Origin of the sequence: Pseudomonas mendocina, assembly GCF_900636545.1 — a bacterium.
In the GTDB taxonomy this organism is placed as follows: domain Bacteria; phylum Pseudomonadota; class Gammaproteobacteria; order Pseudomonadales; family Pseudomonadaceae; genus Aquipseudomonas; species Aquipseudomonas mendocina.
The window spans coordinates 3,195,894-4,102,473 of sequence record NZ_LR134290.1 but is presented as its reverse complement, the minus strand read 5'-3'; the positions used below and the strand labels follow the sequence as shown (position 1 = coordinate 4,102,473).

Here is a 906,580-nt window from a genome sequence, read left to right as displayed (position 1 = left end):
GGCCGTGTGTTCGGAGGAGTCGCTGACCTGCTGCACTGAGGTCACCACGGAAGCAATCATGGTTTGCAGTTTGGTTAGGAAGGCATTGAAACCCGCTGCGATCTGACCCAGTTCGTCCTTGCGATCGACCTGCAGGCGTACGGTGAGATCACCGTCGCCCTTGGCGATATCGTCGAGCATGCCGACCATCTGCCGCAGCGGGCGGGCGATGCCGTAACCGACGAACCAGATCACCAGCAGGCCCAGGCCGGCGATCAGCAGGCCCACCAGGGTCATGCCCAGGGTGTCTCCATCGCGTTGCGCGGCCATGTCGTTCTGCAACTGGTATAGGTCGGCCAGCACTGCCTTCTGCGGCAGTACCAGCATCAATACCCAGCGTGTATCGCTCTGGCCGATATTGAAACTGAGGTACAGCTCGATATGGCTGTGCTCCGGGTCGTCCTGGGCATCGATGGAGTAAAGAGGTTGGCCCGGCTGCAACTTGCCGAGATTGCTCACCTCGTTGGCGTCGAGCAGCACCGTGGCCGGCTCACCGAGCTTGTCCGGAGCCTTGGTCGCAGCGACCAGGCGACCATTGCTGGCAATCAGTGCCATCTCTCCGGCACCGTCGTAGAGCTGAGCATCGGCCTTGACCAGCAGGTCCTGGATGAAATTGACCGCCAGGTCTGCGCCAGCAATGCCACGGAATTCGCCATTGACCAGAATCGGCGAGGTAAAGGAAGCGAGCATGGTCATCTTGCCGCCGACATCGTAGGGCGCTGGATCGATCACACAGGGGCGCTTGCGCTCTTTGGCGCATAGGTAGTATTCGCCCTCACGCACGCCTGTGGGCAGCAGTTTCTCGCTTTCCATCGAGCCGATGGAGTCGACACCGAGGCTGCCATCGGCATTGCGATACCACCAGGGTAGGAAGCGGCCGGTGCCGTCGTAGCCGTTTTCCTTGCTGCCGGCATAGATGTCGTCGCTGGCGTCGAAGACGTTCGGTTCCCAACCCAAGTAGCTGCCAAGCAGCTTCGGATTCTGCGCCGTGGTTTCACGCACCAGGTTGGCCAGCTCCTCGCGGCTGATGCTGAGCAGCGGGCTACCGTTATCGTCGGTCATGCCAAGCATGGCGTTGGCGCGTGCCAGATCGGCGGTTATCTGCAAGGGAGCTTCCAGTTCGCGTTGAATCTGGCTGACCTGCGCTTGCGCCATCGCATACAGGCGCTGTTCGATGACTTGTTCCAGTAACGCTTGGGTTCGTTCTTGCACCAGGCTTTGGGTTCGTCCGCTGGCGAACAGCGCGTAAAGCACCAACGCCACCACCACCGCGAGCACACTGGTGCCGGCGAGGAGAGCGACTGAAAACTGGATCGACTTGAACTTCATGGGGGCTCCCGGGCGCAAAATGCGCCTGCCACGGGCTATCGGCGGTGGCAGGTCAAACCTTAATGGGCTGGTGCTAACAAACAGGCGGGTGTCGTATTCAGCAAAGATGGCGCACGGCTATTGCGCAAGTGGCGCTGTTGCCCGCGCTGCGGGGGCGGCCTAGCATAGTGCGTCCGATTCAAGGAGATGGCTCGATGAGCAAGGTTCTTTATCTGGGTGGTCTGACGGCCGCGCTGCTGTTGGCCGGTTGTCAGGCAGTCAATACAACCAGCGGCGGAGCGGTTGGCGTAGAGCGCAAGCAGTACATGTTCAGCATGCTGTCAGCCGAAGAAGTCAATCAGATGTATGCGCAGTCCTATCAGCAGACGCTGAGCGAAGCATCAAGCAAGGGCGCTCTGGACAAGACCAGTGCCAATGCCAAGCGACTGCAGACTGTCGCTGGTCGCCTGATTCCGCAGGCGCCGCGTTTTCGCCCGGATGCTGCCAACTGGCAATGGGAGGTCAACCTGATCAAGAGTCCTGAGCTCAATGCCAACTGTGGCCCGGGCGGAAAGATCATTTTCTACAGCGGCATCATCGAGCAACTGAAACTCACTGATGACGAAATCGCCGCGATCATGGGCCATGAGATGGCGCACGCCCTACGCGAACACAGCCGTGAGGCGATGTCCAAGGCCTATGGCATCCAGGTCGCCAAGCAGGGCGCTGGCGCGCTGCTTGGTCTCGGCGAGAGCGGCATGGCGCTGGCCGATACCGTGGTGCAGTACAGCCTGACTTTGCCCAATAGCCGCAGTAACGAGAATGAGGCCGACCTGATCGGCCTGGAGCTGGCGGCTCGTGCGGGGTACAACCCGAATGCAGCCATCAGTTTGTGGCAGAAGATGGAAGCTGCTGGCGGCAATGCGCCGCCCGAGTTCATGAGTACCCACCCGGCCTCCAGCAGTCGAATCGCCTCATTGCAGGCGGCAATCCCCAAGGTGATGCCGCTTTACGAGCAGGCCAAGGCTGGGCGTTGAATCGCAAGGTCGAAGAAAACGGCGTGTCGTGAGGTCCACGACACGCCGTTTTCGTTTCAGAGCTGAGCTGTTTCGGCGAGTGGGCGGTTTTGCATGCCCAGTTGAGCACGGAAGCTTTCCATGTCGAACAGGGTGCAGATTTCCTGGATTTCGTTGCCGGGCGTGAGTTTCCAGTAGGCCATGGCGGAAATGCTCAGCACTCTGTCGCTGGGCGGGTAGCCCAGTGCAGGTTTCTGAATGGTGCCGATCAGGGTGCTCCAGGTCATCACCTTGTAGCCTTCGGCGATGCACTCCTCGACCACCACCTGCAGATCCGGCATGGCGTGGCGAATGTCCTGCACCATGCGGGAAAACGCGGCGCTGTCGAGAGGGTGGCCAACGAACGAGCTCTTGTAGAGAAAATCACTACTGTGCAGTTGCTCGCCCAGTGCCAGACGGCCCTTGTTCCAGACAAGGTCGATATGCTGGCACACCACCCTCTTGCGATCATCCAATGACATGTCGCTCTCCTGACTCTGCTGCGAACCATGTGACTGGCGCGAACTGTAGCAGCAGGCAGGAGGGGGCTGGAATTGGCTGAAATGCCAGTTTGCTGGCGTCATGGATGTGTCAGGTCAGGCCGCTCAACTTCATCGCCTGGTAGCCCGCATAGACTGCCAAGGCCGCGAAGGCGCAGGCTGCCAGCCGACGAATCAGTGTCAGTGGCAGGCGCTCGGCAGCGAAGTTCCCCGCCAGTACCACGGGCACGTTGGCCAGCAGCATGCCTAGCGTGGTGCCGATCACCACCAGGATGAAGTGCGGATACTGCGCTGCCAGCATCACGGTCGCGACCTGAGTCTTGTCGCCCATTTCGGCAAGGAAGAAAGCGATCAGCGTGGTAAGGAAGGGACCGTATTTCTTCAGACTCGATTCTTCGTCCTCATCCAGCTTGTCCGGCACCAGCGTCCAGGCCGCCACGGCGACGAAGCTCGCAGCGAGAATCCAGCTGAGTGTCGCAGGAGAGAAAAAACCAGCGACCCAGTTGCCGATGGCGCCTGCTGCGAAGTGGTTGGCCATCGTGGCGACGACGATGCCCCAGATGATTGGCCAGGGGCGGCGAAAGCGTGCGGCCAGGAGCAGGGCGAGCAGCTGCGTCTTGTCGCCGATTTCAGCGAGCGCAACGATGAGGGTGGGGACGAACAGGGATTCCAGCATCAGGTTTCCTAAAGGGGGCGGGTCGACACGGCTTATGACACGAACGACCTTCCCGCCCCGGGTGAGGTTGTGCGTGTCATAGGTCTTGTCAAACCTCAGGCCTCTCTATGAAGGCCTTGGGTCGCATGCGCCATGCTCTGCGGAGCAAGTGTGTTGACGCATGCCGGGCGAGCAGGGCGCTCGCGGGAGACTACTCCCCTAGGACGGGCGCAATTGTGCCCAAGCGTTGTGTTGTGGGCAAGCCCAATTCAGCGGCGTGCACTGTAGATGCGAAAACCCTCTGCCTCGGCCAGGGTGCGGCAGGGGCCGAGATGACGCTCGATCAATGGCGGGTATTTGAGGAAGCTGTTGGCCACCAGGCGCAGTTCGCCACCTTTTATCAAGTGTTGGGCTGCCTGGCTCAGCAGGTTCTCACTGGCTTGGTAGTCGGTGTGCACGCCTTGATGAAACGGCGGGTTGCTGACGATGGCGCTCAATCCTTCTGGTGCCGACTCGATTCCGATACCGGCGATCAGGTTGGCTGAAAGGCCGTTGCGTGCGAGGGTCAGGCGGCTGCTCTCCAGTGCGAAGGCGTCGACATCCAGCAGGCTCAGCTCGCTGTCTGGATAGCGTCGTTTGAGTGCGGCGCCGAGCACGCCAGCACCGCAGCCGAAGTCCAGTATGTGGCCGTTAGGCAGTTCATCCAGATGTTCGAGCAGCAGCGCGCTACCGCGGTCGAGTCGGCCGTGGGCGAAAACGCCGGGCAGAGTAACGATCTCCAGTGCATCGTCGGCCAACTGCAGTGAATAACTTTGTGCCAAGGCATGCAGGTCGGGGGCGGGCGGCGCCTGCTCTACCTCGACGCACCAGAGCTGGCAATGCCGCGCGCTGTCGATCTTGCGTGGCTTGCCATAGGCGGCCAATTGTTTCGATGCGCGTTCGATACCGCCACGCTTTTCTCCGACCAGGTACAGCGGTTTGCCGGCCAGGCGCGATGCCAGGGCTTGCAGAAGGTAATCGGTCAGTTCACGCGACTTGGGCAGGAACAGCACGGCGGCGCGGTAGTCACCTTCTGCCATCTGCGTGCCGAAGTGGCTGCGGTCGGCAAAGCGCGTCGAGAGCAGCGCCTGATCACCGGCATGCCAGTTCCAGCCTCTCGCCTGTGGCAACGCACCGAGCAGATCGTCGGCTGGCAGGCCAGCCAACAGCAACTCGCCTTCGAATAGCTCGGCCTGGCGCAGGAGTACTTCGCTTCGTGCATCCATGGTGGTACCTGCCTGAAAAAGCTGCGCAGCTTACCCGACGACTCGCAGCGGCGCACCGGCGAAGAAGCCGGCTGCGTTCTCGACCATCTGCCCGACGATGCGCTGGCGGGCTTCCTGGCTGCCCCAGGCGCTGTGCGGGGTGATGATCAGGCGCGGAATGTCTGTGGCCAGCAGCGGATTGCCGTCCTTCGGAGGCTCTTGCAGCAGTACGTCAGTGGCTGCTCCGCCGAGATGGCCGCGGCGCAGCGTATCGGCCAGTGCCTGTTCGTCGATCAGGCCGCCACGAGCGGTGTTGATCAGGAACGCGCGGGGTTTCATCAGCGCCAACTCCTGCGCACCAATCATGTTGCGCGTCTGCTCGTTGAGCGGGCAGTGCAGGGTCAGTGCATCGACCTGTGGCAACAGTTCGTGCAGTGGCAGGCGATCGGCGCGCGCCGGGCGGCCAGGCAACTGGCCGAGCAGCACGCGCATGCCGAAGGCTTCTGCCAGGCGGGCAACGGCGCCGCCCAGTTCGCCATGGCCGAGCATGCCCAGGGTCTTGCCTTCGAGCTCGACGATGGGGTGATCGAGCAGGCAGAACTGGCTGGCTTGCTGCCAGCGGCCCGCGGCGATATCGCGCTGGTAGTCGGGCAGGCGTGTGGCCAGCGCCAGCAACAGCATCAGGGTGTGCTGCGCAACCGATGGTGTGCCGTAGCCCTGACAGTTGCAGACGGTTACGCCATGAGCGCTGGCTGCCTTCAGATCAATATTATTGGTGCCCGTGGCAGCCACCAGCACCAGCTTCAGCTCGGGGCAGGCCGCGAAGGTGGCAGCGTCCAGCGGCACCTTGTTGCTGATGGCGACCTGAGCGCCTTGCAGGCGTTCGGCGACCTGATCCGGACGCGTGTGCGCGTGCAGGGTCAGCTCGGCGAACGCCTGATGCAGCGGTTGCATATCGAGGTCGCCAAGGTCGAGGGAGGCGTGGTCGAGGAAGACGGCGCGGAGGCTGTTGCTCATCAGCTGTACCTTTTCGCAGGTGGGTCGCAAGAGTAGATTGGCGAGCCTACCAGACCTTCACCGTTGATGCGGAGCCGCCATGTACTGGAGTGAATTTCTCACTGTTGCCCTGATTCACCTGCTGGCAGTGGCCAGTCCTGGGCCGGATTTCGCCATCGTCGTGCGCGAGAGCGTCGGCTACGGTCGGCGCGCCGGGTTGTTCACCGCTTTTGGTGTAGGCACCGGGATTCTGGTCCACGTTACTTATTCGTTGCTCGGTATCGGCCTGATCGTGTCGCAGTCCATTGTCCTGTTCAACGCGCTGAAATGGCTGGCGGCGGCTTATCTGTTGTATATCGGCATCAAGGCGCTGCGCGCGCGACCGGCCGATCCGGCCAGTGCCGAGCTGAACCTGGCAGCAGGCGAGCGCAGCGGTCGTGGTGCCTTCGTCACCGGGTTCATCACCAACGGGCTCAACCCCAAGGCAACGCTGTTCTTCCTGTCGCTGTTCACCGTAGTGATCAATCCGCATACGCCAGTGGCGGTGCAGGCCGGTTACGGCCTTTATCTGGCGCTGGCGACGGCGTTCTGGTTCTGCCTGGTGGCCTGGCTGTTCAGCCAGCAGCGCGTGCGCGCCGGCTTTGCCCGCATGGGGCACTGGTTCGACCGACTGATGGGCGCGGTGCTGGTGGGAATCGGTGTGAAGCTGGCGATGAGCGAGATGCGCTAAACGAAAGAGCCCCGCAGTTGCGGGGCTCTTTCATGAAGGACAGTGTTACAACAGTTCTATGGCTATCGCTGTCGCTTCGCCTCCACCGATGCACAGTGATGCGATGCCGCGCTTGCCGCCCCTCTTCTGCAGGGCGTTGATCAGGGTGAGGATGATCCGCGAGCCGGTTGAGCCGACTGGATGCCCCTGAGCGCAGGCGCCGCCGAACACGTTGACCTTGGCATGGTCCAGGCCGTGCTCGCGCATGGCCAGCATGGTCACCATGGCGAAAGCTTCATTGATCTCGAACAGGTCGATCTCGTCCTTGCTCCAGCCGGTCTTTTTCAACAGGTTGCTCATGGCTCCGATGGGGGCCAGGGTGAACTCGCTCGGGTCCTGGCTTTGAGTCGCGTGGGCAACGACCTTGGCGACTGGTTTGAGAGCGCGCCTGGCCGCTTCATCTGCGGTCATCAGCAGCAGGGCGCTGGCACCGTCGGAGATCGAGCTGGCGTTGGCCGCGGTGATGGTGCCGTCCTTCTTGAAGGCCGGCTTTAGCGTGGGAATCTTGCCCAGATTGGCAGTCAGCGGCTGCTCGTCATCCTTGACCACCACCTCGCCCTTGCGCGACGTGACGGTGATCGGGACGATCTCCGCGTCCAGCGAGCCGTCCTTGATCGCGGTTTGGGCGCGCTTGAGCGACTCGATGGCATAGGCATCCATCTCTTCGCGAGTGATGCCGTAGGTGTCGGCCGTCTCCTGGGCGAAGGAGCCCATAAGGCGTCCGGTGCGAGCATCTTCCAGCCCGTCGAGGAACATATGATCCTTGATCTCGGCATGTCCCATGCGTAGACCGGTGCGGGCCTTTTCCAGCACATAGGGCGCGTTGGACATGCTTTCCATGCCGCCGGCGATCATGACCTGGTTGCTACCGGCCTTCAGCGAGTCGAAGGCCATCATCACCGCCTTCATGCCCGAACCGCACAGCTTGTTGATGGTGGTGCAGCCCGTGGCGGCTGGCAGGCCGGCATTGAGCGACGCCTGGCGCGCCGGGCCTTGCTTGAGGCCGGCGGGCAGCACGCAGCCCATGATTACTTCCTGTACGTCGGCCGGCTCGATACCGGCGCGCTTGATCGCTTCGCGAATGGCGGCAGCGCCCAGCTCGACGGCAGGCACGCTGGCCAGACTGCCTTGAAAGCCGCCCATCGGCGTACGGGCGCCGCTGACGATGACGATATCGGACATGTGTTACCTCGAACGAGAGAGTGGTTCGGTTCAGCCTGCTTCAGAACTGGCCGGTTGGATCGATTCTAACCTGTGACCAAAAGTGGCCATAGAGTCACGTGGCAAATCATTCTTTGGGCTGATTGAGCGCTGCGCGAGCCGCTCTAGAGTCGCTGCATACCAATTTCTAGCGTGCCTCAAGGTGATTTCATGCTGCAGACCCGACTGATCCCCTCCGCCGAAAACGCTCACGCCTATCCGCTGCTCATCAAGCGCCTACTGCTCTCCGGTAGTCGCTACGAGAAGACCCGTGAAATCGTCTATCGCGACAAGCTGCGCTACAGCTATGCGACTTTCAACGAGCGGGTCGCGCGTCTGGCCAACGTGCTCAGTGAGGCCGGGGTCAAGGCTGGTGATACCGTGGCAGTGATGGATTGGGACAGCCACCGCTATCTCGAGTGCATGTTCGCCATTCCCATGCTCGGCGCGGTGCTGCACACCATCAACATTCGCCTGTCACCGGATCAGATCCTCTACACCATGAATCACGCCGAAGACCGCTTCGTACTGGTCAACAGCGAGTTCGTGCCGCTGTACAACGGTATTGCCGGTCAACTGACCACGGTGGAGAAAACCCTGCTGCTGAGCGATGGTGAGGACAAGAGTGCCGAGTTGCCGAGCCTGGTCGGCGAGTACGAGAGCCTGCTGGCGGCGGCGAGCCCACACTACGACTTCGCCGATTTCGACGAGAACTCGGTCGCTACCACCTTCTATACCACCGGCACCACCGGCAACCCCAAGGGGGTTTACTTCACCCATCGGCAACTGGTGCTGCACACCATGTCCATGGCCACCACCATGGGAGGACTGGACAGCATTCGCCTGTTGGGCAATGACGATGTCTACATGCCGATCACGCCTATGTTCCATGTGCATGCCTGGGGCGTGCCGTACGTGGCCACCATGCTCGGGGTCAAGCAGGTGTACCCCGGTCGCTACGAACCGGACATGCTTTGCCGGCTGATCAAGGAGGAGAAGGTCAACTTCTCCCACTGCGTCCCGACCATTTTGCAGATGGTGCTGGGAGCACCCGGTGCGCAGGGCCATGATTTTGGCGGCATGAAGATGATCATCGGCGGCAGCGCACTGAATCGCGCCCTCTACGAGGCGGCCAAGGCTCGTGGTATCCAGCTGACTGCGGCCTACGGGATGTCCGAAACCTGCCCGCTGATTTCCTGTGCCTACCTCAATGAAGAGTTACGTGCCGGCAGCGAGGACGAGCGCACCACTTACCGAATCAAAGCCGGCATTCCGGTACCGCTGGTGGAGGCCGCGATCATGGATGCCGATGGCAAGCTGCTGCCGAGCGACGGTGAATCGCAAGGCGAGCTGGTGCTGCGTGCGCCCTGGCTGACCCAAGGCTATTTCCGTGAGCCGGAAAAGGGCGAGGAGCTCTGGGCCCATGGCTGGCTGCATACCGGCGACGTGGCGACCATCGACGGCATGGGCTTCATCGAAATTCGTGACCGCATCAAGGATGTGATCAAGACCGGTGGCGAGTGGATTTCCTCTCTGGAGCTGGAGGACCTGATCAGTCGACATCCGACGGTGCGTGAGGTCGCGGTGGTGGGTGTGCCGGACCCGCAGTGGGGCGAACGTCCTTTCGCATTGCTGGTGCTGCGTGAAGAGCAGGGATTGGACGCCAAGGGGCTCAAGGACCACCTCAAGCCTTTCGTCGAGCAGGGTCACATCAACAAGTGGGCGATTCCCACGCAGATCGCGCTTGTTACTGAAATTCCCAAGACCAGTGTCGGCAAACTGGACAAGAAGCGCATCCGCGTCGAAATCGCCCAGTGGCAGGAGGCTGGCAGCGCGTTCCTGTCTACGCTGTGAGGTGCGAACTGACTGGCTGGTTGGTGTGACTGGTCAGTCAAACAAGCGTTTGGCTTGCTAATTGCTGTTTCACGTCCATGCTTGGCTAGGGGCAGGGCCTGAAACCTGCGAGCCAGAGTGCCTGGGGGCTGCAAATCACACTTTCGAGGGATCAAGCAGTACCACCCGCTGGCTATAGTCCAAGCATCCATAACAAAAAACACATGGAGTAGCGTCGATGACAAAAACAACACCCTACTGGCGCCTGGCGAAACTGCCGCTTGCCGTCAGCCTCGCCTCTACCCTTGCCGCACCGGCATTCGGCGTGACCTTCAATATCGGTGAGATCGAAGGGCAGTTCGACTCGCAGCTCTCCGTTGGTGCTAGCTGGTCGACCGAAAAAGCCGACAAGGATCTCATCGGCGTGAACAATGGTGGTCGTGGTCTATCCCAAACTTCGGATGATGGTCACCTGAACTTCAAACGCGGTGAGACTTTCTCCAAAATCTTCAAGGGTATCCATGACCTCGAATTGAAATATGGCGATACCGGTGTATTCGTTCGTGGGAAGTACTGGTATGACTTCGAGCTGAAAGATGAAAGTCGCCCGTTCAAGGACATCAGCGACAGCAATCGTAAAGAAGGCGCGCAGTCTTCCGGTGCCGAAATTCTCGATGCCTTCATCTATCACAACTATGCCATTGGCAATCAACCCGGCTCTGTACGCTTGGGTAAGCAGGTTGTGAGCTGGGGCGAGAGTACTTTCATCCAGAATGGCATCAACGCCATCAACCCTGTTGATGTGGCTGCTTTCCGACGCCCAGGTGCCGAGATCAAGGAGGGTTTGATCCCGGTCAACATGTTCTATGTGGCGCAAAGCCTTACCGACAATCTGTCGATGGAGGCTTTCTATCAGTTGGAGTGGGATCAAACCGTTGTTGATAACTGCGGAACATTCTTCTCCCAAGCCGACGTAGTCGCAGATGGCTGCGATCAGAACTTGGCGGTATTGACCAATGATCCTGCGTCCATTGCGTTGATCAACAGTCTTCTGGGAAGTGCGGGGGTAACGCCTTCTCCGTGGGATGAGGGGCTGCTGGTTGAGCGCGGACCTGACCGCGATGCGCGTGATAGTGGGCAGTTCGGTGTTGCATTCCGCTATCTCTTCGAGCCGCTTGATACCGAATTCGGCGCTTACTTCATGAATTACCATAGTCGAGCCCCGATCTTTAGTGGTCGTGGTGCCGATCAAGCGGTCGTCGATCAAATCAATGCAATCGCCACGGGGGCTGCTGGTATTGTCGGTGCTGCTACTGCAGCCCGGCTGGCTGCTGCAGCGATGGCAGGTAACTCCAGCTACTTTATCGAGTATCCCGAGGACATTCGTCTTTATGGCCTCAGCTTCTCCACCACGTTGCCTACCGGTACCGCTTGGAGTGGTGAGCTAAGTTATCGCCCGAATGCCCCTGTCCAGCTCAATACAACCGATATTCTTTACGCTGGTCTTGATCCGATCAGCATCGGCGGCGTTCCAGTGTATGGGAATGGTTCAGTCCTGGATGGACAGCCAGGTACTGATCTGCATGGCTATCGTCGTAAAGAGATCACTCAACTGCAAACGACCTTCACCCACTTCTTCGATCAAGTCATGGGCGCTAGCCGTCTGACCTTGGTAGGTGAGATCGGCTGGACTCATGTTGGCGGTCTGGAAAGCAACAGCGAAGCTCGCTACGGGCGTGACCCGGTGTTCGGGCCTGGACCACTGGATGGCGATCTCAGCGGCCTGCCTACTTGCCAAGCGCTTAACGCAGGCACCCTTGGCAACGCCGCTGATCGTAACGTTGGTCGTTATTGTGAAAATGATGGCTTCACAACCGCAGATTCGTGGGGCTATCGCGCTCGCGCGATCTGGGACTACCCGAACGCAGTCGCCGGTGTGAACCTGCGCCCGAGTGTGGCCTGGTCGCATGACGTGAAGGGCTACTCTCCAGGCCCAGGCGCCAACTTTGAGGAGGGTCGCAAGGCTGTGAGTCTTGGTCTGAACGCCGAGTACCAGAACACCTATACCGCCGACCTGTCTTACACCAGTTTCTTCGGTGGCGGAAAGTACAACACCCAGCGTGACCGCGATTTCGTCGCGCTCAGCTTCGGTATGAACTTCTAAGCGGTCAGGAATTTCGAGGAATCATGATGCAAATGAAAACAACAAAAAAACTGTGGCAAAGCGGTGTCCTGACCCTGTCTCTGCTGGCGACCAGCGTGATGGCGGCAGTGTCGCCCGATGAAGCTGCGAAGCTGGGTAACACCCTGACTCCGGTCGGTGCCGAGATGGCTGGCAATGCCGATGGCTCGATTCCGGCCTGGACTGGCGGTCTGCCGGCTAACGCAGGCGCGGTCGACCCGCGGGGCTTCCTGGCTGACCCGTTCGCCAACGAGCAGCCGCTGTTCACCATCACCGCGCAGAACGCCGACCAGTACAAGGACAAGCTGACCCCTGGCCAACTGGCGATGTTCAAGCGTTACCCGGACAGCTACAAGATGCCGGTTTACCCGACGCATCGTTCGGCCAACCTGCCGGCCGAGGTGATCGCTGCGACCAAGCAGAATGCGGTTAACACCAAGATGGTGGAGGGTGGTAACGGCCTGGAGAACTTCCAGACCGCCAACCCCTTCCCGATTCCGCAGAACGGTCTGGAAGCGATCTGGAACCACATCACCCGCTACCGGGGGGGCAGCGTGCGTCGTCTGGTAACTCAGGCGACCCCGCAGCCGAACGGTTCCTACTCCCTGGTCTACTTCCAGGACGAGTTCACCTTCCGTGATGCGCTGACCGACTTCGACCCGAGCAAGGAAAGCAACGTACTGTTCTACTTCAAACAGCGCGTAACGGCGCCGTCTCGTCTGGCAGGTAACGTGCTGCTGGTACACGAAACCCTCAACCAGGTGAAGGAGCCGCGTCTGGCTTGGCTGTACAACGCCGGTCAACGTCGCGTGCGTCGTGCTCCGCAGGTTTCCTACGACGGTCCGGGTACCGCCGCTGACGGTCTGCGTACCTCCGACAACTTCGACATGTACAACGGTGCGCCGGACCGTTACGACTGGAAGCTCGAGGGCAAGAAGGAAATCTACATTCCTTACAACGCCTACAAGCTGGATTCGCCGAACCTGAAGTACTCCGACATCATCAAGGCCGGCCACATCAACCAGGACCTGACTCGCTACGAGCTGCACCGCGTATGGCACGTGACCGCGACCCTGAAGTCGGGTGAGCGCCACATCTACGCCAAGCGTGACTTCTACATCGACGAGGACACCTGGCAAGCCGCTCTGATCGACCACTACGACGGCCGTGGCACCCTGTGGCGTGTAGCTGAGGCACACGCCCAGTACTACTACGACAAGCAAGTGCCGTGGTACACCGTGGAGACCCTGTACGACCTGCTGTCGGGCCGCTACCTGGCTCTGGGTATGAAGAACGAGGAGAAACAAGCCTACGACTTCAACTACAAGGCCGCTGGCAGCGATTACACCCCGGCCGCTCTGCGTCAGGCAGGCGTTCGCTAAAACCTGACTCCAGCAATACGACAAAGCCGGCCTTGTGCCGGCTTTTTCGTTACGGACTGTAGCGGACGCTTCAAATGGCCATTGCAAGTCGCTAGGCTGGGGCCAGATCGAGCCCGCTGACGTAGAAGACTTCCAAGAATAGGCCGATGACAGACCTTTCCCGCTCGCCAGGTTTTCCTTACACGCCGGCCACACCGGTGGAGGCGCGTTTCTATCGTCCGCCACTGCCCGCAGGGCATATGCCGCGTCCCAGGTTATGCGATCGCCTCGAAGAGGGCCTGCAGGGGCGCCTGCTGCTGGTCAGTGCGCCCGCCGGCTTTGGTAAGAGCTCACTGGCCATCGAGTTCTGTGAGCGACTGCCCGATCACTGGCATAGCCTTTGGCTGGGGCTGAGCGAGCGCGACCGTGACCCCGGGCGTTTTCTCGAGCGCCTGCTGCAAGGGCTGCAACAGTTCTATCCCGGCCTAGGCGAGGAAGCGCTCGGCCTATTGAAGATGCGCCAGCGCCATCAACCGTTCGCGTTCGAGCAATGGCTCGATGGTCTGCTCGATGAGCTGACGCAGCAACTCGACGACGGCCAGCCGCTGTTGCTGGTACTGGATGACTATCATCTGGCGCAAGGACCGGTACTTGACCGCTGCCTGCAATTCTTTCTCAACCATCTGCCACCCGGTGTGTTGTTGCTGGTTACCAGTCGCCAGCGGCCGGACTGGCATCTGGCGCGCCTGCGGCTGTCGCGTCAGTTGCTCGAACTCAGCGAACAGGATCTGCGCCTGACCGCTGCCGAGCTGGATGCATTGCTGGTGAGCCAGGGCGCACGCCTCGAACGGCAGCAGGTGACCGGGATTCTGCAGCGCAGCGAAGGTTGGATCGCCGGCTTGCGCCTGTGGCTGTTGGCCGCCGAAGAACTGGCGGAGACGGGCGAGGCGCTGCAGCTACACGGTGGTGAAGGGCTGATTCGGGAGTACCTGCTTGAAGAGGTCATCGACCGGCAGCCTGCCGAAGTGCAGCAGTTTCTCTATGACACTGCCTGCATGGAGCGCTTCTGCGCTGAGCTGTGCGACGCGGTTCGTGACAGTCATGACAGTGCTGCGATCATCCGCCAGTTGCAGGCCAATCAGGTATTTCTGGTGCCGCTGGATGAGCAGGGGCGCTGGTTTCGTTACCACCATCTGTTTTCCGATCTGCTCAATGCGCGGCCAGCCGAGGGTTTGAGCCACTCGCGCAGCGGCGCTCATCTGCGCGCGTGTCGCTGGTTCGCTGCGCAGGGCATGTTGGATGCAGCCATCGAGCAGGCGTTGCTGGCCGGGCAGTCCGACGTCGCTGCGAGCCTGGTGCAGAACCTTTCCGAAGAACAGATGTTGGCGGAGCAGAACATCGCCATGCTGCTGCGCTGGAAGGCCAACCTGCCTGATGACCTGCTGGCCAGCACACCGCGACTGATCATGCTCTATGGCTGGGCGCTGGCGCTCGCCTGTCAGCTTGACGCCGCTCAGGAGCTGCTCGAACAGCTCGGGCGATTCCTGCCTGCTGCAGGCCCGGTCAACCAGCGCAGCCTGCTGGCGCAGTGGCAGGCTCTCGATGGGGTCATCGCGCGGGGGCGTGGTGATGGGGTGCGTGCCGAGCAGCAGTGCAGCGAAGCGCTGGCCGGCTTGCCGGCGGAGCGTTACGGCCCGCACTTCATGTGCCTGTCGGCTCTTTCCAATCTGGCCATGGTACGTGGTGATTTGTGGCGCGCGCGCGGGCTGAATCGCGACGCGCTGGAGTTGGCGCAGCGTATCGACAATCCACTGTTGGAGGCGCTGGCTCATTATGAGCGCGCGCGTGTCCTGCAGGGGCGTGGTGAGGTGCTGCGCGCGCAGGATGAGGTGCAGCAGGGCATGGCGCTGGTGCAGCGCCTGCCTGCGCAGCGCAGCTACTCGGTACGGGCGCGCTTGACCATCTATGAGGGTTATCTGCTCAGCCTGCGTCTGCAGCCTCGGGCCGTCGAGCGTTTGCGTGCCGGGGTCGCCGAGGCCAGGGCCTGTCGCGATGTCGGTGCGCTGGTCGGTTACTGCGTGCTGGCCAGTCTCGAAGGCCGTGAAGGCCGCTCCGCCGAGGCGTTTGCCCTGCTCGGTGAGGCCGAGCGGCTGATGCATGTCTGGGACGTGCCGGCGATTTATTACCTGGCGATGATCACACTGATGAAGTGCGAGCTGTGGCTGCGCCAGGGCCAGGTCGAGCTGGCCGCAGCCTGGCTGCCACAGTTGGCGGAAACCTACGGCGAAGGGCGTGCGCTGGCGCCGGAGTTCCACCCGCAGCTGGCGCTGCACATCGATCTACAGCAGGCCGCCTTGGAGCGCCTGCAGGGAGATCTGGAGAGTGCCGAACGACGTCTGCGAGCCCTGCAACCGCGAGCACAGGGCTTGGGCTGCCAACTGGTCGGGTTGGCGGCGCAAGCGCAGCTCGCTCAGTTGTTGCGGCAGACCGGGCGCGGGCGCGAGGCGCAGCAGCAGCTCGACAGCTGTGTGGAGCTCGCGCAGGGCGGTGCGCTGCTGCCATTCATCGAGTTGGTGCAACATCAGCCACAGTGGCTGCGTGAGTGCCTACAAGAGCGCAGGTCGTCCTGTCTGATTCGTGAAGCCCTGCTCGCGCAGTTGCCGGCTCAGCAGCATGTCGATGAGTCGTCTGAGATCGAGCATGAGCCGCTCACCGAAAAACTCAGTGGCCGCGAGTTGGCAGTACTGCAGCTGATCGCCCGTGGCTGTTCGAATCAGGAAATCAGCGAGCGCCTGTTCATCTCCCTGCACACGGTGAAGACTCACGCCCGGCACATCAACAGCAAGCTCGGCGTCGAACGGCGTACCCAGGCCGTTGCCCGTGCCAAGGGCCTGGGACTATTGCACTGAGGTCGGTGCCGACAGGTCCAGGGGCGGCGTCTTGACCAGCGGCTTCATGGGTTGCGCCAACTTGGCCTGCACATCGGCATGAATCATCTGCAGCACGGGTAGCAGTGCGGCCATATCCTGGCCTACCTGTGGGTAACGATGCCCGGTGCTAAGCCCCTCGATGCGTATCAGCAGCTTTGCCTGTACGTCGGCGGGCAGGTGGACGAACAACTCCGGCAACTGCTGGCTCAGTTCGGCGCTGTAGAGCAGCAGTTCATCGCGGCCAAAGGCTTGGGTCAGCTCCAGATAGTCGAGGGCGCTGCCACTGAGCATGGCAGCCGCCGCCTTGGTTTCCTGCAGCCCTTGCAGGCGAACCGGGTTGCTCTGCTCACTTTGCGACAGGGTCATCCAGAACTCGGTGGTGAGGGTGAACAGAATGGCCTGCTGGCGTAGCGAGTAGCTCATCAATCCGAGCGCCTCGGCAGCATAGGGCTGCTGTTTGGCGCGGAAGTCGAAGTACAGACGCATCAGTTCCTTGAGTTCGAACAGTACCTCGCGTGCCTCATTCTGGCGCAGCTCCAACGGTGCATAGATGTTCAACTGCGGGCGGAAGTTTTCCGGCGAAACCATGCGTTGGTAGATCGGCCCGGTGAACTCGCCGCTACGCCGCGGTAGTGCGTTGGCCTGGCTGCTGTCGACCTTCTCGAGCGCTTCGCGCAGTTGTCGGTAGTCGCCACTGCGCCAGGGGTTGTGAATATCCGGAATGCGCTGTCCGAGGTAGAACAGCTCGGCCGCTTCTAGCGGCGGCAGCCAAACCAGCAAAAGGATGGCCAGCGGCCAGAACAGGCGACGTGCTAGGGTGGGCGACACGATGAATATCCGCGGCAAGAGGCGCCTTCAGAGTACTCAGCTCGGGGCGTCACGTCACCCGCGCCTTGGTTGGGTATGCAGCATGGACGAGTTGGCCGGACACGGTGCGATACGGGCGGTCTTCGAGGATCTGGGCGGGTATGGCGCGGTTGCCTCGCAACAGGGACGAGCCGGCGAAGGGCCTCTGGTTGGTCACCTGCAGCGCACCAACATCCAACTGGCGGCCATCGGTGTGTTTGCCCGCAAGGGGCTGGAGCAGGCGACGGTGAATGATCTGCTCGATGCTGCTCAGGTGTCTCGGCGTACCTTCTACAAGTACTTCGCCAACAAGATGGAGGTGCTCGAAGGCATCTACCAGACTTCGGTTGTGTTACTGCTTGCGCGCTTTCGCGAGATGCAACAGGTCGCTGGGAGTCCGCAGGAGTGGTTAAGGGCGATGGTTGGACGCTTTTTCGACTACCACCTTGCAGTTGGGCCGATCATCCGGCTGATGCAGGAAGAGGCACTACGTGCGCAGTCGCCGCTGGCCGCCCATCGTCAGCGCGCGCATCAGGAGATGCTGCGCCTGCTGGTAGAACGACTCGAGCCGGAGCTGACACCGCGTGATCCACTGGTTTACCAGGCGTTGATCTGGGCGCTGGAGGCCGCCTCTCTGGATCTGCTCGGGCGTAGCGCCAGCCGGCAGGAAATCGAGCAGGCCAAGGCGGTATTGGGGGACTTGCTGATCGCCTCTCTATGCCCGGTTTCATAGGTAGTCCGCTCGGGTGGCGAGTGAACAGACCCAAGGTTGGGCGCCAATGGCGGCGCTGCATGCTCTGATGCGTGATACCTACAACAAGATCCGAGGTATACCGCATGAGCGCCAACAGCCTGTCACTGCAACCGCCGCTGGCTGCCGGTTTCGCCCGCCTGGGCTTCGGTGCGCTGCCGCTGGAGCGCCTTAAGGCGCGTTACGGCAGCGCTGCCGAGGGCTCCCGCTATGTCGAACTCGACGGTTTCAATATTCACTATCGGGATGAGGGCAGCCGCGACAAGCCGGCACTGGTGATGATTCACGGTGTGGTAGCCTCGCTGCACACCTGGGATGGCTGGGTACAGGCATTCGCCTCCGATTACCGCATCATCCGCTTCGACGTCCCAGGCTTCGGCCTGACCGGTCCTGCGCGCGACGGTGAGTACTCGGCAGAACGCATGACTCGCGTACTCGGCCTGCTGCTCGATTATCTGCAGGTGGACAAGGCCGATATTGCCGGCAATTCGCTCGGCGGCTACATCGCCTGGAACTTCGCCCTGGCGCAGCCACAACGCGTCGGCAAACTGGTGCTGATCGATCCGGCCGGTTATCACATGCACAAGGTGCCGTGGATGATTGCTGCCGCTGCGTTGCCAGGCGCGACCATCGCCATGCCGATGTGGATGCCGCGCGCACTGATCGCCCAAGGCATCAAGGAGGTCTACGGTGAGCCGGGGCGGATCAAGCCGGGCGTGGTCGATCGCTACTACGACCTGTCGCGGCGTCCGGGTAACCGCCGCGGCATGATGGACATCTTCCGGGTGCTGCTGCAGGTCAACAAGGAGGAGCTGCATGCAACGCCCGAGCGAGTCGCACGGATTCAAGCGCCGACCCTGCTGATGTGGGGCGAGCGTGATCGCTGGATCTCACCGAAGCATGTGCCACTGTGGCAACGTGATCTGCCGGGGATTCAGGTCAAGGTCTATCCAGGCGTCGGGCATATACCGATGGAAGAGATTCCCGAGCAGAGCGCAGCCGACGCGATGAAATTCCTGCGTGGCTGAGAGCAGCACAGGCATCTGAAAAAATAGGCATGAAAAAAGCCCGGACAGGTTCCGGGCTTTTTCCTGTGCGTCTTGCCAGGGCGCAGGTCAGGCGGCACTGGCTTGCACGTGTTGGACGCCATCGAACTCCACGCGGGTGGCGTGCAACAGGTCCAGGTTGTTGTGCTCCCAGGGGTGGAAACCGTCCTTGAAAAAGTCCAGATAGGTGCGGATCAGCGGGCGGAACACACCTCCCTTGCCCCACATCCAGCGGATGCCGTCGCGCCAGACGCGCCAGTTCCATAGCAGACCGTCGACCTTGAGCATGTGCATCAGGCCGCGCGTGGTGTCGAAGACGAAGAAGAAAGTGCCCATGATCATCGCCCGGCGCAGCAGCTTTCGGCTGCCGCACACCTGGTTGTAGACGTCGAAGGCTACCGCCTTGTGCTCGGTTTCCTCCAGTGCATGCCAGCGCCAAAGGCGGGCGAGGGTCGGATGGGCGTCGGCCATATAGGCATCACTTCTCAGCAGGCCATCGGCCATGATCGCGGTGATGTGCTCCAGCGCCGCGGTCGCGGCCAGTTGGCGTTGGGGCGAGAACTTCTTCTGGGTGTAGCGGATGCGCGCGCGGGCACGCTTCTCGATGCGCTCGACGTCGTAGCCCAGGTCGCGCAGGCGCTGGCTGTATTCCAGATGTTCACGGCTGTGGTGGCCTTCCTGGCCGATGAAGCCGCGAATCTGCTCCTTCAGTACCGGGTCCTCGATGCGGTCGCGGAACTGACGTACCGAGTCGATGAAGAAACGCTCGCCATCGGGAAACAACACCGACATGGCGTCGAACAGATGGGTCTTGAAGGCGTCGCCGCCGTTCCAGTGGCGCGGCAGCGGGTTGGGCAGATCGAAATCCATATGCCTGGGGCGGATCTGCAAACCTTCTGGTGTAGTGCTGGCCATGAGGATTTCCTTGCGCTGTTTGACTGGCTCCTACTATGGATGCGCTCTACACCGAGGCACAGGTTCGTAACAGCCAAGGTAATGGTCATATCTGGCCAATGCGGGTTTCCAATAGAAAGTTGGGGCCGATCGAGCCGAACAAGTTGGCGGCGAGGAGGGGCTTTAACGCTTGCAGGCGCTGACATCAACGACGCGGTATAGAGCGCTCTGGCACTGTAAATTCGATCGCTGTCCGCTGCGGGCCGCACGAAAGTGGCGGGCTTTAGCGCTAGAAATAGAAGTATTCGCTAGGGTTGCTGGGGGATGATGGGCAAGGTTAAGGTCTGTGCATCAATGGGTCATTTGCGGCCAGCCGGCAGAACAACAAGACCATGAAGCGAACCCAGAACTTTAACGCTGAGCTGGCGCCGGTCGCCTATGCCGAAGCCTTGCTGGGGCTGGCGGAGGAGCTTGGCCTGCTGCGTGCCGAGGTGTTCGCCGCAGCGCGGGTGCGCCCCGAAGTGCTCGAGAGTCCCAATGGTCGGGTGTCCTTTCTTGATTTTCATCTGCTCGCGCAGGCTGTGCTGGAGCGCTGTGGCGAACCTGCACTGGGACTGCTGCTAGGCCAGCGACTCAACGTATCGACCCACGGCATTCTCGGCTACGCAGTACTGTCCAGCGCCAACCTGGGCAAGGCGCTGCAGTTCGCCTTGAAGTACTACCGCGTGCTTGGTCTGGCCTTCGATCTGGAACTGGTGGAGCTGGGCGAGGACATGGAATTGCGCGCGGTCGAGTCCTTGCCACTGGGCCCGCAATCGCGTTTCGCCGCCGAGGGCCTGCTCACCAGTATCCATACCATTGCCCGCTTCCTGCTCGGCGAGGAGTTGCGAGGGCTAGCGGTTGGCTTCGCGCACCCGGAGCCAGATTATGCCGGGCGTTACGTTGAAATTTTTGGTGTGAAGGCCAGGTTCGAGCAGCCCTATAACTGGTTGCGTTTGCCTCGACACTACCTGGAGCGCCCCATGGCCCTGGCCAACCCGGCCACGGTGCAGATGTGCGAGCAGCAGTGCGAGGCGCTGCTGGCCAGCCTCGATGTGCAGGACGGCCTGCTTACTCGGGTGCGCCGATTGTTGCTGGCGCGCCCGGGTGACTTTCCTGATCTCGAAAGCGCCGCGAGCGCCTTGCATACCAGCGGCCGAAGCCTGCGTCGGCATCTGGCACAGATGGGCACCAGCTACCAGCAGGTGCTCGACGATGTGCGCAAGCGCCTGGCCCTGCAGTATCTGACCACCACGCACTTGCCCTTGTATGAAATCTCACACTTGCTGGGTTTCAGCGACCCGTCCAATTTCCGCCGTGCATTCCGTAAATGGACCGGTAAACTGCCCGGCGATTACCGCAACGAGGCCTCCTGATGAGTACTGCCGAACGTCCCGCACTGATCCGTGAAACCTTCCCTGTCGGGCCCTTGCAGTGCAACTGCACCATCATCGGCGACCCGGTTACGAAGAAGGCCGTCGTGGTCGATCCGGGCGGTAATCCCGATCTGATCATGGCGCGTCTGGACGCCCATGGACTCAAGGTGGTCAGCATCATTCACACGCATGCCCATCTCGATCACTTCCTTGCCTCGGGGCAGATGAAGGAGAAGACCGGTGCCACCTTGCATCTGCACAAGGAGGATCAGTTCCTCTGGGATAACCTGGAGATGCAATGCAACATGTTCGGTGTGCCCTATACGCCGGTGCCGGCGCCGGATCGCTGGCTGGCCGATGACGAGGAGCTGGCTTGCGGCTGCGGTGTCGCCCTGCACACACCTGGCCATACGCCGGGGTCCATGAGTTTCTGGTTCGAAGACGCCAAGCTGCTGATCGCTGGTGACACGCTGTTCCGTCGTGGTATTGGCCGTACCGATCTGTGGGGCGGTGACTACGCCACGATCGAACGATCGATCAGGCAGCGTCTGTACAGCCTCGATGAGGATGCCACTGTGGTTACCGGTCATGGCCCGGATACGCGTTTGGGCGACGAGATGCGCGAGAACCCTTTTATTCGCGCGTGACAGGGCACTAATGGCTGGGTGGTGACTCAAATGGCCATCACCCACCGTTCATGGAGATTCCTTCATGTTCCGCCTTTCCCTGATTGCCCTTTGCTCGTCTGCGCTGCTGTTTAGTGGCTGCGCTTCGCAGAATCCTTATGACCAGAGCGCGCCAAGCTCCAACCGTACAGCCACCTACGGTGGATTGGGCGCGTTGGCCGGTGCGGCGGCTGGTGCCCTGATCAACCATGACAACCGCGGCAAGGGCGCACTCATCGGCGCGGCGGTCGCGGGTGCCGCGGCGGCAGGTTACGGTTACTACGCCGACAAGCAGGAAGAAGAGCTGCGGCGCAGCATGCAGGGTACGGGCGTGGAGGTGCAGCGCCAAGGCGATGTGATCCAGCTGATCATGCCCGGCAACATCACCTTCGCCACCGACTCGGCGCAGATCGCCAGTAGCTTCTATCAGCCGCTGAACAACCTCGCCAACTCCTTCCGCCAGTACAACCAGAACAGTATCGAGGTGGTCGGTCATACAGATAGCACCGGCTCGCATAGCCACAATATGGCGCTGTCGCAGCGCCGCGCGCAGAGCGTGGCCGACTACCTGCTGGCGCAGGGGGTCGCCCCTAGCCGCGTGAGCACCCGCGGCATGGGGCCGGATCAACCGGTGGCGAGCAACGCCACGGCTGATGGCCGCGCGCAGAACCGTCGTGTTGAGGTCACGCTGCGGCCGTTGCCTGGCGTGCAGTGACCCGCGCGTACCGGGCTGACTGCTCTAGATCGCCGTCCTCACTCGCCCAGGCTGATAAGCTTGGGCGGAACTTCGCCGCGCCCTGGCGGCTCGAAGGCTGTGGCATGTCTGCCCGATACCAGAAGAAATCCTAAGGAAACGTTATGAAGACCAGACGTAATCTGATCGCAGCAACTGCGCTCATGGCCATGCTGGCTGGCTGTACCACCAATCCCTATACCGGTGAAAGCCAGGCTGGCAAGGCCGGCATCTATGGCGGTATCGGTGCTGCGACCGGAGCCGTGATCGGGGCTGCCACGTCGAGCAAGAAGGATCGCACCAAGGGCGCACTGATCGGTGCCGCCGTAGGTGGCGCTGCCGGCGGTGGTTATGGCTATTACGTCGATACCCAGGAAGCCAAGCTGCGTCAGACCCTGCAGGGCACAGGCGTGCAGGTGCAACGCAATGGCGATGATCTCAAGCTGATCATGCCGGGCAACATCACCTTCGCCAGCAACTCGGCAGATATCTCCAGCAGCTTCTATCCGACTCTCAATTCGCTGGTGCTGGTGTTCAAGGAGTTCAACAAGAACGGCGTGAACATCGTTGGTCACACCGACAGCACCGGTTCGCAGGAACTGAACCAGAGTCTGTCGCAGCGTCGCGCGCAGAGCGTGGCCAACTACCTGACCGCCAATGGTGTGCCCGGCCAGCGTATTTCGGCCTATGGAGCCGGCCCGAGCCAGCCGATCGCCAGCAATGCCACCGATGCCGGCCGTGCGCAGAACCGTCGTGTCGAGATCAATCTGCGCCAGCTGTAAGGTCATGTGGCGCTGAACGAAAAGCCTCCCCATGGGAGGCTTTTTCTTTTCCGGCATTAGCCACTGGTTGCTCCGCAGCTCTGCATGGAAGGAGCGTTTACGCCAATCCTCCTGACCGCCTGTCGTGTCTCTTCTGGCAAAAGGCCATCCATTAAAAACCTGACTAGACTGCTTGCTGTGGTTCTGTGAAGTCCGCGCACGGATGACCTGTGCGCGTTGGTTCTGGATGACCGAAGGAGAGCGAATGGACGACAGAGCTGTCGAGCGGCCGCCAAGGCCCTGGATACCGCTACTGGTTGCCTTGAGTCTGCTGTTCGGGCTGGGAGGCCTGATCTTCTGGCAATGGAGCGTCTTGCAGGAGCGAGAGCGCGAAGAGAGTCAGCACCGTTTTGAGCTCGAGGCGCAGGATATCGGCCAGCGGGTCATGGCGCGCATGCAGGCTTATGAGATGGCGTTGCGCGGCGTTTCCGGGCTGATGACCGGCAGCGACCGCGTGTCCCCAGTGGAATGGCAGCGTGCGCTGGACCAGTTGCAACTGCAGGATCGCTACCCCGGTATCCAGGCGGTGGCCTGGTCGCGTTACCTGACGGCTGAACAATTACCGGATTTTCTCGCCGAGTTGCAGGCCGAAGGACGGCTCGATTATCAGATGTTCCCGCCACAAGAGCGCGAGCACTACCTGCCGATCGATTACGTCAGCCCTCTGGACTGGCGTAACCGGCGTGTACTGGGATTCGACATGCTCACCGAGCCGACTCGTCTGGATGCCATCGAGCGCAGTATCGAGAGTGGCGAGGCGAGCCTGAGCGGGCCGGTAGTGCTACGCCAGGAAATCGATATCAACGTGCAGCAGGGCGTGCTCCTGTTCCTCCCGGTCTTCCGTCCGGGTGTGCCGCTCAATACGACGGAGCAGCGTCGTGAGGCCTTGCTGGGAATGGTGCACGGCGCCTTTCGCAGCCACGACCTGATGGAGGGGATTCTCGGCTCCCAGACGCGCCGTTTCGATATCGTTCTAACGGATCTGCAGGTCCCGGATACCTATCTGCTCACTGGCGAAAGCCAGCCCGAAGACTGGCGACCGAAGTTTCGCAGTCATTTGGAACTGCCGCTATATGGCCGTGTCTGGGGCCTGGATGTGATCGGCACGATCGAGTACGAGCGCAGCCTGATCGATCGTACGGGTACCTTGGGTCTATGGGCTGGCTTGGCTGCGACCCTGTTGTTGGCGCTTCTAGTCGGTGGTTATCTCTATCAGCGCGAGCGCAAGCTGCACCTCAGCGAGAAGATCGCGAGCGAACTGCAGGAGCGAGAGGAGCGCTTTCGTCTACTGGTCGAACGCCTCCCGGTGGCGACGCTGCTGTGTGACGACAAGGGCCGCATCGAAATGGCCAACCGCAGCGCCGCCGAGCTGTTCGATTGTCCGATCAATGCCCTGCCTGGTGAAACGGTGTTGCGGGTGCTGCCCAATATCGAATCACCGAAAGATCTGCATGAGCAGTTGGCCGAGAGCGACGAGCGCATGGTGCGCACGTTACGGGGTGAGTCGATTCCGGTCAGCATCAGCCTCAACCCGTTGCATGAAGGCAGCAGCTACTTGATCAACCTGGTGGACCTGCGGGCCCGCAAGGTCGCCGAAGAGCGATTCCGCCTGGTGGTCGAGGCCTCGCCCAATGCCATCTTGCTGGTCGATGGCCTGGGGCGTATCGCTATGGTCAATCGACAGACCGAGGTGCTGTTCGGTTACGAGCGCCAGATGCTGTTGGGCGAACCTGTGGAAATGCTCCTGCCGGCTGCGCAGCGGGGCAGCCATGTGGCGTTGCGCCGCGGTTACCAGGCCATGCCGGAGCAGCGCCGCATGGGCGGCAATCGCGAGTTGTTCGGGTTGCATCGTGAAGGCCGCATGATCCCGCTGGAGGTTGGCCTGTCGCCGATTCGCAGCGGCGATGAAAACCTGGTGCAGGCGGTGATCATCGACATCAGCGAGCGTAAGGCGGCCGAGCAGAAACTGCGAGAGCAGGCCGAGCAACTGCTGTTGGCCAACCGTTACAAGTCAGAATTCCTCGCCAACATGTCCCATGAGCTGCGCACGCCGCTCAACAGCATCCTGATTCTCAGCGACCAGTTGCGTCAGAACCTGGCTGGCAATCTCACCGAGAAGCAGACCAAGCACGCGGATATCGTGCACCGCGCCGGCAGTGATCTACTGCAACTGATCAACGATGTGCTCGATCTGGCCAAGGTCGAGTCGGGGCGGATGCAGCTCAAGCTCGAGCCGATCAATATGCAGGACGTGCTGGTCGAGCTGGATGCCAGCCTGCGTCCGATGGCCGAGCTCAAGGGGTTGCGCCTGCACACCCAGCTGGAGGCAGGCGTGCCGCGGATCATCCACACCGACCGTGTGCGCCTGCACCAGATTTTGCGCAACCTGCTGTCTAATGCCTTGAAATTCACCGATCACGGTGACGTCACGCTGAGCGTCAGCAGTCAGGGTCGTCAGGAGGATGAACGCGAGCTGCTGTGTTTCAGTGTGCGAGATTCCGGTATTGGCATCGACCCGGCGCAGCACGAGCAGATATTCCAGGCCTTCCAGCAACTCGACGGCTCCACCAGCCGGCGTTTCGGCGGTACCGGCCTGGGGTTGGCCATCACTCGCCAACTGGTGCTGGCGCTGGACGGCGACGTCAGCCTGCAGAGTGCGCCCGGCCTAGGCTCGACCTTTACCGTCAGGTTGCCAGTGAAGGTTGGTTCGCTCAGCGTCGAAGCGCCGGTGGAGGAGCCGAAGCGGACAGGCGACGGGCCGCCGCTGCTGATCATCGAGGACGATGTCAATTTCGCGTCGGTAATCGCCGAGGAGGCCCATGCCCACGGTTTTTCCAGCGTGCATTGCCGTACCGGCCTGCAGGCGCTGGGGCTGCTGCAGCAGGAGTCGTTCAATGCGGTGATCCTCGACATCCTGCTGCCTGACCTCAGCGGCTGGCAGCTATTCCGCCGCCTGCGCGCGCAGCCGACCCACCGCCATACGCCGGTGCACATCATTTCCTGTGTCCCGCAGCCGGTGGGGTGGAACGACGACGGCACGCGTTATCTGGTCAAGCCCATCGGCCGCGATGACCTGGAACAGGTGTTCTTGGAACTGCAGCACGGCATGCAGCAGGAACAGGCCGTGCTGCTGGTGGAGGATGTCGAGGTTGAGCGCGAGCACTATCGCAAGCAGCTTACGGAGCTGGGCTTTCAGGTGGTCGCCTGCGCCGATGGCGAGCAGGCACGTGCGGCCTACGCGCAAGGACAGTTCTGTGCGCTGGTGATCGACCTCGACCTGCCGGATCAGGACGGTTTTGCCCTGCTCGACAGCCTCAACCAGCTGCGCCCACTGCAGGGCACGCGTGTGGTGATCAACACCGGTGTGGATGTCACCCAGCAGACACTGCAACGCCTGCGTCGCTACAGCGCAGTGGTGGTGCGCAAGCAGGGCGACGATACCGAGGCGTTGTGTCAGGCGATGCAGGGCTTTCTTGGTGACGTTCAGGCGCCCCAGCCGGGGCATGCGGACCTCAATCCGATGCAGGGCAAACGCATCCTGCTGGTCGACGATGATGTACGTAATGTCTATGCGTTGACGGCGTTGTTGGATGAAGTCGGGCTGTGCGTCAGTTCCGCCAAGGATGGTCTCGAGGCCATCGCCAGCTATCAGCGTGACCCCTTCGACCTGATCCTGATGGACATGGCCATGCCGAACATGGACGGCTATACCGCCACGCGTCTGCTCAAGCAGGAGCATGGCTGCGTGATTCCGATCATCGCGCTCACGGCCCATGCCATGAAGGGGGACCGGGAAAAATGCATCACCGCCGGTGCCGACGACTACATGGCCAAGCCGATCAAGCGTGATGAGCTGCTGGCACTGCTGGAACGCTGGCTGGGCATGCCGCCCGTGCCTTCGTCTGGTAATGGACTAATCTGAAGGCAGGAGTAACTGGTGCAAGGGCATATGGATAGGGGAGTGACGATGGCCCCGGCGCAGAGCAAGATCGCCGCTGTACCCGCCAAGCAGGTTCTGCTGGTGGTGGACGACCGTATGGAAAACCTCGAGGCCATGCAGGCGCTGCTCGAGGATGGGGAGTGGCAGCTGCGTTGTGCCAGTTCCGGCGAGGAGGCGCTGCGCTGCCTGCTCGAAGAGGATGTCGGGCTGGTGCTGCTCGACGTGCAGATGCCGGGTATGGATGGCTTCGAAGTCGCCCGGTTGATGCGTGGCAATCCCCGGACTCGGCTGACACCGATCATCTTCGTGTCGGCGATCGCCCAGACTCATGATGCAGTACTGCGTGGCTACAGCTCCGGCGCCGTGGATTTCGTCCTCAAGCCCTTCGATCCCAGTGTGCTGCGGCACAAGATCCACAGCCTGCTGGAGCATGAGCACAATCGCTGTGAGTTGCAGGCGCTGTCGCAGCAGCTGGAACGAGCGCGAGCCTTCAACGCTTCGGTACTGGCCAATGCTGCCGAGGGCATTCTGGTGGTGGGGGAGGACGGACGCATCCAGTTCGCCAATCCTGCCATGGCGCAGATGCTCGATGGCGAGGTGGGCGATCTGGAGGGCGTCGAACTTCTGTCGTTTCTGAAGAATCCCGCCAGTGAGCGTGGTTGGCTGGAGTCCGAGTTCTACCTGCACTTCAAACGGGAGGCCACCTACCGGGTGCACGAAGCGATGATGCGAACGTTCAAGGGCGGTTGCCTGCCGGTGGCGCTATCCTGTTCACCGCTCCCACAGCAGCAACGGGCGATGGTCGTGATCGCCCTGGACATGTCGGTGGTGCGCAACCTGCACGCGCAGTTGGAGTCGCAAGCGGTTACCGACTCACTGACTGGCCTGCTCAACCGTCGTGGCTTTCATCAGGCGCTGGAGTCTGCATTGGCGCGTATCGAGCGCAGTGGCCAGCGGGTCGCGGTGCTGTACCTCGACCTGGACGGATTCAAGCGCATCAACGACTCGCTGGGCCACGATGTTGGCGACCAGTTGCTGCGTCGTGTCGGGGAGCAGCTCAAGGCCTGTTTGCGGCCATACGACAGCCTGGCCCGCATCGGCGGAGACGAATTCACCGCGCTGCTGGACAACCTCGGCCACCCCGAGGACGCCGCCAAGGTCGCGGAGAAGCTGATCGAACTGGTCTCGGTGCGCCACACGCTCGATGGCGTGGACTTCACTCTGGGTGCCAGCGTTGGCATCGCCTGTTTCCCCGAATGTGGGCAGAGTGTCGAGGGCTTGCTGCGTTCTGCCGACATGGCGATGTATGAGGCCAAGCGCGCTGGTCGTCAGCAGTACCGCTTCTTTTCCCCGGAAATGAACGGTCGCGCACGGTCGCGGCTGATGCTCGAGGAGAGCCTGCGTCACGCCATCGAGAACGATGATTTCGTACTGGTCTACCAACCGCAGTTCCAGTTGGAGAGCGGTCGCCTGCGGGGTTTCGAGGCTTTGTTGCGTTGGCAGCACCGCGTCGCCGGCACCGTTGCGCCGAACGTATTCATACCGCTGCTCGAGGAAACCCGCCTGATCAACCGGCTCGGCGAATGGATATTTCGCGAGGGCGCCAGGCAACTGGCGGACTTCAAGCAGCAGTTCGGCGAGGACATGGTGCTCAGCCTCAACGTCAGCCCGGTGCAGTTCGGCATGCCGCAACTGGTCACCGACCTGCAGCGTGTGCTCGATGCCCATGGCCTCAAGCCCAGCCAACTGGAGGTGGAGGTCACCGAGAGCGCATTGATGCAGGACCTGGAGCTGACCCAGGCGCAACTGCGTCATCTGCGCGAGCTGGGCGTGAAGATCGCCATCGACGACTTCGGCACCGGCTACTCGTCACTGGCGTATCTGCGTCATTTCGAGCTGGATACGCTGAAGATCGACCGCCTGTTCATCTCCAACATGCTCGACTCCCCGCGTGATGCTGCGGTGGTCAGCACCATCATCGATCTGGGGCGCCACCTGGGGCTGGAAGTCATCGCCGAAGGGGTCGAAACCCAGGAGCAGCGCGAATGGCTGACGCGGCATAACTGCAACATCATGCAGGGCTTCCTGGTGGCCCCGGGCATACCGGCCGGCAGCGCCATGCAGGTGCCGGCCCTGCTGGACTGGAACAGGCTGCCTCTGCCGCGCGACGAATGAAGCGCCGCTGGCGCTTCAGGCCTGCTGGTGCAGGCTGGCCAGTTCCGCGTCCTTCTCTTCCCACAAGCGGTTGACCCACTGCTGGAATGCCAGGCGGTAGTCGTCGTCCTGATCGTAGTTGCGGCCGATGAATTCGCGTGGAATGTCGACCTGCTTGAAGTTCACCTGCACGGCATCCAGTCGACCGCAGAGCAGGTCCCAGAAGCCCGGAACGCCATGTGGGTAGTGGATGGTGACGTTGACGATGGCGTGCAACTGCTCACCCATCGCATCGAGCACGAAGGCGATGCCGCCAGCCTTGGGTCTCAACAGGTACTGGAACGGAGACTGCTGCTGCGCATGCTTGCCCGGGGTCAGGCGCGTGCCCTCGAGGAAATTGAACACCGCCACCGGGTTGCTCTTGTAGCGTGCGCAGGCGCGGCGGGTGGTGGCCAGGTCCTGACCGCGCTTCTCCGGGTACTTGGCCAGGTACTCCTTGCTGAAGCGCTTCATGAAGGGAAACTCCAGAGCCCACCAGCACAGGCCGATTACCGGTACCCAGATCAGCTCCTGCTTGAGGAAGAACTTCAGCAGCGGCATGCGCCGGTTGAGCAGGTACTGCAGCACCAGGATATCCACCCAGCTCTGATGATTGCTGGTGACCAGGTAGGAATGGCGCGTATCGAAGCGTTCCAGGCCCTGCACCTTCCAGTCGATATGGCCGACCAGGCGCATCCAGAACTTGTTCACGCCGATCCAGCTTTCAGCGATGCCATGCATGACGAAGCGCAGCGCGCGCTGGATGGGCGCGAAGGGCAGCAGCAACTTGAGCAGAGCAACGAAGAACAGCGGCCAGCACCAGAACAGGGTGTTCAGAGCCAGCAGCAGGCTCGCGATCAGGCCGCGCAGCGGCGCGGGAAGAAAGTGCAGCATCGGGCGAACGCCTCCGTAGGCAGGCTGCACGTCCGGCGGGCAGCCTGAGAATGGGGCTTTCTCTGTGCCCCGTATCAGTCGAAAGAGCTGCGGCGTTCCGTGCAGCGAGCTGGTTCGGCGCCAAGGTTAACGCTTGTGCACTGACCTGCAAGTGCCAGCATTGACCATCGGGTTTCGCTCATTAGCGGGCTCTGCCGTGCGCACCGGCCATCACGGCCGGCGCTTGCCCATCCAGGGTGGCTACGGCGCCTTACCGCTCGCTTCAGTTGGCAGATTGGCTGCCTGAATCGCGGTAAGGGCGATGGTGTAGACGATATCGTCGACCAAGGCGCCGCGCGACAGATCGTTCACCGGTTTACGCAGGCCCTGCAGCATCGGGCCGACGCTGATGCAGTCGGCGCTACGCTGCACTGCCTTGTAGGTGGTGTTACCGGTGTTCAGGTCAGGGAATACGAATACCGTGGCGCGGCCGGCCACCGGGCTGTTGGGGGCCTTTTGCCGCCCCACGCTCTCGATGGCGGCGGCGTCGTATTGCAGCGGGCCGTCGAGCAATAGATCGGGGCGCTTCTCGCGGGCCAGGCGGGTGGCGGCGCGCACCTTTTCCACTTCCTCGCCACTGCCGGAGTCACCGGTGGAATAGCTGAGCATGGCAACGCGCGGCGGGATGCCGAAGGCCAGTGCCGAGTTGGCACTCTGCAGGGCGATCTCGGCGAGCTGTTCGGCATTCGGGTCCGGGTTCACTGCGCAGTCGCCATAGACCAGCACCTGATCCGGCAGCAGCATGAAGAACACCGAGGACACCAGGTTGTAGCCGGGGGCGGTCTTGATCAGTTGCAGCGCCGGGCGAATGGTATTGGCGGTGGTGTGGATGGCACCGGAAACCAGGCCGTCCACTTCATCCAGCGCCAGCATCATGGTGCCGAGTACCACGGTGTCTTCCAGCTGCGCCTCGGCCATCGGGGCGTTGAGGCCCTTGCCCTTGCGCAACTCGACCATCGGCTCGACGTAGCGGCCGCGAATCAGGTCCGGGTCGAGAATTTCCAGGCCTTCCGGCAGCTCGATACCTTGGGCTCGGGCGACTGCATGAACGTCTTCCGGCTTGGCCAGCAGTACGCAGCGGGCGATGCCTCGGGCCTGGCAGATGGCGGCAGCCTGTACGGTACGCGGTTCGCTGCCTTCGGGGAGAACGATGCGCTTGGCTGCGGCCTTGGCTCGTTGCACCAGTTGATAACGGAAGGCCGGTGGCGACAGGCGCAGCTCACGCGGCGTGCCGCAGCGATTGGCCAGCCAGTCGTGGTCGATATGGCTGGCGACGAAGTCGGAGACCTTGCCCGCGCGCTCGCGGTCATCCAGCGGGATTTCCTTGTTCAGGCGATTGAGGTTGGTGGCCGTATCGTAAGAGCCGGTGCTCACCGTCATCACCGGCAGGCCGCTGGCCAGGGCGCCCTGGCACAATTCCATGATGCGTGGATCTGGGGCGAAATCGCTGCACAGCAGCAGGCCGGCCAGGGGAACGCCATTCATCGCCGCCAGGCAGGCGGAGAGGATGATGTCGTCGCGATCACCCGGCGTCACCACCAGGGTGCCCGGTTTGAGCAGTTGTACGCTGTTGGCCACGGCGCGGGCACAGAGCACGATCTTGAGCATGCGCCGTTGCTCGTAGTCGCCAGCGTTGAGGATGCGTGCGCCGAGCAGCTCGGCGATGTCCTTGGTGCGTGGCGCATTCAGTTCGTCCTGCCAGGGAATGCAGCCCAGGAGGCGGAAGCTCTCGGTCTTGAGCAGTGGCGAAAACTCTTCCAGACGTTCGGCGAAGGCCTCGATGCCGTCCTCGCTGCGCACCTTGTTGAGAATCACCCCGAGCACTTTCGGGTCCTTCGGGCCGCCAAACAGTTGCGCCTGGATTTCGATGCGGTCGGACAGTTCCGTGAGGCTTTCGTCTTCCGGCGCGCTGACCAGTATCACGTCGGCGTCCAGGCTCTTGGCCAGGTGAAAGTTGACTCGTGCGGCGTAGCTGGCGTGGCGCGTCGGCACCATGCCTTCGACGATGACCACGTCCTTGTCGACGGCAGCCTGCTGATAGAGGCTGATGATTTCTTCCAGCAACTCATCCAGCTGGCCATCGCCGAGCATGCGCTCGACATGGCTCAGTGGCAGCGGTTTGGGCGAGTTCAAGCCATGGGTGCGCGCGACCAGCTCGCTGGAACGCTCCGGACCGAGGTCGCCGGCATGCGGCTGGGCGATGGGCTTGAAGAATCCGACCTTGAGGCCGCTGCGCTCCAGTGCGCCGACCAGCCCCAGACTGATGGAGGTAAGACCGACACCGAAACCGGTGGGGGCGATGAAGAAGGTATGCATGAATAGACCTCAGTCGAGCAGGGCAAGGGTATCGAGGGCGATCTGCCGCTCTTCGTTGGTTGGCACCACCAGTACGCGCACGTGGCCATCGGCGTGAATGGCGCCGGCTATGCCGCGCACGCAGCGGGCGTTGGCCTCGGCATCGAGCTTGAGTCCGAGCAGCGTGAGGTGGTCGAGCGTCTTGCTGCGAATCAGCGCCGAGTTCTCGCCGATGCCGCCGGTGAAGATCAGTCCATCGAGACGACGCAGTGCGCAGCTCATCGAGGCCAGCGACTTGGCCAGGCGGTAGCAGAACACTTCGATGGCCAGGCTCGCGCCGACGTGGCCCTGTTCGCGCGCCTGCTCCAGCGTGCGCATGTCGTTGGACAGGCCGGACAGGCCGAGCAGGCCGCTGTCCTTGTTGAGCATGCTGTCGATCTGTTCCAGGCTCCAGCCCAGGGTGCGTGACAGGTGGCTGTGCAGGTTGGGGTCGACATCGCCACTGCGCGTGCCCATCACCAGGCCCTCCAGTGGCGTCAGCCCCATGCTGGTGTCGCGGCTGTGCCCATTCTCCACGGCGCAGGTGGAGCTGCCATTACCCAGATGGGCCACCAGCCAACTGCTGGCGTCGAATGCCAGGCCGCTCATTTGCGCCGCCTTGCGGCTGACGTAACGGTGGCTGGTGCCGTGGAAACCGTAGCGGCGTACGCCGTGCTCAGCGTAGAGCGCGTGCGGTACGGCGTAGCGATAGGCGTGCTCGGGCAGGCTCTGGTGGAAGGCGGTGTCGAACACCGCCACCTGCACCAGGTTGGGGAACAGCTTCATCGCCGCTTCGATGCCTTGCAGGTTGGCAGGGTTGTGCAGCGGAGCCAGTGGCGCGATATGACGGATCGCCTGCAGGCTGACGGCATCCAGACGCGTGGCGCCGGAGAAATGTTCGCCGCCATGCACCACGCGGTGGCCGATGCCGTGCAGCTCGCCGGCGGCGGCCTGCTGCACGATGGGCAGCAGGTGGGAGAGGGCCAGGCGATGGTCGGCTCCCGACAGCACCAGGCTGTCCTTGTGTTCGCCCTGCTGCCAGTGCAGTACCGCTTCGGGGCTGCCCAGGCGTTCGGCCAGACCGCTGAGAATGAAGGTTTCCTGCGCTTCGTTGACCAAGGCGAACTTGATCGACGAACTGCCGCAGTTGATCACCAGAATGTTGCGTGCAGACATTTAAGCTTCCTTGAAGTCATCGTGCGACCGATCCATGGCACACCAGCCGCAGGGGAAGACACTACCCTGTCTGACCTGGCGTTGCTGGGGATCGAGTACCCAGGGCCGATTCTGCCAGGGCGGTCGGTGGCGCACATGCTGAGTATGGCCACAAGATAAGACTGCCACCCAGTCGCCATGCTCGTCCTGACGAAAATCAAGGATACGCACAGCCCGTTTGTCCGGGCTCGGGTCGCAATCCAGGCCGGCCTTGGTTAGACTTGCCCGTTCATTTCTCTTTCGCAAAAGGTCTCCCCATGCTGATCGCCGCCAACAAGGCTGTCTCCATCGACTATACCCTGACCAACGATGCCGGTGAGGTGATCGACAGCTCCGCTGGCGGCGCGCCACTGGTTTATCTGCATGGTGCCGGCAACATCATCGCCGGTCTGGAAAAGGCTCTGGTCGGCAAGAAAGCCGGTGACGACGTCGAAGTCTCCGTCGAGCCGGAAGAAGCCTACGGCGAATACAGCGCCGAGCTGGTTGCCACTCTGAGCCGCGCCATGTTCGAAGGCGTCGACACCCTGGAAGTGGGCATGCAGTTCCATGCCTCCGGCCCGGACGGCAGCATGCAGATCGTCACCATCCGTGACATCGATGGCGACGACGTGACCGTCGACGGCAACCACCCGCTGGCTGGCCAGCGCCTGAACTTCAAGGTCAAGGTGGTGAGCGTGCGTGACGCCAGCGAAGAGGAAGTGGCTCACGGTCACATCCACGGCGAAGGTGGTCACCACCACTAACAGGCTGAGTTGCCGATCAGGCGACTTGCGGTCGTACCCACCGGTTCAACCGCTGCTAAGCTCAAGCTTGCGATGAAGGCGCCTCAGGGCGCCTTTTTCATGCATGGTGGCTTGCCCAATCGCAGCTGCCTTGAGGATTACCGGGCATTGCGCCCGTTGCACTGAATTCGCTGAGGAAGTTCGTCATGAGTGCCTTTCACGATCTCAATCTACGTGCGCTGGATGGCCAGGAACTGCCGCTGGCGCCTTACAAGGGCCAAGTGGTGCTGGTGGTCAATGTCGCCTCCAAGTGCGGTTTGACGCCTCAGTACGCGGGGCTGGAAAAGCTCTACCAGCAATACAAGGGCAACGGCTTCACGGTATTGGGAGTGCCATGCAACCAGTTCGCCGGTCAGGAGCCGGGCAGCGAGGACGAGATCCGTTCGTTCTGTAGCCTCAACTATGGCGTGACCTTCCCGCTGGGTAGCAAGCTGGAGGTCAACGGCCCCGGTCGGCACCCGCTGTATCGCCTGCTGGCGGGCGAGGGCGCGGAGTTTCCTGGGGACATCACCTGGAACTTCGAGAAGTTTCTGGTCGGCCAGGACGGCCGCGTGCTGGCGCGCTTCTCACCGCGCACCGCGCCGGATGACCCTGCACTGATCCAGGCCATCGAAAAGGCGCTCGGCCTCTAGCCGTGGCACCTGCGCGCTCGATCTGAGGCGCAGGTGAGGCTAATCGGCCAAATCCACGGTCATTTCCTCCCGTACCCTTGTTCGCAGAGCCGCCCGGTTGCTTAATCGGGCGACTGCCGAGGAGTGCCCCTATGACCAGCTTTCCCCACGAGCAAGCGCCCGCCAAGGCTTCACCGGCCGAACTTCGTGCGCTTATCGAAAGCCGCCGCGCGGTGCGCCGCTTCACCCCAGAAGCGGTGCCGGATGCGGTGATTCGCGACTGCCTGGAGCTGGCCATGCTGGCGCCGAGTTCCTGCAACCTGCAGCCCTGGAGCTTTCAGGTGATTCGCGATGCGGCGCTGCTGGCGCAGTTGCAGCCGGTGTGCATGAGCCAGAACGGCGCCCGTGCGCCTCTGATCATCGCCGTGCTGGCGCGTCCTGACACCTGGCGCCAGGCCTGTCGAAACATCATCGACTACTGGCCGGAGGCCCAAGTGCCGGTGCGCATCCGCAGCTTCTACAGCAAGACCGCGCCGTTCCAGTACAACCAGGGGCCGTTGGGGCTGCTGGGCCTGTTCAAGCGGCAACTGGTGCGTCTGGTGGGACTGCGCAAGCCGCTGATGCGCAAGCCCAATAGCAAGGCCGACATGCGCCTGTGGGCGGTGAAGTCCACTGCGCTGGCGGCGGAGAACCTGATGCTCGCCTTCCAGAGCCACGGCTATGCAACCTGTCCGATGGAAGGATTCGATGAAGTGCGCCTGCGTCGCGTGCTGGATATTCCGCGTCAGGCCATTCCGATCATGCTCCTGGCCGTCGGGCGCGAGGGCGAGAAGGGTGTGTATAACCCGCGCCTGCGCTTTCCGCTGGAGCAGCAGGTGATCTGGCGCTGATCTGGGTCAAGTCGTCGTCTCTTGAATACGGCGTAATCGTCCTTATCTAGTCTGCATCTCGGCAGGTTTCGTTTTTCGGGGATGTTGTCCCGGCCTGCCACTATGGAGGAAGGACATATGCGTATCGATCGTTTGACCAGCAAGTTGCAACTTGCACTTTCCGACGCCCAATCCCTGGCCGTGGGCATGGACCACGCCGCCATCGAACCGCTGCACCTTATGCAAGCCTTGCTGGAGCAGCAGGGCGGCTCGATCAAGCCGCTGCTGATGCAGGTCGGCTTCGACATCAATAGCCTGAGGCAGGGCCTGACCCGCGAGCTGGACCAGCTCGGCAAGCTGCAGAACCCCACCGGTGACATCAACCTGTCGCAAGATCTGGCGCGCCTGCTCAACCAGGCCGACCGTCTGGCACAGCAGAAGGGTGATCAGTTCATTTCCAGTGAGCTGGTGCTGCTTGCCGCAATGGACGAGAACACCAAGCTGGGCAAGCTGCTGCTCGGCCAGGGCGTGTCGAAGAAAGCGCTGGAAAACGCCATCGCCAACCTGCGCGGCGGCCAGGCAGTGAATGATCCCAACGTCGAGGAGTCGCGCCAGGCGCTGGACAAGTACACCGTCGACCTGACCAAGCGTGCCGAGGATGGCAAGCTCGATCCGGTGATCGGCCGTGACGACGAGATTCGCCGCACCATCCAGGTGCTGCAGCGCCGCACCAAGAACAACCCGGTACTGATCGGTGAGCCCGGCGTCGGTAAGACCGCCATCGCCGAAGGCCTGGCCCAGCGCATCGTCAACGGTGAGGTGCCCGATGGCCTCAAGGACAAGCGTCTGTTGTCGCTGGATATGGGCTCGCTGATCGCCGGTGCCAAGTTCCGCGGTGAGTTCGAGGAGCGCCTGAAGGCGGTGCTCAACGAACTGGGCAAGCAGGAAGGGCGCATCATCCTGTTCATCGACGAGCTTCACACCATGGTCGGGGCCGGCAAGGCCGAGGGTGCCATGGACGCTGGCAACATGCTCAAGCCGGCCCTGGCTCGTGGTGAACTGCACTGCGTCGGCGCGACCACACTGGATGAGTACCGCCAGTTCATCGAGAAGGATGCCGCGCTGGAGCGTCGCTTCCAGAAGGTGCTGGTCGACGAACCGAGCGAAGAGGACACCATCGCCATCCTGCGTGGCCTCAAAGAGCGCTACGAGGTGCACCACGGCGTGACCATCACCGATGGCGCGATCATCGCTGCGGCCAAGCTCAGCCATCGCTACATCACCGACCGCCAGTTGCCTGACAAGGCCATCGACCTGATCGACGAGGCGGCCAGCCGCATTCGTATGGAGATCGACTCCAAGCCGGAGGAACTCGATCGTCTGGATCGTCGCCTGATCCAGCTGAAAATCGAGCGTGAGGCACTGAAGAAGGAAGACGACGAGGCGACCAAGAAGCGCCTGGTCAAGCTGGAAGAAGACATCGCCAAGCTGGAGAAGGAATACGCCGACCTGGAAGAAATCTGGAAGTCGGAAAAGGCCGAGGTGCAGGGTTCGGCGCAGATCCAGCAGAAGATCGAGCAGGCCAAGACCGAGCTTGAGGCTGCGCGGCGCAAGGGCGACCTCAATCGCATGGCCGAGCTGCAGTACGGTGTGATTCCGGATCTGGAGCGCAGCCTGCAGATGGTCGACCAGCACGGCAAGAGCGAGAACCAGCTGCTGCGCAACAAGGTCACCGACGAGGAGATCGCCGAAGTCGTATCCAAGTGGACCGGCATCCCAGTGAGCAAGATGCTCGAAGGCGAACGCGAGAAGCTGTTGAAGATGGAAGGCCTGTTGCACCAGCGGGTGATCGGTCAGGACGAAGCGGTGGTGGCCGTGGCCAACGCCGTGCGCCGTTCCCGTGCAGGATTGGCCGATCCGAACCGGCCGAGCGGCTCGTTCCTGTTCCTCGGCCCGACCGGGGTGGGCAAGACCGAGCTGTGCAAGGCGCTGGCCGAGTTCCTCTTCGACACCGAGGAAGCGCTGGTGCGCATCGACATGTCCGAGTTCATGGAGAAGCACAGCGTCGCCCGTCTGATCGGGGCACCGCCCGGCTACGTGGGTTACGAGGAGGGTGGGTACCTGACCGAGGCGGTGCGTCGCAAACCCTACTCGGTCGTGCTGATGGACGAGGTGGAAAAGGCTCACCCCGACGTGTTCAACGTGCTGTTGCAGGTGCTGGAAGATGGCCGTCTGACTGACAGCCACGGCCGCACCGTCGACTTCAAGAACACCGTGATCGTGATGACCTCCAACCTCGGCTCTGCGCAGATCCAGGAACTGGTCGGCGACAAGGAAGCACAGCGCGCCGCGGTGATGGATGCGGTGGGCAGCCACTTCCGCCCCGAGTTCATCAACCGTATCGACGAGGTGGTGGTGTTCGAGCCGCTGGGCCGCGAGCAGATCGCCGGTATTGCCGAGATTCAGCTGCAGCGTCTGCGTGGCCGCCTGGCCGAGCGCGATCTGAGTCTGGAGCTGACCCCGGAGGCGCTCGACAAGCTGATCGCCGTCGGTTACGACCCGGTGTATGGCGCACGTCCGCTCAAGCGTGCGATCCAGCGCTGGATCGAGAATCCGCTGGCACAGCGCATCCTGGCTGGCGACTTCGCGCCTGGTGCGAAGGTCAAGGCCAAGGTCGAGGGCGAGGAGATCGTCTTCGCCTGATCGGCTGCTGCGTAAACACCAAGGCCCGCTAAATTGGCGGGCCTTTGCTTTTGTAGCCCGGATGAAATCCGGGGAGTCGTGTCAGATCTTCCCGGATTGCATCCGGGCTATACGGTGCAGCGTAGCTATTGTGGGAGGGGCTTCAGCCGCGAACGTCGCCGCTGAAGCGCCTCCCACATCCGTAATAGCGGCTTCAGCGTCTTAGCAACAACCACCCCAATGCTTCTTCTTCGAGGTATGGCCGATGCCGGGGTTGAAGGTGTTGGTCGGGTCCAGTTCGCGGTAGAAGCCGGCCAGCGCCGGCTTGGCTACGTACAGGTGGCCGACGTTGTGCTCGGCCGGGTACTCGGCGCGGCGCGCGTCCAGCAGCTTCCACATGCGGTGCTCCATCTCGATCGGGTCGATGCCCTTCCTGACGATGTAGTCCTGATGGAACACATGGCAGAAAAAATGCCCGTAGTAGAGCTTGTGGATAATCTGCTCTTCCATCTCCTGCGGTAGTGTCTCGACCCAGTCGCGGTCGTTGCGGCGCAGGGCGATGTCCAGGGCGAGGATATCCTCGACGCTGCTGCGGTGCGCCTCGCGGTAGCGAATCGCGGCGCCAGCGATGGCGAAGCGATGCAGGAAGGCCTTGCGCCCCTCCTCGGCGTCGCACTCGAAGAAGGCGCCACTGGTACTGCCGCTGAAGTACTCGCTCAGGAAGGCACGGGTCTGCTCCAGGGTGTCGTTCGATACCCGCACCAGCAGATGGTGCTCGAAGCGGTCGCGGTACTCACGCATGCGCGCGGGCAGGTGGCTGGGCAGCAGGTTCATCAGCGTCTGGATTACCTTGTCGGTCACCCCGCGCAGCCCGAAGCGCTCGAAGAAACCGTCGACCCGGCTCTTCATGGCGAAGGCGGCCGGCACTTTGGCGGTGCCGAATTTGTCGATCACCAGGAAAGTGTCCTTGCCATATTTTTCGCCGATGTCGAAGGCGGTGCGGTGGATGTATTCCCCGGCAATCGGTAGACGCGGTAGCTTGGCCAGCAGGTGACGGCGCACTTCGGTGAGGTCGTGCGGGTCGTTGCTGCCGATGTAGAACACCGTGCTCGGCTCCTTCGGGAAGGTATCCAGGCGCACGGCGAACAGGCACAGCTTGCCGGCCGAGCCGGAGGCTTCGAACAGACGCGACGGGTCGGCGTTGAAGCGCGCCGGGGTGTCGGCATCGACATCGCGCACGTGCTCGCCGTAGCGCGCGTCGGAAGCCTTGGCATGCTCCTCGTTGCGCACCTGCTGCGGCGTGTAGTCGCCGTTCTGCAAGCGGGTGAGGATTTCCTCGGGGCTGTCGCCCAGCTCGATCCCCAGGTGATTGACCAGCACCAGCGAGCCGTCATCCTTCACCTGCGCGTAGAGCGCCAGCTCGGTGTAGGCCGGGCCGCGGCGCACCAGGGCACCGCCGGAGTTGTTGCAGATGCCGCCGAGCACCGAGGCGCCGATGCAGGACGAGCCGATCACCGAATGCGGTTCGCGGTTCAGTGGCGCCAAGGCCTGCTCGAGGCGGTCCAGAGTCGCGCCGGGCAGGCACACCACTTGCTGGCCATCGTTGATCAGCTGTACGCCAGTGATGCGCAGGGTACTGATCAGTACGATCTCGCGGTCGTAATCGGCCCCGTCCGGGGTGGAACCGCCGGTCAGACCAGTATTGGCCGCCTGCATGATGACGATGCGATCAGCCGCCACCGCCGCTTGCAGGATGCGCCACTGCTCCAGCAGCGAGCCTGGGCGTACCACCGCCAGCACATTGCCCTCACCCGTACGGTGGCCCTTGCGAAAGCGCCGTGTCGATTGCTCATCGGTCAGCACGTGGCTGGCTCCGACGATCTGGCGCATCTGGCCCAGCAGGGCATCACCAGTGACAGCTGTGGGGACGGCGGCAGTCATTGGATCAGCGCTCCTTTACCAGCAGGTCCGAGGTGACCTCGGCGATGGACTTGGCACCGGTCAGCACCATGGCCACACGCATTTCCTTCTCGATGAGGTCGAGCAGGTTGCTCACGCCGGCACCACCGGCAGCGGCCAGTGCGTAGAGGAAGGCGCGGCCAAGCAGCACGGTGTCGGCGCCGAGAGCAATCATGCGCACCACATCCAGGCCGGTGCGGATCCCGGAGTCGGCGAGAATCTTCAGGTCGCCCTTGACCGCGTCGGCGATGGCCGGCAGCGCGCGGGCGCTGGACAGTACGCCGTCGAGCTGACGACCACCATGGTTGGAAACGATGATGCCGTCGGCGCCGAAGGTCACGGCATCGCGGGCGTCTTCGGGGTCGAGGATGCCCTTGATCACCATCGGACCATCCCAGAAGTCACGAATCCATTCCAGGTCCTTCCAGGAAATCGACGGATCGAAGTTGGCGCCCAGCCAGCCGATGTAGTCGGCCAGGCCGGTTGGGTTACCGCGGTAGGCAGAGATGTTGCCGAGGTCGTGCGGCTTGCCCAGCAGGCCGACATCCCAAGCCCACTGTGGATGAGTCATCGCCTGCAGCATGCGGCGCAGCGCCGCGTTCGGGCCGCTCATGCCGGAATGGGCATCGCGGTAGCGAGCGCCGGGCACGGGCATGTCGACGGTGAATACCAGGGTCGAGCAGCCGGCGGCCTTGGCGCGCTCCAGGGCGTTCTTCATGAAGCCGCGATCCTTCAGCACATAGAGCTGGAACCACATCGGCCGATCGATGGCCGGCGCCACTTCCTCGATTGGACACACCGACACGGTGGACAAGGTAAAGGGAATACCCTTGGCCGCCGCCGCCTTGGCTGCCTGCACTTCGCCGCGACGGGCGAACATGCCGGTCAGGCCGACCGGCGCCAGGCCTACCGGCATCGACATCTTCTCGCCGAACAGCTCGGTGGAGAGGTCCAGCTCGGACATGTTCTTCAGCACGCGCTGGCGCAGTTCGATGTCCGACAGGTCGGCGACGTTGCGGCGCAGGGTGTGCTCGGCATAGGCGCCGCCATCGGCATAGTGGAACAGGAAGGGCGGCAGCTTGCGTTGAGCGGCGGCGCGATAGTCGGTGGAGGCAGAAATGATCATGGGCTCATCCTGTTGCTAAAAAGGGGAAGCGTAGCCTGACGGCAAGAGCCCCAGCGTGGCCGGGGCGCTTTCGGGTGACGAGAGTCAGTGCACCAGCGGATCACTGACACCCAGCACGTAGATCGCGACCATCGCGATGATGCCGGTGAACAGCACGTAGTACAGCGTCGGCCAGATGGTCTTGCGCAGGGTACTGCCTTCGCGGCCGAGCAGGCCAACGGTGGCCGAAGCCGCAACCACGTTGTGGATCGCCACCATGTTGCCGGCTGCAGCGCCCACGGCCTGGACCGCGACGATCAGCGCGCTGGAGATACCCAGGCTGCTGGCGACGCCGAACTGGAACTGGCTGAACATCATGTTGCTGACGGTGTTGGAGCCGGCGATGAAGGCGCCCAGGGCGCCGATGCTCGGCGCCAGCAGCGGGTAGATGCCACCCACGCTGTCGGCTACCCAGCGGGCCATGAGGATCGGCATGCTGGCCAGCTCGGCACCGTTGACGCCGGAGTTGATCAGGATACGCACCATCGGCACGGTGAACAGCAACACGAAACCGGCGCTGAGCAGCACGCTGGAGGATTCCTTCACCGCCTTGCCCAGGTCGCGTGCCTTCATGCCATGCAGGAAGAACGTGGCCAGAACCACGGCGACCAGAATGCCGCCGGGCAGATAGAGCGGCTGGAAGTTGGCACTGACGCCGGCCTCGCCGAGCAGGTCGGGGAAGTTAACCACCACAGCCTTCAATGCGTTACCCACTTCCGGGAACACGCGGCTGACCACCAGCAGGGCGCCGACCAGTACGTAGGGCAGCCAGGCGCGCAGTGCGCTCATCGGTTTGGCGGTCAGCTCGTCCAGTTTCATCTCGACGGTGCCCAGCCACTCGCTCGGCCACTTGTCGGCCGGGGCGAAGTCCCAGGTGTTCTTCGGTACCAGGAAGCCAAAGCGTGCGGCACTGGTGACGATCGCCAGGCCAATCAGGCCGCCTAGCAGCGAGGGGAATTCCGGGCCGAGGAATACGCCGGTGAAGACGTATGGCACGACGAAGGCCAGGCCGGCGAAGATGGCGAACGGCAGCACTTCCAGACCGGCTTTCCAGCTTTTCTCCTGGCCGAAGAAACGGGTCAGCATCATCGCCATGATGACCGGCATGACCACGCCCACGGTGGCGTGAATGATCGCCACTTCGCTGGTGATCAACTGCAGGAACTGCGCCCAGGACGAGCCCTGCTCGACCAGCTGTGCACCGATGGTGGCAGTGTCCAGGCCGGTATTGAGACCGACGATGATCGGCGTACCGACGGCACCGAAGGATACCGGCGTGCTCTGAACCAGCATGCCCATCAGCACGGCGGCCATGGCCGGGAAACCGATGGCGACCAGCAGCGGGGCAGCGATGGCGGCCGGTGTGCCGAAGCCCGAGGCGCCTTCGATGAAGCAGCCGAACAGCCAGGCAATGATGATTGCCTGGATGCGGCGGTCAGGGCTGATGGTGGTGAACCCTGCGCGAATCGCGGTAATGCCGCCGGAGTGCTTGAGGGTGTTCAGCAACAGGATCGCGCCGAAGATGATCCACAGCAGCCCAAGGGTGATCAGCAGGCCTTGCAGCGTGGAGGCGAGAACGCGGTTGAGGGTCATGTCCCAGGCGAACAGGCCGACCGCGGCAGTGAGTAGGTAGACCAGCGGCATGGCGTGTTTGGCCGGCCAGCGCAGGCCGATCAGCAGGATGGCAGCCAGCAGGATCGGCGAGAACGCCAGCAGGGCGAGAATTCCGTTGGACATTGGGGCTTACTCCACACGAGCGCGCGTCTGGCGCGGCAGGGATGAGGCGTTATCGAACAGGCGTGCAGCGCGTAGGGCTGTCATGGCGAGACCTCGATGGTTTGTTGTTCTTGTTGGTTAAATTGGTAAGACCAATTTACAAAGTAGCGGGCTCAGGTTAAAAGTTGCTCAATAGGCTGTCAAATCGAGATGCTAAGACTTTGGTCGTATAGTGCTGGCTTGTTCAGTCAGGATGGGCGCTATAGGCTTGCGCCATGAGGCTTGAGGGCTGGTCAAACCAATGGAGATGCGGGTGATGGAAGTAGGTTTGGTGCGGCAGCGACGTCTCTCCGATGACATCGTTGCGCAACTGGAGACGATGATTCTCGAAGGCACCTTGCGTGCCGGCGAGAGGCTGCCCGCCGAGCGAGCGCTGGCAGAGCAGTTCGGCGTTTCCCGCCCGTCCCTGCGTGAAGCGATCCAGAAGCTGGTGGCCAAGGGGCTACTGGTCAGCCGCCAGGGTGGCGGCAACTACGTGGCCGAAACACTTGGCTCGACCTTCAGCGATCCGCTGCTGCAGTTGCTGGAGAACAAGGAGGATGCGCAGCGCGATCTGCTGGAGTTTCGCCATACGCTGGAAGGCTCTTGCGCCTACTATGCGGCCCGGCGAGCGACCGAGATCGACCGGCAGCGCCTGACCGAGGCGTTCGAGGCGTTGCAGGATTGCTATACGCGGGCCGGCAAGGTTACGCGTGCAGAGGAGGGCGCTGCCGATGCGCGTTTCCACCTAGCGATTGCAGAGGCCAGTCATAATGCCGTTCTGCTGCACACGATTCGCGGGCTGTTCGATCTGCTCAAGCGCAACGTGGTGACCAACATCGGCGGCATGTATGCCCAGCGCGAAGAGACGCGCGACATGCTGATCGGTCAGCACCGCGCGTTGTACGAGGCCATCATCGAAGGGCGTGCGGAAGACGCGCGCGATCTGTCCAACCAGCACATCGATTATGTGCAGGAAGTGCTTTCGGAAGTTCAGCTGGAAGCCCAGCGCGTGGCGCGCGCGCAACGACGGCAAGGGCTGTAGAACCCTGTGCAGCGGCGATGATGCCAGGCATCATCGCGGTCGCTGGAGTGCCTGCTTACTCGTCCTTGCCCTTGCTGCGCATGGCGCGCTGGACTTCGCGATTGGCGTCGCGCTCTTTCTCGACGTGACGCTTGTCGAAGTCCTTCTTGCCCTTGGCCAGGGCGATCTCGCACTTGACCAGGTGCTGCTTCCAGTACAGCGACAAAGCGACGCAGGTGTAGCCTTTTTGCTGCACGGCGCCGAACAGCTTGTCCAGTTCGCGCTTGTTCAGCAGCAGCTTGCGCGTGCGAATCGGATCGGCGATGACGTGAGTACTGGCGGTTTTCAGCGGGGTGATATGTGCACCCATCAGCCAGGCCTCGTCGTCCTTGAGCAGCACATAGCTGTCGACCAGTTGAGCCTTGCCGGCGCGCAGGCTTTTCACTTCCCAGCCGGCCAGGGCGACGCCCGCCTCGAACTTCTGTTCGACGAAGTAATCGTGCAGCGCTTTTTTATTCAGCGCGATGGTGCCTTGAGGATGTTTCTTTTGCTTAGCCATAGGGCGCGCATTATAGGGAGTCGCCCGCGCCTGCGCCATGGGGCTTTACCGAGCCAAACTTGAGCCCATGTCGCTAATCTCCGACAATGCGCGATCTTTTTTCCCGCAGTCTGGGGTCTTGGCGACAATGGCGAGCGACAAAGTTTCAATTCATGGTGCGTGGGCCAGTCGTTGGGTGTTCATTCTGGCAGCCACCGGTTCGGCCGTAGGCCTCGGCAATATCTGGAAGTTTCCCTACATGACGGGCGTCTACGGCGGCGGTGCGTTCGTCGTGATGTACCTGTTCTGCATCGCCCTGGTGGGCGTGCCGATCATGCTGGCGGAGACCCTGATCGGTCGCCGCGGTCGGCAGAGCCCGGTCAACGCGATGAAGAGCCTGGCGATCGAGGCCGGGGCATCGAAGCGCTGGTCGCTGGCGGCATTGATGGGGATGGTCGCCGCACTGCTGATCCTGTCCTTCTACAGCGTAGTGGCGGGCTGGTCGCTGGATTACATCCTTGGCATGGGCCGCGGCGACTTTACCGGTATCAGCGCCGATGGTGCCGGTGCGGCGTTTGGTGGCCTGACCTCCGACCCGTGGCGGCTGACCCTGTGGCACAGCCTGTTCATGCTGGGGACCGCATTCGTCATCGCTAAAGGTGTGGTGGCCGGACTGGAGCGCAGCCTGCGCATCATGATGCCGCTGCTGTTCGTGCTGCTGCTGGTACTGCTGGGGTACAGCTTCACCACCGGGCATTTCCGCGAAGGCTTCGACTTTCTCTTCCATTTCGATCCGAGCAAGGTGCAGGACGGCATTCTCGCTGCCATGGGCCATGCGTTCTTTACTTTGAGTGTCGGCGTCGGCTCGATCATGGTCTACGGCGCCTATATGCCGAAGAAGGCGTCGATTGGCGCCACGGTACTGACCGTTGGCCTGCTCGATACGCTGGTGGCGCTGACCGCCGGTATGGCGCTGTTCCCCATCGTGTTTGCTGCAGGCCTGGAACCGGGCGGTGGGCCGGGGCTCATGTTCGTCACGCTGCCGATCGCCTTCGGCAATATCGCTTTCGGCCAGGTGATGGGGCTGATCTTCTTCGTGCTGGTAGCCGTCGCTGCCTGGAGTTCGTCGATCTCCATGCTGGAGCCGGCCGTGGCCTACTTCGTCGAAAAAACCGGGCGCAGCCGTACCCAGGTAACCGCTGTACTGGCTCTGTTCTGCTGGGTTTTCGGCATGGGCACGGTGCTCTCGTTCAACCTCTGGGCTGATGCCAAGTTCTTCGTCTTCGCCGAGGATGGCTTCCATCTGCTGCAGTGGGGCGCCGAGGGCGGCAAGACCTTCTTCGACAGCATCGATTACCTCACCAGCCGTATTCTGTTACCACTGGGCGGGTTGTCCTTCGCCCTGTTCGCCGGCTGGGTACTGCATCGCGACGCCGTGCGCGAAGAGTTGGCCATCAGAAGCCCGCTGCTGTTCAATCTGTGTCTCTGGCTGATTCGCGTCGTGGCGCCAATCGGCGTGCTGATCGTATTCATCGCGGAGCTGAGCAAGTAAATGACTACTCGAATCCAGCGCTCGGCGTTGCTGCCTTATCCGGCGCAGGCGCTGTATGACCTCGTTAACGATGTGGCCAGCTACCCGCAGTTTCTGCCCTGGTGTAGCGCCAGTGAAATATTGGAAGCCAGCGAGACGCACATGCTGGCTAGCCTCGAAGTGGCCAAGGGCGGTATCGGCCAGCGCTTCGTCACGCGTAATGTGCTGCTGCCCGGGCAGCGCATCGAGATGAATCTTCAGGAGGGGCCGTTCACCAGCCTCAATGGCATCTGGGAGTTCAAGGCGCTGGGCGACAAGGCCTGCAAGATCAGCCTGGACCTGACCTTCGACTACGCCGGGCCTCTGGTGCGCGCCACGCTGGGCCCGTTGTTCAACCAGGCGGCCAACACCATGGTCGACGCCTTCTGCCAGCGAGCCAAGCAGTTGTATGGATAAGCCCAGTATCGCTATCGAGGTGGTCTATGCCCTCGCTGAGCGGCAGAAGCTCCTGCGCCTGTCGGTGCCGGTTGGCACGACGGTGCGGGAAGCGGCATTGCGCTCAGGCATGCAGCAGTTCTTCCCTGAACTGGACCTCGGCCAGGCGCCGTTGGGTATTTTCGGCAAGGCGGTAAGCAAGCCGGAAGATCGAGTGCTGGAGGAAGGGGAGCGAGTCGAGATCTATCGGCCGCTGATTGCCGATCCGAAAGAAGTGCGCAAGCAGCGTGCAGCCAAAGCCAAGGCGCGGGAAGACGGCGGGGAGCCAGCCTGATTACTGCAAGACCGTTCGGCAGAGGGTAGATATGAAAAAAGCCCGGACTCGTCCGGGCTTTTTCGTGTCCGCTTGTTACTGCGGATCGGTATCCAGCGGCTCGGGGGTCGGAACCGGGACGGTCTCGACCTGATCCACTTCGCGCTGGATCTGTTCCAGCAGGGAACCGGGCGCTGGCGGGGTGTCTTCCTGCGGTTTGGCTTGCGGCTGGGCACTGCTGGTGTCGCTGCCTTCACCCATGATCGCCTGATCACGGCTGACGCCAGGCATGAAATCGCCGGCCAGGCCGACCAGTTGGTCGCTGCCGTCGAACACCAGGCTGACGCGCTCCTGCAGGCGTTGACCGCCGCCTGGCTGGATGCTGTACAGGTAATCCCAGCGATCGGCATGGAAGGTGTCGGTGATCAGCGGGTTGCCCATGATAAACCGCACTTGGCGCCGGGTCATTCCAGGGCGCAGCTGGTCTATCATGTCCTGTGTCACGACATTGCCCTGTTGAATGTCGATCTTGTAAACCCCGGGGAATGAACAACCGGCGAGTGCGAAGAGCCCGGTCAGCGACAGGCTGGTCAGCAAGAGCTTGGTTTTTTGCATCGGAGGGTGACTTCCACTATCTTGGGCAACTTGAACCCCGGATCATACCCGTATTGAAGGGTGCTGCGAAGCAGCATCCATGAGAAAGCAGACCATGGTTGAAAATAACGAACTGCGCAAAGCTGGACTGAAGGTGACTCTGCCACGGGTCAAAATCCTGCAGATGCTCGATAACGCCGAGCACCGCCACATGAGTGCGGAGGATGTTTACAAGGCGCTGATGGAAGCGGGCGAAGACGTTGGCCTAGCCACCGTATACCGCGTGCTGACTCAGTTCGAGGCCGCTGGCCTGGTGGTGCGTCACAACTTCGATGGCGGCCATGCCGTGTTCGAGCTTGCTGACAGCGGTCACCACGACCATATGGTCTGTGTCGATTCCGGTGAGGTGATCGAGTTCTTCGATTCCGAGATCGAGAAGCGCCAGAAGGAAATCGTCAAGGAGCACGGCTTCGAGCTCGTCGATCACAATCTGGTGCTGTACGTACGCAAGAAGAGCTGATGCTTCTGCGGTAATGAAAAAGGCGACCTTCGGGCCGCCTTTTTGTTTTGTCCTGGCTGGATGTAATGCCGCAGGCTCGCTGTCCCGGGGCGTGAGGGGGGAAGGCGTTTCAGGCGGCCTGCGCGCTGGTGACCATCTTGCGGGCATGGGCCAGGGACTCTGCGGTCAGGTCGACGCCGCCGAGCATGCGCGCGATCTCCTCGACACGGCCGCTTTCGTCCAGCTTGCTCACAGCAGTGGACGTGGCATCCTCGCCGCGCCGCTTGTGTACGAACAGGTGCTGGTGGCCCTGTGCAGCCACCTGCGGCAGGTGGGTCACGCACAGCACCTGGCCGCGCTCGCCGAGGCGGCGCAGAAGCTGGCCGACCACTTCGGCAGTGGGGCCGCCGATGCCCACATCCACTTCATCGAATACCAAGGTCGGAACCCGTGAGGTTTGTGCGGTGATCACCTGGATGGCCAGGCTGATGCGCGACAGCTCGCCGCCCGAGGCGACCTTGGCCAGGCCGCGCAGCGGCTGACCAGGGTTGGCACTGACCAGGAACTCCACGGTTTCCAGGCCATTGGCATGTGGCTCTTCGTTATTCATGGCCTGCAGCTGGATGTTGAAACGCCCTCCAGGCATGCCCAGCGCCTGCATCTCCTGTTCTACAGCCGCTGACAGGCGCTCGGCGGCGTTGCTGCGCAGCGTGCTGAGTTCGGCTGCCTTTTCCTGATAATGACGCTCGTAGGCGGCCAGTTCCTCGGCCAGGCGTTCACTGGCCTGGTCGTCGGCATTCAGGCCTTCGAGTTCTTCGAACAGTTGTTGTTGCAGGGCGGTCAGCTCGGTGGGCTGGATGCGGTGCTTGCGCGCCAGGGTATAGATGGTGTCCAGGCGTTCTTCGAGAAACTGCTGGCGCTCGGGATCGGCGTCGAAGTGATCGACGAAGCGGTTGAGTTCACCGATGGCTTCCTCCACCTGAATTTGCGCACTGGCCAGCAGATTGCTGGCTTCGCCGATGGCGCCGCTCTGGCCGCCGAACGCACCCAGGCGGTTGAGGCTGGCGGTGAGTGCCGACAGCACATTGCCTGCGTCGCTTTCGCTGCACAGGTCGAGCACCTGGCGACAGGCGCCGAGCAGTGCGTCGGCATTGCTCAGGGCCTTGTGCTCCTGCTCCAGTTGTTCCAGTTCGTTGTCGCCTAGGGCGAGATTCTCCAGCTCTTCGAGTTGATAGCTGAGCAACTGGTGGCGGGCGCGCTGTTCGTCACCTTGGCTGGAAATTCGCTCCAGCTCGTTACGCGTCTGCTTCCAGCGTTGCGCGGCGAGTTGCACCTGGCGCGCCAGTTCCTGGCTGCCGGCGTATTCGTCGAGCAGGCGGCGATGGGTGTCGGTCTTGAGCAGTGATTGATGTTCGTGCTGGCTGTGGATGTCGATGATCAGCTCGCCAATGGCCTTGAGGTCCGCCTGTGGGCAGGGGCTGCCATTGATGTAGCCGCGCGAACGACCTTCGGCGGTGATCACCCGGCGCAGGATGCACGGCCCATCGTTGTCCAGATCACGTTCGGCGAGCCAGGAGCGGGCCTCGGGGATGTCAGCAAGGTCGAAGCTGGCGAGGATGTCCGCCTTGTCCGCGCCAGGGCGCACCACCCCGCTGTCGGCGCGATCACCCAGGCACAGGCCGAGGGCGTCGAGCATGATCGACTTACCGGCACCGGTCTCGCCGCTGATGGCGCTCATGCCGGCATCCAGTTCGAGATCCAGGTGGTCGACGATGGCGTAATTGTGAATGGACAGGTGCACCAGCATGGCGAACGCTCCCGAGTTGATGTCTGGTTATTTATACAGTGTTTTTTCTTTTCCTGGCAATCCTCGTCTATCGCCCCTTGAAAGCTGTGGAATTGGCTCCATATAGGCGGCAGGAGCGCGAGCCGGACTCGCGCCGATTCATTCGAGAGGAGATAGGCATGGCTGACGAACAGAACCTGGATACGCAGAACCCCGAGACTCAGGCGGCCGAGAACGCCGCGTCGAGCGACGACCTGGCGGCTCGCGTACAGGCCCTGGAAGAGCAGCTGGCTGCGGCGCAGGATCAGTCTTTGCGCGTAGCGGCCGAGCTGCAGAATGTGCGCCGTCGCGCCGAGCAGGATGTGGAGAAGGCGCACAAGTTTGCGCTGGAGAAGTTCGCCAACGACCTGCTGCCGGTGGTCGACAGCCTGGAGCGTGGTCTGGAGCTGTCCAGCCCGGACGACGAAGCCATCAAGGCTGTGCGTGAGGGTATGCAACTGACCCTCAAGCTGTTCCTCGACACTCTGGCGCGTCATCAGCTCGAAGCGATCGACCCGCATGGCGCTCCGTTCAATCCTGAGCATCATCAGGCGATGGCGATGGAGGAGAGCATCAAGGTCGAGCCGAACTCGGTGCTCAAGGTGTTCCAGAAGGGTTATCTGCTCAACGGTCGTCTGCTGCGCCCGGCCATGGTCGTGGTCAGCAAGGCGCCGACCACGCCGCCGCCGTCCATCGACGAGCAGGCTTGAAATTTCCGGGGGCGACCCCATTTTTGAATCAAGCGTTTTAGTGCTGCCGGCGCCTGTGAAACGAGGCGACGGAAAAATCAAAGTTTCGGGAGAATTGTCATGGGCAAAATCATCGGTATCGACCTGGGGACCACCAACTCCTGCGTCTCCATTCTGGAAAACGGCAACGTCAAAGTGCTGGAGAACGCCGAAGGCGCTCGCACTACGCCGTCCATCATCGCGTACGCCAACGACGGCGAAATTCTGGTTGGCCAGTCGGCCAAGCGTCAGGCTGTGACCAACCCGCACAACACCCTGTATGCGGTGAAGCGTCTGATCGGTCGTCGTTTCGACGAGGATGTCGTGCAGAAAGACATCCAGATGGTTCCGTACAAGATCGTCAAGGCTGACAACAACGACGCCTGGGTCGAAGTGAACGGCCAGAAAATGGCGCCGCCGCAGATCAGCGCCGAAGTGCTGAAGAAAATGAAGAAGACCGCCGAGGACTACCTGGGCGAGCCGGTGACCGAAGCGGTGATCACCGTTCCGGCCTACTTCAACGACAGCCAGCGTCAGGCCACCAAGGACGCCGGTCGCATCGCCGGTCTGGACGTCAAGCGCATCATCAACGAGCCGACCGCGGCTGCACTGGCCTACGGCATGGACAAGGCCAAGGGCGACCACACCGTGATCGTCTATGACCTGGGTGGTGGTACCTTCGACGTGTCGGTGATCGAGATCGCCGAAGTCGACGGCGAGCACCAGTTCGAAGTACTGGCCACCAACGGTGACACCTTCCTCGGTGGTGAGGACTTCGATATTCGCCTGATCGATTACCTCGTCGACGAATTCAAGAAAGAAACCGGCATGAACCTCAAGGGCGACCCGCTGGCTATGCAGCGCCTGAAGGAAGCTGCCGAGAAGGCCAAGATCGAGCTGTCCTCGAGCCAGCAGACCGACGTCAACCTGCCGTACATCACTGCAGACGCGACCGGTCCTAAGCACCTGAACGTGAAGATCTCCCGTTCCAAGCTGGAGTCGCTGGTCGAAGATCTGGTGCAGCGCACCATCGAGCCGTGCCGCACTGCACTGAAAGACGCCGGTATCGACGTCAGCAAGATCGACGACGTGATCCTGGTCGGCGGTCAGACCCGTATGCCGCTGGTACAGAAGACCGTTGCCGAGTTCTTCGGCAAGGAGCCGCGCAAGGACGTCAACCCGGACGAAGCCGTGGCCATGGGCGCTGCCATTCAGGGCGCGGTTCTGGCTGGCGACGTCAAGGACGTGCTGCTGCTGGACGTTTCCCCGCTGACCCTGGGTATCGAAACCATGGGCGGCGTGATGACCGCGCTGATCGAGAAGAACACCACCATCCCGACCAAGAAGTCGCAGGTGTTCTCCACTGCCGATGACAACCAGAGCGCCGTGACCATTCACGTGCTGCAGGGTGAGCGTAAGCAGGCTGCGCAGAACAAGTCGCTGGGCAAGTTCGACCTGGCCGAGATTCCGCCGGCTCCGCGTGGCGTGCCGCAGATCGAAGTGACCTTCGATATCGATGCCAACGGTATCCTGCACGTGTCCGCCAAGGACAAGGCTACTGGCAAGCAGCAGTCCATCGTGATCAAGGCCAACTCTGGTCTGTCCGAGGAAGAGATCGAGCAAATGGTGCGTGACGCCGAGGCCAACGCCGAGGAAGACCGCAAGTTCGAAGAGCTGGCCACTGCTCGTAACCAGGGTGATCAGCTGGTGCACGCGACCCGTAAGATGCTCACCGAGGCGGGCGACAAGGCCACTGCCGACGAGAAGGCAGCGATCGAGAAGGCCATTGGCGAGCTGGAAGTTGCCGTGAAGGGCGACGACAAGGCGGCCATCGAAGCCAAGATGAACGCACTGTCCGAAGCTACCACGCCGCTGGCGCAGAAGATGTACGCCGAACAGCCGCAAGGTGGTGCCGCGCAGGCCGATGCCGGCGATGCCAAGGATGCTGGTGACGACGTGGTCGACGCTGAGTTCGAAGAGGTCAAGGAGAACAAGTAAGGGACGCGGCCTGCTCAGCGGGCCGCCTCTTCTTTACGCTCCACCGTCGCTCGCGACGGGCAGGATTCGCCGCGCGGGAGCCTTCTCCCGCGTCGGCGTATCTGGAGCTCACGAATCTGAGAGTGCAGCACAACTATGGCAAAACGTGATTATTACGAGATCCTGGGGGTCGAGCGCGGCGCCAGCGAGGCCGAGCTGAAGAAGGCTTATCGACGCCTGGCGATGAAATATCACCCGGACCGCAACCCGGACGACAAAGACGCCGAAGAGAAATTCAAGGAGGCCAACGAGGCCTACGAAGTGCTCTCCGACGCCAGCAAGCGTTCAGCCTACGATCAGTACGGCCACGCCGGGGTCGACCCGCAGATGGGCGGTGGCGGCGGTGCCGGTTTCGGTGGCGCCAACTTCTCCGACATCTTCGGCGACGTCTTCAGCGACTTCTTCGGCGGTGGTCGCGGCGGCGGCTCTCGTGGCGGTGCCCAGCGCGGCAGCGACCTGCGCTACACCCTTGAGCTGGACCTGGAAGAAGCGGTGCGTGGCACCACCGTGACCATTCGCGTGCCGACCCTGGTCGGTTGCAAGACTTGTGATGGCAGCGGTGCCAAGAAGGGCACCAGCCCGGTCACTTGCACAACTTGCGGTGGTATCGGCCAGGTGCGCATGCAGCAGGGCTTCTTCTCGGTACAGCAGACCTGCCCGCGCTGCCATGGCAGCGGCAAGATGATCACCGATCCCTGTGGCAGCTGTCATGGTCAGGGGCGTGTGGAAGAGAGCAAGACGCTGTCGGTCAAGGTGCCGCCAGGTGTCGATACCGGTGATCGCATTCGCCTGTCCGGCGAAGGTGAGGCGGGCGCGCATGGCGGCCCGGCCGGTGACCTTTACGTGGTGGTCAACGTCCGTGAGCATGCGATCTTCCAGCGCGATGGCAAGCACCTGTACTGCGAAGTGCCGATCAGCTTCGCCGATGCGGCGCTGGGTGGCGAACTGGAAGTGCCGACCCTCGATGGTCGGGTCAAGCTGAAGATTCCGGAAGGCACCCAGACCGGCAAGCTGTTCCGCCTGCGTGGCAAGGGCGTCGCCCCTGTGCGTGGTGGCGCGGCCGGCGATCTGATGTGCCGGGTGGCGGTGGAGACGCCGGTCAACCTGAACAAGCGTCAGCGTGAGCTGCTCGAGGAGTTCCGCAAGTCGCTGCAGGGCGACGACTCCCACTCGCCCAAGGCCAGTGGCTGGTTCGAAGGCGTGAAGCGCTTCTTTGGTGACGTATAACCACGACTGCAGGCTGGCGGCAGGCTTCAAGCCTTCGTCTGTGGCCTGTGGCTTGCAGCCTGGAGCTGATTGTATGCAACGTATCGCAGTAATGGGCGCCGCCGGGCGCATGGGCAAGACCCTGATCGAGGCCGTCAGTCAGGCCGAGGGCGCGAAGCTCAGCGCCGCCATCGATCGTGCCGACAGCAGCCTGATCGGTGCCGATGCCGGTGAGCTGGTCGGTCTGGGCAAGATTGGCGTGACGCTGGTGGGTGACCTGGCCGCGGTGCTTGATGATTTCGACGTACTGATCGACTTCACTCATCCGTCGGTGACGCTGAAGAATCTGGAAGTCTGCCGTCAGGCGGGCAAGGCCATGGTTATCGGCACTACCGGCTTCACTGTCGAGGAAAAGCAGCTGCTCAGCGAAGCGGCCAAGCAGATCCCCATCGTCTTCGCCGCCAACTTCAGCGTCGGCGTCAACCTCTGCCTGAAGCTGCTGGATACCGCCGCTCGCGTACTGGGCGACGACGTGGATATCGAGATCATCGAGGCTCATCATCGGCATAAGGTCGATGCACCGTCCGGCACTGCGCTGCGCATGGGTGAAGTGGTCGCGGACGCGCTGGGACGTGATCTGCGGAAGGTTGCTGTCTATGGGCGTGAAGGTCAGACCGGTGCTCGTGAGCGCGAGACCATCGGTTTCGCCACTGTGCGCGCCGGTGATGTAGTGGGTGACCACACCGTGCTGTTCGCCGCTGACGGTGAGCGCGTGGAAATCACTCACAAAGCCTCCAGTCGCATGACCTTCGCCAAGGGGGCGGTGCGTTCCGCGCTGTGGCTGCAGCAGCGTTCGCCTGCCCTGTACGACATGCAGGACGTGTTGGGCCTGCGTTGACGCGAATGTGTGACTGAGGCGTCTTATCGGGTGGACCGAAAAAGGGTTTTCCTGTAAGCTTCCTGTTTTAGTGTGTCCACTAAAAGTTACGCAGAATGGCTCAAATAAAAAAGCGGGATGACCTTCACACGTCATCCCGCTTTTTTACAACCTGCGTTTGCTTCAAGCCTTGATCGAGACGGAGGTCTTCTTGACTAAGCCAGCCCCCAAACCTGCCATTTTGGCCCTTGCTGACGGCAGCATTTTTCGCGGCGATTCCATCGGGGCCGATGGCCAGACGATCGGAGAGGTGGTGTTCAACACCGCCATGACCGGCTATCAGGAAATCCTTACCGATCCATCCTATGCCCAGCAGATCGTTACCCTGACTTACCCGCACATCGGCAATACCGGCACCACGCCGGAAGATGCCGAGTCCAACCGCGTCTGGGCCGCTGGCCTGATCATTCGCGATCTGCCGCTGATTTCCAGCAACTGGCGTGACAAGCAACCGCTGGACGAGTACCTGAAAGAGAACGGTACCGTCGCCATCGCCGGCATCGATACCCGTCGCCTGACCCGCATCCTGCGTGAGAAGGGCTCGCAGAACGGCTGCATCCTGGTCGGTGACGACGCTACCGAAGAGAAAGCTTTGGAGCTGGCGCGCAGCTTCCCGGGCCTCAAGGGCATGGACCTGGCCAAGGAAGTCACCTGCGACAAGCCTTACGAATGGCGCTCCAGCGTGTGGAGTCTGGAAAACGACAGTCATCCGGAAATCGCCGCTGCCGATCTGCCGTACCACGTCGTTGCCTACGACTACGGCGTGAAGCTGAACATCCTGCGCATGCTGGTCGCTCGCAGCTGCCGTCTGACCGTGGTGCCGGCGCAAACTCCGGCCAGTGAAGTGCTGGCCCTGAATCCTGATGGTGTGTTCCTCTCCAATGGCCCTGGCGATCCCGAGCCCTGCGACTACGCGATCAAGGCGATCAAGGAAATCCTGGAAACCGATATCCCGGTATTCGGTATCTGCCTCGGTCACCAACTGCTGGCGCTGGCCTCCGGCGCCAAGACCCTGAAAATGGGTCACGGCCACCACGGTGCCAACCACCCGGTACAGGATCTCGACACGGGCGTGGTGATGATCACCAGCCAGAACCACGGTTTCGCCGTGGACGAGAACAGCCTGCCGAGCAATCTGCGCCCGATCCACAAGTCGCTGTTCGATGGCACCCTGCAGGGCATCGAGCGTACCGACAAGGACGCCTTCAGCTTCCAGGGGCACCCTGAGGCGAGCCCCGGCCCGCACGATGTGGCTCCGCTGTTCGACCGCTTCATCGAAGCCATGGCCAAGCGCCGCTAAGCCCGCCGACTGACCCAAGGATTCGAGAGAGATAAAATGCCAAAACGTACAGATATCAAAAGCATCCTGATCCTCGGTGCCGGCCCCATCGTCATTGGCCAGGCCTGTGAGTTCGACTACTCCGGCGCTCAGGCCTGCAAGGCGCTGAAGGAAGAAGGGTTCCGCGTCATCCTGGTGAACTCCAACCCGGCCACCATCATGACCGACCCGGCCATGGCCGACGCCACCTACATCGAGCCGATCAAGTGGGCTACCGTGGCCAAGATCATCGAGAAGGAGCGCCCGGACGCGCTGCTGCCGACCATGGGCGGCCAGACCGCGCTGAACTGCGCCCTGGATCTGGAGCGCCATGGCGTGCTGGAGAAGTTCGGTGTCGAGATGATCGGTGCCAACGCCGACACCATCGACAAGGCCGAAGATCGCTCGCGCTTCGACAAGGCGATGAAGGACATCGGCCTGGCCTGCCCGCGTTCGGGCATCGCCCACAGCATGGAAGAAGCCTACGGCGTGCTGGAGATGGTGGGTTTCCCCTGCATCATCCGCCCCAGCTTCACCATGGGCGGCACCGGCGGCGGCATCGCCTACAACCGTGAAGAGTTCGAAGAAATCTGCGCCCGTGGGCTGGATCTGTCGCCGACCAACGAGCTGCTGATCGACGAATCGCTGATCGGCTGGAAGGAATACGAGATGGAGGTGGTCCGCGACAAGAAGGACAACTGCATCATCGTCTGCTCCATCGAGAACTTCGATCCGATGGGCGTGCACACCGGTGACTCGATTACCGTTGCTCCAGCGCAGACTCTGACCGACAAGGAATACCAGATCCTGCGCAACGCCTCGCTGGCGGTGCTGCGTGAGATCGGCGTGGAAACCGGTGGCTCCAACGTGCAGTTCGGCATCTGCCCGAACACCGGGCGCATGGTGGTGATCGAGATGAACCCGCGCGTGTCGCGTTCCTCGGCGCTGGCCTCCAAGGCCACCGGCTTCCCGATCGCCAAGATCGCCGCCAAGCTGGCCGTCGGTTACACCCTCGACGAGCTGTCCAATGACATCACCGGCGGTCGTACCCCGGCGTCGTTCGAGCCGGCTATCGACTACGTGGTGACCAAGGTTCCGCGCTTCGCCTTCGAGAAATTCCCCAAGGCCGACGCCCGTCTGACCACCCAGATGAAATCCGTGGGTGAAGTCATGGCCATCGGTCGTACCTTCCAGGAGTCGGTGCAGAAAGCCCTGCGCGGCCTGGAAGTCGGCGTTGCCGGCTTCGATCCGAAGCTCGACCTGAACGACCCGGAAGCTGAAAGCACCCTGCGTCGCGAGCTGACCGTGCCCAGCGCTGACCGTATCTGGTACGTGGCCGATGCTTTCCGCGCCGGCAAGACCGTGGCCGAAGTGTTCGAACTGACCCGTATCGACGAGTGGTTCCTGGTGCAGATCGAGGATCTGATCAAGGACGAAGCCACCGTGCAGACCCTGGGTCTGTCCGCCATCGACTACGACCTGATGTTCAAGCTCAAGCGCAAGGGCTTCTCCGATGCGCGTCTGGCCAAGCTGCTGGGCGTTTCCGAGAAGAGTTTGCGCGCGCACCGCCACAAGCTGAAAGTGCTGCCGGTGTACAAGCGCGTCGACACCTGCGCTGCCGAATTCGCCACCGACACCGCCTATATGTACTCGACCTACGAGGAGGAGTGCGAGGCCAACCCGAGCGGTCGCGACAAGATCATGATCCTCGGTGGCGGCCCGAACCGTATCGGTCAGGGCATCGAGTTCGACTACTGCTGCGTACACGCCGCGCTGGCCATGCGTGAAGACGGTTTCGAGACCATCATGGTCAACTGCAATCCGGAAACCGTCTCCACCGACTACGACACCTCCGATCGCCTGTACTTCGAGCCGGTGACCCTGGAAGACGTGCTGGAAATCGTCCGCGTCGAGCAGCCCAAAGGCGTGATCGTGCAGTACGGCGGCCAGACCCCGCTGAAGATCTGCCGTGCCCTGGAAGAAGCCGGCGTGCCGATCATCGGCACCAGTCCCGAGGCCATCGACCGCGCCGAAGACCGCGAGCGCTTCCAGCAGATGGTGCAGCGCCTGAACCTGCGTCAGCCGGCCAACGCCACTGCGCGCAGCGAGGATGAAGCCCTGGCTCTGTCGAAGAACATCGGTTACCCGATGGTGGTGCGTCCGTCCTACGTGCTGGGTGGCCGGGCGATGGAAATCGTCTACCAGGAAGAAGAGCTCAAGCGCTACATGCGTGAAGCGGTGAAGGTCTCCAACGACAGCCCGGTGCTGCTCGATCGCTTCCTCAACTGCGCCATCGAGGTGGACGTGGATGCAGTGTGCGACGGCGAGACCGTGGTGATCGGTGCGATCATGCAGCACATCGAGCAGGCTGGCGTGCACTCCGGTGACTCCGCTTGCTCGTTGCCGCCGTACTCGCTGCCGATGCACATCCAGGACGAGATCCGCGAGCAGGTCAAGAAAATGGCCCTGGAGCTCGGCGTGGTCGGCCTGATGAACGTGCAGATGGCGGTGCAGGGCGAGGACATCTATGTCATCGAAGTGAACCCGCGCGCCTCGCGTACCGTGCCGTTCGTCTCCAAGTGCGTTGGCGAATCGCTGGCCAAGGTGGCTGCTCGCGTCATGGCCGGCAAGAGCCTGGCCGAAGCCGGTTACAGCGAGGAAATCATCCCGCCGTTCTTCAGCGTCAAGGAGGCGGTGTTCCCCTTCGCCAAGTTCCCGGGTGTCGACCCGATCCTCGGCCCGGAGATGAAATCCACCGGTGAAGTCATGGGTGTCGGTGACACCTTCGGTGAAGCCTTCGCCAAGGCCCAGCTGGGTGCCAGCGAGATCCTGCCGAACTCCGGTTGTGCGTTCATCAGCGTGCGTGAAGACGACAAGCCGGAAGCCGTTCAGGTCGCGCGCGATCTGGTCAGCCTGGGCTTCGAGGTCGTCGCCACTGCCGGTACCGCCAAGGTGATCGAGGCTGCCGGTCTGCCGGTACGCCGCGTGAACAAGGTGACCGAAGGTCGTCCGCACGTGGTCGATATGATCAAGAACGACGAAGTCACCCTGATCATCAACACCACCGAGGGGCGTCAATCCATCGCTGACTCCTACTCCATTCGTCGTAACGCCCTGCAGCACAAGATCTACTGCACCACCACCATCGCGGCTGGTCAGGCGGTCTGTGAGGCGCTCAAGTTTGGTCCCGAGAAGACCGTGCGCCGGCTGCAGGATCTGCATGCAGGAATCAAGGCATGAACAAGTACCCCATGACCGTCCAGGGCGCTCGCGCCCTGGAAGAAGAGCTGGCGCACCTGACCAAGGTGCGTCGTCCCGCACTGAGCCAGGCGATTGCCGAGGCTCGTGAACTGGGCGACCTCAAGGAGAACGCCGAATACCATGCCGCCCGCGAAGAGCAGGGCATGGTCGAGGCGCGTGTGCGTGATATCGAAGGCCGCCTGCAGAATGCGGTGATCATCGATGTCACCAGCATCGAGCACACCGGCAAGGTGATCTTCGGCACCACGGTGGAAATCGCCAACGTCGAGACTGACGAAAGCGTGACCTACCAGATCGTTGGCGAAGATGAAGCCGACATCAAGCAGGGCAAGATTTCCGTCGGTTCGCCCATCGCTCGCGCCCTGGTGGGCAAGAGCGAGGGTGACGTGGTCGGCGTGCAGACTCCCAGTGGCCTGGTCGAGTACGAGATTGTCGAAGTCCGCCACATCTAAGCCGCACCAGCCGTCGCGGGCCGCTGCCGTCAGTTGGCAGCTGGCCCAGACCCTCTGGGTCGGCGGCTTGTGGTTGTTGCAGTTCGTCATTTTGCCGGCCATCGGTCAGATTGGCCTGGCACCTCTGTTGGTGCAGGAAATAGCTGCGCGGCTGGCACCCTTGCTGGTTGGTCTGGCGGCCGTGTGCGTGGCGCTGCAGGCTTTTGCCCTGCTGCGCAGTGAGGGGCTTGCGAGTCTGTTGCGGGATATGCGCGGGCAGCTCTTGTTGAGCGTTGCGGTCATGGCCCTGAGCTATTTCGTCGCGTTGCACCAGTGGCCCGAGGCAGAGTACTGGCTACGCTTCAGCTATCTGGTGATGGCGTTCTGTGGACTGTTGCTGGTGCTGCAGCCCGTGCCGGGCGCGGCAGCGAGGCGCTAGCGGCTGTTCTGTAGGGGCGAATTCATTCGCGATCAACGCGTGGCGCTGGCCAGCTGTGACACGAACAAATCCGCTCCCGCGCCTGCTCAGCCCTGGTAGCGAATCACGTTGGACAGGTTGCGATTCGGCTTGGGGTTCTTGCGATAGAGTAGGGCAACCTTGCCGATCGACTGCACCAGCTCGGCACGACCGGCTTCGCACAGGGCGGTGATGGCAGTCTGGCGATCTTCGCGTTCGGCCAGGCGCAGTTGTACCTTGATCAGTTCGTGATCGTTCAGAGCGCGGTCCAGTTCGGCCAGCACGCCCTCGGTCAAACCATTGTCAGCCACGATCAATACGGGTTTCAGGTGGTGGCCGATAGATTTGAATTGTTTCTTCTGCTCTTGAGTGAGCGGCATAATCGTTAGTACCTAATTCGGTCTGGAAAACGGCGCCTATCTTACCCGAGCCCGCGCAGTTATTCATGGCCCGTTGAATTCGAGGTTTCAGTGGCACGTTCCAAGACCAGCCAGCGTTGGCTGAAAGAACATTTCGACGACCCCTACGTGAAGATGGCGCAGAAGGACGGCTACCGTTCGCGCGCCAGCTACAAGTTGCTGGAAATCCAGGAGAAGGATCGCATCCTGCGCCCTGGCATGACCGTGGTCGACCTTGGTGCAGCACCGGGCGGCTGGTCGCAGGTGACCAGTCGAGTGATTGGGGATAAGGGCCGTTTGATCGCGTCCGATATCCTGGAAATGGACGCAATCCCCGATGTTACCTTCATTCAGGGCGATTTTACCGACGATGCGGTATTTGCCCGACTTCTCGAGGCCATCGGAGAAAATCCGGTCGACCTTGTTATTTCCGACATGGCCCCCAATATGAGTGGGGTGAGGACCGCCGATCAGGCGCGTGCTATGTACTTGTGCGAACTCGCGCTGGATCTGGCAGGCCGGGTTTTGCGGCCTGGCGGTGATTTTCTGATCAAGATTTTCCAGGGCGAGGGCTTCGATGCGTACCACAAGCAGGTGCGTGAGACCTTCGACAAGGTGCAGATGCGCAAGCCGCTGTCATCACGAGATCGTTCTCGTGAGCAATATCTCTTGGCGCGCGGCTTTCGTGGGTTATGAGTTGAAACTGGTGTCCGCTCCGTCGGTCTCAGTGGCAGAAACCTCATAAAGGGTTACAGACGGTGCCTGCGGGACGCGGGCGTTTGGTGTAAGTTAGGTCGGTATATCATTGGTCGTCATGGGAAGCCTGCTTCGCCACGAGGCCTGCTTCAGAGGGTAGCTAATTGAACGACATGGCAAAGAATCTGATCCTGTGGCTGATCATCGCGGCGGTGCTGGTTACCGTGATGAACAACTTCTCCAGCCCGAGCGAGCCGCAGACCCTGAGCTACTCGCAGTTCATCGAACAGGTCAAGGAAGGGCGCGTCGAGCGCGTCACCGTCGATGGTTACGTGATCACCGGCAAGCGCACTGATGGTGAAGGCTTCAAGACCATTCGCCCTGCTATCCAGGACGGCGGTCTGATCGGCGACCTGATCGACAACAATGTAGTCATCGAAGGCAAGCAGCCCGAACAGCAGAGCATCTGGACTCAGTTGCTGGTCGCCAGCTTCCCGATTCTGGTGATCATCGCCGTTTTCATGTTCTTCATGCGCCAGATGCAGGGCGGTGCTGGCGGCAAGGGCGGGCCGATGAGCTTCGGCAAGTCCAAGGCGCGCCTGCTCTCCGAAGATCAGGTCAAGACCACTTTCGCCGACGTCGCCGGTTGCGACGAGGCCAAGGAAGAAGTCAGCGAGCTGGTGGAATTCCTCCGCGACCCGGGCAAGTTCCAGCGTTTGGGCGGTCGTATTCCGCGCGGTGTGCTGATGGTGGGTTCGCCGGGTACAGGTAAGACGCTGCTGGCCAAGGCCGTGGCCGGTGAGGCGAAAGTGCCGTTCTTCACCATTTCCGGTTCCGACTTCGTCGAGATGTTCGTGGGTGTGGGTGCTTCCCGCGTGCGTGACATGTTCGACCAGGCGAAGAAACACGCGCCCTGCATCATCTTTATCGACGAAATCGACGCCGTTGGTCGCCATCGTGGCGCCGGCATGGGCGGCGGTCATGACGAGCGCGAGCAGACGCTCAACCAGTTGCTGGTGGAGATGGATGGCTTCGAGATGAATGACGGCATCATCGTCATTGCCGCTACCAACCGTCCGGACGTACTCGACCCGGCGCTGCTGCGTCCCGGTCGTTTCGATCGCCAGGTGGTGGTTGGCCTGCCGGATATCCGTGGTCGCGAGCAGATTCTGAAAGTACACATGCGCAAGGTGCCGATGGGCGATGACGTCAATCCGGCGGTCATCGCGCGCGGCACGCCGGGGTTCTCCGGTGCTGACCTGGCCAACCTTGTCAACGAAGCCTCGCTGTTCGCCGCTCGTGCGGGCAAGCGCCTGGTCGAAATGAAGGAGTTCGAGCTGGCCAAGGACAAGATCATGATGGGCGCCGAGCGCAAGACCATGGTCATGTCCGACAAGGAAAAGCTCAACACTGCCTACCACGAGGCTGGTCACGCCATTGTCGGTCGTCTGGTGCCCGAGCATGATCCGGTCTACAAGGTTTCCATCATTCCGCGCGGTCGTGCCCTGGGTGTGACCATGTTCCTGCCGGAAGAAGATCGTTACAGCCTCAGCAAGCGCGCGTTGATCAGCCAGATCTGCTCGCTGTTCGGTGGCCGCATCGCCGAGGAAATGACCCTGGGCTTCGATGGTGTCACCACCGGTGCTTCCAACGACATCATGCGTGCTACACAGCTGGCCAAGAACATGGTCACCAAGTGGGGCTTGTCCGAGAAGTTGGGCCCGCTGATGTATGCCGAAGAGGAAGGCGAAGTGTTCCTCGGTCGCAGCATGGGTAGCCAGAACAGCAATGTTTCCGGCGAAACCGCCAAGCAGATCGATGAGGAGGTGCGCCGCATCATCGATGAGTGCTACGCCACAGCGAAGAAGCTGCTGGTGGAAAACCGCGACAAGCTCGATGCCATGGCCGAAGCGCTGATGAAGTACGAAACCATCGACTCCGAGCAGATCGACGACATCATGGGTGGTCGTGAGCCTCGCGAGCCGCGTGGTTGGGATGGCGGTGGCGACTCCGGTACCCCGCAGGCCAAGGTCGACGAACCTAGTCGTCCCGAGAAGCCCATCGGTGGGCCAGCGGCCGAACACTAAGGTTCCATATGTCTCGACAGAAACACCTGAGCCGGCTGCCCTGTGGCAGCCGGTTTCTTGATTTGTCCCGTCCGCAAGTGATGGGCATCCTCAATGTCACCCCTGATTCCTTTTCCGACGGTGGGCGTTTTACTGCACGCGACGCCGCCTTGCGTCATGCGCAGCAGATGGTCGCCGCTGGCGCGACGCTCATCGATATTGGCGGTGAGTCCACGCGACCGGGGGCGCGGCTCGTTTCTCCGACCGAGGAGCTGGAGCGCGTTGCGCCAATGGTCGAGGCCATCGCTCGTGAGTTGGACGTCATCATCTCCGTAGATACCTCGACGCCAGCTGTCATGCGCGAAAGCGCAAGGCTTGGGGCGGGGTTGATCAACGACGTGCGCTCCTTGCAACGCGATGGCGCTCTCGATGCTGCAGCTGACAGTGGCTTGCCGGTGTGCCTGATGCACATGCGCGGTGAGCCGGGCAACATGCAGGACGATCCGCAATATCCGGATATCGTCAGCGAAGTGCGGGATTTTCTCGTAGAGCGCATGGACGCATGTGCGACGGTCGGCATTCCCGCTGAGCGGATCGTGCTCGATCCAGGCTTTGGCTTTGCCAAGACGCTGGAGCACAATCTGCTCCTGTTCAAGCGCATGAGCGAGCTGTCTGACTTGGGGTGCCCCTTGTTGGTCGGCGTGTCGCGCAAGAGCATGATTGGCAAGGTGCTGGGGCATGAGGTCGGCGGGCGTCTGTATGGCAGCCTGGCATTGGCCGCCCTGGCATTGACCAAGGGCGCACATATTCTGCGTGTGCACGATGTCGCCGAAACGGTGGACGTGGTGCGCATGATCGCTGCGGTTGAAGCGGCGCAATAACAAGGAAAGCGTTATGGCTAGAAAGTACTTCGGCACCGACGGCATTCGGGGGCGCGTCGGTCAGTTCCCCATTACCCCCGATTTCATGCTCAAGCTCGGTTGGGCGGCAGGCATGGCATTTCGTAAGCAGGGCAAGTGCCGCATTCTCATCGGCAAGGACACGCGTATCTCGGGCTACATGTTCGAGTCCGCCCTGGAGGCGGGGCTGGCTGCGGCCGGTGCCGACGTGCAGCTGCTCGGGCCAATGCCGACACCGGCTATCGCCTATCTGACGCGCACATTCCAGGCGGATGCCGGCATTGTCATCAGTGCCTCGCACAATCCGCACGATGACAATGGCATCAAGTTCTTCTCCAGTGAGGGCACCAAGCTGCCGGATGACGTGGAGTTGATGATCGAGGAGCTCCTCGATCAGCCTATGACGGTGGTCGAGTCCGCCGGAATTGGCAAGGCGTCGCGGATCAATGACGCTTCTGGTCGCTACATCGAGTTCTGCAAGGGCAGTGTGCCCAGCGGTACCAGCTTCAAGGGGCTGAAGCTCGTCATCGACTGCGCCCATGGCGCTGCCTACAAGGTGGCGCCGAGCGTTTTTCGCGAATTGGGTGCGGAGGTCCGGGTCATTTCCGCTCAGCCTGATGGCCTCAATATCAACGATGGCTGTGGTTCCACGCATATCGCTGCGCTGCAGGCCGAAGTGGTCGCGCAGCAGGCCGATTTGGGCATCGCCTTCGACGGTGATGCGGATCGCGTGCTGATGGTCGATCAGTACGGTGCGGTGGTTGATGGCGACGAGTTGTTGTTCATCATCGCCCGCGATCTGCAGGAGCGCGGGCGACTGCGCGGTGGTGTGGTCGGCACGTTGATGAGCAACCTGGGTCTAGAGCTGGCGCTGGCGGACCTCAACATCCCGTTCATTCGTGCCAATGTTGGTGATCGTTACGTGATCGCCGAATTGCTGGCGCGCAACTGGCAACTGGGTGGCGAAAATTCGGGGCACCTGGTCTGCTTCCAGCACACCACCACCGGCGATGCGATCATTGCGGCGCTACAGGTGCTGATGGCGCTCAAACGTCGTGGTCAGAGCCTGGTCGAGGCGCGTGGCGATCTGAAGAAGTGCCCGCAGGTGCTGGTCAATGTGCGTTTTGCCGGCGCGGTCGATCCGCTCGAGCACCCTTCCGTGAAGGAGGCTTGTGCGCGGGTGACCGAGAGCATGGCGGGTCGCGGTCGCGTATTGCTGCGCAAGTCCGGTACCGAGCCGCTCGTTCGAGTGATGGTCGAAGGTGACGAAGAGGCTACGGTTCGCAGCTATGCCGATGAATTGGCTAAGATTGTTGCCGAAGTCTGTGCTTGATTGCGCTTGCTACCGCGATTGCTCTTGGGTAACATCTGCGCCCTCTTTGATCGACGAGGTAAAACATGCGTCGCCCCTTGGTCGCCGGTAACTGGAAAATGCACGGTACCCGCGCCAGCGTCGCAGAGCTGATCGAAGGGTTGCGTCAGCAGGACTTGCCTGCCGATGTCGAGGTCGCGGTGTTTCCCTCCAGTCTGCATATCGCTCAGGTCGTCGAAGGCCTGGATGGCAAGGCTGTGAAGGTTGGAGCGCAGGATTGCGCGGCGCAAGTCGAGCAGGGCGCCTTGACCGGTGAGCTTGCAGTCAGTCAGTTGGTCGATGGCGGCTGTGGGTTGGTGCTGGTTGGTCATTCCGAGCGTCGCCTGATTCTGGGTGAGAGTGACGAAGTGATCGTGCGCAAGTTTGCTGCAATTCAGGTTGCCGGCCTGGTGCCGGTGCTCTGTGTCGGTGAGACGCGTGAGCAGCGCGAAGCGAGTGAAACGCTGGGTGTGGTGGGCGGCCAATTGGCTGCAGTGGTCGATGCCCTGGGTGTCGAAGCGCTAAAGAATGCCGTAGTTGCCTATGAGCCTGTCTGGGCCATTGGTACAGGGTTGACCGCTACGCCTGAGCAGGCTCAGGAGGTGCATGCAGCGATTCGCGCGCAGGTTGCGCAGTTGAATGCTGAAGTTGCCAGTGAGCTGAGAATTCTTTATGGCGGCAGTGTGAAGGCCGCCAGTGCAGTCGAGTTATTCGGCATGCAGGATATCGATGGGGGGCTCGTGGGTGGAGCTTCTCTGAATGCGGATGAATTCGGTGCGATTTGTCGCGCTGCAGGAAACTGAAGAATGCTGGAAACAGTCATTGTTGTTCTGCACCTGCTGGGTGCGATCGGGATTGTAGTGCTGGTTTTGCTGCAGCAGGGCAAGGGTGCTGACGCGGGTGCGTCGTTCGGTTCGGGTGCTTCGGCAACTGTATTCGGAAGCCAAGGTTCCTCTACCTTTCTGAGTAAGTTTACTGGTATACTCGCCGCAGGTTTTTTCATTACCAGCTTGGGCTTAGCGTATTTTGCTAAAGAAAAAGCTGATGCGCTGACTCAGGTTGGTCTGCCGGATCCAGCGGTTCTGGAAGTTCAACAAAAACCGGCCGTCGAAGACGTTCCGGTGCTCGAAGAGCAAGCTCCAGCATCCGGTGCTTCGGATGTGCCGGAGGCTCCAGAGCAGTAACAGTTTTGCCGAGGTGGTGGAATTGGTAGACACGCTACCTTGAGGTGGTAGTGGCCATAGGCTGTAGGGGTTCGAGTCCCCTCCTCGGTACCATACTCAAGAAAGCCCGCAGTTCGCGGGCTTTCTTGTTGCTGGAGTGTTTGGTTGACCCTCGCCAGGGGGTGGCCGTATAATTCCGGCCCAGCTTTGACGCGGGGTGGAGCAGTCTGGTAGCTCGTCGGGCTCATAACCCGAAGGTCGTAGGTTCAAATCCTGCCCCCGCAACCAGTTTCAGAAGCCCCTTTTAAGGGGCTTTTTGTTAGCTGAAACACAGTGTCCGCAGCTTTACCGCGGACAGACGGGATGGGCGTTTCGCCCATTTTTTATTTGCACAGCATGCACGAGGGCCGTTAAGTGTCGAGCAAGCTAGAACAGTTGCAGGCCTTGTTGGCCCCGGTAATCGAGGCACTCGGTTATCAGTGTTGGGGCATCGAGTTCCTGTCGCAGGGGCGTCACTCGCTACTGCGTGTCTATATCGATAAGGCCGACGGTATCCTGATCGACGATTGCGAGATCGTCAGCCGTCAGCTCAGTGGTGTACTCGATGTCGAGGACCCGATTTCCTCCGAGTACACGCTGGAAGTTTCTTCTCCTGGCATGGATCGCCCGTTGTTCACTCTCGAACAGTTTGCGGCGCATGTCGGTGAGCAGGTGAAGATCAAGCTGCGTTCGCCTTTCGATGGGCGTCGTAACTTCCAGGGCCTCCTTCGCGGTGTGGAGGAGCAGGACGTGGTAGTGCAGGTGGATGACCACGAGTATCTGTTGCCGATCGACCTGATCGACAAGGCCAATATCATCCCCCGATTTGATTGAAATGCGGATCTGCGTCGCTGCCGGGCTGCCGACTTTCGGTGCGGAACGAGCGACACAGATGGCGCGAAGGTAGCGCGGTAGCACACGTATTTTGGCGCCGATGGCGCAAGCGTGATGCGAATTGCGCATAACCAATGGATTGCGAAAGGCGAGGCGTACGATGAGCAAAGAAGTACTGCTGGTTGTTGAGTCGGTATCCAACGAGAAGGGTGTACCGGCCGGCGTGATTTTCGAGGCGTTGGAGCTGGCTCTGGCGACCGCGACCAAGAAACGTTTCGAGGACGAGGTCGATCTACGTGTGTCGATCAATCGTCAGAACGGTAGCTACGAAACTTTCCGTCGCTGGACCGTGGTCGACGAGTCCGAGTTCGAAGATCCTGCCTATCAGCTGACCGAAGACATGCCGCAGGCCGTCGAAGCAAAGGCCAAGATCGGGGACGTGCTCGAAGAAAAGGTCGAATCCATCGAATTCGGCCGTATCGCCGCGCAAACCGCCAAGCAGGTCATCGTGCAGAAAGTGCGCGAGGCTGAACGCGCTCAGGTTGTCGATGCCTACCGCGAGCGCCTGGGTGAGATCATCTCCGGCACCGTGAAGAAGGTAACCCGCGACAACGTCATCGTGGACCTGGGCAACAACGCCGAGGCGCTGCTGGCCCGCGAAGACATCATTCCGCGCGAGACTTTCCGTGTTGGCGTGCGTCTGCGTGCCCTGCTCAAGGAAATTCGTACCGAGAACCGCGGCCCGCAGTTGATCCTGTCGCGTACCGCTCCGGAAATGCTGATCGAGCTGTTCCGCATCGAAGTACCGGAAATCGCCGAAGGGCTGATCGACGTCAAGGCCGCCTCCCGTGATCCGGGTTCGCGCGCCAAGATCGCCGTGCGCTCCAAGGACAAACGCATCGACCCGCAGGGCGCCTGCATCGGCATGCGCGGTTCTCGCGTCCAGGCCGTTTCCGGCGAACTGGGTGGCGAGCGTGTCGATATCGTGCTGTGGGACGACAACCCCGCGCAGTTCGTGATCAATGCCATGTCGCCGGCTGAAGTGGCTGCGATCATCGTCGACGAAGATGCCCATGCCATGGACATCGCCGTTGGCGAAGACAACCTGGCGCAAGCCATCGGCCGTGGCGGCCAGAACGTTCGTCTGGCCAGTCAGTTGACCGGCTGGACGCTGAACGTGATGACCGAAGCGGACATCCAGGCCAAGCAGCAGGCAGAAACCGGCGACATCATGCAGTCCTTCATCGACGAGCTGGAAGTCGACGAAGAACTGGCTCAAGTCCTGGTCGAAGAGGGTTTCACCAGTCTCGAAGAGATTGCCTACGTACCCATGGAAGAAATGCTCAGCATCGATGGCTTTGACGAGGACATCGTCAATGAGCTTCGTGCACGGGCCAAGGATCGTCTGCTGACCAAGGCGATCGCCAACGAGGAGAAGTTGGCAGATGCCCATCCGGCGGATGATTTGCTGGAACTGGAAGGCATGGACAAGGCGCTGGCTCTTGAGCTCGCGCTGCGCGGCGTGATTACCCGTGAAGACCTGGCCGAGCAGTCGATCGACGACCTGCTCGACATCGACGGCATCGACGAAGAGCGTGCCGGCAAGCTGATCATGGCCGCTCGAGCCCACTGGTTCGAATAAGCGGTTGCGGCCTGAGGAGAAAGATGCATGACGCAAGTCACGGTTAAAGAACTGGCCAAAGTGGTCGACACTCCGGTTGAGCGCCTGCTGCAGCAGATGCGTGAGGCCGGCCTGTCCCACAGCAGTGCCGAACAGGTAGTGACCGATAGCGAGAAGCAGGCGCTGTTGGCCCATCTCAAGAGCAGTCACGGCGACAAGGTCGAAGAGCCGCGCAAGATCACCTTGCAGCGCAAGACCACCAGCACCCTCAAGGTTGCTGGCAGCAAAACCATCAGCGTTGAAGTGCGCAAGAAGAAGACCTTCGTCAAGCGCAGCCCGGAAGAGCTCGAGGCTGAGAAACAGCGTGAGCTGGAAGCTCAACAGGCAGCTGCCGAGGCCGAGCGTCTGAAAGCCGAGGAAGAAGCCAAGCGCAAGGCCGAAGAAGAGGCCAAGCGTCAGGCTGCCGCCGCCGCTACCGAAGCTCCCGCTGCTGCTCCGGCCCCGGCCAGCGAGCCTGTGGTCGCTGCTGCTCCGGTTGTCGACGCCGAGCGCAAGAAAGAAGAAGTGCGCCGTCCCGAGAAGGCGCGTAGCGACGAAGACGAGCGTCGTGATCGCAAGCACGCGCAGCACCGTCCGACCCTCAAGGAAAAGGCACCGGCTCCGCGTGTCGCGCCGCGCAGTGTCGACGAAGAGAGCGATGGCTTCCGTCGTGGTGGTCGCGGCAAGGCCAAGATGAAGAAGCGCAACCAGCACGGCTTCCAGGCTCCGGCCGGTCCGGTGGTGCGTGAAGTGTCGATTGGCGAGACCATCACCGTGGGCGAACTGGCCCAGCAGATGTCGGTGAAGGCCGCTGAAGTCATCAAGTTCATGTTCAAGATGGGCTCGCCTGCCACCATCAACCAGGTACTGGATCAGGAAACTGCACAGCTGGTCGCCGAAGAGCTGGGCCACAAGGTCAAGCTGGTCAGCGACAACGCGCTGGAAGATTCCCTGGCCGAGTCGCTGAAGTTCGAAGGTGAGGCGATGTCTCGTGCGCCGGTAGTGACCGTAATGGGTCACGTCGACCATGGTAAGACTTCGCTGCTCGACTACATCCGTCGTGCCAAGGTGGCTTCCGGTGAAGCGGGTGGTATCACCCAGCACATCGGTGCCTACCACGTGGAAACCGATCGCGGCATGGTCACCTTCCTCGATACGCCCGGTCACGCCGCGTTCACCCAGATGCGTGCCCGTGGTGCCAAGGCCACCGACATCGTCATCCTCGTCGTCGCCGCTGACGATGGCGTGATGCCGCAGACCCAGGAAGCCGTGCAGCACGCGAAAGCAGCTGGCGTGCCGATCGTGGTTGCGGTGAACAAGATGGACAAGCCGGAAGCCAATCCGGACAACATCAAGAACGGCCTGGCTGCGCTGGACGTGATCCCGGAAGAGTGGGGCGGCGACGCTCCCTTCGTCCCGGTTTCCGCCAAGGCCGGTACCGGTATCGACGAACTGCTCGAAGCCGTGCTGCTGCAGGCCGAGGTTCTCGAGCTGAAAGCCACTCCGACCGCTCCCGGTCGTGGTGTCGTGGTCGAGTCGCGCCTGGACAAGGGCCGTGGCCCGGTCGCTACCGTATTGGTTCAGGACGGTACCCTGCGTCAGGGCGACATGGTGCTGGTTGGCGTCAACTATGGTCGTGTGCGTGCCATGCTCGACGAGAACGGCAAACCGATCAAGGAAGCCGGTCCGTCGATCCCGGTCGAGATCCTCGGCCTGGACGGCACCCCGGATGCCGGCGACGAGATGATGGTCGTGGCCGACGAGAAGAAGGCCCGCGAAGTTGCGCTGTTCCGTCAGGGCAAGTTCCGCGAGGTCAAACTGGCTCGCGCCCACGCCGGCAAGCTGGAAAACATCTTCGAGAACATGGGCCAGGAAGAGAAGAAAACCCTCAACATCGTGCTCAAGGCCGACGTTCGCGGTTCTCTGGAAGCTCTGCAAGGCTCGCTCAGCACCCTGGGCAACGACGAAGTGCAAGTGCGTGTGGTCGGTGGCGGCGTCGGTGGTATCACCGAATCCGATGCCAACCTGGCGCTGGCTTCGAATGCCGTACTGTTCGGCTTCAACGTCCGTGCTGACGCTGGTGCACGCAAGATCGTCGAGTCCGAAGGCCTCGACATGCGCTACTACAACGTCATCTACGACATCATCGAAGACGTCAAGAAAGCGCTCACCGGTATGCTCGGCAGCGATGTTCGCGAGAACATCCTGGGCACCGCCGAAGTGCGTGACGTGTTCCGTTCGCCGAAGTTCGGCGCTGTCGCTGGCTGCATGGTCATCGAGGGCACCGTCTACCGCAACCGTCCGATCCGCGTACTGCGCGAGGACGTGGTGATCTTCGAAGGCGAGCTGGAATCGCTGCGTCGCTTCAAGGACGACGTCGCTGAAGTGCGTAACGGCATGGAGTGCGGTATCGGCGTGAAGAGCTACAACGACGTCAAGGTCGGCGACAAGATCGAAGTGTTCGAGAAGGTCCAGGTGGCGCGCAGCCTGTAAGCGCGACATCCCGATCATGCAACGCCCGGCCCCGCTCAAGCGCGGCCGGGCGTTTGCCGCTTTTACGTCCGCTGCCGGCTAGGCTGCAGACGAAGGAAAGGTAAGTAAGAAATGGCCAAAGATTACAGCCGTACCCAGCGTATCGGTGATCAGATGCAGCGTGAGCTGGCGGTACTGATCCAGCGCGAGATCAAGGACCCACGCCTGGGTCTGGTAACCATCACTGCGGTCGACGTGAGTCGCGACCTTTCCCATGCCAAGGTGTTCATCACCGTGATGGGCAAGGACGACGATGCCGAGCAGATCAAGCTCAACCTGGAGATCCTCGGCGAGGCAGCGGGTTACTTGCGCATGCTGCTGGGCAAGTCGATGAAAGTGCGCACCATCCCGCAATTGCACTTCCAGTACGACGCCAGCATTCGTCGCGGCGCCGAGCTGTCGGCGCTGATCGAGCGCGCGGTGGCGGAAGACCGCAAGCATCAGGACGGCAGCGAGGGTTAAGCGTGGCGCAGGTCAAACGTATTCGCCGCAAGGTCGATGGCATCATCCTGCTCGACAAGCCGCGCGGCTTCACTTCCAACGCAGCCCTGCAAAAGGTGCGCTGGTTGCTCAATGCCGAGAAGGCCGGGCATACGGGTAGCCTCGATCCGCTGGCGACCGGTGTGTTGCCGCTGTGTTTCGGCGAGGCGACCAAGTTTTCCCAGTACCTGCTCGATGCCGACAAGGCGTACGAGACCGTGGCGCAACTGGGCGTGACCACCACCACCGGCGATGCCGAGGGTGATGTGCTCGAGCGCCGCCCGGTGACCGTTGGTCGCAGCGAAATCGAGGCTCTGCTGCCGCGTTTTCGTGGAGAAATCAAACAGATACCTCCAATGTACTCGGCCCTGAAGAAGGATGGTCAGCCTTTGTACAAGCTGGCTCGTGCAGGTGAAGTAGTGGAGCGCGAGGCGCGTTCTGTTACTATTGCGCGCCTGGAATTGCTCGCCCTCGAGGCCGAGCAGGCCCGCTTGTCGGTGGATTGCAGCAAAGGGACCTACATTCGGACCCTGGTCGAAGACCTTGGCCAATTGCTCGGATGCGGCGCGCACGTCGCTGAACTGCGCCGTACCAAGGCCGGCCCGTTCGATCTGGCGCGTACCGTGACGCTCGAAGAGCTGGAAGCGGTGCATGCTGAAGGTGGCAGCGAAGCGCTCGATCGCTTTCTGCAGCCGGTCGACAGTGGCCTGCTGGATTGGCCGCTGCTGCAGTTTTCCGAGCACAGTGCGTTCTACTGGCTGCAAGGTCAGCCGGTGCGGGCACCTGAAGCGCCGAAGTTCGGTATGGTGCGGGTGCAGGATCACAATGGTCGCTTCATCGGGATCGGTGAAGTGAGTGACGATGGGCGTGTTGCCCCGCGTCGATTGATTTATACCGGTGCGTAGCACCGACAGATTCGGCCGTAACGGCTGAAAGCCTGGCGCCGATGTTGTCGGCATCAGGTGCTGCGAGGGTGGCTGTTAGTAGGCACGGTCATTCCTCTTTTTAAAACACGGGAAGCGATTCCCGGCCTATTGAGACTGCTTCGGCAGTTTCCAGATGAGAGGAAGCCAACATGGCACTCAGCGTTGAAGAAAAAGCCCAGATCGTTAACGACTACAAGCAAGCTGAAGGCGATACCGGTAGCCCGGAAGTGCAGGTAGCCCTGCTGACCGCCAACATCAACAAGCTGCAAGGTCACTTCAAGGCCAACGGTAAGGATCACCACAGCCGTCGTGGTCTGATCCGTATGGTTAACCAGCGCCGCAAGCTGCTGGACTACCTGAAGGGTAAAGACACCAGTCGTTACAGCGCCCTGATCGGTCGCCTGGGCCTGCGTCGTTAATAGACGCGAGCTGCACAAGTTGGAAGCTGGGAGTTCGGCGTCGCGAGTGAGGAGTGATCCTCACCTCGTGGCGCTGGGCTTCCAGCTTTTGGCTTTTCGAGGGATGCACCGGGTCCGACTCCCGCGCCTCTTTCCAATTTCCCCCAAGGCAACAAAGAGAAGGAAAACACCGTGAACCCGGTAATCAAGAAATTCCAGTTCGGTCAGTCGACCGTTACCCTCGAGACTGGCCGTATCGCCCGTCAGGCCTCCGGCGCCGTGCTGGTCACCGTCGATGACGACGTCAGCGTGCTGGTCACCGTGGTCGGCGCCAAGAGCGCCGACCCGAGCAAGGGCTTCTTCCCGCTCTCCGTGCACTATCAGGAAAAGACCTACGCAGCCGGCAAGATCCCTGGCGGTTTCTTCAAGCGTGAAGCGCGTCCTTCCGAGAAAGAAACCCTGACCTCGCGCCTGATCGACCGTCCGATCCGTCCGCTGTTCCCGGAAGGCTTCCAGAACGAAGTGCAGGTCATCTGCACCGTGGTTTCCACCAGCAAGAAGACCGATCCGGACATCGCTGCGATGATCGGCACCTCGGCTGCCCTGGCCATCTCCGGTATCCCATTCAACGGTCCGATCGGCGCCGCGCGCGTCGCCTTCCATCCGGAAACCGGCTACCTGCTGAACCCGAACTACGAGCAGCTCAAGGCCTCGAGCCTGGACATGGTCGTCGCCGGTACCAAGGACGCCGTGCTGATGGTCGAATCGGAAGCCAAAGAGCTGACCGAAGACCAGATGCTGGGCGCCGTGCTGTTTGCCCATGAAGAATTCCAGGTTGTCATCCAGGCTGTCGCCGAACTGGCTGCCGAAGCTGGCAAGCCGACCTGGGACTGGCAGCCGAAGCCGGAAAATACTGCTCTGCTGAACGCCATCCGTGGCGAATTCGGCGAGGCGATTTCCCAGGCCTACACCATCACCGTCAAGCAGGACCGTTATGCGCGTCTGGGCGAACTGCGTGATCAAGTCGTGGCCAAGCTTGCCAACGACGAAGGCGCACCGTCCGCTGCCGAAGTCAAGGAAGCCTTTGGCGAAATCGAATACCGCACCGTGCGCGAGAACATCGTCAACGGCAAGCCGCGTATCGATGGTCGTGACACCCGTACCGTGCGTGGCCTGAACATCGAAGTCGGTGTACTGGACAAGACTCACGGCTCGGCGCTGTTCACCCGTGGCGAAACTCAGGCGCTGGTCGTTGCCACCCTCGGTACCGCTCGCGACGCGCAACTGCTGGACACCCTCGAAGGCGAGAAGAAAGACCCCTTCATGCTGCACTACAACTTCCCGCCGTACTCGGTCGGTGAGTGTGGTCGCATGGGCGCTACCGGTCGCCGCGAAATCGGCCACGGCCGTCTGGCCCGTCGTGGCGTTGCCGCCATGCTGCCGAGCGCCGACGAATTCCCGTACACCATCCGCGTGGTTTCGGAAATCACCGAGTCCAACGGTTCTTCCTCCATGGCTTCGGTCTGCGGCGCTTCGCTGGCCCTGATGGACGCCGGTGTACCGATGAAGGCGCCGGTTGCTGGTATCGCCATGGGTCTGGTACTGGAAGGTGAGAAGTTCGCCGTTCTGACCGACATCCTCGGTGACGAAGATCACCTGGGCGACATGGACTTCAAAGTAGCCGGTACCGCCAAGGGTGTTACCGCGCTGCAGATGGACATCAAGATCCAGGGCATCACCGAAGAAATCATGGAGCAGGCGCTGGAGCAGGCGCTGGAAGCCCGTCTGAACATCCTCGGCCAGATGAACCAGGTCATCGCCCAGTCGCGCAGCGAGCTGTCGGCCAACGCTCCGACCATGCTGGCGATGAAGATCGACCAGGACAAGATCCGCGACGTCATCGGCAAGGGCGGCGCCACCATTCGCGCCATCTGCGAAGAGACCAAGGCGTCGATCGATATCGAGGACGACGGTTCGATCAAGATCTTCGGCGAAACCAAGGAAGCCGCTGAGGCTGCCAAGCAGCGCGTTCTGGCCATCACCGCCGAAGCCGAGATCGGCAAGATCTACGTCGGCAAGGTCGAGCGCATCGTCGACTTCGGCGCCTTCGTCAACATCCTGCCAGGCAAGGACGGTCTGGTGCACATCTCCATGCTGAGCGATCAGCGCGTGGAGAAGGTCACCGACGTACTGAAAGAAGGTCAGGAAGTGAAGGTACTGGTACTGGACGTGGACAACCGCGGCCGTATCAAGCTGTCGATCAAGGACGTAGCCGCTGCCGAGGCCTCCGGGGTCTAAGCACGGTTAGCCTATTCGAACCAGAAGGGCTCCCGCGGGAGCCCTTTTTTGTGCCCGTCCGCCAGGTTTTAGGGGGATTCTCTCGCTGCGCCCGCGGGCGCGGGGTGTAGCGTCAGCGGGGACGTTCTCGCCTCGTCTTGCGTAGCTGCCAGGCACTTTGCTTGTTCCTTTCACGGATGACCTTCGCTCGACCTCTTTTCGTCTTGGGACATGTCCTGTACGGCAGTACCTAAAGATCATGCAAATTGCCCGAGAGATTTTTTCAGACTCGGCGAAATGCAATTAAAAGCCTTCTTTGATTAATTTCTAAGTTATTGTTTTTAAAGGATTTATAAGTTTTTTAAAAACTGGCACAGCGCTTGCGATAGTACTGGTGAACCTGCAGCCAGGAGTTGGTTTGCAGATTGTCTGGAATGTACAGGAGTCGAATCATGAAACAGCCAATCAACCGTTTTGCCGCTACCACCCTGACCGCTGCCGTGCTGAGCATGTCTCTGGCCTCGACCGCTTTCGCCGCAGAGCCGACCATGCTGGCGGCCAATGACACCGTGGATAAAGCCGAGCAGGCGGTATCCGACACCTGGATCACCAGCAAAGTGAAGTCCACTTTCGTTGCTGACTCGGACCTCAGTGCGCTGGACATCAAGGTCGAGACCAACCAGGGCGTGGTTTCCCTGTCCGGTGTAGTGGCGACCGATGCCGAGCGTGAGCTTGCCATCGCCAAGACCAAGGAAATCGAGGGTGTGCGTGACGTTTCCGCCGATGCCCTGAAAACCGCTGACTGATAGCCGAGCCGGCCGGGTTAGCGCCCGGCCTCACCTTCTGTCACTGGGAGAATGACCATGAATAGCGACATCATCAAAGGCAAATGGAAGCAGCTCAACGGTCGCATCAAGGAGCGTTGGGGCAACCTGACCGATGACGACCTGGACGTCGCCGAGGGCCACAGCGAATACCTGGCTGGCAAGCTGCAAGAACGTTACGGCTGGACCAAGGAAAAGGCCCAGCAAGAGCTGCGCGACTTCAGCGACAAGCTCTAAGCACGGATTGCCTGGTACGGACGCCGAACGAGTACGGATCGCTTCAGATACGGATGTCATATCAGCACGGATGCTGCAGACATGGACGCCTGAGCACGGATAGCGACAGGCACGGATGCTAGAAGGCCCCGCCGGTGTGACCGGCGGGGCCTTGATTTTTATGCGGGGTTAACTGGAGCCGCAACTGCGGCGATGCATCAACTGCCGCGTTTGCTGCGTATCTCGGTTAGGCGGCCACCCTCGAAACGCAGGAAGTGGTACATGCCGCTTCGAGGGCCGTAGATCCACTCCTCGACACTCACTTCGTTACGAAAGCCATAACTGTCGACCACTTCCTTGTAGCCGAGAAAATCGCGACTGGCGGGCTCGCCACATTTGCTAAGCACCTCTGCGCTAGGCGCCGAGGTGCTGACCAGTGAGCTGCCGCAGCGGTAGGTCGAGGACGCCTCGGCCATCAGCGGTAGGCAAAGCAGCATCAACAGATAGCCAGGTTTGCGCATGACAGTCTCCGGTTCAGCGTTCGCGACGACGTTCGATGGCAACCAGACGATTGCCTTCGAAGCGCAGGATGCTGAGCATGCCGTTGCTCGGACCGTAGACCCATTCCTCGATCATGTATTCGCGGCGGTCGTAGGAGCCCAGGGTGTAACCGACCGGATCGCGATGCACCGGTGCGCCACATTTGCGTTCGACCTCGAACGGGCGGTCACCCAGGCTGACCAGGGCACTGCCGCAGCGCAACGTGTCGGCTTGCGCGGTCGTGCTGAGCAGGCCGGCAGCCAGGGAGGCAAGCATGATGAGGGAGAAGCGGCGGATGATCATTGGCTGTCCAGGTGCAGGGTGGTGAGCACGCGGCCATCGGCTTCGGGCTCGCCCAGGTTGGCATCGATCAGGTAGACGCGCTCATCGTACAGCCCGCCCTGTTCCACCAGATAATCCTTGATCGTTGCAGCGCGTTGCTGAGCCAGTTGCCGCAACAGCAGCTTGCTCTGAGCCCAGGAGTCCAGCACCGCCTTGCGCATGTTCTGCTGGCGCTGTTCGCTGTTCAGTTCGGCCCACTCAGCAGGCGGCTGCTGCTTGAGGCGGGTGCGATAGATGCCTTCGAGCAACGCGGCCTGCTCATCTTCGTCGACCGTCAGCTCATCGGGGCTGGCGGGCACCTTGTCTCCGCGGCGTTGCAGCACCTTGTACCAGCCCTCGCGGAATTCGCGCTGCAGGCGCTGTTCGGCCAGCAGCGGGCCATCGGTGCTCTGCGCGGCCTGGCCCTCTACCTCAAGGCGCAGATTGGGGCGTTCCTCGAGGGCCTTGGCCAGGGTGTCCAGTGCCTGGCGTGCGTCGCCTTCCAGTTCAGCCGACCCGGCGTTGAATGGTACGGTGCTGAGATCGACATTGCTGCCGCCAACCAGCCCGGCGATGAACTTGAATGGCGCCTGGGCTGTGCGCAACACCAGATTGCGCAGCGTTTGCCAGACGATGGGCATGACGCTGAATTCGGGGTTGTTCAGGTCGCCCTGCACCGGCAGCTCGATGGCGATACGGCCCTGGGTGTCCTTGAGTAGCGCCACCGCCAGGCGAATCGGCAGATCGACGGCATCCGGGCTGTCGACCCGTTCGCCTAGTTGCAGGTTTTCCACCAGCACCTTGTTCTCGGCATTGAGCTGGCCTTTCTCGATGCGGTAGTGCAGGTCGAGGTTGAGGCGACCCTTGCGGATGCGATAACCGGCGAATTTGCCGGAATAGGGGGTGATGGTGGTCAGTTCGACGTTCTTGAAGCTGGTGGCGATATCCAGGCTGTTGAGGGGATCGAACGGCGTCAGCTTGCCCTTGATGCTCATCGGCGCATAACGGTCGACCTTGCCCTGAATGTCGACGCTGGCGGCTTGCGGCTTCTGGTTGTCGAGCACGCCGATGCGCCCGTTCATTTGCTGGATGGCAGTGGCGAAGCTGGGCGTCAGGCTGAAGTCGGCGAAGTTGGCCGAGCCGTCATTGATGGCGACGCCGCCAATACGAATCGCCAGCGGCTTGCCGGCATCAGCCTTGGTCTCGCTCGGGGTCGCCGGCTGCGGTACGACCAGTTCGCTGACGTTGGTGGTCAGGTTCTCGTTGATCACGAAGCGCGCGTAAGGCTGATCCAGCTCGATGCGTTCGATGGCGAGGCTTTCGCCGTGGCGGTAGTCGAGGTCATTGACCCGTACCTGCTTCCAACGCACGAAATCGCGCTCACGCAGGGTATCCAGGGTGTGCAACTGGTCGACCCTGGCGTTACCGGAGACGCTGAGCGCCAGCGGCTCGGTGCTCTTGAGCTGCACCTCGAGGTCACTGCCGAGCAGGCCACTGCGCAGTTCCAGGCGAATGAAGGGGCTCAGGTAGGCTTGCGCCAGGCGCAGGTCGATGTCCTGGGTGGCGACCTTGAGCCGAGCAGAGGTCGGGCTCAACTGCACCTGGCCGGCTGCCTGCAGCTTGCCCTGGCTGCCCAGGCCACTGTCGAGCCTGAGGTCGAAAGGCTTGTCGCCGAGACTGTCGAAATTCGTCAGGTCGAGGTTCAGTGGCCCGACATCCACGGCCACTTCCTGCTGCGGTACACGATCGGCCAGGTGGGCCTTGTAGTCACGCAGTTGCACATCCTGTAGCAGCACCTGCCAGGGCTTGCTCTCGTCGGGCTGCTCCGCGGCTTCGGCAGTTTCGCTCTTGGCGCTTTCTGGTTTGGCGAACAGCTTCTGCCAGTCCAGCTGGCCGTCGGCTTCGCGCGCAGCCCAGGCCTCCAGACCCTGGCTGCGCACCTGGCCGACCACCACCTGCTGCTTGGCCAGGTCGAGGCTGGTGTTGTCGATATCCAGGCGTTGCAGGCGTACCAGCGGTTTGCCTTGCGGGTCGTCGATGGCGAAGGGGGCCAACTGCACCTTGACCTTGCTCAGTTGCAGCTCGGTACCGCTGGACAGGTCGAGTTGGTAGTCGCTGCTGAGATCGACCTGGCCTTCCTTGAGCACCAGTGGCAGTGCGTCGCGTACGTAAGGCCAGAAGGTGCTCAGGCGGCCGTCGCTGACGTTCAAGCTGCCACTGGAGGTGATGGGCGTCAGGCTGACCTGACCGCGCCAGTCGATCCGTGCCCCGTGAGGGCCACTGGCGGTCATGGTCATCCGCGCGTTGTCGCCGGCCAGGGTGCTGAGGTTGTGCAGCTCCAGGTCGAGTGAGTCGTAGGCGAACTCCACTGGCTCGCTGGGGCGTAGATCCTGGAAGCGCAGGGCTTTCTCCCGCAGGCGAATGCTGTCGATGCGTAGAGGGAAGGGCCCGCTGCTTTCGGCCTTGGGTTCGGCCTGAGTCTGCGGTAGGCGGAACAGCTGGGTAAGGTTGAGCGTACCGTCCTTGGCGAAGAGGATTTCGCTACGTGCGCCATCCAGTTCGATATCGCTCAGGTGCAGGGCTCCGCTCCACAGGCTGTCGCTTTGCAGGTTGGCGTACAGACGCTGGAAGCTTAACTGCTCCTGGCCGCTCTCGCCGATACGTAGCCCCCAGAGGCTGAGTTCGAGGGTGAAAGGGTTGAGCTGCACGCGTTGCAGCGACGCAGGCACCGCGGCGTATTGCGCCAACTGCTGGTTGGCGATGCGCAGGGCGATGCCCGGCAAAATCAGAAAACCGATCAGGCTATAGAGAAAAACTGCGATCAACAGTGCGCTCAGCGCGCGCTTCAGTCCTTTGGGCATGGCTTGGCGTCATCTATCCAGACGAGGAGACGACTTGGAGTATGGCACGACGGTTCGGTTCCGGTCGTTATCGCCGCATCCAGATTGCGCGTAAGTCCCGGTTCAGAGGTGCAGAACCAGCGTTTTCAGCGGCGGGTTGCCGTCCGTGGAAGGGAAATCCGAGGCTGGGGCGATGACCTGGCAATCCTGCACCGGGCGGCCGAGCTTCTCGGCACAGCGCAGCACCTGCGTGCGCCAGTCGCTCATCTCCACCTTTGCCAGATTGTTGCAGCACACCAGCGTGCCGCCTTCGGCAGTGGCCAGCAGCGCCGGTTTGAGCAGGCTTTGATAATCGCGCAGCAGATCGACCGTACCGAAGGCGCTCTTGGCCCAAGCCGGCGGATCGAGGAAGACCAGGTCGAACTGGCGCGGTTGCAGGCGCGGATAGCTCGGCAGTTTCTGTCCGCGGCGGCTGGTGATCGGCAGGTCGGCCAGTTGGCGAATGGCCGGGAAATAGTCGGACTGAATGAACTGCATGGCTGGTAGCTCTGGATTCAGCGCACCATTCTCACGGCCTACGGCCAGGTTGCCCTGAGCGAAGTCCAGATTGACCACCTCGCGCGCGCCACCTGCTGCGGCGCATAGGCCGACGCCGCAGGTGTAGGCGAACAGATTGAGCACGGATTTGCCGGCACTGTTGGCCTTGATCCAGCCGCGGGTGTTACGCAGGTCGAGAAACAGCAGTGGATCCTGCCCGGCATGGCGGCCGCGAACTCGGTAGTTCAGGCCCCATTCGTGCCCGACCATGTCCTCCAGGGCCGCATCGCTGGCCTGGAATAGAGTCGGGTCGCGGTCGATGCGCGAGTTACCCCTGGAGCGGTCGTTGTAGATCAACAGCAAGGCTTGGCCAAGATGGGCTTCGATGCGGCTGGCGATGGTCTGCAGGTCGTCAGGTTGCAGCGGCTGATGAAAGCTTTGCACCAGCAACTGCGGACCATAGCGGTCGACGGTCAGGCCTGGCGCACCTTCCTGGCTACCGTGGAACAATCGGTAGCAGTCGGTGCCTTGTGCGTGCAGTTCGGCCAGCAGGTTCTGGCGAGCGTCGAGGGCGGCGCGCAGCGCCTGGTCAAGAGAGGGCATGCGCGGCGTCTCGGAGAAAGGAGGTGCAAGTTTATCAAGAAAAGCCGCGGGCGATGGACGTGGGACGGTGGCCTACGGGCGCGGCGCTAAACGACGGTGGGCGCGCTGTGCTGCGCTATTACGAATCGCCCAGCGCAGCAGATTGGCGGTGCGCTGCACGCTGGCGCGGATCAGTGGGCGGCGCCAGGCGGCCTGGTGTTCGCCGAGCAGGTCGCTGGCCCAGTCCGGCAGCAGGTCGACGCCTGCCTGCATCATCAGGCCACCGAAGGGCTTGGCGAGGATGCTGGGCATCGGTGCGCTATGTAGCAGCCGCACCACTTCGCAGGTGCGTTCATCGCACAGCAGCTGCGGGCGCATGCGCTGCAGATAGCCGTCGACGGCCTGAGCCGATTTGGGGACGTCCTGCGCGCCCAGTAGTTCGGCGATCAACGCGACTTCGCGGTAGTAGCGATCCTGCTCGGCCATGGGTAGTTGCGGGTCGACGTAGCGCAGGTAGCCGGCGAGAAACTGGCTGACCTCGGAAACGTGCACCCAGGTCAACAGCTCGGGATCGCTGGCGCTATAAGGTCGGCCGTCCGGTGCGTGGCCGACCACCTGCAGGTGGATGCGGCGCACCTTGTCGATCAGTTGTCCGGCATCATGCAGGCCGCCATAGGTGGTGCCGGCGATGAACAGGCTGGTGCGGCGCAGGCGGCCGAGCATGTCCTGGCGAAAGGTGGAGTGATCCCAAACGCCGGCCAGTGCCAGTGGGTGAAGCATCTGCAGGAGCAGGGCGGAGATGCCCCCGACCATCATCGCGGTGAAGTCGGCGTGTACTTCCCAGACCATCGACTCGGGGCCGAACAGGCCGGCATCTCCTCGTGGCTGGTCGAGGTCGAGTACGCCCAGCGAGGCGCCGGTGAGGCTGTGCACCTGTTTTTCGATCTGACGACGTAGGCTTTCCATGGCGCGCAGTTTCGGCGCTTGGCCGGCGCAAGACAAGATGCGCCCGGCCCTTTCGGGCCGGGCGCGAAGCTCAGCGGTTGAGGCGCTGCTCGGTCAGGCTGTCGACCACGCTCGGGTCGGCCAGGGTCGAGGTGTCGCCCATGTTTTCCAGCTCGTTGCAGGCGATCTTGCGCAGGATGCGGCGCATGATCTTGCCCGAGCGGGTCTTGGGCAGACCTGGCGCCCACTGGATCAGCTCCGGCTTGGCGAAACTGCCGATCTCCTTGCCGACCAGGGTCAGCAGGTCCTTCTTCAGCTCGTCGGAGGGTTCCTGGCCGTTCATCAGGGTGACGTAGGCGTAGATGCCCTGGCCTTTCACGTCATGCGGGTAGCCGACCACGGCGGCTTCGGCCACGGCATCGTGCAGCACCAGGGCGCTTTCCACCTCGGCGGTGCCGATGCGGTGTCCGGAAACGTTGATCACATCGTCGACACGGCCGGTGATCCAGTAGTAGCCGTCCTCGTCGCGGCGTGCACCGTCGCCGGTGAAGTAGTAGCCGGGGTAGGGTTTGAAGTAGGTGTCGACCATGCGCTGATGGTCGCCGTAGACGCTGCGGATCTGGCTCGGCCAACTCGCCTTGATCGCCAGCACGCCGCTGCCGGGGCCATCGATTTCCTTGCCCTGTTCATCCAGCAGCACCGGCTGCACGCCGAAGAAGGGGCGGGTGGCCGAGCCGGGCTTGAGGTCAGTGGCTCCGGGCAGTGGGGTGATCAGGATGGAGCCGGTTTCGGTCTGCCACCAGGTGTCGACGATGGGGCAGCGCGTGTCGCCGACTACGTGGAAATACCATTCCCAGGCTTCCGGGTTGATCGGCTCACCCACGGTGCCGAGCAGGCGCAGGCTCGAGCGCGAGGTGGCCTTGACCGGGCCTTCGCCCTCGCGCATCAGCGCGCGCAGAGCGGTTGGTGCGGTGTAGAAGGTGTTGACCTGGTGCTTGTCGATCACCTGCCAGAAGCGCGAGGCGTCCGGGTAGTTCGGTACGCCCTCGAACATCAGGGTGGTGGCGGCATTGGCCAGCGGGCCGTAGACGATGTAGCTGTGTCCGGTGACCCAGCCGACATCGGCGGTGCACCAGTAGATGTCGCCCTCGTGGTAGTCGAACACGTACTTGTGGGTCATCGCCGCGCCGAGCAGGTAGCCACCGGTGGTGTGCAGCACGCCCTTGGGTTTGCCGGTGCTGCCGGAGGTATAGAGGATGAACAGCGGGTCTTCGGCGTCCATCGGCTCGGCCGGGCAATCGGCGTCGACTTCCTTGAGCGCCTGGTGATACCAGAGATCACGGCCTTCGACCCAAGCGACGTCGCCCTGGGTGCGCTCGACCACCACCACGGTGGATACGTCCGGGCAGCTCTGCAGGGCCTTGTCGACGTTCGCCTTCAGCGGGATGTACTTGCCGCCGCGCACGCCTTCATCGGCGGTGATCACGGTGCGGCAGTCGGCGTCGAGGATGCGGTCACGCAGGGCGTCCGGGGAGAAGCCGCCGAATACCACCGAATGCACGGCGCCGATGCGCGCGCAGGCGAGCATGGCGTAGGCCGCCTCGGGAATCATCGGCATGTAGATGCATACCCGGTCTCCTTTCTTCACCCCGCGGCGCTTGAGCACGTTGGCCAGGCGGCTGACGTTGTGGTGCAGCTTGTTGTAGGTGATGTGCGCGGATTCGGCGGGATTGTCGCCTTCCCAGATGATGGCGATCTGTTCGCCGCGTTTTTCCAGGTGACGATCGATGCAGTTGTAGGCGACGTTGAGTTTGCCGCCCCTGAACCACTCGGCGCGGCCCTGCTTGAGGTCGCTGGCGTGCACCTGATCCCAGGGTTTGAACCAGTCGAGGAAGGCCTTGGCCTGCTCGGCCCAGAAAGTATCGGGCTGCTCGACGGACTGCTGGTACAGACGCAGGTAGGCGTCGTTATCAAGATGCGCGCGCTGACGCACGGCATCTTGCACGGGATGGCGGGTGATCTCGAACATGGCGGGGTCCTTGTAATTGTTTGTCCGCAACGCTCACAAGGGTGCACCCAAGCAGGCGCTTGGTTCAAGGCTTAAGCATTTCCATATGCTGCCGAGCTTGCTCCTGAGGCCGGTATTCGAGCTGTGCGGCGACCAGACTGCGGGTCGACGCACCGTAGCGACCGGCAATGGCTGTGAGCGCTTCATCGAGTGCCTGCATGGCCGTCGTGGCGCCTCCCGGCAGCTCCGGCAACTTCTTGGCCTCGGTGCGTTGCGGTATGAACTCCAGCCCGCTGGCACTGAGTACTGGCTCACGGGCCATGCCCTGCACCTCGGTGCGAAAGGTGCGTGCCCAGGAGTCCACGCGCAACGCCAGGCTGATTTCGTCCATGCCGGGGTGCAAGGCGACGGCAAAGGTTTCGTGCTTCCAGCGCGCCAGGTAGTTACCTGCTGCAGTCAGGTAGCCTTGGCTGCCAAGGGTGAACACCTCGCTGTCATGTTGCGGGGACCAGTCGCGGACACCGAGTTCCTGTGCCAGTGCGCTCGCCTTGGGCGTGCCGGCAATGGCTTCGAGCAGCGCGAGTGAGGCTGGCAGGGCTGTGCTGACACCTGCGGTGGTCATCAGTCGGCCGTCTACCACGTAGCGCCGATTTTCCTGCCACAGGGTGGTGGGAAAATCGCTCAGGCGCTGCTCACGCGAGTACCAGTGACCGGTGGCGCGACGTCCGTCCAGCAGGCCTGCATAAGCCAGTGGCAGCACGCCGTCGCAGATGCCGATGACGTTGGCGCCTAGCGCCGCCTGCTGCCTGATGAAGTCCAGCAATCGGGGCTCCTGGCTGTCATGTACGGCGGGCACGATCAGGTAATCGGCGCCTTGCGGAAACTGGCGCTGAAACTCGTCAATGCTGGCTTCTGCTCGCAAGCTGAGCGCCGGCATCAACTGCACTGTGCCCGGATCGGTCGCCACCGCCAGTACCTTGGTCACGCCCGCGCGCCGCAGGACGCCGAGTGGCACGACGAAGTCCGTCAGTTCCGTCATCTGGTTCTGTGCGAGCACCACCACCACAGGCTGTTCACGCTCGAAGCGTGGCTGGTAGGCGGGCAGTCGCTCATCAGTGGCGTGTGCATAACCGGCGAAGCACAGCAGGCCCTGCAAGCCAGCGATTGGCCATTTTCTGTACATGAGGTCGCTCCTTTGGCTGCAAGAGGCGGGCAGTTTGTCGTGTGTGTGGTTGGCGCATATGTCATAAATGAGTGAAAACCTGCCATTGGTGACGGAAAAACGATGACTCACAGGGTCCTGTTATTGGTGTTTCCCGAGTTCCAGTTGCTCGATGCCACCGGGCCTGCGGACGTGTTCGCTGCAGTGGACGAGCATCTACCGGCGGTGGCGCGGCCCGCCTATCAGTTGCAGGCAGTCTCGTGGGATGGCGGCATGGTTGCCTCCAGTAGCGGGCTGTCGATAGACACTCGACCGGTGCCCGAGCCGCACGATCTGGCCGGTTGTACATTGCTGGTAGCCGGCGGATACGGCGTTCAGCGTGCCTTGCAGCAAGGGCAGATCGCCCGCTGGTTGGAAGAGGCCGGCTCGTTGGCAGCGCGCTGCGCCTCTGTGTGTACAGGCGCATTCTTGCTGGCGCAGAGCGGTTTGATGACGGGGCGCAAGATGGTCACCCACTGGCGCTATGCCGAGCTGTTGCAGCGGCTGTATCCAGCGGTGGAGGTCTTGCATGACAGCCTGTTCATCCGTGATGACACCTTCTACAGCTCGGCTGGGGTGACTGCAGGGATGGATCTATGTCTGAGCCTGGTGGAAGAGGACCATGGGCGTGACGTCTCGCTGCAGGTGGCCAGGGGCCTAGTTATGTACCTGAGACGGCCAGGCGGGCAGCGGCAGTTCAGCGCCGAGCTGCTGGCGCAGCAGGCTCCTGCCGGGGGCGTGATGCAAGGCTTGCTGAGTGAACTGCGAAGGTCTCTGGTGACCCCTTGGGACGTCGAGAGCATGGCGACCTACATGAACATGTCGCCGCGTACGCTGCATCGTCATTGCCAAGCTGAACTCGGGGTGACGCCCGCTAGGCTGCTGCTGCACCTGCGTCTGGAGCATGCATGCCAGTTGCTGGAGGCAGGCCAGGCGTCGCTCAAGCGCGTGGCGCAGAGCAGCGGCTTCGGCAACGCGTACAACCTTAGGCAGGCATTCTCCCGGGCGCTGGGGGTGACGCCCGGGGAGTATCGTCAGCGCTTCTGCCGTTGAGTTGTGCCGGTCGGCACTCCCCTCAGGTGATCAGCCGCGATGCTGGGAGCGGAAATGCTCGATCAGTCCCTGGGTGGAAGCATCGCTGGCCGGTTCGTCGCTGGCGCCGGTCAGGCGCTGGTAGACTTCCTTGCCCATCTCCTTGCCCAGTTCCACGCCCCACTGGTCGAAGGCGTTGATGCCCCAGATAGCGCTCTGCACGAACACCTTGTGCTCGTACAGCGCTACCAGTGCGCCCAGGTTGAATGGCGCGATGCGGTTCATCACCAGGATATTGCTCGGCCGGTTGCCGGGGATCACCTTGTGCGGTGCCAGGCGCTGCACCTCGTCTTCGCTCAGGCCCTTGGCACGCAGTTCGGCTTCGGCTTCTTCGCGGGTCTTGCCCTGCATCAGCGCCTGGGCCTGCGACAGGCAGTTGGCGAACAGCCACTGGTGGTGATCGGATAGCGGGTTGTAGCTGTTGACCGGGACGATGAAGTCCGCCGGTACCAGCAAGCGGCCCTGGTGCAGCAACTGGTGGTAGGCATGCTGCCCGTTGCAGCCGACGCCGCCCCAGATGACCGGGCCGGTGGCGATGTCCAGCGGCGCGCCGTCCTGCCGCACGCTCTTGCCGTTGGACTCCATGTCGAGCTGCTGCAGGTGCTTGGTGAAGTTACGCAGGTAGTGATCGTAGGGCAGGATCGCGTGGCTCTGCGCACCCCAGAAATTGGTGTACCAGATGCCCAGCAGGGCCATCAGCACCGGCATGTTCTCGGCCAGCGGTGCCTGGGTGAAATGCTGGTCCATGGCATAGGCGCCGGCCAGCAGCTCCTTGAAGTTGGACACGCCGATGGCCAGGGCGATGGGCAAACCAATGGCCGACCACAACGAATAACGCCCGCCGACCCAGTCCCACATGGGGAAAATATTCTCTTCGCCGATACCGAACTCGATGGCGGCCTTGCGGTTGCTGGTCACGGCGATGAAATGGCGGTGCAACTGCTCCTCCGGGCCGCCCATGGCCAGGTACCAGTCACGCGCGGCCAGGGTGTTCTTCAGGGTTTCCAGGGTGCCGAAAGACTTGCTGGAGACGATGAACAGCGTGGTTTCCGGATTCAGTCGGGCGGTGAGTTCGCGGAATTCGCTGCCGTCGATATTGGCCAGGTAGTGGCAGCGTACTCCGCGCTGGGTGAACGGACGCAGTGCCTCGGAAACCAGCTGCGGGCCGAGGAAGGAGCCGCCGATACCGATGTTCACCACTTCCTTGATCGGCTTCTCGCTGTAGCCGCGCCACAGGCCGCTGTGAATGCGACTGACCAGCTCGGTGACCTGGTTCAGGACGCGATGGACCTCGGGGATGATGTCGTTGCCATCGAGCAGCAGGCGGCGGCCGATCGGGCTGCGCAAGGCGGTATGCAACGCGGCGCGGCCTTCCGAGGCATTGACCCGCTCGCCGTTGTACAGGGCGGCGATGGACTGGTGCAGGCCGGCCTGATCAGCCAGCTGGATCAGCAGCTCCAGGCCGCGTTCATCGATCAGGTTCTTCGAGTAATCCAGCAGCAGCCCGCAGCTATCGAGGGAAAAGCGCTGGAAGCGCCGGGAGTCCGCAGCAAAGGCTTCGCGCATGCTGAATCCGGCCATTTCGGCGCGGTGTTGCTGCAGGGCCTGCCAGGCGGGCAGGGTGGTAACGTCTTGAGGCTGCTGGTAGTAGGCCATCGGAGCTCCTGATCCGCAAAAGCAAAGGCCCGGATCGATCCGGGCCTCTAAGAGTGTAACCGTCTGCCTTTGGAGGCAGCTACTGACTCGGCAGTTCAACCACAAGATTGTCGATCAGGCGGGTGCCGCCCAGCTGTGCCGCGGTGAGTATCACCAGATGGCGATCATCTACCTGTGCCGGACGCAGGGTCACTGCGTTGCGAATTTCCAGGTAATCGGGGACGAACCCCGCTGCGCGTTGTTGCTCCTGAGCGCCGTCGATCAGCCGTGCATAGTCACGGGCTCCACGCAGCAGTTCTTCGGCGATCGCTTGCAGGCCTCGATACAGCGCCGGCGCTGCGTTGCGCTGCTCTGCGCTGAGGTAGCCGTTACGCGAGGACAGGGCAAGGCCATCTTCGGCGCGTTGAGTCGGTGCGCCGATGATCTGGATCGGCATGTTCAGGTCCTGCACCAGCGCGCGGATTACCGCCAGTTGCTGGTAGTCCTTCTCGCCGAATACGGCCAGATCGGGCTGGACCATGTTGAACAGCTTGGTCACCACGGTCGCCACGCCTTCGAAATGCCCCGGACGGCTGGCGCCACACAGCCCCTCGGAGACACCTGGAACGCTGACGCGAGCCTGGTCGCCCATGCCGTGCGGATAGATTTCCGCGATATCCGGGTGAAACAGCAGGTGGCAGCCGGCCGCCAGCAGTTTTTCCTGATCGGCGGCAAGTGTGCGCGGGTACTTGTCCAGATCCTCGCCCGCGCCGAACTGCAGCGGGTTGACGAAGATGCTGGCGACCACGAAGTCGGCGCGCTGGGCGGCAATTTGCACCAGCGAAACGTGGCCAGCGTGCAGATTGCCCATGGTCGGCACGAAGCCAATCTGCTTGCCCTCGGCTCGAGCCTGGGCCACGGCGGCGCGTAGCTCGCGCAGGGTCTTGACAGTGTTCATGCGGAGAAACCGTGTTCGGCTGCGGGGAAGCTGCCGTCTTTCACGGCTTTGACGTAGGCGTTCAGGGCACCCTGGATGCTGCTCTGACCTTCCATGAAGTTACGCACGAACTTGGCGACGCGGCCCGAGAGCGACAGGCCGAGCATGTCGTGCAGGACCAGTACCTGGCCGTCGGTGCCAGGGCCGGCGCCGATGCCGATGACCGGAATCTTCACGGCTTGAGCGATCTCGCTAGCCAGCTCGCTGGGGACGCACTCGAGCAGCAGCATGGCGGCCCCGGCCTGTTCCAGGGCCATGGCATCGGCGCGCATCTGCCGTGCCTGGGCCTCCTGGCGGCCCTGGACCTTGTAGCCACCGAGGATGTTCACTGCCTGCGGGGTGAGCCCGAGGTGGGCGCATACCGGAACGCCGCGCTCGGCCAGCAGGCGGATTGGCTCGGCCAGCCAGCCAGCACCTTCGAGCTTGACCATGTGGGCGCCAGCCTGCATCAGCCTGGCGCTGTTGAGCAGGGTCTGTTCGCTGGTGGAATAGGCCATGAACGGCAGGTCGGAGATGATCAGTGCGCCGTTGTTACCGCGTTTGACGCTGGCGGTGTGATACGCCATCTCGTCGATGGTGACCGGCAGGGTGCTGTCGTGCCCCTGCAAGACCATGCCCAGGGAGTCGCCGACCAGCAGCACTTCAGCGCCGGCCTGGCTGCAGGCCTGGGCGAAAGTGGCGTCATAAGCGGTCAGCATGGCGATCTTTTCGCCGTTCTGCTTCAGGCTTTGCAGGGTGGTCAGGGTAACGTCAGGCATTTCAAAGGTCCTCGCTCAGGCTCGGTATACCGCTTCTATCTGGCTGCAATCCGGCCTGGATTGGCATCAAAGGTGCGCCCGTCGCTGGGCAACGGGACGCCTATAGTCCTGATGGGTGGGCATGAAGTCAATTGCGGGTGTTACCGCTCTGTTACTGGCGTTACCGCCAATGTCGATAGCAGAAGGCCGCGCTAGAGCTGGCGAGGCCTTACGGCGGGTAGCAGGCGAGGGTAACCGAAGGCTGGCGCTAAGGCTGCCACAGCAACAGCAGTTACTGCGGCAGGCGTTCCAGCCCGCTGAAGGGGCAGGCGTCCAGCAGGGCGCTCAGGCTGCGACCGTCCGGCAATTGCAGCTCTGTGACCAGCTCGGCCAGCGGGTAGAGCACGAAGGGGCGAGCATGCATGTGGTAGTGCGGTACCGTCAGGCGCTCGTCGTCGAGCAGGCGGTCACCGAACAGCAGGATATCCAGATCCAGGGTGCGCGGGCCCCAACGCTCGGCCTTGCGCACGCGGCCCTGCTCCTGCTCGATGCGTTGCAGTGCGTCCAGCAGCTGCCAGGGCTCCAGCTCGGTATCCAGCGCCGCCACTGCGTTAACGTAGCGTGGCTGGTCCGCCGGGCCGAGCGGGTCGCTGATGTAGAACGACGACTGCGCCTGCAAGCGGCTGTGCGGTAACTGGGCGATGGCGTTCAAGGCTGCGCGCAACTGCTGCAGGGGCTCGGCAAGATTGCTGCCGAGACCGATGTAGACCCGCTCCATCATTCGCCGCCGCTTTCGCTGCGTTTGCGACGATTGTTGTTGCGGCGCCGTTTGCGCGGCGCGTTGCCGGTGCTTTCGCCCTTGCCGGCGAGGTCGCGAATCATCTGCCGGCGCTCGCTGTCGTTGGCATCTTGGTAATCCGTCCACCATTCGCCCAGGCCTCCGGTGTCCTCGCCGGCCAGTTCGCGCAGCAGGAGGAAGTCATAGCCAGCGCGGAAACGCGGGTTCTCCAGCAGCAAATCGGCGCGTTTGCCACTGCGTCGCGGCAGGCGCTCCTGCATGTCCCAGATCTCGCGAATCGGGATGGTGAATCGCTTGGGCACGGCGATGCGCTGGCACTGCTCGGCGATCAGCTCGTAGGCGGCTTCCTGCATCGCCGGGATTGGCGGCATGCCCTTGCTCTGCAATTGCAGCACGCGCGCTGGCAGTGCAGGCCAGAGCAGGGCTGCGAAGAGGAACGCCGGTGTGACCGACTTGCCGTCGTGGATGCGGTCGTCGGTGTTGATCAGAGCCTGACGGATCAGCTTCTCGGTGTACTCGGGGTTGCGCTTGAGCGCCTCGCCGCTGGCCGGGAATAGCTGGGCGAACAGGTCATGTTCGATCAGCAGGTCGAAGGTGTACTCGGCGTAACCGGCGAGGAATAGCTTGAGCACCTCATCGAACAGGCGCGCCGAGGGAATGTCGCGCAGCATGGGGGCCAGGCGGCGAATCGGTGCGGCGCTGTGTTTCTCGATCTCGAAGTCCAGCTTGGCGGCGAAGCGCACCGCACGCAGCATGCGTACCGGATCTTCCAGGTAACGCTGCTCCGGGTCGCCGATCAGGCGTACCAGGTGGTTGCGCACGTCGTGCATGCCGCGGGCGTAGTCGAGAATGTGTTCCTGGGTCGGGTCGTAGTACAGCGCGTTGATGGTGAAGTCGCGGCGCTGAGCGTCGTCTTCCAGGGTGCCGTAGACGTTGTCGCGCAGGATACGGCCGCTTTCGTGGCGGGCTGCCTGGTTGCTGTTTTCCTCTTCCTCGCCTTGCGGGTGGTTGGCGCGGAAGGTCGCCACTTCGATGATTTCTCGACCGAAGTGAACGTGGACCAGCTTGAAACGGCGACCGATCACCCGTGCGTTACGGAACTCGGCACGTACCTGCTCGGGCGTGGCACTGGTAGCCACGTCGAAATCCTTGGGGTCGATATCCAGCAGCAGGTCGCGTACGCAGCCACCGACCAGATAGGCCTGGTAGCCCGCCTTCTGCAGGCGCTCGACCACGCTGATGGCGTGACGGCTGATCTCGTTGCGCTTGAGAGGATGTTGGCTGCTGCTCAGCACTTCGGGAGTGCTGCGTGGGCGTGGGGCACGGCGCAGAGGTGAACGGAAAGACTTGAACAGCTTTTTCAGCATGGGATGCACTGTTTGGTGTAGTGGCCGGCCTGCTCCATATGCTGTCGAGGTGCTGCCTGGAGGGCATCGCGGCGTTGAGGGCAGCAGTCCTTGATTCGCACTCGAACCGTGAACGCTACGCTGGCGCCTGCTTCGGCAACCTGTTTCGACGGCATACGGAATGATGACCGCATGATTGCTGCGGATTCTAGCATCGTGTCGGGAGAAGGTGTGTAGAAGGGCGGCAGGCGGGGATTCTGGGACCAGAAGCTACTGGGGGAGCCGAAGCTCCCCCCCAAGTTGGTGCGTGCTCTATTTTTTATTGTTATTGAGGGCCTGTTGTTTTTGTTGTTCGGCCCTTCCCGGCTTGCCGTGGCTTACCGGGTGCTCCCTAGAATGGGGAGCCAATAGCAAACGGATTTCTTTGGACGCTGATGCTGCCTTAATCAACCAGTTCCGGCGCTGCCTCAGGGCAGTTTTATTGTTCTCAGCCTGGTCGCTGGGGCGAACCCCTTGCGGCAACTCCTCTCCAAAAGAATCAGTTAGCTGCGCCTCCGTACCTTGTTGTTCTTGTTGTTCTGGAGTCGTTACGTCTTGTTCTTATTGTGTAGGGCATTGCTTGTTATTGTTGTTGTGCCAGAGATAAAGCAGATGCCGTGCCAGTTTTTGCGATTCCTTGTAAATCAAGGGCTTGAGGCGGTTATGGGTATTCGGATGGGTAGAAAAAAGCCGGGTTTTCGTTACCGTTAGACCCGGCCTTTGTTACGAGATATTGAAACGGTAACAACCTGTGGAACCCATGTGCGGGCAGGTTTTCACCGCAGCCGTGACGTCAAGGGCCGCTGGTCACACCGGATTTGCGTCGCGGTATGCCCAGGCGCTGACGGCGTTCCCACAGGCATTTGCGACTGATACCCAGTTTGCGGGCCAGCTCGGTTTCGGTCATGTGGTCCTGGTGTTCGAGGACGAAGTGCTGGAAGTAGTCCTCAAGAGACAGGTCTTCGGTAGGCTCATGGCTGTTGCCTGCGCCTTGCCCGGCAACCGCCGGCAAGCCGAAATCCTCGTCATCCAGGTCGTCCAGCTCGATGTCGATGCCCAGCAGGTCGGCGGAAATTTCCGCGCCCTCGCAGAGAATCACCGCTCGCTCGATGGCGTTTTCCAGTTCGCGTACGTTGCCCGGCCAGGAGTAATGGCGGATCGCCTGCTCGGCATCATGGGCGAAGCGCAGTGGCTCACGGCCCATGCGCGTGTACTGGCGGACCAGGAAGGCCTGGGCGATCTCGCTGACGTCGCTGCCGCGTTCACGCAAGGCTGGCAGTTTCAGGGCGATGACGTGCAGGCGGTAATAGAGGTCTTCGCGAAACTGGCCGGTCTTGGCCAGGGTCTTCAGGTCGCGGTGGGTCGCGGCGATCAGGCGTACATCCACCTTTTGCGACTGCACCGAGCCGACCCGGCGAATTTCGCCTTCCTGCAGCACGCGCAGCAGTCGCGCCTGGGCTTCCAGCGGCAGCTCGCCGATTTCGTCGAGGAACAGCGTGCCGCCGTCAGCCGCTTCCACCAGCCCCGCGCGTCCGGCACTTGCGCCGGTGAAGGCGCCTTTCTCGTGGCCGAACAGCTCGGACTCGATCAGGGTTTCCGGAATGGCGGCACAGTTCACCGAGATCAGCGGCGCCTTGGCGCGCCTGGAGAGGTTGTGCAGGGCGCGCGCGACCAGCTCCTTGCCGGTACCGGACTCCCCCTGCACCAGTACATTGGAGTCAGTGGGCGCGACCTTGCGAATCTTGCTGTAGAGCTCCTGCATGGCAGCGCAGGAGCCGATGATGCCGATCTCGCCGTTGGCGTTGTCCGCGGCCTTCTCGGCAGTGTTACCGCGAGTGCCGCTGGTAGTGGTTGGCGCTGGTGCGCTCTTGGCTTCCTGGCGATCACGCAGAATACGGGCCACGGCCTGCAGCATCTCGTCGTGGTCGAAGGGCTTGGCGATGTAATCGACCGCGCCCATCTTCATCGAGTCCACCGCCGAACGCAGGCTGGCGTAGCTGGTCATGATCAGCACCGGGGTGCCTTCGGCCAGCTTGATCAGTTCGGTACCCGGCGCGCCAGGCAGGCGCAGGTCGCTGACGATCAGGTCGAAGGTGGGAATGCTGTAGCGCTCCTGGGCTTCCTGTACCGAGCCAGCTTCACTGACTTGGTATTGGTTGCGTTCGAGCAGGCGGCGCAAGGCAGAGCGGATAATGGTTTCGTCTTCGACGATAAGAATATGTGGCATCAATTCGGTCTCTCGACGGTCACGGTGGTGCCATTGGCACCTCTGTCGCTGTTTACATCGCTACGGACGTCGCCTCGACATGTCTCGGCAGGGTGACCCGAATTCGAGTGCCCAGTTGGCGCTCGGGGTCGGCCGGGCTGTCGATTGTTATCTGTCCATAATGCTCTTCCACGATCGAATAGACCAGCGCAAGGCCCAGGCCGGTCCCCTCGCCGGGGTCCTTGGTGGTGAAGAAAGGCTCGAACAGGCGGTCGATGATCGCCTTGGGAATGCCGCTGCCTTCGTCCTCGACGATCAGGTCGACGGTATGTTCGCTGGCCTCGCTGCGTACGCGGATGGCGCCGCCGGGGGGCGAGGCATCACGCGCGTTTGACAGCAGGTTGATCAGGACTTGGGCCAGACGCTGTGGGTCGCCACAAGCCCAGTGCTGCGGATCGCAGAGGTTGTAGAACTGGATATCGAAGTTGCGCTTGTTCAGCGACAGCAGGCCGATGGCATCCTGCGCCACGTCGGCCAGGCACACAGGCTCGTCGCTGCGCTGGTGGCTGCCGGAGTGGGCGAAGCTCATCAGCGACTGGACGATGCGCGACACTCGCTTGGTCTGCTCGAGGATCTGCCCGCTGATTTCGGTCAGTTCGCCATCGTTCTCACGTTCTTCGCGCAGGTTCTGCGCCAGGCAGGCGATACCGGTGATCGGGTTGCCGATCTCGTGGGCGACCCCCGCAGCAAGACGGCCGATGCTGGCCAGGCGTTCGGAATGCACCAGCTTGTCTTCGAGCACCTGAGTTTCGGTCTGGTCTTCGACCAGCAGCACCAGGCCACTGTTACCGGGCGCCAGCGGTTCATTGATGGCCGCCTTGTGCAGGTTCAGCCAGCGAATCTGGCCATCGAGCGCCAGGTGCTGTTTATGCAGGTGCTGGTCGGGACATTCGATGAAGTCTTGCAGCAGGCTTTGCCAGGGCTCGGCCAGGGTGCTCAGGCGCGAGCCGACGATGCGCTGTGCGGGGATGTCGGTGAGCTCTTCCATGGCTCGGTTCCACATCAGGATTTCCTGGTCCTTGGCCAGCGAGCAGACGCCCATCGGTAATTCCTGCAAGGTCTGGCGGTGGTAGCGGCGCAGCGCATCGAGCTCGGCGGCCAGGCCGGTAAGGCGCGACTGGTAGTCCTCCAGGCGGCTCTCGATGAAGTGAATGTCTTCGGTGACGTAACCTTCGCTGCCGGACTTGTAGGGCAGGAAGGTCTCGACGATATCCTGCGCCACGCTCGGCCCCATCAGGCCGGACAGGTTGGCCTCGATGCGATCGCGCAGCCGGCGCAGGGCGTAGGGGCGGCTTTCGTCGAACGGCAGATGCAGATCGCGCAGGGCTTGCTCCACCTCGCGCTGGGCGGTCTTGGCGCCGAGCGGCTTGGCCAGTTGTGCGGCAAAGTCCTGTGGCGACACGGCGACCAGCTCGCGTCGTTGGGGACGGCGCACGTTATCCACCGCGCAGGCTTCGGCGGCGCTTTTTTCCTCGGGGCTGGCCTCGGTGAACAGCGAGACCAGGGTGAACACCAGTACGTTGGCGGCCAGCGAGGCGATGGCTGCGAGGTGCCAGCTGGCATCGTCGAGCACATAGATGACGTTGAACAGCGGCAGGTAGAAGCCTTCCAGATTGCCCAGCAGCGGCAGCAGCATGGTCATGGCCCATACGCTGATGCCAGCCAGCAAACCGGCGAGGAAGCCGCGGCGATTGGCGGTTTGCCAATACAGCACCGACAGCACGCCGGGCAGGAACTGCAAGGTGGCGACGAAGGCGACGATGCCCAGGTTGGCCAGGTCCTGTTGGGCGCCGAGCAGCAGGTAGAAGCCGTAGCCGGCCATGATGATGGCCACGATCAGCGCGCGGCGTGTCCACTTCAGCCAGCGGTAGATGTTGCCTTCGGCGGGCGGCTGGTACAGGGGGAGTACCAAGTGGTTCAGTGCCATGCCTGACAAGGCCAGGGTGGATACGATGATCAGGCCGCTGGAGGCCGACAGCCCGCCGACATAGGCAAGCAGCGCCAGGGTTTCGCTGTTGACCGCGATACCCAGGCCGAGGGTGAAATACTCGGGGTTGGTGGTCGCCCCGAGCTTGAGGCCGGCCCAGAGGATCAGCGGCACGGCCAGGCTCATCAGCAGCAGGAACAGCGGCAGGCCCCAACTGGCGCTGACCATGGCGCGTGGGTTGAGGTTCTCGGTGAAGGTCATGTGATACATGTGCGGCATGACGATGGCCGAGGCGAAGAACACCAGCAGCAGGGTGCGCCACGGGCCTTCCTGCAGCGGCGTATGCAGCGTGGCCAGTGCCGCCTGGTTCTGCACCAGCCATAGCTCCAGCTCACGCGGGCCGCCGAATACCTGATACAGCGCGTACCAGCCGATCACGCCGAGGGCGATCAGCTTGACCAGCGACTCGAAGGCGATGGCGAACACCAGGCCCTCGTGCTTCTCGCGGGTGGCGATATGGCGCGCGCCGAACAGGATGGTGAAGAGGATGATCAGCCCGCAGTAACTCAGCGCGACCTTTTCCTGCAGCGGCTCGCGGCTGAGGATGCCGATGGAGTCGGCCACCGCCTGGATCTGCAGGGCCAGTAGCGGCAGTACGCCGATCAGCATGAACAGGGTAGTCAGTGCGCCGGCCCAAGTGCTGCGAAAGCGGAAGGCGAACAGGTCTGCCAACGATGAAAGCTGGTAGGTGCGAGTGATGCGCAGGATCGGGTAAAGCAGCACGGGGGCCAGCAGAAAGGCCCCGGAAACCCCGAGGTAGCTGGCGAGAAAGCCGTAACCGTACTGGTAGGCCAGGCCGACCGTGCCGTAGAAGGCCCAGGCGCTGGCGTATACGCCCAGCGACAGGGTGTAGGTCAGCGGGTGGCGGATGATCCAGCGCGGAATCAGCCCTTTTTCACTGACCCAGGCGACACCGAACAGCATCAGCAGATAGCCGGCGCTGATCAGGATCAGTTCGCTCAGGCTAAAGCTCGTCAGCATCGCGTTGGCTCTGAAGAATGAAGGTGACGACGATCAGGATCAGCCACAGCAGATAAGGCCGGTACCAGGCGCCATTGGGGTCGATCCACCAGTCCATGATGGCCGGTGAGAACAGGTAGATTCCCACTACCAGGATCAGAACCAGTCGGTAGATATACATGTGACATCTCGTCGAAAGATGCCGCGATGGTAAAGGATGCCGCGCGCTTCAAGCCACAAACTTGAGGCTTGCCGTAGGAGTCGCTGTGCGCACCCTACCTCAGTTGCGCTTCTGCCAGGGTACGGCTTCGTGGAATGCGCGTGGCGTCCCAGTTGGCGACGCCCCAGGCCAGTAGCTCGCCCGGCGTGGCGCCCTGCAGGTCGGCCGGCGGCTGTTGCCCCAGCGCGCGCAGTGCGCGCAGCAGCAGCGGCCCGGCCTGGTCAGCGGGCAGGGGTGGCGAGCGGTAGCTCTTGCCCAGCTTGTGCCCGTCCGGCTGGATGATCAGCGGCACGTGCAGGTAACGTGGTTGTGACAGCCCCAGCAGTTCCTGCAGATACAGCTGGCGCGGGGTGGAGTCGAGCAGGTCGGCGCCGCGTACCACGTCGGTTACGCCCTGCCAGGCATCGTCCAGCACCACGGCGAGCTGATAGGCGAACAGGCCGTCGCGACGACGAATCACGAAGTCGCCCACTTCACGGCCCAAGTGCTGGCGAAACTCCCCCTGCACCCGGTCGACGAAGTGATAGTCCAGCTCCGGCACGCGCAGGCGGATGGCCGCGTCGTGATCAGGGTGGCAGGCGTTGCGGCAGAATCCGGGGTAGATCCCGGCGTAACCTTCGAGCTGCTTGCGTGAGCAGATGCAGGCGTAGGCCAGGCCCTGGCTGAACAGGCGGGCGATGACCGCGGCGTATTCGGCGTGGCGCTCACTTTGGCGTACCAGTTCGCCGTCCCACTCGAAACCGTAGCACTCCAGGGTACGCAGAATCGCATCCTGTGCGCCGGGTACTTCCCGGGGCGGATCGAGATCTTCCATGCGCAGCAGCCAACGGCCGCCGACGGCGCGGGCATCGAGATAGGAGGCGAGGGCGGCGACCAGCGAGCCAAAGTGCAGGTAACCGCTGGGCGTAGGGGCGAAACGCCCGATATAGGCTGTGTTCATGAAGCGAAGGCCAGAAACAGAGCGGGGCGCCTAAGCGCCCCGTCGTCAGATCAGGAACCGATCTGCTTTTCCTTGATTTCCGCCAGCGTCTTGCAATCGATGCAAAGGGTCGCGGTCGGGCGGGCTTCGAGGCGGCGGATGCCGATCTCGACACCGCAGGAATCGCACCAGCCGTAATCGTTGTCTTCGATCAGCTGCAGGGTTTCGTCGATCTTCTTGATCAGTTTGCGCTCGCGATCACGGGCACGCAGTTCCAGGCTGAATTCTTCTTCCTGGCTGGCGCGGTCGGCCGGGTCGGGGAAGTTGGCCGCTTCGTCCTGCATGTGGTGCACGGTACGGTCGACTTCCTGCATCAGCTCCAGCTTCCACTTATTGAGGATGCTGGTGAAGTGAGCGCGCATCGGCTCGCTCATGTATTCCTCGCCTTTCTTTTCCGGATAAGGCTCGAAACCACGAATCAGCTGGCTGGTGCTTTTGGCTTTTTCTTTTGTGGGCATGGATGACGCCTCTCACTCTTTCTAATCCATCGCGCAGGTTATTCCATTGCCAGGCGTTTGTCCGGCCCTGCGACTGCAAGCCGGCGAACTTACCAGATCGAATCGGGGCGCGCTACTCCCGGTTGTCTCCGCCCTGTCCGGGCTGTGAACGAAATCTGAATGCCATCGACTAGCAAGCGTAGCGGCGCTTTCGCGTCCTTGCCGCGGCCTCAAGCAGCCCTGCTAGAATCCGCGCCTCGCAACCCTGAAGACGGACCCATGGCTCAGCTCTACAGCGCGCGCAGTCGCGCCATCGAACCCTTCCATGTGATGGCCTTGCTGGCACGTGCCAACGAGCTGCAGGCGGCCGGTCACGATGTCATTCACCTGGAGATCGGCGAGCCGGACTTCACCACTGCCGAGCCGATCATCCGTGCCGGTCAGGCCGCGCTGGCCGCCGGACACACGCGCTACACCGCAGCGCGCGGCCTGCCGCAGCTGCGCGAAGCCATCGCCGGCTTCTATGCCGAGCGTTACCGACTGAGCATCGACCCGCAGCGCATTCTGGTTACACCGGGCGGCTCCGGTGCGCTGCTGCTCGCCGCCAGCCTGTTGGTCGACCCGGGCAAGCACTGGTTGCTGGCCGACCCGGGCTATCCGTGCAACCGTCATTTCCTGCGCCTGGTCGAAGGCGCTGCGCAGCTGGTGCCGGTCGGCCCGGACGTGCGATACCAACTGACCCCGCAACTGGTGGAGCGGCACTGGGATACCGACAGCGTCGGCGCCCTGGTCGCCTCGCCGGCCAACCCCACCGGTACCTTGCTGCACAAGGATGAGTTGGCGGCGCTTTCGACCTGCCTCAAGCAGCGTGGCGGTCATCTGGTGGTGGACGAGATCTACCATGGCCTGACCTATGGCTGCGATGCGCCCAGCGTGCTGGAAGTGGATGACGATGCCTTCGTCCTCAATAGTTTCTCCAAATATTTCGGCATGACCGGCTGGCGTCTGGGGTGGCTGGTAGCGCCCGATGCCGCCGTGCCGGAGCTGGAGAAGCTGGCGCAGAACCTCTACATCAGTGCACCGAGCATGGCTCAGCATGCCGCGCTGGCTTGCTTCGAGCCCGCCACCCTGGCGATCCTCGAAGAGCGCCGCCACGAGTTTCAACGCCGCCGCGACTATCTGCTGCCGGCACTGCGCGAGCTGGGCTTCGGTATCGCCGCTACGCCTGAAGGTGCCTTCTATCTATATGCAGACATCAGCGCCTTTGGCGGTGACGCCTTTGCCTTCTGCCGCCACTTCATCGAAACCGAGCACGTGGCTTTCACCCCGGGTCTGGATTTCGGTCGTCACCAGGCCGGGCACCATGTGCGCTTCGCCTACACGCAGAATGTCGAGCGCCTGCAGCAGGCGGTCGAACGCATTGCCCGCGGCCTGAAGAGCTGGAAGCCCGATGCGCTTTGATCCGCCGCTGGAGGAAGGGCGGCTGTTGCGCCGCTACAAGCGCTTTCTCGCCGATATCGAGACGGCCAGCGGCGAGCAGATGACCATCCACTGCGCCAACACCGGCTCGATGCTCAACTGCATGAGTGAAGGCTGTCGGGTGTGGTTCAGCCGCAGCAACGATCCCAAGCGCAAGTTGCCGGGCAGTTGGGAAATCAGCGAAACGCCGCAGGGGCGCCTGGCCTGCATCAACACCGCGCGGGCCAACGCGCTGGTGGAAGAAGCGCTGCGTGCCGGCGTGATCAGCGAACTGGCTGGCTTTACCGCGCTCAATCGCGAGGTGGCTTACGGTGTGGAGAACAGCCGCGCCGATTTTCGCCTGGATTACCCGAGCGGGTCGGCCTTTGTCGAGGTCAAGAGCGTGACGCTGGGCTTCGATGGCAGCGATGTGGCGGCCTTTCCTGATGCAGTGACGCAGCGCGGTGCCAAGCACCTACGCGAGCTGGCCGCGCTGGCGCGTGCCGGTGTGCGCACGGTGCAGCTGTATTGCGTGAACCTCTCCGACATTCGCGCCGTAAGGGCGGCGGAGGAGATCGATCCTGCCTACGCGGCGGGATTGCGTGATGCCAAGGCTGCGGGGGTGGAGGTGCTGGCCTACGGCGCCGAGCTCAGCCCTGAAGGGATCACCCTGGTCCGCCGGCTGGATGTCCTTGCGTAGGGTGCGCCGTGCGCACCGGCTACTGCTTTGGGAACGCCGTGCGCACAGCGTATCCTACGGCGCAATCCAGATTCCGTTCGCGTCTTCCTTGCACGCCAGCCTCTGCAGCGCCTGGCCCTCGCACGGGCCGGCCACGCATTCACCGCTCTCGATCAGAAACAGCGCGCCGTGAGTCGCGCAGCGGATCAGGCTGCCGCTGTCATCGAGAAAGTCGTCTGGCCGCCACTCCAGGGCGATGCCGCGATGTGGGCAGCGGTTGATATAGGCGTGCACCTGACCGTCCCTGCGTACTGCAAGCAGGTTCAACTGGTCGAGCACGAAGCCCCGGCTCTGACCCTCGGCCAGTTCCTGTGGGGCGCACAAGCGAATCATCGCGGTTTCCCGTTAGCGTGAAGGTCGACGACCTCGGATGACCTTCCTCCGGCAGGAAGAAGGTGGCGCATAGCGCCGCAAGACGGGCGGATTATCCCGCAAGAAGGAGGAGGGCGCATCCTTGCGCCAAGTGGAACTCAGAACTGCCAGGAGGCCGATACGCGGAGGCTGCGCCCGGGCTCGCTGTAGTAGTCGATTGGTTGCGGGCTGGTGCGGCCGCCAATGCTGGGCACGTTGAGGGCGTTCCAGTACTTCTTGTCGAACAGGTTGAACAGACCGGCCTGCAGTCGGACGCCATCCAGCGCTGCCGGTTGCCAGTAACCGGTGAGGTCGACCACGCCATAGCCGGGGGCCTTGAAGTCGCTGTCGTTCTCGACCTTGTCGCGACGGCGGGCGGCGGTCAGCATCAGGTCCGCGCCGTAGTGCTGCTGGGTGTAGCTGAGGCCGAGGGTGCCGGTCAGGGGGGCGACCGAGTTTAGGTGCTGCTTGGTTTCGCGGTCCTTGCCTACGGCCCAGGCGACCGAGGTCCAGGCCTGCCAGGAGGGTGCGAACTGCCAGTGCGCGGTGCCTTCGGCGCCGTAGATGCGCACCTTGTCGCGGTTCTCCATCACCTCGAAGAAAGTCGGGAACTCACCAGCCTGGAAGCCGTAGTCCTCTTCGTTGGCGGTGATGCTGTCGATGAAGTTTTTGTAGCGGTTGTCGAACAGGCTGACGGAGCCGCCCAGATGCTTGTCGCCCAGGCGCGCGCCAACTTCGTAGCCGGTGCTTTCCTCGGGCTTGAGGTTGGGGTTGCCGACGCGTGCGTAGCCCATGCCGGAGTTGGTGAAGGTGCTGTACAGCTCGTTTACGTCCGGTGCCTTGAAGCCCTGCGCCCACTGCGCGTAGAGGGTCGCCAGCTCGTGCGCCTGCCAGGTCAGCAGCAGGCTGCCGGCCCAGTTAGAGTCCTTGTTCTCGGTGAGCATCACGCTGTCGCCGGCCAGCACGTAACCACTGGTGCCGCTCCTGGGTTTGTACTCGTAGCGGTCATAGCGCACGCCTGGCGTCAGGATCAGGGTGTCGCTGAGGGCGATGTCGTCTTTCAGATAGAGACCGTACAGGTTGCCCGGCGTTTTCGGCATTTCGGCCTGGTTGGTGTGCAGGTTGATGCAGGAAAAGTAGATGCCGGCGGGTGTGCTGTCCGGGCGCGGCGGGAAGGGCGGTACCAGCACGCTGGGGCAGGCATCGTAGCCGCTGCTGTACTGCTCGGCCTCGATGCGGCTCCACTCCGCGCCAAGGGTTAGATTGTGCTGGCCCAGCTGCTTGCCCAGGGTGCTGGTGATGCCGTACTGGGTCTTCTCGATCTCGTTGCTGCGGCCGAAGGGGCCGGCCAGCGTCCCGGCGCGAGTCGCCTCCACCTCATCCTCACGCTGCAGCTTCTGCCAGTAAACGATGGTGTCGGCCCAGTCGAGCAGGCTGTCAGCGTTATCGGCGCGGTACTGGTGGTCAAAGGACAGGCGCTTGCGCTCGTTGTTCTCGCGTGTGTCGTAGTGCCGAGGGTAGTTGGCGGTGCCCTGGTTGATGCGGCTGTCCATGTCTTCTGTGCGCTCGAACAGTTCGGCGGTCACACCGACGCGGTGCCCGCCGCCGAGCTTCTGCTGAACCTTGAGCAGCAGGCTGTGCTGATCGGTATCGCTGGGGTTGGCCTCGGTACGCAGCGTGCCGAGCACATTCTGGTTGCCCTGGTTTTCGAGTTGGTGGCCTTTGCGTCCGCCGGCCTGGAGTAACCAGGAGGTGTCGTTGAAACGGCCGGCCAGAGCGGCGTTGAGCCCCCAGCTGCGGTCGGTGCTGTCGTAGTCGTTCTTGACCATGCCGGCGAACTCGTCCCTGTCGCCCAGCAGGTCATCCGGGTTCAGCGTGCGCAGTTGCAGCGCTCCGCCCAGGGCGCCGGAGCCAACCTGGCTGGAGTTGGCGCCGCGCACCACGTCGATTGCGGACAGGCTCTGGAAGTCGATGCTGTCCAGGCCGCCGTTCACCTCGCGCACGGCGTCATTCAGCCAGGGCATGCGGATACCGTCGATGGTGGTAAGCACTCGGTCGCGATCCAGGCCGCGAATATTGATGCTGTTGTTGCTGCGGTTGTAGTTCAGTCCAGGCTCGGCACGGCGCGACAGGTCATCGAAACTGCGAATCTGTCGGCGTTCCAGCGTCTGTGCATCGGTCTGGGTGGTGGTCGGCAGCGTTTGCCTGGCTGCGGCAGCAGTGACTTCGACGTCGGGTAGTTCGGCCGGGGTATCGGCCAGGGCCAGGGAAGGGCACAGCAATAGCAACGCAAGCCAGGGGCGGCGAGCGTACGGCGGGCGAACGAGCATGGTGATACTCCAATGCATGCTTGGCAGTTCTGCGACTGCCTGGTTGGCGACGGCGCAAGACGTTAACCAGATTATTTATCTGATGCAAATAATTCTCAGGTAGATTATCGTTCTCTTAAATTGCACTGCTGTGTCGGTACAGACTCGTGTCGACGACGGTGCTGCCAACTGTCCGTGAGAGAGGAGATCCCGATGAGTACCGCAAACAACTTGGCTGCGCCGGCCGCCGATCTTTACCAGGCCTGGCAAGTGCTGCGCGGTGAGCAACCCCGCCTGCGCGCCCGCGAAGCGGCGGCTCAGCTAGGTGTCAGCGAGGCCGAGTTGACCGCGAGCCGTCTGGGCATCGATGCGCAGCGCTTGCGCCCGGACTGGGCCGCGCTGCTGCCGGCGCTCGGTGAGCTCGGTCGGGTCATGGTGCTGACGCGTAACGAGCACTGCGTCCATGAGCGCAAGGGGCTCTACCGCGAGGTGAGTGTTGCCGCATCCGGGCAGATGGGCCTGGTGGTGTCGGCCGACATCGACCTGCGCCTGTTTCTCGGTGGTTGGGCCAGCGTGTTTGCCGTGGCCGAGGAAACCGCCAAGGGTATCCAGCGCAGCATCCAGGTGTTCGACCAGCAGGGTGTTGCCGTGCATAAGGTCTACCTGACCGAGCACAGCGAACTGGGGGCCTGGCAGCCGTTGGTCGAGCGCTTCGCTGGTGAGCAGAGTGCCGAGCTGCAACTGTTGCCGCTGCCCGTGGCTCCCGCGCACAAGGCCGACGCCGAGATCGACAGCCAGGCGCTGCGTGATGGGTGGGCGAAGTTGCAGGACACCCATCACTTTTTTGCCTTGCTGAAGAAGCATGAGGTTGCCCGCACCCAGGCGCTACGAATGGCAGGCGAGCAATGGGCGCAGCCGTTGGCGACTTCCGAACTGACGGTACTGATGGAGCAGGCGGCTGCTCGTGAAGTGCCGATCATGGTGTTCGTCGGCAATCGCCACTGCATCCAGATTCACACCGGCCCGGTGAACAACCTGCGCTGGATGGACAGCTGGTTCAACGTGCTCGACCCCGATTTCAACCTGCACCTGCAGACCCGCGGCGTGGTCGAGCTGTGGCGTGTGCGCAAGCCCAGTGTCGACGGCGTGATCACCAGCCTGGAGGCCTTCGATGCCGATGGCGAGCTGGTGATCCAGTTGTTCGGTGCGCGCAAGCCCGGCATGGCCGAGCGCGATGACTGGCGCGAGCTGGCCGAGTCGCTGCCAGTGCTGGCCTGATCCGTACCGGCTCCTGCAGGGGCCGGTCGATGTCACGTTTGAGGAGTCGAGACCATGCGTCTTGCCAATATCCTGGGCGGCCTCGCGGCCGTCCTGTTGTTTCCCAATATGGTCCTGGCTGCCGAGCCGTTGCCGCAGCGCTGGGTGAGTTCAGGCGGTGCCCTGAGTGAGTGGGTGGTGTTGCTGGGCGGCGAGAGCAAGCTGGTGGGTGTCGATACCACCAGTCGTTATCCGGCGTCGCTGACCAAGCTGCCCAGCGTCGGTTATCAACGCCAGTTGGCGGCCGAGGGTGTTCTTGCCCTGCGCCCGGACCTTCTTCTAGGCAGCGAGGAGATGGGCCCGCCGCCGGTGCTCGAGCAACTGGCGGCGGCTGGCGTGCGCATCGAGCGCCTTAGCGCGCGGGCCGAGCTGGACAGCCTGCAGGCCAACCTGCAGCGCCTGGGCCGGCTGCTCGGTGATGAGGCAGCGGGGCAACGCGCCTTTGCCGATTACCAGGCGCGCCTGCAGACCCAGCAGCAGTGGGTCGAGCAGGCGCAGCGCAGTCAGGAGGCACCTGGTGTTTTGCTGGTGCTTGGGCATGCCGGCGGTAGCCCGCTGGTTGGCGGTGTCGATACGGCGGCGGACTGGCTGATCAGCCGTGCCGGTGGGCGAAATCTGGCCAGTCACAACGGCTACAAGGCGCTTTCCAGCGAGGCGCTGCTGGCGCTCGATCCGCAAGTGGTGGTCGTCGCTGATCGCGCCCTGGAAGGCGATGCCGCGAGGCAGGCCCTGCTGCAGCAGAACCCGGCCCTGGCCGGCACCCGTGCTGCCCGCGAGGGGCGTTTGCTGGCGCTGGACCCGACCCTGCTGGTCGGCGGCCTTGGGCCGCGCGTGCCGGATGGGCTGGCGATGCTCGGCGCAGGCTTTTATCCTGCCAGCCAAACCCTGACTGCTGAAGCCAAGCGCGAGCCATGACCTCACCTTTTTCGACGCGCCCATTGTTCATTGCACTGGGCCTGCTGCTCGTGCTCGCGTTGTGGCTCTCGCTGGCGCTCGGGCCGGTCAGTCTGCCGCTGGGTGATACCTTGCGTGCGGCTCTGCGCCTGCTGGGTCTGCCCTTCGCGGCGGATGCGTCGGTTCAGCAGGCCGAACTGATCCTGTCGCAGATACGCATGCCGCGTACCCTGCTCGGGCTAGCTGTGGGTATGGTGCTGGCCCTGTGTGGTGTGGCGATGCAGGGGCTGTTTCGCAACCCGTTGGCCGACCCCGGCCTGGTCGGGGTGTCCAGCGGCGCCGCGCTGGGCGCTGCGGTGGCCATCGTCGGTGGCGCCGCCTTCGGCGGTTTGCCGGAAGCCTTTGCGCCTTATCTGCTGTCGGCCTGCGCCTTCGTTGGCGGCCTGCTGGTCACGGCGCTGGTCTACCGTCTGGGCCGGCGTGACGGGCAGACCAATGTGGCGACCATGCTGCTGGCCGGCATTGCGCTGACCGCACTGGCCGGTGCGTCCATTGGCCTGTTCACCTACCTGGCGGACGACGCGACGTTGCGCACCCTGACGTTCTGGAACCTGGGCAGTCTCAACGGGGCCAGCTATGCGCGGCTCTGGCCATTGTTGCTGGCCACGCTGGCTGTGGCACTGTGGTTGCCGCGGCGGGCACGGGCGTTGAATGCCCTGCTGCTCGGCGAGTCGGAGGCCCGCCACCTCGGTTTCGATGTCGAGCGCCTCAAGCGTGAGCTGGTATTCTGCACCGCGCTGGGTGTGGGGGCTGCGGTGGCTGCTGCCGGCCTGATCGGCTTTATCGGCCTGGTGGTTCCGCACCTGATGCGTTTGCTGGTCGGCCCCGATCATCGCTTGCTGTTACCGGCCTCCGCACTGGCTGGTGCAAGCCTGTTGCTGCTGGCCGATCTGGTTGCGCGTCTGGCGCTGGCACCTGCCGAGTTGCCGATCGGCATCGTCACGGCGTTGATCGGCGCGCCGTTCTTTCTCTATCTGCTGGTGCGGGGGCGAAGCTGATGCTGCGGGTCGAACAGCTGGAAATTCGCCGCGGGCAACAGGTGGTGCTCAGTGGCATCGACCTGCAACTGCGCCCCGGTGAGGTGCTCGGTGTATTGGGGCCGAACGGTGCGGGCAAGAGTACCTTGCTGGCGGCGATGACCGGCGAGCTGCCGGCCAGTGCCGGGCAGGTGACGCTGGATCAGCGCGCGCTCGATGACTGGTCCGGGCCGGAGCGGGCCAGGCGCCTGGCCGTACTGCCACAGAGTTCGAGTCTGAACTTCGCCTTTCGTGTTGAGGAAGTGGTTGCCATGGGGCGGCTGCCGCACGACAGCGGGCGCATGCGCGACGCGCAGATCATCAAGGAGGCGCTACATGCGGCCGACGCCACTCACCTGACGGGGCGCAGCTACCTGGCGCTGTCTGGTGGTGAGCGTCAACGTGTGCACCTGGCGCGGGTGCTGGCGCAGCTGTGGCCGGGTGGTGACGGGCGAATTCTGCTGCTCGATGAGCCGACCTCGATGCTCGACCCCTTGCATCAGCACACCTGCTTGCAGGCGGTCCGTCGTCTGGCCGAATCCTGTGCGGCCGTGCTGGTGATCCTCCATGACCTCAACCTGGCTGCACGCTACTGTGATCGCCTGCTGTTGCTGGATCAGGGCAGAGCACATGCGTTGGGTACGCCTGCCGACGTATTGCGCGCCGAGCCGCTGCAGGCCGTGTTCGGTCTGGAGGTGCTGGTGCAGACTCATCCCGAACGCGGCCACCCACTGATCGTCGCACGCTGAATGCTGGAGCCCTCGATGCGAGTCCTACTGCTGAGTTGTCTGATGCTGCTGGCCGCCTGTCACAGCCGAGAAGTCTTGCCGCTGCCGGCACCGCTCGCCCCACTTGGGCATGAGCATGCCGATCTGGGTCGTATCGTCGATTTGGCAAGTGGGCAGTCGATCAGCCCTGAGCAACTGCTGGAACGCCTGGTGCGAGCCGAGCGGGTCCTGGTCGGCGAACAGCACGACAACCCCGATCATCATGCCCTGCAGCTCTGGCTGTTGCGCGAGCTGGCCAGGCAGCGGCCGCAGGGTAGTGTATTGATGGAAATGCTCAATCCGGATCAGCAGCCCAAGGTCGATCAGGCTCAGCGCGTTGCACGTGAGGGGCAATCACCCAGCGACCCGTTCGTTGCCTTGTCCTGGCAGCCCGGTTGGGACTGGTCGCTTTATGGGCCGCTGGTTCTGCATCAGTTGCGGCAGCCTTATCCCTTGCTCGCGGCCAATCTGGATCGCGCCGAGATCATGCAGATCTATCGCCAGCGCCCAGTTCTGGAAGGCGAGCGCTCCAGTGCGGGCGACGTGCAGGCGCGTCTGCTGGACGATATCCGCGAGTCGCATTGCGGCCTGTTACCGGACAGCCAGTTACCAGCCATGCTCGCCGTACAACAGCAGCGTGACCGACGCATGGCCGAGGTTCTTCTGGCAGCGCCACAACCAAGCCTGTTGCTGGCCGGCGCCTTTCACGTGCGCAAGGATCTTGGCGTGCCGCTGCACCTTGCTGATCTGAGCGCGCCGACGGGTAACGCGATACTGATATTGGCCGAGGTCGGCCGTTCGGTAGATACGTCCATGGCTGACTACGTCTGGTTCACCGCTGCGCAACCGGCGCAGGATCACTGCGCCAAACTGCGACCCTAGCCGCCTTTCGCCTGCGGGCAGCAGGGTATTCTCGGCGTTTTGCCGATGCGGAGCCTGCGCCATGACCGTCGACGTTCGCGACTTGCTGCAACGTTATTTCAACGCCCTCAATGATCGCGACATTCGTGCCTGCATGGCTCTGGTCAGCGACGAGTTGATTCTGGAGCCCAACCAGGGGTTCGCTGAACAGGGCCGCGACGCCTTCGCCGGCTTTCTCGAGCGGCAACTGCAGTGTTATCGCGAGACGATTGAGTCGCTGGTGATCCTGGCTGAATCAGAAGGACGACATGCTGCCTGCGAGTACCGCGTCGCTGGCGAGTACCTGGCTACCGACGATGGTCTACCGGAGGCCTGTGGGCAGCGTTACCAGATGCGCGTAGGCGCCTTCTTCGAGATCCGCGATGCTCTGATCACCCGTATCAGTCTGCACTTCAACCTGCCGGATTGGCTGGCTCAGGTCGACGACTGATAGTTGTCGAACGTTGGTGTCGCTGCGCCAACGTAAAACTGCGGGCAAAAAAAGACCCGGCAAGAGCCGGGTCAATAACCGTGATTAGCCTGATGAGGAGATAATCTGAAGAGTCCGACTGAAATGGTCTCTTTAGCTTATCGGCCGATCTCGCGATCAGTTGATGTAATAATAACAATTCTCATTTCGTGGTCAACATCTTTTTGAGAATTTTTCTCATGGATTCTCCAGGCGTTGGACAGGCAAAAAAAGACCCGGCAAGAGCCGGGTCAATAACCGTGATTAGCCTGATGAGGAGATAATCTGAAGAGTCCGACTGAAATGGTCTCTTTAGCTTATCGACTGATCTCGCGACCAGTTGCGTCAATAATAACAATTCTCATTTTCATGTCAATAAGCGTTGAGAGCTTTTCTCAGAAATATTTAGCTGTGTTCAAAAAACGAAACCCCGGGCATCTGTCCGGGGTTTCGTGAATGCAGGCCAGCTAATTGCTCAGGCTTCGCCAGGCAGGCGCAACTGAGTGACTTCCTTGTTGAGCAGGTCGATGCGTCGAGCCATGCTCTCGATCAGGCTGTGTGCGATACGCGGGTTGCTTTGCATCAGGCTGAGAAACTGCTCCTTGGGAATCACCATGACCGTGCAGGGTTCGCTGGCGACCACCGTGGCGCTGCGTTTTTCGCGAGTGAAAACGGCCATGGCTCCGAAGATCTCGTCCTTCTGCACGTCACCGACTTTCTGCCCGTCGACGTAAGCTTCGGCGTGGCCTTCGATGATGATGAAAACATGGTCGGCTTCGTCACCCTGATGAATCAGCTCCTCACCGGCAGCGAAATGCTGGAAGCCGGTCGCTGGGCGAATTTCAGGCTGCTTCAGGCGTGCCAGTGCATCGGAAAGCAGGGCGGTATGACCGATCAGGTATTGAATGAACTGTTCCTGGCGTTGCTCGCTGGCATAGATGTGCTGGAACACTTCACTGCGCGAGTAGGGAACCAGGCTGATGGGCTCTTCGCTGCTGTAACGGCAGGAGGGCAGGTCGATGCCCTGACGCAGGCCGACCAGGTCGCCTTCCTGCAGATAGAAAAGCGGACGCTCGTCGACCAGCGCATGCAGCAGTCCGTTCTCGATGACGAACAGTTGATTGCCCGGCAGAACCTGGGCCAGGTCATCGACGCGCTCCAGGCGTAACGGCTCTCCTGCGGGTTGCAGCCCTTCCAGCAGTTGAGTGGGGATGCTCTGCAGGCGGTTGATCAGCTGATCGGCGTAGGCCGGTTGCTCCCCGAGTAAATACATAACCGTAATTCCTTGAACTGGCTGGGCTGGCTGACCGCACGAAGGTCCCTGAAACAATAGGCTTCGCGGCCCTCCGAGTAAATCACCTTGCGTTGGTCTTGTGAGCTAGCTCTTGTTGTTGCCTTGGGTTTCGTCCAGCTGGCCGTTCAATTCTGCCTTGTGGGCGGGCGGCAACTCACTCCAGTGCACATTGAGCAGAGCCCCTTCGATGGCATACAGCAGCACCTTGGATGCGCGAAAACCGCGTGCTCTGACCGCCCGGTAGGCACCAACGGCACCGTAGCGACGAAGGTCGTTGGCGCTGTGTATGCCGACCGCATGCAGCCATTGCGCTGAGGTCTTGCCAAGGTTCTTGAGGTGTTGCAGTTCGTCGTTCATCGGGCCTCCATGCGTGTGGGGGAAAGATTCACGTTGGCGTGCCTGCCAAAAAAGTGTAGCGGCCAACTGCCTGAGTGCTTCGTGCCTTGGTTCGTACTGCGTTACTTGGTGCGATAACGCAGCCGGGTGCCGAAATTCACCGACATGAGAATCTCGTCCGCGGTCAGCTCGACAGGGAAATAGGCGCCGGAGATCTGTGCATGGGCCAGGCTGGCGCCTTCGATCTTGGCATTGCGGAAGTCCAGGCCGCGCAGGTCGGCTCCGCGAAAATAGGCGTTGGTGAAATTGACGGCGTCGGTATCCATGTTGCGCAGGTCGAGTCCGCGGAAGTCACCGCCGGAAAGGTCGACCTCGACACCCTTGGGCTTCTGCGCGTTGAAGCCTTTCACATCGTCGTTATGCAGGAGGTGGTAGAGCGGATGATCAAGCTGACGTGGCTGGCTCATGGCAGATACCGGTGATGGCTTCACCGGCAGTATAGAACCCCTGCCGGGGTTTGCCCGGCAGGGGAGAGCAGCCGTGTGGGATGCGGCTCAGATCCCGGGTAAGCGCTGACGAATGCGCTCTACCAGGCTGTCCAGGCTGGCGCTGTCATGCGTGTCGACGCGCTTGCTATGGATCTGCTCCTCTGCGTCGAGTGGTTCGCGGTTGGCTTGCTGGCTCTGAATCACTTCCAGCGTCGCATCCGAAGGATCAGTGCCTTCGCCCTGACGTTGCTCCAGCCAACTGGCGATCACGGCTTCCGGAGCATGGCAGTCGAGGATCAGGAGCGGAGCGCCGGTCTCTTCGGCGACCTCGCTGGCAGCCTGACGCTGCGAAGCCTTGAGGTAAGTCGCATCGATCACTACCGGGAAGCCGGCCTGCAGAACCTGTTGCGCCAGTTGATGCAGGCGCTGATAGGTCGCCTGGCTGGCATCAGCGCTGTAGATACCGGCGGCCAGCTGATCCTTGGCTGCGGTGCTCTGTTCGCCGAACAGGCGCTTGCGTTCGATGTCGGAACGCAAGCGAATGGTGCCCAGTGCTTCCACCAGACGCATGGCAACGTGGCTCTTGCCGACTGCCGAGACGCCATGGGTGATGGCCAGGAAAGGCGTCGGGATGGCGCTGTAGCTTTCTGCCAGTGCAGCGTAGCCTCGGTATTGGCGCAGAATCACCGCGCGTTGCACCGGGTTCTGCTCCTGGCCCAGGCGGAACAGTGCGACCTTGCCGCGGACCATGGCGCGGTAGGCCTTGTAGAAATTCAGCAACTGCAGGGCCGCGTAATCGCCGGTGCGTTCCAGCCAGCCGCTGATGAACCGGCGTGCCAGGCACTTGAGACCACGGTCTTCGAGGTCCATGGCCAGGAAGGCGATGTCCGCGGTGACGTCGGTCAGACGGAAGGGTTCGTTGAATTCGATGCAGTCGAACAACACCACCTTGCCATCGATCTGTGCAGCGTTACCCAGATGGATATCGCCGTGGCACTCGCGTATGAACCCGTGCGCCTTGCGCTCGCTCAGCAGTGGCTGTAGGCGCTCGTAGCTGGACTGAGCCCAGGCCTCCAGGGCGTCGAGTTGTTGCAAGTCGCCCTGCTCGCTGAGCATGGGACGAATCTGCTCGAAGTTCTGCTGCACCGGAGCCATCACCGCTTCTGCGCTACCCAGGGGATGCTCCTGCGGCACCTTCGGCGCATTCAGGTGGAACGTGGCGATTTGCTCGGCCAGTGCGTCGATGTGAGCGTCGTTCAGCTCGCCGCGTGTCTGAATGGCGCTGAGCAGTTGCTCCTGCGGGAACTGGCGCATTTTCAGTGCGTATTCGATGGCCGGTGTGCTGCCATCGAGGCTTGGCGCGTCTTCACTGCCACCGATCGGCAACACGTCCAGGTAAAGATCCTGGGTGAGACGCTGGTTGAGGCGCAGCTCTTCTTCGCAGAAGTGACGGCGTGCGTCGAGCTCGGTGAAGTCGAGAAAGCCAAAATTCACCGGTTTTTTGATCTTGTAGGCATAGGGGCCAGTGAGCAAAACCCAGGAAATGTGGGTCTCAATCACCTGAAACCCTTCCACAGGATGCGGATACAGGGCCGGGTTCTGCAATGCGGCAATCAGGGCTTGGCTCACGTTCGATCCTTGTTCTAGACGCTGTTCGAGCTGGGCATTATGGCCGCTGTGAGCTGCTCTGCAAACCATCCGGGCGGCGCTGCTGGCCCCTATGTAAAGTGCGTATAATCCCGCCATGACACGAAAACGCTCTCCCCGCTCAAACAAGAAATCCCGCTCGTCCGGCATGCGTCCCTGGCTCGCCTGGGGGCTCAAGCTCGGCCTTGTTGGCCTGGTGATCCTTGCTGGATTCGCCGTTTACCTCGATGCCGTGGTGCAGGAGAAATTCTCCGGCAAGCGCTGGACGGTACCCGCCAAGGTCTATGCCAGGCCGCTGGAACTCTTCGTTGGCCAGAAGTTGGCCAAGGACGACTTCCTGCGTGAGCTGGACGCGCTGGGTTACCGCCGTGAAAGCGTCGCCAATGGCCCTGGCGCGGTATCGGTGGCTGGTAACAACATTGAGTTACACAGTCGTGGTTTTCAGTTCTACGAAGGCGCCGAGCCGTCGCAGAAAGTGCGCGTGCGCTTCTCTGGCGATTATGTCGCCGGGCTGAATCAGGCCGACGGCAGCAACCTGGCGGTGGCGCGGCTCGAGCCGTTGCTGATCGGTGGGCTTTACCCGGCGCACCAGGAAGATCGCATCCTGATCAAGCTGGATCAGGTTCCGGCTTACCTGATCGACGCCTTGGTGGCGGTCGAGGACCGCGATTATTTCGACCATTTCGGCGTATCGCCCAAGGGTATCGCCCGCGCCCTGTGGATCAACGCCACCTCGGGGCGCTTGGTGCAGGGCGGCAGTACCCTGACCCAGCAGCTGGTGAAGAACTTTTACCTGACCAACGAGCGCACCCTGCTGCGTAAAGCTACCGAAGCGATGATGGCGGTCCTGCTGGAGCTGCATTACGACAAGCGCGAGATTCTCGAGGCCTATATGAACGAGGTCTTCCTCGGTCAGGATGGTCAGCGTGCGGTGCATGGCTTCGGTCTGGCCAGCCAGTATTTCTTCAGCCAGCCGGTATCCGAGCTTAAGCTGGAGCAGGTCGCGTTGCTGGTGGGCATGGTCAAGGGGCCAACCTATTTCAATCCACGACGTAATCCCGAGCGCGCTCTGGCGCGACGTAACCTTGTGATCGATCTACTCGCCGAACAAGGTTCCATCACCCCGGAAGAGGCTGCCGCTGCCAAGCAGAAGCCGCTGGGCGTTACCACGCGCGGCAGCATGGCAGACAGCTCGTTCCCAGCGTTCCTCGATCTGGTCAAGCGTCAGCTGCGCGAAGACTATCGCGAGCAGGACCTGACCGAGGAGGGTCTGCGCATCTTCACCAGCTTCGACCCCATCCTTCAGCTCAAGGCCGAAGAGGCGCTGGCCGAGACGCTCAAGCGCCTGGCCGGGCGCAAGGGCGTGGACGAGGTGCAGGCCGGCATGGTGGTGACCAACCCCGAGACTGGCGAAATTCAGGCGTTGATCGGCAGCCGTCAGCCGCGTTTCGCCGGCTTCAACCGAGCGCTTGACGCCGTGCGGCCGATAGGCTCGCTGATCAAGCCGGCGATCTACCTGTCGGCGCTGGAGCGTCCCAGCCAGTACACCCTGACCAGTTGGCTGGAGGATGAGCCCTTCTCCATCAAGGGGCAGGACGGCCAGGTCTGGACGCCACAGAACTATGACCGCAAGGCGCACGGCACCATCTACCTGTATCAGGGGTTGGCGCAGTCCTACAACCTGTCCACGGCCAAGCTCGGCCTGGAAATTGGCGTGCCCAACGTGCTCAAGACCCTTGAGCGATTGGGTGTGGAGCGCAAGTGGCCAGCCTATCCGTCGATGCTGCTCGGCGCTGGCGCCATGACGCCGATGGAAGTGGCGGGCATGTACCAGACCCTTGCCAATGGTGGCTTCAATACACCATTGCGCGGTATCCGCAGCGTGCTCACGGCCGATGGCGAACCGCTCGGGCGCTATCCATTCAAGATTCAGCAGCGTTTCGATCCGGGTGCCATCTACCTGGTGCAGAACGCCATGCAGCGCACGATGCGCGAAGGCACGGGGCGTTCGGTGTACAGCCAACTGCCCAGCTCGCTGAATCTGGCGGGCAAAACCGGCACCAGTAACGATTCGCGCGATAGCTGGTTCGCCGGTTTCAGTCAGGATCTGCTGTCGGTGGTATGGCTGGGGCGCGACGACAATGGCCCGACCCCGCTGACTGGGGCAACCGGCGCCCTGCAGGTCTGGACCGGTTTCATGCGCAAGGCCGATCCGCTGCCGCTGGACATGCCGATGCCGGACAACGTTACCCAGGCCTGGGTCGATCGTCAGACCGGTCTGGGCTCGGCGTCGGGCTGCCCGAATGCGGTACAGATGCCTTATATTCGCGGTAGCGAACCTGCCCCAGGCTCCGCTTGCGGTATCCAGGCTCCGGTCGAGTCAGTCATGGATTGGGTCAAGGGTTGGTTGGAATGACGGCCGAGTCGAGTGGCTCGGTGTTACCTGAAGAGGATTGGATGTGAACAAGAAGTGGCTTGCCACGATGCTGGCAACGGCGGTTCTGAGTGGTTGCAGTACAGTGCCGCAGGGTTCGATTCCGGTGATCGATGCCGGGGCTCCGTTGTCGTCGGGCGGCTCTGGTCCTTCGACCAGCCCGAGTCCTGCAGCTACGCCGCAGCGTATCGAAGAGGATTCCGGAGTGGTGGTCATGGTGCCGCAGGGGGCAGTCTCGACGCCGTTGCAGACCGACTCGCAGCCGATCACCTCCAGTGGCGGTCTGACCTTCGATCCGCCCGTGAGCAGCCAGCCGTCGGTGCCCAGCCAAGGCAGTTACGGCTCTTCGGTGCCGAGCCAGCCTAGCGGTATTCCCAGTGGCGGTGGTGGCCTTGCCGCCGACGAGCAACTGGATGGTCCGGTTCTCGCGCTGCTGACCACCGCTCAGCAGCAGCAGGGCGGTGGTGATCTCAATGGCGCCGCGTCCAGCCTGGAGCGTGCCCAGCGCATCGCACCGCGTGAACCGCAGGTGCTTTACCGTCTTGCCGAGGTGCGTCTGGCCCAGGGCGATGCCGCTCAGGCCGAGCAGTTCGCCCGGCGTGGCCTGACCTACGCCAATGGTCGTCCGGCGTTGCAGGCCAGCCTGTGGGATTTGATCGCCCAGGCGCGTGAGCGTCAGGGTGACCCGGCTGGCGCAGCTCAGGCCCGCGAGCGCGCCCGAGTCAATCTCTGATGAATGTGCGCGTCAATGCGTTGGCCGAGCACCTGCTGCTGATCGAGCGCGAACTGCGCGTGCAGGGTTGGTGGCAGGAGGAGGCACCGAGCGCCGAGGCCTTGGCCAGCGTGGAACCGTTTTGCGTCGATACGCTGACGTTCGAGCAATGGCTGCAATGGATCTTCTTGCCGCGCATGAAGGCGTTGCTGGAAAGCGGGGCCACTTTACCCTCGGTATCGGGCATTCAGGCGATGGCGGAAATGGTCTACCAGCAGCAGCCGAGCGTTGCGCGTCGGCTGCTCGAACTGCTTGGCGAGTTCGACCGCCTGCTCACGCGCACGCCATGAAAGCGTGCGCGTAACGCATCACTTGCAGTTTTCCGCGATGGATTTCTTCAGTTCGGTGATGCGTTCCTGCCGCTCGTTCTCGTCAATGCGACGAACTTCACCGCCATCCTCGATGCGAAGGCGAGGGTTGTTCTCCAGTTGAGCCAGGTTGGTGCGAGCGTTCTCGCAGTACTGCTTGCGCTCGGCTTCCTGCTTGGCCACATCTTCCTTGACCTTCTTGTCGATAGCCGCCTGTTCGGGGTCGAGTTGTTCTTCGATGCTGGGCGCCTGCTCACTCGGCGCTGGGCGGGGAGGTGGGGCTGCAGTATTGATGGTCGTGGCCTGTTGGCCCTGCGGAGGTTGCGCGCCAAAGTGGGTCACGCCTTTGTCATCTACCCACTTGTAAACCTGGCTGGCCATGGCGGCCGTACTCAGCGCGAGCATCAAGGTGCCAGTAAGAATCATGTGGCGCATGCTGTTTCCTTTGTCGAGAGCTGCGGTGCTGTTGGTTACTATAACCAAAAGCCGGCAATGTTCATCCTGCGCTGCGTCACAGCAGCAGGTTGAATAATAGGTTACACATCTCTTGACTTGCCCTCGCCGAACCCGAACAATCCAGCCTTCCCCCGTAGTGGAGTCCGCCGCAAGCGTCCTTCAGCTCGGGGAAAAGAGGCGCTACCCGCGCCGAACCGTGACACCCGCTACGCGTTACCTCGCGCTGGGAGGGCCAGCCCCGCAAGACCATGGGCTGCTCCGTTACTCGTCAAGCTGATGTTCCGAATCCACGATCACCGTCGTGCGTGTCCGCTGACAGTAAGAACCTACTTAGGGCTACCCGTTGCGGGTGGCATTCTGGCGTTCAAGAGGTGAACAACGTGGAGCTTTTATCCGGCGCTGAAATGGTCGTCCGCTTCCTGCGTGACGAAGGCGTTAAGCACATCTACGGGTACCCTGGTGGTGCTCTCCTGCATATTTACGATGCCCTGTTCAAAGAACCGGAAGTGACCCACATTCTGGTGCGTCATGAACAGGCAGCGACCCATATGGCTGACGGTTATGCCCGTGCCACCGGCAAGGCCGGTGTGGTGCTGGTGACCTCCGGCCCAGGCGCGACCAATGCCATCACCGGTATTGCAACTGCCTATATGGATTCCATTCCGATGGTGGTGATCTCCGGCCAGGTGCCGAGCGCCATGGTCGGTACCGATGCCTTCCAGGAAACCGACATGGTCGGTATTTCCCGCCCGATCGTGAAGCACAGCTTCATCATCAAGCACCCGTCGGAAATCCCCGAAGTGCTGAAGAAGGCCTTCTATCTCGCCGAGTCCGGCCGTCCGGGCCCTGTCGTGGTCGACATTCCGAAGGATATGGGCGACCCGACCCAGAAGTTCGAATACGTCTATCCGAAGAAGGTCAAGCTGCGCTCCTACAGTCCGGCGGTACGTGGCCACTCCGGCCAGATCCGCAAGGCTGCCGAGATGCTGCTGGCTGCCAAGCGTCCGGTCATGTACTCCGGCGGTGGCGTGATCATGGGCGGCGCTTCCGCGCCGCTGACCGAGCTGGCGCAGATGCTCAATCTGCCGGTGACCAATACCCTGATGGGCCTCGGCGGCTACCCGGGTACCGACCGCCAGTTCATCGGCATGCTCGGTATGCACGGTAGCTACACCGCCAACCTGGCCATGCACCATGCCGACGTTATCCTGGCTGTCGGTGCACGCTTCGATGACCGTGTGATCAACGGCGCGGCCAAGTTCTGCCCGAACGCCAAGATCATTCATATCGACATCGACCCGGCCTCGATCTCCAAGACCATCAAGGCTGATATCCCGATCGTTGGCCCGGTGGACAGCGTGTTGACCGAGATGGTCGCCATCCTCAAGGAAATCGGTGAAACCCCGAACAAGGACACCGTCGCCAGCTGGTGGAAACAGATCGACGAGTGGCGTGGCAATGGTCGTCTGTTCCCATACAACGAGGGCGACGGTTCGATCATCAAGCCGCAGACCGTGATCGAAACCCTGTGCGAAGTAACCAAGGGCGACGCCTACATCACCTCCGATGTGGGTCAGCACCAGATGTTCGCCGCGCAGTATTACCGCTTCAACAAGCCCAACCGCTGGATCAACTCCGGTGGCCTAGGCACCATGGGCTTTGGTTTCCCGGCTGCGATGGGCATCAAGCTGAACTTCCCGGATGCTGATGTGGCGTGCGTCACTGGCGAGGGCAGCATCCAGATGAACATCCAGGAGCTGTCGACCTGCCTGCAGTACGACCTGCCGGTTAAGATCGTTAACCTGAACAACGGTGCTCTCGGCATGGTCCGCCAGTGGCAGGACATGCAGTACAACAGCCGTTATTCGCACTCCTACATGGAGTCGCTACCGGACTTCGTCAAATTGGCCGAGGCCTATGGTCATGTCGGCATGCGTATCACGTCGCTGAAGGACCTCAAGCCCAAGCTGGAGGAAGCCTTCGCCCTGAAGAATCGCCTGGTGTTCCTCGACATTGCGGTGGATTCCAGCGAGCACGTCTACCCGATGCAGATCAGAGACGGTGCGATGCGTGACATGTGGCTGAGCAAGACGGAGCGGACCTAAGATGCGACACATCATTTCCCTGCTGCTGGAAAACGAGCCGGGCGCACTGTCCCGCGTGGTCGGTCTGTTCTCCCAGCGTAACTACAACATTGAAAGCCTCACCGTTGCGCCAACCGAGGATCCGACGCTGTCGCGCCTGACCCTCACTACCGTTGGTCATGACGAGGTGATCGAGCAGATCACCAAGAACCTCAACAAGCTGGTCGAGGTGGTCAAGCTGGTCAATCTGTCGGAAAGCGCCCACATCGAGCGCGAACTGATGCTCGTTAAGATCAAGGCCACCGGCGCCCAGCGTGCCGAGGTCAAGCGTACGACCGACATCTTCCGTGGTCAGATCGTGGATGTGACCAGCAGTGTCTACACCGTGCAGTTGACCGGTACCAGCGACAAGCTCGACAGCTTTATCCAGGCCATCGGCACTGCGTCGATCCTGGAGACCGTGCGTAGCGGTGTCACCGGCATCGCCCGTGGCGACAAGGTACTGAGTATCTGATTGCTGCGGTTACAGAGAGCCCCGCCTGGTGCGGGGCTTTTTTATTGCCTGAAAGTCAGCGCTGGCGATTCCAGAAAGCCGCGATCAGTGGGTCCTTGAGACGCTTCTCCAGTGCGAATAGGCCAATGTCGTAAGCGGTGAGCGGTGGCTGTATGTCGTAGATGCGGATGCGTGCGGTCAACGGGCTGTTGTCCAGCACGATCTGTGGCACCACGCCAATACCGAAACCCAGGCTCACCATACTGACGATCGCTTCGTTGCCGCTGACCTGGGCATAGATGCGCGGTTTGATGTTGTGGCTTTTCAGCCAGCGATCAGTACGCGTCCGTGCCAGGCCTTCTTCCGACAGGATCATCGGTACGTCTTTCCAGCTCTCGGCAGTCGGATGCTTCAGTTGTTCCTCATTCAATAGGTGCGGCGCTTGCGGGCCGATAAAGCGCAATTCCGAACGAGTGATGGACTGAAATTCCACGCCGGCTGGCAGGCTTTCGGGGAGGGCGCCAATGGCCAGGTCCTCGAGCCCTTGCTGCACGCGCTCGACGGCTTTCGCTGGATCGCCGGTGTGCAGTTTCATTTCGATGCGCGGGTAGTCCTGGCGGAAGCTGCTGAGGATGTCGTAGAGAAAGCTGTAACTCGCGGTGACCGAGCAATACAGCGACAGCTCGCCATGCAGGTTCAGCTGGTCCTGCATGAAGGTCTGGCGAATAGCCTGCCAGCCATTGATGACCTCGCTCGCGTACTCGCGAAACTGCTGGCCCTCCCGGGTCAGGCGGACTGAACGGTTGTCACGAACGAACAGCGCAGCGCCGACTTCGTCCTCTAGCTGCTTGATACTGCGGCTGAGCGCAGACGGGCTGACATGCTGCTCGCGGCTGGTTCGGCCGAAGTGCAGGTTATCAGCCAGGGAGAGAAAAAGCCTGAGGGAGTGACTGTCCATTCTTGTTTCATATATCGGCATGTTGTATTGCAAATATATCATTTTACGCAATGGTGCGAATCACTTAAGGTCTCTCTGTCGCGGTGCTCCGCACCCCATCCCTTTCGATTCAAAAGAGCCAAGAACATGAAAGTTTATTACGACAAAGATTGCGACCTCTCCATCATCCAGGGCAAGAAAGTCGCCATCATCGGTTATGGCTCCCAAGGCCATGCCCAAGCCTGCAACCTGAAGGATTCCGGCGTCGATGTCACCATCGGTCTGCGTAAAGGCTCCGCGACCGTTGCCAAGGCAGAAGCTCATGGCCTGAAAGTGACCGACGTTGCCAGCGCCGTTGCCGCTGCCGATCTGGTCATGATCCTGACCCCGGACGAGTTCCAGGGCCAGCTGTACAAGAACGAGATCGAGCCGAACATCAAGAAGGGCGCCACCCTGGCCTTCTCCCACGGCTTCGCCATCCACTACAACCAGGTCGTACCGCGTGCCGACCTCGACGTGATCATGATCGCGCCGAAGGCTCCGGGCCACACCGTTCGCACCGAGTTCGTCAAAGGCGGCGGCATCCCTGACCTTATCGCCGTTTATCAGGACGCTTCCGGTAATGCCAAGAACGTCGCCCTGTCCTACGCTTCGGGCGTCGGCGGCGGCCGCACCGGCATCATCGAAACCACCTTCAAGGACGAGACCGAAACCGACCTGTTTGGTGAGCAGGCCGTTCTCTGCGGCGGTACCGTCGAGTTGGTCAAGGCCGGTTTCGAAACTCTGGTCGAAGCTGGCTACGCCCCGGAAATGGCTTACTTCGAGTGCCTGCACGAACTGAAGCTGATCGTCGACCTCATGTACGAAGGCGGCATCGCCAACATGAACTACTCGATCTCCAACAACGCCGAGTACGGCGAGTACGTGACCGGCCCGGAAGTGATCAACGCCGAATCCCGTCAAGCCATGCGCAACGCGCTGAAGCGTATCCAGGACGGCGAGTACGCCAAGATGTTCATCAGCGAAGGTGCTACTGGCTACCCGTCGATGACCGCCAAGCGCCGCAACAACGCCGCTCACGGTATCGAAGTCATTGGTGAGCAGCTGCGTGCGATGATGCCGTGGATCGCTGCCAACAAGATCGTCGACAAGACCAAGAACTAAGGTCCTCGATGTGCGAAAGAACGCGGCTTTATGCCGCGTTTTTTCATTCTGGGGCGAGGCTTCTGGTATAAAGCCAGCTCACCGGGAGGCGAACTGGGTTCAGTCGTCCCGGTCGAAATTCGTCAAACCCGTTGCAAGGTGCTGTTAATGAGTGAAGGTCCCGAGGATCAAAAGCCGGCTGGCGACAACCTGGAAAGCCTGCTGCCGATCGACGAGCACATAGAGGAAGGGCAGGACGCGGAAGGACGCAAGGTGCGACACCGTGGGATCTACCTGCTGCCCAATCTGTTCACCACGGCCAACCTGTTCGCCGGTTTCTATTCCATCATCAATGCGATGAACGGCAACTTCTATGTGGCTGCTGCCGCTGTGTTCGTGGCCATGGTGCTCGACGGTCTGGACGGCCGCGTGGCGCGTCTGACCAATACGCAAAGCGCGTTCGGCGCGGAGTACGACTCGCTTTCCGATATGGTCGCCTTCGGTGTGGCGCCGGCTCTGCTCGCGTTCGAGTGGGCGCTGGGTAGCATGGGCAAGGTAGGCTGGATGGTTGCCTTCATCTACGTTGCTGGCGCGGCGTTGCGTCTGGCCCGGTTCAATACGCAGATTGGTAGTGTCGACAAACGCTATTTCATCGGTCTGGCCAGTCCGGCTGCGGCTGGCGTGGTTGCAGGCACGGTCTGGGCATTCAGCGATTTTGGCATCAAGGGCTCGAACATGTCCTTTGCCGTGGCTCTGTTGGTGGCTGCTGCGGGTTGCCTGATGGTCAGCAACATCAAGTACTACAGCTTCAAGGATCTGGACCTGAAGGGGCGCGTACCTTTCGTGGCCATTCTGGCCGTGGTGCTGGTCTTCGCGGTGGTGTTCAGTGATCCACCCCGTATCCTCCTGCTGATTTTCCTGGCTTATGCCGCCTCTGGCCCGATTCAGTACCTGCTGCAATTACGCCGTCGTAAATCTGTCTGACGTTGTAATTTCTCCCGCACTCCGTGGTCTACAGTTCGTTTCTCGAACTGTAGTCGCGGAGTCGCCATGCTCATCCGAGTTCCTCCCTCTTCTCGGGCTCTTGAGTCCGAAGTCACCCCAGAGTCGGTTTATCTCTCTCGTCGCAAGCTGATGCAGGGCTCGCTGGCGCTGGCTGCGATGGCGGCTATGCCAGGTTGGGCCAGTGCCGAAACTCAAGGGCGCTACAGCGATGTTGAGCCCGCCAAGGCGCCTGGCTGGTTCGAAGAGAAACTGACGGCCACGCGCTGGCAAGCGATTAAGGCTGAAGGTGAAAGCATCACGCCGTTCAAGGACGCAACGCACTACAACAACTTCTATGAGTTCGGCACAGGCAAGGGCGATCCGGCGGCCAATGCCGGTAAGCTACAGGTCGAGCCCTGGACGGTGATGATCGATGGCGAAGTGGGCAAGCCTGGGCGCTATGCCATCGAGGATCTGGTCAAACCGCATGCATTCGAAGAGCGCATCTACCGGTTGCGCTGTGTCGAAGCTTGGTCCATGGTCATTCCCTGGCTGGGTTTTCCTTTGGCCGAACTGCTCAAGCAGGTCGAGCCTACTTCGTCGGCTCGCTACGTGCGCTTCGAAACGCTGGTCGATCGTGATCACATGCCGGGACAGCGCTCGGGCTTTTCTCTGATCGATTGGCCTTATGTTGAAGGTTTGCGTCTGGACGAGGCCATGCATCCGCTGGCCTTCATGGCAGTCGGCATGTACGGGCGCGTTCTGCCGAATCAGAATGGGGCGCCGTTGCGTCTGGTAGTGCCATGGAAGTACGGCTTCAAGAGCATCAAGTCCATCGTCCGGATCAGTCTGGTAGATGAGGCGCCCAAGACGACCTGGGAGCGCATTGCACCGAATGAGTACGGCTTCTATGCCAACGTCAATCCGCAGGTCGACCATCCGCGCTGGTCGCAGGCGACCGAGCGGCGTTTGCCCAGCGGGTTGTTCAGTCCCAATGTGATCGATACGCGGATGTTCAATGGCTACGAGGAGGTCGCTGACCTCTACGCGGGCATGGATCTGGCGAGGTATTACTGATGCGCTACAGGCTCTGGCGCGTCGGCGTATTCCTGGCTGCATTGGTACCGCCGCTGTATTGGCTGTATTGCGCCGTCTCCAATTTGCTGGGGCCTGACCCCGGCAAGGTGCTGGTGGATAACCTGGGACTCGGAGCCCTGATCCTTTTGTTGATCACCTTGGCAATGACGCCGCTGCAGCAGTTGACCCGCTGGAGCGGTTGGATCGCCGTACGTCGGCAGTTAGGTCTATGGTGCTTTGCCTACGTAACGCTGCACCTGTCCGGCTATGTGTTGTTTATCGCTGGGGTGCGCCTGGACCTGGTGCTCCGCGATCTTACCGAGCGCCCCTACATCATCGTGGGGGCACTGGCCTATATAGGCTTGCTTGCCTTGGCCGTTACTTCCAACCGCTTCAGTATCAGAAAGCTGGGCCGTAAGTGGAAGGCGCTGCATCGCCTGGTTTACGCGATCCTGCTGCTGGCTTTATTGCATATGCTCTGGGTGGTGCGGGCTGATCTGGGGGAGTGGCTCGCTTATGCGTTGATCGGTGGCGCGCTGCTGCTGATGCGCCTCTCCGCTGTAGCGGGCGCATTACAGAGAGCAGGCGTCCTTTTTCGAGAGAATCCAAAGAAAATTGAAATATAAGCTTGACGCACGTTCTGCTGGCGGTAGAATGCGCGCCACTTCAGCGATGAAGCGCTTCAAAAACTTCTTGTTAATCAATAAGTTAAGTTGAATGAAGGGCTTGCAAAGCTGGATCTGGCGTGTAGAATGCGCGCCGGTCGGCAGGGTGTTGGTTTAATCCTGTTGGTGGTTCGGTCGAGTGGATCGAAAGCGGTAGAAAAGAGGTGTTGACAGCGGTTTTGAACGCTGTAGAATGCGCCTCCCGCTGGAGAGAAGAAGCTCTGATCGAAAGTGCAAGTGGTTGAGTAGAAAGAAGTTTCTCCGGAAACAAAATCGAAAAACAGCTTGACAGATAGAAAGGCTGCTGTAGAATGCGCGGCCTAGGTTGAGACGAAAAGCTTAGCCAACTGTTCTTTAACAACTGAATCAAGCAATTCGTGTGGGTGCTTGTGAGGTAAGACTGATAGTCAACTGATTATCAGCATCACAAGTAACACTCGTGAATTCGAGAGTTTATTTGCGATTGCTGAGCCAAGTTTAGGGTTTTCTCAAAACCCAAGCAGTATTGAACTGAAGAGTTTGATCATGGCTCAGATTGAACGCTGGCGGCAGGCCTAACACATGCAAGTCGAGCGGATGAAGAGAGCTTGCTCTCTGATTTAGCGGCGGACGGGTGAGTAATGCCTAGGAATCTGCCTGGTAGTGGGGGATAACGTTCCGAAAGGAACGCTAATACCGCGTACGTCCTACGGGAGAAAGCAGGGGACCTTCGGGCCTTGCGCTATCAGATGAGCCTAGGTCGGATTAGCTAGTTGGTGAGGTAATGGCTCACCAAGGCGACGATCCGTAACTGGTCTGAGAGGATGATCAGTCACACTGGAACTGAGACACGGTCCAGACTCCTACGGGAGGCAGCAGTGGGGAATATTGGACAATGGGCGAAAGCCTGATCCAGCCATGCCGCGTGTGTGAAGAAGGTCTTCGGATTGTAAAGCACTTTAAGTTGGGAGGAAGAGCAGTAAGTTAATACCTTGCTGTTTTGACGTTACCGACAGAATAAGCACCGGCTAACTTCGTGCCAGCAGCCGCGGTAATACGAAGGGTGCAAGCGTTAATCGGAATTACTGGGCGTAAAGCGCGCGTAGGTGGTTCGTTAAGTTGGATGTGAAAGCCCCGGGCTCAACCTGGGAACTGCATCCAAAACTGGCGAGCTAGAGTACGGTAGAGGGTGGTGGAATTTCCTGTGTAGCGGTGAAATGCGTAGATATAGGAAGGAACACCAGTGGCGAAGGCGACCACCTGGACTGATACTGACACTGAGGTGCGAAAGCGTGGGGAGCAAACAGGATTAGATACCCTGGTAGTCCACGCCGTAAACGATGTCAACTAGCCGTTGGGTTCCTTGAGAACTTAGTGGCGCAGCTAACGCATTAAGTTGACCGCCTGGGGAGTACGGCCGCAAGGTTAAAACTCAAATGAATTGACGGGGGCCCGCACAAGCGGTGGAGCATGTGGTTTAATTCGAAGCAACGCGAAGAACCTTACCTGGCCTTGACATGCTGAGAACTTTCCAGAGATGGATTGGTGCCTTCGGGAACTCAGACACAGGTGCTGCATGGCTGTCGTCAGCTCGTGTCGTGAGATGTTGGGTTAAGTCCCGTAACGAGCGCAACCCTTGTCCTTAGTTACCAGCACGTTATGGTGGGCACTCTAAGGAGACTGCCGGTGACAAACCGGAGGAAGGTGGGGATGACGTCAAGTCATCATGGCCCTTACGGCCAGGGCTACACACGTGCTACAATGGTCGGTACAAAGGGTTGCCAAGCCGCGAGGTGGAGCTAATCCCATAAAACCGATCGTAGTCCGGATCGCAGTCTGCAACTCGACTGCGTGAAGTCGGAATCGCTAGTAATCGTGAATCAGAATGTCACGGTGAATACGTTCCCGGGCCTTGTACACACCGCCCGTCACACCATGGGAGTGGGTTGCTCCAGAAGTAGCTAGTCTAACCTTCGGGGGGACGGTTACCACGGAGTGATTCATGACTGGGGTGAAGTCGTAACAAGGTAGCCGTAGGGGAACCTGCGGCTGGATCACCTCCTTAATCGAAGACATCAGCTTCTTCATAAGTATCCACACGAATTGCTTGATTCATAGTCGAAGACGATGCTGTAACGCGACCCTGTTATAGGTCTGTAGCTCAGTTGGTTAGAGCGCACCCCTGATAAGGGTGAGGTCGGCAGTTCAAATCTGCCCAGACCTACCAATTGCTTGGTGCAGAAGAATACGGGGCCATAGCTCAGCTGGGAGAGCGCCTGCCTTGCACGCAGGAGGTCAGCGGTTCGATCCCGCTTGGCTCCACCACTCTCTCGTGTTGCGGTGAGTGTAAAAGAGTTCAGAAATGAGCGCTTCAGGGTAAGCCTGTTGAGTGCTGATTTCTGGTCTTTTGACCGGTACGAATATCGTTCTTTAAAAATTTGGATATGTGATAGAAGTGACTGATTAATTGCTTTCACTGGCAATTGATCTGGTCAAGGTAAAATTTGTAGTTCTCAAGACGCAAATTTTCGGCGAATGTCGTCTTCACGATTGAGGCAGTAACCAGATTGCTTGGGGTTATATGGTCAAGTGAAGAAGCGCATACGGTGGATGCCTTGGCAGTCAGAGGCGATGAAAGACGTGGTAGCCTGCGAAAAGCTTTGGGGAGTCGGCAAACAGACTGTGATCCAGAGATCTCTGAATGGGGGAACCCACCCGGCACAAGCCGGGTATCTTGTACTGAATCCATAGGTGCAAGAAGCGAACCAGGGGAACTGAAACATCTAAGTACCCTGAGGAAAAGAAATCAACCGAGATTCCCTAAGTAGTGGCGAGCGAACGGGGACTAGCCCTTAAGTTGATTTGAGTGTAGTGGAAGGCTCTGGAAAGTGCCGCCGTAGTGGGTGATAGCCCCGTACACGAAACGCTCTTATCAATGAAATCGAGTAGGACGGGGCACGAGAAACCTTGTCTGAACATGGGGGGACCATCCTCCAAGGCTAAATACTACTGACTGACCGATAGTGAACCAGTACCGTGAGGGAAAGGCGAAAAGAACCCCGGAGAGGGGAGTGAAATAGAACCTGAAACCGTATGCGTACAAGCAGTGGGAGCCTACTTTGTTGGGTGACTGCGTACCTTTTGTATAATGGGTCAGCGACTTATATTCAGTGGCGAGCTTAACCGAATAGGGGAGGCGTAGCGAAAGCGAGTCTTAATAGGGCGCTTTAGTCGCTGGGTATAGACCCGAAACCGGGCGATCTATCCATGGGCAGGTTGAAGGTTAGGTAACACTGACTGGAGGACCGAACCGACTACCGTTGAAAAGTTAGCGGATGACCTGTGGATCGGAGTGAAAGGCTAATCAAGCTCGGAGATAGCTGGTTCTCCTCGAAAGCTATTTAGGTAGCGCCTCGTGTATCACTGCTGGGGGTAGAGCACTGTTTCGGCTAGGGGGTCATCCCGACTTACCAAACCGATGCAAACTCCGAATACCAGCAAGTGTCAGCACGGGAGACACACGGCGGGTGCTAACGTCCGTCGTGAAAAGGGAAACAACCCAGACCGTCAGCTAAGGTCCCAAAGTTATGGTTAAGTGGGAAACGATGTGGGAAGGCTTAGACAGCTAGGAGGTTGGCTTAGAAGCAGCCATCCTTTAAAGAAAGCGTAATAGCTCACTAGTCGAGTCGGCCTGCGCGGAAGATGTAACGGGGCTCAAACCATACACCGAAGCTACGGGTTCATCCTTTGGATGAGCGGTAGAGGAGCGTTCTGTAAGCCTGTGAAGGTGAGTTGAGAAGCTTGCTGGAGGTATCAGAAGTGCGAATGCTGACATGAGTAACGACAATGCGAGTGAAAAACTCGCACGCCGAAAGACCAAGGTTTCCTGCGCAACGTTAATCGACGCAGGGTTAGTCGGCCCCTAAGGCGAGGCAGAAATGCGTAGTCGATGGGAAACGGGTTAATATTCCCGTACTTCTAGTTACTGCGATGGAGGGACGGAGAAGGCTAGGCCAGCACGGCGTTGGTTGTCCGTGTTTAAGGTGGTAGGCTGATTTCTTAGGTAAATCCGGGAGATCAAGGCCGAGAGCTGATGACGAGCGTTCTTTTAGAATGCGAAGTGGTTGATGCCATGCTTCCAGGAAAAGCTTCTAAGCTTCAGGTAACTAGGAACCGTACCCCAAACCGACACAGGTGGTTAGGTAGAGAATACCAAGGCGCTTGAGAGAACTCGGGTGAAGGAACTAGGCAAAATGGCACCGTAACTTCGGGAGAAGGTGCGCCGGTGAGGGTGAAGTATTTACTACGTAAGCCCATGCCGGTCGAAGATACCAGGCCGCTGCGACTGTTTATTAAAAACACAGCACTCTGCAAACACGAAAGTGGACGTATAGGGTGTGACGCCTGCCCGGTGCCGGAAGGTTAATTGATGGGGTTAGCGCAAGCGAAGCTCTTGATCGAAGCCCCGGTAAACGGCGGCCGTAACTATAACGGTCCTAAGGTAGCGAAATTCCTTGTCGGGTAAGTTCCGACCTGCACGAATGGCGTAACGATGGCGGCGCTGTCTCCACCCGAGACTCAGTGAAATTGAAATCGCTGTGAAGATGCAGTGTATCCGCGGCTAGACGGAAAGACCCCGTGAACCTTTACTATAGCTTTGCACTGGACTTTGAGCTTGCTTGTGTAGGATAGGTGGGAGGCTTTGAAGTGGGGACGCCAGTTCTCATGGAGCCATCCTTGAAATACCACCCTGGCAACCTTGAGGTTCTAACTCTGGTCCGTTATCCGGATCGAGGACAGTGTATGGTGGGTAGTTTGACTGGGGCGGTCTCCTCCCAAAGAGTAACGGAGGAGTACGAAGGTGCGCTCAGACCGGTCGGAAATCGGTCGTAGAGTATAAAGGCAAAAGCGCGCTTGACTGCGAGACAGACACGTCGAGCAGGTACGAAAGTAGGTCTTAGTGATCCGGTGGTTCTGTATGGAAGGGCCATCGCTCAACGGATAAAAGGTACTCCGGGGATAACAGGCTGATACCGCCCAAGAGTTCATATCGACGGCGGTGTTTGGCACCTCGATGTCGGCTCATCACATCCTGGGGCTGAAGCCGGTCCCAAGGGTATGGCTGTTCGCCATTTAAAGTGGTACGCGAGCTGGGTTTAGAACGTCGTGAGACAGTTCGGTCCCTATCTGCCGTGGACGTTTGAGATTTGAGAGGGGCTGACCTTAGTACGAGAGGACCGGGTTGGACGAACCTCTGGTGTTCCGGTTGTCACGCCAGTGGCATTGCCGGGTAGCTATGTTCGGAAAAGATAACCGCTGAAAGCATCTAAGCGGGAAACTTGCCTCAAGATGAGATCTCACTGGAGCCTTGAGCTCCCTGAAGGGCCGTCGAAGACTACGACGTTGATAGGTGGGGTGTGTAAGCGCTGTGAGGCGTTGAGCTAACCCATACTAATTGCCCGTGAGGCTTGACCATATAACACCCAAACAATCTGCGAAGGCATAGGCCGGAGACAGAGGGTGTCGATGGTGAAGTCGACAGAAAGCCGAAAATTTGCAAGAACTACAAATCATCTATCACGTATCCAAGGGATAGCGCCTAACCGCGAGATCCCAACCGAATTGCTTGACGACCATAGAGCGTTGGAACCACCTGATCCCATCCCGAACTCAGTAGTGAAACGACGCATCGCCGATGGTAGTGTGGTGCTTCACCATGTGAGAGTAGGTCATCGTCAAGCTCCTATACGAAACCCCAGATCGCCTAGCGGTCTGGGGTTTCTTCTTTAGCGCGCGGAAAATTAGCCAGAGGTCGTTCCTGCAGGCGCGTAGGGTGCGCTGTGCGCACCGACCAACACGGGGGTTATCGTGGTGCGCACGGTATGTCGGTGTCAGGTGGCGCTCGGGTAGAATGCGGCGAATTCCGCTGGGGACTTTCATGTCTGGCTCGCCCTCCGAATCTTCCTTATCTTCCTTGCCGATTGAGCAGTTAGTCGCCTGTCATGAGTGCGATCTATTGATGCGCAAGCCGATGCTGCAGGATGGTGAAAGTGCCGAGTGCCCTCGTTGTGGTTATGAGTTGTTCAGCCACCGTCATCATGTAGTACGGCGTAGCCTGGCTCTGGTATTAACGGCTCTACTGCTCTATATCCCGGCAAACTTCCTGCCGATCATGCAGCTCAATCTGTTGGGCCAAACCTCGCAGGACACTGTCTGGAGTGGTGTGCTAGGTCTGTATGAGAGCGGCATGCAAGGCATTGCAGTGGTGGTGTTCCTTTGCAGCATGGCCGTGCCGCTGCTCAAGCTGCTGTGTCAGTTGCTGGTTCTGTTGAGCATCCGCCTCGACTTCGGGCGTAGCTACGGTCTGTTGCTTTACCGGATCTATCACCACATGCGCGAGTGGGGGATGCTCGAGGTCTATCTGATGGGCATTCTGGTTGCCATGGTGAAGTTGATGGACCTAGCTGACCTGAGCCTGGGCTTGGGGTTGTTCTGCTTCATCGCATTGCTTCTGGTGCAGGTGTGGCTTGAAGTGACCATGTCTCCGCATCAGATTTGGGAAGCGCTGTCCGGGGAGGATATCCATGCGGGCGATTGATGCCGGACTACTGGTCTGCCATGAGTGCCACCAGATCAATCCGCTCGAGGAGGGTGCCAGGCACCAGTACTGCTGCCGCTGTGGTGGTCAGGTGCATGCACGTCGCCCCAACAGCCTGGTACGCACCTGGGCCTTGCTGCTGACGTCGGCGATTCTCTATATCCCGGCCAACCTGCTGCCGATCATGACCGTCAACAGTTTGGGCAAAGGCGCGCCGGCGACCATCATGGGCGGTGTGGTGGAGCTCGTTCATCTGGGGATGCTGCCGATTGCGGCGGTGGTGTTTATCGCCAGTATCCTGGTGCCCACGTTCAAGCTGGTTGGCATCGCTCTATTGCTCTATTCGGTGCAGCGGCATCAGCCAATGTCCGCTCGCCAGCGTATTCTCATGTATCGCTTCATCGAGTGGATCGGCCGCTGGTCGATGCTCGACATCTTCGTCATCGCAATTTTGGTGGCGCTGGTGAATTTTGGCAGCCTGGCCAGTATCGAAGCTGGCGTCGGCGCCGCGGCCTTTGCCAGTGTGGTAATCCTAACCATGCTGGCAGCCCTGACTTTCGACCCTCGCCTTATTTGGGACAACACGGAAACCGACCATGACTGACCTGCCTCTGGCCAAGACGCGCCCTGCTTCGAACTGGTCAGCTATCTGGGTGTTGCCTCTGATCGCCTTGATGATCGGTGGCTGGCTGGCCTGGCGTGCCTATAGCGACGCAGGTATCCAAGTCGAACTGATCTTCGCCAGCGGTGAGGGTATCCAGGCCGGCAAGACCGAGCTGATGTACAAGGGCATGGCGGTGGGCAAGGTCACGGCCATCAGCCTCGATGATAGCGAGAAGAACCGCGGCGTCGTGGCGAAGCTGGAAGTGAACCAGGAGCTCGAGCAGTACCTGCGCAGCGGCACACGTTTCTGGCTGGTCAAACCGAATGTCAGCCTGGCGGGGATCAGTGGTCTGGAGACGCTGGTCTCAGGCAACTACATCACCTTCAGCCCGGGCGACGGCGAGCCGAGCAAGAGCTTTACCGCATTGGCTCATGAGCCACCGATGGGCGATGACGTACCCGGATTGCACCTGACGCTGAAGGCAGAGCGGCTTGGCTCGCTCAACCGTGATAGCCCGGTATTCTATCGGCAGATTCAGGTTGGCCGGGTGAAGAGCTACACCTTGGGAGAGGACCAGAGCACGGTCGAAGTGAAGGTGTTCATCGAGCCGGCCTATGCCAACCTGGTGCGCAAACATACGCGTTTCTGGAATGCCAGTGGCATCAGTGTCGATGCTGACCTGTCGGGGTTCAAGCTACGCAGCGAGTCGCTAGCCAGTATCGTCGCCGGCGGCATTGCCTTCGCAACGCCCGAGCACCGCAAGGACAGCCCGCCCACCGACCCGTCGCTGCCGTTCCGCCTTTACGAGGATTACGACGAAGCCCAGGCCGGGATCAAGGTCGTGGTAACGCTGACCGATTTCGAGGGGCTGCAGGAAGGCCGTACGCCCGTGATGTACAAGGGTATCCAGGTCGGCTCGCTGAAAACCATGAAGGTCGATCGTGACCTCAACAGCGCTACTGCCGAGCTAACCATCAACCCCTTGGCCGAGGAGTATCTGGTCGAAGGATCGGAGTTCTGGGTGGTCAAGCCGTCCATTTCCCTGGCCGGCATCACCGGCCTAGAAGCCTTGGTCAAGGGTAACTACATCGCTGTGCGGCCGGGTGAGAAGGGCAAGCCGCCAGCGCGCAACTTCGTCGCACGCAGCAAGGCCCCGCCTTTGGACCTGGGCGCGCCGGGCTTGCATCTGGTGCTGTTTACCGATCAGTTAGGCTCTATCGAGGTTGGCAGCCCGGTGCTCTATCGCCAGATCAAGGTGGGCTCGGTGCAGAGTTACCAGCTGGGCCGCGACAACAGCCAGGTCGTACTAGGGGTGCATATCGAGCCGGACTACGTGCACCTGGTGAATACCTCTACACGGTTCTGGAATGCCAGCGGCATCACCCTCAAGGGCGGGTTATCGGGTGTCGAGGTCAAGAGCGAGTCGCTGCAGACCTTACTGGCCGGTGGTATCGCTTTCGAGACACCGGATCTACAGGCCACCAGATCGAACCGCCAGGTGCAGCGCTTTGCGCTGCACGCGGATCGTGAAAGCGCCTTGCAACTGGGGCAGCAGATCAGTATTCGCGTCAGTGACGGCGACGGTCTGCAACCAGGTACGCTCGTGCGCTACAAGGGCCTGGAGGTCGGCAAGGTGGAGAACCTGAGCCTGACCGATGACCTGCAGGCGGTGATCCTGAATGTGCGCATTACTCAGGCCACCGAGCAGATTGCCCGCGAGGGTACGCAATTCTGGGTGGTGAAGCCGGAGTTGAGTCTGACCCGTGCAGCGAATCTCGGCACGCTAGTCAGCGGCCAATATCTGGAGGTGCAGCCTGCTGGCCTGAAGGGGCCACGCCGTAGCGAGTTCACCGCGCTGGCCAGCGCCCCGAATCAGGCTGTGCGCGAAGAAGGTTTACGACTGGTGCTGAGCGCCCCGCGGCGTGGTTCGATCAAGCCGGGGGTGATCGTCAGCTACCGTGAGGTGCCGGTGGGCAAAGTGGTGGATTTCGGGCTGGGGCCGACCTCGGATCGTGTGCTGATCCATGTGCTGATCGAGCCACGCTATGCGCCGTTGGTGCGCTCGGGCAGCCGCTTCTGGAATGCCAGTGGCATCGGCGTGGATGCCGGGCTGTTCAAGGGCGTCAAGGTTCGTACCGAATCGCTGGAGGCGTTGCTCGAAGGCGGTATTGCTTTTGCCACGCCGAACAATCCGGAAATGGGCGGGCCGGCTCAGCCGGGGCAGACGTTTGCCTTGTTCGACGAGCCGCAGGAAGCCTGGATGCAATGGGCGCCGAAGATCGTGCTGGAGCAGTGAGACAATCATAGAAATGAAAGGGGCCGCAGTGAGCGGCCCCTTTCATTTTTGCGGCTATAAAGGCTCGCGGCTAAAGCCCCTCCTACAGTTGCATCCGGTACCGTGGGAGGGGCTTTAGCCGCGACGAGTCAGGCGGGCTCGGTGGCTTCTTCCTGCTGAGCCGCCTGCGCCTTGGCACTTTCGCGCGGCTTGATGAATTTCCAGTCCGCCTCGTCGATATAGATGCCGTTGGGGCCGCTGCCACCCTCCAGATCGATGGCCACGTGAGCCGAGACCTGTGGCTTGACCGAGGCCAGGATCGGCACGAAGCCAAGCTGCAGGCTGGTCTCGATCAGGGCCTGCTGGTTGCGTTCGTCGATGTCCGCCGCCTCGTCGAGGTAGTAAGGCAGACGCACGCGCCCGGCCTGCTCGCGATCCATCAGATGCAGCAGCAGGTACATGTTGGTCAGCGCCTTGATGGTCATGGTGGTGCCGTTGGAGGCCGCGCCATCGATATCGGTGTGAATCACCGGCTGGCCATGTACCTTGGTGATCTCGAAGGCCAGTTCGAACAGATCCTTCAGGCCCAGCTGGTTGCCGTTGGCGGCGACCAGGCGCGACAGGTAGTCCTTGGCTTCCTCGTTCTTGGCGTCCTGCTCAGCCGATTGCGACAGGTCGAACACCGACAGGGTTTCGCCTTCCTCGTACTGGCCGGCGCTGTGGATGATCTGGTCGATATGCCGCAGGGCTTCCTTGTTCGGTGCCAGGACGATGCGGAAGCTCTGCAGGTTGGACACCTGGCGCTTGTTGATCTCGCGGTTGAACAGCGCCAACTGGTGTTCCAGGTTGTCGTAGTCGCTGCGGATATTGCGCAGGGTACGGGCGATATCGGTGACCGCCGCGCGGCGCGCTTTGGCTAGGGTAAGCGCCTCATCCTGGCGATGGGCGTAGGCGTTGACCAAGAGTTGCAGGCGGCGCTCGACATCGTCTTCGCTGTCGAACTTGGCCACCCCTTTCAGGCGTACCTGGGCGTAGAGCGCTTCGATCTGGTTGTCGATGCGCTGCAGCGCCTGCCAGGTGTCCTGATAGTCGTTCAGTAGCGGCAGCAGATTGTCCAGCGAGTCATCCACCGGCTCCATGAACGGTGTGCCGAAAGGCAGGTCGGCAGGCAGCAATTGGCGACGACGCAGGGCATCTTCCAGGGTGCGTTCCTTGGCTTCCAGATCGGCCAGTTGACGGCCGACCAGTTGCAGCTTGGCGGACAGTTGCTGCACACGCTCGGCGAAGGCATCGCTGGCACGCTTGAGTTCGTCCTGGGCGCCTTCCAGTTCGGCCAGACGCTCCAGTTTCTGCGGTTCCTCGGCGGCCAGGGTCTGGCTCTTGCGGAAGTCTTCCAGCGCTTTCTGCGCGTCCAGCACGGCCTGGTACAGCGTTTCGGCCTGGGCCTTGCTGGCGGCGCGGTCGGCGGCCACCGACTGCTGGGTCTTGAGCTGCTTGAGCTCGCGCTCCAGGCGATCCTTCTGGTCACGCAGGGCGGCGCGGTCGGCTAGTGCCTGAAGCGCCGGAGGTTCGATATGGCTGAGGTCGATGGACAGGCCCGGTACGGCGAAGGTATCGCCCTTGAAGCGATCCAGCACCGCTTCGACCGCCTTGACCCAGTCGTCGCCCTCGGCCTGGATACCTTTCTCGCCCAGCGGCAGGCTGAACAGCTGGCCGTTGAACAGGCGCATCAGGCGGTCGACGTCCTGTTGGCTGAACTCCTCGCGCAGGCGCGAGTAGCTGTTGTTGTCGGCGTGATCGAGCTGCTGCTTGACCGACTTGAGGCGTTTTTCCAGATCACGCAGGCGCTCGTCCAGGTCTTCGCTGGAGAACTGCCGCGACTGCGCCAGGGCGCCGGCCAGTTCGTCGTGGGCATCCTTGGCGGCGAGCAGTTGCTCCTCCAGCACCTTGGCGTTTTCCACCAGGGCGAAGCGGTTCTTCAGCACCGATAGTTCGCCCAGCCAGCGCTGAATCTCGCTGATCTCGCGCTCCAGGCGCATCAGCTCGGCGGTGCCGCCGCGTTGCTCGTTCTGCAAGCCGTCCTGCTCGTTCTTGTAGTGCTCGGCCTGGATCACCAGCTCTTCCTTGCGTGCATCGGCGTAGTCGTGCCAGGTGCCGAGCAGGTTGTCGAGCAGCGGCGACAGGCGATGCAGCTTGCCGCGCAGCACTTCGCGCTGGGCTACGCCCGAAGCCAGTGCCTCGATCAGCGGGCCGGCAGTGACCAGGGCCTGGTAGTCCTGCTCCATGCGGCGCACGTCGCGGAAGGCTTCCTCGGTGGCGGCGATGTAGTCGACGCTGCCCGAGCGCAGGCTGTGCTCGAAGGCATCAAGGAACAGCTGCTTGAGCTTGGCCGCAGTGATTTCACGCATGTGCAGCAGATTGATGAACAGCGCGCGGAAGGTCTTCAGGCTCTGCTCGCTGGTCGAGCGCAGCGGGATCAGGGTCAGATCCAGCGGGATACTGGTGTGGCCGCCGACCAGCAGGCGACGCAGTTCGTCGGGCTTCAGTTCGTAGGCAGTGATGCCGGCCTGGCCGAGGTTCTTGAACAGTTCGCGCTGACGCAGGCAGGTGCCGTTTTGCTGATAGTGCTCCAGATCCAGCTCGCCGGCGTAGGCGAAGAACTGGTGGCCGAAACCGCCACCTGGGCCGCGACCAGCCACGCCGATCACGTGTGGGCCGTGGGGCAGGGCGACTTCGACGAGGATGTAGCTGGTGTCGCTGGCGAAGTAGAACTTGCGCGAGGCTTCCAGGCTGTACTTGCCGAAGCTCATGTCCGACATGCGCGCCAGGATGGGGAACTGCAGGGCGTTGATCGAGGCGGATTTGCCCAGGTTGTTGGCGCCGTAGACCGACAGCGGGTTTTCCAGTGGGAACAGGCCGAGGCTGTAGCCGGCAGTGTTCAGCAGGGCGAAGCGGCGGATGCCGTAGCGTTCCTGGCTCATGCGTCCATCTCCTGTGCGGCGCGTTCTTCGGCCATGGCGCGGGCCAGGGCATCTTCCTCGGATTCTTCGATGTCCACGGCTTCGAGCGGATCGGCGTCGCCGTCATCGTCCAGCAGCACCGGCGCCGGCAACGGCAGGTCGCTGCTGTGCAGGCTAGCAGCCAGGTCGCGGTCGTGTTGCACCGACAGGCAGACGTCGAGGAAACGGTGCATCGGCGGCAGGAAGCGGTACACGCCGTTGCTGTCCTCGGCGAAACCAAGCTGCACGAGACGGCGGATGATCTTGTCTTCCAGCTCCTCGAAGGTGGTCACTTCGGCCTGCAGGAACAGGTCGCGGTACTTCTCCAGCAGCGCCGGCAGCTCGTCACGGCCGATGCTGCCACCGTCGAGCACGGAGAGCGGGTCGCGGCCCTGGTCGGCCAGGTGCTCGACGAGGATGAAGGTGAACAGCGCTAGGCGTTGGGCGGTCTTGTTTACCTGCGGCGCGACCTGCTCGGGCACGAAGTAGTAGAAGCCGCGCGGGTCGCACACCAGCTCGAAGCCTAAAGCGCGGAACAGCGCGCGATACTGATCCTGCATGCTGGATAGCTGGGCGTAGCATTCCGGCTCGCTGCGCGAGATGTGGTAGCCCTTGAACAGGTCGCGGAAAGCGGCCGCGAGCTGGGTCATTTCTTTTAGATCGATGTTCATACGCAATGCTCACGGGCAGTCGTAGGGTGCGCTGTGCGCACCCTGTCGTCGGTTGCGGTGCGCACAGCGCACCCTACGGGCAGCTCAGCCATTGGGCTGGCCTACCAGGGCAAAGGAGGCAAGGCTGACCTCATGGTCGCGGGTCAGGTATTGGCGGCGCTCCAGGCGTTCACGCTGGAAGCGCGATTCGCGCGACAGGCGTGAGAACCAGTAGAGCAGCTCGTCGGTGGCGCCTTCCGGCTCCTGCTCCAGCAGCCAGGTCATCAGATCCGGCAGTGGCAGGGCCTGTTCGCAGCGCTCGATCATTTCCCGCGCGGTCTTCGGTGCCTTGGGCGCGCCGCCCTTGCGGCTGTTGCTGGCCTTGGGGAAGTGCGCCGGCTTGGCTTCGAACCGGGCCAGTGCATAAACGTAGGCCTCGACCTGGCTGGCGCTGCCGAGGAAGTTGCTCTGCGGCCGGGTGAACAGTGGCATGGCCGCCTGCGGTACGGCGTCGATGCCCTTCTTGCGGATCACCGACAGCGCCAGTGCGGCGCCACGGGTCACGGCGTTATGCCGACGGGCTTCCTCGCGCAGCGGCAGCAGCAGCTCGCGCGCCTTGCGCAGGGTCAACTGGGCGGTGGTCTGCATTTCCAGGATGCGCGCGTGGGTACGCAGCAGCAGGTCGTCGTCGACCAGTTGGCCGAGGCGCTGTTGATCACCGAGCAGGCGCAGCAGCACCTGTTCGACGCGGCGCACGCCCTGCTCGAAGGCGCCGTCAGCGGCGACCAGTTGGATCATCGGCTCGACGTATTCGTCCCAGGTAGCGAGCACCTCGGCGTAGCGTTGGCGCAGGGGAATCTGCCGATCCGAGGTCTTGGCGCGGTCGGCCACGCCAACCAGTGCCTGTTCGTCGTTGGCCAGTTTCTTCAGCACGTCGCGTACGCGCATATCGAGCAGGCGTAGCTGGCGCGCCAGGTCGTTGGCGTCGCGCACTTCGAAGGCATCCTGGATGTAGCCGGCCAGGCGCTCCAAGTGGCGCAGGTAGGCTTCGATCTCTAGGCAAAGGCCGAGGCGGTGTTCGCGGCGCAGGTAGGCGAGAAAATCGTGGATCTGCGCGTTGAGCTCGAAACGGTTGGGGCTCTTGGCCACTGGTACCAGGATGTCCAGGCGAATCCAGGTGTCGAGCAGGGCGGTGGTGTCGCTGGGCGTGGCGTCGGGCAACTGCGTGGCGAGCTGGCTGCGCAGCTCGACCAGGCTCAGGGTGCCAGCGTCGAAACGCTCGCAAAGCGGTTCGAGCAACGTCCAGTGTTCGGCGAGGGCGCGCAACACGCGCTTGGGATCGATCATCGAGGCGCCGGGTTCCAGGCAAGTGAAAAGGAGTGATTGTACTGCAAGGAGGGGGCCTGTTTTGAGTTCCAGTCGATCAGAGGCAGGCAAGTCGATATACGAGGCTGCGAGGCCTTTTCAGATATGGACGAAACGGTGTTACGTCATTGTGGCGGCCGGTAACACCGGGCTCGCCTCCGTGAGCAGGATGGCGGTGTTGCAGTGGCTCTTTCTCGACTATGGGTCGGGCCGTTCTGGGTGCTGATCTCCCTATAGTGGCCATAAGGAATCGAGTCGGAGTGCTCGACACCACTATAAGAACAGGGGTTTCGCCATGCGCCAGTCCTTTCGCTTCGCCAAACATGCTCTGGCATTGGTATGCGCCGTGGCCTTGGGCGGCCCGGTCCAGGCCAGGATGGTCGAACTGGAGGACGGCGAACTGTCGGATATCACCGGGCAGGCCTTTATCAACCTGACCACCGACAATAACGCCGGCATCAACTACACCCGGGTCAACTTCGGGGTGAATGTCGATACACAGCTGAATATCAAGAAGCTGCAGCTTGGTCAGTACAACCGGGCCGGCGAGGCGGCGGGCTCCTCCGACATCCTGATCAACAATTTCGCGCTGGGGACGGTGGGTCCTAACGACACCATCAACCCCTTCAAGATCACCAATCCCTTCCTGGAGCTGGCCTATGACGGCAATCGTGTGGTTGGTGTGCGTATCGGCTTCGGTGAGGCGAAAGGCGTGCTGTCTGGTGATATCCAAAGCCTGACCGGCAACATCCCCGTGCATATCAAGGGCACCGGCGACGCCATCTACAACAAGTCGAACTTCCTGCAGCAGAGTGCGTTGTTCTTGGCTGGCGTGTACCGCAGCAGCATCGTTGAGGCCGATGCGACGCTGGTCAACTCCGGGGGCGTGAGTGACCCGGTCAGGGGCACCATGTCCGGTATCAAGAACGGTGACGGACTGAACTGCACATCTGGATGCGCGGGAGGCTGGACTGATGCGCTGCTTGGCGCGTTCGCCTCGAGCAACTGCAGCATTCTGGGTATCCAGACCTGCTTCAATCTGTCCCAGTTCCAGTCGCTACCGGTGGGCAATACCAGCGATATGTCGAACATGCAGAACGCGGCCAAGGGGTTCTTCATCTCCCTGCAGACCCAGGACGTGGCCTGGCGCGACATGGACAGCAACGCCTTCATCACGGCGCTGCAGGGGGCGTTCCTGAACCTGCCCAAATACCGTGACGCCAATGGCAACCTGGTGTCGCCGATCAACATCGACTTCAACCAGGCGTTCAACGGTATCCCCCGGCAGGACACCTGCCTCGGCACGGCTACCGCGGGGTGCTGAGCATGAACCGCTACCTGCTGCTGGCGGCCGTACTGCCGGCCACCATGGCCGGGGCCATGGAGCCTCTGAGCGATGCCGAGTTGTCCGACGTGCAGGGCGCAGGCCTGGGCTTCGTGCTCGACCAGGTGCTGCTCGACGGTTCCGGCGCGCAGATCGTGATCAACGACATCACCGACGGCCAGGGGCGCAACGTGCCCATCTCGGTGAAGAACCTCTACCTGGGTGCAGCCGGCAGCAACAAGGGCACCAACCTCAACCCGGTAACCATCGGCAGTCTCGACCATCCGTTCGAACTGGAACTGGCCAAGGGCGAGGAGCTGCGCACTCTGCGCGACGATGGGCAATGGGTACAGACCACCCCGAACAACATCACCGTGCTGTCGTTCAAGTTTCCCGAGCGCCTGGTCGCTGGTGGCAATCCCTGTATCGATGGCTATGCGACGGCCGGTTCGAACTGTTCTACCGGCGCCAGTGGTCGCGCCGATCTCGGCGTGCGTTTCGACTTCCAGGTGGCGGCCGGGCGTACCGAGATGCTCGCGCTGGACTTCCACCAACTGGTGATGGACGGCTCCTACCTGCGCCTGTGGGGCGACCCTGGGCAGAATGGCAACGGTGAGCTGGTGGGAGAGGCACGGATCAACCTCTTCGCCAAGACGCTGGAAGTGATGTCCTGCGCCCAGGCTAACTGCAATACGGCTGGTGAAACGGCTGCGCAGCGTGGGGCGCGCACGCTCTACATCACCAATGGCTACGCCAATATTGCCCTGGGTTACGGCAAGTCGCAGCCGCTGCGTTTGCGCTCCAGCGCCGACGGCCAGTTCGTCCTGGAGCTGCAGAATCCCACTGCGAGCGGTACCACGGCGGCGCAACGCCAGGCCCTGGCCAGTGACTTCTACGCCAACGCGCCGCGCACCAATCTGGTGTTCGAGAACCTGACCGTTGGCGGTGCGCGCAGTAGCCCAACCGCCATTCCCACTGGTGGCTACAACTTCGGCCGCAACGAGATTTCCGGGCTTAGCTTCAACTACCTGAAGGTGACCAGCTATGACCTGCGCTAAAGCAGTAGTCGTTCTGTTGTCGCTGCTGCCGGCGCTGACGCTGGCGGAGATGCAGGCGCTGGACGACAGCACCCTCAGCGAGATGAGCGGGCAGGGCGGGGTTTATCTCTCCGGTGAATTCAGCATCAACAAGAACGGTGGCGTGCTCTGGGAGACGCCGACGACCAACAATCCGGCGCAGTGGACGGCCAACCAGCGCAGCTGCGCCCTGGCCGGTGCGGCCAGTCCGGAAAGCTGCGGCATGCGTGTGGCCGTGCGCTCCGGCGCCAACTCAGGCTGGTACGTGCTGGACAACCTCAAAGGCATCTTCAGTTTCGAAGGCCTGACCCTGGATACCCGCACGCTTACCAGCGCCAGTGGCGAGCGCGAGGTGCTGGCGCTGGGATTGCCCAACGAGATCCGCTTCAAGGACGGCAACTTCTCCTTCGGCGTGGCCAGTCAGGGTGGCTGGAAGAACAAGGCGCTGAGCGCAGCCAATGGCGGCGCCCCGAGCTATCAGCAGACCAACATCTTCTCGGCCAAGATCGACGGCAGCATCCGCATGCAAGGCAGCGTGCTGGTGTTTCCCACGAACTGAGGAAGCGAATCATGCAGCGTTACGGATGGCTTGCGGCGCTCGTTCTCGGCAGCTCACCGGTCTGGGCCATGCAGGCGCTGGATGACGACGGCCTAGCCAATGTCACTGGCCGTGGCGGTATCAGCATCGAAACCGCCGGTGGTGGCTGGTCGGCAGAGAGCCTCGAATACCGTGAGGACGGCCAGAGCCTGCGCCTCGAGGGTGTGTCCAGTCGGCCGCAGCAGGCCGGCAGCGTTTCCACCACGAAGATCGACGTGATCGATGATCGCCTGCATGTCGAGCATCAGGGGCGTCCGACCGAGCTGGTGGTGAACAACATCGGTTTTGCCGGCAGCGACAAGAGTTTTGGGGCCTTTCGCGCGTTCTACACCCTCGGCGCCAGCCTCAAGCTCAGCGGTGGTGGCGCCAGTGGCGTGGCCGGCTTCAGCGTCGATGGCAGCCGGCTGAGCCTGGATGCAGTGACCTTCTATTACCGTGACAACGGTTTCGATCTGATCGTGCGCAATGCCTCGTTCGATGCCTATCTGAACAACGCCTACCTGGATATCGTCAGCGGCGGCAATGGCTCGGCGGTGCGTCTCGACCTGGGCGATACGCGCTTCGTCGCGCATATCGGCGGTATCGGGCTGGATCTGGCGCACGGTGATCCCGTGGCCGGCGTCGCCGTAACGCCCGGTGCGCCGGATACACGGCACCCCGACCATGCGCGCAGTTTCGGTCAGCTGGACATGGATCTGCGCCTTGGCGGCAGCATTCGTATCGCCGGCGGGGGCGCCAGCGGTCAGGGGTTGCGTCTGATTCCGCAGATCACCTTCGCCAACAGCCTGTTCCAGTACAAGGACGACGGCGTGCTGCGCGCCGAGAACTTCGCCGGCGTGCTCAGCAGCCAGAATGGCATCACGCTCGACCTCGACGAGGACGGCAGTGGGCGTTACGCCCAGTTGGCTTTTCAGGATCTCAAACTCAACGCCAGCCTCGGCGGCCTGATCATCGGCGATCCCAACAATCAGAAGATCGGCAGTCTGGCGCTGGATCTCAATTTCCAGGATCAGGGCGCACGGCAGAACTGGTTCAAGCTGCGCCCTGGCGGCGATCCCAATTCCGGGCTCAAGGGCATCACTGCAGATGTGTCATGGAACATGGTCAGCAGTTCGGTCTCGCTCACCGATAATGGCAACAGTATGTGGTTCAGTGGCCTGCGTACTCATGGCAGCGGCCAACTGACAGTCGATCTGACCAAGAGCTGCGTGGGCGGTAGCAGTGCTGGTTGCTACGCCGGTAGTGCCAATACCCAGCCCGGCAGCAGCGGTTATGACGGCCATTTCGATGGCCTGCGCCTGGGCCTGAACAACGTCAAGGGTAGTTACAGCTTCGATGGCTTGCGCGTCGGTCGCGCCGATGCGCCGCTGCAGGGTGGTACCGAGTTGCTGGTGCTGCTGGAAATCTTCCCGGCCTACGATTTCACCCTCAACGGCCAACTGACCCTGCGTCCCGGTGGGGCGAGCGGCGATGGCGTGCGCTACAACGCCGACTTCGTCGTCACCGATGCCAATGCCGCGATCACCGTCGACGAGGCCGGCAAGGGCCTGTGGCTGGCCGGCACCCGCTACGACATGCACTTTCGTGATGGTTCGCTGGACGTGACCCAGAATGGCGTGCAGTTGAGCAAGGGCACCTACTGGTCGACCCTGGATGTGCACGATGTACGTTGGGGTGATCGCAGCACGGGGCAGAGCCTGGGCCGTGTCGTGCTGCGTCGTTACGAGCAGGGTTCCACGCTCAGTCTCAGCTCCGGCGGTGCGGGCGCGTTGTGCGTCGGTGGCAGTGGCGCCAGCGTATCGGCCTGTACCGCCAGCGGTGGGCGCTGGGAGGACCGTGGCAACGAAGGGCTGACCGCAGGGCTGAAGAATGTTTTCGTGCGCGATACCTCGGGCAACCCAGCGAGCAGCGTGTCGACCAGCGAGAAGCGTAACCAGCTGATCATCGAGACGGATCGGGTGGGTGGCGTCAACGGCACCGGGGCGCAACTGGTGGTGGATAACTTTTACACGTCCGATGGCAATCCGAGCGATGCCAATGCCAACACCTATGGCGTGCGCGTCGATCTCAACCTGGATGTGGCGCCGACCAAGGTCTGCAACAAGGGCGCCAGCGGTTGTCCGCCAGTGTCGCCCGACCCGCTGGGGTTCGCCGTCAATGGCCGGGTGCACTTCAAGGAAATCAACATTGACCGCATCCAGAACGTGCATCCCACGGGCGGGGCGGTTACCTCCATGTATGGCATGAAACTGCAGAATGCCGATATTCGCGCCAACCTGACCGCCACGCCGATCAACTGACTGACCAGAGGGCTGCGAGCGTCGCGGCTAAAGCCCCTCCCACAGGTGTTCTCGCATCCAACCGTCATGCTCCGTCATACCGCTGTAACCGCCCTGTCTTAAGGTCTGCGTGCTGGCGGGGCCAGTCTCCGGTCATCACCGGTTGTACAAAAAATCTCCAATGCCCTTTCGATATGCGCCGGTTATCGGCACAATTCGCGTCCACTTTTTTCTGGGGGGGGCTGAAAGCCCTCCATTGGCCGACCTTGCTGGGGCGACGAGATGATCCAGACGCCGTACTACCTCATCGACAAACAGAAGCTTCTGGTCAACCTGGAGAAGATCGCCTACGTGCGCGAGAACTCCGGTGCCAAAGCGCTGCTGGCGCTGAAATGCTTCGCCACCTGGTCGGTGTTCGACCTGATGCAGCAGTACATGGACGGCACCACGTCGTCTTCGCTGTATGAGCTGAAACTGGGGCGACAGAAGTTCGAGGGTGAAACCCACGCTTACAGCGTGGCCTGGGCCGACGACGAGATCGAAGAGATGGTCGCCAACTGCGACAAGATCATCTTCAACTCCATCGGCCAGCTCGAGCGTTTCGCCGCGCGTACCGAGGGCACCATCCGCGGCCTGCGCGTCAACCCGCAGGTGAGCAGCTCCGATTACCTGCTGGCCGACCCTGCGCGCCCGTTCAGCCGCCTCGGCGAATGGGACCCGGCGAAGGTCGAGCAGGTCATGGGGCAGATTTCCGGCTTCATGTTTCACAACAACTGCGAGAACGGCAGCTTCGAGCTGTTCGACAAGATGCTCACCACCATCGAGGAGCGCTTCGGCCACCTGATTGCTCAGGTGGAGTGGGTCAGCCTCGGTGGCGGCATCCACTTCACCGGCGAGGGCTACCCGATCGATGCCTTCTGTGCGCGTCTGAAGGCTTTCTCCGAGAAGTACGGCGTGCAGGTGTACCTGGAGCCGGGCGAAGCGGCGATCACCCTCAGTGCCTCGCTGGAAGTCACCGTGCTCGACACCCTGTACAACGGCAAGCACCTGGCGGTGGTCGACAGCTCCATCGAAGCGCACATGCTCGACCTGCTGATCTACCGCCTCAACGCCAAGATGGCGCCGAATGACGGCGAACACACCTACATGGTCTGCGGCAAATCCTGCCTGGCCGGCGATATCTTCGGTGAGTACCAGTTCGACAAGCCGCTGCAGATCGGCGATCGCCTGTCGTTCGTCGATGCGGCCGGCTACACCATGGTCAAGAAGAACTGGTTCAATGGCCTGAAGATGCCATCCATCGTGGTGAAACAACTCGACGGTAGTGTCGAGGTGGTGCGCCAGTTCGAGTTCGACGATTACCTGTCCAGTCTGTCGTAACTTCGTGGTGGTGGGCTAAAGCCCACCCTACGGGGCTGAAGCGGAACGCCGCCCGGCCCACCCTACGGGTCATGTAGGGTGGGTTTCAGCCCACCACCCAAAATACGTATCAAAACGCTTTCAACAACGCAGTTCCCTGGAGGTGAAACAATTGAAGAAGAATGTTCTGATCATTGGAGCAGGAGGTGTTGCCAAGGTGGTGGCCCATAAGTGCGCGCAACACAATGACGAGTTAGGTCGCATTGCAATTGCGTCGCGCAACATCTCCAAATGCCAGGCCATCATCGACAGCGTGCAGGCAAAGGGCGGCCTCAAGCAGCCCGGCGAGATCAAGGCCTATGCGCTGAACGCCCTGGACGTGGAAGCGACCAAGGCATTGATCCGCGAAACCGAGTCGCAGATCGTCATCAACGTGGGCTCTGCCTTCCTCAACATGTCCGTGCTGCGTGCCTGCATCGACACCGGCGTGGCCTATCTGGACACCGCCATCCACGAAGACCCGAGCAAGATCTGTGAAACCCCGCCGTGGTACGGCAACTACGAATGGAAGCACCTGGCCGAATGCCAGGAAAAAGGCGTGACCGCCATCCTCGGCGTCGGCTTCGATCCGGGTGTGGTCAACTCCTACGCCGCTCTGGCGCAACAACAGTACTTCGACAAGATCGAGTCGATCGACATCCTCGACGTCAACGCCGGTTCGCACGGCAAGTACTTCGCCACCAATTTCGACCCGGAAATCAATTTCCGCGAATTCACCGGCACGGTCTACAGCTGGCAGAACAGCCAGTGGGTGAGCAACCGCATGTTCGAAGTCAAACGCACCGACGATCTGCCGGTGGTGGGCGAACAGAACCTGTACCTGACCGGCCATGACGAGGTGCACTCGCTGTCCAAGCACCTCGATGTACCGAACGTCCGCTTCTGGATGAGCTTCGGCGATCACTACATCAACGTCTTCACCGTGCTGAAGAACCTCGGCCTGCTCTCCGAGCAACCGGTCAAGACCGCTGAAGGCCTTGAAGTTGTGCCACTGAAAGTGGTCAAGGCCGTGCTGCCCGACCCCGCCTCGCTGGCGCCGGGCTACACCGGCAAGACCTGCATCGGCGACCTGGTCAAGGGCACCAAGGATGGCCAGCCGCGCGAGCTGTTCATCTACAACGTGGCCGACCACGAAGACGCCTTCGCCGAGACCGATAGCCAGGGCATCTCCTACACCGCCGGCGTGCCGCCGGTCGCCGCTGCGCTGCTGGTGGCGCGTGGCGAGTGGGATGCCAAACGCATGGTCAACGTCGAAGAGTTGCCGGCCGAGCCGTTCCTCAAGCTGCTGGACGTGATGGGCCTACCGACCCGCATCAAGGATGAGCACGGCGACCGTCCGTGGGATCAGGCACTCTGATCCCGAACGAGGCCCGCCAATCGGCGGGCCTTGTCTTTTCTGTTAGGCGCCGTTCACGAGCTTCTGTCTGAAGAAGGCGAGAATCTCGTCGCGTGCGGCGCGGGTCGGCTGCCCAGCCTCATCGATCAGGTGCACGGTCACCACGCTGTGCGGCGTCTGCACCACCTTCTCGAAGAACTCGGGTACTTCCTGATTGGCCGCGTTGTCGGGCAACTCGCGGGCGATGAAGCGCTCGCCCAGCGCACGTTGATAAGCGGCGAAGCGCTGTGCCTGGCAGATGCGGTCGCCCGCGAAACGATAGGCCAACACATCCAGTCCGTCGCGGTCGAGGCGTGCCTTGATCCTGGCGAGCTCCTCGTCGCTACTCTCCAGCCTGGCCGGGTCGTCGATCGGCAGCGACGGCTGGGTCAGAACCGGAGCCAGCATGACCGGTTCGAGCATCATGCTCAGGGCGAAGTTGCCGGAGAAGCACATGCCGATCGCGCCCACGCCCGGGCCGCCGCATTCGGCGTGGGCCTGCCGTGCCAGGGCGCGCAGCCATTGCGTCACGGGGCTTGAGCCATTGCCGGCGAAGGCGTGGAACTCGGCGCTGACGCAGATCTTGCGGAAGACTTCCTGGGTGGCCTCCAGGCTGGAGGGATCGCCGTCGCGGCCATACAGCGAAGGCATGTAGACGGTGAAGCCGGCCTCGCGCACCCAGCGGGCAAAACGCGCCATGTACGGACTGATGCCTGGCAGCTCTGGCATCACGATCACCGCCGGGCCGATGCCGCTGACTTGCACCACCTTGGTGATGCCGCCAAGGGTGATGGTGCGCGGAGTGAAATCATCGAGCGGATCGAATTCGTCGAGCTTTCTGGATGTCATGGTCGGGCTTCCTGTGATGGGCGGCTGGCTTGCATTTGGCGCGGAAATGTCGCTTGCTTGAAGTGTCCTGAACGACATCTTTCGAGCGTTATCGGTCAATGTACGATTTCACCCTCATCGTCCTGCCGGGGGCTTTTGCCACGTCGGTCAGTGGCACCCTGGACATCCTTGCGTGCGCGGCGCGCCTGTCGCGCCAGGTTGGCTGCGCCGTTCCGCGCTGGCGGGTTTGTTCGACGGTCGCCAGCGTGCCCTTGAGCAGCGGCTTGCGTATCGAGGCGCAGCCGCTGCCCGAGGCGGGCCAGGCTGACGCCTCGGTCTGGCTGCTGCCGGGGCTTGGTGTCACCGATGCGCAAAGCATAGCCACGCGTTTGGCACAGGAAGACGCCCGCAGGGTCGCTGCAGGCCTGCGTGCCCATGCGGCCAACGGCGGCACCCTGGCCGCAGCCTGCACGTCGGTGTTCCTGCTACAGGAGGCGGGGTTGCTGACGCGGCGGCGGGTGACTACCACCTGGTGGCTGGGTGGCCTGTTGCAAAAACGCGCGCCCGATTGCCAGGTCGACGTTGCCCAGGTGCTGGTGGCCGATGGCGAGTTGCTGACAGCAGGCGCGGCCTTCGCCCATATCGATCTGATCATGCACCTGCTGCGTTGCCGCTTCAGCCCGGCGCTGGCGGAGGCCGTTTCGCGGGTACTGTTGATCGATGGTCGGCAGTCGCAGGCACGCTACATCGATCCGGTATTGCTGGCCGGTGGCAACGAACTGGTCGCGGAGCTGGTCGCGCGTTTCGCGGCGGCGCTGCCAAACCCGCCCAGTGTTGCTGAACTGGCAGCGGAGCGGGCGATGTCCAGTCGTACGCTGGCGCGGCATGTGCGCAAGGCCACCGGTAGTAGTGTTTCCGCTCTGTTGCAGGGGGTGCGCATCAACCGTGCGCGCATGTTGCTGGAGAGCTCCCGCCTATCGGTCGAGCAGGTCGCGGAGCAGGTCGGCTATGCCGACACCTCGGCGTTGCGCCGGCTGATGCGCAAGTGGGCGCGTGGCACGCCGAGCCAGTTTCGTCAGGTCGTTGGCCAGGTACAGAGGCGTGAGGGTGACTAGAGGCCGTTCGTGCTTCCCGCGCGGGGTATTTCACGCGACAATTGCCGCCATCTTGCGACGTTGCTGTGTAGACGTCGCGATCCCCAATCCTGTTGCCGTGCCCGACGCCCGTTGGAGCGGCGCATCTTTGCCAGTGGAGGCCGTGTGATCCCCGAGCAGCGCCGACGTGCCTACCTCGACGCCATGCAGGTTGCCAGCTGGCTACCGCGCACTGTATTGCCTTTCGCTGCCCCGTCACGCCCCGAGTTGCTTGAGCCGCCGCAGGCTGAGGTCGAGGTGGACGCGGTCGAAATGCCGGCCGAGCCGAGCGCTCCGGCTGTAGCCGCTGTGCGCGAAGCCTCGGTGGCAGCGGTTGTCGAGCGGCCGAAGATCGAAATTCCGCGCCCGGGCGCCCAGCCGCGCCAGGCGGCTGTCGAACCGGTTGCAGAGCCGGAGCAGGTCGAGGAAAAAACGGCCCGGGTCAGCGCACCACCGCCACGTTTCGCTCTGCAGTTGCTGCGTGCCGGTGACTGCGCCCTGCTGGTGGAGCTGCCTACCGGTCAGCCGTTCCAGAGCCGCGATCCGGCCTACATCCTGCTCAAGGATCTGCTGCGCGCCGCCGGCCTGCCAGACAGCCCGCAACTGCTCGGCGAGCCGGTGCGCTGGCCGCTGCTGGTGCGCGGCAACATGGATCAGGGCCCGGAAGCGGCGCTGGAGTTCGTGCAGAGCTTCGTTGCTGCACGTCTGGAGGAGCAGCCCAGTGCCTGCCTGTGGCTGGTCGGCTTGCCGGCCATTCGCTTTGCCGGCGAAGGTGACGAGCATAGCTACAACCGCGAGCTGCAGATCGAAGGCCTTGGCGCCTGCTGGGCTTTGCCGGGTCTGGAGCTGCTGATGGAAGAGCCGACGCGCAAGCGCGAGCTGTGGCAGGCCATGCGGCGCGTGCGCCAGCGCTGGTCAGCCCCCGCTCATTCCTGAGAACCACCGTCTTTGTGCCCGAGTTACGCCCAATGAGCGATGCAATTTCCTTCCGCCCCATGACCGAGGCGGATCTCGATGCCGTGCTGAAGATCGAATACGCTGCCTTCAGTCATCCGTGGACGCGCGGCATCTTCACCGACAGCCTCAAGTCCTATAACTGCTGGCTGATGTTCGAGGGCAACCAGCAGGTCGGTCATGGCGTGATCAACCTGATCCTCGACGAAGCGCATCTGCTCAATATCACCATCAAGCCGGAAAGCCAGGGCCGTGGCCTTGGCTTGCGCTTGCTCGAACACCTAATGAAAGAGGCCTTCGAGCTGGGTGGGCGCGAGTGTTTTCTCGAAGTGCGCGCCAGCAACCAGAGTGCCTATCGCCTGTACGAGCGCTTTGGCTTCAATGAAGTCGGTCGGCGTCGCGATTACTACCCGGCAGTGGGGGGGCGAGAGGATGCGCTGGTGATGGCCTGTACGCTGGTCGATTGAGGTTGGGGTTTACCGGGCGGCAATCCGCTTGCGAAGGGATGGTCGGCGATAGCGAAGGTAATCGGCGGACTGTTCGCTTGCGCTCTTGAGTCCGCCCTACGGTGCTGATCGATTGGGATGAAGCCCAGATGCTGCGTCCTGGGCAGTGCACCTTCCCCGTAGGGTGCGCCGTACGCACCGAAATTTCCGCCACTCACCCCGTATGTCCGTCGACCCGCGCCTGGCACAGCATCGGCGCGTAATACCAGGCGAACAGGACGAAGGCCACGCCCCAGCATACTGCTGCCAGCCATAGCCAGCCGCTGCCGGCGGCGACCCGAATCAGTGCGCCCAGATTGAGCAGGCCGAAGGCCCAGGCCATCGCCTTGGGCGGTTGCAGGGCGCGGCCGGTATGACCGAGGCTGACCCGCGCCATCATCGCCAGGATCAGCCCGCCCATCGCACCCACCGCCAGGGCGTGGTTGGCCAGGCTGGGTTGCGCCAACCAGCCCAGGTGCCACGCAGCCATGCCGAGCGTAGCGAGTAAAAGCCAGGCGTAGGCCAGGTGTAGCGACCACAGCAGCGGTACGTGCCAGACGCCGCGCAGGTGCCAGCGCCACAGGCGCAGGCCGTGCAGTACGCTCAGCACGATGAACGGTACGGCCAGCCAGGAGCGGGCCTGCAAGTTATGCCCGCTGGCGAACAGCGCGGCGACCAGCACGCCGCAGACCAGCAGCAAGCGATCCAGCCAGGGATGGGCAGCGAAGGCCTCGACCCGACCCAGGCCGCGCTGGGTGAAGAAGGGAATCACCCGACCGCCGATCAGGCTCAGCATCACGGCGATCAGCCACAGTGCGGCCAGTGCGCCTCGGCGTTGCAGGCCATCATCGCCAAGCATCAGGCCGGCGAGCGTGAGGGACTGGCACAGCGCGAGCAGGCTCAGCACCAGCAGGATCGGGTAGTTGTTGCGTTGCCGAGCGGTGATCAGCTGGCGCGCCATCTGCGCAATGAACAGGCCGATAAACACCAGTTGTAGCGCGATCAGCAGTGCCAGTGGCACGGGGAAGAACCACACCAGGCGCGCGGCCAACCATAGCCCGAACAGTGCGACCAGCGGGCGGCCGCTGAGGCCCGGACTCCCGGTCCAGGTCTGCACGGCAGTCAGCAGGAAGCCAGCGATGATCGCCAGGCCGAAACCAAAGGGCATTTCGTGGCGATGCCAGGCCAGCATGCCACCCGGCACCGCCGGGTTGGTCAGCCCGTGCAGCGCCGCCGCCCAGAGGGCGATGGCGAGCACAGCGAACATGGCTCCGGCGACAAAGAACGGGCGAAAGCCCAGGCGCCAGAAGGGCGCGATGGCCAGTGCCCGCTTGCGATCAAGCAATTGCATGTGCGCATGCCTCGTCTTTCAGGCGTTGCTGCGCGACCAGGCGCAGCACATAACCGATCTTCAAGATGCTGGGACCGAGTAGCGTCAGGCTGTGCGCCAGCACCAGCGTCGGCACATTCAGGTGCTTCTCCAGGCCATAGGCTGCCACCAGCCCCACCAATAGCAGGATCAGGCCGGCCCAGAGCAACTGGCTGGACAAGTGCAGAATCTGCAGCGGTGGAAGATTCAGTGGGTACATGGTTCACCTCCTCATCGTTCAGCTATCCAAAGCCGAGGCCGGGCCGAAGAACTCATAGCGGCTCTGCTCGGCCGGTACGCCCAGTGCCTGCAGGTGGCGCTTGACCTGCGCCATGAAGGGTTTCGGACCGAGGAAGTAGGCGTCCAGATCGCGCTCGGCCGGCAGCCACTGCTCCAGCAATTCGCGACTGAGAAACCCCTCGGCGTCGGCCGCATCCCCCGCGCGCGGCTCGCTGTAGCACACGTAATGGCGAATCTGCGGATGCTCGGCGGCATGGGCGTCGACCCAGTCGCGGAAGGCATGCACTTCGGCATTGCGCGCGCAGTGGATGAAATGGATCGGCCGGCCGCTGTGTCGCGCGGCGTCGAGCATGGCCAGGGCCGGGGTGATGCCAACACCGGCGCTGATCAGTGCCAGCGGCTTGTCCGACTCGCTCAGGGTGAACTCGCCAGCGGGCGGGAACAGGTCCAGCACATCGCCAACCTGAACCTCGTCATGCAGATGGTTGGACACACGGCCGCCAGGCTCGCGCTTGACGCTGATGCGGTACTCACGGCCGTTGGCCAGGGCCGACAGCGAGTAGTTGCGGCGTACCTCTTCGCCGTCCAGCAGCAGGCGCATGCCAATGTACTGGCCGGGCTGGTAATCGAGCAGCGCGCCGCCATCGACCGGTGCCAGGTGGAAGGAGGTGATCTCGGCGCTCTCGACGACCTTGCGCACCACGCGGAAGGCCCGCGCGCCACGCCATCCGCCAGGCGCGCTGGCGTTGTCCTGATAGAGCTGTTCCTCGGCGCCGATGAAAATGTCGGCCAGTTGCTGGTAGGCCACGGCCCAGGCATCGATCACCGCATCGGTGGCGATCTCGGTGCCCAGCACCTCGCGAATCGCGCGTAGCAGGCAACTGCCGACAATGGGGTAGTGCTCGGGGAGGATCTGCAGAGCGACGTGTTTGTTCACCACCTGGCGCACCAGCGGGCCGAGAGCTTCGAGTCGGTCGATATGGCGCGCGTACATCAATACGCCGTTAGCCAGGGCGCGCGGTTGATCGCCGCTGGCCTGATGGGCCTGGTTGAACAGCGGACGTACTTCGGGATACTCGCTGAGCATCATCCGGTAGAAATGGGTGGTGAGCGCTTCGCCGCCGCTTTCCAGCAGCGGCACGGTGGCTTTGATCAGGTCACGTTGAGCATTGGTCAGCATAAGGGTATCTCCGCAAGGCAAATAAAGACGCCGGTGTGGCTCGTCTGGCCAGTTGTGGCGTGCTAGCGTTAGCGATGGATACCTATCAGAAAGCGTGCCAGATAAATAATCATTAAATATCAATGGCTTGCTTGTTTTGCAGTATTAATGACTCGCTTTGCGTGTGGGTCATAAGGACAATGAGTAGTCTTAATGACCGCTAATCCTCTGTTGGAAACCCTGATTCCGCTGGTCGCCGATCTGTCACGCGAGCTGGATGACGGTGAACGCTACCGCCGCCTGCTTGCCGCCTTGCGCCAGCTCTTTCCTTGCGATGCCGTGGCGCTGCTGCGGCTCGACGGTGAAATTCTGGTGCCCCTGGCGGTGGAAGGCCTGAGCCCCGACACCCTGGGGCGGCGCTTCCGGGTCAGCGAGCATCCTCGCCTGGCTGCGTTGCTGGAGCACGCCGGGCCAACCCGTTTCGCCGCCGACTGCGGCCTGCCTGATCCTTATGACGGGCTGGTAGACGGCCTGCATGGGCATCTGGAAGTGCACGATTGCCTGGGTTGCCCGCTCTATCTGGACGAGCAGCTCTGGGGCCTGTTGACCCTGGATTCGCTCGATCCGGCCAGTTTCGGCCGGCTCGACCTGGACAGTCTCGATGCGTTCGCCAGCCTGGCGGCGGCCACGGTCAAGGTCAGCGAGCGCATCAGCGGCCTGGCGCAGCGGGTCGAGGCCGAGCGCCAGCTCACCGAGCTGTACAAACAGGCCCGCCAGCAACCGCGCGAGCTGGTGGGGCAGAGCGCGGCGCTGCGCAAGTTGCAGGACGAGATTCGCCTGGTCGGCGACAGCCCGCTGACCGTGCTGATCACGGGGGAAACCGGTGTCGGCAAGGAACTGGTTGCCGAAGCGATCCACGCCGCCTCGCCGCGTGCGCAGCGGCCGCTGGTGAGCATCAACTGCGCTGCATTGCCCGATGCGTTGGTGGAGAGCGAGCTGTTCGGCCATGTGCGTGGCGCTTTCTCCGGGGCGATGAGCGAGCGCAGCGGCAAGTTCGAACTGGCCGACGGCGGCAGCCTGTTCCTCGATGAAGTGGGCGAGCTGCCGGTGGCGATCCAGGCCAAACTGTTGCGCGTACTGCAGAGCGGCCAGTTGCAACGGGTTGGCTCGGATCGCGAGCACCGCGTCGATGTGCGGGTGATCGCCGCCACCAACCGCGACCTTGCGGCGGAGGTGCGCGCCGGACGCTTTCGCGCCGACCTGTATCACCGCCTGAGCGTCTATCCGTTGCCGGTGCCGCCGCTGCGCGAGCGTGGTCGCGATGTGCTGTTGCTGGCTGGTTACTTCCTCGAAGAGAACCGCGCCCGGTTGGGGCTGCGCAGCCTGCGCCTGAGTGCGGAGGCGCAGAAGGCGCTGCTGGGCCACGACTGGCCGGGCAACGTGCGCGAGCTGGAACACCTGATCGGCCGCGCGGCGATCAAGGCGCTGGCGCGCCATGGCGAGCGACCGCGCATTCTCAGCCTCGACGTGCAGGACCTGGATCTGCCGATGGCCGAGACGCCGCCCTTGGTCGACGAAGTGCTGACCCCTGGTGAGCCGATGCCGACAGGTGTGGAGCTGCGGACGGCGGTGGACGGCTTCCAGCGCAGGTTGATTGAACAGTGCCTGGTGCGGCATCAGGGCAAATGGGCCGACGCGGCGCGCGAACTGGGCGTGGATCGCGCCAACCTCAGCCGCCTGGCCAGGCGCCTAGGCATTCGCTAGCGGATTGTAGGAGGGGCTTTAGCCGCGATCTGTTCATGTCGCGGCTAAAGCCCTTCCCATGGGTTTATCCCTGTTGGAACACCAGCGCCTTCAGGCCGCTCTCGGGGGATATATCGGGAAACTCCGGCGGATTATCTAGGCGCTCGACGAAGCGCAGTTGTGGCGCTTCGGCGGCCATGCCGTCGATGAGGAAATCCGGGCCGATATCCGGGTCATTTATGCAGGCCAGCACCGTACCGTGCTCGGTCAGCAGCTCAGGCAGGCGCCGGAGAATCTTGGCGTAGTCCTGGGTGAGGGCGAAGCTGCCTTTCTGGAAGCTCGGCGGGTCGATGATTACCAGATCGTACGGCCCACTCTTGCGCACTTTGCCCCAGGACTTGAACAGCTCGTGGCCGAGAAATTCCACTCGGGAGAGGTCGTGCTCATTCAGGCGATGGTTGTCACGCCCGCGCGACAGCGCCGCACGGGCCATATCCAGATTGACCACATGCGCGGCACCACCGGCGATGGCCGCGATGGAGAAGCCGCAGGTGTAGGCGAACAGGTTGAGCACACGCTTGCCGGCGGCCTGCTCGCGCACCCACTGGCGGCCCAGGCGCATATCGAGGAACAGCCCGCTGTTCTGCTTGCTGCCCAGGTCGAGCAGGTAGTGCAGGCCGTCCTCGATGATCGCCCATTGCGCTTGCGGCTCCCCGGCGAGCCATTCGCTCTCGCTGCCCTGCACGTAGCGGTGCTGCAGCAGCAGGCCGCGTGCACCGCTGGTCTGCCATTGCGGGGTTGCCAGCAACTCCAGCAGCAGCGGTCGCAGCGCTGGTGATGGCTCGCGGAAGAGCATCACCAGGACGATGCCGGACAGCCAGTCGACGGTGATCTGTTCCAGCCCCGGCCAGCAGCGGCCACGGCCATGGAACAGGCGACGGGTCTCGCTGCCGGGGTGGATATCCAGCGCCTGCAGCAGGTGCTCGCGCAGGGTGGCGAGGGCGGCGTCAGTCATCGCGGGTCAGCACTTCCAGCAGCTCGATCTCGAAGGTCAGGTCGGAGTTGGGCGGAATCGAGCCGACGCTGCGCTCGCCATAACCCAGGTGCGCCGGCACCTGCAGCTTGCGTTTGCCGCCGACCTGCATGCCCATCAAGCCCTGATCCCAGCCCTTGATTACCCGGCCGGTGCCGATCACGCACTGGAAGGGTTTGCCGCGCGAGTAGGACGAGTCGAACTCGCTGCCATCGGCCAGCCAGCCGCGATATTGGGTGGTGATCAGGGCGCCCTTGACCACGGCCTTGCCGTCGCCCAATTGCAGGTCTTCGATGATCAGTTGGTCAGTCATGTCAGGTTTCCTTGCGGTGACGGTTTTGGCTGGCCTGCACCGAGCGTTCGGCGGGTACGCGCAGTTGAACCAGCAGATAGTCGGCGAACGCCGGGTCATAGTTCTGCAGGGCGATGGCGCCGGCCATGCAGCTCAGCCAGCTTTCCGCCAGCGCCTGGTCGATTGGCCACTGGGCATGGAAGGCTGGAATACTGATGCTGCCGTATTTTTCGGCGAACAGGCGTGGGCCGCCCAGCCAGCCACTGAGAAAGCACGCCAGCTTGTCGCGTGAGGCGCTCAGGTCGGCTGGGTGCAGGGCACGCAGTGCGGCGGCTTCGGGGCGTTCGTCCATCAGTCGGTAGAAGTCGTCGACCAGATGGCGCAGGCCGTCGACACCGCCAGCGGCCTGGTAGGAGGCATCGCCGGTGCCGTAGGGAGGTGTGTCGCTCATCGCGTTGTTCCGCGGAAAAGGCGCCATTGTAACCGCTGGCGTAGAATGGCCGGCCAGTTTGGTTCGAGGTAATGGGCAACAGCAGAGGCTGTTTTCTCCCCTCTCCCATTCATGGGAGAGGGGCCGGGGGAGAGGGGAAAAGCTCACACCCTCTCCCCAGCCCTCTCCCGCAAGCGGGAGAGGGGGCAGATCGTGCTTGCCTGAAAAGATGATGACGCAACCCCAGCAAGGCTTCGTGCTCAGCCGCCATTGGCGCGATACGCCGGAAGGCACCGAGGTGGCCTTCTGGCTGGCGACCGATGCCGGCCCGCGTCAGATACGCCTGCCGTGCCAGGAGACGGTGGCTTTTATCCCCGCCGAGCAGCGCGCCTGGGCCGAGCCATTGTTGCGTAATGAGAAGGGCGTCGAGCTGCGCGAACTGACCTTGCGCGACTTCAAACACCGCCCGGTGCTGGGCCTGTATTGCCGCCAGTACCGCCAGTTGCTGCAACTGGAGAAGAAGCTGCGCCAGGTCGGCGTCGACGTCTACGAGGCCGATATCCGCCCGCCGGATCGCTACCTGATGGAGCGCTTTATCACCGCCAGCGTGCTGTTCGACGGTATCGAGCAGGAAGACGGCAGCCTGCTGTGCAAGTCGCTCAAACCCGCCACCGATTACCGCCCGGCGCTGCGCCTGGTGTCGCTGGATATCGAGACCAGCGCCCGCGGCGAGCTGTATTCCATCGCCCTGGAAGGCTGTGGTCAGCGCCAGGTGTATATGCTCGGCCCGGCCAATGGCGACGCGAGTATCGTCGACTTCGAACTGGAGTACTGCGACAGCCGCAAGGTGCTGCTCGAACGCCTGAACGACTGGCTGCAGCGGCATGATCCGGATGCCATCATCGGCTGGAACCTGGTGCAGTTCGACCTGCGCGTGCTGCGCGATCACGCCGAGCAACTCAAGGTCCCGCTGCTGCTGGGGCGTGGCGGCGACGTGATGGGCTGGCGCCAGCACAACAGCAGCCAGCACTACTTCGCCGAGGCGGCCGGGCGTTTGATCATCGACGGTATCGAGGCGCTGCGTTCGGCAACCTGGAGCTTTCCCTCGTTCAGCCTGGAATCGGTGGCGCAGACCCTGCTCGGCGAGGGCAAGGCCATCGACACGCCCTATGCACGGATGGACGAGATCCAGCGCATGTTCGACGAGGACAAGCCGGCGCTGGCCCTCTACAACCTCAAGGACTGCGAGTTGGTCACGCGCATCTTCGCCCACACCGATCTGCTCGCCTTCCTGCTGGAGCGCTCCAGCGTCACTGGTTTGGCCGCCGACCGCAGCGGCGGCTCGGTGGCGGCCTTCACCCACCTGTACCTGCCGCCCATGCACCGTCTGGGTTTCGTCGCGCCCAATCTCGGTGACATTCGTGGCGAGAACAGCCCTGGCGGTTTCGTCATGGACTCGCGCCCCGGTCTGTACGATTCGGTGCTGGTGCTGGACTACAAGAGCCTGTACCCGTCGATCATCCGCAGCTTTCTGATCGATCCGCTGGGGCTGGTCGAAGGGTTGCACCAGCCGGATAACGAACATTCGGTGGAGGGTTTTCGCGGCGCCCGTTTCTCGCGTACCCGGCATTGCCTGCCGGCCATCGTCGAGCGCGTCTGGCAGGGCCGTGAGGCGGCCAAGCGCGAGGGCAACGCGGCCTTGTCACAGGCGCTGAAGATCATCATGAACGCCTTCTACGGTGTGCTTGGCTCCAGCGGCTGCCGCTTCTTCGACCCACGCCTGGCATCGTCCATCACCCTGCGCGGGCACCAGATCATGAAGCGCACCCGCGAGCTCATCGAAGCTGAGGGGCATGCGGTGATCTACGGCGACACCGACTCCACCTTCGTCTGGCTCGGCCGCGCCCACGACGAGGACGAGGCGACACACATCGGTCGCGCGCTGGTGGCTCGCGTCAACGCCTGGTGGCGCGAGCATCTGCAGCAGGAATACGGCCTGACCAGCGCCCTGGAGCTGCAGTTCGAGACCCATTACCGGCGCTTTCTCATGCCCACCATTCGCGGCACCGAGGAGGGCAGCAAGAAGCGTTATGCCGGCCTGGTTCACGACGTAGACGGCAGCGAACGCATGGTGTTCAAGGGGCTGGAGACGGTGCGCACCGACTGGTCGCCGCTGGCCCAGCGCTTCCAGCAGGAGCTGTATCGCCTGGTGTTCGCCGGCCAGCCCTACGAGGACTACGTGCGCGACTACGTGAATCGTACGCTGGCCGGCGAGCTGGACGAGTTGCTGGTGTATCGCAAGCGCTTGCGCCGGCGCCTCGATGACTACCAGCGCAACGTGCCGCCGCACGTACGCGCCGCACGTCTGGCCGACGAGCACAACCAGCGTCTGGATCGACCGTTGCAGTACCAGCGCGGCGGCTGGATCAGCTACCTGATCACCACTAGCGGGCCGCAACCACTGGAGCGCCTGCTGTCACCGGTGGACTACGAGCACTACATCAGCCGTCAGTTGAAACCTGTGGCCGATGCCATCCTGCCGTTCGTCGGCGGTGAGTTCGAGCGGCTGGTAGATGGGCAGCTCGGGCTGTTCTGAAATGCGCCGGCCGCCGCTCTGGGTAGAACCTCCGCGCGAGAAATGGGCTAATTGCCTTGAAATACTTTGCAAAATTCGCCCCGTTGAGCGGAGTTCGCGGCCTGAATATATTTGCGCCCGTGATGCCGGGCCCCTCTGGCGGTTAACACCGCGATGTCGGAATCACAGTCTGTTCAATCTGACTGTAGGAGGGGCTCATGACTGCCCTCGAACCGTTTCTCTTCGCCGACTTCCTCGGCACAGCCACCTGGTTGTGGCTGGTCTTCATCGCTGTCGTCATCTCCCTGCTGGCCTTCGACCTTGGCGTGCTGCATCGCGACAACCGCGAGATCGGCGTGCGCGAGAGCCTGTTGCTCTCGGGTGGCTACATCAGTGCGGGTCTGTTGTTCGGTGTCTGGGTGTTCTTCCAGAAGGGCGGCGACGCCAGCATGGATTACCTCACCGGCTTTCTGATCGAGAAATCGCTGTCGATGGACAACGTGTTTCTCATGGCCATGATCTTCAGCTTCCTCGCCATCCCGCGGCAGTACCAGCACAAGGTGCTGTTCTGGGGAATCATGGGCGTGCTGGTGCTGCGGGCGATCATGATCGGCCTGGGTGCAGCGCTGATTCACGAGTTCAGCTGGATTCTCTATGTGTTCGGCGCCTTCCTGTTCTTCACCGGCGTGAAGATGCTGTTCTCCAAGCTCGACGATGCGCCGGACCTGCAGAACAACGTGCTGGTCAAGTTTCTGCGCAAGCACCTGCGCGTGACTGATGAGCTGCACGGCCAACGCTTCTTCGTGCGCCAGGACGATGGCAAGGGGCGCAGCGTGCTGTGGGTGACGCCGCTGTTCCTGGCGCTGATCCTGATCGAGTGCGCCGACCTGGTGTTCGCCATCGACAGCGTGCCGGCGATCTTCGCCATCACCCAGGATCCGTTCATCGTCTACACCTCGAACATCTTCGCCATCCTCGGCTTGCGCGCCCTGTACTTCGCCCTGGCGGCGCTGATCCACCGCTTCGCCTACCTCAAGTACGCGCTGGCCCTGGTGCTGGTGTTCATCGGCGCGAAAATCTTCCTGGTCGGCATCATCGGCAAGATCCCGGCTGCGGTGTCGCTGAGCGTGACCCTGGGCCTGCTGATCGGTGGCGTACTGCTGTCGCTGTACAAGACTCGCGGCCAGCCGCCCGCCAACATCTGACATATGAACCGAGCCTCGTCACACTGGCGAGGTCCGGTTTCGCAAGTGGAGAAATCGAGATGTATCAAACCTGGAAAAAACGCCTGACGCCTGTCGTCCTGGGCGTAGCGCTGATCACCCTGGCGGGCTGCGATGCTGCCGAGCAGTCCGCGCAGAAGCTCGCCGAAGAGGCGAAAAAGGAAGCACAGGCGCTGATCAGTGATTCAGTTGGCGAGGTGGTGGATGAGGTCAACCGCCAGGTGGACTCCCTGCAAGAGTCCACCAACCGAGCACTTGGCGAGGACGACAAGGAGAACGAGCAGGACGCCGAGACACCGCAGGCGAAGCCCGAGAAACCGCTCGAGCAGGGCGTCGAGACCTGATGCAAGGTCGGCGGTGCAGGCACCGCTGAGCGGTTGCTGGGCGCCGCCACTTCCGCCCCGGCGCGCTTGGGTTTATCCTGCGCACCTCTTTGGGGAGTAGCCTGCCGTCGCGCTAGCGTCGGCGCGTTGGTCAACATTCTCGGCAACCTGCCGTGGCCAACGCATCCGCTGGGATTGGTGAGACCAACGACAGTCCTGTGCCAGGTCGGGCGCGCAGTGGCTTGTCGTTGACTCAGGCCCGGCTGGAGTTTCCCTTGAATCCTCTCTCGCTGCTTCTTCTGTCCTTCGCCATGTCGACGGATGCCTTCGCTGCTGCCATCGGCAAGGGCTCGGGCCTGCACAAGCCGCGCTTCGCCGAAGCCCTGCGTGCCGGCTTGATCTTCGGCACCATCGAGGCCATCACGCCGATCATCGGCTGGCTGATCGGCCAGGCGGCCAGCCGCTTCGTCCTCGAGTGGGATCACTGGATCGCCTTCGTGCTGCTGGTCGGGCTCGGCCTGCACATGATTCATGCGGGCCTCAGTGCCGATGACGATGCGTCTGAAGACAAACCCTCGCGCCATTCCTTCTGGGTGCTGGCCGTCACCGCGGTGGCCACCAGCATCGACGCACTGGCCGTTGGCGTGAGCCTCGCCTTCATCGAGGTGAACATACTGGTCGCAGCACTTTGTATCGGTTTGGCCACCACCCTGATGGTGACATTTGGCATGTTGCTCGGTCGTATGCTCGGTCAACTGGTTGGCAAGCGTGCCGAGATCGTCGGTGGTGTGGTGCTGATGCTGGTTGGCGCGACGATTCTCTACGAACACTTTGCGAGTCTGTGAACATGAACATGTCCCTGCGTTTGCTGAAAAACGCACTGCTGGCGGCTGCCGCGCTGGTTGCCGCCGCCCTGGCATTTTTCGCCTGGCAGTACTTCTTTCCGGTGCAGGCCGCCAGCGGCTGGTCGTACCGCGTTGCCTACGATGACGTGCAGAAGGCGGCAGGGCTGGCGCGAGCAGCGGACGGCGGGATTTTGGTCAGCCAGGAACTGCAGGATGGCCGCGGCAGTATTCTGCTGATGCAACCTGATGGTGACCGTGACGTGGTGGTCGAGGGGCTGTCCAAGCCCGATGGTTTGCTCGCCACGCGCGGCGGTCTGGTGTTCAGCCAGGAGTCGGGCGGCAAGCCAGTCAGCTTCCTGCAGGGCAAGCGTGTTTCCGAGCTGTTCGAGGGCGATCAGGTGCAGGGGCTGTGGGACGATGGCCGCTACCTCTATGCCATCGAGGATCGCAAGGGAAATGGCCGGCTATGGCGCTACCGCTGGGATGATCGGCAACTGAGCGTGGTGCGTGACAACCTCTCGGAGACCGAGTCGATCACCCGCTGCACCGACGGCCGCATGCTCTATAGCGAAAAGGAAAGCGGTGTGATTCGCGAGCTGCGCGAGGACGGCCGCGACCCGGTAGTGATCGATGGCCTGCGTAACCCGACCTTCCTGCTGTGCGACGAGCAGGGCCTGTGGATCAGCGAGGACTCGACCCATCGCGCCCGCCTGCTGCTGGTCGACGCCCAGGGCGAGCAGACCACCGTGTTGTCGTTCCTCAAGGCGCCGCAAGCCATTCTGCCGCTGGAAAACGGCCGATACCTGGTTGCCGAAGGCGGACGAGACCGTGTACTGGAGCTGACGCTGGCCGGGGAGGATCGGCGCACGTTCGTTCCGCATCTCGACGACGCCGGCAAACCTGGGCAGGGTTCCGTCAGTGGCGCAGGTGGTTGAGGCGTTCCAGCAACGCCGTCAGCGCCAGGCCTGGCAAGGACGCCAGGCCCAGCAGCGCCAATTGTGCGAGAAACAGTCCGCGAAGGATCTCGCCGGCTGTCCAAGTGTTACCGTAGGCGCTGGCCAGCAGATTGACTGAGCAGTAAGCAGCGATAGCAGTGCACAGGCCGAACACTGCCAGGACGACGAGGCGACGCTTCAGCATGCCGCAGGCAGCGGCCAGCAGAAACAGCGCGAATGCCGGCGCGCAGGCCAGCGCCAACTCGATGGCGATATGACCGTCAGGCTCCGGCGGTAGCGGCCAGGCCAGCCCAAGACCTCCTTGCTGCAGGTGATAGGTCAGCAGGCCGATGAACAGGGCTGTGGTGGGCAGCAGGAGCGAGCCCTGCATCAGCCTAATCAACGCGCCTGGCATGTCGACAGCCGTGCCGGGCTGAGCATCGCTTCACTCAGGCCCGCCTCGAGCAAAGGTTGTGGCAATGGCTGCCTGCGGATCAGCGCCGCGCAGGCCTGACCCATCGCGGCGCTGGTCTGGATGCCGTAGCCGCCCTGCGCTGCGATCCAGAAGAAGTTCTCAGTCTGGGTGTCGAAACCGCCTACCAGATCGCCATCGGCGACGAAGCTGCGCAGGCCGGCCCAGGTGTGCGCCGGACGGCGAATCTGCAAGCTGGTGTGTTCCTCTATCTGATGGATACCCAGGGCGATATCCAGCTCTTCCGGCTGCACGTCATGTGGCGCCACCGGATCGGCATTGGCCGGCGAACCGAGCAGCAGGCCGGCGTCGGGTTTGAAATAGAAGGATTCGTCCAGGCTCACCAGCGCCGGCCAGTGTTGGCAGTCGATGCCCGACGGGCCGTTGAAGGTGAAGGCGGCGCGCCGCTTGGGCTGTAAACCGATGCCGGGTAGGCCGGCCAGACGCGCGAGCTCGTCGCACCAGGCGCCGGCGGCATTGATCAGCACGCGCGTGCGGTAGCGTTGCCCGGCACATTCCACCTGCCAGCCCTCCCCGTCGCGGTCGATGCTGAGCACTTCGCGGTTGCAGTGAATCTCCCCGCCCTGTTGACGGATACCACGCAGGTAACCCTGGTGCAGCGCGGCGGTATCGATGTCAGCGGCGCTGGGGTCGAACAGCGCACCGTGCACGAGCTCGCGGCGCAACACCGGAACCATAGCGCAGGTATCGTCGGCGCTGATCAGACGAGCCTCTGCAACATGCTCACGGGCCTGCTCGTACTGGCGCTGCAGCTCCGCGGCGTCACCACTGAAATCCACCACCAGTTCGCCGCGCGGGGTGAGCAGCGGGTGCTCGGCGAAACCGGCTGGCGGGGCATCGTAAAAGGCTCGGCTGGCGGCCGTCAGCGCGCGGACCTGTGGCGTGCCGTAGGCCACGGTATACAGCGCTGCCGAGCGGCCGGTGGCGTGATAGCCGGGCTGCGCCTCGCGTTCGAGCAGCAGCGTCTTGCCGTGGCTGGCGAGGAAGTAACCGGTGGAAGCCCCGGCAATGCCGGCGCCGATGATGAGGTAATCGCACTGTTGCATGACGTATCAAACCAACTGGATAAATGAAAAAGGCGAAGCTGGATGGCTTCGCCTTTTTTGTCTGCCAAACCGATCAGTGCCTACGCGGCACCGGCTTGAGCAGTTCGTCCGGCGGCATCTCGCACTGGATCTTGCGACCGATCAGCGCTTCGATCGGCGGCAGGGCGAAGGCGTCGTCCTCGCCGGCGAAGCTGATCGAGGTACCGCTGGTGCCGGCGCGGCCGGTACGGCCGATGCGGTGCACGTAGTCGTCCGGATCTTCCGGCAGGGTGAAGTTGATCACGTGGCTGATGCCGTCGACATGGATGCCACGGCCGGCCACATCGGTGGCCACCAGCACGCGGATATGGCCGGCGCGGAAGCCTTCGAGCACCTTGATACGCTTGTGCTGCGGTACGTCACCTGACATCTGCGCGGCGCTGACGCCGTCGCGGGTCAGGCGTTCCTCGATGCGGCGTACTTCGTCCTTGCGGTTGGCGAAGACCATCACCCGGTCCCAGGCATTCTGCGTCACCAGGTTATAGAGCAGCTTGTACTTGTCCGCGGAGGCGACGGCGTAGACGTGCTGTTCGACGGTATCGCTGGCGACGTTCTCCGGCTCGATCTCGACGATGGCCGGGTTGACCGTCCACTGCTTGGCCAGGTTCATCACGTCGTCGGTGAAGGTGGCGGAGAACAGCAGGGTCTGGCGGTCGCCCTTCATCGGGGTCTGGCGGATGATCTGGCGCACCTGCGGGATGAAACCCATGTCGAGCATGCGGTCGGCTTCGTCCAGGACCATCACCTCGACCATGTCCAGGTGCACCTCGCCGCGCTGGTTGAAGTCCAGCAGACGGCCCGGGGTGGCCACGAGGATGTCGCAGAAACGCGATTCCAGCTGCTTGAGCTGCTTGTCGAAGTCCATGCCGCCGACGAAGCTCATGACGTTGAGCTTGGTGTACTTGGTCAGCTCGGCGGCGTCCTTGGCGATCTGCACGACCAGCTCGCGGGTCGGCGCGATGATCAGTGCGCGTGGCTCGCCCATGTAGCGCTCTTTCGGCGCCGGGGTCTGCAGCAACTGGGTGATGATCGAGATGAGGAACGCGGCGGTCTTGCCGGTGCCAGTCTGGGCGCGGCCGATGGCGTCCTGGCCCTTGAGGGTGTAGCCCAGTACGCCAGCCTGGATCGGCGTGCAGTAGGGGAAGCCGAGGTCGTGGATGGCGTGCATCAGCTCGGGGGCGAGCTTGAAGTCATGGAAGCGCGTCTTGCCTTCGGCTGGCTCGACCACGAAATCTTCCAGCTTCCAGGTATCGACCGGTTTGGCTGGGCGTTCGCGGCGCGGTTTCTCGGCTTTCGGCGGGCGCGGCTGTTGTGCAGCGGGGCTCTCGCCAGTGGTCTCGCCAGCGTTGCGGGCGGGCTTGTTCTTGCGGGGACGCTTGTCGTCGGCGCCACTGTTCCGGGCGGGCGCTGTTGCGGGTGACGGCGCTGGTTGCGGCTGCTCGTCTTCGGCTTTGCCGAACATTTTCTTGAGTGCTTTGAGCACGGGCTTCTCATCGACTGGTTAAGGAGTGAACGCCCGCCAGTGTAATGCAAGACGCGGGCGTGGCGAAGTGCTTCGCTCGCGTCTGTCAAGAGTACCGTGCGGTCAGTGCCTCATTTCTCCGGCAGACTGGCCAGCAGCAGACGCTGGACGTTGCCACCCATGATGGCGGCGATGGCCGTGTCGTCGAAGCCGGCGCCTTGCAGGCCTTCGGTGATCTGCGCCAAGCCGGTGACATCGAATGGCGTGTGCACGGTGCCGTTGAAGTCCGAGCCCAGGGCGACATACTCGACGCCGACCTTGTCTGCAGCGTAGCGGATGGCTTTGACGATGGCGGCGACCGAGGTGTCGCACACCGCGGTGCTCCAGTAGCCGATACCGATCACCCCGCCCGTGGCGGCAATGGCCTGCAGGTGCTTGTCGCTGAGGTTGCGTGTGCCGGCACAGGTGCCTTCGACGCCGGTGTGCGAGACCAGCACCGGGCGTTTGGCCATGGCCAGTACATCATCGATCAATGGGCGCGAGGCGTGGGCCAGATCCACCAGCATGGATTTTTCTTCCAGCCGGGTAACCACTTGCCTGCCCAGCGGGGTCAGCCCGCCTTTCTCCAGCCCGTGGGCCGAGCCGCCGACCTCGTTGTCGAAGAAGTGGGTCAGGCCGGCGACGCGAAAGCCTGCGTCATACAGCACATCGATGTTTTCCAGCTTGCCCTCGATGGGTTGCAGGCCCTCGGTGGCGAGCAGGCCGGCGACGCGGCGCGGGTCTTTTGCCCAGGCTTCGATGAAGTTCGCCAGGTCGGCGTGGGTGCGGATCAGCACCAGGCGGCCGTCGCTGCCGGCGGCGGCGTCCTGGAGTTTCTGTGCCTGGTACAGCGCGCGCTGCAGCAGGCTGTTCCAGGTTTCCCGCGGCCAGCGCTGGGCCATGGCGAGCAGTGTGATGTTGTCGCTGTCGGCGCCGTTGCTCTCCATGTTCAGGCCGCGTGGGGTCTTGGTCACGGTGGAGAACACCTGCAGGCCGAGGCGGCCTTCGAGCATGCGCGGCAGGTCGGAATGGCCGTAATCGTAGCGTTTGAGCAGGTCGCGCTCCCAGAGCAGGGCGTCGTCATGCAGATCGGCGACGAACAGGCCCTGGTGCAGCTTCTGCGCGCTGGCGCTGGCCGTATAGGGGGGCGGGTTGGCGACGCTGTTCATCTGCGCGTCGATCACTTGCGGCAGGCTGAGCACGGCGAGGGCGGAGAGGGGAACCAGCAGAAGCAGGGCGATCAGCAGTTTGCGCATGGGTAGCCATCCGGGCATGTTGTTATGCCGGGCACTCTAGCAGGGAAGCGTAGCGTCCGGCGCAATGTCGGAGTATGTGTGCAACGCTCAGCCGCAGAGGCAGTTGCGGCCTTGTTGCTTGGCTTGGTACAGCGCCGCATCGGCCCGCGCGATCAGGCCCTGCAAGCTGTCCTGCGGCTGCATCTGCGCCAGGCCGATGGAGATGGTCACGCCGGGCAGAACCCCAACCGGCGAGTAGAAGGACGCGATCTGTTCCAGGCTGGCACGCAGGCGTTCGCCGATGCCGCGTGCAGCCTCGGCGGCGATCTCCGGCAGGAGAATGACGAACTCCTCGCCACCGAAGCGTATCAGGCTGTCCTTGGGCCGGAGCTGGCTGCTCAGGGTGTGTGCCACCAGGCACAGGGCGTAATCGCCGGCCAGATGGCCGTGCTGGTCGTTGTAGGTCTTGAAGTGGTCGACGTCGAGCATCAGCAGCGACATGGGCTCATCATTGAACGCACAGCGGGTGCTCTCGCGCTCGAACACATGCTCAAGCCAGCGCCGGTTGAAACAGCCGGTGAGGGTGTCGACATTGGCGTTCTGCTCGCTGTCGAGAATCTGCCGGTTGCCCTTGCGCACACGGTCGCAGAGCAGCTCCAGCAGGTTCTGCATCATCTGTGGGGATTGTTGAAACAGCGCCACCAGGGATTCGCGATGCAGGCGCAAGACGATCGATGGGCGTTCGGCTACCACGTAGGCGGAGGGATGCTCGTTGTCGATGAAGCTGATTTCACCGGCGCAGTCGCCCACTTCGAGGGTGCTGACGGCCTGGTTGTCCAGCGAGCCGAGATAGACGCGCAATTGGCCCTCGATCAGCAGATAGAGGTGCTGGTTGCGGTTGAAAGGGGAGAGCAATACCTCGCCTGCATCCAGCTCGCAGGCACGAAATTCCCGCAGCAACTGGTCGAGGCTGCTGGTGGCGACATTCTGAAAGAGTCGCAACTGTTGAATTTGCTGCAGGTCTGCCTGCCAGTGCGCCGGTTTCATCGCAATCTCGTCGGGCCTGGCCGGGCGAATAGGCCGGAGGACACCATCAACGCTCCCTGTCGTGTCTACGGATGGCCCCGACATTATTCCGCCGCTGGAGGCCTGGCAATGCTTGTCCCAAGCCAGACCGACCAGTGGGCGAACGAAAGTGCAAAGTTGTTAACTGGCGCGCGTCCTTGCGCGCTCTGGATCACGCTGCGAAGTGGATGCGATGGCCTACCGCGTAGCCGGCCAGGCGCTCGCCGATGGCCTCAGCCAGTGCCTGATCCTGATTCGGCAGGTGGATGTGGGCCAGTTGACCTGCCTTGTCATCGCTCAGGACTTCGACCCGTGCAGCAGGATGCAGCTCGCCGACGGCGGCCTGGTAGACGCGGGTGATCGCGTCGAAGCGCAGCGCCGGTTTGAAGGTCTTGCCCACTGCCGTGAGCGGAATGGCGTCGATGATCCAGGCATCCTTGGGGATCGCAGCGCGCTCGGGAATATGGGCGGCAGCATGCTCCAGCAGTTCCGCCTCGTTGGCCTGGCTGCCGGGCTTGAGCTGCACGTAAACCACTGGCAATTCGCCGGCCTTTGCGTCCGGTTTGCCCACTGCGGCTGCCATGGCCACGGCCGGGTGTTTGTGCAGGGCTTCCTCGATCATCTGCGGGTCGATGTTATGGCCGCCGCGGATGATCAGATCCTTGCTGCGTCCGGTCAGCCAGATATAACCATCAGCGTCGACGCGGCCGAGGTCGCCGGTGTTGAACCAGTCGCCATCGACCCAGATTCCGGCATTCTTGCTGGCCTGCAGATAACCCTTGAACACCGTGGCGCCACGGATGCACAGGTTGCCGATCTCATTTTGCTCGGCATCGCGAACATAGCCTCCCTGCTCATCGAGGACCTTGATGCTCACTTCGCAATAGGGCATCGGCAGACCGATGGAGCCTGGGCGGCGTTCGCCGGCGGGCGGGTTGGCGCAGCTGCCGCAGGTGCCTTCGGTCAGGCCGTAGCCTTCGATCAGGGTCAGACCGGTCTTGGCCTCGAACTGACGGATCAGCTCCACGGGCATCGGTGCCGCGCCGCACAGCGCGTACTTCAGCGAGGACAGGTCATGTCCTTCGCTCGGCACCTGCAGCAAGCCGGCATAGATGGTCGGCACACCGCTGAAGAAGCTGACCTTGTGGCGTTCGATGACCTTCCAGAAATTGCTGATCAGCGTGCCGTTGCGATAGCCCTGCGGCGTGGCTAGCAGGACCTCGGCGCCGCCGATGAACGCCGCCAGACCGGTGACGATCACACCGTTGACGTGGAACAGCGGCAGTCCGCAGAGCGTCACGTCGCCGACGCCAAAGCGGGTCACCAGGTTCATGCTGTAGGCCATGGCCACTTCGTTGCCGTGGCTGTGCGGCGCCAGTTTCGGCGTGCCGGTGGTGCCGCCGGTATGGAAGTAGCTGGCGATGTCGTCGGCCGCGATCACGCGTCCGCTTTCCAGATGGTCGGCGGGGCAGGCCGCAATGGCTTCGTCGAAGTCCAGTACACCGTCCGGCAACGGGCCGCGCTGGGCCTTGAGCGCGCTGCGTTGTGGCTCCGGCAGTAGGTTGGCCATGTCTACGCAGAGAATCGCCTTGAGCTCCGGCAGTTGATCACGCAGGGCATGCACCTTGTCCCACAGGTCGGTGCCGGGGAAGGTGGCCAGGGTGACCAGCAACTCGGAATCAGAGGCATGGATCAGCTCGGCGATGTGCTCGGGATCGAGCAGCGGGTTGATCGCGTTGACGATCCCCGCCGCCTCGCCGCCCCAGATGGTGTAGTGGGTCTGCGGCAGGTTGGGCAGCAGGAAGGAGACTGCCTTGCCCGGGCGCAAACCCAGGCGATGAAAGGCGTTGGCGGTCTGGGTGACCTTGCCGAGCAGTTCTGCATAGCTCAGGCGCAGCGCGGTTTCTTCTGCCGTACCCTGGAGGATGAACGACAGCGCTGGTGCATTCGGACTGGCCTGTGCCGTGCGGCGGATCAGTTCGAAGGTGCTGCAGGGTAGATCGCGCTCGCTCAACGGCGTGCTCTCGATCAGCTCGATATCGTGCAGGGTGCGAATCAGGGGCGCTGTGCTCATTTATCGTGCATCTCTTCGGTTCGGTCAGTCGGCCAGCAGTTGGCCCAACCATTCGGCGATATCGCGAATCTCTTCCGGCAGGACCTCGTGGGTCATCGGATAGTCGCGCCATTGCACCTGCACTCCACTGGCGTGCAGGCGGTCGTACGCGGCACGTCCCATGTCGGGTGTCACCACGTCGTCGAATCTGCCATGCAAACAAAGCACCGGCAGTTGTCTTTTTGTATCCGCCAGCTGCATGTCGTCACTGAAGGTCGGCGCGTAGGTCGACAGCGCCAATACCCCGCCGAGGGTCTCCGGATAACGCAGGAAGGCGGTGTGCAGTACCACCGCGCCGCCCTGGGAAAAACCCGCCAGGACGATGCGTTCAGCGGCGATGGCGCTTTCACGCTCGGCTTCGATCAGGGCGATCACCTGGTCGGCGGACTCATCCAGCTGGGCCTGGTCGATGGCGCGCGCTGGGCTCATGGCAAGGATGTCGTACCAGCTCGGCATGCTCCAGCCACCATTGATGGTGACTGGGCGGGTAGGGGCCTGCGGCAGGATGAAACGCGTGGTGGGCAGGCGTTCCTGCAGCATCTCGGCGACCGGCAGAAAGTCGTAGCGGTCAGCTCCCAGTCCGTGCAGCCAGATCACGCTGGCATCGGCGGTTTGTGGTGGCTGCAGGATCATGGGTGCGGTCATTGGTAGCTCCAGTGTGGTGCGGGCGCATCGAATTGGGGCGTGCCCCTGCTCAAGGCTTGGCTAATCTGTGAATAAGTTGTCGCACGGGTGAATCTTTTGCTCTTGACCCCTGCACATACGGCAATTCGCCATGTGCTGGTACGGGGCTTGCTATGGCTCATCCGGACTGACGACGCGGTGCGCTAACGGTAACACTGTGCCATTGCGCACTGCTCAACAGGCAGGAATCTGCTGTGTGGGGTTCCTAACTAGACCGTCGGGGTGATGAAACGCCCAGGCGGATGACGATCCGTCTCAGGCCCGTTCAACCAATGGGCTGGGCAGGAGCAGTTGGCCAGCAGAGGGAAATGCCGACTAGACTCCTGCCTGACGTTCGAACTTCTCGTCGATACCGTTGCTGCCAGCGGGTCGCGTGCCTCAAAAGGGTGGGGAAGGCGGACGGAGACTCCAACACAACAAGAGCAACTGGAGGTTTTTGATGAAGATGGTGAAATCCACCCTGGCTGTGCTGACCACCGCAGCTGTGCTCGGTGTCAGTGGCTTTGCTCAGGCAGGCGCCACCCTGGATGCAGTGCAGAAGAAAGGCTTCGTGCAGTGCGGCATCAGCGACGGTCTTCCTGGCTTCTCCTACGCCGATGAAAAAGGTAACTACCTGGGTCTGGACGTTGACGTCTGCCGCGCTGTCGCCGCCGCGGTCTTCGGTGACGCGACCAAGGTCAAGTACAGTCCGCTGACCGCCAAGGAGCGCTTCACCGCGCTGCAGTCCGGCGAAGTCGACATCCTCTCGCGCAACACCACCTGGACCAGCTCGCGCGACGCGGCACTGGGCCTGAACTTCACCGGCGTGACCTACTATGACGGTCAGGGCTTTCTGGTGAACAAGAAGCTGGGGGTTTCCAGCGCCAAGGAACTGGACGGCGCTACCGTCTGCATCCAGGCCGGTACCACCACCGAACTGAACCTCTCCGACTACTTCCGTGCCAACGGCATGAAGTACACCCCTATCACCTACGATACCTCCGACGAGAGCGCCAAGTCGGTCGAAGCCGGTCGTTGCGACGTGCTGACCTCCGACCAGTCGCAGCTGTACGCACAGCGCATCAAGCTGGCCAACCCGGACGACTACGTGGTGCTGCCGGAAGTCATCTCCAAGGAGCCGCTCGGCCCGTCCGTTCGCCAGGGTGACGAGGAGTGGTTCGATATCGTGCGCTGGACACTGTTCGCCATGCTTAACGCCGAAGAGCTGGGCGTGACCTCGGCCAACGTCGAAGAAACCGCCAAAACCACCAAGAACCCGGACGTAGCCCGTCTGCTGGGTGCTGAAGGTGAGTTCGGCAAAGACCTCAAGCTGCCGAAAGACTGGGCAGTGCAGATCGTCAAGCAGGTTGGTAACTACGGCGAGTCCTTCGACCGTAACGTCGGTGCCGGCAGCGAGCTGAAGATCGAGCGTGGTCTCAACGCCCTTTGGAACAAGGGTGGTCTGCAGTACGCACCGCCGGTGCGTTGACCGTCCACAGCGGCAGGCCTAGCGCCTGCCGCTGTCGTTTCCGATTAGTGAAACCCGGCCGGCTTGCGTGCGGCCGGGGTTTCCGTGAGGGTTGTCATGCATACGACTGCTAATGCCCCGCGCCCGCGAGGATCGCTTCTGAACGATCCGCAGGTGCGCGCCTGGGCTTTCCAGATCATCGCCGTTGTCGCTGTCGTGGCGCTCGGCTGGTTTCTCTTCCAGAACACCCAGGCCAACCTGGAGAAGCGCGGGATCATTTCCGGCTTCGCTTTCCTCAACAACAGCGCCGGCTTCGGTATTGCCCAGCACCTGATCGACTACACCGAAAGCAACAGCTACGGTCGCGTGTTCGTGGTCGGTCTGCTCAATACACTGCTGGTGTCCTTCATCGGTATCGTGCTGGCCTCGATTCTCGGCTTCGTGCTGGGCGTGGCGCGGCTGTCGCCGAACTGGCTGATCAGCAAGCTGGCGACCGTCTATATCGAGATATTCCGCAACATTCCGCCGTTGCTGCAGATCCTCTTCTGGTACTTCGCGGTCTTCCTCGCCCTGCCTGGACCTCGGCAGAGCCTGGATGTTGGCGAAACGTTCTTTCTCAACAGTCGCGGTCTGTACATGCCAGCGCCGAGTCCGTCGGAGAGCTTCGGTCTGTTCGCTGTGGTCCTGCTGGCTACCATCGTCGGCATCGTCGCCCTGGGGCGCTGGGCCAAGAAGCGCCGCGAAGCTACCGGCAAGATCTTCCCGCTGCTGTGGACATCGCTGGCGCTGATCGTCGTTATCCCCGGTCTGACAGCTCTCGTCGCCGGAAACCCGTTGCACTGGAGCGTGCCGGAACTGACCGGTTTCAACTTCTGCGGCGGCTGGGTGATGATCCCCGAGCTGATGGCGCTGACCCTGGCGCTGACCATCTACACCGCGGCCTTCATCGCCGAGAACGTGCGCTCCGGGATCATGGCCGTCAGCCACGGCCAGACCGAAGCCGCCCGCTCGCTGGGCCTGCGCCCTGGCATCACCCTGCGTCTGGTGATCATCCCGCAGGCGTTGCGCGTGATCATTCCGCCGTTGACCAGTCAGTACCTCAACCTGGCGAAGAACTCCTCGCTGGCTGCCGGTATCGGCTACCCGGACATGGTCTCGCTGTTCGCCGGCACGGTGCTCAACCAGACCGGCCAGGCCATCGAGGTCATGGCGATCACCATGAGCGTGTACCTAGCTATCAGCATCAGCATTTCCCTGCTGATGAACTGGTACAACAAGCGCATCGCGCTGACTGAGCGGTAAGGAGCAGCCATGCAGACTCATATCTTCAAGCCTGACCTGCCGCCGCCGACCATGAGTGTCGGCGCACTGGGCTGGCTCAAGGCCAACCTGTTCTCCAACTGGTTCAACACCCTGCTGACCCTGTTGGCGCTCTATCTGATCTGGCTCATGGTCCCGCCGCTGTTGCAGTGGGCGATCTTCGATGCCAACTGGGTGGGTAGTACCCGTGCGGACTGCACGAAGGAGGGGGCGTGCTGGGTGTTCATTCAGCAACGCTTCGCCCAGTTCATGTATGGCTTCTACCCCGGCGAACTGCGTTGGCGGGTAGATGCCACCATCTGGCTGGCCATCGTCGGTGCAGCACCGCTATTCGTCCCGCAGATGCCGCGCAAGGCGGTTTATGGGGTGGCGTTCCTGGTGATTTACCCGATCATCGCCTGGTGCCTGCTGCACGGCGGCGTATTCGGCCTGAGTGTGGTGCCCACCAGCCGCTGGGGCGGCCTGATGCTGACGCTGGTGATCGCCTACGTCGGCATTACCGGTGCTTTGCCGCTGGGCATCCTGCTGGCGCTGGGGCGACGTTCGAACCTGCCGGCGATCAAGGTCATCTGCGTCACCTTCATCGAGTTCTGGCGCGGGGTACCGCTGATCATCGTGCTGTTCATGTCCTCGGTGATGCTGCCGCTGTTCCTGCCTGAAGGCATGAGCCTCGACAAGCTGCTGCGGGCCCTGGTGATGGTGATCTTCTTCGAAGCTGCCTATATCGCCGAAGTCGTGCGCGGCGGCATGCAGGCCATCCCCAAGGGACAGTACGAGGCGGCTGCGGCCATGGGCCTGGGGTACTGGCGGACGATGGGCCTGGTGATCCTGCCGCAGGCGCTCAAGCTGGTGATCCCGGGCATCGTCAACACCTTCATCGCCCTGTTCAAGGACACCAGCCTGGTGATCATCATCGGACTGTTCGATCTGCTCAACAGCATCAAGCAGGCGACCACGGACCCGTCCTGGCTGGGCATGGCCACCGAGGGCTACGTGTTCGCTGCGCTGATCTTCTGGATTTTCTGTTTTGGTATGTCCGTTACTCCATGCATCTGGAGAGAAAGCTGGACACCGGCCACAAGCGTTAGGAGCTGTTCAGTATTTGCTGCGCGTCGGCCGGGCAACGATGAACGTGCCCGGCCCTGCTCGAAATCCTGAATCAGCCCCTCGAGAGGAGTGAGTTATGAGTGAAGCAATCAAGCAATCCAGCGCCGAGCCGATGATCCTGCTGCAGGGTGTGAACAAGTGGTACGGCCAGTTCCACGTGCTCAAGGACATCAACCTCAGCGTGCAACCGGGCGAGCGAATCGTCTTGTGTGGGCCGTCCGGTTCGGGCAAGTCCACCACCATTCGCTGCATCAACCGTCTGGAAGAGCATCAGCAGGGGCGCATCGTGGTCGATGGCACCGAGCTGACCAGTGACCTCAAGCACATCGAGGCGATTCGTCGTGAAGTGGGCATGGTGTTCCAGCACTTCAACCTGTTCCCACACCTGACCGTGCTGCAGAACTGTACGCTGGCGCCGATGTGGGTACGCAAGATGCCCAAGCGTCAGGCCGAGGAAATCGCCATGCACTTTCTCGAGCGTGTGCGCATTCCCGAGCAGGCCCACAAGTTTCCGGGGCAGCTCTCCGGTGGCCAGCAGCAGCGTGTGGCGATTGCCCGTGCGCTGTGCATGAAACCGAAGATCATGCTGTTCGACGAGCCGACGTCGGCCCTCGACCCGGAGATGGTGAAAGAGGTGCTGGACACCATGATCGGCTTGGCCGAAGACGGCATGACCATGCTCTGCGTGACCCACGAGATGGGCTTTGCCCGTACCGTGGCGAACCGGGTGATCTTCATGGACAAGGGCGAGATCGTCGAGCAGGCCGAGCCCAACACCTTTTTCACCAACCCGCAGAACGAGCGCACCAAGCTGTTCCTCAGCCAGATCCTGCACTGAGTCGGCGTCGCGTTGTGGATCAGGGAGCCTTCGGGCTCCCTTTTTCTTTGCCAGGTGCTAACTGCACCGCATGCGTTTGCGAAAGGCGCCGGGCGTTTCGCCGCATAGCTGCTTGAAGCGCTTGGCGAAGGTGGCGCGGTCGGCGAACCCGACCTGGCTGGCGATCTGCTCCAGCGACTGTGTCGAGTCGGCCAGCGTCTGTTGCGCCACGCTGATGCGCAGGCGCTGCAGGTAGTCGCCTGGAGTCAGCCCGGTGGCCTGCTTGAAGCGGCGCAGCAGGGTGCGCGCCGAACAATGGGCCTGCTGCGCCAGGCGGTTGAGGTCGATGGCCTCGGCATGGTGCTCGCGCAGCCAGGCCAATAGCGGGGCCAAGGTTTTGTCTTCGGTGTTGGGTAGCAGTGGGGCGAAGCGCGTCTGCGTGCCGCGCTGGCGCTCGATCACCATGGTACTGGCTACCTGTTGTGCCAGCCATTCGCCGGCATGTTGGGCGATCAGATGCAGGCACAGGTCGAGCCCGGCCTGGGCGCCTCCGGAGCAGAACAGCGGACCATCTTCGGTCAGCAGCAGGTCGCTGCGCAGTTTAACCTGGGGAAAATGACGGGAGAAGGCCTCGGCCAATGCCCAGTGGGTGGTAGCCTGGCGACCATCGAGCAGACCGGCGGCTGCCAGCAGGAAGGCGCTGCTACACAGGCTCGCTACCTGCTGCCGGTCGCGTCTAGCCAGCCAGGGCAGGAGTCTGGCGTTGCTCTCAAGGGTTTTGCTGATGGCGCTACCGGTGGCCGGCACGATCAGCAGGTCGGCCTGTTCGGCCAACTGCAGGCCGCCATCGACCTGGATCTGGGCAAACTCCAACTGCACCGGCTGACCATCGAGACTAAAGCGCTGCAGCTCGAAGCAGGGTGTGCTGGCCAGACGATTGGCCAGGCTGAAGGCGTCCTGCGCCATGCTCAGGCTGGAGCAGATGGTTTGCGGGCAGACGTACAGGGCGATGCGCAGCATGAAAACGGCTCTTGCATGGGGTTGGCGATTATTGACACAAAGTTGTCTTTATAGCCAGTCGCCATATTGTCTTCCGGCGCACAGACTAGGCTGCATTCATCAGCGAGTCGCAGTGTGCGTTTACGCACTGCCATCATCGACATGCGCGCAGGAGCGAGTCATGAGTCACCCTAACGCCGATATACTCCAGCGCTTCTACAGCGCCTTCCAGAAGCTCGACGCTGAGACCATGGCGGCCTGTTACGCCGAGGATGTGCGTTTCTCCGATCCGGTCTTCATCGGCCTGCGTGGCGACGAGGCAGGGGACATGTGGCGCATGCTCTGCAGCCGTGCCGAAGACTTTTCACTGACATTCGACTCGGTGCACGCCGATGACCATGCCGGTAGCGCGCGCTGGGTCGCTACCTACCGTTTCAGCGCCACCGGTCGTCAGGTGGTCAATCATATTCACGCACGCTTCGTGTTTCGCGACGGGCTTATCGTCGAGCACCGCGACCACTTCGATCTTTGGCGCTGGACGCGTCAGGCGCTGGGTGGCAAAGGGCTGCTACTGGGCTGGGCGCCACCGGTTCAGGCTGCCATTCGTCGACAGGCGGCACGTGGTCTCGCCCAATTCCGCGCTTCGCGCTGAGGCGGGCGAAGGAACGCAGTGGTAGGCTATTCGGTCTTAGCCTTCAATAATGAGAGTGCGCACATGGGGTGCCGCACCTCCACTGCCAATCGAGACCTGCCGTGACCGAACTGATCGTTGCCGTAAAACAGGCCAAGGCCTGGGGGGTCCATGCCGTCACAGCCAGCGGCGTGATCCTTGCGCTACTGGCGTTGCTGGCTGTACTCGACGGCCAACCCAAACAGTGCCTGCTGTGGCTCGGCCTGGCGCTGCTGGTGGACGGCCTGGATGGATCGCTGGCGCGACGTTACGACGTCAAGGGCGTGCTGCCGCATTTCGACGGCTCCACACTCGATCTGGTGATCGACTACCTCACCTATGTGTTCATCCCCGCCATCTTCCTCTATCGCTTCATTCCCCTGCCGGATTACACACCGCTGTTCGCCGTGGGCCTGATCCTGGTGTCCTCGTTGTTCTGCTTCTGCAACCTGAACATGAAGAGCAAGGACAACTACTTCGTCGGCTTCCCGGCGGCCTGGAATGTGGTGGTGCTGTATTTCTACATCCTCGATGTCCATCCCTGGGTCACCCTGGGCGTGATAGTCCTGCTGGCCGGCCTGACCCTGACCAAGATGAAGTTCCTGCATCCGTTCCGCGTACGCCAGTTCATGCCGCTGAACATCCTGGTGACCTTCGTCTGGATGCTCTCCAGCGCGTTGCTGATCCTGCAGTACCCGGCCAACCAGTTCTGGCTGCTGGGGCTGTGGTGGCTGGCCTCGGCCTACTTCGTCGGCATGTGCCTGTGGCGCTCGGCGCGTGAGTGGTTCCCTGCACGCGGATGAATGCGGCGGTTGAAAAGGCCTGGTTCGTCTATCTGGTGCGTGCGGCCAATGGCGCGCTGTATTGCGGCATCAGCGATGACCCGCAGCGGCGTTTCGCCCAGCATCAGAGCGGCAAGGGTGCGCGTTTTTTCCATACCAGCCCTGCACTGGCATTGGCCTATGTCGAAGCCTGCGCCGGCAAGGGCGATGCGCTGCGCCGTGAGCGTGCGATCAAGCGCCTGAGCAAAAGCGCCAAAGAGGCGCTCATTCTGGCCGTTGATGGGGCTGCATCACCCTGAAGCGGTGGGCGTAGCCAGGCGCTGCGGTTAAGCTGAGGTCTTTCGATCCTGCCGCGGAGCGCACCATGCACGAGCTGATCCTGCACCATTATCCGACCTCGCCGTTCGCCGAGAAGGCCCGCCTGATGCTGGGCTTCAAGCAACTGTACTGGCGTTCGGTGATGATCCCTCCCCTGATGCCCAAGCCCGACCTCACCGCGTTGACCGGCGGCTACCGCAAGACGCCGGTGCTGCAGGTCGGTGCTGACATCTATTGCGATACGGCGCTGATCGCTCGCCGCCTGGAGGCCGAAAAGGCCACACCGGCGTTGTTCCCTGAAGGCCAGGAGTTCAATGTCAGCCTCCTCTCGCAATGGGCTGACTCGGTACTGTTCCAGCATGTCGTGGCGCTGGTTTTCCAGCCTGAGTCGATGGCGCTGCGCTTCGCCAAGGTGCCGCCCGAGTTCGCCAAGGCTTTTGCCGCCGACCGCAGTGCGCTGTTTTCCGGTGGCAGCGCCAGCCGCTTGCCGCTGGAACAGGCCAAGCACCAGTGGCCGGCGCTGATGGGCGCATTGCAGCGCCAGTTGCAGCGCGAGCAGGGTGACTTCCTTTTTGGTGAGCCATCGCACGCCGACTTCTCCGTAGCCCATTGCCTGTGGTTCCTGCGCGGTACGCCAGTCACCTCGCCACTGGTCGACGATTATCCCGAGGTCGCTGCCTGGCTCGCCCGCGTGCTGGGCTTCGGCCATGGCTCGTTGAGCGAGATGAGCAGTGAGCAGGCGATTGCCGTGGCGCGTGAGGCAACGCCGGCAGCGCTCCCGGACGAAACTTTTGTCGACCCCAACGGTTTCGAGCCCGGCCAGGTCGTGAGCATTGCGGCGGTGGACTATGGCGTCGACCCGGTGCAGGGCGAATTGCTGCATGCCGGGCGTGACGAACTGATTCTACGTCGCGAGGACGAGCGCGCCGGCATCGTGCATGTGCACTTCCCGCGGCTGGGCTTTCGTATCGAGGCGCGCTGAAACCACCTTTCAGTAGGCGGCGCGGATGGCGCGCACGTCGTAGCCGTGGATGACCTGCCCGCGCAGGTCGATCACCGGCACTCCGCGGCCGCCGAGCGCCTGGTATTGGGCGCGGCCGGCGGCATCGGTCTCGATATTCACTTCGCGATAGGCGATGCCGTCTTCGGCGAACAGCTCGCGCGTCTTGGCGCAATAGCCACACCACTGCGTGGCGTAGAGCACCACTTCGCCACTGGCGTTGCCGGCCTGGGGCGGGTCGATCCAGCGTTCGACCTTGTCCCAGTGTTGCCACAGGGCCAGGGCGGCGAGCAGCAGCACAATCGTCTTCATCGTGCCGCGTCCTTGTGTGTTGGCACGGTCATGTCAGGGTAAACCGCGCCGGGCCATCCAGCCACTCGTTAAATCTCAGTCCTGACGGCGCTTGAGCTGGTCCTTGAGCTGAGTCGGAAGCTGGCGAATGATCAGCATGTCACGGCCCTCGTCGTACTCGACCTTCGAGCCCAGCAGGTGCGCCTCGAAGCTGATCGAAAGGCCCTCGGCGCGGCCGGTGAAACGCTGGAACTGGTTGATGGTGCGCTTGTCCGCCGGAAATTCCGGCGCCATGCCGTAGTCCTTGTTGCGGATATGCTCGTAGAAGGCCCGCGGACGGTCCTCGTCGATCAGCCCCGAGAGTTCGTCGAGGGTGATCGGCTCGCCCAGCTTGGCCTGGCTGGTGGCGTAGCCGACCAGGGTCTTGGTTTTCTCGCGGGCCTGTTCTTCGGGCAGATCCTCGCTTTCGACGAAATCGCTGAAGGCCTTGAGCAGGGTGCGCGTCTCGCCCGGGCCGTCGACGCCTTCCTGGCAGCCGATGAAGTCGCGGAAGTAGTCGGAGACCTTCTTGCCGTTCTTGCCCTTGATGAACGAGATGTACTGCTTGGACTGCTTGTTGTTCTGCCACTCGCTGATGTTGATACGCGCAGCCAGGTGCAGTTGGCCGAGGTCGAGGTGCTTGGCCGGGGTCACGTCCAGCGCGTCGGTCACCGCCACGCCTTCGCTGTGGTGCAGCAGGGCGATGGCTAGGTAGTCGGTCATGCCCTGCTGGTAGTGGGCGAACAGGACGTGACCGCCGGTGGACAGGTTGGATTCTTCCATCAGCTTCTGCAGCTGCTCCACGGCCTGGCGGCTGAAGGCGGTGAAATCCTGCTCGCCATCGAGATAGGCCTTGAGCCAGCCGCTGAACGGGTAGGCACCGGACTCCTCGTGGAACAGGCCCCAGGCCTTGCCCTGCTTGGCGTTGTAGCTCTCGTTGAGGTCGGCCAGCAGGTTCTCCATGGCTTGCGACGTGGCCAGCTCGCTGTCGCGGGCATGCAGCACGGCAGGGCTGCCGTCGGGCTTCTTGTCGATCAGGTGGACGATGCAGTGACGGATCGGCATGGCGGTCTCGTGGGCAAATGAAACAAGAGGCGAAGTTTACCCGAAGCGGCCGTCGGATTCCGGTCTGGATCGATCCATGACGCGTCTTGTAGCCATGCAGCAAACCGTGGCTAAAGCCCCTCGCACGTAGGGCCTTAGCTGCGGCGTTCTGGTGGGGCCGCGCTACTGTCGTCGCTGCTGCAACACGCGCAACCGCTCGATTACGTAGCGCACGTGCAGGTGCAGCTCATACAGCTGGTTGGAATAGGACAGCGGTACGTCCACGGATGCCAGCTCATCCTCCAGGTGCTCCAGCCGGGCGATCTCGTTATCGAGTTCGTCGGGCAGCGAGCCGGCATGCAGCTTGCGGTCGATCTCGCGCAGGTACTTGTACCAGCGATAGATGCGCGCGCGGATGCGCCACTGGTAGATCGGCCCAACGGCCTTGAGCAACGGGATCATCACCACGATCAGTGGGATCAGCAGGATGATGTAGCGGTCGGCCAGCGAGGCGATGCGAAACGGCAGGTAGCGCTGCAGGATCGGCAGGCCCTTGTCGTAGTAGTGCACCGCGTCCTTGTGCAGGTCGAAGGTGCGCGGCTCGGCGCTGGGGAATGTGCCGGCGGCGTCGAGCAGTGTGCCGTCTCGCATCACTTCGCGGCTGGCTTCGAGAAACAGCGGTACCAGGCCGGGGTTGAAGTCGTCGTTGACCACCAGTGTAGCGACCGGGGCCAGGGTGATGATGTCGCGATCCGGCGCGTTGCTGGCCAGGTCGAGCAGACCTTCGCCGACCTTCACCTGGTTGAAGAACGGTAGGCGTGCCTCGTAGGCGGCGGCGCGTCGAAAATGCGCCAGGGCGATATCCGGGCTGGCTGCCAGTTGCTGCACCAGCGTGTTCTCCGCCGGGCCTACGAAGAACGCAGCGTCCAGCTCACCGGCTATCAGCGCACGGGCAGCCTTGCCACCGCCGATGCTCTGCCAGGTCTCGGGATACTGCTCGGGTGCTATGGCATTGGCGCCGAGGATGGCATCGCTGGCAGCGCGAGTGCCGCTGCCGTCGCCACCCAGGCCGAGGCGCAGCGGCAACAGGTCGGCAATGCGGTCCAGCTCCACATCACGTCGGTAGAACAGCCACAGCGGTTCCTGATAGATCGCGCCCAGGCTTTTCAGCTCGTGTTGCTGATCAGTCGTCAGCTGGCGCTCCAGGCCGCTCTGCACCAGGGCGATCTCCACTTGCGGGTCATCGGCGAGCAGGCGCTGGAGGTTGTCGCGTGAGCCGGAGGTCGGCACCAGATTCAGTTCGAAGCCTTCCTTGGCCAGCTCTTGCTTCAAACGCTCGGCGAATTGCTGGTAGGCGCCACCCTGGGTGCCGGTGGCCATGCTGGCGCTCATTGGCGGAGGTGGGGCGACGAACTGGAACAGGGCCCAGATCAGGCCGGCCACCACCGGAACTATCCACAGATTGGCCAGGATCATGATTTTCAGGTCGTTCAGTACGCGGTGCATTGGGCATCCTTGGCGAGGTCTCTACCCAAGGGTAGAACCTCATGCTCGCTTCGGTCACGCCAGGGCACGTATCCGTTACGACAAGGCCTTGTGCCGCACGCGCAGACTGTCGAGCAACAGAACCGCACCGAGTAGCGCCAAGGCATATAGCGCATCGCCGCCAAGCATCAGCAGCACGCCGGTGCAGAGCACTGCGCTGAGGCCGGCGAGCAGGCGCCAGATACCTCGCAGCAGCACCCAGCCGGCAGCCATGCTTAGCAGATAGATCAGCACGAAGTTGCCGTTGGCGTAGCGAATCAGATCGTCCACCGACAGGTTCAACGCGGCTGAAAGCATCGTGCACAGTGCACAGCTGATCACCACCAGCAGCAACGCTCTGCCGGGAACGCCATGGCGATTTCGCACTGCCATTCTGGCCGGCAGGCGACCCTCATCGGCCAGGCTCCAGATCAGTCGGGCAAAACCCTGGATATACACGTTCATCGAGGCGAAGCAGGCCAGATAGCCGAGCACCGCCACCAACACGCGTGCCTGCTCGCCGAGCAACAGGGAGAACAGGCGGGGCAGGGCGGTGGTGTCGCTGTGCACGTCGCCATAGGTGGCGAAGCTCAGTACCGCCACCGAACAGGCCCAGTACACCAGGCCGGCCAGCAGCACGCCGAGCAGCAGCGCCAGGGGAAGTCGCGCTCGGGGCGTTTGAACTCTTCGCCCAGATGAGTGAATGCCTCGATCCCGACGAAGCACCAGAACATCACTGCCAGCGCCGTTGGCAGCAGGTGCCACTGCCCGTCCATTGGTGGCAGCAGCGGTTGGCTGGCGCGTGGCAGGTCGCCGACCCACCAGATCAGCACCACGCTGGCGACGATGGCTATGGCGATCAGCCCCTGAAGCATGCCCGATGCTTTCGGCGGGCGCTGGCCAAGTAGGAGAATGGCGCCCAGCGTTGCCAGTTCGATGAGCAGCAGGCCGCTGCGATCAAGGTCGAACAGGGCCAACCAGAAACCACTGGCGATGTGCAGGGCAGCCGGCAGACCGACCGGCAGCACGGCGAGAAACAGCAGGGCGCTGACGCCCTCCATGCGCAGGCCAAAGGCGCGGCCGATCAGATGCGGCGCGCCGCCGGCATGGGGGAAGCGCTTGCCCAACTGGGCGAAGGTGAAGGCCACCGGCAGGACCAGGGCGATGAGGATCATCCATGCCCACAGCGATGCTGCGCCAGCTGCGGTGGCCGCCAGTGCCGGCACGACGAAGATGCCGGTGCCGAGCAGCGAGGTGCTGAGCAGGGCGATGCCCTGCAGCAGGCCCAATTCCTTGTTCAAGCGACTCATGAGGTATGCTCATCATCTTTCCGATACCGCCATGGTAGAGCGCCGGCCGCTTGCAGGCTGTCGCCTTTTGCCGACGAAATGGCGGTTCTCCCCGTCAAACTGATTGCCGCCCGAGAAGCCCCGTGGACAAGTTCGATCGCCAGATCCTCGCACTGCTGCGCAGCGATGCGCGCACTTCCATCAGCCACATCGCTCGTGAGGTCAACCTGTCACGTTCGGCGGTCAGCGAGCGGATTCGCTATCTGGAGAGCAGCGGGGTGATTCGTGGCTATCATGCGCAAGTCGCAGTACCCGGCGAAGGTGGGGTCAGGGCTTACCTGGAGCTTTTCTACCAGAACGCTCGTTGCCAGGATTACGTCGAGCGTATGCGCGAATATCCGGAAATCCGCCATTGCAGCGGCATCAGTGGCGAGACCGACATGCTGGTGCTGGTCGAGGCACCGAGCATGGCGCGCCTGAGCGAAGTGCGTGCGGCCATCGAAGCCTTCCCGCAGATGCAGCGGGTCAAGACCCATATCGTCGTGCAGGACTGGCCGCTATGAGCCTGCGCATCCTGCACACCTCCGACTGGCACCTGGGCCAGCATTTCATGGGCAAGACCCGTCAGGCCGAGCACCAGGCCTTCTGCGCCTGGTTGCTGGAGCAGGTGCGCACGCATGAAGTGGACGTGCTGCTGATCGCCGGCGACGTGTTCGATACCGGGTCACCGCCCAGCTATGCCCGTGAACAGTACTACCGCCTGGTCGTCGACCTGCGCGATGCCGGCTGCGCCCTGGTGGTACTCGGTGGCAACCACGACTCACCCGCCATGCTCGGCGAAAGCCGCAGCCTGCTGGCACAACTGGGGACCCAGGTGGTGCCGGGTGTGGGGCTCGATCCGGCCGAACAGGTGCTGGTGCTGCGTGATCGCACTGGTCAGCCGGGTGCAATTCTTTGCGCCATTCCCTTTGTTCGCCCGCGCGAGGTCATGGCCAGCCAGGCCGGTCAGAGTGCGCAGGACAAGCAGCTCTCGCTGCAGCAGGCCATCGCCGAGCATTACCGGACGCTCTATGAGCTGGCGCTGGGCCGGCGCGAGGCACTGGGTTCGGCGCTGCCGATCATCGCCACTGGCCACCTCACCACCGTGGGGGCCAGCGCCAGCGAATCGGTGCGCGAAATATACGTCGGCAGCCTGGAGGCCTTTCCCACCAGCGCTTTCCCTCCGGCCGACTACATCGCCCTTGGCCATATTCACCGCCCGCAGAAGGTCGGTGGCCTGGAGCACATCCGCTATAGCGGTTCACCGATTGCCCTGTCCTTCGACGAGGCGCGCCAGCAGAAGGAAGTCCTGCTGCTGGACTTCGGTGCTGCCGCGCTGCAATCGATCACGCCATTGCCGGTACCGGTGTTCCAGCCCATGGCCAGCCTGCGCGGTTCACTCAAGGAGCTCGCCGATGCCATCGCCGATGTGGCCAAGCAGGGTACGCCCGAACGGCCCGTCTGGCTGGAGGTGCAAGTCAGCACCGACGACTACCTGAGCGATCTGCAAAGTCGCATCAACGCCCTCTGTGAGGGGCTGCCAGTGGAGGTGCTGCGCATCCGCCGTGAGCGTGGCAATGCGGCAGCCAGCCTGGCCAGTGAAGCGCGGGAGACGCTGGACGAACTGTCGGTCGAGGACGTCTTTGCTCGCCGCCTGCAGCAGGAAACGCTGGATCAAGGCGATACCCAGCGCTTGCAGGCGCTTTATCGCCAGGTGCTGGAAGCCTTGCCGCAGGGCTAGCTGCTCTTACGAATCGCCGTGGTCAGGTTTCACGTTATCTGGCCATGCGCGGAACAGGTGTCCGCGATGCTAGCGGATCGGCAACCCGCTCAATCACTGTCCAGGGAGACCAATGAACATCGTTCGCGCCACGCTTGCCGACGTGCGTGCAATAGCCGAGATACAGGTCGATGCTTGGCGCGCGGCCTACGCGCGAATTCTTCCAGCGGGTTATCTGTCGTCTCTGTCTGTCGAGCAACGAGAGGCCATGTGGCGGGCTGCTGTCGAGTCCGGTCAGCCGGAGTTGCTTGTCGGCAAGGATGGTTGCGATGTTCTCGGCTGGGTGGCCTTCGGCGCTTGCAGAGACCAGGATGCAAGGCCCTTCCAGGCAGAGATCTGGGCTATATACATCGCCCCGACCGACTGGTTTTCAGGGATTGGCCGCCAACTCTGGCAGCAGGCTCGAGACATGCTCTCTCAGCAGGGCTACAGCACCTGCAGCCTGTGGGTACTGGCAGAGAACGAGCGGGCCATTCGCTTCTACCGCTCGATCGGTTTTGTCGCCGATGACATAGCTGCGCGCCAGATCGAGCTGGGCGGGCGGCTGCTTCAGCAAGGTCGCTATGTTTGCCGCATCGATGTATAGCGCTTTTGCTGGAGGCGCTGCATCGCCAAGACACAAGCATGAGGCCTTCACCTATCCGGTCAGTGCTGTTGCTTGAAGATCTGGCGCTCATTGAGCGCAGGCCTTCTATGCTTTACGGGGTGGCCATTTGGCAGAGGTGCGGAAGTGCTGTTGTTCAACTCGCTGGTACGAGCGCTGAACCCGCTGCATGGCATGCCGGAGACAACGCGGCAGGCGTTTGTTTGCTGGTATTTGCAGGCCAAGATTCCGCAGATTCGCTACGTCGCTTTCCTGACCATGGCGCTGTACCTGATCTACGCCGCCATCGAGCAGAACGTCGAGAGCGATCAGCCGGTGGTGCGGCTGATCATCCATGCACTGCTGGTGCCTGGGATTCTGCTGGCCATCGCAGTGCTGAGCTTTCAGCCGAGCAGGCAGCCGCTGATGCTGGGCCTGCTGTCACTCGCGCCGATCCTTTCGGTGCTGTCCAATCTCTACTTCAATTTCGGTTCGCCGCGTTTTGTCCTCTACGCGCCGGAAATCTATCTGAACCTGATGTGGACGTTCGCCATCTCGGGCCTGACATTGAAGCGCGCCATGGCCACGGCGCTGGTGTCGCTTCTGGCGATTCTGTTCGTCACCCTCGAACATTCGCTCACGCCCGGGCCGCAGCGCCTGCACCTGATCTGGATTCTCGCCTCGTTCTCCTTCGGACTACTCAGTGCCTTTTTGCTTGAGAAGGCACACAAGCGCATGTTCCTGCACCAGGACAGCCTGGCTCTGAGCGCGAGCATCGACAGCCTGACCGGCTTGTGGAACCGTGCGCGTACTTTGCACTTTCTCGTCGAAGAAGCCGCACGGGCCAACCGCTATGGCACGCCGTTCTCGGTGGTGCTGATCGATATCGATCACTTCAAGAGCGTCAACGACACACACGGCCATGCGATTGGGGATAGTGTCTTGCGTCAGTTCGCCGGGTTGCTGCGTGACGGTGTGCGGGTTGTGGACAAGGTCGGCCGACTCGGTGGTGAGGAGTTTCTCATCGTCCTTCCAGAGACCGATGTGGAGCACGCGGAGCGGGCCGTGCAGGCGTTACAGAAGCGTATAAACGGCTTTTCGTTCGACCGCGTGGAGCGCAAGAGCGCTAGTTTCGGTATCGCCGAGTACCGTCCCGGTGAAAGCCTCGACAGCCTGATGGAACGTGCGGATCAGGCCATGTACCAGGCCAAGGCCAATGGCCGCGACCGCATCGAGATACTTTAAAAACAGGCCTGAACCGGCCATGAGCCGCGCGGGTCGAAATCGCTGCCCCCAATGTCGTGGAGATTCTCATGCAACGAACTGCACATTTTCTGCTCGCGGCTGCGGCCATTTCCCTGCTGTTCACTGGCTGCGCCAGAACCTCCAGCGAGCAGGACGCCAAGCTGACCGAGCAATGGCTGGGCCGCTGGAACGGGCCAGAGGGGACTTATCTGGATATCAGCGGCACGCCTGCCGATTACCGTCTGACCATCGCCAACCTCGATGGCCCGCGGCGCTTTGTCGGACGCGCGCAGGGGGCGAAGATCGTCTTCGTTCGCGATGGTGTAGTTGAAACCATCACTGCCACCGACGGTGAGGCCACCGGTATGAAGTGGCTGCTGGATAAACAGAACTGCCTGACCGTGCGCAGCGGTGAGGGCTACTGCCGCGATTGAGCCGTTACCTGGTGTGGTTATGCCAAAATGAAGGCCTTCAACGGCTTACGACCTGTGCATGAAAATCCTCAGCCTGCGCCTCAAGAACCTCAATTCGCTCAAGGGCGAATGGAAGATCGACTTCGCTACCGAACCCTTCGCCGGCAGTGGCCTGTTCGCTATCACCGGGCCCACGGGCGCGGGCAAGACCACGCTGCTCGATGCCATCTGCCTGGCCCTGTACCACCGCACGCCGCGCATGAGCACGCTGTCGGCCAGTGGCAACGAGCTGATGACCCGGCACACGGCGGACTGCCTGGCCGAGGTCGAGTTCGAGGTGAAGGGGCAGGGCTACCGCGCCTTCTGGAGTCAGCGCCGCGCGCGGGACAAGGTCGAGGGTGCGCTGCAGGCGCCCAAGGTCGAACTGGCGCGCATCGCCGATGGCGAGATACTCACCGACAAGATTCGTGAAAAGGAACAGCTCACCGCCGAGCTGACCGGCCTGGACTTCGAGCGTTTCACCAAATCCATGCTGCTGGCTCAGGGCGGCTTTGCGGCATTTCTTGAAGCCAACGCCAACCAGCGCGCCGAACTGCTGGAGGAGCTCACCGGCACCGAGGTGTACGGGCAGATTTCTCAGCAGGTCTATGAGCGCACTAAGACGGCCGAGCAGGCGTTGGGTCTGCTGAAAAGCCGCGCCCAGGGCATGGAGTTGCTGGACGAGACGCAGCGCGCCGAACTGCAAGCCGAGCATCAGCGCCTGAGCCAGGAAGAGACGCCGTTGCTGACACGGCAGCAGGCTCTGCAAGGCCAGCGCCGCTGGCGTGAAGCGTTGCAACAGGCCGAACAGCAACGCGAGCAGGCACAGCAGGCGCTGGGGCAGGCACAGCAGGCGCGGAACCAAGCAGCCGATGATTTGCAACGCCTGGCCGCCAGTGAGCCGGCCGCCCGCTTGCAGCCGCTGTACCAGAGCTGGCAGCAGCTGCGGGAGGATCGGCAACAGGCGCAGCAGGCGCTGGACGACCTGCAGGCGCAGCAAGGCCAAAGCGGTGAGCGCGAACGCCTGCAACTCTGGCTGGCCAGCCGCTATGCCTATCAATGCCTCAGTCAGCGACAACGTGAACAGCAGCAGTTGGCCGAGCAGCGTGAAGCGTTGCAAGCGCTCCTGAGCGCTGCTCCGCAACGCGCTCGACTGGGCGAGCTGCTGGGTGGCTGGCGCGTGCAGTTCGAGCAGCGTGGGCAACTACGCGACGAACAGCAGGCGCTCCAGGCGCGCATGGCACAGGAGTGTGGGCAGCTCGCTGCTCTGCGACATGAGCGAGATCAGCTCGGTGCACAACTGACTGACGCCACGGAGCGTTTGCAGCAGGCACAAGCCGTTGAAGCCAGGCAGCAGAGCGAGCTGCAGGCTTTGCTCGGAGAGGGCGATGAGGCCGGGCTGCGTCAACGCTGGCAGCAGCTGCAAATGCAGGGAAGGGCGCTGGACCGTCTGGAACAGCTAGCCCAGAGTCGTGAGCAGACGGCCGAACAGATCGCCGAGCTAACCCCGCACCTGGCGCAGCTGCAAACGCAGCACGCCGCCAAGAACGATGAAATCACCGGCCTGCGCGAGCGTTACAAGGTGCTCAAGCAGCAGGTTGCCGACAAGCAAAAGCTGCTGGAGCAGGAGCAGCGTATCCAGGACCTGGAGGCCTACCGCGCCCAGCTGCAGCCGGGGGAAGCCTGCCCGCTGTGCGGCTCGCACGAGCATCCGGCGGTCAGCCAGTACCAGGCCCTCAACGTCTCCGCCACGCGCCAGGCGCTGGAGGAGTGTCGCGGCGAGCTGGCGCAGCTGGAAAGCCAGGGCGCCGCCCTGCGCGACGAACTGACCCGCCTGGCCACGCAGATTGTCCAGCTGCAGCAGCAATTGGAACAGGCGCAGTTGCAGTCTACCCAGCAGAGCGCACAGTGGCAGCAGCACCTGGCCGAGCAGGCCTTGCAGATCGCCGATGGCAACGCGTTGCGTCAGCTGCAGCGGGAACACGAACAGAGCCTGGCGCAGTTGCAGGATCGGCTCGCGGCTGTCGAGACCCGGCAGACGCAGCTGGCGCAGGCGCGCAACGTGCGTGAAGTAGCCGAGCGAGCCCAGGCCGATATGCAGCAGCGCCAGGCGCTGCTGGCACGCGATGAGGACAATTTGCTGGCGCGCCAGCGCGAACAGCGCGAGCACCTGCAGCGCCTGGAGCACGAGCTGCAGCGCCACGAGCAGGCCTTGCTGGCCAGCCTCGATGGCTTCGCTGCAGAGTTGCCGCAGGACGCCGGCACTTGGCTGGCCGAGCAGGAAGACGCCTGGCATGCCTGGCAGCAGGCTCAGACACGGGATCAGCAGCTGCAGGAGCAGCAGCGCGAGGTGCGGCGGCTACTTGCACAAGCCGAAGCACAGGCCGAACACTGGCAGCAGCGCTGGCAAGGCGAACAGGCGCAGGCTCTGATCGAGCCCGAGCCAGTGGCGCAACCCGAGCAGGCCCTGCAAGGTGCCATCGACAGCCTGGCCAGCGCGCAGCGTGAAAGCGATGCCTTGCGTGGTCGGCAGCACAGCCAGCAGAGCCTGCTCCAGCAGCTGCAACAGCGCCTGAGCGAAACCGAACAGCGCTGGCAGCAGGCGCTGGCGTCCAGCCCCTTCAGCGATCAGCCGGCGTTTCTAGCCGCGCTACTGGATGAGGATGAGCGCGAGCGTTTGACGAATATGCAGGCCCGTCTGCAGCAGGCTCTCACCGAGGCCACGACGCTGCTGGCCGCCGCCGACGCGCAACTGCAGCGATTGAATACGGCTGTGCAGACCGAGCTGACCCTGGCTCAGTTGGACGAGCAGCTGCAGGCGCTGCAACTGGAACTGCGCGAGCTGAGTCAGCGTCAGGGCGAGCTGCGCGCGCAATTGCAGGCCGACGAGGCGCGGCGCAGCAGCCAGCAGGCGCTGTTCGCCGAGATCGCCGCGCAAGAGGGTGAGCATCGTCTGTGGCAGCAACTCAATGGCCTGATCGGTTCGGCCGATGGCGCCAAGTTCCGCAAGTTCGCCCAGGGCCTGACCCTCGATCACCTGATTCACCTGGCTAATCGTCAACTGACGCGCCTGCACGGGCGCTATCAGTTGGCGCGCAAGAGCAGCGGCGAGCTGGAGCTGGAGGTTTGTGATACCTGGCAGGCCGACGTGGCGCGCGACTGCCGCACGCTGTCTGGGGGCGAGAGCTTCCTGGTTAGCCTGGCACTGGCCCTGGCGCTGTCCGACCTGGTCAGCCACAAGACCAGCATCGACTCGCTGTTTCTCGACGAAGGTTTCGGCACGCTCGATGGCGAAACCCTGGAAGTGGCGCTCGATGCCCTCGACAACCTCAACGCCAGCGGCAAGACCATTGGTGTGATCAGCCACGTCGAGGCGATGAAGGAGCGCATTCCCGTGCAGTTGCGGGTACACAAGGGCGTCGGCCTCGGCTACAGCCGTCTCGACGCGCGTTTTGCAGTGAAGGAAGGAGCGTAGCGATGCTGATGCGAGCGAAGGATTCCACCCTGCTGGTGATCGACCTGCAGGAGCGGTTGCTGCCGGCCATTGACGGCGGTGCGGCGGTGGTCGAGCAGGCCGCCTGGCTGGTACAGGTGGCGCAGAGCCTGCAGGTGCCGGTGATCACCACCGAGCAGTATCCCAAGGGGCTGGGGATGACCGAGGCGGGCCTGCGTGCGTTGCTACCGAGCGAAGGTCTGCGCGAGAAGATTCATTTCTCGGCCACCGCTGGCGCGGGTCTGTTCGATCTGCCGGGTGGCGAGCGCCAGCAGTTCATCGTGTGCGGTACGGAAACTCACGTCTGCGTGCTGCAGACGGTACTCGGCCTGCTGGCGGCCGGACGTGAGGTGTTCGTGGTGGATGAGGCGGTGGGGTCGCGCCGGCCACGCGACAAGGCCCTGGGCCTGACGCGGATGGAACGTGCGGGCGCGGTGATCGTCTCGCGCGAGATGGTCGCGTTCGAATGGCTGGAGCAGGCGGGGACGGAGGTGTTTCGCGAGGTCAGCAAAGGCTTTATTCGCTGAGCCCAATTGACGCTCGTCATGGCGCTGGCGGCCCACGACTGCAATGATTCGAGCCCTGAATCTGGCGCCGCGGCGCACCGAGGTCGGCGTACACGTCGAGTCTGCAGCCAATTGCAGCAGACGGCTGTGGACGAATGTGCCTATGCTTGAAACAGGACAAGAAGTCGGTGGCAAGCCGCGAATCGAATGCTGCTAGTCGGGCATTCCGGTGATGGAGTCTCGTTTTGCACAAAGCGCTGCATTACTGCCTGCTCTGGCTATTGGCCGGCGCCTGTTACGGCGCTCAGCCGACGCTGACCCTCTGCCACGAAGACCAGAACTCCTTCCCCTGGGTGATGACGGATGGCACGGGCTTGAACCTGGAGCTGCTCGGCCTGGTTCAGCAGGCCCTTGAACTGCAGGTGAGCTACGTTGCAGTGCCCTGGAAGCGCTGCCTGTCAGGGCTAGAACAGGGGCTCTACGACGGGGCCTTCGCTGCCAGCTTCAAGCCCGAACGGCTGCAGATGGGCCATTACCCCATCGATGCCGAGGGCCGCCCGGATGCGCTCAGACGTTTGCACACCTCGCGTTACACCCTGTACCGCCGCGCCGGCAGCATGGTGTCCTGGGATGGCCAGCGCTTCAGCCAACTGAGTGGTCGGGTCGGCTCGCTCAGTGGCTTTTCCATCCGTGATCTGTTGCTGGCTCACGGGCTGGAAGTGGACGAGTCCAGCCGCGATCCGCTGGCGCTGTTGCAGATGCTGGTGCACGGCCGAGTCGAGGCGATCGCCTTGCAGACCATGCGTGGTGATTTTCTCCTGCAGGCCAACCCGAAGCTGGCGGCGCAGGTTGAGAAACTGCCGCAGTTGCTCGAAGAAAAACCTTACTACCTGATGCTGTCCAAGGCGTTGCTGGTGCGCGACCCCGAGTTGGCCGAGCGGATCTGGAGCGAGGTACAGCGTCAGCGCGAGTCAGCGACCTATCAGGCTCGCGTAAAGGCCTACCTGACACAGCCCGGCCTTTGAGGAAAATTTGCCCAGGCTATTCCCGCGCCGCTTCGGCATCGCTAGAGTCCGCTCCTTCTCACATGCTTCCGCTTGGGTGAATCGCGCATGACCTTCGCTGCCTGGCTGACCATTGGCCTGTTCGTTCTTACTTACCTGGGCATGGCTGCCGGCGGAATTCGCGGTTTGCGCATCGACCGTAGCTGGATCGCCTGTTGCGCTGCCGTGTTGCTGCTGGTCAGCGGTGCGCTGAGCATGGCCGATGCGGCGCATCATCTCGACCCCGGAGCGCTGTTGCTGCTGCTGGCACTGATGCTGATCTCCGCGCAATTCGATTTTTCCGGGGTATACGCCTGGCTCAACCGTTACCTGACAGAACATGCCGAGCGTCCGGCGGTGCTGCTGTTGGGTGTGGTAATGCTCGGCGGTTTGCTCTCGGCAGTGCTGGTCAACGATATCGTCGCCTTCGCCCTGACCCCGCTGCTGTGTCGCAGCCTGCACCTGCGTGGGCTGGAGCCACGGCCATTTCTCCTGGCGCTGGCGTTGTCGTGCAATGCCGGCTCGGCAGCAAGCCTGATCGGCAATCCGCAGAACATCCTCATCGGCCAGGCCGGCGGTCTGGATTTCTGGGGTTATGTCGCCGTGGCCGGGCCGCCCGCACTGGCGGCGATGGGCATCGTCTATGCGGTGATCTGGCTGCAGTGGCGACATCGCTGGGGCGAGGCCAGGCCCTTGGTTGCCGACGAGACGGCGGTGGAGCTTATTCATGGTGCGCGCAGCTACATCAAACCGCTGCTGGCCAGCCTGGCATTGCTGGCCTTGTTCGCCACGGCGTTGCCGCGTGAACTGTCGGCGTTATTGGTGGCGGTGCTGGTGATGGTGTCGCGACGGGTGGACAGCCGCGACTACGTGAGCAAGGTGGACTGGAACCTGTTGTTGCTCTTCGTCGGCCTGTTCCTGGTCAGTGGTGCCGCGTTGCAGTTGCCGCAACTGGCGCAGGGCGCTGCCTGGCTGGCCGAGCACGGCTTGTTGCCGCAGGGCGTGATATCGCTTGCGACCGCTTCGCTGGTGGCGGGCAACCTGATCGGCAATGTGCCGTTCGTGGTGTTGCTGCTGGGGTTGATGCCGGAACTGTCGCACTCGGTGCTGATCGGCCTGGCGGTAATGTCGACTCTGGCCGGCAACCTGCTGCTGATTGGCAGCGTGGTCAATCTGATCGTCGCCGAAGGGGCGAAACGCCAGGGCGTGCGCATTGGTTTCGTCGACTACGCGCGCAGCGGCGTACCGGTGACGTTACTGAGCATGACCGTGGCCGGGCTCTGGCTGGCGTTGGGCGGCTGGTTGCCCTGGTAAGGCGGGCGCGCTGGCGTAGGGCAGACTCAGGAGCCTAAGCGAACAGCCCGCCATCGGTGGTGGTTAGCGAATTGTGATGGCGTACTGTTGCGCGAGTACGCCCTACCGGGCGCGTGTATTGGCTCAGCGCCAGCGGCTCTGGCGCCAGGTGACGCGCGCCTGCGCGTCCTTGAAGGTCCAGGCCACCAGGCGACTCTGCTTTTGCCCCTGGGACATGCCAAGAATGCGCACCTCCGCCGCGCCAGCCCTGGCCAGCCAGTCTTGCAGCAGCTCGACGTTACTGCCCTTGGACACCAGGCTGCTGAACCACAGCACCTGCCCGGCGACTTGTGCGCTTTCGCTGGCCATGCGCTTGAGAAACGCTGCCTCGCCACCTGGGCACCAAAGTTCGGCCGCCTGCCCACCGAAGTTGAGCACCGGCAGCTTGCGCTTCGGGTCGAGCTTGCCAAGGTTGCGCCACTTGCGCGTACTGCCGCGAGTGGCCTCGTCGGCACTGGCATGGAAGGGCGGGTTGCACAGGGTCAGGTCGATGCAGTCATCCGGCTGTAGCAGGCCGAGGAAGATATGCTCGGCATTGGCCTGCTGGCGCAGTTCGATGCCGCCGGCCAGCTGCGCATTGGCCGTGATGATGACGCGCGCCGAGGCCAGCGCCGCCGCAGCGATATCGGCGCCGATGAAGCGCCAGCCATATTCGCAATGACCGATCAGCGGGTAGATACAGTTGGCGCCAACGCCGATATCCAGCGCACGGATGCCGGCGTCACGGGGTATCTGCCCGTCGTTGTCGGTCGCCAGCAGATCGGCGAGGTTGTGCAGGTAGTCGGCGCGGCCGGGAATCGGTGGGCACAGGTAGCCATCGGGGATATCCCAGTGGCGGATACCGTAGTACTGCGCCAGCAACGCGCGATTGAACACCTTGACCGCTGAAGGATTGGCGAAATCGATGCTTGGCTTGCCATATGGGTTGGTGATGACGAATTGGCCCAGCTCGGGGCTTGCCTTGATCAACGCGGGAAAATCGTAGCGCCCCTGATGACGATTGCGCGGATGCAGCTCGCCCTTGCTCGGTGCGGTCTTCATGGCTGCGGGAGCGGGCTTGCGCGGGCGTTTCGGCGGCTGGGGCATGGTGGTCATCTGGTCGGGTGAGTATGAGATTTTCCCATGCTTTGTTCGCTGACCGTAACCCGGCCTTGAAGCGTTTGATCCGTGCTCTGGTTAACGGAATTCGGAAAGTGGCCATAAAGCAGCGGGGCATGTGTTGACTCAGATCAATTGGGTGCTCGCCAGCAGTCTTAGACTGCGGCCCCTTCGATCAGCAGCAAGGAGGCACCATGGCATACCTGGAATGGAGCGACGACCTCGACACAGGCATCAGGGTGATTGACGACCAGCACAGGCGCATCGTCGCGATGATCAATCAACTGGATGATGCTCAACGAACCGGCAGCAAGGCGAAGGTCGCTACGGTCATCGACGAGCTGATCGACTACACCGTCTCGCACTTCGCCTTCGAGGAGGCGATGCTCGAGGAGGCCGGCTATGTGTTCACCAAGGCGCACAAGCGCGTGCACGCACTCTTCATCAAGCGCGTGGAGGACTACCGCCAGCGCTTCACCAGCGGTGAGGATATCGCTGACGAGCTCAAGGGCCTGCTGGGACGCTGGCTGTTCAGCCATATTCGCAGTGACGACCGTAACTACGTTGAGGCCGTCAACGATAATCTGCGTCGGTTGAGTGCAGATGCCTCCGAAGGTGGATGGCTGCGCCGCGCCGGGCGGCGCTTCTTCCGTGGGGCGGCGTGAGCACTCTCACAGCGGGAAGATCAGCGGCACCAGCAGTACGCTGACGATCATCACCAGCAGGGTGAAGGGGACGCCGATACGCACGAAGTCGCCGAAGCGGTACTGGCCAGGGCCGAGCACCAGGGTATTGACCGGCGAGGAGATCGGCGTCATGAACGCCGCCGAGGCCGCCAGTGCGACGGTCATGGCGAAAGGCAGCGGCGAGGCGCCCAGTGCCTGCGCGGTGGCGATGGCCACCGGCGCCATCAGCACCGCCGTGGCGGTGTTGGAGATGAACAGGCCAATCACTGCGGTCAGGACGAACAGGCTGGCCAGGATCAGATGTGGCCCCGCATCACCCAGGCCGCCCACCAAACCCTGTACCGCCAGTTCGACGCCACCGGTCTGCTGCAGCGCCTGGGCGAAAGGCAGCATGCCGACGATGAGGATCAGCGTCGGCCAGTGAATGGCGCGGTAGGCGCTGTCCAGATCGATGCAGCGGAATGCCCCCATCAGCAGGCAGGCGATCAGTGCGGCCTGCACATTGGGCACCAGACCGCTGACCATCAAACCCACCATCACTGCCAGGCTCAGCAGCGCATAGGGCGCCTTGCGCGCGGCAGGTGCCACCTCGGCCACTTCCGCTGGCAGGCTGAGCACCAGAAAGTCGCGGCTCAGCCCCTGCAGGCGGTGTATATCGCGCCAGGCGCCGGCTACCAGCAGGGTGTCTGAGGCCTTGAGTTTCTCGTCCACCAGCACGCCTTCCAGCGCTTGTCCCTGACGACGCAGGCCAACCACGTTGAGCTTGTGCCGCGAACGAAAGCCCAGTTCCTGAATGTTCTTGCCCGGCAGTTGCGACTCCGGCGGCAGCGCCACTTCGGCCAAGCCCAGTTCATGGGCGTGCAGGCTGAAATACGAATGCGGCAGTGGCATGGGCTCCAGGCCCAGCGCCTGGTAGCTGCCGAGCAGGCCGATGGTGGGGCTGGCGATATCCACCAGCAGCACGTCGCCCGGCTCCAGCAGGGTATTGCCGCTGGCCATCAGCAGCAGGGTGCGCAGGCGTTGGCGGCGTTCGATGGCGATGACATTGATGCCGTGATCACGGCGCAACTGCAGTTCATTGAGCACCTGGTTGGCCAGGGGCGAGTCGGCGCGCACCTGCAGGCGCCGCTCGCGCTCGCTGAGGCGATAGCGCTCGGCCAGGTCGGCCAGGGTCAGGCGTGGTGGCTCGGCATTGCCGTCGGCGTCATTGCGCACCAGCCAGCGGCGGGCGACCAGCATGTAGCCAACGCCGAGCACCAGCACGGCCAGGCCGATGGGGGTGAAGGCGAAGAAGTCGAAGCCTTCCAGGCCGGCGCGGCGCAGTTCCGCGTGCACCACCAGGTTCGGCGGCGTGGCGACCAGGGTGAGCATGCCACTGATAAGCCCGGCGAAGGCCAGCGGCATCATCAGGCGGCCCGGGGCGATGCGCAGGCGTGCGGCGACACCGAGCACCACTGGAATGAAGATCGCTACCACGCCGGTGGAACTCATCACCGAGCCCAGCCCGGCCACCGCCAGCATCAACAGAACCAGCAAGCGCGTCTCGCTGCTGCCCGCTTTGGCCACCAGCCAGTCACCTAGTCGGTAGGCGATGCCCGTGCGCACCAGGCCATCGCCGATGATGAACAGCGCGGCAATGAGGATGACGTTGGCATCGCTGAAACCGGCGAGTGTCTGCTGCAGGTCGAGCACACCGGTCAGCGGCAGTGCGACCAGCACCAGCAAGGCGACCACGTCCATGCGTGGCTTGCCAATGACGAAGAGGGTGATGGCGCCGGCCAGCAAGCCAAGCACCCAGAGCAGATCCGGATTCATCGCAGTTCCCATGAAGTACGGGAGCGATTATCTCAGGGATAACCCAGCGTCGCCTTGATCTGTTGCAGGTTGGCTTCGATCCATTGCCGGTCGATTGGCCCCCAGTCGTGAATTCGGTAGTGGCCGGCGTTGTTGCGCTCGCCCGGGTTCTGCTCGAACTGGCAGTCGATATCCAGTTCGGACAGGGCGGCTAGGGTGTCTTGTGCGGTGCGCCGCGGCATTCCGGTGGCCTCCATCAGCGCGGGGACGCTGACAGCCTGGCCACTGTCGATCAGCCAGGCCACGTAGAGGCGACGGTAGAAGCTGGTGCGGGTCTTGCTCGTCTGCATGGCGACTTCCTGTTCGGGGCTGAGGGCCGCTGCGGGTCAGGCGGCGAACAGCAGCATATAGGTGCCGGCACCGGCCAGGTAGCCGATAAAGGCCAGGCCGGTGATCTTCTTCAGATACCAGATGAAGTTGATCTTCTCCATGCCCATGGCCGCCACGCCGGCGGCCGAGCCGATGATCAGGCAGCTGCCGCCGGTGCCGGCGCAGTAGGCGAGCATCTCCCAGAAATTGCCGTCGACCACGAAGTTGCGCAGCCAGGGCAGCTCCTCCGTTGCCGCCGTGGCCAGGGCTTCGGGGCTGATCAGTGGGTACATTTTCATGGCGCCGGCGACCATCGGCACGTTGTCCACCACGGCCGAGAGCATGCCGATGGAAATGGCGATGCTGTAGATGTTGCCCAGGCTGTCCTTGAGCAGCGTTGCCACCTGGAGCAGGTGGCCGGCGCTGGACAGTGCAGAGACTGCGAGCAGAATGCCGAGGAAGAACAGCACGCTGGTGATGTCGATGCGGCGCAGTACGCCGACTACCGACAGCGGGTCCTTCTCTTCGCTGTTCTTGCTGCGGTGGATGATCTCAGTGGTGATCCACAGCAGGCTGAGACCGAAGAGGATGCCCATGTATGGTGGTAGATGGGTGATGGTCTTGAACACCGGCACGAAGATCAGCGCACCCAGGCCGAGGCTGAACACCAGGTTGCGTTCGAAGGGAGTCGTCGGGTCACGGCGGCTTTCGACGCTTTCCTTGATGCGCGGTTCGGCCACCTCACCCTTGAGGCGGAAGCTCATGATCAGCAGCGGTACCAGCAGGCAGACCAGGCTGGGCAGGAACAGCTTGGAGATGATGCCGGTGGCCGTGACCTGGTTACCGATCCACAGCATGGTGGTGGTGACGTCGCCAATCGGCGACCAGGCACCGCCAGCGTTGGCCGCGATGACCACGATGCCGGCATAGAACCAGCGCTCGTGGCGGTCGGCGATCAGCTTGCGCAGCAGCGAGATCATCACGATGGTGGTGGCCAGGTTGTCCAGCGCAGAGGACAGGAAGAAGGTGATCAACCCTACCAGCCACAGCAGGTGCACACGCTTGTGGGTGCGGATGCGGTCGGTGATGACCTTGAAGCCTTCATGGGCGTCGATCAGCTCGACGATGGTCATGGCGCCCATGAGGAAGAACAGGATCTCGGAAATCTCGCCGAGATGATGGCGCAGTTCCTCGACCACATGATGGGTGTTGGTGCTGGAGCCGGCGGTGCCGGTACCGAGCAGCGGCAGGATGCTGTCGGCGCCGAGCACCAGCAGGGTCCAGGCAATCACGGCGGTGAGCAGGGCGGAGGCCGCCTTGTCGATCTTTAACGGGTGTTCGAGGGCGATGCAGAGGTAACCGAGAACGAATACGAGGGCCATCAACGCATACATGAAGGGGTCCGCCTGTTTTCTTTTGGAGGTATTGGAGGTCGGTTGGCGGGGGGAAGATGCCTGAAATACCTTGTAAAAGGAAACGTCTTAATGCCGCAGCTGCGCAACTGGAGCAATCCATGCCGCTCGCGCGCAGCGACACGGCTACTCTGTGGCGGTGCTGCTGCGTGGCGGCAGCAGGTAGGCAAGAGCGATGGCCAGCACCGGCATGATCAGGTTGAAGAAGCAGTAGGGCAGGTAACTCAGGGTGGCCACGCCCAGGGTAGCGGCCATGTACGCGCCGCAGGTATTCCAGGGCACCAGTACCGAGGTCAGGGTGCCGCCATCTTCCAGTGCGCGAGACAGACTGGTCGGCGCCAGGCCGCGCTTCTCGTACTCGGCGCGGTACATGCGTCCTGGCAGCACCAGAGCGATGTACTGATCGGCCGTGATGATGTTGGTGCCAATGGTGGTGGTGATGGTGCTGGCGACCAGGCCGCTGTTGCTGCGTACCAGACGCAGTGCGCTCTGCAGCAAGCGCTGCAGCAGACCAAGGCGCTCCAGCACGCCACCAAAGCACATGGCGCAGATGATCAGCCAGACGGTGGTGAGCATGCTGGCCATGCCGCCCTTGGACAGCAGACCATCGAGTTCGGCGTTGCCGCTGGCCGACTCGTAGCCGGCGAACAGCGCGCTCCATACGGTTTTCAGCGGGGCCAACGCACCGGCGGCAGGGTCGCTCAGGCGCGTCATCACCTCGGGCTGGAACACCACGGCGAATATTGCCCCGAGCAGGGCGGCGAGAAACACCGCCGGGAAGGCGGCCCATTGGCGCACCGCGAGCAGCAGCAGGAAGGCCACCGGCAGCAGCAGGTGCCAGCCGAGATTGAACTGTGCCTCCAGCGCGCTCAGCACCTCGGCGATACGGCTGGTGTCATGTTCGGCGCTGGCCTGCTGGCCGAGGGTGAAGAAGATCGCCAGGGCGATCAGCAGCGCCGGCACCGTGGTGCGCAACATGTTGCGGATATGCGCGAACAGGTCGGCACCGGCAGCGGCTGGCGCCAGGTTGGTGGTGTCCGACAGCGGCGACAGCTTGTCGCCGAAGTAGGCGCCGGAGATGATCGCGCCGGCGGTGATCGCCGGGTCCAGGCCGAGGCCGGCGGCAACGCCCATCAGGCCGATGCCGAGAGTCCCGGCCACTGTCCACGAGCTGCCGATCGACAGCGCCGTCAGTGCGCAGATCAGGCAACTGGTTAGGTAGAAGTACTCGGCGCTGATCAGCTTCAGGCCCAGCCAGATCATGGTCGGCACCGTGCCGGCGAGAATCCAGGTACCGATCAGTGCGCCGACCGCCAGCAGGATCAGGTTGGCCTTCATCGCCATATGAATGCCAGCGAGTATGCCTTCTTCGATCTCGGCCCAGCGCAGGCCGTTCTTCAGTCCGACCAGGCCTGCGACGAAGGCCGCGCTCATCAGGGCGATCTGGTTTGGGCCGCTGGAGGAGGAATCACCGAACATGTAGACGGACAGGCTGAGGAGTACGACGAGCACGCCAATCGGCAGCAGCGCATCGAGCAGGGAAGGGGAGCGGGCAGTCATGGGGATACCGGAAAATCAGATGAACCGTGGGAGGGGCTTCAGCCTCGACTTTGCGGTTGAAGCTCGCGGCTGAGCCCTCCCACAAAAAACAAAACCCGCGCCGGTTAGGGCGCGGGCCTGTGGATGTTGCTGTGCGATCAGAGTGCAGCGATCTTGCCGCGCTGCTCGACCATCTTGCTCAGGGCTTGCTCGGCCTCGGCCAGTTTGGCGCGTTCCTTCTCCAGCACTTCGGTGGGCGCCTTGGCGACGAAGCCTTCGTTGGCCAGCTTGCCACCGACGCGCTTGACCTCACCATCGAGGCGGGCGATTTCCTTGTCCAGGCGCGCCAGCTCGGCGTCCTTGTCGATCAGCCCGGCCATCGGCACCAGCACTTCCATCTCGCCGACCAGGGTGGTGGCGGACATCGGCGCTTCTTCACCGGCAGCCAGCACACGTACCGATTCGAGCTTGGCCAGCTTGTTCAGCAGCGGCTCGAAGTCGGCCAGGCGGCGTTGATCCTCGGCCGAAGCGTTGGCAACGATGATGTCGATGCGCTTGGCCATGGAGATCTTCATCTCGCCACGGATCTGGCGTACGCCGAGCATCAGCTGCTTGACCCACTCGATATCGCCTTCGGCGGCAGCGTCGATGCGGCTTTCATTGGCCACCGGCCAGGGTTGCAGCATCAGGGTTTCACCCTGCACGCCAGCCTGGCCCTTGATGCGCTGCCAGATTTCTTCGGTGATGAACGGCATGAACGGGTGAGCCAGGCGCAAGATCACTTCCAGCACGCGTACCAGGGTGCGGCGGGTGCCACGCTGGCGCTCGATGGGCGCGTTCTCGTCCCACAGCACCGGCTTGACCAGCTCCAGGTACCAGGCGCAGTACTGATCCCAGACGAACTCGTAGAGCGCCTGGGTGGCCAGGTCGAAGCGGAAGGCATCGAGCTGGCGGGTGACTTCGGCTTCGGTGCGCTGCAGCTGGCTGATGATCCAGCGATCCACCGAGGACAGCTCGACCTCTTCGCCATTCACGCCAGTGTCCTGGCCATCGGTGTTCTCGATGACGAAGTTGGCGGCGTTCCACAGCTTGTTGCAGAAGTTGCGGTAACCCTCGACGCGGCCCATGTCGAACTTCACGTCGCGGCCGGTGGTGGCCAGCGAGCAGAAGGTGAAGCGCAGGGCGTCGGTGCCGTAGCTGGCGATGCCTTCGGGGAACTCGGCCTTGGTCTGCTTGGCGATCTTCTCGGCCAGCTTGGGCTGCATCATGCCGCTGGTGCGTTTTTCCAGCAGCTCGTCGAGGGTGATGCCGTCGACGATATCCAGCGGGTCGAGCACGTTGCCCTTGGACTTGGACATCTTCTGTCCCTGGCCGTCGCGTACCAGGCCGTGCACGTAGACGGTCTTGAATGGAATCTGCCCGGTCAGGTGGGTCGACAGCATGATCATCCGGGCGACCCAGAAGAAGATGATGTCGAAACCGGTGACCAGCACGTCGGTGGGGTGGAAGGTCTTGAGGAAGTCGGTCTGCTGCGGCCAGCCGAGGGTGGAGAAAGTCCACAGGCCGGAGCTGAACCAGGTATCCAGCACGTCTTCGTCCTGGCGCAGGGCGACACCTTCGAGGTTGTGCTTGGCGCGTACTTCCGCTTCATCACGGCCAACGTAGACGTTGCCGGCCTCGTCGTACCAGGCCGGAATGCGGTGGCCCCACCACAGCTGACGGCTGATGCACCAGTCCTGAATGTCGCGCATCCAGCTGAAGTACATGTTCTCGTACTGCTTGGGCACGAACTGGATCTCGCCGCTCTCGACCACGGCGATGGCCTTTTCGGCCAGCGGCTTTGTGGAGACGTACCACTGGTCGGTCAGCCACGGTTCGATGACGGTGCCGGAGCGGTCGCCCTTCGGTACTTTCAGCGCGTGGTCTTCGATCTTCTCCAGCAGACCGGCGGCCTCGAAGGCGGCGACGATCTGCTTGCGCGCTTCGAAGCGATCCATCCCGGCGAACTGCGCTGGAATGTTGGCTTCGATCTGCTCGTTGACGCTGCCGTCGAGGTTGAACACCTGGGCAGTGGCCAGCACGGCGGCGTTCTTGTCGAAGATGTTGATCAGCGGCAGGTTGTGGCGCTTGCCCACTTCGTAGTCGTTGAAGTCGTGCGCCGGGGTGATCTTCACGCAGCCGGTGCCGAACTCGGGGTCGCAGTAGTCGTCGGCGATGATGGGGATGCGACGGCCCACTAGCGGCAGTTCGACGTAGCTGCCGATCAGCGCCTTGTAGCGCTCGTCGTCAGGGTGAACGGCCACGGCGCTGTCGCCGAGCATGGTTTCCGGACGGGTGGTGGCGACGATCAGGTAGTCCTTGCCTTCGGCGGTCTTCTTGCCGTCGGCCAGCGGGTAGCGCAGGTTCCACAGCGAGCCTTTCTCGTCGTGGTTTTCCACTTCCAGGTCGGAAATCGCGGTGTGGAACTTGGTGTCCCAGTTGACCAGGCGCTTGCCGCGGTAGATCAGGCCGTCTTCGTGCAGGCGGACGAAGGCTTCCTTGACCGCTTCGGACAAGCCGTCGTCCATGGTGAAGCGCTCGCGCGACCAGTCCACCGAACTGCCCAAGCGGCGGATCTGCCGGGTGATGGTGCCGCCGGACTGGTTCTTCCATTCCCAGACTTTCTCCAGGAATTTCTCGCGGCCCAGGTCGTGACGACCGATGCCCTGCGCGGCGAGCTGGCGCTCCACCACCATCTGGGTGGCGATACCGGCGTGGTCGGTGCCCGGTTGCCACAGGGTGTTGCGGCCTTGCATGCGGCGGAAGCGGATCAGCGCATCCATGATCGCGTTGTTGAAGCCGTGCCCCATGTGCAGGCTGCCGGTGACGTTCGGCGGCGGGATCATGATGGTGTACGGCTCACCGCTACCTTGCGGGGCGAAGTAGTTGTTCTTCTCCCAGGTCTGGTACCAGTTGGATTCGATGGCGTGCGGCTGGTAGGTCTTGTCCATGCGCGGCGGGACCCTTGTGACGGCTGATCGGAAAAGCCGGCAAGTATAACGGGGATGGGCCTTATGGCGTAAGGGCAGCGCGTCAGAGGGGCGATGGCGCGGCGCTGGAACAGGGGGCGCCGCGTGCGTACAGGCGCGTCAGGGTTTACGCGGCGGCAGCAGGCGCGGCAGGCGGGCTTCCAGGCGACGTTTGAGTTCGGCTTCGATCTGCGGCACGAAGTCGTCGATCACGTCCTGCAGGATCAGTTGCGCGGCTGCGCGCAGCTCGCCGTTGAGGTGCTGCAGGTCGCGGGCGCTGTCGTGCAGGCGCGGCTCTATGCGCTCGCGCAGCGGGCTTGCGGATGGCGCTGCGGCGGTGGCAGGTGCTGTCCGCTTGGGCGCCGGTGTGGCGTGGAAGGGCGGCGGTGGACTGGGCGGCGCGCTGACGATATCGGACAGCACCGGAATGCTGTCCGGGTCGAGCGAGTCGATCAGCAGCGGCGGTTCGCTGCCGTTATCGCCCAGCAGCTCGCGAATCGACTCCAGGTCGTGCAGCAGCTGAGCAGGTTTTTGCGGAGGCTTGGGAGTGTCCATGGCGGTCGGTGCGGCGGGCAAAAGGGCAAAGGTAGCCTGAATTGGGAGCGCCGGTGGCCACTAAAGTTCGACGCGCTGCGGATCATACCCGCGCTGGCGGTAGGTGCGGAAATTCTCGCGACAGGCGCTCAGCAACTCGGGTTGCTGGTTGACAATCTCGATGATGCGGGAGAAGCGCTCGACGTGCGGCGACAGGCTGCTGCCGAGGTTGATCAATACGCCCTGATCGGCACTCGGGGCCTCGTCGATGCCCAGCACCACGGGTGATAGCGGGGCGTCCTGATGCAGGTCGTGGGGCACGAAGCGTTCGGCCTTGAAGGTCCATAGCAGCTCGTTGAGCTCAGCACATTGCGCCTCATCGCTACCCCGGACGAATACCGGCAGGCCGGCGCTCCAGGCCTTGAGCGCCAATTGGCAGGCGGCACGCAGCCGACCAATGGCGTCGCTGGAGGAGAGAACGTAGAACTCGATTCTGGGCATTCGGGGTTTCAATAGGTCAGGGAGTGGTGGCTGGATGCTGTAGGAGCGGATTCATCCGCGATAACTCGCCAATTATCGCGGCTGGAGCCGCTCCTACACAGGCATGGCCCGGCTGCGGCGTCAGGCCTTGGCACGGTCCAGCAGGTACTGGGTCAGCATCGGTACCGGACGACCGGTGCCGCCCTTGTCCTTGCCGCCGCTAATCCAGGCGGTGCCGGCGATGTCCAGGTGTGCCCAGTGGAAGTTCTTGGCGAAGCGCGACAGGAAGCAACCCGCGGTGATGGTGCCGGCCTTCGGTCCGCCGATGTTGGCGATGTCGGCGAAGGGGCTGTCCAGCTGCTCCTGGTATTCGTCATGCAGCGGCAACTGCCAGGCGCGGTCGTCGGCGGTCTCGCCAGCATTGAGGATCTGCTTGATCAGCGTGTCGTTGTTGCCCATCAGGCCGGAGACGTTGCTGCCCAGGGCGACGATGCACGCACCGGTCAGCGTGGCGATGTCGATCACTGCCTGCGGCTTGAAACGCTCGGCGTAGGTCAGGGTATCGCACAGCACCAGACGGCCTTCGGCGTCGGTGTTGAGAATCTCCACGGTCTGCCCGCTCATGGTGGTGACGATGTCGCCAGGGCGTGTCGCACGGCCGCTTGGCATGTTCTCGGCGCAGGCCAGCAGGCACACCAGGTTGATCGGCAGTTGCAGCTCGAGCACGGCCTTGAGGGTGCCGAACACGCTGGCGGCGCCGCACATGTCGTACTTCATCTCGTCCATGCCTGCGGCGGGCTTGATGCTGATACCGCCGGTGTCGAAGGTGATGCCCTTGCCGACCAGGGCGAAGGGTTTGTCGTCCTTCTTGCCGCCCTGGTAGTGCATGACGATCATCCGTGGCGGCTGCTCGCTGCCCTGGGCTACAGCGAGGAAGGCACCTGCACCGAGTTCCTTGAGCTTCTTCTCGTCGAGGATTTCGACCTTGAGGTTCTTGTGCGCCTTGCCCAGAGCCTTGGCCTCTTCGGCCAGGTAGCTGGGGTGGCAGAGGTTCGGCGGCAGGTTGCCCAGGTCCTTGGTGAAGGCGACGCCCGTGGCGATGGCGCGGGCATGCTGCAGCGCTCGCTCGGCATCAGCCAGTTCAGCCTTGTCGACGACCAGGGTGATTTTCTTCAGTGCGCGCGGGTCGGCCTTCTGGCTCTTGAACTGCTCGAACAGGTAGGTGCCGTCGGCCAGGGTTTCGACGATCAGGCGAGTCTTGCCGTAGGTATCGCGGCTCTTGACCTTGAGTTCACCCAGGGCGAGCAGGGCGTCGCTGCCGCCCAGCCCCTTGAGTACGCCGTGCACGCTTGCAACCAACTTGCGCAGTTGGCGGTCGGATAGATCGCCCTTGCCACAGCCTACCAGCAGCACGCGCTCGGCCTTGAGCCCTGGCAGGCTGTGCAGCAGCAGGGTCTGGCCCGGCTTGCCGGCGATGTCGCCGCGCTTGAGTACCGCACTCAATGCGCCATTGCTGGCCTGGTCCACGGCCTTGGCAGCGTCGCCGAGCTTGCGGCCTTCGCCGATGGCGACCACCAGGGTGGCGGTTTTCAGGGTTTCCGGACGGGTGCTTTTGACGAGGAATTCCATAGTGAGCTGTCCCCAAGACAAAGAGTCGGGTTTGACGGATAATGGCCGCCATTTTTCGAGGGTCCACTTTGCGGTGGGCCGGCAAGTAGGTGCGGCTAGTTTGAGCGCTCGCGCCTGAGCCTGACAACCCTGGAGCGTCCGGTTTGATCGTCTTCCGTTATCTGTCCCGCGAAGTGCTGGTGACCCTCAGTGCGGTGAGTGCCGTACTGCTGGTGATCATCATGAGTGGTCGTTTCATCAAGTATCTGGCTCAGGCGGCGCAGGGCGTACTCGATCCGGGCGTGCTGTTCCTGATCATGGGCTACCGGATTCCCGGCTTCCTGCAGCTGATCCTGCCGCTGGGCCTGTTCCTCGGTTTCCTGCTGGCCTACGGGCGCCTGTACCTGGACAGCGAGATGACCGTGTTGTCCGCCACCGGCGTCAGTCAGCAGCGCCTGACCGCCTACAGCATGGCGCCGGCGCTGATCGTCGCGCTGCTGGTTGGTTGGCTCAGCCTTGGCCTGGCCCCGCAAGGTGTGGCCAGCGTGGCGCGCATCCTCAACGAGCAGGACGCCCTGACCGAACTCGATACGCTGGTGCCGGGGCGCTTCCAATCGCTACGCGATGGCTCGCGGGTGACCTATTCCCAGGAGCTGTCGCCTGATCGCAGCGAATTGCGTGGCGTGTTCATGTCGGAGAAGCGCTTCTCCACCGATGGCCGTTCCGAGCGTGGCATTACGGTGCTGGTGGCCGAGAGCGGTCGCCAGGAAATTCAGGACGATGGCAGTCGCTATCTGATCCTGGAAAATGGCTACCGCTATGACGGCGAGCCGGGCGAGGCGGATTACCGCGCCATCCAGTACGACACCTACGGCGTGCTGCTACCCAAGCCTGAGGTCGCCATCGAAGCCAGCGAACGTGAGGCGACGCCGACCCGCGAACTGCTCGGCAGTAGCGACCCACGCATGCAGGCCGAGCTGCAATGGCGCCTGTCACTGCCCCTGCTGGTATTCATCGTCACCTTGCTGGCCGTACCGCTGTCGAAGGTCAACCCGCGTCAAGGGCGCTTCCTCAAGTTGTTGCCGGCGATCTTCCTCTATATGGCCTACCTGGGTCTGCTGATCGCCGCCCGTGGCGCGCTGGACAAGGGGCGACTGCCCGCTGCGCTGGGGTTGTGGTGGGTACATGCCATCTTCCTCGCCATCGGCTTGTTGTTGCTGTACTGGGAACGTCTGAGTCTGTGGTGGGCCAGCCGTCGTGCGCCGGTGTCGGAGGTGGCTCATGGCTAAGTTGGATCGCTACATCGGTACCCAGGTGTTCTTCGCCATTCTGGCTGTGCTGGGCATCATCCTCGGCCTGGCGCTGCTGTTCGCCTTCATCGACGAGCTGGGCGACCTGAACAAGGGCGACTACGGCCTCGGCCAGGCGCTCTGGTATGTACTGCTGACGGCGCCGCGCCGTGCCTACGAGATGTTGCCGATGGCCGCGCTGATCGGCTGCCTGATCGGCCTCGGCACCCTGGCCAGCAACAGCGAGCTGACCATCATGCGTGCCGCCGGCGTGTCCATCGGGCGTATCGTCTGGGCGGTGATGAAACCCATGCTGGTGCTGATGCTGGCGGGCATTCTGATCGGCGAGTACGTCGCACCGCTGACCGAGAATCAGGCCCAGGCAGATCGCGCGCTGGCACAAGGTGGCGGTGCGGCGCAGAGCTCCAAGCGCGGTATGTGGCATCGCCAGGGGCAGGAGTACGTGCACATCAACGCGGTGCAACCGGGCGGTGTCCTGCTGGGCGTCACGCGCTATCGTTTCGACGATGAGCGTCGTCTGCTCTCGGCCAGTTTCGCCCGCCGAGCCGAGTACCGTGACAACCACTGGATGCTGAGCAACGTTAAGACCACGCTGCTGCATGAAGACCACTCCGAAGTAGTCAACCAGCGCGAAGAGCGCTGGGATATCGAACTCAACCCGGAACTGCTTGGCACCGTGGTAATGGAGCCCGAGGCGCTGTCGGTGACCGGGTTGTGGCAGTACATCCACTACCTGAGCGAGCAGGGGCTGAATAACGCCCGCTATTGGCTGGCGTTCTGGACCAAGGTGTTGCAGCCGCTGGTGACTGGTGCCCTGGTGCTCATGGCGATTTCCTTCATCTTTGGCCCGCTGCGCTCGGTAACCTTGGGGCAGCGCGTCTTCACCGGTGTGCTGGTCGGTTTCATCTTCCGTATTGCCCAGGACCTGCTGGGCCCGTCCAGCCTGGTGTTCGGCTTCTCGCCGCTGCTGGCGGTACTGGTACCGGCTGGTATCTGCGCGCTGGCCGGTGTCTGGCTGCTGCGCCGGGCTGGCTGAGTCGATCGCGGGCATGAAAAAAGCCGGTTCAGTGAACCGGCTTTTTTTGCATCTGCTCAGGCTACTTCTTGTGAATGTTCTTCGGCAGCTGAACCACGCGGCTGTCCGAGTAGATGTCGTGCCAGGTGCGGCCCTGCTTGTCCCATAACAGCCAGAGAAAACCCAGGCCTGCAAACAGCCAGGAGCCGATGGCGACCACGAAGCGTAGCAGTGCCTGCCACAGATCGATGGCGCTGCCGTCGGCGTTCTGAATGCGCAATCCCCAGGCCTGCATGCCCAGCGTCTGGCCGTTATGCGTCCAGAACTTGGCGAAGAAGGCGAACAGCGACAGCAGCACCAGGCTGGCGAGGATCGGGTCATGATCCAGTGCGCCGGCTTCGGCCATTACCAGCAGCGCATCGCCGCCGTGAATCAGGCGCAGGATGCCCTGCTGATAGATCAGGGTGACGACCATGATCAGTGCCACGCAGAGCAGGAAATCATAGAAAAGGGCGGCCAGGCGACGAATCAGCCCGGCAGTGGGGAAGTCTCCCTGCGGGCGTAGCTGGTGTTTCGGCATGATGGGCTCGCTGTGACGAAAGTGCGCGTCATTCTAACCGCGACTTTTCCCTAGGCATAAAAAAACCCCTGATCGAGATCAGGGGTTCTTCAAAGCAGCGGCAATCAGCCCAGGATTTGAACCTGGTCGGCCTGCATGCCTTTTTGACCTTGCACAGCTACGAAGCTGACTTTCTGGCCTTCTTTCAGGCTCTTGAAGCCGTTACCTTCGATCGCGCGGAAGTGCACGAACAGATCCGGACCGCTTTCGGGAGTGATAAAACCAAAACCTTTCTCGTCGTTAAACCACTTGACGGTACCGTTCTGACGATTCGACATGTCTTTTTCCTTGAAACTAGAGTTGATGACAGCCTCCAAATATAGAGGGCTGAGACTGGTTGCAAGGAGTAATAGAAGTCGAGCGGGATGTAGCGGATCTAGATGATCTGCTGCACCAGAGTCACGATTCACAGCGACCCATGCAAACAGTTCGATCACTCTACGCTAACTTTTGCGCAATTGCCAACCCCTGCCAGTAAGGTCGCCAGCCAGGTTTTACGGGGCTTAAAGAGGTGCCGGAAAAGTTTCTCGGCAACCTGCCTGCAACAATTGCCCGGGTTGTTCCCGCAGATACGAAAAAGCCCGCAAGACCAATGTCTTGCGGGCTTCGAATCGTGGTGCCCCGGGGGAGACTCGAACTCCCACTCCTTTCGAAAACGGATTTTGAATCCGCCGCGTCTACCGATTCCGCCACCGGGGCACGATGGCGGCGCAGTATAGGGATGCGCCTTGCGCCGGTCAATCGGCGGTAATGCGGTAATTGGCTATCGATGCGTTCCGGTACTAACGGCCAATGGCAGTGATGAGGGCGTCCGGCTTTTATATTGCGGTTGCGGCTAGAATCGCGCTGTCATCAGAATTGCCGAGTATGGCGCTTATATGAATGACCTCGAGGTGAGGTGGTCGTGGGAGGCGGTGTGATCAAAGGATGGTGCCGGGCGCTCGCTGCCGGCCTGCTGCTCATGCCTGTCGCTCGGGCCGATACCCTGACCTATGCCGTTACCGACGAAAGCTGGGTGCCCTACTGGATAGTCGAGGAGCCCCAGGTCAGCGGCATCCTCCATGAGTTCATGCTCGCGCTGGACGAACGCCTGCCGGAACAACTGCTGGCCAGCCATCCACTGCCGCCGCTGCGGACGCAGAAACTCTTTCGCGAGGGACAGCTGCAGATCGAATGTTGCGTCAGCAAGAGTTGGCGCAGCGACGCCGAACAATTCGAGGTCTCGTTGTGGACGGTGCCAGTACTGGAAACCGAGGAGGTGCTGATTTTCCCTCCCGGCAAGAGTTTTCCCTACAGTCGCCTTCAGGACCTGCGCGGTCGCTCCATCGCCACCGTGCGCGGCTATGGCTATGCCGGCAGCGATCACTTTCAGCGTAACGATGGTGCCGATGTTCGCGCGCTCATCTATCGCGTCGCTCAAGGGCGCAGCGAGGCAGGCATCCTCGACCGCCTGGAGTGGCGCTATCTGCAGCACGAAGAGGCGCAGTTGCGGTCACCGCGCTGGCAGGTGGAGGAAGGGCCGACGATCCATCGTTCTCAATTGCGTTTGCGGCTGCATCGAAACCTGCGGGGAAGGCTAGAGGCGTTCAATGCCGCCATCCGCTCGCTGCAAAAAGATGGCACGCTGGCGCGGATCGTCGCCAAATATGCGCCTCAGGCTCACGTGGTCGGACAGGGTGAAATCCGGTAAGCTTTGCCGCCCTGCAGAAATACCCCTCCGAATCGAATCATGCGTGTTGCCGATTTCCACTTCGATCTTCCCGAGTCGCTGATCGCCCGCCACCCCCTGGCCGAACGCCGCGCCAGTCGCCTGTTGCAGCTGGACGGTCCGAGCGGGGCGCTGCGTCACGGCCAGTTCACCGACGTACTGGAGCAGCTACGCCCCGGTGATCTGATGGTGTTCAACAACACCCGGGTGATCCCGGCGCGCCTGTTCGGCCAGAAAGCGTCTGGCGGCAAGCTGGAAATACTGGTGGAGCGCGTGCTCGATCAGCACCGCGTGCTGGCTCATGTGCGCTCGAGCAAATCGCCCAAGCCCGGCTCGCAGATTCTCATCGAGGGCGGTGGCGAAGCCGAAATGGTCGCGCGCCACAATGCCCTGTTCGAGCTACGGTTCGCCGAGCCGGTGCTAGCGCTGCTGGAACGTGTCGGTCATATGCCCTTGCCGCCTTATATAGACAGGCCGGACGAAGAGGCGGATCGAGAACGTTATCAGACCGTCTATGCCGAGAAGGCAGGCGCAGTGGCGGCTCCGACCGCGGGTCTGCACTTCGATGACGAGCTGCTGGCGGCGATTCGCGCCAAGGGCGTGGAAACCGCATTTGTCACCCTGCATGTCGGCGCCGGTACCTTCCAGCCGGTCCGTGTGGAGCGGATTGAAGATCACCACATGCACAGTGAGTGGCTGGAGGTCAGCCAGGATGTGGTCGATGCCGTGGCGGCCTGTCGCGCCCGTGGCGGTCGCGTGGTCGCGGTTGGCACCACCAGCGTGCGCTCGCTGGAAACTGCCGCGCGAGACGGTGAGTTGAAGCCATTCAGTGGCGATACCGACATCTTTATCTATCCAGGCCGCCCATTCCATGTAGTTGATGCCCTGGTGACCAATTTCCACCTGCCCGAGTCGACCTTGCTCATGCTGGTGTCGGCCTTTGCCGGTTACTCCGAGACCATGGCCGCCTACCGCGAGGCCGTGGCGCAGGGCTATCGCTTCTTCAGTTACGGTGATGCCATGTTCATCACCCGCAATCCCGCCGCGCGCGGGCCCGAGGTTTGAGTATGTCGCGCACCTGTCGCATGTCCTTCGAATTGCTGGCTACCGACGGTAAGGCCCGTCGTGGTCGCCTGACCTTCCCGCGTGGCGTGGTCGAGACCCCGGCCTTCATGCCGGTGGGTACCTATGGCACGGTCAAGGGCATGCTGCCGCGTGACGTCGAAGGCATCGGCGCGCAGATCATTCTCGGTAACACCTTCCACCTGTGGCTGCGCCCAGGCATGGAGGTGATCAGGAAACATGGCGACCTGCACGATTTCATGCAGTGGCAAGGACCGATCCTCACCGACTCCGGTGGTTTCCAGGTGTTCAGCCTGGGGGCGATGCGCAAGATCAAGGAAGAGGGCGTGTACTTCGCCTCGCCGGTCGATGGCGCCAAGGTCTTCATGGGGCCGGAAGAGTCGATGCAGGTGCAGCGCGACCTGGGTTCGGACATCGTGATGATCTTCGATGAGTGCACGCCATACCCGGCCGAGTTCGACGTGGCCAAGCGCTCCATGGAGCTGTCGCTGCGCTGGGCCAAGCGCTCCAAGACGGCTCATGGGGAAAGCACGGCGGCGCTGTTCGGCATCGTCCAGGGCGGCATGCACGAAGAGCTGCGCATGCGCTCGCTGGAGGGCTTGTGCGAGATCGGCTTCGACGGCCTGGCCATCGGCGGCCTGTCGGTCGGTGAGCCGAAGGAAGAGATGATCCGCGTGCTGGATTTCCTGCCGCCGCATATGCCGGCCGACAAGCCGCGCTACCTGATGGGCGTCGGCAAGCCGGAAGACCTGGTCGAGGGCGTACGCCGCGGCGTGGACATGTTCGACTGCGTGATGCCGACCCGCAATGCGCGTAATGGACACCTGTTCGTCGATACCGGCGTGGTGAAGATCCGCAACGCCGTGCACAAACTCGATGATTCGCCGCTGGACCCGACCTGCGACTGTTACACCTGCAAACACTTCTCGCGCGCTTATCTGCATCATCTGGACAAGTGCGGCGAAATGCTCGGTAGCATACTCAATACCATCCATAACTTGCGGCATTATCAGCGGGTTATGGCTGGTTTGCGCGAGGCTATCGGACAGGGTACATTGGCCGCCTTTGTCGAAGCCTTCTATGCCAAGCGCGGCCTGCCTGTGCCGCCTCTGGACTGATTTCCCGAACGTTTGAAGATACTTTCCATTAGGAGTGTTACATGAGCTTTTTCATCCCCGCCGCCTACGCTGACACCGCGGCTGCCGGCCCTGCCGGCAGCGGTTTCGAGTGGGTTTTCCTGATCGGCTTCCTGGTCATCTTCTATTTGATGATCTGGCGTCCGCAGGCCAAGCGTGCCAAAGAGCACAAGAACCTGCTCGGCGGCCTGCAGAAGGGCGACGAAGTGGTCACCAGCGGTGGTATCGCTGGCAAGGTGTCCAAGGTTACCGACGATTTCGTGGTAATCGAGGTGTCTGACACCGTCGAGCTGAAATTCCAGAAACAGGCCATCGCCGCCACCCTGCCCAAGGGCACGCTGAAAGCCATCTGATTCGGTTCTCGGTTTTTCCATTCCACGGGGCGCTTTCAGCGCCCCGCGTCTTAAGCGGGCGGCCCGTTCATGCTCAATAAATACCCTCTGTGGAAGTACCTGCTGATTCTGTCCGTACTGGCGATCGGCCTGGTCTACTCCATTCCCAACCTCTATCCAGATGATCCAGCCGTGCAGATCAGTGGCGCCAGCTCGGCGCTGAGCATCCAGCAGGCGGATGTCGACCGTGCCAGCAAGGCGTTGACCGATGCCGGCATTGCCGTCAAGGCTGCCAGCATCGACGAGCGTGGCCGTGGCGGCCTGATTCGTCTGATCAAGCAGGATGACCAGTTGCCGGCCAAGGACATCGTCCGTCGGGCGCTGGGCGATGACTACGTCGTAGCGCTGAACCTGGCGCAGACCACGCCCGATTGGCTGCGTAGCCTGGGGGCGAGCCCGATGAAGCTCGGTCTGGACCTGTCCGGTGGCGTGCACTTCCTACTGGAAGTTGACATGGACAAGGCGCTGGATGTGCGCCGCAAGGTCTATGAAGGTGAAATCAAGAGCCTGCTGCGCAAGGAGCGCGTGCGCTACCGCAGCATGCCGGAAAGCAATGGCCGCATTCAGCTCGGCTTTGCCGACAGTGATTCGCTGGACAAGGCGCAGCGCCTGATTCGTAAGGATTACAGCGATTTCGAACTGACCACTGTCGAGCGCAATGGTCAGCAGATTCTGCAGCTGGGTCTGACCCAGGCGAAGATCGCCGAGATTCGCGAATATTCCATTCGCCAGAACCTCACCACCGTGCGTAACCGCGTCAACGAACTCGGCGTGGCCGAGCCGCTGGTTCAGCGCCAGGGTGCCAACCGCATCGTCGTCGAGCTGCCTGGTGTCCAGGACACCGCCGAAGCCAAGCGTATTCTCGGCAAGACCGCGAACCTGGAGTTTCGTCTGCAGGCCGACTTCGACGCGCCGCGCGGTGCGACCGAGGCTTTCGGCTTCCGCGAGGAAGGCCGTCCGCCGGTACAGCTCGAGCGTGAGCTGATCATCACCGGTGACCAGGTCACCGACGCTCAGGCGAGCTTCGACGAGAATGGTCGTCCGCAGGTGAACATTCGCCTCGACGGTCATGGCGGCGACTTGATGAATCGCGCCACGCGCAACAATGTCGGCCGCAGCATGGCGGTGATCTTCATCGAACAGAAGCCGGTCACCCGCTACGTGCGTCAGAACGTCGACGGCGTCGAGCAGGAAGTCGCCGTCTCTTCGTTCGTCGAAGAGAAGAAGATCATCAGTCTGGCGACCATCCAGTCCGCGCTGGGCAGCCAGTTCCGTATCACCGGCCTGAACGGCCAGGGCGAGTCTTCGGAACTGGCGCTGCTGCTGCGTGCAGGTGGTCTGGCCGCGCCGATGTACTTCGCCGAAGAACGCACCATCGGCCCGAGTCTGGGGGCCGAGAACATCGCCAAGGGTATCGCCTCTACCGAGTGGGCAATGGTCTTCGTGGCCATCTTCATCATCGCCATCTACCGCTTCTTCGGTGTGCTGGCGACCGTAGCTCTGGCGTTCAACCTGGTGCTGCTGGTGGGCTTGATGTCGGCCATCGGTGCCACCCTGACCTTGCCGGGTATCGCCGGTATCGTGCTGACGCTGGGTATGGCGGTGGATGCCAACGTGCTGATCTTCTCGCGGATACGCGAGGAGCTGGCCAACGGGCTACCGGTGCAGCGCGCGATTCATGAAGGCTTCGATCGTGCCTACTCGGCGATTCTCGACAGTAACCTGACCACCTTGCTGGTCGGCGGCATCCTGTTTGCCATGGGTACCGGGCCGGTCAAGGGCTTCGCCGTGACCATGTCGCTGGGGATCGTGACTTCGATGTTCACAGCCATCATGTTCACCCGAGGTCTGGTCAACCTGATCTTCGGTGGCCGCAACGTCAAGAAGCTGTGGATCTGAGGTGCAGCCATGATCAAATCAACCATTCGTTTCATGGCGATCCGCAATATCGCCTTCTCCATTACGGTCGTACTGACGCTGATCGGCCTGGGCGCACTGTTCGCCAAGGGACTGAACTTCGGTCTGGACTTCACGGGCGGCACTCTGATCGAGCTGCAGTACGAGCAGCCGGCCAATCTCGATCTGATCAAGACCGAGCTGGGTCAGGCAGGCTATGCCGATGCCGTGGTGCAAAGCTTCGGTGCCAGTACCGACGTGCTGGTGCGCCTGGCTGGCGATGATCCGGACTTGGGCAAGCAGGTCGCGGCTGCGCTGCGCAAGGTCGATGAAGCGACGCGCTTTGAGGTCAAGCGCGTCGAGTTCGTCGGGCCGCAAGTGGGTGAGGAGCTGCGTGACCAGGGCGGTATTGCCATGCTCCTGGCGCTCGGCGGCATCCTGTTGTACCTGGCGTTCCGCTTCCAATGGAAGTTCGGTGTCGGTGCCATCGCGTCGCTGGTGCACGACGTGGTGATCACGCTGGGCGTGCTGGCGTTCTTCCAGGTTCCGTTCGACCTGACGGTGCTGGCAGCCGTGTTGGCGATGATCGGTTACTCGCTCAACGACACCATCATCATCTACGACCGTATCCGTGAGAACTTCCGCGTGCTGCGCAAGACCTCGCTGATCGAGAACGTCGACATTTCGATCACCCAGACCTTGCTGCGTACCATCGCGACATCGCTGTCCACCGCATTGGCGCTGCTGGCGCTGCTGTTCTTCGGTGGCGACGTGCTGGCCGCCTTCGCCCTGACCCTGCTGGTGGGTGTGGTGGTGGGTACCTACTCGTCGGTCTACATCGGTGCCACGGTATTGGTATGGCTGAAACTCAGCGTGGAGGATCTGATTCCTCCGGTGGCTGAAGCCGAGGCAGACGACGGTCGTCCCTGATGGTGTGATCGACTTCATGAAAGTCAGCGAAAGCCGCGGCAGGTCGAACTTGTCGCGGCTTTTTGCTGTCCTAGGCAGGGAGAAGGGCGCGAGTCGCCGAGCCTAGGAGACACATAAAATGAACAAGTCAATGTTGGTAGGTGCCGTACTGGGTGCTGTGGGTGTGACCGCTGGTGGTGCCGTGGCTACTTACAGCCTGGTTGATCGCGGCCCGGACTATGCCGAGGTGCTGGCGGTTACGCCGATCAACGAAACCGTGAAAACGCCGCGGGAGGTATGCAAGGACGTGACCGTCACCCGTCAACGTCCGGTACAGGATCAGCACCAGATCGCCGGTACGGCTATTGGCGCCATCGCCGGTGGTCTGCTGGGTAATCAGGTAGGTGGCGGCACTGGCAAGAAGATCGCTACCGTCGCCGGCGCAGTTGGCGGCGGTTATGCCGGTAACAAGATTCAGGAAGGCATGCAGCAGCGTGACACCTACACCACAACCGAAACCCGCTGCAACACCGTGACCGATACCAGCGAAAAACTGGTGGGCTATGACGTGAAGTACCAGCTGGGCGAGAAGGTTGGTACCGTACGCATGGATCGTGATCCGGGCAGCCGTATTCCGGTCAACAAGCAGGGCGAGTTGGTGTTGGTGCAGCAGACCCAGTAAGAAATTCGAGCAATAAAAAACGCCCCTCGGGGCGTTTTTTGTGGCCTGCCATCCTTGGCCGCCACCCTTCGGGCCGTCGCTACGCGACGTCAAAAATCTCTCCAGGCGTTTTTTTATTGCTCGATGGACGCTTAGCGTTTCATCGATGGCGCCAGGTGCGGCTGGATTGCGGTCAGTACGGCCTTGAAACACTTGGTGTTACCGGCAACGATCTGGCCCTTCTCGAGGAATTCATGGCCGCCGCTGAAGTCGCTGACCAGGCCGCCTGCTTCCTGAATCAACAGGGCGCCGGCTGCCATGTCCCACTCGGACAGGCCGAATTCCCAGAAGGCGTCGAAGCGGCCGGCGGCAACGTATGCCAGGTCCAGGCTCGCGGCGCCTGCGCGGCGAATGCCGGCGGTCTGGCCGGTCAGGCTGCGGAACATGTTCAGGTAGTTGTCCAGGTGGTCGAGCTGGCCATCGCGGAACGGGAAGCCGGTGCCGAGCAGGGCGCCCTCGAGGCTCTTGCGATTGCTGACGCGCAGGCGGCGGCCATTGAGCGCGGCGCCACGGCCGCGACTGGCGGTGAATTCTTCCTGGCGCACCGGGTCGAGGACGATGGCGTGCTCCAGGCGGCCGCGGTATTTGCAGGCGATGCTGATGGCGAAGTGCGGTACGCCGCGAACGAAGTTGGTGGTGCCGTCCAGCGGGTCGATGATCCACTGGTAGTCGGCGCCTTCGCCGCTGCCTTCCAGTACGCCGCCTTCTTCACCCAGGAAGCTGTGGGTCGGGTAGGCCTTGCGGATGGCCTGGACGATCATCAGTTCTGCGGCCTTGTCGACCTCGGTGACGTAATCCTTGGCATCCTTCTCGTCGACCGAGATGACATCCAGGCGCTCGATGGAGCGAAAGATCATTTCACCGGCGCTGCGAGCGGCGCGCAGGGCGATATTCAGCATGGGCTGCATGGGAGGTTCACCTGGGGCGTTAAAGAAAGCCGGCCATGTTAGCAGAAAACCGTTGTTGATGAAGCGCCGTCTGTACCTCGCATGGCAATCACGCCAGGGCTTGGGTAAGATCGTTGCCCCCTAATCGTTTCTGAGAGTGTCGGCGTTGCTGGACAATATTCGCGTCGTTCTGGTGGGTACCAGTCATCCGGGCAATATCGGCGGTGCCGCGCGGGCAATGAAAAACATGGGGCTGTCGCGTCTGGTGCTGGTGGCGCCCGAGGATTTCCCCAGTGGCGAGGCCGTCGCGCGTGCCTCTGGCGCCACCGATGTGCTGGATGCCGCGCAGGTGGTCGACACGCTGGAAGAAGCGTTGGTCGGCTGCATCCTGGTGGTTGGCACCAGTGCGCGCGATCGGCGCATTCCCTGGCCCCTGCTCGACCCTCGCGAGTGCGGTGTGGCCAGTTGCGAGCAGGCTGCTGCGGGCGGCGAAGTGGCGTTGGTCTTCGGTCGTGAATACGCCGGCCTGACCAACGAGGAACTGCAGCGATGTCAATACCACGTGCATATCCCGTCCAACCCTGAGTTCAGCTCGCTGAATCTGGCGGCGGCGGTGCAGGTGCTGGCCTATGAAGTGCGCATGGCCTGGCTGACAGCGCAAAATCTGCCGAGCAAGGTGGAGAAGCTGGAAACCACGGCGATGCTCAACTCCCAGGCGGCGACGGCGGATGAGCTTGAGTCTTTCTACGGCCATTTGCGTCGCGTGCTGGTGATGATCGGTTTTCTCGATCCGCAGAAGCCGCGGCACCTGATGACTCGCCTGCGCCGTCTTTATGGGCGCAGTGCGGTGAGCAAGCTGGAAATGAATATCCTGCGCGGCATCCTTACAGAGACAGAGAAGGCCGTGCGCGGAGAGCCTCACAAGCAGGGGAAGTCTGATGTTTGAACGCATGCGAGAAGATATCCAGAGCGTTTTTCACCGTGATCCGGCGGCGCGTAATGCCTTCGAGGTGGTGACCTGCTACCCGGGGCTGCATGCCACCTGGCTGCATCGTGTGGCCCATGCGCTGTGGCGTTCGGGCTGGAAGTGGCCGGCGCGAGTGGTGTCCAATTTCGGGCGCTGGATGACGGGTATCGAGATTCATCCGGGGGCGAAGATCGGGCGGCGTTTCTTCATTGATCACGGCATGGGTATCGTCATTGGTGAGACTGCCGAGATCGGTAACGACGTGACGCTCTATCAGGGTGTGACCCTTGGTGGCACTAGCTGGAACAAGGGCAAGCGACATCCGACGCTTGAGGATGGGGTCGTGGTCGGTGCCGGGGCCAAGGTGCTGGGACCGTTCACTGTTGGTGCCGGCGCCAAGATTGGCTCCAATGCCGTGGTGACCAAGGCGGTGCCGGCGGGCGCGACCGCGGTCGGTATTCCCGGCAAGATCATCGTCAAGTCCGATGACGAGCAGGAAGCCAAACGCCAGGCCATGGCCGAGAAGATTGGCTTCGATGCCTATGGCGTGGGCCAGGACATGCCGGACCCGGTCGCACGGGCCATCGGCCAGCTGCTCGATCACCTGCATGCGGTCGATGGGCGCCTGGAGGGCATGTGCAAGGCGCTGACGGCGTTGGGCAGCGACTATTGCGCGAAGGATCTGCCGACCCTGCGCGATGAGGACTTCGCTGACGTGTGCAAGGATCAGCAGCAGGGCGACAAGCCCGCGGCCTGATGCATGCAGAGGCGGTGTTTGCTATCATGCCGCCTCTTTTTGCGGTCAATCCCGAGTAAATCAATAGGTCTTATAGTTGACTTAAATACTCGGGAATCGCATACTTCGCCGCAATTCAGTGATTCGTGGTAGAGCCATGCGACTGACCACCAAAGGCCGTTACGCCGTTACCGCCATGCTCGATCTGGCGCTGCATGCGCAGCATGGCCCCGTTTCCCTGGCCGATATTTCCGAGCGGCAGGGCATTTCCCTGTCCTATCTCGAGCAACTGTTCGCCAAGCTGCGTCGTGGAAACCTGGTTTCCAGTGTGCGTGGGCCGGGCGGCGGCTACCAGCTGTCGCGGGACATGCGCGGCATTCAGGTGGCTCAGGTGATCGACGCGGTCAATGAGTCCGTTGATGCCACGCGCTGCCAGGGGCAGGGTGACTGCCACTCTGGCGATACCTGCCTGACCCATCACCTGTGGTGCGATCTCAGTCAGCAAATTCATGAGTTCCTCAGTGGCATCAGTCTGGCTGATCTGGTCGTGCGCCGCGAGGTTCAAGAGGTCGCGTTGCGCCAGGATCAGCGTCGCTGCTCCGGCAGAAGCACTACGCCGCATTTGGATAAGATTGAAGCGTCTGCCATCGAGTGAGCAGGGCGTTTGCCTGATAGGAGAAACCCAATGAGATTGCCCATTTACCTCGATTACTCCGCCACTACGCCGGTCGATCCGCGTGTCGCGCAGAAGATGAGCGAATGCCTGCTGGTCGACGGTAACTTCGGCAACCCGGCGTCGCGCTCCCACGTGTTCGGCTGGAAAGCCGAAGAGGCCGTGGAGAATGCTCGCCGCCAGGTCGCCGAGCTGGTCAATGCCGATCCGCGCGAGATTGTCTGGACCAGTGGTGCCACCGAGTCCGACAACCTGGCGATCAAGGGCGTGGCGCACTTCTATGCCAGCAAGGGCAAGCACATCATCACCTCCAAGATCGAGCACAAGGCGGTGCTGGACACCACTCGTCAGCTCGAGCGTGAAGGTTTCGAAGTGACCTATCTGGAGCCGGGCGAAGATGGCCTGATCACACCGGCCATGGTCGAAGCGGCGCTGCGTGACGACACCACCCTGGTTTCGGTCATGCACGTCAACAACGAAATCGGCACCATCAACGACATCGCTGCCATCGGCGAGCTGACCCGCTCTCGCGGTGTGCTGCTGCATGTCGATGCGGCGCAGTCCACCGGCAAGGTGGAGATTGATCTGGAGAAGATGAAGGTCGATCTGATGTCCTTCTCCGCGCACAAGACTTATGGCCCCAAGGGTGTTGGCGCTCTTTACGTGCGTCGCAAACCGCGTGTGCGCCTGGAAGCGCAGACCCACGGCGGTGGCCACGAGCGCGGCATGCGTTCGGGCACCCTGGCCACTCACCAGTGCGTCGGCATGGGCGAGGCCTTCCGTATCGCCAAGGAAGAAATGGCAGCAGAGAACCAGCGTATTACCGCCCTGCGTGATCGTTTCTATCGTCAGTTGGAGAACATGGAAGAGCTGTACGTCAACGGCAGTCTGTCTGCTCGTGTACCGCACAACCTCAACCTGAGTTTCAACTACGTCGAGGGTGAGTCGCTGATCATGGCGCTCAAGGACCTTGCCGTATCGTCCGGTTCGGCTTGCACCTCGGCTTCGCTGGAGCCGTCCTACGTGCTGCGCGCCCTTGGCCGCAACGATGAACTGGCGCACAGCTCGATTCGTTTCACCTTCGGCCGCTTCACCACCGAAGAAGAGGTCGACTACGCCGCTGCCAAGGTCCGCGAAGCCGTGGACAAGCTGCGCGAGTTGTCGCCCCTGTGGGATATGTTCAAAGAAGGTGTCGACCTTTCCTCCGTGGAATGGGCAGCACACTGATAGCTGCCTGAAGAGCGGCACCTGATGAGAGAGGAAGTACAGCATGGCTTACAGTGACAAGGTCATCGACCACTACGAAAACCCGCGTAACGTCGGCAAGCTGAACGCCGAAGATCCCGATGTCGGTACCGGCATGGTCGGTGCGCCGGCCTGCGGCGACGTGATGCGTTTGCAGATCAAGGTCAGCGAAAGCGGCGTGATCGAAGACGCCAAGTTCAAGACCTACGGCTGCGGTTCGGCCATCGCCTCCAGCTCCCTCGCTACCGAGTGGATGAAGGGCAAGACCCTCGATGAGGCCGAAAGCATCAAGAACACCCAGCTCGCCGAAGAACTGGCACTGCCGCCAGTGAAAATTCACTGCTCCGTACTTGCCGAGGACGCCATCAAGGCGGCTGTGCGCGATTACAAGCAGAAGAAAGGCTTGCTCTGATACGAGGTTTGCAATGGCCATCACCATGTCTGAAGCAGCTGCCCGCCACGTGCAGCGCTCTCTCGAGGGGCGCGGCAAGGGCGAGGGCATTCGCCTCGGTGTGCGTACTACCGGTTGTTCCGGCCTGGCCTACGTGCTCGAGTTCGTCGATGAACTGGCGGCGGAGGATCAGGTGTTCGAGAGTCATGGCGTCAAGGTGATCATCGATCCCAAGAGCCTGGTCTATCTCGATGGCACTGAGCTGGACTTCGTCAAGGAAGGCCTCAACGAGGGCTTCAAGTTCAACAACCCTAACGTGCGCGGCGAATGCGGTTGCGGCGAAAGCTTCAATGTTTGAGGCCCTGAATGGGTAATCCCTGCCATTTTGCCCTGTTCGACCTGCAGCCGAGCTTCCGCCTGGATCTGGATCAACTGGCTGCGCGTTATCGCGAGCTGGCGCGCCAGGTTCATCCTGATCGCTTCGCCGACGCCGGCGAGCGTGAGCAGCGCCTGGCGCTGGAGCGCTCGGCTTGCCTCAACGAGGCTTATCAGGTCCTGAAAACCCCGTCGCAGCGTGCGCGCTATCTGTTGGCCATGCGTGGACCTGAGCTGCCGTTGGAAGTGACGGTGCAGGATCCGGATTTTCTCCTGCAGCAGATGCAGTTGCGCGAGGAGCTGGAAGAGCTGCAGGACGATGCGGATCTGGCTGGCGTCGCCGCCTTCAAGCGTCGCTTGAAAGCAGCGCAGGAGCAGCTCAATGAGGGTTTTGCCGGGTGCTGGGATGACGAGGCGCGCCGTGAAGAGGCTGAGCGCCTGATGCGCCGTATGCAGTTCCTCGACAAGCTCTCTCATGAAGTGCGCCAGCTAGAAGAGCGCCTCGACGATTAACCTGTGGGTTGCTTCGGCAGCCTGCCTGATGATTTCAAGAAGACCATGGCCTTATTGCAGATCGCCGAGCCAGGACAGAGTCCGCAACCTCACCAGCGTCGGCTGGCAGTGGGTATCGACCTGGGCACCACCAATTCGCTGGTTGCTGCTGTGCGCAGTGGCCTGGCCGAGCCGCTGACTGATGCTGGTGGCCAGGTTATCCTGCCTTCCGCCGTGCGCTACCATGCAGGAAGCATTGAGGTCGGCGAGTCGGCCAAGCGAGCCGCTGCCAGTGATCCGCTCAATACCGTATTGTCGGTCAAGCGTCTGATGGGGCGCGGCATCGCCGATGTCCATCAGCTCGGCGAGCAGCTGCCTTATCGCTTCGCCGCGGGCGAATCGCATATGCCCTTCATCGAGACCGTGCAGGGGGCAAAGAGCCCGGTCGAGGTCTCGGCAGAAATTCTCAAGTCGCTGCGTTTGCGTGCAGAGCAGGCTCTGGGTGGCGAGCTGGTAGGCGCGGTGATTACCGTGCCTGCCTACTTCGATGACGCTCAGCGTCAGGCCACCAAGGATGCCGCGCGTCTTGCCGGCCTTACCGTTCTGCGTCTGCTCAACGAACCCACTGCTGCGGCTGTCGCCTATGGTCTGGATCAGAAGGCCGAAGGCGTGGTTGCGATCTATGACCTGGGTGGCGGCACCTTCGATATTTCCATCCTGCGCCTGACTGGCGGTGTGTTCGAGGTGTTGGCTACTGGTGGCGATAGCGCGCTGGGTGGTGATGACTTCGATCATGTCGTGGCCGACTGGATCATCCAGCAGGCCGGTATTTCCAGCGATCTCGACCCGGCTGCGCAGCGCAGCCTGTTGCAGGCAGCCTGCGCAGCGAAGGAGGGCCTGACGAATGCCGATAGCGTCGAGCTGAGTCATGGTGACTGGCAGGGTGTGTTGTCGCGTGAGCAGTTCGAAGCGCTGATCGAGCCGATGGTTGCGCGCAGTCTCAAGGCTTGCCGTCGCGCCGTACGCGATTCGGGTGTCGAGCTGGAAGAGGTCAGTGCGGTCGTCATGGTGGGCGGTTCGACCCGCGTACCGCGAGTGCGTGAGGCAGTAGGCGAGCTGTTCGGCCGCGCGCCGCTGACCAATATCGATCCTGATCAGGTTGTGGCCATTGGTGCAGCGATCCAGGCCGATGCGCTGGCCGGCAACCAGCGCGCCGATGGCGAAGAGCTGTTGCTGCTGGATGTGATTCCGCTATCGCTCGGCCTGGAAACCATGGGCGGGCTGATGGAGAAGGTGATCCCGCGCAATACCACCATTCCGGTGGCGCGCGCACAGGAGTTCACCACCTACAAGGATGGCCAGACGGCCATGATGATTCACGTGCTGCAGGGCGAGCGCGAGCTGATTGCCGATTGCCGTTCCCTGGCACGTTTCGAGCTGCGCGGCATTCCGCCGATGGTGGCTGGGGCGGCGAAGATTCGTGTGACCTTCCAGGTCGATGCCGATGGTCTGCTCAGTGTCGCGGCGCGCGAGCTGAGTTCCGGCATCGAGGCGAGCATTCAGGTCAAGCCGTCCTACGGGCTCACCGATGGTGAGATCGCACGCATGCTGCAGGACTCCTTCCAGAACGCCGGAGACGATAAGGCGGCGCGCGTGTTGCGTGAGCAGCAGGTCGATGCGCAGCGTCTGATCGAGGCTGTCGAGGGGGCGCTGGAGGCCGATGGTGATCGCCTGCTGGACGCCGAGGAGCGTGAAGTCATTGAATTGCAAGTGCAGGAGCTTCGCGATCTGCTTGCGGCTAACGATGGGGTTGCCATCGAGCGACAGACCAAGCGCCTTTCGCAGGTCACTGATGCCTTCGCTGCCAGGCGCCTGGATTCGACGGTTAAAGCCGCGCTGGCGGGGCGCAATCTGAACGAGATCGAGGAATAATTGATGCCGCAGGTAATTTTTTTGCCTCACGAGCGATTCTGCCCGGATGGTCTGGTGGTCGAGGCTGAGCCCGGCATTTCCATCCTCGAATTGGCGCACGAGCATCACATCGAGATGGAAAGCGCCTGCGGTGGCGTATGCGCATGCACCACCTGTCACTGTATCGTGCGCGAGGGCTTCGATTCGCTGAACGAGGCGGACGAGCTGGAAGAGGACTATCTGGACAAGGCCTGGGGGCTCGAGGCTCAGTCGCGCCTGGCCTGTCAGGCCATCGTCGGTGAAGAAGACCTCACCATCGAGATTCCCAAGTATTCGCTTAATCACGCGGCTGAAGCGCCGCACTGATCCAGGAAGCATGATCATGAGTCTGAAGTGGGCCGATGTACTGGACATCGCCATCGAGTTGAGCGAGCAGAAGCCGGATGTCGATCCGCGCTACGTGAATTTCGTCGATCTCCATCGCTGGGTCGTGGCTCTGCCGCAGTTTTCCGATGACCCGCAGCGCGGGGGTGAGAAGGTGCTGGAGGCGATACAGGCCGCCTGGATCGAAGAGCTCGACTGAAACAGGCGCTTACGGCCCCTGGCCTACGCTTTTAACTGGAACCCGCGTATAATTCGCGGGTTTAATTTTTCGCTTTAACCCTAAAGTTTCTGGAGCTTCACATGGCTGTTCAACGTACTTTCTCCATCATCAAGCCTGACGCCGTTGCCAAGAACGTCATCGGTGAGATCACCACCCGTTTCGAAAAGGCCGGCCTGCGCGTTGTCGCTTCGAAGATGGTGCAACTGTCCGAGCGCGAAGCTGCCGGTTTCTACGCCGAGCACAGCGAGCGCGGCTTCTTCAAGGATCTGGTCGCCTTCATGACCTCCGGCCCGGTCATCGTTCAGGTTCTGGAAGGCGAGAACGCCGTTGCCAAGAATCGTGAGCTGATGGGCGCTACCAACCCGAAAGAAGCTGCTCCGGGTACCATTCGTGCCGATTTCGCCGTTTCCATCGACGAAAACGCCGTTCACGGTTCGGATTCCGAAGCTTCTGCCGCTCGCGAGATCGCTTACTTCTTCTCCGCTACCGAGCAGTGCGCGCGCATTCGCTGATTGGCGAATGATGCGAGGGTGAAGCCATGACCAATACCACCGGCAAGATCAACCTGCTGGGCCTGACCCAGCCGGAAATGGAACAGTTCTTCGAGTCCATCGGCGAGAAGCGCTTCCGTGCCGGTCAGGTGATGAAGTGGATTCACCATTTTGGCGTCGATGATTTCGCCGCCATGACCAATGTCGGCAAGGCCTTGCGCGAGAAGCTCGAGGCCTCTGCCGAGATTCGCGGCCCGGAAGTGGTCAGCGAAAATATTTCCGCCGATGGTACGCGCAAGTGGGTGGTGCGTGTGGCGTCGGGTAGCTGCGTGGAAACCGTGTACATCCCGCAGAACGGCCGCGGCACCCTCTGCGTATCGTCGCAGGCCGGTTGCGCTCTGGATTGCAGTTTCTGTTCCACCGGCAAGCAAGGCTTCAACAGCGACCTGACCAGCGCCGAGATCATCGGCCAGGTGTGGATCGCCAACAAGTCCTTCGGCAGCGTACCGGCGAAGGTCGATCGTGCCATCACCAACGTGGTGATGATGGGCATGGGCGAGCCGCTACTGAACTTCGACAACGTCGTCTCTGCCATGCAAATCATGATGGATGACCTCGGCTATGGCATCTCCAAGCGCAAGGTGACGCTGTCCACCTCCGGCGTGGTGCCGATGATCGACAGGCTGGCCGAAGTGATCGACGTGTCCCTGGCCCTGTCGCTGCATGCGCCCAACGACGAGCTGCGCAACCAGTTGGTGCCGATCAACAAGAAGTATCCGCTGGATATGTTGCTGGCTGCTTGCAAGCGTTACATCTCCAAGCTCGGTGAGAAGCGCGTGCTGACCATCGAGTACACCCTGCTCAAGGGCGTGAACGATCAGCTCGAGCACGCTGAGCAGATGATCGCACTTCTGGCCGATGTGCCTTGCAAGATCAACCTGATTCCGTTTAATCCCTTCCCCTTCTCGGGGTACGAGCGGCCGAGCAATAACGCCATTCGCCGCTTCCAGGACCTGCTGCACAAGGCCGGGCACAACGTCACGGTGCGCACCACCCGTGGTGACGATATCGACGCGGCCTGCGGCCAACTGGTTGGCCAGGTCATGGACCGTACTCGGCGTAGCGAGCGTTATATCGCCGTGCGCCAGTTAGGCAACGAGGCTCAAGAGCCTCGCGCCGCCGCTGATCGAAATTGAAGAGAGGATGCCTATGACCTTGCGCCCTGCGCTGTTATTGCTCGCTGTCAGTCTGCTCGGTGGGTGTGTGACCACCGGCGATGTCGACCCCATGAGTACGGCGAAAGGACGTGAGCAGGCACGTGATGCCTATGTGCAACTGGGCATTGCCTATATCCAGCAGGGCGATACCCAGCTCGCCAAGGTACCGCTGAAGAACGCCCTCGAGCTGGACTCTTCCAATGCCGACGCGCACGCCGCGCTGGCCATGGCTTTCCAGCTGGAAATGGAACCGAAACTTGCGGACGAACATTTTCGCAAGGCACTGTCCCAGCGCCCGAAGGACGCCCGTCTGCTGAATAACTATGGCGGTTTCCTGTTCGAACAGAAACGCTATCAGGACGCAATGGATACCTACCTGAAGGCCGCCGAGGACAATCTCTACCCCGAGCGTTCCCGGGTCTTTGAAAACCTCGGCATGACGGCCTTGCAACTCGGTCAGCGCGAGCAGGCCAAAGAGTACTTCCAGCGCGCCTTGCGCCTGAGTAGCCGCCAGCCTCGCGCATTGTTGGAAATGGCCATGTTGTCCTACGAGGACAAAGAGTACGTACCAGCGCGTCGTTACTACGACAGCTACAGCGAAATGGCGCCACAGAGTGCCCGTAGCCTGTTGCTCGGGGCGCGTCTGGCTGAGGTGTTCGAGGATCGTGACCGGGCCGCCAGCCTGGGATTGCAATTGCGACGCCTGTATCCGGCTTCTCAGGAATATCAGCAATATGTTTCGGGGCAACAATGAACGCTGCACATACCGAAGTCACTCAGCCGACGCCGAACAACCCAGGTGAAAGCCTGCGTCAGGCTCGTGAACTCAAAGGCTGGAGCGTCGCCGAGGTTGCGGCCCAGCTCAATCTGACTCAACAGCGTCTCGCCCAGCTTGAGGCCGGTGCTTTCGACAAGCTGCCGGGTACCACCTTTGCCCGTGGCTACATCCGAGCCTACGCCAAGCTGCTCGAAATGGACCAGAATCGTCTGGTAATGGAGTTCGATCAGTTCACCGGTACCGATGCCACCGGCAGCAGCGTGCATGCGCTGGGCCGTATCGAGGAGCCCGTTCGTTACTCGCAGAGTATCCTGCGTCTGGTCAGTTTCCTGTTGTTGCTGGCGTTGATCGGCGGTGGTTTTGTCTGGTGGCAGGATCAGGGGCGACCGGTGGCCAGCCTGGCGGATTTGGGGCTCGAGCATGTGGAAGTCGAAGGCGCCGATGGCACCACTCAGGTGCACTCGCTCGCCGAGCCGGAAGACCAGGCGGTGGTAGCGGCCCAGGGTAGTGAGCAGAGCAGCCCGTTGCTGCTGCCGGTCGAACCAGGCGAAACCCCGGAAGAAACGGCTGCCGCCGAACAATCAGCTACCGAGCCCGATGCCTCCACAGGTGCTGTTGTTGACTCTGCTCCAGAGGTTCCGGCTTCCCCAACTCCAAGCCAGCCGGCGGTAACGGCTACTGCGCCAGCACCTGCTGCCGAGCCTGCGGCCCCTGTAGCGGTTCCAGCAGGGCAGGGTGCACTCAACCTGCAGTTCACTGCCGATTGCTGGACGCAGGTGACCGATGCCGATGGCAAGGTCCTGCTCAGCGCGCTAAAGCGCAGCGGTGAGCGTATCGAACTGACCGGCAAGGCGCCGATAAAGCTACATCTGGGCTTCGCCCGCGGCGCACAGGTGACTTACAACGGCGAAAACGTTGACGTCACACCGCATATCTCTGGCGAAACCGCGCGCCTGACACTGGGGTTGTAAAGCATGCATTGCGAATCGCCGATCAAGCGCCGACAGTCGCGCAAGATCTGGGTTGGCTCGGTACCGGTGGGCGGCGATGCGCCGATTGCCGTACAGAGCATGACCAACACCGACACCAACGATGTGGCCGCCACTGTGGCGCAGATTCGTCGCCTGGAGGATGCCGGCGCCGATATCGTGCGCGTTTCCGTGCCGGACATGGAGGCTGCCGAGGCTTTTGGCCTGATCAAGCAGCAGGTACGTGTACCGCTGGTAGCCGACATTCACTTCGACTACCAGATCGCCCTGCGCGTGGCCGAGCTGGGCGTCGATTGCCTGCGGATCAACCCGGGCAACATTGGCCGCGAAGATCGCGTCAAGGCTGTGGTCGAGGCAGCGCGCGACAAGGGCATCCCGATCCGCATCGGCGTCAATGCCGGTTCGCTGGAGAAGGATCTGCAGAAGAAATATGGCGAGCCGACCCCCGAAGCGCTGGTCGAGTCCGCGCTGCGCCATGTCGAGCATCTCGATCGCCTGAACTTCCCCGACTTCAAGGTCAGTGTGAAGGCCTCGGACGTGTTCATGGCGGTCGAGGCGTACCGTTTGTTGGCCAAGCAGATCGAGCAGCCGTTGCACCTGGGTATCACCGAGGCTGGCGGTCTGCGTTCCGGTACGGTGAAATCCGCTGTCGGCCTGGGCATGCTGCTGGCCGAGGGCATTGGCGATACCATCCGCATCTCGCTGGCCGCCGATCCGGTGGAGGAGATCAAGGTAGGTTTCGATATCCTCAAGTCCCTGCGCCTGCGTTCGCGTGGTATCAACTTCATCGCCTGTCCGAGCTGCTCGCGGCAGAATTTCGATGTGGTCAAGACCATGAACGAGCTGGAAACGCGTGTCGAGGACCTGTTGGTGCCGCTGGACGTGGCCGTGATCGGCTGCGTGGTCAACGGCCCCGGCGAAGCCAAGGAGGCGCATATCGGCCTTACCGGTGGTAGCCCGAACAACCTGGTCTATATCGATGGCAAGCCGGCCTCGAAGCTGACCAATGAAAATCTGGTGGACGAGCTGGAAAAGCTCATCCGCGACAAGGCTGCCGAAAAGGTCGCCGCCGATGCCGCCGTGATCGTGCGCGGCTGATCCGTGCGTAAGGAATACAATTGAGCAAGTCCCTGCAAGCCATTCGTGGCATGAACGATATCCTGCCGGAGCAGACGCCTGCCTGGCGCTACCTGGAAAGTACCCTGGTCAGCCTGCTCGATGGCTACGGCTACAAGGAAATCCGCTTGCCCATCGTCGAGTACACCGAGCTGTTCGCTCGCGGTATCGGCGAAGGTACAGATGTGGTCGACAAGGAGATGTACACCTTCCTCGACCGCAACGAAGAATCCCTGACCCTGCGCCCCGAGGGCACCGCCGGCTGCGTTCGCGCTGTGCTCGAACATGGTCTGGCTGGCGGCGGCCAGGTGCAGAAACTGTGGTACGCCGGCCCCATGTTCCGCTACGAGAAACCGCAGAAGGGGCGCTATCGCCAGTTCCATCAGGTTGGCGTGGAAGCCTTCAACCTGCCGGGTCCGGACGTCGATGCCGAGCTGATCGTGCTCACCTGGCGGCTGTGGAAACAGCTCGGTCTGTCTGATGCCGTGACCCTGCAGCTCAACAGCCTGGGTTCCAGCGAGGCGCGTGCCGCTTATCGCGATGCCCTGGTGGCCTACCTGCAGGAGCGTTTCGATCAGCTCGACGAAGACAGCCAGCGTCGCCTGACCACCAACCCGCTGCGCATCCTCGACAGCAAGAACGAGGCGACGCAAGCCGTGCTGGTCGGTGCGCCGACTCTGGGCGACTACCTCGACGAGGAATCGCGTCTGCACTTCGAGGGCGTCAAGGCGCGCCTGGATGCTGCTGGTATCCGCTACCAGATCAACCACAAGCTGGTGCGTGGTCTGGATTACTACAACCGCACCGTATTCGAGTGGGTCACCGACAAGCTCGGTGCCCAGGGTACGGTGTGTGCCGGTGGTCGTTACGACGGCCTGGTTTCCATGCTGGGTGGCAAGGCCACACCGGGTGTCGGTTTCGCAATGGGCGTCGAGCGCCTGGTGCTGCTGCTGGAGACTCTGGAGCTGTTGCCGGCCGATCTCAACCGCGCTGCCGATGTGTACATCTGCGCCTTTGGCGAGGCTGCCGAGCTGGCTGCGCTGACACTGGCCGAGCGTCTGCGTGATGAAGTGCCGGGGCTGCGTCTGTTGCTCAACACCGGTGGCGGCAGTTTCAAGAGCCAGTTCAAGAAGGCCGACAAGAGCGGTGCACGCTATGCGCTGATTCTGGGGGACGACGAATTGGCCGCACGCGTGGTAGGTTGCAAGCCGCTGCGCGACGACAGTGAACAACAAAGCGTTGCCTGGGATGCTCTGGCTGAGCATCTGGCTGCCTGCCAGCAGGCCTGAGCAGGCTCTCGATTAGGAGTACGGGGTTACACATGCAGACCGAAGACGAACAGATCGCGCAACTGAAGGACTGGTGGGATCGCAACGGCAAGCCTTTGCTCGCCGGTGGCGTGCTGGCGCTGGTAGCTGTATTCGGCTGGCAGGGCTGGCAGAAGTACCAGGACAACCAGGCGCAAGGCGCCTCGGTGCTTTATCAGCAGTTGCTGGAAACGGCGCTGGACCCAGCCGGTAAGCCCGACGCCGCTAAAGTCGCCGAACTGGCCGGCAAGCTCGACAGTGAGTTTGGTGGTAGCCACTATGCCCAATACGGCAGCCTGTTCGTCGCCAAGGTCGCTGTCGAGGCAAATCGTCTCGACGATGCCGCTGCAGCCTTGCAGCGCGTACTCGACAAGCCGGCCGACGCCACGCTCGGCGAACTGGCACGCCAGCGTCTGGCGCGCGTCCTGGCAGCCCAGGACAAGGCTGATGATGCGCTGAAGCTGCTCGACACCAAGGTCGAGGATGCCTACCTTGCCAGCCGTGAAGAACTCAAGGGCGACCTGTTGGTACAGCTGGGTCGCGGCGATGACGCGCACGCCGCCTATCAGAAGGCCAAGGATGCGCTGGCCGAAGATGCCGCCGTTGGCGGTCTGCAGATGAAGCTGGACGACCTGGCAAAAGGGGATGCGTGACGTGATGCGTTGGAAGAATGCCGCACTGCTGGCTCTGGCCGTTCTGGCCGTGGGTTGCAGCAGCAATAGCAAGAAGGAACTGCCGCCCGCCGAGCTCGTCAAGTTCGACGAAGAAGTCGAGCTGCGCACCGAGTGGAGCCGCTCTGTCGGTGATGGTCAGGGTGAGACCTTCAACATGCTGGTACCGGCCATCGACGGTGATGTGATCTACGCCGCTGATGTCGAAGGTCTGGTGATGGCCATGGACCGCACCAGCGGCAAGGTCATCTGGCGCAAGAAGCTTGAAATTCCGGTATCCGGCGCCATCGGTGTCGGCTACGGCCAGGTACTGTTGGGTACCCTCAAGGGTGAAGTGATCGCCCTGGACTCCAGTGACGGTGAAGAGCAGTGGCGCTCGCGCGTGACCAGCGAAGTACTGGCTGCCCCGGCCACCAATGGCGATATCGTCGTGGTGCAAACTCAGGACGACCGTCTGATTGCCTTCGATGCCAGCACCGGTAGCCAGCGCTGGATCGTCGAGAACACCCCGGCCGTACTGACCCTGCGTGGCACAGGTGCACCGCTGGTGACCAACCGCCTGGTCGTCGCCGGCCTGTCCAGCGGTAAAGTGATCGCGGTTGACGCCCAGCGTGGCCTGCCAGTCTGGGAGCAGCGCGTTGCCATTCCGCAAGGCCGCTCCGAGCTGGAGCGTGTGGTGGATATCGACGGCGGCCTGCTGCTGTCCGGCGGTACCGTCTACGCGGTGAGCTACCAGGGCCGAGTCGCGGCCATGGATCTGGAGTCCGGTCGAGTGCTGTGGCAGCGCGAGGCTTCCAGTTCTGTTGGCGTCGCTCAGGGCTTTGGCAACGTTTATGTCAGTCTTGCCAGCGGTACCGTCGAAGGTATCGACGAGCGCAGCGCTTCGGCCCTGTGGACCAATGATTCGATGGCGCGTCGCCAGCTCTCTGGTCCGGCAGTGTTCTCCAGCTATGTCGCCGTGGGTGACTTCGAGGGCTATCTGCACTTGCTGAGTCAGGTCGATGGTCGCTTTGTCGGCCGTACCCGTATCGACAGCGACGGCCTGCGCGCCCAGCCGCTGGTGGTGGGTGACTGGCTGTATGTCTATGGCAACAGCGGTAAGTTGGTGGCACTGACCATCAAGTAACACCCTATGCTGCCGGTATGCCCGACAGCATGAAACATCTTGGCCGCTGCCCATGCAGCGGCCTTTGCATTTTCTGAATTAACCGAGTGGAGAGCCTGATGGTTCCCGTAATAGCCCTGGTGGGCCGGCCGAACGTCGGCAAATCCACACTCTTCAACCGCCTGACCCGCAGTCGCGACGCCATCGTCGGCGACCTGTCCGGTCTGACCCGCGACCGCCAGTATGGCGAGGCGAAGTGGCAGGGGCGCACCTATATCGTGATCGATACCGGCGGTATTTCCGGTGACGAGGAAGGCATCGACGCGAAGATGGCCGAGCAGTCGCTGCAGGCCATCGAAGAGGCGGACGCCGTGTTGTTCCTGGTCGACGCGCGCGCCGGCATGACCGCCTCCGACCAGATGATCGGCGAGCACCTGCGTCGCCGTAACAAGCAGAGTTTCCTGGTGGTGAACAAGGTCGACAATCTCGATGTCGACCTGGCTCGTGCCGAATTCAGCCCCATGGGCCTGGGCGAGCCGCTGGCGATTGCCGGCGCCCACGGCCGCGGCATCACCCAGATGCTGGAAGTGGTGCTCGGCGCCTTCCCCAAGGACGCCGGCGAACCGGAAGAGGGCGCTGAAGAAGAGGAAGAAGTGCTGGAAGGCCAGGAGGCCAAGCGCATTCCCGGCCCGAGCGAGAAGGACGGCATCAAGCTGGCCATCATCGGTCGTCCGAACGTGGGCAAGTCGACCCTGGTCAACCGCATGCTTGGTGAAGAGCGAGTCATCGTCTATGACCAGGCAGGAACCACGCGTGACAGCATCTACATCCCGTTCGAGCGTGACGACGAGAAGTACACGCTGATCGATACAGCCGGTGTGCGCCGTCGCGGCAAGATCTTCGAAGCGGTTGAGAAGTTCTCCGTGGTCAAGACGCTGCAGGCCATTCAGGACTCCAACGTCGTGGTGTTCGTCATGGATGCCCGCGAAGGCGTGGTCGACCACGACCTCAACCTGCTCGGCTTCGTGCTGGAAAGCGGCCGCGCGCTGGTCATCGCCCTGAACAAGTGGGATGGCATGGATCAGGGGCAGAAAGACTACGTGAAGACCGAGCTGGAGCGCCGGCTGTTCTTCGTCGACTTCGCCGATATTCACTTCATCTCCGCCTTGCACGGTACTGGCGTCGGCCACCTGTACAAGTCGGTGCAAGCCTCGTTCAAGTCGGCCATCACCCGTTGGCCGACCAGCCGTCTGACGCAGATTCTCGAAGACGCCGTCAGCGACCACGCGCCGCCCCTGGTCAACGGTCGCCGCATCAAGCTGCGCTACGCTCACCTGGGGGGGGCCAACCCGCCGCTGATCGTGATCCACGGTAACCAGGTCGACGCCGTGCCGCGCGCCTACACCCGTTACCTGGAGAACACCTTCCGCCGCGTACTGAAGCTGGTGGGGACGCCGATCCGCATCGAGTACAAGGGCGGCGAAAACCCCTACGAGGGCAACAAGAACAAGCTCACCGATCGCCAGGTGAACAAGAAGCGCCGCCTGATGAGCCACCACAAGAAGGCTGAGAAGAAGCGCAAGGATAAGCGCAAGTAAGCCTGGCCGCGCCACGCATGTCGGACTCCACTCGACATGCATGGCATAAGCTTCCAACTTTTTTTCATAAGTGCTGTGGGTGCCGTCAATGGCACCCTTCGGCTATCCTCGCCGCTTGCCTTGTTCTATCAGGAAGTCGCGATGCTCGTCAGCAAACTGCCCAACGTCGGCACCACCATCTTCACGCGGATGTCGCAGCTCGCTGCCGATGTAGGCGCGCTGAACCTCTCTCAGGGCTTTCCCGATTTCGACGGACCGCAGGCGTTGCGCGAGGCAGTCGCGCGCCACGTAATGGGTGGGCACAACCAATATTCGCCAATGACCGGGCTGCCGAGTCTGCGCCAGCAGGTGGCCGCGAAGATCGCCCGCAGCTACGGTGTACAGTGTGATGCCGACAGCGAGATCACCATCACCCCAGGCGCTACCGAGGCGATCTTCTGCGCTGTGCAGGCGCTGATCCGTCCGGGAGATGAGGCCATCGTTCTCGATCCCTGTTACGACAGCTACGAGCCCTCCGTGGAGCTGGCCGGCGGCCGCTGCGTGCACGTACCGCTGGCATTGCCGGACTTCGCTGTGGACTGGCAGCGCCTCGCCGATTCGATCACGCCACGTACCCGATTGATCTTCCTCAACTCGCCGCACAATCCCAGCGGTGCGCTGCTCACTCGCGCCGACCTGGACAAGCTGGCCGAGCTGATTCGTGGGCGCGATATCCATGTGATCAGCGATGAGGTCTACGAGCACCTGATCTACGACGGCCAGCGCCATGCCAGTGTCCTGGCGCACGAGGAACTGTATCAGCGCGCCTTCGTGGTCAGCTCCTTCGGCAAGACCTATCACGTCACCGGCTGGAAGACCGGCTACGTGGTGGCGCCGCCGGCACTGACCGCCGAGCTGCGCAAGATCCATCAGTACGTCAATTTTTGCGGGGTGACGCCGCTGCAGTTCGGCTTGGCCGAGTTCATGGCTGCGCACCCCGAGCACGTCGAAGAATTGCCGGCTTTCTACCAGGCCAAGCGCGATCTGTTCTGCGACTTGCTGGCTGACTCGCGCTTCACCTTCACCCGTGCGCCGGGTACCTATTTCCAGTTGGCCGACTACTCGGCGATTCGTCCCGATCTGGATGACGTGGCCATGGCCGAGTGGCTGACGCGCGAGCACGGCGTGGCAGCGATTCCGGTGTCGGTGTTCTACCAGTCGGCGCCCGAGGATATGCGTCTGGTGCGCTTCTGCTTCGCCAAGCGTGAGGAAACCCTGCGCGAGGCTGCGGAGAAACTTTGCGCGGTGTGACAGACAGGGCGGGTGCAACCCGCCTCTGAGGTGTTGGCGGGTTTGACCCGCCCTACGGTGAGCGAGGCCTTTATGAGCAACAAACCTGATCTGGAACTGGCGCTGATTCAGACCACCTTGGCCTGGCATGCCCCGGCCGCCAATCGCGAGCATTTCCAGAAATTGCTGGAGCAGGCACGTGGCGCCGATCTGGTGATCCTGCCGGAGATGTTCAGCACCGGTTTTTCCATGGACTCGGCCGACCTGGCCGAACCCGAGGACGGCCCGAGCAGTATCTGGTTACGCGAGCAGGCGCAGGCCATAGGCGCGGTGGTCTGCGGCAGTCTGATCATCCGGGCAGCAGACGGCAGCTATCGCAATCGCCTGCTGTGGGCGCGCCCGGACGGTTCATGGGCGCATTACGACAAGCGTCATCTGTTTCGCATGGCCGGCGAGCACAAGCACTACAGCGCCGGCGACCAGCAGGTCGTGCTGCAACTCAAGGGCTGGCGTGTGCGTCCGCTGATCTGCTACGACCTGCGCTTCCCGGTATGGAGCCGCGATCCGCAGGGTACCGATTTGCTGCTGTATACCGCCAATTGGCCGGGCGCTCGTCGACAACACTGGAACCGCCTGCTGCCGGCGCGAGCCATCGAGAACCTATGCTATGTCGCGGCTGTGAACCGTGTCGGCGAGGACGGCAAGGGCCATGGTTATACTGGCGATTCCCAGGTGCTGGATTTTCAGGGGGAGACGCTGCTGGCGGCAGGCGACGGCGATGGTGTTTTTCGCACCACCCTGTCGAGTGAGGCCCTGGCTGCCTACCGTGAGCGTTTTCCGGCACACCTGGATGCCGATGCCTTCACCATGAACTGATCAGGAGCAACACGACATGGACGTACAACAGAGCAACCCCTTCCAGACGCCGCAGGCCGACCTTCAGCAAACCACTGCTCAGCATCCGCCCCTCTATAGCGTAGCCGGCGTTGGCCTGGCGACTTTCATCGGCACCCCGCTGGCCGGTGCCTGGCTGCTGGCGCATAACCTGCAGCTGCTCGGGCAGGCGCATCGCGTGGCGATGGTCTGGGGCATTTCCGTCGTGCTTCTGCTGGTCACGCTGGTGCTGGCCTTCGTGCTGCCGGAGGAAGTACCCGCGCTACCGTTCGCCGTCGCGCAACTGATGGTGATGATCATGCTGGCGAAGAACCTGATGGAGGCCGATCTCAAGCAGCATGTCGAGGCTGGCGGCGCGTTCCTGTCCAACTGGCGGGCAGCGGGTATCGGCCTGTTGTTCACCATCGGCCTCGCCGCGCTGATGTTCGCGGTGCTGATGATTTTCGATATCTGAGTTTCCCGGATTTAATACGGGCTACTTCATGCACAGAAAAACGCCGGGCATTGCCCGGCGTTTTGCATTCAGCGCTGTCGGTTCAGGCTGCTTGCGATTCGGTCTGGCTCAGGGCGCGGTTCAGTGCACTGAACAGGGCACGGAAGCTGGCAGTGGTCAGATTCTCGTCGATGCCGATGCCGTGCAGGGCGCGGCCGCCGTTGACGCGCAGCTCGATGTACGCCGCAGCCTTGGCGTTGGCACCGGCGCCGATGGCGTGTTCGCTGTAGTCCATGACCTCGATGGCAACCGGCAGCGCTGCGGCCAGCGCTTCCAGCGGGCCCTTGCCGATGCCACGCCAGTGATGGTTCTCACCACCTTCGACAACTTCTACGTCTACTGCGCTGGTGCCGTTCTCTTCCTGCAGGCGATGGCCTTTCAGCGCATAGGGGCTGCGCGCCTGCAGATACTCGGTTTCGAGCAGTTGGTAGATCTGCGCGGCAGTCATCTCCAGGCCGAGGCGGTCGGTTTCACGCTGCACCACCTGGCTGAACTCGATCTGCATGCGGCGTGGCAGGCTGATGCCGTATTCCTGCTCAAGCAGGAAGGTGATGCCGCCCTTGCCCGACTGGCTGTTCACACGGATCACCGCCTCGTAATCGCGGCCAATGTCGGCCGGGTCGATCGGCAGGTACGGCACTTCCCACAGCGCATCGTCCTTCTGCTGGGCGAAGCCCTTGCGGATGGCATCCTGGTGGGAGCCGGAGAATGCGGTGTGTACCAGGTCACCGACGTACGGGTGGCGCGGGTGTACCGGAATCTGGTTGCAGTCCTCGACCACCTTGCGTACGGCATCGATGTCGGAGAAGTCCAGCTCCGGATCGACGCCTTGGGTGTAGAGGTTCAGCGCCAAGGTCACCAGGCAGACGTTGCCGGTGCGCTCGCCGTTGCCGAACAGGCAACCTTCGACGCGATCGGCACCGGCCATGACGGCCAGCTCGGAAGCGGCGACACCGGTGCCACGGTCGTTATGGGTGTGCACGCTGATCAGCACGCTGTCGCGCTTGTTCACATTGCGGCCGAACCACTCGATCTGGTCGGCGTAGTTGTTCGGCGTGGCGCACTCGATGGTGGCCGGCAGGTTGAGGATCAGCGGGTTGGCCGGGGTCGGCTGGAACACGTCGATCACCGCGTTGCACACCTCGACGGCGAAGTCGATTTCGGTGCTGCTGAACACTTCCGGCGAATATTCGAAGCCCCACTGGGTTTCCGGCGCGGCAGCGGCCAGGCGCTTGATGGTAGTGCCCGCGGCCACGGCGATGGCTTTCACACCGGCCTTGTCCTGGTTGAAGACGATCTTGCGGAAGCTCGGTGCGCAAGCGTTGTAATAGTGGACGATGGCCTTCTTGGCACCTTTCAGCGACTCGAAGGTGCGCTCGATGAGGTCGTCACGGGCCTGGGTCAGCACCTGGATGGTCACGTCGTCCGGGATATGGCCGCCTTCGATCAGCTCACGCACGAAGTCGAAGTCGGTCTGCGAGGCGGACGGAAAGCCTACTTCGATTTCCTTCAGGCCCACGGCCACCAGGCACTTGAAGAAGCGCATCTTCTTGTCGGCATCCATCGGCTCGATCAGCGACTGGTTGCCGTCACGCAGGTCAGTGGACAGCCAGATCGGCGCCTTGTCGATGATATTGTCCGGCCAGGTGCGATCCGGGATCTGGATCTGAGTGAAGGGGCGGTACTTCTTGGATGGGTCTTTGAGCATGGTCATGGTGAAAATCCTTGGGTCCAGACGCCTTGTCTGGGAAACGAAATCGGGCAGTCGACAGTGACCGGATGGCCACAAAGATTCAGCCCCGCAGTCGCGGGCTGACCAGGCGGAGGCAGCGATGTTGCCTTAGCAAAATGAGGGTATGTGCGATGTTCATGAGGCCAACCCTAGTGTTCTTGATGAAGGCTGGCAAGCATTGCGTGAAAATTGGTAGGAACAATCTCTGGACGCTTCTGAGCGATGTTTAATAGCGCTTTTTGTTTTCTCTTTGAAGGAATATTGCGCGGAGGGTTTGAAGGTTCGAAGGCCGGTATGTCCGGCCTTCGCCTTATGCGTCACGCGGGATCGTGAGCAACCAGGTTGGGACGCAGCTCGCGCATGTCCGCACCGCTCGGGTGCTGGAATACGCGCAGGCCGAACTCGGGGAGGATGGCCAGCAGGTGATCGAAGATGTCGGATTGGATCCCTTCGTAAGCATTCCACGCCACTGTATTGGTGAAACAGTAGATTTCCAGCGGCAGGCCGTCGGCGGTCGGGCTGAGCTGGCGTACCAGCAGCGTCATGTTCTGGTGGATGTTGGGGTTGTGACGCAGGTAGTGCTCGACGTAGGCGCGGAAGCTGCCGATGTTGGTGATACGGCGCGTGTTGACCGGGTCCTTGCCGTACTCGGCCAGCTTGGTGTTCCAGTCCTGCAGCTCCTGATCCTTACGGTCCAGGTATTCGTCGAGCAGCATGAAACGGCGCAGGCGAGCGATCTCCTCATCGCTGAGAAAGTGCACGCTGGTCTGATCCAGATACAGCGCTCGCTTGATCCGACGGCCACCGGATTCCTGCATGCCACGCCAGTTCTTGAATGGGTCAGTGATGAAGCGCTTGGTTGGGATGGTGGTGATGGTCTTGTCCCAGTTCTGCACCTTGACCGTATGCAGGGCGATGTCGATCACATCGCCATCGGCATTGAGCTGGGGCATTTCCACCCAGTCACCGACGCGGATGATGTCGCTGGAGGAAATCTGCACGCTGGCCACCAGCGAGAGCAGGGTGTCCTGGAAGATCAGCATCAGCACTGCAGCCATGGCACCGAGGCCGGACAGCAGGATCAGCGGCGAGCGGTCGATCAGCGCGGCCACCATGAGGATCGTGGCGATGGCGAAAATGGCGATCTTGATCACCTGCAGATAGCCCTTGATCGGCTTCAGGTGAGCATTGGGGCGACGTTGGTAGAGCGTGTTGAGGATATCCAGCAAGGCGCCGATGGCCAGGGCGATGGTCAGCACCACGAAGGCGCCGCAAACGTTGCGCGTTACTTCCACCACGGCAGCGGGCAGGCCGGGTACCAGGACTACGCCGCTGGACAGCACCAATGCCGGCACGATGTTGGACAGGCGCTTGATGATGCCACTTTCCTTGATCTGACCGTGGCGACCAAGCGCGGTCGCACCCACCACGCGATAGATGGCGCGTACCAGAATGCGCTTGACGATCCAGTTCGACAGCCAGGCGGCGATTATCAGGCCCAGGGTGGCAGTGAAGGTGAGCAGTTGGGGCTGGTGTTCCAGCCACTCCATCCAGGTGTTGAGCTCATTCGGCATATCCGGCTCCGAGTCGGCTGTGGCAAAAGTAGCGAGAAAATTGTGCTTTCCGGCCGTTTGGGCGGCCGTACCTTAGCAAAGTTGCATGACGTGGCCAAAGCGGTGGGGCGGGACTTGCCGCTATCTATGCTGCCGGTTCTATCGCTGAGTGCTGCGCGTTGGTCGGGGCTGTGATCGTTCGCGGGCAAGTTCGCTCCACAGATTCAGCCTTGCAGGTAGCACCTGCACTCGTTGGAGCGGAGTTGTCCGCGACCTGCTTTTTGCCCTTGTATCGGGGATTAACGGCCGCGCGCAGCGGGGTGATGCGTTCAGGGCTTGAACGCACCGATGAAGATCGCTGGATCAACCCGCGCATCGTTAAGGCTGACGTTCCAATGAAGGTGCGGGCCGGTGGCGCGTCCGGTGGCGCCGACCTTGCCGACATGGCCACCGCGCTTGATCTCGTCGCCTAGCTTCACGTCGATCTCGGACAGGTGGCAGAACATGCTGATCAGCCCCTGGCCATGGTCGAGAAACACCGTCTTGCCGTTGAAGAAATAGTCGCCGATCAGGATCACCTTGCCGGCCGCGGGGGCCTTGATCGGCGTGCCGCGGTTGGCGGCGAAGTCCAGGCCCGAATGTGGGTTGCGCTCCTCGCCGTTGAAGAAACGGCGCAGGCCGAACGGGCTGGACAGCGGGCCGTTGACCGGTTTGTCGAACAACAGGTTGCTCGGCTGGCGCGCGCTGAACTGCTGGTAGGCACGGGTCTGCTCGGCCAGCTCGCGCTCGATGCGTTTCAGGTTGGCAGCGTTGGGGTTGACCTGCTGCTGGTTCTTGATGGTGATGCGCTGCTCGGCGTAGTGCTTGGCGCCGACCTGGAAGGTCAGGCGGCCACCGTCCTCGACCTCGACCTGTTGAGTACCTGGCTTGATGCTGAGTGGGATGCCGACTATGGCGATCCAGCGTTGGCCGTCTTCGTGCACGGTCAGTACCGGCTTACCCTGATAGCGCACTTTGGGCGCCTGCGCCGGGTTGCCCAGATCGACCACCGCCACGCCGCCCGGCACCGGCTTGTTCAGCAGGCGGGTGATGAAACCTTCGGCATGGGCGGGCAGGGCAAGACAGAAGGCAAGCAGAAAGATCAGTGGGCGCATAAAAGTCCTATAGGAAAAGAACGCTGAAGGCCGGACGCTGAACGTAAAAGCGGATCGGCGTCGGTCTCTCGTCCAGCCTTCCAGAGCTGTTCTCGTTTTGTTGAACGGTAGGGGGGCTGAAACGGAGCGCTGCCCGACCGCCCACCCTACCAACTGTTAGTCCAACAGCGACAGGGTCGCCGGTTGTATATGGTTGTCTTCGACGCGCACGTCCAGCTCGCCCTCGCTCAGGCGCGCCTTGAGGCGCTGGCCCGGCTGGGTTTGCGCGGCGCTGCGCACGGCCTGGCCGCGTTCGTCGAGGAGGATGCTGTAGCCGCGGCCCAAGGTGGCCAGCGGACTGACGATCTGCAGTTGTGCGGCGACTGCGCCCAGTTGTTGGCGCTGGCTGCGCAGTTGTGCCTGCATGGCCCGCGGCAAGCGTGCGGCCAGGCCATCCAGGCGTTGCCGCAGCAGGGCCAGACCCCGGCCCGGATGCTGCGCGGCAAGACGCGCATCGAGGCGGGCCAGGCGCTCGCGCTGATTGGCCAACTGCTGGTTGAAGGCGCGGCGCAGGCGCATGTCCAGATCGTCCAGACGTTGGGCCTGCTGGCGCAGGCGTTCGCCAGGGTGGCGCAGGCGTTTGCTCGTTCCTTCCAGGCGCAGGCGTTCGCGGGCCAGGCGACCTTGCATGTGCAGGACCAGGCGACGCTGCAGGTTGTGCAGGCGCTGTACCAGTTCGCTGCTGTCCGGAGCCAGCAGTTCGGCGGCCGCCGATGGCGTCGGTGCCCGTACGTCGGCGACGAAGTCGGCGATGGACACATCCGTCTCGTGACCCACGGCGCTGACGATGGGGGTGATGCAGCCAGCTACGGCACGGGCCACGGCTTCCTCGTTGAAACACCAGAGGTCTTCCAGCGAGCCACCGCCGCGGGCCAGGATCAGCGCATCGAAGCCCAGCGCGTCAGCGCGTTGCAGGGCGCGGACGATCTGCGCGGTGGCATCACGGCCCTGTACTGCGGTGGGGATCAGGTTCAGCACCACCTGCGGCGCGCGGCGGCGGAACACGCTGATGATGTCGCGGATCACCGCGCCGGTGGGCGAGGTGACGATGCCGATGCGCTTGGGATGGGCGGGCAGGGCGATCTTGCGCTCGGTTGCGAACAAGCCTTCGGCGCCGAGTTTCTCCTTCAGCGCTTCGAAGGCCAGGCGCAGGGCGCCGTCGCCGGCCGGCTCGACAGCATCGAGAATCAACTGGTAGTCGCCACGGCCCTCGAATAACGAGACCTTGCCGCGTACCTTCACCGCCAGGCCATCGCGCAACGCCTGGCGTACCCGTGCCGCGTTCTGCCGGAACAGTGCGCAACGCACCTGAGCCTGGCTGTCTTTCAGGGTGAAGTAGATGTGGCCGGAGGCCGGACGGGCGAGGTTGGATATTTCGCCCTCGACCCAGATACCGGTGAATACGTCCTCCAGCAGCAGGCGTGCGCGGTTGTTGAGTTGGCTGACGCTCAGCACCTCACGGTCGAGGTTCAGGCGTGCGAAGGGATCCTTGATCATGGGGCGGCATGATAAGCGGACTCGTCGGCAGGCGCGACCGCATCATCGAGCAGGCGCTCCAGCAGCCAGGCGGCTACCGGGCGCAGTTCGCGCTGACGCGACCACACCACATCGACCCGAGCGTGTCTTGGCCAGCCGGGCATTGGCAGTTCGTGCAGCAGCCCGTTGCCATGGTTGGTAACCAGCTCTCGCGGCAGTTCCGCCCAGCCGAAGCCGAGTGCTGCCATCTCCAGCAGCAGGATGAAGTCCGGTGCTGACCAGCAGCGGCCGCCGCTGCTAGGTAGATCGTCGGACGGCATTTCACTGGTGGCCACGCTGGTCAGGCGCAGAACGCGCCAGTTGGCCAGATCCTCCGTGGTGACCGATTGCAGCTTTGCCAGCGGATGTTCCCGCGCCACGAACAGGCCGAACTCGGCGTTGCCGGGGACACTGGCATGGGCGATGTCGGGCGGGTAGGACGGCTGTGCGGCCAGCAGGCCCAGGTGTGCACGGCCCTGGTTGACCAGATCCAGCACGTCGGCGTGCTCGGCGATCAGGCACTCGAATTCCAGGTCGGGAAAGCGCTGATCCAGTTCCACCAGGCGAGCCTGATACTGCTTGGGTTGGTAGGCGTCCGAGAGGGCCAGGGTCAATTTCGCTTCCTGGCCGTTTGCCAGGCGTGCTGCATGCCTTGCCAGGCGGTCGCTGGCGCTGAGCACCTCTTCGGCATGGGCCAGCAGGTTGCTGCCCGCCTCGGTCAGTTGCAGCGTGCGCGGGCCGCGCTCGAACAGGGTCACGCCCAGATCGATTTCCAGGCGCGCCACCGCTTCGCTGATGGTCGACTGGCTCTTGCCCAGACGCCGTGCGGCGGCGCTCAGCGAACCGCAATTGGCGGCTTGAGCGAAGGCCTGGAGTGCTTCGAGTGAAGTATTCATATCGGTTAAGCCGATGGCTGCTGCCTTTTAGTTGCCTGATATGCCGATGATCATAGCGCTCATCGTCACTCATCACGAGGTTCGTCTCATGACTCAGCCGTTGTCGCGCTCCCTGCGCGAGCGCATCGGTCACGCCCTGGCTTTCGAGATCATCGCCATGCTCATCTGTGCGCCTGCTTTGGCCTGGCTCATGGATAAACCCCTGATGCATCTGGGGCTTTTAACCTTGATGTTCTCCATCGTCGCCATGTTGTGGAACATGCTGTTCAACTATCTGTTCGACCGCGCACAGGCGCGGCTGGGCTTCGAGCGTGGCCTGTGGGTGCGGGTTTGCCACGCGTTGCTGTTCGAGGGCGGCCTGGTGGTCATGCTGGTGCCGCTGGCAGCCTGGTGGCTGTCGATTGGTCTGCTCGAGGCACTGCTGATGGATATAGGATTGATTCTGTTCTTTCTGCTCTACGCCCTCGTATTCAACTGGATCTACGATGTGCTGCGTGCTCGCTGGGTCGCCCGCCGTGAGGTGCAAGCGGCTGCTGCGGTTTGTCGTGGGGCTTGATTTGCTGGCAGCAGCGCCTAAGCTGCCGCTCTTTATTTGCCAGCCCCCGCAGACCATGACCGCGCAACTGATCCTCGTCCCGCAGATATCCACGCTTCTCGCTCACGAGCAAAAGGCCCAGGCCATGCTGCGCTGGCTGGCGAAACGGGAAATCGTCGAGGCACTGCCGACTACCTGTGGTCAGGGTGGCAACGGTATGGCCTATGCCATCGGCTCAGGCGCTCGGCGTGTCGCCCAGCGTCCCGAGTTGTTGCCCTATGGCCAGCCGCACAACGGTCTGGAGATCATCACCAATCGCTGTATCTATGTGCCGACGCGCGGCTTTCTCGAAGAAGCGGGTTGCGCTGAATGCCGGCGTGAGGTGGGCGTGCCGCTGTTCGACAGCCTGGAAGTGTGGTGGCCGGGGGAAACCGACAACTTCACCTGCCCGGAATGCGGGCATGAGGACGACATTAACGGTTTCCTGTTCCTGCAGCCCTGTGGGTTTTCCAACCTGGGCTTCATCTTCAACGGCTGGGCAGAAGCTGGCCTGCGCCCGGCGTTCGTCGAGGAATTCGGTGAACGCCTGGGCTTTGCCGTGCGGCAGGTGCGAGTAGACGATCCGGCTTGAGCAGTTCTCAGCCGATTGTGGGAGGGGCTTTAGCCGCGACTTGTGCTGTTTTCAGTCGCTGCTGAAGGGCTTCCCACAGGCGCTCAGCAGTTGCCATCGGGATAAGTTCAGAACTCGACGCTGGCCGACAGACGCACTTCGCGTGGTTCGCCCACGGCAACGCGCAGGTTGCCACCGCTGGACGGGTAGTAGCGCTCGTCGAACAGGTTGCGCACGTTCAGTTGTAGGCGCGTTTTCTCGCCCACCAACTGGCTGTCCCAACTGATAAAGGCATCGGCTACGGTGTAGCTGTCCAGCCAGAAACTGTTGGCATTGTCGCCGGCACGCTCGCCCACGTACCGTGCGCCACCACCCAGCCGCCACTGACCGAAGTCCTCGGGCAGGCTCAGGTGATGAACGATATAGAAGCTGGCGATGTTACGCGCGGCGTTGACCAGTTCGTTGCCTTTGTTGGCGGGGTCGTTGAGGATTTCCGTATCGGTGTAGGCGTAGCTGCCGAGCAGCTCCCAGCGTTCGCTCAGGCGCCCGGTTATATCCAGTTCTACACCGCGGGAACCGACCTTTCCGGCTGCCTCGGAGACGTTGATGTTGCTGACGACCACGTTTTCCTTCTCGATATCGAATAGCGCCAGGCTGGCACCGATGCCTTGAGGCAGATCGAGTTTCACGCCCAGCTCGTAGCTGCGCCCTTCTTCGGGATCGAATGCCTGGCCAGTATCGGCGTCCGAGGCATTGGGCACGAAGGAGCGGCTGTAGTTGCCATAGAAGGCCACTTGATCGTTGAGCTGGAACACCAGACCACCAAATGGCAGGAAGGTGGTATCGGTTCGGTCGGTGGGGCGGGTATAGGTCGTGTCGCGACCTTGTTCCACGAGTTGCTCGAAACGCTGGTAGCGACCACCGAACACCGCGATCCACTGATCGTTCAGATGCCAGTTGTCCTTTGCGTAGATCGATCGCGAGTGCAGCTCGTCGCTGCGGTCGCTCTGCGCTGGATTGAGCGTCGATGGTGGTGCGAGGTTGCCGTACGCCGGGTTGTAGATATTGAAGCCGCCCACTGCTGCTCCGCGCCAGGTATCGCCGCGGAAATTGTCGACTCGCTCGGTGTCGGCGCCGATCAGCAGGTCGTGGCGCTGACCGAACAGGCTGGCGTTACTGATCCAGTCCCAGGCCAGGTACTGGGTTTGGTTGTCGTGCTCGCTGCCATCGGAGCGACGGCTCATGTCGCCGGTATTGGCGTTCAGTGCGTTAGGTCGTGCCTCGGCATAGTCGTATCGCTCGTTGTTCCAGCCGTAGGTGAGGCGAGTGGACCATTGATCGGTGAGCTGGTATTCGGCGGTGGCAGTGAGCAGTTCGTCGATACCTTTGGCCCTCGACCAGCTTTCGCCGAAACGGTCGTTATAGGAAACCTTGGCCGGCTTGCCATTGATGATCACTGTGCCGCGATCCACCGGGGTGCTGTATTCCTTGTATTCATAGGCGAGATTGAGGCGCAGGCGCTCGCCTTCCCAGCTCAGCGAAGGCGCGATCAAACTGTGTTCTTCTTCGCCGAAGTTACGCCAGTAATCTTCGTGCTGGCGCTCGGCGATCAGGCGAAACGCCAGACCGCTGTCGGCAATCGGACCAGTGACGTCGACTGCCAGACTGCCACCGCCAAAGCTTGAACTGTCTGCATCTAAGCGTGTACCCCATTGGTACTGAGGTTTCTTGCTGATGACGTTGATCAGTCCGCCCGGCTCCAGTGCGCCGTACAGTAGTGAGGCCGGGCCCTTGAGCACTTCCACGCGCTCGGTGGTGGCGCTGAAGTTGCGCGAGAGGCTGGAGCGAATGCCATCGCGCAGGATCGAACCATCGGCATTGGCACCAAAACCGCGTTTGACGAAGCCGTCCTGCGTGCCGCCCAGTGTATTGCTCTGGCTGACACCGCTGACGAACTTCATCGCCTCATCCAGCGACCTGACCTGAAAATCCTCGATGGTCTTGGGTGTCACCACTTGGACCGACTGTGCTTCATCCCTGAGCGCCACGGAAGATTTGCTGGCCGTACTGGCACGTTTGGCCTGGTAGCCGTCGTCTTCGATGGTGGGCTTGGCGAGCACCTCCTGGCTGGGTAGTTCCAGTTCCTGGGCAAGCAACGTGCTGGCTGGCAGCAGGCAAAGGGTAAGCAGAGCGGCGCGCCGACTGCTCAGAGAAGAACGGTTGGATTTCATTTGGCACTCAAGTGCAAGTGTTTTTGAGAATCATTATTTTATGTGTTTCGCAGCATGCCTGCCTAGAGACACACTTTGCATTGAGTGCGGTGAGGACGCTGGGTATAATGCCGCGCTTCTTATTTTCCCGCTCGGGAGCCCGCCATGCTGCGCATCAGCCAAGAAGCACTCACTTTCGACGACGTCCTGCTCATTCCCGGTTATTCCGAGGTTCTGCCCAAGGATGTCAGCCTCAAGACCCGCCTGACGCGCGGTATCGAACTGAATATCCCGCTGCTGTCCGCTGCAATGGACACGGTTACCGAGGCTCGTCTGGCCATCGCCATGGCGCAGGAAGGCGGCATCGGCATCATCCACAAGAACATGACCATCGAGCAGCAGGCTGCCGAAGTGCGCAAGGTCAAGAAGTTCGAGGCTGGCGTAGTCAAGGACCCGATCACCATCGAGGCCGACGCCACCGTGCGTGACCTGTTCGAGCTGACTCGTCAGAACAACATCTCTGGCGTACCGGTGCTGTCCAACGGTGACCTGGTGGGCATCGTCACCTCCCGCGACGTGCGCTTCGAGAACCGTCTGGACGCCCTGGTGCGTGATGTGATGACGCCGAAAGAGCGCCTGGTCACCGTCAAGGAAGGCGCCACCAAGGAAACCGTGCGCGAGTTGCTGCACAAGCACCGCATCGAGAAAGTACTGATCGTCGACGACGCCTTCACCCTCAAGGGCATGATGACCGTCAAGGACATCGAGAAGGCCAAGGCCTACCCGCTGGCCAGCAAGGACGACCAAGGCCGCCTGCGTGTTGGTGCTGCCGTCGGCACTGGTGCCGACACGGGTGACCGCGTTGCTGCTCTGGTCAACGCTGGTGTCGACGTGATCATCGTCGACACCGCCCACGGCCACTCTAAGGGCGTGATCGACCGCGTACGCTGGGTCAAGGAGAACTTCCCGGAAGTCCAGGTGATCGGCGGCAACATCGCCACCGGCGCCGCTGCCAAGGCGCTGGTCGAGGCGGGTGCCGACGGCGTCAAAGTCGGCATCGGCCCAGGTTCGATCTGCACCACCCGTATCGTCGCCGGTGTCGGCGTTCCGCAGATCAGCGCCGTGGCCAATGTTGCTGCCGCGCTGGCTGGCACCGGTGTGCCGCTGATCGCTGACGGTGGTATCCGTTTCTCCGGTGACCTGTCCAAGGCCATCGTCGCTGGCGCTTCCGCCGTAATGATCGGCTCCATGCTGGCCGGCACCGAAGAGGCACCGGGCGAAGTGGAATTGTTCCAGGGCCGTTCCTACAAGGCCTACCGCGGCATGGGCTCGCTGGGCGCCATGGCGCAGGCGCAAGGTTCGAGCGACCGTTACTTCCAGGATTCCTCGGCTGGTGCCGAGAAGCTGGTGCCGGAAGGCATCGAAGGTCGTGTGCCTTACAAGGGCGCGATGGCGGCCATCGTTCACCAGTTGATGGGCGGCTTGCGTGCCTCCATGGGCTACACCGGCTGCGCCACCATCGAAGAGATGCGCACCAAGCCCGAGTTCGTGCGCATCACCGGTGCCGGCATGGCTGAGTCGCATGTCCATGACGTGCAGATCACCAAAGAGGCTCCCAACTACAGAGTTGGTTGATTCGCCGCACTTTATATGAATAACGGGGCTGTTCGATCAGCCCCGTGTCATTTGTGAATACCTACGAGAGACGGCCATGGCCCACGACATTCACGCCCACCGCATCCTCATTCTGGACTTCGGTTCCCAGTACACCCAACTGATCGCCCGCCGCGTTCGCGAGATCGGCGTCTATTGCGAGCTGCACCCCTGGGACATGAGCGACGAGGACATCCGTGCCTTCGCTCCGCGCGGCATCATCCTCGCCGGCGGTCCGGAGTCGGTGCACGAAGCCAATAGCCCGCGCGCCCCGCAGGCCGTGTTCGACCTGAATGTGCCGGTGCTGGGCATCTGCTACGGCATGCAGACCATGGCCGAGCAGCTCGGCGGCAAGGTGGAAGGCTCCGACCTGCGTGAGTTCGGCTACGCCCGTGTCGACGTGGTTGGCAAGAGCGAGCTGCTGGCAGGTATCGAAGATCATGTCGACGCCGACGGCGTGCTGGGCCTCGACGTGTGGATGAGCCACGGCGACAAGGTCACCCGCCTGCCGGAAGGCTTCCACATTCTCGCCAGCACCCCGAGCTGCCCGATCGCCGCGATGTGCGACGACGCCCGCCACTACTACGGCGTGCAATTCCACCCGGAAGTGACCCACACCAAGCAGGGCGGTCGCATTCTGTCGCGCTTCGTGCTGGAAATCGCTGGCTGCGAAGCCCTGTGGACTCCGGCCAACATCGTCGAAGACGCCATCGCTGCCGTGCGTGCTCAGGTCGGCGACGCCAATGTGCTGCTCGGCCTGTCCGGCGGTGTGGACTCCTCGGTGGTCGCGGCGCTGCTGCACAAGGCCATCGGCGATCAACTGACCTGCGTGTTCGTCGACAACGGTCTTCTGCGCCTGCACGAAGGTGATCAGGTGATGGCCATGTTCGCCGAGAACATGGGCGTCAAGGTGATCCGCGCCAACGCCGAAGAGCAGTTCCTCAGTAACCTGGCCGGCGAAGCCGACCCGGAGAAGAAGCGCAAGATCATCGGCCGCACCTTCATCGACGTGTTCGATGCCGAGGCCAGCAAGCTGCCGAACATCAAGTTCCTCGCCCAAGGCACCATCTATCCGGACGTGATCGAGTCGGCTGGCGCCAAGAGCGGCAAGGCTCACGTGATCAAGAGCCACCACAACGTCGGTGGCCTGCCGGAGGAAATGAACCTCAAGCTGGTCGAGCCGCTGCGTGAACTGTTCAAGGACGAAGTGCGCAAGATCGGCCTGGAGCTGGGCCTGCCCTACGACATGGTCTACCGCCACCCGTTCCCGGGCCCGGGTCTGGGCGTGCGCATCCTTGGCGAAGTGAAGAAGGAATACGCCGACATCCTGCGTCGCGCCGACCACATCTTCATCGAAGAACTGCGCAAGGCTGACTGGTACCACAAGACCAGCCAGGCGTTCGTGGTGTTCCAGCCGGTGAAATCGGTCGGCGTCGTCGGTGACGGCCGCCGCTACGCCTGGGTCGTCGCGCTGCGCGCCGTGGAAACCGTGGACTTCATGACCGCTCGCTGGGCGCACCTGCCCTACGAGCTGCTGGAAACCATCAGCGGCCGCATCATCAACGAAATCGACGGCATCTCCCGCGTCACGTACGACGTGTCGAGCAAGCCGCCAGCGACCATTGAGTGGGAGTGATCCCGCAGTGCTACATGAAAAACCGGCTTAGGCCGGTTTTTTCTTGGATGTTTGAAAACATCATCCTAGATGATGTTGATGTTGCCACTGGGCATCAATTGATATTCTTGCTCGCTGCGATCATAAGGCTTGGTGCGCCTGCTTACAGTTCTTCTGCCGGGGCATGAATGATGTCAGTGAGTTATGCTTTTCGAGCCGCAGAGCCTCGTGTTGGAGTAGCATCAGCATAGTTGTTTGGTTTTCACATGCTTGGGCTTCGGACTCAAAAGGAAATGCAATGATTCTCGAACCTCTCGATCAGCGAACAATAAATTGGGATTTTTCTCGTTTTGAGAGTAGAGACTGCCCTTTCTGTGGCGCGATCGGGGCTGAGCCATCTTACATTCGTCCTGATAAGTGTTCTGTATTAAGTTGTTCGACGTGTGGTTGTTATTATGTCTCTCCGGCGCCCTCCGAAGGTTTGCTCAACGATTTTTATAGTTCTTACCATATTGCGCATTTTGCCGGGCGTATAGGTGGTGGTGTTGAGAATATAAAGTCCGAGTTGGATGTTTTGGATCCGCTATCCGATCCAAGGTTGAGTTTTCTTGTAAAGGATATGCCCTCCAAGTCAGGTGCAGAATATAGGGTGCTTGATTTCGGCTGTGGTCTAGGAGAGTTCCTGTATCAAGCAAAACGACTGGGTGCTTCTGTTGCAGGTGTTGAGTTTGATCATGCTGCGGTTTCGATCTGCCACCAACTCGGCCTTGAATCTGTTTCCTTGGGTGGCATCGATGTGTTGAAAACCATCGATGAAAAATTCGATCTCATTGTTTTGAATGATGTGATTGAGCACCTGCTGGACCCTAATCAGCTCATCTCTGCTTTGTGCGAGTTGCTTGATAACGGCGGCAAGATCTTAATATGGACTCCGAACGGGGACGCTATCGCGAATGATGATCGCAAGATTGCTCTGCGTGTCGACTTGGAACATATGCAGTATCTGACGAGTGGTGCTGTGTCGGAGTTGTGTCGTAAAAGTGGTCTTTCGGTTTACCATTACCAGCAACTCGGTTTTCCATCGGATAGCAATTTTATTGTTGATCTTAGTGAGCGGTCTTGGAAGGCGCAGATCAAGAGCAGACTGCTTACCTGTCTTGTCGACTTAGGTTTGATGGCGTTTGTAAGGCGCTCATTGTTGCGTTTTGGTTATAAGCGCGATATTTACTTGTCAGGTGGTAATTATAATTTGTTTTGCGTGTTAGTTAAGGGTGGTCTGAAGTAACTCTATCTTTCTGAGTGATTTCGATCTCTGCCGATTTTGAAAGTGGCACCCAATGTAAATCGGTCGGGCTGTACCTTATTTCTGAGTTTTAGCCGCCGCGAGCATTGCGTGGCAGCGATCCTCTGTATTACAGGCGTACCTCTCCTGCGGTAGTCAGCAAATTTCGGTGCGCCATCCATTGGGTCGCCAGGGCAAGCAAGGTCATCAGCTGAGTCGTGTTCTTCGCCAAGCCTCGGAAGCGTGTTTTTACATGACCAAACGGCTGCTTGATCACCCATAACGGGTGTTCTACCTTGGCGCGCACTTGGGGCTTGGCTTTCTCAATCTTGCGTCTGTCTTTGTAGAGCGGATTGTTTCGCAGCCACCACTGCTGCTGAGAAACCGAAGAGATATGGTTGAACGAGCTGGCACTGAACGGCTCGATATCTAGGTCTCCTTGCTCTACGGTTGGCAAAGGAACAGTGAGCGAACCGACCTAGGCCCCAACTGTAAAAAAGCGCATTCGTCGTTATGGGCGCAGCCAGCGACCATGGCGAGGGAATGATCTCGTCGCGCTCAATGAAAAAATAGGCTTAGGCCGGCTTTTCATGTCCGCATGCTTTAGCGTTGCAGCAGAGACAGAATGGCGGTGAGTGCGAATAGGCTAACGCTCAGAAAGCTGATCAGCAGGATGCGCCTGTCCTGACGAATCTGGCTGGTGAGTATCGCTTTGCGCTGCTGCCAGTCGCAGGCGATGGTGATCCAGCGATCTTCCAGCAACTGGCGCCAGTCCTCATCGCTCAGCCAGCAGGCGACATGATGCGCGGGTAGGTCCAGAGCGGGGAACAGCTCCTCGCAGGTCAATGGGCCGAGGGATATCTGAAAGTGCTGTCCACGGCGCTCACAGTCCAACTCGAGGCGGATATGCGGGCGGGTGTCCTGGACGTGAATATCCTCGGGGTCTGGAGCGAAGACTTCGTAAGAGGTGATTTGCGCCGTACCTGGGCGCAGTAAGGCCCGGCGGATTTTTTTCCACAGCAGTTGCGCCAGCTTGTACAAGCCCCAGGCGGAAAAGGCGGAAAGCAGCAGGCTGATCAGCCACAGAAGGCCACCGAGTAGGATGAATACCACGATCATGCTCAGAGTCCTGTCAGCAGCGTTGGCGCGGCTTCCCAGATCATGTAGCCCATGATCATCAGCATGATCGCCGCAAAGGGCGATGCAGCACTAGGAGCTTCGGGAGTGGCATCGGCCGGGTTCGCTTTGGGAACGTAGAGCAGAAAGGTACCGGCCTGCCGATCGAGCTCGACATGCTCCTGATTGAGCACAAGATGCTCCACTTCGTAGGCGCGCTGTTCGTACTCGTAACGCAGGCGATAGACCGGTTTGAGACTGACCATTGTGGTTTTGCCAACGCTGATGCGCGCGTTGACGAGCTTCTGATCGATGATCGCCGCTTTTACGATGTCGTGTGGGCGGCTCAACCGGTAGCAGTCAGTCCAGATCATTTCCCCAAACGCTGCCATGAGCCCGATCCACATGAGCAAAAGCATGGGGGTTATCGCGACCGTCATGATGGCCAAGGGGGTGTCGAAAAAGAAACTGTCCATGTTCAGGTAAACGTTCCTGTGAAGTGCCCGGCGATTCTATACCGGTCGGCGGCTTCCCATCTGGGCGACAATCTCGCATTGGGTGCCGCGGCAATTTGTCTTGCCAAGGTGCTCGTCGGGCTGTTCGTGAAAATGAGAAGATAGTGCAGTTGAGTCTGCTCACGGATTGCCGAGGATGAAGATGTCGTTTACCCGCAGACAGGTGCTGGCCGGTTTGGTTGGGCTGGGTGTGGCCGGGCTGGGTGCTGGTGGCGTGCGCTATTGGCTGGGGCGCCCGGAGAATGTTGCCACGCACGATTACGAGCTGATCGCCGCGCCGCTTGATCTGGAACTGGTACCGGGGCATGTGACGCAGGCCTGGGGCTATGGTGGCCAGGCGCCTGGGGTGGAGCTGCGTTGCCGCCAAGGCGAGCGCCTGCGAGTGCGCTTCATCAATAAGCTGGACGTGCAAAGCACCATTCACTGGCATGGCATCCGCCTGCCGCTGGAGATGGACGGCGTGCCCTATGTCTCCCAGGCTCCGGTGCTGCCAGGCGAGTATTTCGACTACGACTTCATCTGCCATGACGCCGGCAGCTTCTGGTACCACCCGCATACCGCCAGCGCCGAGCAACTGGGGCGTGGTCTGGTCGGGCCGCTGATCGTCGAGGAGCGCGAGCCGACCGGCTTCCGCCATGAGCGCACGCTGAGCCTGAAGACCTGGCACATCGACGAGCAGGGCGCCTTCACCGAATTTCTGGTGCCGCGCCAGGCGGCGCGCGAAGGTACGCGCGGACGACTGACCACCATCAACGGCGAGCCCAATCCGACCTTGGAGCTGCCGGAAGGGCAGGTGGTGCGGCTGCGCCTGATCAATGTCGACAACACCATCACCTACCGCCTCAACCTGCCTGGCGGTGAGGCGCGCATCTATGCGCTGGATGGCAATCCAGTGCAGCCGCGGCCATTGGGCAAGGAGTACTGGCTGGGGCCGGGCATGCGCATCGACCTGGCGCTGAAGGTGCCATCTGCCGGCGAGGCGTTGTCGCTACGCAATGGTCCGCTGCGCCTGGCCACCTTGAAAGGTGTCGCCAGTAGCGAAGCCGCCGGTGACTGGCCGCCGCCACTGCCGGCCAACCCGATTGCCGAGCCGGACCTGGCGCGCGCCGAGACGCTGCGTTTCAACTTCGAGTGGGCGGCGATGCTGTCCGGCGATGTCGAGCGTGGCGGCAGCTACAAGTACTGGCAGATCAACGGCCAGGCCTGGGACATCAACGATAAGACCTGCGCTGATCGCCCGATCGCCACGCTGAAGAAGGATGGCCACTACGTTTTCGTGCTGCGCAACATGGCGCAGTATCAGCACCCCATCCATCTGCACGGCATGACCTTCAAGGTGCTGGGGTCGGATCGACGCAAGATCATTCCGTATTTCACCGATACCTATCTGTTGGGCAAGAACGAGACGGCACGCATTGCCTTCGTTGCTGATAATCCCGGGGTGTGGATGTTCCATTGTCACGTGATCGACCATATGGAAACGGGGCTGATGGCGGCCATCGAAGTGGTGTAGGTTAGGCGCCCTTTTTCGCCGGCGTCCTACGGATTGTTGCAATGAAAAGACCGCAGATCATCGACCGCTCGCGTGACGAGCACTTCATGCGCCTGGCGCTGGCGCAGGCGCGTCTGGGCGCTGGGCAGGGTGAAGTGCCGGTCGGTGCCGTGCTGGTGCAGGACGGTGAGGTGGTGGGCCAGGGCTTCAACTGTCCGATCCTGCGTCATGACCCCAGCGCCCATGCCGAGATGGTGGCGATTCGCGCTGCGGCGCAAAGTGTGCAGAACTATCGACTGCCCGGTAGCACGCTATACGTCACCCTGGAACCCTGCAGCATGTGCGCTGGCTTGATCGTGCATGCGCGCATCGCTCGTGTGGTGTTCGCTGCCAGCGAGCCGCGTGCGGGCGTGGCGATCAGTCAGGGGCAGTTCTTCGATCAAGCCTTTCTCAACCATCGCGTACTGGTGGAAGGTGGCTTGCTGGCAGAGGAGAGCGGGGCACTGCTGAAAGACTTTTTCAAGGCCCGGCGCGGCTGAGCCTCTTTACCGGGAGCGATTATGAACAAAGGGATGTTGAGCGTGCTGGCACTGCTGGCTGCGCCGGTTGTGGCTGCGCAGCCTGAGGTGTATCTGGTGGCCAGTGTGCAGTTAGGCGGCTCGAACCTGGCGCAGAGTATTTTCCTGCACGAGCCACAGATCACCACGCTGGAGGCTTGCCAGGAGGCGGTGCGCGTCGGCCAGCGTGACCGCGACTGGCAGCGTTACCACCATATCTTCATGCGTGATCGCTTACAGGGCTTTACCGGTCATCTGGATTACCGCTGCGTACTCGCCACCCAACGGTTCAGCGACTGGAACGATCGAGCGCGCTACAACCATGCGTATCTGATCAGTATCGATGCGCATGCCAACCTGCAGGTCGAGCGGGTCCCGAGTCAGGCGCAGTGCGCCACGCGTTTGAAAGGGCTGCCGGCGGAGCGCCAGGCCATCAGCCGCTGCGCGGCAGGTAATCAGAGCTTGCTGTAGGCATTTACAGCGGCGGGGTTTCTTCTTCGGGTTTGCGCTTGTCGATGCCGGGCAGGTGGATACCGCTCTCGGCCACTTGCGTGCCTTCCAGCTGCGGCTGGGTCACCCAGGTGAGAATGTCGTAGTAGCGACGAATGTTGCGCACGAAATGCACCGGCTCGCCACCGCGGGCATAGCCGTAGCGGGTCTTGCTGTACCACTGCTTCTGCGCCAGGCGCGGCAGGATCTTTTGCACGTCGGCCCATTTGTTCGGGTCCAAGCCCTCGGCTTCGGTCAGCTTGCGTGCATCTTCCAGGTGACCGCCGCCAACATTGTAGGCGGCCAGAGCGAACCAGGTGCGGTCCGGCTCGGCGATGCTGTCCGGCAATTGCTGGTGCACCTGGATGAAGTAGCGGGCGCCGCCGTCGATGCTTTGCTTGGGGTCCAGGCGGTTGGACACGCCGACCGACTGGGCGGTGCGCTGGGTCAGCATCATCAGGCCGCGTACGCCGGTCTTGGACGTGGCGTTGGGTTGCCACAGCGATTCCTGATAGCCCATGGCTGCGAGCAGGCGCCAGTCGACCTGATTGGCCTGGCCGGCCTTGCGGAACATCTTCTCGTAGCGCGGCAGGCGTTGCTGCAGGTGCTGGGCGAAGGTGTAGGCGCCGACGTAGCCGAGCACGTCGACATGGCCATAGTAGCGCTCCTTCAGGCGCTGCAGGGTACCGTTGGCCTCGGAGCGCTCAAGGAAGGCGTCGATCTCCACCAGCAGGCTGTCATCTTCACCGGCAGCTACTGCCCAGCGCATGGTATTGGTGTCGCCCAGGTCGAAGGCGACTCGCACGTTGGGGAAGTACACCTGGTTCATCGCCAGTTCGTTGGAGTCCACCAGGGTCAGGTCGATCTGCCCTTCGTCGACCATGCGCAGCAGGTCGACCACCTCTACGGCGTCGGATACCTCGAACTCCAGTTCCGGCTGTTCCAGCTTGAGGGCGGCCAGTTGTTCGGCATGGCTGCTGCCGGCCAGAACGAGAATGCGTTTGCCGACGAGGTCTTCAGGCTTGGTTGGGCGGGTTTCGCCCTGGCGATAGATGACCTGAGGCGTGACTTCCAGATAAGGAATCGAGAAACGTGCCTGACGCTGTCGCTGTGGCGTATCCACCAGGCCGGCGGCCGCCATGACCGGACCATTGGCGCGGCCCAGGCTGGCAAACAGGCTGTCGAGGTTGTCCGCGGTTTCGATCTTCAGCTCCAAGCCGAGATCGGCGGCGAAGCGCTTGGCCAGCTCGTATTCGAAACCGGTGGCGCCGTTGCGGTCCTGGAAATAGGTGGCGGGGCTGTTTCGAGTGACCACGCGCAGCTCACCCTCCGCCTTTGCCTGCTCAAGTACGCTGGGCTTGGGTTCTTCGCCGCAGCCAGCAAGCATCAGGAGGGTTCCAATCGCCAACAGCCCTTTGGCGCAACGCATGCGTATCGCAGGTCGTGCAAACATCGGCGCAGTATACGCAAAGCGCAGGCGGCGCCATATCTCGACAGCGCTTCGCTTCTCTGCTAGCGCGTTCGTCCTTTAAGCACCCGGCTACAGGTGCCGCAGACCGCCACTTTAGGATAGAATGCCCGGCCTCCAGCACACCCCTTCCCAGAGGCTGTTCCGACGATGTTGATCCTGCGCGGCGCTCCCGCCCTTTCCGCTTTCCGCCATGGCAAATTGCTTGAGCAACTGACCAGCAAGGTGCCGGCCGTGACCGGGCTGTACGCCGAGTTCGCGCATTTCGCCGACGTGACGGGCGTGCTCAACGCCGATGAAGAACAAGTGCTGGCGCGGCTGCTCAAGTACGGCCCGAGCGTGCCGGTGCAGGAGCCCAGCGGCAAGCTGTTCCTGACCATCCCGCGTTTCGGCACCATTTCGCCCTGGTCGAGCAAGGCCAGCGACATTGCTCGCAACTGCGGCCTGGCCAAGGTCCAGCGCCTGGAGCGCGGCATTGCCTATTACATCAGCGGCGAGTTGAACGAGGCCGACAGCGCCGCCGTCGCCGCCCTGCTGCATGACCGCATGACTCAGCTTGTTCTGAATGCGCTGGAGGACGCCGCCGCGCTGTTCAGCCACGCCGAGCCCAAGCCGCTGACCGCCGTGGACGTGCTCGGTGGCGGTCGCGCTGCGCTGGAGCAGGCCAACCAGGATCTGGGCCTAGCCCTGGCCGAGGACGAAATAGACTACCTGGTGAAGAGCTTCAATGACCTGGGGCGCAATCCGCACGACATCGAACTGATGATGTTCGCCCAGGCCAACTCCGAGCACTGCCGCCACAAGATCTTCAATGCCAGTTGGGACATCGATGGCGAGAGCCAGGACAAGTCGCTGTTCGGCATGATCAAGAACACCTACCAGATGCACAGCGAAGGCGTGTTGTCCGCCTACAAGGACAACGCCTCGGTCATCGTTGGGCACACCGCCGGGCGTTTCTTCCCCAATCCCGAAACCCGCCAGTACGGCGCGGTACAGGAGCCGGTGCACATCCTGATGAAGGTGGAAACGCACAACCACCCGACCGCCATCGCCCCGTTCCCTGGTGCCTCCACCGGCTCCGGCGGCGAGATTCGTGACGAAGGCGCCACCGGTCGTGGTGCCAAGCCCAAGGCCGGTCTGACCGGCTTCTCGGTTTCCAACCTGAACATCCCCGATTTCCTCCAGCCTTGGGAAAAGCCCTACGGCAAGCCTGAGCGCATCGTCAGCGCGCTGGACATCATGATCGAAGGCCCGCTGGGCGGCGCCGCGTTCAACAACGAGTTCGGTCGCCCGGCGCTCAATGGTTACTTCCGTACCTTCGAACAGGCTGTCAGCAGCCCGCGCGGTGAAGAAGTGCGCGGCTACCACAAGCCGATCATGCTCGCCGGTGGCCTCGGCAACATCCGCGAAAACCACGTACAGAAGGGCGAGATCTCGGTCGGCGCCAAGCTGATCGTGCTCGGCGGCCCGGCCATGCTCATCGGTCTGGGTGGCGGCGCCGCTTCCTCGATGGCCACCGGTGCCAGCTCGGCCGACCTGGACTTCGCCTCGGTGCAGCGCGAGAACCCGGAAATGGAGCGCCGCTGCCAGGAGGTCATCGACCGCTGCTGGCAGTTGGGCGAAGCCAACCCGATCAAATTCATCCACGACGTCGGCGCTGGCGGTATCTCCAACGCCCTGCCGGAGTTGATCAATGATGGTGGTCGCGGTGGCCGTTTCGAACTGCGTAACGTGCCCAACGACGAGCCGGGCATGGCCCCGCACGAAATCTGGTGCAACGAGTCGCAGGAACGCTACGTGCTGAGCGTTGATGCGGCAGACTTCGAGCGCTTCCAGGCCATCTGCGAACGCGAGCGTTGCCCCTTCGCCGTGGTTGGCGAGGCCACCGCCGAGCCGCACCTGACGGTCACCGACAGTCACTTCAGCAATACCCCGGTGGACATGCCGCTGGAAGTGCTGCTGGGCAAGCCGCCGCGCATGCACCGCAGCGTCAGCCGCGAAGCGGAACAGGGCGATGACTTCAATGCCGCCAGCGTCGATATCGAAGAAGCGCTGGGCCGTGTGCTGCGTCATCCGGCCGTGGCCAGCAAGAGCTTCCTGATCACCATCGGCGATCGCACCATCACCGGCCTGGTGGCTCGCGACCAGATGGTCGGCCCCTGGCAGGTACCGGTGGCCGATTGCGCCGTCACCGCCACCAGCTTCGACGTCTATACCGGCGAAGCCATGGCCATGGGTGAGCGTACGCCGCTGGCGCTGCTCGACGCGCCGGCATCCGGTCGTATGGCCGTGGGTGAAACCATTACCAACCTGGCCGCGGCGCGCATCGGCAAGCTGTCCGACATCAAGCTGTCGGCCAACTGGATGGCTGCCGCCGGTCACCCGGGCGAAGATGCCCGCCTGTACGACACCGTCAAGGCCGTGGGCATGGAGCTGTGCCCGCAGCTCGGCATCACCATTCCGGTGGGCAAGGACTCCATGTCCATGAAGACCCGCTGGCAGGACGAGGGCGTCGACAAGAGCGTGACTGCGCCGCTGTCGTTGGTGATCTCCGGCTTCGCTCCGGTGCAGGACATCCGCCAGACCCTGACTCCGCAGCTGCGGATGGACAAGGGCGAGACCGACCTGATCCTGATCGACCTTGGTCGCGGTCAGAACCGCATGGGCGCCTCTATCCTGGCGCAGGTTTACGCGCAGATCGGCCAGCAGGTGCCGGACCTCGACGACCCCGAAGACCTCAAGGCCTTCTTCGCCGTGATTCAGGGCCTCAACGCCGATGGCCACCTGCTGGCTTACCACGACCGTTCCGACGGCGGCCTGCTGACCACCGTGCTGGAAATGGCCTTCGCCGGTCACTGCGGCCTGTCACTGAACCTCGATGCGCTGGCTGATGACAGCTCCGAGCTGCCGGCCGTGCTGTTCAACGAAGAGTTGGGCGCGGTGATCCAGGTTCGCCAGGACGCCACGCCGGAAGTGCTGGCGCAGTTCAGCGCCGCCGGTCTGGACGACTGCGTTGCGGTGATCGGTCAGGCCGTTAACAACGGCGAGGTCAGCATCAGCTTCAACGGTGAGCCGGTATTCGCTGGTGAGCGTCGCCTGCTGCAGCGTCAGTGGGCCGAAACCAGCTACCGCATCCAGCGCCTGCGCGACAACGCCCAGGGGGCCGACCAGGAATTCGACCTGCTGCTGGAAGAAGACAACCCTGGTCTGTCGGTCAAGCTGGGTTTCGACGTCAACCACGACATCGCTGCGCCCTACATCAAGAAGGGCGTGCGTCCGCAAGTGGCGATCCTGCGCGAGCAGGGCGTCAACGGCCAGGTGGAAATGGCGGCGGCATTCGATCGCGCCGGTTTCTCGGCGATCGACGTGCATATGAGCGATATTCTCGCCGGCCGCGTCAGCCTGGAAGAATTCAAGGGCCTGGTGGCCTGCGGCGGCTTCTCCTACGGTGACGTACTCGGCGCCGGTGAAGGTTGGGCCAAATCGGTGCTGTTCAACGCCCGCGCTCGCGATTCCTTCCAGGGGTTCTTCGAGCGCAAGGACAGCTTCGCCCTCGGCGTGTGCAACGGCTGCCAGATGATGAGCAACCTGCACGAGCTGATTCCGGGGACCGAGTTCTGGCCGCACTTCGTGCGCAACCGCTCCGAGCAGTTCGAGGCGCGCGTGGCCATGGTGCAGATCCAGGAGTCGGCGTCGATCTTCCTGCAGGGGATGGCCGGTTCGCGTATGCCGATCGCCATCGCCCACGGTGAGGGCCATGCCGAGTTCGAAAGCGAGGAGGCGCTGCTGGAGGCCGATCTGTCCGGCACCGTGGCCCTGCGCTTCGTCGACAACCATGGCAAGGTCACCGAAGCCTACCCGGCCAACCCCAACGGTTCGCCGCGCGGGATTACCGGTCTAACCAGCCGCGACGGCCGCGTCACCATCATGATGCCGCACCCGGAGCGTGTGTTCCGCGCGGTGCAGAACTCCTGGCGTCCGGATGAGTGGCAGGAAGACGGTGGCTGGATGCGCATGTTCCGCAACGCCCGCGTCTGGGTGGACTAAAAGCGGTCGCGTAGCGGCCTTCTGATGACCCTCTCCCGCTCGCGGGAGAGGGTGCCCGAAGGGCGGGAGAGGGCAAGCGGCCGCGCTCCGATCCAGCTTGAGCTTGTAGGTATTAGCGTCGGGGCGGGAGATGGTGTTCTAGCCAACACCAAACCCTCTCCCCAGCCCTCTCCCATAAATGGGAGAGGGAGCCGTCCGTAGCCCGGATGCAATCCGGGAATAATCCCTGGCAAACTCCCCGGATTCCATCCGGGCTACGCTGCCATGGCCGATAACTCTCAGCAGCTCCTCCCCGAAGTCCGCCTGGTCAGCCCCGGTGAGACACATCGGCTGTGCCGCTGCGGGCATTCGTCCGAGATGCCTAACTGCCCACCCGGCTGCGCCCAATCCCTGATCCTGCACCCCGAGCGCGAGCAGCGTCTGCTGTTGTGCCGTTGCGCACGTTCGGCGAGCCTGCCTTACTGCGATGGCAGCCACAGCCCTTTGGCACCCAGCCTGGCCGACAAATGGCGGCGCTTTTTCGGCGGCCGGTGAGAACGTCAGGCTGCTGGCCTGAGTCGAAAGCAACGGATGATTCTGAATGTCACGTATGGATTTGTGCGGGCGATCTCAAGACAAATACATGGCGAAGTGACATCATATTGGCGTCATGGATTGTCTGTTGTTCGGTTGCCCCATTTGCGGAGAACTTGATGTACAAACTGTGTTTCTACGTGCCGGAAGCCCATCTGGAACCGGTTAAAAAGGCTGTGTTTGCGGCCGGCGGCGGGCGCATCGGTCTTTACGACAGTTGTTGCTGGCAGGTGCTGGGCCAAGGTCAGTTCCGCGCCTTGGACGGTAGCCAGCCGTTCATCGGGCAGGTTGGCAGCGTCGAGCAGGTTGCCGAGTGGAAAGTGGAAATGGTCGTGGCTGACGAGATGATCCACGATGCCGTCAAGGCACTGAAGAAGAGCCATCCATACGAAACGCCCGCCTTCGATGTCTGGCGGCTGTCCGATCTGCAATTCTGAGTGGTATGAAAAAGGCGCCGATGGCGCCTTTTTTGATGTCTTCGCTCAGGGCCTGATTTCGATCAGCGTGCCATCATTGACCAGGCTCCACACCTCGCGCATGTCGTCGTTCTTCATGGCGATGCAGCCCTCCGTCCAGTCGAGGGTGTGGAAGAACCACTCCGGGTACTCCTCGTCCAGCGGTGTGCCGTGGATCATGATCATGCTGCCTGGCGGTACGCCGGCTTCCTTGGCCTTGGCCAGATCACGGGCGTTGGGGTAGGAAATGTGCAGCGACAGCTGGTACTTGTCGCTCGGCTTGCGCCAGTCGATCCAGTAGAAACCTTCAGGTGTGCGCAAGTCGCCTTCGCGCTGCTTGGCGCCGTCAGGCTGCTTGCCCAGAGAAATGCGATAGGACTTGATGGTCTCGCCACGCTGCTGCAGGTGCAGTTTACGTTCGGACTTGAGCACCAGTACCTTGTCAACGGTGCGGATGCTGGGCGCTGGCGTGGTGCTGGCCAGGGTGTTGAAGCTTAGGGTCAGGCAGAGCAGGGGCAGCAACCAGCGCATCGGGAATCGTCCGCAAGGGTCAACGAGGTGTGTAATGGGTACGCAGGGCTTCGAGTGGCTCATTGCGTACCGGGAAGGAGTTCTGCCGACGGTCGGCGAAGAAGCATTCTAAGGTACGGCCTATGGTCGGGAAAGCCAGCTCTGACCAGGGGATCTGCGATTCCTCGAACAGGCGTACCTCCAGGCTTTCCTCGCCGACGGCAAAGTCCAGATCGACCAGCTCGGCGCGAAACATCATGTACACCTGGCTGATGTGCGGCAGGTCGAAAAGGGTATAGAGGCTGAGGTCGCGCACTCGGGCGCAGGCTTCTTCGAGGGTTTCACGGGCGGCAGCCTGCTCGATGGTTTCGCCGTTCTCCATGAAGCCGGCAGGCAATGTCCAATAGCCGCGGCGTGGCTCTATCGCGCGGCGGCATAGCAGCACCTGGTCGCGCCATACGGGCAGGCAGCCGGCAACGATACGCGGGTTTTCATAATGCACGGTGTCGCAGTGACTGCAGACATGGCGCATGCGGTTGTCGCCGGCCGGGATCATGCGGGTGACGGGATTGCCGCACTGGTTGCAGAATTTCATACCCGTTCCTCTTGGTTCTGGCGCTATCTTGGCGACAGGATCGAGGCTCGGCAAGTCCGCTTTCGGGCTCCTGTCAGGCGCTCAAGAGCCGTCATCGGGGTTGGGCGGTCGGCTGCTTTCGTGCCATGATGCCTGGCAAAACAAGACTCCGAGTATGCCCATGCTGGACGAGTTGCTCCATCGCGTGCGTGGTTACAGCCCGCGCCCTCTGGAGACCGAGCGCAGCTTCCCCGAGGCGGCGGTGCTGGTCCCGATTACCCGCAGTGATGAACCTGAGCTGGTGCTGACCCTGCGCGCCAGTGGTTTGTCGACTCACGGTGGCGAGGTCGCCTTCCCCGGTGGCCGGCGCGATCCTGAAGACCGTGATCTGGTGGATACCGCGCTGCGTGAGGCCGAGGAAGAGATCGGCCTGCCGCCGGGGCTCGTGGAAGTGGTCGGTCCGCTCAGCAGTCTGGTGTCGCGCCATGGCATTCAGGTCACGCCTTACGTCGGGGTAGTGCCGGATTACGTCGAATACAAGGCCAACGATGCCGAGATCGCCTCGGTGTTCTCGGTGCCACTGGAGTTCTTCCGCGGCGATCCACGCGAGATGACCCACCGCATCGATTACCTCGGGCGCAGCTGGTACGTGCCGTCCTATACCTACGGCGAGTACCGCATCTGGGGGCTCACGGCGATCATGGTGGTGGAACTGGTCAATCTGGTCTTCGACGATGCTCAGATCGCCCTGCATCAGCCGCCCGAACATTTCATACACCTGCGCTGATAGCGCCGAGGACAGACGAGCATGAAATACCGCCTGGGAAGCTCCCGTGTCGATGCCCACCCTGATAGCTGGGTCGCGCCAAGCGCCGATCTGATCGGCAAGGTCCGCCTGGACGCGGGGGCCAGCGTCTGGTTCGGTGCGGTGTTGCGCGGCGACAACGAGCTGATCCATATCGGTGAGAACAGCAACGTGCAGGACGGCAGCGTCATGCACACCGACATGGGCTTTCCGTTGACCCTGGGCAAAGGCGTCACAGTCGGCCACAACGTGATGATGCACGGCTGCAGCGTCGACGATTACAGCCTGATCGGCATCAATGCGGTGATCCTCAACGGCGCCAAGATCGGCAAGTACTGCATCATCGGTGCCAATAGCCTGATTCCCGAAGGCAAGGTGATTCCCGATGGCAGCCTGGTCATGGGTAGCCCGGGCAAGGTGGTGCGCGAGCTGACCGATCAGCAGAAGAAGATGCTCGAAGCCAGTGCCGCCCACTACGTTCATAATGCGCAACGCTATGCCCGAGAGCTGGTTGTTGACGATGAATGACGAGAAACCCGTGCGCTCGCCCTGCGTACATGTCTGTGCGCTGGACGAGCAGGACATCTGCATCGGGTGTCAGCGCACGGCTGACGAAATCACCCGCTGGGGCCGCATGGACAATGCCGAGCGTCGCGCGGTGCTGCAGCTTTGCCTGGAGCGTGCCCGCGCCGGCGGCCTGCTACTGACGCCTTCCTGATTCACTGTTCGAGGAAACCCTCATGCCCCGTATTGGAACCCCTCTGTCGCCTTCCGCGACCCGCGTACTGCTGTGTGGCTGCGGCGAGCTCGGCAAGGAAGTGGTGATCGAGCTGCAGCGCCTGGGCTGCGAAGTCATTGGCGTGGATCGCTATGCCAATGCGCCCGCCATGCAGGTGGCCCACCGCAGTCACGTGATCGACATGCTCGACGGCGCGGCCCTGCGTGCGGTGATCGAGAAGGAGCGGCCGCACTACATCGTCCCTGAGATCGAGGCGATCGCCACTGCCACGCTGGTCGAGCTGGAGGCCGAGGGCTTCAATGTGGTGCCGACCGCGCGTGCCGCACAGCTGACCATGAACCGCGAAGGCATTCGTCGTCTGGCGGCCGAGGAGCTGGGCTTGCCGACCTCGCCGTATCATTTCTCCGACACCTTCGAGGACTACGTCGCCGCGGTGAAGTCCGTCGGTTACCCCTGCGTGGTCAAGCCGATCATGAGTTCTTCCGGCAAGGGCCAGAGCGTGCTCAAGAGCGACGCCGACCTTCAGCGTGCCTGGGATTACGCCCAGGAAGGCGGTCGTGCCGGCAAGGGCCGAGTGATCGTCGAGGGATTCATCGACTTCGACTACGAAATCACCCTGCTCACCGTGCGCCATGCCGCGGGTACCAGTTTCTGTGCACCCATAGGCCACCGCCAGGAGAACGGCGACTACCAGGAGTCCTGGCAGCCGCAGCCGATGAGCCCGAAAGCACTGGCCGAGTCAGAGCGAGTCGCCCTGGCCGTGACCGAAGCGCTGGGCGGGCGTGGTCTGTTCGGTGTCGAACTGTTCGTCAAAGGCGATCAGGTGTGGTTCAGCGAGGTCTCGCCGCGCCCGCATGACACCGGTTTGGTGACGTTGATCTCTCAGGAGCTTTCCGAATTCGCCCTGCATGCCCGCGCCATTCTCGGTCTGCCGATTCCTGTTATCCGGCAGATGGGGCCGTCGGCGTCGGCGGTGATTCTGGTGGAAGGCGATTCGCAGCAGGCCAGTTTCGCCAATCTCGGCGAGGCGCTGCGTGAACCGGATACCGCCCTGCGTCTGTTCGGCAAGCCGGAAGTCAAAGGCCTGCGGCGCATGGGCGTGGCGCTGGCACGTGACGAGTCCATCGACGCGGCTCGCGCCAAGGCGCTGCGCAGCGCGCAAGCGGTTCGCGTCCAGCTGTGAGTCGGCACGCGCTGTGGTGGCTGGCGACCTTGCCGCTGCTGCCATTGGCGCTGCCTCTCGCCTTGCGCGCCCGGCGCACCGCGTTGCGTCTGCCGATTGCGCAGGGTGAGCCGAGTGGCATTGCCGCTGCGCATTTGCCGGGTGCGCCGTTGCGCCTACTGCTGATCGGTGAATCGACCGTGGCCGGCGTCGGTGTCAGCCGTTTCGACCAGTCTCTGGCGAGTTGTCTGGCCGCTGCCCTGGCCGAGCGTCTGGGGCGGCCGGTGCGCTGGCGCGCCTGTGGCGAGAACGGCATCACCGCGTCTCAGGCCCATGAGCGCCTGCTGCCGTTGGCGTTGGCAGAGCCGGCCGACCTGGCGCTGCTGGTATTCGGTGTCAATGACACGACGCACCTCACGGCGAGCAAGCGCTGGCAGCAGGCACTTGCTGCAATGGCCGATGCGCTGGCAGCTCGAGGTTGTCGCGTAGCGTTCAGCGCCGTACCGCCGCTACAGCATTTCAGTGCCTTGCCCTGGCTGTTGCGGCAGTTGATGGGCTGGCGCGCTGGTTTGCTCGATGCTGAATTGCGGGGGTTATCGCAACGCCTAGGGGCGATGCATTGTGCGCTGGATCTGCCGTTCGAGGCGTACTACCTGGCCGAGGATGGCTATCATCCGTCGGCGCTGGGCTATAGGCAGTGGGCAGCGGGTCTTGCCGAGCGCCTCACTCCGTCTCTGCAGCGCTCGGCTTGACCTTTTCCACCTGCCAGACGCGCACGCTCTTCACCCGGTTTTCCGCGGCCTGGAGGATCTCCAGCCGATAAGGGCCGATCTTCAGGCAGACACTGCTGTCGGGGATGGTTTCCAGCGCTTCGGTGATCAGGCCATTGAGGGTCTTGGGGCCATCGCTGGGCAGGTGCCAGCCGAGGGTCTTGTTCACTTCGCGAATATAGGCCGCACCATCGATCACCAGCGTGCCGTCTTCCTGTGGGTGGATATCGGGGCTGCGCAGGCTGTCCTGGTTGCTGAAGTCGCCGACGATCTCTTCGAGGATGTCTTCCAGGGTGACGATCCCGATCACGTCGCCGTACTCGTCGACGACGATGCCGATGCGCCGCTTCTGCTTCTGGAAGTTGATCAGCTGGGTCGCCAGTGGCGTGTTTTCCGGAATGAAATACGGCTCGTTGCAGGCTGCCAGCAACGTGTCCTTGGTCAGTTGGTTATGTGTCAGCAGGCGGGCGATCTGGCGCATATGCACCACACCTTCGATCTGGTTGATGTCGCCACGGAACACCGGCAGGCGCGTATGCGGCGTGCTGCGCAACTGGCCGACGATGACCTCGAGATCGTCCTCAAGGTCGATGCCGGCCACTTCGTTGCGCGGGATCATGATGTCATCGACCGTGACCCGCTCCAGATCGAGGATGCCCAGCAGCATGTTCTGGCGATTCAGCGGCAGCTCCGAGCCGGACTCGCGTACCACGCTGCGTAGCTCCTCAGTGGACAGGCTGTCGCTGGCGCGCTGAGCGGGATCGATACCGACCAGACGCAGCAGGCCGTTACTGATCACGCTGGTCAGCCATACCACCGGGTAGAGCAGGAGCAGCAACAGGTTCAGCACACGACTGGCGGGGAAGGCCACCAGCTCCGGGCGCAGGGCCGCCAGGGTCTTGGGTGTGATTTCGCCGAAGATCAGGACGATGATAGTCAGGCCAGCGGTGGCGATGGCAATACCGGCTTCGCCCCATAGATCCACCGCCAGCACGGTGGCGATGGAGGCGGCGAGAATGTTGACCACGTTGTTGCCGACCAGAATAGTGCCGAGCAGGCGGTCGGGGCGGTCGAGCAGTCGGGTCACGCGTTTGGCGCCGCTGTGTCCTTCCTTAGCCAGGTGCTTGAGCCTGTAGCGGTTGAGGCTGAGCATGCCAGTCTCGGAGCTGGAGAAGAACGCCGAGCAGAGAATGAGAAAAACCAGCAGGCCGAGCAGGTAGCTCGAATGAATGTCGTCCACGACGTCTGCCTCAGATGTGCAGGATGAATTCGCGCACCAGCTTGCTGCCGAAGTAGGCCAGCATCAGCAGGCAGAACCCGGCGAGGGTCCAGCGAATGGCCTTGTGACCGCGCCAGCCGAGCTGGTGGCGACCCCACAGCAGAACCGCGAACACCACCCAGGCGAAGCAGGACAGGATGGTCTTGTGCACCAGGTGCTGGGCGAACAGGTCATCGATGTACAGCGCGCCGGACAGCAGCGACAGCGACAGCAGTAGCCAGCCAGCGAAAAGGAAGCCGAACAGCAGGCTTTCCATGGTCTGCAGCGGCGGGAAGTTGCGGATCAGCCCGGATGGATGTTTGTGCTTGAGCTGATAGTCCTGCAGCAGCAGCAGAACTGACTGGAACACGGCAATGGTGAGCATGCCGTAGGCAAGCACCGACAGCAGGATATGGGCGAGGATTCCGGGGTGTTCGTCGATCGGGTTGATTGTGCCGCTGGGCATGAACTCGGCGGCCAGGACCGTCAGCGTGCCGAGCGGGAACAGCAATAGCAGCAGGTTTTCCACCGGAATGCGCATGCAGGCCAGAAGAATCAGGCCGATGACCGCGCAGGCGATCAGGCTGGCAGCATTGAAGAAGTCCAGATTCAGGCCATGCGCGTCGTACAGCTGGAAAAACAGGCTGACGACATGCAGGCACAAGGCGAGCACACCAAGCGACACCAGCAGGCGTTTGTCGGGGATGCTGCGCTGCGTCAGGCGCAGACCTTGGTAAGCGGCGGCGCCGGCATAAAGGAGGGCGGCGGCGAGGCTGGGCAACAGAGGGTGCATAAATCCGTGTAAGGCGAGCCCGAAAGGCGCTGAGTGTGGCACAGATGGACGTCAGCACGAAAGACTGCCGGCGGTGTCGGCAGCTCGGCGACTCCGCTATAATCCGCCGCCTGTCGTACACCCGGCGCGCCGGGTCGCACCTATCGAAGGAACGCGCATGTTCGAAAATCTTACCGATCGCCTGTCCCAGACGCTGCGTAACGTCACGGGCAAGGCCAAGCTGACCGAAGACAACATCAAGGATACGCTGCGCGAAGTGCGCATGGCCCTGCTCGAGGCCGACGTGGCTCTGCCGGTGGTCAAGGACTTCGTCGGCAAGGTCAAGGAGCGTGCCGTCGGCACCGAGGTGTCCAAGAGCCTGACTCCTGGCCAGGCGTTCGTGAAGATCGTCCGCGCCGAGCTGGAAGAACTGATGGGCGCGGCCAACGAAGACCTGGCGCTCAACGCCGCGCCGCCTGCCGTCGTGCTGATGGCGGGTTTGCAGGGCGCGGGCAAGACCACCACCGCCGGCAAGCTGGCCAAGTTCCTCAAGGAGCGTAAGAAGAAATCGGTGCTGCTGGTGTCCGCCGACGTCTATCGTCCGGCGGCGATCAAGCAGCTGGAAACCCTGGCGGGCGATCTGGGCGTCACCTTCTTCCCTTCCGATGTCAGTCAGAAGCCGGTGGACATCGCCAATGCGGCGATCCGCGAAGCCAAGCTGAAGTTCATCGACGTGGTCGTCCTCGATACCGCCGGCCGTCTGGCCGTGGATGCCGAGATGATGGCCGAGATCCAGGCGCTGCACGCGGCCGTCAAGCCGGTCGAAACCCTGTTCGTGGTCGATGCCATGACCGGTCAGGACGCTGCCAACACCGCCAAGGCGTTCAGCGATGCGCTGCCGCTGACCGGTGTGGTGCTGACCAAGGTCGACGGTGACGCTCGCGGTGGTGCCGCGCTGTCGGTGCGCCACATCACCGGCAAGCCGATCAAGTTCATCGGTATGGGTGAGAAGAGCGACGCGCTCGAGCCTTTCCACCCGGATCGTATCGCTTCGCGCATCCTCGGCATGGGCGACGTGCTCAGCCTGATCGAGCAGGCCGAGCAGACCCTCGATCGCGAAAAGGCCGAGAAGCTCACCAAGAAGCTGAAGAAGGGCAAGGGCTTCGACCTCGAAGACTTCCGTGACCAGCTGCAGCAAATGAAGAACATGGGCGGTCTCGGTGGCCTGATGGACAAACTACCATCCATTGGTGGCGTCAACCTGTCCCAGATGGGCAACGCCCAGGGCGCGGCCGAGAAGCAGTTCAAGCAGATGGAGGCGATCATCAACTCGATGACGCCGGCCGAGCGCCGCGACCCGGACATCATCAGTGGCTCGCGCAAGCGCCGCATCGCGCTTGGCTCCGGCACCCAGGTGCAGGACATCGGCCGTCTGATCAAGCAGCACAAGCAGATGCAGAAGATGATGAAGAAATTCACCGCCAAGGGCGGCATGGCCAAGATGATGCGCGGCATGGGGGGCATGCTCCCCGGCGGCGGAATGCCGAAATTCTGAGGCCTGCGCCCCGGTCGATGGCCGGGCGGAAAAAGAGATTTGCAAACCGCCGCATAATCCTTAAAATATGCGGCCTTTCGGGCCTAGGCCCATTTTTAATGTGTGCCTCAAGTTAGCACCGACTATAGGAACGATGTTCACATGGTAACCATCCGTCTTGCTCGTGGCGGCTCCAAAAAGCGCCCCTTCTACCACCTGACCGTGACCAACAGCCGCAACGCGCGCGATGGTCGTTTCGTTGAGCGTATCGGTTTCTTCAACCCGATCGCTGCTGGTGGCGAAGTTCGTCTGTCCGTCGACCAAGAGCGTGCGACCTACTGGCTGGGCCAGGGCGCTCAGCCGTCTGAGCGTGTTGCTCAGCTGCTCAAGGAAGCTGCCAAGGCTGCTGCCTAAGCATCTTCTATGAGTACGACGCCGGCCGTCGCCGAGGATTTGATCGTTCTCGGCAAGATTGTTTCGGTGCACGGCGTCAGGGGTGAAGTGAAGGTGTATTCCTTTACCGATCCCATCGATAACGTGCTCGATTACCAAAACTGGACGCTCAGGCGTGACGGTGAGGTAAAGAAAGTGGAACTGGCCAGCGGCCGCCTGCAAGGCAAGGTGCTGGTAGCCAAACTGAAAGGTCTGGATGATCGCGAAATTGCGCGTACCTACGCCGGTTTCGAGATCTGCGTACCGCGCAGCGAGCTGCCGGACCTGGAAGAGGGCGAGTTCTACTGGTACCAGTTGCAGGGCTTGAAGGTCATCGATCAGGCGGGGCAGTTGCTTGGCATGGTCGACCATCTGTTCGAGACCGGTGCCAACGATGTGATGGTGGTCAAGGCTTGTGCAGGCAGCCTGGATGATCGCGAGCGTTTGCTGCCCTACACGGATCAGTGTGTGCTTTCGATCGATCTGGCCGCTGGCGAGATGCGGGTCGACTGGGATGCGGATTTCTAAGGCTCATGCGCGTAGAAGTCATCACCCTGTTCCCGGAAATGTTCGCCGCCATCGGCGAGTACGGTATCACCAGTCGTGCGGTCAGGCAGGAACTGCTCAAGCTCACCTGCTGGAATCCGCGGGACTATACGACGGATCGCCACCATACGGTGGATGACCGCCCCTTCGGCGGTGGTCCGGGGATGGTGATGAAGATCAAGCCTCTCGAGGATGCCTTGGCCAGCGCCAGGCAGGCCGCGGGGGAGACGGCGAAGGTGATCTACCTGTCGCCGCAGGGGCGTAGTCTGAATCAGGCTGCGGTCCGCGAGCTGGCGCAGGAGGATGCACTGATCCTGATCGCCGGACGTTATGAAGGCATCGACGAGCGTTTCATCGAGGCGCATGTCGATGAGGAATGGTCGATTGGCGACTACGTCCTGTCCGGCGGTGAGCTGCCGGCCATGGTGCTGATCGATGCGGTGACGCGCCTTTTGCCTGGTGCATTGGGTCATGCCGATTCGGCCGAGGAGGACTCCTTTACGGATGGCCTGCTCGACTGCCCGCATTACACCCGCCCGGAGGTGTATGCGGATAAACGTGTTCCCGAAGTGTTGCTTAGTGGCAACCACGAACACATCCGGCGCTGGCGTTTGCAGCAGTCCCTTGGTCGGACCTGGGAACGCCGCGCTGATCTTCTGGATAGCCGCTCGCTTTCTGGAGAAGAGAAGAAGCTGCTGGAGGAATACATCCGCCAGCGGGACGATAGTTAACGTATCGATGGCAGGCCGGGAGGCTTGTCTTAGGAGCGCAGCATGACCAACAAGATTATCCAGATGCTCGAAGCCGAGCAGATGAACAAAGAAATCCCGACTTTCGCACCGGGCGACACCGTTGTCGTGCAAGTGAAAGTGAAGGAAGGTGACCGTCAGCGTCTGCAGGCTTTCGAAGGCGTTGTGATCGCCAAGCGTAACCGCGGCCTGAACAGCGCCTTCACCGTCCGCAAGATCTCCAGCGGTGTTGGCGTCGAGCGTACCTTTCAGACCTACTCGCCGCTGGTCGACAGCCTGAGCGTCAAGCGTCGCGGTGACGTACGCAAAGCCAAGCTGTACTACCTGCGCGACCTGTCCGGCAAAGCCGCGCGCATCAAGGAAAAGCTGTCCTAAGTTCGGACGCTTCTCTGAAAAAAGCAGCCTACGGGCTGCTTTTTTCGTTTCTGGCGTCCAGTAATCATGAGTAGCAACGGCATGACTCCAAGAGAGCAAGAAATTCAGCGGCGCATCGCGCTATCGGAAACCTGCGTGACCAAGGCGGTTTTTCCGCCGACGACCAATCACCACAACACTCTGTTCGGCGGCACGGCGTTGGCCTGGATGGACGAGGTGTCGTTCATTGCTGCCACGCGCTTCTGTCGCCTGCCGCTGGTGACGGTCTCCAGCGACCGCATCGACTTCAAGCATGCGATACCGGCCGGCTCGATCGTCGAGCTGATCGGACGGGTAATCAAGGTCGGCAATACCAGCCTCAAGGTGGAGGTCGAGGTGTTTGTCGAGGGGCTTTATCAGGAGGGGCGTGAGCGGGCGATCAGCGGTAGTTTCAGTTTCGTCGCCGTCGATGATCAGCAAAAGCCCGTGCCGGTGCTGCCGGGCTTCGCTCAGTGAGGCGTCTCAGGGGCGCAGGCTGATTTTCAGGCTGGCCTGTGACAGGTCGATATTGTGCAGGCTCAGGTTGCCGAAGCTCTGGCCTGCCGGCGCATCCTTGACGCGGATGTTGTCGAAGCTCAGCTCGCCGATGGAGCTGGGCAGGTTGACGTTGAACGAGTCGTCATTGTTCAGCGTCGAGCGCAGCTTGCCGGTGTCATAGCGCACGTCGCGCAGGCTGGTTTCGGCGTCCAGATTGTCGAGTACCGGCATCACCAGCTTGGCCAGTTGCTTGACCGTACCCAGGCCATCACCACTTTCGGCGCGCAGTAGCAAGCCTTGCAGTGCATCGTCCAGGCCTTGAGCGCTGACCGAGCTCATTTCGCTGTCGCTGAGCGACTGCATGCCGCGCGGTGTTTCGTCCTGGCTGATGGTACTTGGCGGCTGTAGTCGCTGGATGTCGGCGCTGGCCATCTGGAATGGAGTCATCAGGGCAGCCACCAAAGTGGCAGCCAGGCGCAGGTTGCTCTGTTTCTTCAGTGCCTTGCTCAGTTGCTTCTGGGTGAGCAGGCCTTGCTCTACGAGGACCTCGCCGAGGCGTTTATGGTTGGTCAGCTGTGCCTTGATCGCCGCATCCAGTTGCGTGCTGGTAATCAGTCCCTTGTTGATCAGAATCTGGCCGAGTCGCGAGTTTACGTGTTGGGACATGAAGGTCTACCGGAAGGTGATGGCATGGTGAAATCATCTGCTCGTGATCGTTGGCTGTCACCCAACCAAAGGCAGGGTTTCCTGTCGCGCCGGGTTGTGAGTCGAGGCGTTTCTGCACAGCCATTAGGGGCGATGTTTCTTCCATTCACACCGAGAGTGGGCGGTGCGGTGCACTGGTACGTCAATGGCGGGCTGTGGAACACTTGCTGCTCCTACTGTCGAAGGTCAATCGATGTCTTCCACCCTGGCTCACCCTCTTATCGAGCGCTTTCTTGAGGCGCTATGGTTGGAAAAGGGGCTCTCCGCCCACACTCAGGCTGCCTACCGCAGTGATCTGGAGCACTTCAATGCCTGGCTCGATTCGCGTGGCTTGGCGCTGCAGCACATTGGTCGCGATGCCATTCTCGATCACCTGGCCTGGCGTCTGGAGCAGGGCTATCAGGCGCGTTCCACTGCGCGTTTTCTCTCCGGAGTGCGTGGTTTCTACCGTTTCCTGCTGCGTGAAACGCTGATCAGCGAAGATCCAACCTTGCAGGTCGAATTGCCGCAGATCGGCCGGCCGCTGCCCAAGTCACTGTCCGAAGCGGATGTCGAGGCTCTGCTGCAGGCGCCGGATCTGGATGACCCCATTGGTCTGCGTGACCGCGCCATGCTCGAAGTGCTGTATGCCTGCGGCTTGCGCGTCAGTGAGTTGGTCGGTCTGACGCTGGAGCAGGTCAATCTGCGTCAGGGTGTGCTGCGGGTGTTCGGCAAGGGCAGCAAGGAGCGTCTGGTGCCACTGGGCGAAGAGGCCATTGCCTGGATCGAGCGCTACATGCGCGAGGCGCGCCCGTTGTTGTTGGGCGGTAAACCCAGCGATGTGTTGTTTCCCAGCCTGCGCGGCGAGCAGATGACTCGGCAGACTTTCTGGCATCGCATCAAGCACCAGGCGCAGGTCGCCGGTATCAGCAAGGCGCTGTCGCCGCATACGTTGCGCCATGCCTTCGCCACGCACCTGCTCAATCATGGCGCCGACCTGCGTGTGGTGCAGATGCTGCTGGGGCACAGCGACCTGTCTACCACCCAGATCTATACCCACATCGCGCGCGCTCGCCTGCAGGAGTTGCATGCGCAGCACCACCCGCGTGGCTGACTGCTTATAAGCGAAGCCCCGTGACCGTTGCCGGTGGCGGGGCTCGCTCTTGCCGGTCGCCTTTTACCCTCGCAGGTGAGTCGGGGCATCAGCTCTGGCTGGTGCAGGCATCGGACAGTTGTTCGTAGTCGAGAACCTTCACGTCACCTGCGCTGTTGCGGTAGGTCATCTGCGCTGTCACCACTTCGCACTGCGGGCTATTGGGCACGTCGATGGAAATCACTTTGGTAATATCCAGGTTCTGGCCGTAGCGGTAGGGCGTGGCCTCGGCGCTGTGGGCGGGGGTGGTGAGCGACGCGCTGAGTGCGATGGCGGTCAGTGCGGTGGCGAACAGGGTGCGGGTTTTCATGGTGGTTCTCCTCTTGAGGCCGCGCTCGGGCTCTGGCCGCGAGCGCTGGCTGCTATCTGTCAGACGATGGTCAGGGTGACGTCGATGTTGCCGCGGGTGGCGTTGGAGTACGGGCAAACGATGTGCGCGCGATCCACCAGGGTTTGTGCGGCTTCCGGGGCCAGGCCGGGCAGGCTGATGCGCAGTTCCACTTCGATGCCGAAGCCGGTGGGGATGGCGCCGATGCCGACGGTGCCCTCGATGAAGGTGTCAGCCGGGATGCTCAGCTTGTCGCGGGCGGCGACGAATTTCAGGGCGCCGAGGAAGCAGGCGGAATAACCGGCCGCGAACAGCTGCTCCGGGTTGGTGCCGTTACCGCCGGCGCCGCCGAGTTCTTTCGGGGTAGTCAGGGCGATATCGAGGATGCCGTCGGAGGAAACGGCGCGGCCTTCGCGGCCACCAAAGGCTTCAGCGGTTGCACGGTAGAGAACGTTTTCGATAGTCATGGCGGTGAGCCTTGTCGGTGAGTTGGGATGGATTGGTTCGCTAATCATTTGTTCGCTAACCGTTTCCATGGGTCGAACTGTATTGCGATAAATATTAGTGCGCAAGATAAATATATGGATCGTTTCGCTATATGTCTTGATGCTCTTGGAATAAGGCTTTGAAGGGCGCTGTTCTGGTGGGTGTCCGGCCTTTGCTCGTGGCGAGGCTTATGCGCCGTTTGCTACCTGATCGGCTGTCTAGCGCACCATCTGTGGTAGGCTGTAGCGATTTTCACCGGTCCGTCGTTCGACAGGAGTGTTCATGTCCTTGACCCGTATTTCCATTGCTCTGGCGCTTGCGCTGGGCAGTAGCGTCACGCTGGCTGCCGACCCTGATCAGGTCATCCGTCAGTCGCTGAAGTCGCTCGATGCCAGCCTGCCCATCGAGGCCATTGCCGAGAGCCCGATGACCGGTATCTATCAGGTTCAACTGGAAGGAGGGCGTCAGCTCTACACCAGTGCCGATGGTCAGTTCCTGATTCAGGGCTACCTGTTCCAGGTCAAGGATGGCAAGGCTGTCAACCTGACCGAGATCGAAGAAAGTCGCGCGGTGGCCAAGCAGATCAACGCCATTCCTGCCAACGAAATGGTGGTGTTCGCGCCCAAGGCGCCGAAGACCCACATCACCGTCTTCACCGATACCGACTGTGGTTATTGCCAGAAGCTGCACAGCGAAGTGCCCGAGCTCAACCGTCTGGGCGTCGAAGTGCGTTATGTTGCGTTCCCGCGCCAGGGGTTGAACAGCCCAGCGGCCAAGGAGCTGGTCAGCGTCTGGTGCGCCAAGGACCAGCAGGAAGCGATGAATCGCGCCAAGACTCGCCAGAGCGTCGCCGACGCTACCTGTGACAATCCTGTAGCCAAGCAGTATCAGCTTGGCCAGATGATCGGCGTCAACGGCACGCCGGCCATCGTGCTGGCCAACGGCAAGATGATTCCGGGCTACCAGCCGGCGCCGCAGCTCGCCAAGATTGCGCTGGAGTCCAACGACTGACGCGCCGATTGACTAACAAACAGCCGCTTCGTAAGGTGCGGCTCTTTATCTGCGGCCGGGGCATGCTCCGGCCGTTTCGTGCAGTGCTGATGGGGAATTGAGTGTGAAGCCGGTCAAAGTGGGCATCTGTGGGTTGGGCACCGTCGGTGGCGGTACTTTGAATGTACTCAAGCGCAATGCCGAGGAGATTACTCGGCGCGCCGGTCGCGGCATCGAGATTGCCCAGATCGCCATTCGCTCGCCCAAGCCGCAGTACGACACCACCGGCATTGCCATGACCAGCGATGTCTTCGAGTTGGTCAACAACCCCGAGATCGACATCGTCATCGAGCTGATCGGCGGCTACACCCTGGCCAAAGAGCTGGTGCTCAAGGCCATCGAGAATGGCAAGCATGTGGTCACCGCCAACAAGGCGCTGATTGCCGTGCACGGTAACGAGATCTTCGCCAAGGCACGTGAGAAGGGCGTTATCGTCGCCTTCGAAGCCGCCGTGGCTGGTGGCATTCCGGTGATCAAGGCGATCCGTGAAGGCCTGTCGGCCAACCGTATCAACTGGCTGGCCGGCATCATCAACGGCACCGGCAACTTCATTCTCACCGAAATGCGCGAGAAGGGTCGTGCCTTCGAAGACGTACTCAAGGAAGCGCAGGCGCTGGGTTATGCCGAAGCCGATCCGACCTTCGACGTCGAAGGCATCGATGCCGCACACAAGCTGACCATTCTGGCGTCTATCGCCTTCGGTATTCCGCTGCAGTTCGACAAGGCCTATACCGAAGGCATCACCAAGCTGACCACGGCTGACGTGAACTATGCCGAGGCCCTGGGCTATCGCATCAAGCACCTGGGTGTGGCTCGTCGTACCGAGGCAGGCATCGAGCTGCGCGTGCACCCGACGCTGATTCCGGCCGATCGTCTGATCGCCAACGTCAATGGCGTGATGAACGCGGTGATGGTCAATGGCGATGCGGTTGGTAGCACGCTGTATTACGGCGCTGGTGCAGGCATGGAGCCGACTGCGTCGGCAGTGGTGGCCGACCTGGTGGACGTGGTGCGAGCACTGACCACCGATCCGACCAATCGCGTACCGCACCTGGCCTTCCAGCCGGACTCGCTGTCCGACCACCCGATCCTGCCCATCGAAGAGTGCGAGAGCGCCTACTACCTGCGCATCCAGGCCAAGGATCACCCGGGTGTGCTGGCCCAGGTGGCGAGCATCCTTTCCGAGCGCGGTATCAATATCGAGTCGATCATGCAGAAGGAAGCCGAGGAGCAGGACGGCCTGGTGCCGATGATCCTCGTAACCCACCGCGTGGTCGAGGCGCGTATCATCGAGGCCATCGCCGCCATGGAAGCGCTGGATGGCGTGACCTCGCCGGTCATGCGTCTGCGCGTCGAACAGCTCAATTAACTCGGGCTGCAGGCTTCAGGCTACAGGCCGCAGGCGAGTTTGCCTGAAGCTTGAAGCCTGAGGCCTGAGGCCAAAACCGAAGGTTTTGAACAATGCGCTATATCAGTACCCGCGGCCAGGCGCCGGCCCTGAACTTCGAAGATGTGCTGCTGGCTGGCCTGGCCAGCGATGGCGGCCTCTACGTGCCGGAAAATCTGCCGCGTTTCACCGTCGAGGAAATCGCTTCCTGGGCGGGTCTGCCGTATCACGAGTTGGCCTTCCGGGTGATGCGCCCGTTCGTCGCCGGCTCCATCGCCGATGCCGACTTCAAGAAGATCCTCGAAGAGACATATGGTGTGTTCGCTCACAATGCGGTCGCTCCGCTGCGTCAGCTGAACGGCAACGAGTGGGTGCTCGAGCTGTTCCACGGCCCGACCCTGGCGTTCAAGGATTTCGCCCTGCAGCTGCTCGGTCGCCTGCTCGATCATGTGCTGGCCAAGCGCGGCGAGCGTGTGGTGATCATGGGCGCCACCAGTGGCGACACCGGCTCGGCGGCAATCGAAGGCTGCAAGGCCTGCGATAACGTCGATATCTTCATCATGCACCCGCACAACCGTGTGTCCGAAGTGCAGCGCCGGCAGATGACCACCATCCTCGGCGAGAACATCCACAACATCGCCATCGAAGGTAACTTCGATGACTGTCAGGAGATGGTCAAGGCCAGCTTTGCCGATCAGGGCTTCCTCAAGGGCACCCGTCTGGTGGCGGTCAACTCGATCAACTGGGCGCGGATCATGGCCCAGATCGTCTACTACTTCCACGCGGCTCTGCAGCTCGGCGGCCCGGCGCGTTCCATCGCGTTCTCGGTGCCGACCGGCAACTTCGGCGACATCTTCGCCGGCTACCTGGCGCGCAACATGGGCCTGCCGGTCAGTCAACTGATCGTCGCCACCAACCGCAACGATATCCTGCATCGCTTTATGAGCGGCAATCAGTACGTCAAGGAAACCCTGCACCCGACCCTGTCGCCGTCGATGGACATCATGGTCTCGTCCAACTTCGAGCGCCTGCTGTTCGATCTGCATGGCCGCAATGGTGCTGCCATCGCCAGTCTGATGGACAGCTTCAAACAGGGTGGCGGTTTCAGTGTCGAGGAAGATCGCTGGACCGAGGCGCGCAAGCTGTTCGATTCGCTGGCAGTGAATGACGAGCAGACCTGCGAGACCATCACCGAGGTGTATCAGGAGTGCGGCGAGCTGCTCGATCCGCACACTGCCATCGGCGTGCGTGCTGCGCGCGAATGCCGCCGCAGCCTGGCGACGCCCATGGTGGTGCTGGGCACCGCCCATCCGGTCAAGTTCCCCGAGGCAGTGGAGAAGGCTGGTATCGACGCGGCTCCCGCCTTGCCGGCGCACCTGGCTGACCTGTTCCAGCGTGAGGAGCGCTGCACGGTGCTGGCCAATGACCTGAAGGCTGTACAGCAATTCGTTGCGGCCCATGGCAATCGCGGCAAGCCGCTCTGAGGTTTCCGCTTCGATGAAGCCGGCGCCCTTGTGGCGCCGGTTTCGTTTGTGGCTGGTTCAGAGGGCGAAGATCAATGCCAGTAGCGCCATCAGAATGATCAGGATCAGCCAGATCACCGCGTTCAGGCGGCTGGCGCGGACTACGCCTGCACCGCGCAGATGCACGGGTGGGTCGCTTTCCAGATACTGGTCGATACGGCGTTCGGCCTCCTGTTGGTCCGCTGCCAGGTACTCGCTCAGTAGGTCGATGGCTGCCTGTCGTTGGCCGGCGTGTACGAGTTGGCGGACTGCGGGTGGAAGTTCGTTCATGGCGCTGCCTGTCTCTCGGGGTGCGGGTTCGGGGTCATAACTGCGACCCGGTTAGCGCTTTTTTCCGTGCGCAACGGAAGCGTCTGCGGTTTAATTCGACACTTCGCGAATGGAAGCGTTTTGCTCGAATCATGGATGAGCCTGGGTGTCTGCCTCTCTTCTTTCCCATTCCCGTGAATTCTTCGGCGTTTTCTGCCGAGGATGACTCCTGCGCGCTGGTCTGACGAACGGCATCACATTTATTACATGTAATTGCTTTACTGCTTACATGTGAGAGGCTAGTCTTCAATTCATGGATAGCAAATCATCAGCCCATTACCAGCGTCTTTATCGTCAGCGCCTGCGCGAGCAGGGATTGGTGAAGAAGGAGGTCTGGATCTTGCCCGAGCATGCGCCGCTGTTGGTCGCGTTCGAGCGCAAACTGCGCCAGCCACAGTCAATGCTGGCTTCGATGGAGAAGGAGGAGGGTATGAATATGCCTCAAGTTTGGACCGCTCAGGCGCTGCACGAAGCGCTGGCGGCAACGGAACTGTTCCAAAACGGCCAGGCCGGCATCGAGCTGATTCAGGGCGCCGACGCCAGCCTGCACATCACCATGCGCGAATACGGCGACCTGCCGCTGTTCATCGCCGTATTCGGCGAGCAGATCATCGTCGAAGCACTGCTCTGGCCCGCGACGGACGTGAAAGATGCCGCTGCCTTCAACGAAGAAGTGTTGCGTACCCACAAGCTGTTCCCACTGTCGTCCATCGGCCTGGAGAAGATGGTCGACGGCCGTGGCTGCTACACCATGTTCGGTGCGCTGAGTTCCTACTCGAGCCTGTCCGACGTGGTGTTCGAGATCGAGCTGTTGGCGGACAACGTGATCAAAGCCACCGAAGCCTACGAAGGCTTCCTCAAGTCTGGCGCCTGAGAGGAGATAGGACGATGAATGTCTGGAGCAAATTGCTGACGGCGCTGCGTGGCGGTGCCAATGAAATGGGTGAGGCGGTGGTCGACAGTCAGGCGCTGCGTATCCTCGATCAGGAAATCCGCGACGCCGATCTCGAGTTGCGCAAGTCCAAGGAAGCGCTGGCCGAGATCATGGCCAAGCACAAACTGGCCAGCGACAAGGCGAACAAGAGCGCGGCGAGTATCGCCGAGTACGAGCAGTACGCACTCAAGGCGCTCGAAGCCGGCAACGAAACCCTGGCCAAGGAAGTGGCCGAAAAGATCGCCAATCTGGAAATCGAGCAGGCCAGCGAGCGCGAGCAGGCCGAAGGCTTCGCCGCCAGCGTAGCCCAGTTGCGCAAGGCCGTGACCCAGGCCGAGGGCAATATCAAGCGCCTCAAGCAGCAGGTGGATACGGTCAAGGCCACCGAGAGCGTGCAGAAGGCGCAGATGGCCGTGGCCCAGCGCTACGGCGGCTCGCAAGCCAAGCTGCAGACGGCGGTCGAGTCGCTCGAACGCATCAAGCAGAAGCAGGCCGAGCGCGCGGCGAAGATGGAGGCCTCGGCCGAGCTGGCCGCCACCAGTGCGCCTGACGACTCGCTGGAAGCCAAGCTGCGTGCGGCCGGTATCAAGGCCGACAACGCCAGTGCCGACAGTGTGCTGGCCCGGCTGAAGGATAAGTCCAAGGCCTGATCAGGGGCGCATGAATCGGCCGGTGCAAGCGATTGCTCCGGCCGTATGGATTCGGGAAAAGGAAAGCCATGGAACTCTTCCTGCAGACAGCTCTGTCATTCCCCACCGCCATCTACAGCTTCCTGCTGTGCGTGGCGGTCATCTATTGGTTGGTGGTCGCCGCCGGCCTGCTCGAGGTCGACCTGCTTGATGTCGAGGCCGACTCGATGATGGAAGGCGGCCAGACCGAAGGCCTCGCTGGCCTGCTCTACAAGCTCAAGCTCGACGGCGTGCCAGTTACCCTGGTGCTGACGCTGCTGTTCTTCTTCGGCTGGTTCATCTGCTACTTCGTCGAACTGTGGCTGCTGCGCCACCTGCCGCTGGGCATTCTGCGCTACCCGCTGGGGCTGGTGGTCATCGCTGGCGCCTTCGTGGTGGCAGCGCCTCTGTGCGCAGCGATCTGCCGGCCGCTACGCCCGCTGTTTCACAAGGTCGAGGCGATCAGCAGCAAATCGGTGCTGGGCCAGGTGGCGGTGGTGCGCAGCGGCCGCGTCACCGCCAGCCATGGCGAGGCGGTGTTGGAGGACGGCGGCGCCGGGTTGATTCTGCGCGTGCGCGCCGACGAGGCACTGGGCTTCAAGCGCGGCGACCGTGTGGTGCTGTTGGAATACCTGGCGGCCGAGCACGCCTATCGCATCATTACCGAAGAAGAGTTTCGTGGCGTCTAGCCGACCATCCGTACGTAACAGAGGGCAGGCAGGATATGCCGAACCTGCCTGCACAATTAGCAAAGGAGTGAAGCTGTAATGGAAAACCTCATCCCCTTCATCGTCGGGGCAGGGCTGGTCGTCCTTTTCGTGATCGCCCTGATCGCCCTGTTCAAGGCCTTCTACATCAAGGTTCCACAAGGCACCGCGCTGATTGTCAACGACATGAGCTCGACGCCCAAGGTGCACTTCACCGGCTCCCTGGTGTACCCGGTGATCCACCTCAAGGAGTTCATGAAGATCTCCCTGATCACCCTGGAAGTCGACCGTCGCGGCAAGGACGGCCTGATCTGCCGCGACAACATGCGTGCCGACATCACTGTGGCGTTCTACCTGCGCGTCAACGAGACTCAGGAAGACGTGCTCAAGGTGGCCAAGGCCATTGGCGTGGATCGTGCCTCCGATCGTGCGGCGGTCAACGAACTGTTCAACGCCAAGTTCTCCGAAGCGCTGAAGACCGTCGGCAAGCAGTTCGATTTCGTCGAGCTGTTCGAGAATCGCCAGGACTTCCGTGATCGCATCGTCGAAGTGATCGGCAACGACCTGAACGGTTACGTGCTGGAAGACGTGGCCATCGACTATCTGGAGCAGACCTCCAAAGCGTCGCTGGACCCGAGCAACATTCTCGACGCCGAAGGTATCCGCAAGATCACCGAGCTGACTGCCGCGCAGAACGTCATCACCAACGAGTTGGAGCGCAACGAAGAGCTGGCGATCAAGAAGAAGAACGTCGAAACCCGCGAGGCGACCCTGTCGCTGGAGCGCCAGCAGGCTGATGCCGAAGCGCGCCAGAAGCGTGAGATCGAGACCATCCGTGCCCGCGAGGAAGCGGAAACCCTCAAGGTACGCGAGGAAGAGCGCCTGAAGGCCGAGCAGGCCCGAATCCAGACCCAGCAGGAGCTGGACATCCGCGCCGAGAACCACCAGCGCGAAGTGGAGGTGGCCCAGCAGAATCGCCAGCGTGCCGTGGTCATCGAGGTGGAGAAGGTCACCCGCGCCAAGGATCTGGAAGTGGTCTCCCGCGAGCGCGAGGTCGAGCTGCAGCGCATCGAGAAGGAAAAGGCGCTGGAAGAAGAGCGCAAGAATATCGCCGCCGTGGTGCGCGAGCGCGTGGCGGTGGAGAAGACCGTGGCCCAGGAAGAAGAACGCATCAAGGAAGTGCGTGAAGTGTCCGAGGCAGAGCGCCTCAAGCAGGTCACCGTGCTCAATGCCCAGGCCGAAGCCGAGCAGGAGCTGGTGCGCCAGGTCAAGCAGGCAGAAGCCGACGAGACTCGTTCCAAGCACAAGGCAGTGGAAATCAACACCCTGGCCCAGGCCGAGCTGGAAGCGGCGGCCAAGAGCGCCGAAGCGAAGAAGAAACTGGCCGAAGGTATCGAAGCCGAGCGCGCTGCACCTGGCTTGGCCGATGCACGCGTGCGTGAAGTCACCGCCGCGGCGAAAGAGAAGGAAGGTCTGGCCGAGGCTCGCGTACAGGCCGAGCGCCTGATCGCCGAAGCCAAGGGCGAGCAGGAAAAAGGTCTGGCGCAGGCGCGTGTCATCGAAGCACAAGCGGCTGCCAAGGAAAAAGACGGCCTGGCCGACGCCAAGGTGCTGGAAGAGAAACTCGGCGCCCAGGCGCGCGGCGAAGAGCAACTCGGCAGCGCCAAGGCCAAGGCCACCCAGGACCTGGGTATGGCCGAGGCGCAGGTGCTGCTGGAGCGTCTGAACGCCGAAGCCGAAGGTCTGGGCAAGAAGTTCGGCGCGCTGGATTCGCTCAGCGACAACGCCCGTGCCCACGAAGAGTTCCGCATGCAGCTGGAGAAGAGCTTCGAGGAGGCCATGGCCGCTATCGCTGCGAACAAGGACATCGCCAAGGATCAGGCCGAAGTGCTGGCCACCGCGCTGGCCAAGGCGAAGATCGAGATCGTCGGCGGCGAAGGCGACTTCTTCAACTCGTTCGCCAAGTCGTTGTCGGTTGGCAAGGCCATCGAAGGCGTGGTCGGCAAGAGCCCGGTGGTGCAGGACGTGCTGTCGCGCCTGTTGGCCGGTAAGGCGGCTGCAGCTCAGCCGGTCGCACCGAGCGCAGGCCCGGAGCAGGCCTGAGCACCTTGCCTGTAGGGTGGGCTTCAGCCCACCACTACTCATTGTGGGTGGGGCTTCAGTCGCGACAACCGTTGCCCGAGCCCCGGTACATGGCCACCTAATTTCGATCAATCAGGGAATACGTGATGTCAGAGCCACGAGACTATCTGGAGATGACCTTCCGCTCGATCCAGTGCTTCAGCAACGATGGTCGTCTGGATGCGCAGGAGCTCAAGAGTCTGCTGGAGATCGCCGAGCGTGACGGCGTGATCGACGACAACGAAGTACGGGTGCTGCGCAAGATCATTGCCCAGGTTCGACCCGAAGAGATCGACGCAGCACTGCGCGACAAGATCGCCATCGTCGAGAAGAAGATCGGCGCCTGACTTGCCGGATGGGTTCGCCCATCCGCTGCACGCCAGATTGCTGCGGCCCGAGCTTCGCCGCGCAAGCGCCACCCGCATTCCCAGTTCCCTTGCCAGGCTGAACAGGCGAGGGTGCTCGATGCCGAATATCCAGGAAGAACACGATGTCGGACGCACAAACACAGGACGTATTGGACAAGGCCGTCGCCGAAGGCGGCGCCTACGAGGTGCTGCACAAGCGCCTGCAGGAGCAGGGCCAGCGCCTGCGCGCACTGACCGAAACGCTCAACGGCCAGCGCCTGGCCGAGTTCGGCAGCAGCGCCATGGAAGCCATTGGTCGGGTGCGCATCCGCACCGAGAACAACTGCATCGCCCGCGATATCGTCCAGGTCGGTGACTGCCTGCTGTTCGGCTACAACGTGTTCATGGGCCTGAAGAAGGAAACCTCGGTCGCCGATGTGTTCTCCCTCTATCGCCTGGTCGAGGGTGCCGAAGGCTACGACGCCGAGCCGGTGCCGCTGGAGGGTAGCTTCCTCGCTCAGGCCAGTTTCGTCGCCGATTTCAACGAGCTGTACACCTACTACAAGAACACCCGCCTGCTGCAACTGGCCATCCGCGACGGCAAGTTGCTGGCGAGCTTCCAGATCGGCGAGCGGGTCAGCGATATCCGCGTGTTCCGCTGGTCGATCTCCGTCGATGGGCGCGAAGTGCGTTATATCGATAATCGTGGCGAGCGCGATATCGCGCTGCCAGCGCCATTCGATTTCGAATGGCAGAAGACGTCCCGCGAGATGGTGGTCACCGGCCGCCATCCGCACATGAACATTCTCGACACCGTATTCGTCGAGACCATCGGCGGCGACCTCACCATCAAGGTCGAGAACAACACCCAGGATGGCCTGGGTATCTACCGCGAGCCGGTGGTGGACAAGACCCAGTCGCTGGACGATGCGCAGATCGAATACGCCCGCCTGGGCAGCCTGATCCTGCTGAAGATCCTGCCGTACCGCGAAGAGCAGTGGCGCTACCTGGTGTTCAACAGCCTGACCAGCAAGGTCGAGCGCATCGACGCCATCGGCCTGGCCTGTGTACAGCTACCGGAAGACCACGGCATCATCTTCCCCGGCGGCTACTACCTGCAGAGCGGCGAGTACAAGACCTTCGAACAGCCTATGGGCGGCATGCGCTTCAAGCGCTCGGTGCGCTCACCCAACGGCGAGGACGTGCAGTACATCTTCTACCACCCGGAAGAAGGCCGCTCGGCGCTGTTCACCTACAACATGATCAACCGCCAGTTGCACAACCCGATCTTCGGCCACGGCTACGCGCGCCTGGAAGACGGGCGCATGGTGATTTTCTCCGCCGAGGGCAGCGAGCCGACTCGCATCCACCCAATGCAGATCTGGCAGACGCCGTTCGAGAGCGACGATTACGCCGCCCGCCAGCCGGCGCGCAGCGGCTTCTTCGGGCGCATCGGCAACGCCGAGCTGGTACGCGGCGTGTCCGACCTGCTGGGCCTCAGTCGCGAGATCGACAACCGCGAAGTGTCGGTGGCGCGCTACACCCAGCTGTGCCAGAACACCCGTCGCCTGTTCGATGTCTACCACTGGCTGGGTGACGCCCAGTGCGCCGAGCTGGCGCCTCTGCTGCGTGAGATTGCCGCCACTGGCGAGCTGGTGCTCGATGAATTCGAGAAGGTCGAGAGCATCCGCCAGCAGTCCGCCCGGGCCATGGCCGAGGCCGAGACGCGACAGAAGAGCCTGCTCTCCGGCCTGCTGGTGGATAGCTGGGACGAGGTGCAGCACTTCGTCGAAGCGCTCAATGGCATCAATGCCCAACGCGGCCAGTTGCTGACCATCCGCGACTACCGCTACATCGACGTGGCGCGTATCGATGCCATGGAGGCCGAACTGCTGGAAGCGCAGGAGCGCGTGGCCACTGCCACTTCCGCCTTCCTCGCCAGCGACGCCGCGCTGCAGCCCTACGTACAGCGTCTGAGCGAACTGGATGGCCTGGCGCAGAAGGCCGAAAGCGTCACCCAACTTAACGAGCCGCTGGCCGAGATGCAGGCCATGGCCGGCAACCTGGACATGCTCTCCAGCCTGATGGCCTCGCTGAAGATCGACGACGCCACCCAGCGCACCGCCATCGTCGAGTCGATTTCCGAGGTCTACGCCCACCTCAACCAGGCCAAGGCGCGTGCCGAGCAGCGGCGCAAGGGCCTGGGCTCGGCCGAGACGGTGGCGCAGTTCGGCGCCCAGTTCAAACTGTTCAGCCAGGGCATCACGAACGCCCTGGCGCTGGCGCAGGACCCGGAGAAGTGCGACGAACAGTTGTCGCGCCTGCTGGTGCAGCTCGAAGAGCTGGAAAGCCAGTTCGGTGATCACGAGGAGTTCCTCAGCGACATCCTCGGCAAGCGCGAAGAGCTGCTGGAGACCTTCGAGTCGCACAAGCAGAGCCTGCTCGACGACCGCCAGCGCCGTGCCCAGGGCGTGCTCGATGCCGCCCGGCGCATCCTCGACAGCCTGGGCCGGCGCACTGCGCGCCTGACTCAGATGGAAGAGCTCAATGCCTTCTTCGCCGCCGATCCGCTGATCCTCAAGTTGCGCGAGATGGCCGAGCGCCTGCGCGAGCTCAAGGACAGCGTCAAGGCCGATGATGTCGAGGCGCGCCTGAAGGCCGCCCGCGACCAGGCGGTGCGCGCCCTGCGCGACAAGAGCGAGCTGTTCGAGGAGGGCGGCAACGTCATCAAGCTCGGCCCGCGCCATCGCTTCAGCGTCAATACCCAGGAACTCGACCTGACCCTGATGCCACGTGGTGATCAGCTCTATCTGCACCTGACCGGCACCGATTTCCTCGAACCGCTGCATGACGAGACGCTGGACGGCCTGCGCGATTACTGGCAGGTGTCGCTGGAATCCGAGTCGCCCTCGCTGTACCGCGCCGAATACCTCGCCGGCCTGGTGCTCGACGCCGCCGTGGCCGGCCGTGAAGGCCTGAGCCTGGATCTGCTCAAGACCCACCTGGCGCAGCCGGAAACCCTGACTCGCCTGATCCGCGACTTCGCCGTGCCGCGCTACAAGGATGCCTACGAGAAGGGCATCCATGACCACGACGCCGCGCTGATCCTCGCCCAATTGCTGCCGCTTCGCGAAAGCGCCGGGCTGCTGCGTTACGCGCCGGCGGCGCGGGGCTTTGCCGCGCTGTTCTGGAACCGCTGGGGGCAGGACATCGAGGCCGAGCTGTGGCCGGAGCGGGCGCGCAGCAGCCTGCACCTGCGCCAATTGTTCGGCAGCGAGGATGGCGTGCAGCGCCTGCGCGAAGAGATCGACGCGGCCATGCAGCGCTTCCTCGCTCAGCACCCGTTGCCAGTGGACGCGGCGCAGCGCCAGGCGGCAGCGGCCTATCTGGTCGAGGAACTGGCGGCCAAGCCCATCGAGTTCAGCTTCAGCAAGTATGCCCGGCAACTGCTCGACACCCTGCAGCAGCGCATGCAGGCCAGCCATGTCTGGGACGACTACCGCGCCGCGCTGGACAACCTGCGTGGCCGCCCGGTGCAGCGCTGGTTGCTGGCGCAGACCTGGTTCGACGGCCTGTGCGCGCAGGACGCCAGCATGGCCGAGCTGGCCGACTACGTGCCCGAAGCGATCGCCGTCAGCCTGCTGGATGACGAATTCCCGCGGCGTTTCACCGAGGTCGATCTGCGTTTCACCGTCAGCGGCCTGCTCGGCGATCATCCGCGTGTGCAGGACGGCACGCTGCTGCTGGCCATAGACGACTACTTCGCGCGCCTGCAGCAGCACCTGGATCACTTCGTGCCGCAACTGCAGCGCTACCAGGCGCTACGCCAGGAAGTCATCAACCGCGAGCGCGATGCACTGCGTCTGAGCGAATTCAAGCCACGGCCGTTGTCGTCGTTCGTGCGCAACAAGCTGATCAACGATGTGTACCTGGGTTTTATCGGCGACAACCTGGCCAAGCAGATGGGCACCGCTGGCGAGAACAAGCGCACCGACCTGATGGGCCTGCTGATGCTCATCTCGCCGCCCGGCTACGGCAAGACCACGCTGATGGAATACGTGGCGCACCGCCTCGGCCTGATCTTCATGAAGGTCAACGGCCCGGCGTTGGGCCACGAGGTACGTTCCATCGACCCGGCGCAGGCGCCGGACGCCACCTCGCGCCAGGAACTGGAAAAGCTCAACCTGGCGCTGGAAATGGGCAACAACGTGATGCTCTATGTCGATGACATCCAGCACACCCACCCCGAATTCCTGCAGAAATTCATCTCGCTGTGCGACGGCACGCGGCGTATCGAAGGTGTGTGGAAGGGCAAGACCAAGACCTACGACATGCGCGGCAAGAAGTTCTGCGTGGTGATGAGCGGCAACCCGTACACCGAGTCTGGCGATGTGTTCAAGATCCCCGACATGCTCGCCAACCGTGCCGACATCTACAACCTCGGCGACACCCTGGGCGGCATGCAGGAAGCCTTCGCGCTGAGCTATATCGAGAACAGCCTGACCTCCAACCCGGTGCTGGCGCCGCTGGCCACCCGCGACATGGCCGATGTGTATCGCTTCGTCGCCAAGGCCGAGGGCAAGCCGTTCTCGGCCAACGAGCTGAGCCACACTTACAGCGCCGCCGAGATCAACGAGATCACCTCGACCCTGCAGCGTCTGATGCAGGTGCGCGATGTGGTCGGTCGGGTCAACCAGCAGTACATCGTCAGCGCTGCGCAGGCCGACAGCTACCGCACCGAGCCGCCGTTCAAGCTGCAGGGCAGCTATCGCAACATGAACAAGATGGCGGAGAAGATCAGCGCGGTGATGAACGATGCCGAGCTACTGCAACTGATTGCCGACCACTATCAGGGCGAGTCGCAGCTGCTCACCACCGGCGCCGAGGAGAACCTGCTCAAGCTCGCCGAACTGCGCGGCAACCAGACGCCCGAGCAGGCCGAGCGCTGGGCGCAGATCAAGCGCGACTTCATGCGCAACAAGGCCATGGGTGGCAGCGACAGCGATGTCGGTGGGCGTGTGGTGGCGCAGCTCAACGACCTGGTGGAAAGCGTGCGCGGTCTGGGCGCTACCGCTAAACCGGCCGGCGAGACGCCGAGCATTCCCTGGCAGCAGTTGCTGGCCGGACTGGAAAATCTGGGCAAGCTGCGCCCGCAGGTGGAGGTGGTTGCGCCGCCTCAGCCGGGCACGCAAAAATTGCTCGAAAGCCTGGCCGATAGTCTGGAAAACAGCTTCCTGCCGCTGATCAAGGCGATGGACAAGAAGATCGACATCGATTTGCGCACCCACAACCGCATGCTGGAAATCTCCACCCAACTGCGCGACCTCGGCACGTTGCTCGGCCATCAGCAGCGTAGCGATGCCGCGGACGACGAGGCGCCGTGAGGCGAGGCTGGCTGGTTGAGCTGCGCCCACTGCTGGTGATCAGCGGCGCGATGCTGCTGATACAACTGGCCAATGGCGCCCTGGGTGGCGCCCTGAATCTCTGGGGCCTGGTGCCCCGGCATATCGAGGCACTGCCGGGCATCTTGCTCGCGCCCTGGCTGCATGGCAGCTGGGCGCATCTGCTCAGCAACCTCAGCGGCCTGCTGGTGCTCGGCAGCCTGGTTCTGCTGCGCTCGCGCCGCGATTTCTTCGTCGCCAGCGCCTTCATCATCATCGGCAGCGGGGTGCTGGTCTGGCTGTTCGGCCGCACCGGCCTGCACGTCGGCGCCAGTGGCTGGCTGTTCGGCTTCTGGGGCCTTTTGCTGGCGCGGGCCTGGTTCGAACGCAGCCTGCTCGACCTGTTACTGGCGGTGCTGGTGTTCTTCCTCTACGGCGGCTGGTTCTTCGGCCTGCTGCCGCGTGCCGGTGTTTCCTTCGAATACCACCTGGCGGGGGCTTTTTGCGGCGTTCTCTATGCCGCCTTGTCTCGCCCTCGCCGCAACCATCGATAAAAGGGATTTTTCATGGACTTCAATCGCCTCGACCAGCAACTGCGTGACAGCCTGGCCGATCTGCGTCTGAGCAACGAGGAGCGCGACGAGCTGCGCCAACTGGGCAGCGAATTGAGTACTGACCAGGTGCGCTTCATGCGCAACCGCGCCTTCGCCCTGGCGCGTGAGCTGATGCGCGAGCCGGAGAACGTCGAGCCGGTACTGAAGTGGCTGGAGCAGGTGGTCAAGACCCTCGACAGCGTTGGCAGCGCGCCGCGTGTGGAACACGCCACGGCGCACTTCAGCCCCGGCGAGAGCTGCCGGCGCAAGATTCGCGAGCTGTGCCGCCAGGCACGCAGCAGCGTGGATATCTGCGTCTACACCATCTCCGATGATCAGCTCAGCGAGGAAATCCTCGCCTGCCACCAGCGTGGTATCGCCGTGCGAGTGATCAGCGATAACGAAAAACAGTTCGATGAGGGCAGCGATATCCAGTGGCTGCGCGACAAGGGCGTGCCGCTGCGTATCGACGCCGGGCCCTTCCATATGCACCACAAGTTCGCCCTGTTCGACGGTCGCCTGCTGCTCAACGGCAGCTTCAACTGGACGCGCAGCGCCACCACCAGCAACGAGGAAAACCTGCTGGTGATCGACCATCCACAACTGGTCGCTGCCTACAGTCGTGAATTCGACGCGCTCTGGGCGCGTTACGCAGGTAACTGATGGCTCACCACCCTCATGCCCGCCAGTTGCTCGGCTTCTATCGCAGCTGCTACCTGGCCGACAGCCGCGACCTGGATCTGGACAACCTGAGCAAGCTGCCCGCCAGCCGCTGGGCCTGGCTCGATGGGCGCGAGGAGCTGGCCAGCGGCGGTATACCGCTGCTGCCATTGTCCGCCGAGCTGGGCCGCAGCCTGGCCGAGGCGCAGGCGCTGTATCAACGCGAACTGCAACTGGTCTACGGCGTGCTGCCGATCTGTGGCCGGCTGCAGCTGGAAAGCGGCGCCTCGCAGGCGATCTGTGGCCCGCTGTTCTATTACGAGGCTAACCTGCAGGCAACGGCCGACGGGCAGAGCCAGATGCTCGCCATCGACGTGCAGCGCGCCCATGGCAACTGGCGTTTGCTGCGCCGTCTGTTCGATGAGAGCGGCAGCGATAGCCTCGATGGATTACCGCTGCCGACAGGCAGGCTGGACGTCGCCACCCTTGGGCAGTTGCTGGCCTGGGTAGAGCGCAATACGCAGGTGGGCGAAGTCAGTGAGGCGGCGGGGTTCCCGCAGCTGGCAGATGTCGAGACCTTGGCCAAGGCTCAGCGTCGCCGCAGCCTGTCGCTGCAGGCCGGTGCCTTCGTCGCCCTGGTGCCGCGCGGCAGCGGCAGTCGCGGCATTGCCCATGAGCTGCAACTGCTGCAGGAGGCCGAGCAGCTTTCGCCGGCCTTGTTGCAGTTGCTCGGTGAAGCGTCTGCCGTGCAGGCCACTGGCTCGATCAGCACGCCGCAGCGCCTGCCTGCGCAGCTCAGCGCCGCTCAATGCCGAGCGCTGGAAAATGCCGCGCGTTATCCACTGAGCCAGATTTCCGGCCCACCCGGTACCGGCAAGAGCTACAGCCTGGCGGCCCTGGCGCTGGATCGCTACCTGCAGGGCGAGAACGTGCTGCTGGTCAGCCGCAGCGCGCAGGCGGTGCGGGTCATCGCGCACAAGCTGCGCGAGGATTTCGGCCTGCGTGACGGTGTGCTCGAAGGCGACGGCCAGAGCCTGCGCCAGGCCCTGCGCGAGCGACTGCAGCGCATGCTGCAGGGCGAGATTTCCGAGGTTTCCGAGCAATTGGAGGCGCGTCAACGCAGCGAGCTGGAGGTGCTGACCCAGGCCGAGGTGCGCCTGTCGGCTGATTTTCGCAAGCGCTGCGAGCAGGCTGTGCGCTGGAGTCGCCTGCTGCTGCGTGCCGAACGCGGCAGTCTGGCGTTCTGGCAACGCTGGCTGCAGGTGCCCTGGGTACGCAAGCGCATCGGTAACAGCGTCTGGCCCTGGGTGTTGCTGGACGAGTTGCGCGATTGTCAGCGGCGCCGTCAGTCGCTCAGTCGCGAGCACCTCAACAGCCACCGCAGCCTGGCGCTCAAGCGCCTGTTGATGACCGACCGTGGGCTGTTCGTGCGCTACAACCAGGCCATCCGCGCGCGCAATTCGCAGCGCCAACTAGCCCTGTTCGAGGATATCGACCCGGCGCGCCTGCTCGCGGCCTTCCCGATCTGGGTGGTGACGCTTGACGAGCTGCATCGGCTGCTGCCGCTGCGCCCGGAACTGTTTGACGTGATGGTGATGGACGAGGCGACCCAGTGCGATATCGCTTCGGCGCTGCCGGCCTTCCAGCGCTGCAAACGCGCGGTGGTGACCGGCGATGCACGTCAGCTGCGGCACATCTCCTTTCTCTCCCGTGTGCGCGAGGCCCAGCTGTTGCAGCGCGCCGGCCTGCAGCCCGAGGCGCGCGAGGCCTGGAGCTACCGTGACAACAGCGTGCTGGATCTGGTCGGCCTGCAACTGGCCAGCCAGGACGCCGTGGTGTTTCTCGACGAACACTTTCGCAGCCGCCCGGCGCTGATTCGCTTCAGCAACGAGCTGTTCTACGACCAGCGTCTGCGGGTGATGAAGGAGCGCCCAGGCTTCGATGCCTGCGACAGCCTGCAACTGCTGCGCATCGAAGGCCAGCGCGGGCGCAATGGGGTCAACGAGGCGGAGGTCGAGCGCGTGCTGGCGCTGATCACGGCGCATCTGGCCGAGTACCAGGGCAGCCCGCTCAAGCCCAGCATCGGTGTGCTGTCGCCGTTTCGTGATCAGGTCGAGCGCATCCGTCTGCGCATCGGCGAAACCCTGCCGCTGGAACGATTGCGCGAGTTCCGCCTGCTGGTGGATACGCCCTACGGTTTCCAGGGTGAGGAGCGCGACCTGATGATCCTCAGCTTCGCCGTCGATAGAGAGTCGAGCCAGGCTGCGGCGTACCTGAACCGCGCCGACCTGTTCAACGTCGCCATCACCCGCGCCCGCGAGCGCCAGGTGCTGCTGTTCAGCGGCGACGAGCGCCAGTTGCCGGCTACGCACCTGCTGCGCCGTTATCTGGAGTACCTCGAAAAGCCCGGCGCGCTCTGGCAACCCGGCGCCACCGATGCGGCGCGACAGACCCTGTGCGAAGCACTGCAGGCCCAGGGCGTCAGCGTCTGGAACCATTATCCGCTGGCTGGCCAGGTGCTGGATCTGTTCTGCCGCCGTGGCGAAAAGTGCCTGGCCATCGACCTGATCGGTTTTCCGGGGGAGGGCGAGGGCTTCCTCGAACTGGAGCGCTATCTGGTACTGACACGCGCTGGCCTGGAAACCCTGCCACTGAGCTACGGCCTCTGGCACGAGGCGCCGCAGCAGGTGTTGGAGGCGATACTGGCGAGGCTTTGACCGTGTTCTCGGAGCGGCTTTCAGCTATCGTACAGGCCATGTCTGGTAGGTCAGGAAGGCTTACTGAAAAGCCTTGGAAGCTCTTCGATGTTGATGTTGCAGTTGCACCTGCCCACCCTGTTAGTTGCCAGCACGGCGGTGATCAGCTTGTGTGGGGTGTTGTTGATCTTCAGCTGGTCGCAGGGGCGCCAGCAGCGGGCCCTGTTATGGACGGGCGCGATGATGCTGTTGGCCGCCCTGGGGCTGGTGCTCAATGCCCTGCGCGGTGGCAGCTTCGATTGGGTGCCCATCGTGCTGGGCAATATCGTGCTGCTGCTGTGCATTGCCATGAATTGGTCGGTGATGCGCGTGTTCTGCGGTCGCGCGCCATCCTATCCCTGGGTCTGCGCGGGTGCCGCATGTTGGGCGCTGCTGTGTCTGTGGCCGACCTTCTACAACAGCCTGGCGGCGCGGGTCGCCGTGCATACTCTGATCGCCAGTCTGTATCTGCTGGCCGCGCTGGTCGAGCTTTGGCGGGCTCGGCTCAGGCTCGAGGTATCGGTGGTGCCCATGGCAGTGCTTGTCAGCCTGCACCTGATGTTTCTGCTGGCGCGCATGTTCCTTGGCCCCGGCATGACCGGCTACGGCGATATTCAGTCGAACCCGCTGTTCACCCTCGTGCTGATCGAAAGCATGCTGTACGCCGTCGGCATCGCCTTCATGCTGCTGTCGATGGTCAAGGAGCGTGCTGAAAAGCAATTCCGTCAGGCTGCGTATTCCGACGAGTTGACCGGCGTCGGCAACCGGCGCGCCTTCTTCGAGGCGGGCGAGCGCCTGCTCAGCCTGTGTCAGCGTCAGCGCCGCCCCGTGGCGCTGCTGTCCTTCGACCTGGACCATTTCAAGGCGATCAACGATGAGCTCGGCCATCAGGAGGGCGACCGTGTGCTCAAGGCCTTTGCCTCCGGTGTTGCCCAGAGCCTGCGCCGTAGCGACGTGTTCGGGCGTATCGGTGGCGAAGAGTTCGCCTGCCTGATCGACGGCAACGCTACCGATGCGCTGGCGCTGGCCGAGCGTATCCGTGTCGGTTTCTCCGCGTTGGCGCCCAAGGGCCGTGAACAGAGTGTGAGTATTGGCTTGGTGGCGGTGGAGTGGGGCACCTATGACCTGCAGTACCTGCTGAACCTGGCTGACAAGGCGTTGTACCAGGCCAAACGTGACGGGCGTAATAGGGTCGAGATCTACCAGGGGGACGCCGACGGTTCAGTGGGCGGGGCAGAGGTGGGCTAATCGCGGTAGACTTGCCGCCTTCCCGATCAGCCAAGAAGCCCGCCATGGCCCTGCCATCGACCACCTACAAAATCGACCTGAACCTCACCGACATGGATCGCAGCGTCTACGAGAACTTGCGTTTCACCGTCGCCCGCCACCCTTCTGAAACCGAAGAGCGCCTGGCCGCGCGATTGATCGCCTATGCGCTGTTCTATCACGAGCAACTGGCGTTCGGTCGTGGTCTGTCGGATGTCGACGAGCCGGCGCTGTGGGAAAAGAGCCTGGACGATCGCGTGCTGCACTGGATCGAGGTCGGCCAGCCGGACAGCGAGCGCATCACCTGGTGCTCGCGGCGTACCGAGAAATTCAGCCTGGTGGCCTACGGCAACCTGCGCGTGTGGCAGGCCAAGTGTCTCGATCCGGTGCGCAGCCTGAAGAACATCAACGTGGTTGGCCTGGGCCAGGAGGCGCTGGCCGACCTGGCGCTGGACATGCCGCGTTCGCTGTCCTGGAGCGTGATGATTAGCGATGGCGAGCTGTTCGTGACCGACGAGCGTGGTCAGCATGAAATCCTGCTGGAGTGGTTGGCTGGCCAGCGTTGAAGCCGTAACACCATTCGCCCCCTCTCCCATTTATGGGAGAGGGCTGGGGAGAGGGCAGATCAGGTTTGCATCATATCCCCGGGCAGCCCTCTCCCCCGGCCCCTCTCCCGCAAGCGGGAGAGGGGAGAAAACCATCCCATCTTGAAAAAACGACACCTCGCCCATGCGTATCGAAGCCCGTCCCTTACCCGCACAGCTGCCCGATCTGGGCAACCTGCCGCCGCTGCTCACCCGCCTTTACGCCGCCCGTGGCGTGCAATCCGCCGAGGAACTGGACAAGGGCCTGGCACGGCTGATCCCGTACCAGCAGCTCAAGGGCATCGACGCGGCGGTCGAGCTATTGGTCGAGGCGCTTACGCAGCGCCAGCGCATCCTCATCGTCGGTGACTTCGATGCCGACGGCGCCACTGCCAGCTCGGTCGGCGTGCTCGGTCTGCGCCTGCTCGGCGCGGCGCATGTGGACTACCTGGTGCCGAACCGATTCGAGTACGGCTACGGCCTGACCCCGGAAATCGTCGCCGTGGCGCTAGAACGTAAACCCGACCTGCTGCTGACCGTAGACAACGGCATCTCCAGCGTCGATGGCGTTGCGGCGGCCAAGGCGGCGGGGCTCAAGGTGCTGGTCACCGACCACCACCTGCCTGGACCGGAATTGCCGGCTGCCGATGCCATCGTCAATCCCAATCAGCCGGGCTGTACCTTCCCCAGCAAAGCCATGGCTGGCGTCGGGGTGATGTTCTACGTGCTGCTGGCACTGCGCGCTCGCCTGCGTGAGAGCGGCTGGTTCGCCAGCCGTGCGGAGCCGAACCTGGGCGAGCTGCTCGATCTGGTCGCGCTGGGCAGCGTCGCCGACGTGGTGCCACTGGATGCCAACAACCGCATCTTGGTGCACCAGGGCCTGGCGCGTATCCGTGCCGGTCGCGCGCGGCCAGGGCTGCGCGCGATTCTGGAGGTGGCTGGGCGCGATCATCGGCGTATCACCTCCACCGACCTGGGCTTCATCCTCGGCCCGCGGCTGAATGCGGCCGGTCGTCTGGACGACATGAGCCTGGGTATCGAATGCCTGCTCTGCGATGACGAGGCGCTGGCCCGCGACATGGCGGTGCAGCTCGATCAGCTCAACCAGGATCGCAAGGCCATCGAGCAGGGCATGCAGCGCGAGGCGCTGGCTCAGCTCAAGGATCTGTCCGTGGAGGACATGCCGTTCGGCCTGTGCCTGTTCGAGCCGGACTGGCACCAGGGGGTGATCGGCATTCTCGCCTCGCGTCTGAAGGAGCGTTACCACCGCCCGGCCATTGCCTTTGCCGATGCCGGCGAGGGCATGCTCAAGGGCTCGGCTCGTTCGGTGCCGGGGCTGCATATTCGCGATGCGCTGGACGCTGTGGCCGCAAGGCATCCGGGGCTGATCAGCAAGTTCGGCGGGCATGCCATGGCCGCAGGTTTGTCGTTGCCGCAGGCAAACTTCGGCGCCTTCGCCGCCGCCTTCGATGCCGAGGTGCGTCGTCAGCTCAGCAAGGACGACCTGACCGGGCGCCTGCTGTCCGATGGCCAGCTCGATGCCACCGAATTCCACTTGGAACTGGCCCGTGCCCTGCGCAACGCCGGCCCCTGGGGCCAGCATTTCCCTGAGCCGCTGTTTCATGGCGTGTTCCAGATCGTCAATCAGCGCATCGTTGGCGAGCGCCATCTGAAACTGGTGCTCAAGACCGAATGCGGCAGCGTGCAGCTCGACGGCATTGCCTTCAACATCGACCGCGACGTCTGGCCCAACCCGACCCTGCGCTGGGCCGAGCTGGCCTACAAGCTCGACCTCAACGAGTTCCGTGGCAACGAGACGGTGCAACTGATGGTGGCGCATATCGCCCCGCGCTAAGGCGCAAGGCGCGCCAGCACTTCCTGCAGGCGTTCATGTGTCGCGGTCGTGCACGGCATCAGCGGCGCCCTCAGTTCCTCACCGATCAACCCCTGCAGCGCCAGCGCGGCCTTGATCGCTGCCGGATTGACCTCGCTGAACGCCGCCTGCATCCAGGGCAATAGGCGATAGTGCAACTGCCGAGCGCCTTGTAGATCGCCTTGCGCCACGCGCTGCTGCATCGCCACGTAGAGGTCGGCGCGAATATGCGCCGACGCCGAAATGGCGCCCGCGCCGCCCAGGCACAGGGTATTGAAGATCTGCGTGTCCTCGCCGGCCAGTACCTGCACCTGGCCATCGGCGATCAACGCCATGGTGGTTTCGGCATCGCCAGCGCAGTCCTTGATGGCCTGGATATTGGGATGGCGGACGATGCGTCGCAACGTCTCGCGCTCGATACGCACGCCGGTACGGTAGGGAATGTCATAGAGCACCAGCGGCACCTCGGCGGCGTCGGCCAGTGTGGTGAAGAAGTGCTCCAGTCCCGCCTGCGATGGGCGGATGTAGTAAGGCGCCGGTACCAGCAGGCCGGCCAGCGGGCGGCGCTGGATTTCCCGTTGCATGTCGAGCAGCGCACTCAACTGGTTACCGGCCAGACCCATGATCACGCGCACTGCCGGGACGCGCTGGAGCACGGCATCCAGTACCGCCAGTTGCTCGTTTTGGCTCAGTGCGGCAGCTTCGCCGGTGGTGCCACAGACCACGAAACCCGCGACACCGTCCTCCAGCAGCTTGGCCGTCAGCCGATCGAGGCTGGCGAAATCGATCTCGCCGTTATAAAAGGGGGTGACCAGCGCCACCCAGATACCTTGAAAAGCGGACATGCGAAAACTCCTTGCGACTGACCGTCTGGTCGCCGTCAGGGAGGGGGGCGGGAATCGAGCGGGAGGGGAGATACAACCTGGCGCTTGTCCTGTCAGCCCATCTGACGGGACAGCGCCCCGGTCAAATGAGCGACTGTTTCTTGGATTTCTTGGCAACGACGACGCACGCGCACTGGCAGGCAATGGAACCTGGGAGCAGTGCTTGGTGGTCGAAGGTGGCGTACATGAAGAACAGCCCGTTGCGTGAATCGTCGGCTGATGGTGCTTGGCCACGCAGGCGGCTGTCAAGCGGCCCTGACGGTAATATCTGGAAGCATTCAGCTAGCTGCCGGGCCAGCGGCCGAGGCCTACACTCGGCGAGATTTCCTCAGGAGAATGCGCGATGAACACCCGTGGCTTGCTCGATCAACTGCTTAAATCCGGCCAGGAAATGCTGCAGCAGAAGGGTGGCGGCGCCTCTTCCGGGCTTGGTGGCGCGCTGGGCGGTCTGCTCGGCGGCGGTTCAGGCAAGAGCGGTGGCAGCGATCTCGGCTCGATGCTCAAAGGCGCCGGTGGTGGCGCAGCGCTGGCCATGCTGCTGGGCAACAAACGGGTGCGCAAGGTCGGCGGCAAGGTGGCGGTCTATGGTGGCCTGGCCGCGTTGGGCGTGTTGGCCTACAAGGCCTATGGCAACTGGCAGGCGCAGCAGGCCCAGCAGGGCGGGGCGCAGCCGGTCGAGCCGCAGACACTCGATCGCCTGCCGGCACCGCAGGCCGAGCAGCACAGCCGGGCCATTCTCAAGGCGCTGGTGGCCGCGGCGAAGGCCGATGGCCACGTCGATGATCGTGAGCGCCAACTGATCGAGGAAGAACTCGGCAAGCTGGCGCAAGACGCGGAGTTGCAAGCCTGGCTGCACACCGAGCTGAACAAGCCGCTCGATCCGGCCGATGTCGCGCGCGCCGCCAGCACACCGGAAATGGCGGCGGAAATGTACCTGGCTAGCGTGCTGATGGTGGACGAGGAGCACTTCATGGAGCGCGCCTACCTCGAAGAGCTGGCACGCCAGCTGCAGTTGCCGCCGGCACTCAAGGGGGAGCTGGAGACACAGGTGCGGGTGGAGTTGCAGCGCGTCTGATCAGACCAAAAGATCATTCATCCTCGCGCCCGGCTTGTTTTAGGCTGAAGGCCAAAGACAAGAACGACACGCGAGGATGCCCATGTCGCAAGCGCCACTGGATGCCTATGACTACCTGATCGTCGGTGCCGGCCCGGCCGGCTGCCTGCTGGCCAACCGGCTGTCTGCCGACCCTGGGGTCAGCGTGTTGCTGATCGAGGCTGGCGGGCGCGACAACTACCCCTGGATCCACATCCCGGTCGGCTACCTTTACTGCATCGGTAACCCGCGTACCGACTGGTGCTACAGCACCGAGGCCGATCCCGGCCTGCACGGTCGCAGCCTCAAGTACCCGCGTGGCCGAGTGTTGGGCGGCAGTTCCTCGATCAACGGCATGATCTACATGCGTGGCCAGGCCGCCGACTACGATGCCTGGGCTGCGGCAGGTAATCCGGGGTGGGCTTGGGACGATGTGCTGCCGCTGTTCAAACGTACCGAGGATCATTTTGCCGGCAACAGCGTGCTGCACGGCGGCGATGGCGAGTGGCGGGTCGAGCGCCAGCGCCTGTCCTGGGAGATCCTCGAGGCCTTTCGTGCGGCGGCGGCGCAGAGCGGTATCGCCAGTGTCGATGACTTCAATGGCGGCGACAACGAAGGTTGCAGCTACTTTCAGGTCAACCAGAGGCGTGGGGTGCGCTGGAATGCGTCCAAGGCGTTTCTCCGTGACATACGCCAGCGCCCCAACCTGCACGTGTTGACCGGTGCCGAAGCCGAGCGCCTGGAGCTGGAAGGCGGCCGCGCCAGCACCCTGCATCTGCGTTGGCAGGGGCAGGTCGTGCGGGTCAGGGCACGCCGCGAGATCGCGCTATGTGCAGGCGCCATCGGCTCGCCGGCCTTGCTGCAGCGTTCCGGCATCGGCCCGCGGTCACTGCTCGAACGCCTCGGTATCGGGGTGAAGCATGAGCTGGCGGGCGTTGGCGAGAACCTGCAGGATCACCTGCAACTGCGCCTGATCTACCGCGTCGAGGGCGTAAAGACGCTCAATCGTATCGCTGCCACGCCTTGGGGCAAGTTGAGTATGGGCCTGGAATACCTGCTCAAGCGCAGTGGGCCGCTGTCCATGGCCCCCAGCCAGCTGGGCGCGTTCGCCAAATCCGACCCCGGCCAGGCGCGCGCCAATCTGCAATACCACGTGCAGCCTCTGTCGCTGGAACGCTTCGGTGAGCCGCTGCACGAGTTCCCGGCGTTTACGGCCTCGGTGTGCAACCTGCGCCCGCATAGTCGTGGCCGCGTCGATATCACCTCGGTGGATGCCGCCGTCGCCCCCATGATCCAGCCGAACTACCTGAGTGACGAGCGCGATCTGCAGGTGGCGGCCGATGCCATTCGCCTGACCCGGCGCATCGTCGCCGCGCCTGCGCTGGCCGGCTACCGGCCCGAGGAGTACAAACCCGGGCCGCAGTATCAGAGTCAGGCAGACCTGCAGCGCGCGGCTGGCGAGATCGGCACCACGATCTTCCATCCGGTGGGCACCTGCGCAATGGGGCAGGGCAAGGGCGCGGTGGTCGATGCTCGCTTGCGCGTGCATGGTATCGCCGGCTTGCGAGTGGTCGATGCGTCGATCATGCCGACCATCGTCTCTGGCAATACCTGCTCGCCGGTGTTGATGATTGCGGAAAAGGCCGCGCAGATGATCAAGGAGGACGCCCAGTCTCGGGTGGTGCCTGCCTCGCAGCGCGAACTCGAACCCGTTTGAGCCCGCATGCTGGCGAACCTCTCGGCGCCGTTGATCCAGAGATCGCTGATTGATCAGCCCGAACGGGCTGCCAGGCTTTAGCAGCTCGGGTATAATCGCCGGCTTTTCCGTCCGATTTGCCGCGAGCGCCGACTACCATGGAAATCAATCCGATCCTCAACGCCATCAAGGACCTGTCCGAACGTACTCAGTCAATTCGGGGGTATCTTTGACTACGATCACAAGCATGATCGTCTGGTCGAAGTAAACCGCGAGCTGGAGGACGCCAGCGTCTGGAACAAGCCCGAGTACGCCCAGGCCCTGGGCCGTGAGCGCGCCATGCTGGCGCAGATCGTCGAAACCATCGATGACCTCACCGGTAGCCTGGCCGATTCCAGGGATCTGCTGGAAATGGCTGCCGAAGAGAATGACGAAGGTGCGGTGAACGATATCGTCGCCGAAGTCGAGCGCCTGCGCGAAATCCTCGAGAAGCTGGAGTTCCGCCGCATGTTCAGCGGCGAGATGGATCCGAACAACTGCTACCTGGACATCCAGGCCGGCTCCGGCGGTACCGAAGCGCAGGACTGGGCCAACATCCTGCTGCGCATGTACCTGCGCTGGGCCGACAAGCGCGGCTTCGACGCCACCATCATCGAGCTGTCCGAAGGTGAAGTCGCCGGTATCAAGGGCGCCACCGTGCACATCAAGGGCGAGTACGCCTTCGGCTGGCTGCGTACCGAGATCGGCGTGCACCGCCTGGTGCGCAAGAGCCCGTTCGACTCCGGCGCGCGTCGCCACACCTCGTTCTCGGCGGTGTTCGTGTCTCCCGAGATCGACGACAAGGTGGAGATCGAGATCAACCCGGCCGACCTGCGCATCGACACCTATCGCTCCTCCGGCGCCGGTGGTCAGCACGTCAACACCACCGATTCGGCGGTGCGTATCACCCACGTGCCGACCAACACCGTGGTCGCCTGTCAGAACGAACGCTCCCAGCACGCCAACAAGGACACCGCGATGAAGATGCTGCGGGCCAAGTTGTACGAGCTGGAAATGCAGAAGCGCAACGCCGCCTCGCAGGCGCTGGAAGACTCCAAGTCGGATATCGGCTGGGGCCATCAGATCCGCTCCTACGTGCTCGATGACTCGCGCATCAAGGACCTGCGTACCGGCGTCGAGCGCAGCGACTGCCAGAAGGTGCTCGATGGCGACCTCGACGGCTATCTCGAGGCCAGCCTCAAGCAGGGCCTGTAAGCCCAGTAACCCATCCGTGGGCGCCGATCAGCCGGCGCCTGCTCAAATTTTGTACGACACGCCAGGCAGATAAAGCGACCATGAGCGACCAACAACTCGACCACAACGAACTGCAACAGGAAGAAAACAAGCTGATTGCCCAGCGCAAGGAAAAGCTTGCTGCCGTCCGTGAGCAGGGCATTGCCTTCCCCAACGATTTCCGCCGTGACAGCCTGTGCGCCGACCTGCAGAAACAGTACGAGGGCAAGAGCAAGGAAGAGCTGGAGGCCGCTGCCATCCCGGTCAAGGTGGCCGGTCGTATCATGCTCAACCGTGGCGCCTTCATGGTGCTGCAGGACACCTCCGGGCGTCTGCAGGTCTATGTCAACCGCAAGACCCTGCCGGCCGAGCAACTGGAAGCGGTCAAGCACTTCGACCTGGGCGACATCATCGCTGCCGAGGGCACCCTGGCGCGTTCGGGCAAGGGCGACCTGTACGTCGATATGCAGAACGTGCGTCTGCTGACCAAGTCGCTGCGCCCGCTGCCGGACAAGCACCACGGTCTGACCGACACCGAGCAGCGCTACCGCCAGCGTTACGTCGACCTGATCGTCAATGAGGAAGTACGCCACACCTTCCGCGTGCGCTCGCAGGTGATCGCCCACATCCGTCGTTTCCTCAACGAGCGCGGTTTCCTCGAAGTGGAAACCCCGATGCTGCAGACCATCCCCGGCGGTGCGGCGGCCAAGCCGTTCGAGACGCACCACAATGCGCTGGACATGGCCATGTTCCTGCGTATCGCCCCGGAGCTGTACCTGAAGCGGCTGGTGGTCGGTGGCTTCGAGAAAGTCTTCGAGATCAACCGCAACTTCCGTAACGAAGGCGTTTCGACCCGGCACAACCCCGAGTTCACCATGCTCGAGTTCTACCAGGCCTATGCCGACTACCGTGACAACATGGACCTCACCGAGGAGCTGTTCCGCGAGCTGGCCCTGGCCGTGCTGGGCAGCACCGACGTGCCCTATGGCGACAAGGTGTTCCACTTCGGCGAGCCGTTCGTGCGCCTGTCGGTGTACGACTCGATCCTCAAGTACAACCCGGACATCACCGAGGCTGACCTGAACGACGTCGACAAGGCCCGCGCCATCGCCAAGAAGGCCGGCGCCAAGGTGCTCGGCCACGAAGGCCTGGGCAAACTGCAGGTGATGATTTTCGAGGAACTGGTGGAGAGCAAGCTGGAGCAGCCGCACTTCATCACCGAGTATCCGTTCGAGGTGTCGCCGCTGGCCCGTCGCAACGACCAGAACCCCAACGTCACCGACCGCTTCGAGCTGTTCATCGGTGGCCGCGAGATCGCCAACGCCTACTCCGAGCTCAACGACGCCGAGGATCAGGCCGAGCGCTTCCTCGCCCAGGTGGCCGAGAAGGACGCCGGTGACGACGAAGCCATGCACTACGACGCCGACTTCGTCCGCGCCCTGGAGTACGGCATGCCGCCCACCGCCGGTGAAGGCATCGGCATCGACCGTCTGGTGATGCTGCTGACCAACTCGCCGTCGATCCGCGACGTCATCCTGTTCCCGCATATGCGCCCGCAGGCCTGACGGCAATACGGAAAGCCGCCCTCGGGCGGCTTTTTGCTGTCTGTGACTCCCGCATTCGGGGGGGATTTCTCCGGGTGGCGGGCTGGCAAGCGAAACGGAGCCTTTTGGTTGCCTGTCCAACCCATTACTCTCCTTGCCACAACCAGAGCGTAGAGGAACGATCCACCGTGAGCTCCGTACCTGCGTCCCCGAAAGCCTCCCATGCTGCCAATGCCGTTGCCGAAAGCGTTCAGTACCAGGGCCGCAAGGCCAGTCGTCAGGGCAGCGAGCAGCGCCGCCAGGCGATTCTCGATGCCGCCATGCGCATCGTCGTGCGTGAGGGCGTGCGCGCCGTGCGCCATCGCGCCGTGGCAGCCGAGGCGCAGGTGCCGCTGTCGGCCACCACCTACTACTTCAAGGATATCGATGACCTGATCACCGATACCTTCGCCCAGTTCGTCGAGCGCAGCGCCGCGCACATGGGGGCGTTCTGGGCCAGTACCCAGGGTACGCTGGAGGAGATGGTCGGGCGCCTGGATGGCAGCGAGCAGGCACGCCGGCAACTGGCCGAGGAGATCGCCGAGCTGGCGGTGCAGTATGTGCAGCGCCAGTTGCGCGAGCGCCGCGATCATCTGATCGCCGAACAGGCGTTCCAGCAGGAGGCGCTGCTCAATCCGCGTCTGCGTGAGCTGGTGCGGGCCCATAGGCAGATTCTCCAGCAGGGTGTGACCCACTTCTTCGAAGTGCTCGGCTCGCGCCAGCCCGAGCAGGATGCCGTGCTGTTGACGGCCACCATCGTGCGGATGGAGTATCAGGGCCTGCTGGACGGCGTGGATCATCTGGACAGCCAGGGAATGCTGGCCATCCTTAAGCGTTACATGAATCTGGTTCTGGGGCTGTAAGCGTCGATCATCGGGTCGAACGGCCTGCACAAGGAGAGCGTAATGAAAGCCTGGCGCGTAATGGTCGCCCTGTCCTTCCTGCTATTGAGTGGTTGCCTGGTCACCTTCAAGGACCCGATCCCGGCCAACGAGGCCGCGCCCATTCCACTGCTGGGCGAGTGGACCCGGCAGGACGAGTGGGGTGATCAGTTGTATCTGGAGATCACCCGAGCCGGCTCCAACCTCTATGAAGCGCGTATCTACGAAGGCAGCCCGGATAACGTCAGCAGCCTCGAAGAGTTCGGCTTTACCGTTGCCCACCATGGCCGCCGCTGGTATCTCTCGGCCGGCCTGCCGAAAAGCCTGGGCGCCAACTTCGCCATCGCCGGTTTCGAATTGACCCGTGACAACGAACTGGTGGTGTACAACCTCGATACCGAGCGCATCCTGCAGGACATGGACAAGGGCCTGCTGGAGGGGCAGACCGTCGCCATGCCCGAAGCTGACGGTGCACTGATCACCAGTCCGCTGGACAAGGTGTTCGCCTACCTCGACGACCCGGCCAATGCCGATCTGTTCGTCGAAGTCGCGCGTTACCAGCGAGTGGCCGAATAGGAATCGCAATGAACAGCCAGCAAAAACTGGACGACTATCAACTCTGCATTCGCGCCCTCAGCGACCGTATCGTCGAGGCGCAGACCCCCATCCGCGTGCTCGATGCGGTGAAGTGGGACGACGGCATCCGCGATGGCTTTCTCAAGGCCAAGGGCAAGCAGCCGCCGGCGGTGGACCGCGACTATTACCTGAGCCGGCCGCTGGCCTTCGATGCCGCGGCGAAGAAGCTGGAATTCCAGAACATCGAGCGCGACATCACCCGCCAGCTCGGCCAGTTCAACCCGGTCGGGCAGATCATGCGGCGCATGTGCAAGGAATACCGCATGGTCATCCGCATGCTCGAGGCACGCGGCACCGAGGATTTCGGCCTGATCAGTCAGGAGCTCTATGGCGCGGCGTCCGATGCCTTCCACGCCGGTGACCCGACCCTGGCCGATCTCGGCCTGATGCTTTCGGACTACCTCAACAACATCGCTGCGCGTGGCGATCTGGAAGACGAGGCCAAGACCCTCGGTGCCAGTGACGCGGTGAACATCCTGCAGCAACGTCTGGCCGGGGTGTTCGGCGACGACACCATTCGCGTATTCGAGTCCGACGGCATCCTTGCCGACGCGGCCGCTGGTGCCGATTACATCAAGATCCGCAGCGATGCGCGTTTCAACGAGCGCGACGTCAAGGCGCTGGAAGTGCATGAAGGCCTGGTGCATGTCGGCACCACGCTCAATGGTCTGAACCAGCCGATCTGCACCTTCCTGGCCAAGGGCCCGCCCTCGTCGACCGTGACCCAGGAAGGGCTGGCGATCCTCATGGAGGTGATTGCCTTCGCCTCCTACCCGACGCGCCTGCGCAAGCTGACCAACCGCACCCGTGCCATCCACATGGCCGAGGAGGGCGCGGATTTTCTCGAGGTATTCGAGTTCTTCCGCGAGCAGGGCTATGGCCTGGAAGGCGGCTACAGCAACGCCAGTCGGGTGTTCCGCGGTTCCTTGCCGAACGGCCTGCCGTTCACCAAGGACCTGTCGTACCTGAAGGGTTTCATCCTGATCTACAACTACATCCAGCTGGCGGTGCGCAAGGGCAAGCTGGAGCAGATTCCACTGCTGTTCTGCGGCAAGACCACCCTGGAAGACATGCGCACTCTGCGCAAGCTGGTGGACGAGGGCCTGGTGCTTCCGCCCAAATACCTGCCGCCGCAGTTCCAGGACATGAACGCGCTGTCGGCCTGGATGTGCTTCTCCAACTTCCTCAATCACCTGAGTCTGGATCGCATCGAGGCCGACTACGCCAATATTCTCTAGCGGCAGCAGGCGGCAAGGTGTAGCCCGGATGAAATCCGGGAATTGCGGAGAGCAGAACGTGGCAAGCCATCAACTCGAATACGAAATCCTCGGTGCTTCGGCGCAGTCGGTGGAAATCATCCTCGACCCCGACGAGACGGTGATCGCCGAAGCCGGGGCGATGAACTACATGACCGACGGCGTGCGCTTCGAGACGCGCATGGGCGACGGCTCGTCCAGTGGGCTGTTGGGCAAACTGTGGAGCGTCGGCAAGCGCATGCTCACCGGCGAGTCGCTGTTCATGACCCACTTCAGCAACGCCGGCAAGCGCCAGGCGCGGGTCGCCTTCGCCGCGCCTTATCCGGGTACGGTTGTGCCCATCGATCTGGCGAAAATCGGCGGCCGGTTGATCTGTCAGAAGGACGCCTTTCTCTGTGCCGCTCATGGCACCAGCATCGGCATCAGTTTCGCCAAGCGCCTGGGGGCCGGCTTTTTCGGCGGCGAGGGCTTCATCCTGCAGAAGCTCGAAGGCGATGGCCTGGCCTTCGTGCATGCCGGCGGCACGGTAATCCGCAAGGAGCTGAACAACGAAACCCTGCGCCTGGACACCGGCTGCCTGGTGGCTTTCAGCAGCGGCATCGATTACGACATCGCCCTGGCCGGCGGGCTGAAAAGCATGCTGTTCGGCGGCGAAGGGCTCCTGCTGACGACGCTAAAGGGCACCGGTACGGTATGGATCCAGAGCCTGCCGTTCTCGCGTCTGGCAGAGCGCGTCTATGCAGCGACCGTACAGGCTCGTGAAGAAGTACGCGCCGGTGGCAAGTAGCCTGAGGGCGCTGGTGCTGATGCTGGCCAGCCTGTGGCTGGTCGGTTGCAGCGGCCTGCTGTTCTATCCCGAGCCGGGGCTGCCGATCACCCCCGAGCGTGCCGGCCTGGAGTACCGCGACATTGAACTGCGCGCCGCCGATGGCACCCGCCTGCACGCCTGGTGGTTGCCAGCCAAGGCTGGCGTCGCGGTCAAGGGCACGGTGCTGCACCTGCATGGCAATGGTGGCAACCTGGCCTGGCACCTGGGTGGGGTGCATTGGCTGCCGGAGCAGGGCTACCAGGTGCTGATGCTGGATTACCGCGGCTACGGTCTGTCCGAAGGCAAGCCACGTTTGCCCGAGGTCTATCAGGATATCGACGCGGCCTTCACCTGGCTCGATCAGGCGCCGCAGGTCAAGGGCAAACCGCTGTTCCTGCTCGGGCAGAGTCTTGGCGGTGCCCTCGGCGTGCATTACCTGGCGCAGCATGCAGAGCGCCAGTCGACCTTGCAGGCCATCGCGCTCGATGGTGTGCCGGCAAGCTACCGCGATGTCGGCCGCTATGCCCTGAGCAAAAGCTGGCTGACCTGGCCGTTGCAGGTGCCGCTGTCCTGGCTGGTGCCGGACGGCGACAGCGCGATTCACAGCATCGATCGAATCCAGGGCACGCCCTTGCTGATCTATCACAGTGTTGACGATACGATCGTGCCGCTTTCCAATGGCCAGCGTTTGTATCAAGCTGCGCACCCGCCACGCGCCTTTCAGGCGACCCGTGGCCCGCACGTGCAAACCTTCGCCGAGCCCGCCTGGCGTCAATCGCTGCTGGCATTCCTCGCCGCGCCGCAGGCATACGTCGAACGGTCGGGGCCGGCTACCGAATCCGCAACAGAGAGTCCGCAATGACCGAACGCAATCCCATCCCTCTGATCCTCACGGGTGTCGCCAGCATCGTCGGCACCATCGGCGTGCTCTGGTACTACGGCTACCTGCATTTCGCCAAACCGGAAGATGCCCTGCTGCTGTCCGATTTCACCATGCTCAAGACCATCCCTGGCGAGGACTACAAGATTTCGCTGAAGCCGGCCAATCAGGTGGCGCAGTGCATCGACGGCGTGCTGGTGCTGTTCGACCTGCAGCAGAAAGGTCTGACCGGCGTGCTGGTGGATAACAGGAAGCAGGCCGTGCGCTGCATGGGGCAAGAGACTCCGGCGCTGGAGCAGTAAGCTCAGGCGTCCAAAATGAAAGGTTCTTCGCGTTCTCGCGGGGAAGATGCGCTTGACACCGGACTGGCAATTACGTGTGAGCTGTCGATGACCTAGCACTATCCATTAGTGCGCCGCCTGGTCTGCTGGGTTTCGCCCCTTACGGGCGACTCACTTTCTTTGCTTGTGCAAAGAAAGTAAGCAAAGAAACACACCCCTGCATACGGCCCCGGCTGCACCGGGGTTCCCTCGCTCCATCACCGTTCCAGGGGCATGCCGAGAAGGGCCATCCCTGGCCCATCACGGCTCTCGCGACATCCATGTCGCTCAACCCCTTCCACGGCGATTCCACTCGGCCTCCTGAAGGGGACTTGGGCGTTGTCTGTACCGCCGCAGTTGAAGAGCAAAGGCAAAGTCAGACGCCGCCAATTTCAATTGCGCAAAGATTACACAAGCTCGCGCCCCGGTCCCCTTCAGGAGGCCGAGTGGAGGTGTTGCGTAGGGGACGAGCCGCATGGATGCGGCGAGAGGCTTAATGGGCCAAGGATGGCCCATGTAAGCCGGCCCCCGGAGCAGCGCCGGAGCGAGGGAAGTTTCGCGTAGCGAAACCCGGATGTCGGGGTGCCCTTCTTTGGCGCACCTTTCTTGGGCAAGCAAGAAAGGTGTGGCGCCCGTAAGGGGCGCAACCCAAACGCTCAGCGCACTCGGTAATGGATAGTGCCAAGTCAGCAAGCGATGCGCACACAAACTTGCCAGTCCGGTGTCAACCCGCACTTTCCCCAAAATATGCGAAGAATCAAAAGAAACCCGCCACCAGGCGGGTTTCTTCATTACAGCGCTGTGATCAGGCGCCGGTAGCGGAGCGCGGAGCCACAGGCTGGTTGTCGTTGGAGATGGTCACCTCCACGCGACGGTTCTGCGCGCGACCGGAGTCGGTGGAGTTATCCGCAACCGGATACTCCTTGCCGTAGCCCTGGGCGACGATACGAGTCGGCTCCACGCCGGCGCGAATCAACGCACGACGCACGGACTCGGCGCGGCGCTCGGACAGGCCCTGGTTGTAGCTGGCCGAGCCGACGCTGTCGGTATAGCCCTCGACGATCACCTGGCGCTCAGGGTTCTCCTGGAGGAAACGCGCCAGCTGCGTGACATTGGGCAGTGCGCTGCTCTTGAGGTCGGCCTTGTTGAAGTCGAACAGTACGTCGCCGAAGGTCACCAGGGTGCCGCGTTCGGTCTGCTTGGCGTTGAGGCTTTCCTGCAGTTTGCGGATCTGCGCATCACGCGCATCGAGCAGGGCCTGGGCGCGTTGCGCCGAAGTGTTCTTCAGCTCGGCTTCGGCAGTACGCAGGGCGATGGTCTGCTTGGCTACCTCGACACGTTTGTTGGTCAGGTAAGCCAGTTGGTCGACCTTCTTCTCGTCTTCCTTGTCCAGATAGGCCTTGTCGGCCTTGTCCAGCCACTCCTTGGCTTCCTTGGTTTCAAGGGCGGCGACCTTGCTCGCCTGCGGATCGCTCTGCAGCGAGGAATAGTTGCTACGCGCCGATTCCAGGTTGGCGTTGGGTTGGTGCGAGCAGGCGGCAAGGCCGACGCTCAGGGCCAGAAGGGCGGGGATCATGACGTGGTTACGCATGGCGTTCATCCTTTGATCTGTCAGCAAATGGGTGGGTGGCTTGCCGCTCACTGAGCGTTACGCATGCCTTCCTCACGCAGTTCCTGAACACCCTGACGGGCGTCCTGCAGCGCTTGTTCGGCCTTGGCTGCCTGGGCCTTGCGCTCGGCGACTCGAGCATCCCATTCGGCCTGTTCAGCCAGGCGGCGGGCTTTCTCATAGTCTTCATCGTGCATGGCCAGCTCGGCTTCCTTGAGCTTGTCCTGCGCCGCTTTCATTTCCACGGCGGCGAACTCGGTGCCGCCGGCGCTGATCGCCGCGTTCACGGCTGACTGCGTCACGGCGTATTGCTCGGTAGGCGGGTTACCTGCGCAGCCAGCGAGTACCAGGCTGCTACCCAATACCAGGGCAGCCAGTTTGATGCCTTGCAGGCGGCTGCGCGGGGCTTTCTCGATACGGCTCTTCATGGCGGCTAACTCCATTTGAAACACTCCTATGAATGACGATATCCGTGACTACTGGCCCGCCATATCGCCCGTCTACCGAGGGCGTTGGCGATCGGTGTCGCCTCGGGGGCCTGAAGTTGGGACCTGAATATTTCTGGAATGGTTCAGAAAAAAAGACAGCCTGCTCACGGTTTTTTGAGTGACCGGTCGGTCAGGTAAGGGCGTGGTGAAAATCGCTGACTATTGTTGGCGACGGCGGGTGCCAGCAGGAATTTTCACTGATTTACGCGGTTTCCATTGGGCGCGCGTTAGCGCCCGATAGGATCAGGTCAAGCGCATGCGTTTCGTTCGTTCAGGCGGAGCGAGGGCTGCCATTAGCGCCCTCATTGAGTGGATCTGAACGATATATCGAACGGTTTACGACTCTGCTGGTCTTAGTGGCTCTTGCCTTTGGCCGTATCGCTGAGTTCGCGCAGGTACTTGCGCGACAGGGCCAGAAAGCGCGGCGTCGGCCCGATGTCCTCGTACAGTGGATCTCCCTGTTCATCCAGTGCCACCACCTTGTTGCCCTTTACATAGGGCAGGCTGGCCTCCAGCTCTTCCAGTGCCGCGCCGATCAGTTCGCCGAGCAGCTCCTCGCTGTGATGCTTGGGATACATTTCGGTGAGTGCCGCCAGGCGAGCGGCCGACTCGACATCCAGATGAATGTGATAGCGGGTTGGAGTCAGGTGACCCTTGGCATTCTGTTCCCAGTGTTTTGCCAGTTCGCGAATTCTCATGTCGTCGCTCCTTACGGGGGCGCAGGCGATGCCGGTCGGGCCATCCACTGCGCCTATCAACAAGCCTAAACCCAACACGCACCGCAGCCTGGGTACGCCTCGCACCCTTGTAAGAAGTTGGCGCGCTGGGCACTCTGTTGACCATGCTCAGGAGAAGGAGTGCGACATGGCGGAAATAGATGCGCGTCTGCGTGAAGAGGTGCACCTGCTGGGTGAACTGCTAGGGCACACCATCAGCACCCAGTTGGGCGATGAGTTTCTCGACAAGATCGAGCGCATACGCAAGGCGGCCAAGGCCGGCCGCAGCGGTTCTGATGCCGGTGCCGAGCAGTTGACCAGCACCCTGGGTGACCTCGGCGACGACGAGCTGTTACCCGTGGCCCGTGCGTTCAACCAGTTTCTCAATTTGGCCAATATCGCCGAGCAGCAACATCGCGTGCGTCGCCGCCGTGCGGGCGAGCCCGAACCGTTCGAGCTGCGCGTGCTGGACGAGTTGCTCGAACGCCTGCTCGCCGAGGGACAAGGTGGCGATGAACTGGCGCGTCAGCTGGGGCGCCTGGACATCGAACTGGTGCTGACTGCGCACCCCACCGAAGTAGCGCGGCGTACCCTGATCCAGAAATACGATGCCATCGCCGCGCAACTGACGGCGCTTGATCACAGCGACCTGTCACGGGGTGAACGTGAGCGCATCGTCGAACGCTTGCAACGGTTGATCGCCGAAGCCTGGCACACGGAGGAAATCCGCCGCAGCCGACCCAGTCCGGTGGATGAGGCCAAGTGGGGCTTTGCCGTCATCGAACATTCGCTGTGGCAGGCCGTGCCGCAGTTCCTACGTCGTGCCGATCAGAGTCTGCAGGCCGCCACCGGCTTGCGCTTGCCGCTGGAGGCCGCGCCGATTCGTTTCGCCTCGTGGATGGGCGGCGACCGTGATGGCAACCCCAATGTCACCGCTCGGGTGACGCGCGAGGTGCTGCTGCTGGCGCGCTGGATGGCTGCCGATCTGTACTTGCGCGATGTCGATCACCTGGCCGCCGAGTTGTCCATGCAGCAGGCCAGCGATGAGCTGCGCGCGCAGGTGGGCGACAGCGCCGAGCCCTACCGCGCGCTGCTCAAGCAACTGCGCGAGCGTTTGCGAGAGACACGCAGCTGGGCGCAGCAGGCGCTAACGGCCGATATCGCAGCGGGGCCTTCGGTGTTGCAGGACAACCGCGATCTGCTGGCGCCGCTGCAACTGTGCTATCAGTCGCTGCACCAATGCGGCATGGGTGTCATTGCCGACGGTCCGCTGCTCGATTGCCTGCGCCGTGCCGCGACCTTCGGTCTGTTCCTGGTGCGCCTCGACGTGCGGCAGGACTCTGCCCGGCACGCTGCGGCGCTGTCTGAAATCACCGATTACCTCGGTCTTGGTCGCTACGGCGAATGGGATGAGGAGGCGCGCCTGAGCTTCCTTCAGCGTGAACTGGATAGCCGCCGGCCGTTGCTACCGAGCGACTATCGTCCCTCGGCCGATACGGCCGAAGTGCTCGCCACCTGCCGTGAGGTGGCCGCTGCTCCTGCTGCCTCGCTGGGCTCTTACGTGATCTCCATGGCCGGTGCCGCTTCCGACGTGCTGGCGGTGCAACTGCTGCTGAAGGAGGCTGGGTTGCGGCGGCCGATGCGTGTGGTGCCACTGTTCGAAACCCTGGCCGACCTCGATCACGCCGGGCCGGTTATGGATCGTCTATTGGGGTTGCCCGGCTATCGTGCACGCCTGCATGGCCCGCAGGAAGTGATGATCGGCTATTCCGACTCAGCCAAGGACGCCGGTACCACCGCCGCTGCCTGGGCGCAGTACCGCGCCCAGGAGGAACTGGTGCGCCTGTGTCGCGAGCATCAGGTCGAGTTGCTCCTGTTCCACGGTCGTGGTGGCACCGTGGGGCGTGGTGGTGGCCCGGCTCACGCTGCCATCCTGTCGCAACCGCCTGGCTCGGTCGCGGGACGTTTCCGTACCACCGAACAGGGCGAGATGATCCGTTTCAAGTTCGGCCTGCCGGATATCGCCGAGCAGAACCTCAATCTCTATCTCGCAGCCGTGCTGGAAGCCACGCTGTTGCCGCCGCCGGCCCCGGAGCCTAGCTGGCGAGCGATGATGGATCGCCTCGCTGATGTGGGCGTCAAGGCCTATCGCGGCGTGGTGCGCGAGCATCCGCAGTTCGTCGAGTACTTCCGCCAGGCTACGCCGGAGCAGGAGTTGGGCCGTCTGCCACTGGGCAGTCGTCCGGCCAAGCGGCGTGAAGGGGGTGTGGAAAGCCTGCGCGCGATCCCCTGGATCTTCGCCTGGACCCAGACCCGACTGATGCTGCCGGCCTGGCTCGGCTGGGAGCAGGCGTTGGGGCAAGCGTTGGCGGGGGGCGACGCCGAGTTGCTGAAGGATATGCGTGAGCGCTGGCCTTTCTTCCGTACGCGCATCGATATGCTGGAGATGGTGCTGACCAAGGCCGACGCCAGTATTGCGGCTCTGTATGACGAGCGTCTGGTCGAATCGACGCTGCAGCCGCTGGGTGCGCAGTTACGCGACCTATTGTCGCAGGCCTGTGCTGCGGTACTGGAACTGACCGGCCAGTCGTGCCTGCTTGCGCACAATCCGGAAACCCTGGAATCGATCAGCGTACGCAACACCTATCTCGACCCGCTGCACCTGCTGCAGGCCGAGCTGCTGGCGCGCTGCCGGCAACGTGAACAGGCGCCGGAGAGCCCTCTGGAGCAGGCGCTGCTGGTCAGCGTGGCGGGTATCGCCGCGGGTTTGCGCAACACCGGTTGAGGGGCAAATGGTGCTGGCCAACGCATGCCTGGCCAGCGCCTCATGCCGGGTCCAGGGCGTCAGGAGGAGGGTTTTTATCCGACTTTTGGCGGCTTGTGCGCCTGGGGTGCGCTGTGTATCTTGAGCAGCCTTTTGGCCGCTACGGCTGCCGCACTACATTCAAGAGATTGGCCCCACGAGGCGAGTCCGACCGATTACTACATAACTCTTGAGGAGCACATCGATGCGCGTGATTCTGCTAGGGGCGCCCGGTGCCGGCAAAGGTACCCAGGCTCGCTACATCACCGAGAAGTTCGGCATTCCGCAAATCTCCACCGGCGACATGCTGCGCGCAGCGGTCAAGGCTGGCACCGAGCTCGGCCTGAAGGCCAAGAGCGTGATGGACGCCGGCGGTCTGGTCTCCGACGACCTGATCATCAACCTGGTCAAGGAGCGCATCGCTCAAGACGATTGCGCCAACGGCTTTTTGTTCGATGGTTTCCCGCGCACCATCCCGCAAGCCGAAGCGCTGCGTGATGCTGGCGTAGCCCTGGACCACGTGGTGGAAATCGCCGTCGACGACGAAGAAATCGTCAAGCGTCTGTCCGGTCGCCGTGTACACCCGGCTTCCGGCCGCGTTTACCACACCGAGTACAACCCGCCGAAGGTTGCCGGCAAGGACGATCTGACCGGTGAGGAGCTGGTTCAGCGCGAAGACGACAAGGAAGAGACCGTGCGTCATCGTCTGTCCGTCTACCACTCGCAGACCAAGCCGTTGGTGGATTTCTACCAGAAGCTTTCCGCCGCAACCGGTACGCCGAAGTGCAGCCATATTCCGGGCGTCGGCAGCGTCGAAGAAATCACCGCGAAGACCCTGGCCGCTCTGGACTGAGTCCACGCCGCCAGCCGTCATCGCACCAAGGCCCCGAAAGGGGCCTTGGTCGTTTATGGAACACGGATAGGTTTTGGTCGCTCTCAAGCATGTCCCTGACCACGGGGTAGCTAGTATCGTGGTGCAAGCTTCCGGCCTGTGTCGGGGCCGCCGATAACCTATAAGGAAGAGGGCATAAAATGACCGAGAAACGCATCTGGCTGGGCCTTGCGGTATCGCTATTGAGCACTCCGCTGGTATTTGCCGAGACCGCCGCACAGAGCAAGACTGATTGTTCGGTCGCGCAATTCACCATGGGTTTGCGCTTTCAGCAACAGTCCGCGGAGGTCCAGGCGCTCCAGTTGCAGGCCTACAACATCGCCACGGAGAAGCTCGACAAGGCCGTAGCGGCGGCGAAGGATCCTTCCAAGCTGGCCATCGTCACCGACCTCGATGAGACCGTGATCGACAACAGCGCCCTGTTGGCACGCGACCTGGCCAACTGTCACCAATACGATGCCTGGGATACCTGGCTGCCGTGGGAGCGTGACGGCACGCCCGAGCTGATCCCCGGTGCGAAGAAATTCCTCGAACATGCCGACAAGCTCGGCGTGACCATCCGCTACATCTCCGACCGTGCCGACGAGCAGAAGAAATACACCCTGGCTACCCTCACAAAGCTGGGGCTGCCCCAGGTATCGGAGGAGAGTGTGTTGCTGCTCGGCCCGCCCAAGGTCGAGCGTCGCGCCATCGTCAGCGCGGATCACCAGATCATCATGCTGCTGGGCGATACCCTGCATGACTTCGACACACGTTTTCGCAAGACGCCGCTCGACGCGCAGCGCAAGACTGTCGCCGACGAGGCCGATAAATGGGGCGTCGAGTGGATCGTGTTCCCCAACGCCGGTTACGGCACTTGGTCCAAGGCGCCGCTCAAAGGCTGGGAGGCCAAGCCGGTAGTCGAGCCCTGGTAAGGCTGCGCTGACCCCTTCGGTCGCTCGGTGCAAGCCGGGCGCCGTCATGGCGCTGGAAAAAAATGTGTCGAGCCGGTCTAATGCCGGCTCTTTTTCTTCAGCCGTCCGAATGCAATGACCACTCTCCTGGCCCTGGATACCGCCACCGAAGCCTGCTCCGTCGCGCTGCTGCATGACGGTCGCGTGCTCAGCCACTATGAAGTTGCCCCGCGTCTGCATGCGCAGCGCCTGTTGCCGATGATCCAGCAACTGCTGGGCGACGCCGGCATCGCGGCTTCGGCGCTGGACGCCATCGCCTTTGGCCGTGGCCCCGGTGCCTTCACCGGTGTACGCATCGCCATTGGCGTGGTGCAGGGCCTGGCTTTCGCGCTGGATCGGCCGGTGCTGCCGGTCTCAAACCTGGCTGTGTTGGCCCAGCGTGCGCTGCGTGAGCAAGGCGCCACCCAGGTTGCGGCAGCGATCGATGCGCGCATGGATGAAGTCTACTGGGGCTGCTATCACGCCGAGGCGGGAGAAATGCGTCTGCTCGGGCAGGAAGCGGTGTTGCCACCCGAGCAGGCCGAAGCACCGCGTGGTAGCGGTGGCGAATGGTTCGGTGCAGGTACGGGCTGGGGCACCTTTGCCACGCGTATCGCCCTCCAGCCCACGAGCGTGGATGGCAGCATGTTGCCGCATGCCGAAGACCTGCTGAGTCTGGCTCGTTTCGCCTGGGCGCGCGGTGAGGCCTTGCCTGCCGATCAGGCGCAGCCGGTCTACCTGCGTGACCAGGTCGCCACGCCGAAGGCTCCGCCGGCATGACTACTGGTCGGATGCTTGGCGTCAATAACGCCGTGGCATTTGCCAAGTTCGATGCCCGCCGCTACATTGCCAGCACTGTTCATCGTTCAGCCGAGCCCACCGAGCAATCCTAGATGCGGATCGACGGTTACCTACCTTCCTACTCGCCAGATCGCGGCCCTCGTTCGGGGACTGCGGTCACGCCCTATCGTGAGGCGCAGCGGGAAGTCGAGGCTCAGCGTGAGCAGCCGGCTGCTCCGGCGAGCAGTCAGGGGCTTGAGCAGACCCCGCAGATTCGTCGTGTGCAGGCCAGCAGCAGTAACACCGACAGCCTGCCGAGCCGGTCGCAGGACCTTGGTTATCAACAGCCCTCGCTGAGTAATCGTGCCGCTCAGGCGTTGGCCAGCTACAGCACCACCGCCGCTTACGCCAACGACTACGACGCGCAGGAAGTGCTCGGCCTCGATCTTTACGCGTAACCCCGTTCCATGGCGTGTCTCACGCCCCTCAGCCAGGTCCGCTACATAGATCGATGAGTGCTGCGCTTCCCTATTTTCTTGGTTGTCCATCCTGGAGCGAAGCGGCCTGGCGCGCCACGCTCTACCCGCGGGACACGCGCCCCACGGATTTTCTCGGTCGCTATACCGAGGTATTCAATGCGGTAGAGGGCAACACCACGTTCTACGCCAGGCCCAACGAGCAAACGGCTGCTCGCTGGGCGCTGGCGATGCCGGCGCACTTTCGTTTCTGTGCCAAGTTGCCTCGCGATATCAGCCATAGCGAGGATCTGTGCCGGCAGCTCGACGAGGTCGCGCAGTTCCGCCAGCTGCTGGCGCCGCTTGGCGCTCGGGTTGCGCCATACTGGCTGCAATTGCCGGCTGCCTTCGGCCCTTCGCGCTTGGCCGAGCTGGCTGCGTTTATCGAGCAGTGGGGCGACTGGCCGCTGGCCGTCGAGGTGCGCCACCCGGAATTCTTCGCCAAGGGCGATGCCGAACGCGTGCTCAATCGCCTGTTGCATGAGCGCGGTATCGAGCGCATCTGCCTAGACTCGCGTGCGCTGTTCAGCTGCGATTCGCAGGAGCCTGCCGTGCTGCATGCGCAGGCCAAGAAACCGCGCCTGCCGACTCGGCCCACCGCGTTCAGCCAGCATCCACAGCTGCGTTTCATCGGCCATCCCGAACTGCTGGCCAACGACCCCTTCATGCAGCCCTGGCTGGACAAGGTCGCCGGCTGGATCGAACAGGGGCTCGCTCCCTACGTCTTCGCGCACACCTCTGACAATCGCCTGGCGCCCGAGCTGGCACGGCGTTTTCACCAGCAACTGATGCAGCGCCTGCCGGGCTTGCCCGAGTTGCCGGTGCTGCAGACGGAACCTGAACTGGAGCAGCTCGGCCTGCTCTGATAGAGGATGGATATGCTGATACGGATAATCGGCCGTTTGCTGTTTCTCGCCCTGCTGCTGTGTGCGGCGCTGCTGGTAGCGCTGTGGCGTGGCTGGGTTGAGGTGGCGCCACGGCTCAACCCCTGGGCGCCACTGGACGTGCGCGAAGCGCCGAACCTGCTGACTCCGTTCAAACTCTGGCGCCTGAGTGAGGATCGTGAGCTGTGTGACTTGGCTCTGGCGACTTCCGAGCTGCGTTTCACACGCCTTGAAGACAGCACACCGCATCCTGGCTGCCCGATTGAAAATGCCGTGCGTATCCAGGGGGCCAGCGTTGGCCTGAGCAGCAGTTTCATGGCTACCTGCCCGCTGGCGGTGAGCTTCGCCCTGTTCGAGCGACATGGCTTGCAGCCGGCTGCGCAGGCGGTGTTCGGCCAGCCGGTGACCCGTATCGAACACGTCGGCAGTTTCGCCTGTCGCAGCATCGCCGGCAGTCAGCGGCCCAGCCAGCATTCCTATGCCAATGCGCTGGACATGGTCGGCTTTCGCCTGCGCGACGGCCGGCGCATCAGCGTGCTTCACGACTGGCCAGGGGAGGGCGACAAGACGCGCTTTCTACGTCTGGTACAGGAGGCGGCGTGCGAAAGCTTCAACGTCACCCTGGGGCCGGAATACAACGCCGCCCATCGTGATCATTTTCACGTGGACATGGGCATGTGGCGGATGTGCCGCTAGCGCCGTTAGCGCTTGGCCAGCAACAGATCGGCGGCCTGTCCGCTACGCCCATCGGTGAGTTCGAAGCGGCCCAATTGTGCAACCTGATCGTAAGCGCCCAGTGCGATGCTGACATCGCGGGCGCGCAGATCGATGGCGCTGACGCCTGCTTCGCCAAGCGTTTGCAACTGCTGGCGACCCTGGGCATCGAAACGTAGCAGGCGTAGTTTGTCGAACACGGCATCGGCGGCATCGATACGGCCGTCGCCGTTATCGTCGAAGCGTGCCAGTTCGGCGAAGCCATTGGCAGCCCCATGCTGATCGCCAAACAGCTCGCGGCCATCGTCGATCCGTCCGTTGCCGTTGCGATCCAGTGCCAGAAGGGCGTCGTCACCAGTGGGGGCGCTGATCGAATCGATGCGCCCATCGGCATCCAGATCGAAACGTACCGGCCGGCTCAGGCCGCTGGTGGAAAAACCGTTGCCAGCCAAGTCCAGCACCAGTGGATCGACCTGTTGCGGCGACTGCCCAGTGCTGACATTCAGCTCCAGACCGCGCTGCTCGATCACCGCCTGGCTGACGGTCGCTGCGCTGTCGGAGATGGGCAGTGGTTCTGCTGTTTGCCTTAGCTCGCGGACAATCTCGCCAGGCTTTTGCTCGTTTTCGATACCCAGAGTACGGCGCAGAATCTGATAGTTGATCGATTCATTCGCTGCATTATCGAGCTGCTCGTTCAGTGAGCGAGGGCTGGCAGGGCTGCTGCTGGGGCGCGGAGCGGATAGAGCGTCGAACATGTTCACACTCGATGCGGCTGTCGGCGGCCGGGTCTGGCAGAATGCCGCTTCTTCGATATCGGCCGGACGGTCGATGCTTTGAGTGATTTTTGAGCAGAACGAGCCAATGACCGACGAGCGGCACAACGCCAGCATCCGCATCCAAGCCCTGCATCCTCAGTACGCCGAAGCGGCCGCCCAATGGGCGTCACGCCTGGGCCTGGCGCTCGAGGGGGAAACCGAGTTCGCCCTGCAGTTGGGGGATGACGGGCTGCAGCTGGTCGAGTTGGGCGACAAGGCACCCGGCCCGGTGCGGGTGGACTTCGTCGAGGGGGCGGCGGCGCATCGACGTCAGTTCGGTGGTGGCAGCGGACAGATGATCGCCAAGGCGGTGGGGGTGCAGTCGGGGATTCGCCCGCGCATCCTCGATGCGACGGCAGGACTGGGGCGCGATGCCTTCGTGCTGGCCAGCCTGGGTTGCGACATGACCTTGATCGAGCGCCAACCGCTGGTCGCCGCGCTGCTGGAGGATGGTTTGCAACGTGCGGCGCTCGATCTTGAAGTGGCGCCCATCATCGCCCGCATGTGCCTGCTCACCGGCAATGCCATCGAGCTGATGCGCGCCTGGCAGGGTGAGGCGCCACAGGTGATTTACCTCGACCCGATGTTTCCGCATCGCGACAAGAGTGCGTTGGTAAAGAAGGAGATGCGTCTGTTCCGTCCCTTCGTCGGTGACGATATGGACGCGCCGGTATTGCTCGAGGCTGCGCTCGCGCTGGCCACCCATCGTGTGGTGGTCAAGCGCCCGCGCAAGGCCCCGGCTATCGAAGGTAGTAAGCCGAGTTATGTGCTGGAGGGCAAATCCAGCCGCTACGACATCTATCCGAAGAAGAAGCTGGAAGCCGGCGCTTAGGTTGCGCGATCTGTGATCAGGGCCGATAAGCGCGCAGAAACAGTTGCACCGCGTCCTGCACATGATGTTCCGCGGCTTCACCCTCAAGCGGCTCGCCACAGCCGATCAGCAGGCGGAAATGCGCGCCGCCCTTGAGCAGGCTGAAGAAGTGGTCGGCGGCCAGGTGCGGATCGTCCAGGCTCAGCAGTCCGCGCTGGGCCGCTTTGTGCAGCAGCACTTCCATCTCATCCTGCACCCGTTTCGGGCCGGCTTCGTAGAACATCTGCGACAGCTTGGAGCCCTGGCTGGCCAGGCTCACCATCATCCGGTGCATTTCCACTGATTCGCGGCTATTGACCAGCGCCAGGAAGCCGCGCGCGATGCCCAGTAGCTGGCTTTCCAATGGCACGTTGTCCGGTAGTTCGAACAACAGTTCCGGCAGCTGTTCCTCGCATTTGGCCTTGATCGCCGCGGAGAAGAGGGTCTCCTTGTCGGTGAAGTGGCTGTACACGGTGAGCTTGGAAACCCCGGCCTCTGCGGCGATCGCGTCCATGCTGCTGCCGTCGTAACCATTACGCAGGAACAGGCTCTTGGCCGCCTCGAGAATGGCCAGGCGTTTGGCGGGATCCTTCGGGCGGCCGGGACCGGTAGGCTGTAACAATTTCTTGGGCATTGGCGAATTTTAATACTGGACTGGCGAGTTTGCTATTTTTACTATACCCGCCAGTACAAATATTCCAAAGGGCAATTCTGGAAGCGTCGACGACTGTTGAGCCGCCTGCTGCCAGGGCCAGCCCCAAACCTTCTCCGAAAGGTCTTACACATGTCTCGCCACGCTCTTCCCCTGGTCGCTTCTCTGGGTCTGGTCTTCGTGTTGTCTGCCTGTGGCAATGGAGAGCAGGCCGAACAGCCGGTTCGCCCGGCCATGGTGGTGCAGCCGCAGCCGGCCACCGCTCTGGTCGACAGCTATCCGGGTGAGGTGCGCGCGCGCTATGAGCCGGAGCTGGCCTTCCGCATCGGTGGCAAGGTGAGCAAGCGCATGGTGGACGTCGGTGACCGGGTGAAGAAGGACCAGGCACTGGCCGAGCTGGACCCGCAGGACGTGCGGCTGCAACTGGAAGCCACCCGTGCGCAGATGGCGGCGGCAGAGGCCAACCTGCAGACCGTGCGCGCCGAGCGTGAACGCTACAAGGCGCTGCTCGGGCGCAACCTGGTCAGTCGCTCGCAGTTCGACAACGTCGAGAATCAGTACCGTGCTGGTGAGGCCCGGCTGAAACAGGTCAAGGCCGAGTACGACGTGGCGCGCAACCAGACCGACTACGCCGTGCTGCGCGCTTCGCAGGATGGCGTGATCGCTCGCCGTGCGGTCGAGGTCGGGCAGGTGGTGGCAGCCGGGCAAACCGTGTTCACCCTGGCCGCCGATGGCGAGCGTGAGGTATCCATCAGCCTGCCGGAGCAGATCTTCGGCCGTTTCGAGATCGGTCAGGCGGTCGAGGTGGAGCTGTGGTCGCAGCCCGACCAGCGTTTCCCCGGGCGCATTCGCGAAATGGCGCCGGCGGCCGATCCGCAATCGCGTACCTTCGCCGCTCGTGTCGCTTTCAGTGAAGGCAAGGTGCCGGCCGAGCTGGGGCAGAGCGCGCGCGTCTTCATTGCCAGCAACGGCGAAGTGCCGCTTGCTGTGCCGCTGTCGGCACTCAGTTCCGAGCAGGGCAAGGCTTTCGTCTGGGTCATCGACCCCAGGGAGCACACCGTGCAACGCCGGCCGGTCCGTGTGGGCGCCTATGGTGACGACCGCGTGCCGGTGCTGGAGGGGCTTTCCGCCTCCGACTGGGTGGTGGCCGCTGGCGTCCAGTTGCTACGTGAGGGCCAGAAGGTGCGCCCCGTGGATCGCGACAATCGCAACGTCGAACTGGCAGCCAAGGAGTAAGCCTGCATGAGCTTCAACCTGTCTGCCTGGGCGCTGCGCCATCGCCAGATCGTCCTCTACATCATGCTGTTGTTCGCCGTTGTTGGTGCGCTGTCCTACACCAAGCTGGGACAGAGCGAAGACCCGCCCTTCACCTTCAAGGCCATGGTGATTCGCACCAACTGGCCGGGTGCGAGCGCCGAAGAGGTGTCTCGCCAGGTCACCGAGCGCATCGAGAGGAAGCTGATGGAGACCGGCGAGTACGACCGCATCACCAGCTTCTCCCGTCCGGGCGAGTCGCAGGTCACCTTCATGGCACGTGATTCCATGCGCAGCTCGCAGATTCCCGAGCTGTGGTATCAGGTGCGCAAGAAAATCAGCGACATCCGCCACACCTTGCCGAGCGGTATTCAGGGGCCGTTCTTCAACGACGAATTCGGCACCACCTTTGGCAACATCTACGCGCTGACCGGCAGCGGTTTCGACTACGCGGTGCTCAAGGACTACGCCGATCGCCTGCAACTGCAACTGCAGCGGGTCAAGGACGTCGGCAAGGTCGAGTTGGTGGGGCTGCAGGACGAGAAGATCTGGATCGAACTGTCCAATACCAAGCTGGCGACCCTGGGTCTGCCACTGTCTGCCGTGCAGCAGGCGCTGGAGGCGCAGAATGCGGTGGCGGCTGCCGGTTTCTTCGAGACGTCCAGCGAGCGTATCCAGTTGCGCGTAACCGGGCGCTTCGAATCGGTGGAGGAAATTCGCGATTTTCCCATTCGCGTCGCTGATCGTACCTTCCGCATAGCCGACGTGGCCGAGGTCAAGCGGGGGTTCAACGATCCACCCGCACCGCGCATGCGCTTCATGGGTGAGGACGCCATCGGCATTGCGGTGTCGATGAAGGACGGCGGCGACATCCTGGTTCTTGGCAAGGCGCTGGAGGGCGAGTTCGCTCGCTTGCAGCAAACGCTGCCGCTGGGTATGGAGCTGCGCAAGGTGTCGGATCAGCCGGCGGCGGTGAAGACCGGCGTGGGCGAGTTCGTCAAGGTGCTGGTGGAGGCGTTGGTGATCGTGCTCGCGGTCAGCTTCTTCTCCCTCGGTCTGCGCACTGGCCTGGTGGTTGCGCTGGTGATTCCGCTGGTGCTGGCGATGACTTTCGCCGCCATGTACTACCTCGGCATTGGCCTGCACAAGATTTCTCTCGGCGCGCTGGTGCTCGGCCTCGGTCTACTGGTGGACGACGCGATCATCGCGGTGGAAATGATGGCAATCAAGATGGAGCAGGGTTTTGATCGCTTTAAGGCGGCCAGTTTCGCCTGGACCAGCACCGCCTTCCCCATGCTCACCGGGACGCTGATCACCGCTGCCGGCTTTCTGCCCATCGCCACGGCGCAGTCCGGCACCGGCGAATACACCCGGTCGATCTTTCAGGTCGTGGCGATCTCACTGATCGCATCGTGGATCGCCGCGGTGATGTTCGTGCCGTATCTGGGCGACAAGCTGCTGCCGGACCTGGCCAAGCTGCATGCTGCAAAACACGGTGGCAGCGATGCGGGCCATGACCCCTATTCGACGCCCTTCTACCGCCGCGTACGCGCTACGGTGGAGTGGTGCGTGCGCCGCCGCGGCATCGTCATCCTGCTGACCATCGGCTTGTTCATCGGCTCGGTATTGCTGTTCCGCTTCGTGCCACAACAGTTCTTCCCGGCTTCCGGTCGTCTGGAGTTGATGGTCGACATCAAGCTGGAGGAGGGCGCCTCACTGAGTGCTACGGAGGCCGAGGTGCGTCGCCTGGAACAACTGCTCAAGGAGCAGCCTGGCATCGATAACTACGTCGCTTATGTCGGCACCGGTTCGCCGCGTTTCTACCTACCCCTGGATCAGCAGTTGCCGGCGGCGAGCTTCGCCCAGTTCGTCGTGCTGGCGTCGAGCATCGAGGAGCGTGAGCGCCTGCGCACCTGGCTGATCCAGACCATGAACGACGAGTTTCCTGCACTGCGCAGCCGCGTCAGCCGCCTGGAGAACGGCCCACCCGTAGGCTATCCCATCCAGTTCCGCGTCAGCGGCGAGCATATCGACGAGGTGCGTGCCCTGGCTCGACAGGTAGCGGACAAGGTGCGCGAGAATCCGCATGTGGTGAACGTGCATCTGGACTGGGAGGAGCCGAGCAAGGTGGTGATCCTCAATATCGATCAGGATCGTGCGCGCGCGCTGGGGGTCAACACCGCCGAATTGTCGCGCTTCTTGCAGGGCTCGCTATCGGGCACCAGCGTCAGCCAGTACCGCGAAGGCAATGAGCTGATCGAGATTCTTCAGCGTGGCACGCCGCAGGAACGCAAGGCGCTAAGCCTGCTGCCCAGCCTGGCGGTGCCGACCGACAGCGGTCGCAGCGTGGCGCTGTCGCAGGTGGCAACACTGGAGTACGGCTTCGAGGAAGGCATCATCTGGCACCGCAACCGCCTGCCCAACGTCACCGTGCGGGCCGATGTCTATGGCAAGGAGCAGCCAGCCAGCCTGACCCAACAGATCCTGCCGACGCTGGAGCCGATCCGCGCCGAGTTGCCGGATGGCTACCTGCTGGAGGTGGGCGGTACGGTCGAGGACTCGCAGCGCGGGCAAAAATCGGTCAACGCCGGTATCCCGCTATTCATCGTGGTGGTGCTGACGCTGCTGATGCTGCAGCTCAAGAGCTTCTCGCGTTCGGCCATGGTATTTCTCACCGCACCGCTGGGGTTGATCGGCGTGACGCTGTTCCTGCTGATCTTCCGTCAGCCGTTCGGTTTTGTCGCCATGCTCGGCACCATCGCCCTGGCCGGGATGATCATGCGTAACTCGGTGATTCTGGTTGACCAGATCGAGCAGGACATCAGCCACGGCCTCGATCGCTGGCATGCCATCATCGAGGCCACCGTGCGCCGCTTCCGCCCCATCGTGCTGACCGCGCTGGCGGCCGTGCTGGCGATGATTCCGCTGTCGCGCAGCGTATTCTTCGGGCCAATGGCGGTCGCCATCATGGGTGGCCTGGTGGTCGCCACGGCACTGACCCTGTTGTTCCTGCCGGCGCTTTACGCGGCCTGGTTTCGGGTCAAGGAAAGCGAGGCTCGCTAACGAGCGAGTGACGCTGGCGGCTTGCTCCTGAAAAGCCCGGTAGACGTGGCGGGACAAGCGGCGGCCATGGATAATGCGCGGTTTTCGTCGGCCCCGCCCGGGGCCGGCGGGACGCCATCGTCCCGTGTTCGTCGGACGGCGCTGCCACCGTCCTGCCTGGAGTCCTCATGTTCAGCCCGCTCGTCACCTTCCCGGCCCTGTATAGCGCCACATTACTCATGCTGGCCGGTTCGGGGCTTTTCAGCACCTACATGGGCCTGCGCCTGACGGAGGAGGGCGCGGGCGACGCCTGGGTCGGCGGTCTGATGGCGGCCTACTATTTCGGTCTGGTATGCGGTGGCAAGTTCGGCCACAAGCTGATCGCCAGCGTTGGCCATATCCGCTCCTACGTCGCCTGCGCCGGCATCGCCACGGTGATCGTGCTGCTGCATGTGCTGGTCGAGCGCCTGGAAGTCTGGCTGTTGCTGCGCTTCGTGATGGGCGCGGTGATGATGAATCAGTACATGGTGATCGAAAGCTGGCTCAACGAGCAGTCGGAGAACCATATGCGCGGCAAGGTGTTCGCCGGCTACATGGTGGCCGTGGATCTGGGCCTGGTGGTCGGCCAGGGCCTGCTGGCGATGAGCCCGACCCTGGATTACAAGCCGCTGGTGCTGGTGGCGATCTGTTTCGCCTCCTGCCTGATCCCGCTGGCCGTGACCCGTCGCGTGCACCCGGCCAAGCTGGTGGCTGCACCGCTGGAAATCGGGTTTTTCTGCAAGCGCGTGCCGCAGGCGCTGGGCAGTATTTTCGTGGCGGGGCTGATGGTCGGCGCCTTCTACGGCCTGGCGCCGGTTTATGCCAGCCGCAGCGGGCTGGATACTGCGCAGGCGAGCCTGTTCGTGGCCATCTGCATCATCGCCGGCTTCTGTGCGCAGTGGCCGTTGGGCTGGTTGTCCGATCGCCTGGACCGTAGCTGGTTGATTCGCGGCAACGCCATTCTGCTGTGCCTGGTCGCCATTCCCATGTGGGGGCTGTTCGACCTGCCGTACTGGCTGTTGTTGGCCAACGGCTTCGTCACCGGGATGTTGCTGTTCACCCTCTATCCGCTGGCCGTGGCGCTGGGCAACGACCATGTCGAGCAAGCGCGCCGGGTGGCATTGTCGGCCATGCTGCTGACCACCTATGGTGTTGGCGCCTGCATCGGACCGTTGTTGGCCGGTTTCATGATGCAGCGTTTCGGGCCGGGCATGTTCTACATGCTGGTATCGCTCTATGCGGTGGTGCTGATCTTCTGGGTGCAGCCCAAGCGCGTCACCGGCCGGCACCGGGTTGACGAGGCGCCGCTAAGCCATGTGCCGATGCCTGATACGGTCAGCCCCATGGCCGCGGCGCTCGACCCGCGTGTAGACGAAGTGCCGGAAGACTTGCTGGTGGATGCGCCCGTCAGTATCGGTCGCTCCGACGGCGAGCCGGACCCGCAGAAATAGGCAACAAAAAACGGGAGCCATTGGCTCCCGTTTCTTATCGAGCGGTTTGGACTCATTCGTCCATTTGCGATTGCAGGTAGTTCTGCAGACCGACGGCTTCGATCAGGCTCAGCTGGGTTTCCAGCCAGTCGATGTGATCTTCCTCGGAGCAGAGGATTTCTTCCAGCAGTTCGCGGCTGGCGTAGTCACCAATGCTCTCGCAATAGGCGATGGCAGCCTTGAGGTCGCCATGGGCCTTGTGCTCGATCTTCAGGTCGCACTCGAGCATTTCCTTGGTGTTTTCACCGATCAGGATCTTGCCCAGGTCCTGCAGGTTGGGAATGCCTTCGAGGAACAGGATGCGCTTGATCAGCTTGTCGGCGTGCTTCATCTCGTCGATGGACTCGTGGTACTCATGCTCGCCAAGCTTCTTCAGGCCCCAGTCTTCATACATGCGGGCATGCAGGAAGTACTGGTTGATGGCGACCAGTTCGTTACCAAGAATCTTGTTCAGGTGTTGAATGACCTTCTTGTCGCCTTTCATGACCGCTCCTGCTGTTTCAATGACCGTGGTGGCCTTGAATTTTCGGCCGCGTTTTTCTTTATGTCAAACCTAAGTGTTTGAAACATAAGTAAAAATAAAACCGAATAAGAATGTTTTTATTCCGCATCATGGCGCCAAGTTATTGAATTGGCGCAATAAAAAAGTTGTTCATAGTTCGGCGGAGACACAATTGGCTGAAAACCGTCGGTATTTTATTTTTCTGCACTCATAAAAAAGCCCCGCTTTGCGGGGCATTGGGGCACGCAGAATTCAGGCAGCGTGGGCCGAGTGTGGGTCGCGGCTGTTCAGGTAGTCCTGCAGGCGGGCCTGCTGAGCCTGCGTCATGAACAGCCCAAGCTTGCTGCGTCGCCAGAGAATGTCGGTGCTGCTCCGTGCCCATTCTTCGCGGCGCAGGTAATCCACTTCACGGGTGTAGAGGCCGGCGCCAAGGTGTTCGCCGAGGTCAGTCAGGTTGTGCACGTCTTCGAGCAGGCGCCAGGTGCGGCTGCCGTAAGACGTGGCCCAGCGTCTGGCCAGGTTGGAAGGTAACCAGCCATGACGCTCGCAAAGTGCTTCGACCAATGCACTCTGGCTTTGCAGATCCTCACCTCCTGGCAGCGCAGCACTGGCCGTCCAGCTCGGGCCGAGGTTCTTGAAGTAGGGCGCCAGTTGCTGCATGGCTGACTCGGCCAGCTTGCGATAGGTGGTCAGCTTGCCGCCGAACACCGAGAGCAGTGGCGCTTCTCCAGGCGTGCCGGAGAGCGACAATGTGTAGTCGCGGGTGATGGCTGAAGGCTCGTCGGACTCGTCATCGCACAGCGGGCGTACGCCGGCGAAGCTGTGCAGGACGTCGGCCTGGCTGAGTTGCTGTTTGAAGTGGTCATTGACCACCTTGAGCAGGTAATCGGTTTCCTCGGCGCTGATCGCCACTTGAGCAGGGTCGCCTTGGTACTCGCGATCGGTGGTGCCGATCAGGGTGAAACGCTCCAGATAGGGGATGGCGAAGACGATGCGGCGGTCTTCGTTCTGCAGAATGTAGGCCTGCTCGCCCTCGTATAACCGTGGCACGACGATATGGCTGCCCTGGATCAGGCGGATGCCATACGGTGACTGCTGCTTGAGATCTTCACGGATGAAGCGCGCGACCCACGGGCCGGCGGCGTTGACCAGCGCACGGGCGCGGATCGACAGCAGGCTGCCGTCGCTGCGCTCCAGGTGGATATGCCACAGGCCCTTGCTGCGTCGGGCGCTGACGCAACGCGTTCGAGGGTGGATGTGCGCGCCCTTTTCCCGGGCCGCCATGGCGTTGAGTACCACCAGACGGGCATCGTCCACCCAGCAATCGGAGTATTCGAACCCGCGGCTGATTTCTGCTTTAAGCGGGCTGCCAGCACCGAAGCGCAGGCCGCGCGAGGCGGGCAGGCGCTCACGTTTACCCAGGTGATCGTAAAGAAACAGGCCGGCACGGATCATCCAGGCTTGACGCAAGTGCGGGCGGTGCGGCAGGACGAAGCGCATCGGCTTGACGATGTGCGGCGCCTTGGCCAGCAACACTTCGCGCTCGGCCAGGGCCTCGCGCACCAGACGAAACTCATGGTGCTCCAGATAGCGCAGGCCACCATGGATCAGCTTGCTGCTGGCAGACGAGGTGTGGCTGGCCAGGTCATCCTTTTCGCAAAGGAACACCGACAGGCCGCGACCGGCTGCATCCGCCGCGATGCCCACGCCATTGATGCCACCGCCAACGACGGCGAGGTCATAGACTTCCGCAACGGGGCTGGTAAATGGATCGTGGGGCATGTGGCACGCTCGGCTATTGGATTCGAATGTGTTTATGTTCACTTTCGAAAATATGCTAGACGAAGATGCGCTGCTTCGCTACCTCAGCACGCGATTGCGCGCCGAGCGGTAGGGAAGGATCGGTTTTTTTGTAGGGGAGGTGTGATCCACCGAGACGTTGCTGGCAGGTTGCACCCGCCCTACGCGATAGCCGTCGAGAGGCCAGTCAGACCAGATCGAGCTGGACCTTGTGACTATGCAGCAGGCGGGTAATGGCGGCCGAGGGTGCGCTGTCGGTGAAGACGCGGTTGACCAGGGCAATGGAGCCCAGGCGCACCACGGCGTTACGTCCGAACTTGCTGGAGTCGGCTGCGAGGAAAACCTGTCGCGCATTGTCGATGATGGCCTGTGAAACGCGGACTTCCTGGTAGTCGAAATCGAGCAAGCTACCGTCGTCGTCGATGCCGCTAATGCCGACGATGGCGTAATCGACCTTGAACTGCTGGATGAAATCCACCGCGGCCTGGCCGACGATGCCGCCATCGCTGCGCACCGTGCCGCCAGCTACCAGCACCTCGAAATCGGCCTTGGCGCTGAGCTGGGCGGCGACGTGCAGGTTGTTGGTGATGATCTTCAGGCCCTTGTGATTCTGCAGTTCGCGGGCAATGGCTTCGGTGGTGGTACCGATGTTGATGAACAGCGAGGCGTGATCGGGAATCTGCGCCGCCACGGCCTCGGCGATACGTTGCTTCTCCTCGCGCATCTGCCCGGCGCGCATGCCGTAGGCGGTATTCTGAATGCTCGAGGCTTCGCAGGCGGCACCTCCATGGGTGCGGCGCAATAGGCCGTGTTCGGCCAACTGATTGATGTCGCGGCGAATGGTCTGCGGGGTGACGGCGAACGCTTGGGCCAGTTCGTCGATGCTGACGTAGCCGCGCTCGCGGGCGAGATTGAGGATGTCCTGCTGTCGGGGAGCGAGATTCATGAGCGCTTCCTGTGATGGTCACCCATTATAGGCTGTAGATGCGGAGGATTTCGGCCTGTTAATGTAGGACATCTTTCACAGCGTTTTCACATTCGAACATGACTCCTGCAATCGATCTGTTGAAGAAGGCCAAGGCCGAACACCGTGTGCACAGTTACCAGCACGATCCCAAGGCGCCGTCCTATGGGCTGGAAGCAGCGGAAAAGCTGGGGCTGGCGCCCGAGCGCGTGTTCAAGACCTTGCTCGCGGCTACCGAGAAGGGCGAGCTGTTGGTGGCCGTGGTGCCGGTGGCCGGTAGCCTAGACCTCAAGGCGCTGGCGACGGCAGCCGGGGCGAAGAAGGTCGACATGGCCGACCCGACAGCCGCGCAACGTGCCACCGGCTACCTGGTCGGCGGCATCAGTCCGTTGGGACAGAAGAAGCGCCTGCGTACCTTCATCGACGAGTCGGCGCGCCTGCATCCCACCATTCATGTCAGCGGTGGTCGACGCGGGCTGGAGCTTGAGCTCTCGGCCGACACCCTGGCCCAGCATACCCAGGGACACTTCGCCGCTATCGGCAAAGCCTGAGTCGCGCAGTATGCTGCAAGCAAAATAAGTCATCCTGCGGTCAACTGCAGCGATCGTTGGCAATAACAACAAGGAACCTTGCATGTCTCAATACCTGCTAGCCATCGACCAGGGCACCACCAGCTCCCGCGCCATCATCTTCAGTGCTCAGGGCTTGCCGGTGGCGCGTGCTCAGCAGGAATTCAAGCAGTACTTCCCGCAGGATGGCTGGGTCGAGCACGACGGCCAGGAGATCTGGCTGTCCACGCTCAAGGTCTGCCGTGACGCCATCGCCAGCAGTGGTCTGCAGCCTGAGGCGATCGCCGCCATCGGCATCACCAACCAGCGCGAAACCACGCTGGTCTGGGATGCCAAGACAGGCACGCCCATCCACCCGGCCATTGTCTGGCAGGATCGCCGCACCGCCGACTATTGCGCCGGGCTCAAGGAGCAAGGCCACGAGGCAATGGTCTCGGCCAAGACCGGCCTGCTGATCGATCCGTATTTCTCCGCCACCAAGTTGCGCTGGATTCTGCGCAACGTGCCCGGCGCGCAGGAGCGGGCAGAGCGCGGTGAGCTGCGTTTCGGTACGGTCGACAGCTTCCTGCTGTGGCGCCTGACCGATGGCAAGGTGCACCGCACCGACGCCAGCAATGCGTCGCGCACACTGATGTTCAACATCCATACCCAGCAGTGGGACGAGGAGCTGCTCGAGCTGTTCGGCATTCCCGCCGGCCTGCTACCCGAGGTGCTCGATTGCGCCGCCGAGTTCGGTCATACCGAGCGCGAGCTGCTCGGCGCCAGTATCCCGGTGTTGGGTATGGCCGGAGACCAGCAGGCAGCCTTGATCGGTCAGGCCTGCTTCGAGCCGGGCATGGTCAAGAGTACCTATGGCACTGGCTGCTTCATGATTCAAAACACCGGTGAGCAACCGGTGACTTCGAAGAATCGCCTGCTGACCACGGTGGGCTACCGGCTCGATGGCAAGGTCACCTACGCGGTGGAGGGCAGCATCTTCGTTGCCGGCGCCGCCGTGCAGTGGCTGCGCGACGGCATCAAGCTGATCAGTCATGCGCGCGAAAGCGAGGCCCTGGCCGAGGCAACAGGGGAAGCCTGCGGTGTGTTTCTGGTGCCGGCCTTCACCGGCCTGGGCGCGCCTTACTGGGACCCGAAGGCACGTGGTGCGATCTTCGGTCTGACTCGTGATACCGGGATCAAGGAGATCGTCACCGCCGGCCTGCAGTCCGTTTGCTACCAGACCCGCGACCTGCTCGAAGCCATGCGCCAGGACGGTGCGGCGGCGCCCAGCGCGCTGCGCGTGGACGGCGGCATGGTGGAGAACAACTGGGTCATGCAGTTTCTTGCCGACATCCTCGGCGTCAGTGTCGAGCGGCCCGAGGTCACCGAGACCACTGCACTCGGCGTTGCCTATCTGGCAGGGCTGAAACTCGGGCTGTATCGCGACCTCGAGGCCATCGCCAGTCACTGGCATCGCCAGCAACGTTTCGAGCCGCGGATGAACGACGCGCATCGCGAGCGTCTCTACGCCGGCTGGCTGGATGCGGTAAAGCGGGTGCGCAGCGAGCCCTGACGCTTTCCAGCGTCGCAGGAACTCCGCTTCAGCCGCGAGACCCTGGGCATCTGGAAAACAGCAACTGTACCTGTTGCAGGTGACCTGGCGCAGGCATGCTGGCGTTTCTGATCTGGCCAGGAACGCATCATGCCGCTCGAATTTCATCAAGTTGACGCCTTTACCGACCAACCTTTCGCGGGCAATCCCGCCATGGTCTACCGCCTGGATGCCTGGCTGGACGAGCCTTTGATGCAGCGTATCGCCGCCGAGCACAACCTGGCCGAGACGGCGTTCGTGATGAAGGAAGAGGCGGTCTGGCATATCCGCTGGTTCACCCCGACCAGCGAGGTGCCGCTGTGTGGCCATGCGACCCTGGCCAGCGCCAAGGTGCTGTTCGATCTCTATCACGAGGCGGGCGACGTACTGCAGTTCACCTGCAAATCCGGCGCGTTACGGGTAACTCGCCAGGGCGAGCGGCTTGAGCTGGATTTCCCTGTGCGTCCGGCGGGGCCGGTGGCTGCGTCGTTGCAGGCGGATGTCGAGCGCGCGCTGGGGCAGCCCGCGCAGCAGGTGTTGGCTCTGCTCAATGCCGATGGCAGCGTCCAGGAATTGATGGCGGTGCTGGCGTCCGAGGCGCAGGTGCGTGGCTTCACTCCCGATCTGCCGGCGCTGGCCGCACTGCCGGGCCTTGGCGTGCTGGTCACCGGAGCGGGCGAGCGGCATGACTTCGTCTCGCGATACTTCGCACCTGCCATCGGCATCGCCGAGGACCCGGTGACCGGTTCGACTCACTGCATGCTGGTGCCGTACTGGTCTGAACGCCTGGGGCGCACCGAGCTCAACGCTTTTCAGTGTTCGGCACGCGGTGGCGAGTTGCTCTGCCGTCTGGACGGCAGTCGGGTGAAGATCGCGGGCCACGCGCGGCATATCGCCAGCGGCCAGCTGATGCTCTGATTAGTTGCTGCTGACCCGGCGCACGCCGCCGGAGTCGCTCAGTTGCAACTGCGCCGCCACGCTGCCCAGGGCCGGGAAGGCTACCAGGTGATCGGCGGCGATGCGGATGCCCACCTCGTCGCCTGGCTGGTGGTCGGCATGGCTGGGGAAAATCGATTCCAGTTGGCTGCCGGTGGGCAATTGCAGGCGATACAGGGTGGCGGCGCCGAGGAAGGTCTTGCCGACGATGCGCGCCTTCAGGCCGCTACCTTCATCCGCAACGATGTCATCCGGACGCAACAACACATCCACCGCGCTGCCTTGCGCCCAGGTGTAGGCGCGATTGCCGCGTATCATGCCGAGCTCGGTCTGTACCGTATCCGGGCTGAGCAGCTGGCCGCGAATGAAGTAACCCTGACCGATAAAGCTGGCGACGAAGGGCGTCAGTGGCTCGTGGTAGAGGTTGAAGGGCGTATCCCACTGCTCCAGACGACCGCCCTGGAACACGCCGACATGATCGCTGACCGCGAAAGCCTCTTCCTGATCGTGGGTGACCAGAATGGCGCTGGTGCCGCGGGTCTTGAGGATATCGCGGACCTCGTGGCTCAGGCGCCGGCGCAGCTCGCCATCGAGGTTGGAAAAGGGTTCGTCGAGCAGCAGCAGCTTCGGCTCCGGCGCGAGGGCGCGGGCCAGGGCGACACGTTGTTGCTGCCCGCCGGAAAGCTCGTGCGGGTAGCGCTTGGCCAGGTTGCCGAGCTTGACCAGTTCCAGCAGCTCCTGAGTGACGCGCTCGGCGTTGGCTTGCTTGCGTATGCCGAAGGCGACGTTCTCCGCCACGCTGAGGTGGGGGAACAGGGCGTAATCCTGGAACACCATGCCGATGTGGCGTTTCTCCGGCGCCAGGGTGAAACCAGCGCGGGAGATGATTTTACCGTCGAGCTCGATCTCACCTTCGAGTACCGGCTCGAAACCGGCGATGGCGCGCAGCGTGGTGGTCTTGCCGCAGCCGGAAGGGCCCAGCAGGCAACCAATATCGCCAGCGTTGAGGTGCAGGTCGAGATCCTGCACCACCTTATGGCTGTGGTAGCCGCAGTTCAGCCCGCGTAGCTGCAGCAGCGGCTGGCTCATGCGTGGTGATACGCCGGCTCGACCAGCAGTTCGAGCAGCGCCTTCTGCGCGTGCAGGCGGTTCTCGGCCTGGTCCCAGGCAACCGAGCGCGGGTCGTCGAGCATGTCGATGCTGATTTCCTCTCCGCGATGCGCCGGCAGGCAGTGCATGAACAGCACATCCGGTGCAGCGTTATCGAGCAGTGCAGGGGTGACCTGGTAAGGGCGGAACAGCGCCATGCGCTGTTCGGCTTCGTCTTCCTGGCCCATGGAGGCCCATACATCGGTGCTCACCAGATGCGCGCCGGCCACGGCTTCGCGCGGGTCACGCAGCACCTGCACGCGGTCACCGGCCAGCGCGAGGAAGCGTGCGTCCGGCTCGTAGCCCTCAGGGCAGGCGACCTTGAGCTGGAAGTCGAACTGAATCGCCGCTTCGATATAGGAGTTGCACATGTTGTTGCCGTCGCCGATCCAGGCCACCGTTTTGCCGGCGATGCTGCCGCGATGCTCGAGGAAGGTCTGCATGTCGGCCAGCAACTGGCAGGGATGCAGGTCATCGGACAGACCGTTGATCACCGGCACTTTCGATTTGGCGGCGAATTCGGTGAGGTTGCTGTGGGCGAAGGTACGGATCATCACGGCGTCGAGCATGCTCGACATGACGATCGCCGCGTCGCCGATCGGTTCGCCACGGCCCAGCTGGGTGTCGCGCGGCGAGAGGAAGATGGCCTGGCCACCGAGCTGGATCATGCCGGCTTCGAACGACAGACGGGTGCGGGTCGAGGCCTTCTCGAAGATCATACCCAGCACGCGATTCTTCAGCGGCTCGAACAGCACGCCGCGGTTGCGCAGGTCCTTCAGCTCGATGGCTCGGCGGATCAACCCCACCAGTTCGTCCGGTGTGTAATCCATCATCGAGAGGAAGTGTCTGACGCTCATCGTTAACTACCTTTATCACTACAGTTCGCAAGCCTGTGCCCGGTGACAAAACCGACAAAAACAGCAGAGCTTGCGGCAGGAGGCCGCAGGGTGCGACGAAACAGGGGAAGGCGCGATCCTATAAGGAAATGACGAGACGGCGCAAGTTGCCGCCCGCGAGCGCGCAGAATCCTGTTTTACAAGCTTTTTTGCCAAAGCTTTGGCGCCAGCGATATCGAAGACTTCAGCGCCTGGATCGGCACCCATGATGCCTGCCGATTCACGGGACGAACGCTGCTGGCGTCGCTCCCATGCTCGGCCCATAGTGCGAAACCTGCGACCTGACCGGTCGTCTCGGATCAGAACAAGAGGCCAGGCCATGACCAAGTCCCTCCATTACCGTGCGTGCCACCTGTGCGAAGCCATCTGCGGCCTTGCCATCGAAACCGAAACCCAGCCGGATGGCACCTTGCAGATTCGCTCGATCAAGGGCGATGCCCAGGACAGCTTCAGCCGTGGCCATATCTGCCCCAAGGCGGTGGCGCTGCAGGATATCCAGAATGACCCTAATCGCATTCGCCAGCCCATGCGGCGCATCGGCGAGCAGTGGCAGGCCATCGGCTGGGATGAGGCGTTCGAGTTGGTGGCCGAGCGCCTGAGCGCGATCCAGGCCGAGCATGGACAGAGTGCGGTGGCGGTTTACCAGGGCAACCCCAGCGTGCACAACTATGGGTTGCTGACCCACAGCAACTACTTCCTTGGCCAGCTGAAAACCCGCAATCGCTTCTCGGCCACCTCGGTCGATCAGTTGCCGCACCATCTGACCAGTCTCCTGATGTATGGCCACGGCCTGCTGATCCCGATTCCCGATATCGATCACACCGACTTCATGCTGATCCTCGGCGGTAACCCGCTGGCCTCCAACGGCAGCATCATGACCGTGCCGGACGTGGAGAAGCGCCTGAAGGCCATCCAGGCTCGTGGCGGCAAGCTGGTGGTCGTCGACCCACGTCGCAGTGAAACCGCGGCCATTGCCGACCAGCACCTGTTCGTGCGGCCCGGCAGCGATGCCGCGCTGCTGCTGGCGCTGCTCAATACCCTGTTCGAGGAGGGCCTGACCCGCGACAGCCATCTGCCGGTGGAAGGGTTGGAGCAGGTGCGCGCGGCGATCGCCGGCTTCCACGCTGAGGCGATGAGCGCGCGCTGTGGCGTGCCGGCTGAGACCATTCGGCAACTGGCGCGTGATTTTGCCGCAGCCGACAAGGCCGTCTGCTATGGCCGTATGGGCGTTTCTACCCAGGCTTTCGGCACGCTGTGCCAATGGCTGGTACAGCTGATCAACCTGGTGACCGGCAATCTGGACCGCGTCGGTGGGGTGCTTTGCACTTCGCCGGCGGTCGATCTGGTGGCGAGTACTTCCGGTGGCCATTTCAACCGCTGGCAGAGCCGGGTATCCGGGCTGCCGGAATACGGCGGTGAGTTGCCAGTTTCGGCGCTGGCCGAAGAGATGCTCACCCCCGGTGAAGGGCAGATCCGCGCGCTGGTCACGGTAGCCGGCAACCCGGTGCTGTCGACACCCAACGGTCGCCAACTGGAGCGGGCGTTGGACGGCCTGGACTTCATGCTCTCGGTGGATTTCTACATCAACGAGACCACCCGTTACGCCGACCTGATCCTGCCGCCGACCGCGCCGCTGGAGCATGATCACTACGACACCACCTTCAATGTGTTCGCCGTGCGCAATGTCACCCGTTTCAACGAGGCGGTGCTGGCCAAGCCGGACGGTGCACTGCACGACTGGGAAATCTTCGTCGGTCTGGCCAAGGCCTTTGCCGCGCGCAATAACCTGGAGCTGAAGCCGACCATGGCGCCGGAACAGATGATCGACATGGGGCTGCGCTTCGGCGCCTATGGTGATCGCAGCGAGCACAAGCTCAGCCTGGCCAGCTTGCGCGAGCATCCCCACGGGCTCGATCTGGGGCCTCTGCAGCCGAACCTGGCGGCACGCCTGAAAACCCCGAGCAAGACCGTGCAGGCGGCGCCCGAACCGTTGCTGGCGGACCTGTCGCGCTTTGCCGGGCAGGAGCAGCCTGGTGCCCATGAACTGCTGCTGATCGGCCGCCGTCATGTACGCAGCAACAATTCCTGGATGCACAACTATCACCGTTTGGTGAAGGGCAAGCCGCGTCATCAGTTGCTGATGAACCCGGTGGATCTGGCCAGTCGCGGCCTGGCCGATGGGCAGCGCGTACGGGTGCGTTCGCGCGTCGGCAGTATCGAGGTGGAAGTCGCGGCCAGCGACGAGGTGATGGCCGGTGTGGTCAGTTTGCCGCATGGTTGGGGCCATGCCCGCCCGGGCGTGCGACTGGACATCGCGCAGGCCCAGCCCGGTGCCAGCGCCAATGACCTGACCGACGAACGCCGCCTCGATGTACTGTCCGGCAATGCAGTGCTTAACGGCGTGCCGGTTGAGGTGGTGGCTGCGTAACGACCTGCTGCGCGTCGGCCCTGCTGCGTTAAAAACAGGCTCGGACTGCTCATTTACAACTTGTAAAGTCGAACGCGACTCCGACCGCTCCTCGCCTGTTTTGACCAGCCGGAGGCTGTTACTAACGTAGCGCCTTGCATGGCTCTAGCTCGCTAGGTCGTAAACAGTTCTGGGGATGACGGCAAGGCCGAGCATTATGCTCGGCTTTTCGCTACAATCGCGCCACCGTGGCGACCGTCGGGTCGCGAAGTCTATGCTGAGGTGCCCCATGGATATCATCGAAACCATCAAAGAGCAGATCGCCAACAACACCGTTCTGCTGTACATGAAAGGCTCGCCCAACGCCCCGCAGTGTGGCTTCTCTGCCCGTGCTGCGCAGGTGGTGATGGGCTGCGGCGAGAAGTTCGCCTATGTCGACATCCTGCAGAACCCGGAAATCCGCGCCAACCTGCCGAAGTACGCCAACTGGCCGACCTTCCCGCAGTTGTGGGTCGGTGGTGAGCTGGTCGGCGGTAGCGACATCCTCACCGAGATGTACGAGAAGGGCGAACTGCAGACCCTGATCAAGGATGCCGTGAGCAAAGCCGGCGCCTGATCGCTGCGCTCGCAAAAAAGAACCCGCCTAGGCGGGTTCTTTTGTTTCTGCCGCAGGCTTTTTACTTCTGCAGCCACTGGCCGTTCAGCTGGATGAACTGGCCCTTGGGCGTGCGCTCGATGGCCTTCTTGCCGGCGATGGCTTCCACGTCGCTCAGGCTGATGCCGTTGTCCTTGGCCACCTTCTGGTATTCGGCGCGGCGCGCCTGGTTGATCAGATGGGCGATTTCGTCGGCCTGACCGCCGGATTTGACCACGCCCAGATAGCCATTGGGCTGCTCGCCCAGTTGGCCGCTGGCCTTGGCGTCGCCCAGGGCGCTCATGGCCTGGTTGAGGTTCAGCGCATAGGCCGGCAGGCTCAGGGTCAGTGCCAGCAGCAGTGTCGAAAGGTATCGAATCATCATGCTTCTCCTTAGAAGAGGCCACTGTCTTCGTTGAAGACATTGTCCAGCGCCTTGTCCACCTTGATGTAGATCTCGTGCTCGACCTTGACGTTGAGGTTGATGTTGATCGGCTCGTTGGGCATGGCCAGCTGCACCGTCGGGGTACAGGCCTGGCACAGCAGCCCCAGGCTAAGGGCTGCGAGGAGGCGGTACGTGCGCATCGCGCTACTCCTTGGTTTCTTGGGGGACACGCTGGCGCATCCGTTGCTGGATCCGTTGCTGGATGATGTCGCTGACCTTGTCGGTCAGTTGCAGGCTCGCCAGCAGGGTCGGAATGTCTTCTTCCAGATTGATGTTGAAGTGAATCGGGCGGCCCTGTTCGATGGCCGGGTTCTGTCCATGTAGACGCATACCGAGACGCAGTGTGCCGGACTGATCGTAGTCGAGGCTACTGCTGAGCAGATCGTAGTGGAAGTCTTCCAGCGCATCGGTGACCAGCTTCATACCCGGGTTGGTCTGACCCATGGCGCGGATGCGTGGCGAGTGAAAGCGCAGGCGGCCGCCCGGAGTGCGCGCTTCGATCAGCCCCTGCTCGATGCTGAGCGTTTTGCCCAGGCGCAGCGGCAAGGTTCCATCGAGCAGGCCATTGCCTTCCAGCCCTTCGGCCGGATAGACGCGAAACAGCTCCTGCAGGTCCAGGCCACTGAGCTTTAGCGGCAGCAACTGGGTGGATTGATCCAGCGCCCAGGTCGCCGGTTCCAGGCGCAGGCTGCCGCCAAGAATGCCTAGCTCCGCACGCTGATGGCTGAGTTTGCCGGCCATCGGATGTTGCAGGCTGGCCTGATAGTTGGCCTGCAATTGCAACGGGCCTAGGGCAATGCCGGGATCGATCTGTTTGGCACTGAGGCTCGGCAGTGCCAGCGTCAGGCGATCGCCCGCCAGTTGCAGGTGCAGTTCGCCGTCCACACCGCTCAGCGTGCTGCGATCGTAGATACCGGCCAGGCCCTTGCCGCTGAGCTGCGCCTTGAGTTGCAGGGGCTTGTCGCTGGGCATATTCAGGCTGGCGTCGGCCTGGATGCGGCCATTGTCCAGGGTCAACAGTGGCGGCCAGTTGGCCAGGGTTTGCGCCAGCGGGTTACCGGCACGTAGGAAAAGTTCGTCGAGCGTGGCGTTCAGCGTCAGCCCATCGGCTGTGTTGTTCAGGCCTAGGGCCAGGCTAAGGCCGGAGTCGACCAGCAGGGCGCCATCGAGTTTCTGGTGGGCGTCGTCGGCCTCTATCCGGCCTTGCCATTGCCAGCCCTGGGCCTGCAATTGGGGATGCTGCAGATTCTGCACGCGCAGCGTCAGCGGGCCGGACAGCCTCGGCGCATGGGGTGCGCCGGCCATGCCCAGGCCGTCGAGGGACAAGCGAACCTGTCGCAGGTCCAGATCGGTGCCGCGCAGGCGCTGGATCTCCAGCCTTGAGTGGGCGGCCAACGCGAGTTGCAGCTGTTGCGCCGTGACATTGCCAGACAGCTCGAGATTCAGCTGCAGACCATCGGCTCGATTGTTGCCCAGATCCACGCGTTTGCTGCGGGCGTCGAGCTGCAACTGGCGCACCTCGAGCGCCCAGTCGCGCGATTGCTGCAGGCCAAGCTCGGCGTTGGCCTGCATTTCTAGCGCCCCCTCTCCGGCGAGGCTCAGTTGCAGGGCCAGTTCGTTATCCACGCGGCTCTCCAGCGGCTGCAGTTGCAACTGCAGATGGTTTGCCCGAAGGCCGCTTGGCAGCGCGGCCAGCCAGGGCGCGTCGCGGATATCGAGATGCAGGTCGCCGTGCAATTTGCGGGCTTGCCACAGGCCGGTGGTGTTGAGCAGGTCGAGCTGCAGTTCACCGCTGATCAGACCGAGGCCGGGCATGGGCCAGGGTTGCGGCAGTTGGGCGTCGACACGTAGCCATCCAGGCGCGACCAGCAGATCGCCTAGCTGGCGGGTGGTCTGCGGCAGCTGCAATTGCCACTGGGCGATGATGCCGGCTTGCTGCGGCGTCGCTGGCAGGTTGGCCGTGTCCAGTGGTGTCCATTCGCTCAGCCAGGCAGCGACCCAGGCGATTTCCTGCAGCGGTGCCAGTAGCAGGTCGCCGTTCCATTGCAGTGCATCGCCCTGAGCGGCCAGGTCGCTGCGCAGTTCCAGTTGCTGCTGTTCATCGAGGTGCAGGGTCAGTTGCAGTTGGCGCGTGCTGTCCAGTGCACCATCGAGGCCCTGCAAGTGTGCTTGCAATAGCGCATTGTGGTTTTCGCGTAGCAGCCGCAAACGCAGTTGCAAGGTGTCGTCTAGACGCAGCAGGTCGAGCTCGCCGTCGAGTACGCAGCGGCCGCTGCTGCAAGGCAGTTGCGCCTGGACGTCATCTAGTTCGATCCGCCTCGGCAGCCAGGGCAGGGCGTTGAGCATCGTCCGAAGGTTGGCGTCCAGCCTGCTGTCTGCCGGGGGCTGCGCCTGCGAATCCGCCGGTAGCCAGTCCACTCGCAGAGTCTGCGCAGTCAGGCGGTAGCGCGGCGCCTCGTTGGCCAGCCATAGCAGTTGAAGTTGCTTGGCATGGGCCCGCAATTCACCCTGGTCGCGCTGCATCAGGTTCACCTCATGCAACTGCAGGCCACGCCAGGTGAGGGTGAAACCCTGCCAGTCCAGCTCGATATGCTGTTCTTCCAGCAACTGCTGAACGCGATAGCCCACATAGACGGCCAGTAGCGACAGCAGCGCCGGAATCGCTATGCAGATGCTCAGCCAGAAACGCCGGCGGCTCATGAGTTCTCCTTGCCAGGTGCCGTTGCGGGACGGTACCCCATGCTCCGGAGGGTGCCAAGTTGATCTGTGGCGCTGAATTTGCTGTGCGCATGGTCATGCGCCCTTGCTGTGCAAAACCACCTGCACGAGCGCGCCTGGGTGCTGGATTGACCATGACCGTTTCGCTGGGCTGGGACCCGGCTGCCGGTATGGCTGCCGCAGCCCGCATAAGTGCCGCAATAGCCATTTGAATGCCCCGAAACAGAGCGCTGCGCGGATATGTCGCAGCGAGTTGTGCACAAAGCTGAAGCAGCCTGTCACATCACTGTCAGAAACGCCGCTAAGCGTTTGATTTCTCGTGGCTGATTTTTAAGTCAATGAAAAATATGAAATTTTTTCATTGGTGAAAAAATCGACAGTTTGTCTGGGAGTCCCGAAACATCGGGCCTGGCACCTCTTTCGCCCAAGTTGTTCACTGAGTTATCCACAGCTTCTGTGGATTGTGAAGGAACTCTTTTCGGCCTCGGCAATCCGTCCGCCAGGCAAGGCTTTACCTTCGGCAAAAAAGGAGTAGAGTGGCGCGCCCCGGCAGTCACCCCCCTTTATTTATGCCTCGCGCTTTACCTTCTTCATCCTCCGTAACCCGCTCCGGTTCTTCTCGTCTGCCCATGCGTGTCGCGCTATGGCTGCTCGACAGTCCACGTCTGGGGCAAACGCCCAGCGTCAAGCGAATCGCCGGCAACTTGCTCAAGCAGCCCGCGCGCAAAGGTTGCGTGCAGGCGCAAAGCCGCCTGGGCCAACTGCTCTGCCGCGACTGTGGCAACACCCGCGACCGTCGTATCGGTTATGAATTACTGCGCCAGGCCGCTCGTGCCGGCGACCGCGGTGCTCAGCTGGAGCTGGAGCGCCTTTCACGCTGAGTGCGTGCTGGCCCCGTGTGAATCGCCGGCTGGGTATACTGCTCGTCGGTCCAACATGGAGCGTCTATGCCAATCGATCCCCTTTCTCTTGCCGTCGGTGCAGTCGTCGCGCTGGTGCCGCTGTTGGCGGCGCTCTGGTCACTGCAACGCCGGCTGACGCGCGAACAAGGTGAGCAGGCGCTGCTGCAGGAACGCCTGGAGCATGCCCAGCTAAGCCAGGCCGGCCTGCTGGCGCAACTCGACGCCTGCCGTGCGGAACTGGCCGAGGTCAGTGAGATCAAGGTAGACCAGCAGACCGAGCTGGCCGGCCTGCGCCGTGAGAACGAACTGCTGCAGCAGGAACGGCAGATCGCCCGCGAGGCCGCGCAATCCTGGAACCAGCAACGCGAGCGTAACGAAGCCGAGCTGCGCCGTCTGACCGCAGAATGCGCGGCGCTGGCGGCTGAGCTGCAGGAGAACCGCGACAACCAGCAGCAGCGTCTCGATGACCTGCAGGGCGCACGCAACGAACTGCGCGCCCAGTTCTCCGAGTTGGCGACGAAAATCTTCGATGAGCGCGAGCAGCGTTTCGCCGAGACCAGCCAGCAGCGCCTCGGTCAGTTGCTCGACCCGCTGAAGGAGCGCATCCAGGCGTTCGAGAAACGTGTCGACGAGAGTTATCAACAAGAGGCGCGCGAACGCTTTTCCCTGAGCAAGGAGCTGGAGCGCCTGCAGCAACTCAACCAGCGCCTGGGCGACGAGGCAACCAACCTGACGCGTGCGCTCAAGGGGCAGAAGACCCAGGGCAACTGGGGCGAGCTGGTGTTGGAGCGTGTGCTGGAGCATGCCGGCCTGGAGAAGGGGCGGGAATACCAGACCCAAGTCAGCCTCAAGGGTGCAGGTGGCGAGCGTTTCCAGCCTGACGTGCTGATCCGTCTACCCGGCGACAAGCAGGTGATCGTCGATGCCAAGGTTAGCCTCAGTGCCTACCAGCAGTATGTCTCTGCGGTGGACGAGCCGATTCGCCAGCAGGCGCTCAAGCAACATCTGATCTCACTGCGCAGCCACCTCAAGGGCTTGTCCGGCAAGGACTACCAGCGCCTCGAGGGCCTGCACAGCCTGGATTTCGTCCTGCTCTTCGTGCCGATCGAGGCCGCTTTCGCAGCAGCGCTGCAGGCCGAACCGGACCTGTTCCAGGAAGCCTTCGAGCAGCAGGTGGTGATCGTCAGCCCGACCACCTTGCTGGCGACCTTGCGGGTGATCGACAGCCTGTGGCGCCAGGAGCGCCAGGGCCAGAACGCGCGCGAGATCGCCGAGCGCGCCGGCCAGCTGTACGACAAGTTTGTTGCCTTCGTTGCCGACCTGGACGAAATGGGTAATCGCCTGCAGCAACTGGACAAGGCCTATGCCAGCGCGCGCAACAAGCTGGTCGACGGCCGTGGCAACCTCGTTGGCCGTGTGGAAAACCTCAAGCTGTTGGGCGCCCGGGCGAGCAAGAGCCTGCCGGGCGAGTTGCTCGAACGCTCTGCCGATCTGCCGGCATTGGACGAACTGGGCGAGTGAGCGGCCGTCGCCCCTTGTAGCCGCGTCGCTAGTTCGGGTTACCTTCCGGTCGGTCCGAGCGAGCGCGGGCCTGTTCGAGTCTGTTCACGTAGTCGCGCAGCCAGCCGGCTAGCGCAGTGGGTTCGGCCAACAATTGCCAATGGCCGGCGCTGACTTCTCGACGAGTCAGCAGTGGCGCCCAGTGCTGCAAATCCTCGAATAGCTGCGGACGCACGAAGCGGTCTCTCAGCGGCACGATCAGTTGCACCGGTACGCGGGTGCTGCGCGAGCGCGGTCTGAACAGACTGCGTATGAAGTTGGCGCGGTACAACTGCACCCCGCGCATGCCGTCGCTGCGCTGCGTCGGGCTCGGCGGCAGGCTGCGCACGCCTTCGAGACGCCGCAGCAGCCTGGGCCAGGCCCGATCCAGGCCCAGGCGCCAGCCCAGTTCCGGTAGCAGCGGGATGTGGAAGAAGGCGATGTACCAGGAGCTGAGCAACTGTCCCAGCGCCTGCAACAGCGCCTCAGGCCGACGCAGGCTCAAGCGCTCGCGCATCCAGTGGCCGACATGGTCGAGGCAAGGGCCGGAGATGCTGGTGTAGGACGCCAGCAGCGGCTGGATACGCGGTTCGGTCACAGCCTCCCAGCTCTGAATGGAACCCCAGTCATGGGCGATCAGGTGCACCGGACGACCCGCACTGGTGGCCTGTACCACTGCTTCGAGGTCGCGTCCCAACTGCTCCAGGCGGTAGTCGCGCAGGCGCTTCGGCACTGCGGACGCTCCAAAGCCGCGTACATCGTAAGCGACGATTCGGTAGTCGCCGGCCAGCTCACGGATCAGCGGCCGCCAGATCTCATGACTGTCCGGATAGCCATGCACCAACAGCAGGGTCGGGGCATCAGCCTTGTCCCAGATGTAGGTGCGCAGGCGCAGGCCATCGCTATCGATATCCAACAGGTGCGGTGGCCGCTCATGAGGCAGCAGCGGAGCGTTCATCGCGGAAGGCCGAGTGGGTGGACGAGCAAAGGCATGGCAGGCTCCAGAACATGACGATTACATTTTCTGATGTAATCGTCATTGTTGTGCGCCGTACGCCTCTTGCCTAGCCGTCGCAAGGCGTGGCGCTGTCGTGTTACGGCGTTACCTGACGGGCTGCGCTGCTCTGCAACGGCATCCTGAGTGATCACCCGAGGGTTCTTGTATGGGGGCGGTCAGGTGCAGAACCAGCCCTTGGTTGGGGCCAGCGCAACGGTTGGCGAGGGCCTGGCCCGCGACTATGATCGGCGCATGACTGAGATTTCCATGTTCTTCCAGCGCCTGCTTGGCAACGCTGCGTCCGAGGCGGCGACGGCTGCCGAATACACCGTCGACGAGTTGGCCCGGGCGGCGCAGACCACCGTGCGCAACGTGCGTGCCTATCAGGACCGCGGATTGCTGCCGCCACCTGAGCGGCGCGGACGAGTGGGCATCTATGGCGCTGAGCACCTGGCGCGCCTGCGTCTGATTGGCCAGTTGCTGGAGCGTGGCTACAGCATCGCCAGTATTCGTGAGCTGTTCGATGCCTGGGCCCAGGGCCGCGACCTCGCTCACGTGTTGGGGCTCGACCAGGCCATTCGTGGGCCTGGTGAACCCGAGCAGCCAGGACGCCTGGAGTTCGCCGAGTTGCAGGCAATTTTCGGTGATGGCCTGGATGATGCGCTGATCGACCGTGCCCAGGCCATGGGCCTGCTGCAATTTGCGGGTGACCACCTCAGGGTGCCCAGCCCGCGCCTGTTCGCCGCGGGCGTCGAGCTGTACCGCGCCGGCATCCCGCTGCCGGCGCTACTCGATGAGCTGGAGTCGATTCGCCGGCACGTCGAACAGGTATCCACCGGTATCGTGCAGATGATTGTCGGGCACCTGGTCAATCCGCTGCTGCAGAGTTCGCTGCCCCGTGCCGATCAGCTGGAAGGGCTCAGCGCCCAGCTGCTGCAGTTGCGCCCGCTGGTCGAACAGGTGGTCGAGGCAGAGCTGGCGCGCGGCCTGCCGGTGGCCGCCAACCGTGAGCTGAGCGAGCGTGTGCACCAATTGCTGCAGGGCTTCCTGCAACGCGGTTAGTGCCCCATATGCACGAGCTTCCCGGCGAGGTTCGCGTCCTGGCGACCTCCCGTCGCTAACCGCGCAAGATCAGATGACGGCTGAGCAGGGCGCGCAGGGCAGCCGGCTTGACCGGCTTGGGCAGGTAGTCGAGGCCGGCGGCATGCACTTCGGCAACCAGCTCAGGACGCCCGTCGGCGCTGATCACCACGCCGGGCACGGGTTCGCCCATACGGGTGCGTAGCCAGGCCATGAGCTCGGTGCCGGTCTCGCCCTCGTCGAGGTGATAGTCAACCAGCGCCAGTTGCGGATGCACGTCCTCGCTGAGCAAATGTTCGCACTCCAGGCGGTTGCGCGCCGTCCATACCTGGCAGCCCCAACGCGAGAGCAGGCTGTACATGCCGGTGAGGATGCTGTCCTCGTTGTCGATGCAGATCACTTGAGTGCCCTGCAGCGGTTGGCCATCGACTACCGATGCGCTGGTGCCTTGTGGTTTCGGCGCCGGTTTTCTCACCAGCGGCACGCTGACGCTGAATACGCTGCCCTTGCCCGGCCAGGAGCGCACCTCCAGGCGGTGAGCAAGCACGCGGCACAGGCCGTCGGCAATCGCCAGGCCCAGGCCCAGGCCTTTCTCGGCGCGGGTCTGGTGGCTATCCAGGCGCTTGAACTCCTCGAATATCACCTTGCGCTTGTCCTCGGGGATGCCCATGCCGCGGTCCCAGACCTCCAGGCGCAATTGCTCGCCTTCGCGGCGTACGCCCAGCACCACGCGTCCCTTGGCATAGCGGAAGGCGTTGGTCAGGAAGTTCTGCAGCACCCGGCGCAGCAATTTGATGTCGCTGTCGATCCATTGCCGGCTGCCATGCACGCGCAGATCGATGCCCTGTTCGGCAGCCAGCACGCCGAACTCGGCGGAGAGGGTGTCGAACAGGCTGGACAGGGCGAAGGGATGGCGATCGGGCGTGATCCGCCCGTTCTCCAGGCGCGAGATATCCAGCAGGTCGGTGATCAGATCTTCGGCTGAGCGCAGCGAGCTGTCCAGGTGCCTGACCAGCTCCTGGGCTTCGCTGGGCAAGGCTTCATCCTGATGAGCCAGTGCCGCGGAGAACAACCTGGCGGCATTGAGCGGTTGCATCAGGTCATGGCTGACTGCAGCGAGAAAGCGCGTTTTCGACTGGTTGGCGGCCTCGGCATGGGCTTTGGCCTCGGTCAGTGCCTGGTTCAGTTTCGACAGTTCGAAGGTCCGTTCGGCGACCCGCTGTTCGAGGCTTTCGTTGGCGTCCTTGAGGGCGCGTTCGGCTTCGCGGAACTCGGTGATATCGGTGAAGCTCATGACGAATCCACCGCCCGGCATGGGATTGCCGATCAGCTCGATCACCCGGCCATTGGGGAATACCCGTTCATAGCTGTGGGCGGTGCCCTGACGCATCCAGTACAGGCGCTTGGCGACGTTCTCTTCGACATTGCCGCCACCGAGCATGCCGCGTTCGGCGTTGAAGCGGATGATCTCGGCAATCGGCCGCCCCACGTAGATCAGGCCTTCGGGGTACTCGAACAATTCCAGGTAGCGATGGTTCCAGGCCACCAGGCGCAGGTTCTGGTCGACCACGCTGATGCCCTGGGTGATGTTCTCGATCGCTCCCTGCAGCAAGGCACGGTTGAACTGCAGCACTTCACTGGCTTCGTCGACGATACGCACCACATCCTCGACCTGCATCTCGCGGCCTTCGATGGCGGCCTTGACCACTGCGCGGGTCGACGATGCACCGAGTACGCCAGCGAGCAGGCGCTCGGTATGCGCGATCCATTCGCTATTGGCCGGCTGGTTGGGATCGAAGTCCTTGCCTTTGCCCTGGCGCAGGGCGAAGCGGGTGAAGCTCTGGCGCGCACGTTCCTCGCCGACGAAACGGCTGGAGAGCATCAGCAGGTCGGCCACCTGGACTGCCAGCAGGCTGCGGCCGCTGGGCTTGGTGCCCAGGTCATGGCCGATGAAACGCCCAGCCTGCCAGTGCTCGGAAACCCGGGTTCGGGAGAACCAGGAAACCCAGGCGAACAGCAGCATGTTGCCAGCCAGTGACAGCACCACGCCGCGCGTCAGCGGGTCGACCTGCAGGCCGATGGGGGCGTAGAGCAGGGCGGTGAGCCCGGGGAAGCTGTCCAGCGACCAACCCATGCCACGTGCCGCCAGCGGCAGCACCAGGGTGTAGAACCAGAGCATGGCGCCGAAGATCAGGCCGGCGAATACGCCACGACGGTTGGCCTGCTTCCACACCAGCGCGCCGAACATGGCCGGCGCCAGCTGGCCGATGGCGGCGAACGAAACCTGGCCGATGGTCGCCAGGCTGGTGCCTTCACCGAGTAGGCGATAGCAGACGTAGGCCAGCAGCAGAATCAGCACGATGCTGACGCGGCGGGCGGTGAGCATCCAGTGGCGAAACGCCTCGAACGGCCGCTCGGTGCTCTGCCGGCGCAGCAGCCAGGGCAGCAACATGTCGTTGGAAATCATGGTCGACAGCGCAACCGAGGCGACGATCACCATGCCGGTGGCTGCCGAGGCGCCGCCGATGAAGGCCAGCACCGCGAGCCCCGGATGGGCTTCGGCCAGCGGCAGACTGATGACGAAGGAATCTGGTGTGATGCCGGCTGGCAGCAGCATCTGGCCGGCCAGGGCGATAGGGACGACGAACAATACGGCCAGCACCAGATAGGCCGGGAATACCCAGCGCGCCAGGCGCAGGTCCTTGGGTTCGATGTTTTCCACCACGGTGACGTGGAACTGCCGCGGCAGGCAGACGATGGCGATCATGGCCATGCCGGTCTGCACCAGCATCGCCGGCCAGTTCACCGCCTCGTTCCAGAAGTCGTCCAGCTCGGCGGTGTTGTGTGCCTGCTCCAGCAGGTCGTTGAAGCCGTTGTACAGGCCGAAGGTGACGAATGCGCCGACGGCCAGGAAGGCCAGCAGCTTGACCAGCGATTCGAAGGCGATGGCCAGCACCATGCCGCGGTGGTGCTCGGTGACGTCGAGGTTGCGTGTGCCGAACAGAATGGTGAACAGCGCCAGCGCCAGCGATACGATCAGCGCGGTGTCCTGGGCGCTGGTACCGGTATCCTGGGCGTGCACGCCAATTAGCAGATTGACACCGAGCACGATGCCCTTGAGCTGCAGGGCGATGTAGGGCAGCACGCCGACCAGGCAGATCAGGGCTACGACGATGGCCAGCGACTGCGACTTGCCGTAACGCGCGGCGATGAAGTCGGCGATCGAGGTGATGTTCTCCTGCTTGCTGATCATCACCATCTTCTGCAGCACCCAGGGCATGGTCAGCAGCAGGATGATCGGACCGAGGTAGATCGGCAGGAACGACCACAGTTGTTCGGCTGCCTGGCCGACGGCGCCGAAGAAGGTCCAACTGGTGCAATAGACCGCAAGCGACAACGAGTAGACCCAGGCGCGGACTTTCGGCGGCATCGGCGCACTACGGCGGTCGCCATAGAAGGCGATGGCGAAAAGAATGGCCATGTAGATCAGGGCGACCGCGGCGATCAACCCGGGGGACAGCGACATGCAGACTCCGAAACACGCAGTGGAACGAAACAGGACGAAACGATGTTGATCAGTGTTGCACAAAGCCGGACGCTGTCGGCTGCGACCAAGGTCGCAGCCAAGCAGGTGTGCTTTGCGACGGGGCTCGATTGTGCAGCAGCGCAGGGCCTGATAGCTTGGTCGGTTTGCGATTCTGCCCAAGGACGGACCCGAGGAAGCCTCTATGTTCAAGCCGCAGCTGGTGACTTTGCAACGTGGCGCTTTGCGCCTGGAACCGCTCTCCGATGCGGATATCCCGGCGTTGGTAGCGTTGGCCGAGGCCAATCGCGAAGAGCTGCTGTACATGAGCGGTACCCAGCGGCTGGACTGGTACCGCAGCGCCCTGGCCGATCTGCGCGAGCAGCGCGCACTGCCGTTCGTCATTCGCCTGGGTGACGAGTTGGTGGGCACCACCCGTTTCGCCGATTTCATGAACACCCTGCCGGCCTGCGAAATCGGCTGGACCTGGCTCGACCGCAATCAGTATGGCAGCGGCCTGAACACCACCATCAAGTACCTGATGCTCAGGCACGCCTTCGACAACTGGGGCATGGTCCGTGTGCAGCTGAAAACCGCTGCCAGCAACCAGCGCTCGCAACGTGCCATCGAGAAACTGGGTGCTGTCCGTGAGGGATTGCTGCGCAACCATCGCCGGCTGGCCGATGGCCGTCTCGACGATACCGTGCTGTACAGCATCACCGATCTGGAGTGGCCGGCGCTGCGAGAGGCGATGGAGGCGGGCTTCGGCGCCTGAGCTGCATGCAAGCCCGCGAGCAGACCCGCTTCTGGCAGGCATCCGCGTTGAGCGGAGTCGAGCTGTTGCAGGCTCGCTACCTCGAACAACGCTTCGCGCCTCATGTCCATGAGGGCTTCGTCTTCACCGTGATCGAGCACGGTGCGCAGCGTTTTCACCACCGTGGCAGCGACCACCTGGCGCCACAGGGCAGCATGGTGCTGATCAACCCGGACGAAGTGCACACCGGTTCCAAGGCGCACGAGGATGGCTGGCGCTATCGCGGCTTCTATCCGGGTAACGATCAGGTGCTGGGGGCGCTGCAGGAACTGGGCCTGGCTAAGACGGGCATGCCGTCGTTTTCCTTCAGCGTGCTGCATGATCCGCAGTTGCACAGCGCCTTCCTGCAACTGCATCGCCTGCTCGACGGCGGCGCCGAAGCACTGCAGCAGCAACTGGCCTGGCGCGAGGCGATTCTGCTGCTGTTCCAGCGTCACGCCAGGCTTGCCGAGCCAGCTGCGCCCGGACGTGAGCCCTGGGCCGTAGCCTGTGCCAAGCAGATGCTCGCCGACCGCCTGATCGAGCCGCCGTCCCTGGAAGAGCTGGCGGCTGCGGTCAACCTTTCACCTTTCCACTTCGCCCGGGTGTTTCGCCGTGCGACCGGTCTGCCGCCGCACGCCTGGCTCAAGCAGCGTCGTCTGGAACAGGCGCGGGCGTTGCTCAAGACCGGCTGCACGGCGGTCACCGTGGCGACGCAGCTGGGTTTTGCCGACCAGAGCCACCTGTCACGACAGTTCAAGCAGGTCTATGGCGTCAGCCCTGGCGAATATCGTAGCGCCGTGGCACGGATTGTGGCTGAGGGCGCGCCCCCTGGCGAACGGTGACAGTCAGCATAAAAAAGCCGGCGCTCCTTGCGGAGGCGCCGGCTTTTCAACCCGCTGTCCGATCAGAATTCGTGATCGGCGGTGTCCGGGTTCAGGTCGCTGATGCCCAGCTTGCCCGCTGCCTGCTCGATGGCGCCGGTCTGCTTGACCAGGGCTGCGATGGCGTCACGAACAAGTTGCTGGCCTTCGGCGTTTTCCGCTGCGATCAGCTGGTCGAAGTGCACGTTGTTCTTCTCGGCGCTGTCGACCAGGGCCTGCAGTTTGGCTTCGGTTTCCTGCAGGTCGGCCTTGAGCGTGGCATCGGCCTGGGCGTCGGCCTTGGCGACCAGCTCGGACAGGCTCGGGCCGGTCAGGGTGGTGCCGTCGGCTTTCTTGTATTCGCCCAGGTAAACGTTGCGAATGCCTTTGCCGTTGTAGAAGTGCGAGTTGTGGGTGTTGTCGCTGAAGCAATCGTGCTCGTCTTCGGTGGAGTTGGCTTCCAGCGCCACTTTCATGCGCTCGCCAGCCAGCTCGCCGAGGGACAGGCTGCCCATGCCGAACAGCATCTTGCGCAGGCCGTTCTCGGCGGAATCGGCGACCAGCTCGCTGCGGTAGTTGCCTTCCACGCCGTCTTTCCACTGTTCGACCATTTCATCCAGATCGCTGACCAGCAGGTCGGTGGCGGCTTTCAGGTAAGTGCGACGACGCTCGTTGTGACCACCGGTGGCGCCTTCGCCGACCAGGTAGTCGGTGTAGGGGCGCTCGCCGGCGCCAGGGTTGGTGCCGTTCAGGTCCTGGCCCCAGAGGAGGAATTCGATGGCGTGGTAGCCAGTGGCGACGTTGGCTTCGGAACCGCCCAGTTCGTTCAGGCTGGCCAGCAGCTCGCCGGTGATCTCGCTGACATCGATCTTGTCTTCACCGACCTGAATCTCGGTGTTGGCGATGATGTTGGCCTGCGCGCCCGGGTTGCCCAGCGCGTGCTGGTAATCGTCGGCGACATAGTCGATCAGGCCTTCGTCCAGCGGCCAGGCATTGAGCTGGCCTTCCCACTCGTCGACTACCGGGTTACCGAAGCGGAACACTTCGGTCTGCATGTACGGCACGCGCGCGGCCAGCCAGGCTTCACGGGCGGCTTTCAGGGTCGCTTCGCTCGGATCGGCGAGCAGCGCATCGACTGCAGCCTGCAGTGCCTTGCCGGTGCTCGCGGCGTCGCTGAACACGGCCAGGGCGAGATCGGCGTAATGATTGACCACGGCCTTCGCCGCTGCCTCGTCGACCTTAGCCGCGGTGGCTGGAGCCGCGCTCTCGGTGGCGGCGGCAGGCGCTGCAGCCTGGGTGGCAGGGGCTTTGTCTTCGCCGCAGCCAGCGAGAGAAATGGCGATGGCCAGCAGGCTGGCGGAGGCCAGGGGCATACGAATCATGGCGGAGTCCTTTGCATGTACGAATGTGGACGGTACGCAGGGGTACCTGAAAAACCGCAACATAATGCAAATGTTTCGCATTATGTGTAAAGGCCATTATTCATCCTTGTGCAGGATATCGCTGCCCAAGGCCATCGCTGCCGCTAGAATGCCAGCACCTGATACGCAGTTCTGCATGGAGAAAACTGCATGAGCCTGACCGCTGTGATCGTTATCGTCGTCCTCGTCCTGCTCGGCGCCTACGCGGTGTCCCTCTACAACGGCCTAGTGCGCCTCAAGCATGGAGTGAGCAAGGCCTGGTCGAACATCGACGTGCTGCTCAAGCAGCGTCATGACGAATTGCCCAAGCTGGTGGAAACCTGCAAGCAATACATGCAGTACGAAGGCTCGACTCTGGAGCGGGTCATCGCCGCACGTAGCGCTGTGGCCAGCGCCCGCGAGCAGCAGGATGTCAGTGCCCTGGGCAAGGCCGAGAGTGGCCTGCGTGCCGGCCTCGGCCAGCTGTTCGCACTCGCCGAGAACTACCCTGAGCTGAAAGCCAACGACAGCTTTCAGCACCTGCAGCAGCGCATCAGCGGATTGGAAAACGGCATCGCCGATCGCCGCGAGCTCTATAACGAGGCGGTCAACCTCAGCAATGTGCGTATCGAGCAGTTCCCCGACGTGATCATCGCGCGCATGTTCAACTTCCCGGCTGCCGAATTGCTGGTGTTCAGCGATGCGGAAAAAGCCGATGTAGATATGAAGTCGCTATTCAATTGAGCATCAGCCGATGATGCAGGCGGACCCTTTCGGCTTCTTCTTCACCCTGACGCTGACCCTCAGCGCATGCCTGGGCGGCGCCTGGTGGTGCCTGCGGCGTTGGTCGCAGGCACGTCATCTGCTCGATACTCCCACCTCGAAGATCCGTTCTGCGGCGCAGGGTTATGTCGAACTCTATGGTGTACTCGAAGCGCTGCCTGACATGGAGATTCGTGGGCCGCTCACCGGCAAACCATGCCTGTGGTGGCGCTTTCGCATCGAGGAATACCGCTCCAGCGGCAAGAAGCGCAGTTGGCGAGTTATCGAGAGTGGTGCCAGTGACGCCTGGCTGCGCCTGGTCGACGGCACCGGCGAATGCCTGATCGATCCGCGCGGTGCCGAGATCAGCGCGGCGGTGCGCGAGGTGTGGGAGGGCAATCTGCGTCACCCGCTAGGGCCGGCCAAGACCGGGCTGTTCGGTTTTCTCACCAGTGGCCAGCGCTATCGCTACAGCGAGGAGCGCTTTCACGTTGGCCAGCCGCTCTACGCCATCGGTGATTTTCGCACCCGTGGCGCAGCTCAGCAGGGATTCGACAGGCATGCTGCCCAGGGTGAAGTGATCCGCGAATGGAAGGGCGACTATGCCGGTCTGCTGCGGCGCTTCGACAGCGACGGCAACGGTGAGCTCGATGAGCAGGAATGGAATCGCGTACGCCTGGCTGCGCAACTGGAGGCCGAGGACCGGCACCGGCAGAAAGCCTCCGAGCCTGCGCGGCATCAGATGGCCAAGCCCGGTGAGCGCCAGCCGTTCATTCTCTCCAACAGCGGGGAGGATGAATTGGCCGGCAGTTTCTATTGGCAGGCGGCCGGTGGCGCCGTGTTGTGCCTGGCAGGCGCCTTGGCCACGGCCTGGTTGCTGGGTGTGCAGCACTGGTGAGGTGTTGGCCTTCGGCACACGCAAACAAAAACGCCGCGATTCGTCGCGGCGTTTTTGTTTGCGCAGGTCAGAGTGTCGCAGCTGAGCTCAGGCGCCTTGCCTGCTTGAGGAACAGGGTCAGCTCACGCGCTGGCAGCGGCTTGCTGTACAGGTAGCCCTGACCCTCGTGGCAGCCCTGGGCAATGATGTAGGCCTCCTGTTCGGCGGTTTCCACGCCCTCGGCGATGACCTGCATGCCCAGACTCTTGCCCAACTGGATGATGGCGCGAACGATGGTCGCGTCGTCCTCGTCTTCGAGCAGGTCCTGCACGAAGCTCTTGTCGATCTTGATCTTGTCCAGCGGCAGGCTCTTCAGATAGCTCAGCGAGGAATAGCCGGTACCGAAGTCGTCGATGGCGATCAGCGCACCGGAGCGGCGCAGGCTGAGCAGGTGCTGGGCGGCGGTGCTGATGTCTTCCATCAGGCCGGTTTCAGTGACTTCCAGTTCCAGGCTCTTTGGCGGTAGGCGGTAGACCTGCATCAGGTTGTTGACTACGCGCGGCAGCTCGGAGTGGTGCAGCTGTACGGTGGACAGGTTGATGGCCATGCGCAGGTCGCTGAAGCCCTGGTCATGCCATTCGCGCAACTGGCGGCAGGTCTGGTCGAGAATCCACTCACCGATGGGGATGATGGTGCCGTTCTGCTCGGCCAGCGGGATGAACAGGTCCGGTGCGACGAAGCCATGTTGCGGGTGCTGCCAGCGCAGCAGCGCTTCGACGCCGACCACGCGGTGGTCGCGATAATCCACCTGCGGCTGGTAGACCAGATGCAGCTGGTTCTGCGCCAGGGCGTCACGCAGGTCCTTCTCCAGCTCACGGCGGCGGCGCATCTCGCTGTCGACGCTGGCAATGTAGAACTGGTAGCGGTTGCGCGAGCGACTCTTGGCCAGGGTCATGGTCTGTTCGGCTTTTTGCAGCAGCTTCTCGGTGCTGTCGCCGTCTTCCGGGAACAGGGTGATGCCGATGGTGGCGCGCAGGCGCACTTCATGCTGGTCGAGCAGGAAGGGCAGTTCCAGGTCGTCGAGCACGCTCTGCGCCAGCTCGGCGGCTTCGTAGGGCTGCTCGATGTCGGCCTGCACCAGGGCGAACTGGTCGCCGCCCAGGCGGGCCAGCGCGCCGAGACGCCCGCTGTGGCTGCGCAAGCGATCGGAGAGGGCGAGCAGCAACTGGTCGCCGCTCTGGTAGCTGAATTGCTCGTTGATGCCCTTGAAGTCGTCGAGGCCGACGCAGAGCACGGCGACGCGGCGCTGCAGGCGGCCGGCATCTTCGAGAATCTGGTCGAGCTGCTGCTGCAGTTGCTGGCGGTTGGGCAGGCCGGTGAGGAAGTCGTACTGAGCCATGCGTAGCAGGCTGTTCTCGGCTTCACGGCGCAGGTGGGTGTTGCGTTCGATGGAGGCCAGCAACTGATTGGCGGTGTTGATCCAAAGACCCAGCTCGTTCTTCTCGTTACCCTTGAGCATGGGCAGCTTGTGTTCGCTGGGGCGATCGGGATTGATGTTGGTGAGGTGTTCGATGATCTTCGATAGTGGTTTGGTCAGCAGCCAGTGGTAGACCAGATAGAGCACCAGGCCCATGGCCATGGCGCGCAGTACGCCAGATATGAAGATGATCACCGAGTTGGTGACGAAGCTCTCGCCATAGGGCGCCGTATCGAGGGTGATGTTGAGGTCGCCGTAGTATTCGCTGTAAGGGCCACGGCCGACCAGCTTGGTCGAGAATAGCTGCTCCTGACCGAGGATCGGGTCGGTCAGCCAGCGCGTGGGCATTTGCGCCAGATCGCGCGAACGCTCTGCGAGCATCGGCTCGTTGGGGTGACCAATGGACGCATAGCGCACCGACTCGTGCTGGAACAGCCCCTCGATCACCTGCATGCCCATTTCCCGATCCAGGCTGTACACCGCCTGAGTCGAAGGGTCGCGGAACATGCCGAGAATGCGATGGGCGTCATTGGCCACGGCCTGACGGGTCTTGTAGGCGTCGAAGACAATCTGCGCGCAACTCAATACCACCCCTACGACGAATGCTGACAGCAGCACCACGCGGAGCAACTTGAGTGACAAGCTGTTTTTCAATTCCAGCTTCAAAGGCAATTCCTTATGTCGATGCTTACAGCGTCAGTCAGACGAGAGTATTGGCAATCTAGCCCTGGCCGTCAAAGGGCCATCATGCCTGGTGGCACTATTTATCCCACAAGGAACGCTCCTGGTGCGAGTCGGCGCTGAAGCACCGCTCCACTGCTCTGTGTCGGTGCGGCTGCGCCGGACTTGAGCGCCTTTGGTCATTTGGTAATTCGCCGTGGTTACGCCTCATGGCGCGTCGCCAGCACTCTGCTTGGCTACTGGCACAAGAGTTGCGAAGGCAGGGCATCGACCAGGAGGGGATTCGTGATGAAAACGCTCATGCTGTTGCTCGTCGCTGTCAGCTTTGCCCCGCAGGCCCATGCAGCCAGTGAGGAGGCCGCCAATACGGCCTGGCTGGTACTAGCCAGCGTGCTGGTGTTCTTCATGCAGGCAGGCTTCGCGCTGCTGGAGAGCGGCATGGCGCGGGCCAAGAACGCCGTCAACGTGATGATGAAGAACTACATGGACTGTTGCGTCGGCGGCATCGTGTTCTGGCTGCTGGGCTTCGGTCTGATGTTCGGTGCCAACCTAACGGGTTGGTACGGCATGAGCCATTTTGCGCTCAATGAAGGCGAGCCCTGGGACTACACCTTCCTGCTGTTTCAGATGATGTTCGCCGCCACGGCTGCGACCATCGCCAGCGGCGCCATGGCCGAACGCACGCGTTATGGCGCCTACCTGATCGGCGCGGTGCTGATCAGTGGCGTGATCTATCCGATATTCGGCAGCTGGGTGTGGGGCGGCCTGTATGGTGGCCAGGGCTGGCTGGCCAGACTTGGCTTCGTCGATTTCGCCGGCTCGACCGTGGTGCACAGCATCGGCGCCTGGTGCGCACTGGCGGGTATCCTGGTGCTCGGTCCGCGTCTTGGTCGCTTCGCGCCTGATGGTTCGGCGCGCTTGATTCCGGGGCACAACCTTGGCTTGGTGGCGTTGGGCGGTTTCATCCTCTGGGTCGGCTGGTTCGGTTTCAACGCCGGTAGCAACCTGGAGGTCAGCAGCAGCCTCGGACTTATCGCTCTGAACACCCATCTGGCTGCGGTCGCCGGAGCGCTCGGTGCGTTGCTGGCGCAGCGCAGCACGGCCAGCCCGGTGTTGCTGACCACCACGGTGAACGGCTCGATTGGCGGGCTGGTCGGCATCACGGCCGGTTGCGCCAGTATGGCGCCTGGGTTCGCCCTGCTCAGCGGCCTTATCGCCGGTTTCATCGTGGTGTATGGCATGCGCCTGCTCGATTACCTGCGTCTAGACGATGTCGTCGGTGCGATTCCCGTGCATGGCTTTGCCGGCGTCTGGGGCACGCTGGCGGCCGGGCTGTTTTATCAGGGTGACCTGTTCAACTGGGAGCGTGTCGCGGTGCAGGCATTGGGCGCTGTTGCGGCCTTCCTCTGGGCGTTCCCCCTTGCCCTGGTGTTCTACTTCCTGTTGGCCAGGACCATCGGGCTGAGGGTTCCGACGCAACATGAACAGCGCGGGCTGGATTTCGCCGAGCATGCTGAGGTGGGCTATCCGGAATTCAATCTGACGCAGACCTTCGACAGTGAACAATGGTCGAGGAGGGGCTGAGGATGAGATTGAGCCTTCGACGTCGCGCGATCTACACCGGTCTGGCCGGGCATTTCTCGGATGAAGAGGTGTGGCCGTTGCTGGCGCTGTGGGAGAGCAAATATGCGGAGCAACCACCTTTCGCCCTCAATGAGTTCCTCGCTGAGGTCGTGCTACGAACCGAGCGCAAGGTCGAGCGTGCGCGCCTGTATCGTGAGTTGGTCGGCGCCCTGACGGGGCCACCCTCTCAACTGTTGCCTGACCCGGAGGAGCAACTGGCCGCCTGGCGACTGGGGCGCAATGAGGCCGTAAGGCAAGTGGCGACTCCTGATAGCGCCGCGCAAACGACTTTCCTGGCCCTGAACCAGGCGTTGTTGGAGCAACTCGATGGAACGCAGCAGGCGGCACTAAGGCGTTTTGCTGCCGGCAACCTGTCCGGCATGGGGGTGAGTTCAGAGCTGTCGACACGCTTGCGCCTCTGGTTCGAGCAGGGCGGTGGCGATGGTGTCGCCAACCTCGGGCTGGAGCAGCTGCGCAAGTTGCTGAACCTGCTCTATATCGGTCTTTGCGAGTTTCTCGGTCCGGTGCGTGCCGACCGTGTGCTGAGCCAGGCGGTCAGCCGTGTAGAGGCGCAAGGGGTAGCGTTCTCACCGCGCAGATTGCTCTAGCTGGGCGAGCCGGACCTGGAAATGAAAAACCCGGCCACAAGGGCCGGGTTTTCGCATTACGGGGCTGAGATTCAGGCCGCGTAGTTCTGAGCGACGAAGTCCCAGTTGACCAGGTTCCAGAACGCCTCTACGTACTTCGGACGCAGGTTGCGGTAGTCGATGTAGTAGGCGTGTTCCCAGACGTCGCAGGTCAGCAGCGGAGTGTCGCCGCTGGTCAGCGGGCAGCCGGCGCCGATGGTGCTGGCCAGGGCCAGGGAACCGTCAGCCTTCTTCACCAGCCAGCCCCAGCCGGAACCGAAGGTGCCGATGGAGACCTTGCTGAACTCTTCCTTGAACTTGTCGAAGGAACCGAAGGCAGCGTTGATGGCGTCAGCCAGGGCGCCAGTGGGCTGGCCACCGCCGTTCGGCGACAGGCAGTTCCAGTAGAAGGTGTGGTTCCACACCTGAGCGGCGTTGTTGAAGATGCCGCCCGAGGAGGTCTTGACGATCTCTTCCAGGCTCTTGCCTTCGAACTCGGTGCCCGGCACCAGGTTGTTCAGGTTCACGACGTAAGTGTTGTGGTGCTTGTCGTGGTGGAATTCGAGGGTCTCGGCGGAAATGTGCGGCTCGAGAGCATTCTTTTCGTAAGGCAGCGGCGGCAATTCAAAAGCCATGGTCTATCTCCTACTCAGGTCGTGTGCGATATGCGCCAGGCCGATCACGGGCGGCCCGTGGAGGGTGTTCACAACGGCGGCCTCAGCTACCTTGCGAGCACCTCTCTAAGCGGCGTCGAGTTTGTACCCTTTGCGCCGCAGACTCGGGATCATAGCACCCGGCCACGGCCATAACCACGCAGCATCTGTGTGGAAAAGCCGGAGCCAGGGCCTCTGCGGCAATGACTTCGACCATCGTGCAGGCCAGCAGTTGCCTCAACGAATCTGTGCAACGCCTCGCGGGCTGGAGCCAGGCGAGGCGAAGTGGGGCGAAGAAGCGCAGTTTAGGTGGCGTAAATGAGCATTCCGAGCCCGACTTCAACGAAGCCTGAGCGACATGCTGCGGACCTTGAACAGGCTCTAGAGCGCGCCGGCCTTTTTCCAGGCCAGATAGCTGCTTACCAGCTCTGGGCCCAGTTCGCCTGGGCGGGCGTCGAGCACCGGTACTTCATGGGCGGCCAGACGTTCGTGCAATTCGGCGCGAGCGTTGAGGTAGTCGAGCGTGCCGCAGTAGGCGAGGGCCTGCTCGAATTGCTCTACCGGCGTCTGGCGCAGGCGGTCCAGCGCCTCCTCGCGCAGGCTGGCGATCAGCACGCGATGCTGGCGCGACAGGCGGCGTACGGCGGCGAGCAGATCCTGATCGTCCTCGTCGCGCAGGTTGGTCACCAGTACCACCAGCGAGCGGCGGCGCTGACGCGCCAGCAGCAAGTCGGCAGCGGCGCTGAAATCGGCCGGTTGCTGGCTGGTGTCGAGGTCATAGACGGCGTTGAGCAGCACGTTCAGTTGCGCGGGGCCCTTGACCGGTGCCAGGTAGCGCGACTGGTTGCCGGCGAAGGTCGCCAGGCCCACTGCATCGCCCTGGCGCAGCGCCACGTAGCTGAGCAGCAGGCAGGCATTGAGGGCATGGTCGAAGTGCGACAGCTCGTCGTCCTGGCTGCGCATGCGCCGGCCGCAGTCGAGCAAGAAGATGATCTGCTGATCGCGTTCGTCCTGGTATTCGCGAGCGATGGGGGTGCGCTTGCGCGCGGTGGCCTTCCAATCGATCTGGCGCAGGGTATCGCCGTCACGAAATTCGCGTAGCTGGTGAAACTCCAGGCCCAGGCCGCGGCGTGGGCGCTGGCGCACGCCCAACTGGCTCAGCCAGTCGTCCACGGCTTTGAGCTGTGCGCCGTAGAGACGCGCAAAATCCGGGTAGACGCGACTTTCGTCGGCGAGCGGCAGCAGGCGTTTGGCCTGCCACAGGCGCAGCGGGCTGGGTAGCTTCAGCTCGCACAGGGCGAAATGGAAATGTCCGCGGATCAGTGGCTTGAGGCGATAGCTGACGCGTGTCTGCTGGCCGGGGTGCAGGGTGATGCGTTGTGGCAGGGCGTCGAAAGCCATGCCTTCAGGCACATGATCGAAGACCTCGATTTCCTGTGTCTGGGTGAAATCGTGATGGGCGATCAGTTGCACCTCGCTCCAGCGTCCCAGCGGCAGGTTGCCGGGCAGCACGCGCTCCAGGCGCGGCGAGCCCTGGCGGCGCAGCCACAAAGCATCGACAGCGGCGATCAGCAGCAAGGCCAGCAATAGCCCCCAGGCCAGCGGCATCAGGCTGTCCGCCAGGCGAATGCCGAGCAGGGGCAGGGCGCCGAGCAGCACGGCAGCGGCGAACAGGCCGCCGAGCAGCCCGAGGAGCAGGCGCGAAGGTTTCATAGGCGCGGTGCCGGTACCTGATCGAGCAGTTGCTGCAGCACCTGGTCTACCGACAAGCCTTCGATGTCCAGCTCCGGCGCCAGGCGCACGCGATGACGCAGCACGGCCAGCGCGCAGCTCTTGATGTCATCCGGCACAACGAAGTCGCCGCCACGCAGCAGCGCGCGGGCACGGGCACCGCGTACCAGGGCGATCGAGGCGCGTGGCCCTGCGCCCATGGCCAGGCCCGGCCAGCTGCGGGTGGCGCGGGCCAGGCGTACGGCGTAATCGAGCACCTGATCGTCCAGGGGCAGATCGCTGGCGATCTTCTGCAGCGCCAGCACATCCTTGGCTTGCAGCAGGGTGCGCAGTGGGCTGACTTCGAGCATGTCGGCCTTGGCCGAGCGGGTCACCTGACGCACCATGTTCAGCTCTTCGTCCTGCTGCGGATAGTCCATGCGCAGTTTGAGCATGAAACGGTCCAGCTCGGCCTCCGGCAGCGGGTAGGTGCCTTCCTGCTCGATCGGGTTCATGGTCGCCAGCACCATGAATGGCAGCTGCACCGCCAGGGCGCGGCCTTCCAGGGTCACCTGGCGTTCCTGCATCACTTCCAGCAGGGCAGCCTGGGTCTTGGCCGGTGCGCGGTTGATCTCGTCGGCCAGCAGCAGGTTGGTGAATACCGGGCCCTTGCGCAGCTTGAACTGCTCGCTCTGCATGTCGTACACGGCGTGGCCGGTGACATCGCTGGGCATCAGGTCCGGGGTGAACTGGATGCGTGCGAACTCGCCGCCGAAGCAACGCGCCAGGGCGCGTACCAACAGCGTCTTGCCCAGGCCGGGCACGCCTTCGACCAGCACGTGGCCACCGGCGATCAGTGCAGTGAGCACGTCATCGATCACCGCGCTCTGGCCAATTACGGCCTTGCGCAGTTCGGCGCGCAGGGCCTGCGCCAGTTGGCTGGCACGCTGGCGTTGCTGCACCTGCGGATTACTCGGCGCGGCGGCCGGGGTTTCCTGCTCCGGCAGGGTGTCGTTCTCGGGGATCTCGCTCATAGGGCATTCCTGAGGGTTTGCAGGTGGGCGACCTGGCGGGTGAAGTCACTGGCGGACAGGCGTTGCGGCGGCAATGGACGCATGGCCTGGCTGATGTCCTTGGCGGGCAGGCGGGTCAGGCGACCGAGCACTTGCCACTGATCGGCTACGGCGAGCTTCTCGAAGCCTGGATAGCGGCGCCGCGCACGGCGATTGATGTCCTGCTGCAGACCTTTGAGCAGGCTGTGCTGGCCACTGCGGCGCAGGAGGAAGTCGGCGCTGCCGCGCAGATGTTCTTCCAGCTGACGGCGTGCTCGGCTAGCCGGAGCCTGCAGCGGGCCGTGGCGCACGCCAACGTGCCACAGGGCGGCGATGATCAGCAGTGCCAGGACCAGCAAGGCCAGCGGGAAATGGCGCAGTAAAAGGCGCGCCAGGCCTTCGCTGTCGGCGTGGTAGAGCAGGGTCACGGCGCTGTCCTGGCTCAGGTACCAGAGCAGCCAGGCATGGTCGTACTCGTTGATGTTGCGGTTCTGCCAGATCCACGGATCGCTCAGTACGGTGATCAGGCCGTCGCCGTGGTAGAGCTGCAGCAGGTGCGTGGTGGCCTCGCTGTTGGCCCAGGCATGCGCGCGGTTTTGCGCATCGTAGAGGTGGAAGTCGGTATCGAAGGCGATATAGGCCGGCGCCTGCTCGTTTTCCAGGTAGAGCTTGGTGAGTTGCGGGTAGGCCTCGTGCTCTTCGTCCTGCTCGTTTTCTGCTGGCGCCTCGCTGGCCTCTTCATCGTCCAGTTCGTCGCTCATGTACTGCTGGATGCCGAGCAGATCGAGCAACAGGTCGCCGCTCTTACCTTCCTCTTCGTCCCACAGGCGTTCGGCGATGAACAGCAGATGACCGCCATTGGCCGTCCATTGCAGTACGCGCTCGACCTGGCGCGGCGTCATGTTGCCGCGGTCGGCCAGTAGCATCAGGGTCTGGCCTTCGCTGGGCAGGTCGTCGAGCACGTCCAGGCCTTCTGCGCGGCGGGCGGCGATGCCCTGTTTACGCAGGAAATGTTCGGCGGCCAGGTAGGGGCTGCTGGCAACCTCCGGAGCAGGGCCGTGCTCGATCACATCTTCGTAAGGTTCGAGTTTGCCCAGCACATAACTGGCGATCAGCCCAACCGCCAAGAGCAGGGCCATGGCGAGGGTGAATCCGCTGCGCCGACTCATGCCGCACGCTCCGGGCCGAAGAGGCTACGCCAGCCCTGGCACAAGCTCTGACGCAGCGCCTCGGCGGGTAGGCGATGACCGTAGGCCAGGGCCTGCCACTGCAGGGTGAGCTGGCGACTGTAATCTTCCAGATTCTGCTGTCCGAGGCCGGCGACCAGACCGAGCACTTCCCCTTCGGTATGCGATTGCTTCAGCGGCAGGCGGTGTTCATGCAGCAGGCGACTGAGCAGGGCACGGTAGAGCAGGCCGAGCGCCGCGCGTGGTTGTTCGGCCCAGAGCCGTTCGGCTTCGCTGGCGACATCATCGGGCAGGGTCTCTGGCGCCAGCTCCAGGCCAAAGAGTTGTTGCGGTGTTACTGACCGGCGTCGCGTCGGCAGGCCGATGCGTTCGCCAAAGGTCTGCAGCCACTCGCGATAGCGCCACAGGACGAAAGCCAGCAGTGCGGCCAGCGCCGCCCACAGCAGCACTTCAAAGATCTGGGCGACGACGTCCAGGCTCTTCCACCACTCGCCCAGCTTGAGCAGGTTCTTGAGCATGTCGAGGAAGGCTTCGACATCTTCCGGTTTGGGTTCTTCTGCAGGCTTCTCTTCGCCCAGACGCCAGCGCGTGACGGTTTCGCGGTGCTGGAAGGGCGGTTCGTCGAGCAGCGCTTCGATGCTTGCGCGGGCGGCCTGGCTGGTCAGCGGTTGCTTGAGCATGCGAGGCGCATCGGGGCCTTGCGGGTCGGTCTGTTCGACCTCTTCGCTGACGATTGGTTGCGTGTCGGCCCAGGCAGCGCTTGGCAGTTGCGTCAGCAGCACGGCGCAACCGAGCAACAGGGCGTAGGCGCTGCCGGTCAGGCGCTGGCGCAGACGACGGAAGGTCAGCTCGATATCCCAGGCCTCCAGCGCAGTACGGCGATTGAGATAGAGGGTGAAGCCGCAGGCGACGTAGACCGGTTCCCAGAGGATCAGCAGCAGCACGTAGAGCAGGTTGGACAAGTGCTCCAGCCACAGCCACTGACCGCTTTCTGCGGCTATCAGGCTTTCCCAGCTCCAGTCCAGCTCCATCTGTTGCGGCAGCATCATGTAGAACAGGGCGATCAGACCCATCCACAGGGCGATTTCCAGGTGCACACCCACCAGCGTCAGCCAGGTAGCGGCGCCGCTGTCACGCTGGCCGAGCACCACCAGGCGTTGGCTGCGTGCCTGGCCGGACAGGCCTTCGAGCTGCAGCACGGGCAGATCGAAGCTGCGCGTCGGGCTGAGGCGGCGCCATGTCAGGCTGGCCAGCAGTTGTGGCCACAACAGTTTCGGCAGCGCACGCAGGGATTGTTTAAGCGAGGGCGTGTTGCCGAACAGTGCCTGCGAAAGGATGTACAGCGGCAGCCGTTCATAGGCGGGTTTGAGCCACCAGAACAGGAAGATGGCCCAGCCCGGATACTGCCAGAGCAAGGCGCAGAGCAGGGCGAACAGGGGCAGTGTGACCAGCGCCCAGCTGGCCATCAGCAGGCCGGCATGACGACGGGCCAGCAGCACGCCGAGGTCGATGGCCTCCCAGGCGCTGCGCGGGCGGATGGCCACGCTGGCTTCAGTCAGGCGCATGCTGCCTCCGCCCGGCCAGTAGCAGATAGCTCAGTACCAGCACCCAGAGACCTGCACCGACGATGTACTTGATGTTCGGGCTGGCGAAGGTGGTGGACGACCAGAACGCTTCGATGAAGGCAGCCAGCAGCAGGAACAGAATCACCCCGCAGACCAGTTGAATTGCCTTGCTGGCTGCCAGACGCAGGGCTTCGCCGCGGGGCAGGCGGCCGGGTGCAAGCAGCGCCCAACCGAGTTTGAACCCTGCCGCGCCAGCCAGGGCGATGGCAGTCAGCTCGAAGGCACCATGACCGATGACGAAGGACCAGAAGGGTTCGCCGTAGCCGATACGCGTCAGGTGGCCCGCCACACCGCCAATCATCAGGCCGTTGAACAGCAGGAAGAACAGGCTGCCAAGGCCCAGCAGCAGGCCGCTGGCGAAGGTCTGAAAGGCGATGCCGATGTTGTTCATGATGTAGAAGCCGAACATCACCCAGTCGTCGCCCGAACCGCGTTCGCTGAAACGCCCGAGACGGCGCGCATCAGGGTCGTACATACGCTCCATTTCGCTGACCTGATCGGGACTGACCAGGCTGAAGATCAATTCGGGATAGAGATAGGTCAGCAGGCCCATCAGGGCCAGGCTGCCGAAGAACAGCAGACTGGCAATGCATACGCTGCGCCATTCGCTGCGTACCAGACGCGGGAAGCCGCCGAACAGGAAGCGGATTATCTGCGCACCAAGGTGACTGCGATGACGATAGAACTGCTGGTGGCCACGCATCGCCAGCTGCTGCAACTGATCGATCAGATGGCTGCTGTAACCGCGGGCCTGGGCCAGGGCCAGGTGCTGGCAGAGTTGTCGATAGCGGGCGGCGAAGCTCTGGCAGGTTTGCGCTTCGGCCTTGCCGCGCTCGAGAGTTTCGAGCTGGCTATTGAACGCATCCCAGTCAGGCTGATGGCGACTTTCGAACAGGCTTTGCTTCACGGTGCACTCCCCAGCAGGCCGCGGGCGATGCCGTTGAGGCGCGCTTCGGCCTGCTCGGCAGGCACTTGCAGTGGTTCGGCCAGTAGCGCCGCCAACTCCGCTCTACGGGCGGCGGACAACTGGCCGCCGCGTTCGGCGAAACCGAGGATGGCGCGTTGCTCGCCCAGGCTGAGCGGGAAGGGGGCAGGTAGCGGTTCGGCGTCGGCGAGCTGCGGTTTGCTCAGCGGCGCGTCGCGATAGACTACCAGTGTGCCAGCGGCGATATCGCCGAGACGCTTGAACGCCGGATGGTTCAGGCAACTGATGATGCCCAGGGTGTAGCCGAACGGCAGGATGTCGACGAAGCGCAGCAGGTTGCGGGTCAGCGAGGCGGCCCAGCCGATGGGTGTGCCGTCATCGTGCACCACGCGCAGGCCGAGCATCTGCTTGCCGGGGGAACGGCCCTGGTTGAGTACCTCGAACAACACCATGTACCACCAGGTCACGAGAAACAGCAGGATGGTGCCCAGGCCCATGCCGAACTGACCGAGCAGGCCGAGGACGATGAACATCAGGGCGAGAATCAGGCCGCGAATGGCCAGGTCGATGGCGAATGCGAGGGCGCGCGGGACCAGCCCGGCCGGTCGCAGATGCAGATCGATACCTTCCGGCGTTTCGACCTGATAGCGAGTATCCAGGGGCGGCAGGGGGGATGAAAAGCTGGCGCTTGAGCGTGAGGGCATCGGCGGACTGCATCAAGGAAAGCCCGATGCTAGCGAGCAGCGGGCTACGAGCGCAACCGGGCCAGCGAACTGGCCCGAGTTACGTCGGCTTACTGGGCGGCCGGCAGCACGCCGAAGATGGTGCGATACAGCACGCCCATGGCCACGACCATCAGCGGGATGCTCCACACCAGGCCGATACCCAGCGGGATGGCGCTGACCATGACGATCAGACCGAGCACGATGAACAGACCGAAGACCTTGAACCAGTGTTGGGTGATGGCCTTGCGCGAGGCTTCCAGCGCCTGCCAGGGCGATAGGCCGCGCTCGACCACCAGCGGCACGGCCAGCAGATAGGCGACGCCCAGGTAGATGCCGGGGATCAGCAGCAGGATCATGCCGAGGTAGATCAGCAGCATCATCACCACGGCGGTGATGATCAGTGGGACGGTGCGGCCGAAGTGGCTGAAGATTTCGTTGAAGCTCAGTGGCTGGTCGGCGGCACGGCGAATACCGACCATGTTGATGCCGGCCATGAAGGGATAGGCCAGCGCCGAGGCCAGCAGCGAAATCAGAATCTCGCCGATGAACATCAGGGCGATGCTATCGCTCAGCGCGCCGAAGATGCCCACTACGCCGCCGAGGATGAAAGTGGCTGCCAGAAGCACCACGTAGAACACCAGGAAGCCACCGATGATGATGCCTTTGGTGCCCTTGACCTTGCTCCAGGACTCGCTCAGCAGGTCGCCAATGCTGAAGTCGTAACCGCGCGCCAGGGCCTCTTCGACGCTCGGCGCATGGCCCTGAGGCGACTGTTGCAGGTCGCTGGTGGGGGCGGCATAGGGATTGGGGGTGATCGCGTCACTCATGGCTGCGTCCTTGTACAGAGTGGTAGAGGAACGCCAATGCTAATGGTTACAGCATTTTTCTCAAGTGCAGTGCATCCGCTCATGCGGCGCCTGTGCGCTGGTTCATGCTTTTGCCGGCAGCGGCTGGGCCGGAGGTGAATGATAGACTGGCAGCAATTTTGCCTCGGGTACGGAGCCGCCAATGACTTCCAGCATCTTCTGGTACGACTACGAGACCACCGGTATCAATCCGCGTTGCGATCGTCCGCTGCAGGTGGCGGGCATCCGTACCGACGAGGCGCTCAACGAGATCGGCGAGCCGCTGAACATCTACTGTCGACCCAGCGACGATATCCTGCCGCATCCCGCTGCCTGCCTGGTGACCGGCATCGATCCGCAGCGCCTGCAGCAGCTGGGCCTGGACGAGGGTGAGTTCATGACCCGCGTGCATGCCGCACTGTCGACGCCCGGTACCTGCGGTGCCGGCTACAACAGCCTGCGTTTCGATGACGAGGTGACGCGCTACAGCCTCTATCGCAACTTCTTCGACCCTTACGCGCGCGAATGGCAGGGCGGCAACAGCCGTTGGGACCTGATCGATCTGGTCCGTACGGCCTACGCGTTGAGGCCCGAGGGCATCGAGTGGCCTGAGGAAGACGGGCGTGTATCACTCAAGCTGGAGCGGCTGACCCAGGCCAACGGCATCGATCACGGCCAGGCGCACGATGCGTTATCCGATGTGCGCGCGACCATCGGTCTGGCGCGCCTGCTGCGTGAGCGGCAGCCTCGGCTCTACGACTTCCTCTATCAGCTGCGTAGCAAGCAGCGGGTCATGGATCAGATTCGCCTGCTGCAGCCGATGCTGCACATTTCCGGACGTTTCTCGGCGGCGCGTCACTACCTGGCGCCGGTACTGCCGTTGGCATGGCACCCACGCAATCGCAACGCGCTGATCGTCTGTGACCTGCAAGCTGATCCAACACCCTTGCTGGACCTGGATGCCGAGGTGCTGCGCAGTCGCCTCTACACGCGCCACGAAGACCTCGCCGAGGGCGAGGTGCCGGTGCCTTTGAAGTTACTGCACATCAATCGCTGTCCGGTGGTCGCACCCTTGTCCGTGCTGCGCGACACGGATCGGCAGCGCCTGCAGCTGGACTGGTCGCACTGCGAGCGTAACGTCGAGATGTTGAGGGGTGCGCAGCCGCTGTGGCAGGACAAGTTGATTGATATCTACCGCGAAGAATCCTTCGCCGCCAGCAGCGACCCCGAGCAGCAGCTATACGACGGCTTTATCGGGGATCGTGATCGCCGTTTGTGCGAGCAGGTGCGTAGTGCTCAGCCTCAGTCGCTGGCCAATGACAAATGGCCATTTGATGATGCGCGACTGCCGGAGTTGTTGTTTCGTTATCGCGCGCGCAACTTTCCCGACAGCTTGTCGTCCGACGAAGGGCAGCGCTGGGTGGATTTCTGTCGGCAGCGATTGAGTGATCCGCAGTTCGGCGCTCCCAATACCCTGGCACAGTTTCATGCAGCGCTGGAACAATTGCGTGCTGACTGCAACCCCCAGCAACTACAACTTTTGCAGCAGTGGCGAGCCTATGCAGAGCAACTGCAGGCGCGTTTGGCTGTGGAGGGGAGCTGTGTTTGACTCGCCGAAAGACGCTCGCACGAGCCGATCGAGCGACTAGGTTTGTCAGTTATTTGTAAGAAAAGTGCAGGCGTTGGGAACTTTCGCTGGCTGCGCATATTGCGTCAGTCAGCATGAGCATGCCGTTGCAAATCGAGTGCACGCATTGGCTGCGTACGGCATTGCACAAAACTGTTTTTCTGTCGAAGCAGAAAAAGATCGGCAATAAAAAACGCCAGCATGGCTGGCGTTTTGTGGCGTCGCTCTGGAGTTAGCCCAGCAGGGTGGCCCAACCCTCGACGACGTCGGCGCCCCACTTGGCTTTCCACTCTTTCAGCGTCTTGTGGTTGCCGCCTTTGGTTTCGATCACTTCACCGCTGTGCGGGTTCTTGTACTGCTTGACCTTGCGTGCGCGCTTGGTAGCGGCAGGCTTGGCAGCGCGAACGCCTTTGCCGGTTTTGGCTTCCGGGTCGAGCAGAGCAATGATGTCGCGCAGCGACTTCTGATATTCGCCCATCAGGGTGCGCAGCTTGCCTTCGAATTCCAGCTCTTTCTTCAGCTTGTCGTCTTGCGACAGGTTCTTCAGGCGTTCTTGCAGTTCTTTGATGGCTTCTTCTGTAGCGCGGTATTCATTGATCAGCGACATGGGCTTTACCTTGGCGTGAATAAGTCTGTGGTAGTGAACAGTGGGGTAATAATAGTCAGGCACTAATAGCAAGTAAACAGTGAAACATGAAATTACTGCAGTGCAATGCAACCCTTTGTGTCGATCAGGCCGAAATTAAATCGACTATTACAAATAGTCCGGGAAGTTTTCAGTGCTCTACAGTAGTGCATTATCCGGGCGGCCGACCCCAGGCGCCGCCGTCGCGCCTACTGCAGTTTTGCCAGCATATCGTTAGAATGGCAGGCTTTATGTGCCGCCATTGGAATCTTAGTTATGCGCACGTTCAGATTGGTCATTTCCTGCCCTGACCGCGTCGGCATCGTTGCCAAAGTCAGTAATTTTCTCGCCACCTATAACGGCTGGATCACCGAGGCCAGTCACCATTCCGATACGCAGAGTGGTTGGTTCTTCATGCGTCACGAAATTCGTGCCGATTCTCTGCCGTTCGATCTGGATGGTTTCAAGCAGGCGTTCTCCCCCATCGCGCGCGAGTTCTCGATGGAGTGGCGCATTACCGATTCGGCGCAGAAGAAGCGTGTGGTGCTGATGGCCAGTCGCGAATCGCACTGCCTGGCCGATTTGCTGCACCGTTGGCACAGCAATGAGCTCGATTGCGAGATTCCCTGCGTGATCGCCAACCATGACGACCTGCGCAGCATGGTCGAATGGCATGGCATTCCCTACTTCCACGTGCCGGTCGATCCTGCGGATAAGGCCCCAGCCTTCGCCGAGGTGGAGCGCCTGGTCAAGGAGCATCGCGCCGATGTCATCGTTCTGGCGCGCTACATGCAAATTCTGCCACCAGCGCTGTGCGCCGAGTTTGCCCAGCGAGTGATCAATATCCATCACAGCTTCCTGCCGTCCTTCGTGGGGGCCAAGCCCTACCACCAGGCCTCGCTGCGTGGGGTGAAGCTGATCGGTGCAACATCTCATTACGTTACCGAAGAACTGGATGCCGGCCCCATCATCGAACAGGATGTAGTCCGCGTTACGCATCGCGACGATATCGAGGAAATGGTGCGCCTGGGCAAGGACGTGGAGAAGATGGTTCTGGCGCGTGGGCTACGCTATCACTTGGAAGACCGAGTGCTGGTGCACGACAACAAGACGGTGGTGTTCGACTGATCTTGCTGCGTGGGCTGGCCCGATGCATAGAGGAGAAAGCCCATGCTCAAGTCCATCAAGGTGCGCGACTACATGACTCGCCATCTGGTGACGTTCCGATCGGATACGGATCTGTTCACTGCCATCAATCGGCTGCTGGAGCACCGGATTTCCGGTGCGCCGGTGGTCGACTCCCAAGGCCACCTGATTGGCCTGCTGTCTGAGGGTGACTGCTTGCGTGGCATTCTCTCCGGTGCCTACTACGAGGCCGTCGGCGGCACCGTCAGTACCTACATGACCACCGCCGTGGAGACGGTCAGCCCGGAGGCGGACATCATCGAACTGTCGGAGCGTTTCCTGCGTGGCCGGCGTCGGCGCATGCCGGTGATCGAGAATGGTCGCCTGGTTGGGCAAATCAGTCGGCATGACGTGCTCCGCGCGGTCAAGGAATTCGCTCAGCACGAGCAGGGCGAACTGAGCGTGGGTTGAGGGTAGAGCGATGAGCGATCCACTGGACAAGGCGACATCCAAGGCGCCGCCGACATTGGGCGAAGGCTGCGTGCGGCGTTACGACCCCGATGCGCTCAGCGACGAGGACGGTACCGAGTTCGCCGAAGCAGCCGAGTTGTGGCCACAGTTGCAGGAGCGGCAGGGGCCGAAGACCGAGCAGGAGTGACGAACGAGAAGGGCGCTGTGGCGCCCTTCGTCATGTCCAGCTGCATATGAAGCGCTGGGCCTGCCGTGATCAGTGAGATTGCAGGTTTTTGCTCGGCTGGTCTTGCGTCTGCATGGCTCTGCAACCAGTCTTGTGTTCCACGGCTGCGCTTGAAGTCCTGTTCGCGGCCGATCACGGCAAACCCGCAGTTAAGCTTCCAGGGGATGGCAAGATGCCTTTGAGTTCGCAGTTCGTATTGGGTGCTGGCAGTGATGGGCAGGCGGTGGGTCAGCCGCTGCGTCTGGGCAATCGTCACGGCCTCATTGCCGGCGCTACCGGTACCGGCAAGACAGTGACCCTGCAACGTTTGATCGAGACCTTCAGCGATGCCGGGGTGGCGGTGTTCGCTGCCGACGTCAAAGGCGATCTGTGCGGCCTCGGTGCCGCCGGCGCACCGCAGGGCAAGATCGCCGAGCGTATCGCCAGCATGCCCTGGCTGAATCACCAGCCGCAGGCCTACCCGGTGACCTTGTGGGACGTGCAGGGCCAGAGCGGTCACCCTTTGCGCACCACGCTCAGTGAGATGGGACCGTTGTTGCTCGGCGCACTGCTCGAACTGACCGACAGCCAGCAGGCCGCGCTCTATGCGGCATTCAAGGTGGCTGATCGGGAAGGTCTGCTGTTGCTCGATCTGAAGGATCTGAAGGCGCTGCTCGGCTACCTGAAGGACAATCCGCAGGTTCTCGGGGAAGATGCTGCGCTGTTCACCAATGCTTCCGCTCAGGCACTGCTGCGTCGTCTGGCAGGTCTTGAGCAGCAAGGCGCAGAGGCGCTGTTCGGCGAGCCGGCGTTGCAGCTCGAAGACCTGCTGCACCCGGATCGTGATGGTCGTGGACGCGTGCACCTGCTCGACGCCACGCGCCTGGTCCACGAAGCGCCCAAGGTGTATGCGACTTTCCTGCTATGGCTGCTTGCCGAGTTGTTCGAGCAATTGCCGGAGCGTGGTGATGCCGACAAACCGGTACTGGCGCTGTTCTTCGATGAGGCTCACCTGCTTTTTCAGGGCACGCCCAAAGCCCTGCAGGAGCGCCTGGAGCAAGTCGTGCGGCTGATTCGCTCCAAGGGCGTCGGGGTGTATTTCGTCACCCAGTCGCCGGGGGACCTGCCGGATGATGTGCTGGCCCAGCTCGGCTTGCGCATCCAGCACGGTTTGCGCGCCTTCACCGCCAAGGAGCAGAAGGCCTTGCGCGCCGTGGCCGACGGCTTTCGTCCGAATCCGGCGTTCGACACCCTTGGCGTGCTGACGGAGTTGGAGATCGGTGAAGCGCTGGTCGGAACCCTGGAAGAGAAGGGCACACCCGCGATGGTCCAGCGCGTGGCCATCGCCCCGCCGCAGTCACGTATCGGCCCTCTCAGCGATGCGGAGCGTTCGGCGCTGGTGCGCCAGTCATCGCTCGCGGGGCGCTACGACAAGCCAATCGACCGTGAATCGGCCTACGAGCTGCTCACTGCCCGAGCTGCTAAGGCCTCCGCCGAAGCGCCTGCGTCCTCGAGTGCTAAGACCAAGGCCGCCGCACAGGAACAAGGGCTGGGGCAGATGGCGGGAGAGATCATCGGTGGTGCGATGAAAAGTGCCTTGCGTCAGGCTGCCAACCAACTTGGTCGGCAATTGGTGCGAGGACTCATGGGCTCGCTGATGGGGGGCAAGAAGCGCTGAGACGGCCGGCACTTGCGCACTGTCGGAAATCCACCGCTTCTTGGCCGAGTGGATTTCCGCTGTAGCAGTCGTGGCGGTAGTGCATCTTTAGCAAGTATGTGAGTGGGTGATACTTGCCCGATAGGTTTCGGGAGTTTTACCCGTGCTGCACACTCTTGATGTTTGAACCCTGGGCTAGCGGTCGTTAGCCGGCGGCTTCGTTGGCAGCTTCCTGCTTTTCCCGGCGTTCTTTCTCGATCTTCTCGATTTCTTTGTCGAAGGCCTGGTCGAGCAGGCTGGGTTTCTTGCGCCAGGGTTTGCGGTCAGGGTCCGGCTGAGCGGCGTAGGTGATGACTTCTCCGCCGTATACATCCTTGTAACGCTGCGCCTGGCGCTCAAGTTCGGCGCGCAGTTCGTCTTTCGTCACGTGTTCTACCTGTATGTTGTGATCGACCCACAGGACACGTGAAACGTCAGGCTTCACTGCTGCGGTCAGGAATCGATCTAGGGGCTTCGCTTTGCTAGACAAGGAGCCGGTTATGCAAAGTTTGCGCTTTGCATCGCCTCCTTTTCTTCGCTACTTGTCTATATGTAACTTTATTGCGAGAAAAGTTGCACTGTGCAACTGGCGATTATTATCGCTAACGCCCCCTGAATGTCCAGTAATCAGCCCGGTAGCGCCTGATAATGCAAGCTGAAACTGAGCTGGCAACTTTGCCCGGGCGCCAGCAACTGCAACCCCGGACGCTGCGGTAGATGATGCGCATTGACCGGGTGGGTGACGGGCTCGAAACAGAAAAAGTTCTGTTCTTGCGGGCAGAACAGCAGAAATACGTCGCTGCCCTGTGCTGTGCAGACGAGTTGATAATCGGCGTCCTGCTGAATGATGCGGGCCTCGCCGGGCCATTGGGTAAAGGCATTGTCGACGAGTTGCTGCGGCAGCAACGTTGGCCCGTTGAAGTTCCAGGCCAGCGGCAACTCGACCCACTGGCTGGAAAGTTTGTCTTCGCCGCATAGCCATACACCCTCGGCTTTGGCCTGTATCCGCGTGTGTGCATTGCGCGGCAGATAAGGGTGCAGGCCGAGACCATACCAGGTGGGCTGCTCGCCAAGATGGGTGGCTTGTAACGTCAGGCGCAGACAGCCGTCTGTTAGTTGAACCTGCAGAGCGGCGCGGTAGGGGAACGGCGACTGGCTGTCGAGTTGCAGGCTTGCGCTGTCGGATGTCACGTCGACTACCTGCCAGGACTGTTGCCAGGCGCTGCCATGAATCGGCAGGGGCTCATGATCGGTATTGGCGCTTAGAGCCTGCCAGCCGGCAGGTGTATCGAAGCCGCCACCCCCGATGCGATTGGACCAGGGAAGTAATGGATAGCACGCCAGGCGCCTAGGATTGGCGGCGGCTAGCGCCTGCTCGTCGCTGTGTCGCAGCAGCGCTCGGCCATCGCTCAGGCGAGTCCAGTTGACCAGGCTTGCGCCCAGTTCCGGGGCGAGGGTCAACTGTGTCAGGCTATCGCTCAGGGTCAGCAGAGTCGTTGCCATTTGGCGCTCCTGGGGCTGTAAATGTCGGGAATTCGTAGTGTCATCGTACAACTGCTGGGCTATCATTACCGCAAAGCCTCAAGTCGAGAATTCGTCCACCATGGAAACGCAAAACGCTCAACCTCGTGCTCGTCGCAAGCACCGCAGCCTGGCCCAGGAGTTGGTGGCCGAGCTGTCGCAACGCATTCGCGATGGGCATATCAAGCGCGGTGAGAAGCTGCCGACGGAATCGGCGATCATGGAAGAGCAAGGCGTCAGCCGTACCGTGGTACGTGAAGCGTTGTCGCGTTTGCAGGCCGCCGGACTGGTGGAGACCCGCCACGGCATCGGCACCTTCGTGCTGGATACCCCCAGCGCCAGTGGTTTTCGCATCGATCCGGCGACCATCGTCACCTTGCGCGACGTGCTGGCCATTCTTGAATTGCGTATCAGTCTCGAGGTGGAGTCTGCCGGGATGGCGGCTGCACGGCGCAGTGATGCGCAGCTGAAGGCCATTCGTGAAGCGCTGGATGCCATCAATGAGAGCGCCGCGCATGCCAGTGATGCAGTGTCCTCGGACTTTCATTTCCATCTGCGCATCGCCGAGGCCACCGGCAATCGCTATTTCACCGATATCCTCAGCCATCTCGGCACCAGCATAATCCCGCGGACCCGGGTCAATTCCGCCGGCCTGGCACGTGACGATCAGACCCATTACATGGCGCGCCTGGAGCGTGAGCACGAGCAGATCTTCGAAGCCATCGCGCGTCAGGACGCCGAGGCGGCGCGAGCGGCCATGCGCTTGCACCTGACCAACAGTCGCGAGCGCCTGCGCCAGGCGCACGAAGCGGCCGAGGCTGAAGCACTGCACGGCTGATACTGGATCAACGAGCGCGGCGGCCTTGGGCCGCCGCGCTCGTTTTAGCAGTGAAAAAATACGGGTGCGCATGGGCTTCTCGGCAGCCTCTGGAAACGTAGGTGTTTTCAAGGGCCGCTAGCGGCGATAGGCAAGGGCTACGATTCCGCCTACCACGATCAAGCCGCCGACCACCTGCAGAACCCCCAAAACCTGACCCAGGATCAGCCAACCCAGGACCATCCCTGCCACCGGCTCCATGTTCATCACGGGAGCGTTACGCGCGATGTTCAGGCGTGGCATGCAGATGAACAGAGTGGAGAAGGCTGCACCATAGAGCAGCACCAGGCATGCCAGTGCGATCCAGCCGACGCTCGCACTGGGCAGGCTCAAGCCGCCCGGAATCAGGCCGCTGGCGCCGAGCAGGGTGGAGGCGCTGAACACTACCGCCAGGGTCAGCATGCTGCGTACCGAGCCGGCCAGGCTGGAGAGGCGGTGCTCGGTGATCCACAGGGCGACGGCAAACACCCCGGCAGCGGTCAGGCTGAACAGAATGCCGGCGATCCATTCGCCATCCGGCGCGGCGCTGCTGCTCAGGCGTCCGGGAACGTCGAGCACCAGTACCAGACCGAACAGGATAACGCCCATGATCCCCAGCGCCTGGCGCGTCGGTGCCGGGCCGCCGAGCGCCCAGGTGAGCAATGCCAGAAGAATCGGCGACAGGTTCACCACCAGCAACGCCAGTGCCACCGGGATGCGTGCCACGGCCGAATAGATGCAGAAACTCTGGATGGCGATCAGCAGGCCCAGCAGGATCTGCCAGCCCCAGGTGGCCCGCCCCAGTTGCAACGACTCGCGTCGCCACAGCACCAGCGCGACCAACACCAGCAGGGTCACGCCGGCGCGCGCGAGCATCGCCAGGAGCAGTCCTGTGTCGTGGTCGAAGGCGATCCGCGCGGCGATATGGTTGCCGGCGAACGAGCAGGCCAGCGACGCGAGGATCAGAACGGCGATGTGACGGGGAAATGGGGTGGAACCTTGCATGACGTAAATCCTGTCTTGTCATGGCCTGCAATCAGGCCCTAAAGCAAAACGCCGCCCGGTTGGGCGGCGTTTCGTTCAATGCCCCGGGTTGGCTGTCAGAGCACCACGCTCGGCAGCCACAGCGAGATAGCGGGGATATAGGTAACGGCCATCAGCACGGCGAACAGCGCGAGGTAGAACGGCAGCAGGGCCTTCACGGTGCTCTCGATGCTGACCTTGCCGATGGCGGCACCGACGAAGAGTACCGCACCTACCGGTGGCGTGATCAAACCGATACCCAGATTGACCAGCATGATCATGCCGAAATGCACCGGGTCGACGCCAAACGAGGTCACCACCGGCAGCAGGATCGGGGTCAGGATCAGGATCAGCGGCGCCATGTCCATCAGCGTGCCGAGGGCCAGCAGCATGAAGTTCACGCACATCAGGATCACGTAGCGGTTGTCCGAGAAGGTCAGGAACGCGGTGGTGATCTTCGACGGAATCTGCATCAGGGTCATGATGTAGCCGAAGCTGGCGGCGAAGGCGATCAGGATCATCACGATCGACAGCGTGCGCACCGTGCGATGCAGCATCTTCGGCAGCTCACTCCACTTGTAGTCGCGGTAGATGAACATGGTCACGAAGAAGGCCCAGACCACCGCGACTGCCGCCGACTCGGTGGCGGTGAATACGCCACTGAGGATGCCGCCGAGGATGATGACCATGGTCATCAGGCCCCATAGTGCCTCGGCGCAGATCTTCAGCGCCTGGCGCAGCGGAATCACTTCACCTTTCGGGTAGTTGCGTTTCTTGGCGAACCATAGGCACAGCGCCGCCATGGTGAAGCTCAGCAGCAGGCCAGGACCGATGCCGGCGACGAATAGCGCGGCGATGGACACCGTACCGCCAGCGGCCAGTGAGTAGATCACCGAGTTGTGGCTGGGCGGGGTGAGCAGCGCCTGTACCGAGCCGGAGACGGTGACCGCGGTGGAAAACTCGCGCGGGTAGCCTTTCTTTTCCATTTCCGGGATCAGCACCGAACCGACCGAGGCGGTGTCGGCCAGGGAGGAGCCGGAGATGGCGCCGAAGAAGGTCGAGGCGGTGATGTTGACCAGCGACAGGCCGCCGCGGACGAAGCCCACCAGTACCCCGGCGAATGCCACCAGGCGCCGAGCCATACCGCCTTCGGCCATGATCGCGCCGGCCAGGACGAAGAACGGAATGGCCAGCAGGGAGAATTTGTTCACGCCGCCGGCGATCTGAATCATCACGGCGTGCAGCGGGATGTCGATGTACCAGGCGCCGATCAGGGTGGCCAGGCCAAGGGCATAGGCGACCGGGACGCGCAGCAGGATCAGGGCAATGAAGCTGCCCAGCAGAATGGCGGCATCCATTACACGGACTCCTTGGAATCTTCGCAGTTCTCGTAATCGACGACGCGACGCTTGTGCTGGTCGCCGTAGAGCAGTTGTTCGATGACGAACAGCAGGGTGATCAGGCCGCCAAGGGGAATCGGAGCGTAGCTGATACCGACGCGCATCCAGGTCAGCGTGCTGAGGTACTGATTCCAGGTGGCGACGCAAAGCTTGTAGCCCCAGATCAGCATGAACAGGGCGATGGCGCCCATGGCCAGGCGTACGAACAGGGTGAGGAAGGGTTGAGCGACTTCGGGAAGACGATCGCTCAGCACCTGTACGGCCATGTGCGCACCGGCGCGGTAGCTGGCTGCGGCGCCGACGAAGGTGAACAGCACCATCAACAGGATGGCGATGGGTTCGGGCCAGCCCAGGCCCTGACCGAGTGCGTAACGGCTGAACACGCCCCAGGGGATGATCAGGGCCATGATCACGATCGCCAGGCCAGCGGTGGTGATACAGGCACGGTAGATGACGTCATTGACGCCCAGAACCAGGTTTTTCATGAGACTTCACCGGTGGCGCGGCGCGGGCAGGGTTGCCGGCGCCGCGCGCTTGCGCGTGGATTACTGAACGGCTTCGATGCGCTTGATCAGATCGGCGAACTGCGCGCCGTACTTCTCACGTACCGGGGCGGTAGCGTCGTAGAAGGGCTTGGTGTCGACTTCGATGAACTCGACGCCTTCAGCCTTGAGCTTCTCGTCGCTGGCCTTTTCCTTGGCAACCCACAGGTCGCGCTCTTCCAGCTGGGCCTCTTTGGCCAGCTTCTTGACCAGGGCCTGCTGCTCGGGGGTGAGCTTCTCCCAGGTGGTCTTGGACATCAGCAGCGGCTCGGGGAGGATCAGGTGATGGGTCTGGGTGTAGTACTTGGCCGCACGGAAGTGGTTGTGCTCGAGCAGGGTCGGCGAGTTGTTCTCGGCGCCGTCGATCACACCGCTTTGCAGGGCGCTGAAGATTTCACCGGTGTCCATGGCGATGCCATTGGCGCCCATGGCGTTGAGGGTGTCGATGAACAGCGGGTTGCCGATCACGCGGATCTTCATGCCCTTGAGGTCTTCCAGCTTGCGTACCGGCTTCTTGGTGTAGAGGCTGCGGCTACCGGCTTCCATCCAGGCCAGGCCAACCATGTTGAAGTCGGAATTGGTGATGGCGTCGAGGATTTCCTGACCGATTTCGCCGTCGACTACCTTGCGCATGTGTTCGATATCGCGGAACACGAAGGGCATGTTGAAGACGTTGGTGGCAGGCACCACCGGGCCAACCGAGCCGAGGCTGACGCGGGTCAGCTGGACGGCGCCGATCTGGGTCTGTTCGATCACTTCCTTCTCGGAACCCAGCACACCGCCTGCGAACATGCGGGACTTGATTTCACCATTGGTGGCGGCTTCCAGTTTCTTGCCGAGGTGCTCCATGGCGACTACGGTCGGGTAGCCGGCAGGGTGGATTTCAGCAATCTTCAGGGTCGTCTCGGCCTGTACGAAGGAAGACAGACCGAGCGCTAAAGGAAGTGTGGCGAGAAGCAACTTGCGTTTGAGGTTCATGCGGAAAGCTCCGTCTTGTTGTTGTTGGTGAACAGCAGTGCAGTCCGGTGCCGCGAACGGCCCGGGGTGAATCGGATCAGGGTTTGAAGGCAGGCTCCTCGATACCGCATACGCCCGCCTGCAGGGCGAAAACGCCGCCGGCCAGTGGCTGGTCGGAGAGGTCGCCGCCGGGGCGGATCGAGGTGACGAACAGGGTGTCCAGATTGGCGCCGCCGAAAGCGCACATGGCGGGCTTCTTCACCGGCACGGCCAGCGAACGGTCGAGGCGGCCATCCGGGGTGAAGCGATGGATCAGGCCTGCGTCGTTGCCGCAGATCCAGTAGCAGCCGTCGACATCCATCGCGGCGCCGTCGGGGCGGCCTGGATGCTGCTTCATGTCGATGAACAGGCGACGGTTGTGCGGCGTACCGCTGTCGGTGTCGTAGTCGAAGGCCCAGACGCTCTGCACGGTCGGGTGCGAGTCGGAGAGGTACAGGGTGCGGCCATCGGGGCTGAAGGCCAGGCCGTTGGGCACGATGAAGTCATCGAGTACCTGTCGCAGCTGGCCGTCGTAGCGATACAGCGCCCCGACGCGTGCGCCCTGGGCCATGTCCAGCAGCATGGTGCCGGCCCAGAAACGGCCCTGACGGTCGCAGCGGCCATCGTTGAAGCGCATTTCCGGGCGGGCGTGTTCGACGGTTGCCAGGCGTTCACCCTGTACCTTGCCGTCGTCCTGCAGGCGCAGGTGGAAGATGCCGCTCTGCATGCCGGCGAGCCAGCCGCCAGCCGGATGCATGGCGATGCAGGCGAGCATTTCCTCGGCCTGCCAGCTTTGCGTCTGGCCAGTGGCGGCAGACCAGCGATACAGGCGTCCGGCAGGAATGTCGGCCCAGTAAAGGGCCTGCTCGGCTGTGTTCCAAACCGGGCTTTCGCCCGTGGCGTTGCGCGCATCGACAATCAGTTCGGCTGTCATGGCAGGGGCGCTCTAGTTGTTGTTATGGCTTGGGCGGCGAGGTGATGCTTCAGTCGTCGCCGAACGGGCCGGCTGCAACGAAGGCGCCGCCCTGGTAAATACGTGCTGGGTCGTCAGCGGCCGGCATCGGCTGCGCTTCGACCTTGTCGCGAAACATTTCCGAGCTGTCCTTGGGCTTGAAGCCCAGGTGCGCGGCCTGGCTGTTGTCCCACCACACCTCGCGGTTGTTCGACATGCCATAGACCACGGTGTGGCCTACGTTCGGGGCGTACAGGCAGCGTTCGAGCAGGTGGGTGAGGTCGTCGTAGCTCAACCAGGTGCTCATCATGCGGCGGTTGGCTGGCTCGGGGAACGAGGAGCCGATGCGGATGCTGACGGTCTCGATGCCGTAGCGATCGAAATAGAAGCTGGCCATGTCTTCGCCATAGGACTTGGACAGGCCGTAATAGCCATCCGGGCGACGCAGGCTGTTGGCGTCGAGGTGTTGGTCTTGCTTGTAGAAGCCGATGACATGGTTGGAGCTGGCGAACACCACGCGTTTCACGCCATGGCGACGGGCCGCTTCATAGACGTGGAACACGCCACAGATGTTGGCGCCGAGGATTTCTTCGAAAGGGCGCTCGACCGAGACGCCACCAAAGTGCAGGATGGCGTCGACGCCTTCGACCAGTTGATGCACCGCGGCCTTGTCTGCCAGGTCGCAGCGCACCACTTCTTCATGGGGGCCGGCAGCAGGGGCCATTTCGCCGATGTCGGACAGGCGCAGGATGTTCGTGTAGGGGCGCAGGCGTTCGCGCAGTACCTTGCCCAGTCCGCCGGCGGCGCCGGTCAGCAGCAGGCGATTGAAGGGGCGCAGTTCGCTGGAGGTCGTGGTCATGGCGGGGCCTGGACTCTTGTTGCTTGTTGTTATTGGTTTGTCATACGTTGTCGTATGACTTGAATCGATTATCAGCACCCGCCCGAGCAATGTCAACGTGACAGTGGGGGAAAATTGAGGGCTCCGATTCGGCTGTCGTTTGGCTCGTCACTTGCTGTAAATAGCGGTGGCGGGCCAACTTAAATTTAGAATGAATGGCTCTATTACGGCACTTTATCCCGCTCGGGCGAAATATTCACAAGGCGGGGCGGTGGCTCTGAGCGGATGCCGGGGCATCATCATTTCGGCGTCTTTGACTAAAGTTGTATGACAACGTATCTCGATAGGTAGATAAGCCTGGCGCGGCAAGGCGCTCGAGTGACTGGAGGCGTGACATGGGCAGGAAACCTGCCGGTATTCGCAGCAGTGCGGCACCGACGCTGATCGATGTCGCCAGGGTGGCGGGGGTGTCGCCGATTACCGTATCGCGCGCGCTCGGCCGTCCCGAGGTGGTGACCGATGCGACTCGCAAGCGCGTGCTGGAGGCGGTGCGGGCGACGGGCTATGTACCCAACCTCGCCGCGGGCTCTCTGGCATCCAGTCGTAGTCGGCTGGTGGCGATTTTCCTGCCGACCATCGCCAACTCGATTTTCGCCGACACCGTGCAGGCACTGACCGACCGCCTGGCTGCAGCCGGCTATCAGACCCTGCTGGGCCTGACCGGCTATCGCCCGGAGCAGGAGGAAGCCTTGCTCGAAGCGGTGCTGGGGCGGCGCCCGGACGGCATCGTGCTGACCGGTACCGAGCACACCCAGGCGAGCCGCGAGCGCCTCGCGCGGGTCGGTATCCCGCTGGTCGAGGCCTGGGACCTGTGCGAGCACCCGGTGGACATGCTGGTCGGCTTCTCGCACGAGGCCGTCGGTCAGGCGGTGGCGCGCTACCTGCTCGGCAAGGGCTACCGCCGGGTGTCGGCGGTAGGTATCGATGATCCGCGTGGCTTGCGTCGCTATCGCAGCCTGGTTGCGGCGCTGCAGGAGCACGTGGCTGCACCGGTGGCGGCGCAGATTCTGCCTGCACCGGCGACGCTCGCGGTTGGTCGCGAGGGGCTGGCGCGCCTGCTGCAGGACGGCGCTGCCGGTGAGGTGGTGGTGTGCAGTTCCGATACGGTGGCGCAAGGGGTGATGGCCGAGGCGCTGAGCCGTGGCTTGCGTATCCCCGAGGATCTGGCAGTGATGGGCTTTGGCGACCTTTCCAGCGCGGCGCATACCCATCCGCCGCTTTCCACCGTGCGGGTGGACGGGCCGCGTATCGGCTGCGCCATTGCCGAAGCGCTGCTGGCGCGTATTGCCGAGCCGGCGGCTGCGCGCCAGCCGCTGCGAATGGATGTGGGCTTCGAGCTGATCGAGCGCGGTAGTGCCTGAGCCCGGCTCAGGCCAGGCGCAGGTGGTTGTCCCACAGGCCGGCCGGTAGCTGCAGGGCGCTGGTGACGATGCGCGCGCCGCGGCAATCGTACAGGCGGCAACGGCCCTGGCCGGAAGTGACGACGAAGCCATCGGCCACCGCGCCGACGCCTGCGCAGTCAGGCAGCGGCACGTCGAGGCGCACTTCGGCGCTGTCCAGGTCCCAGATGAAGAAACGGTTGCCGCGCGGTGCGGTCATCGCCAGCAGGCGCAGCTCGTCGTGGATGGCCACGCTGGCGGTGTACTGGTTCATGGCCGTACGCTGCGCCTCGCCGAGGGCGAAGGGCTGGTAAGGCTGGCCGGGGCGCTTGATCGCCAGCAGCGGTACGGCATCGTGCATGTCGCCCATGTACTGCTGACCGCTGACCACGGTACCGTCGCGGGCCACGGCCAGGTGACGGATGCTGTTGCGCTGGTCGGCCAGATACTCCTGGCTGACCAGGCTGCCGTCGCGCTGCATCAGCACCAGGCTGGCCTGCATGGCATCGAGGTTCATGTCGACGCGGCTTTCCGCTTCGGTGCGGATGCCGCCATTGGCCACCACCAGGGTTTCGCCATCGGGCATCCACAGCAGTTGGTGCGGGCCAACGCCGTGTGTGCCGTGTTCGCCGTCGCGTTGCAGTCGCTCAGCGTCCAGGCGATAGACGCCGAGGACGCCGCGGCCGGGTTCGGTGGTGTCGTTCTCGGTGGTGTACAGCCAGTCGCCGCCCTGGTGGAACACCGCGTGGCCGTTGAAGTGGCGCCCGGATGGCGAGCTGAGCGTTTGCAGCAGGCGGCCGTCGCGGGTGTCGATCAGGTAGCTCTCGGTGCTCGGGCGGCGGCCGACGAACAGTGCCAGCGGCAAGGTAGGGTGCGGCACCACATCGTGGCAGCGTTCGTTCACCGCGGTGGCGAAGGCGCGCTGACCGTCCAGGCGATAACCGACCGCATAGTGCTTGCCATCGGCATCGTCACGGGCCGACAGCAGCAGCGGTTGCCCCGAGGGGCCGAACAGCGTCCAGCCGCCGAATGCGCCCGCAGCCGCCAGGCTGGCCGCTGCAGCACTGAGGCCGAGGAAGGTTCTGCGTTGCATCCGTCAGTCCCCGTCGTGGGCGTTGAAGCCGATCTGTACGCCGAGGGCCTTGGCCAGCTCGCTTTCCTGCAGGCGGTGCAGGCGATTGAGGCTGTCGTACAGCTCGTTCAGCTGCTTGCGGCCGGCTTCGCTGGCCAACAGTTCGGTCAGCGGCAAGTCGAAGGCGGCCAGACGCTGGCGCGTGTCGAGGTAGGCGGCGTCGATGCGTTGCGCCAACTCGGCCTGGTCACTACCCAGCAGCGATTGCAGACCATCCTTGTTATTGCCGTGCCAGAGCAGTTCCGCGCTGGCCAGTGCCGAGCCGAGGTTGGCCAGGCTGGCGCTGCTGCGCCAGGATTCGGCCTGGTAGGGCTGGGGGATGCCCTTGGTCTGGCGGCCGAGCGGCGCGCCGAGCTTCTTCTTCAGGCCGTCGATGCCGCTGACCTGAACGCGCAGCAGTTCAGCCACCGCTTCCTTGGAATCGGCGTAGCGCTCGTTGGGGAACTGCTTGAGCTGCGCGGCCATCCCGCTCTTGTCAGCCTGCCATTGCGCCACGATATCGGCGGCCAGGGCCTGCTGATGCTGACCGATGGCCTGCAGCAATGGGCAGTAACGGGCTTTCTGCTCATCCTGGGTCAGGTCGATGTCGGCGTCGAACAGCACGTACTCGGAGGCGGTCAGGCCCTGCACCACGACACTGGCGCTGGCCAGGTCGGCCTGGGTCAGTTGCGGTTTGCTCTTGAGCAGCGCCTCGACCTGGCGCTGCACCAGGTTCTTCTTGTCCGGCCAGAACTGTACCTGCCAGGCGCGGTTGCCCTCGGCCAGCGGGCCGAGCATCAGCGGTTGCAGCGCCGACCAGGCGCTCATAGCGCCGAGAAAGGCCTGGCGCGCGGCGGGCAGATCGGCGTTGCCGGCGCAGAAGGCCGCAGCACGTTCGGCCAGTTGGCGATCCGCTTCCTGCCAGCTGTTATAGGCCGGCAGAAGCACGCCGTCGGTGAGGGCGCCAGTGACCTTGGCGGTCTGATCCTGCTGGCCGCAGCCGACCAGGGCCAGGCCGAGCAGGGAGGCGATCAGGCTCTTGTGCAACATCTCGGGCTCCTTAAAGGGAATTGAGGAAGGCGAGCAGCGCGGCTCGCTCATCGGCATCGAATTTCAGCACCTGCTGCTTGGCCGCTTCGGCCTCGCCGCCGTGCCAGAGTATGGCTTCCAGCAGGTTGCGTGCGCGACCGTCGTGGAGAAACTGGGTGTGGCCGTTGACCGCCTGGGTCAGGCCGATACCCCACAGTGGCGGTGTACGCCACTCCTGGCCGCTGGCGAGGAACTCCTCGCGGCCATCGGCCAGACCTTCGCCCATGTCGTGCAGGAGCAGGTCGGTGTAGGGGCGGATCAACTGATTGGCCAGTTCCGGCTCGGCGGCATCGGCCGAGGTGGTGAAGCTGGGTGTATGGCACTTCTGGCAGCCGGCCTGGTGGAACAGGCTCTTGCCCTTGAGCACTTGCGGGGCGTCGACGTTGCGCCGCGCCGGCACGCCGAGGTTACGGCTGTAGAACAGCACGCTGGCGAGGATGTTGTCGCTGACCTCCGGCTCGCCGCCATGGGGCGCGGCCAGGCAGTCGGCCTGTACGGCGGTGCAGTTGTCGTGCGGTATTAGCGTGGTGGTCAGGCCCATGTCATTGGCGAAGGCGTCGGCATTCTGCTGATTGAGGTTGGGCTGGCCAGCCTTCCAGCCGAAACGGCCGAGTACGCTGCGTTGCTGCTGGCGGTCCCAGACGATGTTGGGGCGTCCGGAGATGCCGTCACCATCGGCGTCATCCGGGTCGGCTGCGGCTAGGATGTCTTGCTCGGCAATGGCTTCGAGCAGGCCCAGGCCGATCATCGGCGGGGCGATGCGGGTGGAGAACAGGGTGTCCGGGTGCATGTCGCCGTAACCGAGCTGGGTGATCTCCAGTTGCGGTTTGCGCAGCTCCACCAGCGTGCCGTCGGCGAAACGCACCGGCACGCTGCTGTAGTTCACCCGCACCTTGCCCTCCGGGGCCACGCCGGGATTGGCCATGTCCTGCAACTGGGCGCCGTAGGTGGGCTCGGCGACTACGCCGTGGCGTTGCAGCTGCTCGGCATGCTCGGGGCCGGCCGGGATGGACAGGCGCACCAGCATGGAGGCTGCGCTGAGTGCATTCGGCTCGGGCGGATGGCCGCGACCGTCCTTGAGGTGGCAGTTCTGACAGGCGTTGGTATTGAACAGCGGGCCCAGACCGTCGCGCGCGGTGGTGGAGGCGGGTGCCGGAACCCAGGGGTTGCGGAAGAAGCTGTTGCCGACCGAGAAGTCCAGACGCCGGCTCGGCGCCAGGTTGGCCGAAGGCTGGGAGAACGCGTTGTGATCGAACTTGCGCACCGTGGCCGCGCCGGCGGAAAGGGCTTCGCCGGGTTCTGCCGCCGTGAAGTTCGGTTGCTGCTCGCAGGCGATCAGGGTCAGGGCCAGAAAGGGTAGCAGGCAGCGCTGGAGCGGCGACATCGAGGGACTATCCGGGCAGGCAGGAAACGGGGCGGCAAGATTATCAGGCTAACGAAATTTAAATAAGATCAATTAGCGTTATCCAGGCGTGGCCAGAGGTCGCGGGCAACTGCGTCATTTACCTGAATGGCGCAGTTGCAGGGCCTGTCAGGCGTTGGCCCTGTGCACTGCGATAAACCATTTCGGCTGCATGGCGGTGAAGTCGGTACGCACGTTGGAGGGTAGATAGCTGGCCGAATCCAGCACGTGCATCTGGCCGGCCGTGCGTTCGAATACCACCCAATGCCAGAAGTCGCGACCGTTTTCCTGGTGGTGCTTGATGGCCAGCAAAGCCAGGTCCGGCAGGGCCTCCCAGGAAATGAAAGGCGTCTCGCCGGTTGCCGCCCTCGCGCCGCCGCTGGCGAGCAGGCGGCGCACGTACTGGGTATCGGACCACAACGACTCGTCTTCGGCATGAATGCCCATGGCATTGGCGACGGCCTTCATCTCGGCGTAGCGCTTGCCAAGGATGTTGGCGACCGCGGCGATGCCACAGCCGCTGACTTCCTCCTGCACCACGCAGGCAGGCGCCTGTTCGGCGAGGTTGGCCTGCGGCACCCAGCCAGACTCGGCAGTCGCTTCGCGTGTGCACCACAGCCAGCCGTTGAGGTGGCGCGACGCGATCAGTCGTTCGCCAAGTTGCACGTCGAGTTCACGCGCGGTGTAGGCCTCACGAGCCCGGGCGTGCGGGGCGTCGAGCCGTTCGATGACTTGCTCCGGCACCCAGCCAGATTCCTGGCCCGGCGTGCTGCAGAAGAGCCAGTTATCCCAGCCTTCATCGCCCCGGTACGCCTCGCCGACCGTCAGCGGCGCGCCCTCGGCAAAGGTGATCGGATTGGGAAACTCGCTGGTGTGGGGCGTGGTGACGATGAAAATCCGCGGGGTCATGTGCGTCCTGCCAAAGCTGTCCGTTGCGTTCGGGCGACAGGGTATCGGCAGGCTTGTCGCTGGGGAAGGGGGCTGGAGCTTCGCCGGTGAGCGGTGCGGCCCGATGCGTACATCGGGCCGCGGGGCTCAGGCGCTGACCCGGAAGCGGTTGACCTGTTGTTGCAGGTCGCTACCCAGACGTGCCAGGTCGACGCTGGCGGCCGAGGTTTCCTCGGTGGCTGCTGCCGACTGTTCGGCGATGTCGCGGATATTGGAAATGCTGCGGTTGATCTCCTCGGCCACCGAGCTCTGTTGTTCGGATGCGGTGGCGATCTGCTGGTTCATTTGCTGGATACGCGACACGGCCTCGTCGATCAGCGTCAGTGCAGTGCCGGCCTGGCGCGCGGCGTCCACGGTATCGCCGGCCATGCTGCGGCTTCTGTTCATCACGCCCACGGCATTTTCGGCGCCACTTTGTAGGGCTTCGATCAGTTGTTCGATCTGCTGGGTGGATTCCTGCGTGCGGCGCGCCAGAGCCCGTACCTCGTCGGCGACCACGGCGAAGCCGCGGCCGGCATCACCTGCACGCGCGGCCTCGATCGCGGCGTTGAGTGCGAGGAGGTTGGTCTGCTCGGCGATGCTCTTGATCACGTCCAGCACGGTGCCGATGTTGGCGCTGTCGCCCTTGAGGCGACCGATGGCTTCGGCGGAGGCCTCAACCGTGTGTGCCAACTGCTCGATGCTGGTGATGGCCTGCTGCACTACGGTGCCGCCCTGGCGTGTCTGTTCCTCTGCGTCGCTGGCCGAGGTGGCCGCGTTCTCGGCGTTGCGTGCGACGTCCAGCACCGTAGCCGCCATCTCGTTCATGGCGGTGGCAACCTGCTCGGTCTCCATGCGCTGCTCGGTGACCCCGGCGCTGGTCTGCTCGGTGACTGCCGACAGCTCTTCGGCGGCGGTGGCGAGTTGGGTGATGCCTGCACCAAGTCTGCCGATGAGGTCGCGCAGGCTCTCGGTCATGGTCTGCATGGCCTGCATCAGCTGGCCCAGTTCGTCGCGGCGTTCGCTGCGTACATCGAGTGTCAGGTCGCCACTGGCGACCTGACGCGCGACAGCGACGACGCGTTGCAATGGGCCGACGATCACCTGGGTAATCAGCAGGGCGCAAAGCACACCGAGGACGAACGCCGCCACCGCCGCCAGGATGATCATGTGCTTGGCGTCGTTGGAGTCGCTCTCCAGCAGGGTGCGTTGCAGGCCCAGCGATTTGCTGGAGGCCGCCGCGACCTCGCGGGCGCGTTCGGTCATCGCCTGCTCGGACTGGTCACGGGCTTGCAGGCTGGCGCGCATGCTCTTGAATTGCTCGCGGTATTCGCCGAGCGAACGCATGGCTTCGTCGAGCGTCTGGCGCGCCTGCGTATCCAGGGTCAGGCGCTGGAGTTTCTCGCCGTTGCTTGCCAGCGACTGGAAATGTTCATCCAGCTTGCTGGCATAGCTGTCTTCGCCGCGCAGGAGGAAATCCTTCTCCCTGCGCCTGGCTTCGAGCAGCTCGGTGGACAGGGTGTTGGCCAGGTTGGCGTGATCCAGCAGTTCGATACTGCTGGTGTCGTTGGTCTGGCGAATCTGCTCGACGGCGGCCTGGCGCAGTCGTTCGGCCAGTGACTCGAAACGTTCGAGCGCTGCCCTGGCGGAATCTTCCATGGCCTTCTGAACCTGCTGGTTGCTGTTGGTGGTTTCCTGCAGGTGGAGCAGTTCCGCGCGGTAGCGCTCGACGTCTTCCTTGATCTGACGCATCAGCGCCTTGTTCTCCGGCAATTGCAGGCGCGTTTCGCTGGCTTGGGCCTGGGCGCCGATCTCGTCGGCAAGGGCGACGGCCTGGTTCAGGTACTGGGTTTCCCCGCGGATGATGTAGTTCTTTTCCTGTTGCCGGGCCTGGGTCAGCTTGCTGTCGATGGCGTTGACGCCCAACAGGTTGTCGAAGCGGGTCAGGCTGGTTTCCAGTGCCCAGTGGCCTATCCAGGCGATGCACAGGGTGATGAGCAGGATCAGGCCGAAACCGGCCATGAGTTTCTTACGGACACTCAGGTCAAGCAGCACTCTAGCAAGCGTATTCATGACAACTCCTTGTGACGCGTTCTCGTAGAACCTGTGGTCTGCAGCGGGCATGGCTGCCTCAAGGCGATGGGCAGGCATGCGTGGCGATGTGTGCAGCGGTGCCTAGATGACGAGTGAATTGCGCTGGAGAAGAGCTGGCCGGGCGTTCGGCCAGGCGTTGAGGGCGGAGGCTCGTGCAGGTTTCCGGGGCGTCGCTGGCGGCAGCGAGTGGCTTGGGCGTTGCCGGAATGCCTACAAGCGGGCGGGTAAGGCTCGACACTCGAAGTGATCTGGCGTCAGCAGAATATCAAGCCACGGCGTGATGGCAATATGATGTTACTTGTTTTGTTGAAAAAATGACGCCGACCTATTGGCAGTGTATTGGGGGAATTCAAGCCTCTCGCCGTTGAAGGGCTTGTTTGTCTCTGGGGTCGAGGTAAACAGCGACCGCAGCAATGCAGCCATCAACCCTGACGGGGCAGGTCGAGTATCGCCAACAGCCCGCCGCCTTCGCGAGGTTGCAGGGTGAGGCTGCCGCCATGGGCGCTGGCGATCTGTCGGGCAATGCTCAGGCCGAGGCCGTAGCCGGCAGTGTCTTCGCTGCGTGCTTCGTCCTCACGATAAAAGGGTTCCATGACACGTTCCAGCAACGCCTCGTCGATACCCGGTCCACGGTCGGCGATGCCGATGTGCAGGCGCTCGGCGCTGTCGTCGAGTTGGACTTCGATGATGCCTCCGGCGTGCCGCACGGCATTTTCCAGCAGGTTCTGCAGGCAGCGGTGCAGGCCGCTGGCGTGGGCCACCAGCGGGCGTGCGCTGCCATGGATCGCCACCTCGGCACCGAGATCATGAAAATCCGCCTGCAGACCCTGCAGCAGCGCATTGATATCCACCTGCTCGCGAGCGTCGTCCAGCTCGCCGCTGCGCAGGAAGTCGAGGCTGGCCGAAACCATCTGCTCCATGCGCTGCAGGTCGTCGCGAAAGCGCTGGCGGGTGCCTTCGTCGGCGAGCATTTCGGCGCGCAGACGCAGGCGCGTGATCGGCGTGCGCAGGTCGTGGGAGACGGCCGCGAAGAAGCGCGTGCGCTCGGCAATGCTGTCGATCAGGCGGCGCTGCATGGCGTTGAATGCCTGCGCGGCCTGGCGTACCTCGCGTGGGCCTTCGACCGGTAACGGCGGGCGATGGATGTCCTGTCCGAGCGCTTCGGCAGCGCCGGTCATGCGTTGCAGCGGGCGCATCACCAGGCGCACGGCGAGCAGGGCGATCAGCACCACCACGACGATGCGCAGCAGGTAGATGCGCGTCAGGTAGTCGAGCAGCAGTGACAGCGGCGGGGTATTGGTCCAGCCCTGTTCCTCCGTGACTTGCAGGTAGAGCTGCGGGCCGCTGGGCAGTTGCAGCTCCACCAGAAAGCGGCCGCTGGCCGTGCCCGTGCCGAACAGCACCGGCAGGCTGGCCGGGTGGCCGTGCTGATCGAGCACCTCGAGGCTCAGCAGGCGCAGTTGGGGAGCGGCGCCGGTACGTTGCTCGACCACTTCGCGCAGCAGCGTTTCGCGATCGCGGTCGGCCTTGTCCAGTGCCGACGTGCTCGGCGGGCGTTCGAGCAGGCGAAAGTCATCGGCCTGCAGCGCACGAATCAGCGCCATGGCCTGCTGCGGATCGTGCCGGTCGAGCAGGATCAGATCGGCCAGGCGTGTCGCCAGCAGGCGGGTGGGAATCTCCAGCACCTGGCCATGGCGCACTTCGTACCAGATGCTGCTGGTGAGAACCTGCGCGGCGAGCAGGCCGGTCACCAGAATCAGCACCAGGCGACCGGACAGCGAGTCGGGCCAGAAGCGCTTCACCCTTGCTCCACCTCTTCGACGGTCAGTGCATAGCCCTCGTTGCGCACGGTGCGGATCAGCCTGGGCGCACGCGGATCGTCTTCCAGATGCTGGCGCAAGCGGCTGATGCACACGTCGATGCTGCGGTCGAAGGGCGCGCGTTCCTTGTCGAAGGCATGGCCGAGGAGGAAGTCGCGGCTTAGTGGACGGTTGGGGTGTTGCAGCAGCAGACGCAGCACGCGGTAGTCGGAATTGCCGAGGCTGATCACCAGGCCGGCGGGCGAGCGCAACTGCCGCGTGGCGGTGTCCAGGCGCCAGCCGGCGAAGCGCAGGGTGGTGGCCTCATCGAGGCGGGCGCGATCGGGGAAGCTCTGCGTGCGGCGCAGCACCACCTTGATCCGCGCCAGCAGTTCACGTGGGTCGAAAGGCTTGGGCAGGTAGTCGTCAGCGCCCATCTCCAGGCCGACGATGCGGTCGACCAGGGTGCCGCGCGCGGTGAGCATGATCACCGGAATGTTGCTGCGCACGCGCAGCTCGCGGCACAGGCTCAGGCCATCTTCGCCGGGCAGCATCAGGTCGAGCACAACCAGGTCGATCAACTGCTCCTCTAGGCGCTTGCGCATCTCCACGCCCTGGCTGGCCACGCAGGTCTGGTAGCCGGCATCGCTGAGGTAGGTGGACAGCAACTGGCGAATCTCGGGGTCGTCATCGACGATGAGGATGTGATCCGGTCGGGACATGGGCATCACCTGTGGGCGGGACGAGCACCTTACACCGGTGTCGTCAGGCAAATGTAATGGAATGTTGTGGTGCGCATGGACATGCGATTACCGATACATCTCGACCGCCAGGGGGCCTGAGCGCAATCGATAGAATTCCTCGAATACAAATGCGACTGATTGTATTTAAGGAATCTCGATGTCCCAAGTGTTTCCCGCTGCTCCCCCCAGTCTGTCCAGAACGCTGGCCCCGGCGTTCGGCCTGATGCTTGGCGCCTGCGCCCTGCCGGCGTTGGCTGACGACGCTGCGGTCGAACTGCCGGCCACTCAGGTGACCGGTCAGAACGTACCCTACAAGGCTGACCGCGCTTCGTCGGCGAAGATCGCCGTACCGCTGCTCGACGCGCCGCAGAGCGTCAACGTGGTGCCGCGCGAGGTGCTCGAGGAACAGAACGCGCAGACCCTGCAGGACGTGCTGCGTAACGTGCCGGGCATCACCTTCATGTCCGGCGAAGGCAACCTGGGCTGGGGCGACCTGTTCTCCATTCGCGGTTTCTCCTCGGAGCAGAGCCTGACTGTCGATGGCGTGCGGGATTCCGGCATGTCCAGCCGCACCGACACCTTCAATCTGGAACAGGCCGAGGTCTACAAGGGCACCGGCTCGGTGGAGTCGGGCGTCTCGGCCATCGGTGGCAGCGTCAATCTGGTCAGCAAGCGCGCCCACCTCGGCGATGACGGCAAGCTTTCGGCGGGCATCGGCAGCGACAACTACAAGCGCCTGACCGCGGACATCAACCGCGAGATCAACGACACCAGCGCGCTGCGCATCAACCTGATGAAGCATGGCAACGCCGTGGCCGAGCGCGACGAAGTCGACTACGACCGCTGGGGCCTGGCCACGTCCTTCGGCTTCGGCCTGGGCACCGACACCCGTTTCTGGCTCGATGCCTTCTACCAGAAGGACGAGAACACCCCGGACGGCGGCGTGCCGATCCAGCGTGGCACCGATGGCAAGCGCATGCCCGGGGTATCGCGCGATGCCTGGTACGGCGACTCCAGCCTGTACACCCAGCAGACCGAGACGCGCTCGCTGACCGGTCTGGTCGAGCATGACTTCGATGACAGCACCACGCTGCGCAACCAGTTGCGCTGGCAGCAGACCGACAACTGGGCGGTGCTGTCGCCGGCGCGCTTCGTCGCCGCCAACGCCGATGGCAGCCGCAACTGCACCGGCACGCGCTGCGCCAGCCTCGGCTATGTCGGCGTTGGCCCGGTAAGCTCGGTCAACGGCGTCAATGCGTATACCGACTACGCCAACAGCGGCGACACCCGTTACGGCTATCTGCGCGGCAGCGACTTCGGCCTGTCCAAGCGCTATTCGATCATCGACAACCAGACCGACCTGAGCTTCGCCTTCGCCACCGGCGGCATCGGCCACCAGGCGGTCACCGGCATCGAGTTGTACAAGGAAACCTACGCTGGCCTGCACAAGAGCATGAAGGTGCCGGACGGCGCGATGTTCTTCGACATGACCGACCCGGCCCACCACTTCGCTTCTACCTACGAGCGCAAGGGCTACGGCGATGCGGCCACTGAGGTGAAGGATGCCGGCCTGTACGTTTCCGACACCCTGACGTTCAGCCCGCAATGGCAACTGCTGCTGTCGCTGCGCTATGACCGCTGGAAGGTCAGCACCGAGAACGGTGGTAACGAAACCAGTCGTCGCGACGATACCTTCGGCGGCCGCGCCGGGCTGGTCTTCAAGCCGGCGCACAACGGCAGCATCTACCTGTCCTACAGCCAGTCGTCGCAGCCTTCGGCCATCGGCGCGACCACCAACAACCAGGTCTATGGCGCAGCCAGCACGGCCAACTACGAGCCGGCCAAGGCCAGCACCTACGAGCTGGGCACCAAGTGGGAGCTGCTCGACGAGCGCCTGGGCCTGACCGCCGCGATCTTCCGCACCGAGCTGGAGAACAGCTGGGAATACAGCGAAGGCGAGGCCTCGCCGGTGCGTGCGCTGCCGGCCAAGCGGGTCGACGGCATCGAGCTGGGCCTGCAGGGCCAGCTGACCTCGAAGTGGAGCGCTTACGCCGGCTTCGCAGCGATGAAGAGCCGCCAGACCAAGGGCGTCAACAAGGGCGAGGAGGCGAAGAACGTCCCCGACCTGACCGCCAACCTGTGGACCACCTACGACCTCAGCGATGACCTCAGTGTCAGCTACGGCGCCAACTACGTCGGCCGTCGCCGCTACAGCGACAACAAGTACGTTGGTGGTCTGAACAACAACAGCAGCTACGCCGACGGCCCGGGCGGGGTGGCGGCCATCTACACCCGCGACCACGAGAAGGCGCCGGGTTACTGGCTGCACAGCGTCGCCGCACGTTATCAGGTGGACGCCAGCACCACGCTCAACCTGAACGTCGACAACCTGTTCAACAAGTTCTACTACAGCCGCATCGGCGCTTCGCTCGATGGCTTCCAGCTGTACGGCGTACCAGGCGCCGGGCGTACCGTCACCGCCAGCGTGGATTACAGCTTCTGATGCTGATCGAAATCGAAGGGCTGCTCAGCGCTGAGGAAGTGGACGAGGTGCGCCGGCAACTGCTGGCGCAACCCTGGGTCGACGGCAAGGTCACCGCTGGTGTGCAGTCGGCGCAGGTCAAGGCCAACCGCCAGTTGGACGAGGACAATCCGCTGGCGCGCCAGTTCGGTGAGCTGATCCTGCGGCGCCTGTCGGACAACGCCTTGTTCATGTCGGCTGCCCTGCCCAAACGCATCTATCCGCCGCTGTTCAATCGCTACGGTGATGGCGAGGCCTTTGGCTTTCATGTCGACAACGCCATTCGCGGCATCAAGGGCGTGCGCGAGCGCGTGCGTACCGACCTGTCGGCGACGCTGTTCCTGGCCGACCCGGCCAGCTACGACGGCGGCGAGCTGGTGATCCGCGACACCTTCGGCGAGCAGCGCGTGAAGCTGGCGGCCGGAAACCTGGTGCTCTATCCCGGCAGCAGCCTGCATCGCGTCGAGGCGGTCACCCGCGGTGAGCGCCTGGCCTCGTTCTTCTGGATCGAGAGCCTGGTACGCGAGGACAGCCAGCGGCAGATTCTGCTGGACATGGACGTGGCCATCCAGCGCCTCACCGCCCAGGGCGCCGACGACCAATCACTGCTGGAACTTACCGGCGTCTACCACAACCTGCTCCGCCGCTGGAGCGACACCTGAATCCATTCGAGGTCATTGCCGTGAATATCTCCCCGCTGCGGCGCGTACTCGCGCTGCCCCTGTTGCTGCTGGCCCTGGCCGGCTCCGCCCATGCCGTGGAAGTCACCGACGTGCTCGGGCGCAAGGTCGAAGTGCCGGCCGAGCCCAAGCGCGTGGTGCTGGGCGAAGGGCGCTTGTTCTTCGCCCTGGCCCTGCTTGACCGCGAAGCACCCTTCCAGCGGGTGGTCGGCTGGCAGAACGACATGCGCCTGCTCGACCCGCACACCTACGAGGTGTATGCCGAACAGTACCCGGACATCGCCAAGATTCCGCTGATCGGCCAGGCCTCGGAGCAGAGCGTCAGTGCCGAGCAGATTCTGGCACTCAAGCCGGATCTGGCAGTGTTCAGCATCGCCGGTGAAGGCCCGACCCAGCACAGCCCGGTCGCCGACCTGCTGGCGGCGGCGGGCGTGCCGGTGCTGTTCATCGATTTTCGTGTGCACCCGATCAAGAACACCCGTGTCAGCCTGGAGGCGCTGGGCAAACTGCTCGGCCGCGAGCTCGAGGCGCAGGAATATCTGAGCTTCTATGACCGCCACCTGGCGCGCGTCACCGATTCCGTGGCCGGCCTGCCGGATGCGCAGCGGCCCAAGGTGTTCCTCGAACTGCTGGCTGGCGTCTGGCAGGCGCCGGGCCACACCACCGGCAAGAGCGGCCTGGGTGGTGTGGTCGAAGCCGTCGGTGGGCGCAATATCGCCGCTGGCGTGGTCCCGGGCGCGATTGGTGACGTCAGCGTCGAATACGTGCTGAGCGCCGATCCGGACGTCTACATCGCCACCGGCAATCGCAAGCCAGGCGTGCTGCTCGGTGCCGGGGTGGACGAGAAGACTGCTCGTGACAGCCTGACGAAGATCACCGCGCGCCCCGACTTCGCGCCGCTGCGACCGATCCGCGATGGCCAGGCCCACGGCCTGTGGCATGACTTCTACAACTCGCCGTTCAACATCCTGGCCATCGAGAGTATGGCGCGCTGGATTCATCCCGAGCGTTTCGCCGACCTCGACCCGCAAGCGACCCAGGCCGAGATCAACCGCTTCCTTGCCGTTGGCCTGGATGGCCACTACTGGATCGACGCAACGCCGTGAGTGCCTATCTGCAAAGTGCCGGTGCGCCCGCCCTGGCGGCGGCCGCGCTGAGTTACAGGCGCCTGCTGTGGCGGCGTACCCTGCTGGTGGCGTTGCTCGCCGGCCTGCTGCTGCTCAGTGTGCTGGCCGACCTGGCCAGCGGCGCCTCGGGCATGGGCCTGGGCCAGTTGCTGGCCGGCATTCTCGACCCCGGCGCCCTGAGCGCCACCGAACGGGTAATTATCTGGAACGTGCGCCTGCCCTACGCGCTGATGGCGGTGCTGGTGGGCGCCGCGCTGGCGCTGGCTGGTGCCGAGATGCAGGCGATCCTCGATAACCCGCTGGCCAGCCCCTTCACCCTCGGCGTGTCCTCGGCAGCGGCGCTTGGCGCCTCGCTGGCCATCGCCTATCCGCTGGCCATCGACTGGCTGGCTCCAAGCGGGCAGGTGACGGTGGCGGCGTTTGTCTTCGCCTGCCTGTCGGTGCTGCTGTTGCAGGCCATGTCGCGCCTGCGTGGGGCCGGCGTGGAGAGCCTGGTGCTGTTCGGTATCGCCCTGGTGTTCAGCTGCAACGCGCTGGTGTCGCTGCTGCAACTGCTGGCCACCGAGGACGTGCTGCAGCAACTGGTGTTCTGGACGCTAGGTAGCCTGGCACGGGCCAACTGGGAGAAGCTCGGCATTCTCGCGGCGGTGCTCGCCGTGCTGCTGCCATTCTCCTTACGCGCCGCGCCGAGCATGACCCTGCTGCGCATGGGCGAGGATCGTGCGCGCAGCTTCGGCGTCGATGTGCGCCGCCTGCGCTATGGCTCGTTGCTGCGCATCAGCCTGCTGGCGGCCACGGCGGTGGCCTTCGTCGGCACCATCGGCTTCGTCGGCCTGGTCGGCCCGCACATGGCTCGCCTGCTGGTGGGTGAGGATCAACGTTTCCTGCTGCCGGCCAGTGCGCTGGTCGGCGCCTTGCTGCTGTCGTTGTCTTCCATCGCCAGCAAGCTGATCCTGCCCGGGGTGATCGTGCCGGTGGGCATCGTCACCGCGCTGGTCGGCGTGCCGGTGTTCGTCGTGCTGGTGTTCCGCCGCGGGAGGCGCCTGTGAGTCTCAAGGCTGCAAATATCTCGGTGGCCTACGGTCGCCGACAGGTGCTTCACGGCTTGTCGTTGCCCGAGCTGCAACCCGGCGGTCTCGTCGCGCTGGTCGGCCCCAACGGCGCCGGCAAATCCACCTTGCTGCGGGCGCTGGCCGGGCTGGAGCGCATGCAAGGCGAGCTGACCCTCGGCGGCCAGGATCTGACGCGCATCAGCAGTGGCGAGCGTGCCCGCACCCTGGCCTACATGCCGCAACAACTGCCACCGGGCATCGCCCTCGGCGTGCTGGAAAGCGTGTTGGCGGCGCTGCGCGTGAGCGAGGAGGGCGAGGTACTGGCACGTGCCTTCGACGCTCTGGCGCGCATCGGCATCGAGAACCTGGCCGAGCAATCGCTCGACGGCCTGTCCGGCGGGCAGCGGCAACTGGTCTCGCTGGCGCAACTGATCGCGCGGCGCCCGCAGGTGCTGCTGCTCGACGAGCCGACCAGTGCGCTCGATCTGCATTACCAGTTGCGGGTGATGGATTGCGTGCGCGACCTGGTGCGTGAGCACCGCCTGCTGGCGGTGGCCGTGCTGCACGACATCAACCTGGCGGCCAGTTGCGCCGATCAACTGGTGGTGATGCGCGCCGGCCGGATCCACGCCAGCGGTACGCCCGATGAGGTGCTCACGCCGCAACTGCTGGCCGAGGTCTACGGCGTCGAGGCGCGCGTCGAGCGCTGCTCGCGCGGGCGTTTGCAGGTGCTGGTGGATCGGGCGCTGCCAGCCGCTCAAAGACGCGCCTGACGAGGACAGCAGGGGCTGTGCCAATCAGCTCTCGGTAGCGCCCGTTTCGCACGCCTTGAACAGGTGCTCGAAGCCTTGCAGGGTGGTGTCGACGAAGCGGGCGTCGGTGGTCGAGGCGGGAAAGTGCAGCACGCCATGGATGACCAGCGACGCCAGGCCATGGGTGTAAGACCAGGCCGCCAGCGCAGCACGGCGGCCCTCGGCACTTGCGGCGTCCTGGCCGAGGATGTCGGCCATGATGCGTTTCAGCTCGTCAAAGGCCTCGTCGCGGGCCTCACGGTACTGCAGCGGCATGTCGTCGCTGGCCGATTCCGGCCCGAACATCAGCTGATAGAGCGCCGGATTATTGCGGGCGAAGCTGAAGTAGGCGAGGCAGGCATCGCGTAGTTTCTGCAGGCCTGTGCTGTCCTGATCCTCCAAGCGCAGAGCCGTGCCCAATTCGCGAAAACCCTGAGCCGCCAGGTGGCCGATCAGTTCGGCGCGATTGGCGTAGTGGTGATAGGCAGCCGTCGAACTGACGCCGACACGTTCGGACACCGCGCGCAGTGACAGCTTGGTCGGCCCCACTTCCTCGAGCATTTCTCGCGCGGCGCTGAGCAGCCGAGGGGCAAGGTTGCCGACATGGTAGGTGTCGCGGGCGCGGTTCGTGCTCATGCGAGAGAAGCCTTGGTTGCATGGGATAGGGGCGCTCGAATCTTATCATCGAGCAGTATCTTGACGGTGCTAAGATTCGATCTTAGCATCGCTAACATTCCCTGTATGAGGCCTGCCCATGACTCACCATTACGAATGTTTTGCCGTCAGCGTCGAGAACGGCGTTGCCCACCTGCAACTCAATCGCCCGGACAAGGCCAACAGCCTGACGCGGGCCTTCTGGCGTGAACTGCCGGAGGCCGTCAGCCGCCTGAGCCACTCCGGCCAGGTGCGGGCGCTGGTGATTTCGGCGCAGGGCAAGGTGTTCTGTGGCGGCCTGGACATGCAGATGTTCTCCACCGCCAAGGAATTTCACGCGACCTCGCCGCAGGAGCGCGAGGTGCTGCAGGTCAACCTGGAGCGCATGCAGGACGCGCTGAATGCGTTGGAGCGGGCGCGCTTCCCGGTGATCGCCGCCGTGCAGGGCGCCTGCATCGGTGGCGGCTTCGATCTGATCGCCGCCTGTGATCTGGTTTTTGCCTCGCAGGCGGCGAGCTTCCGTATCGAAGAAACCAACGTCGGCATGATGGCTGACCTGGGCGTGCTGCAACGTCTGCCGCGACTGATTCCGGCCGGTGTCGCTCGCTACCTGGCGCTGACCGGAGACACCCTGCAGGTCGACGAGGCTCACCGCCTGGGGCTGCTGGCCAAGGTTTTCGCCACGCCCGAGGAGTTGCTGGCCGGCGCCTTTGCCGCCGCTCGGAAGATCGCCGAGCGCCCGCCGATCGCGATCAACGGCATCAAGCGCGCCATGCTCTACAGCCGTGACCACGGCGTCTACGAATCCCTGCAACACACCGTGCTGCTACAGAGTTCCATCCTCAGCGGCCAGGACATCCTGCGCTCGGTCGGTGCGCGCAAGAGCGGCACGCCAGCGGAGTTCGCCGACCTGATCGAGCTGCAGGACACCTTCTAACAGGCAGTTGAAAAACTACCTGCGTTGTCTGGCCATCGTTGAAAACAGCCTCAAAATGCTCATTTACAACACGTAAACTGCGCTTTTTCGGCTGTTTTCGCCTCGTCCAGCCTGCCTCGCCTACGTTTTTCAACGGCCTGTTAAGGCCTTTTTAACCAAATCTTATCGCTGATAAGTTTGAGGTGAACGATGAAGCACTACGACGCCGTGGTGATCGGTGCCGGCAACGCCGGGCTGACCGCCGCCACAGCACTGCAGCGCGGCGGCAGTCGCACCCTGCTGGTGGAGCGGCACAACATTCCGGGCGGTTGCGCGACCTCCTTCGTGCGCGGCAACTTCGAGTTCGAGGTGGCGTTGCATCAGCTCAGCGGCCTGGGCACCGAGGACAAACCCTTCGTGATGCGCAAGTTCTTCGACAAGCTGGGGGTGATGGACAAGGTCGAGTTCATCCAGGAGCACGCGCTGTATCGCCTGGTGGTACCCGGTGAGCTGGACGTCACGCTGCCGGCCAGTTGGTCGGGCATCCGCCGCCTGCTGCAGGAGATGTATCCGGCTGAAAGCGAGGCCATCGAGCGCTTCATGCTGGTCTGCGAGAAGGTCACCCTGGAAAGCTTCATGACCTTGCCGCAGGCCGCCCGCGCCAACAGCGAGGCGATGCTCAGGTCGATGTGCCCGTACTACGTGCAGTACGGCTTCCGCCCGGCACGTGAGGTGCTCGATGAGTTCTTCAGCGACGCCAAGTTGAAGAACATCCTCGCCACCTACTGGCTCTACCTCGGCGTGTCGCCGAACATGCTGCCGTTCGCCGACCTGGCCACCATGCTCTACGCCTATGCGGTGTTCAAACCCTGGCACATCAAGGGCGGCTCGCAGGCCATGTCGACCGCGCTGGTGGAATCGTTCCTCGAAGCCGGTGGCGAGGTGCGCTTCAATTGTGGCGTGGAGACCATCCATACCGAAGGCGGGCGCGTCAGTGGCGTCAGCCTGGAAGGCGGCGAGCGGGTCGCCTGCGACGCGGTGGTGTCCAACGCCAGCCCGCTGATCACCTTCAACGAGCTGCTCGACCTCGACCGCCCGCCCTTGAAGATCCAGCAGGACTTCAAGTCGCGGCGCATGGGCACCTCGGCCTTCGTCATCTACCTGGGCCTGGACTGCACGCCGCAGGAACTGGGCGTGACCACGGCGTCGAGCTTCATCTACGAGACCCTCGACGAGGAGGCGATCCATGCACGCATGGGCAGCCTGGAAGCGCCGCTCGGCGGCATGCTCACCTGCTACAACCTGGAAGACCCGAGCGCTGCACCGGCTGGCAAAAGCCAGGTGGTGCTGGTCTGCCTGCAATACGGCGACGTATGGAAATCGGTGAAGCCCGAGGATTACGCGCAGACCAAGTACGCCTTCGCCGAGAAGCTGATCGCGCTGATCGAGCAGGTCTACCCCAAGGTGCGCCAGTACATCGAAGAGGTCGAGGTGGCCACGCCGTTGACCATGATGCGCTACCTCAACACGCCCGGCGGCGCCATCTACGGCTTCCAGCAGAGCGCGCAGGATTCGGCGCTGCTGCGTGAGCGCCTGGACGCCGTGCCGGGCCTGTACATGGCCGGCTCCTGGACGTCCATGGGCGGCTTCCAGCCGACCTACATGGCCGGCGAGTCGACCGCTCGCGCCGTACTCAAGCAAATCAAGGTGAAGGAGGTGGCCAATGTCTGAGCACAACGCATTGAACGTGATCGCCGGCTACAGCGAGGCGTTCGCCGCCAAGCTGGCGCTGGAACAAAGCGGCAGCGACTTCCAGGAAGTGCGCGGCGAGGTGGCCAGCAGCGTGGTGCAACTGCACCCCAAGCGCCTGGCGCTGCAGGTCGCCGAGATCATCGAAGACACGCCGAGCACCAAGACCCTGCGCCTGGTAGCGGTCGACGGCCAGGCACTGCCGCCGTTCCAGGCCGGCCAGTACATCAACCTGTTCGTCGAGATCGATGGGGTGAGAACGGCGCGGCCCTACGCCATGTCGTCTTCACCTCTGCAACGCATGCATTACGACCTGACGATCAAGCGCGCCCAGGGCGGTTTCGTCTCCAACTACCTGCTCGACCGGGTGAGCGTTGGCCAGCGCCTGAGCAGTTCGGGGCCGATGGGCACCTTCCATCACAACCCGCTGTTCCATGGCGACGACCTGGTGTTCCTCGCCGGTGGTTTGGGTTCGGCACCGGCGCGCAGCATCCTGCTGAACATCCTCGAGCGCGGGCTGCCGCAGCGCTTTCACATGATCTACGTGAACAGCCATGTCGATGACGTGATCTATGCCGATGAGCTGCGCGAGCTGGCGGCGCAGCACGAGAACTTCACCCTGAGCGAGGTCATCTCGCGGCCGCCTGCGGGCTACACCGGGCGCAGTGGTCGCCTGAACCGCGCCATGCTGCAGGAACTGCTGGGTGAGATCGGCGACAAGATGTTCTACATCTGTGGCCCGACGCCGTTCAACGACAGCTGCGTAGCGCTGCTCGGCGAGCTGGGCGTCGCCCGCCGGCGCATCCGCGTCGAGGCCAACGGCGCACCCAAGACGCCGCACCAGCAGGCCGGCTGGCCGACAGGCGTGAGCCTGGACGACGAGGTGACCATCACCGTGCAGGGGCGTGGCAGCTTCCGCAGCACCGTCGGTGAGCCGTTGCTCAATGCCCTGGAACGCAACGGCTACTTCGTCGAGAACGCCTGCCGTTCCGGCGAATGCAGCCTGTGCCGGGTCAAGTTGATCTCCGGCGAGGTGTTCAACCCGCAGGAGGCGCACCTGCGCAAATCCGACCGTGATTTCGGCTGGATCTATTCCTGCGTGGCGTTCCCCATTGGCGATATCGAAGTGCTGCTCTGAGCAGGCACGCGACGCTCCAGCCCCAATAACAAGAACCAGGAGAATGACGATGACCGCTCAAGCCCGCCGCTGGGAACAGCACTACCCAACGCACCTGCATGGCTACCGCATCGACGCCGAATCATTGGCCGGCAACCTGGCCGATAGTGCCGGCGAGAATGCCCGGCGCTTCGGCGCTGCACCGGCCTTCACCCAGGTGCTGTCCAACGGCTTGCAGGCCGAGCTTTCCTTCGCCGATATCGAGCGCTTGTCGGATGCCTTCGCCGCCTATCTGAGCCGGGAGCAGGGCTTGCAGCCAGGGGATGTCGTCGCCCTGCAACTACCCAACAGCCTGCACTATCCCGTCGCCGTGCTGGGGGCGTGGAAGGCTGGGTTGATCGTCACCAACGTCAACCCGCTGTACACCGAGCGTGAACTCGACGCGCAACTGCTCGACAGCGGCGCCAGGCTGCTGGTGGCCTGCGACCTGTTCGTCAAGCGCGCGCAGCAGGTGATCGAGCAGCGCGGCGTGTCGCTGCTATTGACCAGCCTTGGCGATTTTTTTCCCGCGCCGGTGGGACAGGCGATCCAGCAGAGCCTGGAAGAACAGACCGGCGACGACCTGATGCCACAGATCGCCTTCCAGCGTTTCAGCGAGGCGCTGAGCATCGGCGCTGAGCTGCAACTGTCGCGGCGCAATCATCCGGTCGCCCTGTACCAGTACACCGGCGGCACCACGGGGCGGAGCAAGGGCGCGGTGCTGACCCATGCCAATCTCAAGGCCGTGCTGAGCATGGCCGAGGATTACCTCAGTGCCTTCGGCGCGCAGATCGAGCCCGGCGACATCATCCTCACCATCCCGCCGCTCTATCACATCTTCGCCTTCAACTTTAACTTCCTGCTGTTCTTCGGCCGCGGTGGGCACAACCTGCTGGTGCCCAACCCGCGCCCGCTGGCCAACACCCGCCCGGCATTCGAGAAATTTCCGGTGCGCTGGATGACCGGGGTGGACACCCTGTATGCCGGCCTGCTGGCCGAACCCTGGTTCCAGGCCAACCCGCCTGCGCTGAAGCTCGCGGTTTCCGGCGGTACCGCGTTGCGCCCGGTGACCGGCGAACGCTGGCGCGCACTGGTCGGCCAGATTCTCGAAGGCTACGGTCTGACCGAGAGCTCCTGCTTCGTGGCCTTCAACCCGCCTGGCCCCAAGGAGCGGCTTGGCACCGTCGGCCTGCCGCTGCCCGGCCTCGACGTGCGCATCGCCGATGCCGATGGACAGGCGCTGGCCAGCGGTACGCCGGGCGAATTGCTGGTGCGCGGGCCGAACATCATCGAGCACTACCTGAATCGCCCCGATGAAACCCGCGAGGCCTTCGTCGATGGCTGGTTCCGCACCGGAGACATCGCGGTGATGGACGAAGACGGCTACATCCGCATCGTCGACCGCAAGAAGGACATGGTGCTGGTTTCCGGCTTCAACGTGTACCCCAACGAAGTCGAGGCGGTGATCGCCGAGCATCCCGATGTGATGGAAGTGGCCGTGATCGGTGTGCCGGACGAGACCACCGGCGAGGCCGTATGCGCCTTCGTCGCGCTGCACCGGCCAGGGCTGGATGGTGAGGCAATCATCCGTCATTGTCGCGAGCGGCTGACCGCCTACAAGGTGCCCAAGCGCATCGAGTTCCGCGAGCAGTTGCCCAAGTCACCCATCGGCAAGATCCTCAGGGCACAGTTGCGCACCTGACCCTTGCCAGCCGGCTACCCTACGCAGCCGGCTTTTCACCCGTTCAAGGACGCCTATGTCGCTCTGGATCATCCTCGTTGCCGCACTCGTCATCGGGCTCGCTTTTCACTACCTGCGCACGGCAGCGCTCAGGCCGCAATTGAGCTACCAGGACAATCCGGAAAACCGGCAACTGCTCGTCCAGGTGCCGCGCCTGGGTCGGCGTTTTTGGGTGACCCCCTGGCTGTTCAATGGCCACCTGCAGTTGCTTGGTCTGGGGCTGACGAAGGCCTTCTGCGGGCGTCTGCATTACGACCGCGTCGACACCCTGCGCATGGCCGACGGCGGCACCACGGCGCTGCACTGGCTGGGCGCCGACCTGCCCGGCGAGGTGCCGACACTGGTGGTGCTGCACACCATCACCGGCTCGCCGCACAGCATGCGCGCCTTCATGCGTGACCTGCAGCGGCTGACCGGGTGGCGCGTGGTCTTGTGCCAGCGGCGTGGCCATGGCGAGCTGGCGCTGACCAGCGCACGCTTCAACACCATGGGCGACACCGAGGATCTGCGCGAGCAACTGCGCCTGATCAGCGAACGCTATCCCCAATCCACCCTCTACGCCGCAGGCATCTCGGCCGGCACTGGCCTGCTGATCCGCTACCTCGGCGAGCAGGGCGAGGATACGCCGCTGCGCGGCGCGTTCGCCTATTGCCCGGGCTACGATATCAGCGTCGCTTTCGCCCGCTCGCGCGCGCCCTTCACCCGGCTGATGGCGCGCAAGCTGGTGCGCCAGTTCGTCACCCCAAACCGCGAAACCCTGGCTCATCTGCCGAGCTTCGCGGCGCTGGAAGGTGCGCAGAGCCTCGATGAATTTCACCAGCATCTGTACGAATGCGCGGGTTACTCCAGCCACCAGGCCTTTCTCGACAACTGCAACCCGATATCGGTGATGGAGAAGGTGAGCATTCCACTGCTGGTGCTCAACGCCGAGGACGACCCCGTATGCGTGCTGGACAACGTGCTGGATCACCGGCAGGCCATGGCACGCATGCCACGCACGATATTGGCGGTCACCTCACGAGGCAGCCACTGCGCCTACCTGGCAGGCTTCACCGCGCGCCCCTGGGCGCATCACCTGGCGGCCGAGTTTCTCCAGGCGCTGCACGCGGAACGGGCAGGGCGCTCGCTCACGTCCCCGGCGTGATGCGCTGGAAGCGTTTACGGAAGGCAACCGGCGACACGCCGACCCGCTGGCAGAACAGGCGGCGGAACGAGTTGCTGTCCTCGTAGCCCACCCGGCTGGTGATGACCTCGAAATTCAGGCGCGTGCTTTCCAGCAACTCCTTGGCCTTCTCCAGGCGCAAGGCCTGCAGGTAGGCCAGCGGTGCGTGACCGGTGGCCTCCTTGAAGCGGCGCTTGAAGTTGCGCACACCGAAACCGAAGCGCGTGGCCAACTCGTCGATGCCGCACGGCTCGGTGAAGTGCGCCTCCATCCAGTCCTGCACGCGCAGAATCGCTTCGTCGCCATGACCGCGTGGCAGCGACCAACTGATGTAGACGGACTGCTCGCTGCGCACGTTATCGATCAGCAGGTAGCGGCTGCATTGCTGCGCCAGCTCGCGCGAGGCGAAGCGGCGGATCAGGTGCAGCAGCAAGTCCATCGCCGCACTGGCACCGGCACTGGTGATCAGCCGACCGTCCTCGCAGAGGATGCGCCGCTCGTCCACGCGAGCTTGCGGGTAGCGGCGTCTCAGCAGGTCGGCGAAGGCCCAATGGGTGGTGGCTTCGACACCGTCGAGCAGGCCCGCCTCGGCCAGCATGAAGGTAGCCGTACACATCGAGGCCACGACCGCGCCCTGTGCATGCTGACGGCGTAGCCAGCCGGTATGGCGCTCGAACCCCGGCAGCGCCTCGCGCAGGCTGAAGAGAAAGCCGGGGATCAGCACCAGGTCGGTTTTCGTCACCGCGTCCAGCGCCATGTCCACCGGCATGCTGCGGCCCAGGGCGCTGGTCACCGGCTGCCCATCCAGCGACGCCACGCAGAGACGGAAGGGCGGCGCGGCCGGCAGGGCGAAGCGATTGGCCGCGTCCAGCACTTCCAGGGCCAGGGCGGCGCTGGCCAGTGAGCTGTGTTCAGCCAGCAGCAAGGTGACGTGCATGGACACTCCGTTGCGTAATCAGCGTGGTATTGGTCATTTCTGCACCTACCTTAGCGCAAGCTCGCTGCTTAGAGTGCGGCCCTCGTCATTCAAACAGGTGTTTGTCGTATGAACCTCTGGTTTCGCCTCTTGCTGATGTTGCTGCGCCGTCCCTGGCGGCGGCCGGTGCCAGGGCTCGCCACCACCGTAGTGCGCCTGCGGGTCTGGCCGCTGGATCTGGACTTCAACCGGCATGTCACCAATGGACGTTATTTCACCCTGGCCGATGTCGGGCGCATGGATTACGTGCTGCGCAGCGGCGCCTTTCGCGTTGCCCTGCGCCACCGTGCGCTGCCCATCGTCGGTGATGTGTGGGGCAAGTTCCGCCGTGAGCTGAAGCTGTTCGAGCGCTTCGAGATCCATACGCGCATGCTCGGCTGGGACGACAAGTGGAGCTTCGTCGAGCACCGTTTCGTCAAGGATCAGCGGGTCATCGCCGTGGTGGTCATGCGCGGGCTGTTCCGTGGGCCGAAGGGCAATGTGGCGCCAGCCGAATTCGCCCGTGAACTGGGCCTGGATGAGCAGTCACCGGCGTTGCCCGACTGGCTGCAGCAATGGTCGGCCAGTTGCGACGGCATGAGCCTGCAACTGCGCGAGTTGGAGCTACCCTCAGCATGATCAGCTGAGGTAGTCATGACCTTGGGAAGGGCCGCAACGCCTGGCTTTACTGGCCTTCTCATGCATGCGATACCGCTCGTATGCTCAGCCGCGGCGTTTCTCGTAGCGCACGTCGCGCTCGTCGATGGCGTCCGCCAGTTCCCAGCCATACCGGCGGTAGAAACCATTGGCGCGGATGCTTTCATGGCCATCGGTGATCAGCCAGATCGACTCGTGATGCTGGAATAGCGCAGTCTCCGCCGCATCCAGCAACAGGCGACCGAGGCCATGGCCTTCGGCTTGCGGGCGAACGAACAAGGCGAACAGTTCGCCGGCTTCGAGATCGACCATGGCGAAGCCTGCCGCAACACCGCCCAGTTCAGCTATCCAGGCGCACGGCGCCTGGTCGATGGCCTCGGCCAAGGCAGCAGGTGTAATGCCGAGTTCGGCCATCTGCTCGCGGGAAAGGTGGTTCTGAACGACGCTGGTGCGAATGTCGAATAGCGTGTGGATATCGGCTACGGTGGCCGGGCGAAGCGTGGCTTCCATGGCAGGGCTCCTTGTGCATGCAGGCCACCATAGGGTGCCTCTAAAAACTACCTGCGTTGTCATCGCTGCGTTAAAAACAAGCTCAAAATGCTCATTTACAACTCGTAAACTCCGCTTTTTCGCTTGTTTTTGCCTTGCGCTGACTGCCTCGCTTACGTTTTTAGGGGTACCCCATAGTCGATCGAGGCCATTGGCCTCAAGCCGATAGCGATCCTTGTTGTAGTTCTTTAACTGAAAAGAATTCTCACTTATATTCGCGCTCATTCAGTTGGCAGCGAAGCGCTCCCTTGTCCCATTCCTCCGCCAATACCTCTCTGCTCGCCGCGCTGGTGCGTCATTACGACGAACTGGTCGACTCGGTGCGTCGCCGCTTCGGCGATCGCCAGACGGCACGCGAGGTGGTCCACGACGTTTGCGTCCAGTTGCTGGAAGCACCGGAGAAGGAGGGTGTGCGTGTGCCACTGGCGCTGCTGCGCAAGATCGCCCATGACCGCGCCGTCAGTCATTACCGTAGCGAGCGGCGACGGCAGGCCTGGGTAGACGAGCAGACGCAGTTGCCGGAGGTAGCCAGTGCCGCTCCGGGGCCGGAGCGCTGTCTCGAAACGGCCGATGAGCTGGATCGTCTGTGTGCGGCGATTGCCGAATTGCCGCCGCGCTGCCGGCAGGTGTTCGTCATGCACAAGATCCACGAGTTGCCCCAGCAGGCGGTAGCCGAACAGCTAGGGATTTCCCTCAAGGCGGTGGAAAAGCACCTGCGCGTGGGCATGAGCAAGTGCCTGGCCTGGTTGGAGCGGGTAGCGCCATGAACCGTCAGCCGCCGCACGAGGACGACCGCATCCCGGCCGACGACGCCATCGCTCGCCACCGCGAGGCACTCAAGGCGCGCTTTCCCCTGCCTGCGCCGGTCAAGCGCAGCAGGCGCTCGCCGGGCTCCACGGTGGGGCTGTTCGCCGCCGCGCTGGCTATGGCCGGTGGCCTGATCTGGCTCGACCCTGCCTATCGCAACGAGGATCATGCCAGCGCTCCTGGACAGGTACAGACCATTGCCCTGGCTGATGGCAGCCAGGTGACGCTCGATGGTGACAGCCGTATTCGGGTGAGCTGGCACCTGCGTAGCCGCCGTGTGGAATTGCAGGCCGGCCAGGCGCTGTTCGCGGTTGCGCCGATGAACTACCGACCATTCCTGACCCAGGCCGGCGCTACGCGGATTGTCGTGGTTGGCACGCGCTACAACGTCAGCCGACTGGGCGACGAGGTGCAGGTCACGGTGAGCGAGGGCAGGGTGGCTGTACACGGCCGCGGCGATACGCTGCTGCTGAGCCCGAGTGAGCAGGTGCGGGTACGCGCCGGTGAGCTTGGCACGGTCACGCGGGTAGATGCCGAGGCGAGCGCTGCCTGGGTCGATGGTCGTCTGGTTTTCGAGCGCACGCCGCTGGGTGAGGTGCTCGATGCGCTGCAGCGCCATACCGGTATCCGCGTCAACCTGTCGGACGCCAGCCTGGCTGAGCTACCGGTATCCGGCCGCTTCGAACGCTCGCGCCTGGAGGGATTGCCGGCGCTGTTGCCGAAGATCCTGCCAGTGGACCTGACGACGGGGCCCGATGGCGTGCCGATGCTGAGCCGGCGTCAGGCCAAAAAATAATTTTCGTCGTGAGGTAGGGTTTTGCCCGCGTAGCGGCGGCTATCTCCAGGAACGCCCTCTTTTCATTCCCGGAGACCCCACGTGAGAACCCCGAAACTGCGCCTTAACCTGTTGGCCAGCAGCCTGCTGCTGGGCTTGTCGTCGATGGTGCAGGCCGCCAACGAAGTCGATTTCGACCTGCCTGCCGCGCCGCTCGAACAGTCGCTCAATGCCCTGGCCGGCCAGTCTGCCGCGCAGATACTTTTCTCCAGCGACATCGCCAGCGACAAGCAGGCCGGTGAGCTGCGTGGTCGCTACAGCACCGGCGAGGCCCTGCAGCGCCTGCTCGAAGACAGTGGCCTGGAGGTTCACCAGCAGGGCGAGGACACCTTCATCATCGTTTCTCGCGAGGCCGCGTTGTCGCAGGCTCCGAGTGCCGCGCCGCTGCAACTGGGGGCGATGGACGTGACCGCCACGCGCACCTCCAGCAGCCTGGTTCCACAGGTGCGCCAGGTCGATGTGATCGAACGCGAAAAACTCGAGCAGTTGCGTCAGGGTTCCGACAGCCTGGCCACCTTGCTGGCCAAGGTCACGCCGGGCATGTCCGATTCCAGCCGCACCATCACCGACTATGGCCAGACTCTGCGCGGGCGCACCATGCTGATCCTGGTCGACGGTGTGCCGCTCAATACCAACCGCGACTCCTCACGCAACCTTGCCAGCATCGACCCGGCGCTGATCGAGCGGGTCGAAGTGGTGCATGGCAGCAGTGCGATCTACGGTGCCGGCGCCACCGGCGGCATCGTCAACATCACCACCCGTCCGGCCGGTGGCGAGAGCCGGGCCGAAACCACCCTCCGTGGCTCGTCCTCGCTGACCCAGCTGGACAGCGACAGCCTGGGCGGTGAACTGCAGCATCATCTGTCCGGCGCGCAGGGGCAGGTCGACTACGCCTTCGACCTCGGTGTGCGCCATGTCGGTGGCTCGTTCGACGCGGACGGCAAGCGCATCGCTCCCGAACCGAGCCAGGGCGACCTGTTCGACTCCAACAGCTTCAACATCGGCGGCAAACTGGGCCTGCGTATCGATGAGGATCAGCGTATCCAACTGGCCCTCAGCCATTCCGATGCCAAGCAGGACAGCGACTACACCGCCGACCCTGCAGTTGCCACGCTGCCCGCCAGCAGCGTGCCGGCGCAGCCGCTCAAAGGCCTGAAACTGGATACCCAGAACCGTATCAAGAACACCCTGGCCAACCTCCAATACGACCACGCCGATCTGCTCGGCAGTCGTCTGTCTGCGCAGCTCTACTATCGCGACTACTTCACCCGCTTCACCCCCTTCGACGCACGTGGCGTCGCCACCCGTGGCGCTTCGTCGATCAGGTGATGCAGAACAGCGAGATTCTCGGCAGTCGCTTCACCCTGAGCACACCGCTGGGCGAGAACACCGAGCTGGTCTGGGGTGGCGACTTCAACCACGAGCGCAGCGACATGCCGCTCGACATCTTCGACGCTGCGCGCTACGACGCCAGCGGCGGTCGGGATTTCGAGAAGATCGGCAAGCTCACCTACATGCCCGAGCTGACCACCATCAGTACCGGCGCCTTCGCTCAGCTGCGTCATCGCATCAACGAGCAGTGGTCGGTCGATGGTGGTCTGCGCTACGAGTACGCCACCGCCGAGTTCGATGACTTCGTGCCGTTGTCAGAGATTCGCAATGCCAACCCGGCGACCGTCAGTGGCGGTAAGGTGCGTTATGACGACGTGCTCGGCAACCTCGGTGTGGTCTATTCGCCGCTGGCCGGCCAGGAAATCTATGCGGCTTTCAGCCAGGGCTTCCAGTTGCCGGACATCGGTGTACAGCTGCGCAATGCGCGCAGCGGTTTCGACATCGACTCTTCCGAACTGGAGCCGGTGAAGACCAACAACTACGAGCTGGGCTGGCGTGGTGCGCTGGGCGAGCAGACGCAGGGGGCGCTGGCGCTGTTCTACACCACCTCGAAACTCGGTGACGTGCAGAGCTTCAACAACGGCCTGATCCTGACCCGCACCGAGGAGCGCATCCACGGTGTCGAGGGTAGCCTGGACTGGCTGAGCCTGGAGGAAACCTGGGGCCTGGGCGGCACCTTTACCTGGATGAAGGGCCGCGAGAAGCCGGACAATGGCGAGTGGCGCGACATGACCGGTTTCCGCGTGCCGCCGCTGAAGCTGACCGCCTACGTGCAGTACAACCCCAGCGAAGCCTGGAGCAACCGTCTGCAGGCCACGTACTTCGCCAGCAAGGACTATCGCATCGATGGCCAGGCCAGCTTCGGCCGCCGCGACGTGGACGGCTATACCACCGTCGACCTCATCAGCGACTACCGCCTGAGCGAAGCGGACAAGGTCAGCCTGGGCATCCAGAACCTGTTCAACCGCGATTACTACCCGCTCTACAGCCAGCTACTGCGCAGCAACAACAACACCAGCCACCTGCCGGCGCCTGGCACTACGCTGACGGTGAGCTACAGCCACCAGTGGTAACCAAACGGCCCCGCACGATGGCGGGGCCGTTTTCTCGAACAGCGCGCTCGGCAAACCCTTTGGGCAGGCCGAGCGGCGCGATGCCTCAGCCTACCTTGAAGCGGTTCACCAGTTGCTGCTGGTGATCGGCCAGACGCGCCAGCTCGCGACTGGTTACGGCGGTCTGCTCGGCGGCGGCACTGACCTGGATCACCAGGTCGTTGATCTCGTTGACATTGCGGTTGATCTCCTCCGATACCAGGCTTTGCTCCTCGGCGGCCGAGGCCACCTGGATATTGCGGTCGCTGATGCTGGCGATACCGTCGGCGATCTCCACCAGCAGGTCGCCAGCCCTGACCACGTTGTTGGCGCCGGCCTGGGCCTTGTCCAGGGTTTCCTGCATGGAGCTGGCAGCGCGGTCGGAGCCGCTCTGCAGGTTGCTGATCATCTGCTGAATGCTGACGGTGGAGTCCTGGGTCTTCTGTGCCAACTGACGTACCTCGTCGGCTACCACGGCAAAGCCACGACCCTGCTCGCCGGCACGGGCCGCTTCGATGGCGGCATTGAGGGCCAGCAGGTTGGTCTGTTCGGCGACGCCCCGGATCACGTCGAGCACCGAGGAGATGGCATCGCTTTCCTGCTTCAGCTCGATGATGATCTGCGCGGTCTGTTCGGCCTGCGTCGACAGGGCCTGGACCAGGCGCACGGTGCTCTCGATTTCGCTCTTGCCCTGCAGCGTGCTGTCGTTGACCCGGCGCGACATTTCCGCGGCTTCGGTGGTACTGCGCGCCACATCACGCACGGTGGCGCTCATCTCGTTGATGGCGGTGGCGACCTGATCAGTGCCCTGACGCTGTTGCGCCACGTTCTGGCTGGTCTGCAAGGCCGCTGCCGAGGATTCCTCGGCAGCAGTGGCGACCTGCGCTGCCGCGCCGCCGATCTCGTGGATCACTTCCCTGATCTGCTGCGCCATGTTGTTGAGGTTGCGTGCGATGACGCCGAACTCGTCGCCACCTTCATAGCTCGTGTGGGCGGTCAGGTCGCGCTGGGCCAGTGCGACCAGGGTGTCGTTGACGTCGCTGACCGCCGATTTGATGTTGCGGATGATCAGCAGCGACAGCACCACCACCGCGGACAGCACGCCGAGCATCGCGGCGATGGTCAGCCAGAGGCTGCTGGCTGCTTCGTCGCGCGCCTGTGTCGCCAGGTCGCCGACGCTCTGGCAAAGTTCGGCTTCGACCTGGCCCATGAGGTCGATGCGGCTGGTGGAGAGCCGGAACCAGTCTTCGGATTTGATGCCCAGCGGATCGCCGAGCGGGGTTTCGAACGCCAGGCGCTGCAGGCGCGCCACCTCCTGCGAGTCGGGTTGCTGCAGCACGTTGTCGAGCTTGCTGCGGAAACTGGCTGAGGCGCGGCGCTGGAAACCGTCCAGATAGGCCGAGAATTCGCCGAGGTTGCGGCTGAAGCGTGACAGCAGGTCGGCGTCGAAATGACCCTGGGTGAAGGTCAGGCCAAGCAGCACGCGTTCACGCCCCGCCCGCTCCTTCATTTCCACGAACTGGTTGAGGGCACCCAGTGCACGCAGGATCTGCGGGTCGTCGACGCTCGCCTCGAGGGAATGGGTGTAGCCGACCAGGGTCTTGATCAGGTTGGTGTAGCGGGTACCCGAGTCGGTGCTGCTCAGCGACAGCGCATCGACCTGCGGGCGCAGTGTGCCCAGTTCGTCGAGGGCACGCAGGGTCTCGTCCATACCATTCGAGCCTTGTGCCAGGGTACGCAGGTTGCCGGCTGCGATGTCGGTGTCTCGGCGGTATTCGGTCAGCTTGTCACGCATGGCTTTGCCACTGCTGCCGATGAACACGCCGCTGGCACCACGTTCGCGTTGCAGGGAGGTAATCACCGCGCTGATCTTCTGTGCCGCGCCACTGGCGGTCACGGTGCGATCCATCTCGGTCAGGGTCTGGTACTTGCCGGCGACATAGACGCCAGCGAACGCCAGGAAACCGAGTAATGGGAATATCAGTATGAGCAGTAGCTTCACGCTAAGCGGGGCATTCTTAAGCATCTGTTTCTTGCCTCATCGTCTTGAATTGGATAGTTGGCAGGCGAAGTTACGACGATTGTCGGCGGCCCCCCCTTGGGCCGGCGACCAAGCAGGCTGCGAGGGATCTAGGTGCCCCTCTGCTGTTGCGGTGTTGTAGTGCTTCGTTGTATCGGCTGCGTCGGGGATTGGAGGGATGGACCCGTCTATCTGGCCTTGGTCTGCAACCGGGGGATGGCAGGCGTCGGACAGCAACGGTTGTGCGAACGGAGCTCGTACGTAGGTCATCGTATGACTCAGGCTTTTCTTTAACCAACGGCCTGATCGCGATCAATGACAGATGCAGTGAGCTGGGTGTTCACGGGTAGATTAAACAAAATCAATTGTTGGTCTTTGATCGACAGCAACAAGTCGCTTTGCGCGCTCAAGCCATTCATCGCCGAGCCGATAATGTCTCTGAGGATTCGTCGGTGCTCGCGCGCCTGGTGAATTCACTACCCCGAGGGATTCATCGAATGAACATCAAACAAAAGCTGACCTGTGCGTTTGCCGCTATCGCGTGCCTGCCGATCCTGTTGGTGGCCGCGGTGGTGATCTACAAGGAGCGGGTCCAGGCCGAGGCCGACTTCCTCGACGGAAGTTCGCGAGAGATACGCCAGGTCGACAACGCCATGAGCCTGTTCTTCAAGGGCATCACCGAGAACGTCGACTACCTGGCGAGTCTGCCGCAGATGACAGCGGCTCCGACCCTGAAGAACTATTCCTCGGCGGACGCGGCAAGCACCCCGTTACCGGAAACCAACCAGGAGCTGGAGAGCATCTTCGATCGCTTCGCCAAGACCCATCCGACCACGGCCTACCTTTCCTATGGACGGGTCGATGGTGGTTATGCCATCTGGCCGAGCGATCCGGGGCTCAGCAGCTACGATCCACGCGTACGTCCCTGGTACAAGACCGCCATGTCGGCACCGGGCAAAACCCAGCGTACTGCCGCTTACTACTGGGCGCCGGACGATGCCGTGCTGATCGGTACCGTGCGCACCGTCAACGACACCCAGGGAGCGATCGCCGGCGTGGTCGGCCTCGACGTTTCGCTGAAGCAGCTCACCGATCTGGTCAAGCAAATCAAGATCGGCCAGACCGGCTACCTGATGCTGGTGGAGGGCAGCGGCAACGTCCTCGTCGACCCCCAGAATGCCGCGAACAACTTCAAATCCCTTACCGATCTTGGCGGTGAATACGCACGTCTGGCTGGCGCCGATGGCTTGCTGGAGGTGGAGCTCAACGGCACTCGCTACATGGCCAATATCTGGTCGTCACCGACCTTGGGCTGGCGCTTCATCGGCCTGATCGAGCACGGCGAGGTCATGGCCAAGGCCAACGATCTGGCCTGGCAGGTCGGCGTGATCGTGCTGATCCTTGGGTTGGTATTCGCCATGGTCGGGACCCTGTTCGCCAATCTCATCGTCAACCCGATTCGCAGCGTGGCGAACGGCCTGGAGGGGATCGCGCAAGGTGAAGGCGACCTGACGCGCAGCCTGAGCATCCAGGGCAAGGACGAAACGGCGCTGCTGGCGCGCTGGTTCAACCAGTTCCTCGGCACTATCCGCCAGCTGGTGCAACGCATCATCGAGGCCTCGGCCGCCCTGCGTCAGACCTCCGATGGCTCGACGCGGGTGGCCCAGGACATGACCGACGTGGCCGAGCGCCAGCGCGGGGCAGTGGAAATGGTGTCGACTGCATTCAACGAGATGGTCGCCACCGCCAACGAGGTCGCGCGCTCGTGTAGCGAGGCTGCCACCTCGGCCGATGATGGCCAGCGCCAGGTGCATGCCGGGCAGGCGCAGATCGAAGATGCCACCGATAGCGTGTCGCGCCTGAGCGACAACCTCAAGCAGTCGGCATTGGCGCTGCAGGCGCTGGAACAGGACAGCCAGAACATCAACGCGATCCTCGGCACCATTCGTTCGATTGCCGAGCAGACCAACCTGCTGGCGCTCAACGCGGCCATCGAAGCGGCCCGCGCCGGTGACCAGGGACGAGGCTTCGCGGTCGTGGCCGACGAGGTGCGGGCCTTGGCGCAACGTACCGCAGACTCCACCGGCGAGATCGACAGCCTGCTCGGTGGCCTGGCGCGACGCACGCAGGAAGTCACCCGGCAGATGCAAAATAGTCTGGAGATGTCGCAAGCCAGCGTCGAGCGCATCAGCCTGGCCAGCAACAGCTTCGAGCAGATTCGTGGCGCGGTTGACCACATTCGCGATCAGAACACCCAGATCGCCACCGCCGCGGAAGAGCAGCATCAGGTTGCCGAGGACATCAACCGTCACATCGCCCAGATCCAGAGCGATGCGTTGCTGGTGGAAAATCTCGCTCAGTCGGCACACCGCGATTCGCAGGAGCTGGCGCAACTGTCGGAGCAACTGCACGGGCTGGTCGGGCGTTTCCGCGCCTAGCCTTGCAACGGCGCCGCATGAACCATGCGGCGCCATTCTCACGCTGGCGTTTCGGCCAGCCGTCAACGGCGTTGCGATGCCAGGGTACCCGGCGTGCTGGATTGGGCCGGGGCTGGGTGCTCAGGATCGGGCGCGTCTCGGTTCGCCTACGCCGGCAAGCCACTGGTTCGCTCACTCGCCATCTATTTGGCGCGACACCGGAGGCTTGCCTCCTTGTTGCGTCTGCTATCGATGCTGCGCGTCAGTTGGTCGAATGCCGCGATTGGCGTTGTCGAAACGGTAGGCGGTTGTCGACGAGCGAGGTGGCGAGGGCGCAGCCCTGTAGCCACGCTAATGGGTGTAATGCCTGCGGCGCGCAACGAGCCGCAGGCCGGTGCCCTTACAGCTGGAAGCGGGCGATGTTCTCGTGCAGCACCACGCTGGTACGGGCCAGGCTTTCGCTTTCCCGCTGCGCATGCTGGAACGCCGAGGCGGATTGCTCCGTGCTGTCGCGTACCGAGACGATGCCCCTGCTGATTTCCTCGGCCACAGCGGTCTGTTGTTCGGCTGCCGTGGCGATTTGCTGGTTCATGCCATTGATGCGCTCGATCATGGCGACGATCCGCGCCACCGCTTCACCGGCTTCCGATACGCCGGAAACCGATTGCGAGCTGGAGCTCTGGCAGCGCTCCATGTAGCGCGAGGTCTCATCGGCGATCTTCTGCAGGCTGGCAATCAGACCCTCGATTTCTGTCGTCGCTTCCTGGGTGCGGCGCGCCAGGCTGCGCACTTCGTCGGCGACCACGGCGAAGCCGCGCCCTGCCTCGCCAGCACGAGCGGCCTCGATGGCGGCATTGAGTGCCAGCAGGTTGGTCTGGTCGGCCACCGCCTTGATCACGTCGAGCACGCTGCCAATGTTGCCGCTCTCGGTCTTCAGGCGCCCCATGGCTTCACTGGAATGATCGATTACCTGGGCCAGTTCGCCGATCAGGCTGACTGCCTGGCTGGCCTTTAGCTGGCTTTGCACGGCGGCATCGTCGGCTTCACTGGCGGCCTGGGCGGCAGTCTCGGCGCTGCGCGCCACGTCCTGCACGGTCGCCGCCATTTCGTGCACAGCGGTGACGATCTGCTCCACCTCGCGTTGGGCGTGGGCCACGCTTTCGGCGTTGCGCAGGCTCGATTCGCTCAGCTCCTGGCTGGAGTGGGCGACGGTGCGTGATGAACGGTCGATGCCCTGTGTGACCTGGCGCAGGTTCTGTTGCATACGTAACAGCGCCGCGAGCACGCTGTTCTCGGCGCTGTCTACCGCCTTCTCCATGATGCGCAGGTCACCCTCGGCCACGCGCTGTGCGATCCGGTTGAGATCGCTTGGTTCGGCACCCAGGGCGCCGAGCAGGTAACGGCTGATCAGATTTCCCAGCACGGCGGCGAGAATGAAACTGAGCGCGGTGATTAGGATGAGCATGTTGCGCTGTTTCAGGTAGTGTGCCTCGTTGGCAAGTACCCTTTGGTCGGCAACCTCGGTGGTATGGATTAGGTATTCGTCGATGGTCTTGGTCAATTCTTCGAGCAGAGGCGTGCATTGCTCCTTGACCATGCGCATGGCCTCGGTGTCATTGCCGGCGAACAGCTGCTCGGCAATGGTATGAGCTACAGGGCTATAGCGCGCCTCTACTTGCTCGATGCGCGCGAGCATTTCACGGCCCGTGGCCGAAACGTCGCTATGCGTGCTTATTGCCAGGCGTAGTGCTGCGATGCTGTCGACAACATCCTTTTCATGGGCGGCGATGAACTCGCGCTGCTGCGCACGTTCTGCGGGGGCGCTATTGAGCGCCAAGTTGCGCAGTACGATGGCGCGGTCCTTCACCGCGTCGCTGACCGCGCTGGCCAGTCTCGCACGAGCCTCGACGCCATTGATGTAGGTGGAAAACTCTCGATCTGAGGTCGCCAGGTTGTAGAGCGAGACTCCGGCAATCAGCAGCATCAGCGCCAGGAGACAGGCATAGCTGGCGTAAAGCAGGCTACGTGTGGAAAAGCGAGCAGCATTGGAAGGCATAAGTGCACCTGCTATGAACATTAGTCGGCATGAACGGAATCGCTCGAGTGCACGCAAGAGCAATGGCCGCGGCCTGTACGCTGCATCCTGCGCCAGCCGCCTGGGATTAGGCGGCTGGAATGGCTCTCCTGGGCCAGCCTGAGGGTCGCTGGCTGATTCTGAGTATGGACCGCGACTCGGGATCGAGTGCGGTCAGTGCTTGTATTCATAGAGAGAAGGCTCGGGCCTTGCCTTGTGTAGCTAGCGTGGTTTTTCTCCGGTCCCCGGCTGTGCTGTCAGATTGAGGTCATTGTGATCGATTGTAGGACACAGTTTTGCGAGATGCGCTGCGACCTTGGTAGTGGCATTTTGCTGTTTGTTTCCGGGTATTACCAGCGCGACAGCGTGGCACCGCTTCGTGTCGCGCAACCCCACTGCGGTTATGCGCAAGAACGTTCAAGACCTGCTTAGACCGCCCGGGTAATCTCGCTGGACCAGGAGGTTCCATGTCACGTCATCACGAATTCACCCAAGGCGCCCGCGATATGCTGCCGATGCTGCTCGGCGCCATTCCCTTCGGCATCATCTTCGGCAGCCTGGCTGGCGCTGCGGGGCTCGATCCCTGGCAAACGCTGGGTATGTCCGCGCTGGTGTTCGCCGGCTCTGCACAGTTCATCGCCATCAGCCTGTTGGCTGGTGGCGCTGGCATCGCCGTGGTGCTGTTGACCACCTTTGTGGTCAATCTGCGCCATGCCCTGTACAGCGCCAGTATACAGCCCCACGTGCGCCACCTGCCCAAGCGCTGGCGCGTGCCATTGGCCTTCGGTCTGACCGACGAGGCCTACGCGGTGGTGGTGCAGCGCTATGCGCGGGGCGACAAGGGCGCTTTCCGTCACTGGTATTTTCTCGGCGCGGCGTTGGCCATGTACTGCAACTGGCAGCTGTGCACTTTGGTAGGCGTGCTGTTCGGTCAGGCAGTGCCAAACATCGGCGAGTGGGGGTTGGACTTCGCCATGCTGGCGACTTTCATCGGCATCGTCGTGCCCATGCTGCGCAACCAGCCGCAGGTGGCCGCGGCCCTGGTGGCAGGCGCCGTGGCGTTGGCGTGTCATGACCTGCCTTACAAGCTCGGCTTGATGGCGGCTGCAGCCAGCGGCATCGTCATCGGTGTGTGGTTGGAGCGGCGCAGGCCGGCACTGCAGGAGGAGTTGGCCTGATGGATATCTGGTTGCTGATCCTGGGCATGCTGGCGATCACCTTCGTTACCCGTTACAGCCTGTTCGCTTTTCCCGATCTGCGCTTTCCGCCCTTGGTCAGGCAGGGGCTGCACTACGTGCCGACGGCCGTGCTCACGGCCATCGTTGTGCCCGGCATGTTGCTGCCGGACGGGCAGCATTGGGCGCTGACCTGGAACAACGCTTATCTGCTGGCGGGCGTCGCTGCCATTGCCATCGCCGCGTTCACGCGGCACCTGCTGGCGACCATTGGCGGTGGGCTGCTGGTGTTCTTCCTGCTGCGCTGGGCGTTCGGGCAGTTGCCTATCTGAGTGTCGTGGGCTTTGCCTGTGTAGGAGCGCTGTACGCGCCGGGCATACCGCAAAGCCTGCCTGGTGCACATGGCGCACCCTATCAGGGCGGGCGGTGGAAGCCTCTACACCAGCGTGCTGACTTTCAGCTCTCGTTGGCTCAGGCGCAGGTATTGCTCGTTGGCGTTGAGCAGCTGTGCCTGGTCGTCGACGCTCAGCTCTTCCTGTGCATGGCCTTCGGCCTGACTGCGGTAGAGGTGCTCTCCGGCGCGGCGCTGCAAGCACTGATAATGTTGCTGGCGTGGCTCCACCTTGAGACTGAGCAGGTCGATGTAGGCGACCTTGATTTCGTCGCTTTGCCCGGTTTCCAGGGCGCTACGCTGTAGCAGGGGCGTATGGGTGAAGGGCGAGGCGGACAGCATGACGTGCTGGCATCGCTGCAATTCGGGGCGCAGCTCGCCATTGAGCAGCCAGTTGCCGCGCAGGTCACGCTGCAGGCAGAGGTTGCGCTGGCCGTGGTTGTCGACCTTGAGCCAGAGGCGGCGGAAGCGCCAGCGCGCGTCGCAATCGATCAGGTAGTTGGCAACGATGCTGTTGCCCTTGATGACCTGCATCAGGTGGCTGGTGGCGTGAATGCCATTGGCATCCCGACTCAGACGCAGCGTTTCCACGCCGGGGGTTTGCCTGGGTTTCCAGACCAAGGTCTGCTGCATCGCTCGACTCCATGCCGGATGCGAAACAGGAGGGAAGGGCGACTGCGCGCAGAACACGTTCCCTCGTGTTCATTGGGTTGTAGGCGCGTAGCATAAAGTGATGTCAATGTGATGTCTGTCAGCTATTGCTGACAGTTGCGCACGTTTTTGCGCTATAGGTTCAGGCTTTACGCTTGAGCGGTTGCTGCTCGAACTTCACGCCTTCCAGGCCGTGGGCCATCAATGCACGAATGTTGCCGTGATCGCTGCCTTGCGGCGTCGCCAGCACGCTACGGTAGTGTTCGCCAAAGGCGCGCAGCGCCTCGTCCGTGCTCAAGCCTTCCAGCAACGCAAGGCCCAGGGTCTTGCAGGAGCCTTCGTTCTGGCCCGCGGCGTTTTCCACGTCGCCATTGCGGAAGGCGCTGGGCTGATAGTCATAGTGCTCGGCAACGAAGGCCAGGGTTTCACTGAAGGCGTAATCGTCCTGCTGCAGGCGGCTGCGCAGTTCGTTCAGGGCGGTCATTCATGCTTTCCTTTTGCAAAGGCGGCTTTCTGTTCGGCCGACGCTTCTTTCTGATACTTGGCCTTCCAGTCGGCATAAGGCATGCCGTACACGGTCTCGCGGGCCTGGTCGGCGCTGACTTCGACGCCGAGATCGTCGGCGGCTGCCTTGTACCATTTCGACAGGCAGTTGCGGCAGAAACCGGCCAGGTTCATCAGTTCGATGTTCTGCACGTCAGGGCGAGTGCGCAGGTGCTGGACCAGGGCGCGAAAGGCTGCAGCTTCCAGTTCGAGACGTTCTTGCTCGGTCATGGTGGGCTCTCCGGGGATGATGGCGGCGATGATAAGAGCGTCGCTGGCGAGCGACAAGCCGCCAGGCCAGGCCGTCAGCGATGGCCAGCGAGGGTGATCGATACCGACTCGGCGAAACGCAGGGCGTGCGGCTTGTCCACTTCGACTTCGGCGTAACGCACGGCCTGGTGAGCCATGACCAGGTCGAGGATTTCCTGGGTCAGGCGTTCGAGCAGGGCGAAACGGTTGCCCTCCACGTGGGCGATGATCGCCTTGGTGATGGTGCGATAGTTCAGGGCGTGCTCGATGTCGTTGACCTGCACGGCGTCGACCGCCGGGTAGAGGATGGTCAGGTTGATCAGCACGTCCTGCTTGTTGTTGATCTCCTCTTCCTTGATGCCGATGTAGGTGCGCAGGCGCAGGTCCTTGACGCGGATGCGCGCCATTCCGGGTTCCAGTCGCGGCATTAGTTGTTCCGTCCGATCAATTGCAGGAATTCATGGCGAGTGTTGCAGGACTCGCGGAATGCGCCAAGCATCACCGAGCTGCTCATCACCGAGTTCTGTTTCTCGACGCCGCGCATCATCATGCACATGTGCTTGGCCTCGATCACCACGGCGACGCCAGCGGCGTTGGTCACCTTCTGGATCGCGTCGGCGATCTGCTTGGTGAGGTTCTCCTGGATCTGCAGGCGGCGTGCATACATGTCGACGATGCGCGCTACCTTGGACAGCCCCAGCACCTTGCCGGTGGGGATGTAGGCGACGTGGGCCTTGCCGATGAAGGGCAGCAGGTGGTGCTCGCACAGCGAGTACAGTTCGATGTCCTTGACGATCACCATCTCGTCGTTGTCGGACTCGAACAGCGCGCCGTTGACGATTTCCTCCAGTGACTGCTGGTAGCCGTGGCAAAGGTACTGCATGGCCTTGGCGGCGCGTTTCGGTGTGTCGAGAAGGCCCTCGCGCTCGGGGTTTTCACCGAGGCCTACGAGAATTTCACGGTATTGCTGGGAAAGAGGTTGGCTCATGGCAGTGTCCTGGACAGTCGCCTCACTTGAGGTGGCGGCCGCCGTTGAGGGTAAGGGTGGTTCCGGTTACGTAGGGGTTGTCCAGCAGATAGCGCAAACTCTGGTAGAAGGCGTGCGGGCCGGGTTCTATGCCCAGCGCCGATTTGGCCAAAGCCTTGGTTCGGTAGGCCTCATCATCACCTTCGTTGAACATCAGCAGCGCCGGCGCGATGGCGTTGACCTTGATACGCGGTGCCAGGCGCGCGGCGAAGGAAAGCGTCAGGCTCTCCAGGCCGGCCTTGCTGGCGCAATAGGCAGGGCGATTGGCGCTGCCCTTGCGCACCACATCATCACTGACGTGAACGATGTCGGCCGGTGTCGACTGCAGCAGCAGGTCGCTGCAATGCAGATTGATCAGGTAAGGCGCAAGCATGTGCACGTTGAATAGCTGGCGGAAGGCCTCGGCTTCTTCGCCGGGTGTTTCGGCCAGCCAATCTGAGGCGTTGTGCACGATCGCGCGCAGGCCGCTGCATTGCGCCTTGAGGCTGTCGATGAAGGACATAATGCTGGCCTCGTCGCTGAAATCGGCTTGTAGAGCGATGGCGCCGCGCTCACGCAGACGCGCGATGCCGTCGCGTTCCTGGCGGTAGCTGACGATCACCGACTGGCCTTCGTCGAGCAGGCGCTCGGCGCAATACAGACCTACCCTCTGGCCGGCGCCGGTGATCAGGATGGGGAAGCTGGCAGCGCTCATGTGTGACTCGTGAGAATGAAATGGAGGTCTGGTTCGTACCGCCTCGGGATACCTGACCAGTGGCAGGCGGTATTCACCAGACCGAGGATAAAGCTATACCAGAGCCGCAGGTTGTACAACCATGTGTGTCATGTGGTTTTGCTATCAGGCTTGGTGAATATGCCTATTTGCCTGAGTGATAAGGATTTTTACTGAGACGGATGGGGAGAGTGCTTCTGTACTTTACCTGTACGAACTTATGTTTTTGTATAGGTTGTGCTGGCTTGTATAGGGAAATCGGCCAGCGCGAGGCTGGCCGATGGGAGAGAAGGGTGCTGTCAGGATTTGCCGATGCTGGCAGCCCGTCTGCCCAGGCGCTGCGGACCGTTGCCTTGCAGCCAGGGTTCCAGCAAGCGGGTGGAAAGGGGGATGAACAGGTAGGTCATCAGTGGCGTCAGGGCCAGGGTCGACAGCAGTACGCGGGTTACCAGCGGCAGGTCGGCGAGCCAGGGGCCGAGTAGCAGATTAAAAGCCAGGGAAACCGGAAAGAACGCCAGCCAGATCGCTACGCTCTGTTTCCAGCGTGGCGGTTGCCGGTGGGCGCTGCCGAACCATGCGTCGAGGCCCACAGCGCGTTTTTCCTGAGGTTGAGCGAAAAGTCCTGCGCCGCGCTGGAGCCAGGCCTGACGTGAAGCGGAATGCTCCCAGGAGGACATGGTCTGTTCATCGCTGAAACGGAACACGATCTGAAATTCATCGTCGCCAGCGGGCGGTGCCAGTACGCCGGAGCCGAGATAGCCAGGAAAGTCGGTGGCCAGGTGTTCGCCTTCACGCAGCCAGGCGATGAAGTCGTGATAACGACCATTGGCGACGCGGCGCGCCACCATCAGAGTAACGGGGGACATTGTGTATCTCCTCGAGTGTGCCGTCAGCCGGGGTGTGGCATTGGCGTAATCGAACACGGGGTGGTGTGCTCGATGGGAAAGCAGCAAGGATTATTCCCGTTTTAGCAAAATTAGCCAGCCCCGCCTGATGCTGGACATTTGGCTCGAACAGAGGCAGTCGCTGCGGCAGCGCGGCGCCCCTTCAGAGGGCGTAGAGGCGCCAAATGAGGGCGGTCGGTCGTGATGGTGCAACCCTTGGGCGAGCTGTGTATGGGGGAGTCGCCACGGTAATGAAGGGGGACTATGCTGCGGACAATTATGCATTGGCTTGTCTTGTATAATTTTTGCACAATGTCAGCCTGCCGATGCTAGGTTACAATGCCCTCTTAATTCATTGCCGTGATGCCCGAAGCCATGCCTGAACTTGCCTCCGTCACATCGCTTGCGTCCAGTGCTTTGAAACAGGAAGAGTTGTTCCCCATTCGTGAGGTTTCCCGTCTTACAGGCGTCAATCCGGTCACCCTGCGTGCCTGGGAGCGGCGTTACGGCCTGATCCAGCCGACGCGGACGGACAGCGGTCATCGTCTCTATTCTCAGGCTGACATCGACGCGGTGCGCAGCATCCTGGCGTGGATAGAGCGCGGCGTGGCAGTCAGCAAGGTCGGCTCGATTCTGGCCAAGAGCGCCAGCAGTCGCAGTGCCGCCACACCGGCTTACGACGAAGTCAGCAGTGACGACTGGAGTCAGTGGCAGGATCAGCTGCGCAGCGCGCTGCAGAACTTTGACGAGCCTCGTCTCGAACGCCTGTACGGGCAGATTTTCTCTTGTTATCCACTGCCGGTGGTGTTTCAGGACATTCTCATGCCCGTGTGGCAGGAGCTGTTGCTGCGTCAGGATGAGGTGGGCCAGCGTGGCGAGTGGTTGATGCTCGATGGCTTCCTGCGTGGGCGCTGCTGGCAGCGTTTGCAGTTGGGGCGCGGCGAGTCCCGCGACCGTGTGCTTCTCGTGGCACTGCCTAGCCACTGTCGCGAGCTCGAATTGCTGGTTGCGGCCTTGCTGCTCGGCAGCCAGGACATCGAGGTGACGGTGATGGGGCCGGGGGTGCCGATGACCGACCTGGCCCTGGTCTGTGAGCGGATGCAGCCGCAAGCGCTGGTGTTCTTCAGCAATCAGCCGCCAGGCGAGGAGTTCCCGCGGCAGTTGGTGCGCCTGGCGCTCGGTCTGGAGTGCCCGGTGTTGCTTGCTGGTGACAGTGCCGATCTGGCCGAGGAGAGTCTTGTCGGCTCGCCCATCGCCTGCCTGGGCAACGAGGGGCGTTTGATGCAGCGTCGCCTGCAGCAGTTTCTCGCTGGCCATCTCGATACCTGAGACAGCCTGCAAGATCGGTTTCAGTCGACGGTTGCGGTTTGCAGTTGTTGCTCGCTGTGCTGATCGAACAGGTATTGGCGCAACGTCTGTTCATCTTCTTCATGCAGCGTCTGCAGGCTATAGGCATAGCGCGTTTTGCTGACCCTCCTGACCAGTCGGGCGCGCAGTTGAACGCGCTGCTCACGAGGTAGCAGCAACTGCAGCAACTGATCCTTGGCCGGCGTGCCAGCCTTGCGATATTCCACCAGCATCCCGCTGTTGGACAGTTCCAGCGCCTGCAGGCCGCTGGGCCGCTCGCTGCTGTCCAATAGCGCCAGTGCCGTGGGCAGAGCCAGGCGCCATGGCCGCTCGTTCACACCTTGCTCGAAGATCAGCGGTGCACCCAGCTCCAGGCGAGAATGGCTTTGCTCGTCCTGGATCAGGCGCAATGGAAAGCTGAGGTGCTGATTGTCGCTATGGGTGTCCAGACTCAAGTGCTCTTCATCACCCAATCGGGTCAACAGCTCACTGAGTCTTTCACCCAGCGCCAACTGCTGCGCAGTGCTAGGGCGCCGCGTGTGCGGAGGCTTGGAGAGAATCTGCTGGATGAAGTCCAGCTCGTCCTGGGTCAGCAGCGGATCGCTTTGCATGGAGTGAATACTGCAAGGGGGCAAACCTTTCTGACTGCGGCGCTAGACGATAGTTTTATCCGTTCGTCAGCTTTTCAGGCGCGCCAGTTCGGCCTTCAACTCCGCCACTTCGACCTCCAGTTCGCGCACGCGCTGCTTGGCTTCGACCTGTTCGGTGACGTCTTTCTGAATGCCGATGTAGTAGGTCAACTGGTCGCTCTCATTGAGCACCGGCGTGATCGATAGCTCGTTCCAGAAGGCGCTGCCATCCTTGCGGTAGTTGCGAATGATCTGGCGGCAGGGCTTGCCCGCCTTGACTGCGTCACGAATGGCCTGTAGGCCGATCTGCGCGCGATCTCCGGCCTGCAGAAAGCGGCAGTCCTGGTAGAGGATATCGTCACAGGGATAGCCGGTCAGACGTTCGAATGCCGCATTGGCGTAGATCAGGATGTTGTCTTCGCCCTCCTGCTCGGCCACCACGATTCCATCGTTGGAGGCGTCGACTACCAGTTGCAGCAGCTTGGCATTGATCATGGGACAGGTTCCGCGATGGGTGTGCGCTGCATTCTAAAACATCGGGTCGGGCTGTCCACTTGCGGCATAATGCGCGGCGTTTTTCCTGTTTCTGGAGTTGTCATGAAAGTCGCCATTGTCTCGGGTTCGGTCTACGGTACGGCCGAAGAAGTCGCACGCCACGCCGAGCGTCAGCTCAAGGCCGCCGGGCTGGAGGCCTGGTACAAAGCGAACATGAGTCTCGATGAGCTGCTGGCCTTCGCGCCGGACGCTTTCCTCACCGTGACCTCTACCACCGGCATGGGCGAAGTGCCGGACAATCTGCTGCCGCTGTACAGCGAACTCCGCGATCGCCTGCCGGCCTGGAGCGGCAAGCCAGCGGCGGTGCTAGCCCTGGGCGATTCCAGTTACGACACCTTCTGCGGTGCTGGCGAACTGATCCGCGAACTCTACGTCGAGCTGGGGTTGCGCGAGGTGGTCGAGATGTTGCGTCTGGACTCCAGTGAAACCGTAACACCGGAGACGGATGCCGAACCCTGGCTGCAGACCTTCGCCAAGGCACTGCAGGCCTGACATGCATCGGTGGGCTCGCCAGTTGATCGACAGCCGGCTTGCCCTGCACTTAGGGCCGCCAATCTTCAAGCGATGCAGAGTTCACCGCAGTCCCCATAAGTGGACGTAAGCGAAAGGCTGCCGGCCATAAGGTGTACATCAGTTACTCATCACAAGCCATGCATCGCATCGTCCTACCCACCTCTGATCACGCGTATGCTCGAACAGGTGCTCGGTGAGCGCCCTTGTCTTAGGCGAAACCATCTTCCTCCACGCCAGAGGAAGATGGTGCTGTACCAGCTATTGACTGATCGAGTGATCGTCTCGGATAAGCATGCTTACCCAGTCAGCAAATACGCGGACAGCAGGCGATAGAAAACGCTGATGTGGGTACAGCAAATTGACGGGTACCGAGGGCGGCTGCCAGTCGGCCAGCACCTCGACCAGCCGGCCGTCTTGCAGGTGTTCGGAGACGATCCTCTCAGCGAGTTGCGCCAAGCCAAAACCTTCAAGGCACATCTTTATGTAGAGCCCTGTCTCGTTGACGGCCGCCGTTCCCTTTACTGGTACTGAAAGCTTTTCAGAACCGCGAGCGAAGTGCATATCGCCGACTCGTCTTGTGCGACCCGAAAAATAATGGATGGCCCGATGGTGGGACAAATCTTCTGGCACCTGTGGGGTGCCGTTTTCTCTGAGATAAGCAGTAGACGCACAGGTCACCCAACGAAAGTGGCCGAGGGGGCGTGCAATGAGCGTTGAGTCATTCAGCTCGCCTGTGCGAATGACGCAATCCACACCTTCCTGGACGAGATCAACCTGGCGATCGTTGACCCCTATCATCAGATAGATTTCCGGATAGCGCCTGTAGAAGTCTTGAAGGTTCGGCATGACGATAAAGTGGGCGATGCCGCCCGGCATATCCACCCGCAAACGCCCCTGCGGTCGTTTTACGGAATCCGTGAGGCTGGATTCCGTGTGCTCGATCAGCGTCAATATCTCCCGGCATTGCGCCAGATAGCATGCTCCCTCGTGCGTCAGGCTTACTCGTCGCGTCGTTCTGTTGAGCAGGCGCACTTGCAGGTACTTCTCGAGATTCTTGATGCTGCTGGTGACCGTCGAGGCCGGCAAAGCGAGTGTCTGCGCCGCCTTGATAAAGCTTCCCACCTCAGCCACACGGACGAAAACCTGCATCGCCTGAATACGATCCATGACTGTTCGTTGGCCTCATCGTGATCATTGAGAGAGTATTATTATTCGTTATTCCTGAATAACAAAAACAGTTTAGTCATGTTTTTACGCGGTATCGCTTTCCGTACATTGCCTTCAACGAACTCTGACGGAGGCACTGAAAGTGACCGATTACAACCGCAACATCGTGCAGGCTCCGGCCGCAGCCGCAGCACGAGTACTTATCCGCGGCGCCACGATTCTGAGCATGGATGCCGATATCGGCAATCTGGTGCGCGGCGACATCCTGATCGAAGGCAGCATGATCAAGGCCGTAGGCGAAAACATCGAGGCAGGTGACGCTGCCGTGATCGATGCCGCGGGCATGATCGCCATGCCAGGCATGGTCGATACCCACCGCCACTCCTGGGAGGGGCAATTACGGCGCATCAACCCCAATGCCGCGACGCTGGAAGACTACTGCAACGCAACGCACTTCTCGTTCGCCAAGTACTATCGCCCGGCTGACATGTATGTTGGCAACCTGCTTAGTGCATTAGGCTGCATCGACTCCGGCATCACGACCCTGGTCGATAACTCGCATAACAGTCGCACTGGCGCGCACTCCGACGCTGCGATCGAAGCGCTGCTCGATGCAGGTATCCGCTCCGTGCACGCTTCCGGTGCGCCGGTTGCGGGTGAATGGGACAAAGCCCACTGGCCCGGCAACCTGGAGCGCTTGCAGGAAAAGTACTTCAAGAACGAGCACAACAAGCTGGTCTCGCTGGCGGTCATGGCGCAGTTGGAGCCAGAACTGTGGGCTGAAGCTCGCCGACTGGGCCTGCCGATCATCACCGAGTTCTTCGGCGGCGCGATGGCAGCCGAGCTAGAAGGGCTGCATCAGCAAGGACTGCTGGGCCCCGATAACATCTTCAATCATTGCACCTCGCTGCCGGACTCCGGCTGGCAAATCCTTCGCGAGGCCGGCGTCCGGGTCAACGTCTGCCCACGTTCTGATGCTCACTACGGAATCGAGGATGGAATGTTCGCCATGCAGGCGGCGCATCGTCACGGCATCAACCCAGGGCTGAGTGTCGATAACGAAACCTCCTACAGCGGAGACATGTTCATGGAGATGCGCACGGCGTTCTACCTGCAGCGCGTCATGGGCATGCATAAGCAGCATGTGCAGCACTGCTGCGGCGCCGAACCTCATCTGCTAACTCGGCCTGCTCATGGCCTGCTCAAAGCGGCCACCGTCGACGGTGCCATCTGTGCCGGGCTGCAGGACAAGATCGGCAGCCTGGTGCCTGGCAAACAAGCCGACCTCATCCTGATTAATACGCTGGACGTCAACCTGTACCCGCCAGGTAACGCATTCGGCACCGTGGTACATGCGGCGGAGCGCAGCAATGTCGACACGGTCATGATCGGCGGACGCATCGTCAAGCGTGACGGCAAGCTGCTGGGCCTCGACAATGAGCAGCTCCGCGCGGCAATCGACGAGTCCCGTGAGCATCTGTTCCGCGCTGCCGGATACCAGCCTGACCTGTTTGCCGAGACGTTTGCGCCGCTTGTGTCGGCCCAATAAGGAGCGCGCGAGATGAACGCACTCTATTACCCGCTGGCCGTAGTCGCTGGGCTGGGGATCACCCTGCAGACCACCTTGAATGGCCAACTGGCCAAAGGTGTAGGGGGCGATTCCGTAGCCGCGGCACTGTTCTCTTTCACGGCCGGGGCGGTATGCCTCGGCATCTACTCGATGATCCGGGGCGGTATCGTGACCTCGCTGGTTGCCATACCTTCCCAGCCCCTGTGGAGCCTGCTGGGCGGTGTGCTGGGCAGCTGCGCGCTGCTCAGCTACGTCATGCTTGCCCCCAAGATAGGTCTATCAGCCTTGCTTGGGCTGGCTATCGCCGGGCAGATAAGCTCGTCGCTGGTGATCGATCACTTCGGCCTAATGGGGGCGGTTGAACGGCCGGTATCGCTCATCAAGGTAGGGGGCACAATCGTGATGTTGATGGGGCTGGCGGTTGCTCTTTTCGCTGACAGATTGACGTCGCTTCTGCCCAACTGAGTGCTTCGTAATTCCGTCTATTCAAGCATTAGCACAGGGCCGCTTGGCAAGTGCTAAGGCATCGATGAAATCGGCGCTCCTGAAGGACGCGTCTGGCCGGTTTGCAATGGTTCCGGGCGCTAATTGACCCAGATCAGGCGTTCTGGATCAGGTCAGCGGAGCTGAGCTCAGAGGGGGTGCGACCTGACTCGCCGTCTGGCGCGCCTCAGCGCGGATGAAGCTGGGTAGCTGGCCAGATGGTTCAACCAGTTCATCGAGTCTATCAACGAAGCCGTGTCGCAGATACTGGTTCAGGTTGCCGAGGTCGAGAGCTATGCCGCAGAACAACGTGCGCTAAAACAGTTGGTGGGACGTTTCCGTACAGACTGCTCGCGACGGCAGCCGTTGCAGCAGGCACTTGCACGCAAGCTCAGACCAGCGGCTTGCGGCTGAATATGGCGCTGTCGTACTGCTTGGCGTCGTGGCTCACGGTGCCGGTGTGGCCATGGCGCTGGAGGCGGGCAACGAGGAGGCTACCGTCGCCGGGCTGGGGTTGCTGAATTTCCTCGCCGCGCCGCTGTTGCTCCTGCTCCTATAACGAAGGCGAATATCCTGCTATCGCCCCGGCCCGCCAGGCTTTCTGACCTGCAAAGCCATGAATATGGCTGCCAGGGCAACTACCATGCTCTGGCGCCACGGCTAGACTGCCGACACCACCGACCAACAAGAACATCGAGGTGTCGCCGTGAATGCTCCGCTGAAACTCCCTGCCGTGAAAAATCAGGTCTCCGAAGCCGAATGGCGTACGCGCGTCGATCTTGCGGCCTGCTACCGACTGATCGCGCTGTACGGTTGGGATGACCTGATCTTCACCCACATTTCCGCCAAGGTGCCGGGGACCGAGGATTTCCTCATCAACCCCTATGGCCTGATGTTCCACGAGATCACAGCGTCCAGCCTGGTCAAGGTCGACCTGGCCGGCAACAAGCTGATGGACAGCCCGTTCGACATCAATCCTGCCGGTTACACCATTCACAGCGCCGTGCACGAGGTACGTCACGACGTAGGCTGCGTGCTGCACATTCACACGCCGGCGGGCATCGCCGTGTCGGCGCAGAAGCAGGGTCTGCTGCCGCTGTCGCAGCAGTCGTTGTTCGTCCTCGCCAGCCTGGCCTACCACGGCTATGAAGGGGTGGCGCTGAACCATGACGAGAAGGCGCGGCTGCAGGCGGACCTGGGCGACAAGAACTTCATGATCCTGCCCAACCATGGCCTGCTCACGGCTTTCGGTGGTATCGAAGATGCCTTTCTCGGCATGTTCATCCTGCAGCGTGCCTGCGAGATCCAGGTCATGGCGCAGAGCGGCGGCGCCGAGCTGATCCATATTCCGCAGCAGATTCTCGATGGGGCGCGGGCGATGATCGCCGGTGTGATGAAAACGCCGCAGGGCATGGGGGGCTCGCTGCCCTGGCCGGCGTTGCTGCGTAAGCTCGACCAGCAGATGCCGGGTTACGACCAGTGAGTGACCTGCCAGGCATCGCCCTGGATGAATGGCGCGCGCAGGGGCAGGTGCTGGACTTTCGCGGCCACTCGATTCGGTACTGGGTTGCCGGTGACGCTGCGGCCGAGCCGCTGTTGCTGATACATGGCTTTCCCAGCGCCAGTTGGGACTGGCACCGTCTGTGGGCGCCGCTGGCTGCACGTTATCGGTTGATCGCCTGCGACATGCTGGGTTTCGGTTACTCGGCCAAGCCGCGCGGCCATGCTTACAGCTTGCTGGAGCAGGCCGATCTGCAGCAGGTGCTACTGGCCCACATCGGTGAACAGCGCCCCGTGCACGTGCTGGCCCATGACTATGGCGACAGCGTGGCGCAGGAGCTGATCGCACGTCATCAGGACGGGCAACTGCAACTGGCCAGTTGCGTGTTCCTCAATGGTGGCCTGTTCCCGGAAACCCATCATCCGGTACGCGTGCAGAAACTGCTGCTCGGGCCGCTCGGGCCGTTGATCGGGCGATTGTTCTCACGGCGCAAGCTGGCGCAGAGTTTCGCGCGCATCTTCGGTCCGCGCACCCAGGCCAGTGAGGCCGAACTGGATGCCCTGTGGCAACTGGTGGCCTATAACAATGGCCCGGCGGTGATGCACCGCCTGATTCGCTACATGCCCGAGCGGCGCCAGCAGCGGCAGCGCTGGGTGGCAGCGATGCAGGCGACGACGCTGCCGATGCGGGTGATCGATGGCGCATTCGATCCAATTTCAGGAGCACATATGGTGGCGCGTTACCGTGAGCTGATCGCTGACGCCGACACGGTGCTGCTCGACGGTATCGGCCACTATCCACAACTCGAAGCCCCGGTTGCGGTGCTCGAGCATTATTTGCAGTTTCGCGACGCAAGGAGCTCGCATGCGTAGACGTACCCTGCTCAAAGGCGCGGCAGTAAGCGGAGTCGCCGTGCTTGGCGCCGGCTATTGGGCACTGCCAACCGGTCCGCGGCCAGCGGCTGTCAGTCTGGAGGGCGCGCGCCAGGTATTGGCGGATCTACACGGCAGGGCGCTGCAAAGCGTCCGCGGCTGGAGTCCGAGCGAAGTGTTCAATCATTGTGCGCAGAGCATCGACTATTCCATCGATGGCTATCCCGAGCTGAAGCCCGCCTGGTTTCGTCATACGGTAGGACCAGCTGCGTTCGCCGTGTTCAGTTCGCGCGGCGCCATGCGTCATCCACTGGACGAAGCCATTCCCGGCGCAGCCGAATTGACCGAGCCGGCGAGTCAGGCGCTGGCGTTGCAGCGCCTGCAGGCGGCGTTCGAACGCTTTGCCACTCACGAGGGCGACCTACAGCCGCACTTTGCCTACGGTGCGCTTGATCATGCCGAGTACGCCGAGGCGCACGTGCTGCATCTGTACAACCACCTGAGCCTGATCCGCAGCGCCTGATGCACGCTGCAATAAATTCTTGTCGAACCTCCGGCGCGGTGAGCAACTCACTAACTGTGTCACTCACAGAAAAGTCGAGGTTACTCATGAACAACATGAACAAGAAGTTATCTGCACTGCTGTTGAGCGGGATTCTGGGCGCCATGGCACTGCCAGCCTTCGCTGCCGGTGAAACCGGTACCCCGGATACAACTGGGCCGACTACGCCGACCACACCGACCACGCCCGGTGACAACGACCCGATGAACCCGGCGGATGATGGTGAAGGTATCCCGCCTGTTCAGGGGCCGAACACCGATGGTAACCCTGGCGGTGATGGTGCGGGCTCGGGTAACGGTACCGGCACAGGTGGTGGTGGTAATGGTTCCGGTTCGGGCTCCGGCTCCGGTAGCTGACGCGCATAAGGTCGCATTATCGGCCGTCATTCAGGGGCCCCGCGCGCCTTGTGAAGCAAGCGGGGCTGCCTGACACTCGGGGGTATTCACAACCTGCCCGAGGAAGCTGTCGATGAGCGATGCCATTCGTTTCGAAGATCAAGTGGTCATAGTCACCGGTGCTGGCGGTGGCCTGGGCCGTGCCCATGCGCTGCTGTTCGCCCGTCATGGTGCCAAGGTGGTGGTCAACGATCTGGGTGGCAGTACGCACGGCGAAGGGGCCAACGCCTCGGCTGCGGACAAGGTGGTCGAAGAGATTCGCGCCTTTGGCGGTACCGCGGTGGCCAACCATGATTCGGTCACCGATGGCGACAAGATCGTACAGACCGCGCTCGACCATTTCGGTCGTATCGATGTACTGGTCAACAACGCCGGCATCCTGCGCGACAAGAGCTTTCACAAGATGGAAGACGCCGACTGGGACCTGGTCTACAAGGTTCACGTCGAAGGTGCCTACAAGACCACTCACGCCGCCTGGCCACATCTGCGCGAACAGAACTTCGGCCGCGTGATCTTCACCTCGTCCACTTCCGGTATCTACGGTAACTTCGGCCAGAGCAACTATGGCATGGCCAAGCTCGGCCTCTACGGCCTGACCCGCACCCTGGCCATCGAAGGCCGCAAGAACAACATTCTGGTCAACGCCATCGCGCCGACTGGCGCCACACGCATGACCGAAGGGCTGATCCCGCCACAGGTGTTCGAGCAACTCAAGCCCGAGCTGGTCAGCCCGCTGGTGGTGTACCTCGGTAGCGCCGCTTGCCAGGACACCGGTGGCCTGTACGAGGTCGGCGGTGGCTGGGTCGGCAAGGTGCGCTGGGAGCGCAGTCTGGGCGCCGGCTTCGATCCCAAGGCCGGCTTCAGTCCCGAGGACGTCGCCGCACAGTGGCAGCGCATCTGTGATTTCGAGGGCGCTGCACATCCGGCGGATAACGTCGAGGCGCTCAAGGAAATGATGGCGAACCTGCAGAAATACGCGCTCTGAGCGATGAGCCGATGAAAAAGGGCCGACAGTTATGTCGGCCCTTTTTTGTTACTGCTTGATAATCCTGAGCCTGGCCGCACTTTCGTCGGGTGATGCTGGCACGCAGCGGCGCTAAGCTCGGCGCATAACCATAAAAGGAATGATCGATGCGCCGTCTGCTGTGGTTGCTGCCTATCGTCCTGCTTACCGCCTGTTCCACTCCGGGAGCGTTCTTTGGTGCGACGGACGGGGAGGCCTTCGCTCCTCACGTCCTCAGTGACGAAAACCATGCGCTGGTCTACCTGTATCGGCCGCGCAACGACTGGGCCGACCAGGAACTGGAGGCGCCCGGACTGTTTCTCGACAACCAACTGATCGGCAGCCTGCCGAGCAATGGTTACCTGGTACTGGAGTTCGATGCCGCCAGCTACAAGCTGGAGATGCGCCGCCCACTGGTCGGCAGTTTCTGGACGTTGCTGGCTGACGGGCCGTTCGACTTCACCCTGATCGCCAGCTTCACCCTCGACGCCGCCGTTGGCGCCACCTATTACCTGCGTTACGACGAAGACGGCCCGCCGCCCATGGGCGGAGCGCTTGAAGGTGGCGGCGATGGGCCCCTGCAACTGGTATCGGCTGAACTGGCCCAGGCCGAGCTGGGGGTGACCCGCCAGGTGCAGCCGATGGCCCGCGTTGCGGCCAGTCAACAGGAGCCGGAGCGTCCGCAGCGCGGTTTCTGGCGCTCGATCGGCGAGGCGCTGGACAAGGTCGGCATCTGAGCACAAGCAGCGTGCGGGAGTAGTACTCGGCTGTTACCTGTCGGAAGAAACAGGGGCGAATAATGGCGTTCGTTCCACCTACCTTCAGGAGACGATCATGGCTGCCAAGAAGATTCTCATGCTGGTCGGCGATTACGCCGAGGACTACGAAACCATGGTGCCGTTCCAGGCGCTGCAGATGGTCGGCCACACCGTGCATGCGGTCTGCCCGGACAAGGTCACCGGGCAGACGGTGCGCACCGCCATTCACGATTTCGAGGGCGACCAGACCTACAGCGAGAAGCCGGGGCACAATTTTGCGCTCAATTTCGATTTCGCCAAGGTACGTGCCGAGGATTACGACGCCCTGGTCATTCCCGGTGGCCGCGCGCCGGAATACCTGCGCCTCAATGCCGAGCTGATCGCCCTGGTCAAGGCCTTCGCCAGCGCCGACAAACCCATCGCCGCCGTTTGCCACGGTGCCCAGTTGCTGGCGGCCGCGGGTGTGCTGGAAGGGCGCGAATGCAGCGCCTATCCTGCCTGTGCGCCGGAGGTGACACTGGCGGGGGGCAAGTACGTGGAAATTGCGGTCGACCAGGCGCATGTGCAGGGCAAGCTGGTCACTGCACCGGCCTGGCCAGCGCATCCTGCCTGGCTGGCAGCGTTTCTCAAGGTACTCGGCACGGAAATTCGCCTGTAACCGACGTAGCCCGGATGCCATCCGTAGGCGCATCATTTACCCGGCTGCATCCGGGCTGCGACGCTCATGAGGAGACCAAGCCGATGTGCGAACTCTATGTGAAGGCCGACCCCATTCTGTATGAGTCGCGCTCGCGTTCATTGCGTATCCGCGGAGTGGTGACCACGCTGCGTCTGGAGAACCAGTTCTGGGACATTCTGCGCGAGATCGCCGAAGTCGATGGCATGACCACCAACCAGCTGATCGCCAAGCTGTACGAGGAGGTCATGGACTTTCGCGGCGAAGTGGTCAACTTCGCCTCGTTCCTGCGCGTCAGCTGCACCCGCTACCTGGCGCAGAAGGCCGGACGTCAGGTGCCGCTGCGAGTGGTCGGCGCGGCCGGTTGAATCACTGGTACATCCAGAAATTCGGGTGCTCCTGCACGCTTGCTGTCTGCTGGACTGGTTGGGCGGGTTGGAAGAAGCGCTTGATCAGGCTCATGTGTCGTTACTCCTGTAGTGGGTTGCTGAACAGGTCTGCATGATCGAAGAAGCGCTTCGATTGATAAAACGGATTGTCTCTATTTCTTCAATTGTCTGTGTCTATGTTTCGTCGGTCAGGCCCCGCTGGCTTGGCGTCGAGGCAGCCTGACGCTCACGCGCAACCCGCCGAGCGGTGATTCATCGAGGGCGATGCTGCCCTGATGCAATTCCACCACGCGGCGTACGATGGACAGGCCAAGCCCGGCGCCCTGGCCATCGCCGATACGGAAGAAACGCTCGAACAGGCGCTCGCGCAGTTCCACCGGTACACCGGGGCCACTATCGAGCACTTGCAGTACCAGTTCCTGTGGCGTGGCCTGCAGTTGCACCTGAATGCAGCCGTCTGCCGGGGTGTACTGCACGGCATTGCTGACCAGGTTCTGCAGCAGGATACCCAGGCTGGGAGCATCGGCTGGCAAGTGATAGTCGGCGGGCTCCTGCGCTTCGAGAATCAATTCCTGACGGCGATTGAGTGCCAGCGGCGTCAGCTCGGCCAGTTCACTGCGCAGGAAGGCCAGCAGGTCGAGATTGCCCATGTTCAGGCGAATGCCGTTGGGGTCCAGGCGCGCCAGGGTCAGCAGCTGGGCGACCACCCGTGTGGCACGGTCGACACCACCGCCCAACTGTCGCAAGGCCTCCTCGCGATCACCGGGGTCCGGCGCCTCCAGCGCGTTCTGCGCGTGGATACGCAGTACCGCGAGCGGCGTGCGCAGCTCGTGGGCCGCATCGGCGATAAAGCGTTTTTCCTGTTCCAGCAGTTGGTTGACCTGCATCAGCAGGCGGTTGAGCGCCGCTGCCATCGGCTCCAGTTCGTTGGGTAACGGCGGAAAGACCAGCGGCGCCAGGTTGTCCGGCGCGCGGCCGCGAATGGCATCGGCCATACGTTTGAGCGGATACAGCCCCCAGCCAACGGTCAGCCACAGCAGCAGACCGACGATCGGCAGGCCGATCAATAACGGCTGCAGGGTACGCTGAGCGATCTTGTCGATCAGCTCGCCGCGTACGTCTTCACGTTCACCCGCCAGCACCCAGTGGTAGTCGCGGCTGTCATGCAGCACGAACACCCGCCAGCGATGCTCGCCGATGTTCAGGGTGTGATAGCCGATCAGGTAACGGGCCAACTGCGCCAGGCGCTGCTGCATCGGTTGATCGTTATCGGGTAGCACCAGGCCGAGCTGCTGGATCATGTCGTTGAGCAGGCCGGGCGGGGCGCTAGCGGACTGGAACAGCAGCTCGCCATCGTCGTCGAGCATCTGGAAGGCCAGCTTGCCTTCATATTCGTGGCCAAGCAGGTTGTCCGGGTTGCGTGCGCTGTGCAGCAACAGGGCTTCATCGAGCACGGCCTGCATCTCACGCCGTTCGCTTTCACTGAGGTCGTGGCGCACCAGGCCCATAAGCAGGCGCGCGGTCTGCGACAGTTGGGCGTCGAACAGCTCGCGCACTTCGTGCACGGAGTCGTTGTAGATCTTGTGGCTGATCAGCCCGAAGCTGCCCGCTACCAACAGCAGCAACAGGACCAGTAGACGGGTACGGATGGAGCCGAAGGTTTTCAGCAGCCTCATTTGTCCACCAGATAACCGACGCCGCGCACGGTGCGGATCAGCTCCGGAAAGAATTTCTTGCGCAGGTGGTGCACGTGCACTTCCAGGGCGTTGCTTTCCACTTCCTCGTCCCAGCCATAGAGGGCCTGTTGCAGCTTGTCGCGAGTCAGTACGCGACCAGGCTGGATCAGCAGCTCATGCAGCAAGAGGAATTCCTTGCGCGGCAGGTTGATGGTCTGGCCCTGGTACTCGACCACCTGGCTCGCCGGGTCGAGGCGGATGCCGCGGTATTCCAGGGCTGGTTGCGGACGCTGGAAGCTGCGTCGCAGCAGGGCGCGCAGGCGCGCCTTGAGTTCGGCGACGTCGAAGGGTTTGATCAGGTAGTCGTCGGCACCGGCATCGAGGCCGGCGATGCGGTCACTGGTGGCATCGCGTGCGGTGAGTACCAGCACCGGCACCGGGTTGGCCGCGGCACGCAGGTGCTTGAGCACCTGCAGGCCATCCATGCGCGGCAGGCCCAGATCGAGAATGGCCAGTTCGAAACTCTCGTGGCTCAGCGCATGCAGCGCGCTGGCGCCGTCCTGCAGCCAGTCCACGGTATAGCCTTCGGGTTTCAGCGCGGTGCGAATGCCTTCGCCCAGGGCCTGGTCGTCTTCGACGAGAAGAATGCGCATGGCAACTCCTGTAGGGATGCGTCCGAGTTACTGGAGTTTACGCTCGACTTGCTGCAAAAGCGCCGTGGCTTCTGCACGGCGGCCCTTGTCGGCCAATTCGCGGCCAGGACGGTCCTTGGCGGCCAGGGCTTTCTCCAGAGCAGCTCGCGATTCCTCGTAGCGCTTCTGCCGCTGCAGGTAGTCGCCATAGAAAAAGTTCGGGTCGAGGCCGTCCGGGTTGATCGCCAGGGCCTGTGTGAGCATCTGCTCGGCCTTCTCGTCGTCGCCGAAGCCGATCGGCCAACCTGGTACCTGGTAGTAGAGGCTGCCGAGGCTGGTGTAGGCCGAACCGGCCAGCGCTTGCGGGTCTATGGCCAACGCCTGTTCCAGGCTGGCCTTGGCTTCCTTGACCAGGCTCAGTGCGCCGAGGCCACCTTTGGCGCCGGCCTCGGTGCTGAGGATGATGCCACGCCAGATCAGCAACTCGGGGGCTTCTGGCTCGCTGGCCAGGGCCGCGTCGGCCTGTGTCACGAGCTTGGCGAAGGCCTCCTCGCGTTGTTTCTCCGGCGTCTGGTAGTTGATCTCGGCCCAGCGCGTCTGTAACTGGTGCAGCTGCGCTTCGCCGCCTTCACTGAGGGCGAAGGCGGGCAGGGTGGCGAAACCGAGCGTGGCGATGATCAGGGTACGCAGTGCGTTCACGGGGTTGTCCTCAGTGTTTATGACGGGCGAAGCGTTGAATGATCGGCAGCTGCTTGCGCAGGGCCTGGTCGACCACGCGTGGCAGCAGGCCGTTGAGGCGCACGAACAGGCGCTCCGGCCAGCCCAGGTAGCGTTCTTCCTGCTCGTGACGGATGGCTTGCAGCAATTCGGCCGCGACTTTCTCCGGGTCGTCCATGGCCACGCCCAGCTCGTCGTTCATCGCCACCACACTGGGGGCGTTCATCGCCGTGCGGGTGGCGCGTGGCGCGAAGTACAGGACGCGAACGTTGGTGTCGGCCAGCTCGCGGCGCAGCGCTTCGGAGAAACCGCGCAGGGCGAACTTGCTGGCGCAGTAGGCGGCGAAACCCGGGTAGCCGATGGTGCCGAAAGTGGAGCCGACGTTGATCAGCAGTGCGCGGTGTTGGGCGCGCAGCAGCGGCAGCAGGCGCTGGGTCAGTTGCAGCGTGGCGGTGACGTTGAGGCCGATCAACTCGGCGATCTGCTGTTCGTCCTGTTGGTCGAGCAGGCCAAAGCGGTTGACCCCGGCGGCGTTGATCAGGCAGTTCAGCCCGCCGAAATTCTGCGACGCTGCCACCAGCGCATCGCGCCCGGCGCGGGTGCCGATATCGGCCTGGACCAGCTGAATCTGTTGCGGATAGCGCTTGAGGAGCGCTTGCAGTGGCTCCAGACGACGGCCCACTAGGAGCAGGTGGGCGCCTTCATCGGCCAGACGTTGGGCCAGGGCCAGGCCGATACCGCCACTGGCGCCGGTAAGCAGGGCACGGCAATTCGTCGGTTGCATGACCTTACTCCTCGCCGGCAAGCGGCAAGCTGCGGAACATGTCGCCATACAGGCGGTAGACGACCTTGGCGGTGTGCACCACAGCAGCCTTGTCATCGTCGTTGTCCAGGCGGTTCATCAGCTTCTTGAAGAACTCGATGTGCTCCAGGTCCAGGCTGCCGTGGGAGTTGAGGTAGCTGAAGGCCTTGTTCGGCAGTTGCAGCTTGTCCTGGATGATGCCGGCGGCCTGGGTGGCCAGGGCGATGCTGGTGCCTTCGAGCACGTTGACCATGCCGAAGAAGCTCACCGGGTTGTGCCGGGCGATGCGGTCGTAGACATAGGCCACCATCAGTTCGGTGGACATGTGCGGCGTGCCATGGCGCACCGCATCCTTGTCCGCACCGCAGGCGGCGATGTCATTGAGCACCCACTCCTGGTGCCCGGTTTCCTCTTCGATGTACTCGGCGATGGCTTCGCGCAGCCATTCCAGACGTTCCGGCAGGCGTGCGCCGCAGGCCATCAGCAGCGGTACGGTGTGCTTGACGTGGTGGTAGGCCTCGGTGAGGAAGGCGATGTAGCTGCGCAAGGCGACCTGGCCGGTCATGGCCTGCTGGATGATCGGTGCGCCGAGCAGGTAGTCGCGTTCAGCCTGGGTCTGAGCCAGCAGGGATTCGTAGAAGCTCATGCGTGTACTCCTTCTGCCATCAACGCTTCGATGGCGGCTTGGTAATGATTGAACAGGGCAGTGCGGCGCAGGCGGCCGTTGGCCGTGGCCAGGTCGTTGCTCGCGTTGAAGGGGGCATCGGCGCGCAGCCAGTGGTGCACTCGGGCGTAGTCCGGCAGGCCGTGATTGACGGCGTCCACGGCCGCCTGCAACTGCGCGTCAGGGGTGTTGGGAAAGCGCGGCACCAGCACCGCGACGTTGGCCGGCAGCGCCTCGCCGTGCAGCCAGGCCTGGGCGATAGGCAGCTGTTGCACCAACTCGGACTCGACCCATTCCGGGTTGACGTTGCGCCCATAGGCGGTGATGAACTGATGCTTCTTGCGCCCATGCAGCACCAGGAAACCGTCCTCGAAATGACCGAGGTCGCCGGTGCCCAGCCACTCGCCTTGCGGCGCCGGGTCGCCGATGTAGCCGAGCATGCGCGCGCCCTTGACCAGCACCTCGCCGTCATCCGTCAGGCGGATCTGCAGATGCTCCAGCGGTTTGCCGGTGCTGCCGATATGGCGCTGCTCGGGGGTGTTCAGGCAGACCACCGAGGCGCACTCGGACAGCCCGTAGCCCTCGAAAATTGGCAGACCCAGCGCATCGGCGCGCTGCAGCAACTGGGCCGAGACGCGCCCGCCACCGACGGCGACGAAGCGCAGTGAGCCCGGTACCGGCAGTTTGCGCTCGGCTGCGCTGACCAGCGCCAGTAGCAGTTGCGGCAGCAGGATCAGGCTGTTCGGCTGGGCGGCTTGCAGCGCCTGCAGAAAGCGCATCAGGTCGAAGCCACTGGCGCCGCTCAGGCCGATCTGTGCCATCGGCATCAACTCCACGCGCGCACCGGCCAGCAGCGGGGCGTAGACGCCAGCAATGTTCTCCAGCAGGGTCGCCAGCGGCAGGATGCACAGATGGCGCTCCACTTCGCGGCTGGCGCTGGCCTTGACCAGGCTGTCGGCCACCGCCAGTTGCGTGGCCAGATCCAGGCACACGCCCTTGGGCTGACCGGTGGTGCCGGAGGTGTAGGTGATCTTGCAGGTGCCGGCGTGCAGCTCGGGCGGTTGCGCCACCGAGCGGCGATGAATGCCGTTCTCGACGGTGGCGAAGCCGGGTGCACCGGCGCCGATCAGGCAATCGATGCCGGCGCTGTCGAGCACATGGCGTTGCTGATCGGCGGAGAAGAACCCGGGTACCGGCACGCAGACCAGGCCGGCATGCAACGCCGCCAGATCCCACAGTATCCAGTCGATACCGTTATCCAGCGCCAGTGCCACGCGCTGGGCGCCCAGCTCGCGCAGATGACGGCTGCGGCTGGCCACGGCTGCCAGCAGACCGTCATAGGTGAGTTCGTGACCATCCTCGGCCAGCGCCGTGCGCGGACCAAAGGCGGCTAGATGCTCGAAGAAGGATTCAGCTGCAGACCACATTGGGCATGTCCTCCAGGGCATAGAGTGGTTGGTGGCCGAGACGGGGATAGGCGCCCAGTTGCAGCAGGCGCTGATGGCCGCCATGGATGTCGCCGGCCATCACCAGTGGGCGGTTGGCGTAGTAGTTGCCCCAGTCGGCCAGCTCTTCGCCCATGCGCGCCGGGTCGGCCTCGCCCAGGGCGATGGGGGTCAGGCCCAGGCGTTGGAAGCTGTTGAGCAGCGTCGGCGTACCGGTGAAGGTGACCCAGCGGAAACCCAGGGCTACCAGCAAATCGGTCAGGGCGACGATCAGCAGGCGCGCAGCACCGGGACTGTCGGCAGCCAGGTTGCCGACTTCCACCACCTCGCCACGACCAGGTTCGACATGACCAAGGCGGGCACCGATGGCGGTTTCGATCGGCTCGTTCAGGTAGCGCTCGAGAAACAGCGCGCCGCTGTTGCCGCCACGCACGCCCACTGCACCGAGCAACTGACCGGCCTGGTTTTCCAGGCCGAACAGGCAGGGCATGAAGTGACGGATGCGTGCACCGTGCTGCAACTCGAAGCGCTGGCGGATGAACTGCTCCAGCACCGCGCGCCGCGCGCTGCCAGGGGAAGCCAGGTGGAGTTCGTAAGTATCGCCGCGCCCGATACGGGCAACGGGACGGTCGTGATGCGCCCAGGGTAGTTCCATCGTCGGAACCTCGGTGATTGGCCTGGGGGTGATTCTGGGAGGGCTGGCTTAACGCTGTATTAAGACTTTGCAGAATGTTTCGGGCGTTGCGTTATCGCGGCTGAAGCCCCTCCCACAATCCGTGCGTCGGTGGGTGCCAGCGTTCAGGCCCGGCGCCTGTAGGAGGTGCTTTAGCGACGAGCTGTTCTGTCGCGGCTAAAGCCCTCCCACAGTCCGTGCGGCAGCAGGCGTCAGCGTTCAGGCCTGGCGCCTGTAGGAGGTGCTTTAGCGGCGAGCTGTTCTGTCGCGGCTGAAGCCCCTCCCACAGTCCGTGCGGCGGCAGGCTTCAGCGTTCAGGCCTGGCACCTGTAGGAGGCGCTTTAGCGGCGAGCTTTTCTATCGCGGCTGAAGCCGCTCCGCTCTGACACTGGCTCATGAGCGGGGGAGCGGGTAAGGTTCGCCATCGTTAGAAATACCTCGCAGGCAGGCGCGCAAGGCGCCTTGCGGCATTCGCTCAAGGAATACACGCGTGAACCAGCAAAACCTCGCCGACTTCATCTGGAACGTGGCCGACGTGCTGCGCGGCGACTTCAAACAGTCCATCTACGGCCGCATCATCCTGCCCTTCACTTTGCTGCGTCGTCTGGAGTGTGTGCTGGAGCCAACCCGTGACGCGGTGCGTGCCCAGCATCAGGCGATGAAATCCAGCAGCGTTGATCTGGATCTGATCCTGCCCGCCACGGCCAAGGCCACCTTCTACAACGTCTCGCAATTCGACCTGGCTACCCTGGGCGCCACCGATACCCGTGCCAACCTCGAAGACTACATCGCCAAGTTTTCCGCCAACGCCCGCCAGGTGTTCGAGCACTTCGCCTTTTCCGACTGGCTGGTGCAGCTCGACAAGGCCAAGTTGTTGTATCTGGTCACGCAGAAGTTCGCCGCCATCGACCTGCACCCCGAGGTGCTGAGCAACCACGAAATGGGCCTGGTGTTCGAGCACCTGATCCGCAAGTTCGCCGAATCCGCCAACGACACCGCCGGTGAGTTCTTTACCCCGCGTGACGTGGTGCGCCTGACCACCACCCTGGTATTCGCCCCGGATCACCGTGCCCTCAATCAGGAAGGCGCGGTGCGCACCGTTTATGACTGCGCCGCCGGTACGGGCGGCTTTCTGTCTTCGGCCATCGAGTTGGTCAAGGATGAATGGAAGGCCCCGGCGCGCATCGTGCCCTACGCCCAGGAGCTGAACCCGGAAACCTACGCCATCTCCGTGGCCGACAAACTCATCCAGGGCTTCGAGACCAAGAACATCAAGCTTGGTAACACCCTGTCCAACGACCTGCTGCCCGCTGAGCGCTTCGACTACTGCCTGGCCAACCCGCCGTTCGGCGTGAAGTGGGAGAAGGTGCAGCCGCAGGTGCAGGCCGAACACAGCCAGCATGGCTTCTACGGGCGCTTCGGCCCAGGCCTGCCGCGCGTGGGCGATGGTTCGCTGCTGTTCCTGATGCATTTGCTGTCCAAGCGCAAACCGCCGGAAGAGGGCGGCACGCGCATCGGGATCGTGCTGTCAGGCTCGCCGCTGTTCAACGGCGGCGCCGGCTCGGGCGAGTCGGAGATTCGCCGCTGGATACTGGAGAACGATTGGCTGGAGGCGATCATCGCCCTGCCCAATGACCTGTTCTACAACACCGGCATCGGCACCTATGTCTGGGTGCTGTCCAACCACAAGGACGAACTGCGCAAAGGCAAGGTGCAACTGATCGACGCCACCGCCATGCACGCGCCCATGCACAAGAGCCTGGGCAACAAGCGCAAGTACCTGTCCGAAGTGCAGATCGCCGAAATCGCCAAGCTCCATGAAGCCTGTGAGCACGGCGCCCAGTCGAAAATCTTCGCCACCAGCGACTTCGGCTACCGCCGCATCACCGTCGAGCGCCCGCTGCGCCTGCGCTTTGCCGTGACGCCGGAAAATCTCGCCGCCTACCGCGAGGCCAAGGGCGCTGATCAGATCGACGCCTTCGCCAGCGTGAGCGGCGAGTCCGACAACCTGCCGGCCTTCCTCAAGGCCGCTGGTATCAAGAAACTTGGCAAGGGCGCGCTGAAAGCCGCACTGGCCTGCTTCGGCGAACGTGACCCCAGCGCCCAGCCGATGCTCGATGACAAGGGCAAGCCGCAGCCCGACCCCGACCTGCGCGAGTTCGAGAACGTGCCGCTGAACCAGAACGTCGAGGACTACTTCGCCCGCGAAGTGCTGCCCCATGTGCCCGACGCCTGGATCGACACCGCCAAGCTCGACCCCAAGGACGGCCAGGTGGGCATCGTCGGCTACGAGATCAACTTCAACCGCTACTTCTACGTCTACCAGCCGCCGCGCCCGCTGGCCGAGATCGATGCCGACCTCAAGGCTGTGGAAGCCGAGATCGCCGCGCTGCTGGGTGAGGTGACGGCGTGAGTCAGTACAAACCCTACCCGGCCTATAAGGATTCCGGGGTGGAGTGGTTGGGGCGGGTGCCGGAGCATTGGCACGTTGCACGTATGCGCTATGTAGCCACCTTGAATCCGCCTGTTCGTCGCGATTTGCTGGATGATCCGGAACAAGAAGTTTCTTTCCTGCCGATGGAGGCTATTGGCGAAGATGGTTCGCTCAACCTTGAGCAGAATCGTCCGGTAGCTGACGTAAGAAGTGGTTATTCCTATTTTGAAAATGGTGATGTGGCCTTCGCTAAGGTCACGCCCTGCTTTGAGAATGGGAAAGGGGCTCTGATGCTGGGGCTGCAGCGTGCTGCTGGGTTTGGCACTACCGAGTTGACTGTAGTTCGCCCGAATCCAGCAGTTGCAGATGCCCGCTATATCAACTACATCGTTCAAGCTTCCAGTTTTCGTGCCTTCGGCGCCGGTGCAATGACCGGGGCCGGTGGGTTGAAGCGAGTACCGGATGAGTTCACGCGCAATTTTCCGGTATCGCTCCCTGATCTAGATGAACAGCGTCTAATCGCCAGCAAGCTCGACCGCGAAACCGCCCGCATCGATGCACTGGTCGAAAAGAAAACCCGCTTTATCGAACTGCTGCGCGAAAAGCGCCAGGCGCTGATCACCCATACCGTCACCAAGGGGCTTGACCCGAACGTAAAGATGAAACACTCCGGCGTGGAGTGGCTGGGGGAGGTGCCGGAGCATTGGGATGCTTTGCCTTTGCGGCGAGTGGTAAGTGCTGTGAAAACCGGCGGCACTCCATCCGAGGAACCGCCGAGTCCAGACTCGGATGGCCTCGCTTGGTATACACCAGGAGACTTTGGTGGCTCATTGGTTCTTACTTCATCCGAGAAGCGTGTCAGTGCTTTGGCCGTCAGTTCTGGTGAGGCAAAAACCTATCCGGCTGGTGCAGTGCTGGTAGTGAGTATTGGTGCCACGTTGGGTAAGGTCGGTTATCTCGTCGAATCAGCCTCTGCAAATCAGCAGATAAATGCTGTTATCCCTAATTCGCGGATGAGTGGGTACTTTTTGGCCTATTCGCTTTCCGTCAAGACCGAAGCAATGTGGTTTCTGGCAAACGCGGCGACTATCGGGATTATGAATCAAGAGAAAACCAAAGAAATTTGGCTTGCTGTTCCGCCTTCGCCAGAGCAAAAAGCAATCACTGAATATCTCGATCAAGGTACAGGGCGACTGGATAGTTTGATCGGCAAAACCGAACACAGCATCACTCTCCTAAAAGAACGCCGCTCCGCCCTGATCACCGCTGCCGTGACCGGCCAGATCGATCTGCGGGAGTCGGTATGAGCCGTAGGGTGGATCACGCCTTATCGATCCACCGAGCGGTCTTGCAGGGGGCAGCCTGTCGCCGTGCCGTGCATCGGTGGATGAAAAGAGCGTTATCCACGCCGCGTGATATGTTCCGCTCCACGCTTTCTCGCTAACACCTGACAACAAGGACGTGCCATGACCCAAGGCCGTAGCATTCGACTCTTTCTGGTGGACGGCACGCCCAATGGCCTGCTGACCGCCGAGATCATGAATTGGACGGGCCATGTGCTGACCGGCCCGCGCAGCAAGCTGGCCGAATTGGTGCAGCGCTCTGAGTGTGGGCGTACCGGTGTGTACTTTTTGGTCGGCCCCGATCCGGACGACAGCCTGCGCTCTCGCGTGTATATCGGCGAGTCCGACGATGTGGCGCAACGCCTGAAAACCCATAACCGCCCGGAAGAGGCGGGCGGCAAGGACTTCTGGGAGCGCGTGTGCCTGGTCACCAGCAAGGATCAGAACCTGACCAAGGCCCATGTGAAGTATCTTGAGAGCAAGCTGATCGGCATTGCTGCCAGCGCCGGGCGTTGTGTGCTGAGCAATGGCACGGCGCACGAATACGCCGGGCTACCCGAGTCCGACCGCGCCGATATGGCGTTCTTCTTGGAGCAGATTCGTACGGTACTGCCGGTGCTGGGTTTCGAGTTCCTGCGTGAGCTGAGCAAGCCATCCGCGCCAGTTACTGGCGATAACCTACCTACTATCGAGCGTTCACCGTTGTTTCGCCGGGAAGTTCCCAAAGAAGGTGGATATGCATTGGCGCAGGAAATTGATGGTGAGTTCTTCGTATTGAAGGACTCCAGGGCGCGCAGCAAATGGGGTGGCGCTCCGGGTGGTTATGAAGCTTTGTTCAAGCAGTTGGTTGCTGACGGTGTGTTAGTACCTGATGCAAGCGGCTTGCTGAGATTTGTAGACGACTACGCTTTTAAGAGCCCTAGTGCGGCGGCTGCGGTTGTTGCGGGCCGCTCTTCCAATGGTCGCACTGCATGGCTTGTGGATGGCACCGGACAAACCTACGCCGCCTGGCAGGATCAACAATTAAGCGCGTTGCAGCCAGCGCCGGAGGACGCATGAGCGCGCCCGAGTCGCATACCTCGCTGCAACCCTTGCTCGCTGAACTGGCCGAGCTGATCCGCCAGGCGCGACAGCAGGCCGTGCGAGCGGTGGATGCGATTCAGGTGCAAACCTGCTGGGAAGTGGGGCGGCATATCGTCGAGTTCGAGCAGGGTGGGCAGGCGCGTGCGGCCTACGGCAAGAAGTTGTTGCCAGCTCTGGCCACGGCGCTGACCGCTGAGTTCGGCAAGGGTTTCGATGCCTCCAACCTGCGTTACATGCGTCAGTTCTACCAAGCCTTTCCAATTCGTGACGCACTGCGTCACGAATTGAGTTGGACGCACTATCGCACTCTGCTCAAGGTGGATAGCGACAGCGCTCGCCAGTGGTACATGAACGAGGCTGCCACGCAGAACTGGAGCACCCGCGCGCTGGAGCGGCAGATCGGCACGCTGTATTACGAACGCCTGCTGGCCAGCCAGGATCGCGCGGCGGTGGAGCAGGAAGCCGCGAGCAACCTGCAGGCACTGGGCAAGAGCCCGCGCGAGTTCGTGCGTGACCCGGTGCTGCTGGAGTTTCTCGGCCTGCCCAATGCCGGCACCTTGCTGGAAAGCGAGCTGGAGCAGGCGCTGATCGACCAGTTGCAGCAGTTTTTGCTGGAGCTGGGCAAGGGCTTCGCCTTCGTCGGCCGGCAACAGCGCATCAGCACCGAGAGCAAGGATTTCTACATCGACCTGGTGTTCTACAACTACCTGCTCAAGTGCTTTGTGATCTTCGATCTCAAACGGGGCGAGCTGACTCACCAGGACATCGGCCAGATGGACATGTATGTGCGTATGTTCGATGACCTCAAACGGGCACCTCTAAAAACTACCTGCGTTGCCATCACTGCGTTAAAAACAAGCTCAAAATGCTCATTTACAACTCGTAAACTCCGCTTTTTCGCTTGTTTTTGCCTTGTGCTGGCTGCCTCGCCTACGTTTTTAGAGGCGCCCAAACGCGGGCCCGGAGGATGGCCCGACTGTGGGCATCATCCTGTGTGCGCAAAAGGATGCCTCGCTGGTGCGCTACTCGGTGCTGCAGGGCAGCGAGCAACTGTTCGCCAGCAAATACAAGCTGGTATTGCCCAGCGAAGAAGAGCTGCGCGCCGAGCTGGATCGGGAGCGGGCGCGCCTGGCCGAGCAGCACGGGTTGTATGACACGCGGGCCTAAGCCCACTGATTGGATTGCGAGGGATGGCATGAGTCACGTGCACCATGAATGCGAACTGGAGCGACACATCGTCGAGCAACTGGCCGCTGCCGGTTGGCTGGTCGGCCGCTCCGCGAACTATGACGCGGCGCGTGCGCTGTACAGCGAAGATGTGCTGGCCTGGCTCGATACCAGCCAGGCTGAGACGATGGCCAAGCTGCGCGCGCTCAATGGTGCGGGCACCGAAGCCGCGTTGCTCGATCGCCTGGTCAAGCAACTGGAGAACAAGACCGACGGCGGCACGCTCAATGTGCTGCGCAGTGGGTTTTCCATCGCGGGCGCCGGCACCCTGGCCATGAGCCAGGCGCTGCCCGAGGATGCGCGCAACGAAACCGTGGCCATGCGTTACGCCGCCAACCGCCTGCGGGTGGTGCCGCAACTGCGTTATTCGCAGGACAAAGCGGACGAACTCGACCTGGTGTTGTTCATCAACGGCATACCCGTGGCCACGGTGGAGTTGAAGACCGATTTCACCCAGTCGGTGGATGCTGCCATGGCGCAGTACCGTCAGGATCGTCGCCCGGAGCGCAAGAGCGGTGGCAGCGAGCCGCTGCTGACGTTCAAGCGCGGCGCGGTGGTGCACTTCGCCATGAGCGACAGCGATATCCGCATGAGCACGCAACTGGCGGGAGCCGAGACGGTGTTCCTGCCCTTCAACCGGGGCAATGACGGTGCTGCCGGCAACAAGGCCGAGGACGATGATTACCCGGTGAGCTATCTGTGGCAGAGCGTGCTGCAGAAGGACAACTGGCTGCATATCTTCCATCGCTTCGTACTGCTGGAGCGCAAGGCCCAGCAGGATGCCAACGGCAATACCCGGTTCAAGGAGCGCCTGGTGTTCCCTCGCTTCCATCAATGGGACGGGGTGACGCGCATGATCGATGCGGTGCGCCGTGAGGGCGTTGGCCAGCCGTATCTGATCCAGCACAGCGCCGGTTCCGGCAAGACCAACACCATCGCCTGGACGGCGCATTCGTTGATCCGCGTGCGCCGCCCCGATGGCGAGCCGTATTTTCATAGCGTGATCGTCGTTACCGACCGTCAGGTGCTGGATCAGCAGTTGCAGGAGGCGATTCGCCAGATCGACCACCAGGCCGGTGTGGTGCGCGCCATCGACCGCGAGCAATCCAGCCTGCCCAAGAGCAAGCAACTGGCCGAGGCGATGCTGGCAGGCGTGCCGATCATCGTCTGCACCCTGCAGACCTTCCCCCATGCGCAGAAGGCCATTCTCGAAGAACGCAACCTGCGTGATCGCCGCTTCGCCATCATCATCGACGAGGCGCACAGCTCCACGGGTGGCAGCACGGCGGATGATCTGCGCTACGTGCTCACCGGGCAGAGCGAGGAGGAGTGGAAGAAGCTCTCGCGCGATGAGCGTTTGTCGGTCTGGCAGTCGTCGCGCAGCCGGCCGAACAACGCCAGTTATTTCGCCTTTACCGCCACGCCCAAGCATTCGACGCTTAGCCTGTTCGGTCGCCCGCGCCAGCCAGCGTTGCCGGTGAGCGAGAGCAATCCGCCTGTGCCGTTTCACCTGTACACCATGCAGCAGGCCATCGAGGAAGGGTTCATCCTCGATGTGCTGCGCAACTACACCAGCTATGACGTGGCGCTGCGCATCGGCAGCGAGATGGTGGACGACAAACGCGTGGACGAGAAGAGCGCGCGGCGCAAGCTGGCCAAGTGGCTGTCGCTCAACCCGGTGAATGTCGGGCAGAAGGTCGAACTGATCGTCGAGCACTTTCGCAAGAACGTCGCCCACCTGCTCGGCGGCCAGGCCAAGGCAATGGTGGTGACCAGCTCGCGTGCGGCAGCGGTGAAGTACCACCTGGCGCTGGAGGATTACTGCCAGCGGCGTGGCTACGCCAATGTGCGGGCGATGGTGGCGTTCTCCGGTGATGTGCCCAACCTCGACCCGGATCTGAAAGCGCCGCTGGCCGCCAGCCTGCCGGATGAGCATGCCTTCAATGAGCAGAACCTCAACGCCAAACTGGGCAACCAGGACATGCGCACGCTGTTCGACACGCCGCATTACCAGGTGATGATCGTCGCCAACAAGTACCAGACCGGCTTCGACCAGCCCAAGCTGGTGGCCATGTACCTGGACAAGAAAATTTCCGGCGTGGAGGCGGTGCAGACCCTGTCACGGCTGAACCGCACCTATCCGGGCAAGGACAAGACCTACGTCATCGACTTCGCCAACGAGGCCAAGGAGATTCTCGAAGCCTTCCAGACCTTCTATCGCGACGCGCGGATGGCCGATATTCAAGACCCGAACATCGTCTTCGACATCCGCCAGCGCTTGGATGGCATGCACCTGTACGAGCGCGCCGAGGTGGAGGCGTTCGGTGATGCCATCGTCGATCCCAAGGTCACTCACCAGAAACTCTATGCGCTGACCCAGCCGGCTACCGACCGATTCAACGGCAAGCTCAAGACCCTCACCGATGCCATCGAACAGTGGGAACGGGCTTTGTTCAAGGCCGAAGAAGCGGGCGATGAAGCCGGTGCAGCCTATGCCGATGCGCAGCGCGCGGAATACTGCAAACAGCGCGATGAACTGCTGATCTTCAGCGAGAGCCTGTCCAAGTTCGTCCGTTGCTACGAGTACATCGCGCAATTGGTGGACTTGGGCGATCCAAGCCTTGAGGCCTTCGCCAGTTTCGCCCGCCTGCTGCGCAAGCGGCTCAAGGGTATTGGCGCCGAGCAGGTGGATCTGGGGGATCTCAAGCTCAGCCATTATCGAGTCAAAGCGGGCGAGCGTCTCGATGGCGTGGCGGTTCAGGGGGAAAGCCCCGGCCTGTACGGTATTACTGACAATGGCCTGCGCGAGGCCCGCGACCGTGAGAAGAAGTACCTGACCGAGCTGATCGAGCGCCTCAACGCTGCCTTCGGCAAGGATGTTTCCGACACCGATCAGGTGATGCTGGCGCTACAGGTGTCCGAGACGCTGCGCAGCGATCCGGTGGTGATGGCGCAGATTCACAACAACGACCTCGAACAGGCGCTGAAGGCTGACCTGCCGATCCGCGCCGTTGAGGCCATAGTCGGTGCCATGAGCAGCCATAACAGCATGGCGACTCGCTTGCTGAGCGATGAGCCCAGCCGCGAGTTCTTCATCACCGTGCTCTACGAGCTGCTCAAGCGTGATGTGGGGGCGCAGTTACTAGGGGCTGCGCGGCAGTGACTCAGCAAACCTGAGCGATCCAGTCATTCAGGTTGTAATAGTTGCTGATGCGCGCGACCTTGCCGTTTTTGATCTCGAAGAAGGCGCCAGCCGGCAGTACGTAGGTCTGGCCGCTGGCCGGTGGCAGGCCTTCGTCGTCGGCCAGGTATTCGCCGTGCACCACGAATTCGGCGGCGGCGCGGTCGCCGGCGGCGTTCTGCATGACCACTATGTCGGCCAGGCGCTCGCGGTAGCAGCGGTTCATCTTGTCCATGAAGGCGGCGAAGGTGGCTTTGCCAACCTGGCGCTCGCCCTGGTTGATATCGTGCACCACGTCCTCGGCCAGCAGGTCGAGGAAGGTGGGCATGTCGCCGGCGTTGAAGGCGGCGTAGTAGGCCTGTACCAGTTCGGTGGCGGTCATGGCTAAGTTCCTTTCGTAGCGTGGTTAGTGGTGGATTGGCACGCATGATAAGTTCGCGCCTTCGAGCCGGCATAGCCGCCGGCGTCACCCTGCTGCTGGCGAACGACTCCAGATGGACATCGAATTGCTCCGGGGGCCGCAGATAGCCCCCCATATCGAAGACCTGGCGCATTTGCGGATTACGGTCTTCCGCGAATTTCCCTACCTCTACGACGGCAGCCTCGACTACGAGGCCGAGTACCTCGACACCTATGTGCGCAGCGCCGATAGCCTGTGCGTGCTGGTGCGTGATGAGGGGCGAGTGGTCGGTGCCTCGACGGCGCTGCCGCTGGCCGATGAAACCCTGGAGTTCCAGCAGCCGTTCTTATCGGCGGGTTGGGATCCGGCGCGCATTTTCTACTGCGCCGAGTCGGTGGTGTTGCCGGCTTGGCGCGGCCATGGCCTGGGTGTGCGCTTCTTTGCCGAGCGCGAGGCGCATGCGCGCCAGTTGGGGCGTTTCGACTGGTGCGCCTTCTGCGCCGTACAGCGTCCGGCCGATCACCCGCGTCGCCCCGCCGACTACCAACCGCTGGACGCCTTCTGGGTGCGCCGCGGCTATCGCCATCATCCCGAACTGCACACCCAGTATCATTGGCGTGATCTGGACGAAGCCGAGGAGTCGGCCAAGCCCATGTCATTCTGGTTGAAGGAACTCGCTTCATGATCAAGGTTGCCGCCTGCCAATATCACATCGACCTGCTGACGAGTTGGGACGCCTACGCCGAGCACCTGACCGAGCTGTGCGAGAACGCGGCCGGGCAGGGCGCCGAATTGCTGCTGTTGCCGGAATACGCCGGGCTGGTGCTGACCGGGCAGTTGCCGGAAGCCCAGCGCAGCGACCTGCATGCTTCTATCGAGGGTATTCAGGCGCTGCTGCCGCGCTGGCTGGAACTGTGCGAAAGCCTGGCGAAGCGGCTGCAGATTCATCTGCAACCCGGTTCGGTGGCCGTGCTGGATGATGATGGCCTCTACCGCAACCGCGCCTGGCTGTTCGGCCCGGAGGGCTGCCTGGGCAGTCAGGACAAGCTGATGATGACCCGCTTCGAGCTGGAGCAGTGGCAGATTGCGGCGGGCAGCGGGCTCAAGGTGTTCGACACAGCGCTGGGCAAGCTGGGCATCCTGATCTGCTACGACAACGAATTTCCGCTGCTGGCGCGCACCCTGGCCGAGGCCGGTGTGGACCTGATCCTGGCGCCCAGTTGCACCGATACCGAAGCGGGCTTCTATCGTGTGCGCATCGGCGCTCAGGCTCGTGCTCTGGAAAACCAGATCGCCGTGCTGCAGTCGCCCACGGTTGGCCTGGCGCCCTGGTCGCCGGCGCTGGACGAGAACATCGGCCGCGCCGCGCTGTACGTGCCATCGGACTACGGCATGCCGGCCACTGGCGTGATCGCCGAGAGCGCGGAGCTTTGCCCCGCACGCAGCCACTGGCTGTTTGCCGAGCTGGATCTGGCCGAGGTGCGCCGCGTGCGCGAGCAGGGCCAGGTATTCACCCGGCGCGATTGGCCAAAGCAGTTCGAAGGCAACCGGCTGGTGCTGCGTTGAACGCGCCAGAGGTATTGCCAGGCTCGCCGCTGGCCGCCTACGAGCAGGCCCTGGCAGGTGGCTTCGTCGCCGATGCCGCACAGCGTCGAGCAGTCGAGGCGCTACAGCAGTGTCATGAGGCCGTGCATCGCGGCGAATGCCCACCCGGCGTGTACCTCTGGGGGCCGGTGGGGCGCGGCAAGACCTGGCTGATGGACAGTTTCTACAACAGCCTGCGGGTGCCGGCGCGGCGCCAGCATTTCCATCACTTCATGCAGTGGGTGCATCGCCGCCAGTTCCAACTCACCGGCAATGCCGACCCGCTGCGTCTGCTGGCCGAGGAGCTGGGGCGCGAGGTGCGTGTGCTGTGCTTCGACGAACTGTTCGTCAGCGATATCGGCGACGCCATGTTGCTCGGCCGCCTGCTCAGCCTGGTGGTGGAGCAGGGTGTGGTGCTGGTGGCCACTTCCAACCAGCCGCCGGATCAGCTCTATGCCGATGGCTATAACCGTGAGCGCTTCCTGCCAGCCATTGCCGCGCTGCAGGCGCATATGCAGGTGGTGACGGTGGACGGCGACCAAGATCATCGCCTGCATCCCGGTGCAGAGGTGCAGCGCTACTGGCTGCGACAGCCACAGGCGTTGGCCGAGCAGTTTGCCCGTCTGAGCGAGGGGCAAGCCATCAGCAGCGAGCCGGTCGAGTTGGCTCACCGGCGTGTCTCGGCCCTCGGCCATAGCCCGACGGCGCTATGGTGTCGCTTCTGTGATCTGTGTGAACAGCCGCTGGCCGCAGCCGATTTCATTGAGCTGTGCGAGCGCTTCCCGGCCATCCTGCTTGGCGAAGTGCCGCGCCTGGGGGGCGAGCAACGCGAGGGGCGCATCGCCCGTGGCACCGAGGACGGTGCCGAGCGGGTCGATGCCGGGGATCGGCAATTGCCAGCTTTGTCTCGTAACGACGATGCGGTGCGCCGCTTCATCGCCCTGGTCGACGAGTGCTACGACCGCCGCGTGCCGATGTATATCGAAGCCGAGGTGGCGCTGGATGAGCTGTACACCCAGGGCTACCTCGGCTTTGCCTTCCGCCGCACGCTCAGCCGTTTGCGCGAGATGCAGCTGGAGCGCTTCGGGGCAAGCTGATTCAGCCGGCCAGGTACTGCTCCGTGGACACCACACTCGCATAGGCGAAGGCCAGTGCGGCCATATAGGCGGCGTGAACCTGAGCAGCCGCAATCGATTGCCCTTCGAATTCCTGGTCACGCGTTGCGCAGGCATCGTGGATCACCGTGGTGGCGTAGCCGAAGTCGCTGCTGGCACGTGCTGCAGCGTCGATACACATATGACTCATGGCGCCAACCAGGGTGATCTGCTCGATGCCGGCGGCGTCCAGCTGAGCCTTGAGGTCGGTGCCGAGGAAGGCGTTGACCCGATGCTTGAGCACCACCACTTCGCTCGCCAGGGGCTGCACCTGCGGATGGATGTTCGCACCAGCGCTGCCGGGGACGAAGAAGGGCGCGTCGGCGCTTTCGAATTCATGGCGTACATGGATCACCTTATCGTCCGCCTGGCGTGCTGCCGCCAGCACGCGGGCGGCGTTGGCGGTTGCTCCTTCCATGCCTTCGAGCGACCACTTGCCGCCGGCGAAATAGTCGTTCTGGATGTCGATCAGGATCAGGGCGCGCTTGCTCATGGTTGTCTCCGTGGGATGATGTGCGGCAAACCTTATCGCCCTGGCGCGCCTGCGAGGATGGGCGCGGCCGACAATCTGCGGGGAAAAACTGACAATGAGCGAACGCTGTCTGGAGATCGGCCTGTTGCGCTACCCCGGTGCCCAACTGGCAGCGGTGTATGGCCTGGGCGATTTGTTCGCGGTGGCCAATCGCATGGCCGCCGGGCAGGGGCGTGAGGGGCTGCCTCGGCTGCGGGTCAGTCACTGGCAGGCCGATGAAACAGGACAGCTTCAGCGCATGTTCGACAGCCTGCCGCAGGCCGAGGGTACGCCGCAGGTAGTGATCTTGCCGCCCTGTCTGGACGATGCTGCCGAGCAGCCGCTCGCTGCCGTGTACCGTGACTGGCTGCGTGCACAGCACGGCGCCGGCGTGCTGCTGGCTTCGGTCTGTGCCGGCGCCTTTGCACTGGCCGAGTCCGGTTTGCTCGATGGGCGCACTGTGACTACCCATTGGGCGTTGGCAGCGCAGATGGCGGCGCGTTTTCCGCAGGTGCAGGTACTGCCCGAACGCATGGTGATCGATGACGGTGACCTGATCACCGCCGGTGGTCTGATGGCCTGGACCGATCTCGGTCTGGCCATTGTTACTCGCCTGCTGGGGCCGACCATCGCCGCCGAGACCGCGCGCTTTCTGGTGGTGGACCTGAACCGTGAATCGCAGCGCCATTTCAGCAGCTTCGCGCCCAGCCTCGATCACGGCGATGCCGCAGTGCTCGCCGTGCAGCGCTGGTTGCAGGGGGAGGAGGGCGCCGAGGCGAGCCTGGCCGATATGGCCGCGCGTGCCGGGCTGGGGGAGCGCACCTTTCTGCGTCGCTTTCGCGCCGCCACCGGGCTGAAGCCCACCGAGTACTGCCAGCAGCTACGTGTGAGCAAGGCGCGCGAAATGCTCGAGTTCACCCGCCAGAGCATCGACCAGGTGGCCTGGCAGGTGGGGTATCGCGACAGTGGCGCGTTTCGCAAGGTCTTCACCCGTCTGGTGGGCCTGTCGCCTGGCGATTACCGGCGGCGTTTCGGCACCACCGCGCGTTAGACCGAGTCTTCCGCCGCCTTACCTGCCGGATTGTCGCGGGTCGGCATGGCGAGAATCTCCGGCAGCACTTCACGGGCGAATACGTCATGCAGGCGACGCAGCTCGGCCACTGGGTCGAGATGGTGGTCGACGCGGATGTCCCACAGCGGATACGCCTCCTGATCGACCACGTAGATCACCGCCGAGGATTCGCCGTGCCGGTCGCCACCGCAGCGGTCACCGGCTGCCAGCGCCTCGATCAGACGCTCGATCAGCGGACGTTCCTGCGTCTGGCGAAAGGCGTCGGCGACGGCATCCAGCACCTGCGGACCGACCAGGCGGTTACCCTGTACGGAGAATTGCTCGCCGGTCAGCGAGCCAGCCCAGGGAATGCACTTTGCGCCGGTCCAGCAGGCGCTGTCGCCCTGAGCGTCGATCAGCGCGCACTGGCGCAGCTCCATGCAGGGATCGGTATCTTTTAGTCGCTCCAGCGCTTCCTGCGCCGAAAGACCCTGGCGCAACAGAGCCAGGCCATCGAGACCCAGGTATGGGTTGACCTGCGCCTGAGTCGCCACTGCGCCGGAACCGGCTGCGGCGTGGCTGAGCAGTTTGCCGACGGCGGGCATGGCGGTGGCTGCAGCGACGCCGAACTGTCCGCTGCGCGGGCACCGGGCGATGATGGAAAAGGTCATGGCAACTCCTGGGCGATTTTTCAGCTTAGGCCTCCCGCAGGCCGTTATCGTTCCGCTAGCTGGCCGATGCCGCGACCTTTGCCAGATCGGCCAGGGCATCGTCTAATGCGCGCTGTTCACTGCCTGCTATGAGGAATACCGCATGATCCTTGGCCAATCGCTTGGGCAATGGCGTGCCGAGTTTCCGCTGCTCGACGAGCTGATCGCCCTGCGCGAGATTCATTGGTTCAACCCGGCTGTGGCGCCCGTTGCCGAGGCACTGGGTGATGTCGGTTTGAGCGCTGCGGATGTGGCTGAGGCCCGCGCGCGCCTGGAGCGCTTTGCGCCTTACCTGGCCCGAGTGTTCCCGCAGACGGCCGCGAGCGCCGGCATCATCGAGTCGGACATTCTGCCTCTGCCGCATATGCAGGCCTTGCTGAGTGCAGAGATCCAGGGCGAAGGCGAGATTGGCGCGCTATGGCTCAAGCGCGACAGTCACCTGCCTATTTCCGGTTCGATCAAGGCCCGCGGCGGTATCTACGAGGTGCTCAAGCATGCCGAGGAGCTGGCGTTGGCGGCCGGGCTGCTCAGCCTCGATGACGATTACGCCTGCCTCGACAGCGACGCGATGCGCGCTTTCTTCGGCGGCTATCAGGTTGCCGTCGGTTCTACCGGCAATCTGGGCCTGTCCATCGGCATCATCAGCGCGCGCCTGGGTTTCCAGGCCACGGTGCATATGTCCGCCGATGCGCGTCAGTGGAAGAAGGACAAGCTGCGCGCCCATGGCGTGACCGTGGTCGAGTACGCCAGCGACTACAGCGTTGCCGTGGAGCAGGGGCGGCGGCAGGCTGAAGGCGATCCGCGTTGCCACTTCGTCGATGACGAAAATTCCAGGCACCTGTTCCTCGGCTACGCGGTGGCCGGCGAACGCCTCAAGCAGCAACTGGCGACGGCCGGTGTCGTGGTCGATGCCGAGCATCCGCTGTTTGTCTACCTGCCCTGTGGCGTCGGCGGTGGGCCGGGTGGCGTGGCCTTCGGCCTGAAGCTGGCGTTCGGCGATGCGGTGCACTGCCTGTTCGCTGAGCCGACGCACTCGCCGTGCATGCTGCTCGGCGTGCACACCGGCCGACATGAAGAGCTGGCAGTGCAGGATTTCGGTATCGACAACCGTACCGCGGCCGATGGCTTGGCAGTCGGTCGACCATCGGGCTTCGTCGGCCGCGCCATGCAGCGACTGATTGATGGTTACTACACGGTCAGCGATGAACAGCTGTTCCGCTACCTGGCGTTGCTGGAACAGACCGAGGGCCAGCGGCTGGAGCCTTCGGCCCTGGCCGGCATGCCGGGCGTATTGCACGTGCTGGGCGAGCAGCAGGGCTACCGCCAGCGCATGGGCCTGACGCCGCTGCGCATGTCGCAGGCGACGCATCTGGTCTGGGCAACGGGTGGCAGCATGGTGCCCCAGGCTGAAATGGACAGTTACCTGACGCGTGGCCGGCAACTGTTGCAGGACGCCTGACGGGCTGCGGATTCATGCCCTGAAAACGCAAAAGCCCGGCACATGGCCGGGCTTTTTGCTTTGCAGCGTTGACGCTTACTTCACTTCCACCGCCAGGCTTTCGGCGATCTTCTTGTTCCAGATCGCTGGGCCGGTGATGTGTACGGACTCGCCGTTGGTGTCGACCGCGACGGTCACCGGCATGTCCTTCACTTCGAACTCATAGATGGCTTCCATACCGAGTTCTTCGAAGGCCAGCACCTTGGACTTCTTGATCGCCTGGGCCACGAGATAAGCGGCGCCGCCGACGGCCATCAGGTACACGGCCTTGTTGTCCTTGATTGCGTCGATGGCGATCGGGCCGCGCTCGGATTTGCCGATCATGCCCAGCAGACCGGTCTGCTCGAGGATCTGACGGGTGAACTTGTCCATCCGTGTGGCAGTGGTCGGGCCAGCCGGACCAACCACTTCGTCACCGACCGGATCGACCGGGCCGACGTAGTAGATGAAGCGACCTTTCAGGTCCACCGGCAGTTGCTCGCCCTTGTTCAGCATGTCGACCATGCGCTTGTGCGCAGCGTCGCGGCCGGTGAGCATCTTGCCGTTGAGCAGGACGGTCTCGCCCGGCTTCCAGCTCTGCACGTCTTCCGGGGTCAGGGTGTCGAGGTTGACGCGGCGCGCGCTCGGGCCGGCTTCCCAGACGATTTCCGGGTAAGCGTCCAGATCCGGCGCTTCCAGCGAGGCCGGGCCGGAGCCGTCGAGCACGAAGTGAGCGTGACGGGTGGCGGCGCAGTTGGGGATCATGCACACCGGCAGGGAGGCGGCGTGGGTCGGGTAATCCATGATCTTGACGTCAAGCACGGTGGTCAGGCCGCCCAGACCCTGAGCGCCGATGCCCAGCTGGTTGACCTTCTCGAACAGCTCCAGACGCAGCTCCTCGATACGATTCTGCGGGCCGCGAGCCTGCAGTTCGTGGATGTCGATGTGCTCCATCAGCACTTCCTTGGCCATCACCGCGGCCTTCTCGGCGGTGCCGCCGATACCGATGCCGAGCATGCCGGGCGGGCACCAGCCAGCACCCATGGTCGGCACGGTCTTCAGCACCCAGTCGACGATGGAGTCGGACGGGTTGAGCATGGCCATCTTCGACTTGTTCTCGGAGCCGCCGCCCTTGGCCGCGACGTCCACTTCCACCTTGTCACCGGGGACGATGGAGTAGTGGATCACCGCCGGGGTGTTGTCCTTGGTGTTCTTGCGGGCACCTGCCGGGTCGGCCAGGATCGAGGCGCGCAGGACGTTTTCCGGCAGGTTGTAGGCGCGACGCACGCCCTCGTTGATCATGTCGTCGACGCTCATGGTGGCGCCGTCCCAGCGCACGTCCATGCCGACCTTGATGAAGACGGTGACGATGCCGGTGTCCTGGCAGATCGGGCGGTGGCCAGTGGCACACATGCGCGAGTTGATCAGGATCTGCGCCATGGAGTCCTTGGCGGCCGGCGACTCTTCCTTCAGGTAGGCCTCGTGCATGGCCTGGATGAAGTCGACGGGGTGGTAATAGGAGATGAACTGCAGTGCGTCGGCAACGCTCTGAATCAGGTCGTCCTGCTTGATCACGGTCATTGGGGCGCTCCTCTATCAGGGAACATCAACAAGGAAGCGCCGGACAACGACCCGGCGCAACGGCGAAAAACTGTCGGGAGCGATTTTCACGTCGCTCGCGACGGTCTGCTTAGGTGGCCGCCACACAGGGCAGCAACAAAAAAGGCGCGGCAGTATACCGCGCCGGTCGTATAGGGCACAGCCGCCTAAGGTCGATGATGCTAGCTGGGTGGGCGGTTATCGGCTCGCTAGGCAATCTGTGATCACAGGGGTAGAGTAAAGGCCAGATGCCAGTATGGGATGGAGCCCATGAGCTCAACCACTCGTCGGGGCACGCAGCGCAGCCTGCAAAGCCTACTGCTCAAACGCTTCGCCATGGCCTTCGCTACCTACGCGATGATGGCGCTCGTCTGCTGGTTCGCCGTATTCAATGGTCTGTTTCTCGGCTCCATCAGCACGGCCGTCTGGCTGAGCCTCGGCGTGTTCGGCAGTCAGCTGGTATTCCTCTGGCTTTTTCTTTCCGGGCGCAATCTGCGATACGAGGACCCCAGCCTGACCGAGGCCCAGGTGCTGGTGGCGCTGGCCTGGCAGCCGCCGGTGCTGGCGCTGTTCGACAGCGCACGCGGCGTGATGATGGTCTTCTACGTGTTGATCCTGTTGTTCGGCGTGTTCCAGTTGCCGCCCCGGGTATTCGCACGATGCGCGGCCTTCGGCTTTTTCGGTTTCACCGCGATGGTGCTGGTGGAGGCCTACCGCATGCAGTTGGTGGACCCGAGCATGGCCTGGCTGCAGGTGTGGGTGCTGTTCATCCTGCTGGTCTGGCTGTGCCTGTTCTCCAGCTACGTGCAGGCCATGCGCAAACGCATGCGCCAGCGCAGGTTTGCCTTGCAGGCGCATCAGGACACCCTGCGCGGGATGATGCGCCAGCTCGAGGAGTTGGTCGCCACCGACGAGTTGACGGGGCTGTTCAACCGCCGCCATTTCCTGCGCCTGGCCAGCCGCGAGTTGGAGCATCTAGGGCATGGCCGTCAGCACGGCCTGGCACTGATCGATCTGGACCATTTCAAGCGAATCAACGATGCTCATGGTCATGCCGCTGGTGACCGGGTGCTGCAGACCTTCGCCGCGGTAGCCCGTGCCTGTCTGCGTGACGGCGATATCGTTGCCCGCTACGGCGGTGAGGAATTCGTTCTGCTACTGCCCAATACCGATGCCGACCAGTTCACTGCCTGTTGCGAGCGGCTGCGCGAGGCGTTCGCCAAGGCCGAGCCGGTGGGGGTGAAGCTCGAGACGCTCAGTCTTTCCGCTGGCATGACGCTGCTGGTCGCTGGCGATGATCTCGACGAGGCCCTGCAGCGCGCCGACCAGGCGCTTTACCAGGCCAAGCGCGGTGGCCGTAATCGTTGCGATGCCAGCTGGGAGCGTGCGGGTGCCTGAGCTGCGTGTCGGTGGCCAGTTGTTGCAGGTCGCCCAACAAACCAACTTGCTCGATGCATTGCTCGGTGGTGGTGTGGCCGTGCCCTACAGTTGCCGAGCCGGCAGTTGTCACGCCTGCCTGGTGCGTTGTGTGGACGGCGAGCCATTGGACCTGCAACCCGAAGCGCTGGCGGCCGACAAGCGCGCAGAGGGCTGGCGCCTGGCCTGCCAGTGTCGAGTAGAGGGGGATCTGCAGGTCGAGCCCTTCGACCCAGAGCGCGACGGCCTGGCAGCGAACGTGATCGCCCTGGACTGGCCCAGTCCGCAGGTCTTGCGCCTGCGTTTGCAGCCGGCGCGGCCGCTGCGCTATCGCCCCGGGCAGCATCTGCTGCTGTGGAGCGAGCAGGGAGTGGCACGGCCTTATTCGCTGGCCAGCGTGCCGGGCGAAGACGACTGGCTGGAGTTTCATCTCGATTGCCGCATGCCTGGTGCGTTCTGTGATGCAGCGCGACGCCTGCAGGTCGGTGATGGGTTACGCCTCGGTGAATTGCGGGGCGGCGCGTTGCATTACGACCCTGACTGGCAGGCGCGACCGCTCTGGTTGCTGGCTGCTGGTACCGGGCTGGCGCCGCTGTACGGGGTGTTGCGTGAGGCATTGCGTCAGGAGCATCGGGGTGCCATTCGCTTGCTGCACGTGGCGCATGACTCGGTGGAGCATTATCTGGCCAGCGAGCTTCAGGCGCTGGCGGAGCAGCATGCCAACCTGCAGGTGGAGCTGGTGACGGCGGCGCAGCTGCCGGCTGCTTTGGCCGAACTGCGCCTTGTTTCACGACAGACCCTCGCCTTACTCTGCGGCCATCCAGAGACGGTCGACAGTTTCGCGCGGCGCCTCTACATGGCCGGTTTGCCGCGCAGCCAGATGCTCGCCGACGTCTTTCTCACTCGCGCGTAGGCTGTGCCGGTCAGGTTCGACGCCGGTGCTTGCATCGTATCCATTGGAGCCCAGGCATGAGCGAACACCTGCTTATCGAACGCGACGGCGGTCTGTTGACCCTGCGCATGCATCGCCCGGACAAGAAGAATGCACTGACCCGTGCCATGTACGCCGGCATGGCCGAAACACTGGACCAGGCGGAGCGCGACCCAAGCGTGCGTGTGGTACTGCTGACTGGTGGCGAGGACTGCTTCACCAGCGGCAACGATGTCGCCGATTTCATCCAGGCGCCACCGAGCGGGCTCAACAGTGAAGTGTTCCATTTCATGCGCGCGCTGTTCGACTTCAGCAAGCCGGTGGTCGCCGCGGTGGCCGGCCCGGCGGTGGGCATCGGTACCACCTTGTTGCTGCATTGCGATCTGGTCTACGTCGCCCGTGGCGCACAGCTGAAGATGCCTTTCGTCAACCTGGGACTGTGCCCGGAATACGGCTCCAGTCTGATCTTGCCGCGCCTGCTGGGCCACGCGCGTGCTGCCGAGTTGCTGTTGCTCGGTCAGGCGTTTACGGGGGAGCAGGCGGCGGCCTGGGGCTTCGCCAACCAGGCACTCGACGACGGCGCTGCGACGCTGAGCAAAGCGCGTGAGATGGCGCAGCGTTTCCTCCAGTTGGCGCCGTCGGCGGTTGTCGACAGCAAGCGCCTGATGCGCGCGCCGGGGCGTGAGGAGTTGCGCAGGGTGATTGAGGAGGAGGGCGCGTTGTTCGGTCAGCGACTGCGTTCGCCTGAGGCCATCGAGGCGCTGACCGCCTTCATGCAACGGCGCCCGGCGGATTTCACGAGGTTCGCCTGATGGACAGTGCCGCACTGCTCTGGGGCCTGCTGTTCGGCAGCATTGGCCTGGGATTCGTCATCTATGGGCGGCGCCAGAGCAAGCCCGTGCCTTTTCTCTGTGGCCTGGGGCTGATGGGTTTTCCCTATCTGATCGATGGCACATTGTGGTTGGTACTGATCGGCTTGACGCTGATCGCCATTGCCTATTTCGTCCGCACCTGACAGACAGAAACGAAGAGGCCGCTCGAAGAGCGGCCTCTTGCATTCACATCTGGATTACACCATCTGATCGCCGACGTGGAGGATCTTCATGGTGTTGGTGCCACCCGTGCCGTGGTAGCTGTCGCCCTTGGTCAGGATGACCCAGTCGCCGGGTTCCACGACGCCGCGCTTGAGCAGCTCGTCCACAGCCGCCTGGCTGACCTTGTTCGCCGGCAGCGAGGCCGGGTCGAACGGCACGGTGTAGACGCCGCGGAACAGCGCCACGCGGGCCTGGGCTTCGCGATGCGGGGTGAAGGCGAAGATCGGGATCGACGAGCGGATGCGCGACATGATCAGCGGGCTGTAGCCACTTTCGGTCAGGCTGATGATGGCCTTGACGCCCGGGAAGTGGTTGGCGGTGTACATGGTCGCCAGGGCGATGCTTTCGTCGCAACGCTCGAAGGTGCGGCCCAGACGGTGGCTGGACTGCTTGCTGGTCGGGTGCTTCTCGGCGCCCAGGCACACGCGGGCCATGGCCTGCACGGCTTCGACCGGGTATTCACCGGCGGCGCTTTCGGCCGACAGCATCACCGCGTCGGTGTAGTCCAGCGCGGCGTTGGCCACGTCGGAAACTTCGGCACGGGTCGGCATCGGACTGTGGATCATCGACTCCATCATCTGCGTAGCGGTGATCACCGCTTTGTTCAGGCGACGTGCGTGGGCGATGATCTTCTTCTGGATGCCGACCAGCTCGGCGTCGCCGATTTCCACGGCCAGGTCGCCACGGGCCACCATTACTGCGTCACTGGCGCGAATCAGGCCGTCGAGGGCTTCGTCATCGGCCACGGCTTCGGCGCGTTCGATCTTGGCCACCAGCCAGGCGGTGCCGCCGGCTTCGGTGAGCAGGCGACGGGCGTAGTCCATGTCGGCGGCATCGCGCGGGAAGGACACGGCCAGGTAATCCAGATCCATTTCGGCAGCGACCTTGATGTCGGCCTTGTCCTTGTCGGTCAGCGCCGGTGCGGTCAGGCCGCCGCCGCGGCGGTTGATACCCTTGTTGTCCGACAGCGGGCCGCCGATCACCACGCGGCAATGCAGCTCGTCGGCGCCCTTGAGCTCGACGCGCATGACCACGCGGCCATCATCGAGCAGCAGTTCGTCACCGACATCGCAGTCCTGGATCAGCGCCGGATAGTCGATACCGACCACTTCCTGGGTGCCGGCGGTGCGCGAGTGGCTGGAGGAGAGGCGGAACAGGTCGCCGTCCTTGAGCTCGATACGCTTGTTCTCGAATTTGGCGATACGGATTTTCGGGCCTTGCAGGTCGCCGAGCAGGGCGACATGACGGCCGTGCTTGGCAGCCAGTTCGCGGACCAGGGCAGCGCGGGCCTTGTGGTCGTCCGGTGTGCCGTGGGAGAAGTTCAGACGGGCCACGTCGAGACCGGCGAGGATCAGTTGCTCCAGCACTTCCGGCGAGCTGCTGGCCGGGCCCAGGGTGGCGACGATTTTGGTGCGGCGAAAGGTCATGCACGAACTCCCTAGTGAACTATGCCAGGGAGGCTACTACGCCATTCAGCTGTAGTCATTGTTCCTGTGCACTACCCTTTGCCGTCCGGTTTGATCACCAGCAGATCGCACTCGACGCGTTCCAGTACCCGCTCCGCGGTGTGGCCGATCAACAGGCTGTCCAGATGGCCGCGGGCGATGGCACCCATTACCAGCAGGCCGATATTGTGCTCATGCACGAATTTTGGAATGACTTCTTCGGCAAATCCGTCCAGCAGGTGGGCCTGCGCCCGATCGATGGCGTATTGGCCAATCAGCTTGTCGAAGGCCTCGCGGTGCTCGCGGCTGCACTGGTTCACGTAGTCGTCATAGGCTTGCGCTACCTCGGCGTCGAATAGTAGCGAACGTGGCAGTGGTGCCTGTGCATGCAGGTATTCGGCATGAAGGCCGAGCGCGGCCTGCAGCGCCTGGCTGGTGCGAATCAGCTGATGATCGAGGGCAGCAGGCTTGTCCGCGCTGTGCAGCGGGTCGAGTGCGACGCACAGGCTCTGGCCTCGGGGCTTGGCATCGTGCACCAGCCACAGTGGCGCCGGGCAGCGGCGGATCAGTTGCCAGCTGGTATCGCTGAACAAGAGGCGTCGTAGTGCACTGCTGGGGTGGGTCGACTTGAACAGGATGTCCGGCTGCAGCACGGCAACGCGGGCGAGTATCTCCTCGTGGCTGCGTTTGCCCCAGCGTACGTCCACTTCGATTCTGAACCCTTCATCGCTCAGGTGGGCGACGCTGGCGCGTAGCGCCTCATGGCTCTGCCGCAGGATGGCTTCACGGGCGCGGTTGAGCAACTGGCTGTCCAGCAGGCCGCTCTCCAGGCTCGGGTGGTATTCGATCTTCAGCAGGTGCAGCTCGGCGCCGACCTGACGCGCAATGTCGACGGCGCGTTGCAGGGCGGGTTGTTGCTGGTGTTCGGCGTCGATGACGACCAACAGTCGTTGTAGTTTCATGGCAGTGGCCTCGCCAGGGGGCTGTATGGGTATTACAGACCTGGTGACGGCGCGCGGCATTGATATGGGTCAGCGCAGGCCCGGATTGAGCGCCAGGTCCAGATGACGTGCGGCCTTGGCGCTCAGCTCGCCATTGGGGAACTGCACCAGCAGACGGCGCAGATAGGCAATGGCCTTGTCGCGGTTGGCGTCGGGATTGTCCGGCGCCATGTGCATCAGCGCCAGTTGATACAGCGCCTTTTCCTTGATGTCCGCAGGCACGTGCGGGTCGGCCAGGCCCAGCAGGTACAGTTGCTCGGCTTCGTCGACGCGCCCCTTGAGCACGGCACGACGCGACAGCAGGGTCATGTCCGGGTCCAGGCTGGGCTTGTACAAGTCCAGATTCTGACTCGGTTGCCAGTTCGCCAGCAGCTCGCGCGACGTCTGCTGGATCGGCTCGTCAGCGCGCAGGCGGATCGTGGCGATGCGCTCCTCGGCGCGGCTGGCGGCCTGGCTGGCGGGAAACTCGTTGAGCACCTTGTAGAAGTAGTTGAGCGCCTTGGCATCGTCGCGCTGCTCGTTGAAGCGGTTCATGTAGATCAGACCGATCTGATACAGAGCGATGGCACGCACCTCGCCGCTCAGTTGGCGGTCGCGGTAGCCGTCCAGATACAGCGCTTCGGCCTTGGCGCTGTGGGCGTCGCGAATGGCCAGGGCACTGTAGGTGAGCAGGTCGCCTTCTTCTTCGATGGCGGCGGTCATGCGTTTGGTCTTCAGCGCCTTGTATTCCACCACCTCGTTGGTGGTGACCTGGGCGATGAACAGCGGCGTGGTCGGGGCGCAGGCGCTAAGCAGGCTGGCACCGATGACGAGGGGAAGCAGGCGGGCGAGCGACATGCGGGCTCCTTGGCCGGAATGGGCCGATGCGGCGCAGTCTAGTCAGCACGCCAGTCAGCGCCAAGGTACGGCCGGCAAAACCCATCGGAGGTTTGTCGCTGTTCAGTTTTTCCCTGCGCTGTCGATACACTACTCATTGGAGGACTTGCCCATGCGTACCCTGATCATTCTGGCCGTGGCCGTGGCTGCCACAGGTTGCACCCGCGTCTCGCTCGATCATCATCTGAACAACGCCTATCGTGCCTACAACGAAGGCGATTGCGCTCAGGTCGCGCTGGAGCTTTCACAAGCCGAGCGCAAGAGCCGCTCGCGCAGCTACCTGCAGCCGGAGATTTCCCTGTTGCGTGGCCAATGCCTGGAGCGGGAAAGCCTGTTCGTCGATGCGGCGCAGACCTATCAGTTCATCATCACGCGTTACCCGGCCAGCGAATACGCCTACCGCGCACGTGCCCGCCTGCAGACCTTGGAACAACTGGGCCACCACAGCCCGGCGACGGCAGCCAAGGCCAGTCCTGCCGCGCTCTGAGCCTTCTGTCGTCCGGCATTTCCTGGCACCGCGACGCGGTATAAGCTGGCGCATGGCCTTCATGGAGGATGAACATGCGTCACTTATTGCTGATCGCCGCGCTGCTGCCGACGTTGGCGACAGCCGAGATCTATCGCTGGACGGACGAGCAGGGGCGCGTGCATTTCGCTCAGCGCCCCGTGGCAGGGGCTGAAACCGTGGAGGTTAAGCCGCAGGTGGTCGAGCGTGACGCCTCCACCCGTGAGCGTGAGGCGCGCACGCAGCGTTTCTATGACGCCAGGCGCGAGGAGCAGCAGCAGGCAGCGGCCACGGCAGCCGCGCAGCGCGAAGAGCGGGCCGGTGAATGTCGCGATCTGCGCCGGCGCCTGGCGCAGATTCCCGAAGGCTTCAGCTACTACCGCACCGACGCCAACGGTGAACGCATCTACTACAGTGATGATGAAACAGACGCCGCTCGTCGCCAGCTGCGCGAGCGGATAGCCCAACGCTGTACTTGAGGGTGGTTTAGCGGCCGTAGTAGGGCCATACTCAAGACCCTTTGTAGCGATCTGCCGCTATGCGTAGCCAGCGCCGAATCGAACGCCACCAGCTGCCCTACTACCTGAAGGTGTTCAACCGCATTACCGACAAACCGATGGGCTCCATCGGCAACGTCTCTCTCGACGGCCTGATGCTGATCAGTCAGCTGCCGATGCTGGTGGGCGCGCGCTTCGACATGCGCCTGAAGATTCCCGGCCAGCATGGCATTCACTTCATCGACTTTTCCGCCAACTGCCAGTGGTGCCGCGAAGACGTCAACCCAGGTGTCTACGACTCCGGCTTCGCGCTGGTCGCACCACCTGCCGACTACGTCGAGATGATCGACGCCCTGCGCTACTACTTCAGCTTTCACAGCCTGGCGGCTTCGGCCTGATATTCCCCTGCTTCGAATCAATGCATCGCCGGAACACGGGCCAGGTTGCGCAGGCGTTCGCTCAACTTCAGGCGCAGGCCGTCCTCTTCACAGAACAGCAGTGCGTGCTCCAGGTCGTAGCGTTCGCCCTGCGGGCAGTCGAGTTGCCGATAGACGTCGGCTCGGGCCAGGTGGTCGGCCAGGTTGGGTGGTCCCAGCAGCAGAACGCGCTCGGCGTCCTTGAGAGCGGCGTCCGGGGCATCGCACTGCATGTGCAACTGACGTAGATTGCGCGACAGGCGCTGCAGCATGGCCTGGGCATCGCCCGTTTGCAGGTGTTCGGCGCTGAGTTCGATGTTCGCCCCCATCTGGCGATAGAGTTGCTCGCGGCAGTCACGGGTGTACAGGCGGCGCCCACCGCACGGGTCGAGCAGGTGGTCGGCACCCGGTACGCGCAGCATGAAATGCCCCGGGAAATTCACGCCCTGCAAGGGAATGTCCAGGCGACGTGCCACTTCCAGGGCGATCAGGGCGAGCGCCAGCGGCTGACCGCGTCGGTGGCGCAGCACTTCATGGAGCAGGGCGTGGCGCGGCCGTGTGACACCTTCGTCGTCTTCCTGGAAGTCCAGTTCGGCAAGCCGCCGTAGCAGCGGCTGGGCTAGGTCGCGGGCGGGCAGAGCGGGGAGACCGGCGCTGACCTGCAGCACCAGGCTATGCAGGTCGTTCAATACCTGGGCGGGTTGAAGTCGGTCATCGTGTTCGGCGGCAATCCACAGCGCCGCCTCGAACAGGGCGGGGGGATCGCGTTGCAGGCACTGCAGGCAGGCTTGGCGTGGGCTCATCGCATTCTCCGCTGACTTCTGTTCTTGTAGCCCCTGTCAGGGGCGTCGTCCAGTGGGCTTCTCCTATACTGAGGCCTGAAGTCCGACCGGGAGCGCAGCCATGTTCAGCATGATGCAAGCCGCCCGCCTCGAGGCCCTGCACCTGGCCGAGGATCCGGCCAGCGGCCTCAAGGCCGTTATCGCCATTCACAACACCCGCTTCGGGCCAGCGCTCGGCGGTTGCCGTTACCTGGCCTATGCCGATGAACAGAGCGCCATTGCCGACGCCATTCGTTTGGCTCAGGGCATGAGCTACAAGGCGGCGCTCGCCGGTATCGACCATGGCGGCGGCAAGGCGGTGATCATCCGTCCGGCGCATGTGCCCAGTCGTGCCGCGCTATTCGAAGCCTTCGGGTGTTTCATCGAGACGCTCAACGGGCGCTACATCAGCGCCGTCGACAGCGGCACGTCCAGCGCCGACATGGATTGCATCGCCCAGCACACCAGCCACGTCACCAGTACGACCCAGGAGGGCGATCCTTCGCCGCACACGGCGCTGGGCGTGTTCGCGGGTATCCGTGCCACGGCGCAGGCGCGCCTGGGTAGCGATGATCTGGAAGGGTTGCGGGTTGCCGTGCAGGGGCTGGGCAATGTCGGTTTCGCCCTGGCCGAAGCGCTGCACGCCGCTGGCGCCGAACTTCTGGTCAGCGACCTCGATGCCGGGCGCGTGCAACTGGCGGTCGAACAACTGGGCGCGCATCCGGTCGCCAGCGATGCGTTGCTCGGTACGCCTTGCGACATCCTTGCACCTTGCGGTCTGGGTGGCGTGCTAAACGCGCAGACGGTCGCCCATCTGCGCTGCGCAGCGGTGGCAGGTGCGGCCAACAATCAGCTGGCCAGCCCCGAGGTGGCTGATCAGTTGGAGGCGCGCGGCATTCTCTACGCACCGGACTACGTGCTCAACGCCGGCGGCCTGATTTACGTGGCGCTACGTCATCGCGGCGAGGCGCTACCGGCGATCACTGCGCACCTGGCGCAGATCAGTCGACGCCTGACCGAAATCTACGCCCATGCCCAGGCTGAAAAACGCTCCCCTGCGCGAGTCGCCGACTACCTCGCCGAGCGCCTGCTGTACGGTGCCTAGCCGCTAGCCGAGGCGATCCAGGCGGGGAGCGAAACGAAAGACCAGCGCCAGGCCGATCAGGATCGCGCCCATCCCGAGCAGCGCGCTGGCCGAAAGGCGATTGCCCAGCAGCCCGTAATCGAGCAGCGCCGTCGTCACCGGCACCAGATAGAACAGGCTGGTGACATTGACCAGATTGCCGGCCTGGATCAGCCGGTACAGCAGCAATTGTGCGCCCACCGAAATCACCAGCCCCATCCACAGCAGCGGCACGATCAGCCCGACGTCAAAACGCACCTGCCACTCCTGGCTGGGTAACAGCAACAGACTACCCAGCAGGCAGAGGCCGTACTGCAGCGGCAAGGCACGCATGGGTGTCTGCCGCAGGTTTTTCTGGGCGATGGTGCCGCAGGTGATGCAGAGCAGGGCTCCAAGAGCCAGAAACACGCCGGACAACGGCATTGCGCTGCTCACCAGGCTGTCCGCGACGATTATCGCCAGCCCAGCCAGAGCCAGGAACAAACCGAGCACACGCAGTCGCGACGTGCGCCGTTCCAGCAACATGAGGGTCAGGATGGGTTGTACGCCGAGTACGGTGGCCAAAACGCCGGGTGTGATGCCTTCGGCCAGTGCCAGCATGTAGCAGATGCTGTAGCCGCCGATCATCAGCAGGCCGGCCCTGGCAGTTGCCCAACGCATACCGCGTTCGGGCAGCCAGACTCCGGAATGACTGGCGATGAGCGCCAGCGCCGTAAAAGCGAGGGCAAAGCGCAGCAGCAGAAAGGCGAAGGGAGAAGCATGGTCCAGGCCCAGGCGAGCGAAGATCGCACCGCCGGACCAGAGCAGCACGAACAGAGTCGTCGCGCCATAGGTGCGCAGGGAAGTCGAATCGAAACACATGAGAGAACACCTGTCGAAAATCCGCATGAGCTCCACGCGTGCAAGGGCACGCATCGGTATGGCCGATGGATCGGAGCGAGGAAAAAGCGGGATCAGCCCGCTTGGACGGAAGCCGGCGGTGGGGGCGTGCCGGCGCGACAGACAGGTGGCGGCGCACAGCCGTCGGCAGCGGCGCGATAGGCGGCGCTGACGAAATCGTTGAGGCAATGCGCGATGAGGGTCATGAAAACAGCTTCGGATATGTCGCAGAGGTTCGAAGGCTAGCCTGCCGCTGCCACGTGGTCAATGACCGTCGAACTCGCCCTGGTAGCACACTGGCGAGCTGGGCGAGTCATGGCGCTGCAACTCCTCTTCGAGAAATTCGGCCAGTACCCCTGCGTTGTTATGCGCTTCGTCGCGCGCGGCGTAGAGCAACGTCAGCGTGCCTTTGGTTGCCCAGTGCAGCAGGCGCTGCCAGTGCTCGGGGTGGGCGCACAATTCGCGGCGGTAGGCCGTACGGAACGCTTCGAAGGCCTCGGTGCGGTGGGCGAAGGACTTGCGCAGTTCAGTGGAGGGCGCGACATCGGGTAGCCATTCATCGAGCGCCAGGGCATCTTTGGACATACCGCGAGGCCACAGGCGGTCGACCAGGACGCGTTGACCATCGCCTGCTTCGGCCTCGAGATAAACCCGTTTGCAGCGGATCATGGACCTGCCTCCATCGCCTGCGGCAATGCCGCACTTGGCGCTGCCTGCAGGCTCGATTAGCGTGGTGAAAGGAGGATTCACCATGGACTATTTCATCATCGTCGTCACCACTGCAGCCGGCCTTTACTTTCACTGGTGGCTGTTTCGCCGCATTCGTCAGTGGACCGATCGTGACCTGGCGCTGTCTTTCGCCGAAGGTAACGAGCACAAGCGTCAATACATGCTGGAACAGTTGGCCCGTGCCCGGCGTGAGGGTGTAAAGCGGCGAGACTTGCCGGTCTGGCTGGAGCAGGCCGCAGCGCAGTATCCCGTCAGTCACGCATAGGTCGAGGCCCCGTTGGAGGAACGGGGCCGCTGCTCTTGATCACTCGCTGGCGGTGTCGATTTCCAGTTCGTCGAGCGCGTCCGGCTGGCTCTTGAACGCCTTGGCAAAGACGTCGCGATTCTTGGCCATGAAGATACCCAGCTCCTCGCCCTGTTCCTCACTCAAGGATGGAACCGCCTTGTGCAGGACCTCGCTCAGGCGCTCGGCCAGTTCCAGCATCTTGTCGTAACGGTCGGCTTCGGCCTTATCCATGAACAAGCGCTCCGGATCGCGACTGCTGCGATACACCACTTCGACGGCCATTCATCACCTCATCTGCCTTCATGCGTGTCTGTTGGTAGCTGTTTATTTATACAGTAATCCAAGCATAAAGAACTCGCTACCGTTTTGCCAGCAGCGAGTGTCGAGAATTCAGCGGTCGCTACGGATTGGGCTGAACTCGACGGGTACCCAGGCGTAGCCTTGGGCTTCCTTGCGTACGTGGCCCAGGCCGGGGAAGGGCAGGTGCGCACCAGCGACCCACAGCTTGTCTGTGGCCGCTTCGGCCAGGATGCGTTGGCGGGATTGCCTGGCCTGGTCGCTGTCGACATCGAACTCGATGACCACTTCAGGCTTGGCGAACTGCACGGCGTGGTTATGCAGAATGTCGCCCCATACCAGCAGGCTCTGTCCACCCGATTTGAACAGGTAAGAGGTATGTCCGGGCGTGTGTCCTGGGCTCGCTACCAGGCTGACGCCAGGCAACAATTCGCCTTCTTTCTTGTAGGGCTTGAGCTTGTTCATCTTGGCATAGGGTGCGACTGCCTGTTGCGCCATCTTGAACATGCCCTGCATGCCTTCGGGGGCCTTGGCCATGGTCGCCTCGTCGAGCCAGAATTCAGCCTCCGCCTGCGGCACCTCCACGGTCGCGTTGGGGTAGGCCGGGCTGCCGTCGGCGTTGACCAGGCCGCAGGCATGGTCCGGGTGCAGGTGGGTGAGCAGCACGGTATCCACCTGCTCCGGCTGGTAGCCGGATGCCTTGAGGTTGGTCTGCACCACGCCGAGAGTCGGGCCGAAGCACTTGGCGGCGCCGGTATCGATCAGCACCAGGTTGTCGCCGGTGTTGATCAGGTAGGCGTTGACCGCAGTCTGCACGCCTTTCTCGGACGCCACGAACATGCGTGCCAGCAGCGATTGCAGGTCCTTGTCATCGATGCCCTTGAGCAGGCTGGCAGGCAGGTCGACGTAGCCGTCATACAGAGCGGTGACTTCGAAGTCACCGAGTGCCATACGGTAGTAGCCCGGTACCTGGGTCTTCTGTTGTGCCGGTGCGGCCGCCTGCAGCGGCAGGCTGACCAGGGCGATCATGGCGGACGACAATGCGGTGCTCAGCGAGAAAAGACGCATGGGGGATCCTTCATTGAGAGTGGCGATGCCGCAGTGTGCGACGCGTCGGGGTATCTTGGCGAGCCTGTGATGTCAGTTTCAGCCTCGTCGCGGTCGGCTGGAGCGTGCCAAATCGTCACATCGCAGCGGCATCCTCGGGCTGGTCTTTTTCCTGCATGATTGTTTCCTGCGAATACCCGAGGTGGGGATTCGGGGTGGTTTGCCAGGTCTCGTGGGGAGTTGAAGGATGAATTGGGCTGAGCGCTTGCGCGAAAACATGCACGGTCTGGCGGAGTCGCTGGGCAATCTGCTGATGGAGGCCTTTCATTACCTGGCCTTGTTCGCCATTGGGGCTATCACGGCCTGGGCGGGAGTGATGGCCTTCATCGGCATGCTGGAGAAGGGCCACATCACGGTCGATGACATTCTGCTGCTGTTCATCTATCTGGAGTTGGCGGCGATGGTGGGGATCTATTTCAAGACCAACCACATGCCGATCCGCTTCATGATCTACGTGGCGATCACCGCGCTGACCCGCTTGCTGATTTCCGACATCTCCCACACCCACAAGCCGAGCTGGGGCGTGGTGATGGTTTCCGGGGCGATCCTGCTGCTGGCGCTGGCGATTCTGGTGGTGCGCTACGCCTCGTCGCGCTTTCCGGCCGTGGCCGGCCCGCACCCCCGCAGCAAGGCGCGCAACCGTGAGGATGCCGAGGCCGAGCGCGACGATACCTCGGATTGAGTCGCCGTTGCGCTGTCAGCCGAGCGGCGCGAATAGCGCCGCCAGGTCGTCCTCATTCAGTTGCCACTGGCCCTGGCTGCCGCCGTCGAGCACGCCCCTGGCCAGGCTGGCCTTGGCCTGCTGCAGTAGCTGGATCTTCTCTTCGACGCTGCCGCGGGCGATCAGCTTGTAGACGAACACCGGCTTGTCCTGGCCGATGCGATAGGCGCGGTCGCTGGCCTGGGCTTCGGCGGCCGGGTTCCACCAGGGATCGAAGTGGATCACCGTGTCGGCGGCGGTCAAGTTGAGGCCACTGCCGCCGGCCTTGAGGCTGATCAGGAACACCGGGAACTCCCCGGCCTGGAAGCGCTCGACCGGCGTGCGTCGATCCTGGGTGCTGCCGGTCAGCTTGGCGTAGGCGATCTTGCGCGCCTGCAGCTCTGCTTCGATCAGTGCCAGCATCGAGGTGAACTGGGAGAACAGCAGCACGCGGCGGCCTTCGTCGACCAGCTCCTGGAGCATGTCCAGCAGGGCGCTGAGCTTGCCCGAGTCGGCGGCCGTCAGCTGGCCGCCGTCCTCGCCGAGCAGGCGCAGGTCACAGCAGCTCTGGCGCAGGCGCAGCAGGGCTTCGAGGATGACGATATGACTGCGCGCCAGGCCCTGGCGGGCGATCTCGTCGCGTACCTTCTGGTCCATGGCCAGACGCAGAGTCTCGTAGCGGTCGCGCTGCAACTGGGTCAGCTCGACCCATTGGGTGATCTCGGTCTTCGGCGGCAGCTCGCTGGCCACCTGCTCCTTGGTGCGGCGCAACAGGAAGGGGCGAATGCGCCCGTTCAGGTGGTTGAGGCGCTGGGTGTCGCCACGCTTTTCGATGGGCGTGCGGTAGTCACGGGTGAAGGCCTTGGCATCGCCCAGCCAACCCGGCATGAGGAAATGGAACAGCGACCAGAGTTCGCCCAGGTGATTTTCCAGCGGCGTGCCGGTCAGGCACAGGCGCAGGTCGGCCTGCACTTGTGCGGCGGCACTGGCTGCCTTGCTGCGCGGGTTCTTGATGTTCTGCGCTTCGTCGAGAATCAGCAGGCGATAGCGCTGCTGGTTCAGCGCCTTGAGGTCGCGCGGCAGCAGAGCGTAGGTGGTGAGGATCAGGTCGTGCTCGGCGATCTGCTCGAACAGCACCTTGCGCTTGCTGCCATGCAGGGCCAGTACGCGCAGTTGCGGGGTGAAGCGCGCGGCTTCGTCCTGCCAGTTGGGAATCAGGCTGGTAGGCATGACGATCAGCGCGGGCTTGTCGAGGCGTCCGGCCTGTTTCTCGCAGAGGATGTGCGCCAGGGTCTGCAGGGTCTTGCCCAGGCCCATGTCATCGGCCAGTACGCCGCCGACGCGCAGTTCGGCCAGGGTCTGCATCCAGTTCAGGCCCTGCACCTGATAGGTGCGCAGTTCGGCCTGCAAACCCTCGGGTGGAGCAATCTCGCGCACTGCCAGGTTCTGCAGACGCTGGGCGAAACCGCGTAACTCATCGCCCCCTTGCCAGCTTAGCTGCGGGCCGTGCGCCAGTTCGGCCAGGCGTGCGGCGTCGGCGCGACCCAGGCGCAGCGGCAGGTGGTCTTCGCCAGGGTCGCGGAAATACAGCTCGCCGAGCGTGGCCAGCAATGGCTTGAGGCGGGCGAAGGGCAGGGCGATGCGCTTGCCGCCCTGCGGCAGGCTGACCAGCAGGCGATCCTCATCGGCGCGTTGCGCCAACGCTTCGGGTGCCAGCAGCCAGGGCGTACGGCGAATGGCCTGGAGCAGGATCGGCAGCAGGCTCAGGCGCTGGCCTTCGACTTCGATACCCAGTTCCAGGTCGAACCAGTTCTGCTGCGGGTCTTCCTCGACCTCGGCGTACCAGTCGTCGACCTCGGCGAGGTTGTACTGGAAGTCCGGGCGCATGTGTATCTGCCAGCCTTCGGCGCGCAATTGCGGCAGCTGTCGCTGGACGAAGTCCAGCCAGTCGCGCTCGCGCTCCAGCTCGAACGGCTCACCGGCTTCGGCCGGCAGCGCTTCGCTCTGGCGCAACGCCACCTGCAGGCCGAGGCCTTCCAGGCGCTTGCGTAGGGCGGCTTCGGCAGCGCCGTCGCGGATCAGGCGCAGGTTGCTGTGTTCGTCCAGGCGCTTGACCAGGTCCTTGGGCGGTTTGCCGAAGACCTTGTGCCCGGCGTAGTCGAAGGCCAGCGCCGCACGGTGCTGGGTTTGCTCCTGCATGCGCCCCTTGCGTGCGTCGAAATGTACACGCACCTGGCTGCCCAGGCTGAGGATGGCGGTGGGCGCGATGCCTTCCAGGCGCGTTTCCGCCAGCTCCTTGTCCGCCACGATGATGTCGGAGAGGTCACTGCCGGCGCGTTGCTGGGCCTCAAGGGTGAGCAGCGCGGCGACCACGTGCTTGCAGTTGAAGCCGACCGGGCAGTTGCAGTGGCCGGTCACGCTCCATTTGCGTCCATAGGGATGCAGGGTGATGCGCTGCTGATAGGTCTGCCCGGCCGAGCCGCGGCAATTGGCGAGCAGGCTGTTGTCTTTGAGGCTGAGCAGCTTGCTGCGCTTTTCCTCGGCGTAGCCGTGGCCGCGACGCAGGTCACCGGCACCGAACTCCGAGCGCCAGTCTTCCTGGCGTAGCTGGTGGATATCCAGGGGCATCAACGAAGCCCCGTGGCAACAATGGATGGGCGCATGACTGGGCCGTGGCAATGCAAAGCCGCAGATTTTCGCATAGCTGTGCGGCGATTAGCAGGCGTGGCGCAGAGATTGCCGACGAGTAGGGTGGTCCGATCCGTCCGGGCAGGGAGGGTCGGTTAGAGAAAGGCCGCGCGGTACTGTCGCGGCGTGGCGCCCAGAGCTTGGCGGAAGCGATTGCTGAAGTGGCTGGCGCTGGCGAAACCGCAGGCCAGCGCCACCTCGCTCAGCGAGGGTTGTGCCTGACGCAGCATCTGGCAGGCGCGAGCCAGACGCCTTGCCAGCACGTAGCGATGCGGTGGCAAACCGAAACTGCTCTGGAACATACGCGCGAAATGGTATTCGGACAGCGCGCAGAGTGCGGCCAGTTGGCTCAGCGGCAGTGGCGTCTCCAAATGCTGCTCGATGAACTCGCGCACACGCCGACGTTGCGATGGAGCCAGGCCTCCCTTGAAACGAAGGCCCTGACGTTGGCCAACCTGGTTGAGCAGGGCATGGTCGAGCAACTGGTGGGCCAGGCTGCTGGCCAGCAGGCGTTCGCCCGGTTCCTGCCAGTCCAGGATGCACAGTTGCCGAAAGCGCGCCGCCTGCTCGGCATCTTCGAGAAAGGTCGCTTCCTCAAGCTGCAGGCTGCGCGGTTCGCGGTCGAGCAGGGCGACCGCGCCGAGGGCGAACTGCTCCTGCTCTATATAGAGGTGGGCGAGCTGGATCTCGCCGTTGATGATCCAGCCCGACTCGTGCTCGGCCGGCAGGATGCACAGCTTGTCCGGCGCGCCCTTGTTGCCGGGTTGCTCGCGGCGAAAGGTGCCGGTACCGCCGCTGAGATAGCAGGACAGCGTGTGATGGCTGGGGGCGAGGTAGTCGCGTGCGTCATGGGCATTGCTCCAGCGGGCCACTGCCATGCCGTTGCCCAGTTCAGCCATCGCGTGCAGGCGCGCGTTGGGTGAGCGACTCATGCTCTGGAATACCTGAAGATGTTCGAATTGCGCCATTACCTTCTCCCGAATGCAGCCATGCTACGCCTGCCGCCAGGCAAAACCAGCATCGGCAAAAAAAATGCGCAAGTTTGCGCAAGTCTGGGGTCGTAATCTCTGGAACGCCTTTGACTGGTGCTTAAGTTTTTTTGCACTAACCCGCGGCGCGGCGCGAGGACTCGGAGTATCGTGGCGGCCATTCAAACAATGATTTGCATCCCGGATGCCGCTCCCGATGAAATACCTGCGCCAGTTCGCTCTCGCCTCCGTTCTGATCACCCCCAGCCTGCTGGCTGCCGCTCCGTCCATCGATGATAAATCGGCCTTCATCGCCGACCTGGTCGGGCGCATGACCCTTGAGGAAAAGGTCGGTCAGCTTCGCCTGATCAGCATTGGCGGCGACATGCCGCGTGAGCGCATCCGCGAGGAGATGGCCGCGGGGCGCATCGGCGCCACCTTCAATTCGGTGGTACGCCCGGAGAACCGTCCGATGCAGGAGGCCGCACTGCGCAGTCGTCTGGGCATCCCGGTGTTCTTCGCCTACGACGTCATCCACGGCCATCGCACCACCTTTCCCATCGGTCTGGGCCTGGCGTCCAGCTGGGACATTCCGGCCATCGAGAACAGTGCCCGGGTGGCGGCTTTCGAAGCCAGCGCCGACGGCCTGGACATGACCTTCGCGCCGACGGTGGACATTTCCCGCGATCCGCGCTGGGGCCGCACCTCCGAGGGTTTCGGCGAGGACCCCTACTTGGTTTCGCGTATCGCTGCGGCGATGGTGCACGGTTATCAGGGCAAGGACCCCAGCGATCCGCAACGCATCATGGCCAGCGTCAAGCACTTCGCTCTTTACGGTGCGGTGGAGGGCGGGCGTGACTACAACGTGGTCGACATGAGCCCGATGCGCATGTACCAGGATTACCTGCCACCTTATCGCGCCGCCATCGATGCTGGGGCCGGTGGGGTGATGGTGGCGCTGAATGCGATCAATGGTGTGCCTGCCTCGGCCAACACCTGGCTGCTGCGCGATCTGTTACGTCGTGACTGGGGCTTCAAGGGTGTGGCGCTCAGCGACCACGGCGCGATCACCGAGCTGCTGCGCCATGGCGTGGCCGCCGATGGCCGCGAGGCGGCGCGCCTGGCCATCACTGCAGGCGTCGGCATGAGCATGGCCGACACGCTCTACGATCAGGAGCTGCCGGCGCTGCTGCGCAGCGGCGCGGTGCCGCAGAGCGTCCTGGATGAAGCCGTCACCCATGTATTGAACACCAAGTACGACCTTGGCCTGTTCCACGATCCGTTCCGCCGCATCGGCCGTGCCGAAGACGATCCTGCCGACGTCAATGCCGAAAGCCGCCTGCATCGTGCCGACGCACGGGCCATGGCGCGCGACTCGCTGGTGCTGCTGGAAAACCATGGCGACACGCTGCCCCTGAGCAGGAAGACCACTGTCGCTCTGATCGGCCCGCTGGCCGACTCGCCGGTGGACATGCTCGGCAGTTGGTCGGCAGTCGGCGTGGCCGAGCAGGCGGTGACGCTGCGCAAGGGCATGGAGGCGGCGCTCAAGGGCCAGGGCAAGCTGCTCTACGCCGTCGGTGCCAACGTCACCGACGATGCCCATGTGATCAATTACCTCAACCAGCTCAACTGGGACCGCCCGGAAGTGGTGCTCGACAAGCGCACGCCGCAGGCGATGCTGGAGGAAGCCGTGCGCGTCGCCTCCCAGGCTGACGTCATCGTCGCCGCCGTGGGCGAGGCGCGGGGCATGTCCCACGAGTCGTCCAGCCGTACTCGCCTGGACCTGCCCGACAGTCAGCAGGCCCTGCTGCGCGCGCTCAAGGCCACCGGCAAACCTCTGGTACTGGTGCTGATGAACGGCCGCCCGCTGGCGCTCGGCTGGGAGAAGGAAAACGCCGACGCGATGCTGGAGACCTGGTACAGCGGCATCGAGGGCGGCCATGCCATCGCTGATGTGCTGCTCGGTGAGCACAACCCCTCCGGCAAGCTGCCGATCACTTTCCCGCGTTCGGTCGGGCAGATTCCCACCTACTACAATCACCTGCGTCTGGGCCGCCCTTACACCCCAGGCACCCCTGGCAACTACACTTCGCAGTATTTCGAGGAGCCCAATGGCCCGCTTTACCCATTCGGCTATGGTTTGAGCTACAGCGACTTCCAGCTTTCGGCGCCCAAGCTGTCCGCCGAGCGTATGACACCGGGTGAGAAGATTCGCGTAAGTGTCACCCTGAAGAACGCCGGGCCCAGGGCTGGCGCCACCGTGGTACAGCTTTACCTGCATGACGAGGCCGCTTCGGTGATCCGTCCGGTGAAGGAACTCAAGGATTTTCAGAGGGTCAAGCTTGAAGCAGGTGAGACGCGTGAGCTGAGTTTTGAGATCGACGAAGCCATGCTGCGTTTCTATAACGCCAGCCTGCAGCAAGTTAGCGAGCCAGGTGCCTTCCGTGTCCAGCTGGGGCTGGATTCGGAGAGCGTGCAGGAGGCGCGTTTCGAACTGTTGCCACGCCAATGAGGGTGTGGCCCAAGGAGGCGAAAAATATACTCGCGCGAGCACCTGTGCCGGACTTCACGATCTGGTAATAATGCGCAGAAAGAATCCGCGCATGCGGAGACGTCGCCGTTCGGTTGGCGGTCTGCATTGTGCTCGCGTTGCCTTTGTACCATTCGCCTGATTTCAACTTTCTGCAGCGGCCGCCCGTGGGCTTGTCGCTGCCTGTCAGTACGTGTTGCCCTGGAGGCTGTGTGTCGATGAGTCGTTGTTCTGGAGCCCGTATGGGCAAGGCCGGCAAGCTGGCCCTCTGTGTGCTCCCTCTGCTGTTCGCTGCCCAGAGCTGGGCCTTCGAGCTGGATGATGTGGCCGTCAAGGCCAAGGAGCTTGCTGCCGAACGCTACAGTGCCCCGCAAAGCCGTTTGCCGGCTTCGCTGCGCGAACTGCCGTTCGCCGGCTACCAGAAGGTTCGCTTCCTTGAGGAGAAAGCGCATTGGCGCGACGGCAAGACGCCGTTCCAGCTGTATTTCTTCCACCAGGGCATGCATTTCGATGTACCGGTGAAAATCAACGAAGTGACTGCCGAAGGCACCCAGGAGATCAAGTACGACCCGTCGATGTTCGATTTCGGCGACCTCAACCTGAACCCCGATGACCTCAAGGACCTCGGCTTCGCCGGCTTCAAGGTGATCAACGAGATCAACGCCAATGGCCGGCACGACGAAGTGATGAGCGTGCTCGGTGCCAGCTACTTCCGTATCGTTGGCAAGGGCCAGGTGTTTGGCCTCTCAGCTCGCGGTCTGGCGATTGACACGGCACTGCCGTCCGGTGAGGAGTTCCCGCGTTTCACCGAGTTCTGGATCGAGAAGCCGCAACCGGATCGCCGTAGCCTGGTGATCTACGCACTGCTCGACTCGCCGCGCGCCACCGGTGCCTATCGCATGGAAATCAAGCCGGGCCGCGACAGCGTGCTCGACGTGCAGTCCAAGGTCTACCTGCGCGAGAACGTCGAGAAGCTCGGCATCGCTCCGCTGACCAGCATGTACCTGTTCGGTGCCAACCAGCCGTGGCCGCGCCCGAACTACCGCCCGCAACTGCACGACTCCGATGGCCTGGCCATCGCCGCCGGCAATGGCGAGTGGATCTGGCGTCCGCTGAACAACCCGCAGCGCCTAAACGTCAGCAGTTACCGCATCGACAACCCGCGCGGCTTCGGTTTGATGCAGCGCGGTCGCGACTTCAACCAGTATCAGGATCTCGACGACCGCTACGAGCTGCGTCCCAGTGGTTGGGTGGAGACCGTCGGTGACTGGGGGGCTGGTCATGTCGAGCTGGTGGAGATTCCGACCCCGGACGAAACCAACGACAACATCGTTGCCCTGTGGCGCCCGGAGAAGCTGCCGGCGCAGGGGGAGTCGCTGGATGTGGCCTATCGCCTACACTTCAGCCGTGACGATGCCAAGCTGCATGATCCGCAACTGGCGATGGTCAGCCAGACCCGTCTGTCCGAGGGCGACATCAAGCAGGCCAACCTGATTCGTCAGGCCGATGGCAGCACCGCGCTGGTGGTCGACTTCGTCGGTGAGGAACTGGCCAAGCGTTCGCCCGATGCCGCGCCGCAGGTGCAGGTCAGCGTCGATGACAACGCCGAGTTGCTGGAAGACAGCCTGCGGTATAACCCGGTGAGCAAGGGCTGGCGCCTGATGCTGCGGGTCAAGGTGAAGAACCCGGCGCAGCCGGTGGAGATGCGTGCCGCGCTGGTCGAGGACGGCAAGCCTGTGTCGGAAACCTGGAGCTATCAGCTGCCTTCCCATGAATAACACCCTAGACGCTACACAGATCCAGGATTACCTGGGCGAACTGCCGCTCGATCACGAGCGGCAGCAGGCTTTGGCCAGCCGAGTCGAAGAGGAGGGCGGCGATCTTGCGACACTGCATCGCGCCCTGCACGAGGACGATCAGGTCACCGCCGAGCCCCAGGAAGAAACCCGCGAGATGCTCGAGTCAGTGCCAGCGCGGCTGGCGCTGGGCTGGCCGGATGCGCTAGAGCGCGGCTGCCGCATCGTGCAGGATCATCAGGGGCGTCCGACCATCGATTCGACCCCGCCGATCAAGCGCACGCGCATGGTGCCGGAACCCTGGCAGACCAATATCCTGCAGCGCGGTTGGCGCCGCCTGAAGGGCGAGAAGCCCGCGCCGCGACCACGCACGCGCGAAAGCGAGGACTTCGCCGAAGCACGCTGGCGTCATGTCGCTGCGGTACGCCGCGCCGCGCTGCTGGTACTGATGATCGTGCAGACCGTGGTTGCCACCTGGTACATGAAGTCGGTACTGCCCTATCAGGGCTGGTCGCTGGTCGACCTGGGCCTGGTCTTCGAGCAGCCGCTGCGCGAGTCGGCGCGGCAGATCCTGCCGTACGTGGTGCAAACCAGCATCCTGGCGCTGTTCGCCCTGCTGTTCTGCTGGGTGTCGATGGGTTTCTGGACCGCGCTGATGGGCTTCTTCCAGCTGCTCAAGGGGCGTGACCGCTACAGCATTTCCGCCAGCAGCTGCGGCGACGAGCCGATTTCGCCGCGGGCGCGTACCGCACTGGTGATGCCGATCGCCAACGAGCACGTCCCGCGCGTGTTCGCCGGTCTGCGCGCGACCTTCGAGTCGCTCAAGGCTACCGGGCAGCTCGAACACTTCGACTTCTTCATCCTCAGCGACAGCAACGACCCGGATATCTGCGTGGCAGAACAACAGGCGTGGATGGAGTTGTGCCGTGAGGTGGAAGGCTTCGGCCATATCTTCTATCGCCGTCGTCGCCGTCGGGTTAAGCGCAAGAGTGGCAACATCGACGACTTCTGCCGTCGTTGGGGCAGCAACTACCGTTACATGGTAGTGCTCGATGCCGACAGCGTGATGAGCGGCGAATGCCTGACTCGTCTGGTGCGTCTGATGGAGGCCAACCCGGGCGCCGGCATCATCCAGACCGCGCCCAAGGCCTCGGGCATGGACACCCTTTACGCGCGCCTGCAACAGTTCGCTACCAGCGTATATGGGCCACTGTTCACCGCTGGTCTCAACTTTTGGCAGCTGGGTGAATCGCACTACTGGGGCCACAACGCGATCATTCGCGTCAAACCCTTCATCGAGCACTGTGCCCTGGCGCCGCTGCCGGGCACCGGTTCCTTCGCCGGTGCAATCCTCTCCCACGACTTCGTCGAGGCCGCGCTGATGCGCCGCGCCGGCTGGGGAGTATGGATCGCCTACGACCTGCCGGGCAGTTATGAAGAGTTGCCGCCGAACCTGCTCGACGAACTCAAGCGCGACCGTCGCTGGTGCCACGGCAACCTGATGAACTTCCGTCTGTTCCTGGTGCGCGGCATGCACGCGGTACACCGCGTGGTGTTCCTCACCGGGGTCATGTCCTATCTGTCGGCGCCGCTTTGGCTGTTGTTCCTGGTGCTGTCGACCTGCCTGCTGGCGATTCACACGCTGATGGTGCCGGAGTACTTCCTGCAGCCCAACCAGCTCTACCCGTTGTGGCCGCGGTGGCAGCCGCAGGAGGCCGTGGCGCTGTTCTCGGCGACCATGACCCTGCTGTTCCTGCCCAAGCTTCTCAGCGTGCTGCTGATCTGGATCAAGGGTGCGGAAGCTTACGGCGGCCGCACGCGGGTGTTGTTGTCGATGTTGCTGGAAGCATCCTGCTCGGTGTTGCTGGCGCCAGTGCGCATGCTGTTCCATAGCCTGTTCGTCACCGCCGCCTTCCTCGGCTGGTCGGTGCAGTGGAATTCGCCGCAGCGCGTGGATGATTCCACGCCCTGGAGCGAGGCCTTCCGCCGTCACGGTACCCAGGTGCTGATCGGTATCAGCTGGACGGCACTGGTGGCCTGGCTCAACCCGGACTTCCTCTGGTGGCTGGCGCCCATCGTCGTGTCGCTGGTGCTGTCGCCAGTGGTATCGGTGTTGACCAGCCGCACGGCACCGGGCCTGGCAGCACGGCGCAGCAAGCTGTTCCTAATTCCGGAAGAGCACAAGGTGCCGGTGGAGCTGAGCAACACCGCCGAGTACGAGCAACTGAACAGCTCACGTGCACTGCATCGGGGTTTCCTCCGTGCGGTGGTCGATCCGCTTTACAACGCCCTGGTCTGCGCCATGGCCCGCGCCCGCCACGCCAAGGTGGTGCCGGCTGCCGAAGCGCTGCGCGATGAGCGAATCGATGAAATCCTCAACGCCGGGCCTGAAGGCAAGGTAGAGGCCACCCGCTGGCGTCTGCTCAACGATCCTGACGGCATGGCGCGCCTGCATGCGCGTATCTGGCAGGAGCCGCAACACCACGCCTGGCGCGAAGCGCTGCGCGACGCCTGATCATCCGGCACGCCCCCGCCTGCCGGGGGCGTGCCGTGATGCCTTTCTGACATACCCGTTAACATCTGCAGCCGCACCCCGAGCCCCGCGGAACGGCACCATTGCGTCTGGATCGGGTCTTTGCACGGACCGCGGCGTTTGGCTGCCCGACCTGATTACCGTTTTCGTTGATGACATTGGAGAGAAACCACGATGTCGAATCTGCATGATTCCGCACAGCGCTATGGCGCCGTTACACGCTTGCTGCATTGGGGCATGGCCGTTTTGCTGGGGTGGCAGTTCGTCACCGTTCTTGCCCACTCCTTGCTGGAAGACAGTGCACTGGACAAGTTCGCCTGGAGCACGCACAAGGCCACGGGCCTGGTGTTGATGGTACTGGTGGTCATCCGCCTGCTCTGGGCGTTGTACAGCCATAACCGCCGGCCTGCGGCGGTCAGCGCCCTGGCCCGCTTGGGTCACCTGGCACTGTATGGGTTGCTGTTCGTCATCCCCTTCATCGCCTTGCTGCGCCAGTATGGCTCGGGCCGTGAGTTCGTCGCCTTCGGCATGACCGTCATGCCGGGGTTCGATGGCAAGATCGAATGGATGATCGCGCCTGCCAGCCTGCTGCATGGCAACCTGGGGTGGCTGCTGCTGTTCATGGTGATCGGCCATGCGGCCATGGCCTTCATCCACCGCCGCCAGGGCGACGAGGATGTGCTGGCACGTATGATCGGTCGCTGAATCGACTGGCTATGGCGAAAGGCTTACACGCTGAGGCGGCAACCTCCACTGTTGCCATCGAGGGCCGATCTCTAATCTACGCACATCCCCTGCAGCGACGGAACGCTGAGGATCAAGGACGATGACCAGGCCAAGATGGCTACCGACAGGATGTCGGATGGTTGGGAAGAAACCCGCTTAGGCGGGTTTTTTGTTGCCCGCGATTTTTGTATCGCGCTGCTCATCACTTCTCTTTGCCAATGAATACCAGCAGTGCGAGCAACGGCAGTCCGGCGGCCAGCAAGGCTGTGCCCGACCAGCCGAAGCGCTCGTAGACCGGGCTGGCCAGCGCCGAGCCGATGGCTCCACCGACGAAGATGCTGGTCATGTACAGCGCATTGAGCCGCGCGCGACTCTGAGGCTCCAGAGCGTAGATCGTACGTTGGCCCAGCACCATGCTCATCTGCACGGCGAAATCCAGCACGATGGCGGTGGCGATCAGGCCGATCCAGCCTAGCCCGGTGTCCAGCAGATTGGGTGCGAAAGCCAACGGTGCCAGGATCAGCGCCACCAGGCTGGCGCGCCAGGTGTGGCCGGCATCGGCCAGACGCCCGGCGATGGGAGCCGCCACCGCGCCGATGGCACCGGCCAGGGCGAACAGGGCGATATTCTGTTGACTCAGGCCCAGATGACGCGCCAGTTGCAGCGGTGCGACCGTCCAGAACAGGCTGAAACTGGCGAACATCAGGCCCTGATAAAGCGCGCGGTGGCGCAGGGTGGGGTAGCGGCGCAGCAGGTGAACGAGCGAGGCCAGCAGTTGCCCGTAGCTTGCCTTGTGGCTGGGGGCGTGGCGCGGAATGGTGGTGGCGATCACCAGGGTGATCACCAGCATCAGAGCCGCTGCCATCAGGTACACCGCGCGCCAGCCAAATTCGCCGGCTACCACACTGGCTAGCGGCCTCGCCAGCAGGATGCCCAGCAGCAGACCGCTCATGATATTGCCCACCACGCGACCACGGCTGGCTTCCGGCGCCAGGTTGGCGGCCAGAGGAATCAGCATCTGCACCGAGACCGAACTGAGCCCGATCAGTAGCGCCAGGCCGAGGAACAGATCCGGCTGATTGGCGAAGGCGGCGGCCAGCAGGCAGAGCAGGGCGGCGGCGGTGGTGATCAGCATCAGCCGACGGCTTTCCAGCAAGTCCGCCAGTGGCACCAGGAACAACAGGCCGAGCGCATAGCCGATCTGCGTCAGCGAAACGATCAGGCTGGCGCGTTCGGCGCTGAGGCCGACGTCCGGAGCGATAAGCTCGATGATCGGCTGGGCGTAATAGAGGTTGGCGACGATCGCGCCGCAGCACAGGGCGAACAGCAGCACCAGTGCCTGTGGCAGGGCTGGCGACTCGCTCGTGAGTGAGGAGGTCTGGCTAGTCATGATGGGATCTCGATGAGAGGAAGCGACAGGCGCAAGGTTAGGTAGCTAACGCCTGGTGGAGAATCCGTCGGATCGGCAACGCTGCGTTGCGCGCTGTGCAAAGCCCTCAGCCTTGCAGCACTTCCTGGAGAAACTCGCTGAACGCGGCGATGCGCCGAGAGCCGCGATGGTTCGGCAGATACAACAGGTGGATGGTGCCTTCGTGCGGGCCGGGTGCGATGTCGTAGTCGGGCAGCAGGCGCTGCAGCGTGCCACTGTCCACGTCGTCACGTACCAGCCAGTCCGACAACAGCGCGATGCCCTGACCATCCAGCGCCGCCTGGCGCAGGATATCGGCGTTGTTGCTGCGCAGGCGCCCGCTGATTGGTACCTGCAGCGTCGTCCCCTGTTGCTCGAAGCGCCAGTAGTTCGCCGGGCTGCCGTAGTCGTACTGCAGGCAGGCGTGCATCTGCAGTGCGTCAGGCTGAGTGATGGGCGAGTTGCATGCGAGGTACTGCGGGCTCGCCACCAGCCAGCGGCGGAAGCTGCCGACCCGCTGGCTGACCACGTCGTCGCTGACAATGGAAGAGCCCAGGCGCAGCGCCAGGTCGACCCGTTCGCTGAGCAGATCGACCACCTCGTCGGTGACGCGCAGGGACACCTCCAGTTGTGGGTGTCGCTGCAGCAGCTTGCCAAGGTGCGGGGCAATGATGCGTCGGGCGAACTCCACCGGCACGCTTACGGCCAGGCGGCCGCGTACTTCGCCATCTTTGTCCGCTACGGCGGCGTCGGCTTCGTCCAGGGCATCGAGGATGGCCAGGGCGCGCTCGAAGTAGTCGCGCCCGGCCTCGCTGACGCTGATCTGCCGTGTGTTGCGGTTGAGCAGTACGCAGCCCAGTTCCTGCTCCAGGGCGTTGACTGCGCGTGTCACCGATGAGGTAGCCAGCCCCAGTTGCCGCGCTGCAGCGGAAAAACCACCACAGCGAACGGTGGCGACGAAGGTGCGCAGAGCCAGCAGTTTGTCCATGGGAACGCCTGAAGTGCCGATCAGCCTGAAGCTTGCGCGATAGGTCGGCTCGCTGCCAAGCACTGCGTGGCGCCCTGGGCCTTGCGCGTGTACCACAACACTCGGCTCACGCCGCGGGTGATGGCGACATAGGCCAGGCGCCGGGCTTCGTCCTGCATGGCCTGGTCGTAGCTGCCAGCGAAGAAGCCACACTGGGCGTAGAGCGCGTTGCGCAGCGGGTGTTTGTCCGCCGGCAGGCAGTCGTCGAGGATGATCGCCACCTCGGCCTGCAGCCCCTTGGCACGGTGGATGGTCATGGTTTTTACCGGCAGCGCCTTGTCCAGTTGCGCGCGCACCTGTTGCAGCGGCTCGTTGCGCCGGCTCAGCAGGAGCACGGCGGTACGATCGGCGTTGGGGCGCTGGCTGACGTGCTGGCACTGCGCGGTGATTTCCTTGAGCAGCGCCGGCAGGCCGCTGGCCAGGTCGAAGCGCTGGATAAGCCTGACGCCATGGTCGCCCGGTTGCATGGCCTTGGCCGCGACGCAGGTCTTGGCCTGCTTGTTGTGTACCTCGGCCAGCACCTTCTCGCCGTCGCGAATCACCGGCTCGATGCTGCGGTAGTTGGTGCCCAGCAGCAGGGTGGTGCTCTTGCCGCGTCCCCGGCTGGGGAAGTGTCGGTCGAAGTCGATGAACAGCTCCGGCGAGCTGCCGCGCCAGCCGTAGATCGATTGCCAGTCATCACCGATGGCCATCAGGCTGATGCGTTCGCCCGCTGCGTGCAGGCGACGGTGTACGGCCTGCAGCCACAGCACGATCTGTGGCGAGATATCCTGGAATTCGTCGATCAGCAGGTGGCTCAAGGCGATCAGGGCGGGGCCAGATTTGCCACCGTCGCTGCTCAGTCGCTCACTCAGCTGCGCGAACGCGCCGTTGAAACTGATCAAACCCTGGTTGTGCAGCAGGGCGTTGAAGTGCTGGTGGAAGCGCTGCATGGCTTCGATGAAATCACGTTCGCGCGGCGCACAGCCCAGGGCCTTCATGTCCAGGCGGTCGAGGCGAATCCCCAGGCTCTCGGCGAAGTCGATTTGCCCGTGCAGCAACTCGAACAGCGGCAGAGCGGCGAATTCACCGGGCAGCTTGCAGGCGTCCAGTGGTGCCTTGGCCTTGCCCTGTGGCGGCTCCTCGGGCGCCGGTAGCTTGAGCAGGCGGTGAGTCAGGGCGCGAAAGCGCGCATCGTCTGCGTAGGCGTTCTGGTAGGCCTGCTTGAGCAGGCGCTGTTGTGCGGGACGCAGGCGCGTGCCTGCGAGCGGGTTGTCCGGTTCGTCGCTGGGATCGTCCAGTTGCTCGAACCAACGCGGGTTGCCCAGGCGCTCCTTGGCCAGCGTCGCCATGGCGGCGTGGAAGGTGCGCACGCACTGGCGCGCATCGTGCGGGTAGTGCCAGAAGTCGAGCAGGCGTTGCAGGCGCTCGCGCAGCTCGTGGCAGGAGGTATTGGTGAAGGAAATCACCGTCAGGCGTTTCGGCTCGACCTCCAGGTGGCAAAGCAGAAACACCACGCGCAGTACCAGAGTGCTCGACTTGCCCGAGCCGGCGCCGGCGAAGATGCGCGCCAGTGGCGCGCGGCAGAGGATCATCGCCCACTGTTCGTCCGACGGTGCGCCGATCAGCCCGGCGCTTACCGCCTCGGCCACGCGCTCGCGCATGGCCTGTACCTGAGCGTCTTCGATCTTCAGCCGGGTGGCGGGGTAGATGCCGGCGGGGCCAGGCTTGCTGCTGGCGGTCTTGCGACTGCCGGCTTTCTTGTTCCCGGTGGATTTCTTCTTGCTCTGCTTGCGCACGGGCTTGCGTGGCTGCGCAGCCTCGCGCTCGGCGCGCAGGTAGGCGGTGGTGCGGGGGAAGTAACGGGCGAGGGCGCTGGACAGCAGTTGTTTGTAGCGCGCGACAGCGGAAAGCATGCGGTGAGAATGACCTAACTGATAAAGCCCGCATGATAAAGCCTGCAGCGCGATGGCAGGCAGTGATGGCGCAGCGATAAATGCGCAACTTTGTGCAAGCGCCCAGCGCGTATCGCTTCCAGACTATGCTCCAGTCTTGGGAGATTCTCGATGAACCTGTCGCTTTACCTGCTTACCGTACTGATCTGGGGCACCACCTGGATCGCCATCAAATTGCAGATGGGCGAGGTAGCTGTCGCCGCCTCCATCGCCTATCGCTTCGCCCTGGCCTCGGCAGTGCTATTCGCCATGCTCTGGCTCAGCGGCCGCCTGCAGTCGATGGATCGCCGTGGCCAGGGCATCTGTCTGATGCAGGGGCTGTGCCTGTTCTGCCTCAACTTCCTGTGCTTCTACACCGCCAGCCAGTGGATCCCCAGCGGGCTGATCGCGGTAATCTTCTCCACCGCTACCCTGTGGAATGCGATCAATGCACGGCTGTTCTTCAAGCAGCGTATCGCTGCCAACGTGCTGCTCGGTGGTGCGCTGGGGCTTGCCGGCCTGGGCTTGCTGTTCTGGCCTGAGCTGGCGGGGCACGAAGCCAGTCGTGAAAGCCTTTTGGGTATTGGCCTGGCACTGTGCGGTACGCTGTGCTTCTCCGCCGGCAACATGCTCTCCAGCCTGCAGCAGAAGGCCGGGCTCAAACCGCTGACCACCAACGCCTGGGGCATGCTCTATGGCGCGCTGATGTTGGCAGGCATTTGCCTGGTCAGCGGCACGCCGTTCGCCTTCGAGTGGAGCGCACGCTATGTCGGCTCGCTGCTTTACCTGGCAATTCCGGGCTCGGTGATCGGCTTTACCGCCTACCTGACCCTGGTCGGGCGCATGGGCCCGGAGCGCGCCGCCTACTGCACGGTGCTGTTCCCGGTGGTGGCGCTGAATATCTCGGTATTCCTCGAGGGCTACCAATGGACGGCCCCGGCGCTGCTCGGCCTGGGCCTGGTGATGCTGGGCAACGTGCTGGTATTTCGTAAGCCCAAGCCAGTGCTTGTCGAGGCCAGGGCTTAAGCGCTGGTTGGCTGCGGTGCGCACGGCGCACCCTACGAAAGGGCCACGTACGGTGGTAATTCTGTTCACTTAAGGTTGCATGCGTTTGGCTCCCCTCTCCCATTTATGGGAGAGGGGCTGGGGGAGAGGGCTGACAGCACCGCAAACTGGTAGTTTTCCCCTCTCCGAACGCGGCCCGCCCTAACCCTCTCCCCAGAGGGGCGAGGGGACTGATCGCGCTCGACCATTTCTTATGTGAACAGCATTACACGTACGGTGGCTCTTTTTGGCTACCCCGGCGCGGTCAACTCGGTAGGGTGCGCCGTGCGCACCGGCCTCTACCGTGCTTATCAGCTCCCGCGAATCAGCTTGCGCAGCATAAAGCGGTTGGGATGGCTGGCCTCGGCCACTCCGCGCGGCACTGGCAGCGGTTCGTCCTCCAGCCAGGCGGCGATCAGCTCGCCCGACAGCGGTGCGGTGATCAGCCCGCGCGAGCCATGGCCGCTGTTGATGTACAGGCCGGGTAGCCAGGGGCAGGGCGTTTCCGGCACCTGGCGGGCGTCCTTGGTCAGCACCGCGTAGGCCTCGTTGAAGGCCTGCTGCTCGGCCAGCGGGCCTACCAATGGCAGGTAGTCCGGGCTGGTGCAGCGGAACGCTGCGCGGCCTTGCAGAGTGGCAGGGTCGAGCGTCTGCACATCCAGGCGCTCGGCGAGATCCGTAGAAATCTCCCTTAGCAGTTCGAGGTTGCCAGCGTGCTCGGCGACGCTGGGCGTCAGATCATCGTTGTGAAAGTCGAAGCTGGCGCCCAGGGTGTGTTCGCCTTCACGTGGTGGTGCGACATAGCCCTCGGCACAGACCACGGTACGCAGTGCACTGCTGGACTTGCTGACGGGTAGGCGGCTGATCTGCCCGCGAATACGCTTGAGCGGCAGGTTGGCATCGGACAGTAGGCGACCGATCTCGGCGGCGCAGGCCAATACCAGAACCGGCGCCTCGGCCAGCACGCCGTTGTGGCCCTCGACGCGCCAGCGATCATCCCGCCGACTCAGGCTCAGCGCCTCCTGATAGGGACGTAGTTCGATCAGCGGGTGTTGCACCAGTTGCCGGCACAGCGCTGGCGGGTGCACCCAGCCGGCGTCCGGGTAGAACAGGCCACCGGCCGGCAGGGCGATGCCGGCGTGTTGCTCGGCTTCATCCTTGGTCAGTGCATGCAGCAGATCATTCGGGAAGGCCGCAGCCAGCTTGCTCTGACGTTCGGCCTCCTTGGCGTCGAAGGCCAGTTGCAGCACGCCGCAGGCATCCCAATCGACGCCACGTTGCAGGCGCTCGAGCAGGCGGCGGGTATGGCCGAAACCGGCGACGATCAGCCGCGACAGCGCAGTGTCGTGGGCTGAGAGTTTCAGATAGAGCACACCTTGCGGGTTGCCCGAGGCCTCGCGGGCGATATCGTCGTGGCGCTCCAGCACAGTGACGCACCAGCCGCGTGCGGCCAGGCTGGCAGCCGTGGCACAACCGGCCAGGCCTGCGCCGATCACCACGGCCTGGCGTTCGCCTGTCGGCAATGCCGGGCGGGCGAACCAGGGCGCTGTGCGCTGCATCTGCTGTGCCTGGAATGGGCCGGCGAGCATCTCGCGTTTGTGGCCGAAGCCCTTGACCCGCACCACGGCAAAACCCGCCGCGATCAGTCCGCGCCGGACGAAGCCGGCACTGGTGAAGGTAGCCAGCGTGGCGTCTGGCGCCGACAGCCGCGCCAGTTCGCTGAACAGCGCCTCTGTCCACATCTCCGGGTTCTTCGACGGGGCAAAGCCATCGAGGAACCAGGCATCGACCCTGGCATCGAGCTGCGGCAGGCAGTCGAGCACGTCGCCGATCATCAACGTCAGCGCCACGCGTCCGCCGTCGAGCAGCAGACGCTGGAAACCGGGATGGATGGCGCGGTACTGCGCCAGCAGTTGTTCGGCGTAGGGCGCCAGCTCCGGCCACAGGGCCAGGGCTCGTTGCAGATCCGCCAGGGCCAACGGGAATTTCTCCACGCTGACGAAATGCAGCCGCGCGTCATGCGGGGCATGCTCGGAGAAGGCCTGCCAGGCGCAGAGGAAGTTGAGCCCGGTGCCGAAGCCGGTTTCGCCGATCACCAGTCGTCCGCCCGCCGGGAGAGCTTGGCAGCGCTCGATGATCTGGTTGTGGGCGAGGAAGACGTGACGGGTTTCCTCCAGGCCGTTGGCGCGGGAGAAGTACACGTCGCCATAGCTGCGCGACAGCGGCTGGCCGTGCTCGTCCCAGTCGAGCTGGGCGTTGTGGACGTCGGACATGGTGGAGTTCCGGATAAAACAGGCGGCGATTCTAACCGCTGTGCACGTGCTTTTCCCGGCGCAGGTCAATCCGTGTCGAGCCGCTATCAGGCAAAGTCGCGTTCTATCCGTTAGGCTCTGATGACCATTCCAGGGAGGTCATTGCATGTTCGAATCCGCCGAAATCGGCCGCAGTATCGACAAGGCCACGTTCGAGGCCGAGGAGCCGGCGCTGCGCGAGGCCTTGCTGGAGGCGCAGTACGAACTCAAGCAGCAGTCTCGTTTCCCGGTGATCGTGCTGATCAACGGCGTCGAGGGTGCCGGCAAGGGCGAGACGGTTAAGCTGCTCAACGAGTGGATGGACCCGCGGCTGATCCAGGTCAGCACCTTCGATATCCAGACCGATGAAGAGCTGGCGCGGCCACCGGCCTGGCGCTATTGGCGACAGTTGCCGCCGAAAGGGCGCATGGGCGTGTTCTTCGGCAACTGGTACAGCCAGATGCTGCAGGGGCGTGTACATGGCAAGTTCAAGGACGCGGTGCTTGACCAGGCCATCGACGGCGCCGAGCGCCTGGAGCGCATGCTTTGCGACGAGGGCGCGCTGATCTTCAAATTCTGGTTCCACTTGTCCAAGAAACAGATGAAGGCGCGCCTCGAGGCGCTCAAGGACGACCCGCTGCACAGCTGGCGCATCAGCCCGCTGGACTGGCAGCAGTCGAAGACCTACGACAAGTTTGTGCGCTACGGCGAGCGTGTGTTGCGCCGCACCAGCCGTGACTATGCGCCCTGGTATGTGGTCGAGGGTGTCGATCACTATTACCGCAGCCTCACCGTCGGACGCATTCTGCTCGAAGGCCTGCAGGCGGCGTTGGCTAACCCGCAGCGCATCCAGCTGCAGCCGCATGCGGCACCGCTGGCTTCCAGCCTGGACAATCGCGGTCTGCTGGCCAGCCTGGACATGACCCAGGCACTGGGCAAGGACGACTACAAGGAGCAACTGGCCACCGAGCAGGCGCGGCTGTCCGGCCTGATGCGCGACAAACGCATGCGCAAGCACGCTCTGATCGCGGTGTTCGAAGGCAACGATGCAGCCGGCAAGGGGGGGGCCATCCGCCGTGTGACTGGTGCGCTTGACCCACGCCAATACCGCATCGTGCCGGTGGCGGCGCCGACCGAGGAAGAGCGCGCCCAGCCTTATCTGTGGCGCTTTTGGCGGCACGTTCCGGCGCGCGGGCATTTCACCATCTTTGACCGCAGTTGGTACGGCCGCGTATTGGTGGAGCGGGTCGAGAGCTTTTGCAGCCAGGCCGACTGGCTGCGCGCCTATGGCGAAATCAACGACTTCGAGGAGCAGTTGACCAATGCCGGGGTGATCCTGGTGAAGTTCTGGTTGGCCATCGACCAGCAGACGCAGCTGGAGCGCTTCAAGGAGCGTGAGCAGATCCCGTTCAAGCGCTTCAAGATCACCGAGGAAGACTGGCGCAACCGCGACAAGTGGGACGACTATGCCGATGCGGTGGGCGACATGGTCGACCGCACCAGCACCGAGATCGCGCCCTGGACGCTGATCGAGGCCAATGACAAGCGCTTCGCCCGGGTCAAGGTGCTGCGCACCATCAACGAGGCCATCGAGGCGGCGTTCGCCAGGGATTGATGTCTTGTCGCGGCTAAAGCGGAATGCCGCCCAGCCGCTCCCACAGGTTACAGGGGAGCCGTGGGAGGGGCTTTAGCCGCGATGCTTTTGCCTCGTGCCGGAGTGCATCCTGGCTCTGCCCGGCATCGTCCCGTATACGCCAGATCAATGATGGTCGCACCCAGGGATCGGCTGGATTTATCTTCTCGCCATTCGCCATCCAATAACAACGAGGTGCGTCATGCGTGATGTGGTGATCGTCGATAGCGTGCGGACTGGCCTGGCCAAGTCCTTCCGCGGCAAGTTCAATATGACCCGGCCCGACGACATGGCTGCTCACTGCGTCGATGCGCTGCTGGTGCGCAACGGTATCGACCCGAAGCTGGTCGACGACTGCATCGTCGGCGCCGGCTCCAACGAGGGCGCGCAGGGCATGAACATCGGCCGCAACGTTGCCGTGCTCTCGCGTCTGGGCAATCCGGTGGCGGGCATGACCCTCAACCGTTTCTGCTCTTCGGGCCTGCAGGCCATCGCCATCGCCGCCAATCAGGTGGCATCCGGCTGCAGCGACATCATCGTCGCCGGTGGCGTCGAGTCCATCACCATGACCCTGAAAAGCATGAACATGGACAACTTGTTCAACCCGCTGCTGCAAAAGGACAACCCCGGCATCTATTACCCCATGGGCAAGACTGCCGAGATCGTCGCCAACCGCTACGGCATCACCCGCGAAGCCCAGGATGCCTATGCCTTGCAGAGCCAGCAGCGCACGGCGCGGGCCCAGGCCGAAGGCCTGTTCGCTGATGAAATCGTGCCGATGACGGTGAAGTATCAAGTGGAAGACAAGGCCAGCGGCGAGAAGAAGATCGTCGATGGCGTGGTCGAGGCCGATGACTGCAACCGCCCGGACACCACCCTGGAATCCCTGGCCAAGCTGCAACCGGCGTTCGACCCGGCGGGTAGCGTGACGGCGGGCAACGCTTCGCAACTGTCCGACGGCGCTTCCATGACCCTGGTGATGAGCCTGGAAAAAGCGCTGGAGCTGGGCCTGACGCCCAAGGCCTATTTCCGCGGCTTCACCGTGGCCGGTTGCGAGCCGGACGAAATGGGCATCGGCCCGGTGTTCTCGGTGCCCAAGCTGCTCAAGGCCAAGGGCCTGAACGTGGCCGACATCGATCTGTGGGAGCTCAACGAGGCCTTCGCCTCGCAGTGCCTGTACTGCCGCGACAAGCTCGAGATCGACAACGAGAAATACAACGTCAACGGCGGGTCCATCTCCATCGGCCACCCGTTCGGCATGACCGGGTCACGCCAGGTCGGCCACCTGGTGCGTGAACTGCAGCGCCGCGAGCTGCGTTACGGCATCGTCACCATGTGCGTCGGCGGCGGCATGGGCGCCACGGGGCTGTTCGAGGCCTATCGCGGCTAAACGACGTAGGGTGCGCCGCGCGCACCACCGGCAACATTCATCGCGTGAATGAACCGCGGTGCGCATGGTGCACCCTACGGGATCGCTGGCCTGACGACGGCCAGCGATGCGCTGTTTATACTCGCGCTCTGCCCTTCGACCGGAGCGCCTGCCGATGCCCTTTGCCGAAAACCTGATCGCCTTCACCCTGGCGGCTACACTGCTGACTCTGACTCCCGGGATCGACACTGCGCTGGTGCTGCGTACTGCAGCGGTCGAGGGCCGGCAGCAGGCGTTTCGCGCGGCGCTGGGCATCAATGCCGGCTGCCTGATCTGGGGCGCGGCGGTGGCCTTCGGCCTGGGCGCGCTGCTGGCGGTTTCCGAGTTCGGTTACAACCTGCTCAAGTACTGCGGTGCGGCCTATCTGGCCTGGCTCGGGCTGAACATGCTGCTGCGCCCGCGTACCTCGCTGGCGCCTGCGCAGGCGAGTGATACTGCCAGCGCCAACTGGTTCCTGCGTGGTCTGCTGGGCAATGTGCTCAACCCCAAGGTAGGGATCTTCTACGTGTCATTCCTGCCGCAGTTCATCCCGCAGGGCCAACCGCTGATTGCCTGGACGTTCGGCCTGGTGGGCATTCACGTGGCGCTCAGCCTGGTCTGGGCGTTGCTGCTGATCGGCGCCACCCAGCCGCTCGGTCACTGGTTGCGGCGCGAGGTGGTGATCAAGTGGATGGATCGCAGCACGGGGCTGATCTTCCTCCTCTTCGCCGCGCGCCTGGCCTTGAGCCGGCGCTGATTCAGGACGTGGCCTCGTCATGAGTTACGCTGCGTCGGTGCAACAGAAAACCAGGCGGTGACGATGGATCGGTTTCAGGAAATGAAGGTGCTGCTGGCGGTCACCGAGGCCGAGAGCTTCGCTGGCGGTGCCAAGCTGCTGGGTATCTCGCCGCCCAGCGTGACCCGCGCCGTTGCTGCGCTGGAGGCACGTCTCGGCACGCTGTTGCTGGCGCGCAGCACCCGTAGCCTGCGCCTGACCGAGGCCGGCCAGCGCTATGTCGAGGATTGCCGGCGCATCCTGCTGGAACTGGAGGAGGCCGAGGAGCTGGCCGCCGGTGGCAGCGTGCGGCCGCGTGGTCGGCTCACCGTGACCGCGCCGGTGATGTTCGGCGAGCTGTTCCTGATTCCACGCATCGCCCAGTACCTCGACACCCACCCGGACGTGGAAATCAACGCGCTGCTGGTCGACCGCGTGGTGAACATGATGGAGGAGGGCATCGACGTCGCCGTGCGCATCGGTTCGCTGCCCGAGGGGGATCATCCGGCGTTGCAGGTTGGGCAGATTCGCCCGGTGGTGTGCGCGTCGCCAGAGTTTCTCGACCGCGTCGGGCGCCCGCGCCACCCGGACGAGTTGCGCGATGCGCCCATCGTCATGTCCAGTGCCAGCGGTCTGCTGACGCACTGGAACTTCGTTGGCGCCGATGGCGTGTTCGGCTTCACCCCTGCGCCACGCTTCACCGTCAGCTCCAACCAGGCGGCAATCGGCGCCGCGCGTCTGGGCTGGGGCTACACCCGCGTGTTGTCCTACCAGGTCGCCGATGCGCTAGCCCGTGGCGAGATCGAACTGGTGCTCGAAACCTTCGAACCGCCGGCCTTGCCGGTGCACATCATTCACCAGGGCGGGCGTCAGGTGTCGGCCAAGGTGCGTACCTTCGTCGACCATTGCGCCGCGAGTTTTCGTGCCGACCCGGCCCTACGCGCGGCCGGTGCTCCACCTGCCACATGAATCATCATCGCGAGATGCAGGTGTTCCTCGCCGTGGCGCAGGCGGGCAGCCTGGCGGCAGCCGCCAGGGCGCTGCAACTGTCGCAGGCCACGGTGATGCGCACCGTGACGGCGCTGGAAAACCGCCTGGACGCTAGCCTGCTGCTGCGTGGTCCGCGTGGCGTAAGCCTGAGCCCGGCAGGTGCGGCGTTTGCCGACAGTTGCTTGCGCATTCTGCAACGGCTGGATGAGGCCGAGCGCTCGGTGACTGGCCTGCATGCCAGCCCGGCCGGACAGTTGACCCTGGCTCTGCCGCTGTTGATGACGCACCAGGTGCTGATGCCTGTCGCTGTCGATTACCTGGCGGCATTTCCCAAGGTGAGCCTGGCGACCCTGGCGCGCGAGGAGCTGCCGAGGCTGCTGGAGGAGGGCATCGACCTGGCCGTGGTCGTCGGGCACCTGCCCAGTTCGTCCGGCTTTGCTGTGCCGCTGGGGCAGGTGCGCCCAGTGGTCTGTGCCGCGCCTGCTTATTTCGAGCGCTGGGGCCGACCAGCCAATCCGCAGGCCCTGGCGGCGCATCGCACCATTGCCACCTCGACGACCGGCCATGTGGGGGAGTGGCGCTTTGCGCAGGAAACGGTGAAGGTCGCGCCACGGCTGACCTGTAGCACGCCGCAGGCCGCTATTCGTGCGGCGCTCGCGGGTTTCGGGCTGACTCGTTGCCTGAGTTACGAGGCCCATCATGAGCTGCAGACGGGGCAACTGCTGGCCGTACTCGAGGCTTTCGCCGCGCCGCCTCTGCCGGTGCAGCTGTATTACCGCGAGGGGCGCCGTGCTGCCGCGCGGGTGCGCAGCTTTCTCGACTTCGCCGTACCGCGCCTGCGTGCTCATCCGGCATTTGCGATGGGGTAATTGCAGAAAGTGAAATAGTGGATTGTCTTGTTTGGTGATTCTTCTGTGGGATGGATGGGGTGAACATGGCTCCATCGTCGCGAAGTTAAGTGATCTCGCGATGGCCAACCCCCACTTTCAAGGAGTCATCGCCATGTCTAGTCCCGCCATCAAGCTGTACAACTTTCCCCGCTCCGGTCACGCCCACCGTGCCGAGCTGATGCTCTCGCTGCTGCAACTGCCCACCGAGCTGATCTTCGTCGACCTGGCCAAGGGCGAACACAAGACGCCGGCGTTCCTGGCCCTCAACCCCTTTGGCCAGGTGCCGGTGATCGATGATGGCGGCACCATCGTCAGCGATTCCAACGCCATCCTCGTATATCTGGCCAAGCGCTACGGCAATGACGACTGGCTGCCGCAGGAGCCCGCTGCTGCTGCCCGTGTGCAGCGCTGGTTGTCCGTCGCCGCCGGGCTGGTGGCCTTTGGTCCCGCTGCTGCGCGTCTGGTCACCGTGTTCGGCGCCTCGTTCAATACTGAAGAAGTGATCAATCGCGCCCATGCGCTGTTCACCGTGATGGAGGGCGAGCTGAGCGAAACCCCGTTCCTGACCGGCGACAAGCCGAGCATCGCCGACGTCGCCAACTACTCCTATATCGCCCACGCGCCGGAGGGCAACGTTTCGCTGGAGCCCTACCCGAACATTCGCGCCTGGCTGGCACGCATCGAGGCGCTGCCGGGGTTCGTGCCGATGCCGCGTACTGCCGCCGGTCTGCAGGCCTGAGTCGCAGGGCGCCTCTAAAAACTACCTGCGTTGCCATCACTGCGTTAAAAACAAGCTCGTGCGCGAGTCCGATCAAACTGCTCATTTACAGCACGTAAAGTCGAGCGCGACTCCGACCGTTTTTCGCTTGTTTTTGCCTTGCGCTGGCTGCCTCGCCTACGTTTTTAGAAGCGCCCTACAGCCGCTGCCGGGATCGCCCGGCGGCCACTTTCGTGGAGGGCGCAACATGCAACAGCTCCCCAGCCATCGGCAGTCGCCCTGGCACGCCGGTGAAAGACAACTGCAGGAAAAGGTCGGCGTCGGTGAACGCATGGAAGTACTCGGGCAGAAGGTGATTCGCGACTACATGCCCGATCAGCATCGCGAGTTCTACCACCAGTTGCCGTTCATGATCGCCGGCACCGTCGATGGTTCGGGGCAGCCCTGGGCCACCCTGATCGAAGGCGAGGAGGGCTTCGTCACCTCGCCCGACCCACGTCGGCTGTCGTTCGATCTGGCCGCCATGGCGCTCGATCCGCTCGACCCGGCCAGCAGTGGCCTGGATGCGGGCGATGCCATCGGTCTGCTGGGTATCGAGTTGCACACGCGGCGGCGCAATCGCATCAACGGGCAGATTCGCCAGGCTTCGGCACAACGCCTGGAGATCGCCGTGGAGCATTCCTACGGCAATTGCCCGCAGTACATTCAACTGCGCCAGTATCGCCGTGTGCCCGAACGGGGTGGCGAGCGCGTGGACTCAACTGAGCTGGATGCACGCCCCCGCGCGCTGATCGAAGGCGCCGACACCTTCTTCGTCGCCAGTTACGTCGAGCACGACGATGGTCGTCGTTCCGTGGATGTTTCCCACCGGGGCGGCCGCGCCGGTTTCGTACGAGTGGAAGGCAAGCGCCTGACCATTCCCGACTACGCCGGCAACCTGTTCTTCAACACCCTGGGTAACCTCAGCGTCAACCCGCGCGCCGGCCTGTTGTTCGTCGACTTCGCCACGGGCGATGTGCTGCAGTTGGGTGGTCGCGCCGAGATCATCCTCGACAGCCCGTTGATCAAGGCCTTCGAAGGTGCCGAGCGGCTGTGGACGTTCGACGTCGAGCAAGTGGTATTGCGCCCTGCGGCGACCTCGCTGCGCTGGGCCTTCGAGGAATATGCACCGACCAGCCTGATGACCGGCACCTGGGCGGAAACCGACGCGCGCCTGCACGAGCGTGAGCAGCGCAATCAGTGGCAACGCTGGCGCGTGCAGAGCGTACAGCAGGAGAGTGCCGACATTCGCTCATTGGTGCTGGCGCCGGAAACGGGCGCAGCACCGAGTTTCGCTGCTGGCCAGCACCTGCCCATTCGCATCACTACCGCTGCGGGCGAAACCCTGCTGCGTACCTACAGCCTGTCCAGTGCGCCGTCGGACGGCCAACTGCGTATCAGCGTCAAGGCGCAGGGTGTGGTTTCGCGGCATCTGCACGAACAGGTACAAGTGGGGGATGTGCTGGACGTGCGTCCGCCATTGGGCAGCTTCACCCTGAACAGCGACACCGACCGGCCGCTGGTGTTGATCGGCGCGGGCGTTGGCATCACACCGTTGCTGTCGATGCTGCGTGAGCAGGTGGCGCTGGGGCAGGGCAGGCGTATTCATTTCTTCCAGGGTGCACGGACGTTGGCCGACCTGCCGTTCCAGGCCGAGCTGCGCGAACTGGTGCAGCGTGCGGGTGGTTTGCTGAATATTCACCGTGCCCTCAGCACGCCGGAAGCGGACGCGCTACCGGGGCACGACTATGAGCAGCAGGGGCGCATCGAGCTGGAGCAGATCAAGGCGGCGCTGCCGTTCGACGATTACGACTTCTACCTGTGCGGCCCGGCCGCCTTTACCCAGGCGATCTACGATGGCCTGCGTGATTTGAACGTCGCCGACGTCCGTATCCACGCCGAGGCGTTTGGCCCCTCGACGCTCAAGCGGCGTACGGACGGCCCGGCCGCCACCTTCGTGCAGCCGCCGGCGGCGACGGAGCCGGTACCGGTGTATTTCAGCGCATCGAGCAAAGAGGCGCGCTGGAAGCCGGACAGCGGCAGCCTGCTGGAGCTGGCGGAAAGTCGCGGTCTTACGCCCGAGTTCAGTTGTCGGGGTGGTTCCTGCGGCACCTGCAAGACGCGTCTGCTCAGTGGTCAGGTGCATTATCCGAACCCTCCGGCCGAATTGCCGCAGGACGGCGGTGTGTTGATCTGCTGCGTGGTGCCGGCACAGGGTGAGGATGGTGTGCAACCGCTGGTGCTTGATCTGTAAGAGGACTGGGAAATGAGCACTCAACTCTACACCCGTTACACCTGGCCTGATGTCGAATCCAGTGATTCGCGCATCGCCCTCGGGGCGCATGGCCACCTGGAAATCGAACCGGGCTATTTGACGTTGCAACTGTTGCAGGGATGTGAGGTGCCGATGGGCAGTCCAGGCGACGTCGGGCTCTGGCGGAGGCTTTGTGCTTTTGCGGGGGAAGTTGGCGTGCTGGCGATATCGCTGGCTGGACGTGTTGCTGGGCGCTGCAAACGCCGCCGTGAGGCTGTTGCCGTTTCGTTCGAAACGGCAACAGCCTCTGCTTATCCTTGCGGTTGCGCGTCTTCCAGCGCTTTGCGGTAGGCATCGGCTTCGTCCTGCGACGGGAAGATACCCACTAGCTCTCCATTCTGAATTACATCCCAGGCCACTATCCCCATGGCACGGGCTTCACGGGAAAGATGTTCGTTGTCACGTTCATGCACGATCACGTTCATGCTTGTCTCCTCGTAATACGGATGCGGCTAAATGTCGCAGTTCGTTTATACGCCTCGTTAGCAAGCGCATTAAACCGGAGATTTGGCAAAGAACTGTTCCTCTTGTGCAACGAACAATGCAATTTTTGTTTTGTCGTTTCCTGTGGGGGACGTTTTGAATTGTCTTGAAATATTTTGCTGTGATCAGGCACCGAAAACACTGTTTCCGGTCAGCCTGAGTTACTGACGCCCATACTGCTGGCGATATTGCGCAGGTGTCAGCCCGGTCAGTGCCTTGAACATGCGCCGCAGATTGGCCGGGCTACTGAAACCCAGGTCGGCGCTCAGGGTACTGAGTGGCGTCGAGGTCATGGCCAGTCGTTCACTGAGTTGATAGAGCTTGATGCGCCTGGCGTAGCTCGCTACGGCCTCGCCTGTTTCCGCCCGTACCTTGCGCGCCAGAGTGCGCCCGGACATTGCCAGCCTGTCGGCCAGTGCCTGCACGGTCAGCTGTTCGGCAGGCGTCTGCTCGATCAACCTATGCAGGCGCCGCAACAGCCCCGTCGGTTGCTGCATCAAGCTGGCGCCTTGAAATGCACTATGGGGCACGGCAGGGCGGGGTAGCACCATCAACTGGCTGAGGTCCTTGAAGACGTCCTCGCTAACACGACGCTCGATCACGCCTTGGGCGATGGGCAGGTAACCGCTCACCCCGGAGGCGGTGGCCACACGTTGGGTGAACACGCAGCTGCTCTCGCTTTGCCAGCAAACTCGTGGGAAGCGCTCCTGCATCACGTCTGCCAGCCACCAGGTCACCGTCGCTGCCTGATCGTTGAGCCGGCCGCTGGCCGCGAGCAGGCCGACTCCCGTGCAGTAACTCCATAGTTGAATGCGCTTGCCGGCGGCCGAAAGCGCCTTAATCAGCGTGGCATTGCGCGTTAGCAGCGTATCGACCTGCTCTGCCGACTCCGCCCAGAAACCAGGGATCAGCAAGGCATCCAGCGCGCGTGGGTCGAGGTTGGAGTGCGCTTGCAGCACGAGTCCATGGGCGCATTGCACCGGTCCGGCCTGCTCGGCGACATAGCGAATCTCGAACAGTGCTGATGCGCTCCGGCGATTGGCGGCATGCAGCAAATCGGCGAAAGCCAGTAGCCCGGCGGGCATGCACTCGGGAAACAGCAGCAAACCAATGCGCATGGAGTGGCCTAAAATGAATCGAAGGTGTCCAATACTGCCATTATTGTTCATGGTGCGGATAGGCAGCATGGAGCTCTCAGAACTCGAGGGCTTTTCATGAAGATTCAGCAGCTGCGCAACGCCACAATCATCGTCGAATTCGGCCAGCACCGCGTTCTGGTCGACCCCATGCTGTCCCGGCAGGGCGCGTTACCACCGCTGCGATTGTTCGGCGCTCGCCAGCGCAATCCACTAGTCGAGTTGCCAGTCGGTGCTCGCGCCGCGCTGGAGTCGGTCACTCACTGCCTGATCACCCATTGCCAGAAAGGTCATTTCGATCACCTGGATCGCGCCGGCACCCAGTGGCTGCGCGAGCGGCAGATCCCGGTGATCTGCGCCCCGCACGATGCCAATCATCTGCGCCAGCGTGGCCTGAATGTCCAGCCATTATTGCCGGAACATAATCTCCCCGGTCCCTTTCTTGGCGGACACATCCGTACCGTCCGCTGCATTCATGGTCGGGGAGTGGTCGGGCGTCTGATGGAGCACGGTGTCGGGTTTCTGATCGAGATACCGGGTGAGCCGAGCCTGTACTTGGCCGGCGATACCCTGCTCACGGACGAGGTGCGCGCCTGCGTCCGCGAGCACCGGCCGGCGGTCAGTGTGGTGCCGGCAGGTGGTGCGCGCTTCGACCTGGGCGGCGACATCATCATGGGGATCGACGAGGTGATCGAGTTCACCCGGTTGAGCGGTGCGGCGGTGGTGGCCAATCATCTGGAAGCCATCAGTCACTGTCCGGTCAGCCGCATGGCGCTGGCCGAAGCCGCTGCCAGCGCACAGGTCAAGCTGCTGATTCCAGAGGATGGTGAGGTGCTCGCGTTCTGAGTATCAGTGGCACCCCTGCATCCAGCGCCGATATCGGCGAGTACTGAAGATGTCCTGCACTTGCTGGGTCAACAGTGCTCAGGTCGGCGCGCCGAGGTTGGCTTGCATCTGCCGGCCGAGATGGTTGATCTGCAGCCAGAACTGCGCGCCTTTGGCACGACCGACAGAAGCCCAGCGTTCGAACCTGGCGAGCTGCGCGTCGCCTTTCAATACCACGCCGCCGGGGCCGGTCATGGCGCGGCCGTCGACCATGTTCTCTTCTATTGCCGCCTTGGCGAGGCGATTGGAAAGGGTCGAGCCAAGGGGATCGAACAGGTTCATGGGGGGCTTTCTCGATTGGAGGTGCAGCAACCCTAGCGTTGAAGTTCACTTCAATTTCAATGGCGGTTCGCCTGGCTCGCTCAGGCCCTCACGCCCCGCACGTCGCGGCGTATCGCCTGGGGTGGGATGCCGAAGCCGCGAATGAACACTTCGCGCATGTGGCGGCGGTCGCGAAAGCCGGTTTCCTTGGCGATCACGTCCAGGGAATGGCGGCTCTGCTCGATCATCACCCGCGCCGCTTCCAGGCGCAGGCGCTCGATGGCCTTGGCCGGGGATTGTCCGGTCTCAGCGGTGAACACACGGGTGAACTGACGCGGGCTGAGATGCACGGCCTCGGCCAGTTCCTCGACGCTGAGCGGCTTGTGCAGGTTCTGTCGGGCGTAGTTCAGCGCGTTCTGGATGCGGTCGGACTTCGGCGCCAGGGTGAGCATCTGCGAGTGCTGCGACTGCCCGCCGGAACGGCGCTGGTGCATGACCAGCTTGTGCGCCACCGAGCGCGCCACGTCGGGGCCGAGATCCTTTTCCACCATGCCTAGTGCCAGATCCAGGCCGGCGGTCATGCCGGCGGATGTCCACACGTTGCCATCGATGATGAAGATGCGATCGTCCTCGACGCTGATCTGTGGGTACAGACGCTGCAGGGCGGCGCCGTAGGCCCAGTGGGTGGTCGCGCGGCGGCCATCGAGCAGGCCGGCCTGGGCCAGCACGAAACCGCCGGTGCAGATACCGGCGACACGGCGTGCCTGTTGCCCAGCCTGGCGCACGAAGGCCAGGGCGGCCTCGCTCGGCGGCGTTTCCAGCGGCTGGTTGACCCCGGCGATCATCCAGGTGTCGGCCAGGCCGGGATTGTTCAGCGCGCGGGTTTCGATGCCCAGACCCAGGGACGAGCGCACGATGCCGCCAGCGATGGAAAAGAACTCGATGGAGTAGAAGGGCGCCTCGGCCACGATGTTGGCGTACTCGAAGACGGTCTGGGTGGCGAGCGACAGCACCTGGCAGTCGTCGGAGAGCAGGTAGCCGATTCTGTGCATGGTGGGTCTCGCATCAGGCATGTCCTAAAACATGACTGTATACGTCATTTAGGTCTTTGCCCATCCTCGCCATGATGTGTTCCAAGCCCAACGCACTTGGAGACACACCATGAATACCGCATCGAAAGGCACCGCACTGGTCACTGGCGCATCTTCCGGCATCGGCGCGTTGTACGCCGAACGCCTGGCCCAGCGCGGCTACGACCTGATTCTGGTCGCCCGCAACCGTGACCGCCTCAACGACCTGGCCCGCCGCATCACCGACGATACCCAGCGCGTGGTCGAGGTGCTGCAGGCCGATCTGGGCGACGCCGCCAGCCTGGCTACCGTGGAGGCCAAGCTCAAGCAGGACGCGAGCATCACTCTGCTGGTCAACAACGCCGGCATCGGCACCCATACGCCACTGCTGGCCAGCGATGTCGGCCTGATGACGCGGATGATCGACCTCAACGTGACCGCGCTGATGCGCCTGAGCTACGCGGCCATCCCCGGCTTCGTCGAGCGTGGCAACGGCGCCATCATCAATATCTCGTCCATCGTCAGCATCACCCCGGAAGTGCTCAACGGCGTGTACGGCGGCAGCAAGGCGTTCGTCACCGCCTTCAGCCAGTCGCTGCACCACGAGCTGGCCGACAAGGGCGTGCGCGTTCAGGCGGTACTGCCGGGCGCCACTGCCACCGAGTTCTGGGACAACGGCGGCCTGCCGCTTGAGCACCTCGACCCAGCCATTGTGATGCCGGCCAGTGCCCTGGTCGACGCCGCTCTGATCGACTTTGATCGCGGCGAACTGATCTCCATTCCCTCGCTGCACGACGCCAGCCAGTGGCACGCCTACGAGGCGGCGCGCAAGGCCATGTTCAACCAGCTTTCCACCAACCAGCCCGCACCGCGCTACAGCGTTCAGCGTTAACCGACCCTTGATAACAGGAGCAGCATCATGAAACTCAGCGGCAATACCATCTTCATTACCGGCGGCACCTCGGGCATCGGTCGCGGCCTGGCCGAAGCCTTCCATCAACGCGGCAACAAGGTGATCATCGCCGGCCGCCGCCAGGCGCTGCTCGACGAGATCGCCCGCGCCAACCCCGGCATCGACACCGTGGTGCTGGACATCAACGACGCGCAGCAGATCAAGCAGGTGGCGCAGCAGGTGATCGAACGTCACCCGGCTCTCAACGTGGTGATCAACAACGCCGGCATCATGCCGTTCGACGATGCCGCCTCGGGCGACCTCGACGATGAACAGGCGGTCGGCCTGGTGACCACCAACCTGCTCGGCCCGGTGCGGGTCAGCGCGGCCTTCGTCGAGCACCTCAAGCGCCAGCCGGATGCCACCATCATCAACAACAGCTCGGTGCTGGCGTTCATCCCGATTGCGGTCACCGCGCTGTACTCGGCGACCAAGGCGGCCATCCATTCCTACAGCCTGTCGCAGCGCTTCATGCTGCGCGACACCAGCGTCAAGGTGCTGGAGATCGCGCCGCCATGGGTCGACACCGACCTGATCCACAAGAGCGGCGATGCGCGCGCCATGCCGCTGGACGCCTTCATCGCCGAGACCCTGGCCAAGCTGGAGACGGCGACCACCGAGGTGATCGTCGACGGCATCACGGCACTGCGCGCCAACGTCGGGCCGAGCGAGCACGCACTGGTTAACCAGTTCAACCAGTCGATCATCGACAACCTCATCCCCGTTGCCTGAGCCGGCGCCCGACCTCATCACGAGGTCGGGCGTTCGTGCCCCCCCTGGAGAGCCCCATGCACAGCCCTATTACTGCACCGGATCGCCTCGCTCTACGCCTGCTCAGCCTGGCCTATTTCGTCCAGGCGGTCGGTGCACTTTCGGTGGTCGGCAGCCTGGAGGCGATCTCCGCCGCCTGGGCCTTGAGCAGTGCGCAGAGCGCGCTGTTGATCACCGTGTTCGGCATCACCTTCGCGCTCGCCGCACCGCTGTTGCAGATGACCCTGGGCCATCTGCGCCGGCGTGCCCAGGTGCTGCTGGGGCTGTCGATATTCAGCGCCGCCGCGCTGCTGTTCGCGGCGGCGCCGGATTACCAGACGCTGCTGCTGTCCCGTGTACTGATGGGGTTGGGCGCGGGCTTCATCGGCCCGGTGCTTGGCGCCCTGGGCTCGAACCTGGTGACGCGTGAGCAGCAGGGTAGCGCCATCGCCATTGTGCTGCTCGGGCTGAGTGTCGCGGGGCTGGCCGGCATGCCGGTCAGTGCCTGGATCGCCCATGAGTTCGGAGCGCGCAGCCTGTTCTTCGGGATCGGCGCCAGTGGTCTGCTCATTGCGGTGATGATTCTGGCGTGGGTGCCAGATCGTGTGGCGGGCCAGCGTGTCGCGCCGATTGAGGTCATTACGTTGCTGACCCGTGCCACTTCGCTGAGCGCGTTTCTGGTGGTGTTCTTCGTCACCACAAGTGTGTTCGCCACCTATGCCTTTCTGGCGCCGATCATCGGCAACGATTTCCACGGCAGCGCCGACGACACCACCCTGGCGCTGACCGTGTTGGGCGTGGCCGGCGTCCTGGGCAATCTGCTGGTCACGCGCCTGGCGCTGCGGGTCAGTGCCGAGCGTTTGCTGCTGATCGGCATCGGCCTGCTGGCGCTGGATCTGCTGGGCCTTGCCGCCATGCCAAGGCTGTTCGGCGGGCTGTTGCTGGCCCTGGTGATCTGGGCGCTGGCCACCGATATCGTCTGGCCGTCGCAGCAGCGGCGTATTGTCGAGCTGATGCCCGAGCAACGCGGCATCGCCCTCGCCCTGACCGCGTCGTTCATGTTCGCCGGCATCGGCTCCGGCTCAGGGGTCGCCGCCTGGCTCTATCCCGTTGTCGGCTACAAGGGCCTGCTGCTGGCTTCGCTGCTGTTTCTGCTGCTGGCTTTCGTCAGCCTGCGGGTTTCGGAGTGGCGTGCTCGTGTACAGGTGGTCGCACCGGGGTTGAGCTGATCAGCGGCTGGCCGCTGCCTTCTGCTGAGCGGTCTGGCGCAGCTTGTCCAGGCGCTCACGTGTCGTCTCATCCGCACCCGGGCCGACGATTAGGCCGAGGTCTTTCAGTTCGAGTGGCTCGCCGTTGACATCGGCCAGTTGTACCGGGGCCAGTGGCGCTCCGGTCTTGCGGTTGACAGGGATCAGCGGCGCGCCCTCGGCCAGCGGGTTCCACTTATCCCCCCACTGCATCATGGCGATGATGATCACGTGCAGGGCCCGGCCTTTCTCGGTCAGGGCGTATTCGGTGCCGCTGCCGACGGTGTGCTTCACCACGATGCCGTAGTCCTGCAGCAGCTTCAGACGCTTGGACAGGATGCCCTTGGAAATCTCCAGATTGCGCTGGAATTCATCGAACTTGCTCGTGCCCCAGAGCAGTTCGCGGACGATCAGCAGGTTCCACCAGTCGCCCAGTACATCCACCGAGCGGGCCACCGAACAATTGCGATCCTCGAAGGTAACTCGTTCCACGTGCGGGTCTCCGGTTAGGGGCAGTTTGCAGTTGCCGACAAGAAAGCGGTTGACAGGTTTCATGATAGCACCTAATTTCTCGCTGCAAGGTTCTGTAATAGAACCTTGTAACGAATGTCCTATCGAGGTCTATCCCATGATCAAGCAGCTCCTGACTGCGACGGCTTTTTTCGTTGTCGCTACTGCGCAGGCCGAACCCCACGGCAACTGCGTCACCAATGAACTGGAAGACCGCCTGATCACGGCGGATCTCGCGGTCGCTGTAGGCAATTGCTACCTGGCCCGCGCCAGTGAGGAAAGCCAGGCTGTGACAGCGTTGGAATACGCCCACAGCTGGTTCCTTCAGGCGCAAGCGCTGGGCTCCAGCCAGGCTCGCCGGGGGTTGGATCTGGTCGAGAACAAACTGGCGCAGGCAGGGCAGGCTCATGACTAAGTCCATCGTGACATCGATGTTGCTGACCACCATGGCTGTCACTGCCAACCTCGCGTTAGCAGACACGTTCACGCCGCTGGGCGCTGAGGCAGGCGCCAATGCCGACGGTTCCATTCCGGCCTGGACCGGTGGCTTCAACCGCGGCGTGACCTGGAGCGATATCGGCAAGCAGTTCGTCGATCCGTTCGCCGATGACCGGGTGAAGTTCTCCATCGACGCCAGCAACCTCGAGACCTACCGGGACAACCTCACCCCGGGGCAGATCGAACAATTGCGCCGCAATCCGGAGGGCTATCGCCTGAACGTTTACGAGACCCGGCGCACAGCCAAGTATCCCGAGCACGTTTACGCGGCTGCGCAAAAGAATGCGGATACGGCCAGGTTGGTGCCCGGCGGCAATGGCGTGCTCGATTATCAGGGCTATTACCCCTTCATCCATCCCAAGAGCGGGGTGGAGGTACTGTGGAACCACTTCATGCGCTATCGCGGCGGAAGCCTGCTGCGCACCCATACTCAGGTAATCACTCAGCCGAGCGGTTCCTTCAGTGAAGTCCAGCTCGAAGACCGCGCGGCCTGGCCGGAAAACCTCAACGGCTTCGACCCGGTCAGCGACGCCAACATCATGATCTTCTCGACACAGAAGGTGACCGCTCCGGCGCGCCTGGCAGGCAATATCCTGCTGGTCCAGGAAACTATCGATCAGGTCAAGGAACCGCGCCTGGCCTGGCTCTACAACGCCGGACAGCGTCGTGTGCGGCGAGCCCCGCAGGTCGCCTATGACGGCCCCGGCACCGCTGCCGACGGCCTGCGTACCTCCGACAACTACGACATGTACACCGGCTCGCCGGATCGCTACGACTGGAAGCTCGATGGCAAGCAGGAAATCTACATCCCCTACAACAACTACCGCCTGACCAGTCGTGAGTTGACCTCGGCCAAACTGATCGAGAAGGGTCACCTCAACCCGAACTACCTGCGCTACGAGAAGCACCGCGTGTGGAAGGTGGTCGGCACCCTCAAGCCGGGCACGCGCCATATCTACGCCAAGCGCGTGTTCTATGTCGATGAGGACACCTGGCAGATCGCCCTGGCCGAGCACTACGACAGCCGTGGTGTGCTGTGGCGATTCTCCGAAGGCTTCCACGTGCAGTACGACTACGCCGACACGCCCTGGTACGCGGGGGAGGCCATCTACGACTTCAGCAACGGTCGCTATCTGGTGTTCGGCCTGACCTACAACAGCGCGCAGCCCATCACCTTCGGTTTCAAGGCGAGCAAGTCGGAGTTCGTGCCGGCTGCGCTCAGGGCTCAGGGGATTCGCTGAGCTTGGCCGCATCCGATCATTCGGTGGCGTTGTTCTGCGCCACCGTTCACGCAATGAACCCAGGTGATTTCAATGAAAGCCTTTGTCATCGAACGATATTCAAAGCAGGAGCCCTTGCGACTGGTCGACGTGCCGGAGCCGACTCTGGGCGAGCAGGACGTGCTGGTGCAGATTCACGCAGCCAGTATCAATCCGCTGGACCTGAAAATTCGCAGCGGCGCGCTCAAGCGGATCCTGCCGCTGCGCCTGCCATTGGTACTGGGTAACGATCTGGCCGGGGTGGTGACGCGGGTTGGCGCCAAGGTGCAGGGCTTCAAGCCGGGTGATGAGGTCTATGCCCGCACAGATACCCGTCGCATCGGCACCTTCGCCGAATTCATCGCGGTGGCCGAATCCAACCTCGCCTTGAAACCGGCCAGTTTGAGCATGGAGGAGGCCGCCTCGATCCCCCTGGTCGGCCTGACCGCATGGCAGGCGCTGGTGGAGAAGGGCCAGCTGCGCAAAGGGCAGAAAGTTTTCATCCATGCTGGCTCTGGCGGTGTCGGCACGCTGGCGATCCAGTTGGCCAAGCACCTGGGCGCGTATGTCGCGACTACCACCAGCAGCGCCAATGTCGCGCTGGTGAAAAGCCTCGGCGCGGATCTCGTCATCGACTACAGGAAGGACGATTTCGCCAAGACGCTGCGTGACTACGACCTGGTGCTGCACAGCCTGGGCGACGAGGAACTGGCACAGTCCGTGAGCGTGCTCAGGCCCGGTGGCCAGCTGATCACGCTGTCCGGCCCGCCTGACCCCGCGTTCGCCAGGAGCGCCGGCATGCCCAAGCTGCTGCAACTGATCGTGGGGCTGCTCAGTCGCAAGATTCGCAAGCGGGCTGCACAGCGCCAGGTCAGCTATGCCTTTCTGTTCATGCGCGGCAGTGGCGAGCAGTTGGCCAGGTTGGCTGAGTTGATCGACAGCGGTGTGATTCGTCCGGTGGTTGACAAGGTCTTCCCGTTCGAAGCCACCGACGAGGCGTTGGCCTATGTCGACAGCGGTCGAGCGAAGGGCAAGGTGGTGGTCAGGGTGCGATAAGCCTGGTGCAGGCTGAAGCCGCGTAGCGGCCTTTCACCACCGGAGGCGGTGCGCGTGGCGCACCCTACTAAGGGCACCTTAGACGTGCTTGCTGTTCTTGCCAGCGCGCTTGGGTGCCTCGCTCGGCTCACCCAGATTCATCTTCGATGGCACCCGCCTGGCGTTGGCGGCGCAGTCGAGATCGGCCGGTTTGCTTTCGCTCTCGTCGATCAACGCTAGCAGGTGCGTCTTGCTCTGCGCGAGGCGCTGTTCCAGCGCCTCGATGTCGCTCACCTTGGCCTGCAGGGTATCGAGCAGCGTTAGCCTGGCGCTCCACCAGCCTGAGCAGGCCGATGCTTTCGTAGAAGTGAGTGCGCGAGGCCGCCAAGCCTGTGCGCTGCGCCAGTTCGCCAATCTTCATGGGGAATGCCCGGCGCGAAACGAAGAGGAGCCAGACTTTAACCATTTGCATGCGTTTGGCCTGCCGAGCGCTGGTGCTCAGTCATTCACGCCGGTTAAGCGCTATGCTGGACGAACGCACGCTCCAACTCTCGCTGTAACCACTCCCTCACTTCCAGGCTATTTCGTGACGCATTTGCCACTTGCAGCCGCTGTGTTCGTTCTGCTGCTCGGTAACTTTGCCAGTGCCGAGCCCTATCAGCTCGTCACCGAGGAGTGGGCACCGTACAACTATACGGACAACGGCCAGCTCACCGGTATGTCGACGGAGGTCGTGCGGGCCATCATGGTGCTCACCGGGGATGACTTCGAGATCGACCTGTTGCCGACCATGCGCGCTACCTATGCGCTGCAGAACCGTCCCAGAACCATCATGTATTCGATGTTTCGTACGCCCGAGCGTGAGCCGCTTTACAAGTGGGTCGGGCCGATCGTGGAAGAGTCCATCCATCCTTATCAGTTGGCCAGCACGGCCACGCCGATCACCTCCCTTGAGCAACTGATGCACGCGCCGCAGATCACCACGCGTCACGCCGGCCTGGTACCGAGAATGCTCGAATCGCTGGGGTTCGGGAATCTCGACAAGAGTGCAGCCGAGAGCCATCAGCTCTATCGCATGCTCCTGGCCGGGCGCACCGTACTGATCGTCGGCGATACCGACGCCGGTGTGGCCTATTACAGCCGCCAACTGGGCATCGCCCCCGGCACCCTCAGGCGGGTGCCCATCGAGCTGTACCGCTCCTCGCTGTACATCGCCTTCAGCCGTGACAGCGATGATGCGCTGGTCGCGGCCTGGGCTGCTGCCCTGGCCACGTTGCGCCGCTCGGGGGAGCTGACACGTATCCAGCGCCGCTATGAACGGCAGGACGATCAGTGACCGGCTGACACGCCCTGATCGATGGCCATGTCGGCGCCAGTGATCGAGCGGGCGCCGGGCTGGCAGAGGAAGAACGCCAGCTCCGCCACTTCCTGCGGCTGGATGAAGCGCGCCTGATCGCCCTGCGGATATTTCCCCAGCAACTCCCGATAGTAAGCCTGCGGGTCGCCGTTGCCGTAATGCTCGGCCTGGAACTTGAGCATCGGTGTTTCGATGTCGCCGGGCGAAACAGCGTTGCAACGCACGCCGTAGGGCGCCAGATCCAGCGCCAGGGCCTTGGTGAAAATGCTCAGGCCGCCCTTGCTGGCGCAATAGGCGGCTGCGTTCGGGTTGCCCTGGCGCCCGGCGTCGCTGGAAATATTGACGATGGCACCCCGTGTCTGGCGCAGGTGAGCAATGGCCGCCGCGCACATGAAGAAGCTGGCCTTGAGGTTGACGTCCAATACCAGGTCGAAATCCTCCTCGCTGAAGGCTTCCACCGGCCCTTCGCGCCATACCCCTGCTGCGTTGATCAATGCATCCAGTCTGCCAGCTGCTTCTATTGCGGCTGCCACCACCGCGTTGCAATGGGCGGGCTTGCGGATATCCGTCGCCAGGCTGCCGACCAGCGCATGGCGCTGGCCCAGCTCAGCCAGACCGTCAGCGTTGGCGTCGGTGGCGAACACCTGCCAATCACTTGCGAGGAAGCGCGCCACCAGCGCACTGCCCACGCCGCCAGCGGCGCCGGTGATCAGTACCACGGGGCGGGTTTTGGGTTCGGTAGTCATGGGGCCTTGTCCTCGATCAGGCAGTTGCCGCCATCGACCACCAGCACTTCGCCGGTGATGTAGCTGGCTTCCGGGGAGGCGAGGAAGGCCACGGCTGATGCCACTTCCTCGGGGCGGCCGGCGCGGCCGATCGGCACGTAGGCTGCGGCGCGCTGTTCATGTGGCGTGCTCGAGCCCGTGGCGATCCAGCCTGGCGCCACTGAGTTGACCGTGATGCCCTGGCGGGCCACTTCCAGCGCCAGGCCCATGTTCAATCCCACCATGCCGGCCTTGGCTGCGCTATAGGCCGCTTCGCCTGGGTGGCCGGCCTTGGTGCCGGTGGTAGAGCTGATATGGATGATGCGCCCGTAGCCGCGCGCCTGCATGCCCGGCAACACGGCGCGGGTGAGCAGGAAGGCGGTGGTCAGGTTACGTGCGATCGTCAGGTTCCAGGTCTCCAGGCTCATGCTGGATACCTCTTCGAACGTCTCGGGGCTGCCCTGCATGGTCATGCCGGCATTGTTCACCAGAATGTCGACGTGCCCCCACAGCCCTTCGGCCCAGGCGGCGAATGCCAGCACCCCGGCTTCGTCGGTGAGGTCGACGGCCCGGCCCTCGGCCTCGAAGCCTTCGGCGCGCAGTTCTGCGACGCGTTCGGCGATGCGCGCACTGCTGGCGGTGACGATCAGCTTCGCGCCAGCCGCGCCCAGGCGCCGGGCGATGGCCATGCCGATGCCGTGTTCGCTGCCGGCACCGCTGACCAGTGCAACCTGGTCTTTCCAGTCCTGTTTCATGCAAGGCTCCCATCGGGTTGTCGATGGCTGGAAGTTAGAAGGAGTAAGCTGATAAAAAAAGACGATAGTCATCAGGGAAATTGACAACGACCATGGCATTCAACAGCGAAACCCTGCGCGTCTTCCTCGCGGTGCTGGACGGCGGTTCCTTCTCTTCCGCTGCACGTCAGCTCGGGCGCGTGCCTTCCGCTGTGAGCATGGCCATTGCCCAGCTCGAAGCGGAGCTGGATCTGGAGCTGTTCGATCGCAGCACGCGCAAGGCCCTGCCGACCCAGGCTGCGTTGGCACTGGAGCCTCAGGCACGTCAGGCCGCGCGGCAACTCAACCGGCTCGACGCTCAGACCCTGCAAATGCACCAGGGCCTGGAACGGCGGCTGGTAATCGCCATGGCGCCGGAGTTGCAGAGCGGCCTGTGGAGTCAGCCCCTGATCGACCTGGCGAACGAATTTCCTCTGCTGCAGGTCGAGGTGCGCTCGGCCTCGCAGGCGGAGGCGGTGCGTCTGATGCATGAAGGCAGCGTCCACCTGGCACTGGTGTTCGAGCGCCCCGGCATCGATGAGCGGGAACACTTTCTCGAAGCCGGCAGCCAGCTACTGACGGCAGTCGCGGCGCCGGGCTACCTCAGGCAGATGGCCGAGCAGGGGATGGTCGAGGCGCGGCAGATCATAGTCGCGGCCGGTTCTGCGTCGGCGACCGAGCCACAGATGATTTTGTCCCATCACCTGTGGCTCACCGACAGCGACCTGGCCACGCTCAACCTGGTGCAGGCCGGGCTCGGCTGGGCCTACCTGCCGCATCCGTTGGTCGCCGCCCTGATCGACTCGGGCAACTTGCAGACCGTGGCCTTCGACAACATGGCCAGCCAACTGAGGCTGTGGGTGGATATCGTCTGGAGCAGCAGCCGGCCACTTGGGCTGGGCGCTCGACGCTACCTGGAACTGATACGTCAGCGCATGGCGGAGCAGCCGGCGCGCGGCTAGGGTATGTGGACATCACTGCGACCGGGTTATCCGGTCGCAGTGGGGGGATCAGATCGCCTGACCGCCGGATACCTCGATGCGCTGGGCGTTGATCCAGCGATTCTGCTCGCCGAGCAGGTTGGCGATCATCGGGCCGATATCGTCCGGCACACCGACCCGCCCCAGCGCCGTCATCTCCGCGAACACCTTGTTCAGATCCGGCATGTCGCGTACGGCGCCACCGAGGAAATCCGTTTCGATGGCACCGGGCGCCACCGTGTTGACTGCTATACCCCGGCTGCCCAGCTCCTTGGCCATGTACAGGCTCAGCACTTCCACTGCGCCCTTGACCGCCGAGTAGGCCGAGAAACCGGGATAGGACACGCGGGTCAGCCCGGACGAGATATTGACGATACGACCACCGTCGGCCATCAGCGGCAACAACGCCTGGGTCAGGAAGAACACTCCTTTGAAGTGCACGTTCACCAGGGCATCGAACTGTGCTTCAGTGGTGTTGGTAATCGACGCCATATCGCCATGGCCGGCGTTGTTGATCAGGTGGTCGAAGCTGTCGCGATGCCAGGTCTCGTTCAGCGCCTGGCGCAGGCGTTGTACGAAGGCTGAAAAGGTGCTGACGTCGCCAGCGTCGAGTTGCAGGGCGACCGCCTTGCGTCCCAGAGCCTGGATTTCGGCAACCACGGCCTGTGCGGTGTCGGCCTGGCTGTGATAGGTGACGACGACGTCGATTCCCTGACGCGCGATGTTCAGCGCAGTATTGTGGCCGAGGCCACGGCTGGAGCCGGTTACGATGGCGATCTTGGTCATGGTAAAAATCCTCTGATGGGTGAACGGGATTTCATTGTGTGGCTCGTGGTGCGACCCCGTCCTTACCGAAACCTCAACGCTTTTTGCCTATTTCTCCAAAGGGGGATGACATGCCCGGGATCAGCTTCAGGAGCCCTCAATGAGCGCAGCCTTGCTGGAAGTCGTCCGCGATTATCTGGATAAAAGTGAGAACTTCGGAGGGCTTGCCCAAGCCCCCATTCCCGGCTTGACCATCATTCGCACGTCAGAACCCAGTGGGCTGGATTACGCCATTACCCGGCCCTTGGCCTGCCTGGTCTTGCAGGGCTGCAAGCGCGTCATGATGGGCACCCGAACCTTCAACTTCAGCGCCGGTGATTCGCTGTTGATCACCGCTGACGTACCGACGGTGAGCCAGATCATTGAGGCGAGCCACGAGGCTCCGTATATCTCGCTGGTGATCGACCTCGACCCTGCACTGCTCACCGAATTGATGGAGGAAATGAAGGCGGTGCCGAGTGCGGAGGTGGAGCCCATCCGCATCGAACCGACCGATAGCGAAGTCGCCGAAGCGGCGCTACGTCTGATGCGACTGCTCGAGCGCCCAGCTTCGGCGGCAGTGCTGCATGCTTCGCGTGTGCGCGAACTGCATTACTGGTTGCTGGCTGGTCGACATGGCTCGGCAATCAGTCGCCTGGGCTGGCCGGACGGCCATGCACAGCGTATCGCCCGGGCGGTGAAGGTGCTGCGTACCGAATTCACCCGGCTTCTGCCGGTGGAGCATCTGGCGTCCGTGGCGGGTATGAGCCCGTCATCTTTTCATCACCACTTTCGCAACCAGACATCATTGACGCCGCTGCAATTTCAGAAACAGCTGCGTCTGATCGAAGCACGACGCCTGATGACAGGGGAGGGCGCCAGCGCCAGCAGTGCAGCGTTCGCGGTGGGTTACGAAAGCGTGTCTCAGTTCAGCCGCGAATACCGCCGGCTGTTCGGCCTGCCGCCGGCAAGGGATGTCAGTACCGTCTGCTGAAACGGGCAACCGCCTTGCTCACGCTGGGCTCAATGAGAAATTCGCAGGTTCGAAGCGTTCGCTCGCGTCCATGCGAATCCCTCGCAGGCTGCGCGTTTCCAGATAGGACGCATACAGTGGCTCGGCGAAGTAGCTGATCAGGATCGAGCGGCGACGTGTGCCGAGCCGGTTCAGGCTGCCGGCGTGTATTAGGTCCACATCGAACACCAGGATGTCGCCGGCCGCACCCGCAAGTTGCACTGAGCGGGACTCGTCGTTGAAGTCGAATGGCGGCTCGTCGGCATACGGACGGTGGCTGCCCGGGACGATACGCGTAGCGCCGTTGTCCGGGCCATAGTCGTCGAAGAAGACCATGGCATTGGCGATATCACCTGGGCGCTGTATCGAGAGATCGCGGTGCAGTTGCTGATGACCGCCTCCAGCCAGTGGCTCGCGACCTTCCACCTGGGCCAGGAAGAAGCGTTCGCCGATCAGCTCGCCGATCACTGCCAGCAGTTGCGGCAGGCGACATACGGCCTGAATCATGGCGTGGTCATCCAGCCGCGAGTGATGCCAGTCAGCGCCGCGCGGTACCGGCCACTGATGCGAGGGTGTAATGCGCGCGTCGAACAGGGTGCGCAACTCATCCAGCCACTCGGCAGGAACCGCCTGGCGCAGCAATGCATAGCCATCGCGGTGCAGTTGTTCGCGGTCAGTCATGGTCAGGTTCCCGTCATCCATGTGGCTCGAAGAAAACAGCTGAAGGCCAAAGAGGCAAGCCTGTTCTCAAGGCGTGACTCTCCGTCTGCAAAATCAGCCGCAGGCTATCGAAGACTGAATACAATGGCGCCTGAACTTTCCGCGCCATGGATATGGCTGTACCAAACGAGGACCGCCCCATGGCATCCGCAGACAAACAGAAGAAGCGCGCCCAGCGGGCCAAGAGCAAAGCCAGGCAGAACCGCATGGGCAAGGCCAGGCCGCAAGCCAATGTCGTCCATCCGATTCTGACCAATCCCTTTATCAACGAACCGTTCGATGATGTCGAGATCGACCTCGCCACTTTTGACTTCAAGGACATCGAGGAGAACGGTTTCGACCCCGCGCATTTCGATGACCTGTTCCAGGCGATGAAGGCCGGTGAAGCTATCAGCCTGCTCGCCATGTGCCTGGTATTCCTGCAGTACCCCGTGCTGGAACTGGTAGTCGCGGAAGAGTCGCAGGAGGCCGCCACCGATTTCATGATGGGCCTGTTGATCGTCTATCGAGCCATATTCCATGAAGAGGACGAAGACGCCGCAGTGGCCTGGATCGGCAGCGACGCCTTCCAGAGCGCCTACAACGAAGCCTCGTTGATCCTGCAGAAGAAGAACGCCCGCGCCTGATTCATCTCGGCAGTCAGCCCTTCAGCGCAGCCTCGATAACGGCGATCTCGATCTTGCTCATGGTCATCATCGCCTCGAAGGCACGCTTGGCTGCCGCGCGGTCAGGGTTGGCGATGGCGGCGCTGAGGATGCGCGGCGTGATCTGCCATGAGATGCCCCACCTGTCCTTGCACCAGCCGCATTCACTGGCCTGTCCGCCGTTGTCGATGATCGCGTGCCATAAGCGATCCGTCTCGGCCTGATCGTCGGTCGCAACCTGAAACGAGAACGCCTCGTTGTGCTGGAACGCCGGGCCGCCATTGAGGCCGAGGCAGGGGATTCCCATGACGGTGAACTCTACCGTCACCACATCACCCTGCTGTCCCGATGGGTAGTCACCAGGGGCGTGATGCACCGCCAGCACCGCGCTGTCAGGGAAGGTTGCGGCATAGAAGGTCGCAGCTTCCAGCGCGTCGCGGTCGTACCAGAGGCAGATGGTGTTCTTGCTGGTCATGCTGAGTCCCCTCGGTGGTGTGGATGGATTCAGCAGTCTAGACGGGCAATGGCAAGGCAGCCGTGTAAGCGATACGTCGCGCTGCAAGGTGAGAGCCAATAACGGGCGAAGGCGCTAAGAATGGCCTGACCGATGAAGGCACCTACCATACGTTCTACGTACGTGTGCAAACCACGTTCTGATTCTGCACCGGTATTCAAAGACTCCCGCTAAGCCTGGGGGGAGCCTTGCGTACCGCTCAGGAGTACGACGGCGTTACGGCTGCGCGTCTCTCGTCCAGAAGGTCGGATACTGTTTGAAGGGGTACTGTTTGCCGTCGTAGCGGACAGTCGTGTTCACCGTGCGCAGGGTGTTTCCGCCGCGCGCGTCGCGAACGCGTGCGCTCACCAGTAGATCGGCATAACCATGGGATTGCGTGGAGGCGATGGCGAGTGTCAGGTCGGCCTGTTCCGATTGGAAATCGCTGTCCATCACGCAGGATGTGCCTTTCACCGTCGACCAGGAACTCAGGTAGGTGGAGAGCACGGGGCGTAACTGGGGGCCGTCCGGCGCCATCAGCGTCAGCAGGTCATTGAAACCGGCATCCGGGCAGCTTGCGCCGCGCGCCACGCTGCTAACCACCACACCGAAGGCGCGAACCCCTGGCGCCAGGTGATAACGGGCCGTATCCAGCCAGAGGCTGTTGGCATCGATTTCCAGTTCGGCATCTTCGCCAAGGTAAGCGTCATAGCGCTCGCGCAACTGCCCGGTTCGCTTCTCCACCTTCGCCGTCAGCCAATGCAGGTTGCGCTCGCCGGCTGGCGTTGTATCCGCTGCACTGCGGTAGGCCAGGGTCACCACCGACAGGTTCGGGGCATCCGGCCAGGGCTTGCAGGCAGCAGCTACCAATGGACCATCGCCTCTATTATCGGGAACGGCCCAATCCTGCTGCCCCAGCTGCTTGGCGAGTGCCTCCAGCATTGCGCCGTCACAGGGTTGCTGCTGGCGAGCCTCGGCGTAGAGGGGGAGCAGGCAAAGGGCCAATAGGGGAGCGAAGCGCTGAAAACGGTCCATCTCGGGTATTTCTCCTTTGGGCGGATGCGCGTGCCGATGATTCGTCGCGACAAGCGAAGGTCATCGGGCACGCGACGTCCAGGCACAATCACAGCAGGTTATCGACGAAGCTCCTGAGGTGGTGACTCTAGCATGTCGAAGAAACCGTGCTGACTCGCCGGCTCACTTGCAGCAAAGGCTGCTCCTTCGATGTGGTAAACCTGCGGTTCGTCTGAAAAGTAATCTTCCAGCGCCATCATGAATTGCCGGTGGTCTTCACTCGCCTCGAAGCCCGGCGTGTGATCCTCAAGGGTTTGCCAACGGACTATCAGGTTGAACCGTTCTGGCGTTTCGATACCTTGCGCCAGCATATGACCACGGTACCCCTTGGCGCGGCGGAGCAATGGGGCGACGTCGGCGAATGCCTGCCTGAACGGTTCAATGCGTTCCTGATGCACGGGTAGCAGGGCGATTTCATAGATCATGTGTGATTCCTCGGGTTGAGTTGGTTGGTCAGGCACTGGCGAGATGAGTCTGTGGCTCGACGGCAATCGCGATCTTTCCTCGCAGGCCGTTGTTGGGGCTCTCCAGCAGCGCATGGGCGCGAGAAATATCCGCAAGCGAATAGACGGCGCCGACGTGTGGCCGCAGTTGGCCACGCTCGACCAGTGCACTCAGCTCATCGAGCTTGCCGCGGTTCTGGCGGGTGAAGACGAAGTGGTAGCTCGCGTTCTTGCCCCAGGCCTGGATGAGGTTCTGCGGCTTGGCGATGTCCACGATCGAGACCACGCGACCCAGTTGCGCGAGGGCGTCGGGGCTACGTGACAAGGTGTCGCCGCCGATGGTGTCGAATATCACGTCGACGCCGTGGCCATCGGTTTCCCGCAGGATGGCGTCGACGTAGTCCTCCTGCTCGTAGTCGATGGCGACGTCGGCGCCCAGGCTCCGCGCGAACTCGAAGTTCGCTTCGCGCACGGTGGTGAACACTCGGGCGCCCATTGCTTTTGCCAGTTGGATCGCCACATGGCCGACGCCTCCGGCACCGCCATGTATCAGGATGCTCTCGCCCACCTTGAGCTCGGCACGTACCACCAGCGCTTCCCAGGCCGTGCCGCCCACCAGGGTCAGGGTGGCCGCTTCGAGGTGGCTCAGTGAGGCAGGTTTCTTGCCGATGATGCTTTCCGCTGCAATGTGATACTCGGCGTAGCTGCCGGGGCCGTCGAAGATCTGCGGGGTGTACCAGACCTCGTCGCCCGGCACGAAGCTGGTCACACCCGGACCGACCGCTTCGACCACGCCGGATACGTCATGCCCGGTGATGGCGGGAAGGGGGACGTAGTCGACATAGTCGCCGCGACGCACCTGGTAATCCAGCGGGTTGATGGAGGTGGCGTGAACGCGGACCAGCACCTGCCCTGCCTGTGGCACCGGCTTGGGTACCTCGCGAAGCTCGAATGATTCCGGGCCGCCAAATGAGTCCAGTACTTGCGCTTTCATGTCGTGTTCCTCGTTTCGCTAAAAAGGGATATCGGTATTTTTCGATATATTGTGGTGGAAAAACTCGCAGCTCTTTCCCTATGCGCCTGACTCGCCGCAAACCTGTTGATCGAAAAGAAATATCGGGATTTTTCGATATAAAAAGTTAAAGCGATTACAGCTCTTTCCCTATCCGCTCGGCCAGGGCACTGATGGTTTCTTCATTGCGCTTGTAGTACGTCCACTGCCCGATACGCCTGACTTTGACCAGACCCGCTCGGTGCAGAGTGGCTAGGTAGTCGGACACCGTCGATTGCGACAACCCGACGCCTTCCTGGATGCTACTGACGCAGACCCCCACCTCGTGAACGTCTCCTTCATCCTGTGGAGGGAAGTTCTTCGCGGGATCCTTCAGCCCCTTGAGAATTTCAAGGCGCGTACGGTTCGAGAGGGCTTTGAAGATTTCGATCAGTTCCATGGCGCGATAATATCGGTATTTACCGATATGTCAATGCGCTAAATCCTCAGCATGTCTGGGCCAAGCCCGCTAAGCAGTTGCGACCGAATTTGCGTGTTGCGAGCGGGAGCGAAGGCGAGCTCGCGACTGCCGAGCCTGGTCGCTCAGCGCACAGCGGGTTCAGCCACTCACCCAACGCTGTCGCGCCCAACCACTCAAGGCGTCGACTGCCAGCACCAGCAGCAACATGGCCAGGATCACCGTAGCGGCCTGGGCTTCCTGGAACAGACTGAGGCTCATGTAGAGCATCTGTCCCAGTCCGCCGGCACCGACGAAGCCGAGCACGCTGGCCATGCGGATGTTGTTTTCCCAGCGATACAGCGTGTACGCCACCAGTTGTGGCCATACGCCGGGCAAGGTGCCGTAGCAGAAGGCAACCAGGCGGCCGCCGCCGCTTTCGCGGATGGCCTCGGCCGGCTCGCGCGGGGTGTTCTCCAGGGCCTCGGCGAACAGGCGACCGAGCACGCCAGCGGTGTGCAGGGCCAGTGCCAGGGTACCGGCATTGGGGCCCAGCCCGGCGGCCAGAACCATCAGTGCAGCCCAGACGAGTTCCGGGATGGCGCGCAGGGCGTTGAGCAGCAGGCGGGTGGCATGCAGGGCGAGTCCGCCGAAACGCCCGGCGGCCGGTAGCGCCAGGGCCAGGCCGAGCAGCGCGGCAAGCAGCGTGCCGATGGCGGACATGGCCAGGGTTTCCAGGGCGCCGCGGCCGATGGCGTGCAGGTGCGTGGCAGAGAAATCCGGCTGCAGGAAACCGCTGGCGTACTTGCCCATCTGCGCCAGGCTATCGCCGGCGACCAGCGCACCGAGGTCGATGCCCAGATAGAGGAACGAGGCGATCACCGCGGCGATAAGGGCGGCGAACAAAATCAGGTTGCCGGCTCTCATGTCAGCCTCGCACGCAGCAGGCGGCTGAGCTGATCGGCGAGCAGCACCAGCAGCAGGAAGGTGAGCAACATGCTCGCCACTTCGCCGCCAGCGAACATGCGCAGCGACAGGTCGATCTGCTGCCCCAGCCCGCCGGCACCGACGAAGCCCATCACCACCGAAGCGCGGATGGCGCATTCCCAGCGGTACACGGTGTAGGACAGCATCTCCCCGGCCGAGTTGGGCAACACACCGTAGGCGAAGGCTGCCAGGCGGCTGCTGCCGGCCTCCAGTAGCGCACGAGTAGGGCGGGCATCCACCGACTCGAAGATTTCTGCGTAAACCTTGCCGAGCATGCCGGCGTAGGTGATGGCGATGGCCAGCACGCCGGCAGTGGGGCCGAGGCCGACGGCGCGCACGAACAGCAGCGCCCAGACGATCTCCGGCACGCTGCGCAGGAAAATCAGCAAGCCGCGTACCGGCCAGCGTGCCAGTTGCGCCCACCAGGCCGGGCGGCCGCCACGATGAACAGCCGACAACGACAGTGCGCGTGTCGCCAGGAGCGCAGCGGGGAGGGCGATCAGCAGGGCCAGGCTCATGCCGGCGGTGGCGATGGCCAAGGTTTCCAGAGTGGCGCGGCCGAGCAGTGCGAGGAACTCGCCGTCATGTGCAGGCGGCCAGAAACCGGCGAGGAAGTTTCCCATGGCGCGGGTGTTGTCGCCATCCACCAGTACCGCCAAATCCAGCTCGCTGAGGTTGACACCTGGCCACAACAGCAACAACGCCAGCACGGTTATGAGCAGTCGCGGTAAGGCGGCGGGATCGCGTGGTGCGCGCTTCAGCATCGCGGGATATGCACCGGTTGCGGCTGCGCGGGTGAACCGGGCGTGGCCTGCAATTGCTCGTTGGCATACAGCGCATCCAGTTGCGCCGGCTGCACCGCACCGGCTGGCAGATCGAAGGCGATGCGTCCGTCGCGTATGCCGATGACGCGGGGAAAATGCGCCAGGGCCAGGTCGACGGCATGCAGGCTGGCGACCAGGGTCATACCGCGTTCGGCGGCCTCGCGGTTGAGTACGGCCAGGGTATGGCCGGCCAGTACCGGGTCCATGGCGGAAACAGGCTCGTCGGCGAGGATCAGCTCCGGCGCCTGGTACAACACGCGGGCAATGCCAACGCGTTGCAACTGGCCGCCGGAGAGCTGGTCGCAGCGTTGGTAGAGTTTGTCGGCGATATCCAGGCGGGCCAGAGCAGCCTGCGCGCCAGTGGCATCCAGCGGATGCAGCAGGTTGATCAGGCCCTTGACCACAGGCCACTGGCCGAGCTTGCCAGCCAGTACGGCGGTGACGACGCGCTGGCGCGGCGGCAGCGGCGGCGCCTGGTGAACCAGGCCGATGCGTGCACGCAGGCGCTGGCGCTTACCAGCAGGCAGGCGCCAGGGGTTGTGCTGCAGCAGGTCGATCTCGCCACGTGAGGGTTGCAGGCTGGTGGCCAACAGGCGCAGCAAGGTGGTCTTGCCGGCGCCTGAGGGGCCGATGATGGCCACCCGCTCGCCGGGAGCAAGGGTCAGATCGATACCCTCGAGCGCGACCTTGCCGTTGGCGTGGGCCAGGCTCACGCCACGCAGGGCGACGCTCACTTCAACAGGCCGGCGGCGCGAGCGGCTTCCTCGATCCCTTCGTAGTTCTCAGGCTTGGTGTCGATGAAGCGGCTCGCGGCCTGCAGGTCGAGAATCGCCTTCTGCTCGGGCTTGGCCGGGTCGAGGGCGAGGAAGGCAGCCTTGATCTTCGCCTGCAGATCGGCGTCGAGGTTGCCGCGTACGGTCCAGTTGTAGTCGTAGTAGGTGGGGGTGGTGGCGATCACCTTGACCTTGTCGGTGTCGACCTTCTTGGCATCGACCAGCTTCTGCCACACCGAGGCATTGAGCACGCCGCCATCGGCCTTGCCGGCCTGCACCCAGGCGACAGTCGCATCGTGTGCGCCGGAATAGGCCACGCGGCTGAAGAACTCTTCCGGTTTGATGCCGTCCTGCAGCATGAAGTAGCGCGGCATCAGGCTGCCGGAGGTGGAAGACACCGAGCCGAAGGCGAAGGTCTTGCCCTTGAGGTCCTGCAGCGATTTCACCGCCGGATCGGAGGTGATGAACTTGCTGGTGAATTCGGCATCCTGTTCGCGCTGTACCAGCGGTACGGCATTGCCGGTCTTCAGGCGTGCCTGGACGAAGGTGAAGCCGCCCAGCCAGGCCATGTCTATGCGGTCGGCGGCCAGGGCCTCGACCACGGCGGCGTAGTCGGCCACCGGCACGAACTCAACCTTCATGCCCAGCTCCTGCTCCAGGTACGCGCCCAGCGGCTTGAACTTGCGCAGCAGCTCGGTGGGGGCTTCGTCGGGGATGGCCGAGACCTTGAGGACATCGGCGGCTTGCGCGAATACGGCGGATACGGACAGAGCGATGCCAGCGGCGAGAGCCAGGGTGTTCTTGAACATGTCGGATTCTCCGGTTCAATAGCGGGGAAGGCGCGCGAAGTATAGTGGCCGTACGCCGTGCTTGCAGCACGACGCATTGACTCCGGGGTTAATATGCACGCTGGATACGAACTGCCTGGAGTTGATCGATGACTGCAACGCTACCCGCCCTGGCCTTCGCCGGGATTGGTCTGATGGGCCTGCCGATGACCCGCCGCCTGCTCGCTGCAGGCTACCCGCTGACGCTCTGGAATCGCACTCCGGACAAGTGCACTGCACTGCTGGAGCAGGGCGCGCATCGCGTGGAAACCCCCGCCGAGCTGTGTCGCGATGCCAATGTGGTGATGCTTTGCCTGGCCAATACCGAGGTGGTGCGCGAGGTGGTGTTCGGCCCGGGCGGGATCATCGAAGGCGCGCGTCCGGGGCAGTTGTTGGTGGACTTCTCCAGCCTGGAACCGGCTGCCACACGTGAGATGGCGGCGGAGCTGGAGGCACGCACCGGTATGCGCTGGGTTGATGCACCGGTTTCCGGCGGTACGCCGGGTGCCGAAGCCGGCACGCTGGCGATCATGGCCGGCGGCCGAGCAGAGGATGTGGAGCGTGTGCGCCCGGTGCTCGCGCACCTGGGGCAGCGTCTGACGCGCATGGGCGAAGTGGGTGCCGGGCAGGTGACCAAGGTGTGCAACCAGATGATCGTCGCCTGCAACGCGTTGGTGATTGCCGAAGTGGTGGCGCTGGCCGAGCGCGCCGGTGTCAATGCCAGCCTGATCGCCCCCGCGCTTGCCGGCGGTTTCGCCGACTCCAAGCCGCTGCAGATCCTGGCGCCGCAAATGGCCGCTAGCCAGTTCGAGCCGATCAAGTGGCACGTGCGCACCTTGCTCAAGGATCTCGACACGGCGGTGAAACTGTCGCGCGAGCAAGGCAGCGCCACCCCCATGAGCGGCCTGGCTGCCCAGCTGATGCGCCTGCACGGCAGCCAGGGCAATCTGGAGCGTGACCCCGCCACGCTGGTGGAACTGCTGCGGGAGCAGCGTCCATGAAGATCGCCGCCAATCTGTCCATGCTGTTCACCGAGCTGCCGCTGCGCGAGCGCGTGCTGGCGGCGATGCGCGCGGGGTTCGAGGGTGTGGAAATCCAGTTCCCTTACGAGTTGCCGTCCATCGCCCTGAAGGAAGTGCTGGAGCTCAGCGGCCTGCCGCTGGTGCTGATCAACGTGCCGGCTGGCGACCTGATGAGTGGCGGCCCTGGCCTGGCCGCCGTGCCGGGGCGTCAGGCCGAGTTCGATGCCGCTTTGCAGGAGGCGCTGACCTATGCCGCCATGGTGCGCCCGGCCTGCGTCAACGTTCTGCCAGGGCGCCTGGCCGAAGGTGTCAGCCGGGAGCAAGCGCTGGACTGCCTGGTTGCCAACCTGCGCAAGAGTGCCGAGGCATTCGCCGCACTCGGCATCCGCGTGCTGGTCGAGGCGATCAACCCCATCGATATGCCGGGTTTTCTGATCAACACGCCGGAGCATCTCGATGAGCTGTTGCGTGCGGTCGATCATCCCAATCTGGCGGCGCAATACGACCTCTACCATATGGCGCGCCAGGGGCTGGACGTGGCTGCCGGCATCCGCCTGCTGGCGGGGCGCATTGGTCATGTGCAGTTCGCCGACGTGCCGGGGCGTGGCGCGCCAGGTACGGGCGAGTTGGCGTTCCCGGCGCTGCTCGGTGCTTTACGTGACAGCGGTTACAGCGGCTGGCTGGGGGCTGAATACAAGCCCGGCGAGGCGGGCACGCAGGCGAGTCTGGGCTGGTTGCAGGCGTTCAGGGCTTGAGTGGGAGACGTGCCTGAGTCGCGGCTGAAGCCCTCCCACAGGGGCTGCACAGCTGCTTGTAGGAGGCGCTTCAGCGGCGAGCCTTTGCTCTGGGGCGAAGGCTCAAAACCTTGCCGCCACCCGTTCCAGCGGCCGGAAGTGTGGCGGAAAGAGGGTCACGATTTCCTCCAGCGGCACTGGTTTGCTGAACAGGTAACCCTGCACCTGATCGCAACCGCGCTCCTGCAGGAACGCCAGCTGCGCAGTGGTCTCCACGCCTTCGGCGACGACTTTCAGATGCAGGGCATGAGCCATGGCGATGATGGCATGGACGATCTCGCGGTCCTGACTGGAGTTGGCCACATCCTGTATGAAGGAGCGGTCCACCTTCAGCGTATCCAGTGGCAAGCGACGCAGATAGGCGAGGGATGAATAACCGGTGCCGAAATCGTCGATGGACAGGCTCACCCCCAGCGCGCGGATGTTTTCCAGCAGGCCGATCGCGCGGTTGATGTTGCTCAGCAGCGCGCTTTCGGTTACCTCCAGCTCCAGGCAATGAGCGGGGCAGCGGGTCGCGTTCAGCAGTTGTTCGATGCGGCCCGGCAACTGGTCATTGGCGAGGTTGAGCGCCGAGCAATTGACCGCGATCTTCAACCCCGGATACCCCATCTGTTCCAGGCTGTTGAGATCGAGACAGGCACGGCGCAGCACCCAGTTGTCGAGCTGGTCGATGAAGCCGTTGGCCTCGGCGATGGCAATGAAGCGTTCCGGTGTGAGCAGACCGTGCTGTGGATGATTCCAGCGCACCAGGGCCTCCAGCTTGCTCAGGGCACCGCTGCGCAGGTCGATGATCGGCTGGTAGTAGAGAACCAGGCCGTTGTCCTGCAGCAGGGTTTGGCGCAGATCTTCTTCCAGTTGCAGCTCGAACGAGGCTTTCTGCTTCAGGTACGGATTGAAGAAATGCACCACGTTGCGCCCGCTGCCTTTGGACTGATAGAGCGCCAGGTCGGCATGCTTGAGCAACTCATCGGCGCTGCTGCCGTCCTGCGGGAACAGGCTGATGCCGACGCTGGTGGTCATCACGATCTTGCGGCCGGCCAGGCTGATCGGCTCCTTCATCTGTTCGAGCATGCGCGCAGCCAGCCCGCGCGGGTCAGCGTTGCTGTCGAGGCTGGCGACCACGCAGAACTCGTCGCCGCCAAAGCGCGCGATGATGTCGCGTTCACGCAGTGCCGCGCGAATGCGCTGCGCGACGACACGCAGTAGCTCGTCACCGGCATCGTGGCCAAGGCTGTCATTGATGCGCTTGAAGTGGTCGATATCGAGAAACATCACCGCCAGGGTGCGCCCGGTCACCGCGTGTTCTTCCAGCGTGGCGGCGAAAACCCGATTGAATCCACGGCGGTTAAGCAACTCGGTCAGTGGGTCGAAATGCGCCACCTGTTCCAGCGAGGCCTTGGCCTGGTCGAGCTGTACCAGCAGGGTATTGACCCGTTGGAGGTCGCGCTCCTTGTCATCGAGCTTTCTACCGATCCAGGCCGCTGCCAGGCTCAGGCTGAGGATGAGCAGGGTGATGGAGGCGACGATCAGTACCAGCTGTACACTGTTGTCGGCGCTGCGCAGTTGCAGCGGCGTGCCTTCCGGCACCACCAGATTGAGTGCAGCCATGCCGGTGTAGTGCATGGAGGCGATCGCGGCGCCCATCACCAGCGCCGCGGAAACCATCATCCAGCGTTGGCGCTTCTGCGAGCCATGGCGTACGTAGCGGTTGAGCAACAGCGCGGCGAAGCTGGCGCTGATGGCAATGGCGATGGACAGGGTAAACAGGCCGCTGTGGTAGTAAGCCTGTGCCGGGGAGCGGATCGCGGCCATGCCGCTGTAGTGCATGGCGCTGATGCCCAGGCCGATGATCACGGCCGCCAGCAACTGGCGGCTCAGGCCGGGACGCGGCATGGCCATGTAGTAGAGAGCCAGGAGGGCAGCAGCCAGCGCCACCAGCAGCGACAGAATGGTGATGGCGAGGTCGTAGCGAATGGCGACGGGGGCTTGGAACGCCAGCATGCCGATGAAATGCATGGACCAGATCGCACCCGCCAGACACAGCCCGCCAAGCAGCCCCCAGACCAGACGCATGCTGCGTCTTTGCACCTGATCCAGGTGGCGGGCGATGGTCAGCGTGCTCAGGCTGCCGACGCTGGCGATGACGTACGAGAGGGCCACGAGCCAGGGATCGTGTTGGCAATCGAGCAGGAGTCGTCCCTGTTCGGGCAGGTCGACAAGAAAGCGGATCGAGAGTCCTTCCATAGTCATCCCCCCGCCGTGCGGCGGTGTGAGCGCCTGATCAGGAAAGAACAGGCGTGCTCCTTACTACCTAGCGAGTCAGTGGGGCATTGGCCAGAAAATGACCAACTTCATTGGTTTAGCACGGAAAGAAGCACTTTGCCTTATTCCTTCAGGATATGAGGCAGATTGGTATCTGCCGTCATTGCCCTGCATAAACCAAGCGAATGGTCGCAGACATGTTTGGGCAAAGGCTCTAGATTGCGCTTCAACCAACGTTCGACCAGTGCTGCCAAGGTAGGCGCCACTGCAGTAGGCCGGATGTGGACAACAGTAAAGGGAGACCTTGTCGTGCAGCCCAATCAGCAAGCCGCGAATGCCTGGCGCATTCTTTTCCTGCTCTTTCTGGCCAACCTGTTCAACTTCTTCGATCGCACCATCCCCGCCATCATCATCGAGCCGATTCGCCTTGAATGGAGCCTGAGCGATCTGCAGCTCGGCCTGATCGGTACGGCCTTCACCATCGTCTACGCATTGGCCGGCATCCCGCTCGGGCGCATGGCCGACACCGGCGCGCGACGCAAGATCATGGGTTGGGGCCTGGCAGCCTGGAGCGGCCTGACGGCGCTCAATGGCCTGGCCTGGAATTTCTGGAGCTTCCTGCTGATTCGCATGGGCGTCGGTATCGGCGAGGCCAGTTACGCACCGGCGGCGAACTCGCTGATCGGCGATCTGTTCCCTGCGCACAAACGCTCGCGGGCGATGGGCATCTTCATGCTCGGTCTGCCGCTGGGGTTGCTGCTGGCATTCTTCACCATAGGCGCCATGGTTCAGGCATTCGGCAGTTGGCGCGCGCCGTTTCTGATCGCGGCCGTGCCGGGGCTGGTTCTGGCGCTGTTCCTCTTTTTCATCCGCGAGCCGGCTCGGGGCGCTGCAGAGACCATGCAGGTCAGCAGCGAGCCGGTGGCCAGGCCGCTACGCAAGGTGTTGGCGATTCGGACCTTCTGGTGGCTGGTATTGGCGGGGCTGGCATTCAACTTTGCTTCTTACGCCTGCAACTCCTTCATGGTGCCGATGCTGCAGCGTTACTTCGGCTTGGGATTGCAGAATGCGGCGATGGCTACCGGGGTGATCGTCGGGCTTACCGGCCTGGTCGGCCTGACCCTGGGCGGCTGGATCGCCGACAAGGTGCACCAGCGCTGGGGCAATGGCCGGCTGCTGTTTGCTGCGTTCAGCATGCTGGTAGCCTGTGCCTGCACCGGCTGGGCGCTGGGTGCGGGACGGATCGATACGGCGCTGTTCATCACCGTGTTCAGCCTGGGCTGGCTGTTCTCATACAACTTCTATACCTGCGTCTACACGGCGATCCAGGATGTGATCGAGCCACGTCTGCGGGCTACCGCCATGGCGCTGTTCTTCGCCGGTTTGTATCTGCTGGGTGGGGGGCTCGGCCCGCTTGCGGTGGGTTGGCTGTCGGATCATTACGCGCAGGCTGCGATGCATGCCGCCGGCGCCAGTGAAATGACCGAGGCGTTCAAGGCCACCGGTTTGCATGACGCCATGCTGCTGATCCCCGTGGCGCTGCTGCTCACATTGCTTGCCCTATTGCAGGCGGCGCGTTGCTTCCAGAGCGATGCTTTGCGTATGCGTGAGGATTTGGCCGCGGCTGCGGTGGCCTGATGGCGGGGAGTGCGAACGGCGCCCCTGGGGAGTAGGGGCGCCGTGAACCTCTGAGCTAGGGGGCGCGGTGCGCACCAATCACTGTGAGTTAGGGCACCAGCAGAATCTTGCCGTCACGTTCGCCACTGGCGGCTGCCGCCACGGCATCCTTGATGTGCGCCAGGTCGTAGGTGGCCGCAACGCGCGTCTTCAGCTTGCCGCTGGCGATCAACTGCACCAATTCGCCGAACACCTTCATCTGCTGCGCCGGGCTGGCCTGCTGGAACCACTTGGCCAGCCAGAAACCACGCAGAGTGACGTCGCGGAACACGAACGAGGCCGGCGAAACCTGGCAGGCCTGGCCGCTCATCATGCCGTAGTTCACCAGCACACCACCGTTGGCCAGGACCGCAGCCAGGTTGTCGGTGCTGACCCCGCCGACCGCGTCGATCCCCAGGCGTACGTCGGCACCGCCCGTGGCAGCACGAACCCGCTTGGCCAGGTCCGGGCCATCCACCAACACCAGATCACCGCCTTCGGCCTCGACAGCGGCGACCGCCGATTCGCGGCGCACTACGTTGATGGTCTTGAAGCCGCGCAGCTTGGCCAGTTGGATCAGATAGCTGCCCACCCCGGAGTTGGCGGCGTTCTGGATCACCCAGTCGCCCGGTTTGAGGTCGACGAACTCGCTGAGCAGTAGCGAGGCGGTCGGTGGGTTGACGGTGAGCATGGCCAGTTGTTGCGGGTCTGCATCCGGCAGCGGGATGAGCTTGTCTGCCGCGGCGTTCATGGCGCTGACCCAGGTACCACAGCCCACGGGCAGCAGCACGTTCTGCCCGACCTTGAAATTGCTGACGCCTTCGCCGAGTGCCTCGACCTTGCCGACGCCTTCATTGCCGCCGATGGCGGGCAGCGGCGGCAGCATGCCGTAGGCGCCGGTCAGGGTCAGCACGTCGGACGGGTTGATCGGTGCAGCCAAGACCTTGACCCGCACTTGTCCGGCGGCGGGCTCCGGTAGTTGCAAGGGCACTGCGCTGATGACGTCCTGGGGCACCGGGCCGCGATGCTGGTATTCGGCTTTGAGCATGGTCTGATCTCCTGAAGTCGGGCGCAAAATGCGTGCAGCCAGTCTAGCCGCGATAGGGCAAAGCGGAATGAATCGGCCGGCATCCACTCTGGTTATGAAGGCGGCCGGCCGTCTATGCTCTGGCAGGTCCGATAGCGGGGTAGACGATGTTCAGATGGTGGCTGGGCTTGATGTTGGCGTGCCAGAGCGCGACGGCTGCAGCAGAGGTGCTGCACGTCGGCTTCGGTACGCACAAGCCGCCTTATGTGTACGAAGGTGAACCACGGGGTCTGGAGTACGAGATCGTCGAGCGGGCGGCGCACAATGCCGGCTTCGAACTGACCGCCTACTACGCGCCGATCGAGCGTCTGCATCTGATGCTGCGTCGTGGCGAGATCGACGCTATTACCACTACTCACGAGCGTAGTGGCGTGGTGGCTTACTATTCGGACGTTTACATCCACTACCATAATGTCGCCGTTGCTCTGGCCAAGCGCGGCTATCGCATCGAACAGGTCGCCGATCTCGGCAACTATGCCGTCAGTGCCTTTCAGCGCGCGCGAGTGCTGCTCGGGCCTGAATTCGAACGCATGGCCATGAACAACCCGCGCTATCGCGAAGAGGCGCTGCAGATCAACCGCAACCGCCTGCTCTACAGCGGTCGTACCGATGTGGTGGTGGGCGACAAGCGGATCATTCGTTACTTCGATCGTGAAGTGAACGATCAGGTCGACATCACCCAGTCACTCGACTGGTTCGATATCTTCCCTCCAACGCCTTACCGCCTCGGCTTTCGCCAGGACGAGCAGCGGCTGCGCTTCGATGAAGGATTGCGCATGCTGCGCGAGTCTGGCGACTACCAGCGCATCGAACAGCGCTATCTGACGGACTGAAACCTGAGGAAACTTTTGTAGGGCTGCCACGGCCGCAAGCCTGTTGCACTATGCCGGCTTGTCTGACGACTGGAGACGCCCCATGCCGCGCCTGAAACCCCTCGCAGCCCTCGGCCTGACCGCCCTGTTCGCTGCCCAGTACAGCCTCGCCGAAGACCGGCAGCTTTCTTCAGAGCTGGGCCCGCTGAACGTTCATACCGTCGCCGAAGGGCTGGCCAACCCATGGGCTGTGGCTTTCCTACCGGATGGCCAGGGGTATCTGGTCAGTGAGCGGCCGGGCGCGTTGCGTCGGGTAAGTGCCGAGGGTGAGGTGTCCGCGCCATTGCGTGGGCTGCCTGAAGTCTTCGCCGTCGGTCAGGGCGGTTTGCTCGATGTGGTGCTGTCGCCTGATTTCGCCGAGGACCGCCTGGTCTACCTGTCCTACGCCGAAGAGGGCGACGGCGCTGCCGGAACGGCGGTGGGGCGCGGCAAGCTGTCTGCCGATGCGTCGGCGCTGGAAAACTTCGAGGTAATCTTCCGCCAGCAGCCCAAGCTGTCCAGCGGCACGCACTTCGGCTCGCGCCTGGTGTTCGACCGTGACGGGCATCTGTTCATCGCCCTGGGTGACAACAACGACCGTCCAACTGCGCAGGAATTGGACAAGCTCCAGGGCAAGCTGGTGCGTATCCTCCCGGATGGGCGTATCCCCGAGGACAACCCTTTCGTTTCCCGTGATGGCGCGCGTGACGAAATCTGGTCCTATGGCCATCGCAACCAGCAGGGGGCAGCGCTTAACCCCTGGAGCGGCCGCCTGTGGACGCATGAGCACGGCCCGCGCGGTGGTGATGAAATCAACATTCCCGAAGCCGGCAAGAACTACGGTTGGCCGCTGGCGACTCACGGCATCAACTACTCGATGCTGCCGATCCCCGAAGCCAAGGGCAAAATGGTCGAGGGCACCGAGGCGCCGCATCATGTCTGGGAAAAGTCACCAGCCATCAGCGGTATGGCCTTCTATGATGCGAAGCGCTTTCCAGCCTGGCAGCATAACCTGTTCATCGGAGCACTGGCCGGCCAGGCACTGATTCGTCTGCAGCTCGACGGCGACAGGATCGTGCATGAGGAACGTCTGCTGGAACCACTGAAGGCACGGATACGCGATGTTCGGCAGGGGCCGGACGGCTATGTCTACGTGTTGACGGATGCGCCGAAGGGGCAGTTGCTGCGCCTGGGGCTGGCGAGCGAGTAACGCGGGAGGGGCTGGGTGCGCGATGCGCACCCGAGGCGATCACTTCTTGCTGATGGTGATCTGACGAGTGCCGCCATAAGTCTGGCCGCTGACGCCCTTGGCGATCTGCTGAATCTCGCCACCACCCTGGAGGAAGGCAGCGATCTGCGCCTCGATGGACTCGCGGGTTTCCACGGCAGGTGCGGGTTTGCTGACTTTGCTGGCGGACGACTTGACGCGAAGGGTGGCCATGACCTTGATCTCTTTCAGATGGGCGGCCGGCCATTATGCCTCAACCCGCCTGTTCTTGCTTGGGTAATCGCCCCTTTAGCTACCACAACGCTGCGCATGAGTGGTTTTTCGCGACACTTTATCGCTTGTTTTCCAGATACTTATGCGGTCTGGTGACCGGCTGTCGATTGATCGCGCAGCCAGCCCTGATGCCTCGGAACTCGGGTAGAATGGCTGGCTGTTTTGGCGAGGTGGAACACGATGGCCGTTATTGGACGGATGAATTCTTTGCAGGTAGTCAAGCACACCGACTTCGGTCTGTATCTGGACGGTGGTGCCGATGGCGAAATCCTCCTGCCCAAGCGTTACATCCCCAAAGACACGCCGAGCGAAGTCGAGGACTGGCTCAACGTCTTCATCTATCTCGACAGCGAAGACAAGCTGATCGCCACCACGCTCAAGCCGAAGATCCAGCTGGGCGAGTTCGCCAGCCTCAAGGTGGTGGATATCAACCGCGTTGGCCTGTTCTTCGACTGGGGGCTGCCCAAGGACCTGTTGCTGCCGCATTCCGAAGAGAAGCGCCCGCTGCAGATCGGTGACTACTGCGTGGTCTACCTCTACCTGGACAAGCGTACTCGCCGCCTCACCGCCACCGCGCGCCTGGATCGTCATCTGGACAAGGTGCCTGCCAACTACCAGGTTGGCCAGGAAGTCGATCTGCTGGTGGTCGAGCGTACCGACCTCGGCTTCAAGGCCATCATCGATGGCAAGCATTGGGGCCTGATCCACAAGAACGAGCTGTTCAAGTTCATCCGCAGCGGCATGCGCGAGAAGGGCTACATCAAGGAGCTGCGTGCCGATGGCAAGATCAGCCTGAGCCTGCAGCCCATCGGTCACGAGGCCGCCAGTGGTCTGGCCGAGCAGATCATCGAGCGCCTGCGTGATCAGGGCGGTGTGCTGGCATTGGGTGACAAGAGCCCGCCCGAGCTGATCGCCGAACAGTTTCGGGTCAGCAAGGGCAACTTCAAGAAGGCTATCGGCGGGCTCTACAAGCAAGGGCTGATCCGCATCCACGATGACCGTATCGAACTGCTCGACAACTGAACCAACGGTGACTTGAGCGTTGTCGCGGCAACTCGCATAATGCCCGCGTTTCCCGCCGGTGTAGCTCAGTCGGTAGAGCAGCGCACTCGTAACGCGAAGGTCGTAGGTTCGATTCCTATCTCCGGCACCAAAAAATCAGAGGGTCAGCTGCGGCTGACCCTCTGTCGTTTCAGGCGGAAAATTCCCTCGCGCTGTTGTCCAACCCGGTGTGATGATGATTTTCGGTGGTCAGGCATGTGCAGCCTGACCCTGGCTCAGTGGGAGTTGCTCATGCTCATTCGTTCGCTTGTATTGATCCTGACTGCAGTGTTGGCCAGTGCGGCTTTCGCCGATCAGCCGCAGACCATTCGGGTCATTCCCAAGAGTTACGTCAGCCCGGGTGCCAGCGGCAGCGTCTCGGGCTCGTCGAGCTACCAACAGCACAATCTCTATGGCGGCCAGCGCCTGCCGCAGGGCAGCGTGCGCCAGGAAAGCCGCTACGGTAGCCAGTCTGTCGAGACGCGTGGCGGGATTCGGCAGAGTACCGAGTATCCCGGTGGGTTGATCATCGAGCGTCAGCCCGGCAGCGGCAGTTACCAGCAGCAACGCAGTCGCTGACTCGTCAGTGACGGGCGGTCGTTTCCGGCGCGTCGGCGATCACCGCGCGGTTGCGTCCTTCGCTCTTGGCCCGGTACAGGCACTCGTCGGCACGCTGCAACCAGCTTTCCCAGTGCTCACCACCATGCAGGATCGCGCCGCCTATGGAGACGGTTACCGCACCGGCCGGGCTTTGTAGCTCGTTGGCGACCTTGCCCAGCAGGTTCTGTGCCGCGGAGCGCAGGCCTTCGGCCTCGGTGCTGGGCAGCAATAGCAGAAACTCCTCGCCACCGAAGCGGAACAGGCGATCCTCCTTGCGACAGTAACGTTTGATCAGCTCGACGAACGCCACCAGCACCTGGTCGCCGACGTGGTGGCCGAAGCGATCGTTGATCTGCTTGAAGTGATCCAGGTCCATCACCAGCAGCCCATAGCTGTCGCTGTGCCGGCGATGGCTGGCCATGGCGATCTTCAACTCCTCGTTCATCGCCCGGCGGTTGCGCGCGCCGGTGAGCGGATCATGGATTGCCAGCAGCTGCAGCTGGTCGCGTTGGGTTCGCGTGCGGAAAGCGAAGATGAAGCTGAGCACGCTGGCCATCATGGAGGTGACCAGAAACGAGACCATCTGGTAATGGCTTTCGAATACGCTGCCAGGTACCAGCAGGGCGTGACTGACCAGGCTGACCAGCACCAGTGCGGTGGCCAGTAGCGCCTTGCCGGGGGAAACCATGAAGAAATTGAAGAGGATCAGCGGATAGATCCAGAACAACCCGTTGACCCCCAGGTTGATGGCGATCAGCGTGGCACCGACAGAAAATACTGCAGCCAGATAGATGCCGGGCTTGATCGTATCGCGCGTGACCCAGGCGTAGAGCACGGCGAACAGCGTGGAGAGGACGATGATGGTGTCGGCGATACCGACCAGATAGTTGCCATGGAGCAGGCGGTAGACGGCATAGGGCGAGATGCCGATCACGCCGAAAAGTCCCATCAGGGTGATGATCGACAGCTGGAAGTCGTTGCGCAGGCGCTTCAGCAAACGAGCGGTCTGGGTAGCCATAGCGTTTCTTTTCGTTGTTATGGAACAAGCATGCAGAGCTTTGACCGCTAATGGCAAGGGGCATTCCTGAGCAAAGTGCCAGTATTTTTGCCCGGGCGACAGGTTGTCTCCGGGGTCTCGCTGAAAAGAGCCTGGGCTCGATGATGCTTCGTTGGAAACGCGCAGGAATGCCTGCCTCACCTACCGCTTGTGAACGCCGCTTCTTCACCCGCCCTTGAAGCTCCAGCCTGAGCATTGCCAGATGATTTGGCGTGCCGAATCTAGTGGGCGCGCAGTGATACTAACGACTTGCTGCGCTGATAGCGGGCCAGCCGTTCGGCTAGTTCGGCGGGCAGGGGCTGGCCGGCCACGAAGCCTCGGCACTGATAGAAACCCTGCAGGTCGGGATGGCAGAACAGCCACACCGCCTCCGGGTGCTCTGCCAGGGCCTTATCGAGCAAGGTCGCGGCCACTCCCTGGCGACGCAGTGCAGGCGCGACGAACAGGCCGGTGAGCCACTGCCCACCTGTCACGGCTCGCAAGCTGAGGGCCGCGATGATGTTCCCCGCATGCTCGGCGGCCCAGACCTCGTCGCCCGCCTGGCTACGCATCGGCGAGCGATGGCTGCGGTAGAACTTGTCGACCAGTGGGCGTAGCGGGGGCGGCAGTTGGCGGTAGTGGGGTGAACTCATCGATACAGGTAACGGGGGCGATGGGCCATTTAAGCAGAACCAGGCGGGTTAAGGGGCCGTGCACGCCGAGGTTCTGGATGCTCGCTGCGCACGGCACGGTCGCCGTCGATTCAGGCTGGCGCCAGTCGACGGCGTTCGGCGCGGATTTCCGGCAGGTCGTTGCGGCGCAGGTAGACGCGCAGTGGCTCGCTGAGATTCACTCGGTCATCGATACGCTGCTCCTGCAGCCAGGCCAGGCGCTGGCGATCCAGGCGCATCAACTCGCCTTGGTCAGCGTGCCAGACGTATTCACAGGTCGGAGTGATGGTCTCGGCGGGCACGTCGAGGCCGAAGCTGTCTTCGGAAAAACGCAGCAGGTACTGGCCGGTCTTGGCGTTGAAGCCGACGAAACCCTGCAACTGGTCGGCGGCCTCGCAGATCTGGGCGGACGTGATACTCATGGCAAACCTCGTTTCCTATGGGGTCTGCAGGCAAGGCGAATGGTTCTGTTTATCGGCGCAGCCTAACGCCTGAACCGCTGGCTGCCGTTGCCGTGGATCAAGGAAGCCGTTGCAGGGCCGGCAATACCTGCTCGCGAAGCAGCGGCGCCAGGTCATCCGGCAGGGGCTGGGCGGTATCGAGCCAGCGCAGTTCTTCCAGCTCTGCTGCCGCTTGAACGCTATGGGGCAGGGCGGCGCGATAGATGTCGGCCTGCACCCAGGTATTGGCTTCGTTGGCGGCGGGGGCGTGGAACTGGCCGAGTGGTTGCAGTGCTGTGCTGTCCAGTTGCAGTTCCAGCTCCTCGAGCAGTTCACGCTTGAGCGCAGACAGTGCATCTTCGCCCGGCTCGCGCTTGCCGCCAGGCAGCATGAAGAAACGGGTATTGCGCTTGCGCACGAGCAGCAGGCGGCCGCGTTCGTCGAACAGGCAGGCGGCGGCGATCTGTAGGGTGTTGTTCATGGGATAAGCAGCGGGCGCCCGATCAGGGCGCCCGGCGGGCCTCAGCCAGCAAGGCCGACATAGACGTTCTGCACGTCGTCATGGCCGTCGATGGCTTCGAGGAAGGCCTCGACTTCTTCCATCTGTTCCGGTGTCAGGCTGGTTACCGGGTTCTTCGGGCGGTAGCCGAGCTTGGCCGAGTTGACGGTGAAGCCCTGCTCCGGCAGCGCCTTGCATACGGCGTCGAGGTCGGTCGGGTCGGTGATGAACAGGGTCGAGCCTTCGTCATCGGGCACGAAGTCCTGCGCGCCAGCTTCGATGGCGGCCAGTTCCGGGTCTGCGCCTTCTTCGGTGCTGGCTTCGATCAGGCCAACGTGGTCGAAGTCCCAGCTAACCGAGCCGGAGGCACCGAGCTGGCCCTTGCGGAACAGCACGCGAATCTCGGCGACGGTGCGGTTGACGTTATCGGTCAGGCACTCGACGATCACCGGCACCTGGTGCGGGGCGAAGCCTTCGTACAGGGTGCGCTCGTAGTTGATCACTTCACCGGACAGGCCGGCGCCTTTCTTGATGGCGCGCTCCAGGGTGTCCTTGGGCATCGAGGCTTTCTTGGCCTGATGCACGGCCAGGCGCAGCTTGGGGTTCATGTCCGGGTCGGCGCCGTTGCGCGCGGCGATCATGATTTCCTTCACCAGCTTGCCGAAGATCTTGCCTCGGGCATTGGCGGCGGCTTCTTTGGGTTTGGCTTTCCACTGGGCGCCCATCTGGGGTCTCCTGGCCGATAGGTGAGACGGCGTCGCGCGAATCTGGGCGTGACGATCGGATAGGCTGCGGATTCTAGTGCCTTGCGCGGTTGTCGGCACCTGCAATTTCCCGAAGGTACGAGTACGCATGTCGACGGCCGGCGGATCGTGTCAGTTGCCGGGGCTACGACGACGCTTGCCTGGCTTGCCCGGGCGAAGCAACATGGCGGCCCTGCGCAATCATCAAAAGGAGTTGTTCATGTCGCGTCGGGTCTTGCTTAGCGCTCTGCTGCTGGTTGCGGGAATCACTCAGGCGGCGCCCGAGCAGGTGCCGCTGTACCGGGAAATCAAGGATTGGGTCGTTGCTTGCGACAACCTGCGCGGATGCCAGGCATTGAGCGCCCCGGAAAGTTTCGGTTACTCGTCTTTCAGCCTTCAGCTCGAGCGTGCGGCCGGTGCTCAGGCGCCGCTAAGACTGTCACTGCACGATGCCGAGCAAGACGGCTATGCGCCGCTGCGGCTCGATGGCCGAGCTCTGTCCACTGCCGATCGCCTGCACCCGATAGAAAACCAGGGTGAAACCACGCTGGTGGCCGAGGGCACCGATGCTCAGGCCGTGCTGGCCGAGTTGCGTAACGGCGTGCAGTTGCGTATGGAAGGGGAGCGCGATTACGAGGCGGTGGTTTCGCTCAGCGGTCTTTCCGCGGCCTTGCTGCTGATGGATGCCGTGCAGGGGCGGGTGGACAGCCGCAGCGCCCTTTATCGTCCCGGCTCACGACCGGACAGCGAGGTGCCCGCTGTGCCACAGGCGCCGCGTCTGCGTGCCTATCCTGGCGTCACCCCGCTGAGCGAAGTGGAGCAGCGTGATATCGCTGAGCAGGTGATGGCCGCGACTCGTAGCCAGTGGTTCGAAGAAGACATGAGCAGCGAGCCCGAGGCCGAAGCCTTTGCGCTCAATGATCGCGAGGCGCTGGTCATCATCCGAACCTGGTGTGCCGCCTACAACTGCGATTTTGCGGTGTATCGCGTTGGCCGCCAGGCGCCGTACGCCGAGCGTGATCTGCAGCTCGAGCCGCCGCCGCTGGACCTTGGCGCGTTGTCTGGCTGGGTGAGCTACAACCCCGACACCGGCGAGCTGGGTTACCTGTACAAGGGACGAGGGATTGCCGATTGCGGTGAATCGGGCAGCTGGCGCTTCGATGGTGAGCGTTTTCAACTGGCCTCGCTCAATTTTCTTGGCCGCTGTGCCGCGCGCAATCCGGGCGAGTGGCCCGAGTTATGGCGCGTGGCCGAGCCCTGATCTGGCGTGTCAGGAAGTGCCGGTGCGCATGGTGCACTCTACGAAGTGGTGTTTACAGGTAGCGCCAGATCAGTTGCACCCCAGCCAGCAGAATGCCCAGCCGTGCGATGCGGTAGAACCACAGGTGGTTGACGCGTGACTGCAGCCACAGCCCGCTCCATACCCCCAGCGGTACGATGGGTGCGAGCATCAGGCTGAGCAGAAGGTTCTCACCAGTGAACTGACCCAGCGCGGCGTAGGGGACCAGTTTGGCGGCGTTGGTCAGCAGGAAGAACAGGTTGATGGTGGCGACGAAGCGCACCTTGTCCAACTGCTGTGGCAACAGGTGCATCATCACCGGCGGCCCGCCCGCATGGGCAACGAAGCTGGTGAAGCCCGCCAGGCTCGACAGCAACGTGCCGCGCCCCTTGTGCAGTGGGCGTGGCGCCTGGTTGCTAGCCAGAAACCCAAGACCGACGAAAACGATGGCGATGGCGCCGATCAGCAGGCCAATGGCACGTTCGTCGAAGAAGCCGAAGGTCAGCGAACCGATGCCGATACCGATCACGGCACCCGGTAGCATGACCTTGAGGTTGGCTATATCCCACTTGCCCCAGTAGGCCTTCAGTCCGACTACATCGGCCAGGCAGAGAATCGGCAGCATCACCGCCACGGCCTGTTTCGGCGAAGTGGCCAGTGCCAGCAGCGGTACGGCGATGCCGCCCAGGGCACCGCCGAAACCGCCCTTTGACAGGCCAGTGAGAAACACCGCCGGCAGGGCGAACAAGAGGAAATCGTGCAGGGTCATGGGCTTGGCGTAACGGCACTGAAGCGCGCAGGGTAGCAGCCGCGTGTGGCTGTGTGGCTTTTTTCCACGGCCTCTGTGTCTGTCTGCGTTTGAGCGAGGCTGCTCTAATGCCTGCTCATTCAAGGCGAGGCTCGTACCCCATGACACCCAAGGATCTACTGCTGGCGCTGCTGGTGATCGTCGTCTGGGGGCTGAACTTCGTGGTGATCAAGGTCGGCCTGCATGGCATGCCGCCGATGCTGATGGGCGCCCTGCGTTTTCTCCTCGCGGCCTTTCCGGCGATTCTCTTCGTGCGTCGGCCGCAGGTGCCGCTGCGCTGGATGCTGGCCTACGGCATGACCATCTCGCTGGGGCAGTTCGCCTTCCTGTTCTATGCCATGTACGTTGGCATGCCGGCGGGCCTGGCGTCGCTGGTGCTGCAGTCGCAAGCCTTCTTCACCCTGTTCTTCGCCGCGCTGTTTCTCGGCGAGCGGCTGCGAGGCAGCAACCTGTTCGGCTTGCTGGTGGCGGCCAGTGGCCTGGTTCTGATCGGTCTGCAGGGTGGGCAGGCGATGACCCTGGCCGGTTTTGCCCTGACCATCGCGGCGGCGTCGATGTGGGCGCTGGGCAACGTGGTGACGCGCAAATTGGGCAAGGTCAATCTGGTCGGCCTGGTGGTCTGGGGCAGCCTGATTCCGCCTTTGCCGTTCCTGGCCCTGTCGCTGTGGCTGGAGGGGCCGGAGTTGATCAGCCAGTCGTTGCGCACGCTAGGCCTGGATTCGATGCTGGTGCTGGCCTACCTGGCATTCGGCGCGACCATTCTCGGTTATGGCTTGTGGAGCCGGCTGCTGTCGCGCTACCCGGCCAGCCAGGTGGCGCCGTTCTCGCTGCTGGTGCCGGTGGTGGGCATCAGTTCCTCGGCGTTACTGCTGGGCGAACGTCTTGGCGCTCTGCAGATGGTCGGTGCAGCACTGGTGATGGCCGGGCTGCTGATCAACGTGTGGGGCGGGCGCCTGCTCGACAGCTGGCGCCAGCGTACGCCGGGCGCGGTCTGACGCGAGTCAGGGTCAGGCTTCCGGGCGTTTCTCTGGCAGGCGCTCGAGGATCTGATCCAGGCGCTGCTGGATTTTCTGATCGATCTTTTCATGCAGGCGCATGATTTCCAGCTCCGCACGCAGGTTCACTTCGAAGTCCAGTCGCGCTGCGAGGCGGTCCTTCGCCGCCTGGCGGTTCTGGCTCATCATGATGATCGGCGCCTGGATCGCTGCCAGGGTCGATAGCATCAGGTTGAGGAAGATGTAGGGGTAGGGGTCGAAGGCCATGCCGAAGTGCGACAGCACGTCGGTGTTGATCAGCATCCAGCCGAGCATGGTCAGCGAGAAGCAGATGATGAAAGTCCAGGAACCGCCGACCGCAGCGACCTTGTCCGACAGGCGTTCGCCGAAGCTCGACTCTTCATCCGACGCGTCGGCGGCATCACGGCTGATGGGGCGGCGCTGGCGGATTCGCTCGAGAACGTGGGTTTCTTCCGGCTCCAGTTCATGCAGGGGTTTGCCAAGCAGGTTCTGGGCGAGTTGCTGCAAAGGGTGTGGGGTACCGTTGCTCATTGTGACCGATCATCCAGGGCTGACAGTTCATGGTGATGCTGAACCGCTTCGGCGGACTTGTCACCCTTGCTCAGCGCATTGCAGCTCGGCTCGTTCCAGACGGTTACGGCCATTGGCCTTGGCCCGATAGAGAGCCTGGTCCGCGGCCTCGATCAGCTTCATGGCCAGCTTGGCACTGTCTTGCGTGTCGGGCATCAGGATGGCCACACCGACACTCGCCGTGATCCTCTGAAATGGGCTGCCCTGATGCGGCAGGTTGCACTGAGCGAGGCTTTCCATGAAGCCGATGGCGACGGCTTCGGCGCCTTCGCCATCGGTATTCGGCAGGATCACCACCAGCTCTTCGCCGCCGTAGCGCGCCGCCAGATCGCCGGGGCGCCGCACGCATCGCTTGAGGACTTCGGCGACGCTGCGCAGGCATTCGTCGCCGGCCAGGTGGCCGTAGTGATCGTTGTAGCGCTTGAACAGGTCGACATCGAGCAGCATCAGCGCCAGGCACGAGCCGCGTCGCTGCGCGCGGCGAATCTCCACTTCCAGCGCCTGGTCGAAACTGCGGCGGTTAGCCAGGCCGGTCAAGGCATCCTGCGAGGCCAGTACTTCCAGGCGTGCGTTGGCATCGAGCAGCTCTTCCCGAGCACTGAGCAGCTGGCGTTCGGCACGTGAACGGCGGCGAACATCGACCAGCAGACGCTGCCCGATGATGCTGACGGCGAGCAGCAGGATCAGGACCACCGTGGCGAACAGCCGGGCGTCACGGCGCCAGGCCGTCAGCGCTTCATCGCGGCCGAGGGCGACCACGGTGATCAGCGGCAGATTGCTGTTGCGCCGGAAGGCGTACAGGCGTTCGACGCCATCCAGGCGCGAGGTCTGCGAGGCAATCGTATGGTTGCGTTCGCGCAGTTGCTGGAAGATCGGTGAGTTCGACCAGTCCAGCCCCACGTCCTGCTCGCGGAAGGGCTGGCGAAACAATAGGATGCCGTCGCTGGTGGACAGGCTCATCGCCCCTTGCTTGCCCAGGTCGAGGCTGCCGAACAGATGGAGGAAATGCTCCACGCTCAGCGTGATGGCGACCACGCCGGAGAAATTGCCGTCGGCGTCGTTCAGGCGCCGGCTGACGGTGAATACCCATTCGTGCGCCAGTCGGCTATTGATGGTGGGGCCGATGAAGGTCTCGGTAGAGGGATTGTCGCGGTGATGGATGAAGAACACGCGGTCGGCGGCGTTGGGACGTGCGTTGATGTCACCCCGGGATACCAGCAAACGGTCGCCCTGAGCGTCATAGATGATGATGGTGCTGGCCAGTTTGAGGACGCGGCTTTGTTCCTGTACGACCTTCTGCAGGCGGTCGAGGTGTGCCCGACCCTTGCCTTCCTGTTCCAGGCGCTCCGCCAGATCCACCAGTACCAGCTCGGATTGGCGAATGACCCCTTCGCTGTAGTTGTCCAGGGCTTGGGCCAGGTTGAGGTTGGCCACGTTCAGTTCGTGTAGCGCGCGCTCGCGGGAAAACCAGATCTGCCAGGCCGTCAGTAAGGCCAGCGAGAGGCAGATGAACACCAGCAGGATGGAAGTGAGCCGAGTGCCGCGTTTCATAAACCCAGAGCCCTACTACGGTGGACTGAAAAGGCTTGGGGCAAGAGAGGAGCCTCAGTCGCTGGCTCCTCCATTGCTGAGGGTCAGTCCTGGCGGCTGGTGACTTCCAGCAGGTGATAGCCGAACTGGGTCTTGACCGGGCCTTGCACCACGCCGACCGGTGCGCTGAATACCACGGTGTCGAATTCCTTGACCATCTGACCCGGGCCGAAGGAACCCAGGTCGCCGCCGCTACGGCCGGACGGGCAGGTGGAGTTGTCTTTGGCCAGTTGGGCGAAATCGGCACCGCCCTCGATGGCGGATTTCAGTTCGTTGCACTTGTCTTCGCTGGCAACCAGGATGTGGCGGGCAGTGGCGCGGGCCATGGGAGTACCTCCTATCGATAGAGGTGCAGAGCCTAGCGCAATCGCTTCGACAATCAAACGGGCGCGCGACGCAGGGTGCGCCACGCGCGCTGGTCGCTCAAAGCAACTGCTTGTCGACGGCTTGCTGCAGCGTGCTCTGCGTCAGCTCGGTGAGCAGTTTGTCGCTGCGGTCCTGGAAGGGCACGGCGAAGATCAGCAACAGGTGCATCCAGGTCGTCAGGGACTCCTGGCGCTGGGCGACGCCACGTTTGTTGCCGTCTTGGTCACGCACGACCATGTCCATCGTCAGGGTGTTGTCGAAGGCACCGGGGATCAGGAACAAGGTTGCCCCGGTCAGCATGGCCAGGCCCATGTTGCCGGTTTCGTGATTGCGCAGGGTCACCGTCATATACAGGTCGGATTCTTCCTGTTCGGTGGTCACGCGTGAAAAGCGCCCGCTCTCGCTGAGGGTCTTGGCGATGACCTGCTCCAGCTTGGCCACGTCGGCATTGCTCACGCGCGGGTTGTCGTTGACCTGATATTCACCGTGAACCTTGAGATAAACGCTCGGTTTGTCCTGTTCCGGTGAGGCCAGCGGCCATTGATCGACCTTCTGCAACGAGTTGTGCGAGTAGGTCATGCAGCCCTGCAGGCTGGCCGATGCGATCAGCAGCATCAGTGTGAAGAGTTTCTTCATGGGAAAGTCCTTTTCAGTGAGTCAGTTGTGCGGTGCCGTCCTGCAGCAGTTGCTCGACCAGCTCGGTCAACTGCTGTCCGCCAGAGGGGAACATGTAGTCGTAGTCCCAGAGGCCGGTGTTCTTGTCTACTACCAGCTTCTTCTGGGAAAGGGCCAGTTGCTTGCCCTCGCTGTCGAGAATCTGCAGTTCGGCAGCCAGGTCATACTTGTCGACGTAGATCGGCCCGTTGACCCAGATCCAGATCGTCAGCGTCAGCAGTGCGCCCGGGAAGTAGCCGGGGTGAGGCGTACGCTTGCCCTGCAGAGAGGAAAAGTCGAACTGCAGTTGAACGTCCTGCTCATTCAGCTTGGCCGGGAAGCTGATCACGCGCCGGAAGTATTCGCCTTTCTCGACGTGCTGGCTGATCTGGGCGGTCAGCTGATTGCCGATGTTGCGGCGGGTCTGTTCGTCGAGACGTTGGTCGGTGACTTTCACGTCCTTGATCATGGCGCTGCCTGGCAAGGACCGCTCGACGATCTGACTGGGAGGGGAGATTGGCCCCGCCGGGGTGAACGAGACGCAGCCGGTCAGCGCCATGCTGACAAGGCCGGCTGCGAGAAAGTGTGCTTTGAACATCTGGAGCATCCTTGGCGTATTGCTGAAAAAGCGGATATCCGTCGGTGGTCGCTGGTTTCCGCCTGAGCGCTATCCCTTGCCATCCTTCGGCGCGGCGGCATGTTAGCGTCAAGCAGCCATCGTTGGAATGATGGCGATCACAGCTTGCCTGGCAAAAGCTTGCCTCAAGCTGGCAAGCAAGTGCCGCCGAGAATGCTGAAGAACCCATGATCACTGGCTTGCAAGGCTGGCCCGAAACCTGCTTTGCCTGTGGCGAATGCATTTGGCGGGAGGCCATATGACCAGCATCAACAACAGCATACCTGCCATGCTCAGCTACTACGGCAGCCAGGCAAACAATCGTTCCAGCACCGCCAGTGGCGAAACCGACAGCCAGGCCAGCCAGGACCCGCTGGGTGATCTGCGGCGTTTTGCCAAGCAGGTGGTCGCGCGTAGTGAGGGTGGACTGCTGCGTGCGATGAACGGCGGCTCGGCACCGGCCAGCAATGCCGTGCAGCGCAGTGCCGGCAATCAGGCTGCCGCACCCTCGGTGATTCAGTTGCCTGACGTGACGCAGCTCGATCGCGATGACGCTGCCAAGCTGCTGCAGCAGGTACAGAAGATGGTCGACGCCGGCCTGGACGGTAGCGTGCGCATCGCCGGCCACAATGGCGACAAGCAGACCGACTCGCTGGAAACCTACCGCCAGTGGCTGCAGGAGAAGGGCGGGCTCAGCGTCTACGCCTGATCAACCCAGTGCCGCTTGGCTGTCGCCGGCGCCTTCACGGCTGATGACCCGGTTGCGACCGGCACGCTTGGCGGCGTAGGTACGCCTGTCAGCCGCCAGCATCAGCTCATGCAGGGACTGCCCGTCTGCCTTGAAGCTCGCCACGCCGGCGCTTAGCGTCATGGGCAGGGCGATGTCATCGAATGCCAATGGCTCCGCTGCCAGGCGCTCGCGCAGGCTTTCCGCGATGTCGCGGGCCTGCTCCGCGGTGCTGCCGGGCAGCAGCACGGCAAATTCCTCACCGCCCAGGCGACAGAACAGATCATTGATGCGCAGCCGTTGCGCCAGCACCGTGGCGAAGTGAGCCAGGGCACGGTCGCCGATCTCGTGGCCGAAGCGATCGTTGATCTGCTTGAAGTGATCGATATCGAGAAACACCAGCGAAAGCGAGGTGCCATTGCGCAGCGCATGGGCGCGTTCGCGTTCGAATACCTCGGCCAGTTTAAGCCGGTTCGGCAGGCCGGTCAGGGCATCCGTGGTGGCCTGCTCGGTCAGACGCTTTTCATTGAGAATGCGGCTGCGCTCGTAGATGTGGGCGAAGATCATCACCGCCAGGCTGGCCAGGCCGAGATTGGCGATGATCTCGACGTTCTGCAGCAGACTCTCGGATGAAAATCGCCGGCTGAAGACGAACAGGCCGATGCCGACGAACAGCACCGAGCCATACATGCCCAGGCGCAAACCGAGCAGCAGATAGCAAATGATCGGAATTGACTGTATCCAGGCGAACACCGCGAAGGTGGTGTGGGTCTGAGCCAGCGCCACGATCATGATGCTGAAGAACGGCAGCAGGTATGCCGCGGTCAATAGTTGCAGGTTGCGGGTTCGCTCGAGGATGGTCAGCAGATACAGCGATACGGCGGCGTAGCCTATCTCCAGGCCCGCCAGCAGCCAGTTATCGTGCAGCAGATTGACCACTGAGAAGAACAAACCGCCGCACAAAGTGATCCATAGCAAGGCTTTGAGGACCAGACGTCGATGTTGCTCGTTCTTGGTGAAGTAAGCGGGCATCAGTGTTCTCGAGCGGAGTGAGGCATTTGCGTCAGTGGTGCGATGGCGGCAAGTGGCGTCATGCAGGAACCCTGCCGAGCCTGGAGAGTCCAGTGTTCGCGGGCATTCGAAGGGACGAGGAAACCGGCCATGATGGTGCGCCGGGAAATACGTCAGAATTACGACGTTAGTTGGGAGAGGGCTGTATGACAACAACAATGGACAAATGGGGATGGCGGCGCTGCCTGCTGGCGCTGCTGTTGATGGGTGGGCTGGGCTCGGCCCAGGCCAGCGAGGATCTGGCGCTGATCGAGACGATCAATGCCTATCGCAGCGAAGTGCAGCGTTGCGGCGTGCAGGCTTCCGAACCGCTGCCGCCGCTGACCAATGACCCGCGCCTGATACTGCCCGCCAATGGTACCGGGGACCTGCAGGATTTGCTCAGCGCCGCCGGTTACCCACTGGTCAACGTCCAGGCCATCACCCTCTCTGGCCCACGCAATGCGCAAGCGGCGATGCAGGCGTTGAGCGAGAGCTTCTGCCGGGTACTGCTCGATCCGCAATTCATCGACATTGGCGTTAGCCAGCAGGATCGTGACTGGCGCATCGTGCTTGCCAGGCCGCTGCTCAGTGGGCGCCTGCAAACCTGGCAGACCGAAGGCGAGAGTCTGCTGTTGCAGATCAACTCGGCCCGTGCCGAGGCCCGCCAATGCGGCGACCAGGCGTTCGCCGCGACGGCGCCACTGGTGTGGAACGCCGAATTGGGCAGCGCTGCCGAGAGCCACAGTCGAGCCATGGCCAACGGCAATTTCTTCGCCCATCAGGGCCGTGATGGCCTGACACCGGGTGATCGTGCCGAGCTGGCAGGCTACGGAGGCACCAAGGTGGGCGAGAATATCGCCGCCGCGCTGGACACCACCGCCAAGGTGGTCGAGGGCTGGCTGGCCAGCCCGGGGCATTGCGCCAACATCATGAACCCGGAGTTCAGCGAGTTGGGCGCTGCCTACGCCAATGACCCGCAGAGCGACGCCGGCATCTACTGGACGGCTTTGTTCGGTGGGCAGTGAGGTAGTGGCTCAACTGACGCCGAATACCCTGGCCAGGTGCTGCTCGTAGCGTGCCACGTCACGCTCGACGTTCGGCACCTTCATCACGTCGTTGCACAGGAAGGTGGGCAGGGCGCTCATGCCGAGGAACTCGTTGGCCTTGTGGAAGGGGAAGTACACCGCGTCGACGCCCTTGCCCTCGAAGAAGTCGCTGGGGTCTTCGAAGGCTTGCAGCGGAGCGTTCCAGGTCAGCGACAGCATGTACTGCTTGCCCTGGATCAGCCCGCCGCTGCCGTATTTTTGCGACGCATCGGAGCGCGTACGGCCGTCGTTGGCGTAGAGGCTGCCGTGACCGGCGGTGAACACCTCGTCGAGGTACTTCTTCACCGTCCATGGGGCGCCCATCCACCAGCCGGGCATCTGGTAGATCACCACGTCGGCCCAGAGGATTTTCTGCACTTCTTCGTCGATGTCGTAGCCGCCATCGATGAAGGTGGTCTTGATGTCGAAGCCGGCACGATCGAGGAAGGCCACGGCAGCGTCGTGCAGGGTGGCGTTGTACTGGCCGTTGGAATGGGCGAAGGCTTTGCCGCCATTGAGCAGGAGGATCTTTTTCATCGGGGTTCTCCAGAAAGTGTGGCGGCAGGTTATCGAGCCCCGCGCGGGTGAAACACCCCGCAACGATCAAATCATTGTTGACTGATAGTCATGAAATGTTGGGTTAATCCTGCGTTAAGGTGAGACTCCTTGTGACCTCAGGAGACTTTTCATGCACGCCTTCATTCTTCACGCTCACGCCAGGCCCGAGCAGGCCGAGGCTTTCGAGCAGCTGTTTCGTGCCTACGTCGAACCGAGCCGTGCAGAGCCCGGTTGCATCGAGTACCACATGCTGCGTGATGCCCAGGACCCGACACTGTTCATCTTCTACGAAGTCTGGGCGTCGCAGGCGGCGCTGGCCGGGCACATGGCGCTGCCGCACATGCGTGCCTTTCATGAGCGACGCATGGACTACCTGCGCCGCGATTTCGATGTTCGCGAAGTACTCATGCTCAGCCCTGCGGCCTGATACCGCGGCGCCGATACGCGGGCGCCTTTCGCGCTTTTCCATACGCCTTCTATGCTTGAGCTGAGACTGGCCTGGCTGCATGCCGAGGACAGCCAGACGATCTGGAGAATGACTGCTTGGAGAAGGCGCATGTTCGCTAATCGATTGAAGAAGGAGTTGCGGGAGAAAGAAACCGAGCTGGCGCTGTACAAGCAGCTCTACGAAGGCATCCGGGCGCAGAAGATCATGCTCTCGATAGATCCCGAGAAGCGCATCGTCGACTTCAATGACAAGTTCGCCCGTTTCGTCGGCTATACGCTCGAGCAGTTGAAGGGGCGCCCGCTGAGCGACATCGTGCCGGCTTACGTCAAGGATCTGCCGTGTTTCAAGAACCTCAGTTCGGCGATCGGTACCGGGAGTTCGGTCAGTGATCGTTATCGCTTCCTGCGTAGCGATGGTGCGCTGGTGTGGGTGCAGGCCTCCTGGATGCCGCTGGCCGACGAGCGTGGCGTGGTGCGCCAGATCCAATGCATCGGCAGCGAAGTGACCGAGAGCATGAACAAGGCGCGTGAGAACGAGGATTTCATCAACGCGCTGCTGCGCTCCACTGCGGTGATCGAGTTTGATCTCCAGGGCCATGTGCTCAATGCCAACCAGCAGTTTCTCGACGCTATGGGCTACAGCCTGGAGCGCATCCGTGGCGAGCACCACCGCATCTTCTGCGAGCCGCAGGAGACCGCGTCGGCCGACTATGCGCGATTCTGGGAGCGCCTCAATCGCGGCGAATTCGTCGCCGGGCGTTTCAAACGAGTGGACAGTCATGGCCGCCCCGTCTGGCTGGAGGCCACCTACAACCCGGTGCATGACACGCAGAACCGCCTGTACAAGGTGGTCAAGTTCGCCACCGTGATCACTGAGCAGGTCAACCGTGAGGAGGAGGTCAACGACGCCGCCGACACCGCCTACGGCATCTCCCAGCGTACCGACACCACCGCTCAGCAGGGCGCCCAGGTGGTGACCGAGACGGTGCAGACCATGCAACGTATTGCCCAGGAGATGACGTCGGCGTCCGAAGGGATCGAAGCCCTCGGCAAGCAATCAGTGCTGATCAGCACCATGGTGCAGACCATCGGCGGCATCGCCCAGCAAACCAACCTGCTGGCGCTCAATGCCGCCATCGAGGCTGCGCGAGCGGGCGAGCAGGGACGCGGCTTCGCCGTGGTGGCCGATGAGGTGCGTCAGTTGGCCAGCCGCACCAGCAAGGCCACCGAGGAGATCGTCGGGGTGGTGCAGGACAACCAGAAACTGGTGGACGCTGCGGTGCGTGACATGGCCAGCAGTCGCGCTCAGGCCGAGACCGGGTTGGCCCTGGCCAACCAGGCCGGCGATGTGATCGTCGAGATTCGCCAGGGCGCCAAGCAGGTGCTCGGCGCGGTGGAGCGATTCGCCCGGCAGTTGCACTAGGCCGGTACAGCCCGTAGACGCGGGCGTTCCACTGGCGCCGTCAGGCCCTTGTCGTGCTCGTCGAGCACCTTCCTGACGATGCGCATCACCTCGACGTTGGCGTCTTCCATGGTGGCCAGGTTGTCCAGCGTCTCCTGCAGCTGACCGCTGGCGAAGGCGGTGATGGCCTGCGCGCCGCACCGGTGGACCTGCTCGTGCGGATGTTCGATCTGGCGGAATTCGCGGTTGCCCTGCAGCGCCGCGTTGCCTTCGCCGTAATACCAGCGACCGAAAAGGCACTGCTCTTCGCTGGGCAGGTCGCGGGCATCGCCCTTGTCGTTCAGAATCGCCCGGTAGACCGAGGCCTTGAGCGACAGCTCGGCGAGGTTGGCCAGCTCGATGCCGGAGCGGAAGAACGACTGGCTGATCTCGTGATGCATGCGCTGCGCCTGGCCGTGGACGTTGAGCATGGCGCCGCTGGCTTCGGTGGTCATGGCATGGAAATGCCCGGCGCTGCCGGTATGTTGCTGGATTTCCTGCTGGGCGGCGTGGATCACGTTCTGGATATCTGCGGTCTCGCGAACGATGTCCTGGGTTGCGCTGGCGGTCTTCTCCGCCAGATCGCGGATCTCACCAGCGACCACGGCGAAGCCGCGACCGGATTCCCCTGCGCGCGCCGCCTCGATGGCGGCATTGAGTGCCAGCAGGTTGGTCTGGCTGGCGATGCTGCCGATCAGGCCGACGATGCGGTCGATCTCACTGGCACGCTTGACCAGTTCCGAGATGCGCTGATTGAGGCTGGCCAGGCCGTCCTCCATGCGTTGCGACTCCTCTTGCAACTGGCTGAACTTGAGTTTGTTCTGGATCGCCGCCTGGGCCACGTCCTGGGCGCGGCGATTGTTTTCATCGAGACGCGCGTTGAGGTAACTGAAGGAGTCGCCGACATGCTCGATGGATTGGCCGAACTTGAGCAGGTTACCCGCCAGCCCCTGGTAGAAGCTCAGGTCGCTCTGCAGCCGGGTGTCCTCCTGGCTGGCCTGCAGCGCGCTGCGCAGATGTTGGGTTTCCTGCTCACTGGCGGTGAGGCGAGCGAGTAGGGCGTGATGCTCGGCTTCGAGGCTGTGATGGCGTTTGGCGCTGACGAAAAACATGGCGGTATCCGGCACGAAAGGAAGAGGTCCCTGAGGACATTTCAGATTTCGTGCCAGCGCCTGGTGGCTTGCAAATCAGTGACTTACCGTTTCGCTGTCATTATGACCTGATGTCAATCCGACATTTTGCAGTATTAATGACCTGATGTAGCACCGGCCTATCGCCAGGCCGGGCAGGTGTCAGTGGCTGTAGCCCGGCTTCTGGCGGATGGTCTTGAGCAGGTCGTCCGGGCTGATATGACCGACCACCTGGGCCGCCGCACTACCGGGTTGCGGCAGGTCGAGGATGTGGCCCTTCATCTTGCCGATCACGTGCATCTCGCACGGCTTGCAGTCGAACTTCAGGGTCAGCACCTCGTCACCGTGCACCAGCTGCATCGGCGCGACCTTGGTCTTCACTCCGGTGACGCCCTTGGCCTGTTTCGGGCACAGGTTGAAGGAGAAGCGCAGGCAGTGCTTGGTGATCATCACCGGCACTTCGCCGGCTTCCTCGTGCGCCTCGTAGGCGGCGTCGATCAGTTGTACGCCGTGGCGATGGTAGAACTCACGAGCCTTGTGGTTGTACACATTGGCCAGGAACGACAGGTGCGACTCGGGATACACCGGCGGTGGGTTGCTTTCGGCCTTGCGGCGGCCTCGCGGATGAGCGGCGACGCGTGCCTCGGTGAGCTTGTCGATGGCGTCGCGGCGCAGGGCCTTGAGCTGCGAGTTGGGCACGAAAAACGCCTGTGGCGCATCCAGCGTCACGCCCTGGGCGTGGTAGATGGTGGTGCCGAGTTGGGTCAGCAGATCGCGCAGGCCCTCGAGCGCCTGTTCCGGCTTGTTGGCCACGCCGAACGGGCCGGGAAGGGCGACGTCGACGCTGATGCCTTCTTCGCTGGTGGCGGTGAGTTTGAGGGCATCCTCGCGCAGCTCGGCCTTCCAGCTCACACCAATACGGCGTTCGGCGCTGGTGCGCTGCAGCGCCTGCTGCCAGTTGTGGTCGAGGTTGCGCGACAGCGGGTGATTGGGGCGCAGACGCAGCAGCCCTTCGGGCATCTCGTTGGGCTCGACGCGGTAGCGATAGCGCTTCTCGCCATCCTCTTCGAACTCGCCCTTGAGTTCGCAGATGTTGGCGCGAAAGCCCACCACCTCGCGCTTGACCAGCACGTTGAGGCCGTCGCCGTTGGACAGCGGCTCATGGGTGACGGCGATCAGGTCGCGTTTGTTCACCTTCTCCACATGGCCGACAGGAAGCCCGGTGAAGGTCGGCGAATCGAAGGCGCCGATATCCACCTTGCGCTCGGTGACGAAGTAATCGGTGCTGCCGCGGTGGAAGGTCTTGTCCGGGTCGGGCACGAAGAAGTGCGCGGTACGGCCGCTGGAGGCGCGGGCTAGATCCGGGCGGTCTTCGAGAATGGTGTCGAGCTCGCGGCGGTAATGGGCGGTGATGTTCTTCACGTAGGCCACATCCTTGTAGCGGCCCTCGATCTTGAACGAGCGCACGCCGGCCTCGACCAGGGCGCGCAGGTTGGCGCTCTGGTTGTTGTCCTTCATGGACAGCAGGTGTTTCTCGTAGGCGATCACGCCGCCTTTTTCATCTTTGAGGGTGTAGGGCAGGCGGCAGGCTTGCGAGCAGTCGCCGCGGTTGGCGCTGCGCCCGGTTTGCGCGTGGGAAATGTTGCACTGGCCGGAGAAGGCCACGCACAGCGCGCCATGGATGAAGAACTCGATGGCAGCATCGGTCTCGTCGGCGATGGCGCGGATTTCCTGCAGGTTCAGCTCGCGGGCCAGCACCAGCTGGGAGAAGCCGGCCTGGTCGAGAAATTTTGCACGCGCCAGAGTGCGGATATCCGTCTGGGTGCTGGCGTGCAGTTCGATGGGGGGGATGTCCAGGTCCAGCACGCCCAAGTCCTGCACGATCAGCGCGTCCACGCCCGCGTCGTAGAGCTGGTGGATCAGCGCGCGCGCCGGCTCCAGCTCGTCGTCATGCAGGATGGTGTTGATGGTGGTGAAGATGCGCGCGTGATAGCGACGGGCGAACTCCACCAGCCTGGCGATATCGGCCACCTCGTTGCAGGCGTTGTGCCGGGCACCGAAACTCGGGCCGCCGATGTAGACGGCGTCGGCGCCATGCAGGATGGCCTCGCGGGCGATCTCGACATCGCGGGCAGGGCTGAGCAGTTCCAGGTGGTTCTTGGGCAAGGACATGGTTTTTTCTTTATCAGGCGACACGGGCAAGGGGCGCATTGTACCGGCGTGGCGCCACTTCGGCATCCGCCGCTGATCCTGCGTGAGGCCACAGGAGGATAGTGTCGGCTCAGCGGTAGAAGGCCGAGGGCGGTACGCCGAACTGGCGGCGGAAGGCTGCGGCGAAGGCGCTCTGGCTGTCGTAGCCATGCTGCAGCGCCACCTGCAGCACCGGCAAGCCCTGGGCCAGCGCCTCTAGCGAGAGTAGTAGGCGCGCCTGTTGGCGCCAGCGGCCGAAGGTGATGCCGGTGCTGCGCTGAAAATGGCGGTGAAAGGTCTTGCTGCTCATCGCCAATTGCTTCGCCCAATATTCCGCCGGTTCGGCCTGCGCCGGGTTGTCTGCCAGACTCTGGCAGACCCGGGCAATGCGCGCGTCGTCCGGCCAGGGCAGGTGCAGCGGCAGCACCGGCAGGCTGCTCAGCTCATCGAGCAGAAAGCGCATCAGCCGCCCGTCGCGGCTGTCGGCAGGGTAGTGCGCCGGTACCAGGGTCGCGGCCTGAATCAGCTCGCGCAGCAGCGGGCTGACGTCGATCACGCAGTTGCCGGCGGGCAGGCCTGGCGCTGCATCGGGGTTAACGAACAGGCTGCGCACTCGGGTGACACCGCGCATCTGCAGGCTGTGCTCGCAGCCGGCCTGCAGCCACACGCCCCGTGTCGGCGGCGTGACCCAACGCCCGGCGGGGGTATCGACCACCAGCACGCCCTCGATGGCGTAGATCAGCTGCGCGCGTGGGTGGCTGTGCGACGGCACCTGGTGACCGCTGGGGTAATCGATGGCCACGCCGGTGACCGGCATGCTCAGGGATTCGTAGGGCAGTGCGGTGTGATCGACCATGGCGGGTTTGGCGAGGGCAGGTTGTGCAAAGGACAGGCGGCCACCCTAGCGCCGCCTCGGTAGGTTGTCCATTTTGCGATAACGGTAGGCTATTTGGCGCAAGGTGGTCGGTGCGGCAGGCATTACTCTGACCACTCACTTCACGGACATGCCGCCATGACCTCGCTTGCCGACCTACGCGCACTACGCCTGAGCCCAGGCCGGGATCAGCCCCGGTGCGTGACCGCCACGCGCCGCTGATCTCCCCCGATCCCGGCCTCGAACAGCCTGCCATGCAGGCAAGGGAGATCGCGTTGTTCTCCGTTCTCCCATCGAGGCTTTGCCATGTTGCGCAATCCGCACACCAAGTACCGCGCGTTTCCCCCCGTCGACCTGGCTGATCGCCACTGGCCGCAGCAGCGTTTGCAGCAGGCGCCGATCTGGCTTTCCACCGACCTGCGCGACGGCAACCAGGCGTTGTTCGAGCCGATGAACCGCGAGCGCAAGCTGCGCTTGTTCGACGAGCTGGTGCGCCTGGGCTTCAAGGAAATCGAGGTGGGCTTTCCCGCTGCATCGAGTACCGATTTCGACATCATCCGCCAGTTGATCGACGAGGGCGGTATTCCCGACGACGTCACCCCCATGGTGATGACCCAGCTACGCGAGGACCTGCTGCAGCGCACCGTGCAGGCGGTGGCTGGCGCGCGGCGGGTGATCGTGCACCTGTACAACGCCATCGCGCCGCTGTGGCGCGAGGTGGTGTTCAAGCTCTCGGTGGATGAGGTCGAGGCACTGGTGGTGCAGCATATCCAGTTGTTCAAGACGCTGACCCAGGCCCACCCCGAGACTGAATGGGTGCTGCAGTACTCGCCGGAAACCTTCTGCATGGCCGAACTGGAGGTGTCGCTGCGCATCTGCAACGCCGCCATCGAGGCCTGGGATGCCGGCCCTGCACGGCCGATCATCATCAACCTGCCGACCACGGTGGAGGTGAGCAGTGCCAATGTCTTCGCCGACCAGATCGAGTGGATGCACCGGCGTCTGGCCCGCCGCGAGCATGTGCTGCTGTCGGTGCATCCGCACAATGACCGCGGCACCGGTGTGGCCTGCGCCGAACTGGCGCTGCTGGCCGGTGCGCAGCGGGTCGAGGGCTGCCTGTTCGGCAACGGCGAGCGCAGCGGCAACCTCGATCTGGTGACCCTGGCGCTGAACCTCTACACCCAGGGCATCGATCCGGGCCTGGATTTTTCCGACATCGCCGGCGTGGCGCGGGTGGCCGAGGCCTGCACCGGTTTGCCGATCCATCCGCGTCATCCCTATGTCGGCGACCTGGTGTTCACCGCGTTCTCCGGCTCGCACCAGGACGCCATCGCCAAGGGCTTCGCCGCGCAGGACCCGCAGGGCCTGTGGCAGGTGCCGTACCTGCCAATCGACCCGCAGGACCTGGGGCGCACCTATGACAGTATCGTGCGGGTCAACAGCCAGTCCGGCAAAGGCGGCATCGCCTACCTGCTGCAGCGCGACCACGGTGTGCAGATGCCGCGCCGCCAACAAGTGGAGTTCAGCGCCATCGTGCAGAAGCAGGCCGACAGCAGCGAAACCGAGTTGTCCAGCGCCGAGCTATGGCAGTTGTACCAGCGCACCTACCTGGCTCCGGCGCGGCCGGGCGGCGAGCTGGTCTACCGCAGCCATCGCCTGCAGGAAGTGGGTGAGCGTCAAGTGATCGAACTGGAGGTCGAGGTGGTCGGTCAGCGCCTGAGTCTGCGTGGCGAAGGTAACGGCCCCCTGGCCGCCGCGGTGGCCGCGCTCGGTCTGCCGCTGCGCATCGACGACTACCAGGAGCACAGCCTGGGCGGCGGCAGCGAGGCCAACGCGCTGGCGCTGGTGGAAGTCAGCTGGCCGGGGCAGCCCGGCTCGCGCTTCGGTGCAGGACGCGATGGCAACCTGTTGCGCGCATCGTTGCAGGCGCTGCTGGCGGCGGTGTCGCGTTTCGCCCCGGCTCTGCAGCAGCTTCGCGCCCGGCAGGCGTGAGAGGGAAGGCCTGACCGCCTGGCGGTCAGGCTGTTTCGCGGCGGTCAACTGTGGGACAGTAGCGCCCTTTTTTCAGCGAGAGGCGTGGCGATGGACAACAGAGGCTTGGAGAAGCTCGATCAGTGGCTGCTCAAGTACGGCAACGATGACTCGATCCTCTCTGCCAGCGAGCTGGACGGCTATTTCGCCGCCATCGTCTCCGCGCCGCGCCAGGTCGCGCCTGCCGTCTGGTATGCGGCGATCTGGGCCGACCAGCCACCGCAATGGCCGAGCGACAAGGATGGCGAGCGCTTCATGAAGCTGGCGGTGGAGCTGATGAGCGAGGCCACCTACATGCTCAGCGAAGAGCCGGACGACTATGAGGCGATCTTCCTCGCCGATGGCAACGGCAAGGGCGAGAAACTGATCGTTTCCGAATGGTGCGCCGGTTACCTGCGTGGCGCTGCGGTGGCTGGTTGGCTGGAAGAGCCGCTGCCCGATTCGGTGGCGGCAGCTCTGGCGTTGATCACCCTGCACGGCGACGAAAGCGGTACCGAGACGCTCAAGGCCATGTCCGACGCGGAATATGACGCCAGCACGGCGATGATCGAGCCGGCCGCCGTCGAACTCTACGAGTACTGGCAACAGAATCTGGACCCGCTGCTGCCGGTACGCCGCGAGGAGGCCAAGGTCGGCCGCAACGATCCCTGTACCTGCGGCAGTGGCAAGAAGTACAAGCAGTGCTGCATGCGCTGATGCCATCCTTGCCTGCACCGGCTGACTGAAGCCCGATCCTTCAGCCAGCCGCTTGCAGCAGTTTTCGCGATGGGAATGTGCTGGGGTTAGCCGAGCAACTCGGCAAATGCCTTGTCCGCCTCCAGTACCGCCGGCAGGGCTTCGAACAGCTTGTCCAGGTCGACTTCTTCGAACAGCGGGCCTTCCAGGCTCTGCTTGGCCTGCTCGCTGACACCGTCCAGCTCGACGCACTCCGCCACGGTCACCGACTGGGCGACCAGGCGTGCATAGCGATTGTCACCGGGCGCCTGGGTTGGACGAGCCTGGAAGGCAATCGCGTGCTGGATCAGCATAGGCAATTGCCAGCGCCTCGCCAGTTCGGCACCCACCTCCGGGTAGCCGAAGCCCAGTTGCAGGGTTTCCTCGGCAGCGTGGGCTGCGGCCTCGCGTCTCGGGTGGCGGTTCATGCGCCGGGCGAAATCCGGTGCGCCAGTCTGGATCAGCAGTTCGCCGATGTTGTGCATCATGCCGCAGGTGAAAGCCGCGTCGGTGTCCAGCTTCATCTGCTTGGCCAGGCAGCGGGAGATACTGGCGACGCGGAAGCTGCGAATCCAGAAACCCTTGAGGTCGAAGCCGGTATCGGGCTTGAACGCGCCCGTCATGGCCGACGCCAGCACCAGCGTTCGCAGGGTATTGATGCCCAGGCGCATGGCGGCGTCCTCGACGCTGACCGCTTCGCGGGAACCACGAAAGCGCGGCGAGTTGGCCAGGCGCAATACCTTGGCAGCGATGACCGGGTCGCGCTCGATATTGCGCGCCACGCTTTCCAGGTTGGAGGAGGGGTTGTCGAACTGTTGGATCAGCTCCTGCGCGACCTTCGGAATGCTGGGCAGGGTGTGCAGCTGGGCAAAGAGACTTTCGATATCCATGTTGGCTCCGATAGATACGGGCGCAGCTCTGGCGCTCGGTGAGAAGGTGCTCTTTGAGCATAGCCGCGCCGGCCATCGCATCCAGTCTCGCAGCCGCTTGCTAGAGCTTTTTTCCCCGTACCCCGCTCTCGGGCAAGTGCCGCGAAGCACCGGCCATCCATGGCCGGTGCGGCAGAGCCCGACGCTACTGGCGCGGCGCCACGCTGCTCTGGCCCAAGGCCGACCACAGGCGATAGCGCACTTCGATATCGTCCGGCGCGTAGATCACCAGTGGCAGCTTGCTGTTGTAACGCACCAGGTGCGGCTCGCCGCCAACGCGCACGAATGCCTGCTTGCGGCTGCCGTCCGGGCAGGCCATCAGTGTGCTCACCGCCGGACCTACCTGGCCCAGTTCGTAGTAGCTGTAGCCCCAGCCTTCCACGGTCTTTTCCTGCCACTGGCCACCCAGACGTTGCTGGTTGCAGTCCACCTCCAGCGTCTTGCCGGCGATGATTTCCACCTTGTATTCGGCTTCGTTGGCTTGCGCCGGCAGCTCGATCACATGGCGGCTGTAGCCTGCCTCGGCTGCAGGGTAGGGTTTCAGTGCCTCGGGCGTGGTGGCGCAGGCGAGGGTGAACAACGGCAGCTTGAGTCGGTTCATGATGATTCCTTGCTGAAGGGCCTTTTGAGCCATCCGTGAGTGGGAAACCGCCGGGTCGGCGGAGCAGCACAGACCGTTTTCAATAGGCCAGGTTCCCGCGCTTTCAAGCCGCTTCAGACGCCATGCCAGGGCGCTTCGGCAAAAGGTTGCAAATTGGCGGGCAGGGCGTGCTGCAGATAATCCATGAACAGCCGCACCTTGGGCGTCAGCTCGTAGCGATCACGCACGCACAGGTAGTAGTCTAGCGGTGCGCTGGTGGCCCGGCCATGGGTGGGCGTGGCCGAGGAGAACAGTTCGACCAGCTCGCCGCGGGCCAGGTAGGGATCGGCAACGAAGGACGCCAGCCGGGTGATACCTCCGCCTGCCGCGGCGCATTGGGCGAGGGCATCGATGTCGTTGCTGCTCATGCCAACCCTGACCTGGGCATCGAAATGCACGCCTTCGCGAACGAAGCCCCAGCGCAGGAAGCGTCCGTCGGTGGCGAAGCGAAACAGCAGGCAGTCGTGGTCGCGCAGTTGTTCGGGCTCGCTGGGGCGTCCGGCACGTTGCAGGTAGGCTGGCGCCGCGCAGAAGCGTGTCTGCGCGGTGGCGATGCGCCTGGCCACCAGGCCGTCCTGCAACTGCTGGGCGATGTGGATACTGAGGTCGACACCCTCCTGGATGTGATCGACCACGGCGTCGGTCGTCAGCAGTTCGCAGCGGATGCGCGGGTGCTGCGCCATGAAACCGGGGATCAGCGGGGCCAGTACGTGACGGCCGAATGCGGCGCTGGCGGCGATGCGCAACTGGCCGCGCGGTTCGTCCTGCAGATCGGCGACGGCGGCGCGGGCCAGCTCCAGCTCCTGAAGCACCGCTTGCACGCGCTCGAAGTACAGCGCGCCGGCGTCGGTCAGTGCCAGGCTGCGGGTGGTGCGGGTGAGCAGGCGCAGCCCCAGGCTCTGCTCCAGGCGGGCAATGTTCTGGCTCGCTGCCGCTGCGCTGATACCCAGCAAGCGTGCGCCAGCAGCGATGCTGCCGCTCTCGACGGCCTTCACGAAACTCTCCAGGCCGCGCAGGGTGTCCGTGCTTTTGCTTTCCAATTGGATGTCCATTCGTAAGTTAAGCTTGATACTCAACTTACCTTCCGCCCTCTACCGTCGCAATCGCCTTCATCGCTAGAGTGCCGGCACTTTCATCGAACAGGAAAACTGAACATGTCCGATCTCGACCTCGCGCCAGGTGTCACGCGCAGCTGGAAATTGCCTGCGCGCGCCATGCCTGTGGCCTTTGCCTTTTTCATGTCAGGCATCGTGGCCATGCTCATGTCGCTGGTCATTACGGCTGCAAACCGTGGTCTTGGCGAGGGTTACCTACAGGCGGTGCTGAGTGCATACAGCCTGGCGATGCCGGTGGCTTTCGTCTGCGTGATGCTGGTGCGACCGATCGTGCTCAAGCTGGTGAGCCTGACGGTAAGGGCGCCCTGAGACATCCTGGGTAGCTCTGGAGACTCGGAGCTTTGGCGGGGCGTGCTGCCTTTGACTAACGCCAGTGAGGCGCATGAGTGTGCGCCGGCAGAGGGCGCACACCGATATGAGGGGGCAGCGATCAGGCGAAAACGAAGTACTTGCGAACGGTCTCGACCACTTCCCAGGTGCCTTTCATGCCAGGCTCGACCACGAAGATATCGCCAGCCTTGAGGTGAATCGGCTCCATGCCGTCCGGGGTGATGATGCAGTAACCTTCCTGGAAGTGGCAGTACTCCCACTTCACGTATTCCACACGCCATTTGCCGGGGGTGCAGATCCAGGTTCCCATGATCTTGCTGCCGTCGTCGGAGGTGTAGGCGTTGAGGTTGACGGTGTGCGGGTCACCTTCGATGCGCTCCCATTTGCAGGCATCGACGACGGGCATCGGTTGGGTATCGCGCAGAACGGTGATCGGTTTGTTGGCCATTTTGGCGCTCCGGTGTCGGTCAAAAAGAGCTTTCACCATAGAGCGGGGTGGCAGCGGTTGGTTGCCGGGGCGCGACACGGGGGTATTCATTCGCGCTGTGTACGGGTGACCTTTCAGTGCCCCAAACAGCAAGGCCGGCTTATCAGGCCGGCCTTTTCGGGCTGCACTTGCCATCGAGTCATACGACGTTCTCGATCAGTGGGTGAATGGCCAATCAGGCGGTGCGATTCTGAATCAGACGATCTGAGCCACCTTCGGCGACGCGGTTCTGGATCAGACGATCAGAGCCACCTTCGGCGATGCGGTTCTGAATCAGACGGTCGGAGCCACCTTCAGCGACGCGATTCTGAATCAGACGATCAGAGCCACCTTCAGCGACGCGATTCTGAATCAGACGATCGGAACCACCTTCAGCGACGCGATTCTGAATCAGACGATCAGAGCCACCTTCGGCGACGCGGTTCTGAATCAGACGGTCGGAGCCACCTTCGGCGACGCGGTTCTGAATCAGACGGTCGGAGCCACCTTCGGCGACGCGATTCTGAATCAGACGATCGGAACCACCTTCAGCGACGCGATTCTGGATCAGGCGGTCGGAACCACCTTCGGCGATGCGGCTTTCGATCAGGCGATCAGAGCCACCTTCGGCGACGACAGGTTGGGTAGAGGACGCGGCGAATACGTTGGCTGCCAGTACGGAGAAAGCGAAGCTGAGGACGAGTTGGCGTTTCATGGTGTTTTGCTCCAGCGGGGTTGTGGTTGGGTATGGAGCAGATGTTACGCACTGGATTTTTTCAGAGAACTTCATTGGCATGATGGTGAACATCGATGCCACTGATGCTTGCTGAAACGCCCTAAATAGAGCGCTCAAGGCCTTGTGAAAGGCGCGGCAGGCCACGGCCGGAGCGGCCGTGGCGCAGTGGTTAGTTGATGAAGGTGGCGCCGCGTGCGTTGACGAACAGGGAATAGATGCCATGGCTGCTGGCCATGAACAGGCGATTACCTTTCTCGCCGCCAAAGCACAGGTTGGCGCAGCGCTCCGGCAGTGCGATATGGCCGATGGCCTTGCCCTGCGGGTTGAACACGCGCACACCATCGAGCTTTTCCGGATCGCTCTCGGCCGAACCGTTGCTGCCCCAGCCGCACCACAGGTTGCCGAACTCGTCGCACTTGATCCCATCCAGCGCGCCGGTGTCGGTGGCTTCGATGTGTTTGCGGCGTTGCCCGAGGCTGCCGTCGTCGTTTACCTGATAAGCCCACACCAGGCGATGCGGCTTGGCACGACCCTCGACGATGTACAGGGTCTTCTCGTCCGGCGAGAAGCACAAGCCGTTGGGGCCGGCCAGATCGTCGATCACTCGGGTGACCTGCTGCGTTTCGCCGTCGATGCGGTAGACGCCATGGGGCAGCTCCGGCTCGATCTTGTAACCCTCGTAGAAGTTGCCGGTCTGGAAGGGCGGGTCGGTGAACCACACCGAGCCGTCGCGCTTGACCACCAGATCGTTCGGCGAGTTGAAGCGCTTGCCCTCAAACGTATCGGCCAGCACGGTGATGCTGCCGTCGTGTTCGGTGCGGGTGATGCGTCGGCCAACATCCTGTGTGGTCGAGCCCTCGCAGGCAATCAGCCGGCCCTGGCGGTCGCGCACCAGGCCGTTGGCATAGTTCGATGGCTGGCGGTAGACGGCCAGCGACTGACTGATTTCGTCCCAGCGCATGATGCGGTTGTTGGGGATGTCGCTGACCAGCAGGTAGCGACCGTCGCCGAACCATACAGGGCCTTCGGCCCAGCGGATGCCATCGGCGAGTTTTTCCACGCTGGCGTTGAACAGGCGTAGTTGCAGGAAGCTGTCATCCAGCGGCTTGACCGCAGCGGATGGGTAGCGCAGGTCGAGAGGCTGCGTGGCATTGGCCAGTTGCGGCAGCAGCGAGGCGGCGCTGGCGGCGGCAGCGGAATAGACCAGCGACTGCTTGAGAAATTGGCGGCGTGAACCGTCGGGGCGTTGTTCGTCATTCATCGTGAGGGTCCTTGTTGTTCTTGTTGATCGCAGATGCGACCCGTGAAACTTATACGATGTATGACAACATTGAAAATAGTGGCATTCAAATGCATTGGGAATATGCACGGATTGGCTTTTGGCCAGGTATTAGGGGGAGAGATGGAAGATAGAGTTGTGTGATGACGTGTTCTGGGGCGGTGCCTTAGGCACCGACGCCCCCTGGGTTACAACTGCGTGGCGAAACTCTCGACCGCCTTGACCACGCGCCGCGCACCATCCTGAATTTCCTCGATCACCCGGCCAGCCTGGCCGGACAGTTCGAGGCCCAACTCGGCCTGGGTCTTGCCGCGATCGATGATCTCCACCGCGCGTTCGGCCAGTTGCTGGTTCTGGCCGACCACCGAGGTGATTTCCTCGGTGGCCGCGCTGGTGCGCGACGCCAACTGACGAACCTCGTCGGCCACTACGGCGAAACCACGCCCCTGGTCACCCGCTCGCGCCGCCTCGATGGCCGCGTTCAGGGCCAGCAGGTTGGTCTGGTCGGCGATGCTGCTGATGTTCTTGACGATGGAGCCGATGAGTTGCGATTGCTTGTCCAGCGCTTCGATACCCTGAGCAGCCTCCTGCATGCGCGCGGCCAGTTCGGTCATGGCGTCGAGCATCTGCTGCACCACCGAGGCGCCGTTGCGCGCGCTTTCGTCGGTGCCCTTGGAGGTCTCGAAAGCAATACCTGCAGCCTGGGCGACGGCCTCCTCGCGCTGCACCTGGTCGGTGATCACCGTGGCGAACTTGACCACCTTGTACAGCTTGTCGTGGGCGTCGGTGATGGGGTTGTAGGACGCCTCCAGCCACACGTCGCGGCCGTGGCTATCCAGGCGGCGGAAGCGGTTGACGACGAATTCGCCCCGGCGCAGTTGTTCCCAGAACCGCTGGTAGTCTGGGGAGTTGTATTCGCTCGGATCGCAGAAGATGCGGTGATGCTTGCCCTGGATCTGCGCCAGGCTATAGCCCATGGCATCGAGAAAACGCTGATTGGCGGTCAGTACCTCGCCGTTCAGGTTGAACTCGATCACCGCAGTGGAGCGCTGCAGGGCCTTGATCAGGTTTTCATGCTCGCGCGAGGTCTCGATGGTACGGGTCAGGTCGCTGCCATGGATCGAGAAGAAGCGGATACGCCCGCTGCTGTCACACACCGGCTGCAGGATCGAGCGCAGCCAGGCCTCCTCGCCGTTGCCGCGCAGCAGACGGATCACCCCGGCGAGGTGCTCGCCACGCTCCAGTGCCTGGCGTACGCGATGATGAAAGTCGAGATTGCGCACATGTTCGGGTATCAACTTCAGCAGGTGCTGACCTTGTAGGCGATCTGCCGTGTAGCCCATCTCCTTGAGGAAATTGCCATTGGCGCGTTCGATGCGGCCTTGCGGGTCGAGGATCAATACCAGCATCTCTTCTTCCAGGCTGGCGCAAACCTGCGTCACGGACGAGAAGTCGTCACGCAGAGTCTGCAACTCGTGCTTCAGTCGTCCATTGAACATGTGAGCATCTCACTGAGTGTTGACGTCATTGTTTCGGCTGCAAATGCCAGGAGTTTAGCGGGGGATCAGTGCGGCGTTTTTCTCTATCGGCGCACGGCTGTGCTTGGGATATGATGCGCGCCCCTCGACACCCCTGGCGGGTCACCATGTCCGGCAACGCTCTCTATACCGACCTGTCGGGCTATTACGACCTGATGTGCGCGGACATCGACTACGCCGCGCAAAGCCATTGCGTGCAGCGCCTGCAGCAATTGTTCGGCAACGGCGGCAGGCGCCACCTCGACCTGGCCTGTGGCACCGGCCCGCATGTGCGCCATTTTCTCGATGCCGGCTACGCCTGCAGCGGGCTGGACATCAATCAGCCGATGCTCGACCGCGCTGCCTTGCGCTGCCCCGAGGCACGCTTCGCCCGGCAGGACATGTGCGGCTTCCAGGTCGACGAGCCGCTGGACCTGATCACCTGCTTTCTTTACTCCATCCACTACAGCGCCAGCATCGAGCGGCTCAAGGCCTGCATCGCCAGCGTGCATGGCGCCCTGGCGCCGGGTGGGGTGTTCTGCTTCAACGCCGTGGACAAGCAGCGCATCGACAACACTTCGTTCGTTTCCCACAGCGTGCAGCATGGCGAAGGGCAGTTCCGTTTCAGCTCAGGCTGGTACTACCGTGGTGATGGCGAGCAGCAGGCGCTGCGCCTGCGCATCGAGCGGACCCTGGATGAGCAGACCGAGGTCTGGCACGACGAGCATCCCATGGTGGCGGTGAGCTTCGCCGAATTGCAGAACCTGCTGGCGCCTTACTTCGAGGTTCAGATGCTGGAGCATGACTATCAGCGGCTGGCCCAGTGGGATGGCAACTCCGGTAATGCGCTGTTCGCCTGCAGCAAGCGCTGAAAGGCAGGTGGCCGGGCCGCGCGGCAGGTGTCTTGGATAACTATTCTCATTTGCTAAAACATCATTCTTGCTTATCATTCCGCGACTTTCGCCGGGGGAGGCTGGAGTGATGCAAGAGCTGTCGCTGGCAGCCAATCCGTTGACCGAACTGCTGGCTTTACTGGCCAGGCAGGTTCAGGGGCTTTTCGACCTCAACGGGCGTATCGGCCTGGTCTTCATCCTGCTTTCCTATAGCGTGGCTTACCTGCTTTATCGTCGGCGTCGCATGAGCAGCGGCACCGCGACGTTCTGGCAGTTCGTCGGTGGGCGCCAGGTGTTGCTGCATCCTTCGGCGCTGCTCGACTACCGCTACTACTTCGTCCGTGCACTGCTGCGCGTGCTGCTGATCGTGCCGGTGATCGGCCTGGTCGACCCTTACGTGCTGCACTCGGCCGACTACATGGCCTTCTTCACCAACCTCTGGGGGGCCCGGCCGCAGCTGGGGGAGAACCTTGGCCTGAGCCTGCTCTACGGCCTGGGCGTGTTTCTGATCAACGACTTCGCCAGCTACTGGACGCACCGCGCCTTCCACTCGCGCTGGCTGTGGGAGTTTCACAAGGTTCACCACGTCGCGCCCGTGCTGGTGCCGTTGACCGCCAGCCGCGTGCATGTCGTGGAAAAGCTCGCCGATAGCCTGCTGACGCTGGTGCTGCTCGGCGCCTATTCCGGAGCGTTCTGGTACCTGTGCGGGGGCGAGGTCAGCCGTTACACGCTGTTCGGCGTGACCTACCTGGTGTTCATCTTCAACTGCCTGGCAGCCAATCTGCGTCATACGCACATCTGGCTGTCCTTCGGGCCCAGGTTGGAACACCTGCTCAACAGTCCGGCGCAGCATCAGATCCACCACAGCGACGCCCCGCACCATTTCCACAAGAACTTCGGCACCAACCTGTCGCTCTGGGACTGGATGTTCGGCACCCTCTACACCACCACGCATACACCGGAGCGGCTCAGCTTCGGCACGGCCGAGCGCGATGCACATCGCTACCTGAGTTTGTACAGCCTGATCGTGTTGCCCTTCATCGACAGCGCTCGCAAGGTGCTGGCAAGCCTCGACAGCCGAGGCCTGCGCCGCAGGGTCTAGCGCGAATGGCGCCGTGGCCATCCACGCGGTGGCCTTCGGTCGTCACGCCGGTTCCCCGACGCGTTCTGCCTGCACGGCGCGTTGCAGTTCGGCCACCAGGGCGTCGACCTTGCTCAGCCCCAGCCTGACCGACTCGGCGAGCAGTTCGCCGCCGACTTCCTGACCTTCGATGGCGATCTGGTGCACGCGAGTGAGGCCGATGAAACCGAGCGCGGTGATCAGGTTCGGCTCCAGGTGATTCATGTGCGCCATCTCGCCGCCGGCATCGAAACCGATGCCGCCGCGTGCGGTGAGGATCACCACATGGCGCGGCCGGTCGGCCAGCTTGGGCACGTAGGGATCGAGCGGGTTGCTCTCGTCCACCTCCACGGTACGGCCGGGGCGGACCACCTGGTCGATCCACGCCTTGAGTGCGGCGGGCATGCCGAAGTTGTACAGCGGCGTGCCGATCACCAGCACGTCGGCGGCAATCAGCTCGTCCACCAGGCGATCACTTTCGGCCAGCGTGTCGTGCATCCAGGCCTCGCGCTTTGGCTCGGGGGTGAAGGACGAGGCGATCCAGTCATGGCTGATGATCGACGGTGGGTTCTGGCCGATGTCGCGGTAGGTGACGATGTCCTGCGGGCGACGGGCCTGCCACTGGCTGACGAAGCGCTGGCTGAGGTTGCGGCTGTGCGAACCGTGCAGGTCCTTGCCGGCGAGGCCGGGGCGGGCGCTGGCGTCGAGATGCAGAATATGGGTCATGGCGAATCTCCTGCTTGAATTTGAATTCATCTGTAATTGGCAGCAGACTCAGGCTAAGTTCGCGCATGTTGGGCGACAAACGATCAATATTTTTCGTAACGGATGAGGAAAATTCAGCTATGAGCCGACGCCGGCTGCCTCCGCTATCCGCCTTGCGTGCCTTCGAGGCGGCGGCCCGCCACGAGAGCGCCAAGCAGGCCGCAGAAGAACTCTCCGTCACCGCCACGGCGATCAGTCATCAGATTCGCGCGCTGGAAGAGTCCCTCGGCGTTGCGCTGTTCGTGCGCAAACCGCGCCAGCTGGAGCTGACCATGGCCGGCCGCGAACTGCAGCAGGTGCTGGAAAGCGCCTTCGACAGCATCAGCGCTGCGGTCGAGAAACTCAGCGCCGCACCACGCCGGCAGGCGGTCACCCTCAGCACCACGCCTGCGGTGGCGGTGCGTTGGCTGCTGTCCTGGGTCTGCCTGCTGCGCGATTCCCACCCGCATATCGACCTGCGCATTCATGCCTCGCACGAGCCGGTGGCGCTCGACGGCGTCACCGCCGACATCGCCATTCGCTACGGCGATGGGCGCTGGCCGGGGCTGGTTGCAGAGAAACTCTTCGACAACACCTTCATTCCGGCCTGCAGCCCGCTGCTGGAGCTGCACGATGCCGCCGACTTACCCAGGCATACGCTGATCCACTTCCGCAACCAGGCGGCGATTTCCTCGCCGATCGACTGGGCCGTCTGGCAGAAGAAGGCCCAGGTGGCAGGGCTGGATGTCGGTGCCGGGCTGGTGTTCTCCGACGAGACCCACGCCGTTTCGGCTGCCGTCGGTGCCCAGGGCGTGGCGCTGATGAGTCGGCAATTGATCGAAGACGAGCTGAAGGCTGGACGACTGGTGCAGCCCTTCGGTCCCGAGCTGGAAGGCAAGCCGTTCTATTTGGTGTACCCGGAAAGCCGGCGCAACGACCCGAGTATTCAAGCCGTGCGGCAATGGATCCTGACGGTGCCAGGCGGGATGTGTTCGATCTAGAGGCTGTGGCCGGTATTTGCCGGGCGGATACCGAGCGCGCTAGGCGCCGGGTCGGGGCGCATAGCGTTTCGTCATCACCGCCCATTGCAGGGTGGGTGCCTCCTCCAGCTTCAGCGACCCGACCCTGAGTTGCACCATTGCCGGATCGTTGCCTGCATAAGCGACTGCATCGTCGATGGCCCGCGTCCAGTCATGCTCGTCAAACCCTGCGCCGACCAGGATGGCGCTTCCACTCGCGGCGGACTGGTCGACGGCAAGAAGGCGCGACATGTACCAGAAGTCGTCGGACGCGCTGAGAAACAGCTTGCCGCGGTTGTTGTTGGCGAACGGGACTTTCAGTTCGATGTAGTGGTAGCCGTGGCCTGCGGCATCACGTACCCACAGGTCGCATTGCTTGGTTTCACGGTCCATCTGCCCGCGCCGCTGATCCAGCCAGACCTTGTACTCGACTCCCACATCCGTCTGCGGCTGCAGCTGGTAGCGTTCGGTCAGCCAGAGATAGAGCTCGATCTTCAGCCAGCCCTCGAAGCCGTTTCGCAGTTTCGACAGCTGGTACAGGGCAGGGGCGCGGCGAGTTTGCAGGTCGTCGAGAAACGCCGCAAAGGTGTCCGCGACATGGATGATGCCGGGCATCACAACTCCTTGGCACTCGCCCGGTTATCGGGCGGCAGGTAATAGGCATCCCACAGCTTGTTGCGGAATTTGTTGCTTGGGTCGACGCGCCTTTTCACCGCGAAGAACGCTTCGGCGCGCGGATAGGCGGCGAGGAACTGCTCACGGCTGGCGTGGATTTGATACGGCAGGTAGTAGCTGCCCTGGTGGGCGATGGCGAGGTCGATCAGTTGCCGTGTCCAGTTGGCCACGGCGGCGCGCTCGTCGGGCGAGACGCCCTGGCGGTAGTAGATCACCAGCGCGAAGGTGTCTTCGCGGGCCCAGGCCAGCAGCGTACCCGGGTCGGCCTTGGCATGGCGGATGGAGATATTGGCGACCTTGACCTTGTGCGCCTTGAGCACCTCCCGCATGCCCGCGACGAAGTGCTCCAGCTGGGCTTGCGGGACGAAATACTCCTGCAGCACGTAGCTGTAGTCGGGGCCGGAAATGGGCTGCAGCTCGCGCACATCCAGGCTGGCTTCGTGGTTGCGCCACTGCACCTGCGGTCGTTTGAGCAGCAGCGGGTCGACCAGGCTTTCGCGCACCTTGGCGCCGCCATTGCTGCTGGCCACAGCCAATGCGGCGCGCATGGCCTTGTAGTCTCGGTCCAGCGGCACCAGGCGTTCCGTCACGGTCAGCGGTGCGTCCGTACGCAGGTAGGACACGGCGCGAACGCTGTCGTAGTCGTCGGTGTAGAGAATGCCGTTGTGCATCACCATGTCCGGGTTGTCGACGACCTGGTTGGCGAAGAACTGCGCATAGTCACCGAGCGGCATGATTTGCGTCTGACGCATCAGCTTGCTGTTCTCCACCAGCGGCAGGGTGGCCTCGACGATCACGCCCAGCCCGCCGTAACCGCCAATGGCACCGTAGAAGAGCTCGCTGTTGTGCGTCGGGCTGGCATCCACCACCTGGCCGTCGGCCAGCACCAGGCGCAACGAACGCACGCCGAGCACCAGCGGCCCCTGGCCGACGTAACGGCCATGGGCGTTGACGCTGAGCGCGCCGCCAACGGTGAAGTTGGCGTAGGACTGCATGATCTGCGGCGACAGGCCATGTGGATCGATGTACGCCAGCACTTCGCGCCAGGTGATACCGGCCTGCACGCGAATCTCCCGGCGCTCTGCGGAAAACTCCAGCACCTGGTTGAAGCGGCGCATGTCCAGTTGCAGGGCCTGCTCGGTAGCGGTCTGCCCGCCCATGCTGTAGCGCCCGCCACCAATGGCGATGGGCCCGGCATGCCCGCGCACCGCCTCGACGATCTGCTCCAGTTCGGTAGGTGCCAGCACCTGCGCCACCTCGATGGGGTTCATGCCGCTGACGTCGTTGACGATTTCCCCGGCATGGGCGGCCTGGCACAGAAGCAGGATAAGAAGGGGGAGTATGCGCATCGGACGTCCTTGTTCGCGGCAGTGAAGCGGATGATGTTGCGACTGGGGCTGTTGCTCGCGCGGCTATGCAAGTGCCGCCAGGCGAGCGTTGCCGTGCATTGTTCCTCGACTGCGCCTGCGAGTGTCAATTGAAATATCGGCGGCTCCCGGTGGTTGGTATCCGCTGCGCCGGTCAGCCAAGGCCGTACGGATTCAGGCCGGCAGCGGTTGGCGCACGCGCAAGGTCAGGCCGGCATGCACCGCCAGCGTGGCGATCACCAGCGCGCCACCGTAGAGCGTGGCATTGGCCGGCGTTTCCTGCAGGAAGTACCAGACCCAGAGCGTACCCAGCACGCTTTCCAGCAGGTAGAACAGCGCCACCTCGGCGGAAGGCAGATAACGCGTTGCGTTGTTGATCAGCAAGGTCGCCAGCGGCATTTGCACCAGGCCCATGATGGCCAGCGCCCAGTAGCTCGAGGTGCCTAGGGCGAAGGGCTGTGCGTTGGGCCAGGCGATCAGTGCCGCCGCCAGCCCGCCGAGGGCGATCAGCGGCATGCGTTCCAGGGATGGATGGCGGCGCAGCAGCGTCAGGTTGGCGCCCACGGCCGCCGAGGACAGCAGCGCATAGCCGTTGCCGGCCAGGTCGGTTGCGTTAAAGGCGCCCGCGAATACCAGCATGATGCCCAATGCCGCCACGCCAATCGCCAGCCAGGTGCGCAGCGCCACCTGCTCGCCGAGAAAGAAGCGGGTGAACAGCGCGGCGAACAGCGGCGCGGTGCAGAGAATGACCACCACGTTGGCGACCTGGGTGTGGATCACCGCCAGCACGAAGAAGATCGAGATCAACGCCAGCAGCAGCGCTGAGCAGGCGCTGAGCAGCGGATGCGCGCGGACGCTGGCACGGCTTCTGGCCGACAGCGAGAACACACCGAGCGCCAGGAACATCAGCAGCCCGCGCCAGAACACGATGCTCCAGCCATCGGCCTGGGCCAGGCGCACCAGCAGGCCGTCGAAGCTGAGAATCACGATACCGCTGGTGACGAGCAGCAAACCCCGTGCTGAATCTTTCATCCGTGTGTCCTCGGCAGGCCGTTGTCGGCGTCTTGTTCTGGGCTGGCTGCGCCTCGAACGAGGGCGCAGCCAGTGCTTGCCCCGATGATGGCCGCGCTTTGCGCCACGAACCTGCCCAGAAGCGCCCCGAGCACTGCGGTTAGCGACCTTGGTCGCGCGTACCGAGTGTGAGCCTGCCAATCGCAGGCGACCTACCCGTTCAGTGCAGTGCGCGTGACGGCAGGCGTTCGTCGACCAGCTGCTGCGCCTGGAGCGCGAGCGCATCGAGGTACTGGTCGCGCTGCTTTTCCGCCTGTTGCATGGCGCGCTGGCCGTGCTGCTTGAGCAGGTAGGCGTGAATCTGCCGGACCTCCGTGGAGGCGAACACAGGCGCCAGGTCGACGGCGGCGAACATGCCGCTGGAGCGATAGTCGCGGCTGTTCATCACCACCTGCGCACCCTGGGTGGCCAGCACCTGCAAACCCAGGGCCTCGAACAGCGGCACCTTGTCTGCCGTGCAGGCCAGTTCCAGGTGCGGGCGTTGCTCCTGCAAGCGTTGCAGTAGCGCCCGACCGATGCCCTGAGCGCGATGCTCGCTGTGCACCGCCAGATAGACGAGGGTGCAGGCGGCAGCATCGTCCGGGCTGGGCAGGTACAGGGCAAACCCGAGCACACGAGCCGGGTCTTCATCGTCCAGCGCCAGTAGCAACTGCACGGGGCCTTCGGCGTCGCCGTTCATGCTCTGCAGGTGCAGATGCAGCTCATAGCCGATCACGTACTGGTACAGCTGATACAGCGGATTGCTCGGCAGCAGCGGCACCGCGCTGATGTCGGCGAAATAGTCCACCACCATCTGCTGCACCTGGCTCTTCAGTGACTCGGGCGGCGGGCTGCTGAGGTGGGAAAGGGTGAACATCAGGAGGCTCCGCAGGGCAAGGGCATGGCCGGGGATTGTAACCCGCAGGCTGCGTCCATGAAGCTTCGTGGCCGATGGCGCTGCGAACCCGCGTCCGATCTCGAACGTGGCTGCTGGCAGACCGGCGCTACGGTGCGCCTTGATCCGCTTGGCCGCGATGCGCCTCCGTCCGGTCATCCACCCGCGTGCTGTTACGGCCGCCGCGCTTGGACTGATAAAGCGCCGTGTCGCCTTGCTCGATCAGTGCCGCCAGGCTGGCCGGTGGTCGGTCGAACAGTGTGGCACCGATGCTCAGGGTGACGGCCTGCGGCGTGGCAAAGGCCTGCGCCGCCATGTGGTTGAAGCGCTGGCGCAGCGCATCGCCCAATGCCACGACGCGAGCATTCGACGCATCGTCCATCAGGATGACGAACTCGTCGCCGCCCAGGCGAGCCGTCAGCGCCCGCTCCGGCAGCAGTGCGCGGAGCATCTCGCCGAGGGCGATCAGCAAGCGGTCCCCCGCAAGGTGGCCGTGGAGGTCGTTGACCTGCTTGAAGTTGTCGATATCGATCAGCAGCAGCGCGCCAGGGCGTGTGGGCGAGGTTTCCTTCAGCAGGTTGCCGGCTCTCGCCTCCAGCGCGCGGCGGTTGTACAGCGCGGTCAGCGGATCGCGAGCAGCCAGGCGCTCGATGCGTTTTTCGCGGCGCCAACGCACGGTGCCGGTCATCGACAGGGCGATCAGCATCAGCGCCATGGCGCCTTCCACCAACGAAACCTGGATGATCAAGCCACGAAAGGCGTTGAGGTCTATCAGCGCGCCGGGAATCACCGCGGTCATGGCCTTGGCCGCATAGAACAGGCCGTGCATCAGCAACACATAGCGCAACTGAACGGCGCCCACGCTCAATGACTTGCCGTGAGGGCGCAGCAGGGCGCTGGCCTTGAGGGTGACCAGGGCGACCAGCATAGAGTTGGTGAACAGCATGACCCTGGACCACTGCGGTCCCTCCGGCAGGAGCAGCATCGCCAGCCAGGCGACGAAGATCAGGTACCAGGCCCGCGAGAAGCGCGCCTCGGTGAAGCGGGCCACGCCCAGCAGGAAGAACCAGTGCGCCGTCACCAGCAGGCCGTTGGCGAACCAGATGCCGATCAGGATCAGGCCGCTGCCGCGCAACAGGGCAAGGGTCGAGCCGATGGCGATGGTCGCGAAGCCCGCACTCCAGAACAGCAGGGGCGACTCCCGCACGTTACGCCACTCAACCGCCAGGTACAGCGCAGCGGCCAAGGCGAGGGCGACGGTAAGGGTCAGCATGGTTGGGGCGTCGAACGCCATGTTCTGCAGGGCCTGTATGGAAAGCGAACGAAGGAGCGGTGGGCATTACGCCGACGGTCTGTTTGGAGGCAGATTCTAAGGGGTAGGGAGGATTTTCAAAGGGCTGGTGGTCGGGGGCCTGCAGTGGCGATTGGACGCTTTTGTTCGGTCCCTCGCTGTGCGTCATGAACGCCAGCGCAGCCTCCTGGCCTGTAGCGTCTCGGGTAACATAGCGGCGCATCGAACACCGACCCGGAAGCGCCATATGCCATCGTCGAAACGAAAATACTCAGGCATCGAGCGCGAGCTGATCCGCGCGTTGACACTTGCCTGCGAAACGGCGAAAAGCGAAATCGTCGGCTTCCAGTGGCTGACTCATGATGTGGACTACGAGCAGTTTCCGCAGAGCCTTGTGGTGACCTGGATGTTCGATAGCGAGGCGAACAGGGCGCGGGCACTCGCCAGCCCGGACAAGGCGAGAATGCTGGCGCTGACCCTGGCGGCCTTCGACGAGGTGGGCATCAGCGTATCGCGCATCGTCGACCACGTGGTGTTCTCGGTCGAACGACCGGTAAGGGGCAAGCGTGGCTAAGGACGTTGAGAACCCCTGCGTGTCGTTGTGCCAGCTCAGCGGCGAGCTGTGCGTCAGTTGCGGGCGCACGCGCGAGGAAATCCGCAAATGGCGGGGCATGAAACGGCCCGAGAAGATGGCCACCGTGCAGAAGGCCGCAGCAAGGATGAAGGTGATTGCCAGGAAGAAAGGCAAGAACTAGCAAGACGGGCCGGATGGGAACTGCTGTCCCTACCGACCCGGTGCTCATGCACTATTACTGCGGCTCGGCTAAAAACGGTGCGACGCTACCGAATGGATAACTGCCCATTCCAATGCGCAAGGGGGCGATGGTCTTCGGTATGTTGGTGCCGACGACCAGCACATTATCAACAAGCACCTGCTCGCCGGGGTTACGGTTATCCGCTGCGACGATCAGGTAATAAGTGCCGCTGTGAGTAACCTGGCCCGCTAGCTCTTGGTTAACCACACCGATCTGGCCACGTATCTGGCCAAAACCACGACCAATCACTGTTGATTTCTCATCCAGCAAAATCAAGTAAGGCGACAAAACATACTTGCTAAAGCCAAGGCAACTGTTCACGCACCAGGAGTGAACCTTGATCAGAAAGGGCTTGTTGGCCTCGAGGTCGACGGAAAATACACGGTAGTTGGACGGTACCCCATCGACTAACAGACGAGGCTCCTGCGCACTGATCTGCCATTGTTTTGGACGCCATCCTGGGTTGATCTGCATGGGCTCGACAGTGGCATTGCGAACTGCTTCTGCGGGTGTTTTGGCCAGGGGGGTAGTGGAACCGACTACTTGCTCCTGATAGAGCCGCTGCGGGTTGGCGCTGCAGGCTATCAAAACCAGGCAAAGGCTCAGAAGAAGGATAAGGCGCATTGTATTTTCCTTGAAATGGGCAAAGTGCATAACGAATCTATCGTTCGGCTAAGGCGAATCAGCATGCAATGCTGAGCGAAGAACTCCTTCTGCGCAGGATCATCGGGCCGTTTCGCCGAAGCGATAATCCACCGCTATCAGTCGATCCAGTGAGTTGCCGTAATGAAAGGTGAATGGTCGCCCGGCAGCCATGATCCGCTTCAGGCAGTTCGCCTCGAACTTGCCAAGATCGGTGGTGGTAAGGCCGCCTCTGTGGTCGATCAAACCTAGTTCACCGAAGAAGAACACCAGTTCATCGGCCTGGTTGGCACGGGCATTGGCGCTGGTGATCAGCTTGTAGCGGTAATGGCCTTCGGCAACGGCCTTATCGAGGTCGCTGTTGCCGATACTCACCGACGAAGGCAGACGGAAGCTCTGTGTCGCCAGAAACGGGTTGAGCATGTCGACGCTGCCACTCTCGCCGGGGGCGTTCAACTGGTAGTGGATTTGCGGCAGCGGCTTCTCCAGGCCCAGGGTGACCTGGCAGTGCACCGGGCTGGACTGGTACAGGCGGACACCTGGCGCTTCGCGCTCCTGATACATCAGTCGTGGCGTGTCGTAGTATTCGATGCGGCTGGTGAATTGCGGGCGCATCGTGTTGGCCTTTGCCTGCAGCATCCGGATCGTGTCGGCAAATGGATCACCCTTTACCACTTCGGGCTCCTGCTGCTTGATGCGCAAACGCACCTGTTGCGCCTCGGCACGTGCCTTGAGCAGATCGTCGAAGTAGGTGGTCAGGCTTGCCTGCTGTTGCTGGCTCAGCGCGTCTTCGGGGAAGGAGACGGCCACTGCCTTGCCATTGTCGCGTGTGTCGAGCGTCGCCTGGCTGCTGTCGATACCGGCGTTTTGCAGGCCATCGAGGATCGCTTGCTGGTATTGCGAGTCGAGCCCCCAGCCACTGGAAACAGGTTGCTCGAAGTGCAGAACCAGGCGTTCTTCCTTGCAGGCGCCAAGTAATGCCAGGGCGCCAAGCAGCATGATGCGGCGAGCGTTCACGAGACCTCTCCTTTGGTCTGAATGGGCCGCGCATGATAGCGCCTGGTTCATGTAGGGGAAGGGACGCGTGCCACGACCGTGGGAATTCCCCTGCGGAGCGTGGGCGCGATCAACCTTTGCTAACGTCCAACTGGCGCTGGGTGATGTCCTTCATCTTGGCACCGAGGATCGCCGCCTCGATTGCCTTCACCGTGTCCTTGGCCGGAGGCACTTCGAAGACGGCACTTTCGGCAAGGGTGTACAGGCGCTCGCCGCTATTCAGGGTCAGTTCGAGAAATGCCACGTGCTCCGACCAGGAGCGGTAGCGGCGGACCATGAAGAGGCTGTGCCTGGCCCTGGTCGAGCTGATTTTCGCCAGGGGAATCCGGCGGTTGCCGTCCTCGCTGCACAGCACCAGTTCGTCCGCGTGGATGAATGCCGGTTGGCTTTTGGCGACCCGGCGCCACTCCACGGTGAAGCGGCCCAAGATGATCAGCATGATGCAGGGTAGGGGCGAGAGCAGGGCGAATTCATCGTTTGCCAGGCCCTTCAGGGTGATGCCGGCCATGAGCAGCAGGAAGAGAAGGGTGATGATCCTGTAGAACTGGACGTTGCCGAACTCCGACTGGGACAGTAAACGGACTTCCATGCGTCATTTTTCCTGGGGGTTATTGCTGCGGAGTTGGTAAAGCGTATTGCATCTGTTGTGGTGCTGTTGGGTCTGCTCCGCAAAAACGCGGGTGCAGCGATCTGTGGTGCTGAAAGCCACTCACCGTTTTCAATCAAGGAGTCCGGGAGTTCAGGCCTTTCGCTACGGAGTGAACCCGCCGCTTGTGTGGTGATTCTCATACCGGTTCCGCTTTTACAGCGGCTCACTTTTGGCAGACGCCCGGATGGCCGGCCCCGCCAAAAGTAACCAAGAGGTCTTTGCCCCTGGCATCCGGCCCGACTTCGTCGGGTTGATTCGCTTCGCTCACCCTACGGGCCAGCCTGCGGCTGTTATTGCGCTTCGCTACGTTTCCTCGTTACTGATCGTTCCCACGCTCTGCGTGGTAACGCCTTTGGAGACGCTCCGCGTCCTGCTTCTAGCCGGCCGCAGAGATCAGCTGAAACGTCGTAACTGATCGACGCAGAGCGTCGAGAGCTGCGTTCCCACGCGGAGCGTGGGAACGATCAAAGAAGGAGCCAGAGCATCGCGGCGTTGCTGCGATGCTCTGGCTCTGCTTTTTCTTTTGATTTACCTGCACCGTCAGACCAGGCGACTCGGTCTCTGAATCCCGTCAGGAGGCCGAGTGGAGGTGCTGTGGAGAGGGGCGTTTGGCATGGATGCCAAACGAGGAACGATGGCCGGGGCCGCCTAGGTAGGGATGGCCCACCGTGACGACCCTCGGAACAGCACCGGAGCGAGGGGAGTTGAGCGTAGCGAAACCCGGATGCCGGGCGCGCTTTCTCTTTGGTTATTTTCTGCGCGAGCAAAGAGAAACGGAGCGCAGCGGAGTAACAGCCGCAGGCTGGCCCGAAGGGCGAGCGAAGCGAGTCAAGTGACTCGCCGTAAGGGCGAAACCAGTAGAAGAGGTGACGTAGAAAATAAATCTGTCACCTTTTCGATAGTAGAAGAGGGTGACGAAGAAAATAAATGTGTCAGCTCTTTTGCTTCAAAGAGTTAAGTCCCCACGCGGAGCGTGGGAACGATCAATCATATATCAGCTGATATGGGTTATTACGTCATCAATAGCTGATAAGCACTCATCCACTCTTTCAGCATTGACCTTTACCTGTGTCCCATGTACTGCGTGATAGCCTTGAGTAAGCTTCGATAGGGGAATGCCTAAGTGGGCTGCGACTACCCCAGCAGTGTTGAAGTCTCGTAAGGCTACAGAGTATTGGTTTCTAAAGTCATGAATATTTGATGCGGGAGTTTTTCTACTTGTGAAATAGCTCGGGTGCGTGAGGTATGCTGAGAATAATGTGTCGGCAGTTGCATCTGATAAAGCCATAAATGCCGTTGCGGCACCATCGTATTGAGTTAGTCTGTTTCCAACTATCGTGTGGATTTGCGGGATAGTCATTCCGTGGCGTTGTGCTTGGGCTGCATATGTCCATGAGCCATATATTGGATGCGGAGGGGTTTGTCCATGCAGGAGAATAAACATTGCATTTGTTGCAACCCTTGAAGAGTCATCCGCGTTTACAGGAGTAATCAGTCGGTCGGCAGCAGAAATAGCTAGCTCTGTGTAAATTGAAAAGCTTGGGTTTGTATCAATGAAGACTATTAAATCTTTTTTGCTTGTGGAGGCTAGGTTGTTGATTAGCTCGCGGAATATTGTGTGTACCCACTTCCACGGTTGAACTGCTGGTGTAAGCGCTGGTGCTGCTGCCGCGCCAGTTATTGCTGGAGCCATTGGCTCGAGGTTTCCGTCACCACATAGGAGGAATATATTGTTAGGGGTGGACTTGTTGAATGTATTTACATTGACAATGAAGTTACTTGGCTGGGGTAGAGGGGCGCCAGAGCCTCGGGAAATGACCTCGCTGAGATATCCCACCACTGTCTGTGGAGTTGTCTGGCTACACAGGTTTAGTACATTGTTCTCGCCAGTTATCCCGCCGCCAAGGAGAATCATGCTGGAGTTTGATTGAGGGCAAAGGTCAATCACTAATACATCTTTTTCTGGGTTTTGTTCGGCATATCTTGTCGCTAAGTGGAATGTGATAGTGCTTTTGCCAACGCCGCCTTTGTTGTTCCAGATTGCATAGCTAGAGATGAGTGGCATTATCTAACTCTCTAAAATGAAAAGCCCCGCACAATGCGGGGCTTCAAGTTTCTACTCGCTGCCCCAAACATCCATTTCAGGTAAAGCGCTCTTAGTCATCTTTGATGAGTCACCGGAATCAATCCCAGCTCAACGCCCCACCAGTCTGATACTCGATCACTCGCGTCTCGAAGAAGTTCTTCTCCTTCTTCAGGTCCATGATCTCGCTCATCCACGGGAAGGGGTTGGTGGTGCCCGGGTACTCTTCCTTCAGGCCGATCTGGGTCAGGCGGCGGTTGGCGATGAATTTGAGGTAGTCCTCCATCATCGCCGCGTTCATGCCCAGTACACCGCGCGGCATGGTGTCACGCGCGTATTCGATCTCCAGCTGGGTGCCCTGCAGGATCATCTGGGTCGCTTCGTCCTTCATCTGGGCATCCCACAGGTGCGGGTTCTCGATCTTGATCTGGTTGATCACGTCGATGCCGAAGTTCAGGTGCATGGACTCGTCACGCAGGATGTACTGGAACTGCTCGGCGGTGCCGGTCATCTTGTTGCGGCGGCCCATGGAGAGGATCTGGGTGAAGCCGCAGTAGAAGAAGATGCCTTCCAGTACGCAGTAGTAGGCGATCAGGTTGCGCAGGAATTGGCGGTCGGTTTCCGGGGTGCCGGTCTGGAACTGCGGGTCGGAGATCGAGCGGGTGTACTTGAGGCCCCAGGAGGCCTTCTTCGCGACGCTCGGGATCTCGTGGTACATGTTGAAGATCTCGCCTTCATCCATGCCCAGCGACTCGATGCAGTACTGGTAGGCGTGGGTGTGGATCGCTTCCTCGAAGGCCTGGCGCAGGATGTACTGGCGGCACTCGGGGTTGGTGATCAGGCGGTACACGGCCAGTACCAGGTTGTTGGCCACCAGGCTGTCGGCGGTGGAGAAGAAGCCGAGGTTGCGCATGACGATGCGGCGCTCGTCTTCGCTGAGACCGTCCGTGGATTTCCACAGCGCGATGTCGGCGTTCATGTTCACTTCCTGCGGCATCCAGTGGTTGGCGCAACCATCCAGATACTTCTGCCAGGCCCAGTCGTACTTGAAGGGTACGAGTTGGTTGAGGTCGGCGCGGGCGTTGATCATCTGCTTATCGCCGACCTGTACGCGCGCGGAGGCGCCTTCGAGGTCGTCCAGGCCTTCCTGGATGTCGAGGTCGTTCAGGGCTTTCTTGGCGCGGGCCACGGCGTCGGAGTCGTTGGCGTCGACGGCGCGGGCCTGCTCGACCGAGCCGGCAGCTTCGCTGTCGAGCTTGTCGAAGTTGGTGCCGGCGCTTTGTGCGGTGGCTTTGCTTGCGGCGGCTGCTTCTGCGCCGTCTTCCTTGTCGAATTCATCCCAGCTCAGCATGGCTTGGCTCCTGCGTGAGGGCCGGTTAACGAACCGGCCTGTATGGATATACAGATAATTTGAATTATGTTCCGTTGCGTGATGCGCGCAAGGGTAAACGGGTACCACTGGTCAGCAGGCGGTGGATTGCTGGCTGACCGTTGCCCCTCGACCCGGAGGAGGAGGGGCGGGAATTTGTGAGAGGGGCTAGGCTCGGGTAGGAGTGGATTTATCCGCGAATTTCGCGGCTGAAGCCGCTCCTACGGAAGAGCTTTTGCCCTCTCCCTAGCCCTCGGTTCGGGCTTCCTGCTTCACCCTACCTCCTGCATCCCTGCAGTCGTCTCCCGCAAGCGGGAGAGGGGACTAACTGTTGCTTTGCTTTAGAACTGCATCAGACCTTCGAGCGTGTAGCTGAGCGAGTGAGCGCTAGGCGCCTGGTAGGTCGGAGCCCCCATCACGTACTTCAGTACGTGATGGGGGGCCGGCCTACCGGGCAACGATGCGGGCGCCGCTCAGATACGCGCGAAAGCCTTACTGGCACGCTTCGCAGTCGGGTTCGTCGATGGCACAGGCCTTGGGAACCGGTGCCGGCGCCGGGGCGGCCTGCTGGGCAGGGGCCTGGGCCTTGGCCGAGAAGCCTTCGTCGCCACCGGCGGAAACAGCATTGAGCTTGCCGGTGTTGATGGTGGACTTCTCGGTGCTGGTGGCGGCCAGGGCACGGAGGTAGTAGGTGGTTTTCAGGCCACGGTACCAGGCCATGCGGTAGGTCACGTCCAGCTTCTTGCCCGAGGCGCCGGCGATGTACAGGTTCAGCGACTGAGCCTGGTCGATCCACTTCTGGCGACGGCTGGCGGCGTCGACGATCCACTTGGTTTCCACTTCGAACGCGGTGGCGTACAGGTCTTTCAGATCCTGCGGGATGCGCTCGATCTGCTGCACGGAGCCGTCGTAGTACTTCAGGTCGTTGACCATGACCGGGTCCCACAGGCCGCGGTTCTTCAGGTCGCGCACCAGGTAGGGGTTGATCACGGTGAATTCGCCGGAGAGGTTCGATTTCACGTACAGGTTCTGGTAGGTCGGCTCGATGGACTGCGACACGCCAATGATGTTGGAGATGGTCGCGGTCGGCGCGATGGCCATGATGTTCGAGTTGCGAATACCTTTCTTCACGCGCTCGCGGATCGGCGCCCAGTCCAGCGATTCGGACAGGTCGACGTCGATGTACTTCTGGCCACGGGCTTCGATCAGCAGTTGCTGCGAGTCCAGCGGCAGGATGCCTTTGCTCCACAGCGAACCTTCGAAGGTGCTGTAGCTGCCACGCTCTTCGGCCAGGTCACAGGAAGCCTGGATGGCGTAGTAGCTGATGGCTTCCATCGACTTGTCGGCGAATTCGACGGCAGCGTCGGAACCGTAGGCGATGTGCTGCAGGTACAGGGCGTCCTGGAAGCCCATCAGGCCGAGGCCGACCGGACGGTGCTTGAAGTTGGAGTTACGCGCCTGATCCACGCTGTAGTAGTTGATGTCGATGACGTTATCGAGCATGCGCACAGCGGTCTTCACGGTGCGGCCGAGTTTCTCGATGTCCAGCTTGCCGTCGACGATGTGGTTGACCAGGTTGACCGAGCCCAGGTTGCAGACCGCGATCTCGTCCTTGTTGGTGTTCAGGGTGATCTCGGTGCACAGGTTGGAGCTGTGTACCACGCCCACGTGCTGCTGCGGGCTGCGCAGGTTGCACGGGTCCTTGAAGGTCAGCCACGGGTGGCCGGTCTCGAACAGCATCGAGAGCATCTTGCGCCACAGATCCTTGGCCTGGATGGTCTTGTACAGCTTGATCTTGCCGTACTCGATCAGGGCTTCGTAGTACTCGTAACGCTCTTCGAAGGCCTTGCCGGTCAGGTCGTGCAGGTCCGGCACTTCGCTCGGGCTGAACAGGGTCCACTTGCCGTCTTCGAAGACGCGCTTCATGAACAGGTCCGGAATCCAGTTGGCGGTGTTCATGTCGTGGGTACGACGACGGTCGTCACCGGTGTTCTTGCGCAGCTCGAGGAATTCCTCGATGTCCATGTGCCAGGTTTCCAGGTAGGCGCAGACCGCGCCCTTGCGCTTGCCGCCCTGGTTGACCGCCACGGCGGTGTCGTTGACCACTTTGAGGAAGGGCACGACGCCCTGAGATTTGCCGTTGGTGCCCTTGATGTAGGAGCCCAGCGCGCGCACCGGCGTCCAGTCGTTGCCCAGACCGCCAGCGAATTTCGACAGCATGGCGTTGTCGTGGATGGCGCCGTAGATGCCCGACAGGTCGTCCGGCACGGTGGTCAGGTAGCACGACGACAGCTGCGGACGCAGGGTGCCGGCGTTGAACAGGGTCGGGGTCGACGCCATGTAGTCGAACGAGGACAGCAGGTTGTAGAACTCGATGGCGCGGTCTTCGCGGTTCTTCGGCTCTTCGATGGCCAGGCCCATGGCCACGCGCATGAAGAACACCTGCGGCAGTTCGAAGCGGATGCCGTCCTTGTGGATGAAGTAACGGTCGTACAGGGTCTGCAGGCCCAGGTAGGTGAACTGCTGGTCGCGCTCGTGGTTGATCGCGGCGCCCAGTTTCTCCAGATCGAAGGTCTTCAGCTTGGCGTCCAGCAGCTCGAACTCCACGCCTTTTTCGACATAGGCGGGCAGGGCCTTGGCGTACAGGTCGGCCATCTCGTGGTGGGTGGCGCTGGCGGCGATGCTGAGGAAGCTCAGGGCCTCGGCGCGGATGTTGTCCATCAGCAGGCGGGCGGTGACGTAGCTGTAGTTCGGCTCACGCTCGACCAGTGTACGGGCAGTCATCACCAGGGCGGTGTTGACGTCCTTCTCGGCTACGCCGTCGTACAGGTTCTTCAGGGTTTCGCGCTCGATCAGGCTGCCGTCGACCTCGGCCAGGCCTTCGCAGGCTTCGCGGATGATGGTCTGCAGGCGGCCCATGTCCAGCGGCTGTACTTCGCCAGCGGCGTTGGTGATACGGATGCTCGGGTGCGGCTGGGCGATCTCGCTGCCGGCACTGGCCTTGCGTTTGCTGGCCTGGGCTTCGCGGTAGATCACGTAGTCACGGGCGACTTTCTGCTCGCCGGCGCGCATCAGGGCCAGTTCGACCTGGTCCTGGATTTCTTCGATGTGGATGGTGCCGCCGGACGGCATGCGGCGCTTGAAGGTGGCGGTGACCTGCTCGGTCAGGCGCGCGACGGTGTCGTGGATACGCGACGAAGCGGCAGCGGTGCCGCCTTCTACTGCAAGGAAGGCCTTGGTGATGGCGACGGTGATCTTGTCATCGGTGTAGGGGACGACAGTGCCGTTGCGCTTGATCACACGCAGTTGGCCGGGCGCGGTGGCAGCCAGATCCTGGGAGGATTCAGCGGCCTGCGGCGTCACGGCCTGCGGGTTCTCGCGAGTAGTGTCGGTATGCATGGAGATCTCCGTGTTCTGTAATTTTGGGTTGGACGTCACGATTGGAAACCGTGCCTTGTCCGCCGTTCATTCCATTAACAACTGAGCCGCACGCGGCAGCGGGGCCGGGTACGGGGTGTCGCAAGAGCTGGCAGGGTGGGCACGACTTCAAGTGCCGTCCTGGCGCATAAGTCACAGCGGGGCATTACCACACCCCGCCTACTACATATAGTGGTCGACTGGCGGACAAGACCGCTGTCTGACCGGCTCACGCGCAACGTCGAGCGTTGCAGCGTGGCTGTAACCCAGGCCAGGCCTGGGTTAGGGCGAAACGATTGGCCGGAACATCTGGAAAACCCTGTGAAAAGGGCTTGCGCGATTCGTTCTTTTTGTATCCGGGTTTCTGCGTCAACCCAATATCTGGTGGGTGCCGCGCGATGGGGATACAAGATAGTGCGCTGTTGGAGGCATTGCAAGGCGCTAGGAAAAGAACAACCTGTGGATAAGATGTGGGTGTCTTGTGGGTGTCGGCGGCGTAGCCCGCATGGTCTCTGGCTCTGGCTACTGAATGCCGTTCGTCGCCCTTGGAGGCGGAATCTCCGCGACTTGGCGAAGCTGTTCGGCAGTGCACAGACTACCACTATATATAGTGCTTTTGGCATGTGCTGTGCTTGACGAGAGGGCCAGGCTCGGGCACTGGTTTGCCGCTCGCACCGAGACGCGCACAGCCCCTAGAATGGCTGCGGTATTTGCGGCGCTTGCCGGTATGCAAAGGGGAGAGGGTGTGGAACAAGAAGCGTGGCAGATTCTGATCGTCGAGGATGACCAGCGCCTGGCGCAGTTGACCCGAGAGTATCTGGAAGGCAACGGCCTGCGCGTGGCCATCGAGGCCGATGGCGGCAGTGCGGCGGCGCGGATTCTCGCCGAGCAGCCGGACCTGGTGATTCTCGACCTGATGCTGCCGGGTGAGGACGGCCTGAGCATCTGTCGCAAGGTGCGTGGCGGCTACAAGGGGCCGATCCTCATGCTCACCGCGCGTACCGACGACATGGACCAGGTGCTGGGGCTGGAGATGGGCGCCGATGATTACGTGTGCAAGCCGGTACGCCCGCGTGTGTTGCTGGCGCGCATTCGCGCGTTGCTGCGCCGCCGCGAAGGTGGCGAGAGCGAGCGCGACGAAGGTCAGCCGCGGCGCCTGCAGTTCGGCGCGTTGGCCATCGACAGTGCGATGCGCGAAGCCTGGCTGGGCGAGCAGGGCATCGAGCTGACCAGCGCCGAGTTCGACCTGCTGTGGCTGCTGGCGGTCAACGCCGGGCGCATCCTGTCGCGAGAGGAAATCTTCAATTCCCTGCGTGGCATCGAGTACGACGGCCAGGATCGCTCCATCGACGTGCGCATTTCGCGTATCCGCCCGAAGATCGGTGATGACCCGATGCATCCGCGCATGATCAAGACGGTGCGTAGCAAGGGCTACCTGTTCGTCGCCGAGGCCGCCGAGGCGCTGTTGTGAGCCCCTTGCCCCATGACCGTCAGACCAGCGAGCCGGCAGGTTTCAGCATGTTGGCGACGCGGCGCTTGCAGCTGCGCGAGATCGTCCAGGACGATATCCACGGCATCTTTCACGGTCTGTCCCATCCGCAGGTGATTCGTTACTACGGCGTGTCCTATGCCACGCTGGAGGCCACCCAGGAGCAGATGGACTGGTACCGCGAGCAGTTGCTCGAACGCACCGGCATCTGGTGGGGCATCTGCCGGCCGGACGCGCCGCACGAGCTGCTCGGGGCATGCGGCTACAACGACTGGGAGCGCAGTCACCGCCGTGCAGAGCTGGGCTACTGGCTGCTGCCGCAGCACTGGCGCAGCGGCATCATGCGCGAAAGCCTGGAAGCGGTGATCGCCCATGGTTTCGCCGCGATGGATCTGCATCGCATCGAGGCCGTGGTGGACACCGACAATGGTGCCAGCAGTGGCCTGCTGCGCCGCCTGGGCTTCACCCACGAGGGCGTACGCCGCGAGTGCGAGCTGCACAACGGGCGTTACCTCAGCCTGGATTGCTTCGGCCTGCTGCGCACGCAGTGGGAGCGGCGATGAACTCGATCTTCCTGCGCATCTATGGCGGCATGCTCGCCGCGCTGGTGCTGGTGGCGCTGCTGGGCGTCGGTACGCTGCATCTGGTCAACGAGGTGCGCGGCGACCAGTACCGTGAAGGACTGGCGCGCGGCACTTTCCGTCTGATGGCGGATAACCTGTTGCCAATGAACGAGGTGGAGCGCAAGCGCGCCCTGGTGGTGTGGTCGCGCCTGCTGGGTATCCCGCTGGAGCTGCAGGCCCTGAGCGATGTGCCGCTGGACAGCAGCGAGCGCAACCGGCTGCAACGCGGCCACGTGCTGGTGCAACAGACCGGCCCGCACTCGGCCAAGGTCTACGGCCTGCTCGATGGCAAGCAGCCGCTGCTGCTGACGGGTGAGATCCAGCAGATCAGCGAGCAGCTGGCGCGCGCTACCAACTACCTGCTGATCGACGAGCTGGTGCGCTACCCGGTGCATGAGCAGCCGCAGCGCCTGGCTGAGCTGAAGGCGGCCAAGCAGTTCGGCTTCGACCTGCAGCTGGTGCGACTCGAAGAGGCCACCATCGACCTCGACCAGCGTCGGCGTATCGACGAGGGCGATACGGTGATGGCGCTGGGCAAGGGGGGCGACTCCATCTATGTGTTTTCCGGCATCGTCGATACGCCCTGGGTGCTGGAAATCGGCCCGCTGTACCAGATGAACCCCTATCCGCCGCAGTTGCTGGTGCTGATCGGCGCGCTGGGCCTGAGCCTGATCGGTTTGATCGTCTATCTACTGGTGCGCTCGCTGGAGCAGCGCCTGCGTGCGCTGGAAAGCGCGGCTACGCATATCGCCAGCGGCCGCCTGGATGCGCGCGTGCCGACGCGCGGCGCGGACTCGGTGGGGCGCCTGGCCAGCAGCTTCAACGCCATGGCCGAGCACCTGCAGACGTCCCTGAGCACGCAGCGTGAGCTGGTGCGGGCGGTGTCCCACGAGTTGCGCACGCCGGTGGCGCGCTTGCGCTTCGGCCTGGAGATGATCGCCGACGCACCCAACGAAAGTGCCCGGCGCAAGTACATGGATGGCATGGACAGCGATATCCAGGACCTCGACAAGCTGGTCGACGAGATGCTGACCTACGCGCGCCTGGAGCAGGGCTCGCCGGCGTTGAATTTCCAGCAGGTGGAGCTCAGAGCGCTGATCGACCAGGTGATCGACGAGCTGGCGCCCCTGAGCAACAAGGTGCATGTGGAATGCGGTGCGGTGCTCAGCGTGCAGTCTGACGGTGCCTGCTGGGTCGAAGCCGAGCCGCGTTACCTGCATCGCGCCCTGCAGAACCTGGTGAGCAACGCCATGCGTTATGCCGAAGGCAGGGTGTCGATCAGTTGCCAGGTCGGCTACAAGCGTTGCCGCATCGATGTCGAAGACGACGGGCCGGGCGTGCCGGAGGAAGCCTGGGAACGCCTGTTCAGCCCCTTCCTGCGCCTCGATGACAGTCGCACGCGGGCCTCTGGTGGGCATGGCCTGGGGCTGTCCATCGTGCGTAGGATCATCTACTGGCACGGCGGCCGCGCGCAGATCGGGCGTAGCGAAAGTCTCGGCGGCGCGCGTTTCAGCCTGGTATGGCCGCGGCGGCAGGGGGAGTAGGGCGCGATTGCGTGTTGGGCCTGGTGCGCTGTGCGCACCGATTTTTTGCCTGCGCTGTAGCCCGAATGCAATCCGGGGCGATTGAGCGCGGCCAAAAGCATCGCGGCTGAAGCCGCTCCTACAGAGGCTCACAGGTCCCGTGGGAGCGGCTTCAGCCGCGATAGCTCTATCCAGCCAGCATGAAATCCGGGCTACGTCGTGACCGCCGCCGGCTTTGAAGGGTGCGCCGCGCGCACCGGCTTATCAATGTACGTCGGGGCGCTTGATCACGCCGCCACGGCCACCAGGCTCAGCACCTTGTTATCGAACAGCACGAACTGGCCATCCAGCTCGGCACCTTCACGCCAGTCCGGGTGCAGGTCGATCAGCAGGCGCAGGCGCGCGCTGTGCTGATCGATGTCCAGCAGCTCGGCGTCATGGAAGTAGAAGCGCGTCAGGGTCAGCGGGTACAGCGCCTTGAACAGGCTTTCCTTGAGCGAGAAGGTCAGGCTGATGCGCGCGGCGCGGCTTTCTTCATCCAGGCCCTGCAGGCCCCGCAGTTCGGCGGCGGTGAGGATTTCGCCCTGCAGACGCTGGGCGCGTTCGGCCGGTAACAGGCGCTCTACATCCAGGCCCAGGCCTCTCCATCGGCTGTCTGCTGCGACCAGCGCTGCGGCCCAGTTGTCGCCGTGGGTGATGGAGCCGACCACGCCATGTGGCCATTGCGGGGCGCGGTCCTCGCCCACCGCCGGTACGCTGGCCCGGCCGCTCACGCGGCGTAGCGCCTCGCGTGCGCACAGACGTCCGGCCAGGTATTCGGCCTGGCGCTTGGCGACGCCGCGCACGGGGGGAATGCCGCAGCGGGCGAGGTCGTCTTCGGCGAGCAGGGCAGGGTCGAAGCGCGTGCTGATCAACTGCGCGCCTGCGAGCGGGCGCGGGAGCGGGTCGTGGTCGTCGAGGGGGCTGCAGCAGGCGGGGTGGTAGGCATTCATGGGCGCGATTGTGCCGCGCCATGGACCGTGCAGTCATCCGCCGTTTACATTTCTTTGCAGGCAGTTAACAAAGCTAAACGGACGCTGTGCCTGGCTTTTGTCAGACTGCGCTGGCATTCCCCCAGGGAGTGCAGGTGAGGTTGTAGTCAGTGCGAGGGCACTGACGTTTTCTCCGAGTTCGAGAACGGTAGCCCGATTGGGCTGCCGTTTTTTTTGCGCCGCGTTCAGTGGCGCGCGCGTTGTAGGAGGCGCTTCAGCGGCGAAAGCATCGCGGCTACGACTGCATGGATGCAGGAGGTAGGGCGAAGCAGGATGCCCGAGCCGAAAGCCCTTCCACGAAGGAGGGAACCGCCAAGGCGTTCGCATTTGCCCTGTGGCTTTCGTGGGGCGATTTGCAGTCAAATGCCTGTGCGGGCAAAAACCGACTCCCGCGAGGACCATGGACGATGACCCAACAATCGCAATTCGCCCTGCTCGGCAAGAAGCGCTTCCTGCCGTTTTTCGTGACGCAATTGCTCGGCGCCTTCAACGACAACATCTTCAAGCAGTCGCTGATTCTCGCCATCCTCTTCAAGCTCAACACGGGCGCCGACCGCGATCTGCTGGTCAACCTCTGCGCCTTGTTGTTCATCCTGCCGTTCTTTCTGTTCTCCGCCCTCGGTGGGCAGTTCGGCGAGAAATTCGCCAAGGACTCGCTGATCCGCAAGATCAAGTTCGCCGAGATCGGCATCATGCTCGCCGGCGCTGCCGGTGTGCTGCTGGACAACCTGCCGCTGATGCTCGCCGTGCTGTTCGCCATGGGCACGCAGTCGGCGCTATTCGGCCCGGTCAAGTATTCGATCCTGCCGCAGCACCTGAAGGAAGAGGAGCTGGTGGGTGGCAACGCCCTGGTGGAAATGGGCACTTTCCTGGCGATTCTCGCCGGCACCATTGGCGCCGGCATCATGATGGCCAGCAGCAGCTATGCGCCCATCGTCGCCGGTTCGGTGGTCGGTGTGGCGCTGCTCGGCTATCTGGCCAGCCTGGGCATTCCCAAGGCGTCGGCGGCAATGCCGGGGCTGCCGCTGGACTGGAATATCTTTCGCCAGTCCTGGGCCATCCTCAAGCTCGGCCTGGGGCAGCGCCCGGCGGTGTCGCGCTCGCTGGTGGGCAACTCCTGGTTCTGGTTTCTCGGCGCGATCTACCTGACGCAGATTCCGGCCTACGCCAAGGAGTGGTTGTACGGCGACGAGAGCGTGGTGACGCTGATTCTCACCGTGTTCTCGCTGGGCATCGGCCTGGGCTCGATGCTCTGCGAGCGCATGAGCGGGCACAAGGTGGAGATTGGCCTGGTGCCGTTCGGCTCCATCGGCCTGACCCTGTTCGGCATCCTGCTCTGGTGGTTCTCCGGTGGTTTCCCCGAAGGTGCTGCGCCGCATGACTGGCTGGCGCTGCTGGGCCATGGCCAGGCCTGGTGGATTCTCGGCTGCATCCTCGGCATCGGTCTGTTCGGCGGCTTCTACATCGTGCCGCTGTACGCGCTGATCCAGTCGCGCACCGCCGAGCATGAGCGCGCGCGGGTGATCGCGGCGAACAACATCCTCAATGCGCTGTTCATGGTGGCGTCGGCCATTGCCGCGATCCTGTTCCTGAGCGTCGCCGGGCTGTCGATTCCGCAGCTGTTCCTGGTGGTGTCGCTGATGAACATCGCGGTCAACAGCTACATCTTCAAGATCGTCCCCGAATTCAGCATGCGTTTTCTCATCTGGCTGCTGGGGCATTCGATGTACCGCGTCGAGCACAAGGGGCTGGACGTGATCCCTGATGAAGGGGCAGCGGTGCTGGTGTGCAACCACGTATCGTTCGTCGATGCGCTGCTGATCGGTGGCGCCATCCGCCGGCCGGTGCGCTTCGTCATGTACTACAAGATCTACGATCTGCCGGTGCTCAACTTCGTCTTCCGCACCGCCGGCACCGTGCCGATTGCCGGGCGCAACGAGGATCTGCTGATCTACGACGCTGCGTTCAAGAAGATCGCCGAGTACCTGCGCAATGGCGAGCTGGTGTGCATCTTCCCCGAGGGCAAACTGACCGGGGATGGCGAGATCGACGAGTTCAAGGCCGGGGTCGAGCGCATCCTCGAAGAAAATCCGGTGCCGGTGATCCCCATGGCGCTGCAAGGCTTGTGGGGCAGCTTCTTCAGTCGCGCCCCGCACAAAGGGCTGTTCAAGCGCCTGTGGTCGCGGGTGTGCCTAGTGGCTGGAGCGCCGATTGCGCCGGAGCAGGCCAAGCGCGAGGCGTTGCAGGCGCAGGTGGCGGCCTTGCGTGGGGATTGGCGTTGACTTGAATCATGTGGGAGGGGCTTTCGGCTCGGGCATCCTGCTTCGCTCTACCTCCTGCATCCCTGCAGTTGCAGCCGCGATTCGCCGCTAAAGCGCCTCCCACGAATCTGTATTCCGACTTTCTAATGGCTCAACTTGAGCCCGATCAAGCCGCAGACGATCAGCGCCACGCTGGCCAGGCGCAGCAGCGCCATCGACTCGCCGAACAGGATGATGCCGGCGATCACCGTGCCCACGGCGCCGACGCCGGTCCAGATGGCGTAGGCGGTACCCAGCGGCAGTTCCTTCATCGCCAGGCCGAGCAGGCCGAGGCTGACCAGCATGGCGCAGACGGTCAGCGCCGTTGGCAAGGGGCGGGTGAAGCCTTCGGTGTATTTCAGGCCGATGGCCCAGCCGACCTCGAACAGGCCGGCGAGAAACAGAATGATCCAGGACATAGTCACCTCCAGTGGCTGAAGGGGCCGTCCCCGGATGAGCCACCCTGGGCTCAGGGTGTGGAGGTCGTCCTCGCGTGCGCCATTATTGTGCACATTGACGCGTCCGGGGCAAGGTGCCCCGGATTGGTGCGAGATGCTGAATCAGTCTGCGCTGTGCTTGGCGTTCTGGCCCATGCGGCGGTACAGGGTCGCCAGCAGCGGGCCGGACAGGTTGTGCCAGACGCTGAACAGGGCGCTGGGCACGGCGGCCAGCGGGCTGAAGTGTGCGCTGGCCAGTGCGGCGCCGAGGCCGGAGTTCTGCATGCCGACTTCGATCGACAGCGTCTTGCGCTGCGCCAGCGACATGCCGAACAGGCGCCCGGTCAGATAGCCCAGGCCCAGGCCGATGCCGTTGTGGAGGATCACCACGGCCATGATCAGCAGGCCCGATTCGGCGATCTTGCCCTGGCTGGCGGCGACGACCGCAGCGACGATGGCGACGATGCTCACCACGGAAATCAGCGGCAGCACCTCGACCGCGGTCTTCACCCGCTCGCCGAGCAGGCGCTGGGCGATTAGACCCAGGGCGATGGGCAGCAGCACCATCTTGAGGATGGAGATGAACATGGCGCTGAACGACACTGGCAGCCATTCCGAGGCCAGCATCCAGATCAGCGCCGGGGTGACCAGCGGGGCGAGCAGGGTGGTGACGGCGGTGATCGACACCGACAGCGCCAGGTCGCCACGGGCGAACCAGGTGATCACGTTGGAGGCAGTGCCGCCCGGGCAGCAGCCGACCAGAATCACCCCCACGGCGATTTCCGGCGGCAGCGCGAATACCTGGCACAGCAGCCAGGCGGTGCAGGGCATGATGATGAACTGGGCCAGTACGCCAAGCAGCACGGCCAGCGGGCGACGGGCGACTTCCTGGAAGTCCGCGCCTTTGAGGGTCAGGCCCATGCCGAACATGATCAGTCCGAGCAACGGGACGATCCAGGCGGTCAGTGGCAGGAACCAGCTGGGTTGGAAGAAGGCCATGACGGCGAACAGCAACACCCAGACGGCGAAGGTGTTGCCGATGAAACGGCTGAGGGCGATCAGTGCTTGCATGGAGTGAGGCCTGGGCTTTCTGGAAAGCCGGCAAGCCTACCAGATGCGATTTGATTTGCCTGAGCGATATGGGCAGGTTTTCACGACCGCAACCCAGGCTCTGTGACAGTACCTGCGCTCGGTGATGCTTCGTTAAAAACAGGTTCGGCAAGCCGCGTGTGGTTAACGCGCTTTAGAGCGCGCGAAGCGAGTACTGCTCGCTTATCGCTCGTGCGCTCGAATGCGAGCCCAGTCTGTTTCTCACCTGTTCTGCTTCGCCTGACCTTCGCTCGACGACTTTCGTGCGGAGCCTAGGCAGGGAAGCCCTGTCCGAATTTCTACAGTGGCTCTTCGTCCGCCGGGTAGCGGCTGGCGCTGAGGCTTTCCTTGATCTTGCGCAGGTGCGGCTGGAAGTCGACGCCGCGGCGCAGGGTGACGCCGGTGGCGAGCACGTCGAGTACGGTGAGCTGGATGATGCGTGAAGTCATCGGCATGTAGATGTCGGTGTCTTCCGGCAGCGGAATGTCCAGGCTCAGGGTGCTGGCCTTGGCCAGCGGCGAGCCGGCGGCGGTGAGGCCGAGTACCGAGGCGCCGTTCTCACGTGCCAGGCGCGCCACTTCCACCAGCTCGCGGGTGCGCCCGGTGTAGGAAATGATCACGAACAGATCACCGGTGTGCGCCACCGAGGCGATCATGCGTTGCATCAGCACGTCGGAGTGGGCCGAAACCGCGAGGTTGAAGCGAAAGAACTTGTGCTGCGCATCCAGCGCCACCGAGGCCGAGGCGCCGAGGCCGAAGAAGTGGATCTGCCGTGCCTGGATCAGCAGGTCGACGGCGCGGCTGACGTGTTGCGGGTCGAGGCTCTGGCAGGCGCTGTCCAGCGAGGCAATGGTGCTGCCGAAAATCTTCCGAGTGTAGGCCTCTGGACCGTCGTCGGCGGACACCGCGCGACTGACGTAGGCAGCGCCACTGGCCAGGCTCTGCGCCAGCTGCATCTTCAGCTCCGGGTAGCCGTTGGCGCCGAACGAGCGGCAGAAGCGATTGACCGTCGGCTCGCTGACCCCGGCCGCCTGTGCCAGTGCGGCGATGCTGAAACGAGTGGCCTGCTGCGGATCGTGCAGGATCACTTCGGCGACCTTGCGTTCGGCCTTGTTCAGGTCGTCCAGGCGGCTCTGGATCTGTTCCAGCAGGTTGCGCACTCGGTCCATAGGGGCTCCTAACAGCGGTTTAACGGGCTTGGCAGCAGGGCAATGGCTAGCCAAACGGTCGGCCTATCCTACTGATGCTGCCCTCGGGCCACCACTGACTTATCGGTGGCCATGGAAAATGTTGTTGCTATGACAACATTTTTTCTTGATAAATGCAGTATCACCCGGTATTTCTAGTTCATCTTGATAAAAGAACAAACTCATGCCTGCGATGAAACTTGAATCCTGCACTTTGGCCCTGTTCGGCGCGCTGGGCGACCTGGCTTTGCGCAAGCTATTTCCCGCGCTTTATCAGCTCGATCGCGCCGGTTTGCTGCACGATGGCACCCGCATCCTCGCCCTGGCGCGTGACGGCGGTGAGCCGAGTCGGCATCTGTTCGCCATCGAGCAGGCTCTGCGGCTGTACGTGCCGGCGAAGGAGCTAACGGAACCCGACCTGGCGCGTTTCCTCGCGCGGCTGAACTACCTGACGATGGATTTTCTCAAGTCCGAGGATTATGCCGCTCTGCTCGAGCACGTCAGCGCGGAGGATCAGCTGATCGCCTACTTCGCCACGCCAGCGTCGGTGTATGGCGGCATTTGCGCCAACCTGGCTGCCGTCGGGCTGGCCGAAGGGACGCGGGTGGTACTGGAAAAGCCGATCGGCCACGATCTCTCGTCCTCGCGTGCGGTCAACGATGCCGTGGCCCAGGTGTTCCCGGAGAATCGCGTCTATCGCATCGACCATTACCTGGGCAAGGAGACGGTGCAGAACCTCATCGCCCTGCGCTTCGCCAACAGCCTGTTCGAAACCCAGTGGAACCAGAACCATATCTCCCACGTGGAAATCACCGTGGCCGAGAAGGTCGGTATCGAGGGCCGCTGGGGCTACTTCGATCAGGCCGGGCAGTTGCGCGACATGATCCAGAACCACCTGCTGCAGCTGCTCTGCCTGATCGCCATGGACCCGCCCAGTGACCTGTCCGCCGACAGCATTCGCGACGAGAAGGTCAAGGTACTCAAGGCGCTGGAGCCGATCAGCGTCGAGCAGCTCGGCCAGCGCGTGGTGCGTGGCCAGTACGTCGCCGGCAGCAGCGATGGGCGGCCAGTGCCGGGCTATCTGGAGGAAGAGAACTCCAATACCCAGAGCGATACCGAAACCTTCGTCGCCCTGCGCGCCGACATTCGCAACTGGCGCTGGGCCGGTGTGCCGTTCTACCTGCGCACCGGCAAGCGCATGCCACAGAAGCTTTCGCAGATCGTCATCCACTTCAAGGCGCCGCCGCACTACATCTTCGCCCCGGAGCAACGCCAACTGATCGGCAACAAGCTGATCATCCGCCTGCAGCCGGACGAGGGGATCGCCCTGCAGGTGCTGACCAAGGATCAGGGACTGGACAAGGGCATGCAGCTGCGCAGCGGTCCGCTGCAGCTGAGTTTCTCCGACACCTACCGTAGTGCGCGCATCCCCGATGCCTACGAGCGCCTGTTGCTGGAAGTGATGCGCGGCAACCAGAACCTGTTCGTGCGCAAGGACGAGATCGAATACGCCTGGCAGTGGTGCGATCAGTTGATCGACGGCTGGCAGCGCCTCGGCGAAGCGCCGAAACCCTACACCGCCGGCAGCTGGGGCCCCATGGCCTCGGTTGCGTTGATCACCCGGGATGGCAGGAGCTGGTATGGCGATCTCTGAACTGAAACTGCCGCAGGGCGTACAGGCCTGCCCCTACGACAGTGCCGAACAACAGGCCCAGGCGATGGCGGTGCGCGTGGCCGATGCGCTTCGTGAAGCCATTGCCAGTCGCGGTCAGGCCACCCTGGTCGTCTCCGGCGGGCGCAGCCCGGTGCCGTTCTTCGAGGCGCTGGCGCAGCAGGACGTGCCCTGGGCGCAGGTGCTGGTGAGCCTGGCTGACGAGCGCTGGGTGCCGATCAATCACGCGGGCAGCAACGAGGCGCTGGTGCGTCGTCACCTGCTGCGTGGGCCAGCGGCCGAAGCGCGTTTTCTCAGTCTGTATCAGGTTGCCGGCAACCTCGAACAGGCGGCCGAGCTGGCTGATGCTGCGGTCGCCGAACTGGCGCCGATAGACGTGCTGGTGTTGGGCATGGGCGATGACGGCCACACCGCTTCGCTGTTCCCGCACAGCCCCAATCTGAATCAGGCGTTGCAGCCCGACTGCGCGCGCCGCGTGCTGCCGATGCTGGCGCCGAGCGAGCCGGCGCAGCGCCTAACCCTGACTCTGCCGGTATTGGCCAGCGCACGCCTGCCGCTGCTGGCGATCCAGGGCCAGGCGAAACTGAACATCCTCGGCGCGGCGCTGCGGCCTGGTGAAACCTCCGAGCTGCCGATTCGCGCGTTCTTGCATTCCCCCCTCGAAATCCATTGGTGCCCCTGACATGACCAGCCCCGACCAAGACCAGCGCGCGCGCATGGTCGACAAAATCGCCGAGATCGACCGCATCTGCGCGCAGGCGCGGATCATGCCGGTGATCACCATTGCCCGTGAGGCGGACATCCTGCCCCTGGCCGATGCACTGGCCGCCGGTGGCCTGCGCGTGCTGGAAGTGACCCTGCGCTCGGAGCACGGCCTGGAGGCGATTCGTCGCCTGCGTGCCGAACGCCCCGAGCTCTGTATCGGCGCCGGCACCGTGCTGGACGAGAGCATGCTCGCTGCCGCGACTGCGGCCGGTGCGCAGTTCATCGTCACGCCGGGTAGCACGCGCGAACTGCTGCTGGCGGCGCTGGACAGCCCGCTACCGCTGCTGCCGGGTGTGAGCAGCGCGTCCGATGTGATGGTCGGCTACGCCTTGGGCTATCGCCGCTTCAAGCTGTTTCCGGCAGAGGTCTGTGGCGGCGTGGCGATGCTCAAGGCGCTCGCCGGACCTTTCGGCGGCGTGCGCTTCTGTCCGACCGGAGGCATTACCGCGGACAACCTGCAGCGCTACATGGCGCAGCCCAATGTCATGTGCATCGGTGGCACCTGGATGTTCCAGCGTGAATGGGTGGAAAACAGCGATTGGGCGCGCATCCAGCAATGCAGCGCCGAGGCCCTGCAACTGTTGGAATGATGGAAGCGCAAGGCGCCACCGCCACCGGTGGCGCTGTCGTGACGTCTTCCCGCTTAAAATCTGTGCCGTAGTGGTCGCCTGGTACGTCAGCTGATCCCTTGTGCTGGCTTCAACAAAAACAATTCTCCAGCGAAACCCGAAACATCCGCAGTTGGAGAATTTCATGAACACCTGGTTCGCTAACCTCAGCGTGACCCGCAAACTCGCGCTCGGCTTCGGTCTGGTGCTGGCCCTGACCCTGATCCTTGCCAGCGTTGCCTGGACCAGCATGGGTGGCCTCATCCAGCGCAGCAACTGGACTGCCGACATCAATCACCTGAGCAATCTGCTGACTGAGCTGCGTGTCGACCGCCTGCGTTACATGCTCGATAACGGTGACGAGAAGATGGCCGAGGTGGTGCAAAAGTCGCTGGCCAGCTACAGCAATGCGCACGCTGACGTGCGCAGCCGTTTCCGCAGCGAGGAAAACGTTCGGCTGCTGGCGCAACAGGCCGAGCAGATCGAACTGTACAAGCAATCCTTCAATCGCATGGCCGAGGCCTATCGCACGGCACGCGCTGCTCGCGAACAGATGGGCAGCCTGGCGAAGCAGGCTTTTGCCGAGCTTGAAAACTTGTATAAGGCCGTGCAGCTGATGCCTGAGTTCGACGAGCGGCGTTCCGAGCGTTACCTGGCCGTGCGCGACGTGCGTGAGAATCTGCAGCTGACCCGTTACGAGGTACGCGGCTATACGGCCAACCCAAACCCGCAGACCGAGCAGGCGATGCGTGCCCAGACCGAGCGCGCCGTGCAGAGTATCGACGCTCTGGCGGCAGCCTTCGCAGGCGAGCAGGGCGATGCGATCAGCGCGGTACGTGCCGGTCTCGATGCCTATCGGGCGCAGGTGCAGCGCTTCAGCCAGGCCAACGACATCATCGTTGCTGCGCGTGTGGAGCTGACCCAGCAGGGCTACCAGATCGTCAAGGATAACGAGGCGCTGGTACAGATTCAGATCGACCGCCGTGATGAGGAAACTGCGACCGCACGCAACCTGCAGATCATCACTACGCTGCTGGCGCTACTCTTCGGCGTGCTCGCGGCCTGGATCATCACCCGGCAGATTACGCATCCATTGCAGGACACCCTGGGCGCGGTGCGCCGCATTGCCGAGGGCGACCTGACCGCTACCGTGCAGGTCGACCGCCGCGACGAGATGGGGCAGTTGCAGCAGGGCATCCAGCATATGGCTACCACCCTGCGCGAGCTGATCGGTGGTATCCGCGACAGCGTCACGCAGATTGCCAGCGCAGCCGAAGAATTGTCGGCGGTGACCGAGCAGACCAGCGCAGGCGCCAACAGCCAGAAGAGCGAGACCGATCAGGTTGCCACCGCCATGCACGAAATGTCGGCCACCGTGCAGGAAGTTGCGCGCAATGCCGAGCAGGCCTCGCAGGCGGCCAACCAGGCCGATGGCCAGGCGCGTGTCGGTGATCAGGTGGTCGCCGAGGTAATTTCGCAGATCGAACGTCTGGCCGCCGAGGTCAGCCGCTCCAGCGATGCGATGAATGGCCTGCAGCAGGAAAGCGACAAGATCGGCAGCGTCATGGACGTGATCAAGTCGGTGGCCGAGCAGACCAACCTGCTGGCGCTCAACGCCGCCATCGAGGCCGCGCGTGCCGGCGAGGCCGGGCGCGGTTTCGCCGTGGTCGCCGATGAGGTTCGCGGCCTGGCGCAGCGTACGCAGAAGTCCACCGAGGAGATCGAGGCGCTGATCGCCGGCTTGCAGAGCGGCACCCAGCAGGTCGCTGCGGTGATGCGCAACAGCCGCAATCTGACCGACAGCAGCGTCGAACTGACGCGCAAGGCTGGCGATTCGCTGGGCAGCATCACCCAGGCGGTGTCCAACATCCAGTCGATGAACCAGCAGATCGCCGCTGCCGCGGAACAGCAAAGCGCCGTGGCCGAGGAGATCAGCCGCAGCATCCTCAGCGTGCGCGATGTCTCCGAACAGACCGCCACTGCCAGCGACGAAACGGCCAAGTCCTCAGCCGAGCTGGCGCGCCTGGGCGGCCAGCTGCAGTCCATGGTCAGCCGCTTCCGCGTTTGATTCAGCCTGCGCGGTGTGCCTCATAGGGCTCCGCGCGAAGCTCTCCCCGCGGGTCGTCTCTGACGACCCCACCAAAAACTTCTTCATCGCCTGTCTATTGTTCCGTTGCCCATTCGACTACTGCATAGAACCCCGCCCTGGGTTCACTGTCAGCCGTAGGGAGACACCCTGCGCGCGACTTCGACTCGAACAAGGAGAAAGGCGATGCGTTTCATGGTGATTGTCAAAGCGACCGCGGATTCCGAAGCCGGTCTGATGCCCAGTGAGGAGTTGTTGACGGCCATGGGCCGTTACAACGAAGAGCTGGCCGCCGCGGGTGTGATGCTGGCTGGCGAGGGGCTACATCCCAGCGCCAAAGGCGCGCGGGTGCGGTTCTCCGGGGCGCAGCGCACGGTGATCGATGGCCCGTTCATGGAAACCAAGGAGCTGGTGGCCGGTTTCTGGATCTTTCAGTGTGAGTCGCTGCAGGCCTGCATCGACTGGGTCAAGCGCTGTCCCAGCCCCATGCCTGGCGAATCCGATATTGAGATTCGGCAGATTTTCGAGGTCGAGGATTTCGGCGCCGAGTTCACCCCCGAGTTGCGCGAGCAGGAAGAGCGTATCCGCGCGCGCATCAGCAGTGAAAACCAAGGAGAGCAACGATGAAGATACATGCCTATCTGATGTTCGACGGCCGGTGCGAGGAAGCCTTCAATTTCTACGCCGAACTGCTGGGTGGCAAGCTGGAGCTGATGCGCTTCGGCGAAAGCCCGGATGCCCGCGAAGTGCCGCCGGAGTTTCACGACCGGGTGATGCATGTTTGCCTGACCGCGGGTGATCAGATCCTGATGGCCTCTGACACCATCCCGCAGTATCCGCACGAAGGGATCAAGGGCTGCTCGATTTCCCTGCAGGTGGACAACGTGCCGGAGGCCGAGCGCCTCTATGAAGCGTTGTCGGCCGGTGGCGAGGTGCAGATGGAGCTGCAAGCCACCTTCTGGGCGACCCAATTCGCCATGCTCACCGACCGCTTTGGTGTGCCATGGATGATCAATTGCGTGGTCGATAGTCAGGAGGGCTGACAGCAAGCATCCAAGCCTAGTCCGGATGCAATCCGCGGCGGTGCGGGATCGGGTATTCGCGGCTGAAGCCGCTCCTACAGACTAATAGTTGGGTAGGAGCGGTTGGGCGGCATTCCGCTTCAGCCGCGAGCGCTGTTTTTCAGCCCGCCAGCGTCAGCGGCTCGCGCTCTTCCTCCACCTGCACGCCCGCCAGGAAGTCCTCGCCCCAACGGCGGATGTCGTTGAAGCAAACGATATCGAACAGCTCGCGCAGCCGCGCCTGGGCCTCGCTTTTGGGCAGGTTCAGCGCCAGATAGCAGGTCTGCGCCAGGTCGGCCGGGTCGTGCGGGTTGGTCAGCAATGCGCCCTTGAGCTCGGCGGCGGCGCCGGCGAATTCCGACAGCACCAGCACGCCACGCCCACCGAGCAGGCCTTGCGCGGCGACGAACTCCTTGGCCACCAGATTGAGGCCATCACGCAGTGGGGTGATCCACATGACGTCGGCCATGGCGTACCAGGCGCTGACTTCCTCGAATGGCAGGCTGCGGAAGAAGAACTGCAGCGGTGTCCAGCCGATGCGGGCGAAGCGTCCATTGATGCGCCCCACGGCCTGTTCGATCTGCGTCTGCAGCTCGTCGTACACCGTCATCTCGCGTGCTGCCGGCACGCAGACCGTCACCAGGGTGACCTTGCCGAGCAGCTCGGGGTTGTCGTCAAGCAGGCGCTCGTAGGCGTTGAGCTTTTCCAGGATGCCCTTGGTGTAGTCGAGGCGCTCGACCGCGAGAATCAGCTTCACGCCCTTCATCTCTTCGCGCAGCTGGCCCATCAGTTCCTTGATCTTCGGTGCCTCCAATGCATTGCGCACACGGTCGATGTCCAGGCCTACTGGGTGTGCGCCGAGCTTGACCTGGCGGGTACCGGTATCCAGGGCCGTGGTCATGCGCTCCAGGCCCACGGCGCAACCATAGGTAATGAAGCGCGGCGCGCAGCTCTGCCGTTCCAGCGTCTTGAGCGGGAACACACCGCGGGCAACGTCGACGAAGTTCTCCACCTGACGCGGGATATGGAAACCGATGTAGTCGCATTGCAGCAGGCTGCCGACGATCTGCCGGCGCCAGGGCAGCACGTTGAACACGTCGGCCGAGGGGAAGTAGGTGTGGTGGAAGAAGGCGATGCGCAGGTCCGGGCGCAGTTCGCGCAGGTAGGCCGGCACCATCCACAGGTTGTAGTCGTGCAGCCAGACGATGGCGCCCTCGGCGGCTTCCAGCGCGGTGCGTTCGGCGAAGGCGCGGTTGACCCTGAGGAACACCTGCCAGTCGTCCTCGTTGAAGGTGGCGCGCTCCCAGAAGGTGTGTAGGGTGGGCCAGAAGGCTTCCTTGGAGAAGCGCTTGTAGAAGATGTCCACCTCTTCCTTGCTCAGCTTGACCCGCGCGGCGGTCAGCTTGGGATAGCGTTCGGCATCCACGGTGGTGTGGCTGTCGAACGGCTCGTCGCCATCCTCGTGCACGGCCCAGGCGACCCAGGAGCCGGGCTGGCCGTCACCGAAGAAACTGAGCAGGGTGGGGATGATGCCGTTGGGTGAGGTGGGGCGGCGGCGTTGCAGCTTGCCGGCGGCGTTGCGGTATTCCTCATAGGGCAGGCGATGGTAGACCATCACCAGCTCGGCCTTGCCCGGCTGCGCGGCCTGGCGCCGTTCGGCGGCGATGCCGTGCTCGCCAAGGAAGCCGAAATGGGCGAAGGCTTCGAGAATCCCGCCGCAGCCAGGGCGGCTGGCGTGCAGGGTGCGCGAGTGGCTGCGCGTGGCTTCCAGCAGCGCGGCTTCCGACTGGCCGACGCAGACGCCATGGAAGCTGGCGCTGAGCATGGACAGGTCATTGAGCGTATCGCCGGCCGCCAGCACCTGGTCGTGATCCAGCTCCAGCCAGTCGGCCAGGGCCTGCAGGCTGCTGCCCTTGTTAACCCCTTTGGGCAGAAAGTCCAGGTACAGCTCGGCGGAGTAGAGCAGGTCGCAGCCCAGTTCATCGGCGATCTCGCGTAGCGCCGGGTTGGCTGCCTGCTCAGGCGTGCAGAAGTAGGAGCAGCGGCGCGCCTGTGGCACGTCCTGGCGCTCCAGGCCGAACGGTTCGATGGCGCTGGCCACCTGGCTTTCGCCGGGCCAGCGGACATCGACCACGCTCTGCAGCGGTTGGATCGGTTGCAGGCTGTCGCCATGCACCAGGGTCGCGCCGACGTCGGCGATGATGTAGTCCGGCTGCGGCAGCGTCGGGTCGGCCAGCAGTGGCAGCACCGCCTCCAGGCTGCGCCCGGTGACGTAGGCGAGCTTGATCTCGGGGTGGGCGGCGATGGTCTGGTAGAGGCTCAGGCGATCTTCGGGATCGCCAGCGAGAAAGGTTCCATCCAGGTCGGTGGCTAATAGCATCGTTGTTTCTCCAGAAGTGGCCGCTGCGGCTCGGCGCGAATGCACGCGGCCGACGGGCCGGGTTTCTGGCTGCTTGGGGTAGGCTCGGGGCCTTGCCGAAACAGCCGGTTCACGTCTTCAGGACGCTGGGTTCGGGTTGTCCTCCATCTGTTCGTGCTCTTGCGCCGGCGCATCGGGCATCAGCTCCAGCACCGTTGGGCTGGTGCGCAGCATGGGTACGAAGTGCGCGGCGTCGCCGCTGACCAGGTCACTGACATGGCGCAGCCGGTAGAAGGTGTAGGCAGCCAGCAGGCCGAGTGTGCTGGCGAAGTACAGCGGCAGTGCGCTGGCGCCCAGTTGTTCCATCAACACGCCGGCCAGCAGTGGGCCGCACACCGAGCCGATGCCGTTGACCATCAGCAGGCTGGCGGAGCCGGAGAGAATCTCGTCGCTGTGCAACTGGTCGATCAACTGCGCGACGGCGATGGGGTAGATGGCGAAGGCCAGGCCGCCCCAGATGAAGATCGCGCCGAGCAGCAGCGGCCCTGCCGGCAGCAGGCTCATGATCAGTGCCAGCACGACCGCCAGGATCACCACCCGCAGCAGCACCTGGCGCCGGTCGTGGCGATCCGAATAGATACCGATGGGCCATTGCAGCAGGGCGCCGCCGAGAATGGTGGCGGTCATCAGCAGGCCGACGCCGGATGTATCGAAGCCGGCCAGGCTCGCATAGACCGGTGCCATGCCCCAGAAGCCGCCCATCGCCAGGCCGGACAGGCCTGCGGCGATGATCGCCAGCGGTGCGATCTCCCACAGTTGGCGAAGGTTTGTCGGCGGCGACTCGGGCAGTGTCGGTTGTGCCTGACGGGTGAGCGTGATGGGCATCAGCGCGGCACTGATCAGGATCGCGGCGATGGCGAACAGGGTGAACTGCACCGGGTCGGCCAGGTGTAGCAACTGCTGGGCCAGGGCCAGGGCGCCGAGGTTGACTGCCATGTATACCGCGAATACCTGGCCGCGTTTCTCGTTGGGCGCCTGGGCGTTGAGCCAGCTCTCGATGACCATGTACAGCGTCACCAGTCCGAGGCCATAGAGTACGCGTAGCAGCAGCCAGACCCACGGATCGATCAGCAGCAAATGGAGCAGGGCGGCGATGGCAGCCAGGGCTGCGCAACAGGCGAACGCGCGAATGTGCCCGATGCGCCTGACCAGCGGCGTCGCCAGCCAGGTGCCGAGAAGGAACCCGACGAAGTACCCGGACATGATCAGTCCGAGCATCGTGGTGGAGTAGCCTTCGGCGACGCCACGCAGGGTCAGGAGGGTGTTGAGCAGACCATTGCCAAGCAGGAGTAACGCGACCCCGCTCAGCAATGAACTGATGGGGGCAATCAGGGACCACATGCAAACTACCCTAGGGAACTGTGCCCCTGATAGCAAGCATGAAGCACGCCATGACTTCCCGGATTGTCCTTTATCTATTTGATTCTAAAGAGTTATTTTTAATGAAGAACGGTGGTGCAATTTTTTGACGGCAAACTTTGCACCGTCATGGTGCCTCGCCCGCGATGTGCAGGGGCATCAGTGGCTGATCCGAATCGTGCAACGTACGATTGATGCGCGCGATGAAATCGTTGATTTCCTCGCGATCACGTCGATCTTTCAAATGGCGCTCGGCGGTGTCGCGTACGCTGCGTGCGTGGCACAGAAGGTCGGCGCGCTGCTGCGTGCTGGCAGGGTGATGTAGCAGGTTCTTGAAGGCCTGCAGCAGGCTGACCAGCACACAGACATCGGCCGCGCCATAGGTGCGTATCGGACCCAGCAGTTGCAGCAGTAGCTGGTCCAGCGACAGCTCCTGGTAGCACAGCCGCGGTGGCTCGTCGGGCAGGCTGGCGAAATCTCGTTCGGACAGCGCCAGGCGTCTGCTCAACAGTACGCTGAGCAGGTCCACGGTCTTGATTGCCGTGCCTGGATCGTTGATGCCGGGGCTCAGCGCCTTCACGGCGATCTCTGACATCTGCCGACAGCCGAAGAAGTAATGGCTGCTGGCGTACTCCTCGATGAAAAAGTCGAAGCAATCGAGCAGTTGCTGGCAGGCCCCCTCGTCCAGCGGACGCTCCAGGCGAAACAGCGGATGCCCCTCGCTGACGAAGAAACCGCGGTGGGCAAGGACTGTCATCCGTATCTGATGGCGCTGCAGCAGCGTATTGACCTCCTTGACGTTGAGCTCCTTGAAGTAGCCGTTACGCTGCGCGTGCACAGTGATCCACTCACTGTCATCCGGCCATTGGGGCGCGGCGTCGCGCGAAGCTGGACTGCCACCGCAGGCATCGAGCTTTTCCAGGCTGGTGCTGTAGAGGTTACCGAGGATGTGCTCGACCTGAATCGACTGCGATATCGAGCGAATGAAGTGCACGAACAGGCCCAGGCAGACGATGCCCAGGGCCAGGGTTATGAGCACGCCGAGGCTGGGTATCCGCTCATTGTTGCCCTGTTCGATTGTGGTGATGAGCAGCAGCGCGTAGAGGATGGTGCCGAGGTAGAACCCCAGGGTTTTCTGGTGCCCCTTGTTGCTGACCAGGCCGGGAATCACCCGTGGTGACAGCGATGCGGCTGCGTTATTGAGCACCACCATGACCATCGAGAAACTGAACACCATCAGTGACAGAATACCCGTGACCAGCGTGCCGAGAATCAGCCTGGCATTGTCTGCATTGCTTACCAGGCCGAGATCGACGTGATCCTTGAACGCCATCATCCACGGCTGGTACTCGGCAGCCATGGTCAGCAGGCACAGCAGGAAGAAGCCGATGGCGATCAGCGTCGGGTAGAACGCCAGGCTGTGGATGATGCGCTGGTAGGCGCGAAAAAGGATGTTGCTGGGTACGGCCATTGGCGAATCCGTCGTGAATGGCGATGACCGCACTATAGCTGTGAAGCTGGCAGGCGGCGGTCTCTAAGACCCGCCGCCTGCTGACTCAGTTCACGCAGACCCGAGCGATGGCGTCGGCTAGTTGATCCAGTCGGCTGGCATCCAGCCCCGCGACGTTGGCGCGGCCGCTGCCGACCATGTACACGCTGAACTCCTCGCGCAGGCGTTGCACCTGCAGCGGCGACAGCCCGGTGTAGGAGAACATGCCGCGCTGTTCGGCGATGTGCGCGAAACGCTCGTTCAACCCATGCGGCGCAAGTGCTTCGACCAGGCCACGGCGCAGGCTGGCCACGCGTAGGCGCATACCTTCCAGCTCGTCCAGCCAGAGGCCTTTCAGCTCGTCGTCGCCGAGTATCTGCGCCACCACAGCGGCGCCATGGGCGGGCGGCGTCGACCACAGATTGCGGGCGATGGAGGCCAGCTGGCTGCGGATGTCGATGAGTTTCTCGGCGTTGCCGGCACAGACGATCAGAGCGCCGGTGCGCTCGCGATACAGGCCGAAATTCTTCGAGCAGGAACTGGTGATCAGCAGCTCCGGCAGTTCGGCGGCGAACAGGCGCACGGCCCAGGCGTCCTGCTCCAAACCGTCGCCGAAGCCCTGGTAGGCGAAGTCGATCAGCGGCAGCAGTTCGCGTGCCTTGACCACCTCCAGCACGCGCTTGAAATCGCGTGGGGAGAGGTCGAAACCGGTGGGGTTGTGGCAGCAGGCATGCAGCAGCACCACGTCGCCCTTGGGCAGGTGGGTGAGGGCGGCGATCATGGCCTCCACGTCGAGACGGTTGTCAGCGCCGACGTACGGATAATGGCCGACCTTGAGCCCGGCTTCGGCGAACAGGGTTTCATGGATGGGCCAGGTCGGATCGCTCAGCCAGATGCCGCGCCCGGGCAGGCAGTGGCGGATGAAATCACCCGCCAGGCGCAGCGCACCGGTACCGCCGGGCGTCTGCGTGGCGCCGGCGCGCTGTTCGGTGAGCAATGGTGAGTTCGCACCGAGTACCAGCTGGCTCAGGAGCGCACCGAACGCGGCGTCGCCGTGGCCTCCGACATAGGTCTTGGTCTGTTCGAGGTCGATCAGGCGCTGCTCGGCCAGTTTCACCGCGCGCGGTATCGGCGTCAGGCCTTGGGCGTCCTTGTACACGCCAACGCCAAGGTCCAGGCGCGCCGGGTTGCTGTCCAGCCGATAGGCTTCCATCAGACTGAGGATGGGGTCGCCCGGTACGCGGGCGACCTCGGCGAAATGGTTCACTTGCGGCCCTCGGCGTTGGCAGCCAGCGCATCAGTGCGCGCGGCCATGATGAAGTCGTTGCGGTGCAGACCGCGCATTTCGTGGCTCCACCAGGTGACGGTGACCTTGCCCCATTCGGTGAGCAGTGCCGGATGGTGGCCGACTTCCTCGGCGATGGCGCCCACGGCGTTGGTGAAGGCCAGGGCATGGCGGAAGTTCTTGAACAGGTACACGCGCTCCAGCTCCATATGATCGCCACGCACCTCGATGTTCCAGTCGGGGATCTCGCGGATCAGTTCGGCCAGTTCTTCATCGGACACTTTCGGCGCATCGGCGCGGCAGGCTTCGCATTGGGCTTGGGCAAGGCTGGTCATTTCAGGCTCCTTGAGGATTAGAGGTCAGAGCATAGACGGTAAGAGGTATCGAGCAGCTCCCTCGCCAATGAATGGGCGAGGGAGCTAAAAGGCTACGCGGCTTTCGGCGGAAATTTCGGCGCGTGCAGGCCGAGCGCCATGGCCTGATGCACCAGCGCCATGATGTCCTCCTGAGCCAGCTCGAACAGACGCTTGAGTTCGGGCAGGACGAAGTACACCGGCTGCAGGATATCGATGCGATATGGCGTGCGCATCGCTTCCAGCGGATCGAACGCCTGGTGCTCGGGAGCGTCGGACAGGGCGTAGAGGGTTTCCTTCGGCGAGGAGAGGATTCCGCCGCCGTAGATGCGCCGGCCCTGCGGGGTGTCGAGCAGGCCGAACTCGATGGTCAGCCAGTACAGCCGCGCCAGATAGACGCGCTGCTCTTTAGTGGCCTGAAGGCCGAGCTTGCCGTAGGTGTGGGTGAATTCGCCGAACCAGGGGTTGGTCAGCATCGGGCAGTGGCCGAATATCTCGTGGAAGATGTCCGGTTCCTTCAGGTAGTCCAGCTCCTCTGGCGTGCGGATGAAGGTGGCGACGGGAAACTGCTTGCTGGCCAGCAGCTCGAAGAAGGTCTGGAAGGGGATCAGTGCCGGCACCCGCGCTACGCGCCAGCCGGTGGTGGCTTCGAGCACACGGTTGATCTCGCCGAGCTGCGGAATGCGCTCCTTGGGCAGGTCGAGCTGCTCGATACCGTCCAGGTATTCCTGGCAGGCGCGGTTCTGGATCACCTCCAGTTGGCGGGTGATCAGGGTATTCCACACCTGATGCTCGCTTTCCGGATAATGGATAAAGCCACTCTCGTCCGGTTCCCGGGCCAGGTACTGCGTACTCTTCATCGCTGCCTCCTTCTGGGGGCTGTTGTTCTTGTCTTGACCCGAGCATGCCGCTGATTGCTCGGGTTGGAACGGCGGCCAGACACAGCGCAGCCCAGGATTGCACGGGAAAAGTGTAAATTTTTGATTACGATATTGCTGGCGTGGCGATTTTTCGGCTTGCTGATGAGCTTTGCTGTCACATATTCTTGACGGAAATTATGCCGCCATCTCCGATTTCTGTGACCCGGCGGCCATAACAACAAGAGCCTGAGCCATGCGTATCAAGGTCCACTGCCAGAACCGTGTCGGCATCCTGCGTGACATCCTCAACCTGCTGGTCGACTACGGCATCAACGTCGCCCGTGGCGAAGTCGGGGGCGAGCAGGGCAACGCCATCTACCTGTACTGTCCGAATCTGATCAATCTGCAGTTCCAGTCGCTGAGGCCGAAGTTCGAGGCCATTGCCGGCGTATTCGGTGTCAAGCGCGTCGGGCTGATGCCCAGCGAACGGCGTCACCTGGAGCTCAATGCGCTGCTTGGTGCGCTGGATTTCCCAGTGCTGTCCATCGACATGGGCGGCAGCATCGTCGCCGCCAACCGCAGCGCCGCGCAGTTGCTCGGGGTGCGTGTGGACGAGGTGCCGGGCATGGCGCTGTCACGCTATGCCGAGGATTTCGACTTGCCCGAACTGGTGCGCGCCAACAAGACGCGAATCAACGGGCTGCGGGTGAAGATCAAGGGCGATGTGTTTCTCGCCGATATCGCGCCGCTGCAGAACGAACACGACGACAGCGAGGCGCTGGCTGGCGCGGTGCTGACCCTGCATCGCGCCGACCGCGTTGGTGAGCGCATCTACCATGTGCGCAAACAGGAGCTGCGTGGCTTCGACTCGATCTTCCAGAGCTCCAGGGTTATGGCGGCGGTGGTAAAGGAAGCGCGGCGCATGGCGCCGCTGGATGCGCCGCTGCTAATCGAGGGCGAAACAGGCACCGGCAAGGAATTGCTGGCGCGCGCCTGTCACCTGGCCAGCCCGCGAGGGCAATCGCCGTTCATGGCGCTCAATTGCGCAGGGTTGCCGGAATCCATGGCCGAGACCGAGCTGTTTGGCTACGGCCCCGGCGCCTTCGAGGGCGCGCGTCCGGAAGGCAAGCTCGGTCTGCTGGAACTGACTGCAGGCGGCACGCTGTTTCTCGATGGCGTCGGCGAGATGAGCCCGCGCCTGCAGGCCAAGCTGCTGCGCTTTCTGCAGGATGGCTGCTTTCGCCGTGTCGGCAGCGACGAGGAGGTGTACCTCGATGTGCGGGTGATCTGCGCCACCCAGGTCGACCTGTCCGAACTCTGCGCCCATGGCGAGTTCCGTCAGGATCTCTACCACCGCCTCAACGTGCTCAGCCTGCATATTCCGCCCCTGCGTGAATGCCTCGACGGTCTGGCGCCGTTGGTGGAGCACTTTCTCGATTCCGCCAGCCGGCAGATCGGTTGTGCGCTGCCGAAGCTGGCGCCACAGGCCTTCGAGCGTATGGCCCATTACCACTGGCCGGGTAACGTGCGGCAACTGGAGAACGTGCTGTTCCAGGCGGTCTCGCTATGCGATGGCGGCACCGTGAAGGCCGAGCATATCCGCCTGCCGGACTACGGTGCGCCGCAGCCGCTCGGTGAGTTCTCTGTCGATGGCAACCTCGACGATATCCTCGGCCGCTTCGAGAAGGCGGTGCTGGAGCGCCTGTTCCGCGATCACCCGAGCAGCCGCCAGTTGGGCAAGCGCCTCGGTGTTTCCCATACCACCATCGCCAACAAGCTGCGTCAGCACGGGTTGGGCAAGGAGTAGGCGTAGGGTGCGCTGTGCGCACCAACGCTCCGCTGGCCCTGGCTGATACCTGCAGTTTTTTGTTCGCACGGCGCCCCTACGGTTTCAACGACTGCCACGCCAGGCCTGTATTACGCGTTGTCGGAGTACCTGCCGATCCTGCAGGCAATCGATCATTCGCTCGGCCAGGTCGAGCCAGTAGGGATCGACCTTGGCCTGCACCATGCACGCACCCGAGGCAAGATTGGCCCAGGCCGGTGGCAGGCGGCCGTGGCGCAGGGCGAAACCGCCGTCGCGGTCGCGCGCCAGATAGCGCACGCGGGTGATGCCGGCCAGCAGGATACGGCCATAGCACATCAGGCAGGGTTCGAGGCTGACGTAGAGGGTCAGACCTCGGCGGTCGACCTGCGGATGTTCTCTTTCGAGCTGGTCGAGCACCTGCATCTCGGCGTGGGCGGCGCTGGCGTAGGCCGAGGCGAACACCTGGTTGCGCCCGCTGCATAGCAGTTCACCGGCCTCATCCACCAGCAAGGCACCGACCGCGTAGCAGCCATCCTCGATTGCCAGCAATGCCTGTTCGCAGCAAAGCCTGGCCCAGGTGTCATCGACATGAGTGCTGGCGGGCGCCTGCTGTAACAGGGCCAGGTGCTCGGGGTTCATGGCGTCTCCAGGGCTGGCGAAGTGTTGCCGGAGTATGGCCTGCCATTGGTCGGGTGCCCTACGACCTTGGTGCAATAGGCAGGGTGGGGCTGCGCGGCGACACTGAGCGCGTCCCGATCATCCTGCGTGATATGGGTGCAAGCGTTTCCGCATTCCTCTCGGGGAATGCCTTGAATGGGCGGGCGACCAATTGGTCGCCCTTTTTTTATCCCCAGATTCCCGCTCGCCGAGCTTCGCCTAGACGCCCTGATTCAGCCTGTCGATCAGCGCCCGCACGCTCCCCGGCAATGCATCCAGCTCGCGCACCAGCATGCTGCGCTCGCGCACCGCCCAGGCTTCGTCCAGTTGCAGGATCACCAGCTGCATGGTGCGGCTGTGCCGACGTGCGGCCGACTCGGGAATGATGCCGATACCGACGCCGCCTTCGATCATCCGGCAGATCGCCTCGAAGCTCGATACCTGGATGCGCAGCGCCAGGCTGCCGCCGAGCTTTTCCACCTGTTCGCGCAAAAAACTCAGCAGGGTGCTGCCCTCGTGCAGGCCGATGTGTTGGTAGGCAAGGGTGTCGTTGAAACTCACCGATTGCCGCTGTGCCAGCGCGTGGCCCAGGGGGACGGCCAGCACCAGGCGGTCGGTGCTGAAGTGCAGCACCTGCAGCCCCGGCGCCTGCACCGGGCCGGCGATAATGCCCAGATCTGCCGCGCCATCGAGTACGCCACGAACGATGTCGCGGCTGAGGCGCTCCTGCAGGTCGACGGTGACGCCCGGGCGTTCGGCGAGAAAGCCGGCCAGCACCTCGGGGAGAAATTCGGTCACTGCCGTGGTGTTGGCGAAGATGCGGATATGCCCGGCGGCATCGGTGCCGTATTCGGTGAATTCGCTCTTCAGGTAATCCACCTGACGCATGATCAGCCGCGCGTGCTGCAGCAGGCGCTGGCCGGCCGGGGTCAGCTCGACACCGCGACTGTCGCGGTACAGCAGGCGGCTGCCGAGCTGGCTTTCCAGTGCCTTGATCCGCGCACTGGCAGCGGCCGGCGAGAGAAACGCCTTGCGCGCGCCCTGGGTCAGGCTGGGGGACTCGGCGATATGGATGAACAGGCGCAGGTCGGGCAGATCGAAGTGCATGGGTTCCTCTGCTTCTGTGGGAGGGGCCGGGCGGCGATCCGCTTCAGCCGCGACGCCCTGGCTTCCCCGGAAGACATCGCGGCTAAAGCCCCTCCCACCTAGAAATATGGCGTTCAGAATAACCGAACGCCGGTTTAAATAAATGCGGATTCTCTGAACGCATGCGGCGTCGCATGCTCCAGCTCACACAAGAACCGAGCTGGAACCTGCCCCATGAGTGATTCTGCTTTTTCCGCCTGGATCGGTCGTAGCGAAGAAGTCCACGACCAACTCAGCCGCAATCTGGTCAAGCGCATCGCCGCCACCTTTGGTGAAGTCACGCCTGCCCATGGCGAGGCGCTGCCGCCGCTGTGGCACTGGGCGTTCTTTCAGGAACCGGTCGCCGAGAATGGTCTGGGCGAGGACGGTCATCCGGCCCGTGGGGGCTTCCTGCCGCCGGCGGACAACCGCAACCGCATGTGGGCCGGGGGGCGTGTCGAGTTCATCCAGCCGTTGCGCGTGGGCGGCGAAGCCAGCCGGGTATCGACCATCAAGCACATCGAGGAAAAGCACGGGCGCACCGGCGCACTGCTGTTCGTTACCGTGCAGCACGACTACCTGCAGGATGGCCAACTGGCCATCCGCGAAAAGCAGGACATCGTCTACCGCGAGCCCAGCCCGCCCAAGACCAGCAGTGGCGAGCCGCTTATTGCCGGCGACTGGCGTGAGGCAGTCACGCCGTCCAGCACCCTGCTGTTTCGCTACAGCGCCGTGACCTTCAACGGCCATCGCATCCACTACGACTGGCCCTACGTCACCGAAAGCGAAGGCTACAGCGGCCTGGTGGTACACGGCCCATTGATCGCCACCCTGAGCCTGCGTGCCTTCTGCCGCGCCAACCCGCATGCGCGCCTGCGCCGCTTCGCCTATCGCGGCCTGCGCCCGTTGATCGCGCCGCAACCCTTCGAGGTGGGCGGGCGTCTGCTGGGCGAAGGCCAGGCCGAGCTGTGGGCCGGCAACGAAGCCGGCCTGGCACAACGCGCCGACGTGCAATTCGACTGATTTTGTAGGGCGGACTCAGGAGCCTAAGCGAACAGTCCGCCGACTGAGGTGAGCCCAACAACAAGCGGCGTACTGCTTCCGAGCGGCCGGCGTCCCGGCACGCCCTACCTGTCTGCATGGATGCAGGAGGCCAAAGCCGAGTAGGCCCTACATCGTGCCCGAGTGGCGCCACGCCACACATGATTCGAGGAAGACCGATGAACCACAACAATAACGAAGAACTCAATGCGATCCGTGAAGGCGTGCGCGCGCTCTGTGCCGAATTCCCCGCCGAATACTGGCGCAAGATCGATGAGGAGAAGGGTTTCCCGGAAGCCTTCGTCACGGCCATGACCGAGGCCGGCTGGCTCTCGGCGATGATCCCGGAAGAGTACGGCGGCTCGGGTCTGGGGCTGGCCGAGGCCTCGGTGATCCTCGAAGAGGTCAACCACTGCGGCGGCAACTCCGGCACCATCCACGGGCAGATGTACAACATGTTCACTCTGCTGCGTAACGGCAGCGAGGAGCAGAAGCGCTACTACCTGCCCAAGCTGGCCAGCGGCGAGCTGCGCCTGCAGTCGATGGGCGTCACCGAGCCCACCACCGGCACCGACACCACCAAGATCAAGACCACCGCGGTCAAGAAGGGCGATAAGTACGTCATCAACGGCCAGAAGGTATGGATCTCGCGCGTGCAGCATTCCGATCTGATGATCCTGCTGGCGCGTACCACGCCACTGGCTGAGGTGCAGCGCAAGTCCGAAGGCATGTCGATCTTCCTGGTCGACCTGCGCGAGGCAATCGGCAACGGCCTGACCGTGCAGCCGATTGCCAACATGGTTAACCACGAGACCAACGAGCTGTTCTTCGACAACCTGGAAATCCCCGCCAGCAGCCTGATCGGCGAAGAAGGCAAGGGGTTCCGCTATATCCTCGATGGCCTCAATGCCGAGCGCACGCTGATCGCTGCCGAGTGCATCGGCGACGGTCGCTGGTTTATCGAGAAGTCCGCGCAGTACGCCCGCGATCGCGTGGTGTTCGGCCGGCCCATCGGGCAGAACCAGGGCGTGCAGTTCCCCATTGCCGAGGCGCATATCGAGATCGAGGCCGCCGACCTGATGCGCTGGCGCGCCTGCGAGGAGTACGACGCCGGGCGCAATGCAGGTGCTGCGGCCAACATGGCCAAGTACCTGGCGGCCAAGGCCAGTTGGGAGGCGGCGAACGCTTGCCTGCAGACCCACGGTGGCTTCGGCTTCGCCAACGAATACGACGTCGAGCGCAAGTTCCGCGAGACCCGCCTGTACCAGGTGGCGCCAATCTCCACCAACCTGATCCTGTCGTACGTGGCCGAGCACCTGCTCGAGCTGCCGCGCTCTTTCTGAGGTCTCCGCGATGAGCACACATACTCAGCAACTCGCCGCATTCCTCGCCGATCTCAATTACGAGCAGATTCCCGAGCACGTACTGAATCGCACCGAAGACCTGTTCCTCGACTGGCTCGGTTCGGCTCTTGCCAGCGAGGGCGCGCGGCCGATCCCGCTGTTCGAGGCCTACGCACAGAAAATGGGCCCGGCCGATGGCCCAGCGCGCATCCTGGTCAACGGGCGCGGCACCTCGGCGTACTTCGCCGCGCTGGTCAATGGCGCCTCCTCGCACCTGGTCGAGCAGGACGACCTGCACAACAGCTCGGTTCTGCACCCGGCCACCGTGGTCTTTCCGGCGGCCCTGGCCGCTGCGCAGGATCTCGGCAAGTCCGGTCGCGAGCTGCTGCTGGCCTCGGTCGCCGGCTACGAGGCGGGCATCCGCATCGGCGAATTCCTCGGTCGCTCGCACTACCGCATCTTCCACACCACGGCGACGGTCGGCACCCTGGCCGCCGCCGTGGCCGTGGGCAAGTTGCTGAACTTCGACCAGCAGCAGTTCATGCATCTGCTCGGCAATGCCGGCACCCAGGCCGCCGGCCTCTGGGAGTTCCTGCGTGACGCCGCCGACTCCAAGCAGTTGCACACCGCCAAGGCAGCGGCTGATGGCTTGCTCGCCGCCTACTTCACCGCGCAGGGCCTGACCGGCGCGCAGAACATTCTCGAAGGCGAGCAGGGCATGGCTGCGGGCATGTCCAACGACGCCAATCCAGCCGCGTTGTCCGACCGTCTCGGCAGCCGCTGGGCGCTGGTGGAAACCTCGTTCAAGTTCCACGCCTCGTGCCGTCACACTCATCCGGCTGCCGATGCGCTGCTCGACCTGATGCAGCGTGAAGGTCTGCGTCATGGCGATATCGCTCAGGTCGTTACTCATGTGCACCAAGGCGCCATCGATGTGCTCGGCCGCGTGGTGGTGCCGCAGACCGTGCACCAGGCCAAGTTTTCCATGGGCACGGTGCTCGGCCTGATCGCCGTGCATGGCAAGGCGCAGCTCACCGAATTCGCCAACCTGTCGTTGACCGATGCCGATGTCGCCGCCTTCCGCGACAAGGTCAGCATGCGCCTCGACCCCGAGGTCGATGGTGCCTATCCGGCTCGCTGGTTGGGCCGGGTCGAGGTCGTCACGGTCGACGGCCGCACCCTGCATGGCGCCATCGACGAGCCCAAGGGCGATCCCGGCAACAGCCTCAGTCGCGCCGAGCTGGAAGACAAGTTCCGTCGCCTGCTGGCCTTCGCCGGCAAGCGCAGCAGCGATGAGGCGGGTGTGCTGATCGAGCGGGTCTGGCGCCTGCGCGAGACCGATGACCTGAGCCACCTGGCCTGACCGAGGACATGGACATGAACAATGCACAACAAATTCGGCCACTGGATGGCATCACCGTGGTCAGCCTGGAACATGCCATCGCTGCGCCGTTCTGCACCCGTCAGCTTGCCGACCTCGGCGCGCGGGTGATCAAGGTCGAGCGCCCCGGCAGTGGCGACTTTGCCCGCGGTTATGACGAGCGGGTCGATGGCCTGGCCTCGCATTTCGTCTGGACCAACCGCTCCAAGGAAAGCCTGACCCTCGACCTCAAGCAGGACGATGCGATGCAGGTGCTCGATAGCCTGCTGTCCAAGGCCGACGTGCTGGTGCAGAACCTCGCGCCGGGCGCCGCGGCGCGCATGGGGCTTTCGTTCGAAGCGCTGCACGAACGCTTCCCGCAACTGATCGTCTGCGACATTTCCGGCTATGGCGAGGGCGGCCCATACGAGCAGAAGAAGGCCTACGACCTGCTGATCCAGAGCGAGGGCGGATTTCTTTCCGTCACCGGGGGGCCAGGCGAGGAGGAGATGGCCAAGGCCGGCTGTTCCATTGCCGATATCGCGGCTGGCATGTACGCCTACACCGGTGTGCTCTCGGCGCTGATGCTGCGTGGCAAGACAGGCCTCGGCAGCCGTGTCGACGTGTCGATGCTGGAAAGCCTGGTGGAATGGATGGGCTACCCGCTGTACTACGCCTACGACGGCGCTACACCACCGCCGCGTGCCGGGGCCGCGCACTCGACCATCTATCCCTATGGCCCTTTCCCGGCCGGCGACGGCGGCACGGTGATGCTCGGCCTGCAGAACGAGCGTGAATGGCAGGCGTTCTGCGAGAAGGTGCTGGAGCAGCCGGAGCTGGCTGGCGACGAGCGCTTCTCGGCCAACTTCAAGCGCTCGGCCAACCGCAGTGAGCTGCGCGCGCTGATCGTCGAGGCCTTCTCGCGCATGAGCACGGCGCAGGTGATCGAGCGCCTGGAGCAGGCGCAGATCGCCAATGCCCAAGTCAACGACATGGCCGGTGTCTGGGCTCACCCGCAACTTCACGCACGCCAGCGCTGGTGTCAGGTCGACAGCCCCAGCGGCCGTCTGCCTGCGCTGCTGCCGCCGGGGCGCAACAACGCCTTCGAGCCGCGTATGGACGCCATTCCGGCGCTGGGTCAGCACACCGATGCGCTGCTCGCCGAGCTGGGCTACGGCGTGGGTGATATTCAACGCCTGCATCAACAGGGGGCCGTGTGATGAACCACTCCATCATTCGTACCGCGCTGTTCGTGCCAGCCAGTAGACCCGAGCGCATTCCCAAGGCGCTCGCCGTGGGCGCCGACGCGGTCATCGTCGACCTGGAAGACGCCGTGCAGGAAAGCCTGAAGGTCGAGGCTCGTGCTCATCTCGATGCCTTTCTCACGGCCAACCCCGAGGCCCGTCTGCTGGTACGCATCAACGCGCCGGAACATGCCGGTCATGGCGCCGATATCGAGCTGTGCGCACGCCATGCCGGAGTCATAGGCGTGCTCTTGCCCAAGGTGGAGTGCGCCGCTCAGGTAGCCCGCGTTGCGGCTTGTGGCAAGCCGGTTTGGCCGATCATCGAGAGTGCTGCGGGGTTGTTGGAGTTGCCGTCCATTGCACGGGCCTCGGGCGTCGAGCGGCTGTCCTTTGGCGCGCTCGACCTTGGGCTGGACCTGGGCCTCAGCAGCGGCAGCGCCGCGGCCGAGCGCATGCTCGATCAGGCTCGTTACGCCCTGTTGCTGCATTCGCGCACGGCGGGCCTGGCGGCGCCACTGGACAGTGTGTTCCCCGCCATCGAAGACCGCGACGGTCTGGCCCGTACCGCACGTGATGCCCGCGACATGGGCTTCGACGGTTTGCTGTGCATCCACCCCAAACAGGTGGAGGTCGTCCATCGCGCGTTGCTCCCGGCCGAGGAGGAGTTGGCCTGGGCGCGCCGCGTGATGACAGCGGCCAGCAGCGGTGAAGGTGTCTTCGTTGTCGACGGCCAGATGGTCGACGCCCCGGTGCTGGGCCGCGCCCGACGACTGCTGCAACGCGCTGGCGAGAGCCCAGCCTGAATACCGGCCGGAGGCACCACGCCACCGGCCATTTCGTCCCACGTACCGACCTACAAAAACAATGAGGTAACGTCATGTTCAAACTCACCGCCAAGGCGCTGGCCTGCGCCGCCATCCTCTCCTGTACCGGCCTGGCACAGGCGGCCGATGAGCCCATCCTCATCAAGTTCGCCCATGTAGTGGCGGACAACACGCCCAAGGGACAGGGCGCGCTGTTGTTCAAGAAACTGGCCGAGGAGCGCCTGCCAGGGCGGGTCAAGGTCGATGTCTACCCCAACTCCTCGCTATTCGGTGATGGCAAGGAAATGGAGGCACTGTTGTTAGGCGAGGTGCAGATGCTGGCGCCGTCGCTGGCCAAGTTCGAGCAGTACGCCAAACCGGTGCAGATCTTCGACCTGCCGTTTCTGTTCGACAACATGGAGGCGGTCGATCGCTTCCAGGCCAGCCCCGAGGGCCGCGGCCTGCTGACCTCCATGGAAGACAAGAACATCACCGGCCTGGCCTACTGGCACAACGGATTGAAGGTGATGTCGGCCAACAAGCCGCTGCGCGAGCCGTCCGACGCCCGTGGCCTGAAATTTCGTGTGCAGGCTTCGGCGGTGCTCGAGGAGCAGTTCAAGGCGGTACGGGCCAACCCGCGCAAGATGAGCTTCGCCGAGGTCTACCAGGGGCTGCAGACCGGCGTGGTCAACGGCACCGAGAACACCTGGTCGAACTACTACAGCCAGAAGGTGCACGAGGTGCAGAAGTACATGACCGAGTCCGATCATGGCCTGATCGACTACATGGTGATTACCAACACCAAGTTCTGGAAGGGCCTGCCGGATGACGTGCGCAGCGAGCTGGAAACCATCATGGCCGAGGTCTCCGTCGAGGTGAACAAGCAGGCCGATGACTTGAACCGCAAGGCCAAGCAGGACATCGCCAAGGCCGGTACCACCGAGATCATCGAGCTGACCCCGCAGCAGCGCGCCGAATGGCGTGAAGCCATGCGCCCGGTGTGGAAGAAATTCGAGCAGGAGATCGGTGCCAAGCTGATCCAGGCGGCGGAGAAGTCCAACCAGCAGTGATCTTGCGCTGCAAACGAAAACGCCCGGTGCTTGCACCGGGCGTTTTTTTGTCTCGGCCGAGCCTTAGAGCCCGGCTTCCTGCATCCACTTCGGCTTGGGATAGCGGCGATCGGATTTGCCGGCCTTGAGGATGGCGCCCGGTACATCGTGGCCGATCAGACCGGGCAGGGTGGCGGCTGCGTCGAGCAGGGCATCGAGGTTCACGCCGGTGTCCAGGCCCATGCGCTGGAACATATGCACCAGATCCTCGGTGCAGATATTGCCGCTGGCACCTGGGGCGTAAGGGCAGCCGCCAAGACCGCCAAGTGAGGCGTCGAAACGGTCGATGCCCGCGTTCAATGCCGCCAGGGCATTGGCCAGGCCCATGCCACGGGTGTTGTGGAAGTGTGCGGTGAACACCGCCTCGGGCCAGCGCTGCAGCGATTCACGACAGATGCGCTCGACCTGGGCCGGGTCGGCCATACCGGTGGTGTCGCACAGGGTCACGCCCTGCACGCCGATCTCCAGCAGGCGCTCGGTCAGCTCGTATACGCGGGCCTCGGGCACCTCGCCCTCGAAGGGGCAACCGAAGGTGGTCGACAGCGACGCGTTGATAAATACGCCGCTGCCACGGCTGACCTCGATGATCTCGGCGAACTGCGCCAGCGACTGCTCCGGCGTCATGCGCAGGTTGGCCAGACCGTGGGTGTCACTGGCCGACATGACCAGGTTGATCTCGTCCACCTCACAGGACAGTGCGCGCTCGCAGCCCTTCACGTTGGGCACCAGCACGGTGTACTCCACGCCAGCCACGCGCTGGATGCCGCGCATCACTTCTTCGGCATCGCGCAGGTTGGGGATGGCCTTGGGCGAGGTGAAGGAGGTGACCTCGATCTTCGCCAGGCCGGTGTGGGACAGGCGGTCGATCAGGGCGATTTTGTCTTCAGTGGGGATGAAGGAAGCTTCGATCTGGAAGCCGTCACGGGTGGCGACGTCCTGGATGTAGAGGCGTTTGCTCATGGCATGATCCTGGTTGTTCGCGGCGTAGGGTGCGCTGTGCGCACCGGCTTGGGCTGCGTTGCTGTCTTGGTGGACAAGCTTCGCGTTGTCCACCCTACGAACTGTTGTAGTGCGCACGGCCTAGGCGGCCCCGCGACACCCTACGGGCTAAGTGGTACTGCTGTTAGATGATCCCGCGCTCGCGCAGGCCAGCGACCTGTTCCGCGCTCAGGCCAAGCCCGGCGAGGATGTCGTCATTGTGCTCACCGAGCTGCGGGCCGCCGGTGCCGATACGCCCCGGTGTGCGGCTGAGCTTGGGCAGCACGCCCGGCACCTTGAGCGGGCCGACGCTGGTCTGCACCTGCTCGATCATCTGTCGCGCCAGGTAGTGCGGGTCCTGCACGATGTCGGCGGCGGTGTAGGGATAGCCGGCCGGCACGCGCGCGCCCTTGAGTGCTTCGATCACCTCGTCGCGGCTGCGCTGGGCAGTCCACTCGGCGATGGCGCCGTCGATCAGTTCGGCGTGCTGGCTGCGTCCGTCGTTCTGCGCCAGGCGCGGGTCGTTACCCAGGTCCTCGCGACCAATCAGGCTCATCAGGCGCTTGTAGATGCTGTCGCCATTGCCGGCGATCAGCACGTAGCTGCCGTCGTTGCACGGGTAGGAATTGGACGGCGTGATGCCGGGCAGGGCGCTGCCGGCCGGCTCGCGGACGTAGCCGAAGGCGTCGTATTCGGGGATCAGGCTTTCCATCATGGCGAACACCGACTCGTACAGTGCCACGTCGATTTCCTGGCCTTCGCCGCTACGTGCGCGCTCCTGCAGGGCCAGCAGCACGCCGATCACGCCGTACAGCGAGGACAGCGAATCGCCGATGCTGATACCGACGCGCACCGGCGCCTGGCCGGGGTAGCCGGAGAGGTGGCGCAGGCCGCCCATGGCTTCGCCGATCACGCCGAAACCGGGCAGGTCGCGGTAGGGGCCGGTCTGCCCATAGCCGGAGATGCGCAGCATGATCAGTCGCGGGTTGATCGCCTTCAGCGCGTCATAACCCAGGCCCCAGCCTTCCAGCGTGCCAGGGCGGAAGTTCTCCACCAGCACGTCGGCCTCGGCCACCAGCTTGCGCACGATGTCCTGGGCTTCGGCCTGTTTCAGGTCGAGGGTCAGCGAGCGCTTGTTGCGTGACTGCACGTGCCACCAGAGCGAGGTGCCGTCCTTGATCTTGCGCCATTTGCGCAGCGGGTCGCCGACGCCCGGCGGCTCGATCTTGATCACGTCAGCGCCGAATTCGCCGAGCAGCTTGCTGGCGAAGGGACCGGCGATGAGCTGGCCCATCTCGATCACCTTGAGCCCCTGCAGGGCCATGTTGCTGGTGTTGTGTTGAGTCATGGCTGCACCTGATTTGCCTGTGCGTTTCTCGTGGTGCGCAGAATGGCGCAGCGGCGCGGTGCCGACAATTGCTCAATGGCCAAGCTAGGCTTCGCGTATTGCGAAGTGGCATGCTGTAAATCAGCTTTCTGGCGGCTTCGCTTCGCCAGGCACGAAATGGAGACCTTTATGCGCCGCATCGATTTCGTCACCCTCAAGCTGTTCGTCGCCATCGCCGATGAGCGCAGCCTGACCCGCGCTGCCGAGCGCGAACACTTGGCCCTGGCGGCGGTGAGCAAGCGCGTCAGCGACCTGGAAAACCAGCTCGGCATCGCGCTGCTCTATCGCCAGCCCAAGGGCGTCGAACTGACTCCGGCCGGCCATGCATTGCTGCACCACGCGCGCAACATGATGGACAACCTCGAACAGCTCAACGCCGACCTCAGTGAGTTCAGTGAAGGGGTCAAGGGCCATGTGCGCATTCACGCCAACACCTCGGCGGTGATCGAATTTCTGCCCGAGGACCTGGCCAGCTTCAGTCGCCTGCACCCGCAGGTGAAGATCGACCTGGAAGAGCGGGTCAGCAGCGAGACCATCCGCGCCGTGCGCGAGGGGCTGACCGATATCGGCATCTTCGCCGGGCATGTGCCGGCCGAGGATCTGCAGGTTTTCACCTACCGTCACGATCAGTTGGTGCTGGTCACCCCGCGCGAGCATCCCCTGGCCGAACGCGACGGCCTGTTCCTGCGCGAGGCGGTGGGCTTCGATTTCATCGGCCTGCAGCAGGACGCTTCCCTGCACAGCCTGCTGCAGCACTCGGCGCACAGCCAGGGCGTGGCCTTGCGCCTGCGCATTCAGGTACGCAGCTTCGAGGCCATTTGCCGGATGATCCATACCGGCATGGGTGTTGGCGTGTTGCCGGATCTGGCAGTGCGTACCTACCTGCCGGCGCTCGATGTGCGGGTGATCCCGCTGCACGATCCCTGGGCTCGGCGTGAGCTCAAGGTGGCGGTACGTAATCAGGACAACCTTTCGCTGACCGCGAAGCAGATGCTCGATCACCTGCGAAACAGTGGCGCGACAGAGGGATATTCAGCGCTGCCTTCGTGAATGCCGAAGGCTCGGTTGTTCAAATGTGAATTTCAGCCGGGGGGCGGCGGAGTAGAGTCCGGGCCAATCGAAGGGGTTTCTCCCTCGACGCTCAGACAAAAACAACAGGAGCCTTCCATGAAGTTTTCTTTCGTCCGTCGTGGCCTGGCCGGTGTGCTCGCCGGTTGCGCACTGCTTGGCGCACTCTCGGCACACGCAGCTGATCCGATCTTGATCAAGTTTTCCCATATCACCGCCGACAGCACGCCGAAGGGCCAGGGCGCGCTGATGTTCAAGAAACTGGTCGAGGAGCGCCTGGCCGGCAAGGTCAAGGTCGATGTCTACGCCAACTCCTCGCTGTATGGCGATGGCAAGGAAATGGAAGCCCTGCTGCTCAACGAAGTGCAGATGCTGGCGCCGGCACCGTCCAAGCTGGAGCAGTACACCAAGCAGCTGCAGCTGTTCGACATGATGTTCCTGTTCGACGACGTTGCCGCCGCGCAGCGCTTCCAGTCCTCGGAAAAGGGCAAGGCACTGCTCAAGTCGATGGAGAGCAAGGGCATCACCGGCCTGGCCTACTGGCTCAACGGCATGCGCCAGCTCACAGCCAACAAGCCGCTGGTCGAGCCAAGCGACGCCCGTGGGCAGAAATTCCGCGTGCAGCCGTCCGACCTGCAGGCCGCGCAGTACAGCGCCCTGCGTGCGGTACCGCGCAAGATGAGCTTCGCCGAGATTTACCAGGGCCTGCAGACCGGCGTGGTCAACGCCCAGGACAACCCCTGGTCGAACATCTACTCGCAGAAGTACTTCGAGGTGCAGAAGTACATGACCGAGTCCAACCATGCCATCGGCAACTACCTGCTGATCACCAATACCCAGTTCTGGAACGGCCTGCCGGCGGATATCCGCAGCGAGCTGGAGCAGATCGTCGACGAGGTGACTGTCGAGGTGAACAAGCAGGCCGAAGCGCTGAACGCCGAAGCGCGCCAGGCGATCCTCGATACTGGCAAGAGCGAGATCATCACCCTCACGCCCGAGCAGCGCGCCGCCTGGCGTGACGCCGTGCGCCCAGCGTGGAAGAAGTTCGAGGCCGAGATCGGCACTGATGTGATCGAGGCTGCGCAAGCCGCCAATCAGCAATGAGCCCATGACCGCCTCGGGCCCACGCACCCGGGGCGGTCTTTCACTCGCCGTCGCCTAAGACGGCGTTTGCCAATGACGAATATCGCGCTGGTCCTGGCTCGGTTAGATTCGTCCGACTCCTGACAATCACAAGAACCTCGCGGAGATGCCATGAACGCCTTGCGGCGCGTCTGGGAGCACTTCGAGGAAGGCTTCATCGCTTTCCTCCTGGCGGCCATGACGCTGATCACTTTCGTCTACGTGATCCTCAACAACTTCTACACCCTATTCTATTGGCTGGGTGACACCTTCGGCGGTAACGAGACCCTGCTCGCTATCGGCGACTCCATTCTCGACATGGCCCAGGCGATGACCTGGAGCAATGCCCTGACCAAAGCGCTGTTCGGCTGGCTGATCTTCTTCGGCCTGGCCTACGGCGTGCGCACCGCCGGCCATATCGGCGTCGACGCACTGGTCAAGCTCGCCCCGCGCGGCGTACAGCGCGTTATCGGCGTGATCGCCTGCCTGTGCTGCCTGGGCTATGCCGGCCTGATCGCCGTCGGCAGCTTCGACTGGGTTCGCACCCTGTTCATCGCCGGCATCGGCGCCGAAGACCTTGGCCATTACGGCGTGCAGCAATGGCACATCGGCATGATCGTGCCGTTCGGCTACGCCATGGTGTTCATCCGTTTCACCGAGATCCTCGTGCGCATCCTGCGCAACGAGCAGACCGGCCTCGGCCTGGCTGACGAAGCCGCCGATGCGCTGAAAATCAATGAGCACGAGGAGGCCAAATAATGACCGTTCTGTTCCTCTTCCTGCTGCTGTTCCTGCTGATGTTCATCGGCGTGCCGATCGCCGCGTCGCTCGGCCTGGCCGGCTCGATCACCATCATGCTGTTCAGCCCGGACTCGGTACGCTCGCTGGCGATCAAGCTGTTCGAGACTTCCGAGCACTACACCCTGTTGGCGATCCCGTTCTTCTTGCTCTCCGGTGCCTTCATGACCACTGGTGGCGTGGCGCGTCGCCTGATCGACTTCGCCAACGCCTGCGTCGGTCACATCCGTGGCGGCCTGGCCATCGGTGCGGTACTGGCGTGCATGCTGTTCGCCGCGCTGTCCGGTTCCTCGCCGGCTACCGTAGCGGCCGTTGGCTCCATCGCCATCGCCGGCATGGTGCGTTCCGGTTACCCGCAGGCGTTCGGCGCCGGCATCGTCTGTAACGCCGGTACTCTGGGCATCCTGATTCCGCCGTCGATCGTGATGGTGGTGTACGCCGCCGCCACCGAGCAGTCGGTGGGCAAGCTGTTCATGGCTGGTGTGATCCCCGGCATTATGCTCGGCGTGGTGCTGATGGTGGCGATCTACATCGTCGCGCGCATCAAGAAGCTGCCGGCCCTGCCACGCGCCAGTTTCCGCGAGTGGCTGCGTTCCGCCCGCGAGGCGTTCTGGGGCCTGCTGCTGATGGTGATCATCCTCGGTGGTATCTACACCGGTATGTTCACCCCGACCGAGGCCGCAGCCGTGGCAGCGGTGTACGCCGGTTTCGTCGCCCTGTTCGTGTACAAGGACCTGAAGGTCCGCGACTGCCCGAAGGTGCTGCTGGAGTCCGGCAAGCTGACCATCATGCTGATGTTCATCATCGCCAACGCCATGCTGTTCGCCCATGTGCTGACCACCGAGCAGATCCCGCAGACCATCACCGCCTGGGTGGTCGAGCTGGGCCTGCAGCCGTGGCAGTTCCTGCTGGTGGTGAACATCGTGCTGCTGGTGGCCGGTGCCTTCATGGAGCCGTCGGCGATCATCCTGATCCTGGCGCCGATCCTGTTCCCGATCGCCATGCAGCTGGGCATCGACCCGATCCACCTGGGCATCATCATGGTGGTGAACATGGAGATCGGTTTGATTACGCCGCCGGTGGGGCTGAACCTGTTCGTCACCTCGGCGGTGACCGGCATGCCATTGACCGCGGTGATCCGCGCCGCGATGCCATGGCTGATGCTGCTGCTCAGCTTCCTGATGATCATCACTTACATCCCGGCCGTGTCCATGGCCCTGCCGAACTGGCTGGGCATGAGCTAGGGCAGCCGTTGATCCCGCGTCTACCTCTGCGCCCGGCCTTGTGCCGGGCTTTTTTTGTCCATGCGCCGCGACATATCCCTGGCGCTGCCGATTTGGCTGGGCATGCGCCAGAAACTGGTTCAAGACCATGGTCTTAGAGCGGTAAGACCATGGTCGAATGGCCTCACGAAGGGTCGGGGGATACAAAAGGCACCATACAAAAACAACTCCCCGTCGAGGTGATTCCATGAGTGCTGCGTCTCTTTACCCTGTGCGTCCCGAGGTGGCCGCGCGGACCCTCACTGACGAGGCCACCTACAAGGCCATGTACCAACAGTCCGTGGTCAACCCCGAGGGTTTCTGGCGCGAGCAGGGCAAGCGGATCGACTGGATCAAGCCCTACACCAAGGTCAAGCAAACCACCTTCGATGACCACCACGTCGATATCAAGTGGTACGCCGATGGCACCCTGAACGTCTCCTACAACTGCCTCGACCGTCATCTGGAAGAGCGTGGTGACCAGGTCGCGATCATCTGGGAAGGCGACGATCCTTCCGAGCACCGCGAGATCACCTATCGCCAACTGCACGAAGAGGTGAGCAAGTTCGCCAACGCCCTGCGTGGCCAGGACGTGCACCGTGGTGACGTCGTCACCATCTACATGCCGATGATTCCCGAAGCCGTGGTGGCGATGCTCGCCTGCGCGCGCATCGGCGCCATCCATTCCGTGGTCTTTGGCGGCTTCTCCCCGGAAGCGCTGGCTGGCCGCATCATCGACTGCGAGTCCAAGGTGGTGATCACCGCCGACGAAGGCCTGCGTGGTGGCCGCAAGGTGCCGCTGAAAGCCAACGTCGACGATGCGCTGACCAACCCGGAAACCGCCAGCGTGCAGAAGATCATCGTGGTCAAGCGCACCGGCTCCGACATCAAGTGGAACCAGCATCGCGACATCTGGTACGAAGACCTGATGAAGGTCGCTGGCAGCGTCTGCGCGCCGAAGGAAATGGGTGCTGAAGAAGCCCTGTTCATCCTCTACACCTCCGGTTCCACCGGCAAGCCCAAGGGCGTGCTGCACACCACCGGCGGTTATCTGACCTACGCTTCGCTGACCCATGAGCGCGTGTTCGATTACCGTCCGGGCGAGGTGTTCTGGTGCACCGCCGACATCGGCTGGGTCACCGGCCACACCTACCTCGTCTACGGGCCGCTGTCCAACGGCGCCACTACCCTGATGTTCGAGGGCGTGCCGAACTATCCGGACGTGCGTCGCGTGGCGCAGATCGTCGACAAGCACAAGGTCAACATCCTCTACACCGCGCCGACCGCGATCCGCGCCATGATGGCTGAGGGCAAGGCCGCAGTCGAAGGTGCCGATGGTTCCAGCCTGCGTCTGTTGGGGTCTGTGGGTGAGCCGATCAACCCGGAAGCCTGGCAGTGGTACTACGAGAACGTTGGCCAGAGCCGCTGCCCGATCGTCGATACCTGGTGGCAGACCGAAACCGGTGCCTGCCTGATGACCCCGCTACCAGGTGCTCACGGCCTGAAGCCGGGTTCTGCCGCACGGCCGTTCTTCGGCGTGCAGCCGGCGCTGGTGGACAACCTGGGTAACATCATCGAAGGCCCTGCCGAGGGCAACCTGGTGATTATCGATTCCTGGCCGGGTCAGGCACGTACCCTGTACGGCGACCACGACCGCTTCGTCGACACCTACTTCAAGACTTTCCGCGGCATGTACTTCACCGGTGACGGTGCGCGCCGCGACGAAGATGGCTACTGGTGGATCACCGGTCGCGTCGATGACGTGCTCAACGTCTCCGGCCACCGCATGGGCACCGCCGAAGTGGAAAGCGCCATGGTCGCCCACCCGAAAGTGGCCGAGGCCGCGGTGGTTGGCGTACCGCACGACATCAAGGGTCAGGGCATCTACGTCTACGTCACCCTGAACGCTGGCGAGGAGTCTTCCGAGCAGTTGCGTCAGGAGCTGAAGAACTGGGTGCGCAAGGAGATTGGTCCGATTGCCACGCCGGACGTCATTCAGTGGGCGCCTGGCCTGCCGAAGACTCGCTCGGGCAAGATCATGCGCCGCATCCTGCGCAAGATCGCTACCGCCGAATACGATTCTCTCGGCGACATCTCCACGCTGGCCGATCCTGGCGTGGTACAGCACCTCATCGATACGCATCGGCAGATGCAAGCCGCCTGCGCCTGATCGGCAACGGTACCTTCGAAAACCCCGCCCGGCCAAAAGCCCGGCGGGGTTTTTCTTTGCCTGGATAAACCCGACGGGATAGCGCCTCGGGTGGCCGGCCACGGCTGCGGATGGTCGTGCAGGGCACATGAGTCTGGAGCGTAATGCAATCATCTTAGTTGTACGAAAATAAAATTTTGTATAATTGTTGTATCGATGTACATAATGGCCAGGCGCCAGATTCCTGGCCGATTCATCGTTTCCATTCCGTTTGCATAGCCACTCATCCCCTCTGGACGACACCGTGTTCCAGAGCGCGATGGCGTGCGCCTGCAAATCAATTTCGACTCGGAGCTGTCCATGTTCGCCAATCTCAACATGTCGCAGAAGTTGTACACGGGGTTCGGTGTGGTACTGCTGGTCATTCTCCTGCTGGTATTGAGTACCTGGCGGGGCTTCGACCAGGTGGATGGTGCGGTCAAGCACAACATCCACACCTATAACGTCATCAACGCGTCAGCCGATCTGCTGGTCAGCCTGGTCAATATCGAAACCGGTGCGCGGGGATTCGTCATCACCGGGCGGGATCAGTTTCTCGGCCCGTTGGAAAGTGGTGAAAGGGATTTTCAGAGCAACCTTGCCCTGCTACGCCAACTGACCAAGGACAATCCGGCGCAGCAGCGGCGTCTTGCCGAAACTCAGGCGATGCATGACCAATGGCTGCGCGAGGACATCAACATCTACCTCGAACTGCGTCGCCAGGTCGTCGCAGGCCAGCAGAGCTTCGAGGCGCTGATCGAGCGCGTCGCAACGGGTAGTTCCAAGGTCAAGGTGGATGCCATGCGGCGCCTGATCAGCGATATCCAGGGCGAAGAGCGCGCCTTGCTGGCGCAGCGCACGGCCTCGATGAATGCCGCCAAGTTCCTGTCGCTGACCATCCTGCTGGCGGGTGGGGTGATCGCCACGCTGCTTGCGATGAGCGTGGCGTTCGTAATGTCTCGCAGCATCGCCGGACGTCTGCAGCAGGTCGTCGAGGTGGCGCGCAGCATCGCTCAGGGACGACTCGATTCGCGTATCCAGCGGGGCGGACGCGATGAGATCGGCGTGTTGCTGGATGCCTTCGCCACCATGCAGGAACGGCTACGCGAGATGATTGGGCAGATCCGCGTTGGTGCCGGACAATTGGTGGAGGCGGCGCAGAACATCTCCAGTGCGTCTACCCAACTGTCGGTTTCCACTCAGGAGCAGTCGCAGGCCGCGTCGAGCATGGCGGCGACGGTGGAGGAACTGACCGTGAGCATCAACCACGTCGCCGACAACGCCAACGAGGCGCATGCGCTATCCAGTGACTCGGGCCGGCAGTCCGCTGAGGGTGGCGCCGTGATCCAGGAAACCCTGGCCAGCATGCAGAGCATCGCTGATACGGTGCAGGGCGCGGCGGCGCAGATCGCCGAGCTGGGCCAGCAATCCGACCAGATCTCCTCGATCGTCAACGTGATCAAGGAAATCGCCGACCAAACCAACCTGTTGGCGCTAAACGCCGCCATCGAGGCGGCGCGAGCTGGCGAGCAGGGTCGTGGCTTCGCCGTGGTGGCGGACGAGGTGCGCCTGCTGGCGCAGCGGACTGCCAACTCAACCCAGGAAATCACCGAGATGATCAAGAAGATCCAGGTCGGAACGCGCAATGCGGTAAGCAACATGGAAGTGGGCGTGCAGCAGGTCAGCGGCGGGTTAGAGCAGGCCAGTCAGGCCGGCGATGCCATCGTCGCCATTCGCCAGGCCTCGGGGCGTGTGGTGGATGTGGTCGATCAGATCTCCCTGGCGCTGCGCGAACAGACCGTCGCTAGCCAGGACGTTGCGCGCAACGTCGAGCGCATCGCGCAGATGTCGGTGCACAACAGCGAGGCGGTGGCCGAGACCTCACGCACGGCGCAGGGGCTACAGCAGTTGGCCCTGACCCTGGAAAAACAGGTAGCTTCGTTCCGCTTTTGACTAGGCTTGATGCAAGTGGGCCGTCCGGCCATATCCTTCGAGGAAGCGCCGATGAACAGTGTCAGCCGATGTACCTTCCCACAGCCATTTAAGGCCATAGGGTGCGCCGAGTGCCGAGATGTCGAAGCGTTGGGATTCGATTTCACCATGGCGTTTCAATTGATCCTCGATGTCGAGGAGCGACGGCCGTTCGCCTACGAGGCCCTGGTGCGGGGAAGCAAGGGCGAGTCGGCCAGAGAGGTATTGGGGCAGGTCAACGATGGCAACCGCTATCGCTTCGACCAGGCCTGCCGCGTCAGAGCCATCGAGCGGGCAGCGCAGCTCGGCCTGCTCGATGTGCCGGATTGCCTGCTCAGCATCAATTTCCTGCCCAATGCGGTATATCGGCCCGAGACCTGCATTCGTGCCACGCTGGAAGCGGCCAGGCTTTTCGACTTTCCGCGCGAGCGGCTGATGTTCGAAGTGACCGAGGGTGAGCAGATTCACGACACCGCACATCTCAAACGAATCTTCGCCGAGTATGGAAAGCAGGGGTTCACCACCGCCATCGATGATTTCGGTGCCGGCTATTCCGGGCTCAATCTGCTGGCCGAGTTCCAGCCGCACGTGCTCAAGTTGGATATGGCGCTAACCCGTGGCATCGATCAGGACCCGGTGCGCCAGGCGATCGTCGCCGGCATCGTGCTGGTGGCTACACGGCTGAACATCCGCATCATCGCCGAGGGCATCGAAAGTGCGGGGGAGCGTGATGCCTTGCAGGAACTGGGTGTTCGCTACATGCAGGGCTTTTTCTTCGCCCGGCCGGCGCTGGACCGGCTCTGCTTGCCCTGACTGAAAAGAAAACGCCCCGATAGCTACAGACCAGCGGGGCGCAGGCAATGGCAGCTTTCTCACAGTGCGCCGAACACCTTCTTCGCCAGACCGGTGGCGGCAGCAGCCGGGTTCTGGCGGATACTGGCTTCCTGCTTGGCGATCATCTCGAACAGCCCATCGAGGGCCTGCTCGGTCACGTAGCTTTCCACCGTGCTGCTCTTGGCATCGACCACGCCAAAGCTGGCGGCCTGGCCGGCGAAGGCGTTGTACTGCTGGGCCAGACCGACCTGGTCGGTGGCCTGCTTGACGATGGGCAGGAACTTGGCGCGAATCTGCTCACGGCTGCTCTTGTTCAGGTACTGCGTGGCGGAATCATTGCCGCCGCTGAGAATCGCCTTGGCGTCAGCCACGGTCATCTTCTTCACCGCGTCGACCAGCAAGGCCTGGGCTTGTGGCACGGCCGCTTCGGCGGCCTTGTTCATGCTCGCTTCGAGCTGATCGACCTGGGCACCCATGCCCATCATCTTCATGGTCTTGGCGGCTTTGCCGAGTTTGCCGGGCAGCTCGATGCGCACGTCCGGGTTGTTGCTGAAGCCGCCTGGCGCGCCCAACTGCTTGACGGCCACCTGGGCGCCCTGGATCAGCGCGTCCTTGAGACCTCCGCTGGCGTCCTGCTGGCTCAGGTCGGAGAGGGACAGGGCGAAGACGTTGGCCGAGAGCAGCAGGCCAGCAGCGAACGTGGTGAGGCGCAGCATGGTGTTCTTCCTTGTTTCGGGGAAATGCTGTGAGCTTAACGGAGTCTGCTGCGCTGACAAGCCAGGCGATGGGAGTGGATGTGCAGCGCGCATGGCTATGGCTATGATCAGGGCGATGAATTCACCATTGCCCTTGCGTAATCCCTGCCCACCCGGTGCTTGCGACTGTCAGCGTGACGAGCTGCTGGACCGGCCGGGTGCCGACACGCGCATCCTCCTGCTCACGCGCCAGGAGGAGCAGCGTCTGCTCGAACGCCTGGAGAACCTGCAAAGCTTGGACGATCTTGAGCGCATGAAGCAGCGTATGTACGAACAACTGGGCATTCGCCTGCATATCGAGCCAGCGTATGGCGAGGTACGCAGCATGCGCGGCATCCACATGCAGTTCGACGCGCATCCGGGGTTGTGCCGCAAGACGCGGCAGAGCATTCCCGCGGCGATCCGCCGGGCCATGGAGAAGCGCCCGGAAATCGCCTGGCGCCTGCTCGACGCCAACGATCTGTTCAGCGCACTGTAAGGGATCAACCCTGGCGGGCGTTATGCAGGGCTAGGCGATAAGCTTCGACCAGTTCCTGCAGCAGCAGGTTGGCCATTTCTGTTTGCGCCTGCCCCGGCTGGCCTCTGAGCAGTTTGCCGAGGCGTGCTGCCTGGTATTCGGCAGTCGCCTGGTACTGGCAGGGCTCGTTGCGTCGGGCGCTGATCTCGATGCGCGGCAAGGTACTGCGCCTGTTGTTCGCAGTCACTGGTTTGGCTGTTAGCGGGGCCGATCTTTTGCAGATCATGCGGATTCATTCTCCGTGCGAGGGTTAGGCGAGCTGGCTGATGCCACGGCATCACTCGCTGATCGATGCGCAGGCGCTGGCTGGACTTGGTGAAGTCGATTGGTGGAGTCGCTTGGCAGAAACCACGGTTTCGATGATGGCGGCGCATCGGCCTACTGGCTTCATCCGTTCGGCTATCTACTGCGCCATTCACGTTGGCGCAATCATCGAAGGGCGAGTGTATTAGCCGCCTGAAAATAGCGCCTTTGCAGGAGCGGACAAGAACTTTGCAGGGGAGGAATCTGAGCCTGCATTTCGTTTCAGTGCACGAACTCAGGCTTGTGTCTGCATGCGCTTCCGGTGGCTGGTTATTTAACGCGATTAGCAAGTACTGAGCCTGTGTGAACGACAACGCCACGCTCAGGCGTGGCGTTGTCGTTCGTGGTTGGGTAGCAGGTTAGTGCTGCCAGCCGCCGAGTGCCGTATCTTCGCATCGCTATCATCGGCGAGCTGCTGATCGAGTGGTAAGTATCGCTGGTCTGTGGCGTGGCCGTGCAGCCAGTGTGCGTTCGCTGACTGTACTGGAGCAGCTCTTCCTCAAGGGCGCCAGTCAGCCAAAGCCCTGATAGTCGCAGTCGCGGTTACGCCTACACTCAATCGCCCCCACGCGATTACCTCACTCGCGCGTAGGTTTTCAGCTTCTGTCACCATGGCAGCGGTTGTCCGTCGTAGGCGTGGAAGTTGCCGCTGTGCTCGGGACCGAGCCTGTCGATCACCTGCAGCATCTGAGCCGCCGCCAGTTCGGCCGGGCGTGCGGCAGCGGCGCCGCGAAAGGGTTGCGACAGTGGCGAAATCACCGTGCCGGGATGAAGGCTGAGCAGTCGCGCCCTGGGTTTGCTGCGCGCCAGTTCGATGGAGGCGGTCTTGATCAGCATGTTCAGCGCCGCCTTGGACGCGCGGTAGGCATACCAGCCGCCCAGGCGGTTATCGCCGATGCTGCCGACCTTGGCCGAGAGCATCGCCATGGCGCCCTGTTTGTCGAGCAGGGGCAGGAAGTGTCGCAGAACCAGCGCCGGGCCCAGCGCGTTGACCTGGAACACCGCCTGCAGGGCATCGGCCTCGATGGCCGCCAGGCTCTTCTCCGGGGCGATACCGTCGCGGTGCAGCAGCCCGGCAGCATGAACGATCAGCTGATAGGGGCCGTCCTCGGCCAGCGCGGCGGCGGCTTCAGCGATGCTGGCAGGGGCTTCCAGATCCAGTGCGGGCGTGCTGCTGCGGCTCAGTTCACGCACGCCGGCACAGTTTGCATCAGCGCGTAGCAATTGGCACAAGGCCTGGCCGATGGCCCCGCTTGCGCCGATCACCAGTGCCTTGTAGCCGCTGCCGAAGCTGGTCAGCGTCAGCGCTTGGCTCATGGTTGAGCCGCGCCCCGGCGGAAGAACAGCGTCACCTGGCCCAGTTCGATGCCGAACTTGCTCATGCTCGAACGGTTGATCAGGGTGTCGTCGTCCATCAGGTACATCCAGTCGTCGAAATAGACCACGTAGGTGCTGTCGTCCACCGGCAGGTTCAGGTGATAACGCCAGCGCAGGGCATTGCCGGCCACTTCGCCTGTGGCTTGGCCGACCACGTCATCGGCGGTGCCGAGCCAGCGTCCGGTGCCATCCGGTGTCAGTGTCCAGACCCGGCGCTGGCGCGTGCCGTCGCTGTACAGGAAACGCTCGTCGAGGATCAGCTTGTCGCCATCGCGGCGGCTCTGGATATCGACGTGGAAGCGTTTGATCACCTCGCCTGAGCGATCCTGAAACATGCCCCAGGCCTGTACCGGGCCGGAGAAGAAGGTAGGCAGGTCGAGTACGGGTTTCTCGTCGGCGTAGCGTTCGACCGGTACCTGGCCGCAACTGATCAGCAGCAGGCTGGTCAGCAGTATCAATAGGGTTTTCATGGCGTACCTCATGGGTTAAGGCCGAGTAGCGCAGTGCGCAGCTTGGGGCTGCGGGTTTGCGGGTCGAGCCAGATGGAAAAGAAGGCGCGGGCAAACTCCGGGTCGTCGATGACATGCTGCAGCTTGCCGTCGACGTAGAAGCGACAACCGCGTTCGGGCAGGAACACGCCGGTGATGCGCGTACCGTCGGTGACGTCGACGAAGGCCTGGCGCATCTGCTGCGTCCAGTCGTCCTGTTGCTCGCGGTCCAGCGGCTGGCCATTGATCCGGCGGATTTCGTCGAGACTGGTATCGACCAGGGTCTCCCGGCTGATGCTACGCCTGTAGGTCAGTTCCAGAGCGAAGGGTTGCGAGAAGTCCACCTGCCGTGTCGGACTCCAGAGCTTGGCGTTGTATACCGAGAAGCCGAACCAGCTGAAATCGCCACTGCCGACCAGGCGTGCCTCGGGCAGCTGTTCACGCCAGCCGGACTGGTTGTTGGCCTGTACCAGGGGGCTGCTGAGCAGCAGCGTCAGCAGCAGGGTGGAGCACAGGCGTGATGTCAGGATTGCCATGAACCATCCCTCGCAGTTGAATGCCGCGGCCAGCGACTGGCCGCGTGTACCGAATAAAAAAATCCGACAACCAAAAAAGGGGAGAAGTGGGTTGCCGGATTGCGCAGCTTGTCGACTGCCGCCTGTGATCAGGCGGCGAACTCCTCGTCGGGATTTGCTGATACGCCCAGCCTTGAGACCGTCTGGGGCGCTGCAGTCCTCGCACACGAGGCACAGATCACGCGGGGGGCACGCTGAGACGGCAGGGCGATTTACCTAAACTGTACAATATCTGATTTATGTACAGTTTTTGTATAGCTGTTTGAGGTGCTTTGCAAGCCCTTTCGCGTATGTTCGTGTATCGGCTGACTCATCCAGGCCACGGTTGTGTTGGCTTTACAGGTTTATCGAGGCAGCAAACGAAAGCGCCCGGCGGATGATCGACATGGCCGGGCGCAGCGATGATCGCGTTGCTCACCAGGGTAGGGCTTGGCCCTGGTAGTCGAGAAACGCGCAGGTGCGTTGGCCAAGCTGAGCGAGTAGTACCTCACGCAGGCCGCGGCCACTCTGCTCAACGCTCAAGGGAGCGTTGTCGCCGCCCATGCCGGTGCGTACCCAGCCGGGATGCAGTGCCAGCAGGCTCCAGGGCAGTTGCGGCAGTTGCATCTGCCAGCTGCGCAGCAAGCTGTTCAGCGCTGCCTTGCTGGCGCCATACAGCGGCATGTCGGCGGCGCGAGCCAAGTGCAGGCTGGCCATTTGCGAACTCATGAAGGCGATCACACCGCCCTCGATTACATGCTCGGCCAACTGCTGGGCCAGGCGAATAGGCGCCACGGCGTTGGCCAGGAACAGCTGGCCGATTTCATCGTCCTCGGCTTGTCGCGGGTCCTGATGGCCGGGGCCGTACACCCCGGCATTGAACAGCGCGCAATCCAGACGCCGGCCATGCAGGGCGGTTTCGATGGTGCAGGAGGCTGCGCGGTCATTGAGATCGCAGGTAATCACGCGCAGGTCATCCGGATGTCGGGCGCGCAAGCCATCCAGCGGGCTGGCGGGGCGCAACTCGCGCACCACCGCGTGCACCTGCCAGCCTGCGTCGAGAAAGGCCTGCACCAGGCCGAGTCCCAGGCCGCGCGAGGCGCCACAAATCAGAATCTGGCGTTTCATGGCCATTGCATTTCACCTTTGAGTACTTTGGCGCTCAGTTCCAGGCTGCTTTCATCCTGCAAGTCAGGATAACGCGCCTTCATGGCCGCAATCAGTGCTTGGCTGTCGTTGGCTTTGGCCAGTTCCTCCTCCAGCGCCAGAAGGTAATCGCGGGTGAAGCGCAGGTCCGCCAGGTTCATGGCCGGCTCGCCCAGGTAGTGACCCGGTACCAGAGTGGTCGGTTGCAGGGCTTCGAGCTCGTCCAGCGACTTCAACCAGCTCTTGCGCGCTTCGGCGCTCTGCGAATCGGCCATCCAGACGTGGATGTTGGCGCTGGTCAGTATGCCGCCGACCACGGCCTTGATCCCGGGAATCCACAGGCTGGTGTGCTTTGGATCATGGCCGACCACCTCGATGCGCTGGCCTTCCAGCTCCAGTGCATCGCCTTGCAGCACTTCGGGCGCCAGGGTGCGTGCCGGCGCGCTGTCCTTGAGGATCGGGCCCCAGTAGGCCAGCTTGGGCGCGCGGGTTTTCTCGATGTAGGCGACGGTGGCCGGCGTGGCCAGCACCTTGGCTTCGGGGTAGGCGCGCGTGAGCACGTCGAGGCCGAAGTAATAGTCCGGGTCGCCATGACTGATGAATATGGTGGTCAGGTGCTTGCCGCTGGCCTGAATACGCTTCACCAATTCCTCGGCCTCCCGGTTGGAGAACTGCGCGTCCACCAGGATCGCGTCCTTCTCGCCAGTGATCAGGGTCGAGCTGACCGGGAACACGGCGGCGTCGCGTGGGTTGTATGTGTCCAGGGTCAGCGGCTGGGCGAGCACGCTGCTGGCTGCAGCGAGCAGACCAAGGCCGGCGATGAAACGGGTGGCGAAAGACATGACGATCTCCAGGCTGGTGAGAGTCGCGCATCTTATGTGCTATCTGGCGAGCTAAAAGCCCCGTAAGCTGGCCATGTTCATTGCGTGAATCGAGCGAATCATCATGGATCGACTGACAGCTGCACGGGTTTTCGTCGAGGTGTTGGAGCGCGGCAGTCAAACCGCTGCGGCCGAGGCCCTGGACATGTCGCGGGCCATGGTCTCGCGCTATCTCGCCGAGCTCGAGAGCTGGGCCGGGGTGCGCCTGCTGCACCGCAGCACGCGGCGCCTGAGCCTGACAGCCGCAGGCGAACAGATGCTGCCGCAGTGCCGCGAGATGCTGGCGTTGGCCGAACGCATGCAGGCACTCGGTCAGAGTGTGGATGACACGCCGCGCGGCACCTTGCGTATCACCTGTAGCCAGTCCTTCGCCCAGGCCTGGCTGGTGCATGCGCTGCGGGCATTCACCGAGCGCTATCCCCAGGTCAGTGTCGACCTGTTGGTGGGCAGCGAGGCCGTCAACCTGGTGGAAGCCCGCATCGACCTGGCGCTGCGTATCACCAACCAGCTCGACCCGAATCTGATCGCCAGGCGTCTGGCCGTATGTCGCTCGGTGGTTTGCGCCAGCCCGGATTATCTGGCGCGGCACGGCGCGCCGCAGCGCCCGGAGGACCTGACTCGGCACAACTGCCTGGCTTATGCCTACTTCGGCCGCAGTCTGTGGGAGTTCGAGCACCAGGGCGAGGTCATTGCGGTGTCGGTGTCTGGCAGCCTCAGCGCCAACGAATCGATGGTGTTGCTGGAGGCCACCCTGGCGGGTGCCGGCATCAGTCTGCAGCCACTCTATTCGGTAGACGCGCTAGTGCGCGAAGGTCGCCTGGTGCATCTGTTGGCGGACTACCAGCCGCCGCAGTTGGGCATCCATGCGCTTTACGGCACGCGCAGACAAATGCTGCCGGCCATGCGCCTGCTGCTTGATTTCATTGCCGAGCGGCTGGCCAGTGACACGTACTGGCAACATTAAAAGCTGCTTGCATTTGGCCAGCCGTCTTCGAGAATGAGAGAGATCGGACAAGGATTTCTCCATGCCAGCACTCTCGACCTTCGGCAAACGCGTTCGCCAACTCTGGCATGCAGCAGATCTGGCTTTGGTCGGCCAACGGCGCGAGCGACGCATGCGCATGCTGGCCAGCATGGTCATGGTGGTGATGGGCATGTTGTGGGGGCTGTTCTTTTCCTCCCGCGGCTACTGGGCCATCGTGGTCATGGATATCGTCATCGTCCTCAGCGGCGTCGCCGTGTTCGCGCTGACCCTGCGCAATCGAGCCCGCGCGGCCAACCTGATCCTGTTCGGTGCGCTGATCCTGATCGTCGTCGCCTCGACCCTGCTGCTCGATCCGCCCACGCTTGCGGCGCCGCGGGCCACGCATCTGTATCTGCTGCCGGTCGCGGTGGGTGCGCTGATGGCCTTTCGCGACGAGCCATTGAGACTGCGTTACGGCATTTCCCTGTTCAGCCTGCTGCTGTTCGTGGCGCTGGCGGCTTCCAACTGGCGGCCAACCGATCTCTATGCCTTGCCGGACGATGTCCGGTTAATCGGCTCCTGGTTGCAGGGGCTGGTGGCCATGGCATTGTTCTTCGGGCTGCTGCATATCCTGCAAACCGATACGGCCGAGCGCTCGGAGCTGGATCGCGACTTGCGAGCAGCGGTGCGCGAGCAGCAGTTCGTGCTGTATTACCAGCCGCAACTCGATGACAGCGGGCGGGTGACCGGGGCCGAGTTGCTGATTCGCTGGCAGCACCCGCAGCGCGGACTGCTGGCCCCCGGCGAGTTCATCGACCACGCCGAGAATACCGGCCTGATCATCCCCATCGGCCAGTGGGTGCTGGAGCAGACGGCGGCGCGATTGCGGCAGTGGCAGGATGACCCGCTTTATCGCGACCTGAGCCTGGCGGTGAACATCAGCCAGAAACAGTTCGGCCAGGCCAGTTTCGTCGCCGAGATTCTCGGCCTGATCGAGCGCCATGGCATCGATGCCCAGCGTCTGGAACTGGAGCTGACCGAGACGCTGATCGTCCGCGACATGGAAGACCTGACGCGCAAGATGACTGCGCTGGTCGAACGGGGCGTACGTTTTTCCCTGGATGATTTCGGTACCGGTTTTTCCTCGCTCAGCCATCTCAAGCGTTTGCCTTTGAGCAAGCTTAAGATCGACCGCTCCTTCATCTGTGATGTGCTCACCGACGCCAACAGCGAAACCATCGTGCGCACCGTGATCGCCCTCGGTCAGAGCATGGGCATGACGGTGATCGCCGAAGGAGTGGAAACCGAGGCGCAGCGGGGTTTTCTGGCCGATAACGGTTGTCTTCGCTACCAGGGCTATCTGTTCGGCAGGCCGATGCCGCTGGCGGATTTTTGCGCCTTCGTGCAGCGTCACAACGTCTGAGCCAGCGTTCCGTCCATCCACCATCGCCCGCTTCGAGTGAACTCGAAGCAACGGGGCAATGTCTGTCTGCTGTCGGCCCGTACCGGCAGAAATAGATGGCTATTGGCCGCTAGTGTGGCGTCTTCGTCGCGGATTCTGCCTGGATCATGCTTGAGCATGCTTTTGAGCGCGCGGCCGGCACGTTCATCCCGTTCGCCGGGTTCGTCTGACTGCCACGTGAAGATCGCCCCATGTTTTTATCTCGTCATGCTCCATTCCAACCCCGCATCCTCGGTGCCTGCCTGCTGCTCGGTGGCCTGCTCGGCGGCGCACAACCGGCCTTGGCCGAAGAAGCACCCAGCAACCAGCGCTGGGTCAGCGACAGCCTCAATACCTATGTGCGCAGCGGCCCCACCGATGGCTATCGCATCGTTGGCACCCTGGTTTCCGGGGAAAAAGTGGAGTTGTTACGCACCCAGGGCGACTACAGCCAGGTACGCAGCGAAAGCGGCAACACGGTCTGGATTCCCAGCCGTGACCTGCAGTCGGTGCCCGGCCAGGCCGAGCGCCTGCCGCAACTGGAGCAGAAGGTGGCTGACCTCAGTGCCGAGCTCAAGGGCATCGACGATGCCTGGAAGGTCCGCGTGCAAGGCATGCAGGAAACCCTGGACTCGCGCAAGAAACTGATCGACGAGCTGCAGGCCGCTCGCGGTGCGCTGGATGCCGAGCTGACCACCACCCGTTCGCAGCTGCGCGATGCCCAGGCGCAACTGGGCGAGGAGCAACAACAGGTGCTGATGCGCTACATGGCCTATGGCGGCAGCATCGCCGGTGCCGGGCTGCTGCTCGGCCTGATCCTGCCTACCATGTTGCGCGTGCGGCGCAAGCGTAACGATCAGTGGGTGTGAGCCCTCAGAACGTCTGTTGCCCCTGATGCTCGCAACCTCCATCGCAGGTGCCGGGACAGGCGCAGCCACTGGTGCTGCGCCCGGTATCGCGCTCGACGCGGCGCGCCACGGCGGGATCGTCGGCGAACGGCAGCATGGTCGCCTCGTCGAGGTCACGCTGGCTGCCGCGGCACAGGCTTAGCTGTACGCCGACGAAGAACACGGCCAGGGCGATCATCCACCAGGCTTCAGCCAGCATGAGCGGCCTCTGCGACAGCGTGCGATTCGGTAGCCGGGCGACGCAGGGTCAGCCAGGTGTTGAGCGCCATCAGCAGCATACCCGCGAGGAAGCACAGGCCGCCGACCAGACGTACCACGAAACCCGGATGGCTGGCTTCCAGCGCCTCGACGAAGGAGTAGGTGAGGGTGCCGTCCTCGTTCACCGCACGCCACATCAGGCCCTGGGTGATGCCGTTGACCCACATCGAGGCGATGTACAGCACGGTGCCGATGGTCGCCAGCCAGAAGTGCGCGTTGATCATGCCGGTGCTGTACATGCCGTCGCGGCCGAAGACTTTCGGGATCAGGTGATAGAGCGAGCCGAAGGTGATCATCGCCACCCAGCCGAGCGCGCCGGCATGCACGTGGCCGATGGTCCAGTCGGTGTAGTGCGACAGGGCGTTCACGGTCTTGATCGCCATCATCGGGCCTTCGAAGGTGCTCATGCCGTAGAACGCCAGCGAGACCACCAGAAAGCGCAGGATCGGATCGGTGCGCAGCAGGTGCCAGGCGCCGGACAGCGTCATCATGCCGTTGACCATGCCGCCCCAGCTCGGCGCCAGGAGGATGATCGACATCACCATGCCCAGGCTCTGCGCCCAATCCGGCAGTGCGGTGTAGTGCAGGTGGTGCGGGCCGGCCCAGATGTACAGGGTGATCAGTGCCCAGAAGTGCACGATGGACAGGCGGTAGGAGTACACCGGTCGATCCACTTGCTTGGGCACGAAGTAATACATCATCCCCAGGAAACCGGTGGTGAGGAAGAAGCCCACCGCGTTATGCCCGTACCACCACTGCACCATGGCGTCGGTGGCGCCGGAATAGATCGAGTAGGACTTGAACCAGCTCACCGGCACCGACAGGTGGTTGACGATGTGCAGCATGGCGATGACCAGAATGAAAGCGCCGAAGAACCAGTTGCCGACATAGATGTGGCGCGTCTTGCGCTGCGTCAGCGTGGTGAAGAAGACGATGCCGTAGGCGACCCAGACGATGGCCATCCATACCGCGCCGGTGAATTCGATCTCGGCGTATTCCTTGGTGGTGGTCAGGCCCATGGGCAGGGTCACCAGCATGATCAGGATGGTCGCCTGCCAGCCCCAGAACGTGAAGGCAGCCAGTTGGTCGGAGAACAGTCGCGTCTGGCAGGTGCGCTGCACTGCGTAGTAGCTGGCGGCGAACTGCGCGCTACCGGCGAAGCCGAACACCACCAGGTTGGTGTGCAGTGGGCGCAGGCGGCCGAAGCTCAGCCAGGGCGTGTCGAAGTTGAGTTCCGGCCAGACCAGCTGGGCGGCGATGAGCACACCGGTGCACATGCCCACCACTCCCCAGAAAAGAGTCATCAGGGTGAACTGGCGGACGACCTTGTAGTTGTAGGCCGGGAGAGGAGCAGCAGATTGCATCGCGTTAACCTTCCATACAGATGCGGGCGCAGCCGCGCGAGTGACGAAACTGTAGGGAGATGGAGGAAAACAAAACAGACTCAGAAAGTGCTGTCTGATGCATATCAGATGCTGCGAGGGGAAGCGCGAACCAGGTTTGGCGCACGCTCCCTAGGGGCGTCAGGCGCGGGCGGTCAGGTGCCGGGCGATGCCCTTCTTCAGCGGCAGCAGGCCCTGAGCCACGAGCAGACCTGCGCCGCGTAGCAGGCGAGCGGGCAGGCGATCGTTGGTGTACAGCTCCACCAGCAGGTTGGTGGCCTGGTACAACGGCCAGGTGGCCAGGCGCAGCTGGCGCTCGTAGCGCGCCAGTGGCGCAGTCGCACCGATGTCCTGGCGTTTGCCATGTGAGGCGAGCAGTGCGTCGCTGAGCAGTTGTACGCCGATCAGGCCGAAGTTGAAGCCGTGTGCGGTGACCGGGTGCATGCCCACGGCGGCATCGCCGAGCAGGGCGCAGCGGTTGCCGACCATGCGTCGTGCGTAGGCGCCCACCAACGGATAGGCGTGGCGGCTGCTGGCCAGTTGCATGGCGCCCAGGCGACGGTCGAAGCGCTTTTCCATCTCACGGGTGAAGATCGCTTCGTCCAGTTTCTGCAGGCGTTCTATTTCGCGCGGCGGCAGGGTGAGGACCATCGACGATTGCCGGCCATTGAGCGGTAGCAGGGCCAGGGTCTGGCCATAGCCGAACCATTCCCAGGCTACCTGGTGATGGTCCTGTTCGTGCTGCATGCGGCACACCAGCATGGTCTTGCCGAAGTCCTTGAGTTGCGCGCCGATAGCCAGCTGGCGGCGCGTCTCCGAGAAACGGCTGTCGGCGGCGACCAGCAGGCGTGGTTGCAACACCTGGCCGTCCTGTAGCACCAGCTTCACCTCGTTCTGGCTTTGCTCGATGGCGCGCACGCTGGTTTCACAGAGCAACTGCACATCGGAGCATTCGCTTACGGCCTGATAGGCAGCACGGCGAATGGCCTGGTTGGCCACCAGATGGCCGAGTCGCTCGGCGCCGGCCTGTTCGGCGCGTATCTTCAGGGCGAACAGCGAGGGCCCGTTGAACACCTGGGCATCGCGCAGCACGGCAACGTCTTCGCTGGGCAGGCGTGCCCACAGGCCGAGGCGTTCGAGCAGGGCTTGCGAGCCGTGGGTGAGGGCGATTTCGCGGCCGTCGAAGGCAGGTTCGGCCAACGCCTGCTCGGCCTGTCGCTCCAGCACGACAATGGACAGACCCTTTCCGGATAGGGCACGAGCCAGGCAAAGACCGGCCGGGCCTGCGCCGACGATGACGATATCGGGTGACATGCTGCTCTCCTTGCGAACTCGGAAAGGGCCGAGTCTAGGGCGCGGGATGGCTGCAACTATTGTCCGGGATCATGCCGAAGGTGGAATGCGCCATCCTCGGCGCGATTCACGACGCCGTGGGATATTCGTTGAATATTGTTGTTATTACTACTTTGTCCAGGTTGATTGGCGTAATTTTCGGGATTACTGTGGTGCGCGTTGTATGAACTACAAAAATAATTCGAGTTGGAGTCGATAGCATGCCCTCTCACGCTTCCGAGATAGCCCGTGCGCGATGCGTCCTCGTCATGGAGGCATTCACGTGAAACTGGCGCTGGTCGGCGACATCGGTGGAACCAACGCACGCTTCGCCCTGTGGCGTGACGATCATCTGGAGGCGGTACAGGTGCTGGCGACCGCCGATTTTCCCGGGCCGGAGCAGGCCATCATGGCCTATCTGCAGGCCCAGGGCCTGCCGTTGGGGGCGATAGGCTCGGTGTGCCTGGCCTGCGCTGGGCCGGTCAGCGGTGACCTGTTCCGGTTTACCAACAACCATTGGCGCATCGATCGCACAGCCTTCTGCCAGGCGTTGCAGGTCGACGAGCTGCTGATGATCAACGATTTCTTCGCCATGGCGTTGGGCATGACCCGCCTGGCCGAGCACGAGCGGATACCAGTGTGCGAGGGCCAGGCGCAGGCAGAGCGGCCGGTGCTGGTGATCGGCGCCGGTACCGGTCTGGGCGTCGGTACGCTGCTGGAGCAGGCCGACGGCCGCTGGCTGGTGTTGCCAGGGGAGGGTGGGCATGTCGACCTGCCCATTGGCAGCCCGCGTGAAGCCGAGCTGTGGCAGATTCTCCATCGACAACTGGGGCACGTAAGGGCCGAAGACGTGCTCAGCGGCAATGGCTTGCTGGCGCTTTACCGCGCCATCTGCGAGCTGGACGGCCAGCCGCGGCAGCACGATACGCCGGCTGCGATCACGACTGCCGGCCTGGCGGGCGAGCCCGTCGCCGCCGAGGTGCTGGAGCAGTTCAGTTGCTGGCTCGGGCGCGTGGCCGGCAACAATATGCTGACGCTGGGCGCGCGTGGCGGGGTCTACATCGTCGGCGGCGTGGTACCGCGTTTTGCCGAGCGTTTTCTCACCAGCGGTTTTGCCAAGAGTTTCCGCGACAAGGGGTGCATGAGCCATTACCTTGACGGCGTGCCTGTGTGGCTGGTGACGGCCGAGTATCCAGGCCTGACCGGCGCCGGCGTGGCCTTGCAACAGAGGGCCGAGGCCGGTTAGAACCTGCACCGACCAGGCCTACATTGCGGCGTGAACACAACAAGGACGGCGGACCATGAGCCAGCCCGGCAAGTCGATTCTGCTGGTCGATGACGACCAGGAAATACGTGAACTGCTCGAGACCTACCTGAGCCGCGTCGGCTTTCAGGTGCGCGCCGTGGCCGATGGCGCCGCCTTTCGCCAGAGCCTGTGTGCGGAGTCGGCCGACCTGGTCATCCTCGATGTGATGCTGCCCGACGAGGACGGTTTCAGCCTGTGCCGCTGGGTGCGTGAACACCAGCGCTTCGCCCAGGTGCCGGTGATCATGCTCACCGCCAGCTCCGACGAGGCCGACCGCGTGATCGGCCTGGAGCTGGGCGCCGATGATTACCTCGGCAAGCCGTTCAGCCCGCGCGAATTGCTGGCGCGAATCAAGGCGCTGCTACGCCGCGCGCAGTTCAGCCAGGAGCGCAGCGGCGAGGTGCTGGCATTCGATGACTGGCGCCTGGACATGGTCAGCCACCGCCTGTTCCATCGCGACGGCGAGGAGGTGATCCTCTCCGGCGCCGACTTCGCCCTGCTCAAGCTGTTTCTCGATCACCCGCAGCAGATTCTCGACCGTGACACCATCGGCAATGCCACCCGTGGCCGTGAGGTGATGCCGCTGGAGCGCATCGTCGACATGGCGGTGAGCCGCCTGCGCCAGCGCCTGCGCGATACCGACAAGCCGCCGCGGCTGATCCGCACCGTGCGTGGCAGCGGTTATCAACTGGCGGCGACCGTCAGCGTGCAGGCCGGCGATGGCCGCTGAAGCGCGGCGCTGGTTGCCGCTGCCGCGCTCGCTGCTCGGGCGCATGCTGTTACTGACCCTGCTGGCGATACTGGCGGCGCAGACGTTGTCCAGCGCCATCTGGCTGTCGCAGTTGCGTGCCACTCAGCTGGAAGGCCTGGTGACCACGGCGCGCAGCCTGGCTCACTCGATGTCGGCCAGCGTGCGTTACTTCCGTTCGCTGCCGGTGAATTACCGGCCGCTGGTGCTCGACCAGTTGCGCAGCATGGGCGGCACGCGCTTCGTGGTCAGCCTCAACGATCGCCCGTTGCAGATGAAGCTGCTACCGCCCACGCCGCGCAAGCAGGCGGTGACCGAGACGGTGACCGAAGTGCTGCGTCAGGCACTGGGCAGCGCTGCCGACATCTCTGTGACCTTCGTCCGGCCGGATGATCTGCTGATCTTCAACGGCGGCCTGAAGCTCGACGAGCTGCCGCGATCCTGGGCGCACTATGCGCTGACCCTGGAGCCGCTCAACCCGCCGGTGCTGGTGACGCAGATCCAGCTGGCCCCGGGGGAGTGGCTGTACATCGCCTCGCTGCTGCCCGAGCCCTACACCAACCTGGAGGAACCCTTCCTGCCCACCCAGCAGCTGTGGTTCATCCTCCTGACCAGTGTTTTCCTGCTGCTGTTCATCGGCTTGCTGGTGCACCTGCAGAGCCGTCCGCTCAAGCGTCTGGCGCGCACTGCGCGGCATATGTCGCTGGGGGCGGAAGTGGAGCCGGTGGCCGAGGGCGGTGGCCGCGAGGTGGTGGAGGTGGCGCGCGCGTTCAACGCCATGCGCGAGCGCATCAGCCGTTACCTGACTGAGCGCAGCCAGCTGTTCAGCGCCATTTCCCACGACCTGCGCACGCCGATCACGCGCCTGCGTCTGCGCGTCGAGCTGCTCGACGACGAAAGCCTGCAAAGCAAGTTCGGGCGCGATCTGGACGACCTCGAGCTGCTGGTCAAGGGCGCACTGCAATGCGTGAAGGACACCGACATCCACGAGAACATCGAGCCGGTCGACCTCAATCACCTGCTGCACGGGTTGATCGAACCCTACCTCGGCACGGGCCGCGTCACCCTCGATGGTGCCGCGCGTGATCTTTATCCCGGCAAGCCGCTGGCCTTGCGCCGTTGCATCGGCAATCTGCTGGACAACGCGCTGAAGTATGGCGAGCGCGCGCACCTGCACATCGAGGACGATGACGAAGCCTTCGTCCTGCATGTCGATGACGAGGGCCCGGGTGTGCCCGAGCAGAAGCTCGAGCAGGTGTTCGAGCCGCACTTTCGCCTGGCCAGTCAGCAGCAGGGCTATGGCATGGGCCTGGGCATCGCGCGCAACCTGGCGCATAGCCATGGCGGCGAACTGAGCCTGCGCAATCTGCGAGATGGAGGGCTGCGTGTCACCCTCTGGCTACCGCGCCAACCTCGCTGAATTTCCGCTCGTGCGCCCTCGCGCTGGACCGCAGAATCCGCGGCGCGGTGCCTTATGTAACCTGTCGGCGTCACTTTGTAACCGCTTGGTGACTATCCAATACCCTTTGTTACCCCGGCCACATTGGGGGCTGGGTAGACTCGTTCGCAATGCAAGCACCACGACTTGCTCGCGAATAACAACAACAAGGTGTCTCATCCCATGAAAGCGATCTCTCGCCTGTCCTGCGCCATCTCCCTAGCAGTCCTGTTGCCCCTGTCCGCTACGGCCGGTGAAGTCGAAGTGCTGCACTGGTGGACCTCCGGTGGTGAAAAGCGCGCCGCCGATACCCTGCAGAAACTGGTCGAAGCCCAGGGCCACAAATGGAAGGATTTCGCTGTTGCCGGCGGTGGCGGTGAAGCGGCCATGACCGTGTTGAAGACGCGCGCCGTGTCCGGCAACCCGCCTGCCGCCGCGCAGATCAAGGGGCCGGATATCCAGGAGTGGGGCGAGCTGGGCCTGCTCGCCGACCTCAACGGCGTCGCCGCCGAGCAGAAATGGGATGACCTGCTGCCGCCGCAGGTGGTCGAGGTGATGAAGTACCAGGGCGACTACGTGGCGGTGCCGGTCAACGTGCACCGGGTCAACTGGCTGTGGATCAACCCACAAGTGTTCGAGAAGGCCGGTGCCACGCCGCCGACTACCCTCGACGAATTCTTCGCCGCCGCCGACAAGCTCAAGGCGGCCGGCTTCATCGCCATCGCCCACGGCGGCCAGCCCTGGCAGGACGGCACCGTGTTCGAGGACCTGGCCTTCAGCATTCTCGGCCCCGAAGGCTTTCGCAAGGCCTTCGTCGAGCTGGATCGCGACACCCTGACCGGCGACAAGATGGTCGAAGTGTTCGCTGCCCTGCAGAAACTGCGTGGCTACATCGACGCCGACGCCGCCGGGCGCGACTGGAACAGCGCCACTGGTTTGGTGATCGATGGCAAGGCCGGCATGCAGATCATGGGCGACTGGGCCAAGAGCGAGTGGACCGCAGCCGGCAAGGTCGCCGGCAAGGACTACGAGTGCCTGGCGTTCCCCGGCACCCAGGGCAGCTTCGCCTTCAACATCGACTCGTTGGCCATGTTCAAGCTGACCAATGCCGACGATCGCAAGGCCCAGGAAGACCTGGCGCGCACGGTGATGGGCAACGAGTTCCAGGAGTTCTTCAACCAGAACAAGGGCTCGATCCCGGTGCGTATGGACCAGGACATGAGCAGCTTCGACACCTGCGCGCAGAAATCCATGGCCGACTTCAAGGAGGCCGCTGCCGATGGCGGCCTGCAGCCGAGCCTGGCCCACGGCATGGCCGCCTCCAGCTACGTGCAGGGCGCGGTGTTCGACGTGGTGACCAACTTCTTCAACGACCCCAAGGCCGACCCCAAACGCGCCGCACAGCAACTGGCGGCGGCGATCCAGGCGGTGCAGTGAGCCTGCCGGCCGCCTAGGCGGCCCTTGCCGTAGGGCGGGTGTAACCCGCCATTCAAGCCTTTGACCCAAGGTGCATGCCTTCATGCCTGTGCCATGGGATCGGCCGCGCCGAGATTCAGGTGTCGGGGCAGGGCAACTGGCAATCGGTAGGGCGGGCTCAGGAGCGCAGCGAACAGTCCGCCGGCTATGCGTGCTGGCTGTAATCGCCGACGTACTGCTTCGCGAGTACGCCCTACGGGTCCGCTACGGATGTTTTACGCATCAACGCAGCATGCAACGGAGTCAACCATGAGTTCAAACGCAGTCATCAGCAAAGCCTCACCGCTGGATGCCCTGCAGCGCTGGCTGCCCAAGCTGGTGCTGGCACCGAGCATGGTCATCGTGCTGGTGGGCTTCTACGGCTACATCGGCTGGACCTTCCTGCTGTCGTTCACCAACTCGCGCTTCATGCCCAGCTACAACTTCGTCGGGCTGCAGCAGTATGCGCGTCTGTGGGACAACGACCGCTGGTGGGTGGCGAGCCAGAACCTGCTGGTCTTCGGCGGTTTGTTCATCGCCATCAGCCTGGCCATCGGCGTGCTGCTGGCGGTGCTGCTGGACCAGCGCATCCGCCGCGAAGGTTTCATTCGTACCATCTTTCTCTACCCCATGGCGCTGTCGATGATCGTCACCGGCACCGCCTGGAAGTGGCTGCTCAACCCCGGTCTGGGTCTGGACAAGCTGCTGCGCGACTGGGGCTGGGAAGGCTTTCGCTTCGACTGGCTGGTGGACCCGGATCGCGTCGTCTACTGCCTGGTGATGGCCGCCGTGTGGCAGTCCTCGGGCTTCGTCATGGCACTGTTCCTCGCCGGGCTGCGCAGCGTCGATCAGTCGATCATCCGCGCTGCCCAGGTCGACGGTGCCAGCCTGCCGAGCATCTACCTGCGCATCGTCCTGCCGAGCCTCGGGCCGGTGTTCTTCAGTGCGCTGATGATCCTCGCGCATATCGCCATCAAGAGCTTCGACCTGGTCGCCTCGATGACCGCCGGTGGCCCTGGCTACGCCTCCGACCTGCCGGCGATGTTCATGTACGCCCACACCTTCACCCGCGGCCAGATGGGCCTCGGCGCCGCCAGCGCGATGCTGATGCTCGGCGCGGTGCTGGCGATCCTGGTGCCGTATCTGTATTCCGAACTGCGAGGCAAACGCCATGACTGATTCCGTGCTCGATGCGCGTCTGGCGCCACATCCAGTGTCTCGGGTGAGGGCCTTCAGCCTCAGCCGCCTGGCCATCCACGCCACCCTGATCCTGGCCTGCGCGGTGTACCTGGTGCCGCTGCTGGTGATGCTGCTGACCAGCTTCAAGACCCCGGACGACATTCGCAGCGGCAACCTGCTGTCCTGGCCCGACGTACTCACGGTGATCGGCTGGGTCAAGGCCTGGGACGGTGTCGGCGGCTACTTCTGGAACTCGGTGAAGATCACCATCCCGGCGGTGCTGATCTCCACGCTGCTCGGCGCGCTGAACGGCTACGTGCTGGCCATGTGGCGCTTTCGCGGTTCGCAGCTGTTCTTCGGACTGCTGCTGTTCGGCTGCTTCCTGCCGTTCCAGGTGATCCTGTTGCCGGCGTCCTTCACCCTCGGCCAGCTCGGCCTGGCCAATACCACCGAGGGCCTGGTGCTGGTGCACGTGGTCTACGGCCTGGCTTTCACCACGCTGTTCTTCCGCAACTTCTACGTGAGCATTCCCGAGGCCCTGGTGCGCGCCGCGCGCCTCGATGGCGCCGGCTTCTTCACCATCTTCGGACGCATCCTGCTGCCGATGTCGGTGCCGACCATCATGGTCTGCCTGATCTGGCAGTTCACCCAGATCTGGAACGATTTCCTCTTTGGCGTGGTGTTCGCCAGCGGCGACACCCAGCCGATCACCGTGGCGCTGAACAATCTGGTCAACACCAGCACCGGGGCCAAGGAATACAACGTCGACATGGCCGCGGCGATGATTGCCGGGCTGCCCACGCTGCTGGTCTACATCCTGGCCGGTAAATACTTCCTGCGCGGCCTCACCGCCGGCGCCGTCAAAGGTTGAGGTAATAACCATGGCTACCCTCGAACTGCGCAACGTCAACAAATCCTACGGCAGCGGCCTGGCGGACACCCTGAAGAACATCGAACTGGCCATCGACTCCGGCGAGTTCCTGATCCTGGTCGGCCCCTCCGGCTGCGGCAAATCCACCCTGATGAACTGCATCGCCGGCCTGGAGGACATCAGTGGCGGGGCGATTCTGGTGGACGGCGCCGACATCAGCGGCATGAGCCCGAAGGATCGCGACATCGCCATGGTGTTCCAGTCCTATGCGCTGTACCCGACCATGACGGTGAAGGACAACATCGCCTTCGGCCTGAAGATGCGCAAGCTGCCGCCTGCCGAGATCGAGGCCGAGGTGGCGCGCGTGGCCAAGCTGCTGCAGATCGAGCATCTGCTGTCGCGCAAGCCCGGCCAGCTGTCCGGTGGCCAGCAGCAGCGCGTGGCCATGGGCCGGGCACTGGCGCGGCGGCCGAAGATCTACCTGTTCGACGAACCGCTGTCGAACCTCGACGCCAAGCTGCGCGTTGAGATGCGTACTGAAATCAAGCTGATGCACCAGCGCCTGAAGACCACCACGGTATACGTCACCCACGACCAGATCGAGGCCATGACCCTGGGCGACAAGGTAGCGGTGATGAAGGACGGCATCATCCAGCAGTTCGGCACCCCGCAGGAAATCTACAACGACCCGGCCAACCTGTTCGTCGCCAGCTTCATCGGCTCGCCGCCGATGAACTTCATTCCCGTACGCCTGCAGTGGCGCGATGGCCAGTGCTGGGCCGTGCTCAGCTCGTCGCTCGGCGTCGCTGGGCAGGCTCGCTGCGAACTGCCGTTGGGCGAACTGGAAGCCGGCATCGAGAACCGCGACCTGATCCTCGGCATCCGTCCCGAGCAGATCCAGTTGGCTGCCGACAGCGGCGCTGAGGCACCGAGCATCTGCGCCGAAGTGGAGGTCACCGAGCCCACCGGGCCGGACACGCTGGTGTTCGTCAACCTCAACCAGACCAAGGTCTGCTGCCGTCTGGCGCCCGACATGACGCCGCAGGTGGGCAGTACGCTTTCGTTGCGTTTCGAGCCGAGCCGGGTGTTGCTGTTCGATGCCCAGAGCGGCGAGCGCCTGCTGGCAAAAAAACACCAGGCCACTGACAACAAGGTGGCGCAATTGAAGCGCGGTTAGCGGTGTAGCCCGGACGAAATCCGGGATCTGCCGAAACAACCTTCCGAACTGCATCCGAGCTACGCGACACACCCAGTCACGTAGGAGGCGTCGTGCGCCCCAGGGAAACGAAAAAGCCGTCGCTGCGGCGGTTATTCCGCAGCATCGCTCAATAAAAACAATCAGGAGCAACGATGAAGATCACACAGCAAACCCTCACCTGTTCGCTCGGCACCCCCTGCCTGCTGGCACTGGCTTTGGCCACACCGCAGGCGCAGGCCTTGGAGTTCAGCGGTTATCTGCGCAGCGGTATTGGTGGTGCCGATACCGGCGGTACGCAGCAGTGTTTCCAATTGCCGGGCGCGCAATCGAAGTACCGCCTGGGTAACGAGTGCGAGCAGTACATCGAGCTGGATCTGCGCCAGGACCTGTTTCGCCTGGATGACGGCTCGGTGATCAGCGTCGAGGGCATGGCCCAGCTCTACAACCAGTATGGTCATACCCCGAAGTTCACCGGCGACTACGGCTTCGCACGGATGAACCAGATGTACGCCGAGTGGAGCAACATGCCCGCGCTGAACGGCGGGTCGCTGTGGGCCGGACGGCGCTTCTACAAGCGTAACGACATCCACATCTCCGACTTCTACTACTGGAACCAGAGCGCCACCGGTTTCGGCATCGACGAGATGAAGATCGGCGATCTCAAGTACAGCTACGTGTTCTCGCGCAAGGACAACTACGACCAGAAGCCCTACATCAACCGCCACGATTTCAACGTCGGCGGCTTCCAGGTCAACCCGGGCGGTGAGCTGGAGGTGGGCGTCAGCTATATCGACAAACCGGACAGCAGCGATGCCAACAGCGGCTGGGCGGTGAGTGCGCAGCACAAGCAGCAGGGCTTTCTCGGCGGGGTCAACACCGTTGCCCTGCAATACGGGCGAGGGCCAGGTACCGGCCTGGGTTATACCGGTGATCCGGCTCTCGACAGCAGTAACCGCAGCTGGCGCCTGGTGGAGTATTTCGACTTCCAGATGACTCCGCGTCTCGGCGGCCAGGTGCAACTGGTGTATCAGAAGGACAAGCGCCCGGATGGCGCGGATCAGAACTGGCTGTCCATCGGTGGCCGCACCAGCTACGCCTTCACCGAGCAGTTCAAACTGGTCGGCGAGATCGGTCGCGATCAGGTCGAGGCGCCCGGTGGTACACGCAAGCTGACCAAGTTCACCATCGCGCCGACTTGGTCGCCCTCAGGTCCTGGCTTCTGGGAACGTCCGGAAATCCGCCTGTACTACACCTACGCCAGCTGGAACCGCGCCGCGCAACAGGCCGCCAACCTGCTGGCCGATGGCTCGGCGCTGTCCGAGAACGGCGCCTTCGGCAGCGCGCGTAATGGCTCCAACTTCGGTGTACAGGTTGAGTACTGGTGGAAGTAGAGCGCTCGTAGGATGTGCACGCTTTAAATCAGTCGGTGCGCATGGCGCACCCTACGTGGGTGGCGCAGGTCATCCGTAGGGTGCGCCTTACGCGCCAGGCGTCAGAGCAATCCCGCCACCAGGCGCCCGAGCACTTCCATGGCCTGTTCGTTGCGCGGGTTCCATGGGTGACCGTAGTTCAACCGCGCGCAGTGGCGAAAGCCCTGGCTGGCGGAGAAGATCGGCCCCGGCGCCAGGCTGATGCCCTGGGCCAGCGCCAGGCGCAGTAGTTGCAGCGAGTCCAGGCGCTCGGGGAACTCGAACCAGAGGAAGTAGCCACCCGAAGGCCTTGTGACCCGCGTGCTGGCGGGGAAGTGCCGGGCGGCAGAGGCGAGCATGGCGCTTTGCTGCATTTCCAGGGCGTGGCGCAGCTTGCGCAGGTGGCGGTCGTAGCCGCCGTGCTGCAGGTAATCGGCCAGCGCTGCCTGGGCTGGCACCGACGGGGAGATGGTAGTCATCAGCTTGAGCCGGGCGATCTGCTCGGCATAGCGCCCGCCGGCCACCCAGCCGATGCGATAGCCCGGCGCCAGGCTCTTGGAGAACGAGCTGCAATGCATCACCAGCCCCTCGCGGTCGAAGCTCTTCACCGGCTTGGGCGGGTGGCTGCCGAAGTACAGCTCGGCGTACACGTCGTCTTCGATCAACGGCACCTGATGTTCGACCAGCAGGTCGTACAGCGCCTGCTTCTTGGTCTCGCTCATGCTTGCGCCGAGCGGGTTCTGCAGGCTGCTCATGAACCAGCAGGCCTTGATCGGCAGTTGCTTGAGGCTATCGGACAGGGCGCCCAGGTCGATACCTTCGCGCGGGTGTACGGGGATTTCCACCGCCTTGAGCTGCAGGCGCTCCAGCACCTGCAGGCAGGCGTAGAAGGTGGGTGACTCGATGGCCACCAGGTCACCTGGTTGAGTCACGCACTGCAGGCAGAGGTTGAGCGCCTCCATGGCGCCGTTGCTGATCACCAGTTCCTCCATCGGCAGCATCACGCCGCTTACCATGTAGCGCAGGGCAATCTGCCGGCGCAGGTCGGCGTTACCGGCGGTCATGTCGGCGATGATCTCGTGCGGCGAGAGCATGCGCAGCGCGTGCGCCATGCTCTTGGCCAGACGCGGCAGCGGGAACAGGTCGGGGCTGGGGAACGCCGAGCCGAAGGGCACGGTGTGCGGGTCCTTCAGCGAGGCGAGTACCGAGAACACCAGCTCGCTGACGTCGACCTCGGTGGTCTGCGCGGTGTGGGCGGTCAGCTCAGGCTCGTGCAGCGGGCGTTTGGCGTGTTCGCGTACGAAGTAACCGGAACGCGCGCGCGCCTGGATCAGGCCGCGATCCTCCAGCAGGTAGTAGGCCTGGAACACGGTGGAGGGGCTGACGCCATAGGTGCGGCTGGCATGGCGCACCGAGGGCACCTTCTCGCCGGGGCCGAGCACGCCGGTACGGATCAGCTCGGCGATCTCGTCGGCAAATTTTTCGTAGCGTTTCATCCTGTCCTGGTTCACCGCCGCAAAGGGTACGGGTGAACACTTTACGGGGTGAGCGGCAGACATGGCAGTGCCTCGTGAAGGGGGAACGTATCTCGAATCGCCCCGGATTGCATCCGGGCTACGACGCTTGCTCCCCTCTCCCATTCATTGGGGGCGCGCCTAGTGGCGAGGGGCCGGGGGAGAGGGATCTCCGTGTAAATCGTCACCCCCTCTCCCTGTGGGGAGAGGGGATTGATCGCGTCCATCTTTCGTTAAGTGAGCACGGTTTACTGCGACTCAACGCAGCGGCGCGAGGAAGGTGCTCTTGGTGCTGACGCGGCTGCCCGCATCGGCCTGGTCGCGTACCTCGAAATGCAGGGTTTGCGGGCCGGCAGCGTTGTGCGAAGCCGTCAGCGCGACGCTTACCGGCAGGTCACGAATCTCCCCCGGTGCCAGGTTCAGCGTGCTCGGGCCGTGCAGCTCGAAGTCGCCGGCATCGACCAGGTCGATGGCATAGCTGCGCGGTTGCTGGGTCTTGTTGATGATCTTCAGGCTGTAGATGTTCTCGATCTGGCCCAGCGAGTTCTCACGGAACAGGCCACGGTCGCGGGTCACGTCCAGGGAAATCAGCGGGCGTTCGGCCAATGCCCAGGCGAAGGCGCCGATCATCACTGCCAGCATCGCCGCATAGCCGATCAGGCGTGGGCGCAACCAGTGCGTCTTGCCGCCGGCCAGCTCGTTCTCCGAGCTGTAGCGCACCAGGCCGCGGGCATAGCCGAGCTTGTCCATGATGCTGTCGCAGGCATCGACGCAGGCGCCGCAGCCGATGCATTCCAGTTGCAGGCCGTCGCGGATGTCGATGCCGGTGGGGCAGACCTGCACGCAGACCGTGCAGTCGATGCAGTCGCCCAGGCCTTCGGCCTTGTAGTCGGCGTCCTTGCGGCGCGGGCCACGGTTTTCGCCACGAGCGGCGTCATAGGAGATGACCAGCGTATCGCTGTCGAACATCACGCTCTGGAAGCGTGAGTAGGGGCACATGTCGCGGCACACCTTCTCCCGCAGCCAGCCGGCGTTGATATAGGTGGCAGCCGTGAAGAACAGCACCCAGAACGCCGTGGTGGCGCCGACTTCGAAGGTCGCCAGGTCCACCGTCAGCTGGCGCACCGGGGTGAAGTAGCCGACGAAGGCCAGGGCAGTGGCCAGGCTGACCGCCAGCCACAGCGCGTGCTTGGCGCTGCGCCGAGCCAGTTTCTGCAGCGACCAGGGCGCAGCGTCGAGCTTGATGCGCTGGCCGCGGTCACCTTCGGTGATCTGCTCGACACGCATGAAGACCCAGGTCCACACGCTCTGCGGGCAGGCGTAGCCGCACCAGACGCGGCCCGCCAGCACGGTGATGAAGAACAGGCCGAAGGCGGCGATGATCAGGATCGCCGAGAGCAGGATGAAATCCTGTGGCCAGAAGGTCGCGCCGAAGATATGGAACTGGCGATTCTCCAGATCCCAGAGCACGGCCTGGCGGCCGTTCCAATCGATCCAGGCGGTGCCGAAGAACAGCAGGAACAGCAGGCCGGCACCTAGCAGGCGCAGGTTGCGAAAGCGCCCGGTGAAGCTGCGCGTGTGGATCGGGCCGCCGGCCTGGGCCGGTGTCAGGCGGATGGGTTTGGCGGTGTCGAGGCTCCGCACGGGGATCAGATCGGTCATTTAGTTGCCCTCATCAGGCGTTTATCAGGCTGGCGCCATGATCCGAGGGCAACTGATCGTGAAACAGACTCAGGTTTTCGATAAAAAAGCGGATCAGATGCTGGCGGCGAACACAGGGAAAAGTACCAGGCAGGTCGCCAGCCCGCGCCATTTCTGGCGTCTGGAACTTTGGTGGCTGGAGAGACAGCGATCGCCCTGCGACATCGCGCCGCGCCAATCAGCGGGCTGTGGTGGTCGCTGCCGTACCCATCTGATCCGCTTTTTTAAGGCTTTTCTGGCGCTGTTTTCAGTGCACGTCTGGCAGGCATAGTCGACGCCCCGTGATCAGGAGGCATGCCTGCATGTACCAATACGACGATTATGACCGCGCGCTGGTGCGCGAGCGCGTTGCCCAGTTTCGCGACCAGGTACAGCGGCGCCTGGCCGACGAGCTGAGCGAGGAAGAGTTCCTGCCGCTGCGCCTGCAGAACGGCCTGTACCTGCAAAAGCATGCCTACATGCTGCGTGTGGCGATCCCCTACGGCACCCTGTCGGCCAAGCAGATGCGCGCGCTGGCGCATATCGCCCGTGAGTACGACCGCGGTTACGGCCACTTCACCACGCGGCAGAACATCCAGTTCAACTGGGTTGAACTGGAGCGTGTGCCGGACATTCTCGACTGGCTGGCCGAGCACGACATGCATGCCATCCAGACCTCCGGCAACTGCGTGCGCAACATCACCACCGAAGCTTTCGCCGGCGTCGCTGCCGACGAGTACCTCGACCCACGCCCACTGGCCGAGATCCTGCGCCAGTGGTCGACGGTCAACCCGGAATTCCTCTTTCTGCCGCGCAAGTTCAAGATCGCCCTGTGCGCCGCCGAGCAGGATCGCGCGGCGATCCAGGTGCATGATATCGGCCTGCAGCTGTATCGCGACGAGGCCGGCGAGCTGCGCCTGCGTGTGCTGGTCGGCGGTGGTCTGGGACGCACGCCGATCATCGCCCAGACCCTGCGTGAAGGCCTGCACTGGCAGGACTGTCTGTCCTACGTCGAGGCCATCCTGCGCGTGTACAACCGCCACGGCCGACGCGACAACAAGTACAAGGCGCGCATCAAGATCCTGGTCAAGGCGCTGGGCATCGAGGCCTTCGCTGCCGAGGTGGAGCGCGAGTGGCAACCGATCAAGGACGGCCCGGCACGCCTCACCGAGGACGAGTATCAGCGCGTCGCCGCGTCTTTCCATAAGCCGGCCTACACCGCGCAGGACGGCCTGGATCTCGATTTCGGCACCCAGCTGACGAGGGATCATGCCTTCGCTCGTTGGGTCTCGCGCAACGTCATGGCGCATCAGGTAGCGGGCTATGTCAGCGTGGTGTTGTCGACCAAGCCGGGCATCAGCGCGCCGCCCGGTGACGTCACGGCCGAGCAGATGGAGGCGCTGGCCGACTGGAGCGAGCGCTACGGTTTCGGCGAGATTCGCGTCGCTCACGAACAGAATCTGGTGCTGCCCGATGTTCGCAAGGCCGACCTCTACGCGCTATGGCGGGAGGCCCAAGCTGCGGGGCTGGGCACCGCCAACGCCGGGCTGCTGACCGATATCATCGCCTGCCCGGGTGGCGACTTCTGCGCCCTGGCCAACGCCAAGTCGATCCCCATCGCTCAGGCCATCCAGCAGCGTTTCGATGACCTCGACTACCTGCATGACCTGGGCGAGCTGAGCCTGAACATCTCGGGCTGCATGAACGCCTGCGGCCATCACCACATCGGCAACATCGGCATCCTCGGCGTCGACAAGAACGGCAGCGAGTGGTACCAGCTCACCCTCGGTGGCAGCCAGGGCCAACAGGCGGCGCTGGGCAAGGTGATCGGCCCGTCGTTCGCTGCCGAACAGGTGCCCGAGGTGATCGAGAGCATCGTGCATACCTATGTCGACCATCGCGAGGAGGGTGAGGGCTTTCTCGACACCTTCCAGCGCATCGGCCTGGAGCCTTTCAAGGCGCGCGTCTACAGCCGCGAGGAGGTGGCATGAACAATCTGATCCGTCTGATCGAGGGCCAGGCCCGCATCGTCAGCGACGATCCCTGGCAGTTGCATGCAGCCGACCAAGGCGAGCGGCTGATCCTGCCGCTGGCAGCCTGGCGTGAGCGGCAGCCCGGGGAGGTGCTGGAGGGCAGGGCGATGAGCGCTGACGGCCTGTTGCTGCAGGTCGACGACGAGCCGGAGGCGCTGCAGCCATTTCTTTCCAGTCTGCCTCTGATCGCCATCGACTTTCCCAGCTTCCGAGATGGCCGCGGCTACAGCCAGGCCTACCTGCTACGCACCCGCCTGGGTTGGCGTGGCGAGTTGCGCGCCGTAGGCGATGTACTGCGCGACCAACTGGCGCACATGCGCCAATGCGGCTTCGATGCCTTCGCCGTGCGCGCTGACAAATCGCTGGAAGATGCAATCAAGGGCCTGGAAGGGCTCAGTGTGTTGTATGGTCGTTCGGTTATCGAGCCGCGTCCGCTGTTTCGCCGGGGACGCCATAAGGAGGAATCGAGATCATGATGGTGCGTGGCCTGTTCTGGCTGGTATTGCTGCAGTTGCTCGGCGTGGCCCTCAACCATTGGTTGTTGCCGATGTTGCCGGCTTCGATCATCGGCCTGTTATTGCTTTCGCTCTGGCTGATGTGGCGCGGCGCCGTGCCGGAGCCGCTGCAGCAGGCCGCCGGTGGTCTGCTGCCGTATCTGCCGCTGCTGCTGGCCGTACCGGCCTCGGGAATCATGACCAGCAGTGATCTGCTGCTCGGCGAGTTGCCGGTGATTGTCGCGGCGCTGGTGCTGTCGTTGCTGGTGACCGTACCCTTCTGCGGCTGGCTGCTGCAGGCACTGATCCGCCGCCAGGAGCGCAAGTGATGACGCAGTTCACTCACCACCCGCTGTTCGCCATCGCCCTGACGCTGGCCGCCTTTCTGATTGCCGCCTGGCTCTATCGCCGCAGCGGTTGGCTGGTGCTGCAGCCGGTTCTGGTGTCGGTGACGCTGATCGTCACCACCCTGCTGCTGTGCGGGGTCGATTACGCCACCTACCGTGCCGGCGCCGAGTCCGTTGCCTGGCTGCTGGGGCCGGCCACCGTAGCCCTGGCGGTCCCGCTGCAACACAACATCAAGCGCATCCGCCAGTTGTTCTGGCCGGTGCTGATCACCCTGACCGCCGGCGGCGTATTGTCGGTGGCGCTGACCCTGGTCATCGGTTGGGCACTGGGCGCCGATTGGAGCGTGGTGATGAGCCTGGCGCCGAAGTTCGTGACCATGCCGATTGCCATGCCGGTGGCCGAGCAGATTGGCGGCGTGGCCTCGCTGGCGGCGGTGATGGTGATGCTCACCGGTGTGATTGGCACAGCCATGGGACCGCTGCTGCTGCGCTGGGCCGGCGTCGACCACCCGGCGGCGCGTGGTCTGAGCTATGGCATCAACGCCCACGCCATCGGCACTGCGCATGCTCTGCAGGAGGGCGAGGAGTGTGGGGCCTTCGCCGCCCTGGCGATGAGCCTGCTGGGCATCGGCACTGCCTTGCTGCTGCCGCTGCTGTTGGCCTGAGCGTGCGGAATCCCGCCATCTGAACGCCCCCTGACGCCGCGCGGTGGCGACATCTCGCCACCGCGGCGTGCGCTGAGCGCCGTGCAAGCCAGTAAATGCTGCTGAAACCTTTCAGCGGCATGCATATTGCTCTTGCCCGCGACGCGAACGGAATACGCCCGCCAAGAGGCCTGGAACCCCCTTCCTTTCGCCGTGCCGCAGATCTGCGGCTATCGCCCATATGCGGCCCAAACGGCCGCTGCCCGAAACCTTGCCTGCACGGCCCTTGTCGTCGTGCGACGAACTGGACTGTCACATGAAAAAAATCCTGCTGACGCTGCTTTGTCTCAGCGTGATCGGTTGCTCCAAAACCCGTGAGCCCGAGAAAACCGTCGACGTGCTGCTGATCGGCGCTGGCGTGATGAGCGCTACCCTCGGCACCTACCTCAACGAGCTGCAGCCGGACTGGAGCATCGAAATCTACGAGCGCCTCGACCGCGTCGCCGGCGAGAGCTCCAACGGCTGGAACAATGCCGGCACCGGCCACTCGGCGTTCTGCGAGCTGAACTACACCCCGGAAACCGCCGACGGTGGCATCGATATCAGCAAGGCTATCGCCATCAATGAGTCGTTCGAGATCTCCAAGCAGTTCTGGGCCACCCAGGTCGAGCGCGAGGTGCTGAGCAAGCCCAAGAGCTTCATCAACATCACCCCGCACATGAGCTTTGTCTGGGGCGACGACAACGTCGAGTACCTGCGCAAGCGCCACGCCGCCCTGCAGCACAGCAACCTGTTCCGTGGCATGGAGTTCACCGAGGACCACGCGCAGATCGCTCAGTGGGTACCGCTGATCATGCAAGGTCGTGATCCGCAACAGAAGGTTGCCGCGACCCGCATGGCCATCGGCACCGACGTCAACTTCGGTGAAATCACCCGTCAGTTGATCGACTCGCTGATCGGCAAGGAGCAGGCCAGCCTGCACCTGGAGCACGAAGTCCGCGACCTGCAGCGCAACGATGATGGCACCTGGCGCGTGACCGTGGCCGACCTGGCCAAGGGCGGCGCCGAGCAGAGCATCAATGCACGCTTCGTGTTCATCGGTGCCGGTGGTGGCGCGCTCAAGCTGCTGCAGAAGTCCGGCATCGAAGAAGCCAAGGGCTACGCCGGCTTCCCGGTCGGCGGCCAGTTCCTGATGACGCGTAACCCGGACATCGTCAGCCAGCACCTGGCCAAGGTCTACGGCAAGGCTTCGGTCGGTTCGCCGCCCATGTCCGTGCCGCACCTGGACACCCGCGTGATCGACGGCGAGAACGTGCTGCTGTTCGGCCCGTTCGCCACCTTCTCCACCAAGTTCCTCAAGAACGGCTCGCTGCTCGACATGTTCAGCAGCATGACTACCGACAACTTCCTGCCTATGGTCAACGCCGGCATGGACAACTGGTCGTTGAGCACCTACCTGATGGGCCAGCTGATGCTCAGCCAGGAAGACCGCATGGCGTCGCTGCGCGAGTACTTCCCGGACGCACAGGACGCCGACTGGGAGCTGCTCACCGCCGGCCAACGCGTGCAGATCATCAAGAAGGATGCCGAGAAGGGCGGTGTGCTGCAGTTCGGTACCGAGGTGGTGACTTCCGCCGATGGTAGCCTCAGTGCGCTGCTGGGGGCCTCACCGGGCGCCTCGACCGCTGCACCGATCATGCTGCAACTGATCGAGAAGGCTTTCGCCGAAAAGGTCGCAACCCCTGAGTGGCAGGCGCGCCTGAAGGACATAATCCCGTCCTACGGGCAGAAGCTGAACGATGACCTGGCGCTGACCAACCGCATTCGTCAGTGGAGTAGCGAGCGTCTCGAGTTGCAGCACATCGAAGTGGCCCCGGACGTGGAAATGGTCGTCGAGCCCGAGCCGAAGCCCGTGACGCTGTAAGGCTTAGAACGCTGTGAAGGAACCCGCCCTGCGTGATGCGCACGGCGGGTTTTTTCTTGGGCGGCCGTTCGTATTTCGTGGCGAGTAGCCCGGATGCAATCCGGGGACCGTTCGAGCGTCAGAAAAGCTATCGCGGCTAAAGCCCCTCCCACAGATCCCGCCGTGCCTGTGGGAGGGGCTTTAGCCGCGACTGGGTAGAGGGTGATTGCTCGGTTTATGTCCGGGTCATGGGCAGGCTGATCACTCCGTCAGCGTCATCAGAATATCGGCATACCAGGTGCAGTTCAGACCTAGCGCTTCGTCCTGATCCTCGTCGCGGTCGCCGAGCAGGCGGGTGGAGTGGATGCCGAGCAGGTGCCAGGGCAGCTCGCCGTCGACGCTGGCGCGCTTGACCACCGGCGCGCCGCTGATGCCGCGGTGGGTGCGGCCGTCTGTGAGGAAGTAGCCGAGCCCCTGGAAACGCAGGCCGAAGGAAGAGGCCAGGCCGGCATGACGAGCGACCGGCATGCGGTGCAGGTTGTCCTGAAAACCCAGCGGGAAGCCCACCACCAGCAGGGTCGAACCGATTTCGACATGCTCGTCGGCCTGCAGCAGGTGCTGCTCGCTGAAGGCCTGGTAAACGCTGCCCGGCGGTAGCGCAGAACGATCCAGCTCGATCACTGCCACGTCGATCTCGCCGGCACCATCGATGCCCTGGCGCCACAGGCGCTCGTCACCGTGGTAGAGGGGAATGGTGAAATCCGCCGTACTGGCCAGGTTCCTGGCGTCGGTGTGCAGCTCGATCTGCAAGGCGTCGGGGTGATGGCTGCTGGGTTCGTCGAGTACCACATGGCGACTGGTAACCAGGAACAATTTTTGATCCCGGCTGAAGAAGAAACCGCTGGCGTTGGTCAGCGTTTGACCTGCCGCCAGCGTGGTGATGCGTGCTGCGCTGAGCATCAGAGAGTCGATCATGGCCGGGGCCTCTTGCCTGTGTGTGGCTTACCGACTGACTGCCAAAACCGTGACAGGTTCGTCTGCTGGTATCGAGCCTTCGCCAGGGAGGATGCAAAAAGCGACATCCACCGGGGTGAGCGGTTACGAGCGGCTTGCTCTGGCCGGCTCCCGCGTATGCTCCCGATGCCCGTTTTTGTGAGCCTCGGGTGGGCGTAGGGTGGGCTTCAGCCCACCACGCTGGGGGCTAAAGCCCACCCGCGTCACGCAATAGCCGGTTCGTCCTCGTTGCGATCCAGTGCCACCTGGCGGATCGACAGGCGAATCTCGGCCGGCAGCACGCGCTTGGCGGCGCCTTCGGCCAGTTCGCTAAGCAGCGGATGATGGCTAAGCTTGCCGGCTTCGTCCTGGCGCAGCACGCCCTGATCCAAAAGGCTCTGGATGAAGTGGCGGAACAGGCTCTTGTCGAAGAACTCCGGCGCGTTCAGGCCATGCAGGATCGACAGGCGCTGAGCCATGACCGTACACAGGTCTTCCAACTCCTCGGCGCTGATCGCGTTCTGCCCGGCGTTGAGCAGCAGGGCGATGGCCATGTAGAAGCGCTGCAGGGTCTGCGCCACCGAGCGCGACAGCAAGGTCAGCAGCACGAACTGGCGCGAGCTGGGCGCCGGGCGCACGTACACATCGCCCTCGACCTTGAGCAGGCCCTGTTCGACGAAGGCCGCCAGCCACTGGTCGATCACGCCTTCCAGCTCGCTCTGCTCCCAGCGGATGAACAGCTCGGACTGTAGATACGGGTACAGCGCGCCAGCGTAGCGCAGGATCTGCTCGCGGCTGATCCGTGCGCTGCTCTGGAAGAAGCTCGCCAGCAGCGCCGGCAGGGCGAAGATATGCAGCACGTTGTTGCGGTAGTAGGTCATCAGGACGGCGTTCTGCTCGTCCAGATAGAGAATCTTGCCCAGCGCATCCTTCTGTTCGGCCAGCAGGTCCATGCTCTTGACGTGCTCGATCAGCGCCGCGCCGTCGCCTTCCGGCAATGTGGTGTGCGGCGAGTAGGGCACGGCGCGCAGCAGGGCCAGGTACAGGTCCAGCACACGGGCCAGGGCGCGGTCATCCAGGGCCAGCTTGCTGGTTGACAGCAATGCCAGCGCCACCAGGTTGACCGGGTTGATCGACGCCGCCTCGTTGAGGTGACGCGCCACGCGCTCGCCGAGGCGATTGGTGGTTTCATTGAGCCAGGCCGGGCGGTACTGCGGGCCAAGATCCTGCTGGCGCCAATCCGGCTGCTGCTGGTCGAGGAATTCCGCCAGCTTGATCGGCTCACCGAAGTTCACCGAGACCTGGCCGAAGCGTTGCTTGAGTGCACCGAGCACCTTGAACAGGTCGAAGATCGACTCCTTCTTCTTGCTCGCGCCACGCAGCTCGCCCAGGTAGGTGCGGCCTTCCAGCACGCGCTCGTAGCCGATGTACACCGGCACGAAGACGATGGGCAGGCGATTGCTGCGCAGGAAGCTGCGCAGGGTGATGGCCAGCATGCCGGTCTTCGGCCGCAGCATGCGCCCGGTGCGCGAGCGTCCGCCCTCGACGAAGTACTCGACCGGGAAGCCCTTGCTGAACAGGGTGTGCAGGTATTCGTTGAACACCGCCGTATACAGGGGGTTGCCCTTGAAGGTGCGACGCATGAAGAAGGCGCCGCCACGGCGCAGCAGGCCGCCGATCACCGGCATATTCAGGTTGATGCCGGCGGCTATGTGCGGCGGCGTCAGGCCGTTGCGGAACAGCAGGTAGGACAGCAGCAGGTAGTCGATGTGGCTGCGGTGGCAGGGCACGTAGATCACCTCGTGGCCCTGGGCGATGTCGCGCACGCCTTCGACGTTGTGCACCTTGATGCCGTCGTAGATCTTGTTCCAGAACCAGGAGAGCACCAGTTCGAGGAAGCGGATCACCGTGTAGGTGTAGTCCGAGGCGATCTCGTTGCCGTAGCGCAGCGCCTGGGCTTCGGCTTTCTCCAGGCTGATCTTCTCGCGTTCGGCTTCCTCGGCAATCGCTTGACGCACCATCGGGTCGTGTACCAGGCCTTTGACCAGGTTGCGCCGGTGCGACACGTCCGGGCCGATCACCGCGGCCTTCTGGTTACGGAAGTGCACGCGCAGGATGCGGTGCACCATGCGCAGCGTGCGCTCCTGGCCCTTGTCCTGCTCGACCAGCTCGCGCAGGTGAATCGGCGTGGAGAACTGCACACGGGTCTTGCGCCCGAGAATCAGGATGCTGACCAGGCGGCGCAGGCGCCCGGTCACCGCCCAACTGTCGGCGAACAGCAGCTTCCAGGCGCTTGTCTCGCGATCCGGCGATTGGCCCCAGAACACGCTGACCGGCACGATCTGTGCGTCGTCCACGGCATGCTGGCTGAGGGCGCTGACCACGCGATCGAGGGTCGGCGAAATGCCGCGTTTGTCCTGGCGGCCGAACCAGTCCGGTTCCGGCGTCAGGTAGAAGAAGGCCGCGGGCTCGATATGCTCCCCGACGGCCACTGGCAATACCGGGCGCGGCAGGCCAGCCTTGGTGCATTCTCGGTCGACCACCGCCAGATCGCTCACCGAGGGCTGCTGCAGCACGTAGAACACCGGCTTGCTGCGGTCGAGCTTGAGGGTGAAGGCGGACTGGTTGATGGTTTCCGAGCGTACCCAGAGGTACAGCAGGCGGCGCAGCGCGCTGAAGGCCATGCGGCGGAAAGGGGAGCGGGTCATACGGACTCTTGCATGCGGGAGCGAACAGGCGCTCGGGAGGCGCATAGTTTGCCGCAAGCCTGGGCAGCGGGCAAAACTCTTGTGTTTGGCAGGAGGCGTGCCACGAGTCGGCAGCGGGCTGAGGTTAAGTGCTTCCGGCCTGCATGCTGCTCTCAGCCGGGCAGCGCATAGTCGAGCAGGTACTGACTGCTCGTGAACAGCGCCGCGATCAGCCCCGCCAGGCCGGCGCAGATAAGTGCCTGTTGGATGCCAGTGGTAACGGTGCTTATCTTCTGAATAAAAACGATGAACCCTGCGACGAACAGGCAGGCGGTATAGGGAATGGAAAACGAAGTGGTGCCGGGGATTGCGATATTGGCAGCGAGTATGGGCGCTGACGCCAGGAGGAAGATCAGAAATGACAGCAGGCTGGCCTGCAGCATGGTCCAGTAGGGGCGCTCGATACTGGCTTTCGGGTTCTTGCCGAAGATCTTGAGTGTGAATCCACCCAGGAGAATCAGGTAGCCCCACATCAGCGGTGCGATAACGATGGCAATCAGAAAAAACGGCGGTGCTGACGTCACGGGTATTCCAGGGCTCCGGCTGAACGTAGGGTGCAAGGTAGCATGAGGTTGTAAGCGCGAGCAGGTCATCCTTGCGCAGAGCGCTACCGCTTTTCAGGCCAGTTTCATCACCACGACACCGGCGGCGATCACCACGCAGGCCAGCAGGCGAAGCGGTCGCAACGACTCCTTGAGCAGTACCATCCCCAGCAGTACGGCGAACACCACGCTGGTTTCGCGCAAGGCAGAGACCAGCGCCACCGGCGCCTGGGTCATGGCCCAGATCACGATGGTGTAGGCGGCCATGGACATCGCCCCACCGGCCAGCCCGCCGCGCCAGTGCGGCCCCAGTTGCAGAAAGGCGCGCGGCCCACGGCTGATGGCCAATACCGCGGCCATCACCACACCGTTGACCGTGAACAGCCACAGCGAATAGCTCAGCGCGTCACCATTGTTGCGGGCGCCCATGGCATCGCTGAGGGTGTAGCCGGCGATGAACAGCGCCGTCATCAGCGCGCAGAACAGCATCGCCCCTTGTGGCGCCTTGTGCTGGCCGCCGCGCAAGGCCATCAACCAGATGCCCATCACCAGCACCAGCAGGCCCAGCAACTGCATCGTGCTCAGCCCGTCTTGCAAGAACAGCAGCGAGAGCAGGGCGACCATCAGCGGTGAGCTGCCTCGTGCAATCGGGTAGACCTGGCTCAGGTCGCCGTACTGGTAGGCGCGGGCGAGGAAGAAGTTGTAGCCGATATGCAGCAGCGCCGACAGCGCGATCCAAGGCCAGGCCGAAGCCTGTGGCAGGGCTACAAACGGCAAGGCGCAAAGCGCTACCAGGCCAGCACCAATCTGGATCAGGGTGGCGGTGAGAAAACGGTCCAGTCCGATCTTGAGCAGGGCGTTCCAGCCGGCATGCAGGGCGGCGGCGGCGATGACGGCGAGAAAGACCGTGGTTTCCAAGAAAAGCCTCTGGCTGGGCAATCAGGTGGTGCTGCTCGAAGCGCAGCAGCATCGCTGACGCCTGTGACAAAAAGAAGACTACCGGCTAGTCATGGGCAGCGTCGATACAAGCGAACGGACAGTGCCGCTAGCCAGCGCGTGTCAGGCCACGGCCTGTCGCCGCGCACTCAGCAGATAGAGCAGGGTGAACACGATAACCAGCACGTCCAGAACCACCGCTGCAGCCGCCTTGGCCAGATACGCCTGACCGTGAACGATCAGCAGCGATACGAAGACGGCCTTGCTCAGCGCTGCAATGACGGCACAGAGAACCCGATGCTTCGGGCTCAGCGCGCCATAAATCAGCAGCACGCCCATCAGCCCGACCAGCGCCGACCAACTGCGAATGACCAGAGATTGCAACTGCCCGTCGAAGGACGCGCCGAACATCGACTGCAGCGCCTCCTGCGGCGCGAACAGACCGTAGAACATCGTGGCGGTAAGCACACCGGACACCAGCATCAACCATTTGAATGACGTGCGATAAGACCCATGGCGGTTCCTTCCTTTGCGGTGTTGGCGGCATGCATCTTAGCCTTGAAACGAGTGCATCACCTGAGATGAAGCCGCGGTCGGGTCATTGCACATCAGGGCCGGTACGCAGCTTCTATATCGTTGCAGGGCCTTGTCAGCGCTCCGTGGCGGCATCTCGGCAGAGGTGTTCATGCATCGCTGAAGTCGAAGTACAGGGTGTTCGACCAGTTGCCAAGTCCGAGGCCATACAGGCTGGGCATTACATCATGCGCAGGGGGCACTGGCTCGGGCTTGCGGCCGAGCAGCCTGGACAGGAGGCCGGCGGGTTTGGGTGGCGCCACAGGAGGTGGCAGCAAGGATTGCAGCGCCCGGTCCATTTCAGGCGCCAGATCGTTCAGCTCCTCCAGCAGCGCCAGATTCTGCTCGAAGAGGGGCTCGTCACCCATGTCGAAAATTTCACCGCACTCCAGCACCAGGTACTGGTTCTGGCTCTCTGGCTTATGCAGGAACTCGAGGGCTTCGGCAATCAGCGGCTGAGCTTCAGGCAGTTGTATTTGCGAGAGGAAGCCTTCAAGGTTCTTCACGCCGTTGGCGTAATCACCTATCAGGGCGATTTCCTCTGAGTTGTCCCAAATCGAGGAGGGGCAGGTTCTCGGGGCGCCGGAGAGAAGAATCTTGAAAACGATGGGTATGTCGTAGTTCCACTCGGCAATACCAATCAGCTTGCGGCCGCTGGTCTTCGCGCTCGGCCCGGGAATGACATTGGTGGAGTAGAGATAGCTGCGGTTGGCCACGGTGATCGTTCCAAATCTCGAGGTTCTTTTTGAGGCAGCATCCAGGCTGCATCAGTGCAGGTAGGGCGCCGGTTGCCATCCGTCATGCAACCGGCTCCGGTGGGCGACGGGCAGGCTCAGTGCACGGTGCTCATGCTCTGGTGAAGCTTGGCCAGGTCGCTCCAGTCGCGGTCTTCGTAGAAGTTGATCTCGATGGGGTAGACCGGATGATCACTCAGCGCCTCGTTGACGTTGGCCATGAAGGCTTCGCGATCCGCGATGTAATAGACGAACTCCTTCAGACCGTTGCCGGTCGCCGTGTAGGCATCCAGATAGAGCGTGCCGTTGCCGCCTATCGTTTCCAGCCCATCCTCGAGCCGGATCATCTCCTTGTTGATCTGCGCTGGCGGCAAACCGTTGTTTCCCGATGCCTCGTACTTCCAGGAAATGACCGTCAGCCAGGGCATTTTCTGCTGGATGTTCAGGGGCGGAGCGTCGGCGATGAATTTATAGATGATTGGTTTGCCTTCGACCGTTGCCTTGGCGACTGACCAGATGCGTTCTGTGGATGCCATGGAAAATGCTCCCGCTAAAAAGAAACACAACAGAAAGAGGGCGGTTCTCATGATGTTCGGTCATGCCATTGAAGTGAAGCGATGGGCAACCTCCTGACCCGATTGGCTATAGGTATTTGAGCGTGACATTCAGCTTCTTGTGGCAATCCAGCGTTTGTGGATCCTGTTCACCCAGCTGTTTGGCGAAGATGTCACAGGCTATCTGCAGATGCTCGTTGGCCTTCTGGTATTGCCTGGACCGAATCATCGCCCAGCCCAGGTTGCCATTGGCGATGCCGATATTGAGATGTTCGGCCGGGTAGTGCCGCTCGTCCACTTCCAGCGCTGCTCGAAGTGATTCCAGACCTTTCTGAAATTGACCATCGAAGACGTAGGCCTGGCCGAGGTATGTCCAGCGGCCGCCGAGGAGGGGGTCATCAGGATCGAGGGTCTGATCGATATCCAGCGCAGTCTGGAAATAGGGAATCGCTGCCTTGTAGGCCTGGCTTTCCAGTAGGCGTACGCCGATCTCGTGGCTGAGGAAGGCGCGCGATTGCTTGTGCAGGTAATCGCCGGTTTTTTCCAGGTTGTAGCGTTCGATCATTCTGCTCAGCGACTCGTCGGCTAGAGCCCAATGGGGCAGCAGGCAGATCAGGAAAAATAGAACTACGCGCATGCATCATCCTTTTGCACCGCCAAACGACCAGACCGCAACAGGCGTGAGGCTTCCGAATGGTATGGGTAGGAAACTATTCCATTTCCAAGCCGACTGTCCACGCCGAGTCGACGCAGTGCGGTAGACCTGGAGGCCGCTAACCTTTGCAGGAAAACGACGTGGTACAGGACTCCAGCATCGCTTGAACTCTCAAGTGGGAGTTACGCCTCATCCAAAAAATGCAACCGCTAGTGCTGAAGGTCCAAGCAACTTTCGGTAGACGCCAATGGCGAGCGTAAGAGTTCAATTACCTTGGGAGTGTGGATTGTGCTTGGGCCAAAGTCAGAGTTCCAGCCTCTAAGGGAGGCAGCCAGATAGGGTGTGTAACCCTCTTTGCAAACCCAAATGACTTTGAGCACCATCGCTTCGCCTAACAAGCCACTTACAATAAATTTTCTTTTGGGATCAAGACGTATTTCGCCTCTCTCGTTGCTGCGTGCCAAGATGCCGGGCGTTTGCCCTTCAAGACGGTCGTAAACAAAGGCGCCCTCCAATGGTTTTTTACTGGTGGAGTCAATAACTGTTGTTTTCAGTCCATCGTGCACAATAACTGTTCTTGGAATACAACCTTGTAGCAATAGTAGGCATGCAATAAGCCAGAGTAGCGGGGGTTGCATTCGGGACCTAACGTTTGGTTAAGGGGCGGGCTTTAGCCCGTCTCAGTGAGCGCAGCGAACGTTTTGAACCAGTTGTTATGTATTTATTGGAACATGCTGGTAATGTCAGACGCATGATACTCACCTAGAGCCATTCCATTACTTTCGACGAACTGCTTAATAATAAGGCGTGCATCTCGCATTGTGAGAACTTGCGATTTGTCTACTGTTATAGGGCCGCAATTGCACTCGATAATTGCATGCGCACCGGATTTCTCTGTATTGCCAAATCTATAGTGTTTAAAGCTTCCGCTTTCATTGAAAATACGGGCCTCGACAACCAGGCTTTTTTTGCCTCCGGCACACTGTATGTAGCTACCGTTTTTCAGAGTGAACACTGTATACGAAGGACCTTCGGCTTTCTGGTACCCGAGAAGCGTATTCGCATCATCCCATGACTTAACCAGCCAGCCTGTCGTTCCTTCTCTTTCATAGTGTGCTTCGAAGGTCATGTTATTCCTTTACACATAACGATAAAGCTAAGGGGCGGGCTTTAGCCCGTCCCAGCGAACGAAGTGAGCGATTTGAGCGCATTGTTAGAGAATGCCCATTTCTTCAGGCCATGCCTCATCACTTAATAATTTGGCAGATTCAATTAGGCTTCGTTTCTCAGCATCAGATGCTGAACCAAGCTCGACAGCAATTGCTTCCAACAGCGCCACGTCATCATCGCTATTTGAGTTGCTTCGATCATTGATGTGTTTGCATGCAAGAATCAGCGTGCGAGCAAGAGTTTCCATAATATTCTCTAACGTTTGGTTAAGGGGCGGGCTTTAGCCCGTCCCAGCGAGCGGAGCGAGCGATTTGAACCGATGGTTAGGCTGTGCCATTAGCTCGGTACCACTTCTTAACAAGAGCGAATGAATGATGCCGAACTCTCTGTGAAAAATATTTGTTATTCACAATTGAGTTTAATTCTTGAATGATGTCATTGTTGGCCGGCGCTCCTTGCTCTAGCCAGCTGACTGCAAGACCAACCCAATATTCTGACGGGGCTTGTAAACCCGCAAGAACGATTTCATGTGCCGTGGGCTGATCGCAGCGTTGTTCGCTGTATGGCGATTCTAAGTATACAACTAACGCTCGCGGATCCATGGAGAGGCCTAACGTTTGGTTAAGGGGCCGGCTTTAGCTGGTCCCGAGTGAGCGAAGCGAGCGACTTGAACCATTTGTTAGGTGCAATAGTTTTCAGTGCCACAGATTGGGCAAACAACTGCTTTCGCGACGCTAGCTAGCTCTACCATGCATTGCGTGCATCTCCCGCCTTGGTTGAGGGAGCCGCCCCAGTTTACATTTCTGACGTGATCGGCAGGCAATGCCACTAGATAGATGTCGCTTTCTCGGTCAGGCACGCCCTCCGTTCCACCATAAACTGTTTTGGCTAAACAGATTTTCTCTTGGTAGAAATCTCCGTTCTCATAGACCTCTTTCACTATGAGATTAGAGGCGACTTGATAGAAGAGCTCGGCAAGCTCTCCTTCGGTAAGAGTTTCTAAATACTCCCTAATTTGTTCAGTCTCTACGACCATATGAGTCTCTTTGCACCTAACGTTTGGTTAAGGGGCGGGCTTTAGCCCGTCCCAGCGAACGAAGTGAGCGATTTGAGCGACTTGTTAGAGGTAAAGCGCTACGCATTATTGTGGCTCCAGTTCAGACCAAAGAGGGTTTAGCCCCTTTGATTCCATTACTGCGCCATAGTCCTGAAAACTGTTTTTGCTAATGGCGTTTTGACTTGCCCAGCTTGCTTCGCATTCTTCACAAACCCAAATAAATTCTCGCGTACTTATGATGCGCATTGGCCTTATTTGTCCTTGCTGGCACCTTGGGCACTCAAGGGTCATGAGCATTACCTCTAACGATTAAGCTAACAGGCGAGCAAAAGCGTAGCTTTTGCGAGTCCAGTGAGCGAAGCGAACGGTGTTGAGCGACTTGTTAGAGTGCATTTCCAGTGCCTACGCCAATCGGATTTATAAGGATGCGCCCGTGAAAGCGTGGGTCTGCTATGCGAATAACGCCGTATTTAATGAGAGTTTTGATGTGCTCAAATGCAGCAGACTTGTTTGAGTAAGCGCAATGCTGCGGGTCGACAAATATTAGTAGCTCATCGCCTTTGATGTATTTTTCAATTAAGTCGTTTACTTTGTTGTGACTCAGTGCGTCGTCAATCATTAGATGCACCCAGCCATCATTATGCGGAATGTCTCCGTAAAATAACTTGTGCATTAGCGTAGTGATTTGGCGAGCATCCATAGAAGCACTCTAACGTTTGGTTAAGGGGCGGGCTTTAGCCCGTCCCAGTGAGCGAAGCGAGCGATTTGAACCACTTGTTAGGCGCTGCTTACGCATGATTGAAAAGCCAGTAATAAGGGGCGATGAATAGAGCTGTTTGTCCAAGAATTTGCAAGGATGTATCAATTTTTCCTTTTGCTGGAGTTCTGCGCAGCCAAACGAAATTTACCATGAGAACTATAGGCATCATGGTGATTAACACCCAACGAGCCTCCGATAAGCTGTTGGTATTGATGGTATGGGTGAACGTGCCCTGATTGATAAAAATGCCTGAGAGAACACTTGCCGATATAAATGCCAAGGTTGTGTAGAGTAGGGCGCTTCGCATGATCAATTGCAGTGCCTAACGTTTGGTTAAGGGGCGGGCTTTAGCCCGTTCCAGCGAGCGCAGCGAGCGATTTGAACCAATTGTTAGGCGCTCGGATGCACGCATAATTAAAAGTACCGCTTTTCTGCTTGTAACGCGTTACGCGGTGAACCTGGCGAAACACGATGAATTTGATGTGCCGATCTTACTGACTGATAACGGTTTTGACTGTGCCCCGATTGTGGCGGCGGACGATCAGAAAACGCAATATCGGAACCGTGTGAAACCTCAAGCAATGGAGCGATGTGACGGATGTACGCGGAGCAAATACAAATAAGGCGGAACGCGATTGGCTAACGCTTGGTTAAGGGGCGGGCTTTAGCCCGTCCCAGTGAGCGAAGCGAACGGTTTGAACCACTAGTTAGGCTTTTAAATTATCCATGGGCCTTGCTCTCCATCGACGTAAATTTGCATGCATTCAAACTGGTCTGAGTTATCGCTGAGGTGTATTTCAATACCGTTATCCAGATAGATGGTTACTGTTCTTTCATCTGGTATTTGGCACGCAACTACGTTTGTATTCATTATTTCAAAAAACTGCTGTGGCGGCCAAGTACCTGCTTGCCAAACCCCAATAATTTGCCCGCGCTTAATAAGATGAATATCTGACTGAACCGCAAAATGATATTTCCCAAAGCAAAACTGGATATCGAATTGACCAACCAACACTTGCGTCGTGAACTCACCAACGATTCCTGATAGATCTATGTCTTTGGGAATGCGGTACATAATTGCCTAACGTTTGGTTAAGGGGCCGGCTTTAGCCGGTCCCGAGTGAGCGAAGCGAACGACTTGAACCATAAGTTAGACGCCATACTCGCTGTAAGCAGGGCTTACATAGTAGGAAACCCAGCCGGAAATGTAAGGCAACAGCGCTATAAATAGGAAGGCCAAAAATATTAACGCACCTCGCCAGCCCCGCGTATGGATGAGGTATGCCGGCAATACAATGGGCCAGAGGAAGAAAATAAACGCGCCGAACTCATAAGGGGGATGGAAGTTGTATTTCTTTGCGTCATCCAGACACCACAAGGCAACCATGAGCGCGAAAGACCAAGCCATTAAGTTTTCATACTCAGGCGCAGGGTCATAACCCAAGTAACCCATGATTGAGTAATGGGCTATCGAGATTGTGACTACGATTGTGATATTTACGGACTTGCGCATAACTTCCTTGTGGTGTCTAACGATTAAGCTAACGGGCAGACAAAAGCGTAGCTTTTGGCTGTCCAGCGAACGAAGTGAGCGGCAGTTGAGCGACTTGTTAGGTGCATGGCTACTCAGTGGCTACCCAGTTAACTGCTTTTACAAGCTGGTTGTTATCAAGTGTAAATTGGAGCTCACTGCCACCACCAAGGTAGGTGCTTGGGAGGTAGTAGAAAGAGTAGCCCCACACTGTAGTGCCGCCGCAGTCTTGTTCTGTCCAAGGGAAATATGTTGCCCGTGAATTGCTGCACCAACTCGGGGTGCCTAGAGAGCTTAAAATATTTTTGCTAGAAACACCTTGTAGGATATTTACTGGAGACTCTGCACATGCTGAGTCAGCAGGTTTATCCCCGTTTTTCGGTAGTAACATCAAGCACGACTCTAATTCTTTTAGCTTTACAGCTTGCTCATGCGACATTTCTTGTGCCGCCCCGACTGAGCTGTAAGCCAAGAATACAAGTACTGCTGCAAGCGCTTTCAGTAGTTTACTCATAGAAGCATCTAACGTTTGGTTAAGGGGCGGGCTTTAGCCCGTCCCAGTGAGCGAAGCGAACGGTTTGAACCAGTTGTTATGTGCATTTTCGCGCGATAAATATTACGGGGTCGTAGGTTTCGGATGCTGGCCAGAAAACCCAACCAAATGATTCTGCTTCAACCATTATTCCTGGTTCGTCTAGCGCCCACTCCTCAATTTGTTGCGGGGTCTCAATGACGACCTGCACAACACCGGGCGTTTTACCGTGTTCCAACGTTACCGAGTCACCGATTTCTACTACTTCGCCAGTGGAGTAATTCATCTGTCAGTGTTTCCTTACTCTGAACTAGCTAAATGTACATAACGTTTGGTTAAGAGGCGGGCTTTAGCCCGTCCCAGTGAGCGAAGCGAGCGACTTGAACCACTTGTTATGCGGTTTGCTCACTAGCCTAATATTCCCTGTCTGGCACTGACGATTAACTTTGCAACACTAATGTCATGTTCGTTGTTTTCTGTGGCGTTCAATCCGATATTTTGACGAATTGTTGATGTGAGTGAAGCGGCGATTCTAATGTGATCGCAACCCTCTACTGCAAGTTGGAATATGTGAGGTACATAGCTATCGTATTCATCATCCCACTCACTGTCTTCTTCGTAGACACCGATAGGATCCCAATTCTTCCAGAGAATTTTGGATATCCTATTCCAGAGTTCTTTTTCCTTTGAGCTCAATTTATTCTTCATGCTCGATTACGCATAACGTTTGGTTAAGGGGCGGGCTTTAGCCCGTCCCAGTGAGCGAAGCGAACGATTTGAACCACTAGTTAGGCAAACATAGCTCGCATGAAGCCTCTTCCGCCTGCAGTCGTATGGAAAGGCCTGACTGGAATCGCAGAACTAAGTGATGATCTTGAGTGAAGTCGTCAGTAAGGTAGAAGTCATTGGTCAATGCTTCAGGCTCTACTAGCCCAATAGATTCTATACAGTCATCTTCTGTGTAAGGCATTTTAGGATCGCGCTCTTGAACTGAAAAGTGACTGATGCGTACAAAATTTAAACAGATCCTATTGGGCTCTTCGGGTGGTACCCACGACTCAGATCTTTTTGAGAATTCTAAGATGACGCGCCGATCATTTATTTGGTATTTGAAGAAGTCTAGACTGTAAAAGTTATGCAAATCATAAGCGCGCTCATCTACCTCAACCTCGATGTGCCCGAAAATGAAACCTCTGCAATGCATGATTTGTTTGCCTAACGTTTGGTTAAGGGACGGGCTTTAGCCCGTCCCAGTGAGCGAAGCGAACGGTTTGAACCAGTTGTTAGGGATTGCGGTGACTGTAGCCATATACGTATATGAAGTCGTCCTTTATTTCGAGTGGCAGCAAGCCCAGTTTTGCTGCCTCCGTTAGAAAACGATCACTTTTTTCAGTGCTTGGTAATTTTTCGCCTGTTTTTGGATTTTGAGCCCAGATTGTTTTGGGAATACGTATGGAGTAAATATCAATATATTCAGCTGGGCCGCCTGCTATTCCTGGGTCGGCGATATGTGTTTCTTTTAGCTGATCCTCCGCTGGTGGTAATGCGGGCTGAAATCGCTCCTCCCAGATATAGGCTACTTCAAACCTCTCACCCATGCGTCCAACTAGGCTTAACACCTCACGCCACTTTGTATTGTTCATTAGTGCGGATAAGTAGGTGGGGCGGCGCATGTGTATCCCTAACGTTTGGTTAAGGGGCGGGCTTTAGCCCGTCCCAGTGAGCGCAGCGAACGGTTTGAACCACTTGTTAGAGGCGTTACTCGGAGACCGAGATTTTTGCCCCTATTGACTCAAGCGTATGTATTAGCGCGTTAGCGGACTCGGCGCTAATTATTTTTATTTCTAGAAGCTCTTTCTTTCTGATGTTCCGTGCTACGCGCTTTAATTCAGTGCCTTTGAGATTTGTACAAAGTCCAAGCCGATATACGAAAGACTCCAGCGACCAGTGGGATTCCTCAACCCAACCTAGCTCCGCAGACCACGACTCGATGCGCAGTGTCGTCATGCATGCCTCTAACGTTTGGTTAAGGGGCGGGCTTTAGCCCGTCCCAGTGAGCGAAGCGAACGGTTTGAACCAGTTGTTAGGGATTGCGGTGACTGTAGCCATATACGTATATGAAGTCGTCCTTTATTTCGAGTGGCAGCAAGCCCAGTTTTGCTGCCTCCGTTAGAAAACGATCACTTTTTTCAGTGCTTGGTAATTTTTCGCCTGTTTTTGGATTTTGAGCCCAGATTGTTTTGGGAATACGTATGGAGTAAATATCAATATATTCAGCTGGGCCGCCTGCTATTCCTGGGTCGGCGATATGTGTTTCTTTTAGCTGATCCTCCGCTGGTGGTAATGCGGGCTGAAATCGCTCCTCCCAGATATAGGCTACTTCAAACCTCTCACCCATGCGTCCAACTAGGCTTAACACCTCACGCCACTTTGTATTGTTCATTAGTGCGGATAAGTAGGTGGGGCGGCGCATGTGTATCCCTAACTATTAATTAGACGACACGCATGTCGCGTTCCTACGCGACACCTGTCGCATAATCTTCCTTGTCGTCTTGCAAGTCCTTGTCTAGCTTGAAGGTTGTCGCGACAAACGCGACAGCACTCAGGGAGAAACGCGACATGGATGACGGCAAGCCCAAGCTGCTGGATCAATTGCGCCAGCAGATTCGAGTCAGAAACTATTCCATCCGTACTGAAGCTGTCTATGCCGAGTGGGCAAAACGCTACATACGTTTTCATCACTATCGGCATCCAGCTGAGATGGGGGCGGCAGAGATCGAGGCTTTTCTGACCCATCTTGCGGTTAAGCGCGATGTGTCCGCCTCGACACAGAACCAGGCTCTAGCCGCTCTGCTATTTCTCTACAAGGAGGTGCTCAAACTGGATTTACCCTGGTTGCAGGGTGTGGTACAGGCGAAGAAGCCCAAGCATCTGCCGGTGGTGCTTACCCGTATTGAGGTCGATGCCCTGTTAGGTCAATTGCAGGGGGATAGCTGGATCGTTGCGAACCTGCTCTATGGCGCGGGCTTGCGTTTGCTCGAGGCGCTGCGGTTGAGGGTCAAGGATGTCGACTTCACCCGGCGAGAAATCATCGTGCGTGATGGTAAGGGCCAGAAAGATCGGGTAACCATGCTACCAATGCGTGTTGTCGAGCCGTTACGGCAGCATTTGAACAAGGTGCGGCATGTGCATCAGGGGGATCTGGCTGATGGGTTTGGCGAAGCCAATCTGCCGTTCGCACTGGCGCGCAAATATCCGAATGCGGCGAAGGAGTGGGGATGGCAGTTCGTTTTCCCGTCGGTCAACCGCTCCCAGGATCCACGCGGGCACGGCATTTACCGCCATCACCTGCATGAGAAGACCATTCAGAGGGCGGTGCGCGAGGCGGCGCAGCGCGCTGGCCTGATCAAGCACGCGACGCCCCATTCGTTACGTCATTCCTTCGCGACGCATCTACTGGAGGCAGGCCAGGACATTCGTACGGTGCAGGAGTTACTCGGCCACTCCGACGTGAAGACCACCATGATCTACACCCATGTGCTCAATCGAGGTGGTCTCGCGGTGTTGAGCCCTCTGGATCGCTGATCACATATTCCATTTACTACTTGTTTCATCGTGCTGACTGAACTTTTCGGTTTTGCTACGGTCTTGCCCTCGTCCGGGCCGGCGGTTTGCGTGCTCGGCGTTCTTGAGGCCTGCGCGTGTGCGGTGGTTTCGCTGAGCGCAGTGCCCTTCGCGACGGTGAGAGGCCATGATCGAAATAAGAAACCTGACCAAGCGTTTTGCGCAGTACACGGCAGTCGATGACCTGTCGTTCCAGGTCCAGCCAGGGGAAGTGCTGGGCTTTCTCGGCCCCAACGGGGCCGGCAAATCCACCACCATGAAAATGCTCACCGGCTTTCTCGCGCCGACCTCCGGCACGGCGAGTATTCTCGGTTGCGATATCCAGACCCAGACTCTCAAGGCCCAGCGGCAGATCGGTTATCTGCCGGAAGGTGCGCCGTGCTATGGCGACATGACAGTGCGCGGGTTCCTCGAGTTCATCGCCGAAGTGCGCGGCTTTCGCGGTGCCGAGAAGACGCTGCGCGTGCAGCGCGCAGTGGAGCAGGTGGAGTTGGAGAAGGTGCTTGAGCAGAGCATCGAGACGCTGTCCAAGGGCTTCAAACGCCGCGTCGGTCTGGCCCAGGCCATCCTCCACGATCCGCGCGTGCTGATCCTTGACGAGCCCACCGATGGCCTCGATCCCAACCAGAAACATCAGGTGCGCCAGCTTATCCAGGGGCTGGCGCAGGACAAGATCGTGATCATTTCCACGCATATCCTCGAAGAGGTCACGGCGCTGTGTACCCGCGCGGTGATCATCGCCCATGGCCGCTTGCTGGCTGATGGCACGCCGCTGGAGCTTGAGAGCCGCTCGCGCTACCACCAGGCGGTGACGCTGGTAGCTGATGAGGCGCTGGACCAGGCCGCCCTTGCGGCGCTGCCGGGTGTTGCCGGCGTCGAGGAGAACGCCCGTGAGCACAGCCTGAGCGTGCTGGCGCAGCCGGGCGAGGTGATCTTCCCGCAGGTCAATGCGTTGATCGCCGAGCGCGGCTGGAAGGTGCGTGAACTCAATGTGGAGCGTGGCCGGCTCGATGAAGTGTTCCGCACGCTGACCCGGGGAGAGCAGCCATGACCCAGTTACCCGTGATCTTCAAACGCGAGCTGGCCAGTTACTTCGCCACGCCGTTGGCCTACGTGTTCATCGTCATCTTTCTGGTGCTGTCCGGGGTATTCACCTTCTACCTGGGTGGCTTCTTCGAAGGCGGCCAGGCCAATCTGTCGGCCTTCTTCAACTTCCACCCCTGGCTATACCTGTTCCTGGTGCCGGCGATTGCCATGCGCCTGTGGGCGGAGGAGCGCAAGTCCGGCTCCATCGAGCTGCTGATGACCTTGCCGATCACCCGCTTCGAGGCGGTCACCGGCAAGTTCCTGGCGGCCTGGGTGTTCGCCGGCATTGCGCTGCTGCTGACCTTCCCGATGATCATCACCGTCAACTACCTGGGCGAGCCGGACAATGGCGCCATCGTCACCGGCTACATCGGTAGCTGGCTGCTGGCCGGCGCGTATCTGGCCATCGGTTCGTGCATGTCGGCGTTGAGCAAGAACCAGGTAATCGCCTTCATCCTCGCGGTCAGTGCCTGCTTCCTGTTCATCGTCAGCGGCTTTCCGATGGTGCTCGACGCCTTTGCCTGGGCGCCGCAGTGGCTGCTGGACGCCATCGCTTCGCTGAGCTTCCTGGTGCGCTTCGATGCCATCAGCAAGGGCGTCATCGATCTGCGCGACCTGCTGTATTTCCTCTCGCTGATCGCTGCCTGGCTGACCGCCACCGCAGTGGTCATCGATCTGAAGAAAGCTGACTGAGGCCCGCCACCATGAAAAAGCTGATCTATTCCGGCGTCGGGCTGCTGCTGATCGCGGTGGCCTTCATCGCCTTCAACCTGCTGGCCGGCCTGGGCCTGGGCGGTGCCCGCCTGGACCTGACCGAGCAGAAGCTCTATACGATCTCCGACGGCACCAAGCAGATACTTGGCGAGCTGGACGAGCCGATCAACCTGTACTTCTTCTATTCGGACAAGGTGGCCAAGAACCTGCCGGCGCTGCGCACCTACGCCCAGCGCGTGGAGGAGATGCTCAAGGCCTACCAGGCGCAGGCCGGTGGCAAAATTCGCCTGCACATCATCGACCCCGAGCCGTTCTCCGAGGACGAGGACAAGGCCGCCGAGTTCGGCCTGCAGGGCATCCCACTGCAGCAGGGCGGTGATTCGATCTACTTCGGCCTGGCCGGCACAAATGCCTTGGACGACACCCAGGTGATCCCGTTCTTCGCCCTGGATCAGGAGGAACATCTGGAATATGAGCTGAGCCGCCTGGTGCAGACCCTGGCCAAGCCGGAGTTGCCGGTGGTCGGTGTGTTCTCCGGACTGCCGATGACCGGCGGCTTCGACATGATGGCGCGGCAGCCGACACCGCCTTGGATGGTGCTGGAGCAGGTGCGCCAGTTGTTCCAGATCGAAAATCTCAAGGCCGATGTCGACCAGATTCCCGACAAGGTCTCGGTGCTCTGGCTGGTGCATCCGAAGAATCTGCCCGAGCAGACCCTGTACGCCATCGATCAGTTCGTGCTGCGTGGCGGCAAGCTGATGGTGTTCGTTGACCCCTACGCGGAAGCGGATAGTGGTGACATGCCGGGCGAGGTAGCGGTGGACAAGGCCTCGAATATCGATGCGCTGTTCAAGGCCTGGGGTCTGCGCATGGTGCCGGACAAGGTCCTTGGCGATGGCTCCTATGCCATGTCGGTGAACATGGGCCAGGGCCAGCGCCCGGTACGTCATGCTGCCTGGCTGAGCCTGCCGCGCAAGGCGTTGGACCAGAACGACATTGCCACCGCCGGGTTGGAGAGTGTCACCGTCGCCACTGCCGGCATTCTCGAGCCGGTGGAGGGGGCGAAGACCCGGTTTACCCCGCTGATGCAGAGCTCCGAGTACGCCATGCCCTTCGATGCCCAGCGCTTTGCCATGCTCGGCAATCCTGAGGAGCTGATCCGCGAACTGGAGCCGACCGGTGAGCGCTACACCATCGCCGCGCGTATCGATGGCCCGGCGCAGAGCGCCTTCCCGGAAGGCATCGAAGGGCGCAAGGACGGGCTCAAGCAGGCGGACAACATCAACGTGATCGCGGTGGCCGATACCGATATCCTCAGCGACCGCATGTGGGTGCAGGTGCAGGACTTCTTCGGCCAGCGTATGCCGCAGCCATGGGCGGACAACGGCAGCTTCACCATCAATGCGCTGGACAACCTGACTGGTTCCGAAGCACTCATCAGCGTGCGTTCGCGTGGTCGCTTCAGTCGTCCGTTCGTGGTGGTTGAAGAGCTGCAGCGTGCTGCCGAGCAGCGTTTCCGTGACAAGGAGCAGGCGCTGCAGGCGCGCCTGGCGGAAACCGAGCAGCAACTGGCGGCGTTGCAGCGCAGCGACGATCCCAGCCAGGCACTGGAGCTGACGCCAGAGCAGCAGGGCGCGTTGCAGAACTTCATCCAGCAGAAGCTGGAAATTCGCAAGGAGCTGCGCGATGTGCGCTATCAACTCAACGCCGATATCGAGGCACTTGGCCGCACGCTGAAGGTCATCAATATCGCCCTGGTGCCGGCGTTGCTGACTCTGGGTGTGTTGGCGTTGTGGCTATGGCGTCGTCGCCGGCGCGCGTGAGGCCAGCACCTGTGGGAGGGGCTTCTGCGGCGACAGTCGCGGCTAAAGCCCCTCCCACGAACCGAGCGTAGGGTGGATCACGCTTTATCGATCCACCGCCACTACTGAATCATCGACAGTGAGAACATCATGGGACGTAAAGGTCTGGTGGTATTGGCCGTCATCGTGCTGCTCTGCGTGCTGGGTTATCTGGCGGTGCAGCGCAGCCAGCAACAGGATGTGGCGCAACTCGAGCAGGCGCCATGGCTGGCAGCCGAGCAAGGCTATCTGAATACGCTGCAGGCGCTGGAGGTCGAGCAGCCGGGGCAGCCGCCCGTGCGAATCGAACGCCGCGGCGAGCAGTGGGTAGTGCCGGCCAAGGCCGACTATCCGGCGGCGCCGCAGGCGCTGGTCGAGCTGCTCAGGGCACTGCGCGAGGCGCGTAGCGTCGAGGCCAAGACCGCCAACCCGCAGTGGCATGCTCGTTTGGGACTGGCCGAGGAGGGCGCGGCTGATGAGCAGGCGCTGCGTCTGAAGCTGCACTTCGACGGGCATCCCGACCTGGGGCTGCGTCTGGGTAATCCGTCTCAGCAAGGCAGTGGGCAACTGGTGCGCCGTGCCGGTGAAGATCAGGTCTGGCTGATCGATCAGCGGTTGCAAGTACCGACGCATGAGCTGGACTGGCTGGATCGGCGAGTCACCAACATTCCCTTCACCGCTATCGCGCGCCTCGAGTTGCGCTACGCCGATGGTGAGAAACTCACGCTATCGCGCGCTGACGCTCAGCAATACAACTTCGCTGTCGACAACCTGCGTAAGGAGCAGAAGCTCAGTTTCGAGGGAGCGGCCAATAGCGTCGCCCTGGTCTTTTCCAACCTGCAGTTCGCTGATGCTGCGCCGCTGGCGCAGGTGAGTTTCAAGCAGGCGCCGATGTTGCAGTTCAACCTCAGAGGTTTCAGCGGGCAGCTGCTCGAAGGCGCCCTGTACAAGCAGGGAGAGCAACACTGGCTGGTGCTTGGCGAGCACGAGGGATTCACGGCTGACGAGGTCAGTGCACGCAGTGACTGGGCCTACCGGCTGGAGCCTGAACAGGTCCAGCGGCTGGCGAAAAAGTTGCGCGATCTGTTGGCCAAAAGCTCATAAAACAGGCTGTAACCCGCATAACTTCTGGCTTCGTGCCGATTCTAAAAAAGAGCTTTTCAGTCACAATCCATGCTTTATACTCGGCCTTCGGCTGTAGCAAGAACGCGAATCGCTTGACCTGCTCCAAGCTCGATTGCCGGGGGTGGCGAATGCTGAGAAGTCCGTTTTTACCGAGCCGTCAAAGCGCCTTCGGGACAATAAAAAAATAGCGAGTTTGGAGAAGTTGGTAATGGCAGATCGTGAGACCGGAACCGTCAAATGGTTCAATGATTCCAAGGGTTACGGGTTCATTCAGCGCGAAAGCGGCCCGGACGTATTCGTTCACTACCGCGCCATCCGCGGCGAAGGCCACCGCACCCTGGTCGAAGGCCAGAAAGTCGAGTTTGGCGTAACCCAGGGCCAGAAAGGCCTGCAGGCGGAAGACGTATCGGCGCTCTGAACGCCAAGCTCGTAATCCAACAAGGCCCGTCGATGACGGGCCTTGTTGTTTGTGGGCGCTGTATTTCGTAGGGCGGGTTTCGCAGGTAGCTCCCCTCTCCCATTTATGGGAGAGGGGTTGGGGGAGAGGGCCGAGAACATCGCGAAATTGCCTGCCGGCTCCAACCTCTGTGAACGCGGCACGCCGTATTAATAGTGTTCGGTGGTTTCTTGTTTCAGTGGGTTGTAGGTCTTTCTCCGGATCGCATCCGGGCTAATGGCTGTCGATGCAAACGCCCTTGTCGGCACCTTAGCTCTCTCGCCCTTCGGGCACCCTCGGTTTTGGCATCCTGAGTCGCCATACCTCCTGCATCCATGCAGTCGTCTCCTGCAAGCGGGATAGGGAGATGGCCGCGAAGCGGCCGCTTTATTCGGTACGCCAGACGATCTCGGTTTCTCCGTCGGCATCGACCTTGATCCAGCGGTCGGCCTCTTCGTCGCTTTCATCCTCGACCCAGGTGCCGGGTGCGCAGCGAATCTGTACGCCGAGCGCGGCATGGGCGGCGCGGGCGCAAGCCAGGTCGTCGTCCCAGGGCGTGGCGTCGCTTTCCAGGTACAGGCTGTGCCATTTGCCTACGGCTTTCGGCAACCAGGTCACCGGCACGTCACCGGCCTTGCACTTGAAGGTCTGGCCTTTCTGCTGCCAGTCGCTGCATGGGCCAAGTGCTTCACCCAGCCATTGCGCCACGGCATCACGTTCGGCGTCTTTGAGGTAGATCTCGATGTCCGGTTGGCGCATTAGGTTCATTCCTGAGTTTTGACGATCCAATCGTAGCGGATGGCGACGGTAACTTCGAAGGGCTCGGCGATCACTGCTTCACGGCGTTCGGCACTGGCGCGCCAGCCGTGTGGGGTCATGGCCAGCAGGTCGGCGCGGGTTTGGGTGTCGGCGAGGTGCAGTGGGAACTGCAGTGTCTCGCTGTGGGCCAGGCGCATGCCCGCAGGGATCAGCGCCAGGTGCTTTTCGTCGTCGTAGTCGCGTACTTCGTCGTACAGCTTCTGGCGCAGTTCCATCAGGTGCACGCGGGTTGGGCCCATGCGCAGCAGGCCGCCGCCGGGGGCGAGCAGGCGTTTGGCCTCGCTCCAGTCGAGCGGGCTGAAAACGCTGGCGAGCAGTTCGCAACTGGCATCGGCCAATGGCACGCGAGCCATGCTCGCCACCAGCCAACTCAGTTGCGGCGCGCGTTTGCAGGCACGTTTGATCGCCTCGCGGGAGATATCCAGGGCATAGCCATCGGCGTGGGGCAGAGCGTGGGCGATCTGCTCGGTGTAGTAGCCCTCGCCGCAGCCGATATCCAGCCAGCGTGCTGGCTGGTATTCGGCCGCCAGTGCTGCCAGGCGCGCGGCCAGCGGGGCATAGTGACCACCGTCGAGAAAGCGTCGGCGCGCCTCGACCATGGCGGCGTTGTCGCCGGGGTCACGACTGTTCTTGTGCTGCACCGGCAGCAGGTTGTAGTAGCCCTGCCGGGCGCGGTCGAAGCTGTGGCGGTTTGCGCAGGCCAGGCCGCTGGTGCTCGGCTCTAGCGGGGCCTGGCAGATGGGGCAGATCAGGCTCATGCGAGGAGTTTCACCATGGTCTGGTAATAAACCTCGGTGAGCAGATCGAGATCGCTGGCCAGCACGCGTTCGTTGATCTGGTGAATGGTGGCGTTGACCGGGCCAAGCTCGACCACCTGGGTGCCCAGGGTAGCGATAAAGCGCCCATCGGAAGTACCGCCGCTGGTCGAGGGGGTGGTGTCGCGGCCGGTGACGTTCTTGATGCTGGCGGCTACGGCGTCGAGCAGGTCACCCGGTTGGGTGAGGAAAGGCAGGCCGGACAGCGCCCACTCCAGGTGATAGTCCAGGCCATGCTTGTCGAGAATGGCGGTGACGCGCTGCTGCAGGCCTTCGACGGTGGATTCGGTGGAGAAGCGGAAGTTGAACACCGCCTTCAGTTCGCCTGGGATAACGTTGGTGGCGCCGGTGCCCGAGTTGAGGTTGGACACCTGGAAGCTGGTCGGCGGGAAGTAATCGTTGCCGTGATCCCAGTGCTCGGCGGCCAGTTCGGCCAGGGCCGGGGCAGCGAGATGAATCGGGTTCTTCGCCAGGTGCGGGTAGGCGACATGGCCCTGCTTGCCGTAGACGGTGAGGGTGCAGCCGAGCGAGCCGCGGCGCCCGTTCTTGACCACGTCACCAAGCAGGCTGGTGCTCGACGGCTCGCCGACGATGCACCAGTCCAGGCGCTCGCCGCGTTCGCGCAGGCGCTCGACCACGGCCTTGGTGCCATGCTGCGCCGGGCCTTCCTCGTCGCTGGTGATCAGGAAGCTGATCGCGCCCTTATGGTTCGGATGCTCTGCGACGAAGCGCTCGACGGCGATGATCATGCTCGCCAGGCTGCCTTTCATGTCCGCCGCGCCACGGCCGCAGAGCATGCCTTCTTCGTCCACGCGCACGTCGAACGGCTGGTACTGCCAGGCGTCCAGCGGGCCGGTGGGCACCACATCGGTGTGGCCGGCGAAGCACAGCACCGGGCCGTCGCCACCGCGTTTGGCCCAGAAATTCTCCACCTCTTCGATGCGCATGCGTTCCACCTCGAAGCCGCAGGCGGCCAGGCGCCGCATCATCAGTTCCTGGCAGCCTTCGTCGACCGGGGTCACGGACGGGCGACGAATCAGGTCGAAGGCGAGTTCCAGGGTCGGGGTGAGGGTGGGGGTCATTACGGCTCCGGTACGGCGGCTGGCGTGAAGGTTGGCCATCTTAAAGCAAAAGTCGTTGTCGATCAGTTCATCAGGCGCGCTACGCGGCGCATTCGCCGCGATGCAGTCTGTTTTGGCAGACCGACGGTTGGCTTGCACGGCAGGCTTGGGTGGGAGAGAGGCTATCCCTATAATGCGCGCCTTCCTACAGGGGGGTGAGATGAACACAGACGATCAGCGATTCGGCGGCATAGCCCGGCTATACGGCCAGGGGGGCTATCAGCGCCTGGCTGCGGCGCACGTGGCGGTGGTCGGCATCGGCGGTGTGGGCTCGTGGGCGGCCGAGGCGCTGGCGCGTTCGGGTGTGGGCGAGATATCGCTGTTCGATCTGGATGATGTCTGCATCACCAACACCAATCGCCAGGTACATGCTGTCGAAGGCGCGGCGGGCAAGGCCAAGGTCGACGAGATGGCTGCGCGTATCCGGGCCATCAACCCGGCTTGCGTGGTGCACGCCGTAGCCGATTTCGTTACCCGCGAGACCATGGCCGAGTACATCACCGAGCAGTTGGACGGTGTGATCGATTGCATCGACAGCGTGCCGGCCAAGGCCGCGCTGATCGCCTGGTGCAAGCGGCGCAAGATCCAGATCGTCACCACCGGCGGTGCGGGTGGGCAGGTCGACCCGACGCAGATTCAGGTCACCGACCTGAACAAGACCTTCAATGATCCTCTGGCCGCCAAGGTGCGTTCGATGTTGCGCCGCGATTATGGATTTTCCCGCACGCCGGGGCGTACCTACAGCGTGCCCTGCGTGTTCTCAACCGAGCAGCTGCGTTACCCCAAGCCGGATGGCACGGTGTGCCAGGCCAAGGGCTTCGTCGGTGAGGGGGTGAAACTCGACTGTGCGGGTGGCTTCGGCGCGGTGATGATGGTTACCGCCAGTTTTGGTATGGCCGCGGCGGCCAAGTTGGTGGACAAGCTGGTGGCGGGCGCACGTCGCCCGGCAGAGCGTCAGCCCAGGGATTGAAAAAAGCCCGCGCACGTTGCGCTTGACTATGCTGGGGCAGAGGAGAGGTTGCAGCAGCAGACAGGGAGGCGTCGAACATGATCCGTAGCAGAGGTGCTTTGTGTCGTACCTGATTTTTTGCGTCTCGCTGAGGAGACGCTGGGCTCGGATGCTCACCTGCCTGACGTTGCCCGTTTTGCTGGTCGTGCTTGTGCCCGCTCAGGCCGAGCCGAAGACGCTGCGTATCGGTACCGGCGACTGGGCGCCTTATGTCGACCAGGAGCGCAGTGATGGCGGCGCTCTGCCACGACTGATCAGCGCGGTTTTTGCCGACGCGGACTACCGGGTCGAGTTCATCTTCCACCCCTGGGATCGCAACGTGCTGATGCTGCAGCAGGGCCAGTTGCACGCGATCATGCCCTATAGCTGCACGCCCAGCCGGCTCAATTACGGTATCTGCAGCGATCCACTGGTGCGTGGGGAAATCGTTCTGTTCCATCGTCGTGACCAGGCGTTCGACTGGACCACGGTCGAGGACCTGCTCAAGTACCGCATCGGTACCACGCTCGGCTATTCCTATGGTCCGGCATTCGACGAAGCGCTGCAGGCCGGACGCCTGAATGTCGTGCAGAACGGCAAGGAGGACACCAGTTTCCGCCTGCTGGAGCTCGGTCGAGTCGATCTGCATCCGCAGGATCGCGCGGTGGGCTACGCCATGCTGCGCCGCCTGTTTCCGGCAGATAGCGGCAATATCGTCCATCATCCCCGTCAATTGAACACCGAGCCACTGCGTTTGCTGTTTCGCAAGGATGACCCCGAGGGCATCAAGCTACTGCGCTTGTTCAATGCCAGGCTGCGCGACTTTGCCGAGCGTGGCGACCTGCAACGCCTGCAGCAGGCGCTCAATTCCGGTAACGCCGATGACTGGAAGCCCAGCACACAGACCCAGGCGGTGCGGGACTGAGCCACGCCTGCCGACCTTCTTCTCTCACGAGTTTTCCACATGCTTAACAACGATGTGCTGCGCAGCCTGCGCTATCTGCTGGATGTCAGCGATGGCACGCTGGAGGCTTTCTGCCAATTGGCCGACTATTCCGTCGAGCCGGGCCTGATCACGGCCTGCCTGCTGCGTGAGGACGAGCCCGGCTACCGATCCTGCAGCGATGTGTTGCTGGCCCATGTGCTCGAAGGACTGGTGTTCTACAAGCGTGGCAAGGATGAAAGGGGTTCTACCCCATTTCCACGGACGGTTTGAAAAGGGCTGAAAACTTCAGATCTTGCCGGGCGACTCTACGACGCATTCGTGGGTTATGGAACCGCTCGATGTAGTCGAAGAGATCCGCTCGTGCCTCATCGCGAGTTCGATACGACTGATGGGCAACCCGCTCCCGTTTGAGCTGACCGAAGAAACCCTCACAAGCAGCGTTGTCGCCGCAATGCCCGACGGCACTCATGCTGCACACCAACGTGTTGCGGTTGAGAAAGCGCTGGTAGTCAGCACTGGTGAATTGGCTACCGCGATCCGAATGCAGGATCACTGACCAGTCACCCTGGCGCTGCCAGATTGCCATCTCCACTGCACGGATCACCATTTGCCGATCCTGGCGGTGATGCATCGACCAACCGATCACCAGCTTGCTGTACAGGTCGAGCACTACGCACAGGAAGAGTTTGCCTTCCAGTGTGGCTATTTCCGTGATGTCCGTGACCCACTTGCGCTCTGGTTCCTGTGCAGTGAAATCGCGCTCCAGGAGGTTTTTCACGCCTGCTGGGCGGCCACTGGCGACTCTTCCAAAGCCACGTCGTTTCCGGCGTGGCCAGCCTTGAATTCGCTCAGCCGCCATCAGGCGAGCAACTCGGTTCAGGCTGACGACTTCGCCCTCGTCGAGCAAATCCTCGTGCATTCGTGGCGCTCCAATCACGCCCCGGCTGTCCTCGTGAATCTCCCGAATGCGCTTCACCAAGCGCGCATTCTCCTGAGCTCGCGCGCTTGGTTCACGATCCTGCCAGGCGTAATAGCCGCTGGCAGAAACCTTCAGGCAACGGCACATCAATCGTACCGGGTACTCGTTGCGGCAGCGCTGGATCATCGTGTACCGCTCGATGACTCCTTGGCAAAGTACGCTGCCGCGTCTCTTAAAAAATCACGTTCCTTGGTTACTCGGGCCAACTCGCGCTTGAGACGGGCAAGCTCCTCATCCCGCGGACTTCCCGTTCCAGGAAAGGCTTTCTCAGTGCTTGGTTGCGCCTCCCGCACCCAGCGTGTGAGCAGGTTGGGGGCAACACCAATCTCCAAGGCCACCTGCCGGCAGCTCGCCCCTGAACGACGAACCAGTTCGATGGCTTCCCGCTTGAACTCAGGACTGTATTTCTTGCGCTTCATGAACACTCCTTCAGCTCGGTGTGAGCTTACTCGAAAGTGTCCGTGCTAACGGGGTAGAACCCGTTGCGGACTGAAATACAGTACGACCAGGGTTGCCAGGGCACTTAGCCCGATGCGCACGATGGCAGGCATGACTCGCTCCATGAGTTTTTTGGGGGCGGGAATATAACCTATTGCTGCCGACTGAGCTGGCGCTGCGTCTAGGCTCTGTACGAAAAGTGCCTGCGCTCGGTGATGCTTCGTTAAAAACGGGTTCGGAATGCTCATTTACAGCTCGTAAACTCCGCTTCCTCACCCGTTTTTGCCTCGTCTGACCTTCGCTCGCCGACTTTTCGTACAAACCCTAGCTTTCCCGCGCCAGTGTCCTCATTCGCTGCAACACCGCATTCAGACCGTTGCTGCGAGAGGGAGAGAGCTGACGTTGCAGGCCGAGTTGGGTGAACCAGTCGGCCAGGTCGAGCGAGGCCAGTTGTTCATCGCTCAGGCTCTCCACTCGGACCAGCAGCACGGCCAGCAAACCACGCAGCAGGCGGGCATCGCTGCCGGCGCGAAAGTGCAGGCGCCCGTCGCGGCGTTCGGCAACGAGCCAGACCAGGCTTTCGCAGCCATGCACGCGGTGCTCATCGACCCGTTCGGCATCGCTCAGAGGCTCCAGGCGCTCGCCCCATTGCATCAACAGGCGGGCGCGCTGTTCCCAGCCTGGGCAGGCGGTGAAGGCTTGCAGTGTCTCTTGAGCGGCGACTGACAGGCTCATGGTGAGAGACTTCCGTAGCATGTAGGAGCGGCTTCAGCCGCGATGGTCCGGGCGCCGATATTCGCGGCTGAAGCCGCTCCTACGACGAACCATTGACCTTGCTTCATCGCAGCAGCTCCAGAGCATTATCCAGGGCGCTGAAGAATCGCTGCAGATCTTCGCCATCGTTGTACAGACCGAGCGAGACACGTATCGCACCACTCAGGCCCCGGCTTTTCATCAGTGGCATGGCGCAGTGGTGGCCGGCCCGTACGGCGATACCCTGTTCGCTGAGCAGGTGCGCGAGGTCGGCGTTATGTACGCCGTCGACGCAGAAACTGGCCAGTGCCAACTGTGGCCGGCCCAGCAGGCGAACGTCGTCACGTGCCAGCAGGCCGCTCAGCAGTTCAGCATGCAGGGCTGATTCATGATGAGCCACCGCTGGTTGATCGAGGCTATTGAGCCAGTCCAGCGTGGCGCCCAGCGCTATCACGGCGGACACTGCCGGCGTGCCGGCCTCGAAGCCGAGCGGCGCCGGGCGAAAGCGCGCTTGCTGATAGTCGGCGTCGAGCACCATCTCGCCGCCGAATTGCCAATGCCGCAGCTGGCCAAGCGCCTCGCTGCGTCCGTAAAGCAAGCCAACCCCATCGGGGCCGTAGAGCTTGTGCGACGAGCACACGTAGAAGTCGCAGCCCAGTGCCTGCAGGTCATGGCGACCATGCACTGCGCCTTGTGCTCCATCGACCACAGTGAGGGCGCCTTGCGTGCGCGCCAGCGCCAACAATTCGTCCAGCGGCTGCCAGCGACCCAGCACGTTGGACAGTTGCGAAACCGCCAGCAGGCGGGTGCGCGGTCCGATCAGCCGGGCGGCCTGGGCCAGGTCGATGCTACCGCTGTCGTTCAGCGGTAGGACTACCAACTCCAAGCCGCGGCGCTGGGCCAGTTGCTGCCAGGGCAGCAGGTTGGCGTGGTGCTCCAGCGCACTGATGACGATCTGCTCACCGGGCTGCAGTAGGTGCTCCAGGCCATAGGCCAGCAGGTTGAGGGATTCGGTGCTACCGCGGGTAAAGATGATCTCCTCGGCGCTGGCCGCATTCAGCCACTGCGCAGCCTTACCTCGTGTCGCCTCGAACGCGCGGGTAGCGCGCTCGCCCGGCAGGTGCTGGGCGCGATGCACGTTGGCAACGCCGCTGGCCAGGTAGCCGAGCAGAGCGTCCAGCACCGCCTGCGGTTTCTGTGCAGTGGCGGCGCTGTCCAGATAGGTCTGGCCTTCGGCTGCGAGAGCGAGAATGCCGGGGAAATCGGCACGCCAGGGGGAGTTGAGAGCCATGAGCTTCAAGCCGCAAGCTGCAAGTTCGAGCCGCAACGCTTGCGGCTTGTAGCTTGCAGCTTGGCGCTGCCTCTTAGTTGTGAGCGTGCAGGGCTTCGTTCAGCTCAATGGCCGACTTGTGGGTCTTGCACTCCACGGCACCGGTCAGCGAGTTGCGACGGAACAGCAGGTCTGGCTGGCCAGCCAGGTCGCGCGCCTTGACCACCTTGACCAGGGCGTTGCCCTCGTCGAGCAGGTTCACCTTGGTGCCGGCGGTGATGTACAGGCCGGCTTCCACGGTATTGCGGTCGCCCAGCGGGATACCGATGCCGGCGTTGGCGCCGATCAGGCAACCTTCGCCAACGCTGATGATGATGTTGCCGCCGCCGGACAGGGTGCCCATGGTAGAGCAGCCGCCGCCCAGGTCCGATCCCTTGCCGACGAACACGCCAGCGGAGACACGGCCTTCGATCATGCCCGGACCTTCGGTACCGCCGTTGAAGTTGACGAAACCTTCGTGCATCACGGTGGTGCCTTCGCCGATGTAGGCACCCAGGCGCACGCGAGCACTGTCGGCGATACGTACGCCAGCCGGCACCACGTAGTCGGTCATTTTCGGGAATTTATCCACCGAGAACACTTCCAGAAGCTCGCCCTTCAGGCGCGCTTCCAGCTGACGCTCGGCCAGCTCGTTCAGGTCGACAGCACCCTGGCTGGTCCAGGCGACGTTGGGCAGCAGCGGGAAGATGCCCGCCAGGCTCAGGCCGTGTGGCTTGACCAGACGATGCGACAGCAGGTGCAGCTTGAGATAGGCCTCCGGGGTGCTGGTCGGTGCAGCATCCTCAGCCAGGAAAGTGGCGACCAGCGGGTTGTGGCTTTCGGCCAGGCGGGTCAGCAGTGCCGCTTGAGCCGCGTCCACGCCTTTCAGCGCTTCAGCCAGATCGGCAGCTTGTGCAGTGCTGAAGGCGATGGCCTGGTTGCCGCCCTGATAGCCGAGCTTCTCGGCGGCCTTGGCCACCAGTTCGCTGGTCGGATTGAGCAGCGGCAGTGCATAGAAGACTTCCAGCCAGTTGCCCTGGCGGTTCTGGGTGCCAACGCCGAAGGCGATGCTGAAGAGGGAGGTGCTCATAGATGGGTTCCTTGCAACGAAATCGGGGTGAGATTGTTCAGGCCAGCGCGGCTTGGTAGTTATCCGGTTTGAAACCGACCAGGGTCTTGCCGCCCATATCGAGTACCGGGCGCTTGATCATCGACGGTTGGGCTAGCATCAGGTCGATGGCCTTGGCCTGGTCGAGGTCGGCTTTCTGTGCGTCATCGAGCTTGCGGAAAGTCGTGCCGGCGCGGTTCAGGATGGTTTCCCAGCCGTGCTCGTTGCACCACTTTTCCAGGCTGGCGCGGTCGATGCCCGCGCTCTTGTAGTCGTGAAAGGCGTAGTTGACCTTGTGCTCATCGAGCCAGGTGCGGGCCTTCTTCATGGTGTCGCAGGCTTTGATGCCGTAGAGGACGTAGCTCATTGCACTTCCTATGTTGCTGGCGCCCCACTAGGCGGGCGCGGTCTGTCTTCGAAATTTTGGCCGAGCATTATGCCATGAGCGCCGGGTAGCGTCTGCGTTGTGGCGTCGGCGGCCGGGTGGCTCGCACCAAAGGCAAGCAAGCCTCTAGAATGGGGCCTGCTCCATCGAGGTTGGTCCCATGCAACTGCTCTACACCATCCTGACCATGCTACTGGTGGTCAGTGGCACCCGCATTACCGCTCAGTTCATCCCGTTGCCGCTACCGCTGCTGCAGATATTGATCGGCGCGCTGCTGGCGATACCCGTGCTGGGGCTGCATGTGCGCCTCGAGCCTGAGCTGTTTTTGCTGCTATTCATCCCGCCGCTGCTGTTCGTCGATGGTTGGCGAATGCCCAAGGGGCAGTTCCGCCAGTTGCGCACGCCGATCCTGTTGCTGGCCTTCGCCCTAGTGTTTTTCACCATCCTTGGCGCCGGACACTTCATTCACTGGTTGTTGCCTCAGGTGCCACTCGCTGCCTGCTTCGCGCTGGCCGCCGTGTTGTCGCCGACCGACGCCGTGGCGGTGTCGGCGATCACCCATGGGCGCCTGCCGAGCACCTTGAACAATTTGCTGCAGGGCGAGGCGCTGATGAACGACGCCTCGGGCCTGGTGGCGTTCAAATTCGCCGTGGCAGCGACCCTGACCGGGGTGTTCTCGATTACCGACGCTGGTGTGCAATTCGTGCTGGTGGCCTTCGGTGGCCTGGCCGTTGGTGTGGCCCTGAGCTACCTGCTGGGGCGTTTGCGCGCCTGGATGATCGCCCGTGGCTGGGAAGACCCAGCACCGCACGTACTGTTGCTGTTGTTGCTGCCATTCGCCGCCTATGTCGCCGCCGAGCATCTGGGGCTGTCCGGTATTCTTTCCGCAGTGGCGGCAGGGATGATGCAGAGCCGCCTCGATCTGCTGCCCAGGCAGACCTCCACGCGCCTGCTCAATCGCAGCGTCTGGACCTTACTGGAGTTCACATTCAACGGCCTGATCTTCCTGCTGCTCGGCTTGCAGTTGCCTGACATTCTCGATGCCGCGCTGGGCATGCATGAGGCGCCCTGGCTGTTCGCCCTCGAGGCGCTAGGCATGGTGGTGGCGATCTACGCGATTCTGATGCTGCTGCGTTTCGTCTGGGTCTACGGCTACTGGCGGGTTTCCGGGGCGGTGCGCCGCCTGCGTGGCGAGCCGACGCGTTTCGCCGGGCAGTCCCGTATCGCGCTGAGCGCAGTGCTGACCCTGGGCGGCGTGCGTGGGGCGGTAACCCTGGCTGGCGTGATGTCGCTGCCGTTGCTGCTCAACAGTGGCCAGGCGTTTCCCCAGCGTGATCTGCTGATTCTGCTCGCCGCCGGGGTGATCCTGCTCTCGCTGCTGGTGGCCAGTGTGGCTTTACCGCGGATATTGCCGCGCCTGCCTCAGGACAATGCGGCCTTGCGCGAGCGTGAACTCAATCGTCATCGTGCAGTGATACTGGAGTCGGCGATTCGCTACCTGGAATCCGAGGACGAGCGCGCGGCCAATGCCGAGGGCGCGATTTCCTCGGCGGAGGTCAAGGCCCGGCTGATGAGCGAATACCGCGACCTGCTCGAGCGTGCCCGCGACGGCGAGGAGTCGCGGGAGCAGCAGCGCGAAGTGGATCGTCTGGAGTACCGCCTGCGTCTGCAGGCACTGCGCACTCAGCGGCTGGAGCTGTACCGCATGCGTAAGGACAACGAGCTGGATGACGACATGCTGACCGAAATTCTGCGCGATCTGGATATCGCCGAGGCGCGTCTACACAATAGCTGAGGCGCCCGCGTTCATTCGTAGGGCGGATTCAGGCGCGAAGCGAACAATCCGCCGGGCCCTGCCTCGGCAGCGGGCAGGGGGCGGGTTGCACCCGCCCTACGGGCTCAGGCCCTCCGTATGCCAGGTTCCTGGGGGAGGGGCTTTAGCCACGACTATAGAGGGCTTCAGGCGCCGCGAATGAAGCGGGCGATGCGCTCGGCGGCCTCGATGCATTCTGCCAGGGGCGCGACCAGCGCCATGCGCACGCGTCCGGCGCCCGGATTGACGCCATCGACCTCACGCGACAGGTACGAGCCCGGCACCACCGTCACGTGTTCGCTGGCGAACAGGTCGCGGGTGAACAGGGTGTCGTCACCCGGCGTGCGAGCCCACAGATAGAAGCCGCCATCCGGGCGCTGAACGTCCATCACCGGGGCCAGAATTTTCAGCACCGCATCGAACTTCTCACGATACAGATCACGGTTGGCGCGCACATGCGCCTCGTCGTTCCAGGCCGCTACGCTGGCCAGCTGGGTCTGCACCGGCATGGCACAGCCGTGGTAGGTGCGATAGAGCAGGAAATCCTTGAGGATCTCGGCGTCGCCGGCGACGAAGCCCGAGCGCAGGCCCGGCAGGTTGGAGCGCTTGGACAGGCTATGGAATACCACGCAGCGTTTGAAATCGCTGCGGCCCAGCTCGGCGCAGGCGCTGAGCAGGCCCGGAGGCGGAGTATCTTCGTCGAAGTACAGTTCGCTGTAGCACTCGTCGGCGGCGATGACGAAGTCGTGTTCATCAGCCAGGGCGATCAGTTTTTTCAGAGTCTCGACCGGGATCAGCGCGCCGGTGGGATTGCCGGGCGAGCAGAGGAACAGGATCTGGCAGCGTTGCCAGACCTCTGCCGGCACTGCCTCGAAATCCGGGTTGAAGCCGTGAGCTTCCAGGCACGGCAGATAGTGCGGCTCGGCACCGGCAAGGAACGCGGCGCCTTCGTAGATCTGATAGAACGGATTGGGGCTGACTACCAGGCCCCTGGCATCGCGGTCGACCACCGTCTGGGTGAAGGCGAACAGCGCCTCGCGCGTACCGTTGACCGGCAGCACGTGGCGCGCGGCATCCAGCCAGCCTGCCGGCACGCCGAAACGGCGTTCGCACCAGTTGGCAATGCTCTGGCGCAGTTCGGGCAGGCCCAGGGTGGTCGGATACACAGCCAGCTTGTCGAGGTTGGCGGTCAGGGCCTGGCCGACGAAGTCCGGTGAGCGGTGCTTGGGCTCGCCGATCGACAGGGCGATCGGCGAGCGGTCGGCGGCAGGTTGCACGCCGGCAAGCAGGGCGCGGAGCTTTTCGAACGGGTAGGGCTGCAACTGGGCGAGGGCGTGGTTCATGATGATCCGACGGGTCCTTTGTGAGGCGGCGACAAAGCTGGCGACACTAGCACGGCAGGCCCTTTGGGGAAATTCCCTTTGTCCGTCCGTTTTCCATCCGTTTAGGTCGCCAAACCGATGCCTGTGTAGCTCAAGACGGCACACGCTCAGCCGATAATCCTCATGTCACCCGTTCATCCCTTCTTCCGGCGAGTTCTCTCCATGCGCACCCTCAAATTCAGTCACAAGATCATGCTGGCTGCTTCCCTGGTGGTCATCGCGGCTTTCGCGTCATTTGCCTTGTATAACGATTACCTGCAACGCAATGCGATCCGCGACAATCTGTCCAACTATCTGAACGACGTCGGAATCGTCTCCACTGGCAACATCCAGCACTGGCTCGATGGGCGCATGCAGTTGCTGGATAACCTCGCCGAATCCGTCCAGGACGACAGCTCGCCCGAACCACTGCGCCGCAACCTGCAGCATCGCAGCATCGCATCGGCCTTCCTTTATGCCTACTTCGGCCAGGCTGACGGCACCTATACCCAGTTCCCGGCCAGCGAGTTGCCTGCCGGTTACGATCCGCGTCAGCGTCCCTGGTACAAGAGTGCGGTGGGCAGCAGCGGGCCAGGCCTTACCGAGCCTTACCTGGCGGCCGATCCGCGTGACGGTCTGCTGATCACCATCACCCGACCGGTCAGCGTTGGCGGTGCCCTGCAGGGTGTGGTCGGCGGCGACCTGAAATTGCAGACGGTTGATGACATCCTCAATTCCTTCGATCTCGGCGGCATGGGCTACGCCTTCCTGGTCGACGAGAAGGGCACGGTGCTGGTGCATCCCGACAAGAGCCTGGTGCTCAAGACCCTGGCGGACCTATTCCCCAGCGGTGCACCACGTCTGCAACCTGGCCTGCAGGATGCTTCGTCCATCGAGGGTAGCGCTCGTCTGGTCACCTTCCTGCCAGTGAAGGGGCTGTCGGGCGTGCGCTGGTACGTCGGTTTATCCGTCGATGAGGGCAAGGCGTTCGCCGCGCTCAGCGAGTTTCGCGTGTCTGCGCTGATGGTCACGATCATCGGCGTGGTTGCCATCCTGATCCTGCTTGGTGCGCTGATCCGTATCCTGCTGCGTCCGCTGCACGTGATGAGCCACGCCATGGGCGGCATCGCCGAAGGTGAGGGGGATCTGACCCAGCGCCTGACGATCGCCTCCGGCGACGAGTTCGGTGAGTTGGCGGGGGCCTTCAACCGCTTCGTCGAGCGTATTCACGAATCCATCCGCGAAGTGGCCTCCGCGACCCGCGAGGTGCATGCACGGGTCAGCACCGTGGTGCAGGCGTCCAATGCCTCCATGGGTAACTCCAGTGAACAGGCCGCGCGCACCGACAGCGTCGCCGCCGCGATCAACGAGCTCGGTGCAGCCGCCCAGGAGATCGCGCGCAATGCTGCCGATGCTTCCGTGCAGGCCAGTGATGCGCGCCGTGACGCCGAGGAAGGCCAGGGCATGGTGGAACGGACCCTGAGTTCGATGGGGGAGCTGTCGGAGAAGATCCAGGCTTCCGGTCGGCATATCGAACTGCTCAGCGAGAAGAGCAACGACATCGGCCAGATTCTCGATGTGATCAAGGGCATTTCCGAGCAGACCAACCTGCTGGCGCTCAACGCCGCCATCGAGGCGGCGCGTGCCGGTGAGGCCGGGCGAGGTTTTGCCGTGGTCGCCGATGAGGTGCGCAACCTGGCGCAGCGTACGCAGAGCTCGGCGCTGGAGATCCAGCAGATGATCGAGCAACTGCAGGCTGGAGCCCGTGACGCCGTGGCGACCATGGCCGAGAGTCGTCGCTTCAGTGACGACAGTGTGCGCATCGGTGGGCAGGCCGGCGAGAACCTGCGCGGCGTGACCCGGCGCATCGGTGAGATCGACGGCATGAACCAGTCAGTGGCGACCGCTACCGAGGAGCAAACCTCGGTGATCGAGAGCCTGAACATGGACATCACCGAGATCAACACGTTGAACCAGGATGGTGTACGCAACCTGCAGTCCAGCCTCAGTGCCTGTACCGAGCTGGATCAGCAGGTCCGTCGGCTCAAGCAACTGGTAGACAGCTTCAGGATCTGAGTCTGGCCCTGGATGCGGCGCCCGCCGCATCCAGGTGCTCAGAAGGTGATCTGCGTCGTGCTCGGGGCACTTGGTTCGGCGAGCTTGGCGATGATCGCTTCCTGCAGGCGGGCGCAGAACTCGGGGTCGGACAGCGGCTGGCCCTTGTCGTCGGTAATGAAGAATACGTCTTCGACGCGCTCGCCTAGGGTGGCGATCTTGGCGTTCTGCAGCGACAGGTCGTATTCGAGGAAGATGCGTCCGATCCGTGCCAGCAGTCCGGGGCGGTCCGGGGCGGTAAGCTCGAGGATGGTCACCGGCCGCTGCGCGTCATTGTGAATGGTCACCTGCGGGGCGAAGGCGAAGTGCTTGAGCTGGCGCGGTACCCGACGCTGGATGATGGTCGGGTAGTCATCGGGGTTCTTCAGCGCTTCGATCAGTCCTTCGCGAATCTGCTGGATGCGGGCGGGATTGTTGCCGATCGAGCCGCCATCTGCATCCAGCACCACGTAGGTGTCCAGGGTGAACTGGCTGGTGGAGGTGATGATCCGCGCGTCATGAATGTTCAGGTTGAGTTGGCTCATGGCAGCCACGGTCACGGCGAAGAAGTCGTGCTGGTCCGGTGCGTAGATGAATATCTGCGTGCCGCCCTCGAACTCGCGCTGAGTGGTTTCCTTCATCAGTACCAGCGGGCCGCCATCGTCGGGGTGCTGGAGAATGGCGTCGGTGTGCCAGGCCACGTCGTTGGCCGTGTGGCGCAGGAAGTAGTCGTCGCCGAGCTGGCTCCATAGCTGCTCGGCATCGTCCGGGTCGGTTCCGCCGCGCACCAGGATGTCGAGGGCGGCGCTCTGCGTCTGGCGAATCTGCTCTTCGCGATCCAGCGGGTTTTCCAGGCCGCGGCGCAGGGCGCGCTTGGTTTCGGTGTAGAGCTGGCGCAGCAGGCTGGCGCGCCAGGAATTCCAAAGGCTGGGGTTGGTAGCGTTTATGTCGGCCACGGTCAGCACGTAGAGATAATCCAGATGCGTCTGGTCGCCGACGAATTGAGCGAAGTCGTGAATCACCTGCGGGTCGGAGAGGTCCTTGCGCTGCGCGGTGGTGGACATCACCAGGTGATGCTGCACCAGCCAGACGATCAGCGCGCTGTCCCAGGCCGGCAGATGATGGCGACGGGCGAAGGCTTCGGCATCCACCGCGCCGAGCTCGGAGTGATCGCCACCGCGGCCCTTGCCGATATCGTGGTAGAGGCCGGCGAGGTAGATCAGCTCCGGCTTGGGCAGCTTGTCGATCAGCTTGCTGGCCAGCGGGAACTTCTCCGCCAGCTCCGGCCAGCGGAACTTGCGCAGGTGCTTGATCAGGTTGAGGGTGTGCGCATCGACCGTATAGATGTGGAACAGGTCATGCTGCATTTGCCCGACGATATGGCCGAACTCCGGCAGGTAGCGACCGAGAATGCCGTAGCGATTCATTCTGCGCAGGTTGCGGTGGATGCCTTCCTTGCACTTGAACAGCTCGATGAACAGGCTGGTGTTGCGGATGTCCTTGCGGAAGTCGTCATCGATCAGGTGGCGGCTGTCGCGTAGCAGGCGGATGCTGTCGGCGCGTACGCCCTTGATCTCCGGGTGCTGCGCCATCAGCACGAAGATTTCGATGATGGCGAACGGCGTGCGCTTGAAGACGTTCGGGTGGGTGACCTCGATATAGCGGTCGCGCACCTGGAAGCGGCTGTTCAATGGCGTTGCCGGACCGCTTTCGCCAGCGCGCAGGATGACTTCCTCGAAGTGCTGGTTGATCAGGTCCGACAGTTCGGAAATGCCCATCACCACCCGGTAGTACTTCTGCATGAAGTGCTCGATGCTGCGCTTGCCATCACCATCCTTGTAGCCGAACAGGGCGGCGATCTTCGCCTGGTAGTCGAACAGCAGGCGGTCTTCCGCGCGCCCGGCGAGCATGTGCAGGGCATAACGCACCTTCCACAGGAACTCCTGGCTGGAGGAGAGCAGGGCGTATTCGCTCTCCAGCAGAAAGCCCTGGCCGACCAGGGCTTGCAGATTGAGGGTGTCGAACTGGCGGCGAGCGACCCAGAGCACGGTCTGGATGTCACGCAGGCCACCGGGTGAACCTTTGACGTTGGGTTCGAGGTTGTACTCGGTGTCGTTGTACTTGGCGTGGCGCGCTCTGCGCTCGTCACGCTTGGCCTGATAGAAGTGCTTGCTCGGCCACATCTGGTCTGTGCTGGTGACCTGCTGCATGCGCTGGCGCAGGCGCTCCGGGCCGGCGATGGTGCGGCTTTCCATCAGGTTGGTGATCACCGTCAGGTCGGCGCGCGCCTCTTCGGCGCATTCATCGACCGAGCGCACACTCTGGCCGACTTCCAGGCCGATATCCCAAAGCAGGGTGAGGAAGCCTTCGATGGGCTCGCGGAACATCTCGTGATCATCGCTGCCCAGTAGGATCAGCAGGTCGATATCCGAGTAGGGGTGCAGTTCGCCGCGGCCGTAGCCGCCGACTGCCAGCAGGGCGATGTCGGCGTCCTCGCTCCAGGCGAAGCGCTTCCAGGCCTCCTGCAGGATCTGGTCGACGAACCAGGCGCGATCCTCGACCAGGCGGCGAATGTCGCGGCCATCGCGAAAACGCGCATCAAGGACTTCGCGCGCGCTGCGGATGGCCTTCTTGAATGCCGCGATGGGGCTGGACTTGAGAGCCAGCTCGGCCTGGAACTGACCACGGTCAAACAGTTCGGGGTCCATCTGCGGCATGCAATTGCCTTCCTTATATAGGGTAGGGGTGATCAGGCCGAGGTGCGTGGCAGTGTGTCGTCGCTGCGCAGGGTCAGGATCTCGTAGCCGTCAGCGGTAACCAGCACGGTGTGCTCCCACTGCGCGGAAAGCTTGCGGTCCTTGGTGATGGCCGTCCAGCCATCGCCGAGCAGGCGGGTTTCCGGGCGGCCCTGGTTGATCATCGGCTCGATGGTGAAGGTCATGCCTTCCTTGAGCTCCATGCCGGTGCCGGCCTTGCCGTAGTGCAGTACCTGCGGCTCTTCGTGGAAAACGGCGCCGATGCCGTGGCCGCAGTACTCGCGGACCACGGAGAAGCCGTTCTTTTCGGCATGCTTCTGGATCACTTCGCCAATGTCGCCCAGGCGGGTGCCCGGCTTGACCAGTTCGATACCTTTATACATGCACTCCTGGGTGACCTTGGCCAGGCGCTCAGCCCATTCGGCGACCTTGCCGACCATGAACATCTTGCTGGTATCGCCGTGGTAGCCATCCTTGATCACGGTGATGTCGATGTTCAGCACGTCGCCATCCTTCAATGGCTTGTCGTTGGGAATGCCATGGCACACCACGTGGTTGATCGAGGTGCAGATCGATTTGGGAAAGCCCTTGTAGTTGAGCGGGGCGGGGATGGCCTTCTGCACGTTGACGATATAGTCATGGCAGATGCGATCCAGTTCTTCGGTGGTGACGCCCGGCTTGACGTGCTCGCCGATCATCTCCAGCACTTCGGCGGCCAGGCGGCCAGCCACGCGCATTTTCTCGATTTCTTCGGCGGATTTGATGGTGACGGTCATATGAAGCTCTCGGGCACGAACGGAAAGGGCGATATCTTAGCAGCTTCGCCGTGCCAGCCCCAAAGGCCAGCGTGAGCGTGACGTTGGTCTGGCGCGCGATGGTCGTGTTCTTTGCGAGCTTTTGTAGCCGGAGCCGGCTTTGTGTGGTATAAAACGCGCCGCTTTACGGGCACTGCGCTCGAAAGCTTAAACCCACACACGTATCGACACGGTTTCCTGGGTGCCTTTCGACAAGTTCGAGGGGTTGGAAGCTGGGATGCGTGGAGGCCTAACCCGACTTATCAAGGAACTATCATGTCCCAAGTCAACATGCGCGATATGCTGAAGGCCGGTGTGCACTTCGGCCACCAGACCCGTTACTGGAACCCGAAAATGGGCAAGTACATTTTCGGCGCGCGCAACAAGATTCACATCATCAACCTCGAAAAAACCCTGCCGATGTTCAACGACGCCCTGTCGTTCGTTGAAAAGCTGGCTGCTGGCAAGAACAAGATTCTGTTCGTTGGCACCAAGCGTTCCGCTGGCAAGATCGTTCGCGAAGAAGCTGCTCGTTGCGGCTCGCCGTTCGTCGATCACCGCTGGCTGGGCGGCATGCTGACCAACTACAAGACCATTCGTGCTTCGATCAAGCGCCTGCGCGAGCTGGAAACCCAGTCCCAGGATGGCACCTTCGCCAAGCTGACCAAGAAAGAAGCCCTGATGCGTTCCCGCGATCTGGAAAAACTGGATCGCAGCCTGGGTGGTATCAAGGACATGGGCGGTCTGCCGGACGCTCTGTTCGTGATCGACGTTGACCACGAGCGCATCGCTATCACCGAAGCCAACAAGCTGGGCATCCCGGTCATCGGCATCGTCGATACCAACAGTAGCCCGGAAGGCGTTGACTACATCATCCCGGGTAACGACGACGCCATCCGCGCCATCCAGCTGTACATGGGTGCCATGGCTGACGCCGTGATCCGTGGTCGCAGCAACGCTGGCGGCGCGACTGAAGAGTTCGTCGAAGAAGCCGCGGCCGAGAGCGCCGAAGGCTAAGCGGTAACGCCAAGCATTTAGCGTTATGCGCTGTGCAAGAAGGGGGCTAGGCCCCCTTTTTGCCACTCAAAGATTTGATTTGGTTGAAGACCTACCGAGAGGATTTTCAAGATGGCAGAAATTACTGCAGCCCTGGTTAAAGAACTGCGCGAGCGTACCGGCCAAGGCATGATGGAATGCAAGAAGGCCCTGGTTGCCGCTGGTGGCGACATCGAGAAAGCCATTGATGACATGCGCGCTTCCGGTGCCATCAAGGCTGCCAAGAAGGCTGGCAACATCGCCGCTGAAGGCTCCATCGCCGTTCGCGTCGAGGGTGGCCGTGGCGTGATCATCGAAGTCAACTCGCAGACCGACTTCCTGGCTCTGCAGGACGACTTCAAGGCCTTCGTCAAGGAAAGCATCGACGAAGCCTTCGAAAAGAACCTGACCGACGCTGCTCCGCTGATCGCTTCCCGCGAGTCGGCTCGTGAGGCGCTGGTTGCCAAGTGCGGCGAGAACGTCAACATCCGTCGTCTGACCGCTGTTTCCGGTGAAACCGTTGGTGCCTACCTGCACGGCCACCGCATCGGCGTTCTGGTTGTCCTGAAAGGCGGCAACGACGAGCTGGCCAAGCACGTTGCCATGCACGTTGCCGCTTCCAACCCGGCCGTCGTTTCCCCGGACCAGGTTTCCGAAGAACTGGTTGCCAAGGAAAAGGAAATCTTCCTGCAGCTGAACGCCGAGAAGATCGCCGGCAAGCCGGAAAACATCGTCGAGAACATGGTCAAAGGTCGTATCGCCAAGTTCCTGGCCGAAGCCAGCCTGGTCGAGCAAGCCTTCATCATGGATCCGGAAGTCAAGGTCGGTGACCTGGTCAAGAAAGCCGGTGCCGAAGTCGTTTCCTTCGTTCGTTACGAAGTGGGCGAGGGCATCGAGAAGGCCGAGACCGACTTCGCTGCCGAAGTTGCCGCTCAGGTTGCTGCCAGCAAGCAGTAATCGGCGGTTAGGCCAGTTGTCCCAGAGAGGCTGCCCGCTTGCGCGTGCAGCCTCTTTGCCGAATAAGGGGCGACAAATGTACAAACGGCCGTGCAACCTACGGTCGCCGGCAGGTTCGAAGTGCCGGATAGTTGCAGCGCGCAAGCGCGTTGCTCAAGAATTTCATATCGCCGCAGGAGAGACTTGCAATGGCTCAGCAGACAACTGGTCGCCAACCTCGCTACAAACGCATTCTGCTCAAACTTAGCGGCGAAGCCCTGATGGGCTCGGAAGATTTCGGCATCGATCCCAAGGTCCTTGATCGTATGGCGCTGGAAGTCGGCCAATTGGTCGGCATCGGCGTGCAGGTCGGCCTGGTGATCGGTGGCGGCAACCTGTTCCGTGGTGCTGCGCTGTCCGCTGCCGGCATGGATCGCGTTACCGGTGACCACATGGGCATGCTGGCGACCGTGATGAATGCGCTGGCCATGCGTGATGCGCTGGAGCGCTCGAACATTCCGGCCATCGTCATGTCGGCGATTTCCATGGTCGGCGTGACCGATCATTACGACCGCCGCAAGGCCATGCGTCACCTGAAGACGGGTGAAGTGGTGATCTTCGCCGCGGGCACCGGCAACCCCTTCTTTACCACCGATTCGGCCGCCTGCCTGCGTGCCATTGAGATCGATGCCGACGTGGTTCTGAAGGCGACCAAGGTCGATGGCGTGTACACTGCCGACCCGTTCAAGGACCCGCATGCCGAGAAGTTCGAGCGCCTGACCTATGACGAGGTGCTCGATCGCAAGCTGGGCGTGATGGATCTGACCGCCATCTGCCTGTGTCGCGATCACAACATGCCGCTGCGGGTCTTCAACATGAACAAGCCCGGCGCCCTGCTGAACGTTGTAGTAGGTGGCGCCGAAGGAACTCTGATCGAGGAGGATGCACAATGATCAACGACATCAAGAAAGATGCTCAGGAGCGCATGAGCAAGTCCCTGGAGGCGCTGGGTCGAAACCTGGCGTCCATTCGTACCGGTCGTGCCCATCCGAGCATTCTCGACAGCATCAAGGTCCCGGCCTGGGGCAGCGACATGCCGCTCAATCAGGTAGCCGCGATCACCGTCGAAGATGCGCGCACCCTAAAGATCGTCGCTCACGACAAGAACCTCAGTGCCGCCATCGAGAAGGCCATTCTGACTTCCGACCTGGGCCTGAACCCGAGCAGCGCCGGCACTACCATTCGCGTACCGATGCCAGCCCTGACCGAGGAAACCCGCAAGGGCTACACCAAGCAGGCGCGTGGGGTTGCTGAAGATGCCAAGGTCGCGGTGCGTAACGTGCGTCGTGATGCCCTGGCCGAGTTGAAGAAACTGTCCAAGGCCAAGGAAATCAGCGAAGACGAAGAGCGTCGTGCCGCTGACGAGCTGCAGAAGATCACCGACAAGTTCATCGGTGATGTAGACAAGGCGCTCGAGGTTAAAGAAGCGGACCTGATGGCCGTTTGACGGCTGGGCGCCCATACATGGACAAGAACAAGCAGGGGGCGGTGCCGCGGCATGTCGCCATCATCATGGATGGCAACAACCGCTGGGCGAAGAAGCGCCTGTTGCCGGGCGTGGCAGGGCACAAGGCCGGGGTCGATGCGGTTCGCGCGGTAATCGAAGTCTGTGCCGAGTCGGGTGTCGAGGTGCTAACCCTGTTCGCCTTTTCCAGTGAAAACTGGCAGCGCCCGGCCGAAGAGGTCGGCGCGCTGATGGAGTTGTTCCTCGGTGCGCTGCGTCGTGAGGCCAAGCGCCTATTGGATAACGACATCAGCCTGCGCATCATCGGCGACCGTTCGCGTTTCCATCCCGAACTGCAGGCTGCCATGCGCGAAGCCGAGCTGATGACTGCCGGCAGTCGCCGTTTCACCCTGCAGATCGCGGCCAATTATGGTGGTCAGTGGGATATCGCTCAGGCCGCTCAGCGCCTGGCGCGTGAGGTGCAGGCGGGGCATCTGCAGCCAGAGGATATCACTCCACACTTGCTCCAGGGCTGCCTGGCTACCGGTGATCTGCCTTTGCCTGACCTGTGTATTCGCACGGGGGGCGAGCACCGCATAAGCAATTTCCTTCTGTGGCAGTTGGCTTACAGCGAACTGTACTTTTCCGACCTGTATTGGCCGGACTTCAAGCACGAGGCCATGCGCAAGGCGCTGGCCGATTTCGCTACCCGCCAGCGTCGCTTCGGCAAGACCAGCGAGCAGGTGGAAGCTGAGGCGCGCTCCTAATGCTCAAACAACGAATCATCACGGCGTTGGTGCTGTTGCCCATCGCCCTGTGCGGGTTTTTCCTGCTCGACGGCGGTGCCTTTGCGCTGTTCATTGGTGCGGTGGTTACCCTGGGTGCATGGGAATGGGCGCGGCTGGCAGGATTCGAGGCGCAGTCGCTGCGTGTCGCTTATGCGGTCGCGGTGGCTGTGTTGCTCGGTTTGCTCTACCTGGCTCCGGTCCTGGCGCCTGTGTTGTTGGTGCTGGCGGTGCTCTGGTGGCTGGTCGCGACCCTGCTGGTGCTGAGCTATCCCGATAGCAGTCGCTACTGGGGCGGGGTGCCGGGGCGCTTGTTGATCGGCCTGCTGATTCTCCTGCCTGCCTGGCAAGGTCTGGTCCTGCTCAAGCAATGGCCGCAGGCCAATGGCCTGATCATCGCAGTGATGGTGCTGGTTTGGGGGGCGGATATTGGTGCCTACTTCTCCGGCAAGGCCTTCGGCAAGCACAAGCTGGCGCCCAAGGTCAGCCCAGGCAAGAGTTGGGAAGGGTTGTATGGCGGCCTTGCTGCCAGTCTGCTGATCACTTTCCTGGTGGGGCTGCAGCAAGGGTGGTCCGTCACGGGATTGTTGCTGGCTATGGCGGGCGCGGCTGTGGTCGTGCTGATTTCCGTGGTTGGTGATCTGACCGAGAGCATGTTCAAGCGCCAATCCGGTATCAAGGACAGCAGTAACCTGCTGCCGGGCCATGGTGGCGTACTGGACCGTATCGACAGCCTTACCGCGGCTGTTCCCGTGTTTGCCGCATTGCTGTGGCTCGCCGGCTGGGGCGCGCTGTGAGCACGGTGCAGCAAGTCACTGTGCTGGGGGCGACCGGCTCAATCGGCCTCAGTACGTTGGATGTGATTGCGCGCCATCCCGAGCGCTACCAGGTTTTTGCCCTGACCGGTTTTTCCCGCCTGGCAGAGCTGCAGGTGTTATGTGTTCAGCATCGTCCGCGCTACGCGGTAGTGCCCGATGACCGTTCAGCGCTCGATCTGCTGGGCAGGCTGCGCGCCGCCGGGCTGGCGACCGAGGTGCTGGTCGGCGAAGAGGGGTTGTGCGCGGTTTCGGCGGATGCGGCCGTCGACTGCGTGATGGCCGCCATCGTCGGTGCTGCCGGGCTTAGGCCGACGCTTGCCGCGGTACAGGCCGGCAAGAAAGTGCTGCTGGCCAACAAGGAAGCGCTGGTGATGTCCGGCGCCCTGTTCATGCAGGCCGTCAAGCAGAGCGGGGCGGTTCTTCTGCCCATCGACAGCGAACACAACGCCATTTTCCAATGCCTACCTGGCGACTATGCGCGCGGTCTGCAGGCTGTTGGTGTGCGCAGGGTTCTGTTGACCGCCTCTGGCGGGCCGTTCCGCGAAACACCATTGGCCGAGCTGGAGCGCGTCACGCCGGAGCAGGCTTGCGCGCATCCGAACTGGTCGATGGGACGCAAGATTTCGGTCGATTCGGCGAGCATGATGAACAAGGGCCTGGAGATGATCGAGGCCTGCTGGTTGTTCGATGCGCGTCCCGAGCAGATCGAGGTGGTCATCCACCGGCAGAGCGTGATTCATTCGCTGGTCGACTACGTTGACGGTTCGGTCCTGGCCCAGTTGGGTAACCCGGACATGCGCACACCTATCGCTCACGCTCTGGCTTGGCCGGAACGTATCGATTCGGGAGTGTCTCCGTTGGATCTGTTTAGCGTAGGTCGCCTGGATTTCGAGCGCCCTGACGAACAGCGTTTTCCCTGTCTGCGGCTGGCGCGCGAGGCAGCGCAGGCTGGTGGTAGTGCGCCAGCGATGCTCAATGCGGCCAACGAAGTGGCGGTCGAGGCTTTCCTGCAGCGGCGCATCCGTTTCACCGATATCGCGCGTATGATTGAGTCCGTGCTGAACGCTCGGCCGGTAAGGGCTGTCGAAGCGCTCGACGCGGTATTCGAAGCGGATGCCCAGGCGCGAGAGCTGGCTGCTCAATGGCTAGCGGGGCGCTGATGAAACCGCTGTTGCGCTGGCGCGCGTCGGAACTTGAGCGGCCCCGTAGGGCTGGAGAAGTGAAATGAGTGGGCTGTATATGCTGCTTGGCACCCTGATCGCATTGGGTGTCCTGGTGACCTTTCACGAATATGGGCACTTCTGGGTGGCCCGGCGCTGCGGCGTCAAGGTTCTGCGTTTTTCCGTAGGCTTCGGCACGCCATTGGTGCGCTGGCATGATCGCCACGGTACCGAATTCGTCGTCGCCGCCATTCCTCTGGGCGGCTACGTCAAGATGCTCGATGAGCGCGAGGGCGATGTTCCGCCTGAGCTGGTCGAGCAGTCCTTCAATCGCAAGACCGTGCGTCAGCGTATCGCAATCGTCGCCGCTGGTCCGTTGGCCAATTTCCTGCTGGCGCTGCTGTTCTTCTGGTTCGTGGCCATGCTCGGCAGCCAGCAGGTACGCCCCGTCATTGGTGCGGTGCAGCCGGACAGCCTGGCGGAAGCGGCAGGGCTACGTGCGGGGCAGGAAATCGTCGCGGTCAATGGTGAAGCCACCAGCGGCTGGGCGGCGGTCAATCTGCAACTGGTACGGCGCCTGGGTGAAAGCGGCACGCTCGACCTGCGTGTGATCGAGCCGGGCTCTACGGTTGAAACGCCGAAGCAAGTGCAGCTGGACAACTGGTTGCGCGGTGTCGACGAGCCGGACCCGATTGGATCGCTGGGTATTCGTCCCTGGCGTCCGGTGCTGGAGCCGGTCTTGGCTGAAGTCGATACCAAGGGGCCGGCCTACGGTGCCGGCCTGCAGGGGGGGGATCGCCTGCTGGCACTCGATGATCAGCCGCTGGCCGATTGGCAAGACCTGGTCGATCGTGTGCGTGCGTTGCCGGGCGAGACGGTCACGCTACGTTTCGAGCGCGACGGGCAGGCGCAGGATGTAAGGCTGACCCTGGCGTCGCGTGGCGAGGGTGAGGCCCGCAGCGGCTACTTGGGTGCGGGCGTTCAGGGTGTCGAATGGCCTCCCGAGATGCTTCGCGAGGTGCGTTACGGCCCGCTTGAGGGTGTCGTCGAAGGTGTGCGTCAAACCTGGGCAATGAGCCTATTGACCCTCGATTCGCTGAAGAAAATGCTGTTCGGAGAGCTCTCGGTAAAAACTTGAGTGGGCCGATAACCATTGCTAAAGTGGCGGGCGCTTCAGCTGAGTCAGGGCTGGGGGATTTCCTGAAATTCCTTGCATATCTGAGTATTAGCCTGGGGGTTCTCAATCTGCTGCCCATTCCCGTACTGGATGGTGGGCATCTGCTGTTTTATCTGGTCGAGTGGGTGCGTGGTCGCCCCTTGTCTGAGCGGGTTCAGGGTTGGGGGATGCAGATCGGCATCAGTCTGGTCATCGGGGTCATGCTGCTCGCCCTGGTCAACGACCTCAGCCGCCTGTGAGCATTGCTGAATACGTTCTTAAGATTTAAAAGAAGTGTCGCTTAAGCGGCAGTTTTTATCGTCAGTTGGAATAAGAAAGGACTTCATGAAACGTCTGCTGCTACCTGCGGTACTGTCCGCATTGATGATCGCCGAAGTTCACGCCGAGTCCTTCACCATCTCCGATATACGCGTCAACGGATTGCAGCGGGTGTCCGCGGGCAGTGTGTTCGGCGCATTGCCGCTCAATGTGGGCGAGCAGGTCGATGATCGCCAACTGGTCGATGCCACGCGCTCCCTGTTCCGTACCGGCTTCTTCCAGGACATCCAGCTTGGTCGCGATGGCGACGTCCTGGTCGTCACCGTGGTCGAGCGTCCTTCCATTTCCGGTATCGAGATCGAAGGCAACAAGGCCATCACCACCGAGGATCTGCTCAAGGGCCTGAACCAGTCCGGCCTGGCTGAGGGCGAGATCTTCCAGCGCGCGACCCTCGAAGGCGTGCGTAACGAACTGCAGCGCCAGTATGTCGCTCAGGGCCGTTATTCGGCCGAGATCGAGGCCGAAGTGATTCCGCAGCCACGTAACCGCGTGGCGCTGAAGATCACCATCAACGAAGGCACCGTAGCCGCCATCTCCCACATCAACGTGGTCGGCAACACCGTGTTCTCCGATGAAGATCTGGTCGATCTGTTCGAGCTGAAGACCACCAACTGGCTGTCCTTCTTCAAGAACGACGACAAGTACGCGCGTGAGAAACTCTCGGGTGACCTGGAACGTCTGCGCTCCTACTACCTGGACCGCGGCTACATCAACATGGATATCAGCTCCACTCAGGTATCCATCACCCCGGACAAGAAGCACGTCTACATCACTGTCAACGTCGAAGAGGGCGAGAAATACAGCGTTCGCGACGTGAAGCTGTCCGGTGACCTCAAGGTGCCGGAAGAAGACGTGCGTGCACTGCTGCTGGTCAAGGAAGGGCAGGTCTTCTCGCGCAAGATCATGACCACTACCAGCGAGCTGATCACTCGCCGTCTGGGTAACGAGGGTTATACCTTCGCCAACGTCAACGGCGTGCCGGAAGCGCACGACGAGGACAACACCGTCTCCATCACCTTCTTCGTCGATCCGGGCAAGCGTGCCTACGTCAACCGCATCAACTTCCGGGGCAACACCAAGTCCGAAGACGAAGTGCTGCGCCGCGAAATGCGTCAGATGGAAGGTGGTTGGGCTTCGACCTACCTGATCGACCAGTCCAAGGTTCGTCTGGAGCGTCTGGGCTTCTTCAAGGAAGTCAACGTCGAAACCCCTCAGGTACCGGGCACCGACGACCAGATCGACGTCAACTACAGCGTTGAAGAGCAACCGTCCGGCTCCATCACCGCCAGTGTCGGCTTCGCGCAGAATGCCGGTCTGATCCTCGGTGGTTCGATCAGCCAGAACAACTTCCTCGGTACCGGTAACCGCGTCAGCATCGGTCTGACTCGCAGCGAATACCAGACCCGCTACAGCTTCGGTTTCGTGGACCCCTACTGGACCGTCGATGGTGTCAGCCTGGGTTACAACGCCTTCTACCGCACCACCGACTACGATGAGCTCGATGTCGACGTATCCAGCTACTCGGTGGACAGCCTGGGTGCCGGTATCAATATCGGCTACCCGATCAGCGAGACCGCGCGCCTGACCTATGGCCTGACCGTGCAGCAGGACAGCATCGACACCGGTCGTTACACCGTCGACGAAATCTTCGATTTCATCGACGCAGAGGGTGACAACTACCTGAACTTCAAGGGGTCCATCGGTTGGTCCGAATCGACCCTGAACCGTGGTGTGCTGGCCAACCGTGGTCACTCGCAGAGCCTGGTGCTGGAAACCACCATCCCGGGTAGCGACCTGTCGTTCTACAAGCTCGACTACCGCGGCCAGGTGTTCACACCGATCAGTGACAACTACACCCTGCGTTTCCATACGCAGCTGGGTTATGGCGATAGCTACGGCAGCACTGCAGAGTTGCCGTTCTACGAGCACTACTATGCTGGCGGTTTCAACTCGGTTCGTGGCTTCAAGGACAGCAGCCTCGGTCCACGCAGCACGCCGAGCAGCGGCAACAAGCCAGGTACCTTGCGTGATCCGGATCAAGATCCGCTGCCGTTCGGTGGTAACGTTCTGGTGCAGGGTGGCGTCGAGATGCTCTTCCCTCTGCCGTTCGTCAAGGATCAACGCTCGTTGCGTACCGCATTGTTCTGGGATGTGGGTAATGTCTTCGACACCAACTGCTCGTCCAGTCAGAAGAAGCTCAGCGACAGCTGCGATATCGATTTCAGCAACCTGGCAAGCTCCGTGGGTGTTGGTCTGACCTGGATCACTGCGCTCGGTCCGCTGAGTTTCAGCCTGGCCATGCCGATCAAGAAACCGGATGATGCCGATACCCAGGTATTCCAGTTCTCCCTGGGCCAGACCTTCTAAGACTCATTCACCGAAAGCCAACAGTTTTGTTGCAGGAGTGCATTGTGCGTAAGTTGACTCAACTGGTTCTGTTCACCGCTGCCCTGATCGCCACTCCGGCGTTCGCCGAGATGAAGGTGGCCGTGCTGAACTATCAGATGGCGCTGCTCGAGTCGGATGCGGCCAAGCGCTACGCGGTGGATGCCGAGAAGAAGTTCGGTCCTCAGCTGAACAAGCTCAAGACCCTGGAAAGCGATGCCAAGCGCATCCAGGATCGCATGGTCAAAGACGGCGAGAAGATGCAGCAGGCCGAGCGCGAACGCCTTGAGCTCGAGTTCAAGCAGAAGGCACGCGACTTCCAGTTCCAGTCCAAGGAGCTGAACGAAGCCAAGGCCATCGCTGACCGCGAGATGCTCGCCAAGCTCAAGCCGAACCTGGATAAGGCTGTCGAGGAAGTGATCAAGAACGGCAACTTCGACCTGGTGCTCGAGCGCGGTGCGGTGATCGATGTCAAACCTCAGTACGACATCACTCGCCAAGTCATCGAGCGCATGAACCAGATGCGTTAAGTATGACTGTTACAGTTACTCTCGGCCAATTGGCCGAGCGCCTTGGCGCCACCTTGCGTGGCGCTGAAGCTAAGGTCATCACGGGCCTGGCCACCTTGCAGGAGGCCAGGCCCGAACAGTTGAGCTTCCTGGCCAATGCCCAGTACCGCAAATACCTGACGCAGACCCAGGCCGGTGCCGTGCTGCTGACGGCAGCTGATGCAGAAGGCTACGCTGGCGATGCCCTGATCGTCGCCAATCCTTATCTGGCCTACGCCCAGCTCTCGCATCTGTTCGATCGCAAGCCAAAGGCTGCTCCCGGAATTCATGCCACTGCGCAGGTCGCCGCTGACGCAGAGGTCGATCCAACTGCCAGCGTTGGCCCTTATGCCGTTATCGAAAGCGGTGCACGTATCGGTGCCGGCGTCAGCGTCGGTGCCCATTGCGTGGTCGGTGCTCGTAGTGTGGTTGGTGACGGTGGCTGGCTGGCACCACGCGTGACGCTGTACCACGACGTACAGATCGGCAAGCGTGTAGTCATCCAGTCCGGCGCGGTGATCGGTGGCGAGGGCTTTGGTTTCGCCAACGAGAAGGGCGTCTGGCAGAAGATCGCGCAGATCGGTGGCGTGACCATCGGTGATGATGTCGAGATCGGCGCCAACACCACGGTGGATCGCGGCGCGATTTCCGACACCCTGATCGGCAATGGCGTGAAACTGGATAACCAGATCATGATCGCGCACAACGTACAGGTCGGTGACAACACGGCCATGGCCGGTTGCTGCGGGATCTCCGGCAGCACCAAGATCGGCAAGAACTGCATGATCGCTGGTGGTGTGGGGATGGTCGGTCATATCGAGGTATGCGACAACGTGTTCGTGACCGGCATGACCATGGTGACCCGTTCGATCACCGAGCCGGGCGCCTATTCTTCCGGCACCGCCATGCAGCCGGCCGGCGAATGGAAGAAGAGTGCGGCCCGTATTCGTCAGTTGGACGAGATGGCCAAGCGTCTGCGCGAGCTGGAAAAACAGCTGGCCGCCGTGACCCAGACGGCAAACGTCTCATCTGATGCCTGAGCACGGCGCGACCGTGCTCTTTTCTTTTCTTACAGGCTTAACCGGACATGATGGACATCAACGAAATTCGTGAATATTTGCCGCACCGCTATCCGTTCCTGCTGGTGGATCGTGTGGTGGACCTGGACGTCGAAGGCAAGACTGTTCGCGCCTACAAGAATGTCAGCATCAACGAGCCGTTCTTCAACGGTCACTTCCCCGAGCATCCGATCATGCCGGGCGTGCTGATCATCGAGGCCATGGCTCAGGCCGCCGGTATCCTCGGTTTCAAGATGATGGGCGTGAAGCCGGCCGATGGCACCCTGTACTATTTTGTCGGTTCCGACAAACTGCGCTTCCGCTCTCCTGTCACTCCCGGCGATCAGCTTGTGCTGGAGGCGAAGTACCTGAGCGATCGTCGCAGCATCTGGAAATTCGAGTGCCGTGCCACTGTCGATGGCAAGGAAGTCTGCTCCGCTGAAATCATCTGTGCGGAACGCAAGCTATGAGTTCGATTGACCCTCGCGCGATCATCGACCCCAGTGCCAGATTGGCCGACGACGTCGTCGTCGGCCCGTGGAGCATTGTCGGGCCCGATGTGGAAATCGGCGAGGGTACAGTCATCGGCCCGCACGTCGTGCTCAAGGGGCCGACCGTGATCGGCAAGCACAATCGCATCTACCAGTTTTCTTCGGTCGGTGAAGACACGCCAGACCTGAAGTACAAGGGCGAGGCTACGCGCCTGGTGATCGGTGATCACAACACGATTCGTGAAGGTGTCACCATTCACCGGGGCACCGTGCAGGATCGCAGTGAAACCACCATTGGTAACCACAACCTGATCATGGCCTATGCCCATATCGGCCATGACAGCGTGATCGGCAATCACTGCATCCTGGTCAACAACACGGCGCTGGCCGGCCACGTTTGGGTCGACGACTGGGCGATCCTGTCCGGCTATACCCTGGTACATCAGTTCTGCCGCATTGGTGCGCACAGCTTTTCCGGCATGGGTACCGCCATCGGTAAGGACGTACCCGCGTTTGTCACCGTCTTCGGTAACCCGGCCGAGGCGCGCAGCATGAACTTCGAAGGCATGCGCCGTCGCGGTTTTTCTGCCGAAGCCATTGCGGCCTTGCGCAAGGCGTACAAGTTGGTCTATCGCCAGGGGCTGACGGTGGAGCAGGCCCTGAGTGAGCTGGCCGAGTCCGCTGCGCAGTTTCCCGAAGTAGCGGTATTTCGCGATTCCATCCAGGCTTCTACCCGCGGCATCACCCGCTGATTCCTATGACCAGACCACTACGCGTCGCACTGGTCGCCGGTGAGGCGTCCGGTGACATCCTCGGTTCCGGCCTGATGCAGGCCATCAAGCAGCGCTATCCGAACGCCGAGTTCATCGGTGTCGGTGGTTCGCGTATGGAAGCCGAGGGCCTGAAATCCTATTTCCCCATGGAGCGCCTGGCGGTCATGGGCCTGGTCGAGGTGCTCGGCCGTCTTTTCGAACTGCTCGGCCGGCGCCGACAGTTGGCGCGTGATCTGATCGCCGCCAAGCCGGATGTGTTCATCGGCATCGATGCGCCCGACTTCAATCTGGGCCTGGAACTCAAGCTGCGCCGTGCCGGGATCAAGACCGTGCATTACGTCAGCCCCTCGGTCTGGGCCTGGCGGCAGAAGCGGGTTTTGAAGATTCGTGAAGCCTGCGATCTGATGTTGACTCTGTTTCCCTTCGAAGCGCAGTTCTACGATGAACATCAGGTACCGGTGCGCTTCGTAGGCCACCCGCTGGCCGATGCCATCCCGCAACAGGCTGATCGAGCCGGTGCGCGCGCGGCACTGGATTTGCCGCATGACGAGCCGGTGGTTGCCTTGATGCCCGGGAGCCGTGGTGGCGAGGTCGCGCGTCTCGGTGAGCTGTTTCTTGACGCCGCGATCCGCCTGCGTGCACTTCGTCCGGGGGTTCGCTTTCTCCTGCCTTGCGCCACGCCCGAGCGCCGCGAGCAACTAGAGCAAATGCTGGCCGGACGGGATTTGCCGCTGACGCTGCTCAACGGCCGTTCCCATGAGGCGCTGGCGGCCTGTGATGCGGTGCTGATCGCTTCGGGTACCGCGACTCTGGAGGCGCTGTTGTACAAGCGTCCGATGGTGGTTGCCTACCGTGTGGCTCCATTGACTTATCGCATCCTCAAGCAACTGGTCAAAAGCCCCTATATCTCGCTGCCCAACCTGCTGGCCGAGCGCCTGCTGGTGCCTGAGCTGATTCAGGATGCGGCGACGCCAGAGGCCCTGGCGCAAGCCGTGGCTCCGCTGATCGATGGTGGTCAGGTACAGACCGAAGGCTTCGACGTGATCCATCGCGCGCTGCGCCGTGATGCCTCGGTATCGGCGGCTGACGCGGTGTTGAAACTGGCGGGGCGCGACTGATGCAGCTGGGGCTCGACTTCACGCTGGTTGAGGAGCTGGTCGCGGGTGTCGATGAGGTCGGTCGTGGCCCTCTCTGCGGTGCCGTGGTCACGGCTGCGGTGGTCCTCGACCCGGCGCGGCCGATCATCGGCCTGAACGACTCGAAGAAGCTCACTGAGGCGCGCCGTGAATTGCTGTTTGACGAGATTCGTGAGAAGGCCCTGGCCTGGTGCATCGCCCGCGCCGAGGTCGAGGAAATCGACCGCCTGAATATCCTGCATGCCACCATGCTGGCGATGCAGCGCGCAGTAGAGGGGCTGAGCGTAACGCCCAAGTTGGCGCTGATCGACGGCAACCGTTGCCCTAAGCTGGCGGTGCCGAGTGCACCGGTGGTCAAGGGCGACAGCCGCGTTCCGGCAATTGCGGCGGCCTCGATCCTGGCCAAGGTCAGCCGCGACCGCGAGATGGTCGAGATGGATCGCCTCTATCCCGGCTACGGCATTGCCGGTCACAAAGGCTATCCCACCCCTGTTCACCTGGAAGCCCTGCAACGCCTGGGGCCGACGCCCATCCATCGGCGCTCCTTCGCGCCAGTGCGCGCGTTGCTCGAGCCTGTAGCTGTCGATTGCATCGCAGCCCCGATCTGAACCTCTGGCCCTAAGCCAGACCCTCTTAGGCTACAATCCGCGCTTTGTCGTTTTCACCTGCAAGGCCGCCCATGACCCAAGCTTTCGTCCACCTGCGTCTGCACACCGAATACTCCCTCGTCGATGGTCTGGTGCGGGTCAAGCCGCTGATCAAAGCCGTCGCGGGGGCCGGCATGCCGGCAGTGGCGGTCACCGACATGAGCAACATGTGCTCGCTGGTGAAGTTCTACAAGACGGCCATGGGGGCCGGGGTCAAGCCAATCTGCGGCGCTGACATCTGGATGGCCAGCGCCGAGGAAGATGGCCCGCTGACGCGCCTGACCCTGTTGGCGATGAATGCCAAGGGCTACCGCAATCTCACCGAGCTGATTTCCCGCGGTTGGGCTGAAGGGCAGAGCAACGACCTGGTGATCATCCAGCGTGACTGGGTCAAGGACGCTGCCGAGGGCCTGATCGCGCTGTCCGGTGCGCGTGAAGGCGAAGTCGGTCAGGCGTTGCTGGGCGGTGACGAAGTGCTGGCGGAAACGCGCCTGCGCGAGTGGATGGCGGTGTTCCCGGATCGTTTCTATCTCGAAGTGCAGCGCACCAGCCGTGTCGGTGATGAGGAGTATCTGCACGCCGCCGTAGCGCTGGCTGATCGTGTCGAGGCGCCACTGGTGGCCACCAACGACGTGCGCTTCATCAAGCAGGACGACTTCGAGGCGCACGAAACGCGCGTCTGCATCGGCGAGGGGCGTACCTTGGATGACCCGCGTAGGCCGCGCAATTACTCCGATCAGCAGTACCTGAAAAGCGCCGAAGAAATGTGGGAGCTGTTCTCCGATCTGCCAGAAGCACTGGAGAACACCGTCGAGATCGCCAAGCGTTGCAATATCGACGTGCAGCTTGGCAAGTATTTCCTGCCGGACTTCCCTACGCCCAATGGCATGGGCATCGACGATTACCTGCGCCATGCCTCGTTCGAGGGCCTGGAAGAGCGTCTCGAAGTGCTGCTGCCCAAGGACACGCCGGATTACGAGGCGAAGAAGCAGGTCTATATCGACCGTCTCAACTTCGAGCTCGACATCATCATCCAGATGGGTTTCCCCGGCTACTTCCTGATCGTGATGGACTTCATCCAGTGGGCCAAGAACAACGGCGTGCCGGTCGGTCCAGGCCGTGGTTCGGGGGCCGGTTCGCTGGTGGCCTACGTGCTGAAGATCACCGACCTCGACCCGCTGGCCTACGACCTGCTGTTCGAACGTTTCCTCAACCCCGAGCGGATTTCCATGCCCGACTTTGACGTCGACTTCTGCATGGACGGCCGCGACCGGGTGATCGACTACGTGGCCGAGAAGTACGGGCGTAACGCGGTGAGCCAGATCATCACCTTCGGCTCGATGGCGGCCAAGGCTGTGGTACGCGACGTGGCGCGGGCGCAGGGCAAGTCCTACGGCTTGGCCGACCGTCTGTCGAAGATGATCCCCTTCGAGGTCGGCATGACCCTGGAGAAGGCCTACGAGATGGAGGAGCCGCTGCGCGAGTTCCTCAAGAATGACGAAGAGGCCCAGGAAATCTGGGACATGTCGCTCAAGCTCGAAGGCGTGGTGCGCGGCACCGGCAAGCACGCCGGGGGCGTGGTGATCGCGCCGACCAAGCTCACCGACTTCTCGCCGATCGCCTGCGACGAGGAGGGCGGCGGCCTGGTGACCCAGTTCGACAAGGACGACGTCGAGCAGGCCGGCCTGGTCAAGTTCGACTTCCTCGGCCTGCGCACCCTGACCATCATCAAGTGGGCGATGGAGACCATCCACCGTATCCAGAAGCGCGACGGCGCCTCGGACGAGGAACTGGTCAACATCGACTTCATCCCGCTGGATGACAAGAAAACCTACGACATGCTGCAGAAGGCGGAAACCACCGCGGTCTTCCAGCTCGAATCGCGCGGCATGAAGGAGCTGATCAAGAAGCTCAAGCCCGACTGCCTGGAAGACATGATCGCACTGGTGGCGCTGTTCCGCCCCGGCCCGCTGCAGTCCGGCATGGTGGACGACTTCATCAACCGTAAGCACGGCCGCGCCGAGCTGTCCTACCCGCACCCCGATTACCAGTACGCTGGTCTGGAACCGGTGCTCAAGCCGACCTACGGCATCATCCTGTATCAGGAGCAGGTGATGCAGATCGCCCAGGTGATGGGCGGTTATACCCTGGGCCAGGCGGACATGCTGCGCCGCGCCATGGGCAAGAAGAAGCCCGAGGAAATGGCCAAGCAGCGCGGTGGCTTCATCGAGGGCTGCGCCAACAACGGCATCGATGCCGAGTTGGCCGGTAACATCTTCGACCTGGTGGAAAAGTTCGCCGGCTACGGCTTCAACAAGTCGCACTCGGCCGCCTACGGTCTGGTCTCCTACCAGACGGCCTGGCTCAAGGCGCATTACCCGGCGCCTTTCATGGCGGCGGTGCTGTCGGCGGATATGCACAACACCGACAAGGTGGTGATCCTGGTCGAAGAGTGCCGCAACATGAAGTTGCGAATCGACCCGCCGGACGTGAACGTCTCCGAGTTCAAGTTCACCGTCAACGACGACGGTCGTATCGTCTACGGCCTTGGCGCGGTCAAGGGCGTGGGCGAGGGGCCGGTCGAGGCCATCGTCGAATGCCGTGCCGAGGGTGGGCCGTTCAAGGACCTGTTCGACTTCTGCAACCGCGTCGACCTCAAGCGCATCAACAAGCGCACCCTCGAGGCGCTGATCCGCAGCGGTGCGCTGGATCGCCTCGGCCCCTATTATCAGGACGAACTCAAGGCCTACCAGGCCAGCGTGGACAAGAACCGCGCCGTGCTGCTGGCCTCCATGGAAGAGGCCGTGCAGTCCGCCGAGCAGACCGCGCGTAGCGCCGAAAGTGGCCACATGGACCTGTTCGGCGGGCTGTTCGCCGAACCAGAGGCGGATGTCTACGCCAACCATCGCAAGGCGCGCGAGCTGCCGATCAAGGAGCGCCTGAAGGGCGAGAAGGACACCCTGGGTATCTACCTGTCCGGCCACCCCATCGACGAGTACGAAGGTGAGATCCGCCGCTTCGCCCGCCAGCGCATCGTCGAGTTGAAGCCTGCGCGTGACACCCAGACCATCGCCGGGATGATCGTCAACCTGCGGGTGATGAAGAACAAGAAGGGCGACAAGATGGGCTTTATCACCCTGGATGACAGATCAGGGAGGATCGAGGCTTCGTTGTTCGCCGACGCCTTCGCCAGCAACCAGGCGTTGCTGCAGAACGATGCGCTGGTGGTGGTCGAAGGTGAAGTCAGCAACGACGACTTCTCCGGTGGCCTGCGTCTGCGTGCCAAGCGCGTGATGAGCCTGGAAGAGGCGCGTACCGGCCTGGCCGACAGCCTGCGCGTCAAGGTCGCCAGTGAAGCGCTCAAAGGCGATCGCCTGCGCTGGCTGGCCGAGTTGTGCAGCAAGCACAAGGGCGCTTGCCCGGTGACCGTCGACTACAGTGGCGAGGAGGCACGCGCCTTGCTTCAATTCGGCGATGCCTGGCGAATCGACCCGGCTGACACTTTGATTCAGGCATTGCGTGACCAGTTCGGGCGCGACAACGTCTTTTTGCACTACCGCTGATATACGAGGGGGGGAATTTCCTCTTCGTGACAGCAAAGGCACCCGAGGGTGTCGACCCGCTGCGCCCTATCCCTTAAGGTAGGGCGCCTAATGGATACAGCTCCCCGGCCACTTGGCCGTCGACGCAAGACGGATGACTATGAACCCGAATTTCCTCGATTTCGAACAGCCGATCGCCGACCTGCAAGCCAAGATCGAAGAGCTACGCCTGGTTGGTAATGACAACGCGCTGAACATCGGCGACGAGATTGCCCGCCTGCAGGACAAGAGCAGCGCCCTGACCGAAAGCATCTTCGGCAACCTGACCAGCTGGCAGATCGCGCAGCTCGCGCGTCACCCGCGCCGCCCCTACACCCTGGACTACATTCAGCACATCTTCACCGAGTTCGACGAGTTGCACGGCGACCGTCACTTCTCCGACGACGCCGCCATCGTCGGCGGTGTGGCGCGCCTGGCTGATCAACCGGTGATGATCATCGGTCACCAGAAAGGCCGTGAAGTGCGCGAGAAGGTACGCCGCAACTTCGGCATGCCGCGTCCAGAAGGCTACCGCAAGGCGTGCCGCCTGATGGAGATGGCCGAGCGCTTCAAGATGCCGATCCTCACCTTCATCGATACGCCCGGTGCTTACCCGGGTATCGATGCCGAGGAACGTGGCCAGAGCGAGGCCATCGCCTGGAACTTGCGTGTGATGGCGCGCCTGAAAACCCCGATCATCGCCACCGTTATCGGCGAGGGCGGTTCCGGCGGTGCGTTGGCCATTGGCGTCTGCGACCAGCTGAACATGCTGCAGTACTCCACCTACTCGGTGATCTCGCCGGAAGGCTGCGCCTCGATCCTCTGGCGTACGGCCGAGAAGGCGCCGGATGCTGCCGAGGCCATGGGCATCACCGCCGAGCGTCTGAAGGATCTGGGTATCGTCGATCAGGTGATCGCCGAGCCGCTGGGTGGCGCGCACCGTGATCCGGCCGCAGCATCGGAGTCGATCCGCCAGGAGCTGACCAAGCAGCTCGCCAGCCTGCAGAAGCACGATACCGATGCGCTGCTCAAGCGCCGTTACGATCGCTTGATGAGCTACGGCATCGCCTGAGTTCACTCAGCGCATATCTCAATGGGCCTTCGGGCCCGTTGTTGTTTAAGCTTGGCCGATGACCGATCTCACCATTCGCCTGCGCCAGGCCATGCAGCCCTGGCGCACAGCTCCTGCCTGGCGTATCGCCTTCTCCGGTGGCCTGGATTCCAGCGTGCTGCTGCATCTGCTCGCCGCCTGGGCGAGGTACGAGGAGTTGCCAGCGCTGTCCGCCATTCATGTCCATCATGGGCTGCAGCCGGCGGCTGATGGCTGGCCTGAGCATTGCGCGCAGGTTTGCACGCGGCTGGGTATTCCACTGGACATCGTCAGGGTGCAGGTGGCGCCAGGGGCCAGCCTGGAGCAGGCCGCGCGGCGGGCGCGATATGCGGCGTTCGCTGAGCGGTTGGGCTCAGGCGAGGTATTGCTAGGCGCCCAGCATCGCGACGACCAGGCCGAAACCCTGCTGTTTCGTCTACTGCGCGGGGCTGGCGTACGGGGCCTGGCGGCCATGCCGGCCAGTCGCTCATTGGGTCGCGGCACTCTGCTTCGGCCCTTGCTCGGCTGCTCGCGGGCCGAATTGCATGCCTATGCGCAGAGTCATGGGCTTGCCTGGGTCGAGGATCCGAGCAATGCCGACGAGCGCTTCAGCCGCAATTTCCTGCGCAGGCAGGTGATGCCGCTGCTGGCTGAGCGCTGGCCGCAGGTGACGGCAAGCCTTGCGCGCAGTGCCGGCCATTTGAGCGAGGCCCAGCAATTGCTGGACGAACTGGCTGGGACGGACCTGCTGGCTGCGCGTGGCGTTTGCGCTTTACCCTGGCTGCCGTTGCCTTCTCTGGATTTGTCGGCCGTGACCGCGCTGAGCGATGCGCGTCAGCGCAATCTGCTGCGCCACTGGCTGGCGCCGCTGACGCGCTTGCCCGATAGCGATCACTGGGCCGGCTGGTGTGACCTGCGTGATGCCGCCACGGATGCGGCGCCGATCTGGAAACTGGCCGATGGCGAGTTGCACCGCGCCGATGGGCGGCTTTGGTGGCTCAGTGGTGAGTGGCTGCGGCCGCTGGAGCCACTCGATCTAGCCTGCGACTCGTTTTCCGAATTGGTCGAACTTCCCGACAATGGTCATGTGCATCTACAGGGCGAGATGCCGCAAGGTCGCTGGCACCTGCGTTACCGCCAGGGCGGTGAGTCACTACAGGTGCCGGGGCGTGGCAGGCGTGATCTCAAGCGCCTGCTCAATGAAAGGCGCGTGCCTTTATTCGTGCGCTCACGCCTGCCGCTGTTGTTCGATGGCGATGAGCTGATGGCGGTGGCGAACCTGACGCAAGAGCCAGGAATCGAGGCCAGCGGGGTGCGTCTGCACTGGTCGCCGCCTATCGGCGAGCAAGGTTTGAGCTGGTAAGGCCTTTCGGGTAGACTACGCTCCCGTCTTAATACAGCTTTTGCCGACTCCCTCAGGGAGCTTGGCGAGCTTGCCATTGTGTTGTCGATGGCGCTCCTTCGCTTTCCCCGGCGGCACTGACCGCTTAAACGCAGACTTCTAGGGTTTTTCATGACGCGCTACATCTTCGTCACGGGTGGTGTTGTTTCTTCATTGGGGAAAGGCATCGCCTCGGCTTCACTGGCGGCCATCCTGGAGGCGCGGGGCCTGAAGGTCACCATGCTCAAGCTGGACCCTTACATCAACGTCGATCCGGGCACCATGAGCCCGTTCCAGCACGGTGAGGTGTTCGTCACCCACGACGGCGCCGAGACCGACCTCGACCTGGGTCACTACGAGCGGTTCATCCGCACCACGATGACCAAGAGCAACAACTTCACCACCGGCCGTGTGTACGAAGACGTACTGCGCAAGGAGCGCCGTGGTGATTATCTGGGTGCGACCATCCAGGTCATTCCGCACATCACCGACGAGATCAAGCGTCGCATCATCAAGGGTGCCGGCGATGCCGACGTGGCCCTGGTGGAAATCGGCGGCACCGTTGGCGACATCGAGTCGCAGCCGTTCCTAGAGGCCATCCGCCAGCTGCGCGTGGAAGTGGGCGCCAAGCGCGCCATGCTGATGCACCTGACCCTGGTGCCCTACATCGCCACCGCCGGCGAGACCAAGACCAAGCCGACCCAGCATTCGGTCAAGGAGCTGCGTTCCATCGGCCTGCAGCCTGACGTGCTGGTGTGCCGTTCCGACCACCCGATCGACGTGTCCTCGCGTCGCAAGATCGCCCTGTTCACCAACGTTGAAGAGCGTGCGGTGATCAGCCTGGAAGACGTCGATACCATCTACAAGATCCCAGGCGTGCTGCATGCCCAGGGGCTGGACGACTTCGTCGTCGAGCGTTTCGGCCTGGAGTGCGGCGGTGCCGACCTGTCCGAGTGGGATCGCGTGGTCGATGCCAAGCTCAACCCGGAAAAAGAAGTCACCATCGCCATGGTCGGTAAGTACATGGAACTGCTGGACGCCTACAAGTCGCTGATCGAAGCGATGAGTCACGCGGGCATCCAGAACCGTACCAAGGTCAACCTGCGCTACATCGACTCCGAAGACATCGAGAACCAGGGCACTGCGCTGCTTGAGGGCGTGGACGCCATTCTGGTACCGGGCGGCTTCGGTCTGCGCGGCGTGGAAGGCAAGATCAAGACCGTGCAGTACGCTCGCGAGAACAAGATCCCTTATCTGGGTATCTGCCTCGGCATGCAGGTCGCGGTGATCGAGTACGCCCGCAACGTGGTGGGCTGGACCGACGCCAACTCCACCGAATTCGACATGGCCAGCCAGCATCCGGTGGTCGGTCTGATCACCGAGTGGCAGGACGCAACCGGTGCCACCGAGCAGCGCAGCGAAACCTCCGATCTGGGCGGCACCATGCGCCTAGGGGCGCAGGATTGCCAACTGCAGGGCGGCTCCAAGGTACACGATTGCTATGGCAAGGACGTGATCGTCGAGCGTCATCGCCACCGTTATGAGGTCAACAACAACCTGCTGCCGAAGCTGACCGAGGCTGGCCTGAAGGTCACTGGCCGCTCTGGCGACGGCGCGCTGGTCGAAGTGGTCGAGGCCCCGGATCATCCGTGGTTCGTTGCCTGCCAGTTCCACCCGGAATTCACCTCCACGCCGCGCGACGGTCATCCGCTGTTCAGTGGTTTCGTCAACGCCGCGTTGGCGCAAAAAGCGAAGAAGGTCTGATCCATGGCGCAGAAGATCATCAAGGTTCGCGATATCGAGATCGCCAATGACAAGCCTTTCGTGCTGTTCGGCGGCATCAACGTGCTCGAGTCGCGTGACCTGGCCATGCAGGCCTGCGAGGAATACGTGCGGGTGACCGAGAAGCTCGGCATCCCCTACGTGTTCAAGGCCAGCTTCGATAAGGCCAATCGTTCTTCCATCACCTCCTTCCGCGGCCCGGGCCTGGAAGAGGGCATGAAGATCTTCGAGGAAGTGAAGAAGACCTTCGGCGTGCCGGTGATCACCGACGTGCACGAGCCGCATCAGGCCGCTGCCGTGGCCGAGGTGTGCGACATCATCCAGTTGCCGGCCTTCCTCTCGCGGCAGACCGACCTGGTGGTGGCCATGGCCAAGACCGGTGCGGTGATCAACATCAAGAAGGCGCAGTTCCTCGCCCCGCAGGAAATGAAGCACATCCTGACCAAGTGCGAAGAGGCCGGTAACGATCAGTTGATCCTCTGCGAGCGTGGGTCCTCCTTCGGTTATAACAACCTGGTGGTGGACATGCTCGGCTTCGGCATCATGAAGCAGTTCGAGTACCCGGTGTTCTTCGATGTGACCCACGCCCTGCAGATGCCGGGTGGTCGCGCCGACTCCGCTGGCGGTCGTCGTGCCCAGGTCACCGACCTGGCCAAGGCCGGCATGAGCCAGGGGCTGGCTGGTTTGTTCCTGGAGGCGCATCCGGATCCGGAGAACGCCAAGTGCGACGGCCCGTGCGCCTTGCGCCTGAACAAGCTGGAGCCTTTCCTCAGCCAGCTCAAGCAGCTCGATGATCTGGTGAAGAGTTTTCCGCCAATCGAGACTGCCTGAACCGCACGCAATCCGGTAAAGTGCCGCCCGAGAAAAATCCCCCTGACCCGTGAGTCAGAGTGAGCCGTCGATCTGCCCTCGGGCAGCGACGGCCCAGTGCAGCCTGCTGCTGCCGTCTTATCGTCAACCTTTGGAGCGTTATCAAGAATGGCAAAGATCGTCGACATCAAGGGTCGTGAGGTTCTCGACTCCCGTGGCAACCCCACCGTGGAAGCCGATGTAATTCTGGAAGGTGGCATTGTCGGCAGCGCGTGCGCTCCGTCTGGCGCCTCCACTGGCTCGCGCGAAGCGCTTGAGCTGCGTGACGGTGACAAGAGCCGTTACCTGGGCAAGGGCGTGCTGAAAGCCGTCGCCAACATCAACGGCCCGATTCGCGACCTGCTGCTGGGTAAGGACGCGGCTGATCAGCAGGCGCTGGACCGCGCGATGATCGAACTCGACGGTACCGAGAACAAAGCCAAGCTGGGCGCCAACGCCATCCTCGCCGTGTCCCTGGCCGCTGCCAAGGCCGCTGCCCAGGCCAAGGGCGTGCCGCTGTACGCGCACATCGCCGACCTCAACGGCACCCCGGGCGTCTACTCCATGCCGGTGCCGATGATGAACATCATCAACGGTGGCGAGCATGCCGATAACAACGTCGACATCCAGGAATTCATGGTGCAGCCGGTGGGTGCCAAGAATTTCGCCGATGCCTTGCGCATGGGCGCCGAAATCTTCCATCACCTCAAGGCCGTGCTCAAGGCCCGTGGCCTGAACACCGCCGTGGGTGACGAAGGCGGCTTCGCGCCGAACCTGGCCTCCAACGAAGATGCCCTGGCTGCCATCGCCGAAGCTGTTGCCAACGCTGGCTACAAGCTGGGTGACGACGTGACCCTGGCTCTGGACTGCGCCTCCAGCGAGTTCTTCAAGGACGGCAAGTACGACCTGGAAGGCGAAGGCAAGGTCTTCGACGCCGCTGGTTTCGCCGACTACCTGGCCGGCCTGACCCAGCGTTATCCGATCATCTCCATCGAAGACGGCATGGACGAATCCGACTGGGCTGGCTGGAAGGTGCTGACCGACAAGATCGGCGAGAAGGTACAGCTGGTTGGCGACGACCTGTTCGTCACCAACACCAAGATCCTCAAGCGCGGTATCGACGAGAAGATCGGCAACTCGATCCTGATCAAGTTCAACCAGATCGGCTCGCTGACCGAGACCCTGGAAGCCATCCAGATGGCCAAGGCAGCCGGCTTCACTGCGGTGATCTCGCACCGCAGCGGCGAAACCGAAGACAGCACCATCGCCGACCTGGCTGTGGGTACTGCCGCTGGTCAGATCAAGACCGGCTCGCTGTGCCGCTCCGACCGCGTATCCAAGTACAACCAGTTGCTGCGCATCGAAGAACAGCTTGGTGGCAAGGCACCCTACAAGGGCCGTGCCGAGTTCCGCGGCTGATCACGATCTGCTGCGCGTCGGCCCTACCGCGTTAAAAACAGGCTCGGAATGCTCATTTACTTCAGTAAACTGCGCTTCCTCGCCTGTTTTTGCCTTGTAGGTCTCTAGCTCGCGAGATCGTTTTAGTCTGAAGATGGGCGACGCAAGTCGCCCTTTTTCGTGGACGCTTCGTCGATCTTTGGGAACCATTGCACGGATGCAGGTACAGAAACCCCATGTCACTCATCAGTCGGCTTCTTTTCAAGCATGAACGCAGCCCCTACCATGCCGATGACTCAATCTGCGAGCCGCTCCATGCGTAGTCCGTATTGGCTGTTCATCGTGCTGATCCTGCTGCTTGCCGGTCTGCAGTATCGTCTGTGGGTCGGCGAGGGCAGTCTTGCCCAGGTAAGCCGCCTGCAGCAGCAGATCGCCGAGCAACAAGGCGAGAACGAGCGCCTGTTGGAGCGCAACCGCATCCTCGAGGCCGAGGTGATGGAGCTCAAGCGCGGTATGGAGACCGTTGAAGAGCGTGCACGGCAGGAGCTTGGCATGCTCAAAGAGGGTGAGACCCTCTACCTGCTGACCGAATGACAATCCCATTCTGGCTGGTGATTCCAGCCGCTGGCGTCGGTGCGAGGATGGCCGCCGACCGCCCCAAGCAGTACCTGCAGATTGCCGGTCGCAGCATTCTCGAACACAGCCTGCATTGCTTTCTCGATCATCCTAGCTTGCTGGGTGCCATGGTGTGCGTGGCGGTGGACGATCCGTTCTGGCCGCAACTCCCGGTTGCCAACGATCCGCGTGTGCATCGCGCGCCAGGCGGGCGTGAGCGGGCCGACTCGGTACTGGCCGGGTTGCAGATGTTGCTTGCCGAGGGCGCAGGAGCCGAGGACTGGGTGCTGGTGCATGACGCTGCGCGTCCCAATCTCGCCAGGCAAGACCTGGACCGCCTGTTGGTAAGCCTGGCCGATGATCCGGTGGGCGGCCTGCTGGCCGTGCCGGCGCGCGATACACTCAAGCGTGCCAGTGCAGACGGCCGAGTGGCGCAGACCGTGGATCGCAGCGTGATCTGGCAGGCCTACACGCCGCAAATGTTCCGACTTGGCGCGCTGCATCAGGCGCTGAGCCAGGCCCTGCAGGCGCAGGTAGCGGTCACCGATGAAGCTTCGGCCATGGAATGGGCAGGGCAGTCGCCGCGCCTGATCGAGGGGCGGGCGGACAACCTCAAGGTCACCCGCCCGGAAGATTTGCATTATCTGCAGTCGCTATGGCCGCGCGGCCACTGAGTCGATTGAGGCGTCAATGGGTCCAGCGCTTGGCGTCCTTGCCCAGGTTGCGATCCAGTGCGTTAGTCAGCTTGTTCATGGCGCCATCAATGGCTTGATGCAGTTCTTCGGCGTCATGGGATACCGTCATTGGGTCACGTCCTTTCATCCGTGCCTCGACCTTGCAGCGTTTGTCCTGGGGGCCGCTCTTGAGTGCGTTCTCGTCGGAAAGGTGGACTTCGATCCGGGTGAGGTGATCCTCGTAGCGTTGCAGCTTGTTGCGGATGCGGCTGCTGATGTCTTCCTTGAAGGCCATCGACGAGGCGACGTGCTTACCGCTGTTGACCAGAACCTGCATAACCATTTCCTCATGCTGGGAGTTCGTGAGGCCCCGTTTGGCGGGGGGCATTGGTTGTGACGCGGTCGCCCCGTCCAAGTTTCGCTCCGGCTTGTGACATTCCATGACGGTTCAGCTGGGCGACAAGGTTGTTGCAGCGTCTCGGGCGGGCGCGGCGTACTCGTCACGCTGACTGAGCCCCAGGCGCAACGAGTCGATAAGCTGACGGATCTTCGGCGAGAGGTGGCGTTGTTGCGGATAGAGCGCCCAGACCGCGGTATTCGGTGGGCGATGCTGTTCCAGCAGGGAGATCAGTCGCCCGCTGCGCAGGTATTCCAGCACGTAGTAGTCCGGTAGTTGGCACAAGCCGAACCCACGCAACGCCGCATCAAGCACGGCCTGGCCGCTGTTGCAGCGCCAGTTGCCTTGTACTCGAACCTGAGTTTCCCGGCTGTTCTCGGCAAAGCTCCAGTGATCGCTGCTGCCGATCAGGCAGTTGTGGCGGGCCAGTTCCGACAACGAGTGTGGCCGGCCATAGCGCTGCAGGTATTCCGGCGCCGCGCACAGGTACATTTCCCGAGGCGCCAGGCGTGCCGCCATCAGTCGTGAGTCTTGCAGGCGCCCCAGGCGAATGGCCAGGTCCAGCCCTTCGTGCAGCAGGTCCAACTGGCGGTTGGATAGTTCGATCTCCACCCGCAGCTGCGGGTGACGAGCCATGAAGTCATTCACCAGCGGCACGATGAAGCGCTCGCCATAGGCCACCGCGCAGGTCATGCGCAGCAGCCCCTTGGGCTCCGCTCCGAGGTCGCCGACTGCCCGCAGCGCTTCTTCGCGCGCATCCTGCAGGCGCTGGCAATGCTGCAGGAACAGTTGCCCGGCCTCGGTCAGCGCCACGCGACGCGTGCTGCGGTAGAACAGGCGACTCTGCAGGCGGTCCTCCAGGCGCGCCACCTGGCGGCTGACTTGCGAAGTGGACAGTCCCAGTCGCTCGGCGGCGGCGCTGAACTGGCCACATTCGGCGACTGCGACGAACTCGTCGAGTCCTTCCCAGCGACTCATGGTTTGCTCCAGTGTCATTGACGGATGAGCATATTATCCCTGTGTGGCAATAATGTTTTTATATCTGTTGAATTATCTCTTCAAGCCGTTGTTCTAGACTGCTCGGCACTTTCGCAACGCTCAGGAGAGCTTTCATGATCAAGTCCCGTGCTGCCGTCGCTTTCGCGCCCAACGAGCCGCTGAAGATCGTCGAGATCGATGTCGAGCCGCCGAAGGCCGGTGAAGTGCTGGTGCGCATCGTCGCCACTGGCGTTTGCCATACCGATGCTTACACCCTGTCCGGTCAGGACTCCGAAGGCGTGTTCCCCTGCGTGCTGGGCCACGAGGGCGGTGGCATCGTCGAGGCGGTAGGTGAGGGTGTGACGTCGGTGAAGGTCGGCGACCATGTGATTCCGCTGTACACCGCCGAGTGCGGGGAGTGCAAATTCTGCAAGTCGCAGAAAACCAACCTGTGCAGCTCGGTGCGCGCTACCCAGGGCAAGGGCCTGATGCCGGACGGCACCACCCGTTTCAGCTACAACGGTGAGCCGATCTACCACTACATGGGCTGTTCGACCTTCTCCGAATACACCGTATTGCCGGAAGTCTCGGTTGCGGTGATCCCGAAGGAGGCGCCGCTAGACAAGGTCTGCCTGCTCGGTTGCGGCGTGACCACCGGTATCGGTGCCGTGCTCAATACTGCCAAGGTCACCGAAGGCTCCACCGTGGCCATCTTCGGTCTGGGCGGCATCGGTCTGGCTGCGATCATCGGCGCCAAGATGGCCAAGGCTTCGCGCATCATCGGTATCGACATCAACCCGGCGAAGGAAGCCGTGGCACGTGAACTGGGCATCACCGATTTCGTCAACCCGAAGGAGCACAGCAAGCCGATCCAGGAAGTCATCGTCGAGATGACCGACGGTGGCGTCGATTACAGCTTCGAGTGCATCGGCAACGTGCAACTGATGCGCGCTGCGCTGGAGTGCTGCCACAAGGGCTGGGGCGAGTCGACCATCATCGGCGTGGCGCCGGCCGGTGCCGAGATCAGCACCCGTCCGTTCCAACTGGTTACCGGTCGTGTCTGGCGCGGCAGTGCCTTCGGCGGGGTCAAGGGGCGCAGCGAGCTGCCCAGCTATGTCGAGAAGTCGCAGAAAGGCGAAATCCCGCTGGATACCTTCATCACCCACAACATGGGGCTGGATCAGATCAACGAAGCGTTCGAGCTGATGCACGAAGGCAAGAGTATCCGTACCGTCATCCATTTCTGATGAAACGCCGTGCGGCCTCATGGCCGCACGAATTCTCGCGGGGTGCCCTGTGCGCACTGCAACCCCTTGGTGCGCATGGCGCACCCTACGGAGCGGCTCATGACCCTCGAAATCGTTTCCAGCAACAAGAGCTTTGGCGGCTGGCACAAGCGCTATCGCCATCGTTCCAGCAGTCTCAACTGCGACATGGTGTTCGCCGTCTATCTGCCACCGCAGGCCGAGCAGGGCGCCAAGTTGCCAGTGCTGTACTGGCTGAGCGGCCTGACCTGTACCGATGAGAATTTCATGCAGAAAGCCGGCGCCCAGCGCATGGCGGCCGAGCTGGGGTTGATCATCGTCGCGCCGGACACCAGCCCGCGTGGCGAAGGCGTGGCCGACGACGCCAATGGCGCCTATGACTTCGGCCTCGGCGCAGGTTTCTATGTCAATGCCACCCAGGAACCCTTTGCGCGCCACTACCGCATGTACGACTACGTGGTGCAGGAGCTGCCGGCACTGATCGAGGCCAACTTCCCCGTCTCGGACAAGCGTGGCATCGCCGGTCACTCCATGGGCGGTCACGGTGCGTTGATCTGTGCGCTGAAGAACCCGGGGCGTTATCAGTCAGTATCGGCCTTTTCGCCGATCAGCAATCCGATGAACTGCCCCTGGGGGGAGAAGGCGTTCTCCCTGTACCTGGGTGACGAGCGTTCGCGCTGGCGTGAGTGGGATGCCAGCGTGCTGATCGCCGAAGCTGACGAGAAGCTACCGATCCTGGTCGACCAGGGGGATCGCGATGATTTCCTCGAAGGTCAGCTCAAGCCGCAGGCGCTGCAGGCTGCGGCCAAGGCCGCCGGTCATCCGCTGACTCTGCGCATGCAGCCAGGCTATGACCACAGCTATTACTTCATCGCCAGCTTCATCGACGATCATCTGCGTCATCACGCTGACGCGTTGGTGTAGCGTGCCGTGCGCAGCATTGCGCGATGCCGACGCCAGACGGTGTGCTTGGCGCCCCCTACGGCGGCTTGTGCATGTAGAATCACGCCCTGACTTTTTCAGGGCGTTGTTCTTTATGCGTATCGGTCATGGCTATGACGTACACCGCTTCGGCGAAGGCGATTTCATCACCCTGGGTGGTGTACGGATTCCCCATAAATTCGGTCTTGTCGCTCATTCCGATGGCGACGTGCTGCTGCATGCGCTGAGCGATGCCCTGCTCGGTGCGGTGGCGTTGGGTGACATCGGCAGACATTTCCCCGATACCGATCCGACCTTCAAGGGCGCCGACAGTCGTGTGCTGTTGCGTCATGTGGTGGGCTTGGTGCGTGGCAAGGGCTATGCGGTGGGCAACGTCGACGCCACCATCATCGCCCAGGCGCCGAAGATGGCGCCGCATATCCAGAGCATGCGCGAGTGCATTGCCGAAGACCTCGGCATCGAGCTTGACCAAGTCAACGTCAAGGCTACCACCACCGAGACGCTCGGCTTTACCGGGCGTGAGGAAGGTATTGCGGTGCACGCCGTCGCCTTGCTGGTCAAGGCATGAACGAGCTGCAACTGCTGGGGCCGCGCGCCCATGGTGAGGCCTGTGGGCGTGCCGTGCTCAAGGCCACGGCCGAGGATTTCCAGGTCGATGAGGTGCTCGACATCCCGCTCACGGGCCAGGGCGAGCACCTCTGGCTGTGGGTGGAGAAGCGTGGCCTGAATACCGAAGAGGCGGCGCGGCGGATCGCCCGTGCTGCCGGCTTGCCGCTCAAGGCGGTCAGTTACGCCGGGCTCAAGGATCGCCAGGCGCTGACCCGGCAGTGGTTCAGCCTGCACCTGCCGGGCAAGGCAGATCCCGAACTGGCGGCTGCGCAAGGCGATGATCTGGTCATCCTGCGCAGCCAGCGGCATAACCGCAAGTTGCAGCGCGGCGCCCATTCCGCCAACGGCTTCACCCTGCGCTTGACCGCGCTCGATGCGGATCGCGAAGCACTTGAGCGGCGCCTGCAGCGTATCGCCGAGCAGGGCGTGCCGAACTACTTCGGTTTGCAGCGTTTCGGTTTCGATGGCGGCAATGTCGAGCAGGCGCGTGATTTTGCCTCGCGCCAGGAGCTGCCAGTGCAGCGCAATCTGCGCTCGCGCTTGCTTTCGGCTGCGCGCAGTTACCTGTTCAACCAGGTGCTGGCCAGGCGCGTTGCCGCCGGTACCTGGAATCAGGCGCAGATTGGCGATCTGCTGGCCTTTACCGGCAGTCGCAGTTTCTTCATGGCGGGTGAGGCTGAATGCAGTGATCCGCGCCTGGCCATTCTCGATCTGCATCCCACTGCCCCGCTCTGGGGGGATGGACCGCTGCCGACCGGCGGCAGCACCCAACTGCTGGAGCAAAGTGTGGCCGACGAGGCGGCACAACTGGTGCAATGGCTGATCAAGGCGGACATGGCGCACGAACGGCGAATTATGCGCCTCCCCATCGGCGGCCTGTCATGGCATTATCCCGAGCCCGATATTCTGCAACTTGCATTCGTCCTGCCGGCCGGGTGTTTCGCCACCGTGGTGGTGCGTGAATTGCTCGATCTGGTGCCAGCAGGGCAGACGGATACTCCATGCGAATTCTGATTTCCAACGACGACGGGGTGAACGCGCCCGGTATCGCCGCGTTGCACCAGGCGCTGGCCGACTACGCCGAGTGTGTGGTGATCGCCCCAGCCGAAGACCGCAGCGGTGCCAGCAGTGCGCTGACGCTCGACCGTCCGCTACATCCGATGGCTTTGGCCAACGGTTACATCAGCCTCAACGGCACGCCGACCGACTGCGTGCACCTGGGGCTCAACGGCTTGCTCGAGCAGACCCCGGATATGGTCGTCTCCGGCATCAACCTGGGCGCCAACCTGGGTGATGACGTGCTCTATTCCGGCACCGTCGCCGCGGCGCTGGAAGGTCGCTTCCTGAGCAAGCCGGCTTTCGCCTTTTCGCTGTTGTCGCGTCTTCCCGACAACCTGCCGACCGCCGCCTATTTCGCCCGCAAGCTGGTCGAGGCGCACGAGCGCCTCGAGTTGCCGCCGCGCACCGTGCTCAACGTCAACGTGCCTAACCTGCCGCTCGAACATATCCGTGGTGTGCAACTGACCCGCCTCGGTCACCGCGCACGCGCGGCAGCTCCGGTCAAGGTGGTCAACCCGCGTGGCAAGGAAGGCTACTGGATCGCGGCTGCCGGCGATGTCGAGGACGGCAGCCAGGGCACCGATTTCCACGCCGTGATGCAAGGCTATGTTTCGATCACGCCGCTACGGCTTGATCGCACGTTCAATGAGGCTCTCGAAACTATGGATGGCTGGTTGGAGGGCATCTTCTGATGCGTGGCCAGGACGACATGCAGCGCAGCGGGATCGGCATGACCTCGCAGCGCACCCGTGAACGATTGATCCAGCGCCTCTATGAGGAAGGGCTGTCGAACGCGCGCGTACTGGAAGTAATCCGCCGTACCCCGCGTCACCTGTTCGTCGATGAGGCGCTGGCGCACCGTGCCTATGAAGACACTGCGCTGCCCATCGGGCATAACCAGACCATTTCCCAGCCGTACATGGTCGGTCGCATGACCGAGCTGTTGCTGGCGGCCGGGCCGCTGGACAAGGTTCTGGAGATCGGTACTGGCTCCGGCTACCAGACCGCCGTGCTGGCGCAACTGGTGGAGCGGGTGTTCTCGGTGGAGCGCATTCAGGTGCTGCAGGACCGAGCCAAGGAGCGTCTGGCCGAACTCAAGTTGCGCAACGTGGTCTTTCGCTGGGGGGACGGCTGGGAAGGCTGGAATGCGCTCGGCCCGTACAACGGCATCATCGTCACGGCTGCCGCCGCGCAAGTGCCACAGGCCCTGCTCGATCAGCTGGCGCCAGGTGGACGCCTGGTCATTCCGGTGGGCAGCGGCGATGTGCAGCAATTGCTGCTGATCGTGCGTGAAGAGGATGGTTTTTCCCGTCATGTGCTGGACGCGGTGCGCTTCGTGCCGCTACTCAACGGGCCGCTGGCCTGATCGCTCTATCGCTCTGGAAGGATCCATGAAGAAACATTTCCTGCTCTACGCCAAGGGCATGGCCATGGGCGCTGCCGATGTCGTGCCTGGCGTTTCCGGCGGCACCATCGCCTTCGTCAGTGGCATTTATGACGAGCTTCTGCGTTCCATTGCCAGCATTCCCGAAGCGCTCCTGTTGCTGTTGCGTGGTCGCATCAAGGACGCCTGGCGGATGGCCAATGCGACCTTTCTGCTGGTGCTGCTGTGCGGCATCCTCACCAGTATCCTGACCTTCGCTCGCCTGATCACCTATTTGCTGGAACATCATCCGATTCCGGTGTGGTCGTTCTTCTTCGGATTGATTCTGGTGTCCACCTATCTGGTGGGGCGCGAAATCGGGCGCTGGAACTGGAGCAGGGTGGTGAGCTTCTTGCTCGGCCTGGCATTTGCCTACTGGATCACCGTCGCGGCGCCCATGCAATGGGGCAGTGATCTGCCGACGCTGTTCCTGGCTGGTGCCATCGCCATCTGCGCAATGATCCTGCCGGGTATCTCGGGCAGTTTCATCCTGCTGCTGCTCGGCCTTTACTCGGTCGTGCTGGGCGCGGTGAAAGACCTCAATCTGCTGGTCCTGGCGGTTTTCGCCAGTGGTTGCCTGGTGGGTATCCTCAGTTTTGCGCGCTTGCTCAGCTGGCTATTGTCGCGCTGGCGGGACGTCAGCCTGGCGTTTCTCAGTGGGCTGATGCTTGGATCCCTGAACAAGGTCTGGCCCTGGAAGGAAACGCTGACCTGGCGTGTCGACAGCAAGGGTGAGCAGGTGCCACTGTTGCAGAACAACTTGCTGCCTGCGCATTTCGCCGATATCAGCGGCCAGGACCCGCAGCTGTTACTCGCCGTGGCGCTGGCAATAGGCGGTATCGTATTGGTGCTGGGCCTGGAATGGCTGGCGGGTCGCCGGCCGGTCGATGCTGGCCGCACCGAATAAATACGGCACAATGGTCGCCGTACTCGGAATCATTCAGGGAGCAGTTGGGTGAGTTGCACCGTCCTTCACGTGCTAGTCCGCGCAGTTGCAGTCTTTCGTCTGCCGCTCGCCATGCTTGCTGCCTCGGCATTGGCTGGTTGCGTCAGCTCGCCTCCTGGTGGGGTGCAAGTGGTCGATCGCGGGCAGAACCAGGGGCGGGCTCCGGTGGTGCAGCGTCAGCCCGTGCGTAACGGCCACTATGTCGTGCAGCGTGGCGATACCCTCTATTCCATTGCATTTCGTTTCGGCTGGGACTGGAAAGCGCTGGCTGCGCACAACGGTTTACGCGATCCCTACATCATTCGTGTTGGCCAGACGATCCGTTTCGACAATCGCCCGGTCGGTAGCAGTCAGCCAGTTGTAACCTCGGCACCGTCTGCGCCCACTTCCCCGGTGGTTACCCAACCGGCGCAGAGTCGTCCGCCCGTTGCGGTGACGGCGCCGCCTGCCACTCAGCCGGCCCGGCCACCTGTAGCCAATACACCGGCGACCACCCCTGTAACTCCGGTAAGCCGCTCGGCCAGCGGTTGGTCCTGGCCGACACAGGGCGCGGTGATCAGTCGTTTTTCGTCAAACGGTAGTTTGAATAAAGGAATTGATATCGCCGGGGAATTAGGACAGCCTGTTTTAGCTGCGTCTGATGGATCGGTGGTGTACGCCGGGAGTGGTTTGCGGGGCTACGGCGAGTTGATCATCATCAAGCACAGCGATACCTACGTAAGTGCTTACGGTCATAACCGCAGGTTGTTGGTACGGGAGGGGCAGCAGGTCAAAGCCGGGCAAAGCATTGCCGAAATGGGGTCCACAGGGGCCGACCGGGTGAAGCTGCACTTCGAGATTCGCCGCCAAGGTAAACCTGTCGACCCGCTGCAATATCTGCCACGTCGTTGATCCGCCGCTGACCCGTTCCATCACGTAGGAGGGACGGGCTCAGGTGTGGCCAGGACGGTTCCGCCAGAGTCTGTTGTCGAACTCAGCTAAGGACAACAACAATGGCTCTCATCAAAAAAGAAGCGCCGGAGTTTGACGTCGACGATGAACTGCTCCTCATGGAGCCCGGCATCGTTTTCGGCGAGGTTCAGGGCGATGACCTGGAAGCACCGGTCACGCGTACCAAGGCCAAGAGCGCCACACCTTCCAAGCAGCACAAGTACATCGACTACACCCGGGCGCTAGACGCCACTCAGCTTTACCTCAACGAAATAGGTTTCTCTCCCCTGCTCACTCCCGAAGAGGAAGTGCACTTCGCGCGCCTGGCGCAGAAGGGCGATCCAGCCGGGCGCAAGCGCATGATCGAGAGCAATCTGCGTCTGGTCGTGAAAATCGCCAGGCGTTACGTCAATCGTGGTCTCTCTCTGCTCGATCTGATCGAGGAGGGTAACCTGGGCCTGATTCGTGCCGTGGAGAAGTTCGATCCGGAGCGGGGGTTCCGGTTTTCGACTTATGCCACCTGGTGGATCCGCCAGACCATCGAACGGGCGATCATGAACCAGACGCGAACCATCCGTTTGCCGATTCATGTGGTCAAGGAGCTCAACGTCTATCTGCGTGCGGCTCGTGAGCTGACCCAGAAGCTGGATCATGAGCCTTCCGCGGAAGAAATTGCCAACCTGCTGGAGAAACCGGTGGGTGAGGTCAAACGTATGCTTGGCCTCAACGAGCGGGTGTCTTCGGTAGATGTCTCGCTCGGTCCGGACTCGGACAAGACGCTACTCGACACCCTGACCGATGATCGTCCGACCGATCCCTGCGAGCTGCTGCAGGATGATGATCTGTCGCAGAGTATCGATCAGTGGTTGTCGGACTTGACCGATAAGCAACGCGAAGTCGTCGTGCGTCGTTTTGGTCTGCGTGGGCATGAGAGCTGTACGCTGGAAGAGGTAGGCCAGGAGATCGGCCTGACGCGTGAGCGTGTACGCCAGATCCAGGTCGAAGCGCTCAAGCGCCTGCGCGAAATCCTGGAGAAGAATGGCCTGTCCAGTGACGCGCTGTTCCAGTGAGTTGTCGCCTTGATCATGAACCCGGCTCCGGCCGGGTTTTTTATGCGCTCTCATGTAAGCCATTGCTCACAGGCGCTGTCAGACTTTGTGCTGAAAAGGACTGTCGCTAAGCGGTTTGTTTTATTTAATTATATGTTTTTAAAGGAAATTTAATTTATATCGAACGGGCTTAACGTATTTCAGTCGGGTTGTATGTGATTCTGGAACCGCTAATATCACAACCGTGCTCAGGGACAAGCACAGGTCATCAGGATGATGATCAGGAACATCGCAAGAAGCGATTCATCAGGACGATGAGTTGGGAAACAAAGGGATTAGGGAATAAAAGTGGGCGGCGCGAGCCGCCCCTTTTTTTGTCCGCTATTTCTGCTACGTCCCGCGGGTCGCCCGCGAGAGCAATGGCCGTAAAAGTAAAAGACCCGCACATGGCGGGTCTTCGTATTTCTGGGATAACTCAGCGCTCCAGGTGCTGCAGCTTGTCCTTCACGCCATCCCACTCTTCGGCGTCCGGCAGGGCGTCTTTCTTCTCAGTGATGTTCGGCCACACTTCGGCCAGGTCGGCGTTCAGTTCGATGAACTCCTGCTGATCCTCCGGCACCTCGTCTTCGGAGAAGATAGCCTGCGCAGGGCACTCCGGCTCGCACAGGGCGCAGTCGATGCACTCGTCCGGGTGAATGACCAGGAAGTTCGGGCCTTCGTAGAAGCAATCCACCGGGCAGACTTCCACGCAGTCGGTGTATTTGCACTTGATGCAGTTGTCGGTGACGACGAAGGTCATTCTGATTCTCTCCTCGGGCGGCGGCCTGGGCTCTTTCTGCGAAGGGCTGCCAGGCGCTCTGTCTATGGCCGCGGCTCAGGCTGTAAACCGGGCAGTCGTAAAATTGCGCGCGATTCTAGCAGTTTGTTGTATTGAGCGTTAGACCTGCGTCTTCCATGCATATAACAGCTCGAGGGCCTTGCGTGGCGTCAGATCATCCGGATTGATCTTGTGCAGTTGCTCTATCAGTGGATGCGGCACGCTGGCGAACAGGTCGCTTTGCATCGGGACCTGGGGTTGGCCGGGCTCCTGGCGTGGAAGATCGTGCGGCAGGCTGGTGGCTTCCAGGCGCGCCAGGTGCTCGCGCGCGCGGCTGATCACCGTGCCCGGCACGCCCGCCAGTTGTGCCACCGCCAGGCCGTAGCTCTGGCTCGCCGGTCCGGGCTGCACATGATGGAGGAAAACGATGCGTTCGTTGTGCTCGGTGGCCGAGAGGTGCACGTTGGCCACCACGGGCTCACTTTCAGGCAATACCGTCAGTTCGAAGTAGTGAGTGGCGAACAGGGTGAAGGCACGCAGGCGCGCCAGGTGCTCGGCCGCCGACCAGGCCAGCGACAGACCATCGAAGGTACTGGTACCACGGCCGACTTCGTCCATCAGCACCAGGCTGCGTTCGCTGGCGTTGTGCAGGATGTTGGCGGTTTCGCTCATCTCCACCATGAAGGTGGAGCGGCCGCCAGCCAGATCATCGCTCGAGCCGATGCGGGTGAAGATGCGATCGACCAGCGACAGCTCGCAGGCGGTGGCCGGCACGAAACTGCCGATATGGGCCAGCAGTACGATCAGGGCGGTCTGGCGCATGTAGGTGGATTTACCGCCCATGTTCGGCCCAGTGATGATCAACATGCGGCGGTGGTCGTCGAGATCAAGGTCGTTGGCCACGAAGGGGGTGGTCAGCACTTGCTCGACCACCGGGTGACGACCCTGATCGATGCGCATGCACGGTTCATCGACGAAGCGTGGGCGGTTCAGGTCGAGGTTGAGTGCGCGCTCGGCTAGATTGCTCAGTACATCCAGCTCGGCCAGGGCCGCGGCGCTGTCCTGCAGCGGCGCCAGGTGACCGATCAGCTTCTCAAGCAATTCGTCATACAGCATCTTCTCGCGCGCCAGGGCGCGGCTCTTAGCGGACAGCGCCTTGTCTTCGAATTCCTTGAGCTCCGGGGTGATGAAGCGCTCGGCGCCCTTGAGCGTCTGCCGGCGGATGTAATCGGCCGGTGCAGATTCGGCCTGCTTGGTCGGCAGCTCGATGAAGTAACCGTGCACACGGTTGTAGCCCACCTTGAGGTTGGCCAGGCCGGTGCGGGCTTTTTCGCGGGCCTCCAGATCCATGAGGAACTGGCCGGCGTTCTCGCTCATCGCCTGCAGCTCGTCCAACTCGGCGTCGTAGCCGGTCTTCAGCACGCCGCCGTCGCGAATCACCGCCGGCGGGTTGTCGATGATGGCGCGGGCCAGCAGCTCGGCCAGTTCCGGGTAGGTGGCGATGGTCGTGGCCAGCTGTTGCAGGTGCGGCGTGTCCAGCGAAGCCATTTCCTGCTGCAGCTCGGGCAGTGCGGCCAGGGCATCGCGCAGGCGAGCCAGGTCGCGTGGACGGGCATTGCGCAGGCCGATACGGGCGAGGATGCGCTCCAGATCGCCGATTTCCTTGAGCTGCGGCTGCAGTGTTTCGAAACGGTAGCCATCGAGCAGGCAGGCGATGGCATCCTGGCGCGCCTCCAGCACTGCACGGTCGCGCAGCGGACGGTTCAGCCAGCGGCCCAGCAGGCGGCTGGCCATGGCGGTCTGGCAGCGATCCATGACCGACTGCAGGGTGTTGTCGCGACCACCGGCGAGGTTGATGTCCAGTTCCAGGTTGCGGCGGCTGGCGCCGTCGAGGATCACCGTATCGTCCAGGCGCTCGTGGCGCAGGCTGCGCAGGTGGGGCAGGGCGGTACGCTGGGTTTCCTTGGCATAGCTCAGCAGGCAGCCAGCGGCGCCGATGGCCAGAGTCAGGTTCTCGCAGCCAAAGCCTTTCAGATCCTGGGTACCGAATTGCTGACATAGGCTCTTGAAGGCACTGTCGCGATCGAAGTCCCATGGCGCGCGGCGGCGTGAGCCTTTGCGTTTCTCGGCCGGCAGACCTTGCGGCCAGTCGTCCGGAATCAGCAGCTCGGCGGGGTTCAGGCGCTCCAGTTCGGCCAGCAGGTTCTCCCAGCCGTTGATTTCCTGCACGCTGAAGCGGCCACTGGTGATATCCAGCACGGCCAGGCCGAACAGACGTTCGTCACCGAGGACGGCAGCCAACAGGTTGTCGCGATGTTCGTCGAGCAAGGCTTCGTCGCTGATGGTGCCAGGCGTGATGATGCGCACCACCTGGCGCTCCACCGGCCCCTTGCTGGTGGCTGGGTCGCCGATCTGCTCGCAGATCACTACCGATTCACCGAGTTTGACCAGTTTAGCCAGGTAACCCTCGACCGAATGGAAGGGAATGCCGCACATAGGGATCGACTGGCCAGCCGACTGACCGCGAGCGGTCAGGGTGATGTCCAGCAGCTTGGCTGCCTTCTTCGCGTCTTCGTAGAAAATCTCGTAGAAGTCACCCATGCGATAGAACATCAACTGGTCCGGGTGCTGGTTCTTCAGCTTCCAGTACTGCTGCATCATCGGGGTGTGTGCGGAGAGATCGGTCATGCCGGGCCTTACGTGCGGTGGGTGTGACGAAACGGGGAATCTTCCCATACTTCGTCTTTCCCGTGGACCCCGAAACGCCAACGATATCGCCCGCCAGTGCGTTGCGTCGACTGGTGGCCATGGTCATTTCCACTGCTCGTGCAAGATGTGTAGGGTGGGGCACTCGATAAGGAGGCGAACATGGACAGAATCAGTCAACTGGCCGAGCAACTTGGTAAGGCGTTGAAGGCGCAGGGTGCTCAGGTCAGCACGGCAGAGTCCTGCACGGGTGGCGGTATCGCCGAGGCGATTACCCGCATACCGGGCAGCTCGGCTTGGTTCGAGGCTGGGTATGTGACCTACTCCAACGAGCAGAAGACCAGGCAACTGGACGTCTGCGCCGACTTTTTCTCCAGCGTCGGCGCGGTGAGTCAGGAGGTGGTTGAGGCCATGGTGCGCGGCGCACAAGGGCACAGCGGGGCGCGCTACGCTGTCGCCGTCAGTGGTGTGGCAGGGCCCGATGGCGGCTCGCCGGCCAAGCCGGTTGGTACCGTCTGGTTGGCCTGGGGCGATGGTGAGCGTCTTTACAGCGTGCGCAGGCAGTTCTCCGGAAACCGCGACGAAGTGCGCCGACAAACGGTCGAGGCCGCTCTGGTGGGGCTTCTGCGGCTGTTGGCCGAGGAAAATCCTGCAATGGGGTAGGCGGGCGACTTGCCCTGTGGAATAATACTGGCTACTTATACAGTTGTTGGCGGCCGCTGAGGCCCTTGTGAATACGTGAGGATGGTAATGGACGAGAACAAGAAGCGCGCTTTGGCGGCTGCCCTGGGTCAGATCGAGAAGCAGTTCGGCAAGGGCGCAGTCATGCGCATGGGCGATCATGAGCGCCAGGCGATTCCGGCCATTTCCACCGGTTCGCTGGGCCTGGACATCGCACTGGGCATTGGTGGCCTGCCGAAGGGGCGTATCGTTGAAATTTACGGTCCGGAGTCTTCGGGTAAGACCACTTTGACCCTGTCGGTGATCGCTGAGGCGCAGAAACTCGGTGCTACCTGCGCCTTCGTCGATGCCGAGCATGCGCTCGATCCCGACTACGCTGGCAAGCTCGGCGTCAATGTCGACGACCTGCTGGTGTCGCAGCCAGACACCGGTGAGCAGGCCCTGGAAATCACCGACATGCTGGTGCGTTCCAACGCTATCGACGTGATTATCGTCGACTCCGTGGCGGCCCTGGTGCCCAAGGCGGAAATCGAAGGTGAGATGGGCGACATGCACGTCGGTCTGCAGGCCCGACTGATGAGTCAGGCACTGCGCAAGATCACCGGCAACATCAAGAACGCCAACTGCCTGGTGATCTTCATCAACCAGATCCGTATGAAGATCGGCGTGATGTTCGGCAGCCCTGAAACCACCACCGGCGGTAACGCACTGAAATTCTACTCCTCGGTTCGCCTGGACATCCGTCGTACTGGCGCGGTGAAGGAAGGCGAAGAAGTGGTGGGTAGCGAAACCCGCGTGAAGATCGTCAAGAACAAGGTCGCCCCGCCGTTCCGTCAGGCCGAGTTCCAGATTCTGTACGGCAAGGGCATCTACCGTAACGGCGAGATCATCGATCTTGGCGTGCAACAGGGTCTGGTCGAGAAGTCGGGTGCCTGGTACAGCTATCAGGGCAACAAGATCGGCCAAGGCAAGGCCAATGCCGCCAAGTTCCTGGAAGACAATCAGGAAGTGGCCCGCGAGATCGAAGGTCAGATTCGCCAGAAGTTGCTGGTCAACAGTACTCCGGCCAAGGCTTCCGCCGACGACCTGGCTGACGCAGAAGTCGACTTCTAAGCCAGCCTCGCATGACCGTCGTACTGGATAACCCGCTCGCTGTCAGGCGAGCGGCCATGGATCTGCTGGCACGGCGTGAACATGGGCGTGTCGAGCTGACGCGTAAGCTGCGCAAGCGTGGCGCCTCCGAAGAGATGATCGAGACCGCTCTGCAGCGCTTGTCGGAAGAGGGGCTGCTGTCGGAGGCACGTTATCTGGAGAGCTTCGTCGCCTATCGGGCGCGCGCCGGTTATGGTCCGCAACGTATTCGTGAAGAGCTTGGGCAGCGAGGGTTGGTGCGCGCTGATATCGATCAGGCGTTGCGTGAGAGTGGCATCGACTGGTTCGAGCAACTGCGTGAAACCTGGCAGCGCAGGTTTTCCGGCCAGCTTCCCGGTGATGCTCGCGAGCGTGCTCAGCAGGGCCGGTTTCTGGCTTACCGTGGTTATTCGCTGGAGATGATTGGGCGCTTGTTGCGCGGTTGTGACGAGTAGTTCGTCATTCCGCGTTTTCTGGTTGTACGGTCAGCTGGCGCAAGTGCTCCGGTACGTCGGGTGCACCTGCCAGGCGCAGGCCTTCGCCCAGGGCCGTGGCCTCCTGATGTTCCTTGGGTAGCATCAGGAACTCCGGTGTGCCGGCTTTCTTCAGTAGCGACAGCCGCGCGTATGGAATTGCATTGTCCAGCAAGAGCCCCATGAAAGTGGGATCGCTCCAGGCCGCCTCAGGCATGGCCAGCACGTGATAGCGGCTCTGCAAGTCATGCAGTCCTGATTCGTTCAGGCGATAGCGCACCAGATTGGCTGGCAGCTGTACGTCCAGTCCGCGTCTGCGGGCGTAGACAATCGCTCCGGCGAAGGACTCTCCTTGTATTTCACCTGACCAGAATGTACGCGAGCCTCGCCAGTTGGCCTGGCGCAGCTCGATTGGTTCGCCTGCGAGAAATCGCGGCAGCGCCAGACTGATAGTCCTGACGAAATCCTTGTAACTGATGATGCGAACCTGTTTGCAGTGCTCGCTGGCGGCATAGTCTTCAAAGCATGAATAGCCAGTTGCGGGAGTCGAGCAGGCGAAGCCATCGATCATGCGTAGATCGAAGGTCTGCAGTTGTTGCGTTTGTGCCTCCACTACCTGGGTCAGTGCCGCATGGGCCTGGGCCTTGTCTTCCTGCACCGGGCCTGAGAGGGCGCCGCGTGGCAGGTTGAGCAGCAGTTGCAGTTGCGGGCCCGCGTGCCAGCAGATGTTTTCGGTCGCAGCCGGTAGTGGCTTGAAGGGCAGGCGTAGAGCGCTTGCTCTGGCGAATATCTGTCTGGAACCACGACCGAGCAGGCCCATGCGTTGAGCAAGAGCTGCCAGGCGACTGCTGAAAGTTGAGGACTCGGACAAGCTCATGGCCGGCAGATCGCTCCTGAGGCGTCTACTGCAGTGTGGCAGACGCACACGACTGTTGCCCATGAAGCGTAGCGTGGTGCACGAGCGCCAGCGGCTGTGCAGGTCTGTGGCAAAATAGCCGCATTCATTTGCGAGGGTGCCTCCATGCCCAGCTTGGTGCTGGATATTGCGTTATCGGCCGAACGATTGCAGGCCATCTACCGTGGTCATGCCAACCGGATTATGGCGCAAAGCCGTGATGGGCGCCGCGTCAGTTTGCCGGCCCATCATCTGCGGCCCTATCTGACTCACGCCGGTATCTATGGTTCCTTCGTGCTGGAATTCAACAGTACCGGTGAGTTACTGAGCTTACGCCCTTTGGACTGATCTGGCGCGCTTGCCTCGCGCCAGGGGCAGCTGCGCGGCTATAATCGCCGGTCTGCCCACCCTCTACCTGTCGAGCTGAGCCTGCCCATGTACTCCCTGGCCCGCGAGCTGCTGTTCAAACTTTCCCCGGAAACCTCTCACGAGCTGTCCATCGATCTGATCGGTGCAGGTGGCCGGCTGGGTCTCAATGGTCTGTTGACCAAGGCACCGACCAGCCTGCCGGTAAACGTGATGGGCTTGCAGTTCGCCAATCCGGTCGGCCTGGCCGCGGGGCTGGACAAGAACGGTGATGCCATCGATGGCTTCGCTCAGTTCGGTTTCGGTTTCGTCGAGATCGGCACCGTGACTCCGCGTCCGCAGCCGGGTAACCCCAAACCGCGGCTGTTCCGTCTGCCGGAGGCCGAGGCGGTGATCAACCGCATGGGGTTCAACAACCATGGCGTCGATCATCTGCTGGCGCGGGTCAGGGCTGCGAAGTTCAAGGGGGTGCTGGGCATCAACATCGGCAAGAACTTCGATACACCGGTCGAACGTGCGGTGGATGACTACCTGACCTGCCTGGACAAGGTTTACGCCCATGCCAGCTACGTCACCGTTAACGTCAGTTCGCCCAACACTCCAGGGCTGCGCAGCTTGCAGTTCGGCGATTCCCTTAAGGAGCTGCTCGAGGCGCTGCGTCGACGTCAGGAAGACCTGACCCAGGAGCATGGCAAGCGCGTGCCGCTGGCGATCAAGATTGCCCCGGACATGAGCGATGAGGAGACCGCGTTGGTCGCTTCTGCGCTATTGGGCGCGGATATGGATGCGGTGATCGCCACCAACACAACCCTCAGCCGTGAAGGTGTGGAGGGGCTGGCTCATGGTGACGAGGCGGGTGGCTTGTCGGGCGCACCGGTGCGTGACAAGAGCACGCACATCGTCAAGGTACTGGCTGCTGAGTTGTCCGGCCGCCTGCCGATCATTGCGGTCGGCGGTATCACCGAGGGCAAGCACGCTGCGGAGAAGATCGCTGCTGGGGCGAGCCTGGTACAGATCTATTCGGGGTTCATCTACAAGGGGCCGGCGCTGATTCGCGAAGCGGTGGATGCTATTGCCGCGTTGCGCAAATAAATAGGGCTCCCGAAGGAGCCCTTGGGCTTGCGCCCGCCGCCCGGAGGGGGTCGGCATGGTGAAGTCGGGAGTGATCCTGTATTAGCCGACAGCGTGAAGTTCGTTGAGTCGATGAATACCGGCTGTGCCGGTCAGCCCATCCCAGTTGTCGCCACGGCCCTCACGCCAGCCATTGAGCCAGGCCTGACGAACCGAAGGTAGGGTAAAGGGGCAGAGTTCGCGGGATTTACCATTGATGCCGTATTGATAGCCGCGCAAAAAAGCTCTTTCTAACGGATCACGCTTAAGTCTTCTCATAGGGTGTTGCCCTCACTGTTGACTGTTATGTCCCGTTGGCCTTGTAGCAAGGCCAGGCAGAAATCGTTCTGCCTACGAAAGTCCGCTGCCGGCGTGGCGAACTTTCTGTGCCTTCGCCGTTGCAGCGAAAGCCTTAGGTAGTGTTCTAACGAATGCACCGGGGACTGTGAATGATCGATTTGTCATAAGGGCGTAACCTAAATGCGGGTGAGGCCATAAGGAGGCTGGGAATATGTCCAGCCTCTTTCAGCCAAGCGCCGCCATAGCTGGCTGTGCGCGCCAATGCTCGCAATTTGCTAGTGCAAATGAGAGTGCTTGCTTATTCCGACGAAGGGTCGCTCTGTGACTTTTTGTCACTTATTTTGAGTCGAGGTGCACCGACGCACCTCCCTTATTGCCATAGGCAGCGGAACATCCATGTCTGACCGTTACGAAATCGTGCTGACCTGTCCCAAAGGGCTCGAAGGCCTGTTGCTGGAAGAAGCCAAGGCGCTGGGCCTGGAGGAGGCGCGCGAGCAGACCGCCGCCGTTCGTGGGCATGCCGAGATTGAAGTGGCCTACCGACTCTGTCTCTGGTCGCGACTGGCCAACCGCGTGTTGCTGGTGCTGTCGCGCTTCGCCATGAACAACGCCGACGAGCTGTATGAAGGCGTCAAGGCGGTGGACTGGCGTGACCATCTGGAACCGGCTGGCAGCCTGGCGGTGGAATTCAGCGGTAATGGTTCGGGTATCGACAACACGCATTTCGGTGCGCTCAAGGTCAAGGATGCGATCGTCGACCGGCTGCGTACGGCCGGTGGCGAGCGCCCCAGCATCGACAAGCTCAACCCTGACTTGCGCGTGCACCTGCGCCTGGATCGCGGCGAGGCCGTGCTCTCTCTGGACCTGTCCGGACACAGCCTGCACCAACGCGGCTACCGCCTGCAGCAGGGGGCCGCGCCGCTGAAGGAAAACCTGGCTGCCGCGGTGCTGATTCGCGCGGGCTGGCCGCGCATCGCTGCCGAGGGCGGCGCATTGGCCGACCCAATGTGCGGCGTCGGCACCTTCCTGATCGAGGCAGCATTGATGGCCGCCGACATCGCGCCCAATCTCAAGCGCGAACGCTGGGGCTTCTCCAGTTGGCTCGGCCATGTGCCGGCAATCTGGAAGAAGCTGCATGCCGAGGCCGAACAGCGCGCTGCGGCGGGGCTGGCCAAGCCGCCGCTGTGGATTCGTGGTTATGAAGCTGACCCGCGTTTGATTCAGCCTGGGCGCAATAACGTCGAGCGCGCCGGCTTGTCCGACTGGGTGAAGATCTATCAGGGTGAGCTGGGCAGTTTCGAGCCGCGTCCGGACCAGAACCAGAAGGGCCTGGTGATCAGCAACCCGCCCTATGGCGAGCGTCTGGGCGATGAGGCCAGCCTGCTGTACCTCTACCAGAATCTGGGTGATCGCTTGCGTCAGGCCTGCCTGGGCTGGGAGGCGGCGGTGTTCACCGGCGCGCCGGAGTTGGGCAAGCGCATGGGCCTGCGCAGCCACAAGCAGTATTCGTTCTGGAACGGTGCGCTGGCGTGCAAGCTGCTGCTGATCAAGGTGCAGACCGAGCAGTTCGTTACTGGCGAGCGGCGTGCGCGCGAGGACGATCAACAACCGGTGAGTGAAGCACCACAGCAGGCGCGTTTGTCCGAAGGCGGCCAGATGTTCGCCAACCGCCTGCAGAAGAATCTCAAGCAACTGGGCAAGTGGGCGCGCCGCGAAGGTGTCGAGTGCTACCGGCTGTACGATGCCGACATGCCCGAGTATGCCGTGGCAGTCGATCTGTACCGCGACTACGTTCATGTTCAGGAATATGCCGCGCCGCGTTCGGTCGACCCGGACAAGGCGCAGGCACGCTTGCTCGATGCCCTGGCGGCGATCCCGCAGGCGCTGGGCGTGGCCCAGAGTCGTGTGGTGATCAAACGCCGCGAGCGTCAGACCGGTACCAAGCAGTATCAGCGTCAGGCGGCGCAGGGCGAGTTCATGGAGGTGAACGAAGGCGGGGTCAAGCTGCTGGTCAACCTCACCGATTATCTGGATACCGGGCTGTTTCTCGATCACCGCCCGTTGCGTCTACGCCTGCAGCGTGAGGCGGCTGGCAAGCGGTTCCTCAACCTGTTCTGTTACACCGCCACAGCCACCGTGCATGCGGCCAAGGGAGGGGCGCGCAGCACCACCAGCGTCGATCTGTCCAAGACCTACCTGGATTGGGCGCGGCGCAATCTGTCGCTCAACGGTTTTTCCGACAAGCATCGCCTTGAGCAGGGCGATGTAATGGCCTGGCTGGGGGAGGATCGCGGGGAGTACGACCTGATCTTCATCGACCCGCCGACCTTCTCCAATTCCAAGCGCATGGAAGGCGTGTTCGATGTGCAGCGCGATCACGTCGAGTTGCTCGACCTGGCCATGGCGCGTCTGGCCCGTGGCGGCGTGCTGTACTTCTCCAACAACTTCCGCAAGTTCCAGCTCGACGAGAGTCTGGTGGCGCGTTATCAGGTCGAGGAGATCAGCGCGCAGACTCTGGATCCGGACTTCGCCCGCAACCCGAAGATCCACCGCGCCTGGCGTTTCACTGCGCGCTGACTGCGTAGTCCGGATGCAATCCGGCGGCTCTGCGAACCAGGCCCCGAATTGCATCCGGGCTACAAAAATCGTCAGCGCTTGGGCTGTTTGTAGGTTTCCAGCAGCACCTGATCGAGAATCGAGGTGGCTCCCCAGGGTTTGGGGTCGTTGAGGATGGCGACCACGGCCCAGTCCTGGCCATTGCTGTCGCGACTGTAGCCGGCGATGGCGCGTACGTTGTTCAGCGTACCGGTCTTGATGTGCGCTTCGCCCACCAGCGGGGTGCGTTGCAGGCGCCGGCGCATGGTGCCGTCCATTGCTACCAGTGGCATCGAGCTGCGGAACTCGGCAGCGTACGGGCTGCGCCAGGCAGCCTGGAGAATCAGGGCCATTTCCCGAACACTGATGCGCTCGGCGCGCGACAGGCCAGAGCCATTTTCCATCACCAGATGCGGGGCAGTGATGCCCTTGCGTGCCAGCCAACTGCGGATCACTCGTTGCGCGGCCATGGAGTCGTCCTGGTCGGCTTCGGTACGAAATTGCGCGCCGATGCTGAGGAACAACTGCCGTGCCATGGTGTTGTTACTGTACTTGTTGATGTCGCGGACGATCTCCACCACATCGGGCGAGAAGGCGCGTACCAGCATGCGCGCGTCTTCCGGAACGGCGCCCTGGCGGTCCTTGCCGAGGATCTTGCCGCCCAGTTCCTGCCAGATGCCGCGTACAGCGCCTGCTGCGTAGCTTGGGTGATCGAGCAACGACAGGTAGGTCTGCGCGCTGCAGCCTTCGGCCAGCTGGCCACTGACGATCAGCGTGGTGCCGTCGAACTGATCCACCGCGTTGTAGCGAATGTCGGGCCAGGATGGGCACTTGGCGGCCTTGAGCAGGCGGACCTGGTTGTCGATACGGATCGAGGCGATGGGCGGGTCCATGGCGATGCTCACCTTGCCGTCTTCGGCACGGGTGATGAAACGTTGCGCCTTGAGGTTGACCAGCAGCGAGTCGGGTTTGACCAGGAACGGCTTGTTGGCGTCGCCGCCATCGTCATTGAATGCCGGTAACTGCGGGGCGACGAAGAAGCTGCGATCAAGCACCAGGTCACCCTGGACCTGCCGAACGCCATTGATACGCAGGTCGCGTAGCAGCAGCCAGAGTTTTTCCATGTTCAGTTTCGGGTCACCGCCACCCTTGAGGTAGAGGTTGCCGTGCAGCACACCGTCCTTCAGCGGGCCGTCAGCATAGAACTCTGTCTTCCACTGATGGTTCGGGCCCAGCAGTTCGAGCGCCGCATACGTGGTCACCAGCTTCATGGTCGACGCCGGGTTGACCGAGACATCGGCGTTGAATTGCAGGCCGCCGGTCTGTCCGCCCAGTGGCACGGTCATCACCGACAGCGAATTGCTGGAAATCTTGTTGGCCTTGAGCGCCTGTTCCACCTTGGCAGGTAGTGCAGCGCTGGCAGCATGGCAGGAGAGAGCGAGGGGCAGGAGCACGGCGCTCAGCGCCAGTTGGCGAAACCGCTGAATCATCGACAGGAACCTTCCGCAGTCAGGCGGGAGTAACAAGGGAGACAGACAACCGACAGTCTGGCTCGGGGAAAAGTTGCCGGCATTATGCCGCAAGAGTCCATCCGCAGTCGGCCCTGTCCGGCTAAAAAACGACGGGGCAAACAGCTGGCGTTCAACATTTGCACGGACGCCTCAGACGACACAAAACGGGCGCTTGCCCGGCGAAACTGCTAGAGTGCCGCGCGTTATCACCTTTGAGGATTGTTTCATGGCGACCAACCGTTCCCGCCGTCTGCGCAAGAAGCTCTGTGTCGATGAATTCCAGGAGCTGGGCTTCGAGCTGACCCTGAACTTCAAGGCCGACCTGAGCGACCAGACCCTTGACGACTTCGTCGATCAGTTCCTCGATCAGGCCATCGCTGGCAATGGCCTGGATTATGTAGGCGGCGAAGACTACGGTCTGGTCTGCCTGGCCAAGCGCGGCTCGGTCAATGAGGAGCAACGCGCTGCTGTCGAGGTCTGGCTGAAAGGTCGTGACGAGCTGCAGAACTACGAGATCAGCCCATTGCTGGACGTCTGGTATCCGGAAAACCCGATCAACCAGGCTTGATTGATGTCGGGCGCCGGGTTCCCAGGCGCCGCCTCAGCTTTTGGCTGATCCAGGCCATGGCCTGATACCCGACTGAAGAAGCGGGCTCTGCTCTCGAGTCGAAGCGTTGATCAACGTTTCGCGAGCAGGGCTCGCTCCTACAGCACTCCCGCCTTTTCCAACACCATCTGTTCGTTTACTTCATCGATTTGCTCGGGACGCATGAAGCGTTCGGCGTAACGTCGATAGATGCCGCTGCGGATGAACAGAGCGAACAACTGCGGATCAATGTGCGCGCCTTTGCACATGCCGATCATGATGTTCAGTGCCTCCGACAGCGTCTTGCCTTTCTTGTAGGGACGATCCACTGCCGTCAGTGCTTCGAAGATGTCGGCGATGGCCATCATCCTTGCGGGCAGGCTCATTTGCTCGCGTGTCAGGCGTTTGGGATAACCGGTGCCATCCATTTTCTCGTGATGCCCGCCAGCGATCTCGGCGACGCTCTGCAGATGCTTGGGGAAGGGCAGGCGGTCGAGCATCAGTATGGTCTGCACGATGTGGTGGTTGATGATGTAGCGCTCCTCGGCCGTCAGCGTGCCGCGGGCGATGCTCAGGTTATGCAGCTCGCCACGATTGAACTTGTGTGGCGGCACCTCCAGTTTGAAGCCCCAGCGGTTGTCCGGTGCAATCAACTCTTGTGCCGGTCGCTCGATCAGGTGATCGAGACGATCAGCCAGCAGCGCCTCTTCCACCGGTAGGCTGTCGGGCACCGAGCGCTCCAGGCGTTTGGCTTCCTCCCAGGACACTCCCAGGCGGTTATCCAGCGTTCGCAACCAGCGCCGTTCGGCGATCTGCTCGAGTCGCGACTGATCTGCGTCGGCCATGGCCTCGCCGCCCAGGTTGATGCGCGCGATGAAGGCGAATTCGTCGTCCAGATCACTCAGCAACTGATCGCGCAGGGCAGCCAGTGCGGTTTCGTCTGCGCCTTCGGTGCGGCCACGCCAGTAGGCGATCCAGGCATCGCGCTTGAGCACCTCGAAGCGCATGCGTACCTCGTGAATGCGGTCGTACAGGGTTTCCAGCTTGGTCGCCTTGTCGACCACGTACTCGGGGGTGGTGACCTTGCCGCAGTCGTGCAACCAGGCGGCGATATGCAGTGCTTCCCATTCCTCGTCGCTGGGGTTGTAGTCGCGAAATTCGGGCGCGTCACTTTCGGCGGCGGCACGCGCCAGCATCAGGGTGATTTCCGGCACACGCTGGCAGTGGCCGCCGGTATAGGGGCTCTTGGCATCGATGGCGCCGGCGATCAACTGGATGAAGGCGTCGAGCAACTGCTTCTGTCTGGCCAGCAGGCGCTGGCTTTCGATGCACAGCGCCGCGCTACCCGAAACAGCGTCGACGAAGGCGATACGGTCCGGGCTGAGCATGCTTTCGCTGTCCTCGCCGCTATCACGTTGCAGCAGCACCAGTACCCCCACGGTATCGCCCTGGCGGTTGTGCAGGCCGGCGGCGATCAGGTGCAGGCGCGGACTGTCCATCGCCGAGAGCAGCCCCTGAAACGTACCGGCCTGATCGAAGCCGATGGAGGTGGCAACGCTCTCGCCGCCGCTGGCCGGACGTTGCAGCCAGGCGGGGAGCGTCGGGTCTTCGTGGGCCAGTGGGTGAATACCCAGCTCGGTGAGGCTGCGGCTCTGACCATCGATCACCAGTCCCTTGGGTTCCAGTCGACCGTTGTCATTGTCGAGCAGATAGAGCAATCCACCCTGGGCATCGCTGATGGAAACGGTCGCATCCATCACCCGTTTGATCAGCGTGTCGAAATGCGTCTCTGCAGAGAGGCTGGCCGCGATGTCGAGGAAGCTCGAAAGTGTCTCTTTCATGCTGCTCATCGATACCGCCAACTGGTCGACTTCGAGAATTGGTGAGCGGCCGCTGGCCGGGTAGTTGAAGTCGAAGCGGCGGATGGCCTGTGCTTCCTGCACCAGGCTGCGCAGGGGTTTGACCACCAGGCGCGAGGTCAGCCAGCCCAGCGGCAGGCACAGCAACAGCGTGGTCAGGGTGATCAAGGCGCCCTGCCAACGGATGCGGTAGGCCTCGGCCAATAACTCCTGCTCGGGCACCAGCAGCGCCAGATGAAGCCCCTGGGGGCCGCCTTCCTGAATGTGCCAGTGGGCCATGGCCCAGCGCTGTCGGGCCAGTTCGATGATGCCTTCATCCTGCTCGTTGAGATTCCCGGACAGCAGTTCCCCCAACGCCGGGTTTAGCTCGCTGACCTTGACCAGCGATACCTTGCCGTCGACCTCCTTGAGCAGGCGGTTGCTCTCGGGATAGGCCACCGCGTTACCGTCGCCGTCGGCGAGTATCACCTGGCTGTTGGGCGTGACACGGTGGGTCGCCAGGGTGGCGGAAAGGTCATCGAGCGTGAGATCGGCGCCGAGTACCGTGGTCAGGCCACTGCGCCTGGCCAGGGTGGTGCCGATTTCCTGAGTGGAGAAGAACAGATAAGGCGCGGTGGTGATCTGTCCGCCATCGCCGCGGGCGCGCTTGAACCACTCGCGCTCTCTTGGGTCATAGGGCTCGCTGAGCTTCTGACGGCGGCTGAGCTGGTTCAACGAACCGTCATAGAACAGATAGTCGCTCTCGGTTCCGGCGCTGCTGCGGTCAATGGTCCAGACCTGGTAGGCGGCTTTGTCCGGTGCATTGAAGCGCTGCTTGAGCATCTCGCTGCGCAGTGGCCTGACCATGAAGAAATCGCCATCTTCGTAGCCGAGATAGATCGAGGCCAGCTTGGGATTGTCGCGCAGCGCCTGGACGAATAGCGGCAGCATTTCCAGACGTTCATCGAGGGTGTCGGCCTGGCTGGCAGGGTGCAGCGCGAGCAGGCTGAGCAGGTGGCGAATAGGCTGGTAGGTACTGTCCAGGTCGCGCTGCACATCGTGCTGGATGCGCTCGAAGAGGGTCGAGCTGCTGGAGAAGATCAGCCGGCTGGTCTGCTGGTAGTTGAAAAGCCCCAGCACCACGCCGGTGAACAGCAGCAGAAGCGTGAACAGGACGCTGATATGGACGTGCAGGGGGAAACGGCGTTCACGCGCTACGGCGGTATTGAGCATCGCACTTCACTCCTTGCGGACGCTGCAGGCTTCAACAGCATAGTGAAGAGTGAGCGAATCTGCCGAAACGTTATAAGGGCTATTGCGATCCGTCCCTGGTCTTGTCCTGTTTGTTCAGCTGCAGGCGCAAGCCATGTATCAGCAGGGCCACGGTGAGGGTCAGGGCGACGCCGATCAATGCGTTGAGCAGGCGGACCTCGGCCAGGTGCCAGTCCTGTGACAGGCTTTCGGCCAGGAGCACGAAGCAGAGGCTGGTTTGCAGCACGAACAGGCCGTAGTGATTGGCCTGTAGCGCGCGGCTGAGGATGACCAGCACCAGCAGGGTCATGACCATCATCGGCGGGCTTTGCAGGCTATGGCCAAAGAGGATCAGCAGGCCGGCAGCAGCGAGGCTGGCCAGGCTGGCTTGCAGGGCGCGCACCAGGCTGCCCTGGAATTCCAGTTGCAGCGTGCTGATGACGGTCAGCGTCAGCCAGTAGCCACGGGACAGACCGGCCAGGTTGACGACCAGGCCAGAGGCGGCGAAGGCCAGCATGCAGGCCAGTGCATGCAGACGCCATTGCTGGCGAGGCAGGCGCTGCGCGTGACGCTTGAGCACCTTGAGAATGGCGAGGAAGCGCGGCATGTACGGCCACATGCGCAGGCCATGCAGACCACGCAGGCCGAATGCCAGCAACATCACCCACAAGCCGCCGAGGATGAACAGCATGGCCACGGCGTAAGGGTTATGCAGGTTGCCTATACCGAACTGACCTTGGCCAAGACACAGGCAGATGCATAGGCCTATGCCCAGCTTGCCGGCCTCGCTGCCGAAACGCTGTAGCCAGGCCAGCAGCAGGCCGAAGGCGGCAAAAATGCCCAGGCTGACCAATGGGTGACTGCCAGCCCAGAAGCCGAGGCCTGCACTGCAGGCGCCGAGACCGGTGAGCAGCAGCATGCGCAACATGCCGAAGCGGTGCAGCGGATTGGCCTGCGCCGCCTGGAGGGCGCCGGCCGAGGCCCAGAGGAAACCACTGTGAGCGGTGGACAGGCCGAGTAGCAGCGGCAGGGCACAACCCAGGCCTGCGACCACGGCCGGACCCCATGCCGGCGGGCCGGCATGCCAGGTGAAGCTGTTGCGAATCAGGTTCTTCATGTGCGCTTTCGTCACACCGGGCTCGAACGGCCGGTCATTTCCCTCGCCATCTCCGTAGCGTAGCTGTCAGTCATGCCGGCGATGAAGTCGATCACGCGCATGAACGAGCGGTACAGCGGCCAGCCCGGTTCAGGAGCGTAGTAGCTGAGCAGGTCGAGAATGCGCCTGTGCTTGAAGGACAGCGTGCGCCCGCTGTGCTGTTCCAGCGCGGCGCCGCAGAAGGCATTGAGGAGAATTTCCAACGTGGTGTAGGCGCCGATCTCGTGCAGCGTCTTGCGCTTGTCATGGAATATTTTCTCCCGCGCCAGCGACTTCGCGCTTTGCACGCAGCGCTTGGCCGCGCCGTGCATGTGTTCGACCAGGTCGCCCTGCAGGCCACCGCCAAGCAGTGCCTCTTGTTGCTCGACGAAGGCTCCGGCCGCGGCATTGGTCAGGTGTTCGATGGCTTTGCCGCGCAGGATCGCCAGTTTGCGTCGACGTGAATCTCTGGGACCAAGCTGGCGGTAGGTTTCCGGCAGATCGTCGCCGACCAGGTCGAGCAGCAGCGCCTCGACTTCGGTGTAGTCGAGCAGCTCCATTTCCACGCCGTCTTCCAGATCGATCAGGCCGTAACAGATGTCGTCTGCTGCCTCCATCAGGTAAACCAGCGGGTGACGCGCCCAGCGCTGGGCCTCCAGTTGTGGCAGCTCGAGCTTGGCGGCGATTTGCTCGAGCAGCGGCAGTTCGCTCTGGTAGCAGCCGAACTTGTGTTTCTTGTAGCCCTGCGCATCGGCATGGCGGGCCGTCCAGGGGTATTTGAGGTAGGTGCCTAGGGTGGCGTAGGTCAGTCGCGTGCCGCCGTCGAATTGGTGGTATTCGAGTTGAGTGAGGACGCGAAAGCCCTGGGCATTGCCTTCGAAGTTGAGAAAGTCGGCGCGTTCGGCATCGCTCATCGCATCCAGCCAGCCGCGCCCTGCAGCCTGCTGGAACCAGTGGCGAATGGCGTCTTCGCCGGAGTGGCCGAACGGCGGGTTGCCGATGTCATGCGCCAGGCAGGCGGATTGCACCACCATGCCCAGGTCGCTGGGCGTGCACCAGTTGGGCAATTCGTCTCGGAGCATCTCGCCGACGCGCATGGCCAGTGAGCGGCCGACGCAGCTGACTTCCAGCGAGTGGGTCAGGCGGGTGTGGATATGGTCGTTGCTCGAGACCGGATGCACCTGCGTCTTGCGCCCCAGGCGGCGGAAGGCGCCGGAGAAGATGATGCGGTCATGATCCTTGTGGAAGGGACTGCGTCCGAGCTCTGCCGAGCTGGGAGCGGGTTTGCCGAGACGTTCGCGGGTGAGCAGGGTGTGCCAATCCAAGGCCGATCCTCGCCAGGTTGATCCGGGCCCCTAGCTTGGTTGTTCGTGCCGCTGCCTGCAACCCCGGGTTGGTTACAGACCGGCAGCGTCGATGTCTACCAGCAGCAGACGGCGACCGTTATCGATGAACTGGCCCGCTGTCAGGCAGTACTGGTTGGTAGTGGCGTCACGGTAGGTGGTGGAGAGCGTCAGGCGTCGCTCTTCCCAGCCCTCGGCCAGCAGTTGGTAGAAGTAGGGGCGCCACGACCAGTTGTGGCCGAGATAGCGATCATCTGCCTGCCAGGCGTGCTGGCGCCATTCCAGGTTTGGCGTCAGCTGAGTGCCATGACGATCACACTGATAGGTACGCAGCAGCCAGGGGTAGTTGTCCGGTGCGCGCAGGCTGCTCGCCGCGGCGCCACTCTCGGCCCAGGCCCGCAGTTCGGCCATCAGCTCGGTCAGCTGCTGGCGCAGGTTGACCAGGCGGGCGCGTTCGGCGAGTTTCTGTTGGACGTAGCTGTCGCGCAGGCGCGCGAAGCGACCGACGAAGGCATCGCTGGCGAACAGCTCCTGTTCGGGTTTGGCAAAGAGAAAACCCTGCACGTAGCGCGCCCCGCATTCCAGGGCGAAGTTCAGCTCGGCTTCGGTTTCCACCCCCTCGGCGATGATCCAGCAGCCGGTCTTCTCTGCCATCTGCGCCAGGGCCTTGACCACTTCGCCGCTGGGGCCTCCACGCGCAGCTTCCTGAAACAGACGCATGTCCAGCTTGAGGATGTCCGGTTGCAGCGCCAGCACGCGGTCGAGCTGCGAGTAGCCGGCACCGAAGTCGTCAATGGCGATACGCGCGCCGGCTTCGCGGTAGCGTGCAACCACATCCGGCAGGCGCTGACTGGCACCACCCAATTCGGTGATCTCGAAGACGATGCGCGTTGGGTCGACGCCGCTGCGCTGCAGCTGGATCAGACTTGGCAGCGGTTGCGCCGGGCGCAGGCGGCTGATCCAGCGGGGTGAGATGTTGAGGCTGAGAAACCAGTCAGCCGGAGCCTGATGGAAACGCTGCAGGGCATCCTCGCGGACCTGGCGGTCAAGGCGGCGCAGGGCTGCTGGCGGGGTTTTCGGGTCGGCGAAGAGTGGGCCGGCCGAATGCGCTCGGCCCTCGCCATCGCGCAGCCGAGCCAAGGCCTCGACGCCGGCGATACGGCCAGTGGCGGTGTCGATAAAGGGTTGGAAGACGGCAAAAGGCAGTCCGTCGATCACCTGGGATGTCCTTAGCGCTCAGCGGTTGAGCCACCAAGTGGCGGCTGGGTTGCTCAACCTAGCAAGATCGCGGCCAGCCCAGGTCTAGACCAGTGGTGAGCGTCCACCCGAGCCACGCTGCGTGCGCCGCAGCAGCGGTATGACGATCAATGCCAAGCGCAGCCAACGGCGCCAACCGCGTCTACGGCCAAGCAGCCCGGCCAACGCCAGCACGCCGCCAGTGAACAAAAATGGTGCATTACCTTTGCGCAGGCGTTGCCCATACTCGCGCACCTGTTGCAGTGGCTGGGTGATCTGCAGGATCTCATGACGCAGCTCCTGGCGATGCATCTCCAGACGCATGCGCAGCACGGCTTTACGCATTTCACGGCGCGATGCGCCTGGGGGCATGTTGGGGGTCATGGCAGCAGTTGCTCGCGGTCACGTTGCAGTTCTTCCAGACTGGCGCTGAAAGGCGTTTCGGCATTGCGCAGACTGACCAGCAGCCAGGCGCCGCAACCGAGCAGGCCCGCGCCATAAAACAGGCATAGACCGGTAGCGACCAGCAGGCGGTGGCTGTCCCAATAGACGATCAGCAGCAGCGCGGAAAGCCCTATGAGCAGCAGCAGGGCGAACGCCAGGCACAAGCCCCCCAGCATCAGGGCGCGCAGAGCCTGGTTGCGCTGGTCCTCGAGTTCGTGCGCCAGCAACGCCACGTGGCCTTGCAGCAGGCCCAGCAGAGCAGCTCCCAGGCGCCGTGGCGATGGTCCGTTGGACATGGGCGAGGTCAACGGCGGCTGATCAGCAGGCCAAGCACCAGGCCGATCGCGGCCGACAGACCCAGTGCCTGCCACGGGTGCTTGTGCACATAGTCCTCAGTGGTGTCGATGGCAATCTTGCCCTGCTCGCGCAAGCTGGCCTCGGCGTCATGCAGGGTTTCGCGAGCGCGGCCCAGGCTGCTGCGGATATCGTCGCGCAGGGCTTCGGCCTGTTCGCCAGCGAGGCTGGCTGAATGTTGAAGGAGCTTCTCGGTGTCGCTGACCAGAGCCTGGAATTCATCCAGCAGGGCGTCCTTGGTGCTTGGAGTGGCGGCTTTGCGTGGCATGGTGAGCAGTCCTCTGCGTTGGGTATGTATGGTTTACGAGTGCTCTGCGGCGCGAGGGTTCCGCAAGAATAGTCGCGAAGTGACCGGTTTGGCATTTGGTATAGCGATTGCATTTTGCTGGTGCGCGAAGGCCGGAAAATGCTCCGCGATGGGGCTTTTCAGGTGCGGCTCAGGATGGTCCATTTCGCGCATAACCATTTGATTAACAAGAAATAAGCACCGATCTGTCGATTTTTTGTGGCGCTATTTTAGTGCTGCTCGACAGCACTCCTTGAGGGCGCGCCCCGCAGCCTGGCTGCATTGTGGTGCGGGTTTTCGCAGATGTGCCTTGGTTTGGTGCCTTTTCTTCTGCCTCCGGAGTTTTCTTCCTCAATGGAAAACATCAACAGCGCCGTGGCCACGCTGATCCACGGCTCGAATACCCTGTTCATCCTGCTGGGTGCGATCATGGTCCTGGCCATGCATGCCGGTTTTGCCTTCCTCGAAGTCGGCACGGTACGGCAGAAGAACCAGGTCAATGCGTTATCGAAGATTCTCTCGGACTTCGCCATTTCCGCACTGGCGTACTTCTTCATCGGTTACTGGATCGCCTATGGCATCAACTTCCTCGAGCCGGCCGCGGTGCTGACCGAGAACCATGGTTATGGCCTGGTTAAGTTCTTCTTCCTGCTGACTTTCGCCGCTGCGATTCCGGCGATCATCTCGGGTGGCATCGCCGAGCGCGCCAAGTTCGGCCCGCAACTGTGCGCTACGGCGCTGATCGTGGCCTTCGTCTATCCCTTCTTCGAGGGCATGATCTGGAACGGCAATTTTGGTCTCCAGGCCTGGCTGGAAGCGCGTTTCGGCGCTGGCTTCCATGACTTCGCGGGGTCGGTAGTGGTGCATGCCATGGGCGGCTGGTTGGCGTTTGGCGCGGTGTTGCTGCTCGGTCGTCGTAATGGTCGTTACCGTGACGGCAAGCTGGTGGCCATTGCGCCCTCGAACATTCCGTTCCTGGCGCTGGGATCGTGGATCCTGATCATCGGCTGGTTCGGCTTCAACGTGATGAGTGCGCAGACGCTCGAGGGCGTCAGTGGCCTGGTGGCGGTCAACTCGCTGATGGCTATGGTGGGCGGTACCGTCGCGGCGCTGCTGGTTGGGCGTAACGACCCAGGCTTCCTGCACAACGGCCCGCTCGCCGGTCTGGTCGCGATCTGTGCCGGCTCGGACCTTATGCACCCGATTGGCGCTCTGGTCACGGGCGCGATTGCCGGCGCTCTGTTCGTCTGGGCCTTCACCGCGACGCAGGTTAAGTGGAAGATCGACGATGTGCTGGGCGTCTGGCCATTGCATGGATTGTGTGGCGTCTGGGGTGGCATCGCCTGCGGTATCTTCGGCCTCGAAGCCTTTGGTGGCCTGGGTGGCGTGAGTCTGGCCAGTCAGGTGATCGGTACCGCGTTGGGGGTGGTAATCGCATTGCTCGGCGGCTTTGCGGTGTACGGCCTGCTCAAGACCTCCCTGGGTATTCGCCTGAGCCAGGAGGAGGAGTACAACGGCGCCGACCTGTCGATTCACAAGATCGGTGCGGTGAGCCAGGACTGAATATCTGCCGAGCGCTGCCCGATCAGCGCCTATGGCGGGCAATAAAAAACCGGGCAATGGCCCGGTTTTTTATTTGATTGCAGATCAGTCGCGACGGCCTTCCACGGCCTTGCCTGCGACGGTGCCTTCCTTGAGCATGATCTGGTATTCCTTGCCGTCGGTTTCCACCTGATGCAGACGAACTAGCAGGTGTCCCCAATCCTTGGCAAACCACAGTACTGTCTTGCGGGTGCTTTGCGTGGGGTCACGCACACGCTCGACCTTGATCGCATCGATCAGACCGGCCTTGGTGCGTACCACTTCCTCGCCCAGTACACGGAAGTCGTAGGTTTCGATCTCGTCACCGTCGACCACCTGGTAGCTCACGCTCTTCTTGCCGGCTGCGACGTCCTGCTGCAGGGCAATCTGGTAGGTCGACTTGTCCAGCAGGCCGCGATTGAGCGGTAAACGTACGGCGTCGCCGCGGTCGCTACCGATGACCTGCTTCTGTTCCCAATCGAAGTCCTGCTCAACCTTTTTGCCTTTGCCCAGCCCGCTGCGGTTGAGGCGGTAGGTCAGTGGCAGCAGTGCGCCGTTGTCGACGCGGAAGGTGCTCTCTTCGGTGAGGCTGGCGACCAGCATCGAGGCTTCGAAGTTGAGAGTCCAGCGACCGTCGTCTTCATGTTTGAGGCTGCGCTCGGCGCTGCCGCTTACCGGCAGTTGCTTCCAGTCCGCGGTGTAGCTGGCGGAGAAAGGCTGCAGGTCCTCGGCAAGGGCCGGCAGGGCGAACAGTGTCATGGCGAACAGCAGGGCACGACGCATAGAGTCTCCTAGGTTCGAATCAGGTGGCCGTTGGCAGGCAACGGCTGGTCATCCAGCATTGCGCCTTGAGCGTCAAGACGCAAGCGGCCTTCGGCAAACCAGCGTACGGCCAGAGGATAGATGTGGTGTTCCTGCTGGTGCACGCGGCTGGCCAGGCTCTCGGCCGTGTCGTCTGCCATCACTGGCAGCACAGCTTGTACGACCAGAGGGCCACCATCGAGTTCCTCGGTGACGAAGTGCACGCTGCAGCCGTGCTCGCTGTCGCCGGCTTCCAGAGCTCGTTGATGCGTGTGTAGACCCTTGTGCTTGGGGAGGAGCGAAGGGTGAATGTTCAGCAGGCGTCCCGCGTAGTGCTGAACGAAGCCCGGCGTAAGAATACGCATGAAGCCGGCCAGCACCACCAGATCGGGCTGGTGGGCATCGATGGCTTGAATCAGCGCCGTATCGAAGGCTTCGCGGCCGTCGAACTGCTTGTGGTCAAGCAGTTCGGTGGCGATACCGGCCTGCTTCGCCCGCTGCAGGCCGTAGGCATCGGCGCGGTTGGAGATAACCGCGGCGATGCGAGCCGGATTGCCGTCGTGGGCGACGCTGTCGATCAGAGCCTGCAGGTTGCTGCCTGACCCGGAGATCAGGACGACGACATTGCAGGGCATCAGTGAGCTTTCAGGTTGTTCAGCTGAACCTGGGCTGCGCCTTCGGCCGCTTCGGTGATCTGACCGATGACCCAGGGCTGCTCGCCGCTGGCGCGCAGGCTGGCCAGGGCTGCATCGACCTGATCCTGAGCGACGCAGATGACCATGCCGACGCCGCAGTTCAGTACGCGGTGCATTTCATGCTCGTCGACGTTGCCTTGTTCCTGCAGCCAGTCGAACACGGCCGGACGATTCCAGCTGGCAACGTCGATCACCGCCTGGGCGCCTTGCGGCAGTACGCGCGGGATGTTGTCCAGCAGACCGCCGCCAGTGATGTGGGCCATGGCCTTGACCGCGCCAGTGTCCTTGATCAGCTTGAGCAGCGGCTTGACGTAGATGCGGGTCGGGGCCATCAGCAGGTCGGCCAGGGCCTTGTCGCCGAGCTGCACCTGCTCGATGTCGGCACCGGAGACTTCGATGATCTTGCGGATCAGCGAGTAGCCGTTGGAATGCGGGCCGGAGGAGGGCAGGGCGATCAGCGCGTCGCCGGTGACGACCTTGGAGCCGTCGATGATTTCGCTCTTTTCCACCACACCGACGCAGAAACCGGCCAGGTCGTAGTCTTCGCCTTCGTACATGCCCGGCATTTCGGCGGTTTCACCACCGACCAGGGAGCAGCCAGCCAGCTCGCAGCCGGCGCCGATGCCGGTGACCACGGTGGCGGCCACATCGACATTGAGTTTGCCGGTGGCGTAGTAGTCAAGGAAGAACAGCGGCTCGGCGCCACAGACCACCAGGTCGTTGACGCACATGGCCACCAGGTCCTGGCCGATGCTGTCGTGCTTGTTCAGGTTCAGCGCCAGGCGCAGCTTGGTGCCGACGCCGTCGGTGCCGGAGACCAGAACCGGTTGCTTGTAACCGGCCGGGATCTCGCACAGGGCGCCAAAGCCACCCAGGCCACCCATGACTTCCGGACGGGCAGTGCGCTTGGCCACGCCTTTGATGCGCTCGACCAGGGCTTCACCGGCATCGATGTCGACGCCTGCGTCCTTGTAGCTGATGGAGGGTTGCTTGCTCATAGATCCGGGCCTTTGGATGGGGAGTTCGTGTAGGCGCCGACGTGACGCAGGCTCATCCAAGGAGCCCGGCGTGCGTACCGGCTGGCGAAGGCGCGCGATTTTATCAGGCTTGCCCGGTAGCGGCCACTCACGCGCGTGCGCTTCGTCGCAGGCACTGGCTCTTGTTGCCGGGGCAGAGGCGGCTGTTTAAGGTATAGGCCTTTGCGCACGCCGCCATCCCTTCGCGAGAGCCCGCCCCATGCGTTTGTCTGTCCGCCTGATGTTCTTCTGTCTGTCGCTCCTGAGCCTGCCGGCATTGGCCGCGCCGGTTGCCGGTTTGTATCAGGTGCGTGAACCTGTAGCGGATCAGCAACCGGAAAGCCGTGACGCGGCGATGCAAAAAGCGCTGCAGACCCTGGTGCTGCGCCTGACGGGCGATGCCAAGGCGTTGCAGAACCCCGGCCTGGAAGGGTTGCGCAAGGACCCGCAGCAAATCGTCAGCCAATACGTTTACGAGGGCGATGCGCTGCTGGTCGAGTTCGATCCGGGCAGTACCGAGCGTCAGCTGCGCCAGGCCGGTCTAGCCTTGTGGGGCGCCAATCGTCCGGCGATCCTGGCCTGGTGGCTCAACGAGGCGCCGGAGGGCAGCCAGCTGGTTGGCGAGAGCCAGAGCGCATCGGCGTTGCTGCGCGATGCCGCGCAACATCGTGGTCTACCACTGCGTTTGCCGCTGGCGGACCTTAGCGAGCAGGCGCTGGGCAGTGCCGATAGCTTGTTGGCCAATGACCCAAAAGCGCTGCGCGAAGCGTCCGAACGTTATGGCGCCGACGCGCTGTTGGCGGTGCGGGCAACTGAAAACGGCGGCAACTGGCAGGCTACCTGGCGCCTGTGGCTGGGAGACGAACGTGAGCAGGGCAAGGCTGAGGCCGCTGATCAGGCTACGTTGGCCGATGCGGTGATGCTGGCGGTAGCCGAGCGTCTGGCCCCGCGTTTTGTCGTCAAGCCCGGTGCGGCGCAAAGCCTGACACTGGTGATCGAAGGCGCTGATCTGGGCCGTTTCGCGGCACTGGAGCGCCTCCTCGAGCCGTTCGCCGCGCGTTTGCAGGAAATCGACGGGCAGCGCCTGGTTTATCAGGTCAGCGCCAGCCCGGAGCAACTGCGCGCGCAGCTGGCATTGGCCCAGCTGCAGGAAGTCAGCGAGCCGCTCGATGCCGCCGAGCCGGTGCAGAGCCCGCAGGAGAGTCCCGCAGATGAGGCGCCTCAGGTGAAGCCGCGCACCGATCAGCTGCGCTTTCGCTGGTAGAATTTTCGCCACAAAAAACAGCCCTGTTTCACGGCGCCTTGCGGGCGCCGTTTCGCATCGAGGACGCGAGCATGACCGATTCCACCCGCTGGCTATGGATGGCTGGGCTGTTTCTGCTTGGCTGGCTCCTGTATCTGCTGCACCCGATTCTTTCCCCCTTCCTGGTGGGCATCCTGCTGGCCTATCTGGGCGATCCTCTGGTCGACCGCCTCGAACGGCATCGCCTGTCGCGTACCGGCGGCGTGGTCGTGGTGTTCGCCCTGTTCGCATTGCTGTTGCTGATTCTCCTGCTGGTGCTGGTGCCCATGCTGGGGCGGCAATTGGTGCGTCTGTATCAACTGGCCCCGGAGATGCTCGACTGGCTGCAAGGCACCGCCTTGCCCTGGTCGCAATCGCACCTCGGGTTGCAGGATGATGTGCTGCAGCTCGATCAGCTCAAGCAGGTATTCGCCGACAACATCGGCAAGACCACCGACGTGCTCAAGGTGGTGCTGGCTCAGGCCACGTCCTCGGGGCTGGCACTACTGGCCTGGCTGGGCAATTTGTTGTTGATCCCGGTGGTGAGCTTCTACCTGATGCGTGATTGGGACGTACTGGTCGAGCGTGTGCGAGGGTTGCTGCCGCGGCAACGCGAGGGGCTGGTTGTCAAGCTGGCGGGCGAATGCCATGAGGTGCTTGGCGCTTTCCTGCGCGGCCAGTTGCTGGTGATGCTGGCCTTGAGCGTGATCTATTCAGTCGGTCTGATGCTGGTCGGGCTGGAGCTCGGCCTGTTGATCGGTGTGCTGGCCGGCCTGGCGAGTATCGTGCCTTATATGGGCTTCATCGTCGGTATCGGTGCAGCGCTGAGTGCAGCGCTGTTCCAGTTCGGCCTGGAGCCCTATCCACTGATCGGCATTGCCGTGGTTTTCATGATCGGTCAGTTGCTCGAAGGTATGGTCCTCACGCCCATGCTGGTGGGCGACCGTATCGGTCTGCATCCGGTCGCGGTGATCTTCGCCATCCTTGCGGGCGGCCAGCTGTTTGGCTTTACCGGTGTGCTGCTGGCCTTGCCGGTTGCTGCGGTGATCATGGTGTTGCTGCGCCATGCGCATGATCTGTACAGGCTTTCGGGGCTGTACGGCGGTTCGCCGCCTGTCGATTGATTTCGCTACAAACGGTTGGCGAAATCATGCTGTGCAAGCTTTGAATCGGTGTGTACGGCTGCTTTGAAAAGGTAGCTGCCTTTGTGAAAACTGAATTGCTAGGGAGCAAACATGGAGTTTTCGACTGTCCAGCTTGGAGTGGATGTGGCCACGAGCCTGGCGATTTTGGCTTCGGCGATCACCTTCATGGTGAACCAGCGGCTGAAAGCCCGAGAGACCAAGCGCCGTCAATTGGACGAATCCGTTCGTGCGGTGACCGTCGATGAGTTTCAGTCTGCGCTGGGCGAGTTGTCGGGCATTTACGTGAAGGAGATCGTCGAGCGCGCCGCCCCCCTGCAGAACTCGGTTGGCGCGGGGCTGGAGCGACTGGAGAAGAGTCTCAGGCTCAATCCCGAACGTTCCGCCGAGTTGCTCGAGTCCATGTCGAGCACCAAGAGGGCCATGGGGGATTTCATCAATTCCATCTGTGCCTACAACTATCAGATCTACCCCTTGCTCGACAGCATTGAGGGCGGCAGTGCGCAGATCACCGAGTTTCGCAGTAGCCTGAATGAGCTGATGGAAGGTTACAACCGCATAGGTGGCGGCTTCGAATCGTTGTTGAAGGAGGTTCGCGCACTTGCCGCCTTCTGCAAGTCCAATCCGTTCGAGGATGCGGATCAGGAACAGCTGCACAAGATGGTGACGTCGATCATCATCGATCCGGATTATCGCCGTTGGGTAGACAGCTTCATCCCTGATGGTTCAGAGGATTTGTATTGGACCCGTATCGAGCAGGGCAGCTTCGCCGGTAATGAAGAGTTGCTCCAGAGCGTTCATGTCAATGTGATCCGTAGCTTCTACCACAACCCTGCGCGCATGGAGACGCAGGTTCTGTGGCTTTCCTACGAGGCGATCGCCGAGGCACGCAAGCGTTGCAAGGAGTTCCTTACCGACATGGCGGCGATCAACTACTGGCTGATCCGCAAGGCCGGCAGCGGGGAGACCTTGCCCGAGGTGATCCGCCGTTATCGTTCACCGGAGGTTTTTGCGGTAGACACGGCCATCCGCTGAACGTTAATGGACCCGGATCGATGGAGCAGCACCCCGGGTGCCCGCTTCATTATCTGAAGTGGCGATAACGCATTGAATTACCAAGGATAGTGCGTCAGTGACACCCCGCGGGGAAGGATATAAACTGCCTCGCCTTTACGGAGAGTCCCACTGCGGTTCCGATGAGCCGCCGAGCACTGCATGAAACCTATCCAGCTGCCTCTGGGGGTGCGTCTGCGCGATGACGCCACCTTCGCCAACTACTACCCCGGCGCCAATGCCGCGGCGCTAGGCTATGTCGAGCGTCTGTGCGAAGCCGATGCAGGCTGGACGGAAAGCCTGATCTATCTGTGGGGTGCCGAAGGTGTCGGGCGCAGTCATCTGCTGCAGGCGGCTTGCCTGCGTTTCGAGCAGCGTGGCGAAGCAGTGGTCTATCTGCCGCTCGGTGAGGTGGTGCAGCATGGCCCGGAGCTGCTCGACAACCTCGAGCTGTGCGAACTGGTCTGCCTTGACGACCTCGACGCTGTGGCGGGGCGCAGTGACTGGGAAGAGGGCCTGTTTCACCTGTTCAACCGCTTGCGCGACAGCGGTCGGCGCTTGCTGCTGGCCGGCACCATGTCACCGCGCGAATTGCCGATTCAATTGCCAGACCTGAAGTCGCGGCTGACCCTGGCGCTGGTTTTCCAACTGCACGAGCTGTCCGACGAGGACAAGCTGCGCGCCCTGCAGCTGCGCGCCTCGCGTCGAGGGTTGCAGATGGGCGACGAAGTGGGTCGTTTCATTCTCACCCGCGGCGAGCGCAGCATGAGCGCGCTGTTCGACTTGCTGGAGCGTCTCGATCAGGCGTCGCTGCAGGCGCAGCGCAAGCTGACCATTCCCTTTCTCAAGGAAACGCTGGGCTGGTGACGCGCCGGTTTTCCAATTCTTGCATGAAGCCGCGAATCGCCTGAGCGCAACGCCGTGGTTGCGTCTGCAGAATGAAGTGCGGTCCTTCCAGACATAATTGACGAATATCGCTGCACGCATGCGCCAGTTGCCTGGCTACCTTGTGTGCAACCAGGCGATCCTGCTGCGGCCATAGATGCAGCGCGGGCAGTTCGAGCCGCTGTTGCGGTGCTCGCAGCGTCGCCAGCGCATGCAGGCGAGCGTGTATCAGTGCCTTGTCCAGGCCACGGATTTCTTCCTGTATCAGGCGCATGATCTGATCGCTCGCGTTCTGGCCAAGGCACATTGCGCGTAGCAGCCACGGCTGGGTAGCGAGTCGCAAGGATATGGGCAGGCACTTCAGCAGGGGCAGGGCGGCACTAGGGGCTGTCAAGAACGAGGCGGCGAAGACCACGCCCTGCAGTCCAGGTGGCTTGCGCATGGCGAGCCGATAAGCAATGGGGCCGGAAAAGGACTCACCCAGCAGCACGAAGGGCGCATTGCCCAGTCGCTCGGCCATCTTTTGCGCCAGGGCGTCATAATCCTGCGGCCCATGCTTCGGTAGGTCGAGGGGCTGGCATTCGATATCCCCAAGCTCGGCGAGCAGGGGGGCGAAGAGAGCGCTGCTGCCATTGAGGCCAGGCAGCAGCACCAGGCGCATCAAGCTTCCCCGGCCTTCTTGCGGTCGTACTGAAAGCGCCAGCGGGTATAGAGCAGGGCGCAGCAGAACAGGCCGAAGCTGATGACCGCCTCCAGGGCACCGAACAGCGCGCGCGCTGGATCAATCGCGGCGAGTACGCCCTGAATGAAGTAGATGTTGACCACGAAGCAGGCCCAGGCGTGAGCACGGGCATTGCCCATGGCGATGCCAGGGGCCAGCAGGGCCAACGGCAGCAGCTGGATGGCCAGTACCACACCGACGCGGGCACCGTGCAGGTCGGCGAAGGCCAGGTTCCATACCAGCAGCAGCGTCAGCAGGGCGACGAAGCTGAACAGGCTCAGCGCTCGGCTGAGTTTTACCCGTGGCTCCAGCCATTCGAGGCTTGGCAGGGGTTTCTTGGCTCGGGCCACGATCAATGCTCCAGTTTGCCGGCGATCTGCGCCAGGCGTTGGCCCAGTGCGCGGCACAGGGCGACTTCATGTTCGTCCAGCGCGCGCTTGCCGTCGCCGCCAGCATGGTGGCTGGGGCCATAGGGCGTGCCGCCGCCGCGAGTTTCGAGCAGCGCCGATTCACTGTAGGGCAGGCCACAGAGCAGCATGCCGTGGTGCAGCAGTGGCAGCATCATCGATAGCAGGGTGGTTTCCTGACCGCCATGCAGGCTGGCGGTGGAGGTGAACACGCCAGCCGGCTTGCCAACCAACTCGCCGGTGAGCCACAGGTTGCTGGTGCCGTCTAGGAAGTACTTGAGCGGCGCGGCCATGTTGCCGAAGCGGGTTGGGCTGCCCAGTGCCAGGCCCGAGCAGTTCTTCAGATCGTCCAGGGTGGCGTACATGGCGCCGTCTTCGGGCACGCTAGGTGCTACGGCCTCGCATTCGCTGGATACTGCCGGTACCGTGCGCAGGCGTGCCTCGAGGCCCGCCATCTCGACGCCGCGGGCAATCTGTCTGGCCATCTGCGCGGTGGCGCCATGGCGGCTGTAGTAGAGCACCAGGATATAGGGCGTATTCATGCCAGCAGCTCCAGGACCTTCTCCGGTGGACGGCCGATGACGGCCTTGTCGCCAGCGATCAGGATCGGGCGCTCGATCAGTTTGGGATGCTTGACCATGGCGTCGATCAGTTGCGCTTCGCTCAGGCTGGTATCGCTCAGGCCCAGTGTCTTGTACTCGTCCTCACCGCTGCGCAGCAGGTCGCGGGCGGGGATGCCCAGCTTGCCCAGCAGGCTCTCGAGTTCGCTGGCGCTGGGTGGCGTTTCCAGATAGCGCACTACGTTCGGTTGCAGGCCGCGGGCTTCGAGCAGTTCCAGAGCTCCGCGGGATTTGGAGCAGCGCGGGTTGTGGTAGAGGGTCAGGTCGGTCATGGTGGCTCGCATCCGGCTTGAAGTGGCGGCTATTCTAACCGCCTGATGCGCGGATGCACGCGAACCGATAGGTTGCTTCGTGCGACCTTTTCACGCGGCGTACTGTCTGTTTAGGTTTGGAGACTAAGGAGAGGTCATGCAGGTTCGTCTCAAGGATTGGCTGGGATTCTGGCTGAGCCTTTACCAGCGCTTCGTGGAGAACCGTGGCGCGGGCAACGCCGCGGCGTTGACCTACACGACGCTGTTCGCCGTGGTGCCGATGATGACCGTGACCTTCGCCATGCTTTCGGCGATTCCGGCTTTCCAGGGCGTCGGCGAGGAGATCCAGGGCTTCATCTTCCACAACTTCGTACCGTCCACCGGCGAGACGGTGCAGGAATACCTGCGCGAGTTCACCACGCAGGCGCGGCAACTGACCTGGTTCGGTGTGGGCCTGCTGGCCGTTACTGCCTTCCTCATGCTGGTGACCATCGAGAAAACCTTCAACGTGATCTGGCGGGTGCGCCAGCCGCGCCGTGGCATGTCCAGTTTCCTGCTCTACTGGGCGATTCTCAGCCTTGGGCCTCTGCTGCTCGGCGCTGGGTTCGCGGTCAGCACTTATATCGCCTCTCTGTCGCTGATTTCCGGGCCGGATGCCGTGGTCGGCGCCAAGACGCTGCTGAGCTTCGCGCCGCTGTTGTCGAGTATCGCTGCCTTCACGCTGCTGTATGCGGCAGTTCCCAATACCCGCGTACCGCTGCGTCACGCGCTGCTGGGTGGCCTGTTCAGTGCCATCCTGTTCGAGATCGCCAAGGCACTGTTCGGCCTCTACGTTCGCCTGTTTCCCGGCTATCACCTGATCTATGGGGCGTTCGCCACGGTGCCGCTGTTCCTGGTGTGGATCTACCTGTCTTGGTTGATCGTGCTGCTGGGTGCCGAGCTGGTGTACGGCCTTTCGCAGCCCAGGTACTGGCGGCGAGAGCCCATTCCCAGAGGATTGACGCTGCTGGTGGTGCTGCGTCTTTTGTTGAAACGCCAGCAAAAGGGCGAAGCCCTGCACTACGGCGATATGCAGCGCGCAGGCTGGCGTTTGCCTGAAGATGAATGGGGCCAGGTGATGGATTTCCTCGAGCGCGAGCACCTTGCATGCAAGGCCAGCGGAGGTGGCTGGGTGTTGTGCCGGGATTTGCACACCTTCCCCGTCTACAAGCTGCTCGAGTGCAGCCCCTGGCCGTTGCCGAGCCTGTCACAACTCCCAGCACAGCTTGATGAGCCCTGGTATCCCGCGCTGCGCGACGGACTGGAGCGTTTGCAGGAGGAGCGAGAGAAGCAATTTGGCGCCAGTCTGGCGGATTGGTTGCCGGGAAAGAGCTGACAATGTTGGCAGGTATACCACGTGACAAAAAACGTCAGTAAACGGCCTTGTCCTGTTGCGCTGTGCCCCAGGCAGCGAGCTGAGCGTCAATAAATTCAGTGTCGGGAAGCTGGCACGCTTCTGGCTATTGCAGGAGCAATTGCTATCGAACTGCCGACAAGGCAGGGATCGCTAAGGATGCATGCAATAATGACAGGCCAAAATAAGGTAGTTCAACTTCATCGACGCGATCCCGAGGAAGCGCTGACGCGGCTCAACCGTATCACCGGGCTGCGCTTTGCTCGCTGGCCGGAGTCGTTGCTCGAGCACGCGATCAGCGAAGAACCGCAGCCTGAAGCCGCCGATTCGAATTCATTGCCTCCGTGCAGCCCGGAAGCTTCTTCCGCTTGAAAGCAAAACCCCGCGACGATGCGCGGGGTTTTGCTTTTCCATGCTGTTTCAGGCCATGGCCTGGCGGCTCTCGCTAATGGCCAGCTCCACGGCCTGAACGAAGAACTCTTCGACGACCAGACTTTGCGCTGGCACCGCCGAGCGCAGGCGTACCTGCATGTCTTCGATCTTCTGCCGCACCGGCATGCGGGCGATGCCCGAGAGCAGAATCTTGCCGTGAGCGTTGACCTTACCATGATCGACATTGACCTCGCGGCGTTTGTCGCCGTCGCGATAGCTCACCAGCAGTGATACCGGCAGGTTGGCCAACCCGGGTAAGTGCAGCCAGGTGGCAATGTTGTATTCGGCCACGCGACCCTCGTAGGGCGTGACCAGCAGGCGAGCGACGTCGACGATGCGCGAGGGCACGGAGCCAATCAGCTTGTCTTGCACGTGGGACATGGTGAAATTCCAGGCAGGGTGAGACTTGAGTGCGAGGAATTATAAGCAGCCACCTGTTGGCGAAACTGTGCACTCGGCGGACAGAGCGCGTGACTGGGGTCGCAGTTTCGCGTATCAGGCCAGGCGCAATGGATGGCGAGTGACCGCCGATGTCTGCAGGTTGCTCTCGGGGAGCGGCACGATTGCCTGGTTGTGTACGTTGGCCAGTTGCAACCACAGATGCTCGTCGACGCTGAACTGGCCATTGGGCAGCCACAGACCGTGGTACCAGCCGTTGCCCGGTGCAGGCGTACTCTGCAATACGCCGGGATGGGTCTGGGCGTTGGGCGCACGGCGCAGCCAAACCGGTCGCGGCAGCCCCTTCAGGTAGCGCAGGCCAAGGTGCAGGCCCTTGCTGCCCTGATGACGCCAACGAACCAGAGCCAGGGTCGGCGTACCGCTGGTAAGCAGCAGAACCAGCTGCCCGACCTGCAGCTGTGCACCTTCATTGGCGTTGCACAGCAGGCGCGCCCCTCCGGGGCTGGCATCGAGCAACTGTGCTTCGGTGCGTTGTGGCAGCTTGTCCAGCAGTTGCGCGTGAATGGCCGGCAGGCCGATCACCAGGCTGCATTGGCCGTCCAGTTCGGCGCGTTCGTGACGACGCTGCTGGCGCCCCAACCAGTGCTGGCGTACGCGTTCGAGAAGCTGGCGCTCCTGAGCGCTTTGCAGCGGCGCCGGTTCGTGCAGTGCGATCAGCAGTGCGCCCAGCTCAAAGCGGCGCAGGTTGGCTGCCTCGCCTTCCACCGGCTGTTCGAATCCCAGGCAGGCCTGGGACTGACTGAGGTCGACAAGCGGACCCTCGGCCTCGTCTTCCTCATCCCAGGATTGCAGCCTGGCCAGCGAGGCCAGCGGTGCGAGCGCGCTGAACAACGTCAGGCATTCGCCTTCATCGAGGTGAAAGGGGTTGCTCAGGGCCAATAGCAGCATCTGCTGGTACAACCCACGCAGGTCGCTGGCCGGCTTCGGTTCGAAGGCCGCAGCGACCGGTTCGTCCAGGCACTGCTGATGTTCGCCGATCCAGTACAGCAAATGGCTGTCACGCCAGAGTGCTGCCGGTGGCTCCTGATAGAGCTGGTAGTGGCGCAGCAACTGTTGGGCGAGGAAATGCTGGGCCATGTACAGGCACCAGGCCAGGTGCGGCAGCGATGGCTGACGGCCTTGCAGAATCTGCAGCAGCAGGCGTTTGAAGCCGATCGCCAGTTCACCGCACAGACGCACGAACAGCGTGCTGGGTGGATGCTGGCGACTGGCGAGGCTGGCGTAATGGCGATACTCGTCACTGAAGCTTTGCAGCGCACGCTGCCTTTCCAGTAAGGTCAGAGCGCTGCGATTGAGCGTGAACAGCAGCCCCAGCACCTCTTGCAGGCCATGTTCCGAGTCCTGGTGACGGGCGGCCGCGAGTCGCTGGGCGATCTCCGCTGGCGATACGCTGTTGTCCTCGCGGATATCCGGTACTTCCAGACGCAGTGCATTGAGCGTCATATCAACCCCGAGTGGACGAGGATCGAGTACATGGGCTTACGGCTCCGGATGGTCGGCAAGGCTGTTTTGGGAATCTGCGCCGGTCTGCTGCTGGTGGCTTGTGCCGAGGATTTCGGCCCTGATCAGCATGGACGAAAGGTAACGGCTGACAGCCTCGATGGCCAGTGGCTAGTTATCAATTATTGGGCCGAATGGTGTGCACCCTGCCGCACGGAAATCCCCGAGCTCAATGCGCTGGAAGATGAGCTGAAAAATCAGTCGGCACGGGTGATCGGTGTCAATTTCGACGCGTTGCAGGGCGATGACCTCAAGCGCGCGGCCGACAGCTTCGATATCCGTTTCACCGTGCTGGCGCAGGACCCGGCAGCGCGTTTTGCACTGCCGCGCAACGACGTGCTGCCGGTGACCTACATCGTCGATGCCGACGGCAAACTGCGTGAACGCCTGGTGGGCGAGCAGACGTCAGCTGGCGTACTGGCGCATCTCGAGCGCTTGCGCAACGAATAGAGCCGCGCCTTGGCGTCGTGAGCCCTGAGTTAGCGTTGCGCAGCGCACATCTCGCATTACCAGCCTGGCACGCCGCTCATGTCTGGCAGATGGTGGGCGATGCCCTTGTGGCAGTCGATACAGGTGGCTTCACCGTTGGCCAGCGCGCTGGAGTGCATCTGCCGGGCGCGTGGGCTCTGCTTGGTGAAATCCATGTAATCGAAGTTGTGGCAGTTACGGCACTCCAGCGAGTCGTTGGCCTTGAGCCGCGCCCATTCGTGCTCGGCCAGCTCACGGCGGTGGGCGAGGAATTTGTCGCGGGTGTTGATGGTGCCGAAGATCTTGCCCCAGACCTCCTTGGAGGCCTGCATCTTGCGCGCGATCTTGTCGGTCCACTGGTGTGGCACGTGACAGTCGGGGCAGGTGGCGCGCACGCCGGAGCGGTTGCTGTAGTGAATGGTGTCCTGCAGCTCGACGTAGACGTTGTCGCGCATCTCGTGGCAGGAAATGCAGAACTGCTCGGTGTTGGTGGCTTCCAGCGCGGTGTTGAAGCCGCCCCAGAAGATGATCCCGGCGATGAAGCCGCCGAGGCTGAGAAAGCCCAGGCTGTAATGCACGCTCGGACGACGCAGGATGCCCCAGTATTCCTTCAGCAGGGCCAATAGTGACTTCATGTGGCCTCCTCAGGGTTTCGCCGCGCCGGCTGCTTCGTCTTCGAGCAGGTGGTCGATATTGCGGAAGCTGTTGCCGACCAGAGGTTTGACCTCCTGCTGGGTGACATGGCACTGGGTGCAGAAGTAGCGCCGCGGCGACACGGCAGCGAGCGGCTGGCCGTCGCGGTCCATGTAATGGGTGATGCTGATCATCGGCGCTTGGCTGCGGGCGCTGCCGGCCCGGCTGTGGCAGGTCAGGCACTTGTTGCCGTTGGCATCGACTTGGTAGCCGCGGATGCTATGCGGAATGGTCGGTGGCTGTTCCGGGTAGTTGCGCTCGCGGCGCACGTCCTTGTTTTCCTCGTTGCCCAGCACCGGTGCCGGCAGTGTCTGGCTGAGGGTGCCGCCTGGGCGGCGACCGTCCGGCGCGGGAGCGTCGAGCGGGTAATTTAGCTCGCCGGCGATGGCAAGGCCAAAGGCGGCAAGCAGTAGCAGAGGTAGAAAACGCAGGCTCATGACGGTTCTCCTCAGGCCAGGCTGACCAGTTCGATCTTCACCGCACACTTCTTGTAGTCGGTCTGCTTGGAGATCGGATCGGTGGCGTCCAGAGTGACCTTGTTGATCAGTTTGTTGGCATCGAAGAACGGCACGAAAACCAGGCCGCGTGGCGGCTTGTTGCGCCCACGGGTTTCAATGCGGGCACGGATTTCACCGCGCCGGCTGATCACCTTGACCTCGCTACCACGTCGCGCCTTGAGCGTCTTGGCGTCGTCCGGGTGCATGTACACGAGCGCGTCAGGCACGGCGCCATGCAGTTCTTCGACACGCTGGGTCATGCTGCCGGTATGCCAGTGCTCCAGCACGCGGCCGGTGCTGAGCCAGAACGGGAACTCGTCATCCGGTGCCTCAGCTGGCGGCTCGTAGGGCAGGGCGAAGATCAGTGCCCGTTTGTCCGGGTAGCCGTAGAACTGTACGCCGCTGCCTTTCTCCACGTAGGGGTCGAGGCCCTCGCGGTAGCGCCAGCGTGTCTCCTTGCCGTCGACCACTGGCCAGCGCAGGCCACGTGCAGCGTGATAGCTGTCGAACGGCGCCAGGTCATGGGCGTGCCCGCGGCCGAACTGGGCGTACTCCTCGAACAGCCCCTTCTGCAGATAGAAGCCAAAGGCCGCCGCTTCGTCATTGAGGTAGCCGGTCTCGATCTGCTCACTGGAGAACTGGTCGACCTGGCCATTGGCGAACAACACCTGATAGAGCGTCTTGCCCCTGTAGGTCGGAGCCTTGGCCAGCAGTTCGGCGGGCCAGACCTCGTCGGTGGTAAAACGCTTGGAGAATTCCACCAGTTGCCAGAGGTCGGACCTGGCCTCGCCGGGGGCTTTCACCAGTTGATGCCAGAACTGCGTGCGGCGTTCGGCGTTGCCATAGGCACCTTCCTTTTCCACCCACATGGCGCTGGGCAGGATCAGGTCGGCGGCCTGGGCCGAGACGGTGGGGTAGACGTCGGAGACGACGACGAAGGCCTGCGGGTTGCGCCAGCCCGGCAGGACCTCCTGCATGATGTTGGGGCCGGCCTGCATGTTGTTGCTGACCTGCGTCCAGTAGACCTTGAGCACACCATCCTTGAGCTTGCGGCTCTGCTCCACGGCATGGAAGCCGGGCTTCTCCTGAATGGTGCCGGCTGGCAGTTTCCAGATTTTTTCGGCGGTTTCGCGGTGCTTGGGATTGGCCACCAGCATGTCGGCGGGCAGGCGGTGGGAGAAGGTACCCACTTCGCGTGCGGTGCCGCAGGCCGAGGGCTGGCCGGTCAGCGAGAACGGGCTGTTGCCCGGTTCGCTGATCTTGCCGGTGAGCAGGTGGATGTTGTAGATCAGGTTGTTGGCCCAGACACCACGGGTGTGCTGGTTGAAGCCCATGGTCCAGAACGACACCACCTTGCGCTGCGGATCGGCGTACAGCTCAGCCAGCGCCTTGAGGCGCTCGGCCGGGACGCCCGATTCCTTCGCGGTGCGCTCCAGCGTGTAGGGTTTTACGAAGGCAGCGAACTGCTCGAAGGACATGTCTTCCCAGGTATTGGCCTTGGCGACGTTCTTGGCCTGCATCTCCAGCGGATCGTCGGCGCGCAGGCCATAGCCGATATCGTCGGCACCGCGGGCGAACTTGGTGTGCTTGTCGACGAAGTCCTTGTTCACCGCGCCACTTTCGATGATGTGGTTGGCGATGTAGTTGAGAATCAGCAGATCGGTCTGCGGTTTGAACACCAGCGGGATATCGGCCAGGTCGAAGCTGCGGTGCTCGAAGGTGGAAAGCACGGCGACCTTGGTGTTCGGATGGCTTAGTCGGCGATCGGTGACCCGGCTCCAGAGGATCGGATGCATCTCCGCCATGTTCGAGCCCCACAGCACGAAGGCGTCGGTGGCCTCGATGTCGTCGTAGCAGCCCATCGGCTCGTCCATGCCGAAGGTACGCATGAAGCCCATCACCGCCGACGCCATGCAGTGGCGGGCGTTGGGGTCGATGTTGTTGCTGCGAAAGCCGGCTTTCATCAGCTTGTTGGCGGCGTAGCCTTCCCACACCGTCCACTGGCCGGAGCCGAACATGCCGACAGCCTCCGGGCCATGCTCGGCGATGGCCTGCTTGATCTTCTGCGCCATGATGTCGAAGGCCTGGTCCCAGCTCACTGGCTGGAATTCGCCCTGCTTGTCGTACACACCGTTCTTCATACGCAGCAGCGGCTGAGTGAGGCGGTCGACGCCGTACATGATCTTCGACAGGAAGTAACCCTTGACGCAGTTCAGGCCGCGGTTGACCTCGGCCTTGACGTCGCCGTGGGTGGCCACCACGCGGTTGTCGCGGGTGGCGACCATCACGCTGCAGCCGGTGCCGCAGAAGCGGCAGGGCGCCTTGTTCCAGTCCAGGCGGGTCATGTCCGCCTCGGTGATCAGGTTGCTGGCGGTACTGGCGATGGGCAGGCCGGCCGCCGCTGCGGCGATGGCAGCGGCGTTGGCTTTGGCAAATTCACGGCGGGTTAGCTTCATTCTGTATCTCCTTCTGTATCGAGGAGTTCGTGGTAAACCAGGGCTGCATTAAGCACGCCAGGCAACGCGTTGATCTGTTCTATGCGCGCGAGGATGTGGCGCTCGTGCTCGGTTTCCAGCACCACCACCAGCTTGCCCTGAGGACTTTCCTGGTGCAGTTCGAGACCATCTAGCTGGCGCAGGTTGGTCTTCACCGCTGCGAGCAGTTCGGGCCGTACGTGTACCAGCAGGCTGGATATGTGCAGGGGGGCGGCCATGTTCCGTGGCTCCGTCACGTGAGAAAGGATCAGGTGGGTGGTCCAGGCGGTCCTAGCAGCATCTGCATGAACCAGATGATGAACCCGTAGCCGCCGACCAGCGCGACGGACAGGAGGGGAAATAAGCAGACCACGAGAAAGACGAACAGGCGGGTTTCCTTGCCTTTCGTGGCTTTGCGTTCGGGCGTGCTGTCCATTCGCTCGGCTCCATTGCATTCCGTATCTCAGGCTAGACCTTAGCATTGGTAAGGGCAAAGTCAGTTGAGCTGGATCAAGTCAGGGGCAGAGCGTTCAAGGTACTGGGGAGGCACGTTCGAAATTATCGATAGCGTGCTAATATTTGTTCTTCGTTCCATTCGCGGACCCGCGTCGCTCGGATCGGCTTCTTTTGTCGATCTGTCGCTTGTCCGCAACGTGCTCCGTGAGTCATCCAATCTATGTCCGCTTCTCATCTCAGTCGTGGCAGTGCCGGTTATCGGCGCGCCACTCTGGCGCTGTTCTGCGCCGGTTTCGCCACCTTCGCCATGCTCTATTGCGTGCAGCCGTTGCTGCCTCTGCTGGCCGCACACTTTCGTGTATCGGCCGCCAGCAGCAGCCTGGCGCTGTCGCTGACGACTTTGAGCCTGGCGCTGTGCCTGCTGGTATCCGGTGCGCTGGCTGAAAGCTGGGGCCGCAAGCCGGTCATGGCGGCAGCGCTGGGGCTGGCGGCGATGCTGGGAATCGCCAGCGCGCTGGTGGAGGAGTGGGGCAGCCTGTTGATTCTGCGTGCACTGCTGGGGCTGGCGCTGAGCGGTCTGCCGGCGCTGGCCATGGCCTATGTCGGGGAGGAGTTCGATCCCGAGGCGCTACCTGCCGCCATGGGCCTGTATATCGGCGGCACGGCGCTGGGGGGCTTGCTGGGGCGACTGCTGGCCGGCCTGCTCAGCGATATTGGCGGCTGGTCCTGGGCGCTCGGCGGGATCGCCGGGCTGGGTTTGCTGGCGATGGGGCTGTTTCTCTGGCTGTTGCCGCCTTCGCGTCATTTCACGGCCCAACCGCTCTCTCTGCGTGGGTTGCTGCGCAACTTCGCCTTGCACCTGAGCAATCCGCGCCTACGCGTGTTGTTTGCCCTCGCGTTTTTGCTGATGGGCGGTTTCGTTGCGCTGTTTAACTACGTGGGTTTTCGCCTGGCCGGTGCGCCTTTCAATCTGTCCGCCACGGTGATCGGCCTGCTGTTCACCGTCTACCTGCTGGGTATCTTCAGTGCCGGCTGGGCCGGGCGACTGGTCCCACGCTTTGGTGCGCGCCAGGTGCTGCATGGTGGCATCGGCCTCATGTTGCTGGGCGTGGCTCTTTGCGCGACGCCCTGGCTGATTACTGCGGTGGTTGGGCTGGCATTGTTCACGCTGGGTTTCTTCGCCGCTCATGCCGTGGCCAGCGGGCAGGTCGGCGCGCACGCACAGGGTGCCAAGGCCCAGGCATCGGCACTGTACCTGTGTGCCTATTACCTCGGCTCCAGCCTGGTGGGTTATGTCGGCGGTTATGTCTGGGAGCATGCCGGATGGCTGGCATTGCTTGCTGTTCTGGCTGCGTTGTTCATCGCCGCAGCCGCTCTGGTACGGCGTATTTAGGCTGTCTGTCGCTCGTTCAGTGCAGGTTCAAGGAGGGTTCAGCGGGGATTCAGTAGTCTTCCCGCAGACTCGTTGCCGAGTTGATCAAAACTGCAACGAGAGGAACGATTCGATGAAAATCACCCTGAACCGTATTGCATTCGCTACCTGCCTGGCCCTGGGCGCAACCACTGCTCAGGCCAATGACAATTTCGTCGGCCTGACCTGGGGTCAGACCGACAACAACATCCAGAAGTCCAATGCACTGAATGCCAACCTCGGCAATCCCAAGCTGGACAAAGTGATCAATGGCGAGGGGACCTGGGGCATCCGTGCCGGTCAGAAGACTGCCGATAGCCGTTACTACGCAACCTACGAAAACGTCTCCGACAGTCACAATGGCTACAAGCTGCGCCAGCAGAATCTGCTCGGCAGCTACGACATGTTCGTTCCGTTGGGTGACAACAACACCAAGCTGTTCGGCGGTGTGACCGGGGGCCTGGTCAAGCTTGAGCAGGAAAGCCGTGGCTTCTCCCGCGACAGCGACATCGGATTTGCTGCCGGCCTGCAGGCCGGTATCCTCCAGGAACTGAACAGCAATACCTCGATCGAAGCCGGCTATCGTTACCTGCGTACCAATGCCAGCACTGAAATGGCGCCGCATGGCGCAGGCAAGGCCGGGTCGCTGGACCTGCATAGCAGTTCGCTGCTGTACCTCGGCGCCAACTTCGCCTTCTAAGGATGGCTTAGCGTTACCAGGCCGGGCATTTGCCCGGCCTTCGTATAACTGAAAAAGGGGGACGACCCATGAAATTGCTGGTGGTGGAAGATGAGGCGTTGCTGCGTCACCATCTGTTCACTCGCCTCAGTGAAAACGGGCATGTGGTGGATGCCGTGCGTACTGCCGAAGAGGCGCTGTATCGAGCTGAGTCCTTCAATCATGACCTGGCCCTGGTCGATCTTGGCTTACCGGGCATGAGCGGTATCGATCTGATCCGTCAACTACGCAGTCAGGACAAGAGTTTTCCGATCCTGATACTCACTGCGCGTGGCAACTGGCAGGACAAGGTCGAGGGCCTCTCCTGCGGCGCCGACGATTACGTAGTCAAACCCTTCCAGTTCGAGGAACTGGAGGCGCGCCTCAATGCGCTGCTGCGGCGTTCCTCGGGGTTCACCAAATCGACCATCGAGGCCGGTTCGCTGGTGCTGGACCTCCACCGTAAACAAGCCACGGTGGATGAGCAGTCCCTGCAGCTGACAGCCTACGAGTACCGCATCCTCGAATACCTCATGCTGCATCATCAGCAGGTGGTGGCCAAGGAGCGCCTGATGGAACAGCTCTACCCGGGCGATGATGATCGTGACCCGAATGTCATAGAAGTTCTGGTCGGGCGCCTGCGACGCAAGCTTGAGGCCGTGCTGGGCGGCAAATCGATAGAAACCGTGCGCGGCCAGGGCTACATGTTCAACGAGCGCTGCAAGTGAGGCGAGCGCGCCGCTTCGTACGCAAGATGCGTATCCGCTTCGGCTCGCTGCGGCTGCGCCTGATGCTGGCCAGCGCGGCGCTGGCGATGTTGTTCATGCTGCTGTTGATGCCCGTGCTGCAGGGCGTGTTTCTCATGGCCCTGGAGCAGACCGTGGAGAAGCGTCTGGCCTCGGACGCTGCAGCGCTGATCTCCGCCGCGCGCATCCATGACGGTCAGCTGCATATGCCGGAGAAGATGCCGGACGAAGAATTCGACAACCTCGACTCGCACCTGCTGGGGTTCATCTTTGATCGTGATGGCCAGCTGATCTGGCGTTCACGCTCCTCCATCGACGAACTGGTGCGTTACCTGCCGCGCTACGACGGTCGTGGCCACGAGTTCGTGCGGATTCGTGACGAGAATGGCCAGGAATACTTCGTGTATGACATCGAAGTAGACCTGCTGCGTGGCGACCAGACGGCCCTGAGCATCGTGACCATGCAGCCGACGCGCGAGTACCAGGGGCTTTTCAATGGCTTCGCCTGGCAGTTGCGGCTGTGGCTGGGCATTGCACTATTGGTGTTGCTGGGCTTGCTCTGGTTCGGCTTGACCTGGGGTTTTCGCAGCCTGCGCGGCTTGAGCGATGAGCTCGATGGCGTGGAGGCGGGTACCCGTCAGCGCCTGAGCGATGAGCACCCACGTGAGTTGCTGCGCCTGACCAACTCCCTCAACCGCCTGCTTGACAGCGAACGACGTCAGCGCGAGCGATATCGTGATTCGCTGGAGGACCTGGCGCATAGCCTGAAAACGCCGCTCAGCGTGCTGCAGGGCATTGGTGAAACCCTTGCCGTCCAGCCTGAAAATCGTGAGCAGGCGCAGCTGATGCAGGCGCAGATCGAGCGCATGAGCCAGCAGGTCGGCTATCAGTTGCAGCGTGCCAGTCTGCGTCGTAGTGGCCTGGTGCGCCACCGTGAGCAGGTCTGGCCACTACTCGACGGTTTGTGCCGTTCGCTGGACAAGGTCTACCGCGACAAACGCGTGGAGGCGACGCTGGAAGTACCTGAGCACAGCCAGATCACCATGGAGCGCGGTGCGCTGATGGAATTGCTCGGCAACCTGCTGGAGAACGCCTATCGCCTGTGCCTGCATCGCGTGCGCGTCAGGTTGCAGCCACTGGCCGGTGGCTGCCTGCTTACCATCGAAGATGACGGCCCAGGAGTGCCGCAGCATCAGCGTGAGCGGGTGCTGCAGCGCGGCGAACGTCTGGATGCGCAGAATCCGGGGCAGGGCATCGGCCTGGCGGTGGTGGAAGACATCATTGAGAGCTACGACGGCGAGTTGAGTCTGGAAGACTCGGAGCTGGGCGGCGCCTGTTTCAGGGTGCGGTTGTATGACTGAGCCTTGCTGATGCATCTTCCTTGATTGCGCTCAGGTCGCTGCAGCGGAGCAAGGCCGATATCAATGATGATCCTCGTGATCGATTGAACGCTTGGCCCCCGCTGCGCGAACTACAGAATGGCCAGAGCGTGAACGCCCACAATGGGTCGGACATACGAATGCAACCGCGCTGACGGTAGGTGCAAAAGCAAGGCTTTGCTCACTACTTGTGGGGAGAGTCCATATAAGTTGTTAGGCCTCGCACAATATTACATAAGCAATATCGGGGCTAAGGGTTAAGTAATACTCACTCTCTGCCCCAAAGTTGGTCTGTTATTCTCTCGTTGAATTCATCAAGTGTGTGGCGAGCAAGATTAATAAAAGCTATATCGGACTCGACTTGCTCTGGTTCAAACCTCTTGTATCGCTGTGTTATTCCGCGCTTTTTGGATTGTGTCTTAACTCTAACGTAAGCACCTTTCTTTAAGCCAATCCAATCTGCGTGCGCATACTCATTCCTGCGTTTTGAGCATTCGAGAAGCATCTTCTCAAGTTCGTTCAAGTCAGTGTGCGTAAACTTGACCTCTGCTGATTCGATCATCTGGCCATACAAATGCATAAGAGATCGGCATTTAGCAGTGAACATCATTTCCGAGAGAAAGACATCCATTCGTTCATCTTGGTATGGATCGTGGAGCATCGCTTCGCGAATGCATTGTGAAACACCATCTTCTAGAGAGTTAAAGAAAATTATGATCCATCCAATCTGCGGTGCAAGTTCTTCAAGATAGGAACGTAGTTCATCATCAGAGTCTGTCGACTCGAACTGTTCTTCTGCTTCTCTTTGTGTAAAGTGGATTTCTGACATTGCCGGCCTAACGTTTGGTTAAGGGGCGGGCTTTAGCCCGTCCTAGTGAGCGCAGCGAACGGTTTGAACCATTTGTTAGCAAGCTCTACCAGTTTGGACTATGTGCTTAAGACCAAATAGGGGCGCTGGCGGCATCGTAGAAATCAATATCAATTTTTCTTGCATCAATAAAGCGCCTAGCATTTGCCATGGTTTCTCTATTCTGTTCAGAGTGCTCATCGCCAAAAATGCTAATGAATACTTTATCGATAGCGCTCTTATTGATTTGATTGAATATGTGCTGATCGTTTTCAGCCATTGAATGGCCGTGAATAAATAAAGGTCCGGTGAGTTTTTTTAATGCTTTAAAGCATGCGTTTAGATATGGATTATGCTCAATGCGGGAAAGCTTTTTCTCGCATGTGGGCTCTGAAACAAATAATGGAAATTTGCCTTGATTTAAATTGTCTCTCACCTGATCGACTATGCTGATATCTGCATCGCCTCTGAAGGTGTGCTTTTTAATGGTAGTGCCATCATCATAAATATGGAGCCCTCCGTGTAGGAAGTACACGTTTTGGCTTTGTATATTATCCCACGTGGTATGACGGAATCCGTCATCCGTATGATAGCCTCTCGGGTTAATATCAAATTTATTTACAACCCAATAAAGCAATAAGTCATAATTTAATGTAAAAATATTTTGGAATCGAATTATGAAAGGTTTTGCATGCTCATATTGTTGAGTTGTTACATTGCTAGAACGCAATGGGTGAGTTTCTGAGATGACTTTAATTAATGCGTTTTTTAAATGCTCTTGGTCGGCTTGGATTTCATTGATTTTTGCCGGGTCAACTCCGTAGCTTTCGCAAACAGATTCAGCTGCTTCAAGAGCGCGCATTACTTTTTCAAAATCATAAGTATTAAATTTATTAAAAATATCTCTTATGGTGGCGTCGCGAGCGCCGAAATTTGCTTGCTGAAGCAAGTTTTGGTAGTTAAAAATATTGTGATTCCATGCTTGGGAAAATCCATTGGCCAATAAAATAGATGGGGCTTCATTTGGTTCGAGACTGTTTATTTTATCTTCAAAGCTTTCCAATGGCATTACTCTGTTCCCATGTCAATTATGGTGTGGCCGCTATATGGCAACTGTCTTGCTAACGTTTGGTTAAGGGGCCGCGGAACGCGGTCCCGAACGAGCGAAGCGAGTGGCTTGAACCAGTTGTTAGGCTGCACCGTTATCCCTATGCCACTTTTTAATAAGAGCAAATGAATGATGCCGTACCCGCTGCGAAAAATACTTGTTTGTTGCGATTGAATTTAACTCTTGAGTTATCTCTTTGTTGATTGGTGCGCCTTGCTCTAGCCAGCCAACAGCAAGACTGACCCAATATTCTGATGGTGCTTGTAAACCCGCAAGAACAATTTCGTGTGCCGGATGCTGATCGCAGCGTTGTTCGCTGTATGGTGACTCTAAGTAAACAACTAAGGCTCGCGGATCCATTGTGAGGCCTAACGTTTGGTTAAGGGGCGGGCTTTAGCCCGTCCCAGTGAGCGAAGCGAGCGAATTGAACCAGTTGTTATACGGCTCACTTGAACTCGTATGCTGCAGTGCCACTTGGTTTCATTTTAATTATTACTGATTCATACTGGCGGCCGTGCTGTGCTTCTAACTTGAGTAGTTCCCGAGCTGCGTTGTGCGGCCCAAAAACGTTTGCCGGCTCAAATTTTAACGACTCACCACCGTCATTTATAGTTGCGCTGTATGAGCTTTTAGAATTTGTGAGGCCGCCCTCATATGTAATGGTGAATGTAGCTGTAACCTCAGTCCAGTCTTTGGGTGCATCTATAGTCACATTCTCATATATGAAGCCAATCAAGCCATCAGTGGTGTAGTTTTGTGACATAGAAAAACTGCTCCATAATAAAGCTATTAGTATACATATTACTTTTGACATGCATGGTTCTCAGCTGGCGTATAACGTTTGGTTAAGGGGCGGGCTTTAGCCCGTCCCAGTGAGCGGAGCGAGCGATTTGAACCACTAGTTAGGCTCGCCGCAGACTCACGATTGACCACTAAGCTTTAGCTCTTCTGGGTACATAGCGGCAAGCCAAATTGTGATCCCATTGCTATCAGAGCATTCGACTTCAAATGCAGGCTCTGGATTTGAGTACACATCAATAATTGTTCCAATGTCCCCGATACAAGGGTTGCGCTCGTAACCTGCATTCGACTTTGAAAAGCGCTCGTCACGAAGTGCAATAACTTGAACAACATCGTATGGCTTCATCTTGGCGCCTAACGTTTGGTTAAGGGGCGGGCTTTAGCCCGTCCCAGTGAGTGCAGCGAGCGATTTGAACCACTTGTTAGGCAGTGGAGAGCGCTACTTTTTCGTGGTTATATGTTTTTCTCGGGGAACATTATTTCATGATATTGCTTGGCGACTTCTTCTTTTTTAAATATTCTTGGAATTACTTCTTTCGAGTAGATGCTTCCATTCTTAAACTCTGCGGAGATTTTTGATATTTTATCTACCTCAACCTCTCGAATGGTTAACCTGCGTAAAACATCATCTATTTCGCGAAACTTAATTATAAACCTGTCAAGTTGTTCCGGCGGCAGGCTTTCTTGATGACCAGCTGCTACGAGCGCCGCTATTACAACAGGAATCCCATGCATTTGAGGAAGTGAACCTATTCCAGGCTTTGTTGCCACGTAGGCCAAATATGAGTTCCAGTATTCTTCAAGCTGCATGTTGATATGCCTAACGTTTGGTTAAGGGGCCGGCTTTAGCCGGTCCCGAGTGAGCGAAGCGAACGCCTTGAACCAATTGTTATGCATGGTTCTCACCAGTACCCATTACAAGTTACGCGTTGCTGCCCAGCTTCTCCACCACAAGCTATTTTTCCAGCCTGTGGCCAAGTGGGAGAGTAGGTTGTAAAGATACTACCTTTTTCAGGGAGGTATAGTATTTCTGAGTTACTAGGTGGATTGCTCAGATATTTAGGGTACAGCTCTGCGAGTGATTTAGGTAGCCTTTGATTCTCCGAATGGAAGGAATTAATGGCCGATAAGAGATTATTGGCATCAGCTGTGATATCTCGTCCTTTAGGATCTTCCCCAGGTGCCCATATAGAGCACCCGGATAGTGAAAACAAAAGCAAAGCAAATGCGCAGAGTCTCATGCGTGGTCTCTTGATGCATAACGTTTGGTTAAGGGGCGGGCTTTAGCCCGTCCCAGTGAGCGAAGCGAACGATTTCAACCATTTGTTAGGCTTTTGACGAATAAGTAGAGGTATGGTGTCTTTTAGCAAGCCAACAAGAAGCAGCAGAAATAATTGCTGGAAGAATAAGTAAAGTCAAAGCAAAAGCTATTGCAAGATCAGTGCTGCCGCTTATTTGCCGCGGGACTTCTTGCGATAAAAACACTCCCGTTGGCAATAAAGACCCGAGCAGAGCCATTTCTGCAGCGCCAAATTTAACTCTTCCATTCAAGCGTTTTTTTACCGTGGCAAAAATACTAGTAACATAGGGCACTGGAGCATACGAGAAAGAATTAAAAAATACTTCATACATCATGCTCTCGCTATAGGTGTGTATGAATAATGATCTAGCAATTTGCACCCAAACGAGAATGCATATAGCTAAAGCAAGCATTCCATACCAGTCTCTATTCTGCGATTTCATGCTTGTAGATGCCTAACGTTTGGTTAAGGGGCCGGCTTTAGCCGGTCCCGCAGTGAGCGAAGCGAACGACTTGAACCATTTGTTAGGCGGCAACACTCTGTATGAGAAGTGCAAGACCTTGTAGTGCTGCAGCTATTGCTGCTGCATAAGCCCCACGCTTACTCCAAACTGATTGAGCAGAGGCTGTCTCAATGAAGTCCGTATTGTCGTCAGTAATTATGGCGGCAGGGTACATACCACTCGCATCAGGTTCGTCTTTATGCGGAACCTTGACTGTAGCTGATTTGTGCCACAGATATGCTGCAGCGAAGGCCGCGAAGGCTGCCCCAAAATTTAAATACATAACTACAAGGTTGGAGTTCACTGCGGTATTCCTTGTGCTGCCTAACGTTTGGTTAAGGGGCGGGCTTTAGCCCGTCCCAGTGAGCGAAGCGAACGTTTTGAACCATTTGTTAGGCCTTACACCGCTACTTGGATGAACGGAAAAGCAGTTCTGAATTCTGTAAGGATAGCCTGGTTCATATGTAGCGAGTTTATAGCATGCTCTCTAGCTGGGCCGTCAAACACCTCGCGATTACGTAGGTATGCAATGCCAAAAATTGCTTCGTCCTCCTGATTTGTAAAGCTGCGGCCAGGGCTGAAGCCGATTGTTTTGTAGATATGGAAGCGAGGAGCATCAAAGCGAAGCAACTCAGCTATGTAGTCTGGGTATGCTTCAGTTGACTCCATGACTCGAATAGCCCATTGCTGCAATTCATCTGTGCTTATTGAGTTGCTTAGGTAGCAATTCACGACAAAGGCAATGGTTGATGAATTTTCGCTGGTGAGTCCGTTCATGATCTAGGTCTAACGTTTGGTTAAGGGGCGGGCTTTAGCCCGTCCCAGTGAGCGCAGCGAGCGATTTGAACCACTTGTTAGGCAGTGGAGAGCGCTACTTTTTCGTGGTTATATGTTTTTCTCGGGGAACATTATTTCATGATATTGCTTGGCGACTTCTTCTTTTTTAAATATTCTTGGAATTACTTCTTTCGAGTAGATGCTTCCATTCTTAAACTCTGCGGAGATTTTTGATATTTTATCTACCTCAACCTCTCGAATGGTTAACCTGCGTAAAACATCATCTATTTCGCGAAACTTAATTATAAACCTGTCAAGTTGTTCCGGCGGCAGGCTTTCTTGATGACCAGCTGCTACGAGCGCCGCTATTACAACAGGAATCCCATGCATTTGAGGAAGTGAACCTATTCCAGGCTTTGTTGCCACGTAGGCCAAATATGAGTTCCAGTATTCTTCAAGCTGCATGTTGATATGCCTAACTATTAATTAGACGACATTCATGTCGCATTTCCACACGACACCTGTCGCATAACCTTCCTTGTCGTCCTGTAAGTCCTTGTCTGGCCTGAATATGCTCGCTGCAAACGCGACAGCACTCAGGAGGAAAAACGACATGGAGAACGGCAAGCTTATCGCCTCTAGCGCATTGCCAGCAGGCTTGGGTCAGAAGTTAGTGCAGGACTGTCTGCTCTGTCCATCCACGAAGTCAGATGCACAGACAGCAATACGACTTACCCCTCCTGCGCCCGATACGCCCCCGGCGTCAGCCCCGTCCATTTCTTGAAAGCCCGATGAAATGCCGAGGGTTCGGAGAAGCCGAGTTGTTCGGCGATGTCCTGAATCGCCAGTTCGTCGCGCCCCAGGTGATAGATCGCGAGGTCGCGGCGCAGGTGGTCCTTGAGTTCCTGAAAGCTGGTGCCTTCTTCGCGCAGGTGGCGGCGTAGGGTTTGCGGGCTGGTGTGCAGGTGCTGGGCGACCTGCTCCAGGTCGGGCCAAGTGCGGCAGTCGCGGCCGAGCAGGCGACGAATCTGGCTGATCAGGCTGTCGCCGCCGTCGGGGCGGGCCAGCAGGTCGGCGGGGGAGTGCTGGAGGAATTGCTTGAGCGTGCGTTCGTCCTGCAGCAAGGGCATCGTCAGGTAGCGGGCATGGAACAACAGGCTGGTTTGCCCGGCAGCGAAGCGCTGCTTGCAGGGAAACAGCAGTTCGTATTCAGCGGCGTGCGTAGGTTTTGGGTAGGCGAAGGTGGCTTCTTCCAGGCGAATACGCTGGCCGATCAACCAACTGCCCAGGCGATGCCAGATCACCAGCAGGCTCTCCACCAGAAAATGGTCCGGGTCCCACAGCGCGCTGTCGTCCACGCTCAGTCGCGCCCAGTCGCCTTCGCGTTGCAGGCGGATGCCGGGGGCGTCGGGAAACAGACCGTAGAACATGGCGCCGCGGCTGAGGGCCTTTTCGAGGCTGCGGCAATGGATGATGGCATGGCCCATCATGGCGAAGGTGCCGCGCTTGCTTGGCTGGCGACCGAAGCCCAGGTATTCGTCATCCAGCGCTTCCCACAGCAGTTGCATCAGCCGGGCGAATTGCTCGGGGGCGATACGCGCACGTGGCTCGACGAGTACGGCGGGCTGGATGCCGGCCTGACGCAGAATCACCTCACAGGCCAGGCCGCGACGGTCGGCGCCGCGCAGGGCGGCGCGGACGAAATGGCTAGCGATGGTTCGTTCGCGCATGCTGGGTTCCGATAGCGAAGATCGCCGATGGTAGGCAGCTGCGCTCGGCTTGGGCAAGCCAGCCGAGCGATTGGGTCAACCGAGGCTGAGCGCATGGGTCATTGAGGGCGCGCGGGGTGGCCCTTACCCTCAATGGCATAACAACAGCGGAGGACCCGCCCATGCAGCGCAGCCATTTCGACACCGAGCACAACCTGTTCCGCGATGCCTTCGCGGCCTTTCTCGACAAGGAAGTGGTGCCCAATCAGGAGGCCTGGGAAGAGGCCGGTGTGGTGGATCGAAGCGTGTGGCGCAAGGCTGGCGAGATGGGCTTTCTGCTGCCCTGGGCAGACGAGGAGTACGGCGGCGCGGGGCTCAAGGATTTTCGTTACGAGCAGATCATGTGCGAGGAGCTGGCGCGCATCAACGAGCCCGGCTTCATGCTGCCGCTGCACTCGGCGTTGTGTGGTCCCTACATCGCCGAGTATGGCAATGCCGAGCAGAAGGCGCGTTTGCTGCCGGGCATCATCAGCGGCGAGACGATTCTCGCGGTGGCGATGACCGAACCCTCGGCCGGCTCCGATCTGGCCGGCATGCGCACCACGGCGGTGGACAAGGGCGATCACTGGTTGCTCAACGGCTCCAAGGTGTTCATCTCCAACGGCTACCTGGCCGACGTGGTAATCGTCGCGGCCAAGACCGATCCGGCCAACAAGCACGCCATGGGCCTGTTTCTGGTGGAGCGCGGCATGCCGGGTTTCGAGCGCGGCAAGAAGTTGAAGAAGCTCGGCATGCACAGCCAGGACACTGCCGAGCTGTTCTTCAATGACGTCAAGGTGCCCAAGGAGAACCTGCTCGGCGATGCCAAGGGCGGTTTCTTCTACCTGATGAACATGCTCGCCCAGGAGCGCCTGACCAACGCCTGCGGTGCGGTAGCTGGTGCCGAGGCAGCATTGCAGACCACCATCGATTACGTCAGGGAGCGCCAGGCGTTCGGCCGTCCGGTGGCGCACTTTCAGAACACCCGCTTCAAACTGGCGGAAATGCGCACGCAGATCGACGTGGCCCAGGTCTTCACCGACCGCTGCGTGATGGATCACAACCAGAAGAAGCTCAGCCCCGAGGTGGCCGCCGAGGCCAAGCTGTTCACCACCGAACTGCTCGGCAAGGTGGTGGACGAGGGCGTACAGCTGCATGGTGGCTGGGGTTACATGTGGGAATACCCGATCTGCAAGATGTACGCGAACGCGCGTATTCAGCGAATCTTTGCGGGTACCTCGGAAATCATGAAGGAAATCATCAGCCGTGGGATGAAGCTGTAGCTCCACGCTATGACGGTCTGTGGAGGTCTACCGTCATAGCGCGCTCACCGTGATGAGCAGGAGAACATAACAACAAGAAGGCGATCACTCATGACCTTGCAACTGCCTCTCGAACGCTTCAACCACTGGTTGCACCGCCAGCCTGACGCTGTCTGGTTACGTCAGCCGGTCAATGGTGTGTGGCATGACTACAGCTGGCGTCAGGTCGATGATCAGGCGCGGCGTCTGGCCAGTGCGTTGCTGGCCCTGGGTTGCGTGCCTGGCGAGCGTGTCGCCCTGTTGGCGAAGAACTGCGCCGAATGGTTCATCAGCGACCTGGCCATCCAGCACGCCGGGTTGATCAGCGTGCCGTTGTATCCGCTGCAGGCTCCGGAGCAGATTGCCTATGTGCTGGAACACGCCGGTTGCAAGGTGATTCTGCTGGGCAAACTGGATGAGCCGGACAAGCTGGCCAGCGGTATCGCGCCGCATATCACCCGCATCGCCATGCCTTATCCGACCATGCCCGCCGAGCATCAATGGCAGACCTTGCTCGCCGCGCACGAACCGTTGCCCGGTACGCGTTTGCAGCGTGGTGAGGATCTGCTGTCGATTCTCTATACCTCGGGTACGACGGGGCAGCCCAAGGGCGTGATGCTCTCGGCCCACGCAATGGCGTTCTCGTCGGCCAACGCCACGGCGGAGATGAACATGACGCCGCAGGATCAGTTTTTCTCCTACCTGCCGCTGTCGCATGCTGCCGAGCGTTTTCTGGTGGAGTTCAACAGCCTTTATTGCGGTGCGCCGGTGGCCTTCGTCGAATCCCTGGAGACTTTCGCCAGCGACCTGCGCCAGGTACGGCCCACGGTGTTCTTCTCGGTGCCGCGATTGTGGACGCGCTTTCAACAGGGCGTGCTGGAGAAACTGCCGGCGCACAAGCTCGAGCGCCTGCTGCGCATTCCGCTGCTCGGGCGTCTGGTGGCGCACAAGGTGCGCGCAGGCTTGGGGCTGGATCGCGCGCGGATTCTGGTATCGGGTGCGGCGGCGATTTCCACCGGCTTGTTGGAGTGGTACCGGCGGTTGGGCATGACCATTTGCGAGGGCTACGGTATGACCGAGCACTTTGCCTATGGCTGTTTCAATCGCCCCGGCCAGGTGCGCTTCGGCACCGTGGGCAGGCCGATGCCGAATCTGCAGGTGCGCATCGATGCGGCTGGCGAGATTCTGCTGCGCAGCGAAACGCTGATGCAGGGCTATTATCGCGAACCAGAGAAAACCGGGGAAACACTCAGGGACGGCTGGTTGCACACGGGGGATCGCGGCCAGCTGGATGAGGCCGGCTATCTGCGCATTACCGGGCGGGTGAAGGACATCTTCAAGACCAGCAAGGGCAAGTACGTGGCGCCGGCGCCCATCGAGGGCGAGATAGCCAAGAGTCACTGGGTCGAGCAGGTGTGCCTGATGGGCAGCAATCTCGATCAACCGCTGGCGTTGATCGAACTGTCACCGGCTGCTCGCCAGCAATCTCGCGAGGCGCTGGAGCAGTCGCTGACCGAACATCTGCATGCAGTCAATCTGGGGCTGGAGCCGCATGAGCGCATCAGTCACTTCTATCTGGTCAGCGAACCCTGGACGGTGGATAACGGCAGCATGACGCCAACCATGAAGATTCGTCGCAATGTACTGGAGGTGCGCTATGCCGAAGTCATTGCCGGTTTGTCCAGTGATGCCGCTATCGTCTGGGAAGCCTGATCAGCCCTTCATCATTTCTTGCCATCTGGAGTCACCATGTCCGGGCCCTTGTCATCGCTGAAGATTCTCGATTTTTCCACACTGCTGCCGGGGCCGTTCGCGTCGCTGCTGTTGGCCGATATGGGCGCTGAGGTGCTACGGGTGGAGTCGCCCACACGCATGGATCTGGTACGCGTGCTACCGCCGCACGAGGGAGGAACGTCCACCAGCCACGCCTATCTGAACCGCAACAAGCGCAGCATCGCCCTGGACCTAAAGCGGCCAGAGGCCGTTGAGGTGGTCAAGCAATTGGTTGGCGAGTACGACATCGTGCTCGAGCAGTTCCGCCCCGGCGTGATGGACAAGCTGGGTGTCGGCTACGAAGCGCTCAAGGCGGTCAACCCGCGGCTGATCTACGTGTCGATCACCGGTTACGGTCAGAGTGGACCTTACCGTGATCGCGCCGGGCACGATATCAACTACCTGGCGTTGGCCGGCATCGCCAGTTACACAGGGCGCCAGGACAGCGGCCCGCTGCCGCTCGGCGTGCAACTGGCCGACCTGGCGGGTGGTTCGCTGCATGGGGTAATCGGTCTGCTCGCGGCGGTGGTGCAACGTCAGATCAGCGGCCAGGGCCAGCAGGTCGATGTGAGCATGACCGACTGTGCCTTCAGCCTGCACGGCATGGCTGGCGCCGGGTATCTCGGTGCTGGCGTGGAGCCTGGCATGGAAAACCAGGCGCTCAATGGCGGCAGCTTCTATGACTACTACCGCACGCGCGATGGCCGCTGGTTTTCCGTTGGCAGCCTGGAACCTCAGTTCATGCAGCAGTTTTGCGCCGCGATTGGTCGCCCCGAGCTGGCCGCGCGTGGTTTGTCGCAAAAGCCCGAGGACCAGCGCGCGCTCAAGCGCGAGATTGAGATCGAGTTCGAGAAGCGCGATTTTGCGCAATGGAGTCAGGTGTTCGCCGAACTTGATGCCTGCGTCGAGCCTATGCTGCCGCTGTCCGAAGCGGTGCAGCATCCGCAGATCAGGTCGCGCGAACTGGTTGTCGAGGTGCCGCGTGAAGGCTTGCCGGCGCAGGCGCAACTGGCCTGTCCGCTGAAGTTCTCCGACGGTTTGCCGCCGCCGCAACATGTAGGGGCCGCGCTCGGTGCGCATACCGAGCAGGTACTGGAGGAGCTGGGTTACGACGCCGAGCGAATTGCCGCGTTGCGCGAGGCACGCGTGTTCGGTTGATGCGAGCAACAGCGCCCGCTTAGGATGGGCGCCTTTATCGCATTGGAGCGTGGGTATGAAAGGAATCATGGGGAGGGCGCCGGGGGCCTTGGGCTGGCTCTTGGCGTTGGGCGCTGCTGTCGGCTTCAGTTCTGCGCAGGCCGCCGAGGATACGGAGGATCCCTGTCAGCAGGGCAGCGCCATGGCCGCATTCATGTGTCAGGGGCCGGTATGGAAGGCTGCCGAGCAGGAGCTGCAAGGCACTTATGATCGTGTGATGGCCTCGCTCAAGCAGTATGACCCGACGTTCGCCACGGAGCTGCGCGATGCCCAACGGCTGTGGGTCAAGCTCCGCGAGCAGGATTGCAGCCTGTACGCGCGTAACCGAGTGCAAGGCTCGCCCTGGACCGGATTCTGGGAGTCGGAATGCCAGGCGCAGCAGGCCCGTGAACGCACCGAGTGGCTGAAGTCATTCGAGGGTTAGCTTTTTCGGTGCGCCAGCGCGCGATCATTCCTGGCGATGCTCACCGGTGAAATGCAGGGTCGCCTTGCAGCGGCGGCAGTAATAGCGGCGCCCCTTGGCCACCAGCGCATGGCGCTGAGCCGAGAAGGGAAACTCGCCATCCACGCAGCTGCAGCGGTAGATGAAGCGGTTGACCTTGCGTCGTTCGACTTCGTAGCTATGGCAGCGATGCGGTGGCAGTTCGTAGACGCCGCGCATGATTAATTGCCATTCCTCGCCGTGGGGCTGGATGCGCGGGCCGAACAGCTGGTGAGCGATCATGTGGGCCACTTCGTGCGGGACCGTCTGGCGCAGGAAGTCCTCATGATTATCGCGGTAGAGCTGCAGGTTGAAGCGCAGCTTGTTTTCCGTCAGGTGAGCGACACCTGCCTTCTGCCCTCGCAACTTGAAGCTGATTTCTGGGCGGGCGAAGCGTTGCTTGAAGAAGGCTTCCGCCTGCTGGTAGCAGGCTTCGACGCGGGCGTGAATCTGTTCGGGCATGGACTGGCGCTGGTGCAGGCTGATGGCGGATTATGCCGCAAGCAATCAGCCTGCGCAGGTATCACTCGTCTCCTGGCGGTTGCATGCGCTCCTGCTGCGTGCCGCGGCTCTGGTCTTCATCGACTGTTCGCTGGTAGTCCGGTTCGAGGGTGTAAGACCAGAACAGGATCATGCTGACCAGAATGGTAACGACCACCAGCAGGCCGACGCCGATCATCGAGGAGGCGTAGAGAAATCCCTGCTGGTTGTCGATGCGCATGAAGCGCGGCAGGCCGACATAGATCAGATAAGCGGTGTGCGCGCACGCTGCCAGCAGAACCAGTATTGCCAACCAGCGGGCGGGGTAGAGTGCGGCGATTCCGGCGAGAAAGAAGGGCGTACAGGCATAGGCGATGAAGCCGATGCACTGGTTGAAGGTAGGCCTGGCTTCGAAGGTGCGTGACATGTAGCGCAGGAAGTAGCCCATGATGGACACGCCGATCAGTGTCGCCAGATAGAGCAGTACGCTCAACTGCAGTGCGCTTACCGCTTCCAGTCGGATGCGTTCTTCTTCGACTAGGCTCCAGCCTACCCAGTGGGTGCCGATGAACAGGCAAACCGCCGGCAACAGGCTGAAAAGCAGCAGATAGGGCAGGTAGTTGGCGCTGTTGCGCTCTTCGTCCTGACGAATTGCCGTCCAGGCGCGGTCCGGGCGGGTGAGAAGGGTGTAGAGGTTCGCATACATGGTCTGTCCATCCGCTGACTGCCTTTATAGTTCGGGCAGCCATTGCCGCGCAGGGTTCAACTCAAATTCCTCAGGATGCCGCGGGCAAGAAAAAGGCCGCCCGAAGGCGGCCTGATGATGTGCTGCTGATGCGATCAACTGGTGTAGATCGGGCCGACGCCCATGCCCCAGAGAATTACCGAGCTGGCGATCATCGCTACCAGCACGACCAGGCCAACGGCCAACACCGAGCTGGAGAACATGAAGCCTTCGTCGTCAGGGATGTTCATGAAGGTCGGTATACCCACATAGAGCAGGTAGACGGTGTAGCAGATTGCAACCGTGCCTACGACCATGCCCAGCCACAGATGCGGGTAAAGCGCTGCAAGACCTCCGATGAACAGCGGAGTTGCGGTGTAGGCAGCGAAGACCACGCATTGGGTCAGACTCGGGTTGGCATCGTAGGTGCGCGCCATCCAGTGGATGAACGCCCCCATCACGGCCACGCCTGCAAGCATCGCCAGGTAGGACATGATGGTCATCACCATCGCACTGCCTTCGGTAAGCATTACGGGTGCTCGGTCGCCGATTGCCCAGCCGACCTGGGTGGTGCCGATATAGGCTGAGATTGCGGGAATCGCCGCGAGAATCAGAACGTGGGTCAGGTACATGTGGCTGATGGATTCTTCCTCGCCACGGATTTCTTGCCATTCTTGGTCGGGATGGGTGAAGAGCCCCCAAACGTGGTGGATCATGTCAGACACCTCCTTTTCTTATGACGGTCGCCCCCCAGCGAACGCCCGGGACGCGTGTACAGCGCCACCGGGTGTCAGGCCGAAATCTATGCGACCTTATGTCGCAGTATAGGCAGGGCTTGGAGTCGGCGTGGTGCCTGGCTTTAGAGCAAATTGCTCTCTAGCGTTCAGTGGTAATAGCGCTCAAGTATTTCCATTGCCAGGTTGATCGACTGTAACCGCTCTGTGCTGCCACCTCGGTCCGGATGGTGCACGCTGACCATTTGTCGGTAGCGCTGCTTGATTCGTGGCAAATCGAGCGTGCGTTCGTTGCTGAGCTCGAACAACTCCAGTGCTGCCTGTTTCTCGTCGCCGCCGTGCATGCGCGTCCAGAAACTGGTCAGCAGGCGCTCGACATCGCACTCATCGGTGTCGCGTAGTTGACTCATGTCCAGGTAGTAATCGCGCAACTCGTCGCGTTCGCTCAGCGCTGCACTGCCTGGCTGATAGGGCAGCAGGCGGATGCACAGCGGGCTGATTTCGAGCAGGTGCGTCTGCGACTGCCAGAGCCGATCACGCAGGCGGTAGAGTGCGTTGAACAGCAGAAAATGGGTGCGAAACAGCACCAGCTTGTCGGTCAGCGGCAGGTTCGGCAGGTGGCCGCTATGGTGGGCCTTGAGTTGCTGGATCAGGGCGTATTCGGCCAGGCCCTCGGGGGCTGCCTGCAGCAGTTGCAGCACCTGGTCGGCGAGATCCTGGCTGGGGTCGAGGTCGTCGTTCATCGGCCGAGCCTAGCATTTAACCGTCGACGGGGTAGGGGCGCGGCGCCTTTGTGCGTAAAATGTCGCGCTTTCGTTCCCACCCCTCGGATTTCGACGCACCATGGGCACCCTCTCGGTCAACCAGAACAAACTGCAGAAGCGCATTCGCCGCCTGGCCGGCGAAGCCATCACCGACTTCAATATGATCGAGGATGGCGACAAGGTGATGGTCTGCCTGTCCGGCGGCAAGGACAGCTACACCATGCTCGACGTGCTGCTGTACCTGCAGAAGGTGGCGCCGATCAAGTTCGAGATCGTCGCGGTGAACATGGATCAGAAGCAGCCGGGCTTCCCCGAGCACGTGCTGCCGGCCTACCTCGAATCCATCGGCGTGGCGTACCACATCATCGAGAAGGACACCTACTCGGTGGTCAAGGAGAAGATCCCCGAGGGCAAGACCACCTGCTCGCTGTGCTCGCGCCTGCGTCGTGGCACGCTGTACACCTACGCCGACGAGATCGGCGCGACCAAGATGGCGCTGGGGCACCACCGCGACGACATCCTGGAAACCTTCTTCCTCAACATGTTCTACGGCGGCACGCTCAAGGCCATGCCGCCCAAGCTGCTCTCCGACGACGGCCGCAACGTGGTGATCCGTCCGCTGGCCTACTGCGCCGAGGCCGATATTGAGGCCTACAGCCAGCTCAAGGAATTCCCCATCATCCCGTGCAACCTCTGTGGCTCGCAGGAGAACCTGCAGCGCCAGGTGGTCAAGGAGATGCTGCAGGAGTGGGAGCGCAAGAGCCCGGGCCGCGTCGAGATCATGTTCCGTGCCCTGCAGAACGTGCACCCCTCGCAGTTGGCGGATCGCAACCTGTTCGACTTCAAGAGCCTGAAGATCGACGACAGCGCCACGCCGCGCTTTCTCGATGTGATGAGCCTGTAAGCCATCGCGGCTGAAGCCGCTCCCACAAGTGACTCGAATCTGTGGGAGGGGTTTTAGCCGCGACGCTTGCCAGGCCGCAAACGCCTGGAGTATGTTTCGGCCATCGCTTTGGAGAATTCCATGTCCGCCAGCCTCAACCTCCTGTCCATGCTGCAAGCCGGTGCCTCGCGCGCCGCGTTGGCGCGTGCGCAGTCGGTTGCGGCTGCGGCGTATTACTTCTTTGGGTATTGGTTTAGCCATAGGCGCGCCTGATACCCCACAGGCGGCCTGAGAAACCAGGGTCGCCACCAGAGACGTTTTCCAGAAAACCCCCGGTCGGCAACCCGACCGGGGGTTTTGTTTTTTCGGCCGAAAATGGCCACAGATCGAGGACTCACAGATGAACCGTTATTACCGCAACTACCGCTACGACTGGCGATTTAGCAGCGTCACCACTGCCCTGACACCTTTGCCACGAACACTCAGTTAGCGCCGCCGCGGCATCGACCGCGCCGGCCAAGGAACCGCCAGATCATGAACAGCTCCGCTCAACTCGTCTCGACCGTCACCACCATCGCCCGCCGCAGCGCCCAGCCGCTGCCCAGTCCCGCCGTCTTGCGCCAGCGCCTGCCGCTATCCGCCGCCCTTGCCGAACGTATCGCCGCTGACCGCGACGCCATCCGCGCCGTGCTCGATGGCCGCGACTCACGCCTGCTGGTGGTGGTCGGCCCCTGTTCCCTGCATGACCGCAGCAGCGCCCTCGAATATGCCGAGCGCCTGGCCGAGCTGGCGTCGCAGGTGGATGACCAACTGCTGCTGGTGATGCGCGCCTACGTGGAAAAGCCGCGCACCACCGTGGGTTGGAAAGGGCTGCTGTACGACCCGCACCTGGATGGCAGCGGTGACATGGCCGAGGGCCTGCGCCAATCGCGGCAGTTGATGCTGGATATCCTCGAGCGCGGCCTGCCGCTGGCCACCGAGCTGCTGCAACCTATGGCGGCTGGCTACTTCGACGATCTGCTCGGCTGGGCGGCCATCGGTGCGCGCACCAGTGAGTCGCAGGTGCACCGTGAGATGGTCAGCGGCCTGGATCTGCCGGTGGGCTTCAAGAACGGCACCGATGGCAGCGTCGGCATCGCCTGCGACGCCATGCGCTCGGCGTCGCATCCGCACCAGCACTTCGGCATCGACGATCTCGGCCATCCGGCCCTGCTGCACACCGCCGGCAATCCGGACACTCATCTGGTGTTGCGTGGGGGCCACGGCGCGCCGAACCATGATGCTGTTAGCGTCGCCGCCGCGCGCGAGGCGTTGCAGCGCCAGTGTATCGCGCCGCGCATCATGGTCGATTGCAGCCACGCCAACAGTGGCAAGGATCCGCTGCGCCAGCCGGCGGTACTGGACAGCGTGATCGAGCAGCGTCTGGCGGGCGACGCCAGTCTGCGTGGAGTCATGCTGGAGAGCCATCTGTTCGATGGCTGCCAGGCGCTGTCCGGCGAGCTGCGCTACGGTGTGTCGATCACCGATGGCTGCCTGGGCTGGAGCGGCACCGAGGCTGCTTTGCGCCGGGCTGCCGAGCGTTTGCGCGGTTGAGTCTTGCGAGAGGGGGGACTCTGCGTGCAGGCTTCGTCATCCGTTTCATGAAGGATTCGATTCATGCGTGATTACAAGTGGTTGCACGAGTTCTGCCTCAACCGTTTCGGCTCGGCGAAGGCGCTGGAGGCTAGGCTGCCGCAGCCGCGCAGCGATGCCGAGCTGCGGGCGCTGAGCGATGACCGCTACCTGTCGCTGATCAGCCTGCGCATTTTTCGCGCGGGGCTCAAGCACAGCCTGGTGGATGCCAAGTGGCCGGCGTTCGAGGAAGTGTTCTTCGGTTTCGACCCGGAAAAGGTGGTGCTGATGGGCGCCGAGCGTCTGGAGAACCTGATGCAGGACACGCGGCTGATCCGTCACCTGGGCAAGCTCAAGAGTGTGCCGCGCAACGCCCAGTTCATCCTCGACGTGCGCCGCGAGAAGGGTAGCTTCGGTGCCCTGATCGCCGACTGGCCGGTGAGCGATATCGTCGGGCTGTGGAAGTACCTGGCTAAGCACGGCAATCAGCTCGGTGGCCTGTCGGCGCCGCGTTTCCTGCGCATGGTGGGCAAGGACACCTTCATTCCCACCGATGACATGGTCGCTGCGTTGAAGGCTCAGGGGGTGATCGACAAGGCGCCGACCAGCCAGAAGGATCTGGCTGCGGTACAGGCTGCCTTCAACCAGTGGCGCGCCGAAAGCGGCCGGCCATTGTGCCAGCTATCGGTGATGCTGGCGCACACGGTCAATCATTGAGGGCATCGTTCAACGCATCCAGCCATTCTCTGGGTACGTCACGCTTCATCGCCAGCTGGCACTGCTGGCTGTCAGGGTCGAACACGATCACTGCATCGCCTTTGTCCAGGGCTCGCCGTACTCGTTGTACGCGGGTTTCCAGCGGTGTTTCGTCACCGTTATCGGTGCCGTCGCGGGTGACGAAATCTTCGATCAGGGCGGTGAGGGTATCGGCTTGCAGCAGGTGAGCGGGGATCAGCACAGCGAATCGACTCCAGTTGTTGGCAGCCATGATAGAGCCAGAGGGCGCTCAGCTGCGAGTGCGTTCAGGCGCGATTGCCGGGGCGTTTCAGAAATCGCTCCAGCGTGCTGTAGAGCAGCCCGCTATCCAGCGGCTTACCGAGGAAATCGTCCATGCCGGCATCCAGCCCGTGCTGGCGGTGCTCTTCGAGGATGTGTGCAGTCAGGGCGATGATCGGTACTGCAGCGACCTGCCGGCTGCGCTCCAGGCGCCGTATCTGGCGGGTGGCTTCGAAGCCATCCATGACCGGCATCTCGCAGTCCATCAGGATCAAGTGCACGGCAGCCGGGTCACGGCCGTACTCATCGACTGCGGCCTGACCGTTGGTGACCAGGCGCACGCTGTAGCCGCGTTTCTTCAGGAAGCCTTGAACCACCAGCTGGTTTACCGGGTTGTCCTCCGCCACCAGGATGCAGGGGGCGTTACTGTTGTCGCTACGTATGTCTCTGACCAACTGATGTACCTGTGCTCTGGGTTCTTCATACAGCCCGGTGAGTGCCTGGCGCAGCGCATTGATTGCCACCGGTTGGGCCAGGTGCTGCAGACGCAGGCCCTGGCTTGCCGGTAACTGCGGACAGGCCTCGGGTGGGCAGATCAGCATTATGCGTTGCTGCGCCTGCAGTTTTGGCCTGATCGAGTCGAGCCAGTGGTTGACGCCACCCGGCCAGGGCGCCATCAGCACCAGTAGCGGCGGCGCGGTGAAATCCTCCAGGTAGTCCTGCAGCCGTTCCGGTGTCTGGCAGCGCTCGGTGCGCATGCCCCAGCGGCCGAGCAGGCGGCTCATGGCGTCCAGGCCCAGGCCATCGAGCGAGGCGAGCAGGGCGGTGCGGCCCGCCAGCAGGCGGTTTAGCTCGTCAGGCGCGTCCTGCTCGTTCAGCAAGGGGATGTCGAAGGCGAAGCGAGTGCCCTGGCCAAGCGTGCTCTGCACCTCGATTCGGCCGCCCATCATCTCCACCAGTTCCTTGCTGATAGCCAGCCCGAGCCCGCTGCCGCCATAGCGGCGCGTGGTGCTGGAGTCGCCCTGGGCGAAGGATTCGAACAGCTGCGCCAGCGCCTGCTCGCTGATGCCGATGCCACTGTCGCTGACGGCAAATACCAGGTGTGGTTTGCCATGGCTGTCGCTGCGGCGACTGACGCTGACGGCGACATGGCCTTCCGCGGTGAACTTCAGGGCGTTGCTGAGCAGGTTCATCAGGACTTGTTTGAGTCGCGTCGGGTCACCCTGAATGCGCCGAGGTACGCCATTTTCCAGGCTGACGTAGAGGCGCAGACGCTTGTCCAGCGCCTGGCCGGTGAACAGGCTGAGCGTCTCGGAAATCATGTCTTCCAGGTCGAACTCAATCTGTTCCAGGCTGAGCTTGCCTGACTCGATGCGGGCGTAATCGAGAATGTCGTTGATCACCGCCATCAACGAGCTGCCAGAGCTGGAAATGGTGTCGACATAAAAGCGCTGGCTGCGGTCCATCGGTGTTTCGCGCAACAGCTGCAGCATGCCCAGCACTCCGTTGAGCGGGGTGCGGATCTCGTGACTCATCTTGGCCAGGAAGCGGCTCTTGGCCTGGCTCTCGAAGGCTGCCTGCTCGGCTGCGCGGCGTGACTGGAAGCCTTCCTCCTTGAGCAGGTTGATGCGGTCGGCCAGGCCGATGGACAAGGTGATCAGCTCGATGGTCACGCCGATCTTCACCACCGTTGCGCCGAACACGCCGAGCACTTCCAACCCCAGCGAACCGGTGGTGGCCTGGATGAAGGCGAACAGCAGAATGGCCCAGGCCAGGGTGTAATAGGAGCCGTAGCGCACGCCGCGACGCCAGACGTAGATGCCGGTCAGCAGAAGGATCAGCGAGACCAGGGAAACCGTCACGCTGGCGAGGATGTTCCAGGCTGCGAAGCCGATCAGCGGCACCGACAGCAGGCAGCCGACGCAGATCAGCATCATGAGGCGCAGGTAGGTATCCAGGCGCGGGAAGTACTGCGGGGCGTGAAGGAAGTGGCGGCTGAACTGGATGGCCGTGAGGCAGTGCACGTACATCAGGATATAGATGCTGACCGACTGCAGTGCCACGTGCTCGGGCAGCAACTTGAACAGCATGCCGTCGAAGCAGGCAGCGAGCAGACCAACGTTGAGGTTGTAGGCCAGGTACCAGAGATAGGCCGATTCGCGCAGTGAAATATAGAGGAACAGGTTGTAGCAGAACATGGCGAACAGCACGCCGTAGAACGCGCCGTTGAAGCCCATCAGATTTTCCTGTGCTGCTGCGCTGGCACCGTAGGTGGCGAAGAACAGCGGCACGAATACCGTGCTGGTGGTTTCCACGCGAACCAGCAGTGTGCTGACGCCAGGTTCGAGCTGCATGGGGAACCAGAAATTACGGACCTGCACCGGCCGCTGGGAGAAGGCGAAGCTATCGCCGCTTTCCTGTTGTAGATGTTTGCCGTCCGGGGTGAACAGGTGAACCTGCAGGTGGTCGAGCAGCGGATAGTTGATTTCGAGGTAGCCGCCCAGCTCCTGCTTCAGGGCATTGACCAGGCGAATCTTGAACCACCAGACCGAGGCGTTCTTGCCCAGGTTGATATGGTCGCCACCGACTTCGTGGAAGGCGTCGTCATCCAGTGCCAGCACCTGCGCTACGCCAAGGGTGCCATCGGCATCTTCGTAATAACTGGTGTAAGGGCCCAGAGACAGGCGCAGGTCGTCGCTGTCCAGCGGCGCAGGCGTGAGTGCCCACGCTGGGCAGGCAAGCCACAACAGCAACAAGGCCAGGTAAAGGCGAGGCATCCGTGAACCTCAGAAGATGTCTGCAAACCGCGCTGTTTGCCAGGCGCCTTCTCAATGGGCCATGCAGCATGGCCGGAAGTCATTCTTTTAACGTCACGCGGCGACGTCCCTAAGGGTAGCCGACCGGAGCGCTGGCCATAAAAAGGGGAGCTGATGCTCCCCTGTCGTCCTTCATGTCACTTTGCCTTTATGTGTCGGCGCCTTCAAGCGTCGCGATCGTGTTGCCCGACCAGGCTGTCCACGGGCGGGACGCGGGTATCGCTTTCCATCTGCGCATCGTGTTCCAGCTGATGGCTGAAACGCTCCAGCGAACCCTGCGCCGGCTGGGCGTCGCTGGCGAATACCGGCGGGCTCATCATATAGGCGGTGAGCAGGCGGCTGAGGGCCTTGAGGCTATCGATATGGGTGCGCTCGTAGCCATGCGTGGCGTCGCAGCCGAAGGCCAGCAGGGCGGTGCGAATGTCATGGCCGGCGGTGACGGCCGACTGTGCATCGCTGTGGTAGTAACGGAACAGATCACGGCGCACCGGCACGTCCTGCTCGGCAGCCAGGCGCAGCAGCTGACGTGATAGGTGGTAGTCGTAGGGGCCACCGGAGTCCTGCATGGCCACGCTGACCGCATGTTCGCTGGACTGTTGACCCAGGGCGACCGGAGCGATGTCGATGCCGACGAACTCGCTGACATCCCAGGGCAGGGCGGCGGCTGCACCGGAGCCGACTTCCTCGGTGATGGTGAACAGCGGATGGCAGTCGATCATCGGTTGCAGGCCGTGGTCGCGAATCGCCTTGAGCGAGGTCAGTAGAGCGGCGACGCCAGCCTTGTCGTCCAGATGGCGGGCACTGATATGGCCGCTTTCGGAGAACTCCGGCAGCGGGTCGAAGGCGACGAAGTCGCCGACCGAGATGCCCAGCGAGTCGCAATCGGCACGGGTCGCGCAGTAGGCATCCAGGCGTAGCTCGACGTGATCCCAACTGATCGGCAGGGTGTCGACGGCGGTGTTGAAGGCATGCCCGGATGCCATCAGCGGCAGTACGCTGCCACGGATCACGCCGTTGTCGGTGAACAGGCTGACGCGACTGCCCTCGGCGAAGCGGCTCGACCAGCAGCCCACCGGTGCCAAACCCAGGCGGCCGTTGTCCTTGATTTCGCGAACGATGGCGCCAATGGTGTCGAGATGCGCGGAAACCGCGCGATCGAAGCGCTCGTATTCGCTCTGGCGCCCACGCAGCGTGGCGCGGATGGTGCCGCGGCGGGTCAGCTCGAAGGGGATTTCCAGCTCTTCGAGACGTTCGGCGACATAGCGCACGATGGTGTCGGTGAAGCCGGTAGGGCTGGGGATGGCGAGCATCTCCAGCAGCACTTTCTGCATGTAGTCGAGATCGGGTTCGGGTAGTTGTTGCATGCAAGCTCCTCGCGTTCGCATCGCCCTCTCCCAAATTTCGGAGAGGGCCGGGGAGAGTTTTCAGCTCGTTGCCTGGCTGAGTGGAAACAGCAGGTCGACGAAGCGCTCGGCAGTCGGCTGCGGTTCGTGGTTGGCAAGGCCGGCCCGTTCGTTGGCCTCGATGAACACGTAATCAGGCTGGTCGGCCGCAGGTACCAGCAGGTCGAGGCCGACCACCGGGATTTCCAGGGCGCGGGCAGCCTTGATCGCCGCGTCGCGCAGCGCCGGATGCAGGACTGCAGTGACGTCCTCCAGGGTGCCGCCGGTGTGCAGGTTGGCGGTCTTGCGTACCGCCAGGCGCTCGCCGGCCGGCAACACGCTGTCGTAGTCGAGGCCGGCACCGTGCAGGGTGCGCAGGGTTTCGGCGTCCTTGGGGATGCGACTTTCGCCGCCGGTGGCGGCCTGGCGACGGCGGCTCTGGGCGTCGATCAGTTTGCCGATGCTGTGACGGCCGTCGCCGATGATCTCGGCCGGGCGGCGAATAGCCGCTGCCACCACTTCGTAGCCGATCACCAGGATGCGCAGATCAAAACCCTCGTGATAGCTCTCCAGCAGCACGCGCTGGTCGAACACACGGGCGCGTTCGATGGCTTCCTGCACTTCACCCGGCGTGCGCAGATCGACCGCTACGCCCTGGCCCTGTTCGCCATCCACCGGCTTGACCACCACCGAGCCGTGCTCGGCGAGGAACGTGGCGTTGTCCTCGGCGCTGCCGGACAGGCGCTGGGCTGGCACGCTGAGGCCGGCACGCGACAGTGCACGGTGGGTCAGGCGCTTGTCCTGGCACAGGGTCATGCTCACGGCGCTGGTCAGGTCGCACAGCGACTCCCGGCAACGGATGCGTCGGCCACCATGGCTGAGGGTGAACAGACCGGCTTCGGCGTCGTCCACCTGCACCTCGATGCCGCGACGCAGCGCCTCGTCGACGATGATGCGCGCGTAAGGGTTGAGTTCGGCTTGCGGGCCGGGGCCAAGGAACAGCGGCTGGTTGATGCCGTTTTTGCGCTTGAGGCTGAAGGTCTGCAGCTCGCGGAAACCCAGCTTGGCGTAGAGTTTCTTGGCCTGCTTGTTATCGTGCAGCACCGATAGGTCGAGGTAGCCCAGGCCACGGCTCATGCCGTGCTCGATCAGGTGACGCACCAGCACCTCGCCGACGCCTGGGCGGCTGCATTGCGGGTCGACTGCCAGGCACCACAGGCTGCTGCCGTTTTCCGGGTCACGGAAGGCGCGCTGGTGGTTGAGGCCCATGACGCTGCCGATCACCGCGCCGCTGTCCTCGTCCTCGGCCAGCCAGTAGGTCGGGCCGCCTTCGTTGTAGGGCGTGAGCTTGGCCGGGTCGATCGGCAGCATGCCGCGGGTCTGGTACAGGCAGTTGATCGCCTGCCAGTCGGCATCGTTCTGCGCCCGGCGAATGCGAAAGCCCCGGAAACTGCGACGCGCCGGGCGGTAGTCGGTGAACCACAGGCGCAGCGTGTCGGAGGGGTCGAGAAATAGCTGCTGCGGGGCGTGGGCCAGTACCTGGTGCGGCGCAGCGACGTACAGAGCGATATCGCGCTCGCCGGGTTGCTCGTTGAGCAGCGCTTCGGCCAGCACGGTGGGGTCCGGGTAGGTGTGGCCGATCAGCAGGCGGCCCCAACCGCAATGGATGGCCTGCGGCTGACTCGGCTGGCTGGCGTGATCTTCAGCCAGGCGCGCTTGCAGGCGCTCGTAGGAGGGCGTCTGGCCGCGCAGCAGGCGTTGGTTGAAGGCAGTGGAGCGCATGGAATAGTCCCTGTCCGTGTTCATTACGTCCGGTCTGAGCCGGATCGTCATTGAGTCGCGACAAATCCCGGCTTTGCCGGGCTACGACCATTGATCTCGCAGGAGCGGCCAAATGGCCGCTCCGTCTCTGTTACAGACCCTGTTCGCTCAGCCACAGGTTGAGCGCCGCAAGCTGCCACAGCTTGGAGCCGCGCAGCGGCGTGAGCTGGCTCTGCGGGTTGGTCAGCAACTGGTCGAGCATCTTCGGGTTGAACAGGCCGCGATCCTGGCTCGGGTCGAGCAGCAGGTCGCGCACCCAGCCGAGGGTGGCGCCTTCCAGATGCTTGAGGCCGGGAACCGGGAAGTAGCCTTTGGGCCGGTCGATCACTTCGCTTGGAATGACCTTGCGCGCCGCTTCCTTGAGCACGTATTTGCCGCCTTCCGGCAGCTTGAACTGAGCCGGAATGCGCGCCGACAGCTCGGCCACGCGGTAGTCGAGAAACGGCGTACGTGCTTCCAGGCCCCAGGCCATGGTCATGTTGTCCACCCGTTTGACCGGGTCGTCGACCAGCATGACGGTGCTGTCCAGGCGCAGTGCCTTGTCTACCGCGGCGTCTGCACCCGGCATGGCGAAATGCTCGCGAACGAACTCGCCGGCCATGTCACCGGTCAGCCAGGCAGGTTGCACGCAGGCTGCGTACTCATCGTGCTCGCGGTCGAAGAAGGCCGCGCGATAAGCGGCGAAGGCATCCTTGGCGCCGTCGACCTGCGGGTACCAGTGATAGCCGGCGAACAGCTCGTCGGCGCCCTGGCCGCTCTGGACCACCTTGCAGTGCTTGGCCACTTCGCGCGAAAGCAGGTAGAAGGCGATGCAGTCGTGGCTGACCATCGGCTCGCTCATGGCGCGGAAAGCCTGCGGCAACTGCTCGAGAATCTCGTGCTCGCCGATGCGCAGCTGATGGTGGCTGGTGGCGAAGCGCTGGGCGATCAGGTCCGAATACTGGAACTCATCACCACGTTCGCCGCCGGCATCCTGAAATCCGATGGAGAAGGTCAGCAGGTTTTCCACGCCGGCCTCGCGCAGCAGGCCGACCAGCATGCTCGAGTCGACTCCACCGGAGAGCAGCACGCCGACGTCGACGGCAGCGCGTTGGCGAATGGCTACGGCCTCGCGCATGGTTTCCAGCGTCTGATTGCGCCATTCTTCAAGGCCGTAATTGGTCTCGTCGCCTTGCGGGCCGAACTGTAGCGTCCACCAGGTCTTCTGCTCGAACTTGCCCTCGGCATCGATACGCATCCAAGTGGCCGGCGGCAGTTTTTCCACGCCTGCCAGGATGGTGCGCGGCGCCGGCACCACGGCATGGAAATTCAAGTAGTGGTTCAGCGCGACGGCATCCAGCGTCTTGGCGATATCGCCACCTTGCAGCAGGGCCGGCAGCGACGAGGCAAAACGCAGGCGCTCACCGGTGCGCGACAGGTACAGTGGTTTGACGCCGAGACGGTCGCGGGCGATGAACAGGCTCTGCTGGTCGCGCTCCCAGACGGCGAAGGCGAACATGCCGTTGAGTTTGGGCAGAAGCTTTTCACCCCAGGCGTGATAGCCCTTGAGCAGCACTTCGGTGTCACCGCCGGAGAAGAAGCGATAACCCAGCGTTTCCAGCTCGGCGCGTAGCTCGGGGTAGTTGTAGATGGCGCCGTTGAACACCATCGACAGACCGAGATCGCTGTCGATCATCGGTTGGCCTGAGGCTTCGGCCAGATCCATGATCTTCAGGCGGCGATGGCCCAGGGCGATGGGGCCCTGGCTATGAAAGCCGTGGGCGTCGGGGCCGCGAGGGGCGAGGTGGTGAGTGATGCGCTCGACTGCCGCCAGGTCCGCGGGGCGTCGATCAAAACGTAGTTCTCCAGCTATTCCGCACATAGTTCCTTACCGGTGTTGCCGTTGGGGAGTGGCTCGTGGCCGAGCCTTTTACACCAAAACAATAAAATGCTTTCATGTCAAAGTGTTGGTGGTTAAGGATTGGTGCTTATGAGTGCTAAAAAAGTTCCTGCTGAAATAGATTTGTCATCTGTCATGGCTTTTGAAATGCCACTGTTCCAGGCGCTGCGGCGCCTGCAGCAGGCAGGGGAAGTGCATGCCAAGCGGTTGGCCCGTTTTGGTGGACTGACACCCATGCAGTTGATGATCCTGCAGGTACTGGCCAGCGAGACGCGCATGACTGCCAGCGTGCTCAGCAGTCGCGTGAGCCTGACCGCAGCAACGCTTTCCGGCTTGCTCGACCGCCTCGAGGAGCGCGGTCTGCTGCAGCGTCAGCGCGATGATCAGGATCGCCGACGGCAATGGCTGCTGATCAGTGATGCCGGCCGTGAGTTGATCCAGCAGGCGCCGTCGCTGATGCCGCCGGAGTTCAACCAGCGTTTTGCCGTGCTGGCCGACTGGGAGCGCCACAGTCTGACCGCAGCCTTGCTGAGGGCCGCCGAGCTGTGCGGCGAGATGGACTGAGTCCGGCGCGCTTTTTTCAGAAAAAATTCAAGCAGGGTGTTGACTTAGCTTCGCCACCTGCATAAAGTGCGCGCCTCGCTAAGGCACATGGGTGGTTAGCTCAGCCGGGAGAGCATCTGCCTTACAAGCAGAGGGTCGGCGGTTCGATCCCGTCACCACCCACCATAGCGAATTCGGACGAAAGTCCGGCCGACGCGCAGCGGTAGTTCAGTCGGTTAGAATACCGGCCTGTCACGCCGGGGGTCGCGGGTTCGAGTCCCGTCCGCTGCGCCATTATTTTCCAGATCGACGGTTCGTCGGTTTGAGATGGCAAGCCCACCAGGGCACCATCAGAGGCTACAGAGTTTCGAGAGTTTTCTGGACGCAAGTCCAACCGACACGCAGCGGTAGTTCAGTCGGTTAGAATACCGGCCTGTCACGCCGGGGGTCGCGGGTTCGAGTCCCGTCCGCTGCGCCATATACGAAACCCGTCGATCGAAAGATCGACGGGTTTTTTATTGCCTGTGATCCGGGGTAATCAATCGCCCTGCGACTTTTCGTCATCTTGTCTTCATATGGGCAAAGTAGCTTGCTATCGATCAAGCGAAAGACCTTAGGAGAGTCGAAGATGGACGATTATCAAGAAGAGTTGCTCGAACGCGATGCCTTCGATCAGGACGTGATCGACGTCGACGACGCCACCGAGCTCTGAGCTTCGCCAGCGGCGCGACGCTGTGCGCGGCGGTAGTCGCCGGGTGTTTGTCCAAGCCAGCGTTTGAATGCACGCTGGAACGCCTCGGCCGAGGCGAAGCCGAGCAGGTAGGCGATCTCGCCGAAGGCCAGTTCGGTGTCGCGGATATAGGCCGTGGCCAGGTCGCGACGGGTGTCGTTGAGGATGGTGCGAAACTGCGTGCCTTCCTCGGCCAGCTTGCGCCGCAGTGTCCAACTCGGCAGGTGCAGGCTGCGTGCGACTTCATCCAGGTCTGGTTCGTGCCCGTGCAGCAATGGCCCCAGCAGCTGGATCACGCGTTCGCGCAGGCTGCGCGTGCGGGTCAGCTGATCCAGTTCGCGTTCACATAACTCCACGAGATGCCGCCAGGTGCCCGGGCAGTGCTGCGGATTGCGTTGCGCCAGGGCTTCATTGCCAAGGCGCAGCCGGTTGGCACCGGCGTTGAACTCCACCGGGCAGCCGAACAGCGCCTCGTAGCGCTCGTCATACTCCGGCGCAGGAAATTCGATTTCGACCTTTTCAAGGGTGACCGGGCGACCGACCACCTGGCCCAGATTGATCTGCCAGCCGGCCAGTACCGAATCCACCACGAAGCGGTTGTAGGCGTTGTATGGACTGATGGAATAGAAATGCAGCCAGGCGCCGCGGGCATCTTCGCTAAATCCCGAGCGGCCTCGATAGTTGGCGGCGTACAGCGGCTCGAATCGCGTCAGCGTGCGCGCTGCCTCGCGCAGATCAGGCGCCTGCGCAGCGCAGACGCCGGCCAGGCCAACCTGGCTCAGGCGGCTGTGGCGGCCCATGTCCAGGCCCAGCGCCGGGTTGCCGCACAAGACGATGGCGCTATGGCCAAGGCGCATGAAGCGCGGGATCGACAGGCGTGCGCGCGGTTCGCTCAGGCGGGCGGCATCCAGGCCGAACTGGTCGAGCAGTGGCTCCGGCCGCTGGCCCTGTTCGCGTAGCGCGTCGGCCAGTGCATGGGTGAAGCCGACCGAGAGGTCGCCGAGGCGAACGCGTGATGTTTTCATAACCATAGGTTGATCAGTTGTGCGCCGCGTTCGCTGCTGCTTCGCTCGCTGCTGCCGGCATGGAAGGCCAGTGCCTGGGGTTGGCCGCTGAGCTCCCACAGTCTGCCGCGCAGGTGGACTTTAAGTGCGGTACGGATGCCGTCAGCCTGCAACCGTTCTTCGAGCCTGGCGTCGTCCACCTGGGCGCTCAGGTCGCTGGGCATGGCCAGCAACTCGATGCTTTCACCGTTCGGGGTATGTGCCTGCGAAAGCTGGGTGACATCGCCGCCGAGCAGCACGCCGAGGCGCCCGGCGGGTGTATTGAGTATCTGCAGCGCATCTGTCGCCTCGGTGGTGAGTGCGCCGGCATCGAAGGGCTGGCGCTGTGGCTGGCCCAGCGGATTGCCTGCGCGGTCGAACGCCAGGCTGGTGTTGTACAGCGGCCCGCGCCCGACTTCTAGGCGCCCCGACGTCACACGGGGCTCGGGCAGGACGATGGAGCCGGCAAGCAGGGTGATCCGGTAGTCGCGGGCCAGGCCGCCGAACAGTTCCTGATAGTCACTGGCCATCGCCTTCGCCTTGGTGCGCAGCAAGGCGTCGTCCAGGCGCGCATCGCTTCCGGCATTGAACAGCGCACCGAGAAAATCCAGCGGATTGGTCGCCGCCAGCCAGTGCATGGCCTGGCGGCGTTCGTTGGCGCGGTAGAGCTCCTGCTTCTCGCCGACAGCCAGCAGCCAGGTGCCGATATGCTCGGGCAGCACGACGACGGTGCGCTCGTTGAGCAGGCCCTGGTCACGGGCGTGATCGAGATAGGCTGCCAGCTTCAGGCGCAGGCGAGCGAGGCTTTGATAGTCGGCGGTGAACAGTTCCGGCTGGATACCCAACAGGTTGCCGCGCGAGCCAGGCTGGCCGATATCGAGCGCGACCTGGCTGCGCAGATCGGACAGGTAGTGGCCGCTGGGGCGCTGCCCGACCCAGTGGGTATAGCTGCCGAGGCCGGCAAGCAGGGCGAGTGAGAGCAGTAGGGTGATCAGTAGGCGCATTTCGGGATGTTCGGCTTCGTTGCGGTGCAGGTTAGGTCGGTCGAGCCGTGCTGCCAAGGCGAATTGCTATTTTTGATCATTATCTTGTCAGTTTTGATCATTGAGCATGGCTGGCAGCCTCTTTATCGTCTGGCTCCATAACCGACCGCGTGACCATGAGACCGCGGCGATCCGTGAACTGCACCGCGATGTGGAGATATCCATGACTGCTCGTTACCCGCACATGCTGGCCCCGCTCGACCTCGGCTTCACCACGCTGAAGAACCGCACGCTTATGGGCTCCATGCACACCGGCCTGGAAGAGAAACCGGGCGGCTTCGAGCGCATGGCGGCCTATTTCGCCGAGCGTGCCCGTGGCGGTGTCGGCCTGATGGTCACTGGCGGCATCGGCCCGAACGAGGAGGGGGGCGTGTATGCCGGCGCGGCCAAGCTGACCACCGTCGAAGAGGCCGAGAAGCACAAGGTCGTCACCCAGGCCGTGCACGAGGCCGGTGGCAAGATCTGCATGCAGATCCTCCACGCAGGCCGTTATGCCTACAGCCCCAAGTCCGTGGCGCCGAGCGCCATCCAGGCGCCGATCAACCCGTTCAAGCCGCGTGAGCTGGACGAGGAGGGCATCGAGAAGCAGATCGCCGATTTCGTCAATTGCTCCGTGCTGGCCCAGCAAGCCGGCTACGACGGTGTCGAGGTGATGGGGTCGGAAGGCTACTTCATCAACCAGTTCCTGGTGGCCCACACCAACCATCGCACCGACCGCTGGGGTGGCAGCTACGAGAACCGCATGCGCCTGCCGGTGGAAATCGTCCGCCGCGTGCGTGAGGCAGTCGGGCCGAACTTCATCATCATCTATCGCCTGTCGATGCTCGACCTGGTCGAGGGCGGCAGCACCTGGGACGAGATCGTACTGCTGGCCAAGGCCATCGAGCAGGCTGGCGCCACCATCATCAACACCGGTATCGGCTGGCACGAGGCGCGTATTCCGACCATCGCCACCAAGGTACCGCGTGCGGCCTTCACCAAGGTCACTGCCAAGCTCAGGGGTGAAGTTGGTATCCCGCTGTGCACCACCAACCGCATCAACACCCCGGAAGTCGCCGAACAGGTGCTGGCCGAAGGCGACGCCGACATGGTGTCGATGGCGCGCCCGTTCCTTGCCGACCCGGACTTCGTCAACAAGGCGGCCGAAGGCCGTGCCGACGAGATCAACACCTGCATCGGTTGCAACCAGGCCTGCCTGGACCACACCTTCGGCGGCAAGCTGACCAGTTGCCTGGTCAACCCGCGCGCCTGTTACGAGACCGAGCTGAACTACATTCCCACCACCGCAGTGAAGAAGATCGCCGTGGTCGGTGCCGGCCCCGCAGGACTTGCGGCTTCTACCGTGGCTGCCGAGCGCGGTCACAGCGTGACCCTGTTCGACGCGGCCGCCGAGATCGGCGGCCAGTTCAATGTGGCCAAGCGCGTGCCGGGCAAGGAAGAGTTCTACGAGACCTTGCGCTACTTCAAGCGCAAGCTGGAAACCACCGGTGTCGATGTGCGCCTGAACACTCGCGTGTCGGTGGACGATCTGCTCAAGGGCGGCTTCGACGAGATCATCCTGGCCACCGGTATCGCCCCGCGCACACCGGAGATTCCGGGTATCGATCATGCCAAGGTGATCGGCTACCTGGACGCCATTCTAGAACGCAAGCCGGTCGGGCAGAAGGTCGCGGTGATCGGCGCCGGTGGCATCGGTTTCGACGTCTCCGAGTACATCACTCACCAGGGCAAGGCCACCAGCCTTGACCGTGACGCGTTCTGGAAGGAGTGGGGCATCGACACCGCGCTGCAAGCGCGTGGTGGTGTGGCGGGTGTCGAGGCGCATCCGCACCCGGCGGCGCGTGAGGTGTTCCTGCTGCAGCGCAAGAAGACCAAGGTCGGCGACGGCCTGGGCAAGACCACCGGCTGGATTCACCGCACTGGCTTGAAGAACAAGAACGTGCAAATGCTCAATTCGGTCGAGTACGTGAAGATCGACGATGCCGGCCTGCATATCCGTATCGCAGGCGGTGATGAGCAGGTGCTGTCGGTCGATACCGTGATCGTCTGCGCGGGGCAGGATCCGCTGCGCGAGCTGCAGGAAGGATTGGAGAGCGCCGGTCAGCGCGTGCACCTGGTCGGTGGCGCCGATGTCGCCGCCGAGCTGGATGCCAAACGGGCGATCAACCAGGGTTCGCGCCTGGCGGCGGAACTGTAATGACAACGCCCCGCCTCGTGCGGGGCGTGTTCTATGCGGCTGACAATAACAAGGAGAAGCCCCATGTCCCTCAACGCACAATTGCAACCCGCCGCAGCGGCTAGCCTCGAACGCTGGCACCAGTTCATCGCCGCCAAGGATCTCAGCGCCTTGCCCGAGCTGCTGCACCCGCAGGCGGTGTTCAGATCGCCCATGGCGCATAGCCCGTATCCGGGCGCGCAGGCGGTCAATCTGATCCTCAATACCGTGCTCAAGGTGTTCGAGGATTTCGCCTATCACCGTGAGCTGGCGACAGCCGATGGCCTCAATGTGGTGCTGGAGTTCTCTGCGCGGGTGGGCGAGCGTGAATTGAAGGGGATCGACATGATCCGTTTCGACGAGTCGGGACGGATCGTCGAGTTCGAGGTCATGGTGCGCCCGATGAGCGGGCTGCAAGCCCTTGGCGCGGAGATGGCGCAACGTCTCGCGCCGTTTCTCGCTGCAGCCAAGGGCTGAGGTTCGCCGCCCACTGCAAGAGTGGGCGCGTTCTCCTATTTGAGTACGCCGACTTCCCGATAGAAACGTTCGGCACCGGGATGCAGCGGAATTGGCAGGCCATTGATCGCCCGCTCCAGTCTGATGTCCTTGGCGGCCGGATGGGCTTCGGCCAGGCGGTCGAGGTTTTCGAATAGCAGCCTGGTCATCTGGTAGGCCAGGTCGTCGGAAACGCTGGTCTGGCTCACCAGAACGTTGGTGATCGTGGCTGTCGTCACGTCGTTGGCTTGGCCCTTGTAGGTGCCGGCGGGGATGATGCCTGACTGATAGGCGCCGCTGCCGATGCGCGATACCACCTGCTCTGGAATGGCCACGAAGGTAATCGGCACGCGCTCGGCAAGTTCGCGAATCGCCGCCATACCCAGGCCGGCCGACTGCAGGGTAGCGTCCAGCTGGCCCTTTTCGATCAGCTCCACGGACTCGGCGTAGGGCTTGAACTCCACCTGTGCCATGTCCTTGTAGCTCAGGCCGGCGGCCCTGAAGATTGCCCTAGCGTTGAGTTCGGTACCCGAGCGCGGCGCCCCGACGGAAATACGCTTGCCGCGCAGATCCTCCAGGCTGGTGATGCCCGATGCCTGGCTGGCGACGATCTGGATGTAGTTCGGGTAGATCCCGGCGATGGCACGTAGGCGGTCACGCGGCGCCCTGAAGCCGGCTTCCTCGTCGCCCTTCCAGGCATCGGCTACCGAGTCGCCGAGGGCGAAGGCCAGCTGGCCACGAGCGATCTGTAGCAGGTTGAGGTTCTCCACCGAGGCTTTGGTTGCGCGGACACTGGCGGTCGATCCTTCGATGTTCTCGCTGTACAGCTCGGACAGGCTCATGCCCAGCGGGTAGTACACGCCGCTGGTGCCGCCAGTGAGGATGTTGATCGGGGTTGGATTGGCGTGAGCGTTGGGGCTGTTGGCCAGGATCGCGGCAGCGACGAGCAGGCCAACACGCTTGGCTAAGCGCATGGGGATTCTCCGTTATTGTTGTTTTCTCGGGCCGGCGGGTCAGTGCTGAGGGTATTTGCAGCTTTGCTGGCAGGCGTGCGCCAAGTGAAGCGAGCGGGTAGGGGTGACAGGGCAATGCTGGCAAAACATGGCTGACCTCTTGTCTTTTTTATCAGTCCGGCCACGCGATAGACGCGCGGGCTCTTTAGGGGGCGAGCAGGTGGCGTGCCAGGTTGCCGGAATACTGTTCTAGAGCGGATGAAGATTTCTCTGTCGTCTTTTGTAGGCGGAAATTCGCTTGTGTTGGGTGCTTGGGGTAGCGGAAATCCGCCGATTTATTTGCGCTTGATGGGGCGGCAGCCGAGTCAGGCCGCTATCGGTATTTCGCCCCTGTCACATTTTGGCGCGAGTGGCGCGCTATCCGGCGTGGCTCGCAGAGTGAGTGCCAACCCAGTCACATTGCTGGGTGCGGGTTTTCCCCTAGACTTGCCTGACCGATCAGGGACGGCATCAATCGCCAAAGCAGGATGGGCTTTGACGATCGATGCCGTACGCGCATATCCCCGTTGGTTCAGAGGGTCTTCGATGAGCATGCAGAACAAGCCGCAGATGGTGGAAGCCGTGATGTTCTTCAGTGAGCGCGGTATCTGCAAACAGATGATGTTCCCTGAGTTCGAAGCCTTGCTCGACGGTGTGGTGAACATGCCCGAATTCGCCGACGAGCAGATGCGCGCGGTATTCGTGGTGATCAATCCGCGCCTGCTGGTCAAGGCTGCAGTGTTCTTCTTTCTGGACTTTGACGAGGACGGTCGCCCTGACAAGGGCTGGAACATTCCTCTGCAGCACCTGGCCGAGCGTGCCGGCCGTGGCCCGGACCTCGGCGCCGGCCCGATTCGCCTGGCCTGTCGCAGCCAGTGCCCGGTGTCGTGGCACCAGATGCATTTGTGGGACCCGAGCCTGGCCCCTGGGCAAAACGATCTGGTGCTGTTGCGTGATGCAGTCAAACGCAATCAGCTCGGTTTGTTGGTCGAGGACGACAGCGCCCAGGCGGTGGTCGCCGAGCGTTTGCAGGTGGCTCCCGAAGACAAGTGGTATGCCGCGGACCCGGCCAAGGAAGTCGCCGACCAACTGGCGCAGAAGATGGATCAGGAGCACCGCGCCAAGACCGCGCAGTTGATTCAACAGCAACGCCTGCGTATCACCAGCCTGACCCAGCAGCACGAGGAAGAACTGGCCAAGCTCAAGTTGGCCAGCGAGGAGCAGAACAAGCATCTGCAGGCTCAGCTACACGGCCTTCACCAGGCGCTGCGCCAGCAGGAGGAACTCAACGTCAGTCTCAAGGCGCAGTTGGCGGCTCAGGCCGAAAGCTTCCAAAGCAGCCGCGAGGAGATGACGCAACAGTTGCGTGCACTGGAGCGCCATGGTCGTACCGAGGGCGATATCCTGCGTGCGCAGTTTGACGGTGAGGTGCGCGCCAAGGTCGCTGCGGCCGTGGCGGAGTACAAGGAGCAGATCGCCGTGCGCGATGTCGAGCTGGCCTATCGCAACGAACTGGACGCCCAGCAGCAGGCAGAGATCGAACGTCTCAAGCGTGAGCGCGATGCCTTCGCCAGTCAGGGCGGCGACCAGGTACTGGAGCGCTTGGCCAGGCTCGGTGTGGTGTTCGTGGTGTACCATCCCGGCGCCGGGCACCTGACCATTCCGTTGCAGGACGTTGCCCGCTATCAGGACAATCCCATGGCGTACGCGGCCAGCAAATGCTTCGTTTCCGAAGAACAGTACCGTCACTGGCTGGCGCATTATCAGCAGCCTAGCTGCGATGCGACCTTACCTAGCGGTGAACGCTGCGCCATTCCGATCGACCGTGTCGATACCCCCAGCCGTTTCACGCTGGGCGATTCGAACTGCTGTACGCGACACAAGGCGAGTAGCCGTTTGCGTACCGTCAGCTGATTTTGCCGATACACATTCCCCACTGGCGCCCGCAGGCGCCACTGCACCCAGTGAAGCTGCCCTGGCTCGACGCTGCCGGCGTCGAACTCGCCTGCCTGCGCCTCGACCTCGTCGACCCGCTGGTATCCGGCAACAAATGGTTCAAACTCGCGCCCTATCTCGAGCAGGCGGCGGGCGCGCAGGGCGTGATCAGCCTGGGTGGTGCTCATTCCAATCACCTGCATGCGCTGGCCGCTGCGGGGCAGCGTTTTGGTTTCGCCACCGTTGGTTTGCTGCGTGGTGAGGCGCAGCGGACGCCGACCGTCGATGACCTGCAGCGCATGGGCATGCAACTGCACTGGCTGGGTTATGGCGGCTACCGCGCCCGCCATCAGCCGGATTTCTGGACGCCCTGGCTGGCCCGCTACAGTGGCTTTCACGCGATAGGCGAGGGAGGTCTGGGGCTGCAGGGTGCACGAGGTTGCAGCGCTCTGGTCGAGATGGCCGAAAGGCAGCTGACAACGATCGGCTGGGCTGATTTCGAGGCCTGGTGGCTGGCGGCCGGAACCGGTACGACCCTGGCCGGATTGGTGCTTGGTGAGCCGCATCGCGCCGTATTCGGTGCGCTGGCGGTGCCGAGTGACCACGGTGTCGCCGGCCAGGTGGCTAGGCTGCTGGATGAGGCCGGTGAGACGCAGCGGCGCTATCGCCTGATCGACGCCGCGCGTGGCGGTTTTGCCCGGCTCGACGAGCAGTTGCGCCAGTTCATCCAGGACACCGAACGGGCCAGCGGTTTGCCGCTGGAGCCTGTGTATACCGGCAAGGCGCTCATGGCGCTGCGCGAATTCTGTGAAAGTGGTCAACTTGCTCGCGGCAGTCGGCTGATCTTCATTCATACTGGCGGCTTGCAGGGGCGTCGAGCGCTGATGGGCGCAGACGCCGGCTACACTCAGGTCTGACCAGCGGAGCCTGGAAACTTTCATGAGCGAACCCCTTACCCCCGAACAGTTACGCAGCCTGACGCCACTCAATGCGCTCTCCGAGCAGCAGTGGCGTGAGTTGCGCAGCCAACTGGTACCGCAGCCCCTGCTGGCGGGGCAGCTGCTATTTCGCCAGGGCGATCAGGCGCGCCTGACGTGCTATCTGCTGGCCGGTGAGTTGCAGCTGCAGGATGCCGAAGGGCGTACGCAGAGGGTTCAGGCGGGTAGCGAGATCAGCTGTCATCCCGTGTCGCCGGGTTTGCCGCGACTGCATGATGCGCGTGCCCTGACCGATATCAGCGTGCTGATGATCGACAGTGCCACCCTGGATCGCCTGTTGACCTGGCGCCTGGCGCATCAGGACCTGTTGCTGGCACTGCAACAGAGTGGCGTCGATGTCGAGTGGCTGGAGCGACTGCTGGAGAACCCGCTGTTTGCCAAGGTGCCGCCGGCTAACGTGCAGAACATGTTGGGGCGCCTGCAGAGAGTCGAACTTGCGGCGGGCAGTCAGATTCTCGAAGAGGGCGCCAACGGTGACTGCTGTTATTTCCTGGAAAGCGGTCGTGCCGAGGTGATTCGCAGTGCCGGCAGTGATCGCCAGGTGCTGGCGGAACTGGAAGTGGGGGCCTGTTTCGGTGAGGAAGCCCTGCTCGCCGACCGGCCGCGCAACGCTACGGTGACCATGGTCGAAGCCGGCAGCGTGCTGCGCCTGGACCGCCAGGATTTCTTCGCGCTGCTCAAGGCGCCCGTGGTGGCCGAGGTGTCCTTGGGCGAGGCCGCCAGGTTGCTGGGGCAAGGTGCGCAATGGCTCGACGTCCGCTTGCTGGAAGAGTACGAGAAGACGCATGCACCCCAGGCCCTGCATATGCCGTTGCAGTTGTTACGCTTGAAGGCACGCTTGCTGGATCGTTCGCGCACCTATCTGTGCTACTGCGACAGCGGCAAGCGCAGCAGCAGTGCGGTGTTTCTCCTCGCGCAACTGGGTTACAGCGTTTATGCGTTGCGTGACGGCCTGGATGGCTTGCCGGCGGTGCAGCGCGATGCGCTGCTCTGCGAAAGCGGCGCCGGGTATCTGGCGCGCTCCGGGGGGCGTATCGAGCGCAGTCTTTGAGCAGTGCTAGCTCCGGGCTACGAGTGCGCCGGCCATTGATCGTTGACCAGAAAGATTCGCTCGACCTCTCGCCAATCCCCAGCGTGATCTTCCTCCAGTCGTACCAGCAGCTGCGCCTGAGCCTCTGGGCGCAACGTGTTCAGCCATTGCTCAAACATTTCATCGGAGCAGCGTCCATCGGCACTCACCCGCGTTGGCGCCAGCCAGGCCAGTCGTGGAAGCGGCTGCCACTGCGCGCCTGGCCTCGTCACGGCGAAGTCATTCCAGTCACGCTGGCGTAGCCAATTGCCCCGGCAGTGCGCGGGCGCCGCGCCGCGAGGTAATGGGCAGCCGCTAGGCCAGGGATAGAACAGATAGCCGCCGAGCCAGAAGGCTGAGTGAGCCTCGCTCACTTGCAGCTCGTTCAGCAGTCCCCTGGCCTCGCGTCGCGACGACAGAGGCAATTGGTGATGCGCCAGATGGCTCAGTTTCAGGTCGAGTCGATCATGGCTGCCGGGGCCGAGCCAATCAGCGGTATCGCTGCCGTCCGTGCCCAGGTAGAACTTCACCGCCAGCTCCAGGTGATGTTCGCCCTCGTCGTCGCGCAACAGCAGGTCCAGCTCGCCTAGCGTCTGACCGTTGTGGCGGATAGGCAGATTGGCGGCGACCACTTCGACGTCAGGTGCGGCATGCAGGGCGAACTGCCACAGACGCTCGTAGTACAGGCCGAGGCGGCGTACCGGTTTTTCCGCCAGCCAGCTGTGCAGGGCGCTAGGGTCCCTGTCCTGCTGCGCAAGCCAGTCTGCCAGTCGTTGCGGCTGTCGCCTCCAGCAACTGGCTTGCAGGGGGTGGCGCTGGGCTTTCGTGGTTTCACCGAGCATGGGGCTGGAGCACAGCGTCCAGGCCAGATCGCGCACAGCAGGGTTGCGCAGGTTCTGCAGCAGGTCATGCAACATGTCGGGAGCGATCATCATCCGAGCATAGCGCAGTGACGGTGCTGGTTTGCTGTAGCCCGGGCCTTTGGCCGATAATCTCCCATCGTTTCTAATCTGTCTGGCGGGAGTCCCATGGAGCAATTTCGCAATGTCGGCATCATCGGGCGCCTGGGGAGCACGCGGGTTCTGGAAACCGTGCGTCGTCTCAAACGCTTTCTGATCGACCGTCACCTGCATGTGATTCTCGAGGACACCATCGCCGATGTGCTGCCGGGGCACGGCCTGCAGACCTCCTCGCGCAAGATGCTCGGCGAGGTCTGCGATCTGGTGATCGTCGTCGGCGGCGATGGCAGCATGCTCGGCGCGGCGCGCGCCTTGGCACGGCACAAGGTACCGGTGCTGGGGATCAACCGTGGCAGCCTCGGCTTTCTCACCGACATCCGCCCCGATGAGCTGGAACTCAAGGTAGCGCAGGTGCTGGAAGGCCAGTACCTGACCGAGAACCGCTTCCTGCTCGAGGCTGAAGTGCGCCGCCAGGGAGAAGCCATCGGCCAGGGCGATGCGCTCAACGATGTGGTGCTGCACCCCGGTAAATCGACGCGAATGATCGAGTTCGAGTTGTATATCGATGGCCAGTTCGTCTGCAGCCAGAAGGCCGACGGCCTGATCGTGGCCACGCCCACTGGCTCGACCGCCTATGCCCTGTCGGCTGGCGGGCCGATCATGCATCCCAAGCTCGATGCCATCGTGGTCGTGCCGATGTACCCGCACACCCTGTCCAGTCGGCCCATCGTGGTCGACGGCAACAGCGAGCTGAAGGTGGTGGTATCGCCGGACATGACCATCTATCCGCAGGTTTCCTGCGACGGTCAGAACCATTTCACCTGTGCACCAGGCGACACCCTGCACGTGGCCAAGAAGGCACAGAAGCTGCGCCTGATCCATCCGCTGGATCACAACTACTACGAGGTCTGCCGCACCAAACTCGGTTGGGGCAGCCGCCTGGGAGGACAGGACTGAATGTCCCTCGACCCCCATCGTGGTTATGACCTGATCGGTGATATCCACGGTTGTGCGCGCACCCTCGAACGCTTGCTCGAACGTCTGGGTTACAGCCGGCAGAGCGGCGTGTGGCGCCATCCGACGCGTATGGCGATCTTCCTCGGAGACCTGGTCGACCGTGGCCCCGGCATTCGCGAAGCCCTGCATCTGGTGCATGACATGGTGCGTGCCGGCCAGGCGCTGTGCATCATGGGCAACCATGAGTTCAACGCGCTGGGCTGGAGCACGCCGGCGCCGCCGGGTAGTGGCCGCCAGTACGTGCGCGAACACAGCCCGCGCCACCAGCGCCTGATGCGCGAGACATTGGCACAGTTCGAAGACCATCCGCAGGAGTGGCGCGAATTCCTGCGCTGGTTCTACGAGATGCCGCTATTCATCGATGCGGGGCGTTTCCGTGTCGTACATGCCTGCTGGGACGCCGAGCTGATCGCGCCGCTCAAGGCCCAGTTCCCCGATGGCTGCATCGACGAGCACTTCCTGCAGGCCGCAGCCGTGCCTGGCAGTTTCGCCAACATGGCGCTCGACCGTCTGCTGCGCGGTACCGACATGCGCCTGCCGCACGGGCTGACCCTGACCGGCGGCGACGGCTTCACCCGTTCCTACTTCCGCACCAAGTTCTGGGAGGAGAACCCGCAGACTTACGGCGATATCGTCTTCCAGCCCGATGCATTGCCGGAGTTGGCAGCGCAGACGCCCCTGACCGAGCTGCAGAAGGACGAGCTGCTCAGATATGGCGCGCACGAGCCACTGTTGTTCGTTGGTCATTACTGGCGACGCGGCAAACCGGCACCGATTCGAGCGAACCTGGCTTGCCTGGACTACAGCGCGGTGGTCGGCGGTCGTCTGGTCGCTTACCGTCTGGATCAGGAGACGCGTCTGGACGCAGGTAAATTCGTCTGGGTCGATGTCGCTCCGCAGGAGGCGCCGCGATGACGGCAGTCGTAGTTTTGCGCTTGCCGCTGGATACCGATTTGAGCGGCTTCGTCGCCCTGTTGCGGCGTCTTCGAGTGCCGCACCGGGTGGCGGAAGAGGGTGGGCAACAGGTGCTCTGGGTGCCGAGTGAGGAGCTCGCCGAGCAGGTGCGCGAACTCTATGCCCGTCACCCGCAGGGCGACATCGGTGCAGAGTTGCCGGCAAGCGCTGCGCCGGTGCGGGAGAGTTTCTTCAATCAACTGCGCCGCAGCCCGATCACCGCCCTGGTGCTGCTGACCACCTTCATTGTCTTCGCCGTGACCCTGGCCGGAGAGAACTTCGCCGCCATTCGCTGGCTGAGCTTCGTCGATTTTCGTATCGACGGCGAAAGCCTCTACCTCAATTACCTCGATGCGACATTGAGCAGTGGCCAGTGGTGGCGCCTGATTACGCCGATGCTGATCCACTTCGGTTGGCTGCACCTGGCGATGAACAGCCTGTGGTACTGGGAATTGGGGCGGCGTATCGAGTTTCGCCAGGGGGCGATTGGGTTGCTCGGGCTTACCTTGTTGTTCGGCCTGGCGTCGAACTTCGCTCAGTACTGGTGGGCCGGTCCATCGCTCTTCGGTGGTTTGTCCGGCGTGCTCTACGGCTTGCTCGGGCATTGCTGGATCTACCAGCGCCTGGCGCCGAATCCGGCCTACCGGCTGCCGCCCGGCGTATTGGTGATGATGCTGATCTGGCTGGTGGTCTGTATGACCGGAATCTTCGAAACGCTGGGTGTTGGTGCCATTGCCAATGCTGCTCATGTTGGCGGCCTGCTCATCGGCTGCCTGACCGGGCTGCTTGGCGGTATGCTGGCAAGACGCTGATTTATCTGGTGGGCTGAAGCGGAACGCCGCCCGGCTCACCCTACGATTTACTTGGAGACCTGTATGTCGTCCTTTCTCGATGCGATTGAAAACATCACCCCGGAAATCTACGCGAGCCTCAAGCTGGCCGTGGAAATCGGCAAATGGCCGGACGGCCGCAAGCTGACTCAGGAGCAGAAAGAGCTGAGCCTGCAGGCGATGATCGCCTGGGAAATGCAGAACCTGCCGGAAGATCAGCGTACTGGCTACATGGGCCCGCAGGAGTGTCAATCCAAGTCCGAGCCTGCACCCAATCTGCTGTTCAAGTCGTCGGATACCCTTCACTGATGACTGAGTTAGGACGTGGTTCGCTGAGCAAGATGAAGGCGCATCTCGACGCGCCGGTGCAGTACGCCTTTCGCTTGGGCGATGAAGAGGTGCCGGTCAATCCGCTGGTGGGCAAGAGTCTGCGCCTGGAATACCTCGGCGCTATCCACTGCAGCCATTGCGGGCGCAAGACCAAGACCAGTTTCAGCCAAGGTTATTGCTATCCCTGCATGCAGAAGCTGGCGCAGTGTGACGTCTGCATCATGAGCCCGGAGCGCTGCCATTACGACCAAGGCACCTGCCGCGAGCCGAACTGGGGCGAGCAGTTCTGCATGACCGACCATATCGTCTACCTGGCCAATTCCAGTGGTGTGAAGGTCGGCATCACTCGTGCCAGCCAGGTGCCGACACGCTGGATCGACCAGGGTGCGACCCAGGCGCTGCCTATCCTGCGTGTGGCCACCCGGCAGCAGTCCGGCTTCGTCGAGGATCTGCTGCGTTCGCAGGTGGCGGACAAGACCAACTGGCGCGCACTGCTCAAGGGCGACGCCGCGCCGGTCGATCTGCTGGCGACCCGCGAGCAGTTGTTCGATAGCTGCGGCGCGGGTATCACCGAGCTGCAGCAGCGTTTCGGCCTGCAGGCCATCCAGCCCTTGAGCGCGGCCGAGGTGTTGGAAATCCGCTATCCCATCGAGGCTTATCCGGCCAAGATCAGCAGTTTCAACCTGGACAAGTCTCCTCTGGCCGAGGGTACCCTGCTCGGTATCAAGGGCCAGTACCTGATGTTCGACACCGGCGTGATCAATATCCGCAAATACACCGCCTATCAGCTGGCCGTCCACGAGATCGCCGCCTGACACCCGATTGCCACCGGCGCCCGAGGCGCTGCAGACGAGAGGCCAAGAGCCATGCGCACCGAACAATCCAAGACCATCTATCTGAAGGACTATCAGGTTCCCGATTACCTGATCGACGAGACCCACCTGACCTTCGAGCTGTTCGAGGATCACAGCCTGGTGCATGCGCAGCTGGTCATGCGTCGCAACCCCGAAGCTGGCGCCGGCCTGCCGAAGCTGGTGCTGGACGGCCAGCAGCTTGAGCTATTGCACCTCAAGCTCGACGACCGCGAGCTGGGCGAGGGCGATTACACCCTGACCGACAGCCACCTGACCCTGCAGCCGACCCAGGAGCGCTTCGTGGTCGACAGCAGTGTGCGCATCCATCCGGAGAGCAACACCGCGTTGGAAGGCCTGTACAAGTCCGGCACGATGTTCTGCACCCAGTGCGAAGCCGAGGGCTTCCGCAAGATCACCTTCTATCTCGACCGCCCGGACGTGATGAGCAAGTTCACTACCACGGTCAGCGCCGAGCAGCATGCCTACCCGGTGCTGCTGTCCAATGGCAACCCGATTGCCAGCGGTAGCGAAGAGGGCGGTCGGCACTGGGCGACCTGGGAAGACCCGTTCAAGAAGCCGGCCTACCTGTTCGCCCTGGTCGCCGGCGACCTTTGGTGCGTGGAGGACAGCTTCACCACCATGAGCAGCCGCGAAGTCGCGCTGCGCATCTATGTCGAGCCGGAGAACATCGACAAGGTGCAGCACGCCATGGACAGCCTCAAGCGCTCGATGAAGTGGGACGAGGAGGTCTACGGCCGCGAGTACGACCTGGACATCTTCATGATCGTCGCGGTCAACGACTTCAACATGGGCGCCATGGAGAACAAGGGCCTCAATATCTTCAACTCCAGCTGCGTGCTGGCCAAGGCCGAGACCGCCACCGATGCCGCGCACCAGCGCGTCGAGGCGGTGGTGGCGCACGAGTACTTCCACAACTGGTCGGGCAACCGCGTGACCTGCCGCGACTGGTTCCAGCTGTCGCTCAAGGAAGGCTTCACCGTATTCCGCGACAGCGAGTTCTCCGCCGATACCCACTCGCGCACCGTCAAACGCATCGAAGACGTGGCCTACCTGCGTACCCACCAGTTCGCCGAGGACGCCGGCCCCATGGCTCACCCGGTGCGCCCGGATGCGTACATGGAAATCTCCAACTTCTACACCCTGACCATCTACGAGAAGGGTTCGGAAGTGCTGCGCATGATCCACACCCTGCTCGGGCCGGAACTGTTCCGCAAGGGCTCGGACCTGTACTTCGAGCGCCACGACGGCCAGGCCGTGACCTGCGACGATTTCGTCAAGGCCATGGAAGATGCCAGTGGCATCGACCTGACCCAGTTCAAGCGCTGGTACACCCAGGCCGGCACGCCGCGCCTGGAGGTCAGCGAGGCTTATGACGCCGCTGCGCAGACCTACAGCCTGACCTTCCGTCAGAGCTGCCCGGCGACGCCGGGGCAGAGCGAGAAGCTGCCGTTCGTGATTCCCGTGGCGCTCGGTCTGCTCGATGCCCAGGGCAGCGAGCTGCCGCTGCGCCTGCAGGGCGAAAGCGCGGCGCAGGGCACCAGCCGCGTGCTGTCGGTCACCGAAGCCGAGCAGACCTTCACCTTCGCAGGCATCGCAGGCAAGCCGCTGCCATCGCTGCTGCGCGGCTTCAGTGCGCCGGTCAAACTGCACTTCCCCTATGACCGCGATCAGCTGATGTTCCTCATGCAGCACGACAGCGATGGATTCAATCGTTGGGAAGCGGGCCAGCAATTGTCGGTACAGGTGCTGCAGGAGCTGATCGGCCAGCACCAGCGTGGCGAGGCCCTGGTGCTGAATCAGCGCCTGGTCACTGCCTTGCGTACCCTGCTCGAAGACGAGTCGCTGGATCAGGCCATGGTCGCCGAGATGCTCTCGCTGCCGGGCGAGGCGTATCTGACCGAGATCAGCGAAGTGGCCGATGTCGAAGCCATCCACGCCGCGCGCGAGTTCGCTCGCAAGGAGCTGGCGAGCGCGCTGTTCGCCCCGCTGTGGGCGCGCTATCAGGCCAACCGCGAAGTCTCCAAGGCCACGCCGTATGTCGCCGAGGCGGCGCACTTCGCCCGCCGTAGTCTGCAGAACATCGCGCTGTCTTATCTGATGCTCAGCGAGAAGCCCGAGGTATTGGCGGCCTGCGTCGATCAGTTCGAGAACGCCGACAACATGACCGAGCGCCTTGCCGCGCTGGCCGTACTGGTCAACTCACCGTTCCAGGCAGAGCAGAGCAAGGCCCTGGCCATGTTCGCCGACTTCTTCAAGGACAATGCGCTGGTCATGGATCAGTGGTTCAGCGTGCAGGCCGGCTGCCCGCTGCCAGGCGGCCTGGAGCGTGTGCATGCGTTGATGCAGCACGAAGCCTTCACCCTGAAGAACCCGAACAAGGTGCGTTCGCTGATCGGCGCCTTCGCCAACCAGAACCTGATCAACTTTCACCAGGCCGATGGCTCGGGCTATCGCTTTCTCGCCGACCAGGTGATCACCCTCAACGCCCTCAACCCGCAGATCGCTTCGCGCCTGCTGGCGCCGCTGACTCGCTGGCGCAAATATGGCGAGGCTCGCCAGGCGCTGATGAAGGCAGAACTGGAGCGCATCCTCGCCTCTGGTGAACTCTCTAGCGATGTCTATGAGGTCGTGAGCAAAAGCCTGGCCTAAGGCGGGTTTTGCTCTACAAAAAGTGTTACCGGCCTTCGGCTGGTAACACTTTTTTGTTACCTGATGAAATGTGCACGCAACCCGTTATGCGTTTGCGCACTTAAGTTCTGTGTTGATTGCTTGACAACGAGGCTTCTTTCAGGAGTGAGTCGTGCTTGGTTGCGTGTGGCAGGTGGCATAAAGCGTCGGATCGTAGGACAAGATGCGCCATTTTTTCTGACGCGTTGGTCAGTGGCTGATCAGTCACTATCTGGGTGGTATCAAGACCTCTAGCTAGCGTCTTTGGCGTGATACATCCGTTTGAATTGGCATCATGGTTGCAGTGCTGGCCAAGGTTTCGGTTTCCGCACATTAGCGCGTGGAGCCGCGGATTTCACCGCTTCAAATAAAAAAGCCGTCGCCAGTACGGCAAGATCGCGGCCCTGATACGGGATCGCTCAAAAGAATGATCTGTCCACGGAGTGAGTCTCGATGGAAATTAAGTCCCGCAAGCCTGTTCTACGTTTTGCCCCGGCCAAGGCCGGCTTTGCGTTCGCTGGTGTTCTGCCGTTGCTGGTCGCCGCCCAGGCTCAAGCGGTGGAGTTCAGTTTCGCCGATAACGAAATCACCGGTTCCATCGATACCACCATCTCCTACGGCCAGCTGTGGCGTGTCCAGGGGCAGGACAAGACCAACAACGACATCAATACCAACGACGGCAACCGCAACTTCGATACTGGCCTGGTTTCCGAAGTGTTCAAGATCACCACGGACCTGGAAGCGTCCTACCAGAACTATGGTGTGTTCATTCGAGGCACCGCCTTCTATGACACCCAGATCATGGACAAGCGCAACGATTACAACGATGCCAACAGTCCGGCTCAGCCTAGCCAAACCTACCCGCGTAACAACTCTTTCACCCGCGAAACCCGACACAAGGCGGGGCGTGATGCGCAGATCCTTGATGCCTACGTCTATGGCAACTGGGATGTAGGTGATATGCCGGTCTCCGGTCGTTTCGGTAAGCAGGTCTTCAACTGGGGTGAAGGCCTGTTCTACCGTGGCGGCGTGAATACTACCAACCCAGTAGATGCCGCCAAGTTCCGCTTGCCGGGCTCGGAGGTCAAGGAAGTACTGGTCCCGGTCGAGGCGCTGAGTTTCAACGTTGGCCTGACGGACAACCTGTCGATGGAAGCCTTCTACCAATGGAACTGGAAAGAAACCGCTATCGATCCGGTCGGCACTTATTTCTCTGAAACCGACCTATTCGCCGATGGTGGTAGTACTGCTTATACGACAGTGGGGGCGCTATCTAACCCCTTGTTCCAAACCGTATACAACGGCGCTGTAAACGGAGGTATTGCAGGTCTGCCGGCAAACTTCGGCGGACTGCAGGGTACAAGCTACCTAGACAGTAACGGCGTGATTAAGGTCGCGAACGTAGGGCCGGATATCAACGCCAAGAACGATGGTCAGTTCGGTATCGCATTCCGTTATATAGCCGAGGAGCTGAACTCCACTGAGTTTGGATTCTACTTCGTTAATTATCATGCGAAAGAGCCGACTATTTACGCTGATCTTAACGCCAGCTATGCCGGCCTCAATATCGATCAACTGGCTAGCCTGGGCAGCCTGCTTGGCGTCAGTGCCAGCAGCTACGATGATTTGGTGAATCAGGCTGCTACCAATCCTGCTGCCGCTACAGTGCTCGGTTTGGTCAATGGCGCAGCGGCAGTTGACGTCGCCAACCAAGTCAATGCCCGTCGCGAGTACGCCGAAGATATTCGCATGTACGGTATGAGCTTCAACACTACTGTGGGAGTTGCCTCGGTATTCGGTGAATTGTCTTATCGTCCGAACCTGCCGATCGGTATCGCTACCACCAACGACCTGCTTGGTGACCTGCTTGGACAGGCGGCCTATCTGGCTGATGGTCGCCAGGTGAATATCGGCGGTCAGATGGTTGATATCAACGATCAGATTCATAACTCTGAGCGTGTCGAGGCATTCAATACCTCGTTGGGCACCATCTATAATTTTGGCCCCTCATTCGGTTTCGACTCGCTGTTCGGTGTTGCAGAACTGGCGTCCGAGCACATTCGTGGCAGCAGCCTGCAATACACCGCCTATGACGGCACCCGTCGTTATTACTCCGGTCGTGGTAACGGTTCTTACGTCTCCGGCTACGACCGCGACGACCAGGTCAACAAGAATGCCTACGGCTACACCTTGGTGCTCTCTGGTACCTGGAACGACGTCTACGCTGGCGTGAACCTGTCGCCGTTCGCCGTGTTCAAGCACGACTTCGAAGGCAACTCGCACCAGACCGGCAACTTCATCGAAGGTCGCAAGGCCTACACCGTCGGTATGCGCGCCAGCTACCTGAACAGCCTGGAAGCCGAGATTCAGTACACCGAGTTCTATGGCGCTGGCCAGAACAACGGTGCACGTGATCGCGACAATATCGGCCTGAACGTCAAGTATTCCTTCTAATACCTATAACCAGAAACACGCCGGGCGCCTTGGGCGCTCGGCAATACTCTTCACGGAGAATTACCCATGCTGAACAAGCACAGGCTGATGGCCGTAGCCGTTGCACTGGCGTTTTCCGCCGGTTCCGCGCTGGCTGCCGTTTCCCCGCAGGAAGCCGCCAAGCTCGGCGATACCCTGACGCCCTTCGGCGCCGAGAAAGCCGGCAATGCCGCCGGCACTATTCCGGCCTGGACCGGTGGTATCACCCAGGCGCCGGCTGGCTATACCCGCTCGGGCCAGCACCACGTCAATCCGTTCCCGGACGACAAGCCGCTGTTCACCATCACCGCGGCCAACCTTAGCCAGTACGAGGCCAACCTGACCCCGGGTCAGATCGCCATGTTCAAGGCTTATCCGGAAAGCTATCAGATGCCGGTGTACCAGACCCGCCGCTCCGGCTCCGCGCCGCAGTGGGTCTATGACAACACCATCAAGAACGCCACCAGCGCCAAGCTGGCCGATGGCGGGAACGGTTTCAGCAACGCCTATGGCGGCATCCCGTTCCCGATTCCGCAAAATGGCGTGGAAGCGCTGTGGAACCACATCGCCCGCTATCGCGGCACCTACATCGTGCGCCGCGCCTCGGAAGTGGCGGTGCAGCGCAACGGTTCCTACTCGCTGGTGACCTCGCAGCAGGAAGCACTGTTCAAGTACTACCTGCAGAACGGCTCCTTCGCCGATCTGAACAACATCATGTTCTATTACCTGTCCTTCACCACCAGCCCGGCGCGTCTGGCCGGTGGCGCGACCCTGGTTCACGAGACCCTGGATCAGGTGAAGGAACCGCGTCAGGCCTGGGGCTACAACGCTGGCCAGCGTCGTGTACGTCGTGCACCGAACCTGGCTTACGACACGCCGATCGCCGCTGCTGACGGCCTGCGTACTGCCGATGACACCGACATGTTCAACGGTGCTCCGGATCGCTATGACTGGAAGCTGGTGGGCAAGAAGGAAATCTACATCCCGTACAACAACTACAAGGTCACCAGCCCTGAGGTTAAGTACAAGGATCTGCTGCAGGTTGGTCACCTCAACCCGGCTCTGACCCGTAACGAGTTGCATCGCGTATGGGTGGTCGAGGGCACGCTGAAGTCCGGTGCGCGTCATATCTACTCCAAGCGCACCCTGTTCCTTGACGAGGACAGCTGGCAGGCCGCGGTAGTGGATCAGTACGACGGCCGTGGTGAGCTGTGGCGCGTTTCCATCGCCTACCTGAAGAACTACTACGACCTGCCGACCACCTGGTCCGCACTCGACGTGTTCCATGACCTGCAGGCGCGTCGTTATCACGTGCAGAACCTGGATAACGAAGAGAGCAACACCATCGACTTCACCCAGGCAGTTCCGGACGACGGCTATTTCAAGCCTGCTGCCCTGCGTCGCCGCGGCACTCGATAATAGTTGTGTAGTCTCGCGCGAAGGCCGCTACAGTAGTAGCGGCCTTTTCGTATCAGCTTGGCGAATAGGCTTCTATAACGCGGGTTCTGCCTTAACAAAACATAACGTCGCGCCAATTGTCAGGGCTTTCCGAAGCTCGCTAGGATGGGCAGCCTGCTAATCAGCAGTACCGCCTATAACAAGAAAGGGGGAAGGTATATGAGTGAGCCCGTCATGCGGCGCACCCAGTCCGGTCTGGCGCCCAACCTGGCGCGCAAATCGGCGCTCCGTGTCCATTCGCCGCTGGCTAAAGCGCTCTCGCTGTGCAGTGTGCTTTCCATTCTGGCTTTCGCTGCCGCACCCTTGCAGGCTGAGACCTCGGCTGCGGCTGACGCCGGTTACGCCATCGAGTCGCCCAAGGCCGTGCATAGCCTGCTGCTCGATGTGGTCAACACCGGTGAGCGCCTGGTTGCCGTTGGCGACCGCGGCCACATTCTCTATTCCAACGATCAAGGACAAAGCTGGCAGCAGGCCAAGGTACCGACGCGGCAGATGCTGACCTCCCTGTTCTTCGTCGATGCCAAGCATGGCTGGGTCGTCGGCCACGATGCGCAGATTCTCGCAACGGCCGATGGCGGCCTGACCTGGACCAAGCAGTTCGAAGACCTCGAGCGCGAAGCGCCGCTGCTGGATATCTGGTTCAAGGACCTGCAAACCGGTTACGCCGTAGGGGCCTACGGGGCGCTGCTGGAAACCACCGATGGTGGCCAGAACTGGGAAGATGTCAGCGATCGTCTCGATAACGAAGATGCCTATCACCTCAACGCCATTACTGCCGTGAAGGATTCCGGTCTGTTCATCGTCGGTGAGCTGGGGCAGATGTTCCGCTCCGCCGACTGGGGCCAGACCTGGGAGCGCCTCGAGGATCTGCCTTACGAGGGGTCGTTGTTTGGCGTGCTCGGCACCGACCAGCCCGCTACCTTGCTGGCCTACGGTCTGCGTGGCCACCTGTTCCGCTCCACCGACTTCGGTGACAGCTGGCAACAGGTCAAGCTCAATACCCCGAACAATGGCCCACTGGAGTTCGGTTTGGCCGATGGCGCGCTGCTGAACGATGGCAGCGTCGTGGTAGTGGGGCATGGTGGCACTGTCTTGCGCAGCAAAGATCATGGCCAGACATTCAGCCTGATCAATCGCCCCGATCGCCTTTCACTGGCCGGGGTCACTGCACTGGATAACGGCAACCTGATCCTGGTGGGGCAGGGCGGCGTTCACCTCGCCGCCTCGACTGGCGCCGATCTGGGCCAACAATAACAAGCCGGGAGCCTTTGCATGACCAAGCATCAACAACAGCCCGCCTCCTTCCTCGAGCGGCTGATCTTCAACAATCGCCCGGCAGTTATCCTGATCTGCCTTTTGATCAGCATCTTCCTGTTCTATCAGGCTGCGCAGGTACGCCCGCAGACCAGCTTCGAGAAGATGATTCCGCTGGGGCACCCCTATATCCAGAAGATGCTCGAACACCGTAATGACCTGTCCAACCTGGGCAACACGGTGCGCATCTCGGTAGAAGCCACCAATGGCGATATCTTCAGCAAGGAATACATGGAGACGCTACGGCAGATCCATGACGAGGCCTTCTACATTCCTGGTGTCGACCGTTCCGGGCTGAAGTCGCTTTGGAGCCCCAGCGTGCGCTGGACCGAAGTGACCGAAGAAGGCTTCGCCGGTGGCGAGGTGATTCCGCAGACCTACGACGGCTCTGCCGACAGCCTCGAGGATTTGCGCAGCAACATCCTCAAGTCGGGTCAGATCGGTCGTCTGGTGGCGAACAACTTCAAATCCAGCATCGTCGATATCCCGCTGCTGGAGTCCTATCCGGACCCGAATGACCAGAGCAAGCTGATCAAGCTCGACTATCAGAAGTTCTCCCACGAACTGGAAGAGAAGATCCGCGACAAGTACCAGGCGCAGAACCCGGATGTGAAAGTGCACATCATCGGTTTCGCCAAGAAGGTCGGTGACCTGATCGACGGCCTGATCGGCGTGGCGCTGTTCTTCGCCGTGGCCATCGGCATCACCTTCGCGCTGCTGCTGTGGTTCACCCGCTGCGTCAAGAGCACCATGGCTGTGCTGATCACCACGTTGATTGCGGTGATCTGGCAGTTGGGGTTGCTGCACACCCTGGGCTTCGGTCTCGACCCTTACTCGATGCTGGTACCGTTCCTGGTATTCGCCATCGGTATTTCCCATGGGGTACAGAAGATCAATGGCATCGCCATGGCTTCCGGCGAGGCTACTGACGCCCTGTCTGCCGCGCGCATGGCCTTCCGTCAGCTGTTCATTCCTGGCCTGGTGGCGCTGTTGTCCGACGCCGTCGGTTTCGTGACCCTGCTGCTGATCGACATCGGCGTGATCCGCGAACTGGCCATCGGCGCGTCGATGGGCGTTGCGGTGATCATCCTGACCAACCTGATCCTGCTGCCGGTGATGATCTCCTACGTCGGCATCAGCCAGAAGGCGGTGCAGATCAGTCGCGAAGAGGCGGCCAAAGACCATCCGTTCTGGCGTGCGATCTCCAATTGCGCCCATCCGATGGTGGCACCCATCTCCGTCGTGGTTGCCGTGGTGGCGCTGGCTGGCGGTGTCTGGTACGGCCAGAACCTGAAGATCGGCGACCTCGACCAGGGCGCGCCGGAGCTGCATCCAGACTCGCGTTACAACCTAGACAACGACTTCGTCATCCGCAACTACTCGACCAGTTCGGACGTGCTGGTGGTGATGATCAAGACGCCTAGCGAGGGTTGCTCCACCTATGAAGCACTGTCCGCCATGGACGAGCTGATGTGGAAGATGGAGAACACCGAAGGTGTGCAGTCGGCCATCTCCATGGTCACTGTATCCAAGCAGGTGATCAAGGGCATGAACGAGGGCAACCTGAAATGGGAAACCCTGTCGCGCAACCAGGATGTTCTGAACAACTCCATCGCTCGTGCTGAAGGCTTGTACAACGCGGACTGCTCGGTCGCGCCGGTGCTGATCTTCCTCGAGGACCACAAGGCCGAAACCCTGTCGCGCGCCGTAGCCGCCGCCGAAGAGTTCGCCGCGCAGCACAGCACCGACGAGCTGCAGGTGGTACTGGCAGCGGGTAACGCCGGTATCGAGGCGGCCACCAACGAGGTGATCGCAGCGTCCGAGACCACCATGCTCATCGCGGTCTATGCGGCAGTCAGCATCATGTGTCTACTGACCTTCCGCTCGCTGGCAGCGACCCTTTGCGTGATCCTGCCGCTGGTGCTGACCTCGGTGCTGGGCAACGCGCTGATGGCCTTCATGGGGATCGGTGTGAAGGTCGCCACACTGCCGGTGATCGCGCTGGGCGTGGGTATCGGTGTCGACTACGGCATCTACATCTACAGCCGTCTGGAGACCTACCTGCGTCAGGGCATGCCGCTGCAGGAAGCTTACTACGAGACGCTGAAGTCCACGGGTAAGGCAGTGCTGTTCACCGGCGTCTGCCTGGCCATCGGTGTGGCGACCTGGATCTTCTCGGCGATCAAGTTCCAGGCTGACATGGGCCTGATGCTGACCTTCATGTTCCTGTGGAACATGATCGGCGCGATCTGGCTGCTGCCGGCTCTGGCTCGCTTCCTGATCAATACCGAGAAAATGCGCGCCAAGGCTTGATGCCTGCAGCGCAAAACAAAAACCGCGGCCTCGGGCCGCGGTTTTTTTTCGATGTAGTTGAGCGCTGGCCCCGGATTGTATCCGGGCTACGAGCCGCCGTGCGGCGATGAGTGTGGGAGGCGCTTTAGCGGCGAGCTTTGATCGCGGCTAAAGCCGCTCCCACAGGTGGCATGCGGCCCGTATGCAATCCGGGGCAGCGTTGTGCCCCAACTGCGGATACCTTAGCGCGGGTACAGCGGCGGCAGTGCAGTGCTGTCCTGCGGCGCAGCGCTTGGCTCCTGCGTGGCTGGCAGGTTGCGGATCGCTTTCCACAGCTCCTCGCCTTGCCATTGCTGACCTGTTTCGCTGTATAGCGCGCCGTTGAGGCCATCTAGCGCATCCGACAGCGGCACATAGCGCGCGGCCATATCTGCGAGTGTCTCCGGCTGTTGCCGCGCCCAGGCGTCGAGGGCATGACGAGTCGCCTGGGCGTCGCCAGCCTGGCAGGCGCGTTTGAGGTCATCGAGCAGGGTGCGCGGGCTTGGGCCTGCTTGTGCTACGCGCTGGATCGCCGGTTGCCGGCGGGCGTGCCACCACAGGCCGAAGCCTAGCAGGGTGGTCAGGCTCAGCACCCCGCACGCCAGTTGCCAAGGCCACAGCTCCGGCCCCTCGATTACCTGGGGTGTCACCATCGGAGTGTTGGGTTGTTCGTCGTTCTGCAACTGCGGATTTTCGGCAACCTGCAGGGTGCGGGAGGAAAGCGTGGTGCGCTCCAGCGTGTCGGTCTGGGTGTTCCACCACAGCACTTCCAGCGGAGGCAGATCGAAACTGCCGGCGCGACTCGGCACCAGCGCTTCGCGTTCTTCACGGGTGCCGATGATGCCGTTCTCGCTTTTCTGATCATCCATCTGCGGCTGATCCGGATAACGCCGCAGGCCTTCGACCTGGGTCGCGGGCAGCGGCGGCAATTGGGCGCTGGAGAGGCCATCGACCTTGAGAATCAGGCGGCGGGTCAGCGAGTCGCCGACCTGGCTTTGTTCCGGCTGCGGGTTCCAGGTTTCCGCCAGCCCCAGGGCACGAGCCGGTAGCCAGGGCGCGTCAGCCGGGTAGTCGGCCGGCTTGGGTTTGACCTGTAGGGGAATGTCCGGCGATTTCACTCGCGTGACCTTACCGGTGCGTGGACCGAAGGGCAGGAAGTCGTTGTTGCGCGAGCGGTCGACCAAGGTGGCGCTGAAGGTTTGCCCGGGTATCACCAGTTGACCACTGCGCTGGGGATAAATGGCGTACTGCAGTTCGATCACACCGTGCAACACGCCACCGATGCTTTTCTCGTAGGTGCGCGGCTCGCCCAGCTGTTCGGCCCGTGCATCGTCGATGCGCAGAGGCGTCAGGTTGCTGTCGTCATACATCGAAACCGAATGGTAGATGCGCAGGGTCAGCACAGCCTGGGCCTGTACGTAGACGCTTGGCTGATCGAGGCTGGCATCGATGAACACAGGTGCCAGCTTGTCGCCAACGCCGGCGCTGACGGCTTCCTCGACCGTCAGCGTGATCGGCAGGGTCTGGGCGTCTTCCAGGTGGATCGCGGGGATGACCACTTCGCCGCTGCGGCGCGGCTGCAGGGTCAGGATCCAGCGGGTGCTGGCGCGTGGTGTGTCACCGATACTGCTCAGGCGGTTGACCTGGCGACTGCCGAGCACCTCGAAATCCTTCTCCAACGGGCTCAGATCCGGGCGGCCGAAGCGGGTCGGGTCGGTGGACTCCAGCGTCAGCACCACGGTTTCACCTTCGCTCAGGCGAGTGCGGTCGACGCTGGCGAAAAAGCCTTCGGCATAGGCCTGCCCGGCTAGCAGTAGAAGAAGCAGGAAGACCAGACGCTTCATCGGTTAGTGTCCTGACGCTGTTGCTGTTCATACCAGAATTTGCGCCGCAGCAGCTCCGCCGGATCGTCCGGGATCTGCCGCAACCATTGTTCCAGCGCTTGTCGACGTTCGGCTGCGGTGCCCAGGTCAGCTTCCGTGCGGGGTTGCTCAATGGGCTCGACATCCTCCGGGGAGGCGCTGTCGGTGTGGGTATCGAGTTGGCTGTCCTGCCCGGCACCATTGGCCGTGCCTGGAGTCTCGCTGCTTTCAGCGTTCTCGCCGGTAGTGCCTGGTTGAGTCGGCTGCGCTGCATTGCTCTCTGCCGGTTGGCCGGCTGAGGGCTCCTCCGGCTCGGTTTGATCGTCAGCGGATTGCTGCTGCTCGGCAGTATCACCTTGACCGGGCTGCTGCTGATTTTCGCGCTGGCGCAGGGCTTCTTCCACCAGTGCCTTGTTGTACTGCGCAGCGGCCAGCTCCGGCTGGCGCTCCAGGGCCTGCTCGTAGGCATCCAGCGCGGCCTCCAGCTCGCCGGCCTTGGTCAGGGCGTTGCCGCGATTGTAGTGATCGGCGGCGCTGTCGCCCTTGGCGAAACGCTCTGCAGCGGCTGAATAATCTGCCGCCTCGTAGAGTGCCTTGCCTTGCCATTGCGGATCGACGAAGCGCTGCGCGGCCTCGTCCGGGCGTTGCGCTTGCAGCAGGCGCTGGCCCTGTTGATCGGGGCGCAGCCAGAGGTCATCGAACTCGAAGGCCTGACTGCTTTGCGGCGGCAGCATCAGCAATAGCGGCAGGCAGAACAGCCAGCCGCGGCGCCCGGCGCAGGCGGCCAGCAATAGTAGGGGCAGCAACAGCCAATAGCCTTGGTCGATATGGCTGTCGAGCTGGGTCGGCTCACCTGCAGCGCGCATGGCCTGCGGGCCGTCGAGCAACCCCAGGCGGCGCAGGTCTTCGTCGTCCAGACGTATGGCTGTGTAGCGGCCATCATGGGCTTCGGCGGTTTCCCGGAGGCCGCGAGCATCGAGGCGCGGGATCAGGATGGCGCCGCGCGAGTCCTTGAGAAAACTGCCGTCCTCCTGCACCACCGGGGCGCCTTCGCGGCTGCCTATGCCGAGCACCAGCAGCGGTACCGAGCGTTTCTCCAGCGCTTGCTGGATGCCGCTGCGCTCTTCTTCATCGAGGGTGCTGGTGATCAGCAGCAGGCGTCCTTGACCCAGTTGTGCCTGGTCGAGCAGTTGCAGTGCCCGCGCCACGGCCAGATCGGCGCGACGGCCCGGCTCGGGCATCAGCGAGGGTTTCAGCGCTTCGAGTAGGTTGCGGCTGGTGGCCAGGTCGTCTGACAGCGGCACCAGGCTGTGGGCACTGCCGGCATAGACGATGATCGCCGTCTGCGCATCGCGGCGGGCTTCGAGCAGATCGAGCAGCTTGCGCCGGGCCTGTTCCAGGCGATTGGGGCGGCCGTCGGTGGCGAGCATCTGCGGCGTCAGTTCGAGCAGAACTACCAGCGGATCGGCAGGCTTCTGGTTGATCTGCTCGACGCGTTGCCAACTGGGACCGAGCAGCGCCAGAATGGCCAGCAGCCAGGCCAGGCCGATTGCCAGCCATGGCAACTTGCTGGAGCGACCGCTGCCGCCCTTGAGCAGCGCCTGATGAAACGCCGCCGGCAGCAACAGTTGCCAGCGCCCGCTCTGGCGCTCGCGATGCCACAGGCGCCAGAGCAACCAGACCAGCACGGGTACGGCCAGGAGCCACAATGGGCGCAGCCATTCCGGCCAGAGTATGCTCATGTCCGTCTCCTTAGCCGCAGCAGCAAGTCAGGCCAGAGCACCTGGCCAACCAGCAGCAGCGAGCCCAGCAACGCCAGCGTCAGTGGCCAGGCATAGAGCGCCTGGGCAGGGCGGGCGAGAGAGGGTTGCTGGGCGACCGGCTCAAGGCGATCGAGGGTCAGCTCGATCTGCTGTAACTCAGCCTGATTGCGTGCGCGGAAATACTCGCCGCCGGTGGTGTCGCTGATCGCGCGCAGGCTGGTCTCGTCCAGGTCCAGCGCGCTGAAGCCGAAGCTGCCGAACGCGCCGCTTTGTTGTGGGTCAGCGCCAATGCCGATGGTGTAGATGCGCACACCTTCATCGGCGGCCAGTTGCGCCGCGACCATCGGATCGATTTCGCCACCGTTGTTGGCGCCATCGGTAATCAGTACCAGCACCCGGCTTTGCGCCGGACGTTGGCGCAGGCGCTTGACTGCCAGGCCGATGGCGTCGCCGATGGCGGTGTTCTTGCCAGCGATGCCGATCAATGCCTCGTCCAGCCAGGTGCGCACCGTGTGACGGTCGAACGTAAGCGGCGCCTGCAGATAGGCCTGGCTACCGAACAGGATCAGGCCGACACGATCACTACGGCGACCTTCGATGAAGTCGCCGAGCAGGCGCTTGACCAGCTCCAGGCGACTGATTGGCTCGTCGTCCCACTGCATGTCGGCGTAATCCATGGAGCCGGAGACGTCTACCGCGAGTAGCAAATCGCGGCCGCTGGCTGGCAGCGGCAACGGCTCGCCGACCCATTGCGGCCGCGCCGCGGCGCACAGCAGCAGGCACCAGAGCAACACCAGTGGCGCTTGCTGGCGCCAACTGGGCAGGGCCGCACGGGCGCGGCGACCACTCAGGGCCTGCAGTTCGTCCAGAAAGCCAACCCGCAGCGCCGCATCGCCGCTGTCGGCCGCGGGCAGCAGTAGACGTAGCAGCCAGGGCAGCGGTGCGAGCAGAAAGACCCAGGGCCAGGCGAACTCAAACATGCTTGCGAATCCAGGTGGCGATGGCCTGATCGAGTTCCGCGATGGCTTTGTCGCTCAGCGTGCACTGCGGCCTGTAGCTGCCGTCGACGAGGATCATCCAGCGTGTGAGGCCGGCTGCCGGGCAACGGTTGTCGAGAAACGCCAGCCAGGCGCGGCTGCTCAGAGTGTGGCTGGCACTGTCCGGGTAGCGTTCGCGGCACAGGCGCTTGAGCAGGGCATTGAGCTGCTGCAGCCAGGGGCCGGCAGGTGCGCCGTCATAGGGTTTTTGCAAGGTGGCCAGCTCGTCGAGCGCTGCCTGGCGCAGTGGGTCGAGCACCTGCTCCATGGTCGCCTTGGGCGGGCGCCGCCGCCAGTTGCGCAGCAAGCGCCACAGCGCCCAACCCAGCAGTGGCAGCAGCACGGCCAGTAACCACCAGCCCGGCGCCGGCGGCCACCAGGGCACGGGTGGTGGGTCGATCAGCGGCTGCAACTGGTCGATGGGATTCATAGGGATCTTCTCGCGTGCAGGCTGCTGAGTTGTTCCTGCAACTGGTCGACCAGTTCGAGCTGCGTGCTCAACGGTAGCAGAGGCACGCCGAGCTTCTGCGCCAGGCGCTGCCAGCGCGCCTCGCGGGCCTGCGCCTGGGCGCGATAAGCCTGGCGTAAATCGCCGTTATGGCTGTCGAGTTCCAGCTGTGCGCCACCCTGGGTAAAGCGCAGCAGGCCAGCCGCTGGCAGTGCGTGATCGAGTGGATCGGACAGCGGCAGCAGCAACAGATCGGTGTGGCGCGCGAGCAGGGTGAGTTGCTGTTCGGCGTTGTCGCTGAGGGCGCGCTCGTCGCACAGCACGATCACCAGGCTGCCCGGACGCAGCACTTCGCGGGCGCGACGCAAGGCCAGGCCGAAGTTGTCGCGGCTGGCGCTGGCCTGGCTCTCCGGGCCGAGCACCTGGTTGGCGCGGGCCAGCAGGTTGAGCAACTGCAGCAGGCTCTGCTTGCTGCGCCGTGGCTTGACTTCATGATGTTCGTTGTCGGCGAATACCAGGCCGCCAATACGGTCATTGTGGCCCAGCGCCGCCCAGCCGATCAGCGCCGCGGCGCGTGCGGCCAGCACCGACTTGAAGCACAGACCGGAGCCGAAGAACAGGCGCTGGCTTTGCTCGCTGATGATGAAGATGGGACGCTCGCGCTCCTCATGGAACAGTTTGGTGTGCGGCTCCTGGGTGCGCGCGGTGACGCGCCAGTCGATGGTGCGCACGTCGTCGCCCGGCTGGTAGACGCGCACTTGGTCGAAGTCCACACCACGGCCGCGCAGCTTGGAGTGATGCAGGCCCGTCAGCGGGCTGCGCCGCGCCGGGGTGGAGAACAGCGGCACTTCATGCACCTTGTGGCGCATGTCAATGAGTTCGCCGAGGGTGATATGGATGCCGGGTGACAGGGGCTGGCTGGACATATCGATCTCACGCCATCCTGCCGTGCTCCCTCGCCCATTCATGGGAGAGGGCTGGGGAGAGGGTGGGGCGTTTCACTGTCCTCTCCCCCGACCACTCGGCTTTGGCATCCTGCGTCGCTCTACCTCCTGCATCCATGCAGTCGTCTCCCGCAAGCTGGAGAGGGGAGACAAGCTTATTGCGCTGCATCAGGCCACCGCCACCACGTCGAGGATACGCTGGATCACGCGATCCTGATCGACGCCCGAGGCTTCGGCCTCGAAGGACAGGATGATGCGGTGGCGCAGCACGTCGAACAGCACCGCCTGGATGTCTTCCGGGCTGACGAAGTCGCGTCCGGCCAGCCAGGCATGGGCACGCGCGCAGCGGTCGAGGGCGATGGAGCCGCGCGGGCTGGCGCCGTAGGCGATCCAGTCGGCCAGCTCGGCGTCGAACTTGGCCGGGGTGCGGCTGGCCATCACCAGTTGCACCAGGTATTCCTCCACCGCATCGGCCATGTACAGGCCGAGGATTTCCTTGCGTGCGGCGAACACCGCCTGCTGGCTGACCCGGTGCTCGGGTTTGACCTCGCCATTGAGCGCATCGCCCCGGGCCTGGGCGAGGATCTTGCGCTCCACCGCCGCGTCAGGAAAACCGATCTTCACGTGCATCAGGAAGCGGTCGAGCTGGGCCTCGGGCAGCGGATAGGTGCCTTCCTGCTCGATGGGGTTCTGCGTGGCCATGACCAGAAACAGCGGCGACAGGTCATAGGTCGAGCGGCCGACCGAGACCTGGCGCTCGGCCATGGCCTCGAGCAGTGCCGATTGCACTTTGGCCGGTGCGCGGTTGATCTCGTCGGCCAGCACCAGGTTGTGGAAGATCGGCCCCTGCTGGAACACGAAGCTGCCGGTTTCCGGACGGTAGATTTCAGTGCCGGTAATGTCCGCAGGTAGCAGGTCAGGGGTGAACTGGATGCGATGGAACTCGCCCTCGATACCTTCGGCCAACTCCTTGATCGCCTTGGTCTTGGCCAGCCCGGGGGCGCCTTCGACCAGCAGGTGGCCGTCGGCGAGCAGGGCGATCAGCAGGCGCTCGATGAGCTTTTCCTGGCCGAGAATCTGGGTGGAGAGAAATTGGCGTAACGCGACTAGCGCTTCACGGTGTTCCATCGTCGGGCTCTTCTGGCGGATGAGCGGGCTTTTCAAGCCGCGCGTGCAGACCGCCGACTTTAATGCATTTGCCGCTTCAGCCGCTATCTGCCGCGCGGGTCATGAACAGTCTGGCAACAGAAATGCGCGGCAGGTCGCCAACGCTGAAATGCCCCGCCATCGTCCATGGCGGGGCAGTTGTGACCCTATTGCCACTGCGCCAGTAATCGGCGCTGAGCCAGCTGTGCACTGTCCTGCGTGGTAGGCGTCAGGTGCAGCGTCTGGCCCGGCAGGCATTGCGCCAGCCGAGCCACGGCCTGCGGCGTCAGCGCGCCCAGGCGCGGGTAGCCGCCGATGGTCTGGCGGTCGTTGAGCAGGATGATCGGCTGGCCATCTGGTGGCACCTGCACGGCCCCGAGGGGAATGCCCTCGGAAATCATCGAGCCACGCTGGCATTGCAGTTGTGGACCGTTAAGGCGGATACCCATGCGGTCGGCACGCTGGTCGATCAGCCACTCACTGTTGAAAGCATCGAACAGGCTCTGTCCGCGAAAATCGCCAATCTGTGCGCCCAGCACCAACTGCAGACGGGGTGTGGCCTGATACTCGGGAATGAACTCGGCAGGCATCTGCCGCGCTGCATCGACATTGCCACTCCAGCCCAGAGCATCGCCGACAGCGATTGCGCGGCCATCGCCGTGCAGACCCCCTAGGCCTTCACGCAGCATGCTGGCGCAGCTGCCGAGCACCACTGGCGCCTGGAATCCACCCGGCGCAGCCAGGTAGGCACGCGCGCCCTGGCGCGGCTGGGCAAAGCTCAGCCGCTGGCCCTGGCGCACCTCGAAGCTGTGCCAGGGAGACAGCGGTTGATCGTCCAGCCGCGCACCAAGGTCGCCGCCGGTCAGCGCCAGTGTGGCGTCACGGCAGCATTCGAACTCGGCGTTGCCCAGGGTGATCTCCACCACGGCGGCAGTCAGCGGGTTACCCAGCAGCCAGTTGGCCCAGCGATGGGCGATCCAGTCCAGAGCGCCGCACTGGGTTACGCCAAGATGGCGAACACCGAAGCGGCCACCATCCTGCAATTGAATGAAAGGGCTGCTGCGCAATACACGCAGGCCGCCATCGATAGTGCTCATTGGCTGGCCTCCAGCGGGCTATCGTCGCCGCCCAGACGGATGAATTCGGCGCGCTCGATGGGCACGAAGCGGACCCGGTCCCCCGGTTGCAGCAGGCTGTAGCCTTCGATATCGCGGCCGAACAGGCGGCAGGGCGTGCGGCCGATCAGGTTCCAGCCGCCGGGGGATACCACCGGGTACGCGGCCGTCTGCCGTTCGGCGATACCGACGCTGCCGGCGGCGATGCGCTTGCGCGGCGTGCTCAGGCGTGGCGCGGCGAGGATTTCCTCGACCAGGCCCATGAAGGCGAAGCCGGGGGCGAAGCCCAGGGCGAATACCTGATAGGCGTGGCCGCTGTGCCGGGCGATCACTTCGGCTTCGCTCAGCCCGCTGCGGCGCGCCAGCAGTTGCAGCTCCGGGCCGACGCTGCGGTCGTACCAGGTGGGCAACTGGTGCTCGCGGCCGCCGTGCAGATCGGCAGGCTGCAAGCCATCGAGCGCCTCGGCGACCTTCGTCCGCGCCTGATGGCTGTCGAGCTGGCACAGGTCGTAATGCAGCAGCAGCGTGGTGTAGGAGGGCACCAGGTCCAGCAGGGCACTGCCGAATGCCTCCTGCAGGCGCGTGCGCGCTGCCAGCATCCACGGCATGTTGGCTTCATCGATATGGTCGAACAGGCGCAGGATCAGGCTGTCGATGCCGGCGACTTCCAGCCGGGCGTTGGGCGACTTCATGCCTGTGTCAGGCCGTCGAAGGCCTGCCGGATACGTTGCACGGCAGCCACCGAACTGGCGTTGTCGCCATGCACGCACAAGGTCTGCGCGTTCAGATACAGCGCGCTGCCGTCGCTGGTCTGCAGCGCCTCGCCACGTGCCAGTGTGACCGCCTGATTGACGATCACTTCGCTGTCGTGATGCACGGCGCCCGGCAGGCTGCGGCTGACCAGGAAGCCGGCGGCATCATAGGCGCGGTCGGCGAACGCCTCGAACCACAGGGTAAGGCTGAATTCGTCGCCCAGCGCCTGCGCCGCGCTGTTGTCGCGGGTGCACATCAGCATCAGCGGCAGGTGGCGATTGTACTTCGCGACTGCACTCATCACCGCACGCAGGGTGGCGGGCTTGCGCATCATGTCCTGATACAGCGCGCCGTGCGGTTTGACGTAGCTGACGTGGGCGCCCTGGCTGCGACAGAGGCCTTCCAGCGCGCCGATCTGGTAGAGCATCAGGTCTTCGACCTCCTGCGGTGTGCAGTCCATCGAGCGGCGACCGAAACCGACCAGGTCCTGATAGGCCGTGTGCGCACCGATACGTACGTCGTGGGCCACGGCCAGGGCCACGGTCTTGCGCATCACGCTGGGGTCCGAGGCGTGGAAGCCGCAGGCGATGTTGGCGCAGTCGATATAGGGCATGACTTCGGCGTCCAGGCCCATGGTCCAGGCGCCGAAGCTTTCACCGATGTCGCAATTCAAAAGCAGGCTGTTCAAGTGAGCATCCTAATCATGAGGTGCATGGATAGGGTCCGACAGCTTTGAGCTGTTCTGGCAGTGGCTTCATTTTTCCGACGCCGCCTGGGGGCGTCCAACTAATAAAAACATCCGCCGGAGATAGGAAAAGCTGATGGTGTCTGGCATCGGTTTTTCTGATCGCCTGGCGCCGGTTTTTCCCGTTGGACAGTGGCGGCCGTCGCGCTCGACAGTGAATCGGGTGAACGCTCCCTGGCGCCATTTTGGTGCACCCCCGGTGTGTCCTACACCCGGGGGCTTTTGCGTTCCTTTCGAGTCGACTCAGTACCTGGCCACCAGTCTACGGGGGAATCCCAGTGAAGACCGCACCCTGTCTGTCCGCGTTCTGCGCGTTGCTTGTCGCTCTACCCATGGCTTTACCCGTTTGCGGCAGCGAACGCTGGTCGATGTCGGTGGAGCAGCCAGCCGGTAATTTCATCAGCCGCGTGGCGGTGGAGTTTGCCAGGAATGTTCGCCAGGCCACCAACGGCCAACTGAATATTCGCGTTCATCCCAACTCCACGCTGTACCGCCGCCCTGAGGTGAAGGCAGCGGTGACCCGTGGTGATATTCAGCTTGGCGACGTGTTCATGTCTGCGCTGGGCAATGAGGATCCGATCTTCGAGTTGGACAGCTTGCCGTTTCTTGCCACCGACTACGAGCAGGCACGCAAACTCTGGACGGTAAGCCGTGAGGCGGTGGAGCGGCGTCTGCTGGCCGATGGCGTGCGCCTGGTTTACGCCGTGCCATGGCCGGCACAGAGCCTGTTCAGCAATCGCCCGCTGCGGACTGTGGAGGATGTTCGTGACCTGCGTTTTCGCAGCTACAACCCAACCATCTCGCGCCTGGCCCATCTGCTCCATGCCCGTCCGACGACCATCAACACCGAGGAAGTACCGCAGGCGTTTCGCGAAGGTCTGGTGGATATCATGCTCACCTCCAGCACCACCGGCATGGACCTGCGTGCCTGGGATTTCGTCTCGCATTTCTACGACGTGCGCGCCTTCATTCCGAAGAACATCGTCATCGTCAACGAGCGTGCCTTCCAGCGTCTACCAGAGGCCCAGCGTCGTGCGTTGCTGCATGCCGGTGAGCGTGCCGAGCGGGCAGGGTGGGAATTGTCCTGGGCATTGACCGGCTATCAGACGAGGATGCTCGCCAGGCGCGGCATGACCGTGGTGCAAGACATCGACCCGCAACTGCGTCGGGAGCTGACTGAGGTTGGGCAGCAGATCACCGAGGAATGGCTGGCGCGTGCAGGTGAGGAGCATGCGCAGATCATCGAGGCTTATCTCGATGAGCCGCCACGCTAGTCCGTCAACATGAATGCCCGGCCGGCGGTATACCGGCCGGGCGCTCGTCTCACTCAGGCCAGGCGGAACTGACTGGCGCTGCGCCCCAAAGCATCGACCTGCGATGACAGCCCCTCGGTGTGATCACCCAGGGTATGGCGAAGATCCTTGCTTTGCCCGGTATGCACGTGGATGGTTTCCATCTTGTCGGCGATGTCCTCGGTGGTGGTCGAGACCTCCTCGATGGCCACCACGACCTGGTTCATTTCGCCTGTCAGTCGCTCCATCGCCGAGGTGATGGAGGTGATCGCATCGGCCACCTGAGCGGCATGCCGCTCGCTGTCGGCGGCCAGGTTCAGACCGTTGCTCATCAATTGGTGCATGTGTCGGGTCTGCTGCTGGAACTCACCGACGATGGCACTGATATCGGTGGTCGCCGCGACGGTCTTCTGCGCCAGGGAGCGCACCTCATCGGCGACCACCGAGAAGCCTCGACCGGCCTCGCCGGCACGGGCAGCCTCGATGGCCGCGTTGAGCGCGAGCAGGTTGGTCTGATCGGCGAGGCTGTTGATCACGTCGACGATGCCATTGACCCGTGCGCTGCTCTGGCCGAGGGCGTCGACCTGGCTATGGGTGTCCTGAATCAGCTGCGCCAGGCGACTCATGCTGTCGACGCTGGCGGCGATCACCTCGCCACCGTTGCGCGCGGCATCGTAGGCGCTGGTGGTGGCGCTGCCGACTTCGGCGGTACGTTGCGCCATGTCGTTGAGGGTGGCGCTGATCTGGTGCGAGGCCGAGGCGGCCTGCTCGGTCTGCATTTCCACCTGGGTGCTGTTGTCGCCCAACTGGCGCATGGCGTCGCCCAGGTGGTTGTGCAGGCGGCCCAGCTCGCCGTTGGCACGTACCACTTCGGCAACGATGCCGCCGATGCCCTGGATCATGCGATTGGCAGCATCGGCCAGCTGGTTGAATTCGTCGTTTGGGTTGCTGCCCACCGGCAACTTGCCAGTGAGATCGCCGGAGGCAACCTGGCTGAGCAACTGAATGACGTTACGCAGCCGAGAGACTAGGGTGCGCGAAGCCTGCAGCAGGGTGAAGCAGAGCAGGGCGGCGACGGCGAGGAAGCTCAGCCCCATCATCCACAGTGCCGAGAGGCGCGCCTGTTCAGCTTCCTGCGTGCGGCGCAGCAACAGGCCGCTTTGCAGGGCCTGTGCCTGCTCATCGATGCGCGTCTGCAGTTGTTCGCCGAGTTGGCGCAGACGTTGATTGGTCGCGTTGATGCGTTCGATGCTGCCATTGGCATCGGCGAAGGCCTGGGCGTAGCCCTGTACGTTCTTGCCGATCGGCGTGTCCTGCCATTCCAGGTCTGTAATCTGCTCCTGTAGCTTGCCGATAGCCGTCAGGGTCATCTGGGCGAACGCCGGATCGAAGGTCGAAAGATAGTCACGCTGACTGCTCAGGGAACCGGCGATGAAGGGTTTGATCAAGTCGAAACTGATCGCTTCCAGGGCCTTGCCTTTCTCGCTCAGCGCTTTGCGCTGGCCTTCGAAGGGCGTCAGCCCCAGCGCCTGGTTGAGGTTCAGCCACTGGCGTTGCTGGGCCAGTTCCTCTAGCAGCACGGTTTGAATCTGTTGGGCATGCTGCACGGTGGCGTCATCTTCCAGCGCTTGTGCTTGCGTTAACAGTTGTCCGACGAGTTCTTGCAGGTCACCGAGGCCTTCATTGAACGCTTGCTGCAGGTCGGGGGTTATCTGCTGGCGTAATGCGTTCTGCCGCCACCAGTGGTTCATCAGTTCTGTACTGGCGCTGGCATAGGCTGCTGCCCGCTCCCTTGCCTGCAATGCACTGCTGACACTATGGCTGGCCCACAGAGAGGCGGCCGCCATAAGCATCAGGCTGATCAGGGTGAGCGCGATAAGGGCGCGGAATTTTTGTTGCCAGGACAGTAAAAAGCTCACGATAACGCCTCGCCATCTTCTACGGGATGATTCTCAGGAATCGGCAAGTTGTCATACAACTTGATTAAAAGTCTATGGCCTTCTTGCTTTCCGAGAAATGCGAACGGGGCCGCGAGGGCCCCGTCATCGGTTGAGTGCTTACCAAAGCGGCAGGGTATAGCTGAGAATCAGACGGTTTTCGTCGAGATCGTTGGCGAAATTGGAGCGAACGGTGGCGTTACGCCATTTCAGTCCCAGATTCTTCAGCGGACCGTTCTGCACCACGTAAGCGATATCGGTATTGCGCTCCCATTCCTTGCCTTCACTGCTGCGACCGGCGACTTCGACGTTGTCACCGGAGATGTAGCGGGTCATGAAGGTCAGGCCGGGTATGCCGATGCTGGCGAAGTTGTAGTCGTAGCGCACTTGCCAGGAGCGTTCCTGGATGTTGGCGAAGTCGTTGATCTGCACGAAGTTGACCAGGAACGGGTCGCTGCTGGCGATGTACGGGAAGGGATCGTCACCGCTCATGCGCTGGTAGCCTGCGCCGAAGGCATGACCGCCCAGGCTGTAGGTGAACATGGCGCCGAAGGCCTTGTTGTCGAGGTCGCGGAAGTTGCCGTCCTCGCGGCTTTGCGAGTAGCGCAGGTCGCTCTTGAACGACTGGCCATCGTCCAGCGGCAGCACGTGCAAAAGGGTGCCGTAGTACTGCTGGTAGATGTCCTCGAGGGTGCCGTAATGCAGGCCGGCGGTAAGCTGCGGAGTGATCTTGTACTCGCCGCCTCCGAATACGAAGGAATCGCTGCTACCGCCAATACGGTTGCCGGTCATCTCGGTGTAGTCGGTGGAGCTGTTGGCCTTGATGCGGTTGATCTTGCCACCCTGCAGGGTCAGGTTGTCGATCTCCTGAACGTTGAGCAACGCGCCCTGGAAGGTCTGCGGCAGCAGGCGCGAGTCGTTGGCCGAGACGATCGGGCTGCGAAAGTGCAGGGCGCCGATTTTCAGCGTGCTGTTGGACAGCTTCACCTTGCCGGTCAACGCGAGCTTGGAATACTCATCCTGCGAACCGCCGGAACCATCGGCCGGCAGCAGGCCACTGCCAGCGGTGCCGTCGCCGGAATCGAGTTTCAGGCCGAGCATCCCCAATGCATCGATGCCGAAACCGACGGTGCCTTCGGTGTAGCCCGACTCCATGCGCAGCAGAAAACCCTGCGCCCATTCCTCGGCCTTGTCACGGGCACCGCTCTGGCGGAAATCACGATTGAAATAGAAATTGCGCAGCTCGACGCTGGCCTTGCTGTCAGCGATGAAGTCGGCCTGTGCAAGTGCCGGCAGACCGCCGCCGAGCAGCAGTGCGGTGGCTAATGGGTAATGGAGTTTCATGGTTGCAGTGTCTCCTGTTGGGAGCGCGCAGCGGCGAGAGCGGCTGCTTGGCAGAGCGCGTTTTGAGTGATGTTGTTGTGGTCTGCGCAGAGCGCGGCGCCATTCTTCAAAGCGTTGTTCGGCGGCGTCCAACGAGAAAAAACAGGGGGCCAGCGATAGGAAAATTCATCGGCTGCGCGAAAAACCTCTGGCATACAACCTGCTACGCCCGAGGCAGCGTGGGCGCTGGTGAACAGGCCCGAAAGAGGACATTGCGAAGAGGCGTTACGGCATGAACCTGAGATTTCTCGAGACCTTCGTTTGGGTAGCACGGCTCAAGAGTTTTCGCCTCACAGCCGAGAAGCTGTTCAGCACCCAGGCGTCCATTTCCAGCCGTATCGCCGCGCTCGAGGATGAGCTCGGCACGCGTCTTTTTCTGCGCGACTCCAAAGGCGTATCGCTGACCCCGGAAGGGCAGAAGGTGCTTGAATATGCCGAGCGCATGATCGACACCATGCAGGCCCTGAAACAGTCGATCAGTGATACCGGCAACATTCAGGGGCGTATTCGTGTCGGCGCAATGGATACCGTCATTCACACCTGGTTGAGTCCGTTCGTAACACGGGTGATGGAGCGCTACCCCGCAGTGGAGATCGAGCTGACTGCCGACACCGCGCGTAACCTCAACGAACAATTGCTCAAGGGCTATCTGGATATCGTGTTCCAGACCGACATGGTCAACGGCGACAGCGTACGCAATCTGGAACTGGCTGCCTTTCCGGTGCGCTGGATCGTACCGACCGGTTCGTTGTATCACCGTCGCTATGCCTCGATGGAGGAGCTGGCCCGCGAGCGCATCATCACCTTCTCGAAGAATTCGCGGCCGCATCAGGACATCCTCAACCTGCTGCATGCCGGCAGCGTCAGTGCGCCGCGCATCAACTGCGTCAATTCCATCGCCGCGATGACCCGCCTTATCCGTGATGGTTTCGGCATCGGCGCACTGCCACCGGCGCTGGTGCATGACGAACTCAAGCAGGGGCTGCTGACCATTCTCGACGAGGTACCCGAGCCGCCGCCCTTGCCGGTGGTCGCCACCTGGCGCACGGGGGTGGGCCTGGAACTTAGTGAAGACATCATCGCCCTGGCCTGCGAAGCACTCGATGTCTACGCCGAGGAAATGGGTGAGGCCTGCATGGCGCGAGTCGCGCCAGCGCCTGAGCAGCAGAGCGCCTGAACACCCTCATCGAACTGCTGTGGGCCCGAAAACGGTTGCCCGCTGCTGGTGCATTCGCTGCAGAAATGCCCCCTTTCATCTCATAACGATTTCCGATCATGCGCCTCCGGTTTTTCTAGTTGGACAGGGTAGGGCGATGCGCTGAGACTCGAAATCGTCTTCCAGCCGCGCCATGCGGCGCACAAAAAACAATGAACAGGAGAGCACCATGAAAAGCATCGCATCGCGTTTCGCCATGACCGCCTTGGCTTGCGCACTGGGCTTCGGCGCCCAGGCCGCCGAACGCTGGAACATGACCGCCGAGAACCCCGACGGCAATTTCATCACCACCGTGGCCAAGGAGTTCGCCCAGGATGTGGAGAAGGCCAGCAATGGCGAGCTGCAGATTCGCGTGCATGCCAACTCGGTGCTGTTCAAGCGTCCGGAGGTCAAGCGCGCCGTGCAGACCGGCCAGGTGCAAGTGGGGGACGTATTGATGTCGGTGCTGGGCAACGAAGATCCAATCTTCGAGATCGACAGCGTGCCGTTCCTGGTGCGCAACTACGAGCAGGCCCAGGTCCTGTGGGCGGCGAGCCGCCCGGCAGTGGAAGAGCGCTTGAACAAGCAGGGCATCAAGCTGTTGTACGCCATGCCCTGGTCGCCGCAGAGCATCTTCACCAAGACGCCGGTGACCAGCATGGATGACTTCAAGGGTATGAAATTCCGTGCCTACAACCCGGCTACCTCGCGCATGACCGAGCTGATGGGAGCGGTGCCGACGGTCATCCAGACCGGCGAGATTCCGCAGGCTTTCAGCACCGGCATGATCAACGGCATGCTTACTTCACCGACCACTGGCGTGGACTCCCAGGCCTGGGATTTCTCCTCCTACTACTATGACGTCAAGGCCTTCATTCCGAAGAACTTCGTCATCGTCAACGCCCGTGCTTTCGCCCGCCTGCCGGAGGCGACCCAGACGGCGGTGCTGGAGGCGGCCAAGCGGGCTGAGGCGCGCGGCTGGGAGATTGCCCAGGAGAAGACCGGTGAGCTGGTCAAGACCCTGGCCGACAATGGCATGCAGGTGTCCGAACAGGCACCCGCGGCGTTGGAGAGCGGCTTCGAGCAGATCGGCCAGACCATGACCGAAGAGTGGCTCAAACGCGCTGGAGCCGATGGCAAGGCGATTCTCGATAGCTACCAGCGTTGATCCGCTGCCCGCCGCGTTGATTGCGGCGGGCTTTTCTTGTGGCTTGCCCAGGGAGCCCGTAGTTCATGACCCCACTGCACAAGCTCTACACCCTGTCCGGATGGTTGTCCGGCGTGTTTCTCGTCCTGATCTGCCTGCTCGTCGTGACGCAGATCGTCGCCCGCCAGCTGGGCACCATGGTGCCCGCTGCCGATGAGTTCGCCGCCTACGCGATGGCTGCGTCGGGTTTTCTCGCTTTGCCCTACGCGCTACAGCGTGGCGCGCACATTCGTGTGGAACTGATGTTGCGTCTGTTGCCTGCTGGCGGTCGGCGCGTGCTCGATGTGCTGGCCACGTTGGTTGGTCTGGGTATCGCCGGCTATATGGCCTGGTACTGCGCGTTGTTCGTTCTGGAGTCTTACGAATTCAAGGAAGTGTCTTCCGGCCTGCTGCCGATTCCGATGTGGTTGCCGCAGCTGCCGATGTTGCTTGGCACGCTGATTCTGGTGGTGGCGATGGCCGAGCGCCTGGTGCTGACCTGCCAGGGCAAGCGCTTCGAAGCTGTCGAAGCCGGCACGGCGATGAGCGAGTGAGCCTGCGCGCTCGACCTTTAATTGCGGCCATCGCCGCACTGCATTCGTGAGTGAACCCGTGGACTACACAATCATTACAATCACCCTGCTGCTGGCGCTGTTCGTGCTGCTTGGCGGCGGCGTCTGGGTTGCCCTGTCGTTGCTTGGTGTCGGCATCATCGGTATGGAGCTGTTCGGTGGTGCGCCGGCCGGCTCGATTCTCGCCTCCACCAGTTGGGCTTCCAGCGCCAGCTGGACATTGACGGCACTGCCGCTGTTCATCTGGATGGGCGAGATTCTCTATCGCACTCGTCTTTCCGAAGACATGTTCAACGGCCTGGCGCCCTGGATGCGTGGGCTTCCGGGGCGCTTGCTGCACGTCAACGTGTTCGGCTGCGGCATGTTCGCGGCTGTCAGCGGCTCTTCCGCGGCAACGGCGGCCACCATCGGCCGTATCTCCCTGCCGGAGCTGAAGTCGCGCGGCTATCCGGAGTCCATCGCCATGGGCTCGCTGGCTGGCGCCGGCACGCTTGGCCTGCTGATTCCGCCGTCGATCATGATGATCGTCTACGGTGTGGCGGCGCAGGTCTCGATCTCGCGTCTGTTCATTGCGGGCATCCTCCCGGGCCTGTTGCTGCTGGCCATCTTCAGCGGTTATCTGATGATCTGGGCCGCCTGCAATCGCAGCAAGCTGCCGGAGGAGGGCGAGCGCCTGCCGTTCATGGACAAACTGCGTCGTGCCAAGCTGCTGATTCCGGTGTTGGGCCTGATCGTCGCGGTGATCGGATCGATCTACGGCGGTATCGCCACGGCCACCGAGGCGGCGGCAGTCGGCGTGGTTGGCGCGCTGCTGATCGCGCTTTGCTCAGGTGCGCTGACGCGTGAAACCTTCATGGCCAGCCTGATGGGCGCGGTGTCCACGTCGTGCATGATTTTCTTCATCCTGCTCGGTGCGGCGTACCTGACCTCGGCCATGAGCTTCACGGGTTTGCCGGCGGCGCTGGCCGACTGGATCATCGCCAAACAGCTGTCGCCGTACTTGTTGCTGCTGGCGCTGACGCTGTTCTTCATCGCCCTGGGCTGCTTCCTTGACGGCATCTCCATCATCCTGCTCACCACTGCAGTGATTCTGCCGGCGGTGCAGGCTGCCGGGATCGACCTGCTGTGGTTCGGCATATTCGTCATCCTGGTGGTGGAAATGGCGCAGATCACCCCACCAGTGGGGTTCAACCTGTTCGTCATCCAGAACCTGACCGGGCACAACCTGGGCGCCGTGGCGCGCGCCAGCTTTCCGTTCTTCCTTCTGCTGGTGCTGGCGGCAATCCTCATCACCCTGTTCCCGCAGATCGTGCTGGCGCTGCCCGAAGCCATGCGCGGCGCCTGACCTCTCGCCATGGTTCGTTCGCTCTCCGGTGGCGGGCCATGGCTTTTTCCTTTTGCACCGTGTCGGTGCAGCCTTGAAAGAAAATGTCGCAGCGCCGCAAGCGGCCTTCCGGTGTCCCTCGTTAAGCTCGTCGGCTATATGTGACCAGTCGGTCGCTCTCTTCGCGCCGGTCCACACGCGACTCGCAAGTGTCATTGTCGCTTCATGGACTAACGTTGAACTAACACCCAGCGACAGCGATCCAGACCTCCTGTCGAACCACCAGCCCAATGGAGCAAAACCATGGCGTTCTTTACGGCGGCCAGCAAAGCCGACTTCCAGCACCAACTGCAAGCGGCCCTGGCACAGCACGTGAGTGAGCAGGCGCTGCCACAAGTAGCCCTTTTCGCCGAACAGTTCTTCGGCATCATCGCCCTTGAAGAGTTGACCCAGCGGCGCCTGTCCGACCTGGTCGGCTGCACCCTGTCGGCCTGGCGCATGCTGGAGCAGTTCGATCACGCCAAGCCGCAGGTACGCGCGTTCAACCCCGATTACGAGAAGCATGGCTGGCAGTCCACCCACACCGCGGTGGAAATCCTGCATGGCGACATCCCGTTCCTGGTCGATTCCGTGCGCATGGAGCTCAACCGCCACGGCTACAGCATCCACACCCTGCAAAACAGCGTATTCAGCGTACGCCGTGACCAGAATGGCCAGTTGCTGGAGATCCTGCCGCGCGGCACCCAGGGCGAGGGCGTGCTGCAGGAAGCGCTAATGTTCCTGGAGATCGACCGCTGCTCCAGCGCTGCCGAGTTGAAAACCCTGGAGAAAGCCATCCACGAGGTATTTGGTGACGTGCGCATGAGCGTTGCCGACTTCCAGCCTATGAAGGCCAAGGCACGCGAGCTGCTCGCCTGGCTGGATCGCGCCAAGCTCAAGGTGGACAAGACCGAGCTGGACGAAATCAAGGTGTACCTGAACTGGTTGCTGGACAACCACTTCACTTTCCTCGGCTATGAAGAGTTCACCGTCGCGCCGACCGCCGACGGCGGCACCATGGTCTACGACGAGAAATCCCTGCTGGGTCTGTCCAAGCGCCTGCGCACCGGATTGTCCGCCGAGGAACTGCATATCGAGCCGGAGGCGGTGGCCTATCTGCGCGAACCGCAATTGCTGTCCTTTGCCAAGGCTGCGGTGCCGAGCCGGGTGCACCGCCCGGCCTACCCGGATTTCGTTTCCATCCGCGAACTCGACGCCAAGGGCAACGTGATCAAGGAATGCCGCTTCATGGGCCTGTACACCTCGGCGGTGTACGCGGAAAGCGTGTGGAACATCCCTTATATCCGCCGCAAGGTGGACGTGATCAAGCAGCGTTCCGGCTTCGACAGCAGCGCCCACCTCGGCAAGGAGCTGGCCCAGGTACTGGAGGTGCTGCCGCGCGACGATCTGTTCCAGACGCCAGTGGACGACCTGTTCAATACCGCGCTTTCCATCGTGCAGATCCAGGAGCGCAACAAGATCCGTGTGTTCCTGCGTCGCGATCCCTACGGCCGCTTCTGCTACTGCCTGGCTTACGTGCCGCGTGACGTCTATTCCACCGAAACCCGGATGAAGATCCAGCAGGTGCTGATGGAGCGCCTGCAGGCCACCGACTGCGAGTTCTGGACCTTCTTCTCCGAATCGGTGCTGGCGCGGGTGCAGTTCATCCTGCGCGTCGACCCGAAGAACAAGACCCAGATCGACCCGGTGCGTCTGGAGAAGGAAGTCATCCAGGCCTGCCGTTCGTGGAAGGACGACTACGCCGGCCTGATGGTGGAAAGCCTCGGCGAAGCCCAGGGCACCAATGTACTGGCCGAGTTCCCCGGTGGCTTCCCGGCCGGCTATCGCGAGCGCTTCGCCCCGCATTCGGCGGTGGTGGACATGCAGCATCTGCTCAGCCTGAGCAACGACAAGCCGCTGGTGATGAGCTTCTACCAGCCACTGGCGCAGGGCGACCAGCAACTGCACTGCAAGCTGTATCACGCTGACACGCCGCTGCCGCTGTCCGACGTGCTGCCGATTCTGGAGAACCTCGGCCTGCGTGTGCTCGGCGAGTTCCCCTACAAGCTGCGTCGTGCCGATGGCCGCGAGTTCTGGATTCATGACTTCGCCTTCACCTACGCCGAAGGCCTCGACGTCGACATCCAGCAGCTCAACGACACGCTGCAGGACGCCTTCATCCATATCGTCGGCGGCGATGCCGAGAACGACGCCTTCAACCGCCTGGTGCTCACCGCCGCCATGCCCTGGCGTGACGTGGCGCTGCTGCGGGCCTATGCCCGCTATCTCAAGCAGATTCGCCTGGGTTTCGACCTCAGCTATATCGCCTCGACCCTGATCAATCACGCCGACATCGCGAAGGAGCTGGTGCGCCTATTCCGTACCCGCTTCTACCTCGCGCGCAAGCTCACTGCCGACGACCTGGAAGACAAGCAGCAGAAGCTCGAACAGGCCATCCTGGCTGCGCTGGATAACGTCGCCGTGCTCAACGAAGACCGCATCCTGCGTCGCTACCTGGACCTGATCAAGGCGACCCTGCGCACCAACTTCTTCCAGGCCGATGCCAGTGGCGCAGCCAAGTCCTATTTCAGCTTCAAGCTCAGTCCGCGCCTGATTCCGGAAATTCCGCGGCCAGTGCCGAAGTTCGAGATTTTCGTCTACAGCCCGCGTGTCGAGGGTGTGCACCTGCGTTTCGGCGATGTTGCCCGCGGCGGCCTGCGCTGGTCGGATCGCGAAGAGGACTTCCGCACCGAAGTGCTGGGCCTGGTCAAGGCGCAGCAGGTGAAGAACGCGGTGATCGTGCCGATGGGCGCCAAGGGCGGCTTCGTCCCGCGCAGGATGCCGGTTGGCGGCTCGCGTGACGAGGTGATGGCCGAGGGCATCGCCTGCTACCGCATCTTCATCAGCGGCTTGCTGGATATCACCGACAACCTCAAGGACGGCGAGGTGGTACCACCGCAGAACGTGGTACGCCACGACGCCGACGACCCCTATCTGGTGGTGGCGGCGGACAAGGGCACCGCGACCTTCTCCGACATCGCCAACGGCATTGCCGCCGAGTACGGCTTCTGGCTCGGCGACGCCTTCGCCTCCGGTGGTTCGGCCGGCTACGACCACAAGGGCATGGGCATCACCGCCAAGGGCGGCTGGGTTTCGGTGCAGCGTCACTTCCGCGAGCGCGGTATCGACGTGCAGAAGGACAACGTCACCGTGATCGGCATCGGCGACATGGCCGGCGATGTGTTCGGCAACGGCATGCTGCTGTCGGACACGCTGCAACTGGTGGCCGCCTTCAACCACCTGCACATCTTCATCGATCCGAACCCGGACGCGGCCAGGAGCTTCGCCGAGCGCAAGCGTCTGTTCGAACTGCCGCGTTCGAGCTGGGCCGACTACGACAGCAAGCTGATTTCCGACGGTGGCGGCATCTTCCTGCGCAGCGCCAAGAGCATCACCATCACCCCGCAGATGAAGGCACGTTTCGACATCACGGCCGACAAGCTGGCGCCCACCGAGTTGCTCAATGCCCTGCTCAAGGCCCCGGTCGACCTGCTGTGGAACGGCGGTATCGGCACCTACGTGAAATCCAGCAAGGAAAGCCACGGCGACGTCGGCGACAAGGCCAACGACGCCCTGCGCGTCGATGGTCGCGAACTGCGCGCCAAGGTGGTGGGCGAGGGCGGTAACCTCGGCATGACCCAGCTCGGTCGGGTCGAGTTCGGCCTGCACGGCGGCGCCAGCAACACCGACTTCATTGACAATGCCGGCGGCGTGGACTGCTCCGACCATGAAGTGAACATCAAGATCCTGCTCGGCGAGATCGTCTCCGGTGGCGACATGACCGAGAAACAGCGCAACAAGCTGCTGGCCGAGATGACCGACGACGTGTCCGAGTTGGTCCTGGGCAACAACTACAAGCAGACCCAGGCTCTGTCGCTGGCCGAGCGTCGCGCCCGTGAGCGCGTCGGCGAGTACAAACGCCTGATGAATGCGCTGGAAAGCGCCGGCAAGTTGGACCGCGCCCTGGAGTTCCTGCCATCGGACGAGGAGCTGAACGAGCGCGCCACCAACGGCCAGGGCCTGACCCGACCGGAGCTGTCGGTGCTGATCTCCTACAGCAAGATCGACCTCAAGGAATCGTTGCTCAAATCCCTGGTGCCGGACGATGACTACCTGGCGCGCGAGATGGAAACCGCGTTTCCGGCGATCCTCACCGAGAAGTTCGGCGATGCCATGCGTCGCCATCGCCTCAAGCGCGAGATCGTCAGCACGCAGATCGCCAACGATCTGGTCAACCACATGGGCATCACCTTCGTGCAACGCCTGAAGGAGTCCACCGGCATGAGCGCGGCCAACGTCGCCGGCGCCTACGTCATCGTGCGTGACCTGTTCCGCCTGCCGCACTGGTGGGCGCAGATCGAGGCGCTGGACTACAAGGTGCCGGCCGAGCTGCAGTTGCAGCTGATGGACGAGTTGATGCGCCTGGGCCGTCGCGCGACGCGCTGGTTCCTGCGCAGCCGCCGTAACGAGCTGGACGCTGCCCGTGATGTGGCGCATTTCGCACCGCGTATCGAGGCGCTGGTCGGCCGTCTGGACGAACTGCTCGAAGGCCCGGCCCGTGAGCAGTGGCTGGCGCGCTACCAGAGCTTCGTCGAGGCCGGTACGCCGGAGGAGCTGGCGCGCGTGGTCGCCGGCACCAGCCACCTGTACACGCTGCTACCGATCATCGAAGCGGCGGATGTCACCGGCAAGGACACCAGTGAGGTGGCGACGGCCTACTTCGCCGTGGGCGGTGCGCTTGAGCTGTCTTGGTACCTGCAGCAGATCACTAACCTGCCGGTGGAGAACAACTGGCAGGCGCTGGCCCGCGAGGCCTTCCGTGACGATCTGGACTGGCAGCAGCGTGCGATTACCGTGTCGGTGCTGCAGATGGCTGACGGTCCGCAGGAGATCGAAGCGCGCGTGGCCCTGTGGCTCGATCAGCATCAACGCCTGGTCGACCGCTGGAAGGCGATGCTGGCCGAGCTGCGTTCGGCAACCGGCACCGACTACGCTATGTACGCGGTAGCCAACCGCGAGCTGATGGACCTGGCGCAAAGCGCCTGAACTGGCAGCTGAAACCAAGAAGCCCCGCCAAGTGCGGGGCTTCTTCTTTTCGGATCATACGGTTCAGCACGCGTTATCGGTGCGCACGGCGCACCTATGAGCTGACGGTGATGGTGGGTTTGTCGCTGCAGTCCTTGCAGCAGCGGGTTTGCGGGGGCGCTGGCTCTGTGGGAGCGGACTCGTCCGCGCATGGGGGAGACGAAAGAACATCGCGGCTAAGGCCGCTCCCACAGGGTAGGGCGCGCCGTGCGCACCACCATGGCCCCGATCAGCGCAGCATCTGCTCGACCAGGCGTTTTTCCTCGGCGAGCTCGCGTTGCCGTGCATCGATGCGCGAGGCCAGCTGGAAGTTGTTGCTGGCGCGGCGCTTGGCGAAGTCCAGTTGCTCGATGGCCTGGTTGTAATCGCCGACCAGGGCGAAGAACTCCGCGCGCGCCTGGTGCAGACCGATGGTGTTGCCGCTCAGGCCGCGTACCTCGGCGACCTGATACCACACGTCCGGGTCCTTGCCGCGGGTCTTGAGCAGGTTGTCCAGGGCGCGCTCGGCATCGGCGATGCGTTGTTGTTTGAGCAGCAGGTCGACTTGCGTCTGCTGCAGCGGGTAGTTGCTCGGGTAGAGGGTGAACATGCGCTGCTGGCGGCGCTCGGCGGCATCCAGGCGATTGGCCGCCATATCCAGTTCGATCTGCGCCAGGTTGTAGGTGATGTCGTCCGGGCTCTTGCTCAGCAGCGGCGCCAGGGTCTCGCCGGCCTCGGCGAGCTGACCGGTTTTCATCTGTGCCAGTACCAGGCCATAGCGAGCGGCATCGAGGCCCGGGTTCTCGTCGAGCATGGCGCGGAAGCGCTTGGCGGCGACGCCAGGGGTTTCCTCGTAGGTCAGTTGTACGCGGGCACGCATCAACTGGTAACGCAGGCTGTCCTCACGACCCTGGGCCGGATACTGTTCGGCGCGGTTGCGGGTATCGGCGATGCGCGATTCCGACACCGGGTGAGTGAGCAGGAATTCCGGCGGCTTGGCGTCGTAGCGGTACTGACGCATCAATCGCTCGAACATCAGCGGCATGGCGCGCGGGTCGTAGCCGGCCTTTTCCAGGTTGACCAGGCCGATACGGTCGGCCTCCTGCTCGTTCTGTCGGGAGAAGCGCCGTTGTTCCTGAATCGCAGCGGCCTGGGTCGACATGATGGTGGCGATACCGGCGTCGCCCGCACCTGCAGCGGCGGCGACGATGCCGGCGAGCATGGCGGCCATCAGCGGCAACTGCATGCGCTGCTGGGCCTCGACGCCACGGGCGAAGTGACGCTGGGACAAGTGCGCCAGTTCGTGCGCCATCACCGAGGCGTACTCGGCTTCGGTCTGGGCATAAAGGAACAGGCCGCCGTTGACCCCGACGATCCCGCCGGGAGCGGCGAAGGCGTTCAGTTGCGGGCTGTTGAGCAGGACGAATTCCAGGCGACGATCCTGCAACTGGCTGGTTTCCGACAGGCGATAGACGCTGGACTCGACGAAGTCCTTGAGTTGTGGGTCGTCCAGTTGCGAAACCTGACCACGCAGCAGGCCGAGCCAGGCGCGGCCTAGCTGGTGTTCTTGCTGCGGCGAGACGATCGAGGAGCTGGCGTCGCCAAGCGACGGCAGGTCACTGGCACCCGTATGGGCGGCGAACAGGCAGGCCAGCGTCAGCAGGGTGGGGCGCAGAAAAGTCATGCACTCAGGGCTCTCGGGAGGCAAAGGCGTTACTGTAGCCGGCCAGATACCGCGCTGGCCAGGGTTGCGGCGGCTTGGGTATCCTAGCCGACTTATCAGGAGTAGATGATGACAGACGTACCGGCGTTCGATGCCGAACTCGATGCCTGCGGGCTGAACTGCCCGCTGCCGTTGCTCAAAGCCAAGCTCGAACTCAATCGCCTGGCCAGTGGTGCCGTGCTCAAGGTCAGCGCCACCGATGCCGGCTCGCAGCGCGACTTTCGCGCTTTCGCCAGTCTCGCCGGGCATGAGCTGCTGCATGAAGAGGTCGACGCGGGTATTTATCGTTACTGGTTGCGTAAGGCCTGAGCCACGCCCCGTGATGCAGGCTAAAAAGAGAGCGAGCGCGCCTCTTTGGCAGATTAAGGATTGTTGATGGTCAAGGTTCTTCGCGACTGGCTGTACCGCTATTTCTCCGATGAGCAGGCCGTGGTGCTGGCGGTGTTGCTGGTGCTGGGTTTTGCCGTGGTGCTGACGCTGGGCGGGATGCTTGCGCCAGTGCTGACCGGTCTGGTGCTGGCCTTTCTCATGCAGGGCCTGGTCAACGGTCTGGAGCGTCTCAAGGTGCCGCAGGTGCTGGCGGTCTGGCTGGTATTCACCTTGTTCATGGGCGGCCTGACGGTATTTCTGCTGGTGCTGATGCCGCTGCTTTGGCAGCAGCTGAGCACCCTGTTCAACGAACTGCCGCGTATGGCCGCCGAATGGCAATCGGTGTTCCTGCTGCTGCCGGAGCGTTACCCGAACCTGATCACCGACGCGCAGGTCGTGCAACTGATCGACAGCATGCGCGGCGAAGCTGGCAAGTTCGGCCAGTGGGCGCTGTCGTTCTCGCTGTCCAGCCTGCCGATGCTGGTCAGCGTGATGATCTACCTGGTACTGGTGCCGATCCTGGTGTTCTTCTTCCTCAAGGACCGCGAGCAGATCGGCCAGTGGTTTCGCAGCTACCTGCCGCGCGAGCGCTCACTGATTACCCAGGTGGCGCAGGAAATGAACCAGCAGATCGCCAACTACATTCGCGGCAAGTTCATCGAGATCATCATTTGCGGCGTGGTCACCTACATCGCCTTCGCCTACCTGGGCCTGAATTACGCCGCGCTGCTGGCCCTGCTGGTTGGCCTGTCGGTGGTGGTGCCTTACATCGGCGCGGTGGTGGTGACGGTGCCGGTGGCGCTGATCGGCCTGTTCCAGTGGGGCTGGAGCGATCAGTTCCTCTACCTGATGGTGATCTACGGCATCATCCAGGCGCTCGACGGCAACGTGCTGGTGCCGTTGCTGTTCTCCGAGGCGGTCAACCTGCATCCGGTGGCGATCATCTGCGCGGTGCTGCTGTTCGGTGGGCTGTGGGGCTTCTGGGGCGTGTTCTTCGCCATTCCGCTGGCGACCCTGTTCAAGGCGGTCATCAATGCCTGGCCGCGTACCGAGTTGGTGTCTATCGACTAAAGAGAGGCACGCAGATAGAAAGAAGGCCGCAAGTGCGGCCTTTTTCGATTGCAGCGAGGGTCAGGCCTGGTTCAGGGCCTTGGCCGCTGCCAGCACCTTGTCGACATGGCCGGCGACCTTGATGTTGCGCCATTCCTCGCGCAGTACGCCGTTCTTGTCGATGAGGAAGGTGCTGCGCACGATGCCCATGTATTCCTTGCCGTAGTTCTTCTTCAGCTGATACACGCCGAACAGATCGCACAGCTGGTGCTCTTCGTCGCTGATCAGCTCGAAGGGGAAGGCCTGCTTGCACTTGAAGCTCTCGTGCTTCTTCAGGCTGTCCATCGATACGCCGAAGATCAGCGTGTTGGCTGCCTTGAACTGCTCGAAGCGAGCGCTGAAGTCCATGCCTTCAGTGGTGCAGCCCGGAGTGGCGTCCTTCGGGTAGAAATACAGCACCACCTGCTTGCCCTTGAGGTCGGACAGCTTTACCTGCTGGCCACTGGTGGCCTGGGCCTGGAAGTCGGCAACGGGTTTGTCGAGTTCAACGGACATGAAGACTCCTTGATTGAAAGGTTGTCGGCACACTCGCGAGCTGGAGCCACGCAGGGTCGAACCTGCTTCTAATGCAGCAGGGCCGACGCGCAGCAGATCGTCATGGATTCTGCGGGCGCCAGGGTTCGATCAGCGCATCCAGATTCAGCGCATCGGCGAAGTCGAGGAACTGGTCGCGCAGCCAGCTGATCTGCGTGCCGGCCGGCAGCGTCACGGTCAGGGTGGCGTTGAGCATGGTGCCACCGGTCTGCGGCGCCTGATAGGTATCACAGGTCAGGCTTTCCAGCTCTACGCGGTGGTCGATGAAGAACTGGCACAGCTCGTTGAGAATGTCCGGGCGGTACACGGCGCTGACGTAGGCCACGTAAGGCAGGGCCTGCGGGCGTACCTCCGCAGCGGCGCTGCGCACCAGATCCACGGTGAAGTCATGCTTCTTGGCCAGCAGCGGCAGGCTCGACTCCAGGCGTGCCAGTGCATCCCAACTGCCGGACACCTGCAGCACCAAAGCGCTGAACTCTCCATGGCGGCTCAAGCGGGTGCTGATCACCGCGCAACGGTTCTCATGGCTGGTGCGGCTGAGCAGGTTGGTCAGGGCCATGGCGTCGCGGCCGAGAGCGCTGATAACGAGGAATTGTTCGCGAACGGGGGGGGTGGACATGCAGCCTTCCTAAAGCGATGAACGGTCCGCGCATGAGCAGCCGCAGACCAAAGGCAGCAGGTTAGCGAAAAGCACCGCCGAGGGGAATGGCGGACCCTGGTGCATCGGACGACGGCCAGCATGTATAACGGGCCGTTGCTTGTGCCGGACTGGTGGCACCAGTACCATTACGGCTCAATTTTTCCGGCAGGAGCGGTTGCATGATTGCGGGCAGTATGGTGGCACTGGTCACGCCCATGGATGCGCAGGGTGGTCTGGATTGGGAGGCCCTGAGCAAATTGGTGGATTTCCACCTGCAAGAGGGCACCAATGCCATCGTCGCGGTCGGCACCACCGGTGAGTCCGCCACGCTGGACGTGGGTGAGCACATCGAAGTGATCAAGCGCGTGGTCAAGCAGGTCGCTGGCCGCATTCCGGTGATCGCCGGTACCGGCGGCAACTCCACCCGCGAATCGGTCGAGCTGACCCGTGCCGCCCAGGACGTTGGCGCTGACGCGGCGCTGCTGGTCACGCCGTACTACAACAAGCCGACCCAGGAAGGCCTGTACCTGCACTTCCGCCACATCGCCGAAGCCGTATCCATCCCGCAGATCCTCTACAACGTCCCGGGTCGTACCGTGTGCGACATGCTGCCGGAGACTGTCGAGCGCCTGTCGAAGATCGACAACATCATCGGTATCAAGGAAGCCACCGGCGACCTGCAGCGCGCCCAGGACGTACTGGATCGCGTCAGCAAGGATTTCCTCGTCTACTCCGGCGACGACGCTACCGCTGTCGAGCTGATGCTGCTGGGCGGCAAGGGCAACATCTCGGTGACCGCCAACGTTGCGCCGCGCGCCATGAGCGACCTGTGCGCTGCTGCCATGCGTGGCGAAGCTGCCATCGCCCGCGCCATCAACGACCGTCTGATGCCGCTGCACAAGGCGCTATTCCTCGAATCCAACCCGATTCCGGTGAAATGGGCGCTGCATGAAATGGGCTTGATGGGCGACGGTATTCGCCTGCCGCTGACCTGGCTCAGCCCGCGCTGTCACGAACCGCTGCGCCAGGCCATGCGCCAGTGCGGTGTATTGGCTTAACTCAAGGATTCTACGCATGAAGCGACTGGCCGGATTCTCCGCCCTTGCTCTGATCGTCTCCAGCACCAGCGGTTGCGGCTGGCTCTGGGGTGAAAATGGCTACTTCCGTGATCGCGGCAGCGACTATCTGGAAGCGCGCCAGACTGCACCGATGCAATTGCCGGCCGACGTCCAGGCCAAGCGCCTCGATCCGCTGCTGCCGGTGCCGGCTCAGATTGCCAGCACCACCGCGACCCCTGCTGAATTCGAAGTGCCGCGCCCACAGGGCCTGCAGGTACGGGCCGATGAGCGCGAGTTCAGCCTGCAGCGCAGCGGCGATTCGCGTTGGGTCGTCGCCCAGCGTGTGCCGGCCGAAGTTTGGCCGCTGGCGCGTCAGTTCTTCGAGGACAATGGTTTCCGTATCGCCAACGAGCGCCCGCAGGTCGGTGAGTTCACCACCTCCTGGCAGCGTTTCGACGAGCTTTCCGCGGGCATGGCGCGCCGTCTGAGCAGTCGCGTCTCCGGCGTTGCCCCGGATGCTGAAACCCGCGTGCGCGTGCGCATCGAACCGGGTGTGCAGCGCAATACCAGTGAAGTCTTCGTCAACAGCGCCGAGCGCCCTGCCGGCAGCACGGCCGACGTCGATTTTGCTTCGCGTAGCGGCAATGCCAGCCTCGAAGCGGCGCTGCTCGACGAAATGCTGGTGAGCATGGCTCGTGGTGTGGAGCAGGGCGGTTCCGTATCGCTGCTCGCCGCGCGCGACTTCGATGCGCCCAGCCGCGTCAGTCTGAGCGAAGACGGTAACGGCAATCCGGTTCTCAATCTGGGCGCTGATTTCGACCGTGCCTGGTCCGGTGTCGGTCGCTCGCTGGAGCTTGGCGACGTGCGCGTCGACGATCTCAACCGCAGCCTGGGCCTGTACTACATCAACCTGGCCGAAGGCGCTCAGGTCAACGAGGAGAAGCCCGGCTTCTTCGGTCGCATGTTCGGCAGTGCGCCGAGCAAGGAAGAGATCGAAGCCCGCGCCGAGCGCTATCAGGTACGCCTGACTCCGGTTGGTGATGGCGTTCAGGTCACAGTGGAAAAAGACCTCAACACCGTTGCCCCGGCCGAAGTGTCGCGGCGGGTGCTGAGCCTGATCCAGGATAATCTCGGCTGATCGGCGCGGCGCGCCTCAGCTGTTAATCGATGGGCGAAACCCGCAAAGGTTTCGCCTGTTTTGTTTGCCAGAAACGGAAATGCCGACATGAGCACACCCACCACCCTGAGCCTGAAGAAAATCTACTCGGGCAAGGTTCGCGACCTCTACGAAATCGACGACAAGCGCATGCTGATGGTGGCTACTGATCGTCTGTCGGCTTTCGACGTCATCCTCGAACAGCCGATTCCGGAGAAGGGCAAGATACTCACCGCGATTTCCAACTTCTGGTTCGACAAACTGGCTGACGTGGTGCCTAACCACTTCACTGGCGATAAGGTCGAGGATGTCGTGTCGGCCGCCGAGCTGCCGCTGGTCGAAGGTCGCGCCGTCGTCGCCAAGCGCCTAAAACCGGTCGCCGTCGAGGCCATCGTACGTGGCTACATCGTTGGTTCCGGTTGGAAGGAATACCAGAAGAGCGGCACCGTCTGTGGCATCGAGCTGCCTGCAGGCCTGAAGGAAGCGGCCAAGCTGCCGCAACCAATCTTCACCCCCTCGACCAAGGCAGCCGTTGGCGACCACGACGAGAACATCAGCTTCGAGCAGTGCGAAGCCATCATCGGTGCCGAACTGGCGGCCAAAGTACGCGACACGGCGATCAAGCTGTACACCACGGCTGTGGAATATGCCGCTACTCGCGGCATCATCATCGCCGATACCAAGTTCGAATTCGGCCTGGACGAAGACGGCACTCTGACCCTGATGGACGAAGTACTGACTCCGGACTCCAGCCGCTTCTGGCCGGCCGACAGCTATGCAGAAGGCAGCAACCCACCGAGCTTCGACAAGCAGTTCGTGCGCGACTGGCTGGAATCCACCGGCTGGAACAAACAACCTCCGGCGCCGGCTGTGCCGACCGAGGTCGCACAGAAAACCGCCGACAAGTATCGCGAAGCGCTGACCCGTCTGACTGCCTGAGGCTGAAGCCCTCTGTTGAAAAGGCCGAGCACTGCTCGGCCTTTTCACAAGCACCTGATAGAACACGAAAATTTTTAAAAATAAGCTTCGCCAAAGCGTAATCAACTGTTATCATGCGCGCCGCTTGGGAAGATGCCGGAGTGGTCGAACGGGACGGATTCGAAATCCGTTGTGTCAGCAATGGCACCTAGGGTTCAAATCCCTATCTTCCCGCCATATCTCAAGCTTAAGCCCCTGAAATTCCTAGAGTTTCGGGGGCTTTTGCTATCTACGGCATGCAAGGTGTCGAAGAAGTGTCGATAGGCGTACTATGGGTCCATGAACTTCTCTGGCCGAAGGACCGTACACTTCCTGGGGAATCTCATACCCCTTCTCACTCACGACTATGTTGAGAACATCGCCTGCGCTCGATCATTGCATGACGGCACCTTGATCCGCCCAATGGAGGCAGCGGACCAATTCGACAGGGATTCAGATGAATGGGTAACTATCTGGTGGCAAGGTGACCGTAATAGGTCCAGCGATGTACTAGCAGGTATTGCAGCAGCAAACCTAATTAATGAGTTTGTTCAGTTGCAGAGCTTGGGGAAGTCTCCTGAATATGCCAAGCACCTACTTATTCTGCTGAGCAGGCATTACCACCGCAAAACAGGCCAGAACATCTTTCTCAGAGACGACGCATCAGTGCTATGTGCTGTGGTTGAGGACGCAAAGCGCTACTGGCCAGACCGAGTGTGGGATTTATTGAGGAAGTAGAGTTAGCTCGATTCGCTCTGAATCACTGCAGCTAGTTCTGGACAGGCGGCCACATCCGGGCGACGTGTACCAGGGCGAGAATCCAGACAGCGTCACGCTCAGCCTGATAAACCAGGCGGTAGTTCTCGTGAGGGATCAGCTCTCTAGTACCGGCGACCAAACTCAGCCTGCCCTTGTCGGGAAAGTCAGCCAGTGAGGCTGCAGCAGTGCTGAATAACTCGTCCATGTGCACGGCAGCTTGAGGGTTTTCAGTGGCGATGTATTCCCAGATATCCAGACGATCCTGCAGGGCCTCGGGCGTCCAAATAACCTGCATCAGTGACCTAGGGCCTTAGCACGGCGAGCGGCGAATTCAGCTTCCACATCATCATTGGATCGGCCACGACCAGCCTCTACCGATGCCCTGGCAGCAGCGACCTTGCGTTGCACGAATTCATCATGCTCTTTGGCCTGTTGCTGCTGGCGAATGAAGTCGCGCATAAGGTCACGCATAACCTGAGAGGCGGGCCGGTGTGCAGCCTGAGCTGCAGCCATGAAACCTTCGCGCAGTTCGGGTTCAAGCTTCAGATTGAAAACGGCTTCTTTGGCCATGGTGAGTCACCTCATGTCTTGGCTGTATCTACAACGTATATACGTTGTATGCATGTTAAGCCAAGCACCTGGCACAGGAAAGCACTCAGCCGGCCGGGGTGATGATGCAGAGAAATCGGCGGTGATCGCTAGCCGGTCCGAATCTGACGACATCCTGCAGGTGATCGGGCGCAAGGTGCGCGTAGCGCATGGTCATGGCCAAGGTGGTATGACCCAGGATTTTCTGCAGGGTGAGGATATTGCCACCGTTCATGACGAAGTGGCTGGCGAAAGTGTGCCGTAGCACGTGTGATGACTGGCCAGCAGGCACCGGCAAACGGGACTCGCCCAATGCCTTGTCGAAGCTGTTCAGGCAGTTGCTGAACTGGCCATGCTGCTTGAAGTGCCGGTGTATCTGTTGTTCCAGCTCCAGGGCGATGGGAATTGAGCGGACACGCTTGCCTTTGGTGTTCACGAACGTAACCAGCTGGTTGCGTACTCGGTCGGGCGTCAGTGCCTGAGCTTCACCCCAGCGGGCACCCGTGGCCAAGCAGATGGCGGCGACCATGGCGACATGGGGCGTTCGGCAATAGCGGTGAATGGTGGCGAACAGCGTCTCTATCTGGCTATCGGTCAGGTAGGCCAGTTCCTTCTCGTGCAGACGCAGAGGACGGACGCGAGCCAGCGGGTTGGCGTAGTCGATTTCGCCGAGCTGGTGCAGCACGTTGAACACTGATCGGAGGTAGCCCAGGCGGTTGTTCAAAGTTTTGGGGTTAGCACCGGCTTTGATCGCCTGGGTTCGATACTCGGCATATTCGTTGCCGGTCATCTTGATCGCCACCGGATCGCCAAGCTCTTTGGCCATGGTATCCAGCAAACGACGCCTTGCCTCACCATCGCTCAGGGTGTGGGCATGCAGTGTTGCCCAACGGTCGATCAGCTCAGAGAGCTTGCGACGATCCTTTGGCTTGGGTGCCCACTCCGGCGCATTGATGACCTTGGCCCTGCAGGTGGCTTCGAAGCGCTGGGCTTCACCCTTGGTCTTGAAGGTCTTGCGGAAACGCCTGCCCTTGATGGGTTCAACATCGACTTTCCAGCGACCATCAGGCAGTTGCTCGATAGCCATCAGACAGCACGCCCCCAACGCACATGCCGTTCCTCAAGGATGCCTTTGATGTGCTTATACAGCCCGTCTTCATCCATGCCTTTAGCGGCATAGTGGTCGCGGATCACCGGCCAGCACTCCCAATCCTTGAGCCGATAGAAAGCCTTTCTAGCGCCCACTCGCTCCCGTGCCAGCAGGCTGACGAAGTTTCCCAGGAATAGCTCCACGTTCTTGCCGGAGAAGCCCCTAGACGTCTTGTATTGGCGCTTGTACTCGGTTTCGTCCACCAGGGAATCCACCGGTAGATCGACGCGCACATCGTCACGGATCAGGGTCCAAATCGGTTCGAAGTAGCCAGGGCGAGCCAGCAGCTTGAACTGGCGCAGGCCATAGCGCCACAGGCCGTCTAGGTGCGGAGCGAAGGCAGCATAGCTGTTGGTTTCAATGGTCTGGCCGCTCTGCAGATCGAAGGAGCCGGAGGCGAATTGTTGGATAACCGAGTGGTGGTAACGCAGCTCGACACGCCAGACGTCTTGTTCCGGGTTGTAGTTGTCCGGGTCAGCTTCATCGAAGCTATCGCGACGTCTCCAGACGCCTTCCCAGTAGTCGAGCTTGTCGATGGAGCGGGCCTGTTCGGTCTTGTTGTAGATACCGAGCTGGACGCCTCCAGCGGAGCCGAACAGGTAGGACTGGCCTTTGCCGTAGGTCGCAGACTCCAGCGTCCATTGGATTTCCTTGATGCCAGAGATATCGCGGGCAGCACGTGCGCGGCAGTGCATACGGGCGACCAGATCAGCGGGCGGTTGCCAGCCTTGCAGGTCTAGCGCGAGGTGGACCGCGCATTGGTTGCGTTCGACGTTGGTCAGTACGTGGCTGGCGTAGTAGTCGAGACGTTCTTGCAGGCGCTCAGGCGAGAAGGTGTCGATGGCATGGGGGGACACTTCGATTTTCAGGTGAGGGCCGATGTTTTCCAGCTTGGCGTTGAAATTCTTCACCAGCAGGATGATGCCCAGGTCAGCGTTTTGCAGCTTGTACTGGTAGCCAGAATCCTTGCTGACGCGACCCGAGTGCCAGCGCTGGCCAGCGAAATCGACGATGGTGCCGGGCTTGTCGAACAGGCACATGATTTCCGGGCGGATCAGGCCACGATAGAGCTGGCGGACGGTATCGACGCTACAGGCCAGGATTTTGATCTTCGACAGATCGACGATTTCAGCAGTACCAGGATCAACGAAAATTCGTCCTAGACGGTTGTGCTCACCGTTGAGGTCGAGACGGGCAAAATCTTTGATCTTCATGCTTGGGTTTCCTTACTGGCCATTACTTGCCATTTCGAAATCGGTTTATCTGACGTGCTACAGGGACGTCAGCGCGCCTAGCGGTCGGCTAGGCGCGCGGTCCCACCGGCTGCGCCGAAGTGCCCGCGCGCCTGCTCGACCGCCTGCGGAACAAGCGGACTTACTGCATCAGGGACAGCTACCCCTCTTTCATCGGTGTGTATGGCTGCGGTGAGCAGCACAACGAGGTTCGTTCCACGGGTGCGGACAGAGGTCGAGCGGAAGACGGGACCAATCAGCGGGATATCGGAGAGGAAGGGCACGCGGGAGACGGATTCGTCCCGTTGCTCTGATCGGAGGCCACCCAGGAGCACACCACCGCCATCAGGCAATTGCACCTTGGTGGTGATGCGGCGGGTGTTGGTGATGATGTCGGCAGCACTGCGATCATCAGAAACAGTCGAGGCGGATTGGTTAACGCTGAGTTCGATAGCCCCTGATGGCGTGATGAAGGGCGTTACATCGAGCGAGACGCCTACATCCTGGCGGACGATGGTTTGAAAGGGATCAGAGGCCGGCGTAGAGCCACTGGTGGTTTGCCCGGTGATGAACGGGACATTTTGGCCGACGACGATGGAGGCGGCTTCCCGGTTGAGGGTGAGCAACTGGGGCGTCGAGAGGATGCGGTTGTTGCCGGTGACTTTGACGGCCTGCAGGAAGGCCGAGAGCGTTGGTCCGTTGAAGGTGAGGCTGAATCCAAGATCGGATTTGTCGGCACCGCGCAGGCTGATCCCGCCGAGGTCGGTTCGGTCGTTTTTGGCACCCACATTGAGGCCGAGGGCTTCGAAGTCGTTGTCGGCCAGCTCAGCCACCACGGCGGTAATGACGACTTGACGACGAGGCTTGTCGATTTCAGCCAGGACGCTGGTGACGGTTTCGAGCTGCGATTCTGTAGCCGTGACGATGACAGCATTAGACGTGGGTGAGGGGGTGGCCATCAAGGATGGGCCGGACTGCTGGTTTTCGCCTTGCTGTGATCGGAGTACGTCGAGAATCGACTGGTAGGCGAAATCGGATTGCAGGTGCTGGAGCTGGAATACCTTGGTTTTCAGGTCCAGCGGTTCAGGGATGGGCTGCGCGCTGATCAGCAGCGTATTGCCGCGTGCAGCGAAGTGAAAGCCGGACGAGGTGACGGCGTTGGCGATCAGGGCTTCGAGTTCGTCGTTATCGCGGTAGTTGGCAAAGATGCTGATGGGGGCATTGCGGATATCCGAGCCGACCACCACGGATTTGTTGAGCATCTGCGATGACCATTCAACGAAGTCTTGCAGGGTGGCGTCATACAGTTCGATGCGTTCGGCTGATTTGGCCGGCGCTGTGAGTACCAGGAAGAGCAGAAGCGGCAGCAGGAAGAACAAGGCAAAGGACTTATCCGAGCGATCAATCATGGCGGATCACCTGTAGAGGGAAAGGTAGTCATCGCCCCGAACCAGCAGGGCTTCACGGGGGCCGCGATCACGAACGAGCACATCGCGGGATAGGAGGTCGTCGGACTTGATGCGGCGGCCAGTGCTATCGACGAAGACGTAGAAGCTCTCCCCACCTAACTGGCCGTAGGTGGCAATGCGGTAGTCCGCGAATTCGCTTTCGAGACGCTGAGCCGTGGCGGGCTGTTGCGCGGGTTTTGCGCTATGGCCCACAGGCTCGCTGGGATGGCTACGGGTGATGGCGATCCCAGCGAAGACGGGCACGCAGATGGCGGCAGCGCTCAAGGCGCCGATGAAGAAGGCGTTGATGACGCGAACACGGCGGAAGAAGATTTTGGTGGTGCGCATGAAGAACCCCAAGCCGCGCTTGGCGGCGGGCAGTGGGCTGTACCAGTAGCCAGGCGGCAGCATGGAGTACGAGCCTTTGTCGTATTCCTTGTCGTATTCCTGGGTGGTGTCGTAGAAGCTGTAGAACTCTTCGCCGCGGTAGAACCAGTCATCGACCTTGGGCGAGTTGAACTTGGCGCCGTACTTGACGATGGCCTGATGCATTTTCGGCAGGCGGCCTTTGAAGAAGCCGAGGGATAGCACGCGTAGCAGCGGGCCAATCGGGAATGGCAGTTTTATGCGGTCGAGGCGGTTGATGTAGACGACGTGTTCAGCGATGGATTCGCGGATCTGCTTGTCGATGACGCTGACGTTCTGGACGCACAGCCAGAGGTCCCAACGGCGTTTGCGCAGGAACAGGAAGAACTTGAGCAGGTCAGTACGCCCGCCGCTGTTCCAGTCGCGGGAGTTGAGCCAGACGCCGGCTTCATCCAGGAAGATGCCGCCGAACTGTTCTTCATCGTAGATATCGCAGCCGAAGCCAAGGCCGGTGAGGTCGTCGGCAGTGGGCAGATCAGGCAGGCGGACTAGGCGCGAGTGCTTGTTGCCGCGTTTGCACAGCTTGTCCATTTTCACATCGACGTTCACTGCGACCCGGCGACCTTGCTTGAGGTAGGCCAGGATGCGCATGACGCAGAGTAGGGTTTTTCCAGCACCGAGCTTGCCGGTGACGATGTAGACGGCCATGGCAGGGCTCAGGTGTGAATGAGTTTTTCGGACAGCTTGGTCACCCAGTAGAACGCCAGTGACTTGAGCTTGAGGAAGACCAGCAGGGAGACGCAGAAGGAGAGGTTGTCCGGCAGGAACATGCGTCCGACGATGACCAGATCAGGCGCGGCAAACGAGGCGAGGCGGGACACCACGTAGTCGATGCCAGCAGCCAGGACGGCAATGGCCGAGCCGATGGCGGCCAGGATCAGCAGGAAGATACCGACCTTGCGCAGCAGAGCGGCAGCAGCCTGCAGGACGGGGCCGAGGATGGGCATGATGAAGCCCAACAGGAACTTGGCCAACCAGGCGAAGGCGTTGGGAAAGAGCTTCTTGAAGAAGTTGAGTAACCAGCCCATGGCTTAGGTGCTCCCTTTAGGTTCTGTGGCGGGCGTCTTCTTGACGGAGGGCGGCGTAGCCGATGCGCCATGCACCGATAGCGGTCAGGCACCAGATCACCCATTCAAGAATCGGTTTGTAGGGAATCAGCGCGCAGACCGGCAGGCGCAGGTTGGCGGTATAGCCGGCCAGGGTCAGAGGGACGATGTAGTCAGCGCAGGCGACCGGCGAAGGCAGGATGCTGTGCATGAAGTCGAGCCCGACAGCGGAGCCGTCAGAGCCGAACCATTGCCCGACTTGGTTGGGCAGTTGGTCGAGGACGGTTTCGACTTCTTCATTGCGCTCTTCATCGACGGTTTGCATCTGAGCGGTGAGCGAGTCGGCTATGGTGTTGCCGAGTGCAGCACCCTCAGCTTCGGCATCTGCGGGGGAGCCGTCAGGGTCGCCGGAATCGTCTGAGCCTTCGCCGCTAAGAAGGTCGAGGATGTCTTGCAGGATGCCTTTGGACTCTTCGACCTTGTCGCCAACGGAAGCAATGGCTTCGTTGGTTTCGCGCATGTCCGTCGGCGGACCACCGCCACCCACGTACTTGGTGTCATCAGCAGTGCCAGGGGCCTTGGGGTCGTTCTTGTCGTTACCGTCGGCGTTGCCGCCGTTGTACGGATGGTCGGAAGAGTTACCCGGTATGACGGAAGGCGGGCTGCTGCCACGCGGGTTGCCGGTGGAGATGCATTCCATCTTGCCGTTGACGAAGGTGCACTGGCGGGAGGTATTGGGCAGGCAGACGAACTCACCGCCAATCTCACCGCAGGTGTCGCCGGTCTGGTAGCACCAGGGATTGCCCTTGTAGACGTCGCACCCGGCGTTGTCGGGCGATAGGCATAGCTCGCTGCCACCGAAGTCGAAGCAGGGCGGCTGGTTGCCTTCGGGGGTGGCATCGGCATAGGCGCCTTCGGGGACTCCAGGCGTGCCCTCAGAGGGGGCTTGGCATTTGCCGGTGCCTTGATAGCGGGCAACACAGATGCCGGTGCCGGAACCGTCGAGGTTCTTTTTAACGCGCTGATTTACGCCGAGTTGCGGAGCCGATACGTATTCGCCACCGTCGATGGAAACCACAGAAGGGGTGGAGTAAGCACCGGAAGGAGAGGCCGCGCAGTCAACTGCGGCGAACTTCATTTGATCGAGGTGGGTGGAGCAGTCGGGTTCTGGCTCTGGCTCAGGATCAGGCGCAACACACTGACCGCCAGTACCGGTTGGCACCTGACCAGCAGGGCAGCCAGACCATTTGTAAGCGTGAATGATACTGCCAATGGAGCTAACAAGAATGGCTTGCTGCTGCTGACCGTGTACCTGACACCAAGAGCCTGGGTAAGTACCAGAGCGCTCAGCAGCTTGGCAGGCCTTAACCGCGTCAGTCGAATTTGCGAAGTTATAGGTAGCCGAGTAACCAAACTGCCCCCACCCCATAAGGGCGAGAGCAAGCAGCAGGCGAAGGCTGATAGCCGCGCGCATCTATCAGCCTCCTCAGCGGTTAAGCACCAGCGGCGCCAAAGACGCTGCGGGCCAGCTTGAACAGCGCCAGGGTGCCGCGGATGACACCGAACAGCACCGCACCAGCGGCAACCAGGGTGCCGAAGGCGGTGGCCAGATCGGTGAAGACCTCGAGGAGTTCCGGTGGAACGGTGATGGCCGCATTGGCAGCACCGGCAGTCATGCCAGCAGCGGCAACGGTGAAGGTGGCAGCCGCTTTGGCGCCCAGTGCTTTACCGACACTGGTATCGCCTTGCTCAGCCTGTGCGCCACGAATGGCGACTTCTTTCTTGGATTGGTACATGGTGAGTTTCCTCAGTTGGTTGATGCGTCAATCATTTCTTTCCAGCCGAGCCGGAAAGCACCCCAGGCGACGCCGAGCCCGAGAGAGCCGATATAGAGCCCAGCGATAACGAGGTATTGCCCCCAGGTGAATGCCATTGCCCGTTACCTCTGGTGCCCGTGAATGAGGCCAAGGGCGGCCAGAAAGACCATCCCTTGAATGAATTGCAGGGCCCACAGATCACCGAGGGTGACGTTGGCGAGGTAGCTTTCGAGCGATCCCATACCGGCACCTATTGCGTTGTGTCCGTGAGCGCTGCGCCGTCCTCTTCTTGCTCAGCCAGGGCCTTGCAGTCAGGACAGACGGCGTAGTCAGGCGCCATGCCGAAGTCAGCCGCCCAGCCGCTGGAGTCAGCGGGCTGGCCGTAGACTTGGCCCATGTCGGCCAAGCACAGGTCACAGAGGACGCGGCCGTGAATCAGCATGGCGATGGCCTGGGGTTAGGCCTTGGCAGCGTCAGCCGGCTTAGGCTGTTGCTGGCCGGGTTGGGCAGCAGGCTTGGCGGCCTGAGCAGACTTGGCGGACTCGACGTGCAGGACGATGAACTTGCCGGCGTTCTTGGAGCCGCGTTCGATTTCTACGGTTACGCGCAGGGGTTCGAGGACATCGAAGCCCTTGCAGGCTTCCCACACTTCATCCAGGGCGTCTTCGGATACACCCATCGACATGAGGGAAATGCCGAGGTCCTTTTCGCCGTCGGGTTCGTCACCGACAAACAGTTTGACCAGCTTTACGTCGTCAAACTGGACGCGCTCAGCGCTGATGAATGCCAGTTCCATAGTGGTACGTGCCATGTTGTGTTACCTCGCTTAGTTGCGCCTTATTGCGCGGATTTACCTTTCAGCAGGCCGAGCGAGTCCACGCGGGCAAACTTTCGTTTTTGCCCGAGAGTGGGGTTCTCAACTTGCCGGGGTTTCAGTTGTCGCTTGTGCAGCTTGTTAGTTCGTTAACACCAAGGGCCGCGCCCTTGTCATCCCGTTTCGCCACCGCCGCCCGCGACTGGCGGAGATTGCGCGGTTCTGTCAGGAAGACCGGGGTGGCCAGTCACGGACGCCGGAGGCGATGGCTCAGAGGCCTCTTCATCGACGCTGGGCTGGGAATCAAAGTCGATCAGGAAAAGAAAGTAGAGGAATAGCCCCCAGCCGATGTACAGCAGGGCATCAAAGCTGATCATGCGCTCACCCCACCAGTTCGAACGGTTCGCGTAGCGGCACGAAGGGCGTTGGTTTGCCGGTGTCGAGCACAACGCTCCAGTACTTCGGCGGTCGGCTCGGTGGCGTGTGTTTCTCGCAGGTATAGGCCGGCGTAACGTGGGTCCGACCATTTACCTTGGACCATTGCGCGGGGCGGCACTCGGTGCATGGTGTGGATCGGCAGGTAGCCGATGGAGACGATGCTGGGAGCGTCGACCAGTTTCGATTGACGTAGCACACAGAGCAGTCGCAGTTCGCGGGGTGCGGCTGGTGCAGGTACTGGCTCAGGCTTTTCATTGATCGCCTCCAGGGTTTGAGACTTCCCATGAACAGGATCGACAACGTAGTAGCCAGGCATATGGATCACGCCAGTCATTGATTCAGCAGCCAGTTCAGCTTTGTGGCGTTTGAACCACACAGACGTAGGCATGTATGGCCCGGCGTTACGAGCATCAGGAAAGTTCAGATTTGCGGAGTACAGAGCCGCACTCCGAAGCAGGCGATTGAGTCGAAGAAACTCAGGTGCAGAGATATAGCCCTCAGTCAGCCCACGATTGATCAGCGATGAGGCTTCCGTCAGCGAGCCACCCTCTGTGCCATGTGGGTCATTGGAGAGGCGAACCTCAGTAAGCGCACACAGCAGGCGCCAGAGGAAGTTTTGGTAGTCCATGACCGAATAGGCCATGCCCTCACCTGGGAGGCCGGAGGCTTGGCGGATCATTCAACCCACTCCTCTTCCATAAGCTTCTTGGTCAGCAGGGCGACGTTGACCATTACGTGGCGGCCTACCTTGAGGTGGGGCAGGTAGCCGTTGCGCATCCAGCCGCGAACGGTGTCGTGGTCTTCACTCATGCGAATCCAGTTTGCGAACTCACGCCACGGCATCATCGGCGGCGGGTTCACAAGGTCTTTCAGCGTCAGGGGGATTCCTTCCATCGGAGTGGCCTTTGTTGCACTATGTTGGTCTTTGTTGGTGAAACCATTAGTCGGCAATATTTGCCGGTTTCATATTGACGATTATAGGCAGCCGGACAAGGTTGACTAGCAATAATTGCCGGCCTTTTAGACGATTAAAGAATATGAGAGAGCGCATAGTCGCTATTCTTGAGCATAAGAAGCTCACGGCTAAGAAGCTGGAAGAGCTGAGCGGTATCGACCGAGAAAAGTGGTACGCGCTGAGAAAAGGCGGACGGCGGGTCAATGAAGATGACATCAAGGTCATCGTTGATATCGCGCCGGAATACGCTCTATGGCTGGTCAGCGGGAAGATTGCCCCCGAGAGTGGCCAGACCAGCCCCGAGTACGACGAGGCCAACCGAAACTTGACCGATCAAGACGCGGGATAGCGATCACCCAGGAAGTAGCTAGGCGCTGGTATGCCCGAAGGGAGGTGGGTAAAGAATGAAGAGAGCAGCCATATTGGCACTGGCCATCGTCAGCCTTGCAGCCAACGCAGACGACAAGACGGCCTTGTCTAAAGCAATAGACACGATCAGGCCAGCCACAGACGCGGCCGCTGATTACGTGAGCAAAAGCATCATGCAGAGCCTGTCGGGCAATGACACCGCGATGGGCCGAGCGGCACGCGATAACCTCGAACGCCAGGCCAAAGCCGAGAGGGAAGCGAGTCGCGGCACGCGCAAGACCATGAAAGAGTGCATCAAGCCGGGCAACGTCATCGACGAAGACGTGCAGGAGTGCATCATGGGCATGCGAGAAAGGGACTGGTAAGGAAGGAGTTCAAGGATGAAAGCTGACAGAGACGACGCCCCAGAATGGCTAACCAGCCGCCCGAGTAAAGGTAGCCAGCTAAAGGTTGTACTGGCAGGAACAATCGGCACTGTCGTTACCCTTGGCGCTCTGACTCTGGCCGGTCAAGCGTTCATGCAGAACACCGTAAAGAACCTGGCCGCGAGCAGTCAGCCACCGAAGCCCAAGCCTGTTGCCGAGATCATCCGAGCAGAGCCAACGCCCAGGAATGACTGGGACAGGATCGTAGAAGAGCAGGCAAGGCGAGACGCAATGTCTCAGCAGCAACCTGAGCAGCCCACTGGTTCAGATAGCCCTGCAGTCAAACAGACCGTGTTCAACGATCAGAACTACACCCCGAGAGGAGCTGACAACGTGCTCAGCCTACGCGAGAGCTACCAACCCGCCGAGCCAGAAAAACCTGCAGGAAAAGTGAGGGTGACGGTTATAAAGGAAACAAAGGATCAGACGTGCTGGCCGCTTAAAGAAGGGAGCATTGAACGGCGTAACTGTAAATCCTATATAGGGCTACAGCGGTAGCACTCGAGCTTTACTTGGGAGTAAAAGTTGTTAGCGACTGAGCAGTCTTTCACGCAACTGGATGATATAAAAATACGCCAATTGCCTAGTTGTAAGTTCTGACCGCTATCGCGGGAATTGACGCGTTACGACAAAAAGAAACATTGACGGTCCGAAGAAGATCAAGAGCTTGATCTTCTATAAGATTGAAATCAATCCTTGGCTTCCTTTCTAGATAAATTCCAATCTCTTGTAGTAGCGAGATCAACTCACCTTGATGGGCAGTATACTTATACTTCTCATCCAGATTGGTGCTGGTATTTTGATATAGACCGTTTGATTTTTCCACTTGGGCGTTTAGCCTCTTCACAAATTCGATATATGCCCCGGAAATTTCAAGACTACCAGACATGGAGTCTGAATACGCCAAATTATACCATTTTAAAGACTCGACATTAAGACTGGATAGCAAGTGCCTTCTAGATGCCTCACTCTTGACGTAGTTTGAAAATATCGAAAGATGCGAAAGGTGATTGGACACCGAGGAGAATTGAACAGAGTTCTGATAGTTCAGTAGCGCAATCATGATGCCCCCAACTGTAACCAAGCCAATAGCCAGCCCCCCCGTCACCGAAAGCACGTCTAACGCAGCTTTATTTGCTTCGCTCCAAAATTCAACGCATGAACTGCTGAAACAAAAATCTAGATCACCAAGAGACTCTACCCGATATGTGGATATCAATATTGCCACTGAAACCATAACACCAATGGAAACAACGACTATTAGTAGCTTTGCAATAATTGCAATGTCAAACTTATTCTGAAAAGGCATTGACAGCTTCCACTTTATTCATATGTAGGCTTAATGGGTCTTAGCCTTTTTCTCAAATCTCGAACTAAAGAGGGATAAGATCGCTGCACTACATTAAGCCTATCATTGGTTCTATAGTAGTGCCTTTTGTATCGAAAACTATCTTTTTTGTGCAGGTAATCGCGCTCAAGTATCTCTACAGAACTCTTAACATAGTTAACTTCTTTCTGAGATGGCAGGGGTAATATACGCGATAGCCTTGCAACAAACTTCGAGTGCTGCGGATGCTTTACCCTTGCCAGCTTATTAGCCCTGCCCAGGCAACGATTATGATCTTTTCTATATGCATATGTCTGCCGATAATTACCGTGCTTTGAAGCTATCTCGAGGCTTCGTATCGCTGCTCTAATATTGCTAATTTCGCGAGATGGAAGGCGCGGTTCTTTGTAGCATACTCGCAGACCATGAACCGTGAGAGGGCTTGCCGATGCGTACTGAGTCTGAGTTTTCTTCGAATTTACAGGAAATTCAGCGTTAGAGAGCATGTCCTCTATTATTTTTTGAGCGTATGAGAAATCATAGTTTGCGATTTTTGATGAGACTGTAATATCGTCAACAAATCGAGTATAGACCAAGTCTTTTCTTTTTAGCTTGGCAACAATTTCCGGCTCTTCCTTATATAGACTTAGCATTGCCAGATAGCTAGATGTTAATGCCCCCTGCACTAATCTTGACTTATAAGTACAGATTCTAGCAAGAATCTCTGAAACATCCTCAGGGTATCGCAATATATCAGAGAATATTTCAATGACTAATTTCTCATGAATATTGTCGAAGAAATTCTGAATATCCAACTTTAGAATAGACTTCGCTTCGCAGTGAAGTCTGGCACAGGCAACATAATCACGACTATGATTTATATCGGATTTGTTCGGAGAAGAAGGTATAGAGCCGTAGAGGTAGCTTGGCCATCTTATAACGTAAGGATTAGAGAAGATTCTAGTATTTATTCTTCTCTGTATTAGCCGAAGCTGGGGGCACGGGTTGTAAACCACTCTCATGCCGCCAGATGTTTTGGGTTTTTCAAGAGACTTATAGCGAGACTCTTCGGGTATTTCCCAAAGTCGCTCAAAGTCAGAAACTTGAAGATTTAGAGCTTTTGCTAAATTAGAGATGCTAGATATAGAGCCGGAGGCTGCTTTGAACTCTCTATGTGCTAAAGTCCGTTTCATAGTTCAGCAAATTAAGTGTAGGTTGAGCCAGCTCAAACCATAGAGCTTTTGGGGAAAAGTGTTGCTTAAGCTGACACTGTGCACCGATACAGCCATTTCTCCCCATGGCCAACCTACCGTCTGTCGCTACTCCGGCTCGGAGGAGGCGAACCGTCCCGCCGGTGTCCCGGAGTGCCCATAGTCATAGCTACAGGCGCTCAATTAAGAGCAATTTCGATGCATTGAATATGTCAGTTGTAGCAAACAAGCGGTACGCTTGCGCACAGACATCCTAAACCTAGCGCACCAATGATGGCAATAGGGCATTGTGACGTGTCGAAAAAGTGTCGAAATCAACGGGCGACAGAGTGCCGCAATGGGCAGAAGGTGTGAGGCGGAAGCCCCGATTTTGCTGGCTTTGGGCAACGATGGGCAGCAACGGGCACCGGCCAAAACGGGTTCAAATCCCTATCTTCCCGCCATATCAAAAGCCCTGAATCGTAATACGGTTCGGGGCTTTTTCGTGTCTGGGAATCCGCAGCTTTTGTTCCGGTGCTTTCCCGTATCAGGTCTTAATCCAAATCAGCAGCTTGATGCCGTTCAGGCACTTGATCCGATTCATCGCCCCATGCGCGATTGACGCGGCGGCCACGTTGCACGGCTTCGCGTTTGGCGATTTCTTCGGCCCAGCGCAATACATGCGGGTAATCGTGAACGGCCAGGAACTCGGCGGCCGAGTAGACGTTGTTCCGCACCAACTCGCCATACCAGGGCCAGACGGCGATGTCGGCGATGGTGTAGACGTCGCCGGCCAGGTAGCGGTTATCGGCAAGGCGCTGGTTGAGGACGTCCAACTGACGCTTGGTTTCCATGGTGAAGCGGTTGATGGCGTACTCGAATTTTTCCGGGGCGTAGACGTAGAAGTGGCCGAAGCCGCCGCCCAGGTAGGGCGCCGAGCCCATTTGCCAGAACAGCCAGTTGAGGGTTTCGGTACGGCCTGCCGGATCCTTGGGCAGGAAGGCGCCGAATTTTTCCGCCAGATAGAGCAGGATCGAGCCCGACTCGAAGACGCGGATAGGGGTTGCCGTGCTGCGGTCGAGCAGGGCGGGGATCTTCGAATTCGGATTGACGCCTACGAAGCCGCTGGAGAACTGGTCGCCCTCGCTGATGCGAATGAGCCAGGCATCGTATTCGGCGCCCTTATGGCCCTGAGCGAGCAGTTCTTCCAACAGGATGGTCACCTTCACGCCGTTGGGCGTTGCCAGGGAATAGAGCTGCAGTGGGTGCTTACCGACCGGCAATTGCTTGTCGTGGGTCGCGCCGGCGGTGGGACGATTAATCTTGGAGAACTGGCCTCCGGATGCTTCCAGATGTTGCCAGACCTTCGGCGGTACGTAGCTGGATTGGCTCATTGAAACCTCGCGTGTCGACGTATGAAGGGGCAGTCGCAGTCAAGGCTATCTGGATCGCGCCCGACGTTTGAATGCCTATCGTGCATTTGGATTATCGACTTAAGGGATAGTGCCTGTTGGCGCGCGCGTTCGATAGGCATCGTGGCGAGTGCATTAGGGCGCGAACTTCAATCGTTGAGTGGTGCCATACCGGCTATGGGCTGGGTAGTGAGCATTTCGCGCAAGTGTTCGATCAAGGCGCGGGTGGCGGAGGTGATACTGCGGTGAGGGTTGGTCAGGGTGTGCAGTACAGCGGAAATCGGCCGCTCGTCCAGGCAGGTGCGCTGCAGGTGCCCGGTTCGCAGATCCTGCAGGCAACTTTGCAGTGGCACGCAGGCCAAGCCTAGGCCTGAGCGGGCGGCGTCGAGTAGCGAGTGCTGGTCGCGCGCGCTCAATGCCGCTTTGCCGAGAATCTTCTTTCCGTTTGCCAAGAGCCAGGGGCGCATCTCCGTGGCTGAGCGGGTCGTGAGCAGGTGCCGGTCATCCAGAGCGGACAAGCGCCTGGGCCTGCCGAGGCCATCCACCACTTCCGGGGTGCCGACTATTACCATTTCCAGTGCGGCCAGTGGTCTGGAGACCAAGTCGGGGCTGTCGAAAGGTGCTTCATGAAGGCTGAGAGAGAGATCTAGCTGGTTGCCCGTCAGGTCGATCATGTCGTCCGCTTCGCTCAGGCAGAGTTCGACGTCTGGGTAGCGCTCCCGGAAGGTGTGCAGGCAGCCGTACAGCCACTGCGAGAGTATGCCCGGCGCGCACAGATGAAGGGGGCCGCGTGGCAGGCCATTGGCCTGCATGGCGATGTCCTCGACGGCTTCGGCGGCGTGCAGCATGTCCAGGGCATGGCGATAGATGCGCGAGCCGGTCGGGGTCAGGTGCAAGGCGCGTGGTTTGCGTATCAGCAGTTGCACGTCCATGCGCCGTTCCAGCTGGATGATGCGCCGGCTCAGGTTGGATTTGGCGATGCCGGTGCGCTGCGCGGCTGCGGCAAAGCTGCCGGCTTCGACGACGTGCACCAGCCAGTAGAGGTCGGTCAGGTTGGCGGCTAGCAGGGTGGTGCGCTGGGCCGGCTTTTGGGACGACCTGTGGTCGTATATGGGACGCTGCATCGTATTTATCTACACGGCTTTGCGTTATCGTAGCGCGCTCTTGATGTTGGGCCTTTTGCCGTGGCGGACAACGCTTTTGCCGAGCAGGACATGCATCGACCCATCAGGGTCGTCTGCCGAGCCCAGGTCGCTGATGGGACGGACTCATGCAAAACAATTTCAATAATGCACCGCACATCCTGGTCATAGACGATTCCCCCGAAGAGCTGCGCAGCGTAGTGGGCTTGCTGCGCCAGCAACCCTGGCGCCTGTCGATGGCCAGCGATGCACGTCAGGGCTACCAGCGCGCACTGGCCCTCAAACCCGACTTGATTCTGCTCGACGTGCGCATGCCGGGTATGGACGGATTTACCTTGTGCCGCTTGCTGCGCGAGGCACCTGCCACCACTCGCACGCCGGTCATCTTTCTTACCTCCGCCGGTGCGGTGGAGGAACGCCTCGAAGGCCTGACGCTGGGTAGCGTCGATTACGTGCTCAAGGCTTGCGATCCGCAGGAAATCCTCGCGCGCATTCGCATCCACCTGCAGTTGGCCTGGCGTGAGCCCGCCGCTGCGCCGAGCAGCGCAGCCGAGGAGCCGGGCAGCCCGGACGAGATCACCCTGCGTGCGGCCATGCGCCTGATCGCTCAGCACCTCGACGAGGTGCCGTCGCTGGCGGAGATCGCACGCAAGGCCGGCACGCACGAGAAGCGCTTGTCGAGCATCTTCCGCGAGCACCTGGGTTGCACGGTCTTCGCCTATATCCGCGAGGCCCGGCTCAAGCGCGGCCAGGAACTGCTCAGCGAAAGCGCCATGGATATCCAGGACATCGCCGATCAGGTGGGTTTTCGCAGCGCCTGCAATTTCACCACCGCTTTCCGTGAGCGTGTCGGCATGACGCCCAGCCAGTACCGCCAGCAAGCGCAGGACAATGGCACCGCGCAGCGAGTCGACCCGTGTCGGGAATGATCCACGGATGATGCTTCGTTTGATCCGCTGGCTGCGGTCTTGGCTCACCTGCCTGCTGCTGTGCAGCAGCCCTGCTGCCTGGGCGCTGGATGTGTGCCTGGCTTCACGGGTGGATCTAGCACCCCAGGCGCAGATTTTCGAGGACCTCGATGGTCAGCTCGATGCCGCGCAAATACTGGCCTTGCCGGCCTCGCGTTTCCACGCTGCCACCCCGGAGCAACTGAGGCAGGAGTACAGCCATTCGGCCTACTGGCTGAGATTCGAGTTACACAATGGTCATGCCGAGGCCTGTCGCCGCTGGCTGACGGTGGGCGAGCCGCGTTTGCATGACATTCAGGTGCATACCCTGCGCGGCGATACCTGGAGCCGGCAGGTTGCCGGGGCCGCCTATCCGCTGCAACAGTGGCCGGTGATCGAGCGCCAACCGGTGTTCGAGCTGTTGCTCGAACCCGGGGAGCAGGTGCAGGTGCTGGTGCGGGTGAGCACGCCCACGCTGCTGCTGCTGCAACCGGTGCTGTGGAGTGAGACGGCGCTGCTGCAGGACCGGCAGCGGGTCTCGCTGGGCGACGGCATCACCCTGGGTATCGTGCTGCTGATCGTGCCGTTCAGCCTGGTGGTCGGCTGGATCGTGCGTTCGCGGCTGCTGGCGGTGCACGCCGCGACGGTGTTCGCCTACGTGCTGGTCACCATCGTCGCCAGTGGCTACCTGATCTTCCTGCCGAGTCTGATGGGCTGGAGCCTGCCGATCTGGTCGGCGCTGAGTATCCTCTCGTACCTGTGCTTTCTGGCCTATGCCCGGGAGTTGCTGCAGGTGCGTCAACTGCCGCGTCTATGGGGCTGGCTCTATAACCTGGGGCTGCTGGCCTTCATCGCCGCCTGCCTGTGGGGGCTGCTGGTGGATTCGGTGCAGGGGCGGCCGCTTGCAGAGTTGTGCACGCGGGTGGGGGCCTACGTGCTGCTGCCGGCGACACTGATCGCCGCCTGGCGACGCGGCCTGGAACTGAGCTGGATGGCCTGGGCCGTGCCGCTGTTCATGCTGGTGCAGTTTCTCGTGCGCTACGTGCTGCAGCTCGACACGCTGCCCTGGCAGGCGCGCGCCAGTATGCTCAGCCTGTCCTCGACCTTGCCGGGGGTGGCCATTCTGGTGTGCACCCTGATCACCGAGGTGGTGCGCAGTCGCCGCCGCGAAAGGCATGCCCTGACGGCACTGGAGCATCAGCAGAAGGCCGAGCAGGAGCGCCTGGAAAGCACCGTCGCGATCCGTACCGGGCAGTTGCGCGAATCGTTGCAGGCACGCAGCTCGCTGATGGCGCGCATCAGCCATGACCTGCGTTCGCCGTTGGTCAGCATCATCGATCATGCGCGTCTGGCACAGGCGGGCGCTGCCGAGGATTTCCCGCGCAAGGTGGAGCGCAACGCCCGCCAGCAACTGGAGCTGATCGACGAGTTGCTGGAGTTCTCCCGCAGCGAGTTGCAGCAACTGGAACTGATCCTGGCGCCCGGCTACCTGTACGGATTCTTGCGCGAGCTGGAGGAGGAGGCGGGCTTTCTGGCCTCGCGGCAGAATAATCGCTTCGAGTGCCGCTTCGCCGACGACCTGCCGCCGCTGGTGCGCGCCGATTTGCGCCGCCTGCGCCAGGTGCTGCTGAACCTTCTGGGTAATGCCGCCAAGTTCACCCATGACGGGGTGATCGTGTTCGAGGTGAGCGGCCGGCCCGCCGAGGATGGCCAGGTGCTGCTGAACTTCAGCATCAGCGACAGCGGCATCGGCATCGATACCCAGGCCCGTGACCGGCTGCTCAAGCCCTTCCAGCGCGGCCAGGGCGTGGAGGGCTATGACGGCAGTGGCCTGGGCCTGTCGATCGTGACCCAGTTGCTGCAGATCATGGGCAGCGAACTGCAGCTGCAACGGCTGGAACCGACAGGCAGCCGCTTCAGCTTCCAGCTCACGCTCGCCTGCGCCAGCGAGGACGAGCTCGACAGCAGCTTCGTCGAGAACCATGGAGTACAGGTCGAAGGCGCCGGCCGGCGTATCCTGATCGTCGACGATCTGCCGCAGAACCGCGACTGGCTGAGCGATCTGCTGGCGGGCTACGACTTCGAGGTGCAGACCGCCTCCAGCGGCCAGCAGGTGCTCGAATATCTGCAGGCCGAACCCTACGACCTGCTGATTTCCGACATGCGCATGCCCGGCATGGATGGCTGGGAACTGCTTGCCGCACTGCGCCCGCGCTGGCCCGAGCTGCCGGTGCTGTTGTACTCGGCGGTGCCGGCGCTGCGCCCGGCGCAGATGCCGCCGCACCTGCGGTTCGATGCCACCCTGCTCAAGCCTGCCTCGAGCAATGACCTGCTGGCCTGCGTCGACAGGCTGAGCGGGGCAGGGCACACGGCCCTGGAGGCGTCATGAGGCGGATGACGGTGGCGTTGTGCTGCGTGGCGTGCTGGCCTGCCGTGGGCCTGGGCGAGACCGAGGTGCTGCAGCTCGAAGACATCAGTGTGGTGGGGGCCAGCCATCGCCTCGAATCGGCCCGGCAGGTGCCGGGCAGCGTTCTGGCCGTCGACGGCGAGCGGCTGGGCGAGGCCGGCCTGGATGATCTCGGCGCCCTGGCGCAGCGTGTGCCGGGTTTGATGCTGAGCGCACCCAACCCACGCTATACCGCCATCGGCATCCGTGGCCTGGGGTCGAGTTCGGCCAACGACGGGCTCGATGGCAGCGTGGCGGTGTACCTCGATGGCGTGTACCTGGGGCGCCAGGGCATGATCCCGCAGGATTTCGTCGATATCGACCGGCTGGAAATCCTCCGTGGCCCGCAAGCCACCTTGTACGGCAAGAACGCCACGGCGGGGGCGATCAACCTGACCAGTCGGATGCCGAGCTTCGTCAATGAAGGGCAGGGCGAAGTGCGTATGGGCCAGGATGGCCTGCGCCACTACCGCGCCAGCCTGTCCGGCCCGCTGATCGACGAGGTGCTGGCGGCGCGCCTGAGTGTCTATGACCTGAGCCGCGACGGCGATATCGACAACCACTTCAATGGTCGCCAGCTTGGCGAGCAGGATCGCCAGGGGCTGCGCGGGCAATTGCTGTGGGCGCCCAACGAGCGCTTCAGCGCCCGGCTGATCGGCGAGTATGCGGTACAGGATGAAAGCGCGGTGCTCACCGCCAGCCACCTGAGCGCGACGACCCGCCAGCGCGCCGCCTTCGTCGGCTACCAGCCCTTGCCGGTGGCGCCCTTTGCCCGCCGCGTCGAGCAGAACGACGACAACAGCCTGCATACCGTGCAGCGCGGCCTGACCCTACAGCTCGACCAGCATCTGGATAACGAACTGACCCTGACCAGCATCACCGGCTACCGCGACTGGGATTACGACAGCCGCTACGACGCCGACAGCATGGCGCTCTCGGTGGCACGCTCGGCGGTGGAGCTCGATCATCGCCAGTTCAGCCAGGAGCTGCGCCTGGCGCAATCGCTCGGCGAGCGCTTCGATTACCTGCTGGGCGCCTACTACCTGCAACAGAGGCTGCAACGGGATGTGGACGTGGCCTTCGGCCGTGATGCCGCGGCGTTCTTCCTCGGCGACCGGCCGGAGGTCACTGCCCTCGGCATCACCCCCGGCATGGTGCCACCTTCGCTGTTGCAGGGCGCCGAGCAGCACTTTCGCGGCGGGCAGGATAGCGACACCCAGGCCGTGTTCGGCCAGTTCACCTGGCGCCCCACGGAGCGTTTGGCCATTACCCCGGGCTTGCGTTACAGCCGCGAGCGCAAACGTGGCGAGATCATCCGGCGGGTCGATGGCCTGGCGCCGCTTGGTATGGATCCAGTGTCGCAACTGGGTGGCCAACTGCTGCGCGATATCGCCCTGGGCGGCGCCTATGAGCGGCGCAACCGCATCACGGAGAACAACCTTTCTGGGCAACTGGCGCTCAGTTATCAGTTCAATGACGCGCTGATGGGCTATGCGCGCTGGTCGAGGGGTTACAAGGCCGGTGGCATCAACCTGGAGGTCACTGGCGATGCCATTGCCCCGGTGTTCGACGCCGAGCGTGCGACGGCGCTGGAGGTGGGCATCAAGAGCCGCTGGTGGGACGAACGCCTCGCACTCGACGTGGCGCTGTACCAGACCGACGTGGACGACTACCAGGCGCTCAGCAACAGCGAGCCGGCCGACGAACTGTCACCGCCGCTGCGCGACAGCCTGATCAACGTTGGCAAGGTGCGCCTGCGTGGCATCGAGGTGGACGGGCGCCTGCAACTGACGTCTCAGGTAGCGTGGCACCTGGGCCTGGCCTTGAACGATGCGCGCTACCGCTCCTTCGACAATGCGCCCTGCCCGCCGGAAAGCGGGGCGTGGTCGTGCGACCTGTCCGGCAAGCGACTGTTCAATGCGCCGCGCTGGAGCCTGGCCAGCGGGGTCGATTACCGCAGGCCGCTGGAAGCCGGGCTGGAGCTGTTCGGTGCGCTCGATTACAGCTGGCGCAGTGGCTACTACGGTGTGCTGGAGCGCGGCACCGGCAGCTACCAGTCGGCTTACGGCCTGACCGACCTGCGCCTGGGCATCGGCCAGGCCGACCAGCGCTGGGCCGTGGAGCTGTGGGCGCGCAACCTCTTTGACCAGGATTACGCCAGCGCCTTCTACGCCACCCTGGGTTCCGGTGACTACGGCCTGTTGCCGGGTGCGCCGCGCAGCCTTGGAATGACCCTGCGCGCGCGCTACTAAAAAGCATCGGTTCGCCCTCCCGAGCCTTTGTCACGCCTCTGCAACGCCCTTTCGGCATGCCTTTCGTCGTCATTTCGTGGTGCGTCCGCTGCGGCAAAACTCCTGTCCGGCCATGCAAAATTGACCGCTTGACGGCGTGCTTAGACTCCGCGGGCTCTTCACTCCCAGCCAATGGCTGGTGAGTGGTTCCCCAATCTTCATGGAGTTGTACGATGCCAGTTCCTCACAAGGATTCCGTTCGTGCGGGTAAGCATCTGCTGCATTGCGCCATCGTGCTGGCCGGTACCGCTACCGCCCAGCTAGCGCTTGCGCAGGTGCTGCCGGACGCCGGTCAGTTGCTCAACGAGCATCAGCAGACGCGACCTTCGGAGCCGCGTTCCACCCAGCCACCCGCAGCCATCGAGTTGCCCTCCGGCACCAGCGGCCGGCCAACGGACTCCGGCCTGCGCGTGCAGCTCAAGGCCATTCGCTTCAGCGGCGATACCGAACTGGCCGAGGCCGAGAACCTGCAGGAACTGACCAAGCCGGTACTGGGCAAGACCCTGGATCACGCCGGCCTGCAACAACTGGTCGAAAGCCTGACCCGCTACCTGCGCGGTCGCGGTTACGTGCTGGCGCGTGCCTACCTGCCACGCCAGGATCTCACCGACGGGGAACTGGAGATCGCCCTGATCAAGGGTCGCCTGCAATCCGGCACCTCGCGCATCGAAGTGCAGGGCGACACCCGCAGCTCTCCCGAACGCCTGCGCCAGATCGCCGCTGCCGCCTTGCCCGAGGGCAAGGTACTGCACGCCGAAGATCTGGAACGCGCGCTGCTGCTGATCAACGACCAGCCAGGTGTCAGCGCGCAATCCGCGCTGGATGTGGGCACCGAGCCGGGCACCAGCCGCCTGCTGATCAACGCCAAGCGCGGCCCGCTGGTGTCGGGTGGCGTGTCGGCCGACAACTATGGCAACCGCAGCACGGGCACCGCCCGCGCCAATGCCCAGGTCAGCCTGAATGATCCGCTGGGTATCGGCGATCAGTTCAGTCTCGGCCTGAGCAAGAGCACCGGCACCGACATCGTCGGTGCCTCCTACAGCCTGCCGCTGAATGCCTCGGGCCTGCGCCTGAACGCCGCCGGCTCCTACCTGCGCTATGAAGTCGACCAGGAGCAATTCCGCCCCCTGGATCTGCGCGGCAACGCCCGCAGCGGCTCGCTGGGCCTGAGCTACCCGCTGATCCGCTCGCGCCTGCAGAACCTCGACCTGTCCGCCACCTACGAGCACAAGGCGCTCGAGGACGAGGCGCTGGGCATCAACCTGCGTGATCGCGAGCTGAACAATGTGATCCTGGGCATGAGCGGCAACCGCTTCGACTCGCTGGCTGGCGGCGGTGTGACGGAGGCTATGCTGGCGCTGACCCTGGGTGAACTCGACCTCTCGGGCAACCGCGACGATCAGTTCGCCGACCGCGTCGGTGCCGGCAGTGACGGTAGCTTCCACAAGCTCAACCTGCGCCTGTCGCGCCTGCAGAGCCTGGGCGCCGGTAGCCCCTGGACGCTGTTCGGCGGCCTTTCCGCGCAGTGGTCCGGTGACAACCTCGATTCCTCGGAGAAATTCCTGCTCGGTGGCCCGGCCGGTGTACGTGCCTATCCGGTGGGTGAGGCCTCGGGTGACCAGGGCTGGCTGGCGACGCTGGAGCTGCGCCGCAACATCGATCTGAACCTGCTTGGCGTGGTGCTGCAGGGCCTGGGCTTCGTCGATAGCGGGCGCATCTGGCTGCATCAGGATCCCTGGCCGGGCTCGATCAACAACGCCGGTGACACCAACCGTTACGACCTGCATGCCGTAGGCGTTGGCGCCAACCTGTGGGCCGGCAGCTTCAGCTTGCGTACCGCCGTCGCGCGCACTCTGGACAACAACCCGGGGCGCAGCCTTTCCGGCCTGGATGCCGACAGCCGCTCCAGTGACTGGCGCGCCTGGATCCAGGCCTCGTACGCATTCTGATCCGGCCCATTGCGGCCCTCTACGAATTTTAGGAGCACACCATGAAGCGCGCTTCGTTGAATCATCTTTACCGTCTTGTCTGGAGCGACGCCGACCAGGCGTTCGTTGCCGTTGCAGAACACTCGACCGCACGCGGCAAACGTGGCGGTGTGGTCGGCGTCCTCGCTGCCGTCAGCCTGCTCGGCAGCGGCGCCGTACTGGCGGCCGACCTGCCCACGGGCGCAAGCGTAGTCGGTGGTAGCGGCAACATCTCGCAGAACGGCAGCCATATGGTGGTCGATCAGCACACAGGCAAGCTGGTCACCAACTGGAACAGTTTCGATATCGGCGCCGATGCCAGCGTGACCTTCCACCAGCCCGGTGCCAACAGCATCGCGCTGAACCGGGTGATCGGCGGCGGCAATGCCAGCCAGATTCTCGGCAAGCTCGACGCCAACGGCCAGGTGTGGCTGCTCAACCCGAACGGCGTGGTGATCGGCAAGGGTGCCGAGGTCAACGTGGGCGGGCTGGTCGCCTCGTCGCTGCAGATCAGCGACCAGGACTTTCTTGCCGGCAAGACCACCTTGAGTGGTGGTGCAGGGGCTGGTGCGGTCATCAACCAGGGCATCGTGAACACCGCGCCGGGTGGCATGGTGGCGCTGATCGGCCCGCAGGTCGGCAACAGCGGCAGCATTCATACGCCCGGCGGCAGCACCGTGCTCGCGGCGGGTGACAAGGTCAGCCTGGATTTCCAGGGCGATGGCCTGGTGGGCGTCAATGTCGAGCGTGGCGTTCTGGACGCCGCAGTGCGCAATGACGGGCAGATCAGCGCCGACGGTGGCCTGGTGTCGCTGAGCGCGCGCTCGGCCGATGCGCTGCTCAGCAGCGTCATCAACAACACCGGCGTCATCGAGGCCAAGGGGCTGGTGGAGCGCGGTGGTCGCATTCTGCTCGACGGTGATGCCGAGGGTGGCCTGACCCAGGTTGCCGGCACCCTTGACGTGTCTTCCGAACAGGGCAAGGGCGGCAGCATCGTGGTCACCGGCGAGCGCATCGCCGTGGCCGATGCTACGCTCGATGCCAGCGGCGCGACCGGCGGCGGCACGATCAAGGTCGGTGGTGGCTGGCAAGGCCAGGATGCCACGGTGGCCAATGCCACCCAGGTGACGGTCGAGCGCAACGTGAAGGTCAAGGCCGATGCCACCCAGGCTGGCGACGGCGGCACGGTGGTGTTCTGGGCCGATGGCGACAACCGTTTTGCCGGCGATATCTCGATCCGTGGTGGCGAGCAGGCTGGCAACGGCGGCAAGGCCGAGGTCTCCGGCAAGCAGACCCTGCACTATGCCGGCAAGACCGATGCCCGCGCGAGCAAAGGGCGCACGGGTGACCTGCTGCTGGATCCGACCAATATCATCGTTTCCGGCGGCAACGGTACGGACGGCGATCTGAGTGCCAGCACCGGCAACGTGACGGTGTACGAGAAGAATCTGGAAGCGCAAACGGCCAATGTACTGCTGCAGGCCACCACCAGCATTCATTTCGCCGACCTGAACCAAAACGGCGGCGATGGCACCATCAGCATGCAGGACGACGTCAGCTTCCGGGCCGAGGTGATCAACAGCGGCAATACCGCTACCTCCATCAGCTTCGCCAACAGCAGCAACACACTGGAAGTTTCCGGCAGCGGCAGCATCTACATGCAGGCCGGCGGCACCCGTACCGGTTCGATCGATGGCGTGTTCAACCTCGTGGCCAAGGGCGCGGGGGTGAATCCGGCGCTGGCTGACCTGCCGGATCACGATGTCAGCGTGATCGGCAGCGGCACGCCCGGTGCCGGCAGCATCACCCTGTTGGGTGCCGATGGATTGACGATCGCCGGCTCACTGTCCACCGAGGGCGGCTATATACGACTGTCCAGCGATTCTGACACCGGCGGCCGAGGTGATTTGAGCATTACCACTCCAATCACCACGCGTGGCGGCAACCTGTATCTATCGTTCGGGGACACTACGCGCGGTTCCAATACCTACAACAGTGTAGCTACCTTGAGTGGAGACATAACCCTTGGCACTGGCCGCCTGTATTTTGGTGATGCCATGGGGACCAAGGGGCTTGGTACCTCGACGGGTGAAAAGCAGCTAGCGGGTCTCCTGAGCTTGAGTGGTGACGTGAACTTCAGTACCCCCTTGACGATGAAGGGGGGGGCTTCCGTGTTCACGGACGGATCAATCAACTTCACCAGCATCGTCAATCTCGACACTGGCAATGATCTGCTGACGCTGCGCGCCAATAACGTCGACTTCACCCAGGCCACCTTGCAGAACCTGACCACCGCCAGCATCCGTCTGGAGCCGTACGACGTCACCACCAACATCCTGCTCAACAGCAGCAGTGGCAGTGCTGGTGGCGGTATCTTCCTGGACGGCAACGCGCCGGCCACCGATATCAGCAAGCTGGTGGGCATCAAGAATCTCACCATCGGTCGCGCTGATGGCACCGGCACCACCACGGTCGACTCCTCCGGCTTCAGCTTCAATGCCAACAACAACCTGTCGCTGCTCAACGGCAGCATCCAGGTCGATGGTGCGCTGAGCAACAGCAATGGCAGTGGGCATGTGCTGGCCCAGGCGGGCGTCGGCGACGTGGTGATCGGCAGCGGCGGCACCGTGACCGCGCAAGGCAGCGGCGATGCCGTGGTGCTGGTGGCCGAGCGCAACTTCGTCAACCAGGCCGGTGCCAACGCGCTTTCCGCCAGCAATGGTCGCTGGCTGACCTATTCCAGCAGCCCGCTGGATGACATGCGCGGTGGCCTGGACGTGGCCTTCAAGCAGTACGCCGCGCAGTATGGCGATACCGTGCTGGGCAGCGGCAACGGCCATCTTTACCGCTATGCGCCGAAGGTGACGGTGGAACTGCAGGGCGAGGTTCGCAAGACCTATGACGGCAATGCCGCCGCCAGTGTCAGCGACGCCAATTTCGCCATGAGCGGCGCCATCGATGGCGACACCATCGACGTGCTGTCCTTCGGCAATGCCTACTACGCCGACAAGAATGCCGGCGCGGGCAAGCAGGTCACCGTGGACGATGTCGAGGTGTCCGAGGCCACCAACGGCAACGTCAAGGTCTATGGCTACCAGGTCGACGCTTCCAGCGTGAGTGGCGACGTCGGGCAGGTCGACCGCAAGGTGCTGACCGCCAACGCCGATGTAGCGGGCAAGACCTACGATGGCACCACCACCGCGAACCTGAGCAACGTCGCACTGGTGGGTGTGGTCGCCGGTGATGAAGGCAAGGTGGGCACCTCCGGCACGACCGGCGCGTTCAGCGACAAGAACGCCGGGCAGGACAAGTCCGTGACCGGTTCGGGTATCGCCCTGACCGGCGCGGAAGCCGACAACTACAGCTTCGACACCGACGCCGAGATCGGCAAGGCGGACATCGACCGCAAGCTGCTGACCGCCAACGCCGATGTAGCGGGCAAGACCTACGACGGCACCACCACCGCGAACCTGAGCAACGTCTCGCTGGTGGGCATCGTCGATGGTGATGAAGGCAAGGTAAGCACCTCCGGCAACACTGGCGCGTTCAGCGACAAGAACGCCGGGCAGGACAAGTCCGTCACCGGTTCGGGCATCGCCCTGACCGGCGAGGAAGCCGACAACTACGCCTTCGACACCGACGCCGAGATCGGCAAGGCGAATATCGACCGCAAGCTGCTGACCGCCAACGCCGATGTAGCCGACAAGACCTACGACGGCACCACCACCGCGAACCTGAGCAACGTTTCGCTGGTGGGTATTGTCGATGGTGATGAAGGCAAGGTTGGCACTTCCGGCACTACCGGTACGTTCAGCGACAAGAATGCCGGGCAGGACAAGTCCGTCACCGGCTCGGGCATCGCATTGACCGGCGAAGAGGCCGACAACTACGCCTTCGACAGCGACGCCGAGATCGGCAAGGCGAATATCGATCGCAAGCTGCTGACCGCCAACGCCGATGTGGCCAACAAGACCTACGACGGCACCACCACCGCGAACCTGAGCAACGTTTCGCTGGTGGGCATCGTCGACGGCGATGAAGGCAAGGTGGGCACCTCCGGCACCACTGGTGCGTTCAGCGACAAGAACGCGGGGCAGGACAAGTCCGTGACCGGCTCGGGCATTGCTCTGACCGGCGCGGAAGCCGACAACTACGCCTTCGACAGCGACGCCGAGATCGGCAAGGCGAATATCGACCGCAAGCTGCTGACCGCCAATGCCGATGTAGCGGGCAAGACCTACGACGGCACCACCACCGCGAACCTGAGCAACGTCTCGCTGGTGGGCATCGTCGATGGCGACGAAGGCAAGGTAAGCACCTCCGGCAACACTGGCGCGTTCAGCGACAAGAACGCCGGGCAGGACAAGTCCGTCACCGGTTCGGGCATCGCCCTGACCGGCGAGGAAGCCGACAACTACGCCTTCGACACCGACGCCGAGATCGGCAAGGCGAATATCGACCGCAAGCTGCTGACCGCCAACGCCGATGTAGCCGACAAGACCTACGACGGCACCACCACCGCGAACCTGAGCAACGTTTCGCTGGTGGGTATTGTCGATGGTGATGAAGGCAAGGTTGGCACTTCCGGCACTACCGGTACGTTCAGCGACAAGAATGCCGGGCAGGACAAGTCCGTCACCGGCTCGGGCATCGCATTGACCGGCGAAGAGGCCGACAACTACGCCTTCGACACCGACGCCGAGATCGGCAAGGCGGACATCGATCGCAAGCTGCTGACCGCCAACGCCGATGTGGCCAACAAGACCTACGACGGCACCACCACCGCGAACCTGAGCAACGTCTCGCTGGTGGGCATCGTCGATGGTGATGAAGGCAAGGTAGGTACCTCCGGCACCACTGGCGCGTTCAGCGACAAGAATGCCGGGCAGGACAAGTCCGTCACCGGCTCAGGCATCGCCCTGACCGGCGAAGAGGCCGACAACTACGCCTTCGACAGCGACGCCGAGATCGGCAAGGCGAATATCGATCGCAAGCTGCTGACCGCCAACGCCGATGTGGCCAACAAGACCTACGACGGCACCACCACCGCGAACCTGAGCAACGTCTCGCTGGTGGGCATCGTCGATGGTGATGAAGGCAAGGTAGGTACCTCCGGCACCACTGGCGCGTTCAGCGACAAGAATGCCGGGCAGGACAAGTCCGTCACCGGCTCAGGCATCGCCCTGACCGGCGAAGAGGCCGACAACTACGCCTTCGACAGCGACGCCGAGATCGGCAAGGCGAATATCGATCGCAAGCTGCTGACCGCCAACGCCGATGTGGCCAACAAGACCTACGACGGCACCAACATCGCGAACCTGAGCAACGTCTCGCTAGTGGGTATAGTCGATGGTGATAAAGGCAAGGTGGACATCTCGGGCACTGGCACATTCAACGACAAGAATGCTGGTCAGGATAAATCCGTTACTGGTTCAGGCATCACTCTGACCGGCAAAGAGGCCAACAACTATACCTTCGACACCGACGCCGAAATCGGCAAAGCCGATATCGACCGTAAGGTACTGACCGCGATAGTCGATATTGCCGATAAGCCCTATGACGGCCTTAGTACTGCAATCATCCGCGACATTGCGCTTGATGGGATTATTGATGGCGATACTGTGGGAGCAACGGGCAATGCCACGTTCGACTCCCCGGCTGCAGGGCAGGGCAAGACGGTGAGCATCACTGACCTGCAATTGCTCGGTGATGATGCTGGTAACTATCAATTGTCTGATCAGCCTGTGATCGGCGTGGCCAGCATCCAGCAGCCGTTCCTACCGCCGGCCGGCCTGATCAACGCGCCTGAGGGCGCTAATGGCACCGGCGACGCGGTCAAACGCCCAGATAATCAGCTGGTTGTGCTCGAACCTGCCTCGGTTCAGCCGTTGCCGTCCACAGTGCTGTTCAGTGATACGCCAAGCCTGGCCACCAGTCCGGTGGGCCTGACCACTGGCGATGCTCTGGTGCTACAGGATGCAGTGCTCTCAGGTAATGGCCGGATGAGTCTGGCGCTGGCCGATGGGCGCTCCGAGCCCGCAGTGCGCAAGAGTCTGGACATCTACCGCACCCGTGCCGGCGAGCCGCTGCGTAGCGAGGGACAGTACGCTGCCACCGACCTGGGCAGTAGCATCACACTTGAACTGGCCGATACTGGCAGTCGCCAGGCGCCAGTCCTGCAGCGTGCGGGTGCGCGATCGGCCGAGGGCTCGGTAGCCTTGGCCAACGGGCAGAGCCTGAGTTTGCAAGTGACGCTCATGAACGATGGCGTGCTGCTGGTTCAGGTGCCGCCGCTGGCCAATGACCTCGACAGCGACGAGCTGGCTGCTTATGGTCTGGCCGTCGCGAAAAAGCGTTTGGGCGTCAGCGTTCGCAGTATCGAAACGGTGGTGGTCGAACATGCCCTTAGGCAGGCCGAGGTCTCGAGCGAGACTCACATCGAAGTAGCCAGTCGTTGACCGATTGCCCCCGGCCTTTCACGCCGGGGGCTTTTCCTTTCTTGAGGGAATGCCCGGTTTCTATAGGCATTGCCACTTTCCGCGTCCACGTACCCGGCGGTCCACACGGGATTGATTGTTGCGGGTAGGCACGCGGCCTTTTCCTGCTCGAACATTCAAGGACCACCAGGGTAGCATCCGGGCATCAGCGTTGAGCATTGACGAGAATGGCTGGCTCCTACTAGTAAGATGCGCGTCGGCTGATCAAAGGCAATGCAGGCGATCTTCTTTTCTGAGCGCAGTTTCAGCGTTTCTAGCCATTTCGAGCTGTTTGGGGCCCCTATGCAAAAATGCTTCGCCTTGAGGCTTGGCACAACGCCATTGCCTGATCTACTCTCCGGTCACCGGGCTAACGAAGTGGCCAACAGGCAGGATGCCGACCCCATACACTTCGTTAGCTCGGTGTTCATTGCTTGCGCTGGCTGATGCGAGGCGAGCGGAAACAACAAAGCCCTCTTTTGGAGGGCTTTGTTGTTTTTTGCGAGCGCATTACTCGCTTGGCCTCATAAGAGCATCCCTGCGATCTTTCCATCCCCGCCCTTAATCGTCGTTGCTGTCTAGCCTAGGTGATATCTGGCGTTTTGCCATGTCTCGTTTGGCCCATCAGTCGGTGCGTTGCAGATACGACTTTCCCTCGCCACGAGCAATCAGATGTTCGGGCAGGTCGAGTAGGTCGGTGTCATAGGTCTCCAGTAGTGGCGGGCGACGCTCGAAGCGGGCACCCAGTACCAGCATGCAGGGGGTCAGCAGCAGGGTCAGCACCGTGGCGAAGGCCAGGCCCCCGGCGATGGCGCTCGACAGCTGTGTCCACCACTGGGTCGAGGGGGCGCCAAAGCCGAGGCTCGGGGTGACCAGGTCGACGTTGATGCTGAGCACCATCGGCATCAGGCCGAGAATCGTGGTCACCGCGGTGAGCAGCACTGGTCGCAGACGCAGGCAGCCGGTTTCCAGCGCCGCTTCGCGCGGCTCCAGGCCCTGGCGGCGTAGCTGGTTGTAGGTGTCGATCAGGATGATGTTGTTGTTCACCACGATACCGGCCAGGGCGATCAGGCCCATGCCGACCATGACGATGCCGAACGACTGGCCGTTGACCAGCAGGCCCATCAGCACGCCGGCGGTGGACAGGACGATGGCAGAGAGCACCAGTGCTGCCTGATACAGGCTGTTGAACTGGGTCACCAGGATGATCGCCATAAGGAAGATGGCGACGACGAAGGCGGTCATCAGGAAGGTGGCCGCTTCACGCTGATCGGCATCTTCACCGGCGAATTTCACCTGGACCTCGGCTGGTACATCACCGAGCGCTTCGCGCAGTGCCTTGAGCCGTTCGTCCAGCCGCGCGCCCTCGGCCAGGTCGGCCTGTAGAGTGATGGTGCGATCGCCATCGACGCGGCGCAGTGTGCCGACCTTGGGCGCAGGCTGCAGGTCCACGAAGTTGCTCAGCGGCACCTGGCCAGCAGGCGTGTTGAGCGTCAGGCGACCGAGCTGGTCGAGCGAGCGCCAGTTGCCGGGCAGGCGCACGCGAATGTCGACTTCATCGGTGGCATCTTCTGGCCGGTAGGTGGCCAGCTTCAGACCGTTGGTGATCATCTGCACCGCGTTGCCGACGCTGAGCACATCGGCGCCGAAGCGTGCGGCTGCCTCGCGATCAACCTTGATGCGCCACTCGATGCCGGGCAGGGCACGATCGTCCTCTATATCGACGAAACCGCCGAGGTTTTGCATCTCGTCGCGAATACGCTCGACCCACTGCTCGCCCAGTGTCGGGTCCAGTGAGCTGATCTGCAGCTTCACCGGCTTGCCGTCTGTGGGCCCCTGTTCCTGCTTGCGGAACTCCAGGACGACGCCGGGAATGCCGGCGGTGCGCTGGCTCATTTCGGCGAGAATGTCCTTGGCCGGGCGGCGCTGGTGCCAGTCGACGAACTGGAACTGCAAGGTGCCGACCACGTCGGCGCCGAGTTGGCCCTGCTGCCCTTCCGGCTGAGCCAGGGAGCGTGCATACAGCGCCTTGACCTCAGGCATGCCGATCACCTGTTTTTCCACCTGCTGGAGCAGGGCGTCCTTCTCCTGCACTGAAAGATCGCCGCGTGCGCGCACCCAGATCTGCGCGCTTTCCGGTTCTACGTCGGGGAAGAATTCCACGCCATGGTTGAAGCGCCCGTAGCCGACATAGATCAAGGCGATCAGCGCGAGCATGCCGAGCAGGGTCAGGCCGGGGCGCTTGAGCAGCGTGGCCAGCAGATTGCGGTAGGCGTTGCCGGCACGATTGGCGCTGGCGGCTTGTGGGTGTGCCTGGCCGCCGGTAACGGCGCCGAGCACGGGTAGAAATATCAGCGCCATCGCCAGCGAGGCCAGCAGGCAGAGAATCACGGTCGCTGGAAGGTACTTCATGAACTGGCCGACCACGCCGGGCCAGAACAGTAGCGGCAGGAACACCACCAGGGTGGTGGCGGTGGAGGCGATTACCGGCCAGGCCATTCGTGTCGCGGCATTGGCCCAGGCCTGACGAGGCGTCTGGCCTTGCTGCAGATAGCGGTCGGCCAGCTCGGAAACGACGATGGCCCCATCCACCAGCATGCCCGCTACCAGAATCAGGCTGAACAGCACCACGATATTGAGGGTGAAACCGAGCATCCAGATCAGCAGGATGCCGCTGAGGAAGGCGCCGGGAATGGTCAAGCCGACCAGCAGCGCCGAGCGCATGCCCATGCTCGCCACGACTAGGATCAGTACCAGAACGATGGCGGTCAGCACGTTGTTGAGGAGGTCGCCGAGCATGCTCTGTACCTCCTGCGACTGGTCCATGATGTAGCTGACTTCCACGCCCGGCGGCAGCAAGGGCTTGGCCCGTTCCATCAGCGCCTTGACCTGATCGATGGTCTCGATGATGTTGGCACCGCTGCGTTTGGCCACTTCCAGCACGATGGCCGGCTGGCCATTGATACGGGCGAAACCGGTGGGGTCCTTGAAGGTTCGGCGGATGGTGGCGACGTCGGCGAAGGTGACCACACTGTCGCCAACTACCTTGATCGGCATGCGCATCACGTCTTCAAGGTCTTCGATGACGCCGGGCACCTTCATGCTCATGCGCCCGGCGCCGGTGTCCAGGCTGCCGGCAGCGACCAGGCGGTTGTTGCGGCTGACCAGGTTGAACAGTTCGTTGTAGTCGATGCCGTAGCTGTCCAGCACTTGCGGATCGACGACGATTTCCAGCAGGTCCTCGCGGTCGCCACCGATTTCCACCGACAGCACCTCGGCGATGCCCTCGATGTTCTCCTTCAGGCGCCGGGCGATGTATACCAACTCGGTCTCGGCAATCGGTCCAGACAAGCCCACCGACAGTACCGGGAACAGCGCCACGTTGACTTCGTTAACGGTCGGCTCGTCGGCCTCTTCAGGCAGCTTGCTGCGAGCAGTGTCGACCTTCTCGCGGACATCGGCCAGCGCCACCTTGGCATCGAAGCCGGCATCGAACTCGAGGATCACCGAGGCATGACCCTCGCTGGACATCGAGCGCATTTCCTTGACCCCTTCCAGGCTGCGCAGCTCCTGCTCCAGCGGGCGCACCAGCAGGCGTTCACCATCTTCCGGGCTGATGCCTTCGAGCGTCACCGAAACGTAGATCATCGGGATGGTGACGTCGGGGTTGGACTCCTTGGGCATGGCGATGTAGGCCACCAGCCCGCCGCAGAGCAGGAACAGCAGGATGAGGATGGTGGTGCGGCTGCGGTCGAGCGCGGCGGCGATCAGTGCGTGCATCTCAGCTGTCCTCGGTCGCGAGTTGCGTCTTCACCTGCTGACCAGGCTGGACGAATCCCTGGCCAAGGGTGATCAACGCCACCTTGGGCGGCAGGCCGCTGACCCAGGCGCCCTGGTTGTCGACGCTGATCAGATCCACCGGGGTGAACTCCACGCGCTGCGCATCGTTGACCCACTTGACGCCGTGGCGGCCGTTTTCGTCCAGGCTGAGCAGGGCAGGGGACAGACGATGAGCCATGGCTTCACCAGTCTGGATATGCAGCGTGGCGCTGGCACCCGCCAGGCGCAGGCCGTCCGGGTTGTCCACCTTGACTTCGATGCGGAAGCTGCGCGAGCCTGGGTCGGCTGCCGCGGCAATGAAGTGCAGTTCACCCTGTAGGGTGCGGCCGTCAAGCAGTTCCACCTTCACCGGCTGGCCCAGTTCGAGCTGGGTGACCTGCTGCTGGGCGATCTGCGCGCTGACCTTGAGGCGGTCGATGTCCACCAGGGTCAACAGGCTCTGCCCGGGTTGGACGAAGTCGCCCAGTTCGACCATACGCTGGTCATAGATGCCGGCGAACGGCGCTTTCACCTTGGTGTTGCGCAGTTGCAGGCGGGCGCTGTCGAGTTCGGCGCGGGCCTTGGCCAGCTCGCTTTCCAAACGCATCAGTTCGTTGGCCGATACCAGACTGCGTTCACGCAGGCGTTTGGCGGCGGTAACGTCGCTTTGCCGTTGCCGGACGTCAGCCTCGCTGCGTGCAACCTGGGCTGGGCGGTCATCTGGCGAGAGGCTGAGCAGCAACTGGTCGGCGGCGACGCGGTTGCCCTTGTCCTGATCCAGGTTCTGCACGCTGCCGCTGACCTGGGCGCGTAGCTCCACCCGGCGCCAGGCCTCGATCTGGCCCTGCACGACATGCTGGCGCTGCATGGGCTGGGCTTCCAGCCATGTCACCTCCACCCGCACCAGTTCGGCGCTCGTGGCTGGTTTATCGGGCTCGGCCGGTATGTCGTCGCGTGCGACGAAGCGGTCTCCACTGAGCAGCCAGAGCAGCAGCACGATGGCGATGACGACGGCGATGATCCAGGGACGTTTGCTGAATTGCGCGAACATGGATGGCTTACTCGTTGATGGCGGGCGCTGCCAGCAGCGCGGCGGCCTGGCCCTGCAGGCCGGCGATGATGAAGTCGGTAACGCGATCGAAATACGCGTCCAGTTCGATGTATTCGGTCCAGTGCGCGAAACCACCGGAGGCGATGCGCGCCATGACGCCATTCACGCAAGCCTCCACGCCCCAGAGCAGATGCTGGCAGTGTGCGGGAGACAGTTGCAGGTCGCGGAAGCTGCTCTGTAGAAGGCCGCTGAACAGATACATGTACTGGCCTTCCAGCTCGATGAACTGTTCGCGGTAGGGTTGTTCAAGGCGTTCCTGAAAGGCCGGGCGGTCACACAGCAGGCAAAGCTGCGCTTGCAGTGGGTCGGCCTGCAGCTGCTCGAAGGCGCGGCGAATCACTCGGCGCATGGCCTCTTGCGTGGGTGCGCTGCGGGCGACTTCCTGCAGTTCGGCCAGGTGTTGGCGCGAGCAGTCCAGCACCATTCGCGCGTAGAGCGCTTCCTTGCTGGTGAAGTGTTTGTACACGGTGCCTTTGCCGATACCCGCGTGACGCGCCACCTCGGCGATGGTGACGCGGTCCCAGGAGTCGTTCTGGAACAACTGGCGAGCGGATTCGAGCAGGGCGTTTTCCCGTTGCTGGAAGAGTTGATCCTGGTAGCGCATGGGCATTCCGCGGAGTGTTGTGACCGGCGGTCATGCTATGACTGTTGGTCACGATGCGGCAAGCGGGGAGTTGTAACAAGGCAATTGCGGGCTGCCACCTGGGCTGAGGGCTGCGCCAGATGCGAGGTGTTTACAGCAGCGTCACTGGGCCAAGCATGCCGACAGCCAAAAAATTCGCTCGACTGCCAGCTACCTTATGAGGGCGGCGCTTAGCGCGCCACGCTGACACCTTCGAGGCTGGCGAAGGAGGTGTCCTTGGCGGTCAGCAGGAAATCACGCATGAAGGGGGCGTCGAGCATGTCGCTGCGGATCGCTGCGTACAGCGTGCAGTACAAACCTTTCTCGCCCAGGCGCTTGGCGCTGACGTAGCCGCGCGAGCTGTACTCGTGCAGCGCCCAGTTGGGCAGACCGCATACGCCACGGCCGCTGGCGACCAGCTGCATCATCATGACCGTCAGCTCGGAAGTGCGCACCTGCGCCGGCTCGACATCGGCCGGTTCGAGGAAGCGGGTGAAGATGTCCAGGCGGTCGCGCTCGATGGGGTAGGTGATCAGGGTTTCCCTGACCAGATCCTCGGGCTGGATATAGGCCTTGGACGCCAGGCGATGCTGATTGGCGACCGCCAGCTGGGCCTCATAGGTGAATAGCGGCACATAGGTGATGCCAGCCAGTTCGATGGGATCTGAAGTCACCACCAGATCCAGGTCGCCACGGGCCAGCGCCGGCAGCGGGGCGAAGGAGAAGCCCGAGGCCAGGTCCAGCTCCACTTCCGGCCAGGCATCGCGGAACTGGTCGATGGTCGGCATCAGCCATTGGAAGCAGCTGTGGCACTCGATGGCCATGTGCAGGCGGCCGGCGGTGCCACCGGCCAGGCGCGCCAGGTCGCGTTCGGCGCCACGTAGCAAGGGCAGGGCGGCGTCGGCCAGTTGCAGCAGGCGCAGGCCTGCGCTGGTGAAACGCACCGGCTTGGTCTTGCGTACGAACAGTTGCAGACCCAGGCGCTCCTCCAGCTCCTTGAACTGGTGTGACAGCGCTGACTGGGTCAGGTGCAGGCGTTCGGCGGCTTCGACCAGGCTGTCGGTCTCGCGCAGGGCATGCAGGGTTTTCAGGTGGCGTAGTTCGAGCATGGCGGGTCTCTGCAAAGGTTTCACTCATCCAGTTTCGGTGCTGGATGAAAATGCTTCATACAGCCTACATGAGTAAATCTTTAGATCAAGACGAAAATCTTGAGTTTGTCTCACTCATGGCCGATGCCGAGAATGGCGCCATCTCGATTCATTGTGGAGCGTTAAGTCATGGCCCTGTCCCATTCCCTCGGTTTCCCACGTATCGGTCGCTACCGCGAACTGAAAAAGGCGCTCGAAGCGCACTGGCGAGGTGAGCTGGATGAAGCCGGGCTGCGCGCCGTTGGCCAGCGCCTGCGGGCCGAGCATTGGCAACTGCAGAAGGATGCCGGCATCGATCTGCTGCCGGTGGGCGACTTTGCCTGGTACGACCAGGTGCTTGGCCATTCGCTGGCCTTCGGTGTGATTCCCGAGCGCTTCCGCCCTGCGGCTGGCAAACCGACGCTGGAGACGCTGTTCGCCATGGCCCGTGGGGCCGTTGCAAACAAGAGCAGTGGTACTTGCTGCGGTGGTGCCCATGCCCAAGAGATGACCAAATGGTTCGATACCAACTACCACTACCTGGTACCGGAGTTCGGCATTGACCAGCAGTTCGCCCTGAGCTGGGAGCAGTTGTTCGAGGAAGTGGAGGAGGCGAACACCCTTGGCCACCAGGTAAAACCGGTGCTGATCGGCCCGCTGACCTATTTATGGTTGGGTAAGGCTAAAGGCGCCGGTTTCGACAAGCTGGAACTGCTCGAGCGCCTGCTGCCGGTGTATGGCGAGATTCTCCAGCGCCTGGCCGCGCAGGGCGTGGAGTGGGTGCAGATCGACGAGCCGATCCTGGTGCTCGACCTGCCGCAGGACTGGAAAAACGCCTTCGAGCGAGCCTACAACCTGATCCAGCGCGAACCCTGCAAGAAGCTGATCGCCACCTACTTCGGTGGCCTGGAAGACAACCTCGGCCTGGCCGCCAACCTGCCGGTGGATGGCCTGCATATCGATCTGGTGCGGGCGCCGGAGCAGTACCCGACCATCCTCGACCGCCTGCCGGCTTATAAAGTGTTGTCGCTGGGCCTGGTCAACGGCCGCAACGTCTGGCGCTGCGATCTGGACAAGGCCCTCGAAGTGTTGCGTCACGCTCACGAACGTCTGGGCCAGCGCTTGTGGGTGGCGCCGTCCTGCTCGCTGCTGCACAGCCCGGTGGACCTGGCGCGTGAAGATCAGCTCGATGCCGAACTGAAGAGCTGGCTGGCCTTCGCCGT

Annotated in this window: 823 protein-coding genes, 10 tRNA genes, 3 rRNA genes, 9 pseudogenes and 2 riboswitches (2 of these 847 only partly in view); of the genes and pseudogenes, 465 read left to right on the top strand and 380 right to left on the bottom strand. The window is 62.4% G+C overall.

The window, feature by feature from the left end:
* Window positions 1-1,368: the 5' portion of a methyl-accepting chemotaxis protein gene (locus tag EL191_RS19040; protein ID WP_041980669.1), read on the bottom strand. The gene continues 783 nt to the left of window position 1, outside the view; only the first 1,368 of its 2,151 coding nucleotides appear in the window; the start codon lies at window positions 1,366-1,368; its stop codon lies off the left edge, out of view.
* 194 nt (window positions 1,369-1,562) lie between these two features.
* On the opposite strand from EL191_RS19040, the gene EL191_RS19035 reads away from it, so the two are divergent.
* Entirely contained in the window at window positions 1,563-2,384 is an 822-nt protein-coding gene (locus tag EL191_RS19035) for a M48 family metallopeptidase (protein ID WP_017363658.1), read from the top strand.
* A gap of 56 nt (window positions 2,385-2,440) precedes the next feature.
* Here the strand turns inward: EL191_RS19035 and EL191_RS19030 are convergent, their stop codons facing one another.
* The 4 genes from EL191_RS19030 to EL191_RS19015 form a co-directional block, all read right to left on the bottom strand.
* Window positions 2,441-2,884 carry a ketosteroid isomerase-related protein gene (locus EL191_RS19030; protein ID WP_013717045.1) on the bottom strand — a complete coding sequence of 148 codons (444 nt, stop codon included), beginning with the start codon at window positions 2,882-2,884 and terminating at the stop codon, window positions 2,441-2,443.
* A gap of 109 nt (window positions 2,885-2,993) precedes the next feature.
* On the bottom strand, window positions 2,994-3,578 hold the full coding sequence (locus EL191_RS19025; protein ID WP_013717044.1) for a TMEM165/GDT1 family protein: 585 nt from the start codon (window positions 3,576-3,578) through the stop codon (window positions 2,994-2,996).
* A gap of 90 nt (window positions 3,579-3,668) precedes the next feature.
* Window positions 3,669-3,789: riboswitch (yybP-ykoY riboswitch) on the bottom strand.
* 37 nt (window positions 3,790-3,826) lie between these two features.
* Complete coding sequence (locus EL191_RS19020; RefSeq protein ID WP_041980670.1) at window positions 3,827-4,822, bottom strand: class I SAM-dependent methyltransferase; 996 nt, start codon at window positions 4,820-4,822, stop codon at window positions 3,827-3,829.
* A 30-nt stretch (window positions 4,823-4,852) separates the two neighbouring features.
* Window positions 4,853-5,818 carry a 2-hydroxyacid dehydrogenase gene (locus EL191_RS19015; protein ID WP_041980672.1) on the bottom strand — a complete coding sequence of 322 codons (966 nt, stop codon included), beginning with the start codon at window positions 5,816-5,818 and terminating at the stop codon, window positions 4,853-4,855.
* Window positions 5,819-5,897: 79 nt separating this feature from the next.
* Between EL191_RS19015 and EL191_RS19010 the strand changes: the two genes are divergently transcribed.
* A complete protein-coding gene (locus tag EL191_RS19010) occupies window positions 5,898-6,527 on the top strand; it encodes a LysE family translocator (protein ID WP_041980673.1) in 630 nt (209 codons plus the stop codon).
* A 45-nt stretch (window positions 6,528-6,572) separates the two neighbouring features.
* On the opposite strand, the gene EL191_RS19005 is transcribed toward EL191_RS19010, so the two are convergent.
* Entirely contained in the window at window positions 6,573-7,748 is a 1,176-nt protein-coding gene (locus tag EL191_RS19005; protein WP_041980676.1) for a thiolase family protein, read from the bottom strand.
* 189 nt (window positions 7,749-7,937) lie between these two features.
* Here EL191_RS19005 and EL191_RS19000 point away from each other — a divergent pair, with 189 nt between their 5' ends.
* The 4 genes from EL191_RS19000 (at window position 7,938) to EL191_RS18985 (ending at window position 16,051) form a co-directional block, all read left to right on the top strand.
* Window positions 7,938-9,620, top strand: a complete 1,683-nt coding sequence (locus tag EL191_RS19000; RefSeq protein WP_041980678.1) for a fatty acid--CoA ligase — start codon at window positions 7,938-7,940, stop codon at window positions 9,618-9,620.
* 217 nt (window positions 9,621-9,837) lie between these two features.
* Entirely contained in the window at window positions 9,838-11,763 is a 1,926-nt protein-coding gene (locus tag EL191_RS18995; RefSeq protein ID WP_013717038.1) for a DUF1302 domain-containing protein, read from the top strand.
* Window positions 11,764-11,795: 32 nt separating this feature from the next.
* Entirely contained in the window at window positions 11,796-13,163 is a 1,368-nt protein-coding gene (locus EL191_RS18990) for a DUF1329 domain-containing protein (RefSeq protein WP_026042226.1), read from the top strand.
* Window positions 13,164-13,309: 146 nt separating this feature from the next.
* Complete coding sequence (locus EL191_RS18985) at window positions 13,310-16,051, top strand: LuxR C-terminal-related transcriptional regulator (RefSeq protein ID WP_041980680.1); 2,742 nt, start codon at window positions 13,310-13,312, stop codon at window positions 16,049-16,051.
* Here the strand turns inward: EL191_RS18985 and EL191_RS18980 are convergent.
* Entirely contained in the window at window positions 16,040-16,900 is an 861-nt protein-coding gene (locus tag EL191_RS18980) for a hypothetical protein (RefSeq protein ID WP_041980759.1), read from the bottom strand. The two genes, EL191_RS18985 and EL191_RS18980, sit on opposite strands and share 12 nt — an antisense overlap.
* A gap of 82 nt (window positions 16,901-16,982) precedes the next feature.
* Here EL191_RS18980 and EL191_RS18975 point away from each other — a divergent pair, with 82 nt between their 5' ends.
* Both EL191_RS18975 and EL191_RS18970 read left to right on the top strand, forming a co-directional pair.
* A complete protein-coding gene (locus EL191_RS18975; RefSeq protein WP_017363668.1) occupies window positions 16,983-17,651 on the top strand; it encodes a TetR/AcrR family transcriptional regulator in 669 nt (222 codons plus the stop codon).
* Between the two features lie 104 nt (window positions 17,652-17,755).
* On the top strand, window positions 17,756-18,697 hold the full coding sequence (locus EL191_RS18970; RefSeq protein WP_017363669.1) for an alpha/beta fold hydrolase: 942 nt from the start codon (window positions 17,756-17,758) through the stop codon (window positions 18,695-18,697).
* Between the two features lie 87 nt (window positions 18,698-18,784).
* Here the strand turns inward: EL191_RS18970 and EL191_RS18965 are convergent, their stop codons facing one another.
* Window positions 18,785-19,630 (bottom strand): metal-dependent hydrolase, encoded by an 846-nt coding sequence (locus tag EL191_RS18965; RefSeq protein ID WP_013717032.1) that lies wholly within the window; start codon window positions 19,628-19,630, stop codon window positions 18,785-18,787.
* Window positions 19,631-20,001: 371 nt separating this feature from the next.
* Here EL191_RS18965 and EL191_RS18960 point away from each other — a divergent pair, with 371 nt between their 5' ends.
* The 6 genes from EL191_RS18960 (at window position 20,002) to EL191_RS18935 (ending at window position 29,358) form a co-directional block, all read left to right on the top strand.
* Complete coding sequence (locus EL191_RS18960; protein WP_041980681.1) at window positions 20,002-21,024, top strand: AraC family transcriptional regulator; 1,023 nt, start codon at window positions 20,002-20,004, stop codon at window positions 21,022-21,024.
* On the top strand, window positions 21,024-21,671 hold the full coding sequence (locus tag EL191_RS18955; RefSeq protein ID WP_013717030.1) for an MBL fold metallo-hydrolase: 648 nt from the start codon (window positions 21,024-21,026) through the stop codon (window positions 21,669-21,671). The genes EL191_RS18960 and EL191_RS18955 overlap by 1 nt, the downstream gene beginning before the upstream one ends.
* Before the next feature lie 64 nt (window positions 21,672-21,735).
* Window positions 21,736-22,404, top strand: coding sequence for an OmpA family protein (locus EL191_RS18950; RefSeq protein ID WP_041980682.1), 669 nt, complete (start codon window positions 21,736-21,738; stop codon window positions 22,402-22,404).
* Between the two features lie 143 nt (window positions 22,405-22,547).
* Window positions 22,548-23,204 carry an OmpA family protein gene (locus tag EL191_RS18945; protein ID WP_013717028.1) on the top strand — a complete coding sequence of 219 codons (657 nt, stop codon included), beginning with the start codon at window positions 22,548-22,550 and terminating at the stop codon, window positions 23,202-23,204.
* A 244-nt stretch (window positions 23,205-23,448) separates the two neighbouring features.
* Window positions 23,449-27,165: a response regulator gene (locus tag EL191_RS18940; protein WP_041980683.1), complete on the top strand. Its 3,717-nt coding sequence runs from the start codon at window positions 23,449-23,451 to the stop codon at window positions 27,163-27,165.
* A 45-nt stretch (window positions 27,166-27,210) separates the two neighbouring features.
* The gene (locus tag EL191_RS18935; protein WP_041980684.1) at window positions 27,211-29,358 is read left to right on the top strand and encodes a putative bifunctional diguanylate cyclase/phosphodiesterase; all 2,148 of its coding nucleotides are present in this window, start codon (window positions 27,211-27,213) and stop codon (window positions 29,356-29,358) included.
* 15 nt (window positions 29,359-29,373) lie between these two features.
* Here the strand turns inward: EL191_RS18935 and EL191_RS18930 are convergent, their stop codons facing one another.
* The 4 genes from EL191_RS18930 to EL191_RS18915 form a co-directional block, all read right to left on the bottom strand.
* Window positions 29,374-30,270, bottom strand: a complete 897-nt coding sequence (locus EL191_RS18930) for an acyltransferase (protein ID WP_013717025.1) — start codon at window positions 30,268-30,270, stop codon at window positions 29,374-29,376.
* A gap of 240 nt (window positions 30,271-30,510) precedes the next feature.
* Window positions 30,511-32,625 carry a phosphate acetyltransferase gene (pta, locus tag EL191_RS18925; RefSeq protein ID WP_041980685.1) on the bottom strand — a complete coding sequence of 705 codons (2,115 nt, stop codon included), beginning with the start codon at window positions 32,623-32,625 and terminating at the stop codon, window positions 30,511-30,513.
* A gap of 9 nt (window positions 32,626-32,634) precedes the next feature.
* Window positions 32,635-33,819 carry an acetate kinase gene (locus EL191_RS18920; protein WP_013717023.1) on the bottom strand — a complete coding sequence of 395 codons (1,185 nt, stop codon included), beginning with the start codon at window positions 33,817-33,819 and terminating at the stop codon, window positions 32,635-32,637.
* Window positions 33,820-34,104, bottom strand: a complete 285-nt coding sequence (locus EL191_RS18915; RefSeq protein WP_080558776.1) for a DUF3565 domain-containing protein — start codon at window positions 34,102-34,104, stop codon at window positions 33,820-33,822.
* Window positions 34,105-34,115: 11 nt separating this feature from the next.
* Between EL191_RS18915 and EL191_RS18910 the strand changes: the two genes are divergently transcribed.
* The 4 genes from EL191_RS18910 (at window position 34,116) to clpB (ending at window position 38,823) form a co-directional block, all read left to right on the top strand.
* On the top strand, window positions 34,116-34,601 hold the full coding sequence (locus EL191_RS18910) for an FKBP-type peptidyl-prolyl cis-trans isomerase (protein ID WP_013717022.1): 486 nt from the start codon (window positions 34,116-34,118) through the stop codon (window positions 34,599-34,601).
* A 185-nt stretch (window positions 34,602-34,786) separates the two neighbouring features.
* Complete coding sequence (locus EL191_RS18905; RefSeq protein ID WP_041980686.1) at window positions 34,787-35,272, top strand: glutathione peroxidase; 486 nt, start codon at window positions 34,787-34,789, stop codon at window positions 35,270-35,272.
* A gap of 131 nt (window positions 35,273-35,403) precedes the next feature.
* Window positions 35,404-36,141, top strand: a complete 738-nt coding sequence (locus tag EL191_RS18900) for a nitroreductase family protein (RefSeq protein WP_041980687.1) — start codon at window positions 35,404-35,406, stop codon at window positions 36,139-36,141.
* 117 nt (window positions 36,142-36,258) lie between these two features.
* Window positions 36,259-38,823 carry an ATP-dependent chaperone ClpB gene (clpB, locus tag EL191_RS18895; RefSeq protein ID WP_041980688.1) on the top strand — a complete coding sequence of 855 codons (2,565 nt, stop codon included), beginning with the start codon at window positions 36,259-36,261 and terminating at the stop codon, window positions 38,821-38,823.
* A 201-nt stretch (window positions 38,824-39,024) separates the two neighbouring features.
* On the opposite strand, the gene dld is transcribed toward clpB, so the two are convergent.
* The 3 genes from dld to EL191_RS18880 all read right to left on the bottom strand — a co-directional run bounded on the left by dld (window position 39,025) and on the right by EL191_RS18880 (window position 43,663).
* Window positions 39,025-40,743 carry a D-lactate dehydrogenase gene (gene dld / locus EL191_RS18890; RefSeq protein WP_041980689.1) on the bottom strand — a complete coding sequence of 573 codons (1,719 nt, stop codon included), beginning with the start codon at window positions 40,741-40,743 and terminating at the stop codon, window positions 39,025-39,027.
* Window positions 40,744-40,747: 4 nt separating this feature from the next.
* Window positions 40,748-41,887 carry an FMN-dependent L-lactate dehydrogenase LldD gene (gene lldD / locus EL191_RS18885; protein WP_041980690.1) on the bottom strand — a complete coding sequence of 380 codons (1,140 nt, stop codon included), beginning with the start codon at window positions 41,885-41,887 and terminating at the stop codon, window positions 40,748-40,750.
* A gap of 84 nt (window positions 41,888-41,971) precedes the next feature.
* Entirely contained in the window at window positions 41,972-43,663 is a 1,692-nt protein-coding gene (locus EL191_RS18880; RefSeq protein ID WP_041980691.1) for an L-lactate permease, read from the bottom strand.
* A gap of 295 nt (window positions 43,664-43,958) precedes the next feature.
* On the opposite strand from EL191_RS18880, the gene EL191_RS18875 reads away from it, so the two are divergent.
* Entirely contained in the window at window positions 43,959-44,726 is a 768-nt protein-coding gene (locus EL191_RS18875; RefSeq protein ID WP_013717016.1) for an FCD domain-containing protein, read from the top strand.
* 55 nt (window positions 44,727-44,781) lie between these two features.
* Here EL191_RS18875 and smpB read toward each other — a convergent pair whose 3' ends face one another.
* A complete protein-coding gene (gene smpB / locus EL191_RS18870; protein WP_013717015.1) occupies window positions 44,782-45,264 on the bottom strand; it encodes an SsrA-binding protein SmpB in 483 nt (160 codons plus the stop codon).
* A gap of 127 nt (window positions 45,265-45,391) precedes the next feature.
* Between smpB and EL191_RS18865 the strand changes: the two genes are divergently transcribed.
* From EL191_RS18865 to EL191_RS18855, 3 genes are read left to right on the top strand one after another with little or no spacing between them, the layout of a single operon-like run.
* Entirely contained in the window at window positions 45,392-46,795 is a 1,404-nt protein-coding gene (locus EL191_RS18865) for a sodium-dependent transporter (RefSeq protein ID WP_026042229.1), read from the top strand.
* Window positions 46,796-47,230 (top strand): type II toxin-antitoxin system RatA family toxin, encoded by a 435-nt coding sequence (locus tag EL191_RS18860; RefSeq protein ID WP_017363682.1) that lies wholly within the window; start codon window positions 46,796-46,798, stop codon window positions 47,228-47,230.
* Window positions 47,223-47,543, top strand: a complete 321-nt coding sequence (locus EL191_RS18855; protein ID WP_017363683.1) for an RnfH family protein — start codon at window positions 47,223-47,225, stop codon at window positions 47,541-47,543. Before EL191_RS18860 ends, EL191_RS18855 begins: the two co-directional genes overlap by 8 nt.
* A 75-nt stretch (window positions 47,544-47,618) precedes the next feature.
* Here EL191_RS18855 and EL191_RS18850 read toward each other — a convergent pair whose 3' ends face one another.
* Window positions 47,619-48,137, bottom strand: coding sequence for an outer membrane protein assembly factor BamE (locus EL191_RS18850; protein WP_013717011.1), 519 nt, complete (start codon window positions 48,135-48,137; stop codon window positions 47,619-47,621).
* 94 nt (window positions 48,138-48,231) lie between these two features.
* On the opposite strand from EL191_RS18850, the gene fur reads away from it, so the two are divergent.
* Window positions 48,232-48,636 carry a ferric iron uptake transcriptional regulator gene (fur, locus tag EL191_RS18845; protein ID WP_013717010.1) on the top strand — a complete coding sequence of 135 codons (405 nt, stop codon included), beginning with the start codon at window positions 48,232-48,234 and terminating at the stop codon, window positions 48,634-48,636.
* Between the two features lie 109 nt (window positions 48,637-48,745).
* On the opposite strand, the gene recN is transcribed toward fur, so the two are convergent.
* Window positions 48,746-50,422 (bottom strand): DNA repair protein RecN, encoded by a 1,677-nt coding sequence (gene recN / locus EL191_RS18840; RefSeq protein ID WP_041980693.1) that lies wholly within the window; start codon window positions 50,420-50,422, stop codon window positions 48,746-48,748.
* A gap of 158 nt (window positions 50,423-50,580) precedes the next feature.
* Here recN and grpE point away from each other — a divergent pair, with 158 nt between their 5' ends.
* From grpE to EL191_RS18800, 8 genes are all read left to right on the top strand, one after another.
* A complete protein-coding gene (gene grpE, locus EL191_RS18835) occupies window positions 50,581-51,150 on the top strand; it encodes a nucleotide exchange factor GrpE (protein WP_041980695.1) in 570 nt (189 codons plus the stop codon).
* A 99-nt stretch (window positions 51,151-51,249) separates the two neighbouring features.
* A complete protein-coding gene (dnaK, locus tag EL191_RS18830; RefSeq protein WP_013717007.1) occupies window positions 51,250-53,166 on the top strand; it encodes a molecular chaperone DnaK in 1,917 nt (638 codons plus the stop codon).
* 135 nt (window positions 53,167-53,301) lie between these two features.
* A complete protein-coding gene (gene dnaJ, locus EL191_RS18825; protein WP_013717006.1) occupies window positions 53,302-54,432 on the top strand; it encodes a molecular chaperone DnaJ in 1,131 nt (376 codons plus the stop codon).
* Between the two features lie 73 nt (window positions 54,433-54,505).
* Window positions 54,506-55,309 carry a 4-hydroxy-tetrahydrodipicolinate reductase gene (gene dapB, locus EL191_RS18820; protein WP_041980696.1) on the top strand — a complete coding sequence of 268 codons (804 nt, stop codon included), beginning with the start codon at window positions 54,506-54,508 and terminating at the stop codon, window positions 55,307-55,309.
* A 190-nt stretch (window positions 55,310-55,499) separates the two neighbouring features.
* Window positions 55,500-56,648 (top strand): glutamine-hydrolyzing carbamoyl-phosphate synthase small subunit, encoded by a 1,149-nt coding sequence (gene carA, locus EL191_RS18815; protein ID WP_041980697.1) that lies wholly within the window; start codon window positions 55,500-55,502, stop codon window positions 56,646-56,648.
* Between the two features lie 36 nt (window positions 56,649-56,684).
* Window positions 56,685-59,906, top strand: a complete 3,222-nt coding sequence (gene carB / locus EL191_RS18810) for a carbamoyl-phosphate synthase large subunit (RefSeq protein WP_041980699.1) — start codon at window positions 56,685-56,687, stop codon at window positions 59,904-59,906.
* Window positions 59,903-60,379 carry a transcription elongation factor GreA gene (greA, locus tag EL191_RS18805; protein WP_012019582.1) on the top strand — a complete coding sequence of 159 codons (477 nt, stop codon included), beginning with the start codon at window positions 59,903-59,905 and terminating at the stop codon, window positions 60,377-60,379. Before carB ends, greA begins: the two co-directional genes overlap by 4 nt.
* On the top strand, window positions 60,357-60,797 hold the full coding sequence (locus tag EL191_RS18800; protein ID WP_041980701.1) for a hypothetical protein: 441 nt from the start codon (window positions 60,357-60,359) through the stop codon (window positions 60,795-60,797). Before greA ends, EL191_RS18800 begins: the two co-directional genes overlap by 23 nt.
* Window positions 60,798-60,883: 86 nt before the next feature.
* Here EL191_RS18800 and yhbY read toward each other — a convergent pair whose 3' ends face one another.
* Window positions 60,884-61,195: a ribosome assembly RNA-binding protein YhbY gene (gene yhbY / locus EL191_RS18795; RefSeq protein WP_013717001.1), complete on the bottom strand. Its 312-nt coding sequence runs from the start codon at window positions 61,193-61,195 to the stop codon at window positions 60,884-60,886.
* A 90-nt stretch (window positions 61,196-61,285) separates the two neighbouring features.
* Here yhbY and rlmE point away from each other — a divergent pair, with 90 nt between their 5' ends.
* The 17 genes from rlmE to EL191_RS18710 all read left to right on the top strand — a co-directional run bounded on the left by rlmE (window position 61,286) and on the right by EL191_RS18710 (window position 77,595).
* Window positions 61,286-61,909, top strand: a complete 624-nt coding sequence (gene rlmE / locus EL191_RS18790) for a 23S rRNA (uridine(2552)-2'-O)-methyltransferase RlmE (protein WP_017363689.1) — start codon at window positions 61,286-61,288, stop codon at window positions 61,907-61,909.
* A gap of 173 nt (window positions 61,910-62,082) precedes the next feature.
* Window positions 62,083-63,996, top strand: a complete 1,914-nt coding sequence (ftsH, locus tag EL191_RS18785; protein ID WP_013716999.1) for an ATP-dependent zinc metalloprotease FtsH — start codon at window positions 62,083-62,085, stop codon at window positions 63,994-63,996.
* An 8-nt stretch (window positions 63,997-64,004) separates the two neighbouring features.
* The gene (gene folP, locus EL191_RS18780; RefSeq protein WP_041769565.1) at window positions 64,005-64,856 is read left to right on the top strand and encodes a dihydropteroate synthase; all 852 of its coding nucleotides are present in this window, start codon (window positions 64,005-64,007) and stop codon (window positions 64,854-64,856) included.
* A 13-nt stretch (window positions 64,857-64,869) separates the two neighbouring features.
* Window positions 64,870-66,207, top strand: a complete 1,338-nt coding sequence (gene glmM, locus EL191_RS18775) for a phosphoglucosamine mutase (protein ID WP_041980702.1) — start codon at window positions 64,870-64,872, stop codon at window positions 66,205-66,207.
* Between the two features lie 65 nt (window positions 66,208-66,272).
* The gene (tpiA, locus tag EL191_RS18770; protein WP_017363691.1) at window positions 66,273-67,028 is read left to right on the top strand and encodes a triose-phosphate isomerase; all 756 of its coding nucleotides are present in this window, start codon (window positions 66,273-66,275) and stop codon (window positions 67,026-67,028) included.
* Window positions 67,029-67,031: 3 nt separating this feature from the next.
* Window positions 67,032-67,409, top strand: coding sequence for a preprotein translocase subunit SecG (gene secG, locus EL191_RS18765; protein WP_041769564.1), 378 nt, complete (start codon window positions 67,032-67,034; stop codon window positions 67,407-67,409).
* Between the two features lie 7 nt (window positions 67,410-67,416).
* Window positions 67,417-67,502, top strand: a tRNA-Leu gene (locus tag EL191_RS18760).
* Between the two features lie 97 nt (window positions 67,503-67,599).
* Window positions 67,600-67,676 (top strand) — tRNA-Met (locus tag EL191_RS18755).
* Between the two features lie 126 nt (window positions 67,677-67,802).
* On the top strand, window positions 67,803-68,261 hold the full coding sequence (rimP, locus tag EL191_RS18750; RefSeq protein ID WP_013716994.1) for a ribosome maturation factor RimP: 459 nt from the start codon (window positions 67,803-67,805) through the stop codon (window positions 68,259-68,261).
* Between the two features lie 160 nt (window positions 68,262-68,421).
* Window positions 68,422-69,903: a transcription termination factor NusA gene (gene nusA / locus EL191_RS18745; RefSeq protein WP_013716993.1), complete on the top strand. Its 1,482-nt coding sequence runs from the start codon at window positions 68,422-68,424 to the stop codon at window positions 69,901-69,903.
* 27 nt (window positions 69,904-69,930) lie between these two features.
* A complete protein-coding gene (gene infB, locus EL191_RS18740) occupies window positions 69,931-72,414 on the top strand; it encodes a translation initiation factor IF-2 (protein WP_041980703.1) in 2,484 nt (827 codons plus the stop codon).
* A gap of 111 nt (window positions 72,415-72,525) precedes the next feature.
* A complete protein-coding gene (rbfA, locus tag EL191_RS18735; RefSeq protein WP_013716991.1) occupies window positions 72,526-72,915 on the top strand; it encodes a 30S ribosome-binding factor RbfA in 390 nt (129 codons plus the stop codon).
* Window positions 72,916-72,917: 2 nt separating this feature from the next.
* Complete coding sequence (gene truB, locus EL191_RS18730; RefSeq protein ID WP_013716990.1) at window positions 72,918-73,838, top strand: tRNA pseudouridine(55) synthase TruB; 921 nt, start codon at window positions 72,918-72,920, stop codon at window positions 73,836-73,838.
* Between the two features lie 170 nt (window positions 73,839-74,008).
* Window positions 74,009-74,278, top strand: a complete 270-nt coding sequence (gene rpsO / locus EL191_RS18725) for a 30S ribosomal protein S15 (RefSeq protein WP_004424394.1) — start codon at window positions 74,009-74,011, stop codon at window positions 74,276-74,278.
* 171 nt (window positions 74,279-74,449) lie between these two features.
* On the top strand, window positions 74,450-76,555 hold the full coding sequence (gene pnp, locus EL191_RS18720) for a polyribonucleotide nucleotidyltransferase (RefSeq protein ID WP_041980704.1): 2,106 nt from the start codon (window positions 74,450-74,452) through the stop codon (window positions 76,553-76,555).
* Between the two features lie 431 nt (window positions 76,556-76,986).
* Window positions 76,987-77,340, top strand: coding sequence for a BON domain-containing protein (locus tag EL191_RS18715; protein ID WP_041980705.1), 354 nt, complete (start codon window positions 76,987-76,989; stop codon window positions 77,338-77,340).
* A gap of 57 nt (window positions 77,341-77,397) precedes the next feature.
* Window positions 77,398-77,595: a CsbD family protein gene (locus EL191_RS18710; protein WP_013716987.1), complete on the top strand. Its 198-nt coding sequence runs from the start codon at window positions 77,398-77,400 to the stop codon at window positions 77,593-77,595.
* A gap of 197 nt (window positions 77,596-77,792) precedes the next feature.
* Here EL191_RS18710 and EL191_RS18705 read toward each other — a convergent pair whose 3' ends face one another.
* From EL191_RS18705 to EL191_RS18675, 7 genes are all read right to left on the bottom strand, one after another.
* Window positions 77,793-78,095, bottom strand: a complete 303-nt coding sequence (locus EL191_RS18705) for a DUF2845 domain-containing protein (RefSeq protein ID WP_041980707.1) — start codon at window positions 78,093-78,095, stop codon at window positions 77,793-77,795.
* Between the two features lie 13 nt (window positions 78,096-78,108).
* Entirely contained in the window at window positions 78,109-78,417 is a 309-nt protein-coding gene (locus tag EL191_RS18700) for a DUF2845 domain-containing protein (RefSeq protein WP_013716985.1), read from the bottom strand.
* On the bottom strand, window positions 78,414-81,296 hold the full coding sequence (locus tag EL191_RS18695) for a DUF748 domain-containing protein (RefSeq protein ID WP_041980708.1): 2,883 nt from the start codon (window positions 81,294-81,296) through the stop codon (window positions 78,414-78,416). The genes EL191_RS18700 and EL191_RS18695 overlap by 4 nt, the downstream gene beginning before the upstream one ends.
* 102 nt (window positions 81,297-81,398) lie before the next feature.
* The gene (locus EL191_RS18690; protein WP_041980711.1) at window positions 81,399-82,415 is read right to left on the bottom strand and encodes a class I SAM-dependent rRNA methyltransferase; all 1,017 of its coding nucleotides are present in this window, start codon (window positions 82,413-82,415) and stop codon (window positions 81,399-81,401) included.
* A gap of 72 nt (window positions 82,416-82,487) precedes the next feature.
* A complete protein-coding gene (locus EL191_RS18685) occupies window positions 82,488-83,360 on the bottom strand; it encodes an oxygenase MpaB family protein (protein WP_041980712.1) in 873 nt (290 codons plus the stop codon).
* A 70-nt stretch (window positions 83,361-83,430) separates the two neighbouring features.
* Window positions 83,431-85,368, bottom strand: a complete 1,938-nt coding sequence (gene acs / locus EL191_RS18680; RefSeq protein WP_017363698.1) for an acetate--CoA ligase — start codon at window positions 85,366-85,368, stop codon at window positions 83,431-83,433.
* A 64-nt stretch (window positions 85,369-85,432) separates the two neighbouring features.
* Complete coding sequence (locus tag EL191_RS18675) at window positions 85,433-86,530, bottom strand: DJ-1/PfpI family protein (RefSeq protein ID WP_041980713.1); 1,098 nt, start codon at window positions 86,528-86,530, stop codon at window positions 85,433-85,435.
* 102 nt (window positions 86,531-86,632) lie between these two features.
* Between EL191_RS18675 and EL191_RS18670 the strand changes: the two genes are divergently transcribed.
* Entirely contained in the window at window positions 86,633-87,601 is a 969-nt protein-coding gene (locus EL191_RS18670) for a GlxA family transcriptional regulator (RefSeq protein WP_041980714.1), read from the top strand.
* A 30-nt stretch (window positions 87,602-87,631) separates the two neighbouring features.
* On the opposite strand, the gene pgi is transcribed toward EL191_RS18670, so the two are convergent.
* The 10 genes from pgi to dksA form a co-directional block, all read right to left on the bottom strand.
* Window positions 87,632-89,296, bottom strand: a complete 1,665-nt coding sequence (gene pgi, locus EL191_RS18665; protein ID WP_013716978.1) for a glucose-6-phosphate isomerase — start codon at window positions 89,294-89,296, stop codon at window positions 87,632-87,634.
* A 79-nt stretch (window positions 89,297-89,375) separates the two neighbouring features.
* Entirely contained in the window at window positions 89,376-90,233 is an 858-nt protein-coding gene (gene panC, locus EL191_RS18660) for a pantoate--beta-alanine ligase (protein ID WP_013716977.1), read from the bottom strand.
* Window positions 90,230-91,030, bottom strand: coding sequence for a 3-methyl-2-oxobutanoate hydroxymethyltransferase (gene panB / locus EL191_RS18655; RefSeq protein WP_013716976.1), 801 nt, complete (start codon window positions 91,028-91,030; stop codon window positions 90,230-90,232). Before panB ends, panC begins: the two co-directional genes overlap by 4 nt.
* A 271-nt stretch (window positions 91,031-91,301) precedes the next feature.
* Entirely contained in the window at window positions 91,302-91,790 is a 489-nt protein-coding gene (folK, locus tag EL191_RS18650; RefSeq protein ID WP_013716975.1) for a 2-amino-4-hydroxy-6-hydroxymethyldihydropteridine diphosphokinase, read from the bottom strand.
* Entirely contained in the window at window positions 91,787-93,175 is a 1,389-nt protein-coding gene (locus EL191_RS18645) for a polynucleotide adenylyltransferase PcnB (RefSeq protein ID WP_041980715.1), read from the bottom strand. The genes folK and EL191_RS18645 overlap by 4 nt, the downstream gene beginning before the upstream one ends.
* An 811-nt stretch (window positions 93,176-93,986) precedes the next feature.
* Window positions 93,987-95,420, bottom strand: a complete 1,434-nt coding sequence (locus EL191_RS18640) for a sigma-54-dependent transcriptional regulator (protein ID WP_017363703.1) — start codon at window positions 95,418-95,420, stop codon at window positions 93,987-93,989.
* A 52-nt stretch (window positions 95,421-95,472) separates the two neighbouring features.
* On the bottom strand, window positions 95,473-98,427 hold the full coding sequence (locus EL191_RS18635; RefSeq protein WP_017363704.1) for a sensor histidine kinase: 2,955 nt from the start codon (window positions 98,425-98,427) through the stop codon (window positions 95,473-95,475).
* A complete protein-coding gene (locus EL191_RS18630; protein WP_003244646.1) occupies window positions 98,411-98,587 on the bottom strand; it encodes a hypothetical protein in 177 nt (58 codons plus the stop codon). The genes EL191_RS18635 and EL191_RS18630 overlap by 17 nt, the downstream gene beginning before the upstream one ends.
* Window positions 98,588-98,681: 94 nt before the next feature.
* The gene (gene gluQRS / locus EL191_RS18625; RefSeq protein ID WP_013716971.1) at window positions 98,682-99,566 is read right to left on the bottom strand and encodes a tRNA glutamyl-Q(34) synthetase GluQRS; all 885 of its coding nucleotides are present in this window, start codon (window positions 99,564-99,566) and stop codon (window positions 98,682-98,684) included.
* Window positions 99,567-99,616: 50 nt separating this feature from the next.
* Window positions 99,617-100,063 (bottom strand): RNA polymerase-binding protein DksA, encoded by a 447-nt coding sequence (gene dksA, locus EL191_RS18620; protein WP_013716970.1) that lies wholly within the window; start codon window positions 100,061-100,063, stop codon window positions 99,617-99,619.
* 258 nt (window positions 100,064-100,321) lie between these two features.
* Between dksA and EL191_RS18615 the strand changes: the two genes are divergently transcribed.
* Both EL191_RS18615 and sfsA read left to right on the top strand, forming a co-directional pair.
* The gene (locus EL191_RS18615) at window positions 100,322-101,503 is read left to right on the top strand and encodes a pyridoxal phosphate-dependent aminotransferase (RefSeq protein ID WP_041980717.1); all 1,182 of its coding nucleotides are present in this window, start codon (window positions 100,322-100,324) and stop codon (window positions 101,501-101,503) included.
* Window positions 101,493-102,200, top strand: coding sequence for a DNA/RNA nuclease SfsA (gene sfsA / locus EL191_RS18610; RefSeq protein ID WP_041980718.1), 708 nt, complete (start codon window positions 101,493-101,495; stop codon window positions 102,198-102,200). The genes EL191_RS18615 and sfsA overlap by 11 nt, the downstream gene beginning before the upstream one ends.
* 54 nt (window positions 102,201-102,254) lie before the next feature.
* Here the strand turns inward: sfsA and EL191_RS18605 are convergent, their stop codons facing one another.
* Both EL191_RS18605 and EL191_RS18600 read right to left on the bottom strand, forming a co-directional pair.
* Window positions 102,255-102,572 (bottom strand): Rieske (2Fe-2S) protein, encoded by a 318-nt coding sequence (locus EL191_RS18605; RefSeq protein WP_041980719.1) that lies wholly within the window; start codon window positions 102,570-102,572, stop codon window positions 102,255-102,257.
* A 137-nt stretch (window positions 102,573-102,709) separates the two neighbouring features.
* Complete coding sequence (locus EL191_RS18600; protein WP_041980721.1) at window positions 102,710-104,920, bottom strand: TonB-dependent hemoglobin/transferrin/lactoferrin family receptor; 2,211 nt, start codon at window positions 104,918-104,920, stop codon at window positions 102,710-102,712.
* 192 nt (window positions 104,921-105,112) lie between these two features.
* On the opposite strand from EL191_RS18600, the gene EL191_RS18595 reads away from it, so the two are divergent.
* The 6 genes from EL191_RS18595 (at window position 105,113) to EL191_RS18570 (ending at window position 110,304) form a co-directional block, all read left to right on the top strand.
* Window positions 105,113-106,177: a hemin-degrading factor gene (locus EL191_RS18595; RefSeq protein ID WP_017363710.1), complete on the top strand. Its 1,065-nt coding sequence runs from the start codon at window positions 105,113-105,115 to the stop codon at window positions 106,175-106,177.
* Window positions 106,178-106,231: 54 nt separating this feature from the next.
* A complete protein-coding gene (locus EL191_RS18590; protein ID WP_041980723.1) occupies window positions 106,232-107,131 on the top strand; it encodes a heme/hemin ABC transporter substrate-binding protein in 900 nt (299 codons plus the stop codon).
* Window positions 107,128-108,168 carry a FecCD family ABC transporter permease gene (locus EL191_RS18585; protein WP_041980724.1) on the top strand — a complete coding sequence of 347 codons (1,041 nt, stop codon included), beginning with the start codon at window positions 107,128-107,130 and terminating at the stop codon, window positions 108,166-108,168. The genes EL191_RS18590 and EL191_RS18585 overlap by 4 nt, the downstream gene beginning before the upstream one ends.
* Window positions 108,168-108,935 carry a heme ABC transporter ATP-binding protein gene (locus EL191_RS18580; RefSeq protein ID WP_041980726.1) on the top strand — a complete coding sequence of 256 codons (768 nt, stop codon included), beginning with the start codon at window positions 108,168-108,170 and terminating at the stop codon, window positions 108,933-108,935. Before EL191_RS18585 ends, EL191_RS18580 begins: the two co-directional genes overlap by 1 nt.
* Before the next feature lie 15 nt (window positions 108,936-108,950).
* Window positions 108,951-109,835 carry a ChaN family lipoprotein gene (locus EL191_RS18575; protein ID WP_041980727.1) on the top strand — a complete coding sequence of 295 codons (885 nt, stop codon included), beginning with the start codon at window positions 108,951-108,953 and terminating at the stop codon, window positions 109,833-109,835.
* Between the two features lie 61 nt (window positions 109,836-109,896).
* Complete coding sequence (locus tag EL191_RS18570; RefSeq protein ID WP_041980728.1) at window positions 109,897-110,304, top strand: nuclear transport factor 2 family protein; 408 nt, start codon at window positions 109,897-109,899, stop codon at window positions 110,302-110,304.
* 493 nt (window positions 110,305-110,797) lie between these two features.
* On the opposite strand, the gene EL191_RS18565 is transcribed toward EL191_RS18570, so the two are convergent.
* The 4 genes from EL191_RS18565 to EL191_RS18550 form a co-directional block, all read right to left on the bottom strand.
* Entirely contained in the window at window positions 110,798-111,595 is a 798-nt protein-coding gene (locus EL191_RS18565; protein ID WP_013716959.1) for a cyclic nucleotide-binding domain-containing protein, read from the bottom strand.
* Between the two features lie 105 nt (window positions 111,596-111,700).
* A complete protein-coding gene (locus EL191_RS18560; protein ID WP_041980729.1) occupies window positions 111,701-111,973 on the bottom strand; it encodes a TfoX/Sxy family protein in 273 nt (90 codons plus the stop codon).
* A 101-nt stretch (window positions 111,974-112,074) separates the two neighbouring features.
* The gene (locus tag EL191_RS18555; RefSeq protein ID WP_013716957.1) at window positions 112,075-112,419 is read right to left on the bottom strand and encodes a pentapeptide repeat-containing protein; all 345 of its coding nucleotides are present in this window, start codon (window positions 112,417-112,419) and stop codon (window positions 112,075-112,077) included.
* Window positions 112,420-112,506: 87 nt separating this feature from the next.
* Window positions 112,507-114,069, bottom strand: coding sequence for a bifunctional aminoglycoside phosphotransferase/ATP-binding protein (locus tag EL191_RS18550; protein WP_041980731.1), 1,563 nt, complete (start codon window positions 114,067-114,069; stop codon window positions 112,507-112,509).
* Between the two features lie 115 nt (window positions 114,070-114,184).
* Here EL191_RS18550 and mrcB point away from each other — a divergent pair, with 115 nt between their 5' ends.
* The 3 genes from mrcB to EL191_RS18535 all read left to right on the top strand — a co-directional run bounded on the left by mrcB (window position 114,185) and on the right by EL191_RS18535 (window position 117,583).
* Entirely contained in the window at window positions 114,185-116,503 is a 2,319-nt protein-coding gene (gene mrcB / locus EL191_RS18545) for a penicillin-binding protein 1B (protein ID WP_126403518.1), read from the top strand.
* A gap of 67 nt (window positions 116,504-116,570) precedes the next feature.
* The gene (locus EL191_RS18540) at window positions 116,571-117,254 is read left to right on the top strand and encodes a tetratricopeptide repeat protein (RefSeq protein ID WP_041980760.1); all 684 of its coding nucleotides are present in this window, start codon (window positions 116,571-116,573) and stop codon (window positions 117,252-117,254) included.
* The gene (locus EL191_RS18535; protein ID WP_013716953.1) at window positions 117,254-117,583 is read left to right on the top strand and encodes a YqcC family protein; all 330 of its coding nucleotides are present in this window, start codon (window positions 117,254-117,256) and stop codon (window positions 117,581-117,583) included. Before EL191_RS18540 ends, EL191_RS18535 begins: the two co-directional genes overlap by 1 nt.
* A gap of 18 nt (window positions 117,584-117,601) precedes the next feature.
* On the opposite strand, the gene EL191_RS18530 is transcribed toward EL191_RS18535, so the two are convergent.
* The gene (locus EL191_RS18530) at window positions 117,602-118,036 is read right to left on the bottom strand and encodes a DUF4124 domain-containing protein (protein WP_013716952.1); all 435 of its coding nucleotides are present in this window, start codon (window positions 118,034-118,036) and stop codon (window positions 117,602-117,604) included.
* 401 nt (window positions 118,037-118,437) lie between these two features.
* On the opposite strand from EL191_RS18530, the gene EL191_RS18525 reads away from it, so the two are divergent.
* Complete coding sequence (locus EL191_RS18525; protein ID WP_013716951.1) at window positions 118,438-120,162, top strand: acetolactate synthase 3 large subunit; 1,725 nt, start codon at window positions 118,438-118,440, stop codon at window positions 120,160-120,162.
* A gap of 1 nt (window position 120,163) precedes the next feature.
* Window positions 120,164-120,655 (top strand): acetolactate synthase small subunit, encoded by a 492-nt coding sequence (ilvN, locus tag EL191_RS18520; protein WP_003243161.1) that lies wholly within the window; start codon window positions 120,164-120,166, stop codon window positions 120,653-120,655.
* A 55-nt stretch (window positions 120,656-120,710) separates the two neighbouring features.
* Here the strand turns inward: ilvN and ilvY are convergent, their stop codons facing one another.
* Window positions 120,711-121,592: an HTH-type transcriptional activator IlvY gene (ilvY, locus tag EL191_RS18515; protein ID WP_041980737.1), complete on the bottom strand. Its 882-nt coding sequence runs from the start codon at window positions 121,590-121,592 to the stop codon at window positions 120,711-120,713.
* A 126-nt stretch (window positions 121,593-121,718) separates the two neighbouring features.
* Here ilvY and ilvC point away from each other — a divergent pair, with 126 nt between their 5' ends.
* The 12 genes from ilvC (at window position 121,719) to EL191_RS18450 (ending at window position 134,917) form a co-directional block, all read left to right on the top strand.
* Complete coding sequence (gene ilvC, locus EL191_RS18510; protein ID WP_011921089.1) at window positions 121,719-122,735, top strand: ketol-acid reductoisomerase; 1,017 nt, start codon at window positions 121,719-121,721, stop codon at window positions 122,733-122,735.
* A 147-nt stretch (window positions 122,736-122,882) separates the two neighbouring features.
* Window positions 122,883-123,698, top strand: coding sequence for a CDP-diacylglycerol--serine O-phosphatidyltransferase (pssA, locus tag EL191_RS18505; RefSeq protein WP_041980762.1), 816 nt, complete (start codon window positions 122,883-122,885; stop codon window positions 123,696-123,698).
* A gap of 66 nt (window positions 123,699-123,764) precedes the next feature.
* Window positions 123,765-124,775, top strand: a complete 1,011-nt coding sequence (gene msrP / locus EL191_RS18500) for a protein-methionine-sulfoxide reductase catalytic subunit MsrP (protein ID WP_041769562.1) — start codon at window positions 123,765-123,767, stop codon at window positions 124,773-124,775.
* Window positions 124,775-125,401 (top strand): protein-methionine-sulfoxide reductase heme-binding subunit MsrQ, encoded by a 627-nt coding sequence (gene msrQ, locus EL191_RS18495; protein WP_013716947.1) that lies wholly within the window; start codon window positions 124,775-124,777, stop codon window positions 125,399-125,401. Before msrP ends, msrQ begins: the two co-directional genes overlap by 1 nt.
* Window positions 125,402-125,947: 546 nt before the next feature.
* Window positions 125,948-127,484: ribosomal RNA gene (locus tag EL191_RS18485) — 16S ribosomal RNA — on the top strand.
* Between the two features lie 85 nt (window positions 127,485-127,569).
* Window positions 127,570-127,646: transfer RNA gene (locus EL191_RS18480), tRNA-Ile, on the top strand.
* A gap of 22 nt (window positions 127,647-127,668) precedes the next feature.
* Window positions 127,669-127,744 (top strand) — tRNA-Ala (locus EL191_RS18475).
* 258 nt (window positions 127,745-128,002) lie between these two features.
* Window positions 128,003-130,895: ribosomal RNA gene (locus EL191_RS18470) — 23S ribosomal RNA — on the top strand.
* Window positions 130,896-131,044: 149 nt separating this feature from the next.
* Window positions 131,045-131,160 (top strand): 5S ribosomal RNA (gene rrf, locus EL191_RS18465).
* The 16S, 23S and 5S rRNA genes sit together here with 2 tRNA genes alongside, the layout of an rRNA operon.
* 197 nt (window positions 131,161-131,357) lie before the next feature.
* Entirely contained in the window at window positions 131,358-132,017 is a 660-nt protein-coding gene (locus tag EL191_RS18460) for a paraquat-inducible protein A (RefSeq protein ID WP_041979900.1), read from the top strand.
* The gene (locus EL191_RS18455) at window positions 132,004-132,621 is read left to right on the top strand and encodes a paraquat-inducible protein A (RefSeq protein WP_041979568.1); all 618 of its coding nucleotides are present in this window, start codon (window positions 132,004-132,006) and stop codon (window positions 132,619-132,621) included. The genes EL191_RS18460 and EL191_RS18455 overlap by 14 nt, the downstream gene beginning before the upstream one ends.
* Window positions 132,614-134,917 (top strand): PqiB family protein, encoded by a 2,304-nt coding sequence (locus EL191_RS18450; protein ID WP_013716944.1) that lies wholly within the window; start codon window positions 132,614-132,616, stop codon window positions 134,915-134,917. The genes EL191_RS18455 and EL191_RS18450 overlap by 8 nt, the downstream gene beginning before the upstream one ends.
* 128 nt (window positions 134,918-135,045) lie before the next feature.
* Here the strand turns inward: EL191_RS18450 and mksF are convergent, their stop codons facing one another.
* The 3 genes from mksF to mksB form a co-directional block, all read right to left on the bottom strand.
* Complete coding sequence (gene mksF / locus EL191_RS18445) at window positions 135,046-137,877, bottom strand: Mks condensin complex protein MksF (protein ID WP_013716943.1); 2,832 nt, start codon at window positions 137,875-137,877, stop codon at window positions 135,046-135,048.
* Window positions 137,874-138,566 (bottom strand): Mks condensin complex protein MksE, encoded by a 693-nt coding sequence (mksE, locus tag EL191_RS18440; RefSeq protein ID WP_017362519.1) that lies wholly within the window; start codon window positions 138,564-138,566, stop codon window positions 137,874-137,876. Before mksE ends, mksF begins: the two co-directional genes overlap by 4 nt.
* Window positions 138,567-138,650: 84 nt before the next feature.
* Window positions 138,651-139,892 (bottom strand): Mks condensin complex protein MksB, encoded by a 1,242-nt coding sequence (mksB, locus tag EL191_RS18435; RefSeq protein WP_041979570.1) that lies wholly within the window; start codon window positions 139,890-139,892, stop codon window positions 138,651-138,653.
* Between the two features lie 313 nt (window positions 139,893-140,205).
* Between mksB and EL191_RS18430 the strand changes: the two genes are divergently transcribed.
* From EL191_RS18430 to EL191_RS18405, 6 genes are all read left to right on the top strand, one after another.
* Window positions 140,206-141,234 (top strand): hypothetical protein, encoded by a 1,029-nt coding sequence (locus EL191_RS18430; RefSeq protein WP_041979572.1) that lies wholly within the window; start codon window positions 140,206-140,208, stop codon window positions 141,232-141,234.
* Window positions 141,235-141,236: 2 nt separating this feature from the next.
* Complete coding sequence (locus EL191_RS18425) at window positions 141,237-142,292, top strand: hypothetical protein (RefSeq protein WP_041979901.1); 1,056 nt, start codon at window positions 141,237-141,239, stop codon at window positions 142,290-142,292.
* On the top strand, window positions 142,279-142,869 hold the full coding sequence (locus EL191_RS18420) for a DUF6160 family protein (protein WP_041979573.1): 591 nt from the start codon (window positions 142,279-142,281) through the stop codon (window positions 142,867-142,869). Before EL191_RS18425 ends, EL191_RS18420 begins: the two co-directional genes overlap by 14 nt.
* 11 nt (window positions 142,870-142,880) lie before the next feature.
* Window positions 142,881-145,208 carry a DUF6160 family protein gene (locus EL191_RS18415; RefSeq protein ID WP_041979575.1) on the top strand — a complete coding sequence of 776 codons (2,328 nt, stop codon included), beginning with the start codon at window positions 142,881-142,883 and terminating at the stop codon, window positions 145,206-145,208.
* 261 nt (window positions 145,209-145,469) lie between these two features.
* Window positions 145,470-146,567: a carboxynorspermidine decarboxylase gene (locus EL191_RS18410; RefSeq protein ID WP_041979577.1), complete on the top strand. Its 1,098-nt coding sequence runs from the start codon at window positions 145,470-145,472 to the stop codon at window positions 146,565-146,567.
* Window positions 146,568-146,718: 151 nt separating this feature from the next.
* A complete protein-coding gene (locus tag EL191_RS18405) occupies window positions 146,719-147,963 on the top strand; it encodes a saccharopine dehydrogenase family protein (protein WP_041979578.1) in 1,245 nt (414 codons plus the stop codon).
* A 42-nt stretch (window positions 147,964-148,005) separates the two neighbouring features.
* On the opposite strand, the gene EL191_RS18400 is transcribed toward EL191_RS18405, so the two are convergent.
* Window positions 148,006-148,830: a dienelactone hydrolase family protein gene (locus EL191_RS18400; protein ID WP_041979580.1), complete on the bottom strand. Its 825-nt coding sequence runs from the start codon at window positions 148,828-148,830 to the stop codon at window positions 148,006-148,008.
* Between the two features lie 98 nt (window positions 148,831-148,928).
* Between EL191_RS18400 and EL191_RS18395 the strand changes: the two genes are divergently transcribed.
* The 3 genes from EL191_RS18395 (at window position 148,929) to rimI (ending at window position 151,363) form a co-directional block, all read left to right on the top strand.
* On the top strand, window positions 148,929-149,924 hold the full coding sequence (locus tag EL191_RS18395; protein WP_041979582.1) for a GlxA family transcriptional regulator: 996 nt from the start codon (window positions 148,929-148,931) through the stop codon (window positions 149,922-149,924).
* Window positions 149,925-150,068: 144 nt separating this feature from the next.
* On the top strand, window positions 150,069-150,878 hold the full coding sequence (locus tag EL191_RS18390; protein ID WP_041979583.1) for a hypothetical protein: 810 nt from the start codon (window positions 150,069-150,071) through the stop codon (window positions 150,876-150,878).
* A gap of 32 nt (window positions 150,879-150,910) precedes the next feature.
* The gene (gene rimI, locus EL191_RS18385; RefSeq protein WP_041979584.1) at window positions 150,911-151,363 is read left to right on the top strand and encodes a ribosomal protein S18-alanine N-acetyltransferase; all 453 of its coding nucleotides are present in this window, start codon (window positions 150,911-150,913) and stop codon (window positions 151,361-151,363) included.
* A 193-nt stretch (window positions 151,364-151,556) separates the two neighbouring features.
* Here the strand turns inward: rimI and EL191_RS18380 are convergent, their stop codons facing one another.
* Genes EL191_RS18380 through hmpA form a run of 3 tightly spaced genes read right to left on the bottom strand, consistent with a single transcriptional unit; the run spans window position 151,557 to window position 154,170 of the window.
* On the bottom strand, window positions 151,557-152,732 hold the full coding sequence (locus EL191_RS18380; RefSeq protein WP_041979585.1) for an NnrS family protein: 1,176 nt from the start codon (window positions 152,730-152,732) through the stop codon (window positions 151,557-151,559).
* Window positions 152,719-152,970, bottom strand: coding sequence for a hypothetical protein (locus EL191_RS18375; RefSeq protein ID WP_017362531.1), 252 nt, complete (start codon window positions 152,968-152,970; stop codon window positions 152,719-152,721). The genes EL191_RS18380 and EL191_RS18375 overlap by 14 nt, the downstream gene beginning before the upstream one ends.
* An 18-nt stretch (window positions 152,971-152,988) precedes the next feature.
* The gene (gene hmpA / locus EL191_RS18370) at window positions 152,989-154,170 is read right to left on the bottom strand and encodes an NO-inducible flavohemoprotein (protein ID WP_041979587.1); all 1,182 of its coding nucleotides are present in this window, start codon (window positions 154,168-154,170) and stop codon (window positions 152,989-152,991) included.
* Between the two features lie 192 nt (window positions 154,171-154,362).
* Between hmpA and norR the strand changes: the two genes are divergently transcribed.
* Window positions 154,363-155,913, top strand: a complete 1,551-nt coding sequence (gene norR, locus EL191_RS18365; RefSeq protein ID WP_041979588.1) for a nitric oxide reductase transcriptional regulator NorR — start codon at window positions 154,363-154,365, stop codon at window positions 155,911-155,913.
* Window positions 155,914-155,977: 64 nt separating this feature from the next.
* Here norR and EL191_RS18360 read toward each other — a convergent pair whose 3' ends face one another.
* From EL191_RS18360 to EL191_RS18350, 3 genes are read right to left on the bottom strand one after another with little or no spacing between them, the layout of a single operon-like run.
* Window positions 155,978-156,907 (bottom strand): class I SAM-dependent methyltransferase, encoded by a 930-nt coding sequence (locus EL191_RS18360; RefSeq protein WP_041979589.1) that lies wholly within the window; start codon window positions 156,905-156,907, stop codon window positions 155,978-155,980.
* Window positions 156,900-157,238, bottom strand: a complete 339-nt coding sequence (locus EL191_RS18355; RefSeq protein ID WP_041979590.1) for an FKBP-type peptidyl-prolyl cis-trans isomerase — start codon at window positions 157,236-157,238, stop codon at window positions 156,900-156,902. The genes EL191_RS18360 and EL191_RS18355 overlap by 8 nt, the downstream gene beginning before the upstream one ends.
* A gap of 1 nt (window position 157,239) precedes the next feature.
* The gene (locus EL191_RS18350) at window positions 157,240-157,668 is read right to left on the bottom strand and encodes a group II truncated hemoglobin (RefSeq protein ID WP_017362536.1); all 429 of its coding nucleotides are present in this window, start codon (window positions 157,666-157,668) and stop codon (window positions 157,240-157,242) included.
* A 211-nt stretch (window positions 157,669-157,879) separates the two neighbouring features.
* Here EL191_RS18350 and EL191_RS18345 point away from each other — a divergent pair, with 211 nt between their 5' ends.
* The 5 genes from EL191_RS18345 to EL191_RS18325 all read left to right on the top strand — a co-directional run bounded on the left by EL191_RS18345 (window position 157,880) and on the right by EL191_RS18325 (window position 163,548).
* Window positions 157,880-160,243, top strand: a complete 2,364-nt coding sequence (locus EL191_RS18345; RefSeq protein ID WP_174447363.1) for a DNA polymerase II — start codon at window positions 157,880-157,882, stop codon at window positions 160,241-160,243.
* A 197-nt stretch (window positions 160,244-160,440) separates the two neighbouring features.
* A complete protein-coding gene (locus tag EL191_RS18340) occupies window positions 160,441-161,427 on the top strand; it encodes a TerC family protein (RefSeq protein ID WP_041979592.1) in 987 nt (328 codons plus the stop codon).
* Between the two features lie 59 nt (window positions 161,428-161,486).
* On the top strand, window positions 161,487-161,789 hold the full coding sequence (locus EL191_RS18335) for a hypothetical protein (protein ID WP_041979594.1): 303 nt from the start codon (window positions 161,487-161,489) through the stop codon (window positions 161,787-161,789).
* A 76-nt stretch (window positions 161,790-161,865) separates the two neighbouring features.
* Window positions 161,866-162,038: riboswitch (yybP-ykoY riboswitch) on the top strand.
* 5 nt (window positions 162,039-162,043) lie between these two features.
* Window positions 162,044-162,613, top strand: a complete 570-nt coding sequence (gene mntP / locus EL191_RS18330; RefSeq protein ID WP_041979596.1) for a manganese efflux pump MntP — start codon at window positions 162,044-162,046, stop codon at window positions 162,611-162,613.
* 2 nt (window positions 162,614-162,615) lie between these two features.
* Window positions 162,616-163,548 carry an SMP-30/gluconolactonase/LRE family protein gene (locus EL191_RS18325; RefSeq protein WP_041979597.1) on the top strand — a complete coding sequence of 311 codons (933 nt, stop codon included), beginning with the start codon at window positions 162,616-162,618 and terminating at the stop codon, window positions 163,546-163,548.
* On the opposite strand, the gene EL191_RS18320 is transcribed toward EL191_RS18325, so the two are convergent.
* The 7 genes from EL191_RS18320 to EL191_RS18290 form a co-directional block, all read right to left on the bottom strand.
* Complete coding sequence (locus EL191_RS18320) at window positions 163,529-163,939, bottom strand: hypothetical protein (protein ID WP_041979598.1); 411 nt, start codon at window positions 163,937-163,939, stop codon at window positions 163,529-163,531. The two genes, EL191_RS18325 and EL191_RS18320, sit on opposite strands and share 20 nt — an antisense overlap.
* An 8-nt stretch (window positions 163,940-163,947) precedes the next feature.
* Window positions 163,948-165,087, bottom strand: coding sequence for an NAD(P)/FAD-dependent oxidoreductase (locus tag EL191_RS18315; RefSeq protein WP_013716915.1), 1,140 nt, complete (start codon window positions 165,085-165,087; stop codon window positions 163,948-163,950).
* A 73-nt stretch (window positions 165,088-165,160) separates the two neighbouring features.
* A complete protein-coding gene (rhlB, locus tag EL191_RS18310) occupies window positions 165,161-166,609 on the bottom strand; it encodes an ATP-dependent RNA helicase RhlB (RefSeq protein ID WP_017362544.1) in 1,449 nt (482 codons plus the stop codon).
* A 110-nt stretch (window positions 166,610-166,719) separates the two neighbouring features.
* Complete coding sequence (locus EL191_RS18305; RefSeq protein ID WP_041979600.1) at window positions 166,720-167,883, bottom strand: dipeptidase; 1,164 nt, start codon at window positions 167,881-167,883, stop codon at window positions 166,720-166,722.
* Window positions 167,884-167,970: 87 nt separating this feature from the next.
* On the bottom strand, window positions 167,971-168,909 hold the full coding sequence (locus tag EL191_RS18300; RefSeq protein WP_041979601.1) for a GGDEF domain-containing protein: 939 nt from the start codon (window positions 168,907-168,909) through the stop codon (window positions 167,971-167,973).
* Between the two features lie 190 nt (window positions 168,910-169,099).
* A complete protein-coding gene (locus EL191_RS18295) occupies window positions 169,100-171,001 on the bottom strand; it encodes an acyl-CoA synthetase (protein WP_041979602.1) in 1,902 nt (633 codons plus the stop codon).
* Window positions 171,002-171,025: 24 nt separating this feature from the next.
* On the bottom strand, window positions 171,026-171,685 hold the full coding sequence (locus tag EL191_RS18290; RefSeq protein ID WP_013716910.1) for an alpha/beta hydrolase: 660 nt from the start codon (window positions 171,683-171,685) through the stop codon (window positions 171,026-171,028).
* A gap of 478 nt (window positions 171,686-172,163) precedes the next feature.
* Here EL191_RS18290 and EL191_RS18285 point away from each other — a divergent pair, with 478 nt between their 5' ends.
* The 4 genes and pseudogenes from EL191_RS18285 (at window position 172,164) to EL191_RS18270 (ending at window position 176,436) form a co-directional block, all read left to right on the top strand.
* The gene (locus tag EL191_RS18285; RefSeq protein WP_013716909.1) at window positions 172,164-173,192 is read left to right on the top strand and encodes an amino acid ABC transporter substrate-binding protein; all 1,029 of its coding nucleotides are present in this window, start codon (window positions 172,164-172,166) and stop codon (window positions 173,190-173,192) included.
* A 96-nt stretch (window positions 173,193-173,288) separates the two neighbouring features.
* Complete coding sequence (locus EL191_RS18280) at window positions 173,289-174,473, top strand: amino acid ABC transporter permease (protein WP_174447364.1); 1,185 nt, start codon at window positions 173,289-173,291, stop codon at window positions 174,471-174,473.
* A gap of 9 nt (window positions 174,474-174,482) precedes the next feature.
* Window positions 174,483-175,579: pseudogene (locus tag EL191_RS18275) on the top strand (amino acid ABC transporter permease).
* A 95-nt stretch (window positions 175,580-175,674) separates the two neighbouring features.
* Complete coding sequence (locus EL191_RS18270) at window positions 175,675-176,436, top strand: amino acid ABC transporter ATP-binding protein (RefSeq protein ID WP_013716906.1); 762 nt, start codon at window positions 175,675-175,677, stop codon at window positions 176,434-176,436.
* Window positions 176,437-176,493: 57 nt separating this feature from the next.
* Here EL191_RS18270 and EL191_RS18265 read toward each other — a convergent pair whose 3' ends face one another.
* Window positions 176,494-177,435 carry a GlxA family transcriptional regulator gene (locus EL191_RS18265; protein WP_041979606.1) on the bottom strand — a complete coding sequence of 314 codons (942 nt, stop codon included), beginning with the start codon at window positions 177,433-177,435 and terminating at the stop codon, window positions 176,494-176,496.
* Window positions 177,436-177,595: 160 nt separating this feature from the next.
* Here EL191_RS18265 and EL191_RS18260 point away from each other — a divergent pair, with 160 nt between their 5' ends.
* The 4 genes from EL191_RS18260 to EL191_RS18245 all read left to right on the top strand — a co-directional run bounded on the left by EL191_RS18260 (window position 177,596) and on the right by EL191_RS18245 (window position 180,166).
* Window positions 177,596-178,066 carry a nuclear transport factor 2 family protein gene (locus tag EL191_RS18260; protein WP_041979607.1) on the top strand — a complete coding sequence of 157 codons (471 nt, stop codon included), beginning with the start codon at window positions 177,596-177,598 and terminating at the stop codon, window positions 178,064-178,066.
* 101 nt (window positions 178,067-178,167) lie between these two features.
* Window positions 178,168-178,887 (top strand): phosphatidylcholine synthase, encoded by a 720-nt coding sequence (gene pcsA / locus EL191_RS18255; protein ID WP_041979608.1) that lies wholly within the window; start codon window positions 178,168-178,170, stop codon window positions 178,885-178,887.
* Window positions 178,884-179,165 carry a GIY-YIG nuclease family protein gene (locus tag EL191_RS18250; RefSeq protein ID WP_041979610.1) on the top strand — a complete coding sequence of 94 codons (282 nt, stop codon included), beginning with the start codon at window positions 178,884-178,886 and terminating at the stop codon, window positions 179,163-179,165. Before pcsA ends, EL191_RS18250 begins: the two co-directional genes overlap by 4 nt.
* Window positions 179,166-179,230: 65 nt before the next feature.
* A complete protein-coding gene (locus EL191_RS18245) occupies window positions 179,231-180,166 on the top strand; it encodes a glutathione S-transferase family protein (protein ID WP_041979611.1) in 936 nt (311 codons plus the stop codon).
* Between the two features lie 9 nt (window positions 180,167-180,175).
* On the opposite strand, the gene EL191_RS18240 is transcribed toward EL191_RS18245, so the two are convergent.
* The 4 genes and pseudogenes from EL191_RS18240 to yjeH all read right to left on the bottom strand — a co-directional run bounded on the left by EL191_RS18240 (window position 180,176) and on the right by yjeH (window position 184,332).
* Complete coding sequence (locus EL191_RS18240; protein WP_013716900.1) at window positions 180,176-180,496, bottom strand: glutaredoxin family protein; 321 nt, start codon at window positions 180,494-180,496, stop codon at window positions 180,176-180,178.
* 75 nt (window positions 180,497-180,571) lie between these two features.
* Window positions 180,572-181,579 carry a nucleoid-associated protein YejK gene (yejK, locus tag EL191_RS18235; RefSeq protein ID WP_041979612.1) on the bottom strand — a complete coding sequence of 336 codons (1,008 nt, stop codon included), beginning with the start codon at window positions 181,577-181,579 and terminating at the stop codon, window positions 180,572-180,574.
* Between the two features lie 162 nt (window positions 181,580-181,741).
* Entirely contained in the window at window positions 181,742-183,064 is a 1,323-nt protein-coding gene (locus tag EL191_RS18230; protein ID WP_017362553.1) for a TAXI family TRAP transporter solute-binding subunit, read from the bottom strand.
* A 75-nt stretch (window positions 183,065-183,139) separates the two neighbouring features.
* Window positions 183,140-184,332 (bottom strand): annotated as a pseudogene (yjeH, locus tag EL191_RS18225) (L-methionine/branched-chain amino acid transporter).
* 182 nt (window positions 184,333-184,514) lie between these two features.
* Here yjeH and EL191_RS18220 point away from each other — a divergent pair.
* The 9 genes from EL191_RS18220 (at window position 184,515) to EL191_RS18180 (ending at window position 194,826) form a co-directional block, all read left to right on the top strand.
* Window positions 184,515-184,934: an Lrp/AsnC family transcriptional regulator gene (locus tag EL191_RS18220; protein ID WP_013716893.1), complete on the top strand. Its 420-nt coding sequence runs from the start codon at window positions 184,515-184,517 to the stop codon at window positions 184,932-184,934.
* The gene (gene sbcD, locus EL191_RS18215) at window positions 184,931-186,151 is read left to right on the top strand and encodes an exonuclease subunit SbcD (RefSeq protein ID WP_041979614.1); all 1,221 of its coding nucleotides are present in this window, start codon (window positions 184,931-184,933) and stop codon (window positions 186,149-186,151) included. The genes EL191_RS18220 and sbcD overlap by 4 nt, the downstream gene beginning before the upstream one ends.
* Window positions 186,152-186,263: 112 nt before the next feature.
* Window positions 186,264-186,776 carry a GNAT family N-acetyltransferase gene (locus EL191_RS18210; RefSeq protein WP_041979615.1) on the top strand — a complete coding sequence of 171 codons (513 nt, stop codon included), beginning with the start codon at window positions 186,264-186,266 and terminating at the stop codon, window positions 186,774-186,776.
* A gap of 144 nt (window positions 186,777-186,920) precedes the next feature.
* Window positions 186,921-188,018, top strand: coding sequence for a GGDEF domain-containing protein (locus tag EL191_RS18205; RefSeq protein WP_232005489.1), 1,098 nt, complete (start codon window positions 186,921-186,923; stop codon window positions 188,016-188,018).
* A 68-nt stretch (window positions 188,019-188,086) separates the two neighbouring features.
* Window positions 188,087-188,452, top strand: a complete 366-nt coding sequence (locus tag EL191_RS18200) for a hypothetical protein (RefSeq protein ID WP_017362559.1) — start codon at window positions 188,087-188,089, stop codon at window positions 188,450-188,452.
* A 58-nt stretch (window positions 188,453-188,510) separates the two neighbouring features.
* Window positions 188,511-191,945, top strand: a complete 3,435-nt coding sequence (locus tag EL191_RS18195; RefSeq protein ID WP_041979616.1) for an AAA family ATPase — start codon at window positions 188,511-188,513, stop codon at window positions 191,943-191,945.
* A gap of 2 nt (window positions 191,946-191,947) precedes the next feature.
* Window positions 191,948-192,490 carry an isochorismatase family protein gene (locus tag EL191_RS18190; protein WP_041979617.1) on the top strand — a complete coding sequence of 181 codons (543 nt, stop codon included), beginning with the start codon at window positions 191,948-191,950 and terminating at the stop codon, window positions 192,488-192,490.
* Between the two features lie 224 nt (window positions 192,491-192,714).
* On the top strand, window positions 192,715-193,494 hold the full coding sequence (locus EL191_RS18185) for a substrate-binding periplasmic protein (protein WP_041979618.1): 780 nt from the start codon (window positions 192,715-192,717) through the stop codon (window positions 193,492-193,494).
* Between the two features lie 87 nt (window positions 193,495-193,581).
* Window positions 193,582-194,826, top strand: coding sequence for an ArsB/NhaD family transporter (locus EL191_RS18180; RefSeq protein ID WP_041979619.1), 1,245 nt, complete (start codon window positions 193,582-193,584; stop codon window positions 194,824-194,826).
* Between the two features lie 123 nt (window positions 194,827-194,949).
* On the opposite strand, the gene rlmF is transcribed toward EL191_RS18180, so the two are convergent.
* Window positions 194,950-195,951, bottom strand: coding sequence for a 23S rRNA (adenine(1618)-N(6))-methyltransferase RlmF (gene rlmF / locus EL191_RS18175; protein WP_041979904.1), 1,002 nt, complete (start codon window positions 195,949-195,951; stop codon window positions 194,950-194,952).
* A gap of 206 nt (window positions 195,952-196,157) precedes the next feature.
* Here rlmF and EL191_RS18170 point away from each other — a divergent pair, with 206 nt between their 5' ends.
* A complete protein-coding gene (locus EL191_RS18170; RefSeq protein WP_013716883.1) occupies window positions 196,158-196,628 on the top strand; it encodes a bacteriohemerythrin in 471 nt (156 codons plus the stop codon).
* Between the two features lie 6 nt (window positions 196,629-196,634).
* Here EL191_RS18170 and EL191_RS18165 read toward each other — a convergent pair whose 3' ends face one another.
* The 8 genes from EL191_RS18165 to EL191_RS18130 form a co-directional block, all read right to left on the bottom strand.
* Window positions 196,635-198,464, bottom strand: a complete 1,830-nt coding sequence (locus EL191_RS18165; RefSeq protein ID WP_041979621.1) for an SLC13 family permease — start codon at window positions 198,462-198,464, stop codon at window positions 196,635-196,637.
* A gap of 32 nt (window positions 198,465-198,496) precedes the next feature.
* Window positions 198,497-198,793, bottom strand: coding sequence for a winged helix-turn-helix domain-containing protein (locus tag EL191_RS18160; RefSeq protein ID WP_013716881.1), 297 nt, complete (start codon window positions 198,791-198,793; stop codon window positions 198,497-198,499).
* Between the two features lie 36 nt (window positions 198,794-198,829).
* Window positions 198,830-200,206, bottom strand: coding sequence for a sodium:proton antiporter NhaD (gene nhaD, locus EL191_RS18155; RefSeq protein WP_041979622.1), 1,377 nt, complete (start codon window positions 200,204-200,206; stop codon window positions 198,830-198,832).
* 144 nt (window positions 200,207-200,350) lie between these two features.
* Complete coding sequence (nhaC, locus tag EL191_RS18150; RefSeq protein ID WP_041979624.1) at window positions 200,351-201,784, bottom strand: Na+/H+ antiporter NhaC; 1,434 nt, start codon at window positions 201,782-201,784, stop codon at window positions 200,351-200,353.
* Window positions 201,785-201,921: 137 nt separating this feature from the next.
* Window positions 201,922-204,753, bottom strand: coding sequence for a valine--tRNA ligase (locus tag EL191_RS18145; RefSeq protein WP_041979626.1), 2,832 nt, complete (start codon window positions 204,751-204,753; stop codon window positions 201,922-201,924).
* Between the two features lie 138 nt (window positions 204,754-204,891).
* Window positions 204,892-205,326, bottom strand: a complete 435-nt coding sequence (locus EL191_RS18140) for a hypothetical protein (RefSeq protein ID WP_041979627.1) — start codon at window positions 205,324-205,326, stop codon at window positions 204,892-204,894.
* A 60-nt stretch (window positions 205,327-205,386) separates the two neighbouring features.
* The gene (locus EL191_RS18135) at window positions 205,387-205,806 is read right to left on the bottom strand and encodes a DNA polymerase III subunit chi (protein WP_017362569.1); all 420 of its coding nucleotides are present in this window, start codon (window positions 205,804-205,806) and stop codon (window positions 205,387-205,389) included.
* 120 nt (window positions 205,807-205,926) lie between these two features.
* On the bottom strand, window positions 205,927-207,414 hold the full coding sequence (locus EL191_RS18130; RefSeq protein WP_041979629.1) for a leucyl aminopeptidase: 1,488 nt from the start codon (window positions 207,412-207,414) through the stop codon (window positions 205,927-205,929).
* Window positions 207,415-207,557: 143 nt separating this feature from the next.
* Here EL191_RS18130 and lptF point away from each other — a divergent pair, with 143 nt between their 5' ends.
* Both lptF and lptG read left to right on the top strand, forming a co-directional pair.
* Window positions 207,558-208,682 carry an LPS export ABC transporter permease LptF gene (gene lptF, locus EL191_RS18125; RefSeq protein ID WP_041979631.1) on the top strand — a complete coding sequence of 375 codons (1,125 nt, stop codon included), beginning with the start codon at window positions 207,558-207,560 and terminating at the stop codon, window positions 208,680-208,682.
* Entirely contained in the window at window positions 208,675-209,739 is a 1,065-nt protein-coding gene (lptG, locus tag EL191_RS18120; RefSeq protein ID WP_013716873.1) for an LPS export ABC transporter permease LptG, read from the top strand. Before lptF ends, lptG begins: the two co-directional genes overlap by 8 nt.
* Window positions 209,740-209,800: 61 nt before the next feature.
* Here the strand turns inward: lptG and EL191_RS18115 are convergent, their stop codons facing one another.
* The 3 genes from EL191_RS18115 to EL191_RS18105 form a co-directional block, all read right to left on the bottom strand.
* A complete protein-coding gene (locus EL191_RS18115) occupies window positions 209,801-210,298 on the bottom strand; it encodes an RDD family protein (RefSeq protein WP_041979632.1) in 498 nt (165 codons plus the stop codon).
* Window positions 210,299-210,402: 104 nt separating this feature from the next.
* A complete protein-coding gene (locus EL191_RS18110) occupies window positions 210,403-210,615 on the bottom strand; it encodes a cold-shock protein (RefSeq protein WP_003298189.1) in 213 nt (70 codons plus the stop codon).
* Between the two features lie 336 nt (window positions 210,616-210,951).
* Window positions 210,952-211,036, bottom strand: a tRNA-Leu gene (locus EL191_RS18105).
* A 217-nt stretch (window positions 211,037-211,253) separates the two neighbouring features.
* Here EL191_RS18105 and EL191_RS18100 point away from each other — a divergent pair.
* The 7 genes from EL191_RS18100 (at window position 211,254) to EL191_RS18070 (ending at window position 218,143) form a co-directional block, all read left to right on the top strand.
* Window positions 211,254-212,027 carry a substrate-binding periplasmic protein gene (locus EL191_RS18100; protein WP_013716871.1) on the top strand — a complete coding sequence of 258 codons (774 nt, stop codon included), beginning with the start codon at window positions 211,254-211,256 and terminating at the stop codon, window positions 212,025-212,027.
* Between the two features lie 39 nt (window positions 212,028-212,066).
* A complete protein-coding gene (gene queA / locus EL191_RS18095; RefSeq protein WP_013716870.1) occupies window positions 212,067-213,110 on the top strand; it encodes a tRNA preQ1(34) S-adenosylmethionine ribosyltransferase-isomerase QueA in 1,044 nt (347 codons plus the stop codon).
* A 20-nt stretch (window positions 213,111-213,130) separates the two neighbouring features.
* On the top strand, window positions 213,131-214,246 hold the full coding sequence (gene tgt / locus EL191_RS18090; RefSeq protein WP_162184355.1) for a tRNA guanosine(34) transglycosylase Tgt: 1,116 nt from the start codon (window positions 213,131-213,133) through the stop codon (window positions 214,244-214,246).
* Window positions 214,247-214,287: 41 nt separating this feature from the next.
* Entirely contained in the window at window positions 214,288-214,617 is a 330-nt protein-coding gene (gene yajC / locus EL191_RS18085; RefSeq protein WP_013716868.1) for a preprotein translocase subunit YajC, read from the top strand.
* A gap of 69 nt (window positions 214,618-214,686) precedes the next feature.
* Entirely contained in the window at window positions 214,687-216,555 is a 1,869-nt protein-coding gene (gene secD / locus EL191_RS18080; RefSeq protein WP_017362575.1) for a protein translocase subunit SecD, read from the top strand.
* Window positions 216,556-216,564: 9 nt separating this feature from the next.
* Window positions 216,565-217,482 carry a protein translocase subunit SecF gene (gene secF / locus EL191_RS18075; RefSeq protein ID WP_013716866.1) on the top strand — a complete coding sequence of 306 codons (918 nt, stop codon included), beginning with the start codon at window positions 216,565-216,567 and terminating at the stop codon, window positions 217,480-217,482.
* Window positions 217,483-217,600: 118 nt separating this feature from the next.
* Window positions 217,601-218,143 (top strand): glycine zipper 2TM domain-containing protein, encoded by a 543-nt coding sequence (locus EL191_RS18070; RefSeq protein ID WP_026042080.1) that lies wholly within the window; start codon window positions 217,601-217,603, stop codon window positions 218,141-218,143.
* A gap of 131 nt (window positions 218,144-218,274) precedes the next feature.
* Here EL191_RS18070 and suhB read toward each other — a convergent pair whose 3' ends face one another.
* Window positions 218,275-219,090, bottom strand: coding sequence for a type III secretion system regulator SuhB (gene suhB, locus EL191_RS18065; RefSeq protein ID WP_024309263.1), 816 nt, complete (start codon window positions 219,088-219,090; stop codon window positions 218,275-218,277).
* A gap of 145 nt (window positions 219,091-219,235) precedes the next feature.
* Here suhB and trmJ point away from each other — a divergent pair, with 145 nt between their 5' ends.
* The 22 genes from trmJ (at window position 219,236) to EL191_RS17955 (ending at window position 238,352) form a co-directional block, all read left to right on the top strand.
* Complete coding sequence (trmJ, locus tag EL191_RS18060; RefSeq protein ID WP_041979638.1) at window positions 219,236-220,015, top strand: tRNA (cytosine(32)/uridine(32)-2'-O)-methyltransferase TrmJ; 780 nt, start codon at window positions 219,236-219,238, stop codon at window positions 220,013-220,015.
* On the top strand, window positions 220,008-220,793 hold the full coding sequence (gene cysE / locus EL191_RS18055; RefSeq protein ID WP_041979639.1) for a serine O-acetyltransferase: 786 nt from the start codon (window positions 220,008-220,010) through the stop codon (window positions 220,791-220,793). The genes trmJ and cysE overlap by 8 nt, the downstream gene beginning before the upstream one ends.
* A gap of 136 nt (window positions 220,794-220,929) precedes the next feature.
* Window positions 220,930-221,427, top strand: coding sequence for a Fe-S cluster assembly transcriptional regulator IscR (iscR, locus tag EL191_RS18050; RefSeq protein ID WP_013716861.1), 498 nt, complete (start codon window positions 220,930-220,932; stop codon window positions 221,425-221,427).
* Between the two features lie 30 nt (window positions 221,428-221,457).
* Complete coding sequence (locus EL191_RS18045) at window positions 221,458-222,672, top strand: IscS subfamily cysteine desulfurase (protein WP_041979640.1); 1,215 nt, start codon at window positions 221,458-221,460, stop codon at window positions 222,670-222,672.
* 43 nt (window positions 222,673-222,715) lie between these two features.
* Entirely contained in the window at window positions 222,716-223,102 is a 387-nt protein-coding gene (iscU, locus tag EL191_RS18040; RefSeq protein ID WP_017362576.1) for a Fe-S cluster assembly scaffold IscU, read from the top strand.
* Window positions 223,103-223,115: 13 nt separating this feature from the next.
* A complete protein-coding gene (gene iscA / locus EL191_RS18035) occupies window positions 223,116-223,439 on the top strand; it encodes an iron-sulfur cluster assembly protein IscA (RefSeq protein ID WP_003246232.1) in 324 nt (107 codons plus the stop codon).
* 8 nt (window positions 223,440-223,447) lie between these two features.
* Window positions 223,448-223,969, top strand: coding sequence for a co-chaperone HscB (gene hscB / locus EL191_RS18030; protein WP_013716859.1), 522 nt, complete (start codon window positions 223,448-223,450; stop codon window positions 223,967-223,969).
* Between the two features lie 45 nt (window positions 223,970-224,014).
* On the top strand, window positions 224,015-225,880 hold the full coding sequence (gene hscA, locus EL191_RS18025) for a Fe-S protein assembly chaperone HscA (protein ID WP_041979905.1): 1,866 nt from the start codon (window positions 224,015-224,017) through the stop codon (window positions 225,878-225,880).
* A 3-nt stretch (window positions 225,881-225,883) separates the two neighbouring features.
* A complete protein-coding gene (gene fdx, locus EL191_RS18020) occupies window positions 225,884-226,225 on the top strand; it encodes an ISC system 2Fe-2S type ferredoxin (protein ID WP_041979643.1) in 342 nt (113 codons plus the stop codon).
* A gap of 16 nt (window positions 226,226-226,241) precedes the next feature.
* Window positions 226,242-226,442 (top strand): Fe-S cluster assembly protein IscX, encoded by a 201-nt coding sequence (iscX, locus tag EL191_RS18015; RefSeq protein WP_024309256.1) that lies wholly within the window; start codon window positions 226,242-226,244, stop codon window positions 226,440-226,442.
* A gap of 101 nt (window positions 226,443-226,543) precedes the next feature.
* On the top strand, window positions 226,544-226,975 hold the full coding sequence (gene ndk, locus EL191_RS18010; RefSeq protein ID WP_017362579.1) for a nucleoside-diphosphate kinase: 432 nt from the start codon (window positions 226,544-226,546) through the stop codon (window positions 226,973-226,975).
* A 26-nt stretch (window positions 226,976-227,001) separates the two neighbouring features.
* Window positions 227,002-228,150: a 23S rRNA (adenine(2503)-C(2))-methyltransferase RlmN gene (rlmN, locus tag EL191_RS18005; protein WP_041979645.1), complete on the top strand. Its 1,149-nt coding sequence runs from the start codon at window positions 227,002-227,004 to the stop codon at window positions 228,148-228,150.
* A gap of 13 nt (window positions 228,151-228,163) precedes the next feature.
* Window positions 228,164-228,925, top strand: a complete 762-nt coding sequence (gene pilW / locus EL191_RS18000; protein WP_017362581.1) for a type IV pilus biogenesis/stability protein PilW — start codon at window positions 228,164-228,166, stop codon at window positions 228,923-228,925.
* On the top strand, window positions 228,922-229,920 hold the full coding sequence (locus EL191_RS17995) for a RodZ domain-containing protein (RefSeq protein WP_041979646.1): 999 nt from the start codon (window positions 228,922-228,924) through the stop codon (window positions 229,918-229,920). Before pilW ends, EL191_RS17995 begins: the two co-directional genes overlap by 4 nt.
* Window positions 229,921-229,923: 3 nt before the next feature.
* Window positions 229,924-231,036 (top strand): flavodoxin-dependent (E)-4-hydroxy-3-methylbut-2-enyl-diphosphate synthase, encoded by a 1,113-nt coding sequence (gene ispG, locus EL191_RS17990; RefSeq protein WP_017362583.1) that lies wholly within the window; start codon window positions 229,924-229,926, stop codon window positions 231,034-231,036.
* A gap of 20 nt (window positions 231,037-231,056) precedes the next feature.
* The gene (gene hisS, locus EL191_RS17985; protein WP_041979647.1) at window positions 231,057-232,343 is read left to right on the top strand and encodes a histidine--tRNA ligase; all 1,287 of its coding nucleotides are present in this window, start codon (window positions 231,057-231,059) and stop codon (window positions 232,341-232,343) included.
* A gap of 32 nt (window positions 232,344-232,375) precedes the next feature.
* Entirely contained in the window at window positions 232,376-233,014 is a 639-nt protein-coding gene (locus tag EL191_RS17980; protein ID WP_041979648.1) for a tetratricopeptide repeat protein, read from the top strand.
* Window positions 233,007-234,158: an outer membrane protein assembly factor BamB gene (gene bamB / locus EL191_RS17975; RefSeq protein ID WP_041979649.1), complete on the top strand. Its 1,152-nt coding sequence runs from the start codon at window positions 233,007-233,009 to the stop codon at window positions 234,156-234,158. Before EL191_RS17980 ends, bamB begins: the two co-directional genes overlap by 8 nt.
* A 98-nt stretch (window positions 234,159-234,256) precedes the next feature.
* Window positions 234,257-235,735 (top strand): ribosome biogenesis GTPase Der, encoded by a 1,479-nt coding sequence (gene der / locus EL191_RS17970; protein ID WP_013716848.1) that lies wholly within the window; start codon window positions 234,257-234,259, stop codon window positions 235,733-235,735.
* A gap of 141 nt (window positions 235,736-235,876) precedes the next feature.
* Complete coding sequence (locus EL191_RS17965) at window positions 235,877-237,025, top strand: pyridoxal phosphate-dependent aminotransferase (protein ID WP_041979650.1); 1,149 nt, start codon at window positions 235,877-235,879, stop codon at window positions 237,023-237,025.
* Between the two features lie 72 nt (window positions 237,026-237,097).
* Window positions 237,098-237,880 (top strand): amidohydrolase, encoded by a 783-nt coding sequence (locus EL191_RS17960; protein ID WP_017362587.1) that lies wholly within the window; start codon window positions 237,098-237,100, stop codon window positions 237,878-237,880.
* A gap of 16 nt (window positions 237,881-237,896) precedes the next feature.
* Window positions 237,897-238,352 (top strand): hypothetical protein, encoded by a 456-nt coding sequence (locus EL191_RS17955; RefSeq protein WP_017362588.1) that lies wholly within the window; start codon window positions 237,897-237,899, stop codon window positions 238,350-238,352.
* Window positions 238,353-238,434: 82 nt separating this feature from the next.
* Here EL191_RS17955 and leuA (EL191_RS17950) read toward each other — a convergent pair whose 3' ends face one another.
* The 5 genes from leuA (EL191_RS17950) to EL191_RS17925 all read right to left on the bottom strand — a co-directional run bounded on the left by leuA (EL191_RS17950) (window position 238,435) and on the right by EL191_RS17925 (window position 245,280).
* Entirely contained in the window at window positions 238,435-240,105 is a 1,671-nt protein-coding gene (gene leuA, locus EL191_RS17950; RefSeq protein ID WP_041979651.1) for a 2-isopropylmalate synthase, read from the bottom strand.
* 335 nt (window positions 240,106-240,440) lie between these two features.
* Window positions 240,441-241,697 (bottom strand): mechanosensitive ion channel family protein, encoded by a 1,257-nt coding sequence (locus EL191_RS17940; RefSeq protein WP_041979653.1) that lies wholly within the window; start codon window positions 241,695-241,697, stop codon window positions 240,441-240,443.
* 308 nt (window positions 241,698-242,005) lie between these two features.
* On the bottom strand, window positions 242,006-242,830 hold the full coding sequence (locus EL191_RS17935) for a peptidoglycan DD-metalloendopeptidase family protein (protein WP_041979654.1): 825 nt from the start codon (window positions 242,828-242,830) through the stop codon (window positions 242,006-242,008).
* A 156-nt stretch (window positions 242,831-242,986) separates the two neighbouring features.
* Window positions 242,987-244,366, bottom strand: coding sequence for an exodeoxyribonuclease VII large subunit (xseA, locus tag EL191_RS17930; RefSeq protein ID WP_041979656.1), 1,380 nt, complete (start codon window positions 244,364-244,366; stop codon window positions 242,987-242,989).
* The gene (locus tag EL191_RS17925; RefSeq protein ID WP_041979657.1) at window positions 244,363-245,280 is read right to left on the bottom strand and encodes a LysR family transcriptional regulator; all 918 of its coding nucleotides are present in this window, start codon (window positions 245,278-245,280) and stop codon (window positions 244,363-244,365) included. The genes xseA and EL191_RS17925 overlap by 4 nt, the downstream gene beginning before the upstream one ends.
* 88 nt (window positions 245,281-245,368) lie before the next feature.
* Here EL191_RS17925 and EL191_RS17920 point away from each other — a divergent pair, with 88 nt between their 5' ends.
* Window positions 245,369-245,836, top strand: a complete 468-nt coding sequence (locus EL191_RS17920) for a multidrug/biocide efflux PACE transporter (protein WP_013716839.1) — start codon at window positions 245,369-245,371, stop codon at window positions 245,834-245,836.
* A gap of 55 nt (window positions 245,837-245,891) precedes the next feature.
* On the top strand, window positions 245,892-246,446 hold the full coding sequence (locus tag EL191_RS17915; protein ID WP_041979906.1) for a hypothetical protein: 555 nt from the start codon (window positions 245,892-245,894) through the stop codon (window positions 246,444-246,446).
* Window positions 246,447-246,553: 107 nt separating this feature from the next.
* Here EL191_RS17915 and EL191_RS17910 read toward each other — a convergent pair whose 3' ends face one another.
* A complete protein-coding gene (locus EL191_RS17910) occupies window positions 246,554-248,656 on the bottom strand; it encodes a TonB-dependent siderophore receptor (protein ID WP_041979659.1) in 2,103 nt (700 codons plus the stop codon).
* A 144-nt stretch (window positions 248,657-248,800) separates the two neighbouring features.
* Between EL191_RS17910 and guaB the strand changes: the two genes are divergently transcribed.
* The 3 genes from guaB (at window position 248,801) to EL191_RS17895 (ending at window position 253,188) form a co-directional block, all read left to right on the top strand.
* Window positions 248,801-250,270 (top strand): IMP dehydrogenase, encoded by a 1,470-nt coding sequence (guaB, locus tag EL191_RS17905; protein WP_013716835.1) that lies wholly within the window; start codon window positions 248,801-248,803, stop codon window positions 250,268-250,270.
* 76 nt (window positions 250,271-250,346) lie between these two features.
* Window positions 250,347-251,924: a glutamine-hydrolyzing GMP synthase gene (guaA, locus tag EL191_RS17900; RefSeq protein ID WP_041979660.1), complete on the top strand. Its 1,578-nt coding sequence runs from the start codon at window positions 250,347-250,349 to the stop codon at window positions 251,922-251,924.
* 277 nt (window positions 251,925-252,201) lie between these two features.
* Entirely contained in the window at window positions 252,202-253,188 is a 987-nt protein-coding gene (locus EL191_RS17895; RefSeq protein WP_162184354.1) for a class I SAM-dependent methyltransferase, read from the top strand.
* A 127-nt stretch (window positions 253,189-253,315) separates the two neighbouring features.
* Here EL191_RS17895 and EL191_RS17890 read toward each other — a convergent pair.
* The 3 genes and pseudogenes from EL191_RS17890 to EL191_RS17880 form a co-directional block, all read right to left on the bottom strand.
* A pseudogene (locus EL191_RS17890) lies at window positions 253,316-253,546 on the bottom strand (transposase); the annotation flags it as partial.
* Window positions 253,547-253,788: 242 nt separating this feature from the next.
* Window positions 253,789-254,304: a hypothetical protein gene (locus tag EL191_RS17885; RefSeq protein ID WP_041979663.1), complete on the bottom strand. Its 516-nt coding sequence runs from the start codon at window positions 254,302-254,304 to the stop codon at window positions 253,789-253,791.
* A 2-nt stretch (window positions 254,305-254,306) separates the two neighbouring features.
* Window positions 254,307-254,777 (bottom strand): hypothetical protein, encoded by a 471-nt coding sequence (locus EL191_RS17880; protein ID WP_041769555.1) that lies wholly within the window; start codon window positions 254,775-254,777, stop codon window positions 254,307-254,309.
* Between the two features lie 181 nt (window positions 254,778-254,958).
* Here EL191_RS17880 and EL191_RS17875 point away from each other — a divergent pair, with 181 nt between their 5' ends.
* From EL191_RS17875 to EL191_RS17865, 3 genes are read left to right on the top strand one after another with little or no spacing between them, the layout of a single operon-like run.
* Complete coding sequence (locus EL191_RS17875; RefSeq protein WP_026042254.1) at window positions 254,959-256,329, top strand: multicopper oxidase family protein; 1,371 nt, start codon at window positions 254,959-254,961, stop codon at window positions 256,327-256,329.
* 41 nt (window positions 256,330-256,370) lie between these two features.
* Complete coding sequence (gene tadA / locus EL191_RS17870; RefSeq protein WP_041979664.1) at window positions 256,371-256,847, top strand: tRNA adenosine(34) deaminase TadA; 477 nt, start codon at window positions 256,371-256,373, stop codon at window positions 256,845-256,847.
* 33 nt (window positions 256,848-256,880) lie between these two features.
* Window positions 256,881-257,336, top strand: coding sequence for a hypothetical protein (locus EL191_RS17865; RefSeq protein WP_041979666.1), 456 nt, complete (start codon window positions 256,881-256,883; stop codon window positions 257,334-257,336).
* 4 nt (window positions 257,337-257,340) lie between these two features.
* On the opposite strand, the gene mltF is transcribed toward EL191_RS17865, so the two are convergent.
* Entirely contained in the window at window positions 257,341-258,807 is a 1,467-nt protein-coding gene (mltF, locus tag EL191_RS17860; protein ID WP_041979667.1) for a membrane-bound lytic murein transglycosylase MltF, read from the bottom strand.
* Between the two features lie 165 nt (window positions 258,808-258,972).
* Between mltF and purL the strand changes: the two genes are divergently transcribed.
* The 3 genes from purL (at window position 258,973) to EL191_RS17845 (ending at window position 263,879) form a co-directional block, all read left to right on the top strand.
* Window positions 258,973-262,869 (top strand): phosphoribosylformylglycinamidine synthase, encoded by a 3,897-nt coding sequence (gene purL / locus EL191_RS17855; RefSeq protein ID WP_041979668.1) that lies wholly within the window; start codon window positions 258,973-258,975, stop codon window positions 262,867-262,869.
* A 264-nt stretch (window positions 262,870-263,133) separates the two neighbouring features.
* Window positions 263,134-263,403 carry a CDGSH iron-sulfur domain-containing protein gene (locus EL191_RS17850; protein WP_080764283.1) on the top strand — a complete coding sequence of 90 codons (270 nt, stop codon included), beginning with the start codon at window positions 263,134-263,136 and terminating at the stop codon, window positions 263,401-263,403.
* A gap of 158 nt (window positions 263,404-263,561) precedes the next feature.
* Window positions 263,562-263,879, top strand: a complete 318-nt coding sequence (locus tag EL191_RS17845; RefSeq protein ID WP_017363877.1) for a Nif3-like dinuclear metal center hexameric protein — start codon at window positions 263,562-263,564, stop codon at window positions 263,877-263,879.
* A 45-nt stretch (window positions 263,880-263,924) separates the two neighbouring features.
* Here the strand turns inward: EL191_RS17845 and EL191_RS17840 are convergent, their stop codons facing one another.
* Entirely contained in the window at window positions 263,925-264,428 is a 504-nt protein-coding gene (locus EL191_RS17840) for a L,D-transpeptidase family protein (RefSeq protein WP_041979670.1), read from the bottom strand.
* A 19-nt stretch (window positions 264,429-264,447) separates the two neighbouring features.
* Entirely contained in the window at window positions 264,448-265,002 is a 555-nt protein-coding gene (locus EL191_RS17835) for an NUDIX hydrolase (RefSeq protein WP_041979671.1), read from the bottom strand.
* A 160-nt stretch (window positions 265,003-265,162) separates the two neighbouring features.
* Between EL191_RS17835 and EL191_RS17830 the strand changes: the two genes are divergently transcribed.
* Genes EL191_RS17830 through EL191_RS17810 form a run of 5 tightly spaced genes read left to right on the top strand, consistent with a single transcriptional unit; the run spans window position 265,163 to window position 268,439 of the window.
* A complete protein-coding gene (locus EL191_RS17830) occupies window positions 265,163-265,768 on the top strand; it encodes a CoA pyrophosphatase (RefSeq protein ID WP_013716820.1) in 606 nt (201 codons plus the stop codon).
* Window positions 265,769-265,789: 21 nt separating this feature from the next.
* Entirely contained in the window at window positions 265,790-266,314 is a 525-nt protein-coding gene (locus EL191_RS17825) for a gamma carbonic anhydrase family protein (protein WP_041979672.1), read from the top strand.
* Window positions 266,307-266,504: a DUF1289 domain-containing protein gene (locus EL191_RS17820; RefSeq protein ID WP_041979673.1), complete on the top strand. Its 198-nt coding sequence runs from the start codon at window positions 266,307-266,309 to the stop codon at window positions 266,502-266,504. Before EL191_RS17825 ends, EL191_RS17820 begins: the two co-directional genes overlap by 8 nt.
* 22 nt (window positions 266,505-266,526) lie before the next feature.
* Entirely contained in the window at window positions 266,527-267,708 is a 1,182-nt protein-coding gene (gene purT / locus EL191_RS17815) for a formate-dependent phosphoribosylglycinamide formyltransferase (protein ID WP_041979674.1), read from the top strand.
* Window positions 267,705-268,439 carry an SGNH/GDSL hydrolase family protein gene (locus EL191_RS17810; RefSeq protein WP_041979675.1) on the top strand — a complete coding sequence of 245 codons (735 nt, stop codon included), beginning with the start codon at window positions 267,705-267,707 and terminating at the stop codon, window positions 268,437-268,439. The genes purT and EL191_RS17810 overlap by 4 nt, the downstream gene beginning before the upstream one ends.
* Here EL191_RS17810 and EL191_RS17805 read toward each other — a convergent pair.
* Together EL191_RS17805 and EL191_RS17800 are read right to left on the bottom strand one after the other, a co-directional pair.
* Window positions 268,411-269,697 (bottom strand): HlyC/CorC family transporter, encoded by a 1,287-nt coding sequence (locus EL191_RS17805; RefSeq protein WP_041979676.1) that lies wholly within the window; start codon window positions 269,695-269,697, stop codon window positions 268,411-268,413. The two genes, EL191_RS17810 and EL191_RS17805, sit on opposite strands and share 29 nt — an antisense overlap.
* 10 nt (window positions 269,698-269,707) lie before the next feature.
* Window positions 269,708-270,508 carry a cytochrome C assembly family protein gene (locus tag EL191_RS17800; protein ID WP_013716814.1) on the bottom strand — a complete coding sequence of 267 codons (801 nt, stop codon included), beginning with the start codon at window positions 270,506-270,508 and terminating at the stop codon, window positions 269,708-269,710.
* A 157-nt stretch (window positions 270,509-270,665) separates the two neighbouring features.
* On the opposite strand from EL191_RS17800, the gene ffh reads away from it, so the two are divergent.
* From ffh to EL191_RS17770, 6 genes are all read left to right on the top strand, one after another.
* Window positions 270,666-272,042 carry a signal recognition particle protein gene (gene ffh, locus EL191_RS17795; protein WP_041979677.1) on the top strand — a complete coding sequence of 459 codons (1,377 nt, stop codon included), beginning with the start codon at window positions 270,666-270,668 and terminating at the stop codon, window positions 272,040-272,042.
* A gap of 141 nt (window positions 272,043-272,183) precedes the next feature.
* The gene (rpsP, locus tag EL191_RS17790) at window positions 272,184-272,435 is read left to right on the top strand and encodes a 30S ribosomal protein S16 (protein ID WP_003246162.1); all 252 of its coding nucleotides are present in this window, start codon (window positions 272,184-272,186) and stop codon (window positions 272,433-272,435) included.
* Window positions 272,436-272,444: 9 nt separating this feature from the next.
* Window positions 272,445-272,981, top strand: coding sequence for a ribosome maturation factor RimM (rimM, locus tag EL191_RS17785; protein ID WP_041979678.1), 537 nt, complete (start codon window positions 272,445-272,447; stop codon window positions 272,979-272,981).
* Between the two features lie 5 nt (window positions 272,982-272,986).
* Complete coding sequence (gene trmD, locus EL191_RS17780) at window positions 272,987-273,730, top strand: tRNA (guanosine(37)-N1)-methyltransferase TrmD (protein ID WP_041979679.1); 744 nt, start codon at window positions 272,987-272,989, stop codon at window positions 273,728-273,730.
* A gap of 42 nt (window positions 273,731-273,772) precedes the next feature.
* Window positions 273,773-274,123 carry a 50S ribosomal protein L19 gene (gene rplS / locus EL191_RS17775; protein ID WP_003246155.1) on the top strand — a complete coding sequence of 117 codons (351 nt, stop codon included), beginning with the start codon at window positions 273,773-273,775 and terminating at the stop codon, window positions 274,121-274,123.
* Window positions 274,124-274,204: 81 nt separating this feature from the next.
* Window positions 274,205-274,618: an acyl-CoA thioesterase gene (locus EL191_RS17770; protein ID WP_017363866.1), complete on the top strand. Its 414-nt coding sequence runs from the start codon at window positions 274,205-274,207 to the stop codon at window positions 274,616-274,618.
* Between the two features lie 6 nt (window positions 274,619-274,624).
* On the opposite strand, the gene EL191_RS17765 is transcribed toward EL191_RS17770, so the two are convergent.
* A complete protein-coding gene (locus EL191_RS17765; RefSeq protein WP_041979680.1) occupies window positions 274,625-275,305 on the bottom strand; it encodes a hypothetical protein in 681 nt (226 codons plus the stop codon).
* A 232-nt stretch (window positions 275,306-275,537) separates the two neighbouring features.
* Here EL191_RS17765 and xerD point away from each other — a divergent pair, with 232 nt between their 5' ends.
* The gene (gene xerD, locus EL191_RS17760; RefSeq protein WP_026042250.1) at window positions 275,538-276,437 is read left to right on the top strand and encodes a site-specific tyrosine recombinase XerD; all 900 of its coding nucleotides are present in this window, start codon (window positions 275,538-275,540) and stop codon (window positions 276,435-276,437) included.
* 88 nt (window positions 276,438-276,525) lie between these two features.
* Here xerD and EL191_RS17755 read toward each other — a convergent pair whose 3' ends face one another.
* Both EL191_RS17755 and EL191_RS17750 read right to left on the bottom strand, forming a co-directional pair.
* Entirely contained in the window at window positions 276,526-276,786 is a 261-nt protein-coding gene (locus EL191_RS17755; RefSeq protein ID WP_041979682.1) for a DUF2790 domain-containing protein, read from the bottom strand.
* A 59-nt stretch (window positions 276,787-276,845) separates the two neighbouring features.
* Window positions 276,846-277,271: an organic hydroperoxide resistance protein gene (locus EL191_RS17750; RefSeq protein ID WP_036994554.1), complete on the bottom strand. Its 426-nt coding sequence runs from the start codon at window positions 277,269-277,271 to the stop codon at window positions 276,846-276,848.
* Between the two features lie 301 nt (window positions 277,272-277,572).
* On the opposite strand from EL191_RS17750, the gene EL191_RS17745 reads away from it, so the two are divergent.
* From EL191_RS17745 to thrC, 3 genes are all read left to right on the top strand, one after another.
* Window positions 277,573-278,301: a thioredoxin fold domain-containing protein gene (locus EL191_RS17745; protein ID WP_041979684.1), complete on the top strand. Its 729-nt coding sequence runs from the start codon at window positions 277,573-277,575 to the stop codon at window positions 278,299-278,301.
* Between the two features lie 103 nt (window positions 278,302-278,404).
* Window positions 278,405-279,709 (top strand): homoserine dehydrogenase, encoded by a 1,305-nt coding sequence (locus EL191_RS17740; RefSeq protein ID WP_041979685.1) that lies wholly within the window; start codon window positions 278,405-278,407, stop codon window positions 279,707-279,709.
* 92 nt (window positions 279,710-279,801) lie between these two features.
* The gene (gene thrC, locus EL191_RS17735; protein WP_041979687.1) at window positions 279,802-281,211 is read left to right on the top strand and encodes a threonine synthase; all 1,410 of its coding nucleotides are present in this window, start codon (window positions 279,802-279,804) and stop codon (window positions 281,209-281,211) included.
* Window positions 281,212-281,268: 57 nt separating this feature from the next.
* Here the strand turns inward: thrC and EL191_RS17730 are convergent, their stop codons facing one another.
* Entirely contained in the window at window positions 281,269-281,520 is a 252-nt protein-coding gene (locus tag EL191_RS17730) for a hypothetical protein (protein ID WP_041979688.1), read from the bottom strand.
* A gap of 292 nt (window positions 281,521-281,812) precedes the next feature.
* Here EL191_RS17730 and bacA point away from each other — a divergent pair, with 292 nt between their 5' ends.
* From bacA to recJ, 12 genes are all read left to right on the top strand, one after another.
* On the top strand, window positions 281,813-282,433 hold the full coding sequence (gene bacA, locus EL191_RS17725) for a biofilm formation regulator BacA (protein ID WP_041979689.1): 621 nt from the start codon (window positions 281,813-281,815) through the stop codon (window positions 282,431-282,433).
* Between the two features lie 14 nt (window positions 282,434-282,447).
* A complete protein-coding gene (locus EL191_RS17720) occupies window positions 282,448-283,143 on the top strand; it encodes a PspA/IM30 family protein (RefSeq protein ID WP_013716801.1) in 696 nt (231 codons plus the stop codon).
* A gap of 68 nt (window positions 283,144-283,211) precedes the next feature.
* Window positions 283,212-283,850 carry an OB-fold-containig protein gene (locus tag EL191_RS17715; protein WP_041979690.1) on the top strand — a complete coding sequence of 213 codons (639 nt, stop codon included), beginning with the start codon at window positions 283,212-283,214 and terminating at the stop codon, window positions 283,848-283,850.
* A gap of 78 nt (window positions 283,851-283,928) precedes the next feature.
* Window positions 283,929-285,971 carry a flotillin family protein gene (locus EL191_RS17710; RefSeq protein WP_041979692.1) on the top strand — a complete coding sequence of 681 codons (2,043 nt, stop codon included), beginning with the start codon at window positions 283,929-283,931 and terminating at the stop codon, window positions 285,969-285,971.
* A 125-nt stretch (window positions 285,972-286,096) separates the two neighbouring features.
* On the top strand, window positions 286,097-286,336 hold the full coding sequence (locus EL191_RS17705; protein WP_041979694.1) for a hypothetical protein: 240 nt from the start codon (window positions 286,097-286,099) through the stop codon (window positions 286,334-286,336).
* Between the two features lie 143 nt (window positions 286,337-286,479).
* Complete coding sequence (locus EL191_RS17700; protein WP_041979695.1) at window positions 286,480-291,720, top strand: DNA repair ATPase; 5,241 nt, start codon at window positions 286,480-286,482, stop codon at window positions 291,718-291,720.
* A complete protein-coding gene (locus EL191_RS17695) occupies window positions 291,717-292,271 on the top strand; it encodes a rhomboid family intramembrane serine protease (RefSeq protein ID WP_017362807.1) in 555 nt (184 codons plus the stop codon). The genes EL191_RS17700 and EL191_RS17695 overlap by 4 nt, the downstream gene beginning before the upstream one ends.
* Before the next feature lie 12 nt (window positions 292,272-292,283).
* Entirely contained in the window at window positions 292,284-292,973 is a 690-nt protein-coding gene (locus tag EL191_RS17690; protein ID WP_017362806.1) for a phospholipase D-like domain-containing protein, read from the top strand.
* Window positions 292,973-295,687 (top strand): DEAD/DEAH box helicase, encoded by a 2,715-nt coding sequence (locus tag EL191_RS17685; protein ID WP_041979697.1) that lies wholly within the window; start codon window positions 292,973-292,975, stop codon window positions 295,685-295,687. Before EL191_RS17690 ends, EL191_RS17685 begins: the two co-directional genes overlap by 1 nt.
* An 87-nt stretch (window positions 295,688-295,774) precedes the next feature.
* Window positions 295,775-296,953, top strand: a complete 1,179-nt coding sequence (locus EL191_RS17680) for a GGDEF domain-containing protein (RefSeq protein WP_041979698.1) — start codon at window positions 295,775-295,777, stop codon at window positions 296,951-296,953.
* Window positions 296,954-296,997: 44 nt separating this feature from the next.
* A complete protein-coding gene (locus EL191_RS17675; RefSeq protein WP_041979700.1) occupies window positions 296,998-297,537 on the top strand; it encodes a YaeQ family protein in 540 nt (179 codons plus the stop codon).
* Window positions 297,538-297,700: 163 nt separating this feature from the next.
* Complete coding sequence (gene recJ / locus EL191_RS17670; protein WP_041979701.1) at window positions 297,701-299,410, top strand: single-stranded-DNA-specific exonuclease RecJ; 1,710 nt, start codon at window positions 297,701-297,703, stop codon at window positions 299,408-299,410.
* Here recJ and dapA (EL191_RS17665) read toward each other — a convergent pair.
* On the bottom strand, window positions 299,407-300,273 hold the full coding sequence (gene dapA, locus EL191_RS17665) for a 4-hydroxy-tetrahydrodipicolinate synthase (RefSeq protein ID WP_041979703.1): 867 nt from the start codon (window positions 300,271-300,273) through the stop codon (window positions 299,407-299,409). The genes recJ and dapA (EL191_RS17665) overlap by 4 nt on opposite strands.
* A 382-nt stretch (window positions 300,274-300,655) precedes the next feature.
* Between dapA (EL191_RS17665) and EL191_RS17660 the strand changes: the two genes are divergently transcribed.
* The 10 genes from EL191_RS17660 to EL191_RS17615 all read left to right on the top strand — a co-directional run bounded on the left by EL191_RS17660 (window position 300,656) and on the right by EL191_RS17615 (window position 310,719).
* Window positions 300,656-301,387 (top strand): tellurite resistance TerB family protein, encoded by a 732-nt coding sequence (locus EL191_RS17660; protein ID WP_041979704.1) that lies wholly within the window; start codon window positions 300,656-300,658, stop codon window positions 301,385-301,387.
* An 82-nt stretch (window positions 301,388-301,469) separates the two neighbouring features.
* The gene (locus EL191_RS17655) at window positions 301,470-303,122 is read left to right on the top strand and encodes a GMC family oxidoreductase (protein ID WP_041979705.1); all 1,653 of its coding nucleotides are present in this window, start codon (window positions 301,470-301,472) and stop codon (window positions 303,120-303,122) included.
* A gap of 137 nt (window positions 303,123-303,259) precedes the next feature.
* Window positions 303,260-304,355 (top strand): peptide chain release factor 2 gene (gene prfB / locus EL191_RS17650; RefSeq protein ID WP_126403517.1). Its coding sequence is split into 2 segments (ribosomal slippage): window positions 303,260-303,331 and window positions 303,333-304,355, totalling 1,095 coding nucleotides; the frame shifts between segments, so codons are not numbered across the junction.
* Between the two features lie 80 nt (window positions 304,356-304,435).
* Window positions 304,436-305,938, top strand: a complete 1,503-nt coding sequence (gene lysS, locus EL191_RS17645) for a lysine--tRNA ligase (RefSeq protein ID WP_041979707.1) — start codon at window positions 304,436-304,438, stop codon at window positions 305,936-305,938.
* 167 nt (window positions 305,939-306,105) lie between these two features.
* Window positions 306,106-306,819: a TetR/AcrR family transcriptional regulator gene (locus tag EL191_RS17640; RefSeq protein ID WP_013716786.1), complete on the top strand. Its 714-nt coding sequence runs from the start codon at window positions 306,106-306,108 to the stop codon at window positions 306,817-306,819.
* A 42-nt stretch (window positions 306,820-306,861) separates the two neighbouring features.
* Window positions 306,862-307,413, top strand: a complete 552-nt coding sequence (locus tag EL191_RS17635) for a hypothetical protein (RefSeq protein ID WP_013716785.1) — start codon at window positions 306,862-306,864, stop codon at window positions 307,411-307,413.
* 8 nt (window positions 307,414-307,421) lie between these two features.
* Window positions 307,422-308,711: a flavohemoglobin expression-modulating QEGLA motif protein gene (locus tag EL191_RS17630; protein WP_041979708.1), complete on the top strand. Its 1,290-nt coding sequence runs from the start codon at window positions 307,422-307,424 to the stop codon at window positions 308,709-308,711.
* A gap of 58 nt (window positions 308,712-308,769) precedes the next feature.
* Complete coding sequence (locus EL191_RS17625) at window positions 308,770-309,516, top strand: TIGR00266 family protein (protein WP_041979709.1); 747 nt, start codon at window positions 308,770-308,772, stop codon at window positions 309,514-309,516.
* A gap of 19 nt (window positions 309,517-309,535) precedes the next feature.
* Window positions 309,536-310,399: an alpha/beta hydrolase gene (locus EL191_RS17620; RefSeq protein WP_041979908.1), complete on the top strand. Its 864-nt coding sequence runs from the start codon at window positions 309,536-309,538 to the stop codon at window positions 310,397-310,399.
* Window positions 310,396-310,719 (top strand): hypothetical protein, encoded by a 324-nt coding sequence (locus tag EL191_RS17615; protein ID WP_013716781.1) that lies wholly within the window; start codon window positions 310,396-310,398, stop codon window positions 310,717-310,719. The genes EL191_RS17620 and EL191_RS17615 overlap by 4 nt, the downstream gene beginning before the upstream one ends.
* Before the next feature lie 823 nt (window positions 310,720-311,542).
* Here the strand turns inward: EL191_RS17615 and EL191_RS17610 are convergent.
* The 3 genes from EL191_RS17610 to EL191_RS17600 all read right to left on the bottom strand — a co-directional run bounded on the left by EL191_RS17610 (window position 311,543) and on the right by EL191_RS17600 (window position 313,532).
* The gene (locus EL191_RS17610) at window positions 311,543-312,328 is read right to left on the bottom strand and encodes an OmpA family protein (protein WP_041979711.1); all 786 of its coding nucleotides are present in this window, start codon (window positions 312,326-312,328) and stop codon (window positions 311,543-311,545) included.
* 47 nt (window positions 312,329-312,375) lie between these two features.
* The gene (locus tag EL191_RS17605) at window positions 312,376-312,789 is read right to left on the bottom strand and encodes a DUF4398 domain-containing protein (protein ID WP_024309327.1); all 414 of its coding nucleotides are present in this window, start codon (window positions 312,787-312,789) and stop codon (window positions 312,376-312,378) included.
* A gap of 398 nt (window positions 312,790-313,187) precedes the next feature.
* The gene (locus EL191_RS17600) at window positions 313,188-313,532 is read right to left on the bottom strand and encodes a hypothetical protein (protein ID WP_024309326.1); all 345 of its coding nucleotides are present in this window, start codon (window positions 313,530-313,532) and stop codon (window positions 313,188-313,190) included.
* 166 nt (window positions 313,533-313,698) lie between these two features.
* Between EL191_RS17600 and ppc the strand changes: the two genes are divergently transcribed.
* From ppc to EL191_RS17565, 7 genes are all read left to right on the top strand, one after another.
* Complete coding sequence (ppc, locus tag EL191_RS17595; RefSeq protein ID WP_013716777.1) at window positions 313,699-316,335, top strand: phosphoenolpyruvate carboxylase; 2,637 nt, start codon at window positions 313,699-313,701, stop codon at window positions 316,333-316,335.
* Window positions 316,336-316,558: 223 nt separating this feature from the next.
* Complete coding sequence (gene adk, locus EL191_RS17590) at window positions 316,559-317,206, top strand: adenylate kinase (RefSeq protein ID WP_017362788.1); 648 nt, start codon at window positions 316,559-316,561, stop codon at window positions 317,204-317,206.
* A gap of 179 nt (window positions 317,207-317,385) precedes the next feature.
* Window positions 317,386-318,159: a 5'-nucleotidase, lipoprotein e(P4) family gene (locus tag EL191_RS17585; RefSeq protein ID WP_013716775.1), complete on the top strand. Its 774-nt coding sequence runs from the start codon at window positions 317,386-317,388 to the stop codon at window positions 318,157-318,159.
* Window positions 318,160-318,273: 114 nt separating this feature from the next.
* On the top strand, window positions 318,274-318,957 hold the full coding sequence (gene tsaB, locus EL191_RS17580) for a tRNA (adenosine(37)-N6)-threonylcarbamoyltransferase complex dimerization subunit type 1 TsaB (protein WP_041979713.1): 684 nt from the start codon (window positions 318,274-318,276) through the stop codon (window positions 318,955-318,957).
* Window positions 318,958-319,070: 113 nt separating this feature from the next.
* On the top strand, window positions 319,071-319,415 hold the full coding sequence (locus tag EL191_RS17575; RefSeq protein ID WP_017362784.1) for a hypothetical protein: 345 nt from the start codon (window positions 319,071-319,073) through the stop codon (window positions 319,413-319,415).
* A 53-nt stretch (window positions 319,416-319,468) separates the two neighbouring features.
* Window positions 319,469-320,338: a DUF72 domain-containing protein gene (locus EL191_RS17570; protein WP_041979715.1), complete on the top strand. Its 870-nt coding sequence runs from the start codon at window positions 319,469-319,471 to the stop codon at window positions 320,336-320,338.
* 12 nt (window positions 320,339-320,350) lie between these two features.
* Window positions 320,351-321,052 carry an extensin-like domain-containing protein gene (locus EL191_RS17565; RefSeq protein ID WP_041979717.1) on the top strand — a complete coding sequence of 234 codons (702 nt, stop codon included), beginning with the start codon at window positions 320,351-320,353 and terminating at the stop codon, window positions 321,050-321,052.
* A 5-nt stretch (window positions 321,053-321,057) separates the two neighbouring features.
* On the opposite strand, the gene EL191_RS17560 is transcribed toward EL191_RS17565, so the two are convergent.
* Window positions 321,058-321,825, bottom strand: a complete 768-nt coding sequence (locus tag EL191_RS17560; RefSeq protein WP_232005488.1) for a hypothetical protein — start codon at window positions 321,823-321,825, stop codon at window positions 321,058-321,060.
* Window positions 321,826-321,931: 106 nt separating this feature from the next.
* Between EL191_RS17560 and EL191_RS17555 the strand changes: the two genes are divergently transcribed.
* Window positions 321,932-322,717: a class I SAM-dependent methyltransferase gene (locus EL191_RS17555; protein WP_041979718.1), complete on the top strand. Its 786-nt coding sequence runs from the start codon at window positions 321,932-321,934 to the stop codon at window positions 322,715-322,717.
* A 16-nt stretch (window positions 322,718-322,733) separates the two neighbouring features.
* Here the strand turns inward: EL191_RS17555 and EL191_RS17550 are convergent, their stop codons facing one another.
* Window positions 322,734-323,369: a TetR/AcrR family transcriptional regulator gene (locus EL191_RS17550; RefSeq protein WP_013716768.1), complete on the bottom strand. Its 636-nt coding sequence runs from the start codon at window positions 323,367-323,369 to the stop codon at window positions 322,734-322,736.
* Window positions 323,370-323,519: 150 nt separating this feature from the next.
* Between EL191_RS17550 and EL191_RS17545 the strand changes: the two genes are divergently transcribed.
* The 3 genes from EL191_RS17545 to EL191_RS17535 all read left to right on the top strand — a co-directional run bounded on the left by EL191_RS17545 (window position 323,520) and on the right by EL191_RS17535 (window position 329,173).
* A complete protein-coding gene (locus EL191_RS17545) occupies window positions 323,520-324,623 on the top strand; it encodes an efflux RND transporter periplasmic adaptor subunit (RefSeq protein WP_041979719.1) in 1,104 nt (367 codons plus the stop codon).
* 6 nt (window positions 324,624-324,629) lie between these two features.
* A complete protein-coding gene (locus EL191_RS17540) occupies window positions 324,630-327,704 on the top strand; it encodes an efflux RND transporter permease subunit (RefSeq protein WP_041979721.1) in 3,075 nt (1,024 codons plus the stop codon).
* Between the two features lie 167 nt (window positions 327,705-327,871).
* Window positions 327,872-329,173 carry an MFS transporter gene (locus tag EL191_RS17535; RefSeq protein ID WP_041979723.1) on the top strand — a complete coding sequence of 434 codons (1,302 nt, stop codon included), beginning with the start codon at window positions 327,872-327,874 and terminating at the stop codon, window positions 329,171-329,173.
* Window positions 329,174-329,225: 52 nt separating this feature from the next.
* Here the strand turns inward: EL191_RS17535 and bfr are convergent, their stop codons facing one another.
* The 3 genes from bfr to EL191_RS17520 form a co-directional block, all read right to left on the bottom strand.
* Window positions 329,226-329,696: a bacterioferritin gene (gene bfr, locus EL191_RS17530; protein WP_003462607.1), complete on the bottom strand. Its 471-nt coding sequence runs from the start codon at window positions 329,694-329,696 to the stop codon at window positions 329,226-329,228.
* 270 nt (window positions 329,697-329,966) lie between these two features.
* Complete coding sequence (gene glpD / locus EL191_RS17525; protein ID WP_041979725.1) at window positions 329,967-331,496, bottom strand: glycerol-3-phosphate dehydrogenase; 1,530 nt, start codon at window positions 331,494-331,496, stop codon at window positions 329,967-329,969.
* A gap of 205 nt (window positions 331,497-331,701) precedes the next feature.
* Window positions 331,702-332,460 carry a DeoR/GlpR family DNA-binding transcription regulator gene (locus tag EL191_RS17520; RefSeq protein WP_041979726.1) on the bottom strand — a complete coding sequence of 253 codons (759 nt, stop codon included), beginning with the start codon at window positions 332,458-332,460 and terminating at the stop codon, window positions 331,702-331,704.
* Between the two features lie 98 nt (window positions 332,461-332,558).
* On the opposite strand from EL191_RS17520, the gene ybaK reads away from it, so the two are divergent.
* From ybaK to EL191_RS17505, 3 genes are all read left to right on the top strand, one after another.
* Entirely contained in the window at window positions 332,559-333,029 is a 471-nt protein-coding gene (gene ybaK, locus EL191_RS17515) for a Cys-tRNA(Pro) deacylase (protein WP_017362775.1), read from the top strand.
* Window positions 333,030-333,111: 82 nt separating this feature from the next.
* Complete coding sequence (gene glpK / locus EL191_RS17510) at window positions 333,112-334,599, top strand: glycerol kinase GlpK (RefSeq protein WP_013716761.1); 1,488 nt, start codon at window positions 333,112-333,114, stop codon at window positions 334,597-334,599.
* Between the two features lie 129 nt (window positions 334,600-334,728).
* Window positions 334,729-335,535, top strand: coding sequence for a PhzF family phenazine biosynthesis protein (locus tag EL191_RS17505; protein ID WP_041979727.1), 807 nt, complete (start codon window positions 334,729-334,731; stop codon window positions 335,533-335,535).
* Here EL191_RS17505 and EL191_RS17500 read toward each other — a convergent pair whose 3' ends face one another.
* Window positions 335,536-336,642, bottom strand: coding sequence for an ABC transporter ATP-binding protein (locus tag EL191_RS17500; RefSeq protein ID WP_041979728.1), 1,107 nt, complete (start codon window positions 336,640-336,642; stop codon window positions 335,536-335,538).
* Window positions 336,639-337,559, bottom strand: a complete 921-nt coding sequence (gene argF / locus EL191_RS17495; RefSeq protein WP_041979729.1) for an ornithine carbamoyltransferase — start codon at window positions 337,557-337,559, stop codon at window positions 336,639-336,641. The genes EL191_RS17500 and argF overlap by 4 nt, the downstream gene beginning before the upstream one ends.
* Window positions 337,560-337,917: 358 nt before the next feature.
* Between argF and EL191_RS17490 the strand changes: the two genes are divergently transcribed.
* Both EL191_RS17490 and grxD read left to right on the top strand, forming a co-directional pair.
* Window positions 337,918-340,026, top strand: coding sequence for a molybdopterin oxidoreductase family protein (locus EL191_RS17490; RefSeq protein WP_041979732.1), 2,109 nt, complete (start codon window positions 337,918-337,920; stop codon window positions 340,024-340,026).
* Window positions 340,027-340,294: 268 nt separating this feature from the next.
* The gene (gene grxD / locus EL191_RS17485; protein ID WP_013716756.1) at window positions 340,295-340,621 is read left to right on the top strand and encodes a Grx4 family monothiol glutaredoxin; all 327 of its coding nucleotides are present in this window, start codon (window positions 340,295-340,297) and stop codon (window positions 340,619-340,621) included.
* Window positions 340,622-340,682: 61 nt separating this feature from the next.
* Here the strand turns inward: grxD and EL191_RS17480 are convergent, their stop codons facing one another.
* The 3 genes from EL191_RS17480 to EL191_RS17470 are packed head-to-tail and all read right to left on the bottom strand — an operon-like array spanning window position 340,683 to window position 343,784.
* Window positions 340,683-341,021, bottom strand: a complete 339-nt coding sequence (locus tag EL191_RS17480) for a YdbL family protein (protein ID WP_041979733.1) — start codon at window positions 341,019-341,021, stop codon at window positions 340,683-340,685.
* A gap of 11 nt (window positions 341,022-341,032) precedes the next feature.
* Entirely contained in the window at window positions 341,033-341,224 is a 192-nt protein-coding gene (locus EL191_RS17475; RefSeq protein ID WP_013716754.1) for a YnbE family lipoprotein, read from the bottom strand.
* Between the two features lie 4 nt (window positions 341,225-341,228).
* On the bottom strand, window positions 341,229-343,784 hold the full coding sequence (locus tag EL191_RS17470; protein ID WP_041979735.1) for a YdbH domain-containing protein: 2,556 nt from the start codon (window positions 343,782-343,784) through the stop codon (window positions 341,229-341,231).
* Window positions 343,785-344,431: 647 nt separating this feature from the next.
* Here EL191_RS17470 and EL191_RS17465 point away from each other — a divergent pair.
* The gene (locus EL191_RS17465) at window positions 344,432-344,683 is read left to right on the top strand and encodes an SEL1-like repeat protein (RefSeq protein ID WP_013716752.1); all 252 of its coding nucleotides are present in this window, start codon (window positions 344,432-344,434) and stop codon (window positions 344,681-344,683) included.
* A 66-nt stretch (window positions 344,684-344,749) separates the two neighbouring features.
* Window positions 344,750-346,225 carry a DNA recombination protein RmuC gene (gene rmuC / locus EL191_RS17460; protein WP_041979737.1) on the top strand — a complete coding sequence of 492 codons (1,476 nt, stop codon included), beginning with the start codon at window positions 344,750-344,752 and terminating at the stop codon, window positions 346,223-346,225.
* Between the two features lie 28 nt (window positions 346,226-346,253).
* Here the strand turns inward: rmuC and EL191_RS17455 are convergent, their stop codons facing one another.
* Entirely contained in the window at window positions 346,254-347,201 is a 948-nt protein-coding gene (locus EL191_RS17455; RefSeq protein ID WP_041979739.1) for an alpha/beta fold hydrolase, read from the bottom strand.
* Between the two features lie 291 nt (window positions 347,202-347,492).
* Between EL191_RS17455 and EL191_RS17450 the strand changes: the two genes are divergently transcribed.
* Entirely contained in the window at window positions 347,493-348,302 is an 810-nt protein-coding gene (locus EL191_RS17450; protein ID WP_026042105.1) for a MerR family transcriptional regulator, read from the top strand.
* A gap of 55 nt (window positions 348,303-348,357) precedes the next feature.
* Here EL191_RS17450 and EL191_RS17445 read toward each other — a convergent pair whose 3' ends face one another.
* Window positions 348,358-351,846 (bottom strand): hybrid sensor histidine kinase/response regulator, encoded by a 3,489-nt coding sequence (locus EL191_RS17445; RefSeq protein WP_041979740.1) that lies wholly within the window; start codon window positions 351,844-351,846, stop codon window positions 348,358-348,360.
* Between the two features lie 202 nt (window positions 351,847-352,048).
* On the opposite strand from EL191_RS17445, the gene EL191_RS17440 reads away from it, so the two are divergent.
* The gene (locus EL191_RS17440) at window positions 352,049-352,618 is read left to right on the top strand and encodes a GNAT family N-acetyltransferase (protein WP_041979741.1); all 570 of its coding nucleotides are present in this window, start codon (window positions 352,049-352,051) and stop codon (window positions 352,616-352,618) included.
* Window positions 352,619-352,623: 5 nt separating this feature from the next.
* Window positions 352,624-353,481 (top strand): helix-turn-helix transcriptional regulator, encoded by an 858-nt coding sequence (locus tag EL191_RS17435; RefSeq protein WP_041979742.1) that lies wholly within the window; start codon window positions 352,624-352,626, stop codon window positions 353,479-353,481.
* Between the two features lie 62 nt (window positions 353,482-353,543).
* Here the strand turns inward: EL191_RS17435 and EL191_RS17430 are convergent, their stop codons facing one another.
* Window positions 353,544-354,881, bottom strand: coding sequence for an imelysin family protein (locus tag EL191_RS17430; protein ID WP_041979743.1), 1,338 nt, complete (start codon window positions 354,879-354,881; stop codon window positions 353,544-353,546).
* A 189-nt stretch (window positions 354,882-355,070) separates the two neighbouring features.
* Here EL191_RS17430 and EL191_RS17425 point away from each other — a divergent pair, with 189 nt between their 5' ends.
* A complete protein-coding gene (locus EL191_RS17425) occupies window positions 355,071-355,643 on the top strand; it encodes a LemA family protein (RefSeq protein ID WP_041979745.1) in 573 nt (190 codons plus the stop codon).
* A gap of 10 nt (window positions 355,644-355,653) precedes the next feature.
* Window positions 355,654-356,559, top strand: a complete 906-nt coding sequence (locus EL191_RS17420) for a GIDE domain-containing protein (RefSeq protein ID WP_041979747.1) — start codon at window positions 355,654-355,656, stop codon at window positions 356,557-356,559.
* 67 nt (window positions 356,560-356,626) lie between these two features.
* On the opposite strand, the gene EL191_RS17415 is transcribed toward EL191_RS17420, so the two are convergent.
* Window positions 356,627-358,681 (bottom strand): putative bifunctional diguanylate cyclase/phosphodiesterase, encoded by a 2,055-nt coding sequence (locus EL191_RS17415; RefSeq protein ID WP_017362763.1) that lies wholly within the window; start codon window positions 358,679-358,681, stop codon window positions 356,627-356,629.
* Between the two features lie 303 nt (window positions 358,682-358,984).
* On the opposite strand from EL191_RS17415, the gene EL191_RS17410 reads away from it, so the two are divergent.
* Window positions 358,985-360,280, top strand: coding sequence for an ammonium transporter (locus EL191_RS17410; protein ID WP_052435036.1), 1,296 nt, complete (start codon window positions 358,985-358,987; stop codon window positions 360,278-360,280).
* A 2-nt stretch (window positions 360,281-360,282) separates the two neighbouring features.
* On the top strand, window positions 360,283-360,927 hold the full coding sequence (locus tag EL191_RS17405) for a hypothetical protein (protein ID WP_041979748.1): 645 nt from the start codon (window positions 360,283-360,285) through the stop codon (window positions 360,925-360,927).
* A gap of 71 nt (window positions 360,928-360,998) precedes the next feature.
* Here the strand turns inward: EL191_RS17405 and EL191_RS17400 are convergent, their stop codons facing one another.
* The 8 genes from EL191_RS17400 to EL191_RS17365 all read right to left on the bottom strand — a co-directional run bounded on the left by EL191_RS17400 (window position 360,999) and on the right by EL191_RS17365 (window position 369,649).
* On the bottom strand, window positions 360,999-361,580 hold the full coding sequence (locus EL191_RS17400) for a superoxide dismutase (RefSeq protein ID WP_003462535.1): 582 nt from the start codon (window positions 361,578-361,580) through the stop codon (window positions 360,999-361,001).
* A 399-nt stretch (window positions 361,581-361,979) separates the two neighbouring features.
* The gene (locus tag EL191_RS17395) at window positions 361,980-363,311 is read right to left on the bottom strand and encodes a DUF58 domain-containing protein (protein ID WP_041979749.1); all 1,332 of its coding nucleotides are present in this window, start codon (window positions 363,309-363,311) and stop codon (window positions 361,980-361,982) included.
* The gene (locus EL191_RS17390; RefSeq protein WP_013716738.1) at window positions 363,308-364,342 is read right to left on the bottom strand and encodes an AAA family ATPase; all 1,035 of its coding nucleotides are present in this window, start codon (window positions 364,340-364,342) and stop codon (window positions 363,308-363,310) included. Before EL191_RS17390 ends, EL191_RS17395 begins: the two co-directional genes overlap by 4 nt.
* Window positions 364,339-365,529, bottom strand: a complete 1,191-nt coding sequence (locus EL191_RS17385; RefSeq protein ID WP_041979750.1) for a DUF4350 domain-containing protein — start codon at window positions 365,527-365,529, stop codon at window positions 364,339-364,341. The genes EL191_RS17390 and EL191_RS17385 overlap by 4 nt, the downstream gene beginning before the upstream one ends.
* Window positions 365,526-367,112, bottom strand: coding sequence for a DUF4129 domain-containing protein (locus EL191_RS17380; RefSeq protein WP_041979751.1), 1,587 nt, complete (start codon window positions 367,110-367,112; stop codon window positions 365,526-365,528). Before EL191_RS17380 ends, EL191_RS17385 begins: the two co-directional genes overlap by 4 nt.
* A complete protein-coding gene (locus EL191_RS17375) occupies window positions 367,099-368,079 on the bottom strand; it encodes a stage II sporulation protein M (RefSeq protein WP_013716735.1) in 981 nt (326 codons plus the stop codon). Before EL191_RS17375 ends, EL191_RS17380 begins: the two co-directional genes overlap by 14 nt.
* Window positions 368,076-368,801 carry an RDD family protein gene (locus EL191_RS17370; protein WP_013716734.1) on the bottom strand — a complete coding sequence of 242 codons (726 nt, stop codon included), beginning with the start codon at window positions 368,799-368,801 and terminating at the stop codon, window positions 368,076-368,078. The genes EL191_RS17375 and EL191_RS17370 overlap by 4 nt, the downstream gene beginning before the upstream one ends.
* A gap of 89 nt (window positions 368,802-368,890) precedes the next feature.
* Window positions 368,891-369,649: an integral membrane protein gene (locus EL191_RS17365; RefSeq protein ID WP_041979752.1), complete on the bottom strand. Its 759-nt coding sequence runs from the start codon at window positions 369,647-369,649 to the stop codon at window positions 368,891-368,893.
* A gap of 181 nt (window positions 369,650-369,830) precedes the next feature.
* On the opposite strand from EL191_RS17365, the gene sbcB reads away from it, so the two are divergent.
* Window positions 369,831-371,276, top strand: a complete 1,446-nt coding sequence (sbcB, locus tag EL191_RS17360) for an exodeoxyribonuclease I (protein WP_041979754.1) — start codon at window positions 369,831-369,833, stop codon at window positions 371,274-371,276.
* A 250-nt stretch (window positions 371,277-371,526) separates the two neighbouring features.
* Here the strand turns inward: sbcB and mvaT are convergent, their stop codons facing one another.
* Window positions 371,527-371,901 (bottom strand): histone-like nucleoid-structuring protein MvaT, encoded by a 375-nt coding sequence (gene mvaT, locus EL191_RS17355; protein WP_013716731.1) that lies wholly within the window; start codon window positions 371,899-371,901, stop codon window positions 371,527-371,529.
* Window positions 371,902-372,195: 294 nt separating this feature from the next.
* Between mvaT and purU the strand changes: the two genes are divergently transcribed.
* The 4 genes from purU to EL191_RS17340 all read left to right on the top strand — a co-directional run bounded on the left by purU (window position 372,196) and on the right by EL191_RS17340 (window position 375,398).
* Window positions 372,196-373,047 carry a formyltetrahydrofolate deformylase gene (gene purU, locus EL191_RS17350; protein ID WP_013716730.1) on the top strand — a complete coding sequence of 284 codons (852 nt, stop codon included), beginning with the start codon at window positions 372,196-372,198 and terminating at the stop codon, window positions 373,045-373,047.
* 42 nt (window positions 373,048-373,089) lie between these two features.
* Window positions 373,090-373,515: a CBS domain-containing protein gene (locus EL191_RS17345; protein ID WP_041979756.1), complete on the top strand. Its 426-nt coding sequence runs from the start codon at window positions 373,090-373,092 to the stop codon at window positions 373,513-373,515.
* 10 nt (window positions 373,516-373,525) lie between these two features.
* Window positions 373,526-373,702, top strand: coding sequence for a hypothetical protein (locus tag EL191_RS24430; protein ID WP_164722336.1), 177 nt, complete (start codon window positions 373,526-373,528; stop codon window positions 373,700-373,702).
* Between the two features lie 211 nt (window positions 373,703-373,913).
* A complete protein-coding gene (locus tag EL191_RS17340) occupies window positions 373,914-375,398 on the top strand; it encodes a helicase HerA-like domain-containing protein (protein WP_041979758.1) in 1,485 nt (494 codons plus the stop codon).
* 184 nt (window positions 375,399-375,582) lie between these two features.
* Here the strand turns inward: EL191_RS17340 and EL191_RS17335 are convergent, their stop codons facing one another.
* Together EL191_RS17335 and EL191_RS17330 are read right to left on the bottom strand one after the other, a co-directional pair.
* A complete protein-coding gene (locus EL191_RS17335) occupies window positions 375,583-375,804 on the bottom strand; it encodes a hypothetical protein (protein ID WP_013716726.1) in 222 nt (73 codons plus the stop codon).
* Between the two features lie 239 nt (window positions 375,805-376,043).
* A complete protein-coding gene (locus EL191_RS17330; protein WP_041979760.1) occupies window positions 376,044-376,919 on the bottom strand; it encodes an aldose 1-epimerase in 876 nt (291 codons plus the stop codon).
* Between the two features lie 100 nt (window positions 376,920-377,019).
* On the opposite strand from EL191_RS17330, the gene EL191_RS17325 reads away from it, so the two are divergent.
* Window positions 377,020-377,775: a FadR/GntR family transcriptional regulator gene (locus tag EL191_RS17325; RefSeq protein WP_013716724.1), complete on the top strand. Its 756-nt coding sequence runs from the start codon at window positions 377,020-377,022 to the stop codon at window positions 377,773-377,775.
* A gap of 117 nt (window positions 377,776-377,892) precedes the next feature.
* Here EL191_RS17325 and EL191_RS17320 read toward each other — a convergent pair whose 3' ends face one another.
* The 6 genes from EL191_RS17320 to EL191_RS17295 all read right to left on the bottom strand — a co-directional run bounded on the left by EL191_RS17320 (window position 377,893) and on the right by EL191_RS17295 (window position 383,565).
* The gene (locus EL191_RS17320; protein WP_013716723.1) at window positions 377,893-378,798 is read right to left on the bottom strand and encodes an EamA family transporter; all 906 of its coding nucleotides are present in this window, start codon (window positions 378,796-378,798) and stop codon (window positions 377,893-377,895) included.
* A gap of 95 nt (window positions 378,799-378,893) precedes the next feature.
* The gene (locus tag EL191_RS17315) at window positions 378,894-380,174 is read right to left on the bottom strand and encodes a TRAP transporter large permease (protein ID WP_017362750.1); all 1,281 of its coding nucleotides are present in this window, start codon (window positions 380,172-380,174) and stop codon (window positions 378,894-378,896) included.
* Window positions 380,174-380,701, bottom strand: a complete 528-nt coding sequence (locus tag EL191_RS17310) for a TRAP transporter small permease (RefSeq protein WP_013716721.1) — start codon at window positions 380,699-380,701, stop codon at window positions 380,174-380,176. The genes EL191_RS17315 and EL191_RS17310 overlap by 1 nt, the downstream gene beginning before the upstream one ends.
* A gap of 60 nt (window positions 380,702-380,761) precedes the next feature.
* Window positions 380,762-381,736 (bottom strand): TRAP transporter substrate-binding protein, encoded by a 975-nt coding sequence (locus tag EL191_RS17305; protein WP_041979762.1) that lies wholly within the window; start codon window positions 381,734-381,736, stop codon window positions 380,762-380,764.
* A gap of 76 nt (window positions 381,737-381,812) precedes the next feature.
* Window positions 381,813-382,688, bottom strand: coding sequence for an SMP-30/gluconolactonase/LRE family protein (locus tag EL191_RS17300; RefSeq protein ID WP_013716719.1), 876 nt, complete (start codon window positions 382,686-382,688; stop codon window positions 381,813-381,815).
* Window positions 382,689-382,737: 49 nt separating this feature from the next.
* Complete coding sequence (locus tag EL191_RS17295; protein ID WP_013716718.1) at window positions 382,738-383,565, bottom strand: NAD-dependent epimerase/dehydratase family protein; 828 nt, start codon at window positions 383,563-383,565, stop codon at window positions 382,738-382,740.
* Window positions 383,566-383,939: 374 nt separating this feature from the next.
* On the opposite strand from EL191_RS17295, the gene EL191_RS17290 reads away from it, so the two are divergent.
* Window positions 383,940-384,965 carry a LacI family DNA-binding transcriptional regulator gene (locus EL191_RS17290; protein WP_041979764.1) on the top strand — a complete coding sequence of 342 codons (1,026 nt, stop codon included), beginning with the start codon at window positions 383,940-383,942 and terminating at the stop codon, window positions 384,963-384,965.
* Between the two features lie 7 nt (window positions 384,966-384,972).
* On the opposite strand, the gene EL191_RS17285 is transcribed toward EL191_RS17290, so the two are convergent.
* The 7 genes from EL191_RS17285 to EL191_RS17255 form a co-directional block, all read right to left on the bottom strand.
* Window positions 384,973-386,076, bottom strand: coding sequence for a DUF1513 domain-containing protein (locus tag EL191_RS17285; RefSeq protein ID WP_041979766.1), 1,104 nt, complete (start codon window positions 386,074-386,076; stop codon window positions 384,973-384,975).
* Window positions 386,077-386,079: 3 nt separating this feature from the next.
* A complete protein-coding gene (locus EL191_RS17280; protein WP_041979767.1) occupies window positions 386,080-387,144 on the bottom strand; it encodes an imelysin family protein in 1,065 nt (354 codons plus the stop codon).
* A 10-nt stretch (window positions 387,145-387,154) separates the two neighbouring features.
* Entirely contained in the window at window positions 387,155-388,567 is a 1,413-nt protein-coding gene (locus tag EL191_RS17275; protein ID WP_041979768.1) for a di-heme oxidoreductase family protein, read from the bottom strand.
* 147 nt (window positions 388,568-388,714) lie between these two features.
* The gene (locus tag EL191_RS17270) at window positions 388,715-389,494 is read right to left on the bottom strand and encodes a hypothetical protein (RefSeq protein WP_080764284.1); all 780 of its coding nucleotides are present in this window, start codon (window positions 389,492-389,494) and stop codon (window positions 388,715-388,717) included.
* A 126-nt stretch (window positions 389,495-389,620) separates the two neighbouring features.
* The gene (locus EL191_RS17265) at window positions 389,621-391,585 is read right to left on the bottom strand and encodes a HAMP domain-containing methyl-accepting chemotaxis protein (protein WP_041979769.1); all 1,965 of its coding nucleotides are present in this window, start codon (window positions 391,583-391,585) and stop codon (window positions 389,621-389,623) included.
* 443 nt (window positions 391,586-392,028) lie between these two features.
* On the bottom strand, window positions 392,029-393,408 hold the full coding sequence (locus tag EL191_RS17260; protein ID WP_041979772.1) for an ATP-binding protein: 1,380 nt from the start codon (window positions 393,406-393,408) through the stop codon (window positions 392,029-392,031).
* Window positions 393,405-394,127: a response regulator gene (locus tag EL191_RS17255; RefSeq protein WP_013716710.1), complete on the bottom strand. Its 723-nt coding sequence runs from the start codon at window positions 394,125-394,127 to the stop codon at window positions 393,405-393,407. The genes EL191_RS17260 and EL191_RS17255 overlap by 4 nt, the downstream gene beginning before the upstream one ends.
* A 178-nt stretch (window positions 394,128-394,305) precedes the next feature.
* Between EL191_RS17255 and EL191_RS17250 the strand changes: the two genes are divergently transcribed.
* The 5 genes from EL191_RS17250 to EL191_RS17230 are packed head-to-tail and all read left to right on the top strand — an operon-like array spanning window position 394,306 to window position 400,301.
* Window positions 394,306-396,651, top strand: a complete 2,346-nt coding sequence (locus EL191_RS17250) for a TonB-dependent receptor (RefSeq protein WP_041979773.1) — start codon at window positions 394,306-394,308, stop codon at window positions 396,649-396,651.
* The gene (locus EL191_RS17245) at window positions 396,651-397,331 is read left to right on the top strand and encodes a Fe2+-dependent dioxygenase (RefSeq protein ID WP_041979775.1); all 681 of its coding nucleotides are present in this window, start codon (window positions 396,651-396,653) and stop codon (window positions 397,329-397,331) included. The genes EL191_RS17250 and EL191_RS17245 overlap by 1 nt, the downstream gene beginning before the upstream one ends.
* Window positions 397,332-397,351: 20 nt before the next feature.
* A complete protein-coding gene (locus EL191_RS17240) occupies window positions 397,352-398,455 on the top strand; it encodes an ABC transporter substrate-binding protein (protein ID WP_041979777.1) in 1,104 nt (367 codons plus the stop codon).
* Window positions 398,452-399,525: a FecCD family ABC transporter permease gene (locus tag EL191_RS17235; protein ID WP_013716706.1), complete on the top strand. Its 1,074-nt coding sequence runs from the start codon at window positions 398,452-398,454 to the stop codon at window positions 399,523-399,525. The genes EL191_RS17240 and EL191_RS17235 overlap by 4 nt, the downstream gene beginning before the upstream one ends.
* Window positions 399,522-400,301 (top strand): ABC transporter ATP-binding protein, encoded by a 780-nt coding sequence (locus EL191_RS17230; protein WP_041979778.1) that lies wholly within the window; start codon window positions 399,522-399,524, stop codon window positions 400,299-400,301. The genes EL191_RS17235 and EL191_RS17230 overlap by 4 nt, the downstream gene beginning before the upstream one ends.
* 24 nt (window positions 400,302-400,325) lie before the next feature.
* Here EL191_RS17230 and EL191_RS17225 read toward each other — a convergent pair whose 3' ends face one another.
* Complete coding sequence (locus EL191_RS17225) at window positions 400,326-400,955, bottom strand: TetR/AcrR family transcriptional regulator (RefSeq protein WP_041979780.1); 630 nt, start codon at window positions 400,953-400,955, stop codon at window positions 400,326-400,328.
* A 118-nt stretch (window positions 400,956-401,073) separates the two neighbouring features.
* Between EL191_RS17225 and EL191_RS17220 the strand changes: the two genes are divergently transcribed.
* The 5 genes from EL191_RS17220 (at window position 401,074) to EL191_RS17200 (ending at window position 407,679) form a co-directional block, all read left to right on the top strand.
* The gene (locus tag EL191_RS17220; RefSeq protein WP_041979781.1) at window positions 401,074-401,910 is read left to right on the top strand and encodes an enoyl-CoA hydratase-related protein; all 837 of its coding nucleotides are present in this window, start codon (window positions 401,074-401,076) and stop codon (window positions 401,908-401,910) included.
* A 189-nt stretch (window positions 401,911-402,099) separates the two neighbouring features.
* On the top strand, window positions 402,100-403,620 hold the full coding sequence (locus EL191_RS17215) for a phytoene desaturase family protein (RefSeq protein WP_041979783.1): 1,521 nt from the start codon (window positions 402,100-402,102) through the stop codon (window positions 403,618-403,620).
* A complete protein-coding gene (locus tag EL191_RS17210; RefSeq protein WP_041979784.1) occupies window positions 403,613-404,776 on the top strand; it encodes an FAD-binding oxidoreductase in 1,164 nt (387 codons plus the stop codon). The genes EL191_RS17215 and EL191_RS17210 overlap by 8 nt, the downstream gene beginning before the upstream one ends.
* A 49-nt stretch (window positions 404,777-404,825) precedes the next feature.
* Window positions 404,826-406,496, top strand: a complete 1,671-nt coding sequence (locus EL191_RS17205) for an AMP-binding protein (protein WP_041979786.1) — start codon at window positions 404,826-404,828, stop codon at window positions 406,494-406,496.
* A 55-nt stretch (window positions 406,497-406,551) separates the two neighbouring features.
* On the top strand, window positions 406,552-407,679 hold the full coding sequence (locus tag EL191_RS17200; RefSeq protein WP_041979788.1) for a YheT family hydrolase: 1,128 nt from the start codon (window positions 406,552-406,554) through the stop codon (window positions 407,677-407,679).
* Here the strand turns inward: EL191_RS17200 and EL191_RS17195 are convergent.
* Window positions 407,663-408,634, bottom strand: a complete 972-nt coding sequence (locus EL191_RS17195; RefSeq protein ID WP_041979789.1) for a GlxA family transcriptional regulator — start codon at window positions 408,632-408,634, stop codon at window positions 407,663-407,665. The genes EL191_RS17200 and EL191_RS17195 overlap by 17 nt on opposite strands.
* Window positions 408,635-408,742: 108 nt before the next feature.
* Between EL191_RS17195 and EL191_RS17190 the strand changes: the two genes are divergently transcribed.
* Window positions 408,743-409,291, top strand: a complete 549-nt coding sequence (locus tag EL191_RS17190) for a thioesterase family protein (RefSeq protein ID WP_013716697.1) — start codon at window positions 408,743-408,745, stop codon at window positions 409,289-409,291.
* 84 nt (window positions 409,292-409,375) lie between these two features.
* On the opposite strand, the gene EL191_RS17185 is transcribed toward EL191_RS17190, so the two are convergent.
* Window positions 409,376-409,819, bottom strand: a complete 444-nt coding sequence (locus tag EL191_RS17185; protein ID WP_041979790.1) for a GNAT family N-acetyltransferase — start codon at window positions 409,817-409,819, stop codon at window positions 409,376-409,378.
* Between the two features lie 287 nt (window positions 409,820-410,106).
* Here EL191_RS17185 and EL191_RS17175 point away from each other — a divergent pair, with 287 nt between their 5' ends.
* The 3 genes and pseudogenes from EL191_RS17175 (at window position 410,107) to EL191_RS17165 (ending at window position 413,965) form a co-directional block, all read left to right on the top strand.
* Entirely contained in the window at window positions 410,107-410,625 is a 519-nt protein-coding gene (locus tag EL191_RS17175; RefSeq protein ID WP_013716695.1) for an RNA polymerase sigma factor, read from the top strand.
* Window positions 410,622-411,461 carry a FecR family protein gene (locus EL191_RS17170; RefSeq protein ID WP_041979791.1) on the top strand — a complete coding sequence of 280 codons (840 nt, stop codon included), beginning with the start codon at window positions 410,622-410,624 and terminating at the stop codon, window positions 411,459-411,461. Before EL191_RS17175 ends, EL191_RS17170 begins: the two co-directional genes overlap by 4 nt.
* Before the next feature lie 81 nt (window positions 411,462-411,542).
* Window positions 411,543-413,965, top strand: a pseudogene (locus EL191_RS17165) (TonB-dependent siderophore receptor).
* 85 nt (window positions 413,966-414,050) lie between these two features.
* On the opposite strand, the gene EL191_RS17160 reads toward EL191_RS17165, so the two are convergent.
* Window positions 414,051-416,009 carry a methyl-accepting chemotaxis protein gene (locus EL191_RS17160; RefSeq protein ID WP_041979794.1) on the bottom strand — a complete coding sequence of 653 codons (1,959 nt, stop codon included), beginning with the start codon at window positions 416,007-416,009 and terminating at the stop codon, window positions 414,051-414,053.
* Between the two features lie 491 nt (window positions 416,010-416,500).
* Here EL191_RS17160 and EL191_RS17155 point away from each other — a divergent pair, with 491 nt between their 5' ends.
* Window positions 416,501-418,441: a methyl-accepting chemotaxis protein gene (locus tag EL191_RS17155; RefSeq protein WP_013716691.1), complete on the top strand. Its 1,941-nt coding sequence runs from the start codon at window positions 416,501-416,503 to the stop codon at window positions 418,439-418,441.
* Window positions 418,442-418,820: 379 nt separating this feature from the next.
* Here EL191_RS17155 and EL191_RS17150 read toward each other — a convergent pair whose 3' ends face one another.
* Entirely contained in the window at window positions 418,821-420,476 is a 1,656-nt protein-coding gene (locus tag EL191_RS17150) for a methyl-accepting chemotaxis protein (protein WP_041979796.1), read from the bottom strand.
* Between the two features lie 485 nt (window positions 420,477-420,961).
* On the opposite strand from EL191_RS17150, the gene EL191_RS17145 reads away from it, so the two are divergent.
* On the top strand, window positions 420,962-421,672 hold the full coding sequence (locus EL191_RS17145; protein ID WP_041979797.1) for an AzlC family ABC transporter permease: 711 nt from the start codon (window positions 420,962-420,964) through the stop codon (window positions 421,670-421,672).
* Entirely contained in the window at window positions 421,672-422,001 is a 330-nt protein-coding gene (locus tag EL191_RS17140; protein WP_013716688.1) for an AzlD domain-containing protein, read from the top strand. Before EL191_RS17145 ends, EL191_RS17140 begins: the two co-directional genes overlap by 1 nt.
* Window positions 422,002-422,105: 104 nt before the next feature.
* Here EL191_RS17140 and EL191_RS17135 read toward each other — a convergent pair whose 3' ends face one another.
* The 7 genes from EL191_RS17135 to EL191_RS17105 form a co-directional block, all read right to left on the bottom strand.
* Complete coding sequence (locus EL191_RS17135; RefSeq protein ID WP_017362723.1) at window positions 422,106-422,693, bottom strand: putative glycolipid-binding domain-containing protein; 588 nt, start codon at window positions 422,691-422,693, stop codon at window positions 422,106-422,108.
* A gap of 160 nt (window positions 422,694-422,853) precedes the next feature.
* The gene (locus EL191_RS17130) at window positions 422,854-423,195 is read right to left on the bottom strand and encodes a HopJ type III effector protein (RefSeq protein ID WP_013716686.1); all 342 of its coding nucleotides are present in this window, start codon (window positions 423,193-423,195) and stop codon (window positions 422,854-422,856) included.
* Entirely contained in the window at window positions 423,192-423,485 is a 294-nt protein-coding gene (locus EL191_RS17125) for a DUF1244 domain-containing protein (RefSeq protein WP_017362722.1), read from the bottom strand. Before EL191_RS17125 ends, EL191_RS17130 begins: the two co-directional genes overlap by 4 nt.
* A gap of 74 nt (window positions 423,486-423,559) precedes the next feature.
* The gene (gene folX, locus EL191_RS17120; protein WP_024309111.1) at window positions 423,560-423,931 is read right to left on the bottom strand and encodes a dihydroneopterin triphosphate 2'-epimerase; all 372 of its coding nucleotides are present in this window, start codon (window positions 423,929-423,931) and stop codon (window positions 423,560-423,562) included.
* Window positions 423,931-424,491 carry a GTP cyclohydrolase I FolE gene (folE, locus tag EL191_RS17115; protein WP_013716683.1) on the bottom strand — a complete coding sequence of 187 codons (561 nt, stop codon included), beginning with the start codon at window positions 424,489-424,491 and terminating at the stop codon, window positions 423,931-423,933. Before folE ends, folX begins: the two co-directional genes overlap by 1 nt.
* Window positions 424,492-424,513: 22 nt before the next feature.
* Window positions 424,514-425,224, bottom strand: coding sequence for a dihydromonapterin reductase (gene folM, locus EL191_RS17110; RefSeq protein WP_041979800.1), 711 nt, complete (start codon window positions 425,222-425,224; stop codon window positions 424,514-424,516).
* A gap of 317 nt (window positions 425,225-425,541) precedes the next feature.
* Window positions 425,542-426,108: an antibiotic biosynthesis monooxygenase gene (locus EL191_RS17105; protein WP_013716681.1), complete on the bottom strand. Its 567-nt coding sequence runs from the start codon at window positions 426,106-426,108 to the stop codon at window positions 425,542-425,544.
* 393 nt (window positions 426,109-426,501) lie between these two features.
* Between EL191_RS17105 and EL191_RS17100 the strand changes: the two genes are divergently transcribed.
* Complete coding sequence (locus EL191_RS17100) at window positions 426,502-427,455, top strand: MerR family transcriptional regulator (protein WP_041769802.1); 954 nt, start codon at window positions 426,502-426,504, stop codon at window positions 427,453-427,455.
* A gap of 20 nt (window positions 427,456-427,475) precedes the next feature.
* On the opposite strand, the gene EL191_RS17095 is transcribed toward EL191_RS17100, so the two are convergent.
* A complete protein-coding gene (locus EL191_RS17095; RefSeq protein ID WP_041979803.1) occupies window positions 427,476-428,084 on the bottom strand; it encodes a PilZ domain-containing protein in 609 nt (202 codons plus the stop codon).
* Window positions 428,085-428,150: 66 nt separating this feature from the next.
* Window positions 428,151-428,597 carry a PAS sensor domain-containing protein gene (locus EL191_RS17090; RefSeq protein WP_013716678.1) on the bottom strand — a complete coding sequence of 149 codons (447 nt, stop codon included), beginning with the start codon at window positions 428,595-428,597 and terminating at the stop codon, window positions 428,151-428,153.
* Window positions 428,598-428,699: 102 nt separating this feature from the next.
* Here EL191_RS17090 and EL191_RS17085 point away from each other — a divergent pair, with 102 nt between their 5' ends.
* Window positions 428,700-429,149 (top strand): flavodoxin, encoded by a 450-nt coding sequence (locus EL191_RS17085; RefSeq protein WP_041979805.1) that lies wholly within the window; start codon window positions 428,700-428,702, stop codon window positions 429,147-429,149.
* Window positions 429,150-429,428: 279 nt separating this feature from the next.
* On the opposite strand, the gene EL191_RS17080 is transcribed toward EL191_RS17085, so the two are convergent.
* Window positions 429,429-430,337, bottom strand: a complete 909-nt coding sequence (locus EL191_RS17080; RefSeq protein WP_041979807.1) for a LysR family transcriptional regulator — start codon at window positions 430,335-430,337, stop codon at window positions 429,429-429,431.
* Window positions 430,338-430,479: 142 nt separating this feature from the next.
* Here EL191_RS17080 and EL191_RS17075 point away from each other — a divergent pair, with 142 nt between their 5' ends.
* The 11 genes and pseudogenes from EL191_RS17075 to EL191_RS17025 all read left to right on the top strand — a co-directional run bounded on the left by EL191_RS17075 (window position 430,480) and on the right by EL191_RS17025 (window position 438,525).
* Window positions 430,480-431,886: an amidohydrolase family protein gene (locus EL191_RS17075; protein ID WP_041979808.1), complete on the top strand. Its 1,407-nt coding sequence runs from the start codon at window positions 430,480-430,482 to the stop codon at window positions 431,884-431,886.
* Between the two features lie 12 nt (window positions 431,887-431,898).
* Complete coding sequence (locus EL191_RS17070) at window positions 431,899-432,372, top strand: DMT family transporter (protein WP_041979809.1); 474 nt, start codon at window positions 431,899-431,901, stop codon at window positions 432,370-432,372.
* Window positions 432,373-432,820: 448 nt separating this feature from the next.
* Window positions 432,821-432,949, top strand: a pseudogene (locus tag EL191_RS17065) (LrgB family protein); the annotation flags it as partial.
* A 147-nt stretch (window positions 432,950-433,096) separates the two neighbouring features.
* Window positions 433,097-433,873 carry a class II aldolase/adducin family protein gene (locus tag EL191_RS17060; protein ID WP_017362712.1) on the top strand — a complete coding sequence of 259 codons (777 nt, stop codon included), beginning with the start codon at window positions 433,097-433,099 and terminating at the stop codon, window positions 433,871-433,873.
* Window positions 433,870-434,763, top strand: a complete 894-nt coding sequence (locus EL191_RS17055; RefSeq protein WP_041979813.1) for an alpha/beta fold hydrolase — start codon at window positions 433,870-433,872, stop codon at window positions 434,761-434,763. The genes EL191_RS17060 and EL191_RS17055 overlap by 4 nt, the downstream gene beginning before the upstream one ends.
* Complete coding sequence (locus EL191_RS17050) at window positions 434,756-435,286, top strand: DUF1569 domain-containing protein (protein WP_013716670.1); 531 nt, start codon at window positions 434,756-434,758, stop codon at window positions 435,284-435,286. The genes EL191_RS17055 and EL191_RS17050 overlap by 8 nt, the downstream gene beginning before the upstream one ends.
* Before the next feature lie 86 nt (window positions 435,287-435,372).
* The gene (locus EL191_RS17045; RefSeq protein WP_013716669.1) at window positions 435,373-435,681 is read left to right on the top strand and encodes a hypothetical protein; all 309 of its coding nucleotides are present in this window, start codon (window positions 435,373-435,375) and stop codon (window positions 435,679-435,681) included.
* Between the two features lie 112 nt (window positions 435,682-435,793).
* Window positions 435,794-436,705 (top strand): SDR family oxidoreductase, encoded by a 912-nt coding sequence (locus EL191_RS17040; RefSeq protein ID WP_017362710.1) that lies wholly within the window; start codon window positions 435,794-435,796, stop codon window positions 436,703-436,705.
* A 146-nt stretch (window positions 436,706-436,851) separates the two neighbouring features.
* Window positions 436,852-437,460 carry a DUF2846 domain-containing protein gene (locus tag EL191_RS17035; RefSeq protein WP_017362709.1) on the top strand — a complete coding sequence of 203 codons (609 nt, stop codon included), beginning with the start codon at window positions 436,852-436,854 and terminating at the stop codon, window positions 437,458-437,460.
* A gap of 97 nt (window positions 437,461-437,557) precedes the next feature.
* Complete coding sequence (locus tag EL191_RS17030; protein ID WP_013716666.1) at window positions 437,558-438,139, top strand: DJ-1/PfpI family protein; 582 nt, start codon at window positions 437,558-437,560, stop codon at window positions 438,137-438,139.
* 83 nt (window positions 438,140-438,222) lie between these two features.
* Window positions 438,223-438,525, top strand: coding sequence for a ribbon-helix-helix domain-containing protein (locus EL191_RS17025; protein WP_013716665.1), 303 nt, complete (start codon window positions 438,223-438,225; stop codon window positions 438,523-438,525).
* A 209-nt stretch (window positions 438,526-438,734) separates the two neighbouring features.
* On the opposite strand, the gene EL191_RS17020 is transcribed toward EL191_RS17025, so the two are convergent.
* Genes EL191_RS17020 through EL191_RS16990 form a run of 7 tightly spaced genes read right to left on the bottom strand, consistent with a single transcriptional unit; the run spans window position 438,735 to window position 445,137 of the window.
* Window positions 438,735-440,222 carry an ATP-binding protein gene (locus EL191_RS17020; RefSeq protein ID WP_041979814.1) on the bottom strand — a complete coding sequence of 496 codons (1,488 nt, stop codon included), beginning with the start codon at window positions 440,220-440,222 and terminating at the stop codon, window positions 438,735-438,737.
* Window positions 440,219-440,875 carry a response regulator transcription factor gene (locus EL191_RS17015; protein WP_041979815.1) on the bottom strand — a complete coding sequence of 219 codons (657 nt, stop codon included), beginning with the start codon at window positions 440,873-440,875 and terminating at the stop codon, window positions 440,219-440,221. The genes EL191_RS17020 and EL191_RS17015 overlap by 4 nt, the downstream gene beginning before the upstream one ends.
* A 27-nt stretch (window positions 440,876-440,902) precedes the next feature.
* Window positions 440,903-441,553, bottom strand: a complete 651-nt coding sequence (locus tag EL191_RS17010; protein WP_041979817.1) for a tetratricopeptide repeat protein — start codon at window positions 441,551-441,553, stop codon at window positions 440,903-440,905.
* A gap of 10 nt (window positions 441,554-441,563) precedes the next feature.
* The gene (locus EL191_RS17005) at window positions 441,564-442,355 is read right to left on the bottom strand and encodes an SDR family oxidoreductase (protein WP_041979818.1); all 792 of its coding nucleotides are present in this window, start codon (window positions 442,353-442,355) and stop codon (window positions 441,564-441,566) included.
* 4 nt (window positions 442,356-442,359) lie between these two features.
* Window positions 442,360-443,019 (bottom strand): TenA family transcriptional regulator, encoded by a 660-nt coding sequence (locus tag EL191_RS17000; RefSeq protein WP_041979819.1) that lies wholly within the window; start codon window positions 443,017-443,019, stop codon window positions 442,360-442,362.
* Window positions 443,016-444,464, bottom strand: coding sequence for an AMP-binding protein (locus tag EL191_RS16995; protein ID WP_041979820.1), 1,449 nt, complete (start codon window positions 444,462-444,464; stop codon window positions 443,016-443,018). The genes EL191_RS17000 and EL191_RS16995 overlap by 4 nt, the downstream gene beginning before the upstream one ends.
* Window positions 444,448-445,137, bottom strand: coding sequence for a thermostable hemolysin (locus tag EL191_RS16990; protein WP_041979821.1), 690 nt, complete (start codon window positions 445,135-445,137; stop codon window positions 444,448-444,450). The genes EL191_RS16995 and EL191_RS16990 overlap by 17 nt, the downstream gene beginning before the upstream one ends.
* Before the next feature lie 508 nt (window positions 445,138-445,645).
* Between EL191_RS16990 and EL191_RS16985 the strand changes: the two genes are divergently transcribed.
* The 6 genes and pseudogenes from EL191_RS16985 to EL191_RS16955 all read left to right on the top strand — a co-directional run bounded on the left by EL191_RS16985 (window position 445,646) and on the right by EL191_RS16955 (window position 454,405).
* The gene (locus tag EL191_RS16985; protein ID WP_041979822.1) at window positions 445,646-447,568 is read left to right on the top strand and encodes a type I restriction-modification system subunit M; all 1,923 of its coding nucleotides are present in this window, start codon (window positions 445,646-445,648) and stop codon (window positions 447,566-447,568) included.
* Window positions 447,565-448,896: a restriction endonuclease subunit S gene (locus tag EL191_RS16980; RefSeq protein WP_041979823.1), complete on the top strand. Its 1,332-nt coding sequence runs from the start codon at window positions 447,565-447,567 to the stop codon at window positions 448,894-448,896. Before EL191_RS16985 ends, EL191_RS16980 begins: the two co-directional genes overlap by 4 nt.
* Window positions 448,897-449,055: 159 nt before the next feature.
* Window positions 449,056-449,991, top strand: a complete 936-nt coding sequence (locus EL191_RS16975; RefSeq protein WP_041979824.1) for a GIY-YIG nuclease family protein — start codon at window positions 449,056-449,058, stop codon at window positions 449,989-449,991.
* Window positions 449,988-450,821: pseudogene (locus EL191_RS16970) on the top strand (PDDEXK nuclease domain-containing protein); the annotation flags it as partial. The gene EL191_RS16975 and the pseudogene EL191_RS16970, both read left to right, overlap by 4 nt.
* Before the next feature lie 151 nt (window positions 450,822-450,972).
* Window positions 450,973-451,182: pseudogene (locus tag EL191_RS16960) on the top strand (PDDEXK nuclease domain-containing protein); the annotation flags it as partial.
* Between the two features lie 28 nt (window positions 451,183-451,210).
* On the top strand, window positions 451,211-454,405 hold the full coding sequence (locus tag EL191_RS16955; RefSeq protein ID WP_041979826.1) for a type I restriction endonuclease subunit R: 3,195 nt from the start codon (window positions 451,211-451,213) through the stop codon (window positions 454,403-454,405).
* Window position 454,406: 1 nt separating this feature from the next.
* On the opposite strand, the gene EL191_RS16950 is transcribed toward EL191_RS16955, so the two are convergent.
* On the bottom strand, window positions 454,407-454,805 hold the full coding sequence (locus tag EL191_RS16950) for a nuclear transport factor 2 family protein (protein WP_041979827.1): 399 nt from the start codon (window positions 454,803-454,805) through the stop codon (window positions 454,407-454,409).
* 112 nt (window positions 454,806-454,917) lie between these two features.
* On the opposite strand from EL191_RS16950, the gene EL191_RS16945 reads away from it, so the two are divergent.
* Genes EL191_RS16945 through zapE form a run of 3 tightly spaced genes read left to right on the top strand, consistent with a single transcriptional unit; the run spans window position 454,918 to window position 457,504 of the window.
* Window positions 454,918-455,508, top strand: coding sequence for a GNAT family N-acetyltransferase (locus EL191_RS16945; RefSeq protein ID WP_041979828.1), 591 nt, complete (start codon window positions 454,918-454,920; stop codon window positions 455,506-455,508).
* Window positions 455,505-456,389: a carbon-nitrogen hydrolase family protein gene (locus EL191_RS16940; RefSeq protein ID WP_041979829.1), complete on the top strand. Its 885-nt coding sequence runs from the start codon at window positions 455,505-455,507 to the stop codon at window positions 456,387-456,389. Before EL191_RS16945 ends, EL191_RS16940 begins: the two co-directional genes overlap by 4 nt.
* The gene (gene zapE, locus EL191_RS16935; protein ID WP_041979832.1) at window positions 456,386-457,504 is read left to right on the top strand and encodes a cell division protein ZapE; all 1,119 of its coding nucleotides are present in this window, start codon (window positions 456,386-456,388) and stop codon (window positions 457,502-457,504) included. The genes EL191_RS16940 and zapE overlap by 4 nt, the downstream gene beginning before the upstream one ends.
* Before the next feature lies 1 nt (window position 457,505).
* Here the strand turns inward: zapE and EL191_RS16930 are convergent, their stop codons facing one another.
* On the bottom strand, window positions 457,506-458,054 hold the full coding sequence (locus EL191_RS16930) for a cysteine hydrolase family protein (protein WP_041979834.1): 549 nt from the start codon (window positions 458,052-458,054) through the stop codon (window positions 457,506-457,508).
* A gap of 94 nt (window positions 458,055-458,148) precedes the next feature.
* Here EL191_RS16930 and EL191_RS16925 point away from each other — a divergent pair, with 94 nt between their 5' ends.
* Window positions 458,149-459,123 carry a GlxA family transcriptional regulator gene (locus EL191_RS16925; protein WP_017362695.1) on the top strand — a complete coding sequence of 325 codons (975 nt, stop codon included), beginning with the start codon at window positions 458,149-458,151 and terminating at the stop codon, window positions 459,121-459,123.
* Here EL191_RS16925 and EL191_RS16920 read toward each other — a convergent pair.
* On the bottom strand, window positions 459,120-459,794 hold the full coding sequence (locus EL191_RS16920) for a DUF1028 domain-containing protein (RefSeq protein ID WP_041979835.1): 675 nt from the start codon (window positions 459,792-459,794) through the stop codon (window positions 459,120-459,122). The two genes, EL191_RS16925 and EL191_RS16920, sit on opposite strands and share 4 nt — an antisense overlap.
* A gap of 142 nt (window positions 459,795-459,936) precedes the next feature.
* Between EL191_RS16920 and dsdA the strand changes: the two genes are divergently transcribed.
* Window positions 459,937-461,292 carry a D-serine ammonia-lyase gene (gene dsdA / locus EL191_RS16915; RefSeq protein ID WP_041979836.1) on the top strand — a complete coding sequence of 452 codons (1,356 nt, stop codon included), beginning with the start codon at window positions 459,937-459,939 and terminating at the stop codon, window positions 461,290-461,292.
* Between the two features lie 75 nt (window positions 461,293-461,367).
* Here the strand turns inward: dsdA and EL191_RS16910 are convergent, their stop codons facing one another.
* Window positions 461,368-462,891, bottom strand: coding sequence for a fumarate hydratase (locus tag EL191_RS16910; RefSeq protein WP_013716649.1), 1,524 nt, complete (start codon window positions 462,889-462,891; stop codon window positions 461,368-461,370).
* A 288-nt stretch (window positions 462,892-463,179) separates the two neighbouring features.
* Between EL191_RS16910 and EL191_RS16905 the strand changes: the two genes are divergently transcribed.
* From EL191_RS16905 to EL191_RS16890, 4 genes are read left to right on the top strand one after another with little or no spacing between them, the layout of a single operon-like run.
* A complete protein-coding gene (locus EL191_RS16905; RefSeq protein ID WP_013716648.1) occupies window positions 463,180-464,307 on the top strand; it encodes a GGDEF domain-containing protein in 1,128 nt (375 codons plus the stop codon).
* On the top strand, window positions 464,300-465,238 hold the full coding sequence (locus EL191_RS16900) for an iron-sulfur-binding ferredoxin reductase (RefSeq protein ID WP_041979837.1): 939 nt from the start codon (window positions 464,300-464,302) through the stop codon (window positions 465,236-465,238). The genes EL191_RS16905 and EL191_RS16900 overlap by 8 nt, the downstream gene beginning before the upstream one ends.
* A gap of 56 nt (window positions 465,239-465,294) precedes the next feature.
* Window positions 465,295-466,068 (top strand): enoyl-CoA hydratase, encoded by a 774-nt coding sequence (locus EL191_RS16895; protein ID WP_041979838.1) that lies wholly within the window; start codon window positions 465,295-465,297, stop codon window positions 466,066-466,068.
* Complete coding sequence (locus EL191_RS16890) at window positions 466,068-466,271, top strand: hypothetical protein (protein ID WP_013716645.1); 204 nt, start codon at window positions 466,068-466,070, stop codon at window positions 466,269-466,271. Before EL191_RS16895 ends, EL191_RS16890 begins: the two co-directional genes overlap by 1 nt.
* Before the next feature lie 54 nt (window positions 466,272-466,325).
* Here EL191_RS16890 and pyk read toward each other — a convergent pair whose 3' ends face one another.
* From pyk to EL191_RS16875, 3 genes are all read right to left on the bottom strand, one after another.
* Window positions 466,326-467,777: a pyruvate kinase gene (pyk, locus tag EL191_RS16885; RefSeq protein ID WP_041979839.1), complete on the bottom strand. Its 1,452-nt coding sequence runs from the start codon at window positions 467,775-467,777 to the stop codon at window positions 466,326-466,328.
* A 71-nt stretch (window positions 467,778-467,848) separates the two neighbouring features.
* Window positions 467,849-468,757, bottom strand: a complete 909-nt coding sequence (locus EL191_RS16880; protein WP_017362689.1) for a universal stress protein — start codon at window positions 468,755-468,757, stop codon at window positions 467,849-467,851.
* Window positions 468,758-468,826: 69 nt separating this feature from the next.
* A complete protein-coding gene (locus EL191_RS16875) occupies window positions 468,827-469,633 on the bottom strand; it encodes a tetratricopeptide repeat protein (protein ID WP_013716642.1) in 807 nt (268 codons plus the stop codon).
* Window positions 469,634-469,784: 151 nt separating this feature from the next.
* Here EL191_RS16875 and EL191_RS16870 point away from each other — a divergent pair, with 151 nt between their 5' ends.
* From EL191_RS16870 to EL191_RS16860, 3 genes are all read left to right on the top strand, one after another.
* Entirely contained in the window at window positions 469,785-470,159 is a 375-nt protein-coding gene (locus EL191_RS16870) for a tetratricopeptide repeat protein (RefSeq protein WP_041979840.1), read from the top strand.
* A 74-nt stretch (window positions 470,160-470,233) separates the two neighbouring features.
* A complete protein-coding gene (locus tag EL191_RS16865) occupies window positions 470,234-470,656 on the top strand; it encodes a DUF4124 domain-containing protein (RefSeq protein ID WP_013716640.1) in 423 nt (140 codons plus the stop codon).
* 59 nt (window positions 470,657-470,715) lie between these two features.
* Entirely contained in the window at window positions 470,716-471,072 is a 357-nt protein-coding gene (locus tag EL191_RS16860) for a PilZ domain-containing protein (RefSeq protein WP_017362687.1), read from the top strand.
* A gap of 17 nt (window positions 471,073-471,089) precedes the next feature.
* Here the strand turns inward: EL191_RS16860 and EL191_RS16855 are convergent, their stop codons facing one another.
* Window positions 471,090-471,893, bottom strand: coding sequence for a SirB1 family protein (locus EL191_RS16855; RefSeq protein ID WP_041979841.1), 804 nt, complete (start codon window positions 471,891-471,893; stop codon window positions 471,090-471,092).
* Window positions 471,894-471,993: 100 nt separating this feature from the next.
* On the opposite strand from EL191_RS16855, the gene EL191_RS16850 reads away from it, so the two are divergent.
* Window positions 471,994-473,016 (top strand): Leu/Phe/Val dehydrogenase, encoded by a 1,023-nt coding sequence (locus tag EL191_RS16850; RefSeq protein ID WP_041979842.1) that lies wholly within the window; start codon window positions 471,994-471,996, stop codon window positions 473,014-473,016.
* 3 nt (window positions 473,017-473,019) lie between these two features.
* On the opposite strand, the gene EL191_RS16845 is transcribed toward EL191_RS16850, so the two are convergent.
* Together EL191_RS16845 and EL191_RS16840 are read right to left on the bottom strand one after the other, a co-directional pair.
* On the bottom strand, window positions 473,020-473,895 hold the full coding sequence (locus tag EL191_RS16845) for a DMT family transporter (RefSeq protein ID WP_041979843.1): 876 nt from the start codon (window positions 473,893-473,895) through the stop codon (window positions 473,020-473,022).
* A 282-nt stretch (window positions 473,896-474,177) separates the two neighbouring features.
* Entirely contained in the window at window positions 474,178-474,582 is a 405-nt protein-coding gene (locus EL191_RS16840; RefSeq protein ID WP_017362683.1) for a DUF488 domain-containing protein, read from the bottom strand.
* 82 nt (window positions 474,583-474,664) lie between these two features.
* On the opposite strand from EL191_RS16840, the gene EL191_RS16835 reads away from it, so the two are divergent.
* Window positions 474,665-474,907, top strand: coding sequence for a hypothetical protein (locus EL191_RS16835; RefSeq protein ID WP_013716634.1), 243 nt, complete (start codon window positions 474,665-474,667; stop codon window positions 474,905-474,907).
* 39 nt (window positions 474,908-474,946) lie between these two features.
* Here EL191_RS16835 and EL191_RS16830 read toward each other — a convergent pair whose 3' ends face one another.
* A complete protein-coding gene (locus tag EL191_RS16830) occupies window positions 474,947-475,210 on the bottom strand; it encodes a YebG family protein (RefSeq protein WP_013716633.1) in 264 nt (87 codons plus the stop codon).
* Between the two features lie 108 nt (window positions 475,211-475,318).
* Window positions 475,319-476,293: an MBL fold metallo-hydrolase gene (locus tag EL191_RS16825; RefSeq protein WP_013716632.1), complete on the bottom strand. Its 975-nt coding sequence runs from the start codon at window positions 476,291-476,293 to the stop codon at window positions 475,319-475,321.
* Window positions 476,294-476,519: 226 nt separating this feature from the next.
* Between EL191_RS16825 and EL191_RS16820 the strand changes: the two genes are divergently transcribed.
* Window positions 476,520-477,014 carry a phosphate-starvation-inducible protein PsiE gene (locus EL191_RS16820; protein ID WP_013716631.1) on the top strand — a complete coding sequence of 165 codons (495 nt, stop codon included), beginning with the start codon at window positions 476,520-476,522 and terminating at the stop codon, window positions 477,012-477,014.
* Between the two features lie 15 nt (window positions 477,015-477,029).
* On the opposite strand, the gene EL191_RS16815 is transcribed toward EL191_RS16820, so the two are convergent.
* Both EL191_RS16815 and EL191_RS16810 read right to left on the bottom strand, forming a co-directional pair.
* Window positions 477,030-479,660 carry a DEAD/DEAH box helicase gene (locus EL191_RS16815; RefSeq protein ID WP_041979844.1) on the bottom strand — a complete coding sequence of 877 codons (2,631 nt, stop codon included), beginning with the start codon at window positions 479,658-479,660 and terminating at the stop codon, window positions 477,030-477,032.
* Window positions 479,661-479,815: 155 nt separating this feature from the next.
* Window positions 479,816-480,688 (bottom strand): helix-turn-helix domain-containing protein, encoded by an 873-nt coding sequence (locus EL191_RS16810; RefSeq protein WP_013716629.1) that lies wholly within the window; start codon window positions 480,686-480,688, stop codon window positions 479,816-479,818.
* A 217-nt stretch (window positions 480,689-480,905) separates the two neighbouring features.
* On the opposite strand from EL191_RS16810, the gene bglX reads away from it, so the two are divergent.
* The 4 genes from bglX (at window position 480,906) to EL191_RS16790 (ending at window position 488,252) form a co-directional block, all read left to right on the top strand.
* On the top strand, window positions 480,906-483,200 hold the full coding sequence (gene bglX / locus EL191_RS16805) for a beta-glucosidase BglX (protein ID WP_041979913.1): 2,295 nt from the start codon (window positions 480,906-480,908) through the stop codon (window positions 483,198-483,200).
* 260 nt (window positions 483,201-483,460) lie between these two features.
* Window positions 483,461-484,996 (top strand): glucan biosynthesis protein G, encoded by a 1,536-nt coding sequence (locus EL191_RS16800; RefSeq protein ID WP_041979845.1) that lies wholly within the window; start codon window positions 483,461-483,463, stop codon window positions 484,994-484,996.
* The gene (mdoH, locus tag EL191_RS16795; RefSeq protein WP_041979846.1) at window positions 484,989-487,529 is read left to right on the top strand and encodes a glucans biosynthesis glucosyltransferase MdoH; all 2,541 of its coding nucleotides are present in this window, start codon (window positions 484,989-484,991) and stop codon (window positions 487,527-487,529) included. Before EL191_RS16800 ends, mdoH begins: the two co-directional genes overlap by 8 nt.
* A gap of 192 nt (window positions 487,530-487,721) precedes the next feature.
* Window positions 487,722-488,252, top strand: coding sequence for a cytochrome b (locus EL191_RS16790; RefSeq protein ID WP_041979847.1), 531 nt, complete (start codon window positions 487,722-487,724; stop codon window positions 488,250-488,252).
* A gap of 223 nt (window positions 488,253-488,475) precedes the next feature.
* Here the strand turns inward: EL191_RS16790 and EL191_RS16785 are convergent, their stop codons facing one another.
* From EL191_RS16785 to EL191_RS16775, 3 genes are all read right to left on the bottom strand, one after another.
* Window positions 488,476-489,663 (bottom strand): MFS transporter, encoded by a 1,188-nt coding sequence (locus tag EL191_RS16785; RefSeq protein WP_041979848.1) that lies wholly within the window; start codon window positions 489,661-489,663, stop codon window positions 488,476-488,478.
* A 106-nt stretch (window positions 489,664-489,769) separates the two neighbouring features.
* Complete coding sequence (locus tag EL191_RS16780; protein WP_041979849.1) at window positions 489,770-490,669, bottom strand: LysR family transcriptional regulator; 900 nt, start codon at window positions 490,667-490,669, stop codon at window positions 489,770-489,772.
* A gap of 20 nt (window positions 490,670-490,689) precedes the next feature.
* On the bottom strand, window positions 490,690-492,603 hold the full coding sequence (locus EL191_RS16775; protein ID WP_041979850.1) for a DEAD/DEAH box helicase: 1,914 nt from the start codon (window positions 492,601-492,603) through the stop codon (window positions 490,690-490,692).
* Window positions 492,604-492,753: 150 nt separating this feature from the next.
* On the opposite strand from EL191_RS16775, the gene EL191_RS16770 reads away from it, so the two are divergent.
* On the top strand, window positions 492,754-493,647 hold the full coding sequence (locus EL191_RS16770; protein WP_041979851.1) for a DMT family transporter: 894 nt from the start codon (window positions 492,754-492,756) through the stop codon (window positions 493,645-493,647).
* A gap of 329 nt (window positions 493,648-493,976) precedes the next feature.
* Here EL191_RS16770 and mnmC read toward each other — a convergent pair whose 3' ends face one another.
* Window positions 493,977-495,938 (bottom strand): bifunctional tRNA (5-methylaminomethyl-2-thiouridine)(34)-methyltransferase MnmD/FAD-dependent 5-carboxymethylaminomethyl-2-thiouridine(34) oxidoreductase MnmC, encoded by a 1,962-nt coding sequence (mnmC, locus tag EL191_RS16765; RefSeq protein ID WP_041979852.1) that lies wholly within the window; start codon window positions 495,936-495,938, stop codon window positions 493,977-493,979.
* Window positions 495,939-496,083: 145 nt separating this feature from the next.
* Here mnmC and pap point away from each other — a divergent pair, with 145 nt between their 5' ends.
* The 7 genes from pap (at window position 496,084) to EL191_RS16730 (ending at window position 504,663) form a co-directional block, all read left to right on the top strand.
* Entirely contained in the window at window positions 496,084-497,571 is a 1,488-nt protein-coding gene (gene pap / locus EL191_RS16760; RefSeq protein WP_041979853.1) for a polyphosphate:AMP phosphotransferase, read from the top strand.
* Window positions 497,572-497,791: 220 nt separating this feature from the next.
* Window positions 497,792-498,979 (top strand): thiolase family protein, encoded by a 1,188-nt coding sequence (locus EL191_RS16755; RefSeq protein ID WP_013716618.1) that lies wholly within the window; start codon window positions 497,792-497,794, stop codon window positions 498,977-498,979.
* 154 nt (window positions 498,980-499,133) lie between these two features.
* Entirely contained in the window at window positions 499,134-499,754 is a 621-nt protein-coding gene (locus EL191_RS16750; protein WP_013716617.1) for a LysE family translocator, read from the top strand.
* 63 nt (window positions 499,755-499,817) lie between these two features.
* Window positions 499,818-500,741 (top strand): LysR family transcriptional regulator, encoded by a 924-nt coding sequence (locus EL191_RS16745; RefSeq protein WP_041979854.1) that lies wholly within the window; start codon window positions 499,818-499,820, stop codon window positions 500,739-500,741.
* On the top strand, window positions 500,738-501,631 hold the full coding sequence (locus EL191_RS16740; RefSeq protein WP_017362668.1) for a LysR substrate-binding domain-containing protein: 894 nt from the start codon (window positions 500,738-500,740) through the stop codon (window positions 501,629-501,631). The genes EL191_RS16745 and EL191_RS16740 overlap by 4 nt, the downstream gene beginning before the upstream one ends.
* 133 nt (window positions 501,632-501,764) lie before the next feature.
* Entirely contained in the window at window positions 501,765-502,391 is a 627-nt protein-coding gene (locus EL191_RS16735) for a glutathione S-transferase family protein (protein WP_041979855.1), read from the top strand.
* A 226-nt stretch (window positions 502,392-502,617) separates the two neighbouring features.
* Window positions 502,618-504,663: a pyridoxamine 5'-phosphate oxidase family protein gene (locus EL191_RS16730; protein WP_041979856.1), complete on the top strand. Its 2,046-nt coding sequence runs from the start codon at window positions 502,618-502,620 to the stop codon at window positions 504,661-504,663.
* Between the two features lie 311 nt (window positions 504,664-504,974).
* Here the strand turns inward: EL191_RS16730 and EL191_RS24425 are convergent, their stop codons facing one another.
* The gene (locus EL191_RS24425) at window positions 504,975-505,148 is read right to left on the bottom strand and encodes a hypothetical protein (protein ID WP_013716612.1); all 174 of its coding nucleotides are present in this window, start codon (window positions 505,146-505,148) and stop codon (window positions 504,975-504,977) included.
* A gap of 219 nt (window positions 505,149-505,367) precedes the next feature.
* Window positions 505,368-506,393, bottom strand: coding sequence for a GlxA family transcriptional regulator (locus EL191_RS16725; protein ID WP_017362665.1), 1,026 nt, complete (start codon window positions 506,391-506,393; stop codon window positions 505,368-505,370).
* Between the two features lie 27 nt (window positions 506,394-506,420).
* Between EL191_RS16725 and EL191_RS16720 the strand changes: the two genes are divergently transcribed.
* Window positions 506,421-507,188 carry an MBL fold metallo-hydrolase gene (locus EL191_RS16720; protein WP_017362664.1) on the top strand — a complete coding sequence of 256 codons (768 nt, stop codon included), beginning with the start codon at window positions 506,421-506,423 and terminating at the stop codon, window positions 507,186-507,188.
* Window positions 507,189-507,278: 90 nt separating this feature from the next.
* Here EL191_RS16720 and EL191_RS16715 read toward each other — a convergent pair.
* Together EL191_RS16715 and EL191_RS16710 are read right to left on the bottom strand one after the other, a co-directional pair.
* Window positions 507,279-507,509: pseudogene (locus EL191_RS16715) on the bottom strand (2,4-dienoyl-CoA reductase); the annotation flags it as partial.
* Window positions 507,510-507,589: 80 nt separating this feature from the next.
* Window positions 507,590-508,540, bottom strand: coding sequence for a GlxA family transcriptional regulator (locus EL191_RS16710; protein ID WP_041979857.1), 951 nt, complete (start codon window positions 508,538-508,540; stop codon window positions 507,590-507,592).
* Window positions 508,541-508,649: 109 nt separating this feature from the next.
* Between EL191_RS16710 and EL191_RS16705 the strand changes: the two genes are divergently transcribed.
* From EL191_RS16705 to EL191_RS16695, 3 genes are read left to right on the top strand one after another with little or no spacing between them, the layout of a single operon-like run.
* The gene (locus tag EL191_RS16705; RefSeq protein WP_013716607.1) at window positions 508,650-509,450 is read left to right on the top strand and encodes an SDR family NAD(P)-dependent oxidoreductase; all 801 of its coding nucleotides are present in this window, start codon (window positions 508,650-508,652) and stop codon (window positions 509,448-509,450) included.
* A gap of 27 nt (window positions 509,451-509,477) precedes the next feature.
* Entirely contained in the window at window positions 509,478-510,242 is a 765-nt protein-coding gene (locus EL191_RS16700) for an SDR family oxidoreductase (protein ID WP_041979858.1), read from the top strand.
* Between the two features lie 56 nt (window positions 510,243-510,298).
* Window positions 510,299-511,489, top strand: coding sequence for an MFS transporter (locus tag EL191_RS16695; RefSeq protein WP_041979859.1), 1,191 nt, complete (start codon window positions 510,299-510,301; stop codon window positions 511,487-511,489).
* Here the strand turns inward: EL191_RS16695 and EL191_RS16690 are convergent, their stop codons facing one another.
* Window positions 511,490-511,999 carry a winged helix-turn-helix transcriptional regulator gene (locus EL191_RS16690; protein ID WP_041979861.1) on the bottom strand — a complete coding sequence of 170 codons (510 nt, stop codon included), beginning with the start codon at window positions 511,997-511,999 and terminating at the stop codon, window positions 511,490-511,492. It lies immediately after the preceding gene.
* A 136-nt stretch (window positions 512,000-512,135) separates the two neighbouring features.
* On the opposite strand from EL191_RS16690, the gene EL191_RS16685 reads away from it, so the two are divergent.
* The 3 genes from EL191_RS16685 to EL191_RS16675 all read left to right on the top strand — a co-directional run bounded on the left by EL191_RS16685 (window position 512,136) and on the right by EL191_RS16675 (window position 514,830).
* Window positions 512,136-512,432 carry a hypothetical protein gene (locus tag EL191_RS16685; RefSeq protein WP_041979863.1) on the top strand — a complete coding sequence of 99 codons (297 nt, stop codon included), beginning with the start codon at window positions 512,136-512,138 and terminating at the stop codon, window positions 512,430-512,432.
* Window positions 512,433-512,448: 16 nt separating this feature from the next.
* Window positions 512,449-513,756 (top strand): DUF1329 domain-containing protein, encoded by a 1,308-nt coding sequence (locus EL191_RS16680; protein WP_041979865.1) that lies wholly within the window; start codon window positions 512,449-512,451, stop codon window positions 513,754-513,756.
* A gap of 72 nt (window positions 513,757-513,828) precedes the next feature.
* Window positions 513,829-514,830 carry an NADP-dependent oxidoreductase gene (locus tag EL191_RS16675; RefSeq protein ID WP_041769545.1) on the top strand — a complete coding sequence of 334 codons (1,002 nt, stop codon included), beginning with the start codon at window positions 513,829-513,831 and terminating at the stop codon, window positions 514,828-514,830.
* Window positions 514,831-514,908: 78 nt separating this feature from the next.
* On the opposite strand, the gene EL191_RS24705 is transcribed toward EL191_RS16675, so the two are convergent.
* Entirely contained in the window at window positions 514,909-515,103 is a 195-nt protein-coding gene (locus EL191_RS24705) for a MerR family transcriptional regulator (protein ID WP_013716601.1), read from the bottom strand.
* A gap of 292 nt (window positions 515,104-515,395) precedes the next feature.
* Between EL191_RS24705 and EL191_RS16665 the strand changes: the two genes are divergently transcribed.
* Window positions 515,396-516,145: a substrate-binding periplasmic protein gene (locus EL191_RS16665; protein ID WP_041979866.1), complete on the top strand. Its 750-nt coding sequence runs from the start codon at window positions 515,396-515,398 to the stop codon at window positions 516,143-516,145.
* Here EL191_RS16665 and EL191_RS16660 read toward each other — a convergent pair.
* Together EL191_RS16660 and EL191_RS16655 are read right to left on the bottom strand one after the other, a co-directional pair.
* Window positions 516,139-516,912, bottom strand: coding sequence for an SDR family NAD(P)-dependent oxidoreductase (locus EL191_RS16660; protein ID WP_041979867.1), 774 nt, complete (start codon window positions 516,910-516,912; stop codon window positions 516,139-516,141). The genes EL191_RS16665 and EL191_RS16660 overlap by 7 nt on opposite strands.
* Window positions 516,909-517,685, bottom strand: a complete 777-nt coding sequence (locus EL191_RS16655) for an SDR family NAD(P)-dependent oxidoreductase (protein WP_041979868.1) — start codon at window positions 517,683-517,685, stop codon at window positions 516,909-516,911. Before EL191_RS16655 ends, EL191_RS16660 begins: the two co-directional genes overlap by 4 nt.
* Before the next feature lie 92 nt (window positions 517,686-517,777).
* Between EL191_RS16655 and EL191_RS16650 the strand changes: the two genes are divergently transcribed.
* On the top strand, window positions 517,778-518,665 hold the full coding sequence (locus tag EL191_RS16650) for a LysR family transcriptional regulator (protein ID WP_041979869.1): 888 nt from the start codon (window positions 517,778-517,780) through the stop codon (window positions 518,663-518,665).
* A gap of 48 nt (window positions 518,666-518,713) precedes the next feature.
* Here EL191_RS16650 and EL191_RS16645 read toward each other — a convergent pair whose 3' ends face one another.
* A complete protein-coding gene (locus EL191_RS16645; protein WP_041979870.1) occupies window positions 518,714-519,469 on the bottom strand; it encodes an SDR family oxidoreductase in 756 nt (251 codons plus the stop codon).
* A 139-nt stretch (window positions 519,470-519,608) separates the two neighbouring features.
* On the opposite strand from EL191_RS16645, the gene EL191_RS16640 reads away from it, so the two are divergent.
* Window positions 519,609-520,481: an AraC family transcriptional regulator gene (locus EL191_RS16640; RefSeq protein ID WP_041979871.1), complete on the top strand. Its 873-nt coding sequence runs from the start codon at window positions 519,609-519,611 to the stop codon at window positions 520,479-520,481.
* Window positions 520,482-520,499: 18 nt separating this feature from the next.
* Here the strand turns inward: EL191_RS16640 and EL191_RS16635 are convergent, their stop codons facing one another.
* Window positions 520,500-521,180 carry a phytanoyl-CoA dioxygenase family protein gene (locus tag EL191_RS16635; RefSeq protein WP_174447365.1) on the bottom strand — a complete coding sequence of 227 codons (681 nt, stop codon included), beginning with the start codon at window positions 521,178-521,180 and terminating at the stop codon, window positions 520,500-520,502.
* A 179-nt stretch (window positions 521,181-521,359) separates the two neighbouring features.
* On the opposite strand from EL191_RS16635, the gene EL191_RS16630 reads away from it, so the two are divergent.
* Window positions 521,360-521,845, top strand: a complete 486-nt coding sequence (locus EL191_RS16630) for a hypothetical protein (protein ID WP_041979872.1) — start codon at window positions 521,360-521,362, stop codon at window positions 521,843-521,845.
* 13 nt (window positions 521,846-521,858) lie between these two features.
* Here the strand turns inward: EL191_RS16630 and EL191_RS16625 are convergent, their stop codons facing one another.
* The 9 genes from EL191_RS16625 to EL191_RS16585 form a co-directional block, all read right to left on the bottom strand.
* Complete coding sequence (locus EL191_RS16625) at window positions 521,859-522,338, bottom strand: VOC family protein (RefSeq protein WP_041979873.1); 480 nt, start codon at window positions 522,336-522,338, stop codon at window positions 521,859-521,861.
* 255 nt (window positions 522,339-522,593) lie between these two features.
* Window positions 522,594-523,391, bottom strand: coding sequence for a PA3715 family protein (locus EL191_RS16620; protein ID WP_041979874.1), 798 nt, complete (start codon window positions 523,389-523,391; stop codon window positions 522,594-522,596).
* Between the two features lie 98 nt (window positions 523,392-523,489).
* Entirely contained in the window at window positions 523,490-523,855 is a 366-nt protein-coding gene (locus tag EL191_RS16615) for an antibiotic biosynthesis monooxygenase family protein (protein WP_017362646.1), read from the bottom strand.
* Window positions 523,856-523,883: 28 nt separating this feature from the next.
* Window positions 523,884-524,867, bottom strand: coding sequence for a zinc-dependent alcohol dehydrogenase family protein (locus EL191_RS16610; protein WP_041979875.1), 984 nt, complete (start codon window positions 524,865-524,867; stop codon window positions 523,884-523,886).
* Window positions 524,868-525,021: 154 nt separating this feature from the next.
* Window positions 525,022-525,324, bottom strand: coding sequence for an ArsR/SmtB family transcription factor (locus EL191_RS16605; protein ID WP_041979876.1), 303 nt, complete (start codon window positions 525,322-525,324; stop codon window positions 525,022-525,024).
* A 159-nt stretch (window positions 525,325-525,483) separates the two neighbouring features.
* The gene (gene phnE / locus EL191_RS16600; RefSeq protein WP_013716587.1) at window positions 525,484-526,248 is read right to left on the bottom strand and encodes a phosphonate ABC transporter, permease protein PhnE; all 765 of its coding nucleotides are present in this window, start codon (window positions 526,246-526,248) and stop codon (window positions 525,484-525,486) included.
* A complete protein-coding gene (locus EL191_RS16595; protein WP_041769543.1) occupies window positions 526,245-527,072 on the bottom strand; it encodes a PhnE/PtxC family ABC transporter permease in 828 nt (275 codons plus the stop codon). Before EL191_RS16595 ends, phnE begins: the two co-directional genes overlap by 4 nt.
* A complete protein-coding gene (locus tag EL191_RS16590; RefSeq protein WP_041979877.1) occupies window positions 527,066-527,866 on the bottom strand; it encodes a phosphonate ABC transporter ATP-binding protein in 801 nt (266 codons plus the stop codon). The genes EL191_RS16595 and EL191_RS16590 overlap by 7 nt, the downstream gene beginning before the upstream one ends.
* Complete coding sequence (locus tag EL191_RS16585; RefSeq protein WP_041979878.1) at window positions 527,863-528,714, bottom strand: putative selenate ABC transporter substrate-binding protein; 852 nt, start codon at window positions 528,712-528,714, stop codon at window positions 527,863-527,865. Before EL191_RS16585 ends, EL191_RS16590 begins: the two co-directional genes overlap by 4 nt.
* Before the next feature lie 128 nt (window positions 528,715-528,842).
* Here EL191_RS16585 and EL191_RS16580 point away from each other — a divergent pair, with 128 nt between their 5' ends.
* Together EL191_RS16580 and EL191_RS16575 are read left to right on the top strand one after the other, a co-directional pair.
* The gene (locus EL191_RS16580; protein WP_041979879.1) at window positions 528,843-529,733 is read left to right on the top strand and encodes an NAD(P)-dependent oxidoreductase; all 891 of its coding nucleotides are present in this window, start codon (window positions 528,843-528,845) and stop codon (window positions 529,731-529,733) included.
* Window positions 529,730-530,509 (top strand): hydroxypyruvate isomerase family protein, encoded by a 780-nt coding sequence (locus EL191_RS16575; RefSeq protein ID WP_017362641.1) that lies wholly within the window; start codon window positions 529,730-529,732, stop codon window positions 530,507-530,509. The genes EL191_RS16580 and EL191_RS16575 overlap by 4 nt, the downstream gene beginning before the upstream one ends.
* Window positions 530,510-530,611: 102 nt before the next feature.
* Here EL191_RS16575 and EL191_RS16570 read toward each other — a convergent pair whose 3' ends face one another.
* A complete protein-coding gene (locus tag EL191_RS16570) occupies window positions 530,612-532,792 on the bottom strand; it encodes a putative bifunctional diguanylate cyclase/phosphodiesterase (protein ID WP_041979880.1) in 2,181 nt (726 codons plus the stop codon).
* 327 nt (window positions 532,793-533,119) lie between these two features.
* Between EL191_RS16570 and EL191_RS16565 the strand changes: the two genes are divergently transcribed.
* Window positions 533,120-534,448, top strand: coding sequence for a spinster family MFS transporter (locus EL191_RS16565; RefSeq protein ID WP_041979881.1), 1,329 nt, complete (start codon window positions 533,120-533,122; stop codon window positions 534,446-534,448).
* Between the two features lie 88 nt (window positions 534,449-534,536).
* Here the strand turns inward: EL191_RS16565 and EL191_RS16560 are convergent, their stop codons facing one another.
* Window positions 534,537-535,514: a zinc-dependent alcohol dehydrogenase family protein gene (locus EL191_RS16560; protein WP_041979883.1), complete on the bottom strand. Its 978-nt coding sequence runs from the start codon at window positions 535,512-535,514 to the stop codon at window positions 534,537-534,539.
* Between the two features lie 170 nt (window positions 535,515-535,684).
* On the opposite strand from EL191_RS16560, the gene EL191_RS16555 reads away from it, so the two are divergent.
* Both EL191_RS16555 and EL191_RS16550 read left to right on the top strand, forming a co-directional pair.
* Window positions 535,685-536,386, top strand: a complete 702-nt coding sequence (locus EL191_RS16555; RefSeq protein WP_041979884.1) for a substrate-binding periplasmic protein — start codon at window positions 535,685-535,687, stop codon at window positions 536,384-536,386.
* A gap of 82 nt (window positions 536,387-536,468) precedes the next feature.
* Complete coding sequence (locus EL191_RS16550; RefSeq protein WP_041979885.1) at window positions 536,469-537,614, top strand: PQQ-dependent sugar dehydrogenase; 1,146 nt, start codon at window positions 536,469-536,471, stop codon at window positions 537,612-537,614.
* Window positions 537,615-537,653: 39 nt separating this feature from the next.
* On the opposite strand, the gene EL191_RS16545 is transcribed toward EL191_RS16550, so the two are convergent.
* The gene (locus EL191_RS16545; RefSeq protein WP_013716575.1) at window positions 537,654-537,845 is read right to left on the bottom strand and encodes a hypothetical protein; all 192 of its coding nucleotides are present in this window, start codon (window positions 537,843-537,845) and stop codon (window positions 537,654-537,656) included.
* A gap of 240 nt (window positions 537,846-538,085) precedes the next feature.
* Here EL191_RS16545 and EL191_RS16540 point away from each other — a divergent pair, with 240 nt between their 5' ends.
* From EL191_RS16540 to EL191_RS16530, 3 genes are all read left to right on the top strand, one after another.
* Entirely contained in the window at window positions 538,086-538,928 is an 843-nt protein-coding gene (locus EL191_RS16540) for a CvfB family protein (protein ID WP_024309031.1), read from the top strand.
* Window positions 538,929-538,982: 54 nt separating this feature from the next.
* A tRNA-Thr gene (locus tag EL191_RS16535) sits at window positions 538,983-539,058 on the top strand.
* A 140-nt stretch (window positions 539,059-539,198) separates the two neighbouring features.
* On the top strand, window positions 539,199-539,525 hold the full coding sequence (locus tag EL191_RS16530) for a hypothetical protein (RefSeq protein WP_041979914.1): 327 nt from the start codon (window positions 539,199-539,201) through the stop codon (window positions 539,523-539,525).
* Between the two features lie 4 nt (window positions 539,526-539,529).
* Here EL191_RS16530 and EL191_RS16525 read toward each other — a convergent pair whose 3' ends face one another.
* The 5 genes from EL191_RS16525 to EL191_RS16505 all read right to left on the bottom strand — a co-directional run bounded on the left by EL191_RS16525 (window position 539,530) and on the right by EL191_RS16505 (window position 542,917).
* Entirely contained in the window at window positions 539,530-540,564 is a 1,035-nt protein-coding gene (locus EL191_RS16525) for a GGDEF domain-containing protein (protein ID WP_017362620.1), read from the bottom strand.
* A 260-nt stretch (window positions 540,565-540,824) separates the two neighbouring features.
* Window positions 540,825-541,235, bottom strand: coding sequence for a GNAT family N-acetyltransferase (locus EL191_RS16520; protein ID WP_041979886.1), 411 nt, complete (start codon window positions 541,233-541,235; stop codon window positions 540,825-540,827).
* A 110-nt stretch (window positions 541,236-541,345) separates the two neighbouring features.
* Complete coding sequence (locus tag EL191_RS16515; RefSeq protein ID WP_041979887.1) at window positions 541,346-541,675, bottom strand: DUF2025 family protein; 330 nt, start codon at window positions 541,673-541,675, stop codon at window positions 541,346-541,348.
* Between the two features lie 97 nt (window positions 541,676-541,772).
* Window positions 541,773-542,174 (bottom strand): NUDIX hydrolase, encoded by a 402-nt coding sequence (locus EL191_RS16510; RefSeq protein ID WP_013716568.1) that lies wholly within the window; start codon window positions 542,172-542,174, stop codon window positions 541,773-541,775.
* Between the two features lie 41 nt (window positions 542,175-542,215).
* Window positions 542,216-542,917 carry a YebC/PmpR family DNA-binding transcriptional regulator gene (locus EL191_RS16505; RefSeq protein ID WP_017362618.1) on the bottom strand — a complete coding sequence of 234 codons (702 nt, stop codon included), beginning with the start codon at window positions 542,915-542,917 and terminating at the stop codon, window positions 542,216-542,218.
* A 238-nt stretch (window positions 542,918-543,155) separates the two neighbouring features.
* Here EL191_RS16505 and EL191_RS16500 point away from each other — a divergent pair, with 238 nt between their 5' ends.
* Window positions 543,156-544,196, top strand: coding sequence for a DUF1176 domain-containing protein (locus EL191_RS16500; RefSeq protein WP_013716566.1), 1,041 nt, complete (start codon window positions 543,156-543,158; stop codon window positions 544,194-544,196).
* A gap of 52 nt (window positions 544,197-544,248) precedes the next feature.
* Here the strand turns inward: EL191_RS16500 and EL191_RS16495 are convergent, their stop codons facing one another.
* Window positions 544,249-544,983 carry a sulfite exporter TauE/SafE family protein gene (locus tag EL191_RS16495; RefSeq protein ID WP_041979888.1) on the bottom strand — a complete coding sequence of 245 codons (735 nt, stop codon included), beginning with the start codon at window positions 544,981-544,983 and terminating at the stop codon, window positions 544,249-544,251.
* A 140-nt stretch (window positions 544,984-545,123) separates the two neighbouring features.
* Between EL191_RS16495 and EL191_RS16490 the strand changes: the two genes are divergently transcribed.
* Entirely contained in the window at window positions 545,124-546,017 is an 894-nt protein-coding gene (locus tag EL191_RS16490; protein WP_013716564.1) for an O-acetylserine/cysteine exporter, read from the top strand.
* Window positions 546,018-546,029: 12 nt separating this feature from the next.
* Here the strand turns inward: EL191_RS16490 and EL191_RS16485 are convergent, their stop codons facing one another.
* The 5 genes from EL191_RS16485 to EL191_RS16465 form a co-directional block, all read right to left on the bottom strand.
* Window positions 546,030-546,569 (bottom strand): DUF1003 domain-containing protein, encoded by a 540-nt coding sequence (locus tag EL191_RS16485; RefSeq protein WP_013716563.1) that lies wholly within the window; start codon window positions 546,567-546,569, stop codon window positions 546,030-546,032.
* Window positions 546,570-546,629: 60 nt separating this feature from the next.
* A complete protein-coding gene (locus tag EL191_RS16480; RefSeq protein WP_041979889.1) occupies window positions 546,630-548,159 on the bottom strand; it encodes a sensor domain-containing diguanylate cyclase in 1,530 nt (509 codons plus the stop codon).
* Between the two features lie 83 nt (window positions 548,160-548,242).
* The gene (locus tag EL191_RS16475; protein WP_013716561.1) at window positions 548,243-548,524 is read right to left on the bottom strand and encodes a peptidylprolyl isomerase; all 282 of its coding nucleotides are present in this window, start codon (window positions 548,522-548,524) and stop codon (window positions 548,243-548,245) included.
* Window positions 548,525-548,621: 97 nt separating this feature from the next.
* Window positions 548,622-549,200, bottom strand: coding sequence for a hypothetical protein (locus EL191_RS16470; protein ID WP_013716560.1), 579 nt, complete (start codon window positions 549,198-549,200; stop codon window positions 548,622-548,624).
* Between the two features lie 13 nt (window positions 549,201-549,213).
* On the bottom strand, window positions 549,214-549,816 hold the full coding sequence (locus EL191_RS16465; protein ID WP_041979890.1) for a hypothetical protein: 603 nt from the start codon (window positions 549,814-549,816) through the stop codon (window positions 549,214-549,216).
* Window positions 549,817-550,093: 277 nt separating this feature from the next.
* On the opposite strand from EL191_RS16465, the gene EL191_RS16460 reads away from it, so the two are divergent.
* Window positions 550,094-550,543, top strand: a complete 450-nt coding sequence (locus EL191_RS16460) for a hypothetical protein (protein WP_013716558.1) — start codon at window positions 550,094-550,096, stop codon at window positions 550,541-550,543.
* On the opposite strand, the gene EL191_RS16455 is transcribed toward EL191_RS16460, so the two are convergent.
* Entirely contained in the window at window positions 550,544-551,593 is a 1,050-nt protein-coding gene (locus EL191_RS16455) for a GGDEF domain-containing protein (RefSeq protein ID WP_041979891.1), read from the bottom strand.
* Between the two features lie 185 nt (window positions 551,594-551,778).
* On the opposite strand from EL191_RS16455, the gene EL191_RS16450 reads away from it, so the two are divergent.
* Complete coding sequence (locus EL191_RS16450; RefSeq protein WP_013716556.1) at window positions 551,779-552,639, top strand: CAP domain-containing protein; 861 nt, start codon at window positions 551,779-551,781, stop codon at window positions 552,637-552,639.
* A 9-nt stretch (window positions 552,640-552,648) separates the two neighbouring features.
* Here EL191_RS16450 and EL191_RS16445 read toward each other — a convergent pair whose 3' ends face one another.
* Entirely contained in the window at window positions 552,649-553,236 is a 588-nt protein-coding gene (locus EL191_RS16445; protein WP_013716555.1) for an NAD(P)H-dependent oxidoreductase, read from the bottom strand.
* A 151-nt stretch (window positions 553,237-553,387) separates the two neighbouring features.
* Here EL191_RS16445 and EL191_RS16440 point away from each other — a divergent pair, with 151 nt between their 5' ends.
* Both EL191_RS16440 and EL191_RS16435 read left to right on the top strand, forming a co-directional pair.
* Window positions 553,388-553,684, top strand: coding sequence for a putative quinol monooxygenase (locus EL191_RS16440; protein WP_041979892.1), 297 nt, complete (start codon window positions 553,388-553,390; stop codon window positions 553,682-553,684).
* A 129-nt stretch (window positions 553,685-553,813) separates the two neighbouring features.
* Window positions 553,814-555,127, top strand: coding sequence for a methyl-accepting chemotaxis protein (locus tag EL191_RS16435; RefSeq protein WP_041769538.1), 1,314 nt, complete (start codon window positions 553,814-553,816; stop codon window positions 555,125-555,127).
* On the opposite strand, the gene EL191_RS24675 is transcribed toward EL191_RS16435, so the two are convergent.
* From EL191_RS24675 to EL191_RS16420, 3 genes are all read right to left on the bottom strand, one after another.
* Window positions 555,124-556,257 (bottom strand): methyl-accepting chemotaxis protein, encoded by a 1,134-nt coding sequence (locus tag EL191_RS24675; protein ID WP_041979893.1) that lies wholly within the window; start codon window positions 556,255-556,257, stop codon window positions 555,124-555,126. The genes EL191_RS16435 and EL191_RS24675 overlap by 4 nt on opposite strands.
* Window positions 556,258-556,437: 180 nt before the next feature.
* Window positions 556,438-558,447: a peptidase U32 family protein gene (locus tag EL191_RS16425; RefSeq protein ID WP_017362604.1), complete on the bottom strand. Its 2,010-nt coding sequence runs from the start codon at window positions 558,445-558,447 to the stop codon at window positions 556,438-556,440.
* 109 nt (window positions 558,448-558,556) lie between these two features.
* Window positions 558,557-559,321 carry an AraC family transcriptional regulator gene (locus EL191_RS16420; protein WP_017362603.1) on the bottom strand — a complete coding sequence of 255 codons (765 nt, stop codon included), beginning with the start codon at window positions 559,319-559,321 and terminating at the stop codon, window positions 558,557-558,559.
* Window positions 559,322-559,645: 324 nt separating this feature from the next.
* Between EL191_RS16420 and leuA (EL191_RS16415) the strand changes: the two genes are divergently transcribed.
* Together leuA (EL191_RS16415) and EL191_RS16410 are read left to right on the top strand one after the other, a co-directional pair.
* Window positions 559,646-561,331: a 2-isopropylmalate synthase gene (gene leuA, locus EL191_RS16415; RefSeq protein ID WP_041979894.1), complete on the top strand. Its 1,686-nt coding sequence runs from the start codon at window positions 559,646-559,648 to the stop codon at window positions 561,329-561,331.
* 90 nt (window positions 561,332-561,421) lie between these two features.
* Window positions 561,422-562,066 (top strand): YecA/YgfB family protein, encoded by a 645-nt coding sequence (locus EL191_RS16410; protein ID WP_041979895.1) that lies wholly within the window; start codon window positions 561,422-561,424, stop codon window positions 562,064-562,066.
* An 86-nt stretch (window positions 562,067-562,152) separates the two neighbouring features.
* Here EL191_RS16410 and EL191_RS16405 read toward each other — a convergent pair whose 3' ends face one another.
* The 3 genes from EL191_RS16405 to EL191_RS16395 all read right to left on the bottom strand — a co-directional run bounded on the left by EL191_RS16405 (window position 562,153) and on the right by EL191_RS16395 (window position 564,705).
* Window positions 562,153-562,974 (bottom strand): HDOD domain-containing protein, encoded by an 822-nt coding sequence (locus EL191_RS16405; protein WP_017362600.1) that lies wholly within the window; start codon window positions 562,972-562,974, stop codon window positions 562,153-562,155.
* Between the two features lie 184 nt (window positions 562,975-563,158).
* Window positions 563,159-563,614 carry a serine protease inhibitor ecotin gene (gene eco / locus EL191_RS16400; protein WP_041979896.1) on the bottom strand — a complete coding sequence of 152 codons (456 nt, stop codon included), beginning with the start codon at window positions 563,612-563,614 and terminating at the stop codon, window positions 563,159-563,161.
* Between the two features lie 113 nt (window positions 563,615-563,727).
* Window positions 563,728-564,705, bottom strand: coding sequence for a LysR family transcriptional regulator (locus EL191_RS16395; protein WP_041979897.1), 978 nt, complete (start codon window positions 564,703-564,705; stop codon window positions 563,728-563,730).
* A gap of 102 nt (window positions 564,706-564,807) precedes the next feature.
* On the opposite strand from EL191_RS16395, the gene EL191_RS16390 reads away from it, so the two are divergent.
* The gene (locus EL191_RS16390) at window positions 564,808-565,077 is read left to right on the top strand and encodes a DUF2798 domain-containing protein (protein WP_041979898.1); all 270 of its coding nucleotides are present in this window, start codon (window positions 564,808-564,810) and stop codon (window positions 565,075-565,077) included.
* A gap of 121 nt (window positions 565,078-565,198) precedes the next feature.
* On the opposite strand, the gene EL191_RS16385 is transcribed toward EL191_RS16390, so the two are convergent.
* The 4 genes from EL191_RS16385 to EL191_RS16370 all read right to left on the bottom strand — a co-directional run bounded on the left by EL191_RS16385 (window position 565,199) and on the right by EL191_RS16370 (window position 569,078).
* Window positions 565,199-565,546: a cupin domain-containing protein gene (locus EL191_RS16385; protein WP_013716543.1), complete on the bottom strand. Its 348-nt coding sequence runs from the start codon at window positions 565,544-565,546 to the stop codon at window positions 565,199-565,201.
* A 214-nt stretch (window positions 565,547-565,760) separates the two neighbouring features.
* Window positions 565,761-566,279, bottom strand: coding sequence for a phage infection protein (locus EL191_RS16380; protein ID WP_126403514.1), 519 nt, complete (start codon window positions 566,277-566,279; stop codon window positions 565,761-565,763).
* Window positions 566,280-566,469: 190 nt separating this feature from the next.
* Window positions 566,470-567,561 carry an SMP-30/gluconolactonase/LRE family protein gene (locus EL191_RS16375; RefSeq protein WP_041979918.1) on the bottom strand — a complete coding sequence of 364 codons (1,092 nt, stop codon included), beginning with the start codon at window positions 567,559-567,561 and terminating at the stop codon, window positions 566,470-566,472.
* A 206-nt stretch (window positions 567,562-567,767) separates the two neighbouring features.
* Entirely contained in the window at window positions 567,768-569,078 is a 1,311-nt protein-coding gene (locus tag EL191_RS16370) for a methyl-accepting chemotaxis protein (protein ID WP_041979919.1), read from the bottom strand.
* Between the two features lie 146 nt (window positions 569,079-569,224).
* Between EL191_RS16370 and EL191_RS16365 the strand changes: the two genes are divergently transcribed.
* Window positions 569,225-569,968, top strand: a complete 744-nt coding sequence (locus EL191_RS16365; RefSeq protein WP_041979920.1) for a class I SAM-dependent DNA methyltransferase — start codon at window positions 569,225-569,227, stop codon at window positions 569,966-569,968.
* A 109-nt stretch (window positions 569,969-570,077) separates the two neighbouring features.
* Entirely contained in the window at window positions 570,078-571,091 is a 1,014-nt protein-coding gene (locus EL191_RS16360) for a sterol desaturase family protein (protein WP_041979921.1), read from the top strand.
* A gap of 42 nt (window positions 571,092-571,133) precedes the next feature.
* On the opposite strand, the gene EL191_RS16355 is transcribed toward EL191_RS16360, so the two are convergent.
* On the bottom strand, window positions 571,134-571,835 hold the full coding sequence (locus EL191_RS16355) for an FMN-dependent NADH-azoreductase (RefSeq protein WP_041979922.1): 702 nt from the start codon (window positions 571,833-571,835) through the stop codon (window positions 571,134-571,136).
* Between the two features lie 119 nt (window positions 571,836-571,954).
* Between EL191_RS16355 and gcvA the strand changes: the two genes are divergently transcribed.
* The gene (gene gcvA / locus EL191_RS16350) at window positions 571,955-572,854 is read left to right on the top strand and encodes a transcriptional regulator GcvA (protein WP_041979923.1); all 900 of its coding nucleotides are present in this window, start codon (window positions 571,955-571,957) and stop codon (window positions 572,852-572,854) included.
* A 39-nt stretch (window positions 572,855-572,893) separates the two neighbouring features.
* Here the strand turns inward: gcvA and EL191_RS16345 are convergent, their stop codons facing one another.
* The 5 genes from EL191_RS16345 to EL191_RS16325 form a co-directional block, all read right to left on the bottom strand.
* Entirely contained in the window at window positions 572,894-573,487 is a 594-nt protein-coding gene (locus EL191_RS16345) for a hypothetical protein (protein WP_041979924.1), read from the bottom strand.
* Complete coding sequence (locus EL191_RS16340; protein WP_041979925.1) at window positions 573,487-574,896, bottom strand: FAD-binding oxidoreductase; 1,410 nt, start codon at window positions 574,894-574,896, stop codon at window positions 573,487-573,489. Before EL191_RS16340 ends, EL191_RS16345 begins: the two co-directional genes overlap by 1 nt.
* Before the next feature lie 192 nt (window positions 574,897-575,088).
* Window positions 575,089-575,946 carry a DMT family transporter gene (locus EL191_RS16335; RefSeq protein ID WP_017362147.1) on the bottom strand — a complete coding sequence of 286 codons (858 nt, stop codon included), beginning with the start codon at window positions 575,944-575,946 and terminating at the stop codon, window positions 575,089-575,091.
* Window positions 575,947-576,145: 199 nt separating this feature from the next.
* Window positions 576,146-576,841: a GNAT family N-acetyltransferase gene (locus tag EL191_RS16330; protein WP_041979926.1), complete on the bottom strand. Its 696-nt coding sequence runs from the start codon at window positions 576,839-576,841 to the stop codon at window positions 576,146-576,148.
* A 127-nt stretch (window positions 576,842-576,968) separates the two neighbouring features.
* Complete coding sequence (locus EL191_RS16325; RefSeq protein WP_041979927.1) at window positions 576,969-578,153, bottom strand: GGDEF domain-containing protein; 1,185 nt, start codon at window positions 578,151-578,153, stop codon at window positions 576,969-576,971.
* Between the two features lie 244 nt (window positions 578,154-578,397).
* On the opposite strand from EL191_RS16325, the gene EL191_RS16320 reads away from it, so the two are divergent.
* Entirely contained in the window at window positions 578,398-578,724 is a 327-nt protein-coding gene (locus tag EL191_RS16320; RefSeq protein WP_041979928.1) for a hypothetical protein, read from the top strand.
* Window positions 578,717-578,905: a DUF1289 domain-containing protein gene (locus EL191_RS16315; protein WP_041979929.1), complete on the top strand. Its 189-nt coding sequence runs from the start codon at window positions 578,717-578,719 to the stop codon at window positions 578,903-578,905. The genes EL191_RS16320 and EL191_RS16315 overlap by 8 nt, the downstream gene beginning before the upstream one ends.
* Window positions 578,906-578,959: 54 nt before the next feature.
* On the opposite strand, the gene EL191_RS16310 is transcribed toward EL191_RS16315, so the two are convergent.
* From EL191_RS16310 to EL191_RS16285, 6 genes are all read right to left on the bottom strand, one after another.
* Window positions 578,960-579,619, bottom strand: a complete 660-nt coding sequence (locus tag EL191_RS16310) for a hypothetical protein (protein ID WP_017362143.1) — start codon at window positions 579,617-579,619, stop codon at window positions 578,960-578,962.
* Window positions 579,620-579,688: 69 nt separating this feature from the next.
* Window positions 579,689-580,624: a hypothetical protein gene (locus EL191_RS16305; RefSeq protein ID WP_041979930.1), complete on the bottom strand. Its 936-nt coding sequence runs from the start codon at window positions 580,622-580,624 to the stop codon at window positions 579,689-579,691.
* A 109-nt stretch (window positions 580,625-580,733) separates the two neighbouring features.
* The gene (locus EL191_RS16300) at window positions 580,734-581,252 is read right to left on the bottom strand and encodes a hypothetical protein (RefSeq protein ID WP_041979932.1); all 519 of its coding nucleotides are present in this window, start codon (window positions 581,250-581,252) and stop codon (window positions 580,734-580,736) included.
* A 1,054-nt stretch (window positions 581,253-582,306) separates the two neighbouring features.
* The gene (locus EL191_RS16295; RefSeq protein WP_174447367.1) at window positions 582,307-583,377 is read right to left on the bottom strand and encodes a ParA family protein; all 1,071 of its coding nucleotides are present in this window, start codon (window positions 583,375-583,377) and stop codon (window positions 582,307-582,309) included.
* A gap of 118 nt (window positions 583,378-583,495) precedes the next feature.
* Window positions 583,496-584,746: a ribonucleotide-diphosphate reductase subunit beta gene (locus tag EL191_RS16290; RefSeq protein ID WP_013716524.1), complete on the bottom strand. Its 1,251-nt coding sequence runs from the start codon at window positions 584,744-584,746 to the stop codon at window positions 583,496-583,498.
* A gap of 510 nt (window positions 584,747-585,256) precedes the next feature.
* The gene (locus EL191_RS16285) at window positions 585,257-588,163 is read right to left on the bottom strand and encodes a ribonucleoside-diphosphate reductase subunit alpha (RefSeq protein WP_041979934.1); all 2,907 of its coding nucleotides are present in this window, start codon (window positions 588,161-588,163) and stop codon (window positions 585,257-585,259) included.
* A 763-nt stretch (window positions 588,164-588,926) separates the two neighbouring features.
* Between EL191_RS16285 and EL191_RS16280 the strand changes: the two genes are divergently transcribed.
* The 3 genes from EL191_RS16280 to EL191_RS16270 are packed head-to-tail and all read left to right on the top strand — an operon-like array spanning window position 588,927 to window position 591,837.
* A complete protein-coding gene (locus tag EL191_RS16280) occupies window positions 588,927-589,652 on the top strand; it encodes a response regulator (RefSeq protein ID WP_041979936.1) in 726 nt (241 codons plus the stop codon).
* The gene (locus EL191_RS16275; RefSeq protein WP_052435038.1) at window positions 589,649-590,233 is read left to right on the top strand and encodes a GNAT family N-acetyltransferase; all 585 of its coding nucleotides are present in this window, start codon (window positions 589,649-589,651) and stop codon (window positions 590,231-590,233) included. Before EL191_RS16280 ends, EL191_RS16275 begins: the two co-directional genes overlap by 4 nt.
* Window positions 590,230-591,837 carry an ATP-binding protein gene (locus EL191_RS16270; RefSeq protein WP_041979938.1) on the top strand — a complete coding sequence of 536 codons (1,608 nt, stop codon included), beginning with the start codon at window positions 590,230-590,232 and terminating at the stop codon, window positions 591,835-591,837. The genes EL191_RS16275 and EL191_RS16270 overlap by 4 nt, the downstream gene beginning before the upstream one ends.
* A 266-nt stretch (window positions 591,838-592,103) precedes the next feature.
* Here the strand turns inward: EL191_RS16270 and EL191_RS16265 are convergent, their stop codons facing one another.
* Window positions 592,104-592,808 carry a 4'-phosphopantetheinyl transferase family protein gene (locus tag EL191_RS16265; protein ID WP_041979940.1) on the bottom strand — a complete coding sequence of 235 codons (705 nt, stop codon included), beginning with the start codon at window positions 592,806-592,808 and terminating at the stop codon, window positions 592,104-592,106.
* A gap of 446 nt (window positions 592,809-593,254) precedes the next feature.
* Here EL191_RS16265 and EL191_RS16260 point away from each other — a divergent pair, with 446 nt between their 5' ends.
* On the top strand, window positions 593,255-595,129 hold the full coding sequence (locus EL191_RS16260) for an MFS transporter (protein ID WP_013716518.1): 1,875 nt from the start codon (window positions 593,255-593,257) through the stop codon (window positions 595,127-595,129).
* Between the two features lie 122 nt (window positions 595,130-595,251).
* Here the strand turns inward: EL191_RS16260 and sugE are convergent, their stop codons facing one another.
* The 3 genes from sugE to EL191_RS16245 all read right to left on the bottom strand — a co-directional run bounded on the left by sugE (window position 595,252) and on the right by EL191_RS16245 (window position 597,842).
* Window positions 595,252-595,566: a quaternary ammonium compound efflux SMR transporter SugE gene (gene sugE, locus EL191_RS16255; RefSeq protein ID WP_017362132.1), complete on the bottom strand. Its 315-nt coding sequence runs from the start codon at window positions 595,564-595,566 to the stop codon at window positions 595,252-595,254.
* Between the two features lie 141 nt (window positions 595,567-595,707).
* Window positions 595,708-596,655 carry a bile acid:sodium symporter family protein gene (locus tag EL191_RS16250; protein ID WP_041979942.1) on the bottom strand — a complete coding sequence of 316 codons (948 nt, stop codon included), beginning with the start codon at window positions 596,653-596,655 and terminating at the stop codon, window positions 595,708-595,710.
* 317 nt (window positions 596,656-596,972) lie between these two features.
* The gene (locus EL191_RS16245) at window positions 596,973-597,842 is read right to left on the bottom strand and encodes a MurR/RpiR family transcriptional regulator (RefSeq protein ID WP_013716515.1); all 870 of its coding nucleotides are present in this window, start codon (window positions 597,840-597,842) and stop codon (window positions 596,973-596,975) included.
* A gap of 202 nt (window positions 597,843-598,044) precedes the next feature.
* Here EL191_RS16245 and zwf point away from each other — a divergent pair, with 202 nt between their 5' ends.
* From zwf to EL191_RS16215, 6 genes are all read left to right on the top strand, one after another.
* On the top strand, window positions 598,045-599,514 hold the full coding sequence (gene zwf, locus EL191_RS16240) for a glucose-6-phosphate dehydrogenase (protein WP_017362130.1): 1,470 nt from the start codon (window positions 598,045-598,047) through the stop codon (window positions 599,512-599,514).
* Window positions 599,501-600,214, top strand: coding sequence for a 6-phosphogluconolactonase (pgl, locus tag EL191_RS16235; RefSeq protein WP_017362129.1), 714 nt, complete (start codon window positions 599,501-599,503; stop codon window positions 600,212-600,214). Before zwf ends, pgl begins: the two co-directional genes overlap by 14 nt.
* Window position 600,215: 1 nt before the next feature.
* Entirely contained in the window at window positions 600,216-600,887 is a 672-nt protein-coding gene (locus EL191_RS16230; RefSeq protein WP_013716512.1) for a bifunctional 4-hydroxy-2-oxoglutarate aldolase/2-dehydro-3-deoxy-phosphogluconate aldolase, read from the top strand.
* A 163-nt stretch (window positions 600,888-601,050) separates the two neighbouring features.
* Complete coding sequence (locus EL191_RS16225; RefSeq protein WP_026042054.1) at window positions 601,051-602,973, top strand: HAMP domain-containing methyl-accepting chemotaxis protein; 1,923 nt, start codon at window positions 601,051-601,053, stop codon at window positions 602,971-602,973.
* A gap of 204 nt (window positions 602,974-603,177) precedes the next feature.
* The gene (locus tag EL191_RS16220) at window positions 603,178-603,618 is read left to right on the top strand and encodes a YciI family protein (RefSeq protein ID WP_041979947.1); all 441 of its coding nucleotides are present in this window, start codon (window positions 603,178-603,180) and stop codon (window positions 603,616-603,618) included.
* Window positions 603,615-604,034, top strand: a complete 420-nt coding sequence (locus EL191_RS16215; RefSeq protein WP_041979949.1) for a VOC family protein — start codon at window positions 603,615-603,617, stop codon at window positions 604,032-604,034. Before EL191_RS16220 ends, EL191_RS16215 begins: the two co-directional genes overlap by 4 nt.
* 139 nt (window positions 604,035-604,173) lie before the next feature.
* On the opposite strand, the gene ggpS is transcribed toward EL191_RS16215, so the two are convergent.
* The 6 genes from ggpS to phhA all read right to left on the bottom strand — a co-directional run bounded on the left by ggpS (window position 604,174) and on the right by phhA (window position 611,817).
* Window positions 604,174-606,432 carry a glucosylglycerol-phosphate synthase gene (gene ggpS, locus EL191_RS16210; RefSeq protein ID WP_041979951.1) on the bottom strand — a complete coding sequence of 753 codons (2,259 nt, stop codon included), beginning with the start codon at window positions 606,430-606,432 and terminating at the stop codon, window positions 604,174-604,176.
* A 117-nt stretch (window positions 606,433-606,549) separates the two neighbouring features.
* Complete coding sequence (locus EL191_RS16205; RefSeq protein ID WP_041979953.1) at window positions 606,550-607,812, bottom strand: MFS transporter; 1,263 nt, start codon at window positions 607,810-607,812, stop codon at window positions 606,550-606,552.
* A gap of 145 nt (window positions 607,813-607,957) precedes the next feature.
* A complete protein-coding gene (locus tag EL191_RS16200; protein WP_041979955.1) occupies window positions 607,958-609,301 on the bottom strand; it encodes a DUF2254 domain-containing protein in 1,344 nt (447 codons plus the stop codon).
* A gap of 85 nt (window positions 609,302-609,386) precedes the next feature.
* Window positions 609,387-610,586 carry an amino acid aminotransferase gene (locus tag EL191_RS16195; protein ID WP_041979957.1) on the bottom strand — a complete coding sequence of 400 codons (1,200 nt, stop codon included), beginning with the start codon at window positions 610,584-610,586 and terminating at the stop codon, window positions 609,387-609,389.
* Window positions 610,583-610,939: a 4a-hydroxytetrahydrobiopterin dehydratase gene (locus EL191_RS16190; protein ID WP_013716504.1), complete on the bottom strand. Its 357-nt coding sequence runs from the start codon at window positions 610,937-610,939 to the stop codon at window positions 610,583-610,585. Before EL191_RS16190 ends, EL191_RS16195 begins: the two co-directional genes overlap by 4 nt.
* Window positions 610,940-611,031: 92 nt before the next feature.
* Window positions 611,032-611,817, bottom strand: coding sequence for a phenylalanine 4-monooxygenase (gene phhA / locus EL191_RS16185; RefSeq protein WP_041979959.1), 786 nt, complete (start codon window positions 611,815-611,817; stop codon window positions 611,032-611,034).
* Between the two features lie 253 nt (window positions 611,818-612,070).
* Between phhA and EL191_RS16180 the strand changes: the two genes are divergently transcribed.
* On the top strand, window positions 612,071-613,624 hold the full coding sequence (locus EL191_RS16180; protein WP_013716502.1) for a sigma-54-dependent phenylalanine hydroxylase transcriptional regulator PhhR: 1,554 nt from the start codon (window positions 612,071-612,073) through the stop codon (window positions 613,622-613,624).
* An 84-nt stretch (window positions 613,625-613,708) separates the two neighbouring features.
* On the opposite strand, the gene EL191_RS16175 is transcribed toward EL191_RS16180, so the two are convergent.
* Entirely contained in the window at window positions 613,709-614,263 is a 555-nt protein-coding gene (locus tag EL191_RS16175; protein ID WP_041979961.1) for a nucleoside deaminase, read from the bottom strand.
* Window positions 614,264-614,500: 237 nt separating this feature from the next.
* On the bottom strand, window positions 614,501-615,388 hold the full coding sequence (locus EL191_RS16170) for a LysR family transcriptional regulator (RefSeq protein ID WP_013716500.1): 888 nt from the start codon (window positions 615,386-615,388) through the stop codon (window positions 614,501-614,503).
* Window positions 615,389-615,601: 213 nt separating this feature from the next.
* On the opposite strand from EL191_RS16170, the gene EL191_RS16165 reads away from it, so the two are divergent.
* The 6 genes from EL191_RS16165 to EL191_RS16140 all read left to right on the top strand — a co-directional run bounded on the left by EL191_RS16165 (window position 615,602) and on the right by EL191_RS16140 (window position 622,267).
* Window positions 615,602-616,429: an FAS1-like dehydratase domain-containing protein gene (locus EL191_RS16165; protein WP_041979963.1), complete on the top strand. Its 828-nt coding sequence runs from the start codon at window positions 615,602-615,604 to the stop codon at window positions 616,427-616,429.
* A 197-nt stretch (window positions 616,430-616,626) separates the two neighbouring features.
* Window positions 616,627-617,790, top strand: a complete 1,164-nt coding sequence (locus tag EL191_RS16160; RefSeq protein WP_013716498.1) for an acyl-CoA dehydrogenase family protein — start codon at window positions 616,627-616,629, stop codon at window positions 617,788-617,790.
* 10 nt (window positions 617,791-617,800) lie between these two features.
* Complete coding sequence (locus EL191_RS16155) at window positions 617,801-619,153, top strand: MmgE/PrpD family protein (RefSeq protein WP_041979966.1); 1,353 nt, start codon at window positions 617,801-617,803, stop codon at window positions 619,151-619,153.
* A gap of 14 nt (window positions 619,154-619,167) precedes the next feature.
* Window positions 619,168-620,370, top strand: a complete 1,203-nt coding sequence (locus EL191_RS16150; RefSeq protein ID WP_041979968.1) for a CaiB/BaiF CoA transferase family protein — start codon at window positions 619,168-619,170, stop codon at window positions 620,368-620,370.
* Window positions 620,370-621,197: an HpcH/HpaI aldolase/citrate lyase family protein gene (locus tag EL191_RS16145; RefSeq protein ID WP_041979970.1), complete on the top strand. Its 828-nt coding sequence runs from the start codon at window positions 620,370-620,372 to the stop codon at window positions 621,195-621,197. Before EL191_RS16150 ends, EL191_RS16145 begins: the two co-directional genes overlap by 1 nt.
* A gap of 74 nt (window positions 621,198-621,271) precedes the next feature.
* Window positions 621,272-622,267 carry a TRAP transporter substrate-binding protein gene (locus EL191_RS16140; protein WP_017362113.1) on the top strand — a complete coding sequence of 332 codons (996 nt, stop codon included), beginning with the start codon at window positions 621,272-621,274 and terminating at the stop codon, window positions 622,265-622,267.
* Between the two features lie 63 nt (window positions 622,268-622,330).
* Here EL191_RS16140 and EL191_RS16135 read toward each other — a convergent pair whose 3' ends face one another.
* Both EL191_RS16135 and EL191_RS16130 read right to left on the bottom strand, forming a co-directional pair.
* Window positions 622,331-623,266: a hydroxymethylglutaryl-CoA lyase gene (locus EL191_RS16135; RefSeq protein ID WP_041979971.1), complete on the bottom strand. Its 936-nt coding sequence runs from the start codon at window positions 623,264-623,266 to the stop codon at window positions 622,331-622,333.
* A gap of 163 nt (window positions 623,267-623,429) precedes the next feature.
* Window positions 623,430-624,632: a CaiB/BaiF CoA transferase family protein gene (locus tag EL191_RS16130; RefSeq protein ID WP_041979974.1), complete on the bottom strand. Its 1,203-nt coding sequence runs from the start codon at window positions 624,630-624,632 to the stop codon at window positions 623,430-623,432.
* Window positions 624,633-624,800: 168 nt separating this feature from the next.
* Here EL191_RS16130 and EL191_RS16125 point away from each other — a divergent pair, with 168 nt between their 5' ends.
* The 7 genes from EL191_RS16125 to EL191_RS16095 all read left to right on the top strand — a co-directional run bounded on the left by EL191_RS16125 (window position 624,801) and on the right by EL191_RS16095 (window position 633,893).
* Entirely contained in the window at window positions 624,801-625,721 is a 921-nt protein-coding gene (locus EL191_RS16125) for a LysR family transcriptional regulator (RefSeq protein WP_041979976.1), read from the top strand.
* Window positions 625,722-625,838: 117 nt separating this feature from the next.
* On the top strand, window positions 625,839-626,843 hold the full coding sequence (locus tag EL191_RS16120; RefSeq protein ID WP_017362110.1) for a TRAP transporter substrate-binding protein: 1,005 nt from the start codon (window positions 625,839-625,841) through the stop codon (window positions 626,841-626,843).
* Window positions 626,844-626,993: 150 nt separating this feature from the next.
* Window positions 626,994-627,620: a TRAP transporter small permease gene (locus EL191_RS16115; protein WP_013717649.1), complete on the top strand. Its 627-nt coding sequence runs from the start codon at window positions 626,994-626,996 to the stop codon at window positions 627,618-627,620.
* Window positions 627,620-628,903 carry a C4-dicarboxylate TRAP transporter large permease protein DctM gene (gene dctM / locus EL191_RS16110; RefSeq protein WP_041979979.1) on the top strand — a complete coding sequence of 428 codons (1,284 nt, stop codon included), beginning with the start codon at window positions 627,620-627,622 and terminating at the stop codon, window positions 628,901-628,903. The genes EL191_RS16115 and dctM overlap by 1 nt, the downstream gene beginning before the upstream one ends.
* Window positions 628,904-629,129: 226 nt before the next feature.
* Window positions 629,130-631,091, top strand: coding sequence for an acetate--CoA ligase (acs, locus tag EL191_RS16105; protein WP_003462147.1), 1,962 nt, complete (start codon window positions 629,130-629,132; stop codon window positions 631,089-631,091).
* A 339-nt stretch (window positions 631,092-631,430) separates the two neighbouring features.
* A complete protein-coding gene (locus EL191_RS16100; protein ID WP_026042244.1) occupies window positions 631,431-633,062 on the top strand; it encodes a methyl-accepting chemotaxis protein in 1,632 nt (543 codons plus the stop codon).
* Between the two features lie 51 nt (window positions 633,063-633,113).
* The gene (locus tag EL191_RS16095; protein WP_013716486.1) at window positions 633,114-633,893 is read left to right on the top strand and encodes an EAL domain-containing protein; all 780 of its coding nucleotides are present in this window, start codon (window positions 633,114-633,116) and stop codon (window positions 633,891-633,893) included.
* 59 nt (window positions 633,894-633,952) lie between these two features.
* On the opposite strand, the gene EL191_RS16090 is transcribed toward EL191_RS16095, so the two are convergent.
* The gene (locus tag EL191_RS16090; RefSeq protein ID WP_013716485.1) at window positions 633,953-634,630 is read right to left on the bottom strand and encodes a DUF4197 domain-containing protein; all 678 of its coding nucleotides are present in this window, start codon (window positions 634,628-634,630) and stop codon (window positions 633,953-633,955) included.
* Between the two features lie 115 nt (window positions 634,631-634,745).
* Here EL191_RS16090 and EL191_RS16085 point away from each other — a divergent pair, with 115 nt between their 5' ends.
* Window positions 634,746-635,147: a hypothetical protein gene (locus EL191_RS16085; RefSeq protein ID WP_013716484.1), complete on the top strand. Its 402-nt coding sequence runs from the start codon at window positions 634,746-634,748 to the stop codon at window positions 635,145-635,147.
* A gap of 4 nt (window positions 635,148-635,151) precedes the next feature.
* On the opposite strand, the gene EL191_RS16080 is transcribed toward EL191_RS16085, so the two are convergent.
* Window positions 635,152-635,373 (bottom strand): hypothetical protein, encoded by a 222-nt coding sequence (locus tag EL191_RS16080; RefSeq protein ID WP_169746333.1) that lies wholly within the window; start codon window positions 635,371-635,373, stop codon window positions 635,152-635,154.
* A 79-nt stretch (window positions 635,374-635,452) separates the two neighbouring features.
* On the opposite strand from EL191_RS16080, the gene EL191_RS16075 reads away from it, so the two are divergent.
* Window positions 635,453-635,638 carry a hypothetical protein gene (locus EL191_RS16075; protein ID WP_013716482.1) on the top strand — a complete coding sequence of 62 codons (186 nt, stop codon included), beginning with the start codon at window positions 635,453-635,455 and terminating at the stop codon, window positions 635,636-635,638.
* A gap of 457 nt (window positions 635,639-636,095) precedes the next feature.
* Here the strand turns inward: EL191_RS16075 and EL191_RS16070 are convergent, their stop codons facing one another.
* The 5 genes from EL191_RS16070 to EL191_RS16050 all read right to left on the bottom strand — a co-directional run bounded on the left by EL191_RS16070 (window position 636,096) and on the right by EL191_RS16050 (window position 639,896).
* The gene (locus EL191_RS16070) at window positions 636,096-636,806 is read right to left on the bottom strand and encodes an SDR family NAD(P)-dependent oxidoreductase (RefSeq protein WP_041979981.1); all 711 of its coding nucleotides are present in this window, start codon (window positions 636,804-636,806) and stop codon (window positions 636,096-636,098) included.
* Window positions 636,803-637,336, bottom strand: a complete 534-nt coding sequence (locus tag EL191_RS16065; RefSeq protein ID WP_041979983.1) for a DUF3833 domain-containing protein — start codon at window positions 637,334-637,336, stop codon at window positions 636,803-636,805. Before EL191_RS16065 ends, EL191_RS16070 begins: the two co-directional genes overlap by 4 nt.
* 8 nt (window positions 637,337-637,344) lie before the next feature.
* Window positions 637,345-637,890 carry a chalcone isomerase family protein gene (locus EL191_RS16060; protein WP_013716479.1) on the bottom strand — a complete coding sequence of 182 codons (546 nt, stop codon included), beginning with the start codon at window positions 637,888-637,890 and terminating at the stop codon, window positions 637,345-637,347.
* Between the two features lie 453 nt (window positions 637,891-638,343).
* The gene (locus tag EL191_RS16055; RefSeq protein WP_041979985.1) at window positions 638,344-639,042 is read right to left on the bottom strand and encodes an SDR family oxidoreductase; all 699 of its coding nucleotides are present in this window, start codon (window positions 639,040-639,042) and stop codon (window positions 638,344-638,346) included.
* Window positions 639,033-639,896: an MBL fold metallo-hydrolase gene (locus EL191_RS16050; protein ID WP_013716477.1), complete on the bottom strand. Its 864-nt coding sequence runs from the start codon at window positions 639,894-639,896 to the stop codon at window positions 639,033-639,035. Before EL191_RS16050 ends, EL191_RS16055 begins: the two co-directional genes overlap by 10 nt.
* Before the next feature lie 103 nt (window positions 639,897-639,999).
* On the opposite strand from EL191_RS16050, the gene EL191_RS16045 reads away from it, so the two are divergent.
* The 3 genes from EL191_RS16045 (at window position 640,000) to EL191_RS16035 (ending at window position 643,209) form a co-directional block, all read left to right on the top strand.
* The gene (locus tag EL191_RS16045; RefSeq protein ID WP_041979987.1) at window positions 640,000-640,899 is read left to right on the top strand and encodes a LysR family transcriptional regulator; all 900 of its coding nucleotides are present in this window, start codon (window positions 640,000-640,002) and stop codon (window positions 640,897-640,899) included.
* A gap of 61 nt (window positions 640,900-640,960) precedes the next feature.
* The gene (locus EL191_RS16040) at window positions 640,961-642,322 is read left to right on the top strand and encodes a putative bifunctional diguanylate cyclase/phosphodiesterase (RefSeq protein WP_013716475.1); all 1,362 of its coding nucleotides are present in this window, start codon (window positions 640,961-640,963) and stop codon (window positions 642,320-642,322) included.
* Between the two features lie 230 nt (window positions 642,323-642,552).
* Window positions 642,553-643,209: a TIGR04211 family SH3 domain-containing protein gene (locus tag EL191_RS16035; RefSeq protein ID WP_013716474.1), complete on the top strand. Its 657-nt coding sequence runs from the start codon at window positions 642,553-642,555 to the stop codon at window positions 643,207-643,209.
* Window positions 643,210-643,213: 4 nt separating this feature from the next.
* Here EL191_RS16035 and EL191_RS16030 read toward each other — a convergent pair whose 3' ends face one another.
* From EL191_RS16030 to ubiM, 3 genes are all read right to left on the bottom strand, one after another.
* Entirely contained in the window at window positions 643,214-643,447 is a 234-nt protein-coding gene (locus EL191_RS16030; protein WP_041979989.1) for a cbb3-type cytochrome oxidase subunit 3, read from the bottom strand.
* On the bottom strand, window positions 643,437-644,870 hold the full coding sequence (gene ccoN, locus EL191_RS16025) for a cytochrome-c oxidase, cbb3-type subunit I (RefSeq protein ID WP_041979991.1): 1,434 nt from the start codon (window positions 644,868-644,870) through the stop codon (window positions 643,437-643,439). The genes EL191_RS16030 and ccoN overlap by 11 nt, the downstream gene beginning before the upstream one ends.
* Window positions 644,871-645,029: 159 nt before the next feature.
* Window positions 645,030-646,202, bottom strand: a complete 1,173-nt coding sequence (gene ubiM / locus EL191_RS16020; RefSeq protein WP_041979993.1) for a 5-demethoxyubiquinol-8 5-hydroxylase UbiM — start codon at window positions 646,200-646,202, stop codon at window positions 645,030-645,032.
* Window positions 646,203-646,503: 301 nt separating this feature from the next.
* On the opposite strand from ubiM, the gene EL191_RS16015 reads away from it, so the two are divergent.
* From EL191_RS16015 to EL191_RS15980, 8 genes are all read left to right on the top strand, one after another.
* On the top strand, window positions 646,504-647,466 hold the full coding sequence (locus tag EL191_RS16015; RefSeq protein WP_041979995.1) for a glucokinase: 963 nt from the start codon (window positions 646,504-646,506) through the stop codon (window positions 647,464-647,466).
* A gap of 55 nt (window positions 647,467-647,521) precedes the next feature.
* Window positions 647,522-648,256, top strand: coding sequence for a response regulator (locus EL191_RS16010; RefSeq protein WP_024308952.1), 735 nt, complete (start codon window positions 647,522-647,524; stop codon window positions 648,254-648,256).
* Window positions 648,246-649,694: an ATP-binding protein gene (locus EL191_RS16005; RefSeq protein WP_041979997.1), complete on the top strand. Its 1,449-nt coding sequence runs from the start codon at window positions 648,246-648,248 to the stop codon at window positions 649,692-649,694. The genes EL191_RS16010 and EL191_RS16005 overlap by 11 nt, the downstream gene beginning before the upstream one ends.
* 201 nt (window positions 649,695-649,895) lie before the next feature.
* A complete protein-coding gene (locus tag EL191_RS16000; RefSeq protein WP_041979999.1) occupies window positions 649,896-651,149 on the top strand; it encodes an ABC transporter substrate-binding protein in 1,254 nt (417 codons plus the stop codon).
* A gap of 288 nt (window positions 651,150-651,437) precedes the next feature.
* Window positions 651,438-652,346 carry a carbohydrate ABC transporter permease gene (locus tag EL191_RS15995; protein ID WP_041980001.1) on the top strand — a complete coding sequence of 303 codons (909 nt, stop codon included), beginning with the start codon at window positions 651,438-651,440 and terminating at the stop codon, window positions 652,344-652,346.
* Window positions 652,339-653,217, top strand: a complete 879-nt coding sequence (locus EL191_RS15990) for a carbohydrate ABC transporter permease (protein ID WP_017363817.1) — start codon at window positions 652,339-652,341, stop codon at window positions 653,215-653,217. The genes EL191_RS15995 and EL191_RS15990 overlap by 8 nt, the downstream gene beginning before the upstream one ends.
* Window positions 653,218-653,227: 10 nt before the next feature.
* Window positions 653,228-654,394: an ABC transporter ATP-binding protein gene (locus EL191_RS15985; RefSeq protein WP_041980003.1), complete on the top strand. Its 1,167-nt coding sequence runs from the start codon at window positions 653,228-653,230 to the stop codon at window positions 654,392-654,394.
* Window positions 654,395-654,567: 173 nt separating this feature from the next.
* Entirely contained in the window at window positions 654,568-655,806 is a 1,239-nt protein-coding gene (locus EL191_RS15980; protein WP_041980005.1) for a maltoporin, read from the top strand.
* A 101-nt stretch (window positions 655,807-655,907) separates the two neighbouring features.
* On the opposite strand, the gene mapR is transcribed toward EL191_RS15980, so the two are convergent.
* Window positions 655,908-657,320, bottom strand: a complete 1,413-nt coding sequence (gene mapR, locus EL191_RS15975; protein ID WP_041980007.1) for a GntR family transcriptional regulator MpaR — start codon at window positions 657,318-657,320, stop codon at window positions 655,908-655,910.
* 276 nt (window positions 657,321-657,596) lie between these two features.
* Window positions 657,597-659,000, bottom strand: a complete 1,404-nt coding sequence (gene ccoG, locus EL191_RS15970) for a cytochrome c oxidase accessory protein CcoG (protein ID WP_041980009.1) — start codon at window positions 658,998-659,000, stop codon at window positions 657,597-657,599.
* Between the two features lie 37 nt (window positions 659,001-659,037).
* Here ccoG and EL191_RS15965 point away from each other — a divergent pair, with 37 nt between their 5' ends.
* The 6 genes from EL191_RS15965 to EL191_RS15940 all read left to right on the top strand — a co-directional run bounded on the left by EL191_RS15965 (window position 659,038) and on the right by EL191_RS15940 (window position 664,460).
* Window positions 659,038-659,310, top strand: a complete 273-nt coding sequence (locus tag EL191_RS15965; RefSeq protein WP_041980011.1) for a hypothetical protein — start codon at window positions 659,038-659,040, stop codon at window positions 659,308-659,310.
* 31 nt (window positions 659,311-659,341) lie between these two features.
* Window positions 659,342-661,009 carry a nitrite/sulfite reductase gene (locus EL191_RS15960; RefSeq protein ID WP_041980013.1) on the top strand — a complete coding sequence of 556 codons (1,668 nt, stop codon included), beginning with the start codon at window positions 659,342-659,344 and terminating at the stop codon, window positions 661,007-661,009.
* Window positions 661,006-661,527: a DUF934 domain-containing protein gene (locus tag EL191_RS15955; protein WP_041980015.1), complete on the top strand. Its 522-nt coding sequence runs from the start codon at window positions 661,006-661,008 to the stop codon at window positions 661,525-661,527. The genes EL191_RS15960 and EL191_RS15955 overlap by 4 nt, the downstream gene beginning before the upstream one ends.
* Complete coding sequence (locus EL191_RS15950) at window positions 661,524-661,874, top strand: CidA/LrgA family protein (RefSeq protein ID WP_041980017.1); 351 nt, start codon at window positions 661,524-661,526, stop codon at window positions 661,872-661,874. Before EL191_RS15955 ends, EL191_RS15950 begins: the two co-directional genes overlap by 4 nt.
* Window positions 661,874-662,557, top strand: coding sequence for an LrgB family protein (locus EL191_RS15945; protein ID WP_041980019.1), 684 nt, complete (start codon window positions 661,874-661,876; stop codon window positions 662,555-662,557). Before EL191_RS15950 ends, EL191_RS15945 begins: the two co-directional genes overlap by 1 nt.
* 295 nt (window positions 662,558-662,852) lie before the next feature.
* Window positions 662,853-664,460, top strand: a complete 1,608-nt coding sequence (locus EL191_RS15940) for a malate:quinone oxidoreductase (RefSeq protein ID WP_041980021.1) — start codon at window positions 662,853-662,855, stop codon at window positions 664,458-664,460.
* Between the two features lie 240 nt (window positions 664,461-664,700).
* Here EL191_RS15940 and EL191_RS15935 read toward each other — a convergent pair whose 3' ends face one another.
* The 19 genes from EL191_RS15935 to EL191_RS15840 all read right to left on the bottom strand — a co-directional run bounded on the left by EL191_RS15935 (window position 664,701) and on the right by EL191_RS15840 (window position 679,696).
* Window positions 664,701-665,414, bottom strand: a complete 714-nt coding sequence (locus tag EL191_RS15935; protein WP_041980023.1) for a S1 family peptidase — start codon at window positions 665,412-665,414, stop codon at window positions 664,701-664,703.
* Between the two features lie 242 nt (window positions 665,415-665,656).
* On the bottom strand, window positions 665,657-668,140 hold the full coding sequence (gene plsB / locus EL191_RS15930; RefSeq protein ID WP_017363809.1) for a glycerol-3-phosphate 1-O-acyltransferase PlsB: 2,484 nt from the start codon (window positions 668,138-668,140) through the stop codon (window positions 665,657-665,659).
* A 152-nt stretch (window positions 668,141-668,292) separates the two neighbouring features.
* The gene (locus tag EL191_RS15925; RefSeq protein ID WP_013716452.1) at window positions 668,293-668,703 is read right to left on the bottom strand and encodes a hypothetical protein; all 411 of its coding nucleotides are present in this window, start codon (window positions 668,701-668,703) and stop codon (window positions 668,293-668,295) included.
* 93 nt (window positions 668,704-668,796) lie between these two features.
* Window positions 668,797-669,639 carry an EamA family transporter gene (locus EL191_RS15920; protein WP_041980025.1) on the bottom strand — a complete coding sequence of 281 codons (843 nt, stop codon included), beginning with the start codon at window positions 669,637-669,639 and terminating at the stop codon, window positions 668,797-668,799.
* 141 nt (window positions 669,640-669,780) lie between these two features.
* Complete coding sequence (locus EL191_RS15915; RefSeq protein ID WP_041980054.1) at window positions 669,781-670,140, bottom strand: hypothetical protein; 360 nt, start codon at window positions 670,138-670,140, stop codon at window positions 669,781-669,783.
* Between the two features lie 200 nt (window positions 670,141-670,340).
* Window positions 670,341-670,946 carry a DUF7822 domain-containing protein gene (locus EL191_RS15910; protein WP_041980027.1) on the bottom strand — a complete coding sequence of 202 codons (606 nt, stop codon included), beginning with the start codon at window positions 670,944-670,946 and terminating at the stop codon, window positions 670,341-670,343.
* Between the two features lie 116 nt (window positions 670,947-671,062).
* Entirely contained in the window at window positions 671,063-671,500 is a 438-nt protein-coding gene (locus EL191_RS15905) for a DUF695 domain-containing protein (protein ID WP_017363805.1), read from the bottom strand.
* Between the two features lie 106 nt (window positions 671,501-671,606).
* On the bottom strand, window positions 671,607-672,155 hold the full coding sequence (locus tag EL191_RS15900) for a tetratricopeptide repeat protein (RefSeq protein ID WP_232005483.1): 549 nt from the start codon (window positions 672,153-672,155) through the stop codon (window positions 671,607-671,609).
* 739 nt (window positions 672,156-672,894) lie between these two features.
* Window positions 672,895-673,302 carry a hypothetical protein gene (locus EL191_RS15895; RefSeq protein WP_041980029.1) on the bottom strand — a complete coding sequence of 136 codons (408 nt, stop codon included), beginning with the start codon at window positions 673,300-673,302 and terminating at the stop codon, window positions 672,895-672,897.
* An 84-nt stretch (window positions 673,303-673,386) separates the two neighbouring features.
* Window positions 673,387-673,590: a hypothetical protein gene (locus EL191_RS15890; protein WP_126403512.1), complete on the bottom strand. Its 204-nt coding sequence runs from the start codon at window positions 673,588-673,590 to the stop codon at window positions 673,387-673,389.
* A gap of 432 nt (window positions 673,591-674,022) precedes the next feature.
* Window positions 674,023-674,379, bottom strand: a complete 357-nt coding sequence (locus EL191_RS15885; RefSeq protein ID WP_017363801.1) for a hypothetical protein — start codon at window positions 674,377-674,379, stop codon at window positions 674,023-674,025.
* A 403-nt stretch (window positions 674,380-674,782) separates the two neighbouring features.
* Entirely contained in the window at window positions 674,783-675,100 is a 318-nt protein-coding gene (locus EL191_RS15875; protein ID WP_041980031.1) for a hypothetical protein, read from the bottom strand.
* Between the two features lie 775 nt (window positions 675,101-675,875).
* Window positions 675,876-676,235 (bottom strand): hypothetical protein, encoded by a 360-nt coding sequence (locus EL191_RS15870; protein ID WP_080764291.1) that lies wholly within the window; start codon window positions 676,233-676,235, stop codon window positions 675,876-675,878.
* A gap of 75 nt (window positions 676,236-676,310) precedes the next feature.
* Window positions 676,311-676,673: a hypothetical protein gene (locus tag EL191_RS15865; protein ID WP_041980033.1), complete on the bottom strand. Its 363-nt coding sequence runs from the start codon at window positions 676,671-676,673 to the stop codon at window positions 676,311-676,313.
* A gap of 109 nt (window positions 676,674-676,782) precedes the next feature.
* Window positions 676,783-677,205 carry a hypothetical protein gene (locus EL191_RS15860; RefSeq protein ID WP_126403511.1) on the bottom strand — a complete coding sequence of 141 codons (423 nt, stop codon included), beginning with the start codon at window positions 677,203-677,205 and terminating at the stop codon, window positions 676,783-676,785.
* Window positions 677,206-677,281: 76 nt separating this feature from the next.
* On the bottom strand, window positions 677,282-677,509 hold the full coding sequence (locus EL191_RS15855) for a hypothetical protein (protein ID WP_126403510.1): 228 nt from the start codon (window positions 677,507-677,509) through the stop codon (window positions 677,282-677,284).
* 122 nt (window positions 677,510-677,631) lie between these two features.
* Entirely contained in the window at window positions 677,632-677,931 is a 300-nt protein-coding gene (locus tag EL191_RS15850) for a hypothetical protein (RefSeq protein WP_080764292.1), read from the bottom strand.
* A gap of 575 nt (window positions 677,932-678,506) precedes the next feature.
* The gene (locus EL191_RS15845) at window positions 678,507-678,896 is read right to left on the bottom strand and encodes a hypothetical protein (RefSeq protein ID WP_126403509.1); all 390 of its coding nucleotides are present in this window, start codon (window positions 678,894-678,896) and stop codon (window positions 678,507-678,509) included.
* Window positions 678,897-679,306: 410 nt separating this feature from the next.
* Complete coding sequence (locus EL191_RS15840; protein WP_126403509.1) at window positions 679,307-679,696, bottom strand: hypothetical protein; 390 nt, start codon at window positions 679,694-679,696, stop codon at window positions 679,307-679,309.
* Window positions 679,697-679,842: 146 nt separating this feature from the next.
* Between EL191_RS15840 and EL191_RS15835 the strand changes: the two genes are divergently transcribed.
* From EL191_RS15835 to EL191_RS15810, 6 genes are all read left to right on the top strand, one after another.
* A complete protein-coding gene (locus EL191_RS15835) occupies window positions 679,843-680,808 on the top strand; it encodes an integron integrase (protein WP_041980035.1) in 966 nt (321 codons plus the stop codon).
* A 166-nt stretch (window positions 680,809-680,974) separates the two neighbouring features.
* On the top strand, window positions 680,975-681,898 hold the full coding sequence (locus EL191_RS15830; RefSeq protein ID WP_041980037.1) for an ABC transporter ATP-binding protein: 924 nt from the start codon (window positions 680,975-680,977) through the stop codon (window positions 681,896-681,898).
* Window positions 681,895-682,626 carry an ABC transporter permease subunit gene (locus EL191_RS15825; protein WP_041980038.1) on the top strand — a complete coding sequence of 244 codons (732 nt, stop codon included), beginning with the start codon at window positions 681,895-681,897 and terminating at the stop codon, window positions 682,624-682,626. The genes EL191_RS15830 and EL191_RS15825 overlap by 4 nt, the downstream gene beginning before the upstream one ends.
* 11 nt (window positions 682,627-682,637) lie before the next feature.
* A complete protein-coding gene (locus EL191_RS15820) occupies window positions 682,638-684,470 on the top strand; it encodes a GldG family protein (RefSeq protein ID WP_041980041.1) in 1,833 nt (610 codons plus the stop codon).
* A 129-nt stretch (window positions 684,471-684,599) separates the two neighbouring features.
* The gene (locus EL191_RS15815) at window positions 684,600-685,592 is read left to right on the top strand and encodes a DUF4340 domain-containing protein (RefSeq protein WP_041980043.1); all 993 of its coding nucleotides are present in this window, start codon (window positions 684,600-684,602) and stop codon (window positions 685,590-685,592) included.
* 229 nt (window positions 685,593-685,821) lie between these two features.
* Window positions 685,822-686,031, top strand: coding sequence for a cold-shock protein (locus EL191_RS15810; protein WP_013716441.1), 210 nt, complete (start codon window positions 685,822-685,824; stop codon window positions 686,029-686,031).
* Window positions 686,032-686,436: 405 nt separating this feature from the next.
* Here EL191_RS15810 and EL191_RS15805 read toward each other — a convergent pair whose 3' ends face one another.
* The 3 genes from EL191_RS15805 to dapE are packed head-to-tail and all read right to left on the bottom strand — an operon-like array spanning window position 686,437 to window position 688,765.
* Window positions 686,437-686,808 carry a hypothetical protein gene (locus EL191_RS15805; protein ID WP_013716440.1) on the bottom strand — a complete coding sequence of 124 codons (372 nt, stop codon included), beginning with the start codon at window positions 686,806-686,808 and terminating at the stop codon, window positions 686,437-686,439.
* A 5-nt stretch (window positions 686,809-686,813) separates the two neighbouring features.
* On the bottom strand, window positions 686,814-687,626 hold the full coding sequence (locus EL191_RS15800; protein WP_041980045.1) for a putative RNA methyltransferase: 813 nt from the start codon (window positions 687,624-687,626) through the stop codon (window positions 686,814-686,816).
* Window positions 687,623-688,765: a succinyl-diaminopimelate desuccinylase gene (dapE, locus tag EL191_RS15795; protein ID WP_013716438.1), complete on the bottom strand. Its 1,143-nt coding sequence runs from the start codon at window positions 688,763-688,765 to the stop codon at window positions 687,623-687,625. The genes EL191_RS15800 and dapE overlap by 4 nt, the downstream gene beginning before the upstream one ends.
* Window positions 688,766-688,964: 199 nt before the next feature.
* On the opposite strand from dapE, the gene tcdA reads away from it, so the two are divergent.
* From tcdA to EL191_RS15780, 3 genes are all read left to right on the top strand, one after another.
* Window positions 688,965-689,774, top strand: coding sequence for a tRNA cyclic N6-threonylcarbamoyladenosine(37) synthase TcdA (tcdA, locus tag EL191_RS15790; protein WP_041980047.1), 810 nt, complete (start codon window positions 688,965-688,967; stop codon window positions 689,772-689,774).
* Between the two features lie 148 nt (window positions 689,775-689,922).
* The gene (locus EL191_RS15785) at window positions 689,923-690,717 is read left to right on the top strand and encodes a substrate-binding periplasmic protein (protein ID WP_041980049.1); all 795 of its coding nucleotides are present in this window, start codon (window positions 689,923-689,925) and stop codon (window positions 690,715-690,717) included.
* Window positions 690,718-690,756: 39 nt separating this feature from the next.
* Window positions 690,757-691,008 (top strand): DUF1456 family protein, encoded by a 252-nt coding sequence (locus tag EL191_RS15780; protein WP_232005482.1) that lies wholly within the window; start codon window positions 690,757-690,759, stop codon window positions 691,006-691,008.
* Here EL191_RS15780 and EL191_RS15775 read toward each other — a convergent pair.
* The 5 genes from EL191_RS15775 to EL191_RS15750 form a co-directional block, all read right to left on the bottom strand.
* Window positions 690,983-692,136 (bottom strand): IS3 family transposase gene (locus tag EL191_RS15775; protein ID WP_455580179.1). Its coding sequence is split into 2 segments (ribosomal slippage): window positions 690,983-691,899 and window positions 691,899-692,136, totalling 1,155 coding nucleotides; the frame shifts between segments, so codons are not numbered across the junction. The genes EL191_RS15780 and EL191_RS15775 overlap by 26 nt on opposite strands.
* Before the next feature lie 343 nt (window positions 692,137-692,479).
* Window positions 692,480-692,890, bottom strand: coding sequence for a SufE family protein (locus EL191_RS15765; protein ID WP_041981066.1), 411 nt, complete (start codon window positions 692,888-692,890; stop codon window positions 692,480-692,482).
* Between the two features lie 103 nt (window positions 692,891-692,993).
* Entirely contained in the window at window positions 692,994-694,199 is a 1,206-nt protein-coding gene (locus EL191_RS15760; protein ID WP_041981065.1) for an aminotransferase class V-fold PLP-dependent enzyme, read from the bottom strand.
* A gap of 73 nt (window positions 694,200-694,272) precedes the next feature.
* Window positions 694,273-695,307: a 2,3,4,5-tetrahydropyridine-2,6-dicarboxylate N-succinyltransferase gene (dapD, locus tag EL191_RS15755; RefSeq protein ID WP_013716431.1), complete on the bottom strand. Its 1,035-nt coding sequence runs from the start codon at window positions 695,305-695,307 to the stop codon at window positions 694,273-694,275.
* A 37-nt stretch (window positions 695,308-695,344) separates the two neighbouring features.
* Window positions 695,345-695,692 (bottom strand): ArsC family reductase, encoded by a 348-nt coding sequence (locus EL191_RS15750; protein WP_041981064.1) that lies wholly within the window; start codon window positions 695,690-695,692, stop codon window positions 695,345-695,347.
* Window positions 695,693-695,870: 178 nt separating this feature from the next.
* On the opposite strand from EL191_RS15750, the gene EL191_RS15745 reads away from it, so the two are divergent.
* Window positions 695,871-697,505, top strand: a complete 1,635-nt coding sequence (locus EL191_RS15745; RefSeq protein WP_013716429.1) for a Na+/H+ antiporter — start codon at window positions 695,871-695,873, stop codon at window positions 697,503-697,505.
* 164 nt (window positions 697,506-697,669) lie between these two features.
* On the opposite strand, the gene dapC is transcribed toward EL191_RS15745, so the two are convergent.
* Complete coding sequence (gene dapC / locus EL191_RS15740) at window positions 697,670-698,866, bottom strand: succinyldiaminopimelate transaminase (protein WP_013716428.1); 1,197 nt, start codon at window positions 698,864-698,866, stop codon at window positions 697,670-697,672.
* A 201-nt stretch (window positions 698,867-699,067) separates the two neighbouring features.
* Between dapC and EL191_RS15735 the strand changes: the two genes are divergently transcribed.
* Window positions 699,068-700,960 (top strand): methyl-accepting chemotaxis protein, encoded by a 1,893-nt coding sequence (locus EL191_RS15735; protein ID WP_013716427.1) that lies wholly within the window; start codon window positions 699,068-699,070, stop codon window positions 700,958-700,960.
* A gap of 38 nt (window positions 700,961-700,998) precedes the next feature.
* Here the strand turns inward: EL191_RS15735 and EL191_RS15730 are convergent, their stop codons facing one another.
* A complete protein-coding gene (locus EL191_RS15730) occupies window positions 700,999-703,695 on the bottom strand; it encodes a [protein-PII] uridylyltransferase (protein WP_041981063.1) in 2,697 nt (898 codons plus the stop codon).
* Between the two features lie 32 nt (window positions 703,696-703,727).
* A complete protein-coding gene (map, locus tag EL191_RS15725; RefSeq protein WP_013716425.1) occupies window positions 703,728-704,510 on the bottom strand; it encodes a type I methionyl aminopeptidase in 783 nt (260 codons plus the stop codon).
* Between the two features lie 294 nt (window positions 704,511-704,804).
* Here map and rpsB point away from each other — a divergent pair, with 294 nt between their 5' ends.
* The 23 genes and pseudogenes from rpsB (at window position 704,805) to ispD (ending at window position 730,669) form a co-directional block, all read left to right on the top strand.
* Entirely contained in the window at window positions 704,805-705,545 is a 741-nt protein-coding gene (gene rpsB, locus EL191_RS15720) for a 30S ribosomal protein S2 (protein WP_013716424.1), read from the top strand.
* Window positions 705,546-705,656: 111 nt separating this feature from the next.
* The gene (gene tsf / locus EL191_RS15715) at window positions 705,657-706,520 is read left to right on the top strand and encodes a translation elongation factor Ts (protein WP_013716423.1); all 864 of its coding nucleotides are present in this window, start codon (window positions 705,657-705,659) and stop codon (window positions 706,518-706,520) included.
* A gap of 188 nt (window positions 706,521-706,708) precedes the next feature.
* Entirely contained in the window at window positions 706,709-707,452 is a 744-nt protein-coding gene (gene pyrH, locus EL191_RS15710) for a UMP kinase (RefSeq protein WP_004424012.1), read from the top strand.
* Window positions 707,449-708,006, top strand: a complete 558-nt coding sequence (frr, locus tag EL191_RS15705; RefSeq protein WP_013716422.1) for a ribosome recycling factor — start codon at window positions 707,449-707,451, stop codon at window positions 708,004-708,006. Before pyrH ends, frr begins: the two co-directional genes overlap by 4 nt.
* A 17-nt stretch (window positions 708,007-708,023) precedes the next feature.
* Window positions 708,024-708,770 (top strand): polyprenyl diphosphate synthase, encoded by a 747-nt coding sequence (gene uppS, locus EL191_RS15700; RefSeq protein WP_013716421.1) that lies wholly within the window; start codon window positions 708,024-708,026, stop codon window positions 708,768-708,770.
* Entirely contained in the window at window positions 708,770-709,585 is an 816-nt protein-coding gene (locus EL191_RS15695) for a phosphatidate cytidylyltransferase (RefSeq protein ID WP_041981062.1), read from the top strand. Before uppS ends, EL191_RS15695 begins: the two co-directional genes overlap by 1 nt.
* Window positions 709,582-710,766, top strand: coding sequence for a 1-deoxy-D-xylulose-5-phosphate reductoisomerase (gene ispC, locus EL191_RS15690; RefSeq protein ID WP_041981061.1), 1,185 nt, complete (start codon window positions 709,582-709,584; stop codon window positions 710,764-710,766). The genes EL191_RS15695 and ispC overlap by 4 nt, the downstream gene beginning before the upstream one ends.
* Window positions 710,767-710,830: 64 nt before the next feature.
* A pseudogene (gene rseP / locus EL191_RS15685) lies at window positions 710,831-712,182 on the top strand (sigma E protease regulator RseP).
* Window positions 712,183-712,267: 85 nt separating this feature from the next.
* Window positions 712,268-714,628, top strand: a complete 2,361-nt coding sequence (bamA, locus tag EL191_RS15680) for an outer membrane protein assembly factor BamA (RefSeq protein ID WP_013716417.1) — start codon at window positions 712,268-712,270, stop codon at window positions 714,626-714,628.
* Window positions 714,629-714,672: 44 nt separating this feature from the next.
* Complete coding sequence (locus tag EL191_RS15675) at window positions 714,673-715,176, top strand: OmpH family outer membrane protein (RefSeq protein ID WP_013716416.1); 504 nt, start codon at window positions 714,673-714,675, stop codon at window positions 715,174-715,176.
* A 2-nt stretch (window positions 715,177-715,178) separates the two neighbouring features.
* Window positions 715,179-716,234, top strand: coding sequence for a UDP-3-O-(3-hydroxymyristoyl)glucosamine N-acyltransferase (lpxD, locus tag EL191_RS15670; protein ID WP_013716415.1), 1,056 nt, complete (start codon window positions 715,179-715,181; stop codon window positions 716,232-716,234).
* Window positions 716,235-716,281: 47 nt separating this feature from the next.
* Complete coding sequence (gene fabZ / locus EL191_RS15665; RefSeq protein WP_017363778.1) at window positions 716,282-716,722, top strand: 3-hydroxyacyl-ACP dehydratase FabZ; 441 nt, start codon at window positions 716,282-716,284, stop codon at window positions 716,720-716,722.
* The gene (gene lpxA, locus EL191_RS15660) at window positions 716,719-717,495 is read left to right on the top strand and encodes an acyl-ACP--UDP-N-acetylglucosamine O-acyltransferase (RefSeq protein ID WP_013716413.1); all 777 of its coding nucleotides are present in this window, start codon (window positions 716,719-716,721) and stop codon (window positions 717,493-717,495) included. The genes fabZ and lpxA overlap by 4 nt, the downstream gene beginning before the upstream one ends.
* Window positions 717,496-717,500: 5 nt before the next feature.
* Window positions 717,501-718,634, top strand: coding sequence for a lipid-A-disaccharide synthase (gene lpxB, locus EL191_RS15655; RefSeq protein WP_041981060.1), 1,134 nt, complete (start codon window positions 717,501-717,503; stop codon window positions 718,632-718,634).
* Window positions 718,634-719,260, top strand: a complete 627-nt coding sequence (gene rnhB, locus EL191_RS15650) for a ribonuclease HII (protein WP_041981059.1) — start codon at window positions 718,634-718,636, stop codon at window positions 719,258-719,260. The genes lpxB and rnhB overlap by 1 nt, the downstream gene beginning before the upstream one ends.
* A gap of 71 nt (window positions 719,261-719,331) precedes the next feature.
* Window positions 719,332-722,862: a DNA polymerase III subunit alpha gene (dnaE, locus tag EL191_RS15645; protein ID WP_041981058.1), complete on the top strand. Its 3,531-nt coding sequence runs from the start codon at window positions 719,332-719,334 to the stop codon at window positions 722,860-722,862.
* A 139-nt stretch (window positions 722,863-723,001) separates the two neighbouring features.
* Window positions 723,002-723,952: an acetyl-CoA carboxylase carboxyltransferase subunit alpha gene (locus EL191_RS15640; RefSeq protein ID WP_013716409.1), complete on the top strand. Its 951-nt coding sequence runs from the start codon at window positions 723,002-723,004 to the stop codon at window positions 723,950-723,952.
* 58 nt (window positions 723,953-724,010) lie between these two features.
* Window positions 724,011-725,333 carry a tRNA lysidine(34) synthetase TilS gene (gene tilS / locus EL191_RS15635; protein ID WP_041981057.1) on the top strand — a complete coding sequence of 441 codons (1,323 nt, stop codon included), beginning with the start codon at window positions 724,011-724,013 and terminating at the stop codon, window positions 725,331-725,333.
* A 150-nt stretch (window positions 725,334-725,483) separates the two neighbouring features.
* On the top strand, window positions 725,484-727,115 hold the full coding sequence (locus EL191_RS15630) for a CTP synthase (RefSeq protein WP_041981056.1): 1,632 nt from the start codon (window positions 725,484-725,486) through the stop codon (window positions 727,113-727,115).
* Between the two features lie 3 nt (window positions 727,116-727,118).
* Window positions 727,119-727,964, top strand: coding sequence for a 3-deoxy-8-phosphooctulonate synthase (gene kdsA / locus EL191_RS15625; RefSeq protein ID WP_012019176.1), 846 nt, complete (start codon window positions 727,119-727,121; stop codon window positions 727,962-727,964).
* Between the two features lie 147 nt (window positions 727,965-728,111).
* Window positions 728,112-729,401 carry a phosphopyruvate hydratase gene (gene eno, locus EL191_RS15620; RefSeq protein WP_041981055.1) on the top strand — a complete coding sequence of 430 codons (1,290 nt, stop codon included), beginning with the start codon at window positions 728,112-728,114 and terminating at the stop codon, window positions 729,399-729,401.
* Window positions 729,402-729,695: 294 nt separating this feature from the next.
* Window positions 729,696-729,974, top strand: a complete 279-nt coding sequence (ftsB, locus tag EL191_RS15615) for a cell division protein FtsB (RefSeq protein ID WP_017363771.1) — start codon at window positions 729,696-729,698, stop codon at window positions 729,972-729,974.
* Window positions 729,971-730,669, top strand: coding sequence for a 2-C-methyl-D-erythritol 4-phosphate cytidylyltransferase (gene ispD, locus EL191_RS15610; RefSeq protein WP_041981054.1), 699 nt, complete (start codon window positions 729,971-729,973; stop codon window positions 730,667-730,669). The genes ftsB and ispD overlap by 4 nt, the downstream gene beginning before the upstream one ends.
* Before the next feature lie 13 nt (window positions 730,670-730,682).
* On the opposite strand, the gene hpf is transcribed toward ispD, so the two are convergent.
* Window positions 730,683-731,006 carry a ribosome hibernation-promoting factor, HPF/YfiA family gene (gene hpf, locus EL191_RS15605; protein ID WP_013716403.1) on the bottom strand — a complete coding sequence of 108 codons (324 nt, stop codon included), beginning with the start codon at window positions 731,004-731,006 and terminating at the stop codon, window positions 730,683-730,685.
* A gap of 111 nt (window positions 731,007-731,117) precedes the next feature.
* Complete coding sequence (locus tag EL191_RS15600; protein ID WP_013716402.1) at window positions 731,118-732,044, bottom strand: LysR substrate-binding domain-containing protein; 927 nt, start codon at window positions 732,042-732,044, stop codon at window positions 731,118-731,120.
* A gap of 134 nt (window positions 732,045-732,178) precedes the next feature.
* Between EL191_RS15600 and EL191_RS15595 the strand changes: the two genes are divergently transcribed.
* The 9 genes from EL191_RS15595 to rpoS all read left to right on the top strand — a co-directional run bounded on the left by EL191_RS15595 (window position 732,179) and on the right by rpoS (window position 740,288).
* Window positions 732,179-733,291 carry an S-(hydroxymethyl)glutathione dehydrogenase/class III alcohol dehydrogenase gene (locus EL191_RS15595; protein ID WP_013716401.1) on the top strand — a complete coding sequence of 371 codons (1,113 nt, stop codon included), beginning with the start codon at window positions 732,179-732,181 and terminating at the stop codon, window positions 733,289-733,291.
* A 99-nt stretch (window positions 733,292-733,390) separates the two neighbouring features.
* Window positions 733,391-734,233 carry an S-formylglutathione hydrolase gene (fghA, locus tag EL191_RS15590; RefSeq protein WP_041981053.1) on the top strand — a complete coding sequence of 281 codons (843 nt, stop codon included), beginning with the start codon at window positions 733,391-733,393 and terminating at the stop codon, window positions 734,231-734,233.
* Window positions 734,234-734,345: 112 nt separating this feature from the next.
* Window positions 734,346-734,819: a 2-C-methyl-D-erythritol 2,4-cyclodiphosphate synthase gene (gene ispF / locus EL191_RS15585; protein WP_041981052.1), complete on the top strand. Its 474-nt coding sequence runs from the start codon at window positions 734,346-734,348 to the stop codon at window positions 734,817-734,819.
* A complete protein-coding gene (gene truD / locus EL191_RS15580; RefSeq protein ID WP_041981051.1) occupies window positions 734,816-735,874 on the top strand; it encodes a tRNA pseudouridine(13) synthase TruD in 1,059 nt (352 codons plus the stop codon). Before ispF ends, truD begins: the two co-directional genes overlap by 4 nt.
* Entirely contained in the window at window positions 735,862-736,611 is a 750-nt protein-coding gene (gene surE, locus EL191_RS15575) for a 5'/3'-nucleotidase SurE (protein ID WP_013716397.1), read from the top strand. Before truD ends, surE begins: the two co-directional genes overlap by 13 nt.
* On the top strand, window positions 736,611-737,285 hold the full coding sequence (locus tag EL191_RS15570) for a protein-L-isoaspartate(D-aspartate) O-methyltransferase (protein WP_013716396.1): 675 nt from the start codon (window positions 736,611-736,613) through the stop codon (window positions 737,283-737,285). The genes surE and EL191_RS15570 overlap by 1 nt, the downstream gene beginning before the upstream one ends.
* 25 nt (window positions 737,286-737,310) lie before the next feature.
* The gene (locus tag EL191_RS15565) at window positions 737,311-738,249 is read left to right on the top strand and encodes a DUF368 domain-containing protein (protein WP_013716395.1); all 939 of its coding nucleotides are present in this window, start codon (window positions 737,311-737,313) and stop codon (window positions 738,247-738,249) included.
* Window positions 738,250-738,297: 48 nt separating this feature from the next.
* The gene (locus EL191_RS15560; RefSeq protein ID WP_080764321.1) at window positions 738,298-739,179 is read left to right on the top strand and encodes a peptidoglycan DD-metalloendopeptidase family protein; all 882 of its coding nucleotides are present in this window, start codon (window positions 738,298-738,300) and stop codon (window positions 739,177-739,179) included.
* A 101-nt stretch (window positions 739,180-739,280) separates the two neighbouring features.
* Window positions 739,281-740,288: an RNA polymerase sigma factor RpoS gene (gene rpoS, locus EL191_RS15555; protein ID WP_013716393.1), complete on the top strand. Its 1,008-nt coding sequence runs from the start codon at window positions 739,281-739,283 to the stop codon at window positions 740,286-740,288.
* A 454-nt stretch (window positions 740,289-740,742) separates the two neighbouring features.
* Here rpoS and fdxA read toward each other — a convergent pair whose 3' ends face one another.
* Window positions 740,743-741,066 carry a ferredoxin FdxA gene (gene fdxA, locus EL191_RS15550; RefSeq protein ID WP_013716392.1) on the bottom strand — a complete coding sequence of 108 codons (324 nt, stop codon included), beginning with the start codon at window positions 741,064-741,066 and terminating at the stop codon, window positions 740,743-740,745.
* A gap of 138 nt (window positions 741,067-741,204) precedes the next feature.
* Window positions 741,205-743,772, bottom strand: a complete 2,568-nt coding sequence (gene mutS / locus EL191_RS15545) for a DNA mismatch repair protein MutS (protein ID WP_041981050.1) — start codon at window positions 743,770-743,772, stop codon at window positions 741,205-741,207.
* 180 nt (window positions 743,773-743,952) lie between these two features.
* Between mutS and EL191_RS15540 the strand changes: the two genes are divergently transcribed.
* From EL191_RS15540 to recX, 3 genes are all read left to right on the top strand, one after another.
* Window positions 743,953-744,453, top strand: coding sequence for a CinA family protein (locus tag EL191_RS15540; protein ID WP_013716390.1), 501 nt, complete (start codon window positions 743,953-743,955; stop codon window positions 744,451-744,453).
* A gap of 87 nt (window positions 744,454-744,540) precedes the next feature.
* Window positions 744,541-745,584, top strand: coding sequence for a recombinase RecA (gene recA / locus EL191_RS15535; protein WP_013716389.1), 1,044 nt, complete (start codon window positions 744,541-744,543; stop codon window positions 745,582-745,584).
* Window positions 745,585-745,595: 11 nt separating this feature from the next.
* A complete protein-coding gene (gene recX, locus EL191_RS15530; protein ID WP_026042240.1) occupies window positions 745,596-746,057 on the top strand; it encodes a recombination regulator RecX in 462 nt (153 codons plus the stop codon).
* A gap of 4 nt (window positions 746,058-746,061) precedes the next feature.
* On the opposite strand, the gene EL191_RS15525 is transcribed toward recX, so the two are convergent.
* Window positions 746,062-746,952: a DUF6685 family protein gene (locus tag EL191_RS15525; RefSeq protein WP_017363762.1), complete on the bottom strand. Its 891-nt coding sequence runs from the start codon at window positions 746,950-746,952 to the stop codon at window positions 746,062-746,064.
* A gap of 144 nt (window positions 746,953-747,096) precedes the next feature.
* Here EL191_RS15525 and EL191_RS15520 point away from each other — a divergent pair, with 144 nt between their 5' ends.
* On the top strand, window positions 747,097-747,318 hold the full coding sequence (locus EL191_RS15520; protein ID WP_013716386.1) for a DUF2835 domain-containing protein: 222 nt from the start codon (window positions 747,097-747,099) through the stop codon (window positions 747,316-747,318).
* An 87-nt stretch (window positions 747,319-747,405) separates the two neighbouring features.
* Window positions 747,406-748,428: a quinone-dependent dihydroorotate dehydrogenase gene (locus tag EL191_RS15515; protein WP_041981049.1), complete on the top strand. Its 1,023-nt coding sequence runs from the start codon at window positions 747,406-747,408 to the stop codon at window positions 748,426-748,428.
* An 81-nt stretch (window positions 748,429-748,509) separates the two neighbouring features.
* Here EL191_RS15515 and rmf read toward each other — a convergent pair whose 3' ends face one another.
* Window positions 748,510-748,725, bottom strand: a complete 216-nt coding sequence (gene rmf / locus EL191_RS15510) for a ribosome modulation factor (RefSeq protein WP_003244273.1) — start codon at window positions 748,723-748,725, stop codon at window positions 748,510-748,512.
* 417 nt (window positions 748,726-749,142) lie between these two features.
* Here rmf and rlmKL point away from each other — a divergent pair, with 417 nt between their 5' ends.
* A complete protein-coding gene (gene rlmKL / locus EL191_RS15505) occupies window positions 749,143-751,323 on the top strand; it encodes a bifunctional 23S rRNA (guanine(2069)-N(7))-methyltransferase RlmK/23S rRNA (guanine(2445)-N(2))-methyltransferase RlmL (protein ID WP_013716383.1) in 2,181 nt (726 codons plus the stop codon).
* A 71-nt stretch (window positions 751,324-751,394) separates the two neighbouring features.
* Here rlmKL and dacB read toward each other — a convergent pair whose 3' ends face one another.
* The gene (gene dacB / locus EL191_RS15500; RefSeq protein ID WP_013716382.1) at window positions 751,395-752,831 is read right to left on the bottom strand and encodes a D-alanyl-D-alanine carboxypeptidase/D-alanyl-D-alanine endopeptidase; all 1,437 of its coding nucleotides are present in this window, start codon (window positions 752,829-752,831) and stop codon (window positions 751,395-751,397) included.
* A 247-nt stretch (window positions 752,832-753,078) separates the two neighbouring features.
* On the opposite strand from dacB, the gene EL191_RS15495 reads away from it, so the two are divergent.
* Window positions 753,079-753,420 (top strand): YggL family protein, encoded by a 342-nt coding sequence (locus tag EL191_RS15495; RefSeq protein ID WP_041981048.1) that lies wholly within the window; start codon window positions 753,079-753,081, stop codon window positions 753,418-753,420.
* Between the two features lie 137 nt (window positions 753,421-753,557).
* Here EL191_RS15495 and EL191_RS15490 read toward each other — a convergent pair whose 3' ends face one another.
* The 7 genes from EL191_RS15490 to EL191_RS15460 all read right to left on the bottom strand — a co-directional run bounded on the left by EL191_RS15490 (window position 753,558) and on the right by EL191_RS15460 (window position 761,307).
* Window positions 753,558-756,509 (bottom strand): HD domain-containing phosphohydrolase, encoded by a 2,952-nt coding sequence (locus tag EL191_RS15490; protein WP_041981047.1) that lies wholly within the window; start codon window positions 756,507-756,509, stop codon window positions 753,558-753,560.
* A gap of 79 nt (window positions 756,510-756,588) precedes the next feature.
* Window positions 756,589-757,644: an FUSC family protein gene (locus EL191_RS15485; protein WP_041981046.1), complete on the bottom strand. Its 1,056-nt coding sequence runs from the start codon at window positions 757,642-757,644 to the stop codon at window positions 756,589-756,591.
* 11 nt (window positions 757,645-757,655) lie between these two features.
* Window positions 757,656-758,987, bottom strand: a complete 1,332-nt coding sequence (locus tag EL191_RS15480) for a deoxyguanosinetriphosphate triphosphohydrolase (protein ID WP_041981045.1) — start codon at window positions 758,985-758,987, stop codon at window positions 757,656-757,658.
* A gap of 72 nt (window positions 758,988-759,059) precedes the next feature.
* Window positions 759,060-760,223 carry an EAL domain-containing protein gene (locus tag EL191_RS15475; RefSeq protein ID WP_013716377.1) on the bottom strand — a complete coding sequence of 388 codons (1,164 nt, stop codon included), beginning with the start codon at window positions 760,221-760,223 and terminating at the stop codon, window positions 759,060-759,062.
* Between the two features lie 84 nt (window positions 760,224-760,307).
* Window positions 760,308-760,625: a hypothetical protein gene (locus tag EL191_RS15470; RefSeq protein ID WP_041769527.1), complete on the bottom strand. Its 318-nt coding sequence runs from the start codon at window positions 760,623-760,625 to the stop codon at window positions 760,308-760,310.
* A complete protein-coding gene (locus tag EL191_RS15465; RefSeq protein ID WP_013716375.1) occupies window positions 760,622-760,981 on the bottom strand; it encodes a phage holin family protein in 360 nt (119 codons plus the stop codon). The genes EL191_RS15470 and EL191_RS15465 overlap by 4 nt, the downstream gene beginning before the upstream one ends.
* A gap of 8 nt (window positions 760,982-760,989) precedes the next feature.
* On the bottom strand, window positions 760,990-761,307 hold the full coding sequence (locus EL191_RS15460; protein WP_013716374.1) for a DUF883 family protein: 318 nt from the start codon (window positions 761,305-761,307) through the stop codon (window positions 760,990-760,992).
* Between the two features lie 372 nt (window positions 761,308-761,679).
* On the opposite strand from EL191_RS15460, the gene EL191_RS15455 reads away from it, so the two are divergent.
* Window positions 761,680-762,888, top strand: a complete 1,209-nt coding sequence (locus EL191_RS15455) for an ammonium transporter (RefSeq protein WP_041981044.1) — start codon at window positions 761,680-761,682, stop codon at window positions 762,886-762,888.
* 84 nt (window positions 762,889-762,972) lie between these two features.
* Here the strand turns inward: EL191_RS15455 and EL191_RS15450 are convergent, their stop codons facing one another.
* From EL191_RS15450 to purM, 3 genes are read right to left on the bottom strand one after another with little or no spacing between them, the layout of a single operon-like run.
* Window positions 762,973-763,689, bottom strand: a complete 717-nt coding sequence (locus tag EL191_RS15450) for a DUF3108 domain-containing protein (protein WP_013716372.1) — start codon at window positions 763,687-763,689, stop codon at window positions 762,973-762,975.
* 8 nt (window positions 763,690-763,697) lie between these two features.
* Window positions 763,698-764,342 carry a phosphoribosylglycinamide formyltransferase gene (gene purN, locus EL191_RS15445; protein ID WP_041981043.1) on the bottom strand — a complete coding sequence of 215 codons (645 nt, stop codon included), beginning with the start codon at window positions 764,340-764,342 and terminating at the stop codon, window positions 763,698-763,700.
* The gene (gene purM, locus EL191_RS15440; protein ID WP_017363755.1) at window positions 764,342-765,400 is read right to left on the bottom strand and encodes a phosphoribosylformylglycinamidine cyclo-ligase; all 1,059 of its coding nucleotides are present in this window, start codon (window positions 765,398-765,400) and stop codon (window positions 764,342-764,344) included. Before purM ends, purN begins: the two co-directional genes overlap by 1 nt.
* A 238-nt stretch (window positions 765,401-765,638) precedes the next feature.
* On the opposite strand from purM, the gene EL191_RS15435 reads away from it, so the two are divergent.
* The 4 genes from EL191_RS15435 to hda all read left to right on the top strand — a co-directional run bounded on the left by EL191_RS15435 (window position 765,639) and on the right by hda (window position 769,762).
* Complete coding sequence (locus EL191_RS15435) at window positions 765,639-766,682, top strand: DUF2066 domain-containing protein (protein ID WP_041981042.1); 1,044 nt, start codon at window positions 765,639-765,641, stop codon at window positions 766,680-766,682.
* A gap of 71 nt (window positions 766,683-766,753) precedes the next feature.
* On the top strand, window positions 766,754-767,824 hold the full coding sequence (locus EL191_RS15430; protein ID WP_013716368.1) for an AI-2E family transporter: 1,071 nt from the start codon (window positions 766,754-766,756) through the stop codon (window positions 767,822-767,824).
* A 111-nt stretch (window positions 767,825-767,935) separates the two neighbouring features.
* Window positions 767,936-768,877 (top strand): hypothetical protein, encoded by a 942-nt coding sequence (locus EL191_RS15425; protein ID WP_017363753.1) that lies wholly within the window; start codon window positions 767,936-767,938, stop codon window positions 768,875-768,877.
* Window positions 768,878-769,057: 180 nt separating this feature from the next.
* A complete protein-coding gene (gene hda, locus EL191_RS15420; RefSeq protein ID WP_013716366.1) occupies window positions 769,058-769,762 on the top strand; it encodes a DnaA regulatory inactivator Hda in 705 nt (234 codons plus the stop codon).
* Here the strand turns inward: hda and EL191_RS15415 are convergent.
* From EL191_RS15415 to arsC, 4 genes are read right to left on the bottom strand one after another with little or no spacing between them, the layout of a single operon-like run.
* Window positions 769,740-770,441 (bottom strand): alpha/beta fold hydrolase, encoded by a 702-nt coding sequence (locus EL191_RS15415; protein WP_017363752.1) that lies wholly within the window; start codon window positions 770,439-770,441, stop codon window positions 769,740-769,742. The two genes, hda and EL191_RS15415, sit on opposite strands and share 23 nt — an antisense overlap.
* On the bottom strand, window positions 770,441-770,851 hold the full coding sequence (locus tag EL191_RS15410; RefSeq protein WP_026042238.1) for a DUF2069 domain-containing protein: 411 nt from the start codon (window positions 770,849-770,851) through the stop codon (window positions 770,441-770,443). The genes EL191_RS15415 and EL191_RS15410 overlap by 1 nt, the downstream gene beginning before the upstream one ends.
* Before the next feature lie 2 nt (window positions 770,852-770,853).
* Complete coding sequence (gene wrbA / locus EL191_RS15405) at window positions 770,854-771,450, bottom strand: NAD(P)H:quinone oxidoreductase (RefSeq protein ID WP_041981041.1); 597 nt, start codon at window positions 771,448-771,450, stop codon at window positions 770,854-770,856.
* The gene (gene arsC / locus EL191_RS15400) at window positions 771,447-771,800 is read right to left on the bottom strand and encodes an arsenate reductase (glutaredoxin) (RefSeq protein ID WP_041981067.1); all 354 of its coding nucleotides are present in this window, start codon (window positions 771,798-771,800) and stop codon (window positions 771,447-771,449) included. Before arsC ends, wrbA begins: the two co-directional genes overlap by 4 nt.
* A 136-nt stretch (window positions 771,801-771,936) precedes the next feature.
* Between arsC and EL191_RS15395 the strand changes: the two genes are divergently transcribed.
* A complete protein-coding gene (locus EL191_RS15395; protein ID WP_013716361.1) occupies window positions 771,937-773,154 on the top strand; it encodes a YihY family inner membrane protein in 1,218 nt (405 codons plus the stop codon).
* A gap of 438 nt (window positions 773,155-773,592) precedes the next feature.
* Here the strand turns inward: EL191_RS15395 and EL191_RS15385 are convergent, their stop codons facing one another.
* Together EL191_RS15385 and EL191_RS15380 are read right to left on the bottom strand one after the other, a co-directional pair.
* A complete protein-coding gene (locus EL191_RS15385) occupies window positions 773,593-773,985 on the bottom strand; it encodes a hypothetical protein (protein ID WP_013716359.1) in 393 nt (130 codons plus the stop codon).
* A gap of 114 nt (window positions 773,986-774,099) precedes the next feature.
* Entirely contained in the window at window positions 774,100-775,506 is a 1,407-nt protein-coding gene (locus EL191_RS15380) for a PilZ domain-containing protein (RefSeq protein WP_041981040.1), read from the bottom strand.
* A gap of 48 nt (window positions 775,507-775,554) precedes the next feature.
* Here EL191_RS15380 and EL191_RS15375 point away from each other — a divergent pair, with 48 nt between their 5' ends.
* Entirely contained in the window at window positions 775,555-776,013 is a 459-nt protein-coding gene (locus EL191_RS15375) for a TlpA disulfide reductase family protein (RefSeq protein WP_013716357.1), read from the top strand.
* 56 nt (window positions 776,014-776,069) lie between these two features.
* Here EL191_RS15375 and EL191_RS15370 read toward each other — a convergent pair whose 3' ends face one another.
* From EL191_RS15370 to napE, 5 genes are read right to left on the bottom strand one after another with little or no spacing between them, the layout of a single operon-like run.
* Window positions 776,070-776,666 carry a cytochrome c3 family protein gene (locus EL191_RS15370; RefSeq protein ID WP_041981039.1) on the bottom strand — a complete coding sequence of 199 codons (597 nt, stop codon included), beginning with the start codon at window positions 776,664-776,666 and terminating at the stop codon, window positions 776,070-776,072.
* A gap of 9 nt (window positions 776,667-776,675) precedes the next feature.
* Window positions 776,676-777,161 carry a nitrate reductase cytochrome c-type subunit gene (locus EL191_RS15365; protein WP_017363746.1) on the bottom strand — a complete coding sequence of 162 codons (486 nt, stop codon included), beginning with the start codon at window positions 777,159-777,161 and terminating at the stop codon, window positions 776,676-776,678.
* 11 nt (window positions 777,162-777,172) lie between these two features.
* The gene (gene napA / locus EL191_RS15360) at window positions 777,173-779,677 is read right to left on the bottom strand and encodes a nitrate reductase catalytic subunit NapA (protein ID WP_041981038.1); all 2,505 of its coding nucleotides are present in this window, start codon (window positions 779,675-779,677) and stop codon (window positions 777,173-777,175) included.
* On the bottom strand, window positions 779,674-779,934 hold the full coding sequence (locus EL191_RS15355) for a chaperone NapD (RefSeq protein WP_017363744.1): 261 nt from the start codon (window positions 779,932-779,934) through the stop codon (window positions 779,674-779,676). Before EL191_RS15355 ends, napA begins: the two co-directional genes overlap by 4 nt.
* 29 nt (window positions 779,935-779,963) lie before the next feature.
* Window positions 779,964-780,131, bottom strand: coding sequence for a periplasmic nitrate reductase, NapE protein (gene napE, locus EL191_RS15350; RefSeq protein ID WP_013716352.1), 168 nt, complete (start codon window positions 780,129-780,131; stop codon window positions 779,964-779,966).
* A 240-nt stretch (window positions 780,132-780,371) separates the two neighbouring features.
* Here napE and EL191_RS15345 point away from each other — a divergent pair, with 240 nt between their 5' ends.
* From EL191_RS15345 to EL191_RS15330, 4 genes are all read left to right on the top strand, one after another.
* Window positions 780,372-781,544 (top strand): MFS transporter, encoded by a 1,173-nt coding sequence (locus EL191_RS15345; protein WP_041981037.1) that lies wholly within the window; start codon window positions 780,372-780,374, stop codon window positions 781,542-781,544.
* Between the two features lie 112 nt (window positions 781,545-781,656).
* Window positions 781,657-782,262 carry an outer membrane beta-barrel protein gene (locus EL191_RS15340; protein ID WP_013716350.1) on the top strand — a complete coding sequence of 202 codons (606 nt, stop codon included), beginning with the start codon at window positions 781,657-781,659 and terminating at the stop codon, window positions 782,260-782,262.
* A 68-nt stretch (window positions 782,263-782,330) separates the two neighbouring features.
* Window positions 782,331-783,008 (top strand): response regulator transcription factor, encoded by a 678-nt coding sequence (locus EL191_RS15335; RefSeq protein WP_017363742.1) that lies wholly within the window; start codon window positions 782,331-782,333, stop codon window positions 783,006-783,008.
* Window positions 783,005-784,387 (top strand): ATP-binding protein, encoded by a 1,383-nt coding sequence (locus tag EL191_RS15330; RefSeq protein WP_017363741.1) that lies wholly within the window; start codon window positions 783,005-783,007, stop codon window positions 784,385-784,387. The genes EL191_RS15335 and EL191_RS15330 overlap by 4 nt, the downstream gene beginning before the upstream one ends.
* A gap of 286 nt (window positions 784,388-784,673) precedes the next feature.
* Here EL191_RS15330 and EL191_RS15325 read toward each other — a convergent pair whose 3' ends face one another.
* The 11 genes from EL191_RS15325 to EL191_RS15275 form a co-directional block, all read right to left on the bottom strand.
* Window positions 784,674-785,234, bottom strand: coding sequence for a hypothetical protein (locus EL191_RS15325; RefSeq protein WP_126403507.1), 561 nt, complete (start codon window positions 785,232-785,234; stop codon window positions 784,674-784,676).
* 106 nt (window positions 785,235-785,340) lie between these two features.
* The gene (locus EL191_RS15320) at window positions 785,341-786,321 is read right to left on the bottom strand and encodes a DUF4917 family protein (RefSeq protein ID WP_080764319.1); all 981 of its coding nucleotides are present in this window, start codon (window positions 786,319-786,321) and stop codon (window positions 785,341-785,343) included.
* A gap of 120 nt (window positions 786,322-786,441) precedes the next feature.
* The gene (locus EL191_RS15315) at window positions 786,442-786,720 is read right to left on the bottom strand and encodes a hypothetical protein (RefSeq protein WP_126403506.1); all 279 of its coding nucleotides are present in this window, start codon (window positions 786,718-786,720) and stop codon (window positions 786,442-786,444) included.
* Window positions 786,721-786,805: 85 nt separating this feature from the next.
* Window positions 786,806-787,123, bottom strand: a complete 318-nt coding sequence (locus EL191_RS15310) for a hypothetical protein (protein WP_126403505.1) — start codon at window positions 787,121-787,123, stop codon at window positions 786,806-786,808.
* A gap of 156 nt (window positions 787,124-787,279) precedes the next feature.
* Entirely contained in the window at window positions 787,280-787,507 is a 228-nt protein-coding gene (locus EL191_RS15305) for a DUF4926 domain-containing protein (protein WP_126403504.1), read from the bottom strand.
* Window positions 787,508-787,614: 107 nt separating this feature from the next.
* Window positions 787,615-787,971, bottom strand: coding sequence for a hypothetical protein (locus EL191_RS15300; protein ID WP_126403501.1), 357 nt, complete (start codon window positions 787,969-787,971; stop codon window positions 787,615-787,617).
* Window positions 787,972-788,487: 516 nt separating this feature from the next.
* Window positions 788,488-788,904 (bottom strand): hypothetical protein, encoded by a 417-nt coding sequence (locus tag EL191_RS15295; protein ID WP_126403503.1) that lies wholly within the window; start codon window positions 788,902-788,904, stop codon window positions 788,488-788,490.
* An 82-nt stretch (window positions 788,905-788,986) separates the two neighbouring features.
* On the bottom strand, window positions 788,987-789,268 hold the full coding sequence (locus EL191_RS15290; protein ID WP_126403502.1) for a hypothetical protein: 282 nt from the start codon (window positions 789,266-789,268) through the stop codon (window positions 788,987-788,989).
* A 95-nt stretch (window positions 789,269-789,363) separates the two neighbouring features.
* Window positions 789,364-789,741, bottom strand: a complete 378-nt coding sequence (locus tag EL191_RS15285; RefSeq protein WP_041981076.1) for a hypothetical protein — start codon at window positions 789,739-789,741, stop codon at window positions 789,364-789,366.
* Between the two features lie 108 nt (window positions 789,742-789,849).
* Window positions 789,850-790,206, bottom strand: coding sequence for a hypothetical protein (locus EL191_RS15280; RefSeq protein WP_126403501.1), 357 nt, complete (start codon window positions 790,204-790,206; stop codon window positions 789,850-789,852).
* A 266-nt stretch (window positions 790,207-790,472) separates the two neighbouring features.
* Complete coding sequence (locus EL191_RS15275; protein WP_041980772.1) at window positions 790,473-791,471, bottom strand: AraC family transcriptional regulator; 999 nt, start codon at window positions 791,469-791,471, stop codon at window positions 790,473-790,475.
* Window positions 791,472-791,632: 161 nt separating this feature from the next.
* On the opposite strand from EL191_RS15275, the gene EL191_RS15270 reads away from it, so the two are divergent.
* The 4 genes from EL191_RS15270 (at window position 791,633) to EL191_RS15255 (ending at window position 796,184) form a co-directional block, all read left to right on the top strand.
* A complete protein-coding gene (locus tag EL191_RS15270) occupies window positions 791,633-792,772 on the top strand; it encodes an acyl-CoA dehydrogenase family protein (protein WP_041980773.1) in 1,140 nt (379 codons plus the stop codon).
* 90 nt (window positions 792,773-792,862) lie between these two features.
* Window positions 792,863-794,503: an AMP-binding protein gene (locus tag EL191_RS15265; RefSeq protein ID WP_017363738.1), complete on the top strand. Its 1,641-nt coding sequence runs from the start codon at window positions 792,863-792,865 to the stop codon at window positions 794,501-794,503.
* Window positions 794,504-794,539: 36 nt separating this feature from the next.
* Window positions 794,540-795,721 carry a CaiB/BaiF CoA transferase family protein gene (locus tag EL191_RS15260; RefSeq protein ID WP_041980776.1) on the top strand — a complete coding sequence of 394 codons (1,182 nt, stop codon included), beginning with the start codon at window positions 794,540-794,542 and terminating at the stop codon, window positions 795,719-795,721.
* A 55-nt stretch (window positions 795,722-795,776) separates the two neighbouring features.
* Entirely contained in the window at window positions 795,777-796,184 is a 408-nt protein-coding gene (locus tag EL191_RS15255) for a lysozyme inhibitor LprI family protein (RefSeq protein WP_080558768.1), read from the top strand.
* A 24-nt stretch (window positions 796,185-796,208) separates the two neighbouring features.
* Here the strand turns inward: EL191_RS15255 and EL191_RS15250 are convergent, their stop codons facing one another.
* The 4 genes from EL191_RS15250 to EL191_RS15235 form a co-directional block, all read right to left on the bottom strand.
* Window positions 796,209-796,703 carry a SprT family zinc-dependent metalloprotease gene (locus EL191_RS15250; RefSeq protein ID WP_041980778.1) on the bottom strand — a complete coding sequence of 165 codons (495 nt, stop codon included), beginning with the start codon at window positions 796,701-796,703 and terminating at the stop codon, window positions 796,209-796,211.
* A 61-nt stretch (window positions 796,704-796,764) separates the two neighbouring features.
* Entirely contained in the window at window positions 796,765-797,427 is a 663-nt protein-coding gene (locus EL191_RS15245; RefSeq protein ID WP_013716341.1) for a Yip1 family protein, read from the bottom strand.
* Between the two features lie 134 nt (window positions 797,428-797,561).
* Window positions 797,562-798,161 carry a Yip1 family protein gene (locus EL191_RS15240; RefSeq protein ID WP_013716340.1) on the bottom strand — a complete coding sequence of 200 codons (600 nt, stop codon included), beginning with the start codon at window positions 798,159-798,161 and terminating at the stop codon, window positions 797,562-797,564.
* A 167-nt stretch (window positions 798,162-798,328) separates the two neighbouring features.
* Window positions 798,329-798,922 (bottom strand): DNA-J related domain-containing protein, encoded by a 594-nt coding sequence (locus EL191_RS15235; protein WP_041980780.1) that lies wholly within the window; start codon window positions 798,920-798,922, stop codon window positions 798,329-798,331.
* Between the two features lie 100 nt (window positions 798,923-799,022).
* On the opposite strand from EL191_RS15235, the gene ttcA reads away from it, so the two are divergent.
* The 3 genes from ttcA to EL191_RS15220 all read left to right on the top strand — a co-directional run bounded on the left by ttcA (window position 799,023) and on the right by EL191_RS15220 (window position 802,154).
* Window positions 799,023-799,847, top strand: a complete 825-nt coding sequence (ttcA, locus tag EL191_RS15230) for a tRNA 2-thiocytidine(32) synthetase TtcA (RefSeq protein ID WP_003244364.1) — start codon at window positions 799,023-799,025, stop codon at window positions 799,845-799,847.
* A gap of 513 nt (window positions 799,848-800,360) precedes the next feature.
* Window positions 800,361-801,419, top strand: a complete 1,059-nt coding sequence (locus tag EL191_RS15225) for a 3-deoxy-7-phosphoheptulonate synthase (protein ID WP_041980782.1) — start codon at window positions 800,361-800,363, stop codon at window positions 801,417-801,419.
* Between the two features lie 63 nt (window positions 801,420-801,482).
* Window positions 801,483-802,154, top strand: a complete 672-nt coding sequence (locus tag EL191_RS15220) for a DNA-3-methyladenine glycosylase I (RefSeq protein WP_013716336.1) — start codon at window positions 801,483-801,485, stop codon at window positions 802,152-802,154.
* Here the strand turns inward: EL191_RS15220 and EL191_RS15215 are convergent.
* The 5 genes from EL191_RS15215 to EL191_RS15195 form a co-directional block, all read right to left on the bottom strand.
* Window positions 802,144-802,395, bottom strand: coding sequence for a YheU family protein (locus tag EL191_RS15215; protein ID WP_013716335.1), 252 nt, complete (start codon window positions 802,393-802,395; stop codon window positions 802,144-802,146). The genes EL191_RS15220 and EL191_RS15215 overlap by 11 nt on opposite strands.
* A 64-nt stretch (window positions 802,396-802,459) precedes the next feature.
* Window positions 802,460-805,210, bottom strand: coding sequence for a hybrid sensor histidine kinase/response regulator (locus EL191_RS15210; protein ID WP_041980785.1), 2,751 nt, complete (start codon window positions 805,208-805,210; stop codon window positions 802,460-802,462).
* A 203-nt stretch (window positions 805,211-805,413) separates the two neighbouring features.
* Window positions 805,414-806,613: an osmoprotectant NAGGN system M42 family peptidase gene (locus EL191_RS15205; RefSeq protein ID WP_017363728.1), complete on the bottom strand. Its 1,200-nt coding sequence runs from the start codon at window positions 806,611-806,613 to the stop codon at window positions 805,414-805,416.
* Between the two features lie 60 nt (window positions 806,614-806,673).
* Entirely contained in the window at window positions 806,674-808,413 is a 1,740-nt protein-coding gene (gene ngg, locus EL191_RS15200) for an N-acetylglutaminylglutamine synthetase (RefSeq protein ID WP_041980788.1), read from the bottom strand.
* A gap of 130 nt (window positions 808,414-808,543) precedes the next feature.
* Window positions 808,544-810,313, bottom strand: coding sequence for an N-acetylglutaminylglutamine amidotransferase (locus EL191_RS15195; protein ID WP_041980791.1), 1,770 nt, complete (start codon window positions 810,311-810,313; stop codon window positions 808,544-808,546).
* Window positions 810,314-810,421: 108 nt separating this feature from the next.
* Here EL191_RS15195 and EL191_RS15190 point away from each other — a divergent pair, with 108 nt between their 5' ends.
* From EL191_RS15190 to EL191_RS15175, 4 genes are all read left to right on the top strand, one after another.
* Window positions 810,422-810,895, top strand: a complete 474-nt coding sequence (locus tag EL191_RS15190; RefSeq protein ID WP_013716330.1) for a MarR family winged helix-turn-helix transcriptional regulator — start codon at window positions 810,422-810,424, stop codon at window positions 810,893-810,895.
* An 89-nt stretch (window positions 810,896-810,984) separates the two neighbouring features.
* Window positions 810,985-811,060, top strand: a tRNA-Val gene (locus tag EL191_RS15185).
* Between the two features lie 31 nt (window positions 811,061-811,091).
* A tRNA-Asp gene (locus EL191_RS15180) sits at window positions 811,092-811,168 on the top strand.
* A gap of 107 nt (window positions 811,169-811,275) precedes the next feature.
* A tRNA-Asp gene (locus EL191_RS15175) sits at window positions 811,276-811,352 on the top strand.
* A gap of 194 nt (window positions 811,353-811,546) precedes the next feature.
* Here the strand turns inward: EL191_RS15175 and EL191_RS15170 are convergent.
* Together EL191_RS15170 and EL191_RS15165 are read right to left on the bottom strand one after the other, a co-directional pair.
* The gene (locus EL191_RS15170) at window positions 811,547-812,629 is read right to left on the bottom strand and encodes an AraC family transcriptional regulator (RefSeq protein ID WP_041980793.1); all 1,083 of its coding nucleotides are present in this window, start codon (window positions 812,627-812,629) and stop codon (window positions 811,547-811,549) included.
* Window positions 812,626-813,651, bottom strand: coding sequence for a carbon-nitrogen hydrolase family protein (locus EL191_RS15165; RefSeq protein ID WP_013716328.1), 1,026 nt, complete (start codon window positions 813,649-813,651; stop codon window positions 812,626-812,628). Before EL191_RS15165 ends, EL191_RS15170 begins: the two co-directional genes overlap by 4 nt.
* A gap of 202 nt (window positions 813,652-813,853) precedes the next feature.
* Between EL191_RS15165 and EL191_RS15160 the strand changes: the two genes are divergently transcribed.
* Window positions 813,854-815,887 carry an NADPH-dependent 2,4-dienoyl-CoA reductase gene (locus tag EL191_RS15160; protein ID WP_041980832.1) on the top strand — a complete coding sequence of 678 codons (2,034 nt, stop codon included), beginning with the start codon at window positions 813,854-813,856 and terminating at the stop codon, window positions 815,885-815,887.
* Window positions 815,888-815,950: 63 nt separating this feature from the next.
* Window positions 815,951-816,382, top strand: coding sequence for a nuclear transport factor 2 family protein (locus EL191_RS15155; protein WP_013716326.1), 432 nt, complete (start codon window positions 815,951-815,953; stop codon window positions 816,380-816,382).
* A 35-nt stretch (window positions 816,383-816,417) separates the two neighbouring features.
* On the opposite strand, the gene EL191_RS15150 is transcribed toward EL191_RS15155, so the two are convergent.
* A complete protein-coding gene (locus EL191_RS15150; RefSeq protein WP_013716325.1) occupies window positions 816,418-817,374 on the bottom strand; it encodes a TAXI family TRAP transporter solute-binding subunit in 957 nt (318 codons plus the stop codon).
* Between the two features lie 564 nt (window positions 817,375-817,938).
* Between EL191_RS15150 and EL191_RS15145 the strand changes: the two genes are divergently transcribed.
* The 3 genes from EL191_RS15145 to EL191_RS15135 are packed head-to-tail and all read left to right on the top strand — an operon-like array spanning window position 817,939 to window position 821,376.
* Window positions 817,939-819,306, top strand: a complete 1,368-nt coding sequence (locus tag EL191_RS15145) for a coiled-coil domain-containing protein (RefSeq protein ID WP_041980795.1) — start codon at window positions 817,939-817,941, stop codon at window positions 819,304-819,306.
* A gap of 50 nt (window positions 819,307-819,356) precedes the next feature.
* A complete protein-coding gene (locus EL191_RS15140) occupies window positions 819,357-820,244 on the top strand; it encodes a 1-aminocyclopropane-1-carboxylate deaminase/D-cysteine desulfhydrase (RefSeq protein ID WP_017364046.1) in 888 nt (295 codons plus the stop codon).
* 22 nt (window positions 820,245-820,266) lie between these two features.
* On the top strand, window positions 820,267-821,376 hold the full coding sequence (locus tag EL191_RS15135; RefSeq protein ID WP_041980796.1) for a cyclic nucleotide-binding domain-containing protein: 1,110 nt from the start codon (window positions 820,267-820,269) through the stop codon (window positions 821,374-821,376).
* Between the two features lie 17 nt (window positions 821,377-821,393).
* Here the strand turns inward: EL191_RS15135 and EL191_RS15130 are convergent, their stop codons facing one another.
* A complete protein-coding gene (locus EL191_RS15130) occupies window positions 821,394-822,329 on the bottom strand; it encodes a DUF1853 family protein (RefSeq protein ID WP_374189633.1) in 936 nt (311 codons plus the stop codon).
* Window positions 822,330-822,422: 93 nt separating this feature from the next.
* Between EL191_RS15130 and EL191_RS15125 the strand changes: the two genes are divergently transcribed.
* The 10 genes from EL191_RS15125 (at window position 822,423) to EL191_RS15080 (ending at window position 836,583) form a co-directional block, all read left to right on the top strand.
* Complete coding sequence (locus tag EL191_RS15125; RefSeq protein ID WP_013716320.1) at window positions 822,423-823,310, top strand: NAD(+) kinase; 888 nt, start codon at window positions 822,423-822,425, stop codon at window positions 823,308-823,310.
* Window positions 823,311-824,285 carry a metallophosphoesterase gene (locus EL191_RS15120; RefSeq protein ID WP_041980797.1) on the top strand — a complete coding sequence of 325 codons (975 nt, stop codon included), beginning with the start codon at window positions 823,311-823,313 and terminating at the stop codon, window positions 824,283-824,285.
* Complete coding sequence (locus tag EL191_RS15115) at window positions 824,282-825,136, top strand: rhomboid family intramembrane serine protease (protein WP_041980798.1); 855 nt, start codon at window positions 824,282-824,284, stop codon at window positions 825,134-825,136. The genes EL191_RS15120 and EL191_RS15115 overlap by 4 nt, the downstream gene beginning before the upstream one ends.
* Window positions 825,137-825,199: 63 nt before the next feature.
* Window positions 825,200-825,463, top strand: a complete 264-nt coding sequence (locus tag EL191_RS15110; RefSeq protein ID WP_013716317.1) for a YeaC family protein — start codon at window positions 825,200-825,202, stop codon at window positions 825,461-825,463.
* Window positions 825,463-826,299: a DUF2797 domain-containing protein gene (locus EL191_RS15105; RefSeq protein ID WP_041980799.1), complete on the top strand. Its 837-nt coding sequence runs from the start codon at window positions 825,463-825,465 to the stop codon at window positions 826,297-826,299. The genes EL191_RS15110 and EL191_RS15105 overlap by 1 nt, the downstream gene beginning before the upstream one ends.
* 51 nt (window positions 826,300-826,350) lie before the next feature.
* Window positions 826,351-829,008, top strand: coding sequence for an aminopeptidase N (pepN, locus tag EL191_RS15100; protein WP_041980800.1), 2,658 nt, complete (start codon window positions 826,351-826,353; stop codon window positions 829,006-829,008).
* Between the two features lie 471 nt (window positions 829,009-829,479).
* Complete coding sequence (locus EL191_RS15095; protein ID WP_041980801.1) at window positions 829,480-831,480, top strand: DUF1302 domain-containing protein; 2,001 nt, start codon at window positions 829,480-829,482, stop codon at window positions 831,478-831,480.
* 66 nt (window positions 831,481-831,546) lie between these two features.
* On the top strand, window positions 831,547-832,917 hold the full coding sequence (locus tag EL191_RS15090; protein WP_017364038.1) for a DUF1329 domain-containing protein: 1,371 nt from the start codon (window positions 831,547-831,549) through the stop codon (window positions 832,915-832,917).
* A 198-nt stretch (window positions 832,918-833,115) separates the two neighbouring features.
* Window positions 833,116-834,210 (top strand): YCF48-related protein, encoded by a 1,095-nt coding sequence (locus tag EL191_RS15085; protein WP_036994651.1) that lies wholly within the window; start codon window positions 833,116-833,118, stop codon window positions 834,208-834,210.
* Between the two features lie 18 nt (window positions 834,211-834,228).
* Window positions 834,229-836,583 (top strand): efflux RND transporter permease subunit, encoded by a 2,355-nt coding sequence (locus EL191_RS15080; protein WP_013716311.1) that lies wholly within the window; start codon window positions 834,229-834,231, stop codon window positions 836,581-836,583.
* A gap of 221 nt (window positions 836,584-836,804) precedes the next feature.
* Here the strand turns inward: EL191_RS15080 and EL191_RS15075 are convergent, their stop codons facing one another.
* From EL191_RS15075 to EL191_RS15035, 9 genes are all read right to left on the bottom strand, one after another.
* Window positions 836,805-838,445 (bottom strand): BatD family protein, encoded by a 1,641-nt coding sequence (locus EL191_RS15075; RefSeq protein WP_041980802.1) that lies wholly within the window; start codon window positions 838,443-838,445, stop codon window positions 836,805-836,807.
* Window positions 838,442-840,205 carry a VWA domain-containing protein gene (locus EL191_RS15070; RefSeq protein WP_041980803.1) on the bottom strand — a complete coding sequence of 588 codons (1,764 nt, stop codon included), beginning with the start codon at window positions 840,203-840,205 and terminating at the stop codon, window positions 838,442-838,444. Before EL191_RS15070 ends, EL191_RS15075 begins: the two co-directional genes overlap by 4 nt.
* Window positions 840,202-841,206, bottom strand: a complete 1,005-nt coding sequence (locus EL191_RS15065) for a vWA domain-containing protein (RefSeq protein ID WP_041980804.1) — start codon at window positions 841,204-841,206, stop codon at window positions 840,202-840,204. Before EL191_RS15065 ends, EL191_RS15070 begins: the two co-directional genes overlap by 4 nt.
* Window positions 841,199-841,693: a DUF4381 domain-containing protein gene (locus EL191_RS15060; RefSeq protein ID WP_041980806.1), complete on the bottom strand. Its 495-nt coding sequence runs from the start codon at window positions 841,691-841,693 to the stop codon at window positions 841,199-841,201. The genes EL191_RS15065 and EL191_RS15060 overlap by 8 nt, the downstream gene beginning before the upstream one ends.
* Complete coding sequence (locus EL191_RS15055; protein WP_041980807.1) at window positions 841,690-842,637, bottom strand: DUF58 domain-containing protein; 948 nt, start codon at window positions 842,635-842,637, stop codon at window positions 841,690-841,692. The genes EL191_RS15060 and EL191_RS15055 overlap by 4 nt, the downstream gene beginning before the upstream one ends.
* A gap of 186 nt (window positions 842,638-842,823) precedes the next feature.
* Window positions 842,824-843,783: an AAA family ATPase gene (locus EL191_RS15050; RefSeq protein ID WP_013716305.1), complete on the bottom strand. Its 960-nt coding sequence runs from the start codon at window positions 843,781-843,783 to the stop codon at window positions 842,824-842,826.
* Between the two features lie 185 nt (window positions 843,784-843,968).
* Window positions 843,969-844,898 (bottom strand): 5-oxoprolinase subunit C family protein, encoded by a 930-nt coding sequence (locus EL191_RS15045; protein WP_013716304.1) that lies wholly within the window; start codon window positions 844,896-844,898, stop codon window positions 843,969-843,971.
* Window positions 844,895-845,608 carry a 5-oxoprolinase subunit B family protein gene (locus tag EL191_RS15040; RefSeq protein WP_041980810.1) on the bottom strand — a complete coding sequence of 238 codons (714 nt, stop codon included), beginning with the start codon at window positions 845,606-845,608 and terminating at the stop codon, window positions 844,895-844,897. The genes EL191_RS15045 and EL191_RS15040 overlap by 4 nt, the downstream gene beginning before the upstream one ends.
* On the bottom strand, window positions 845,605-846,357 hold the full coding sequence (locus EL191_RS15035; protein WP_041980811.1) for a 5-oxoprolinase subunit PxpA: 753 nt from the start codon (window positions 846,355-846,357) through the stop codon (window positions 845,605-845,607). Before EL191_RS15035 ends, EL191_RS15040 begins: the two co-directional genes overlap by 4 nt.
* A 389-nt stretch (window positions 846,358-846,746) precedes the next feature.
* Between EL191_RS15035 and EL191_RS15030 the strand changes: the two genes are divergently transcribed.
* Window positions 846,747-847,688, top strand: a complete 942-nt coding sequence (locus tag EL191_RS15030; protein ID WP_041980812.1) for a TRAP transporter substrate-binding protein — start codon at window positions 846,747-846,749, stop codon at window positions 847,686-847,688.
* Between the two features lie 53 nt (window positions 847,689-847,741).
* Here the strand turns inward: EL191_RS15030 and EL191_RS15025 are convergent, their stop codons facing one another.
* Together EL191_RS15025 and EL191_RS15020 are read right to left on the bottom strand one after the other, a co-directional pair.
* Window positions 847,742-849,625, bottom strand: coding sequence for a methyl-accepting chemotaxis protein (locus EL191_RS15025; RefSeq protein WP_041980813.1), 1,884 nt, complete (start codon window positions 849,623-849,625; stop codon window positions 847,742-847,744).
* Window positions 849,626-849,763: 138 nt separating this feature from the next.
* Window positions 849,764-850,987: an OprD family porin gene (locus EL191_RS15020; protein ID WP_041980815.1), complete on the bottom strand. Its 1,224-nt coding sequence runs from the start codon at window positions 850,985-850,987 to the stop codon at window positions 849,764-849,766.
* 271 nt (window positions 850,988-851,258) lie between these two features.
* On the opposite strand from EL191_RS15020, the gene EL191_RS15015 reads away from it, so the two are divergent.
* The 5 genes from EL191_RS15015 to EL191_RS14995 all read left to right on the top strand — a co-directional run bounded on the left by EL191_RS15015 (window position 851,259) and on the right by EL191_RS14995 (window position 860,448).
* Window positions 851,259-852,203 (top strand): LysR family transcriptional regulator, encoded by a 945-nt coding sequence (locus EL191_RS15015; protein WP_017364027.1) that lies wholly within the window; start codon window positions 851,259-851,261, stop codon window positions 852,201-852,203.
* Between the two features lie 208 nt (window positions 852,204-852,411).
* The gene (locus tag EL191_RS15010) at window positions 852,412-853,389 is read left to right on the top strand and encodes a TRAP transporter substrate-binding protein (RefSeq protein ID WP_041980817.1); all 978 of its coding nucleotides are present in this window, start codon (window positions 852,412-852,414) and stop codon (window positions 853,387-853,389) included.
* A 65-nt stretch (window positions 853,390-853,454) separates the two neighbouring features.
* Window positions 853,455-853,961: a TRAP transporter small permease gene (locus EL191_RS15005; RefSeq protein WP_041980818.1), complete on the top strand. Its 507-nt coding sequence runs from the start codon at window positions 853,455-853,457 to the stop codon at window positions 853,959-853,961.
* A 58-nt stretch (window positions 853,962-854,019) separates the two neighbouring features.
* The gene (locus EL191_RS15000; protein ID WP_041980819.1) at window positions 854,020-855,324 is read left to right on the top strand and encodes a TRAP transporter large permease; all 1,305 of its coding nucleotides are present in this window, start codon (window positions 854,020-854,022) and stop codon (window positions 855,322-855,324) included.
* A gap of 282 nt (window positions 855,325-855,606) precedes the next feature.
* On the top strand, window positions 855,607-860,448 hold the full coding sequence (locus EL191_RS14995) for an NAD-glutamate dehydrogenase (RefSeq protein WP_041980821.1): 4,842 nt from the start codon (window positions 855,607-855,609) through the stop codon (window positions 860,446-860,448).
* 268 nt (window positions 860,449-860,716) lie between these two features.
* Here EL191_RS14995 and EL191_RS14990 read toward each other — a convergent pair whose 3' ends face one another.
* Entirely contained in the window at window positions 860,717-862,150 is a 1,434-nt protein-coding gene (locus EL191_RS14990; RefSeq protein WP_041980822.1) for a M48 family metalloprotease, read from the bottom strand.
* A 108-nt stretch (window positions 862,151-862,258) separates the two neighbouring features.
* Here EL191_RS14990 and EL191_RS14985 point away from each other — a divergent pair, with 108 nt between their 5' ends.
* Entirely contained in the window at window positions 862,259-862,498 is a 240-nt protein-coding gene (locus EL191_RS14985; protein WP_041980823.1) for a sulfurtransferase TusA family protein, read from the top strand.
* Window positions 862,499-862,564: 66 nt separating this feature from the next.
* Window positions 862,565-863,629: an AI-2E family transporter gene (locus EL191_RS14980; protein ID WP_041980824.1), complete on the top strand. Its 1,065-nt coding sequence runs from the start codon at window positions 862,565-862,567 to the stop codon at window positions 863,627-863,629.
* A 60-nt stretch (window positions 863,630-863,689) separates the two neighbouring features.
* Here the strand turns inward: EL191_RS14980 and EL191_RS14975 are convergent, their stop codons facing one another.
* A complete protein-coding gene (locus EL191_RS14975; RefSeq protein WP_041980825.1) occupies window positions 863,690-864,163 on the bottom strand; it encodes a peroxiredoxin in 474 nt (157 codons plus the stop codon).
* Between the two features lie 100 nt (window positions 864,164-864,263).
* A complete protein-coding gene (locus EL191_RS14970; RefSeq protein ID WP_024308787.1) occupies window positions 864,264-864,821 on the bottom strand; it encodes a glycine cleavage system protein R in 558 nt (185 codons plus the stop codon).
* Window positions 864,822-865,021: 200 nt separating this feature from the next.
* On the opposite strand from EL191_RS14970, the gene dapA (EL191_RS14965) reads away from it, so the two are divergent.
* The 4 genes from dapA (EL191_RS14965) to EL191_RS14950 all read left to right on the top strand — a co-directional run bounded on the left by dapA (EL191_RS14965) (window position 865,022) and on the right by EL191_RS14950 (window position 868,211).
* A complete protein-coding gene (gene dapA / locus EL191_RS14965; RefSeq protein WP_013716288.1) occupies window positions 865,022-865,900 on the top strand; it encodes a 4-hydroxy-tetrahydrodipicolinate synthase in 879 nt (292 codons plus the stop codon).
* A 16-nt stretch (window positions 865,901-865,916) separates the two neighbouring features.
* On the top strand, window positions 865,917-867,038 hold the full coding sequence (gene bamC / locus EL191_RS14960) for an outer membrane protein assembly factor BamC (RefSeq protein ID WP_041980826.1): 1,122 nt from the start codon (window positions 865,917-865,919) through the stop codon (window positions 867,036-867,038).
* 87 nt (window positions 867,039-867,125) lie between these two features.
* Entirely contained in the window at window positions 867,126-867,995 is an 870-nt protein-coding gene (locus tag EL191_RS14955) for a phosphoribosylaminoimidazolesuccinocarboxamide synthase (RefSeq protein ID WP_041980827.1), read from the top strand.
* A 126-nt stretch (window positions 867,996-868,121) separates the two neighbouring features.
* Window positions 868,122-868,211, top strand: a tRNA-Ser gene (locus tag EL191_RS14950).
* A 571-nt stretch (window positions 868,212-868,782) separates the two neighbouring features.
* On the opposite strand, the gene EL191_RS14945 is transcribed toward EL191_RS14950, so the two are convergent.
* The 14 genes from EL191_RS14945 to EL191_RS14880 all read right to left on the bottom strand — a co-directional run bounded on the left by EL191_RS14945 (window position 868,783) and on the right by EL191_RS14880 (window position 878,625).
* On the bottom strand, window positions 868,783-869,067 hold the full coding sequence (locus EL191_RS14945) for a type II toxin-antitoxin system RelE/ParE family toxin (RefSeq protein WP_126403500.1): 285 nt from the start codon (window positions 869,065-869,067) through the stop codon (window positions 868,783-868,785).
* Window positions 869,067-869,342, bottom strand: coding sequence for a hypothetical protein (locus tag EL191_RS14940; protein WP_013716284.1), 276 nt, complete (start codon window positions 869,340-869,342; stop codon window positions 869,067-869,069). The genes EL191_RS14945 and EL191_RS14940 overlap by 1 nt, the downstream gene beginning before the upstream one ends.
* Window positions 869,343-869,427: 85 nt before the next feature.
* The gene (locus tag EL191_RS14935; RefSeq protein WP_126403499.1) at window positions 869,428-870,447 is read right to left on the bottom strand and encodes a phage integrase; all 1,020 of its coding nucleotides are present in this window, start codon (window positions 870,445-870,447) and stop codon (window positions 869,428-869,430) included.
* Complete coding sequence (locus EL191_RS14930; protein ID WP_126403498.1) at window positions 870,447-871,724, bottom strand: hypothetical protein; 1,278 nt, start codon at window positions 871,722-871,724, stop codon at window positions 870,447-870,449. Before EL191_RS14930 ends, EL191_RS14935 begins: the two co-directional genes overlap by 1 nt.
* 77 nt (window positions 871,725-871,801) lie before the next feature.
* Window positions 871,802-873,151: a secretin N-terminal domain-containing protein gene (locus EL191_RS14925; protein WP_232005480.1), complete on the bottom strand. Its 1,350-nt coding sequence runs from the start codon at window positions 873,149-873,151 to the stop codon at window positions 871,802-871,804.
* 6 nt (window positions 873,152-873,157) lie between these two features.
* Window positions 873,158-874,264, bottom strand: a complete 1,107-nt coding sequence (locus EL191_RS14920) for a zonular occludens toxin domain-containing protein (protein WP_126403497.1) — start codon at window positions 874,262-874,264, stop codon at window positions 873,158-873,160.
* 8 nt (window positions 874,265-874,272) lie between these two features.
* Entirely contained in the window at window positions 874,273-874,644 is a 372-nt protein-coding gene (locus tag EL191_RS14915; RefSeq protein WP_126403496.1) for a hypothetical protein, read from the bottom strand.
* Between the two features lie 16 nt (window positions 874,645-874,660).
* Window positions 874,661-876,136, bottom strand: coding sequence for a hypothetical protein (locus EL191_RS14910; RefSeq protein WP_126403495.1), 1,476 nt, complete (start codon window positions 876,134-876,136; stop codon window positions 874,661-874,663).
* 19 nt (window positions 876,137-876,155) lie between these two features.
* Window positions 876,156-876,458: a hypothetical protein gene (locus EL191_RS14905; RefSeq protein WP_126403494.1), complete on the bottom strand. Its 303-nt coding sequence runs from the start codon at window positions 876,456-876,458 to the stop codon at window positions 876,156-876,158.
* A gap of 11 nt (window positions 876,459-876,469) precedes the next feature.
* A complete protein-coding gene (locus EL191_RS24670) occupies window positions 876,470-876,595 on the bottom strand; it encodes a hypothetical protein (RefSeq protein ID WP_269471902.1) in 126 nt (41 codons plus the stop codon).
* A gap of 341 nt (window positions 876,596-876,936) precedes the next feature.
* Window positions 876,937-877,290 (bottom strand): hypothetical protein, encoded by a 354-nt coding sequence (locus tag EL191_RS14895; protein WP_126403492.1) that lies wholly within the window; start codon window positions 877,288-877,290, stop codon window positions 876,937-876,939.
* Between the two features lie 176 nt (window positions 877,291-877,466).
* A complete protein-coding gene (locus EL191_RS14890; protein WP_126403491.1) occupies window positions 877,467-877,670 on the bottom strand; it encodes a hypothetical protein in 204 nt (67 codons plus the stop codon).
* Between the two features lie 4 nt (window positions 877,671-877,674).
* Window positions 877,675-877,986, bottom strand: coding sequence for a lysogeny maintenance protein PflM (gene pflM, locus EL191_RS14885; RefSeq protein ID WP_164722335.1), 312 nt, complete (start codon window positions 877,984-877,986; stop codon window positions 877,675-877,677).
* 420 nt (window positions 877,987-878,406) lie between these two features.
* Window positions 878,407-878,625 (bottom strand): MerR family transcriptional regulator, encoded by a 219-nt coding sequence (locus tag EL191_RS14880; RefSeq protein WP_003245701.1) that lies wholly within the window; start codon window positions 878,623-878,625, stop codon window positions 878,407-878,409.
* A gap of 143 nt (window positions 878,626-878,768) precedes the next feature.
* On the opposite strand from EL191_RS14880, the gene EL191_RS14875 reads away from it, so the two are divergent.
* From EL191_RS14875 to EL191_RS14865, 3 genes are read left to right on the top strand one after another with little or no spacing between them, the layout of a single operon-like run.
* On the top strand, window positions 878,769-879,035 hold the full coding sequence (locus EL191_RS14875; RefSeq protein ID WP_061237382.1) for a hypothetical protein: 267 nt from the start codon (window positions 878,769-878,771) through the stop codon (window positions 879,033-879,035).
* A 55-nt stretch (window positions 879,036-879,090) separates the two neighbouring features.
* The gene (locus EL191_RS14870; RefSeq protein ID WP_126403490.1) at window positions 879,091-879,420 is read left to right on the top strand and encodes a hypothetical protein; all 330 of its coding nucleotides are present in this window, start codon (window positions 879,091-879,093) and stop codon (window positions 879,418-879,420) included.
* Window positions 879,421-879,435: 15 nt separating this feature from the next.
* Window positions 879,436-879,978 (top strand): hypothetical protein, encoded by a 543-nt coding sequence (locus EL191_RS14865; RefSeq protein WP_126403489.1) that lies wholly within the window; start codon window positions 879,436-879,438, stop codon window positions 879,976-879,978.
* A gap of 85 nt (window positions 879,979-880,063) precedes the next feature.
* Here the strand turns inward: EL191_RS14865 and EL191_RS14860 are convergent, their stop codons facing one another.
* The 4 genes from EL191_RS14860 to EL191_RS14845 all read right to left on the bottom strand — a co-directional run bounded on the left by EL191_RS14860 (window position 880,064) and on the right by EL191_RS14845 (window position 884,533).
* The gene (locus tag EL191_RS14860) at window positions 880,064-880,789 is read right to left on the bottom strand and encodes a retron Ec48 family effector membrane protein (RefSeq protein WP_126403488.1); all 726 of its coding nucleotides are present in this window, start codon (window positions 880,787-880,789) and stop codon (window positions 880,064-880,066) included.
* A gap of 14 nt (window positions 880,790-880,803) precedes the next feature.
* Window positions 880,804-882,000, bottom strand: a complete 1,197-nt coding sequence (locus tag EL191_RS14855; RefSeq protein ID WP_126403487.1) for a reverse transcriptase family protein — start codon at window positions 881,998-882,000, stop codon at window positions 880,804-880,806.
* A gap of 551 nt (window positions 882,001-882,551) precedes the next feature.
* The gene (gene yghU / locus EL191_RS14850; RefSeq protein ID WP_041980828.1) at window positions 882,552-883,391 is read right to left on the bottom strand and encodes a glutathione-dependent disulfide-bond oxidoreductase; all 840 of its coding nucleotides are present in this window, start codon (window positions 883,389-883,391) and stop codon (window positions 882,552-882,554) included.
* Window positions 883,392-883,558: 167 nt separating this feature from the next.
* A complete protein-coding gene (locus EL191_RS14845) occupies window positions 883,559-884,533 on the bottom strand; it encodes a LysR family transcriptional regulator (RefSeq protein ID WP_052435051.1) in 975 nt (324 codons plus the stop codon).
* A gap of 146 nt (window positions 884,534-884,679) precedes the next feature.
* On the opposite strand from EL191_RS14845, the gene EL191_RS14840 reads away from it, so the two are divergent.
* From EL191_RS14840 to EL191_RS14820, 5 genes are all read left to right on the top strand, one after another.
* Complete coding sequence (locus tag EL191_RS14840; protein WP_013716270.1) at window positions 884,680-885,480, top strand: response regulator transcription factor; 801 nt, start codon at window positions 884,680-884,682, stop codon at window positions 885,478-885,480.
* Window positions 885,481-885,487: 7 nt separating this feature from the next.
* The gene (locus EL191_RS14835) at window positions 885,488-887,887 is read left to right on the top strand and encodes a hybrid sensor histidine kinase/response regulator (protein ID WP_052435052.1); all 2,400 of its coding nucleotides are present in this window, start codon (window positions 885,488-885,490) and stop codon (window positions 887,885-887,887) included.
* Window positions 887,884-890,196, top strand: coding sequence for a TonB-dependent receptor (locus EL191_RS14830; protein ID WP_041980829.1), 2,313 nt, complete (start codon window positions 887,884-887,886; stop codon window positions 890,194-890,196). Before EL191_RS14835 ends, EL191_RS14830 begins: the two co-directional genes overlap by 4 nt.
* 212 nt (window positions 890,197-890,408) lie before the next feature.
* On the top strand, window positions 890,409-892,184 hold the full coding sequence (locus EL191_RS14825) for a ShlB/FhaC/HecB family hemolysin secretion/activation protein (RefSeq protein ID WP_052435053.1): 1,776 nt from the start codon (window positions 890,409-890,411) through the stop codon (window positions 892,182-892,184).
* Window positions 892,185-892,225: 41 nt separating this feature from the next.
* A complete protein-coding gene (locus EL191_RS14820) occupies window positions 892,226-898,660 on the top strand; it encodes a YDG domain-containing protein (RefSeq protein ID WP_126403486.1) in 6,435 nt (2,144 codons plus the stop codon).
* A gap of 642 nt (window positions 898,661-899,302) precedes the next feature.
* Here EL191_RS14820 and EL191_RS14815 read toward each other — a convergent pair.
* The 4 genes from EL191_RS14815 to metR form a co-directional block, all read right to left on the bottom strand.
* A complete protein-coding gene (locus tag EL191_RS14815) occupies window positions 899,303-902,458 on the bottom strand; it encodes an efflux RND transporter permease subunit (protein ID WP_041980841.1) in 3,156 nt (1,051 codons plus the stop codon).
* Window position 902,459: 1 nt separating this feature from the next.
* Window positions 902,460-903,548 (bottom strand): efflux RND transporter periplasmic adaptor subunit, encoded by a 1,089-nt coding sequence (locus tag EL191_RS14810; RefSeq protein ID WP_013716264.1) that lies wholly within the window; start codon window positions 903,546-903,548, stop codon window positions 902,460-902,462.
* A gap of 7 nt (window positions 903,549-903,555) precedes the next feature.
* A complete protein-coding gene (locus EL191_RS14805; protein ID WP_041980843.1) occupies window positions 903,556-904,212 on the bottom strand; it encodes a TetR/AcrR family transcriptional regulator in 657 nt (218 codons plus the stop codon).
* Between the two features lie 209 nt (window positions 904,213-904,421).
* Window positions 904,422-905,339, bottom strand: coding sequence for a transcriptional regulator MetR (gene metR, locus EL191_RS14800; protein ID WP_041980845.1), 918 nt, complete (start codon window positions 905,337-905,339; stop codon window positions 904,422-904,424).
* Between the two features lie 168 nt (window positions 905,340-905,507).
* Here metR and metE point away from each other — a divergent pair, with 168 nt between their 5' ends.
* Window positions 905,508-906,580: the start of a 5-methyltetrahydropteroyltriglutamate--homocysteine S-methyltransferase gene (gene metE / locus EL191_RS14795; protein ID WP_041980847.1), read on the top strand. The gene runs 1,231 nt beyond the window's last position; 1,073 of the gene's 2,304 nt are visible here — the first part of the coding sequence; the start codon lies at window positions 905,508-905,510; the stop codon falls past the right edge of the window.

Excerpts from the sequence above, each read along its gene's own strand:
- EL191_RS19035 (WP_017363658.1), top strand. The coding sequence starts at position 1,563 with ATGAGCAAGGTTCTTTATCTGGGTGGTCTGACGGCCGCGCTGCTGTTG.
- EL191_RS19030 (WP_013717045.1), bottom strand. The coding sequence starts at position 2,884 with ATGTCATTGGATGATCGCAAGAGGGTGGTGTGCCAGCATATCGACCTT.
- EL191_RS19025 (WP_013717044.1), bottom strand. The coding sequence starts at position 3,578 with ATGCTGGAATCCCTGTTCGTCCCCACCCTCATCGTTGCGCTCGCTGAA.
- EL191_RS19020 (WP_041980670.1), bottom strand. The coding sequence starts at position 4,822 with ATGGATGCACGAAGCGAAGTACTCCTGCGCCAGGCCGAGCTATTCGAA.
- EL191_RS19015 (WP_041980672.1), bottom strand. The coding sequence starts at position 5,818 with ATGAGCAACAGCCTCCGCGCCGTCTTCCTCGACCACGCCTCCCTCGAC.
- EL191_RS19010 (WP_041980673.1), top strand. The coding sequence starts at position 5,898 with ATGTACTGGAGTGAATTTCTCACTGTTGCCCTGATTCACCTGCTGGCA.
- EL191_RS19005 (WP_041980676.1), bottom strand. The coding sequence starts at position 7,748 with ATGTCCGATATCGTCATCGTCAGCGGCGCCCGTACGCCGATGGGCGGC.
- EL191_RS19000 (WP_041980678.1), top strand. The coding sequence starts at position 7,938 with ATGCTGCAGACCCGACTGATCCCCTCCGCCGAAAACGCTCACGCCTAT.
- EL191_RS18995 (WP_013717038.1), top strand. The coding sequence starts at position 9,838 with ATGACAAAAACAACACCCTACTGGCGCCTGGCGAAACTGCCGCTTGCC.
- EL191_RS18990 (WP_026042226.1), top strand. The coding sequence starts at position 11,796 with ATGAAAACAACAAAAAAACTGTGGCAAAGCGGTGTCCTGACCCTGTCT.
- EL191_RS18985 (WP_041980680.1), top strand. The coding sequence starts at position 13,310 with ATGACAGACCTTTCCCGCTCGCCAGGTTTTCCTTACACGCCGGCCACA.
- EL191_RS18975 (WP_017363668.1), top strand. The coding sequence starts at position 16,983 with ATGGACGAGTTGGCCGGACACGGTGCGATACGGGCGGTCTTCGAGGAT.
- EL191_RS18970 (WP_017363669.1), top strand. The coding sequence starts at position 17,756 with ATGAGCGCCAACAGCCTGTCACTGCAACCGCCGCTGGCTGCCGGTTTC.
- EL191_RS18965 (WP_013717032.1), bottom strand. The coding sequence starts at position 19,630 with ATGGCCAGCACTACACCAGAAGGTTTGCAGATCCGCCCCAGGCATATG.
- EL191_RS18960 (WP_041980681.1), top strand. The coding sequence starts at position 20,002 with ATGAAGCGAACCCAGAACTTTAACGCTGAGCTGGCGCCGGTCGCCTAT.
- EL191_RS18955 (WP_013717030.1), top strand. The coding sequence starts at position 21,024 with ATGAGTACTGCCGAACGTCCCGCACTGATCCGTGAAACCTTCCCTGTC.
- EL191_RS18950 (WP_041980682.1), top strand. The coding sequence starts at position 21,736 with ATGTTCCGCCTTTCCCTGATTGCCCTTTGCTCGTCTGCGCTGCTGTTT.
- EL191_RS18945 (WP_013717028.1), top strand. The coding sequence starts at position 22,548 with ATGAAGACCAGACGTAATCTGATCGCAGCAACTGCGCTCATGGCCATG.
- EL191_RS18940 (WP_041980683.1), top strand. The coding sequence starts at position 23,449 with ATGGACGACAGAGCTGTCGAGCGGCCGCCAAGGCCCTGGATACCGCTA.
- EL191_RS18935 (WP_041980684.1), top strand. The coding sequence starts at position 27,211 with ATGGCCCCGGCGCAGAGCAAGATCGCCGCTGTACCCGCCAAGCAGGTT.
- EL191_RS18930 (WP_013717025.1), bottom strand. The coding sequence starts at position 30,270 with ATGCTGCACTTTCTTCCCGCGCCGCTGCGCGGCCTGATCGCGAGCCTG.
- pta (WP_041980685.1), bottom strand. The coding sequence starts at position 32,625 with ATGCATACCTTCTTCATCGCCCCCACCGGTTTCGGTGTCGGTCTTACC.
- EL191_RS18920 (WP_013717023.1), bottom strand. The coding sequence starts at position 33,819 with ATGTCTGCACGCAACATTCTGGTGATCAACTGCGGCAGTTCGTCGATC.
- EL191_RS18910 (WP_013717022.1), top strand. The coding sequence starts at position 34,116 with ATGCTGATCGCCGCCAACAAGGCTGTCTCCATCGACTATACCCTGACC.
- EL191_RS18905 (WP_041980686.1), top strand. The coding sequence starts at position 34,787 with ATGAGTGCCTTTCACGATCTCAATCTACGTGCGCTGGATGGCCAGGAA.
- EL191_RS18900 (WP_041980687.1), top strand. The coding sequence starts at position 35,404 with ATGACCAGCTTTCCCCACGAGCAAGCGCCCGCCAAGGCTTCACCGGCC.
- clpB (WP_041980688.1), top strand. The coding sequence starts at position 36,259 with ATGCGTATCGATCGTTTGACCAGCAAGTTGCAACTTGCACTTTCCGAC.
- dld (WP_041980689.1), bottom strand. The coding sequence starts at position 40,743 with ATGACTGCCGCCGTCCCCACAGCTGTCACTGGTGATGCCCTGCTGGGC.
- lldD (WP_041980690.1), bottom strand. The coding sequence starts at position 41,887 with ATGATCATTTCTGCCTCCACCGACTATCGCGCCGCCGCTCAACGCAAG.
- EL191_RS18880 (WP_041980691.1), bottom strand. The coding sequence starts at position 43,663 with ATGTCCAACGGAATTCTCGCCCTGCTGGCGTTCTCGCCGATCCTGCTG.
- EL191_RS18875 (WP_013717016.1), top strand. The coding sequence starts at position 43,959 with ATGGAAGTAGGTTTGGTGCGGCAGCGACGTCTCTCCGATGACATCGTT.
- smpB (WP_013717015.1), bottom strand. The coding sequence starts at position 45,264 with ATGGCTAAGCAAAAGAAACATCCTCAAGGCACCATCGCGCTGAATAAA.
- EL191_RS18865 (WP_026042229.1), top strand. The coding sequence starts at position 45,392 with ATGGCGAGCGACAAAGTTTCAATTCATGGTGCGTGGGCCAGTCGTTGG.
- EL191_RS18860 (WP_017363682.1), top strand. The coding sequence starts at position 46,796 with ATGACTACTCGAATCCAGCGCTCGGCGTTGCTGCCTTATCCGGCGCAG.
- EL191_RS18855 (WP_017363683.1), top strand. The coding sequence starts at position 47,223 with ATGGATAAGCCCAGTATCGCTATCGAGGTGGTCTATGCCCTCGCTGAG.
- EL191_RS18850 (WP_013717011.1), bottom strand. The coding sequence starts at position 48,137 with ATGCAAAAAACCAAGCTCTTGCTGACCAGCCTGTCGCTGACCGGGCTC.
- fur (WP_013717010.1), top strand. The coding sequence starts at position 48,232 with ATGGTTGAAAATAACGAACTGCGCAAAGCTGGACTGAAGGTGACTCTG.
- recN (WP_041980693.1), bottom strand. The coding sequence starts at position 50,422 with ATGCTGGTGCACCTGTCCATTCACAATTACGCCATCGTCGACCACCTG.
- grpE (WP_041980695.1), top strand. The coding sequence starts at position 50,581 with ATGGCTGACGAACAGAACCTGGATACGCAGAACCCCGAGACTCAGGCG.
- dnaK (WP_013717007.1), top strand. The coding sequence starts at position 51,250 with ATGGGCAAAATCATCGGTATCGACCTGGGGACCACCAACTCCTGCGTC.
- dnaJ (WP_013717006.1), top strand. The coding sequence starts at position 53,302 with ATGGCAAAACGTGATTATTACGAGATCCTGGGGGTCGAGCGCGGCGCC.
- dapB (WP_041980696.1), top strand. The coding sequence starts at position 54,506 with ATGCAACGTATCGCAGTAATGGGCGCCGCCGGGCGCATGGGCAAGACC.
- carB (WP_041980699.1), top strand. The coding sequence starts at position 56,685 with ATGCCAAAACGTACAGATATCAAAAGCATCCTGATCCTCGGTGCCGGC.
- greA (WP_012019582.1), top strand. The coding sequence starts at position 59,903 with ATGAACAAGTACCCCATGACCGTCCAGGGCGCTCGCGCCCTGGAAGAA.
- yhbY (WP_013717001.1), bottom strand. The coding sequence starts at position 61,195 with ATGCCGCTCACTCAAGAGCAGAAGAAACAATTCAAATCTATCGGCCAC.
- ftsH (WP_013716999.1), top strand. The coding sequence starts at position 62,083 with ATGGCAAAGAATCTGATCCTGTGGCTGATCATCGCGGCGGTGCTGGTT.
- folP (WP_041769565.1), top strand. The coding sequence starts at position 64,005 with ATGTCTCGACAGAAACACCTGAGCCGGCTGCCCTGTGGCAGCCGGTTT.
- glmM (WP_041980702.1), top strand. The coding sequence starts at position 64,870 with ATGGCTAGAAAGTACTTCGGCACCGACGGCATTCGGGGGCGCGTCGGT.
- tpiA (WP_017363691.1), top strand. The coding sequence starts at position 66,273 with ATGCGTCGCCCCTTGGTCGCCGGTAACTGGAAAATGCACGGTACCCGC.
- secG (WP_041769564.1), top strand. The coding sequence starts at position 67,032 with ATGCTGGAAACAGTCATTGTTGTTCTGCACCTGCTGGGTGCGATCGGG.
- nusA (WP_013716993.1), top strand. The coding sequence starts at position 68,422 with ATGAGCAAAGAAGTACTGCTGGTTGTTGAGTCGGTATCCAACGAGAAG.
- infB (WP_041980703.1), top strand. The coding sequence starts at position 69,931 with ATGACGCAAGTCACGGTTAAAGAACTGGCCAAAGTGGTCGACACTCCG.
- rbfA (WP_013716991.1), top strand. The coding sequence starts at position 72,526 with ATGGCCAAAGATTACAGCCGTACCCAGCGTATCGGTGATCAGATGCAG.
- rpsO (WP_004424394.1), top strand. The coding sequence starts at position 74,009 with ATGGCACTCAGCGTTGAAGAAAAAGCCCAGATCGTTAACGACTACAAG.
- EL191_RS18715 (WP_041980705.1), top strand. The coding sequence starts at position 76,987 with ATGAAACAGCCAATCAACCGTTTTGCCGCTACCACCCTGACCGCTGCC.
- EL191_RS18710 (WP_013716987.1), top strand. The coding sequence starts at position 77,398 with ATGAATAGCGACATCATCAAAGGCAAATGGAAGCAGCTCAACGGTCGC.
- EL191_RS18705 (WP_041980707.1), bottom strand. The coding sequence starts at position 78,095 with ATGCGCAAACCTGGCTATCTGTTGATGCTGCTTTGCCTACCGCTGATG.
- EL191_RS18700 (WP_013716985.1), bottom strand. The coding sequence starts at position 78,417 with ATGATCATCCGCCGCTTCTCCCTCATCATGCTTGCCTCCCTGGCTGCC.
- EL191_RS18695 (WP_041980708.1), bottom strand. The coding sequence starts at position 81,296 with ATGCCCAAAGGACTGAAGCGCGCGCTGAGCGCACTGTTGATCGCAGTT.
- EL191_RS18690 (WP_041980711.1), bottom strand. The coding sequence starts at position 82,415 with ATGCCCTCTCTTGACCAGGCGCTGCGCGCCGCCCTCGACGCTCGCCAG.
- EL191_RS18685 (WP_041980712.1), bottom strand. The coding sequence starts at position 83,360 with ATGGAAAGCCTACGTCGTCAGATCGAAAAACAGGTGCACAGCCTCACC.
- acs (WP_017363698.1), bottom strand. The coding sequence starts at position 85,368 with ATGTTCGAGATCACCCGCCATCCCGTGCAAGATGCCGTGCGTCAGCGC.
- EL191_RS18675 (WP_041980713.1), bottom strand. The coding sequence starts at position 86,530 with ATGTACAGAAAATGGCCAATCGCTGGCTTGCAGGGCCTGCTGTGCTTC.
- EL191_RS18670 (WP_041980714.1), top strand. The coding sequence starts at position 86,633 with ATGACTCACAGGGTCCTGTTATTGGTGTTTCCCGAGTTCCAGTTGCTC.
- pgi (WP_013716978.1), bottom strand. The coding sequence starts at position 89,296 with ATGGCCTACTACCAGCAGCCTCAAGACGTTACCACCCTGCCCGCCTGG.
- panC (WP_013716977.1), bottom strand. The coding sequence starts at position 90,233 with ATGAACACTGTCAAGACCCTGCGCGAGCTACGCGCCGCCGTGGCCCAG.
- panB (WP_013716976.1), bottom strand. The coding sequence starts at position 91,030 with ATGCCTGACGTTACCCTGACCACCCTGCAAAGCCTGAAGCAGAACGGC.
- folK (WP_013716975.1), bottom strand. The coding sequence starts at position 91,790 with ATGATGGAGCGGGTCTACATCGGTCTCGGCAGCAATCTTGCCGAGCCC.
- EL191_RS18645 (WP_041980715.1), bottom strand. The coding sequence starts at position 93,175 with ATGCTGAAAAAGCTGTTCAAGTCTTTCCGTTCACCTCTGCGCCGTGCC.
- EL191_RS18640 (WP_017363703.1), bottom strand. The coding sequence starts at position 95,420 with ATGCCACATATTCTTATCGTCGAAGACGAAACCATTATCCGCTCTGCC.
- EL191_RS18635 (WP_017363704.1), bottom strand. The coding sequence starts at position 98,427 with ATGCTGACGAGCTTTAGCCTGAGCGAACTGATCCTGATCAGCGCCGGC.
- EL191_RS18630 (WP_003244646.1), bottom strand. The coding sequence starts at position 98,587 with ATGTATATCTACCGACTGGTTCTGATCCTGGTAGTGGGAATCTACCTG.
- gluQRS (WP_013716971.1), bottom strand. The coding sequence starts at position 99,566 with ATGAACACAGCCTATATCGGGCGTTTCGCCCCTACGCCCAGCGGTTAC.
- dksA (WP_013716970.1), bottom strand. The coding sequence starts at position 100,063 with ATGCCCACAAAAGAAAAAGCCAAAAGCACCAGCCAGCTGATTCGTGGT.
- EL191_RS18615 (WP_041980717.1), top strand. The coding sequence starts at position 100,322 with ATGGCTCAGCTCTACAGCGCGCGCAGTCGCGCCATCGAACCCTTCCAT.
- sfsA (WP_041980718.1), top strand. The coding sequence starts at position 101,493 with ATGCGCTTTGATCCGCCGCTGGAGGAAGGGCGGCTGTTGCGCCGCTAC.
- EL191_RS18605 (WP_041980719.1), bottom strand. The coding sequence starts at position 102,572 with ATGATTCGCTTGTGCGCCCCACAGGAACTGGCCGAGGGTCAGAGCCGG.
- EL191_RS18600 (WP_041980721.1), bottom strand. The coding sequence starts at position 104,920 with ATGCTCGTTCGCCCGCCGTACGCTCGCCGCCCCTGGCTTGCGTTGCTA.
- EL191_RS18595 (WP_017363710.1), top strand. The coding sequence starts at position 105,113 with ATGAGTACCGCAAACAACTTGGCTGCGCCGGCCGCCGATCTTTACCAG.
- EL191_RS18590 (WP_041980723.1), top strand. The coding sequence starts at position 106,232 with ATGCGTCTTGCCAATATCCTGGGCGGCCTCGCGGCCGTCCTGTTGTTT.
- EL191_RS18585 (WP_041980724.1), top strand. The coding sequence starts at position 107,128 with ATGACCTCACCTTTTTCGACGCGCCCATTGTTCATTGCACTGGGCCTG.
- EL191_RS18580 (WP_041980726.1), top strand. The coding sequence starts at position 108,168 with ATGCTGCGGGTCGAACAGCTGGAAATTCGCCGCGGGCAACAGGTGGTG.
- EL191_RS18575 (WP_041980727.1), top strand. The coding sequence starts at position 108,951 with ATGCGAGTCCTACTGCTGAGTTGTCTGATGCTGCTGGCCGCCTGTCAC.
- EL191_RS18570 (WP_041980728.1), top strand. The coding sequence starts at position 109,897 with ATGACCGTCGACGTTCGCGACTTGCTGCAACGTTATTTCAACGCCCTC.
- EL191_RS18565 (WP_013716959.1), bottom strand. The coding sequence starts at position 111,595 with ATGTATTTACTCGGGGAGCAACCGGCCTACGCCGATCAGCTGATCAAC.
- EL191_RS18560 (WP_041980729.1), bottom strand. The coding sequence starts at position 111,973 with ATGAACGACGAACTGCAACACCTCAAGAACCTTGGCAAGACCTCAGCG.
- EL191_RS18555 (WP_013716957.1), bottom strand. The coding sequence starts at position 112,419 with ATGAGCCAGCCACGTCAGCTTGATCATCCGCTCTACCACCTCCTGCAT.
- mrcB (WP_126403518.1), top strand. The coding sequence starts at position 114,185 with ATGACACGAAAACGCTCTCCCCGCTCAAACAAGAAATCCCGCTCGTCC.
- EL191_RS18540 (WP_041980760.1), top strand. The coding sequence starts at position 116,571 with ATGCTGGCAACGGCGGTTCTGAGTGGTTGCAGTACAGTGCCGCAGGGT.
- EL191_RS18535 (WP_013716953.1), top strand. The coding sequence starts at position 117,254 with ATGAATGTGCGCGTCAATGCGTTGGCCGAGCACCTGCTGCTGATCGAG.
- EL191_RS18530 (WP_013716952.1), bottom strand. The coding sequence starts at position 118,036 with ATGCGCCACATGATTCTTACTGGCACCTTGATGCTCGCGCTGAGTACG.
- ilvN (WP_003243161.1), top strand. The coding sequence starts at position 120,164 with ATGCGACACATCATTTCCCTGCTGCTGGAAAACGAGCCGGGCGCACTG.
- ilvY (WP_041980737.1), bottom strand. The coding sequence starts at position 121,592 with ATGGACAGTCACTCCCTCAGGCTTTTTCTCTCCCTGGCTGATAACCTG.
- ilvC (WP_011921089.1), top strand. The coding sequence starts at position 121,719 with ATGAAAGTTTATTACGACAAAGATTGCGACCTCTCCATCATCCAGGGC.
- pssA (WP_041980762.1), top strand. The coding sequence starts at position 122,883 with ATGAGTGAAGGTCCCGAGGATCAAAAGCCGGCTGGCGACAACCTGGAA.
- msrP (WP_041769562.1), top strand. The coding sequence starts at position 123,765 with ATGCTCATCCGAGTTCCTCCCTCTTCTCGGGCTCTTGAGTCCGAAGTC.
- msrQ (WP_013716947.1), top strand. The coding sequence starts at position 124,775 with ATGCGCTACAGGCTCTGGCGCGTCGGCGTATTCCTGGCTGCATTGGTA.
- EL191_RS18460 (WP_041979900.1), top strand. The coding sequence starts at position 131,358 with ATGTCTGGCTCGCCCTCCGAATCTTCCTTATCTTCCTTGCCGATTGAG.
- EL191_RS18455 (WP_041979568.1), top strand. The coding sequence starts at position 132,004 with ATGCGGGCGATTGATGCCGGACTACTGGTCTGCCATGAGTGCCACCAG.
- EL191_RS18450 (WP_013716944.1), top strand. The coding sequence starts at position 132,614 with ATGACTGACCTGCCTCTGGCCAAGACGCGCCCTGCTTCGAACTGGTCA.
- mksF (WP_013716943.1), bottom strand. The coding sequence starts at position 137,877 with ATGAGCCAGGAACGCTACGGCATCCGCCGCTTCGCCCTGCTGAACACT.
- mksE (WP_017362519.1), bottom strand. The coding sequence starts at position 138,566 with ATGAACATCGATCTAAAAGAAATGACCCAGCTCGCGGCCGCTTTCCGC.
- mksB (WP_041979570.1), bottom strand. The coding sequence starts at position 139,892 with ATGATCGATCCCAAGCGCGTGTTGCGCGCCCTCGCCGAACACTGGACG.
- EL191_RS18430 (WP_041979572.1), top strand. The coding sequence starts at position 140,206 with ATGCGCCAGTCCTTTCGCTTCGCCAAACATGCTCTGGCATTGGTATGC.
- EL191_RS18425 (WP_041979901.1), top strand. The coding sequence starts at position 141,237 with ATGAACCGCTACCTGCTGCTGGCGGCCGTACTGCCGGCCACCATGGCC.
- EL191_RS18420 (WP_041979573.1), top strand. The coding sequence starts at position 142,279 with ATGACCTGCGCTAAAGCAGTAGTCGTTCTGTTGTCGCTGCTGCCGGCG.
- EL191_RS18415 (WP_041979575.1), top strand. The coding sequence starts at position 142,881 with ATGCAGCGTTACGGATGGCTTGCGGCGCTCGTTCTCGGCAGCTCACCG.
- EL191_RS18410 (WP_041979577.1), top strand. The coding sequence starts at position 145,470 with ATGATCCAGACGCCGTACTACCTCATCGACAAACAGAAGCTTCTGGTC.
- EL191_RS18400 (WP_041979580.1), bottom strand. The coding sequence starts at position 148,830 with ATGACATCCAGAAAGCTCGACGAATTCGATCCGCTCGATGATTTCACT.
- EL191_RS18395 (WP_041979582.1), top strand. The coding sequence starts at position 148,929 with ATGTACGATTTCACCCTCATCGTCCTGCCGGGGGCTTTTGCCACGTCG.
- rimI (WP_041979584.1), top strand. The coding sequence starts at position 150,911 with ATGAGCGATGCAATTTCCTTCCGCCCCATGACCGAGGCGGATCTCGAT.
- EL191_RS18380 (WP_041979585.1), bottom strand. The coding sequence starts at position 152,732 with ATGCAATTGCTTGATCGCAAGCGGGCACTGGCCATCGCGCCCTTCTGG.
- EL191_RS18375 (WP_017362531.1), bottom strand. The coding sequence starts at position 152,970 with ATGTACCCACTGAATCTTCCACCGCTGCAGATTCTGCACTTGTCCAGC.
- hmpA (WP_041979587.1), bottom strand. The coding sequence starts at position 154,170 with ATGCTGACCAATGCTCAACGTGACCTGATCAAAGCCACCGTGCCGCTG.
- norR (WP_041979588.1), top strand. The coding sequence starts at position 154,363 with ATGACCGCTAATCCTCTGTTGGAAACCCTGATTCCGCTGGTCGCCGAT.
- EL191_RS18360 (WP_041979589.1), bottom strand. The coding sequence starts at position 156,907 with ATGACTGACGCCGCCCTCGCCACCCTGCGCGAGCACCTGCTGCAGGCG.
- EL191_RS18355 (WP_041979590.1), bottom strand. The coding sequence starts at position 157,238 with ATGACTGACCAACTGATCATCGAAGACCTGCAATTGGGCGACGGCAAG.
- EL191_RS18350 (WP_017362536.1), bottom strand. The coding sequence starts at position 157,668 with ATGAGCGACACACCTCCCTACGGCACCGGCGATGCCTCCTACCAGGCC.
- EL191_RS18345 (WP_174447363.1), top strand. The coding sequence starts at position 157,880 with ATGACGCAACCCCAGCAAGGCTTCGTGCTCAGCCGCCATTGGCGCGAT.
- EL191_RS18340 (WP_041979592.1), top strand. The coding sequence starts at position 160,441 with ATGACTGCCCTCGAACCGTTTCTCTTCGCCGACTTCCTCGGCACAGCC.
- EL191_RS18335 (WP_041979594.1), top strand. The coding sequence starts at position 161,487 with ATGTATCAAACCTGGAAAAAACGCCTGACGCCTGTCGTCCTGGGCGTA.
- EL191_RS18325 (WP_041979597.1), top strand. The coding sequence starts at position 162,616 with ATGAACATGTCCCTGCGTTTGCTGAAAAACGCACTGCTGGCGGCTGCC.
- EL191_RS18320 (WP_041979598.1), bottom strand. The coding sequence starts at position 163,939 with ATGCAGGGCTCGCTCCTGCTGCCCACCACAGCCCTGTTCATCGGCCTG.
- EL191_RS18315 (WP_013716915.1), bottom strand. The coding sequence starts at position 165,087 with ATGCAACAGTGCGATTACCTCATCATCGGCGCCGGCATTGCCGGGGCT.
- EL191_RS18305 (WP_041979600.1), bottom strand. The coding sequence starts at position 167,883 with ATGCGCAAACTGCTGATCGCCCTGCTTCTGCTGGTTCCCCTCTCCGCC.
- EL191_RS18300 (WP_041979601.1), bottom strand. The coding sequence starts at position 168,909 with ATGAAACCGGCGCACTGGCAGGCAGACCTGCAGCAAATTCAACAGTTG.
- EL191_RS18295 (WP_041979602.1), bottom strand. The coding sequence starts at position 171,001 with ATGAGCACAGCGCCCCTGATTCGCACCCTGCACGATATCGAGCTGATC.
- EL191_RS18290 (WP_013716910.1), bottom strand. The coding sequence starts at position 171,685 with ATGACCGCACCCATGATCCTGCAGCCACCACAAACCGCCGATGCCAGC.
- EL191_RS18285 (WP_013716909.1), top strand. The coding sequence starts at position 172,164 with ATGAAGATGGTGAAATCCACCCTGGCTGTGCTGACCACCGCAGCTGTG.
- EL191_RS18280 (WP_174447364.1), top strand. The coding sequence starts at position 173,289 with ATGCATACGACTGCTAATGCCCCGCGCCCGCGAGGATCGCTTCTGAAC.
- EL191_RS18270 (WP_013716906.1), top strand. The coding sequence starts at position 175,675 with ATGAGTGAAGCAATCAAGCAATCCAGCGCCGAGCCGATGATCCTGCTG.
- EL191_RS18265 (WP_041979606.1), bottom strand. The coding sequence starts at position 177,435 with ATGCTGCGCATCGCCCTGTACGTCTGCCCGCAAACCATCTGCTCCAGC.
- EL191_RS18260 (WP_041979607.1), top strand. The coding sequence starts at position 177,596 with ATGAGTCACCCTAACGCCGATATACTCCAGCGCTTCTACAGCGCCTTC.
- EL191_RS18250 (WP_041979610.1), top strand. The coding sequence starts at position 178,884 with ATGAATGCGGCGGTTGAAAAGGCCTGGTTCGTCTATCTGGTGCGTGCG.
- EL191_RS18245 (WP_041979611.1), top strand. The coding sequence starts at position 179,231 with ATGCACGAGCTGATCCTGCACCATTATCCGACCTCGCCGTTCGCCGAG.
- EL191_RS18240 (WP_013716900.1), bottom strand. The coding sequence starts at position 180,496 with ATGAAGACGATTGTGCTGCTGCTCGCCGCCCTGGCCCTGTGGCAACAC.
- yejK (WP_041979612.1), bottom strand. The coding sequence starts at position 181,579 with ATGCCGATCCGTCACTGCATCGTCCACCTGATCGACAAGAAGCCCGAC.
- EL191_RS18230 (WP_017362553.1), bottom strand. The coding sequence starts at position 183,064 with ATGCACCGCGTACTGAACGACCTGAAAATCATGATCCTGGCCAATCTG.
- sbcD (WP_041979614.1), top strand. The coding sequence starts at position 184,931 with ATGAGCCTGCGCATCCTGCACACCTCCGACTGGCACCTGGGCCAGCAT.
- EL191_RS18210 (WP_041979615.1), top strand. The coding sequence starts at position 186,264 with ATGAACATCGTTCGCGCCACGCTTGCCGACGTGCGTGCAATAGCCGAG.
- EL191_RS18200 (WP_017362559.1), top strand. The coding sequence starts at position 188,087 with ATGCAACGAACTGCACATTTTCTGCTCGCGGCTGCGGCCATTTCCCTG.
- EL191_RS18195 (WP_041979616.1), top strand. The coding sequence starts at position 188,511 with ATGAAAATCCTCAGCCTGCGCCTCAAGAACCTCAATTCGCTCAAGGGC.
- EL191_RS18190 (WP_041979617.1), top strand. The coding sequence starts at position 191,948 with ATGCTGATGCGAGCGAAGGATTCCACCCTGCTGGTGATCGACCTGCAG.
- EL191_RS18180 (WP_041979619.1), top strand. The coding sequence starts at position 193,582 with ATGACCTTCGCTGCCTGGCTGACCATTGGCCTGTTCGTTCTTACTTAC.
- rlmF (WP_041979904.1), bottom strand. The coding sequence starts at position 195,951 with ATGCCCCAGCCGCCGAAACGCCCGCGCAAGCCCGCTCCCGCAGCCATG.
- EL191_RS18170 (WP_013716883.1), top strand. The coding sequence starts at position 196,158 with ATGGCATACCTGGAATGGAGCGACGACCTCGACACAGGCATCAGGGTG.
- EL191_RS18165 (WP_041979621.1), bottom strand. The coding sequence starts at position 198,464 with ATGAATCCGGATCTGCTCTGGGTGCTTGGCTTGCTGGCCGGCGCCATC.
- EL191_RS18160 (WP_013716881.1), bottom strand. The coding sequence starts at position 198,793 with ATGCAGACGAGCAAGACCCGCACCAGCTTCTACCGTCGCCTCTACGTG.
- nhaD (WP_041979622.1), bottom strand. The coding sequence starts at position 200,206 with ATGTATGCGTTGATGGCCCTCGTATTCGTTCTCGGTTACCTCTGCATC.
- nhaC (WP_041979624.1), bottom strand. The coding sequence starts at position 201,784 with ATGACTGCCCGCTCCCCTTCCCTGCTCGATGCGCTGCTGCCGATTGGC.
- EL191_RS18145 (WP_041979626.1), bottom strand. The coding sequence starts at position 204,753 with ATGGACAAGACCTACCAGCCGCACGCCATCGAATCCAACTGGTACCAG.
- EL191_RS18140 (WP_041979627.1), bottom strand. The coding sequence starts at position 205,326 with ATGGACACTCCCAAGCCTCCGCAAAAACCTGCTCAGCTGCTGCACGAC.
- EL191_RS18135 (WP_017362569.1), bottom strand. The coding sequence starts at position 205,806 with ATGCCCAGAATCGAGTTCTACGTTCTCTCCTCCAGCGACGCCATTGGT.
- EL191_RS18130 (WP_041979629.1), bottom strand. The coding sequence starts at position 207,414 with ATGGAATTCCTCGTCAAAAGCACCCGTCCGGAAACCCTGAAAACCGCC.
- lptG (WP_013716873.1), top strand. The coding sequence starts at position 208,675 with ATGGCTAAGTTGGATCGCTACATCGGTACCCAGGTGTTCTTCGCCATT.
- EL191_RS18115 (WP_041979632.1), bottom strand. The coding sequence starts at position 210,298 with ATGCCGAAACACCAGCTACGCCCGCAGGGAGACTTCCCCACTGCCGGG.
- EL191_RS18110 (WP_003298189.1), bottom strand. The coding sequence starts at position 210,615 with ATGTCGAATCGTCAGAACGGTACCGTCAAGTGGTTTAACGACGAGAAA.
- queA (WP_013716870.1), top strand. The coding sequence starts at position 212,067 with ATGCGTGTTGCCGATTTCCACTTCGATCTTCCCGAGTCGCTGATCGCC.
- tgt (WP_162184355.1), top strand. The coding sequence starts at position 213,131 with ATGTCCTTCGAATTGCTGGCTACCGACGGTAAGGCCCGTCGTGGTCGC.
- yajC (WP_013716868.1), top strand. The coding sequence starts at position 214,288 with ATGAGCTTTTTCATCCCCGCCGCCTACGCTGACACCGCGGCTGCCGGC.
- secD (WP_017362575.1), top strand. The coding sequence starts at position 214,687 with ATGCTCAATAAATACCCTCTGTGGAAGTACCTGCTGATTCTGTCCGTA.
- secF (WP_013716866.1), top strand. The coding sequence starts at position 216,565 with ATGATCAAATCAACCATTCGTTTCATGGCGATCCGCAATATCGCCTTC.
- EL191_RS18070 (WP_026042080.1), top strand. The coding sequence starts at position 217,601 with ATGAACAAGTCAATGTTGGTAGGTGCCGTACTGGGTGCTGTGGGTGTG.
- suhB (WP_024309263.1), bottom strand. The coding sequence starts at position 219,090 with ATGCAGCCCATGCTGAATATCGCCCTGCGCGCCGCTCGCAGCGCCGGT.
- cysE (WP_041979639.1), top strand. The coding sequence starts at position 220,008 with ATGTTTGAACGCATGCGAGAAGATATCCAGAGCGTTTTTCACCGTGAT.
- iscR (WP_013716861.1), top strand. The coding sequence starts at position 220,930 with ATGCGACTGACCACCAAAGGCCGTTACGCCGTTACCGCCATGCTCGAT.
- EL191_RS18045 (WP_041979640.1), top strand. The coding sequence starts at position 221,458 with ATGAGATTGCCCATTTACCTCGATTACTCCGCCACTACGCCGGTCGAT.
- iscU (WP_017362576.1), top strand. The coding sequence starts at position 222,716 with ATGGCTTACAGTGACAAGGTCATCGACCACTACGAAAACCCGCGTAAC.
- iscA (WP_003246232.1), top strand. The coding sequence starts at position 223,116 with ATGGCCATCACCATGTCTGAAGCAGCTGCCCGCCACGTGCAGCGCTCT.
- hscB (WP_013716859.1), top strand. The coding sequence starts at position 223,448 with ATGGGTAATCCCTGCCATTTTGCCCTGTTCGACCTGCAGCCGAGCTTC.
- hscA (WP_041979905.1), top strand. The coding sequence starts at position 224,015 with ATGGCCTTATTGCAGATCGCCGAGCCAGGACAGAGTCCGCAACCTCAC.
- fdx (WP_041979643.1), top strand. The coding sequence starts at position 225,884 with ATGCCGCAGGTAATTTTTTTGCCTCACGAGCGATTCTGCCCGGATGGT.
- iscX (WP_024309256.1), top strand. The coding sequence starts at position 226,242 with ATGAGTCTGAAGTGGGCCGATGTACTGGACATCGCCATCGAGTTGAGC.
- ndk (WP_017362579.1), top strand. The coding sequence starts at position 226,544 with ATGGCTGTTCAACGTACTTTCTCCATCATCAAGCCTGACGCCGTTGCC.
- rlmN (WP_041979645.1), top strand. The coding sequence starts at position 227,002 with ATGACCAATACCACCGGCAAGATCAACCTGCTGGGCCTGACCCAGCCG.
- pilW (WP_017362581.1), top strand. The coding sequence starts at position 228,164 with ATGACCTTGCGCCCTGCGCTGTTATTGCTCGCTGTCAGTCTGCTCGGT.
- EL191_RS17995 (WP_041979646.1), top strand. The coding sequence starts at position 228,922 with ATGAACGCTGCACATACCGAAGTCACTCAGCCGACGCCGAACAACCCA.
- ispG (WP_017362583.1), top strand. The coding sequence starts at position 229,924 with ATGCATTGCGAATCGCCGATCAAGCGCCGACAGTCGCGCAAGATCTGG.
- EL191_RS17980 (WP_041979648.1), top strand. The coding sequence starts at position 232,376 with ATGCAGACCGAAGACGAACAGATCGCGCAACTGAAGGACTGGTGGGAT.
- bamB (WP_041979649.1), top strand. The coding sequence starts at position 233,007 with ATGCGTGACGTGATGCGTTGGAAGAATGCCGCACTGCTGGCTCTGGCC.
- der (WP_013716848.1), top strand. The coding sequence starts at position 234,257 with ATGGTTCCCGTAATAGCCCTGGTGGGCCGGCCGAACGTCGGCAAATCC.
- EL191_RS17965 (WP_041979650.1), top strand. The coding sequence starts at position 235,877 with ATGCTCGTCAGCAAACTGCCCAACGTCGGCACCACCATCTTCACGCGG.
- EL191_RS17960 (WP_017362587.1), top strand. The coding sequence starts at position 237,098 with ATGAGCAACAAACCTGATCTGGAACTGGCGCTGATTCAGACCACCTTG.
- EL191_RS17955 (WP_017362588.1), top strand. The coding sequence starts at position 237,897 with ATGGACGTACAACAGAGCAACCCCTTCCAGACGCCGCAGGCCGACCTT.
- leuA (WP_041979651.1), bottom strand. The coding sequence starts at position 240,105 with ATGACCATGCTCAAAGACCCATCCAAGAAGTACCGCCCCTTCACTCAG.
- EL191_RS17940 (WP_041979653.1), bottom strand. The coding sequence starts at position 241,697 with ATGCCGAATGAGCTCAACACCTGGATGGAGTGGCTGGAACACCAGCCC.
- EL191_RS17935 (WP_041979654.1), bottom strand. The coding sequence starts at position 242,830 with ATGCGCCCACTGATCTTTCTGCTTGCCTTCTGTCTTGCCCTGCCCGCC.
- xseA (WP_041979656.1), bottom strand. The coding sequence starts at position 244,366 with ATGATCAAGGATCCCTTCGCACGCCTGAACCTCGACCGTGAGGTGCTG.
- EL191_RS17925 (WP_041979657.1), bottom strand. The coding sequence starts at position 245,280 with ATGAATACTTCACTCGAAGCACTCCAGGCCTTCGCTCAAGCCGCCAAT.
- EL191_RS17920 (WP_013716839.1), top strand. The coding sequence starts at position 245,369 with ATGACTCAGCCGTTGTCGCGCTCCCTGCGCGAGCGCATCGGTCACGCC.
- EL191_RS17915 (WP_041979906.1), top strand. The coding sequence starts at position 245,892 with ATGACCGCGCAACTGATCCTCGTCCCGCAGATATCCACGCTTCTCGCT.
- EL191_RS17910 (WP_041979659.1), bottom strand. The coding sequence starts at position 248,656 with ATGAAATCCAACCGTTCTTCTCTGAGCAGTCGGCGCGCCGCTCTGCTT.
- guaB (WP_013716835.1), top strand. The coding sequence starts at position 248,801 with ATGCTGCGCATCAGCCAAGAAGCACTCACTTTCGACGACGTCCTGCTC.
- guaA (WP_041979660.1), top strand. The coding sequence starts at position 250,347 with ATGGCCCACGACATTCACGCCCACCGCATCCTCATTCTGGACTTCGGT.
- EL191_RS17895 (WP_162184354.1), top strand. The coding sequence starts at position 252,202 with ATGATTCTCGAACCTCTCGATCAGCGAACAATAAATTGGGATTTTTCT.
- EL191_RS17885 (WP_041979663.1), bottom strand. The coding sequence starts at position 254,304 with ATGATCGTGGTATTCATCCTACTCGGTGGCCTTCTGTGGCTGATCAGC.
- EL191_RS17880 (WP_041769555.1), bottom strand. The coding sequence starts at position 254,777 with ATGGACAGTTTCTTTTTCGACACCCCCTTGGCCATCATGACGGTCGCG.
- EL191_RS17875 (WP_026042254.1), top strand. The coding sequence starts at position 254,959 with ATGTCGTTTACCCGCAGACAGGTGCTGGCCGGTTTGGTTGGGCTGGGT.
- tadA (WP_041979664.1), top strand. The coding sequence starts at position 256,371 with ATGAAAAGACCGCAGATCATCGACCGCTCGCGTGACGAGCACTTCATG.
- EL191_RS17865 (WP_041979666.1), top strand. The coding sequence starts at position 256,881 with ATGTTGAGCGTGCTGGCACTGCTGGCTGCGCCGGTTGTGGCTGCGCAG.
- mltF (WP_041979667.1), bottom strand. The coding sequence starts at position 258,807 with ATGTTTGCACGACCTGCGATACGCATGCGTTGCGCCAAAGGGCTGTTG.
- purL (WP_041979668.1), top strand. The coding sequence starts at position 258,973 with ATGTTGATCCTGCGCGGCGCTCCCGCCCTTTCCGCTTTCCGCCATGGC.
- EL191_RS17850 (WP_080764283.1), top strand. The coding sequence starts at position 263,134 with ATGGCCGATAACTCTCAGCAGCTCCTCCCCGAAGTCCGCCTGGTCAGC.
- EL191_RS17845 (WP_017363877.1), top strand. The coding sequence starts at position 263,562 with ATGTACAAACTGTGTTTCTACGTGCCGGAAGCCCATCTGGAACCGGTT.
- EL191_RS17840 (WP_041979670.1), bottom strand. The coding sequence starts at position 264,428 with ATGCGCTGGTTGCTGCCCCTGCTCTGCCTGACCCTAAGCTTCAACACC.
- EL191_RS17835 (WP_041979671.1), bottom strand. The coding sequence starts at position 265,002 with ATGAAATTCTGCAACCAGTGCGGCAATCCCGTCACCCGCATGATCCCG.
- EL191_RS17830 (WP_013716820.1), top strand. The coding sequence starts at position 265,163 with ATGCTGGACGAGTTGCTCCATCGCGTGCGTGGTTACAGCCCGCGCCCT.
- EL191_RS17825 (WP_041979672.1), top strand. The coding sequence starts at position 265,790 with ATGAAATACCGCCTGGGAAGCTCCCGTGTCGATGCCCACCCTGATAGC.
- EL191_RS17820 (WP_041979673.1), top strand. The coding sequence starts at position 266,307 with ATGAATGACGAGAAACCCGTGCGCTCGCCCTGCGTACATGTCTGTGCG.
- purT (WP_041979674.1), top strand. The coding sequence starts at position 266,527 with ATGCCCCGTATTGGAACCCCTCTGTCGCCTTCCGCGACCCGCGTACTG.
- EL191_RS17800 (WP_013716814.1), bottom strand. The coding sequence starts at position 270,508 with ATGCACCCTCTGTTGCCCAGCCTCGCCGCCGCCCTCCTTTATGCCGGC.
- ffh (WP_041979677.1), top strand. The coding sequence starts at position 270,666 with ATGTTCGAAAATCTTACCGATCGCCTGTCCCAGACGCTGCGTAACGTC.
- rpsP (WP_003246162.1), top strand. The coding sequence starts at position 272,184 with ATGGTAACCATCCGTCTTGCTCGTGGCGGCTCCAAAAAGCGCCCCTTC.
- rimM (WP_041979678.1), top strand. The coding sequence starts at position 272,445 with ATGAGTACGACGCCGGCCGTCGCCGAGGATTTGATCGTTCTCGGCAAG.
- trmD (WP_041979679.1), top strand. The coding sequence starts at position 272,987 with ATGCGCGTAGAAGTCATCACCCTGTTCCCGGAAATGTTCGCCGCCATC.
- rplS (WP_003246155.1), top strand. The coding sequence starts at position 273,773 with ATGACCAACAAGATTATCCAGATGCTCGAAGCCGAGCAGATGAACAAA.
- EL191_RS17770 (WP_017363866.1), top strand. The coding sequence starts at position 274,205 with ATGACTCCAAGAGAGCAAGAAATTCAGCGGCGCATCGCGCTATCGGAA.
- EL191_RS17765 (WP_041979680.1), bottom strand. The coding sequence starts at position 275,305 with ATGTCCCAACACGTAAACTCGCGACTCGGCCAGATTCTGATCAACAAG.
- xerD (WP_026042250.1), top strand. The coding sequence starts at position 275,538 with ATGTCTTCCACCCTGGCTCACCCTCTTATCGAGCGCTTTCTTGAGGCG.
- EL191_RS17755 (WP_041979682.1), bottom strand. The coding sequence starts at position 276,786 with ATGAAAACCCGCACCCTGTTCGCCACCGCACTGACCGCCATCGCACTC.
- EL191_RS17750 (WP_036994554.1), bottom strand. The coding sequence starts at position 277,271 with ATGACTATCGAAAACGTTCTCTACCGTGCAACCGCTGAAGCCTTTGGT.
- EL191_RS17745 (WP_041979684.1), top strand. The coding sequence starts at position 277,573 with ATGTCCTTGACCCGTATTTCCATTGCTCTGGCGCTTGCGCTGGGCAGT.
- thrC (WP_041979687.1), top strand. The coding sequence starts at position 279,802 with ATGCGCTATATCAGTACCCGCGGCCAGGCGCCGGCCCTGAACTTCGAA.
- EL191_RS17730 (WP_041979688.1), bottom strand. The coding sequence starts at position 281,520 with ATGAACGAACTTCCACCCGCAGTCCGCCAACTCGTACACGCCGGCCAA.
- bacA (WP_041979689.1), top strand. The coding sequence starts at position 281,813 with ATGGATAGCAAATCATCAGCCCATTACCAGCGTCTTTATCGTCAGCGC.
- EL191_RS17720 (WP_013716801.1), top strand. The coding sequence starts at position 282,448 with ATGAATGTCTGGAGCAAATTGCTGACGGCGCTGCGTGGCGGTGCCAAT.
- EL191_RS17715 (WP_041979690.1), top strand. The coding sequence starts at position 283,212 with ATGGAACTCTTCCTGCAGACAGCTCTGTCATTCCCCACCGCCATCTAC.
- EL191_RS17710 (WP_041979692.1), top strand. The coding sequence starts at position 283,929 with ATGGAAAACCTCATCCCCTTCATCGTCGGGGCAGGGCTGGTCGTCCTT.
- EL191_RS17705 (WP_041979694.1), top strand. The coding sequence starts at position 286,097 with ATGTCAGAGCCACGAGACTATCTGGAGATGACCTTCCGCTCGATCCAG.
- EL191_RS17700 (WP_041979695.1), top strand. The coding sequence starts at position 286,480 with ATGTCGGACGCACAAACACAGGACGTATTGGACAAGGCCGTCGCCGAA.
- EL191_RS17690 (WP_017362806.1), top strand. The coding sequence starts at position 292,284 with ATGGACTTCAATCGCCTCGACCAGCAACTGCGTGACAGCCTGGCCGAT.
- EL191_RS17685 (WP_041979697.1), top strand. The coding sequence starts at position 292,973 with ATGGCTCACCACCCTCATGCCCGCCAGTTGCTCGGCTTCTATCGCAGC.
- EL191_RS17680 (WP_041979698.1), top strand. The coding sequence starts at position 295,775 with ATGTTGATGTTGCAGTTGCACCTGCCCACCCTGTTAGTTGCCAGCACG.
- EL191_RS17675 (WP_041979700.1), top strand. The coding sequence starts at position 296,998 with ATGGCCCTGCCATCGACCACCTACAAAATCGACCTGAACCTCACCGAC.
- recJ (WP_041979701.1), top strand. The coding sequence starts at position 297,701 with ATGCGTATCGAAGCCCGTCCCTTACCCGCACAGCTGCCCGATCTGGGC.
- dapA (WP_041979703.1), bottom strand. The coding sequence starts at position 300,273 with ATGTCCGCTTTTCAAGGTATCTGGGTGGCGCTGGTCACCCCCTTTTAT.
- EL191_RS17660 (WP_041979704.1), top strand. The coding sequence starts at position 300,656 with ATGAACACCCGTGGCTTGCTCGATCAACTGCTTAAATCCGGCCAGGAA.
- EL191_RS17655 (WP_041979705.1), top strand. The coding sequence starts at position 301,470 with ATGTCGCAAGCGCCACTGGATGCCTATGACTACCTGATCGTCGGTGCC.
- lysS (WP_041979707.1), top strand. The coding sequence starts at position 304,436 with ATGAGCGACCAACAACTCGACCACAACGAACTGCAACAGGAAGAAAAC.
- EL191_RS17635 (WP_013716785.1), top strand. The coding sequence starts at position 306,862 with ATGAAAGCCTGGCGCGTAATGGTCGCCCTGTCCTTCCTGCTATTGAGT.
- EL191_RS17630 (WP_041979708.1), top strand. The coding sequence starts at position 307,422 with ATGAACAGCCAGCAAAAACTGGACGACTATCAACTCTGCATTCGCGCC.
- EL191_RS17620 (WP_041979908.1), top strand. The coding sequence starts at position 309,536 with ATGCTGGCCAGCCTGTGGCTGGTCGGTTGCAGCGGCCTGCTGTTCTAT.
- EL191_RS17615 (WP_013716781.1), top strand. The coding sequence starts at position 310,396 with ATGACCGAACGCAATCCCATCCCTCTGATCCTCACGGGTGTCGCCAGC.
- EL191_RS17610 (WP_041979711.1), bottom strand. The coding sequence starts at position 312,328 with ATGCGTAACCACGTCATGATCCCCGCCCTTCTGGCCCTGAGCGTCGGC.
- EL191_RS17605 (WP_024309327.1), bottom strand. The coding sequence starts at position 312,789 with ATGGAGTTAGCCGCCATGAAGAGCCGTATCGAGAAAGCCCCGCGCAGC.
- EL191_RS17600 (WP_024309326.1), bottom strand. The coding sequence starts at position 313,532 with ATGAGAATTCGCGAACTGGCAAAACACTGGGAACAGAATGCCAAGGGT.
- ppc (WP_013716777.1), top strand. The coding sequence starts at position 313,699 with ATGGCGGAAATAGATGCGCGTCTGCGTGAAGAGGTGCACCTGCTGGGT.
- adk (WP_017362788.1), top strand. The coding sequence starts at position 316,559 with ATGCGCGTGATTCTGCTAGGGGCGCCCGGTGCCGGCAAAGGTACCCAG.
- EL191_RS17585 (WP_013716775.1), top strand. The coding sequence starts at position 317,386 with ATGACCGAGAAACGCATCTGGCTGGGCCTTGCGGTATCGCTATTGAGC.
- tsaB (WP_041979713.1), top strand. The coding sequence starts at position 318,274 with ATGACCACTCTCCTGGCCCTGGATACCGCCACCGAAGCCTGCTCCGTC.
- EL191_RS17575 (WP_017362784.1), top strand. The coding sequence starts at position 319,071 with ATGCGGATCGACGGTTACCTACCTTCCTACTCGCCAGATCGCGGCCCT.
- EL191_RS17570 (WP_041979715.1), top strand. The coding sequence starts at position 319,469 with ATGAGTGCTGCGCTTCCCTATTTTCTTGGTTGTCCATCCTGGAGCGAA.
- EL191_RS17565 (WP_041979717.1), top strand. The coding sequence starts at position 320,351 with ATGCTGATACGGATAATCGGCCGTTTGCTGTTTCTCGCCCTGCTGCTG.
- EL191_RS17560 (WP_232005488.1), bottom strand. The coding sequence starts at position 321,825 with ATGTTCGACGCTCTATCCGCTCCGCGCCCCAGCAGCAGCCCTGCCAGC.
- EL191_RS17555 (WP_041979718.1), top strand. The coding sequence starts at position 321,932 with ATGACCGACGAGCGGCACAACGCCAGCATCCGCATCCAAGCCCTGCAT.
- EL191_RS17550 (WP_013716768.1), bottom strand. The coding sequence starts at position 323,369 with ATGCCCAAGAAATTGTTACAGCCTACCGGTCCCGGCCGCCCGAAGGAT.
- EL191_RS17545 (WP_041979719.1), top strand. The coding sequence starts at position 323,520 with ATGTCTCGCCACGCTCTTCCCCTGGTCGCTTCTCTGGGTCTGGTCTTC.
- EL191_RS17540 (WP_041979721.1), top strand. The coding sequence starts at position 324,630 with ATGAGCTTCAACCTGTCTGCCTGGGCGCTGCGCCATCGCCAGATCGTC.
- EL191_RS17535 (WP_041979723.1), top strand. The coding sequence starts at position 327,872 with ATGTTCAGCCCGCTCGTCACCTTCCCGGCCCTGTATAGCGCCACATTA.
- bfr (WP_003462607.1), bottom strand. The coding sequence starts at position 329,696 with ATGAAAGGCGACAAGAAGGTCATTCAACACCTGAACAAGATTCTTGGT.
- glpD (WP_041979725.1), bottom strand. The coding sequence starts at position 331,496 with ATGCCCCACGATCCATTTACCAGCCCCGTTGCGGAAGTCTATGACCTC.
- EL191_RS17520 (WP_041979726.1), bottom strand. The coding sequence starts at position 332,460 with ATGAATCTCGCTCCCCGACAGCAGGACATCCTCAATCTCGCCCGCGAG.
- ybaK (WP_017362775.1), top strand. The coding sequence starts at position 332,559 with ATGACTCCTGCAATCGATCTGTTGAAGAAGGCCAAGGCCGAACACCGT.
- glpK (WP_013716761.1), top strand. The coding sequence starts at position 333,112 with ATGTCTCAATACCTGCTAGCCATCGACCAGGGCACCACCAGCTCCCGC.
- EL191_RS17505 (WP_041979727.1), top strand. The coding sequence starts at position 334,729 with ATGCCGCTCGAATTTCATCAAGTTGACGCCTTTACCGACCAACCTTTC.
- EL191_RS17500 (WP_041979728.1), bottom strand. The coding sequence starts at position 336,642 with ATGAGCCAGCCGCTGCTGCAGCTACGCGGGCTGAACTGCGGCTACCAC.
- argF (WP_041979729.1), bottom strand. The coding sequence starts at position 337,559 with ATGAGCGTCAGACACTTCCTCTCGATGATGGATTACACACCGGACGAA.
- EL191_RS17490 (WP_041979732.1), top strand. The coding sequence starts at position 337,918 with ATGACCAAGTCCCTCCATTACCGTGCGTGCCACCTGTGCGAAGCCATC.
- grxD (WP_013716756.1), top strand. The coding sequence starts at position 340,295 with ATGGATATCATCGAAACCATCAAAGAGCAGATCGCCAACAACACCGTT.
- EL191_RS17480 (WP_041979733.1), bottom strand. The coding sequence starts at position 341,021 with ATGATTCGATACCTTTCGACACTGCTGCTGGCACTGACCCTGAGCCTG.
- EL191_RS17475 (WP_013716754.1), bottom strand. The coding sequence starts at position 341,224 with ATGCGCACGTACCGCCTCCTCGCAGCCCTTAGCCTGGGGCTGCTGTGC.
- EL191_RS17470 (WP_041979735.1), bottom strand. The coding sequence starts at position 343,784 with ATGAGCCGCCGGCGTTTCTGGCTGAGCATCTGCATAGCGATTCCGGCG.
- EL191_RS17465 (WP_013716752.1), top strand. The coding sequence starts at position 344,432 with ATGCGTGTCGCGCTATGGCTGCTCGACAGTCCACGTCTGGGGCAAACG.
- rmuC (WP_041979737.1), top strand. The coding sequence starts at position 344,750 with ATGCCAATCGATCCCCTTTCTCTTGCCGTCGGTGCAGTCGTCGCGCTG.
- EL191_RS17455 (WP_041979739.1), bottom strand. The coding sequence starts at position 347,201 with ATGAACGCTCCGCTGCTGCCTCATGAGCGGCCACCGCACCTGTTGGAT.
- EL191_RS17450 (WP_026042105.1), top strand. The coding sequence starts at position 347,493 with ATGACTGAGATTTCCATGTTCTTCCAGCGCCTGCTTGGCAACGCTGCG.
- EL191_RS17445 (WP_041979740.1), bottom strand. The coding sequence starts at position 351,846 with ATGTCGCTGTCCCCCGGGTTGATCGCCGCGGTCGCCCTGATCTACATG.
- EL191_RS17440 (WP_041979741.1), top strand. The coding sequence starts at position 352,049 with ATGTTCAAGCCGCAGCTGGTGACTTTGCAACGTGGCGCTTTGCGCCTG.
- EL191_RS17435 (WP_041979742.1), top strand. The coding sequence starts at position 352,624 with ATGCAAGCCCGCGAGCAGACCCGCTTCTGGCAGGCATCCGCGTTGAGC.
- EL191_RS17430 (WP_041979743.1), bottom strand. The coding sequence starts at position 354,881 with ATGATTCGTATGCCCCTGGCCTCCGCCAGCCTGCTGGCCATCGCCATT.
- EL191_RS17425 (WP_041979745.1), top strand. The coding sequence starts at position 355,071 with ATGAGCCTGACCGCTGTGATCGTTATCGTCGTCCTCGTCCTGCTCGGC.
- EL191_RS17420 (WP_041979747.1), top strand. The coding sequence starts at position 355,654 with ATGATGCAGGCGGACCCTTTCGGCTTCTTCTTCACCCTGACGCTGACC.
- EL191_RS17410 (WP_052435036.1), top strand. The coding sequence starts at position 358,985 with ATGAAAACGCTCATGCTGTTGCTCGTCGCTGTCAGCTTTGCCCCGCAG.
- EL191_RS17405 (WP_041979748.1), top strand. The coding sequence starts at position 360,283 with ATGAGATTGAGCCTTCGACGTCGCGCGATCTACACCGGTCTGGCCGGG.
- EL191_RS17400 (WP_003462535.1), bottom strand. The coding sequence starts at position 361,580 with ATGGCTTTTGAATTGCCGCCGCTGCCTTACGAAAAGAATGCTCTCGAG.
- EL191_RS17395 (WP_041979749.1), bottom strand. The coding sequence starts at position 363,311 with ATGAAACCTTCGCGCCTGCTCCTCGGGCTGCTCGGCGGCCTGTTCGCC.
- EL191_RS17390 (WP_013716738.1), bottom strand. The coding sequence starts at position 364,342 with ATGAGCGAGATCCCCGAGAACGACACCCTGCCGGAGCAGGAAACCCCG.
- EL191_RS17385 (WP_041979750.1), bottom strand. The coding sequence starts at position 365,529 with ATGAGTCGGCGCAGCGGATTCACCCTCGCCATGGCCCTGCTCTTGGCG.
- EL191_RS17380 (WP_041979751.1), bottom strand. The coding sequence starts at position 367,112 with ATGCGCCTGACTGAAGCCAGCGTGGCCATCCGCCCGCGCAGCGCCTGG.
- EL191_RS17370 (WP_013716734.1), bottom strand. The coding sequence starts at position 368,801 with ATGCCCTCACGCTCAAGCGCCAGCTTTTCATCCCCCCTGCCGCCCCTG.
- EL191_RS17365 (WP_041979752.1), bottom strand. The coding sequence starts at position 369,649 with ATGAGTGACGCGATCACCCCCAATCCCTATGCCGCCCCCACCAGCGAC.
- sbcB (WP_041979754.1), top strand. The coding sequence starts at position 369,831 with ATGACTTCCAGCATCTTCTGGTACGACTACGAGACCACCGGTATCAAT.
- mvaT (WP_013716731.1), bottom strand. The coding sequence starts at position 371,901 with ATGTCGCTGATCAATGAATACCGCGCTACAGAAGAAGCCATCAAAGAA.
- purU (WP_013716730.1), top strand. The coding sequence starts at position 372,196 with ATGCGCACGTTCAGATTGGTCATTTCCTGCCCTGACCGCGTCGGCATC.
- EL191_RS17345 (WP_041979756.1), top strand. The coding sequence starts at position 373,090 with ATGCTCAAGTCCATCAAGGTGCGCGACTACATGACTCGCCATCTGGTG.
- EL191_RS24430 (WP_164722336.1), top strand. The coding sequence starts at position 373,526 with ATGAGCGATCCACTGGACAAGGCGACATCCAAGGCGCCGCCGACATTG.
- EL191_RS17340 (WP_041979758.1), top strand. The coding sequence starts at position 373,914 with ATGCCTTTGAGTTCGCAGTTCGTATTGGGTGCTGGCAGTGATGGGCAG.
- EL191_RS17330 (WP_041979760.1), bottom strand. The coding sequence starts at position 376,919 with ATGGCAACGACTCTGCTGACCCTGAGCGATAGCCTGACACAGTTGACC.
- EL191_RS17325 (WP_013716724.1), top strand. The coding sequence starts at position 377,020 with ATGGAAACGCAAAACGCTCAACCTCGTGCTCGTCGCAAGCACCGCAGC.
- EL191_RS17320 (WP_013716723.1), bottom strand. The coding sequence starts at position 378,798 with ATGCAAGGTTCCACCCCATTTCCCCGTCACATCGCCGTTCTGATCCTC.
- EL191_RS17315 (WP_017362750.1), bottom strand. The coding sequence starts at position 380,174 with ATGGATGCCGCCATTCTGCTGGGCAGCTTCATTGCCCTGATCCTGCTG.
- EL191_RS17310 (WP_013716721.1), bottom strand. The coding sequence starts at position 380,701 with ATGAAAAACCTGGTTCTGGGCGTCAATGACGTCATCTACCGTGCCTGT.
- EL191_RS17305 (WP_041979762.1), bottom strand. The coding sequence starts at position 381,736 with ATGAACCTCAAACGCAAGTTGCTTCTCGCCACACTTCCTTTAGCGCTC.
- EL191_RS17300 (WP_013716719.1), bottom strand. The coding sequence starts at position 382,688 with ATGACAGCCGAACTGATTGTCGATGCGCGCAACGCCACGGGCGAAAGC.
- EL191_RS17295 (WP_013716718.1), bottom strand. The coding sequence starts at position 383,565 with ATGACCACGACCTCCAGCGAACTGCGCCCCTTCAATCGCCTGCTGCTG.
- EL191_RS17290 (WP_041979764.1), top strand. The coding sequence starts at position 383,940 with ATGGGCAGGAAACCTGCCGGTATTCGCAGCAGTGCGGCACCGACGCTG.
- EL191_RS17285 (WP_041979766.1), bottom strand. The coding sequence starts at position 386,076 with ATGCAACGCAGAACCTTCCTCGGCCTCAGTGCTGCAGCGGCCAGCCTG.
- EL191_RS17280 (WP_041979767.1), bottom strand. The coding sequence starts at position 387,144 with ATGTTGCACAAGAGCCTGATCGCCTCCCTGCTCGGCCTGGCCCTGGTC.
- EL191_RS17275 (WP_041979768.1), bottom strand. The coding sequence starts at position 388,567 with ATGTCGCCGCTCCAGCGCTGCCTGCTACCCTTTCTGGCCCTGACCCTG.
- EL191_RS17270 (WP_080764284.1), bottom strand. The coding sequence starts at position 389,494 with ATGACCCCGCGGATTTTCATCGTCACCACGCCCCACACCAGCGAGTTT.
- EL191_RS17265 (WP_041979769.1), bottom strand. The coding sequence starts at position 391,585 with ATGAATACGCTTGCTAGAGTGCTGCTTGACCTGAGTGTCCGTAAGAAA.
- EL191_RS17255 (WP_013716710.1), bottom strand. The coding sequence starts at position 394,127 with ATGTCCCGACCGGATCACATCCTCATCGTCGATGACGACCCCGAGATT.
- EL191_RS17250 (WP_041979773.1), top strand. The coding sequence starts at position 394,306 with ATGTCCCAAGTGTTTCCCGCTGCTCCCCCCAGTCTGTCCAGAACGCTG.
- EL191_RS17245 (WP_041979775.1), top strand. The coding sequence starts at position 396,651 with ATGCTGATCGAAATCGAAGGGCTGCTCAGCGCTGAGGAAGTGGACGAG.
- EL191_RS17225 (WP_041979780.1), bottom strand. The coding sequence starts at position 400,955 with ATGAGCACGAACCGCGCCCGCGACACCTACCATGTCGGCAACCTTGCC.
- EL191_RS17220 (WP_041979781.1), top strand. The coding sequence starts at position 401,074 with ATGACTCACCATTACGAATGTTTTGCCGTCAGCGTCGAGAACGGCGTT.
- EL191_RS17215 (WP_041979783.1), top strand. The coding sequence starts at position 402,100 with ATGAAGCACTACGACGCCGTGGTGATCGGTGCCGGCAACGCCGGGCTG.
- EL191_RS17210 (WP_041979784.1), top strand. The coding sequence starts at position 403,613 with ATGTCTGAGCACAACGCATTGAACGTGATCGCCGGCTACAGCGAGGCG.
- EL191_RS17205 (WP_041979786.1), top strand. The coding sequence starts at position 404,826 with ATGACCGCTCAAGCCCGCCGCTGGGAACAGCACTACCCAACGCACCTG.
- EL191_RS17200 (WP_041979788.1), top strand. The coding sequence starts at position 406,552 with ATGTCGCTCTGGATCATCCTCGTTGCCGCACTCGTCATCGGGCTCGCT.
- EL191_RS17195 (WP_041979789.1), bottom strand. The coding sequence starts at position 408,634 with ATGCACGTCACCTTGCTGCTGGCTGAACACAGCTCACTGGCCAGCGCC.
- EL191_RS17190 (WP_013716697.1), top strand. The coding sequence starts at position 408,743 with ATGAACCTCTGGTTTCGCCTCTTGCTGATGTTGCTGCGCCGTCCCTGG.
- EL191_RS17185 (WP_041979790.1), bottom strand. The coding sequence starts at position 409,819 with ATGGAAGCCACGCTTCGCCCGGCCACCGTAGCCGATATCCACACGCTA.
- EL191_RS17170 (WP_041979791.1), top strand. The coding sequence starts at position 410,622 with ATGAACCGTCAGCCGCCGCACGAGGACGACCGCATCCCGGCCGACGAC.
- EL191_RS17160 (WP_041979794.1), bottom strand. The coding sequence starts at position 416,009 with ATGCTTAAGAATGCCCCGCTTAGCGTGAAGCTACTGCTCATACTGATA.
- EL191_RS17155 (WP_013716691.1), top strand. The coding sequence starts at position 416,501 with ATGAACATCAAACAAAAGCTGACCTGTGCGTTTGCCGCTATCGCGTGC.
- EL191_RS17150 (WP_041979796.1), bottom strand. The coding sequence starts at position 420,476 with ATGCCTTCCAATGCTGCTCGCTTTTCCACACGTAGCCTGCTTTACGCC.
- EL191_RS17145 (WP_041979797.1), top strand. The coding sequence starts at position 420,962 with ATGTCACGTCATCACGAATTCACCCAAGGCGCCCGCGATATGCTGCCG.
- EL191_RS17140 (WP_013716688.1), top strand. The coding sequence starts at position 421,672 with ATGGATATCTGGTTGCTGATCCTGGGCATGCTGGCGATCACCTTCGTT.
- EL191_RS17135 (WP_017362723.1), bottom strand. The coding sequence starts at position 422,693 with ATGCAGCAGACCTTGGTCTGGAAACCCAGGCAAACCCCCGGCGTGGAA.
- EL191_RS17130 (WP_013716686.1), bottom strand. The coding sequence starts at position 423,195 with ATGACCGCCCTGAACGAACTGCGCAGCCGCCTGCAGCAGGACGATTAC.
- EL191_RS17125 (WP_017362722.1), bottom strand. The coding sequence starts at position 423,485 with ATGACCGAGCAAGAACGTCTCGAACTGGAAGCTGCAGCCTTTCGCGCC.
- folX (WP_024309111.1), bottom strand. The coding sequence starts at position 423,931 with ATGCCGCGACTGGAACCCGGAATGGCGCGCATCCGCGTCAAGGACCTG.
- folE (WP_013716683.1), bottom strand. The coding sequence starts at position 424,491 with ATGAGCCAACCTCTTTCCCAGCAATACCGTGAAATTCTCGTAGGCCTC.
- folM (WP_041979800.1), bottom strand. The coding sequence starts at position 425,224 with ATGAGCGCTGCCAGCTTCCCCATCCTGATCACCGGCGCCGGCCAGAGG.
- EL191_RS17105 (WP_013716681.1), bottom strand. The coding sequence starts at position 426,108 with ATGTCCCCCGTTACTCTGATGGTGGCGCGCCGCGTCGCCAATGGTCGT.
- EL191_RS17100 (WP_041769802.1), top strand. The coding sequence starts at position 426,502 with ATGCCTGAACTTGCCTCCGTCACATCGCTTGCGTCCAGTGCTTTGAAA.
- EL191_RS17095 (WP_041979803.1), bottom strand. The coding sequence starts at position 428,084 with ATGCAAAGCGATCCGCTGCTGACCCAGGACGAGCTGGACTTCATCCAG.
- EL191_RS17090 (WP_013716678.1), bottom strand. The coding sequence starts at position 428,597 with ATGATCAATGCCAAGCTGCTGCAACTGGTAGTCGACGCCTCCAACGAT.
- EL191_RS17085 (WP_041979805.1), top strand. The coding sequence starts at position 428,700 with ATGAAAGTCGCCATTGTCTCGGGTTCGGTCTACGGTACGGCCGAAGAA.
- EL191_RS17080 (WP_041979807.1), bottom strand. The coding sequence starts at position 430,337 with ATGGATCGTATTCAGGCGATGCAGGTTTTCGTCCGTGTGGCTGAGGTG.
- EL191_RS17070 (WP_041979809.1), top strand. The coding sequence starts at position 431,899 with ATGAACGCACTCTATTACCCGCTGGCCGTAGTCGCTGGGCTGGGGATC.
- EL191_RS17050 (WP_013716670.1), top strand. The coding sequence starts at position 434,756 with ATGCGTAGACGTACCCTGCTCAAAGGCGCGGCAGTAAGCGGAGTCGCC.
- EL191_RS17045 (WP_013716669.1), top strand. The coding sequence starts at position 435,373 with ATGAACAACATGAACAAGAAGTTATCTGCACTGCTGTTGAGCGGGATT.
- EL191_RS17040 (WP_017362710.1), top strand. The coding sequence starts at position 435,794 with ATGAGCGATGCCATTCGTTTCGAAGATCAAGTGGTCATAGTCACCGGT.
- EL191_RS17035 (WP_017362709.1), top strand. The coding sequence starts at position 436,852 with ATGCGCCGTCTGCTGTGGTTGCTGCCTATCGTCCTGCTTACCGCCTGT.
- EL191_RS17030 (WP_013716666.1), top strand. The coding sequence starts at position 437,558 with ATGGCTGCCAAGAAGATTCTCATGCTGGTCGGCGATTACGCCGAGGAC.
- EL191_RS17025 (WP_013716665.1), top strand. The coding sequence starts at position 438,223 with ATGTGCGAACTCTATGTGAAGGCCGACCCCATTCTGTATGAGTCGCGC.
- EL191_RS17020 (WP_041979814.1), bottom strand. The coding sequence starts at position 440,222 with ATGAGGCTGCTGAAAACCTTCGGCTCCATCCGTACCCGTCTACTGGTC.
- EL191_RS17015 (WP_041979815.1), bottom strand. The coding sequence starts at position 440,875 with ATGCGCATTCTTCTCGTCGAAGACGACCAGGCCCTGGGCGAAGGCATT.
- EL191_RS17005 (WP_041979818.1), bottom strand. The coding sequence starts at position 442,355 with ATGCAACCGACGAATTGCCGTGCCCTGCTTACCGGCGCCAGTGGCGGT.
- EL191_RS17000 (WP_041979819.1), bottom strand. The coding sequence starts at position 443,019 with ATGAGCTTCTACGAATCCCTGCTGGCTCAGACCCAGGCTGAACGCGAC.
- EL191_RS16995 (WP_041979820.1), bottom strand. The coding sequence starts at position 444,464 with ATGTGGTCTGCAGCTGAATCCTTCTTCGAGCATCTAGCCGCCTTTGGT.
- EL191_RS16990 (WP_041979821.1), bottom strand. The coding sequence starts at position 445,137 with ATGGAACTACCCTGGGCGCATCACGACCGTCCCGTTGCCCGTATCGGG.
- EL191_RS16975 (WP_041979824.1), top strand. The coding sequence starts at position 449,056 with ATGACCCAAGGCCGTAGCATTCGACTCTTTCTGGTGGACGGCACGCCC.
- EL191_RS16955 (WP_041979826.1), top strand. The coding sequence starts at position 451,211 with ATGAGTCACGTGCACCATGAATGCGAACTGGAGCGACACATCGTCGAG.
- EL191_RS16950 (WP_041979827.1), bottom strand. The coding sequence starts at position 454,805 with ATGACCGCCACCGAACTGGTACAGGCCTACTACGCCGCCTTCAACGCC.
- EL191_RS16945 (WP_041979828.1), top strand. The coding sequence starts at position 454,918 with ATGGACATCGAATTGCTCCGGGGGCCGCAGATAGCCCCCCATATCGAA.
- EL191_RS16940 (WP_041979829.1), top strand. The coding sequence starts at position 455,505 with ATGATCAAGGTTGCCGCCTGCCAATATCACATCGACCTGCTGACGAGT.
- EL191_RS16930 (WP_041979834.1), bottom strand. The coding sequence starts at position 458,054 with ATGAGCAAGCGCGCCCTGATCCTGATCGACATCCAGAACGACTATTTC.
- EL191_RS16925 (WP_017362695.1), top strand. The coding sequence starts at position 458,149 with ATGAGCGAACGCTGTCTGGAGATCGGCCTGTTGCGCTACCCCGGTGCC.
- EL191_RS16920 (WP_041979835.1), bottom strand. The coding sequence starts at position 459,794 with ATGACCTTTTCCATCATCGCCCGGTGCCCGCGCAGCGGACAGTTCGGC.
- dsdA (WP_041979836.1), top strand. The coding sequence starts at position 459,937 with ATGATCCTTGGCCAATCGCTTGGGCAATGGCGTGCCGAGTTTCCGCTG.
- EL191_RS16910 (WP_013716649.1), bottom strand. The coding sequence starts at position 462,891 with ATGACCGTGATCAAGCAGGACGACCTGATTCAGAGCGTTGCCGACGCA.
- EL191_RS16905 (WP_013716648.1), top strand. The coding sequence starts at position 463,180 with ATGAGCTCAACCACTCGTCGGGGCACGCAGCGCAGCCTGCAAAGCCTA.
- EL191_RS16895 (WP_041979838.1), top strand. The coding sequence starts at position 465,295 with ATGAGCGAACACCTGCTTATCGAACGCGACGGCGGTCTGTTGACCCTG.
- EL191_RS16890 (WP_013716645.1), top strand. The coding sequence starts at position 466,068 with ATGGACAGTGCCGCACTGCTCTGGGGCCTGCTGTTCGGCAGCATTGGC.
- pyk (WP_041979839.1), bottom strand. The coding sequence starts at position 467,777 with ATGACCTTTCGCCGCACCAAAATCGTCGCCACCCTGGGCCCGGCCAGC.
- EL191_RS16880 (WP_017362689.1), bottom strand. The coding sequence starts at position 468,757 with ATGAAACTACAACGACTGTTGGTCGTCATCGACGCCGAACACCAGCAA.
- EL191_RS16875 (WP_013716642.1), bottom strand. The coding sequence starts at position 469,633 with ATGTCGCTCGCCCGCCTGCTTCCCCTCGTCATCGGTGCCAGCCTGCTT.
- EL191_RS16870 (WP_041979840.1), top strand. The coding sequence starts at position 469,785 with ATGCGTACCCTGATCATTCTGGCCGTGGCCGTGGCTGCCACAGGTTGC.
- EL191_RS16865 (WP_013716640.1), top strand. The coding sequence starts at position 470,234 with ATGCGTCACTTATTGCTGATCGCCGCGCTGCTGCCGACGTTGGCGACA.
- EL191_RS16860 (WP_017362687.1), top strand. The coding sequence starts at position 470,716 with ATGCGTAGCCAGCGCCGAATCGAACGCCACCAGCTGCCCTACTACCTG.
- EL191_RS16855 (WP_041979841.1), bottom strand. The coding sequence starts at position 471,893 with ATGAGCCCACGCCAAGCCTGCCTGCAGTGCCTGCAACGCGATCCCCCC.
- EL191_RS16850 (WP_041979842.1), top strand. The coding sequence starts at position 471,994 with ATGTTCAGCATGATGCAAGCCGCCCGCCTCGAGGCCCTGCACCTGGCC.
- EL191_RS16845 (WP_041979843.1), bottom strand. The coding sequence starts at position 473,895 with ATGTGTTTCGATTCGACTTCCCTGCGCACCTATGGCGCGACGACTCTG.
- EL191_RS16840 (WP_017362683.1), bottom strand. The coding sequence starts at position 474,582 with ATGATCCGCTGCAAACGGGTTTATCTCGAGGCCGAAGCAGGCGATGGT.
- EL191_RS16835 (WP_013716634.1), top strand. The coding sequence starts at position 474,665 with ATGGACTATTTCATCATCGTCGTCACCACTGCAGCCGGCCTTTACTTT.
- EL191_RS16830 (WP_013716633.1), bottom strand. The coding sequence starts at position 475,210 with ATGGCCGTCGAAGTGGTGTATCGCAGCAGTCGCGATCCGGAGCGCTTG.
- EL191_RS16825 (WP_013716632.1), bottom strand. The coding sequence starts at position 476,293 with ATGCGTCTTTTCTCGCTGAGCACCGCATTGTCGTCCGCCATGATCGCC.
- EL191_RS16820 (WP_013716631.1), top strand. The coding sequence starts at position 476,520 with ATGAATTGGGCTGAGCGCTTGCGCGAAAACATGCACGGTCTGGCGGAG.
- EL191_RS16815 (WP_041979844.1), bottom strand. The coding sequence starts at position 479,660 with ATGCCCCTGGATATCCACCAGCTACGCCAGGAAGACTGGCGCTCGGAG.
- EL191_RS16810 (WP_013716629.1), bottom strand. The coding sequence starts at position 480,688 with ATGGCGCAATTCGAACATCTTCAGGTATTCCAGAGCATGAGTCGCTCA.
- bglX (WP_041979913.1), top strand. The coding sequence starts at position 480,906 with ATGAAATACCTGCGCCAGTTCGCTCTCGCCTCCGTTCTGATCACCCCC.
- EL191_RS16800 (WP_041979845.1), top strand. The coding sequence starts at position 483,461 with ATGGGCAAGGCCGGCAAGCTGGCCCTCTGTGTGCTCCCTCTGCTGTTC.
- mdoH (WP_041979846.1), top strand. The coding sequence starts at position 484,989 with ATGAATAACACCCTAGACGCTACACAGATCCAGGATTACCTGGGCGAA.
- EL191_RS16790 (WP_041979847.1), top strand. The coding sequence starts at position 487,722 with ATGTCGAATCTGCATGATTCCGCACAGCGCTATGGCGCCGTTACACGC.
- EL191_RS16785 (WP_041979848.1), bottom strand. The coding sequence starts at position 489,663 with ATGACTAGCCAGACCTCCTCACTCACGAGCGAGTCGCCAGCCCTGCCA.
- EL191_RS16780 (WP_041979849.1), bottom strand. The coding sequence starts at position 490,669 with ATGGACAAACTGCTGGCTCTGCGCACCTTCGTCGCCACCGTTCGCTGT.
- EL191_RS16775 (WP_041979850.1), bottom strand. The coding sequence starts at position 492,603 with ATGCTTTCCGCTGTCGCGCGCTACAAACAACTGCTGTCCAGCGCCCTC.
- EL191_RS16770 (WP_041979851.1), top strand. The coding sequence starts at position 492,754 with ATGAACCTGTCGCTTTACCTGCTTACCGTACTGATCTGGGGCACCACC.
- mnmC (WP_041979852.1), bottom strand. The coding sequence starts at position 495,938 with ATGTCCGACGTCCACAACGCCCAGCTCGACTGGGACGAGCACGGCCAG.
- pap (WP_041979853.1), top strand. The coding sequence starts at position 496,084 with ATGTTCGAATCCGCCGAAATCGGCCGCAGTATCGACAAGGCCACGTTC.
- EL191_RS16755 (WP_013716618.1), top strand. The coding sequence starts at position 497,792 with ATGCGTGATGTGGTGATCGTCGATAGCGTGCGGACTGGCCTGGCCAAG.
- EL191_RS16750 (WP_013716617.1), top strand. The coding sequence starts at position 499,134 with ATGCCCTTTGCCGAAAACCTGATCGCCTTCACCCTGGCGGCTACACTG.
- EL191_RS16745 (WP_041979854.1), top strand. The coding sequence starts at position 499,818 with ATGGATCGGTTTCAGGAAATGAAGGTGCTGCTGGCGGTCACCGAGGCC.
- EL191_RS16740 (WP_017362668.1), top strand. The coding sequence starts at position 500,738 with ATGAATCATCATCGCGAGATGCAGGTGTTCCTCGCCGTGGCGCAGGCG.
- EL191_RS16735 (WP_041979855.1), top strand. The coding sequence starts at position 501,765 with ATGTCTAGTCCCGCCATCAAGCTGTACAACTTTCCCCGCTCCGGTCAC.
- EL191_RS16730 (WP_041979856.1), top strand. The coding sequence starts at position 502,618 with ATGCAACAGCTCCCCAGCCATCGGCAGTCGCCCTGGCACGCCGGTGAA.
- EL191_RS24425 (WP_013716612.1), bottom strand. The coding sequence starts at position 505,148 with ATGAACGTGATCGTGCATGAACGTGACAACGAACATCTTTCCCGTGAA.
- EL191_RS16725 (WP_017362665.1), bottom strand. The coding sequence starts at position 506,393 with ATGCTGCCTATCCGCACCATGAACAATAATGGCAGTATTGGACACCTT.
- EL191_RS16720 (WP_017362664.1), top strand. The coding sequence starts at position 506,421 with ATGAAGATTCAGCAGCTGCGCAACGCCACAATCATCGTCGAATTCGGC.
- EL191_RS16710 (WP_041979857.1), bottom strand. The coding sequence starts at position 508,540 with ATGCACAGAATCGGCTACCTGCTCTCCGACGACTGCCAGGTGCTGTCG.
- EL191_RS16705 (WP_013716607.1), top strand. The coding sequence starts at position 508,650 with ATGAATACCGCATCGAAAGGCACCGCACTGGTCACTGGCGCATCTTCC.
- EL191_RS16700 (WP_041979858.1), top strand. The coding sequence starts at position 509,478 with ATGAAACTCAGCGGCAATACCATCTTCATTACCGGCGGCACCTCGGGC.
- EL191_RS16695 (WP_041979859.1), top strand. The coding sequence starts at position 510,299 with ATGCACAGCCCTATTACTGCACCGGATCGCCTCGCTCTACGCCTGCTC.
- EL191_RS16685 (WP_041979863.1), top strand. The coding sequence starts at position 512,136 with ATGATCAAGCAGCTCCTGACTGCGACGGCTTTTTTCGTTGTCGCTACT.
- EL191_RS16680 (WP_041979865.1), top strand. The coding sequence starts at position 512,449 with ATGTTGCTGACCACCATGGCTGTCACTGCCAACCTCGCGTTAGCAGAC.
- EL191_RS16675 (WP_041769545.1), top strand. The coding sequence starts at position 513,829 with ATGAAAGCCTTTGTCATCGAACGATATTCAAAGCAGGAGCCCTTGCGA.
- EL191_RS16660 (WP_041979867.1), bottom strand. The coding sequence starts at position 516,912 with ATGACTACCGAACCCAAAACCCGCCCCGTGGTACTGATCACCGGCGCC.
- EL191_RS16655 (WP_041979868.1), bottom strand. The coding sequence starts at position 517,685 with ATGAAACAGGACTGGAAAGACCAGGTTGCACTGGTCAGCGGTGCCGGC.
- EL191_RS16650 (WP_041979869.1), top strand. The coding sequence starts at position 517,778 with ATGGCATTCAACAGCGAAACCCTGCGCGTCTTCCTCGCGGTGCTGGAC.
- EL191_RS16645 (WP_041979870.1), bottom strand. The coding sequence starts at position 519,469 with ATGACCAAGATCGCCATCGTAACCGGCTCCAGCCGTGGCCTCGGCCAC.
- EL191_RS16640 (WP_041979871.1), top strand. The coding sequence starts at position 519,609 with ATGAGCGCAGCCTTGCTGGAAGTCGTCCGCGATTATCTGGATAAAAGT.
- EL191_RS16635 (WP_174447365.1), bottom strand. The coding sequence starts at position 521,180 with ATGACTGACCGCGAACAACTGCACCGCGATGGCTATGCATTGCTGCGC.
- EL191_RS16630 (WP_041979872.1), top strand. The coding sequence starts at position 521,360 with ATGGCATCCGCAGACAAACAGAAGAAGCGCGCCCAGCGGGCCAAGAGC.
- EL191_RS16625 (WP_041979873.1), bottom strand. The coding sequence starts at position 522,338 with ATGACCAGCAAGAACACCATCTGCCTCTGGTACGACCGCGACGCGCTG.
- EL191_RS16620 (WP_041979874.1), bottom strand. The coding sequence starts at position 523,391 with ATGGACCGTTTTCAGCGCTTCGCTCCCCTATTGGCCCTTTGCCTGCTC.
- EL191_RS16615 (WP_017362646.1), bottom strand. The coding sequence starts at position 523,855 with ATGATCTATGAAATCGCCCTGCTACCCGTGCATCAGGAACGCATTGAA.
- EL191_RS16610 (WP_041979875.1), bottom strand. The coding sequence starts at position 524,867 with ATGAAAGCGCAAGTACTGGACTCATTTGGCGGCCCGGAATCATTCGAG.
- EL191_RS16605 (WP_041979876.1), bottom strand. The coding sequence starts at position 525,324 with ATGGAACTGATCGAAATCTTCAAAGCCCTCTCGAACCGTACGCGCCTT.
- phnE (WP_013716587.1), bottom strand. The coding sequence starts at position 526,248 with ATGAGAGCCGGCAACCTGATTTTGTTCGCCGCCCTTATCGCCGCGGTG.
- EL191_RS16595 (WP_041769543.1), bottom strand. The coding sequence starts at position 527,072 with ATGCTGAAGCGCGCACCACGCGATCCCGCCGCCTTACCGCGACTGCTC.
- EL191_RS16585 (WP_041979878.1), bottom strand. The coding sequence starts at position 528,714 with ATGTTCAAGAACACCCTGGCTCTCGCCGCTGGCATCGCTCTGTCCGTA.
- EL191_RS16580 (WP_041979879.1), top strand. The coding sequence starts at position 528,843 with ATGACTGCAACGCTACCCGCCCTGGCCTTCGCCGGGATTGGTCTGATG.
- EL191_RS16575 (WP_017362641.1), top strand. The coding sequence starts at position 529,730 with ATGAAGATCGCCGCCAATCTGTCCATGCTGTTCACCGAGCTGCCGCTG.
- EL191_RS16570 (WP_041979880.1), bottom strand. The coding sequence starts at position 532,792 with ATGGAAGGACTCTCGATCCGCTTTCTTGTCGACCTGCCCGAACAGGGA.
- EL191_RS16560 (WP_041979883.1), bottom strand. The coding sequence starts at position 535,514 with ATGCTCAAAGCCGAATACCAGCATCGCGGCCCGGTGCCCCAGGACGTC.
- EL191_RS16555 (WP_041979884.1), top strand. The coding sequence starts at position 535,685 with ATGTTGGCGTGCCAGAGCGCGACGGCTGCAGCAGAGGTGCTGCACGTC.
- EL191_RS16550 (WP_041979885.1), top strand. The coding sequence starts at position 536,469 with ATGCCGCGCCTGAAACCCCTCGCAGCCCTCGGCCTGACCGCCCTGTTC.
- EL191_RS16545 (WP_013716575.1), bottom strand. The coding sequence starts at position 537,845 with ATGGCCACCCTTCGCGTCAAGTCGTCCGCCAGCAAAGTCAGCAAACCC.
- EL191_RS16540 (WP_024309031.1), top strand. The coding sequence starts at position 538,086 with ATGGCCGTTATTGGACGGATGAATTCTTTGCAGGTAGTCAAGCACACC.
- EL191_RS16530 (WP_041979914.1), top strand. The coding sequence starts at position 539,199 with ATGCTCATTCGTTCGCTTGTATTGATCCTGACTGCAGTGTTGGCCAGT.
- EL191_RS16525 (WP_017362620.1), bottom strand. The coding sequence starts at position 540,564 with ATGGCTACCCAGACCGCTCGTTTGCTGAAGCGCCTGCGCAACGACTTC.
- EL191_RS16520 (WP_041979886.1), bottom strand. The coding sequence starts at position 541,235 with ATGAGTTCACCCCACTACCGCCAACTGCCGCCCCCGCTACGCCCACTG.
- EL191_RS16515 (WP_041979887.1), bottom strand. The coding sequence starts at position 541,675 with ATGAGTATCACGTCCGCCCAGATCTGCGAGGCCGCCGACCAGTTGCAG.
- EL191_RS16510 (WP_013716568.1), bottom strand. The coding sequence starts at position 542,174 with ATGAACAACACCCTACAGATCGCCGCCGCCTGCCTGTTCGACGAACGC.
- EL191_RS16505 (WP_017362618.1), bottom strand. The coding sequence starts at position 542,917 with ATGGGCGCCCAGTGGAAAGCCAAACCCAAAGAAGCCGCCGCCAATGCC.
- EL191_RS16500 (WP_013716566.1), top strand. The coding sequence starts at position 543,156 with ATGTCGCGTCGGGTCTTGCTTAGCGCTCTGCTGCTGGTTGCGGGAATC.
- EL191_RS16495 (WP_041979888.1), bottom strand. The coding sequence starts at position 544,983 with ATGACCCTGCACGATTTCCTCTTGTTCGCCCTGCCGGCGGTGTTTCTC.
- EL191_RS16490 (WP_013716564.1), top strand. The coding sequence starts at position 545,124 with ATGACACCCAAGGATCTACTGCTGGCGCTGCTGGTGATCGTCGTCTGG.
- EL191_RS16485 (WP_013716563.1), bottom strand. The coding sequence starts at position 546,569 with ATGAGCAACGGTACCCCACACCCTTTGCAGCAACTCGCCCAGAACCTG.
- EL191_RS16480 (WP_041979889.1), bottom strand. The coding sequence starts at position 548,159 with ATGAAACGCGGCACTCGGCTCACTTCCATCCTGCTGGTGTTCATCTGC.
- EL191_RS16475 (WP_013716561.1), bottom strand. The coding sequence starts at position 548,524 with ATGGCCCGCGCCACTGCCCGCCACATCCTGGTTGCCAGCGAAGACAAG.
- EL191_RS16470 (WP_013716560.1), bottom strand. The coding sequence starts at position 549,200 with ATGAAGAAACTCTTCACACTGATGCTGCTGATCGCATCGGCCAGCCTG.
- EL191_RS16465 (WP_041979890.1), bottom strand. The coding sequence starts at position 549,816 with ATGTTCAAAGCACACTTTCTCGCAGCCGGCCTTGTCAGCATGGCGCTG.
- EL191_RS16460 (WP_013716558.1), top strand. The coding sequence starts at position 550,094 with ATGACCAGCATCAACAACAGCATACCTGCCATGCTCAGCTACTACGGC.
- EL191_RS16455 (WP_041979891.1), bottom strand. The coding sequence starts at position 551,593 with ATGCCCGCTTACTTCACCAAGAACGAGCAACATCGACGTCTGGTCCTC.
- EL191_RS16450 (WP_013716556.1), top strand. The coding sequence starts at position 551,779 with ATGACAACAACAATGGACAAATGGGGATGGCGGCGCTGCCTGCTGGCG.
- EL191_RS16445 (WP_013716555.1), bottom strand. The coding sequence starts at position 553,236 with ATGAAAAAGATCCTCCTGCTCAATGGCGGCAAAGCCTTCGCCCATTCC.
- EL191_RS16440 (WP_041979892.1), top strand. The coding sequence starts at position 553,388 with ATGCACGCCTTCATTCTTCACGCTCACGCCAGGCCCGAGCAGGCCGAG.
- EL191_RS16435 (WP_041769538.1), top strand. The coding sequence starts at position 553,814 with ATGTTCGCTAATCGATTGAAGAAGGAGTTGCGGGAGAAAGAAACCGAG.
- EL191_RS24675 (WP_041979893.1), bottom strand. The coding sequence starts at position 556,257 with ATGTTTTTCGTCAGCGCCAAACGCCATCACAGCCTCGAAGCCGAGCAT.
- EL191_RS16425 (WP_017362604.1), bottom strand. The coding sequence starts at position 558,447 with ATGTCCTTGCCCAAGAACCACCTGGAACTGCTCAGCCCTGCCCGCGAT.
- EL191_RS16420 (WP_017362603.1), bottom strand. The coding sequence starts at position 559,321 with ATGGTCGATCACACCGCACTGCCCTACGAATCCCTGAGCATGCCGGTC.
- leuA (WP_041979894.1), top strand. The coding sequence starts at position 559,646 with ATGTTGCGCAATCCGCACACCAAGTACCGCGCGTTTCCCCCCGTCGAC.
- EL191_RS16410 (WP_041979895.1), top strand. The coding sequence starts at position 561,422 with ATGGACAACAGAGGCTTGGAGAAGCTCGATCAGTGGCTGCTCAAGTAC.
- EL191_RS16405 (WP_017362600.1), bottom strand. The coding sequence starts at position 562,974 with ATGGATATCGAAAGTCTCTTTGCCCAGCTGCACACCCTGCCCAGCATT.
- eco (WP_041979896.1), bottom strand. The coding sequence starts at position 563,614 with ATGAACCGACTCAAGCTGCCGTTGTTCACCCTCGCCTGCGCCACCACG.
- EL191_RS16395 (WP_041979897.1), bottom strand. The coding sequence starts at position 564,705 with ATGGACATCCAATTGGAAAGCAAAAGCACGGACACCCTGCGCGGCCTG.
- EL191_RS16390 (WP_041979898.1), top strand. The coding sequence starts at position 564,808 with ATGTCCGATCTCGACCTCGCGCCAGGTGTCACGCGCAGCTGGAAATTG.
- EL191_RS16385 (WP_013716543.1), bottom strand. The coding sequence starts at position 565,546 with ATGGCCAACAAACCGATCACCGTTCTGCGCGATACCCAACCGATGCCC.
- EL191_RS16380 (WP_126403514.1), bottom strand. The coding sequence starts at position 566,279 with ATGAAACGCCAACTCGTCCTCAGCTTCGCTTTCTCCGTACTGGCAGCC.
- EL191_RS16375 (WP_041979918.1), bottom strand. The coding sequence starts at position 567,561 with ATGAATGACGAACAACGCCCCGACGGTTCACGCCGCCAATTTCTCAAG.
- EL191_RS16370 (WP_041979919.1), bottom strand. The coding sequence starts at position 569,078 with ATGTTCAATGGACGACTGAAGCACGAGTTGCAGACTCTGCGTGACGAC.
- EL191_RS16365 (WP_041979920.1), top strand. The coding sequence starts at position 569,225 with ATGTCCGGCAACGCTCTCTATACCGACCTGTCGGGCTATTACGACCTG.
- EL191_RS16360 (WP_041979921.1), top strand. The coding sequence starts at position 570,078 with ATGCAAGAGCTGTCGCTGGCAGCCAATCCGTTGACCGAACTGCTGGCT.
- EL191_RS16355 (WP_041979922.1), bottom strand. The coding sequence starts at position 571,835 with ATGACCCATATTCTGCATCTCGACGCCAGCGCCCGCCCCGGCCTCGCC.
- gcvA (WP_041979923.1), top strand. The coding sequence starts at position 571,955 with ATGAGCCGACGCCGGCTGCCTCCGCTATCCGCCTTGCGTGCCTTCGAG.
- EL191_RS16345 (WP_041979924.1), bottom strand. The coding sequence starts at position 573,487 with ATGCCCGGCATCATCCATGTCGCGGACACCTTTGCGGCGTTTCTCGAC.
- EL191_RS16340 (WP_041979925.1), bottom strand. The coding sequence starts at position 574,896 with ATGCGCATACTCCCCCTTCTTATCCTGCTTCTGTGCCAGGCCGCCCAT.
- EL191_RS16335 (WP_017362147.1), bottom strand. The coding sequence starts at position 575,946 with ATGAAAGATTCAGCACGGGGTTTGCTGCTCGTCACCAGCGGTATCGTG.
- EL191_RS16330 (WP_041979926.1), bottom strand. The coding sequence starts at position 576,841 with ATGTTCACCCTTTCCCACCTCAGCAGCCCGCCGCCCGAGTCACTGAAG.
- EL191_RS16325 (WP_041979927.1), bottom strand. The coding sequence starts at position 578,153 with ATGGCGTTCGACGCCCCAACCATGCTGACCCTTACCGTCGCCCTCGCC.
- EL191_RS16320 (WP_041979928.1), top strand. The coding sequence starts at position 578,398 with ATGCCATCGTCGAAACGAAAATACTCAGGCATCGAGCGCGAGCTGATC.
- EL191_RS16310 (WP_017362143.1), bottom strand. The coding sequence starts at position 579,619 with ATGCACTTTGCCCATTTCAAGGAAAATACAATGCGCCTTATCCTTCTT.
- EL191_RS16300 (WP_041979932.1), bottom strand. The coding sequence starts at position 581,252 with ATGGAAGTCCGTTTACTGTCCCAGTCGGAGTTCGGCAACGTCCAGTTC.
- EL191_RS16295 (WP_174447367.1), bottom strand. The coding sequence starts at position 583,377 with ATGCCACTCATCTCTAGCTATGCAATCTGGAACAACAAAGGCGGCGTT.
- EL191_RS16290 (WP_013716524.1), bottom strand. The coding sequence starts at position 584,746 with ATGCTGAGCTGGGATGAATTCGACAAGGAAGACGGCGCAGAAGCAGCC.
- EL191_RS16285 (WP_041979934.1), bottom strand. The coding sequence starts at position 588,163 with ATGCATACCGACACTACTCGCGAGAACCCGCAGGCCGTGACGCCGCAG.
- EL191_RS16270 (WP_041979938.1), top strand. The coding sequence starts at position 590,230 with ATGAACTCGATCTTCCTGCGCATCTATGGCGGCATGCTCGCCGCGCTG.
- EL191_RS16265 (WP_041979940.1), bottom strand. The coding sequence starts at position 592,808 with ATGAATGCCTACCACCCCGCCTGCTGCAGCCCCCTCGACGACCACGAC.
- EL191_RS16260 (WP_013716518.1), top strand. The coding sequence starts at position 593,255 with ATGACCCAACAATCGCAATTCGCCCTGCTCGGCAAGAAGCGCTTCCTG.
- sugE (WP_017362132.1), bottom strand. The coding sequence starts at position 595,566 with ATGTCCTGGATCATTCTGTTTCTCGCCGGCCTGTTCGAGGTCGGCTGG.
- EL191_RS16250 (WP_041979942.1), bottom strand. The coding sequence starts at position 596,655 with ATGCAAGCACTGATCGCCCTCAGCCGTTTCATCGGCAACACCTTCGCC.
- EL191_RS16245 (WP_013716515.1), bottom strand. The coding sequence starts at position 597,842 with ATGGACCGAGTGCGCAACCTGCTGGAACAGATCCAGAGCCGCCTGGAC.
- zwf (WP_017362130.1), top strand. The coding sequence starts at position 598,045 with ATGCCTGCGATGAAACTTGAATCCTGCACTTTGGCCCTGTTCGGCGCG.
- pgl (WP_017362129.1), top strand. The coding sequence starts at position 599,501 with ATGGCGATCTCTGAACTGAAACTGCCGCAGGGCGTACAGGCCTGCCCC.
- EL191_RS16230 (WP_013716512.1), top strand. The coding sequence starts at position 600,216 with ATGACCAGCCCCGACCAAGACCAGCGCGCGCGCATGGTCGACAAAATC.
- EL191_RS16225 (WP_026042054.1), top strand. The coding sequence starts at position 601,051 with ATGAACACCTGGTTCGCTAACCTCAGCGTGACCCGCAAACTCGCGCTC.
- EL191_RS16220 (WP_041979947.1), top strand. The coding sequence starts at position 603,178 with ATGCGTTTCATGGTGATTGTCAAAGCGACCGCGGATTCCGAAGCCGGT.
- EL191_RS16215 (WP_041979949.1), top strand. The coding sequence starts at position 603,615 with ATGAAGATACATGCCTATCTGATGTTCGACGGCCGGTGCGAGGAAGCC.
- ggpS (WP_041979951.1), bottom strand. The coding sequence starts at position 606,432 with ATGCTATTAGCCACCGACCTGGATGGAACCTTTCTCGCTGGCGATCCC.
- EL191_RS16205 (WP_041979953.1), bottom strand. The coding sequence starts at position 607,812 with ATGTGGTCCCTGATTGCCCCCATCAGTTCATTGCTGAGCGGGGTCGCG.
- EL191_RS16200 (WP_041979955.1), bottom strand. The coding sequence starts at position 609,301 with ATGGCCGTACCCAGCAACATCCTTTTTCGCGCCTACCAGCGCATCATC.
- EL191_RS16190 (WP_013716504.1), bottom strand. The coding sequence starts at position 610,939 with ATGACCAGCCTTGCCCAAGCCCAATGCGAAGCCTGCCGCGCCGATGCG.
- phhA (WP_041979959.1), bottom strand. The coding sequence starts at position 611,817 with ATGAAGAGTACGCAGTACCTGGCCCGGGAACCGGACGAGAGTGGCTTT.
- EL191_RS16180 (WP_013716502.1), top strand. The coding sequence starts at position 612,071 with ATGCGTATCAAGGTCCACTGCCAGAACCGTGTCGGCATCCTGCGTGAC.
- EL191_RS16175 (WP_041979961.1), bottom strand. The coding sequence starts at position 614,263 with ATGAACCCCGAGCACCTGGCCCTGTTACAGCAGGCGCCCGCCAGCACT.
- EL191_RS16170 (WP_013716500.1), bottom strand. The coding sequence starts at position 615,388 with ATGCACTTCGATCTGCCCGACCTGCGCCTGTTCATCCATATCGCCGAG.
- EL191_RS16165 (WP_041979963.1), top strand. The coding sequence starts at position 615,602 with ATGAGTGATTCTGCTTTTTCCGCCTGGATCGGTCGTAGCGAAGAAGTC.
- EL191_RS16160 (WP_013716498.1), top strand. The coding sequence starts at position 616,627 with ATGAACCACAACAATAACGAAGAACTCAATGCGATCCGTGAAGGCGTG.
- EL191_RS16155 (WP_041979966.1), top strand. The coding sequence starts at position 617,801 with ATGAGCACACATACTCAGCAACTCGCCGCATTCCTCGCCGATCTCAAT.
- EL191_RS16150 (WP_041979968.1), top strand. The coding sequence starts at position 619,168 with ATGAACAATGCACAACAAATTCGGCCACTGGATGGCATCACCGTGGTC.
- EL191_RS16145 (WP_041979970.1), top strand. The coding sequence starts at position 620,370 with ATGAACCACTCCATCATTCGTACCGCGCTGTTCGTGCCAGCCAGTAGA.
- EL191_RS16140 (WP_017362113.1), top strand. The coding sequence starts at position 621,272 with ATGTTCAAACTCACCGCCAAGGCGCTGGCCTGCGCCGCCATCCTCTCC.
- EL191_RS16135 (WP_041979971.1), bottom strand. The coding sequence starts at position 623,266 with ATGAGCAAACGCCTCTACATCCAGGACGTCGCCACCCGTGACGGCTTC.
- EL191_RS16130 (WP_041979974.1), bottom strand. The coding sequence starts at position 624,632 with ATGACTCAACACAACACCAGCAACATGGCCCTGCAGGGGCTCAAGGTG.
- EL191_RS16125 (WP_041979976.1), top strand. The coding sequence starts at position 624,801 with ATGCGCCGCATCGATTTCGTCACCCTCAAGCTGTTCGTCGCCATCGCC.
- EL191_RS16120 (WP_017362110.1), top strand. The coding sequence starts at position 625,839 with ATGAAGTTTTCTTTCGTCCGTCGTGGCCTGGCCGGTGTGCTCGCCGGT.
- EL191_RS16115 (WP_013717649.1), top strand. The coding sequence starts at position 626,994 with ATGAACGCCTTGCGGCGCGTCTGGGAGCACTTCGAGGAAGGCTTCATC.
- dctM (WP_041979979.1), top strand. The coding sequence starts at position 627,620 with ATGACCGTTCTGTTCCTCTTCCTGCTGCTGTTCCTGCTGATGTTCATC.
- acs (WP_003462147.1), top strand. The coding sequence starts at position 629,130 with ATGAGTGCTGCGTCTCTTTACCCTGTGCGTCCCGAGGTGGCCGCGCGG.
- EL191_RS16100 (WP_026042244.1), top strand. The coding sequence starts at position 631,431 with ATGTTCGCCAATCTCAACATGTCGCAGAAGTTGTACACGGGGTTCGGT.
- EL191_RS16095 (WP_013716486.1), top strand. The coding sequence starts at position 633,114 with ATGAACAGTGTCAGCCGATGTACCTTCCCACAGCCATTTAAGGCCATA.
- EL191_RS16090 (WP_013716485.1), bottom strand. The coding sequence starts at position 634,630 with ATGCTGCGCCTCACCACGTTCGCTGCTGGCCTGCTGCTCTCGGCCAAC.
- EL191_RS16085 (WP_013716484.1), top strand. The coding sequence starts at position 634,746 with ATGAATTCACCATTGCCCTTGCGTAATCCCTGCCCACCCGGTGCTTGC.
- EL191_RS16075 (WP_013716482.1), top strand. The coding sequence starts at position 635,453 with ATGCCACGGCATCACTCGCTGATCGATGCGCAGGCGCTGGCTGGACTT.
- EL191_RS16070 (WP_041979981.1), bottom strand. The coding sequence starts at position 636,806 with ATGAGCCAAGCGCTGACGCTGACCAGCTTCGGCAGCGGCTACAAGGCA.
- EL191_RS16065 (WP_041979983.1), bottom strand. The coding sequence starts at position 637,336 with ATGAAAACCCTATTGATACTGCTGACCAGCCTGCTGCTGATCAGTTGC.
- EL191_RS16060 (WP_013716479.1), bottom strand. The coding sequence starts at position 637,890 with ATGGCAATCCTGACATCACGCCTGTGCTCCACCCTGCTGCTGACGCTG.
- EL191_RS16055 (WP_041979985.1), bottom strand. The coding sequence starts at position 639,042 with ATGGCCATGAAACGCCAGATTCTGATTTGTGGCGCCTCGCGCGGCCTG.
- EL191_RS16050 (WP_013716477.1), bottom strand. The coding sequence starts at position 639,896 with ATGTCTTTCGCCACCCGTTTCATCGCCGGCCTTGGTCTGCTCGCTGCA.
- EL191_RS16045 (WP_041979987.1), top strand. The coding sequence starts at position 640,000 with ATGGATCGACTGACAGCTGCACGGGTTTTCGTCGAGGTGTTGGAGCGC.
- EL191_RS16040 (WP_013716475.1), top strand. The coding sequence starts at position 640,961 with ATGCCAGCACTCTCGACCTTCGGCAAACGCGTTCGCCAACTCTGGCAT.
- EL191_RS16035 (WP_013716474.1), top strand. The coding sequence starts at position 642,553 with ATGTTTTTATCTCGTCATGCTCCATTCCAACCCCGCATCCTCGGTGCC.
- EL191_RS16030 (WP_041979989.1), bottom strand. The coding sequence starts at position 643,447 with ATGCTGGCTGAAGCCTGGTGGATGATCGCCCTGGCCGTGTTCTTCGTC.
- ccoN (WP_041979991.1), bottom strand. The coding sequence starts at position 644,870 with ATGCAATCTGCTGCTCCTCTCCCGGCCTACAACTACAAGGTCGTCCGC.
- ubiM (WP_041979993.1), bottom strand. The coding sequence starts at position 646,202 with ATGTCACCCGATATCGTCATCGTCGGCGCAGGCCCGGCCGGTCTTTGC.
- EL191_RS16010 (WP_024308952.1), top strand. The coding sequence starts at position 647,522 with ATGAGCCAGCCCGGCAAGTCGATTCTGCTGGTCGATGACGACCAGGAA.
- EL191_RS16005 (WP_041979997.1), top strand. The coding sequence starts at position 648,246 with ATGGCCGCTGAAGCGCGGCGCTGGTTGCCGCTGCCGCGCTCGCTGCTC.
- EL191_RS16000 (WP_041979999.1), top strand. The coding sequence starts at position 649,896 with ATGAAAGCGATCTCTCGCCTGTCCTGCGCCATCTCCCTAGCAGTCCTG.
- EL191_RS15995 (WP_041980001.1), top strand. The coding sequence starts at position 651,438 with ATGAGTTCAAACGCAGTCATCAGCAAAGCCTCACCGCTGGATGCCCTG.
- EL191_RS15990 (WP_017363817.1), top strand. The coding sequence starts at position 652,339 with ATGACTGATTCCGTGCTCGATGCGCGTCTGGCGCCACATCCAGTGTCT.
- EL191_RS15985 (WP_041980003.1), top strand. The coding sequence starts at position 653,228 with ATGGCTACCCTCGAACTGCGCAACGTCAACAAATCCTACGGCAGCGGC.
- EL191_RS15980 (WP_041980005.1), top strand. The coding sequence starts at position 654,568 with ATGAAGATCACACAGCAAACCCTCACCTGTTCGCTCGGCACCCCCTGC.
- mapR (WP_041980007.1), bottom strand. The coding sequence starts at position 657,320 with ATGAAACGCTACGAAAAATTTGCCGACGAGATCGCCGAGCTGATCCGT.
- ccoG (WP_041980009.1), bottom strand. The coding sequence starts at position 659,000 with ATGACCGATCTGATCCCCGTGCGGAGCCTCGACACCGCCAAACCCATC.
- EL191_RS15965 (WP_041980011.1), top strand. The coding sequence starts at position 659,038 with ATGATCCGAGGGCAACTGATCGTGAAACAGACTCAGGTTTTCGATAAA.
- EL191_RS15960 (WP_041980013.1), top strand. The coding sequence starts at position 659,342 with ATGTACCAATACGACGATTATGACCGCGCGCTGGTGCGCGAGCGCGTT.
- EL191_RS15955 (WP_041980015.1), top strand. The coding sequence starts at position 661,006 with ATGAACAATCTGATCCGTCTGATCGAGGGCCAGGCCCGCATCGTCAGC.
- EL191_RS15950 (WP_041980017.1), top strand. The coding sequence starts at position 661,524 with ATGATGGTGCGTGGCCTGTTCTGGCTGGTATTGCTGCAGTTGCTCGGC.
- EL191_RS15945 (WP_041980019.1), top strand. The coding sequence starts at position 661,874 with ATGACGCAGTTCACTCACCACCCGCTGTTCGCCATCGCCCTGACGCTG.
- EL191_RS15940 (WP_041980021.1), top strand. The coding sequence starts at position 662,853 with ATGAAAAAAATCCTGCTGACGCTGCTTTGTCTCAGCGTGATCGGTTGC.
- EL191_RS15935 (WP_041980023.1), bottom strand. The coding sequence starts at position 665,414 with ATGATCGACTCTCTGATGCTCAGCGCAGCACGCATCACCACGCTGGCG.
- plsB (WP_017363809.1), bottom strand. The coding sequence starts at position 668,140 with ATGACCCGCTCCCCTTTCCGCCGCATGGCCTTCAGCGCGCTGCGCCGC.
- EL191_RS15915 (WP_041980054.1), bottom strand. The coding sequence starts at position 670,140 with ATGCTGGTGTCCGGTGTGCTTACCGCCACGATGTTCTACGGTCTGTTC.
- EL191_RS15905 (WP_017363805.1), bottom strand. The coding sequence starts at position 671,500 with ATGGCATCCACAGAACGCATCTGGTCAGTCGCCAAGGCAACGGTCGAA.
- EL191_RS15900 (WP_232005483.1), bottom strand. The coding sequence starts at position 672,155 with ATGCGCGTAGTTCTATTTTTCCTGATCTGCCTGCTGCCCCATTGGGCT.
- EL191_RS15895 (WP_041980029.1), bottom strand. The coding sequence starts at position 673,302 with ATGACCTTCGAAGCACACTATGAAAGAGAAGGAACGACAGGCTGGCTG.
- EL191_RS15890 (WP_126403512.1), bottom strand. The coding sequence starts at position 673,590 with ATGGAAACTCTTGCTCGCACGCTGATTCTTGCATGCAAACACATCAAT.
- EL191_RS15885 (WP_017363801.1), bottom strand. The coding sequence starts at position 674,379 with ATGGTCGTAGAGACTGAACAAATTAGGGAGTATTTAGAAACTCTTACC.
- EL191_RS15875 (WP_041980031.1), bottom strand. The coding sequence starts at position 675,100 with ATGGATGCTCGCCAAATCACTACGCTAATGCACAAGTTATTTTACGGA.
- EL191_RS15870 (WP_080764291.1), bottom strand. The coding sequence starts at position 676,235 with ATGTACCGCATTCCCAAAGACATAGATCTATCAGGAATCGTTGGTGAG.
- EL191_RS15865 (WP_041980033.1), bottom strand. The coding sequence starts at position 676,673 with ATGCGCAAGTCCGTAAATATCACAATCGTAGTCACAATCTCGATAGCC.
- EL191_RS15860 (WP_126403511.1), bottom strand. The coding sequence starts at position 677,205 with ATGAGTAAACTACTGAAAGCGCTTGCAGCAGTACTTGTATTCTTGGCT.
- EL191_RS15855 (WP_126403510.1), bottom strand. The coding sequence starts at position 677,509 with ATGAATTACTCCACTGGCGAAGTAGTAGAAATCGGTGACTCGGTAACG.
- EL191_RS15850 (WP_080764292.1), bottom strand. The coding sequence starts at position 677,931 with ATGAAGAATAAATTGAGCTCAAAGGAAAAAGAACTCTGGAATAGGATA.
- EL191_RS15845 (WP_126403509.1), bottom strand. The coding sequence starts at position 678,896 with ATGCGCCGCCCCACCTACTTATCCGCACTAATGAACAATACAAAGTGG.
- EL191_RS15840 (WP_126403509.1), bottom strand. The coding sequence starts at position 679,696 with ATGCGCCGCCCCACCTACTTATCCGCACTAATGAACAATACAAAGTGG.
- EL191_RS15835 (WP_041980035.1), top strand. The coding sequence starts at position 679,843 with ATGGATGACGGCAAGCCCAAGCTGCTGGATCAATTGCGCCAGCAGATT.
- EL191_RS15830 (WP_041980037.1), top strand. The coding sequence starts at position 680,975 with ATGATCGAAATAAGAAACCTGACCAAGCGTTTTGCGCAGTACACGGCA.
- EL191_RS15825 (WP_041980038.1), top strand. The coding sequence starts at position 681,895 with ATGACCCAGTTACCCGTGATCTTCAAACGCGAGCTGGCCAGTTACTTC.
- EL191_RS15820 (WP_041980041.1), top strand. The coding sequence starts at position 682,638 with ATGAAAAAGCTGATCTATTCCGGCGTCGGGCTGCTGCTGATCGCGGTG.
- EL191_RS15815 (WP_041980043.1), top strand. The coding sequence starts at position 684,600 with ATGGGACGTAAAGGTCTGGTGGTATTGGCCGTCATCGTGCTGCTCTGC.
- EL191_RS15810 (WP_013716441.1), top strand. The coding sequence starts at position 685,822 with ATGGCAGATCGTGAGACCGGAACCGTCAAATGGTTCAATGATTCCAAG.
- EL191_RS15805 (WP_013716440.1), bottom strand. The coding sequence starts at position 686,808 with ATGCGCCAACCGGACATCGAGATCTACCTCAAAGACGCCGAACGTGAT.
- EL191_RS15800 (WP_041980045.1), bottom strand. The coding sequence starts at position 687,626 with ATGAGCCTGATCTGCCCCATCTGCCAGGCCCCGCTAGAGCCGAGCACC.
- dapE (WP_013716438.1), bottom strand. The coding sequence starts at position 688,765 with ATGACCCCCACCCTCACCCCGACCCTGGAACTCGCCTTCGACCTGATT.
- tcdA (WP_041980047.1), top strand. The coding sequence starts at position 688,965 with ATGAACACAGACGATCAGCGATTCGGCGGCATAGCCCGGCTATACGGC.
- EL191_RS15785 (WP_041980049.1), top strand. The coding sequence starts at position 689,923 with ATGCTCACCTGCCTGACGTTGCCCGTTTTGCTGGTCGTGCTTGTGCCC.
- EL191_RS15780 (WP_232005482.1), top strand. The coding sequence starts at position 690,757 with ATGCTTAACAACGATGTGCTGCGCAGCCTGCGCTATCTGCTGGATGTC.
- EL191_RS15765 (WP_041981066.1), bottom strand. The coding sequence starts at position 692,890 with ATGAGCCTGTCAGTCGCCGCTCAAGAGACACTGCAAGCCTTCACCGCC.
- EL191_RS15760 (WP_041981065.1), bottom strand. The coding sequence starts at position 694,199 with ATGGCTCTCAACTCCCCCTGGCGTGCCGATTTCCCCGGCATTCTCGCT.
- dapD (WP_013716431.1), bottom strand. The coding sequence starts at position 695,307 with ATGAGCACCTCCCTCTTCAGCATCGCCTTCGGCGTTGGCACCCAGAAC.
- EL191_RS15750 (WP_041981064.1), bottom strand. The coding sequence starts at position 695,692 with ATGAGCTACGTCCTCTACGGCATCAAAGCCTGCGACACCATGAAGAAG.
- EL191_RS15745 (WP_013716429.1), top strand. The coding sequence starts at position 695,871 with ATGCAACTGCTCTACACCATCCTGACCATGCTACTGGTGGTCAGTGGC.
- dapC (WP_013716428.1), bottom strand. The coding sequence starts at position 698,866 with ATGAACCACGCCCTCGCCCAGTTGCAGCCCTACCCGTTCGAAAAGCTC.
- EL191_RS15735 (WP_013716427.1), top strand. The coding sequence starts at position 699,068 with ATGCGCACCCTCAAATTCAGTCACAAGATCATGCTGGCTGCTTCCCTG.
- EL191_RS15730 (WP_041981063.1), bottom strand. The coding sequence starts at position 703,695 with ATGCCGCAGATGGACCCCGAACTGTTTGACCGTGGTCAGTTCCAGGCC.
- map (WP_013716425.1), bottom strand. The coding sequence starts at position 704,510 with ATGACCGTCACCATCAAATCCGCCGAAGAAATCGAGAAAATGCGCGTG.
- rpsB (WP_013716424.1), top strand. The coding sequence starts at position 704,805 with ATGTCCCAAGTCAACATGCGCGATATGCTGAAGGCCGGTGTGCACTTC.
- tsf (WP_013716423.1), top strand. The coding sequence starts at position 705,657 with ATGGCAGAAATTACTGCAGCCCTGGTTAAAGAACTGCGCGAGCGTACC.
- pyrH (WP_004424012.1), top strand. The coding sequence starts at position 706,709 with ATGGCTCAGCAGACAACTGGTCGCCAACCTCGCTACAAACGCATTCTG.
- frr (WP_013716422.1), top strand. The coding sequence starts at position 707,449 with ATGATCAACGACATCAAGAAAGATGCTCAGGAGCGCATGAGCAAGTCC.
- uppS (WP_013716421.1), top strand. The coding sequence starts at position 708,024 with ATGGACAAGAACAAGCAGGGGGCGGTGCCGCGGCATGTCGCCATCATC.
- EL191_RS15695 (WP_041981062.1), top strand. The coding sequence starts at position 708,770 with ATGCTCAAACAACGAATCATCACGGCGTTGGTGCTGTTGCCCATCGCC.
- bamA (WP_013716417.1), top strand. The coding sequence starts at position 712,268 with ATGAAACGTCTGCTGCTACCTGCGGTACTGTCCGCATTGATGATCGCC.
- lpxD (WP_013716415.1), top strand. The coding sequence starts at position 715,179 with ATGACTGTTACAGTTACTCTCGGCCAATTGGCCGAGCGCCTTGGCGCC.
- fabZ (WP_017363778.1), top strand. The coding sequence starts at position 716,282 with ATGATGGACATCAACGAAATTCGTGAATATTTGCCGCACCGCTATCCG.
- lpxA (WP_013716413.1), top strand. The coding sequence starts at position 716,719 with ATGAGTTCGATTGACCCTCGCGCGATCATCGACCCCAGTGCCAGATTG.
- lpxB (WP_041981060.1), top strand. The coding sequence starts at position 717,501 with ATGACCAGACCACTACGCGTCGCACTGGTCGCCGGTGAGGCGTCCGGT.
- rnhB (WP_041981059.1), top strand. The coding sequence starts at position 718,634 with ATGCAGCTGGGGCTCGACTTCACGCTGGTTGAGGAGCTGGTCGCGGGT.
- dnaE (WP_041981058.1), top strand. The coding sequence starts at position 719,332 with ATGACCCAAGCTTTCGTCCACCTGCGTCTGCACACCGAATACTCCCTC.
- EL191_RS15640 (WP_013716409.1), top strand. The coding sequence starts at position 723,002 with ATGAACCCGAATTTCCTCGATTTCGAACAGCCGATCGCCGACCTGCAA.
- tilS (WP_041981057.1), top strand. The coding sequence starts at position 724,011 with ATGACCGATCTCACCATTCGCCTGCGCCAGGCCATGCAGCCCTGGCGC.
- EL191_RS15630 (WP_041981056.1), top strand. The coding sequence starts at position 725,484 with ATGACGCGCTACATCTTCGTCACGGGTGGTGTTGTTTCTTCATTGGGG.
- kdsA (WP_012019176.1), top strand. The coding sequence starts at position 727,119 with ATGGCGCAGAAGATCATCAAGGTTCGCGATATCGAGATCGCCAATGAC.
- eno (WP_041981055.1), top strand. The coding sequence starts at position 728,112 with ATGGCAAAGATCGTCGACATCAAGGGTCGTGAGGTTCTCGACTCCCGT.
- ftsB (WP_017363771.1), top strand. The coding sequence starts at position 729,696 with ATGCGTAGTCCGTATTGGCTGTTCATCGTGCTGATCCTGCTGCTTGCC.
- ispD (WP_041981054.1), top strand. The coding sequence starts at position 729,971 with ATGACAATCCCATTCTGGCTGGTGATTCCAGCCGCTGGCGTCGGTGCG.
- hpf (WP_013716403.1), bottom strand. The coding sequence starts at position 731,006 with ATGCAGGTTCTGGTCAACAGCGGTAAGCACGTCGCCTCGTCGATGGCC.
- EL191_RS15600 (WP_013716402.1), bottom strand. The coding sequence starts at position 732,044 with ATGAGTCGCTGGGAAGGACTCGACGAGTTCGTCGCAGTCGCCGAATGT.
- EL191_RS15595 (WP_013716401.1), top strand. The coding sequence starts at position 732,179 with ATGATCAAGTCCCGTGCTGCCGTCGCTTTCGCGCCCAACGAGCCGCTG.
- fghA (WP_041981053.1), top strand. The coding sequence starts at position 733,391 with ATGACCCTCGAAATCGTTTCCAGCAACAAGAGCTTTGGCGGCTGGCAC.
- ispF (WP_041981052.1), top strand. The coding sequence starts at position 734,346 with ATGCGTATCGGTCATGGCTATGACGTACACCGCTTCGGCGAAGGCGAT.
- truD (WP_041981051.1), top strand. The coding sequence starts at position 734,816 with ATGAACGAGCTGCAACTGCTGGGGCCGCGCGCCCATGGTGAGGCCTGT.
- surE (WP_013716397.1), top strand. The coding sequence starts at position 735,862 with ATGCGAATTCTGATTTCCAACGACGACGGGGTGAACGCGCCCGGTATC.
- EL191_RS15570 (WP_013716396.1), top strand. The coding sequence starts at position 736,611 with ATGCGTGGCCAGGACGACATGCAGCGCAGCGGGATCGGCATGACCTCG.
- EL191_RS15565 (WP_013716395.1), top strand. The coding sequence starts at position 737,311 with ATGAAGAAACATTTCCTGCTCTACGCCAAGGGCATGGCCATGGGCGCT.
- rpoS (WP_013716393.1), top strand. The coding sequence starts at position 739,281 with ATGGCTCTCATCAAAAAAGAAGCGCCGGAGTTTGACGTCGACGATGAA.
- fdxA (WP_013716392.1), bottom strand. The coding sequence starts at position 741,066 with ATGACCTTCGTCGTCACCGACAACTGCATCAAGTGCAAATACACCGAC.
- mutS (WP_041981050.1), bottom strand. The coding sequence starts at position 743,772 with ATGACCGATCTCTCCGCACACACCCCGATGATGCAGCAGTACTGGAAG.
- EL191_RS15540 (WP_013716390.1), top strand. The coding sequence starts at position 743,953 with ATGGACAGAATCAGTCAACTGGCCGAGCAACTTGGTAAGGCGTTGAAG.
- recA (WP_013716389.1), top strand. The coding sequence starts at position 744,541 with ATGGACGAGAACAAGAAGCGCGCTTTGGCGGCTGCCCTGGGTCAGATC.
- recX (WP_026042240.1), top strand. The coding sequence starts at position 745,596 with ATGACCGTCGTACTGGATAACCCGCTCGCTGTCAGGCGAGCGGCCATG.
- EL191_RS15525 (WP_017363762.1), bottom strand. The coding sequence starts at position 746,952 with ATGAGCTTGTCCGAGTCCTCAACTTTCAGCAGTCGCCTGGCAGCTCTT.
- EL191_RS15520 (WP_013716386.1), top strand. The coding sequence starts at position 747,097 with ATGCCCAGCTTGGTGCTGGATATTGCGTTATCGGCCGAACGATTGCAG.
- EL191_RS15515 (WP_041981049.1), top strand. The coding sequence starts at position 747,406 with ATGTACTCCCTGGCCCGCGAGCTGCTGTTCAAACTTTCCCCGGAAACC.
- rmf (WP_003244273.1), bottom strand. The coding sequence starts at position 748,725 with ATGAGAAGACTTAAGCGTGATCCGTTAGAAAGAGCTTTTTTGCGCGGC.
- rlmKL (WP_013716383.1), top strand. The coding sequence starts at position 749,143 with ATGTCTGACCGTTACGAAATCGTGCTGACCTGTCCCAAAGGGCTCGAA.
- dacB (WP_013716382.1), bottom strand. The coding sequence starts at position 752,831 with ATGATTCAGCGGTTTCGCCAACTGGCGCTGAGCGCCGTGCTCCTGCCC.
- EL191_RS15495 (WP_041981048.1), top strand. The coding sequence starts at position 753,079 with ATGGCGACCAACCGTTCCCGCCGTCTGCGCAAGAAGCTCTGTGTCGAT.
- EL191_RS15490 (WP_041981047.1), bottom strand. The coding sequence starts at position 756,509 with ATGCTCAATACCGCCGTAGCGCGTGAACGCCGTTTCCCCCTGCACGTC.
- EL191_RS15485 (WP_041981046.1), bottom strand. The coding sequence starts at position 757,644 with ATGAAGAACCTGATTCGCAACAGCTTCACCTGGCATGCCGGCCCGCCG.
- EL191_RS15470 (WP_041769527.1), bottom strand. The coding sequence starts at position 760,625 with ATGACCCCCAACATGCCCCCAGGCGCATCGCGCCGTGAAATGCGTAAA.
- EL191_RS15465 (WP_013716375.1), bottom strand. The coding sequence starts at position 760,981 with ATGTCCAACGGACCATCGCCACGGCGCCTGGGAGCTGCTCTGCTGGGC.
- EL191_RS15460 (WP_013716374.1), bottom strand. The coding sequence starts at position 761,307 with ATGCCACGCAAAGCCGCCACTCCAAGCACCAAGGACGCCCTGCTGGAT.
- EL191_RS15455 (WP_041981044.1), top strand. The coding sequence starts at position 761,680 with ATGGAAAACATCAACAGCGCCGTGGCCACGCTGATCCACGGCTCGAAT.
- EL191_RS15450 (WP_013716372.1), bottom strand. The coding sequence starts at position 763,689 with ATGCGTCGTGCCCTGCTGTTCGCCATGACACTGTTCGCCCTGCCGGCC.
- purN (WP_041981043.1), bottom strand. The coding sequence starts at position 764,342 with ATGCCCTGCAATGTCGTCGTCCTGATCTCCGGGTCAGGCAGCAACCTG.
- purM (WP_017363755.1), bottom strand. The coding sequence starts at position 765,400 with ATGAGCAAGCAACCCTCCATCAGCTACAAGGACGCAGGCGTCGACATC.
- EL191_RS15435 (WP_041981042.1), top strand. The coding sequence starts at position 765,639 with ATGCGTTTGTCTGTCCGCCTGATGTTCTTCTGTCTGTCGCTCCTGAGC.
- EL191_RS15430 (WP_013716368.1), top strand. The coding sequence starts at position 766,754 with ATGACCGATTCCACCCGCTGGCTATGGATGGCTGGGCTGTTTCTGCTT.
- EL191_RS15425 (WP_017363753.1), top strand. The coding sequence starts at position 767,936 with ATGGAGTTTTCGACTGTCCAGCTTGGAGTGGATGTGGCCACGAGCCTG.
- hda (WP_013716366.1), top strand. The coding sequence starts at position 769,058 with ATGAAACCTATCCAGCTGCCTCTGGGGGTGCGTCTGCGCGATGACGCC.
- EL191_RS15415 (WP_017363752.1), bottom strand. The coding sequence starts at position 770,441 with ATGCGCCTGGTGCTGCTGCCTGGCCTCAATGGCAGCAGCGCTCTCTTC.
- wrbA (WP_041981041.1), bottom strand. The coding sequence starts at position 771,450 with ATGAATACGCCCTATATCCTGGTGCTCTACTACAGCCGCCATGGCGCC.
- arsC (WP_041981067.1), bottom strand. The coding sequence starts at position 771,800 with ATGACCGACCTGACCCTCTACCACAACCCGCGCTGCTCCAAATCCCGC.
- EL191_RS15395 (WP_013716361.1), top strand. The coding sequence starts at position 771,937 with ATGCAGGTTCGTCTCAAGGATTGGCTGGGATTCTGGCTGAGCCTTTAC.
- EL191_RS15385 (WP_013716359.1), bottom strand. The coding sequence starts at position 773,985 with ATGTCCCACGTGCAAGACAAGCTGATTGGCTCCGTGCCCTCGCGCATC.
- EL191_RS15380 (WP_041981040.1), bottom strand. The coding sequence starts at position 775,506 with ATGACGCTCAATGCACTGCGTCTGGAAGTACCGGATATCCGCGAGGAC.
- EL191_RS15375 (WP_013716357.1), top strand. The coding sequence starts at position 775,555 with ATGGTCGGCAAGGCTGTTTTGGGAATCTGCGCCGGTCTGCTGCTGGTG.
- EL191_RS15370 (WP_041981039.1), bottom strand. The coding sequence starts at position 776,666 with ATGAAGTCACTATTGGCCCTGCTGAAGGAATACTGGGGCATCCTGCGT.
- EL191_RS15365 (WP_017363746.1), bottom strand. The coding sequence starts at position 777,161 with ATGAGCCTGCGTTTTCTACCTCTGCTACTGCTTGCCGCCTTTGGCCTT.
- napA (WP_041981038.1), bottom strand. The coding sequence starts at position 779,677 with ATGAAGCTAACCCGCCGTGAATTTGCCAAAGCCAACGCCGCTGCCATC.
- EL191_RS15355 (WP_017363744.1), bottom strand. The coding sequence starts at position 779,934 with ATGGCCGCCCCCCTGCACATATCCAGCCTGCTGGTACACGTACGGCCC.
- napE (WP_013716352.1), bottom strand. The coding sequence starts at position 780,131 with ATGGACAGCACGCCCGAACGCAAAGCCACGAAAGGCAAGGAAACCCGC.
- EL191_RS15345 (WP_041981037.1), top strand. The coding sequence starts at position 780,372 with ATGTCCGCTTCTCATCTCAGTCGTGGCAGTGCCGGTTATCGGCGCGCC.
- EL191_RS15340 (WP_013716350.1), top strand. The coding sequence starts at position 781,657 with ATGAAAATCACCCTGAACCGTATTGCATTCGCTACCTGCCTGGCCCTG.
- EL191_RS15335 (WP_017363742.1), top strand. The coding sequence starts at position 782,331 with ATGAAATTGCTGGTGGTGGAAGATGAGGCGTTGCTGCGTCACCATCTG.
- EL191_RS15325 (WP_126403507.1), bottom strand. The coding sequence starts at position 785,234 with ATGTCAGAAATCCACTTTACACAAAGAGAAGCAGAAGAACAGTTCGAG.
- EL191_RS15320 (WP_080764319.1), bottom strand. The coding sequence starts at position 786,321 with ATGCCATTGGAAAGCTTTGAAGATAAAATAAACAGTCTCGAACCAAAT.
- EL191_RS15315 (WP_126403506.1), bottom strand. The coding sequence starts at position 786,720 with ATGGATCCGCGAGCCTTAGTTGTTTACTTAGAGTCACCATACAGCGAA.
- EL191_RS15310 (WP_126403505.1), bottom strand. The coding sequence starts at position 787,123 with ATGTCACAAAACTACACCACTGATGGCTTGATTGGCTTCATATATGAG.
- EL191_RS15305 (WP_126403504.1), bottom strand. The coding sequence starts at position 787,507 with ATGAAGCCATACGATGTTGTTCAAGTTATTGCACTTCGTGACGAGCGC.
- EL191_RS15300 (WP_126403501.1), bottom strand. The coding sequence starts at position 787,971 with ATGCAGCTTGAAGAATACTGGAACTCATATTTGGCCTACGTGGCAACA.
- EL191_RS15295 (WP_126403503.1), bottom strand. The coding sequence starts at position 788,904 with ATGAAATCGCAGAATAGAGACTGGTATGGAATGCTTGCTTTAGCTATA.
- EL191_RS15285 (WP_041981076.1), bottom strand. The coding sequence starts at position 789,741 with ATGAACGGACTCACCAGCGAAAATTCATCAACCATTGCCTTTGTCGTG.
- EL191_RS15280 (WP_126403501.1), bottom strand. The coding sequence starts at position 790,206 with ATGCAGCTTGAAGAATACTGGAACTCATATTTGGCCTACGTGGCAACA.
- EL191_RS15275 (WP_041980772.1), bottom strand. The coding sequence starts at position 791,471 with ATGCGCGAACGAACCATCGCTAGCCATTTCGTCCGCGCCGCCCTGCGC.
- EL191_RS15270 (WP_041980773.1), top strand. The coding sequence starts at position 791,633 with ATGCAGCGCAGCCATTTCGACACCGAGCACAACCTGTTCCGCGATGCC.
- EL191_RS15265 (WP_017363738.1), top strand. The coding sequence starts at position 792,863 with ATGACCTTGCAACTGCCTCTCGAACGCTTCAACCACTGGTTGCACCGC.
- EL191_RS15260 (WP_041980776.1), top strand. The coding sequence starts at position 794,540 with ATGTCCGGGCCCTTGTCATCGCTGAAGATTCTCGATTTTTCCACACTG.
- EL191_RS15255 (WP_080558768.1), top strand. The coding sequence starts at position 795,777 with ATGAAAGGAATCATGGGGAGGGCGCCGGGGGCCTTGGGCTGGCTCTTG.
- EL191_RS15250 (WP_041980778.1), bottom strand. The coding sequence starts at position 796,703 with ATGCCCGAACAGATTCACGCCCGCGTCGAAGCCTGCTACCAGCAGGCG.
- EL191_RS15245 (WP_013716341.1), bottom strand. The coding sequence starts at position 797,427 with ATGTATGCGAACCTCTACACCCTTCTCACCCGCCCGGACCGCGCCTGG.
- EL191_RS15240 (WP_013716340.1), bottom strand. The coding sequence starts at position 798,161 with ATGATCCACCACGTTTGGGGGCTCTTCACCCATCCCGACCAAGAATGG.
- EL191_RS15235 (WP_041980780.1), bottom strand. The coding sequence starts at position 798,922 with ATGAACGACGACCTCGACCCCAGCCAGGATCTCGCCGACCAGGTGCTG.
- ttcA (WP_003244364.1), top strand. The coding sequence starts at position 799,023 with ATGGGCACCCTCTCGGTCAACCAGAACAAACTGCAGAAGCGCATTCGC.
- EL191_RS15225 (WP_041980782.1), top strand. The coding sequence starts at position 800,361 with ATGAACAGCTCCGCTCAACTCGTCTCGACCGTCACCACCATCGCCCGC.
- EL191_RS15220 (WP_013716336.1), top strand. The coding sequence starts at position 801,483 with ATGCGTGATTACAAGTGGTTGCACGAGTTCTGCCTCAACCGTTTCGGC.
- EL191_RS15210 (WP_041980785.1), bottom strand. The coding sequence starts at position 805,210 with ATGCCTCGCCTTTACCTGGCCTTGTTGCTGTTGTGGCTTGCCTGCCCA.
- EL191_RS15205 (WP_017363728.1), bottom strand. The coding sequence starts at position 806,613 with ATGCAACAACTACCCGAACCCGATCTCGACTACATGCAGAAAGTGCTG.
- ngg (WP_041980788.1), bottom strand. The coding sequence starts at position 808,413 with ATGCGCTCCACTGCCTTCAACCAACGCCTGCTGCGCGGCCAGACGCCC.
- EL191_RS15195 (WP_041980791.1), bottom strand. The coding sequence starts at position 810,313 with ATGTGCGGAATAGCTGGAGAACTACGTTTTGATCGACGCCCCGCGGAC.
- EL191_RS15190 (WP_013716330.1), top strand. The coding sequence starts at position 810,422 with ATGAGTGCTAAAAAAGTTCCTGCTGAAATAGATTTGTCATCTGTCATG.
- EL191_RS15170 (WP_041980793.1), bottom strand. The coding sequence starts at position 812,629 with ATGAAAACATCACGCGTTCGCCTCGGCGACCTCTCGGTCGGCTTCACC.
- EL191_RS15165 (WP_013716328.1), bottom strand. The coding sequence starts at position 813,651 with ATGCGCCTACTGATCACCCTACTGCTCTCACTCGCCCTGCTTGCCGGC.
- EL191_RS15160 (WP_041980832.1), top strand. The coding sequence starts at position 813,854 with ATGACTGCTCGTTACCCGCACATGCTGGCCCCGCTCGACCTCGGCTTC.
- EL191_RS15155 (WP_013716326.1), top strand. The coding sequence starts at position 815,951 with ATGTCCCTCAACGCACAATTGCAACCCGCCGCAGCGGCTAGCCTCGAA.
- EL191_RS15150 (WP_013716325.1), bottom strand. The coding sequence starts at position 817,374 with ATGCGCTTAGCCAAGCGTGTTGGCCTGCTCGTCGCTGCCGCGATCCTG.
- EL191_RS15145 (WP_041980795.1), top strand. The coding sequence starts at position 817,939 with ATGAGCATGCAGAACAAGCCGCAGATGGTGGAAGCCGTGATGTTCTTC.
- EL191_RS15135 (WP_041980796.1), top strand. The coding sequence starts at position 820,267 with ATGAGCGAACCCCTTACCCCCGAACAGTTACGCAGCCTGACGCCACTC.
- EL191_RS15130 (WP_374189633.1), bottom strand. The coding sequence starts at position 822,329 with ATGATGATCGCTCCCGACATGTTGCATGACCTGCTGCAGAACCTGCGC.
- EL191_RS15125 (WP_013716320.1), top strand. The coding sequence starts at position 822,423 with ATGGAGCAATTTCGCAATGTCGGCATCATCGGGCGCCTGGGGAGCACG.
- EL191_RS15120 (WP_041980797.1), top strand. The coding sequence starts at position 823,311 with ATGTCCCTCGACCCCCATCGTGGTTATGACCTGATCGGTGATATCCAC.
- EL191_RS15115 (WP_041980798.1), top strand. The coding sequence starts at position 824,282 with ATGACGGCAGTCGTAGTTTTGCGCTTGCCGCTGGATACCGATTTGAGC.
- EL191_RS15110 (WP_013716317.1), top strand. The coding sequence starts at position 825,200 with ATGTCGTCCTTTCTCGATGCGATTGAAAACATCACCCCGGAAATCTAC.
- EL191_RS15105 (WP_041980799.1), top strand. The coding sequence starts at position 825,463 with ATGACTGAGTTAGGACGTGGTTCGCTGAGCAAGATGAAGGCGCATCTC.
- pepN (WP_041980800.1), top strand. The coding sequence starts at position 826,351 with ATGCGCACCGAACAATCCAAGACCATCTATCTGAAGGACTATCAGGTT.
- EL191_RS15095 (WP_041980801.1), top strand. The coding sequence starts at position 829,480 with ATGGAAATTAAGTCCCGCAAGCCTGTTCTACGTTTTGCCCCGGCCAAG.
- EL191_RS15090 (WP_017364038.1), top strand. The coding sequence starts at position 831,547 with ATGCTGAACAAGCACAGGCTGATGGCCGTAGCCGTTGCACTGGCGTTT.
- EL191_RS15085 (WP_036994651.1), top strand. The coding sequence starts at position 833,116 with ATGAGTGAGCCCGTCATGCGGCGCACCCAGTCCGGTCTGGCGCCCAAC.
- EL191_RS15080 (WP_013716311.1), top strand. The coding sequence starts at position 834,229 with ATGACCAAGCATCAACAACAGCCCGCCTCCTTCCTCGAGCGGCTGATC.
- EL191_RS15075 (WP_041980802.1), bottom strand. The coding sequence starts at position 838,445 with ATGAAGCGTCTGGTCTTCCTGCTTCTTCTACTGCTAGCCGGGCAGGCC.
- EL191_RS15070 (WP_041980803.1), bottom strand. The coding sequence starts at position 840,205 with ATGAGCATACTCTGGCCGGAATGGCTGCGCCCATTGTGGCTCCTGGCC.
- EL191_RS15065 (WP_041980804.1), bottom strand. The coding sequence starts at position 841,206 with ATGTTTGAGTTCGCCTGGCCCTGGGTCTTTCTGCTCGCACCGCTGCCC.
- EL191_RS15060 (WP_041980806.1), bottom strand. The coding sequence starts at position 841,693 with ATGAATCCCATCGACCAGTTGCAGCCGCTGATCGACCCACCACCCGTG.
- EL191_RS15055 (WP_041980807.1), bottom strand. The coding sequence starts at position 842,637 with ATGTCCAGCCAGCCCCTGTCACCCGGCATCCATATCACCCTCGGCGAA.
- EL191_RS15050 (WP_013716305.1), bottom strand. The coding sequence starts at position 843,783 with ATGGAACACCGTGAAGCGCTAGTCGCGTTACGCCAATTTCTCTCCACC.
- EL191_RS15045 (WP_013716304.1), bottom strand. The coding sequence starts at position 844,898 with ATGAGCACTATCGATGGCGGCCTGCGTGTATTGCGCAGCAGCCCTTTC.
- EL191_RS15040 (WP_041980810.1), bottom strand. The coding sequence starts at position 845,608 with ATGAAGTCGCCCAACGCCCGGCTGGAAGTCGCCGGCATCGACAGCCTG.
- EL191_RS15030 (WP_041980812.1), top strand. The coding sequence starts at position 846,747 with ATGGCTTTACCCGTTTGCGGCAGCGAACGCTGGTCGATGTCGGTGGAG.
- EL191_RS15020 (WP_041980815.1), bottom strand. The coding sequence starts at position 850,987 with ATGAAACTCCATTACCCATTAGCCACCGCACTGCTGCTCGGCGGCGGT.
- EL191_RS15015 (WP_017364027.1), top strand. The coding sequence starts at position 851,259 with ATGAACCTGAGATTTCTCGAGACCTTCGTTTGGGTAGCACGGCTCAAG.
- EL191_RS15010 (WP_041980817.1), top strand. The coding sequence starts at position 852,412 with ATGAAAAGCATCGCATCGCGTTTCGCCATGACCGCCTTGGCTTGCGCA.
- EL191_RS15005 (WP_041980818.1), top strand. The coding sequence starts at position 853,455 with ATGACCCCACTGCACAAGCTCTACACCCTGTCCGGATGGTTGTCCGGC.
- EL191_RS14995 (WP_041980821.1), top strand. The coding sequence starts at position 855,607 with ATGGCGTTCTTTACGGCGGCCAGCAAAGCCGACTTCCAGCACCAACTG.
- EL191_RS14990 (WP_041980822.1), bottom strand. The coding sequence starts at position 862,150 with ATGACTTTTCTGCGCCCCACCCTGCTGACGCTGGCCTGCCTGTTCGCC.
- EL191_RS14985 (WP_041980823.1), top strand. The coding sequence starts at position 862,259 with ATGACAGACGTACCGGCGTTCGATGCCGAACTCGATGCCTGCGGGCTG.
- EL191_RS14980 (WP_041980824.1), top strand. The coding sequence starts at position 862,565 with ATGGTCAAGGTTCTTCGCGACTGGCTGTACCGCTATTTCTCCGATGAG.
- EL191_RS14975 (WP_041980825.1), bottom strand. The coding sequence starts at position 864,163 with ATGTCCGTTGAACTCGACAAACCCGTTGCCGACTTCCAGGCCCAGGCC.
- EL191_RS14970 (WP_024308787.1), bottom strand. The coding sequence starts at position 864,821 with ATGTCCACCCCCCCCGTTCGCGAACAATTCCTCGTTATCAGCGCTCTC.
- dapA (WP_013716288.1), top strand. The coding sequence starts at position 865,022 with ATGATTGCGGGCAGTATGGTGGCACTGGTCACGCCCATGGATGCGCAG.
- bamC (WP_041980826.1), top strand. The coding sequence starts at position 865,917 with ATGAAGCGACTGGCCGGATTCTCCGCCCTTGCTCTGATCGTCTCCAGC.
- EL191_RS14955 (WP_041980827.1), top strand. The coding sequence starts at position 867,126 with ATGAGCACACCCACCACCCTGAGCCTGAAGAAAATCTACTCGGGCAAG.
- EL191_RS14945 (WP_126403500.1), bottom strand. The coding sequence starts at position 869,067 with ATGCAGGTTATTTGGACGCCCGAGGCCCTGCAGGATCGTCTGGATATC.
- EL191_RS14940 (WP_013716284.1), bottom strand. The coding sequence starts at position 869,342 with ATGGCCAAAGAAGCCGTTTTCAATCTGAAGCTTGAACCCGAACTGCGC.
- EL191_RS14935 (WP_126403499.1), bottom strand. The coding sequence starts at position 870,447 with ATGGCTATCGAGCAACTGCCTGATGGTCGCTGGAAAGTCGATGTTGAA.
- EL191_RS14930 (WP_126403498.1), bottom strand. The coding sequence starts at position 871,724 with ATGAAGATCAAAGATTTTGCCCGTCTCGACCTCAACGGTGAGCACAAC.
- EL191_RS14925 (WP_232005480.1), bottom strand. The coding sequence starts at position 873,151 with ATGATTGATCGCTCGGATAAGTCCTTTGCCTTGTTCTTCCTGCTGCCG.
- EL191_RS14920 (WP_126403497.1), bottom strand. The coding sequence starts at position 874,264 with ATGGCCGTCTACATCGTCACCGGCAAGCTCGGTGCTGGAAAAACCCTA.
- EL191_RS14915 (WP_126403496.1), bottom strand. The coding sequence starts at position 874,644 with ATGGGCTGGTTACTCAACTTCTTCAAGAAGCTCTTTCCCAACGCCTTC.
- EL191_RS14910 (WP_126403495.1), bottom strand. The coding sequence starts at position 876,136 with ATGCGCGCGGCTATCAGCCTTCGCCTGCTGCTTGCTCTCGCCCTTATG.
- EL191_RS14905 (WP_126403494.1), bottom strand. The coding sequence starts at position 876,458 with ATGTACCAATCCAAGAAAGAAGTCGCCATTCGTGGCGCACAGGCTGAG.
- EL191_RS24670 (WP_269471902.1), bottom strand. The coding sequence starts at position 876,595 with ATGGCATTCACCTGGGGGCAATACCTCGTTATCGCTGGGCTCTATATC.
- EL191_RS14895 (WP_126403492.1), bottom strand. The coding sequence starts at position 877,290 with ATGGCACGTACCACTATGGAACTGGCATTCATCAGCGCTGAGCGCGTC.
- EL191_RS14890 (WP_126403491.1), bottom strand. The coding sequence starts at position 877,670 with ATGATCAGCTTTGATGCCCTGCTGTACATCGGCTGGGGGCTATTCCTC.
- pflM (WP_164722335.1), bottom strand. The coding sequence starts at position 877,986 with ATGAAAAGCCTGAGCCAGTACCTGCACCAGCCGCACCCCGCGAACTGC.
- EL191_RS14880 (WP_003245701.1), bottom strand. The coding sequence starts at position 878,625 with ATGGAAGGAATCCCCCTGACGCTGAAAGACCTTGTGAACCCGCCGCCG.
- EL191_RS14875 (WP_061237382.1), top strand. The coding sequence starts at position 878,769 with ATGAGAGAGCGCATAGTCGCTATTCTTGAGCATAAGAAGCTCACGGCT.
- EL191_RS14870 (WP_126403490.1), top strand. The coding sequence starts at position 879,091 with ATGAAGAGAGCAGCCATATTGGCACTGGCCATCGTCAGCCTTGCAGCC.
- EL191_RS14865 (WP_126403489.1), top strand. The coding sequence starts at position 879,436 with ATGAAAGCTGACAGAGACGACGCCCCAGAATGGCTAACCAGCCGCCCG.
- EL191_RS14860 (WP_126403488.1), bottom strand. The coding sequence starts at position 880,789 with ATGCCTTTTCAGAATAAGTTTGACATTGCAATTATTGCAAAGCTACTA.
- EL191_RS14855 (WP_126403487.1), bottom strand. The coding sequence starts at position 882,000 with ATGAAACGGACTTTAGCACATAGAGAGTTCAAAGCAGCCTCCGGCTCT.
- yghU (WP_041980828.1), bottom strand. The coding sequence starts at position 883,391 with ATGAGCCAATCCAGCTACGTACCGCCGAAGGTCTGGCAACATCTGGAA.
- EL191_RS14845 (WP_052435051.1), bottom strand. The coding sequence starts at position 884,533 with ATGCAGCGTCCCATATACGACCACAGGTCGTCCCAAAAGCCGGCCCAG.
- EL191_RS14840 (WP_013716270.1), top strand. The coding sequence starts at position 884,680 with ATGCAAAACAATTTCAATAATGCACCGCACATCCTGGTCATAGACGAT.
- EL191_RS14835 (WP_052435052.1), top strand. The coding sequence starts at position 885,488 with ATGATGCTTCGTTTGATCCGCTGGCTGCGGTCTTGGCTCACCTGCCTG.
- EL191_RS14830 (WP_041980829.1), top strand. The coding sequence starts at position 887,884 with ATGAGGCGGATGACGGTGGCGTTGTGCTGCGTGGCGTGCTGGCCTGCC.
- EL191_RS14825 (WP_052435053.1), top strand. The coding sequence starts at position 890,409 with ATGCCAGTTCCTCACAAGGATTCCGTTCGTGCGGGTAAGCATCTGCTG.
- EL191_RS14820 (WP_126403486.1), top strand. The coding sequence starts at position 892,226 with ATGAAGCGCGCTTCGTTGAATCATCTTTACCGTCTTGTCTGGAGCGAC.
- EL191_RS14815 (WP_041980841.1), bottom strand. The coding sequence starts at position 902,458 with ATGCACGCACTGATCGCCGCCGCGCTCGACCGCAGCCGCACCACCATC.
- EL191_RS14810 (WP_013716264.1), bottom strand. The coding sequence starts at position 903,548 with ATGTTCGCGCAATTCAGCAAACGTCCCTGGATCATCGCCGTCGTCATC.
- EL191_RS14805 (WP_041980843.1), bottom strand. The coding sequence starts at position 904,212 with ATGCGCTACCAGGATCAACTCTTCCAGCAACGGGAAAACGCCCTGCTC.
- metR (WP_041980845.1), bottom strand. The coding sequence starts at position 905,339 with ATGCTCGAACTACGCCACCTGAAAACCCTGCATGCCCTGCGCGAGACC.